At 60.5% G+C, this 922746-nt stretch carries 778 protein-coding genes, 9 tRNA genes, 3 rRNA genes, 1 other RNA gene, 7 pseudogenes and 1 riboswitch (2 of these 799 only partly in view); of the genes and pseudogenes, 333 read left to right on the top strand and 465 right to left on the bottom strand.

Going from position 1 to position 922746, the window contains the following annotated elements; genetic code table 11:
• The 4 genes in view from purC to dapA are tightly spaced (at most 27 nt apart) and all read right to left on the bottom strand, a layout consistent with a single transcriptional unit that may run on beyond the window.
• On the bottom strand, positions 1 to 156 hold the beginning of the coding sequence (gene purC, locus J3P88_RS23080; protein ID WP_025212375.1) for a phosphoribosylaminoimidazolesuccinocarboxamide synthase. The gene continues 558 nt to the left of window position 1, outside the view; only the first 156 of its 714 coding nucleotides appear in the window; its start codon is at positions 154 to 156; its stop codon lies beyond the left edge, outside the window.
• Between the two features lie 27 nt (positions 157 to 183).
• A complete protein-coding gene (locus J3P88_RS23085) occupies positions 184 to 942 on the bottom strand; it encodes an MBL fold metallo-hydrolase (RefSeq protein ID WP_053182735.1) in 759 nt (252 codons plus the stop codon).
• Positions 943 to 946: 4 nt separating this feature from the next.
• Positions 947 to 2062: an outer membrane protein assembly factor BamC gene (bamC, locus tag J3P88_RS23090; RefSeq protein WP_434571819.1), complete on the bottom strand. Its 1116-nt coding sequence runs from the start codon at positions 2060 to 2062 to the stop codon at positions 947 to 949.
• 17 nt (positions 2063 to 2079) lie between these two features.
• Positions 2080 to 2958 (bottom strand): 4-hydroxy-tetrahydrodipicolinate synthase, encoded by an 879-nt coding sequence (gene dapA / locus J3P88_RS23095; protein WP_186704552.1) that lies wholly within the window; start codon positions 2956 to 2958, stop codon positions 2080 to 2082.
• Between the two features lie 314 nt (positions 2959 to 3272).
• Between dapA and J3P88_RS23100 the strand changes: the two genes are divergently transcribed.
• Complete coding sequence (locus J3P88_RS23100; protein ID WP_003184325.1) at positions 3273 to 3833, top strand: glycine cleavage system protein R; 561 nt, start codon at positions 3273 to 3275, stop codon at positions 3831 to 3833.
• Positions 3834 to 3843: 10 nt separating this feature from the next.
• Positions 3844 to 4317, top strand: coding sequence for a peroxiredoxin (locus J3P88_RS23105; protein WP_186704551.1), 474 nt, complete (start codon positions 3844 to 3846; stop codon positions 4315 to 4317).
• Positions 4318 to 4455: 138 nt separating this feature from the next.
• Here J3P88_RS23105 and J3P88_RS23110 read toward each other — a convergent pair whose 3' ends face one another.
• The gene (locus tag J3P88_RS23110) at positions 4456 to 5526 is read right to left on the bottom strand and encodes an AI-2E family transporter (protein WP_186704550.1); all 1071 of its coding nucleotides are present in this window, start codon (positions 5524 to 5526) and stop codon (positions 4456 to 4458) included.
• Between the two features lie 30 nt (positions 5527 to 5556).
• The gene (locus J3P88_RS23115; protein WP_434571822.1) at positions 5557 to 5796 is read right to left on the bottom strand and encodes a sulfurtransferase TusA family protein; all 240 of its coding nucleotides are present in this window, start codon (positions 5794 to 5796) and stop codon (positions 5557 to 5559) included.
• A 98-nt stretch (positions 5797 to 5894) separates the two neighbouring features.
• On the opposite strand from J3P88_RS23115, the gene J3P88_RS23120 reads away from it, so the two are divergent.
• Complete coding sequence (locus J3P88_RS23120) at positions 5895 to 7328, top strand: M48 family metalloprotease (RefSeq protein ID WP_186704549.1); 1434 nt, start codon at positions 5895 to 5897, stop codon at positions 7326 to 7328.
• Between the two features lie 227 nt (positions 7329 to 7555).
• Here J3P88_RS23120 and J3P88_RS23125 read toward each other — a convergent pair whose 3' ends face one another.
• The 4 genes from J3P88_RS23125 to rpoE all read right to left on the bottom strand — a co-directional run bounded on the left by J3P88_RS23125 (position 7556) and on the right by rpoE (position 11381).
• Positions 7556 to 8986 carry a DegQ family serine endoprotease gene (locus J3P88_RS23125; RefSeq protein ID WP_186704548.1) on the bottom strand — a complete coding sequence of 477 codons (1431 nt, stop codon included), beginning with the start codon at positions 8984 to 8986 and terminating at the stop codon, positions 7556 to 7558.
• 234 nt (positions 8987 to 9220) lie between these two features.
• Positions 9221 to 10168: a MucB/RseB C-terminal domain-containing protein gene (locus J3P88_RS23130; RefSeq protein WP_434571824.1), complete on the bottom strand. Its 948-nt coding sequence runs from the start codon at positions 10166 to 10168 to the stop codon at positions 9221 to 9223.
• A gap of 12 nt (positions 10169 to 10180) precedes the next feature.
• On the bottom strand, positions 10181 to 10768 hold the full coding sequence (locus J3P88_RS23135; RefSeq protein ID WP_053120046.1) for a sigma-E factor negative regulatory protein: 588 nt from the start codon (positions 10766 to 10768) through the stop codon (positions 10181 to 10183).
• A 31-nt stretch (positions 10769 to 10799) separates the two neighbouring features.
• Positions 10800 to 11381, bottom strand: coding sequence for an RNA polymerase sigma factor RpoE (gene rpoE / locus J3P88_RS23140; protein ID WP_003172477.1), 582 nt, complete (start codon positions 11379 to 11381; stop codon positions 10800 to 10802).
• 559 nt (positions 11382 to 11940) lie between these two features.
• On the opposite strand from rpoE, the gene nadB reads away from it, so the two are divergent.
• Entirely contained in the window at positions 11941 to 13557 is a 1617-nt protein-coding gene (gene nadB, locus J3P88_RS23145) for an L-aspartate oxidase (protein ID WP_186704546.1), read from the top strand.
• On the opposite strand, the gene J3P88_RS23150 is transcribed toward nadB, so the two are convergent.
• Positions 13526 to 13978 (bottom strand): protein YgfX, encoded by a 453-nt coding sequence (locus J3P88_RS23150; RefSeq protein WP_434571827.1) that lies wholly within the window; start codon positions 13976 to 13978, stop codon positions 13526 to 13528. The genes nadB and J3P88_RS23150 overlap by 32 nt on opposite strands.
• A complete protein-coding gene (locus tag J3P88_RS23155) occupies positions 13962 to 14216 on the bottom strand; it encodes a succinate dehydrogenase assembly factor 2 (RefSeq protein ID WP_003184348.1) in 255 nt (84 codons plus the stop codon). Before J3P88_RS23155 ends, J3P88_RS23150 begins: the two co-directional genes overlap by 17 nt.
• A 149-nt stretch (positions 14217 to 14365) precedes the next feature.
• On the opposite strand from J3P88_RS23155, the gene J3P88_RS23160 reads away from it, so the two are divergent.
• Both J3P88_RS23160 and J3P88_RS23165 read left to right on the top strand, forming a co-directional pair.
• On the top strand, positions 14366 to 15307 hold the full coding sequence (locus tag J3P88_RS23160; RefSeq protein ID WP_434571829.1) for a YgfZ/GcvT domain-containing protein: 942 nt from the start codon (positions 14366 to 14368) through the stop codon (positions 15305 to 15307).
• Positions 15308 to 15342: 35 nt separating this feature from the next.
• Positions 15343 to 16164 (top strand): HDOD domain-containing protein, encoded by an 822-nt coding sequence (locus J3P88_RS23165; RefSeq protein ID WP_186704543.1) that lies wholly within the window; start codon positions 15343 to 15345, stop codon positions 16162 to 16164.
• A 1323-nt stretch (positions 16165 to 17487) separates the two neighbouring features.
• On the opposite strand, the gene J3P88_RS23170 is transcribed toward J3P88_RS23165, so the two are convergent.
• Complete coding sequence (locus J3P88_RS23170) at positions 17488 to 18873, bottom strand: sensor histidine kinase (RefSeq protein ID WP_186704542.1); 1386 nt, start codon at positions 18871 to 18873, stop codon at positions 17488 to 17490.
• Positions 18866 to 19537, bottom strand: coding sequence for a response regulator (locus J3P88_RS23175; RefSeq protein ID WP_003198779.1), 672 nt, complete (start codon positions 19535 to 19537; stop codon positions 18866 to 18868). The genes J3P88_RS23170 and J3P88_RS23175 overlap by 8 nt, the downstream gene beginning before the upstream one ends.
• Positions 19538 to 19771: 234 nt before the next feature.
• Here J3P88_RS23175 and J3P88_RS23180 point away from each other — a divergent pair, with 234 nt between their 5' ends.
• The 5 genes from J3P88_RS23180 (at position 19772) to J3P88_RS23200 (ending at position 25204) form a co-directional block, all read left to right on the top strand.
• Positions 19772 to 21064 (top strand): OprD family porin, encoded by a 1293-nt coding sequence (locus tag J3P88_RS23180; RefSeq protein ID WP_434571832.1) that lies wholly within the window; start codon positions 19772 to 19774, stop codon positions 21062 to 21064.
• A gap of 78 nt (positions 21065 to 21142) precedes the next feature.
• Positions 21143 to 22135, top strand: a complete 993-nt coding sequence (locus J3P88_RS23185; protein WP_186704541.1) for a Bug family tripartite tricarboxylate transporter substrate binding protein — start codon at positions 21143 to 21145, stop codon at positions 22133 to 22135.
• Positions 22136 to 22190: 55 nt separating this feature from the next.
• The gene (locus tag J3P88_RS23190) at positions 22191 to 22652 is read left to right on the top strand and encodes a tripartite tricarboxylate transporter TctB family protein (protein ID WP_186704540.1); all 462 of its coding nucleotides are present in this window, start codon (positions 22191 to 22193) and stop codon (positions 22650 to 22652) included.
• A gap of 1 nt (position 22653) precedes the next feature.
• Positions 22654 to 24168 carry a tripartite tricarboxylate transporter permease gene (locus tag J3P88_RS23195; protein WP_053120026.1) on the top strand — a complete coding sequence of 505 codons (1515 nt, stop codon included), beginning with the start codon at positions 22654 to 22656 and terminating at the stop codon, positions 24166 to 24168.
• Positions 24161 to 25204, top strand: coding sequence for an AbrB family transcriptional regulator (locus J3P88_RS23200; protein ID WP_434571835.1), 1044 nt, complete (start codon positions 24161 to 24163; stop codon positions 25202 to 25204). The genes J3P88_RS23195 and J3P88_RS23200 overlap by 8 nt, the downstream gene beginning before the upstream one ends.
• Positions 25205 to 25333: 129 nt before the next feature.
• Here the strand turns inward: J3P88_RS23200 and ung are convergent, their stop codons facing one another.
• Positions 25334 to 26026, bottom strand: a complete 693-nt coding sequence (ung, locus tag J3P88_RS23205) for a uracil-DNA glycosylase (protein ID WP_186704538.1) — start codon at positions 26024 to 26026, stop codon at positions 25334 to 25336.
• A gap of 131 nt (positions 26027 to 26157) precedes the next feature.
• Here ung and J3P88_RS23210 point away from each other — a divergent pair, with 131 nt between their 5' ends.
• Positions 26158 to 27270: an enoyl-CoA hydratase/isomerase family protein gene (locus J3P88_RS23210; RefSeq protein WP_434571838.1), complete on the top strand. Its 1113-nt coding sequence runs from the start codon at positions 26158 to 26160 to the stop codon at positions 27268 to 27270.
• A gap of 226 nt (positions 27271 to 27496) precedes the next feature.
• Here the strand turns inward: J3P88_RS23210 and J3P88_RS23215 are convergent, their stop codons facing one another.
• A complete protein-coding gene (locus J3P88_RS23215; RefSeq protein WP_207965312.1) occupies positions 27497 to 27898 on the bottom strand; it encodes a hypothetical protein in 402 nt (133 codons plus the stop codon).
• A gap of 396 nt (positions 27899 to 28294) precedes the next feature.
• On the opposite strand from J3P88_RS23215, the pseudogene J3P88_RS23220 reads away from it, so the two are divergent.
• The 5 genes and pseudogenes from J3P88_RS23220 to J3P88_RS23240 all read left to right on the top strand — a co-directional run.
• Positions 28295 to 28894 (top strand): annotated as a pseudogene (locus J3P88_RS23220) (GGDEF domain-containing protein); the annotation flags it as partial.
• Entirely contained in the window at positions 28887 to 29105 is a 219-nt protein-coding gene (locus tag J3P88_RS23225; protein WP_434571839.1) for a cysteine-rich CWC family protein, read from the top strand. The pseudogene J3P88_RS23220 and the gene J3P88_RS23225, both read left to right, overlap by 8 nt.
• A gap of 35 nt (positions 29106 to 29140) precedes the next feature.
• Positions 29141 to 29833 carry a pseudouridine synthase gene (locus tag J3P88_RS23230; protein WP_434571841.1) on the top strand — a complete coding sequence of 231 codons (693 nt, stop codon included), beginning with the start codon at positions 29141 to 29143 and terminating at the stop codon, positions 29831 to 29833.
• 310 nt (positions 29834 to 30143) lie between these two features.
• Positions 30144 to 31028, top strand: coding sequence for an alpha/beta fold hydrolase (locus J3P88_RS23235; RefSeq protein ID WP_434571843.1), 885 nt, complete (start codon positions 30144 to 30146; stop codon positions 31026 to 31028).
• 159 nt (positions 31029 to 31187) lie between these two features.
• Positions 31188 to 31261: transfer RNA gene (locus J3P88_RS23240), tRNA-Gly, on the top strand.
• Between the two features lie 177 nt (positions 31262 to 31438).
• Here the strand turns inward: J3P88_RS23240 and J3P88_RS23245 are convergent.
• From J3P88_RS23245 to J3P88_RS23255, 3 genes are all read right to left on the bottom strand, one after another.
• Positions 31439 to 32410 carry a toll/interleukin-1 receptor domain-containing protein gene (locus J3P88_RS23245; RefSeq protein WP_434571845.1) on the bottom strand — a complete coding sequence of 324 codons (972 nt, stop codon included), beginning with the start codon at positions 32408 to 32410 and terminating at the stop codon, positions 31439 to 31441.
• A gap of 598 nt (positions 32411 to 33008) precedes the next feature.
• Positions 33009 to 33188 carry a hypothetical protein gene (locus J3P88_RS23250; protein WP_434571847.1) on the bottom strand — a complete coding sequence of 60 codons (180 nt, stop codon included), beginning with the start codon at positions 33186 to 33188 and terminating at the stop codon, positions 33009 to 33011.
• A complete protein-coding gene (locus J3P88_RS23255) occupies positions 33175 to 33933 on the bottom strand; it encodes a zeta toxin family protein (protein ID WP_434576597.1) in 759 nt (252 codons plus the stop codon). Before J3P88_RS23255 ends, J3P88_RS23250 begins: the two co-directional genes overlap by 14 nt.
• A 528-nt stretch (positions 33934 to 34461) precedes the next feature.
• Between J3P88_RS23255 and J3P88_RS23260 the strand changes: the two genes are divergently transcribed.
• Together J3P88_RS23260 and J3P88_RS23265 are read left to right on the top strand one after the other, a co-directional pair.
• Positions 34462 to 34761: a DUF3077 domain-containing protein gene (locus J3P88_RS23260; protein ID WP_434571849.1), complete on the top strand. Its 300-nt coding sequence runs from the start codon at positions 34462 to 34464 to the stop codon at positions 34759 to 34761.
• A 115-nt stretch (positions 34762 to 34876) separates the two neighbouring features.
• Positions 34877 to 35044 (top strand): type II toxin-antitoxin system ParD family antitoxin, encoded by a 168-nt coding sequence (locus J3P88_RS23265; protein ID WP_186704524.1) that lies wholly within the window; start codon positions 34877 to 34879, stop codon positions 35042 to 35044.
• Positions 35045 to 35060: 16 nt separating this feature from the next.
• Here J3P88_RS23265 and J3P88_RS23270 read toward each other — a convergent pair whose 3' ends face one another.
• The gene (locus J3P88_RS23270; RefSeq protein ID WP_186704523.1) at positions 35061 to 35540 is read right to left on the bottom strand and encodes an Lrp/AsnC family transcriptional regulator; all 480 of its coding nucleotides are present in this window, start codon (positions 35538 to 35540) and stop codon (positions 35061 to 35063) included.
• Between the two features lie 145 nt (positions 35541 to 35685).
• Between J3P88_RS23270 and J3P88_RS23275 the strand changes: the two genes are divergently transcribed.
• The 5 genes and pseudogenes from J3P88_RS23275 (at position 35686) to J3P88_RS23295 (ending at position 38218) form a co-directional block, all read left to right on the top strand.
• On the top strand, positions 35686 to 36315 hold the full coding sequence (locus J3P88_RS23275; RefSeq protein ID WP_434571852.1) for a LysE family translocator: 630 nt from the start codon (positions 35686 to 35688) through the stop codon (positions 36313 to 36315).
• Positions 36316 to 36589: 274 nt separating this feature from the next.
• Positions 36590 to 36892, top strand: a complete 303-nt coding sequence (locus tag J3P88_RS23280; RefSeq protein ID WP_024616086.1) for a type II toxin-antitoxin system HigB family toxin — start codon at positions 36590 to 36592, stop codon at positions 36890 to 36892.
• Positions 36892 to 37251 (top strand): helix-turn-helix domain-containing protein, encoded by a 360-nt coding sequence (locus J3P88_RS23285; RefSeq protein WP_186730558.1) that lies wholly within the window; start codon positions 36892 to 36894, stop codon positions 37249 to 37251. Before J3P88_RS23280 ends, J3P88_RS23285 begins: the two co-directional genes overlap by 1 nt.
• 339 nt (positions 37252 to 37590) lie before the next feature.
• Positions 37591 to 37767: pseudogene (locus tag J3P88_RS23290) on the top strand (type II toxin-antitoxin system HicA family toxin); the annotation flags it as partial.
• A gap of 40 nt (positions 37768 to 37807) precedes the next feature.
• On the top strand, positions 37808 to 38218 hold the full coding sequence (locus J3P88_RS23295) for a type II toxin-antitoxin system HicB family antitoxin (RefSeq protein ID WP_053119286.1): 411 nt from the start codon (positions 37808 to 37810) through the stop codon (positions 38216 to 38218).
• Positions 38219 to 38354: 136 nt separating this feature from the next.
• Here the strand turns inward: J3P88_RS23295 and J3P88_RS23300 are convergent, their stop codons facing one another.
• Positions 38355 to 38501 carry a hypothetical protein gene (locus J3P88_RS23300; protein ID WP_186704520.1) on the bottom strand — a complete coding sequence of 49 codons (147 nt, stop codon included), beginning with the start codon at positions 38499 to 38501 and terminating at the stop codon, positions 38355 to 38357.
• Between the two features lie 175 nt (positions 38502 to 38676).
• Here J3P88_RS23300 and J3P88_RS23305 point away from each other — a divergent pair, with 175 nt between their 5' ends.
• Positions 38677 to 39081: a low affinity iron permease family protein gene (locus J3P88_RS23305; RefSeq protein ID WP_186704519.1), complete on the top strand. Its 405-nt coding sequence runs from the start codon at positions 38677 to 38679 to the stop codon at positions 39079 to 39081.
• A 45-nt stretch (positions 39082 to 39126) separates the two neighbouring features.
• Here J3P88_RS23305 and J3P88_RS23310 read toward each other — a convergent pair whose 3' ends face one another.
• The 4 genes from J3P88_RS23310 to fos form a co-directional block, all read right to left on the bottom strand.
• Positions 39127 to 40035 (bottom strand): SDR family oxidoreductase, encoded by a 909-nt coding sequence (locus J3P88_RS23310; RefSeq protein ID WP_207965300.1) that lies wholly within the window; start codon positions 40033 to 40035, stop codon positions 39127 to 39129.
• A gap of 79 nt (positions 40036 to 40114) precedes the next feature.
• Positions 40115 to 40618 (bottom strand): DUF4142 domain-containing protein, encoded by a 504-nt coding sequence (locus J3P88_RS23315; RefSeq protein WP_186704517.1) that lies wholly within the window; start codon positions 40616 to 40618, stop codon positions 40115 to 40117.
• 344 nt (positions 40619 to 40962) lie between these two features.
• Positions 40963 to 42312: a diguanylate cyclase domain-containing protein gene (locus tag J3P88_RS23320; RefSeq protein WP_434576600.1), complete on the bottom strand. Its 1350-nt coding sequence runs from the start codon at positions 42310 to 42312 to the stop codon at positions 40963 to 40965.
• 155 nt (positions 42313 to 42467) lie between these two features.
• Entirely contained in the window at positions 42468 to 42884 is a 417-nt protein-coding gene (fos, locus tag J3P88_RS23325) for a fosfomycin resistance glutathione transferase (RefSeq protein WP_434571856.1), read from the bottom strand.
• 257 nt (positions 42885 to 43141) lie between these two features.
• Here fos and J3P88_RS23330 point away from each other — a divergent pair, with 257 nt between their 5' ends.
• Positions 43142 to 44377, top strand: a complete 1236-nt coding sequence (locus J3P88_RS23330) for an aminotransferase class I/II-fold pyridoxal phosphate-dependent enzyme (protein ID WP_434571858.1) — start codon at positions 43142 to 43144, stop codon at positions 44375 to 44377.
• Between the two features lie 13 nt (positions 44378 to 44390).
• A complete protein-coding gene (locus tag J3P88_RS23335) occupies positions 44391 to 45554 on the top strand; it encodes an MFS transporter (protein ID WP_434571860.1) in 1164 nt (387 codons plus the stop codon).
• Here J3P88_RS23335 and yiaY read toward each other — a convergent pair.
• A complete protein-coding gene (yiaY, locus tag J3P88_RS23340; RefSeq protein ID WP_186704513.1) occupies positions 45551 to 46699 on the bottom strand; it encodes an L-threonine dehydrogenase in 1149 nt (382 codons plus the stop codon). The genes J3P88_RS23335 and yiaY overlap by 4 nt on opposite strands.
• Before the next feature lie 141 nt (positions 46700 to 46840).
• Here yiaY and J3P88_RS23345 point away from each other — a divergent pair, with 141 nt between their 5' ends.
• On the top strand, positions 46841 to 47860 hold the full coding sequence (locus J3P88_RS23345; protein WP_434571862.1) for a DUF4917 family protein: 1020 nt from the start codon (positions 46841 to 46843) through the stop codon (positions 47858 to 47860).
• A gap of 161 nt (positions 47861 to 48021) precedes the next feature.
• On the opposite strand, the gene J3P88_RS23350 is transcribed toward J3P88_RS23345, so the two are convergent.
• From J3P88_RS23350 to J3P88_RS23375, 6 genes are all read right to left on the bottom strand, one after another.
• Positions 48022 to 48366 carry a YegP family protein gene (locus tag J3P88_RS23350; protein ID WP_434571864.1) on the bottom strand — a complete coding sequence of 115 codons (345 nt, stop codon included), beginning with the start codon at positions 48364 to 48366 and terminating at the stop codon, positions 48022 to 48024.
• A 71-nt stretch (positions 48367 to 48437) separates the two neighbouring features.
• Positions 48438 to 49019 carry a DJ-1/PfpI family protein gene (locus tag J3P88_RS23355; protein WP_434571866.1) on the bottom strand — a complete coding sequence of 194 codons (582 nt, stop codon included), beginning with the start codon at positions 49017 to 49019 and terminating at the stop codon, positions 48438 to 48440.
• Positions 49020 to 49237: 218 nt separating this feature from the next.
• Positions 49238 to 50455 carry a class I SAM-dependent methyltransferase gene (locus J3P88_RS23360; protein ID WP_411386722.1) on the bottom strand — a complete coding sequence of 406 codons (1218 nt, stop codon included), beginning with the start codon at positions 50453 to 50455 and terminating at the stop codon, positions 49238 to 49240.
• Positions 50456 to 50790: 335 nt separating this feature from the next.
• Positions 50791 to 51408, bottom strand: coding sequence for a TPM domain-containing protein (locus J3P88_RS23365; RefSeq protein ID WP_186704508.1), 618 nt, complete (start codon positions 51406 to 51408; stop codon positions 50791 to 50793).
• Between the two features lie 28 nt (positions 51409 to 51436).
• Entirely contained in the window at positions 51437 to 52186 is a 750-nt protein-coding gene (locus J3P88_RS23370) for a TPM domain-containing protein (protein ID WP_434571868.1), read from the bottom strand.
• Positions 52187 to 52322: 136 nt separating this feature from the next.
• Positions 52323 to 52931: a LemA family protein gene (locus tag J3P88_RS23375; protein WP_434571870.1), complete on the bottom strand. Its 609-nt coding sequence runs from the start codon at positions 52929 to 52931 to the stop codon at positions 52323 to 52325.
• 250 nt (positions 52932 to 53181) lie between these two features.
• Between J3P88_RS23375 and bglX the strand changes: the two genes are divergently transcribed.
• On the top strand, positions 53182 to 55473 hold the full coding sequence (gene bglX, locus J3P88_RS23380) for a beta-glucosidase BglX (RefSeq protein ID WP_186730536.1): 2292 nt from the start codon (positions 53182 to 53184) through the stop codon (positions 55471 to 55473).
• Positions 55474 to 55615: 142 nt separating this feature from the next.
• Here bglX and J3P88_RS23385 read toward each other — a convergent pair whose 3' ends face one another.
• The 5 genes from J3P88_RS23385 to J3P88_RS23405 all read right to left on the bottom strand — a co-directional run bounded on the left by J3P88_RS23385 (position 55616) and on the right by J3P88_RS23405 (position 60064).
• Entirely contained in the window at positions 55616 to 56773 is a 1158-nt protein-coding gene (locus tag J3P88_RS23385; RefSeq protein ID WP_186704504.1) for a phospholipase D-like domain-containing protein, read from the bottom strand.
• Position 56774: 1 nt separating this feature from the next.
• Positions 56775 to 57365, bottom strand: coding sequence for a YceI family protein (locus J3P88_RS23390; RefSeq protein WP_186704503.1), 591 nt, complete (start codon positions 57363 to 57365; stop codon positions 56775 to 56777).
• Between the two features lie 185 nt (positions 57366 to 57550).
• Positions 57551 to 57862, bottom strand: coding sequence for an amidase (locus J3P88_RS23395; RefSeq protein WP_186730534.1), 312 nt, complete (start codon positions 57860 to 57862; stop codon positions 57551 to 57553).
• On the bottom strand, positions 57859 to 58953 hold the full coding sequence (locus J3P88_RS23400; RefSeq protein ID WP_434571874.1) for a serine hydrolase domain-containing protein: 1095 nt from the start codon (positions 58951 to 58953) through the stop codon (positions 57859 to 57861). Before J3P88_RS23400 ends, J3P88_RS23395 begins: the two co-directional genes overlap by 4 nt.
• Before the next feature lie 226 nt (positions 58954 to 59179).
• Positions 59180 to 60064, bottom strand: a complete 885-nt coding sequence (locus J3P88_RS23405; RefSeq protein ID WP_434571876.1) for an acyl-CoA dehydrogenase — start codon at positions 60062 to 60064, stop codon at positions 59180 to 59182.
• A 146-nt stretch (positions 60065 to 60210) separates the two neighbouring features.
• On the opposite strand from J3P88_RS23405, the gene olsB reads away from it, so the two are divergent.
• Together olsB and J3P88_RS23415 are read left to right on the top strand one after the other, a co-directional pair.
• A complete protein-coding gene (gene olsB, locus J3P88_RS23410) occupies positions 60211 to 60966 on the top strand; it encodes an L-ornithine N(alpha)-acyltransferase (RefSeq protein WP_434571878.1) in 756 nt (251 codons plus the stop codon).
• Positions 60966 to 61760, top strand: a complete 795-nt coding sequence (locus J3P88_RS23415) for a lysophospholipid acyltransferase family protein (protein ID WP_434571880.1) — start codon at positions 60966 to 60968, stop codon at positions 61758 to 61760. Before olsB ends, J3P88_RS23415 begins: the two co-directional genes overlap by 1 nt.
• A 116-nt stretch (positions 61761 to 61876) precedes the next feature.
• Here the strand turns inward: J3P88_RS23415 and J3P88_RS23420 are convergent, their stop codons facing one another.
• Complete coding sequence (locus tag J3P88_RS23420) at positions 61877 to 62461, bottom strand: ACP phosphodiesterase (RefSeq protein ID WP_186731037.1); 585 nt, start codon at positions 62459 to 62461, stop codon at positions 61877 to 61879.
• A 156-nt stretch (positions 62462 to 62617) separates the two neighbouring features.
• Between J3P88_RS23420 and J3P88_RS23425 the strand changes: the two genes are divergently transcribed.
• The 4 genes from J3P88_RS23425 to J3P88_RS23440 all read left to right on the top strand — a co-directional run bounded on the left by J3P88_RS23425 (position 62618) and on the right by J3P88_RS23440 (position 65978).
• Positions 62618 to 62920: an ArsR/SmtB family transcription factor gene (locus tag J3P88_RS23425; protein ID WP_053182660.1), complete on the top strand. Its 303-nt coding sequence runs from the start codon at positions 62618 to 62620 to the stop codon at positions 62918 to 62920.
• A gap of 17 nt (positions 62921 to 62937) precedes the next feature.
• A complete protein-coding gene (locus J3P88_RS23430) occupies positions 62938 to 64104 on the top strand; it encodes an MFS transporter (protein ID WP_434571882.1) in 1167 nt (388 codons plus the stop codon).
• Positions 64105 to 64138: 34 nt separating this feature from the next.
• Positions 64139 to 65188, top strand: coding sequence for an alkene reductase (locus tag J3P88_RS23435; RefSeq protein WP_411386715.1), 1050 nt, complete (start codon positions 64139 to 64141; stop codon positions 65186 to 65188).
• 163 nt (positions 65189 to 65351) lie between these two features.
• Positions 65352 to 65978 (top strand): hypothetical protein, encoded by a 627-nt coding sequence (locus J3P88_RS23440; protein WP_434571883.1) that lies wholly within the window; start codon positions 65352 to 65354, stop codon positions 65976 to 65978.
• 371 nt (positions 65979 to 66349) lie between these two features.
• On the opposite strand, the gene J3P88_RS23445 is transcribed toward J3P88_RS23440, so the two are convergent.
• Complete coding sequence (locus J3P88_RS23445) at positions 66350 to 66982, bottom strand: TetR family transcriptional regulator (RefSeq protein WP_186704494.1); 633 nt, start codon at positions 66980 to 66982, stop codon at positions 66350 to 66352.
• Between the two features lie 267 nt (positions 66983 to 67249).
• Between J3P88_RS23445 and J3P88_RS23450 the strand changes: the two genes are divergently transcribed.
• From J3P88_RS23450 to J3P88_RS23465, 4 genes are all read left to right on the top strand, one after another.
• Positions 67250 to 68407 carry an efflux RND transporter periplasmic adaptor subunit gene (locus J3P88_RS23450; RefSeq protein WP_434571885.1) on the top strand — a complete coding sequence of 386 codons (1158 nt, stop codon included), beginning with the start codon at positions 67250 to 67252 and terminating at the stop codon, positions 68405 to 68407.
• A 3-nt stretch (positions 68408 to 68410) separates the two neighbouring features.
• Positions 68411 to 71575, top strand: coding sequence for an efflux RND transporter permease subunit EmhB (gene emhB, locus J3P88_RS23455; RefSeq protein ID WP_434571886.1), 3165 nt, complete (start codon positions 68411 to 68413; stop codon positions 71573 to 71575).
• Positions 71572 to 73029 carry an AdeC/AdeK/OprM family multidrug efflux complex outer membrane factor gene (adeC, locus tag J3P88_RS23460; RefSeq protein WP_434571888.1) on the top strand — a complete coding sequence of 486 codons (1458 nt, stop codon included), beginning with the start codon at positions 71572 to 71574 and terminating at the stop codon, positions 73027 to 73029. The genes emhB and adeC overlap by 4 nt, the downstream gene beginning before the upstream one ends.
• 1700 nt (positions 73030 to 74729) lie before the next feature.
• Entirely contained in the window at positions 74730 to 75983 is a 1254-nt protein-coding gene (locus J3P88_RS23465; RefSeq protein WP_434571890.1) for an OprD family porin, read from the top strand.
• Between the two features lie 225 nt (positions 75984 to 76208).
• Here J3P88_RS23465 and pcaC read toward each other — a convergent pair whose 3' ends face one another.
• The 11 genes from pcaC to pcaR form a co-directional block, all read right to left on the bottom strand.
• The gene (gene pcaC / locus J3P88_RS23470) at positions 76209 to 76601 is read right to left on the bottom strand and encodes a 4-carboxymuconolactone decarboxylase (protein ID WP_014336968.1); all 393 of its coding nucleotides are present in this window, start codon (positions 76599 to 76601) and stop codon (positions 76209 to 76211) included.
• Between the two features lie 10 nt (positions 76602 to 76611).
• The gene (gene pcaD, locus J3P88_RS23475; RefSeq protein WP_434571893.1) at positions 76612 to 77412 is read right to left on the bottom strand and encodes a 3-oxoadipate enol-lactonase; all 801 of its coding nucleotides are present in this window, start codon (positions 77410 to 77412) and stop codon (positions 76612 to 76614) included.
• 12 nt (positions 77413 to 77424) lie between these two features.
• The gene (locus tag J3P88_RS23480; protein ID WP_434571895.1) at positions 77425 to 78789 is read right to left on the bottom strand and encodes a 3-carboxy-cis,cis-muconate cycloisomerase; all 1365 of its coding nucleotides are present in this window, start codon (positions 78787 to 78789) and stop codon (positions 77425 to 77427) included.
• Positions 78790 to 79003: 214 nt separating this feature from the next.
• Entirely contained in the window at positions 79004 to 80299 is a 1296-nt protein-coding gene (locus J3P88_RS23485) for an MFS family transporter (protein ID WP_434571897.1), read from the bottom strand.
• A 273-nt stretch (positions 80300 to 80572) separates the two neighbouring features.
• A complete protein-coding gene (gene pcaG / locus J3P88_RS23490) occupies positions 80573 to 81139 on the bottom strand; it encodes a protocatechuate 3,4-dioxygenase subunit alpha (protein ID WP_186704485.1) in 567 nt (188 codons plus the stop codon).
• Between the two features lies 1 nt (position 81140).
• Positions 81141 to 81845, bottom strand: a complete 705-nt coding sequence (gene pcaH, locus J3P88_RS23495; RefSeq protein ID WP_186704484.1) for a protocatechuate 3,4-dioxygenase subunit beta — start codon at positions 81843 to 81845, stop codon at positions 81141 to 81143.
• Between the two features lie 38 nt (positions 81846 to 81883).
• Positions 81884 to 83089 (bottom strand): 3-oxoadipyl-CoA thiolase, encoded by a 1206-nt coding sequence (gene pcaF / locus J3P88_RS23500; RefSeq protein ID WP_434576602.1) that lies wholly within the window; start codon positions 83087 to 83089, stop codon positions 81884 to 81886.
• Complete coding sequence (locus J3P88_RS23505) at positions 83086 to 83865, bottom strand: CoA-transferase subunit beta (protein ID WP_181290317.1); 780 nt, start codon at positions 83863 to 83865, stop codon at positions 83086 to 83088. The genes pcaF and J3P88_RS23505 overlap by 4 nt, the downstream gene beginning before the upstream one ends.
• On the bottom strand, positions 83862 to 84722 hold the full coding sequence (locus tag J3P88_RS23510) for a CoA transferase subunit A (RefSeq protein ID WP_434571900.1): 861 nt from the start codon (positions 84720 to 84722) through the stop codon (positions 83862 to 83864). Before J3P88_RS23510 ends, J3P88_RS23505 begins: the two co-directional genes overlap by 4 nt.
• A 294-nt stretch (positions 84723 to 85016) precedes the next feature.
• Positions 85017 to 86363: an MFS transporter gene (locus J3P88_RS23515; RefSeq protein WP_434571902.1), complete on the bottom strand. Its 1347-nt coding sequence runs from the start codon at positions 86361 to 86363 to the stop codon at positions 85017 to 85019.
• 141 nt (positions 86364 to 86504) lie between these two features.
• Complete coding sequence (pcaR, locus tag J3P88_RS23520) at positions 86505 to 87347, bottom strand: pca regulon transcriptional regulator PcaR (protein ID WP_003184507.1); 843 nt, start codon at positions 87345 to 87347, stop codon at positions 86505 to 86507.
• 570 nt (positions 87348 to 87917) lie between these two features.
• Between pcaR and J3P88_RS23525 the strand changes: the two genes are divergently transcribed.
• Both J3P88_RS23525 and J3P88_RS23530 read left to right on the top strand, forming a co-directional pair.
• Positions 87918 to 88118 carry a hypothetical protein gene (locus J3P88_RS23525; protein WP_003184509.1) on the top strand — a complete coding sequence of 67 codons (201 nt, stop codon included), beginning with the start codon at positions 87918 to 87920 and terminating at the stop codon, positions 88116 to 88118.
• A 365-nt stretch (positions 88119 to 88483) separates the two neighbouring features.
• On the top strand, positions 88484 to 89959 hold the full coding sequence (locus J3P88_RS23530; protein ID WP_186704480.1) for an inorganic phosphate transporter: 1476 nt from the start codon (positions 88484 to 88486) through the stop codon (positions 89957 to 89959).
• 251 nt (positions 89960 to 90210) lie between these two features.
• On the opposite strand, the gene ccoM is transcribed toward J3P88_RS23530, so the two are convergent.
• The 3 genes from ccoM to J3P88_RS23545 form a co-directional block, all read right to left on the bottom strand.
• The gene (gene ccoM / locus J3P88_RS23535) at positions 90211 to 90327 is read right to left on the bottom strand and encodes a cytochrome c oxidase subunit CcoM (RefSeq protein WP_025212288.1); all 117 of its coding nucleotides are present in this window, start codon (positions 90325 to 90327) and stop codon (positions 90211 to 90213) included.
• A 144-nt stretch (positions 90328 to 90471) separates the two neighbouring features.
• Positions 90472 to 90633, bottom strand: coding sequence for a hypothetical protein (locus tag J3P88_RS23540; RefSeq protein ID WP_434571905.1), 162 nt, complete (start codon positions 90631 to 90633; stop codon positions 90472 to 90474).
• A gap of 95 nt (positions 90634 to 90728) precedes the next feature.
• A complete protein-coding gene (locus tag J3P88_RS23545) occupies positions 90729 to 91070 on the bottom strand; it encodes an aspartate-semialdehyde dehydrogenase (RefSeq protein ID WP_186704479.1) in 342 nt (113 codons plus the stop codon).
• A 229-nt stretch (positions 91071 to 91299) separates the two neighbouring features.
• Here J3P88_RS23545 and rapA point away from each other — a divergent pair, with 229 nt between their 5' ends.
• Complete coding sequence (gene rapA / locus J3P88_RS23550) at positions 91300 to 94146, top strand: RNA polymerase-associated protein RapA (RefSeq protein WP_434571907.1); 2847 nt, start codon at positions 91300 to 91302, stop codon at positions 94144 to 94146.
• Positions 94147 to 95091: 945 nt separating this feature from the next.
• Here the strand turns inward: rapA and J3P88_RS23555 are convergent.
• From J3P88_RS23555 to J3P88_RS23570, 4 genes are all read right to left on the bottom strand, one after another.
• Positions 95092 to 95928 (bottom strand): cache domain-containing protein, encoded by an 837-nt coding sequence (locus tag J3P88_RS23555; protein WP_434571909.1) that lies wholly within the window; start codon positions 95926 to 95928, stop codon positions 95092 to 95094.
• Positions 95929 to 96105: 177 nt separating this feature from the next.
• Positions 96106 to 96987 (bottom strand): ATPase, encoded by an 882-nt coding sequence (locus J3P88_RS23560; protein WP_186709159.1) that lies wholly within the window; start codon positions 96985 to 96987, stop codon positions 96106 to 96108.
• A gap of 266 nt (positions 96988 to 97253) precedes the next feature.
• Positions 97254 to 98243 carry an NAD-dependent epimerase/dehydratase family protein gene (locus J3P88_RS23565; protein ID WP_434571911.1) on the bottom strand — a complete coding sequence of 330 codons (990 nt, stop codon included), beginning with the start codon at positions 98241 to 98243 and terminating at the stop codon, positions 97254 to 97256.
• 56 nt (positions 98244 to 98299) lie between these two features.
• Positions 98300 to 99193: a LysR family transcriptional regulator ArgP gene (locus J3P88_RS23570; RefSeq protein WP_186709163.1), complete on the bottom strand. Its 894-nt coding sequence runs from the start codon at positions 99191 to 99193 to the stop codon at positions 98300 to 98302.
• A 96-nt stretch (positions 99194 to 99289) separates the two neighbouring features.
• On the opposite strand from J3P88_RS23570, the gene J3P88_RS23575 reads away from it, so the two are divergent.
• The 4 genes from J3P88_RS23575 to J3P88_RS23590 all read left to right on the top strand — a co-directional run bounded on the left by J3P88_RS23575 (position 99290) and on the right by J3P88_RS23590 (position 104625).
• On the top strand, positions 99290 to 99892 hold the full coding sequence (locus tag J3P88_RS23575; RefSeq protein ID WP_434571913.1) for a LysE/ArgO family amino acid transporter: 603 nt from the start codon (positions 99290 to 99292) through the stop codon (positions 99890 to 99892).
• Positions 99893 to 100068: 176 nt separating this feature from the next.
• Positions 100069 to 100665 (top strand): superoxide dismutase, encoded by a 597-nt coding sequence (locus tag J3P88_RS23580; RefSeq protein WP_122566812.1) that lies wholly within the window; start codon positions 100069 to 100071, stop codon positions 100663 to 100665.
• Between the two features lie 295 nt (positions 100666 to 100960).
• Positions 100961 to 103012 carry a putative bifunctional diguanylate cyclase/phosphodiesterase gene (locus J3P88_RS23585; RefSeq protein WP_434571915.1) on the top strand — a complete coding sequence of 684 codons (2052 nt, stop codon included), beginning with the start codon at positions 100961 to 100963 and terminating at the stop codon, positions 103010 to 103012.
• Between the two features lie 269 nt (positions 103013 to 103281).
• Complete coding sequence (locus J3P88_RS23590) at positions 103282 to 104625, top strand: imelysin family protein (RefSeq protein ID WP_434571917.1); 1344 nt, start codon at positions 103282 to 103284, stop codon at positions 104623 to 104625.
• A 439-nt stretch (positions 104626 to 105064) separates the two neighbouring features.
• Here J3P88_RS23590 and J3P88_RS23595 read toward each other — a convergent pair whose 3' ends face one another.
• From J3P88_RS23595 to J3P88_RS23610, 4 genes and pseudogenes are all read right to left on the bottom strand, one after another.
• Entirely contained in the window at positions 105065 to 106300 is a 1236-nt protein-coding gene (locus J3P88_RS23595) for an RNA polymerase sigma factor (protein WP_434571919.1), read from the bottom strand.
• Positions 106300 to 106437, bottom strand: a pseudogene (locus tag J3P88_RS23600) (SRPBCC domain-containing protein); the annotation flags it as partial. The pseudogene J3P88_RS23600 and the gene J3P88_RS23595, both read right to left, overlap by 1 nt.
• Before the next feature lie 60 nt (positions 106438 to 106497).
• On the bottom strand, positions 106498 to 106842 hold the full coding sequence (locus J3P88_RS23605; RefSeq protein WP_186709173.1) for a YciI family protein: 345 nt from the start codon (positions 106840 to 106842) through the stop codon (positions 106498 to 106500).
• A 67-nt stretch (positions 106843 to 106909) separates the two neighbouring features.
• Entirely contained in the window at positions 106910 to 107344 is a 435-nt protein-coding gene (locus tag J3P88_RS23610) for a YybH family protein (protein WP_434571921.1), read from the bottom strand.
• Between the two features lie 141 nt (positions 107345 to 107485).
• Between J3P88_RS23610 and J3P88_RS23615 the strand changes: the two genes are divergently transcribed.
• Together J3P88_RS23615 and J3P88_RS23620 are read left to right on the top strand one after the other, a co-directional pair.
• The gene (locus J3P88_RS23615; protein WP_186709182.1) at positions 107486 to 107971 is read left to right on the top strand and encodes a GNAT family N-acetyltransferase; all 486 of its coding nucleotides are present in this window, start codon (positions 107486 to 107488) and stop codon (positions 107969 to 107971) included.
• Positions 107972 to 108005: 34 nt separating this feature from the next.
• Positions 108006 to 108611, top strand: a complete 606-nt coding sequence (locus J3P88_RS23620; protein WP_434576603.1) for a pyridoxamine 5'-phosphate oxidase family protein — start codon at positions 108006 to 108008, stop codon at positions 108609 to 108611.
• A gap of 11 nt (positions 108612 to 108622) precedes the next feature.
• On the opposite strand, the gene J3P88_RS23625 is transcribed toward J3P88_RS23620, so the two are convergent.
• Both J3P88_RS23625 and J3P88_RS23630 read right to left on the bottom strand, forming a co-directional pair.
• Entirely contained in the window at positions 108623 to 109111 is a 489-nt protein-coding gene (locus J3P88_RS23625) for a GyrI-like domain-containing protein (RefSeq protein WP_186730499.1), read from the bottom strand.
• 79 nt (positions 109112 to 109190) lie between these two features.
• The gene (locus tag J3P88_RS23630; RefSeq protein ID WP_186709184.1) at positions 109191 to 109853 is read right to left on the bottom strand and encodes a LysE family translocator; all 663 of its coding nucleotides are present in this window, start codon (positions 109851 to 109853) and stop codon (positions 109191 to 109193) included.
• 208 nt (positions 109854 to 110061) lie between these two features.
• Here J3P88_RS23630 and alaC point away from each other — a divergent pair, with 208 nt between their 5' ends.
• A complete protein-coding gene (gene alaC, locus J3P88_RS23635; protein ID WP_434571924.1) occupies positions 110062 to 111279 on the top strand; it encodes an alanine transaminase in 1218 nt (405 codons plus the stop codon).
• Between the two features lie 119 nt (positions 111280 to 111398).
• Here alaC and J3P88_RS23640 read toward each other — a convergent pair whose 3' ends face one another.
• Positions 111399 to 112751, bottom strand: a complete 1353-nt coding sequence (locus J3P88_RS23640; RefSeq protein ID WP_053182604.1) for a GntP family permease — start codon at positions 112749 to 112751, stop codon at positions 111399 to 111401.
• Positions 112752 to 112843: 92 nt separating this feature from the next.
• A complete protein-coding gene (locus J3P88_RS23645) occupies positions 112844 to 113377 on the bottom strand; it encodes a gluconokinase (protein WP_186613539.1) in 534 nt (177 codons plus the stop codon).
• A 216-nt stretch (positions 113378 to 113593) separates the two neighbouring features.
• Here J3P88_RS23645 and J3P88_RS23650 point away from each other — a divergent pair, with 216 nt between their 5' ends.
• The 3 genes from J3P88_RS23650 (at position 113594) to J3P88_RS23660 (ending at position 116054) form a co-directional block, all read left to right on the top strand.
• The gene (locus J3P88_RS23650) at positions 113594 to 114625 is read left to right on the top strand and encodes a LacI family DNA-binding transcriptional regulator (protein ID WP_434571926.1); all 1032 of its coding nucleotides are present in this window, start codon (positions 113594 to 113596) and stop codon (positions 114623 to 114625) included.
• A gap of 161 nt (positions 114626 to 114786) precedes the next feature.
• A complete protein-coding gene (locus tag J3P88_RS23655; RefSeq protein WP_434571928.1) occupies positions 114787 to 115341 on the top strand; it encodes a hypothetical protein in 555 nt (184 codons plus the stop codon).
• A gap of 290 nt (positions 115342 to 115631) precedes the next feature.
• Positions 115632 to 116054: a GNAT family N-acetyltransferase gene (locus tag J3P88_RS23660; protein ID WP_434571930.1), complete on the top strand. Its 423-nt coding sequence runs from the start codon at positions 115632 to 115634 to the stop codon at positions 116052 to 116054.
• Positions 116055 to 116179: 125 nt separating this feature from the next.
• Here the strand turns inward: J3P88_RS23660 and def are convergent, their stop codons facing one another.
• Positions 116180 to 116719, bottom strand: a complete 540-nt coding sequence (def, locus tag J3P88_RS23665; RefSeq protein ID WP_186709197.1) for a peptide deformylase — start codon at positions 116717 to 116719, stop codon at positions 116180 to 116182.
• Positions 116716 to 117666 carry a YihY/virulence factor BrkB family protein gene (locus J3P88_RS23670; protein ID WP_053119137.1) on the bottom strand — a complete coding sequence of 317 codons (951 nt, stop codon included), beginning with the start codon at positions 117664 to 117666 and terminating at the stop codon, positions 116716 to 116718. The genes def and J3P88_RS23670 overlap by 4 nt, the downstream gene beginning before the upstream one ends.
• A 246-nt stretch (positions 117667 to 117912) precedes the next feature.
• On the opposite strand from J3P88_RS23670, the gene J3P88_RS23675 reads away from it, so the two are divergent.
• Entirely contained in the window at positions 117913 to 118290 is a 378-nt protein-coding gene (locus tag J3P88_RS23675; protein ID WP_186709198.1) for a hypothetical protein, read from the top strand.
• A gap of 250 nt (positions 118291 to 118540) precedes the next feature.
• Here the strand turns inward: J3P88_RS23675 and fadD1 are convergent, their stop codons facing one another.
• Positions 118541 to 120232, bottom strand: coding sequence for a long-chain-fatty-acid--CoA ligase FadD1 (fadD1, locus tag J3P88_RS23680; RefSeq protein ID WP_186709199.1), 1692 nt, complete (start codon positions 120230 to 120232; stop codon positions 118541 to 118543).
• Between the two features lie 365 nt (positions 120233 to 120597).
• A complete protein-coding gene (gene fadD2 / locus J3P88_RS23685; protein ID WP_186730493.1) occupies positions 120598 to 122286 on the bottom strand; it encodes a long-chain-fatty-acid--CoA ligase FadD2 in 1689 nt (562 codons plus the stop codon).
• A 224-nt stretch (positions 122287 to 122510) separates the two neighbouring features.
• Here fadD2 and J3P88_RS23690 point away from each other — a divergent pair, with 224 nt between their 5' ends.
• Both J3P88_RS23690 and J3P88_RS23695 read left to right on the top strand, forming a co-directional pair.
• The gene (locus tag J3P88_RS23690; protein ID WP_434571934.1) at positions 122511 to 123455 is read left to right on the top strand and encodes a lysophospholipase; all 945 of its coding nucleotides are present in this window, start codon (positions 122511 to 122513) and stop codon (positions 123453 to 123455) included.
• 40 nt (positions 123456 to 123495) lie between these two features.
• A complete protein-coding gene (locus J3P88_RS23695; RefSeq protein WP_014336929.1) occupies positions 123496 to 123966 on the top strand; it encodes a MaoC family dehydratase in 471 nt (156 codons plus the stop codon).
• A gap of 174 nt (positions 123967 to 124140) precedes the next feature.
• Here J3P88_RS23695 and J3P88_RS23700 read toward each other — a convergent pair whose 3' ends face one another.
• The 4 genes from J3P88_RS23700 to J3P88_RS23715 form a co-directional block, all read right to left on the bottom strand.
• Positions 124141 to 125004 carry an efflux RND transporter periplasmic adaptor subunit gene (locus J3P88_RS23700; protein ID WP_186730491.1) on the bottom strand — a complete coding sequence of 288 codons (864 nt, stop codon included), beginning with the start codon at positions 125002 to 125004 and terminating at the stop codon, positions 124141 to 124143.
• A 9-nt stretch (positions 125005 to 125013) separates the two neighbouring features.
• Complete coding sequence (locus J3P88_RS23705) at positions 125014 to 125220, bottom strand: DUF1656 domain-containing protein (RefSeq protein ID WP_003198565.1); 207 nt, start codon at positions 125218 to 125220, stop codon at positions 125014 to 125016.
• Positions 125207 to 127207 (bottom strand): FUSC family protein, encoded by a 2001-nt coding sequence (locus J3P88_RS23710; protein WP_434571937.1) that lies wholly within the window; start codon positions 127205 to 127207, stop codon positions 125207 to 125209. Before J3P88_RS23710 ends, J3P88_RS23705 begins: the two co-directional genes overlap by 14 nt.
• Positions 127208 to 127559: 352 nt before the next feature.
• Positions 127560 to 128024 (bottom strand): PA2169 family four-helix-bundle protein, encoded by a 465-nt coding sequence (locus tag J3P88_RS23715; RefSeq protein WP_186709209.1) that lies wholly within the window; start codon positions 128022 to 128024, stop codon positions 127560 to 127562.
• A gap of 205 nt (positions 128025 to 128229) precedes the next feature.
• On the opposite strand from J3P88_RS23715, the gene J3P88_RS23720 reads away from it, so the two are divergent.
• Together J3P88_RS23720 and J3P88_RS23725 are read left to right on the top strand one after the other, a co-directional pair.
• Positions 128230 to 128466 (top strand): DUF3820 family protein, encoded by a 237-nt coding sequence (locus J3P88_RS23720; RefSeq protein ID WP_053119117.1) that lies wholly within the window; start codon positions 128230 to 128232, stop codon positions 128464 to 128466.
• A 15-nt stretch (positions 128467 to 128481) separates the two neighbouring features.
• Complete coding sequence (locus tag J3P88_RS23725; protein ID WP_434571940.1) at positions 128482 to 129669, top strand: aminotransferase class V-fold PLP-dependent enzyme; 1188 nt, start codon at positions 128482 to 128484, stop codon at positions 129667 to 129669.
• 111 nt (positions 129670 to 129780) lie between these two features.
• Here J3P88_RS23725 and J3P88_RS23730 read toward each other — a convergent pair whose 3' ends face one another.
• From J3P88_RS23730 to zwf, 3 genes are read right to left on the bottom strand one after another with little or no spacing between them, the layout of a single operon-like run.
• Positions 129781 to 130446: a bifunctional 4-hydroxy-2-oxoglutarate aldolase/2-dehydro-3-deoxy-phosphogluconate aldolase gene (locus tag J3P88_RS23730; protein ID WP_053119112.1), complete on the bottom strand. Its 666-nt coding sequence runs from the start codon at positions 130444 to 130446 to the stop codon at positions 129781 to 129783.
• A gap of 17 nt (positions 130447 to 130463) precedes the next feature.
• Positions 130464 to 131177 carry a 6-phosphogluconolactonase gene (pgl, locus tag J3P88_RS23735; RefSeq protein WP_186709215.1) on the bottom strand — a complete coding sequence of 238 codons (714 nt, stop codon included), beginning with the start codon at positions 131175 to 131177 and terminating at the stop codon, positions 130464 to 130466.
• Positions 131164 to 132633: a glucose-6-phosphate dehydrogenase gene (gene zwf / locus J3P88_RS23740; RefSeq protein ID WP_186709220.1), complete on the bottom strand. Its 1470-nt coding sequence runs from the start codon at positions 132631 to 132633 to the stop codon at positions 131164 to 131166. Before zwf ends, pgl begins: the two co-directional genes overlap by 14 nt.
• Before the next feature lie 196 nt (positions 132634 to 132829).
• On the opposite strand from zwf, the gene J3P88_RS23745 reads away from it, so the two are divergent.
• Positions 132830 to 133690, top strand: coding sequence for a MurR/RpiR family transcriptional regulator (locus tag J3P88_RS23745; RefSeq protein ID WP_170842276.1), 861 nt, complete (start codon positions 132830 to 132832; stop codon positions 133688 to 133690).
• A gap of 139 nt (positions 133691 to 133829) precedes the next feature.
• Here J3P88_RS23745 and J3P88_RS23750 read toward each other — a convergent pair whose 3' ends face one another.
• From J3P88_RS23750 to edd, 11 genes are all read right to left on the bottom strand, one after another.
• Positions 133830 to 134684, bottom strand: coding sequence for a D-hexose-6-phosphate mutarotase (locus J3P88_RS23750; RefSeq protein WP_186709221.1), 855 nt, complete (start codon positions 134682 to 134684; stop codon positions 133830 to 133832).
• Between the two features lie 277 nt (positions 134685 to 134961).
• The gene (locus J3P88_RS23755) at positions 134962 to 136308 is read right to left on the bottom strand and encodes a carbohydrate porin (RefSeq protein WP_186709222.1); all 1347 of its coding nucleotides are present in this window, start codon (positions 136306 to 136308) and stop codon (positions 134962 to 134964) included.
• 227 nt (positions 136309 to 136535) lie between these two features.
• Positions 136536 to 137696, bottom strand: coding sequence for an ABC transporter ATP-binding protein (locus J3P88_RS23760; protein WP_411386691.1), 1161 nt, complete (start codon positions 137694 to 137696; stop codon positions 136536 to 136538).
• A gap of 2 nt (positions 137697 to 137698) precedes the next feature.
• Entirely contained in the window at positions 137699 to 138544 is an 846-nt protein-coding gene (locus J3P88_RS23765; protein WP_003198539.1) for a carbohydrate ABC transporter permease, read from the bottom strand.
• On the bottom strand, positions 138537 to 139445 hold the full coding sequence (locus J3P88_RS23770) for a carbohydrate ABC transporter permease (protein WP_003198535.1): 909 nt from the start codon (positions 139443 to 139445) through the stop codon (positions 138537 to 138539). The genes J3P88_RS23765 and J3P88_RS23770 overlap by 8 nt, the downstream gene beginning before the upstream one ends.
• A 182-nt stretch (positions 139446 to 139627) precedes the next feature.
• A complete protein-coding gene (locus J3P88_RS23775) occupies positions 139628 to 140929 on the bottom strand; it encodes an ABC transporter substrate-binding protein (protein WP_186709225.1) in 1302 nt (433 codons plus the stop codon).
• A 116-nt stretch (positions 140930 to 141045) separates the two neighbouring features.
• On the bottom strand, positions 141046 to 142305 hold the full coding sequence (locus tag J3P88_RS23780; protein ID WP_411386689.1) for an AGE family epimerase/isomerase: 1260 nt from the start codon (positions 142303 to 142305) through the stop codon (positions 141046 to 141048).
• 243 nt (positions 142306 to 142548) lie between these two features.
• Positions 142549 to 144018 carry an ATP-binding protein gene (locus J3P88_RS23785; protein WP_434571946.1) on the bottom strand — a complete coding sequence of 490 codons (1470 nt, stop codon included), beginning with the start codon at positions 144016 to 144018 and terminating at the stop codon, positions 142549 to 142551.
• The gene (locus J3P88_RS23790; protein WP_186709230.1) at positions 144008 to 144739 is read right to left on the bottom strand and encodes a response regulator; all 732 of its coding nucleotides are present in this window, start codon (positions 144737 to 144739) and stop codon (positions 144008 to 144010) included. The genes J3P88_RS23785 and J3P88_RS23790 overlap by 11 nt, the downstream gene beginning before the upstream one ends.
• Before the next feature lie 183 nt (positions 144740 to 144922).
• Positions 144923 to 145882, bottom strand: coding sequence for a glucokinase (locus J3P88_RS23795; RefSeq protein ID WP_434571948.1), 960 nt, complete (start codon positions 145880 to 145882; stop codon positions 144923 to 144925).
• Entirely contained in the window at positions 145879 to 147705 is a 1827-nt protein-coding gene (gene edd / locus J3P88_RS23800; RefSeq protein WP_186709232.1) for a phosphogluconate dehydratase, read from the bottom strand. The genes J3P88_RS23795 and edd overlap by 4 nt, the downstream gene beginning before the upstream one ends.
• A 230-nt stretch (positions 147706 to 147935) precedes the next feature.
• On the opposite strand from edd, the gene gap reads away from it, so the two are divergent.
• From gap to J3P88_RS23835, 7 genes are all read left to right on the top strand, one after another.
• Positions 147936 to 148937 carry a type I glyceraldehyde-3-phosphate dehydrogenase gene (gene gap / locus J3P88_RS23805; RefSeq protein WP_003184623.1) on the top strand — a complete coding sequence of 334 codons (1002 nt, stop codon included), beginning with the start codon at positions 147936 to 147938 and terminating at the stop codon, positions 148935 to 148937.
• 202 nt (positions 148938 to 149139) lie between these two features.
• On the top strand, positions 149140 to 149652 hold the full coding sequence (locus J3P88_RS23810; RefSeq protein ID WP_186730485.1) for a sigma-70 family RNA polymerase sigma factor: 513 nt from the start codon (positions 149140 to 149142) through the stop codon (positions 149650 to 149652).
• A 129-nt stretch (positions 149653 to 149781) separates the two neighbouring features.
• Positions 149782 to 150687, top strand: a complete 906-nt coding sequence (locus J3P88_RS23815) for a FecR family protein (RefSeq protein WP_186709245.1) — start codon at positions 149782 to 149784, stop codon at positions 150685 to 150687.
• Between the two features lie 119 nt (positions 150688 to 150806).
• The gene (locus J3P88_RS23820) at positions 150807 to 153401 is read left to right on the top strand and encodes a TonB-dependent receptor (protein ID WP_434571951.1); all 2595 of its coding nucleotides are present in this window, start codon (positions 150807 to 150809) and stop codon (positions 153399 to 153401) included.
• Positions 153402 to 153548: 147 nt separating this feature from the next.
• Positions 153549 to 154139: a biliverdin-producing heme oxygenase gene (locus J3P88_RS23825; protein ID WP_434571953.1), complete on the top strand. Its 591-nt coding sequence runs from the start codon at positions 153549 to 153551 to the stop codon at positions 154137 to 154139.
• A 172-nt stretch (positions 154140 to 154311) separates the two neighbouring features.
• Positions 154312 to 154752 (top strand): YbaN family protein, encoded by a 441-nt coding sequence (locus J3P88_RS23830; RefSeq protein WP_434571955.1) that lies wholly within the window; start codon positions 154312 to 154314, stop codon positions 154750 to 154752.
• 35 nt (positions 154753 to 154787) lie between these two features.
• Positions 154788 to 156134, top strand: coding sequence for a CoA transferase (locus J3P88_RS23835; protein ID WP_434571957.1), 1347 nt, complete (start codon positions 154788 to 154790; stop codon positions 156132 to 156134).
• A 150-nt stretch (positions 156135 to 156284) separates the two neighbouring features.
• Here the strand turns inward: J3P88_RS23835 and arcD (J3P88_RS23840) are convergent, their stop codons facing one another.
• Positions 156285 to 157712 (bottom strand): arginine-ornithine antiporter, encoded by a 1428-nt coding sequence (gene arcD / locus J3P88_RS23840; protein ID WP_434571959.1) that lies wholly within the window; start codon positions 157710 to 157712, stop codon positions 156285 to 156287.
• Positions 157713 to 158081: 369 nt separating this feature from the next.
• Here arcD (J3P88_RS23840) and arcD (J3P88_RS23845) point away from each other — a divergent pair, with 369 nt between their 5' ends.
• The 6 genes from arcD (J3P88_RS23845) to J3P88_RS23870 all read left to right on the top strand — a co-directional run bounded on the left by arcD (J3P88_RS23845) (position 158082) and on the right by J3P88_RS23870 (position 163863).
• Positions 158082 to 159509, top strand: coding sequence for an arginine-ornithine antiporter (arcD, locus tag J3P88_RS23845; RefSeq protein ID WP_217884302.1), 1428 nt, complete (start codon positions 158082 to 158084; stop codon positions 159507 to 159509).
• Positions 159510 to 159540: 31 nt separating this feature from the next.
• Positions 159541 to 160797, top strand: coding sequence for an arginine deiminase (arcA, locus tag J3P88_RS23850; RefSeq protein ID WP_434571962.1), 1257 nt, complete (start codon positions 159541 to 159543; stop codon positions 160795 to 160797).
• Positions 160798 to 160867: 70 nt separating this feature from the next.
• Positions 160868 to 161878 carry an ornithine carbamoyltransferase gene (locus tag J3P88_RS23855; protein ID WP_186708478.1) on the top strand — a complete coding sequence of 337 codons (1011 nt, stop codon included), beginning with the start codon at positions 160868 to 160870 and terminating at the stop codon, positions 161876 to 161878.
• Positions 161879 to 162044: 166 nt separating this feature from the next.
• Positions 162045 to 162974: a carbamate kinase gene (gene arcC / locus J3P88_RS23860; protein ID WP_434571963.1), complete on the top strand. Its 930-nt coding sequence runs from the start codon at positions 162045 to 162047 to the stop codon at positions 162972 to 162974.
• A 64-nt stretch (positions 162975 to 163038) separates the two neighbouring features.
• Positions 163039 to 163398, top strand: a complete 360-nt coding sequence (locus tag J3P88_RS23865; protein WP_186708475.1) for a DUF5064 family protein — start codon at positions 163039 to 163041, stop codon at positions 163396 to 163398.
• Between the two features lie 288 nt (positions 163399 to 163686).
• Positions 163687 to 163863, top strand: coding sequence for a hypothetical protein (locus J3P88_RS23870; RefSeq protein WP_162843733.1), 177 nt, complete (start codon positions 163687 to 163689; stop codon positions 163861 to 163863).
• A 7-nt stretch (positions 163864 to 163870) separates the two neighbouring features.
• On the opposite strand, the gene J3P88_RS23875 is transcribed toward J3P88_RS23870, so the two are convergent.
• On the bottom strand, positions 163871 to 164764 hold the full coding sequence (locus J3P88_RS23875; RefSeq protein WP_186708473.1) for a helix-turn-helix domain-containing protein: 894 nt from the start codon (positions 164762 to 164764) through the stop codon (positions 163871 to 163873).
• 175 nt (positions 164765 to 164939) lie between these two features.
• Here J3P88_RS23875 and pobA point away from each other — a divergent pair, with 175 nt between their 5' ends.
• Both pobA and J3P88_RS23885 read left to right on the top strand, forming a co-directional pair.
• Positions 164940 to 166130 carry a 4-hydroxybenzoate 3-monooxygenase gene (gene pobA / locus J3P88_RS23880; RefSeq protein WP_434571966.1) on the top strand — a complete coding sequence of 397 codons (1191 nt, stop codon included), beginning with the start codon at positions 164940 to 164942 and terminating at the stop codon, positions 166128 to 166130.
• Positions 166131 to 166262: 132 nt separating this feature from the next.
• Entirely contained in the window at positions 166263 to 167717 is a 1455-nt protein-coding gene (locus tag J3P88_RS23885; RefSeq protein WP_434576606.1) for an MDR family MFS transporter, read from the top strand.
• A 138-nt stretch (positions 167718 to 167855) separates the two neighbouring features.
• Here the strand turns inward: J3P88_RS23885 and J3P88_RS23890 are convergent, their stop codons facing one another.
• A complete protein-coding gene (locus J3P88_RS23890) occupies positions 167856 to 169205 on the bottom strand; it encodes a spinster family MFS transporter (protein WP_053119054.1) in 1350 nt (449 codons plus the stop codon).
• Between the two features lie 359 nt (positions 169206 to 169564).
• Here J3P88_RS23890 and J3P88_RS23895 point away from each other — a divergent pair, with 359 nt between their 5' ends.
• Positions 169565 to 171742 (top strand): hypothetical protein, encoded by a 2178-nt coding sequence (locus tag J3P88_RS23895; RefSeq protein ID WP_186708465.1) that lies wholly within the window; start codon positions 169565 to 169567, stop codon positions 171740 to 171742.
• A 298-nt stretch (positions 171743 to 172040) separates the two neighbouring features.
• On the opposite strand, the gene J3P88_RS23900 is transcribed toward J3P88_RS23895, so the two are convergent.
• Positions 172041 to 172346: a DUF2288 domain-containing protein gene (locus tag J3P88_RS23900; protein ID WP_434571969.1), complete on the bottom strand. Its 306-nt coding sequence runs from the start codon at positions 172344 to 172346 to the stop codon at positions 172041 to 172043.
• Positions 172343 to 172504, bottom strand: coding sequence for a hypothetical protein (locus J3P88_RS23905; RefSeq protein WP_186708488.1), 162 nt, complete (start codon positions 172502 to 172504; stop codon positions 172343 to 172345). The genes J3P88_RS23900 and J3P88_RS23905 overlap by 4 nt, the downstream gene beginning before the upstream one ends.
• Before the next feature lie 181 nt (positions 172505 to 172685).
• On the opposite strand from J3P88_RS23905, the gene J3P88_RS23910 reads away from it, so the two are divergent.
• The 9 genes from J3P88_RS23910 to J3P88_RS23950 all read left to right on the top strand — a co-directional run bounded on the left by J3P88_RS23910 (position 172686) and on the right by J3P88_RS23950 (position 180392).
• Positions 172686 to 173813 carry a branched-chain amino acid ABC transporter substrate-binding protein gene (locus tag J3P88_RS23910; protein ID WP_186708463.1) on the top strand — a complete coding sequence of 376 codons (1128 nt, stop codon included), beginning with the start codon at positions 172686 to 172688 and terminating at the stop codon, positions 173811 to 173813.
• 230 nt (positions 173814 to 174043) lie between these two features.
• On the top strand, positions 174044 to 174967 hold the full coding sequence (gene livH, locus J3P88_RS23915; RefSeq protein ID WP_014336891.1) for a high-affinity branched-chain amino acid ABC transporter permease LivH: 924 nt from the start codon (positions 174044 to 174046) through the stop codon (positions 174965 to 174967).
• Complete coding sequence (locus J3P88_RS23920; RefSeq protein WP_186708461.1) at positions 174964 to 176220, top strand: high-affinity branched-chain amino acid ABC transporter permease LivM; 1257 nt, start codon at positions 174964 to 174966, stop codon at positions 176218 to 176220. Before livH ends, J3P88_RS23920 begins: the two co-directional genes overlap by 4 nt.
• The gene (gene livG / locus J3P88_RS23925; RefSeq protein WP_053119044.1) at positions 176217 to 176984 is read left to right on the top strand and encodes a high-affinity branched-chain amino acid ABC transporter ATP-binding protein LivG; all 768 of its coding nucleotides are present in this window, start codon (positions 176217 to 176219) and stop codon (positions 176982 to 176984) included. The genes J3P88_RS23920 and livG overlap by 4 nt, the downstream gene beginning before the upstream one ends.
• Positions 176985 to 177686, top strand: coding sequence for an ABC transporter ATP-binding protein (locus J3P88_RS23930; RefSeq protein WP_053119042.1), 702 nt, complete (start codon positions 176985 to 176987; stop codon positions 177684 to 177686).
• Between the two features lie 274 nt (positions 177687 to 177960).
• A complete protein-coding gene (locus J3P88_RS23935) occupies positions 177961 to 178266 on the top strand; it encodes a BufA1 family periplasmic bufferin-type metallophore (RefSeq protein WP_207965960.1) in 306 nt (101 codons plus the stop codon).
• A gap of 25 nt (positions 178267 to 178291) precedes the next feature.
• A complete protein-coding gene (gene bufB, locus J3P88_RS23940; RefSeq protein ID WP_186708459.1) occupies positions 178292 to 179161 on the top strand; it encodes an MNIO family bufferin maturase in 870 nt (289 codons plus the stop codon).
• Positions 179158 to 179916, top strand: coding sequence for an HvfC/BufC N-terminal domain-containing protein (locus tag J3P88_RS23945; protein WP_434571972.1), 759 nt, complete (start codon positions 179158 to 179160; stop codon positions 179914 to 179916). Before bufB ends, J3P88_RS23945 begins: the two co-directional genes overlap by 4 nt.
• On the top strand, positions 179913 to 180392 hold the full coding sequence (locus J3P88_RS23950) for a DoxX family protein (protein ID WP_434571974.1): 480 nt from the start codon (positions 179913 to 179915) through the stop codon (positions 180390 to 180392). The genes J3P88_RS23945 and J3P88_RS23950 overlap by 4 nt, the downstream gene beginning before the upstream one ends.
• Positions 180393 to 180514: 122 nt before the next feature.
• On the opposite strand, the gene J3P88_RS23955 is transcribed toward J3P88_RS23950, so the two are convergent.
• Positions 180515 to 181429 carry a LysR family transcriptional regulator gene (locus tag J3P88_RS23955; RefSeq protein WP_186708454.1) on the bottom strand — a complete coding sequence of 305 codons (915 nt, stop codon included), beginning with the start codon at positions 181427 to 181429 and terminating at the stop codon, positions 180515 to 180517.
• A 104-nt stretch (positions 181430 to 181533) separates the two neighbouring features.
• On the opposite strand from J3P88_RS23955, the gene J3P88_RS23960 reads away from it, so the two are divergent.
• The 3 genes from J3P88_RS23960 to J3P88_RS23970 all read left to right on the top strand — a co-directional run bounded on the left by J3P88_RS23960 (position 181534) and on the right by J3P88_RS23970 (position 184713).
• Positions 181534 to 182133 (top strand): short chain dehydrogenase, encoded by a 600-nt coding sequence (locus tag J3P88_RS23960; RefSeq protein ID WP_186708452.1) that lies wholly within the window; start codon positions 181534 to 181536, stop codon positions 182131 to 182133.
• A gap of 218 nt (positions 182134 to 182351) precedes the next feature.
• Positions 182352 to 183026, top strand: a complete 675-nt coding sequence (locus tag J3P88_RS23965; RefSeq protein WP_434571976.1) for a COG3650 family protein — start codon at positions 182352 to 182354, stop codon at positions 183024 to 183026.
• A gap of 73 nt (positions 183027 to 183099) precedes the next feature.
• On the top strand, positions 183100 to 184713 hold the full coding sequence (locus tag J3P88_RS23970; protein ID WP_434571978.1) for an NAD(P)/FAD-dependent oxidoreductase: 1614 nt from the start codon (positions 183100 to 183102) through the stop codon (positions 184711 to 184713).
• A 168-nt stretch (positions 184714 to 184881) separates the two neighbouring features.
• On the opposite strand, the gene J3P88_RS23975 is transcribed toward J3P88_RS23970, so the two are convergent.
• Positions 184882 to 185976 carry a PLP-dependent cysteine synthase family protein gene (locus tag J3P88_RS23975; RefSeq protein WP_186730435.1) on the bottom strand — a complete coding sequence of 365 codons (1095 nt, stop codon included), beginning with the start codon at positions 185974 to 185976 and terminating at the stop codon, positions 184882 to 184884.
• 267 nt (positions 185977 to 186243) lie between these two features.
• Here J3P88_RS23975 and nhaA point away from each other — a divergent pair, with 267 nt between their 5' ends.
• Positions 186244 to 187428 (top strand): Na+/H+ antiporter NhaA, encoded by a 1185-nt coding sequence (gene nhaA, locus J3P88_RS23980; protein ID WP_434571980.1) that lies wholly within the window; start codon positions 186244 to 186246, stop codon positions 187426 to 187428.
• A 916-nt stretch (positions 187429 to 188344) separates the two neighbouring features.
• On the opposite strand, the gene J3P88_RS23985 is transcribed toward nhaA, so the two are convergent.
• Positions 188345 to 188809 carry a glycine zipper 2TM domain-containing protein gene (locus tag J3P88_RS23985; protein ID WP_003184697.1) on the bottom strand — a complete coding sequence of 155 codons (465 nt, stop codon included), beginning with the start codon at positions 188807 to 188809 and terminating at the stop codon, positions 188345 to 188347.
• 171 nt (positions 188810 to 188980) lie between these two features.
• On the opposite strand from J3P88_RS23985, the gene J3P88_RS23990 reads away from it, so the two are divergent.
• A complete protein-coding gene (locus tag J3P88_RS23990; protein ID WP_434571982.1) occupies positions 188981 to 189262 on the top strand; it encodes a hypothetical protein in 282 nt (93 codons plus the stop codon).
• Here J3P88_RS23990 and pdxH read toward each other — a convergent pair.
• From pdxH to dinG, 4 genes are all read right to left on the bottom strand, one after another.
• A complete protein-coding gene (pdxH, locus tag J3P88_RS23995; RefSeq protein WP_003198446.1) occupies positions 189210 to 189857 on the bottom strand; it encodes a pyridoxamine 5'-phosphate oxidase in 648 nt (215 codons plus the stop codon). The genes J3P88_RS23990 and pdxH overlap by 53 nt on opposite strands.
• Positions 189858 to 189881: 24 nt before the next feature.
• Positions 189882 to 191012 carry an OmpA family protein gene (locus J3P88_RS24000; protein WP_434571985.1) on the bottom strand — a complete coding sequence of 377 codons (1131 nt, stop codon included), beginning with the start codon at positions 191010 to 191012 and terminating at the stop codon, positions 189882 to 189884.
• Positions 191013 to 191129: 117 nt separating this feature from the next.
• Complete coding sequence (locus J3P88_RS24005) at positions 191130 to 192275, bottom strand: serine hydrolase domain-containing protein (RefSeq protein ID WP_434571987.1); 1146 nt, start codon at positions 192273 to 192275, stop codon at positions 191130 to 191132.
• Positions 192276 to 192559: 284 nt separating this feature from the next.
• The gene (gene dinG, locus J3P88_RS24010) at positions 192560 to 194704 is read right to left on the bottom strand and encodes an ATP-dependent DNA helicase DinG (RefSeq protein ID WP_434571989.1); all 2145 of its coding nucleotides are present in this window, start codon (positions 194702 to 194704) and stop codon (positions 192560 to 192562) included.
• 99 nt (positions 194705 to 194803) lie between these two features.
• On the opposite strand from dinG, the gene J3P88_RS24015 reads away from it, so the two are divergent.
• On the top strand, positions 194804 to 195268 hold the full coding sequence (locus J3P88_RS24015; RefSeq protein ID WP_186708432.1) for a CopD family protein: 465 nt from the start codon (positions 194804 to 194806) through the stop codon (positions 195266 to 195268).
• A 133-nt stretch (positions 195269 to 195401) separates the two neighbouring features.
• On the opposite strand, the gene J3P88_RS24020 is transcribed toward J3P88_RS24015, so the two are convergent.
• The 4 genes from J3P88_RS24020 to J3P88_RS24035 form a co-directional block, all read right to left on the bottom strand.
• Positions 195402 to 196160 carry a collagen-like protein gene (locus J3P88_RS24020; RefSeq protein ID WP_186708431.1) on the bottom strand — a complete coding sequence of 253 codons (759 nt, stop codon included), beginning with the start codon at positions 196158 to 196160 and terminating at the stop codon, positions 195402 to 195404.
• Positions 196153 to 196425: a DUF1145 domain-containing protein gene (locus J3P88_RS24025; RefSeq protein ID WP_186708429.1), complete on the bottom strand. Its 273-nt coding sequence runs from the start codon at positions 196423 to 196425 to the stop codon at positions 196153 to 196155. The genes J3P88_RS24020 and J3P88_RS24025 overlap by 8 nt, the downstream gene beginning before the upstream one ends.
• A gap of 146 nt (positions 196426 to 196571) precedes the next feature.
• A complete protein-coding gene (locus J3P88_RS24030; RefSeq protein ID WP_186708427.1) occupies positions 196572 to 197297 on the bottom strand; it encodes an OmpA family protein in 726 nt (241 codons plus the stop codon).
• Between the two features lie 89 nt (positions 197298 to 197386).
• A complete protein-coding gene (locus tag J3P88_RS24035) occupies positions 197387 to 198082 on the bottom strand; it encodes an OmpA family protein (RefSeq protein ID WP_186708425.1) in 696 nt (231 codons plus the stop codon).
• Between the two features lie 191 nt (positions 198083 to 198273).
• Here J3P88_RS24035 and J3P88_RS24040 point away from each other — a divergent pair, with 191 nt between their 5' ends.
• The 4 genes from J3P88_RS24040 to J3P88_RS24055 all read left to right on the top strand — a co-directional run bounded on the left by J3P88_RS24040 (position 198274) and on the right by J3P88_RS24055 (position 200028).
• On the top strand, positions 198274 to 198771 hold the full coding sequence (locus J3P88_RS24040) for a DUF6231 family protein (RefSeq protein WP_434571993.1): 498 nt from the start codon (positions 198274 to 198276) through the stop codon (positions 198769 to 198771).
• A 2-nt stretch (positions 198772 to 198773) separates the two neighbouring features.
• Positions 198774 to 199262 carry a YchJ family protein gene (locus J3P88_RS24045; protein WP_434571995.1) on the top strand — a complete coding sequence of 163 codons (489 nt, stop codon included), beginning with the start codon at positions 198774 to 198776 and terminating at the stop codon, positions 199260 to 199262.
• A 71-nt stretch (positions 199263 to 199333) separates the two neighbouring features.
• Positions 199334 to 199819 carry an LEA type 2 family protein gene (locus J3P88_RS24050; protein ID WP_207965980.1) on the top strand — a complete coding sequence of 162 codons (486 nt, stop codon included), beginning with the start codon at positions 199334 to 199336 and terminating at the stop codon, positions 199817 to 199819.
• A 5-nt stretch (positions 199820 to 199824) separates the two neighbouring features.
• Entirely contained in the window at positions 199825 to 200028 is a 204-nt protein-coding gene (locus J3P88_RS24055; protein ID WP_434571997.1) for an SEC-C metal-binding domain-containing protein, read from the top strand.
• A 293-nt stretch (positions 200029 to 200321) separates the two neighbouring features.
• Here the strand turns inward: J3P88_RS24055 and J3P88_RS24060 are convergent, their stop codons facing one another.
• Positions 200322 to 200879, bottom strand: a complete 558-nt coding sequence (locus J3P88_RS24060) for a cysteine hydrolase family protein (protein ID WP_434576608.1) — start codon at positions 200877 to 200879, stop codon at positions 200322 to 200324.
• Positions 200880 to 201242: 363 nt separating this feature from the next.
• Between J3P88_RS24060 and J3P88_RS24065 the strand changes: the two genes are divergently transcribed.
• From J3P88_RS24065 to pdeM, 10 genes are all read left to right on the top strand, one after another.
• Positions 201243 to 203693, top strand: coding sequence for a penicillin acylase family protein (locus J3P88_RS24065; protein WP_434571999.1), 2451 nt, complete (start codon positions 201243 to 201245; stop codon positions 203691 to 203693).
• Positions 203694 to 203929: 236 nt separating this feature from the next.
• A complete protein-coding gene (locus J3P88_RS24070; RefSeq protein WP_434572001.1) occupies positions 203930 to 204961 on the top strand; it encodes a ligase-associated DNA damage response exonuclease in 1032 nt (343 codons plus the stop codon).
• The gene (locus J3P88_RS24075) at positions 204958 to 206646 is read left to right on the top strand and encodes an ATP-dependent DNA ligase (protein WP_434572003.1); all 1689 of its coding nucleotides are present in this window, start codon (positions 204958 to 204960) and stop codon (positions 206644 to 206646) included. Before J3P88_RS24070 ends, J3P88_RS24075 begins: the two co-directional genes overlap by 4 nt.
• A gap of 361 nt (positions 206647 to 207007) precedes the next feature.
• On the top strand, positions 207008 to 207790 hold the full coding sequence (locus J3P88_RS24080) for a transporter substrate-binding domain-containing protein (protein WP_434572005.1): 783 nt from the start codon (positions 207008 to 207010) through the stop codon (positions 207788 to 207790).
• Between the two features lie 57 nt (positions 207791 to 207847).
• Positions 207848 to 208576, top strand: a complete 729-nt coding sequence (locus J3P88_RS24085; protein ID WP_053118993.1) for an ABC transporter permease — start codon at positions 207848 to 207850, stop codon at positions 208574 to 208576.
• Entirely contained in the window at positions 208573 to 209283 is a 711-nt protein-coding gene (locus tag J3P88_RS24090; RefSeq protein ID WP_053118991.1) for an ABC transporter permease, read from the top strand. The genes J3P88_RS24085 and J3P88_RS24090 overlap by 4 nt, the downstream gene beginning before the upstream one ends.
• A 27-nt stretch (positions 209284 to 209310) precedes the next feature.
• Positions 209311 to 210429, top strand: coding sequence for a succinylglutamate desuccinylase/aspartoacylase family protein (locus tag J3P88_RS24095; RefSeq protein WP_434572008.1), 1119 nt, complete (start codon positions 209311 to 209313; stop codon positions 210427 to 210429).
• Between the two features lie 13 nt (positions 210430 to 210442).
• A complete protein-coding gene (locus J3P88_RS24100) occupies positions 210443 to 211207 on the top strand; it encodes an ABC transporter ATP-binding protein (protein ID WP_186708405.1) in 765 nt (254 codons plus the stop codon).
• A 1199-nt stretch (positions 211208 to 212406) separates the two neighbouring features.
• On the top strand, positions 212407 to 214893 hold the full coding sequence (locus tag J3P88_RS24105; RefSeq protein ID WP_434572010.1) for a ligase-associated DNA damage response DEXH box helicase: 2487 nt from the start codon (positions 212407 to 212409) through the stop codon (positions 214891 to 214893).
• Positions 214893 to 215549, top strand: a complete 657-nt coding sequence (pdeM, locus tag J3P88_RS24110) for a ligase-associated DNA damage response endonuclease PdeM (protein ID WP_186708401.1) — start codon at positions 214893 to 214895, stop codon at positions 215547 to 215549. Before J3P88_RS24105 ends, pdeM begins: the two co-directional genes overlap by 1 nt.
• Before the next feature lie 76 nt (positions 215550 to 215625).
• Here pdeM and J3P88_RS24115 read toward each other — a convergent pair whose 3' ends face one another.
• Both J3P88_RS24115 and dcd read right to left on the bottom strand, forming a co-directional pair.
• Entirely contained in the window at positions 215626 to 215832 is a 207-nt protein-coding gene (locus tag J3P88_RS24115; protein WP_041022879.1) for a hypothetical protein, read from the bottom strand.
• 102 nt (positions 215833 to 215934) lie between these two features.
• Positions 215935 to 216501, bottom strand: coding sequence for a dCTP deaminase (gene dcd / locus J3P88_RS24120; RefSeq protein WP_003184751.1), 567 nt, complete (start codon positions 216499 to 216501; stop codon positions 215935 to 215937).
• Between the two features lie 354 nt (positions 216502 to 216855).
• Here dcd and J3P88_RS24125 point away from each other — a divergent pair, with 354 nt between their 5' ends.
• Positions 216856 to 217065 carry a cold-shock protein gene (locus tag J3P88_RS24125; protein WP_002554837.1) on the top strand — a complete coding sequence of 70 codons (210 nt, stop codon included), beginning with the start codon at positions 216856 to 216858 and terminating at the stop codon, positions 217063 to 217065.
• A gap of 193 nt (positions 217066 to 217258) precedes the next feature.
• Here J3P88_RS24125 and J3P88_RS24130 read toward each other — a convergent pair whose 3' ends face one another.
• Positions 217259 to 218266: a DUF481 domain-containing protein gene (locus J3P88_RS24130; RefSeq protein WP_186731077.1), complete on the bottom strand. Its 1008-nt coding sequence runs from the start codon at positions 218264 to 218266 to the stop codon at positions 217259 to 217261.
• A 157-nt stretch (positions 218267 to 218423) separates the two neighbouring features.
• On the opposite strand from J3P88_RS24130, the gene J3P88_RS24135 reads away from it, so the two are divergent.
• The 4 genes from J3P88_RS24135 to J3P88_RS24150 all read left to right on the top strand — a co-directional run bounded on the left by J3P88_RS24135 (position 218424) and on the right by J3P88_RS24150 (position 223197).
• A complete protein-coding gene (locus J3P88_RS24135; RefSeq protein ID WP_434572014.1) occupies positions 218424 to 218777 on the top strand; it encodes an MGMT family protein in 354 nt (117 codons plus the stop codon).
• Between the two features lie 44 nt (positions 218778 to 218821).
• Positions 218822 to 220381: an AmpG family muropeptide MFS transporter gene (locus tag J3P88_RS24140; RefSeq protein ID WP_186708395.1), complete on the top strand. Its 1560-nt coding sequence runs from the start codon at positions 218822 to 218824 to the stop codon at positions 220379 to 220381.
• 129 nt (positions 220382 to 220510) lie between these two features.
• The gene (locus J3P88_RS24145; protein WP_186731079.1) at positions 220511 to 222226 is read left to right on the top strand and encodes a proline--tRNA ligase; all 1716 of its coding nucleotides are present in this window, start codon (positions 220511 to 220513) and stop codon (positions 222224 to 222226) included.
• A gap of 17 nt (positions 222227 to 222243) precedes the next feature.
• Positions 222244 to 223197, top strand: coding sequence for a hypothetical protein (locus J3P88_RS24150; RefSeq protein ID WP_434572017.1), 954 nt, complete (start codon positions 222244 to 222246; stop codon positions 223195 to 223197).
• A gap of 197 nt (positions 223198 to 223394) precedes the next feature.
• Here the strand turns inward: J3P88_RS24150 and dinB are convergent, their stop codons facing one another.
• Positions 223395 to 224456, bottom strand: coding sequence for a DNA polymerase IV (gene dinB, locus J3P88_RS24155; RefSeq protein WP_186731081.1), 1062 nt, complete (start codon positions 224454 to 224456; stop codon positions 223395 to 223397).
• Positions 224457 to 224737: 281 nt separating this feature from the next.
• Here dinB and J3P88_RS24160 point away from each other — a divergent pair.
• The 4 genes from J3P88_RS24160 to J3P88_RS24175 all read left to right on the top strand — a co-directional run bounded on the left by J3P88_RS24160 (position 224738) and on the right by J3P88_RS24175 (position 229207).
• Positions 224738 to 224814, top strand: a tRNA-Met gene (locus J3P88_RS24160).
• A 232-nt stretch (positions 224815 to 225046) separates the two neighbouring features.
• Positions 225047 to 225123, top strand: a tRNA-Met gene (locus J3P88_RS24165).
• A gap of 152 nt (positions 225124 to 225275) precedes the next feature.
• Positions 225276 to 227918 carry a bifunctional lysylphosphatidylglycerol flippase/synthetase MprF gene (gene mprF, locus J3P88_RS24170; protein WP_434572019.1) on the top strand — a complete coding sequence of 881 codons (2643 nt, stop codon included), beginning with the start codon at positions 225276 to 225278 and terminating at the stop codon, positions 227916 to 227918.
• A complete protein-coding gene (locus J3P88_RS24175) occupies positions 227918 to 229207 on the top strand; it encodes a virulence factor family protein (RefSeq protein WP_434572021.1) in 1290 nt (429 codons plus the stop codon). The genes mprF and J3P88_RS24175 overlap by 1 nt, the downstream gene beginning before the upstream one ends.
• A gap of 243 nt (positions 229208 to 229450) precedes the next feature.
• Here J3P88_RS24175 and J3P88_RS24180 read toward each other — a convergent pair whose 3' ends face one another.
• From J3P88_RS24180 to J3P88_RS24190, 3 genes are all read right to left on the bottom strand, one after another.
• Complete coding sequence (locus tag J3P88_RS24180) at positions 229451 to 229738, bottom strand: type II toxin-antitoxin system RelE family toxin (protein WP_434572023.1); 288 nt, start codon at positions 229736 to 229738, stop codon at positions 229451 to 229453.
• Positions 229739 to 229749: 11 nt separating this feature from the next.
• The gene (locus tag J3P88_RS24185) at positions 229750 to 230040 is read right to left on the bottom strand and encodes a type II toxin-antitoxin system Phd/YefM family antitoxin (RefSeq protein ID WP_434572024.1); all 291 of its coding nucleotides are present in this window, start codon (positions 230038 to 230040) and stop codon (positions 229750 to 229752) included.
• Between the two features lie 189 nt (positions 230041 to 230229).
• Positions 230230 to 232071 carry a potassium transporter Kup gene (locus tag J3P88_RS24190; protein ID WP_434576609.1) on the bottom strand — a complete coding sequence of 614 codons (1842 nt, stop codon included), beginning with the start codon at positions 232069 to 232071 and terminating at the stop codon, positions 230230 to 230232.
• 334 nt (positions 232072 to 232405) lie between these two features.
• Here J3P88_RS24190 and rimO point away from each other — a divergent pair, with 334 nt between their 5' ends.
• From rimO to tsaA, 5 genes are all read left to right on the top strand, one after another.
• Positions 232406 to 233746, top strand: a complete 1341-nt coding sequence (gene rimO / locus J3P88_RS24195; RefSeq protein WP_186705561.1) for a 30S ribosomal protein S12 methylthiotransferase RimO — start codon at positions 232406 to 232408, stop codon at positions 233744 to 233746.
• Between the two features lie 246 nt (positions 233747 to 233992).
• Positions 233993 to 234466: a GNAT family N-acetyltransferase gene (locus J3P88_RS24200; RefSeq protein WP_434572026.1), complete on the top strand. Its 474-nt coding sequence runs from the start codon at positions 233993 to 233995 to the stop codon at positions 234464 to 234466.
• Positions 234467 to 234549: 83 nt separating this feature from the next.
• Entirely contained in the window at positions 234550 to 235260 is a 711-nt protein-coding gene (locus tag J3P88_RS24205; protein ID WP_434572027.1) for an rRNA pseudouridine synthase, read from the top strand.
• A 58-nt stretch (positions 235261 to 235318) separates the two neighbouring features.
• Positions 235319 to 235780, top strand: a complete 462-nt coding sequence (locus tag J3P88_RS24210) for a DUF1456 family protein (RefSeq protein ID WP_053182473.1) — start codon at positions 235319 to 235321, stop codon at positions 235778 to 235780.
• Positions 235781 to 235994: 214 nt separating this feature from the next.
• Entirely contained in the window at positions 235995 to 236693 is a 699-nt protein-coding gene (gene tsaA / locus J3P88_RS24215) for a tRNA (N6-threonylcarbamoyladenosine(37)-N6)-methyltransferase TrmO (RefSeq protein WP_434572029.1), read from the top strand.
• A 240-nt stretch (positions 236694 to 236933) separates the two neighbouring features.
• On the opposite strand, the gene fpr is transcribed toward tsaA, so the two are convergent.
• Complete coding sequence (fpr, locus tag J3P88_RS24220) at positions 236934 to 237713, bottom strand: ferredoxin-NADP reductase (protein ID WP_003184787.1); 780 nt, start codon at positions 237711 to 237713, stop codon at positions 236934 to 236936.
• Positions 237714 to 237834: 121 nt separating this feature from the next.
• Here fpr and J3P88_RS24225 point away from each other — a divergent pair, with 121 nt between their 5' ends.
• On the top strand, positions 237835 to 238761 hold the full coding sequence (locus J3P88_RS24225; protein ID WP_024617637.1) for a LysR family transcriptional regulator: 927 nt from the start codon (positions 237835 to 237837) through the stop codon (positions 238759 to 238761).
• A gap of 4 nt (positions 238762 to 238765) precedes the next feature.
• Here the strand turns inward: J3P88_RS24225 and J3P88_RS24230 are convergent, their stop codons facing one another.
• The 3 genes from J3P88_RS24230 to J3P88_RS24240 form a co-directional block, all read right to left on the bottom strand.
• Positions 238766 to 239128 (bottom strand): diacylglycerol kinase, encoded by a 363-nt coding sequence (locus tag J3P88_RS24230; protein ID WP_053118952.1) that lies wholly within the window; start codon positions 239126 to 239128, stop codon positions 238766 to 238768.
• 72 nt (positions 239129 to 239200) lie between these two features.
• A complete protein-coding gene (gene erdR, locus J3P88_RS24235) occupies positions 239201 to 239854 on the bottom strand; it encodes a response regulator transcription factor ErdR (RefSeq protein ID WP_186705557.1) in 654 nt (217 codons plus the stop codon).
• 213 nt (positions 239855 to 240067) lie between these two features.
• Positions 240068 to 240814: a tRNA-uridine aminocarboxypropyltransferase gene (locus tag J3P88_RS24240; protein WP_434572031.1), complete on the bottom strand. Its 747-nt coding sequence runs from the start codon at positions 240812 to 240814 to the stop codon at positions 240068 to 240070.
• A 184-nt stretch (positions 240815 to 240998) separates the two neighbouring features.
• Here J3P88_RS24240 and J3P88_RS24245 point away from each other — a divergent pair, with 184 nt between their 5' ends.
• Positions 240999 to 241421: a quorum-sensing-regulated virulence factor family protein gene (locus J3P88_RS24245; RefSeq protein ID WP_003198359.1), complete on the top strand. Its 423-nt coding sequence runs from the start codon at positions 240999 to 241001 to the stop codon at positions 241419 to 241421.
• Here the strand turns inward: J3P88_RS24245 and J3P88_RS24250 are convergent, their stop codons facing one another.
• Complete coding sequence (locus J3P88_RS24250) at positions 241422 to 241616, bottom strand: hypothetical protein (RefSeq protein WP_186705555.1); 195 nt, start codon at positions 241614 to 241616, stop codon at positions 241422 to 241424. It lies immediately after the preceding gene.
• Between the two features lie 453 nt (positions 241617 to 242069).
• Between J3P88_RS24250 and J3P88_RS24255 the strand changes: the two genes are divergently transcribed.
• On the top strand, positions 242070 to 243188 hold the full coding sequence (locus tag J3P88_RS24255) for a TIGR00730 family Rossman fold protein (RefSeq protein ID WP_186705554.1): 1119 nt from the start codon (positions 242070 to 242072) through the stop codon (positions 243186 to 243188).
• Between the two features lie 45 nt (positions 243189 to 243233).
• On the opposite strand, the gene recX is transcribed toward J3P88_RS24255, so the two are convergent.
• From recX to J3P88_RS24370, 23 genes are all read right to left on the bottom strand, one after another.
• Positions 243234 to 243701: a recombination regulator RecX gene (gene recX / locus J3P88_RS24260; RefSeq protein ID WP_434572034.1), complete on the bottom strand. Its 468-nt coding sequence runs from the start codon at positions 243699 to 243701 to the stop codon at positions 243234 to 243236.
• 8 nt (positions 243702 to 243709) lie between these two features.
• Entirely contained in the window at positions 243710 to 244762 is a 1053-nt protein-coding gene (recA, locus tag J3P88_RS24265) for a recombinase RecA (protein ID WP_014336835.1), read from the bottom strand.
• A gap of 83 nt (positions 244763 to 244845) precedes the next feature.
• Positions 244846 to 245346 (bottom strand): CinA family protein, encoded by a 501-nt coding sequence (locus J3P88_RS24270; protein WP_186705552.1) that lies wholly within the window; start codon positions 245344 to 245346, stop codon positions 244846 to 244848.
• A gap of 71 nt (positions 245347 to 245417) precedes the next feature.
• A complete protein-coding gene (locus J3P88_RS24275; RefSeq protein ID WP_434572037.1) occupies positions 245418 to 245954 on the bottom strand; it encodes a lysis system i-spanin subunit Rz in 537 nt (178 codons plus the stop codon).
• On the bottom strand, positions 245936 to 246499 hold the full coding sequence (locus J3P88_RS24280; RefSeq protein ID WP_434572039.1) for a glycoside hydrolase family 19 protein: 564 nt from the start codon (positions 246497 to 246499) through the stop codon (positions 245936 to 245938). Before J3P88_RS24280 ends, J3P88_RS24275 begins: the two co-directional genes overlap by 19 nt.
• A gap of 350 nt (positions 246500 to 246849) precedes the next feature.
• A complete protein-coding gene (locus tag J3P88_RS24285; protein WP_434572041.1) occupies positions 246850 to 247866 on the bottom strand; it encodes a phage late control D family protein in 1017 nt (338 codons plus the stop codon).
• Positions 247867 to 247875: 9 nt separating this feature from the next.
• The gene (locus tag J3P88_RS24290; RefSeq protein ID WP_186728883.1) at positions 247876 to 248088 is read right to left on the bottom strand and encodes a tail protein X; all 213 of its coding nucleotides are present in this window, start codon (positions 248086 to 248088) and stop codon (positions 247876 to 247878) included.
• Entirely contained in the window at positions 248081 to 248464 is a 384-nt protein-coding gene (locus tag J3P88_RS24295; RefSeq protein ID WP_186705531.1) for a phage tail protein, read from the bottom strand. Before J3P88_RS24295 ends, J3P88_RS24290 begins: the two co-directional genes overlap by 8 nt.
• Positions 248464 to 250641 carry a phage tail tape measure protein gene (locus tag J3P88_RS24300; RefSeq protein ID WP_434572043.1) on the bottom strand — a complete coding sequence of 726 codons (2178 nt, stop codon included), beginning with the start codon at positions 250639 to 250641 and terminating at the stop codon, positions 248464 to 248466. The genes J3P88_RS24295 and J3P88_RS24300 overlap by 1 nt, the downstream gene beginning before the upstream one ends.
• A gap of 128 nt (positions 250642 to 250769) precedes the next feature.
• Positions 250770 to 251345, bottom strand: coding sequence for a phage tail assembly protein (locus J3P88_RS24305; protein WP_434572045.1), 576 nt, complete (start codon positions 251343 to 251345; stop codon positions 250770 to 250772).
• Positions 251346 to 251501: 156 nt separating this feature from the next.
• The gene (locus J3P88_RS24310; RefSeq protein ID WP_434572047.1) at positions 251502 to 252008 is read right to left on the bottom strand and encodes a phage major tail tube protein; all 507 of its coding nucleotides are present in this window, start codon (positions 252006 to 252008) and stop codon (positions 251502 to 251504) included.
• Positions 252008 to 253174, bottom strand: coding sequence for a phage tail protein (locus tag J3P88_RS24315; protein ID WP_434572049.1), 1167 nt, complete (start codon positions 253172 to 253174; stop codon positions 252008 to 252010). The genes J3P88_RS24310 and J3P88_RS24315 overlap by 1 nt, the downstream gene beginning before the upstream one ends.
• A gap of 2 nt (positions 253175 to 253176) precedes the next feature.
• Complete coding sequence (locus J3P88_RS24320) at positions 253177 to 253386, bottom strand: hypothetical protein (protein WP_434572051.1); 210 nt, start codon at positions 253384 to 253386, stop codon at positions 253177 to 253179.
• Between the two features lie 98 nt (positions 253387 to 253484).
• Positions 253485 to 253895 (bottom strand): phage tail assembly chaperone, encoded by a 411-nt coding sequence (locus J3P88_RS24325; RefSeq protein ID WP_250965894.1) that lies wholly within the window; start codon positions 253893 to 253895, stop codon positions 253485 to 253487.
• On the bottom strand, positions 253889 to 256396 hold the full coding sequence (locus tag J3P88_RS24330) for a phage tail protein (RefSeq protein ID WP_434572054.1): 2508 nt from the start codon (positions 256394 to 256396) through the stop codon (positions 253889 to 253891). Before J3P88_RS24330 ends, J3P88_RS24325 begins: the two co-directional genes overlap by 7 nt.
• Positions 256397 to 257032: a phage tail protein I gene (locus J3P88_RS24335; protein WP_434572056.1), complete on the bottom strand. Its 636-nt coding sequence runs from the start codon at positions 257030 to 257032 to the stop codon at positions 256397 to 256399.
• Positions 257029 to 258024 carry a baseplate J/gp47 family protein gene (locus tag J3P88_RS24340; RefSeq protein ID WP_434572058.1) on the bottom strand — a complete coding sequence of 332 codons (996 nt, stop codon included), beginning with the start codon at positions 258022 to 258024 and terminating at the stop codon, positions 257029 to 257031. Before J3P88_RS24340 ends, J3P88_RS24335 begins: the two co-directional genes overlap by 4 nt.
• Positions 258021 to 258353: a phage baseplate protein gene (locus J3P88_RS24345; RefSeq protein ID WP_207965436.1), complete on the bottom strand. Its 333-nt coding sequence runs from the start codon at positions 258351 to 258353 to the stop codon at positions 258021 to 258023. The genes J3P88_RS24340 and J3P88_RS24345 overlap by 4 nt, the downstream gene beginning before the upstream one ends.
• Positions 258354 to 258364: 11 nt before the next feature.
• A complete protein-coding gene (locus J3P88_RS24350) occupies positions 258365 to 258976 on the bottom strand; it encodes a phage baseplate assembly protein V (RefSeq protein WP_434572061.1) in 612 nt (203 codons plus the stop codon).
• Between the two features lie 3 nt (positions 258977 to 258979).
• On the bottom strand, positions 258980 to 259492 hold the full coding sequence (locus tag J3P88_RS24355) for a hypothetical protein (protein ID WP_250965173.1): 513 nt from the start codon (positions 259490 to 259492) through the stop codon (positions 258980 to 258982).
• A gap of 36 nt (positions 259493 to 259528) precedes the next feature.
• The gene (locus tag J3P88_RS24360) at positions 259529 to 259879 is read right to left on the bottom strand and encodes a phage holin family protein (protein WP_123342521.1); all 351 of its coding nucleotides are present in this window, start codon (positions 259877 to 259879) and stop codon (positions 259529 to 259531) included.
• Positions 259880 to 260009: 130 nt separating this feature from the next.
• Entirely contained in the window at positions 260010 to 260438 is a 429-nt protein-coding gene (locus J3P88_RS24365) for a hypothetical protein (protein ID WP_411386618.1), read from the bottom strand.
• A gap of 530 nt (positions 260439 to 260968) precedes the next feature.
• Positions 260969 to 261703, bottom strand: a complete 735-nt coding sequence (locus J3P88_RS24370) for a LexA family transcriptional regulator (RefSeq protein WP_411387468.1) — start codon at positions 261701 to 261703, stop codon at positions 260969 to 260971.
• A 542-nt stretch (positions 261704 to 262245) separates the two neighbouring features.
• Here J3P88_RS24370 and J3P88_RS24375 point away from each other — a divergent pair.
• The 3 genes from J3P88_RS24375 to fdxA all read left to right on the top strand — a co-directional run bounded on the left by J3P88_RS24375 (position 262246) and on the right by fdxA (position 266006).
• Positions 262246 to 262599 (top strand): DUF6124 family protein, encoded by a 354-nt coding sequence (locus J3P88_RS24375; RefSeq protein WP_186705517.1) that lies wholly within the window; start codon positions 262246 to 262248, stop codon positions 262597 to 262599.
• 373 nt (positions 262600 to 262972) lie between these two features.
• On the top strand, positions 262973 to 265540 hold the full coding sequence (mutS, locus tag J3P88_RS24380) for a DNA mismatch repair protein MutS (RefSeq protein ID WP_434572064.1): 2568 nt from the start codon (positions 262973 to 262975) through the stop codon (positions 265538 to 265540).
• A gap of 142 nt (positions 265541 to 265682) precedes the next feature.
• Positions 265683 to 266006, top strand: coding sequence for a ferredoxin FdxA (gene fdxA, locus J3P88_RS24385; protein ID WP_181289193.1), 324 nt, complete (start codon positions 265683 to 265685; stop codon positions 266004 to 266006).
• Positions 266007 to 266156: 150 nt separating this feature from the next.
• On the opposite strand, the gene J3P88_RS24390 is transcribed toward fdxA, so the two are convergent.
• From J3P88_RS24390 to J3P88_RS24430, 9 genes are all read right to left on the bottom strand, one after another.
• On the bottom strand, positions 266157 to 266723 hold the full coding sequence (locus tag J3P88_RS24390) for a hypothetical protein (protein WP_186705516.1): 567 nt from the start codon (positions 266721 to 266723) through the stop codon (positions 266157 to 266159).
• 1419 nt (positions 266724 to 268142) lie between these two features.
• A complete protein-coding gene (rpoS, locus tag J3P88_RS24395; RefSeq protein WP_003198289.1) occupies positions 268143 to 269150 on the bottom strand; it encodes an RNA polymerase sigma factor RpoS in 1008 nt (335 codons plus the stop codon).
• 106 nt (positions 269151 to 269256) lie between these two features.
• A complete protein-coding gene (locus tag J3P88_RS24400) occupies positions 269257 to 270102 on the bottom strand; it encodes a peptidoglycan DD-metalloendopeptidase family protein (RefSeq protein ID WP_186705515.1) in 846 nt (281 codons plus the stop codon).
• Between the two features lie 211 nt (positions 270103 to 270313).
• Positions 270314 to 270949 carry a protein-L-isoaspartate(D-aspartate) O-methyltransferase gene (locus J3P88_RS24405; protein ID WP_170862085.1) on the bottom strand — a complete coding sequence of 212 codons (636 nt, stop codon included), beginning with the start codon at positions 270947 to 270949 and terminating at the stop codon, positions 270314 to 270316.
• A gap of 41 nt (positions 270950 to 270990) precedes the next feature.
• The gene (gene surE, locus J3P88_RS24410; RefSeq protein ID WP_186705514.1) at positions 270991 to 271740 is read right to left on the bottom strand and encodes a 5'/3'-nucleotidase SurE; all 750 of its coding nucleotides are present in this window, start codon (positions 271738 to 271740) and stop codon (positions 270991 to 270993) included.
• Complete coding sequence (truD, locus tag J3P88_RS24415) at positions 271728 to 272786, bottom strand: tRNA pseudouridine(13) synthase TruD (protein ID WP_434572067.1); 1059 nt, start codon at positions 272784 to 272786, stop codon at positions 271728 to 271730. The genes surE and truD overlap by 13 nt, the downstream gene beginning before the upstream one ends.
• Complete coding sequence (gene ispF / locus J3P88_RS24420) at positions 272783 to 273256, bottom strand: 2-C-methyl-D-erythritol 2,4-cyclodiphosphate synthase (RefSeq protein WP_186705512.1); 474 nt, start codon at positions 273254 to 273256, stop codon at positions 272783 to 272785. Before ispF ends, truD begins: the two co-directional genes overlap by 4 nt.
• 43 nt (positions 273257 to 273299) lie before the next feature.
• Positions 273300 to 274145, bottom strand: coding sequence for an S-formylglutathione hydrolase (fghA, locus tag J3P88_RS24425; RefSeq protein WP_434572069.1), 846 nt, complete (start codon positions 274143 to 274145; stop codon positions 273300 to 273302).
• Between the two features lie 90 nt (positions 274146 to 274235).
• Positions 274236 to 275348 carry an S-(hydroxymethyl)glutathione dehydrogenase/class III alcohol dehydrogenase gene (locus tag J3P88_RS24430; protein WP_434572071.1) on the bottom strand — a complete coding sequence of 371 codons (1113 nt, stop codon included), beginning with the start codon at positions 275346 to 275348 and terminating at the stop codon, positions 274236 to 274238.
• Positions 275349 to 275455: 107 nt separating this feature from the next.
• Here J3P88_RS24430 and J3P88_RS24435 point away from each other — a divergent pair, with 107 nt between their 5' ends.
• Positions 275456 to 276352: a LysR substrate-binding domain-containing protein gene (locus J3P88_RS24435; protein ID WP_186705509.1), complete on the top strand. Its 897-nt coding sequence runs from the start codon at positions 275456 to 275458 to the stop codon at positions 276350 to 276352.
• A gap of 173 nt (positions 276353 to 276525) precedes the next feature.
• Here the strand turns inward: J3P88_RS24435 and ispD are convergent, their stop codons facing one another.
• From ispD to rpsB, 24 genes are all read right to left on the bottom strand, one after another.
• The gene (gene ispD / locus J3P88_RS24440; RefSeq protein ID WP_186705508.1) at positions 276526 to 277233 is read right to left on the bottom strand and encodes a 2-C-methyl-D-erythritol 4-phosphate cytidylyltransferase; all 708 of its coding nucleotides are present in this window, start codon (positions 277231 to 277233) and stop codon (positions 276526 to 276528) included.
• Positions 277230 to 277508: a cell division protein FtsB gene (ftsB, locus tag J3P88_RS24445; RefSeq protein WP_003184873.1), complete on the bottom strand. Its 279-nt coding sequence runs from the start codon at positions 277506 to 277508 to the stop codon at positions 277230 to 277232. The genes ispD and ftsB overlap by 4 nt, the downstream gene beginning before the upstream one ends.
• Positions 277509 to 277679: 171 nt before the next feature.
• Positions 277680 to 278969, bottom strand: a complete 1290-nt coding sequence (eno, locus tag J3P88_RS24450) for a phosphopyruvate hydratase (protein ID WP_013692387.1) — start codon at positions 278967 to 278969, stop codon at positions 277680 to 277682.
• Positions 278970 to 279174: 205 nt separating this feature from the next.
• On the bottom strand, positions 279175 to 280020 hold the full coding sequence (kdsA, locus tag J3P88_RS24455; RefSeq protein ID WP_053118876.1) for a 3-deoxy-8-phosphooctulonate synthase: 846 nt from the start codon (positions 280018 to 280020) through the stop codon (positions 279175 to 279177).
• Between the two features lie 4 nt (positions 280021 to 280024).
• A complete protein-coding gene (locus J3P88_RS24460) occupies positions 280025 to 281656 on the bottom strand; it encodes a CTP synthase (protein WP_003184880.1) in 1632 nt (543 codons plus the stop codon).
• A gap of 274 nt (positions 281657 to 281930) precedes the next feature.
• Entirely contained in the window at positions 281931 to 283256 is a 1326-nt protein-coding gene (gene tilS / locus J3P88_RS24465; RefSeq protein ID WP_434572075.1) for a tRNA lysidine(34) synthetase TilS, read from the bottom strand.
• Between the two features lie 150 nt (positions 283257 to 283406).
• Positions 283407 to 284354 (bottom strand): acetyl-CoA carboxylase carboxyltransferase subunit alpha, encoded by a 948-nt coding sequence (locus J3P88_RS24470; protein WP_053182408.1) that lies wholly within the window; start codon positions 284352 to 284354, stop codon positions 283407 to 283409.
• Positions 284355 to 284503: 149 nt separating this feature from the next.
• Positions 284504 to 288025 carry a DNA polymerase III subunit alpha gene (dnaE, locus tag J3P88_RS24475; RefSeq protein ID WP_434572078.1) on the bottom strand — a complete coding sequence of 1174 codons (3522 nt, stop codon included), beginning with the start codon at positions 288023 to 288025 and terminating at the stop codon, positions 284504 to 284506.
• Positions 288026 to 288220: 195 nt separating this feature from the next.
• Positions 288221 to 288874 (bottom strand): ribonuclease HII, encoded by a 654-nt coding sequence (gene rnhB / locus J3P88_RS24480; protein ID WP_434572080.1) that lies wholly within the window; start codon positions 288872 to 288874, stop codon positions 288221 to 288223.
• Positions 288862 to 290001 (bottom strand): lipid-A-disaccharide synthase, encoded by a 1140-nt coding sequence (gene lpxB / locus J3P88_RS24485; protein ID WP_434572082.1) that lies wholly within the window; start codon positions 289999 to 290001, stop codon positions 288862 to 288864. Before lpxB ends, rnhB begins: the two co-directional genes overlap by 13 nt.
• Before the next feature lie 2 nt (positions 290002 to 290003).
• Positions 290004 to 290780, bottom strand: a complete 777-nt coding sequence (lpxA, locus tag J3P88_RS24490; protein WP_186705503.1) for an acyl-ACP--UDP-N-acetylglucosamine O-acyltransferase — start codon at positions 290778 to 290780, stop codon at positions 290004 to 290006.
• Positions 290777 to 291217, bottom strand: a complete 441-nt coding sequence (gene fabZ / locus J3P88_RS24495) for a 3-hydroxyacyl-ACP dehydratase FabZ (RefSeq protein ID WP_003184897.1) — start codon at positions 291215 to 291217, stop codon at positions 290777 to 290779. The genes lpxA and fabZ overlap by 4 nt, the downstream gene beginning before the upstream one ends.
• Before the next feature lie 105 nt (positions 291218 to 291322).
• Positions 291323 to 292378: a UDP-3-O-(3-hydroxymyristoyl)glucosamine N-acyltransferase gene (lpxD, locus tag J3P88_RS24500; protein ID WP_186705502.1), complete on the bottom strand. Its 1056-nt coding sequence runs from the start codon at positions 292376 to 292378 to the stop codon at positions 291323 to 291325.
• Between the two features lie 3 nt (positions 292379 to 292381).
• The gene (locus tag J3P88_RS24505) at positions 292382 to 292885 is read right to left on the bottom strand and encodes an OmpH family outer membrane protein (RefSeq protein WP_003184901.1); all 504 of its coding nucleotides are present in this window, start codon (positions 292883 to 292885) and stop codon (positions 292382 to 292384) included.
• A gap of 45 nt (positions 292886 to 292930) precedes the next feature.
• On the bottom strand, positions 292931 to 295318 hold the full coding sequence (bamA, locus tag J3P88_RS24510; protein WP_186705501.1) for an outer membrane protein assembly factor BamA: 2388 nt from the start codon (positions 295316 to 295318) through the stop codon (positions 292931 to 292933).
• Between the two features lie 74 nt (positions 295319 to 295392).
• Positions 295393 to 296745, bottom strand: coding sequence for an RIP metalloprotease RseP (gene rseP / locus J3P88_RS24515; RefSeq protein ID WP_434572085.1), 1353 nt, complete (start codon positions 296743 to 296745; stop codon positions 295393 to 295395).
• A gap of 52 nt (positions 296746 to 296797) precedes the next feature.
• Complete coding sequence (gene ispC, locus J3P88_RS24520; protein WP_411386606.1) at positions 296798 to 297988, bottom strand: 1-deoxy-D-xylulose-5-phosphate reductoisomerase; 1191 nt, start codon at positions 297986 to 297988, stop codon at positions 296798 to 296800.
• On the bottom strand, positions 297985 to 298791 hold the full coding sequence (locus tag J3P88_RS24525; protein ID WP_434572088.1) for a phosphatidate cytidylyltransferase: 807 nt from the start codon (positions 298789 to 298791) through the stop codon (positions 297985 to 297987). Before J3P88_RS24525 ends, ispC begins: the two co-directional genes overlap by 4 nt.
• Positions 298791 to 299546, bottom strand: a complete 756-nt coding sequence (gene uppS, locus J3P88_RS24530; protein WP_186705497.1) for a polyprenyl diphosphate synthase — start codon at positions 299544 to 299546, stop codon at positions 298791 to 298793. The genes J3P88_RS24525 and uppS overlap by 1 nt, the downstream gene beginning before the upstream one ends.
• A gap of 13 nt (positions 299547 to 299559) precedes the next feature.
• Positions 299560 to 300117 carry a ribosome recycling factor gene (frr, locus tag J3P88_RS24535; RefSeq protein WP_060739001.1) on the bottom strand — a complete coding sequence of 186 codons (558 nt, stop codon included), beginning with the start codon at positions 300115 to 300117 and terminating at the stop codon, positions 299560 to 299562.
• On the bottom strand, positions 300114 to 300857 hold the full coding sequence (gene pyrH / locus J3P88_RS24540; protein WP_186705496.1) for a UMP kinase: 744 nt from the start codon (positions 300855 to 300857) through the stop codon (positions 300114 to 300116). Before pyrH ends, frr begins: the two co-directional genes overlap by 4 nt.
• Before the next feature lie 132 nt (positions 300858 to 300989).
• Positions 300990 to 301148 carry a hypothetical protein gene (locus J3P88_RS24545; protein WP_434572091.1) on the bottom strand — a complete coding sequence of 53 codons (159 nt, stop codon included), beginning with the start codon at positions 301146 to 301148 and terminating at the stop codon, positions 300990 to 300992.
• A gap of 69 nt (positions 301149 to 301217) precedes the next feature.
• Positions 301218 to 302081 (bottom strand): translation elongation factor Ts, encoded by an 864-nt coding sequence (gene tsf / locus J3P88_RS24550; protein WP_024619613.1) that lies wholly within the window; start codon positions 302079 to 302081, stop codon positions 301218 to 301220.
• A gap of 195 nt (positions 302082 to 302276) precedes the next feature.
• Complete coding sequence (gene rpsB, locus J3P88_RS24555) at positions 302277 to 303014, bottom strand: 30S ribosomal protein S2 (protein WP_003198231.1); 738 nt, start codon at positions 303012 to 303014, stop codon at positions 302277 to 302279.
• Between the two features lie 432 nt (positions 303015 to 303446).
• Between rpsB and map the strand changes: the two genes are divergently transcribed.
• From map to dapC, 3 genes are all read left to right on the top strand, one after another.
• Complete coding sequence (gene map / locus J3P88_RS24560; RefSeq protein WP_186705495.1) at positions 303447 to 304229, top strand: type I methionyl aminopeptidase; 783 nt, start codon at positions 303447 to 303449, stop codon at positions 304227 to 304229.
• 53 nt (positions 304230 to 304282) lie between these two features.
• Positions 304283 to 306985, top strand: a complete 2703-nt coding sequence (locus J3P88_RS24565; RefSeq protein WP_186705494.1) for a [protein-PII] uridylyltransferase — start codon at positions 304283 to 304285, stop codon at positions 306983 to 306985.
• A 122-nt stretch (positions 306986 to 307107) separates the two neighbouring features.
• On the top strand, positions 307108 to 308307 hold the full coding sequence (gene dapC / locus J3P88_RS24570) for a succinyldiaminopimelate transaminase (protein WP_181289171.1): 1200 nt from the start codon (positions 307108 to 307110) through the stop codon (positions 308305 to 308307).
• Between the two features lie 402 nt (positions 308308 to 308709).
• Here dapC and J3P88_RS24575 read toward each other — a convergent pair whose 3' ends face one another.
• The gene (locus J3P88_RS24575) at positions 308710 to 309069 is read right to left on the bottom strand and encodes a DUF6124 family protein (RefSeq protein WP_434572094.1); all 360 of its coding nucleotides are present in this window, start codon (positions 309067 to 309069) and stop codon (positions 308710 to 308712) included.
• A 1038-nt stretch (positions 309070 to 310107) separates the two neighbouring features.
• Here J3P88_RS24575 and J3P88_RS24580 point away from each other — a divergent pair.
• From J3P88_RS24580 to J3P88_RS24605, 6 genes are all read left to right on the top strand, one after another.
• Positions 310108 to 310410: a type II toxin-antitoxin system HigB family toxin gene (locus J3P88_RS24580; RefSeq protein ID WP_434572096.1), complete on the top strand. Its 303-nt coding sequence runs from the start codon at positions 310108 to 310110 to the stop codon at positions 310408 to 310410.
• A 5-nt stretch (positions 310411 to 310415) separates the two neighbouring features.
• Complete coding sequence (locus J3P88_RS24585; RefSeq protein WP_434572098.1) at positions 310416 to 310787, top strand: helix-turn-helix domain-containing protein; 372 nt, start codon at positions 310416 to 310418, stop codon at positions 310785 to 310787.
• 914 nt (positions 310788 to 311701) lie between these two features.
• The gene (locus J3P88_RS24590) at positions 311702 to 312010 is read left to right on the top strand and encodes an arsenate reductase (RefSeq protein ID WP_238349422.1); all 309 of its coding nucleotides are present in this window, start codon (positions 311702 to 311704) and stop codon (positions 312008 to 312010) included.
• 32 nt (positions 312011 to 312042) lie between these two features.
• Positions 312043 to 313077 (top strand): 2,3,4,5-tetrahydropyridine-2,6-dicarboxylate N-succinyltransferase, encoded by a 1035-nt coding sequence (gene dapD / locus J3P88_RS24595; RefSeq protein WP_186705492.1) that lies wholly within the window; start codon positions 312043 to 312045, stop codon positions 313075 to 313077.
• 177 nt (positions 313078 to 313254) lie between these two features.
• Positions 313255 to 314460, top strand: coding sequence for an aminotransferase class V-fold PLP-dependent enzyme (locus tag J3P88_RS24600; RefSeq protein WP_434572100.1), 1206 nt, complete (start codon positions 313255 to 313257; stop codon positions 314458 to 314460).
• Positions 314457 to 314861 carry a SufE family protein gene (locus tag J3P88_RS24605; RefSeq protein WP_434572102.1) on the top strand — a complete coding sequence of 135 codons (405 nt, stop codon included), beginning with the start codon at positions 314457 to 314459 and terminating at the stop codon, positions 314859 to 314861. The genes J3P88_RS24600 and J3P88_RS24605 overlap by 4 nt, the downstream gene beginning before the upstream one ends.
• A gap of 126 nt (positions 314862 to 314987) precedes the next feature.
• Here J3P88_RS24605 and tcdA read toward each other — a convergent pair whose 3' ends face one another.
• A complete protein-coding gene (gene tcdA / locus J3P88_RS24610; protein WP_030139502.1) occupies positions 314988 to 315806 on the bottom strand; it encodes a tRNA cyclic N6-threonylcarbamoyladenosine(37) synthase TcdA in 819 nt (272 codons plus the stop codon).
• Positions 315807 to 316091: 285 nt separating this feature from the next.
• Here tcdA and dapE point away from each other — a divergent pair, with 285 nt between their 5' ends.
• From dapE to J3P88_RS24625, 3 genes are all read left to right on the top strand, one after another.
• Positions 316092 to 317243, top strand: a complete 1152-nt coding sequence (gene dapE / locus J3P88_RS24615; protein ID WP_434572105.1) for a succinyl-diaminopimelate desuccinylase — start codon at positions 316092 to 316094, stop codon at positions 317241 to 317243.
• On the top strand, positions 317243 to 318052 hold the full coding sequence (locus J3P88_RS24620) for a putative RNA methyltransferase (protein WP_186705488.1): 810 nt from the start codon (positions 317243 to 317245) through the stop codon (positions 318050 to 318052). Before dapE ends, J3P88_RS24620 begins: the two co-directional genes overlap by 1 nt.
• 79 nt (positions 318053 to 318131) lie before the next feature.
• Positions 318132 to 318509: a hypothetical protein gene (locus tag J3P88_RS24625; RefSeq protein ID WP_186705487.1), complete on the top strand. Its 378-nt coding sequence runs from the start codon at positions 318132 to 318134 to the stop codon at positions 318507 to 318509.
• A gap of 148 nt (positions 318510 to 318657) precedes the next feature.
• On the opposite strand, the gene J3P88_RS24630 is transcribed toward J3P88_RS24625, so the two are convergent.
• Complete coding sequence (locus J3P88_RS24630; protein ID WP_207965472.1) at positions 318658 to 318867, bottom strand: cold shock domain-containing protein; 210 nt, start codon at positions 318865 to 318867, stop codon at positions 318658 to 318660.
• Between the two features lie 250 nt (positions 318868 to 319117).
• On the opposite strand from J3P88_RS24630, the gene plsB reads away from it, so the two are divergent.
• From plsB to J3P88_RS24650, 4 genes are all read left to right on the top strand, one after another.
• The gene (gene plsB / locus J3P88_RS24635) at positions 319118 to 321616 is read left to right on the top strand and encodes a glycerol-3-phosphate 1-O-acyltransferase PlsB (RefSeq protein WP_434572108.1); all 2499 of its coding nucleotides are present in this window, start codon (positions 319118 to 319120) and stop codon (positions 321614 to 321616) included.
• 189 nt (positions 321617 to 321805) lie between these two features.
• On the top strand, positions 321806 to 322180 hold the full coding sequence (locus tag J3P88_RS24640; RefSeq protein ID WP_434572110.1) for a hypothetical protein: 375 nt from the start codon (positions 321806 to 321808) through the stop codon (positions 322178 to 322180).
• Between the two features lie 93 nt (positions 322181 to 322273).
• Positions 322274 to 322678 carry a YbaY family lipoprotein gene (locus J3P88_RS24645; protein ID WP_434572111.1) on the top strand — a complete coding sequence of 135 codons (405 nt, stop codon included), beginning with the start codon at positions 322274 to 322276 and terminating at the stop codon, positions 322676 to 322678.
• A gap of 30 nt (positions 322679 to 322708) precedes the next feature.
• On the top strand, positions 322709 to 323398 hold the full coding sequence (locus J3P88_RS24650; RefSeq protein ID WP_434572112.1) for a DUF4197 domain-containing protein: 690 nt from the start codon (positions 322709 to 322711) through the stop codon (positions 323396 to 323398).
• Positions 323399 to 323586: 188 nt separating this feature from the next.
• Here J3P88_RS24650 and J3P88_RS24655 read toward each other — a convergent pair whose 3' ends face one another.
• Both J3P88_RS24655 and J3P88_RS24660 read right to left on the bottom strand, forming a co-directional pair.
• On the bottom strand, positions 323587 to 326652 hold the full coding sequence (locus J3P88_RS24655; protein ID WP_434572114.1) for an efflux RND transporter permease subunit: 3066 nt from the start codon (positions 326650 to 326652) through the stop codon (positions 323587 to 323589).
• 5 nt (positions 326653 to 326657) lie between these two features.
• On the bottom strand, positions 326658 to 327758 hold the full coding sequence (locus tag J3P88_RS24660; RefSeq protein WP_434572116.1) for an efflux RND transporter periplasmic adaptor subunit: 1101 nt from the start codon (positions 327756 to 327758) through the stop codon (positions 326658 to 326660).
• A 93-nt stretch (positions 327759 to 327851) separates the two neighbouring features.
• Between J3P88_RS24660 and J3P88_RS24665 the strand changes: the two genes are divergently transcribed.
• Positions 327852 to 328487, top strand: a complete 636-nt coding sequence (locus J3P88_RS24665; RefSeq protein ID WP_186705480.1) for a TetR/AcrR family transcriptional regulator — start codon at positions 327852 to 327854, stop codon at positions 328485 to 328487.
• A gap of 248 nt (positions 328488 to 328735) precedes the next feature.
• Here J3P88_RS24665 and J3P88_RS24670 read toward each other — a convergent pair whose 3' ends face one another.
• Positions 328736 to 329518, bottom strand: a complete 783-nt coding sequence (locus J3P88_RS24670; RefSeq protein WP_434572118.1) for a class I SAM-dependent methyltransferase — start codon at positions 329516 to 329518, stop codon at positions 328736 to 328738.
• A 109-nt stretch (positions 329519 to 329627) separates the two neighbouring features.
• Between J3P88_RS24670 and J3P88_RS24675 the strand changes: the two genes are divergently transcribed.
• Complete coding sequence (locus J3P88_RS24675; RefSeq protein WP_434572120.1) at positions 329628 to 330248, top strand: energy transducer TonB; 621 nt, start codon at positions 329628 to 329630, stop codon at positions 330246 to 330248.
• A gap of 1 nt (position 330249) precedes the next feature.
• On the opposite strand, the gene J3P88_RS24680 is transcribed toward J3P88_RS24675, so the two are convergent.
• The 7 genes from J3P88_RS24680 to ppc all read right to left on the bottom strand — a co-directional run bounded on the left by J3P88_RS24680 (position 330250) and on the right by ppc (position 337695).
• Positions 330250 to 330948 (bottom strand): extensin-like domain-containing protein, encoded by a 699-nt coding sequence (locus J3P88_RS24680; RefSeq protein WP_411386593.1) that lies wholly within the window; start codon positions 330946 to 330948, stop codon positions 330250 to 330252.
• Between the two features lie 16 nt (positions 330949 to 330964).
• The gene (locus J3P88_RS24685) at positions 330965 to 331786 is read right to left on the bottom strand and encodes an isocitrate lyase/PEP mutase family protein (RefSeq protein ID WP_434572122.1); all 822 of its coding nucleotides are present in this window, start codon (positions 331784 to 331786) and stop codon (positions 330965 to 330967) included.
• A 33-nt stretch (positions 331787 to 331819) separates the two neighbouring features.
• Complete coding sequence (locus J3P88_RS24690) at positions 331820 to 332680, bottom strand: DUF72 domain-containing protein (protein WP_434572123.1); 861 nt, start codon at positions 332678 to 332680, stop codon at positions 331820 to 331822.
• A complete protein-coding gene (locus J3P88_RS24695) occupies positions 332680 to 332988 on the bottom strand; it encodes a hypothetical protein (RefSeq protein WP_186705474.1) in 309 nt (102 codons plus the stop codon). The genes J3P88_RS24690 and J3P88_RS24695 overlap by 1 nt, the downstream gene beginning before the upstream one ends.
• A gap of 365 nt (positions 332989 to 333353) precedes the next feature.
• On the bottom strand, positions 333354 to 334031 hold the full coding sequence (gene tsaB / locus J3P88_RS24700; RefSeq protein WP_186705473.1) for a tRNA (adenosine(37)-N6)-threonylcarbamoyltransferase complex dimerization subunit type 1 TsaB: 678 nt from the start codon (positions 334029 to 334031) through the stop codon (positions 333354 to 333356).
• A gap of 94 nt (positions 334032 to 334125) precedes the next feature.
• Positions 334126 to 334773 (bottom strand): adenylate kinase, encoded by a 648-nt coding sequence (gene adk, locus J3P88_RS24705; protein ID WP_186705472.1) that lies wholly within the window; start codon positions 334771 to 334773, stop codon positions 334126 to 334128.
• Positions 334774 to 335064: 291 nt separating this feature from the next.
• Positions 335065 to 337695, bottom strand: a complete 2631-nt coding sequence (ppc, locus tag J3P88_RS24710; protein WP_434572126.1) for a phosphoenolpyruvate carboxylase — start codon at positions 337693 to 337695, stop codon at positions 335065 to 335067.
• A gap of 180 nt (positions 337696 to 337875) precedes the next feature.
• Here ppc and J3P88_RS24715 point away from each other — a divergent pair, with 180 nt between their 5' ends.
• From J3P88_RS24715 to J3P88_RS24725, 3 genes are all read left to right on the top strand, one after another.
• Positions 337876 to 338220: a hypothetical protein gene (locus tag J3P88_RS24715; protein WP_003198166.1), complete on the top strand. Its 345-nt coding sequence runs from the start codon at positions 337876 to 337878 to the stop codon at positions 338218 to 338220.
• A 285-nt stretch (positions 338221 to 338505) separates the two neighbouring features.
• The gene (locus J3P88_RS24720) at positions 338506 to 338919 is read left to right on the top strand and encodes a DUF4398 domain-containing protein (protein WP_186705469.1); all 414 of its coding nucleotides are present in this window, start codon (positions 338506 to 338508) and stop codon (positions 338917 to 338919) included.
• 51 nt (positions 338920 to 338970) lie between these two features.
• The gene (locus tag J3P88_RS24725; protein WP_186728987.1) at positions 338971 to 339759 is read left to right on the top strand and encodes an OmpA family protein; all 789 of its coding nucleotides are present in this window, start codon (positions 338971 to 338973) and stop codon (positions 339757 to 339759) included.
• 192 nt (positions 339760 to 339951) lie between these two features.
• Here the strand turns inward: J3P88_RS24725 and J3P88_RS24730 are convergent, their stop codons facing one another.
• From J3P88_RS24730 to J3P88_RS24800, 15 genes are all read right to left on the bottom strand, one after another.
• Positions 339952 to 340281, bottom strand: a complete 330-nt coding sequence (locus tag J3P88_RS24730; protein WP_250963611.1) for a hypothetical protein — start codon at positions 340279 to 340281, stop codon at positions 339952 to 339954.
• On the bottom strand, positions 340278 to 341183 hold the full coding sequence (locus J3P88_RS24735; RefSeq protein ID WP_434572129.1) for an alpha/beta hydrolase: 906 nt from the start codon (positions 341181 to 341183) through the stop codon (positions 340278 to 340280). Before J3P88_RS24735 ends, J3P88_RS24730 begins: the two co-directional genes overlap by 4 nt.
• A gap of 151 nt (positions 341184 to 341334) precedes the next feature.
• The gene (locus J3P88_RS24740; protein ID WP_003185001.1) at positions 341335 to 342612 is read right to left on the bottom strand and encodes a flavohemoglobin expression-modulating QEGLA motif protein; all 1278 of its coding nucleotides are present in this window, start codon (positions 342610 to 342612) and stop codon (positions 341335 to 341337) included.
• A 37-nt stretch (positions 342613 to 342649) separates the two neighbouring features.
• Positions 342650 to 343204 (bottom strand): hypothetical protein, encoded by a 555-nt coding sequence (locus J3P88_RS24745; protein ID WP_434572131.1) that lies wholly within the window; start codon positions 343202 to 343204, stop codon positions 342650 to 342652.
• A 150-nt stretch (positions 343205 to 343354) separates the two neighbouring features.
• On the bottom strand, positions 343355 to 344071 hold the full coding sequence (locus tag J3P88_RS24750; RefSeq protein ID WP_053118752.1) for a TetR/AcrR family transcriptional regulator: 717 nt from the start codon (positions 344069 to 344071) through the stop codon (positions 343355 to 343357).
• A 101-nt stretch (positions 344072 to 344172) separates the two neighbouring features.
• The gene (gene lysS / locus J3P88_RS24755; protein ID WP_434572133.1) at positions 344173 to 345675 is read right to left on the bottom strand and encodes a lysine--tRNA ligase; all 1503 of its coding nucleotides are present in this window, start codon (positions 345673 to 345675) and stop codon (positions 344173 to 344175) included.
• Between the two features lie 107 nt (positions 345676 to 345782).
• A protein-coding gene (prfB, locus tag J3P88_RS24760; protein ID WP_411386587.1) for a peptide chain release factor 2 occupies positions 345783 to 346878 on the bottom strand; the annotation gives its coding sequence in 2 pieces (ribosomal slippage) (positions 345783 to 346805 and positions 346807 to 346878; 1095 coding nt in all).
• Positions 346879 to 347152: 274 nt separating this feature from the next.
• Positions 347153 to 348154, bottom strand: coding sequence for a diguanylate cyclase (locus J3P88_RS24765; protein WP_434572135.1), 1002 nt, complete (start codon positions 348152 to 348154; stop codon positions 347153 to 347155).
• Positions 348155 to 348199: 45 nt separating this feature from the next.
• A complete protein-coding gene (locus J3P88_RS24770; RefSeq protein WP_434572136.1) occupies positions 348200 to 349210 on the bottom strand; it encodes a chemotaxis response regulator protein-glutamate methylesterase in 1011 nt (336 codons plus the stop codon).
• Positions 349207 to 351471 carry a hybrid sensor histidine kinase/response regulator gene (locus tag J3P88_RS24775; RefSeq protein ID WP_434572138.1) on the bottom strand — a complete coding sequence of 755 codons (2265 nt, stop codon included), beginning with the start codon at positions 351469 to 351471 and terminating at the stop codon, positions 349207 to 349209. Before J3P88_RS24775 ends, J3P88_RS24770 begins: the two co-directional genes overlap by 4 nt.
• Positions 351468 to 352139 carry a chemotaxis protein CheW gene (locus J3P88_RS24780; protein ID WP_434572139.1) on the bottom strand — a complete coding sequence of 224 codons (672 nt, stop codon included), beginning with the start codon at positions 352137 to 352139 and terminating at the stop codon, positions 351468 to 351470. The genes J3P88_RS24775 and J3P88_RS24780 overlap by 4 nt, the downstream gene beginning before the upstream one ends.
• Positions 352136 to 353401, bottom strand: a complete 1266-nt coding sequence (locus J3P88_RS24785) for a CheR family methyltransferase (protein WP_434572141.1) — start codon at positions 353399 to 353401, stop codon at positions 352136 to 352138. The genes J3P88_RS24780 and J3P88_RS24785 overlap by 4 nt, the downstream gene beginning before the upstream one ends.
• On the bottom strand, positions 353398 to 353934 hold the full coding sequence (locus tag J3P88_RS24790; RefSeq protein ID WP_434572142.1) for a chemotaxis protein CheW: 537 nt from the start codon (positions 353932 to 353934) through the stop codon (positions 353398 to 353400). The genes J3P88_RS24785 and J3P88_RS24790 overlap by 4 nt, the downstream gene beginning before the upstream one ends.
• On the bottom strand, positions 353934 to 355556 hold the full coding sequence (locus J3P88_RS24795; protein WP_434572144.1) for a methyl-accepting chemotaxis protein: 1623 nt from the start codon (positions 355554 to 355556) through the stop codon (positions 353934 to 353936). The genes J3P88_RS24790 and J3P88_RS24795 overlap by 1 nt, the downstream gene beginning before the upstream one ends.
• 903 nt (positions 355557 to 356459) lie before the next feature.
• Positions 356460 to 357170, bottom strand: a complete 711-nt coding sequence (locus J3P88_RS24800) for a tellurite resistance TerB family protein (RefSeq protein ID WP_186705458.1) — start codon at positions 357168 to 357170, stop codon at positions 356460 to 356462.
• A 181-nt stretch (positions 357171 to 357351) separates the two neighbouring features.
• Between J3P88_RS24800 and J3P88_RS24805 the strand changes: the two genes are divergently transcribed.
• The 7 genes from J3P88_RS24805 (at position 357352) to J3P88_RS24835 (ending at position 365768) form a co-directional block, all read left to right on the top strand.
• A complete protein-coding gene (locus J3P88_RS24805) occupies positions 357352 to 358266 on the top strand; it encodes a LysR family transcriptional regulator (RefSeq protein WP_186705457.1) in 915 nt (304 codons plus the stop codon).
• 215 nt (positions 358267 to 358481) lie between these two features.
• Complete coding sequence (locus J3P88_RS24810) at positions 358482 to 359939, top strand: gamma-aminobutyraldehyde dehydrogenase (RefSeq protein ID WP_434572147.1); 1458 nt, start codon at positions 358482 to 358484, stop codon at positions 359937 to 359939.
• A 90-nt stretch (positions 359940 to 360029) separates the two neighbouring features.
• Positions 360030 to 361181, top strand: coding sequence for a putative ABC transporter substrate-binding protein YdcS (gene ydcS / locus J3P88_RS24815; RefSeq protein ID WP_434572149.1), 1152 nt, complete (start codon positions 360030 to 360032; stop codon positions 361179 to 361181).
• A gap of 220 nt (positions 361182 to 361401) precedes the next feature.
• The gene (locus tag J3P88_RS24820) at positions 361402 to 362439 is read left to right on the top strand and encodes an ABC transporter ATP-binding protein (RefSeq protein WP_434572151.1); all 1038 of its coding nucleotides are present in this window, start codon (positions 361402 to 361404) and stop codon (positions 362437 to 362439) included.
• A gap of 1 nt (position 362440) precedes the next feature.
• Positions 362441 to 363388: an ABC transporter permease gene (locus J3P88_RS24825; protein ID WP_434572153.1), complete on the top strand. Its 948-nt coding sequence runs from the start codon at positions 362441 to 362443 to the stop codon at positions 363386 to 363388.
• Entirely contained in the window at positions 363378 to 364196 is an 819-nt protein-coding gene (locus J3P88_RS24830; protein WP_025212060.1) for an ABC transporter permease, read from the top strand. The genes J3P88_RS24825 and J3P88_RS24830 overlap by 11 nt, the downstream gene beginning before the upstream one ends.
• A gap of 147 nt (positions 364197 to 364343) precedes the next feature.
• The gene (locus J3P88_RS24835) at positions 364344 to 365768 is read left to right on the top strand and encodes a gamma-aminobutyraldehyde dehydrogenase (protein ID WP_434572156.1); all 1425 of its coding nucleotides are present in this window, start codon (positions 364344 to 364346) and stop codon (positions 365766 to 365768) included.
• Between the two features lie 63 nt (positions 365769 to 365831).
• Here J3P88_RS24835 and J3P88_RS24840 read toward each other — a convergent pair whose 3' ends face one another.
• The 3 genes from J3P88_RS24840 to J3P88_RS24850 form a co-directional block, all read right to left on the bottom strand.
• The gene (locus tag J3P88_RS24840; RefSeq protein ID WP_434572158.1) at positions 365832 to 366233 is read right to left on the bottom strand and encodes a type II toxin-antitoxin system VapC family toxin; all 402 of its coding nucleotides are present in this window, start codon (positions 366231 to 366233) and stop codon (positions 365832 to 365834) included.
• Positions 366233 to 366478, bottom strand: coding sequence for a type II toxin-antitoxin system PrlF family antitoxin (locus tag J3P88_RS24845; RefSeq protein ID WP_186705449.1), 246 nt, complete (start codon positions 366476 to 366478; stop codon positions 366233 to 366235). The genes J3P88_RS24840 and J3P88_RS24845 overlap by 1 nt, the downstream gene beginning before the upstream one ends.
• A gap of 160 nt (positions 366479 to 366638) precedes the next feature.
• Positions 366639 to 366824, bottom strand: a complete 186-nt coding sequence (locus tag J3P88_RS24850; protein WP_186705448.1) for a hypothetical protein — start codon at positions 366822 to 366824, stop codon at positions 366639 to 366641.
• 363 nt (positions 366825 to 367187) lie between these two features.
• On the opposite strand from J3P88_RS24850, the gene J3P88_RS24855 reads away from it, so the two are divergent.
• Positions 367188 to 368816, top strand: coding sequence for a glucan biosynthesis protein D (locus tag J3P88_RS24855; protein ID WP_434572160.1), 1629 nt, complete (start codon positions 367188 to 367190; stop codon positions 368814 to 368816).
• A 202-nt stretch (positions 368817 to 369018) separates the two neighbouring features.
• Here J3P88_RS24855 and J3P88_RS24860 read toward each other — a convergent pair whose 3' ends face one another.
• The 3 genes from J3P88_RS24860 to J3P88_RS24870 form a co-directional block, all read right to left on the bottom strand.
• Positions 369019 to 370125, bottom strand: coding sequence for an NADH:flavin oxidoreductase/NADH oxidase (locus J3P88_RS24860; protein WP_434572162.1), 1107 nt, complete (start codon positions 370123 to 370125; stop codon positions 369019 to 369021).
• A 356-nt stretch (positions 370126 to 370481) separates the two neighbouring features.
• The gene (gene recJ / locus J3P88_RS24865) at positions 370482 to 372191 is read right to left on the bottom strand and encodes a single-stranded-DNA-specific exonuclease RecJ (protein WP_186705445.1); all 1710 of its coding nucleotides are present in this window, start codon (positions 372189 to 372191) and stop codon (positions 370482 to 370484) included.
• Positions 372192 to 372349: 158 nt separating this feature from the next.
• Complete coding sequence (locus J3P88_RS24870; protein ID WP_122568769.1) at positions 372350 to 372892, bottom strand: YaeQ family protein; 543 nt, start codon at positions 372890 to 372892, stop codon at positions 372350 to 372352.
• Positions 372893 to 373038: 146 nt separating this feature from the next.
• On the opposite strand from J3P88_RS24870, the gene J3P88_RS24875 reads away from it, so the two are divergent.
• Entirely contained in the window at positions 373039 to 374238 is a 1200-nt protein-coding gene (locus J3P88_RS24875) for a CaiB/BaiF CoA transferase family protein (RefSeq protein ID WP_186705444.1), read from the top strand.
• A gap of 474 nt (positions 374239 to 374712) precedes the next feature.
• Here J3P88_RS24875 and J3P88_RS24880 read toward each other — a convergent pair whose 3' ends face one another.
• From J3P88_RS24880 to ffh, 11 genes are all read right to left on the bottom strand, one after another.
• Positions 374713 to 375000 carry a DUF3509 domain-containing protein gene (locus J3P88_RS24880; RefSeq protein WP_186705443.1) on the bottom strand — a complete coding sequence of 96 codons (288 nt, stop codon included), beginning with the start codon at positions 374998 to 375000 and terminating at the stop codon, positions 374713 to 374715.
• A gap of 162 nt (positions 375001 to 375162) precedes the next feature.
• Complete coding sequence (locus tag J3P88_RS24885) at positions 375163 to 376551, bottom strand: transporter substrate-binding domain-containing protein (protein WP_434572166.1); 1389 nt, start codon at positions 376549 to 376551, stop codon at positions 375163 to 375165.
• 120 nt (positions 376552 to 376671) lie between these two features.
• Positions 376672 to 378081, bottom strand: coding sequence for a threonine synthase (gene thrC / locus J3P88_RS24890; protein ID WP_434572168.1), 1410 nt, complete (start codon positions 378079 to 378081; stop codon positions 376672 to 376674).
• Between the two features lie 102 nt (positions 378082 to 378183).
• Complete coding sequence (locus J3P88_RS24895) at positions 378184 to 379488, bottom strand: homoserine dehydrogenase (RefSeq protein WP_186705440.1); 1305 nt, start codon at positions 379486 to 379488, stop codon at positions 378184 to 378186.
• A 132-nt stretch (positions 379489 to 379620) separates the two neighbouring features.
• Positions 379621 to 380352, bottom strand: a complete 732-nt coding sequence (locus J3P88_RS24900; protein WP_186705439.1) for a DsbC family protein — start codon at positions 380350 to 380352, stop codon at positions 379621 to 379623.
• Between the two features lie 311 nt (positions 380353 to 380663).
• Positions 380664 to 381560 carry a site-specific tyrosine recombinase XerD gene (gene xerD / locus J3P88_RS24905; protein WP_207966394.1) on the bottom strand — a complete coding sequence of 299 codons (897 nt, stop codon included), beginning with the start codon at positions 381558 to 381560 and terminating at the stop codon, positions 380664 to 380666.
• A gap of 133 nt (positions 381561 to 381693) precedes the next feature.
• Positions 381694 to 382044: a 50S ribosomal protein L19 gene (rplS, locus tag J3P88_RS24910; RefSeq protein WP_003175895.1), complete on the bottom strand. Its 351-nt coding sequence runs from the start codon at positions 382042 to 382044 to the stop codon at positions 381694 to 381696.
• A gap of 45 nt (positions 382045 to 382089) precedes the next feature.
• Positions 382090 to 382863 carry a tRNA (guanosine(37)-N1)-methyltransferase TrmD gene (gene trmD, locus J3P88_RS24915; RefSeq protein ID WP_170845966.1) on the bottom strand — a complete coding sequence of 258 codons (774 nt, stop codon included), beginning with the start codon at positions 382861 to 382863 and terminating at the stop codon, positions 382090 to 382092.
• Positions 382845 to 383381, bottom strand: coding sequence for a ribosome maturation factor RimM (gene rimM / locus J3P88_RS24920; RefSeq protein ID WP_186705437.1), 537 nt, complete (start codon positions 383379 to 383381; stop codon positions 382845 to 382847). Before rimM ends, trmD begins: the two co-directional genes overlap by 19 nt.
• A 5-nt stretch (positions 383382 to 383386) precedes the next feature.
• Positions 383387 to 383638 (bottom strand): 30S ribosomal protein S16, encoded by a 252-nt coding sequence (gene rpsP / locus J3P88_RS24925; protein WP_003198088.1) that lies wholly within the window; start codon positions 383636 to 383638, stop codon positions 383387 to 383389.
• Positions 383639 to 383889: 251 nt separating this feature from the next.
• Positions 383890 to 385266 (bottom strand): signal recognition particle protein, encoded by a 1377-nt coding sequence (gene ffh, locus J3P88_RS24930; protein WP_003198085.1) that lies wholly within the window; start codon positions 385264 to 385266, stop codon positions 383890 to 383892.
• A gap of 196 nt (positions 385267 to 385462) precedes the next feature.
• Between ffh and J3P88_RS24935 the strand changes: the two genes are divergently transcribed.
• The 8 genes from J3P88_RS24935 (at position 385463) to cmoB (ending at position 394914) form a co-directional block, all read left to right on the top strand.
• Positions 385463 to 386275: a cytochrome C assembly family protein gene (locus tag J3P88_RS24935; protein ID WP_053118690.1), complete on the top strand. Its 813-nt coding sequence runs from the start codon at positions 385463 to 385465 to the stop codon at positions 386273 to 386275.
• Positions 386276 to 386287: 12 nt separating this feature from the next.
• Positions 386288 to 387529 (top strand): HlyC/CorC family transporter, encoded by a 1242-nt coding sequence (locus tag J3P88_RS24940; protein WP_186728980.1) that lies wholly within the window; start codon positions 386288 to 386290, stop codon positions 387527 to 387529.
• Between the two features lie 407 nt (positions 387530 to 387936).
• Complete coding sequence (locus J3P88_RS24945; RefSeq protein ID WP_186705435.1) at positions 387937 to 389250, top strand: MFS transporter; 1314 nt, start codon at positions 387937 to 387939, stop codon at positions 389248 to 389250.
• A gap of 152 nt (positions 389251 to 389402) precedes the next feature.
• Positions 389403 to 391817: an endopeptidase La gene (gene lon / locus J3P88_RS24950; protein ID WP_434572174.1), complete on the top strand. Its 2415-nt coding sequence runs from the start codon at positions 389403 to 389405 to the stop codon at positions 391815 to 391817.
• Positions 391818 to 392035: 218 nt separating this feature from the next.
• Entirely contained in the window at positions 392036 to 392428 is a 393-nt protein-coding gene (locus tag J3P88_RS24955) for a protease inhibitor I42 family protein (protein ID WP_434572176.1), read from the top strand.
• A gap of 2 nt (positions 392429 to 392430) precedes the next feature.
• Positions 392431 to 393066 (top strand): lysoplasmalogenase, encoded by a 636-nt coding sequence (locus J3P88_RS24960; RefSeq protein ID WP_434572178.1) that lies wholly within the window; start codon positions 392431 to 392433, stop codon positions 393064 to 393066.
• 151 nt (positions 393067 to 393217) lie between these two features.
• Positions 393218 to 393961, top strand: coding sequence for a carboxy-S-adenosyl-L-methionine synthase CmoA (cmoA, locus tag J3P88_RS24965; RefSeq protein ID WP_053118678.1), 744 nt, complete (start codon positions 393218 to 393220; stop codon positions 393959 to 393961).
• On the top strand, positions 393958 to 394914 hold the full coding sequence (gene cmoB / locus J3P88_RS24970; RefSeq protein ID WP_186705432.1) for a tRNA 5-methoxyuridine(34)/uridine 5-oxyacetic acid(34) synthase CmoB: 957 nt from the start codon (positions 393958 to 393960) through the stop codon (positions 394912 to 394914). Before cmoA ends, cmoB begins: the two co-directional genes overlap by 4 nt.
• 198 nt (positions 394915 to 395112) lie before the next feature.
• Here cmoB and tadA read toward each other — a convergent pair whose 3' ends face one another.
• The 7 genes from tadA to treP all read right to left on the bottom strand — a co-directional run bounded on the left by tadA (position 395113) and on the right by treP (position 404731).
• On the bottom strand, positions 395113 to 395610 hold the full coding sequence (tadA, locus tag J3P88_RS24975; RefSeq protein WP_434572181.1) for a tRNA adenosine(34) deaminase TadA: 498 nt from the start codon (positions 395608 to 395610) through the stop codon (positions 395113 to 395115).
• Positions 395610 to 396986, bottom strand: a complete 1377-nt coding sequence (locus J3P88_RS24980) for a multicopper oxidase family protein (RefSeq protein WP_186729992.1) — start codon at positions 396984 to 396986, stop codon at positions 395610 to 395612. The genes tadA and J3P88_RS24980 overlap by 1 nt, the downstream gene beginning before the upstream one ends.
• Positions 396987 to 397310: 324 nt before the next feature.
• A complete protein-coding gene (locus J3P88_RS24985; protein ID WP_053182260.1) occupies positions 397311 to 397598 on the bottom strand; it encodes a PTS transporter subunit EIIB in 288 nt (95 codons plus the stop codon).
• 2 nt (positions 397599 to 397600) lie between these two features.
• Positions 397601 to 400135 carry a phosphoenolpyruvate--protein phosphotransferase gene (gene ptsP / locus J3P88_RS24990; protein ID WP_434572184.1) on the bottom strand — a complete coding sequence of 845 codons (2535 nt, stop codon included), beginning with the start codon at positions 400133 to 400135 and terminating at the stop codon, positions 397601 to 397603.
• A gap of 71 nt (positions 400136 to 400206) precedes the next feature.
• On the bottom strand, positions 400207 to 401430 hold the full coding sequence (locus J3P88_RS24995; protein ID WP_434572186.1) for a maltoporin: 1224 nt from the start codon (positions 401428 to 401430) through the stop codon (positions 400207 to 400209).
• A gap of 143 nt (positions 401431 to 401573) precedes the next feature.
• Positions 401574 to 403220: an alpha,alpha-phosphotrehalase gene (gene treC, locus J3P88_RS25000; RefSeq protein ID WP_434572188.1), complete on the bottom strand. Its 1647-nt coding sequence runs from the start codon at positions 403218 to 403220 to the stop codon at positions 401574 to 401576.
• Positions 403221 to 403288: 68 nt separating this feature from the next.
• Positions 403289 to 404731, bottom strand: coding sequence for a PTS system trehalose-specific EIIBC component (gene treP, locus J3P88_RS25005; protein WP_434572190.1), 1443 nt, complete (start codon positions 404729 to 404731; stop codon positions 403289 to 403291).
• A 245-nt stretch (positions 404732 to 404976) separates the two neighbouring features.
• Here treP and treR point away from each other — a divergent pair, with 245 nt between their 5' ends.
• A complete protein-coding gene (gene treR / locus J3P88_RS25010; RefSeq protein WP_186705424.1) occupies positions 404977 to 405681 on the top strand; it encodes a trehalose operon repressor in 705 nt (234 codons plus the stop codon).
• A 350-nt stretch (positions 405682 to 406031) separates the two neighbouring features.
• Here the strand turns inward: treR and J3P88_RS25015 are convergent, their stop codons facing one another.
• The 7 genes from J3P88_RS25015 to J3P88_RS25045 form a co-directional block, all read right to left on the bottom strand.
• Positions 406032 to 406556: a helix-turn-helix transcriptional regulator gene (locus tag J3P88_RS25015; RefSeq protein WP_434572192.1), complete on the bottom strand. Its 525-nt coding sequence runs from the start codon at positions 406554 to 406556 to the stop codon at positions 406032 to 406034.
• 4 nt (positions 406557 to 406560) lie between these two features.
• Positions 406561 to 406836, bottom strand: a complete 276-nt coding sequence (locus J3P88_RS25020; RefSeq protein ID WP_434572194.1) for a hypothetical protein — start codon at positions 406834 to 406836, stop codon at positions 406561 to 406563.
• 626 nt (positions 406837 to 407462) lie between these two features.
• Complete coding sequence (locus tag J3P88_RS25025) at positions 407463 to 407633, bottom strand: acetyltransferase (protein ID WP_434572195.1); 171 nt, start codon at positions 407631 to 407633, stop codon at positions 407463 to 407465.
• A gap of 548 nt (positions 407634 to 408181) precedes the next feature.
• Positions 408182 to 409759, bottom strand: a complete 1578-nt coding sequence (guaA, locus tag J3P88_RS25030; RefSeq protein ID WP_045155136.1) for a glutamine-hydrolyzing GMP synthase — start codon at positions 409757 to 409759, stop codon at positions 408182 to 408184.
• A gap of 79 nt (positions 409760 to 409838) precedes the next feature.
• Positions 409839 to 411308, bottom strand: a complete 1470-nt coding sequence (gene guaB, locus J3P88_RS25035; RefSeq protein ID WP_186705413.1) for an IMP dehydrogenase — start codon at positions 411306 to 411308, stop codon at positions 409839 to 409841.
• A 310-nt stretch (positions 411309 to 411618) separates the two neighbouring features.
• Positions 411619 to 412167, bottom strand: a complete 549-nt coding sequence (locus J3P88_RS25040; protein ID WP_434572197.1) for a sugar ABC transporter ATPase — start codon at positions 412165 to 412167, stop codon at positions 411619 to 411621.
• A gap of 69 nt (positions 412168 to 412236) precedes the next feature.
• On the bottom strand, positions 412237 to 413004 hold the full coding sequence (locus tag J3P88_RS25045) for a sulfite exporter TauE/SafE family protein (protein ID WP_434572199.1): 768 nt from the start codon (positions 413002 to 413004) through the stop codon (positions 412237 to 412239).
• Positions 413005 to 413261: 257 nt separating this feature from the next.
• On the opposite strand from J3P88_RS25045, the gene xseA reads away from it, so the two are divergent.
• The 3 genes from xseA to leuA all read left to right on the top strand — a co-directional run bounded on the left by xseA (position 413262) and on the right by leuA (position 417605).
• Complete coding sequence (xseA, locus tag J3P88_RS25050) at positions 413262 to 414641, top strand: exodeoxyribonuclease VII large subunit (protein ID WP_030139579.1); 1380 nt, start codon at positions 413262 to 413264, stop codon at positions 414639 to 414641.
• A gap of 3 nt (positions 414642 to 414644) precedes the next feature.
• The gene (locus J3P88_RS25055) at positions 414645 to 415466 is read left to right on the top strand and encodes a peptidoglycan DD-metalloendopeptidase family protein (RefSeq protein ID WP_186705409.1); all 822 of its coding nucleotides are present in this window, start codon (positions 414645 to 414647) and stop codon (positions 415464 to 415466) included.
• Positions 415467 to 415925: 459 nt separating this feature from the next.
• Positions 415926 to 417605 carry a 2-isopropylmalate synthase gene (gene leuA / locus J3P88_RS25060; protein ID WP_186705408.1) on the top strand — a complete coding sequence of 560 codons (1680 nt, stop codon included), beginning with the start codon at positions 415926 to 415928 and terminating at the stop codon, positions 417603 to 417605.
• A gap of 206 nt (positions 417606 to 417811) precedes the next feature.
• Here leuA and J3P88_RS25065 read toward each other — a convergent pair whose 3' ends face one another.
• The 22 genes from J3P88_RS25065 to trmJ all read right to left on the bottom strand — a co-directional run bounded on the left by J3P88_RS25065 (position 417812) and on the right by trmJ (position 437262).
• A complete protein-coding gene (locus J3P88_RS25065) occupies positions 417812 to 418231 on the bottom strand; it encodes a hypothetical protein (RefSeq protein ID WP_186705407.1) in 420 nt (139 codons plus the stop codon).
• A gap of 63 nt (positions 418232 to 418294) precedes the next feature.
• A complete protein-coding gene (locus J3P88_RS25070; RefSeq protein ID WP_186730000.1) occupies positions 418295 to 419089 on the bottom strand; it encodes an amidohydrolase in 795 nt (264 codons plus the stop codon).
• Entirely contained in the window at positions 419077 to 420225 is a 1149-nt protein-coding gene (locus J3P88_RS25075; protein ID WP_434572202.1) for a pyridoxal phosphate-dependent aminotransferase, read from the bottom strand. The genes J3P88_RS25070 and J3P88_RS25075 overlap by 13 nt, the downstream gene beginning before the upstream one ends.
• Positions 420226 to 420493: 268 nt before the next feature.
• Complete coding sequence (gene der, locus J3P88_RS25080) at positions 420494 to 421966, bottom strand: ribosome biogenesis GTPase Der (protein WP_003185121.1); 1473 nt, start codon at positions 421964 to 421966, stop codon at positions 420494 to 420496.
• 200 nt (positions 421967 to 422166) lie between these two features.
• Positions 422167 to 423318, bottom strand: coding sequence for an outer membrane protein assembly factor BamB (bamB, locus tag J3P88_RS25085; RefSeq protein WP_053118636.1), 1152 nt, complete (start codon positions 423316 to 423318; stop codon positions 422167 to 422169).
• Entirely contained in the window at positions 423311 to 423952 is a 642-nt protein-coding gene (locus J3P88_RS25090) for a YfgM family protein (protein ID WP_186705404.1), read from the bottom strand. Before J3P88_RS25090 ends, bamB begins: the two co-directional genes overlap by 8 nt.
• Before the next feature lie 40 nt (positions 423953 to 423992).
• Complete coding sequence (hisS, locus tag J3P88_RS25095; RefSeq protein ID WP_250964530.1) at positions 423993 to 425282, bottom strand: histidine--tRNA ligase; 1290 nt, start codon at positions 425280 to 425282, stop codon at positions 423993 to 423995.
• Positions 425283 to 425304: 22 nt separating this feature from the next.
• Positions 425305 to 426414: a flavodoxin-dependent (E)-4-hydroxy-3-methylbut-2-enyl-diphosphate synthase gene (gene ispG, locus J3P88_RS25100; protein ID WP_003185136.1), complete on the bottom strand. Its 1110-nt coding sequence runs from the start codon at positions 426412 to 426414 to the stop codon at positions 425305 to 425307.
• A gap of 3 nt (positions 426415 to 426417) precedes the next feature.
• Positions 426418 to 427464, bottom strand: coding sequence for a RodZ domain-containing protein (locus tag J3P88_RS25105; RefSeq protein WP_434572206.1), 1047 nt, complete (start codon positions 427462 to 427464; stop codon positions 426418 to 426420).
• Positions 427464 to 428222 (bottom strand): type IV pilus biogenesis/stability protein PilW, encoded by a 759-nt coding sequence (pilW, locus tag J3P88_RS25110; protein WP_053118628.1) that lies wholly within the window; start codon positions 428220 to 428222, stop codon positions 427464 to 427466. The genes J3P88_RS25105 and pilW overlap by 1 nt, the downstream gene beginning before the upstream one ends.
• A gap of 12 nt (positions 428223 to 428234) precedes the next feature.
• A complete protein-coding gene (gene rlmN, locus J3P88_RS25115; RefSeq protein ID WP_186705401.1) occupies positions 428235 to 429383 on the bottom strand; it encodes a 23S rRNA (adenine(2503)-C(2))-methyltransferase RlmN in 1149 nt (382 codons plus the stop codon).
• Between the two features lie 28 nt (positions 429384 to 429411).
• A complete protein-coding gene (gene ndk, locus J3P88_RS25120; protein ID WP_063322853.1) occupies positions 429412 to 429837 on the bottom strand; it encodes a nucleoside-diphosphate kinase in 426 nt (141 codons plus the stop codon).
• Between the two features lie 87 nt (positions 429838 to 429924).
• Positions 429925 to 430125, bottom strand: coding sequence for a Fe-S cluster assembly protein IscX (gene iscX, locus J3P88_RS25125; protein ID WP_250964533.1), 201 nt, complete (start codon positions 430123 to 430125; stop codon positions 429925 to 429927).
• Between the two features lie 13 nt (positions 430126 to 430138).
• Complete coding sequence (fdx, locus tag J3P88_RS25130; protein WP_207966503.1) at positions 430139 to 430480, bottom strand: ISC system 2Fe-2S type ferredoxin; 342 nt, start codon at positions 430478 to 430480, stop codon at positions 430139 to 430141.
• A 3-nt stretch (positions 430481 to 430483) separates the two neighbouring features.
• A complete protein-coding gene (gene hscA, locus J3P88_RS25135) occupies positions 430484 to 432346 on the bottom strand; it encodes a Fe-S protein assembly chaperone HscA (RefSeq protein ID WP_434572209.1) in 1863 nt (620 codons plus the stop codon).
• 50 nt (positions 432347 to 432396) lie between these two features.
• Positions 432397 to 432918 (bottom strand): co-chaperone HscB, encoded by a 522-nt coding sequence (gene hscB / locus J3P88_RS25140; protein ID WP_060739093.1) that lies wholly within the window; start codon positions 432916 to 432918, stop codon positions 432397 to 432399.
• Between the two features lie 8 nt (positions 432919 to 432926).
• Positions 432927 to 433250 carry an iron-sulfur cluster assembly protein IscA gene (iscA, locus tag J3P88_RS25145; protein WP_003185155.1) on the bottom strand — a complete coding sequence of 108 codons (324 nt, stop codon included), beginning with the start codon at positions 433248 to 433250 and terminating at the stop codon, positions 432927 to 432929.
• 25 nt (positions 433251 to 433275) lie between these two features.
• A complete protein-coding gene (iscU, locus tag J3P88_RS25150) occupies positions 433276 to 433662 on the bottom strand; it encodes a Fe-S cluster assembly scaffold IscU (protein WP_003185157.1) in 387 nt (128 codons plus the stop codon).
• Positions 433663 to 433705: 43 nt separating this feature from the next.
• The gene (locus J3P88_RS25155; RefSeq protein WP_186705397.1) at positions 433706 to 434920 is read right to left on the bottom strand and encodes an IscS subfamily cysteine desulfurase; all 1215 of its coding nucleotides are present in this window, start codon (positions 434918 to 434920) and stop codon (positions 433706 to 433708) included.
• Positions 434921 to 434970: 50 nt separating this feature from the next.
• Positions 434971 to 435462, bottom strand: coding sequence for a Fe-S cluster assembly transcriptional regulator IscR (gene iscR, locus J3P88_RS25160; RefSeq protein WP_018611583.1), 492 nt, complete (start codon positions 435460 to 435462; stop codon positions 434971 to 434973).
• 251 nt (positions 435463 to 435713) lie between these two features.
• Positions 435714 to 436490 carry a serine O-acetyltransferase gene (gene cysE / locus J3P88_RS25165; RefSeq protein ID WP_434572212.1) on the bottom strand — a complete coding sequence of 259 codons (777 nt, stop codon included), beginning with the start codon at positions 436488 to 436490 and terminating at the stop codon, positions 435714 to 435716.
• A gap of 1 nt (position 436491) precedes the next feature.
• Positions 436492 to 437262 (bottom strand): tRNA (cytosine(32)/uridine(32)-2'-O)-methyltransferase TrmJ, encoded by a 771-nt coding sequence (trmJ, locus tag J3P88_RS25170; RefSeq protein WP_207966499.1) that lies wholly within the window; start codon positions 437260 to 437262, stop codon positions 436492 to 436494.
• Between the two features lie 144 nt (positions 437263 to 437406).
• On the opposite strand from trmJ, the gene suhB reads away from it, so the two are divergent.
• The gene (suhB, locus tag J3P88_RS25175; protein WP_003185165.1) at positions 437407 to 438225 is read left to right on the top strand and encodes a type III secretion system regulator SuhB; all 819 of its coding nucleotides are present in this window, start codon (positions 437407 to 437409) and stop codon (positions 438223 to 438225) included.
• A 590-nt stretch (positions 438226 to 438815) separates the two neighbouring features.
• Here suhB and J3P88_RS25180 read toward each other — a convergent pair.
• From J3P88_RS25180 to queA, 6 genes are all read right to left on the bottom strand, one after another.
• Complete coding sequence (locus tag J3P88_RS25180; RefSeq protein WP_018607449.1) at positions 438816 to 439364, bottom strand: glycine zipper 2TM domain-containing protein; 549 nt, start codon at positions 439362 to 439364, stop codon at positions 438816 to 438818.
• A gap of 117 nt (positions 439365 to 439481) precedes the next feature.
• Positions 439482 to 440396, bottom strand: a complete 915-nt coding sequence (secF, locus tag J3P88_RS25185) for a protein translocase subunit SecF (protein ID WP_411386548.1) — start codon at positions 440394 to 440396, stop codon at positions 439482 to 439484.
• Positions 440397 to 440405: 9 nt separating this feature from the next.
• Positions 440406 to 442274, bottom strand: a complete 1869-nt coding sequence (gene secD / locus J3P88_RS25190; protein WP_186705394.1) for a protein translocase subunit SecD — start codon at positions 442272 to 442274, stop codon at positions 440406 to 440408.
• A 63-nt stretch (positions 442275 to 442337) separates the two neighbouring features.
• A complete protein-coding gene (gene yajC, locus J3P88_RS25195) occupies positions 442338 to 442673 on the bottom strand; it encodes a preprotein translocase subunit YajC (RefSeq protein ID WP_007982729.1) in 336 nt (111 codons plus the stop codon).
• A 43-nt stretch (positions 442674 to 442716) separates the two neighbouring features.
• The gene (gene tgt / locus J3P88_RS25200; RefSeq protein ID WP_161951757.1) at positions 442717 to 443832 is read right to left on the bottom strand and encodes a tRNA guanosine(34) transglycosylase Tgt; all 1116 of its coding nucleotides are present in this window, start codon (positions 443830 to 443832) and stop codon (positions 442717 to 442719) included.
• A 14-nt stretch (positions 443833 to 443846) separates the two neighbouring features.
• Positions 443847 to 444896 (bottom strand): tRNA preQ1(34) S-adenosylmethionine ribosyltransferase-isomerase QueA, encoded by a 1050-nt coding sequence (gene queA / locus J3P88_RS25205; RefSeq protein WP_025211994.1) that lies wholly within the window; start codon positions 444894 to 444896, stop codon positions 443847 to 443849.
• Between the two features lie 108 nt (positions 444897 to 445004).
• Here queA and J3P88_RS25210 point away from each other — a divergent pair.
• The 4 genes from J3P88_RS25210 (at position 445005) to J3P88_RS25225 (ending at position 446816) form a co-directional block, all read left to right on the top strand.
• Positions 445005 to 445089: transfer RNA gene (locus J3P88_RS25210), tRNA-Leu, on the top strand.
• Between the two features lie 197 nt (positions 445090 to 445286).
• Complete coding sequence (locus tag J3P88_RS25215; protein ID WP_434572216.1) at positions 445287 to 445616, top strand: hypothetical protein; 330 nt, start codon at positions 445287 to 445289, stop codon at positions 445614 to 445616.
• A gap of 156 nt (positions 445617 to 445772) precedes the next feature.
• A complete protein-coding gene (locus J3P88_RS25220) occupies positions 445773 to 446114 on the top strand; it encodes a hypothetical protein (RefSeq protein ID WP_434572218.1) in 342 nt (113 codons plus the stop codon).
• 363 nt (positions 446115 to 446477) lie between these two features.
• The gene (locus J3P88_RS25225; protein ID WP_434572220.1) at positions 446478 to 446816 is read left to right on the top strand and encodes a colicin E1 family microcin immunity protein; all 339 of its coding nucleotides are present in this window, start codon (positions 446478 to 446480) and stop codon (positions 446814 to 446816) included.
• Between the two features lie 21 nt (positions 446817 to 446837).
• On the opposite strand, the gene J3P88_RS25230 is transcribed toward J3P88_RS25225, so the two are convergent.
• A complete protein-coding gene (locus J3P88_RS25230) occupies positions 446838 to 448451 on the bottom strand; it encodes a colicin-like pore-forming protein (RefSeq protein WP_434572222.1) in 1614 nt (537 codons plus the stop codon).
• 635 nt (positions 448452 to 449086) lie between these two features.
• Here J3P88_RS25230 and J3P88_RS25235 point away from each other — a divergent pair.
• From J3P88_RS25235 to J3P88_RS25265, 7 genes are all read left to right on the top strand, one after another.
• The gene (locus J3P88_RS25235) at positions 449087 to 449332 is read left to right on the top strand and encodes a barstar family protein (protein WP_434572224.1); all 246 of its coding nucleotides are present in this window, start codon (positions 449087 to 449089) and stop codon (positions 449330 to 449332) included.
• A 126-nt stretch (positions 449333 to 449458) separates the two neighbouring features.
• A complete protein-coding gene (locus J3P88_RS25240) occupies positions 449459 to 450127 on the top strand; it encodes a DUF3885 domain-containing protein (RefSeq protein ID WP_434572226.1) in 669 nt (222 codons plus the stop codon).
• Positions 450128 to 450163: 36 nt separating this feature from the next.
• Positions 450164 to 451501, top strand: coding sequence for a hypothetical protein (locus J3P88_RS25245; RefSeq protein WP_434572228.1), 1338 nt, complete (start codon positions 450164 to 450166; stop codon positions 451499 to 451501).
• A gap of 495 nt (positions 451502 to 451996) precedes the next feature.
• Complete coding sequence (locus J3P88_RS25250; protein WP_434572230.1) at positions 451997 to 453235, top strand: ABC-three component system protein; 1239 nt, start codon at positions 451997 to 451999, stop codon at positions 453233 to 453235.
• On the top strand, positions 453213 to 453878 hold the full coding sequence (locus J3P88_RS25255; protein ID WP_434572232.1) for an ABC-three component system middle component 1: 666 nt from the start codon (positions 453213 to 453215) through the stop codon (positions 453876 to 453878). The genes J3P88_RS25250 and J3P88_RS25255 overlap by 23 nt, the downstream gene beginning before the upstream one ends.
• Entirely contained in the window at positions 453853 to 456180 is a 2328-nt protein-coding gene (locus J3P88_RS25260) for an AAA family ATPase (RefSeq protein ID WP_434572234.1), read from the top strand. The genes J3P88_RS25255 and J3P88_RS25260 overlap by 26 nt, the downstream gene beginning before the upstream one ends.
• Positions 456181 to 456445: 265 nt before the next feature.
• On the top strand, positions 456446 to 457309 hold the full coding sequence (locus J3P88_RS25265; RefSeq protein WP_434572236.1) for a hypothetical protein: 864 nt from the start codon (positions 456446 to 456448) through the stop codon (positions 457307 to 457309).
• A 172-nt stretch (positions 457310 to 457481) separates the two neighbouring features.
• On the opposite strand, the gene J3P88_RS25270 is transcribed toward J3P88_RS25265, so the two are convergent.
• Together J3P88_RS25270 and J3P88_RS25275 are read right to left on the bottom strand one after the other, a co-directional pair.
• Positions 457482 to 457841: a DUF6124 family protein gene (locus J3P88_RS25270; RefSeq protein ID WP_434572238.1), complete on the bottom strand. Its 360-nt coding sequence runs from the start codon at positions 457839 to 457841 to the stop codon at positions 457482 to 457484.
• Positions 457842 to 458349: 508 nt separating this feature from the next.
• On the bottom strand, positions 458350 to 458916 hold the full coding sequence (locus tag J3P88_RS25275; RefSeq protein ID WP_186705385.1) for a helix-turn-helix domain-containing protein: 567 nt from the start codon (positions 458914 to 458916) through the stop codon (positions 458350 to 458352).
• A 150-nt stretch (positions 458917 to 459066) separates the two neighbouring features.
• Between J3P88_RS25275 and J3P88_RS25280 the strand changes: the two genes are divergently transcribed.
• The 4 genes from J3P88_RS25280 (at position 459067) to J3P88_RS25295 (ending at position 463169) form a co-directional block, all read left to right on the top strand.
• A complete protein-coding gene (locus J3P88_RS25280; protein ID WP_434572240.1) occupies positions 459067 to 459849 on the top strand; it encodes an aldolase in 783 nt (260 codons plus the stop codon).
• 19 nt (positions 459850 to 459868) lie between these two features.
• Complete coding sequence (locus J3P88_RS25285) at positions 459869 to 460756, top strand: dihydrodipicolinate synthase family protein (protein ID WP_434572242.1); 888 nt, start codon at positions 459869 to 459871, stop codon at positions 460754 to 460756.
• Between the two features lie 96 nt (positions 460757 to 460852).
• Positions 460853 to 461134: a Rho-binding antiterminator gene (locus J3P88_RS25290; RefSeq protein WP_186705382.1), complete on the top strand. Its 282-nt coding sequence runs from the start codon at positions 460853 to 460855 to the stop codon at positions 461132 to 461134.
• A gap of 949 nt (positions 461135 to 462083) precedes the next feature.
• Positions 462084 to 463169: a diguanylate cyclase domain-containing protein gene (locus J3P88_RS25295; protein ID WP_434572244.1), complete on the top strand. Its 1086-nt coding sequence runs from the start codon at positions 462084 to 462086 to the stop codon at positions 463167 to 463169.
• Here the strand turns inward: J3P88_RS25295 and J3P88_RS25300 are convergent.
• From J3P88_RS25300 to J3P88_RS25320, 5 genes are all read right to left on the bottom strand, one after another.
• Positions 463153 to 465504, bottom strand: coding sequence for a TonB-dependent receptor (locus J3P88_RS25300; protein WP_434572246.1), 2352 nt, complete (start codon positions 465502 to 465504; stop codon positions 463153 to 463155). The genes J3P88_RS25295 and J3P88_RS25300 overlap by 17 nt on opposite strands.
• A gap of 1 nt (position 465505) precedes the next feature.
• Entirely contained in the window at positions 465506 to 467902 is a 2397-nt protein-coding gene (locus J3P88_RS25305) for a 7TM-DISM domain-containing protein (protein WP_434572248.1), read from the bottom strand.
• Positions 467902 to 468738, bottom strand: coding sequence for a response regulator transcription factor (locus J3P88_RS25310; protein WP_434572250.1), 837 nt, complete (start codon positions 468736 to 468738; stop codon positions 467902 to 467904). The genes J3P88_RS25305 and J3P88_RS25310 overlap by 1 nt, the downstream gene beginning before the upstream one ends.
• A gap of 1475 nt (positions 468739 to 470213) precedes the next feature.
• Positions 470214 to 471878 carry a ShlB/FhaC/HecB family hemolysin secretion/activation protein gene (locus tag J3P88_RS25315; protein WP_434572252.1) on the bottom strand — a complete coding sequence of 555 codons (1665 nt, stop codon included), beginning with the start codon at positions 471876 to 471878 and terminating at the stop codon, positions 470214 to 470216.
• 100 nt (positions 471879 to 471978) lie between these two features.
• Positions 471979 to 479619 carry a filamentous hemagglutinin N-terminal domain-containing protein gene (locus J3P88_RS25320; RefSeq protein ID WP_434572254.1) on the bottom strand — a complete coding sequence of 2547 codons (7641 nt, stop codon included), beginning with the start codon at positions 479617 to 479619 and terminating at the stop codon, positions 471979 to 471981.
• A 291-nt stretch (positions 479620 to 479910) separates the two neighbouring features.
• On the opposite strand from J3P88_RS25320, the gene J3P88_RS25325 reads away from it, so the two are divergent.
• Both J3P88_RS25325 and J3P88_RS25330 read left to right on the top strand, forming a co-directional pair.
• Positions 479911 to 480315: a DUF488 domain-containing protein gene (locus J3P88_RS25325; protein WP_434572256.1), complete on the top strand. Its 405-nt coding sequence runs from the start codon at positions 479911 to 479913 to the stop codon at positions 480313 to 480315.
• A gap of 204 nt (positions 480316 to 480519) precedes the next feature.
• Positions 480520 to 482022 carry a hypothetical protein gene (locus tag J3P88_RS25330; protein ID WP_434572258.1) on the top strand — a complete coding sequence of 501 codons (1503 nt, stop codon included), beginning with the start codon at positions 480520 to 480522 and terminating at the stop codon, positions 482020 to 482022.
• 191 nt (positions 482023 to 482213) lie between these two features.
• Here J3P88_RS25330 and J3P88_RS25335 read toward each other — a convergent pair whose 3' ends face one another.
• Positions 482214 to 482759 carry a DUF4256 domain-containing protein gene (locus J3P88_RS25335; protein ID WP_434572260.1) on the bottom strand — a complete coding sequence of 182 codons (546 nt, stop codon included), beginning with the start codon at positions 482757 to 482759 and terminating at the stop codon, positions 482214 to 482216.
• A gap of 472 nt (positions 482760 to 483231) precedes the next feature.
• Between J3P88_RS25335 and J3P88_RS25340 the strand changes: the two genes are divergently transcribed.
• Positions 483232 to 484332, top strand: a complete 1101-nt coding sequence (locus tag J3P88_RS25340) for a transketolase-like TK C-terminal-containing protein (RefSeq protein ID WP_434572262.1) — start codon at positions 483232 to 483234, stop codon at positions 484330 to 484332.
• Positions 484333 to 484342: 10 nt separating this feature from the next.
• Here the strand turns inward: J3P88_RS25340 and J3P88_RS25345 are convergent, their stop codons facing one another.
• On the bottom strand, positions 484343 to 484795 hold the full coding sequence (locus tag J3P88_RS25345; RefSeq protein ID WP_434572264.1) for a MarR family winged helix-turn-helix transcriptional regulator: 453 nt from the start codon (positions 484793 to 484795) through the stop codon (positions 484343 to 484345).
• Between the two features lie 173 nt (positions 484796 to 484968).
• Here J3P88_RS25345 and aceE point away from each other — a divergent pair, with 173 nt between their 5' ends.
• Entirely contained in the window at positions 484969 to 487638 is a 2670-nt protein-coding gene (gene aceE, locus J3P88_RS25350) for a pyruvate dehydrogenase (acetyl-transferring), homodimeric type (protein ID WP_434572266.1), read from the top strand.
• A 189-nt stretch (positions 487639 to 487827) separates the two neighbouring features.
• The gene (locus J3P88_RS25355) at positions 487828 to 488244 is read left to right on the top strand and encodes a VOC family protein (RefSeq protein ID WP_411386516.1); all 417 of its coding nucleotides are present in this window, start codon (positions 487828 to 487830) and stop codon (positions 488242 to 488244) included.
• A gap of 265 nt (positions 488245 to 488509) precedes the next feature.
• Here the strand turns inward: J3P88_RS25355 and J3P88_RS25360 are convergent, their stop codons facing one another.
• Positions 488510 to 489223, bottom strand: a complete 714-nt coding sequence (locus tag J3P88_RS25360) for a FadR/GntR family transcriptional regulator (RefSeq protein WP_434572268.1) — start codon at positions 489221 to 489223, stop codon at positions 488510 to 488512.
• A gap of 97 nt (positions 489224 to 489320) precedes the next feature.
• Here J3P88_RS25360 and J3P88_RS25365 point away from each other — a divergent pair, with 97 nt between their 5' ends.
• Positions 489321 to 490064: a FadR/GntR family transcriptional regulator gene (locus J3P88_RS25365; protein ID WP_186708942.1), complete on the top strand. Its 744-nt coding sequence runs from the start codon at positions 489321 to 489323 to the stop codon at positions 490062 to 490064.
• A 157-nt stretch (positions 490065 to 490221) separates the two neighbouring features.
• On the opposite strand, the gene J3P88_RS25370 is transcribed toward J3P88_RS25365, so the two are convergent.
• The 7 genes from J3P88_RS25370 to J3P88_RS25400 form a co-directional block, all read right to left on the bottom strand.
• A complete protein-coding gene (locus tag J3P88_RS25370; RefSeq protein ID WP_434572270.1) occupies positions 490222 to 490944 on the bottom strand; it encodes an oligogalacturonate-specific porin KdgM family protein in 723 nt (240 codons plus the stop codon).
• Positions 490945 to 491075: 131 nt separating this feature from the next.
• Complete coding sequence (locus J3P88_RS25375; RefSeq protein ID WP_434572272.1) at positions 491076 to 491843, bottom strand: ABC transporter ATP-binding protein; 768 nt, start codon at positions 491841 to 491843, stop codon at positions 491076 to 491078.
• Positions 491844 to 491853: 10 nt separating this feature from the next.
• Positions 491854 to 492693 carry an ABC transporter ATP-binding protein gene (locus J3P88_RS25380; protein ID WP_434572274.1) on the bottom strand — a complete coding sequence of 280 codons (840 nt, stop codon included), beginning with the start codon at positions 492691 to 492693 and terminating at the stop codon, positions 491854 to 491856.
• Positions 492694 to 492703: 10 nt separating this feature from the next.
• Positions 492704 to 493612, bottom strand: a complete 909-nt coding sequence (locus J3P88_RS25385; protein WP_434572276.1) for an ABC transporter permease — start codon at positions 493610 to 493612, stop codon at positions 492704 to 492706.
• Positions 493612 to 494649, bottom strand: coding sequence for an ABC transporter permease (locus J3P88_RS25390; RefSeq protein WP_018614070.1), 1038 nt, complete (start codon positions 494647 to 494649; stop codon positions 493612 to 493614). Before J3P88_RS25390 ends, J3P88_RS25385 begins: the two co-directional genes overlap by 1 nt.
• Positions 494650 to 494683: 34 nt before the next feature.
• Complete coding sequence (locus tag J3P88_RS25395; protein ID WP_434572278.1) at positions 494684 to 496306, bottom strand: ABC transporter substrate-binding protein; 1623 nt, start codon at positions 496304 to 496306, stop codon at positions 494684 to 494686.
• 71 nt (positions 496307 to 496377) lie between these two features.
• Positions 496378 to 497532: a mandelate racemase family protein gene (locus J3P88_RS25400; protein WP_434572280.1), complete on the bottom strand. Its 1155-nt coding sequence runs from the start codon at positions 497530 to 497532 to the stop codon at positions 496378 to 496380.
• 989 nt (positions 497533 to 498521) lie between these two features.
• On the opposite strand from J3P88_RS25400, the gene dctP reads away from it, so the two are divergent.
• The 5 genes from dctP (at position 498522) to J3P88_RS25425 (ending at position 504764) form a co-directional block, all read left to right on the top strand.
• Complete coding sequence (gene dctP, locus J3P88_RS25405) at positions 498522 to 499517, top strand: C4-dicarboxylate TRAP substrate-binding protein DctP (RefSeq protein ID WP_186708933.1); 996 nt, start codon at positions 498522 to 498524, stop codon at positions 499515 to 499517.
• 65 nt (positions 499518 to 499582) lie between these two features.
• Positions 499583 to 500215, top strand: a complete 633-nt coding sequence (locus tag J3P88_RS25410; RefSeq protein ID WP_186708931.1) for a TRAP transporter small permease — start codon at positions 499583 to 499585, stop codon at positions 500213 to 500215.
• Positions 500212 to 501495, top strand: coding sequence for a C4-dicarboxylate TRAP transporter large permease protein DctM (gene dctM, locus J3P88_RS25415; RefSeq protein WP_434572283.1), 1284 nt, complete (start codon positions 500212 to 500214; stop codon positions 501493 to 501495). Before J3P88_RS25410 ends, dctM begins: the two co-directional genes overlap by 4 nt.
• A 106-nt stretch (positions 501496 to 501601) precedes the next feature.
• Positions 501602 to 502597 (top strand): TRAP transporter substrate-binding protein, encoded by a 996-nt coding sequence (locus tag J3P88_RS25420; protein WP_434572285.1) that lies wholly within the window; start codon positions 501602 to 501604, stop codon positions 502595 to 502597.
• 259 nt (positions 502598 to 502856) lie between these two features.
• Positions 502857 to 504764: an alkaline phosphatase D family protein gene (locus tag J3P88_RS25425; protein WP_434572287.1), complete on the top strand. Its 1908-nt coding sequence runs from the start codon at positions 502857 to 502859 to the stop codon at positions 504762 to 504764.
• A 158-nt stretch (positions 504765 to 504922) separates the two neighbouring features.
• Here the strand turns inward: J3P88_RS25425 and J3P88_RS25430 are convergent, their stop codons facing one another.
• From J3P88_RS25430 to J3P88_RS25455, 6 genes are all read right to left on the bottom strand, one after another.
• Positions 504923 to 505423, bottom strand: a complete 501-nt coding sequence (locus J3P88_RS25430; protein WP_186708910.1) for a methylated-DNA--[protein]-cysteine S-methyltransferase — start codon at positions 505421 to 505423, stop codon at positions 504923 to 504925.
• A gap of 170 nt (positions 505424 to 505593) precedes the next feature.
• A complete protein-coding gene (locus J3P88_RS25435; RefSeq protein ID WP_434572289.1) occupies positions 505594 to 508326 on the bottom strand; it encodes a LuxR C-terminal-related transcriptional regulator in 2733 nt (910 codons plus the stop codon).
• Between the two features lie 354 nt (positions 508327 to 508680).
• Positions 508681 to 510045 carry a DUF1329 domain-containing protein gene (locus J3P88_RS25440; protein ID WP_434572291.1) on the bottom strand — a complete coding sequence of 455 codons (1365 nt, stop codon included), beginning with the start codon at positions 510043 to 510045 and terminating at the stop codon, positions 508681 to 508683.
• A 25-nt stretch (positions 510046 to 510070) separates the two neighbouring features.
• Positions 510071 to 511933: a DUF1302 domain-containing protein gene (locus tag J3P88_RS25445; protein WP_434572293.1), complete on the bottom strand. Its 1863-nt coding sequence runs from the start codon at positions 511931 to 511933 to the stop codon at positions 510071 to 510073.
• A 331-nt stretch (positions 511934 to 512264) separates the two neighbouring features.
• Positions 512265 to 513947 (bottom strand): fatty acid--CoA ligase, encoded by a 1683-nt coding sequence (locus J3P88_RS25450; protein ID WP_434572295.1) that lies wholly within the window; start codon positions 513945 to 513947, stop codon positions 512265 to 512267.
• A gap of 255 nt (positions 513948 to 514202) precedes the next feature.
• The gene (locus tag J3P88_RS25455; RefSeq protein ID WP_207963216.1) at positions 514203 to 514832 is read right to left on the bottom strand and encodes a LysE family translocator; all 630 of its coding nucleotides are present in this window, start codon (positions 514830 to 514832) and stop codon (positions 514203 to 514205) included.
• Positions 514833 to 515051: 219 nt separating this feature from the next.
• Here J3P88_RS25455 and J3P88_RS25460 point away from each other — a divergent pair, with 219 nt between their 5' ends.
• The 3 genes from J3P88_RS25460 to J3P88_RS25470 all read left to right on the top strand — a co-directional run bounded on the left by J3P88_RS25460 (position 515052) and on the right by J3P88_RS25470 (position 517896).
• On the top strand, positions 515052 to 516017 hold the full coding sequence (locus J3P88_RS25460; protein ID WP_434572298.1) for a 2-hydroxyacid dehydrogenase: 966 nt from the start codon (positions 515052 to 515054) through the stop codon (positions 516015 to 516017).
• Positions 516018 to 516051: 34 nt separating this feature from the next.
• Positions 516052 to 517050 (top strand): class I SAM-dependent methyltransferase, encoded by a 999-nt coding sequence (locus J3P88_RS25465; RefSeq protein ID WP_186730422.1) that lies wholly within the window; start codon positions 516052 to 516054, stop codon positions 517048 to 517050.
• Positions 517051 to 517099: 49 nt separating this feature from the next.
• Positions 517100 to 517222: riboswitch (yybP-ykoY riboswitch) on the top strand.
• An 89-nt stretch (positions 517223 to 517311) separates the two neighbouring features.
• The gene (locus J3P88_RS25470; protein ID WP_186708873.1) at positions 517312 to 517896 is read left to right on the top strand and encodes a TMEM165/GDT1 family protein; all 585 of its coding nucleotides are present in this window, start codon (positions 517312 to 517314) and stop codon (positions 517894 to 517896) included.
• Between the two features lie 142 nt (positions 517897 to 518038).
• On the opposite strand, the gene J3P88_RS25475 is transcribed toward J3P88_RS25470, so the two are convergent.
• Positions 518039 to 518854 (bottom strand): M48 family metallopeptidase, encoded by an 816-nt coding sequence (locus tag J3P88_RS25475; protein ID WP_250964719.1) that lies wholly within the window; start codon positions 518852 to 518854, stop codon positions 518039 to 518041.
• A gap of 1394 nt (positions 518855 to 520248) precedes the next feature.
• On the opposite strand from J3P88_RS25475, the pseudogene J3P88_RS25480 reads away from it, so the two are divergent.
• A pseudogene (locus J3P88_RS25480) lies at positions 520249 to 520305 on the top strand (hypothetical protein); the annotation flags it as partial.
• A 201-nt stretch (positions 520306 to 520506) separates the two neighbouring features.
• The gene (locus J3P88_RS25485; protein WP_411828789.1) at positions 520507 to 521211 is read left to right on the top strand and encodes a methyl-accepting chemotaxis protein; all 705 of its coding nucleotides are present in this window, start codon (positions 520507 to 520509) and stop codon (positions 521209 to 521211) included.
• Between the two features lie 616 nt (positions 521212 to 521827).
• On the opposite strand, the gene hisC is transcribed toward J3P88_RS25485, so the two are convergent.
• From hisC to J3P88_RS25535, 10 genes are all read right to left on the bottom strand, one after another.
• A complete protein-coding gene (gene hisC, locus J3P88_RS25490) occupies positions 521828 to 522880 on the bottom strand; it encodes a histidinol-phosphate transaminase (RefSeq protein ID WP_434572301.1) in 1053 nt (350 codons plus the stop codon).
• A 1-nt stretch (position 522881) separates the two neighbouring features.
• Positions 522882 to 524219: a histidinol dehydrogenase gene (hisD, locus tag J3P88_RS25495; RefSeq protein ID WP_186708860.1), complete on the bottom strand. Its 1338-nt coding sequence runs from the start codon at positions 524217 to 524219 to the stop codon at positions 522882 to 522884.
• 123 nt (positions 524220 to 524342) lie between these two features.
• Positions 524343 to 524978 carry an ATP phosphoribosyltransferase gene (gene hisG / locus J3P88_RS25500; RefSeq protein WP_434572303.1) on the bottom strand — a complete coding sequence of 212 codons (636 nt, stop codon included), beginning with the start codon at positions 524976 to 524978 and terminating at the stop codon, positions 524343 to 524345.
• A 125-nt stretch (positions 524979 to 525103) separates the two neighbouring features.
• Positions 525104 to 526369: a UDP-N-acetylglucosamine 1-carboxyvinyltransferase gene (gene murA / locus J3P88_RS25505; protein ID WP_186708857.1), complete on the bottom strand. Its 1266-nt coding sequence runs from the start codon at positions 526367 to 526369 to the stop codon at positions 525104 to 525106.
• Between the two features lie 22 nt (positions 526370 to 526391).
• On the bottom strand, positions 526392 to 526631 hold the full coding sequence (locus tag J3P88_RS25510; RefSeq protein WP_007953556.1) for a BolA family protein: 240 nt from the start codon (positions 526629 to 526631) through the stop codon (positions 526392 to 526394).
• A gap of 115 nt (positions 526632 to 526746) precedes the next feature.
• Positions 526747 to 527052: an STAS domain-containing protein gene (locus J3P88_RS25515; RefSeq protein ID WP_186730418.1), complete on the bottom strand. Its 306-nt coding sequence runs from the start codon at positions 527050 to 527052 to the stop codon at positions 526747 to 526749.
• Positions 527053 to 527060: 8 nt separating this feature from the next.
• On the bottom strand, positions 527061 to 527714 hold the full coding sequence (locus J3P88_RS25520) for an MlaC/ttg2D family ABC transporter substrate-binding protein (RefSeq protein ID WP_092333293.1): 654 nt from the start codon (positions 527712 to 527714) through the stop codon (positions 527061 to 527063).
• Between the two features lie 11 nt (positions 527715 to 527725).
• A complete protein-coding gene (gene mlaD / locus J3P88_RS25525; protein WP_003178020.1) occupies positions 527726 to 528193 on the bottom strand; it encodes an outer membrane lipid asymmetry maintenance protein MlaD in 468 nt (155 codons plus the stop codon).
• Positions 528193 to 528990 (bottom strand): lipid asymmetry maintenance ABC transporter permease subunit MlaE, encoded by a 798-nt coding sequence (mlaE, locus tag J3P88_RS25530; protein WP_186708834.1) that lies wholly within the window; start codon positions 528988 to 528990, stop codon positions 528193 to 528195. Before mlaE ends, mlaD begins: the two co-directional genes overlap by 1 nt.
• Complete coding sequence (locus tag J3P88_RS25535; protein ID WP_092205009.1) at positions 528990 to 529799, bottom strand: ATP-binding cassette domain-containing protein; 810 nt, start codon at positions 529797 to 529799, stop codon at positions 528990 to 528992. Before J3P88_RS25535 ends, mlaE begins: the two co-directional genes overlap by 1 nt.
• Before the next feature lie 272 nt (positions 529800 to 530071).
• Between J3P88_RS25535 and J3P88_RS25540 the strand changes: the two genes are divergently transcribed.
• The 10 genes from J3P88_RS25540 (at position 530072) to J3P88_RS25585 (ending at position 537077) form a co-directional block, all read left to right on the top strand.
• Positions 530072 to 531046 (top strand): KpsF/GutQ family sugar-phosphate isomerase, encoded by a 975-nt coding sequence (locus J3P88_RS25540; protein ID WP_186708801.1) that lies wholly within the window; start codon positions 530072 to 530074, stop codon positions 531044 to 531046.
• Positions 531047 to 531571, top strand: coding sequence for a KdsC family phosphatase (locus tag J3P88_RS25545; RefSeq protein ID WP_186708798.1), 525 nt, complete (start codon positions 531047 to 531049; stop codon positions 531569 to 531571).
• A gap of 7 nt (positions 531572 to 531578) precedes the next feature.
• Entirely contained in the window at positions 531579 to 532148 is a 570-nt protein-coding gene (gene lptC / locus J3P88_RS25550) for an LPS export ABC transporter periplasmic protein LptC (RefSeq protein ID WP_186730417.1), read from the top strand.
• The gene (lptA, locus tag J3P88_RS25555; RefSeq protein ID WP_186708793.1) at positions 532135 to 532680 is read left to right on the top strand and encodes a lipopolysaccharide transport periplasmic protein LptA; all 546 of its coding nucleotides are present in this window, start codon (positions 532135 to 532137) and stop codon (positions 532678 to 532680) included. Before lptC ends, lptA begins: the two co-directional genes overlap by 14 nt.
• On the top strand, positions 532680 to 533405 hold the full coding sequence (gene lptB, locus J3P88_RS25560) for an LPS export ABC transporter ATP-binding protein (RefSeq protein ID WP_018614004.1): 726 nt from the start codon (positions 532680 to 532682) through the stop codon (positions 533403 to 533405). Before lptA ends, lptB begins: the two co-directional genes overlap by 1 nt.
• A 164-nt stretch (positions 533406 to 533569) precedes the next feature.
• Positions 533570 to 535063 (top strand): RNA polymerase factor sigma-54, encoded by a 1494-nt coding sequence (locus J3P88_RS25565; RefSeq protein ID WP_434572308.1) that lies wholly within the window; start codon positions 533570 to 533572, stop codon positions 535061 to 535063.
• Positions 535064 to 535140: 77 nt separating this feature from the next.
• Positions 535141 to 535449, top strand: coding sequence for a ribosome hibernation-promoting factor, HPF/YfiA family (hpf, locus tag J3P88_RS25570; RefSeq protein WP_003178005.1), 309 nt, complete (start codon positions 535141 to 535143; stop codon positions 535447 to 535449).
• Positions 535450 to 535461: 12 nt separating this feature from the next.
• Positions 535462 to 535926 (top strand): PTS IIA-like nitrogen regulatory protein PtsN, encoded by a 465-nt coding sequence (gene ptsN, locus J3P88_RS25575; protein WP_186708763.1) that lies wholly within the window; start codon positions 535462 to 535464, stop codon positions 535924 to 535926.
• A gap of 2 nt (positions 535927 to 535928) precedes the next feature.
• A complete protein-coding gene (gene rapZ, locus J3P88_RS25580) occupies positions 535929 to 536786 on the top strand; it encodes an RNase adapter RapZ (RefSeq protein ID WP_434572310.1) in 858 nt (285 codons plus the stop codon).
• A gap of 15 nt (positions 536787 to 536801) precedes the next feature.
• Positions 536802 to 537077 carry an HPr family phosphocarrier protein gene (locus J3P88_RS25585; RefSeq protein ID WP_434572312.1) on the top strand — a complete coding sequence of 92 codons (276 nt, stop codon included), beginning with the start codon at positions 536802 to 536804 and terminating at the stop codon, positions 537075 to 537077.
• A gap of 169 nt (positions 537078 to 537246) precedes the next feature.
• Here J3P88_RS25585 and J3P88_RS25590 read toward each other — a convergent pair whose 3' ends face one another.
• The 6 genes from J3P88_RS25590 to pmbA form a co-directional block, all read right to left on the bottom strand.
• Positions 537247 to 538137, bottom strand: coding sequence for a ZIP family metal transporter (locus J3P88_RS25590; RefSeq protein WP_186708755.1), 891 nt, complete (start codon positions 538135 to 538137; stop codon positions 537247 to 537249).
• Between the two features lie 19 nt (positions 538138 to 538156).
• Positions 538157 to 538780, bottom strand: a complete 624-nt coding sequence (locus J3P88_RS25595; protein WP_434572314.1) for a superoxide dismutase — start codon at positions 538778 to 538780, stop codon at positions 538157 to 538159.
• A gap of 2 nt (positions 538781 to 538782) precedes the next feature.
• Positions 538783 to 539223, bottom strand: coding sequence for a hypothetical protein (locus J3P88_RS25600; RefSeq protein ID WP_186708749.1), 441 nt, complete (start codon positions 539221 to 539223; stop codon positions 538783 to 538785).
• A 28-nt stretch (positions 539224 to 539251) separates the two neighbouring features.
• Positions 539252 to 540628 (bottom strand): class II fumarate hydratase, encoded by a 1377-nt coding sequence (locus tag J3P88_RS25605; RefSeq protein WP_434572316.1) that lies wholly within the window; start codon positions 540626 to 540628, stop codon positions 539252 to 539254.
• On the bottom strand, positions 540621 to 541016 hold the full coding sequence (locus tag J3P88_RS25610) for a FagA protein (protein WP_434572318.1): 396 nt from the start codon (positions 541014 to 541016) through the stop codon (positions 540621 to 540623). Before J3P88_RS25610 ends, J3P88_RS25605 begins: the two co-directional genes overlap by 8 nt.
• Before the next feature lie 258 nt (positions 541017 to 541274).
• Positions 541275 to 542621: a metalloprotease PmbA gene (gene pmbA, locus J3P88_RS25615; protein WP_434572320.1), complete on the bottom strand. Its 1347-nt coding sequence runs from the start codon at positions 542619 to 542621 to the stop codon at positions 541275 to 541277.
• Between the two features lie 108 nt (positions 542622 to 542729).
• Here pmbA and yjgA point away from each other — a divergent pair, with 108 nt between their 5' ends.
• Positions 542730 to 543254: a ribosome biogenesis factor YjgA gene (gene yjgA, locus J3P88_RS25620; protein ID WP_014336624.1), complete on the top strand. Its 525-nt coding sequence runs from the start codon at positions 542730 to 542732 to the stop codon at positions 543252 to 543254.
• Positions 543255 to 543407: 153 nt separating this feature from the next.
• On the opposite strand, the gene tldD is transcribed toward yjgA, so the two are convergent.
• From tldD to mreB, 8 genes are all read right to left on the bottom strand, one after another.
• A complete protein-coding gene (gene tldD, locus J3P88_RS25625; RefSeq protein WP_186710681.1) occupies positions 543408 to 544850 on the bottom strand; it encodes a metalloprotease TldD in 1443 nt (480 codons plus the stop codon).
• A gap of 5 nt (positions 544851 to 544855) precedes the next feature.
• Positions 544856 to 545719, bottom strand: a complete 864-nt coding sequence (locus J3P88_RS25630; protein WP_434572322.1) for a carbon-nitrogen hydrolase family protein — start codon at positions 545717 to 545719, stop codon at positions 544856 to 544858.
• 140 nt (positions 545720 to 545859) lie between these two features.
• Positions 545860 to 549663 carry a YhdP family protein gene (locus tag J3P88_RS25635; RefSeq protein ID WP_434572324.1) on the bottom strand — a complete coding sequence of 1268 codons (3804 nt, stop codon included), beginning with the start codon at positions 549661 to 549663 and terminating at the stop codon, positions 545860 to 545862.
• A 60-nt stretch (positions 549664 to 549723) separates the two neighbouring features.
• The gene (gene rng, locus J3P88_RS25640) at positions 549724 to 551181 is read right to left on the bottom strand and encodes a ribonuclease G (RefSeq protein ID WP_053118461.1); all 1458 of its coding nucleotides are present in this window, start codon (positions 551179 to 551181) and stop codon (positions 549724 to 549726) included.
• Between the two features lie 56 nt (positions 551182 to 551237).
• Positions 551238 to 551834 (bottom strand): Maf family protein, encoded by a 597-nt coding sequence (locus J3P88_RS25645; protein ID WP_434572326.1) that lies wholly within the window; start codon positions 551832 to 551834, stop codon positions 551238 to 551240.
• Positions 551835 to 552018: 184 nt separating this feature from the next.
• On the bottom strand, positions 552019 to 552507 hold the full coding sequence (gene mreD / locus J3P88_RS25650) for a rod shape-determining protein MreD (RefSeq protein WP_003197820.1): 489 nt from the start codon (positions 552505 to 552507) through the stop codon (positions 552019 to 552021).
• On the bottom strand, positions 552504 to 553607 hold the full coding sequence (mreC, locus tag J3P88_RS25655) for a rod shape-determining protein MreC (protein WP_434572329.1): 1104 nt from the start codon (positions 553605 to 553607) through the stop codon (positions 552504 to 552506). The genes mreD and mreC overlap by 4 nt, the downstream gene beginning before the upstream one ends.
• Before the next feature lie 171 nt (positions 553608 to 553778).
• The gene (gene mreB, locus J3P88_RS25660; protein WP_002555108.1) at positions 553779 to 554816 is read right to left on the bottom strand and encodes a rod shape-determining protein MreB; all 1038 of its coding nucleotides are present in this window, start codon (positions 554814 to 554816) and stop codon (positions 553779 to 553781) included.
• 214 nt (positions 554817 to 555030) lie between these two features.
• On the opposite strand from mreB, the gene gatC reads away from it, so the two are divergent.
• From gatC to J3P88_RS25690, 6 genes are all read left to right on the top strand, one after another.
• Positions 555031 to 555318, top strand: coding sequence for an Asp-tRNA(Asn)/Glu-tRNA(Gln) amidotransferase subunit GatC (gatC, locus tag J3P88_RS25665; RefSeq protein WP_039592252.1), 288 nt, complete (start codon positions 555031 to 555033; stop codon positions 555316 to 555318).
• A gap of 16 nt (positions 555319 to 555334) precedes the next feature.
• On the top strand, positions 555335 to 556786 hold the full coding sequence (gene gatA / locus J3P88_RS25670) for an Asp-tRNA(Asn)/Glu-tRNA(Gln) amidotransferase subunit GatA (RefSeq protein WP_434572331.1): 1452 nt from the start codon (positions 555335 to 555337) through the stop codon (positions 556784 to 556786).
• A 10-nt stretch (positions 556787 to 556796) separates the two neighbouring features.
• The gene (gatB, locus tag J3P88_RS25675; RefSeq protein WP_186710671.1) at positions 556797 to 558242 is read left to right on the top strand and encodes an Asp-tRNA(Asn)/Glu-tRNA(Gln) amidotransferase subunit GatB; all 1446 of its coding nucleotides are present in this window, start codon (positions 556797 to 556799) and stop codon (positions 558240 to 558242) included.
• A gap of 206 nt (positions 558243 to 558448) precedes the next feature.
• Positions 558449 to 558826 (top strand): septal ring lytic transglycosylase RlpA family protein, encoded by a 378-nt coding sequence (locus J3P88_RS25680; protein ID WP_122568889.1) that lies wholly within the window; start codon positions 558449 to 558451, stop codon positions 558824 to 558826.
• A 49-nt stretch (positions 558827 to 558875) separates the two neighbouring features.
• Positions 558876 to 559937: a calcium/sodium antiporter gene (locus tag J3P88_RS25685; protein ID WP_186730426.1), complete on the top strand. Its 1062-nt coding sequence runs from the start codon at positions 558876 to 558878 to the stop codon at positions 559935 to 559937.
• Positions 559934 to 560314, top strand: coding sequence for a carboxymuconolactone decarboxylase family protein (locus J3P88_RS25690; protein ID WP_186710669.1), 381 nt, complete (start codon positions 559934 to 559936; stop codon positions 560312 to 560314). Before J3P88_RS25685 ends, J3P88_RS25690 begins: the two co-directional genes overlap by 4 nt.
• A 143-nt stretch (positions 560315 to 560457) precedes the next feature.
• Here J3P88_RS25690 and J3P88_RS25695 read toward each other — a convergent pair whose 3' ends face one another.
• From J3P88_RS25695 to kdgD, 5 genes are all read right to left on the bottom strand, one after another.
• Positions 560458 to 561399, bottom strand: coding sequence for an AEC family transporter (locus J3P88_RS25695; RefSeq protein ID WP_186710660.1), 942 nt, complete (start codon positions 561397 to 561399; stop codon positions 560458 to 560460).
• A 445-nt stretch (positions 561400 to 561844) separates the two neighbouring features.
• Entirely contained in the window at positions 561845 to 563398 is a 1554-nt protein-coding gene (gene garD / locus J3P88_RS25700) for a galactarate dehydratase (protein WP_186710803.1), read from the bottom strand.
• 12 nt (positions 563399 to 563410) lie between these two features.
• Complete coding sequence (locus J3P88_RS25705; RefSeq protein WP_039592259.1) at positions 563411 to 564775, bottom strand: MFS transporter; 1365 nt, start codon at positions 564773 to 564775, stop codon at positions 563411 to 563413.
• Between the two features lie 85 nt (positions 564776 to 564860).
• Positions 564861 to 566306: an aldehyde dehydrogenase family protein gene (locus J3P88_RS25710; protein ID WP_434572335.1), complete on the bottom strand. Its 1446-nt coding sequence runs from the start codon at positions 566304 to 566306 to the stop codon at positions 564861 to 564863.
• Between the two features lie 129 nt (positions 566307 to 566435).
• Positions 566436 to 567347 (bottom strand): 5-dehydro-4-deoxyglucarate dehydratase, encoded by a 912-nt coding sequence (kdgD, locus tag J3P88_RS25715; protein WP_207963262.1) that lies wholly within the window; start codon positions 567345 to 567347, stop codon positions 566436 to 566438.
• Positions 567348 to 567719: 372 nt separating this feature from the next.
• On the opposite strand from kdgD, the gene J3P88_RS25720 reads away from it, so the two are divergent.
• Positions 567720 to 568073, top strand: a complete 354-nt coding sequence (locus J3P88_RS25720; protein WP_434572337.1) for a hypothetical protein — start codon at positions 567720 to 567722, stop codon at positions 568071 to 568073.
• Between the two features lie 493 nt (positions 568074 to 568566).
• On the opposite strand, the gene J3P88_RS25725 is transcribed toward J3P88_RS25720, so the two are convergent.
• From J3P88_RS25725 to J3P88_RS25740, 4 genes are all read right to left on the bottom strand, one after another.
• Positions 568567 to 569313 (bottom strand): FadR/GntR family transcriptional regulator, encoded by a 747-nt coding sequence (locus J3P88_RS25725; protein WP_186710795.1) that lies wholly within the window; start codon positions 569311 to 569313, stop codon positions 568567 to 568569.
• 276 nt (positions 569314 to 569589) lie between these two features.
• Positions 569590 to 571317: an ABC transporter ATP-binding protein/permease gene (locus tag J3P88_RS25730; protein WP_434572339.1), complete on the bottom strand. Its 1728-nt coding sequence runs from the start codon at positions 571315 to 571317 to the stop codon at positions 569590 to 569592.
• A 91-nt stretch (positions 571318 to 571408) separates the two neighbouring features.
• Positions 571409 to 571969: a response regulator transcription factor gene (locus J3P88_RS25735; RefSeq protein ID WP_003177957.1), complete on the bottom strand. Its 561-nt coding sequence runs from the start codon at positions 571967 to 571969 to the stop codon at positions 571409 to 571411.
• Positions 571966 to 573225 carry an ATP-binding protein gene (locus tag J3P88_RS25740; RefSeq protein WP_186710791.1) on the bottom strand — a complete coding sequence of 420 codons (1260 nt, stop codon included), beginning with the start codon at positions 573223 to 573225 and terminating at the stop codon, positions 571966 to 571968. The genes J3P88_RS25735 and J3P88_RS25740 overlap by 4 nt, the downstream gene beginning before the upstream one ends.
• Before the next feature lie 332 nt (positions 573226 to 573557).
• On the opposite strand from J3P88_RS25740, the gene J3P88_RS25745 reads away from it, so the two are divergent.
• Positions 573558 to 574274, top strand: coding sequence for an SIMPL domain-containing protein (locus tag J3P88_RS25745; protein ID WP_434572341.1), 717 nt, complete (start codon positions 573558 to 573560; stop codon positions 574272 to 574274).
• A gap of 209 nt (positions 574275 to 574483) precedes the next feature.
• On the opposite strand, the gene J3P88_RS25750 is transcribed toward J3P88_RS25745, so the two are convergent.
• Entirely contained in the window at positions 574484 to 574867 is a 384-nt protein-coding gene (locus J3P88_RS25750; protein WP_434572343.1) for a DUF6124 family protein, read from the bottom strand.
• A 1241-nt stretch (positions 574868 to 576108) separates the two neighbouring features.
• Here J3P88_RS25750 and J3P88_RS25755 point away from each other — a divergent pair.
• From J3P88_RS25755 to J3P88_RS25790, 8 genes are all read left to right on the top strand, one after another.
• Positions 576109 to 577734, top strand: coding sequence for an ABC transporter substrate-binding protein (locus J3P88_RS25755; protein WP_186729505.1), 1626 nt, complete (start codon positions 576109 to 576111; stop codon positions 577732 to 577734).
• 394 nt (positions 577735 to 578128) lie between these two features.
• Entirely contained in the window at positions 578129 to 579730 is a 1602-nt protein-coding gene (locus J3P88_RS25760) for an ABC transporter substrate-binding protein (protein ID WP_434572345.1), read from the top strand.
• Positions 579731 to 579899: 169 nt separating this feature from the next.
• A complete protein-coding gene (locus tag J3P88_RS25765; RefSeq protein ID WP_434572347.1) occupies positions 579900 to 581315 on the top strand; it encodes an OprD family porin in 1416 nt (471 codons plus the stop codon).
• Positions 581316 to 581389: 74 nt separating this feature from the next.
• Positions 581390 to 582985: an ABC transporter substrate-binding protein gene (locus tag J3P88_RS25770; protein ID WP_434572349.1), complete on the top strand. Its 1596-nt coding sequence runs from the start codon at positions 581390 to 581392 to the stop codon at positions 582983 to 582985.
• A gap of 74 nt (positions 582986 to 583059) precedes the next feature.
• Positions 583060 to 584070, top strand: a complete 1011-nt coding sequence (locus tag J3P88_RS25775; protein WP_053118417.1) for an ABC transporter permease subunit — start codon at positions 583060 to 583062, stop codon at positions 584068 to 584070.
• A gap of 10 nt (positions 584071 to 584080) precedes the next feature.
• On the top strand, positions 584081 to 584992 hold the full coding sequence (locus tag J3P88_RS25780; RefSeq protein ID WP_434572351.1) for an ABC transporter permease subunit: 912 nt from the start codon (positions 584081 to 584083) through the stop codon (positions 584990 to 584992).
• Positions 584993 to 585002: 10 nt separating this feature from the next.
• On the top strand, positions 585003 to 585971 hold the full coding sequence (locus J3P88_RS25785) for an ABC transporter ATP-binding protein (RefSeq protein ID WP_434572353.1): 969 nt from the start codon (positions 585003 to 585005) through the stop codon (positions 585969 to 585971).
• Positions 585971 to 586951, top strand: a complete 981-nt coding sequence (locus J3P88_RS25790) for a peptide ABC transporter ATP-binding protein (protein WP_434572355.1) — start codon at positions 585971 to 585973, stop codon at positions 586949 to 586951. Before J3P88_RS25785 ends, J3P88_RS25790 begins: the two co-directional genes overlap by 1 nt.
• A 232-nt stretch (positions 586952 to 587183) precedes the next feature.
• Here J3P88_RS25790 and J3P88_RS25795 read toward each other — a convergent pair whose 3' ends face one another.
• From J3P88_RS25795 to J3P88_RS25815, 5 genes are all read right to left on the bottom strand, one after another.
• Complete coding sequence (locus J3P88_RS25795) at positions 587184 to 587459, bottom strand: hypothetical protein (protein ID WP_434572356.1); 276 nt, start codon at positions 587457 to 587459, stop codon at positions 587184 to 587186.
• A gap of 419 nt (positions 587460 to 587878) precedes the next feature.
• Positions 587879 to 588931 carry an RHS repeat-associated core domain-containing protein gene (locus tag J3P88_RS25800; protein ID WP_434572358.1) on the bottom strand — a complete coding sequence of 351 codons (1053 nt, stop codon included), beginning with the start codon at positions 588929 to 588931 and terminating at the stop codon, positions 587879 to 587881.
• A 648-nt stretch (positions 588932 to 589579) separates the two neighbouring features.
• Complete coding sequence (locus J3P88_RS25805) at positions 589580 to 591169, bottom strand: peptide chain release factor 3 (protein WP_434572360.1); 1590 nt, start codon at positions 591167 to 591169, stop codon at positions 589580 to 589582.
• Positions 591170 to 591383: 214 nt separating this feature from the next.
• Complete coding sequence (locus tag J3P88_RS25810; RefSeq protein WP_186729511.1) at positions 591384 to 591713, bottom strand: XRE family transcriptional regulator; 330 nt, start codon at positions 591711 to 591713, stop codon at positions 591384 to 591386.
• 4 nt (positions 591714 to 591717) lie between these two features.
• On the bottom strand, positions 591718 to 592074 hold the full coding sequence (locus tag J3P88_RS25815) for a type II toxin-antitoxin system RelE/ParE family toxin (RefSeq protein WP_434572362.1): 357 nt from the start codon (positions 592072 to 592074) through the stop codon (positions 591718 to 591720).
• 449 nt (positions 592075 to 592523) lie between these two features.
• Here J3P88_RS25815 and J3P88_RS25820 point away from each other — a divergent pair, with 449 nt between their 5' ends.
• From J3P88_RS25820 to J3P88_RS25845, 6 genes are all read left to right on the top strand, one after another.
• Entirely contained in the window at positions 592524 to 593213 is a 690-nt protein-coding gene (locus J3P88_RS25820) for an ABC transporter permease (RefSeq protein WP_431082101.1), read from the top strand.
• A 24-nt stretch (positions 593214 to 593237) separates the two neighbouring features.
• Complete coding sequence (locus J3P88_RS25825) at positions 593238 to 594140, top strand: glycine betaine ABC transporter substrate-binding protein (protein WP_434572364.1); 903 nt, start codon at positions 593238 to 593240, stop codon at positions 594138 to 594140.
• Positions 594141 to 594155: 15 nt separating this feature from the next.
• The gene (locus tag J3P88_RS25830; RefSeq protein ID WP_030139812.1) at positions 594156 to 594809 is read left to right on the top strand and encodes an ABC transporter permease; all 654 of its coding nucleotides are present in this window, start codon (positions 594156 to 594158) and stop codon (positions 594807 to 594809) included.
• Positions 594806 to 595963 (top strand): osmoprotectant ABC transporter ATP-binding protein OsmV, encoded by a 1158-nt coding sequence (locus J3P88_RS25835; RefSeq protein WP_186729514.1) that lies wholly within the window; start codon positions 594806 to 594808, stop codon positions 595961 to 595963. Before J3P88_RS25830 ends, J3P88_RS25835 begins: the two co-directional genes overlap by 4 nt.
• Positions 595964 to 596447: 484 nt before the next feature.
• On the top strand, positions 596448 to 597611 hold the full coding sequence (locus J3P88_RS25840) for a type III PLP-dependent enzyme (RefSeq protein WP_434572367.1): 1164 nt from the start codon (positions 596448 to 596450) through the stop codon (positions 597609 to 597611).
• 517 nt (positions 597612 to 598128) lie between these two features.
• Entirely contained in the window at positions 598129 to 600654 is a 2526-nt protein-coding gene (locus J3P88_RS25845; RefSeq protein ID WP_434576614.1) for a PepSY domain-containing protein, read from the top strand.
• 137 nt (positions 600655 to 600791) lie between these two features.
• On the opposite strand, the gene J3P88_RS25850 is transcribed toward J3P88_RS25845, so the two are convergent.
• The 4 genes from J3P88_RS25850 to ptsP (J3P88_RS25865) all read right to left on the bottom strand — a co-directional run bounded on the left by J3P88_RS25850 (position 600792) and on the right by ptsP (J3P88_RS25865) (position 608094).
• Positions 600792 to 602333, bottom strand: coding sequence for an alkaline phosphatase D family protein (locus tag J3P88_RS25850; protein ID WP_434572369.1), 1542 nt, complete (start codon positions 602331 to 602333; stop codon positions 600792 to 600794).
• Positions 602334 to 602528: 195 nt separating this feature from the next.
• Positions 602529 to 604274 (bottom strand): PTS fructose-like transporter subunit IIB, encoded by a 1746-nt coding sequence (locus J3P88_RS25855; protein ID WP_434572371.1) that lies wholly within the window; start codon positions 604272 to 604274, stop codon positions 602529 to 602531.
• A 14-nt stretch (positions 604275 to 604288) separates the two neighbouring features.
• Positions 604289 to 605230 (bottom strand): 1-phosphofructokinase, encoded by a 942-nt coding sequence (gene pfkB / locus J3P88_RS25860; RefSeq protein WP_434572373.1) that lies wholly within the window; start codon positions 605228 to 605230, stop codon positions 604289 to 604291.
• Positions 605230 to 608094 carry a phosphoenolpyruvate--protein phosphotransferase gene (gene ptsP / locus J3P88_RS25865; protein WP_434572375.1) on the bottom strand — a complete coding sequence of 955 codons (2865 nt, stop codon included), beginning with the start codon at positions 608092 to 608094 and terminating at the stop codon, positions 605230 to 605232. Before ptsP (J3P88_RS25865) ends, pfkB begins: the two co-directional genes overlap by 1 nt.
• Before the next feature lie 288 nt (positions 608095 to 608382).
• Between ptsP (J3P88_RS25865) and cra the strand changes: the two genes are divergently transcribed.
• Together cra and J3P88_RS25875 are read left to right on the top strand one after the other, a co-directional pair.
• Entirely contained in the window at positions 608383 to 609378 is a 996-nt protein-coding gene (gene cra, locus J3P88_RS25870; protein ID WP_434572377.1) for a catabolite repressor/activator, read from the top strand.
• 20 nt (positions 609379 to 609398) lie between these two features.
• A complete protein-coding gene (locus tag J3P88_RS25875; protein ID WP_434572379.1) occupies positions 609399 to 610175 on the top strand; it encodes a TatD family hydrolase in 777 nt (258 codons plus the stop codon).
• A 116-nt stretch (positions 610176 to 610291) separates the two neighbouring features.
• Here J3P88_RS25875 and J3P88_RS25880 read toward each other — a convergent pair whose 3' ends face one another.
• The 5 genes and pseudogenes from J3P88_RS25880 to J3P88_RS25900 form a co-directional block, all read right to left on the bottom strand.
• Positions 610292 to 611221 (bottom strand): methyl-accepting chemotaxis protein, encoded by a 930-nt coding sequence (locus tag J3P88_RS25880; RefSeq protein ID WP_434576616.1) that lies wholly within the window; start codon positions 611219 to 611221, stop codon positions 610292 to 610294.
• A pseudogene (locus tag J3P88_RS25885) lies at positions 611198 to 612289 on the bottom strand (methyl-accepting chemotaxis protein); the annotation flags it as partial. The gene J3P88_RS25880 and the pseudogene J3P88_RS25885, both read right to left, overlap by 24 nt.
• 336 nt (positions 612290 to 612625) lie before the next feature.
• Positions 612626 to 613462, bottom strand: a complete 837-nt coding sequence (ampE, locus tag J3P88_RS25890; RefSeq protein ID WP_434572381.1) for a regulatory signaling modulator protein AmpE — start codon at positions 613460 to 613462, stop codon at positions 612626 to 612628.
• Positions 613459 to 614019, bottom strand: a complete 561-nt coding sequence (gene ampD / locus J3P88_RS25895) for a 1,6-anhydro-N-acetylmuramyl-L-alanine amidase AmpD (protein WP_186729519.1) — start codon at positions 614017 to 614019, stop codon at positions 613459 to 613461. Before ampD ends, ampE begins: the two co-directional genes overlap by 4 nt.
• A 64-nt stretch (positions 614020 to 614083) precedes the next feature.
• Positions 614084 to 616297, bottom strand: a complete 2214-nt coding sequence (locus tag J3P88_RS25900) for a DUF1631 domain-containing protein (RefSeq protein WP_434572383.1) — start codon at positions 616295 to 616297, stop codon at positions 614084 to 614086.
• A gap of 225 nt (positions 616298 to 616522) precedes the next feature.
• Between J3P88_RS25900 and nadC the strand changes: the two genes are divergently transcribed.
• Entirely contained in the window at positions 616523 to 617371 is an 849-nt protein-coding gene (nadC, locus tag J3P88_RS25905; RefSeq protein WP_434572385.1) for a carboxylating nicotinate-nucleotide diphosphorylase, read from the top strand.
• A 152-nt stretch (positions 617372 to 617523) separates the two neighbouring features.
• Here nadC and J3P88_RS25910 read toward each other — a convergent pair whose 3' ends face one another.
• Entirely contained in the window at positions 617524 to 617829 is a 306-nt protein-coding gene (locus J3P88_RS25910) for a DUF6388 family protein (RefSeq protein WP_434572387.1), read from the bottom strand.
• A gap of 304 nt (positions 617830 to 618133) precedes the next feature.
• Between J3P88_RS25910 and J3P88_RS25915 the strand changes: the two genes are divergently transcribed.
• Both J3P88_RS25915 and J3P88_RS25920 read left to right on the top strand, forming a co-directional pair.
• Positions 618134 to 618682, top strand: a complete 549-nt coding sequence (locus J3P88_RS25915) for a hypothetical protein (protein ID WP_186705988.1) — start codon at positions 618134 to 618136, stop codon at positions 618680 to 618682.
• A gap of 201 nt (positions 618683 to 618883) precedes the next feature.
• Positions 618884 to 620023, top strand: coding sequence for an integrase (locus tag J3P88_RS25920; protein ID WP_434572390.1), 1140 nt, complete (start codon positions 618884 to 618886; stop codon positions 620021 to 620023).
• A gap of 48 nt (positions 620024 to 620071) precedes the next feature.
• Here J3P88_RS25920 and J3P88_RS25925 read toward each other — a convergent pair whose 3' ends face one another.
• Positions 620072 to 620290 carry a hypothetical protein gene (locus J3P88_RS25925; RefSeq protein WP_434572391.1) on the bottom strand — a complete coding sequence of 73 codons (219 nt, stop codon included), beginning with the start codon at positions 620288 to 620290 and terminating at the stop codon, positions 620072 to 620074.
• Positions 620291 to 620835: 545 nt separating this feature from the next.
• On the opposite strand from J3P88_RS25925, the gene J3P88_RS25930 reads away from it, so the two are divergent.
• Both J3P88_RS25930 and J3P88_RS25935 read left to right on the top strand, forming a co-directional pair.
• Entirely contained in the window at positions 620836 to 622029 is a 1194-nt protein-coding gene (locus tag J3P88_RS25930; protein WP_434572393.1) for a hypothetical protein, read from the top strand.
• A gap of 625 nt (positions 622030 to 622654) precedes the next feature.
• Positions 622655 to 624748 carry a hypothetical protein gene (locus J3P88_RS25935; protein ID WP_434572395.1) on the top strand — a complete coding sequence of 698 codons (2094 nt, stop codon included), beginning with the start codon at positions 622655 to 622657 and terminating at the stop codon, positions 624746 to 624748.
• A gap of 587 nt (positions 624749 to 625335) precedes the next feature.
• Here the strand turns inward: J3P88_RS25935 and J3P88_RS25940 are convergent.
• Complete coding sequence (locus J3P88_RS25940) at positions 625336 to 628332, bottom strand: TrlF family AAA-like ATPase (RefSeq protein ID WP_434572397.1); 2997 nt, start codon at positions 628330 to 628332, stop codon at positions 625336 to 625338.
• 719 nt (positions 628333 to 629051) lie between these two features.
• Positions 629052 to 629594: a plasmid mobilization relaxosome protein MobC gene (gene mobC, locus J3P88_RS25945; protein ID WP_434572399.1), complete on the bottom strand. Its 543-nt coding sequence runs from the start codon at positions 629592 to 629594 to the stop codon at positions 629052 to 629054.
• A gap of 453 nt (positions 629595 to 630047) precedes the next feature.
• Here mobC and virB5 point away from each other — a divergent pair, with 453 nt between their 5' ends.
• Genes virB5 through J3P88_RS25965 form a run of 4 tightly spaced genes read left to right on the top strand, consistent with a single transcriptional unit; the run spans position 630048 to position 632607 of the window.
• Positions 630048 to 630782 (top strand): P-type DNA transfer protein VirB5, encoded by a 735-nt coding sequence (gene virB5 / locus J3P88_RS25950; RefSeq protein ID WP_139049112.1) that lies wholly within the window; start codon positions 630048 to 630050, stop codon positions 630780 to 630782.
• A gap of 10 nt (positions 630783 to 630792) precedes the next feature.
• Positions 630793 to 631272, top strand: coding sequence for a hypothetical protein (locus J3P88_RS25955; RefSeq protein ID WP_434572401.1), 480 nt, complete (start codon positions 630793 to 630795; stop codon positions 631270 to 631272).
• Complete coding sequence (locus J3P88_RS25960; protein WP_139049110.1) at positions 631269 to 631529, top strand: EexN family lipoprotein; 261 nt, start codon at positions 631269 to 631271, stop codon at positions 631527 to 631529. The genes J3P88_RS25955 and J3P88_RS25960 overlap by 4 nt, the downstream gene beginning before the upstream one ends.
• A 1-nt stretch (position 631530) precedes the next feature.
• Positions 631531 to 632607 (top strand): type IV secretion system protein, encoded by a 1077-nt coding sequence (locus J3P88_RS25965; protein WP_139049109.1) that lies wholly within the window; start codon positions 631531 to 631533, stop codon positions 632605 to 632607.
• A 1085-nt stretch (positions 632608 to 633692) separates the two neighbouring features.
• On the opposite strand, the gene J3P88_RS25970 is transcribed toward J3P88_RS25965, so the two are convergent.
• The 18 genes from J3P88_RS25970 to rlmE form a co-directional block, all read right to left on the bottom strand.
• Positions 633693 to 634877, bottom strand: coding sequence for a replication protein RepA (locus tag J3P88_RS25970; RefSeq protein ID WP_434572404.1), 1185 nt, complete (start codon positions 634875 to 634877; stop codon positions 633693 to 633695).
• A 3-nt stretch (positions 634878 to 634880) separates the two neighbouring features.
• Positions 634881 to 635222: a helix-turn-helix domain-containing protein gene (locus J3P88_RS25975; RefSeq protein ID WP_171061312.1), complete on the bottom strand. Its 342-nt coding sequence runs from the start codon at positions 635220 to 635222 to the stop codon at positions 634881 to 634883.
• A 791-nt stretch (positions 635223 to 636013) separates the two neighbouring features.
• Positions 636014 to 636089 (bottom strand) — tRNA-Thr (locus J3P88_RS25980).
• A gap of 125 nt (positions 636090 to 636214) precedes the next feature.
• Positions 636215 to 638320 carry a polyribonucleotide nucleotidyltransferase gene (gene pnp / locus J3P88_RS25985; RefSeq protein WP_030139794.1) on the bottom strand — a complete coding sequence of 702 codons (2106 nt, stop codon included), beginning with the start codon at positions 638318 to 638320 and terminating at the stop codon, positions 636215 to 636217.
• Positions 638321 to 638515: 195 nt separating this feature from the next.
• A complete protein-coding gene (gene rpsO / locus J3P88_RS25990; protein WP_011332409.1) occupies positions 638516 to 638785 on the bottom strand; it encodes a 30S ribosomal protein S15 in 270 nt (89 codons plus the stop codon).
• A 142-nt stretch (positions 638786 to 638927) separates the two neighbouring features.
• A complete protein-coding gene (gene truB, locus J3P88_RS25995; protein ID WP_434572406.1) occupies positions 638928 to 639845 on the bottom strand; it encodes a tRNA pseudouridine(55) synthase TruB in 918 nt (305 codons plus the stop codon).
• Positions 639846 to 639848: 3 nt separating this feature from the next.
• A complete protein-coding gene (rbfA, locus tag J3P88_RS26000) occupies positions 639849 to 640250 on the bottom strand; it encodes a 30S ribosome-binding factor RbfA (protein ID WP_434572408.1) in 402 nt (133 codons plus the stop codon).
• Positions 640251 to 640409: 159 nt separating this feature from the next.
• Positions 640410 to 642929 carry a translation initiation factor IF-2 gene (gene infB / locus J3P88_RS26005; RefSeq protein WP_186705986.1) on the bottom strand — a complete coding sequence of 840 codons (2520 nt, stop codon included), beginning with the start codon at positions 642927 to 642929 and terminating at the stop codon, positions 640410 to 640412.
• Positions 642930 to 642956: 27 nt separating this feature from the next.
• The gene (gene nusA, locus J3P88_RS26010; protein WP_003177868.1) at positions 642957 to 644438 is read right to left on the bottom strand and encodes a transcription termination factor NusA; all 1482 of its coding nucleotides are present in this window, start codon (positions 644436 to 644438) and stop codon (positions 642957 to 642959) included.
• A 59-nt stretch (positions 644439 to 644497) separates the two neighbouring features.
• Entirely contained in the window at positions 644498 to 644956 is a 459-nt protein-coding gene (rimP, locus tag J3P88_RS26015; RefSeq protein WP_053118762.1) for a ribosome maturation factor RimP, read from the bottom strand.
• A gap of 140 nt (positions 644957 to 645096) precedes the next feature.
• Positions 645097 to 645173: transfer RNA gene (locus tag J3P88_RS26020), tRNA-Met, on the bottom strand.
• A gap of 97 nt (positions 645174 to 645270) precedes the next feature.
• A tRNA-Leu gene (locus J3P88_RS26025) sits at positions 645271 to 645356 on the bottom strand.
• 21 nt (positions 645357 to 645377) lie between these two features.
• Positions 645378 to 645761 carry a preprotein translocase subunit SecG gene (gene secG, locus J3P88_RS26030; RefSeq protein WP_025211789.1) on the bottom strand — a complete coding sequence of 128 codons (384 nt, stop codon included), beginning with the start codon at positions 645759 to 645761 and terminating at the stop codon, positions 645378 to 645380.
• 4 nt (positions 645762 to 645765) lie between these two features.
• On the bottom strand, positions 645766 to 646521 hold the full coding sequence (gene tpiA / locus J3P88_RS26035) for a triose-phosphate isomerase (RefSeq protein WP_186705985.1): 756 nt from the start codon (positions 646519 to 646521) through the stop codon (positions 645766 to 645768).
• Between the two features lie 66 nt (positions 646522 to 646587).
• Positions 646588 to 647925 carry a phosphoglucosamine mutase gene (glmM, locus tag J3P88_RS26040; protein ID WP_186705984.1) on the bottom strand — a complete coding sequence of 446 codons (1338 nt, stop codon included), beginning with the start codon at positions 647923 to 647925 and terminating at the stop codon, positions 646588 to 646590.
• Between the two features lie 16 nt (positions 647926 to 647941).
• Positions 647942 to 648793 (bottom strand): dihydropteroate synthase, encoded by an 852-nt coding sequence (gene folP, locus J3P88_RS26045; RefSeq protein WP_186705983.1) that lies wholly within the window; start codon positions 648791 to 648793, stop codon positions 647942 to 647944.
• A gap of 8 nt (positions 648794 to 648801) precedes the next feature.
• Positions 648802 to 650715, bottom strand: coding sequence for an ATP-dependent zinc metalloprotease FtsH (ftsH, locus tag J3P88_RS26050; protein ID WP_053118351.1), 1914 nt, complete (start codon positions 650713 to 650715; stop codon positions 648802 to 648804).
• A 198-nt stretch (positions 650716 to 650913) separates the two neighbouring features.
• Positions 650914 to 651546, bottom strand: coding sequence for a 23S rRNA (uridine(2552)-2'-O)-methyltransferase RlmE (rlmE, locus tag J3P88_RS26055; RefSeq protein WP_003177853.1), 633 nt, complete (start codon positions 651544 to 651546; stop codon positions 650914 to 650916).
• A gap of 105 nt (positions 651547 to 651651) precedes the next feature.
• Here rlmE and J3P88_RS26060 point away from each other — a divergent pair, with 105 nt between their 5' ends.
• On the top strand, positions 651652 to 651960 hold the full coding sequence (locus tag J3P88_RS26060) for a YhbY family RNA-binding protein (RefSeq protein ID WP_003177852.1): 309 nt from the start codon (positions 651652 to 651654) through the stop codon (positions 651958 to 651960).
• A 10-nt stretch (positions 651961 to 651970) separates the two neighbouring features.
• Here the strand turns inward: J3P88_RS26060 and J3P88_RS26065 are convergent, their stop codons facing one another.
• From J3P88_RS26065 to grpE, 8 genes are all read right to left on the bottom strand, one after another.
• Positions 651971 to 652375: an MFS transporter gene (locus J3P88_RS26065; RefSeq protein WP_186729544.1), complete on the bottom strand. Its 405-nt coding sequence runs from the start codon at positions 652373 to 652375 to the stop codon at positions 651971 to 651973.
• Positions 652376 to 652403: 28 nt separating this feature from the next.
• A complete protein-coding gene (gene greA / locus J3P88_RS26070; RefSeq protein ID WP_030139783.1) occupies positions 652404 to 652880 on the bottom strand; it encodes a transcription elongation factor GreA in 477 nt (158 codons plus the stop codon).
• A 2-nt stretch (positions 652881 to 652882) separates the two neighbouring features.
• On the bottom strand, positions 652883 to 656104 hold the full coding sequence (carB, locus tag J3P88_RS26075) for a carbamoyl-phosphate synthase large subunit (protein WP_186705982.1): 3222 nt from the start codon (positions 656102 to 656104) through the stop codon (positions 652883 to 652885).
• 105 nt (positions 656105 to 656209) lie between these two features.
• A complete protein-coding gene (gene carA, locus J3P88_RS26080; protein WP_053118343.1) occupies positions 656210 to 657346 on the bottom strand; it encodes a glutamine-hydrolyzing carbamoyl-phosphate synthase small subunit in 1137 nt (378 codons plus the stop codon).
• Between the two features lie 255 nt (positions 657347 to 657601).
• A complete protein-coding gene (gene dapB / locus J3P88_RS26085; protein ID WP_186705981.1) occupies positions 657602 to 658408 on the bottom strand; it encodes a 4-hydroxy-tetrahydrodipicolinate reductase in 807 nt (268 codons plus the stop codon).
• Positions 658409 to 658417: 9 nt separating this feature from the next.
• The gene (dnaJ, locus tag J3P88_RS26090) at positions 658418 to 659542 is read right to left on the bottom strand and encodes a molecular chaperone DnaJ (RefSeq protein ID WP_039592325.1); all 1125 of its coding nucleotides are present in this window, start codon (positions 659540 to 659542) and stop codon (positions 658418 to 658420) included.
• A 321-nt stretch (positions 659543 to 659863) separates the two neighbouring features.
• A complete protein-coding gene (dnaK, locus tag J3P88_RS26095) occupies positions 659864 to 661780 on the bottom strand; it encodes a molecular chaperone DnaK (protein WP_014336568.1) in 1917 nt (638 codons plus the stop codon).
• Between the two features lie 101 nt (positions 661781 to 661881).
• The gene (grpE, locus tag J3P88_RS26100; protein ID WP_186705980.1) at positions 661882 to 662448 is read right to left on the bottom strand and encodes a nucleotide exchange factor GrpE; all 567 of its coding nucleotides are present in this window, start codon (positions 662446 to 662448) and stop codon (positions 661882 to 661884) included.
• A 243-nt stretch (positions 662449 to 662691) separates the two neighbouring features.
• Between grpE and recN the strand changes: the two genes are divergently transcribed.
• Complete coding sequence (gene recN / locus J3P88_RS26105; RefSeq protein ID WP_434572416.1) at positions 662692 to 664365, top strand: DNA repair protein RecN; 1674 nt, start codon at positions 662692 to 662694, stop codon at positions 664363 to 664365.
• Positions 664366 to 664440: 75 nt separating this feature from the next.
• On the opposite strand, the gene fur is transcribed toward recN, so the two are convergent.
• Positions 664441 to 664845 (bottom strand): ferric iron uptake transcriptional regulator, encoded by a 405-nt coding sequence (gene fur / locus J3P88_RS26110; protein WP_003197684.1) that lies wholly within the window; start codon positions 664843 to 664845, stop codon positions 664441 to 664443.
• A gap of 97 nt (positions 664846 to 664942) precedes the next feature.
• On the opposite strand from fur, the gene J3P88_RS26115 reads away from it, so the two are divergent.
• Positions 664943 to 665470, top strand: coding sequence for an outer membrane protein assembly factor BamE (locus tag J3P88_RS26115; protein ID WP_186729525.1), 528 nt, complete (start codon positions 664943 to 664945; stop codon positions 665468 to 665470).
• A gap of 60 nt (positions 665471 to 665530) precedes the next feature.
• Here the strand turns inward: J3P88_RS26115 and J3P88_RS26120 are convergent, their stop codons facing one another.
• From J3P88_RS26120 to J3P88_RS26130, 3 genes are read right to left on the bottom strand one after another with little or no spacing between them, the layout of a single operon-like run.
• A complete protein-coding gene (locus J3P88_RS26120; protein ID WP_434572420.1) occupies positions 665531 to 665833 on the bottom strand; it encodes an RnfH family protein in 303 nt (100 codons plus the stop codon).
• On the bottom strand, positions 665830 to 666273 hold the full coding sequence (locus tag J3P88_RS26125; protein ID WP_186705977.1) for a type II toxin-antitoxin system RatA family toxin: 444 nt from the start codon (positions 666271 to 666273) through the stop codon (positions 665830 to 665832). The genes J3P88_RS26120 and J3P88_RS26125 overlap by 4 nt, the downstream gene beginning before the upstream one ends.
• A gap of 7 nt (positions 666274 to 666280) precedes the next feature.
• A complete protein-coding gene (locus tag J3P88_RS26130) occupies positions 666281 to 667684 on the bottom strand; it encodes a sodium-dependent transporter (protein ID WP_434572422.1) in 1404 nt (467 codons plus the stop codon).
• Positions 667685 to 667802: 118 nt separating this feature from the next.
• Between J3P88_RS26130 and smpB the strand changes: the two genes are divergently transcribed.
• Positions 667803 to 668285 (top strand): SsrA-binding protein SmpB, encoded by a 483-nt coding sequence (gene smpB / locus J3P88_RS26135; protein ID WP_042730880.1) that lies wholly within the window; start codon positions 667803 to 667805, stop codon positions 668283 to 668285.
• Between the two features lie 199 nt (positions 668286 to 668484).
• On the opposite strand, the gene J3P88_RS26140 is transcribed toward smpB, so the two are convergent.
• Positions 668485 to 669252, bottom strand: coding sequence for an FCD domain-containing protein (locus tag J3P88_RS26140; protein ID WP_186705975.1), 768 nt, complete (start codon positions 669250 to 669252; stop codon positions 668485 to 668487).
• Between the two features lie 262 nt (positions 669253 to 669514).
• Between J3P88_RS26140 and J3P88_RS26145 the strand changes: the two genes are divergently transcribed.
• From J3P88_RS26145 to J3P88_RS26185, 9 genes are all read left to right on the top strand, one after another.
• On the top strand, positions 669515 to 671209 hold the full coding sequence (locus tag J3P88_RS26145; protein ID WP_434572424.1) for a lactate permease LctP family transporter: 1695 nt from the start codon (positions 669515 to 669517) through the stop codon (positions 671207 to 671209).
• Positions 671210 to 671359: 150 nt separating this feature from the next.
• Entirely contained in the window at positions 671360 to 672184 is an 825-nt protein-coding gene (locus J3P88_RS26150) for a (Fe-S)-binding protein (RefSeq protein WP_250964014.1), read from the top strand.
• Entirely contained in the window at positions 672181 to 673638 is a 1458-nt protein-coding gene (locus tag J3P88_RS26155; RefSeq protein ID WP_434572427.1) for a LutB/LldF family L-lactate oxidation iron-sulfur protein, read from the top strand. Before J3P88_RS26150 ends, J3P88_RS26155 begins: the two co-directional genes overlap by 4 nt.
• Positions 673635 to 674306: a LutC/YkgG family protein gene (locus tag J3P88_RS26160; protein WP_434572428.1), complete on the top strand. Its 672-nt coding sequence runs from the start codon at positions 673635 to 673637 to the stop codon at positions 674304 to 674306. The genes J3P88_RS26155 and J3P88_RS26160 overlap by 4 nt, the downstream gene beginning before the upstream one ends.
• On the top strand, positions 674303 to 677170 hold the full coding sequence (locus tag J3P88_RS26165; protein ID WP_434572430.1) for an FAD-binding and (Fe-S)-binding domain-containing protein: 2868 nt from the start codon (positions 674303 to 674305) through the stop codon (positions 677168 to 677170). Before J3P88_RS26160 ends, J3P88_RS26165 begins: the two co-directional genes overlap by 4 nt.
• Before the next feature lie 96 nt (positions 677171 to 677266).
• Positions 677267 to 677554, top strand: a complete 288-nt coding sequence (locus tag J3P88_RS26170; protein ID WP_250964010.1) for a hypothetical protein — start codon at positions 677267 to 677269, stop codon at positions 677552 to 677554.
• A gap of 96 nt (positions 677555 to 677650) precedes the next feature.
• Positions 677651 to 678047, top strand: a transfer-messenger RNA (tmRNA) gene (gene ssrA / locus J3P88_RS26175).
• A 184-nt stretch (positions 678048 to 678231) separates the two neighbouring features.
• The gene (locus J3P88_RS26180) at positions 678232 to 679488 is read left to right on the top strand and encodes an integrase domain-containing protein (RefSeq protein ID WP_368982826.1); all 1257 of its coding nucleotides are present in this window, start codon (positions 678232 to 678234) and stop codon (positions 679486 to 679488) included.
• A gap of 181 nt (positions 679489 to 679669) precedes the next feature.
• Positions 679670 to 680251 carry a hypothetical protein gene (locus J3P88_RS26185; RefSeq protein WP_368982813.1) on the top strand — a complete coding sequence of 194 codons (582 nt, stop codon included), beginning with the start codon at positions 679670 to 679672 and terminating at the stop codon, positions 680249 to 680251.
• Positions 680252 to 680289: 38 nt separating this feature from the next.
• On the opposite strand, the gene J3P88_RS26190 is transcribed toward J3P88_RS26185, so the two are convergent.
• From J3P88_RS26190 to J3P88_RS26205, 4 genes are all read right to left on the bottom strand, one after another.
• The gene (locus J3P88_RS26190; RefSeq protein WP_434572432.1) at positions 680290 to 682431 is read right to left on the bottom strand and encodes a hypothetical protein; all 2142 of its coding nucleotides are present in this window, start codon (positions 682429 to 682431) and stop codon (positions 680290 to 680292) included.
• 79 nt (positions 682432 to 682510) lie between these two features.
• Positions 682511 to 685144 (bottom strand): helicase-related protein, encoded by a 2634-nt coding sequence (locus J3P88_RS26195; RefSeq protein WP_434572434.1) that lies wholly within the window; start codon positions 685142 to 685144, stop codon positions 682511 to 682513.
• The gene (locus tag J3P88_RS26200) at positions 685141 to 686961 is read right to left on the bottom strand and encodes a hypothetical protein (RefSeq protein ID WP_434572436.1); all 1821 of its coding nucleotides are present in this window, start codon (positions 686959 to 686961) and stop codon (positions 685141 to 685143) included. Before J3P88_RS26200 ends, J3P88_RS26195 begins: the two co-directional genes overlap by 4 nt.
• A 167-nt stretch (positions 686962 to 687128) precedes the next feature.
• Positions 687129 to 688430 carry a hypothetical protein gene (locus J3P88_RS26205; protein WP_434572438.1) on the bottom strand — a complete coding sequence of 434 codons (1302 nt, stop codon included), beginning with the start codon at positions 688428 to 688430 and terminating at the stop codon, positions 687129 to 687131.
• A gap of 431 nt (positions 688431 to 688861) precedes the next feature.
• Between J3P88_RS26205 and J3P88_RS26210 the strand changes: the two genes are divergently transcribed.
• From J3P88_RS26210 to J3P88_RS26245, 8 genes are all read left to right on the top strand, one after another.
• Complete coding sequence (locus J3P88_RS26210) at positions 688862 to 689284, top strand: hypothetical protein (RefSeq protein WP_058410007.1); 423 nt, start codon at positions 688862 to 688864, stop codon at positions 689282 to 689284.
• Between the two features lie 71 nt (positions 689285 to 689355).
• Entirely contained in the window at positions 689356 to 691113 is a 1758-nt protein-coding gene (locus tag J3P88_RS26215) for a dynamin family protein (protein ID WP_434572440.1), read from the top strand.
• The gene (locus tag J3P88_RS26220; RefSeq protein WP_434572442.1) at positions 691110 to 693347 is read left to right on the top strand and encodes a dynamin family protein; all 2238 of its coding nucleotides are present in this window, start codon (positions 691110 to 691112) and stop codon (positions 693345 to 693347) included. Before J3P88_RS26215 ends, J3P88_RS26220 begins: the two co-directional genes overlap by 4 nt.
• Positions 693344 to 695452, top strand: coding sequence for a dynamin family protein (locus J3P88_RS26225; RefSeq protein WP_434572444.1), 2109 nt, complete (start codon positions 693344 to 693346; stop codon positions 695450 to 695452). Before J3P88_RS26220 ends, J3P88_RS26225 begins: the two co-directional genes overlap by 4 nt.
• 80 nt (positions 695453 to 695532) lie before the next feature.
• Entirely contained in the window at positions 695533 to 695871 is a 339-nt protein-coding gene (locus tag J3P88_RS26230) for a YkvA family protein (protein WP_390958645.1), read from the top strand.
• A 134-nt stretch (positions 695872 to 696005) separates the two neighbouring features.
• Positions 696006 to 696656: a hypothetical protein gene (locus J3P88_RS26235; RefSeq protein WP_434572447.1), complete on the top strand. Its 651-nt coding sequence runs from the start codon at positions 696006 to 696008 to the stop codon at positions 696654 to 696656.
• A gap of 300 nt (positions 696657 to 696956) precedes the next feature.
• On the top strand, positions 696957 to 699047 hold the full coding sequence (locus J3P88_RS26240; protein ID WP_434572449.1) for an AAA family ATPase: 2091 nt from the start codon (positions 696957 to 696959) through the stop codon (positions 699045 to 699047).
• A gap of 95 nt (positions 699048 to 699142) precedes the next feature.
• Positions 699143 to 700174: a helix-turn-helix transcriptional regulator gene (locus J3P88_RS26245; protein ID WP_434572451.1), complete on the top strand. Its 1032-nt coding sequence runs from the start codon at positions 699143 to 699145 to the stop codon at positions 700172 to 700174.
• Between the two features lie 570 nt (positions 700175 to 700744).
• On the opposite strand, the gene J3P88_RS26250 is transcribed toward J3P88_RS26245, so the two are convergent.
• The 6 genes from J3P88_RS26250 to J3P88_RS26275 form a co-directional block, all read right to left on the bottom strand.
• The gene (locus tag J3P88_RS26250) at positions 700745 to 701305 is read right to left on the bottom strand and encodes a hypothetical protein (protein ID WP_434572453.1); all 561 of its coding nucleotides are present in this window, start codon (positions 701303 to 701305) and stop codon (positions 700745 to 700747) included.
• Positions 701302 to 701817: a hypothetical protein gene (locus tag J3P88_RS26255; protein WP_076013779.1), complete on the bottom strand. Its 516-nt coding sequence runs from the start codon at positions 701815 to 701817 to the stop codon at positions 701302 to 701304. Before J3P88_RS26255 ends, J3P88_RS26250 begins: the two co-directional genes overlap by 4 nt.
• A gap of 30 nt (positions 701818 to 701847) precedes the next feature.
• On the bottom strand, positions 701848 to 703452 hold the full coding sequence (locus J3P88_RS26260; RefSeq protein ID WP_434572455.1) for a hypothetical protein: 1605 nt from the start codon (positions 703450 to 703452) through the stop codon (positions 701848 to 701850).
• Between the two features lie 3 nt (positions 703453 to 703455).
• Positions 703456 to 705720 carry an McrB family protein gene (locus J3P88_RS26265; protein WP_434572457.1) on the bottom strand — a complete coding sequence of 755 codons (2265 nt, stop codon included), beginning with the start codon at positions 705718 to 705720 and terminating at the stop codon, positions 703456 to 703458.
• Between the two features lie 154 nt (positions 705721 to 705874).
• Positions 705875 to 706705, bottom strand: a complete 831-nt coding sequence (locus tag J3P88_RS26270) for an HNH endonuclease (RefSeq protein WP_434572459.1) — start codon at positions 706703 to 706705, stop codon at positions 705875 to 705877.
• A gap of 74 nt (positions 706706 to 706779) precedes the next feature.
• Complete coding sequence (locus J3P88_RS26275) at positions 706780 to 707040, bottom strand: hypothetical protein (RefSeq protein WP_026067334.1); 261 nt, start codon at positions 707038 to 707040, stop codon at positions 706780 to 706782.
• A 117-nt stretch (positions 707041 to 707157) separates the two neighbouring features.
• On the opposite strand from J3P88_RS26275, the gene J3P88_RS26280 reads away from it, so the two are divergent.
• The 3 genes from J3P88_RS26280 to J3P88_RS26290 all read left to right on the top strand — a co-directional run bounded on the left by J3P88_RS26280 (position 707158) and on the right by J3P88_RS26290 (position 709043).
• The gene (locus J3P88_RS26280; protein WP_010562633.1) at positions 707158 to 708033 is read left to right on the top strand and encodes a helix-turn-helix transcriptional regulator; all 876 of its coding nucleotides are present in this window, start codon (positions 707158 to 707160) and stop codon (positions 708031 to 708033) included.
• 145 nt (positions 708034 to 708178) lie between these two features.
• Complete coding sequence (locus tag J3P88_RS26285; protein ID WP_207187857.1) at positions 708179 to 708853, top strand: hypothetical protein; 675 nt, start codon at positions 708179 to 708181, stop codon at positions 708851 to 708853.
• 25 nt (positions 708854 to 708878) lie between these two features.
• A complete protein-coding gene (locus J3P88_RS26290; protein WP_017528830.1) occupies positions 708879 to 709043 on the top strand; it encodes a hypothetical protein in 165 nt (54 codons plus the stop codon).
• On the opposite strand, the gene recD (J3P88_RS26295) is transcribed toward J3P88_RS26290, so the two are convergent.
• The 3 genes from recD (J3P88_RS26295) to recC (J3P88_RS26305) are packed head-to-tail and all read right to left on the bottom strand — an operon-like array spanning position 709031 to position 718277.
• Positions 709031 to 711124, bottom strand: a complete 2094-nt coding sequence (gene recD / locus J3P88_RS26295; RefSeq protein WP_434572463.1) for an exodeoxyribonuclease V subunit alpha — start codon at positions 711122 to 711124, stop codon at positions 709031 to 709033. The two genes, J3P88_RS26290 and recD (J3P88_RS26295), sit on opposite strands and share 13 nt — an antisense overlap.
• Entirely contained in the window at positions 711121 to 714798 is a 3678-nt protein-coding gene (gene recB, locus J3P88_RS26300) for an exodeoxyribonuclease V subunit beta (protein ID WP_434572465.1), read from the bottom strand. Before recB (J3P88_RS26300) ends, recD (J3P88_RS26295) begins: the two co-directional genes overlap by 4 nt.
• Complete coding sequence (gene recC / locus J3P88_RS26305; RefSeq protein ID WP_434572467.1) at positions 714795 to 718277, bottom strand: exodeoxyribonuclease V subunit gamma; 3483 nt, start codon at positions 718275 to 718277, stop codon at positions 714795 to 714797. Before recC (J3P88_RS26305) ends, recB (J3P88_RS26300) begins: the two co-directional genes overlap by 4 nt.
• Before the next feature lie 524 nt (positions 718278 to 718801).
• Between recC (J3P88_RS26305) and J3P88_RS26310 the strand changes: the two genes are divergently transcribed.
• From J3P88_RS26310 to J3P88_RS26320, 3 genes are all read left to right on the top strand, one after another.
• Entirely contained in the window at positions 718802 to 719131 is a 330-nt protein-coding gene (locus J3P88_RS26310) for a hypothetical protein (RefSeq protein ID WP_434572469.1), read from the top strand.
• 51 nt (positions 719132 to 719182) lie between these two features.
• A complete protein-coding gene (gene radC, locus J3P88_RS26315) occupies positions 719183 to 719680 on the top strand; it encodes a RadC family protein (RefSeq protein ID WP_434572470.1) in 498 nt (165 codons plus the stop codon).
• A gap of 362 nt (positions 719681 to 720042) precedes the next feature.
• Positions 720043 to 721911 (top strand): UvrD-helicase domain-containing protein, encoded by a 1869-nt coding sequence (locus tag J3P88_RS26320; RefSeq protein ID WP_434572472.1) that lies wholly within the window; start codon positions 720043 to 720045, stop codon positions 721909 to 721911.
• A gap of 294 nt (positions 721912 to 722205) precedes the next feature.
• Here J3P88_RS26320 and J3P88_RS26325 read toward each other — a convergent pair whose 3' ends face one another.
• From J3P88_RS26325 to J3P88_RS26405, 17 genes and pseudogenes are all read right to left on the bottom strand, one after another.
• On the bottom strand, positions 722206 to 725328 hold the full coding sequence (locus J3P88_RS26325; protein ID WP_434572474.1) for a type I restriction endonuclease subunit R: 3123 nt from the start codon (positions 725326 to 725328) through the stop codon (positions 722206 to 722208).
• A gap of 186 nt (positions 725329 to 725514) precedes the next feature.
• Positions 725515 to 726606 carry a hypothetical protein gene (locus J3P88_RS26330; protein ID WP_434572476.1) on the bottom strand — a complete coding sequence of 364 codons (1092 nt, stop codon included), beginning with the start codon at positions 726604 to 726606 and terminating at the stop codon, positions 725515 to 725517.
• Between the two features lie 106 nt (positions 726607 to 726712).
• Complete coding sequence (locus tag J3P88_RS26335) at positions 726713 to 728026, bottom strand: restriction endonuclease subunit S (RefSeq protein WP_434572478.1); 1314 nt, start codon at positions 728024 to 728026, stop codon at positions 726713 to 726715.
• A complete protein-coding gene (locus J3P88_RS26340; protein ID WP_434572479.1) occupies positions 728016 to 729749 on the bottom strand; it encodes a type I restriction-modification system subunit M in 1734 nt (577 codons plus the stop codon). The genes J3P88_RS26335 and J3P88_RS26340 overlap by 11 nt, the downstream gene beginning before the upstream one ends.
• 427 nt (positions 729750 to 730176) lie before the next feature.
• Positions 730177 to 733425, bottom strand: a complete 3249-nt coding sequence (gene zorD / locus J3P88_RS26345) for a type I Zorya anti-phage system protein ZorD (RefSeq protein WP_434572481.1) — start codon at positions 733423 to 733425, stop codon at positions 730177 to 730179.
• On the bottom strand, positions 733425 to 735053 hold the full coding sequence (gene zorC / locus J3P88_RS26350) for a type I Zorya anti-phage system protein ZorC (RefSeq protein WP_434572483.1): 1629 nt from the start codon (positions 735051 to 735053) through the stop codon (positions 733425 to 733427). Before zorC ends, zorD begins: the two co-directional genes overlap by 1 nt.
• The gene (zorB1, locus tag J3P88_RS26355; protein WP_038851380.1) at positions 735050 to 735793 is read right to left on the bottom strand and encodes a type I Zorya anti-phage system protein ZorB1; all 744 of its coding nucleotides are present in this window, start codon (positions 735791 to 735793) and stop codon (positions 735050 to 735052) included. Before zorB1 ends, zorC begins: the two co-directional genes overlap by 4 nt.
• 13 nt (positions 735794 to 735806) lie before the next feature.
• The gene (gene zorA1 / locus J3P88_RS26360; RefSeq protein ID WP_434572485.1) at positions 735807 to 737999 is read right to left on the bottom strand and encodes a type I Zorya anti-phage system protein ZorA1; all 2193 of its coding nucleotides are present in this window, start codon (positions 737997 to 737999) and stop codon (positions 735807 to 735809) included.
• A gap of 364 nt (positions 738000 to 738363) precedes the next feature.
• Positions 738364 to 739191 carry an NUDIX hydrolase gene (locus tag J3P88_RS26365; protein WP_434572487.1) on the bottom strand — a complete coding sequence of 276 codons (828 nt, stop codon included), beginning with the start codon at positions 739189 to 739191 and terminating at the stop codon, positions 738364 to 738366.
• Positions 739192 to 739847: 656 nt separating this feature from the next.
• A pseudogene (locus J3P88_RS26370) lies at positions 739848 to 740089 on the bottom strand (helix-turn-helix domain-containing protein).
• Between the two features lie 43 nt (positions 740090 to 740132).
• The gene (locus tag J3P88_RS26375; RefSeq protein WP_434572489.1) at positions 740133 to 740501 is read right to left on the bottom strand and encodes a RidA family protein; all 369 of its coding nucleotides are present in this window, start codon (positions 740499 to 740501) and stop codon (positions 740133 to 740135) included.
• Between the two features lie 26 nt (positions 740502 to 740527).
• A complete protein-coding gene (locus J3P88_RS26380; protein WP_346343462.1) occupies positions 740528 to 740653 on the bottom strand; it encodes an NAD(P)-binding protein in 126 nt (41 codons plus the stop codon).
• Positions 740653 to 742080 carry an amidase gene (locus J3P88_RS26385; RefSeq protein WP_434572491.1) on the bottom strand — a complete coding sequence of 476 codons (1428 nt, stop codon included), beginning with the start codon at positions 742078 to 742080 and terminating at the stop codon, positions 740653 to 740655. The genes J3P88_RS26380 and J3P88_RS26385 overlap by 1 nt, the downstream gene beginning before the upstream one ends.
• Positions 742081 to 742084: 4 nt before the next feature.
• On the bottom strand, positions 742085 to 742768 hold the full coding sequence (locus J3P88_RS26390; protein ID WP_186705964.1) for an amino acid ABC transporter permease: 684 nt from the start codon (positions 742766 to 742768) through the stop codon (positions 742085 to 742087).
• Positions 742765 to 743421, bottom strand: coding sequence for an amino acid ABC transporter permease (locus tag J3P88_RS26395; RefSeq protein ID WP_186705963.1), 657 nt, complete (start codon positions 743419 to 743421; stop codon positions 742765 to 742767). The genes J3P88_RS26390 and J3P88_RS26395 overlap by 4 nt, the downstream gene beginning before the upstream one ends.
• Positions 743421 to 744209: an amino acid ABC transporter ATP-binding protein gene (locus J3P88_RS26400; protein ID WP_225917693.1), complete on the bottom strand. Its 789-nt coding sequence runs from the start codon at positions 744207 to 744209 to the stop codon at positions 743421 to 743423. Before J3P88_RS26400 ends, J3P88_RS26395 begins: the two co-directional genes overlap by 1 nt.
• A 79-nt stretch (positions 744210 to 744288) precedes the next feature.
• The gene (locus tag J3P88_RS26405) at positions 744289 to 745158 is read right to left on the bottom strand and encodes a substrate-binding periplasmic protein (RefSeq protein WP_434572494.1); all 870 of its coding nucleotides are present in this window, start codon (positions 745156 to 745158) and stop codon (positions 744289 to 744291) included.
• Between the two features lie 158 nt (positions 745159 to 745316).
• On the opposite strand from J3P88_RS26405, the gene J3P88_RS26410 reads away from it, so the two are divergent.
• Entirely contained in the window at positions 745317 to 746345 is a 1029-nt protein-coding gene (locus J3P88_RS26410; protein WP_346343463.1) for a GlxA family transcriptional regulator, read from the top strand.
• A 319-nt stretch (positions 746346 to 746664) separates the two neighbouring features.
• On the opposite strand, the gene dctA is transcribed toward J3P88_RS26410, so the two are convergent.
• Both dctA and J3P88_RS26420 read right to left on the bottom strand, forming a co-directional pair.
• A complete protein-coding gene (gene dctA, locus J3P88_RS26415) occupies positions 746665 to 747972 on the bottom strand; it encodes a C4-dicarboxylate transporter DctA (RefSeq protein WP_186729539.1) in 1308 nt (435 codons plus the stop codon).
• A 101-nt stretch (positions 747973 to 748073) separates the two neighbouring features.
• A complete protein-coding gene (locus J3P88_RS26420) occupies positions 748074 to 749243 on the bottom strand; it encodes a mandelate racemase/muconate lactonizing enzyme family protein (RefSeq protein ID WP_250965881.1) in 1170 nt (389 codons plus the stop codon).
• Positions 749244 to 749342: 99 nt separating this feature from the next.
• On the opposite strand from J3P88_RS26420, the gene J3P88_RS26425 reads away from it, so the two are divergent.
• Positions 749343 to 750221, top strand: a complete 879-nt coding sequence (locus tag J3P88_RS26425) for a LysR family transcriptional regulator (RefSeq protein WP_186729541.1) — start codon at positions 749343 to 749345, stop codon at positions 750219 to 750221.
• 43 nt (positions 750222 to 750264) lie between these two features.
• Here J3P88_RS26425 and J3P88_RS26430 read toward each other — a convergent pair whose 3' ends face one another.
• Complete coding sequence (locus J3P88_RS26430; protein ID WP_202894655.1) at positions 750265 to 750618, bottom strand: winged helix-turn-helix transcriptional regulator; 354 nt, start codon at positions 750616 to 750618, stop codon at positions 750265 to 750267.
• A 102-nt stretch (positions 750619 to 750720) separates the two neighbouring features.
• Here J3P88_RS26430 and J3P88_RS26435 point away from each other — a divergent pair, with 102 nt between their 5' ends.
• From J3P88_RS26435 to J3P88_RS26445, 3 genes are all read left to right on the top strand, one after another.
• Complete coding sequence (locus J3P88_RS26435) at positions 750721 to 751467, top strand: NADPH-dependent F420 reductase (protein WP_434572498.1); 747 nt, start codon at positions 750721 to 750723, stop codon at positions 751465 to 751467.
• A 670-nt stretch (positions 751468 to 752137) separates the two neighbouring features.
• Positions 752138 to 752410: a hypothetical protein gene (locus J3P88_RS26440; protein WP_434572500.1), complete on the top strand. Its 273-nt coding sequence runs from the start codon at positions 752138 to 752140 to the stop codon at positions 752408 to 752410.
• A gap of 207 nt (positions 752411 to 752617) precedes the next feature.
• Positions 752618 to 753253: a hypothetical protein gene (locus tag J3P88_RS26445; protein WP_434572501.1), complete on the top strand. Its 636-nt coding sequence runs from the start codon at positions 752618 to 752620 to the stop codon at positions 753251 to 753253.
• Positions 753254 to 753576: 323 nt separating this feature from the next.
• Here J3P88_RS26445 and J3P88_RS26450 read toward each other — a convergent pair whose 3' ends face one another.
• From J3P88_RS26450 to J3P88_RS26470, 5 genes are all read right to left on the bottom strand, one after another.
• Positions 753577 to 754185, bottom strand: coding sequence for a hypothetical protein (locus J3P88_RS26450; protein ID WP_434572503.1), 609 nt, complete (start codon positions 754183 to 754185; stop codon positions 753577 to 753579).
• 393 nt (positions 754186 to 754578) lie between these two features.
• Positions 754579 to 755154 (bottom strand): hypothetical protein, encoded by a 576-nt coding sequence (locus J3P88_RS26455; RefSeq protein WP_434572505.1) that lies wholly within the window; start codon positions 755152 to 755154, stop codon positions 754579 to 754581.
• Between the two features lie 182 nt (positions 755155 to 755336).
• Positions 755337 to 755798, bottom strand: coding sequence for an Imm6 family immunity protein (locus tag J3P88_RS26460; protein WP_434572507.1), 462 nt, complete (start codon positions 755796 to 755798; stop codon positions 755337 to 755339).
• Complete coding sequence (locus tag J3P88_RS26465; protein ID WP_434576619.1) at positions 755788 to 761214, bottom strand: hemagglutinin repeat-containing protein; 5427 nt, start codon at positions 761212 to 761214, stop codon at positions 755788 to 755790. The genes J3P88_RS26460 and J3P88_RS26465 overlap by 11 nt, the downstream gene beginning before the upstream one ends.
• 497 nt (positions 761215 to 761711) lie before the next feature.
• Positions 761712 to 762053, bottom strand: coding sequence for a DUF6124 family protein (locus J3P88_RS26470; protein ID WP_434572509.1), 342 nt, complete (start codon positions 762051 to 762053; stop codon positions 761712 to 761714).
• Between the two features lie 437 nt (positions 762054 to 762490).
• Here J3P88_RS26470 and J3P88_RS26475 point away from each other — a divergent pair, with 437 nt between their 5' ends.
• On the top strand, positions 762491 to 762928 hold the full coding sequence (locus J3P88_RS26475) for a hypothetical protein (RefSeq protein WP_250965876.1): 438 nt from the start codon (positions 762491 to 762493) through the stop codon (positions 762926 to 762928).
• 157 nt (positions 762929 to 763085) lie between these two features.
• On the opposite strand, the gene J3P88_RS26480 is transcribed toward J3P88_RS26475, so the two are convergent.
• The 4 genes from J3P88_RS26480 to J3P88_RS26495 all read right to left on the bottom strand — a co-directional run bounded on the left by J3P88_RS26480 (position 763086) and on the right by J3P88_RS26495 (position 773476).
• Complete coding sequence (locus J3P88_RS26480) at positions 763086 to 763451, bottom strand: hypothetical protein (RefSeq protein WP_434572511.1); 366 nt, start codon at positions 763449 to 763451, stop codon at positions 763086 to 763088.
• Positions 763452 to 763718: 267 nt separating this feature from the next.
• A complete protein-coding gene (locus J3P88_RS26485) occupies positions 763719 to 764123 on the bottom strand; it encodes a hypothetical protein (protein ID WP_434572513.1) in 405 nt (134 codons plus the stop codon).
• A complete protein-coding gene (locus tag J3P88_RS26490) occupies positions 764120 to 771745 on the bottom strand; it encodes a DUF637 domain-containing protein (RefSeq protein ID WP_434572515.1) in 7626 nt (2541 codons plus the stop codon). The genes J3P88_RS26485 and J3P88_RS26490 overlap by 4 nt, the downstream gene beginning before the upstream one ends.
• A gap of 24 nt (positions 771746 to 771769) precedes the next feature.
• A complete protein-coding gene (locus J3P88_RS26495) occupies positions 771770 to 773476 on the bottom strand; it encodes a ShlB/FhaC/HecB family hemolysin secretion/activation protein (protein WP_434572517.1) in 1707 nt (568 codons plus the stop codon).
• A 711-nt stretch (positions 773477 to 774187) separates the two neighbouring features.
• Between J3P88_RS26495 and katG the strand changes: the two genes are divergently transcribed.
• Complete coding sequence (katG, locus tag J3P88_RS26500) at positions 774188 to 776452, top strand: catalase/peroxidase HPI (protein WP_434572519.1); 2265 nt, start codon at positions 774188 to 774190, stop codon at positions 776450 to 776452.
• Between the two features lie 97 nt (positions 776453 to 776549).
• On the opposite strand, the gene J3P88_RS26505 is transcribed toward katG, so the two are convergent.
• Positions 776550 to 777410, bottom strand: coding sequence for a phosphatase PAP2 family protein (locus J3P88_RS26505; protein ID WP_434572521.1), 861 nt, complete (start codon positions 777408 to 777410; stop codon positions 776550 to 776552).
• Positions 777411 to 777434: 24 nt separating this feature from the next.
• The gene (locus J3P88_RS26510; RefSeq protein WP_434572523.1) at positions 777435 to 778127 is read right to left on the bottom strand and encodes a histidine phosphatase family protein; all 693 of its coding nucleotides are present in this window, start codon (positions 778125 to 778127) and stop codon (positions 777435 to 777437) included.
• A 432-nt stretch (positions 778128 to 778559) separates the two neighbouring features.
• On the opposite strand from J3P88_RS26510, the pseudogene J3P88_RS26515 reads away from it, so the two are divergent.
• The 6 genes and pseudogenes from J3P88_RS26515 to J3P88_RS26540 form a co-directional block, all read left to right on the top strand.
• Positions 778560 to 779438: pseudogene (locus J3P88_RS26515) on the top strand (methyl-accepting chemotaxis protein); the annotation flags it as partial.
• 201 nt (positions 779439 to 779639) lie between these two features.
• Positions 779640 to 780344 (top strand): methyl-accepting chemotaxis protein, encoded by a 705-nt coding sequence (locus J3P88_RS26520; RefSeq protein ID WP_434576621.1) that lies wholly within the window; start codon positions 779640 to 779642, stop codon positions 780342 to 780344.
• 239 nt (positions 780345 to 780583) lie between these two features.
• Positions 780584 to 783118, top strand: a complete 2535-nt coding sequence (locus tag J3P88_RS26525) for a Tc toxin subunit A (protein ID WP_434572525.1) — start codon at positions 780584 to 780586, stop codon at positions 783116 to 783118.
• A gap of 29 nt (positions 783119 to 783147) precedes the next feature.
• The gene (locus tag J3P88_RS26530) at positions 783148 to 787710 is read left to right on the top strand and encodes a neuraminidase-like domain-containing protein (RefSeq protein WP_434572527.1); all 4563 of its coding nucleotides are present in this window, start codon (positions 783148 to 783150) and stop codon (positions 787708 to 787710) included.
• A complete protein-coding gene (locus J3P88_RS26535) occupies positions 787707 to 792173 on the top strand; it encodes a SpvB/TcaC N-terminal domain-containing protein (protein ID WP_434572529.1) in 4467 nt (1488 codons plus the stop codon). Before J3P88_RS26530 ends, J3P88_RS26535 begins: the two co-directional genes overlap by 4 nt.
• Complete coding sequence (locus tag J3P88_RS26540; RefSeq protein ID WP_434572531.1) at positions 792170 to 794977, top strand: RHS repeat-associated core domain-containing protein; 2808 nt, start codon at positions 792170 to 792172, stop codon at positions 794975 to 794977. Before J3P88_RS26535 ends, J3P88_RS26540 begins: the two co-directional genes overlap by 4 nt.
• A gap of 103 nt (positions 794978 to 795080) precedes the next feature.
• On the opposite strand, the gene J3P88_RS26545 is transcribed toward J3P88_RS26540, so the two are convergent.
• The 6 genes from J3P88_RS26545 to J3P88_RS26570 form a co-directional block, all read right to left on the bottom strand.
• Entirely contained in the window at positions 795081 to 795503 is a 423-nt protein-coding gene (locus tag J3P88_RS26545) for a type II toxin-antitoxin system VapC family toxin (protein WP_434572533.1), read from the bottom strand.
• Positions 795500 to 795745 (bottom strand): FitA-like ribbon-helix-helix domain-containing protein, encoded by a 246-nt coding sequence (locus tag J3P88_RS26550; protein ID WP_434572535.1) that lies wholly within the window; start codon positions 795743 to 795745, stop codon positions 795500 to 795502. The genes J3P88_RS26545 and J3P88_RS26550 overlap by 4 nt, the downstream gene beginning before the upstream one ends.
• A gap of 80 nt (positions 795746 to 795825) precedes the next feature.
• Positions 795826 to 796194: a glyoxalase superfamily protein gene (locus tag J3P88_RS26555; protein ID WP_186730460.1), complete on the bottom strand. Its 369-nt coding sequence runs from the start codon at positions 796192 to 796194 to the stop codon at positions 795826 to 795828.
• 124 nt (positions 796195 to 796318) lie between these two features.
• Entirely contained in the window at positions 796319 to 797791 is a 1473-nt protein-coding gene (locus J3P88_RS26560) for an N-acyl-D-amino-acid deacylase family protein (RefSeq protein ID WP_434572537.1), read from the bottom strand.
• A 1-nt stretch (position 797792) separates the two neighbouring features.
• A complete protein-coding gene (locus J3P88_RS26565; RefSeq protein ID WP_434572539.1) occupies positions 797793 to 798653 on the bottom strand; it encodes a MurR/RpiR family transcriptional regulator in 861 nt (286 codons plus the stop codon).
• 21 nt (positions 798654 to 798674) lie between these two features.
• On the bottom strand, positions 798675 to 800024 hold the full coding sequence (locus tag J3P88_RS26570) for a gluconate:H+ symporter (RefSeq protein ID WP_434572541.1): 1350 nt from the start codon (positions 800022 to 800024) through the stop codon (positions 798675 to 798677).
• Positions 800025 to 800368: 344 nt separating this feature from the next.
• On the opposite strand from J3P88_RS26570, the gene J3P88_RS26575 reads away from it, so the two are divergent.
• Positions 800369 to 801814 (top strand): SulP family inorganic anion transporter, encoded by a 1446-nt coding sequence (locus tag J3P88_RS26575; RefSeq protein WP_434572543.1) that lies wholly within the window; start codon positions 800369 to 800371, stop codon positions 801812 to 801814.
• 296 nt (positions 801815 to 802110) lie between these two features.
• Here J3P88_RS26575 and J3P88_RS26580 read toward each other — a convergent pair whose 3' ends face one another.
• Together J3P88_RS26580 and J3P88_RS26585 are read right to left on the bottom strand one after the other, a co-directional pair.
• Positions 802111 to 803022: a LysR substrate-binding domain-containing protein gene (locus J3P88_RS26580; RefSeq protein ID WP_434572545.1), complete on the bottom strand. Its 912-nt coding sequence runs from the start codon at positions 803020 to 803022 to the stop codon at positions 802111 to 802113.
• 230 nt (positions 803023 to 803252) lie between these two features.
• Positions 803253 to 803843 (bottom strand): NAD(P)H-dependent oxidoreductase, encoded by a 591-nt coding sequence (locus J3P88_RS26585; protein ID WP_434572547.1) that lies wholly within the window; start codon positions 803841 to 803843, stop codon positions 803253 to 803255.
• 201 nt (positions 803844 to 804044) lie between these two features.
• Between J3P88_RS26585 and J3P88_RS26590 the strand changes: the two genes are divergently transcribed.
• A complete protein-coding gene (locus tag J3P88_RS26590; RefSeq protein WP_186705935.1) occupies positions 804045 to 804359 on the top strand; it encodes a putative quinol monooxygenase in 315 nt (104 codons plus the stop codon).
• Here the strand turns inward: J3P88_RS26590 and J3P88_RS26595 are convergent.
• The gene (locus J3P88_RS26595; RefSeq protein ID WP_434572549.1) at positions 804349 to 805113 is read right to left on the bottom strand and encodes a sulfite exporter TauE/SafE family protein; all 765 of its coding nucleotides are present in this window, start codon (positions 805111 to 805113) and stop codon (positions 804349 to 804351) included. The two genes, J3P88_RS26590 and J3P88_RS26595, sit on opposite strands and share 11 nt — an antisense overlap.
• Before the next feature lie 216 nt (positions 805114 to 805329).
• On the opposite strand from J3P88_RS26595, the gene J3P88_RS26600 reads away from it, so the two are divergent.
• Positions 805330 to 806211 (top strand): LysR substrate-binding domain-containing protein, encoded by an 882-nt coding sequence (locus tag J3P88_RS26600; RefSeq protein WP_434572551.1) that lies wholly within the window; start codon positions 805330 to 805332, stop codon positions 806209 to 806211.
• Between the two features lie 96 nt (positions 806212 to 806307).
• Positions 806308 to 806652, top strand: coding sequence for a cupin domain-containing protein (locus J3P88_RS26605; RefSeq protein WP_060739285.1), 345 nt, complete (start codon positions 806308 to 806310; stop codon positions 806650 to 806652).
• Between the two features lie 191 nt (positions 806653 to 806843).
• Here J3P88_RS26605 and mmsB read toward each other — a convergent pair whose 3' ends face one another.
• The gene (mmsB, locus tag J3P88_RS26610; protein WP_046063065.1) at positions 806844 to 807731 is read right to left on the bottom strand and encodes a 3-hydroxyisobutyrate dehydrogenase; all 888 of its coding nucleotides are present in this window, start codon (positions 807729 to 807731) and stop codon (positions 806844 to 806846) included.
• A 10-nt stretch (positions 807732 to 807741) separates the two neighbouring features.
• Entirely contained in the window at positions 807742 to 809268 is a 1527-nt protein-coding gene (locus J3P88_RS26615; RefSeq protein WP_186705932.1) for a CoA-acylating methylmalonate-semialdehyde dehydrogenase, read from the bottom strand.
• A 140-nt stretch (positions 809269 to 809408) separates the two neighbouring features.
• On the opposite strand from J3P88_RS26615, the gene J3P88_RS26620 reads away from it, so the two are divergent.
• A complete protein-coding gene (locus J3P88_RS26620) occupies positions 809409 to 810356 on the top strand; it encodes a LysR family transcriptional regulator (RefSeq protein WP_434572555.1) in 948 nt (315 codons plus the stop codon).
• On the opposite strand, the gene J3P88_RS26625 is transcribed toward J3P88_RS26620, so the two are convergent.
• The 13 genes from J3P88_RS26625 to J3P88_RS26685 form a co-directional block, all read right to left on the bottom strand.
• On the bottom strand, positions 810353 to 810856 hold the full coding sequence (locus tag J3P88_RS26625; RefSeq protein WP_434572556.1) for an OmpA family protein: 504 nt from the start codon (positions 810854 to 810856) through the stop codon (positions 810353 to 810355). The two genes, J3P88_RS26620 and J3P88_RS26625, sit on opposite strands and share 4 nt — an antisense overlap.
• Before the next feature lie 3 nt (positions 810857 to 810859).
• A complete protein-coding gene (locus tag J3P88_RS26630; protein WP_434572558.1) occupies positions 810860 to 812128 on the bottom strand; it encodes a diguanylate cyclase domain-containing protein in 1269 nt (422 codons plus the stop codon).
• A complete protein-coding gene (locus tag J3P88_RS26635; RefSeq protein ID WP_250963954.1) occupies positions 812125 to 812700 on the bottom strand; it encodes a YfiR family protein in 576 nt (191 codons plus the stop codon). The genes J3P88_RS26630 and J3P88_RS26635 overlap by 4 nt, the downstream gene beginning before the upstream one ends.
• Before the next feature lie 139 nt (positions 812701 to 812839).
• Complete coding sequence (gene recD / locus J3P88_RS26640) at positions 812840 to 814930, bottom strand: exodeoxyribonuclease V subunit alpha (protein ID WP_434572561.1); 2091 nt, start codon at positions 814928 to 814930, stop codon at positions 812840 to 812842.
• Positions 814927 to 818616: an exodeoxyribonuclease V subunit beta gene (gene recB / locus J3P88_RS26645; RefSeq protein WP_434572563.1), complete on the bottom strand. Its 3690-nt coding sequence runs from the start codon at positions 818614 to 818616 to the stop codon at positions 814927 to 814929. The genes recD (J3P88_RS26640) and recB (J3P88_RS26645) overlap by 4 nt, the downstream gene beginning before the upstream one ends.
• Positions 818613 to 822065, bottom strand: coding sequence for an exodeoxyribonuclease V subunit gamma (recC, locus tag J3P88_RS26650; RefSeq protein WP_434572565.1), 3453 nt, complete (start codon positions 822063 to 822065; stop codon positions 818613 to 818615). The genes recB (J3P88_RS26645) and recC (J3P88_RS26650) overlap by 4 nt, the downstream gene beginning before the upstream one ends.
• A 155-nt stretch (positions 822066 to 822220) precedes the next feature.
• Positions 822221 to 822336, bottom strand: a 5S ribosomal RNA gene (gene rrf / locus J3P88_RS26655).
• A gap of 157 nt (positions 822337 to 822493) precedes the next feature.
• Positions 822494 to 825385 (bottom strand): 23S ribosomal RNA (locus J3P88_RS26660).
• 242 nt (positions 825386 to 825627) lie between these two features.
• Positions 825628 to 825703: transfer RNA gene (locus J3P88_RS26665), tRNA-Ala, on the bottom strand.
• Positions 825704 to 825713: 10 nt separating this feature from the next.
• Positions 825714 to 825790: transfer RNA gene (locus J3P88_RS26670), tRNA-Ile, on the bottom strand.
• A gap of 123 nt (positions 825791 to 825913) precedes the next feature.
• A 16S ribosomal RNA gene (locus J3P88_RS26675) occupies positions 825914 to 827450 on the bottom strand.
• Together the 16S, 23S and 5S rRNA genes with 2 tRNA genes alongside form the textbook arrangement of a ribosomal RNA operon.
• Positions 827451 to 828085: 635 nt before the next feature.
• Entirely contained in the window at positions 828086 to 829579 is a 1494-nt protein-coding gene (locus J3P88_RS26680) for a CoA-acylating methylmalonate-semialdehyde dehydrogenase (RefSeq protein WP_434572567.1), read from the bottom strand.
• Between the two features lie 60 nt (positions 829580 to 829639).
• The gene (locus J3P88_RS26685) at positions 829640 to 830989 is read right to left on the bottom strand and encodes an aspartate aminotransferase family protein (RefSeq protein WP_060739305.1); all 1350 of its coding nucleotides are present in this window, start codon (positions 830987 to 830989) and stop codon (positions 829640 to 829642) included.
• Positions 830990 to 831112: 123 nt separating this feature from the next.
• Here J3P88_RS26685 and J3P88_RS26690 point away from each other — a divergent pair, with 123 nt between their 5' ends.
• From J3P88_RS26690 to J3P88_RS26715, 6 genes are all read left to right on the top strand, one after another.
• Entirely contained in the window at positions 831113 to 832033 is a 921-nt protein-coding gene (locus tag J3P88_RS26690) for a LysR family transcriptional regulator (protein ID WP_434572569.1), read from the top strand.
• Positions 832034 to 832239: 206 nt separating this feature from the next.
• Entirely contained in the window at positions 832240 to 832890 is a 651-nt protein-coding gene (locus J3P88_RS26695) for a TetR/AcrR family transcriptional regulator (protein ID WP_186707970.1), read from the top strand.
• A gap of 7 nt (positions 832891 to 832897) precedes the next feature.
• Positions 832898 to 833479, top strand: coding sequence for an IMPACT family protein (locus tag J3P88_RS26700; protein WP_186707968.1), 582 nt, complete (start codon positions 832898 to 832900; stop codon positions 833477 to 833479).
• Positions 833480 to 834014: 535 nt separating this feature from the next.
• Positions 834015 to 835568: an ABC transporter ATP-binding protein gene (locus tag J3P88_RS26705; RefSeq protein WP_434572571.1), complete on the top strand. Its 1554-nt coding sequence runs from the start codon at positions 834015 to 834017 to the stop codon at positions 835566 to 835568.
• An 11-nt stretch (positions 835569 to 835579) separates the two neighbouring features.
• Positions 835580 to 836686, top strand: a complete 1107-nt coding sequence (locus J3P88_RS26710) for an ABC transporter permease (protein WP_434572573.1) — start codon at positions 835580 to 835582, stop codon at positions 836684 to 836686.
• The gene (locus tag J3P88_RS26715) at positions 836686 to 837612 is read left to right on the top strand and encodes an ABC transporter permease (protein WP_186707962.1); all 927 of its coding nucleotides are present in this window, start codon (positions 836686 to 836688) and stop codon (positions 837610 to 837612) included. Before J3P88_RS26710 ends, J3P88_RS26715 begins: the two co-directional genes overlap by 1 nt.
• A 53-nt stretch (positions 837613 to 837665) precedes the next feature.
• Here J3P88_RS26715 and J3P88_RS26720 read toward each other — a convergent pair whose 3' ends face one another.
• Positions 837666 to 838100, bottom strand: coding sequence for a hypothetical protein (locus J3P88_RS26720; RefSeq protein ID WP_434572575.1), 435 nt, complete (start codon positions 838098 to 838100; stop codon positions 837666 to 837668).
• 81 nt (positions 838101 to 838181) lie between these two features.
• Between J3P88_RS26720 and J3P88_RS26725 the strand changes: the two genes are divergently transcribed.
• The 3 genes from J3P88_RS26725 to J3P88_RS26735 all read left to right on the top strand — a co-directional run bounded on the left by J3P88_RS26725 (position 838182) and on the right by J3P88_RS26735 (position 840868).
• Complete coding sequence (locus J3P88_RS26725; RefSeq protein WP_186707958.1) at positions 838182 to 838532, top strand: MerR family transcriptional regulator; 351 nt, start codon at positions 838182 to 838184, stop codon at positions 838530 to 838532.
• A gap of 25 nt (positions 838533 to 838557) precedes the next feature.
• On the top strand, positions 838558 to 839244 hold the full coding sequence (locus J3P88_RS26730) for an SDR family oxidoreductase (RefSeq protein ID WP_186707956.1): 687 nt from the start codon (positions 838558 to 838560) through the stop codon (positions 839242 to 839244).
• 265 nt (positions 839245 to 839509) lie between these two features.
• Positions 839510 to 840868 carry an 8-oxoguanine deaminase gene (locus J3P88_RS26735; RefSeq protein ID WP_434572578.1) on the top strand — a complete coding sequence of 453 codons (1359 nt, stop codon included), beginning with the start codon at positions 839510 to 839512 and terminating at the stop codon, positions 840866 to 840868.
• A 154-nt stretch (positions 840869 to 841022) separates the two neighbouring features.
• Here the strand turns inward: J3P88_RS26735 and J3P88_RS26740 are convergent, their stop codons facing one another.
• Positions 841023 to 842114, bottom strand: a complete 1092-nt coding sequence (locus tag J3P88_RS26740; RefSeq protein ID WP_186707952.1) for a calcium:proton antiporter — start codon at positions 842112 to 842114, stop codon at positions 841023 to 841025.
• Positions 842115 to 842469: 355 nt separating this feature from the next.
• Between J3P88_RS26740 and J3P88_RS26745 the strand changes: the two genes are divergently transcribed.
• The 3 genes from J3P88_RS26745 to J3P88_RS26755 all read left to right on the top strand — a co-directional run bounded on the left by J3P88_RS26745 (position 842470) and on the right by J3P88_RS26755 (position 845697).
• Complete coding sequence (locus tag J3P88_RS26745) at positions 842470 to 843552, top strand: BMP family ABC transporter substrate-binding protein (RefSeq protein WP_434572580.1); 1083 nt, start codon at positions 842470 to 842472, stop codon at positions 843550 to 843552.
• A 141-nt stretch (positions 843553 to 843693) separates the two neighbouring features.
• Positions 843694 to 844659: a 2-oxoglutarate and iron-dependent oxygenase domain-containing protein gene (locus J3P88_RS26750; RefSeq protein ID WP_434572582.1), complete on the top strand. Its 966-nt coding sequence runs from the start codon at positions 843694 to 843696 to the stop codon at positions 844657 to 844659.
• Positions 844660 to 844743: 84 nt separating this feature from the next.
• Complete coding sequence (locus J3P88_RS26755) at positions 844744 to 845697, top strand: adenosine deaminase (protein ID WP_434572584.1); 954 nt, start codon at positions 844744 to 844746, stop codon at positions 845695 to 845697.
• 153 nt (positions 845698 to 845850) lie between these two features.
• Here the strand turns inward: J3P88_RS26755 and J3P88_RS26760 are convergent, their stop codons facing one another.
• The 3 genes from J3P88_RS26760 to J3P88_RS26770 all read right to left on the bottom strand — a co-directional run bounded on the left by J3P88_RS26760 (position 845851) and on the right by J3P88_RS26770 (position 849145).
• Positions 845851 to 847233, bottom strand: a complete 1383-nt coding sequence (locus J3P88_RS26760; RefSeq protein ID WP_434572586.1) for an MFS transporter — start codon at positions 847231 to 847233, stop codon at positions 845851 to 845853.
• Between the two features lie 106 nt (positions 847234 to 847339).
• Positions 847340 to 848074: an ArsR/SmtB family transcription factor gene (locus J3P88_RS26765; RefSeq protein ID WP_434572588.1), complete on the bottom strand. Its 735-nt coding sequence runs from the start codon at positions 848072 to 848074 to the stop codon at positions 847340 to 847342.
• A 141-nt stretch (positions 848075 to 848215) separates the two neighbouring features.
• Positions 848216 to 849145, bottom strand: a complete 930-nt coding sequence (locus tag J3P88_RS26770) for a LysR family transcriptional regulator (RefSeq protein ID WP_434572590.1) — start codon at positions 849143 to 849145, stop codon at positions 848216 to 848218.
• A 114-nt stretch (positions 849146 to 849259) separates the two neighbouring features.
• On the opposite strand from J3P88_RS26770, the gene J3P88_RS26775 reads away from it, so the two are divergent.
• Positions 849260 to 850273 (top strand): zinc-binding alcohol dehydrogenase family protein, encoded by a 1014-nt coding sequence (locus tag J3P88_RS26775; protein ID WP_186707938.1) that lies wholly within the window; start codon positions 849260 to 849262, stop codon positions 850271 to 850273.
• A 249-nt stretch (positions 850274 to 850522) separates the two neighbouring features.
• Positions 850523 to 850693, top strand: coding sequence for a hypothetical protein (locus tag J3P88_RS26780; RefSeq protein WP_434572592.1), 171 nt, complete (start codon positions 850523 to 850525; stop codon positions 850691 to 850693).
• 1 nt (position 850694) lies between these two features.
• Here the strand turns inward: J3P88_RS26780 and J3P88_RS26785 are convergent, their stop codons facing one another.
• Both J3P88_RS26785 and J3P88_RS26790 read right to left on the bottom strand, forming a co-directional pair.
• Complete coding sequence (locus J3P88_RS26785) at positions 850695 to 851897, bottom strand: multidrug effflux MFS transporter (RefSeq protein WP_434572594.1); 1203 nt, start codon at positions 851895 to 851897, stop codon at positions 850695 to 850697.
• Between the two features lie 95 nt (positions 851898 to 851992).
• Positions 851993 to 852190, bottom strand: coding sequence for a heavy-metal-associated domain-containing protein (locus tag J3P88_RS26790; protein WP_186707934.1), 198 nt, complete (start codon positions 852188 to 852190; stop codon positions 851993 to 851995).
• A gap of 148 nt (positions 852191 to 852338) precedes the next feature.
• On the opposite strand from J3P88_RS26790, the gene J3P88_RS26795 reads away from it, so the two are divergent.
• The 3 genes from J3P88_RS26795 to cueR all read left to right on the top strand — a co-directional run bounded on the left by J3P88_RS26795 (position 852339) and on the right by cueR (position 855748).
• Positions 852339 to 852722 (top strand): hypothetical protein, encoded by a 384-nt coding sequence (locus tag J3P88_RS26795; protein WP_434572597.1) that lies wholly within the window; start codon positions 852339 to 852341, stop codon positions 852720 to 852722.
• 234 nt (positions 852723 to 852956) lie between these two features.
• Positions 852957 to 855350, top strand: coding sequence for a heavy metal translocating P-type ATPase (locus J3P88_RS26800; RefSeq protein WP_434572599.1), 2394 nt, complete (start codon positions 852957 to 852959; stop codon positions 855348 to 855350).
• A complete protein-coding gene (gene cueR / locus J3P88_RS26805; RefSeq protein ID WP_109752292.1) occupies positions 855347 to 855748 on the top strand; it encodes a Cu(I)-responsive transcriptional regulator in 402 nt (133 codons plus the stop codon). Before J3P88_RS26800 ends, cueR begins: the two co-directional genes overlap by 4 nt.
• Before the next feature lie 410 nt (positions 855749 to 856158).
• Here the strand turns inward: cueR and J3P88_RS26810 are convergent, their stop codons facing one another.
• Complete coding sequence (locus tag J3P88_RS26810; protein WP_014336406.1) at positions 856159 to 857052, bottom strand: PA4780 family RIO1-like protein kinase; 894 nt, start codon at positions 857050 to 857052, stop codon at positions 856159 to 856161.
• A 238-nt stretch (positions 857053 to 857290) separates the two neighbouring features.
• A complete protein-coding gene (locus J3P88_RS26815) occupies positions 857291 to 858082 on the bottom strand; it encodes an AraC family transcriptional regulator (RefSeq protein WP_434572602.1) in 792 nt (263 codons plus the stop codon).
• A gap of 79 nt (positions 858083 to 858161) precedes the next feature.
• Here J3P88_RS26815 and J3P88_RS26820 point away from each other — a divergent pair, with 79 nt between their 5' ends.
• A complete protein-coding gene (locus J3P88_RS26820; protein ID WP_434572604.1) occupies positions 858162 to 859190 on the top strand; it encodes a bile acid:sodium symporter family protein in 1029 nt (342 codons plus the stop codon).
• Here J3P88_RS26820 and J3P88_RS26825 read toward each other — a convergent pair.
• Positions 859177 to 860454: an acetyl-CoA C-acetyltransferase gene (locus J3P88_RS26825; protein ID WP_434572606.1), complete on the bottom strand. Its 1278-nt coding sequence runs from the start codon at positions 860452 to 860454 to the stop codon at positions 859177 to 859179. The genes J3P88_RS26820 and J3P88_RS26825 overlap by 14 nt on opposite strands.
• A 249-nt stretch (positions 860455 to 860703) precedes the next feature.
• On the opposite strand from J3P88_RS26825, the gene J3P88_RS26830 reads away from it, so the two are divergent.
• Entirely contained in the window at positions 860704 to 862056 is a 1353-nt protein-coding gene (locus J3P88_RS26830) for a 3-oxoacyl-ACP reductase (RefSeq protein WP_434572608.1), read from the top strand.
• A 2-nt stretch (positions 862057 to 862058) separates the two neighbouring features.
• Positions 862059 to 862913: a MaoC family dehydratase gene (locus J3P88_RS26835; protein WP_434572610.1), complete on the top strand. Its 855-nt coding sequence runs from the start codon at positions 862059 to 862061 to the stop codon at positions 862911 to 862913.
• Positions 862914 to 863138: 225 nt separating this feature from the next.
• Here the strand turns inward: J3P88_RS26835 and J3P88_RS26840 are convergent, their stop codons facing one another.
• Genes J3P88_RS26840 through J3P88_RS26855 form a run of 4 tightly spaced genes read right to left on the bottom strand, consistent with a single transcriptional unit; the run spans position 863139 to position 865411 of the window.
• On the bottom strand, positions 863139 to 863696 hold the full coding sequence (locus J3P88_RS26840) for a DUF4136 domain-containing protein (RefSeq protein WP_186707916.1): 558 nt from the start codon (positions 863694 to 863696) through the stop codon (positions 863139 to 863141).
• 20 nt (positions 863697 to 863716) lie between these two features.
• Positions 863717 to 864334, bottom strand: coding sequence for a DUF4136 domain-containing protein (locus J3P88_RS26845; protein ID WP_186707914.1), 618 nt, complete (start codon positions 864332 to 864334; stop codon positions 863717 to 863719).
• 25 nt (positions 864335 to 864359) lie between these two features.
• Positions 864360 to 865109, bottom strand: coding sequence for a methyltransferase (locus J3P88_RS26850; RefSeq protein WP_434572612.1), 750 nt, complete (start codon positions 865107 to 865109; stop codon positions 864360 to 864362).
• Positions 865106 to 865411, bottom strand: a complete 306-nt coding sequence (locus tag J3P88_RS26855; RefSeq protein WP_003186192.1) for a MazG-like family protein — start codon at positions 865409 to 865411, stop codon at positions 865106 to 865108. Before J3P88_RS26855 ends, J3P88_RS26850 begins: the two co-directional genes overlap by 4 nt.
• Before the next feature lie 165 nt (positions 865412 to 865576).
• On the opposite strand from J3P88_RS26855, the gene J3P88_RS26860 reads away from it, so the two are divergent.
• Positions 865577 to 865870: a hypothetical protein gene (locus J3P88_RS26860; protein ID WP_018607618.1), complete on the top strand. Its 294-nt coding sequence runs from the start codon at positions 865577 to 865579 to the stop codon at positions 865868 to 865870.
• A gap of 196 nt (positions 865871 to 866066) precedes the next feature.
• Complete coding sequence (locus J3P88_RS26865) at positions 866067 to 867416, top strand: MATE family efflux transporter (protein ID WP_434572615.1); 1350 nt, start codon at positions 866067 to 866069, stop codon at positions 867414 to 867416.
• Positions 867417 to 867419: 3 nt separating this feature from the next.
• Here the strand turns inward: J3P88_RS26865 and J3P88_RS26870 are convergent, their stop codons facing one another.
• The 6 genes from J3P88_RS26870 to J3P88_RS26895 all read right to left on the bottom strand — a co-directional run bounded on the left by J3P88_RS26870 (position 867420) and on the right by J3P88_RS26895 (position 874213).
• Positions 867420 to 868217, bottom strand: a complete 798-nt coding sequence (locus J3P88_RS26870) for a DUF4123 domain-containing protein (RefSeq protein ID WP_434572617.1) — start codon at positions 868215 to 868217, stop codon at positions 867420 to 867422.
• The gene (locus J3P88_RS26875) at positions 868214 to 869521 is read right to left on the bottom strand and encodes a type VI secretion system Vgr family protein (RefSeq protein ID WP_434572619.1); all 1308 of its coding nucleotides are present in this window, start codon (positions 869519 to 869521) and stop codon (positions 868214 to 868216) included. Before J3P88_RS26875 ends, J3P88_RS26870 begins: the two co-directional genes overlap by 4 nt.
• A gap of 397 nt (positions 869522 to 869918) precedes the next feature.
• The gene (speA, locus tag J3P88_RS26880; protein WP_186707901.1) at positions 869919 to 871832 is read right to left on the bottom strand and encodes an arginine decarboxylase; all 1914 of its coding nucleotides are present in this window, start codon (positions 871830 to 871832) and stop codon (positions 869919 to 869921) included.
• A gap of 211 nt (positions 871833 to 872043) precedes the next feature.
• Entirely contained in the window at positions 872044 to 872415 is a 372-nt protein-coding gene (locus J3P88_RS26885) for a translation initiation factor Sui1 (RefSeq protein WP_003197435.1), read from the bottom strand.
• Between the two features lie 169 nt (positions 872416 to 872584).
• Positions 872585 to 873142 (bottom strand): NUDIX hydrolase, encoded by a 558-nt coding sequence (locus J3P88_RS26890; RefSeq protein ID WP_434572622.1) that lies wholly within the window; start codon positions 873140 to 873142, stop codon positions 872585 to 872587.
• A gap of 3 nt (positions 873143 to 873145) precedes the next feature.
• The gene (locus tag J3P88_RS26895) at positions 873146 to 874213 is read right to left on the bottom strand and encodes a DUF2333 family protein (RefSeq protein WP_186707897.1); all 1068 of its coding nucleotides are present in this window, start codon (positions 874211 to 874213) and stop codon (positions 873146 to 873148) included.
• Between the two features lie 284 nt (positions 874214 to 874497).
• Between J3P88_RS26895 and gcbA the strand changes: the two genes are divergently transcribed.
• The 5 genes from gcbA (at position 874498) to accC (ending at position 880961) form a co-directional block, all read left to right on the top strand.
• Entirely contained in the window at positions 874498 to 876168 is a 1671-nt protein-coding gene (gene gcbA / locus J3P88_RS26900; RefSeq protein WP_305469547.1) for a diguanylate cyclase GcbA, read from the top strand.
• Positions 876169 to 876220: 52 nt separating this feature from the next.
• A complete protein-coding gene (locus J3P88_RS26905; RefSeq protein WP_434572624.1) occupies positions 876221 to 878167 on the top strand; it encodes a methyl-accepting chemotaxis protein in 1947 nt (648 codons plus the stop codon).
• A 458-nt stretch (positions 878168 to 878625) separates the two neighbouring features.
• Entirely contained in the window at positions 878626 to 879078 is a 453-nt protein-coding gene (aroQ, locus tag J3P88_RS26910; RefSeq protein WP_018605716.1) for a type II 3-dehydroquinate dehydratase, read from the top strand.
• Between the two features lie 48 nt (positions 879079 to 879126).
• Positions 879127 to 879588 (top strand): acetyl-CoA carboxylase biotin carboxyl carrier protein, encoded by a 462-nt coding sequence (gene accB / locus J3P88_RS26915; protein ID WP_060739348.1) that lies wholly within the window; start codon positions 879127 to 879129, stop codon positions 879586 to 879588.
• A 17-nt stretch (positions 879589 to 879605) separates the two neighbouring features.
• The gene (accC, locus tag J3P88_RS26920) at positions 879606 to 880961 is read left to right on the top strand and encodes an acetyl-CoA carboxylase biotin carboxylase subunit (RefSeq protein WP_186707891.1); all 1356 of its coding nucleotides are present in this window, start codon (positions 879606 to 879608) and stop codon (positions 880959 to 880961) included.
• A gap of 78 nt (positions 880962 to 881039) precedes the next feature.
• Here accC and J3P88_RS26925 read toward each other — a convergent pair whose 3' ends face one another.
• Positions 881040 to 885017 (bottom strand): dermonecrotic toxin domain-containing protein, encoded by a 3978-nt coding sequence (locus tag J3P88_RS26925; protein WP_434572627.1) that lies wholly within the window; start codon positions 885015 to 885017, stop codon positions 881040 to 881042.
• 193 nt (positions 885018 to 885210) lie between these two features.
• Between J3P88_RS26925 and prmA the strand changes: the two genes are divergently transcribed.
• The 7 genes from prmA (at position 885211) to J3P88_RS26960 (ending at position 894933) form a co-directional block, all read left to right on the top strand.
• Complete coding sequence (gene prmA, locus J3P88_RS26930) at positions 885211 to 886089, top strand: 50S ribosomal protein L11 methyltransferase (protein ID WP_434572629.1); 879 nt, start codon at positions 885211 to 885213, stop codon at positions 886087 to 886089.
• A 30-nt stretch (positions 886090 to 886119) separates the two neighbouring features.
• The gene (locus J3P88_RS26935) at positions 886120 to 887346 is read left to right on the top strand and encodes a DUF3426 domain-containing protein (RefSeq protein WP_434572631.1); all 1227 of its coding nucleotides are present in this window, start codon (positions 886120 to 886122) and stop codon (positions 887344 to 887346) included.
• A gap of 185 nt (positions 887347 to 887531) precedes the next feature.
• Positions 887532 to 888539, top strand: coding sequence for a tRNA dihydrouridine synthase DusB (gene dusB, locus J3P88_RS26940; RefSeq protein ID WP_434572633.1), 1008 nt, complete (start codon positions 887532 to 887534; stop codon positions 888537 to 888539).
• Complete coding sequence (fis, locus tag J3P88_RS26945; RefSeq protein ID WP_003186237.1) at positions 888536 to 888856, top strand: DNA-binding transcriptional regulator Fis; 321 nt, start codon at positions 888536 to 888538, stop codon at positions 888854 to 888856. The genes dusB and fis overlap by 4 nt, the downstream gene beginning before the upstream one ends.
• Positions 888857 to 888939: 83 nt before the next feature.
• Positions 888940 to 890547, top strand: coding sequence for a bifunctional phosphoribosylaminoimidazolecarboxamide formyltransferase/IMP cyclohydrolase (gene purH, locus J3P88_RS26950; RefSeq protein ID WP_434572635.1), 1608 nt, complete (start codon positions 888940 to 888942; stop codon positions 890545 to 890547).
• A gap of 213 nt (positions 890548 to 890760) precedes the next feature.
• Complete coding sequence (gene purD, locus J3P88_RS26955) at positions 890761 to 892056, top strand: phosphoribosylamine--glycine ligase (RefSeq protein WP_186730145.1); 1296 nt, start codon at positions 890761 to 890763, stop codon at positions 892054 to 892056.
• A gap of 99 nt (positions 892057 to 892155) precedes the next feature.
• Positions 892156 to 894933 (top strand): response regulator, encoded by a 2778-nt coding sequence (locus tag J3P88_RS26960; RefSeq protein ID WP_434572637.1) that lies wholly within the window; start codon positions 892156 to 892158, stop codon positions 894931 to 894933.
• A gap of 185 nt (positions 894934 to 895118) precedes the next feature.
• Here J3P88_RS26960 and J3P88_RS26965 read toward each other — a convergent pair whose 3' ends face one another.
• From J3P88_RS26965 to J3P88_RS26975, 3 genes are all read right to left on the bottom strand, one after another.
• Positions 895119 to 895796: a hypothetical protein gene (locus J3P88_RS26965; protein WP_434572639.1), complete on the bottom strand. Its 678-nt coding sequence runs from the start codon at positions 895794 to 895796 to the stop codon at positions 895119 to 895121.
• Complete coding sequence (locus J3P88_RS26970) at positions 895793 to 896500, bottom strand: hypothetical protein (RefSeq protein ID WP_434572640.1); 708 nt, start codon at positions 896498 to 896500, stop codon at positions 895793 to 895795. The genes J3P88_RS26965 and J3P88_RS26970 overlap by 4 nt, the downstream gene beginning before the upstream one ends.
• 61 nt (positions 896501 to 896561) lie before the next feature.
• Positions 896562 to 897371 carry a hypothetical protein gene (locus J3P88_RS26975; protein ID WP_434572642.1) on the bottom strand — a complete coding sequence of 270 codons (810 nt, stop codon included), beginning with the start codon at positions 897369 to 897371 and terminating at the stop codon, positions 896562 to 896564.
• Positions 897372 to 897597: 226 nt separating this feature from the next.
• On the opposite strand from J3P88_RS26975, the gene J3P88_RS26980 reads away from it, so the two are divergent.
• On the top strand, positions 897598 to 898194 hold the full coding sequence (locus tag J3P88_RS26980) for a MarC family protein (protein ID WP_060739358.1): 597 nt from the start codon (positions 897598 to 897600) through the stop codon (positions 898192 to 898194).
• 11 nt (positions 898195 to 898205) lie between these two features.
• Here the strand turns inward: J3P88_RS26980 and J3P88_RS26985 are convergent, their stop codons facing one another.
• The 6 genes from J3P88_RS26985 to J3P88_RS27010 all read right to left on the bottom strand — a co-directional run bounded on the left by J3P88_RS26985 (position 898206) and on the right by J3P88_RS27010 (position 910427).
• Entirely contained in the window at positions 898206 to 905261 is a 7056-nt protein-coding gene (locus tag J3P88_RS26985) for a TcdA/TcdB pore-forming domain-containing protein (protein WP_434572643.1), read from the bottom strand.
• Between the two features lie 449 nt (positions 905262 to 905710).
• The gene (gene cobJ / locus J3P88_RS26990; protein ID WP_434572645.1) at positions 905711 to 907411 is read right to left on the bottom strand and encodes a precorrin-3B C(17)-methyltransferase; all 1701 of its coding nucleotides are present in this window, start codon (positions 907409 to 907411) and stop codon (positions 905711 to 905713) included.
• Entirely contained in the window at positions 907411 to 908142 is a 732-nt protein-coding gene (locus J3P88_RS26995) for a precorrin-2 C(20)-methyltransferase (RefSeq protein ID WP_434576623.1), read from the bottom strand. The genes cobJ and J3P88_RS26995 overlap by 1 nt, the downstream gene beginning before the upstream one ends.
• The gene (locus tag J3P88_RS27000) at positions 908142 to 908768 is read right to left on the bottom strand and encodes a precorrin-8X methylmutase (RefSeq protein WP_186731096.1); all 627 of its coding nucleotides are present in this window, start codon (positions 908766 to 908768) and stop codon (positions 908142 to 908144) included. Before J3P88_RS27000 ends, J3P88_RS26995 begins: the two co-directional genes overlap by 1 nt.
• Complete coding sequence (gene cobG, locus J3P88_RS27005; protein WP_434572647.1) at positions 908761 to 910080, bottom strand: precorrin-3B synthase; 1320 nt, start codon at positions 910078 to 910080, stop codon at positions 908761 to 908763. The genes J3P88_RS27000 and cobG overlap by 8 nt, the downstream gene beginning before the upstream one ends.
• Positions 910077 to 910427, bottom strand: a complete 351-nt coding sequence (locus J3P88_RS27010; RefSeq protein ID WP_434572649.1) for a hypothetical protein — start codon at positions 910425 to 910427, stop codon at positions 910077 to 910079. The genes cobG and J3P88_RS27010 overlap by 4 nt, the downstream gene beginning before the upstream one ends.
• Before the next feature lie 835 nt (positions 910428 to 911262).
• Here J3P88_RS27010 and cbiE point away from each other — a divergent pair.
• The 11 genes from cbiE to J3P88_RS27065 all read left to right on the top strand — a co-directional run.
• The gene (cbiE, locus tag J3P88_RS27015; protein WP_434572650.1) at positions 911263 to 912474 is read left to right on the top strand and encodes a precorrin-6y C5,15-methyltransferase (decarboxylating) subunit CbiE; all 1212 of its coding nucleotides are present in this window, start codon (positions 911263 to 911265) and stop codon (positions 912472 to 912474) included.
• Positions 912467 to 913564: a cobalt-precorrin-5B (C(1))-methyltransferase gene (locus J3P88_RS27020; RefSeq protein ID WP_434572651.1), complete on the top strand. Its 1098-nt coding sequence runs from the start codon at positions 912467 to 912469 to the stop codon at positions 913562 to 913564. Before cbiE ends, J3P88_RS27020 begins: the two co-directional genes overlap by 8 nt.
• Positions 913561 to 914283, top strand: a complete 723-nt coding sequence (locus J3P88_RS27025) for a cobalt-precorrin-6A reductase (RefSeq protein WP_434572652.1) — start codon at positions 913561 to 913563, stop codon at positions 914281 to 914283. Before J3P88_RS27020 ends, J3P88_RS27025 begins: the two co-directional genes overlap by 4 nt.
• Positions 914284 to 914859: 576 nt before the next feature.
• Positions 914860 to 915258 (top strand): DUF2946 domain-containing protein, encoded by a 399-nt coding sequence (locus tag J3P88_RS27030; protein WP_434572654.1) that lies wholly within the window; start codon positions 914860 to 914862, stop codon positions 915256 to 915258.
• A gap of 45 nt (positions 915259 to 915303) precedes the next feature.
• The gene (locus J3P88_RS27035) at positions 915304 to 915783 is read left to right on the top strand and encodes a copper chaperone PCu(A)C (RefSeq protein ID WP_434572656.1); all 480 of its coding nucleotides are present in this window, start codon (positions 915304 to 915306) and stop codon (positions 915781 to 915783) included.
• A 13-nt stretch (positions 915784 to 915796) separates the two neighbouring features.
• Positions 915797 to 916219 carry a DUF2946 domain-containing protein gene (locus J3P88_RS27040; protein ID WP_434572658.1) on the top strand — a complete coding sequence of 141 codons (423 nt, stop codon included), beginning with the start codon at positions 915797 to 915799 and terminating at the stop codon, positions 916217 to 916219.
• A gap of 83 nt (positions 916220 to 916302) precedes the next feature.
• Positions 916303 to 918429 (top strand): TonB-dependent copper receptor, encoded by a 2127-nt coding sequence (locus J3P88_RS27045; protein ID WP_434572660.1) that lies wholly within the window; start codon positions 916303 to 916305, stop codon positions 918427 to 918429.
• A gap of 210 nt (positions 918430 to 918639) precedes the next feature.
• A complete protein-coding gene (locus tag J3P88_RS27050; protein WP_434572662.1) occupies positions 918640 to 920019 on the top strand; it encodes a PepSY-associated TM helix domain-containing protein in 1380 nt (459 codons plus the stop codon).
• A gap of 203 nt (positions 920020 to 920222) precedes the next feature.
• Positions 920223 to 921011 (top strand): ABC transporter ATP-binding protein, encoded by a 789-nt coding sequence (locus tag J3P88_RS27055; protein ID WP_434572664.1) that lies wholly within the window; start codon positions 920223 to 920225, stop codon positions 921009 to 921011.
• The gene (locus J3P88_RS27060) at positions 921008 to 921955 is read left to right on the top strand and encodes an ABC transporter substrate-binding protein (protein WP_434572666.1); all 948 of its coding nucleotides are present in this window, start codon (positions 921008 to 921010) and stop codon (positions 921953 to 921955) included. The genes J3P88_RS27055 and J3P88_RS27060 overlap by 4 nt, the downstream gene beginning before the upstream one ends.
• Positions 921952 to 922746, top strand: the 5' portion of a protein-coding gene (locus J3P88_RS27065) for a FecCD family ABC transporter permease (RefSeq protein WP_434572668.1). It continues 216 nt past the right edge of the window; only the first 795 of its 1011 coding nucleotides appear in the window; the start codon lies at positions 921952 to 921954; its stop codon lies off the right edge, out of view. The genes J3P88_RS27060 and J3P88_RS27065 overlap by 4 nt, the downstream gene beginning before the upstream one ends.

Raw genomic sequence — 922746 nt, forward strand, 5'->3', positions numbered from 1 at the left:
CTTGTTGTTCACCATGCCCTTGCGGTCCAGCTGTTCGATGCGCTTGCCGTCGAACGCCGAGGTGTCGTTACGAAACAGCAGGATCAAGCGGTCAGCGTCGTCGGTCTTGTAAACCGACTTGGCTTTGCCGCGGTAGAGTTCTTCACGTTTTTCCATGATGGGCTCCGCTTGCTAAGTAGTGGGCTAGGCGATATGTCGCCAGTCGAGCCCTGAATCTTGATCGGCCAGTTGCAGCCAGTCCGGGTCGCACCCGAGGGTGTCGACGAAACATTGCCGGGCCAGCTGCGGCAGGTTGTTCTTGCTGCTCAGATGGGCCAGGACCAGGTGTTGCAGGCCTTGCCAGCCCAACTCGGCCACCAGGAACGCTGCCTGGTGGTTGTTCAAATGTCCGTGCTCCCCGCCGACCCGCTGCTTGAGGAAGTACGGGTAGTAACCACGGGCCAGCATGTCACGGCAGTGGTTGGACTCGATCATCAACGCATCGAGGTCCCGGTAACTGTCCATCACCCTGTCGCAATATGATCCCAGGTCGGTGAGCAACCCGAAGCGCCGCTCACCGTCGCTGAACACGTATTGCGTCGGTTCCCGGGCATCGTGCGCCACGCTGACCACGCTGATATCCAGGCCACCGATACGCAGTTGCTCGCCACCGGCCACGAAACCGGCTGGCTCGATGGGCTTGCGCAGGCCTTCCAGCGTGCCACGACTCAGGTACACCGGCAGATTGTAGCGCCGAGACAGCAAACCCACGCCATGCACGTGGTCGGCATGTTCGTGGGTTACGAGTATCGCGCTCAGTTGCGCCGGGTGCACACCCAGGCGCAACAGGCGTTTCTCGGTTTCCCGCAGGGAGAAACCACAATCGACCAGCACATACGTGCCAGCACTGGCGACCAGCGTGCCGTTGCCCTGGCTACCGCTGCCGAGAACGGCAAAACGCATCGGATCAGCCCAGGTTATCCTGAATCACGCTCAATACCTTGCGGGCCACATCGGCCGGTGCCACGGTATTGATGTTTTTCTCGACGGTAACCTGGACGTTGTCGCCGACCTTGCTCAGGCGAACCTGATAACGCTCGGCGCGGGCTTCGACTTCTTCCTTGTCCGGCTTGCTGCCGAACAGGCCACTGAAGAAGCCAGGCTTCTCGTCTTTCCTCTCGGCCTTTTCAGCCAGGTTGATGTAGTACAGGCCCAGGCTGCGGTTGATGTCCTCAACGCGCCACTCACCCTGTTCCAGCGCACGGCCAACGCTCGACCAGGCGCGGTCCAGGTCGGAGCCGACGTTGAGCACCGGGTTGCCGCTGCCGTCTTCGCTCAGGCTGACGCGGCTCGGGGTGTCGTAGTCGCGGGTAGCGAGCATCGACACCGAACCGCCCTGCTCTGCGGTACGGCTCATGCTGGCAAGCATGTCGTCCACCAGTGCAGCGTCGAGGCCGGTATTGACCGAACGGTTGGTGAAGGCCACGTCGGCGGTGCTGCCAGCGGGACGCTCGGCGCTGACCACGTAGATTTCACTGGTGTTGCGCTGCACGCCCGGCTCGATGCGCACCCGCACGCGGGTTTCGCTGTCGGCCGCGACACCGGAGGCGCTCAGGCGCTTGGCCATGGCGGCGGACAGTTCATCGGAGCGCTGCCAGGTGGTGGTGAACTCGCCGGTTTGCGGGCGCTGTTCGTCCAGGCGGAAACCGTTGTCCTGGAAGAACTGGATCGCTACAGGCCAGACTTCGGCCGGTGGATGCTGGCCCATGACCCAGCTAGAATCGCCACTCTTCTGCAGGGTGTAGTCGCTGGCATCGGCCACGGCCGACAGCGGCTGCGGACGTGGGACGATGTATTCGCCCTTGACGCTGTCGTCCGCGACGTTGCGCGGGATCGGCAGCAGCGGATCCAGGCGCTTGGCGACGTTGACGTCTTGCGGCAGTTGCATCGGTGCAGTCTGTTGCGCTTGCAGGTAATCACTACCACGGTCGCGGAAGTAACCCTCCGGCCCCCAGATCCATCCGCAGCCGCTGGTGCTGGAGATAATCAAGGCAAGTGCGGAAAGTCCGGCCATTCGCTTCATGCGTTGTACTTCCTCAATTAAACCAGGACGCCGGACTGGCGCAGGGCCTGCCGCAGCGGTTCGTGACAGGGGGTGCTCAACCAGGTCAGTGGCAGGCGGATGCCATCGTGCATCAAGCCCATTTCGACCAAGGCCCACTTCACCGGAATCGGGTTGGCCTCGATGAACAGGTCCTTGTGCAACGGCATCAGTTTTTCGTTGATGGCCCGTGCGGTCTCGGCGTCGCCCTTGAGCGCGGCCTCGCACAGGTCGGCCATTTCGCGCGGCGCGACGTTGGCAGTGACGGAGATGTTGCCCTTGCCACCCAGCAGGATCAGCTCGACCGCGGTCGGATCATCACCGGACAGCACGATGAAGTCCTTGCCCACGCCATCGAGGATGGCCTTGGCGCGCTTCATGTCGCCGGTGGCTTCCTTGATGCCGATGATGTTCGGCACGGTGGACAGGCGGATCACGGTCTCGGCCTGCATGTCGCAGGAGGTGCGACCGGGAACGTTGTAGAGGATCTGCGGGATGTCGACGGCTTCGGCAATGTGCTTGAAGTGCTGGTACAAGCCTTCCTGGGTCGGCTTGTTGTAGTACGGGACGACCAGCAGGCAGGCGTCGGCACCGGCTTCCTTGGCGTTGCGGGTCAGCTCGACGGCTTCGCGGGTCGAGTTGGCGCCCGTGCCGGCGATGACCGGAATGCGCCCGGCAACCTGCTTGACCACGGCTTTGATCACGGCGATGTGTTCTTCTACATCAAGCGTTGCCGACTCGCCGGTGGTACCGACGGCGACAATGGCATGGGTGCCGTTTTCAAGGTGGAAGTCCACGAGTTTGCTGAGGCTGTCCCAGTCAAGACGCCCGTCTGCATCCATGGGTGTGACCAGAGCCACCATACTGCCCGCAATCATGAAACCGCTCCTGCCGGAAAAAGAGAGCGTAATGGTACTGGCGCCAAGATGCTTGTACAAGCGAACTACCATTCCCCTTGGCGTTGGTTTTCGCTACCCTTCAGGCTTTGATCGGTACCGACAAGCTCATACGCCGGTTTCCAGCCTCCGTTTTCGACGTCACAAGCCCCGATCCCGGGTTTGTCCTGGTGCATTCCTGTTGTCGCGGAATGCAGCACAACCCCGGGCACCAGGCTTGAGCCGTTCGTTTTCCGGGGCCGGGCGTCGTGTCGAGCGGCAAAGGTACCGACCGCTCATCGCTTTAGGAATGCTGCATGTCCACCCCCACAGTCCGCGAACAATTCCTTGTTATCAGTGCCCTCGGCGCCAACCCCATGGAGCTGACTAACGTCCTGTGCCGCGCCAGCCATGAAAATCGCTGCGCCGTCGTGACCTCACGCCTGACCCGTCATGGCGAATGCAGTGCACTCGTGCTCGAGATCTCCGGCAGCTGGGACGCCCTGGCGCGCCTGGAAGGCAGCCTGCCGGTGCTGGCCAAGAAGCATGCCTTTACCGTCAACGTGGTGCGCAGCGCCGCCCTGGAGAACCGTCCCCAGGCCCTGCCCTACGTGGCCTACGTGAGTTCGGCCTACCGTCCGGACATCATCAACGAGCTGTGCCAGTTCTTCATGGACCATCACGTCGAGCTGGAAAACCTGACCTGCGACACCTATCAGGCTCCGCAGACCGGCGGCACCATGCTCAACGCCACGTTCACCGTGACCCTGCCGGCCGGCACCCAGATCAGTTGGCTGCGCGATCAGTTCCTGGACTTCGCCGATGCGATGAACCTGGATGCCCTGATCGAGCCGTGGCGCCCACAAAACCCAATGTAAGGAAGCGTTCATGGCCGTTGCCGTCGACCAGCCGGTTACCGATTTCCAAGCGCCTGCCACCAGCGGGCAGACGATCAGCCTCGCCGCCCTCAAGGGCAAGCAGGTGGTGATCTATTTTTACCCCAAGGACAGCACCCCTGGCTGCACCACCGAAGGCCAGGGTTTTCGCGATCAATATGCACAATTCCAAGCCGCCAACACTGAAGTGTTCGGCGTCTCCCGGGACAGCCTCAAGTCCCACGAGAACTTCAAGTGCAAACAGGAGTTCCCGTTCGAGCTGATCAGCGACAAGGACGAGGCTATCTGCCAATTGTTCGACGTGATCAAGCTGAAAAAGCTCTATGGCAAGGAATACCTGGGCGTTGATCGCAGCACCTTCCTGATCGACAAGGAGGGTGTGCTGCGCCAGGAATGGCGTGGTGTGAAAGTGCCGGGACATGTGGATGCGGTGTTGGCGGCGGCCCAGGCCCTCGACAAGGGCTGATTTTACCTTGGGCCTGTTCAGGCCCTTCGCGAGCAAGCCCGCTCCCACAGGGGGTCTGTGTTGACCAAGTCACCGCAGATCCAATGTGGGAGCGGGCTTGCTCGCGAAGGGGCCATCAGCATCACCTGAATAATCAAGCTACAACAACGGCGCCACCACCGGCTCCTTGCTCGGCCACGCATCCAGCACCGCCTTGAACAGCGTCGCCAGGGGAATCGCAAAGAATACCCCCCAGAACCCCCACAGCCCGCCAAACAGCAGCACTGCGCAGATGATCGCCACCGGGTGCAGGTTCACCGCCTCGGAGAACAGCAGCGGGACCAGCACGTTGCCGTCCAAGGTCTGGATGATCCCGTAGACCGCCATCAGGTAGATGAACTGATCGCTCCAGCCCCATTGGAACAGCGCAATCAAGGCCACCGGCACGGTCACCACCACCGTGCCGACGTAAGGCACCACCACCGAAATGCCCACCAGCAGCGCCAACAGCGCAGCGTAATTGAGCCCCATGGTCACGAAGCCGATGTAAGTCACGCCACCGCAGATAAAAATCTCGATGACTTTTCCGCGAATGTAATTGGCGATCTGCCGGTTCATCTCCTGAGCCACGCGGGTAATCAGCGCCCGCTCGCGCGGCAGGTAGCCACGGACCCAACGCCCGATCATTTCCCGGTCCTTGAGGAAGAAAAACACCAGGATCGGCACCAGCACCAGGTAGATCATGATGTTGACCAGCAGCGGCAGGCTGGACAGCGAAAACGTCAGCGCCCACTGGCCGAACTTGCCAATCTCGCCGCGCACCACTTCGATGGTCTGCAACACTTGCTCATCGGACACCAGGTGCGGATAACGCTCGGGCAGCAGCAACAGCAAGGATTGCCATTTGGCGAGCATGCCTGGCAATTCATTGAACAAGGTCACCAACTGGTGCCAGAGCAACGGCACGATCACCACGAGAAACACCACCAGCACACCCATGAACAGGGCAAACACCAGCCCCACTGCCGCGGTGCCGGGCAGCCGCAGACGCTCCAGCGTCGTGACCAGCCCTTGCATCAGGTACGCCAGCACCATCCCTGCCAGTACCGGCGCCAGCATGCCGCCCAACGTGAGCACGGCGGTAAAGGCCAGGAACAACAGCACTGCCAGGACCACCGCCTCTTCATCGGAGAAGTAGCGCTGAATCCAGTCGCGTAACACTTTGAACATTAAAAATCCTTAAGGACGCAGTCGGTTTTTTCAGGCTTTTTTCAGCCAATAACGGTAGACGCCGTCTACATCTTCTTCACGCAGCAGCGTATGACCGGCCAATCGGGCGAAGGTGCGAAAGTCACGTTGCGAGCCCGCATCCGTGGCGATCACCTTGAGGACACTGCCGCTGGCCAGGCGATTGAGTTCCAGCTTGGCCTTGAGCAACGGCAACGGACAGTTCAGGCCGCTGGCGTCCAGTTCGGCATCGTGGGCTACAGCATCAGTCATGGGTTCGCTCCGCGGCAGGTCGTTGAGCGGCCTAGAATATCTGGTCCCGGGCCCGGTGTCCGGCTACAGTAGGGTCTTTGTCAACTAAGGCCTCGTGCATGACATTTCTGCGCCCCACCCTGCTGACGCTCGCTTGCCTGCTTGCCTCACCAGGCTTCGCCGACGACTTGCCGTCACTTGGCGATGCCAGTTCTGCCATCGTCTCACCAGAACAGGAACACCAGTTGGGCCGCGCCTGGCTGGCCCTGCTGCGCAGCCAGGTTTCACAGCTCAACGATCCACAGCTCAAGGACTACGTCGAAACCAGCGTCTACAAGCTGGTGGAGACCAGCCAGGTCAATGACCGGCGCCTGGAGTTCATCCTGATCAACAGCCCGCAGCTAAACGCCTTCGCCGCACCGGGCGGGATCGTCGGGGTCAACGGCGGCCTGTTCCTCAACGCCCAGACCGAAGGCGAATACGCCTCGGTCATGGCCCACGAACTGGCCCACTTGTCACAGCGCCACTTCGCCCGTGGCGTCGAAGCCCAGCAACGCATGCAGGTGCCGATGATGGCCGCACTGCTGGCCGGCATCGTGATTGCCGCCGCCGGTGGCGGTGACGCCGGGATCGCCGCCATCGCCGGGACCCAGGCCGCCGCCATCCAGGAACAACGGCGCTTCTCGCGCCAGAACGAGCAGGAAGCCGACCGCATCGGCATCCAGAACCTGGAAAAGGCCGGCTACGACCCGCGGTCCATGCCCACCATGTTCGAGCGCTTGATGCGCCAGTATCGGTTCGACGCCAGGCCCCCGGAATTCCTGCTGACTCACCCGGTGACCGAATCGCGGATCGCCGACACCCGTAACCGCGCCGAACAGGCCAGGCCGGGCGGCATCGAGGACAGCGTGCGCTATCAATTGATTCGTGCACGGGTCCAACTGACCTATGAAGAAACCCCGGGCCTGGCCGCCAAGCGCTTCCGGGCACAGCTGGACGAAAACCCGAAGAACGACGTGGCACGCTATGGCCTGGCGATCGCGCAGATCAAGGGTGGCCAGTTGAACGAAGCTCGGGAGAACCTCAAGCCGTTGCTGGCCAAATCACCCAACGAGATCATCTACAACCTCGCCCTGGTGGACCTGGACATCACCAGCAACAAACTGGCCGACGCTCAGTCCCGCGTCGACCGGATGCTGAGCCAGTACCCGGGCAATTATCCGCTCAACCAGGTCCGCGTCGACCTGCTGCTCAAGCAGAACCGTCCCGCCGACGCCGAGAAGGCCCTGGAAACCTTGCTCAAGTCGCGCCCGGACGATCCGGACGTCTGGTACATGGTGGCCGAGACCCGTGGGCTGTCCGGCAACATCATTGGCCTGCATCAGGCCCGTGCCGAGTACTTCGCCCTGGTGGGCGATTACCGCCAGGCCATCCAGCAACTGGACTTCGCCAAACGGCGCGCCGGCACTAACTTCCCCCTTTCGTCACGCATCGATGCGCGCCAGCGGGAACTCATGGAGCAGGAGCGCATGGTCAAGGACATGATGGGCTGAGCATTGGCCAGGCAATAAAAAACCGCCTCTCTCGAGCTAATGCGGCTCACTTAAGTCGATCGAAAAAACCGTGGCGAGGGAGCTTGCTCCCGCTGGGCTGCGAAGCGGCCCTTTTTGTGAGCGCTTCGCGCTCAAGCGGGAGCAAGCTCCCTCGCCACAGGTCCATCGTCTCTCTTGAGTAACTGCATTACTTCTTTGGAGGCGGTTTTTTTTCAGCGGCTAACCGGTCATTCGGCCAGCTTGAACGTGATGAAGCTCGCGCGCCCCTGGCGCAGGACCCGCATCGACACCGAACGATTCTTCGGCAATGCCTTGGCGATGTCGGTGAACTCCTTGGCCGAACCAATGGCCTGGTTGTTCAGGTGCGTGATGATGTCGCCCGGCTGGAGACCGATCAGCGCGGCAGGACCGTCCTGCACTTCCTTGATCACTACACCACCCTGCAGTTCCAGGGTGCGTTTCTGCTCTTCGGTCAGCTCGACCACGGCCACGCCCAGGCGGTTGCTGCTGCGCTCGACGCCGGATTTTGGCAGCGAATCCAGTTCCTTGCCTTCTTCAGGAATGGCGCCGACGGTCAGTTCGACGTTCTTGCGCTTGCCTTCGCGGATCACTTCCAGATTAGCCTTGGCGCCGGCCTTGAGAGCGCCCACCAGGTGCGGCAGGTCGGCGGACATGACGATCGGCTGGCCGTTCATGCTCAGGATCACGTCACCCACTTGCAGGCCGCCCTTGGCAGCCGGGCCACCTTCCTGGATCTGCGCCACCAGCGCACCGGCAGGTTTATCCAGCCCGAACGACTCGGCCAGATCCTTGTTCACTTCCTGGATCACCACGCCCAACCAGCCACGGCTGACCTTGCCTTCGCTTTTCAGCTGGTTGGACACGTCCATGGCCACGTCGATCGGAATGGCGAAGGACACGCCCATGAAGCCGCCCGAACGGGTATAGATCTGGGAGTTGATGCCGACCACTTCACCATCAAGGTTGAACAGCGGGCCACCGGAGTTACCCGGGTTGATCGGCACGTCGGTCTGGATGAACGGCACGTAGTTTTCGTTCGGCAGGCTGCGACCGATGGCGCTGACGATGCCCTGGGTCACGGTGTGGTCGAAGCCGAACGGCGAACCGATGGCCACCACCCATTGGCCGGCTTTCAGGTCCTGGGATTTGCCCAGCTTGAGCACCGGCAGGTCCTTGCCTTCGATTTTCAACAGCGCCACGTCGGAACGTGGGTCGGTGCCGATCAGCTTGGCCTTGAGTTCGCTACGGTCGGCCAGGCGCACCAGGATTTCGTCGGCGTCGGCGATCACATGGTTGTTGGTCAGGATGTAGCCATCAGGCGAAATGATGAACCCCGAGCCCAGGGATTGCGCTTCGCGCTGGCGGCCACCACCGGGCGAGCGCGGCTGTTGCGGCATGCCGCGCTCGAAGAACTCCCGCAGCATGGGCGGCAAGCCTTCCAGGTCCGGCATCTGCGGGTCCGATACACGGCGATCCGGCAGCTTCTGGGTGGTGCTGATGTTCACCACGGCGGGTGAAGCCTGCTCGACCAGTTGCGTGAAATCGGGCAATTCCACCGCCACGGCAGGAACGGCCTGGCCGAGCACAAGCACGGTGGCAAAAATGGAGAGATAGGTTTTCAAGCGTGGTATCGACATACGGCTCCCGTTACGACGAGCATGGTTAAGCGATATGGAGCAAGGAATACCAGGGAAAGATACGCCGGTATTTTTGTTCCGGGAACAGACAAGGCCAGAGCCGAGCGGCTCTGACCTATAGAAAAAAAGCTGAGTTTTTGCAAATGAAAATGCTGACAGGAAGTTTCGGCATTTCGATCAAGCCCTGGCGTCATCGGCCTCTCGCGCAATCGAATCACCCGTGCAGCCAGCAGGTTATTGGGTCGCCGTGACGTCAGAGCGCATGGACAGCGCGATCCGTTCCGCCGTACCGATAGGAATTTCACCGACCACCGTGACCATCATTTCGCCCTGGGGCGTCGTCAGTCTGCGAGACACGGCCGCCGTCGGACCGAGTTGAGTACGGGTATCGGTGGCGTTGGCACCGTTCAACGGCTCCAGGAACACCGAGAAGCGCGCCAGCCCGTCGTCATACATCAGGCTGCTGACTTGGACCTGGGAGTCCGGGTCCTTGCGCGCGGTACTGCTGGTCAGCTCGAAGCCGGGCGGCAGCCAGTCCGAGTGCCAGGCGGTTTTCGCCGCGACGGCCTTGCCAGGATCCTGCGTGACAGCCTTGCAATCGGCGCTGGCCTGCAAATCAGCGTCTGCGGGCGCGGCGAGATTCATGCGGGTGAACTGGAAGCGCTCGAGCAACTGGCCCTTGTCATTGAGTAACAAGGATTTGAGCGGCAGGCCGGTTTCTCTGTCCAGGTGCAGCTCGAAGCCATAGCGATGCTGGTCCTTGGGCGTCAGCGCAACGATGACCGTTTGACGTCCGGCCACACGTGACTTGCCAATGACTGCAAGGTCATACCAATTCTTGAGTTTTTGCGGATCGAGCGCACGTGAAGTGCTCTCCGGCGTATTGCCCAGCCCCGCGACCAAGGAGCCGCTTACGCATTGAGTATGCCCATCAATGCGCACGACTTCTTGTGCCGAGCCGTCGAGCTGGAGTAACCGCTCGCGGACCTTGCCATCCTGGACGCGATGCCAGATGTTATGGGTAGAAAAACTACCGTTGCGCTCGTAAACGAAAGTGCCCTGGAAGCTCTGCTGTTGCTCGGCTTGACTCAGGCGGTTCAACCAGTCCTGAGCCTCATCGGCATGGGCTGGAATTGCACACCAGCCACCAAGCAGAAGCGTGAATAGAGGTATGGCGCGCAATGGCTTTCCTTATTAACGGTTTTCCAGGCTGGCGGCACGGGCGTAAGGCAGCGCGCTTTCGGTACCTTTCAGGGCAGCTTGCTGGGCATGCTGACGCAGGTAGTTGGGCAGGCGCTGATCATGCCAGCCAGGCTGGCCTTGCAGAACACCGTTGGCCATTGGGCCTGCGGTTTCCGAACCTTCGCTGTAACCGGCCAATACCGCTGGGCCCTTGACCTGTGGAGCGGCCAAGCCAGGCTGGTTGGACTGCTGCGCCATCTGCACGCCGGCAATCTCATCCTGGTTATACAGGCGTACACCCGCCAGTACAGCGACGGTGACCGACGCGGCTACCGCCAGGCGACCCAGGCTGCGCCATGGTCCGCGAGATGCTTTTGCCGGTACGGCTTCGTCAGCCAATGCAGCAGAAACGGCGGCAGCGATGTCCAGGCGAGGAAGCAACAAGTCCTTGTGCATCACAGCCCGGGCGATCTGGTAACGAGCCCAGGTCTCACGTGTTTCAACATCGTCGAAGGCATTCAATACCCGACGTAATTCAAGTTCGTCCGCTTCGTTGTCCATAACTGCGGACAGCGATTCCTGCAGGGCTTCACGACTCATGGCGTTCCTCTCTTGGCTGTCGCCGCTGTCTCTAGTTTTCCTGCAACAACGGTTGCAGGGCTTTATCAATGGCCTCCCGAGCGCGGAAAATCCGGGAGCGCACGGTGCCCACAGGACATTGCATGACGCTCGCAATGTCTTCGTAACTCAGACCGTCGAACTCACGTAAAGTTAAAGCCGTACGCAAATCTTCAGGCAGTTGCTGGATGGTTCGATGGACGGTGCCTTCGATCTCATCCCGCAGCAACGCACGTTCCGGTGATTCGAGATCCTTGAGGCCATGATCGCCATCGTAGAACTCGGCATCTTCAGAACTTACATCGCTATCCGGCGGCCGGCGGCCGCGTGAAACCAGATAGTTTTTCGCCGTGTTGATGGCGATGCGGTAAAGCCACGTGTAAAACGCGCTGTCCCCGCGAAAATTACCAAGTGCGCGGTAGGCCTTGATGAAGGCTTCCTGAGCGACATCCTGCGCTTCATGGGTGTCGTGCACGAAACGCACGATCAACCCGAGAATTTTGTGCTGGTATTTCAGCACTAGCAGATCGAAAGCTCGCTTGTCGCCGCGTTGGACGCGCTCGACCAGCTGCTGATCCTCTTCCTGGGTTAGCATGAACACTCCTCGATAAGCTCGAAGGAGGCTTGCATTACTAATTGACCGGGCTTGCAAACATAGACTCGGGCTTTTCGCAAAAGTTCTCCCCCTTCCAAGCAAGTTTCCGACGCGCTCTGATCTCGGCACGCACGAAAAACGCAGCAGGAGATTCCCCGGCTGCGCGAATAATCTGTCGCCGGGCCTATTGGCAGGGATTCCAATCGAAATCCTGCATCAACCCGACGCTGCTCCCTTTTGCAGACAACCGTCTATTGAACGTAGGCGCCTGGCAAAAGTTCCCGCTATTTCCAGCGTCGCAAATAGAATAATGGACGACCATGACGTGATAAACAGCGTTCTGTCTTCGAAACAGACGCCTTTGTCGACTCAGAGCCAACCGGCTGGTCCGACGAAGCGTGCCGCTTTTCTGTCACACTGGTTTCACATTGCCATGAATGCCCGGCTATTGTGCCGATCCCCCCCTCTATATACTAGTGGGCTGCGTGGCTGCCCGACCCGTTGAAGCGGTGTCTGGCGCCAACCCCGACCCGGGTCGCCTTGAGCGGAAACCATTCGAATGAGCCAACAGTTCCAACATGATGTTCTGGTAATCGGCAGCGGTGCCGCCGGATTGAGCCTGGCCCTGACCTTGCCTGCGCACTTGCGCATCGCCGTCCTGAGCAAGGGCGACCTGGCCAACGGTTCGACCTTCTGGGCCCAGGGCGGCGTCGCCGCCGTGCTGGACGATACCGACACCATTGAATCCCACGTCGACGACACCCTCAACGCTGGCGGCGGCCTTTGCGATCCGCAAGCGGTGCGCTTCACGGTCGAGCACAGCCGGGAAGCCATCCAGTGGCTGATCGACCAAGGCGTGCCGTTTACCCGTGACGAACAATCGGGCACCGAAGACGGCGGTTTCGAGTTTCACCTGACCCGCGAAGGCGGCCACAGCCATCGGCGCATCATTCACGCAGCCGACGCCACGGGCGCGGCGATCTTCAAGACCCTGCTCGCCCAGGCGCGACAACGGCCGAACATCGAATTGCTGGAACAGCGCGTCGCGGTCGACCTGATCACCGAAAAACGCCTGGGCCTGGACGGTGATCGCTGCCTCGGCGCCTACGTGCTCAATCGCGGCACCGGCGAAGTCGACACCTACGGCGCGCGCTTCGTCATCCTGGCGTCCGGGGGTGCGGCGAAAGTCTACCTTTATACCAGCAACCCCGACGGCGCCTGCGGCGACGGCATCGCCATGGCCTGGCGCTCGGGTTGCCGGGTGGCGAACCTGGAGTTCAACCAGTTTCACCCCACCTGCCTCTACCACCCACAGGCCAAGAGCTTCCTGGTGACCGAGGCCCTGCGTGGCGAAGGGGCTCATTTGAAACTCCCCAACGGCGAACGCTTCATGCAACGCTTCGACCCGCGCGCCGAACTGGCACCACGGGACATCGTCGCCCGGGCCATCGACCATGAAATGAAGCGCCTGGGTATCGATTGCGTCTACCTGGACATCAGCCACAAGCCCGAAGCGTTCATCAAGAGCCACTTCCCGACGGTGTACGAGCGCTGCCTGGAATTCTCCATCGACATCACCAAGCAACCGATCCCGGTGGTGCCAGCGGCACATTACACCTGCGGTGGCGTGATGGTCGATCAACGCGGCCGCACCGACGTGCCGGGCCTCTACGCCATTGGCGAAACCAGCTTCACCGGCCTGCACGGCGCCAACCGCATGGCCAGCAACTCGCTGCTGGAATGTTTCGTCTACGCCCGCTCGGCGGCAGCGGACATCCTCGAGCAGTTGCCGCAGATCGCCATTCCGGCCGCCCTGCCCTCGTGGGACGCCAGCCAGGTCACCGACTCTGACGAAGACGTGATCATCGCTCACAACTGGGACGAGCTGCGGCGCTTCATGTGGGACTACGTCGGCATCGTGCGCACCAACAAGCGCCTGCAACGGGCACAGCACCGGGTGCGCTTGCTGCTGGATGAGATCGACGAGTTCTACAGCAACTACAAAGTCAGCCGCGACCTGATCGAGTTGCGCAACCTGGCCCAGGTGGCCGAACTGATGATTCGCTCGGCCATGGAGCGCAAGGAAAGCCGGGGGCTGCATTACACCCTCGACTACCCGAACCTGCTGCCCGAGGCGCTGGACACTATCCTGGTGCCGCCCACCTACGCCGACTGAACCTGAGCTGCACCCGCAGGCGCCGATGGACATCCGGCGCCAGCGCGTCGCGGGGCACGCACAGCGAGCGAACCCGCCGCTCCCCCTGCAGGCGAAAGCGCAGCACGATGATCATTGGCAGCGCCAGGCTGTCGGGGCGCAATTGCACAGCCCGCCAGCCGTCGGCCCGGTTCCACAGCTGCCAGCCAGTGGCGTTACGACGCAACCCGCAAAAAGCCCGGCGCTGGGTCAGCAATAGATGTCGAGGGATCACCCAGGCGCCATGAGCCAGGCACACTACGACGCCAAGCGCTGCGCACCAGGACGGCACGGACAACAGGAACAACGAACCCAGGGCGAACGCCTGGGCAAGCAGATAGGCCGCCAGCAACTGCCCGGAGGCCTGCCAGCGGCATTCGAAGCGATTACTTGGGCTGGACACGGTCCAGGATCATCCGGACCATGCGCTGCAACTCAGGGTCTTCGGATTCGCTGCGTTCCATGAACCAGCCGAACATGTCCTGATCCTCGCATTCGAGCAAGCGGACGTAGCACGCACGGTCCACTTCATTGAGATGGGGATAAACCTCTTTCACGAACGGCACCAGCAACACGTCCAGCTCAAGCATGCCGCGGCGGCTGTGCCAGTAGAGGCGATTCAGTTCAACGTCTTCGACCATGGAGCGCTCCTCAAATAGAGCGCAAGTATACAGGCCCCACCGCAGCGGAACAGACAGCTTTGGTCGGGCGCCATCGATCCTTTGTGAACTACCCATTTCAAGGGCGTCCCCTTATGATGTCTACCAGACTTTTTACCCTGCGATGACCCATGGCTGATTTCGCTTTTTTCTGCACCCTGTCCCACGAAGGCGTCCTCGCTGTCCGCGGCGTGGATGCCAGCAAATTCCTGCAAGGCCAATTGACCTGCAACCTCGACTACCTGAGCGTCAGCCGGGCCAGCCTCGGTGCCCGCTGCACCCAGAAAGGCCGGATGCAATCGAGTTTCCGCATCCTGCTCGAAGGCGACGGCGTGTTGATGGCCATGGCCACCGAACTGCTCGAACCGCAACTGGCGGATCTGAAAAAATATGCCGTGTTCTCCAAATCCAAGCTCACCGACGAAAGCGCCGCCTGGGTTCGCTTCGGCCTGGAAAACGCCGACACGACCCTGGCCGGCCTGGGCCTGGAACTGCCGAGCGACACCGACAGCGTGGCGCGCCATGAAGCCTTGATCGCCATCCGTGTTTCCCCCGGCCGCGCCGAATTGTGGGCGCCCGCCGACCAGGCCCAAACATTGCGCACCCGCCTGGGCGCCGACCTGGCCGAGGCGGACCTGAACCCGTGGCTGCTGGGTCAGATTCGCGCCGGGATCGGCCAGGTCATGCCGGCCACCCGCGAATTGTTCATCCCACAGATGCTCAACCTTCAAGCCGTCGGCGGCGTCAGTTTCAAGAAAGGCTGCTACACCGGCCAGGAAATCGTTGCCCGCATGCAATACCTGGGCAAGCTCAAGCGCCGCCTGTATCGCCTGCAGCTGGACGCCAGCGAACTGCCGGAACCCGGCACGGCGCTGTTCTCCCCCACGCATGGCAGTTCCATCGGCGAAGTGGTGATTGCCGCCCGCGGAGAGGGAAACATTGAACTGCTGGCGGTTTTGCAGGCCGAAGCAGCAGAAGATGACAATGTGCACCTCGGTGCCTTGGAAGGCCCGAACCTTCAATTGTTGGACCTGCCTTACGAACTGGACCGCGACCGCGAAATCCAGCGCTGATCGCAGTATTTGCCGCAGTACTCTAGAGAACCTAAATGAGCGATTTGGCGGATAAGGTCCAACGGGATTTGGTACAGGCCATCGATAACGACGACCTGGTTCTGCCAACATTACCGGAAGTGGCCATGCAGATTCGCCGGGCCGCCGAAGACCCGGAAATCAGCGTCAGCAACCTGAGCAAAGTGATCGGCCGCGATACGGCCCTCTCGGCACGCCTGATAAAAGTGGTCAACAGCCCGCTGTTGCGCGCCACCCAGGAAGTCACTGACCTGCACACGGCCATCACTCGATTGGGCGTCAACTACAGCAGCAACCTGGCCATCGGCCTGGTCATGGAGCAGATTTTCCATGCCCGCTCCGAGGTGGTGGAACTGAAGATGCGCGAAGTCTGGCGCAAGAGCCTGGAGATCGCCGGCGTCAGCTATGCGCTGTGTCGCGGCTACACCCAACTCAAGCCCGACCAGGCCGCATTGGGCGGGCTGGTGCATCAAATCGGCGTGCTACCGATCCTCACGTATGCACAAGACAATAATGAATTGCTGTCGGACCCGGTCAGCCTCAACCACGTCATCGAGACGATTCACCCGGTGTTGGGGGACAAGTTGCTCAGTGTCTGGGAATTTCCGGAGCGGTTGGTGAAGCTGCCAGGCCTGTACCTGGATTTCAGCCGGGACTCCAAGCAAATCGATTATGTCGATCTGGTGCAGGTCGCTGCGCTGTACTGCTACAAGGACACCGACCACCCGCTGTCCAGGATCGACGTGTTCGGCGTCCCGGCCTTCAAGAAACTGGGCATCGACCCGGAAAACAAGGCCCGCTGCGCGGATATCGAAGAAGCGCGGTCTATGTTCTACTAGGAACATCTGAAACCATGAAGACCTCTCTGGCCATGCCTCTCTTTTGTGGTCAGGAACGCTTTTGTGGCGAGGGAGCTTGCTCCCGCTCGGTCGCGTAGCGGCCGCAAAAGCTTAGGGCTGCTTCGCAACCCAGCGGGAGCAAGCTCCCTCGCCACAGGGTTTTGCATCGCCAGGTTTATCCCGGGACAAAACTCACCCGCACCTTCAACCCACGCTCCTGCCCGTCGTGCAAGGTGATCTGCGCCAGATGCGCGGATATCGAAGAAGCGCGGTCGATGTTCTACTAGGAACATCTGAAACCATGAAGACCTCTCTGGCCATGCCTCTCTTTTGTGGTCAGGAACGCTTTTGTGGCGAGGGAGCTTGCTCCCGCTCGGTCGCGTAGCGGCCGCAAAAGCTCAGGGCTGCTTCGCAACCCTGCGGGAGCAAGCTCCCTCGCCACAGGGTTTTGCATCGCCAGGTTTATCCCGGGACAAAACTCACCCGCACCTTCAACCCACGCTCCTGCCCGTCGTGCAAGGTGATCTGCGCCAGATGCGCGGATATCGAAGAAGCGCGGTCGATGCTCTACTAGGAACATCTGAAACCATGAAGACCTCTCTGGCCATGCCTCTCTTTTGTGGTCAGGAGCGCTTTTGTGGCGAGGGAGCTTGCTCCCGCTCGGTCGCGTAGCGGCCGCAAAAGCTTAGGGCTGCTTCGCAACCCAGCGGGAGCAAGCTCCCTCGCCACAGGGTTTTGCATCGCCAGGTTTATCCCGGGACAAAACTCACCCGCACCTTCAACCCACGCTCCTGCCCGTCGTGCAAGGTGATCTGCGCCAGATGCGCGGATATCGAAGAAGCGCGGTCGATGTTCTACTAGGAACATCTGAAACCATGAAGACCTCTCTGGCCATGCCTCTCTTTTGTGGTCAGGAACGCTTTTGTGGCGAGGGAGCTTGCTCCCGCTCGGTCGCGTAGCGGCCGCAAAAGCTTAGGGCTGCTTCGCAACCCAGCGGGAGCAAGCTCCCTCGCCACAGGGTTTTGCATCGCCAGGTTTATCCCGGGACAAAACTCACCCGCACCTTCAACCCACGCTCCTGCCCGTCGTGCAAGGTGATCTGCGCCAGATGCGCGGATATCGAAGAAGCGCGGTCGATGTTCTACTAGGAACATCTGAAACCATGAAGACCTCTCTGGCCATGCCTCTCTTTTGTGGTCAGGAGCGCTTTTGTGGCGAGGGAGCTTGCTCCCGCTCGGTCGCGTAGCGGCCGCAAAAGCTTAGGGCTGCTTCGCAACCCAGCGGGAGCAAGCTCCCTCGCCACAGGGTTTTGCATCGCCAGGTTTATCCCGGGACAAAACTCACCCGCACCTTCAACCCACGCTCCTGCCCGTCGTGCAAGGTGATCTGCGCCAGATGCGCGCGGCAGATTTCGCCGACGATCGCCAACCCGAGGCCCGAGCCGGCCACTTGCTGGTTACGTCGATAGAACCGCTCGAATACCCGATCCCGCTCATGCAACGGAATGCCGGGGCCATCGTCCTCGACTTCCAGCACCGCCGGCGCTGACACCCGCAGGATTACGTTGCCGCCCGACGGCGTGTGGGCGAGGGCGTTGTCCACCAGATTGCTCAACAGCTCGTTCAACAAGGTCGGCTCGCCCCGCAGCCATACCGGTTCGTCGGCTTCCAGGGCCAGCGCCACGCCTCGGGCATGGGCCAGCGGGGCCATGGCCATGCCCAGCTCACGGGCCAACTGGCTCAGATCGAGCAACTGCGCACCGCCTTCGGCAATGGCCCGGGCGCCATTTTCCACCCGCGCCAGGGACAGCAACTGGTTGGCCAGGTGGGTCAATCGATCGGTCCCCTGGGCCGCGGTTTCCAGGGTTTCCCGCCAGGTCACCGGCTCGCTGGCGCGCAAGCCCAGCTCCAGGCGCGCCTTGAGCGCGGCCAAGGGCGTGCGCAGTTCGTGGGCGGCATCGGCGATGAACTGCGCCTGACGTTCGAACTGCCCGCGCAGGCGCTCGGTGAAATGGTTGAGGGCCCGCACCAGCGGCCATAACTCGTGCTGCACCTCCACCAGCGGCAACGGCCGCAGATCGTCCGGCTGACGCTCCTCCACTGCCGTGCGCAAACGCTCCAGCGGGCGCAGCGCCGCGCTGACGGCGAACCACACCAACAGCAGCGCGCCCACGGCCAGCATGCCCAGGCGCAACAGCGTGTCTGCCATCAGGCTGCGGGCCATGCTGACCCGCGCCTCTTCAGTCTCGGCCACGCGAATTTCCGCCATGCCGTTCATGTTCGGCTCGCTCACGGCCTTGAGCAGACTCACCACGCGCACGTTCTGCCCCTGGTATTGAGCGTTGTAAAAACGCGCCAGGGCTGGGTAGTCGTCCGTGCGGGGCGTTCCGGGCGGCGGGCCGGGAAGGTTTTCGTAGCCGGAAATCAACTTCTTGTCGATGTCGTTGACCTGGTAATAAATGCGTCCGGCACTGTCGTAGGCAAAAGTGTCCAGGGCCACGTAGGGCACATCCGCGCTGAGGCTGCCGTCGCGCTGGGACAGGCCAGCAGCGATGGTCCGGGCCGAGGCCAGCAGGGTCCGGTCATAGGCGGTGTCCGCCGCTTCGCGACCGTTCCAGTAGGCGCTCAAACCGCTGGCGAGCATCAGCACCACCAGCAGCAAGGCCAGGTTGCGAAGCAACCGCCAGCGCAGGCTGTCGGGTTTATGCATTGCGATTTTCCAGCAGATAGCCCAAGCCGCGGAACGTCACGATCGCCACCGCATGGCCGTCGAGTTTCTTGCGCAGGCGGTGGACGTAGATTTCGATGGCGTCGGGGCTGGCCTCTTCGTCCAGTCCGAACACCTGGGCCGCCAGTTGCTCCTTGCTCATCACACGCCCCGGACGGGCAATCAACGCTTCCAGCACGGCTTGCTCGCGGGAGGTCAGGGTCAGTAGTTCGTCGTCGAGGGTAAAACGGCGGGTGTCCAGGTCGTAGACCAGCCCGCCGCAGCGCTGCTGGCGTTCTCCGCCCAGTACGCTGCGGCGCAGCAGGGCCTTGACCCGGGCCTCCAGTTCGGTGAGCTCGAATGGCTTGGCCAGGTAATCGTCGGCCCCCAGGTTGAGGCCATGGACGCGGTCCTTGACGTCGCTGCGGGCAGTCAGCATCAGCACCGGCAACGTCTTGCCACGGGCCCGCAGACGCGCCAGCACCTCGAAACCGTCCATGCGCGGCAGCCCGACATCAAGGACCGCCACGGCGTATTCCTCACTGCTCAAGGCCAGGTCGGCCGCGACGCCATCATGCAACACATCCACGGTCAAACCGGTGCTCTTGAGCGCCTGGGCAACGCTTTCGGCGAGCTGCAGATGGTCTTCGACGAGCAGGACACGCATGGGTTATTCCTCGATTCAGGGATGGCCGACGCCATTCTTTGGCGCGGAGTTTACAGCCGCATCCGCCACTGTGAAGCCAAAAAACACGCTGAAAGGTTTTGAAAGGTTAGCGAAAGGTTGGGCCGTTAGAGTCCTCCCACGGACGGTTTCGGCTGTCCGCCGCGACGCACATCGCGAACGAAAAACGCCTCGAAGCGTTTTCGCCAAATAAGAACAATAAAGCGGAGTACCACCATGCTGTCCATGCAGCCCCAGGCCCCAGCGCCTGCTCGCCTTTCCCGTTTCAACAAGACCGCCTTGGCCAGTGCCGCCGCCCTCGCCGGCTTTTCGCCGATGAGCCAGGCTGCCTTCATCGAAGACAGTACGGCAACCTTCGAAACCCGCAACATGTATTTCAACCGCGACTTTCGCGACGGCACCAGCGCGCAGCAATCCAAGCGTGACGAATGGGCCCAGGGGTTCATGCTCAACCTGCAATCGGGCTACACCGAGGGCACCGTAGGCTTTGGGATCGATGCATTGGGGATGCTTGGGGTCAAGCTCGATTCCAGCCCGGACCGTACCGGCACCGGCCTGTTGCCCACCCACGATGACGGCCGCGCCGCTGATGAATATTCCAAGCTGGGGCTGACCGGCAAGGTAAAAATCTCCGCCACCGAGCTGAAAATCGGCAGCTTGATTCCAGAGCTGCCCATCCTCAAGCCCAACGACGGGCGCATCCTGCCGCAAACCTTCGAAGGCGGCATGTTGACCTCCAACGAAATCAAGAACCTGACCTTCACCGGCGGACGCTTGAACAACGCCAAGGATCGCAACGACACCAACTACGAGGACATCGCCCTCAACAACAAGAACGGCCGCTTCACCGGCAGCGTGGCCGGCGAGCATTTCAGTTTCGGCGGCCTTGACTACAAGTTCACCGACAAGATCACCGGCCGTTATCACTTCGCCCAACTCAGCGAAGTCTACAACCAGCACTTCTTCGGCCTGGTCTCCTCCCATGCCATCGGTCCCGGTACGTTCGGCACCGACCTGCGCCTGGCGATCAGCGACGACCAGGGCGCGGCCCGCGGCGGCAAGATCGACAACAAATCCCTCAATGGCCTGGTGAGCTACGCTTTGAGCGGCCACAAGTTCAGCGCCGGTTACCAGCACATGTCCGGTGACAGTGCCTTCCCTTATGTTGATGGCAGCGACCCGTACCTGGTGAACTTCGTACAGATCAACGATTTTGCCGAAGCCGACGAGCGTTCCTGGCAGGCGCGCTACGACTATGACTTCGGCAAGCTGGGGATCCCGGGGCTGAGCTTCATGAGCCGCTACATAAGTGGCGACAACATTTCGCTGCGCAACGGTGACAGCGGCAAGGAATGGGAACGCAACAGCGAGATCAAGTACGTCGTGCAAAGCGGCACGTTCAAGGACGTTGCCGTACGCCTGCGCAACGCGACCTACCGTTCCAACTATTCGGCTCGCGATGCCGATGAAATGCGCTTGCTGGTCAGCTACAGCGTAGCGCTCTGGTAACCGAAGGTCGCCGGGGCCGCGCGGCTCCGGCACTCTCCAATTTGGCAACACACAACAACAACTCCTGTGGAGACAACAATGAACCTATCACTGCGTAAAGTAGCCCTGGCAGCCGGATGCCTGATGTTCGCCGGGCAATTGCTCGCCGCTGATCCATCCAAAGAACCGAAGCGCCCGGAATGTATCGCCCCGGCCTCCCCCGGTGGCGGTTTCGACCTGACGTGCAAGCTGGCGCAAAGCGCGCTGGTCAACCAGAAGCTGCTGACCAAACCGATGCGCGTCACTTACATGCCCGGCGGTGTCGGCGCGGTGGCCTACAACGCAGTGGTCGCCCAGCGCCCGGCCGACGCCGGTACGCTGGTGGCCTGGTCCAGCGGCTCACTGCTGAACCTGGCCCAAGGCAAGTTCGGTCGTTTCGATGAAAGTGCCGTGCGCTGGCTGGCCGCCGTGGGCACCAGCTATGGCGCCATTGCCGTGAAAAGCGATTCGCCCTACAAGACCCTCGACGATCTGGTACAGGCCCTGAAGAAAGATCCGGGCTCGGTGGTGATCGGCTCCGGCGGCACCGTCGGTAGCCAGGACTGGATGCAGACCGCCCTCATCGCCAAGGCCGCCGGCATCAACCCTCGCGACCTGCGTTACGTGGCCCTCGAAGGCGGCGGCGAGATCGCCACCGCACTGCTTGGCGGGCACATCCAGGTCGGCAGTACGGACATTTCCGACTCCATGCCGCACATCCAGAGCGGCGACATGCGCCTGCTCGCCGTGTTTGCCGAGAAGCGCATCGACGAGCCGGAAATGAAGGACATTCCGACCGCTGTGGAACAAGGCTACAACATCGTCTGGCCGGTGGTTCGCGGCTTCTACCTCGGGCCGAAGGTCAGCGATGAAGACTACGCCTGGTGGAAAGACGCTTTCGACAAGCTGCTGGCTTCCGAAGAATTCGCCAAGCTGCGCGACCAGCGCGAGCTGTTCCCGTTTGCGATGACCGGTCCGGAACTGGACACCTACGTGAAGAAGCAAGTGGCTGATTACAAGGTGCTGGCCAAAGAGTTCGGCCTGATCCAGTAATCCTCCCTGTTCTCGCGGCGGCGCCGGCACAACCGGCGCCGCCCAGGAGTTAGTCATGCTCACCATCCAACGTATTTTTGCCGCGGTGCTGCTGCTGGCCTGTATCGGCCTGGCGCTGATGGCCTGGCCGTATCAGGCCGCCTTTTCCTACGAACCGGTCGGCCCGCGCGCCTTTCCATTATTGATCCTGGGACTGATGGGCCTGGCGCTGCTGTACATGCTGTTTCGCCCTACGCCCGTCGTACACAGCGAGGACGACCCGCAACTGGACCGTGAAACCCTGCAGAAGATCGGCATCTGCGTCGCGCTGCTGCTGGTCTTCGCCGGGACCTTCGAACCCCTGGGCTTCATCGTCGCCAGCATCTTGGTCGGTGTGCCGATGGCGCGCCTGTATGGCGGTCGCTGGGTACCGAGCGTGGTGATCATCAGCCTGATGGCCATCGGTCTTTATCTGTTGTTCGACAAGCTGATGGACGTGCCGCTGCCCCTGGGCCTGCTCGACGTCCTGGAGAATTGATATGGATACCCTGAATTATCTCGGCCAGGGTTTTGGCGTTGCACTGACCCCCTACAACCTCGTCACGGCATTGAGCGGTACCCTGATCGGCACCGTGGTCGGCCTGCTGCCGGGCCTGGGCCCGATCAACGGCGTGGCGCTGCTGATCCCGATCGCCTTCGCACTGGGGCTGCCGCCGGAGTCGGCGCTGATCCTGCTGGCGGCGGTGTACCTGGGGTGCGAATACGGCGGGCGTATCAGCTCGATCCTGCTTAACATCCCCGGTGAAGCCTCCACCGTGATGACCACCCTCGACGGCTACCCGATGGCTCGCCAAGGTCTGGCCGGGGTGGCGTTGTCGCTGTCGGCGTGGAGCTCGTTCATCGGTGCGCTCATCGCTACCTGCGGCATGGTGTTGTTCGCACCGCTGCTGGCCAAATGGGCGATTGCGTTCGGGCCGGCGGAATACTTCGTCCTGATGGTGTTCGCCATTGTCTGCCTCGGCGGCATGGCCGGCGACCGACCGCTCAAGACTTTCATCGCGGCGCTGATCGGCCTGTTCCTGTCCAGTGTCGGGATCGACGCCAACAGCGGCGTCTATCGCTTCACCGGTGACAACATCCACCTGACCGACGGTATTCAGTTCGTCGTGCTGGTGTTGGGCTTGTTCTCCATCAGTGAAATCCTGTTGCTGTTGGAGAAAACCCACCGCGGCCAGGAAGCGGTGGAAGCCACCGGGCGGATGATGTTCAACCTCAAGGAGGCCGCCTCGGTGTTCTGGGTGAACATCCGCTGCGGCGTGCTGGGTTTCATCATGGGCGTATTGCCTGGGGCGGGCGCGACCCTGGCCAGCGCCGTGGCCTACATGACTGAAAAACGCATGGCCGGTGCCAGTGGCACGTTCGGCCAGGGCGACAAGCGCGGCCTCGCGGCGCCGGAAACCGCCATCGGCGGCGCAGCCTGCGGTGCGCTGGTGCCGATGCTGACTCTCGGCGTTCCTGGGTCGGGCACCACGGCGGTGATGATCGGCGCGCTGTCGCTGTACAACATCACCCCCGGTCCCCTGCTGTTCCAGCAACAGCCGGACATCGTCTGGGGCCTGATCGCCTCGTTGTTCGTCGCCAACATCATGCTGGTGATCCTCAACATCCCGATGATCCGCATCTTCACCCGCATCCTGGCCGTGCCGAACTGGGCGCTGGTACCGGTCATTGCGATCATCACCGGGATCGGCGTCTACGCGGTGCATGCCACCACATTCGACCTGTTCCTGATGATCGGCATCGGCATCTTCGGCTACATCCTGCGCAAGTTGGATTTCCCACTGTCGCCGGTCTTGCTGGGCTTCATCCTCGGCGGGCTGATGGAGCAGAACCTGCGCCGTGCGCTGTCGATTTCCAACGGTGCGCTGGAGATCCTCTGGTCGAGCCCGATCACCTTCGGTTGCTGGATCCTGACGGCGATCATGTTGTTCCTGCCGCTGCTGCGCATCTGGCGTCGTCGCAGTGCCCAGCGTCGTGCCCTGGCCAATGTCTGAGGCAACAACCTTCAGACAATGGTGGAGAACACCGCTGGTCGGTCTGGCCGGCGGTTACCTGGCCAGCCTGATCGGCTGGCCCCTGCCCTGGATGGTCGGCTCGTTGTTGGCGATCATCCTGGTGCGCTGTCTCACGCCGTGGCAATTGATGGAAATCCCCGGCGGCCGCAAATGCGGCCAATGGGTGGTGGGCATCGGTATCGGCCTGCACTTTACGCCGGTGGTGATGGAGCAAGTCCTGAGCCACTTCGGCCTGATCTTCTTCGGCGCGCTGATCACCAGCGTGTCCAGCGTGGTGAGTGTCTGGCTGATGCGTCGCACCGGCGAGGACCGTGCTACCGCGTTCTTTTCGAGCATGCCGGGCGGTTCCGGCGAAATGGTCAACCTCGGCGCCCGCAACGGCGCGGACCTCAGCCGCGTTGCAGCGGGCCAGAGCCTGCGGGTGCTGGTGGTGGTGCTGTGTGTGCCGGCGGCCTTCAAGTACCTGTTGGGTGAAGGTACGCCGATGCAACACGCCACGACGGTGGACTGGCTGTGGCTGGCGATCCTGTTCCCGGCGGGCGCCCTGCTCGCCTGGGTCTGGGAGCGCTTGCGCCAACCCAATCCCTGGTTGTTCGGGCCGTTGCTGGTGAGCGCGGCGGTGAGTGTCGGTTGGGACCTGCACATTGGCCTGCCCGACGGCGCCAGCCAGCTTGGCCAGTGGCTGATCGGCAGCGGGTTGGGTTGTCATTTCAACCGGCAGTTCTTTCGTCGGGCACCGTCATTCATGGGGCGCACGTTGGTTGGCACGGTGTTGACGATGCTGATCGCCACACTGGCAGCCCTTGGCTTGAGCACCTTGACCCATCTGGATCTGCGCTCGTTGACGTTGGGCATGATGCCCGGCGGCATCGCGGAAATGAGCCTGACGGCGGAGACGCTGCAACTGTCGGTGCCATTGGTAACGGCGTTGCAGGTGATGCGGTTGTTGTTCGTGCTGTTCCTGGCAGAGCCGTTGTTCAGGTATTGGACGAGCAGGTCGGCGTCGGATTTGTAGACCGAGTTGTCTTCATCGCGAGCAGGCTCGCTCCCACAGGAGCCCTGCGGCGAGCACACATTTTGCGTCCCACCACAAAACCTATGTGGGAGCGAGCCTGCTCGCGATGGGGCCCGCTCGACTAGCTCATCAAACCGGCGGCAACCGCCACTCGATCGGCTGCTCGCCATGCTGCTGGAGAAACTTGTTGGCCCGGCTGAAATGCCCGCAGCCGATGAAGCCTCGGTGGGCCGACAGCGGTGACGGGTGGACCGAGGTCAACACCAAGTGCTTGGTCGCATCGATCAACTTCTGCTTGCCCTGGGCATGGGCGCCCCACAGCAGGAACACCAGGTTCGGCTGGTGTTCGCTGACCACTTCGATGACCCGGTCGGTAAAGTGTTGCCAACCTTTCTTGGCATGGGCGTTGGCATTGGCGCGCTCCACGGTGAGGGTCGTATTGAGCAGCAACACGCCCTGGTCGGCCCAGCTTTGCAGGTAACCGTGATTCGGGATGTCGATGTTCAAATCGCGCTTCAATTCCTTGTAGATGTTCACCAGCGACGGCGGCGTCGGCACGCCCGGTTGCACCGAGAAGCACAAGCCATGGGCCTGGCCTGGACCGTGGTACGGATCCTGGCCGAGAATCACCACCTTGACCTTGTCCAGCGGCGTGGAATTGAGGGCATTGAAGATCAACGGTGCCGGTGGATAAATTTCCTTGCCGGCGGCGTATTCACTGCGCAAAAACTCGCGCAACTCCGCCATGTAGGGCTGGTCGAACTCGGCACGCAAGGCCTGCTTCCAGCTCGGTTCGAGTTTGATACGGTCGTCAGCAGTCATGGTTGCATCCGGTAAAAACAGTGGGCGCACCCTAGGAAAGCCTACAGGGCTTGTCAATTGATCTGACGCAGAACCGGCACTTTCCCACGCAGCGGTCATACTGAACATTCAAATTTCCGATCGAGGTCCCGATGAATCTGCACTTCGAAGAACTCACCGGCATCGACGGTGCCCGTATCGGCATCGCCACGCTGGATGCCGAAAAATCCCTGAACGCCCTGTCCCTGCCCATGATCAACGCCTTGCGTGATCGCCTCGATGCCTGGGCCCGAGAGCCGCAGGTCGTGTGTGTGCTGTTGCGTGGCAACGGCGCCAAGGCCTTCTGCGCCGGCGGCGAAGTGCGCAGCCTGGTGGAGGCCTGCCGCGCGCATCCCGGCGAAGTACCGCCGCTGGCGGCGCAATTCTTCGCAGCGGAATACCGCTTGGACTTCAACCTGCACACCTACCCCAAACCCCTACTGTGCTGGGGCCACGGTTATGTACTGGGCGGCGGCATGGGATTGCTGCAAGGCGCCAGTACCCGCATCGTCACGCCCAGCAGCCGCCTGGCGATGCCCGAGATCAGCATTGGCCTCTACCCGGATGTCGGCGCCAGTTGGTTCTTGTCGCGCCTGCCCGGCAAGCTCGGGCTGTTTCTCGGCCTGACCGGCGCCCACATGAACGCCCGGGACGCCATCGACCTGGGCCTGGCTGACCGCTTTTTGCTGGACGAACAACAGGACGATCTGATCGAGGGCCTGCTGCAACTCAACTGGCAGGAGCAAACGGAGATGCAGCTCAACAGCTTGCTCAAGGCCTTGCAGCAGGAAGCCATCACCCAACTGCCCGAAGCCCAATGGCTGCCGCGGCGGTCGAAAATCGATGAGTGGTTGGATGTCAGCGATGTGCGCTGCGCCTGGAAAGCCCTCAGCCTGTTGGTGGATCATCCTGATCCACTGATCGCCCGGGCCGCCAAGACCATGAGCGAAGGCTCGCCGCTGACCGCACATCTGGTCTGGGAGCAAATTGCCCGGGCCCGGCATTTGTCCTTGGCCGGTGTGTTCCGGATGGAATACACCTTGAGCCTCAACTGCTGCTGTCATCCGGAGTTCAGCGAAGGCGTGCGGGCGCGTTTGATCGACAAGGACCACAAACCGCGGTGGCACTGGCCGGACATCAACCATGTGCCCGAAGCGGCGGTCGAGGCGCACTTTCACAAGGCATGGGAAGGCAGGCATCCGTTGGCGGATTTGTCTAACGAATAAAGCAGCGGATGACGCTCTGTGGAAGTGACATTGTGGAATGTGACATCTGTGGGAGCAAAGCTTGCTCGCGATAGCGGTATGTCAGTCATAGAGAGCTGACTGGGCCTATGTCATCGCGAGCAAGCTTTGCTCCCACAAAAGTTATCCCAACAAAAGTTATTCGACAGGTGTTTATTGCAGCCACAAAAAAGCGGCGCTTCATGCGCCGCTTTTTGCTGCCAGTCCATTACCGATGATTGCCCCGTCCATCATGACCCCGTCCCCGATGATCATGCCCACGGTCACGTCCGCCACGGCCACGACGATCGTCGTTCCAGCCACCCCGATCGCGACCGTCCCAGCCGCCCCGGTGAGGATAAGGCCGGTACGCCGCTCGCGGTGGCGAGTAATGGCGTGGGCCATGTTGGTAGTAGCGCGGTGCCGAGTAATAGCGCGGCGCCGGTTGGTAGTATCGCGGAGCGTAATAGCCGCGCGGTGCCGAATAGTAACTCCCGCCACCGCTGTAATAGACCGGTGCCGGTGAGGTGTAGACCTCGGAACGGTAGTAGCTCGAGTCTCCGTCGTAGTAGGGCACGCATGCCGAAAGAGTCAGGCCAAGGAACGCAATGAGCAGCAGTCGTCGATACATGGCGGCCTCCTGGACCGCGAATGGGCCACATCAGCGACGCTGATGGGCGGCAGTCAACGTTGTGTGACTGACACCTACTCAGACAGCAGAATCGGAATCTGGTGCGTTTGTGCAATAAGTTGAAACATGTAGCGCTTTGCCCAGTTTCGGCCACCATTTTGAATGCCCCCACAAACGTGGCAAATCCGACTGTCTTTTCCCACAAGGCCACTAAACTGATTTCATTGGGTCTGCGCCAAGGGAATCGCCATGTCGCTCCGTTCGCCGTTATATTCCCAGCGCAAGCCGCTCCTGGCCGTGGTGGCGCTGCTCGGTTCTGGTTTCCTGATCATTACGTTGCTGGGCTATTACGCGGCCCATGCCTCGGTACGCGATCACATCCTCAAGACGGTGCTCGTGAATCTACTGATCGGCGTGCTCGTGACGTCGGCGGTCTTGGCCATCCTTTATCGGTTGATCAACAGCTATCAGCTGCGCATCGACGCCCAGGCCACCCTCGACAGCCTGACCGAATTGCCGAACCGCCGTGGCTTCGACCTGCTGGCCGTGCAAGCCCTGCACGAAGCCCAGCGCGAACCCAAACCCTTGACGGCGCTGCTGGTGGAGCTGGACGACTTCAAGCAGCTGGACAACACCCACGGTCATATCGCCACCGATCAACTGCTTACCGGCTTCGCCCGCAACCTGACGGAGAGCCTGCGGCATTCGGACATCGTGTGTCGTTGGAGCGCCGACGCCTTCGTCGTCCTGCTCAAGGACACCGATGGTCAGACCGGTCTGAAAATCGCAGAGAAAGTTCGTCAGCACATCGAAAAGCAGCGCTATTTCTGCAGTGGAAAGCAATTGCGGGTTACCGTCAGCCTCGGCCTCACCACCCTACAAGACGAAGATACCTTGCACAGCCTGCTGTCGCGGACCGATCATGCGCTGCAACGCGCCCGGAAAACCGGGTGCAACCGAACCTGCGTGGAAATGCCTCACTCCAGCTATGAATAAACCCGACCTTTGCCCGGCCTGCGGCGGCGCCAACGACTGCACCCTGGCCGACCCTCGAACCGCCGACCGGCCCTGCTGGTGCTACAGCGTGAGCATCGACCCGACCGTGCTCGAAGCATTGCCGGCCGAGCTGCGGGATCAGTCCTGCCTGTGCCCGCATTGCGCGCAGGTCGACATCCAGTTGCGCGCCAAGCCCCGGCCAATCGCGTAAGATGCCCGCCCTCTGCTGCCCTGCCTGAACTGCCCATGCGCGTCGACCGTTTCCTCAGCAATCTGCCGCGATTCAATCGCCAACAAGTGCGCCTGTTGCTGGTGGAACGCCGAGTGCGAATCGACGGCCAGACCGTCAGCGATCCCCATGCCCCGGTACGTGAGTTCAGTCGCGTCGAAGTCGATGACGACGTGCTGCAAGCCGGCCGACCCGCGCGCTACTTCATGCTGCACAAGCCGCCCGGCTGTGTCAGCGCCACGCGCGATCCGCAACACCCTACCGTGCTCGACTGGCTGGACGAACCGGACAAGGACGATCTGCATATCGCCGGGCGCCTGGATTTCAACACCACCGGGCTGATGCTGATCACCAATGATGGAACCTGGTCCCGACGCCTGACCCAACCGCAGACCAAACTGCCCAAGGTCTACTACGTCGAAACCGAGCAAACCATCACCGCCGAATACGCCGACACCTTTGCGCGAGGCATGTACTTCGCCTTCGAAGACCTCACCACCCAGCCAGCAGGACTGACACTGCTGGGGGAAAAGTCGGCGCGCTTGAGCATCGTGGAAGGACGTTACCACCAGGTCAAACGCATGTTCGGCCACTTCAACAACAAGGTGCTGCGCCTCCACCGCGAGCGCATGGGCCCGCTGGTGTTGGACGCTCATTTAGCGCCTGGCCAATACCGGGCCTTGCGCCCTGAAGAAGTCCAGCTCATCTGAGCCCGCTACCGCTGGGCAGAAGTGTCGAACAATTTTCCGATAGGGACTTGCGCAACGGTCGCCCCCCTGCTTGAATCAAACCGTCGGCCGAAATGTGACCGATGAGTCAACTCATACCTCTAAGAAACTTTTTGCCGGCGGGAACCCTCAGGTTCCGCCTTATCCGCCCGGCAAACTGCCCGCCATAACAATACCCGTCGACCGGCTTTCATGGATCGACATGGGCCTTATCTTCCAGGCGTATGCCTACCTGTCACATTGCCCGTGCAATCTCATTGCGCGCATACCCGCTTGCCAGGAGTCTTATGACATGAGGCCAGAAATCGCTGTGCTGGATATACAGGGTCAGTATCGGGTTTACACGGAGTTCTATCGCGCAGACGCCGCACAAAAGACCATCATCCTGGTCAACGGCTCAATGGCCACCACCGCGTCGTTTGCACAGACCGCCAAAAACCTCTACCCGCAATTCAACGTCGTGCTGTACGACCAGCCCTACGCGGGCAAGTCCAAGGCCCACAATCGGCACGAGAAAATGCTGACGAAGGAGATCGAAGGGCAGATCCTCCTGGAACTGATCGACCACTTCGCCGCCGAGCACGTGCTGTCGTTTTCCTGGGGCGGCGCCGCCACCCTGAGCGCCCTGGCCCAACGGCCACGGCGCATCGAAAAAGCGGTGATCAGCTCGTTCTCGCCGGTGCTCAATGCGCCGATGCGCGACTACCTGGAGCGTGGTGTGGACTACCTGGGCAGCCTGGACGGAGACCGTGTCGGCCACTTGGTCAACAGCACCATCGGTAAGCATCTGCCGCCGCTGTTCAAGCGCTTCAACTATCGCCATGTCAGCAGCCTGGCCGAGCACGAGTACGGGCAGATGCACTTCCACATCACCGACGTGCTCCACAGCGACCAACAGTGCTATGTCAACGCGGCCAAGAAAATCAACGTGCCGGTGCTGTTCCTGAACGGCGAATGGGATGAATACACCTCGGCCGACGACGCCAGGCTGTTCGCCAACCACGTCCAGCACAGCACCTTCAGCACGCTGCAAGCCACCGGGCACTTCCTGGACATGGAACACAAAGCCGCCTGCCGCGACAGCCGCAACGCCCTGATGGGTTTCCTCACACCGGAACCCCACGAAAGCCGACCGCGCTATAGCTACGTGCAGGGCTACCATGCACTGGCCATCTGAAACCGAGTCCTGGCGAGCAAGCCCATTTCCCCCTTCAGCACAGGGCTTGCCCGCCAACGACCGCTCTGGTTTGAGGCTCACGTAGACGACTGGTCGCACACGATGCGAAGAAAAACTTCAAATCCGTGCCCACATCTGGTACAAAGTCAGCCGCTCTGAGCGGGTGTCGTATAATGGCATTACTCCAGCTTCCCAAGCTGATAACGAGGGTTCGATTCCCTTCACCCGCTCCAATCGAATTCTGGTCCTGCGTTGTGTGTTTTTGACGGGGGATTAAAAAAACCGGCTCTTGGTGGCCGGTTTTTTTTGGTCTGGTGTTTGTCGTTGGCGATGTTCTGGAATAAATAAATGCGTTCCCATTTATCGCGGCACTCTCTTCCCACAGGCAGCGACAATGCAGGCCGCGAAATTTACCGCCCCCGCTGAAGAGGCGCGATGACGATGTTCCAGAACGTCTCGGCGGCGCCTTCTTGAGAGAGCCTCTGGTCTCGCTGGCTGCGAAAGGGCGCCATCCCCAGGCTGCGCCAGTACAGGGTTTGGTCGTCTGACTCGACATGAAGCGCTTCGTTAAAGGAGCCCCCGCCGAACGAGTCGCCTTGGCTGTAATAGATGCCGGTTCCCATCTGGCCTCCGACAAAAACGGAGGCCTTGGCTACGTCTCGGCCATCCTTGTAAATGGTCGCGGAGAAACGGTTTCCATCGATTCGGCGAAAAACGCCTTGATATCCATCGTTTCGTGCCTGCAGCTCAGCCAGCGAATTCTCAAAGTAGCGGGCAATATATTCGAAAGTCTCGAATTGGAACTGATCCTTATCAAGTTGGGTAAAGGACTTAGCCAACCGAAGGTTGCTGGAACGCGGCCCTGCAATGGCATCGGGGGCTGCGGCAACTGGCATAGCGTACTCGGGGCGTACGCTTATAGGCGGGGACACAGGCTTATCGGTTCGCCATTTTTCAGCCGCCTTGCGAACCTCCTTGGCCACCTGAAGGAATGCTTCGTCCCGATCAGGCCAGAGGGTTACCGGCTTCCCATCCGAGGGGGTGCCGAGCAGCTTGCCGAAAGGAGCATGATGCCAATCACAGGCGCGCAGGATTACTGGGATGACAATCGCCTGCTTCGCATCATGGCGCTCCATGGCGCGTGTCATCTCAACGTTGTAGCAGTAGTCGGATGCAATGAAATCGGGGCTCACCAACAGCAGAATGATTTCGTCAGTGTTGATGTGTTGATCGATGGCGGCATCGATCTCCTGGCCAGCATTGATTCGCCGATCATGCCAGGTCTCGATAACACCCTGACGCTTTAGCATGGACAGCTGTTTTTCGAGCTGGTCTCGCAGCGCCTCGTCAGCATGGCAGTAGGAGAAGAATACATTCGGCAAGATGATGACTCCATGCGGGTTGGGCGACTCGATCTTACGACCTAAATGCGATCCAATTCAAACGGCTCCAGACGCACCGCGTGAATCTGCACCAACATCATCCCGCGCCGATCCAAGCCGGGGTCGTGGATCTCAAGCTCCTGAGGCGAGCTATAAGTACCAGCGCAAGCAGACTGGCGCATACGCAGGGTACAAGACCATTCCGACAGCATGCAGCAGTTGCAGTCGTGCTATCGCGACCGCTTCAGGCGAAATGCTCAACGCTGACTCTATCAGCGTACGAGGGTCGGTCAGGGGGATCCACCCGCCAGGTTGACCGAATTTATGCCATCCCCTATTGCGGCCAGTATCCAGGCAGCCCCCTCCATCTCTTTGAAAGAGTCAGCCGTCAAGGTTGAAAATAACGTAGCCGAGCCTGCTCAACCTGCTGGCTGTAGCTCAGTGTGCTTCGGGGGGCAAGCCACGAGGGCTGCAAAGGCGCCGAGGTATGGCTTAATAGCGACAGCGTTTCGCCCATCAGTTCGCGTAAGGCGAACCACGAGTTCGACGAGCTTTGAACAGAGCCTAATGAACCTTGGGCTGATTTGACGGCAACATCTCAGTTTGCCTGAGCAGAAGCCCGCGCAGCTTTGATAGCCTCTGCTTTCTGCACGACATCACGTTGGGAGGCGTTAGCCTTGCCAATGATGCCCATCAAGATCTCTTTTCTAGTCTCGGCGGGGGTGTTGGTGAAAAACTCAGTCAAAGCGCTGGTTTTCGTAATCTTATCTGTACTCATTGATTTCAACCTCTGCTAACAGCTCAACGAGCTGAGCCTGATCATAGATCTGGGGAATCAGAGCGTCAATCGTATCCCCGGCCACATCAAGCTCAACCTGTTGAGCGTCGTCGCCATCAAAGTCCTTAATAAGCAAATCGATGTGGATCTGGCTACCGTAGATGCGCTTCAACTCAATGACATTGCACCGTGCAGCAACAAACTGTCTGGCGAACTCCAGCAGCGGAATGTTCCTGCCCTCTGTGACTTCCCGAGCCTGCACGAACTGCCAGGCGAGTTCTGGTCTCTGGTAGACATACATAATCTGGGCTTTCCTGCCACTTCCCAAGACGCGGTCGATATTCCGCTTCGCTACCCCAAGGTTGGCCATCGTCCCATCCAGAATGAACGAAAGCCGTCTCTTGAACGCGCGGTCCAACACCTTTTCCAGAATCTTCGTAACCGCACGCTGAAAAAGGTATGAATTGCTTCCGTCGTAGCCGGGAATCAGACTTCGAAAATCATCAGGATCGATACGAAGAACACGTTTGGAGTAAAGGCTAAGATTTCTCTCGTCCAAATCGTCAGCCATAGCCTTGGCTATTTCCGTCTTGCCAGCCCCAGGCGACCCCGCCATGAACACCGTGAATGGTACCTCCTCACTGAGGTACACAGCGGCGTCCGCAATATGCCGAGCCAAGGAGGCTCGATTCACTCTAGCGAATTCAAGGGCTGCTTGCTCGATAGCAGTTTCTTCTGGCGTCATTCCGGCATCGACCTGTTTTACGTGTCCCAGCTTAAAACGTTGATCGTTGCCCATATGGACGAAGGCAACGACGATCAGTCGTCTCGTTGATCGTCGCATAAAAGTATCGTTCGGCTCTCACGACTGTTTGTAGGCAAAATCCGAGTGTTGCGTAAGAGGTGCGCCAACTGCGTTTTTTAGGCAGATTGCCGCCTTGTTGGCTTTGTTTTCCCTGGCTACCCTCCCAAACGTCGCTGCAAATCAGCGATCGGGCTTGGAAACCCGTGAGTCACGAAACCGCACGCCTCATAAGTGCAGAGGTAGTTTTACGCCTGTAAACTTGTGTTTTGGCGGCTGTGCGTGGGACGCCTTTAGGCGTGCCGGTTTCCTTGACTCCCGGTTTCCAACCTGCGCACAGCTGCCACCCATTCGCTTGGAACGAAAGTGGCAGCTCCAGACGTCAAGGAGCTAGACAATGCACAGCAACTCGTTTTTCGATTATTCGTTCAACTCTCGGTCTCACTGCCTCGTCATCAACGGAGGTAGATCATGAACGAAGATACAACCCTCAAAACCATCGGCTACACCCCCTTCAACTATTCCGCTGATCGAGCGTTGTTCCGTGTCAACGGCGGCGTCCCCATCCAAGAGGCATTGGAACGGGCGTCGGATCTTTTGCATCTCGCTCACCGGCTTGCCGAAGACGCGGCGTTTGAAAAGAGCACCGACCGCTACGCCTGGGCTGCGCATTTTTTGTTGGAAATGAGCAAGGCGGTGATTGATGACGTTGTGAAAGTCATTACGCCAAGACCAGCGGCTGAGTCCAAGAAAAAATCCGAGGCACAGTAGATCGACAGTAAGTCCTGAGAATGGGGACATAGGGAACCCCATCCGACAGACAGCGCTAAGCCCTGCTTCTTTCGCAGTGGGGCTTAGCAATACCGACCTCCCTAGAGGCTCAAGCATGGGAAGCGTTCGAAAAACCATCACCGTTGCCAATCAGCGTGCTCAGGAACGTAATGCCGAACTGAAGGATATCCGCTCGGCCCTTGAAGACGGTGAGTCCAGCGGCCCCCCTCGCCCATTCAATTCCGACGCCTTCAAACAGCGAATGTCATTAGGACGTGGATAAATCCCCATCGTAAAAACTATTCAGCCCCAGGCAAATGCCCCAACGGCAACGCCCCCGGCGTCTTCACCGTATTAATCGCAAAGTTACTCCGGATATCGCTGATCCCGGGCAACTTCAACAACTGCCCCGTGACAAAACGGTCATAAGCCCGCAGGTCCGGCACCACGACTTGCAATAGGAAATCCGATTCGCCCGATACCAGGAACGCCGAGATCACTTCGGGCAATGCCGTCACTGCCTGGCGAAATGCTTCGGCTCGCTCGTCGTTGTGCCGTTCGACCTTGACGCCGACGAAGATCGTCAGCCCGAGGCCCACTTCGTCGCGGTCCAGGACGGCTTGGTAACCGCGAATTACCCCTGCCTCTTCGAGCATCCGCACGCGGCGCAGGCAGGGTGACGGGGACAGGCCGATTTCTTCAGCCAGTTGCACGTTGCTCAGGCGCCCGTCGCGTTGCAGTGCGACGAGGATTTTGCGGTCGAAGGCGTCCAGCTTCATGACTTGGCATTTTCCGATTGGATGACGAAGATATTTGGCAGGTTATGCCAATTCCAGAAGCTTTAGAAGCTGTCTTCGCAACCACCTGCCCTGCCCGTCAGCCATAAACTTGGCACTTGCGAATCGTTGATCAAAGGGGTTTGGCATGGCAGAGCTCGGGTTGTTTTTGATGGCGTTGACGGTGGCGTATCTGTTGCCCGGGCCGGACATGATCCTGCTGCTGCAAACCGGTGCCCGTCAGGGCAGGGGCGCGGCGCTCGCGACGGCGGTAGGGTTGGGGGTTGCTCGCGGGTGTCATGTGGCATTGGCGGCGCTAGGGCTTTCGGCCTTGTTCAAGACCGCGCCATGGACCTTCGATGTCGTGCGCCTGGCAGGTGCTGCCTACCTGTTATGGATTGGCTTTCAATGCCTACGGACCACGTTGCTGCCGAACTTTGAAGGCGCCAATGTCGAGGTTGGAAAACGGCATTATTACGAGGCCATTCGACGCGGGCTGCTGACGAACCTGCTCAATCCCAAGGCCTTGCTGTTTTGCTCGGTGTTGCTACCGCAATTCATCGATCCACAGGCCGGGCCGGTGCTGGGGCAGTTCGCGATCCTGGGCGTGGTGCTGGTCGGCGTCGGCCTGCTGTTCGACTGCGCCTACGCGTTGGTCGGCGTGGCACTCGGCCGCTGGCTTCAGCGCTCGCCTTCGGCCCAGCGCGTGCAGCAGTGGTTGTTTGGGAGTCTTTTGATTGGGTTTGCGGTGCGGCTGACGTTTGTGCAGCAGTCATAACGATTGCAGTTTCGCGAAGCGGCTCTTGGTATTCTGAGCGGTAATCCAGGGCCGCTTCGCACCCCAGCGGGAGCAAGCTCCCTCGCCACGAATACATTTTTCTCTCTGGATCATAGGCTGCGTGGCCAATTAACCATTGTCTACCTCGCAACGGGTAAAAGCGCACTAGCATGGGGTGCTAGGGGGCGAGCAAATCGTTCATCACCTTCCCAACAACCCCAATTGCAACGTCAACCCAATCAGACTAGACTCCTCCCAAAATGGGAGCAAATAGGTGCGGATTATCGCGAGAGGTACCTTGCGGGAATTTTGGGAAAGCAATCCGGCTTATGCCGATTCCCAGACGCCATTGGTTGAATGGTATCGACACATGGAGAAAGCGACCTATCGAACGCCTCAAGAGATTAAGGCTGAACTCAGAACAGCCAGTATTCTTAAAAGCGCGAGGGTTGTATTCAACATCGGCGGTAACAAATACCGAGTAATTTTGGCAATCGATTATCAGCGCCAACTTGGTTTTGTACGATTCGTCGGCACCCACGCCCAGTACGACCAAATCAACGCGGAGACCGTATGATGAACATCAAACCCATTCGCAACCAGGACGATCTGGATGCAGCCTTTGCTCGCATCGAACAGCTTTGGGGTGCGGAAGTTGATTCGGCTGAAGGTGATGAGCTGGAAATTCTTGCCTTGTTAATAGAAAAGTACGAGGACGAGCACTACCCAATGCCACCCTCCGATCCAATTGAGGCAATTAAATTCCGGATGGATCAGCAAGGCTTGACCGCGCGCGACTTGGAACCATTCCTTGGTTCGAGCGGGCGTGTGTCTGAAGTACTGAACCGCAAACGCAAACTGAGTCTGGCGATGATAAAACGCCTGCATAATGGATTGCGAATCCCTTACGAGAGTCTGCTGGCGGACGTTGCGTAATACATAGCGACTCCGCACCAATCTGCAGCAGCATCTCAAAATAGAAAAACCGGTCCAACGTGGCCGGTTTTTTTCGCACTTTTTTCAGCTACAGCTCAAATTCCAGGGCTGCTTCTCAGCCCAACGGGAGCAAGCTCCCTCGCCACACACAAGCATTTTCGCCCGGTTTCACATCCCGAAATAAACCCGCCCTCCCCTCCGCCGCCCTTGCGCGCCGCCGCTTCTAGACTTTGTTGCAGCGACTGCGTGCGCCTACCGAGATCTCCTTCGGTGGTTATAGTGTTGATCATTCATTTTCAGTAGGTATAGTACCTACCACGCACACCACACGGAGGTGTTGTGAATAGCCGATTTTTGATAAGCCAGATCATTGCAGACGGTTGGTATCTGGTTCGGGTTCGAGGCAGTCACCATCACTTCAAGCACCCGACCAAACCGGGGTTGGTCACGGTTCCTCATCCGAAGAAGGACCTGCTCAAGAAAACGGCCATCAGTATTTTGCAACAGGCGCTGCTTCAGCCGGCCCGTTGCGCGACGTTCCCGGAGGACGATGAATATGCTTTATCCGATTGCGATTTCCATGGGCGATGACAAGCACGCCTGGGGTGTTGAAGTGCCTGATATTCCGGGGTGTTTTTCCGCAGGCGATGACCTGGACGAGGCCATGGCGATGGCGCGGGAAGCCATCGAGGGGCACTTTGAAATTCTGGCTGAAGACGGCTCGCCGATTCCACCGGCCAACACCGTCACCTTGCACGCCGCCAATCCGCAATACGCCGGTTGCACCTGGGCACTGGTGGACATCGATGTGACCAAATACCTGGGTAAGGCGCAGAAACTCAACATCACGCTGCCCGGCTACCTGCTCAATCGTATCGATGAATATGTGTTGCACCATCCTGAAGAAAAGAGCCGCTCCGGCTTCCTGGCGTCGGCAGCGCTGAAGGTGTTGCAGCAAGGCCGGTGAACAACCATTGACGACACACAAATCTGTGGGAGCGAGCTTGCTCGCGATGGCGTCGGGTCAGCATATCCTGGGTGCCTGACACACAGCCATCGCGAGCAAGCTCGCTCCCACAGTTTTTTACATAGCCATGCCAGGGCTATTTATTCTCTGACTTGGACTCCTGCATCTGCACCGAAGACTTGGTGCCGTCGGTATTGTCCTTGGTCTCGTTATCCGAGTTGTCGAAGCAGCCGTGCAGGGCGAACAAGCAGCAGGCGAGGCAAAAAGTGCGGGCGAAATTCATGATGGACTCCGATGCTGGGGCTTTAAGGAGTGACCTGCGAGCGTGGCAATGGTTGCGACTGTCTTCGTGCCGGACGATGAACGTTGACGGATGTTTGCGATTGAAATGTAAGTAGAATTTTCGCCGACTCGTTGCTGTCACACCAGACAGGTGCATCCCATAAGGAAACACGGCAATGACGTTCGCAAAAATCGCGCAAAAACTATCCCTTTGGGCGGGGAGCCCCAAAACCTTTCTAGGCGCCATCGTGTTGTTGTCGATCTGGGCCGCCAGCGGACCTTTCTTCGGCTTCAACGACACCTGGCAACTCATCATCAACACCTCTACCACCATCATCACCTTCCTGATGGTGTTCCTGATCCAGAACACCCAGAACCGCGATACGGACATCCTGCATTTGAAAGTGGATGAATTGCTGCGGGCGTCCAAGGACGCACAGAACGCAATGCTCGGCCTCGAGTCGCTGGACCTCAAGCAACTTGAAGCGCTGCGCAAGCGCTATCAAGACATGGGCAAGGACGAAGCCAAGGGCCTTGATGGCGTGGAACAAAAGAACAAGATCGACCTGAACCAGTGCTGATGCCTATGCGCGAGTGGCGTCAACCACTCGCGCATCTGTCAGGCATCAAGGCAACGGGTTACCGCCCGTCACGCCAAATACTTCCCCGGTGATGTAGCTCGACTCCTGCGATGCCAGCAGGACATAGAGCGGCGCGCACTCGGCCGGTTGGCCCGGGCGCTTCATGGGTACCTGGGAGCCAAAGGTGGGAATCTTTTCCCGAGGTTGACCGCCGCTCGGTTGCAGCACGGTCCAGATCGGCCCCGGTGCCACGGCATTGACCCGGATGCCCTTGCCGATGACCTGCCCAGCCAGCGCCTTGGTAAACGCTACGATGGCCGCTTTGGTGGTGGCGTAATCCAGCAAGGTCGCGGACGGGTCGTAGGATTGGATCGAGGCGGTATTGATAATGGTCGCCCCTGCCGGCATCAGCGGCACCGCTGCCTTGCAGATCCAGAACATCGCATAGATGTTGGTCTTCATGGTGTCGTCAAACTGCGCGGTGGTGATGTCGGCAATGTCTTTTTGCGCTTCCTGCTTACCGGCAACGTTTACCAGGATATCCAGCCCGTCGAGCTGTTGTTGCGCCATCTTGACCATTTGCACACAGAACGCTTCGTCCTTGAGGTCGCCAGGAATCGCAATCGCCTTGCGGCCCTCGGCTTCGATCAACTCGATGACTTGCCGGGCGTCGCGCTCTTCGCTGGGTAGGTAGTTGATCGCCACATCGGCACCTTCCCGGGCGTAGGCGATCGCCGCGGCGCGACCAATCCCCGAGTCACCACCAGTGACCAGCGCCTTGCGCCCCTCCAGGCGGCCGAAACCTTGGTAGCTTTTTTCGCCATGATCGGGTTGCGGCAGCATGTCCTGATCGATGCCAGGCGGCGATTGCGGTTGGTCGGGAAATTCCGGGCGCGGATATTGGGTCAGTGGGTTCTGCATCGCGTATTGGTTGGGTTCTCGGCGTGTGGACATCGAGGTTCTCCTTTTCGGCGGGCAAAATCTGCCGGGACGCTGACGCCCCGGTCCTGAATGTAAAACCAGATGCGGCAGGTCAACGGCTGGCCTGCAGCGCCCTGGCCATTTCGAGATGGGTCTGCAACTTGGGCAGGGTTTCGTCGGCGAAAGCCTTTATTTCCGGCACTTCGGTGGTCTGGGCTTCCTGCTGGATCTGCGCGATGGCCTCCTCGGTGGCCTTGACCTGGCTGGCGGCATACGCGGCTTCGAACGACTCGCCATCCTTGACCTGCGGCATCAAGGCCTTGGCCTTGTCAGCCACTTCCTCCCGGGGGGCGACGGGCAAGTCGAGCTTCTTGGCAATCTTCGCCAGATGTTGATTGGCGGTGGTGCGATCGTTGATCACCATGATGGTGTAGTCCTTGACCTCCCTGGATTCGGCTTTCCCATGGGCCATGCGACTGGTCTCGATGTCGGCCATGCCTTTGGCAGACGCATCGTTGATGAATTCGACAGGCGATTGGGCCCAGGCACTGTTGGCACCCAGGCCCATCAGCACGACGAGACTGGTGGTGCGAAATAAACTGGCCATACGGCTCATGATCGCGCCCTCCTCTGATAAAAGTTCTGGTGGGTTATCCACCTTGAATCAGAACCAACCCTGAATATTCAGCGAGACGTCCGACCCGGCTTTCGGCCAATTTCGGCTTTCGACGGGCTTCTATCGACGGTCGTGATGGTGGTTCTCCCACTTTTGCGACCTGCTTCGGACACCTTCGTTCGATCATGGGCACTGTTTGTCGGATAAATACTGCTTGAACCAGGCATGGTTCAGCCCTCCGTATTCGTGAATGCCGGGCGTGCAGGCCCTGCCCTATATTCGAATGGGATGCGGGCTGAAGGTTTGAGAAAGCTGCGGGCGCCACGACGAACGGTGACGCGTTTTCAGATGCCGAACGCCCGGTGATTGTGGCGTTTGGCGGCATACATCGCCTCGTCGGCGTGGCGGAACAGTGCGATGTCTTCAGTGCCATGGTCGGGAAAGCAGGCCACGCCGATGCTCGGTTCGATGCTCAAGCAATGCCCGTCCAGACGCAGCGGCTGGGCCAGTGCATGATGGATTTTGTCCTGCACGCGATGGGCATCCTCCAAGGCCTGGATGCTGTGCAGCAGGACCACGAATTCATCTCCACCAATACGCGCCACGGTGTCGGTGTCGCGGATACAGCCCTTCAGGCGACTGGCCACCGCTTGCAGCAGCATGTCACCCACGCCGTGGCCATAGGTGTCGTTGACCTGCTTGAAACGATCCAGGTCGATATACAACAAGGCCATGCGCCCGGACGCAGCACGAGCGGCCGCCACTGCGCACTTGAACCGTTCACGGAGCAATTCGCGGTTGGGCACCTGGGTCAACTGATCGTACTGAGCCATGTGCTGCAACCGGGCGTGCAACTGCTTGCGCTCGATGGCAACGGTGATTTGTGCGCAAACGTATTGCAACAGCTCCTTGTCCTGTTCGGTGTAGCGTTCGTTGTCCGGCGCACTCTTGACGATCAGCGCGCCAATCGTGCCGCTCTGAGCGTTCAGCGGTACGCCCAGCCAGCATGGCGCGTCCGGTTGCGCCACCAAGTCGTCGAACCCCGCTGGCAACGCACTGCCACCGGGCGTCAGGAGGATCGGCTGGCCACTGCGAATCACCTCGGCGCACAAACGCCCGGTGACCGTGCCCGGCAATTCGGGTTGCCCTTCCCGGTCATCGACGTGATAGGGGAAATTCAACTGTGAGCATTGTTCGTCATACAGCGCCACCGAGAAATTCAGCGCCGGCAGCCACTCGCCAATAATCAGGTGGATGCGCTTGAACAGCGCCAGCAAGTCAGCCGCGGCATGGGCCGCTTCGGAAATCGCATACAACGCCGCTTGCCGGGACTCGGCCTGCTTGCGTTCAGTGATGTCCCGGGCCACGGCAATGCGCAGTTGGTCCACCGGCGACCAGCGCGCCGACCACAGGATGTGCACCACCCGTCCGTCCTTGCGCAGGTAGCGGTTCTCGAAATTGAGCTTGGGCTCGCCCCCCATGATTTCCCGCGCCGCCTCGAGGGTCCGCTGGCGGTCGGCGGGGTGCACCAGATCGATCATCGGCTGGCCGATCAGCTCCTGCGGGGTGTAGCCGAAAATACGCTCGCAGGCGGCACTGACAAACACGAAACGCCCTTGGCCGTCGACGGCACACACGGCGTCCAGCAGAAGGTCGATATAGCTGGCCAGCGGCGCGGAACTTGAAGTGTCCATGGGGCTGGAGGTCATCCGGGTAATGCAGCGGTGAGCGAAGCGGGGGATGGTCAGTGCGTGACCGACGTACCCAATACCGGTGAGGATAGCGCAGGCAATCAACCGTAGTGGACGAAACGCCCAGTAGATCAGCCACGCGACTCGACACAGCCCCATCACAGCTCTGTAAAAAACACCATGCCGGCATACGGTGCCTGCCGACAAGCCTTCAACCGCGACGCGAGGTCGCCCACATGGACCTCCAACTTGTGCCCGTCCGGGTCGAGAAAGTAGAACGAATCCCCCTCGCTGCGGTTGTCTCGCCAAGACGACACCTGGGCCGCGTTCAGCCGCGCCACCAGCAGCGGGAGATGGCCGGCGCTGATGCTGAACGCGTAATGGGTGTAGTCCGCCGCCGGCTTGGGCCCGCGTAACGGGTCGAGAGACAGGCACAACCACAACCCCGGCAGCGACAAATATGCCCCGCTGTTCCATTTGGCCTCAAGACGCAGCTGCAAGAGCTCGCCATAAAAAGCCACACTGCGATCCAGATCGGTGACCGCAAGGGTCAGATGATTGAGGCCTGAGAGCATCGGCAAGCTACCTTCAGAAAAGAGTGATAACCCAGCGGGCTTTGGGCAAATCCACGGTGCTCCGAAGCTCCGACACTATTGATGGATTCCCCGTCCAAGGTCCTAGGCAAAGTCCTACGCAGAAATCTCCAGTGACACTCAAGCACGCCGGAAACAGCCGATTCAAAGCCCTGCACAACAATCTGTAAAGTCCGGAAACACGCCGCAATCGAAACACCCCACGGACAGCACCACTCATCAAGGAATGTAAACGCACCATGAACCAGACGGCTCAATCACCTCATTACTTCACCAACTACCGCAAACTCATTTCCCTCGCAGACCAGGATTGGCAAAGCACCGAAGCCGGGAAAATCTCAGGGCTGAATGTCGAGGTCAATACACCCAACGTGCTGGTCGACCAATACGGCCGGGCTTTTCATCACTTCTGCACGACATCCTACCTGGGCCTGGACTATCACCCTGCGTTGCTGGACGGTGCCATGACCGCCCTGTGGGAGGCCGGGACCCTGCGGGTCGCCAATTCAAGGAATCGCTGCAAGCTGGCGATCCTGGACCAGTACGAAACCCAGTTGTCGGAGCTGTTTGGCGCCTGTTGTCTCAGCGCCCTGTCTTGCAGCGCGGCGAGCGCCGGGATCCTGCCGCTGCTGGCCAGCGGTGCATTCACGCAAAATCGTGCGCCCGTCATGGTGTTCGACAAACAGGCCCATTATTCGATGAACCACAGCAAGGCCGCCTGCGCCGACGAAACCCAGGTCATCACCTGCCCGCACAACGACATGGATTTCATCGAGGACGTGTGCAAGCGCCAGCGCGAGGTGGCGTATGTAGCCGACGGCGCCTACAGCATGGGCGGGATGGCGGACCTGGACAGCCTGATGTACCTCAAGCAGCGCTATGGCTTGTTTCTTTACCTGGACGATTCCCACGCCCTGTCTGCGGTCGGGGAATCCGGCGCAGGCCTGGTCCGTTCGCGTATCCCGGCGGTGGACGAGCGCACCCTGGTCGTCGCCTCGCTGGCCAAGTCATTCGGCGCCAGTGGCGGGCTGGTCATGTTTGGCAGTGAACGGCACAAGGCGCTGGTGCAGCGTTACGGTGGACCGAGCAATTGGTCCCAGAGCCTGAACGCAGCGGCCATCGGTGCCGGCATGGCTTCGATCCGCCTGCACCGCAGTCTGGAATTCAGCGCCTTGCAGGCGCGTTTGCAGGCTAATATCCGCCTCTTCGACAGCCTCGTGCGGACCGGACAGCGCGGCACTCCCATGGCGATCCGTATGGTGCCTTGCGGTGAAGCATCCCTCGCCAACAGCCTGGCGGTCGAATTGGCCGAACTGGGGTATTTCACCTCAGCGGTGTTTTTTCCCGTGGTGCCGCAAGGCAAGGCCGCCATTCGCATTACCCTGCGCGCCGACATGGAGCCTGACGTGATTCGCTCCTTTTGCGAAAAAATCACCGAACTGCTGCTGACCCACGGGCGTGACCTCCGCCCCTGAGACAGGACGCTTGATGAAGAACCGTACAACCCTGATCGTCACTTGCACCACCGTCTTCCTGGCACAACTGGGCATGAGCATCTATTTGCCGGCCCTGCCGGATATCGCCCGGGACATCGGTGCCGATGCATCCCGGGTGTCCTGGGGCCTGTCGGTGTACCTGATCGGCATGGCGCTGCCCATGTTGTTGTGGGGCAGCCTGAGCCAGCGCCTGGGGCGCAAGCCGGTCTTGCTGGCGGCTTTGGGGTTGTACGGCCTGGGCAACCTGGCCTTGCCGCTGGGCACGACAGTCGAGGCGTTCCTGACGCTTCGGTTGATCCAGGGCATCGGCGCCAGCGGTATCTCGGTGATGGCGCGGGTCCTGATTCGTGACAGCTTCAGCGGTGACCTGCTGGCCAAGGCCCTGTCCTGGATATCGATCGCCTTTGTGATTGCCCTCGGTATTGGCCAGTACCTGGGCTCGCTGATCCAGGCGGCGTTTGGCTGGGAGGCGATTTTCCAGGGTTTGGGCGCCGTCAGCCTGGCCATGGCAGCGGCGGTGTCCTGGGCCCGTTTCCCGGCGCTGATACAGGCCAGCAACGGGCAATCGGCGTGGGGCATCTACGGGCAGATATTCCGGCAACGGGCGTTCCTGCTGCCGGCCTTGGCCGGTGGGCTGGGTTACGGCGTGATCGTCGCGTTCAATACCGCCGCGCCGCTGATCCTGCAGGAGAGCTTCCACTGGTCGGCCATTGAATATGGCTTGCTGGGCTGGCCGATCAGTGCCGCGTACCTGCTCGGGGCACTGGCGGTGAACGCCTTTGTGCTGCGCACCGGTCAACGGCGAATGATGGGCTGGGGCATCGCGCTGGTGCTCGGCGGCAGCATGACCATGCTGGCGGGCAGCCTCACCCTGAGCGGCATCGCGTTGCTCTTCTGGCTGCCGTACTGCTTCGCGGTGTTCGGCCAGTCGTTGATCTACCCCATCAGCCTGTCCCTGGCCAATGAAGGCTCACCGGTGGCCGGCGCTTATGCCATGGCATTGAGCGGGTTCCTGCATCAACTGATGGCGTCGGTGATCGGCGCCATGGCCAGCCTGCTGTTGAGCCAGCAAGCCTGGCCGCTGGCGGCGTTGTGCGCACTGCTGGGGGCGGCGGCGATGCTCTGTGTGAAGTTCGTGCCACCCCGGGTCGCTTAGAACGCGCTGCGGAAAATCTCCTCGATCTGCCGCTGGTCCGCCGCCCGTGGGTTGGTCAGGCCACACGCGTCTTTCAAGGCGTTGGCGGCCAGCACCGGAACGTCGTTGAGGCGCACGCCCAAATCACGCAAGCCGGCCGGAATGTCCACGTCCTGGGCCAGGCTGCGGATCGCCGCAATAGCGTTCCGGGCCCCCTCTTCCGGGCTGAAACCCCGTGTATCGGCGCCCATGGCATGGGCCACATCGGTCAGGCGAGCGGCGCACACCGAGGCGTTGAAACTCTGTACATGGGGCAACAGCACGGCATTGCACACGCCGTGAGGCAAGTCGTAAAAACCACCCAGTTGATGCGCCATCGCGTGCACGAAACCCAACGACGCATTGTTGAACGCCATCCCCGCGAGAAATTGCGCATAGGCCATGTTTTCCCGCGCCGCCAGATCGGTGCCGTCGCGCACGGCCAGGCGCAGGTTGTTGCTGATCAGGGTAATGGCCTTCAGGGCGCAGGCATCGGTTATCGGCGTGGCGGCGGTGGAGACATAAGCCTCGATCGCATGGGTCAGCGCATCCATGCCAGTGGCGGCCGTCAGGCCCTTGGGCATCGCCACCATCAACGCTGGGTCATTCACCGACATCAGCGGGGTCACGTTGCGATCGACAATCGCCATTTTCACATGGCGGGTCTCGTCGGTGATGATGCAGAAACGGGTCATCTCGCTGGCGGTGCCCGCCGTGGTGTTGATGGCGATCAGCGGCAGTTGCGGCTTGCTCGAACGGTCCACCCCTTCATAGTCACGGATCTGTCCACCGTTGGTGGCGCACAGGGCGATGCCCTTGGCGCAGTCGTGGGGTGAACCGCCGCCCAGGGACACGACGAAATCGCACTGGCTTTCCTTGAGCAAGCCCAGCCCGAGCTCGACATTGGCAATGCTCGGGTTGGGCTTGGCACCGTCGAAAATCACCGAGTCGACGTCCTGCAGCGCCAACAACTCGGCCACCTTGGTGGCGACGCCGGCCTTGGCCAGCCCTGCGTCGGTGACGATCAGCGCCTTGCGAAAGCCGTAGTTGCGAATGGCGGTCATGGCCTCGTCGAGGCAACCCAGACCCATGATGTTCACGGCGGGGATGAAAAAAGTGCTGCTCATGGCACACGCTCCTGGAAGAGGCCGAATCGGCAGGGGCGTACAGGATTGACCGAGTAGTCACGACGTATCTTGATCTGGCTCAAGACTGGGTCGTGATAAAGTCGCGGCCTGCCTTTGCCACGTTTTGAGATGATCCTTGCGATGACCGATTTCCAGGAATACGACACCCGGCTCGAAGACTGGGAGGCCTTGCGCGCCGACACAGCCTTCAGCGGCCTGCTGCTGGGCAATGGCGCCAGCCGTGCGGTGTGGGACGACTTCGGCTATGACTCGCTGTTCGAAAACGCCCGCACCGTCGAGGAAAAACCCTTGAGCCCGTCGGAACTGAGCGTGTTCGACGCGATGCAGACGCGCAGCTTCGAACAGGTGCTCGGGGCGCTGAAAACCACCAGTCGGGTCAACAAGGCCCTGGCCGTCAGCTCCGCCGCCCCGCGTAACCGCTACTACGCAATCAAGGAGGCGCTGATCAACACCGTGCATGCGGTGCATATCCCGTGGCGGTTGGTGCAGCCATCGACCCTGGCGACGATCAATCAGGAACTGGGCCGCTACCGCACGGTGTTCACCACCAATTACGACTTGCTCAATTACTGGGCGATCCAGCATGGGGCCGAGACCCTCAGCGATCTGTTCTGTGGCGATGACCACAGTTTCGACCTGAGCCAGGCGGGCGCGGACAAACCACGCCTGCTGTATCTCCACGGCGGCCTGCACCTGGTGCGCAACCAGGACGGCACGGCGCGCAAACTCACGTCCACCGAAGGCACCTTGCTGGGCAGTTTCGCCATCAACAACACGATCAAGACCCTCGACGACGTGCCGCTGTTCGTCAATGAAGGTCCCAGCACCGACAAGCTCAAGACCATCCGCAGCAGCGATTACCTGTCGTTCTGCTACGACCAGTTGCTGCAGCATGGCGATAATCTGTGCCTGTTCGGCCATGCCCTCGGCGAGCAGGACCGGCACATTGTCCATGCCCTGCGCCTGGCCGCCCCGAAAACCGTGGCGGTTTCGATCTATCCGCGAAGCCAGGCGTTCATCCAGCATCAGAAGCGGCATTACGCCAAGGTGTTCGAGGGGCTGGACGTGCAATTGCGCTTCTTCGATGCCAAGAGCCATCCGTTGGGCGATCCGAAATTGTCGGTGCCGGTGGAGGTTTAAAGGCAGGGCAAACCCGAGTGGCGAGGGGGTTCACTGGTGTGAGCAAAGCTTGCTCGCGATGAACGATAACTCGGCTAGTCTGCACAATCGCAGCGCCCGCATCGCGGGCAAGCCTTGCTCCCACAGATCCCCTCACCATGGATTCTCTTATTACCGTCCTGTCAGAGCGCAGCCACGGTCTTGTCCTTGATGACTGTCGTCGATCCATTGGCCTTGACGCTGGCGATGCCTTTGTCCCGGGCTGCATCCGATGAATACGCCTCACTGCTGCCAATCACTTCGTGGTTGCCGGCCTTGAGGTTGAAGTACGGATGGCCGTCCTTGGTGGTCTTGAGCTCATAGCGTTCGGCCAATGGACTGTTTTTCTGCACCGAAGCGATGCCGCCGTCGGCGCCGCTGCGGGTGGTGTACAACTCGCTGGTCAGGATTGTCTCGGCGTTGGCCGCCTTGAGCACAAACCGAAACTGGCCACTGCTGCTTTTGCTGACTTCGTACCATCCGGACATGATTGTTCTCCAGGCAATGAGGGCATGCCCCGAGAGTAAAGACCCGCTGCGCTTGTCCCGCCAGTCCATTACTACAAAGTGATGGCCGTGCCCAGCAAGGTCAGGAATCCCGCCAGCCAGTTCGGGTGCGCAGGCCAGGCCGGTGCGGTCGCCAGGTTGCCCTGGATATGGCCTTGGGTCACGGGAATGTCCATATAGGTCCCGCCCGCCAGCCGTACTTCCGGGGCGCACGCCGGGTAGGCGCTGCATTCACGCCCTTCGAGGATGCCCGCCGCCGCCAGCAATTGCGCACCGTGGCACACCGCGGCAATCGGCTTGCCCGCCAGATCGAAATCACGCACCAGTTGCAGGACGGCTTCGTTCAGGCGCAGGTATTCCGGCGCCCGCCCACCCGGCACCAGCAGCGCGTCGTAGTCGGCGGCCTGGACGTTGGCGAAGTCATGGTTGAGGGCGAACAAGTGCCCCGGTTTTTCACTGTAGGTCTGATCGCCTTCGAAATCGTGGATCGCCGTGCGCACCGTTTGGCCCGCGGTTTTGTCCGGGCACACGGCGTGCACGGTGTGGCCGATCATCTGCAAGGCCTGGAACGGCACCATGACTTCATAATCTTCGACGTAATCGCCGACCAGCATCAGGATTTTCTTGGCGGCCATGGGAAGGGCTCCTTTGGGAATGCGTGAGGGGTTGACGCATTAAAGGTAGCCCGGTACGTCGGTAGGTGAGGGATAAGCGCTGATAACCTGACGGACTGCATATCGTGGGAGCGGGCTTGCTCGCGAAAGCGGTGTGTCAGTCAGCTATTCAGTCGGCTGGCACACCGCTTTCGCGAGCAAGCCCGCTCCCACAGGGGGTTGGTGCTAGCAGGGCGAGGTCAGGCGAGATAGCCATCCGCCCGCAGCAGCGTTTCGAGACAGTGCTCGGTGATGTGGTAGAAGGCCTTGAGTTCTTCGATTTTTGCCAGCAGCTCGGTGGGGTCCGCCGGTTCGGCGCGTTTGACGGCCAGGATCATCTTGTTTTTGTTGGTGTGGTCCAGGGAGATGAACTCGAACACCTTGGTCTCGTAGCCACACGCTTCGAGGAACAGCGCCCGCAAGCTGTCAGTGACCATTTCCGCCTGCTGGCCCAGGTGCAGGCCGTATTGCAGCATCGGCTTGAGCAACGCCGGGCTCTGGATCTGCAGGCGGATCTGCTTGTGGCAGCACGGCGAGCACATGATGATCGAGGCGCCCGAGCGAATGCCCATGTGGATCGCGTAGTCGGTGGCGATGTCGCAGGCGTGCAAGGCGATCATCACATCCACCGCGCTCGGCGCCACGCTGCGCACGTCACCGTGCTGGAAGCTCAGGCCCGGGTGCTCCAGGCGCGCGGCGGCTTCGTTGCACAGCTTGACCATGTCTTCGCGCAGCTCGACCCCCGTCACCACGCCCTCGGCCTGCAAGGTGTTGCGCAGGTAATCATGGATGGCGAAGGTCAGGTAGCCCTTGCCCGAACCGAAATCCGAGACCCGCACCGGTTTGTCCAAGGCCAGGGGCGAAGACGTCAGCGCATGACTAAAGACCTCGATGAACTTGTTGATCTGCTTCCACTTGCGCGACATCGCCGGAATCAGCTCGTGCTTGTGGTTGGTCACGCCCAGGTCAGCCAAAAATGGCCGGCTCAGGTCGAGGAAGCGATTTTTCTCACGGTTGTGCTCGGCAGACGGCACTTCCCGCAGTTGCTGGGGCTTGCTCTTGAATAGCGAGCTCTTGCCCTTCTTGCTGTACTCCAGCTGCGCCTCGTCGGTGACCGCCAGCAAATGCGCGTTCTTGAACGACGCCGGCAACAGCGCGGCAATGGTGTCCACGCCTTCGGCCAGTGGGAAATTCTTGGTGATGTCGCGGGTCTTGTAGCGGTAGACAAAGGACAGGCATGGCTGGTCCTTGACCGTCAGCTGCTTGATGATCAGCCGCTGGAGGTCCGCTTCGTCCCCCACGTACTTGGCCAGTACCAGTTTGATGAAAGCGTTTTGTTCAAGGCTGGTGCGCAGCAGCTCGATGAATTGGGCGTGGTGATCCGGCGCGGGACGGGCTGGAGTTGCGGTGGCGGACATGAACAAGCGGCCTCGGGGCGGGCGGATCGGGAATGGCGGGTATTTTAGGGGGGATGGGCAGCGAGGGCACGGGGAATTTCCCCAGTGGTAGAAAATCCAGGCCCTTTTTACGAAGGCCCCGGCTTTTGCGGCTCACTGAGCTTTTTGTGGCTCACTGGGGCTTTTTTGTGGCGAGGGAGCTTTTGTGGCGAGGGAGCTTGCTCCCGTTGGACCGCGAAGCGGTCCCCATCGGCTCCAAGGTCGGGCAACGAGCTCGCAAATCGACGACTGCTTCGCAGCCGAGCGGGAGCAAGCTCCCTCGCCACAAAAGCGGCTCTGGCCATGGTGATCGACAATCAGCTTAAAACCACCAACCGATTTGGCAGTTCATTGCGCTCCTGGGTCAGCGGCACGTGTTCCTTGAGCAATTCTCCGCAGGCTTCGATGCACGTCACGAAACCCTGCAAGGTCTGCCCCTGGCGAACCTGCTGGGTAAACGCTGCGACAATGGCGTCCCAGCAGGTGTTGTCCAGGTGCTTGGAGATGCCTTCATCGACGAGGATTTCCACATACCGCTCGGCCTCGCAGACGAAGATCAGCACACCCGTGCTGCCCACGGTGTGGTGCAGGTTCTGTTCGAGGAATTGCCGGCGCGCCAGGTTGGAGGCCCGCCAGTGGCGCACGGAACGGGGAATCAGGTGCGTGGTGATCTTGGGGATGCGGAACACCAGGCACAACACGATGAAACTGACCCACTGCACCAGTAGCAGGCTGTGCACGGCCAGCCACCCGCTGAGGTAATGGACCACGCCGGGCACCACGAGGGCCAGCAAGCTGGCCCACAGCAGCGGGATATAGGCGTAGTCGTCGGCGCGGGCGGCCAGCACCGTGACCAGTTCGGCGTCGGTATGCCGCTCGACCCGGGCGATGGCCTCGGCAACCTTGCGTTGTTCGTGTTCAGTCAGTAATGCCATGGTTAAAAGTGCCTGCTCATTATTATTATCACCAGCCGCCCGACGAACCGCCGCCCCCAAAACTGCCACCACCGCCGCTGAAGCCGCCCCCACCGCCTCCGCCGCCAAAGCCTCCGCCACCGTAACCGCCCGAGCCGCTGGAGCCACCGCGTCCGGCCGGCAGGATACCGAGCGTCTGGCAGACCAGTACCGTCAAAATAAACAGTATCACCAGGAAGATGAACAGCCCCGGGTGACGCTCGACAAAATCGCCCTGCTGCCCATCCGTATTGTAAGCGGTCGCGGGCTCGTCCAGCGGGCTGCCGCCCAGCACCACCAGCATCGCCGCGACGCCATCGCTGATGCCTTTGTTGAAGTTACCGGTCTTGAAGGCCGGCGTGATCACCTGATGGATGATCACCGAACTCTGGGCGTCGGTCAGGCGATCCTCCAGGCCATAACCCACTTCGATGCGCAGTTTACGGTCATCCCGGGCGACGATCAGCAGCGCGCCGTTGTTTTTATCCTTTTGCCCGATGCCCCAGTGGCGCCCCAGTCGATAGCCGAAGTCCTCGATGCTGCTGCCCTGCAGGTCTGCCAGGGTCACGACGACCACCTGTTCGCCGGTCGCCTGTTCATGGGCCTTGAGCTGCGAGTCCAATTGCGTGCGCACCGAGGGTTCGAGCATCTGGGCGGCGTCCACCACCCGCCCGGTCAGTTCCGGAAACTTCAATTCGGCCTGGGCCGTGATGGCAAACGCCCAGAGCAACAGCACCAGGCCAAATTTCAACGCTCGCATTGCAACTCCTGTGTGGGAGCGAGCTGCTGTGGGAGCAAAGCTTGCTCGCGATGAAGGCACCTCGGTCTTTTTAATGACCGCGTTATCGTTCATCGCGAGCAAGCTTTGCTCCCACAGGCTCGCTCCCACAGTTTTTTCAGAACTTCACTTCAGGGGCTTTTTCAGCGTTGGGGCTGGTGGCCTCGAAGGTTTCGCGGATCGGCAGGTCGCTGTACATCACGCTGTGCCACAGGCGCCCCGGGAACGTGCGGATCTCGGTGTTGTACTTCTGCACCGCCAGGATGAAGTCGCGGCGGGCCACGGCGATGCGGTTCTCGGTGCCTTCGAGCTGCGATTGCAACGCCAGGAAATTCTGGTTGGCCTTGAGGTCCGGATAACGCTCGACCACCACCATCAGCCGGCTCAATGCGCCGCTCAGTTGGTCCTGGGCCTGCTGGAACTGCTTGAGTCTTTCCGGGTTGTCCAAGGTGCTGGCGTCCACCTGGATCGACGTGGCCTTGGCCCGCGCCTCGATCACTGCGGTCAGGGTGTCCTGCTCGTGCTGGGCGTAGCCCTTGACGGTTTCCACCAGGTTGGGAATCAGGTCGGCGCGGCGCTGGTACTGGTTCTGCACCTGGCCCCAGGCAGCCTTGGCCTGTTCGTCCAGGGTCGGGATGTTGTTGATGCCGCAACCGGCCAACAACGTGGTGAGCAGCATCAGCGCCAGCATCGGCAGGCTGCGAAGGTGATTCAGTCGAGGATTCATCGGATATGGCGCTCCCTGGCATGACATAGGAAAACCCGGCCACCTATCCCGCCGACGTCTGGGGCATAATCTGCCGTCGCGCTGGATTGAAACGGGCCGATGGGCTAAAAGATGCGCAGTGCGAAACTAAGTTCAGCCCAATGGGTTCGAAAGTCTGCTGCATTTAACTGAACAACAATAGCCGCTCCTCACATTTTGGCTGACCGGCGTGTCTTGATCACCGCCCTTTAGGCTTGCGAGAAAATTATTCATGAAGAAGCTGTGTTTGCTGGGCCTGTTTGTCAGTCTGGCCAGTCACTCCGTATTAGCCGACAACCTGCCCGCCCCCATGGAGAACAAGGATGCGTTCATCAGTAACCTGATGAAGCAGATGACCCTCGAAGAGAAGATCGGCCAATTGCGCCTGATCAGCATCGGCCCGGAAATGCCCCGGGAGATGATTCGCAAGGAAATTGCCGCCGGCAATATCGGCGGTACGTTCAACTCCATCACCCGCGATGAGAACCGTCCGATGCAGGACGCGGCCATGCGCAGCCGGCTGAAGATCCCGATGTTCTTCGCCTATGACGTGATCCACGGCCACCGCACGATTTTCCCGATCCCCCTGGCCCTGGCTTCGAGCTGGGACATGGACGCCATCTACCACTCCGGCCGCATCGCAGCCAAGGAGGCGGCGGCCGACAGCATCGACATCACCTTCGCGCCCATGGTCGATATTTCCCGCGACCCGCGCTGGGGCCGGACTTCAGAAGGCTTCGGCGAAGACACTTATCTTGTGTCGCGCATTGCCGGGGTGATGGTCAAGGCGTTCCAGGGCACCGGGGCCAACGCTGCCGACAGCATCATGGCCAGCGTCAAGCACTTCGCCCTGTATGGCGCCGTGGAAGGCGGTCGGGACTACAACACCGTGGACATGAGTCCGCTGAAAATGTACCAGGACTACCTGCCGCCCTACCGCGCCGCCATCGACGCCGGTGCCGGCGGTGTGATGGTCGCGCTGAACTCCATCAACGGCGTGCCGGCCACGGCCAACACTTGGCTGATGAACGACCTGTTGCGCAAGGAATGGGGCTTCAAGGGCCTCGCGGTCAGTGACCACGGCGCCATCTTCGAACTGATCAAGCACGGCGTCGCCAAGGACGGTCGCGAAGCGGCGAAGCTGGCGATCAAGGCCGGCATCGACATGAGCATGAACGACTCGCTCTACGGCAAGGAGTTGCCAGGGCTGCTGAAAGCTGGCGAGATCGAGCAGAGCGACATCGATAATGCAGTGCGCGAAGTGCTCGCGGCCAAGTACGACATGGGCCTGTTCAAGGACCCGTACCTGCGCATCGGCAAGGCCGAGGATGACCCCGCCGACGTCTACGCCGACAGCCGCATGCACCGCGCCGATGCCCGGGATGTGGCGCGCCGCAGCCTGGTCCTGCTGGAAAACCGCAACCAGACCCTGCCCCTGAAGAAAACCGCGAAGATCGCCCTGGTCGGTCCCTTGGCCAAGGCCCCCATCGACATGATGGGCAGTTGGGCTGCCGCCGGCCGCCCGGCGCTGTCGGTCACCCTGTTCGACGGCATGACCCGCGCTCTGGGCGGTGAGTCGAAGCTGATCTACGCCCGTGGCGCCAACATCACCGGCGACAAGAAGGTCCTGGACTACCTGAACTTCCTCAATTTCGACGCCCCGGAAGTGGTGGATGACCCGCGCCCGGCCCAAGTGCTGATCGACGAAGCGGTGAAGGCCGCGAAGTCCGCCGACGTGGTGGTGGCCGCCGTGGGTGAGTCCCGGGGCATGTCCCATGAATCGTCGAGCCGTACCGAGCTGAACATCCCCGCCAGCCAACGCGAGCTGATCAAGGCCCTGAAGGCCACCGGCAAGCCCCTGGTGCTGGTGCTGATGAACGGCCGTCCGCTGTCGTTGCTGGAAGAAAAGCAGCAGGCCGATGCGATCCTGGAAACCTGGTTCAGCGGCACCGAAGGCGGCAACGCCATCGCGGACGTGCTGTTCGGTGACTACAACCCGTCTGGCAAGCTGCCGATCACCTTCCCACGCTCGGTAGGGCAGATTCCGACCTACTACAACCACCTGAGCATTGGCCGGCCGTTCACGCCGGGCAAGCCGGGCAACTACACCTCGCAGTATTTCGACGACACCACCGGCCCGCTCTACCCGTTCGGCTACGGCCTGAGCTACACCGAATTCAGCCTGTCGGACATGGCGCTGTCGTCGACCACGCTGAACAAGACCGGCAAGCTCGATGCCAGCGTGACGCTGGAAAACACCGGCAAGCGTGACGGCGAGACCGTGGTGCAGCTGTACATCCAGGACGTGACCGGCTCGATCATCCGCCCGGTGAAGGAGCTGAAGAACTTCCGCAAGGTGATGCTCAAGGCCGGCGAGAAGAAAGTCATCCATTTCACCATCACCGAAGACGACCTGAAGTTCTTCAACGCCCAACTCAAGTACGCCGCGGAGCCGGGCAAGTTCAACGTGCAGATCGGCCTGGACTCCCAGGATGTGAAACAGCAGAGTTTTGAGTTGCTCTGACCCAACAACACTGCAATAACCTTGTGGGAGCGGGCTTGCTCGCGAAGGCGGTGTATCAGTCAGCAATTGAGTCGGCTGACACACCGCCTTCGCGAGCAAGCCCGCTCCCACATGGGGTTCCATGTGTTTTCAAGGATTGCGCCTAACCCCGCCGATCCAGCAGATTCACCACCAACCGATCCACCCACCCCCACAGCCGCTGCTTGAACCGCTTCCACAGCGGTCGGCGCTGCCAGGCGTCGAGGCTGACTTGCAGGCTCTGGGCGAAATCCCGCTCGAAACTGGCCGCCACGGCACTGCTGAGCTTGGAGTCCAAGGCTTCGAGGTTGGCTTCCAGGTTGAAACGCAGGTTCCAGTGATCGAAATTGCAGGAACCAATGCTGACCCAGTCATCCACCAGCACCATCTTCAAGTGCAGGAAACACGGCTGGTACTCGTAAATCTGCACGCCGGCCCTGAGCAGTCGCGGGTAGTAACGGTGCCCGGCGTAGCGCACGGACGGGTGATCGGTGCGTGGGCCGGTCAGTAGCAGGCGCACATCGATGCCGCGGGCGGCGGCCTTGCGCAAGGAGCGGCGCACATTCCAGGTCGGCAGGAAGTACGGCGTTGCCATCCAGATGCGTTTCTGGCCGCTGTTCAATGCCCGGGACAGCGATTGCAGGATGTCGCGATGCTGACGGGCGTCGGCATACGCCACCCGGCCCATGCCCTCGCCCACCGGCGGCACGCGAGGCAGGCGCGGCAAGCCGAAGTTGGAGGCCGGTTTCCAGGCACGCCGATGGCGGTTGGCGAGCCACTGGCGGTCGAACAGCAGTTGCCAGTCGAGCACCAGCGGGCCGACGATTTCCACCATCACTTCGTGCCACTCACTGCGGTCGTCGAGGGGGTTCCAGAATTCATCGGTCACCCCGGTGCCACCGACCACGGCCAGGCGTTGGTCCACCAACAACAGCTTGCGATGATCCCGATACAGATTGCGCACCCAGCGCCGCCAGCTCAGGCGATTGTAGAAACGCAACTCCACCCCGGCCTCGGTCAGACGCTTGCGCAGGGCCAGGGTAAACGCCAGGCTGCCGTAGTCATCGAACAGGCAGCGCACGCGAACGCCACGCTCGGCGGCCTGGACCAGTGCCTGGACCATTGCTTCGGCGCAGGCCCCCGCCTCCACCAGGTACAGTTCCAGCTCGACCTGTTCCCGGGCACGGGCGATTTCCACCAGCATGCGCGGAAAGAATTCCGGGCCGTCGACCAACAGCTCGAAGCGATTGCCTTCACGCCAGGGAAAGACCGGGCCGCTCATGTCAGCGCGCCGTGAAAATCAGCACCGCATTCACCGGCACCGACAAACTGATGGCCGATAACCCGGCCAGGTTGCGCAGCTTTTCCAGGCCCGGCGCCAAATCGAAATCCGCCGCGTTGAGCACCACCGGTTCGAGGGTCACCACTTGGAAGCGACGCTCATCCAGGCGCGTCGCGAGCAACTCAACGGGATATTCATGCTGCTTGCCGTGCAGGTTCACCGTCAGCGGCAGGCGCAGTTCCAGCTGTGCGCCGTTGGCCAGGTCCTGGATCGGCATCAGGTCGATCTTGGCGGTGACCGTGGCCTCGGCGAATTGCTTGATGTCGAACAGCTCGGCGCGCATGCGCTCATCCCGCAGGGGGATACCGCTGTTGATGGATTCGAGCTCCACTTCCAGGCGCGCCAAGCCGTCGGGCTGGACTTGGCCGTGCAGCACCAGGAAACGCTGGACCTCGGAAATGTTGCCGTTTTTGCTGCTGATAAACGACAGCCGCGACGACTCGCCGTCCAGGTACCAGTCGGCCTGGGCCGGCAGCGCTGCGCAGGCCAGCAGCACGCTGGCGACCACGCGTGGGAAGAACCGCTTGAACATATGCACTCGGAGGGTAGATAAACCTGTGGCGAACCTTAACCGGGCCGAGGGCGCTTGCAAACTGTCTGTTTCAACAACTGCCCAGGAATGCAGAGAACCTGAGGTGAAGGGTTTCATCTGTGGGAGCAAGGCTCCCTGGGTGAAGAGGGTTTCTGTGGGAGCAAGGCTTGCCCTCAACAGTCAGCTCAGGGTTCCAACCGACACCCCTGCCGCTCCCCCATCCACCGCGCGCTGTTGCTACGCCCCAACCCGCTGACGGTGATGCGTTTCGCGTCTGCGGTCTCGAGAAAGTCGCTGGTGGGCACCGACTGCTTCACATAGCCACGGCAGTAGTCCGCCGATTGCTCCATCACATAGCGACACGAGCAGTATTCCTTGGCGGTGTAGGCGCTAATGATGTCGGGAAAGGCCCGCAACGCCACCCGCTCCAGCCACATCCAACTGAACAGGGCGATGAGCACCGCCGACAGCAGAGTCAGCAACACGTTGCGCCTCATGGCTGCACCGTCCCGGCGAACGCCGCCATGGCCCGCTTGAGCAGTTCGTTATGGCGATAGCGGCCGTCGCGGTCGTCGCCGTAGCGCACGATCACCAGTTTGGCGCTGGGAATGACGTACAGCGCCTGGCCCCAATGGCCCAGGGCGGCGAAGGTGTCCGGCGGCGCGTCGGGCCAGGGGTGGATCGTCGGATCGGCGGCGCGATTGAGCCACCAGTGCCCGCCCGGCACGGCTTCATCCTGGCCGGCCTGGAAGTGCACGAACGGTTCACGGCTGAACGCGACCCAAGCCTTGGGAATCAGCTGCCGTTCGCCCCAGCGGCCGTCCCGTTGCATCAACAAGCCGACACGCGCCAAATCCCGCGCCGTGAGGTAGGCGTAGGACGACCCCACGAACGTGCCGCTGGCGTCGGTTTCCCAGGTGGCATAGCGGATGCCCAAGGGTTCGAACAGAGCGGTCCAGGGGTAATCGGGATAACGTGCCGGGCCGACGATATTTTTCAGGGCCGCCGCCAACAGGTTGCTGTCACCACTGGAATAACGGAACGCCTGCCCAGGCTGACTGAAGCTTTCATGCTGCGCGGTAAACGCCGCCATGTCATGACGCCCGCGGGTGTAGAGCATCGCCACCACCGATGACTTCAGCGGCGCGTATTCGTAGCCTTCCTGCCAGTCGAGGCCGGACGCCCAATGGAAAAGATCGGCCAGGGTCAGGCCCGGGTGTCGGTTCAGCGGCGGATAGTACTTGGCGGCCGGATCGTCCAGGGCAAAGCGCTGTTCGCCATAGGCCACGCCGAATACCGTCGCCAGCAGGCTTTTGCTGATCGACCAGGTCAGGTGCGGGGTCTGGGCGGTGGTTGGTCCGGCGTAGCGTTCATAGACCAGCCGACCGTCCTGGATCACCAGCAGCGCATCGGTGCGGATGCCCTCGCGGCTCTCATCGTCCCGGGGTGGGAAGGCGTATTGCGCCAAGGCTTCGATGGCCGGCCCGCTCGGCGTCGGGCCGCTTGGCCATTGCTCGCCGGGCCAGTCTTCGGCGTGGGCGCTCAGGTTGAGCAATAACAGCGGAATCAGGAACCAGCCTTTGGACATACTTGGGGCTCGCAGGGTTGAACCTTCGGAGCCTATTCAGACTTGATGACAGTTTGGGGACTTGTGTCGACAGTGCTGACGCCATCGCGGGCAAGCCTTGCTCCCACAGGTCTAGCGAAAGCCTTGCTCCCAAAGGTCTAGCGAAAGCCTTGCTCCCAAAGGTCTTCAGCAGACTGTCATTTGGCATTGCACCTGTGGGAGCAAGGCTTGCCCGCGATGAGGCCCTTCAACCCGATGAAGATTCCAACGCCTTGGCCAACCGCTTGGCCCGAGCCCCTCCCGCAATGTCCATCACGCCTTTATCCCGCGTCCACAGCTCGCGCCACGTCGCAGGCCCGCCGGCCAGGGCAGCGTCGAGTTCACCGTCGAGCCCGTGGAACTGGGCGAACAACCCGCCCAGCAGCACATGCCCGGCAGCACTCGAAGGGTTATGCCGGCTCACTTCCGCACAGCCGGCGAGCAATGTCAGCAGGCGCAGTTGCAACGCCTGGGGCCAGGCGCACTCCTGCCCGACGCCATGCAACCAGGCCGTCATCGCGCTGAGCACATAAAGGTCTTCCAGGGTGCGGAACGGTTTGACGTAGGCGTCCCAGCCATCGCCCGCCAGCAATTCGCACAACGCGCCGTCGAGCAGCACGCGGCCATGGCTGATGTCGGGCATCAGGCCCATGGCGGGCAGTTTCTCCAAGGTCACGCCGGGCTCGCCTGCGTAGGCCACCGCCAGGTTCAGCCGTGGCGTTTCACCGGGCGCTTCGCAGCGGGCAGCAATCAACAGCCATTCGGCGGCGTCGCCAGCGGTGACGAAATCCTTGCGTCCGCTCAGGCGCAAATCGTCGAGACGGGTGTGCATGTCCGCCGGCCGCACGCTGCGCTGCTCAGTGGCACACAGGGCGCCGAGGCTCTGCGGCGCGCTGGGCCAAAGCACTCGCAGTGCCGCCTGGTAGCCCACCAGGAACGCCAGCCCCGGCGTGGCCATCGACCGAGCCCCAAGCACGGCCAGCTCGAACGGCGTCACCGGCCCCAGGCGTTGCAGCAACGCGGCATAACCTTCGGCCAGGTCCGGATGGGCGGGCAAGCGCTCGCCATGTTCGATCAGGGTGTGCCAGGGCATTGGGCGGACTCCTTGAGGGCTGTCATATAAGCATCACCAAAGCTTCATGGCGATGACACCGGGGCTACATAGCCTGACTTTGCACAACATGGCTGCATAAAGAAAGTCGACAGGCTGCAACTGAACAGCCCGCACGGAGATTCGCTATGACTCAGATCGCCCGCATCAGCGACACCGGCAATGAACGCCGCCTGCAAGCCGAACGCCTGGTCGGCGCCCACGCCTTGCAAGAAGCCCAGGCCCTGCGCTTCAACGTCTTCAGTGGTGAGTTCAACGCCAAGCTCAAAGGCGCGGAAATCGGTCTGGACATGGATGACTATGATGTTCACTGCGCCCACATCGGCGTACGCGACCTGAACACCGGCCGTCTCGTGGCGACCACTCGCCTGCTCGACCACCAGGCCGCCAGCAGCCTGGGCCGGTTCTACAGCGAAGAAGAGTTCAGCCTCCACGGCCTGGTCCACCTCAAGGGCCCAATCCTGGAAATCGGCCGTACCTGCGTCGACCCGGCCTACCGCAACGGTGGCACCATCGCGGTGCTCTGGGGCGAGCTGGCCGAAGTCCTGAACGAAGGCGGCTACAGCTACCTGATGGGCTGCGCGAGCATTCCGATGCAGGATGGCGGCATACAGGCCCAGGCGATCATGCAGCGCCTGCGCGAACGCTACCTGTGCACCGAACACCTGCAAGCCGTGCCGAAAAAACCACTGCCGACCCTGGACGTGCCGTCCAACGTCATTGCCGAGATGCCTCCGCTGCTCAAGGCCTACATGCGCCTGGGCGCGAAGATCTGCGGCGAGCCGTGCTGGGACGAGGATTTCCAGGTGGCCGATGTGTTCATCCTGCTCAAGCGCGACGAGCTCTGCCCGCGCTACGCCCGTCACTTCAAGGCAGCGGTGTGATGAGTCGGTTGCGGGTGTACGCGCGTATCGCGCGAGTCTTGCTGGTGGTGACGCTGGGGCTGAGCATGGCCAGCGTGTTCGGTTTGTTCGAACGCCTGGGGATCGCCAACTCCATGGTGCGTCGCCAGCGCTGGTCGCGGTTCTTCATGGCCCGGCTGAGCCATGCCCTGCCCTTTACCGTCACCGTCCATGGTCAACTGCCGCAACGACCGATGCTCTGGGTCAGCAACCATGTGTCCTGGACCGACATCCCGCTGCTGGGCATGCTCACGCCGCTGTCGTTCCTGTCCAAGGCCGAAGTGCGCACCTGGCCGGTCGCCGGCTGGCTGGCTGCCAAGGCCGGCAGCTTGTTTATCCGTCGCGGCTCGGGTGACAGCCAACTGATCCGCAAACAGATGAGTCGCCACTTGGAACAGGCCCATCCGTTGTTGATGTTCCCGGAAGGCACCACCACCGACGGCCGTTCCCTGCGCACCTTCCACGGTCGCTTGTTGTCGGCGGCGATCGATGCCGATGTCGCCTTGCAACCGGTGGCGATTCGTTATCTGCGCAACGGCGAGCCGGACTCCCTGGCGCCGTTCATTGGCGATGATGATTTGCTGTCGCACCTGATGCGCCTGTTCGCCAATGATCGGGGCGAGGTGCACATCCACCTGCTGGAACCGATTGCCTGCCATGGCCAGGAACGCGCGGCCCTGGCCTTCCAGGCGCAGCAGGCGGTGCACAAGGCGTTGTTCGGCGCGATTCCCGAGAAACAGCAAGTGCCGGTGCGACCCGCGGCGATTGCGGCCTGACCCGGATTCCCGTGGAAAATCCCTTGTGGGAGCGGGCTTGCTCGCGAAGACGGCAGCACATTCAACACAGATGTTGACTGATCCACCGCCTTCGCGAGCAAGCCCGCTCCCACAATTTAGTTATTTGGTGTGACCTGGCTCAGCGCAAAATCCTGAAGCTGCGGATAGAACAACCGAAAGTCTTCGCTCAACGGCTCATAGAGCCTGATCAACTCCGGCATCGCCCCGGCCAGTTCCTCGGGACGGGACAGGCGGCGAGAAATACCGCGCAGTACTTGCCCCAACACCTCGAATTCCTGATAAGACCCCAGCCAGTCATCCGCCGCCATGTGCGGGGCGATGTGCGCCAGGCGTCCTGGCAACTGCGGTTCGGTGCCGAGCACCTGGTAAACCCGGGACGTGAAATCCAGCAGCGGCTCCTCGCCGTACAACGGCCAGTCCCGGGCCAGGCAATGATCGAAAAACACGTCGAGCACGATCCCGGCATAGCGCCGTCGCACCGTGGAAAAGCGCGACAGGGCGATGTCCACCAGCGGATGACGGTCGGTATACATGTCGATGCGCCGATGCAGGGCAATCGCCGCCTCGATCCGCGGGTCGTAGAGCCCTTGCAGCGGTCCCTTGACGAAGTCGCCGTAGAGGCTGCCGAGCAGTTGTTCCCGGCCAGGGCCGCCGAGGTGCAGGTGCGCGAGATAGTTCATGGCCCGCAGCTTAGCACTCCCGCGCCCATATCGTTATAACCCGATATAGCGATTTGTTCGGCGCTCAGATCAAATCCATATTGGTATATCGCAAAGTAACGATTTAAGGTTCGCTCCATCGCGATATAGCGTTTTACTCACCCCGAGCCTGCCACCATGACCCTCGACCTCGACGAAATAATAAAAGCCCTGGCGCACCCAGTACGGCGAGACATCCTCAACTGGCTCAAAGACCCCAAGGTCCAGTTCCCTGACCAGTTGCACAACCATGAGTTCGGCATTTGCGCCGGGCAGATCGACCAGCGTTGCGGCCTGTCGCAATCCACGGTGTCTGCGCACTTGGCGGTGTTGCAACGGGCGGGGCTGATCACCAGCCAGAAGGTCGGTCAATGGCACTTCTTCAAACGCAACGAGGACGTGATCCAGCAGTTCCTCAAGCAAATGAGCCAAGAGCTCTGACCTGACAAGGACCCATCATGCCCCTTTCACTCCTGATCCTGGCCCTGAGCGCCTTCGCCATCGGCACCACCGAGTTTGTCATCATGGGCCTGTTGCCCGACGTGGCGGCCGACCTGGGCGTGTCGATTCCCGGCGCCGGCTGGCTGGTGACCGGCTACGCCCTGGGCGTGGCCATCGGTGCGCCGTTCATGGCCCTGGCCACCGCCCGGCTGCCGCGCAAGGCCGCCCTGGTGGCGTTGATGGGGATTTTCATCGTCGGCAACCTGCTCTGCGCCATCGCCAGCGACTACAACGTGCTGATGTTCGCCCGGGTCGTCACGGCCCTGTGCCACGGTGCGTTCTTCGGTATCGGCTCGGTGGTGGCCGCCGGCCTGGTGGCGCCCAACAAGCGCGCCTCGGCCGTGGCCTTGATGTTTACCGGCCTGACCCTGGCCAATGTGCTCGGCGTGCCGCTGGGCACCGCACTGGGCCAGGAAGCCGGCTGGCGTTCGACCTTCTGGGCAGTGACGGTTATCGGCGTGGTGGCACTGATCGGCCTGGTCCGCTTCCTGCCGGCCAAGCGCGATGAAGAAAAACTCGACATGCGCTCGGAGCTGGTGGCGCTCAAAGGCGCCGGTCTGTGGCTGTCCCTGAGCATGACCGCGCTGTTCTCCGCCTCGGTGTTCACCCTCTTCACCTACGTCGCTCCGCTGTTGGGTGAAGTGACCGGCGTATCGCCCCGTGGCGTGACCTGGACCCTGGTGCTGATCGGCCTCGGGTTGACCCTGGGCAACATCATCGGCGGCAAGCTGGCGGACAAGAGCCTGGCAAACACCTTGATGGGCGTCTTCATCACCATGGCCGTGGTGTCCACCGTGCTGAGCTGGACCAGCGTGGCGCTGATCCCCACTGAAATCACCCTGTTCCTCTGGGCCACCGCCTGCTTCGCCGCCGTGCCGGCCCTGCAAGTCAACGTGGTGACCTTCGGCAAGGACGCGCCCAACCTGGTGTCCACCCTGAACATCGGCGCCTTCAACGTCGGCAATGCCCTGGGCGCCTGGGTCGGCGGCAGCGTCATCGACCAAGGCCTGGGCCTGACTGCCGTGCCCCTGGCCGCCGGCGCGCTGGCCGTGCTGGCGCTGCTGGTCACCCTGATCACTTTCCGCCAGGGCGGCAATACCGACCTGGCCCCGGCAACTCGTTGACTGTTTACCCTTCCACTTTCGAGGTTGTATTTTCATGGCGACTATTTTCGACCCCATCAAACTCGGCGACATCGAGCTGAAGAACCGCATCATCATGGCCCCGCTCACCCGCTGCCGCGCCGATGCAGGCCGCGTGCCCAATGCGCTGATGGCCGAGTACTACGTGCAACGCGCCTCCGCTGGCCTGATCCTCAGCGAAGCGACCTCCGTCACGCCGATGGGCGTGGGCTACCCGGACACCCCGGGCATCTGGTCCAACGACCAGGTACGCGGCTGGTCCAACGTCACCAAGGCGATCCACGGCGCCGGCGGCAAGATCTTCCTGCAACTGTGGCACGTCGGCCGGATCTCCCATCCGTCGTACCTGAACGGCGAAACCCCGGTGGCGCCCAGCGCGATCCAGCCCAAGGGCCACGTCAGCCTGGTCCGTCCGCTGGCCGACTACCCAACGCCGCGCGCACTGGAAACCGCTGAAATCGCCGACATCGTCGACGCCTACCGCGTCGGTGCCGAGAATGCCAAGGCCGCGGGTTTCGACGGCGTGGAGATCCACGGCGCCAACGGCTATCTGCTCGACCAGTTCCTGCAAAGCAGCACCAACCAGCGCACCGACAACTACGGCGGCTCCCTGGAAAACCGTGCCCGCCTGCTGCTGGAAGTGACCGACGCCGCCATCGAAGTCTGGGGCGCCGGCCGGGTTGGCGTGCACCTGGCGCCACGCGCCGACTCCCATGACATGGGTGACGAGAACCGCCTGGAAACCTTCAGCTACGTGGCTCGCGAACTGGGCAAGCGTGGCATCGCCTTCATCTGCTCCCGTGAGAAGGAGGGCGAAGACAGCATCGGCCCACAACTCAAGCAGGCTTTCGGCGGCCCGTACATCGCCAACGAACGCTTTACTAAAGAGAGCGCCAATGCCTGGCTGGCAGAAGGCAAGGCTGACGCCGTGGCCTTCGGTGTGCCATTCATTGCCAACCCGGACCTGCCGGCACGCCTGCAAGCCGATGCGCCGCTGAACGAAGCGCATCCGGAGACCTTCTATGGCAAGGGGCCGGTGGGTTATATCGATTATCCAGTGATGTAAATCGTAAAAAACAAAAGCCCTGCCTCGAAAGAGCCAGGGCTTTTTTATGCGCGCTAAATATCCCGTCAAACATCCAAACTTCTAAAGTCCCTTCAACCCTTCTTATTATCGCCAGCCACAAGACAAAGCGTCTTGCAATCACTCTCTTTGAAAAGGATTTCAAATGAACGCCACCCCTGAAAACAGCCCACAGGCTGACAAAAGTATTTATGAAGTCTTCGCCGCTCAATTCAACTGGGCACCGTTGGCCGTGTTGTCCCAGTACCTCAGATCGCTCGATACGCAAGAGTACAAGCCGATGCTCACGGCGCTGATGGAGAAAGCGAGCCAGAATGACAAGATCAATAAGCAGATCCAGGCCTGGGAACAGGAACGCGTCGACCCGAACCGCACTCGTCTCGTCGTTAAGTTGATCAATCATACCGACCTGGACTTTGAAGTCAGTGAACACAATCTGCATTCGAATGCGGACAGGCAGAACTTTTCAGCGATTCTTCCTTGGGATATCCAAGCGTTGAAATTCGATCTTGCTTATAGCCGACGCCTGGGCAGTCGCAATAAGGACATGTTCAAACACTTCATTGTGTTCGGCGATGAAGAATTTGGCTTTCGGTTTGACTTCGGTTTGCGCGTCAATACGTCCTTCGGTGTCATTTCACCAACGCTGGCACCCGTCCGGATCCACCAAGTAACCTCCATTGGAATGAGCCCGATCCAATGCACGACTCGAATCACTCGCACAGCCAATGAAGAACCTTATGGTTTTACCGTGGAACTCACGGTGAGCTGAAAAATGCAGCCTTGCCGGTAATGCTGTTCACTTAAGGCTTATCTGTGGCGAGGGAGCTTGCTCCCGCTTGAGTGCGAAGCGCTCACAAAATGGGGCCGCTACGCAGCCCAGCGGGAGCAAGCTCCCTCGCCACTGGTTCATCATTTGTCTTAAGGGAACAGAATTACCGTCTCGCCAAGGCAATCTGGCGGAGTATCTACTGACCTGTTCGGACAGCCTTGCCGAGCGAATTATTCCTACACGTTTACCAGCGCGAAACAAATTTCCTACAAAATTCGCCGCCAATTGCCTACCAACCGCGCCAACGTCGGTTTATAAAAGCACCCTTACGCGCTGTATTGACACAAACCGACGCAATTACGCATTTTGTTTCATTTGCGCAGGCTAGGGCTCAGGTGCAGCATATCCAGCCCGATCTCCACCCAACGCTCGGCCTCACCCGCCAGGGCGAAGCTGTCGGGGGCCAGCAGCCACTGGTACAGAATGCCATCGATGTAGGCATGAATGGCGACTGCAGCCCTTTCCGGGTCCAGATCATCCGGCAACTGGCCACGCTTCATCGCATTGCGCAATGACAGGGCGATGCGCACATTGCAGTCGAGGCTGACCTCGCGTCGCTGCTGGCGCAAATCGCACATTTCATCGGTGAATTCACACTTATGGAACAGGATCTCATTAATGCGTCGGGTTTTCGGGTCCAGGGCCACTTGCTGGAACAACCGGACCAGCAGCTTGCGAATACAGCCCAGCGGGTCAAGCTCCTCTTCACTCTCACTGGCACGGGCCAACTCGTCGAGTGGCTCGTGCAGGGTATCGAGCATCGCCTGGAGCAAATCCGCCTTGTTGCTGAAATGCCAATAGATGGCCCCGCGAGTCACACCGGCCAGTGTCGCGATGTCAGCCAGGGTTGTACGCGCCACGCCACGCTCGAAAAAGGCCTTTTCGGCGGCTTCGAGGATCTGGCTGCGAGTCTCCTGGGCTTCCTCTTTGGTACGACGGACCATGGCAGTAAACACCTCAATCAGGATGCGGTCAGCAATGCGTAAGAATCAGCTGAACAAAATATGAGGCGACGTCCCTTGGAGCGCGTCGCCGATCTACGCTGGCCTTTGTCAGGCTTTTGTAAATACGGATATTACGCAATTTGGCTGTTTACAAACAACCGTGTACGTAAGTATATTTCTTAGCATCCTACTAATTGAATTACTGCTGCTTTTTTACCTTTCCACCTTTCGAGTGCGCCCGTTGCGCGCCTGGACCCGAGGATTTCCATGCAATTCAAGCCAGCTGTTACTGCTCTGGTTACCGCCATCGCCCTGGCATCGCTGCTCAGCGGATGCAAAAAGGAAGAGGCTGCACCTGTTGCTCCCCCTCCTCAGGTCGGCGTCGTAACCCTCAAGACCCAGCCCTTCACCTTGACCTCGGAACTGCCGGGCCGCACCAGCGCGTTCCGCGTCGCGGAAGTACGGCCACAGGTCAACGGGATCATTCTCAAGCGCTTGTTCAAGGAAGGCGCCGACGTCAAGGCCGGCCAGCAGCTGTATCAGATCGATCCGGCTGTCTATGAAGCGACTCTCAAGAGCGCCGAGGCCAACCTGCGTTCCACCAAGTCGATTGCCGACCGCTACAAGCAACTGGTGGACGAACAGGCGGTGAGCCGCCAGGAATACGACACCGCCGTGGCCAATCGCCTGGAGTCGGAAGCCAACCTGCAGACTGCCCAGATCAACGTGCGCTACACCAAGGTCTATGCGCCGATTTCCGGTCGCATCGGTCGTTCCTCGGTGACCGAGGGTGCGCTGGTCAGTAACGGCCAGACCGATGCCCTGGCGACCATCCAGCAACTGGACCCGATCTATGTCGACGTGACGCAGAGTTCGGTCGAGCTGCTGCAACTGCGCCGCGAGCTGGAAAGCGGTCGTCTGCAAAAGGCCGGCGAGAACGCCGCCATGGTCAAGCTGACCCTGGAAGACGGCAGCCAGTATCCGCACGAAGGCAAGTTGGAGTTCTCCGAAGTCTCGGTTGACCAGACCACCGGTTCGGTGACCTTGCGCGCCGTGTTCCCCAACCCTGACCACACCCTGCTGCCGGGCATGTTCGTCCACGCCCAATTGCAGGCCGGTGTGAACAGCGCCGCGATCCTGGCACCGCAACAAGGCGTGACCCGCGACCTCAAGGGCATGCCGACCGCCATGGTCGTGGGCGCCGACAACAAAGTCGAACTGCGCCAGCTCAAGGCCAGCCGCACCGTCGGCAGCCAGTGGCTGATCGAAGACGGGCTCAAGGCCGGCGATCGCCTGATCACCGAAGGGTTGCAGTACGTACGGCCGGGGGTGGAAGTCAAAGCCACCGAAGCCACCAACGTCAACACCCAGAACCCGGCCCCCGCTCAGGCAGCTGATAAAGCAGCCGAAGGCAAAGGGGAGTAAACCATGTCGAAATTTTTTATCGACCGTCCGATTTTCGCCTGGGTGATCGCCCTGGTGATCATGCTGGTCGGGGCTTTATCGATCCTCAAGTTGCCGATCAACCAATACCCGAGCATCGCGCCACCGGCCATTGCGATCCAGGTGACCTACCCGGGCGCGTCCGCGCAAACCGTGCAGGACACCGTGGTGCAGGTGATCGAGCAGCAGCTCAACGGTATCGACAACCTGCGTTATGTATCGTCGGAAAGTAACTCCGACGGCAGCATGACCATCACCGCGACCTTCGAACAGGGCACCAGCTCCGATACCGCCCAGGTCCAGGTCCAGAACAAGTTGAACCTGGCCACCCCGCTGTTGCCGCAAGAAGTGCAGCAGCAGGGTATCCGCGTGACCAAGGCGGTGAAGAACTTCCTCATGGTCATCGGCGTGGTGTCGCGTGACGGCAGCATGACCAAGGACGACTTGGCCAACTACATCGTGTCCAACCTGCAAGACCCGATCTCGCGTACTGCCGGTGTCGGTGACTTCCAGGTCTTCGGTGCCCAGTACGCCATGCGGATCTGGCTCGACCCGGCCAAGTTGAACAACTTCAACCTGACCCCGGTCGACGTGAAAAACGCCATTGCCGCGCAAAACGTCCAGGTCTCGTCCGGCCAACTTGGCGGCTTGCCTGCCCTGCCCGGCCAGCAACTGAACGCCACCATCATCGGCAAGACCCGTCTGCAGACCGCCGAGCAGTTCAAGGCGATCCTGCTCAAGGTCAACCCGGACGGCTCGCAAGTGCGCGTCGGCGACGTCGCCGATGTCGGCCTGGGCGGTGAGAACTACAGTGTCAGCGCCCAGTTCAACGGCGCCCCGGCGTCGGGCCTGGCGGTCAAACTGGCCAACGGTGCCAACGCCCTCGACACGGCCAAGGCCCTGCGCAAGACCATCGACGATCTCAAGCCGTTCTTCCCGCAAGGCGTGGAAGTGGTGTTCCCGTACGACACCACGCCGGTGGTGAGCGAGTCGATCAAGGGTGTGGTTGAAACCCTGGTCGAAGCGGTCGCGCTGGTGTTCCTGGTGATGTTCCTGTTCCTGCAGAACTTCCGCGCCACCATCATCACCACGATGACGGTGCCGGTGGTGTTGCTGGGTACGTTTGGCATCCTCGCGGCGGCCGGCTTCAGCATCAACACCCTGACCATGTTCGGCATGGTGCTGGCCATCGGCTTGCTGGTGGACGATGCCATCGTCGTGGTGGAAAACGTCGAACGGGTGATGAGCGAAGAAGGCCTGTCACCCAAGGAAGCCACCAAGAAATCCATGGGCCAGATCCAGGGTGCGTTGGTGGGTATCGCGCTGGTGCTGTCGGCGGTGCTGTTGCCGATGGCGTTCTTCAGCGGTTCCACCGGTGTGATCTACAAACAGTTCTCCATCACCATTGTTTCGGCCATGGCCTTGTCGGTCCTGGTGGCGTTGATCTTCACCCCGGCCCTGTGCGCCACCATGCTCAAACCGATCCCCAAGGGTGAGCACGGCACACCGAAACGCGGCTTCTTCGGCTGGTTCAACCGCAATTTCGACCGTGGCGTTCGCAGCTACGAGCGTGGCGTGGGCAATATGCTCAGGCACAAGGCCCCGTACATGCTGGCCTACGTGCTCATCGTGGTTGGCATGATCTGGCTGTTCACTCGCATCCCGACGGCGTTCCTGCCCGAAGAAGACCAGGGCGTGCTGTTCGCCCAGGTGCAGACCCCGGCCGGTTCCAGTGCCGAGCGCACCCAGGTGGTGGTGGACAAGATGCGTGAGTTCCTGCTGCGTCCGAGCAAGGACGGCGGCGAAGGCGATGCGGTGGCGTCGGTGTTCACGGTGACCGGCTTCAACTTCGCCGGTCGCGGCCAGAGCTCCGGCATGGCCTTCATCATGCTCAAGCCATGGGAGGAGCGTAACGCCGACAACAGCGTGTTCAAGCTCGCGGCCCGCGCCCAGCAGCACTTCTTCACGTTCCGTGACGCGATGGTGTTCGCCTTCGCCCCGCCGGCAGTGCTGGAACTGGGTAACGCCACCGGTTTCGACGTGTTCCTGCAGGACCGTGCCGGTATCGGCCACGACAAGCTGATGGAGGCTCGCAACCAGTTCCTGGGGATGGCTTCCCAGAGCAAGATCCTCTCCCAGGTGCGTCCGAACGGCCTGAACGACGAGCCGCAATACCAGCTGGAAATCGACGACGAGAAGGCCAGCGCGCTGGGCATCACCCTGTCGGACATCAACAACACCCTGTCGATTGCCTTGGGCAGTAGCTACGTGAACGACTTCATCGACCGTGGTCGGGTGAAGAAAGTGTATGTGCAGGGTCAGCCCGGTGCCCGCATGAGCCCCGAGGACTTGCAGAAGTGGTACGTGCGCAACAGCGCCGGGACCATGGTGCCGTTCACGGCGTTCGCCAAGGGCGAGTGGGTCTATGGTTCGCCAAAACTGGCCCGCTATAACGGTGTGGAAGCGATGGAGATCCTCGGCGCCCCGGCCCCTGGTTACTCCACCGGTGAAGCCATGGCCGAAGTCGAAGCCATCGCCAAGAAGCTGCCGGCCGGTGTGGGTATTTCCTGGACGGGCTTGTCCTATGAGGAACGTCTGTCGGGCTCCCAGGCGCCGGCGTTGTATGCCTTGTCGCTGCTGATGGTGTTCCTGTGCCTGGCGGCGCTGTATGAAAGCTGGTCGATCCCGATCGCGGTCATGCTCGTGGTGCCCCTGGGGATCATCGGGGCGCTGATGGCGACCAGTCTGCGCGGCCTGTCCAACGACGTGTACTTCCAGGTGGGCTTGCTGACCACCATCGGCCTGGCGGCGAAAAACGCCATTCTGATCGTGGAGTTCGCCAAGGAACTCCACGAACAGGGCCGAACCCTGGTGGAAGCCGCCATCGAAGCCTGTAGGATGCGTCTGCGGCCGATCATCATGACGTCCCTGGCGTTCGTCCTCGGTGTGGTTCCGCTGGCGATTTCCACGGGTGCCGGTTCGGGCAGCCAACACGCCATCGGTACCGGTGTGATCGGCGGTATGCTCACCGCGACCATCCTGGCGATCTTCTGGGTGCCCTTGTTCTTCGTGACCGTGTCGTCGATGGGTCGTCGCAAAAATATCGACCAGGACAACACTCCTGAAACTTCCAAAGAGGCTGGCCAATGAGCAAGTCGCTACTCTCCCTGACCATCGCCGCCGTCGTGCTCAGCGGTTGCTCGCTGATCCCCGACTACCAGCGGCCCGACGCACCGGTTGCGGCGCAATACCCGCAAGGGCCGGCCTACGAGGCCGCCAAGGCGCCCGGCCAGGCCGCCGCCGAGCAAGGCTGGAAGCAGTTTTTCCATGACCCGGCGTTGCAACAGCTGATCCAGGTCGCCCTGGAAAACAACCGCGACCTGCGCGTCGCGGCGCTGAACATCGATGCCTATGCCGCGCAATACCGCATCCAGCGCGCGGACCTGTTCCCGGCGGTCTCGGCCACCGGCTCCGGCAGCCGCCAGCGGGTACCGGCGCGGGCATCGCAGACCGGTGAAGCGGCGATCACCAGTTCCTACTCGGCAACGCTGGGCATCAGCGCCTATGAGCTGGACCTGTTCGGTCGGGTTCGCAGCCTGAGCGAGCAAGCGCTGCAAAGCTACTTCGCCACTGAAGAAGCCCGGCGCAGCACCCAGATCAGCCTGGTGGCCAACGTCGCCAATGCCTACCTGACCTGGCAAGCCGACAAGGAACTGCTCAAGCTGACCCAGGAAACCCTCGGTGCCTACGAGCAAAGCTTCAAGCTGACCTCGCGCAGCGCCGAAGTCGGCGTGGCCTCGGCCCTGGACTTGAGCCAGGCGCGCACCGCCGTGGAAAACGCCCGCGTGCAACTGGCCCGCTACACTCGCCAGGTCGCCCAGGATGAGAACAGCCTGACCCTGCTGCTGGGCACCGGCCTGCCGGCGAACCTGAACTCGCAACCGTTGAGCGATGACCTGCTCAGCGAAGTGCCGGCCGGGCTGCCGTCGGACCTGCTGCAACGTCGTCCGGACATTCTCCAGGCCGAACGCAACCTGCTGGCCGCCAACGCCAACATCGGCGCCGCGCGGGCCGCGTTCTTCCCGAGCATCAGCCTGACGGCCAACGCCGGCACCCTGAGCCCGGACCTGTCCGGCCTGTTCAAGGGCGGTTCGGGCACCTGGAGCTTCGCGCCGCAGATCAACCTGCCGATCTTCAATGCCGGCAGCCTGCGAGCAAGCCTGGACTACGCGAAGATCCAGAAAGACATCAACGTCGCGCAGTACGAGAAGTCGATTCAGACCGCGTTCCAGGAAGTCTCCGACGGCCTGGCCGCGCGCCAGACCTACAACGAGCAGTTGCAGGCCCAGACCGATTTCGTCGCCGCCAACCAGGACTACTACCGCCTGGCCGAGCGTCGCTACCGCATCGGCGTCGACAGCAACCTGACCTTCCTCGATGCCCAGCGCCAGTTGTTCAGCGCGCAGCAATCGCTGATCACCGACCGTCTTGCGCAACTGACCAGCGAGGTCAATCTGTACAAGGCATTGGGCGGTGGTTGGAATGCCGAGACGGGCAAGAACGAGCCGTTGGCGGAGAAAGCGCCGGAGACGAAGTTGTTCTGATCCAATGCTTAAAAACACGAAGCCCACCGAAAGGTGGGCTTTTTGTTTGTGCACCTTTTAACGCTGGCTTATGTGGGAGCAAGGCTTGCCCGCGATGGCGGCCTTACGGCTGGCCAAGATTTTGTTGATCGGGTACATATCCATTGCTGCGGTAACGGCCACTTATGGTTTCGCCCTGACGGCGAGTCACTTTCGAAAAGCGCGAAAGTAACCAAAGCGCTCCTGCCCCACCACTCGGTGCCTCGCTAGGGCTCGGCATGCCCGCACTCCGGCATTGCTCCGTGGGCCGCCGCGAAGGGCCATCCATGGCCCAGCGCGGCTACCTCGGCATCCATGCCGAGGTGCCCACTGCGCAATGCCTGCGTGCGGCCATCGTGGTTAACGGGGCGCCCGAGATCAACGTCCACCGCGAGGCGGCCTAGTAGCCGACCTGGTTCTTGATGGGGACCGCGTTCCTCCTGTGGGAGCGGGCTTGCTCGCGAAGAGGCCGGCAAATTCCACATCACCACCGACTGTGACACCCACACTTGGATTGAAGTAGAGCCGTCAGAACTAGGTCGGTTGTCAGGCCGCCTTCGCGAGCAGGCTCGCTCCCACAGTTGGGTCGAAGTACAGCTGCCAGAACCCGGTCGACTGTTAGGCCGCCTTCGCGAGCAAGCCCGCTCCCACAGTTGGGTCGAAGTACAGCTGCCAGAACCCGGTCGACTGTTAGGCCGCCTTCGCGAGCAAGCCCGCTCCCACAGTTGGGTCGAAGTACAGCTGCCAGAACCCGGTCGACTGTTAGGCCGCCTTCGCGAGCAAGCCCGCTCCCACAGTTGGGTCGAAGTACAGCTGCCAGAACCCGGTCGACTGTTAGGCCGCCTTCGCGAGCAGGCTCGCTCCCACAGTTGGGTCGAAGTACAGCTGCCAGAACCCGGTCGACTGTTAGGCCGCCTTCGCGAGCAAGCCCGCTCCCACAGATTTAGATAAGAGTACGACCGGGAGAGCCAGGTCGGCTGTCAGGCCGCCTCGCGAGCAAGCTTTGCTCCCACAGATCTGACGGGTGTACGACCGGGAGAGTCAGGTCGGCTGTTAGGCCGCCTCGCGGTGGACTTTGATCTCGGGCGCCCCGTTAACCACGATGGCCGAACGCAGGCATTGTGGAGTGGGTAACCCGGCATGGATGCCGGGTTAGCCGCGCTGGGCCATGGATGGCCCTTCGCGGCGGCCCACGGAGCAATGCCGGAGTGAGGGCATGCCGAGCCTAAGCGAGGCACCGAGTGGTGGGGCAGGAGCGTTTTGGTTACTTTTGACTGGGCCGGCTTCCGGGCTCTTCAAAAGTGACCCGCCGTTGGGCGGAACCATTAGCGGCCGTTACCGCAGGAATGGATATGTACTCCGCCAAGACTGTCAGGCCGCCAGGGAGTGTCAGGCCGCCATCGCGAGCAGGCTCGCACACAGTGGAATGCGTCCATCCAATCGGCCGTTTTGCCGTTCGATAATCGCCCAAAACCCGCAAACGGCAATTGAACCGATCCCAGGCAGCCCTTCACCATCCCTCACACAAAACCAATAACAACAGGTTCGACGCCATGCCTCTGCGCCCCGCTCCGTCCGGCTGATCCTCGATCGTTTTAACCCTCCAGCTCCACCGCAATGTTCGTAACCCACGGTTGCGGCAACAACTCGCTTCGTCCATAAAAAAACAAGAGACAACGCCCATGAAGCCCACACAGCACCTGTTCCCCAGCCTCATCGCCGCCGCCCTGGCCAGCGCCGCCCTGCCCGTTCTGGCTGCGGAATCGGGATTCGTCGAAGATGCCAAGGCCACCCTGAACCTGCGCAACTTCTACCTCAACCGCAACTTCACCAACCCGAACAATGCCCAAGGCAAGGCTGAAGAGTGGACCCAGAGTTTCATCCTCGACGCCAAGTCCGGTTTCACCCAAGGCACGGTCGGTTTCGGCGTGGACGTGCTGGGCATGTACTCGGTCAAGCTCGACGGCGGTCGTGGCACGGCAGGTACACAACTGCTGCCGGTACACGATGACGGTCGCCCCGCCGATGACTTCGGTCGCCTCGGCGTGGCCCTCAAGGCCAAGGTCTCGAAGACTGAACTGAAGGTCGGCGAATGGATGCCGGTGCTGCCGATCCTGCGTTCCGACGACGGTCGTTCCCTGCCGCAAACCTTCCGCGGCGGCCAGGTCACCTCCACCGAAATCAGCGGCCTGAGCCTCTATGGCGGCCAGTTCCGTGGCAACAGCCCGCGCAACGACGCGAGCATGGAAGACATGTCGATGAACGGCCGCGGCGCGTTCACCTCCGACCGTTTCAACTTCGGTGGCGGTGAATACGCCTTCAACGAAAAACGCACCCAGGTCGGCGTCTGGTACGCGGAACTGTCCGACATCTACCAACAGCAATATTTCAACCTGACCCACAGCCAACCCATGGGCGACTGGACCCTGGGCGCCAACCTTGGCTACTTCACCGGCAAGGAAAACGGCAGCGCGTTGGCCGGCGACCTGGACAACAAAACCGCGTTCGCCATGCTCTCGGCCAAATATGGCGGCAACACCTTCTACGTCGGCCTGCAGAAAGTCGGCGGCGATGATGCCTGGATGCGCGTCAACGGCACCAGCGGCGGCACCCTGGCGAACGACAGCTACAACTCCAGCTACGACAACGCCAAGGAAAAATCCTGGCAAGTGCGCCACGACTTCAACTTCGCCGCCGTCGGCGTGCCGGGCTTGACCCTGATGAACCGCTACATCAGCGGCGACAACGTGCACACCGCCACCGTCGATGACGGCAAGGAATGGGGCCGCGAAAGTGAACTGGCCTACACCGTACAGAGCGGTGTGCTGAAAAGCCTGAATGTGAAATGGCGTAACTCGACAATGCGCCGGGATTACAGCACCAATGAATTCGATGAGAACCGGTTGATCGTCAGCTATCCGATTAGCTTGCTGTAAAAGCCAAGCATGGAGGGAAGCTGTACCACCGCTTTCGCGAGCAGGCTCGCTCCCACAAGGGATCAGTGCCGAGTACAAAATCTGTGCTCACTGAGGATCCCGTGTGGGAGCAAAGCTTGCTCGCGATAGCGGTGGGTCAGTGGCATTTCTGGTGAGTGTGGCATTGCATCGCGAGCAAGCTTTGCTCCCACAGCATTGCCCCCCCACAGGGATTAGCGATGGACCTCAAGCCCGCGATTCGACACCCAGTTCGTCCCAGACGGATTCGGCCAGGTGGAAGGTGGCATTGGCCGCCGGAATGCCGCAGTAAATGGCGCTCTGCATGATCACTTCCTTGATCTCGCTGCGGCTCACGCCGTTGTTGGCGGCAGCGCGCAGGTGCAGCTTGAGCTCTTCATTGCGGTTCATGCCGATCAGCATGGCGATAGTAATCAGGCTGCGGGTATGGCGCGGCAGGCCCGGGCGGGTCCAGATGTCTCCCCAGGCGTGGCGGGTGATCATCTCCTGGAATTCGCTGTTGAACTCGGTCAGGGCATTGAGGCTGCGATCGACGTGGGCATCGCCCAGCACCGCGCGGCGTACTTGCATGCCTTCGTCGTAACGTTGTTTCTCGTCCACAGGAAACTCCTCAGGCGCGGCCAGAATCAAGCAGGAAATCCAGGACCCGCGCACTGAACGCAGCACCGGCCTGGACGTTGGACAGGTGCGCCGCATGGAACTCGGCGTACTCGGCGCCATTGGCGCGCTCTTGGATAAAGTGCGCCCCCGACGGTGGCGTCACCGCATCTTCGGTGCCGGCGATCACCAGCAGCGGCACGCGAATCGACGATAACTGCTCGCGAAAATCGGCATCACGTACCGCCGCGCAGTTGGCGGCATAACCCTGGGGCGAGGTCGCGGCCAGCATGTCAGTGATTTTTTTCGCCGTCGCAGGCTGGGCCTCGGCAAAGTCGGGGGTAAACCAGCGGGCAATCGACGCATCGCGCAACGCCACCATCGCATCCTTGCCGTCACGCAGCACGGTTTCGATGCGCGGGTTCCACATCGACGGGTCGCCGATCTTGGCCGCGGTGTTGCACACCACCAGTTTGTGCAGGCGTTCACTGGCATTGATGCCCAGCCATTGACCGATCAAGCCCCCCATGGACAAGCCGCAGAAATGCACCTTGTCGATGTTCAACTGATCAAGCATCGCCAGCACATCGTGGCCCAGCTGTTCAATGCTGTAGGGGCCTTCGGTCACCAGCGACTGGCCATGACCACGGGTGTCGAAACGCAGCACGCGAAAATGTTCGCTGAAGGCCGGGATCTGCTCGTCCCACATGTGCAGGTCGGTGCCCAGGGAGTTGGAGAGCACCAGCACCGGGGCGTCTTGCGGCCCGTCCAATCGGTAGTTCAGATCGCCCTCGGCGAGTTTGACGAATCCCACAACAATCTCCTTTCAGGCATTCAAGGCAAAGTGTTCGGCCACGGCTCGGGCGACCCAGGTCTGGGCCTGGCCGAGGTAGTGGGCCGGGTCGAGCAGATGGTCGAGCTCGGTCGCGGATAACTGCGCGTTGACCTGGGGTTCGTCTCCCAGCACAGCGCGCAGATGCCGCTGTTCGGCCACGGCGCGCTTGCAACATTGCTCCAGCAGATGATGGGCGGTGTCACGACCAACCCGCTGGGCCAGGACAATGCTCACCGCTTCGGCCAGCACCAACCCCTGGGTCAGTTCCAGGTTGCGGGCCATGCGCGCCGCGTCCACTTCCAGCCCTTCGGCCAGCAGTCGCGCCTGTTGCAAGGCGCCGGAGACCAGGCAGCAGATCTCCGGCAGGGTTTCCCATTCGGCGTGCCACAGGCCCAGGCTGCGCTCGTGTTCCTGAGGCATGGCGCTGAACAGCGTCGACAACAGGCCAGGCACTCGTGTCGCCGCGCCGATCAGCACCGCAGCGCCCACCGGGTTGCGCTTGTGCGGCATCGTCGACGAACCGCCCTTGCCCGGTGCAGAAGGTTCGAACGCTTCGCCGGCCTCGGTCTGCATCAATAGGCTGATATCGCGCCCCAATTTGCCCAGGCTGCCGGCGATCAACCCTAGCACCGCGCCGAACTCCACCAAGCGATCGCGCTGGGTGTGCCACGGTTGCTCAGGCAGGTTCAGTTGCAACTCGGCGGCCAGGGCTTCGGCGACCGGCAGCGCCTGTTCACCCAAGGCGGCGAGCGTTCCGGAGGCGCCGCCGAATTGCAGCACCAGCAAACGCGGCTTGAGTTCCCGCAAGCGTTGGCGACTGCGGGTGATCGCCCCCAGCCAACCGGCGATCTTCATGCCCAGGGTTACCGGGGTTGCGTGTTGCAACCAAGTACGCCCGGCCAGCGGTGTGGCGGCGTAGCGCTCGGCTTGTCGAGCCAGGGTGACGGCCAGTTGCGCCAGCTCTGCCTCGATCAAGTCCAACGCTCGGCGCAGTTGCAGCACCAATCCGCTGTCCATCACGTCCTGGCTGGTGGCGCCCAGGTGTACATAACGTTCAGCCTCGGCGCTCTGGGTGGCGATGAGTTTGCCGAGCGCCTTGACCAGCGGAATCGCCGAGTTGCCGGCACTGGCAATCGCTTCGCTCAACGCCGAAAAATCGTACAACTGGGCACGGCAGGCGCTCTCGATCGGCGCCACCGCGTCCTGGGGGATCAACCCCACTCGCGCTTGGGCCCGGGCCAATGCGGCCTCGACGTCCAGCATGGCCTGCACCCGCCCTGCATCGCAGAACACCTCGCGCATGTCGCGGGCGGTGAAGTAGGCATCGAACAGCTGATTGCCCGGTCGTTCGCTCATAAACAGTCCTTGGGAAAATGGATGCCCTTGTGGTCAGAGATTGCTCCTGCTGGCTTGCACCCGTAGGAGCTGTGTAGGAGCTGTCGAGTGCAACGAGGCTGCGATCTTTCCCAATACACTTGAATCCCAAGCGAAAGATCAAAAGATCGCAGGCTTCGCCAGCTCCTACAGGGCCCAGCGGTGCAATCACTGGCCACAATGAATCAAACAAGCCTTAAAGATCATGGTGCAAATATGCCGGCTGCTTGGGCAGGCGCAGGCTGAACAGGAATGCCACTGCCATCATCACCGTGACATACCAATAAAAGGCGTTTTCCATGCCTTGGGCCTTCAGGCTCAAGGCGACGTATTCGGCCGATCCGCCAAAAATCGCATTGGCCACCGCGTAAGCCAACCCTACTCCCAGTGCCCGCACTTCAGGTGGAAACATTTCGGCTTTCACCAGGCCGCTGATGGAGGTATAGAAACTGACGATCGCCAGCGCCAACGTAATCAGGACAAACGCCAGGAACGGGCTGCTGATGCTTTTGAGCGTCAGCAGGATCGGCACCGTGCACAACGCTCCCAGGCCACCAAACCAGAGCATGGAGTTACGCCGGCCGATCTTGTCCGCCAGCATGCCGAACAGCGGTTGCATGCACATGTAGAGGAACAGCGCGCCGGTCATGATGTAGCTGGCGGTCTTGGCATGCAGGCCTGCGGTGTTCACCAGGTATTTCTGCATGTAGGTGGTGAAGGTGTAGAAAATCAGCGAACCACCGGCGGTGTAGCCGAGCACGGTGATGAACGCCGCCTTGTGGTCGCGAAACAGCGCGGCGATGCTGCCGGCGTCTTTGTTCTCGCGCATTTCCTTGCTGCTGGTTTCCTTCAACGAGCGACGCAGAAGCAGGGAAATCAACGCCGCCGCGGCGCCTACCACGAACGGAATCCGCCAGCCGTAGGCACGCAGTTCGTCCTCGTTGAGAAACTGTTGCAGGACCACCACCAGCGACACCGCCAGCAACTGCCCGCCAATCAGCGTCACGTACTGGAACGAGGCGAAGAAGCCGCGCTGGCCCTTGAGGGCCACTTCACTCATGTAGGTGGCGGTGGTGCCGTATTCCCCGCCCACCGACAGGCCTTGCAGCAAGCGCGCGAGCAACAGCAGCACTGGCGCCCAGACGCCGATGTCCTTGTAGGTGGGCAGGCAGGCGATGAGCAACGAGCCGAAGCACATCATCAGCACCGAGATCATCATCGAATTCTTGCGCCCGTGACGATCCGCCACTCGACCGAAAATCCAGCCGCCGATGGGGCGCATCAGGAACCCGGCGGCGAACACACCGGCCGTGTTGACCAGTTGCACCGTCGGGTTGTCCGAGGGGAAGAACGCCGGCGCGAAATATATCGCACAGAACGCATAGACGTAGAAGTCGAACCATTCGACCAGGTTGCCGGATGAAGCACCGACGATGGCGAAGATGCGCTTGCTGCGTTCTTCACCGGTGTAATGGCTGATTGGGATGGTCATGGGTTATTCACTCGTTGGGGCTGACGAAGTCTAGACACACTTCGTAACACTCCCGTTCCACAGTATTGCATTGCCTGAACTGGCGCCATCGCGGGCAAGCCTTGCTCCCACAGGGATTGCATCATCTCTGTGGCGAGGGAGCTTGCTCCCGCTGGCTTGCGCAGCAAGCCCAAACTGACGACCCGGTGTATCAGGCCGGTCGTGGTAGCCGGGTTTGCGACTGCTTCGCAGCCGAGCGGGAGCAAGCTCCCTCGCCACAAAATCGCCCATCACTCAGTAATCGAAGAACACCGTCTCGGCATCCGTGCCCTGCAGGATCACGTTCCACTGGTACACGCCCGACGCATCGGGCTTGGCGACGAGGGTGCCGCGGCGCTCCTCGGGGACGCAGGCCAGCAGCGGGTCAGCTTCGTTGGCCTGCTCGCCGTCAAAGTAGATGCGTGTCAGCAAATGCTTGACCAGCCCACGTGCGAACACCAGCACGACCAGGTGCGGCGCCTGGGTCGTCCCGCCCAGCCCTGGCACCGTGCCCGGCTTGATGGTGGTGAAGCGGAAGCGCCCTTCGGCATCCACCGGCACTCGACCGAAGCCCTCGAAGTGCGGGTCCAGGGGCTTGTCCTGGTCGTCTTCCGGGTGGGCGTATTTGCCGGCGGCGTTGGCCTGCCAGACTTCCAGCATCGCGTCGTTGACGAACTGGCCATTACCGTCGACCACCTGCCCGGTGATCGCCACACGTTGGCCAAGGGTTTGGGCAACGGTCAGGTCTTCGCGGTTCAGCCAGGTCAGGCCGATGTGGTAGTAAGGGCCAACGGTATGGGACGTGGTGGCGGTGAGCGTCATCTTATTTCTCCATCGGCGTGGCATCGCGGCCGCGCAAGACGATGTCCCAGCGGTAACCGAGGGCGTAGTGAGGGACGGTTTTTTCCAGGTCGAAACGGGCGATCAGGCGCTCCTTGGCGCGGGTGTCCGGCACGCAGTTGTAGATCGGGTCGTATTCCAGCAAGGGATCGCCCGGGAAATACATCTGCGTCACCAGGCGCGTCAGGATGCTCGGCCCGAACAGTGAGAAATGGATATGCGCCGGGCGCCAGGCGTTGTGATGGTTGCCCCACGGATAGGCGCCGGGCTTGATGGTCTGGAACTGATACCAGCCGTCGGCATCGGTCACGGTGCGACCGGTGCCGGTGAAGTTCGGGTCCAGCGGCGCGTCATGGTCGTCACGGTCATGGTTATAGCGGCCGGCGGCGTTGGCCTGCCAGATTTCCACCAGGATGCCGGGCACCGGCTCGCCGTGCTCATCCAGCACCCGCCCGTGAATGATGATCCGCTCACCCAGTGGCTCGCCGGCATGCTGGGCGGTCAGGTCGTGGTCCTTTTCCTGCAGGCGGTCGGCGCCTACCGTTGGGCCGGTAATTTCCGACAGCGAATGGGGCAGGAACACCAACGGCTTGGACGGCGAGCGCAGGTTGGTGGACTGGTACGGCGGGTGCAGATACTCCGGCTGGGTGCCCGCTTGGGGGCGACGATAACCAGGCTTGTCAGTCATGAAGCATTCCTCGGTTTTCTTATTAGTAGAGCGACGCGTCAGACGCGTTCGATGGCCAATGCCAGACCCTGGCCGACGCCGACGCACATGGTCGCCAGGCCTTTCTTGCCGCCGGTTTTTTCCAAATGGTGCAGCGCCGTCATCACCAAGCGTGCCCCGCTCATGCCCAGTGGATGGCCGAGGGCGATAGCGCCGCCGTTCGGGTTGACCTGCGGCGCATCGTCCGCCAGCCCCAAGTCCCGCAGCACCGCCAGGCCCTGGCTGGCAAAGGCTTCATTGAGTTCGATCACATCGAAATCCGCGACCGCCAGGCCCAGGCGTTCAGTGAGCTTGCGCACCGCCGGCACCGGGCCAATGCCCATCACCCGTGGCGCGACGCCGGCGCTGGCCATGCCCAACACTTTGCCCCGAGGCGTCAGGCCGTATTTTTTCACCGCTTCGGCCGACGCCAGGATCAAGGCGGCCGCGCCGTCGTTGACACCCGAAGCGTTGCCGGCGGTGACGGTCTTGTCAGGGCCATTGACCGGTTTGAGTTTGCCCAAGGTTTCCAGCGTGGTGTCGGCGCGCGGGTGCTCGTCCTGTTCGACCACGGTTTCGCCTTTTTTATGAGTGATGCGCACCGGCACGATTTCTTCGGCGAAAAACCCTGCCGCCTGGGCCGCCGCCGTTCGCTGTTGGCTGCGCAAGGCGAAAGCGTCCTGGTCGGCGCGGGACACGGCGTATTCATCGGCCACGTTATCGGCGGTCTGCGGCATCGCGTCCACGCCGTACTGGGCTTTCATCAATGGGTTGATGAAACGCCAGCCGATGGTGGTGTCTTCCAGCTTCATGTTGCGGGAAAACGCGGCGTCGGCCTTGCCCATCACGAACGGCGCCCGAGACATCGACTCCACGCCGCCAGCGATGGCCAGTTCCATCTCACCGCTGGCAATGGCGCGGAACGCGGTGCCGATGGCGTCCATGCCCGAGGCGCAAAGGCGATTGAGGGTCACGCCGGGAATACTCTGCGGCAGGCCCGCCAACAGCAGCGCCATGCGCGCCACGTTGCGGTTGTCTTCACCGGCCTGGTTGGCACAGCCGAGGAACACCTCATCCACCGCACTCCAGTCCACCGATGGATTGCGTTCCATCAGCGCCTTGATCGGCACAGCGGCCAGGTCATCGGCGCGCACGGCAGACAAACCGCCGCCAAACCGACCGATCGGGGTTCGAATCGCATCACAGATATACACGTCGCGCATCAGGCTTCTCCCGGTGCCTGGCCATGGGCCGCCGCGGTGCGAGCTTCCAGGTCGCGCAGTGCGCGCAGCTCCACTTCGGTCGGCTCGGCGGTGGTTTGCACTTGGTCGGCGAAACGGATCGCCCACCCGGTGGCCGCAATGACTTGCTCGCGGGTCACGCCGGGGTGCAGCGCGGTGACCACGAATTCATGGCTGCCGGCTTCCGGTTCCATGATGCACAAGTCGGTGATGATGCCCACGGGCCCCGCCCCCGGCAGGCCAAGACGCTTGCGCGAATCACCGCCCTCGCCATGGCCCACCGAGGTGATGAAATCCAGCTTGTCGACAAACGAACGCGCCGACTGCTTGAGGATGATCAACACACTCTTGGCGGAACCGGCGATTTCCGGCGCGCCACCGGCACCCGGCAAGCGGACTTTCGGCTGATGGTAGTCGCCCACCACCGTGGTGTTGATGTTGCCAAACCGGTCGACTTGGGCCGCGCCAAGGAAACCGACATCGATACGCCCGCCCTGCAACCAGTAGCGAAAAATCTCACCGGTCGGTACGACCGTGTCCGCGGTTTCCGCCAGCTCACCGTCGCCGATGGACAGCGGCAGTACGCTGGGCTTGGCACCGATCGGACCCGATTCGTAGATCAGCACGACGTCCGGCGACGAGGTCAGCCGCGCCAGGTTGGCCGCTTTCGACGGCAGGCCGATGCCGACGAAGCACACGGCATTGTTCTTCAAGCGACGCGCCGCGGCGACGGTCATCATTTCGTTGGTGGAGTAGTTCATGGTTTCACCTGCGAAGCTGCTGCCAGCCGGGCCTGGAATTCACTGAAATCTCGAGTGCCGTGAATGTATTCGTTGATCCATGCCGTAAAGGTCTCACGGTCCCGGGCGATCGGGTCCCACGCCTGGTAGAAACGGTTGTCACGCTCGGTGTAGCCGTGGGCGTAGGACGGATGGGCACCGCCGGGGACATGGCACACGGCGCTCAACGCCCAGGTCGGCAGCACGCAGGCGTTCATCGGCGCGTTCAGGTCGTCGACGATTTCTTCCACGGTGACGATGCAACGCTTGGCGGCCAGGGCAGCTTCTTTCTGCACACCGAGGATGCCCCATAGCAACACGTTGCCCTTGCGGTCGGCTTTCTGGGCATGGATCACCGTGACGTCCGGGCGCACCGAAGGCACGGCGGCCAAGACTTCACCGGTGAAGGGACAGGTCACGCTCTTGATCAGCGGGTTGACCTTCGGCAGGTCAGAACCGGCGTAGGCCCGCAGCACCGCGAACGGCAGGCCGGAAGCGCCGGCGACGTAGGCATTGGCCAGGTCGGCGTGGCTGTGTTCCTCAATCTCCAGTGGGTGTGGCCATTGTTTCTCCACGGCATCGCGCAAGCGGTGCAACGACCCGACGCCAGGGTTGCCGCCCCAGGAGAAAATCAACTTGCGAGCACAACCGGCGCCGATCAACTGGTCATAGATCAGGTCAGGCGTCATGCGCACCAGGGTCAGATCTCTCTTGCCCTGACGAATGATTTCATGACCCGCCGCCGTAGGAATCAGGTGAGTGAAGCCTTCGAGCGCGACGGTATCGCCGTCATTGACGAATTGCTTCACCGCATCGTGCAGCGAAAGGATTTCAGCCATGGGGCAGGCTCCCGTTATCCAGTAGACCGACATGAAGAAAAAGGCGCGAGGTTAAGCGCCGGAGTGACTGAAGATTAAGCTTCGGGATGACGGCAAAACAATCCGATAATCGACTGAGTGTTCGTTTATCGAACAGATTGTTGTTTGGCTATCGATTTATCCAAGCACACAGCCCCCTGTGGGAGCGGGCTTGCTCGCGAATGCGGTGTCTCAGGCTGCATTACTTTGTCTGACCCACTGCATTCGCGAGCAAGCCCGCTCCCACAGGTGTTCCACTGGGGTTAGGTCGTGGGCTCAGGTCGCATCCGCATGACTGACCATGCCCTTGATCACCACCGCCGTGGTCGCCAGGGCCGCAGGAATAACCAGCGCCGTCAGGACCTGTTCGAAGTTCCAGCCCAGCCCCAGCAGTGTGGCGCCCATCCAGGCGCCGAGGATCGCGCCGAAACGACCGATACCCAGCATCCACGAGACCCCGGTGGCCCGGCCCTGGGTCGGGTAGAAACGCGCCGCCAGGGAAGGCATCGCCGATTGCGCGCCGTTGACGCACATGCCGGCCACCAGCACCAGGGTGGCGAGCACGGTGATGTTGCCCAGGCTCTGCCCCACCGCGTAGGCAAACACCCCGGCCATCAGATAGAAAAGGCCGATGACCTTATGCGGATTGAACCGGTCCATCGCCCAACCGACAAACACAGCGCTCAACACGCCGCCGAATTGAAACAACGCGCCGATAAACGCGGCCTGCTCCATGCTCGCGCCGCTGTCGCGCATCAAGGTCGGCAGCCAACTGGTCAACAGGTAGACAATCACCAGGCCCATGAAATAGGTCAGCCACAGCAGCAAGGTGCCGGCGCTGTAGGTACCGGAGAAAATCACCGCCAACACATTGCGGGCCTTGACGGTTTTCTGTTCCGGTACGCTGAAGCTCGCCGCTTGGGCAACCGTGTGCGGCTCGATCGGCGCCAGGGTCTTGCGCACTTTGTCGGTGCCGCGGTTGCGCACCACCAGGTAACGCGCCGACTCCGGCAGCCAGAACAGCAACACGACCGCCAGGATCAACGGCAGCACCCCGCCGATCAGCAGCAGGCTGTGCCAACCGAAGGCCGGGATCAACTTGGCGGAGACGAATCCGCCGCCCGCCATGCCCAGGTTGAAGCCACAGAACATGCTGGTCACCAACAGCGATTTCTTGCGTTCCGGGGTGTACTCCGAGAGCAAAGTGGTGGCGTTCGGCATCCCGGCGCCCAAGCCCAGGCCGGTCAAGAAGCGCAATACCAGCAATTGATCGACGTTGGTGCTGTAGGCCGAGGCCAGGCTGAACGCGCCGAACAGCACGACCGCGCCCACCAGTACGACTTTTCGCCCGAAGCGGTCAGCCAACGGCCCTGAACCCAGTGCGCCGAACACCATGCCAATCAGCGCGGCACTCATTACCGGGCCGAGGCTGGCGCGATCGATGCCCCAATCCTGGGACAGCGCCGGGGCGATGAAGCCCATCGCGGCCGTATCGAGGCCGTCGAGGAACACAATCAGGAAACACAGAATCACCACCCGCCACTGATAACGCGATATGGGCTGGGTATTGATGAAGGACTGCACATCGAGGCAATTGCCTACGGAGGTCTGGGGCTGGTTCATTTTATTTTTATTCCAAGCGAAAAACGCAGGCGGACGAACGGAGACCCGGCGACACACGCCGGATGACGCTGCGCGACATTAATGAGGCTAGGCAAACACCGTCAATTCATCGCCGCCGACTGTGTGCGTTTATCGAACAGCTTAAGTGAACAGCTGCGCGCTCAGGTCGCGACTGGCCCCCAGCAGGCCAGGCAGGAAGCGTTGCTCCAACTCATTGCGGCTGACCCGTCCGGCATGGGTACTGACGTTGAGCGCGGCCACTACTTGACCGGAAGCGTCGTACACCGGTACGGCAATCGAACGCAGACCCTGTTCCAGTTCTTGGTCGACGATGCACCAGCCCTGCTGCCGCACCTGTTGCAGGCACTCGAGCAAAGCCTCAGGTGTGTGCAAGGTGCGGCTGGTCTTGGCCTGCAGGTCGGCGTGGTCGAGGTAGTCGCGCAACGACGCATCATCCAGGGCCGCCAGGAGAATCCTGCCCATGGAGGTGCAATAGGCTGGCAGGCGCCCGCCCACCGACAGGTCCACCGAAATCAGGCGCTGGGTGGTCGCGGAGCGGGCGATATAAAGAATGTCGTCGCCTTCGAGCGTGGCCATGTTGCAGGCTTCGTGCAGTTGCTCGCTCATGCGGTCCAGGTACGGCTGGGCAGAAACGGCCAGGGGTGTGGAAGACAGATAGGCGTGACCGAGGGTCAACACTTTGGGTAGCAGCGAATAGGTGCGCCCGTCCGTGGTGGCGTAGCCCAGCTTGATCAAGGTATGCAGGCACCGCCTGACAGCGGCGCGGGGAATTTCCGTGCGATGGCTGATCTGGGCGATGGTCAGGTGCCGCTTGCGCTCCTGGAAGGCCTGGACCACGGCCAAGCCACGGGCCAGGGACGTCATGAAGTCGGGATCACCGGTCAGGGCCTGGATCCGCTTGGCCGGCGAGGCGACGATCGGTGGCGCGACAGAAGTGAAGGCATTGCGCAATTGGTCGTTCATGTCTGATCCTTCCCCGGGAATGACGGCTATTCAAGCGGCTGCCCGATGGGCAAGCAAGGGCCGCCGGCCGAGAGCGTTCGATTATCGAACCGCCGACCGATAATCGCAATCGGGTCCGCTATCGAATGACTCCCGCTGCGAACACGTTTGAGTTAAGTTGCAGGAAACAATGACTCGAGTTTGGCGTGAAAGCGTGGGGTAAATTGAACTTGTCGGCGTGAACGGCATCTGGATAGCGGTACTCGCCGACCTTTTTCACGCGGTGATACAAGTTGCACATACAAACATGAGTTCACACAACAACAGCACCTTTTAATTTTCCCGATAGTGTTATTCGGCTGGGCCGCTATAATGCAAAACAGTGACGGTACGGCCAATCAACCGTTCTCGTACGCTGGCGCCGTGGTCATTAGCCTGGTGCCCGGAGCGCCTTTATGGTCGCTTCCCCTGTTTGGCAACAACGCGAAGCCCTGATGCTACGTCAGCTGTCAGCTCTGGTGCCGTGGCCGTCTGCATGTCCACATGCAGTGCGTATCACCAGATTCAACTTCAATTAATTTAGGTAAAACTGTGACGAAAGACGAACTGCGCGCGGAACTTGAGCGCCAGGAACAACGTTACAAGGAAGTTTACGGCGGGGAAGTCACCACCTACGCCGCGCAACCTGAACCGGAACGCAAACCCTGGCGTAAGCGCGCCACCGTTCAGGACCAGGCCTTCACCCAAGAACTCCAGAAAATGGAAAAGGAACTCAAAGCCGAAGAGCAGTGACGCTCAGCGCCCGAGGTTCCTGTGAAGAGATTTCCGGCCGCCACCCAGGCTGGAATCCGTAGCGCACGCCCGCCATGAGCGGGCCGCCATCCGCTCCTGCCCGACGGTCCGGAAGGGTCATGGCCGACCTTCTTTTCAGAAATTTCATACAATCGCTCACGGCATCATTCAGCTTGCCGTGATCCTGGCCAAGTGTGCTTTGCGCCCCTGATTCAAAGGGTTACGCAACCCGCGGCAAACCTGGCGCCTGAGACGGTCCTACAATTATTTTCGTTGAAGAATGTTACCGATGAGCAGGCAGTGCATCGATTACCGAGGTTTTCTGGCATAATCGCGCCCCCTTATGACCGGGTCAGAAAACCTTCATGATCGATTTATTCAGCGGACTGGATGCTTGGGTGCTTGTGAGCCTCTTGCTCGCCCTGGCTTTTGTCCTCGCCTTCGAGTTCATCAACGGCTTTCATGACACCGCTAACGCGGTTGCCACTGTTATCTACACCAAAGCCATGCCGCCTCACCTGGCGGTGTTCTTTTCCGGTGTGTTCAATTTTCTCGGCGTGTTGCTGGGCGGCGTGGGGGTGGCGTACGCCATCGTTCACCTGTTGCCCGTGGAGCTGCTGATCAATGTGAACACCGGACACGGGCTGGCCATGGTGTTTTCGCTGCTCGCAGCGGCCATCACTTGGAACCTGGGCACTTGGTACTTCGGTATCCCGGCATCCAGTTCCCACACATTGATCGGTTCGATCCTCGGCGTGGGCCTGGCCAACGCGCTGATCAACGATATCCCGTTGGCCGACGGGGTGAACTGGCAGAAGGCGATCGATATCGGCGCTTCCCTGGTGTTCTCGCCCATGGCCGGTTTCCTGATCGCCGCCCTGGTGCTGATCGGCCTGAAATGGTGGCGTCCGCTGTCGAAGATGCACAAGACGCCGGAACAGCGCCGCCAGATCGACGACAAGAAACACCCGCCGTTCTGGAACCGCCTGGTACTGGTGATCTCGGCCATGGCCGTCAGCTTTGTCCACGGCTCCAACGATGGCCAGAAAGGTATCGGCCTGATCATGCTGGTGCTGATCGGTATCGTACCGGCGCAGTTCGTACTGGATCTGGGCAGCACCACCTACCAGATCGAGCGGACCCGTGACGCAACGCTGCACCTGAGCCAGTTCTACCAACGCAACCACGAGTCCCTGGGTGAATACCTGGCGCTGGGCAAAAGCGTGAACGGCGATCTGCCCGAGAAATTCCGCTGCAACCCGCAGCAGACCGAACCGACCATCAATGCCCTGCTCGACACGCTCAAAGGCGTGGCGGACTACCATTCGCTGCCGTCGGAACGACGCATCGAGGTTCGTCGCTACCTGCTCTGCCTGGACGACACGGCGAAGAAGGTAGGCAAGTTGCCAGGCTTGGCGGCTCGCGAGAAAGACGACTTGAACAAGCTGCGCAAGGACCTGACCGCCACCACCGAGTACGCCCCGTTCTGGGTGATCCTGGCAGTCGCACTGGCACTGGGCCTGGGCACCATGGTCGGCTGGAAGCGCGTGGTGCTGACCATCGGCGAGAAGATCGGCAAACAAGGCATGACCTATGCGCAAGGTATGTCGGCGCAGATCACCACCGCGTGCATGATCGGCGCGGCGAATATCTTCAGCCTGCCGGTTTCTACTACCCACGTGCTGTCCTCCGGCGTGGCGGGCACCATGGTCGCTAACAAGAGCGGCCTGCAAGGCGGCACCGTACGCACCATCCTGCTGGCCTGGGTACTGACCCTGCCGGCGACGGTGGCGCTGTCGGCGGCGCTGTTCTGGCTGGCGTCCAAGGCCATCGGCAGCTGATTCCAGCGGCTCAAAAAAGAAGGTGCGACCCTTGCGGATCGCACCTTTTTTTATGCCCAGACACTGGGCAACTTGTGGGAGCGGGCTTGCTCGCGAAAGCGGTATGTCGGGCACTGAATAGATGACTGACCCGACGCTTTCGCGAGCAAGCCCGCTCCCACCGTAGTTTTGCGTGATCAGGAAATTTGCCAAAAAAAAGGGCGACCGAAGTCGCCCAAAATGCCTTGCGTGCTCGTTGTAGCCAGAAAGACCTACGGTTTTTTCCGCTTGTGTGCGTCTTTCCAGATGAATAATCCAAAACCTGCGAAAAACACGAACATGAGGCCGACCGTCAACACCCCGGCAAACACCACATTATCGAAAAACATGACTGGCCTCCTGGTCTTGCCCCTGTTGCGATGGGTTCAAGGTAACCAATCAGGCCTGGATGAAAATTGACCGGGGTCAATAACGCCCGCGACGGGGCATAAAGGTGGGGAAATAACTGATCTGCATCAATGGATCGAGGGGGTTCAGCGCTTTTTCGGTTTGTTCTTCGCCTTTTTCTTGGGCTTGCCCAACGGCATGGCCTGTTCGAAAGCCTGGCGGACTTCATTGAGGCGTTTTTCGTTGAGGTCGTGAACGCGCTTGGCGCGCTCGGCACTGAGGTCGATCAGCTTGTCGTCTTGGCTCATGGCGTGTGGGCATCGTGCAGTGAATTGCGGATGCGCCCATGATGCGGGCTGTTGGCGGCGTTGACCAGCCTGTGAATGCAGCCAGACACCCGGGATCAGATCTGGATATCGACCCACAGGCCTTGGCGCGACTCTTCGTCGATCAGCGGCACCACCGGCACGGTATTGTCGGCGTTGAGTTCGGTACCCGGTACGGCCAGGTGCTCTTCAGGGTCTTCATCGGCCTCGCGGCGGCGGCGCTCGCGCTCCTGCTGGCGCTGCTGTTCCTCGCGCAACAGCAGCGCGGTCTCTTCCGGGTCGCGGTTTTGCAGGTCGATGGTGCTTTCGTTGGAGCTTTGCTGCACCGGGACCACGGGCGGTATGTCCGGTCGCTGGCGAACCGGATCCTGTTGAGCGGTGATGGGTACAACGCTCAAAGGGAGTATGGGTGGCAACATAAGGTTCTCCTGTCTTCAGGTTGTCGGCGGCTAAAGTGGCAGCTTGAACCGCCGGTCCGAAACTTGTGACCCAGTTGGCAATTGCGGCGATGACCAAGGCCGAGCTTGTTTGATCGCCGGGCAAGCATAAGTTCCGTAGCATCGCGACGAATCAGCGTACGTAAATCCTTTGGTATGAAGGATCCTTCCGTTAAGATAACCGGCTTTTTCAAGGCGGGAGTCAGGCAGCATGGCGCAGCAGTATCAACCGGGGCAACGCTGGATCAGTGACAGCGAAGCCGAGCTGGGTTTAGGCACCGTTCTGGCACAGGACGGCCGCTTGTTGACCGTGCTCTATCCGGCCACTGGCGACACTCGCCAGTACGCGCTACGGAATGCGCCACTTACCCGTGTACGATTTTCGCCGGGCGATGTGATCACTCACTTCGAAGGCTGGAAAATGACCGTGCGCGAAGTCGATGACGTCGACGGGCTGCTGGTCTACCACGGTCTCAACGAGCAGAACGAAGTAGTCACCCTGCCCGAGACCCAACTGTCGAACTTTATCCAGTTCCGCCTGGCCAGCGACCGTCTGTTCGCCGGCCAGATCGACCCGTTGGCCTGGTTCTCCCTGCGCTATCACACCCTGGAACACACCAGCCGCCAGCTACAGTCTTCCCTGTGGGGCCTGGGCGGCGTACGCGCCCAGCCGATCGCCCACCAGCTGCATATTGCCCGTGAAGTGGCCGACCGCATTGCGCCGCGGGTATTGCTGGCCGACGAAGTGGGCCTGGGCAAGACCATCGAAGCCGGCCTGGTCATCCATCGCCAGTTGCTGTCCGGCCGTGCCAACCGCGTCCTGATCCTGGTGCCGGAAAACCTCCAGCACCAGTGGCTGGTGGAAATGCGTCGGCGCTTCAACCTCCAGGTCGCGCTGTTCGACGAAGAGCGCTTCATCGAAAGCGATGCCAGCAACCCGTTCGAAGACACCCAATTGGCCCTGGTGGCGCTGGAGTGGCTGGTGGACGACGAAAAGGCCCAGGACGCGCTGTTCGCCGCCGGCTGGGACCTGCTGGTGGTCGACGAAGCCCATCACCTGGTGTGGCACGAAGACCAGGTTAGCCCGCAATACGCCCTGGTCGAGCAGCTTGCCGAAACCATCCCGGGCGTGCTGCTGCTGACCGCGACCCCGGAACAACTGGGTCAGGACAGCCATTTCGCCCGCCTGCGCCTGCTGGACCCGAACCGTTTCCATGACCTCAAGGCCTTCCGCGCCGAGAGCGAAAACTATCGCCCAGTGGCCGAAGCCGTGCAGGAGCTGCTGGACAAAGGCCGCCTCTCGCCCGAAGCCCACAAGACCATCCAGGGTTTCCTGGGGAACGAAGGCGAAGCATTGCTGACCGCCGTCAATGATGGCGATGTCCAAGCCAGTGCCCGCCTGGTGCGTGAACTGCTGGATCGCCACGGTACCGGTCGCGTGCTGTTTCGCAACACCCGCGCCGCCGTGCAGGGCTTCCCCGAGCGCAAGCTGCACGCCTACCCGCTGCCGTGCCCGCCCGAGTACCTCGAACTGCCCTTGGGCGATCACCCCGAGCTGTACCCGGAAGTCAGCTTCCAGGCCCAGCCGGACGCCAGCGAAGAAGAACGCTGGTGGCGTTTCGACCCGCGGGTCGAATGGCTGATCGACACCCTGAAGATGCTCAAGCGCACCAAAGTGCTGGTGATCTGTGCCCACGCCGAAACCGCCATGGACCTGGAGGACGCCCTGCGCGTGCGCTCCGGCATCCCGGCCACGGTGTTCCACGAAGGCATGAATATCCTGGAGCGCGACCGCGCGGCGGCCTATTTCGCCGACGAAGAGTTTGGTGCCCAGGTACTGATCTGTTCGGAAATCGGCAGTGAGGGACGCAACTTCCAGTTTGCCCATCATTTGGTGCTGTTCGACCTGCCGGCGCACCCGGACCTGCTGGAACAACGTATCGGTCGTCTGGACCGGATCGGCCAGAAGCACACCATCGAGCTGCATGCGCCGTACCTGGAAACCAGCCCCCAGGCGCGGCTGTTCCAGTGGTATCACGAAGCCCTGAATGCCTTCCTCAACACCTGCCCGACCGGCAACGCCTTGCAGCACCAGTTCGGCCCGCGCCTGCTGCCCTTGCTGGAGGAAGCCGATGATGGCCAATGGCAGGCTCTGATCGACGAGGCCCGTACCGAACGCGAGCGCCTGGAGGCCGAGCTGCACACCGGTCGCGACCGTTTGCTGGAGCTCAACTCCGGCGGCGCCGGTGAAGGCGATGCGCTGGTGGAGGCCATTCTCGAGCAGGATGACCAGTTTGCCTTGCCGATCTACATGGAAACCCTGTTCGACGCCTTTGGTATCGACAGCGAAGACCATTCGGAAAACGCACTGATCCTCAAGCCGAGCGAAAAAATGCTCGACGCCAGCTTCCCGCTGGGCGACGACGAGGGCGTGACCATCACCTATGACCGCAACCAGGCGCTGTCGCGCGAAGACATGCAGTTCATCACCTGGGAGCACCCGATGGTGCAAGGTGGTATGGACCTGGTGCTGTCCGGCTCCATGGGCAACACCGCCGTGGCGCTGATCAAGAACAAGGCGCTCAAGCCCGGCACCGTGTTGCTGGAGCTGCTCTACGTCAGTGAGGTGGTTGCGCCGCGCTCGCTGCAACTGGGCCGCTACTTGCCGCCGGCCGCCCTGCGCTGCCTGTTGGACGCCAACGGCAACGACCTGGCCGCCCGGGTTTCGTTCGAAACCCTGAACGACCAGCTCGAAAGCGTGCCGCGCGCCAGCGCCAACAAGTTCATCCAGGCCCAGCGCGACCAGCTCACGCCTCGTATCAATGCCGGCGAAGAGAAGATCGCCCCGCGTCACGCCGAACGCGTGGCCGAGGCCCAGCGCCGCCTGGCGGCCGATACCGACGAGGAACTGGCACGCCTGACCGCCCTGCAAGCGGTCAACCCGACCGTGCGCGACAGCGAACTGGTGGCCCTGCGACAACAGCGGGAGCAAGGCTTGGCGATGCTTGAGAAAGCGGCGTTGCGTTTGGAGGCGATTCGGGTGTTGGTGGCGGGCTGAGTTTGGCTGGGATCCCGGTATAAGTTCCGCTGTGGTGCTTTTATCGGGTGTATATCCGTTTTTTCGGTAACGGCCGCTGGCGGTTCCGCTTTTACAGCGGCTCACTTTTGAAAAGCCCGGAAGCCGGCCCAGTCAAAAGTAAGCAAAACGCTCCTGCCCCACCACTCGGCACCTCGCCTAGGCTCGGCATGCCTGAACGAAGGCATTGCTCCGTGGGCCGCCGCGAGGCGGCCTCATAGCCGACCTGGCTCAGGGTGATCGCGTTTCCCCTGTGGGAGCGAGCCTGCTCGCGAAGGCGGTGGGTCAGTTTGCGGTGATGTTGGATGTGCCGGCCTCTTCGCGAGCAGGCTCGCTCCCACAGGGGATCTTGGGTGTTCATGAGTTTTATGTTCACTGCGGCCCATTGTGGGAGCGGGCTTGCTCGCGAAAGCGGTGTGTCAGTTGACGGTGATGTTGGTGGGCCGGCCTCTTCGCGAGCAAGCTCGCTCCCACAGGTGATCTTGGGTGTTCATGAGTTTTGTGTTCACTGCGGCCCATTGTGGGAGCGGGCTTGCTCGCGAAAGCGGTGGCTCAGCCAAATAAATGCAGGCATGTGCCCCGCTCTTGCTTTTGCTCTTGCTCTTGCTTTTGCTTTTGCTTTTGATCTGGACGCCCCGTTAACCACGATGGCCGAACGCAGGCATTGCGCAGTGGGCATCCCGGCATGGATGCCGGGATAGCCGCGCTGGGCCATGGATGGCCCTTCGCGGCGGCCCACGGAGCAATGCCGGAGTGAGGGCATGCCGAGCCCTAGCGAGGCACCGAGTGGTGGGGCAAGCCTTTTTTGCTTACTTTTTTTGGCGTTTGAAAAAAAGTGAGCCGCCGTAAGGGCGGAACCGCCAGTGGCCGTTACCTAAGAAACAGATATACACCCAAAACCCAAAACCCAAAAACCAGCCCCCAGCCTCAAGGACTGTAATACCCCACCGCCACCAGAAAATGCCCAACCTTCTTCAGATAAGCATGCTTGTACTCAACCTTCCCGGTCACCGGATTCTTCCAGCGATACTCATACTCCCCCACATCCTGCTTGCCGATCATGGCCAGGATCGGCTCCCCCACTGGTTTGCCATCCGGGTCCTTGACCTTGGCAAAGTCGGTGTTGATCAAACGCAGATTGGTGCCATGCCCCACATAGCGCCGGGTATCGAGGTCGACGACAAAGACATACAAATCATCCTGCAGATACCCGCCCTTTAGAGCGTTGACTGCCGTCAGCGTGGCTTTCTCGTTTTTCAGCAGGTCACTCGAGGCCTTGTCCAGCAGTGCCCGAGCCTGTTCGGCTGAAGCACGCGGCAAGTAATAACCGACAGCCAGGATTCGCTCACCAACACGCTGGAAATACACATGCTTGCGCTCGACCTTGCCGTCCGCCCAGTTCTGCCAACGGTACTCGGCTTGCTGAATGCCGCTGGCCTCGGCAGTTTTCAAGGCGTCCTTGAAGGCTTTGCGCAAATCCGGCCCCAGCACTTCGGACACGTCCCGTCCGATCAACGCCGAGGAAGGTCCGCCGCTGGCAAGCATCACACCCTGGGTATCGACCACGAACACATAACGATCCTTGTCGACAAATTCCCCTTGGCGGCTGAAGGCGGCAAAGGCTTTGTCGCCATTGTCATGGTAATAGGCCAAGGCCTTCTCCAGCAGCGCCCGGGCCGCGTGGCCATCGTCCGCAGTGGCCGCCTGGGCCATCCCCAGCATGAGCATTGCGCCCAGCCAGGCCATCCTGTGAAAAAAAACCATGGGTGCGACCCTCGTTCTTGTTGGTGTTTCAAGAGCGTAGACGGCGTGGGGAAGTAGGAGCTGACGAGTGCAACGAGGCTGCGATCTTTTCCCAGACAATTGAGTCTTGAGCGAAAGATCAAAAGATCGCAGCCTTCGGCAGCTCCTACAGGGATAGGCGCTGGCCGAACATCAGGCTTATTGAGCCCGAGCGCTGAGTTGCTGCTGCAAATGCTGGATCTGCGCTTGCAAGGTATTGATGTTACGGGTGACCTGCCCGCGGAAGGCGTCGAACTCGGCGGTGTTGCCGTTATCCTGCTGGCTCTTGAGCACGATCACGTCCTGCTCCAGGCGCTCGATGGCAGAGTTGGAGGTGGCTCTTTTCAGGGCGGTGATGTCGGCACCGATGCTCTTGAGCTGGGCATCCAGGGCACCACCCTCGCCTTGATTCTTCAAGGCGGTCACCTCAGCGGCCAGCGCCTTGACCTGGGCTTGGAGCTCCTTGTTGGAAGCTTGCAGTTGAGTGTTGGTGTTCTGCTGGTCAGAAGCCTGGGCAATGAGCTGGGCAAGTTCCTTGTCCAGGTCGGCGGACGGACCGAACGTGGCTTGTTGCTGCCGGTACTGCTCCTGCAGCTTGCCGTCGAATTGCCGGGCCTGCTCCTGCAGCTTGTTGTCCAACTGTTTGATCTGCAATTTCAAGGCTTCACTGTCACTCATGACATTGGACTGCCCGGCGACCACCTTGCCGGAGATGTCCTGCAAGCGCCCCGCCGCATCTTCACTGATCCGGGCGAAGCTTTCCTGAGTCGCCACCAACTGCTGCTCCATCAGGGAAATCTGCTGGAAGCTCCACCAGGCCAGGAAACCGAACGCACACAGCAGCGCGCCGACCAATGCCCACAGCGGCCCGGTACTGGGCCCCTTGACCTTGACCTTCGCCGCGGCAGCCGGCGCCGGGCGCGCTTGCACGTGAGGCGACTGGCGGTTGGGCAGGAAATCATCGTCATCGGGAATGTCGGCCCGCATCCGCAGGCTCGGTACATCATCGAAGTCGTCGTTGGCATCGTTACGCATGGGCATGGTTCGACCTTTGGGAAACCGGTAATGGCTTGATGCGGCGAGTATAACCCCGTCGCCCGCCGCACCGATTGACCCCGAACCGGGCACTCGGTTCATGGCGGGCCGATCAGCGGGCGTCGGTGGCCTATATGGCTCGTTCTGTTAGCTCAAATTCGGATGCCAGAAATTCATAGCCAAGGCGCTGCGACGAGTCATAGCCCGCTATGGCGAGGAGCAGCAACGCAGGATATGGATTTCTGGCGCCGAAGTTGAGCTGACAGAACGGGTCATACAGGCCACTGTTTCCACCAGGCGCAAAATTCATCGAGCGCCGTCCACAAGCTGACTTGCGGATCGTAATCGAGATAATGCTGGGCCCGGCTGATGTCCAGGGTGAAATTTTTGTTCATGACCTGCATGCCCAGGCGCGACAGCGTCGGTTCGGGGCGGCCTGGCCAGAGCTTGCAGACCCCTTCATTCAGGGCCGCGACGCTGTAAGCCAAGCCGTAGGAACGATAACGTCGGACCTGTGGGACTTCCATCTGGCGCATCACATAATTGACCACATCCCACAATGGGACCGGTGCGCCGTTGCTGATGTTGTAGGCCTTGCCCAAGGCGGAATCGCTGGCCAGCAGACTGCTGAGCAACGCTTCGTTAAGGTTCTGCACGCTGGTGAAATCCACCTTGTTCAAGCCGTTGCCGACAATGGCCAGGCGCCCCTTGCGCTGCATTTTCAACAGGCGCGGAAAAATACTCATATCACCGGCACCCGTCACGAAACGCGGGCGCAGGGCCAGCACTTCGAGGCCGAACTCCTGGGCGCCGAAGACTTTCTGCTCGGCCAGGTACTTGGTGGCGGCATAAGGATGCTTGAAGCGCTTGGGCACCTGTTCTTCGGTCAACCCGAGGTGGTCACGGCCATCAAAGTAAATGGACGGCGAGGACAGATGAACCAGGCGACGCACCTTCTGCTTGAGGCAGGCCTCGACGACATTTTCCGTGACCTGAACGTTACCCTGGTGGAAATCCTGGTAGTGGCCCCACAGCCCAACGGAACCGGCGCAATGCACCACGGCCTCGACATCCAGGCACAGGTCGCGGGCCAGCAGCGGGTCGCTCAAGTCCCCTTGGACGAATTGCGCACCGCGCCGCACCAGGTGCTCCACACTCTCGGCCCGGCGACCGGTGACCCGCACATCCAGGCCCTGCTCCAGGGCGAAACGCGCAAAGCGCCCGCCAATGAAGCCGCTCGCGCCGGTGACCAAAATCTTCATGAATGCTCCTAAAATCAGTTTCCAGCTGCAAGCGACAAGCTTCAAGCACTGCGCGCTCAACGTACTGCTTGCAGCGTGCTGCTTGCCGCTGCGATCAGTCGCTCGGTCAATAAGCCGAGCAACTGCCCACCATTGCGCCAATGATGCCAGTACAGCGGCACATCGATCGGTTTATCTGCCAACAATTCCACCAGCACGCCTCGTTCCAGCTGTTCGCGCACTTGCAGCTCCGGCACCAGCCCCCAGCCCAGTCCCGCTTCAGCGAGACGGATGAAACCTTCGGACGAGGGGCACAGATGATGCTCGAAACCGCCCTCCACGCCCACGGACGCGAGGTAGCGGTGTTGCAGGAAATCATCCGGACCAAACACCAAGGCTGGCGTACGGGCCAGTTGATCGGCTCGCACGCCGCCGGGAAAATGCCGGGCGATGAAGGCCGGGCTGGCCAACGCCCGGTAACGCATCGCCCCCAGCAATACACTGCGGGCGCCCGCCACCGGGCGTTCGCTGGCGCAGACACAGGCCGCCACTTCACCGGCGCGCATGCGCTTGAGGCCAACGGTCTGGTCCTCCACCACCAAGTCGAGCAACAGGTGTTGGTCGGCGCAGAAATCACCCACGGCAGCGGCCCACCAGGTCGCCAAACTGTCGGCGTTCAAGGCGATGCGCAGACGCTCCGGCAGGCCCTCTTCATCCAGCGCCGGCACCAGGCTTTGCAGGTCACGCTCGAGCAGCCGCACCTGTTGCACATGGTTGAGCAGCCGACGGCCGATTTCCGTCGGCACCGGCGGCGTGGCCCGCACCAGGACGGGCTGGCCGGCACGCGCCTCCAGCAACTTGATTCGTTGGGAAATAGCCGACTGCGACAAACCCAGCACCTGGGCTGCACGCTCGAAACCGGCCTGCTCGACCACGGCGGCCAGGGCAGAGAGCAATTTGTAGTCGAACATTAGTAATCCTAATGGGCAATCAGCAATATTGGTTTTTCTTATACAGCCATTCCCGGGAAAATGACCAGCAACAGCAACTGACCGGGGATAAAAAAGATGTGGCAAAGCTATGTGAACGGGCTCGTGGTGGCCCTCGGGCTGATCATGGCCATCGGCGCCCAGAATGCGTTCGTATTGGCCCAGAGCCTACGCCGCGAGCATCACTTGCCGGTAGCGGCGCTGTGCATCACCTGCGATGCCCTGTTGGTCGCCGCCGGGGTTTTCGGCCTGGCGACCTTGCTGGCCCAGAGTCCGTTGCTGCTGTCGATTGCCCGCTGGGGCGGGGCGGCGTTCCTGCTCTGGTACGCCAGCCTGGCCTTGCGCCGGGCCTGCTCGAAGCAGAGCCTGCAGCAAAGTGACAACCACGCCGTACGCTCGCTGCGGGCGGTGTTGCTCAGCGCGCTGGCGGTGACGCTGCTCAACCCCCACGTCTACCTCGACACGGTGCTGCTGATCGGTTCCCTTGGCGCCCAGCAGAGCGTTCCCGGTGCCTACGTGATAGGGGCGGCCAGTGCCTCGCTGCTATGGTTCCTCACCCTGGCCATCGGCGCGGCATGGCTGGCACCGTGGTTGGCCCGCCCAAGCACTTGGCGGATCCTGGACCTCTTGGTAGCGGTGATGATGTTTACCGTGGCGATGCAATTGATCGTCACCGGCTGATTATTCCAAACCGCTCTGGAACCTCTATTCCACACAGTTGTTGCGTGGTTATGCCGCACCCCCGGTGCTATGATCCGACTCCTGCGCCGCAAAGAGTACAAACTCCCCGGCGCTAGTCTGGCCGCCCGTGATCGGCCTTGCGCTCACCGCAACCTGACCTGATTAGGAGAATCACCATGGCTTTCGAATTGCCGCCGCTGCCCTATCCACACGATGCACTGCAGCCGCACATCTCCAAAGAGACTCTGGAATACCACCACGACAAGCACCACAACACCTATGTCGTGAACCTGAACAACCTGGTGCCTGGCACCGAGTTCGAAGGCAAGACCCTGGAAGAAATCGTCAAGACTTCCTCGGGCGGTATCTTCAACAACGCCGCTCAGGTCTGGAACCATACTTTCTACTGGAACTGCCTGGCGCCAAACGCCGGCGGTCAACCAACCGGCGCGCTGGCTGAAGCCATCAATGCAGCCTTCGGTTCGTTCGACAAGTTCAAGGAAGAGTTCAGCAAGACGTCCATCGGCACCTTCGGTTCCGGTTGGGGCTGGCTGGTGAAAAAGGCTGACGGTTCCCTGGCCCTGGCCAGCACCATCGGCGCCGGCAACCCACTGACCAACGGCGACACCCCGCTGTTGACCTGCGACGTGTGGGAACACGCCTACTACATCGACTACCGCAACGTTCGTCCGAAATACGTCGAAGCGTTCTGGAACCTGGTCAACTGGAAATTCGTCGCCGAGCAGTTCGAAGGTAAAGCCTTCACTGCGTAAGCTCGATGCCAGCCCAAAGAAACCCGGCGCCATGCCGGGTTTTTTTTGCACGGCGAAAAATGATCGCAGACGAGAGACCTCGCGTCTGGAAAGCAAGAAAAAATCCCGGTGGGCCTCAAGTTGCGGTGCCTTTCAACCGACACAATGGTCGTAGAGCAATCACTCTGGAAAAAACGTATACCGGTCAGGTTTCAAGCGAAAACCCTTGTGTTTGATTGTCCCTTTGACTGACATCACAGGATTGCCAATACTCATGGCAACTTGACGCTACCCGCACGGAACAAGGAACCACTCTTTGAAGCTGGAACTCAAGAACAGCTTGTCTGTGAAGTTGCTCCGGGTCGTGCTCCTCTCGGCATTGATAGTTGGCGTGGTCTTGAGCTGCGCCCAGATCGTGTTCGATGCCTACAAAACCAACCAGGCCGTCGCCACTGACGCCCAACGTATCCTCGACATGTTCCGCGACCCTTCGACCCAGGCCGTCTACAGCCTGGACCGGGAAATGGGCATGCAGGTGATCGAGGGCCTGTTCCAGGACGAAGCCGTACGCATGGCGTCCATCGGCCACCCCCGCGAAACCATGCTCGCCGAAAAAGCCCGGCCCTTGACGCACTCCGACAGCCGCTGGCTGACCGACCTGATCCTGGGCAAAGAGCGCACCTTCACCACGCAACTGGTGGGACGCGGGCCCTACAGCGAATATTACGGCGACCTGAGCATCACCCTCGACACCGCCACCTACGGCGAGGGCTTCATCGTCAGTTCGGTGATCATCTTTATCTCCGGGATGCTACGGGCCCTGGCCATGGGCTTGGTGCTGTACCTGGTCTATCACTGGCTGCTGACCAAGCCGTTGTCGCGGATCATCGAGCACCTGACCGAAATCAACCCCGATCGCCCCAGCGCGCACAAGATCCCGCAGTTGCGCGGCCACGAGCAAAACGAACTAGGCCTGTGGATCAACACGGCCAACCAACTGCTCGAATCCATCGAACGCAACACGCACCTGCGCCACGAAGCGGAAAACAGCCTGCTGCGCATGGCCCAGTACGACTTTCTCACCGGCCTGCCCAACCGCCAGCAACTGCAACAGCAACTGGACAAGATCCTGGTGGACGCCGGGCGCCTGCAACGTCGGGTGGCGGTGCTGTGTGTGGGGTTGGATGACTTCAAGGGCATCAACGAGCAGTTCAGCTATCAGACCGGCGACCAGTTGCTGCTGGCCCTGGCGGATCGGCTGCGGGCCCACAGCGGCCGGCTCGGCGCGCTGGCGCGTTTGGGGGGTGACCAGTTCGCCCTGGTCCAAGCCGACATCGAGCAGCCCTACGAGGCCGCCGAGCTGGCCCAGAGCATCCTCGATGACCTGGAAGCGCCGTTCGCCATCGATGATCAGCAGATCCGCCTGCGGGCCACTATCGGCATCACCCTCTTCCCCGAAGACGGTGACAGCACCGAGAAACTGTTGCAGAAAGCCGAGCAGACCATGACCCTGGCCAAGAGCCGCTCGCGCAATCGCTACCAGTTCTACATCGCCAGCGTCGACAGCGAGATGCGCCGCCGTCGCGAACTGGAGAAAGACCTGCGCGAGGCCCTTGCCCGCGAGCAGTTCAGCCTGGTGTACCAACCGCAGATCAGCTACCGCGACCTACGAATAGTCGGCACCGAAGCCTTGATTCGCTGGCACCATCCCGAGCACGGCCTGGTGCCGCCGGACTTGTTCATTCCCCTGGCCGAACAGAACGGCACCATCATCGCCATCGGCGAATGGGTGCTGGACCAGGCGTGCAGGCAATTGCGCGAATGGCACGACCAGGGTTTCCTCGACCTGCGCATGGCGGTCAACCTGTCGACGGTGCAACTGCACCACGCCGAGCTGCCGCGAGTGGTGAACAATCTCCTACAGATGTACCGGCTGCCGCCGCGCAGCCTGGAACTGGAAGTCACCGAGACCGGCCTGATGGAAGACATCACCACCGCGGCCCAGCACTTGCTGAGCCTGCGCCGCTCCGGGGCACTGATTGCCATCGATGACTTCGGCACCGGCTATTCGTCGCTGAGCTACCTCAAGAGCCTGCCGCTGGACAAGATCAAGATCGACAAGAGCTTCGTCCAGGACCTGCTCGACGACGAGGACGATGCGACCATCGTCCGGGCCATCATCCAGTTGGGCAAGAGCCTGGGAATGCAGGTCATTGCCGAGGGCGTCGAGACGGTGGAGCAGGAAGCCTACATCATCGCCGAGGGCTGCCACGAAGGTCAGGGGTACTACTACAGCAAACCGCTGCCGGCGCGGGAGTTGGGCATTTACCTGAAGCAGGCCGAGCGCAGCAAGGTTTCCATAATCTGACTCTCCCCAGCGCCAAGCCTTCGTAGGAGCTGGCGAAGCCTGCGATCGTTGGTTTGTTCGCTTGGAATTCAAGCGCCAGGGGAAAGATCGCAGCCTCGCTTCGCTCGGCAGCTCCTACAGACGCCTCCTACAGGGGGTGATTCTCATCATTAAACAAGAAATATTTACAACCATAACCCTTTACACATAATGCAAATCTTTCGCATTATGTCGCAGTTTTTGCGCACCCTCGCGCCTGTCCCATCCATCACCGAAGCAGGATGTTCGCCATGATTCGTATGCCCCTGGCTACCGCCAGTCTGCTGGCCATCGCTATTTCCCTCGCCGGTTGCGGCGAAGGCAAAGACAAGGCCGCCGCGCCGCAAGCGCCAACGCCGGCCGCCAGCACTGCGGCACCGGTCGCCCCTGCTGCCGCTGGCAAAATCGACGAAGCCGCCGGCAAGGCTGTTGTCGCGCACTACGCCGACATCGTCTACGCCGTCTACAGCGATGCCGAATCCACGGCGAAAACCCTGCAAACCGCCGTCGACGCGTTCCTGGCCAAGCCGAACGCCGAGACCCTGAAAGCCGCCAAGGCTGCCTGGGTCGCCGCACGCGTACCGTACCTGCAAAGCGAAGTGTTCCGCTTCGGCAACACCATCATTGACGACTGGGAAGGCCAATTGAACGCCTGGCCCTTGGACGAAGGCCTGATCGACTACGTCGACAAGTCCTACGAACACGCCTTGGGCAACCCGGGCGCCACCGCCAACATCATCGCCAACACCGAAGTCCAGGTTGGCGAAGACAAGGTCGACGTCAAAGACATCACCCCGGAAAAACTCGCCAGCCTGAACGAGCTGGGCGGTTCCGAGGCCAACGTCGCCACCGGCTACCACGCCATCGAATTCCTGCTGTGGGGCCAAGACCTCAACGGTACCGGTCCGGGCGCTGGCAATCGCCCAGCTTCGGATTACCTGGAAGGCGCCGGCGCCACCGGCGGCCACAACGACCGTCGTCGTGCCTACCTCAAGTCCGTGACCCAACTGCTGGTCAACGACCTGCAGGAAATGGTCGGCAACTGGAAGCCGAACGTGGCCGACAACTACCGCGCCACCCTGGAAGCCGAGCCGGCCGAAAGCGGCCTGCGCAAGATGCTGTTCGGCATGGGCAGCCTGTCCCTGGGTGAACTGGCGGGCGAGCGCATGAAGGTGTCCCTGGAAGCCAACTCGCCTGAAGACGAGCAGGATTGCTTCAGCGACAACACCCACTACTCGCACTTCTACGATGCCAAGGGTGTGCGTAACGTGTACCTGGGCGAATACACCCGCGTCGACGGCAGCAAGCTGACCGGCGCCAGCCTGTCGTCGCTGGTCGCCAAGGCCGACCCGGCCGCGGACACCGCGCTCAAGGCCGACCTGGCCGACACCGAGGCCAAGATCCAGGTCATGGTCGATCACGCCAACAAGGGTGAGCACTACGACCAACTGATCGCCGCCGGCAACACCGCTGGCAACCAGATCGTCCGCGACGCCATCGCCGCCCTGGTCAAGCAGACCGGTTCGATCGAACAGGCCGCGGGCAAACTGGGCATCAGCGACCTGAACCCGGACAGCGCTGATCACGAGTTCTGATCAACGCCGGCTGGCTGAAACGGATTAACGCAGCCAGCCAAACCACTAAACCTGTGGGAGCGGGCTTGCTCGCGATAGGGGAATGTCAGTCGACATCGATGTTGGCTGATCCACCGCTATCGCGAGCAGGCTCGCTCCCACAGTGGTTTCTGGCGTTTCGAAAATGCGAGGTCTGCCATCAGTTCCCTTGTGGGAGCAGGCTCGCTCGCGAAGACGGTGGGTCAAGCAACAACTGTCTTGACTGCGCCGACGCTTTCGCGAGCAAGCCCGCTCCCACAGTGGTTTCCGGTGTTTCGAAGATGTGCGATCAGTCATCACTTCCCTTGTGGGAGCGGGCTTGCTCGCGAAGACGGTGGGTCAATCAACAACTGTCTTGACTGCGCCGGCGTTTTCGCGAGCAAGCCCGCTCCCACAGGAATTTCGTTGTTCTTGTGGTTCATCACTGCAACCCGGCGAGCCTGGCTTCAATGAACCGCCGTTCCGGCAGTTGCTGCGTCAGTTCAAGCGCACGTCGGTAGGCGGCCCGCGCCTCCTCCACCTGCCCTAACTGCCGACAGAACTCCGCCCGTGCCGAATGGGCCAGGTGATAGTCCGTCAAATCGCCCCTGGCGAGTATTCCGTCAACCAGGCGCAGCCCTTCCTGGGGCCCGTCGCGCTTGGCCAGGGCGGCGGCTCGGTTGAGTTCGATCACCGGCGACGGCACGGCCCGCAGCAGCACATCATAGAGCCCGACGATCTGCGGCCAATCGGTCTCATCGGCCGTCGGCGCTTCGGCATGCACCGCCGCTATCGCCGCTTGCAAGCAGTACGGCCCGAACCGCCGGGTCTTCAACGCGGCTTCCACCAACGCGCAGCCCTCGGCGATCAGCTCGGCATCCCACAAGGATCGGGACTGTTCATCCAGCAGGATCAGCTCACCGGTCGACGACGTTCGCGCCGGTCGCCGGGATTCGTGCAGCAGCATCAACGCCAGCAGCCCCATGACCTCGGCCTCGGGCAGCAACTCCATCAGCAGACGCCCGAGGCGGATGGCTTCGCGCGTCAGGTCTTCGCGGGTCAGCTCGGCGCCCATCGACGCCGAGTACCCTTCGTTGAACACCAGGTAGATCACCCGCAGCACGCTGTCCAGACGCTCCGGCAGCTCCGCCCGGGACGGCACCTGGTAGGGGATCCTGGCATCGCGGATTTTCGCCTTGGCCCGCACGATGCGCTGGGCAATGGCCGCCGGGGCGGCGAGGAATGCCCGGGCGATCTGCTCGGTGGTCAGGTCGCAGACTTCCCGCAGCGTCAGGGGCACCTGGGCATCCGCCGCCAGGGCCGGGTGGCAGCAGGTAAAAATCAGCCGCAGGCGATCGTCTTCCACGTCTTCGTCACTCCACTGGCCCTGTTCCAGTTCCTCGAGTTGGGCGATCAACATTGGTTGGGACGCGGCGAAACGCGCCCGCCGGCGCAAACTGTCGATGGCCTTGAAACGCCCGGCAGACACCAGCCAGGCCCGTGGATTGTCCGGCACGCCGTCGCGCTGCCAGCGCTCGACCGCAATGAAAAAAGCCTCGTGCAAGGCCTCTTCCGCAAGGTCGAAGTCCCCCAACAGGCGAATCAGCGTCGCCAGGATCCGTCGCGAGTCTTGCCGATACACCTGCTCGACCCGCGCCTTGACCGTTTCGGCCGACATCAGTCGGGCATGCCTCGGGTAACCAGCGCTTCAAGCCGGTCCAGGCTCTCGCCCCACCCTTCATGGAAGCCCATGGCTTCGTGCGCCTGGCGATCCTCCTCGCTCCAGTGCAGCGCACGGGCGGTGTAACGGGTTTGGGATAACGCATGAGAGGCAGTTGTGAGGTTCATGAATGAAATCCTGTTTGTGCTTGTTGTTCAGGGGTTCAGTTGGCGTACCGGTCGTACTTCGACGCAGCCGACCCGGGCCGCCGGAATATTGCCGGCGACCTGGATGGCTTCGTTGAGGTCCTTGGCGTCGATCAAATAGAAGCCCGCCAGTTGCTCCTTGGTTTCGGCGAACGGGCCGTCGGTGATCGACAGCTTGCCGCCGCGCATGCGCACCGTCGTGGCGGTCTGTACCGACTCCAGGGCCTCGGCGGCCACCATGCGCCCGCTGCCCTGGATCGACTCGGCATAGGCCATGCACTCGGCGTCCTCCGGGCTGTCGGGCGAATTGTGCAGCGTGTGTTCGTTGCTATACACCAGGCATAGGTACTTCATGGAAGGCTCCGTGATCGGACTGATCAACTATGGACGGCAGAATGACCCTCGGCAAAAAAACCGACGATCAGGGTTGCAGGTCGAACAGCGCCGTCCCGGCCATCGGGTCGAACGGGGCGGACCAATGTTCATGGACGATCCGCCATTGTCCGGCAACACACTGATAGCAGGCCGTCACGCGCATCCAGCAGGCTTGCTCCTCACCCTTTTCGTTGGTGCCGCCGCAATAGGCGAGCCAGTGGGCGAAGGCGATGTTATCGGCCGGGGTAATCTTGACCTGATGAAAGTCGAACTTGTGCGGGCCGGGGCACATTTCCATGCAGGCTTGCCAATGGGCCCGGTAAGCGGCCTTGCCCTTGAACTGCAAGGCCTGGATGGCATCGAACGAGACAATGTCCTCGTCATAGAGCGCCATGACCTTTTCAACGTCCTTGGTCATCACGGCCTGGCGATAGGTGTCGATCAGGGCCTGGATCTGGGTTTCAGTGGTTTGGGTATTCATGGTGATTCTCCGCAGTTTTTTTGTTGAAGACACCCTTGGTCGTTTGGAGAAACAGCGAATCGACAATCCAACAAAAATAATCCAAAGAAAAAATTCGCTAGAATCCACGTCTCATTTAGCCGGCAAACAATGGATGTTTTTGTGACCGTTCAGCTCGTCCCCTACGAAGACCTGACCCCGCGTCAACGCGAACAGGTCACCGCCATCGAAATCCACCCCGGACAGATCAAGTTCGCCGGCGATATCCACGGCGCCCTGCATACGCTGCTGTCCAAACCCGGCCCCGGGGTCAAAGGCTTTGCGCTATTGGCGCAGGAGGTGCCGGTGGCCTTCCTGCTGCTCAAGCGCCCACCGGTACTGCCCGCCTGGGCCAACGAACACAGCGCCACCCTGCATGCCCTGCAAGTCGACCACCGGGCCCAGGGCCAAGGTTATGGCAAGGCCTGCCTGCAGGCGCTGCCCGCCGTGGCGCGCGCCGCCTGGCCGGAGATCCGCGGGCTGGAGCTCTCGGTGGACGCCGACAACGACTCGGCCATCGGCCTGTACACCCGGATGGGCTGGGTCGACAGTGGCGAAGCCTACAAGGGCCGCATCGGTTATGAGCGGCGGATGGGGTTGATGTTTTGAAGACCTTGGCCCATAGACTCAGGATGAATGGATGATGGTGACGTCGATTGAACAGTTGGAAGCCCTGTATGGCTTGCCTCACGAACGGGCAGTGCGTAAACAGATCCCGTTTTTGAACGAGGATTATCAGGCGATGGTCCGGGCCTCGCCGCTGGTGGTCATCGGTTCCGCAGGCCCCGACGGCCTCGATAGCTCGCCCCGGGGCGACGTGCCAGGTTTTGTGCAGATCCTCGACGAGCGGACCCTGGCCCTGCCGGATCGTCCCGGCAACAACCGCATCGACACGCTGCGCAACGTTTTGCACGATCCACGGGTATCGCTGCTGTTCCTCATTCCAGGCAATGGCGAGACCTTGCGGGTCAACGGCACCGCCCGGATCAGCGCCGAACCGGCACTGCTGGAACGCTTTGCGGTCAACGGCAAGCCGGCTCGCACCGTGCTGCTGGTGACGGTCGAAGCGGCGTTTTTCCATTGTGCCAAAGCCATCGTGCGTTCAGATCTGTGGAACCCGGCCCGCCATCTCGAGCGCTCAGCCCTGCCCAGCGCCGGGGCGATCCACAAGCGTTTGAATGATGGGCAGTTCGATGCCGAGACTTACGACCGTGAAGCGCCTGCGCGGGTGCAGGCCAGTTTGTACTGAAGCCGCGACGATCAGCTCGGCTTGAGCGGGATCCAGATCTCCAGGGTGCCTTGGCCGGTCCTGGGGTTGAAATCCTCGCTGTAGCGCTCGAACTCCGGCAGCTCGGCCGCTTCGTGGCCGGAATGCGGCAACCACTCATTCCAGATGTATTGGAACGTGTCCGGCAGCTGTTTCAACGGCCCCTTGTGTTCGAAGACCGCGTAATGCCCTGGCTGGATTTCGATCCAACGGTATTGCTCCGGCAGATCGTCGAGCCGACTGATCTCTACGCCGGCGATGTATTCGAACCCACCCTTCCCGTCCGGGTTGCAACACACGCCGTAGGTCACTTCATCTTTCTGCCCTGGCACTTTGCCGAGCCAGGGCAGGAACTTTTCCCAGAGCAAAGGGATGTCTTGGGCGGTGTCCTCGGTAAACCGGGCACCAAAGCCGGCGATCAGCTGAAAACGTCCCTGCTCAAAGCGTGGTTCGGTTGTGCAATCGCGTTTGTGCTTTTCCATGCGGCAACACTCCAGCAAACGTGAAGTCGGGTTTGGCAGTATAGAAGCCAAACCGTGATTGGCAGGACCGTTTCGCTTGTCAGAAGCCAGGCACAGTGCCGGTGCCGGTTTTTCCTACAAACTCGTTGTAGCCAGAAACGATCACATATACTGCGAAATAGCAGAAGATCGCGGCAGATGCCCAATAGGAATAGCGCAACAGTTTATCCCCCAACAGTTTGCCGCCCTGGGTCGCGGCCAGGCACAAGGCCGCGCACCACAGCAGCCCGGCACAGAGAAAACCGCTGAGGAACAGCGCCGAGCTGAGCAAGGTTCCGCCGCCCGAACGAGCAATCAGCGTGCCGCCCACCGCCGCGAACCAGAGGATGGCACTGGGCGATGACATGGCCAGGAAAATCCCGCGAAAAAACTCCTGGCGCGAAGAGTTGCCCTGCACCTCGCCCGCCTCGGCCAGTACGGTGCTGTGATAGATCGCCGAATGGATCATCTTCGCCGCGAAATACAGCAACAGCACAGAACCACCGAGCCACAGCACCCAGCGCACCGTTTCGTATTGCAGCAGCACGGTCATGCCGGCCAGGGCCAGGACGGCGTAGACCAGGTCGCCCACGCAAGTGCCCAGGCCCAAGGCGAAACCCTGGAAATAGCCACGCTGCATCGCCAGGGTGATCATCGCGATATTGGCCACGCCAATGTCCAGGCACAGGGAAAGGCTCAGCAGGAAGCCGCTGGAAAATTCCATCATTCATTCCATCAGGATTGGGAGAGACAGGTTAAACATGTCGCGGCGACCATCGATAGCGCCGCAGCCTGGGCGACAGTGTCGTCGAAAATAGTTCGACGCGGCTACTGGACAATCCGACATCCGCCCGATTATCTTGCGCCGCAGGCCACCGCAGTGGCCAACGTCGCTCGGACGGTTCCGGGCGCTCACGTATCTCGAGGCAACAATGGCCGAACAAGGTTCGCCGCGCCGCTTTGCGCGCATCGATCGACTCCCCCCGTACGTATTCAATATCACTGCCGAGCTGAAGATGGCTGCGCGCCGGCGCGGCGAAGACATCATCGACCTGAGCATGGGTAACCCCGACGGCGCCACGCCCCCGCACATCGTGGAGAAACTGGTCACCGTCGCCCAGCGTGAAGACACCCACGGCTACTCCACGTCCAAAGGCATCCCACGCCTGCGCCGCGCCATTTCGCGCTGGTACAAGGACCGCTATGAAGTGGACATCGACCCGGAAAGCGAAGCCATCGTCACCATCGGTTCCAAGGAAGGCCTGGCACACCTGATGCTGGCCACCCTGGACCAGGGCGACACGGTGCTGGTGCCCAACCCCAGCTATCCGATCCACATCTACGGCGCGGTGATCGCCGGCGCCCAGGTGCGTTCGGTGCCGCTGGTGCCAGGGGTGGATTTCTTCGACGAACTGGAGCGGGCCATTCGCGGCTCGATTCCCAAGCCGAAGATGATGATTCTGGGCTTCCCCTCCAACCCCACCGCCCAATGCGTGGAGCTGGACTTCTTCGAACGGGTCATCGCCCTCGCCAAGCAGTACGACGTGTTGGTGATCCACGACCTGGCCTACGCCGACATCGTCTATGACGGCTGGAAAGCCCCGTCGATCATGCAGGTGCCTGGCGCCAAAGACATCGCGGTGGAGTTCTTCACTCTGTCCAAGAGCTACAACATGGCCGGCTGGCGCATCGGTTTCATGGTCGGCAACCCGGAACTGGTCAGCGCCCTGGCGCGGATCAAGAGCTACCACGACTACGGCACCTTCACCCCGCTGCAAGTGGCCGCCATCGCCGCTCTCGAAGGCGACCAGCAATGCGTGCGCGACATCGCCGAACAGTACCGCCAACGCCGCAATGTGCTGGTCAAGGGCCTGCATGAGCTGGGCTGGATGGTGGAAAACCCCAAGGCTTCGATGTACGTCTGGGCGAAAATTCCCGATGCCTATGCGCACCTGGGCTCGCTGGAATTTGCCAAGAAGCTGTTGGCCGAAGCCAAGGTCTGCGTCTCGCCGGGGGTGGGGTTCGGGGAATATGGAGATGATCATGTGCGCTTTGCGCTGATCGAGAACCAGGACCGGATTCGCCAGGCTGTGCGGGGGATCCGTGGGATGTTTCGGGCGGATGGGCTGGTAAGCAAACCTAACGCCTGACACCAAACTAATGTGGGAGCGGGCTTGCTCGCGAAGGCGGTGTGTCAGTCATCATCTACTCGACTGAGACAACGCCTTCGCGAGCAAGCCCGCTCCCACAGTTTGTGCCGCAGCGCCTGTTAGATCACCAGCGACAACAGCAGGATAAAGATCAGCCCCACCACGGACAGGATGGTTTCCATCGCGGTCCAGGTCTTGAAGGTTTCGGCCACGGTCATGTTGAAGTACTGCTTGACCAGCCAGAAACCTGCGTCGTTCACGTGGGACAGGATCAACGAACCGGCACCGGTCGCCAGCACCAGCAGCTCACGGTTCACGCCCGGCATCATCCCCACCACCGGCACCACGATCCCGGCCCCCGTAATGGTCGCCACAGTGGCCGAACCGGTCGCAATACGAATCACCGCCGCCACCAGCCACGCCAATAGGATCGGCGAAATCTGCGCACTGACCGCCATGTGGCCGATCACATCGCCCACGCCGCTGGTCACCAGCATCTGCTTGAAGCCGCCACCGGCACCGATGATCAGGATGATCGCGGCAGTCGGGGCCAGGCTTGCGTCCAGCCATTTGAGCATCTGGCTGGAGCCGATGCCCTGCTTGTAGCCGAAGGTGTACAGCGACAGCAGCAACGCCAGCAGCAAGGCCGAGATCGGGTGGCCGATCATGTCCATCCAGACGCGGAAGAGGTTGCCGTCCGGCAGCGCTACGTCAGCAAAGGTCTTGAGCAACATCAGGAACACCGGCGACAGTACGGTGATCAGGGTGATGCTGAAGCTTGGCAGCTCGGCGGCGTTCGTCTCGCGGGCCAGTTGATCCACCAATTCCTGGTTCGGATGGCCGGGGATGTGCTTGGCAATGAACGTACCGAAGATCGGGCCGGCAATGATGGCGGTCGGCAGTGCGACGATCAGGCCATAGAGAATGGTCTTGCCGATGTCTGCGCCAAAGATGCCGATCGCCAGCAGCGGACCCGGGTGCGGTGGCACCAGGCCGTGGACCGCGGAAAGGCCGGCCAGCAACGGGATACCGATCTTGATGATCGACACGCCGGTGCGGCGCGCCACGATGAACACCAGCGGGATCAGCAACACGAAGCCGATCTCGAAGAACAGCGGGATGCCCACCAGGAACGCGGCGAACATCATCGCCCACTGCACCTTGTCCTTGCCGAAGGCACGGATCAAGGTCTGGGCAATCTGATCGGCCCCGCCCGACTCGGCCATCATCTTGCCGAGCATCGTACCCAGCGCCAGGATGATGCCGACAAAGCCGAGCACGCCACCGAAGCCGTCCTGGAACGCCTTGATGATGGTGCCGGTCGGCATGCCCGACGTCAGGCCGAGGAACGCGGCGGCGATGGTCAGTGCAATGAACGGGTGGAATTTGAACTTGGTGATGAGGACGATGAGTCCGATCACCGTGACCACTGCATCAAGCAGTAGGAACGTCTCGTGGGACATGCCGAACATGGGAGGTGTCTCCTGATTTGTTGTTGTTATTGAAGCAGTTATTTATAAGCCGTCGGGACAGCGCTATCTTTCTGACGCAAATTTTTTGAAACTCAGCCGGCAAGCTTCAAACCGTGGGCCAACCACCAGACGTAAGCCTGGCGCGCCAGTTCGTCGATGCTGTGGCTGGACGCGTCCAGAGCCAGGGTCAGGGGCTCGCCGACAGGGGATTCAAGGGTGGCAAACTGGCTGTCGATCAGAGTCGACGGCATGAAATGACCGGGACGGTGGGAAACGCGATCGGCGGCCACTTCGGGGGTCAATTCAAGGAATACGAAGCCCAGGCCGGGCAAGGCACTGCGCAGACGCTCGCGATAACTGTGCTTGAGGGCCGAGCAGGTCAGCACCGGGCGCTCGCCCGTGGCGTCGACACGGCGCAACTCATCGCACAGGCTGTCGAGCCAGCCGGCACGGTCGTCGTCGTTCAGGGGAATACCGGCGCTCATCTTCTGGATGTTGGCCGCGGGGTGGAAGGTGTCGCCTTCGATGGCGGTGGCGCCGCTCAATTGGCACAGGGCCTGGCTGACGCATGTCTTGCCGCAACCGGCAACGCCCATGATGACCAGGGCGGTGATGGGATTGTTCATGTAACACCTCAGCGCGCAGACAGCGCTACCTTTGCCAGTTATGACACCGCAGCAAAAGCAGAAGTTGCCGACGCCTTCTTGTCATTTTTGTGGTTGCAGCATGTTCGTTCACGACGCGAGCGGACGGGAGATCAGGCAACCCCCGTTCACGCATTTGCAGCGGCGTCGAGACAGCGCTACCTTAGTGCCTTGATTTTTGTTTGGCAAGCCGCCCTGATGACCGCCCCTAAAAACGATAAGAATACTCGCACCACCGGTCGCCCCACGCTCAACGAAGTCGCACGCCTGGCCGGTGTCAGCCCCATCACCGCCTCCCGTGCCCTGCGCGGCGTCAGCACCGTTGCCTCGGAACTGGTGGAAAAAGTCCGCCAGGCCGCCGTGGAGCTCAACTACGTCGTCAATCCCGCCGCCCGTGCCCTGGCTTCGGCCCAGAGTCATTCGGTGGTGGTGTTGGTGCCGTCGTTGTCCAACCTGTTGTTCATCGACACTCTGGAAGCCATCCATCGCGTCTTGCGGCCCAAGGGCTTCGAAGTGGTGATCGGTAACTACCACTACTCCCGGGACGAAGAAGAAGACCTGTTGCGCAACTACATGGCCTATCAGCCACGGGGTTTGCTGCTGACCGGTTTCGACCGCACTGAAAGCGCCCGGCGGATGATCGAGGCCAGCAACATTCCCTGCGTGTACATGATGGAACTGGACCCCGGCGCCGGGCTCAACTGCGTTGGTTTTTCCCAGCTCAAGGCGGGCGAAACGGCGGCCGGGCACTTGATTTCCAAAGGGCGCAAGCGCCTGGCCTACATCGGCGCGCAGCTGGACCAACGCACCCTGCTGCGCGGCGAAGGCTTTCGTCGCGCCCTGCAGAAGGCCGGCTTGTATGACCCGGACCTGGAACTGCTGACCCCACGCCCCTCCTCGGTGGGCCTGGGTGGCGAATTGTTCCTGCAATTGCTCGACAGCCACCCGGACGTCGATGCGATTTTCTTCGGCAACGACGACCTGGCCCACGGCGCCTTGTTCGAGGCCCTGCGCTGCGGCATCAAGATCCCCGAGCAGGTCTCGGTCCTGGGCTTCAACGACCTGCCCGCCTCGGCCCACATGGTGCCGCGCCTGAGCAGTATCAGCACCCCACGGGAAGCCATCGGCCGTCGCGCCGCCGAACAGATGCTGACGCTGATGGCCGGCAACCGCATCGCCCAACCGGTGGTGGACATGGGCTTTGAGCTCAAGGTACGCGAAAGCACCTGAGCGACCCGGCACGAGGCGGTCGATCCCTGCCGACGAACGGCAAGGATTGGCCGCCCCGCTCGCAGCACGCCCGTCTAAAAGCCCTTGGAATAAGGTTCTCGCGGCACGGCATGGGAATTGCTCCTGCCCCTCGCTCAGCCATTACCTACAAGGTGTTCATCATGTTGGTCAGTGCAAAACAGCAAGCGATGGTCTTGCCCCTCAAGCGCCCGGGCGAGGATCCCATCGCCGAAGCCGCCAGCGGCCTGCAAAGCGCCGCATTGCAGGCGTTGCGCGATAACGTCCAGGCCCAGGCCAGCCAGGGCAGTGCCCAGGTCCAGGACGCCTTCACTCGACAAGCCACGCAGCAGGTCAGCGCCGCCACCGCCATCAGCGACAAGGTGGACGAGGCATTCGCCAAGACCCGCGTGCACTTGCAGACCGTTGCTTTGTCAGCGGCCGAAGAAACCACGATGCTTGGCGGCTCCGCGACGGCAGAATTCAAGGACTACATGAGCAAGACGCCCGAAGAGCGCCTGCGCGACAGCATCCTTGAAGAGATGGGCATTACCCAGGAAGAGTTGGAGGCGATGCCGCCCGAGAAGCAGATGGCCGTCAGTCAGGAGGTTGCCCAGCGCATGCAGGACAAATCGGCGATGGCGCAAGTGGAAAAGGCCGAGGAAAGCCGCACGGGCGACAAGGCCTCGGCCACGGACATGTTTCTCGCCTCGCTTTGAGCTTCGACACATAACGAAGGGGTTGAGCTGGGGCGACCGTCCCAACTCAAACCGAGGCCAACCCGGACGATAGCGGCTCAATGACCGAACAGATTCACCTTCTTGGCCTTCTTGTCGGCACGCTTTTCATCAGCACTCTTCGCCGGTTTTTTCTTTGCCGCTTTTTTTGAATCCATGCCTTTGGCCATGATACGTACTCCACTCATACGGGATGTGCAGTCAGGTATACACCTATCGCCGCACCCGCGTTCTTTTATAATCGCCTCCCCCTTTTGCCCCACGACCCTGCCATGTCCGAAATCCATTACACGCAACTCGACGAGCCGCTGTGGCCACTGATGAACAAGTTTTACCGCGCCCACCAATCTTCGATGAAAGCGGTGCGTGACGCACAATTGTGGGTAGCAAGACGCGATGAGATCGTCGCCGCCCTGTGCCTGCGGCCCGTGTCGGGCGGGCATTGGTTGACCGGGTTGTTCGTCGACCCGACGTACCGCGTACAGGGCATTGGCGCGCGGTTGATCGCCGAGGCAGTGAAAGACGTGGATGAGCCGGTGTGGCTGTTCTGTCACCCGGACTTGCGTGGTTTTTATGAGCGACGTGGTTTCAGCTTCGATCCTGAACTGCCCTATGCCATGGCCGAGCGCCTGAGCCGGTATGCGCGCAGCAAGCCGATGATTGCGATGGGGTTAAAGCTAAATACACAGTCCTGAAGTGCAATACAGATCAATGTGGGAGCGGGCTTGCCCGCGAAGACGGCGGCACATTCAACATCAATGCAAGCTGACCTACCGCTTTCGCGAGCAAGCCCGCTCCCACAGGGTTCGGGGGCGGGTTATTAGTCGTCGGCCATGGGATCCAGGTCCGGAAACATCACCTCGGTAAAGCCGAACTTGCTGAAATCCGTAATGCGCGACGGGTACAAGCGCCCGATCAGGTGATCGCATTCATGCTGTACCACCCGCGCATGGAAGCCCGACGCGTAGCGCACGATCGGCTCGCCCTTGGGGTCGAAGCCTTCGTAGCGGATGTCCTGGTAGCGATCCACCGCACCGCGCAGGCCCGGTACCGACAGGCAACCCTCAAAACCCTCTTCCATCTGCGGGCCCAACGGAGTGATCAATGGGTTGATCAGGATCGTCTGGGGCACCGCCTCGGCGTCGGGGTAACGCTCGCTGTGTTCGAAGCCGAAGATCACCAGTTGCAAGTCGACGCCGATCTGCGGCGCCGCCAGACCGACGCCGCCGACGCTTTCCATGGTCTGGAACATGTCGTCGATCAATTGCCACAACTCAGGGCTGTCGAACAGGTCGGCGGGCACCGGGGGGGCGATGCGCAGCAGGCGTTCGTCGCCCATTTTCAGGATTTCACGGATCATGGTCGGGCTTCGTCAGGGTGGGTGTGAGGGATGGAATGGTCGCGCCCCAGGCCGGACACGTGCTGCTTTTCATGCTCGCCCGGGTTCTTTTCACCTGGATTCTTGCCCTCGGCGGACATGTGCTCGATCACCGCATTCATCTCCGCACCGAGCAACAGCACCGCCGCAGAAATATAGAAATACAGCAACAACACGATGATCGCGCCAATGCTGCCATACATGGCGTTGTAGTTGGCAAAGGTCTTGACGTAAAACGCGAAGCCCAGGGAGGCGATGATCCACACCACCACCGCCAGCACCGACCCTGGGGTGATGAAGCGAAACTCCTGCTTGACGTCGGGCATCACGTAATAGATCAGTGCCACGGCGACCATCAGCAAGAACACGATCACCGGCCAGCGCACAATCGTCCAGAGCGTGACGATGAACTCCTCCAGGCCGACCTGGGCCGCAATCCAGCCCATCACCTGCGGCCCGAGCACCATCAGCGCCGCGGCGGCCAGCAGCATGCCGGCGATGCCGACCGTGTAGAAGATCGACAGCGGAAAGCGCTTCCAGGCCGGACGGCCCTCGACCACGTCGTAGGCGGCGTTCATCGCGCTCATCATCAACCGCACGCCCGCCGAAGCGGTCCACAAGGCAATGACGATACCCACCGACAACAAGCCGCCCTTGGATTGCTGGAGCTGGTCGATCACCGGGTTGACCTGCTCCAGGGCCTGGGGCGGCAGCACCAGTTCCGATTGCAGGCGCAGCCAGGAGAAGAAGTCCGGCAGGTGCAGGAAGCCGATCAATGCGATCAGAAAGAGAATGAACGGGAACAGCGAAAACAGCATTTGGTAGGCCAAAGCCGAGGCGTAGGTCGACATCTCGTCGTCGAGAAATTCGGTCACGGTGCGCATCATCACACGATGCAAGGGTAAGCCTTTCAAGGCCGGGAACATCATGTGCGTCTCCTTTCGCCGCAAAAAGGGGTGGTCGCTTGGCGACTCAGGGGCGTTGCCACGACAAAGTAGCCTGTTTGGCGACGTTGGATCAATTTCGTCTTTTCAGGCCCGACGCTGAGTTGACCGATGATTGCCAAGCCAAGTTTCATCGTTCGTACAGGCGGGGCTTTATGTTTACCCGGCAACCACCGAGAATGCCCCACGTATTCAGGCGGCGGCCTGAAGCTCCAACCCCGTAGGAACGTTATGAAACTCGATAAAAAGCAGGCCATCGCCCGCAGAAACCTTGAACTGGGCGGCGCCGTACTGGGCGTCAACAACTGCCACTTCAGCGAATTGAACCGCAACCGTAACATCTTCTGGTTCGATATCCCGGTGGCGCGCCTGGCCATCGGTCAGTACGAATGGATCCACCTGCTGCTGCACACGCCGGCCACCGATGAGCTGCTGCACTTGAAAGTGCCGACCGTGTTCCTGCGCGAAAAAATGGAAGGCCTGGAAGTGCGCAACCAGGGTAAACGCAAGGCAGCCCTGAGCCTGGAGCTGAGCGCCGACAAGGATTCCTACCTGCAGGACATGCGGCCGGGTGGCACCAACCTGGATTTTGCGCAGTTCAGGTTGTAATGCTCCACATAGGTTGATTGCAGGGGAGCTGTTGTGGCGAGGGAGCTTGCTCCCGCTATGTGGGAGCAAGGCTTGCCCGCGATGGACGCGATGCGGTCTTACAGAATCGAGGCGCCTGTTTCGCGAGCAAGCTTTGCTCCCACAGCCCAGCGCGAGCAAGCTCCCTCGCCACAAAAAGCGGCCCCGCCTCGGGACATTCGCCGCACATGAAAAGCCCCGCATCAGCGGGGCTTTGTCATTGGCAACGGCCTTACTTCTTCAGCCCCAGCTTTTTAAGCTCTTCATCACGCAACTCGCGCCGCAGGATCTTGCCCACGTTGGTGGTAGGCAAGGCATCGCGGAATTCCACGGCCTTGGGCACCTTGTAGCCGGTGACGTTGGCGCGCATGTGCTCCATCACCTGTTCCTTGGTCAACGTGACACCCGGCCGTGCGACGATGAAGATCTTGATCGCCTCGCCAGACTTCTCGTCCGGGATGCCGATGGCCGCGCATTGCAGCACGCCCGGCAGGGTTGCCAGCACATCTTCCAGCTCGTTGGGGTACACGTTGAAACCGGAGATCAGGATCATGTCTTTCTTGCGATCGACGATGCGCATGTAGCCATCCGGCTGGATCAGCGCGATGTCACCGGTCTTGAGCCAGCCTTCGCTGTCGAGGATCTCATCGGTGGCTTCCTGGCGCTGCCAGTAGCCTTTCATGACCTGCGGGCCTTTCACGCACAACTCGCCGATTTCGCCCAACGGCTGTTCGACGCCCGCGTCATTGATCACCTTGCACAGCGTCGACGGCACGGGGATGCCGATGGTACCGACCTGGATGTGCTGGATCGGGTTGACCGTGGCCACCGGGCTGGTTTCGGTCATGCCATAACCTTCGCAGATCGGGCAACCAGTGACCGCTTTCCAGCGCTCGGCTGCCGCGAGTTGCAGGGCCATGCCACCGGACAGGGTGACTTTCAGGGCCGAGAAGTCCAGCTTGCGGAAGGCTTCGTTGTTGCACAGGGCCACGAACAGCGTATTGAGGCCGACGAAACCGCTGAACTTCCACTTCGACAGTTCCTTGACCATCGCCGAGAGGTCACGCGGGTTGCTGATCAGGATGTTGTGGTTGCCGATCAGCATCATCGCCATGCAATGAAAGGTGAACGCATAAATGTGGTAAAGCGGCAGTGGCGTGATCAGTACCTCACAACCTTCATTGAGGTTGGAGCCCATCAGCGCCTTGCACTGCAGCATGTTGGCCACCAGGTTGCGGTGGCTGAGCATCGCGCCCTTGGCCACGCCGGTGGTACCACCGGTGTATTGCAGCACGGCCACATCGTCGCTGGAGGGGTTGGCTTCGTTCACGGGCTGGCCGTGGCCTTTGCTCAACACGTCGTTGAACTTCACGGCCTTGGGCAAGTGATAGGCCGGGACCATTTTCTTGACGTACTTGATCACGCTGTTGATCAACAGGCGCTTGAGTGGCGGCAGCAGGTCGGCGACTTCGGTGACGATGACGTGCTTGACACCCGTCTTCGGCACCACGGTTTCCGCCAGGTGCGCCATGTTCGCCAGGCACACCAGCGCCTTGGCACCGGAGTCATTGAACTGGTGTTCCATTTCCCGCGCGGTGTACAACGGGTTGGTGTTGACCACGATCAGCCCGGCGCGGATCGCACCGAACACGGCCACCGGGTACTGGAGAACGTTGGGCAACTGCACGGCGATTCGATCGCCCGGCTGTAAATCGGTATGCTGTTGCAGGTACGCGGCAAACGCCCCGGACAACTCGTAGAGCTCACCGTAGGTGATCGTCTTGCCGAGGTTGCTGAATGCCGGCTTGTTGGCAAAGCGTTGGCAGGACTGCTTCAACACCGCCTGAATATTCGGATACTCGTCTGGATTGATGTCGGCAGCAATCCCAGCTGGGTACTTATCCTTCCAAAAGTCTTCGATCATGGAAGCCCACTCCTCAGCAACGCGAATTCTCACCGCATTTGATGCGATTATTATTGGTGTGTTTATTGGTGAATCTGGCTTGAATCAAGGCCGAGAAGTCACAAAAGCGCGCCGAGAGTAGCAGCTTTGCCGAGGGTCGCCTAGAGCCAAAAACAACCCCCATAGTCATAAACATGACTCATGACCATTCAATGGTCACTTTTAGAGTAAAAATTCCAAACCCCCGCTGCATCGCCCTGAATACACAAAAATCTGTGGGAGCGAGCCTGCTCGCGAAAGCGGCATATCAGTAACAAAGATGTTGGCTGATATGCCGCTTTCGCGAGCAGGCTCGCTCCCACAAAAAACACCATGAGGCAGGCGCCTCAGGCGATATCCCGCAACTCCCGCCGCAGGATCTTGCCCACCGGCGTCATCGGCAATGAGTCCCGCAAGACGATGTGCTTGGGAATCTTGTAGCCGGTGAAGTTCTCCTTGCAGTAGGCCTTGAGTTCTTCAAGGCTGACCCCGGTTTCCCGCGCCACCACGAACAACTTCACCGCCTCGCCCGAACGCTCGTCCGGCACGCCGATCACCGCGCAGTTGGCGACCTTGGGGTGGGCCATCACGACGTCTTCGATTTCGTTGGGGTACACGTTGAAACCCGAGACGATGATCATGTCCTTCTTGCGGTCAACGATGCGCACGAACCCGTCCGGGTCGATCACCGCGATGTCGCCGGACTTGAACCAGCCCTCGCTGTCCAGCACTTCGGCCGTGGCCTCGGGTTTGTTCCAGTAGCCTTTCATGATCTGCGGTCCCTTGATGCACAGCTCGCCACGCTCGCCCAGGGGTTGCTCGACGCCCTCGTCGTCGATCACTTTCATCAGCGTGCCCGGCACCGGCATCCCCACCGTGCCCAGGCGGGACTTGCCGCCATAAGGATTGGCGCTGGCCACCGGCGAGGTCTCGGTCAGGCCATACCCCTCGGTAATGCCGCAACCGGTAATCTGTTGCCAGCGCTCGGCGGTGGCCTTGATCAACGCGGTGCCGCCGGAGTTGGTGACCTTGAGGTGGGAAAAATCCAGGGTCTTGAAATCCGGATGGTCCATCAGCGCCACGAACAGCGTGTTGAGCCCCAGCAATAACGAGAAACGCCAGTTCTTCAGCTCCTTGATGAAGCCACCGATGTCCCGCGGATTGGTGATCAGCACGTTGTGGTTGCCGGTCACCATCATGCACATGCAGTTCGCCGTGAACGCATAGATATGGTACAGCGGCAATGGCGCGATCATGACCTCCTGGCCTTCGCGCAGCAGCGGCTGGCCGTCATCGCCGAGCTGTCCCAGGCACGCCCGGGCCTGTTGCATGTTGGCCACCAGGTTGCCGTGGGTCAGCATCGCCCCCTTTGCCAACCCGGTGGTGCCGCCGGTGTATTGCAGCACGGCAATGTCATCGAGGCTGACCTTCAACGGCTTGATGCCCTGGCCGCGTCCCAGGCGCAAGGCGCTCTTGAAGGAAATGGCCTGGGGCAGCGAATAGTCCGGGACCATTTTCTTGACCTTGCTCACCACCGTGTTGACCAGCCAGCCCTTGGCGGTGGGCATCAGGTCACCCATCTTCGCTTCGATCAGGTATTGCAAGTCCGTGTCGGGCAACACCTCCTGGACTTTCTGCCCGAACATGTTCAGGTACACCAGCGCCCGGGCACCGGAGTCCTTGAACTGATGACGCATTTCCCGCGGGGTGTACAGCGGGTTGGTGTTGACCACGATCAGCCCGGCGCGCAACGCACCGAACACGGCGATCGGGTACTGCAGGATGTTAGGCATCTGCACCGCGATACGATCGCCCGGCGCCAGGTCGGTATGGGCTTGCAGGTAACCGGCGAAGGCTGCGCTGTGGCGCTCGAGCTCGGCGTACGTGAGGGTCACCCCCATGTTGCTGAACGCCGGGCGGTCGGCGAATTTCTTGCAGGAACGCTCGAACACCTCGACCACCGACTTGTAGGCCCCAAGGTCGACATCCAGGGGCACGCCGGCCGGGCGCTTGTCATTCCAGAAATCAGGCTGCATTGTTTTTGTCCTCTTTACCTGAGCATATCCGGGCCGCGTCTGTATCGCTTGCAGAGGCGGAGCTCCTGGGACACTAGCAGCTATGGCGAATCAGGCAAATATGGCAACCTGCGTCATAGATTGTGTGAATCTTCCTCCCATGGATCAGCCTGATCAGGCGAGACGCAGCGGATGCGCTATACAATGCAGCGACGCAGCGTCTGACTTTGTGCAAAGGAACCGCCATGATCCACCAAACGTTCTGGCTGACCGCGACCGACCACAGCCGCCTGTTCGTCAACCAGTGGCTGCCTGAAACCGCCCCGTTGGCGGTGGTCATGCTGGCCCATGGCATGGCCGAACACAGCGGCCGCTACGCCCGCCTGGCCCAGGCGCTGTGCGACGAAGGTTACGGAGTCTACGCGCTGGACCTGCGCGGCCATGGCAAGACCGGCGAAGAAGCGATCCTCGGTCACTTTGCCGACGAGGACGGCTGGGCCAAGGTCGTGGGCGACCTGGCCAGCCTCAACCATCACATCGGCCAGCAACATCCGGATACGCCTATTCTGCTACTGGGCCACAGCATGGGCAGCTACCTGGCCCAGGGTTACCTGCTGCATCACAGCGCCAGCCTGCACGGGGCGATTCTCAGCGGCTCGAACTTTCAACCGGTGGTGCTCTATCGCAGCGCTCGCCTGATCGCCCGCTTCGAACGCCGACGCCAGGGTGCGGCGGGGCGCAGCGCCCTGATCGAGTGGCTGTCGTTCGGCAGTTTCAACAAGAAATTCAAGCCGACGCGTACCCCCTTCGACTGGCTCAGCCGTGACCCGATCGAAGTTGATAAATACATCCACGACCCCTTGTGCGGTTTCCGTTGCACCAATCAGCTTTGGATTGACCTGCTCGGCGGCTTGCAGCAAATCAGCAAAGCGTCCAATCTCGCCCAGATCGATCCGGGCCTGCCCCTGCTGGTGATCGGCGGTGAATGTGATCCGGTGAGCGAAGGCAAGCGTCTGAAGGATCTGGCCGACGCCCTGCGCGACGCCGGCAGCCAACACCTGCAATTGACGATTTACCCGCAGGCCCGGCACGAATTGTTCAATGAAACCAACCGCGATGAAGTGACCGCCGACGTGCTGGCCTGGATCGCCCAGGCCTTGGACCACAAGCGGCCGCCACGCAGCGAGTAGGTTTGCGACGCTTTTCTTTACCCCACAGGATCTGAAACAGATGACCCAGGTTACCAACACCCCTTACGAAGCCCTCGAAATCGGCCAGACCGCCAGCTACAGCAAGACCGTCGAGGAACGCGACATCCAGCTGTTCGCGGCGATGTCGGGCGATCACAACCCGGTGCACCTGGACGCCGAATTCGCCGCGGCGAGCATGTTCAAGGAGCGCATCGCCCATGGCATGTTCAGCGGTGCGCTGATCAGCGCGGCGGTGGCGTGTGAGTTGCCTGGGCCGGGCACCATCTACATCGGCCAGCAGATGAGTTTCCAGAAACCAGTGAAAATTGGCGACACCCTGACCGTGCGCCTGGAAATCCTGGAAAAACTGCCGAAGTTCCGCGTGCGTATCGCCACCCGCGTATTCAACCAGCGCGACGAGCTGGTAGTGGACGGCGAAGCCGAGATCCTCGCCCCGCGCAAGCAGCAGACCGTGACGTTGCCGACGTTGCCGGCGATTACTGTCGGTTGATGCACCCTGTGGATTGAATGAACTGTGGCGAGGGAGCTTGCTCCCGCTCGGCGGCGAAGCCGTCGTAAAAAAAGCGCCCGCGTTTGATCAGATCTAACGTGGGCGCCTTTTTTGGGGACGCTTCGCGCCCCAGCGGGAGCAAGCTCCCTCGCCACAGGGAACGCAGCGCGGCGGTTATTGCGGGTCTTCCCGCACCTGCACGCTCGCCGTCATCCCGGCGCTCAGGTTCACGCCCTCAGGCACCTTGTCCAGCTTGATCCGCACCGGGATCCGCTGGGCCAGGCGCACCCAGTTGAAGGTCGGCTCGACCTCCGCCAGCAACTGCGCATCGGGGTTGGTGTTGCGGTCGGTAATGCCACGACTGATGCTTTCGACATGCCCCTCCAGCGCATGGCCGGCACTCATCAGCCAGACCTTGACCGGATCGCCCACACGAATCCTGGGCAACTTGGTCTCTTCGAAATAGGCCTGAACATAAAACGTCGAGTCGTCGATCAGCGCCATGACCGGCTGCCCGGCATTCACGTAGTTGCCTTCGGCCAGGCGCAGGTTGGTGATGTGGCCGCTGCGGGGGGCCAGGACCTGGCTGCGGGCCAGGTTGAGTTCGGCCACCTTGGCCTCGGCCTGGGCTTCGCGCAATTCACCCCGGGCGATGCCGGCGTTGATCTGGGCGTTTTCCCGCAGTTCGGCACTGATGGCCTGGGGCCCCAAGGCGGCGCGGCGACTGGCTTCGTGTTCACGCAGACTCAACTGCTGCTGGCGTGTCTGGACCACGGCCCGGGCCTTCTCCAGCGCCGCTTCGAAACGCTCGCGATCAATGCTCAACAGCAGGTCGCCAGCCTTGACCTGCTGGTTATCCACCGCCTTGAGCTCGCGCACCCACCCCGACACATCGGGGGCAATCACCACCACGTCGGCGCGGATCCGCGCATCGCGGGTCCAGGGTGTGAGCATGTAGTACTGCCACAGGTGAAAGCCGGCGAAGATCGCCACGGCCACCATGCACAGCGTGACGGCAACACGTACGGATGTACGCATGTTCAACTCCTATAGCGGCCCGAGGACCACGGTAATAACAGTCAGGACACAGACATACAGGGCGCAGTCGAACAAGGCTTCATGCCAGATCCAGCGCCCGGCCGGCACCAGGCTGAGCAACAGGCGCAACGCACCCGTCACCAGCAAGGCCAGCACCACATAAATCAGGAACGGGCTGAGCAACACCCCGCCGATCGACCACTCACGCAAGCCCATGGCTGTGCTCCCGTCGTTCAGGTTCGTGCTGGCGGCACCAGGCGCGCCAGCTGTTTTGCAATTGCACCACCGCGCCTTGGGCCAGCTTCAGTGCGTCACCGGGCGGCTGGGCAGCCAGCACGTTCAGGAACTCGGCGCTCGCCGGGGCCAGCGCATCGGCCTGGTCACCGGCCGGGCCGCGTTCGAGTACCTGCTCCAACGCTTCGAAATAACGGCGCTGCGCCCGGGTATCGGGCACTTGGGCGACGGCCAGGCTCAGGCGCAAATGCAGCAACTCATCGCCAATGTCCAAGCCAAGCAAACCATCATCCCAACGGCTGCGCGCCTGCACCGGCAATTCAGGGTAATGCCGCGCCAGCTGCAACAGCCGGTCGGCCATGCGCCCACCGAACCAGCTCTCGGCGCCACGCAGGCTGCGATGGGTCAGGCGCACCAGATCGTGGAGGGTCGCCGCCAGCAGGCGGCGGCTGTGCCAGGCCGGGTTGCGCAAAATCAGCAGATTGAAAGCCAGCACCGCCGCGCCCACCCCGATCATCATCGCCTGGGCGTTGTTGAAGAACGCCGCGACGTCGTATTTCATCGCATTGAGCGGCGAAATCAGCACCACGAAATGCAGGCAGAACGACGTCGCCGTGGCGAAGATCTGCGGCTTGGCCATGCCCAATGCGCCGAAAAACAACGGCACGCCCATGGCCATGCACAGCATTGCGAAACTGCTCCATTGCGGCAGTATGAGCTCGCCGATCACGAACGCCGTGGGCACGGCCAACAGGATGCCCCGTAGAAAACTCATGCCGATCTGCGCGCCGTTTTCACGACTGGCGAACAGGCTGCACACCACGCACGTCAGCAGCATCGCACCCGATGCGGCGGGCCAGGCGGTCGCCAGCCAGAAACAGGCAACGACCAGGAACGCCAGGGCGCTGCGAGCGCCGAAGACCATGGCCAGGGACAAGTCGCGATGGGGCGCCAGGGTGCGAGGTGGATCCGCCGCTTCCCTACCCTCCTGCACCGCCGTCAAGGCGGCGCAGGCGGCCAGGGCAGTATCGAGCAACAAGGCGAAGCGAGCCAGGCAGTAACTTTGCGCCGCGCTGAACTGCGGATCGTGGGACGCATCCCATACCCGGGGACGCAAGGCTTGGAGGGTCGCACTGTCGGCGTCGAGGGCTTGCTGTACCTCGTTCATCCATGGCTGGAGCGCCACGGTTTCCTCGGGGTCGAGCTGCTTCCACTGCCGCCGCACCGAGCGTGAAAGGCGCAACAGCATCAGCAACTTCTGGCTCAAGCCGCTGATGGCCCGGGCGCGCTGCCGGCCACGGCTGCCTTCGAACCAGGCATGTTCACGCTGGGCATCCACCGCGACAATCCTGCCCAGGATTTCCAGCAACCCTTTACGGGCCTGGGCATCGCCGGCCAGGGTCGCACGGGCGGCCTGCATACCGCTTTGCCACGCCGCCAGCGCCTGACCGGCCAATTGCCGCTCGACCCGCAACGGCCAGAGCAAGGCGCTGGCCGCCGTGGCGCAGACGATGCCCAGGCTGATCTCGGTGCAGCGCGCCACCGCCTGATCGAACACGCCCAGCGGATGGGAAAGGGCCGGCAAGGCAATGATCGCCACCGTGTAACCGGCCAACACGAATGAGTACGACCAGGCACTGCGCAGCAGCGTCGAGCAGGCCGTGCACAGGCCCAACCAGAGTGCCAACGCCAGCAGGAATAACCACGGTGCCTGGGCGAACAGGCCCATGAACACCACCGACATGACGGTGCCCACCAATGTGCCGAGCAATCGCGCCAAGCCCTTCTGCACCACCATCCCGGACAAGGGCTGGGCGACGATGAACGCGGTCATCAGCGCCCACGACGGCTGCTCCAGCCCCAAGCGCAAGGCCAGCCACAACGCCAACCCACCGCCGAGCACGGTCTTGATGGCGAACTGCAGGGCAAGGCGGTCGGGGGCGAACAAGGCCTGGATAGTAATGGGCACGCGGAAAACTCTTTGGGGGACGCCAGTAACAATAGATGCAATGCGAGGGGATGGGCGATGCAATTATTAGCTAGCTATCTATTGGAGTCCAGAGCTGATTGTGGATGGATTCAACAACACACTTTTTCTGTTTGATGCTGAATGAGTTGAAATGCCATCGACCTGACTCCCCTGACCTTGTGGCGAGGGGATTTATCCCCGCTGGGCTGAAGCGGGCCCAAAAACAAATGGGGCCGCTACGCGACCCAGCGGGGATAAATCCCCTCGCCACAACAGCGTTCACCTTCAACCTGAGTCGTCACACACAAAAAAACGCCAGCATGCTGGCGTTTTTTTGTGCGTGACGGGTTGTTTAGCTCGCGCGCGCCTGGTTACGCAGCGCCTTGACCTGGTCATGGTTGCGTTGCACACCGTGGTACTGACGCTCCACAAGGTCACGGATGCCCACCAAGTTGTGTTTGTTGATCTTCTCGATGGCTTCCTTGTACGCCTTCAGCGCGTGGTCTTCGCCGCGCTCGGCTTCGTTCAACACGGCTTCTTCATCCTTGCCGGTGAACATGGATTTTACATCTACCCAACGGCGGTGCAGGTCACCGGCGACGCTGGTGGAAGTTTCCGGATCGCCGCCCAAGGAACGAACCGCTGCTTGCAGCTCAGCCGCGGCGGTTGCGCAATCTGCGGCGCGCTTGACAAACAGAGCCTTGAGTTCGGGGTGCTTGATATCTTCAGCGCAGGTCTTGAAGCCTTCCTGGCCATCCTTGCTGGTCTCGATCAGGTCGTTCAAGACAGAGATGGATTCTTTGTTGATGTCAGTCATTTTTCAGTTCCTTTGCTGGTGAATAAAAACCTGCAAGGGATATTGCATTGGCCATGCCAGCCCTCAATAAAAGTTAATTTTCTTTAAAATCAGAAAGTTAACTAACACGCAAAAATCTGTATCCGCGCGATTTGCATGATCTGTCATTTGGCCTGCATGCAGAATGCCTGTATTTTCGAGGCAGGTTTGAATCAAGACAATTGCCATGAATCCGGAAAAGCTCGAATTGCTCGTCACACGCCAAATGCCCTTCGGAAAATACAAGGGCCGAATCCTCGCCGACCTGCCGGGTCAATACCTGAACTGGTTCGCTCGCGAAGGTTTCCCGAAGGGAGAGCTGGGCGGTTTGCTGGCCTTGATGCAGGAAATCGACCACAACGGCTTGTCCGACCTGCTGGACCCATTGCGCGCCAAACATGGCCTGCCCAAACCTCGCCATTGACTGACTGAGACCGCCATGCCCGAGAACACGCTGCGCGCCCACGATGAAGTTTTCTGGCGAACCTTCGTCGACCGCTACGACATCGACCCCGCCGGGCCGCTCAATCTGGAAAACGGCTACTTCGGGCGTATGTCCCGCACCGTGGTGGAGGAGTACCAGCGCAACATCGAATTCATTAACCGTGGCAATTCGGTGTACGTGCGCCAGCATTTCGACCTGGAACACGGCGAAGCCATTCGGCGGCAGGTGGCCCGGCTGATCCACGCGTCCCCCCAGAGCGTGGCCTTGGCTGGCAGCGCCGTGGATGCCCTGCAAACGTTGATTCGCAACTACAACGGCCTCAAGCCGGGCGATCAGGTGCTGATCTGCGATGTGGAGTACGCCTCGGTCAAAAGCGCCATGCGCTGGCTGGCCCGCCAGCGTGGCGTGGAAGTGATCGAAATTGTCCACCAGCACCCCGCCAGCTTCGAAAGCCTGGTGGGCACTTATCGCGAAGCGTTCATTCGCTATCCGCGCCTCAAGCTGATGGCGCTGACCTACGTCAACCACCTCACCGGCTTGGTGATGCCGGTCCAGGCCATTGCCGAGAGCGCCCGGGAATTTGCCGTCGATATCATCCTCGACGGTGCCCATGCCCTGGGCCAGATCGATTTCGACCTGAAGAAGCTCGGGATCGAATTCGCCGGATTCAACCTGCAGAAGTGGATCGGCGGCCCGCTCTCCCAAGGCTTCCTGTACATCGCCCCACAGCGGTTGGCCGACATCGATCCGGACATGGACGAAGACAGCTATCCCACCACCGACGTCCGCTCCCGCACGCCCCACAGCACGCCGAACATCCCCGCCTTGCTCACCCTGCCCCTGGTCTTCGAAGAACATCGGGCCCTGGGGGGTGCCTTGGCCAAGGGCGCGCGCCTCTGTTACCTGCGTGACTTGTGGGTGGACGCCGTGCGCGATGTACCGGGCATCGAAGTCATGACCCCGGATGACCGGCGCCTCTATTGCGGCATCACGGCGATGCGCTTTACCGCCCACACCGATCAACAGGCGATGGCTGATCGATTGCTCAATGAGCATGGGATCTTCACGGTAGTGCGCCAGACCAGCACCGGGCCGTGCATCCGCATTACTCCGGGGTTGATTACCTTGGCGAGTGATATCGAGCGGTTGACCCAGGCACTGATCCATCTGAGCCGCACCTAGATCCCTTGCCACAGGAAATCTTTGCCGGCATGAAAACCCGGGCAAAAAAAAACGGTGCGCCGACCAAGCGCACCGTAAACCGTAGAACACCCAACGAGGTTCGGTAAAAAATCAGTCCAGCAGGGCCAAGGCCTCGGCGGTGCATTCCTGAATGCGGGCCCAGTCGCCGTTCTTGATCCACTCCGGATCGAGCATCCAGCTACCGCCCACGCACATCACGTTTTTCAACGCCATGTAGCTCTTGATGTTGGCCGGGCTCACGCCGCCGGTCGGGCAGAATTTCACTTCGCCGAACGGACCGCCCAAGGCCTTGATGGCCGCGACGCCGCCGCTGACTTCGGCCGGGAACAGTTTGAAGCGGCGATAGCCCAGGCCGTAGCCTTCCATGATGCCCGAGGCGTTGCTGATGCCGGGCAGCAAGGGGATCGGGCTGTAGACGCTGGCTTCGAGCAGATCACGGGTAATGCCCGGGGTGACGATGAACTGCGAACCGGCAGCCTCGGCGGCGGCCAGCATGTGGCGGTCGAGCACCGTGCCGGCGCCGGTCACCAGTTCCGGACGCTGCTCGCGCAGCACCTGGATGGCCTTGAGGCCGTATTGGGAACGCAGCGTCACTTCCAGCGCCGTCAGGCCGCCGGCGGCCAGGGCATCGGCCAGCGGCAGGATGTCCTGTTCACGGGCGATGGTGATCACCGGCAGGATCCGCGCCTTGGCGCAGAGGCTGTCGATCAGGGCAACTTTGTCCGCCATGGAAACGGTCGGGGATGGGTTTGTCATAGCGGCTGATCCTTGGTTCATGGGCACCAGTAAATCTCTAACGTAGGTTGCAGAAACGCGCGGATCGGCATTTCGGCGACGTCGTCACCCGCCACCGCAGCGTTCAATGTGGTCAACTTCGATTGGCCGGAAATCGACAGCACTTTGTGTTGCGCCGAAGCCAGCAAGGCGCGGCTCATGGTCAGGCGCTGGTGCGGCACGGTCGGCGCCAGCATCGGCCAGCAGCGGCGTGCGCCATTGATGTCCAGGGCCTGGGCCAGGTTCGGACTGTCGGGGAACAGCGAGGCGGTATGCCCGTCATCGCCCATGCCCAGTACCAACACGTCGATAGGCGGCAGCTCGGCCAGCAAACGGTCCGCCTGTTCGGCCGCCGCTTCCAGGTTGGCGCTGGCGCTGTAGAGGCTCAGGAACTGGGCCTTGGCCGCCGCGCCTTGCAACAGGTAACGCTTGAGCAGGCCGGCGTTGCTGTCGGCGTGCTCAACCGGTACCCAGCGCTCGTCGGCCAGGCTGACCACCACTTTGGACCAGTCCAGCGCCTGCTTGGCCAGGTGTTGGAAAAACGCCACCGGGCTGCGGCCACCGGAGACCACCAGGGTCGCCGCACCGCGCGCGTCGATTGCGTTGCGCAACTGCTCGGCCACCTTCAGCGCCAGGCCTTCGGCCAGCAGCACCGGATTCTTGAATGCATGGGCGCTGACGCCCTGCGGCAGTTTCACATCAGATATCGCCATACCACGACCTCCCATCCCGCGTGATCAGTGCAATGGAGCTCATCGGCCCCCACGACCCGGCCGCATACGGCTTGGGCGCATCGCCGGACTTCTTCCACCCGGCGATCAACTGGTCACACCACGTCCACGCGGCTTCAATTTCATCTTTACGGACAAACAGGTTCTGATTGCCGTTCATGACTTCCAGCAACAACCGCTCGTAGGCATCGGGGATACGTGCGCTGCGATAGGTGTCGGAGAAGTTGAGTTGCAGCGGACCACTGCGCAATTGCATGCCCTTGTCCAGGCCCTGCTCCTTGGTCATCACCCGCAAGGAAATCCCTTCGTCCGGTTGCAGGCGGATGATCAGCTTGTTGCTGATCTGCAAGCGCTGCTCGGGGGCGAAGATGTAGTGGGACGGTTCCTTGAAGTGAATGACGATCTGCGACAGCTTCTGCGGCATGCGCTTGCCGGTACGCAGGTAAAACGGCACCCCAGCCCAACGCCAGTTGCGGATGTCGGCGCGCAGGGCGACGAACGTCTCGGTGTCGCTCTGGGTGTTGGAATTGGGTTCTTCGAGGTAGCCAGGCACCGCCTTGCCTTCGCTATGGCCGGCGATGTACTGGCCGCGCACCACCTGGGTGGTCAGGCCTTCCGGGCTGATCGGCGCCAGGGCCTTGAGCACCTTGACCTTCTCGTCGCGGATGCTGTCGGCGGACAAGTCGGCCGGAGGATCCATGGCGATCAGGCACAACAGCTGGAGCAGGTGGTTCTGGATCATGTCCCGCAGTTGGCCGGCCTTGTCGAAATAACCCCAGCGGCCCTCGATACCGACCTTCTCGGCCACGGTGATTTCCACGTGGGAGATGTAGTTCTGGTTCCACTGGGTCTCGAACAGGCTGTTGGCGAACCGCAACGCGATCAGGTTCTGGACCGTTTCTTTGCCCAGGTAATGGTCGATGCGATAGGTACGGTTTTCCGGAAAGAACTGCGCCACGGCGTCGTTGACCTTGCGCGACGACTCCAGGTCCGAGCCGATCGGTTTTTCCAGGACGACGCGGGTATTTTCGCTCAAGCCAACCTTCGCCAGGTTCTCGCAGATCGCCCCATACACCGCCGCCGGGGTGGCGAAATAGGCAATGACCTGCTGGGCCGAACCGGCCGCTTCGGCCAGGGCAACGTAATCGTCGGCCTTGAGGAAATCCACGTGCAGATAGGTCAAACGTGCCAGGAAGCGCTCGAGCACGGCCTCGTCCACGTCTTTTTCCCCCACGTAGCGACGCAGCTCGGCGGCAATGAATGCCAGGTGCTGCTGCTCGCCGCCGGGTTCACGGGCCAGCGCTATGATCCGCGTGTCCTCGTGCAACAGTTGAGCGCCATCGAGTTGATACAGGGCAGGAAAGAGCTTGCGCAGGGCCAGATCGCCCAACGCGCCGAACAAGGCAAAGGTGCACGGTTCAACCGTAATCGAAGGCATGATGTTTGTTCTTTTATCAAGTTAAACTACAAATACCTTTTTTCAAGGTATCACTCAAGGAAAAATGTAGTAATAACCACAACATTTTTCGAAAATACCGATTCCGAGTGGTGGTCCGCCGGAGCCATCAGTAGGATAGGCCACCGCAAAGGGTCGTATCAAAGACCCGTCTTCCTAGGAATCTTGTATGGACCGCGTGCGAAATCTACTGGAACAGATCCAGAGTCGCCTTGAAGACCTGAACAAGGCCGAACGCAAGGTGGCCGAGATCATCCTGCTCAACCCGCAGCAGGCCACCCGCTTCAGCATCGCCGCCCTCGCCCAGGCGGCTTCGGTCAGCGAACCGACCGTCAACCGCTTCTGCCGCTCGTTCGGCGTCAGCGGCTACCCGGAACTCAAGCTGCAATTGGCCCAGAGCCTGGCCAGCGGCGCCGCTTATGTAAGCCGCGCAGTGGAAGCCGACGACAACCCTGAAGCCTATACCCGCAAGATCTTTGGCAGCGCCATTGCCTCATTGGACAGCGCCTGCCAGGCCCTTGATCCCAATTTGATCAGCCGCGCCGTGGACCTGTTGATCCAGGCCCGGCAGATCCACTTCTTCGGCCTCGGCGCCTCCGCCCCGGTGGCCCTGGATGCCCAGCACAAGTTTTTTCGCTTCAACCTGGCGGTGACCGCCCACGCCGACGTGCTGATGCAGCGCATGATCGCGTCGGTGGCCCATACCGGCGAACTGTTCGTAATCATTTCCTACACCGGCCGCACCCGCGAGCTGGTGGAAGTGGCACGCATCGCCCGGGAAAACGGCGCCTCGGTGCTGGGCCTGACCGCCGAAGGTTCGCCGCTGGCGAAGGCCAGCACCCTGAGCCTGAACATCCCCCTACCCGAAGACACTGACATCTATATGCCGATGACCTCGCGGATCATCCAGCTCACCGTGCTGGACGTGCTCGCCACCGGCATGACCCTGCGCCGGGGCGTGGACTTCCAGCCGCACCTGCGCAAGATCAAGGAAAGCCTGAATGCCAGCCGGTATCCGGTGGGGGATGAGTTCAACTGATTCGGTCCAGAATCTCTAGCGTCTGGTAGTCCGTCTTCGCGAGCAGGCTCGCTCCCACAGGGGTTTTGTGAACACCAAAGATCCAATGTGGGAGCGAGCCTGTCGCGAAGGGGCCAGCCGCCACACCAGAGATCCTGGCCTAAGCCCCCACCCACGCCTGCAAACTCAAGTGCGCCCGCTCCCCCGGCGCCAGGCACAGGCTGTCGGTGCCGCCACTGGCCGCTTCGACACAGACAAACTCATTGACCTCATCCCAACTCACGCCCAGCAACGGCCGGGTGCCGGGATGCCAGACCACGGTGTCGGCGCTGTCACCGGTGTCGATGCACAATTCGCGCTGCCAGGCGTGATCCTTGAGCTGCAATTCGCCTTCATGCTGGAACACCCGCTGGCAGCCGCCCTCGACCCGTAACTCGCCTTCCTGCTGGCAAGCTTCGCGGCTCAACTGGTCATAACCCTGGGCGCCTTCGAGCCCAGACAGCGCTACCTCGCCGACATCACCGATACGCCAGTAAGCGTGCAAAGCCTGGCTCAACTGGCACGGCAGGCTGTCCTGATGCTCGGTGCTCAAGCGCAGCTCCATGCGTTCACCCAGGTCGGCATGCAGGTCCACTTGCCAGTCGCACAACTGCAGTTGCCAGTGCAAATGCACGCCCTCTTCATCACTGCGGCTGTCCAGCAGTTTCCAATCGATCAACCGTGCCCAACCGTGGGACGGCCAGGCGTTTTCGCTGGGATGACGGCCATACCACGGCCAGCACACCGGCACCCCGCCGCGTATCGCTCCGACTTGCGGCCACTTGGCCGCGCACCACAACCAGGGCTTCTGGCCGCGCGGCTGGAAGTGCAGCAACTGCGCGCCCTGGCGACTGAACACCGCCTGGCACAACGGGTGATCGATCACCAGCACATCGCGCTGCCGATAGCGCTCCCACGCGAATACCGGGCGCTCGCGCAAGGATCTGAAAAAGCGTTGTAGCGGATGCTCATGCATGGGCCGCGGTCCTGGAAATCATTGAATAACTCATCTGTTTGCAACGCTTGCTTTTGTGGCGAGGGAGCTTGCTCCCGCTCGGCTGCGAAGCAGTCGCAAACGAGGTAAATACGGTCTGGCGGACACACCGCAGTGAATGGCTTTGGGGTCGCTTCGCAACCCAGCGGGAGCAAGCTCCCTCGCCACAGGTTCAGTGTCAGCCACTGCGCAAAAAAAAGCGGACAGCCTTGGCCGTCCGCAAATATGCGCACATAGAGAGGAGCTTATCGCAACAGCGTTAGAACACCGACTGAATTTTCAGGCCGGCCACCAGCGCGTTGTCGACTTCATCCACACCACCTGGGTGAGTGATGTATTGCAGGTTCGGACGCACGGTCAGCCAGTTGGTGACGTGGAAACCGTAGTTGATCTCGTAGTTGTACTCAGTGCTGCGCAGTGGCGCGAACAGCGGATCGTCGTAGTCGGTGACGCCATTGGCGGCGTTGACCAGTTCGGAGTTTTTCTTCACGTCTTCGTTGACATGGATACGCGAGAAGCCGATGCCGACATCGTCTTTTGGACGAGCATCGAACGGCCCCTTGTACACGAACATCAACGACTGGTAGTTGTCGACGACGTTGGTTTCCTTGTCGTGGAAAGTGGCGTTGGCGGCGATATTCAGGCCGCGCGAAGCATCACCGTTGTGGCTGGTGAGCTGTTGCTGCACGACGAGCCAGTAGCCGTCCTTGCTGCTGTGGCTGCGATAGGCGTTGCCGGTGGTCGCGGCGTCGTTGCCATCCTCGTCTTCACGGACGTCATCGGCCTTGGCCGTACTTTTGTAGTAACCAACACGGTATTCACCCGGCAGGTTATTGATCTTCGGTGACCAGACCAACTCGACCGGAATGAGGGTACCCTTGGTACCGCTGCCGCTGAGCTTGTAGCGGTTGTTGTTTTCCAGTTGCGAAGGGTTCTGGTTGTAGGCACCGATTTGCGCATAGAGCTCAGGCGTGAGGTTGTATTTGACGCGAATCGCCGCCTGCATGATCGGCCAGTTGTACCAGATGCCGGTCGCCCAGTTACCCGCTTGTGAACCGCAGAACGCCAGGTTCTGGAATTCGCACGGGAAGGTGTTGAAGTCTTCGCCTTCACCGAAATAACCGGCTTTGACATCCAGTTTGCTGTCGAAGTATTTCTGCTTGATCCACAACTGGGTCAGGCGCGTGGTTTGCCCACGGCCCCAGACTTCCTGGGAAGAACTGAGGGTACCGGCGCGTGGATCACCGATGCGGTCGTTGGAGATGTTGCGACCGTCACGTCGGGTGAACTGGATCTTGGCTTCCGTATCGCCCCAGCCTGCCAGTTTTTCCAGGTCGAGCGCGACGCCCAGGCCAAACTGCTGGGACCAGCGCGCGGTCTTGTCATCGTTGTAGCCGCCGTGGAGGTTGGCACCCATCTCACCGACGAAATCCGCCTTGATATCGATACCTTGCTCGATCAGCTTGGTCCGTTCACCGCCCCAGTCGCCCGTCATCCACTGCGAATCGGCGCTGAACGCGTCGGCTGCGTGTGCGCTACCGGCCAGCATCATCGCCGCAACGGCTGACAACTGGCAGATACGCTGGGCGTTTTTTTGCTTTTTCATCCCTACATCCTCGTCTTTATTTATTGTTATTAACTGTTTTTATCTAACGCGGTTTACAACGATTGCGATGGATGTCCCCATCCACCGCATACTCCTTTCCAGTGGGAGAGAGCTTTTGTGGGAGCTGAGCTTGCTCGCGATGAAAGCGCCTCGGTCCTTCGAATGACCGCGTTATCGTTCATCGCGAGCAAGCTTTGCTCCCACAAGCGCCCTCCCACACTCGTTCTTCACCGGCCTTTGAACTGCGCTACGTTGGCGCTTCGGGCATCGGTTTGCGGCTGGCCGGCCACACCCAGGCGTTCGCCGGACTGGGCGTCGAACAGCAGCACTTTCGACGGATCGAATTGCAGCGTCAGGGTTTCCCCGGGCTGCGGTGCCACGTCCGGCGCCAGGCGGCAGCAGACCTTGGTGTCGTTGAGGTTGACGAATACCAGGGTGTCCGGCCCGGTAGGCTCGGTGACCTGGACTTCCGCGCGAATGGTCGGCAAACCATTGGGCTCGCTACCGGCCAACGCGATCTGTTCCGGACGCATGCCAAGAATCACTTCGCGGTCTTCCAGGCCGGCGTCCTGCATGCCCAACGGCAGCTCGCAACGGGCCTGGCCGCTGTCGAGCAGTGCCAGCAGGCGACCGTCCTTGCGTTGCAGGCGCAGCGGGATGAAGTTCATCGGCGGCGAACCGATGAAGCTCGCCACGAACAGGTTGGCCGGGTTGGTGTAGATGTCTTTCGGCGTGCCGAACTGCTGGATGATCCCGTCCTTCATCACCGCCACTTTATCGCCCAGGGTCATGGCTTCGATCTGGTCGTGGGTCACGTAGACCGTGGTGGTCTTCAGGCGCTGGTGCATCAGCTTCATTTCGGTGCGCATCTCGACCCGCAGCTTGGCGTCGAGGTTGGACAGCGGTTCGTCGAACAGGTAGATCTTCGGCCGCCGCGCCAGGGCCCGGCCCATGGCCACGCGCTGTTGCTGGCCGCCGGAAAGCTGGCCAGGCTTGCGATTGAGCAAGTGCTCGATCTGCAGCAGCTTGGCCACGCGGTTGACTTCTTCGTCGATGTCCGACTGTTTCATCTTGCGAATTTTCAGGCCGAACTCGATGTTCTCGCGCACGCTCATGGTCGGGTACAGCGCGTAGGACTGGAACACCATGGCGATGTCGCGATCCTTCGGGCTCATGCCGCTGACATCCTGGTCACCGATCATGATGGCGCCGCCGGTGATGGTCTCCAAGCCGGCGATGCAGTTCATCAGCGTCGACTTGCCGCAGCCCGAAGGGCCGACGAGGATCAGGAACTCACCGTCCTTGATCGACAACTCGATGTTCTTCAGGGTGTCCGGCAGGCCGGCACCATAGGTCTTGTTTACATTGCGAAGTTCAAGCGTTGCCATGATTACCCCTTGACTGCGCCGGCCGTCAGGCCGCGCACGAAATACTTGCCTGCCACCACATAGACCAGCAGGGTCGGCAGCCCGGCGATCATCGCCGCCGCCATGTCCACGTTGTATTCCTTGGCCCCGGTACTGGTGTTGACCAGGTTGTTCAGAGCCACGGTGATGGGTTGCGAATCACCGCTGGAGAACACCACGCCGAACAGGAAGTCGTTCCAGATCTGCGTGAACTGCCAGATCAGGCAAACCATGATGATCGGGGTCGACATTGGCAGGATGATCCGCCGGAAAATGGTGAAGAAACCCGCACCGTCCAGTCGCGCCGCCTTCACCAGCGCATCGGGAATGCTGACGTAGTAGTTGCGGAAGAACAGCGTGGTGAATGCCAGGCCGTAGACCACGTGCACAAACACCAAACCGGTGGTGGTGCTGGCCAGGCCCATCTTGCCAAGGGTGAACGAGGCCGGCAGCAGGACGGTCTGGAACGGCAGGAAGCAGCCGAACAGCAACAGGCCGAAGAACAGCTGCGAACCGCGGAAGCGCCACATCGACAACACGTAGCCATTCAAGGCACCGATGGCGGTGGAGATCAGCACCGCCGGGACGGTGATCTTGATCGAGTTCCAGAAGTAGCCGTCGACCGTGGCCCAGGCCTTGACCCAACCGATGCCGCTGACCACGGTCGGCCAGCTCAGCAGGTTGCCGGTGCTGATGTCTTCCGGCGTCTTGAAGCTGGTCAACAGCATGACCACCAACGGCACCAGGTAAAGCAGCACGGCGAGGATCAGCACCGCGTAGATCGCGATGCGACTCAGGCTGATGGAAGGTTTGGCAGCGAGACTAGTCATGACGCTTGGTCCTCAGCTCGGAGTACAGGTAAGGCACGATGATCGCGAGGATCGCACCGAGCATCAGGATTGCACTGGCCGAGCCCATGCCCATCTGGCCGCGACTGAAGGTGAACGAATACATGAACATGGCAGGCAGGTCGGAGGAATAACCCGGGCCACCGGCTGTCATCGCCGCCACCAGGTCGAAGCTCTTGATCGCGATGTGTGCCAGGATCATCACGGCGCTGAAGAACACCGGGCGCAGGCTCGGCAGCACCACTTTCCAATAGATGCGCGGCATGCTCGCGCCATCGATCTGTGCGGCACGGATGATCGACTGGTCGACACCCCGCAGGCCGGCCAGGAACATCGCCATGATGAAACCCGAGGCTTGCCACACCGCCGCGATCACCAGGCAGTACACCACGCGGTCCGGGTCGATCAGCCAATCCAGGCGGAAGCCTTCCCACCCCCAGTCACGCAACAATTTGTCCAGGCCCATGCCCGGGTTGAGCAACCATTTCCAGGCCGTACCGGTGACGATCATCGACAGTGCCATCGGGTACAGGTAAATGGTGCGGATGAAACCTTCGCGACGAATGCGCTGGTCCAGGAACACGGCCAGCAGCACGCCGATCACCAGGGTGATGCCAATGAACAGGCCGCCGAACAGCGCCAGGTTCTTGCTCGCCACCCACCAGCGGTCGTTGTCCATCAGCCGCGCATACTGCGCCAGGCCTGCCCATTTGTAGTTCGGCAGGAACGTCGAAGTGGTGAACGACAGGACGAACGTCCACAAGATATAGCCATAGAAGCCCACCAGAACGATGAACATGCTCGGCGCCAGCACCAGTTTCGGGAGCCAGCGCTGCAATGCATCGAACGGCGAGGCCTTGCTGAACACAGCAACAGAACTCATGGGAAGATCCAGTACAAGGGAAAAAAGACTACAGAACATTCCCTGTGTGGGAGCGAGCTTGTGTGGGAGCTGAGCTTGCTCGCGATGAAGGCACCTCGGTCTTTCGAATGACCGCGTTATCGTTCATCGCGAGCAAGCTTTGCTCCCACAGGCCCGCTCCCACAAAGGGACCGCGGCGCTCGTTACTTGGCTGACTGAACCGCTGCGCCCAATTTCTTGGCAGCATCGGCCGGGTCGGCTTTCGGGTCGTTGATGTAGTTGGTCACCACATCGAAGAACGCACCCTGTACCGCCAGCGTGGTCGCCATGTTGTGCGCCATGCTCGGCTGCAGGCCGCCGGACTTGGCGTCCGTCAGGAAGTCCTTGGCCGCGGTCTGGGCGCAGGAATCGAAACCGTACTTGGCCATGTCGCCGAGCATGTCGTTACGCACCGGGATCGAGCCCTTGTTGATGCTGAAGACTTTCTGGAAGTTCTCACCCAGCACGACCTTGGCGATATCCTGCTGGCCCGCCGCAGTGCCTGCGTCCTTCTGCTTGAACACCGCCAGGGAGTCGATGTTGTAGGTGAAGGCCTTGTCGGTGCCCGGGAAGGCCACGCACTCATAGTCCTTGCCGGCGACTTTCTTCGCGGCGGTCCACTCGCTCTTGGCCCAGTCACCCATGATCTGCATGCCGGCCTTGCCGTTGATGACCTTGGCCGCTTCGAGGTTCCAGTCCTGGCCCTTGCCGTCGGCGTCCATGTAGGTCGCGACTTTCTTCAGCTCGGTCAGCGCCTTGACCATTTCCGGACCGGTCAGGGCCTTGTTGTCCAGGTCGACGAGGGCCTTCTTGTAGCCATCGGCCCCCATGACCGAGAGCACCACGGCTTCGAACACGGTGCTGTCCTGCCAAGGCTGGCCACCGTGGGCGAGCGCAATGAAACCCGCGGCCTTGAGCTTGTCGCCAGCCGCATAGAATTCTTCAAGGGTGGTCGGGTTCTTGGTGATGCCGGCTTTCTTGAAGACTTCCGGGTTGATCCACAGCCAGTTGACGCGGTGAATGTTCACCGGCACGGCGACGTAGTCACCTTCGTACTTCACGGTATCGGAGACTTTCTTGTCGAGCAGGCTGTCCCACTTCTCGGCCTTGGCGACGTCCTCGAGGATGTCGGTGTCGAGCAGCCCGGTGGACGCCCACTCCTGGATGTCCGGACCCTTGATCTGGGCGACACCCGGTGGGTTGCCGGCCACGGCACGGCTCTTGAGTACGGTCATGGCAGTGGAACCACCACCGCCGGCGACAGCGCCGTCCTTCCAGGTAAAGCCGTCTTTTTCTACCTGGGCCTTGAGCACATCGACCGCGGCTTTTTCGCCACCCGACGTCCACCAGTGGACGACTTCCACGGAACCTTTGGATTCGGCGGCAAGGGCAGTGACGGGAAATGCTGCGACGGGAAGCAGGGAAGCAAGAGAAATGACAGTAGCGAGGCGAGAAATCGCATTCATCTAGAATTACCTTTCTTGTTGTTATGCATGCAAGTCTGGAGCTTGCGCTGCATGGATTCTAATCAGAGGGAATCCCTTCGCAGGTAACGAAGGGACGTGCAAATGTCACGACATGGTTACACAGGCGCAGGACTGGATAACCGCGCCAGGGCTGACGCCATGCTCGGTGCCAGGGGCAGGCGGGGAATCAGGACTGCCTGCCAGGCGTGATACAGGTCCGGCTTGCCCGGCCAGATATCGGCGCTGGGGCGGTTTTGCGGATCGAGTTCGTGATGCCAACTGCCGTTGCAGCGATCGATGAAATGCTTGTCACAGAACTCCCAGAAACGCCGATACCAGGCTTCGTATTTCGCCTCGTCGGTGCGCTTGAGCAAGGCGCTGGCCGCGGCCGCCGCTTCGGCGTGGACCCAATGCAGACGGTGGCGAACCACGGCGCGGTTGTCCCAGTCCAGGGTGTAGACAATGCCCGGTGCGCCATCGACGTCCCAGCCGTGGCGGCAGTTCTGGTCGAAGAGTTTTTGCGCGTCCTGGGCCAGCCAACCAGGGGTGAGCATGCCAATCTGCACCCGCGCCGCTTCAAGGTGCAGCAGCAACCGCGCCCACTCGAAACCATGGCCGGGAGTGGTGCCGTAGGGGCGAAAACCATCGGCGGGATTGTCCTGGTTGTAGTCGCGCAGTGGCTGCCAATGGCGGTCGAAATGCTCCACCACCAAGTAGTCGTTGGCGGCGGCATGGTCATGGATCACTCGCTCGACGATACGCAGGGCGCGGGCCAGCCAACGCGGATCGTCGGTGGCATCGGCCAGGGCCAGGAAGGCTTCGGTGGCGTGCATGTTGCTGTTGGCGCCGCGATAGGCCTCTTCCTCGCGCCAGTCGCGGTTGAAGGATTCGCGCATGGCGCCCTCCTCCTCACACCAGAAATGCGCGTCGATGATCCGCACCGCTTCGTCCAGCAACGCAGGGGCGCCGGGACGCTGGGCCACCACCGCGGAACTGGCCGCCAGGGCGACGAAGGCATGCAGGTAGGCGGCTTTGCCGGTGCTGTCCGCATCGGGTTGCGACGTGGCGAACCAGCCACCGTGCTCGGCATCGCGCAAGGGGCCATTGAGGGCCTGGATACCGTGGTCCACCAGCTCGGCAAAACCCGGCAAGCCCTGGATATGGGCCATGGCGAAGCTGTGGGTCATGCGCGCGGTGTTCATGGTTTCGGCCCGGGCATCGGCCGGCAGGCGCCCAAGCTCATCCAGGTTGCCAAAGCCGTCAGGCAGCTTCGAGGCCTTGGCGAACGCCAGCAGCCGCACGCCTTCATCGGCGAGCCAACGCTGGTGGGCAGGGGCATTCAGCCAACTGCTGAAGGCCGGTTGGAAGGTGTCCATCGGAGTACCTTTTTTTGTTGTTTTGACGCAGGGAGTCTAAACAAGGGAGGGTGGGTGGCAGGTAACGAAAGGGGCGAGTTATGTCACCGAGCTGTGACATTCCTTGAGAGATGTGTTGAGGCCACTGGCGCCTTCGCGAGCAAGCCCGCTCCCACATTGGGTCTATGGTGTTCACAATTTGTGTGTCCACCATCGAACCCTGTGGGAGCGGGCTTGCTCGCGAAGAACGATAACGCGGTGTTGCTAATCCACACTACGAGGCAACTGCAACGTCACCCGCAACCCCCCTTCACGAAGGTTCTGCAGGCTCACCTCGCCGCCATGGCTGTGGGCGATGTTGCGGGCGATGCCCAGGCCCAGGCCATAGCCCTGCTGTTGCCCGGCGAGACGGAAATGCGGTTCGAAGACTTGCTCCAGGCGCTGTTCCGGCACACCCGGCCCTTCGTCGTCGACGTGGAGGATGAACGCGGTTTCATCGTCATCGATGTGCAGGTGGGCGTTCTGCCCGTATTTCAAGGCATTGTCGATCAGGTTGCCGATGCAGCGCTTGAGGGCCAGCGGCTTGCCGGGATACGGCGCCAGCGCCCGGCCATCCTGGGTCACCCGGCCGTTGCCGTTGGGCGCCAGGTAAGGCTCGACCAGGCAATCGAGCACATGGTTGAGGTCCACCGGCTCGATGTTCTCGTGGATGTCGGTGTCCTTGACACACTGCAGCGCGCCTTTGACCAGCAGCTCCAGCTCATCCAGGTCACGGCCGAACTTGGCTTGCAGGTTTTCGTCCTCCAGCAGCTCGACCCGCAGCCGCAAACGGGTGATCGGTGTGCGCAAGTCGTGGGAGATCGCGCTGAACAACTGGCTGCGCTCCGTCAGGTAGCGGCTGATGCGTTCGCGCATGGCATTGAACGCCCGCCCCACTTCCACCACTTCGCTGCCGCCGCCCTCGGCCACCGGCTCCACTTCGGCGCCCAGGGACATGTCCCGCGCGGCTCGCGCCAATCGCTTGAGGGGCCGGCTCTGCCAGTGCACCAGCAAGCCGATGAACAGCAACAACAGGCTGCTGGTGAGCACGATGAAACCAACCTGTTGCTTGGGCAGGTCTTGCTCTTCGAGGCTGGTGTACGGTTCGGGCAGCAGCGAGGCGATGTACAACCATTCCCCCGGCGCCATCTGGATCTGCGTGACCAGCACGGGCGGATTTACCGGCTCCAGCGTCAGGGCATAGTGGGCCCACGAACGAGGCAGTTCATCGAGCTTGAGCCCGGCATTGAAAATCCGCAGGTCGTCGGGGCTGACGAACGTCACCGAGATGTCGGCGTTATGGCCCAAGGAGCGGCGCAGCACTTCATCCACGGCCGTGAGCACCGCCTGCTTGCGCGGCGTCACCGGCAGCACGTCCATGCCCAGGGGTTTGTCGTTGAGGGTGACGACGAACCGCGTGCCGCCCATGCTGCGCAACTGGTCCAGCACCAACGGCCGGTACGCCACCGGCAGCGAGCGCAAATAACTGACGCTGGCGGTCATCGAATGGGCCAGGCTGCGAGCGCTGGTAACCAGGCCTTCGAGTTGGGTGGCGCGCAATTGCGAAACCCAGATCAGGCTGGACAGGGTCTGGGCGAACAGCACCACCAGCAAAGTCAGCAACAACATCCGGCCCAGCAACGAGCGTGGCACCGGTACCCGCCGGACGATTTTCTTGATCCCGTCAATGACCATTGCTGGCAACCACACTGGCCGCCAACTGGTAACCGCTGCCCCGCACCGTGCGAATCAGCCGCGGCGGCTTGTCGGTGTCCCGCAGGCGCTGGCGCAGGCGGCTGACCGCCATGTCGACGATCCGGTCCAGGGGCATCAGCTCACGGCCACGGGTCGCGTTGCCGATGGTGTCGCGGTCGAGGATTTCCTGGGGATGGTCGAGAAACAATTTGAGCAAGGCGAAGTCGGCACCGGAGAGAATCACTTCTTCACCGTCGGTGTGGAACAGCCGATGGCTGACCATGTCCAGTCGCCATTCATCGAAGGCCAGCACTTCGCCGCCGGCGCGTTCCTGGCCGAATTGCGCCCGGCGCAGCAGCGCCTTGATGCGCGCCTGCAGTTCACGCGGGCTGAAGGGTTTGCCCAGGTAATCATCGGCGCCCAGCTCAAGGCCGATGACCCGGTCGGCCTCGTCGGAACTGGCGGTGAGCATGATGATCGGCACATGCGCCTGGCGTGGATGTTGGCGAACCCAGCGGCAAAGGCTGAAGCCGTCTTCATCGGGCAGCATGACATCGAGGATCACCAGATCGCTCGGTGCATCGTTCAACGCCTGGCGAAACCCGGCGCCGTCGGGCGTGGTCCGCACGTGGAAGCCCGCACGGCTGAGGTAGGTGTCCAGCAGCTCGCGAATCTCCTGGTCGTCGTCGACCAACAAAATCGATTTGTTTACTGAACTCACGGGCCTCGTCCTTGTTGTTTGGATGGGGGCGATTATGCCTGATGGACGGGTTCTACAAACACACTGCGACCCCCCTGTGGGAGCGGGCTTGCTCGCGAAGGCGGTGTGTCATTCAACTTTTTTGTTGTCTGACACACCGCCTTCGCGAGCAAGCCCGCTCCCACAAGAGGCCACATTTCAACTTCAAGCTGCGGCGGATTGCTCCAACGCCACGCCCGCGCCCATCAGGCCGGAGTATGGCGCGGTCACCAGCCAGACCGGAATGCCCTTGAAATAATCGCTCATGCAACCCTTGTCGGCGAAACACTTGGCGAAACCGCTTTCGAGGAAGAAATCGGCAAAGCGCGGGACCACGCCACCGACGATGTAGACGCCGCCGCGTCCGCCCAGCGTCAACACATTGTTGCCCGCCACGCGCCCCAGCCAGCGACAGAACTGCTCCAGCACTTCCAAAGCGATTGGGTCGCCGGCCAGGCCGGCCGCGGTGATGGATTCGGGGGTATCGAGCACTGGCGCATGGCCGTCCACGGCGCAAATGGCCCGGTACACCCGAGGCAAACCGCTGCCGCTCAAAGCGGTTTCGGCGCTGACGTGGCCGATCTCGTTGTAGATGTGCTGCCACAACTGGGTTTCCCGCGGGCTGCTCATGGGCAGGTCGACATGGCCGCCCTCCCCCGGCAACGCGGCGAACCGGCCCTCACCCAGATCCAACAGCGTACCGACGCCCAGCCCGGTGCCTGGCCCGATCACCACCGCCGGACGCATCGGCTCCGGGGTGCCTTCGCACACGACTCGGTATTCATCGGGACGCAAGCGGGTCATGCCCAGGGCCATGGCCGAGAAGTCGTTGACCAGCAACAGCTTCTCCACCTGCAATCTTTCGCAGAATGCCAGGTTGCTCAAGCGCCAATGATTGTTGGTGAAGCGAAACTCATCGCCGCTCACCGGACCGGCCACCGACAGGCACACCGAACCGATGGCTCCCGGCTTCAGGCCCATGCCACTCAAGTAAACCTCGATGGCATCTTCCGGGCAGGCGTAATCCGCCGTGGCCAGCACCTGGATATTTTCCAGGTTGTGGTTTTTCCACAGCGCGAAGCGTGCGTTGGTCCCACCGATGTCACCGACCAAAGCCAGTTTCAATTAAGCGTCTCCAGGGCAGAAGTGAAGGCGCTGGCGCCCTGCTCCGCCGAGCTGAAGGCCATGCGCATGAAACCGAACAGCTCGCGACCAGTGCCGATGTTGTTGCCCAACAGGCCCTTGGCCGGCGTGCGCGCGGCAAATTCCTCGGCGTCCACCTTCAGTTCCAAGGTGCCTTTGACGCCATCGACACGGATGATATCGCCCTCCTGCACCCGGGCCAACGCACCACCGACATAAGCTTCGGGGCTGACATGGATGGCCGCCGGGATTTTCCCGGATGCGCCGGACATGCGCCCGTCGGTGACCAGCGCCACTTTGAAGCCGCGATCCTGCAGCACACCGAGGAATGGCGTCATCTTGTGCAGCTCCGGCATGCCGTTGGAGCGCGGGCCCTGGAAGCGCATCACCGCGACAAAATCTTTTTCCAGCAGACCGGCCTTGAACGCGTCCGCCAGGTCCTGTTGGTCCTGGAAGACCATGGCCGGGGCCTCGACCACCTGGTTTTCCAAGGCCACGGCCGAGACCTTCATCACGCCACGGCCGAGGTTGCCTTCCATCACCCGCAACCCGCCTTCTGGCGAGAAGGCGCGGGCCACCGGGCGCAGGATGTTTTCGTCGAGGCTTTCGATCGGACCGTCGCGCCATACCAGCTCGCCGTCCTCGAGGAACGGCTCCTGGGTGTAGCGGCTCAGGCCGTGACCGAGCACGGTGTTGACGTTTTCGTGGAGCAAACCGGCTTCCAGCAATTCACGGATCAGGAACGACATGCCGCCCGCCGCCTGGAAGTGGTTAATGTCGGCCTTGCCGTTCGGGTAGACGTGGCTCAGGGTCGGCACCACCTCGGAGAGGTCGGCCATGTCCTGCCAGGTCAGCTGGATACCCGCCGCCATGGCAATGGCCGGCATGTGCAGGGTGTGGTTGGTGGAGCCGCCGGTGGCATGCAGCGCGACGATGGAGTTGACCAGCGAGCGCTCGTCAACGATTTCGCCGATGGGCATGAAGTTGCCGCTCTGCTTGGTCAGGCGCGTCACCTGGAACGCCGCTTCACGGGTCAGTGCATCGCGCAGCGGCGTGTTCGGGTTGACGAACGAGGCGCCCGGCAAGTGCAGGCCCATCACTTCCATCAACAACTGGTTGGTGTTGGCGGTGCCATAGAAGGTGCAGGTGCCGGGGCTGTGGTAGGACTTCATCTCCGATTCCAGCAGCTCTTCGCGGGTGGCCTTGCCTTCGGCGTAACGCTGGCGCACGTCGGCTTTTTCCTTGTTGGAAATGCCCGAGACCATCGGCCCGCCGGGCACGAAAATCGTCGGCAAGTGACCGAAGCGCAGCGCGCCCATCATCAGGCCGGGAACGATCTTGTCACAGATGCCGAGCATCAGTGCGCCGTCGAACATGTTGTGGGACAACGCCACCGCCGTGGACAGCGCGATCACTTCGCGGCTCGGCAGGCTCAGTTCCATCCCCGCCTCGCCCTGGGTCACGCCGTCGCACATCGCCGGCGTGCCACCGGCGAACTGGCCGACCGAGCCGATTTCGCGCAGGGCTTTCTTGATCTGTTCCGGGAAGGTTTCGTAAGGCTGGTGGGCCGAGAGCATGTCGTTATAGGACGACACGATGGCGATGTTGGCGGCGTTCATCATCCGCAGATGGTGCTTGTCTTCGGTGCCGCAACCGGCCACGCCATGAGCGAAGTTGGCGCATTGCAGCTTGCCGCGCATCGGACCGTCGCTGGCCGCACCACGGATCAATGCAAGGTAAGCCTCACGCGTGGCGCGGCTGCGGGCGATAAGCCGTTCGGTGACCTCAAGAACGCGGGGATGCATGTGTAGAACTCCAGGCTAACGGATGTGGCGACCTGATTGTCTATGCTGGTCAAAAGCCCGCTGCACGCTGTGTGGAAGGCGAGGCGACAGACGGTTTTTGACCATTCGGACCAGTTGATTCAGGTCACTCGTTGTAGATAAAACAAAATATTGCCACTAAAAAGGCTTGTTTTCTATTTTTATGCGAATAATCTTGTAATTCCAACAACAAATCGACGGCGGCGCAGTTAATGACTCTTCGAATCGCAATCAATGGTTTTGGCCGCATCGGCCGCAACGTCCTCCGTGCACTGTATACCCAAGGCTACCGTCGCGACCTGCAGATCGTCGCCATCAACGACCTGGGTGACAGTGCAATCAATGCCCATCTGCTCAAGTTCGACACCGTGCATGGCACCTTCGATGCCGACGTCCAGCACGATCATGAAAGCCTGACGGTCAATGGCGACCGCATCTCGGTCAGCGCCATCCGCAACCCGGCCGAACTGCCCTGGGCCGCCGAGAAAATCGACGTCGTGTTCGAATGCACCGGTCTGTTTACCGACCGTGCCAAGGCAGCCGCGCACATCAGCGCCGGCGCCCGCAAGGTGATCATCTCGGCTCCGGCCAAGGGCGCCGATGCCACCGTCGTGTATGGCGTGAACCATGACATCCTGCGCCAGTCCCACCAGATCATCTCCAACGCGTCGTGCACCACCAACTGCCTGGCCCCGGTGGCCCAGGTGCTGCACCGCGAGCTGGGCATCGAAAGCGGCCTGATGACCACTATCCATGCCTACACCAACGACCAGAACCTGACCGACGTCTACCACAGCGACCCGTACCGCGCCCGTTCGGCCACCCAGAACATGATCCCGAGCAAGACCGGCGCCGCCGAAGCGGTGGGCCTGGTGCTGCCGGAACTGGCCGGCAAGCTGACCGGCATGGCCGTGCGCGTACCGGTGATCAACGTCTCCCTGGTCGACCTCACCGTGCAGCTCAAGCGCGAAGCCTCGGCCGAAGAAGTCAACGAACTGCTACGCCATGCCAGCCAGCATTCGAAGATCCTCGGCTACAACACCCTGCCGCTGGTCTCCAGCGATTTCAACCACAACCCGCTGTCGTCGATCTTCGACGCCAACCACACCAAGGCCAGCGGCAAGCTGCTCAAGGTGCTGGCCTGGTATGACAACGAATGGGGCTTCTCCAACCGCATGCTGGATAACTGCCTGGCGTTGTGTAACGCCGAGTAACTGAAACGGCAGTTGAGCTTTTTTTGTGGGAGCGGGCTTGCTCGCGAAAGCGGAGTGTCAGTCAATAAAAAAGGTGGCTGATCCACCGCTTTCGCGAGCAAGCCCGCTCCCACAGGGTTACAGGGGACCGGTGAAATGAAGGCTTGACCCACCATGTAGATGATAAGCATTATCATCCTCTCGAACCGGATCGGGCCCTACCGTGAGTCAATCGCGCTTTCATCATGTCTTCCTCGCCCAGCGCACGCCGCTGCTACGCACCCTCGAGCGCATGGTCAGCAACCCCAGTACCGCCGAAGACCTGCTTCAGGAAACCTACCTGCGCGTCACCCGAGCGTTGGCCGAACGTACGGTCGAACACCTCGAACCCTTTGTTTTCCAGACCGCCCGCAACCTGGCGCTGGACCATCTGCGTGCCCGGCGCATCCAATCCCGAACGCTGTTGGACGACGTACCGCTGGAAGTCGTCCACAACGTCGTCGCCCCCCAGAGCAGTGCCGAGGACGCCGCCCATGCCCAGCAACTGCTTGAGCGCCTGGACGTCAGCTTGCAAGCCCTGAGCCCGCGCCAACAGCAGATATTCATCCTCAGCCGCCTGCATGGCCACAGTTACCAGGAAATCGCCGAACGGCTCGGTGTATCCCTGAGCACCGTGCAAAAGGAACTGAAGCTGATCATGGCGATCTGTGTGGGTGTGGCTGAGCGCAACCCATGAACTTCACGCTGCGTACAGGCTTGCCTCCTAATGCCTGCGGCTTGTAGCTTGTGCGGGCCGCTAATAAGAGAACTCACCGTGACGGACTACTCCCCTTCTCCTGAGCCGACGCCGGAAACCGCCCATGCCATGGAGCAGGCGCTGGACTGGCTGATCCTGCTGGACAGCCCCAGCGCGGAACAGACGCGGCAGTTCCAGGCCTGGCTGGCGGCCGATCCACGTCACGGCGAGGCGTTTGCCCGGGCCCAGGCGATCTGGAACGGCCCGCAGGTGCTGGAAAGTGCCCGCCGGCTGGAAACCGCGCCCAAGGTCACCGCCCTGTCGCGCCTGCGTGACCACTGGAAACCCCTGGCCACCGCCGCTGTTCTGCTTCTCGGCCTGTTCAACTTCAGCGACCTGCCCCTGCATTTCCAGGCCGATCACCTGACCGTGGTCGGTGAGCGCCAGCGCCTGCAATTGGAGGACGGTTCCAAGGTCCTGCTCAACACCGATTCGGCCTTCTCCAGCACGTTCAACGAACAACGGCACGTGGCGCGCCTGTACAAAGGCGAGGCCTTCTTCGAAGTCCCGGGCAACAGCACCCTGCCGCTGGAAATCGATGCCGGCCCGGTTACCGCCAGCGTCAGCGACACCACCTTCGCCGTGCGTTACCTCGACGGTGTGGCCCAGGTCCAGGTGCAGCGCGGCGATGTGGACCTGCGGGCCACCCGCAACGACACCCATGTACGCTTGTCCGCCGGGGAAAGCATCCGCATCGGCCCCAACGGCTTCGACCGCCCGGCCCGGCTCGATGCCAGCACCGAGCTGGCCTGGGTCCAGGGTCGGCTGGTGTTCGAAAACCGGCCGCTGAGCCAGGTACTGGCCGAGCTGCGCCGCTACTACCCCGGCTGGATCATCAACAGCAACGAACAATTGGCCAACGTCGCGGTGACCGGCAATTACCGCCTCGATCAGCCGCTGGACGTGGTCCGTTCCCTGGCCCACATCACCTCGGCGCGCCTACAGGAATTCCCGGCGCTGGTAATCCTGAACTAAATGAGAATTATTTTTACTCGATAGGCTTCGCTGGTTCGTCTCGTTATAGCCAATGCAATTGATTCGCATCTATCCATGCGAATTTGCACCTATAACAGATGCGACACGGAGCGCTATCGATGTCCTCTCGCCTTACTTGCCGGTTTCTTGCCCCTTCTTGCACGCTGTCACTGCTCACCGCCGCCATCCTGATGGCCGGCACCGCGCCGCTCGCCCTGGCCGCCACCACCGTGCAGCCCCCTGCACGCAACATGGGCGACTACACCTTTGCCATCGCCCGGCAACCCCTGGTCTCGGCCCTGAATGCATTCACTGCGGTCACCGGCTGGCAGGTCGGCCTGCCGGCGGAACTGGCCGAAGGCGTCGCGTCGCCAGGGGTGAACGGCTCGCTACCGCCGGAAAAAGCCCTGGAACGCCTGCTGGCGGGGACCCAACTGAGCTATCGCAAGCTGGGCGACAACAGCATCGTCCTGGAAAAACGCAGCCGCGGCAGCGCGCTGGAACTGCAACAGGTGACCATCAGCGCCACCCGCCAGGAACAGGACATCACCAGCGTACCGAGCACGGTCACCGTCCACGACCGCCAGGCACTGGACCGCAACAACGTCAATACCCTCAAGGACCTGGTGCGCTATGAACCGGGCGTATCGGTGGGTGGTGCGGGCCAGCGCGGCGGCATCAGCGGCTACAACATCCGCGGCATCGACGGCAATCGGATCCTGACCCAGGTCGACGGCGTTGAAATACCCGGCGGGTTCTTCAACGGCCCCTACGCCAAGACCCAACGCAACTACGTCGACCCGGAAATCATCAAGCGCGTGGAAATCCTCCGCGGCCCGGCCTCGGTGCTGTACGGCAGCAATGCCATTGGCGGTGCCGTCAGCTACTTCACCCTCGATCCGGACGACATCATCAAGCCGGGCGAGGACGTCGGCGCGCGCCTGAAGACCGGCTACAGCTCCGCCGACGAGAGCTGGCTCAAGTCCGCCACCGTCGCCGGCCGTAGTGGCCCAGTCGATGGCTTGCTGCACTATAGCCAGCGTGACGGCCACGAAACCGAATCCTACGGCAGCCACAACGGCACCGGCCTGGATCGCACCGCCGCCAACCCTGAAGACGTGCGCACCTACAACGTGCTGGCCAAGCTCGGCTGGAACTATAACGATGATGCACGCCTTGGCCTGGTCTACGAGAAATACAAGGACGACCGCGACAGCGACCTGAAAAGCGCCTATGGCGGCCCCTACTCCAACGGCCGCCCCACGATCCCCACCTCCATGCTGCCCGGCGGCATGTACCAGTGGCGCACTGGCAACGACACCATCACCCGCGAGCGTTTCGGCCTGGAACACAGCTTCGCCCTCGACAGCCTGCTGGCCGATCACGTCAAGTGGAGCCTGAATCACCAGGTCGCCAAGACCGACCAGAGCACCGCCGAGTTCTATTTCCCCATCACCCGCCAGGTCCTGCGCACCCGGGAGACCCTCTACGAAGAGAAGCAGTGGGTCTTCGATGCGCAACTGGACAAGGCCTTCAGCGTCGCCGACACCGACCACGCCTTGACCTACGGCACCACCCTCAAGCAACAGAAAGTCACCGGCTCGCGCAGTGGCAATGGCGTGTGCCTGGCGGTCGGCGTCGGTTGCCCGGCGGTGGGCGCCATCAGCACCCGGGACGTGCTGGCAAAAGCCAGTGACTTCCCCGACCCGACCATCAACACCTACAGCCTGTTCGCCCAGGACCAGATCAGCTGGGACAAATGGACCTTCACCCCCGGCCTGCGCTACGACTACACCCGGCTCAAACCGCACCTGACCGAGGAATTCCTCAGTACCGTGGACCCTACCGGCGGCGGTACAGTCAGCGGCAAGGACAAGACCTGGCATCGCGTCTCGCCCAAGTTCGGCGTGACGTACGCCCTGAGCGATGAGTACACCTGGTACGGCCAGTACGCCGAAGGCTTTCGTACCCCGACCGCCAAGGCTCTGTACGGTCGTTTCGAGAACACCGCCCCCGGCTATAGCGTAGAACCCAACCCCGACCTGGAGCCGGAAAAAAGCCAGGGCTACGAGACCGGCCTGCGTGGCCGTTTCGATTCCGGTTCGTTCGACGTGGCGGTGTTCTACAACAAGTACCGCGACTTCATCAACGAGGACGCCATCATCCCCGGTGCCGACCAGTTGACCTTCCAGAGCAACAACATCAAGCACGCCACCATCAAGGGCGTCGAAGCCAAGGGGCGCCTGGACCTGGACGTGCTGGGCGCGCCAAAAGGCCTCTACACCCAGGGTTCGGTGGCCTACCTCTACGGTCGCAACAACGACACGGGCGAACCGCTCAACAGCATCAACCCGCTCACCGGCGTGTTCGGCCTGGGCTACGACCAGGAGCAGTTCGGCACCTTGCTCAGCTGGACCCTGGTCAAGAAAAAGGACCGCGTCGACGACAGCAACTTCAACTCCCCCGATGGCGTGAGCAGCCAATTCAAGACCCCAGGCTTCGGCATCCTCGACCTGACGGGTTACTACAAGGTGACCGGCGACGTGACCGTCAGCGGCGGCCTCTACAACCTCACCGACAAGAAATACTGGCTGTGGGATGACGTGCGCGGCTACGACAGCGTCGGCGAAGCGGCCGTGCTGAGCCCCGCCAACCTCGATCGCCTGACGGCGCCCGGGCGTAACTTCGCGGTGAACCTGGTCTGGGATATCTGACCAATTTTTGTCGGCAAGCCAAATGCCTGTGGCGAGGGAGCTTGCTCCCGCTGGACTGCGCAGCAGTCCCAAGAACTTGCGGTCGCTGCGCAACCGAGCGGGAGCAAGCTCCCTCGCCACACCTGTTTCATTCGAAGGAATTTTTTCATGACCACACAACGCCCCGCTTCACGCTCCCAACGCCTGAACCAGATCACCCACGAGCCCCACGGCAAGCTCGATGCGCTGGTCAAGGCCCATGCGCCGTTCGACACCCCGGCCAGCTTCGCCCGTTTCGTCGTCGCCCAGTACCTGTTCCAGTCGGAACTGGTGGCGCTGTACAACGACGCCGAACTGGCCGCCTTGATCCCCGACCTGCCAGCCCGCTGCCGTGCCGACGCAGCCAAGGCGGATCTCGCCGACCTGGACACCGAAGTCCCTGGGCCGGTGGCCGGTGCGGTGAAAAACCCGACCCAGGCCGAAGCCCTGGGCTGGCTGTTCGTCTCCGAAGGCTCCAAGCTCGGCGCCGCCTTCCTGATCAAGCGTGCCGTGGGCCTGGGGCTGAGCGAAACCTTCGGCGCCCGGCACCTGGCCGAACCCGCCGGCGGACGTGCCGAAGGCTGGAAAACCTTCACCCGCACCCTCGATGGCCTGACCTTCACCGAACAACAGGAAGCCGAGGCGGACAAAGGCGCGCTGGATGCCTTTAACCGATTTACGGTACTGCTGGAACAGGCTTACGCGACCGAGTTGGCCTGATTCGCACAAGGAATCTAGGGGTGGATGCATATCTTGCAGTCCACCCAGAAACCAGTGTGGGAGCGGGCTTGCTCGCGAAGGCGGTGGGTCAGTTAACGGTTATGTTGGCTGATATACCGCCTTCGCGAGCAAGCCCGCTCCCACAGGAAATGTGTATGACTGAAAAACGCTGATGAACCATCCGTCGAAACTCACCCAACTGCTCTTCGCCCTGCTCGCCTACACCAGCCTGGCCATCGGCCTGGTCGCCATCGTCGTGCCTGGCCTGCCGACCACCGAGTTCATCCTCTTGGCCGCCTGGGCCGCGACCCGCAGTTCGCCGCGCCTGAGCGCCTGGCTGGAGAACCATCGGCTGTTCGGGCCGATGCTGCACAACTGGCGCAACGGCAAGGTCATCCCGCGCCGGGCCAAGGTCGGTGCCAGCGCCAGCATGCTGCTGTGTGCCGGGCTGATGTTGGTGATGCTCGACCACGGCTGGCCGGTCTACCTGGCGCTCGCCGGCATGGGCCTTGGCAACCTGTGGATCTGGTCGCGACCGGAACAAGCGCGAGGTATTCGTGGCGAGGGAGCTTGCTCCCGCTGGGCCTCAAAGCGGCCCCCAACGGATTTTTGATCTATGCTCGCCCTCTGGTTCAGGAGGGGCTTTCGATGGCAGATCTACTCACATCCATGCAAGCCGCGCTCGGTTTGCCCACGACCCCAATCACCTTCAGCGGCGAAGGCGCCCTGCCCTCGGCGTTCGCCGTCACGGAGCTGGCCAGCGCCAGCATCGCCGCAGCCGGCCAAGCCACCGCCGAGCTCATCCACCAGCAGACCGGCCGCCTGCCCCCCGTCGAAGTCGACCGACGCCTGGCATCGTTCTGGTTCGCCACCTCCCTACGCCCCATCGGCTGGCGCGTGCCACCGATGTGGGATCCGGTGGCCGGCGACTATGCCTGCGCCGACGGCTGGATTCGCCTGCACACCAACGCGCCGCATCATCGCCTGGCGGCGGAAAAAGTCCTCGGCACCTGCACCGACCGCGCCGACATGGCGGCCAGGGTCACCCGCTGGAACAAGGCCGAGCTGGAGCAAGCCGTGGTCGACGCCGGCGGTTGCTCTGCCCAGATGCGTTCGTGGCAGGCCTGGCAAACTCACCCTCAAGGCATGGCAGTGAATGCCGAACCGCTGGTGCATCTGAGTGAAGCGACTGGAGGACAGCAGAAACCCTGGCCTGGCTCCGTGACCCAGCCACTGGCGGGCCTCAGGGTCCTGGACCTGACCCGCGTACTGGCCGGCCCCGTCGCCAGCCGCTTCCTCGCCGGCCTCGGGGCCGACGTGCTGCGCATCGACCCGCCAACCTGGAACGAACCCGGCGTGGTCCCGGAAGTCACCCTGGGCAAACGCTGCGCCCGCCTCGACCTGCATCAAGCCGATGATCGCGCGGCGTTCGAGGCATTGCTCAAGGACACCGACCTCCTCCTCCACGGCTACCGTGCCGACGCTCTGGAACGCCTGGGCTACGGCGCCGAACAGCGCAGTAAACTGGCTCCGGGCCTGATCGACGTCAGCCTCAACGCCTACGGCTGGAGCGGCCCCTGGCAGAACCGGCGCGGCTTCGACAGCCTGGTGCAGATGAGCAGTGGCATTGCCGAAGCCGGCCTGGCTTGGAAACACACCGACAAACCGACACCGCTGCCCGTGCAAGCACTGGACCACGGCACCGGCTATCTGCTGGCGGCCAGCGCCTTGGTGCTGTTGGCCCGGCGCCTGCACACGGGCCATGGCGGCTCGGCACGTCTGTCACTGGCACGCACGGCGAAGCTGTTGATCGAGCGTGGCGCAGGGGACTCGAGCCCATTGCGAGCCGAGGCCGAGGATGATCAGGGCCTGGTGATCGAACAGACGCCATGGGGGCCAGCCCACCGGCTGCAGGTGCCCTTGAAAATCACCGGGACGCCGCTGCAATGGACCTTGCCGGCGGCTGAACTGGGGGCGCATCGGGCCCGGTGGTGACATGCACTAGCAGTTTCAACGGCCCCCTGTGGCGAGGGAGCTTGCTCCCGCTGGGGCGCGTAGCGGCCCTATTTTTTTGGGGGCTGCTGCGCAGCCCAGCGGGAGCAAGCTCCCTCGCCACAAGGGTTCGCCTCGGCATTACGGTGAACCTCACAACGCCAAAAACCCACTGTACAACCCATACGCCGCTACACCCGCGCCAAACAGCACACAGGCAAAAACACCTTTTTCCACAGCGGTGAACAAGGGCTGTCCCTGTTCCCACTTGGCCTGGGCAAACAGGATCACTCCGGGTGCATACAACAACGCCGACAGCAGCAGGTATTTCAACCCGCCGGCGTACAGCAGCCACACCGCGTAGCACAGGGCCACGCCACCTATGCACAGGTCTTTCATGCGCTGGGCCGAGGCTCGTTCGTAGGTTTCCCCACGGACGCACAGCAGCACCGCATAAGCGGCCGACCACAGGTACGGCATCAGGATCATCGATGAGGCCAGATAAATCAGGCTGGTGTAGGTGCCGGCGGAAAACAACGTGATAAGCAAAAACAGTTGGATCATGCCATTGGTCAACCACAGCGCATTGACCGGCGCATGGTTGGCATTTTCCTTGGTGAGGAATGCCGGCATGGTCTTGTCCCGGGCGGTGGCGTAGAGGATCTCGGCGCACAGCAGCGCCCAGGACAGCAGCGCCCCCAGTAATGACACCGCCAAGCCCAGGCTGATCAGCAATGCGCCCCAAGGCCCGACAATGTGCTCCAGCACGCCGGCCAGTGACGGGTTCTGCAACTGCGCCAATTCCGGCTGGCTCATGACCCCCAGGGACAACACATTCACCAGCACCAGCAACGCCAGGACACCGAGGAAACCGATCACCGTCGCCCGCCCAACGTCCGCACGTTTCTGTGCCCGCGCCGAGTACACGCTGGCACCTTCGATACCGATGAACACGAACACCGTGACCAGCATCATGTGCCGCACCTGGTCCATCACGCTGCCCAGGTCCGGGCTCATCGCGCCCCAGATATCGCGGGTGAACACCTCGGCCTTGAAGGCCACGGCGGCCAGGACGATGAACATCAACAGCGGCACGACCTTGGCCACGGTGGTCACCAGGTTGATGAACGCCGCCTCCTTGATGCCCCGCAACACCAGGAAATGCACGGCCCACAACAGCAACGATGCACAGCCGATGGCCACCGGCGTGTTGCCCTGGCCAAACGCCGGGAAGAAATACCCCAAGGTGCTGAACAGCAGCACGAAGTAACCGACATTGCCCATCCAGGCGCTGATCCAGTAACCCCAGGCGGACGAGAAGCCCATGTAGTCACCGAACCCGGCCTTGGCGTAGGCATACACGCCCGAGTCCAATGCCGGTTTGCGATTGGCCAGGGTCTGGAACACGAAGGCCAGGGTGAGCATGCCGACAGCGGTGATGGCCCAGCCGATCAGTACCGCACCGACATCGGCCCTAGCCGCGACGTTTTGCGGCAGGGAAAAGATCCCACCACCGATCATCGACCCCACCACCAGTGCGACCAACGCGCCCAGTGGCAACTTTTCAATCGGTGGCGACATTTCCCCTCGCTATTTAATAATTAAATAAAAGCCGATAGCGTTTTTGAATAACGCGCGCATTGCAAAGTCCGTTGTCTTATTTATCAGCCACTATTCAATGGCGCTAAATAAAAATACCAGGACAGCCACCTACAAAATAGTTGCGGCTCAGTGGAAATCAACTAGCGTGAATATCCTACCGAAACGCAATCACCCAGCCCCCCTGCAAAAAGCCTCTGGAATAGGCTTTTTGTGCATCTAAACACGCCAACGGACGCTTTAAGTTCTTCATTACAATGGAATGTTGTCATGCACTGATCCAGATCAGCTATTTAACTTTCAAATCGACTTAGTCTGTTGACTCTCTTCTCCTGCATTGGAGTCTCGCATATGTCTGATACCCCCGGAAAACTTCGATTGGGTGCGTTGGTCGCATTGGTCGTCGGCTCAATGATCGGCGGGGGAATCTTTTCCCTGCCACAAAACATGGCGGCCAGTGCCGATGTCGGCGCGGTGCTGATCGGCTGGGCCATCACCGCCGTCGGCATGTTGACCCTGGCCTTCGTGTTCCAGACCCTGGCCAACCGCAAGCCTGATCTGGACGGCGGCGTGTATGCCTATGCCAAGGCCGGGTTCGGCGACTACATGGGTTTTTCGTCGGCCTGGGGCTACTGGATCAGCGCGTGGCTGGGTAACGTCGGTTACTTCGTGCTGCTGTTCAGCACCTTGGGCTACTTCTTTCCGATCTTTGGTGAAGGCAATACCGTCGCGGCGGTAATCGGCGCCTCCGTGCTGCTGTGGGCGGTGCATTTCCTGGTGCTGCGCGGGATCAAGGAAGCCGCGTTCATCAACCTGGTCACCACCGTCGCCAAGATCGTGCCGCTGGTGCTGTTCGTGCTGATCGCCCTGTTCGCTTTCAAGCTCGAGATCTTCACCCGGGACATCTGGGGCACGATGAACCCGGACCTGGGCAGCGTGATGAACCAGGTGCGCAAGATGATGCTGGTCACCGTGTGGGTGTTCATCGGCATCGAGGGCGCGAGCATTTTTTCCGCCCGCGCCGAGAAACGCAGCGACGTCGGCAAGGCCACCGTCATCGGTTTCATCACCGTGCTGCTGTTCCTGGTGCTGGTGAACGTGCTGTCCCTGGGCATCATGACCCAGCCTGAACTGGCGAAGTTGCAGAACCCGTCCATGGCCGCCGTGCTGGAACATGTCGTCGGGCATTGGGGGGCGGTGCTGATCAGCGTCGGCCTGATCATCTCGCTGCTCGGCGCCCTGCTGTCCTGGGTATTGCTGTGCGCCGAGATCATGTTTGCCGCTGCCAAAGACCACACCATGCCCGAGTTCCTGCGCCGGGAGAACGCCAACCACGTACCGGCCAACGCCCTGTGGCTGACCAATGCGATGGTCCAGCTGTTTCTGGTCATCACCCTGTTCTCGGCCAGCACCTACCTGTCACTGATCTACCTCGCCACCTCGATGATCCTCGTGCCGTACCTCTGGTCGGCGGCCTATGCGCTGCTGCTGGCGGTGCGCGGCGAGACCTATGAAGGCTTCGCGGCCGAGCGGCGCAAGGACCTGGTCATCGGGGCCATCGCCCTGATCTATGCGGTGTGGCTGCTGTATGCCGGCGGCATCAAGTACCTGCTGCTCTCCGCCCTGCTCTACGCCCCTGGCGCGATCCTGTTTGCCAAGGCCAAGCGCGAGTTGGGCAAACCGATTTTCACCTCTGTCGAGAAGCTGATTTTCGCCGCGGTGGTCGCAGGCGCCCTCGTGGCCGCCTACGGCCTCTACGACGGCTTCCTGACCTTGTAGTTGGCTGATTGTTTTAACGGGAGGATGTGTAATGACCACGGAAAAAGTGAAGTACGGCGTTTATTCCGAAGCCGGCAAACTGCGTAAAGTCATGGTCTGTTCCCCAGGCCTGGCCCACCAGCGGCTGACCCCGAACAACTGCGACGAGCTGCTGTTCGACGATGTGATCTGGGTCAACCAGGCCAAGCGCGACCATTTCGATTTCGTCACCAAGCTGCGCGAGCGTGACATCGACGTGCTGGAAATGCACAACCTGCTGACCGACATCGTCGCCATCCCCGAAGCCCTGGACTGGATCCTCCAGCGCAAGATCACCGCCAACTCGGTGGGCCTGGGCCTGGTGAATGAAGTCGGTTCGTGGCTGCGCAGCCTGGAACCGCGCCATATCGCCGAGTTCCTCATCGGCGGCGTCTCGGCCGATGACCTGCCGGACAGCTTCGGTGGCAAGACTATCCAGATGTTCCGCGACTTTCTCGGACATTCCAGCTTTATCCTGCCGCCGTTGCCCAATACCCAGTTCACCCGCGACACCACGTGCTGGATCTACGGCGGCGTGACCTTGAACCCGATGTACTGGCCGGCGCGCCGACAGGAAACCCTGCTGGCCAGCGCCATCTATAAATTCCATCCGGAGTTCACCCACGCGGACTTCCAGGTCTGGTACGGCGACCCGGACCAGGACCACGGCAACGCCACCCTTGAAGGCGGCGACGTCATGCCCATCGGCAACGGCGTGGTGTTGATCGGCATGGGCGAACGCTCGTCCCACCAGGCCATCGGCCAGTTGGCGCTGAACCTGTTCAAGCACAAGGCGGTGGAACGGGTGATTGTCGCCGGCTTGCCGAAATCCCGGGCCGCCATGCACCTGGACACTGTGTTCAGTTTCTGCGACCGCGACCTGGTCACGGTATTCCCCGAAGTGGTGAGCCAGATCGTCGCCTTCTCCCTGCGCCCTGACGAGAGCAAGCCTGGCGGCATCGACGTGCGCCGCGAGGACGGCAGCTTCCTCGACACCGTCGCTGCCGCCCTCAAGCTACCCGCGTTGCGAGTCGTGGAAACCGGCGGCAACAGCTTCGCCGCCGAACGCGAGCAATGGGACGACGGCAACAACGTCGTGGCGGTGGAACCGGGCGTGGTGATCGGCTACGACCGCAATACCTACACCAATACCCTGCTGCGCAAGGCCGGCGTGGAAGTCATCACCATCAGCGCCAGCGAACTGGGCCGGGGCCGGGGCGGTGGCCATTGCATGACCTGCCCGATCATCCGCGACCCGATCGATTACTGACTTCGAGCCGGGGCCGTTCCTTATCCAAAATCGGTCTCGGGGATAACCTACACCAGAGGAGATCCACACCATGGCGTTCAACATGCGCAACCGCAGCCTGCTGAGCCTGATGCACCACACCAACCGCGAGCTGCACTTTCTGCTGGACCTGTCCCGCGACCTCAAGCGTGCCAAGTACACCGGCACCGAACAGCCGCACCTCAAGGGCAAGAACATCGCGCTGATCTTCGAGAAAACCTCGACCCGCACCCGCTGCGCCTTCGAAGTCGCCGCCCACGACCAGGGCGCCCACGTCACCTACATCGACCCGGTGTCGTCGCAGATCGGCCACAAGGAAAGCATGAAAGACACCGCCCGGGTCCTGGGGCGGATGTTCGACGCCATCGAATACCGTGGCTTCGAGCAGGAGATCGTCGAGGAGTTGGCCACGTTCGCCGGGGTGCCGGTGTTCAACGGCCTGACCGCCGAATTCCACCCGACCCAAATGATCGCCGACACCCTGACCATGCGCGAACACAGCGACAAGCCGCTGCATGACATCAGCTACGCCTACCTGGGCGATGCCCGCTACAACATGGGCAATTCGCTGTTGATGATCGGCGCCAAGCTGGGCATGGACGTGCGCATCGGCGCGCCAAAAGCCTTGTGGCCGCACCAGGATTTCATCGACCAGTGCCAGGCCTTCGCCGCCGAAAGTGGCGCCCGCCTGACCATCACCGAAGACCCGAGGGAAGCCGTCAAGGGCGTGGATTTCATCCACACCGACATCTGGGTGTCCATGGGCGAGCCGGTGGAGGCCTGGGATGAGCGCATCGAGCAATTGCTGCCCTACCAGGTCAACGCGCAGATGATGAAGGCCTCGGGCAACCCACGGGTGAAATTCATGCACTGCCTGCCGGCGTTCCATAACAGTGAAACCAAGGTCGGCAAGGACATCGCCGCACGCTACCCGAACCTGGCCAACGGCGTGGAAGTGACCGAGGAGGTGTTCGAGTCCCCGGCCAACATCGCCTTCGAGCAGGCGGAAAATCGCATGCACACCATCAAGGCGATCCTGGTGGCGGCGTTGGCGGATATCTAAAAATCCCGTCCGCCCCTTGTTGGAATGCGATCCAATGTGGGAGCGGGCTTGCTCGCGAAAGCGGTGTATCAGTCTAAATAAATGTTGCCTGTAACACCGCTTTCGCGAGCAAGCCCGCTCCCACAGGGAACTGCATTGTTCGATCCATTTTTTAAAGGACAGCACCATGCGCATCGTCGTTGCCCTGGGCGGTAACGCCCTCCTGCGTCGGGGTGAACCCATGACCGCAGCCAATCAACGCAGCAACATCCGCACCGCGACCGAACAGATCGCCAAGATCCACCCCGGCAATCAACTGGTCATCGCCCACGGCAACGGCCCGCAAGTCGGCCTGCTGTCGCTGCAGGCGGCGGCCTACACCTCGGTCACGCCGTACCCGCTGGACGTGCTCGGCGCCGAAACCGAGGGCATGATCGGCTACATCATCGAACAGGAACTGGGCAATCTGCTGGACTTCGAAGTCCCCTTCGCCACGCTCCTGACCCAGGTCGAAGTGGACGCCAACGACCCGGCCTTCCAAACCCCCACCAAGCCCATCGGCCCGGTCTACAGCCGGGAAGAAGCACAGGCACTGGCCGCTGAAAAAGGCTGGGCCATCGCCCCCGACGGCGACAAGTTCCGTCGCGTGGTCGCCAGCCCCAGGCCCAAGCGCATCTTTGAAATCCGCCCGATCAAATGGCTGCTGGAAAAAGGCAGTATCGTGATCTGCGCCGGCGGTGGCGGCATCCCGACGATGTACGACGCCGACGGCAAGCTGCAAGGCGTGGAAGCGGTGATCGACAAGGACTTGTGCTCGGCGCTGCTGGCCGAACAGCTGGAAAGCGATCTGCTGGTGATCGCCACCGACGTCAACGCTGCGTTCATCGACTTTGGCAAGCCGACCCAGAAAGCCATCGCCCAGGCCCATCCCGACGAACTGGAACGGCTCGGCTTCGCCGCCGGTTCCATGGGGCCGAAAGTGCAGGCCGCCTGTGAATTCGCGCGCAACACCGGCAAGGTCGCGGTGATCGGGTCGCTGTCGGACATCGATGCTATCGTCCAGGGCACCGCCGGCACGCGCATCAGCACGGCGACGCCGGGCATTGTTTATCGCTAACGGGAAAACTTATGCGGCAGGCACGGTGTCTGCCGTTCTCCATGCCTTCGAAGGAGAGTCGTTTATGGCCACGTTCAAACCCGGTCACCTGCACATGGAACGCCATGCGCTGAACAAGGATGATTTCAGCTACAACCTGTGCATCGACTACAAGCTCGATCGGAATGACAAGGGCGAGACGGGCATGTCGTTCCAACTGCACGGCACGGTGGAAGAAAAAACCCTGGACGAAACCTTTTTCCTGGCCAAGGACCAGGCCTTCGACTTCGCCCGCCATGCCACGCGCATCGCCCAGAAATACGGCCTGCCCAAGGCTGCCAGCATCGGTTCGATGCACAAGTACTACGACGAAATGTTCGAAGACGTGCGCCACCAACTGGACGTCAAGCCGGGCGACCCGATGAAGCCGGAGCACCTGGAATAACTGGCTGGGAAACGCTGCCATTCCTGACATGAAATGAACCTGTGGCGAGGGAGCTTGCTCCCGCTCGGTTGCGCAGCGACCGCAAGAGCTTGGGGCCGCTGCGCGGCCCAGCGGGAGCAAGCTCCCTCGCCACAATGAAGCAGGGCTTCAGCCTGAAGCCTGGGCCCAACAGGGAATATCAGTGTTCTGAATATCGGGTTACACACAAAGCCTGCCTGGCTGGCAACTCGCTATAGCTGACCTATGCTGAATACAGTACCCCCGGGTATTCGTTCAGAGGTCACCGCCATGAACATCAAAACAAGAAGACGCCTCGCCATTTTCGTCACTTGCGCCGCTACGCTTGCGCTGTATGGCACGGCGGCCTACCGGGTCGAGCAGGCCAGGCAACTGCCCCGTGAATACGCCAGCTGCAACTTCGAACGCTGCATCCCCCACAGCGCAACCCTGAACGCCCTGCGCTGAGGCGTGGTCAGTCTTCCTGTTGATCGGTCTTGAGCCGGTCCCGGAACGCCTTGGGCGAGATACCGACGCGCCGGCGGAACAGCCGGGTGAAGTTGGTCGGGTCGGAAAACCCAAGCAGTTCGGAAATCTCGTAGATGGTCATGCCGGTGTAGGTCAGCAGGCGCTTGGCTTCCAGCAACTGGCGCTCATGCATGATCTGCAACGCCGGTTGCCCCGCCAGTTCACGACAGGTGCCGTTGAGGTGCGACACGGAAATGCCCAGGCGATGGGCCAGGTCTTCGACCTTGACGTGCTCGCGATAGGTTTCTTCCACCAACTGAATGAAACCGTTGAGGTACTCCCGGGCCCGTTGCGGGCGCTGGGCCTGGGTGTGGCGCTGCATCACCTGGCGACTGACCCAGACCATGATCACGCTGACCAGGGCATGCATGAGCATTTCCCGGGCCGGTTGATGGCCCATGTACTCATTCTGCAAGGCGCTGAACAGGCTGTTGAGGTACTCGGCATTCTCGAGGGCCGGGTAGCTTTCGGCCTGGGCCAGCACGTTGACCGAATGCCCCAGCTGCGCTTGCAGGTGCGTGACCAGCGGCGCCGCCAACGTCACCACGTAACCTTCCACATCCTCGGAAAAACGAAAGCCATGGACCGACAGCGGCGGCAGGATCTGCACGGCCGGCTCGGTGAGTTGCGTGCGCCGGCCTTCGATTTCCAGTTCCGCCTGGCCCTTGAAGACAAACAGCAACTGGCACAGATCGGCGTGCCGATGGGGTTTGATTTCCCATTGATGCTCGCGGCTGCGCTTGGAGATGGTCTCGCAGTGCAGCAGATCCGGCGTCGGCCATTCCTGGCTCTCACCGTAGAGCTTGAACACCGGGATCGAAGGCAGGTCAGGTTTTTTCATAACGTGGATCCGGGCCTGGGGTTGCGGGCGATAATCGCACCAATTGGCGAAAAGAACAGGTATCGGCTCAGTTTTCCCCTTCAACTGACAGGTCCGCAAGCGAAAAATGCAGGCACTCGGTCCATAACAATCAACACCGACCCTGGTCGCGTGCTTCGTGCGAGTCATAAGAACAATGAAAACCCTCAAGACCCAAGTCGCTATCATCGGCGCCGGCCCCTCTGGCCTGCTGCTCGGCCAGTTGTTGCACAACGCCGGGATCGACACTGTCATCCTCGAACGCCAGGCCCCGGACTATGTCTTGGGCCGCATCCGCGCCGGTGTGCTGGAGCAAGGCATGGTCGAGCTGCTGCGCCAGGCCGGCGTTGGCCAGCGCATGGACGCCGAAGGCCTGCCCCATGACGGCTTTGAACTGGTGCTCAACGATCGGCGAGTGCACATCGACCTCAAGGGCCTGACCGGCGGTAAAAACGTCATGGTCTACGGCCAGACCGAAGTCACCCGTGACTTGATGGCCGCCCGCGAAGCCGCCGGCGCCCGCACCCTGTACCTGGCCAGCGACGCCCAGCCCCACGACATGCAAACCGAGCATCCCTTCGTGACCTTCGAACACGAAGGGCAAACCTGGCGCCTGGACTGCGACTACATTGCCGGTTGCGACGGTTTCCACGGCGTGGCCCGCCAGTCCATTCCAGCGGAAAAGCTCAAGGTCTTCGAGCGCGTCTACCCGTTTGGCTGGCTCGGCGTACTGGCCGACACCCCGCCGGTGCACGAGGAGCTGGTCTACGCGCGGCACGACCGCGGCTTTGCCCTCTGTAGCATGCGCTCCAAGACCCGCACCCGTTATTACCTGCAAGTCCCCGCTGAGGAAAATGTCGCCGACTGGCCGGACGAGCGTTTCTGGGGTGAACTGAAAAACCGCCTGCCCGCCGACCTGGCCGACGCCCTGATAACCGGCCCCTCCATCGAAAAAAGCATCGCGCCCCTGCGCAGCTTCGTGGTCGAGCCGATGCAGTATGGGCGGATGTTCCTGGTGGGCGACGCGGCCCACATCGTCCCACCGACGGGGGCCAAGGGCTTGAACCTGGCGGCCAGCGATGTCAGCACGCTGTTCAACATCCTGCTCAAGGTCTATCGCGACGGCCGTGTGGACTTGCTGGAACAATATTCGGCCATCTGCCTGCGACGCGTGTGGAAAGCCGAGCGGTTCTCCTGGTGGATGACGTCGATGCTGCACCGCTTCGACGACGACGCCTTCAACCAGCGCATCAGCGAAGCCGAACTGGAGTATTTCCTCGACTCCGAGGCCGGTCGAAAAACCATTGCGGAAAATTACGTCGGGCTTCCTTACGAGGCTATCGAATAGCCGCCTATCGACTTAAACTGCGGGCTTCGTCCCATTCGCCTCTTTGGCGCGACGCCCGCAGGTTCTGTCGTGACTCAGCTCAATACGCTCCAAGCCCCAAAACCGGCCATTCGCAGCGTACTGGTTGCCCTGATGCTGGCGATTTTCCTCGGTGCGCTGGACCAGACCATCGTCGCCGTCTCGATGCCGGCCATCTCCGCACAATTCGCCGACGTCAGCCTGCTGGCCTGGGTGATTTCCGGCTACATGGTCGCCATGACCGTGGCGGTGCCGATCTACGGCAAGCTCGGCGACCTTTATGGCCGCCGACCACTGATGTTGTTCGGCATGGGCCTGTTCACCCTGGCCTCGCTGTTCTGTGGCCTGGCGCAAAACATGGAACAACTGGTACTGGCGCGGATTTTCCAGGGCATCGGCGCCGGCGGGATGATTTCGGTGAGCCAGGCGATCATCGGCGACATCATCCCGCCCCGGGAGCGGGGTCGCTACCAGGGGTATTTCAGCAGCATGTACGCGGTGGCCAGCGTGGCCGGGCCGGTGCTCGGTGGCTACATGACCGAATACCTGTCGTGGCGCTGGGTGTTCTGGATCAACCTGCCACTGGGCCTCGTGGCCTGGTGGGTGGCCCGGCGCACCCTGGTCGGGCTGCCAGTACCGCAACGCACGCCGATCATCGATTACCTGGGCACCGTGTTGCTGATCATCGGCCTGACAGCATTGTTGCTGGGGATTACCCAGGTCGGCCAAGGCCATGCCTGGCACAGCCCTGAAGTGCTGGGGTTGCTGGGTTGCGCGGGGGTAGCGCTGGGGATGTTCGCCTGGCACGAGCGCCGGGCCCGGGAACCGTTGCTGCCGATGCACCTGTTCGCCAACCGCAGCGCGGTGCTGTGCTGGTGCACGGTGTTCTTCACCAGTTTCCAGGCGATTTCCCTGACGGTGCTGGTGCCGTTGCGCTTCCAGAGCGTGACCGGCGCCGGTGCTGACAGCGCCGCGTTGCACTTGTTGCCGCTGGCGATGGGGCTGCCCATTGGCGCGTATTTCGCCGGCCGCCGAACCTCGGTCACGGGGCGCTACAAACCGATGATCCTCAGCGGCGCCCTGCTCTTTCCATTCGCGATCCTCGGCATGGCCTTCACCGCGCCTGACGCGTTCTGGCTCAGCAGCCTGTTCATGCTGCTCAGCGGCATCGCCTCCGGCATGCAATTCCCCACGTCGCTGGTGGGTTCGCAAAACGCCGTGCAGCAACAGGACATCGGCGTCGCCACCAGCACCACCAACCTGTTCCGCTCCCTCGGCGGCGCGGTGGGCGTGGCCTTGATGTCGGCGTTGCTGCTGGCCTTGCTGCAGGATTCAAGCTTCGCCCAGCTCACCGGTTCGTCGCCGCTCGGCGAAGGGCATTCCGGCAACGTCTTGCTCGACGGCCTCAACGCTGCCCCGGGCGAGGCGCAGCATGCCTTGCGCCAGGCGTTGCAGGCGACGTTCCGGCATTTGCTGCTGATCAGCGCGGCGGTGTCGCTGCTGGGGTTGGCCGCAGCGGTGGCGATGCCTGATCGCCTGTTGCGGGGGCGGGATGACAAGGCTGGATAACCTGCAACACACCACCTCTGTGGCGAGGGAGCTTGCTCCCGCTGGGCCGCGAAACGGCCCCAAAAATGGTGCGGTCGCTGCGCAACCGAGCGGGAGCAAGCTCCCTCGCCACAAAAGCATCGGCGCCACAAAATCTCATTAGGCCGTCGCCACGACACCTTCGGGCACCACAACTGCACTCATCCCATCCTTCATCCGCTTGGCATCGCGCACGAAGCAGCGTGACGCCAGGAACAGGAACACCATGGTCAGGAGCAACGCCACCGGGATCAGGTACATCGCGTCATGCAGGCCGATGGCCTTGAAGGCTTCGGTCATCTGCGGGGCGCCTGCGGTCGCCATGGCCGTGCGGGCGAAGTAGTCGGACAAGCCGCCCACCACCACCGGCCCCAGGCCGCCGCCGAGCAAATACAGCCCGGCAAAGTACAACGCCATCGCCGTGGCGCGCAGGCGCGGCTCCACCACGTCCTGGATCGCGGTGTAGACGCAGGTGTAAAAGTTATAGGCAAACAGCCAACCGACGCTGAACACCGCCACGAACACGCCGATTTCTATGCGCCCGGCATGCAGGGCCCACGCCGTGGTGACCGTCGAAATCGCCAGGCTGAACGCGGCAAACAGCAGGCGGCCGTTGGGCACGCGCTGGTGGATCTTGTCGGCGACCCAGCCGCCCAGGGTGAGCCCGAACAAGCCCGTCACGCCCACCATGATCCCGGTCGCCACGGCCGCCTCGTGCAGCGGCATCAGGAAATAACGCTGCAGCATCGGCACCAGGAATGAGTTGCAGGCATAGGTCGCGAAGTTGAAGCACAGCCCCGCCAGCACCAACCAAAGAAAGGTCGGAATCGCCAGCACCCGGCGGACCGGCTTGTCGATCTTTTCCTGGGACACCTGCACGGTTTCCGCCGCGCCGCGCTTGGGCTCCTTGATGAAAAACATGAACACCGCCAGCACCAGCCCCGGCACCGCCGCGATGAAGAACGGCGCGCGCCAGCTGTCGAAGGCCTTGACCATCGCGCCGATGGTGAAAAACGCCAGCAGCAGCCCCAGCGGCAGCCCGAGCATGAAAATGCCCATGGCCCGCGCCCGCCGATGGGCCGGGAACAGATCGCCAATCAAAGAGTTGGCCGCCGGCGCGTAGCTGGCCTCGCCGATGCCGACGCCCATGCGCACCACCAAAAACGCCCAGAAACTGCCGACCAGGCCGTTCACCGCCGTCAGCCCGCTCCAAGCCGCAAGCCCCCAGCCCATCAATTTGCTGCGCGAACCGTTATCGGCCATGCGCCCCAGGGGCAAGCCGGCAATGGCATAAACAATGGTGAACGCGGTACCGATGATGCCGATCTGGAAGTCACTGAGGCTCCATTCCATGCGGATCGGCTCGATGATGATCGCCGGGATGGTGCGGTCGAAGAAATTGAACAGGTTGGCCAGGAACAACAGGAACAGAATGCGCCAGGCATTCGCCGCTTGGGTCGAGTTCTGCATGGGTCCGTCTCTTTTATTGTTATGGGCCAACGATCCGTGGCCTGGTTATGCAATCTAGACAGCGGCACGGGGCCTGTCTCCAATTATTCGCAAGGCTGATACCCGACCATGGAAAGCGGCGTATTTCTTGATGCCGGTCAATACCCTGCGCCAATTGCCATCATTTTGCCTTTTATTGGTTAAAGATCGAGGTTCGGTGGCCGATTCAACATGATCAGGAAAAGATTATCCCGAGCGCTGCTCAGGCTGCAGCCCTGACCGCTTGGACCGACATTCGCGTTTATCCCGGCGCGAATTCCCATCCGCGAGGGTTCGATGATCGCATTCGTCGAGCCACCAGTTCAGGCACATGGCGCACAATGACCTCAAAAAAAACAGCCACTGCGGTATCCGATCTGACCTTGAGCCCGGCCGCCAACGGCCCTGAAGTCTCGAAGCCGTCGCCCCCTCCGCGCCCTCTGTCGACCCAGCAGTACCTGTATTTCACCGAAACCAATACCGACCGTATCCTCGACAACCTCGATGGCCTGCGTGACACCGTGTTCCCGCGCCCACCGCACCTGGTAGACGACGAATTCGACCGTGCCCAGCAAGAGTTTCCGTCGGTGTGCCTGATCGGCCTGGGTCGCTGCGGCTCCAACATCGCCCTGGACGTGGCCGAGCTGGTGTACAACGCCCGCAAGTTCTACCTCAACGAATTCAACGCCGAAGACAAAGGCTACAGCGACAAGGGCTACAGCCCGGCGCAGTGGATCCGCAACAACCTGCGCCTGGGCACCAGCAAGGCCAGCAAGCCGGTATTCCTGGTGGAACCGCTGGTCATGCTCGGCGACCTGGACAAGGACATCGCCGGGCGCATCCGTTTCTCGCGCAAGGGCGAGAAAAGCGGCTTTTTGCGCGACTACAGCAAAATGAAAATCATGGACCTGTCGGAAGTCCATGCCGGCGGCGCCGGTAACGCGCCGATCCTCGGCCAGTACCTGGCCAAGATCATCCTGAACAAGGACACCCAGCGTTTCTCCAGTCCCGACTGGAAAATGATCCACTCGTACCTGATCGACAGCTGCGGCATCAAGGCCAACCAGTCGCGCCTGTATTTCTCGATCTTCAGCGCCGGCGGCGGTACCGGTTCGGGCATGGCCTCGGAGTTCGGCCTGGCCCAGCAGTACTCGTACATGAACAAGACGTTCGACACCAAGCCGATGGACGAGCACGACAGCAAGAGCGGCCACTCCTTCGTCTTCGAGCCGATCTTCACCAGCGGTATCTGCGTGCTGCCGAACATTTCCGATCATCGCAGTGAAATGTCCGAGGCGCTGCACATCAACGCCGGACGCCTGCTGTGCAAATACCTCTCGGAAGAATGGGATTTCTCCTACAACTTCGCCAATGAAGACAGCAGCGAAGCCAGCGTCATGGGCCGTATCCGTCCATGGAACGCGATGATGCTGATTTCCAACGACATCATGCGTTACGCCGAGGAAAGCGATGACGGCAACATCCAGAACATTGATGTCAATGCGATGGAAAAACACGCCAACCAGTACATTTCCCAGCAGATCTTCAACATCCTGACGGCCCAGGCCGTCACCACCGACTACGACCAGAACTACTTCCGTCGCGCCGGCATCGACATTGGCGAAACCATTCGCCTGGACGCCAACGACCTGTTCATGAGCCTGGCCGGCCCCGTGGCGATTGCCTACGCCGAATCCGTCGTCCCGGAAACCCCGGCGCCGAGCGGCGACAAGTTCAAGGTATTCGAGAAAGAGCCGCCGCGCCTGAACATCGACGACCTGTTCTTCCGCTCCATCGACCTGCCGCACTTTAACAAGGTCACCCAGGCCATCGAAGGCATCAGCCTGTTGCCGATCGAGTCCAAGCGCTACCGTGCCTCGTTGGAGCAGTACAAGAACTCCGGCTACGACGCCGCCGCGCTGCACGACCTGCACTTCTTCAAGAACTGCTCGTCGGTGGTGTCCATTGTCTCCTTGCCCAAGGACTACAAGCTGTCCTACATGGACCTGAACCGGCTCAAGACCCACCTCAACAGCCTGTTCCCCAATACCACCCTCAAGCGCTACGCGCTGGTGATCGGCGCCTCGGCCAACCTGTCGCTGACCACCCTGATCGCCAAGAGCCCGTGCCTGTCGGATGATTTCCTGACCCTGATCGTGGCGTTCATCAAGCGCTGCTTCGCCCGCACCCCGTACCGCTTCGACGAGACCCTGGACAATTCGATCCTGGACTTCATCATCAATGAAGACTTCGACGAAGCCCGCATCGACGAACTGCTCAATGAGTTCGAGAACCCGGCGAAGATCCTCGACACCAACTGGTACGCGATCAAGCCGATGTATGAGAAAAAGTACCGTGAGCTGATCAACGATAAAGACAAGTTCGTCTCGATCAACGACATCCGCCTGTCCCGCGACTGCGTGAAGAAATCCATCAAGTACCTGCGCGAGATCTATCGTCACCGGATTGGCAAGACCAAGGTTATTTCCCTTAATAACCATACGGGCAGGTCTTATTGAGGCTGGCGCAGCACCGCGTTGCCCCTTTCGCGAGCAAGCCCGCTCCCACAGTGGACCGCATTCTTTCTGAAGAAACGCGGTCCACTGTGGGAGCGGGCTTGCTCGCGAAGGCGGCCTTGGATACACCACCGAGACAACATCCAGAAACAATTAAGCAGCCCAAAGGCTGCTCAATGAACTGTTCCCGTTACGTATACGTCACCCTGCCCTGTGGCGTTTCGCCACGGCAGGACGCCATCACGCTACTCACCTACACACTTTCAATCAGGCCAACGAGCGAACCAACTTGGTGCGTCGATCAATTCGATGCCCTTTCCTGGATCATAATCCAGGGCGAAACCACCACCGCCCAGAGCTGCGGATCGCGCTCCAAAAAATCCAGCGCCCGCGTTTCAGACAGCTTGGCGAGCTGGTCGGCGGCCAGCCAGGCGGCGACTTTGGTACCTTCGTCCTGGGCCACGGCCTCGGCGGCGGCGATCAGATCCAGTGCCGGATCGACCCACAATAGGGCACCCTTGGCAAAGAACGGCTCCAGCTCTTTCCAGGTGATGGATTCGGTTTCACCAAGCAGCTTGGCATAGAGGGTGCTAGGTTCTTGATTCATGGGAGCTGTCCGGAAAAGAAATCGGCGCGAATGATAACGTCGGTGGTCTGGCAGAAAAACCCGGTAGCAATTGCAGCACCGATTGAAAAGCGCAGGAAAGCCAAGGATTGCCGAAACGACCGGACAACCCCCGCCGCTATTCTGTCTTTTTCTTTCAATTAAGCGACACCTCCAGGTTTTGCCCCCAAGCGCCAGCTTCCCTTGCCAACAATCGGCGCTCTACACTGTACCGGTACAGTTGCCGGGGGCATTTTCCGCGAGGGTATCCAAGATATCTGACCCGGTTCTGCTGCTACGGCGCCAGGACTATAAAAACTACAACAGCATGAGTGGAGCACTATGACTAAGGCTACTAAGCAGATTTCCAAACTGTTTGCCGCTATGGTTCTGGCCGGGGTTGCCAGCCATTCGTTTGCCGCCGACACCATCAAGATCGGCATCGCCGGCCCGAAAACCGGCCCTGTAGCCCAATACGGCGACATGCAGTTCAGTGGCGCGAAAATGGCCATCGAACAGATCAACGCCAAGGGCGGCGTCGACGGCAAGCAACTGGTCGCCGTTGAATACGATGACGCCTGTGATCCAAAACAAGCGGTCGCGGTCGCGAACAAAGTCGTCAACGACGGCATCAAGTTCGTGGTCGGCCACCTGTGCTCCAGCTCCACCCAGCCCGCTTCCGACATCTACGAAGACGAAGGCGTGATCATGATCACTCCGGCGGCTACCAGCCCGGACATCACCGCTCGCGGCTACAAGATGATCTTCCGTACCATCGGCCTGGACAGCGCCCAAGGCCCTGCGGCCGGCAACTACATCGCCGACCACGTCAAGCCGAAAGTCGTTGCGGTCCTGCACGACAAGCAGCAGTACGGTGAAGGCATCGCCAGCGCCGTGAAGAAAACCCTCGAAGGCAAAGGCGTGAAAGTGGCCGTCTTCGAAGGCGTGAACGCCGGCGACAAAGACTTCTCCTCGATGATCGCCAAGCTCAAGCAAGCCAACGTCGACTTCGTCTACTACGGCGGCTACCACCCGGAGCTGGGCCTGATCCTGCGTCAATCCCAGGAAAAAGGCCTGAAGGCCAAGTTCATGGGTCCGGAAGGCGTGGGTAACGATTCCATCTCGCAGATCGCCAAGGAATCTTCCGAAGGCCTGCTGGTGACCCTGCCGAAATCCTTCGACCAGGATCCGGCCAACGTCGCCCTGGCTGACGCGTTCAAGGCCAAGAAAGAAGACCCGAGCGGTCCGTTCGTATTCCCGTCCTACTCCGCAGTGACCGTGATCGCCGACGCGATCAAGGCTGCCAAGAGCGAAGACGCAGGCAAAGTGGCTGAAGCCATCCACGCCGGCACCTTCAAGACACCTACCGGTGACTTGAGCTTCGACAAGAACGGCGACCTGAAGGACTTCAAGTTCGTGGTCTACGAGTGGCATTTCGGCAAACCTAAAACCGAAGCTTCGCCTCAGTAAGGCCTGGCCTGACTGACTGCCAATAAAGCCCACGGCGTGCCGTGGGCTTTGTTTTAAATGTATTGGGCCGCGCTGGCGTGATCCGCCAGTCTCCCCACCTGAAAATCTCAAAACCGTCATCAGCGGTTCGCTGGCAAAACTCGAGTCCGAAGTGGATGCAGATCCATGGGACCCGGGCGGGAAAATGACTCCACCAGTGAAATGCGTATCAGGTTTTTAGGAGCGCTGTAATGCCTGACATCTATCACTTCTTCCAGCAGCTGGTTAACGGCCTGACCGTTGGCAGCACGTATGCCCTGATCGCCATCGGCTATACGATGGTCTACGGCATCATTGGAATGATCAACTTCGCCCATGGCGAGGTCTACATGATCGGCTCCTACGTGGCGTTCATCGCCATCGCCGGGCTGGCCATGATGGGACTCGACAGTGTCCCGCTGTTGATGACCGCGGCTTTCATCGCGAGCATCGTGGTCACCAGTTCCTATGGCTACAGCATCGAACGGATCGCCTACCGCCCCCTGCGCGGCAGCAACCGTCTGATCCCGTTGATTTCCGCCATCGGTATGTCGATCTTCCTGCAGAACACGGTACTGCTTTCGCAAGACTCCAAGGACAAATCCATTCCCAACCTGATCCCGGGCAACTTCGCCATCGGGCCAGGCGGGGCACATGAAGTGCTGATTTCCTACATGCAAATCGTGGTGTTCGTGGTGACCCTGGTCGCCATGCTCGGCCTCACGCTGTTCATCTCCCGTTCCCGTCTCGGCCGCGCCTGCCGCGCCTGTGCCGAGGACATCAAGATGGCCAACCTGCTGGGCATCAACACCAACAACATCATCGCCCTGACCTTCGTCATCGGTGCGGCCCTGGCCGCCATCGCCGCGGTGCTGTTGAGCATGCAATACGGCGTGATCAACCCCAACGCCGGCTTCCTCGTGGGCCTGAAAGCCTTCACCGCCGCGGTACTGGGCGGCATCGGCAGCATCCCCGGCGCCATGCTCGGCGGGCTGGTGCTGGGCGTGGCCGAAGCCTTTGGCGCCGACATCTTCGGCGACCAGTACAAGGACGTCGTGGCATTCGGCTTGTTGGTACTGGTTCTGTTATTCCGGCCGACCGGCATCCTGGGCCGCCCGGAGGTTGAGAAAGTATGACTAGGCATCTCAAATCGGCGCTCTTCAGCGCCCTGCTGGTCTGGGCCGTGGCCTACCCGGTATTGGGTCTTAAACTGACCATCGTCGGCATCAACCTGGAAGTGCACGGCACCAGCCCGGCCATCCTGGCGACCATCGCCGTGTGCTCGCTGTTGATGTTCGTGCGCGTGTTGTTCAGCACGCAGATCAGCGCGGCGTGGAAGTCTTCGCCCGGCCTGCCGGTGATGCCGGCCAAGGCCAGCAACTTCCTGACCCTGCCGAGCACCCAGCGTTGGATCGTGCTGGGCTTGATCGTCGTGGCCCTGGTGTGGCCGTTCTTCGGTTCGCGCGGCGCGGTGGACATCGCCACGCTGATCCTGATCTACGTGATGCTGGGCCTGGGCCTGAACATCGTCGTAGGCCTGGCCGGCCTGCTGGACCTGGGTTACGTCGGTTTCTACGCCGTCGGTGCCTACAGCTATGCGCTGCTGTCCCATTACTTCGGCCTGAGCTTCTGGATCTGCCTGCCGATCGCCGGGATGATGGCCGCCACCTTCGGTTTCCTGCTGGGTTTCCCGGTCCTGCGCTTGCGCGGCGACTACCTGGCGATCGTGACCCTGGGTTTTGGCGAGATCATCCGCCTGTTCCTGCGCAACCTGACCGACATCACCGGTGGCCCGAACGGCATCAGCAACATCGAGAAACCGACGTTCTTCGGCCTGACCTTCGAACGTAAAGCCGCCGAAGGCTTGCAGACCTTCCACGAGTACTTCGGCCTGGAATACAGCTCGATCAACAAGGTGATCTTCCTCTACCTGGTTGCTCTGTTGCTGGCCCTGGCCGCGTTGTTCGTCATCAACCGCCTGCTGCGCATGCCGATCGGCCGTGCGTGGGAAGCGCTGCGTGAAGACGAAATCGCCTGCCGTGCCCTGGGTCTCAACCCCACCGTGATCAAACTGTCGGCCTTTACCCTCGGCGCTGCGTTCGCCGGTTTTGCCGGTAGCTTCTTCGCCGCTCGCCAGGGCCTGGTGACGCCGGAATCCTTCACCTTCATCGAGTCGGCGATCATCCTCGCCATCGTGGTGCTGGGCGGGATGGGCTCGCAGTTGGGCGTGATCCTGGCGGCGATCGTGATGATCCTGCTGCCCGAAATGATGCGTGAATTCAGCGAATACCGCATGTTGATGTTCGGCGCCTTGATGGTGCTGATGATGATCTGGCGTCCTCAAGGTCTGCTGCCTATGCAACGCCCCCACATGGAGCTGCGCAAATGAGTCGCGAGATCCTGAAAGTCGAAAACCTGAGCATGCGCTTCGGCGGTTTGCTGGCGGTCAACGGCGTAGCCCTGACCGTGCAAGAGAAGCAAGTGGTTGCCCTCATCGGGCCGAACGGCGCGGGCAAGACCACCGTGTTCAACTGCCTGACCGGCTTCTACCAGCCAACTGGCGGCACCATCCTGCTGGACGGCGAGCCCATCCAGGGCCTGCCCGGTCACCACATCGCCCGCAAGGGCGTGGTGCGCACCTTCCAGAACGTGCGGCTGTTCAAGGACATGACAGCGGTCGAGAACCTGTTGATCGCCCAGCACCGTCACTTGAACACCAACTTCTTTGCCGGCCTGTTCAAGACCCCGGCGTTCCGCAAGAGCGAACGCGAGGCCATGGAATACGCCGAGTACTGGCTGGACAAGGTCAACCTCACCGAGTTTGCCAACCGTACCGCCGGGACCCTGGCCTACGGTCAGCAACGGCGCCTGGAAATCGCCCGCTGCATGATGACCCGCCCGCGGATCCTCATGCTCGACGAACCGGCCGCCGGCCTGAACCCGAAGGAAACCGAAGACCTGAAGGCGTTGATCGGCGTGCTGCGTGAGGAGCACAACGTCACCGTGCTGTTGATCGAGCACGACATGAAGCTGGTCATGAGCATTTCCGACCACATCGTCGTGATCAACCAGGGCACGCCCCTGGCCGACGGCACGCCGGAACAGATCCGCGACAATCCTGAAGTGATCAAAGCCTACCTGGGGGAAGCGTAAATGCTGCAGTTCGAAAACGTTTCCACCTTCTACGGCAAGATCCAGGCCCTGCACAGCGTCAACGTCGAGGTCCGCCAGGGCGAAATCGTCACGCTGATCGGTGCCAACGGCGCCGGCAAATCCACCCTGCTGATGACGCTCTGCGGTTCACCCCAGGCCCACAGCGGCAGCATCCGCTACATGGGTGAGGAACTGGTGGGTCAGGACTCGGCGCAGATCATGCGCAAGAGCATCGCCGTGGTGCCTGAGGGCCGTCGGGTATTTGCCCGTCTGACCGTGGAAGAAAACCTCGCCATGGGCGGTTTTTTCACTGACAAGGGCGACTATCAGGAACAGATGGACAAGGTCTTGCACCTTTTCCCACGCCTGAAAGAACGCTTTACCCAGCGCGGCGGCACCATGTCCGGCGGCGAACAGCAAATGCTCGCCATCGGCCGTGCGCTGATGAGCAAGCCCAAGCTGCTGCTGCTCGACGAGCCGTCCCTGGGCCTGGCACCGATCATCATCCAGCAGATCTTCGACATCATCGAACAGCTGCGCAAGGATGGCGTGACGGTGTTCCTGGTGGAGCAGAACGCCAACCAGGCGCTGAAAATCGCCGACCGGGCGTACGTGCTGGAGAACGGTCGCGTGGTGATGCAAGGCACCGGCGAAGCCTTGCTGACCGACCCGAAAGTGCGCGAGGCGTACTTGGGCGGTTAAGTCTGGCGCAAAAAAAAACGGCCTTCGGGCCGTTTTTTTTGCCCTTCGTAAAATGATTGCCTTTGTGGCGAGGGAGCTTGCTCCCGCTCGGTTGCGCAGCGACCGCAACACCTTGGGGCCGCTGCGCGGCCCAGCGGGAGCAAGCTCCCTCGCCACGGGTTTGGGGAAAACCGAAAAAAATCTGCAGACGCTGTAACGCTTTCCCCTCTCCCTCCTCTAGTTCAGTAGACCGGCACTAACGCCGGTTCATTTCCCTGAAGACTGGAGAATCACCATGACTGCTTCGACCCGCACCCTGTCCGCCGCCGCCCTGGTCCTGGCCCTGGGTTCTGCCCTGAGCATGACAGCCGTCTCGACCGTCCACGCTGCTGACGACAGCATGGAAAAATGCTTCGGCGTTGCCCTAAAAGGCAAGAACGATTGCGCCGCCGGCGCCGGCACCACCTGCGCAGGTACGGCAAAAATGGACTACCAGGGCAACGCCTGGAAATCGGTGCCAAAAGGCACTTGCACCACCATGGAAAGCAAAACTTCCCCGACCGGTTTCGGCCAGCTCGAAGCGTTCAAAGCCAAATCCTGATCGCATCTGTCTGAGGCCCGTCACCATGTTGAAGACCCCTTCCCCCGCCCTTGATAGCCGGTTGCCGCCCAAGGCGGGGCTGGGGCTCAAGAGCGAGCATTTTCGTGAAGTGCTCCAGACCCGACCGGATCTGGGCTTTTTCGAAGTGCACGCGGAAAACTACATGGTGGCGGGCGGGCCGCTTCATCACTTCCTGGGGCGGATACGCGAGCAGTACCCGCTGTCATTGCACGGTGTCGGCCTGTCGATCGGTGGGGAAGGGCCGCTGGATGTTGCGCATCTGCAGCGCCTGGCCGCATTGATCGAACGCTATCAGCCCCAGTCTTTTTCCGAACACCTGGCCTGGTCCAGCCACGGCCCGGTTTTCCTCAATGACCTGCTCCCCCTGGCCTACGACGAAGCAACCCTCGACCGCGTCTGCCAGCACATCGATCAGGTCCAGAGCAGCCTCAAACGCGTGCTGTTGCTGGAAAACCCGGCCACCTACCTGGCCTTCGAAGCCTCGACCCTCGACGAGCCACACTTCATCAGCGAAGTGATCCGCCGTACTGGCTGCGGCCTGCTGCTGGATGTGAACAACGTCTACGTTTCGTGCATCAACCACTGCCGCGATCCCTTGGCCTACCTCGGTGCCCTGCCCTTGCACGCGACCGGCGAAATTCACCTGGCCGGCTTTGCCGAAGACACCGACAGCCTCGGCGAGCGCCTGCTGATAGACGATCACGGCGCCCCCGTCGACCACGCCGTCTGGCAACTGTATCTCAAGGTGCTGGAGCGGATCGGGCCGGTCGCCACCTTGATCGAGCGCGACAACCACGTGCCTGCGTGGGAGGTGCTGCTGGCCGAAGCGCGCCAGGCCGATCGGCTGTTGAGCGCCGCAGGAGCGCGGTCATGAGCAACCAGCACGCCTTCACCGCCGCCCTGCTCGACCCGCGCAAAGCGTGTCCGCCCGGCTTGGTCAGCGCCAACGGCGCGGCCCCGGAAAGCCGTTTCGCGGTGTACCGCAATAACGTGCTCGGTTCATTGATCAACGCCCTGGCCGACAACTATCCGGTGGTGGTGCATCTGGTGGGTGAGGAATTCTTTCGGGCCATGGCCGGGGTCTACGTCCAATCGACAGCGCCGCGAAGCCCGGTGATGAGCGACTACGGGGACGATTTTGCCGAGTTCATCAAACACTTCGAACCCGCCGCCAGCGTGCCGTACCTGACAGACGTCGCTCGCCTGGAGCGACTGCATCTACAAGCCTGGCATGCCGCCGACGCCGAGCCCATGGCGCAAGAACAAATTGTAAAGGCGCTGTCGTCCCCCACGCTGGCGGGACACCTGAAGATTGGGCTTCACCCGTCACTGCGCCTGCTGCAATCGCCCTTCGCCGTGGTGACGATCTGGGCCGCCCATCAGCACCAGACGCCGGTGCCGTTCGAAGCTTTCCCCGCGCAAAACGCCTTGGTGCTGCGCAACGGCCTGGACGTGAAGGTGTTTGCGATCAGTCACGCTGCCCATGGCTTTATCACGGCCCTGCAACAGGGGGTGTCCCTGATTGCAGCCATTGAAGCCACAAACGACCTCGACCTGGAACACACCCTGGCGGGCCTCATCCGTCACCAGGCCATCACTCACCTCCTCGCCGAACAGGTATCTCCATGAACACCCTGATTGCCGGTTTCATTCAATGGCTGGAGAAAATTCCCCACAGCCTGATCGCCTTCGTTGCACGTTTCTCAATTGCCGCGGTGTTCTGGAAATCCGGCCAGACCAAAATCGAAGGCCTGGCCATCGACCTGCTCGATGGCACCTTCCAGATCGGCCTGCCGCACCTGGCGGACTCGACCATTCCCCTGTTCAAAAGCGAATACGCCCTGCCGCTGCTGTCGCCGGAACTGGCCGCGTACCTGGCGGCCTCAGCCGAGCATGTGTTCCCGGTGCTGATCCTGCTTGGCCTGGCGACACGCTTTTCGGCGCTGGCCTTGCTCGGCATGACCGTGACCATCCAGCTGTTCGTCTACCCGGACGCCTACCCGACCCATGGCACCTGGGCGGCGGTCTTGCTCTACCTGATGGCCCGTGGGCCGGGGCTGCTGTCGATCGACCACCTGATTGCCAAGCGCTACGCCCACGCCTGAACACAGATCCCCTGTGGGAGCGGGCTTGCTCGCGAAGGCGGTGGGTCAGTTTGCATAAATGCTGGATGTACCACCGTCTTCGCGAGCAAGCCCGTTCCCACAAAAAATCTCCAATGGCTGGACTATCGCTGCAGTCGATCCAACGCCTCGCCGCTGCGCTTGAACCAATCGATCAAATAATCAGCCAGCACCTGGGTGCGCTTGGGCAGGCCGCCCTGGTACGGGTGCACCAGGTACATCGGCATGCGCCGGGTCTGGTAATCGCGCAGCAGCCAATGCAGGCGTCCGTCAGCCAACTCTTCATGCAGCAGGTACGACGGCAGCCGGGCGATTCCGGCGCCGGCCAGGGCGGCTTTTTTCAGCAGGCTGTAGTGATTGCTGGCAAACGGCCCTGAGACGCGGACCCGCAGCAGTTCGTGCTGCTGGTGGTAAAGCCATTCTTCCCGACCGCTGTAGTGGCTGTTGAGCAAGCAGCGGTGCTCGGCCAGGGCCTGGGGCGTCTCAGGTGCGCCGTAACGCTCAAGGTAGGCCGGGCTGGCGCAGGTCATTTCGTGCCACGCCAGCACTGGCCGGGCGACCAGCCGTTCATCGATGGCAGCGTCGGAACGGATCGCCAGGTCGAAGCCATCGCGGCTCAAGTCACGGTAGCCGTTGTTGAGCTCCAGTTCGATCTGCACGTCGGGATAGGTGCGAGCGAACTCCGTCAACAAACCCTCGAAGAACGTTTCGCCCAACGAAACCGGCACCGTCATACGCACCGGCCCGGAGATGTCATCCTTCAACCGCGCCAATGCCTGACGCGCCCTTTCTACTTGCACCAACAATGCCTGGGCCTGGGGCAACAACGCCGCCCCTGCCGCCGTGAGGCTCAAGCGTCGAGTGGTGCGTTGCAGCAACACCACTGAAAAGCGCTTCTCCAACAAGCTGATGCGCTTGGACAACTGACCCTTGCTGCACCCCAACTGCTGGGCCGCCAAGGTAAAACTGCCGGCCTCCATCAACACGGCAAATGCCGCCAGGTCATCCATTTCGCTCATTGGATTGTTTCCAAATGAAAACCAAAGGTTGCCTATTAGCATGATTATCAATGGAAAGAACCCCTCTAGACTGAAAACTCATTCAGCCCATTGAGGAACAGCTCATGAAAATCCTGTTGATCGGCGCCAACGGCACCATCGGTTCGGCCATCGATAACGAACTGTCGCCCCGCCACGACATCGTTCGGATCGGCCGTCACAGCGGTGAATTGCAAGTGGATATCAGCGACAGCGCCTCGATTCGCGCCCTGTTCGAGAAGACCGGCCGTTTCGATGCCTTGGTCTGCGCCGCCGGCAACGTCACCTTTGCGCCCCTGGCCGAGATGACCGAAGACAGCTTTGCCCTGGGCTTGAAAGACAAACTGATGGGCCAGGTCAACCTGCTGCTGATCGGCCGCGAATTCGCCAACGACGGCGCATCCTTCACCTTCACCACTGGCGTGCTCAGCCACGATCCGATCAAGAGCGGCGCGTCGGCGGCCCTGGTCAATGGCGCCCTGGACAGTTTCGTGCGCGCCGCGGCAATCGAGTTGCCACGGGGCCTGCGGGTCAACTCGGTGAGCCCGAACGTGCTACTGGAAGCCATGGACAAATACGCGCCTTATTTCCGCGGCTTCAAGCCCGTACCCGCAGTGGACGTGGCATTGGCCTACGCCAAGAGCGTCGAAGGCCTGCAAACCGGTCAGACGTTTCACGTGGGTTGACCGATCACCTACCCGTGTAGGGGCTGCCGAAGGCTGCGATCTTTTGATCTTTTGATCTTTGGTCTTTCATTCAAGACTCAATTGTCAGGGGGAAAGACCGCAGCCTCGTTGCACTCGACAGCTCCTACACAGCTCCACACCGCTCCTACACCGCTCCTATGGGTTGTGATGTGGGATCAGTCTGAGTAACGTGGCGACACTTGTCTGGAGACCCAAAGATGCGTGCCGCCCGCTCCCTGCTGTTTGTCGCCCTCCTGCCGCTGTTCACCGGCTGCCAATTGCTCGACGCCCCTCGTCAGAGCGCCTCCCACGCCGGCCAGGTGCGCCTGCAGGGCGAACTCACGGCGGCCGATGGCAAACTGGTCATCCAGCCGTGCCAGGAACAACGCCGCTACATCGTCAACGACGCCGGCGGCACCAGCGTCCTGCAACAAGCTGCATCCTTGGCCGACGATCACGGCAAATTGTTTGCCGACGTACGCGGTCGCATCGTTTCCAGCGCGGCGGCCGGTACCGACAGCCAGTTGGACGTCGAGCAGCTCTATCGCCTGGAACCGTCGGGGACCACATGCGACAACGCTGACTTCAAACGCATGATTCTGCGCGCAACGGGCCACAGTCCGGAATGGACCCTCACGGCCAGCGGCAAGGGCCTGGTACTGGATCGCGTAGGTCAGCCGCCACTGGCAGTGCCTTATGTCGAAGAGCAATTGGGCGATGGCCGCTTCAACCTCGGCACCGAAGCCAACGGCGAGAAAGTCGAACTCTGGGTGACACCGGCACGCTGTGTCGACAGCGCCACTGGCAGCGTGCAGCACATGAGCGCCGAGTTGCGGGTCAACGGCCAAGTCCAGCGCGGCTGCGCCTACTTCGGTGGCGCGCGCGACGACTGATTCACCGCTTTTGGCTTATAATCGCCGGTTCACGCCCTGGTGCAGTTGTGCATCCCGCGAACCGGACCCCGCCATGTTACGAATCACCGAACTCAAGCTGCCAATCGATCACCCCGAAGACGACCTGCGCCCTGCCATCCTGCAACGCCTGGGCATCGCCAGCGATGACCTGCTCGACTTCACCTTGTTCAAGCGCAGCTACGACGCGCGCAAGAAATCCTCGGAACTGTGCTTCATCTACACCGTCGACCTGACGGTGCGCGATGAAGCCAGCCTGCTGCGCAAGTTCGCCGATGACCGTAACGTCAACGAAGCGCCGGATGTCAGTTACAAAGTGGTGGGCCAGGCGCCGACCGACCTGAGCGAACGGCCGATCGTAGTCGGCTTCGGCCCGTGCGGGATCTTCGCCGCCCTGTTGCTGGCACAGATGGGTTTCAAGCCGATCATCCTCGAGCGTGGCCCGGAAGTGCGCCAGCGCACCAAGGACACCTGGGGCCTGTGGCGCAAAAGCGTGCTCAACCCCGAATCCAACGTGCAGTTCGGTGAAGGTGGCGCGGGGACGTTTTCCGACGGCAAGCTCTACAGCCAGATCAAGGATCCGAAATTCCTCGGTCGCAAGGTCCTGCACGAATTCGTCAAGGCCGGTGCACCGGAAGAAATCCTCTACGTCAGCAAACCGCACATCGGCACCTTCCGCCTGACAGGCGTGGTGGAAACCATGCGTGAGCAGATTCGCGCCCTGGGCGGTGAAGTGCGCTTCGGGCAGCGGGTCACCGACGTTTTGATCGAAGACGGTCAACTGGTTGGCGTCGAGCTGGCCAGCGGTGAGCAGATTCATTCGAAACACGTAATCCTGGCCTTGGGCCACAGCGCCCGGGACACGTTCCGCATGCTCCACGGTCGGGGCGTGTACATGGAAGCCAAGCCGTTCTCGGTGGGTTTCCGTATCGAACACCCGCAATCGCTGATCGACAGTGCGCGCCTGGGCAAATACGCCGGCCATCCGAAACTCGGCGCCGCCGATTACAAGCTGGTGCACCACGCCAAGAATGGTCGTTCGGTGTACAGCTTCTGCATGTGCCCGGGCGGCACCGTGGTGGCGGCGACGTCCGAGCCGAACCGCGTCGTGACCAACGGCATGAGCCAGTACTCGCGCAATGAGCGCAACGCCAATTCCGGCATCGTCGTCGGCATCACCCCGGAAGTGGATTATCCAGGTGGCCCACTGGCCGGGATTGAATTGCAGGAACGCCTGGAATCCCATGCGTTCGTGCTCGGCGGCAGCAACTACGAGGCTCCGGCGCAACTGGTGGGCGACTTCATCGCCGGCAAGCCGTCTACGGCCCTGGGCAGCGTCGAACCTTCCTACAAGCCAGGGGTGTCCCTCGGTGACTTGGCCTTGGCCCTGCCGGATTTCGCCATCGAAGCTATCCGCGAGGCCCTGCCGGCGTTCGAGAAACAGATCCGCGGCTACTCGCTGCATGACGCCGTGCTGACCGGCATCGAAACCCGCACCTCATCGCCCCTGCGCATCACCCGCAACGAGTCGCTGCAGAGCCTGAACGTCAAGGGCCTGTTCCCGGCGGGTGAAGGCGCCGGCTACGCGGGCGGGATCCTGTCGGCGGGGGTGGACGGGATTCGGATTGCCGAGGCGGTGGCGCGGGATATGCTGGGGCTCGAGGGCTGACAGAGGTCTGCTTATGGAAGTGATGCTGTTCACTTAAAGTCCTGAGTAACAGCATTACCCTGTGGGAGCGGGCTTGCTCGCGAATGCGATACACCCTTCACCGATAAGTTGACTGACCCACCGCCTTCGCGAGCAAGCCCGCTCCCACAAGACGTCAGTGTCTCGGGATCAGATATTCGCCCGCAACACACTCTCCGGCAGTGCCTCGCCCCGCTCCACACTCGCCGCCACGATGTCCATCAGCCCATTCAACTCATAGCCCTGGGCCTTGAGCCACGCCGGGTCGTAATAGGTCGTGGCGTAGCGCTCGCCGCCGTCACACAAGATCGCCACGATCGATCCCGACTCCCCGGCATCTGCCATCTGCCGGGCCGCCATGAGTGCGCCGATCAGGTTGGTGCCGCTGGACCCACCGACCCGTCGTCCCAAGCGCTCGGCCAGGTAGTGCATGGCCGCCAGTGACAAGGCATCCGGAACCTTGACCATCGCATCGATGACTTTCGGCAGGAACGACGCCTCGACCCGCGGCCGGCCGATGCCCTCGATGCGTGAACCGCAGTCCAGGCGCAGGCTCGCGTCGCCACTGCGGTAGTAGTCGAAGAACACGGAACGCTCGGCGTCGGCGCATAACACGCGGGTGCCGTGCTGGCGGTAACGGACATACCGTCCCAGGGTCGCCGTGGTGCCGCCTGTGCCAGGGCTGGAAATCAGCCAAGCGGGCTCCGGATGCCGCTCGAAGCGCATCTGCTGGAAGATCGATTCGGCAATGTTGTTATTGGCCCGCCAGTCCGTGGCGCGCTCGGCGTAGGTGAACTGGTCGATGAAGTGCCCATCATGCTCGCGGGCCAAGCGTTCGGATTCGGCGTAGATCTGCGTAGGGTCGTCCACCAGGTGGCTCTGGCCGCCATAGAACGCAATCTGTGCGATTTTTTCCTTGGAGGTGGTCGCCGGCATCACCGCAATGAACGGCAGGCCCAGCAACCTGGCGAAGTAAGCCTCGGAAATCGCCGTCGAGCCGCTGGAGGCCTCGATCACTGGCGCACCGGGCTTGAGCCAGCCGTTACACAACGCATAGAGAAACAGCGAGCGCGCCAGCCGATGCTTGAGGCTGCCGGTGGGATGGCTGGACTCGTCCTTGAAATACAGTTCGATGCCCGGCAGGCCAGGCAGCGGCAGCGGAATCAGGTGGGTATCGGCGCTGCGCTGGAAGTCAGCCTCAATGATGCGGATCGCTTCGCGGGCCCACTGGCGATGGTCGTTCATGGTGTTTTCTCACTGATCGGTTCGACGCGGGGAAATCACGCGGTCGTGCAGGCAAGGGCTGGCGTTCGGAAAAACCAGACGCCAGCTTAGGAAAAAACCGACATCGCGCACAGGTACAGCTAAGGTCCAATATGGCCCGTAACTGCCGACTGCGTGGCGCAGGCCTTGTAACGACATATAACAAAAAAGAATATAACTTTTGTTTTAACAACTAACAGTACGGGTTAGGGTGTGCCATCTTTTTGATTCAATGAATGGAGAGCGATCGTGGCTCTACGCAATTCTCTGACACGTTTTTTTCAACTGGAGGCTGCCAGCGGCCTGCTGCTGATCGCTGCCGCCGTGCTGGCCCTGGTCATCAACAATTCGCCGCTGTCCTGGCTGTACAACGGCCTGCTCGACACACCGGTGGTCGCCCAAGTCGGCGCGCTGAAGATCGCCAAACCCTTGCTGCTGTGGATCAACGACGGCCTGATGGCGATGTTCTTCCTGCTCATCGGTCTCGAGGTCAAGCGTGAGGTCCTCGATGGGCAGTTGTCGAAACCTTCGCAAATCGTCCTGCCAGGGGCGGCGGCGATTGGCGGTATGGTGGTGCCCGCCCTGATCTATTGGTTTCTCAACCGCGACAATCCTCCCGCTCTCGCTGGCTGGGCGATTCCCACCGCCACCGACATCGCGTTCGCCCTCGGTGTACTGGCCTTGCTCGGCAAGCGGGTGCCGGTGTCGCTCAAGCTGTTCCTGATGACCCTGGCGATCATCGACGACCTGGGCGCCATTATCATCATCGCCATCTTCTACTCCGGCGCCCTTTCCACCTTGTCGCTCATGCTGGCGGCCGCCTGCATCGCCGCGCTGGTGGCGATGAACCGGATGGGGGTGGTCAAGCTCGGGCCCTACATGGTCGTGGGCCTGATCCTCTGGATCTGCGTGCTCAAGAGCGGTGTCCATGCCACGCTTGCCGGGGTGACCCTGGCGTTCTGCATCCCGCTGCGCACGAAAAACGCCGAGACCTCGCCGCTGCTGACCCTGGAACATGCCCTGCATCCCTGGGTGGCCTACGGCATCCTGCCGCTGTTCGCTTTCGCCAATGCTGGCCTGTCCCTGAACGGCGTCACCGTCGAGAGCTTCACCCATCACGTACCGATGGGGATTGCCATCGGCCTGTTGCTGGGCAAGACCGTCGGCGTCTTCGGCCTGACCTGGCTGGCGGTTAAAATCGGCATCGCCAGCCTGCCCGCCGGGGCCAATTGGGGGCAGATCCTGGGGGTGGCGATCCTTTGCGGGATCGGCTTTACCATGAGCCTGTTCGTTGGCTCCCTCGCGTTCGAGCCGGGTGTGAGTGACTACGCCGGCATGGATCGGATGGGGATTCTTACGGGTTCGATATTGGCGGCGTTGTTGGGGTATGCGGTGACGGCGGCGGCCAGTCGTAAGCCTGCATTGCCAAGCTGATCTAGCTTTTTTAAAGCCATTCTGGACGGTGTGAATATCCGTTGCTGCGGTAACGGCCACTGGCGGTTCCGCTCTTACAGCGGGTCACTTTTGGAAGAGCGCCAAAAGTAACCAAAAACGCTTTGCCCCACCACTCGGCACCTCGCCTAGGCTCGGTGTGCCCTCACTCCGGCATTGCTCCGTGGGCCGCCGCGAAGGGCCATCCATGGCCCAGCGCGGCTATCCCGGCATCCATGCCGGGTTGCCCACTGCGCAATGCCTGCGTTCGGCCAGCGTGGTTTAACGGGGCGCCCAGATCAAGATCAAGATCCAAAGCAAGAGCAAGAGCAAGAGCAAAGCGGGGCACATGCCGGCATCTATGCGGCTGAGCCACCGCTATCGCGAGCAGGCTCGCTCCCACATTGGATCTACAGCAGACACAAAACCCATACACACCGCAAAACCTGTGGGAGCGGGCTTGCTCGCGAAGAGGCCAGCCCATCCAACATCTTCATCGACTGTGACATCGCCTTCGCGAGCAGGCTCGCTCCCACAATAGGCCTGCAGCAAACTCAAGACTCATGGGCACCTGGATCACCTGTGGGAGCGAGCCTGCTCGCGATGACGCCGGCACATCCAACATCACTGCAAACTGACACACCGCCTTCGCGAGCAAGCCCGCAGAAGAAATGCGGTTCCACCCAGAACCAGGTCGGCTATAAGGCCGCCTCGCTCGGCTTTTGATTTTGATCTGGGGCGCCCCGTTAACCACGCTGCCTTCGTGGCGTCTGAAAAAAGTGACCCGCCGTAAGAGCTGAACCCTAAGCCGCCGTTACCGCAGCAACGGATATACACCCCGCAACCCGAAACAAAATCCATAAAAAAACGGCGCTTTCCCTCCCAGGAACAAGCGCCGTTTTTCTGACCTGATTCCAGCTTAGTGCGATACGCGACTCGTGCCATCCACAGTGGAAATACGAACCCGCTCACCCACACGGAACACCTCGTTCTCCTGAACCTGCTGCACATAGGCACGCATACTGCCGTCATCTTCACGCACAGTGATTTCCACACCCTGGGTACGGGTCAGGCCTTCTTCAGTGGCGGAACCGATCAGGCCACCGGCCACCGCACCGATCACAGCAGCGACGATGCTGCCACGGCCACCACCGATGGCGCTGCCGCCCACACCACCGACCACGGCACCCGCCGCACCGCCGATCGGGGTCTTGGTGCCTTCGATCTTGACCGGACGCAGGGATTCGATGGTCCCCATGCGAATCGTCTGCACGCGACGCGCTTCGTCACGGGAGTAGGAGTCACCGGTCAGGCTCGACTGACAGCCAGTGAGCAACATCGCCATCGTGGAAAAGGAAGCAACCAGCAAAACAGACTTACGCATAGCATCAACTCCAAAAGACAGGGATTCATTAAACTCCCCAGCTTGACGCCTGTCACGGCCTTGCCGGGATAAAATTGTTTTCATTCAGGTGGGATACAGGCGCACCGGAAAAATTCACCAAACAGTAGCGCCAATTTACGAAACCTGCGTCATCAACCCAGGGATTTTTTCATGGACTATTTCATTATCGTCGTCACCACCGTGGCCGGCCTGTACTTCCACGGGTGGCTGTACGTGCGGATCAAACGCTGGATGGACCGCGACCTGGCACTGTCGTTGGCGGGGCAGGATGAGCAGAAAAAGACCTACATGCTGCAACAATTGACCCGCGCCCGAGAGCAAGGCATCAAGCGCAGGGACCTGCCGCAATGGTTGCAAACCGCTGCGGCAGATTATCCGCCTAAGGCGCCAGGCGCTCGCGAGTCCAGTTCGCCCCTTGCAGGCGGTAGTTGAGGCGATCATGCAGGCGGCTTGGGCGGCCCTGCCAGAACTCGATGCGCTCGGGCAGCAAGCGGTAACCGCCCCAATGCTCCGGGCAATGGGGTTGGCTGTCACTGAAACGTTGCTCGGTGGCCTTGAGCAAATCGTCCAACTCCGCGCGCCCTGAAATCACCCGGCTCTGGGGTGAAGCCCAGGCGCCGAGACGGCTGCCCAGCGGGCGAACCTGGTAATAGGCGTCCGACTCTTGCGCCGTGACCTTGACCACTTTGCCTTCGATGCGCACCTGGCGTTCCAGGGCCGGCCAGAAAAACGTCATGGCCGCGAATGGATTCGCGGCCAGTTGTTGGCCCTTGGCGCTGTCGTAGTTGGTGAAGAACGTAAAGCCCAGGGCATCCAGGCCCTTGAGCAGCAGGATCCGGCAATGCGGGCGCCCCTCTGCATCCACCGTCGCCAGGGTCATGGCGTTGGCCTCCACCGGGGCCTGTTCGGTTTTCACCGCGTCGGCGAACCATTGGTGGAACAATGCAAACGGCTCGGCCGGGGCTTGTGCCTCGGTCAAGCCGTCGCGGGTGTAGTCGCGGCGCATATCAGCCAGCGGTTGGGTCATGGCGCATTCCTTATGGTTAGCCCATCACTGCTTCGGAGTCTCGGCGGCCGCGACTTTCTTGGTATCGGTGGCGGCTTTGGCCGGTTGGGGTTTCTTCGCCGGGGTGGCGGGCTTGGCCGGGGCTTTTTTTGCAGGCGCCTTGGTCGCGGCTTTTTTGGCCGGCGCTTTCTTGGTCGAGGCTTTCTTGGTCGAAGCCACCGCTTTTTTAGCCGCAGGCGCAGGGGCCGGGGCAGCAGGCTTCACATCCTGGGCGGCAACCATGGTCACCGGGGCCGGCGCCGGCATGTTGTATTTGCTCAGCAGCGCAACCATGGTGTTGGCGGGCGTGACCAGCAGTTCCACACGACGGTTCAAGGCACGACCCTCGACGCTATCGTTGGCCGCACGTGGCGCCACTGCGCCCATGCCGCGCAGCATCAGGCGATCGCGTTGCAGGCCGCTGAGGCGGAAAATCGCCGCCACGGACTGGGCACGCTCCTGGCTGAGTTTGAGGTTGGCCGGGGCGGCGCCCGAGGTATCGGCATGGCCGAGAATCAGCACGGCGGTCTTCGGATCGGCCTCGAGGATCTTCGCCACGCGGGTGAACGGGCCGAGCGTCACAGGCAACAGCATGGCCGGGCGGTCCGGGTTGAACGAGCCGTCCACGGGCGCGGTGACCACCAGCACGTTGTCGCGGCGCTCGAGTTCGAGCTTGCTGTCCTTGATGGCGGTGCGCAGCTTCGGCTCGTAGTCGTCGAGCCAGGCCTGGGTAACTTTCGGATCGGGCATCGGCACCGCCTTGGCGGTTTCCTGATCCTTGCCGCCGAACGGCCACCACCACTTGCCATTGCTTTCGGCTTCGGCCTTGGCAACCGCTGTTGGCGCCTTGGCCTCAGGCTTGGCTTCAGCTTTTGCTTCGGCTTTTTTGGCGGCGTCTGCGGCGGTTTCCTCGGAAGAGAACGGCCACCACCAATGGCTGGCACCCTCGGCCTTGGCTTGCGGTGCGACGGCGGCTGGCTTCAGGGGCGCCACTGGCGCCGCTTCCTTGGCCGCTACCTTGTCGGAAGAACCGAACGGCCACCAGCCACTGCTGCCCTCGGCATCATTTTGTGGGGTTTGTGCGCAACCGGTGATAGCGAAGCACAGCGCCAGAGCGAGGGTTTTATTCGATGACATTGGATATCCACAAAATGATCTAGATGAAAAAACAAGGCCATGTTTTGGCCGCATAAACAGACGCTTGGAAACTGAAAAGGACACGAGGTTCCTGTGTCCATGGCCTTCAATGGCGTTTTATAGACAAGTGGCAAGCACCCGCGCAAGGTTCTGCGCGCGCGGGTCCATCAACACGTAAGGCCCAAGCGTGTTGGTCACGAAGCCGAACGCGACATCATGTTCGGGATCGGCAAACCCGATCGAGCCTCCTGCCCCCGGATGACCGAACGCCCGTGGGCCGAGGCCGTAGGTCGCATTCGGCACATCCGGCTGGTCAAGCATGCAGCCCAGGCCGAAACGGGTCTGGGTCAACAACGTCTTATCCTCGCCGAGGCTGTGCTGGCGAGTCAGTTCGTCGAGCATTTCACCTTCCAGCAGGCTGCCATCGAGCAGTCCCGCGTAGAACCCAGCCAGGCTACGGGCATTGCCGTGGCCGTTGGCCGCCGGTTGCTGCATGCGCCGCCATTCCGGTTTGTTGGTGCTGGTCATGATCGACGGCGGATTGATAAAAGCCCGGGTGGTCATGGCCGTGGGCTCGCGCATCGTCACCTGCAACAGGCGCTGGGCCGCCGCATCGCCGACGTTGCCTTTGCCACGGGCGATGTGGGCCACGCGATAAAATTCCTCGTCGGCCAGGCCCACGTGAAAATCCAGGCCCAACGGCTTGGCGACGCGGGCCACGATGGACTCCCCCGGGCCTCGCCCGTCGGCCCGGCGCAACAACTCGCCCGCCAGCCAGCCGTAAGTGATCGCGGCATAACCGTGACCCTCGCCCGGCGTCCACCAAGGCGTTTCGGCCGCCAGGGCGTCGACCATGGTTTGCCAGTCATACAGCGCTTCGGGCGGCAACAGCTCACGCAACGCCGGAAGTCCGGCCTGATGGCAGAGCAGTTGGCGCAGGGTAATGCCAGCTTTGCCCGCCGCCGCAAACTCAGGCCAATAGCGGGCCACCGGGGCGTCCAGTTGCAACTTGCCTTCGGCCACCAGTTGCAAGGCGGTGACGGCGGTGAACGTCTTGGTGCAGGAGAACAGGTTAGCGATGGTGTCGCTGTGCCAGGCTTCATGGCCATCCTTGTCGGCGGTACCGGCCCACAGGTCGATGACCGTGCGCCCCCCCACCTGGATGCACAACGCCGCGCCGCGCTCCTGGGGGTCATCGAACAATGCCGCGAACGCTTCACGCACCGCTTCGAACTGAAGCTCGTAATGACCTTGAATTTGCACCCGTAACTCCCTTGAAACAAACACTTTTAAGGTGGCTGGCATTGTTTCAGCCATTCAGGCTTTTGGGAACCGCCGCAAGACGGCTGACCGGACTGGTTCTGGCCTTTGTGGCGAGGGAGCTTGCTCCCGCTGGGGTGCGCAGCAGCCCTGTTCAGACCGCACGCCATAGGCCTGGCACACCGCTGTGCCAGGTTTGGGGCTGCTGCGCAGCCCAGCGGGAGCAAGCTCCCTCGCCACAAAAGCGTCCATTTGCCACAAAAGCGCCCTTGCCACAGCAACACGTATCAGGAAATCTCCCGCCGAAACGGTGGCAATGCATTGAGGATCGCCTTGCCATAGCGCTGGGTCACCAGCCTGCGGTCGAGCAAGGTGATGGTGCCGCGGTCTTCTTCGGTGCGCAGCAAGCGGCCACATGCCTGGACCAGCTTCAGCGAAGCGTCCGGCACGGAGATTTCCATGAACGGATTGCCTCCGCGGGCTTCAATCCACTCGGCCAGCGCCGCCTCTACCGGATCGTCGGGAACCGAGAAGGGGATCTTGGCGATCACCACGTGCTCGCAATAGGCACCGGGCAAGTCCACGCCTTCAGCGAAACTCGCCAGGCCGAACAACACGCTGGAATCACCACCGTCGACCCGTGCCTTGTGCTTGTTCAGGGTTTCCTGCTTCGACAGGTTGCCCTGGATGAACACCTGCTTGCGCCAATCACGGTCCAAGCCATCGAACACGTCCTGCATCTGCTTGCGCGAGGAAAACAGCACCAGCGTGCCCCGTGAGCCTTCCACCAGTTCCGGCAGGTCGCGGATGATCGCCGCCGTATGGCCGGCGGCGTCCCGGGGGTCGGCCTTGAGGTCCGGCACCCGCAGCACACCGGCGTCGGCGTGATGGAAGGGGCTTGGCACCACGGCGGTCACGGCCTTCTTCGGCAGGCCGGCGCGCATGCGGAAGCGGTCGAACGTGCCGAGGGCGGTCAGGGTGGCGGAGGTCACCAGCGCGCCGTAGGCCACGTTCCACAGGTTGCGCCGCAGCATTTCCGCCGCCAGGATCGGGCTGGCATTGACCTCGATGTCGAACAGCGAACCGCTTTCGGCCAGGGTCAGCCATCGCGCCATCGGCGGGTTGTCTTCCGGGTCTTCGGCGGTGAAGGCCGTCCACAGTTCCCAGTTGCCTTGGGAGCGGGACAGCAGGCTGCCGAACAGCGGATACCACTCCTCGGCCTGGTTGCTGGCGATACCAATGTTAACCTCGCCATCCATGCCCTCCTTGAGCAGGTCGGTCAGCCGCGTGAACAGATCCGTCAGGCGCGCGAAACCTTTCTTGAGCTCGATGCCCATGTCGCGCATGTGTTCAGGAATCACCCCGCCGACAAACCGGTGGCGTGGCCGCTCGCGCCCCTCGACGTCTTCGCCGGGCTTGAAATCGGCCACTTGCTCGCACGCGGTGAACATGAACTGCTGGTTCGTCTTGATTTCCCGCGCCAGCTCCGGCACTTGCTCGATGAACTTGCCCAGGTCGCCCGGCAACGGATGCTGGGCCAAGAGCTTGGTGAGGTTCTTGGCGGTGGTTTCCAGCCAATCGGCGGTGGAGCGCAGCCGGGTGTAATGGGCGAAATGGCCGATGGCCTTGTCCGGCAGGTGATGGCCTTCGTCGAACACGTAGATCGTGTCGCGCGGGTCCGGCAGCACCGCACCGCCGCCCAGGGCCAGGTCGGCCAGGACCATGTCGTGGTTGGTGACAATGACGTCGACCTTGCCCATGCCTTCCCGGGCCTTGTAGAAGGCGCACTGGCCGAAGTTAGGGCAATGGCGGTTGGTGCACTGGCTATGGTCGGTCGTCAGGCGAGACCAGTCGGCGTCTTCCAGGGCCGTGGACCAGCTGTCGCGGTCGCCGTCCCATTTATTGCCGGCCAGCTTTTCGATCATGCTGGTAAACAGCTTCTGGCTGGCTTCATCGACCTCGATCTTGAAGCCTTCTTCTTCGAACAACTGGGCCGTGGCGGTCTGGGCGTGGCCTTCCTGGAGCAACATGTCAAGCTTGGACAGGCACATGTAGCGCCCGCGGCCCTTGGCCAGGGCGAACGTGAAGTTCAGCCCGCTGTTGCGCATCAGGTCGGGCAGGTCCTTGTAGACAATCTGCTCCTGCAGGGCGACGGTGGCCGTGGCGATCACCAGGCGTTTGCCAGCGGCCTTGGCAGTCGGAATCGCTGCCAGGCTGTAGGCCACGGTCTTACCGGTACCGGTGCCGGCCTCCACCGCCACGATGGCAGGCTCGCCGCTGCGCCGGCCTTCGTCGTCGGTGTCGATGTCACCCAGGACTTTTGCCACTTCGGCAATCATCAGGCGCTGGCCATATCGCGGCTTGAGGCTCTTGGCTTCGAGAAAACGCGAATAGGCGCCCTGGATCGTGGTTTTGAGTTCGGTGCTGATCATGAATGGTCGGGCGCTAAAAACGCTGGATAAATTTTCAGTGGTTCGGATCGGCGGCTATCATACCCCGCTAATGAATCCTGCGCAGAACGGAGTAACCCAATGACACCCTTTGCCCTCGTCTACACCCTGCATTTACTGGCGGCCCTGATCTGGGTCGGCGGCATGTTCTTCGCCTGGATGATTCTGCGACCCGCCGCAATGACGGCGCTAGAGGGCCCTGCCCGGCTCAAGTTATGGGTAGAAGTGTTTCAGCGTTTTTTCGTCTGGGTCTGGGTGGCCGTGGTGCTTTTACCGATCAGCGGCGTCGGCCTGATCCATCTGCGCTTCGCCGGCTTCGAAACCGCGCCGCGTTATGTGCAGATCATGATGGGGCTGTACATAGTGATGACAGCACTGTTTATCCGCATCCAGGGCTTGCAACTGCCCGTTTTGCGTAACGCCGTAACGGCGCAGGACTGGCCGGCGGGTGCGGCGGTGCTCGGGAAAATCCGGCGGTTGGTGGGGATCAATTTGTTGATCGGGTTGCTGGTGGTGGCGCTTGGCGCGGCGCGGCCGATGTTCTGAAAAAAATCGTCGATATCACACTGAACTTGTGGGAGCGGGCTTGCTCGCGAAGGCGTTGGGTCAATCAACATTGATTAACCTGACACGCCCTCTTCGCGAGCAAGCCCGCTCCCACATGAGGTTCGCCATACGTTTAGAACCGCTGCACCGTCACCGCCCCCGCCGCTCCGGCAGGCCCGGGCTGGCCGTCGGCGCCAGGGCGACCGCTCTTGCCGCCATCCGCGGTATAAACCACGCAGCCCTTGGCCTTGCCGCCCGCCCCAGGCTTGCCGCCGTGTCCCGCCGGGCCACCGGCACCGCCATCCACCGTGACCTTGATCTGCTCGGCAGGATAGGCCCGGGGCAGTTCGAGGCGCACCTGCGCGCCGGCGGCGCCCGGCTGGCCATCGCTGCCATTGCTGCCATCGGCACCGCGACCGGCCGAGCCCCAGGTGCAACCCGGCGCCTGGCCATTGGCACCGTCGAGCCCCACGTAACCCGGTGCTCCGGTGCCGCCACGGGCATCCACCGACAACAACGGCCCATTCAACACCTTGAAACGCAGGTTGAGATCGCGCCCCGGCCGCGCGGCCTTGGTGTAGGTACCCGGTGCGCCCCGTGAAGTGATCTGGCTGCCTTCGGCCAATTCAGCCCGGGCCACTTTCATTTCCAATGCCTGCTGCGCCGGCACGATGGCGATCCGCGCTTCACGCCCCAGGTGCAATTGGTCGATGGACAGTTCAGCGACATTGGACGGCACCAGCAGCGTGCCGTAATCGGCCACCTCCAGACGTTCCAGGGTCAGTGTGCTGGTGGTGTTGGGCAGGCGCATCAACGAATGGCTTTCGACCTGGAGCACCTGGGCCGAAGCCCACGGGCATACAAGGGCGGCAAGCAGACACAATTTACGCATGGGAAGCCTCTGGCGCGGTCGGGAGGGTTTGCAGATGGAAGATGCCGAACAGCAGCACTCTGAGGCGGTCACGGCCAGGGGCGGCGCGGCCACGGAAACTGGCCCGGAACAACAGCAGTTCCAGCACGTGCAGCACCAGCAAAAAAGCACCGGCGAAATTGACCAGCAGATGCAGCGGATGGACGAACGGCACGACCAGGTTGACCAGCACCACCAGCCAGAACAGCAGGGTCAGCAAGCGCCCCAGCCCCCAAAACACCTTCATACGCCCCCCTGATGGAGAATTATTCTTTGCGCGCACAGTAACGGCTTGCGCGCCGGATAAGCCAGAGGGCCAGGCAAATTTAATCCAACCCGAGCCCCGGCCGACCGGATCGCCCTCCCGACGATCCGGCAGCTCTGGCTCGCTGCTCAGCGCTGGAGATGCAATTCGACCCGGCGATTCTGCGCGCGCCCTTCGTCGGTCTCATTGTCGGCCACCGGCTCGCTTTCGCCCTTGCCTTCGCTGGTGAGTTTGTCGGGGGCGAGTCCCTGGGTCAGCAAATACTCCACGACGCTACTGGCGCGACGTTCGGACAGCCCTTGGTTATAGGCATCGCTGCCGACGCTGTCGGTGTGGCCCACTACCCGAATGCTGGCGACATTGACATGGCTGAGCTTGCCCATCAGCCCATCGAGCTGGCTTCGAGCCTCTGCGGTGAGATCGGATTTGTCGAAATCGAACAGCACCTTGCCCGCGTCATTGAGGGTAATGACTTCGCTGGTCGGCGCTTGCGGTTCGACCGGTGGCGCGCTGGCGGGGTATTGCGGCACCGGGCAGCCATGATGCTCGACCGGTGTATTGGCTGGGGTATCGGGACAACGGTCGCGGCGGTCGAACACGCCATCATCGTCTTCATCGCCATCCTGGGCGTAGCAGATCAAGCCACCGCCCAGCAGCCCCAAGGCGGCGCCACCAGCGGCCCAACCGCTGCTTTCAATGGCCCCCAACCCGCCGCCGACGAGGCCGCCGATCAGGCTACAGATTGGCCAGGTGCGTTGATTGAGGGGTGCGCTGCCGTCGCTGTGAGTGGCGCAACCGGACAACAGACTGCTCGCCAGCAGCACCGGTAAGGCGGCCCTGATTAGAACGTTCATGTGAAGGCTCCTGTGTCACCGGCCCATACCGGTCACACAGGAGTAAAGACCCGCATCCGCAACTCTACAAGCCGCGGATGCCAAGGGTTTCAACGGTTTATCTTGATCTCCGTGCGGCGGTTCATCGCACGGCCGTCGGCGGTCTTGTTATCGGCCACCGGCTGGCTCTCACCGGCGCCGGACACCGAGACAAAACTGGACTGCGGCACGCCGTTTTCGACCAGGTATTTCACCACCGAATCGGCTCGCCGCTGCGACAGTTTCTGGTTGTACGCATCGCTGCCAACGCTGTCGGTGTGGCCGGTGACACTCAGTTGCGCGGTGGACGTTTCCTGCTTCAGGCGGGTGGCGACCGTGCTCAGTACATCCTTGTCGGCTGGGGTCAGCGTGGCTTTGTTGAATTCAAAGTGCACATCGCGGATCACGATGGTTTCTTCCTTGACCACGACCGCTTCTTCGACCACCGGCGCCGGTGCGGGCGGCGGGCAACCGTCGGCATCGACCTGCACGCCCTTCGGTGTGCCCGGGCATTTGTCACGGCTGTCCGGCACGCCATCGCCGTCTTCGTCGCCGTCGCCCTTGACCCAGCAATAAGCTGCCGCCATGCCGCCAACATACAACGCGCCGCCGCCAGCCCAGGAAGTGCTTTCTATGGCGCCCAATCCGGCGCCGATCGCTCCGCCGACGGCCGCACAGGTCGGCCAGTCGGTTTTCTGCAAACCTGCGCAACCAGTCAACACACTGGTTAGCAGAACCAGGGGTAACGCTGTCCGAACTATGCTCATCGGGTTTCTCCTTGAGGGATCGGCTTGGCGCCGATTCAGGGGAGTAAAGACCCGACTTCGAATCTACGCCAGCCTGAGCAATCGCGGGTTTTCGCCCCGGGTTTACGACGTTTGCGCACATTCCGGGACAAACCGCTCTAGGCCATGATGTCCGGGCAGGCTATCGTGGTGGTTCTGACTGAGGAACTTCGATGACCGTTGCCATTTCTTCGCGTACGCCCCAGCAAGCCCTGGCGGCCGTGCTTGACCGTTATGCCCCGCAAACCCTGCTGCTGATCGGTGCCAGCGCCTTCCCCGCACTCGAAGCCTTCCAGCAGGCCCACCCCGACACCGAAGTGGTCCACGCCGGCCCCGGCGCGCTGCCGGCGGACGTGGCGGCGCGCCGTTTTGACCTGGCCCTGGCACTCGATTGCCTGGAGCATTTGCCCAAGCGCGAGGGCCTGAACCTGCTGGGCGGCATCCGCAATCTCAACGCCAGCCGCATCGCCGTGCTGGCCGACCTCACTGCCTGCGGCTGGCAAGAGACGGACTTTTTCTCCCTGGCCCTGCAAGCCAGTGAGCGATTCCAGCGTGACGATCAGGTGCTGACCCTGTTCACCTACGATCTGCTTGAATACAAACAAGTCCCCGACTGGCTCAACTCACGTTTCTGGGCCAACCCGGAAAACTTCGGAAAATATTGGTGGTAACCGTGAACACAAGCTCCCAATCACCCATTTGCCCCTGCGGCAGTGGCAATTCACTGGACGCCTGCTGCGGCCACTATCACGACGGTCACCCGGCGCCCTGCGCCGAAGCCTTGATGCGTTCGCGCTATAGCGCCTATGTGCTGGGCCTGGTGGATTATCTGGTCGCCACCACCCTGCCCGCCCAGCAGCAAAGCCTCGATCGCCAGTCGATCAGCGAGTGGAGCGCCAACAGCACCTGGTTGGGGCTGGAGGTGGAAAGCAGCGAAGTGTTCGGCGGTAAACCGGAACACGCCTTCGTCACGTTCACGGCGCGCTGGCACGATGGCCAGGGCGAGCATAGCCACCGGGAACAGTCCTCGTTTGTGCAGAACGACGGGCGCTGGTACTTCATCGACCCGACCGTGCCGGTGAAGACGGGACGCAACGACGATTGTCCGTGCGGCAGCGGGTACAAATTCAAGAAATGCTGCGCCGGTTACTTCACCCGCTGATTTTTCGGAAACGTCCGACGCCCGTCCATCGGCCCATAGGGCTAGACTGGGGATAAACCAGAGGCACGGACATGACCCACCCATCCTTCTTGCTGCGCGTCACCTGCCTGTTGCTGTTCTTCGGGTTCGGCGGCTGTGCCTCCTGGCGAGGCGATGAAGCCCCTGAGCCCCAGGTCCACCTGGTCAAGGTCGAGGTGATCCGGGCCCGGCTGGTGGAACAGCGGTTCATGCTGCACTTTCGCGTCGACAACCCCGGCGACAGCGACCTGACCGTTCGTGGCCTGACCTACCGTGTCCACCTGGGCGAGCTGTTGCTGACCGAAGGTGAGCATGAACATTGGTTCACCGTGCGCCCCAGGCACAGCGCCTACTTCAAGGTGCCGGTGCGCACCAACCTGTGGCCGCAGGTGCGGGAAGTGGTGAAACTGCTGGAGAAACCCCGGGAACAGATCCCCTATCGTCTGGAAGGTGAGCTGGAAACCGGATTATTCATTGCCCACTACGTGCACCTTGAGCGCAATGGCGTGATAATCGCCGCCGATTTAATTGCGGAGTAACCCCGATGACCCAGCAACCCCACGTTCACGGCTCTGATTGCAACCACGATCACGACCATCACCACGATCATGACCACGGCCACGTCCACGGCCCGAACTGCGGCCACGCCCACCAGGAGCCAGTACGCAACGCCCTGAAGGATGTCGGTCGCAACGACCCTTGCCCGTGTGGCAATGGCAAGAAATTCAAGAAATGCCACGGGGCTTGAGGGGCTGGGCGGAGATAATCTTCGCCTGTTAAATCGCTATCGCGAGCAGGCTCGCTCCCACACTGGATTTACGGTGAGGCGATATCCAATGATCGCCGCAGAATCAATGTGGGAGCGGGCTTGCTCGCGAATGCGGTGGGTCAGTTGGCAGTGATTAACCTGACACGCCCTCTTCGCGAGCAAGCCCGCTCCCACAGGGGAATTGCGGGTGAAGCGATACCCAATGATTGCCGCAAAATCAATGTGGGAGCGAGCCTGCTCGCGATGAGGCCAGCACATTCACTGCATATGTATCAGCCTGCCTGTAGAATCCGCTCCACACCCACCACCGTCGCATACTCACCGTGCAAGTTGCCCAGGGACATGGCATGCACCTCGGCCGCCGAACGAGGATTGTCGAAGTAATCGGTCTTGTCGAAGGTAAAGCAGGCGTCCTCGACCACCCAAGTGTCGAACCCCAGGTTGCCGGCCGTGCGGGCCGTGGACTCCACCGAGTTGTGCGTCGCCACACCGACGATCACCAGTTGCCCGATACCGGCTTCGCGCAGGTCTTGCTCCAGGCCCGTGCCACTGAACGCATCCGGCACCTGTTTTTGCACCAGCCGTTCCCCGGCCATCGGCTCGAACCGCGGCTGGACCTCCACCCCCGACTGCCCCGGCCAGAACACCGAGTCCGGCGAGCGGGACAAGTGATGAACGTGAATCACCGGCCGCGCCGTGTGTCGCCAGAAGGCCAGCAGCTCCAGCATGCGCAGCTCGGCCTCGGGGTTGTTGCGAGGGCCGAGCCTGGGGTGAAGGATGCCTTTTTGTTGATCGATGAGGATCAGCGCCGCGTCGTGCTGTAGCTCCATGCCGGTTTTCTCTTGCTCGTTCATTGAATGTTCCACACTTGAGCATCCCCTTTTCCAACAGGCAAGCCTTCGAGCAAACGCGCTGACTTGTGGCGAGGGAGCTTGCTCCCGCTCGGTTGCGCAGCAATCGTAAAAACCTGCCAGCCGTATTTTCCTGGCACACCGTGTCGAATGGTTTTGGGGCCGCTGCGCAGCCCAGCGGGAGCAAGCTCCCTCGCGACAGGTTCACAGTCGTCCTTGAGTGAACAGCAGGGCTTTCATCGCTAAATCAACAAATAACCCTCGCCCCCGCTTGCGCGGCCCCCGCCTGCTCACTAACGTAGCGCCTTTATTGGTGCCACCCCCTCCCGCAGGAGCTTTGCCATGGCCTCGCCAGCCTCTATTTCCCTTATCCCCCGGCTCGGCGTTGCCGCCGCAGTGGCCAGTGTGCTCGGTTTGAGCGGATGCCAGACCTGGAATGCCCAGGACACTGTCCCGCCCACATCCGGCGTGCAGCCGCTCAAGGGGCTGGCGCAGAACGTCTCGGTCCGCCGCAATGCCACAGGCATGCCGCTGATCGAAAGCAACAGCTTCCATGACGCCCTGTTCACCCTCGGCTACGTCCACGCCAGCGACCGCATTGCCCAGATGGTCACCCTGCGCCTGCTGGCCCAGGGGCGGTTGGCAGAGATGTCCGGCGCCGAACGGCTGGACGTCGACCGCTACATGCGCGCCGTTAACCTGAAGAAAAACGCCGACGAGCTGTACAAGGCGTCTTCGCCACGGCTCAAGCGCTTCTTTGAAGTCTATGCCCGCGGCGTCAACGCCTACCTGTTCCGCTACCGCGACAAGCTGCCGGCGGACCTGGCCGCCACTGGCTACAAGCCCGAATACTGGAAGCCGGAAGATTCAGCGTTGATGTTCTGCCTGCTGAATCTCAGCCAGTCAGCCAACCTGCCGGAAGAAGTCGCCAGCCTGGTGCTGGCTCAGACCGTCAACAACGACAAGCTCGCCTGGCTGAGCCCATCCTATCCGGACGAGCAACTGCCCGTGGCCGAGGCTGATAAGCTCCAAGGCCTGCGCCTCAACGGCCAGATCCCAGGCCTGAACGAAATCAGCAAGGCCACCGGCCAGTTGGCCGGGCTGAATCTGTTGGGCGCTGCGTCTGCAAGCAACTGGGCCATCGCGCCGCAACGCAGCCGCAGCGGCAAGAGCTTGTTGGCCAGCGACAGCCATGGGCCGCTGGGCATGCCGGGACTGTGGAGTCCCGTACAGATCCGCGCTCCCAAGTACCAGGCGGCCGGGGTTTCCGTGGCGGGCATCCCAATGATCCTGGCCGGATTCAACGGCAAGGTGGCCTGGAGCATGACCAGCGTGCTGGGAGACAACCAGGACCTGTTCCTGGAAAAAATCCGACGCCAGGGCAACAGCCTGTCCTACGAGGTCAACGGCAAATGGCAGCCGGTGATCGTGCGCAACGAAACCTACTTCATCAAAGGCCAGCGACCAATGCGTGAAGCGGTGTTCGAGACCCGCCACGGCCCGTTGCTCAACAGTGCCCAGGGGCCGGCCATGGCCAACGGCTTTGGCCTGGCCTTGCAGACACCCAGCTTCAGCGATGACAAGACCCTGGATGCCTTCTTCGACCTGTCCCGGGCACAGAACGTCGAGAAAGCCTCCGATGCCAGCCGGGAGATCCGCGCCATGGCGGTGAACCTGGTCTTTGCCGACGCCAGCCATATCGGCTGGCAAGTCACCGGTCGCTACCCGAACCGCCGCGAAGGCGAAGGCCTGTTGCCATCGCCAGGTTGGGACGGTCGCTACGATTGGGACGGTTACGCCGACCCGATGCTGCACCCCTACGATCAAGACCCGGCCCAGGGCTGGCTCGGCACGGCCAACCAACGGGTCATTCCCCATGGTTATGGCATGCAATTGTCCAACTCCTGGGGCGCACCGGAGCGTGGCGAACGCATGGCCGAATTGGCCAGCGCGGGCAAGCACGACACCCGCAGCCTGACCGCCATGCAATACGACCAGAGCACGACGTTCGCGGCCAAGCTCAAGCGCGTCTTCGAAGCCCCGGGCATGACCCAGCCGCTCAAACAAGCGATCGACGCCCTGCCGGTGGCTGACCGGGCCAAGGCCCGCGAGGCCTATACCCGCTTGATGGCATTCGATGGCCGGCTCAGCCCGACCTCCGCCGACGCGGCGATCTATGGGCTGTTCCTGCAGGAAAGCATGAAGCAGATTTTCCTCGACGAGCTGGGCCCGGACAGCAGCGTGGCGTGGCAGGCGCTGGTCGCCAACGGCCAATTGTCCTACTCGGCCCAGGCCGATCATCTGCTGGGGCGCGAAGACAGCCCTTTCTGGGACGATGTGCGCACACCGCAGAAAGAAGACAAGGCCGTCATCCTCGCCCGCAGCCTGGCCGCCACCATCAGTGCCGGTGACAGCCAGTTGGGCGGTGACCACAAGGCTTGGCAGTGGGGCCAGTTGCATCGTTATACGTGGAAAAACAGCAACGGCCAGATCGTACGTGGCCCGCTGCCGGCCGGCGGAGACAGCACCACGCTCAACACGGCGGCGTTTGCCTGGGGGCAGGATTTCGCCACCACCCTGGCGCCTTCCATGCGCTTTATCGTCGACTTCGGCCAGCCTGAACCGTTGATGATCCAGGACGGCACCGGCCAGTCCGGCAACCCGGTCAGCCCACACTATGCCAATGGCATCGATCCATGGATCAAGGGGCAGTACCAGAATTTGCCGCTGCAATCGCAGAACTTCGATCGAGCCTACGGCAAGACGCGGTTGACCCTGGTGCCTGGCAAGTAACTGCAACCCCGGGCCTGGAGACAGGATTTGTGGCGAGGGAGCTTGCTCCCGCTGGGCTGCGAAGCAGCCCCCTGCATGTCTACAAGCAGACCGCATCAACCGGTTTACGACTGCTGCGCAGCCGAGCGGGAGCAAGCTCCCTCGCCACGGGTTCAGTGGATCCACCCCGAAAACCCGATAGAACTTCTCCCCTCGCCCTCGCCTCTACCTGACAAGCCCATCGCTCCGGTGACTGCATGGATCTTGTCATTGCCCGCCCCGAAGGCTTGTACTGCCCGCCCGGGGATTTCTACATCGACCCGTGGCGCGCGGTGGAACGCTCGGTCATCACCCACGCCCACGGCGACCATGCCCGCAGCGGCAACCAACACTACCTGGCGGCGGCACCCGGCGAAGGCATCCTGCGTTCCCGCCTGGGCCAGGACATCAACCTGCAAACCCTGCCCTACGGCGAACGCCTGCAACACCACGGCGTAACCTTGAGTTTTCACCCCGCCGGCCACGTCCTGGGCTCGGCCCAGGTGCGGCTGGAGTACCAAGGCGAGGTCTGGGTGGCGTCAGGGGACTACAAAGTCGAACCTGACGGCACCTGCGCGCCGTTCGAACCGGTGAAGTGCCATACCTTCATCACCGAATCGACCTTCGGCCTGCCGATCTATCGTTGGCAACCCCAGGCGCAGGTCTTCGAGGAGATCAACCAGTGGTGGCGCGCAAACATTGCCGCCGGCCGGGCCAGCGTGTTGTTCTGCTATTCCTTCGGCAAGGCCCAGCGGATTCTTCACGGCATCGATGAAAGCCTCGGACCGATCCTCGCCCACGGCGCGGTGGAACCGCTGAACCGGGTCTATCGCGAGGCAGGCGTTCACCTGCCACCGACGCTCTACGCTGGCGATTTTAAAAAGAACGATCCAATCATGGGCCAGGCGCTGGTCATCGCCCCGCCCTCTGCCGGCGGCAGCAGCTGGATGCGCCGCTTCGGCGACTACAGCGATGCCTTCGCCAGTGGCTGGATGCGCCTGCGCGGTACGCGTCGGCGACGCGGCGTGGACCGGGGTTTCGTGCTGTCCGATCACGCCGACTGGCCTGGCCTGCTCTGGGCCATTGAACAGACCGGCGCCGAGCGGGTGATGGTCACCCACGGGTCGGTCGCCGTGTTGGTGCGCCACCTCTGCGAGCAAGGCCTCGACGCCCAGGGGTTCACCACGGAGTACGGTGACGATGAAGAAGACCTCGCCACGGCGGCCGACAGCGGCGAGGCGGCGTCATGAAAGCCTTCGCCGAGCTGTACGCCGAACTGGACGCCACCACGTCCAGCAACGCCAAGCTTGCCGCCATGCAAGATTACTTCAGCAAGGCACCGCCGGAAGATGCCGCCTGGGCCGTGTATTTCCTCTCCGGCGGGCGTCCGCGGCAACTGGTGCCGGTAAAAATCCTCCGGGATTTGGCAGTCCAGGTCTGCGGGTTGTCGCTCTGGCTGTTCGAGGAAAGTTATCAGGCCGTGGGCGACCTGGCCGAAACCATTTCGTTAGTCTTGCCTGAATCGCCCCACAGTTCCGATGAAGGCCTGGCGCTGTGGGTCGAGGAGAAACTGCTGCCGTTGCGCGGTGAATCGCCTGAAGTCCTGGCTGAACGGCTTCCGGCGCTATGGGCGCAGCTCGACCGACCGAGCCTGATGCTCTGCATCAAACTCATCACCGGCAGTTTCCGCGTCGGCGTGTCCAAGCTCTTGGTGACCCGGGCCCTGGCGAGCATGGCCGGGCTGGATAGCAAACGGGTGGCCCAGCGACTGGTGGGCTACACCGATCTGTCCCATCGCCCCACGGCGGCCAGCTACCTCAGGCTGATCGCCGCCGAATCCGACGATGAGCATGCCCAGCGCGGCGGCCAGCCTTATCCGTTTTTCCTGGCCCATGGGTTGTCCGCGCCCGTGGCGCAATTCGACGCGTTGCTGGGGCCCGCCAGTGACTGGCAGGTGGAGTGGAAATGGGATGGAATCCGCGCCCAGGTGATCAAGCGCGAAGACCATTTGTGGGTCTGGTCCCGAGGCGAGGACTTGGTCACTGAACGTTTTCCGGAATTGCACTCATTGGCCCAGGCGCTGCCTGACGGCACGGTGATCGATGGTGAAATCGTGGTCTGGAAAGCCCCGCAGTCAGTCACCGAGGACGCCTTCGACCCCGACGCACCGCTGCAACCGGCGGTGCAGCCCTTCGCCCTGTTGCAGCAGCGCATCGGGCGCAAGACCCTGGGCAAGAAAATTCTCGACGACGCCCCCGTGGTGGTGATGGCCTACGACCTGCTGGAATGGCAAGGCGAGGACTGGCGCAGCCGCCCCCAAGCCGAGCGGCGCGAACAACTGGAGGCGCTGATCGCCCGTATCCACAGCCCGGTGTTGTTGCCCTCACCCATCGTCACCGGCCAGGACTGGCTCGACCTCGCCCGGCAGCGCGAAGCCTCTCGCAGCCTCGGTGTCGAAGGCATGATGCTCAAGGCCCGCAACGCGCTGTACGGCGTTGGCCGGACCAAGGACATGGGCGTGTGGTGGAAATGGAAAATCGACCCGTTCAGCGTCGACGCGGTGCTGATCTACGCCCAGCGCGGCCACGGTCGGCGCGCCAGCCTGTACAGCGACTACACCTTCGCCGTGTGGGACAACCCGCCGGGCAGTCGCGAACGCACCCTCGTGCCGTTCGCCAAGGCCTATTCAGGCCTGACCGATGCCGAGATGCGCCAGGTCGACAGCATCGTGCGCAAGACCACCGTGGAAAAGTTCGGCCCGGTGAGCAGCGTCACGCCCACCCTGGTGTTCGAACTGGGCTTCGAGGGGATCGCCCTGTCCAAGCGCCACAAGAGCGGGATCGCCGTGCGCTTTCCGCGGATGCTGCGCTGGCGCCAGGACAAGAGCGTCGACGAAGCCGACACATTGGCAACGCTTCAGGACCTGCTGAAATAACACCGCTCCCTCTGTGGCGAGGGAGCTTGCTCCCGCTGGGCCGGGCTGGCGCTCCAGCGCGAAGCGGCCCTCTGGTTCTGTATGTCACACCGCGTGGGGAGGCTGCGCCTCCAGCGGGAGCAAGCTCCCTCGCCACAAAGACCGCAATCGAGACGACGCACGCTCCATCCCGGTGCGTTTTTTGATGTACGCTCAGCCTCGCGCACCATCGCGTTCCGTCTTCCGCCACCCGTGCTTTTAAAACACCTGTTCGGCACTATGGTGCGGAAATTGCTACCTTTATGCCGTCATACCGTTCAGACCTTCACCGGTAACAATCTTACGCGCCACAAGCGCTCAAATTGGTTTTAGGGACTCAATAATGAAAAAAGCACTGCTGACCCTTTCTGCACTGGCGTTGTGCATGGCCGCTGGCGTTGCCACGGCCAAGGAATACAAGGAACTGCGTTTTGGTGTCGACCCTTCCTACGCTCCGTTCGAGTCCAAGGCCGCCGACGGCAGCCTGGTGGGTTTCGACATCGACCTGGGCAATGCGATCTGCGAAGAACTGAAGGTCAAATGCAAATGGGTTGAAAGCGATTTCGACGGCATGATCCCGGGCCTGAAGGCCAATAAATTCGACGGCGTGATCTCCTCCATGACCGTGACCCCGGCCCGTGAAAAAGCCATCGACTTCTCCAGCGAGCTGTTCTCCGGCCCAACGGCCTATGTCTTCAAGAAGGGCTCGGGCCTGAGCGAAGACGTTGCCTCGCTCAAAGGCAAGACCGTCGGCTACGAGCAAGGTACCATCCAGGAAGCCTACGCCAAGGCCGTGCTGGACAAGGCCGGCGTCAAGACCCAGGCCTATCAGAACCAGGACCAGGTCTACTCCGACCTGACCTCGGGCCGCCTCGACGCCGCGATCCAGGACATGCTCCAAGCTGAGCTGGGGTTCCTGAAGTCGCCAAAAGGTGAAGGCTACGAAGTCAGCAAGCCAGTGGACAGCGAACTGCTGCCATCCAAGACCGCCATCGGTATCAAGAAAGGTAACAAAGAGCTGAAGGCCCTTTTGGATAAAGGTATCAAAGCGTTACACGACGACGGCAAATACGCCGAGATCCAGAAAAAACACTTTGGCGATCTGAATCTGTACAGCGGCAAATAATGCGCGGCGCCCACCCGATCTCGGGTGGGCGTCTTTTTTCTGCCAAAGGCAACGTCCATGTTCGAACAATTCCTACAAAGTCTGGGGCTCTCGGCCTTCAGCCTGCAGGGCTTTGGCCCGCTGCTAATGCAAGGCACCTGGATGACCATCAAGCTGTCGGCCCTGTCCTTGTTGCTGAGCGTCCTGCTCGGCCTGCTGGGCGCCAGCGCCAAGCTGTCCCGCGTCAAACTGCTGCGAATCCCCGCCCAGCTCTACACCACGCTGATCCGCGGCGTGCCGGACCTGGTGCTGATGCTGCTGATCTTCTACAGCCTGCAAACCTGGCTGACCTCGTTTACCGACTTCATGGAATGGGAATACATCGAGATCAACCCATTCGGCGCCGGGGTGATTACCCTCGGCTTCATCTATGGCGCGTACTTCACCGAAACCTTTCGCGGCGCGATCCTCGCGGTCCCCCGCGGCCAGGTCGAAGCCGCCACGGCTTATGGCCTCAAGCGTGGCCAGCGCTTTCGCTACGTCGTCTTTCCACAAATGATGCGCTTTGCCTTGCCGGGCATCGGCAACAACTGGATGGTGATGCTCAAGGCCACCGCGCTGGTGTCGATCATCGGCCTGGCCGACCTGGTCAAGGCGGCCCAGGACGCGGGCAAGAGCACCTACCAGCTGTTTTACTTCCTGGTGCTGGCGGCATTGATCTACCTGCTGATCACCAGCGCGTCCAACTTCATCCTGCGCTGGCTTGAACGCCGCTACGCCGCCGGCGCCCGGGAGGCGGTGCGATGATCGAACTCCTGCAAGAATACTGGCGGCCGTTTCTCTACAGCGACGGCGTCAACATCACCGGCCTGGCGATGACCCTGTGGCTGCTCAGCGCCTCGCTGCTGATCGGCTTCGTGGTGTCGATCCCGCTGTCCATCGCCCGGGTTTCCCCCAAGTTCTACGTCCGCTGGCCCGTGCAGTTCTACACCTACCTGTTCCGGGGCACGCCGCTCTATATCCAACTGCTGATCTGCTACACCGGCATCTACAGCATCGAGGCGGTGCGCGCCCAGCCCATGCTCGACAGCTTCTTTCGCGATGCGATGAACTGCACGATCCTGGCCTTCGCCTTGAACACCTGCGCCTACACCACGGAAATTTTCGCCGGGGCGATTCGCAGCATGAACCATGGCGAAGTGGAAGCGGCCAAGGCCTACGGCCTGACCGGTTGGAAACTGTATGCCTACGTGATCATGCCGTCGGCCCTGCGCCGCTCGCTGCCGTACTACAGCAACGAAGTCATCTTGATGCTGCACTCGACGACCGTGGCATTCACCGCTACCGTTCCAGACGTGCTGAAAGTCGCCCGGGATGCCAACTCGGCGACGTTCCTGACGTTCCAGTCGTTCGGGATCGCCGCGTTGATCTACCTGACCGTCACCTTTGCGCTGGTAGGCCTCTTCCGCCTCGCCGAACGCCGATGGCTGGCCTTCCTCGGGCCGACCCACTAAGGCTTTTGTTCCAGGACACACACGCACATGCGCCATCAGATCCATGACCTGCTGGCCCCGGTACCGGGGACAGCGCGCAAGATCCACAGCTTCCACTTCGGCCCGGAAAATGCCGTCGGCAAAATCTACATCCAGGCGTCCCTGCACGCCGATGAACTGCCGGGCATGCTGGTCGCCTGGCACCTCAAGCAACGCCTGGCCGAGCTCGAGGCGTCGGGCCACCTGCGGCACGAGATCGTGCTGGTGCCCGTCGCCAACCCCATCGGCCTTGAACAAGTGCTGATGGACGTGCCCCTGGGCCGCTACGAAACCGAGAGCGGGCAGAACTTCAACCGCCGCTTCGTCGACCTGAGCGAGGAGATCGGCAACGAGATCCAGGACCTGCTCACCGACGATCCGCAGCACAACCTGATGCTGATCCGCACCAGCCTGCGCGATGCCCTCGCCCGGCAAACCCCTGGCACGCAATTGCAGTCCCTGCGCCTGGCCCTGCAGCGACTGGCTTGCGACGCCGACATGGTGCTGGACCTGCATTGCGACTTCGAAGCCGTGGCCCACCTCTACACCACGCCCGAAGCCTGGCCCCAGGTCGAGCCGCTGGCCCGCTACATCGGTGCCGAAGCCAGCCTGCTGGCAACCGATTCGGGTGGCCAGTCGTTCGATGAGTGCTTCACCCTGCTCTGGTGGCAGCTCAAGGAACGCTTCGGCGACCGCTTCGAGATTCCCTTGGGCAGCTTTTCGGTCACCGTGGAGTTGCGCGGCCAGGGCGACGTCAACCACGGCTTGGCGAGCCTCGACTGCCAGGCCTTGATCGAGTACTTGATCCGCTTCGGCGCCATCGACGGCGAACCGATGCCCATGCCCGAGTTGCCCTACCCGGCCACGCCGCTGGCTGCGGTCGAGCCGGTGACGACGCCCGTGGGCGGGTTGCTGGTCTACAGCGCCTTGCCCGGCGAATACCTGGAGGCGGGGCAACTGATCGCGGAAATCATCGACCCGGTCAACGATACCGTCACCCCCGTTCATTGCCGTAACGCCGGGCTGCTGTACGCCCGTTCGCTGCGCCGCATGGCCACGGCCGGCATGGTGATAGCCCATGTCGCCGGCACCGAGGCCTACCGCAGCGGCTACCTACTTTCGCCTTGAGGATGCATGCTCCATGTACAAACTGACCATCGAAGGCCTGCATAAAAGCTATGGCGAACATGAAGTGCTCAAGGGCGTTTCGCTCAAGGCCAAGACCGGCGACGTCATCAGTCTCATCGGTGCCAGCGGCTCGGGCAAGAGTACCTTCCTGCGCTGCATCAACTTCCTGGAACAACCCAACGATGGCGCCATGACCCTGGACGGTCAGTCAATCCAGATGATCAAGGACCGCCACGGCATGCACGTGGCCGACGCCGACGAACTGCAACGTATCCGCACGCGCCTGGCCATGGTGTTCCAGCACTTCAATCTGTGGAGCCACATGACCGTGCTGGAAAACATCACCATGGCGCCGCGCCGGGTGCTGGGGGTGAGCAAGCAGGAAGCCGACGACCGTGCCCGACGTTACCTCGACAAGGTCGGCCTGCCGGCGCGGGTCGCCGAGCAGTACCCGGCGTTCCTCTCCGGCGGCCAGCAACAGCGGGTGGCCATTGCCCGTGCGCTGGCAATGGAGCCGGAGGTGATGCTGTTCGACGAACCCACCTCGGCACTGGATCCGGAGTTGGTGGGCGAAGTGCTGAAAGTGATCCAGGGCCTGGCTGAAGAAGGCCGGACCATGATCATGGTGACCCACGAAATGAGCTTCGCCCGCAAGGTCTCGAATCAGGTGCTGTTCCTGCACCAGGGCCTGGTGGAAGAGGAAGGCGCGCCGGAAGACGTGCTGGGCAATCCCACCAGCGAACGGCTCAAGCAGTTTCTCAGTGGCAACCTGAAATAGACCTCGGCCTCCCCTTAAAAGGAGGCGCCAATGCCTGTCAGTTAGGAACAAACGGCATAAAACCTGTGGGAGCAAAGCTTGCTGCTTAACTGACTGGCATTCGCCGCCAGGCGCTGCTTTTGTGGCGAGGGAGCTTGCTCCCGCTGGGCTGCGAAGCGGCCCCCTGCATCTGGAAGACGCACTGCAGGAGGGAGGCTGCGCCTCCAGCGGGAGCAAGCTCCCTCGCCACAGAAGCGCGCTCGCCACGATGTCCTGCATAAAACCCTTCATCTCCCGAGCAAGCTTTGCTCCCACAGGTTTGCTGCTTAACTGACTGGCATTCGCCGCCAGGCGCTGCCTTTGTGGCGAGGGAGCTTGCTCCCGCTGGGCTGCGAAGCGGCCCCCTGCATCTGGAAGACGCACTGCAGGAGGGAGGCTGCGCCTCCAGCGGGAGCAAGCTCCCTCGCCACAGAAGCGCGCTCGCCACGATGTCCTGCATAAAACCTTTCATCTCCCGAGCAAGCTTTGCTCCCACAGGTTTGCTGCTTAACTGACTGGCATTCGCCGCCAGGCGCTGCTTTTGTGGCGAGGGAGCTTGCTCCCGCTGGGCTGCGAAGCGGCCCCCTGCATCTGGAAGACGCACTGCAGGAGGGAGGCTGCGCCTCCAGCGGGAGCAAGCTCCTTCGCCACAGAAGCGCGCTCGCCACGATGTCCTGCATAAAACCTTTCATCTCCCGAGCAAGCTTTGCTCCCACAGGTTTGCTGCTTAACTGACTGGCATTCGCCGCCAAGCGCTGCTTTTGTGGCGAGGGAGCTTGCTCCCGCTGGGCTGCGAAGCGGCCCCCTGCATCTGGAAGACGCACTGCAGGAGGGAGGCTGCGCCTCCAGCGGGAGCAAGCTCCCTCGCCACAGAAGCGCGCTCGCCACGATGTCCTGCATAAAACCTTTCATCTCCCGAGCAAGCTTTGCTCCCACAGGTTTGCTGCTTAACTGACTGGCATTCGCCGCCAGGCGCTGCTTTTGTGGCGAGGGAGCTTGCTCCCGCTGGGCTGCGAAGCGGCCCCCTGCATCTGGAAGACGTACTGCAGGAGGGAGGCTGCGCCTCCAGCGGGAGCAAGCTCCCTCGCCACAGAAGCGCGCTCGCCCCGATGTCCTGGATAAAACCTTTCGCATCTCGCCGTGGTCACTGGAAGAGGACCTTCAGGGCGCACGCGGCAGGCATGGCGACATCCAATAATTTCGCGAAACAGTGGTTCGATGCCCGCGGATGGAAGCCATTCGCCTTTCAAAAGCAAGTATGGGCCGCGGTCAAGCGTGGGGAGTCCGGGCTGTTGCATGCCAGCACCGGTGCCGGCAAGACCTACGCCGTGTGGTTTGCCGCCCTCAACCGCTTCGCCCGCTCGACACCGCCGCCGGACAAACCGCGCAAACGCAAGCCGCCAACCGAACCGCTGACAGTCCTGTGGATCACACCGATGCGCGCTTTGGCGGCCGACACCGGCAAAGCCCTCGAAGCGCCCCTGGCAGACCTGCAACTGCCGTGGAGTGTCGGCCTGCGCACCGGCGACACCAGCCCCAGTGAACGCGCCCGCCAGGGCCGGCGCCTGCCCACCGCGCTGATCACCACGCCCGAAAGCCTGACCCTGATGCTCGCCCGAGCCGACGCGCACGCTGCCGTCTCGACCCTGCGCATGGTGGTCGTGGATGAATGGCACGAGTTGCTCGGCAACAAACGGGGCGTGCAACTGCAACTGGCCCTGGCCCGCTTGCGGCACTGGCACCCCGAACTCATCGTTTGGGGCGTGTCCGCAACCCTGGGCAACCAGGCCCACGCCGAGCAGGTGTTGATCCCGCAAGGCAACGGCGCCAGCGTTCAGGGCGCCAACGGCAAGGCGCTGCAGGTCGACACGCTGCTGCCTCCGGCCCTCGAACGTTTCCCATGGGCTGGGCACATCGGCCTGAAGATGCTGCCCAAGGTCGTCGCCGAAATCGACGCCAGTCGCAGTTGCCTGGTCTTCACCAATACCCGGGCGCAATCGGAAATCTGGTATCAGGCCATCCTCGAAGCAAGGCCCGACTGGGCCGGGCTGATCGCCCTGCACCATAGCTCGCTGTCCCGCGGCACCCGGGATTGGGTGGAGCGTGCGTTGAAGGACGGCCAGCTCAAAGCGGTGGTCTGCACGTCGAGCCTGGACCTGGGGGTGGATTTCCTGCCGGTGGAACGGGTGCTGCAGATCGGCTCGGCCAAGGGTGTGGCGCGGTTGATGCAGCGGGCCGGGCGCTCCGGCCACGCACCGGGGCGGACCTCACGGGTGACGCTGGTGCCGACCCACAGCCTGGAATTGATCGAAGCCGCTGCCGCCCAGGACGCGGTGGCCCAACGGCGCATCGAACCTCGCCTGTCACCCCACAAACCGCTGGATGTCCTGGTGCAGCATTTGGTGAGCATGGCCCTGGGCGGCGGCTTCGTTCCCGACGAACTGTTCGCGGAGGTGCGGGGGGCCTGGGCCTATCGCGACCTCAACCCGGCCGAATGGGCCTGGGCCCTGGCCTTTGTGCGCCATGGCGGTTTGTCACTGACCGCCTACCCCGATTACCGACGGGTCGAGCCGGACGAACACGGGATCTGGCGAGTCCCCGATGCGCGCCTGGCCCGGCGCCACCGCATGAGCATTGGCACCATCGTCAGCGATGCCAGCCTGCAATTGAAATTCTGGAGCAAGGGCGGCGGCGGCAAGACCCTGGGCAGCGTCGAGGAAGGTTTCATCGCTCGCCTGCGCCCCGGTGACGGTTTCCTGTTCGCCGGGCGGCTGCTGGAATTGGTCCGGGTCGAAGACATGACCGCCTACGTGCGGCGCAGCCAGGCCAAAAAGGCCGCCGTGCCGCGCTGGAACGGCGGGCGCATGCCACTCTCCAGCGAATTGGCGGCCGCTGTCGTGGCCCGTTTGAGCGAAGCCGCCGCCGGCCGCTTCGAGGGGCCGGAGATGCAGGCCGTGCAGCCCTTGCTGACGACGCAGGAACGCTGGTCCGGTTTGCCCACGCAACACACCCTGCTGGCCGAATCCCTCAAGTCCCGGGAAGGCTGGCACTTGTTTCTCTACCCGTTTGCCGGGCGCCAGGTTCATCTGGGCCTGGCCAGCCTGCTGGCCTGGCGCGTCAGTCGGCAACAGCCGGTGACGTTTTCCATTGCGGTCAACGACTACGGCCTGGAACTGCTCAGCGCCACGGCGGTGGATTGGTCGCACGTCCTGACCCCGGGCCTGCTGAGCGTCGATCACCTGCTGGCCGACGTGCTCGCCAGCTTGAACGCTGGGGAACTGGCCCTCAGGCGCTTTCGCGAAATCGCCCGGATCGCCGGGCTGGTCTTCGCCGGCTACCCCGGTGCGCCAAAAAGCACCCGGCAAGTCCAGGCCTCCAGTGGCTTGTTCTTCCAAGTGTTCAAGCAATACGACGCCGACAATCTCTTGCTGGCCCAGGCCGGGGAGGAAGTCTTGCGTGAGGAATTGGATATCAATCGTTTGGAGCAGACTTTGCAACGCCTCAATACCTTGAAGCTGGACCTGCACAGGATCAAGCGCCCCACCCCGCTCGGCTTCCCGCTGCTGGTGGAGCGGTTCCGGGAAAGCATGAGTTCGGAAAAACTCGCCGACCGCATCCGGCGGATGGTCAACGAGTTGGAAAAGACCGCCGATCGCGGTGACGCCTGATGCCCGCGCCTTATCCCGTCAACCTCGCGGGGGAAGAACTCTGGCTGCTCCCGGAAAAAGCCCTGTACTGGCCCGCCCAGGAAACCTTGATGGTGGCCGACGTTCATTTTGGCAAGGCCGCCGCCTATCGCAGCCTCGGGCAACCGGTGCCCCACGGCACCACCGCCAGCAACATCGCGGTGCTGGATGGGTTACTGGCCAGCCTGGCGTGTCGACAGCTGATTTTCCTCGGGGATTTTCTCCACGGCCCGGGTTCTCACGCGCCCGGCACCCTGAAGGCCCTTTCCGATTGGCGTGCGCGATATTCGCACCTGGCCATGACGCTGATTCGCGGCAACCATGACAAGCGCGCCGGCGACCCACCGCCGGAGCTGAATATTCGCGTCGTACCGGAGCCGCTGCTGCTGGGCCCGTTCGCCGTGCAACACGAGCCCACCCCGCACGCCAGCCGCCATGTGCTGGCCGGTCACGTACACCCGGTCTATCACCTGAGCGGCAAGGGCCGGCAACGGCTGCGCCTGGCCTGTTTCCGCCTGGGTAGCGAGATCAGCCTGCTACCGGCCTTCGGTGCGTTCACGGGCGGCTATCGAGTCGATCAGGACAGCGATTGCAGGATTTTTGTCATTGGCGATAACGAAATATGGCCTGTGAGCTGAAAGCTTCAAGCTTCAAGCTTCAAGCCAAGCTACATGCGCCAACTTGCAGCTTGCAGCTTGTAACTTGCAGCTGATTTCATGCCACCGGCGCAGGAGGCGGCTCGTCCGGCAGGGTGGGTTCGCCAGGTTCGGTAGGCTGTTCGTTAGGCGTATCGGGATCAGGCTGGCCGGGGATGCCGCCCGCCGCTTCGGCAGGATGGGCCAGCAATGACCAAGCCATGACACCGATCTGATTGGGCTCAAGCCTTGCCAGTTCGGCACTGATTCGCGGATCGATCTTCATAGAGCAACTCCTGAGCGAGGGCCCGCTGCGCTGACGCAAAAAAACGGGCAGTACACCCCATAGAGTGCCTGCCCGCCCAGGAATTCCAACAGCTCGTCAGATTCAGGTACGCGGCAGGGTCACGCCGCGCTGGCCCTGGTACTTGCCGCCACGGTCCTTGTAGGACACTTCGCATTCTTCGTCGGACTCAAGGAACAGCATCTGCGCCACGCCTTCGTTGGCGTAGATTTTTGCCGGCAGGGTCGTGGTGTTGGAGAACTCCAGGGTCACGTGGCCTTCCCACTCGGGTTCCAGCGGCGTGACGTTGACGATGATGCCGCAACGGGCGTAGGTGCTCTTGCCCAGGCAAATGGTCAGCACATTGCGCGGAATGCGGAAGTACTCGACGGTGCGGGCCAGGGCGAAGGAGTTCGGCGGGATGATGCACACGTCGCTCTTGACGTCGACGAAGCTCTTCTCGTCGAAGTTCTTCGGGTCGACCGTGGCCGAGTTGATGTTGGTGAACACCTTGAATTCGTCGGCGCAGCGCACATCGTAGCCGTAGCTGGAGACGCCGAAGGAGATCAGCCGGTCGGCGCCTTCGCCACGCATCTGGCGCTCGACGAAGGGCTCGATCATGCCGTGCTCTTGCGCCATGCGGCGAATCCACTTGTCCGATTTGATGCTCATGGCGGTTTCCTGAAATAGCGAGGTGGAAAAAATACGTCCGGCATCTTACCGGGGCGCGGGGCAGGGTTCAAAGCGCGTCACGCAAATCTCGCCGATCCACCTTGATTTCCGGGTCCTGCCGGCCATCGCCCGCGCCGTCAGTCACCAAATAAGAGAAACCTTCGCAAAGACCATTGGCACATTCTGGAAAAAGGGTTAAGGTGGCGCCACTGTGTTGCTTGTGTCACTGAGAATCTCTACACGATATGTTGAATTTCGATCCAACCATCTACAAGAATTTTTCCTGCTCTTTGCACTCAGTCTCGGCCAGGGTTCTTCCTGAGTCGCAGTTATCTTTGTTCAAGGAGTTACACCATGTCTAATCGCCAAACCGGTACCGTTAAGTGGTTCAACGATGAAAAAGGCTTCGGCTTCATCACCCCACAATCCGGTGACGACCTGTTCGTTCACTTCAAAGCTATCCAATCCGACGGCTTCAAAAGCCTGAAAGAAGGCCAACAGGTTTCTTTCATCGCTACCCGCGGTCAGAAAGGCATGCAAGCTGAAGAAGTTCAAGTTATCTAACTTGTCCTTGCTTTAGTAAAAGGCCCCGCCCTCAAAAGCGGGGCTTTTTTGTGCCTGTGTGTTTTGCAGGCACAAAAAAACTGTGGGAGCGGGCTTGCTCGCGAAAGCGGTGAATCAGCAACATTCTCGTTGACTGACACACCGCTTTCGCGAGCAAGCCCGCTCCCACATGAACTTGTTGGCTAGCCTGGGGTTACCAGGTCACGCCAAACCCCGCCGTGTAGCGCGTCTTGCTCAGGTCGCTGTCCTCGGTTCCCTCGATGACATCCTTCTCTGCCTTGAGATTGAGCGATGCCCAGTCGGTGACCTTGTAGCGCAGCCCCATCTCGGCGTCATAGGCGTACTCCGCCACGCCGGACAGCGGCTTGCCCACTTCGCCGTTGGTGAAGAACTCGACGCGCTTGCCGATCAGGTAGCGGTTGTAATCCCACTTCATCGCCACGGAATAGAAGTTGTCCTTGCCGCCGTCGCGGTACTCGTAATCGGTGCGGTTGAGCAGCGAACCCAGGGAGAACGCCCCCAGTTCATCATCCCAGAACTGGTAGCCCGGACCGGTACCCACTACGCGCTGGCGCGCCAGGTCTTCGACTTTGTCGCGTTTGTAATTCAGGCGACCTTGCCAGAACCATTTGTCGGTAATGAACCGGTCGAGGGAATACTCCAGGCGCCAGTTATCGGCGGACACGACGTCATCCTGGAATTCACGGTTGTATTCGCCTTCAGCAGTGTGCCGCCATCTGCCGTGGCGTGCCGAAGTCTTGAAATCGATGTCGTAATCATCGGTATCGGCTTCCGCACGCTGGTAATCCAGCGCGGCATCGACATTGCCTTTCCACACCAGGTCCTCGACCACCGGCTTGGGCTTGAGGATCTGCTGGATACTGGCCAGCTCGACGGTTTTGGGCCCATCACCGTTGGCCAGGGTGACCTTGCCATCCTCGGCCGCTTGCAGCGCCTTGGCTTTTTCGCCGGTGTAGGCATCCTGCTTGACCAGGAGTTGCTGATCACTCTCCAGGGTCTTGACCTGTTTCCAGTCAATGGGAATCGCGCCGGCATAATCGGTCTGGATCAGCAACTTGCCGCCATCGAAAACGGTAATCTTGCCACTGAGTTTGTCCCCATTCTTCAACCAGACAGTGTCGGCAAGCAGGGGCATGGAGGCGCTGGCAACAGCCAGGCATAGCAGGGTTCTAGACAACATAAGCGATAAAGGGCTCAAGTTTGCGGTGAAAAGGCGGCATTATCCCCCAGGATGACACCTCAGCAAGGACTGACCTGTGTAGGACTGATGAGTTCATTTCTCAACCAGTCCTGTAGGAATTAATCTACAGACGGACACCCACCTCAGGAACCCCTACGTGACTGACACCCCAGCGGGCACCGAGAACGCCGCCCAGATCCGCCGCACCACCCTTTACCTGACCCTGGCACAGGTCCCGACGGGCAAGGTCGTCACCTATGGCCAACTCGCCGAAATGGCCGGCCTTGGCCGCGCGGCGCGCTGGGTGGGAAGAACCCTCAGCCAATTGCCGAACGACACCACGCTGCCTTGGCATCGGGTATTGGCGGCCGGTGGTCGGATCAGCCTGCCGGTGGGCAGCGCCTCGGGGGATGAACAGCGCGCACGCCTGCGCATGGAAGGAATCAGTATCCTGAACAATCGTGTTGATATTCAGCGCCATGGCTGGCGCCCGGTAGAGCACAGCGGTTAGAGTGCGCGCTTTGTTTTCGCAATTTTTGAGGCAGACTCCAGCCCATGCCCCGTAAAACCTGGCGCGCCGCCCTCGCCGCCTATGCCAGTCCCTCGACGCTCGTGCTGTTGCTGCTTGGCTTCGCCGCCGGCTTGCCATACATGCTGGTGTTTTCCACGCTTTCAGTCTGGTTGCGCGAAGCCGGCGTGGCCCGCGAAACCATTGGCTACGCGAGCCTGATCGGCCTGGCGTATGCCTTTAAATGGGTCTGGTCGCCGCTGCTCGACCAATGGCGCCTGCCGCTGCTCGGCAAACTGGGGCGCCGTCGTTCATGGCTAGTGCTCTCCCAGGCGCTGGTCATTCTCGGCCTGATCGGCATGGGCTTCTGCGACCCACAGAAACACCTGTCCTGGTTGATCGCCATCGCCGTGATCGTGGCCTTCGCCTCTGCGACGCAGGACATCGCCGTCGACGCCTACCGCCTGGAGATCGCCGACGACACCCGCCAGGCCGCCCTCGCCGCCAGCTACATGTCCGGCTACCGCATCGCCGCGCTGCTGGCCACCGCCGGCGCCCTGTTCTTCGCCGAAGGCTTTGGCTCCACCGGTTTCAGCTACAAACACTCGGCCTGGGCCGGCACCTACCTGTTGTTCGGCGTGCTAATGGTCCCGGCGCTCCTCACGTCCCTGTTCATGCGCGAGCCACCGGTACCGCTGCGCACCCAGTTGCAGGCCGGGCGCTACACGTTTGTCCATCAGTTGGCGTCGGTATTCGTACTGATCGTGCTGCTGGTCTCCGTCCCGGCGATGTTCACCCAACTCTTCAACACCGACTTCGCCAGCGTGCTGTTCGAGGGCGTCAGCCTGCTCGACCTGCTGCTCGAAGACCGCGCCTTCCTGCGGGCCATCCTCTATACCCTCCTGACCGCCCTGTGCCTGTCGGCCATGGGCCGGCGCGGACTGGCGCCAGTGCTGACGCCGATCAACGATTTCATCCTGCGTTATCGCTGGCAGGCCCTGCTGCTGCTCGGATTGATCGCAACCTACCGGATGTCCGACACGGTCATGGGCGTCATGGCCAATGTGTTCTACATCGACCAGGGGTTCACCAAGGACCAGATCGCCAGCGTCAGCAAGATTTTCGGGCTGATCATGACCCTCGTCGGCGCCGGCATGGGCGGCTTGTTGATCGTGCGTTTCGGCATCCTGCCCATCCTGTTCATCGGCGGTGTCGCCTCGGCCGCCACTAACATCCTCTTCCTGATGCTCACCGACATGGGCGCCAACCTGCAGATGTTGATTGTCACCATTTCCCTGGACAACTTCAGCTCCGGCCTGGCCACTTCGGCGTTCGTCGCCTACCTGTCGAGCCTGACCAACCTGAAATTCTCCGCCACCCAATACGCCTTGCTCAGCTCGATCATGCTGTTGCTGCCGCGTTTGATCGGTGGCTATTCAGGGGTGATGGTGGAGAAGTTCGGCTACCACAATTTCTTCCTCATCACCGCCCTGCTGGGCGTGCCGACCCTGTTGCTGATCGCCTTGCACTGGTTCCAGGAGAACCGTCGCCAGGACTCGGCACCCGCCGAGGAACCGGCGCCCACCCGCCCCGCGGAAGAGTCGTAGGAAATTTCAGAAAACACCGGGAAAACCGGTGTCCGCACCTGGCGACCGGCCACGCGCCTGTACGCCAGGGCATCTCGCCCGTACAATGCTCCGTCACTTCTCGTCATCAGCAACCGACAACGGCCAACCATGCGCACCAGTCAATTTTTGCTCGCCACACAAAAAGAAACGCCTTCCGATGCCGTCGTGATCAGCCATCAATTGATGCTGCGTGCCGGCATGATCCGCAAACTCGCCTCGGGCCTGTACACCTGGCTGCCGATGGGCCTGCGGGTCATGCGCAAGGTGGAAGCCATCGTTCGCGAAGAGATGGACGCCGCCGGCTCCCTGGAAGTGTTGATGCCGAGCACCCAGCCGGCCGAGCTGTGGCAGGAGTCGGGGCGTTGGGAAGAATACGGCCCTGAGCTGCTGCGCATCAAAGACCGCCACGGTCGCGACTTCTGTGCAGGCCCGACCCACGAAGAAGTGATCACCGACCTGATGCGCAACGAGTTGAGCAGCTACAAGCAGCTGCCGATCAACCTGTATCAGATCCAGACCAAGTTCCGTGACGAGATCCGTCCACGCTTCGGCCTGATGCGCGGTCGCGAATTCATCATGAAGGATTCCTATTCCTTCCACGCCGACCTGGCCTCGCTGCAGGTCACCTATGACCGCATGCACCAGGCGTACTGCAACATCTTCACCCGCCTGGGCCTGAAATTCCGCCCGGTTGAAGCCGACAACGGTTCCATCGGCGGTGCCGGTTCCCACGAATTCCACGTGCTGGCCGAGTCCGGCGAAGACGACATCGTTTTCAGCAACGGCTCCGACTACGCCGCCAACATCGAGAAAGCCGAAGCCGTGCCACGGGAAACCTCCCGCGCCGCGCCAACTGAAGCGTTGCGCCTGGTGGACACGCCGAACGCCAAGACCATTGCCCAGTTGGTGGAAGGCTACGACCTGCCGATCGAGCGCACCATCAAGACCCTGATCGTACGGGCGGAAGAAGCCGGCAAGTTGATTGCCCTGATCGTCCGTGGCGACCACGAGCTGAATGAAATCAAGGCCGCCAACCAGCCAGGCGTTGCCAGCCCGCTGGTCATGGCCACCGACGCCGATCTGCGCGACGCCATCGGCGCCGGTGCCGGCTCCCTCGGCCCGTTGAACCTGCCACTGCCGATCATCATCGACCGTTCGGTGGAGTTGATGAGCGACTTCGCCATCGGCGCGAACATTGATGACAAGCACTACTTCGGCGTGAACTGGGAACGCGACCTCCCGGTTCCAACCGTCGCGGACCTGCGCAACGTCGTGGCCGGCGATCCAAGCCCGGACGGCAAGGGCACCCTGGAAATCAAGCGCGGCATCGAAGTCGGCCACATCTTCCAGCTGGGCGACAAGTACAGCAAGGCGATGAAATGCGAAGTGCTGGGCGAGAACGGCAAGCCGGTCACCCTGCAAATGGGCTGCTACGGCATCGGCGTTTCCCGCGTGGTGGCCGCCGCCATCGAGCAGAACAACGACGAGAAAGGCATCATCTGGAGCGACACGTTGGCGCCATTCCAGGTGGCCCTGGTGCCACTGCGCTATGAAACCGACCTGGTGCGCGAAGCCACCGACAAGCTCTACGCCGAACTGACGGCCGCCGGCTTCGAAGTGCTGCTGGACGACCGCGACAAGAAAACCAGCCCCGGCATCAAGTTCGCGGACATGGAACTGATTGGCATCCCCCATCGGATTGTCGTCAGTGACCGTGGCCTGGCCGAAGGCAACCTGGAATACAAGAGCCGCACCGAGGCCGAGCCGCAAGCGCTGCCGGTCGACGACGTGTTGTCGTTCCTCCAGGCCCGTATCCGCCGCTGACACCAGATAGAGACGTCATGTTCAAGCGAAACACCTTAGGCCTCGGTGGCGCCGCCCTGTGCGGCGCCCTGCTGGTCAGCGGCTGTGCCAACCAAATGTCGCAACGCAGCGAGCACGAAGAGCGGGTCGAGCGCAAATTGCTCGACCACAGCCTGCAGATCGACGTGGGCGAACCCAAGGTGCTCGACCTGCCGCAGCGTCGGGTGCGCATCAATGAGCAGAAGACCTTCGAAGTCACTGAGTTCGAGGTCACCCGCCATTATGATCGCTACACGCCGTACCAACCCTGGCGGGAAATCTACGAGATCCCCCTGGGCGCGGTGGCCGTCGTGGCCGGTGTCGGTGCGAACGTGGTCAATGTGTTCGCCCTCGGCAACTTGCCGGACACGGCGACCCGTGACTGGATCAGCTACGGTTTCGCCGGGCTCAACCCGTTCATGAACGTCCCTTCCCATGGCCGCGCCCAGCAGAACCTGGCGGGCATCGACGAAGTCCAGCGCGACAAGCGCACGGAACACTCGAGCCTGCCCTGGAGCGAACGCCCGGTGGAGGTCAAGGCCGCCCGGCAGACCTTCGAACTGAGCACCGACCGTAACGGCGTGCTGCGCTTGAACCTGCTGGAAAGCCCGTTCGCCGAACAGGACCTGAGCCAGTTCGGCAAATTGCAGATCAGCGTGACGGATGCCCAGGACGAGGTGCACACCGACTCATCCCTGAGCATCAGCAGCACCTTGCGTAGCAAGCTGGTGGAAGCCCACGCGCTGATCTACGACGACCTGGAAGACGACGAGGTGAGCCAGTGGGTCCATCGGGTCAGGCGCCTGTCGGAGCTGGGACTTGAAGAGGAAGCCAGTGAACTGGAACAGAGCCTGATCGAACTGACGCGCAACGATCCGGAGCTGCAGACCGAGTTCATGAAAGCCTTGACCAAGGATGGCGGACGATTGGTGGCGGATCCGGGCGCTCACTGAGCCCAGTCTGGATGGGGCAATCTCTCTTGTGGCGAGGGAGCTTGCTCCCGCTGGGCTGCGCAGCAGCCCTGAAACCTGCCACCTCGGTATGTCAGATACGTTGAGTAGCAGTTTTGGGTCCGCTACGCGGCCCAGCGGGAGCAAGCTCCCTCGCCACAAGAGCAAAAGGCATGGCCTTCATCAGCCAAGCGACAGCCTCACCGCTCAAACAACTCCAACTGCTCAAACCCACCCCGCAAGTCTTCCAGCCGCACCCCGATCCCCAATAACCGCACCGGCTTGCCGCCCCGGTTGAACGCCTGGGTCAACAACAACTGGTAACTGCCCAAGTCACGCCCTGCCCCGGCCTGCTCCAGCGTGGTCTGGGTGAAGTCGTGGAACTTCACTTTGACGAACGGCTTGCCCGGTCGATAACTGCTGTCGATCCGGGCCATGCGCCCCCTGAGGGTTTCCATCAGCTCCGGCAGTTTGTCGAGGCAGCTCACCAGGTCGGGCAAGTCGACATCGTAGGTATTCTCCACGCTGATGGACTGCCGCCGGCTGTCGTTGTGCACCAGACGCTCATCGATCCCACGGGCCAGGCTCCAGAGCCGCTCACCGAAACTGCCGAATTCGCGCACCAGTGCCAACTTGTCCCATTCACGCAACTGCAGGCAATCGTTGATGCCGAGCCGGTTCAGCTTATCGGCAGTGACCTTGCCAACGCCGTGGAGCTTGCTGACCGGCAGGGCCGAGACAAAATCCTCGACCTGATCCGGGGTGATGACAAACAACCCGTTGGGCTTTTTCCAGTCACTGGCGATCTTGGCCAGGAACTTGTTCGGCGCGACGCCGGCGGACACAGTGATGTGCAATTGATTGGATACACGCCGGCGAATGTCCTGGGCGATGCGGGTGGCGCTGCCGCCGAAATGGTCGCTGGCGGAGACGTCCAGGTAGGCCTCGTCCAGGGACAGCGGCTCGATCAGGTCAGTGTAATCGCTGAAAATCGTATGAATTTCCTTCGACGCTTCCCGATAGGCCTCCATCCGCGGCTTGACGATGGTGAGGTCCGGACAGAGCTTCAAGGCGTGGCCGGAAGACATGGCCGAGCGCACGCCGTAGGCCCGCGCTTCGTAGTTGCAGGTGGCAATCACACCCCGCCGATCCGCCGAGCCACCCACAGCCAAGGGCTTGCCGGCCAGCCGCGGATCATCGCGCATCTCGATAGCGGCATAAAAACAGTCACAGTCGACATGGATGATTTTACGTTGCGTCATAGCGGAACAGGGTGTGCGACGAATCGGGCCACCAGTATCGCACCGGCACCTGTATATAGCACCAGTAGTTTGAAAGATCCATCGTTAAGGCCCGAAAACGCTTACACAAATTTACTTCTTCAATCGCAATGAACCGCCCAATAGAGCGCCAACCCTTGCCAGGCCTGCGTCACAGCGTTGTCACAATGCCTTTTACAAGGCTAAGCGCTTGAAGCGGAACAGTTTTTTTGAACACCAGGCTTGACAGCTGCTCGATCCTCTGTAGAATGCCGCCACACAGACGCGGGATGGAGCAGTCTGGTAGCTCGTCGGGCTCATAACCCGAAGGTCGTCGGTTCAAATCCGGCTCCCGCAACCAAACATCAAAAAAGGCTACTCGAAAGAGTGGCTTTTTTTGTGCCTGATCGTTTTTTGACCACTCGATCAGAGAGACGCCGCCTACGACACCCCACGCGCCCCAGGTTGTAGGACAATTTTCTTTAGATTCCGAGCATTTAGCCAGGCAAGGGACGGATCAGTGGTTTATTTCGCCCCTTCGCCTTTTAACGGTTGACACCCGGGCGTTCGCCTGTAGAATGCCGCCACACAGACGCGGGATGGAGCAGTCTGGTAGCTCGTCGGGCTCATAACCCGAAGGTCGTCGGTTCAAATCCGGCTCCCGCAACCAAATATCAAGAAAGGCCACTCGAAAGAGTGGCCTTTTTTGTGCCTGATGAAAAAAGGCTTCATTACAAATATTTTGTAATTATTTTCTACCGCAGGGATTGGTAACTTCGCTGGTTACCCCCATCCTGTCGCGCATAGCTCAAGAGGTGATTGATGCGCGCCCACTCGTCAGACCCGCAAGACTCCGTTACTGCGACACAACCGATCAAGGCCGAGCGACTGCGCTGGCTGGATCGGATCAGTCAGTACCGCCAGCCCATCGGTCTCGCCGTCACGCTGCTGCTATTTGCGATTGCATTGATTGCCTGCCGCCACTTGCTGAGCGAGCTCGATCTCTACGCTCTGCACGACTCGATTCTGGAAGTGCCCCGGCCCGCCCTGCTCGGCGCGATCGCCGCCACGGTCGTCGGCTTCATCCTTCTCCTGGGCTACGAATGGTCCGCCAGCCGCTATGCCGGTGTGACGCTGCCACCGCAAACCATGATCCTCGGTGGGTTCACGGCGTTCGCCATTGGCAACGCCATTGGCCTGTCGCTGCTGTCGGGCGGCTCGGTTCGCTACCGCCTATATGCGCGCCATGGCCTCGGGGCATCGGATGTCGCCCACATGACGCTGTTCGCCAGCCTGTCCTTGGGCTGTGCGTTGCCGCCGTTGGCCGCCTTGGCAACACTCAGCAACCTGCCCGCCGCGTCTGCCGCGCTGCATTTACCTGCCGCGTTGCTTGGGGCGATTTCCGTGGCCGTGCTGCTGCTCACCAGCGCCTTGGCCATCGGTATTTACCGTCGGCGCCTGCCAGAGCAGCCCCATCGGGACAGCCTTCTGGTAAAGGCCGGGCGTCGCACCCTGCGCCTGCCAGGCCGGCGCCTGACCTTCCTGCAACTGGTAATTACCGCGCTGGATGTGGCCGCGGCCGCCACGGTGTTGTATCTGTTGCTGCCCGAGGCACCGCCGTTCGGCGCCTTCCTGCTGGTGTACTTGCTGGCGTTGGCCGCCGGGGTGCTCAGCCATGTGCCGGGCGGAGTCGGGGTATTCGAGGCGATCCTGCTGGCCGCGTTTGCCGACAAACTCGGCGCCGCCCCCTTAGCCGCGGCGCTGTTGCTGTACCGCTTGTTCTACGTGCTGCTGCCAATGCTGGTGGCCTGCGTGTTGCTGCTGATCAATGAGGCACAACGGCTGTTCCAGACGCGCCAGACCCTGCGGGCAGCCTCGGGGCTTGCCGCGCCGATCCTGGCGGTACTGGTGTTTCTCTCCGGTGTGGTGCTGCTGTTTTCCGGCGTGACACCGGAAATCGACACCCGCCTGGAGCACATCGGTTTCCTGATTCCCCATCGGCTGGTGGACGCTTCGCACTTCGGTGCCAGCCTGGTGGGCGTGTTGTGCCTGCTGCTCGCCCAGGGCCTGCGCCGTCGCCTGTCGGCCGCCTGGATGCTGACCACGGTTTTGCTGCTGGTGGGCGCCCTGCTCTCGCTGCTCAAGGGCTTCGACTGGGAAGAAGCCACGCTGCTGACGCTGACGGCGGCCTTGCTGGCAGTATTCCGGCGCTCCTTTTATCGTCCAAGCCGCCTGACCGAATTGCCCTTCTCCCCCCTGTTCCTGATCGCCAGCCTCTGCGTCCTCGGCGCGTCGATCTGGTTGTTGCTTTTTGCCTACCAGGACGTGCCCTACAGCCATCAACTTTGGTGGCAGTTTACCCTCGATGCCGACGCCCCTCGCGGCTTGCGCTCCCTCTTGGGAGCGGCCGTGCTGTTGGTGGTGGTGTCGCTCACCTGGCTGCTGCGCACGGCACGGCCGGTGATCCATTTGCCGACGGCAGGAGAACTGGAACGGGCCAAAACGGTCCTTATGGCATCGTCGCAACCCGACGGCGGCCTGGCCCTGACCGGTGACAAGGCGCTGCTGTTCCACCCCAACGACGAGGCATTCCTGATGTATGCCCGCCGTGGTCGCAGCCTGGTGGCGTTGTATGACCCGATCGGCCCTACCCAGCAGCGGGCCGAAATGATCTGGCAGTTCCGCGACCTGTGCGATATCCACCATGCTCGTCCCGTGTTCTATCAGGTGCGCGCCGAAAACCTGCCCTACTACATGGACATCGGCCTGACGGCCATCAAGCTGGGCGAGGAAGCACGGGTCGACCTCAAGCGTTTCGATCTCGAAGCCAAGGGCAAAGAGATGAAGGATTTGCGCTACACCTGGAACCGCGGCACCCGTGATGGCCTGTCGCTGGAGATCCACGAGCCAGGCCAGGCGCCGATGGACGAACTCAAGGTCATTTCCGACGCCTGGCTGACCGGCAAGAACGTGCGGGAAAAAGGTTTCTCCCTGGGGCGTTTCAGCGACGACTACCTCAAGCATTTCCGCATCGCAGTGATTCGTTTCGAGGGCCGGCCGGTGGCGTTCGCCAACCTGCTGGAAACCCACAGCCACGACCTGGCCAGCCTCGACCTGATGCGTGCCCACCCCGAGGCGCCGAAACTGACCATGGAATTCATGATGGTCGGCCTCATCCAGCATTATAAAAACCATGACTACGCCCGCTTCAGCCTCGGCATGGTCCCGCTGTCGGGCTTGCAACCGCGGCGCGGCGCACCCTTGACCCAGCGCCTGGGTTCAATGGTGTTCCGCCGTGGCGAGCAGCTCTATAACTTCCAGGGGCTGCGCCGCTTCAAAGACAAATTCCAGCCTGACTGGGAACCTCGTTACATGGCCGTGCCCGCCGGACTCGATCCGTTGGTAGCGCTGGCCGATACTGCCGCCCTGATTGCGGGCGGCCTGACTGGACTGGTGAAACGCTGATGATGCAACGCTCCTGGCGATACGTAGTGGCCGCCCTGCTGGTGCTGGCGGTGATTCTCGGTGGCGGTTACTGGCACTGGAACCGCCCGGCCCCACAACCCACCCTGGAACAACTGGCGCCCGCCGATGGCGCAGCACTGACCCGGGTCACCCCCGGCGCCAAGGCGCTCGCTCGGGTACTGGTGGCGGTCAATGAAGACCAGAAGCTCAGCGACACCCAATTAACGACCCTCAGCCGCAGCGGCTCGGCGCAGATCGTCCAGGTGATCCTGCCCAAGGACTGCATGCTGCAAGGCCGTGCCCTGCAAGCCGGCCTGAGAGAACTGCAAGGCCCGGCCACATTGGTCAGCGGCATCGGCCCTGGCGCCGTGCTGGCCTGGCGTTGGCTGGCCGAGCAGAAGGACGACAAGGCCAAGGCCGTGTCGGTGGACCTGGCCCTGGAAAAACCCGGCTGCACCCACCTGTTGCCTAAAAGCGCAGCCCATGGTCATTGGCTGGTGGCCTGGAACGACAACCCCGACGACACCAGCGCCGGTTTCGTCAGGGATCAAAAAAACGCCGAAACCAGCATCAGCGACTACGACATCAACCTGCCGCAAGTGCTGAACAACGAGCTGCGCAAGATCCTGGTGGGCACCGACAAGGCCAAGGGCGGCCTGAGCATTCCCGTGGTGGAAGTGCCTGCCAGCCAGGCGCGGGATACCGTGACCCTGTTCCTCTCCGGAGACGGCGGCTGGCGTGACCTGGACCGCGATGTAGCCGATGAAATGGCCAAGATCGGCTACCCAGTGGTCGGCATCGACACCCTGCGCTACTACTGGCAGCACAAGAGCCCTGAGCAGAGCGCGGCGGACCTGACCGAGCTGATGCAGCACTACCGGCAGATCTGGGGCACCAAGCGCTTTATCCTGACCGGCTACTCCTTCGGCGCCGACGTGTTGCCGGCGATCTACAACCGCCTGCCGGCCACCGAACAACAGCGGGTCGACGCGATCATCCTGCTGGCCTTCGCCCGCACCGGCAGCTTCGAGATTGAAGTCGAAGGCTGGCTCGGCAACGCCGGCACTGAAGCCGCCACCGGCCCGGAAATGGCCAAGCTGCCAGCCGACAAAGTGGTGTGCATCTACGGCGGCGAAGAAGCCGACGAAAGCGGCTGCACCGACAAGACCGCCGTAGGGGAAGCCATCAAGCTGCCTGGCGGCCACCACTTCGACGAAAACTACCCGGCCCTGGCCAAGCGCTTGATCGATGAGATCAACAAGCGCCAGAACAAGACAGCCGAACAGTAAACAGATACCAGCCTGACAAAAGCCCCGGCAGCCTTACGGTTGCCGGGGCCTTTTTGTACCCGCCCGGCTTACACACAACCCTCTGTGGGAGCGGGCTTGCTCGCGAAGGCGGCGTGTCAGTCGACATCATCGCCAACTGGCACGCCGCCTTCGCGAGCAAGCCCGCTCCCACAAGGTTCGCCTGGCGCCGACATTGTGTAGCTCATAAAAAAGCCCCCGCTACCGCAAGGCAACGAGGGCTTTTTAAAGACGACGTTCTGCCGCGTCGTACACTTCCTTATCCCGCCGAGCGCCAACGACCACGATCAACACCTGAATCGCTTTCCCGTCGACCCTGTACACGATACGGGTATCACCTGTTCGAATTCTTCGACATCCCGCCAGGCTGGCTCTGAGCGGCTTACCGGTTTTGTCCGGTTCACCATTCATAATCCGCGCTTCGATGACATCGAGAACCCGGTTCGCGGCCGCCGCACCCAACTGATCCAAATCGTCTTGAACCTCCGGATGGTAAATAACACCCCAAGCCATTCACCGCTCCTTCAGTCGTTTTTGGCGTACCGTGCCCGCATATCCCCATGGCTAATAGCCTTGGCCTGGTCGAAACCGATCAGGCGCTCGCGAGCCGTCGCTTCGACGCGAAGGTTTTCCAGCTCATCGAGCATTTCCTGATAGGCATCGACGTTGATAATCACTGCTGCCGGCTCATTGTCCTTGAAGATGACCAGCTTTTCGGTTGCACGGCTCGATACTTCCTTGAGCTTCGCGCTGAACCCCCTGACCATTGCCGTAACGGATACTGCTTGATCAGCCCGCTCCAGTAACGCTGCCATGTCTTACCTCCTGCCGCATGAATACTGCATATCTTTATACATACCGTGATGCGCAAAGTGTTGCGCGACAACGTGTATAAATCAAGTTGAAAAAAATCACCCGACCAATTGCTGTATTGAAAAGACACCCCCATAAAAAAGCCCTCGCCGCCGCAAGGCAACGAGGGCTTTTTTGTTTTCCTGGTGCTACTACATCTCGACCTGCGTCCCCAGTTCGATCACCCGGTTCAACGGTAGATTGAAGAAGCGCAGGTTGCCGTTGGCGTTTTTCAACATGAAGGCGAATAACGACTCACGCCAGCGGGCCATGCCTTCGAGCTTGGAGGCAATGACGGTTTCGCGGCTGAGGAAGTAGGTGGTGCGCATCGGACTGAAATCCAAATCATCCAGATGGCAGAGCTTGAGCGCCTCGGGCACGTCCGGCTCGTCAGTGAAACCGAAGTGCAGGATCACCCGGAAAAACCCTTCGCCGTAGGCGTCGACCTCAAAGCGCCGTTGCGGCGGTACCCGGGGAATGTCCTCGTACACCACCGTCAGCAGCACCACCTGCTCATGCAGCACCTGGTTGTGCAATAGATTGTGCAACAGGGCGTGAGGCACGGCATCCGAACGCGCGGTCAGGAACACGGCTGTCCCCTGTACGCGGTGCGGGGGTTGCACGCGGATGCTGCTGATGAAGATCGGCAGTGGCAACGCCCCTTCGTCCAGGCGATCCACCAGCAGTTGCTTGCCGCGCTTCCAGGTGGTCATCAGCACGAACAAGGCAATACCGGCGATGACCGGAAACGCACCGCCCTGGATGATCTTCGGCACGTTGGCGGCGAAGTACAGACCGTCCACCAGCAGGAAACCGAACAACAACGGGACTGCCAGCAGCGGTGGCCATTTCCACAACAGCAGGATCACCGCGGACACCAGGATCGTGGTCATCAACATGGTACCGGTCACCGCCACGCCGTAAGCCGAAGCCAGCGCGCCGGACGATTCGAAGCCCAGCACCAGCAGCACCACGCCGACCATCAGCGACCAGTTCACCGCACCGATGTAGATCTGGCCCTGCTCGGCGCTGGAGGTGTGCTGGATGTACATGCGTGGGATGTAACCGAGTTGGATCGCCTGGCGCGTCAGGGAGAACGCGCCGGAAATCACCGCTTGCGAAGCGATGACCGTGGCCAGGGTCGACAGGCCGACCAACGGCAGCAACGCCCAGCTCGGCGCCAGCAGATAAAACGGGTTGCGTGCCGCTTCCGGGTCACCGAGCAGCAACGCACCTTGACCGAAATAGTTGAGCATCAGGCCTGGCAACACCAGGATGAACCAGGCACGGGCAATCGGTTTACGACCGAAGTGGCCCATGTCGGCGTACAGCGCTTCGGCGCCGGTCAGTGCCAACACCACGGCCCCGAGAATCGCCACGCCCATGCCCGGATGGACCACAAAGAAGCGCACGGCCCAGGCCGGGTTCACCGCCTGCAACACTTCCGGATGCTGCACGATGCCGTACACCCCCAGGGCGCCGAGCACCAGGAACCAGGTCACCATGATCGGGCCGAACAGAATGCCGATCCTTGCAGTGCCGTGGCGCTGGATCAAAAACAACGCCACCAGCACCACCAGCGACAGGGGCACCACCCAGTGGTCGATGCCTTCGAATGCGAGGCCCAGGCCCTCGATCGCCGAAAGCACCGAGATCGCCGGGGTGATCATGCTGTCACCGTAGAACAGCGCCGCGCCGATCAAGCCGCAAATCACCAGGAATGTACGCAGCCGCGCCCTCCCCGCCGCAGCTCGCCGCGCCAGGGCGGTGAGCGCCATGATTCCGCCCTCGCCCTGGTTGTCGGCGCGCAGGACGAACATCATGTACTTGATCGACACGACCCAGATCAGTGACCAGAAAATCAGCGACAGGATCCCCAGCACCCCATCGTGATTGACGGGTACGCCATAGGCCCCGGAAAACACTTCCTTGAGGGTGTACAACGGGCTCGTGCCGATGTCGCCATAAACCACTCCGACCGCCGCGACCAGCATGCTCAGCGGCTTCGCTGCCGAATGCTCGGCACCTGCCACCTGACTACTTGCATGACCCATCCAACACTCCCGATTCCCTGACCTGTCTTCTTGAACGAAACACGATGCTTTGTTGAGGCAGCATGCGCAGTTTTACGCATTGTTACAGATGTTTTGTTGACTGTAGCAATCGCCAGAGCGCAAAGGCGCGAAGCATAGCGCAGCACTCGTCGTATTTCCCGGTATAAAGCTGGTCAAGCAGCCCGGCCACAGATAGAATTGCGCACTTTTTGATCAGAGGCGCGCCAGGCGCCCTGTCTCGACAAGAGACGATCCCCCTACACCGAGGTTAGACATGTCCACCACTCCCGCGCCCGCCAATCCGAAGGTTGGCTTCGTATCCCTGGGTTGCCCAAAAGCTCTGGTCGACTCCGAGCGCATCCTGACCCAGTTGCGCATGGAAGGTTATGACGTCGTGTCCACGTACCAGGACGCCGACGTGGTGGTGGTCAACACCTGCGGCTTCATCGATTCGGCCAAGGCCGAGTCCCTGGAAGTGATCGGCGAAGCCATCAAGGAAAACGGCAAGGTCATCGTCACCGGCTGCATGGGCGTGGAAGAAGGCAACATCCGCAACGTGCACCCAAGCGTACTGTCCGTGACCGGCCCGCAGCAGTACGAACAGGTGGTCAACGCCGTACACGAGGTGGTGCCGCCACGCCAGGACCACAACCCGCTGATCGACCTGGTGCCGCCACAAGGCATCAAGCTGACCCCGCGCCACTACGCTTACCTGAAGATTTCCGAAGGCTGCAACCACAGCTGCAGCTTCTGCATCATCCCGTCGATGCGCGGCAAGTTGGTAAGCCGTCCAGTGGGCGATGTCCTCGACGAGGCCCAGCGCCTGGTCAAGGCCGGCGTCAAGGAGCTGCTGGTGATCTCCCAGGACACCAGCGCCTACGGCGTCGACGTGAAATACCGCACCGGCTTCTGGAACGGCGCGCCGGTGAAAACCCGCATGACCGAGCTGTGCGAAGCCCTCAGCACCCTCGGCGTCTGGGTCCGCCTGCATTACGTCTATCCGTATCCCCATGTCGACGAGCTGATCCCGCTGATGGCGGCCGGCAAGATCCTGCCGTACCTGGATATCCCGTTCCAACACGCCAGCCCGAAAGTCCTCAAGGCCATGAAGCGCCCGGCGTTCGAAGACAAGACCCTGGCCCGCATCAAGAACTGGCGTGAAATCTGCCCGGACCTGATCATCCGTTCAACCTTCATCGTCGGCTTCCCCGGTGAAACCGAAGAAGACTTCCAGTACCTGCTGGATTGGCTGACCGAAGCCCAGCTCGATCGCGTCGGCTGCTTCCAGTACTCCCCTGTCGAAGGCGCTCCGGCCAACGACCTGGACCTGGACGTGGTGCCGGACGACGTCAAGCAGGACCGTTGGGAGCGTTTCATGGCGCACCAGCAGGCCATCAGTTCGGCGCGCCTGCAAATGCGCGTCGGCCGTGAAATCGAAGTGCTGGTGGATGAAGTGGACGAGCAAGGCGCCGTGGGCCGCTGCTTCTTCGACGCGCCGGAAATCGACGGCAATGTCTTCATCGACAACGGCAGCAACCTCAAGCCAGGCGACAAGGTCTGGTGCAAGGTGACCGACGCCGATGAGTACGATTTGTGGGCTGAGCAGATCGGTTGATCCGCGCAAAGCGGGACCGCTGTTGTGGCGAGGGAGCTTGCTCCCGCTGGGCTACGAAGTAGCCCCTCTTTGCGATTGCTACGCAATCGAGCGGGAGCAAGCTCCCTCGCCACGGGGTGTTCGCAAGCCATTCACCTGCCGGCACCGAAAAAATTCCGAAGCCCCGCTCTTGTAACGAGATGCGGGGCTTTTTTACGGCTATCGTATGGAGAAACCCAGCACATCCAGCACAAGGAACTGATGGACATGCGCCAGCATTCGGTCATCCACACACCGAAACCGAGCGATTACCAGGAACTGACCCAGGTCTGGGAAGCGTCGGTGCGGGCCACCCATGACTTTCTACCGGACAGCTACATCGAATTGCTGAAAAACCTGGTACTCACTCGTTACCTGGATGCGGTGATGCTCATTTGCACCCGTGACGCACGCCAACGGATCACCGGTTTCGCCGGTGTCGCGGCGGCCAAGATCGAGATGCTCTTTATCGACCCGCAACACCGTGGCCAGGGCCTGGGCAAGCTGTTGCTGCGCTACGCCATGGAACACTTGAACGCCGATCAACTGGACGTCAACGAACAGAACCCGCAAGCCTTGGGCTTTTACCTCAAGCAAGGCTTCGAAGTGGTCGGACGCTCGGCAAAAGATGGCATGAACCAGCCCTACCCGCTGCTGCACATGCGCTACAAGCAGGCAGACCTGAAGGCGGGACGCGGCTAAAAGTTGCATGAGGCAAATGGACCCGCGATTAACCGGCGCCAGGCAGGTACAATGCCCACCCTCTTTTTGTTACGGCCCCCGTCATGACTGACCCGATTCGTCTCTCCAAACGCCTCATCGAACTCGTCGGCTGTTCCCGTCGGGAGGCTGAGCTGTTCATCGAGGGCGGCTGGGTCACTGTGGACGGCGAAGTGATCGATGAGCCGCAGTTCAAGGTGACGGCCCAGAAAGTCGAACTCGATCCCGAGGCCAAGGCCACCGCGCCGGAGCCGGTGACGCTCCTGCTGAACGTCCCGGCTGGCATGGATGTAGACACCGCAATGGCTTCCCTCGGACCGCAGACCCTGAGCGAAGAACATCGCTTCGGCAAGCGCCCGCTCAAGGGGCATTTCCTGCGCCTGACCGCCAGCGCCGACCTGCAGGCCAACGCCAGCGGGCTGCTGGTGTTCACCCAGGACTGGAAGATCTTGCGCAAACTCACCGCCGACGCCGCCAAGATCGAGCAGGAATACGTGGTGGAAGTCGAAGGCGAAATGGTCGCCCATGGCCTCAATCGCCTGAACCATGGCTTGACCTACAAGGGCAAGGAGCTGCCGGCGGTCAAGGCCAGTTGGCAGAACGAGAACCGCCTGCGCTTTGCCATGAAGAACCCGCAGCCCGGCGTGATCGCGCTGTTTTGCCAGGCGGTCGGCCTCAAGGTCGTCGCCATTCGCCGCATCCGCATCGGCGGCGTCTCCATCGGCAAAGTGCCGCTGGGCCAGTGGCGCTACTTGTCTACCAAAGAAAAATTCTAATTTCCCCGGCGCCGCACCGAACGCAGGCGCCCACTGCCGATTGATCAGGACCGCACACATGATTCACAACGACGTACTGCGCAGCGTGCGCTACATGCTCGACATCAGCGACAAGAAAGTCATCGAGATCATCAAGCTGGGCGGCCTCGACGTCTCCCTGGCGGACTTGGCGGGCTACCTCAAGAAAGACGAGGAAGAAGGCTTCGTGTTCTGCCCCGACGAGGTCATGGCGCATTTTCTCGATGGCCTGGTGATCTTCAAGCGCGGCAAGGACGAAAGCCGTCCGCCGCAGCCCATCGAAGTGCCGGTGACCAACAACATCATCCTCAAGAAACTGCGGGTGGCCTTCGAACTGAAGGAAGACGACATGCACGCCATCCTCAAGGCCGCCGAGTTCCCGGTGTCCAAGCCGGAACTGAGCGCGCTGTTCCGCAAGTTCGGCCACACCAACTACCGGCCGTGTGGTGACCAGTTGCTGCGCAACTTCCTCAAGGGCCTGACGCTGCGCGTTCGCGGCTGACTTCCCAGGCCTCCTGGGCCTTTGTGGCGAGAGAGCCTGCTCCCGCTGGACGCGCAGCGTCCCCTCGCGGTGTGTCAGACAAAACCAGGGGGGCCGCTTCGCGGCCCAGCGGGAGCAAGCTCCCTCGCCACAAAAGCATCCTCGCCACAGAGAACAGTGCCAACCTGGTCCCTCGCGTTATGATGCCTTTTCAACCTCGCCCCGATCCCAACCCATGACCTACAGCGTCTCCCCCATCGGCTTCCTACGCTCCTGCTTCAAGGAGAAGTTCGCCATTCCCCGCCAACCGCAACTGGCGCCGGCCGCACGCGGCGTGCTGGAACTGGTGGCGCCGTTCGACCAGGGCGATGCAGTGCAGGGCCTGGAGCAAGTCAGCCATGTCTGGCTGCTGTTTCTGTTCCACCAGGCCCTGGAAGACAAGCCACGCCTGAAAGTGCGGCCGCCACGCCTGGGTGGCAACAAGTCCATGGGTGTGTTCGCCACCCGCGCCACCCATCGCCCCAACGGCATCGGCCAGTCGGTGGTGAAGCTGGAACGGGTGGAAGCCGGGCGCCTGTGGCTCTCGGGCATCGATTTGCTGGACGGCACGCCGGTGCTGGATATCAAGCCCTACGTGCCCTACGCCGACATCATCGGCTCGGCCTCCAACAGCATCGCCAGCGCCGCGCCTGAGTTGATTCCGGTGCAATGGGCTGACACTGCGCTGCGTCAAGCCCATGAGCATGCCACGCGCCTGGAAGAACCCTTGGTGGAGTTGATTGAGCAGTGTTTGGCCCAAGACCCACGCCCGGCGTACCAGATTCCTACGGCCGAACGGGAATATGGTGCGCAGTTCTGGGATCTGGATGTGCGTTGGCATTACCCGGAGCCGGGGTTGATCCGGGTGCTGGAAGTGATTCCGGCGAAACCGTAAACACCAGAAACGAAAAAGCCCGCGCGGCCTTCATCAGGCGGCGCGGGCTTTTTTGTGGGGGCGTACCTGTTGGACCGAGTCGCCATCTTCGCGAGCAAGCCCGCTCCCACAGTGGATCTGTGGTGAACACAAAATTCGCGCTCACCGCGATCTAATGTGGGAGCGGGCTTGCTCGCGAAAGCGGTCCGACATTCAACCACTATGTTGGCTGACACCCCATTTCACACTTATCGCAACAGTTTACTTCTCTACAAACGCCCGCTCGATCAGGTAGTCACCCGGCTCGCGCATACGCGGCGAAACGGTCAGGCCGAAGCTGTTAAGCACTTCGCTGGTCTCGTCGAGCATGCTCGGGCTGCCGCACAACATGGCGCGGTCATCCTGCGGGTTGATCGGTGGCAGGCCGATGTCGCGGAACAGCTTGCCGCTGCGCATCAGGTCGGTCAGGCGGCCTTCGTTCTCGAACGGCTCGCGCGTCACGGTCGGGTAGTAGATCAGCTTGTCACGCAGGGCTTCGCCGAAGAACTCGTTCTGCGGCAAGTGCTCGGTGATGAACTCGCGATAGGCGACTTCATTGACGTAGCGCACGCCGTGGCACAGGATCACTTTTTCGAAACGCTCATAGGTTTCCGGATCCTGGATGACGCTCATGAACGGCGCCAGGCCAGTACCGGTGCTGAGCAGGTACAGATGCTTGCCAGGCTTGAGATCGTCCAGCACCAGGGTGCCGGTGGGTTTCTTGCTGATGATGATCTCGTCGCCTTCCTTCAGGTGCTGCAGCTGGGAAGTCAGCGGACCATCGGGCACCTTGATGCTGAAGAATTCGAGATGCTCTTCCCAGTTCGGGCTGGCAATCGAGTAAGCGCGCATAAGCGGGCGGCCGTTGGGCTGTTGCAGGCCGATCATCACGAACTGACCGTTCTCGAAGCGCAGGCCCGGATCGCGGGTGCACTTGAAGCTGAACAGAGTGTCGTTCCAGTGATGAACACTGAGGACACGCTCGTGGTTCATGTTGCTCATGTACGGGGACTCCTGGGAATGATGCCTGCGCCGATAATCTGCGCAATTGCATCGCATTCTAATGGCGGCGACAATATCTGTTAAATGGATTATTAAGATAAGGGTTATCGGTTATATAGATATGCGATTTACTCTACGTCAACTTCAAGTCTTCGTCGCCGTCGCACAGCAGGAAAGCGTGTCTCGCGCTGCGGGCCAGCTCAATCTGTCGCAGTCGGCGGCCAGCACCTCCATCACCGAACTGGAGCGGCAATCGAGCTGCCAACTCTTCGACCGTGCCGGCAAACGCCTGAGCCTCAATGCCCTGGGCAAACAACTGCTGCCCCAGGCCGTGGCGCTGCTGGACCAGGCCAAGGAGATCGAAGACCTGCTCAACGGCAAATCCGGTTTCGGCTCACTGGCGGTCGGCGCAACACTGACCATTGGCAATTACCTGGCGACCTTGTTGATCGGCGGTTTCATGCAACGCCATCCGGAAAGCCAGGTGAAGCTGCATGTGCAGAACACTGCCAATATCGTGCACCAGGTTGCCCACTATGAAATTGATCTGGGTCTAATCGAAGGCGACTGCAGCCACCCGGACATCGAAGTGCAAAGCTGGGTCGAGGACGAACTGGTAGTGTTCTGTGCCCCTCAACACCCGTTGGCCAAGCGCGGCCAGGCAACCATGGAGGAATTGACCCATGAAGCCTGGATTCTGCGGGAGCAGGGTTCGGGCACGCGACTGACCTTCGACCAGGCCATGCGCCACCACCGTAGCGCGTTAAATATCCGCCTGGAGCTGGAACACACCGAAGCCATCAAGCGCGCCGTGGAGTCCGGCCTGGGCATTGGCTGCATCTCCCGCCTGGCCTTGCGCGACGCCTTCCGCCGCGGCAGCCTTGTCGCAGTGGAAACCCCGGACATGGACCTGGCGCGGCAGTTTTATTTCATTTGGCACAAACAGAAGTACCAGACCTCGGCCATGCGCGAATTCCTCGAACTGTGCCGGGCCTTCACCGCCGGGGCCCAACGCAGCGACGAAATCGTGCTGCCGGCCATTGCCTGACCCGTTACAGCAGGATCAGGCCCCACACCAATGCGATCATCGTCAGGGCGACGAACTGGGCGGCGCTGCCCATGTCCTTGGCGTTTTTCGACAACGGGTGCAACTCCAGGGAGATGCGGTCGATGGCCGCCTCCACCGCCGAGTTGAGCAACTCCACGATCAGTGCCAGCAGGCACACGGCAATCAGCAGCGCCTGTTCGACACGACTGACGTTCAGGAAGAACGACAACGGAATCAGGACGACGTTGAGCAGCACCAACTGCCGGAAAGCCGCTTCGCCGACAAAAGCCGCGCGCAGCCCGTCCAAGGAATAGCCGGAGGCGTTGAGGATGCGTTTCAGGCCGGTCTGGCCTTTAAAAGGTGACATAGAGTGGGCAACTGATCGAAAAGGAGTGGAGAAACTAATTCAAACCCGGTCAAAAAAGCGTGAAGCAGCGCATCAAGCCTGCGGCGAAATTGACTCAAGTTGTTGCAGCAACAGCGCCGCCTGGGTCCGGGTGCGTACGTTCAGTTTACGGAAGATCGCCGTGACGTGGGCCTTGATGGTGGCCTCCGACACGTTCAGTTCATAGGCAATCTGCTTGTTCAGCAAGCCTTCGCAGACCATGGTCAACACCCGGAACTGCTGCGGTGTAAGGCTGGCCAGGCCCGCGCTGGCGGCCTTGGCTTCTTCGGACACACTCACCGCTTCGAACGCCTGGGGAGGCCAGCAGACGTCGCCGTCCAGGACCGCCTTCACAGCCTTTTGAATCATTTCAAGGGAACTGGACTTGGGTATGAAGCCACTGGCGCCGAACTCCCGGGCCTTGACCATCACCGAGGCTTCTTCCTGGGCCGAGACCATGACCACGGGGATCTGCGGATATTGGCCGCGCAACAGCACCAGCCCTGAAAAACCATAGGCACCGGGCATGTTCAGGTCCAGCAGCACCAGGTCCCAGTCGGCCTTGTCCGTCAGCCGGGCCTCCAGTTCCGCGATGCTGGCCACCTCCGTCAACCGGACAGCCGGGCCAAGGCCCAGGGTCACTGCCTGATGCAACGCGCTGCGAAAAAGCGGGTGGTCATCGGCAATCAGGATTTCGTATGTGGCCATTTTTCAAATGATCCTGTTTTTAATGGCAGGCCCGATGCATTCGCGCCTCGCCAAGACAACTCGAGACACCGCCCGGCGACGGCATCCACAGGGGCACGTTCAACGCCAAACATAGCGTTTCAAACAGTGGGCGGCGCCCTGGTCGGCGCCAAGCATGCCCAGCGAAGCCAGGGTGGTCAAGCAGCACGGCCGCCCTTTGTCCAGTATGGGCCACTATTGGGCCAATACTGCCTGCGGCGTACGGATGAAGGGTTGCAACTCGGCATGGGCCGGGGTCGACAGGTTCACCTCCCGCTGGCCCTTGGCGCCCAGGTAATGCTGGCTGAACACATCGAAATAGGCATCCAGGGCCGACGCGGCGTCGCTGTCCCCCGCCAACTCCAGGCACAACGCCGCCACCTCAGCGGTGCACAAGTGCTCGCTGCGGGTCGAACGGCGCAAGCGGTAGCGCGACAGTCTCTCGGGGAGCAGGCTCAGGATCGGCAGCCGGTCGAAATAAGGGCTTTTACGGAAAATCTTCCGCGCCTCCGTCCAAGTCGCGTCCAGCAGAATGAACAACGGACGCTTGGCGTGATCGAGATCCACCGTATGGGTGACTCGCGATGGCTCGACATATTCGCCGGGGAACACCAGGTAAGGTTGCCACTGTGGATCATTCAGCAACGCCAACAATTGCTCATCGAGCTCGGTGCGCGACCAGATGAATGCATGGTTGTCCCGCACCACATCGGCAATCAGCCAACCGGTGTTGCTTGGCTTGAACACTTCCTTGTTGGTCATGATCAAACAAACCCCGGAACGGGTCTCGACACTCGGACGCCAGGCGCACAGGCAATGGCTCTCGATCACACGGCAGGCGCTGCAACGGGGCGCGCGCCAGCCCCGGGCCTGAATCGGCTTGATGCCTTCATCGATGCGCTGGTCGCGCAGGCGGGCTACGGCGTTAGGGGCGTGATTCATCGTGGGCAACGCCGACGGACAGGAAAACTCGACACGAACAACACTCGGCAGGGCAATAAAGGCCGGCATTCTACCAGAGCGCACGAACCTGTACCGTCCACACGGGCTCCCCTATAATCCCCGGCCACTGAACGCACAGTCATGTGATCGGTCGAACCACCAGTCACTGAACCAGGAGAGTTTCATGCTGCGCCTTATCGTCCCTACCGTTGCCGTTCTGCTGGCGACGTCCTTCAGCGCTCAGGCTGCCTCGCTGAAAGAACTCGAACTGAACAAGATGCTGCAGAACGTTGCCAAGGAAAGTAGCGTCGGCACGCCACGGGCGATCAACGAAGACATTCTCGACCAAGGTTATACCGTCGAAGGCACCGAGCTGATCAACCACCTCAGCGTGCAAAGCAGCCATGCCCAGAAAATGCGCGCAGACCCCAAGGCCGTGTATTTCCAACTGGGTTCCACGGTGTGCACCAATCCGGGCTTTCGCAAGTTGATGGCCAAGGGCGCGACGATGCGCTATGAATTTACCGAGGTTAAGACCAACCGTCCGGTCGCGACCGAACGCTTCCAGGAATCGGATTGCCCGAAACCCGCCAAGACGAAGAAGTAATCAACCCGAGCTTGCGCGCCGCTGCTCATCGTCGGCGCGCAGTTCCGCCACCAGCGCCTGCAGATAGCGCGAGCGCCATGCTCGCCCGCCCAGCCGGCGACAGCATTCTTCCTCAAGACTCACCCGATTGGCCTGTGCCGATTCCAACAGCATCAAGTACAACTGCCTGTCGAGTTCCAGAGTCACCCTGGCCATCTCTCCCGCCTCCCTGCCCGATCCGCTTCAATCCATCACGTGGCACCCAGCCCTGGGCGTCAATTACGTTGGCACGCTTGTTATCAGTAAATCAGAGCGACACGCAGTCGGCCGGCAATCTGACGAGCGGCGCGATATTGCCGTGCGCTTATCCAGCGGTTGCCAACGGTCACTTTTGAGCGCCATGATCAGGACAGCAAAGATCGGCTAGATTCAAAAGTATTCTTAGCAGTTGCACCGGGCAGAAAGAGCCTGTCCGGCCAACACTTTGGCGTGCTTGTTTTTATCAAAGGGAAAAACAGAACCCGTTGGATGGCTTGGTCGCCCTGCCTCAGACCGCGTCAAGCCAGGTCAGCCGCCAGCCGATGCCTGGGCTGACAACGACACACGGAGTGTCGTGGCCCGAACGAATCTCTCGTTCGGGCCGGGGTCCTGTTAAGAAGGAGAAGCTGAATGCCTTATAAACCGAATGACCTGCTCAATCGTCATTTTGAGAATCACGGCCACGACCTCACCCGCAAGGTCGAAGAACAACTCAACCTGGTATCACCCGACAGCCCCAACCTCCCCATTTACCGCGACATGATCCTGACTGTGCTGCGCATGGCCGAGGAGGATCACAACCGCTGGAATGCCAAGATTACGCTGCAAGCCCTAAGGGAATTGGAACAGGCCTTCCGTACGCTCGAACAATTCAAGGGCCGGCGCAAGGTTACAGTCTTCGGCTCGGCCCGAACGCCCATCGAACATCCTCTGTACGGCCTGGCCCGAGAGTTGGGCGCTGCGCTGGCCCGCTCGGACATGATGGTCATCACCGGTGCCGGCGGTGGCATCATGGCTGCGGCCCATGAAGGCGCAGGGCGTGACCATAGCCTGGGATTCAATATCACCCTGCCTTTCGAACAGCACGCAAACCCGACTGTTGAAGGCACGTCGAATCTGTTGCCATTCCACTTCTTCTTTACCCGTAAACTGTTTTTCGTCAAGGAGGCCGACGCACTGGTGCTCTGTCCCGGCGGTTTCGGCACGCTTGATGAGGCGCTGGAAGTCCTGACGCTGATCCAGACCGGTAAAAGCCCATTGGTACCGGTGGTCCTGCTGGATGTTCCCGGAGGCAAGTTCTGGCAAGGCGCCCTGGATTTTATCCGCGAGCAGTTGGAGGAGAATCGCTACATCCTGCCCACAGACATGAAGCTCATGCGCCTGGTATACAACGCCGAGGAGGCCGTGGAAGAGATCAACCAGTTCTACCGCAACTTCCATTCCAGTCGCTGGCTCAAGCACCAGTTCGTGATCCGCATGAATCACAAGCTAAGCGAACAGGCGGTGCAGCAGATGCAGGTGGATTTTGCCGACCTGTGCCTGAACGACTGTTTTCATCAACATGACTACAGCGGTGAAGAGCACGACGAGGCCCGGTTCAGTCATCTGACACGGCTGACGTTCGCCTTCAACGCTCGCAACCACGGTCGCTTGAGGGAGCTGGTGGATTACATCAACCTGCCGGAAAACTGGGCCCAGCCCACCCAGAAGACCCACCCCCTCACATGGGAGCCGATCAAGGTAACCTGAGCCATAAAAAAACGGCCCGCTATCGAAATAGCGGGCCGTTTTTATTCAATCATCCATACCGCGACCGCTGAACAAGCGGTTGATCATTTCCATGGAATACCCTCGGTACGCCAGGAAACGCCCCTGCTTGGCTCGCTCCCGTGCATCGATGGGCAAATGCCCTGAGAACTTGCGACGCCAGGTGTCCGTCAGTTGCTCCTGCCAATCGATACCGCTTTCGCGCAAGGCAAGTTCGATGTCCTGGCGTTGCAAGCCGCGTTGGCCCAGTTCCTCACGAATGCGTAAAGGACCATAGCCGGAGCGAGCACGATAAGCGACGAAGCTTTCCAGGTAACGGGACTCCGACAGCAAGCCCTCTTCAGTCAAGCGGTCGAGGGCTGTGTCGATCAACTCATCGGCTGCGCCGCGCTGACGCAGTTTACGCGTCAGCTCGACCCGACCGTGCTCGCGTCTGGCGAGCAGGTCCATCGCGGTTCGCCGCACCGCGACGAGGGTATCGAGTACGACGGTCATCGGATCAATCAGATGTCGGCATCAGCCAGGTCGTCAACGGGCTCGCGATTAGCCACGGACTTGACGTCTGCCACCGGGCTCAACAGCTTGTCACGCAGCTGCTTCTCGAGGGCCGCGGCAACTTCCGGGTTATCCGCCAGGAACTTGGCCGAGTTGGCCTTGCCCTGACCGATCTTGGTGCCGTTGTAGGCGTACCAGGCGCCCGACTTCTCGACGAAACCGTGCAACACACCCAGGTCGATCATCTCGCCATTGAGGTAGATGCCCTTGCCGTAAAGAATCTGGAACTCGGCCTGACGGAACGGCGAAGCCACCTTGTTCTTCACGACCTTGACGCGGGTTTCGCTGCCGACCACTTCGTCACCTTCTTTCACCGCGCCGGTACGGCGGATGTCGAGGCGAACCGAGGCGTAGAATTTCAGTGCGTTACCACCGGTGGTGGTTTCCGGGCTGCCGAACATCACGCCGATCTTCATACGGATCTGGTTGATGAAGATCACCAGGCAGTTGGCATTCTTGATGTTACCGGTGATTTTACGCAGGGCCTGGGACATCAGGCGAGCCTGGAGGCCCACGTGCATGTCGCCCATTTCACCTTCGATTTCAGCCTTTGGCACCAGTGCAGCCACGGAGTCGACGATGATCACGTCAACCGCATTGGAACGCACCAGCATGTCGGTGATTTCCAGGGCTTGTTCGCCAGTGTCCGGCTGGGAAACCAGCAGGTCGTCGACGTTGACACCCAGTTTGCCGGCGTATTCCGGGTCCAGGGCGTGTTCGGCATCGACGAAGGCGCAGGTCGCGCCGGCTTTTTGGGCCTGGGCGATCACAGACAAGGTCAGTGTGGTTTTACCGGACGATTCAGGACCGTAGATTTCAACGATTCGGCCTTTTGGCAGACCGCCAATGCCTAGCGCAATGTCCAGGCCCAGGGAGCCGGTGGAGATGGAAGGAATAGCCTGACGGTCCTGATCGCCCATACGCATTACGGCACCCTTGCCGAATTGACGTTCGATCTGACCCAAGGCCGCAGCCAAGGCTTTCTTCTTGTTGTCGTCCATTAAAGTCCTCACGTAATCAATAAGGCCTGGCGGCCAACACCTGTATAAGTAGCCAGTATTATTCCACAGCGATCCGGGATCGCCTACCCCTGATTTGAGATTTCTACGGCGGCATGTTGTAACAGCCCGTCTAGCGCGGCCTTCACCGTTTGTCGGCGGACCTCGTCACGGTTGCCTGGGAAGAGTTTCCGCTCGCTGTACACCGCCTCGCCGACCCTCCAGGCGATCCACACGGTACCCACCGGTTTGCTCGGCGAACCCCCGTCCGGCCCGGCCACGCCGCTGACCGCCACGGCAAACCGCGCCAGGCTTTTGCGCTGGGCACCTAGCGCCATGGCCTCGACCACCTCGCGGCTGACCGCCCCCACCTTTTCGAACAACTCGGCGGGCACATCCAGCTGCTGGCTTTTCTGACGATTGGAATAGGTGACATAACCGGCCTCGAACCAGGCCGAACTCCCGGGGATCCGCGTGATGGCCTCGGCAATCCCCCCGCCCGTACAGGACTCGGCTGTGGTCACATGGGCATTGAGCCGCTGCAGGCGCCTGCCCAGTTCCGCGGCCAGTTCGGTAATGTCGTCCATGGTGCTCTCCTGATTCCACGCAATTGGGGCCTACCGTACACGAGCGATCGAAGCTTGCAAGGCTCGCCAGACTACTGACCCAGGGCCCTGATGTAGGCCTGGCAAGCCTGCAACGCGATCAATCCGCGATCACCGGCGTCGGTGATGGCGATAATTCGTTGAGCATGCGCCGGGTCAAGTCGGGCGCGTGGGGCGCCATGATCCACGCCGCTGGCGCGGGCGGCGGCAGGCACTGCACAGCCGGCGGCAACATCGTCGGCGTCGAGGAGGACTGACAGCCGGACATCGGCAGTAGCAAGACGATCGCGCAGGCGATCCTGGTCACGTTGGGCATCGCTCAAGGCTCGGTAATGGGTTTGTTCGCTGGCAGCGAGTTGTAGCTCCAGGACCCGGTGCTTGTCTTGCTCGGCCTTTTGCTGCATCGCAGCCGCCTGGGTGATTTGATTCAGCGTTTCGGCCTGAGCCTGCGCGAGCCGGGCCAACTGGTGACCGTAACGCCAATCCTGGACCCGCCACGCAAGCAGCGCCGAACCGCCGGCCAGCAGCGCGAGCAACACGACAACGCCCAGGGCACGGGATGAAAAGGGCATCAGGTCGAAGGTTGGCACAACACCTCCTTCGCCCGCGCCCACAATTGCAGGCGGTCCTCCAGGCCGTTCAAACCGCCATTGATACGGCGAATGATGCTGTTGAACTGATCGCGGTCGGCCAATTCGTTCAAGCCGTTCTGCTCCCAGAACCAGGCGGCGGATTCGGCGGCCCATTGCGGCCGTTCGAGAAGCTCAGGCAAGGCCAGCAGGCGTTCGTCGCCGAACAGGCCGAGGCTGCAACGCAGATAGTTGTCGTGGCCGGTAATCTGGATCAGCCCTCGGCCGCGATACTTTTGACCGTCACCATCAGCCTGGGGCGAGTTGCCCAGGCGAACGGCCAGGGTTCCGGTATCGTATTTTCCAAGGTACTGCTCGCTGCCTAGCTCGCGCACATAACGCAATTGTCCCGACTCATGACCGACCTGGGCCAGGAACGCGGCCATTCGTTTGACGCTGATGATCCGATAGCGGTCCATGGCAGCGTTCAGGACCGGTGCAAAAACGCTGGCATTGGCGCCGGCGCTCGGGAGGATTTGCAGCAGTTGGGCTCGCGTGACGAGCATGGCATTCTCCTTGATTGACCCGATGCTGGATCGGCTTCAGAAAAACTGCGTGAGGATCGGTGTGATCTTCATGGAGGAATTCCAGTTGTTGAAAGTTGCAGTCGAGGAATACCTGTGGGAGCGAGCCTGCTCGCGATAGCGGTGGGTCAGTCGATATCAAAGTGACTGAGCTGACGCTATCGCGAGCAGGCTCGCTCCCACAGGTTTGCTCGGCGTTGCACATACCCATGCGCCCATCCGAGTCCTTCTGTGGGAGCGGGCTTGCTCGCGAAAGCGGCGCGTCAGGCAACATTGATGCTGGATGTTCTGGCGTCTTTGCGAGCAAGCTCGCTCCCACAGGGTGGGTAGGGTCAGGCCTTGGCGTCCAGGCAGGTTGCGTCAATGGTGCAGCGGTAGCTTTTTTCCCGGTCGCCGCTGGCGGTGACTTTGTCGATCGACCAGCGACCGCGCATGAAGTCCGGCCAGGACGGGTCCAGCAGTACGATGCCCTCGGCAGACAGCCCCGGGTTGCCAGGGCATTCGATCTTGACCTTGAGGGCCTCGCGCTCCATCCGCCGCACCTCGCCTTCACCGGCGGCGCGGGCGTCGTCTGCGCTCTGAAAGCGTTGGCGCAGGGTCTTGAACGGCGCGATGCCGCTCTTCTCGACCTGCAGCTTGCCGGCCGCCGCATCCCACCAATGGGTCTTGCAGCCCTGGTACTTGGCTCGGGCGGTTTCATCAAACTTGGCCGAAATGAAGGCGTGGTCGCCCGGGCGATTGTTGGTCGTCACCGACAGTTTCATCTCGGGCAGGACCTTGCCCGACAACGACTTCGCCTGGCCGCGCCGGGCCAGCACATACAGCTCGTTGACTGGTTTGGCGACGGCGTCATAACGATGGGCCAGCCGCGTGAGGAATCCCATGTCGGTTTCGTTGGACTGGTCAATGTGCTCGATTTTTATCAGCGACAGGTCCGGCGCCACACGGGGCGAAAACCCGTGCCTGAAAGTCAGCTGACGAAACAGCGCCCCCAGGGTCGTCGGACCATGGCTGACGGATCGGCGCTGCTTGAACCCAGTCTGGTCCGCCGCGCTGAACGGCGCCGCCATGGCCACTAGCACCAGTTGCAGCGGAAACAGGAACGGCGTGCGCCGAGTGATGACGAACTCGCCTTTGTCCACCAGGCCCGATTCCAGGTAACCGACCCGCAGGCCGATTTTCCCACCCAGGCTGGGCAACCCTTCCAGACCGTCCAGGCTGATGGTGAGCGTCAGCTGATCGGACTCGATGCCCGCCGCGTCGACATGCTCCCACTTGAGCAGGCGTTCGTTGAGCAGCGCGGCGTTCGCGCCATAAATCTCCACCGCAGGCGTAAAACCCAATGCCATGTCGCCTCCTTAATCCCAGGCCGAAACCGGTGGGGTTGCCACGGGCTTGAGGTCCACTTCCGGCAAGACCACCCACACACCCGCCGGCAATACCGGGCCCCATTCAGCCAATCCGGGATTGAGACGCCAGAGCGCCTCCTCGACGAGGTCGTCGCAACGTTCCAGCTCCCGATAGAGCAAGAGATTCACCGAATCACCGGCGATACTTCGAACCCTACGCATTGGCGAACTCCTTCAAATCAACCACCCAGCCCACCACCATCGCCGTGCCGTCATCAATGATTGCGGTCTGGGTTTCCGTGACATTGTTGATCTGCCACAGGCCCCAGTTGCGGCCGATGCCATCGACCAACGGCAGTGGGACGCGCTGCGCCTGCAACGCGCGCAACTCATCGAGGCGATCCATGGCGGTGGCGTACATCGATTTGCCGGTAATCGTCAGCCCTTGCAGGCCTTGGCCGATCTGGCTGGACTTGGGCTTGCTGGTGAGGATGTCGATGTTTTTCCAGCCGCCATCCGAGGTGTGTACCAACTGGTGGTACGCAAAATTTCTCGACAGACCAAAGATGAAACTGCCGAGGGCCATTTGTTGACGCATCACGTACCTCCGTCGGTCAGGGCCGCATCACTGCGCATGGCCAGTGAGTTGGGCATGGATGTCAGGCCAAATTGGCCGCTGATCTGTTGCACCACCAAGTTCGCCAACTGGCTCGCACTGGCCTGGTCCTGGCCGTTGATGTAGATGTTGGCGGTCATGGTGTTTTGCTGGGTGGTTGCCTGGGTGCTAGCCAGGTCTTTGCTGACCTGCTCTGGCGCGGCGAGCCTGTCGACCGGGGCGACGAGTTTTTCCCCCAGAGACGCGCCGGCATCGCTCCCCAGCCAGCCGCCCAGCAGTCCGCCAAGCACGCCACCAATGGCAGTGCCGAGCACCGGCACGACACTCCCCAACGCAGCACCGGCCGCAGCCCCCGCAGCAGCGCCGGCCCAGCCGCCACCTGCGGCGCCCAGGCCTGCGCCCATCATTCGTTTGTCGCCGGTCAGCACTCCCTCGGCCACATCAGCGACGGCACCAACGACTTTTAATGGGCCTGGCGCCCTGCGAGTCATCGAGCGTAACGAGGCGGTTGGCGCGAGTGAAAAACGCCCTGCGCCTCCCAGTGAGCCTCGTGTACTGACGCGTATTTTCGACCCTTTCGGGGATTCGGGACGCTGGTTGGCATTGCTTGTATCCAGCTTGCCCACCCGAGGATTTCTGAAATCTTCGGAGATCGCTTCACCCAATCGACCGGGAAGGTGCGGAGCGGCCCTCCCCAACACCCGCTTGGCCACCTGACTGGAGATCTCATCTCCTACCGCCTTGAGCAACGCGCCCACCAGCGGTTTGATCGCCGCGCCGATCAACACGATGGCCGCGGCGGCTTTGGGTGAGGACTCTGCCAATTCACTCATGCCATCGGCGAGCGAACCCAGCCCCTGAAATGAGCTACCCGCCGAAGGCATCAGCGCGTTTCCCGTGGCCAACGACAAACGCTCGTTACGGGCGTTGAGGATATTCAGTTGGCCTTGATGGGTTTTCGACAGCGCCAATGCATCCTGCCGCACCGAACCGTCGTTGCCCAATTGTGAAGTGGCGTATTGGCCTGGGTCTTTCACCTGCAAGAAAGCTGCGTTCACATCGGACAGCTTCTGCGCCATGCGCAGCACGGCTTCATCGCCATTGCTGAATAACGTCGTGGCAAGGGCCGAGCGCCTTTCGGCCGGTTGCGCGTTCAAGGCCGCCAGCACTGTCATCACCGTGCCAGGCGCTGTCTCCTTGTCACGCAAGCCGCTCGCCACCGCCGTGGGTTCCAGGCCCAACTGTTTCCAGGCCTTTTGCTCGGTGGCGGAGACTTGGCCACCCTTGCCCAGGGCCGTCGCGAAGCTATCCAGCGCCACGCCGGCTTCCGCTTGTTTGGTCCCGGTATTGAGCAATGCCGCCGTTACCGCTGCGGCTTGGGCAGGGGCCAGGCCTGCCGTCGTTGCAGCCGCACCGTCACGCTGCAAGACCGCGCCGATCTCGGCCGGTTTCGCACCATCGGGTAGCTTGCCCAACTGGTTGGTTGCATCCGCCAAGTCAAAGGCTTGAGCGCCGCTGAGCTTCATGGAGATGCGCCAGTCGGCGAGCATCTCGGCAACCTCCATGGCCGGCCTCTTGGTCGCCGTCGCGATGACGGCAGCATCCGAGGCGAAACGCGACAGCTCCGACGGTCGGTCCGAGGCCTTGGGCAAATCGTTGCCGATGCCTTTGCTGGCCGCCAGGCTTTGCATTCTCACCACTTCAACCGCCGTGGTGCCCCCGGCCGCCACCAACTGAGCGGTGGCGACATGCCGGGTTGACTCAGTCGTCTGTTCGATCTGGCGCGGGGTAAATCCGGTGACCTGCTTCAGATCGGCCATGGCCGAATCCATCGCTATCGCAGGTTTGAGCAGCGCCGGTGGTTCGATACCGCCACTGGACTTGCCCTTTTGCTCATTGGCCGACTCGCCCTTGGCGCCGCCGCCCATTGTTTGGGAGAACAATCGTTGCGCCGAAAGCTTCACGGTCAGCGATTCGATCGCCGTGGTCAGCAGTCCGAGCTTGAGACCGAGTGTCTCCAATGCCAGATCGAGGCTCGCCAGTTGATCCCTGGCGAACGCGCCTTGTGCCGACACGCCACTGGTGAGGCTGGCATTACCGAACGCCAACCCAGGCTCATTGAAGGTTGCGTATTTGAGCGAATATCTATCGTCCGCCATCCCGCTCTACTCCTGTTTCACGCCAAGGCGAGTGATCGCGATGTCGTAGCGGCGCAAGGCCTTGCCGGCGTCCCACTCCAGGATTTCCGCCTCACTTACCGAGTAAATGAGCGGCACCACATCGAGGATCACTTCGATGTCGCGCTCCGAAAGAAGTCCGCCGGTTTGTTTAAAAAATCGTCGATGCGTACCTGAAGTTGTGTCCAGTCGGGCACAGTCAGGTGATCGAGGTCGGGGATCATCAGGCCAGTGCAATGGGCGGTGATGAACTCGGCGCGTTCCTTGGCCGTCTTCAGTTTTTTCATGGCCTTGGTGGCACGCAGCACCGGCATTTCCAGGGTCAACGAGGTCAGGCTGCGGCCCGCGATGTCGAGCGGTTGCAGCAGCTGCACCTGATCGGGATCGACCGCTGCGCTGTCCACCGATTCCAGGAAGTGCGACGCCGGGCGGGTGGACATTTCGTGCACGTACTGGGCAATGCTCACGTAGTCCGGGCGCTTGAGCTGGTCGAGTTCCTTGACCGACAGGCCGGTGGCCAGTTTGGCCAGTTCGAAGAACTGATCGTCTTCGTCATCGCCAGCGCGGGCCAGGGCCTCTTTTTGCGCGGCGTAGTACAGAGGCTTGAGTGGGAGCTGCTCGATCTGCGAGCCATCGTCACCGGTGATCGGCGACAGCAGCTCATGGTTAGGAGGCATCCAGGACATGAAATCAGTTCCTTGGTGAAGCAGCGTGGACGAGCCACCTGTGGGAGCGGGCTTGCTCGCGAAAGCGGTGTGTCAGTCAACATTGCTGTTGAAGCTGATGGCCTCTTCGCGAGCAAGCCCGCTCCCACAGGGACTGTGTCTAGCCAGCTGGTTTGTTTAAGGCAGCAACACCGCACGGCGCGCATCGCCAAGAATGTCAACGCCGTTGAGCACGAACTTCTGGGTGCGCACGTCGATGTCGATCACCGGCACGCCGTTTTCCAGACGGTTGTAAGTGCGGCAGGACAACTCAAGATTGGTCTTGGGCTTCTCATTCATTTTCAGCGGGGTTTCCTCGAGGGATTTCAACTTGCCGCCCACCGTGTGATAGGTGAACCAGGTGTTGCCGTCCTGGTCCTGGCCGGCTTCACGCACGTTGAGCAGAATGTCCTCGCCCACCGTCACGCCCAACGCCAGCATGACTTCCGGACCGAGGCCTTGCAGGGTCAGCTTGGCCGTCAGCACCTTGCCGCCCTTGGCCATTTCCTCGCCAATGAAACGGCCGCCACGCATCTCTTCCATGTCGAATTCGATCTTTGGCGGGGAGAAGTCTTCTACGGTCGCCGACAACGGCAGGCCTTGCAGGGTGGCCGCGATGGCCTGTCTTACGCGGTTGGTAAACATTAGAGAACGTCCTCCAGGAACTGCTCGATGATTTCATCGCGGGCATTGAGTTGATAAATCATGTGTTCGTTCGGTGCGTAGCGGCCGTAGTCGATGACCACGTACCAGGTGCCGTTCTTGTACTTCTCGACGCTGTTCAATTCCGGGTGCAGGTACACGCTGCCACCAGGGATGGTTTCGTCGGCCACCAGGGTTTGCAGCCAGTCGTTGATGCGCTTGACCTCCTGGTCCATGAACGATTTGGTCAGGTTCTTGGCCATGGCTTTCTGGCCGGCCTTCACCAGCTTGCGGCTGATGGCATCTTCCAGGCCGACGTAGCTGATGAACTTGCCGGTGATGGAGCGGTTGCCCAGCAGCGAGAAGCCGCCGAGGATGGTCCGGGCGTAGTAGCTGACACCGTAGCGGTTGAGCAGATCGCCTTCGGTGGAGGTGTCGAGGATGTTGTATTCGACGGTGCGCGAAACGTCCTCGGCGAAGGTCTCCTGGTTGCCCGGGCTCTCCCACTGCTTGACCTTGGCAAGCGCGGCGACGGCCAGGCTCGACGGGGCCAGGAAGACGTTTTTCTTCGCGGCCTTGGAGTACACCGCCGGCATGTTATGCACCACCAGGCAACGGTCGAAACCAAGGTCGGCGCCGCCCAGCTCCTGGCTGTAGGTCACTTGGTCGGCGACCGCGGCGTCCTTGCCATCGAGCACCACACGAGCCTTGATGCGCTTGCCAAACGAAGCGAATTCGCTGGCCACGGCCTTGGTGCCGGTGAAGCCCGGCGCGCCGATAATCGTCAGGTCTTCCGCGACGCCACTCAACGCGGCCAGGCCCAACTTGCGCCCGGTCTGCGCCTCGATGCCGCCGATCACGTTGTTCTGCGTGTCGGCCAGGGTCGCGCCCTCTTCGACGATGACCACATAGACCGGCACCTTGACCACTTTGAGGATCTGGTAGACCGCCTGGAACAACGTACCCGCCTCGGCACCGGTCGGGTCCAACTGGGCCTGGGTGGTGAAGCTGTTGATACGGAACGGGGTGTTTTTCGGAATCAGCGGGTTGGCATTCGGCGCGGTGCCGACCAGACCGATGACGTTGTCACCCAGGCCACCCATGGCCTCGGGAGATTCGGTGGCATTGACGGTAATGCCGTTGTGCTCGAAGTTCAAAACCTCAGCCATGGTTATTCAGCCTTTTTGGTGGTGGCCTTTTTGGCCGGGTTGGATGCAGAAGCCGGTTCGACGGCTTCGGTTTTTTTCAATGCCAGGCGACCGGCGCTGCGCAAAGCGTTGGCCTCGACGTCGAGCAGATCGAGTTCCTGGCCGACGGTCGACCAGTGCCCGCCTCCGGTGGGGAATGGGAGGAGCACGGTGTAGGTTTGGCGTAGTGCCATTTGGGTTTCTCCGGATATGAAAAAAGCCCCTGGGGAAGGGGCTGTTGGGTGTTGTTGAAATTTGACGGTCAAAAAAATGCCCCGTGGTGCGGGGCGACTTATTGGGTTTGACTGACGAACCAGGGCAGCACGACGGGGCGGTATTGGCTGTCGGGGAAACTTGGTGACTGCGGCCAGTCCCGGAGGGCCTGCCGGTAGATAAGCAATTCGGAAAACTGAGCGTCCGTCAGGGTAGTCTCCTGTTTCAAGTCCTGTTCATCTCGATGACGTATCACGAGCCACTCGCTGGCGTGAATCTGCGCGTCGCGCCAGGCTCGCTCGCTGGCGGCCAGGGAATCGCCCTCCCTCACCGGCTCGACAAATGCCTCCCCGTCGTACCGCCAGCCGTGCCTGACTTCTCCGCCGCATGGCTTCCACATCAAATCCGGGTGGAAACGTCCTGCGGGATCGACCTCCGTCACCTCATGCACAACGCTGTCTTGTATCAATGCCCACATGTTGATCACCATCTGATAACTACTTGACCGGGCGACCCATTGCCGCCGTTGCCGTTTTCATTGCCGCCGCCCCCGCCGCTGCCGGCAAGCGTACTGGACGAACCGCCTTGCTCAACTGAACCTGCTCCTGCCCCATAACCTCGGCCGCCCGCGCCATGTCCGCCGCCGTATATGGATCCAGAAGAAGCCAGGCCATTGTCGTGGCGAGTTGCATGTCCACCTGAGCCCAAAGTGGTATTGATATCTCCTCCTGAGCCAAGGCCCGCTCTGCCGCCGTACCACTTCGACGCACCAGCGCCGCCCGTTGCACTCATGAAACTGCCGAAAGATGATGCATTGCCAGGCGCTCCGTCGCCATCACTTCCGGCCCAGCCAGCCCCACCAGCGCCGACAGTAACCGTGACAGAGGAAACGCCGGTCAGGTCTACCAACCCTTCGGAAATCCCGCCGCCACCTCCGCCGCCTCCGCCGTGGGAGAAGCGCCCGCCACCGCCACCACCGCCGAATACCGTCACCCAGACCTTCCTGACGCCAGCTGGCACTGCCCAGGTAAACACCCCGGCGGCCTTATAAGTCTGAGTTGCCTTGAAAGGACCGTGTCGACTGGTTGTAATTTCCTCCCAGTCTTTCCACTGCCCATCCTCACGACGCGCGCGGACCGCCATGCCAACCTCATCCCCCGACATTCCCCCGATCAGCGTTTGTGTCAGACGCTCGCCGGCATTGGACAGGCCGGAAACCCTGAGGCCGTAACGTCGAGTAGGGCTCCAGCCGGGCGGGATGTTGAGCTGGCCTGACGTGGCTGTCAGGTAATCACCCGGTATCGTGTAGTCATTCAAATCCAGCGCGGTACCAACGATTGCGCGGCCCACTCCAAACGCCCCTGGAGCAAGCATTGCGCCCGGGGTCAGATCGAGCGGGTTAGCTTGTTTAGGAGTGTTGTTGCTGCTCCAGATCTGCGCCCAAGGAGTCCAGACACCATTAGCAGTACGCGTACGTATACAAGTAATCGGTAGGATGGCATTCACCAACGAATCCCAAACCTGCGTAGCCATGTTGCTACTGCCCCGCTCCATGTGGAACACAGTGCCCTGGGGAATCTGCCCCGTGCCCTGCTGTGGGGGATATTCCGGCTTCGTTCCCGTGGTCGAAGCGCTGACTAGAAACACACCGTTTTCCACAAGGCTATCGATACTCCCGGTGTAACTGTAGGCAGAGCCCCCCAGGCCATAACGAGCCATGACGGCCCGAACCCCTCCATTGAATGCAGCAGACAACGCATCCGGCACCGATCCGTTCTCCGCGTACCAAGTGATGCCCGCGCCGGTCGACAAGGTGATGCTGTCCATTGTCTTCAACACCAACTGATTAGCAGCAATACCCGCCACATAATCCGTACCTTGCAAGACGATGGTTGCAGCACCGGTCGAAACGTTTAGCAGGTTTATAGTGCCGCCATTGAACCCCGTGCTTGCCTTGGGCAAGGTGATGTTCACTGGGTTGGCCGAATTGATGATGAACGACTTGCCGAACGCATCCGCGGTCAGAACGGTACTCGCGTCCAACCCACCAACGCTTGAATGGTTGCCGAGCGCACGCTGCACAAACGCAGTCGTCGCGAGTTGCTGATTGTTGTTGCTGACCGGAGCAGTCGGGGCCGTCGGGACGCCCAGCAGCACGGGTGAATTGAGCGGCGCAAACCCTTGCGTGATGTTCTGGAACGTCAACGCCGTAGCGCCCAGTACAATCACTCCATCGGTAATCAACTGCCAGATCGTATTGCCAAGCGTCGTCCCCTCCTCCACCGAGACAATCAACCCCGAAGTCACCTCGACACTCGCATCGGCATCCTTCGCCCGAACCCAAGCGCCGTTCGCGGCAACGTAGATACCGTTGTCTTTCGCCAAAGTCTGTGACTTGACCAAGACCCGATTCCCGGCGATCACCGCCACACCATCGATCGCCTGCGCGCCGCTCAAGACAATGTTGGCCGTCGTTGCCACCCGCACCGACTGCTTCCTGTCGAGCTTGGCGAGTTCATCAGCGACGTAACCTGCAACCCAAGCCCGCGTCGCCTTGACCACCGTATCGTCAATCAGCAACGTCACCAGCTCGGCATTGCTGGTCTCGAAAATCGATCGGATATAAAACTCTTTCCCCGAACCGGACGTCGCCAACACCGGTTTGAACGACTCCGGATATTTGACGATCGCGTAAAGAATCCCGGTATCGGTCCAGATCCCGGCCTCACGCACATACCAGCCGCCGACGTCGGACGGGATGGTGACTTCGGCCAGCAGCCAGCTCGGATTGTTTTCATCCTGGAACAGCGCATTGAGCGGCCCGCGCCAGACTTCGCGCTTGAGCGCCGTCGCCGTTGCGGCCGGGTTGTATTCGGCGCCGCCACCGTCACCGACGGAAATCTGCGACAGTTTGATCGGTGTGCCCGCCGCCTTGCAGGCGGTTTCGTAGGCGATCCCCGCATCGGTGAGCAGGGTGTAGTAGTCGGCCATTTAGGACCCCTGTGGATAAATAGTGGAGGTTTCGACGGTGTAGAGCCCGGCGGCCATGAAGGCCTGGCCCGAGGCTTCGAGGCCTTCGATGACGATCGGATAAACCGTGGTCAGCTCGCCGCACAGCGTCGCGGCGCCGATGACGTGACGGCCGAATGCGCTCAAGCCGACAGACACCTTCAAGGTGTCACGCTCGCTCTTGGCATCGGCCAGGCGGCGGTCGAGACGGGCGTCGATGGCTTCGCTGTAGGGCTGCTCGGTAAACGCCCTGACGGAAAAACTGTAGGGCGGGCCCGGTGGCGTTTGCTCATACCAGGCGCGCACTTCAGGCATCAGCTGCAACCCCTTGGCCGCATTTTCCAGCGCCTTTCGCGTCCCGGCCTGCCGAGCGGTGGGCCAGGCGAGTTCAACGGTCAAGCGCTTCTCAGCTTCGGGCGCCTCGGAACTCCATTCACTGACACCGCGGTCGGCTCCTAGATAAGGCAAGAACGCCAAAGGCGTGGCCGCCGGATTCATCAGTTCGGGAAACGGCGGATCGACGCGATCCAGCAGCCGGGCGAACCCGAGATCCAGCGACCGCTCCAGCGGTGAGCTGTTGACCGGCAGCAGGCTCGGTCGAGAAGTGTCGTCACTCATAACGTATCCACCTCGACCTCGACGCCCGTGCAGTACGGCGCCTGGAAAGCCGTCGTCACAATCGGCGCAAGCGGTTCGAGAATCTGCAGCTGAACCGCGCCAGCGCTGTGCAGGGTGTAGTCGATCCAGCTCGGATCCACCCGACCTTCCAGGCGATGACACGCCTCGGCATAGTCCAGCAGTTGCTGTTGTGCGGCAGCCTGGGTCAGGCCCGAGTCAGGCCCGGGATTGATCTTCGCCACGACGCGGATTTTGTAAGGTTTGATCTGCGCGGCCTGCACGATGACCAAGTCCGTCTCGGGCCGTACATCCGGTCGGGCGAAGTGCTCGCGGACGCCGTCGAGCAAGGCTTCGGAGGGCGTTCCATCGCCGTCGCGGGACAGCACCGTGACCGTGACTTCGCCGGGCGCGGTACGGCGTCCGTTACCGTCCTTGATCCGGGCGGCGTAGCTGTCCGGATCGAAGGTGTAGGTGACCGTCACCACACCCGCCGAGGCGTTCTCGACTTTTACGACGGGACGCTGCCCCAGGGTAAAAATCTCCCGCCGATACTGCATGCGCGAGCCAGCCGCCGGCGCATGGGGCGCCAGGTAGTAGCGCAACCGCGCATCGTCATCGCTCTCGTAGACCGGGGGGACGGGCGGGAACGCCGCTGGGTCGCCCGGGTCGAGCAACTGGCGTTCGAGCCCCATGTCCGCGAGGCGAGCGTCGAGGTTGGTGCCGGTGGCCCACCACGCCAACATCTGCTTGATGCGGGCGTTGTATTTGCGTTCGTGGGTTTGCAGCCGGACACAGAACGCCTCGAGGGCCAGGGTCAACAGTTCGCTTTCGTTCTCGAGACTGTCCACCAACTTGGCGGCGCTGGCGGGAGAACGTGCGGCGACGTACTCGACCACGAAGGTCTTGAACTCGGCGAGCAAGTCCTCGAACGCTTCGACGGTGACGATGGCCGGTTCGGCCAGTTGGTTCTGGCCGGGTATCAACATGCTCATGTCACCACCTCGAATGTCTGCTTGCGGTTTTTCCAGGTGCCGGCGAAACGCAGCAGCAATCCGGCACCGTGCCGGCTGGCGACGATGACCTGGGGCTCGAAATCGTCGATGCCGTTATGGGGGTTGTAGAACGCTTGGGCCGCATGGCTCTGGGCGAGGATCAACAGGTCGTCGCCGAGGTTCTGTCCCAGCAACTGGGTCAGTGCGCAGCCATACAACGGGCGCTTCTGGCGGGTGCCCAACGGCGTGGTCAAGGCACGGGTGGCGCGCTGCACGAACTGCAGCCAGTCGTCGACCGTGGCGCCGGTATTTCGATCGATTCCAATCATGAGGAAGTCTCTTATGCGGTACTGATGACGCGTCCCTGGTGATCCACCACCGGGCCGCTCAGGTGCACACCGGAGGCGTCGAGCCGAATGCCGACGGCGCCCAGTTTTAATTCGATGATTTGCGGCATCATCGCCAGACTCGATGGGCCAATGCTGAACTGGAGCGATTCGCGGGAACCGCTGAACGTCGCCGGGCCGTTCTTCCAATGCAGGACATGGCTGGCGTGGTCGTAGCCGTTTTCCGTGCCGTCTTGATAGAGGCGACGCGTCAGCGAGGCCTGGGTCGAGACGGGCGGGAACTGACCGCCATTGAGGCCAAACAACGCCACCGCCTGCCCACCGCTCTCGCCGCCGCCATGGTTGAGTAACAGGCATTGCTCGCCCACGGACGGAATCCGCGACTCGCTCTGGGCGCCGGCGCTCGGGTTGAAAAAGCGGATCGCCGGAGTGAGCAGTCCGCCATGGCTGACTTTGCAGGTGTTGCTGGCCGCATCGACTTCCTGGCAAACGCCAATGCGGCAGAAACTCTCCGCACGTCGATGCAAGTCTTCCAGCTCGGTTTCCATCTGCGCCAGGCGCTCGATGATCGGCCCCAGATGCATCCGTAACAGCGCATCAAACATGGCTCAGCCCTCGAGTGCGGTGTATTGGTCCGGGTCGTCGATGTTCGACACTTCCCAGGTGCGGGCAAACTTCGCGATGCCCAACGGGTCATCCAACAGCGTCGGGCCGAGGTACAAGGTTTGGCTGAAGGAAAGGGTCCAGGCGGTGTACGACCTTGTCGGGTTGATGAACGTAGATGGCAGGCCATCGATCTCCGTGGGCAAGTCGCATTGATCGCCCGACAGACCCCAGCGGTTATCCATCACCAAGTGCTTCAGCTCAGCGGCCAAATCGCAGGCCTCCCATCCCGGGACGGCCATGACCACTTGCAGGGAAACCGTCAGGACATGGGCGATACGCCCATTGTTGGCGCGGTGACCGGGGGCATCACGCTCGATGGCAATTAGTATCCAGGGTTGATCGTCGGTGCCATCGAACTCCTGAGGGCTGCCGACTTTCAAGGTGGGATAAGTGGCGCGCAGCGTCTGGGCAATGGCCGAGAACAACTGCGACGGTTTTTCGATAAGGGCAGGCATTGATCGCCTCCTTGTGTAGGGATCAGCGCTGTCGATTCACGGCTGGTCGGGAGGAACGTCTCGCGGAGGGACTTCGCACACGCCGATCCGCTTGGCGACCCAGCGCTCGTAAAGACCGATGGCCACATCGGCCCCGGCCATGGCGGTCAGGCAACCCAGGGCGCAAGCGCTCCAGATCGACATCCCGAGGGCGTACAACAGCATGGTTGCCGATACGCCGCAGACCACGCAGGCACCGGAGCGCAGAACCACGCGGCGCAGCAACGGCCAGCCACGGGCGCCCTCCTTGTCGGCGCGCCACATCTCGCCGGACACCCCGCCCACCAGGGCGAGCACGATGACCAGCCAGATCGGCATGTCCAGCAACGCTTGTTGCTCGTTTGTCATGTCAGGCTTCCTGGGGGTGATTAAGATTGGGCGGGTAAGTTGTTTGAGGTGAATGAGATGTGGGTCGGTGCAACCCATTAAGTCGCGACTAGTAGCGTTCAAGCTTTTTTCAGGTATTGGAGGGCTGACATTACTTCGGCGCAGCGCAGGTCGCGCCTTTGTAGGTCATGGTGTAGGTGTAGTGCCTGTCCCACGACAGCGGTAGCGCACTGGGTGCGGCCCATTCCGCGTAGTTACCCGACATCGAACCCGCGACAGCTAACTTACCCATGGCAATGGTCGCGAGATTGTTGGCGCTCCCTGCACCCGGCATTGGCACACTCCCATTCCATTGGAGATCGTCCCCGTTCTGGAACCATGCGCCCTTCCAGCCGGCCTGCGAACTCGAGTACCAGGTATTGTCTGCTTTGAAACAGATCGTTTGGTTGGCATAAAAACCACCGCCCGGAACGTGGTAGTAAGCGAATTGCCAGGAACCGACAGGTGAGGTTTCAGCACTTGCATTAAGGGACTGGAAGGCCAGGACAGCTACGACCAGCACACTGAAAAAGTTTTTCATCAGTTACATCCTTTTAGATAGGTAAGTTTTTTAAATCACTTTTTATCTGGGCATCTCCTTGGCTTCACGAATGAGCGCATGGAAATGCCCTGCCTGTTTGAAGCACCTCGCGGCACAGGCATTCCAAAAAGCCCGGTTGCCCAGGCTTTTCAGTAATGCGCTTGATCTTTCGGCGCGACTGGCGCGGTACGGATCCATTCAAATTGTTCCTCCGGCCGCGGTCCCTGCCCGCCGGATAACTGCTTCTGGTGCTTTACGCTGCACACCCGGGCCAGTTGCCAACCCTCTGAACCGTTAAGGCCGGTTCATCGCTGCCTGTTGGTGGAACTAAAGAGCTTCGTTGCCAGCCGCTTTGTCGAGCGGCTTGGACACAGAATATGCATGGATGCATATACAGTCAATGCGTAAATGCATTTATTTATGCATGCTGAATGCGCAAATGCATGAAGCCCTTGTAAATGCGGGGGGCGCGGGTTTCAGGAGGCGAAAAAAACCCGCTCGGCGGCGGGTTTTATCTGACAGCGGAGGGGTTAACGGGCGTACATGCCCCACCAGAAGACGTGACCGAGGATGACGATCTGCTCGTCCTGCATTTCCTGGAACGTGTAGTCCTCATCCGGGTGTTCATCGCGATTGAAGCTACGCAGGCGGATGCCGGTGGGCAGGCGGTAAAGCTGCTTCACCCGCAGTTGGCCGTTGTGATTGATGGCGTAGAGGTCACCGTCGACAATATCGCCGATCCCGCATTTGCCCGCATTCACCCCAACCGTGGCGCCGTCGCGCAGCACCGGCAACATGCTGTTGCCGCGCACCGTCACGCACTTGGCCTGGTCGAACTGCACACCGTTGTGGCGCAGGCTGCGCTTGCCGAACCGCAGGCTGGAGCGCTCGCTCTCCTCGATGACGAATCTTCCTGATCCAGCAGCCAATTCAACCTCACGCAGAAAAGGGACCGACACTTCGTCTTCTTCGACGGGTGTTTCGTCGTCCCACAGGCTTATGTCCTTGAGTTCGGAATGCGGCTCGTCGCGGCGGGCATTGCCGAGGGGCACAACGTCGGCGCGCCCGCGCAGCTGATCGGTGCTCACGGCAAAATATTCGGCGATCTTCGAGATGTGTTTATCCGAAGGGTCGACGATCTTGCCGCTGAGGATCCGGGAGAGGGTGGACTGAGGCACGCCGGTACGCCGGTGAAGCTCCGTGGGGGAGATCCCGTGCTGATCGAGCAATGCTCTTAATACGGTCGAAACGTTGCGTTTTTGCATAACGCGCATAGTGCTTGTTCTTTTCGCAGAAGACAAATGCTGTTTTGCATAAATAGGCAATTCCAACCAGTTGCATTCATTGTGGCGAGGGAGCTTGCTCCCGCTTGAGTGCGAAGCGCTCACAAAAGGGTCTGCTGCGCAGCCCAGCGGGAGCAAGCTCCCTCGCCACGGAATCGCCCTACACGCCGTTGGGAAAAGGCTCCAAAGCCGTCCTTCAAATATGCGACGCAAGGCTACGTTTTCTTGCGCCTCTGCCTACAACTACGCCAGAATCCGCCGGCTTGTGCGCCTTGGGGGCCACCGGTACTTTTGATCCTGTCACTGCCCATCAGTGATCGGGTTTAGTAGCCCGGTATTTCCAAGATGTACATCGCTCCATCCTGTCAGGTATTCCCATTCCTGCATTCGATGGTAGCTGTGCGCAGGGCGCCCTCGGGTGCGCCGGTTTCTTGGATCCCCGGTCTACTAACCTGCGTACAGCTGCCACCCATTTCGTTTAGTAGCGAATCGGTGATGGCTCCCACTTCGAGGATCCAAGCATCATGAGCAAGAACACTCCAAATCCCCCAGACGATCACGTCTCCCGCAGCCAATCGGCCAACGCCAAGAAACTCGACGACGCGGCCACCCGCGCCCTGGACTATTACCTCAAGCCGAAAACCGACAAGGAAACCGCTGACACGCCCGATACCCTTTTCATCATCGCCCCCAACGTCGACGCCGAATGCCTGCTCGCCAACCTCAGCGAAACCCTGGCCTCGGCTAATGCCATGGTCAGTGACTTGGCATTCGACCTGAAGGGCTCGCGTCGGAATATCTTGCTGGGGGTTCAACAGATGATCGAGTTGAGCCAGTTGTTGGCGAACCGGGCGTTGGATGTGGTTGAGGTGAGGTAGCACTCGTGATGCAAGCCAAGACCTAAGAAAAACCCGAGTCATCACTGTGGGAGCGAGCTTGCTCGCGATAGCGGTAGTCCAGTTACAACCAAGTTGTATTGGCAGTCGTCATCGCGAGCAGGCTCGCTCCCACAATTGGATCGGAGTACAGCCGGAGGAACAGGCCGGCTTGCGGGCTCTTCAAAAGTGCTCCGCCGTCAGGGCGGAACCCTAAATAGCCGTTACCGTGGCAACGGATATACACCCAATCCCAAACTGGGTCCCCCCCGACCACCCATGTTAACCTTGCGCCCATCGCGGAAAAGCCGGGCCAATGCCCCTCCTTTTGCCCCACACCTTTCAACGAGCTTCCCTGACACCCATGAATACCGCCGTGAACGATCTGTCCTCCCACACGCCGATGATGCAGCAATACTGGCGCCTGAAGAACCAGCACCCCGACCAGCTGATGTTCTACCGCATGGGCGACTTCTACGAGATCTTCTACGAGGACGCGAAGAAAGCCGCCAAGCTATTGGACATCACCCTGACGGCACGTGGGCAATCGGCGGGCATGGCGATACCGATGTGTGGGATTCCTTACCACGCGGCGGAAGGTTACCTGGCGAAGCTGGTCAAGCTCGGCGAGTCCGTGGTGATCTGCGAGCAAGTCGGCGACCCGGCCACCAGCAAAGGGCCTGTCGAACGCCAAGTCGTGCGGATCATCACACCGGGTACAGTCAGTGACGAAGCCTTGCTCGATGAACGCCGGGACAACCTGATCGCCGCGGTGCTGGGCGACGAACGCCTGTTCGGCCTGGCGGTCCTGGACATCACCAGTGGCAATTTCTCGGTGCTGGAAATCAAGGGCTGGGAAAACCTGCTGGCGGAGCTTGAGCGGGTCAATCCGGTAGAGCTGTTGATTCCCGATGACTGGCCCAAAGACCTGCCAGCGGAAAAACGCCGTGGCGTACGTCGGCGGGCGCCGTGGGATTTCGAGCGCGACTCGGCGCTGAAAAGTCTCTGCCAGCAGTTCTCCACCCAGGATCTCAAGGGCTTCGGTTGCGAGAACCTGACCCTGGCCATCGGCGCGGCCGGTTGCCTGCTGGCCTACGCCAAGGAAACCCAGCGCACCGCCCTGCCCCACTTGCGCAGCCTGCGTCACGAGCGCCTGGATGACACCGTGGTGCTGGACGGCGCGAGCCGACGCAACCTGGAGCTGGACACCAACCTGGCCGGTGGGCGCGACAACACCTTGCAATCGGTGGTTGATCGCTGCCAGACCGCCATGGGCAGCCGCCTGCTGACCCGCTGGTTGAACCGTCCGCTGCGGGACCTGACGGTGCTGACAGCGCGCCAGTCATCCATTACTTGCCTGCTGGACCGCTATCGCTTCGAGCAGCTGCAACCGCAGCTCAAGGAAATCGGCGACATCGAGCGGATCCTCGCCCGTATCGGCCTGCGCAACGCCCGTCCCCGTGACTTGGCGCGCTTGCGCGATGCCCTCGGCGCGTTGCCTGAACTGCAGGTGGCGATGACCGACCTCGAAGCACCGCACCTGCAACAACTGGCACAAACCACCAGCACCTACCCGGAGCTGGCCGCGCTGCTGGAAAAAGCCATTATCGACAACCCGCCGGCGGTGATCCGTGACGGTGGCGTGCTGAAAACCGGCTACGACGCCGAACTCGACGAGTTGCAAGCGCTGAGCGAAAACGCCGGCCAGTTCCTGATCGACCTCGAAGCCCGGGAAAAAGCCCGCACCGGACTGGCCAATCTCAAGGTCGGCTACAACCGAATTCACGGTTACTTCATCGAACTGCCAAGCAAACAGGCCGAGCAAGCCCCGGCCGACTACGTCCGCCGCCAGACCCTCAAGGGCGCCGAGCGTTTCATCACCCCGGAACTCAAGGCGTTTGAAGATAAGGCGCTGTCGGCCAAGAGTCGCGCCCTGGCCCGGGAAAAGATGCTCTACGAAGCGCTGCTCGAGGATCTGATCAGCCAATTGCCGCCCTTGCAGGACACCGCCGGCGCCCTGGCGGAACTGGATGTGCTGAGCAACCTCGCCGAACGCGCGCTCAACCTGGACCTCAACTGCCCACGTTTCGTCAGCGAGCCGTGCATGCGCATCAGCCAGGGTCGTCATCCAGTGGTCGAGCAAGTCCTGACCACGCCGTTCGTGGCCAACGACCTGAGCCTGGACGACAACACCCGCATGCTGGTGATCACCGGTCCGAACATGGGTGGTAAATCCACCTACATGCGCCAGACGGCGTTGATCGTGCTGCTGGCCCACATTGGCAGCTTCGTCCCGGCGGCCAGTTGCGAATTGTCCTTGGTGGACCGCATCTTTACCCGGATCGGTTCCAGTGATGACCTGGCCGGTGGGCGCTCGACATTCATGGTGGAAATGAGCGAAACCGCGAATATCCTGCACAACGCCACCGAACGCAGCCTGGTGCTGATGGACGAAGTCGGCCGCGGCACCAGCACCTTCGACGGCTTGTCCCTGGCCTGGGCCGCGGCCGAACGCCTCGCGCACCTGCGGGCCTACACACTGTTCGCCACCCACTATTTCGAACTCACCGTGTTGCCGGAAAGCCAGCCGCTGGTGGCCAACGTCCACCTCAACGCCACCGAGCACAACGAGCGCATCGTCTTCCTGCACCACGTGCTGCCCGGCCCGGCCAGCCAGAGCTATGGCTTGGCGGTGGCGCAACTGGCCGGCGTGCCGAGCGAAGTGATCAGCCGTGCCCGCGAGCACCTGAGCCGCCTGGAAACCACCAGCCTGCCCCACGAAGCACCACGCCCGACCAAAGGCAAACCGGCCGCGCCACAGCAAAGCGACCTGTTCGCCAGCCTGCCGCATCCGGTGCTCGATGAACTGGCCAAGCTCGATGTGGACGACCTGACTCCGCGTCGGGCGCTCGAATTGCTCTATACATTGAAGACACGGATCTAACGCACAGGCTTTCAAGCTGTTAGAATCTCGCGCGGTTTGGGATGCTGCGGACTATTAGCCTGGTTCGCAGACTACCGCTCCCAAACCTCGCGACCCCGCCGTGAAGGGGCTTCGCGACAGCCGCCTGAGGAGAGAATTAGAAATGACCTTCGTCGTCACCGACAACTGCATCAAGTGCAAGTACACCGACTGCGTAGAAGTGTGTCCGGTGGACTGCTTTTACGAAGGGCCGAATTTCCTGGTCATTCACCCGGACGAGTGCATCGACTGCGCCCTGTGTGAACCGGAATGCCCGGCAAATGCCATTTTCTCGGAAGACGAAGTGCCGACCGGCATGGAGAATTTCATCGAGCTGAACGCTGAACTGGCGGACATCTGGCCGAACATCACCGAGAAGAAAGACGCCCTGCCGGACGCTGAAGAGTGGGATGGCAAACCAGGCAAGATCGCAGACCTCGAGCGCTGATCTTTCCGGCGTCACCAAAAGGCCCCTTGCGGGCCTTTTTTGCTTTTTCTGTCTCGCCCTGAAGAAAAATCGCGGCCCGAAAAAAGCCCCGGCGTTTTAGGCCAGGGCTTTCTTGCCCGGAACGGGGCTGATTACGACAGGTTGACTACTTCACACCAGTTGGAATGTACCGGACCCAGTGCCGGAGAACTCCCCACTAATGTTCGAGCCATATTGCGACGGATGAAGCATCACGGCCAACAGACGCGTCCCTTCAAAGAAGTACAGGGAGAGCGAACCTTGATTAATCGTTAATTGCAGCGACAACGGGACGTTGACGAGGTTCTCGGCATCAGGCACCGAGCCCAGCAGATAGAGATTGGAAATATCGACATTGGTACCCGTACCTGTCGCATAGCCGACAAACCGTACCTGGGTTCCTTGCTGAGGAGCGTCTGGTCCGATAATCGCGGGGGACGCAGTAATCTGGATGGTTTCGGAGTGAGGATAACAACTGCTACCGCAACCTTCGAAGCAGAAATAGCCGCAAATGTTCTGCGCGCATCCACAGCCACACAACGATTGTGGGTGCACCTTCTGATTGAGGACCTCTTGCAGCGCCGGCTTCTCACTCACAAGCGCTTGCATGCGCTTGATTTGTTCGTCAAAAGCAACTTGTGATTGCTTTTTGAGCGCATCGACTTGCTCAGGTTTTATGTCTTGAAGAGACAGTGTCATATCTAAATCCTTTTAGTTTTGCGGAAAGACCTGGAGACATCGTGTCTCACTGGGTTAGCTAACACGCCTTCCAGGAGTAGTTGCTGGATCACCCCACGAACCTTTCGACTCGCGGCCCGGTGTGCTCTAGAAAACCAAGAACGCTTACCCGGCAATCTTTGAATCAAAAAAAGGGGCGGTTTGACCCGCCCACATTTTTTCCCTAATCCCTTTAATCCTATTCATCGTCCTGATGAATCGCGTCCTGCGATGTCCTTCCGTTCCCATCGTCCTTGACGGGTGTGTCTGTCCGTCGACACAGGGCTGATATTAGTGTCTTCCCAGGCGAGTGCAACGCGGGTGATACAGGTGGCTTGCTCTGTCACACTATGTTCATCAACAAATTTTCCTTATAAATCAGTTAAATATAAAAAGATCACGGGATTTATAGCTGTCTGTCCTGGCGATGAGAAACCGATCGCTTACGCAACACTAGGCAAATGCTTACAAGCTGAACCTATAAATGGAGCTGGGTTGGGGAAACGATGCTTCAGATATGCAGAAGCATTCGAACCAGTCGTGATGTTCTATAGTTTTACGAGCGGGGGGTCAGGGGTGGTGTGTATATCCGTTGCTGCGGTAACGGCCACTTAGGGTTCCGCCCTTACGGCGGGTCACTTTTGGAAGAGCCGGGAGCCGGACCAGCCAAAAGTAACCAAAAGCGCTTTGCCCCACCACTCGGCACCTCGCCTAGGCTCGGTGTGCCCTCACTCCGGCATTGCTCCGTGGGCCGCCGCGAAGGGCCATCCATGGCCCAGCGCGGCTATCCCGGCATCCATGCCGGGATGCCCACTACGCAATGCCTGCGTTCGGCCAGCGTGGTTTAACGGGGCGTCCAGATCAAGATCAAGATCCAAAGCAAGAGCAAACGGGGCATAGGCCGGCACTTATGTGGCTGAGCCACCGCTATCGCGAGCAGGCTCGCTCCCACATTGGATCTACAGCGGACACAAAATTCATGTGCACCGCAAAACCTGTGGGAGCGGGCTTGCTCGCGAAGAGGCCAGCCCGTCCAACATCTTCATCGACTGTGACATCGTCTTCGCGAGCAGGCTCGCTCCCACAATAGGCCTGCAGCCAGACACGAGACTCATGGGCACCTGGATCACCTGTGGGAGCGAGCCTGCTCGCGATGACACCGGCACCTCCACATCACTGCAAACTGACACACCGCCTTCGCGAGCAAGCCCGCTCCCACAGGGGAAATGCGGTCTCACCAAGAACCAGGTCGGCGACAAGGCCACATCGTTTTTGAAACGGATATACCCCCAAACCCAAGCCCAAAAAAACGGCACTTCCCATTTCTGGGAAGCACCGCTTTTTCAAACTGCACAGCATCACCGCCAGCCAGGGCGCGTTTCTGCTGCACTTACCTCGGTGTTATTGAAACAACGACTCACTCGACAAGCCGTTCTTCTCCAGGATCTCCCGCAAACGCTTGAGACCTTCAACCTGGATCTGCCTGACCCGCTCACGCGTCAATCCAATTTCCAGCCCGACATCTTCAAGCGTGCTGCTTTCATGCCCCCGCAAGCCAAAGCGGCGAATCACCACTTCCCGTTGCTTGTCGGTCAACTCCGAGAGCCATTGGTCGATGCTCTGGGACAGGTCATCATCCTGAAGCAGTTCACACGGGTCAGTGGGCCGATCATCCGTGAGGGTATCCAGCAGGGTTTTATCCGAGTCCGGCCCCAGGGAAACGTCTACCGAGGAAACCCGCTCGTTAAGCCCAAGCATGCGCTTGACCTCACCCACCGGTTTTTCCAGCAGGTTGGCGATTTCCTCAGGTGAAGGTTCATGATCGAGTTTCTGGGTCAACTCACGGGCGGCCCGCAGGTAGACGTTCAGTTCCTTGACCACATGAATCGGCAACCGGATCGTCCGGGTCTGGTTCATGATCGCCCGTTCGATGGTCTGGCGGATCCACCAGGTGGCGTAGGTCGAGAAACGGAAGCCGCGCTCAGGGTCGAATTTCTCGACGGCGCGAATCAGGCCCAGGTTGCCCTCTTCTATCAGGTCCAGCAGCGAAAGCCCTCGATTGACGTAGCGTCGGGCGATTTTCACCACCAGGCGCAGGTTGCTTTCAATCATGCGTTTTCGACCGGCCGGGTCACCACTTTGCGACAGCCGCGCAAAATGAACTTCTTCCTCGGGGGAGAGCAGTGGCGAGAAACCGATTTCGTTGAGGTACAGCTGAGTGGCGTCCAGCGCCCGGGTGTAATCGATGTACTTATGTTGTTTAAGTGAAGCGGAGTGTTTGGATTTGGCACGAACGGAAGGTGGAGTCGCCCCTTCATCATTCGACATCGAATCCATAGCGATGCCGGTCTCCATAAGGAGAACCTCATCGTCGATGTCAAACTCCGGCACTTCTTTACTGAGAGCCATTGTTATAGTCCTTTGGTGAGTTCGACCTCAAGCTCGAGCGACGCCTTTATCCTTGGCAACGCTGGAGCCTGTTCCCTCTACGTGACGGAACAGGCTGACAATCAAATCAACGACGTGGCAGGAATTGCAGCGGATCGACTGGTTTACCTTGCCGGCGAATCTCAAAATGCAGTTTCACCCGGTCTGTTCCCGTTGATCCCATTTCGGCAATTGTCTGTCCGACCTTGACCTGCTGCCCCTCCCGAACCAACAGCCTGCGGTTGTGACCGTAGGCACTGACGTAGGTATCGCTGTGTTTGATGATGACGAGTTCGCCGTAGCCCCTCAAACCACTCCCGGCGTACACAACCGTGCCATCAGACGCAGCTAAAACAGGCTGTCCCAAATCCCCGGCGATATCAATTCCTTTATTCAAACTACCGTTTGAAGAGAATTTTCCAATGAGAACGCCATTAGAAGGCCATCCCCAGCCTGTCGGGGCGGGGCCTGCGGGAGGCATCGGAGCAGGGGTCGGTTTGCTCGCGACGGACGGTACGACAGCCGTTCCAGCCCCCGCTGGCCGGCGGATGACCGTGGTTTTGCTCGACGACGAAGGCGTCGAACCCGACTGCGTCACCACCGCGGTAGGCGTTGAACCGCTACGGCCATCGAAACGAATCGTCTGACCGGGGTGAATCGTATAAGGCGCAGGAATGTTGTTCCGTGCCGCGAGGGCCTTGTAGTCCCAGCCGTAGCGAAAAGCGATGGAAAACAGCGTATCGCCGCGACGGACTACATATTGGCCGGTCGTTACCGTAGGACGTTGAGGTGTTGCGCTGTTGCGATCGACAACCCGGACATTGCTCGACGGCGTACTGGAACAACCGACCAGCAAAGTGCTCAAGACAAGGCCAGTCACCAGGCGCTGAAAGCTCGTGATACCCATACGCTGCGCAATGACTGTGAGACTCACCCGCCGCTCCCTTTGTGGTGGCTGAAAAATTGGAGGCTGCCTGTCCAGGCAGCGTTCATACAAATATAGCTGGCGACGACTGCGCCTCTATTAATGAAGCGCAACTCACCACCGCACACGTTTGCTCGACGCCATTGGGCTCTGTTCAGCGAATCGATCCCGCTGTAAGACACAGGCGTGGCCACGGAATTCAGCGTCTGTATATAAATGCTCAGGCCAACGGCCCATTGAGTAACGGCACAAACCGAACCGCCCCCAGGACGTGTCGCGAAAAACCGTGTTCCTCGCGCACGATCAGCATCAGTTGCTGAACCTCGCCGGCACCCACCGGGATGACCAGCCGTCCACCGGGGGCGAGCTGATCCAACAGGGCTTGAGGCACGTCGGTCGCGACGGCGGTGACGATGATGCCGTTGTAGGGCGCCAAGGCCGGCCAACCTTCCCAGCCATCGCCCCAACGAAACACCACGTTGCGCAGGTTCAGCTCCACCAGGCGTTCCTTGGCGCGATCCTGCAAGACCTTGATCCGCTCCACGGAAAACACCCGCTCGACCAGTTGCGACAACACCGCCGTCTGGTAACCCGAACCGGTGCCGATCTCCATCACCTTGTCCAGCGGTCCCGCTTCCAGCAGCAACTCGCTCATGCGGGCCACCATGTACGGCTGGGAAATGGTCTGGTTGTGGCCAATCGGCAACGCCGTGTCTTCATAGGCGCGATGGGCCAGGGCTTCATCGACGAACAGATGCCGCGGCGTGCGGCGGATCACCTCCAACACTTGGGCGTTGGACAAGCCTTCTTCGTAGAGACGCTGGATCAGTCGTTCACGGGTGCGCTGGGAGGTCATGCCGATTCCACGGCGCAGCATATCGTCTTGCTCACGAGCCATCAGCGCAGCCCCTCCAGCCAGCCATCGAGACTTCGGAAGGCATCGTTGAAGGTACGGTCGAGTTGCAACGGCGTGATCGAGACATATCCTTGCATCACCGCATGGAAATCAGTACCCGGCCCGCCATCCTCGGCATCACCGGCGGCGGCGATCCAGTAACCGGCCTTGCCGCGCGGGTCGACGACGTGCATCGGTTTGGCGGCGCGGGCACGATGGCCCAGGCGCGTGAGTTGGATGCCACGGATGTGATCGAGCGGCAGGTTGGGGATGTTCACGTTCAGTACCGTGCGTGGCGGCAAGTCCAACTCGCCATGGGCTTCGACCAGTTTACGGGCGAAGTAGGCCGCGGTCGGCAAGTTATCGACCTGCCGGGAAACGAACGAAAAGGCGAACGACGGCTTTTCTAGGAAGCGACCTTCCAGGGCAGCGGCAACCGTGCCGGAATACAACACGTCATCCCCCAGGTTGGCCCCCAGGTTGATGCCCGAGGCCACCATGTCCGGCTCACGCTCCAGCAAGCCATTGAGGCCCAGGTGCACGCAATCGGTTGGGGTGCCGTTGAGGCTGATGAAGCCGTTGTCCAGATAGCAGGGATGCAAAGGACGGTCGAGCGTCAGCGAGCTGCTGGCGCCGCTTTTGTCCTGGTCCGGGGCGATGACCACGCACTCGGCAAAATCCGCCAGCGCAGCATAAAGCGCGGCAAGACCGGGTGCTGTCACCCCGTCGTCGTTAGAAATCAGAATACGCATGGGCTGTCCGTCTGCCCCACCGGCACCAGATCGACGAGTTCGCGCACCAAGACAGTGGCGAAACATCCGGCCGGCAGGACGAATTCCAGTTGCAGAATGTCAGGCGAGGGATAATGCCACGACAGCCCGCCAATGGGCAGTCGCAGGATGCGACGTTCGTGACTCATTCCCGCGTTTATCAACCAGTCGCGCAAATCCGCTTCGCCTTCTGCGATAGCCTGCTCCAACTCGAAGACCACGCCAGCGGCGGGCGAAGGTCCTTCGCCCCACTGCGGCCCGGTCGGGTGCAGGTCAAGAATCGCCAGGCGCGGATCGCTGCACTCAGCCTCCCCGGCGGGGAAAAAACTGCGGCTGTCGGTGAAGGCGAGTAGATCGCCTACCTGGGCACGCTGCCAGGTCCCGTCGGCGACCCGCGCCGCCAGCACCCGGTTGAACAGGAAACTGCGGGCGGTGGACAACAGCCGCGAGCGCACATTGCGCTGTTCCGGCAACGCCTTGCGCGCGGCCCAGGCACGGGCATCGACGACATTGCCGCCATCATGGCCGAAGCGCTGGGCGCCAAAATAATTGGGGATTCCCTGGCGGGCAATCTGTTGCAGCCGCGCGTCGATCGCCGCCACGTCGCCCTTGAATTGAGTCAGGCGCAAGGTAAAGCCATTGGCCGAGTGCGCACCGCGTTGCAGCTTGCGCCGATGGCGTGCGGTCTTGAGGATTCTCAGCGTGTCGTTCTCTGCCGCCGACAAGTCGGGATCGGCCTTGCCTGGCAATTGCACACTGAACCATTGGCGGGTCAGGGCCTGACGGTCCTTGAGCCCGGCATAGCTGACGGTGCGCAACGGCACGCCGGCGGCCTTGGCGATTCGACGGGCGGCCTCTTCGGTATTCAAGCCGCGTTTTTCAACCCAGATCCACAAGTGTTCGCCATCGCCGGTCAACGGGATGTCGAGCACTTCATCGACCTGGAAATCTTCAGCGCTGGCCTTGAGTACCGCGCTGCCCAACGACTCGCCGTAAGCCCGCGGCCCCAACAATTCCAGTTCGGTCATGGGCGCAGCAACAAGGCAACGGAGTGGACGGCAATGCCTTCTTCGCGACCGACGAAACCCAGCTTCTCGGTGGTGGTGGCTTTCACGTTCACTTGGTCCAGCTCAACTTGAAGATCCTCGGCGATCAACTGGCGCATCGCCTCGATGTGCGGGGCCATTTTTGGGGACTGAGCCACGATGGTGTTATCGACATTGCCGACTTTCCAGCCCTTGGCGTGGATCAGCGCGACCACATGGCGCAACAGCACACGGCTGTCGGCACCCTTGAATTGCGGGTCGGTGTCGGGAAAGTGCTTGCCGATGTCACCCAGGGCTGCGGCACCGAGCAGTGCATCGCTCAAGGCGTGCAGCAGGACATCACCGTCAGAATGCGCGAGCAGCCCGAAGCCGTGTGCGATCCGCACGCCGCCCAGAGTAATGAAGTCGCCTTCAGCGAAACGGTGAACATCGTAGCCGTGGCCAATACGCATAAAAAAACGCCCCGATTTTTGTCAGGGCGTGATTCTACCTGCATTAGGCGTTTAGAGCGCGCGCATGATGCTGCAAGTGGTCGTCAATGAAGCTGGCGATGAAGAAGTAGCTGTGGTCGTAGCCTGGTTGCAGGCGCAGCTCCAACGCATGATCGGCGGATTTGGCCGCCTGTTGCAACGCTTCGGGCTTGAGTTGGTTGGCCAGGAAATCATCGCGATCACCCTGGTCCACCAGCAATGGCAGCTTCTCCTGCGCCTCGGCAATCAATGCACAGGCATCCCATTCCCGCCATTTCGAGCGGTCCTCTCCCAGATAACGGGAGAAAGCCTTCTGGCCCCATGGGCAATCCATCGGGTTGTTGATCGGCGAAAAGGCCGACACCGAACGGTAACGCCCCGGGTTGCGCAAGGCGCAGACCAGCGCGCCGTGGCCGCCCATGGAGTGACCGCTGATGCCGCGTTTGTCCGAAGCCGGGAAATGCGCTTCGACCAGCGCCGGCAATTCCTGCACCACGTAGTCATGCATCCGATAGTGCCGCGCCCACGGATCCTGCGTGGCGTTCAGATAAAAACCAGCCCCCAGGCCGAAGTCCCAGGCATTGTCCGGGTCGCCGGGCACGTCGGCGCCGCGGGGACTGGTGTCCGGCGCGACAATGATCAGGCCCAGCTCGGCGGCCATGCGCTGGGCGCCGGCCTTTTGCATGAAGTTCTCGTCGGTGCAGGTCAGCCCGGACAGCCAATACAGCACCGGCAACTTGCCGCCCTGCTCCGCTTGCGGCGGCAGGTACACGGCAAACACCATGTCACAACCGAGCACGTCGGAACGGTGCCGGTAACGCTTGTGCCAGCCGCCGAAGCTTTTCTGGCAAGAGATATTTTCGAGGTTCATTCTTCACCTCAGCTGCAAGCGGCAAGCTTTAAGCTGCAAGAGAGGAGCATGCCCACTTGCAGCTTGTAGCTTGTAGCTTGCCGCTGCTCCTTAAAAATGAATGACGGTACGGATGCTCTTGCCTTCATGCATCAGGTCGAATGCCTTGTTGATATCTTCCAGGCCCATGGTGTGGGTGATGAAGGTATCCAGCGGGATCTCGCCCTTCTCGGCCATTTCCACGTAGCTTGGCAACTCGCTGCGACCACGCACGCCGCCAAAGGCCGAACCGCGCCAGACGCGCCCGGTTACCAACTGGAATGGACGGGTGGCGATTTCCTGGCCGGCCCCGGCCACGCCGATGATCACCGACTCGCCCCAACCTTTGTGGCAGCATTCCAGGGCGGCACGCATCAACTGGACATTGCCGATGCACTCGAAGGAAAAGTCCACGCCGCCGTCCGTCATGTCGACGATGACTTCCTGGATCGGACGGTCGAAGTCTTTCGGGTTGACGCAATCGGTGGCCCCCAGTTGCTTGGCGATTTCGAACTTGGCCGGGTTGATGTCAATGGCGATGATGCGCGCGGCCTTGGCCTTCACGGCGCCGATTACGGCCGACAGGCCGATGCCGCCCAGGCCGAAGATCGCCACGGTGTCACCCGGCTTGACTTTGGCAGTGTTGAGCACCGCGCCGATGCCGGTGGTGACGCCACAACCCAGCAGGCAGACTTTTTCCAGCGGCGCTTCTTTTGGAATCTTGGCGACGGAGATTTCTGGCAGCACGGTGTATTCAGAAAAGGTCGAGGTGCCCATGTAGTGGAAAATCGTCTGGCCCTTGTAGGAAAAGCGCGAGGTGCCGTCCGGCATCAGGCCTTTGCCCTGTGTGGCGCGAATCGCCTGGCAGAGGTTGGTCTTGCCCGACTTGCAGAATTTGCACTGGCCGCACTCCGGCGTGTACAGCGGGATCACATGGTCACCCACCGCCACCGAGGTCACGCCTTCGCCGATGGCTTCGACAATGGCGCCGCCTTCATGGCCCAGGATCGACGGGAAGATCCCTTCCGGGTCAGCGCCCGACAAGGTGTAGGCGTCGGTGTGGCAAACACCGGAAGCCACCACGCGCAACAGCACTTCGCCCGCCTTGGGCATGGCCACGTCGACTTCAACGATTTCCAGGGGTTTCTTGGCCTCGAAGGCAACGGCAGCGCGCGACTTGATCATCCGGATTCTCCAGCAAATAAAAACAAGACCGGGAGTGTAATCCTCCGCCGGACAATGAATAATCCAGCCAAAAGCAAAACATTATTGCTGTATAGGGATAATCCTGCATGTCTGATAACCGCTGGGAAGGCATCGACGAGTTTGTCGCCGTGGCCGAATGCAGCCAATTCACTGCCGCCGCCGAACGCCTCGGGGTGTCGTCTTCCCATATCAGTCGACAAATCGTACGGCTTGAAGAGCGCCTACAGACGCGCTTGCTCTACCGCAGTACCCGCCGCGTGACACTGACCGAAGCCGGACAAACCTTTTTGCAGCATTGCCAGCGCTTGCAGGACGGACGCGAGGAAGCACTGCGAGCCGTCGGCGACCTGACCAGTGAGCCCAAGGGCATGCTGCGCATGACCTGTGCCGTGGCCTATGGCGAGCGGTTTATCGTGCCGCTGGTGACACGGTTCATGGGGCTTTATCCGCAGCTGCGGGTCGACATCGAGCTGAGTAATCGCCCTCTGGATCTGGTGCATGAAGGCTTGGACCTGGCGATTCGCCTTGGTCGCTTGCAGGACTCGCGCCTGGTCGCCACGCGCCTGGCACCGCGACGCATGTACCTGTGCGCCTCACCCTCTTACCTGGAACGCTACGGCCGCCCCCATAGCGTGTCGGAGCTGAGCCGCCACAATTGCCTGATCGGCAGCTCCGACATCTGGCAACTGGAGCAGAACGGGCGGGAGTTTTCCCAGCGAGTACAGGGGAACTGGCGCTGCAACAGTGGGCAAGCGGTGCTCGACGCGGCGCTGCAAGGGGTGGGTTTGTGCCAATTGCCGGACTATTACGTGCTGGAACATTTGCACAGCGGTGCGTTGATCTCGCTGCTGGAGGCGCATCAACCGCCGAATACGGCCGTCTGGGCACTGTATCCGCAGCAGCGGCACCTATCGCCGAAGGTGCGCAAGTTGGTGGATTATTTGAAGGGGGGGTTGGCTGAGCGGCCTGAATATCGGGGTTAGGCCAGTTTCTGCCCGGAGTTTATCCGGTGCCTGCATGATCGCCTTCGCGAGCAAGCCCGCTCCCACATTGACCCTGTGTCTGGCCACACTCTTATGATCAACATAGACCTATTGTGGGAGCGGGCTTGCTCGCGAAGGGCGCGACGCGGTGTTCGAACATAGATAGGAATTTACTAGCGACGATTCGCCCACCGCTGACGCAACCACTCCAGGTCTTCCGGCCGGGTGACCTTGATGTTGTCCGAGCGCCCTTCAATCAACCGAGGCGCCTGCCCCGCCCATTCCATGGCAGAGGCTTCGTCGGTAATCACCGCATCCGCCACCAGGCTGTCAGCCAGGGCCCGATGCAAGGCACCGAGGCGGAACATCTGCGGCGTGTAGGCTTGCCAGATCACGCTGCGATCAACGGTTTCCAGCACACGGCCATGCTTGTCGACGCGCTTGAGGGTGTCGCGCGCCGGGACGGCCAGCAGGCCGCCAACCGGGTCGTTCGCCAACTCGCTAAGCAATGTGTCCAAGTCGTCTCGGGACAGGTTGGGCCGGGCGGCGTCGTGCACCAGCACCCAATCGAAATCATCGGCGCCCTGCTCGTGAAGATGCAACAAGGCATTGAGTACAGAATCCGAACGTTGCTCGCCACCGTCGACGCGCTGGATGCGTGTGTCGTTGGCACAGGCCAGGGTCGGCCAGTAAGGATCGTCGTGGGCAAGGCTGACCACCACACCCTTGACGGTGGGGTGATCGAGGAAACAGCCGAGGCTGTGTTCAAGAATTGTGCGTCCGCCCAACTGCAGGTATTGCTTGGGACGGTCGGCGGCCATCCGGGCACCAACGCCCGCGGCGGGAATCACGGCCCAGAAGGCCGGTAGACGAATGCTCATTGGGCCAACTGGTAGAGGGTTTCGCCCTCCTTGACCATGCCCAATTCATGGCGAGCCCGCTCTTCAACGGTCTCCATGCCTTTTTTCAACTCGGTCACTTCGGCGTCCATCACCCGATTACGTTCCAGCAACGCCTCGTTCTCAGCGTGTTGATCGGCAATTTGCTGAGTCAGGTCGGCCACTTGCGCCAGGCTGCCATTACCCACCCACAGGCGGTACTGCAGGCCGGCCAGCAACAGGAGCAAGACAAGAAACAACCAATTGGGACTGCGCATCGAATATCAGGTATCCAGTGAAAAAAGACCGCCATGCCAAACTTTGAAGCGTCTGATAGCACGAAGCCTGGAGAACCCAGGCTTGTGCTTGATAAGGCATCAGGTTAGAGGCAAAACCGCCGTCATGGCGACCTTTACGACCTAACCCGCTGTCTTTTTACCATTTACCGCTTAACCGCGAAACTCGGCGCGACCGTTGTACTTGGCCTTGCCATTCAACTGCTCTTCGATACGCAGCAGTTGGTTGTACTTGGAAACGCGGTCGGAGCGGCACAGCGAACCGGTCTTGATCTGGCCTGCCGCGGTGCCCACGGCCAGGTCGGCAATGGTCGAATCTTCGGTTTCACCGGAGCGGTGGGAGATCACGGCGGTGTAGCCGGCAGCCTTGGCCATCTGGATGGCCTCCAGGGTTTCGGTCAGGGTGCCGATCTGGTTGAACTTGATCAGGATCGAGTTGGCGATCTTCTTGTCGATGCCTTCTTTCAGGATCTTGGTGTTGGTCACGAACAGGTCGTCACCCACCAGTTGGGTCTTCTCGCCGATCTTGTCGGTGAGGATTTTCCAGCCGGCCCAGTCGGACTCGTCCAGGCCGTCTTCGATGGAAATGATCGGGTAGCGTTCGGTCAGGCCCTTGAGGTAGTCGGCGAAACCCTCGGCGGTGAACACCTGGCCTTCGCCGGACAGGTTGTACTTGCCGTCTTCGTAGAACTCACTGGCGGCGCAGTCCAGGGCCAGGGTGACGTCGGTGCCCAGCTTGTAGCCAGCATTGGCCACGGCTTCGGAGATCACTTTCAGCGCGTCTTCGTTGGACGCCAGGTTCGGTGCGAAACCGCCTTCGTCGCCAACGGCGGTGCTCAGGCCACGGGCTTTCAGCACGGCCTTGAGGTGATGGAAAATCTCGGTGCCCATGCGCAGGCCTTCGGAGAAGGTCTTGGCGCCAACCGGCTGCACCATGAATTCCTGGATGTCGACGTTGTTATCGGCATGCTCGCCGCCGTTGATGATGTTCATCATCGGCACCGGCATCGAATAGACACCTGGGGTACCGTTGAGGTTGGCGATGTGGGCGTACAGCGGCAGGTCCTGGTCCTGGGCGGCGGCCTTGGCGGCGGCCAGGGACACGGCGAGGATTGCGTTGGCACCCAGGGTGGCTTTGTTCTCGGTACCGTCGAGCTTGATCATCGCGTGATCGAGGGCTTTCTGGTCGGCAGGATCCTTGCCCAGCAGCAGTTCGCGGATCGGACCGTTGATGTTGGCAACGGCTTTGAGCACGCCCTTGCCCAGGTAACGGCTCTTGTCGCCATCACGCAGCTCCAGCGCTTCGCGCGAGCCAGTGGAAGCACCGGACGGCGCGCATGCGCTGCCGATGATGCCGTTGTCGAGAAGCACGTCCGCTTCAACAGTGGGGTTGCCACGGGAGTCGAGAACTTCACGACCTTTGATGTCGACGATTTTTGCCATTGTTGTAAACACTCCAAAGTTGACTAGACGTTGCAGAAAACGTGCTCGCTCTCAGTTGCGATTCAGCCAAAAGAGACCGAATGGGAGCGCTTCGCGCTCCAGCGGGAGCAAGCTCCCTCGCCACAGCAAGCCATGCTCCCACAAGAGCAGTGCGGCCAGCGGGCCAGAGCGATAATCGAGCGGTACTTTACCGGAGAAAACCGCGTTACGCGGTTTCTATCGTCGGAAAACCCTTGACCAGCTCATCCAGCGACTTGAGCTGAGACAGGAAAGGTTCCAGCTTGTTCAAGCGCAAGGCACAAGGGCCGTCGCACTTTGCGTTGTCAGGGTCAGGGTGGGCTTCAAGGAACAGGCCAGCCAGGGACTGGCTGATACCGGCCTTGGCCAGGTCGGTGACCTGGGCACGACGACCACCCGCGGAATCGGAGCGACCGCCAGGCATTTGCAGCGCGTGGGTCACGTCGAAGAACACCGGGTACTCGAACTGCTTCATGATGCCGAAGCCGAGCATGTCCACCACCAGGTTGTTGTAGCCGAAGCTCGAACCCCGCTCGCAGAGGATCAACTGGTCGTTGCCAGCCTCCTCGCACTTGCTCAGGATGTGTTTCATTTCCTGGGGCGCGAGGAACTGGGCCTTCTTGATGTTGATCACCGCGCCAGTCTTGGCCATCGCGACCACCAGGTCGGTCTGGCGCGACAGGAAGGCCGGCAACTGGATGATGTCGCAGACCTCGGCGACGACCGCGGCCTGGGCAGGCTCGTGGACGTCGGTGATGATCGGCACGCCGAAGGCTTGCTTGATGTCCTGGAAGATGCGCATGCCTTCTTCCAGGCCCGGGCCACGGTAGGACGTCACGGACGAGCGGTTGGCCTTGTCGAAACTGGCCTTGAACACATAAGGGATCCCCAGTTTCTGGGTGACCTTCACGTACTCCTCGCAGACCTGCATCGCCATGTCGCGGCTTTCCAGTACGTTCATGCCGCCGAACAGCACCATGGGCTTGTCGTTGGCAATCTCGATATCGCCGACGCGGATGATTTTCTGGGCCATCGTCTTATGCCTTTTTCTGGTGTTGAGCCAAAGCGGCCTTCACGAAACCGCTGAACAACGGATGACCGTCCCGTGGCGTCGAGGTGAACTCGGGGTGGAACTGGCAGGCGACGAACCATGGATGGTCCGGGGACTCGACCACTTCCACCAGCGCGCCGTCACCGGAGCGACCGGAAATCTTCAGGCCGGCCTCGATCAGTTGTGGCAGCAGGTTGTTGTTCACTTCGTAGCGATGACGGTGACGCTCGACGATCACATCCTTGGCGTAGCAATCGTGCACCTTGGAGCCGGCTTCGAGCAGGCATTCCTGGGCACCGAGACGCATGGTGCCGCCCAGGTCCGAGCTTTCGGTACGCACTTCCACGGCGCCGGTGGCATCTTCCCACTCGGTGATCAGGCCGACGACCGGGTGGCCGCTGGCGCGATCGAATTCGGTGGAGTTGGCGTCTTTCCAGCCCAGCACGTTACGGGCGAACTCGATGACCGCCACTTGCATGCCCAGGCAGATCCCCAGGTAAGGCACCTTGTTTTCACGAGCGTATTGCACGGCGGTGATCTTGCCTTCCACGCCCCGCAGGCCGAAGCCGCCCGGCACGAGGATCGCATCGGCGCCTTCGAGCAGGCCGGTGCCCTGGTTCTCGATGTCTTCGGAATCGATGTAGCGCAGGTTGACCTTGGTGCGGTTGCTGATACCGGCGTGACTCATCGCTTCGATCAGCGACTTGTAGGCGTCCAGCAGCTCCATGTACTTGCCGACCATGGCGATGGTGACTTCGTGTTCCGGATTGAGCTTGGCATCGACCACGGCGTCCCATTCGGACAGGTCGGCGCCGGCACACTGCAGGCCGAAACGCTCGACGACGAAATCGTCCAGGCCTTGGGAATGCAGGATGCCCGGGATCTTGTAGATGGTGTCGGCGTCTTCCAGGCCGATGACCGCGCGCTCTTCGACGTTGGTGAACTGGGCGATCTTGCGGCGCGAAGAAATGTCGATCGGGTGATCGGAGCGGCAGATCAGCACGTCCGGCTGCAGGCCGATGGAACGCAGCTCCTTGACGGAATGCTGGGTAGGCTTGGTCTTGGTTTCGCCGGCGGTGGCGATGTACGGCACCAGTGTCAGGTGCATCAGCATCGCGCGCTTGGCGCCGATTTCGAAACGCAACTGGCGGATGGCTTCGAGGAACGGCTGGGACTCGATATCGCCCACGGTACCGCCGATTTCCACCATCGCCACGTCGGCGTCGCCGGCACCCTTGATGATGCGGCGCTTGATTTCGTCGGTGATGTGCGGGATGACCTGGATGGTCGCGCCCAGGTAGTCACCACGACGCTCCTTGCGCAGGACGTGCTCATAGACACGACCGGTGGTGAAGTTGTTGTTCTGGGTCATGGTCGTGCGGATGAACCGCTCGTAGTGGCCCAGGTCCAGGTCGGTCTCGGCGCCGTCGTGGGTGACGAACACTTCACCGTGCTGGAACGGGCTCATGGTGCCCGGGTCGACGTTGATGTACGGGTCCAGCTTGAGCATGGTGACCTTAAGTCCCCGCGCCTCCAGGATGGCCGCCAATGAAGCCGAGGCAATGCCTTTCCCCAATGAAGAAACAACACCGCCCGTGACGAATATGTAGCGCGTCATGAAAAACCCTAGAAGTCTGCGTTAAAGCGGTCCGAGCCGCCGGGGAAAGCGAAGGAAGGCCGAAGCCCCCGATCACCTGCATTAATCACAGTGCACCTTTCAAAAAAACCGCCGCGTTGGGACAGACCGGAAGTGAAATCACCGGTACGTTGCTCGCTACACATTTTTTGGAATCGCCCAGCAAAGACTGCTTGGTAATCGGCAACTCCTGCAATTCAGGCGAATCCACAGAAGTTGTATCAAGAAGGGAGCGTAGTCTACCGGAAAGCCCCTTTCAGCTCAAACCCAGATCTTGGTTTCCTGGCGTCCAGATCAATTGCCAACTGCCATCAGCCTGTGCATCGAGGCCGGCCAGGTTGGCCACCGCCAGCAATTGCTCGCCCTGATAGAGCAGCGGCAATCGGTCGCGAACGAACGCCGGCACGCCCTTTTCGTTGAGCAAACGCTTGAGATCACGATGACCACGGCCAGGTAGTACCATCACTTCGCCGCCTTGACGATAGCGCACGCTAAGCGGTCCCGCAGGCGGCTTGCCGTTGAGCAGCAGCTGCCCGTTGCCCGGCAAGCGCAGCGCAACCGCCGGATCCGCCCAATCGACGGCGCCTGGCGGCGAAGACAGCCAGTGGTCGGATAACCACCAGACCCGCCCGCCGGCCCGGTGCAATTCGCCACCGGCCAGGCGCCAGACTGGCCGGGAATCGTCCGCGGCATCGCGCAACGAATCCCAGCTCGCCCAGTGATCGCTGTCGGGCAGCAGGGTCAGCGGCGCCAGCCAGTGGCTCAAGGCATTGCGCTGACGGGCCGGCGACAACGCCCGCAAAGGCGCCAGCGCCAGGGATTGCAGCCCAAGCCAGTCGAACGCACACGGGGTGGCGGCCTGGGCCAGGTCGATCCGCGCCAAGTCGTCCAGCAAGCCTTGGGCCTCGCCCATGTGCGCTGCGCCGCGAGCCAGGGTTGACGAGGCCTGCGGCCAGTGCTCGGCCAGCATCGGAAAAACCCGCTGGCGCAGGTAATTGCGCGCGTACCGGTGATCGTCGTTGGACGGGTCGTCGATCCAGCTCAAGCCTTGCTGCGCCGCATAGGCTTCCAGCTCCAAGCGGGACACATCGAGCAACGGCCGCAGCAGATGCCCCTGGCCCAATGGCCGCTGCCGTGGCATCGCCGCCAGCCCCCTCACCCCCGCCCCCCGCAGCAGGCGAAACAACAGGGTCTCTGCCTGATCATCACGATGTTGGGCGGTGAGCAGCACTTCATGACTGCCGATCGCCGCGACGAAGGCGGCGTAACGCGCCTCGCGGGCAGCGCGCTCGACACTGGCGCCGGGACGCACGTGTACATTCACCACGTCCAACGGCACGCCCAGGGCCGCACAGACCGAACGGCAATGCTCCGGCCACGCATCGGCCACAGCCTGAAGGCCGTGATGCACATGGATGGCGCTCAGCGCGGGCAAGGCGTGGTGTTGCGAAAGGGTCGCGAGCAGGTGCAACAGGACGGTGGAGTCGAGACCACCGGAGAAGGCGATGCGCCAGGTGGCGGCGTTGCGCCAGGGAATGAGCTGGGTCAGCAGGCGGCTTGGCAGATCGTTGCTTGCGTTCATCGGTCTCAGCCTTGGCACAAATCAAATGTGGGAGCGGGCTTGCTCGCGAAGGCGGTAAATCAGTCAACACATGGGTTGAATGTTAAACCGCTTTCGCGAGCAAGCCCGCTCCCACATCGGCTCCCCACAACTGCTGGAGGCTTGGTCAGATCAGAGACCGTAGCTCATCAACCGCTCATAGCGACGGGTCAGCAGCGCGTCGTTGTCGAACTTCTTGAGCATCGACAGCTGCGAACTCAGCTCCGCACGAATCAGCGCTGCGGCTGCGGCTGGGTCGCGATGGGCGCCGCCCACTGGCTCGTTGATCACTTTATCAACGATGCCCAGCCCCTTGAGACGCTCGGCGGTAATGCCCATGGCTTCGGCGGCATCCGGCGCCTTTTCGGCGGTTTTCCACAGGATCGAGGCGCAGCCTTCCGGCGAGATCACCGCGTAAGTGGAGTATTGCAGCATGTTCAGCTGGTCGCAGACACCGATGGCCAACGCACCGCCGGAACCGCCCTCGCCAATCACGGTGGCGATGATAGGGGTTTTCAGGCGCGCCATGACGCGCAGGTTCCAGGCAATCGCTTCGCTCTGGTTGCGCTCTTCGGCATCGATGCCTGGGTAGGCACCCGGGGTGTCGATGAAGGTCAGGATCGGCATCTTGAAGCGCTCGGCCATTTCCATCAGGCGGCACGCCTTGCGGTAGCCTTCCGGACGCGGCATGCCAAAGTTACGGCGTACCTTCTCACGCACTTCGCGACCTTTCTGATGACCGATGACCATCACCGGCTGGTCGTCCAGGCGGGCAACGCCGCCGACGATCGCGGCGTCGTCGGAGAAGTGACGGTCGCCGTGCAGCTCATCGAACTCGGTGAAGATGTGGTCGATGTAGTCCAGGGTATAGGGACGACGAGGGTGCCGCGCCAGGCGGGCAATCTGCCAACTGGTCAGCTTGCCAAAGATGTCTTCGGTCAGCGTGCGGCTTTTGTCCTGCAGACGAGAGATTTCATCGCCGATATTCAGCGAATTGTCATTACCGACCAAGCGCAACTCTTCGATCTTGGCTTGCAGGTCGGCGATCGGCTGTTCGAAATCTAGAAAATTCGGGTTCATAGGCGTCCGTCTAGGGTCGACGTCCAAGAGAGCTTGGGCCGGCCGGTTGTCTATTCGCGCCTACCTTAAGGGAGAGGCGCGTTCAGGTCGAGATTAAAAATTCGGGTCGAGATCAGGGGCTTTCCGGTTTCAACAGTGGCCCCTGGCCGTCAACGGTATTGGAGGAAGACGTTGTCTTTGCCGAACTGGTCACGCAAGGCTTGAATCAACGCATCCGCCGGATCGATCCGCCAGCCTTCGCCGAACTGCAGCACGGCCTTGGCATCGGGGCGTACGTACTCCATGGTGATCGGGCAAGCACCGCGATGGCGCTTGAACAACTCGCCCAACCAGCGTAGCTGATCGCCCTTCAGATCCTGGGTCTGCAACTTCAGGCGCAGGCTCTCGGCCAGGTTGGTGCGGGCATCTTCCATGCTCATCACCCGCTTGACCCGCAGCCGCAGGCCACCGGAGAAGTCATCGTTACTGACCTCGCCTTCCACCACCACCATCGCGTCGGTCTGCAACAACGACTGCGCCGAATGGAACGCGTCGGCGAACAATGAGGCCTCGATACGCCCGGAGCGGTCGTCGAGGGTGATGAAGCCCATCTTGTCGCCCTTTTTGTTCTTCATTACCCGCAGGGCGATGATCATGCCGGCGACGGTCTGGGTGTCGCGCGCCGGCTTGAGGTCAATGATGCGCTGGCGGGCGAAACGGCGGATCTCGCCTTCGTATTCGTCGATCGGGTGACCGGTCAGGTACAGGCCCAGGGTGTCTTTTTCACCCTTGAGACGTTCCTTGAGGGTCAGCTCCTTGGTCTTGCGATGGTTGCCGTAGACATCGGCGTCCTCCTCGACGAACAGCCCGCCGAACAGGTCGGCGTGGCCGCTGTCGTGGGTGCGGGCGGTCTGTTCGGCGGCCTTGATCGCCTCTTCCATCGCCGCCAGCAAGACCGCGCGGTTGCGGTCGATGTTGGCCTGGTAGGCCTTTGGCTCGTCGTGGAAGTAAGGGCCCAGCCGGTCCAGGGCGCCACTGCGGATCAAACCGTCGAGGGTGCGTTTGTTGATGCGTTTGAGGTCGACCCGCGCGCAGAAGTCGAACAGGTCCTTGAACGGCCCATCCTGGCGCGCTTCGGTGATGGCTTCCACCGGCCCCTCGCCCACGCCCTTGATCGCGCCGAGGCCATAGATGATCCGGCCCTCGTCGTTCACCGTGAACTTGAACTCCGAAGCGTTCACGTCCGGCGCGTCGAGGCGCAGCTTCATGGTTCGCACTTCTTCGATCAAGGTCACGACCTTGTCGGTGTTGTGCATATCCGCCGACAGTACCGCCGCCATGAACGGCGCCGGGTAATGCGCTTTCAGCCACGCGGTCTGGTACGACACCAGGCCATAGGCGGCGGAGTGGGATTTGTTGAAGCCGTAGCCGGCGAATTTTTCCACCAGATCGAAAATGTTACCGGCCAGGTCAGGGTCGATGCCGTTGGTCGCGCAACCTTCAATGAAACCGCCGCGCTGCTTGGCCATTTCCTCGGGCTTTTTCTTACCCATGGCCCGGCGCAGCATGTCCGCGCCGCCGAGGGTGTAACCGGCCATGACCTGGGCAATCTGCATCACCTGTTCCTGATACAGGATGATGCCATAGGTCGGTGCCAACACCGGTTTCAAGCCTTCGTACTGATAATCCGAGTGCGGGTAGGCCAGCTCGGCGCGACCGTGCTTACGGTTGATGAAGTCATCCACCATGCCCGATTGCAGAGGCCCCGGACGGAACAGGGCCACCAGTGCAATAAGGTCTTCCAGGCAGTCGGGCTTGAGCTTTTTGATCAGCTCCTTCATGCCCCGGGATTCAAGCTGGAACACCGCCGTGGTTTCGGCTTTTTGCAATAGGCTGTAGGTCGGCTTGTCATCCAGTGGGATGAAGGCAATGTCCAGCGGTTCTTCGCCGACCTTGGCCCGGTCGCGGTTGATGGTCTTCAGCGCCCAGTCAATGATCGTCAGGGTCCGCAGGCCGAGGAAGTCGAACTTCACCAGGCCTGCCGCCTCGACGTCGTCCTTGTCGAACTGGGTCACCAGGCCGTCGCCTTCTTCGTCGCAATAGATCGGCGAGAAGTCCGTCAGCTTGGTCGGCGCGATCACCACGCCACCGGCGTGCTTGCCGACGTTACGCACCACGCCTTCGAGCTTGCGGGCCATCTCCCAGATTTCCGCGGCCTCTTCGTCGACCTTGATGAAGTCCCGCAGGATTTCTTCCTGCTCGTAGGCTTTCTCCAGGGTCATGCCGACTTCGAACGGAATCATCTTCGACAGACGATCCGCCAAACCGTAGGACTTGCCCTGCACCCGCGCCACGTCACGCACCACCGCCTTGGCGGCCATGGAACCGAAGGTGATGATCTGGCTCACCGCGTTGCGGCCGTACTTCTCGGCCACGTAGTCGATCACCCGGTCGCGACCGTCCATGCAGAAGTCGACGTCGAAGTCGGGCATGGAGACCCGTTCCGGGTTGAGGAAACGTTCGAACAGCAGGTCATATTCCAGCGGGTCGAGGTCGGTGATCTTCTGCACGTAGGCCACCAGGGACCCGGCACCCGATCCACGGCCAGGACCCACCGGCACGCCGTTGTTCTTGGCCCACTGGATGAAGTCCATCACGATCAGGAAGTAACCGGGAAAGCCCATCTGGATGATGATATCCAGTTCGAAATTCAACCGATCGACATAGACCTGGCGCTTGGCCTCGTAGTCTTCGGTGGTGTCCTTGGGCAACAGGACACTAAGGCGCTCTTCGAGACCGTCGAAGGACACCTTGCGGAAATATTCATCTATGGTCATGCCATCGGGAATCGGGAAGTTGGGCAGGAAGTGCTTGCCCAGCTTCACGTCGATGTTGCAGCGCTTGGCGATCTCGACGGTGTTTTCCAGCGCCTCGGGCAGGTCGCTGAACAACTCGGCCATTTCCTCAGCGCTCTTGAGGTATTGCTGATTGCTGTAGTTCTTTGACCGACGCGGGTCGTCGAGGGCGCGGCCCTCACCGATGCAAACCCGCGTTTCGTGGGCTTCGAAATCTTCCTGCTTGATGAACCGCACATCGTTGGTCGCCACCAGCGGCGCGCCGATCTTGTCGGCCAAGGCCACGGCGGCGTGCAGGTGTTCTTCGTCATTGGGACGGCTGGTGCGCTGCACTTCGATGTAGAAGCGATCCGGAAACACCGCCATCCAGTCGCGGGCCAGGGTCTCGGCTTCCTCGGGGTTGCCGCTGAGCAGGGCCAGGCCGATTTCACCTTCCTTGGCCGCGGACAACATGATCAGCCCTTCGCTGGCCTCGGCCACCCACTCGCGTTCGATGATGATCGAGCCGTTGCGCTGACCGTCGATAAAGCCGCGGGAAATCAACTCGGTGAGGTTGCGATAACCGAGGGCGTTCATCACCAACAGGCTGATCCGGCTCAGCGGCGCGTCCGGGTCCTTGTTCGACAGCCACAGGTCGGCGCCACAGATCGGCTTGATCCCGGCGCCCATGGCAGCCTTGTAGAACTTGACCAGCGAACACATGTTGTTCTGGTCGGTGACCGCCACGGCAGGCATGTTCATGCCCACCAGGGTCTTGACCAGGGGCTTGATCCGCACCAGACCGTCGACCAGGGAGTATTCAGTGTGCAGGCGTAGATGAACGAATGAAGCCGGCATAGTGATCCTGCGTTAAGTCATGAAAACAACAAGGCCCGGATTGTACCGGGCCTTGGGTAAAACATCAGCCAGCAACCCATTCTCTTGAGGATTGAACCCGTGGCGAGGGAGCTTGCTCCCGCTGGGCTGCGCAGCAGCCCCCTTCTTATGGGCGCTTCGCACCCAAGCGGGAGCAAGCTCCCTCGCCACGATGAATCAGGTGAACCCCTCGCTCACGATCAACCCATCACGGGCTTCATAAGCCAGCCGCACCGGAGCGAACGAACGCCTGTGGATCGGCGTTGGCCCAAGGCGCGCCAGGGCTTCGAGGTGCACGGGGGTCGGGTAGCCCTTGTGGCTGCCGATGCCGTAGCCCGGGTAGATCAACTCGAAGGCGGCCATTTCCCGGTCGCGACTGACCTTCGCCAGGATCGAGGCCGCGGCGATGGCCGGTACCTTGCCGTCGCCCTGGATCACCGCTTCGGCGCGCATCGACAGTTTCGGGCAGCGATTGCCATCGACCATCGCCAGCTTCGGCGTGATATGCAGCCCTTGCACGGCACGCTGCATGGCGAGCAGGGTGGCGTGCAGGATATTGAGTTCATCGATTTCTTCGACTTCGGCCCGGGCGATGCACCAGCTCAGGGCCTTCTCGCAGATTTCGTCGTAGAGTTTTTCGCGACGGGCTTCCGTGAGTTTCTTCGAATCATTCAGGCCGAGGATTGGCCGCTTAGGGTCGAGAATCACCGCCGCCGTCACCACCGCGCCACACAAAGGGCCGCGCCCCACTTCATCGACACCGGCCACCAGCTCTTCCACTTCGGCGACCAGGTTGAAGTCCAGGCCCATCTGTAGCTTTACGTTGCCCATGGTTTTGCGCCAATCAGGGTCAGTACCGCGTCAGCCGCCTGGTTGGAGGCATCGCGACGCAGGGTACGATGGATTTCGTCAAAGCCCCGGGTCTGTTCCTCGCCGCCATCGATCAAGGGCAACAGCGTAGTGGCCAGCGCCTCGGCGGTCGCATCGTCTTGCAGCAGTTCCGGCACCAACAGACGCTGGGCCAGCAGGTTCGGCAAGGAGACGTAGGGGCTCTTGACCATGCGCTTGAGAATCCAGAACGTCAGCGGCGCCAGGCGATAGGCGACCACCATCGGGCGTTTGAACAGCAACGCCTCAAGGGTAGCCGTGCCAGAGGCAATCAACACGGCGTCACAGGCCGCCAGTGCGTCATGGGAGCGACCGTCGAGCAACGTCACCGGCAAATCGCGACCGTCCAACAAGGCTTCCAGTTGGACGCGACGCTGGGCACTGGCACACGGCAGGACAAACCGCACACCGGGGCGCAGCGCCAGGAGGCGTTCGGCGGCGTCGAAGAACAAGCCCCCCAGGCGACTCACTTCGCCGCCCCGACTGCCGGGCATCAAGGCCACCAGCGGTCCTTCGGACAGGCCCAACGCCTGGCGAGCGGCCTCGCGGTCGGCTTCCAGGGGAATGGTGTCGGCCAGGGTGTGCCCGACAAACCGCACCGGCACGCCCTTTTCTTCGTAAAAGCGGGCCTCGAACGGCAGCAGCGTCAGCATCAGGTCGCAGCCTTCGCGGATCTTCAGCACGCGCTTCTGCCGCCAGGCCCAGACCGAGGGGCTGACGTAGTGCACGGTCCTGATCCCGGCCTGACGCAACTTGAGTTCAATATTGAGGGTGAAATCCGGCGCATCGATGCCGATGAACACATCCGGTTTTTCGTCGATCAGGGTCTGGATCAGCTTCTTGCGTCGAGCCAGCAGCTCACGCAGGCGACCGAGCACTTCCACCAGGCCCATCACCGACAGGCGTTCCATCGGAAAATAGGAGGTCAGGCCCTCGGCCTGCATCAAAGGCCCGCCAACGCCGATGAATTCCACCGCGGGGTGCTGCGCCTTGAGCGCTCGCATCAGACCCGCGCCCAGAATGTCACCGGAAGCCTCTCCCGCCACCAGTGCAACGCGCACGTTAGCCATGGTCAGCGAGTGATGCCGCGGGTCGAAGACTGGATGGAATCGCGGAAAATCGCGACTTCCGGGTGCTGTGCCGACGCCTCGGCCAGTTCGGCGAGCGCCTGCTCGACGGTCAGGCCCTGGCGGTACACCACTTTGTAGGCACGGCGCAGCGCGGTAATCGCCTCTTCGCTGAAACCCCGACGGCGCATGCCTTCGAAGTTCATGCTGCGGGCTTCGGCCGGGTTGCCGAACACCGTGACATAGGCCGGGACATCCTTGCCGATGGCGGTGCCCATGCCAGAAAAGCTGTGGGCGCCGATATGGCAATACTGGTGCACCAGGGTGAACCCGGACAGGATCGCCCAATCGTCCACGTGCACATGGCCGGCCAACGCGGTGTTGTTGACCAGGATGCAATGGTTGCCAATCACGCTGTCATGGCCGATGTGTGCGTAAGCCATGATCAGGTTGTGGTCGCCCAGGGTCGTTTCGGAACGGTCCTGGACAGTGCCACGGTGAATCGTCACGCCTTCGCGGATCACGTTGTGATCGCCAATGACCAGGCGGGTTTCTTCACCTTTGTACTTGAGATCGGGCGTGTCCTCGCCTACCGAGGAAAACTGGTAGATGCGATTGTGACGACCAATCCGGGTCGGTCCCTTGAGAATTACGTGGGGACCGATCACCGTACCCTCGCCGATTTCCACACCTGCGCCGATAATCGACCACGGGCCGACCTCGACATCGGCGGCCAGGACGGCCGTCGGATCGATGATTGCGCGAGGGTCAATCAAACTCATAGTTTGCGTTCCGCACAGATGATTTCAGCGGAGCAGACTGGCTTGCCGTCGACCGAAGCCTGGCATTCGAACTTCCAGATCTGGCGCTTGCAACTGATGAACTTGGCTTCGAGGATCAATTGATCGCCCGGCGTGACCGGCTGGCGGAAGCGCAGCTTGTCGGAACCGACGAAGTAATAGAGCGTGCCGTCGGCAGGCTTTACGTCGAGCATTTTGAAACCAAGGATCCCGGCAGCCTGGGCCATCGCCTCGATGATCAATACGCCCGGCATGATTGGGTGCGCGGGGAAGTGACCATTGAAGAACGGCTCGTTGATGCTGACATTCTTATAGGCGCGAATGCGCTTGCCTTCAACGTCCAGGTCCACCACCCGATCCACCAGCAGGAACGGGTAACGGTGAGGCAGGTATTCGCGAATCTCGTTGATGTCCATCATTTCGGGGGGAAGCCTATGTAAAGATTGGGAGCGCACGAGTGACGCGCACTCCGCTAGCAAATCAAGATGCCCTAACGGCTGTGCACACTTGATATGGAAATGGTATCAGCCATCTGATGAAGCATTACCGCCAGGGGTCACGTCCCCTACGCGCTTTTCCACCTGCTTGAGGCGCCGCGCGATGTCGTCGAGCTGGCGGATACGCGCCGCGCTCTTGCGCCATTCGGCTGCCGGCTGCATGGCTGTGCCGGAAGAATAGGCACCCGGCTCGGTAATCGAGTGGGTCACCATGGTCATCCCGGTCAGGAACACGTTGTCACAGATATCGATATGGCCCACCAGGCCTACGCCACCGGCGAGCATGCAGTGCTTGCCGATCTTGGTGCTGCCGGAGATGCCCACGCAGGCGGCCATGGCGGTGTGGTCACCGACCTGGACGTTGTGGGCGATCTGGATCTGGTTGTCGAGCTTGACGCCATTGCCGATGACCGTGTCGGCCAAGGCACCGCGGTCGATCGCAGTGTTGACGCCGATCTCCACGTCATCGCCAATGGTGACACCGCCGATCTGGGCGATCTTCTGCCAGATGCCCTTCTCGTTGGCAAAACCGAACCCTTCCCCGCCCAGCACGGCACCGGACTGGATCACCACCCGCTTGCCGATGCGCACGTCGTGATACAGGGTGACCCGTGGCGCCAGCCAGCCGCCTTCGCCGATCTCGCTGCGCGCACCAATGACACAATGGGCGCCCAGCGTGACACCAGCGCCGATTCGGGCCGCGCTTTCGATGACCACGAACGGGCCGACGCTGGCCGTGGGGTCAACCACGGCATCTGCGGCGATCACAGCGCTGGGATGAATACCGGCGGCCGATGTCGGCTTGGGATCGAACAGATGGGAAATGCGGGCATACGCCAGGTACGGATCGGGCACGATCAAGGCATCGCCGGCAAAACCATCGGCATCGGCAGCCTTGAGCAACAACGCAGCCGCCCGGCAGTCAGCCAGATACTTGCGGTACTGGGGATTTGCCAGAAAGCTCAACTGAGCTGGGCCAGCCTCTTGCAAAGTGGCTAGCCCAGTAATTGCCTTCTCCGGGTCGCCACGCAGGGTGGCGCCGAGGAACTCGGCCAACTGGCCGAGCTTGATAGTCGCTGTCATGGATTACTTCAGCTGATTCATGCGCTCGATCACTTGGCGCGTGATGTCGTATTGAGGCTTGACATCGATCACTGCGCCACGCTCGAACACCAGGTCAAAACCACCTTTCTTGATGACTTCTTCCACAGCGCTGTCGAGTTTCGGCTTGAGTTGCTTGAGCATTTCGCGGTCAGCAACAGCTTTCGCTTCGTTCAGCTCCTTGGACTGGAACTGGAAGTCACGGGCCTTTTGCTTGAATTCAAGCTCCAGACGTTCGCGCTCACCCTGGGCCATCTTGTCGCCACCGGCGACCAGACGGTCCTGGATACCCTTGGCGCTGCTTTCCAGGCCCTTGAGCTTGGTCAGTTGCGGGCCGAATTTTTTCTCGGCATCCACGGCGTATTTCTTCGCCGCGTCGGATTCCAGCAGGGCCATCTGATAATTCAGCACGGCAATCTTCATGTCGGCAAAAGCCGGACCGGCAACCAGTACGGTCGCCAGGAGAACCAATTGAGTCAACTTACGCACGATGCACTCCTACAAAATCCATTGTCGTTATCTTGGGCCGGACGCTTAGAACGTCTGGCCGAGGGAGAATTGGAACACTTGGGTTTCAGCGTCATCCGGTTTCTTGATCGGCATCGCCAACGCGAAGCTCAAAGGACCCAGTGCGGTGACCCAGGTCACGCCCACACCGACGGAGCTGGCCAGGTTGCTGAGGCTGATGTCGTTGCACTCTGCGTTGGATGACGTGCCATTGTTGTTGGTAGGTTTATCGCAACTGGAATCGAATACGTTACCCACGTCCCAGAATACCGAGGTACGCAGGGAGCGCTGATCCTTGACGAACGGCATGGGGAACAGCAATTCAACCCCGCCCTGAATCAGGACGTTACCACCGAATGGCAGCGGATCCTGATCCGGGTCCCGGATGGTCCCCTGGTTGCCAGTCTCAGCTGCACCGCGACTCGGCGTACTGCGTGGGCCTAAGGTACTGTCCTTGAAGCCACGTACCGAGTTGAAACCACCGGCGTAGTAGTTCTCGTAGAACGGCAGGCCGTCGGTCGAACCGTAGCCATCGCCATAACCAAGCTCGGTGTGCAGGCGCATGGTGTAGTTGTCAGACAGCGGCTGGAACAGCTGGCCGCGGTAATCGAGCTTGAAGAACGACAAGTCGCTGCCAGGCGTGGTGGTTTCCAATACCAGGCTCTGGGAACGGCCACGGGTTGCCAACACACCCTTGTTCAAGGTCGACTCGGACCAACCAACAGAGGCTTTGAAGTTCAGGTATTTGTCGCCTTCCTTATCGACGAAATCGAAAATCTCGTCAACGGTATAGCGGCCAGTGCTGATCTCGTCCTGCTGGGCGGTGAGGCCGAATGTAAGACGCGAAGTCTCGCTGATTGGATAACCTACGTTGACGCCGGCACCCAAGCTGTCTACTGCATAGCTGGAGACATCGGAATCGAGTTCGTCATAGTCGGTGGTGCGGTAGAAGGCGTTGTAGCCCAGGCTCACGCCGTCAGCGGTCCAGTAGGGGTCCACGAAACCGAAGTTGTAGCGGGTCTGGTATTCGCTGCGGGTCAAGCCGATGCTGACCTTGTTACCGGTACCCAGGAAGTTGTTCTGGGTGATCGAGCCACCGAGGATCAGGCCGGCGCTCTGGGCGAAACCGACGCTGGCGGTGATCGAACCGGAAGCCTGCTCTTCGACGCTGTAGTTCACATCGACCTGGTCATCGACGCCCGGCACGGCCGGCGTCTCGACGTTGACTTCCTTGAAGAAGCCCAGGCGCTCGAGACGGGTCTTGGACTGGTCGATCAGGTAGGTCGACGCCCAGCCACCTTCCATCTGGCGCATTTCACGGCGCAGCACTTCGTCCTCGGACTTGGTGTTGCCACGGAAGTTGATGCGGTTGACGTAGGCACGCTTGCCCGGGTCCACGGCGAAGGTGATGTCGACGGTATGGTCTTCATCGTGCGGCTGCGGCACGCCGCTGACGTTGGCGAAGGTGTAGCCCTCGTTACCCAGGCGGCGGGTGATCAGCTCGGACGTGGTGGTCATCAGCTTGCGCGAGAACACCTGGCCCTTCTGCACCAGCAGCAGCGACTTGACCTGGTCCTCGGGGACCTTCAGGTCACCGCTGAGCTTGACGTCACGAACGGTGTACTTCTCGCCTTCGTTGACGTTGACGGTGATGTAGACGTGCTTCTTGTCCGGGGTGATGGACACCTGGGTCGAAGCGATGTCCATGTTGATGTAGCCACGGTCCAGGTAGTAGGAACGCAGGCGCTCCAGGTCACCGGAGAGTTTTTCACGGGCGTACTTGTCGTCGTTCTTGAAGAACGACAGCCAGTTGGTGGTCTTGAGTTCGAACAGGTCGATCAGGTCTTCATCCGGGAAAACCGTGTTGCCCACCACGTTGATGTGCTGGATGGCCGCCACGGTGCCTTCGTTGATGTTGACCTTCAGGCCGACGCGGTTGCGCGGCTGCGGCACCACTTCGGTGTCGACGGTGGCCGAGTAGCGGCCCTGGGCGACGTACTGGCGTTGCAGCTCGTTACGCACGCCTTCGAGGGTGGCGCGCTGGAAGATCTCGCCTTCGGCCAGGCCGGACTGCTTGAGGCCTTTCATCAGGTCTTCAGTGGAGATCGCCTTGTTGCCTTCGATCTCGATACTGGCGACCGACGGGCGCTCGACTACCGTGATGACCAGGACATTGCCGTCACGGCCCAGCTGGATATCTTGAAAGAAGCCGGTCTTGAACAGCGCACGCGTGGATTCCACCAGGCGCCGATCATCCGCCTGCTCGCCGACGTTCAACGGCAAGGCACCAAAGACGCTACCCGCGGAAACCCGCTGGAGGCCGTTGACGCGAATATCAGAGATAGTGAAGGACTCGGCGTGAACTTCGGCGATCATCAATACGGTGAGAACCGCAGTTAGCAGCAGACGTTTCATGAAGTCCTTTCTTATTCCAACTGGCAATAAACAAACTGCCGCAAAATGCGGCAGATTCGCAATTCAGCGAAGCGTTACAGACGACCCAGATCGTTGACGAGGGCAAGCAACATGACCCCGACCACCAAGCTGATACCGATCTGTATCCCCCAACCTTGCACCCGATCCGACAAGGGACGACCACGCGCCCACTCGATCAGATAAAACAGCAGATGCCCCCCATCCAGTACCGGGATGGGCAGCAAATTCAGAACCCCCAGGCTAATGCTCAGATAAGCAAGGAAATTCAGGAAATCAGCGACGCCCGACTGGGCAGAAGCGCCCGCCACTTTAGCAATGGTTATCGGTCCACTCAAGTTTTTTACCGAGAGCTCGCCGAACAACATTTTCTTGAGCGAGTCCAGCGTCAGGATGCTCATGGTCCAGGTACGACGCGCACCCTCGCCAATCGCCGCCACAGGGCCGAAACTGACTTCGCGGATCATTTCCGGTGGCCAGTCGACCGCCTTGACGCCCGCCCCCAGGTAACCGGTCGGCGCCTTGCTTTCGCCACGGGCGGCCAGGGTCACCGGGACGTCGATTGGAGCACCGTCGCGCTCGATGCGCAGCAAAATCTTGGTATCAGGACGTACACGAACCGAATCGACCACCTGCTGCCAGTCGCTGACCGGCTGGCCATCGAGGGCCAGCAACCGATCGCCGGTCTTCAGGCCGGCAGCCTGGGCCGGGCCTTTCGGGTCGAGTTCGGCGAGAACCGGCGGCAACGCCGGACGCCAAGGCTTGATCCCCAGGGAACGGATCGGATCCGGCTCGTCGGCGCCCTTGAGCCAGTTGTCCAGGATCAGTTCGCGAGGCGAATCCACCGTGGAACCCTGCTCGCGCACCATTAACTGCAACGAACCGCTCTCACCCAGGCGACGTACCAGCTGCAGGTTGACCGCCGCCCAGCCCGATGTCGGCTCGCCGTCGATCGCGACGATTTCCTGCCCGGCACCCAGCCCGGCACGAGCGGCAACGCTGCCAGCCTCTACGCCACCGATGACCGGACGCACCTGCTCGCTACCCAGCATCGCAAGGCCCCAGAAAAACACCAAGGCCAGCAGGAAGTTGGCAATCGGTCCCGCCGCGACGATGGCGATACGCTGGCGGACGCTCTTGCGATTGAAGGATTGGTCGAGCTGATCGGCCGGGACTTCGCCTTCGCGCTCGTCGAGCATCTTGACGTAGCCGCCCAACGGGATAGCCGCCACGACGAACTCGGTGCCTTGCTTGTCGTGCCAACGCAGCAATGGCATGCCAAAGCCCACGGAAAAACGCAGGACCTTGACGCCACAGCGACGCGCGACCCAGAAATGACCGAATTCGTGAAAGGTGACCAACACCCCCAGCGCAACCAGGGTGCCGACAATCATATAGAGCGCGCTCATCTGTTTTCTCCGCAATCCTGTCCAAGGCAACCCTGGCTAACGTATCGCAGCTTCAACGCCCGTGGCGCTGCAGCCATTGGCCCGCCAACTCACGAGCCCTGGCATCCGCCGTGAATACCGTATCGAGGTCCTCGACCGAAACCACGGCTTCGAGGTTCAAGACTTCCTCGATGATACTCGCGATCTCGAGATAACGGACACGTCCATCGAGAAACGCGGCAACGGCCACCTCATTGGCAGCGTTAAGCATGGCCGGTGCACTGTTGCCCGCCTCGGCCGCCTGGCGCGCCAGGCGCAGGCAGGGGAAACGCTGCTCATCGGGCGCCTGGAAATCCAGGCGCGCGATGGCGAACAAATCCAGCGGCGCAACGCCCGAGTCGATGCGCTCCGGCCAGGCCAGGGCGTTGGCGATCGGCGTGCGCATGTCCGGATTGCCCAACTGGGCCAGCACCGAACCGTCGACGTAGTCCACCAGGGAGTGAATCACGCTCTGGGGGTGAATCACCACCTCGACCTGCGCCGGCTTGGCATCGAACAGCCAGCAGGCCTCGATCAGCTCCAGCCCCTTGTTCATCATGCTGGCCGAATCCACCGAGATCTTGCGCCCCATGGACCAGTTCGGGTGCGCACAGGCCTGCTCGGGAGAAACATGCACCAATTCTTCCAGCGGCGTCTGCCGGAACGGACCACCGGAGGCCGTCAGCAAAATCCGCCGAACCCCTACCGCACCGAGACCACGGGAAAAATCCTGCGGCATGCATTGAAAAATCGCATTGTGTTCGCTGTCGATGGGCAACAACACCGAGCCGCTTTTGCGTACAGCCTGCATGAACAGCGCGCCGGACATCACCAGCGCTTCTTTATTGGCCAGCAGGATCTTCTTGCCGGCTTCCACCGCCGCCAGCGTCGGACGCAAGCCCGCCGCACCGACGATCGCCGCCATCACGGCGTCGACTTCGGGGTCGGAAGCCACTTGGCAGAGGCCCTCCTCCCCTACCAACACGCGGGTTTGCAAGCCGGCTGCGCGCAGATCGTCCTGCAACGCCCGCGCCACGCCAGCCTCAGGCACCACGGCAAACCGCGGGGTGTGGCGAATGCACAACGCCAGCAATTCACTCAAGCGCGTGAAGCCACTGAGGGCAAACACCTGGTAGCGCTCCGGATGCCGACCGATGACGTCAAGCGTACTCAGGCCAATCGAACCGGTCGCGCCAAGAACAGTGATCTGCTGGGGGCGACTCACGATGCCGCCACCCACAACAGCACCGCAAAGATCGGGATCGCCGCCGTCAGGCTGTCGATGCGATCCAGCACGCCACCGTGACCGGGCAACAGGTTACTGCTGTCCTTGATCCCGGATTGACGCTTGAACATGCTTTCGGTCAGGTCGCCGACCACCGACACAAAGACGATCAGGGCCGCGCCAATAAGGCCCATGAACAGTTGCGCGACCGTCCAGTCCCGTACGAAGCCGACCACCGTGGTGATCACCAGGCTCAGGACCAGGCCACCATAGACCCCTTCCCAGCTCTTGCCGGGACTGACTTTCGGCGCCAGCTTGCGCTTGCCGAAGGCCTTGCCGGAGAAGTAGGCCCCGACATCGGCGCCCCAGACCAACACCATCACGGCCATGATCTGCCAGTTGCCCAGCGGACCTTGCTTGATCCAGATCAGCCCCTGCCAGGCCGGCAGCAGGATCAACAGGCCGATGACCAGCTTGGTCGCCGCGTTGGCCCAGTGATGCGTGGTCCGTGGGTAGGTCAGGACCAGGAAGGTCGCCGTCGCCCACCACAGCACCGCAGCACCCAGCACCCAAGGCGCGAGGCCGGGCACCACGTACATGATGAACAGCATGGCCGCCACGGTCGCTGCGTAGGCCACCCGCGCCGACTGTGCAGGAAAACCCGCCAGCCGCGCCCACTCCCATGCGCCCAGGGTCACGACCAGCCCGATGAACAGCGCAAAACCGGCGCCTTCGAGCAGGAAGAAACCACCCAGGGCGATGGGCAACAGGATCAAGGCAGTGATGATTCGTTGTTTAAGCATTAAATCCGGGCTCCAGCTTCGATCTGCTCGCTCGTTTTACCGAAACGACGCTGACGGGAAGCGAAATCGGCCAATGCGGTGCGCATGGCTTCGTGTTTGAAGTCCGGCCAGAACAGGTCGGAGAAGTACAGCTCGGCATAAGCCAATTGCCAGAGCAGGAAGTTGCTGATGCGATGATCGCCACCGGTACGGATGCACAGGTCCGGCAACGGCAGGTCACCGGTCGCCAGGCAAGTCTGTAGCAGCTCAGGGGTGATGTCTTCTGGACGCAAGTGCCCGGCCTGGACTTCCCGCGCCAGCCGCTGCGCAGCCTGGGCAATGTCCCATTGGCCACCATAGTTGGCGGCGATTTGCAGGACGAACCGATTGGCACCCGCCGTCGCGGCTTCGGCTTCACGCATCGCAGCCTGCAATTCAGGATGGAAGCGCGAGCGGTCACCGATGATGCGCAAGCTGATCTTGTTATCGCTAAGGCGCTTGGCCTCGCGACGCAGGGCCTTGAGGAACAGGTCCATCAAGGCGCTGACTTCATCGGCCGGGCGCTGCCAGTTCTCGCTGGAGAAGGCGAACAGGGTCAGCACCTCGACCCCTGCCTCGGCGCACACCTCGATGACCGCACGCACAGCGTCGACCCCCGCCTTGTGCCCGGCGACGCCAGGCATAAAGCGTTTCTTGGCCCAGCGGTTGTTGCCGTCCATGATGATCGCCACGTGGCGCGGCACCGCGAACGGCACGGCCTGCTTGGTCTTTTCCATGAAAACGAGACCCTTATACGGCCATCAGGTCTTTTTCTTTCTCGTCCGTGGCCTTGGTGATCTGGGCCTCGGATTCTTTGGTCAGCTTATCGATATCAGCGATGGCACGACGCTCTTCGTCTTCACTGATTTCCTTGTCCTTGACCAACTTCTTCAGCTCACCCAACGCGTCACGACGGATATTGCGCACAGCAACACGCGCATCTTCCGCTGCGCTACGGGCTTGCTTGGTGAAGCCTTTGCGCGTTTCCTCGGTGAGGGCCGGCATCGGGATCAGCAGCAGCTCCCCCAGGTTAGTTGGGTTGAGGTTCAGGCCGGCGCTCTGGATCGCCTTGTCTACGGCAGCGAGCATGTTGCGCTCGAAAGCCACGACCTGCAGGGTGCGCGAGTCTTTCACGGTGACGTTGGCAACGCTGCTCAGCGGTGTGTCAGTGCCGTAGTAAGGCACCATGACGCTGCCGAGGATGCTGGGGTGAGCCTTGCCGGTACGAATCTGGCCGAATGCGTGGTTCAGGGAGTCCAGGGATTTCTGCATGCGCTCTTGAGCGTCTTTTTTGATTTCATTGATCATTGTTGAGCTTCCTCGATCAGTGTTCCTTCGGCGCCGCCATGGACGATATTCAGCAGGGCGCCCGGCTTGTTCATGTTAAAGACGCGCAACGGCATCTTGTGGTCGCGGCACAGGCAGATAGCCGTCAGGTCCATGACACCCAGCTTGCGATCCAGCACTTCATCGTAGGTCAGATGATCGAACTTCTCGGCATGCGGGTCCTTGAACGGGTCAGCGGTATACACGCCGTCGACCTTGGTTGCCTTGAGCACGACATCGGCATCGATCTCGATCGCTCGCAGGCAGGCGGCCGAATCCGTGGTGAAGAACGGATTACCGGTACCGGCGGCAAAAATCACCACTTCCTTGGAATTGAGGTGGCGCATGGCTTTGCGGCGGTCGTAGTGATCGGTCACGCCAACCATGGAAATGGCCGACATCACGATGGCCGAGATATTGGCACGCTCCAGCGCGTCGCGCATAGCCAGGGCGTTCATCACAGTGGCCAGCATGCCCATGTGGTCGCCCGTGACCCGATCCATGCCGGCCGCGCTCAGCGCTGCGCCGCGGAACAGGTTGCCGCCGCCGATGACCAGGCCGACCTGAACGCCGATCCCGACCAACTGGCCGACTTCCAGGGCCATGCGATCCAGCACTTTCGGATCGATCCCGAACTCTTCCGAGCCCATCAGGGCCTCGCCGCTAAGCTTGAGTAGAATGCGTTTATAGCGAGCCTGATAACCACTGCCCTGCTGAGCCATTGCGAATCTCTCCTGCGGCGTATGTGTTCAAAAAATTCTTTGCAAGCTGTTTTCAGCCTGCGTTCACTCTAGCCTTTGCACGAAAAGTGCCTGCGCGACGATCATACTGCGTTGAAAACTGGCTCGGAATGCTCATTTACAACCAGTAAACTCCGCTTCCTCGCCAGTTTTCGCCTTGCCTGATCGCCGCTCGGCGACTTTTCGTACAAAGCCAAGCTTGACGCTGACACAGCGCCATCGGAACACGGCTTTGTAAGCCAGTTCCGACAGGAAACCAATAAAAATCGGCATCCCCATCCAAAAAGAGGCTGCGCGCGTTAAGCGGGCAGCCTCTTCAGGGCGACAGTTATACAAACTGTCTTATTGCTTGCTGGCAGCCAGCTGAGCAGCTACTTCTTCAGCGAAGTTGTCTACTGGCTTCTCGATGCCTTCGCCCACTTTGAAGTAAGTGAAGGAAACGATTTCAGCGCCGCCCTTCTTGGCCAGTTCACCGACCTTGATTTCAGGATTCTTGACGAACGCCTGCTCAACCAGGCTGGCTTCAGCCAGGAACTTGGTGATACGACCGGCAACCATTTTTTCAACGATTTCGGCAGGCTTGCCTTTGATCTTGTCTTCGTTGAGCTGCATGAACACGGCTTTTTCGCGCTCGATGGCATCAGCGGAAACTTCCGACGGCAGCAGGAACTCAGGGTTGCTGGCAGCGACGTGCATTGCGATGTCCTTGGCCAGCTCGACGTTGCCGCCTTTGAGGGCCACAACAACACCGATCTTGTTGCCGTGCAGGTAAGAACCGACAACATCGCCTTCGACACGAACCAGACGACGGATGTTGACGTTTTCGCCTACTTTGGCAACCAGGGCCTCACGAGCCGATTCCTGAGCGGCGATCAGCGGAGCTGCGTCGGTCAGTTTGTCAGCGAATGCTTTTTCGACGCTGGCGGCAACGAATGCTTTGAAGTCGTCTTGCAGGGCCAGGAAGTCAGTCTGCGAGTTGACTTCGATGATAACGGCAGCTTTACCGTCATCCTTGATACCGATAGCGCCTTCAGCGGCAATGTTGCCAGCTTTCTTGGCAGCCTTGATGGCGCCCGAAGCACGCATGTCATCAATGGCTTTTTCGATGTCGCCGCCAGCCTTGGTCAAGGCTTTCTTGCAATCCATCATGCCTTCGCCGGTACGCTCGCGCAGTTCTTTGACCAACGCTGCAGTAATCTCTGCCATTTCAAAATCCTCTTGGATAGGTTTTCAACCATTCCACCCGATCGAACGGGCGATCAATTCTTCCTGGAAAACCACTGCTTATAGGCCACGGCAGGTTACAAACAAGTCACTGCGCTGGCGGCAAATGGTTTTCGAGGTGGCAAAAAGGGGGCCAAGCCCCCTTTTTGCTTACTGAGTCAACGCCAGGGGCGTCGATTACTCAGCGGCTGCTGCCGGAGCTTCTTCAGCGAAGACTTCGGTGCCGCCGTTAACGTTGTTGCGACCACGGATTACAGCGTCAGCCATCGAACCCATGTACAGCTGGATGGCGCGGATGGCGTCATCGTTGCCTGGGATGATGTAGTCAACGCCTTCCGGGCTGCTGTTGGTGTCGACAACGCCGATGACCGGGATACCCAGCTTGTTGGCTTCGGTGATCGCGATGCGCTCGTGGTCAACGTCGATCACGAACAGTGCGTCAGGCAGACCGCCCATGTCCTTGATACCGCCCAGGGAGCGGTCCAGCTTCTCAAGATCGCGAGTGCGCATCAGCGCTTCTTTCTTGGTCAGCTTGGCAAAAGTACCGTCTTCGGACTGGACTTCAAGGTCACGCAGACGCTTGATGGAAGCGCGAATGGTCTTGAAGTTGGTCAGCATGCCGCCCAACCAGCGGTGATCGACGTACGGCGAACCGCAACGTGCTGCTTCTTCAGCAACGATCTTGCCAGCGGAACGCTTGGTGCCGACGAACAGAATCTTGTTTTTGCCCTGGGCCAGGCGCTCTACGAAGGTCAGTGCTTCGTTGAACATCGGCAGGGTTTTTTCAAGGTTGATGATGTGGATCTTGTTACGCGCGCCGAAAATGTACTTGCCCATCTTCGGGTTCCAGTAACGGGTCTGGTGACCGAAGTGCACACCGGCCTTCAGCATATCGCGCATGTTGACTTGGGACATGATAGTTCCTTGATAAGTCGGGTTTGGCCTCCACGTATCCCAATGACCAACCAGCGGCTATATAAGCCGAAGGCACCCAGGTCATCGTGTCGACACGTGTGTGGATTTAAGCTTACGGGGTCATCCCCGGAAAGCGGCGCATTTTATACCACAGCAAGGGCGAAAACGGAACACGGATTCTCAAATCCCTGTGGCGAGGGGATTGTGGGAGCAAGGCTTGCCCGCGAAAAGGCGATGCGGTCCTTTAGAAATCGAGTCGCCTGGATCGCGAGCAAGCTTTGCTCCCACTCTCGCGCCCTGGCCACAGAGTTCCGGGCTGGGGAGTTCTTTGCGCTGATCGTCTGTTAGAATCGCCTCTTTCAGGGCCACGCGAGTCATCATCCGCTGCCCATTTCGTTTTGAACAGCGCCGTCGGGCGCAGAGAGAGCCTGTATGACCGTTACCCTCAAGACGCCCGAGGACATCGCCAAAATGCGTGTCGCCGGCAAACTCGCCGCCGAAGTGCTGGAGATGATCGCCGACTACGTCAAGCCGGGCGTGACCACCGAAGAGCTGGACCGTATCTGCCACGACTACATCGTCAACGAGCAGAAAGCCATCCCCGCCCCGCTCAACTACAAAGGCTTCCCGAAGTCGATCTGCACGTCGATCAACCACGTGGTCTGCCACGGCATCCCCAACGAAAAACCGTTGAAGGATGGCGACACCTTGAACATCGACGTCACCGTCATCAAGGACGGCTATCACGGCGACACCAGCCGCATGTTCCATGTCGGCAACGTGCCGGAGTGGGCCGAGCGCCTGTCCAAGGTCACCCAGGAATGCATGTACATGGCCATCGAACTGGTGAAACCGGGCTGCCGCCTGGGCGACATCGGCGAAGTGATCCAGAAGCATGCGCAGAAGAACGGTTTCTCGGTGGTGCGCGAGTTCTGCGGCCACGGCATCGGTAAGGTGTTCCACGAAGAACCGCAGATCCTGCACTACGGCCGCGCCGGTACCGGCATGGAGTTGCAGGCGGGCATGACCTTCACCATCGAGCCGATGATCAACCAGGGCCGCGCCGACACCAAGGTGCTGGGCGACGGCTGGACCGCCATCACCAAGGACCGCAAGTTGTCGGCCCAGTGGGAACACACCCTGCTGGTCACCGAGACCGGCTACGAAATCTTCACCCTGCGCAGCGATGACACCATCGCGCGCGTTTCCGCCTGATCCGTACCCAGCCTATAGATCCAACAGATATAGATAGAAAGGAAAGCCATTCAATGCCGCAGGTGGATCCCGAACTCTTCGACCGCGGCCAGTTCCAGGCTGAACTGGCCCTGAAGGCAAGCCCCATCTCGGCATTCAAGAAGGCCATCCGCCAGGCCCACGAAGTGCTCGACCAGCGCTTTCGCAATGGCCGGGACATTCGTCGGCTGATCGAGGACCGCGCCTGGTTCGTCGATAACATCCTGCAAAAGGCCTGGGAGCAGTTCGATTGGAGCGAGGATGCCGACATCGCCCTGGTGGCGGTGGGCGGCTATGGGCGCGGCGAGCTGCACCCCTACTCCGACATCGACCTGCTGATCCTGCTGGACAGCGCCGATCATGAAATTTTCCGCGACTCCATCGAGCGCTTCCTGACGCTGTTGTGGGACATCGGCCTGGAAGTCGGCCAAAGCGTGCGTTCGGTGCAGGAATGCGCCGACGAGGCCCGCGCCGACCTGACAGTGATCACCAACCTGATGGAAAGCCGCACCGTTGCCGGCCCCGAGCACCTGCGCCAGCGCATGCTCGATGTCACCAGCACGGCGCACATGTGGCCCAGCAAGGACTTTTTCCTGGCCAAGCACGCCGAGCAGAAGGCCCGTCACCACAAGTACAACGACACCGAATACAACCTGGAACCCAACGTCAAGGGCTCGCCCGGCGGGCTGCGTGACATCCAGACGATCCTGTGGGTCGCCCGCCGCCAGTACGGCACGCTGAACCTGCGCGCCCTGGCCGGGGAAGGTTTCCTGGTGGAAAGCGAAAACGCCTTGCTGGCCTCGTCCCAGGAATTCCTGTGGAAGGTCCGCTACGCCCTGCACATGCTCGCCGGGCGCTCCGAGGACCGCCTGCTGTTCGATCACCAGCGCTCCATCGCCGGCCTGCTGGGTTTCGAGGGGCAGGATGCCAAGCAGTCCATCGAAAACTTCATGCAGCAGTACTACCGGGTAGTGATGAGCATCGCCCAGCTCAGCGAACTGATCATCCAGCACTTCGAGGAAGTCATCCTCGCCCCCGAGGACGAAGAACCGCCGCTGCCGATCAACTCACGTTTTCAGTTGCACGACGGCTACATCGAAGCGCGTAACGCCAACGTGTTTCGCCGCACGCCCTTCGCCATGCTCGAGATTTTCGTGCTCATGGCCCAGCAGCCGGAAATCAAGGGTGTACGCGCCGATACCATCCGCCTGCTGCGGGAAAACCGTCATCTGATCGACGAGGATTTCCGTCACGACATCCGCAACACCAGCCTGTTCATCGAGCTGTTCAAATGCAAGATCGGCGTGCACCGCAACCTGCGCCGGATGAACCGCTACGGGATCCTCGGGCGCTACCTGCCGGAGTTCGGCTTCATCGTCGGGCAGATGCAGCACGACCTGTTCCACATTTATACGGTCGATGCCCACACGCTGAACCTGATCAAGCACCTGCGTAAATTGCAGTACACCCAGGTGTCGGAGAAATTCCCACTGGCCAGCAAGCTCATGGGCAAGCTGCCCAAGCCCGAGCTGATCTACATGGCCGGGCTGTACCACGACATCGGCAAGGGCCGCCAGGGCGACCATTCCGAGATCGGCGCGGTGGACGCCGAGGCGTTCTGCCAGCGCCATCAACTGCCTCTGTGGGACAGCCGGCTGATCGTCTGGCTGGTGCAGAACCATTTGGTGATGTCGACCACCGCCCAGCGCAAGGACTTGTCCGATCCGCAGGTCATCCATGACTTCGCCCAGACCGTTGGCGACGAAATCCGCCTGGATTATCTCTATGTGTTGACCGTGGCCGATATCAACGCCACCAATCCAACCCTGTGGAACTCCTGGCGCGCCAGCCTGTTGCGCCAGCTCTACACCGAGACCAAGCGGGCCTTGCGCCGCGGCCTGGAAAACCCGGTGGACCGCGAAGAACAGATCCGTCGTACCCAAAGCGCAGCCCTGGACATCCTGGTCCGCGGCGGCACCGACCCGGACGATGTCGAGCAGCTCTGGTCGCAATTGGGCGATGATTACTTCCTGCGCCACACCGCCGGCGACGTGGCCTGGCACAGCGACGCGATCCTGCAGCAACCGGCCGATGGCGGGCCGCTGGTGCTGATCAAGGAAACCACCCAGCGTGAGTTCGAGGGCGGTACGCAGATCTTCATCTATGCCCCGGACCAGCACGACTTCTTCGCGGTGACGGTGGCGGCGATGGACCAGCTCAACCTCAACATTCATGACGCCCGGGTCATTACGTCCACCAGCCAGTTCACCCTCGACACCTACATCGTGCTCGACACCGACGGCGATTCGATTGGCGACAACCCGGCGCGGGTCAAGCAGATTCGCGACGGCCTCACCGAGGCCCTGCGCAACCCGGCGGACTACCCGACCATCATCCAGCGCCGGGTGCCGCGCCAGCTCAAGCACTTCGCCTTCGCGCCGCAAGTGACGATTCATAACGACGCCCAGCGCCAGGTCACGGTGCTGGAACTCAGCGCGCCGGATCGCCCGGGCCTGCTGGCGCGGGTCGGCCATATTTTCCTGGAGTTCGACCTGTCGCTGCAAAACGCCAAGATCGCCACCCTCGGCGAACGGGTGGAAGACGTATTTTTCATTACCGACGCTCAGAACCAGCCGTTGTCCGATCCGCAACTGTGCAGCCGCTTGCAGGAAGCGATCGTGCAGCACTTGAGCGTCAACCAGGAACCTGATGCCCACCTGACACGCATCAGCATCTGAACGAACACATGTCCCCTGTGGGAGCGAGCCTGCTCGCGATGGCGGCGGAACATCCAGCATTGATGCTTCCTGATACACCGCTATCGCGAGCAGGCTCGCTCCCACATTGAAAGAGGCCCTCAATGAACAACGCTCTGAACCAGCTCCAGCCCTACCCGTTCGAAAAACTCCGCGCCCTGCTCGGCAGCGTCACGCCCAACCCGGACAAGCGCCCAATCGCGCTGTCCATCGGCGAGCCCAAGCATCGCTCGCCAAGCTTCGTGGCCGAGGCCCTGGCCAGCAATCTGGAAAAGATGGCCGTGTACCCGACCACCCTCGGCATCCCGGAACTGCGCGAAGCCATCACCGGCTGGTGCGAGCGCCGCTTCAACGTGCCGAACGGCTGGCTGGACCCGGCGCGCCACGTGCTGCCGGTCAATGGCACCCGTGAAGCCCTGTTCGCCTTCACCCAGACCGTGGTCAACCGGGGCGACGATGCCTTGGTGGTCAGCCCGAACCCGTTCTACCAGATCTACGAAGGCGCGGCGTTCCTGGCCGGGGCCAAGCCGCACTATCTGCCGTGCCTGGACGCGAACGGCTTCAACCCGGATTTCGATGCCGTTTCGCCAGACGTCTGGAAACGCTGCCAGATCCTGTTCCTGTGCTCCCCGGGCAACCCGACCGGCGCGCTGATCCCGGTGGACGTGCTGAAGAAACTCATCGCCCTGGCGGATGAATATGACTTCGTCATCGCCTCGGACGAGTGCTACAGCGAATTGTATTTTGACGAACAGACCCCGCCGCCAGGCCTGCTCACCGCTTGCGTCGAACTCGGTCGCAAGGACTTCAAGCGCTGCGTGGTGTTCCACAGTCTGTCCAAACGCTCCAACCTGCCTGGCCTGCGCTCCGGTTTTGTGGCCGGTGACGCGGACATCCTCAAGGGCTTCCTGCTGTACCGCACCTACCACGGCTGCGCGATGCCGGTCCAAACCCAACTGGCAAGCATTGCCGCGTGGAACGACGAAGTGCATGTGCGGGCCAACCGTGCGCTGTACCGGGAAAAGTTCGACGCCGTGCTGGAAATCCTCAGCCCAGTGCTGGACGTGCAACGCCCTGATGGCAGCTTCTATCTGTGGCCGAACGTGGCGGGCGACGACGCAGCCTTCTGCCGAGATCTGTTCGAACAGGAGCACGTGACCGTCGTGCCGGGTTCCTACCTCTCCCGCGACGTGGACGGCGTCAACCCAGGCGCCGGCCGCGTGCGCATGGCCCTGGTCGCGCCATTGGCTGAATGCGTGGAAGCGGCGGAGCGAATCCGCGCGTTCATCCAGCGTCGGGGTTGATGGCTATATCGCACTGAAGCGGACCGCTGTTGTGGCGAGGGAGCTTGCTCCCGCTGGGCTGCGCAGCGGCCCCTGAAGCAGTCAACTCAATCTGCCTGACATACCGCGCTGCCCGGTTTCAGGGCCGCCTCGCGCTGGAGCGCCAGCCCGGCCCAGAGGGAGCAAGCTCCCTCGCCACAGGGGGCTGGTGTCGCCCCCATATCTGCGAACACCACAAATCCCCTGTGGGAGCGGGCTTGCTCGCGAAAGCGGTGGTTCAGCTTGCACCCATGTTGAATGGGCCTACGTCTTCGCGAGCAAGCCCGCTCCCACAGAGGGTTGATGTTGATCGCGCGTCCTGTGAACAACACACAACCACTGTGGGAGCAAAGCTTGCTCGCGATGAGGCCGGCACTTATTGCATCAAGTCCGAAGCTCTACCCGATCCAGGCACTTATTCGCCAACAACATCCCCAACTCAATCATCTGCGCCACTCCCAATGCTACATGTCGTCGCGAGCCGTCCTGATCGAAGGCAAGGTCATTGAGCATTGCATTGGCCGAAGCCAGGGTTTCGCTGAGGTTGGCCAGCAACACTTCGGTGTCGATACCGTCAGCCACAGTGAATAACTGTACTGAGGGCTTGGGTTCTGGCTTGCTGTCGTCAGGTTTGAGGTATTGATCCAGCACACGATCAGCTGCCTCTTGCAGCTTTTCGGGGGCATAGTCGCCGTAGGGAAAAGTGGAGGCTGATTTTGGTGGGTTTGGAGTTTCTTTGATCATTTGGATGCTCCTTGGGTGTTGGAGCCGCCACAAAGCCTTCTCACGGACTAGAGAGTGGCAGCCGTACGCGGGGTGAGAATCCGGGTCAAACACCCACTAAATACCCGGCCATGTCGAAACATGCCCGCGCACAGCCGCCATAACATGATGTATGGACGAAACGCGCCTGCACTTTATATGGCGGGCGCTTATGCGCATAGTGGGTATTCGGATTCTCACGTCCGGTCGCTGAATTGGTAGCGACACCCAGAGGCTAGAGCCCTCGCTTCCGACGGACAACCTTAAAAACGTGTCGGAAACTTCGGTGCGTCTGACAGACCATAAGCGCTTATTCAGACAAGAAAAGAAATAAAACGCACCTCATCAAAGCAAGCCTTTGATTTTACGGGTTTAACACCTCAACAAAACTCATGCCGCCCTGTTTCAAGAATCAAGCTCGCTTGAATTCGCTGATACCAGTAGCCATGATCGCCCCCGTCACCAGTGAACGCTGGCAGGAGTCTGGGTCCCTCTCCGGGTTGACCCAGCCACGCAGACGGGGCAGAGCAAGCTCAGTTGCGTGTCGATTGAAGCCGCCTTCGGGCGGCTTTGCTTTTTATGAGGTCTGGCTAGCTGCACATGCCGCCTTGCTTGTCTATGCCGAGCCCGACGAAGTGATCGCCGTGAGCAGAAAGAATTTCGCCACCTCACCGGTATCGATTCGTGCAGCAAGCGTTCCGTCGATATGGACAGCGACATAGCAGTCGCGACCCGGGAACCCCGTGTCTCGAGTCACGACTACGGTTCCGTATGTCTCTTTCGGCTTTGCGGAGAAGGCAAGGATCGGTCTTTCGGAACCGGCTTCGCTTCGCCTGGAGAAACTGGCGACGTAGAACACCCCGCCAGCAAAGCAATAGCTACCGCGCCTACGAACAATCTCATGGGTTCCCCCCTACGGAAGATGGACCCAAGATATCGGACACGGAGCGCACGGCAGGACCGCAAGCTGTCGCTTGTGAATGCTTGCAAAAGTCCCACCACGGGACTACATTCTCATCCATGAGAATTATCGCCATCAGTCATCTGAAAGCCTTCTGGGAGAAATACCCAGATTCCGAACAGCAGCTTAAGGCTTGGCTTGACGATGCCAAAAAAGCCACTTGGACCACCCCAAACGACATCAAGGCGCAATACGGTAACGCAAGCATTCTCAAGAGTCGCCGCGTGGTGTTCAACATCAAGGGTAACGACTACCGCCTGGTGGTCGCCATTGCCTACCGCTTCGGCGCTGTGTACATCAAGTTTGTCGGCACTCATCGTCGGTACGATGAGATCGACGCAAACACCGTGGAAATGGAGTAATCACCATGAACATTCGCCCAATCCGCACCGATGACGAATACCGGGTAGCTCTCAAAGAGATCTCTCCCCTGTTTGAGAATGAGCCTGAACCTGGCACCCCGGAAGGCGATGCTTTTGAAGTCATGGTCACTCTGATCGAGGCATACGAAGCCAAGCATTTCCCGGTGGATCTGCCTGACCCAATTGAAGCCATCAAGTTTCGCATGGAGCAATCCGGACTCACCGCGGCCGATCTGGCTCCCGCTATCGGAAAAACGAACCGCGTATACGAGGTGCTCAACCGTAAACGCTCGTTAACTCTGCCCATGATCTGGAAGCTTCACGATATGTTCGGCATTCCAGCAGAAAGCCTGATAAAGCCAGTAAAAGCTGCCTGATACTAGCCCGGCCCGCCGGGCTTTTTATGTCTTCCAGAAACGACAAAGCCCACATCTGCGGGCTTTGTCGTTAGGGTAAGGATCAGAAAATGGATGTGATCTCGATGATCGCAAATTGTTGACCTTCTGGATCCCTTTCCGGGTTGACCCAGCCACGCAGGCGGGGCAGAGCAAGCTCAACTGCGTGTCGATTGAAGCCGCCTTCGGGCGGCTTTGCTTTTTATGAGGATAGGGATGTACCCGCACTAAGCCAGCCCCAGAGTCTGATATTGGGGCGCAAAAGACAGGCAAGAAAAAGCCGAACTTTCGCTCGGCTTCAAGAATAGACAGGGCCAGTAGGCCCTCATGAAACATCAACAACCAAAAGGTTGGGGGGTTAGCCGCTGCCTAACCATCCCATTACTTACCCTTTACGGGCTGACCATGGGCGGTGCTACGCGGACCTCATCTGGATTTAACGAGCGGGGAGGCTCATGCACACTCGTGGCAAACATTAGAGAAGGGTGTACATCTTGTAAAGCCCATCATAAGGCTAGGTCCGCCTTGCAATGCCAACTACACACATCCCGCAACAGCTTGCCGTTGAAGTGCCATATTAACCGCCTAACATCAGCTTGGCCGTTACACCTATGTCGCAGCCCTGCCCTGTGGAATGAGCCAGTGGGAGCAAAGCTTGCTCGCGATGAACGATGGCACAGTGTTGCAGTTGAACCGTGTCGCCTGTATCGCGAGCAAGCTTTGCTCCCACAAGCTCGCTCCCACAGGTTTTGTAGCGCATCAACCTGGGCCGCCGCGAAACCGTCCGGTCATGGCATAATCCTTCACCTTTTATTTCTAGCACCTGCAAAGGGGGCAGTTCCTTGACCGATTCAAGCAAAACGTTGCACCTTTTCGGCATCAAAGCCTGTGACACGATGAAAAAGGCGCGCACCTGGCTCGATGATCACGCTGTGCATTACGATTTTCATGACTACAAGACCGCCGGCATCGACCGTGAGCACCTGACCCAATGGTGCGACGAGCATGGCTGGCAAGTGGTGTTGAACCGTGCCGGTACGACCTTTCGCAAACTCGACGACGAACGCAAAGCCGATCTCGACCAGACGAAAGCCATCGAACTGATGCTCGCCCAACCCTCGATGATCAAGCGCCCGGTGCTCGATCTCGGTGACCGAACCCTGATTGGCTTCAAGCCAGATATTTATGCGGCAGAGATCAAGTAAGCCTGCCCAGTCCATTTTGTAGAGGTAATTTCATGTCCACTACCCTGTTCAGCCTGGCCTTCGGCGTCGGCACCCAAAACCGTGAAGGCGCCTGGCTGGAGGTGTTCTACGCACAGCCGATGCTCAAGCCGTCGGCTGAGATCGTTGCCGCTATCGCGCCGATCCTGGGCTACAGCGAAGGCAACCAGGCCATCACCTTCACCACCGCCCAGGCTTCGCAGTTGGCTGAGGCACTGCGCAACGTCGATGCCGCGCAAGCCAAGCTGCTGACCCGCCTGGCCGAAAGCCACAAGCCACTGGTCGCCACCTTGCTGGCCGAAGATGCCCAACTGAGCTCCACGCCTGAGGCCTACCTCAAGCTGCACCTGTTGTCCCATCGCCTGGTCAAGCCCCACGGCCTGAACCTGGCCGGCATTTTCCCGCTGCTGCCGAACGTGGCCTGGACCAGCCAGGGCGCGATCGACCTGGCCGAACTGGCCGAGCACCAGCTCGAAGCCCGCTTGCGCGGCGAGCTGCTGGAAGTGTTCTCGGTGGATAAATTCCCGAAAATGACCGACTACGTGGTCCCGGCCGGCGTGCGTATCGCCGATGCCGCGCGCCTGCGCCTGGGCGCCTACGTGGGCGAAGGCACCACGGTCATGCACGAAGGTTTCGTCAACTTCAATGCCGGCACCGAAGGCCCGGGCATGATCGAAGGCCGTGTCTCGGCGGGCGTGTTCGTCGGCAAGGGCTCGGACCTGGGCGGCGGTTGCTCGACCATGGGCACCCTGTCGGGCGGCGGCAACATTGTGATCAAGGTGGGCGAAGGCTGCCTGATCGGCGCCAACGCCGGTATCGGTATCCCGTTGGGCGACCGCAACACCGTGGAGTCGGGCCTGTACGTGACCGCCGGCACCAAAGTGAAGCTGCTGGACGAAAACAACCAACTGGTCAAAGTGGTCAAGGCCCGCGACCTGGCCGGCCAGCCCGACTTGTTGTTCCGTCGCAACTCCGAAACCGGTGCAGTGGAATGCAAGACGCATAAGTCGGCCATCGAGCTGAACGAAGCACTGCACGCTCACAACTAAGCTTCACTCCCTCACCTGTGGGGGCGAGCTTTTTTTGTGGGAACTGAGCTTGCTCGCGATGGCAGCGACACGGTTTACCGCGAGACCGTGTCATCGTTCATCGCGAGCAAGCTTGGCTCCCACAAATAAAAGCCCGCTCCCACAGGGTCCGGCGTAACTCCAGCAGGGCCCGAAAGCATGTTGATCCAATCCCCTTGGCGCGCCGACTTCCCGGCCATCGCCGCCCTGCAACGGCAAGGCCAGACCTACCTGGACAGCGCCGCCACCACGCAAAAAACCCAAGCCCTGCTGGACGCCCTGACGCACTATTACGCTAACGGCACGGCCAACGTGCACCGTGCGCAACATTTGCCCGGAGCGCTGGCCACCCAGGCATTCGAAGACAGTCGCCTCAAGGTTTCGCAATGGCTCAACGCGAGGGACTGCGGACAGATCGTTTTCACCCACGGCGCCACTTCGGCGTTGAACCTGCTCGCCTACGGACTGGAACATCTGTTCAACCCTGACGATGAAATTGTTGTCAGCGCCCTGGAACATCACGCCAACCTGTTGCCTTGGCAGCAACTGGCCGAGCGTCGCGCGTTGAAGCTCGTAGTGCTGCCGCTGGATGCCGATGGGGTGATCGATACCAATGCCGCCGCCGAGCTGATCGGGCCGCGCACGCGCTTGTTGGCCGTGAGCCAGTTATCCAACGTCCTCGGCACCTGGCAGCCATTGCCGGCATTGCTGGCGATGGCCAAGGCGCAAGATGCGCTGACGGTGATCGATGGCGCCCAGGGTGTCGTCCATGGCCGCCACGATGTGGAGGCACTGGGCTGCGACTTCTATGTATTTTCCAGTCACAAGCTGTACGGCCCCGAAGGCCTGGGGGCGTTGTTCGGTCGCACCGAAGCGCTCAGCAAACTGCGTCACTGGCAATTTGGCGGCGAAATGGTCCAGCAAGCCGATTACCACAGCGCCACCTTCCGCCCGGCGCCGCTGGGTTTCGAGGCCGGCACACCGCCCATTGCCAGCGTGATTGGCCTGGGGGCGACACTCGACTACCTGTCCGGTCTCGACGGGCAAGCGGTCATCGACCATGAAACAGCGTTGCACGACTATTTGATTAGCGGCCTGCTGGCGCGCAACGGCGTGCGCCTGGTCGGCAACCCACGCCTGGCCCTGGTCAGCTTCGTGGTCGAAGGTATCCACAACGCCGACCTGGCGCACCTGCTGACCGAGCAAGGCATCGCTGTGCGCGCCGGGCATCACTGCGCAATGCCGCTGTTCAAGCATTTGAAGCTGTCCGGGGCGATTCGGGTGTCGCTGGCGCTGTACAACGACTCCGCCGATCTCGAACGTTTCTTCGAAGCCCTGGACCAGGCCTTGGAGATGCTGCGATGAGCCTGCCCGCCGACGCCCTCACCGCGTTGCAGGTTTTCCAGGAAGCCTCCGGCTGGGAACAACGCGCCCGGCTGCTGATGCAATGGGGCGAACGCCTGCCGCCCCTGAGCGATGCGGACAAGTGCGAGGCCAACCTCGTCCACGGCTGTGAGAGCCAGGTGTGGCTGGTGGGTCGCTTGCACGACGGGCACTGGCAGTTCTCCGCCAGCAGCGATGCGCGGGTGATCCGGGGGTTGGTGGCGTTGTTGCTGGCGCGGGTCAATGGCTTGTCCGCTGACGAGTTGCAGCAGGTGGATTTGCCGGATTGGTTCAATCAGTTGGGGTTGTCGCGACAGCTGTCGCCGTCGCGCAGCAATGGGTTGAATGCGGTGTTGAAGCGGATGCGCGAGTTGACGCAATAACTGTGGCGAGGGAGCTTGCTCCCGCTTGAGTGCGAAGCGCTCATGAAAATGGGGACTGCTGCGCAGTCCAGCGGGAGCAAGCTCCCTCGCCACAGGCTCACCACTCCCTTAGTGAGCAGCGTTGCATTACTGACCGGGCTTGACCCGATCCGCCGGCCGTCGCACACCCGCCACGATCTTATCCACAGCCTTGGTCGCCGCGACCATGCCGAACGTCGCCGTGACCATCATCACCGCGCCAAACCCACCCGCGCAGTCGAGCTTGACGCCGTCACCGACAAAACTCTTCTGCAAGCAAATGCTGCCGTCCGGCTTCGGGTAGCGCAGTTGTTCGGTAGAGAACACGCAAGGCACGCTGTAGTGGCGGGTCACGGTGCGGGAAAAGCCGTAGTCGCGGCGCAAGGTGGAGCGCACCTTGGAGGCCAGTGGATCGTTGAACGTACGGTTCAAGTCGCAGACCTGGATCAGCGTCGGGTCGATCTGCCCACCCGCGCCGCCGGTGGTGATGATCTGGATCTTGCGGCGCTTGCACCAGGCGATCAGCGCGGCCTTGGCGTTGACGCTGTCGATGCAGTCGATCACGCAATCGATGTTCGGCGTGATGTACTCGGCCATGGTGTCGCGGGTGACGAAGTCCGCCACCGCGTGCACCGTGCAGTCGGGGTTGATCCCGCGCAACCGCTCGGCCATGACCTCGACCTTGGGCTTGCCGACGGTGCTGTCCAGGGCGTGCAACTGACGGTTCGCGTTGCTCACGCAGACATCGTCCAGGTCGAACAGCGAAATCTCGCCCACGCCGCAACGGGCAATGGCTTCCGCCGCCCAGGACCCGACACCGCCGACGCCGACAATCGCCACATGGGCCGCCCGCAGGCGCTCCAGGCCTTCGATGCCATACAAACGGGCGATGCCGGCAAACCGTGGATCTTCTGTACTCATGACCATTACCCCAAAAACCGGCGCGCATTATAGGGCTTTGTCGCGGCAATTTAAGCAAAACCTCTGTGGGATTTGTGTTCCAACCGACCAGCACCAGGGGCCCATGGTGGTCGTTTTGCTATAAGATAACCGCCATTTTGTAAGCGTCGGCCGAATACCATCCAACGGTCGAACTCAGGACCTGTGGGAGCGGGCTTGCTCGCGAAGGCGTCATCACTGACGCTAAGAGCTTCGCGAGCAAGCCCGCTCCCACATGGACTGCGATCTCCTTTCCAGCTTCCGGAGTTTTCCATGACGGCCCACGCCGACCTCTCGCCGACCCTGCAACTCGCCTGCGACCTGATCCGCCGTCCGTCCGTGACGCCGGTGGATGCCGATTGCCAGAAAATCATGATGCAGCGCCTGGGCGAGGCCGGTTTCAAGCTCGAGCCGATGCGCATCGAGGATGTGGATAACTTCTGGGCCAGCCATGGCAAGCATGACGGCCCGGTGCTGTGCTTCGCCGGGCACACCGACGTGGTGCCGACCGGTCCGGTGCAGGCTTGGCAACTCGACCCGTTCGATGCGCTCATCGACGAACAGGGCATGCTCTGCGGTCGTGGCGCGGCGGACATGAAAGGCAGCCTGGCGGCCATGGTCGTGGCGGCCGAGCGGTTCGTCGCCGACTACCCGGACCACAAGGGCTCGCTGACTTTCCTGATCACCAGCGATGAAGAAGGCCCGGCCCACCACGGCACCAAAGCCGTGGTCGAACGCCTCAAGGCCCGCCAGGAACGCCTGGACTGGTGCATCGTCGGCGAGCCGTCGAGCACCACGTTGGTGGGCGACGTGGTCAAGAATGGCCGGCGCGGCTCCCTCGGCGCGAAGCTGACCGTGCGCGGCAAGCAAGGCCACGTGGCTTATCCACACCTGGCGAAGAACCCGATCCATCTGGCCGCGCCGGCCCTGGCTGAATTGGCGGCCGAGCATTGGGACCACGGCAACGATTTCTTCCCGCCGACCAGTTTCCAGATTTCCAACCTCAATTCCGGCACCGGTGCGACCAACGTGATCCCCGGTGACCTGGAAGCGGTGTTCAATTTCCGTTTCTCCACCGAATCCACCGTCGAAGGCCTGCAACAACGCGTCGCCGATATCCTTGACAAGCATCAACTGGACTGGCACATCGACTGGGCCTTGTCCGGCCTGCCATTCCTCACTGAGCCGGGTGCCTTGCTGGACGCCGTGTCGTCGAGCATCAAGGACGTGACCGGACGCGAAACCAAAGCCTCCACCAGCGGCGGCACGTCCGACGGTCGTTTCATCGCCACCATGGGCACGCAAGTGGTAGAACTGGGGCCGGTCAACGCGACCATCCATCAGGTCAACGAACGTGTGCTGGCCGCCGATCTCGACGTGCTCACCGAGATCTACTACAAGACGCTGATCAAGTTGCTCGCCTGATGCTTGCCTGTCCGATCTGCAGTGAGCCGCTGAACGCGGCGGACACCGGCGTGGTGTGCCCGGCCGGGCATCGGTTCGACCGTGCGCGGCAGGGTTACCTGAACCTGCTGCCGGTGCAGCACAAGAACAGCCGCGACCCTGGCGACAACCAGGCGATGGTCGAAGCTCGCCGCGACTTTCTCAACGCCGGGCATTACGCCCCGGTCGCCCGGCGCCTGGCCGAGCTGGCCGCCGAACGTGCGCCTGGGCGCTGGCTCGACATCGGTTGCGGTGAAGGCTACTACACCGCGCAAATTGCCGAAGCGCTGCCCAATGCCGATGGCTATGCCCTGGACATCTCTCGCGAAGCGGTCAAACGAGCCTGCAAGCGTAACCCGCAACTGACCTGGTTGATCGCCAGCATGGCCCGGGTGCCGCTGGCGGACGGCTGTTGCCAGTTCCTGGCCAGCGTTTTCAGCCCGCTGGACTGGCAGGAGGCCAAGCGCTTGCTCAGCCCCGGCGGCGGACTGATGAAAGTCGGCCCTACCGCCGGCCACCTGATGGAATTGCGCGAGCGTCTATACGACGAAGTGCGCGAATACACCGACGACAAGCACCTGGCCCTGGTACCACCGGGCATGGAGCTGGATCACAGCGAAACCCTCGAATTCACACTGGTGCTCACCGATGGCCAGGACCGCGCCAACCTGCTGGCGATGACGCCCCATGGCTGGCGCGCCAGTGCCGAACGCCGTGCCAGCGTGATCGAGCAGGCCGAGCCGTTCGAAGTCACGGTGTCGATGCGCTACGATTATTTCATTCTTCAATAATGACCTTTTGGCCTCGGGCAATCGCCTGGGGCCAGTTAAATCCGCGAATGGATTTTTCAAGACCGCAGCGAGGACATCCATGCGCCAACCCGATATCGAGATTTACCTGAAGGACGCCGACGTCGACCACAAGGCCATTGCCCACTGGCTCGGCCAGGCCCTGGGCCCTTGCAGCGACTGGGTACAGAAAGGCCAGACCTACAAGTGCAAGGCTGGCAACATCCCGGTGACCTGGCTGCCGAAGGCCGTGGGCAAATGGAACAGCCTGTACCTGGAAAGCGACCAGACCCCGTGGGAAGACGACATCGCCTGCGCCCGCGCCGCCTTCGCCGCGCTGAACGTCGAAGTGCGCTGCGCGCCTGGCTCCTGGGTGGAAGAGGAAGGGGAAGAATCGGCGGACCGCTGGATTCGCATCAGCGCCGATGGGGAAGAAGAGATTACCTGGAAGACGGCGTGACCCTAGTCTCAGGTCCAACCTGAACCTAAATGTGGGAGCGGGCTTGCTCGCGAAAGCGGTATATCAGGCAATATTTTCATTGGCTGACACACCGCTTTCGCGAGCAAGCCCGCTCCCACAAGGGATTTGCGGTGACTGCAAGAACGGGTTACAACCCCACCACATCCTCAGCCTGCAAGCCCTTCTGCCCTTCCACCACCGCGTACTCGACCTGCTGGCCTTCAGTCAGTGAACGGTGGCCTTCGCCGCGAATCGCGCGGTAATGCACGAATACATCCGCGCTGCCTTCACGCTGGATGAAGCCGTAACCCTTCGCATCGTTGAACCACTTCACACTGCCGGTTTCCCGTGCTGCCATGATGCTCACTCCCATCTCTTATTATTAAGTCGGCTTTTCTTGCCCGACTGCAAAAGGCAAAGCCGTACGAACCCAAGCCACCGTCCGGCCGTCCATGGAGAAGACCGGAGCAGTAACCGGCCGAGTATATGACACCCGGAAAAACTCTCAACTGACTTTACTTCGGCGCTTTTTTGCCGATTTTCGATGAATCCGGCACACTAGCGAGCCCGAGCAGCCGCTCGGTTTTATCCACTCATGCAGAAGCCGTATGACCCGCTCCCCGTTCCGCCGTCTTGTGTTTGGCACCCTGCGCCGACTGTTGTACCTCTGGGTTCGCTCCGAGACGATCAACCAGTCGTCCTTCACCCTCAACCTCGACCGCAGTCGTCCGGTGTTCTACGTCCTGCAAGATCCCTCGCTCACCGACCTGGCGGTGCTCGACACCGAATGCACCAAGGCCGGCCTGCCCCGTCCGGTGCTCCCGGTCTCGGTGGGCAACCTGCTGGAGCCGGCGGCGTTTTTCTACCTGACGCCAGCGCCAGACTGGATCGGGCGCCAGGACAAGCGCGGTGCGCCGCCCACCCTGACGCGGCTGGTCGACGCCCTGACCCACAACGCCGCCGAAGATGCACAGATCATCCCGGTCAGCGTGTTCTGGGGGCAGTCGCCGGACAGCGAATCCAGCCCCTGGAAGCTGTTGTTTGCCGACAGCTGGGCCGTCACCGGGCGCCTGCGTCGCCTGCTGAGCATCATGATCCTGGGGCGCAAGACCCGCGTGCAATTCTCCGCGCCGATCCACCTGCGCGAATTGATCGAACACGACAAGGGCCACGAACGCACCGTGCGCATGGCCCAGCGGATTCTGCGGGTGCACTTCCGCAATCTGAAGGCGGCGGTCATCGGCCCTGACATTTCCCACCGACGCCACTTGGTCAAGGGCCTGTTGAACCAGCCGCTGGTCAAGCAGGCGATTGCCGAGGAAGCCGAGCGGGAAAAGATCTCCCCGGAAAAAGCCAAGGCCCAGGCCCTGCGCTACGGCAACGAAATTGCCTCGGACTACACCTACACCGCGATCCGTTTCCTGGAAGTGGTGCTGAGCTGGTTCTGGAACAAGATCTACGACGGCATCAAGGTCAACCACATCGAAGGCGTGCAGAACGTCGCCCAGGGCCACGAAGTCATCTATGTGCCGTGCCACCGCAGCCACATCGACTACCTGCTGCTGTCATACCTGCTGTTTCGCAACGGCCTGACGCCGCCGCACATCGCTGCCGGCATCAACCTCAACATGCCGGTGATCGGCGGCCTGCTGCGCCGTGGCGGGGCGTTTTTCATGCGCCGCACCTTCAAGGGCAACCCGCTCTACACCGCGGTATTCAACGAATACCTGCACACGCTGTTCACCAAAGGCTTTCCGGTGGAATACTTCGTCGAGGGCGGTCGTTCGCGCACCGGGCGCATGCTGCAACCCAAGACTGGCATGCTCGCCATCACCCTGCGCAGCTTCCTGCGTTCGTCACGCATGCCCATCGTCTTCGTGCCGGTCTACATCGGTTATGAACGGGTATTGGAAGGCCGCACCTACCTGGGCGAACTGCGCGGGGCCAGCAAGAAAAAAGAATCGATCTTCGACATCTTCAAGGTCATCGGCGCCCTCAAGCAGCGCTTCGGCCAGGTGGCGGTGAACTTCGGCGAACCCATCAAGCTGGCGGAATTCCTCGACAGCGAACAACCGGATTGGCGCCAACAGGAATTGGGCCCGCAATTCAAACCGGCCTGGCTCAACGCGACCACCCACCGCCTCGGCGAACGCGTGGCCCGGCACCTGAACGAAGCCGCGGCCATCAACCCGGTCAACCTCGTCGCCCTGGCGCTGCTGTCCACCAGCCGCCTGGCCCTGGACGACCGCGCCATGGCCCGGGTGCTCGACCTGTACCTGGCGTTGTTGCGCAAAGTCCCGTACTCGCCCCATACCACCCTGCCCGAAGGCGATGGCCAAGCGCTGATCAAGCACGTCAAAGGCATGGACCTGCTGTCGGAACAGAGCGATGCCCTGGGCAAGATTCTGTACCTGGACGAGCAGAACGCGGTGCTGATGACCTACTACCGCAACAACGTGCTGCACATCTTCGCCCTGCCGGCGTTGCTGGCGAGCTTCTTCCAGAGCAGCTCGCGCATGAGCCGCGAACAGATCCTGCGCTACACCCATGCGTTGTACCCGTACCTGCAATCGGAGCTGTTCATTCGCTGGTCGCTGGAAGAACTGGACGGCGTGGTCGACCAGTGGCTCGACGCGTTCGTCGAACAGGGCCTGCTGCGTTTCGAAAACGACCTGTACCTGCGTCCGGCGCCAAGTTCGCGGCACTTCGTGCTGCTGACGTTGCTGTCGAAAAGCATCGCCCAGACCTTGCAGCGCTTCTACATGACCGTCTCGCTGCTGCTCAACAGCGGTCAAAACACCGTCAGCGCCGAAGAACTGGAAGACCTCTGCACCGTCATGGCCCAGCGCCTGTCGATCCTGCATGGCCTGAATGCGCCGGAATTCTTCGACAAGAGCCTGTTCCGCCACTTTATCCAGACGATGCTCGACCTCGACGTGCTGCGCCGGGACGAAGCGGGCAAGCTCAGCTATCACGAGCTGCTCGGCGAACTGGCCGAAGGTGCGGCCAAGCGGGTGCTGCCGGCGGAGATTCGTTTGTCGATCCGCCAGGTGGCATTGCATCGCAGTGAAGACGCGGCGGAGGTCGCCGTCAGCCCCGACCTTTGACGCATGCCGATCACTCACCGTGAACAGAGAACGGTTCTGGTGAGTGCATCGGTCGATAGACAGGCGTACTCCGACGTTGCGCAGCGGCCAAAGCGACGTCAAACGGAGAAAAGACCTACAGAGAACTTTGGAGCAGCTCTCTAGGATGGGCTTACGTCAATCTCGACGTATTGAAAAGGAATTCAACTCATGAAACACGCAATCAACGTAACACTGCGTCTGCCAGACGATTATCAAGTCCCACAAACAGGCGCAGGGGACTATGCAATTTCCATCGAAAAAAAGACCGGCCTGCCAGGCGCCTATCCTGCCATCAGCTCCAACGTATTTCCGGCGGGAACACCTCTGGTCTTTTCCTTCCACATCGTTCCCGGTTTCGACCCGGCTGTCCCAGGGGATGAGTTCTCGGCGAAGATGCAAATCAACCATGAAGGCACTGACCTTCTAGCCGATAACGAACACACCTTCATTTGGAATGGAGGCGATCAAGACGTTGAGATCGATCTGAGCCTGGCGCCCTCGTCGGCCAATGAAACTGATCGTTCGATCGCGTCCAACGTCTGAGTCGTTACGTTTCGGCTGGATTTTTAGTGCCGAATCCTCCAGATTCTCTTTGACGCCAGCGTGTTGCTGGCGTCAAAGGAAAGGTACTTCCACATGAAAAAATGTCTTCTGCTTGCATTCACTTCACTGCTGGCCGCGTGCCAATCATCAACGCCACCCGCCGCCTCCGTCGCGAGCCTCGATGGCGAAGTCTTCTATCTGCAACGCATCGCCCTGCCGCCCAACGCCACCTTGAGCGTGAGCCTGCAGGACGTTTCCCTGGCCGACGCTCCCGCGGTGGTGCTCGATGAGCAGCGCGGCCCGGTCAAAGGCCAGGTCCCGTTGCCGTTCCACCTCAGTTATGATCCCAACCAGGTCAAGCCCGGCCATCGTTATGCCGTGAGCGCCCGCATCGAAGTGGACGGCCAGTTGATGTTCATCACCACTGAACAGCATACGGTCCAACTCGATGGCAAAGATCCGCAGCCGTTGAAGATTCGCGTCAACGCCGCACGCTGATTCCTTTTAAATTCCATCAAGGAAGCTGCCATGCTCCGCTCTACCCTTCGTTTCACCGGCCTGTGTGCCGGCCTGTTGATCTGCGCCAATGCCATGGCCCTGTCCCTGGGCGAACTGTCGCAACAAGATGCCACGGGTGGCCTCAAGGACGCCTTGACCCAAGGCGCACAGGTGGCGGTCAAGCAACTGGGCACACCCGGCGGCTTCAGCAACAACCCGGACGTGAAGATCGAACTGCCAGGCAAGCTGGGCAAAGTTGCCAGCAAGATGAAGGCCTTCGGCATGGGCGAGCAGGTCGATCAACTGGAAACCAGCATGAACCAGGCTGCTGAGGCCGCAGTGGTCCAGGCCCAGCCGATCCTGGTCAATGCCGTGAAGAACATGAGCGTGAGCGATGCCAAGGGCATCTTGAGCGGCGGCAACGACTCGGCCACGCAATACCTGAACAAGAGCAGCCGCGAGCAGATCCGCGCCAAGTTCCTGCCCATCGTCAAGCAAGCCACGGACAAGGTCGGCCTGGCCCAACAATACAATGCCTTCGCCGGCCAGGCCGCCACTTTCGGCGTGCTGGATGCCAAGAGCGCCAACATCGAAAACTACGTGACCGAACAGGCGCTGGACGGCTTGTTCGAAATGATCGGCAAGCAGGAAGCCACCATTCGCCAGAACCCGGCGGCTGCGGCGACCAGTTTGGCGAAGAAGGTGTTCGGTACGCTCTAAGCCAAGCGCAAAAACACTGTGGGAGCGAGCCTGCTCGCGATGAATACACCGTCTATCTGACAAACCACAATCCTGTGGCGAGGGAGCTTGCTCCCGCTGGGCTGCGCAGCGGCCCCAAGCTTTTGCGGTTGCTGCGCAACCGAGCGGGAGCAAGCTCCCTCGCCACAGGTTAGGTGTACACCTGTTGATCAGGTTTTCTTGACCCTGAACCACGCCGCATACAACGCTGGCAGGAACAACAGCGTCAACGCCGTGGCCACGATCAGGCCGCCCATGATCGCCACCGCCATCGGCCCGAAGAACAAACTGCGCGACAGCGGGATCATCGCCAGCACCGCCGCCAGTGCGGTGAGCACGATGGGGCGGAAGCGTCGCACCGTGGCTTCGATGATCGCCTGCCAAGGCGCCAGCCCGGCCTTGATGTCCTGCTCGATCTGGTCCACCAGGATCACCGAGTTGCGCATGATCATCCCCGACAGCGCAATGGTGCCCAGCATGGCGACGAAGCCGAACGGCTGGCGGAACACCAGCAGGAACAGCGTGACGCCGATCAATCCCAGGGGCGCCGTAAGGAACACCATGGCCGTGCGTGAGAAGCTGCGCAGTTGCAGCATCAGCAGCGTCAGCACCACCACGATGAACAACGGCACACCGGCATTCACCGATTTCTGGCCACGGGCCGAATCCTCCACCGTACCGCCCACTTCCAGCAGGTAACCGTCCGGCAGCTCGGCGCGAATCGGGTCCAGGGTCGGGAAGATCTGTTGCACCAGGGTTGCCGGTTGTTCCTTGCCGTAGATATCGGCCCGCACGGTCACGCTCGGCAGCCGATTGCGGTGCCAGATCACGCCCTCCTCGAAACCGTATTCCAACGTCGCGATCTGCGACAAGGCAACACTCTTGCCGTTGTCGGTCGGCACTGCCAGGCTCGGCAGCAACGACAACTCGGTGCGCTCATGCACCGTACCGCGCAGCAAAATCTCGATCAATTCATTGTCTTCCCGGTACTGGCTGACGCTGGAGCCGGTGAGGGAGCTGCGCAGGAAACTCGCCAGGTGGGTGGTGCTGACACCCAGGGCCCGGGCGCGGTCCTGGTCAACGTTGAGGTACACCACCTTGCTCGGCTCCTCCCAGTCCAGATGCACGTTGACCACGTAGGGGTTTTCGCGAACTTTTGTCGCCACTTTCCGCGCCAGGGCCCGGACTTCTTCGATGTGCTCACCCGTGACGCGGAACTGCACCGGATAGCCGACCGGCGGGCCGTTTTCCAGGCGCGTGACCCGCGAGCGCAGGGTCGGAAATTGCTCGTTCAGGGTCGAAATCAACCAACTGCGCAACGGCTCGCGATCTTCGATGGTCTTGGCCAGCACCACGAACTGGGCGAAGCTGGAGGCCGGCAGCTGTTGGTCCAACGGCAGGTAGAAACGCGGTGAACCGGTGCCGACGTAGGCTACGTAATTGTCGATGCCGGCATGGTCCTTGAGCAGCGCTTCCAGGCGCTTGACCTGTTCGGCGGTGTTGCTCAGGGAGGCGCCTTCCTGCAGTTTCAAGTCGACCATCAGTTCCAGCCGCCCCGATGCCGGAAAGAACTGCTGCGGCACGAAACGGAACAACGCCACCGAGCCGACAAACAACAGCACGGTCAGCAGGATGACGGTTTTGCGCCGACGCACGCACCACTCCACCATCCGCCGGACACGCTGATAGAACGGCGTGCCGTAAGGGTCGGTCTGGCCGTCAGTCGTGCCATGTTTGGCCGCGTGAATTTTCGCCAGGTCCGGCAGGAGTTTTTCCCCCAGGTACGGTACGAACACCACGGCAGCCACCCAAGAGGCCAGCAATGCCAGTGTCACCACCTGGAAAATCGAGCGGGTGTATTCGCCGGTGCCCGATTGCGCGGTGGCGATCGGCAGGAAGCCCGCCGCCGTAATCAAGGTACCGGTGAGCATCGGGAATGCGGTGCTGGTCCAGGCGAAGCTGGCCGCCTTGATCCGGTCGAAACCCTGCTCCATCTTGATCGCCATCATCTCCACCGCAATGATCGCGTCGTCCACCAGCAACCCCAGGGCCAACACCAGCGCACCGAGGGAAATCTTGTGCAGGCCGATCCCCAGGTAATACATGGCGGCGAAGGTCATCGCCAACACCAGCGGAATCGCCAGGGCCACCACCATCCCGGTGCGCAACCCGAGGGAGAAGAAGCTCACCAGCAACACGATCGTCAGGGCTTCCACCAGCACCTGGACGAACTCACCGACCCCGGTCTTTACCGCCGCCGGCTGGTCCGACACCTTGTGCAATTGCATGCCGGCCGGCAGTGAGTTCTGGAGGCGAGCAAAGTCGACCTCAAGGGCCTTGCCCAGAATCAGGATATCCCCGCCTTGCTTCATCGCCACGGCCAGGCCAATGGCGTCCTCGCCCATGAAGCGCATGCGGGGCGCTGGCGGGTCGTTGAAACCGCGGCGCACGTCCGCCAGGTCGCTGATACGGAACGTCCGGTCGCCGACCCGGATCGGGAAGTTGCGGATCTCCTCCACGGTCTGGAAATTCCCCGAGACCCGTAGCTGCAAACGCTCGCTGCCGGTTTCGAAGAAGCCGGCGGTGGAAACCGTGTTCTGCTCTTCAAGGGCCTGCTGGACCGCCGCCAAGGGCAGGCCGAGGGTCGCCAGCTTAACGTTCGACAACTCGATCCAGATCTTCTCGTCCTGCAAACCGATCAGTTCGACCTTGCCCACATCCTTGACCCGCTGCAGCTGGAGCTGGATGCGATCGGCGTAGTCCTTGAGCACGGCATAGTCGAAGCCTTCGCCAGTCAGCGCGTAGATATTGCCGAAGGTGGTGCCGAATTCATCGTTGAAGAACGGCCCCTGGACATCCGGCGGCAAGGTGTGGCGAATGTCGCCGATCTTCTTGCGCAACTGATACCACAGCTCGGGAATCTGCGCCGAATGCATGGAATCACGCGCCGCGAAAGTCACCTGGGATTCCCCCGGGCGGGAGAACGAGACGATCTTTTCGTAATCGCCGGTTTCCATCAGCTTCTTTTCGATACGCTCGGTGACTTGGCGCGACACTTCCTCGGCCGTCGCTCCCGGCCACACGGTGCGAATGACCATGGCCTTGAAGGTGAACGGCGGATCCTCGCTCTGGCCGAGCTTGGTGTAGGAAAGCGCCCCGACGATGGCCAGCAACAGCATCAGGAACAGTACGATCTGGCGGTTACGCAACGCCCATTCGGAAAGATTGAAACCCATTGGGATTACTCCTTGGCCGCCAGGTTGACCACGCGGTTGGAGCGATCCACCGGCCGCACCTGCTGGCCGTCGAGGAGCACATGTATGCCAGCCGCCACCACCCAGTCATTGGCGCTCAAGCCTTCGAGCACCGGCACGTTTTTTTCGCCAAAGGCACCCACGCGCACCGGGGCTTTCTTGACCGTGTTGTCCGGGTTGACGACCCAGACGTAGGTGGCGCCATTCTCGGCAGTGAGGGCTGATAGCGGCACTGACAGCGGCGCCTTTTCAGCCGTCTGGATAAACACCCGGGCACTTTGGCCCAGCTCCGCCGGAACACTGCCGGCGGTGAAGGCCACGCGGGCGGCGAAGGTGCGGGACTTGGGGTCGGCGGCCGGCGACAGCTCACGAATCCGCCCGCTGAAGCGCTGGTCAGGCTGGCTCCACAACTCGACCGACACCGGCTGGCCAATCTTGAACCGGCCAAAGCTCTGTTCCGGCAGGCTGATCAGCACTTCACGCTCGCCATCGGTGGCCAGGGTAAAAACGGTTTGCCCGGCCGAAACCACCTGCCCGACTTCCACCGAGCGCCGGGCCACCACGCCATCCTGGGGCGCACGCAGCACCGAATAGCTGGCCTGGTTGTTGGCGACATCGAACTCGGCCTTGATCTGCTTGAGCCGCGCGGTGCCGGAGCGGTAGAGGTTTTCGGCGTTGTCGTATTGGGAGCGGCTGACCATCTGCCGCTCCATCAAGGTCTTGTAGCGGTCACGTTCGGCGCGGACCAGGTTCAGGTTGGCCTCGGCGGCGGCGACCTGGGCACGGGTCGCTTCCAGTTGCAGGCGCACGTCCTCGGGGTCGAGCTCGGCCAGCGGTTGATTGGCCTTGACCCGCTGCCCCTCTTCCACCAGTCGTCGGCTCACCTTGCCGCCAATGCGAAAGGCCAGTTCAGGCTCGAAACGTGCCCGCACTTCGCCAGGGTAACTGTCCATCGCCTGGGCCGACGGCTCGGGCTTGACCACCATGGCGGGACGCACGGCGACGGGCACCGGCTCGTCATGACCGCACGCAGACAATAAAAAAGCCAGGGCGACTGGCATGACGAGGGGCAGGGCATAGCGGAACATGGCGAGTGACCTTTCGCTAATGGTGCTTGGAATAATTATACTGGCGAGTATGTTATTAATAGCAAACTCACCAGTCCAGTATTAAAGCGAAGAATGTCGAACAATCCTTCAACCCCTAGCGGCCCAGGCCGCCCCAAGGACCTGGCCAAGCGCCAGGCTATTCTCGACGCGGCGAAACGCCTGTTCCTGAGCATGGGGTATGCCAATACCAGCATGGACGCCGTCGCCACCGAGGCGGGAGTTTCGAAGCTGACGGTCTACAGCCATTTCAACGACAAGGAGACGCTGTTTTCCGCTGCCGTGATGGCCAAATGTGAAGAGCAGGTGCCATCGCTGTTTTACGAATGGCCTGACGGCGTTCCCATCGAACACGTGTTGCTGAACATTGCCCGCGGGTTCAACCAACTGATCAACAGCGATGAATCGTTGAACCTGCATCGCCTGATCATGGCCCTGGGCAGCCAGGACCCGAAGCTGTCGACGATTTTCTACGAAGCCGGTCCGCAACGGATGCTCTCAGGCATGGAGCGGCTGCTGACCAAGGTCAACCAGAGCGGCGCCCTGAGCATCGATAAACCGCGCAATGCCGCCGAGCATTTCTTCTGCCTGATCAAGGGCGCGGCGAACTTCCGTTTGTTGTCAGGCTGCGGCCCGGCCCCGGAACCGGAAGCCGCCGAGGCTCATGTGCAGGAAGTGGTGGGGTTGTTCGTGCGGGCTTATCGGCCTTAGCCTTTCGCTGGCTGGAAGGGCCCCATCGCGAGCAAGCTCGCTCCCACAGGGTTTGATGAACACCACAGATCCAATGTCGGAGCGGGCTTGCTCGCGAAGACGGCGGCCTATTCAACACCTTCCCCAACTGACCCACCGCTTTCGCGAGCAAGCCCGCTCCCACAGTTTGATCGACGGGGTTCACAGAATCAGCGCCCGCCACCGGCCCCTGTGGGAGCGAGCCTGCTCGCGATGCAGGCAACTCGGTCTCAAGGCTTGAGCGCTTTCTTCGGATAGATGTCGTAGCGACTGGACTTGCCATCGAGCCCATGGCTCGGCTTCGGCCCTTCGATGCACGGGGCCTTGCGTGGACGCTTGACCACCACTCGATGAGTCGCCAAGGCCAGGGCCGCGGCGAGCAGCGCCGGGGCGTCCGGGTCATCGCCCACCAGGGGCCGGAACAGGCGCATTTCCTTCTTCACCAGAGCGGTTTTTTCACGATGAGGGAACATCGGGTCCAGGTAGATCACCTGGGGCGGTTCGCCTTCCCAGTTGCGCATCACCTCGATGGCGTTGCCCTTGAGCAAGCGCATGCGCGCCACAATGGGCGCCACGTCGAAATCCTCTGCGCCACGGGCCAGGCCATCCTCCAACAAGGCCGCGATCAGCGGCTGACGCTCGATCAGGTTCATTTCACAGCCCAGGCTGGCCAGCACAAACGCATCCTTGCCCAACCCGGCGGTGGCATCCAGCACCCGCGGGCGCACACCCTGGGCGATCCCGACTGCCTTGGCGATCATCTGGCCACTGCCGCCGCCGTACAACCGCCGATGGGCCGCCCCACCCTCGACGAAGTCCACGCGCACCGGCCCTGGCGCATCCGGGCCCAACTGCTGCAACTGCACCCCTTGCTCACCGACCTGCAAGGCGAACTCGCCTTCGTCCCCTTGCAAAGGCAGGCCAAGCCGCTCGGCCCAGTGTTCGGCCTGCGGTTGGAAGGCCGGGGCCAGGGCCTCGACATGGATGCGGCAGGCCGCGGGTTGCTCACTCATGGAAGTTGTTCACTTATGGAAAACATGCTCAAAAAATTAAGGATCGGCAAAAACGGCCGATAACAACGGTGAACGGCATTTTGCCAGAGCTGAGCGTCGACCGAGAAAAATGTCAGACATTCAATCCACATCGATAGGCGTTATCTCCCCTTACGGCGATTACAGCCTGCGTAACACCCAAGCGCTGAGCGGCGTCAGTCACCTGTGGCAGGATTTTTTTGCCCGGGCCCTGGCCGATCAACTGGGTGATAACGCACCGGCACCTGGCAGCTACCAGCCAGAGCCCCTCGATGAGGCCGTTGAACCGACCCTCGGCGCCGAACTGCTGGCGCATATCGTCAGCCAGCGCACCTGCGAAGTGACCGAAACACAGGTCAAGCCGCCAGAACCGCTGTTCCTGCCCATCGCCGAATTCGAACTCGACCTGCTGGATAAACCCTTCCCGCCGTTCCCGCCAGAAGAAATCGTTGCCCAGCAACACCAGCAGACCTTCGAAAGCAACTGGGTCCGCCCACTCGTCCTCACCGCCGGCCAACCACTGCCGGAACCGGGCCCGGCGCCACAACCGCGTCCGTTGCACCTGCCGATCGCCGAATTCGAACTCGAGCTGCTGGACAAGCCGTTCCCGCCGTTCCCGAAAGAGGAATTGGTGGCGCAGCAGAAACAACTGGACTTCGACACCCGCTGGGCACGTCCGATCGTGCTGCAGAACCTGCGCATCGCCGCTTAAATCAGCGACAGATCCACCATGGCCCCACATCCAGATGAAAATGGTTGCGGTGCGCCGCGTTGTAATCCGGGCTCAAGACCACACTGAACATATCGCAGGCGCCATCCCGAGCCTGACGCAAGAAGCGCGCATCGGCCGTGTCCTTGGGCCAGTCCCTGAGCACGCTGATCGTGCGCCCATCGGCCAGGCGAAACCCGGCGATGTCCAGCGCGCTGGCGGTGGCGTGCTGGCTGCGCGCCCCGCTCTCACGCCCGTACATGTTGCGACAGGCGAAACTGCCCAAGTGATCGACCCGCGTCACTTTCTGCCCGTAGACCGCCATTGCCGCCGGCTGCAACCCGTGACGCTCGAACAACGCAAACGCCACCGCCAGCGGGCAACTGGCGAGGAAGCTGCTGCTCAACGCCACCTCACCGCCCTGCACCCTCAACACATTGGTCAATGGGCATGTGGTATTGGCGCCGCTGTCGGCCTGGCGCGCGGTGCGCAGCCCGGAGGTAGCGAGGGCCTGGTCGCACAGCTGCGGGTCGTTGCGCAGGGCCATGAGTTTGAAACGGGTGAGCAGATTGGGCGCCAGGTTGACGTCCAAAGGCGCCCAGGGATTCCATTGGGGCGGCAGCGCCACCCAGCCGCGCCATACCCCCAGCACGGCAAGGCCAATGAGCAGGGCCACGACCGCAAGCGCTTTCAAAAACCGCACGATATTGCCTCGGGCATCAACCCTTGAATAATTGGTTGGCCTGCTTGAACGGCATCGAGCGGCGCGTGAAGGTGAATGTGCCCTGCTCCTGGATCTCCTCGGCGGCGCGGAAGAACTCGCCATACGCGGCCAGGGCCAGGGCCGAGCCGACACTGATGCGCTTGACGCCCAGCTCGCTCAACTGCGCCACCGTCAGGTCCAGCGCCCCGGACATCAGCACGTTCACCGGTTTTGGCGCCACGGCCTGCACCACCGCGAGCACTTGTTCGGCGCTGCTCAGCCCCGGGGCGTACAACACGTCGGCCCCCGCGTCCGCGAAGGCCTTGAGGCGGCGTATGGTGTCGTCGAGGTCCGGATTGCCATGCAGGAAATTTTCCGCCCGGGCCGTCAGCAGGAAAGGAAACGGCAAGCTGCGCACGGCCTCGGCGGCGGCCTTGACCCGAGCTACCGCGTGGTCGAAGCAATAGATCGGGCTGTCTTCGCGCCCCGTGGCATCTTCGATCGAACCACCCACCGCGCCGGCCTCTGCCGCCCGGATCAGGCTGCGGGCGCAATCCTCGGGGGCATCGGCAAAACCGTTCTCCAGGTCGACGGCCACCGGCAGGTCAGTGGCCGCGACAATCGCCCGCACGTTAGCCAGCGTGTCATCCAGCCCCAGCGCGCCATCGGGTCGGCCCAGGGAAAAGGCGTGACCGGCACTGGTGGTCGCCAAGGCTTCAAAACCCAGGCTGGCCAGCATCTTGGCCGAACCGGCGTCCCACGGGTTGGGAATGACAAAAGCCCCTTCGCGTTCGTGCAAGGCCTTGAACGCCTGGGCTCGACGAATGTGCGCTTCCATGTAGTTCGCTCCTGAGCAGAGAGGGAGTGGGCCTCAGAGCAAACCCAGTTGCTCGGCGGCGGGCTCTCTATATAGCGCAGGCAGGGCCGGCAAGCCAGGCAATCGATGCATCAATCGCTCGTGAAAACGTTGCGCGAGCCTGGCGGCCAGCCGGTTGTCGGCGGTGTGCAGGAAGATATAGGGCGTGCGCCCTTCTTCGATCCAGCCGGCGATTTTCTCCACCCACGGCGTCAGGAACGGCTCGTTGGCTTCGAGCACCGGATGACCGATGAAACGCACTTGCGGACATTGGGTGAACGCCGCGGGCCGGGGCGGCACGCGGGGCTTTTTCGATTGTGCGTGAAGCACGGCGGGATCAAGGGAGGTGCAACTGAACAAGGCCCGGGGATCGAGGCAGATGCGTTCGACGCCGCGATCGAGCAACAGGCGATTGAGCCGCCGTTCGGCGTCGCCCTTGGCAAAGAACTCGTCGTGACGGACTTCGACGGCCAAGGGGCGCTGCAAGGCGTCGATGAACCCCGCCAGTTCCGGCAACCGATTCGGGGTAAAGGCCTTGGACAGTTGCAGCCAATACGGCGCAACGCGCTCGCCCAAGGGGCTGAGTAGTTGCAGGAAGGTTTCAGTGGCCGTCAGGCGTTCGCGCAGGTCGCCATTGTGGCTGATGTCGCCAGGAAACTTGGCGGTGAAGCGAAAGTGCTCGGGCATGATTTCGGCCCAGCGCTGCACGGTCGGCGCAGACGGGCTGGCATAGAAGGTCGTATTGCCTTCCACGGCATTGAACACTTGGGAATAGAGATCGAGGAAATCGGTGCTTTTCGCATCCTGGGGATAAAGGTAATCGCGCCAGGCGTTTTCGCTCCAGGACGGGCAGCCCAGGTAGTAAGGCAAGACCATCAGATGTAGAGATCGAGTCCCAGCACTTCCATATCCCAATCGACGAAACCGGCGGTGCTCAGGTAGCTCGCCAGGGCCGTGGAGACACTGCGGCTCATCGCACGGTGATAAAGCATGTCTTGCTGACGGGCGGGGAGATTGCTCAGGCGTTGCGCAGAGGCTTTGGCGGCGCGGGCGGCCAGTTGCTCTTCAGACGGAAATTCCACCTCGCCATCGATGTCATCGAAGTTTTCCGGCTCGCTGGCTTTACCCGCACGAGGCCGACGCTTGATGGGGTAGGACTGGGATGAAACGCCGTCTATACGCATAACAGAATGCTCGGTATCAATGATGGCAATTTAGCGGCACTTTCGCAGCCGCGCAAATGCGCAAGTGATAACTAGAACACATAAAGTCAAAAAGGTTTAAAAACGGGCGGAAAAAGTGACGACTGGCAAGGTTGGGTGTGACTTTTGGGGGCGTAAATGATTTTTTCGAGACACCGCTTTTTGGGGTGACCCTATGGTTTTGTGGCGAGGGAGCTTGCTCCCGCTGGGGCGCGAAGCGGCCCCGAAATATGATTCGCGCCTTATCTTGCCGGCCTGAAATCAATTTTCTGGGGGCCGCTTCGCAGCCCAGCGGGAGCAAGCTCCCTCGCCACAACGCTGCCCGTTCGAGAGCGGAGTGATGCTTTCTATCGCTCGGACTTGGGGGTTGCGACTTTGTCCCGCAAATATACTGGCTGTGCATCATCCGCTGGAATGGCCTCGCCACGTTCCCAGGCGAAACGTGCCAGGGCCAGCAGGTCCTCGGCATGGGGCAGCATCGAGGCGTCCTGGCCGATGAGACTGACACCGATCCGCTCGCCATAGCCCCAACCAGTGCCGGCGCCGAACCAGTCGCCGCTGGCATCGCCCGGCAACGCCGCCGCTTCGGGCGGCAACACCGCTTCAGCACCGACCAGGCGCATCTCGCCGTCGGTTTCGCGGTAGCAGCCCCAATACACCTCATCCATGCGCGCATCGATGGCCGCGGCAACTTGGCGAGCGCCCTGTTCGCGCAAGGCACGCTGGGCCAGCACCGCCAGGTTTGACACTGGCAGCACTGGCCGCTCCAGGGCAAATGCCAGGCCTTGCACCACGCCGATGGCGATGCGCACGCCGGTAAAAGCTCCCGGCCCACGGCCAAAGGCAATCGCATCCACCGCCTGCAAGGTCGTGCCGGCATCGCTCAACAGTTTCTGGATCATCGGCAGCAGCTTCTGCGCATGCAGGCGCGGGATCACCTCGTAATGGCTCGTGACCTTGCCGTCGTGCAGCAAGGCAACGGAGCAAGCTTCAGTCGCGGTGTCCAGGGCCAGCAAGGTGCTCATCGATGTGTCCGTAAATCAGGTGGGGAAAAAGTGCGCCAGTATAAACAACTACGGCCCGCAAGCGGGCCGTAGTTGATGCAACTGATCAGGCTTTTCAGCTCAGCGCTTCGAGCACCTTGCCGGTGATCGCATCGACCGAGCCAACGCCCGGGATGTGGCTGTACTTCGGCTTGCCTTGGGCAGCCGACAGATTCTGGTAGAACGCCACCAGCGGCTTGGTCTGGGAATGGTAGACCGACAGGCGATGACGCACGGTTTCTTCGGTGTCGTCCTTGCGCTGCACCAGCTCTTCACCGGTGACGTCGTCCTTGCCCGCAAGTTTCGGCGGGTTGTAGACGGTGTGGTAGACACGGCCGGACGCCTCGTGGACACGACGACCGGCAATGCGCTGGACGATCTCTTCGTCGTCGACCGCGATTTCGACCACGTGATCGAGCTCAACACCGGCAGTCACCAGGGCTTCAGCCTGGGGAATGGTGCGCGGGAAGCCATCGAACAGGAAGCCATTGGCGCAGTCGGGTTGAGCGATGCGATCCTTGACCAGGGCGATGATCAGGTCATCCGACACCAGGCCGCCGGCATCCATGATGCTCTTGGCTTGAACACCCAGTGGCGTGCCAGCCTTGACCGCGGCACGCAGCATGTCGCCGGTGGAGATTTGCGGGATACCGAATTTTTCGGTGATGAACTTTGCCTGAGTACCTTTACCGGCCCCGGGAGCTCCCAGCAGAATGACGCGCATCGATGTGCTCCTCAATTTTTTTATGTAAAACGCTCGGATTCGCCTCGCGGGGCCAATCTTCGAAAAACTGGATCGTGACCGCCCAAACGGCCAAAGGCTGATCAAGATACACAGCAGGCCCGACCCACACAAGCCGCCGAAAGTCGGAGGAACCCGCGCCCGATACGACCTTCGGAGGGGGTGGCGAGCGTCGCAACCGGGCAACAAACTGTCGCCTGGCCGACCTGTCCCCGCCCCCGCAGAACAACGCCCGGGAACGCCGGGCGAGCCGTTTCGGTGCGCTGCCTGATCTTAGCCGGTATTGCGCAACCCGGCGGCAATCCCCGCCACAGACACCAGTAATGCCTGTTCCACGGGGCTGCCTTGGGCAACTTCCTGCTGGCGTGAGCGCGCCAACAGTTCGGCCTGCAACAGGTGCAACGGGTCGAGGTAGGTGTTGCGCAGGCGGATGAATTCCAGCGTGGCTGGGCTATGTGCCAGTAGCTGCGACTGACCGGTCAAGCCAAGCACCACCGTGCAGGCCTGCGACAATAGGTCGCGTAAATGCGCACCCAAAGGCAGCAGCCCAGGCTCCACCAAACGCTCGTCGTAAGAGCGGGCGATATCGGCGTCGGCCTTGGCCAGCACCATCTCCAGCATGTCGATGCGGGTCCGGAAGAACGGCCATTGCTCGCGCATCTGCCCCAGCAACGCCCCTTCGCCGCGCTCCAGGGCCTTGCTCAGTGCGGTTTCCCAACCGAGCCAGGCCGGCAACATCAGGCGGGTCTGGGTCCAGCCGAAAATCCACGGAATCGCCCGCAAGCTTTCGATGCCGCCGGCGCGACGCTTGGCCGGCCGGCTGCCCAGCGGCAGGCGCCCAAGTTCCTGCTCGGGGGTGGACTGGCGGAAGTACTCGACGAACTGCGGATTCTCCCGCACCACCGCGCGGTAGGCACTGACGCCATCGGCCGCCAGTTCATCCATCAAATCCCGCCACTGCGGCGTGGGTGGCGGCGGTGGCAGCAGCGTCGCTTCAAGCACCGCGGCGAGATACAGATTGAGGTTCTGTTCGGCGATATCCGGCAGGCCGAATTTGAAACGAATCATTTCGCCCTGCTCGGTGGTGCGGAAACGCCCGGCCACCGAGCCCGGTGGCTGGGACAGGATCGCCGCGTGTGCCGGACCGCCACCACGGCCCACGGTGCCGCCACGACCGTGGAACAACAACAGTTCGACTTGCTGCTCGCGGCAGATGTCCACCAGCCGTTCCTGGGCCCGATATTGCGCCCAGGCCGCCGCCGTGGTCCCGGCATCCTTCGCCGAATCTGAATAGCCGATCATCACTTCCTGAGGGCCTTGCAGCCGTGAACGATAGCCCGGCAGCAGTAACAGCCGCTCGATCACCGGCCCGGCGTTGTCCAGGTCGGCCAGGGTCTCGAACAGCGGCACCACTCGCATCGGCCGCAATACCCCGGCGTCCTTCAACAACAGTTGCACAGCGAGGACATCGGACGCCGCGCCGGCCATGGAGATCACGTAGGAACCCAGGGACGCCGCCGGCGCCGCGGCCACTTCCCGGCACGTCGCCAACACTTCCGCCGTGTCGGCCGAGGGCTTGAAATGGGCCGGCAGCAGTGGACGCCGGTTGTTCAGCTCCTCCAGCAAAAAGCTGATGCGCTGCTCCTCGTTCCAATCCTCATAGCGACCCAGGCCCAGGTAGTCGGTGATTTCCGTCATGGCGGCGGTATGGCGCGTCGAGTCCTGGCGCACATCGAGGCGCACCAGGAACAAGCCGAAGGTCACCGCCCGCCGCAGGCAGTCGAGCAGCGGCCCATCGGCAATCACGCCCATGCCGCATTCGTGCAGGGAGTGGTAGCACAGCTCAAGGGGGTCCAGCAGTTCGCGGTTGTGCTGCAACACCTCGGCGCCTGGCGGCGTGGCGGCACTCAAGGAGGCGTGGGCCCAGTTGCGGGTGGCGCGCAGGCGTTCGCGCAGTTGCTTGAGCACGGCACGATACGGTTCGGCGCTGTCGCCGGCCTGGGCCCGCAAGGCCTCGCTGGCGTTTTGCATGGACAGTTCGGCCGCCAGTTGGTCGACGTCACGCAGGTACAGGTCCGCCGCCATCCACCGCGCCAATAACAGCACCTCGCGGGTCACCGCGGCGGTGACATTCGGGTTGCCGTCACGGTCGCCGCCCATCCACGAGGCAAAGCGGATCGGCGCGGCCTCCAGCGGCAGGCGCAGCCCGGTGGCGGTATGCAAGGCCTGGTCGGCCTTGCGCAGGTAATTGGGGATGGCGTGCCACAGCGAATGCTCGATCACCGCGAAGCCCCACTTGGCCTCGTCCACCGGGGTCGGCCGGGTGCGGCGGATTTCTTCGGTGTGCCAGGCTTCGGCGATCAAGCGTTGCAGGCGCTCGTGGATCTGCGTGCGCTCGGCGCTGGTCAGGTCGCGGTGATCCTGGGCCGCCAGTTGCGCGGCGATGGCGTCGTATTTCTGGATCAGGGTACGGCGGGCCACTTCCGTGGGGTGAGCGGTGAGGACCAGTTCGATTTCCAGGCGGCCCAACTGCCGGGCCAGGGCCTCGGCGCCATGGCCTTCGGCCCGCAGCCGGGCGAGCAACTCAGGCAGGACCCGTGCCTCGAAGGGCGCCGGTTGCGATTCATCGCGGCGATGGATCAGTTGGTACTGTTCGGCGATGTTGGCGAGGTTGAGGAATTGGTTGAACGCGCGCGCCACCGGCAGCAGTTCGTCCTCGCTCAGTTGATTGAGGCTGGCACTGAGTTCGGCATCCACGGAACCGCGTCGGTCAGCCTTGGCGCCCTTGCGGATCTGCTCGATCTTGTCGAGAAACGTGTCCCCGTACTGTTCGCGGATGGTATTGCCCAGCAGTTCGCCAAGCAGGTGGACATCCTCGCGCAAGCGGGCATCGATATCGGTCATCAGCATTTCTCCAGCAAAAAAGTCCGGACAGCTCTTGGATCAGAGAGTGCCGATGCCGGTCGCTTATGACAAGCGACGAAGGGACTTTAAACCTTGCACAACAAAGCTAGTCTCATGGGTAAGCCACACAACGGCTTGTCACTCACCGCGCCTGCCACGAGCAGGCTGATTGAGGTCATCATGAAAATTCGTGAACTTGCCCAGCATTGGGAAGAAAACGCCAAGGGCCGCCTGACCCAGACGGGCTACACGATCCACCTGGACGTCGAAGCCGCCGCACGCCTGGCTGCGATCTGCGACATGTACCCCAAGCGCCAGCCCGAGGAGCTGCTGGGCGAGCTGATCGGGGCCGCATTGGAAGAGCTTGAAGCGAGCTTCCCCTACATCAAGGGTTCGCAAGTTGTCGCCACCGATGAGGAAGGTGACCCGCTGTATGAAGACGTAGGACCGACCCCACGATTCCTCGCCCTGTCGCGCCGGCATCTGCACGAACTTTCCTCGCAGAACGACAAATCCAAACACTGATTCCCTTCACTCCAGGTTGCGGTTTTCCGGCGCGGGGCCTTTCCCACCTACGCCGGGAATACCGCTGCGCGCCTTGAAAGTTCAGCTTTTCTGCCGCTGACCGATCAGTCAGTAATTCTTTTGGCGAATGGCCATCCTCGCTGAACTTTTGAAAAACGCCTCGGGTCACACCGAGTAACCATACTGGAACGGTCGTTTAAATAAACGCGCCTTGGCGCCAACACCAAACCAGACGTCATGGCTTCGGTCCCAGCATGGATTTGTCGTTTTTTCAGGAGTTTTCCAATGGAGTTGAAGCCTATGAATACCTGCACTGCCAAACCCTCATCCAGTGGCCTGCGCGGCTTGAAGTTGGCTGCCCTGGCGATCGGTAGCAGCTTCATTCTCGCCGGTTGCGCCGGTAACCCACCTTCGGAGCAGTACGCGGTGACCCAGTCGGCGGTCAACAGCGCCGTCAGCGCCGGTGGTACCGAATTCGCCGCCGTGGAAATGAAATCGGCCCAGGACAAGCTCAAGCAAGCCGAAATCGCCATGCATGACGAGAACTACGAAGAAGCCAAGCGACTGGCCGAACAAGCCGAGTGGGATGCCCGCGTCGCCGAGCGCAAGGCCCAGGCCGCCAAGGCCGAACAAGCCCTCAAGGACTCTCAGAAAGGGGTTCAGGAACTGCGTCAGGAAGGCATGAACAAGGTTCAGTAAACCGTTCACGCCACGACGTACTTCTCATTGATAAAAGGACGACAGACTATGATGCACAAACACTTGATGATGCCCGCCCTGCTCGCTGCCTGCGTAGCCCTGGCCGCTTGCTCCCACGACCCGAACGCCAATCTTGAACAGGCGCGGACCAATTACAACGGCCTGCAAGCCGACCCGGCGGCGACCAAAGTGGCTGCCCTGGAAACCAAGGACGCGGCGGACTTCCTGGCCAAGGCCGACAAGGCCTACCTGGATCGGGAAGACGAAGCCAAGGTCGACCAACTGGCCTACCTGACCAACCAGCGCGTCGAAGTGGCCAAGCAGACCATCGCCCTGCGCAATGCCGAAGCCGAACTGAAAAACGCCGGCGACGAACGCGCCCGTGCCCTGCTCGACGCGCGCAACGCGCAGATCAAGCAACTGCAAGACAGCCTCAACGCCAAGCAGACCGAACGCGGTACGCTGGTGACTTTCGGCGACGTGTTGTTCGCCACCAACAAGTCCGACCTGCGCACCAGCGGCATGACGAATGTGAGCAAACTGGCGCAGTTCCTCCAGGAAAACCCGGACCGCAAGGTGATCATCGAAGGCTACACCGACAGCACCGGCTCGGATTCCTACAACCAATCGCTGTCCGAACGTCGCGCCAGCTCGGTGCGTACCGCCCTGGTGAAAATGGGCGTCGACCCGGCTCGCATCGTGACCCAGGGCTATGGCAAGGAATTCCCGGTGGCGGATAACACCAGCGTCTCGGGCCGCGCCATGAACCGTCGCGTGGAAGTGACCATCTCCAACGACAACCAGCCAGTGGCCCCGCGCTCGACCATGAGCGCCAACTGATCGGCTGAGTGAAACCAAAAAGCCCCGCCTGATTGAAGTCAGGCGGGGCTTTTTATCGGCCAACACAAATCCCCTTGTGGGAGCGGGCTTGCTCGCGAAAGCGTCCAGCCAGCTACATATGCAGTGACTGACACACCGCCTTCGCGAGCAAGCCCGCTCCCACAGGGGATTTGTGGTGTCGTTGGGATTGGATTACGGCTGCAGTTTTTGTGGTGTTTCCTGCCCCATGCAGCGCACCGCGCGTTTCTTCTCGTTGATCAACACGCCGGTCAGGCCTTTCTGCTCGGTGTCGAACAACACCAGCACGCCATCGATGCACTGGGCAACCTGGGGCGCGGGTTCCAGGGACACCTTGTAGTCCTCGCCCGGCACGGTCTTGAGCATGGTGAACTGGTCGAGCAGCAACGCATCCTCGGGCTTGGCGAAATGCAGGTAGCCGTAGTACCACAGCACGGCGACGGTGCCCAGGATGCTGCAGATACCGGTGATGATCAGGGGGATGGCGTTACGTTCTTCGCTCATTGCGGGTTCTCTGGTGATTCAACGGGTGATTTCGGGTAGTTCGGGACCTCCCCCAGGCGGCGCAGGCCGTCAAAGTGCCGGGGATCGTCGAGGTAGCGCAGCATCACGGTGCGCCACGTCGGGTCGGCGAAAGTCTGCACATGGCCGCCCCGTGTCAGCTGCAGGACCCGCGGCGGCGGCGCAGCTTGATACAAGCGGATGCCATTGGAAAGGGGCACGATGGGGTCGTCGAGGCTGTGGTAGATCAACTTCGGCACGTCGTTCAACTGCGCCACGGAGCTGATCGCGCTGTCACCGTCCGGCACCAGCCAGGACAACGGCACCTGGAACGGCCAGGTCAGCCACGAGGTACTCAGGGCAAAACGCCCGACGTCGCGATAGCTGGCGGGCACGCCATCGAGCACCAGGGCCTTGAGCTGCCGTTGGCGCTGGGGATGTTCGACCAGGTAATGCACCGCCAGCGCGCCGCCCAGGCTCTGGCCGAGCAGCACCAGCGGCTTGCCCTGGACCTCGGGCGACTGGTCGAGCCATTGGAACGCGGCGTCGATGTCCTGGTAGATCGCCGGCAGGCTCGGCTCGCCTTCAGACACGCCATAACCCCGATAATCGACCATCAACACTTGGTAGCCCTGCTCTGGCAACCACCAGCTCCCGCCCAGGTGCCACGCCAGGTTGCCGCCGTTGCCGTGCAAATGCAGGACCGTGCCCTTGATCTCCACGCCTGGTTTGACGGGCAGCCACCAGCCCCGGAGCTTGAGATTGTCAGCGGTGGTCAGGGTGACGTCGCGGTACTCGAGCCTGGCCCGCTCCGGGGTAAACGGCAGGCCGCGTTCGGGGTAGAACAGCAGGGAGCTGCAACCGCCCAGGGCCAGCAGCAGGCAGATGATGCCGAGGGTTCGCATCCGGTGAAGCCTCGCAAAAAATCAGAAGTTATCCACAGCCCCTCTGTGGGAGCGGGCTTGCTCGCGAAAGCGGTGTGTCAGTCAATATTATCCTTAACTGACACACCGCTTTCGCGAGCAAGCCCGCTCCCACAGTTGGACTTCGTGACCTTCAAAGAATATTCGAATAATCCGCTTCGATCCGGTCCAGGCTCAGGTGGTTCAGGAAGTTGGAGAAACACATCCAGGCCGACAAGGCATTCATGTCGCGGAATTGCTCAGGCAAGTATTTAGGCGGCACCACCAGGCCTTCGTCCACCAACTGGCGCAACGTGCGCATGTCCTCGAGGGTGGTCTTGCCGCAGAACAGCAGCGGCACCTGCTCCAGCTTGCCTTTGCGCACGGCCAATTGAATGTAGTTGTAAACCATGATGAAGCCCTTGAGGTAGGACAAGTCTTTGGTGAATGGCAGCCCGGTGGGCACCGAACCACGGAACACCCGACTGGCGTTGCCGTAGCTTTCGGCCATTTCAAAACCCTGCTCGCGGAAGAACTCGAAGACCTGCAGGAAATCGGCGCCCTCCTCCACCATATGAATGGCCCGGGTGCGGTTGGTGAGCTTGCGCAGGCGACTCGGGTAGGAGGCGAACGTGATGATTTCCATCAGGATCGCCAGGCCTTCCTGGGTCACCGTGGACGAGGGCGGGCCCTTGGACAGGAAGGTGCAGATCGGCTGGTTCAAGCCGTTGAGGGTAGTGCCAACGTGCACCAACCCTTCGTGGACCTCCAGCGCCCGTACGTCGCGCTCGTTGAACATCGCATCGGTGCGGATCTTGATGTAGTCGGCGCCCGCCGCCGCGTCGGCGACGATGCCGTCGGACTCGAACACGCGGATGGTTTCCTCGGCTTCGCCGAACACCCGGTTGAGGCGATGCTGCAACAGGCTGACGGCTTCCTTGGCACTGAGGACTTTCGGCTCGTCCTTGAGGTCACCACGGCCATCGATGTTGTTCAGGTAGTCGGAGAGCATCAGGCCCAAGTCGGCCAGGGTCGGGTCGCCGGCGTGAAAAGCATCGGAGGCGGCGCCATAGAGCTCCTGGGAAATCAGCCCGAAATCCTCGGTGCCACGCGCTTCGAGCATGCGCACCACCATGCGGTATTCCTTGCACATGCGGCGCATGATCTGGCCCACCGGGTTGAACTGCCCCAGTTGACGGGTGATGTCGCGCTCGATGTTCTGGAACTCCAGCTTTACTTTGCTGGAATCAAAAGACAGCGGCCGGTTGAGGTAATAGTCGCGATCCACCGCAGGCATTTCCTTGCCCTTGGCCTTGAGGAACCCCTTGCGGATGTTCTCGTCCCACTTCACCGCGTCGAGGATGCGAATCGGCGTTTGCGCCAGCACAATGCGATCGGACAAGGTGCGTATCGTCTGCTGGTAATCGTCCACCGAAAAACTCCTGTGAAAAAACGTCCGCTTGTTGCAATTATTGGGATTTGGCCAGTCGCTGGTAACGCACGGCTTCCGAGAACACATCGGAGTTGGCCGGGTCGTCGAGGTAGCTGAAAACCTTGTTCATGTCGCTGTCCACCAACACACCGTCGCCCTCTTCGCTCTGGTTCGGCTGGCCACTGAGGATCTTCTGGCCGATGGCCTGGTTGATCTGCTCCAAGTCCAGGTTGTAGACCACCAGTTCCTGTTTATCGGTCAATTCGAAACCGGCGATCAGGAAATGTCCACCGTAGCGGGCCGGCACCTTGGCCGACAGGTACCAGCGACTGCCATGACGGGAGACGGTCAAGGGGATGGCTTCGCGCTCATGGGGCTGGGCCCTGAAGTAGCTGATGGCCTGGTAGCGGTGCTTGCCGACTTGCGTCAGTTCCAGGTTCAACGGTTCGCCCCAGGCATTGGTGCTGGTCCATTGGCCGAGCAGGCCCTCGGGCGCGGCTTCGCTGTTGGGTAACGGCGCCTTGAAGGACACCAGGCAACCACTGAGCAGTAGCAACGACGCGGCCAGTACAACGGCAGGCCAGGCTTTCATTTGAACTCCCTATGGCACAGGTCGCTTTATCCCCTGTGGCGAGGGAGCTTGCTCCCGCTTGAGTGCGCAGCGCTCACAAAAAAGGGGCTGCTGCGCAGCCCAGCGGGAGCAAGCTCCCTCGCCACAAGGGCTGTGGTGAACCCATCTGGATCACACCGACGCCAGTACCAGGTGCATGTAGCGGGTCAGGATGCCGAGCATGTCTTCATCGGCTACCGGCTCGGCGCCATTGAGCAAGCCCTGATATTCCATCCGTCCGATAATCGCCGTCAACACTTTGGCATCCTGTTGCGGTTCGCGGGAGCCTAAAACCTGGAAAAACTGACACGTGCCATGCAGCAAAATCTGCTGGTGGGAACGCACCAACTCCGCCAGGCGTGGGTTGAGCAGGGCTTCCTGGCGAAAGGCCTGCTCGGCCATCAGGTACTCGCGACGGCTGTCCAGTTGATGCCGCACATAGTCGGCGGTCATCCGCGCGATGTCGTCCGCCAGTTGCGAGCGCGACTGGGCGCTGCCATCACCATAGGCGACCATTTCCCGCAGAAGGCCTTCGTTGTTGGCCCACAGCTTGCCCATGAACGCCGCGCTGCGTTCCACATACTGGGCGAAGGTATCGGTGAGCAAATCGTCGATGTCCTTGAAATAGTACGTAGTGGCCGACAGCGGCACGCCCGCTTCGGCGGCCACCGCACGGTGACGCACCGCACGCACGCCATCGCGCACCACGATGCGCATGGCCGCGTCGAGAATCTCCTGGCGACGCTGCTCACTGCCCTGTCGGCTGGCCTTGCGGCCCTGGTACTGAACACTTTCAGCGACAGCCGTGGCGACGCCCGCTGCACCTTCTGAAGCCATTGCACGATTCACGACAGGTCTTCCTCGCTCTTTGAAAAAGTAACCAATTGATACGTTTGTACCAGACAGGCAATAAAAAGCCGCCCATCGAGGCGGCTTTTTATTTGAAACAATTACGCTTGGGGCCGCATGTGCGGGAAGAGGATCACATCCCGGATCGACGGTGAGTTGGTCAACAACATCACCAGGCGATCGATGCCAATGCCTTCGCCAGCGGTCGGCGGCATGCCGTACTCCAGGGCGCGCACGAAGTCGGCATCGTAGTGCATGGCTTCGTCGTCGCCGGCATCCTTGTCGGCCACCTGGGCCATGAAACGCTCGGCCTGGTCTTCGGCATCGTTGAGCTCGGAGTAGGCGTTGGCGATTTCACGACCACCGATGAACAGCTCGAAACGGTCGGTCACGCTTGGGTTCTCGTCGTTGCGACGGGCCAACGGCGACACTTCGAACGGGTACTGGGTGATGAAGTGCGGCTGCTCCAGCTTGTGCTCGACCAGTTCTTCGAAAATCATCACTTGCAGCTTGCCCAGGCCTTCGAAGCCGAGGACCTTGGCGCCGGCCTTCTTGGCGATGGCGCGGGCCTTGTCGATGTCGTTCAGGTCATCGGCAGTCAGTTCAGGGTTGTACTTGAGGATCGAGTCGAACACCGACAGGCGCACGAACGGCTCGCCGAAGTGGAACACCTTGTCGCCGTACGGCACGTCGGTAGTGCCCAGGACCAACTGCGCCAGCTCGCGGAACAGTTCCTCGGTCAGGTCCATGTTGTCTTCGTAGTCGGCGTAGGCCTGGTAGAACTCGAGCATGGTGAACTCGGGGTTGTGCCGGGTCGAAACGCCTTCGTTACGGAAGTTGCGGTTGATCTCGAAAACCTTCTCGAAGCCACCCACGACCAAGCGCTTGAGGTAAAGCTCCGGCGCGATGCGCAGGAACATTTCCATGTCCAAGGCGTTGTGGTGGGTTTCGAACGGCTTGGCCGCCGCGCCGCCGGGGATGGTCTGCAGCATCGGCGTCTCGACTTCCAGGAAGTCACGCTTCATCAGGAAGCTGCGGATGTGGGCGATGACTTGCGAGCGGACGCGGAAGGTCTGGCGCACGTCTTCGTTGACGATCAGGTCGACGTAGCGCTGGCGATAGCGTTGTTCGGTGTCGGTCAGGCCGTGGTGCTTGTCCGGCAGCGGGCGCAGGGACTTGGTCAGCAGGCGCACGTTGGTCATCTCGACGTACAGGTCGCCCTTGCCGGAACGGGCCAGGGTGCCTTCGGCGGAGATGATGTCGCCCAGGTCCCAGGTCTTGACGGCGGCCAGGGTTTCTTCCGGCAGGGTCTTGCGGTTGACGTAGACCTGGATGCGCCCGGTCATGTCCTGGATCACCATGAACGAACCACGGTCGAGCATGATACGACCGGCCACCTTGACTGGAATCGCCGCCTCGGCCAGCTCTTCCTTGGTCTTGTCCGCGTACTTCTTCTGCAGGACGTCGCAATACGCGTCGCGGCGGAAGTCGTTGGGGAAGGCCTGGCCCTTGGCGCGCTCGGCAGCAAGCTTTTCCTTGCGCAGGGCGATCAGGGAGTTTTCTTCCTGTTGCAGGGCTTGCGGGTCGAGTTCTAGGTCGCTCATGTCTTTAAGGATTCCATCACAGGTTCGTTGCCCCCGGCCCGGGCCGGAGTTTGCGGGCGAGCCGCGCTTCCTGTGGAAGCGTGCCCGTCCGCCGCATGGGTGTCGCGTTACAGGCCTTGTTTGAGGCTGGCGATCAGGTATTCATCGATATCGCCGTCGAGCACCTTGTCGCAATCGCTGCGTTCGATGCTGGTCCGCAGGTCCTTGATCCGCGAGGCGTCGAGCACGTACGAACGGATCTGGTGACCCCAGCCGATGTCCGACTTGGTGTCTTCCAGGGCCTGGGACGCCGCGTTGCGCTTCTGCACTTCCTGCTCGTACAGGCGGGCCCGCAGCATCTTCATCGCGGTGTCTTTGTTGGCGTGCTGGGAACGTTCGTTCTGGCAACTGACCACGGTGTTGGTCGGTACGTGGGTGATCCGTACGGCCGAGTCGGTGGTGTTGACGTGCTGGCCACCGGCTCCGGAGGAGCGGTAGGTGTCGATGCGCAGGTCCGCCGGGTTGATCTCGATTTCGATGTTGTCATCGATTTCCGGCGAAACGAACACGGCCGAGAACGAGGTGTGGCGACGGTTGCCGGAGTCGAACGGGCTCTTGCGCACCAGGCGGTGCACGCCGATCTCGGTCCGCAGCCAGCCAAAGGCGTATTCGCCCTTGATGTGCACGGTGGCGCCCTTGATCCCGGCGACTTCACCGGCCGACAGCTCCATGATGGTGGCGTCGAAACCGCGTTTGTCGGCCCAGCGCAGGTACATGCGCAGCAGGATGTTGGCCCAGTCCTGGGCTTCGGTGCCGCCGGAACCGGCCTGGATGTCCAGGTAGGCGTTGTTCATGTCCATCTCGCCGCTGAACATGCGACGGAATTCCAGCTTGGCGAGGTTCTCGTCCAGGCGGGTCAGCTCGGCGACGACATCGCCGACTGCGCCTTCGTCGTCCTCTTCGACGGCCATGTCCAGCAGGTCGCGGCAATCGGCCAGGCCGCTGGACAGCTCGTCCAGGGTCTCGACGATCTGCGCCAGCGCAGAACGCTCGCGGCCCAGCTCCTGGGCGTACGAAGGGTTGTTCCAGACATTCGGATCTTCAAGCTCGCGATTGACTTCGGTCAGGCGCTCATGCTTTTGATCGTAGTCAAAGATACCCCCGAATAGTTTCGGAGCGCTCGGACAGGTCCTTGATGGTGTTAAGGATCGGGTTGATTTCCATGGCGGGCAGCACTCGTTGGCGAACTTTTGAAAGCCGGCGAGTATAACGTAATCAAGCGCCAGCGGCAGCCCGCCTGGCGGCTTTAGGGGCAATGAGGTTCAGCGTCCGGCCCCTGTGGCGAGGGAGCTTGCTCCCGCTGGGTTGCGCAGCAGCCCCAAAACGGCCCCCTCAATCGACCTGGCACACCGAGCCAACTGGTTTCAGGGCCGCTACGCGCCCCAGCGGGAGCAAGCTCCCTCGCCACAAAGGCATCCCTGCCGACATTCAGGATGGCTTATTCGACCCCCACCCGATTACGCCCATTGTGCTTGGCCAGGTACAACCCCTTGTCCGCCGCCGAGATCAGCTGACGGCTGTCGCCCCCCTGCTGGGGAGTGAAGGTCGAGACGCCGATGCTGACGGTCAGGTTTTCGCCGCCGTCGGGCGTGGCGTGGGGGATTTTCAGGGCGACGACGCTCTGGCGCAGTTTCTCGGCCATCAGCCGGGCGCCGCCTGGCGAGGTGCCGGGCAGCACCAGGGCGAACTCCTCGCCGCCGTAGCGGGCCGGCAGGTCGGACGGCCGACTGCACGCCTCGCGGATGGCCGTGGCGACCTTGCGCAGGGCTTCGTCGCCTTCCAAGTGGCCGAAGTTGTCGTTATAGGACTTGAAGTAGTCCACGTCGATCATCAGCAGCGACAGTTGACTCTGGTCGCGCATCGCCCTGCGCCATTCCAGTTCCAGGTACTCGTCGAAGTGTCGGCGGTTGGACAGCCCGGTCAGGCCGTCGGAGTTCATCAAGCGTTGCAGCACCAGGTTGGTGTCGAGCAATTGCTGCTGGCTGACCCGCAATGCGCGATAGGCCGCGTCGCGCTGCAACAGCATCATGTAGGAACGCGAGTGATAGCGGATGCGCGCCACCAGCTCGATGTTGTCCGGCAGCTTGACCAGGTAATCGTTGGCCCCAGCGGCGAACGCCGCGCTCTTGATCAGCGGGTCTTCCTTGGTGGACAGGACAATGATCGGGATATCGCGGGTGGACGGATGGTTACGGTACTCGCGCACCAGGCTCAGGCCGTCGAGGCCGGGCATCACCAGGTCCTGGAGAATCACCGTCGGCTTGATGCGCACCGCGTGGGCGATGGCCTGGTGGGGGTCGGAGCAGAAGTGGAAGTCGATATTGTCTTCCTCCGAAAGCCCGCGCCGCACCGCCTCGCCGATCATCGCCTGGTCGTCGACGAGCAGGACCATGGCGGCGTTCTCATCGCGCTTGAATTCGTCGAGCTGCAAATCAGTCATGATGGCTTACCTGGGTACGGCCTGGGGCAAGGCTCGCGGGGTTCTTCATGGGGTCACAATCTCCAACAGCCGTGGCGCAATGGCGTCCAGGGCAAGAATATGGACGGCGGCGTCGATGGCGGCCGCCGCTTTGGGCATGCCGTACACCGCGCTGCTGCGCTGGTCCTGGGCGATGGTCACATAGCCCTGCTGGCGCATGAGTCTAAGCCCTTGCGCACCGTCGCGGCCCATGCCGGTGAGCAATACGCCCACCGCGTCGCCGCTCCAGTACTGGGCGACACTTTCAAAAAACACGTCGATGGAGGGCCGGTAGATCTCGTTCACCGGCTCGGCGGTATAGGCCAGGGTGCCGTCCTTCAACAAACGCAGGTGATGGTTGGTCCCGGCCAGCAACACCGTGCCGCTTTGCGGCGTCTCACCTTGCCGGGCCAGGCGCACCGTGTGGCCCGACACACTGCCCAGCCATTCGGCCATGCCCGCGGCGAACACTTCGTCCACATGCTGGACCAGCACGATCGCCGGGGCAAAGTCTCGCGGCAGGGCCTTGAGCAACACCTCCAGCGCCGCGGGCCCGCCGGCCGACGACCCGATGGCCACCAGGCTCTTGCGCGACACCGCCGCACGCTGGGCCGTCGGTGCGGGGCGCTCACGCTTGTTGCGCTCACCGATCAGCCAACCGATGTTGGTGATCTTGCGCAGCAGCGGCGCAGCAGCGTCCGCCGGGTTACCGACGCCCAGGGCCGGGGTATCGACCACATCCAGCGCGCCATGGCCCATGGCCTCGAACACCCGGTGGACATTCTGCTGGCTGTCTCCGGTCACAATCACGATAGCGCATGGGCTGTCGGCCATGATCCGCCGGGTAGCCTCCACGCCATCCATGATCGGCATGAACAGGTCCATCAGGATCAGGTCCGGGGTGTATTCGGCGCAACGCTGCACCGCCTCGGCACCGTTGGCGGCGACCCAGACCAGTTGGTGCGTCGGCTCGAACGCCAGGGCGCGGCGCAGGGCCTCGACCGCCAGGGGCATGTCATTGACGATGGCGATCTTCAAGCGCGTGCCCCTCCGATCAATTCGACCACGGCGTCGAGCAAGGCGTCGTCGTGGAAACTCGCCTTGGCCAGATAATAGTCGGCGCCGGCGTCGAGGCCACGGCGGCGATCTTCTTCGCGGTCCTTGTAGGACACCACCATCACTGGCAGCGATTGCAAGCGGTTGTCGCGCCGCAACAGCGACACCAGTTCGATGCCGTCCATGCGTGGCATGTCGATGTCCGTGATCAACAAATCGAAATCCTCCGAGCGCAATGCATTCCAGCCATCCATGCCATCCACCGCCACTGCTACGTCATAGCCGCGACCCCGCAACAACTTGCGTTGCAGCTCACGCACGGTCAGGGAATCGTCCACCACCAGGATCCGCTTGCGGGGTGCCTGGGCCTGGTTTTGCCGGGCGATGCGCTCCAGGCGCCCGGTATCGAGCAGCTTGTCCACCGACCGCAACAAGTCTTCAACATCGACAATCAACACCACCGAGCCATCGTCGAGCAAGGCCCCGGCGGAAATGTCCTGGACCTTGCCCAGGCGCTCGTCCAGGGGCAGGACCACCAGGGTGCGCTCGCCGACGAACCGCTCCACCGCCACGCCGTAGATCGTCTCGCGCTCGCGGATCACCACGACCTTGAGGGTCTGGCTGCCGTTCTGCGTCGACGGGCGATTGAGCAACTGGCTGGCGGCGACCAAGCCGATATGCCGGCCTTCGTGCCAGAAATGCTGGCGCCCTTCGACCTGGACGATGTCCTCCGGCGCCAGGTCGCACATGCGTTCGATGTGGGCCAGGGGGAAGGCGTACGCTTCACCGCCGACCTCCACCACCAGGCTGCGCACCACCGACAGCGTCAGCGGCACCTCGAGATGGAAGCGGCTGCCCTCGCCCGCCGTCTGTTCCAGCACCACCGCACCGCGCAACTGCCGGACCATGTGCTGGACGGCATCCAGGCCGACGCCGCGCCCGGACACTTCGGTGACTTTGTCGCGCAGGCTGAAACCGGGCAGGAACAGGAACGTCAGCAGTTCCTCTTCGCTCAGGCTGGCGGCGGTTGGCTCAGGAGAAAGGCCGCGCTCGACGATGCTGCGGCGCACCCGTTCCAGGTCCACCCCGGCGCCATCGTCCGCCAGCTCCAAGACCAGCAGGCCGGCTTGATGAGAAGCGCGCAAGCGGATCAGGCCTTCGGCGGGCTTGCCGGCCAGTACCCGTTGTTCCGGGGTTTCGATGCCGTGGTCCACGGCGTTGCGCAGCAAATGGGTCAGAGGCGCTTCGAGCTGTTCCAGCACGTCGCGGTCGACCTGGGTTTTCTCGCCTTCGATTTCCAGGCGCACGTGTTTGCCCAGGCTGCGGCCCAGGTCACGGACCATGCGTGCCTGGCCTGATAGCACATCGGCGAACGGCCGCATGCGACAGGCCAGCGCTGTGTCGTACAGCACTTGCGCCCGCTGGCTGGCCTGCCAGGCGAACTCATCCAGCTCGGCGGTTTTCTGCGCCAGCAATTGCTGGGTTTCGGCGAGCAAGCGGCGAGCATCGCCCAGGGCTTCCTGGGCTTGCAGGCTCAGGGCGTGGTCCTTGAGGTGCACGTTCAGCTCTTCAAGGGCGCGCAAGCCGGTGCCTTGCTGGCGCTTGAGCCGTTGCATCGCCGCCAGCCAAGGCTTGAGGCGCTGAGTCTCCACCAGGGACTTGCTCGACAGGTCGAGCAAGCTGTTGAGGCGTTCGGCCGTGACCCGCAAGACCCGCTCGCCGCCTTCGGTGACCCGTTTGCGCTTGGGGGCCGGCTCCGTTGCGGCGAGCGGTTCCGGCGCGGACGGCTCGACGCTGGCGGGTTCGACAGGCGTCTCGATTTTTGTCGGTACCTGCGCGGGTTGTTGTGCAGCGTTGGGATCGAGCAGGCGCCCCATCAACGCCACATAGGCGTCGATGTCCGGCGCGCCGACGTTGTTGCCCGGCGTGGCGATGCGCGTCAGCAAGTCGGTGCCTTGCAGCAAGGCGTCGATGTGCTCGGCGCCCAGCACCAGGCGCCGTTCCTGGGCGCTGACCAGGCAATCTTCCATCACGTGGGCCACGCTAACCCCGGCATCCACCCCGACAATGCGCGCCGCGCCCTTGAGGGAATGCGCCGCGCGCATGCATGACTCAAGGTACTCGGCCTGGGTCGGATCGCGCTCCAGGGCCAGCAGGCCGGTGCTCAGCACCTGGACCTGGGCCTCGGCTTCCAGGCTGAACAGTTCCAGCAGCGAGGCGTCGCGCATTTGGTCGGGGGTCATGACAGGCTCCGGGCCACGGCGGTCAGCAGCTGTTCTTCATCCAACCAGCGCAAGCTACGCCCCTTATACGGCAGCACGCCACGGGTGTACTTGCCCGCCGACGGCGAAGCGTTCGCCAGGATAAGTTCGTCGATGGCGTGGATGCCATCCACTTCATCCACCGGCACCACCACCGGCCCGCCCTTGGCCGCGACGATCAACATGCGCGGCATGACCCGTGTACCGGCCACCGCCGCCGCGCCGGGTTCCAGGTCCAGCAGCTCCACCAGCGACAGGCAGGCCACCAGCGCTCCGCGCACATTCGCCACGCCCAGCAAGGCCCGTGAGCGTTGGTGGGGCAACGAGTGAATCGGCTGCAACGGCGCCACTTCCACCAGGCTGCGCGTGGTCAGGCCCAGCCATTCCTCGCCGAGGCGGAACATCAGCAACGAGCGCGTGACCACATCGTTGTCCACCGGGGCCAGGGACAAATCCCGCTGATCCTGCGGCAAGGCATAACGGTCGAGCAGCCGAGTCGCGGCCGCCGAATACACCGAGCAATTGCGGCAATGGATATGCTCGACCAACAGCGGGCAGGATTTATCGCCATGCACACCGATGCGGTTCCAGCAATCGTCGATGGCCTGGGCATCGTCATGGGTGATGGTGTAGGAAGCCGAACCGCTCATCGTTTGTGCTCACTGTCTGCCGTGCGCCCGCTGCGGGCGGCGCGTTCCTGCAACCGACGGGCTCCGGCCGCGTCTCCCTGGGAAGCCAGCAGCGCCGCCAGATGCACCAGGGCCTCGGCGTGTTGCGGTTCAAGATAAAGCGCCTTGCGATAAAAACCCTGGGCTTGCAGCGCGCTACCGGCCATGTCGCTGAGCAGGCCCAACCAATAGAACACTTGGGCGTTCGGCGCGTGGCTGCGCAGGTATTCTTCACACGCCGCGCGGGCTTCGGCGCTTTTGCCGCCGTTGGCCAAGGCCGCGATATTGGCCAGCAAGCTCGCGGCGTCGCTGCTCTTGGGTGGGGCAATCGGTGTCACGCTCGCGGCAAACGGCCGCGGCCGAACCGCCGGCGGGATGACGCGAGGCGGTGGCTGACGAATCGGTAGCGGCGGTGGTATCAAGGCTGGCAACGGTTGGGGCTCCGACGCCCCCTGTCGACTGAAAGCGAACGATTGGGCAATCCCGATCGAGCGCATGCCCAGGCGCCCCAGCAGGCTGCCTTCGGCAGGGCCGATAAACAGCACGCCGTCCTGATGGGTCAAGCGCTTGAGCACCTCGAACACCTGCTGCTGGGTCGGCTGGTCGAAATAGATCAGCAGGTTGCGGCAGAACACAAAGTCGTAGGGGGCCTCGTTCGCCAGCAAGGCCGGATCCAGCAGGTTGCCTACTTGCAAGCGCACCTGTTCGCGCACCCGTTCGCTGAGGCGGTAGCCTTCGTCTTCGGCGTCGAAGTGCCGCTCGCGAAAACCCAGGTCGGCGCCCCGAAAGGAATTCCTGCCGTAACGCGCGTCCTTGGCCCGCGCCACCGACAGCGGGCTGACGTCCATGCCGTCCACCTTGAACTGATGGGCGCCCAAGCCGGCGTCGAGCAAGGCCATGGCAATGGAATACGGTTCCTCGCCGGTGGAGCACGGCAAACTGAGGATGCGCAGCGCACGCAGGTGCTTGATCTCCGCCAGGCGCTTGACGGCCAGCCTGGCGAGGGTCGCAAAGGACTCGGGGTAGCGGAAGAACCAGGTCTCCGGGACGATCACCGCTTCGATCAACGCCTGCTGTTCCGGGGCCGAATGCTGCAGGGCCTGCCAATACTCATCGGCGGTTCGCCCAGGCACGGCACTGATCCGTTGGCGCACGGCGCGCTCAATGATCGCGGTGCCGACGGAGGTCACATCGAGGCCGATGCGCTCCTTGAGAAAATCGAAAAACCGTTGGTCGTTGTTCATGGCGTTGCCTCGAGGTCGTCGAGGCTCAGCGGCGTAGCAGGAAACAGCAGCGCCCGAACGGATTCGTCGAGCAGGTCATTGACCCGCACCCATTGCAGCAACCCAAGGGCATCTTCGCGGACCGGTCCAAGGTACGGCGCCTGCCGATTGTCCAGGCCATAGGGTTTGAAATCGCCCGGATCACAGCGCAGGGTGTCGGTCGCCTGTTCCAGGATCAATCCCAGCACTTGCCCGGTTTGTTGTGTATCGCCTTGATAACGCACCAGCACCAGCCGCGTGCTGGTCCGGGGTTCGGCGCTCCGGCCGAACGTCAGGGCGCACAGGTCGATCACCGGCACCACGGTGCCGCGCCAGGCAAACACCCCCGCTACCCAGGATGGCGCCCGGGCGATCGGCTTGAGGGGCAGGCGCGGCAGCACTTCCACTACATCGGTGGCCTGCAGGGCGTAACGTTCGTTGCCGATGCAGAACACCAGGAACAACGTCTGGCGGGCCGTCGCTGCGACGCCACGCCGGGTCTCGAGCTCGCCCATCAGACTTTGAAACGCGAGACGCCGCTGCGCAGCCCCACGGCGACCTGGCTCAGCTCGTCGATGGCGGAGCTGGCCTGGCGCAGGGACTCCACGGTCTGGCTGCTGGCATCGCCCAGTTGCACCAGGGCGTGGTTGATCTGTTCGGCGCCAGTGGCCTGGGCCTGCATGCCTTCGTTGACCATCAATACCCGCGGCGCCAGAGCCTGGACCTGATGGATGATCTGCGACAGTTGCTCGCCGATCTGCTGCACTTCGGCCATGCCACGGCGCACTTCCTCGGAAAACTTGTCCATGCCCATCACACCGGCCGATACCGCGGATTGGATCTCGCGCACCATCTGTTCGATGTCATAAGTCGCCACGGCGGTCTGGTCGGCCAAGCGCCGTACTTCCGTGGCCACCACGGCGAAACCGCGCCCGTACTCACCAGCCTTCTCGGCCTCGATGGCGGCGTTGAGGGATAACAGGTTGGTCTGGTCGGCCACTTTGACGATGGTCACCACCACCTGGTTGATGTTGCCGGCCTTCTCGTTGAGGATCGCCAGCTTGGCGTTCACCAGGTCGGCGGCGCCCATCACCGAATGCATGGTTTCCTCCATGCGCGCCAAGCCTTGCTGGCCAGAGCCGGCGGCCACCGAGGCCTGGTCGGCGGCGGTGGAAACTTCGGTCATGGTGCGCACCAGGTCCCGGGAGGTGGCGGCGATTTCCCGGGACGTCGCGCCGATCTCGGTGGTGGTGGCGGCGGTTTCCGTGGCCGAGGCCTGCTGCTGGCGCGAGGTCGCGGCAATTTCGGTGACCGAGGTGGTGACCTGCACGGATGAGCGCTGGGCCTGGGATACCAGCGAGGTCAGTTCGGCCATCATATCGTTGAAGCCGGTTTCCACGGCACCGAATTCGTCCTTGCGCGCCAGGTTCAGTCGTCCGCTCAGGTCACCGCTGCGCATGATCTCGAGGATCTCGACGATGCGGTTCATCGGCCCCATGATCGCCCGCATCAACAGCAGGCCACAGAGTACCGCGACGATCAGCGCGACCAGGAACGACAGGCCCATGGCGACCTTGGCCGCCGTCACCGCATCGCCAATGGTCAGGGTGGCGCTTTGTGCCAGCTCGCGATTGCGCTCGATGATTTGATTCAAATGCCCGCGGCCGCCGATCCATGCAGGCGTCAGCTCTTTCTCCAGCGCCAACCGGGCGCCGTCGTAGTCCTTGCGCTGGTACAAGTCCAAGACCTTGGCCATGGCCTGGTTAAATGCCAAGTGGAAGGCCTCGAACTCGTCGAACGAGGCTTGGTCCGCCGGGTTCTGGATCAACTTTTGGTAGTTCTGTATTTCTTCGCGCAGGTGCTGCTCGAAACCCTGGTAGCGGGCCTTGTCCTCGGCGGTGATTTCCCGATTCCCGGAAAGACCGACGATTTGCTGGGTCAGGACGTAGCTGTCGACCCAGCCACCGCGGATCATCGAGCTGAAATACACCCCCGGAACCGCATCGGACCGGACCTTTTCTTCACTGTCCTGGATCTTCAGCAACCGTGAATACGAGACAACCACCATCAGCAGCATAATGGCGATGATCACCGCAAAACTCGCCAGGATGCGTTGGCGCAATGTCCAATTCTTCACAGTAAAACCTCGGGCACTTGAAAATGCTGGGGAGTATAGCCGAGGGCGGCGCGGCGTCTGTATGGCGGCGTGGGAGGATTTTGATTGAGCCGAGGCTCACCGGTACTTGAAGAAATGGAACCCGCCCCTGTGGGAGCGGGCTTGCTCGCGAAAGCGGAGTGTCAGTCAACCATGCTGCGACTGACCGGACGCCTTCGCGAGCAGGCTCGCTCCCACAGGGGATAGCGTTGGATACAAGATTGCCAGACACCACAAAACCACTGTGGGAGCGGGCTTGCTCGCGAAAACGGTATATCAGTCAAAAATACTGCCACTGACCGGACGCCTTCGCGAGCAGGCTCGCTCCCACAGGGAATAGCGTTGGATACAAGATTGCCAGACACCACAAAACCACTGTGGGAGCGAGCTTGCTCGCGATAGCGGTATATCAGTCAAAAATACTGTCACTGACCGGGCGCCATCGCGAGCAGGCTCGCTCCCACAAGGAATAGCGTTGGATACAAGATTGCCAGACACCACAAAACCACTGTGGGAGCGAGCTTGCTCGCGATAGCGGTGTATCAGTCAAAAATACTGTCTCTGACCGGGCGCCATCGCGAGCAGGCTCGCTCCCACAGGGGATAGCGTTGGATACAAGATTGCCAGACACCACAAAACCACTGTGGGAGCGAGCTTGCTCGCGATAGCGGTATATCAGTCAAAAATACTGTCACTGACCGGGCGCCATCGCGAGCAGGCTTGCTCCCACAGGGGATAGCGTTGGATACAAGATTGCCAGACACCACAAAACCACTGTGGGAGCGGGCTTGCTCGCGAAAGCGGAGTGTCAGTCAACCATGCTGCGACTGACCGGGCGCCATCGCGAGCAGGCTCGCTCCCACAAGGAATAGCGTTGATGCTGCTTTATACAGTCGCCTGGCGCACCTGTTTTTCCAGTTCCACCTTCAACCCCGGCTCCAGCTTGAGTTGGCGCGCCAGTTCATCGAGGTAGGACTTCTCCATGAAGTTTTCCTCATCTACCAGCATCACGCTGGCGATGTACATTTCCGCGGCCATTTCCGGGGTGCTGGCGGCACGGGCGACGTCGGTGGGGTCCAAGGGTTTGTTGAGTTCAGCATGCAGCCAGTGTTGCAACTCCTGGTCGTTGTCGAGCTTGGTGAACTCGCCTTCGATCAATTGCCGCTCGCGCTCGTCCACATGGCCGTCGGCCTTGGCCGCCGCCACCAGCGCCTTGAGGATCGCCTGGCTGTGCTGCTCGACCTGCGCCGGAGGCACGCGATCGAGGGTCTGCGGTTCGGTCTTCGGCGCGTTGCCCTGCTGGGCCTGCCAGTTGCCATAGGCCTTGTAGGCGATCACGCCCAAGGCCGCCAGGCCGCCATAGGCCAGGGCCTTGCCGCCGAAGTTGCGGGCTTTCTTGTTGCCCAGCAACAGGCCCATGGCCCCGGCGGCCAGTGCCCCACCACCCGCGCCGGAAAGCATCCCGCCCAGGTTGCCGGAGCCGCCGAGCAAACCGCCCAGGCCACCGGACGACTTGCCCTGTGAACCGCCAGCCTTGTTCTGCAACATTTCCTGGCCGGACTTGAGAAGCTGATCGAGCAATCCACGGGTGTTCATTTGTTGCCTCCACATTTTCGGGTCAACGTAAGGCCCCCAGCCTAGATCGAAAGTGCCCGACGCCGTTGGCGAGATTGCTTCCAGATGTTGCCTGACGCCCCCAGCGGTGCACGTTCCTTTCCTTCTAAAAAACCGATATACACTCCAGTACATCGATAAATCCGCCCACCGGTATGCGTCCATGATGACTCTGCGTCAGATCCGCCATTTCATCGCGGTGGCCGAAACCGGCTCCATCTCCGCCGCGGCGCAAACGGCGTTCATTTCCCAGTCCACCTTGACCCTGGCCATCCAGCAACTGGAGCAAGACATCGGCGTCAGCCTGTTCAACCGCCACGCCAAGGGCATGACCCTGACCCACCAGGGCCATCAATTCCTGCGCCAGGCCCACCTGATCCTGGCCACGGTCGACAACGCCAAGCGCAGCCTGCAACAAAGCACCGACCAGGTGGCTGGCCAAGTCACCATTGGCGTCACCAGCCTGGTCGCCGGTTATTACCTGGCGGACCTGCTGACCCGCTTCCAGCGCGCCTACCCCAACGTGGAGATCCGCGTGATGGAGGACGAGCGGCCGTACATCGAACATTTGCTGGTCAGCGGCGAAATCGACGTCGGGGTGCTGATCCTGTCCAACCTGGAGGACCGCCACGCCCTGCAGACCGAAGTCCTGACGCATTCGCCGCACCGTTTGTGGCTACCGGCGCAGCATCCCTTGCTGGAGCACGACAGCATCCACCTGGCCGATGTGGCCCGCGAGCCGCTGATCCAACTGAACGTCGACGAAATGGACCGCAACGCCCAACGCCTGTGGCGCGGCGCCGGCCTGCAACCCAGGGTCACCCTGCGCACCGCCTCGACCGAAGCAGTGCGCAGCCTGGTAGCGGCGGGGTTGGGCGTGTCGATCCAGCCGGACATGACCTACCGCCCCTGGTCGCTGGAAGGCGACATCATCGAAGCGCGACCGATTGCCGACCTCAACCAGACCCTCGACGTCGGCCTGGCTTGGCGCCGGGGCACGGCGCGACCGGCGTCGGTCGACCCGTTCCTGGCGGTGGCTCGGGAACAGCCTCATGGCGGACGCAAGCCATCTATTTAATCGAACGCAGCCTTGAGTATTTCGAATTTGTCGGGCTTGAGGCCGGACACTAGTCTTGCTGTATCGCCACAATCCATTGTGGGAGAACAATCCATTGTGGGAGCGAGCTTGCTCGCGATAGCGGTGCGACAGGCGACATCGATTCGACTGATACACCGCCATCGCGAGCAAGCTCGCTCCCACAGGTTCTTTGTTTCAACTGAGACCTATAAAAAATGGCTGGCACGCAAACCCCGTTGTGCACCGCGTTGCTGATCGACGGGGAACTCGTTCCCGGTGAAGGCGTTGTCGAGCCGATCCTCAACCCGGCCACCGGCGAAGTCGTGGCTCACATCGCCGAGGCCAGTACCGAGCAGGTGGAAGCCGCGATCCTCGCCGCCCACCGCGCCTTCGACGGCTGGTCGCGCACCACGCCACAGCAACGCTCGAACCTGCTGCTGGACATCGCCAGCGCCATCGAACATAACGCCGATGAGCTGGCCCGCCTCGAAGCCCTGAACTGCGGCAAGCCGCTGCACCTGGCGCGCCAGGATGACCTGAGCGCCACGGTGGATGTCTTTCGTTTCTTCGCCGGTGCCGTGCGCTGCCAAACCGGCCAGCTCAGTGGCGAATACCTGCCCGGCTATACCAGCATGGTGCGCCGCGACCCGATCGGCGTCGTGGCGTCCATCGCGCCGTGGAACTACCCGATCATGATGGCCGCCTGGAAAATCGCCCCGGCCCTGGCCGCGGGCAACACATTGGTATTCAAGCCCTCGGAGCACACGCCGTTGTCGATCCTGGCCTTGGCGCCGATGCTGGCCCGGCTCCTGCCACGGGGCGTGATCAATATCCTCTGCGGCGGTGGCGAAGGGGTGGGCAGCCATCTGGTCAGCCATCCTAAAGTGCGCATGGTTTCGCTGACGGGCGATATCGTCACCGGGCAGAAAATCCTCCAGGCGGCGGCAAAAACCCTCAAGCGCACACACCTGGAACTGGGCGGCAAGGCGCCAGTGATCGTGTGCGACGACGCCGATATCCAAGCCGTGGTCGAAGGCGTGCGCACCTACGGCTATTACAACGCCGGGCAGGATTGCACCGCGGCGTGCCGGATCTACGCCCAGGGCGGAATTCACGACCGGCTGGTGGCCGAGCTCGGCGCGGCGGTCAGCAGCCTGCGCTTTGCCGGCAAGCGCGACGCCGACAATGAGATCGGCCCGCTGATCAGCACCCGCCAGCGCGACCGCGTGGCCAGTTTTGTCGAGCGCGCCCTCGGCCAGCCGCACATCGAGCGCATCACCGGGGCGGCGGTGCATTCCGGTGCTGGCTTCTATTACCAACCCACCCTGCTGGCCGGCTGCAAGCAAAGCGATGAAATCGTCCAGCGCGAGGTGTTCGGCCCGGTCGTGACCGTGACCCGCTTCGACGAACTCAGCCAGGCGGTGGAATGGGCCAATGATTCGGAATACGGCCTGGCGTCCTCGATATGGACCCAGAACCTGGACAAGGCCATGCAGGTGGCGGCGCGGTTGCAATACGGCTGCACCTGGATCAACAGCCATTTCATGCTGGTCAGCGAAATGCCCCACGGCGGCCTGAAACGCTCCGGCTACGGTAAGGACCTGTCCAGCGATTCGCTCCAGGACTACAGCGTGGTGCGCCACATCATGGCCCGTCACGGCCAGCATCTCTAGATAACAGCTCTACTCTAATAACAGGCCAACCATGGCGTTTCATCCTGTTCGAACCCTGCCCCGACCATAATTAAAGCAAGAGGGATTTCCATGTACGCGCACAAGACCGCATTGCTCAGTGCACTCACCACGGCGCTGCTGACCAGCGTCAGCCTCCAGGCCGCCGAGCCGCTCAAGGCCGTCGGTGCCGGCGAGGGCCAACTGGATATCGTCGCCTGGCCGGGTTACATCGAACGCGGCGAAAGCGACAAGGCCTACGACTGGGTCACGGGTTTCGAGAAGGAAACCGGCTGCAAGGTCAATGTGAAAACCGCCGCCACGTCCGATGAAATGGTCAGCCTGATGACCAAGGGCGGCTACGACCTGGTCACCGCCTCGGGCGACGCCTCGTTGCGGCTGATTGCCGGCAAGCGCGTGCAGCCGATCAATACCGCGCTGATCGCCAACTGGAAAAACCTCGACCCGCGCCTGAAAAATGCGCCGTGGTACGTGGTCAACCAGCAGACCTACGGCACCCCGTACCAATGGGGTCCCAATGTGCTGATGTACAACACCGAGGTGTTCAAGCAAGCGCCCACCAGTTGGAGCGTGCTGTTCAATGCCCAGGAATTGCCCGACGGCAAGCCGAACAAAGGGCGCGTGCAAGCCTACGATGGTCCGATCTACATCGCCGACGCGGCGCTGTACCTCAAGACCGCCAAGCCTGAACTAGGCATCAAGGACCCGTACCAACTCGACGAAGCCCAGTACAAGGCCGTGCTGGAACTGCTTCGGGCCCAGCAGCCGTTGATCCACCGCTACTGGCACGACACCACGGTGCAGATGAGCGATTTCAAGAACGAAGGCGTGGTGGCGTCCGGCGCCTGGCCCTATCAGGTCAACGGCCTGATGAACGAGAAGCAACCGATCGCCTCGACCATTCCGAAAGAAGGCGCCACCGGCTGGGCCGACACGACGATGCTCCACGCCGAGGCCAAGCACCCCAACTGCGCGTACAAGTGGATGGACTGGTCGCTGCAACCGAAAGTCCAGGGTGACGTGGCCGCGTGGTTCGGTTCGTTGCCAGCGGTGCCGGCGGCGTGCAAGGGCAGCGAGCTGCTGGGCGCCGAAGGCTGCAAGACCAACGGCTTCGATCAATTCGACAAGATCGCCTTCTGGAAAACCCCACAGGCCGAGGGCGGCAAGTTCGTGCCGTACAGCCGCTGGACCCAGGATTACATTGCGATCATGGGTGGGCGTTAACCCCCAGCACATAAATGGGAGCGGCCCCTGTGGCGAGGGAGCTTGCTCCCGCTGGTGTGCGAAGCACGCCCAAAACGGACCGACGCGGTATTAGCTGACACACCGCATCGCCTGGTTTTGGGGCGGCTGCGCCACCCAGCGGGAGCAAGCTCCCTCGCCACGGGATCGCCTGCCAATCGTTGAGATTTCATACCCGCCCCGCTTTCTGGAGCCCCGCACCATGACGCTTGCAGTCCAGTTCACCCAGGTATCCCGGCAGTTCGGCGATGTAAAGGCCGTAGACCGGGTCTCCATCGACATCCAGGACGGCGAGTTCTTTTCCATGCTGGGCCCGTCCGGCTCGGGCAAGACCACCTGCCTGCGGCTGATCGCCGGGTTTGAACAACCCAGTGCCGGCTCGATCCGCATCCACGGAGAGGAAGCCACGGGGCTTGCGCCGTATCAGCGGGACGTCAACACGGTGTTCCAGGACTACGCCCTCTTCCCCCACATGAACGTGCGCGACAACGTGGCCTACGGTCTGAAAGTCAAAGGCGTCGCCAAGGCCGAGCGCATCCAGCGCGCCGACGAGGCCCTGGAGATGGTCGCCCTGGGCGGCTACGGCGAACGCAAGCCGGTGCAGCTCTCCGGCGGCCAGCGTCAACGGGTGGCCCTGGCCCGTGCGCTGGTCAATCGGCCGCGGGTACTGTTGCTCGATGAGCCCTTGGGCGCCCTGGACCTGAAGCTGCGTGAACAGATGCAGGGCGAGTTGAAGAAGTTGCAACGCCAGTTGGGCATCACCTTCATTTTCGTCACCCACGACCAGACCGAAGCGCTGTCGATGTCCGACCGCGTGGCGGTGTTCAACAAGGGCCGCATCGAACAAGTCGATACGCCACGCAACCTGTACATGAAACCGGCGACCACCTTCGTCGCCGAATTCGTCGGCACCTCCAACGTGATTCGTGGCGAATTGGCACGGGAACTGAGCGGTTATCCACAGCCGTTCTCGATCCGTCCGGAACACATGCGTTTCGCCGAGGGCCCGTTGGCCAATGGTGAGGTCGAAGTCCACGGCCTGCTGCACGACATCCAGTACCAGGGCAGCGCCACACGCTATGAGCTGAAACTTGCCAACGGCCAGACCCTGAACCTCAGCCAGGCCAACACCCAGTGGCAGGACAACGCCGCCCCGCACCAGGCTGGCCAACAGCTGAGCGTTCGCTGGGCCCGTGAGGCGATGGTCACGCTGCACGACGCCGTCAGTGGCGAGGTGTGAGATGAACACGCTGGCCATCACCCCAACGCCTGCGCCCGGTTCGCCGCTGCGGCGTTTTTCCAACCTGCTGTACCGACGGCCCAACCTGTACTTGTCGATGCTACTGGTGCCGCCATTGCTGTGGTTCGGCGCGATCTACCTTGGCTCGCTGCTGACCTTGCTGTGGCAGGGTTTCTACACCTTCGATGACTTCACCATGGCGGTCACGCCGGACCTGACCCTGGCGAACTTCACGGCGCTGTTCCAGCCGTCGAGCTTCGACATCATTTTGCGCACCCTGAGCATGGCCATTGCGGTGTCCATCGCCAGCGCCATCGTCGCGTTCCCGATCGCCTACTACATGGCGCGCTACACCCGCGGCAAGACCAAGGCATTTTTCTACATCGCGGTGATGCTGCCGATGTGGGCCAGCTACATCGTCAAGGCCTATGCCTGGACGTTGCTGCTGGCCAAGGGCGGCGTGGCGCAGTGGTTCGTCCAGCACCTGGGCCTGGGGCCGGTGCTGCAGTTCGTGCTGGGGATCCCGGGCGTGGGCGGCAGCACCTTGTCCACCTCACACCTGGGGCGTTTCCTGGTGTTCGTCTACATCTGGCTGCCGTTCATGATCCTGCCGATCCAGGCGTCCCTGGAGCGTCTGCCGCCGTCGCTGCTGCAAGCCTCGGCGGACTTGGGCGCCAGGCCGCGCCAGACGTTCATGCAAGTGATCCTGCCACTGTCGATCCCCGGCATTGCCGCCGGCTCGATCTTCACGTTCTCGCTGACCCTGGGGGACTTCATCGTGCCGCAACTGGTAGGCCCACCGGGCTACTTCGTCGGCAGCATGGTCTACGCCCAGCAAGGCGCCATCGGCAACATGCCCATGGCCGCGGCGTTCACCCTGGTACCCATCGTGCTGATCGCGATCTATCTATCCGTCGTCAAGCGACTGGGGGCATTCGATGCACTCTGACTCTCAAGACCGAGCCTCGTGGGGCTTGCGGATCGCGGCGTGGGGCGGATTGGTGTTCCTGCACTTTCCGATCCTGATCATCTTCCTCTACGCCTTCAATACTGAAGATGCGGCGTTCAGCTTTCCGCCCAAGGGCCTGACCCTGAAGTGGTTCAGCGTCGCCTTCTCGCGCCCGGACGTGCTGGAGGCGATCAAGCTGTCGTTGCAGATCGCGGCCATCGCCACGCTGATCGCCATGGTGCTTGGCACCCTGGCCTCGGCGGCGCTGTACCGCCGCGATTTCTTCGGCAAACAGGGCATTTCACTGATGCTGATCCTGCCAATTGCCTTGCCGGGGATCATCACCGGCATAGCACTGCTGGCGACCTTCAAGACCCTGGGCATCGAACCGGGGATGTTCACCATCATCGTCGGCCATGCAACCTTCTGCGTGGTGATCGTCTACAACAACGTCATCGCCCGCCTGCGCCGTACTTCCCACAGCCTGATCGAAGCCTCGATGGACCTGGGCGCCGACGGTTGGCAGACCTTTCGCTACATCATCTTGCCTAACCTGGGGTCGGCCCTGCTGGCCGGTGGGATGCTGGCGTTTGCGCTGTCGTTCGACGAGATCATTGTCACCACCTTCACCGCCGGCCACGAACGCACCCTGCCGCTGTGGCTGCTCAACCAGCTCAGCCGCCCACGCGACGTGCCGGTGACCAACGTGGTGGCGATGCTGGTGATGATGGTCACGATGCTGCCGATATTGGGCGCGTATTACCTGACCCGTGGGGGTGAGAGCGTGGCGGGGAGTGGCGGGAAGTAAATGTCACTGTGGAACCGGATCCCTTGTGGGAGCGGGCTTGCTCGCGAAGGCGGTGTGTCATCCAACATTTGCGTCGACTGACACGCCGCCTTCGCGAGCAAGCCCGCTCCCACCCAGATCAAAAGCAAGAATCAAGAGGACATGGACATGCAAACCAAACTGCTGATCAACGGCCATCTGGTGAACGGCGAAGGCCCTGGCCAGGCGGTGTTCAACCCGGCGCTGGGCCGGGTGCTGGTGGAGATCAATGAAGCCAGCGAAGCCCAGGTCGATGCCGCCGTGCGTGCCGCCGACAACGCCTTCGAAGCCTGGTCGCAAATGCCACCCAAGGACCGCTCCTTGTTGCTGCTCAAGCTGGCCGATGCCATCGAAGCCCACGGCGAGGAGCTGGCGAAGCTGGAGTCGGATAACTGCGGCAAACCCTTCAGCGCCGCGCTGAACGACGAGATCCCGGCGATTGCCGACGTGTTCCGTTTCTTTGCCGGCGCCAGTCGCTGCATGAGCGGTTCGGCGGGCGGCGAATACCTGCCCGGGCACACCTCGATGATCCGTCGCGACCCGGTGGGGGTCATCGCCTCCATCGCGCCGTGGAACTACCCGCTGATGATGGTCGCCTGGAAAATCGCCCCGGCCCTGGCCGCCGGCAATACCGTGGTGCTCAAGCCGTCGGAGCAGACCCCATTGACGGCGTTGCGCCTGGCGGAACTGGCGTCGGAGATTTTCCCCGTCGGCGTGCTTAACGTGATCTTCGGACGCGGGCAAACCGTCGGCAACCCGCTGGTCACTCACCCGAAAGTGCGCATGGTGTCGCTCACCGGCTCCATCGCCACCGGCTCGAACATCATTTCCAGCACGTCCGACAGCGTCAAGCGCATGCACATGGAACTGGGCGGTAAAGCCCCGGTGATCATCTTCGACGACGCCGACATTGACGCGGCCGTGGAAGGCATCCGCACCTTCGGTTTCTACAACGCCGGCCAGGACTGCACCGCCGCCTGCCGCATCTATGCCCAGCAAGGTATCTACGACCGGTTCGTCGAGAAACTCGGCGCCGCGGTAGGCAGCATCAAATACGGCCTGCAAACCGCACCAGACACCGAGATGGGCCCACTGATCACCGCCCAGCACCGCGACCGTGTGGCCGGCTTCGTCGAGCGGGCCATCGCCCAGCCGCATATCCGCCTGATCACCGGTGGCAAGGCCGTGGACGGCAACGGGTTCTTCTTCGAACCGACGGTGCTGGCCGACGCCCAGCAGGATGACGAAATTGTCCGCCGGGAAGTCTTCGGGCCGGTGGTGTCCGTCACTCCGTTCCTCGACGAAGCGCAAGTGCTGGCCTGGGCCAACGATTCGGACTACGGCCTGGCCTCATCGGTATGGACCGCCGACATCGGCCGTGCCCATCGCCTGTCGGCACGCCTGCAATACGGCTGCACCTGGGTGAACACTCACTTCATGCTCGTCAGCGAAATGCCCCATGGCGGTCAGAAACGTTCCGGCTATGGCAAGGACATGTCCATGTATGGACTGGAGGATTACACGGTGGTGCGGCATGTGATGTTCAAGCATTGAGCCAATGCTAATTGCGATTACACCACGACCAAGGGGACGATATTGGTCGTGGTGAAGCGCACCTCACGATGGCACCACCAACTGCACCGAAGGAAAATAACTTCGGTAACGCTTCGCATCACGTGTAAGCAAAGGAAGACGCTTGACAGCTGCATGGGCACCGATGAAAAAGTCGGCGAGCACATTATTTTTGCCACCGCCCACCTTTCGATAACGCACAAAAGCCTTCCCTGCCAAAAACAACGCTGGACGAGGTACCTCCTGCATTAGCAGCCCCATCTCTTCGACAACCTCATCCAACGCTTCGAAGGTAGAAAATGTCTGGGACAGTTCAGCATAAATAACTGGATTGATTACCAAATTGTGAATTTTGGATTGGGCACGCATCTGCTCGATGGACCAATCAGCCCAAACCGGATCATCTTCCAGCACATCGATCAAGACGTTGGTATCGACCAATATCATCAGTCTTCACCACGCAACAGGGCCATTAGATCGTCTGTGCGCCATTTGATATCCGCCCTGCCACGGACAGCTTCAAAGCGATCACCGATAGCTGCCTCGGCTGTTCCGGGCTTACCTGCATGCAGCACTACCTCGCCCTGTGCATTGATGCTGAACTCTACCGCACAGCCAGGAATCAAGTGCAGCGCGTCGCGAATGGGTTTGGGAATGGTGACTTGTCCTTTGCTGGTCATAGTCGTCGGCATTGTATTCTCCTCAAAGTATTACCTCGCATAGAAAAGTAATACTTCACGCTCAGGCCTGCAACCGCCGCTGACGGTAGGCCGATGTGCTTGGCCTCGTTTGAAAATTCCCACTCGTTGGTAGGAAAATTGCGAGGCCATTTAAAGGCTGCAGGGTCTCTGGTCAAAACCGCGAAACACTGCGCATCGCATCCACCAGGTAACGCATGGCGATGCGGTCGTTTTCCGACAACTCCCGATAACGCTCGACCAATCTCATTTCTTCCAGGCTGAGCCGGCGTGTCCTGCGCGGGTGGGTCAGCCCTGGAAAGATCCCCAGCATTTCGGTGATGCCCTGTATTTTTGTCATGAATTTGTCCTTCTGTACGTCGAGGTTGACCTGATAGCGCCGTCTGAAACCCGGGTTGGATCGTCTGTCACGCTAAAGAATAGGGAGGATTCAAAGCGTGAAAAGGGAGTTTTAGAGTAATTAGTCAAAAAAACAGGGAATCGGCATAAAAAAAGAAATAACTGTAAGAAAATTTAACCATGCCACGCTTTCCTATCTCTCCAAGCCTGTATTTCCCCTATGATTTTGCGCCTCGGTGAACCGATCCAGCTCTCAGGCATCTGTTCTAACGTTCGTCGCGTTTGGCCAAAGGCATGTCCGAACTCCTTTATCAGTCGCTGTGGCCAGGATCGGCTCGGGGCTGTTTCGAGAAAGGTTGTATTTATGCACCGCAGGAATCTGCTCAAGGCCTCCATGGCCTTCGCCGCCTACACCGGGCTATCGGCCTCCGGGCTCATGGCCGCACGCGCCTGGGCCGCCGAACAGACCGCCGACGGCGAAGCCCGTCCCTTCGACTTCAACGGTTTGAAGGAACAGGCCAAGCGGCTGGCCGAGAGCCGCTACGTCGACACCAAGCAAGTCCTGCCACCGACCCTGGCCCAGATGTCGCCGCTGCAGTTCAACGCCATCCAGTACGACGTCAACCATTCGTTATGGAATGATCTGGACGGGCGGCAACTGGATGCACAGTTTTTCCACGTCGGCATGGGCTTCAAGCAGCCGGTGCGCATGTACAGCGTCGATCCGAAGACACGTATGGCCCGTGAGGTGCACTTCCGTCCGGAGCTGTTCAACTATGAGAAAACCACGGTCAACACCTCGCAATTGACGGGTGACCTGGGCTTCGCCGGCTTTCGCGTCTTCAAGGCGCCGGAGCTGGATCGGCACGACATCGTTTCGTTCCTGGGCGCGAGCTATTTCCGCGCGGTGGACGCCAGTGGCCAGTACGGGCTGTCGGCCCGCGGCCTGGCCATCGACACCTACGCCAAGAAGCGCGAGGAATTCCCGGACTTCACTAAATTCTGGTTCGAAACCCCGGACAAGAACAGCACCCGCTTCGTGGTCTACGCCCTGCTCGACTCCCCCAGTGCTACCGGTGCCTATCGGTTCGACATCGATTGCCAGCCGACCCAGGTGGTGATGGAGATCGACGCGCACGTCAACGCCCGTACCGCCATCGAGCAACTGGGCATCGCCCCCATGACCAGCATGTTCAGTTGCGGCACCGTCGAGCGGCGCATGTGCGACACCATTCACCCGCAAATCCACGACTCCGACCGTCTGGCCATGTGGCGCGGCAACGGCGAGTGGGTCTGTCGTCCGTTGAACAACCCCGCCACCCTGCAATTCAATGCGTTCGCCGACAAGAACCCAAAAGGCTTCGGCCTGGTGCAGACCGATCACGACTTTGCCAGCTACCAGGACACCGTGGACTGGTACAGCAAGCGTCCGAGCCTGTGGGTCGAACCGACGACGGCCTGGGGCGAAGGCTCGGTCGACCTGCTGGAGATTCCGACTACCGGCGAAACCCTGGACAACATCGTCGCGTTCTGGACGCCGAAAAAACCGGTGGCCGCCGGTGACTCGCTGAACTATGGCTACAAGCTCTACTGGAGCGCCCTGCCGCCGGTCAGCACCGACCTGGCCCATGTCGACGCCACCCGTTCAGGCATGGGCGGCTTCATCGAAGGTTGGGCACCGGGCGAGCATTACCCGACCGTCTGGGCACGCCGTTTCGCCGTGGACTTCAGCGGCGGTGGCCTCGACCAACTGCCGCCGGGCACCGGCATCGAACCGGTGGTGACCTGCTCCCACGGCGAAGTGAAGGACTTCAACGTGTTGGTGCTGGATGCGATCAAGGGCTATCGCATCACCTTCGATTGGTACCCGACCGACGACCGTGTGGACCCGGTACAGATGCGCCTGTTCATTCGCAGCAAGGACCGGACCTTGAGCGAGACCTGGTTGTACCAGTACTTCCCGCCGGCGCCGGATAAGCGTAAGTATCCCTGAGCCTTTCTGCGTCAGGGATGACGCCTTCGCGAGCAAGCCCGCTCCCACAGTGGGCTTGTGTTATCCACAGAGTTTGTGAGCCACATCCAATCCCTGTGGGAGCGGGCTTGCTCGCGAAGGCGGCAGTACAAGCACCAACGACTCCAGATAAAACAAAAAAAGCCCCGGCCAATCGACCGGGGCTTCCTGTTTTATCAGGCCCTCAGTCCCGCAAATCCGACTCATGAATCGGCTGGTCCCGATGGGTGGCCCGCTGGTATTGCGCCGGCCACGTGGCCTTGCGGCCGCCCAAGTCATCATCGGCATGCAAGGCCCAGTACGGATCACGCAACAATTCCCGGGCCAGGAAAATGATGTCGGCCTGGCAAGTGCGCAGGATGTGCTCGGCCTGGGCCGGTTCGGTGATCATGCCGACGGTGCCGGTGGCGATTTCCGACTCCTTGCGCACCCGCTCGGCAAAACGTGTCTGGTAACCCGGGCCGGTGGGAATTTCCGCATTGGCGGCCGTGCCGCCCGATGACACATCGATCAGGTCCACACCCAGCGCCCTGAAGCGCCGCGCCAGTTCCACGGTCTCATCCGGGTTCCAACCATCCTCGACCCAATCGGTGGCGGAGACGCGGACGAAGACCGGCAGTTCTTCAGGCCATACCGCCCGGATCGCTTCGGTGACTTGCAGCACCAGCCGGATACGGTTTTCGAACGAGCCGCCGTATTGATCGCGCCGCTGATTGCTCAACGGCGACAGGAATTGATGCAGCAGGTAGCCATGGGCCGCGTGGACCTCGACCACCTTGAAACCGGCCGTGAGGGCGCGCTTGGCCGCCTCCACGAAGGCCTGGATCAGATCGGCGATCTGCCCTTCGTCCAACTGCACCGGCTGGGTGTGTTGCGGATCGAAGGCAATCGGCGACGGGCCGATCGGCACCCAGCCGCCGTCCGCCGGTTTGACGCTGCCATGTTTGCCCAGCCAGGGTCGCCAGGTGCTGGCCTTGCGTCCGGCATGGGCCAGTTGGATGCCCGGCACGGCGCCTTGGGCGGTGATGAACCGGGTGATGCGTTGCAGGGGTTCGATCTGTTCATCGTTCCACAGCCCCAGGTCCTGGGCGGTGATGCGACCGTCGGCGGTCACGGCGGTGGCTTCGGTGAACACCAGGCCGGCACCGCCCACGGCGCGGCTGCCCAAGTGCACCAGGTGCCAATCGTTGGCCAGGCCATCGGTGCTCGAATACTGGCACATCGGCGATACCGCGATGCGATTGGGCAGGGTCAATTGGCGAAGGGTATAGGGTTCCAGCAGCAGACTCATGGGGCACCTCTCGAATCAGTGGGCAGGCTCCAGGGTTCTGTTTGAACAGTCGACGAGTGACAAAAGGTACAACTCCCGCCCCCGCGGGCAAAAAATTCGACAAGACGTCACAAGGGCTATCAAGCAGTGCTTAGAGCCTAGTCGACAACCCGCGAGCACGGAGGGTTCAGAACTTAAAAACCGACGGTGTGACGCAACGACGTTCGCTCAAGGCTGCTTGCATCTCGTGGCGAGGGAGCTTGCTCCCGTTGGGCTGCGAAGCGGCCCCCTGAGTTCCAGCCATCACATTGCAAGGGGACGCTGTCGCGTCCAGCGGGAGCAAGCTCCCTCGCCACAAAGGCCGATCGGCGTATCGCCTACCGCGGCTCGATATGGGCAATCATCAACTGCACCGTTTCCTGGCCGCGGAACTCGTTGAGGTCGAGCTTGTAGGCCAGCTCCACCCAGCGCACGGTAGGGTTGGGCCAGATCTCGCGGTCGATGCCGAAGGCAATGCCGTCGAGCTTCACCGAGCCGCATTCGCTCTTGAGGATGACCTTCAGGTGCCGTTCGCCCACCACGCGTTGCTCGACCAACTGGAACACGCCATGGAACATCGGCTCCGGGAAATGCTGGCCCCAGGGACCGGCATGCCGCAGCGCCCGGGCCAGTTCCAGATGAAACTCCTCCACCGCCAGGGTGCCATCCGACAACAGCCGGCCGGTCAGGTCTTCTTCGCGCAGTTGCCGGCGCACTTCCGCATCGAACGCTTCGGCGAACAATGGAAAATTCGCCTCCGGCAGCGTCAGCCCCGCCGCCATGGCGTGACCGCCGTACTTGCTGATCAGCGTCGGATGCTGCGCCGCCACCACGCTCAGCGCATCGCGAATGTGGAAGCCCGGCACCGAGCGCCCCGAGCCCTTGAGCAAGCCGTCGCCGGCGTCGGCAAAGGCGATGGTCGGCCGGAAATAACGTTCTTTCATCCGCGAGGCGAGGATGCCGATCACCCCTTGGTGCCACTGCGGATCGAACAGGCACAAGCCGAATGGCATCGACTCCACCGGCAGGTCCTTGAGCTGGGCCAGGGCTTCACGCTGCATGCCTTGCTCGATGGATTTGCGGTCCTGGTTCATGCCGTCCAGTTGCGCCGCCATTTCCCGCGCCAGGGCCGGGTCGTCGGTGAGCAGGCATTCGATGCCCAGGCTCATGTCGTCCAGGCGCCCGGCCGCATTCAGACGCGGCCCGAGGATAAATCCGAGATCAGTGGAAGTAATCCGCGCTGCGTCGCGCTTGGCCACTTCCAGGATCGCCTTGATGCCGGGCCGGGCGCGTCCGGCGCGAATCCGTTCCAGGCCCTGGTGCACCAGGATCCGGTTATTCGCGTCCAGCGGTACCACGTCGGCCACGCTGCCCAGGGCCACCAGGTCGAGCAATTCGCCAATGTTCGGCTGAGGGGTGCTGGCGTACCAGCCCAGGCTGCGCAGACGCGCCCGCAGCGCCATCAGCACATAAAAAATCACCCCGACACCGGCCAGGGCCTTGCTCGGGAACTCGCAGCCCGGCTGGTTCGGATTGACGATGGCGTCTGCCGCCGGCAATTCGAGGCCCGGCAAGTGGTGGTCGGTGACCAGCACCCGAAGCCCCGCCGCTTTCGCCGCCGCCACGCCTTCCACACTGGAAATGCCGTTATCCACGGTGATCAGCAATTGCGGTTCGCGGGCCAGGGCGACTTCGACGATTTCCGGGGTCAGCCCATAGCCATATTCGAAGCGATTGGGCACCAGGTAATCGACATGGGCCGCACCCAGCAGGCGCAAGCCCAACATGCCCACCGTGCTGGCCGTCGCGCCATCGGCATCGAAATCCCCGACGATCAGGATCCGCTGGCGTTGCTCCAGCGCCGTCACCAACAGATCCACCGCGGCGTCGATCCCCTTGAGCTGCTGGAACGGAATCAAGCGCGCCAGGCTCTTGTCCAGTTCGGCCTCGGACTGCACGCCGCGTGCTGCGTACAGGCGGGTCAACAGGGGCGGCAGGTCACCGAGGAACGGTAGGGTGTCGGGCAGTTGGCGGGGTTCTATACGCATGGGGGGACGGATATTTCTCTACTTTTTGGTCCTGGACCGTGGCGAGGGAGCTTGCTCCCGCTGGGCTGCGTAGCGGCCCCCTTGATTGTGGGCGCTGCGCACCCAAGCGGGAGCAAGCTCCCTCGCCACAATGAGTTCACTCAATACCTGTCAATGGCTCAACCGCGTTCGCCCAGCAACCATTGGAGCTGGACTTCATGCTGGCCACGGTCGTCAGTCACGAAAATCGTGCCTTCGCTGATCATCACATCCCACTTGATCACCCGGGGCATGTCCTTGGCCAGGGTTTCGAGCACTTCCTGGGGCACGGCGGCGATGTTGACGTTCTTCAGGTTCTTGACCGCCGGAATCACCTTGCCTTCCCACACCCGCAGGCTGCCGTAGGCCAGCAGGCTGGTGCGCTCGGTCCGGCGCGAGCACCAGGTCAGGCGATCGGCATCCGGCTGACCGACTTCGATCCAGTGCAGCACCCGGTCATCCAGGCTTTTTTCCCACAGCGCAGGCTCATCGACGTCTGACAGACCACGACCAAACGCCAGCAGCTCGTTGTACCAGAACGCGTAGGCCAGCAGGCGCACGGTCATGCGCTCTTCGGTTTCCGAAGGGTGGCGGGCGATGGTCTGCTTCACATTCTCGTACACATTGCGGTCGAGGTCGGTGAGGTTCAGTTCAAACTTGTAGGTCGTGGACGGCTGGGCCATGAACGGGCTTCTTGATACGAGGAAAGGCGGCAAGTCTAACCGATGACGCGGGCAATCCACGAATTGCCGACCATCAACCTGCGGCGACCGGCCCTGGCCTATGATAAAACGCTCTATCCGTTCTGCTTTGTCCTACAGGATCCGTCATGTCGCTTACTGCCAAACCCCTTGCCGGCGTCAAAGTCATCGAACTCGGCACTTTGATCGCCGGGCCCTTCGCCTCGCGAATCTGCGGCGAATTCGGTGCCGACGTCATCAAGGTCGAATCCCCCGATGGCGGTGATCCGCTGCGCAAATGGCGCAAGCTGTATGAAGGCACATCCTTGTGGTGGTTCGTCCAGGCACGCAACAAAAAGTCCCTGACCTTGAACCTCAAGCACCCTGAAGGCCTGGCGATCCTGAAGAAACTGATCGGAGAAGCCGACATCCTGATCGAGAATTTTCGCCCCGGCGTGTTGGAAAAGCTCGGCCTGGGCTGGGATGTTCTGCATGCACTGAACCCGAAGCTGGTGATGGTACGGCTTTCGGGCTTTGGCCAGACCGGGCCGATGAAAGACCAGCCGGGGTTTGGCGCGGTGGGCGAATCCATGGGCGGCCTGCGCTACATCACCGGTTTCGAAGACCGCCCGCCGGTGCGCACCGGGATTTCCATCGGCGACTCCATCGCCGCCCTTTGGGGCGTGATTGGCGCGTTGATGGCCCTGCGTCACCGCGAGGTCAACGGCGGAACCGGGCAAGTGGTGGACGTGGCTTTGTACGAGGCGATTTTCGCCATGATGGAAAGCATGGTGCCGGAGTTCGACGTGTTCGGCTTCATCCGCGAGCGCACCGGCAACATCATGCCCGGCATCACCCCCTCGTCCATCCACACCAGCGCCGACGGCAAGCACGTGCAGATTGGCGCCAACGGCGATGCGATCTTCAAGCGCTTCATGCAGATCATCGGGCGTGACGACCTGGCCAATGACCCGCAACTGGCCAGCAATGATGGCCGTGACAGCCGGCGCGATGAGCTCTACGGCGTCATCGATCGCTGGGTCAACGGGCTGCCGCTCGACAGCGTTATCGACCAACTGAACCAGGCCGGGGTACCGGCCAGCCGGATCTTCAGCGCCGAAGACATGTTCAGCGACCCGCAATTCCTGGCCCGTGAAATGTTCCTGCAGGCCAAGCTGCCGGACGGCAAGGCGTTCAAGATGCCAGGAATCGTACCGAAACTCTCCGACACCCCGGGCACCTCCGAATGGGTCGGGCCGGCATTGGGTGAACACAATGCCCAGGTGCTCGGCGAACTGGGCTACGACGCGCAGCAGATCGCCAAGCTGCGTAGCGACGGGGCCATTTGACGGACCGCAAGGGGGCAGTCACTGAAGATCAAACTGTGGGAGCGAGCCTGCTCGCGATTGCGGCGGGTCAGACGACTTGATGTTGACTGGCACACCGCAATCGCGAGCAGGCTCGCTCCCACACAGGTTTTGGGTCGTTTATAAGATCAGTGTCCGCCGCCGATCCCTGTGGGAGCCGAGCTTGCTCGCGATAGCGGTGTGTCTGCTTGCATCAATGCTGAATGTGCCGCCGCAATCGCGAGCAGGCTCGCTCCCACAGTTGGGCCCACAAAAGCTCCACCAGGGCCTGACAGAACACGCTAAACACATAAAAGCCGGGCAAAAAGAAACCCCGAGAAGTGGGGAGACGACTCGGGGTTAAACGTAACCAATCATGGTTAGTACAACAAGCGACAAGCACCGGAGCACAATGCTTGCTCTTGCTGGTAAAAGGTCTGACTCATCAGGACGTAGGAAGGTTCCCACAAAACCCGGTCAATTCGCCGCGACCATGACCTTGTCGCGCGCCAGATTGCGCAATGCCGCAATCACACAGGGCTCGAGGCGACCCTCGGCAATCAGCACATCGCGATGCAGGCCATCGACCACGTCGGTCAACTGACGCTTGTCGGCCAATTGGGCCTGATTGAACACTCGCTCGACGATGATGCTCCCGCTGGCATTCCTCAGCGTTACCCGGCATTCGCCCTTGGCACCGGAGGGAGTCAGCGAGACCTGGTACGGGCTCAAGGCTTCATTCAGCAATAGGCTGATACTTTCCATTCGCTCACCCTTCAATAGTCCGAAACAACTGCATGTACACAGTCAATGACCGTGGGCCGCAGCAGAAAGTTCGTCAGCGCACCGAACCGGCACGCCTCAACCTGTTCAACCGAGCATGCGCGTCCAATATGACAGTCAAACAACAGCCTTCTCCGGGCGCCGTTAGGGGCTGACGGCCGGCACAGCCAAGCCCCTGTCGCAACGGCGCCACCGGCGCCCGACATCGGTCCAGCCCCCCAGAATGCCACGCAGGTGCCCATCGGCCCCATAGAACGGCACCGACCAATGATAGATTTCCCGCAATCCGCCGCTGAACATCAATTGCCGGTCGACGAACCGAGACTGGCCGGTGCGCAATTGATCCATCACTTCCCCATGCAGCAGCTCGGCGGTGGCCGGCGGGAATGATGCCGAGTCGGTCAGCCGCGTGCCCCGCAGTTTTTCGAAGCGGGTCGCGAACTGCTCTTCATAGCTTTTGTTGCACATGATCAGGCGGCCTTCCAGATCACGGATGAAAATCGGGTCGGGAATGGCATCCATCAAGGCCCGCTGGAGCATCAACTGATCCTTGAGGACCGCTTCGGCGTTGAGGCGTTGGTCGATCTGTATCTGCAGGCGACGGTTCCACAGCAGGGACAAGAGGCCAAACACCACGACCACGGTCACACACCAGTAACCCCAGCTGGACATCCGCGTCCAGATCGTGGGCGCCTGGACTGGGGTCGTGCCGGACAACCATTTCGAACGCAGCGCACGCATGTCCTCGGCCGGGAAGGCTTCCAGGGCTTTATTCAAGATACTCAGCAACACGGTCAGGTCCTGGCGTACCGCCAGGTAATCCGGTTCCCACTTGCCCTCAAGGCCGCTGCCGACCTGCAATTGCCCGGCCGGATAGAGATGCACCCCGGTTTCATTTTCGATAGTGGCGAAGGCTTCCCGACTCTCTACCAGCGCCCGTGCCTCGCCAGAGGTCTTGGTCGTGCGTAATGTGATCGTCGGGTAATCGCGCCGGATTTCCGCTTCCAATGCATGGCGTGCCGGTAATGCCAGGACTTTCCCTTCGAGCTGCCCCAGCGAATGAAGGGACGATTCCCCGTCTCGGCCGACGAATACCCAGCCGAAACCACCGAACGCATGGCTGAAACCGAGGAAATCCCGACGTTCTTCATTCATCGCCAGCAGGGTCGTCATGTCGGCCTCGCCATTCTCCAGCATCGTCAACAACTCACCGGGGGAGAACGACTCCCGATGCACGAACTCGAGGCCGCTCAGGTGCGCGATACGCTGGAGAATATCGTGGTTCAACCCACTCCACTGTCCCTGCTCATTCTTGAACAAGTACAACGGAAACTGCATGGTGGCCACGATGACCCGGGGGTTCTCCTTGACCCACTTCAACTCTTGCGCGTCCAGCACCAGCCGTTCGCCAGGGTTGCGCGGTGGCGTTTCGAAAGCGCTCAGCGGCGCCGCACCGCCTCCCTGCGTCCAGTACATCAGGGCCAGAACCATTACCCAGCCCAGGGCTGGCTTGCCTTTGATAAAAAACGACATCTGCATTTCCTTCGAGATGACTCGCCCATCCCTCCAAGGGCGAAAACCCGGCCAGTTTGGCATGCATAAACAAGAAAGCCCGTCAGGAGACGGGCTTCAAAATGTGACAGATTTAAGCGGTCAGAGTGGCTTGCCGCGATTGCCATGCAGGCTGACAAAGGCCTGCACGGCTTTCAAGTCGTTGGGCAACACGGTGCATCGCTCATCTCGCTCAAACAAATCAGAAAGATGCGCAGGCAGTTCGAGCGCTTTTCCTACACCAGCTTTCTCCACCGCTTCCGGGAACTTGACCGGGTGAGCCGTGCCCAGGATCACCATTGGGATGTCCAGGCTGCGACGGCACTCACGAGCGGCCCTGACACCGATGGCCGTGTGCGGATCGAGCAACTCACCGCTCTGCTCGAACACCTCGGCGATGGTTTCGCAGGTCTGCTCATCGTCCACGGCCAGGGAGTCGAACAACTTGCGAGCTTCGGTCCAGCGCTCAGGCTCGACGCTGAAACCGCCGCCCTGCCGGAAGCTGTCCATCAGGCCGGCGATCGCCGCGCCGTTGCGACCGTGCAGGTCGAACAGCAGGCGTTCGAAGTTCGACGACACCATGATATCCATCGAAGGCGACAGCGTGGCGTGCAGGGTTTCCTTGACGTACTGGTTGCCGCTCATGAAGCGGTGCAGGATGTCGTTGCGGTTGGTGGCGACGATCAACTGGTTGATCGGCAGGCCCATGTTGCGCGCCAGGTACCCGGCGAAGATATCGCCAAAGTTGCCGGTCGGCACCGAGAACGATACGGAACGGGCCGGACCGCCCAGCTGCAGGGCCGCATGGAAGTAATAGACGATCTGGGCCATGATCCGCGCCCAGTTGATCGAGTTCACCGCCACCAGCCGCGTGCCCTTGAGGAAGCTCTGGTCGGCGAAGCTGGCCTTGACCATTTCCTGGCAGTCATCGAAGTTGCCTTCGATGGCGATGTTGTGGATGTTATCGCCAAAAATGGTCGTCATCTGCCGACGCTGCACTTCCGAGACCCGGTTGTGCGGGTGCAGGATGAAAATGTCGACGTGCTCGCAATGCTTGCAGCCTTCGATGGCCGCCGAACCGGTGTCGCCAGAGGTGGCACCGACGATCACCACGCGCTCGCCACGCTTTTGCAGCACGTAGTCCAGCAGGCGACCGAGCAGTTGCAGGGCGAAGTCCTTGAACGCCAGGGTCGGGCCGTGGAACAGCTCCATGACCCATTCGTTACCGTTGAGCTGACGCAGCGGCGCGATGGCATTGTGGGAAAAGACGCCATAGGTCTCTTCCAGGATCTTTTTAAAATCGGCGTCCGGGATGCTGCCGGTGACAAACGGGCGCATGACCCGGAACGCCAGCTCGTGATACGGCAGGCCGGCCCAGGAAGCGATTTCTTCCTGGGTGAAACGCGGCAGGTTTTCCGGCACATAGAGACCGCCGTCCGTGGCCAGGCCGGCCAGGAGGACATCTTCGAAATTCAGGGCCGGTGCCTGGCCGCGGGTGCTGATATAGCGCATAGGGGCAAACCTTCGGTTTGAGCTGCGAGCTGTAAGCTACAAGCTGCAAGTAAAAGCGGATCTGCTTTGACTTGGAGCTTGCAGCTTGAAGCTTGTAGCTGCTTAGTTCAAATGTTCAACGCGGATACGGACCACCGGCCCAACGACACCCTGGAGCGCTTCCAGCGCCGCGATCGCGTCGTTGATGTTCTGCTCGACCACACGGTGGGTCAGCAGGATCATCGGCACCAGGCCGTCGTGTTCCTCGACTTCCTTCTGCATGATCGACTCGATGTTGATGCCGCGTTCCGAGAGGATACTCGCCACTTGGGCCAGCACGCCCGGATGGTCCTTGGCCTGGATGCGCAGGTAGTAGGAGCTTTCGCACGCCTCGATCGGAAGAATCGGGTGAGCCGACAACGAGTCTGGCTGGAAGGCCAGGTGCGGCACGCGATTTTCCGGGTCGGAGGTCATGGCGCGAACCACGTCCACCAGGTCGGCAATGACTGAAGAAGCCGTCGGCTCCATGCCCGCGCCAGCGCCGTAGAACAACGTCGAGCCAGAGGCATCGCCGTTGACCATCACCGCGTTCATCACGCCGTTGACGTTGGCGATCAGGCGGTCGGCCGGGATCAGCGTCGGGTGCACGCGCAGCTCGATGCCGCTGGCGGTGCTGCGCGCCACGCCCAGGTGTTTGATGCGATAGCCCAGGGCTTCGGCGTAGTTCACGTCCGCGGTGGTCAGCTTGGTGATGCCCTCGGTGTAGGCCTTGTCGAACTGCAACGGAATACCGAACGCAATGGACGCCAGGATCGTCAGCTTGTGCGCGGCGTCGATGCCTTCCACGTCGAACGTCGGATCAGCCTCTGCGTAGCCCAGGGCCTGGGCTTCGGCGAGCACGTCTTCGAAGGTGCGACCCTTCTCGCGCATCTCGGTGAGGATGAAATTGCCGGTGCCGTTGATGATCCCCGCGACCCAGTTGATACGGTTGGCCGACAGGCCTTCGCGGATCGCCTTGATCACCGGGATGCCACCGGCCACGGCGGCTTCGAACGCCACGATCACACCCTTCTCGCGGGCCCTGGCGAAAATCTCATTACCGTGAACAGCGATAAGCGCCTTGTTCGCGGTGACCACATGCTTGCCATTCTCGATGGCCTTGAGTACCAACTCGCGGGCAACGGTATAGCCGCCCACCAGCTCTATGACGATGTCGATCTCAGGGTTCGTGGCCACTTCGAACACATCGTTGGTAATCGCAATACCGGTCGTCTGGAACTGAGGCTTTGGCGTGCGCATGGCAATTTGTGCCACTTCGATCCCACGCCCGGCACGACGAGAAATTTCCTCGGCGTTGCGCTGAAGTACGTTGAAGGTGCCGCCACCGACGGTACCTAACCCACAGATGCCTACTTTGACCGGATTCACTCTTGACTCCCCATGAAACGGCCGACGCAAGGTCGGCCGTGAAATACAGCCGCGCAGCAACGCGACTCTGTGTTTAACGGCCCGACGAAAGTTTTCGCCGAGCCGTGATCTTCAAAAGCGGATCGCCCATGATCATTTCGCGCCGAGGGCCAGTTTGGCCACTTGTGGCGCTGGCTGGTAGCCCGGAATTACCTGACCATCGGCCAAAACAATCGCCGGCGTACCGTTCACACCTATTGACTGTCCGAGGGCAAACTGCTTGGAAACCGGATTCTCGCACTGGGCGGCCTTGATTTCCTTGCCGTCGACCATCTTGTCCATGGCCGCTTTCTTGTCCTTGGAGCACCAGACCGCCTGCAACTGCTCATCACCCGGCGAGCCCAGGCCCTGGCGCGGGAATGCCACATAACGCACTTCGATGCCGCGCTTGTTCAGTTCCGGCACTTCGGCGTGCAGCTTGTGGCAATACGGGCAGGTGGTGTCGGTAAACACGGTGATGTGGGACTTGGTTTCGCCGATGGCCGGATAAACCACGGTTTCAGCGACCGGAATGCCGTTGATCAACTTGGAAATGCCTTGGCGCTCGGTCAGCTCGGTGAGGTTGACCGGCTTGCCGTCCTTGAGCTCGAACAGGTTGCCCTGGACGATGTATTGGCCGTCGGCGCTGGCATAAAGCACGCGGCTGCCCTTGAGCTTGACCTCATACAGGCCGGCCATGGGACTGGCCGAAATGGTGTCGATCGGCACGTCGAGCTGAAGGTTTTCCAGGCTTTTGCGGATAGCCTTGTCGGCCGCGTCATCGGCGATGGCAAAGGTACTGGCCAACGCAATGGCGGCGGCGGTGAACATCTGGATCAAACGCATGGGGACTCCTGAGGCGAACAAATGAGACGGGAAACGCCGACCCGCAGATTCGGGTTCCAACCGCCCACTGTGCAAACCGACAAAGCCTACCACAGAAGGCTGGCGTGACCGAATGCCGCTGACGCAAGACATTGCTGGAGGCTGCCCTGTGGAACTGTGCTGTGGGAGCTACCTGTGGAAGCTACCTGTGGGAGCAAGGCTTGCCCGCGATGGCCACGCTGCGGTGTAACAACTACACCGCGTTATCGTTCATCGCGGGCAAGCCTTGCTCCCACAAGCTTGCTCCCAAAGGCTCCCACAGGGGACTTCATTCAGCCGCGAGGATGATGCTTGGCATGCAAGTCCTGCAACCGTGCCCGAGCCACATGGGTGTAGATCTGGGTGGTGGACAAGTCGCTATGGCCAAGCAGCATCTGCACCACCCGCAGGTCGGCGCCGTGGTTGAGCAGGTGTGTGGCGAAGGCATGACGCAAGGTGTGGGGCGAGAGGGATTTGTTGATCCCGGCCACCTTGGCCTGGTGCTTGATGCGGTGCCAGAAGGTCTGGCGGGTCATCTGCTCGCCGCGCAGGCTGGGGAACAGCACATCGCTGGGACGCCCACCCAGCAGTTCATGACGGGCATCGCGCATATAACGCTCGACCCAAACAATCGCTTCCTCGCCCATCGGCACCAGGCGCTCCTTGCTGCCCTTGCCCATTACCCGCAGCACACCCTGGCGCAGGTTGACTTGCTCCAGCGTCAAGCTGATCAGCTCGGTGACACGCAGGCCACAGGCGTACAAGACTTCCAGCATGGCCCGGTCGCGCTGGCCGATGGCCTCACTGAGGTCGGGCGCCGCCAGCAACGCCTCCACATCGGCTTCCGACAGGGACTTGGGCAGCGGACGTCCCAGCTGCGGCATTTCCACGCGCAAGGTCGGATCCACCGCGATGAGCTTTTCCCGCAGCAAATAGCGATAGAACCCACGCAAGCCGGAGAGAAACCGTGCCGTCGAGCGCGGTTTGTAGTTCTGCTCCAGGCGCCACGCCAAGTGATCGAGGATCAACTCCCGGCCGGCATTGATCAGTTCCAGGTTATTTTCCTGCAACCAACCGTTAAACAGTGCCAAATCGCTGCGGTAGGCACCGCGGGTGTTATCGGACAGCCCCTTCTCCAGCCACAGGGCATCGAGAAACTGGTCTATCAGTGGATGATCGATGGCTGGCATAAAGACTCTTGAAAGATGCGGGCACACACGGCATCAAAAATGGAAACGAAGCTATGCAGGGTGCTCAAAGCACAAATCGCAGGCAACAAAAAAGCAGCCCGCAGGCTGCTTTTTTTTGCATCGGAAGCTGGACTTAAGCCAGTTTTTCCTTGATGCGAGCTGCTTTACCCGACAGGTCACGCAGGTAGTACAGCTTGGCTTTACGTACGTCACCGCGACGCTTGACAGCCATGCTGTCGATTTGCGGGCTGTAGGTCTGGAAAGTACGCTCTACGCCGACACCGTTGGAGATTTTACGAACGGTGAATGCACTGTTCACGCCACGGTTACGCTTGGCGATAACGACGCCTTCGAACGCTTGCAGACGGGAACGGTCGCCTTCCTTCACTTTCACCTGAACGACAATGGTGTCGCCCGGGGCAAAGGTAGGGATTTCTTTGGTCATCTGCTCTGCTTCGAGTGCAAGGATGATTTTGTTAGTCATGCTGTGCTCCTAAGGCAAGTCGTCGGACTCACCATCGATACGTTGTTAACTATCGTCCCGCTCGCGGATGTATTCCTCGAGCAGCTTCTTCTCTTCTCCAGAAAGCGAGCGGCTTTCCAGAAGATCGGCGCGTCGTTCATAGGTCCGACCAAGGGACTGCTGTAAACGCCAACGCCGGATGTGCGCGTGGTTGCCACTTAGCAACACGTCGGGAACACGCTGATCCGCATACACCTCCGGTCGGGTGTAGTGCGGGCAATCCAGCAGACCATCCGTAAAGGAATCTTCCTCGGCGGAATCTGCATGCCCTAAAGCTCCAGGCAGCAGTCGTGTAACCGCATCGATCAGGACCATCGCCGGCAGCTCGCCGCCAGACAGTACATAGTCGCCAATCGACCACTCTTCATCGACATGAGCTTCAATGAAACGCTCGTCAATGCCTTCATAACGGCCGGCAATCAGGATCAATGCATCCGAATTCGCCAGCTCGCGTACCGCCGACTGAGTCAGCTGGCGGCCTTGGGGCGACAGGTAGATCACCTTCGCACCCTCCCCGGCTGCCGTCCTGGCCTGAACCAGCGCATCTTCCAGGGGCTTGATCTTCATCACCATGCCCGGACCACCGCCAAACGGGCGATCGTCCACAGTGTGATGTCGATCCGTGGTGTAGTCCCGCGGATTCCAACAGGTGAGCTGCAACAGCTCCTGTTTCACCGCGCGGCTGGTTATGCCGTACTCGCTGATGGCGGAAAACATCTCGGGAAACAATGTGATGACTTCAACGCGCAAATTAGCCACGTTTAGAAATCCGCATCCCATTCCACCTTCATCTCGCCTGCGGCAAGGTCGACGGCCAACACGCATTGCTCGGTATAGGGCAACAGGCGTTCGCGATCATCCAGGCTGCCGACGCAAGGCTTGACCACCATGACATCGTTCGAACCGGTCTCGAGCAGGTGATCGATTTTCCCGAGCAATTGCCCGAGGTGGTCGATGACCTTCAGACCCACCAGCTGGTACCAGTAGTACTCGCCGTCGGTCAGTTCAGGGAACAGGTTGCGCGGCACGCAGATCTCATAACCGGCCAGAAGACGTGCTTCTTCACGATCATCGAGACCCTTGAGCTTTGCGACCAGGAACTTGTCGTTCCCGCGTCCGCTGACCAGCTCCACCTGTTTCACGCTACCTTCGCGCTTGAGCGTCCAGGTTTTGTACTCCAACAGGTTCTTGATCGGATCAGTAAAGGAATACACCTTCACTTCGCCGCGAACGCCATGTACAGAATAGATCTTGCCGACAACGATCAAATCACCGGCATCTTTTGGCGTCGCGTTCATATTGCTCAGGCCGCAGCCTTAGCCGATTCCTTCAACAACTGAGCAACGCGCTCAGAAGGTTGTGCACCAACGCTCAGCCAGTAGGCTACGCGCTCTTGGTTCACGGACAGACGAACTTCCTGACCACGGGCAACAGGGTTGAAGAAACCAACCTGCTCCTTGTGGGAACCGTCACGCGGGTTGCGGCTGTCGGTTACGGTCAGGTGGTAAAACGGGCGCTTTTTGGAGCCGCCAAGGGCAAGACGGATTGTTAGCATGTGAACATCGTTCCTGTAGTCGGTGCTGCAAATCTAAATGCACAGCGGGCATAGGTGCCCGAAAGGCCGCATATTCTAAGGAATATCCGGACTTTTGCAAATGTCTTTTTCCGGCGCCTGGCGCCATGCGATCAAGATTTGCCATAGAGCCGTCATGAAAAACGGCAGGTCAGCTCCCACGTAGCGCGGGTTTGCTGGAGATCCCCGCATCCGTGCGGGGCAACGCCGACATGACAGCCGGCGCAGATTCTTTACATTTTCGGCATGCCGCCGCCGGGCAACATACCGCCCATGCCGCGCATCATCTTGGCCATTCCGCCCTTGGCGGAGAATTTCTTCATCATCTTCTGCATCTGCTTGTGTTGCTTGATCAAACGGCCGATGTCCTGCACCTGGGTGCCGGAACCCATGGCGATGCGGCGCTTGCGCGAACCGCTGATCAGCTCAGGGTCGCGGCGCTCGGCCGGGGTCATGGAGTTGATGATGGCTTCCATCTGCTTGAACTGCTTTTCAGCCGCGCCCTGGGCATTGCCCATCTGCGCCAGGTTCACGCCACCGATGTTCGGCAGTTTGTCCATGAGGCCGCCAAGGCCGCCCATGTTCTTCATTTGTTGCAGCTGGTCGCGGAAGTCTTCGAGGTCGAAGCCCTTGCCCTTCTTCAGCTTCTTGGCCAGTTTGTCGGCCTTGTCCTTGTCGAGGGTCTGCTCGGCCTGCTCGATCAGGCTGAGTACGTCGCCCATGCCGAGGATGCGCGAGGCGATACGCTCGGGGTGGAACGGCTCGAGCGCTTCGCTCTTCTCGCCCATACCGATGAACTTGATCGGTTTGCCAGTGATGGCACGTACCGACAGCGCGGCACCGCCACGGGCGTCACCATCGACCTTGGTCAGGATCACGCCGGTCAGCGGCAGCGCGTCACCGAACGCCTTGGCGGTGTTGGCCGCGTCCTGGCCAGTCATGGCATCGACCACGAACAGGGTTTCCACCGGGTTGATCGCGGCATGGAGCGCCTTGATCTCGCCCATCATCTCTTCATCGATGTGCAGGCGACCGGCGGTATCGACGATGACCACGTCGATGAATTTCAGTTTTGCTTCTTTAATAGCCGCCTGGGCGATGTCCACCGGCTTCTGGCTCAGGTCGGACGGGAAGAACGTCACGCCGATGTCGTTGGCCAGGGTTTCCAGTTGCTTGATCGCCGCCGGACGGTAGATGTCCGCCGACACCACCATCACCGACTTCTTCTTGCGCTCTTTAAGGAAGCGCGCCAGCTTGCCGGCTGTCGTGGTCTTGCCCGCGCCTTGCAGGCCGGCCATCAGCACGACCGCTGGCGGTACGGCGCTGAGGTTCAGGTCTTCGTTGGCGGCGCCCATCAGGCTTTCGAGCTCGGCCTGGACGATCTTCACGAACGCCTGGCCCGGCGTCAGGCTGCGCGACACTTCGGTGCCGACGGCGCGTTCCTTGACCGAATTGACGAAGTCCTTGACCACCGGCAGGGCGACGTCGGCTTCGAGCAACGCCATGCGCACTTCGCGCAGGGTGTCTTTGATGTTGTCCTCGGTCAGTTTCGCCTTGCCGGTGACATGGCGCAGCGTCTGCGAGAGACGGTCGGTTAGGTTTTCAAACATGCGCGATCCTTTCAGGCCCAGATGAGACCGGGATAATGGCGGCCCAGACCGTGAAAAATGTGCTCGGCGAGCCTGCGGCGTGGGCAGGTCGCGGATTATAGCGAAGAAGCGTGCGGCGTACACCTTGCAGTGGTCTTTCGTGTGGAGGGGGTTCTATGCCAAACTCAGCGACTTTCGGGCTTGCCTAACAGGATTTATGCTCCCCTTGTCACCCAGCTTGCTTGCCACCCTCGCCGCCGCTTGCCTTTATGCCGCTGCGACCCTCTATCAAGGCACACGCCTGGCCACCGGCGCCAAGGCGAACAAACGCCTGCTGGTCACGCTTGGCGTGCTGGCCGTGCTCGGCCACGCGGCCAGCCTTTATACCCACCTGATGACGCCGATCGGCCTGGGCCTGGATTTCTTCAACGCCGCCAGCCTGATCGCCGTCGCCGTGATCGCCCTGACGCTGCTGGCCTGCTCGCGCATCCCGGTGGAGAACCTGTTGGTGCTGCTGTTCCCGCTGGGGCTGGCCACGGTGCTGCTGGCGCAGTTCGCGCCGTCGGGCACCGTGCAGATCATCGACGAAGAGCCAGGCATCCTCGCCCACATCCTGCTGTCGATCCTCGCCTACGGCCTGTTCACCATCGCCGTGTTCCAGGCCTTGTTGCTGCTGGTGCAGGATCACCAGCTCAAGCACAAGCACCCGTCCGGGCTGATCCGCAACTTCCCGCCGCTGCAAACCATGGAAAGCCTGTTGTTCGGCTTCCTCTGGGCCGGCTGGACCCTGCTGTCGCTGTCGCTGATCTCCGGCTGGCTGTTCGTCGAGAACCTGTTCGCCCAGCACCTGGTGCACAAGACCTTGCTGGCGTGCCTGGCGTGGGTCGTGTTCAGCGTGCTGCTGTGGGGCCGCAACCGCCTCGGCTGGCGTGGACACAAAGCGATTCGCTGGACCCTGGCCGGTTTCTGCCTGCTGATGCTGGCGTACTTCGGTAGCAAGCTGGTTCGTGAATACATCCTGCATATCTGACGGACGGCCCTGATGGATACGTTGCCCGTAGCGCCGTTGTTCGCCGTGCTGGTGGTGCTGATCCTCTGGTCGGCCCTGTTCACGGCCATCGAAGCCGCCCAGCAATACCTGCTGGCCCAGCGCACAGCCTCGCGCGCCAGTGACAGACCGCTGGCGGCGCTGACCTTCCCGCTGGCCAGCCTGATCCTGTGCAATACCCTCTGTCGCGCCCTGGCCGTGGTCATCGGCACGTTGCTGGCCATTTTTACCTGGCTGGAAAACGGCCCGTGGGTCGCCTGGCTCGGCACCAGCGCCGCCCTGCTGGTGTTCGCCGACTACCTGCCGCGCACCTTGGCCAGCCGTCAGCCCGACGCGGTGCTGGCATTGGGCAACACCTTGCTGGGCATACCGCTGAAGATCCTCTACCCGTTTGCCTGGTTGCTGAATAGCGCCAGCCAGTTGTTGCTGCGCCCCTTCGCTCGCAAGCCCGGCATGGTGCAGCAGAGCGACGACGAAATGCCCGCGCCACCGCGTAGCGAGCAGGAATCCGAGCACGGCAGCAGCCGGCTGCATCCGATTTCCGGCATCCACGCCTTGGACAACATCACCGTCAACGATATCCTCGTACCCCGTAGCGAGGTCGATGGGATCAACCTCGACGACCCCATCGGCGACATCATCGAACAGCTGCGCCTGAACCGGCGTACCCGCCTGCCGGTGTTTCACAGTGACATCAACCAGGTCGAAGCGGTGCTCAACACCCGCCAGATCCGTCATTTGCTGGCGGACGCGAGCCTGACCAAGGAAGCGCTGCTGACCGCTTCCCACGAGCCTTACTTCGTGCCCGAAAGCACGCCACTGCAGCTGCAACTGTTGAATTTCCACAAGCAGCAGCGGCGCTTGGGCATGGTGGTGGACGAATACGGCGAAGTGCTGGGTATTGTCACCCTGGAAGATATCCTCGAAGAAATCGTCGGTGAATTCGAGAGCGAGCACAGCCTCGACAATCCCCACGTTCATCCCCAGCCCGACGGCCGCCTGATGATCGATGGCGCGGCGTCGATCCGCGAATTGAACCGGACCCTGGGCTGGCACCTGCCTTGCGACGGCCCCAAGACCCTCAATGGGTTGGTGACCGAAGCCTTGGAAACCATTCCCGAAAGTCCGGTCTGCCTGAAGATCGGCCGTTATCGGCTGGAAATCATCGAGACCGTGGACAACCGCGTCAGCCAGGTGCTGGCGTGGCATAACAGCTCGGTGCCCGCAGTCCTCTAATTACCGCACCGTGGCGAGGGAGCTTGCTCCCGCTGGGCTGCGCAGCAGCCCCAAAAGCAGCCCCCAACTTACCTGATACACCGAGTGATATGGTTTCAGGGCCGCTTCGCAGCCCAGCGGGAGCAAGCTCCCTCGCCACAAAAAGCTCAGCGCACCCTTCAATATTGTGTACGGGCTCACTTGTTGATTCATTAGCCCCCTTCCTATACTCAACCCGCTTACCCAGCCCCGCCCGAACCCCGTGCCTACCCCGCACTTGGCTGGTTCCGGCCAGACCATCGGCAAGATCCGCAGCAACCCTGGGACTGTTCCTACCCGAAACAGCGACGGGATACCCGCCCACATCCCTGGGGGTTCGACCATAATAATTCGCTCCAACGGAGCATATGACTGTCAGGGATAACCGCATGACGACCGCTACCTGCAACGAGGCAGTGACTGCCCAGCCGACCAACTCGGCCACTCGCGTGGCGACCGCGAGCTTCATCGGCACCGCCATCGAGTTCTACGATTTCTACGTCTACGCCACGGCTGCGGCCCTGGTGATCGGGCCAGTGTTCTTTCCGCAAACCTCAGGCACGGCACAGATGCTGTCGTCCTTCCTGACGTTCGGCATCGCCTTCCTCGCCCGTCCGCTGGGTTCGGCGCTGTTCGGCCATTTCGGCGACCGGATCGGGCGCAAGTCCACATTGGTGGCGTCCTTGCTGCTGATGGGCGTGTGCACCACGCTCATCGGCGTGTTGCCCGGCTATGCCAGTATTGGCGCCTGGGCACCGATCCTCCTGTGCGTGCTGCGTTTCGGCCAAGGCCTGGGGTTGGGCGGCGAATGGGGCGGCGCGGCGCTGCTTGCCACCGAGAACGCCCCTAAAGGCAAGCGTGCCTGGTTCGGCATGTTCCCCCAACTGGGGCCCTCCATCGGCTTCCTGGCGGCCAACGGCTTGTTCCTGACCCTGGCCATGAGCCTGGACGACGAGCAATTCCGCTCCTGGGGCTGGCGAATTCCGTTCCTGCTCAGCGCCGTGCTGGTGATCGTCGGCCTCTACGTGCGCCTCAAGCTCCACGAAACCCCGGTGTTCGCCAATGCCGTGGCCCGCCAGGAGCGAGTCAAGGTGCCGCTGGTCGAGCTGTTCAGCCAGTATTGGGCGCCAACGCTGCTGGGCGCGGCGGCGATGGTGGTGTGTTACGCGCTGTTCTACATCTCGACGGTATTCTCCCTGAGCTACGGCGTGTCCACCCTCGGCTACAGTCGCGAAACATTCCTGGGCCTGTTGTGCTTTGCCGTGCTGTTCATGGCCGCTGCGACCCCGTTGTCCGCCTGGGCCAGCGACCGCTACGGCCGCAAACCGATCCTGATCATTGGCGGCCTGCTGGCGATTGCCTCGGGATTCCTCATGGAGCCCTTGCTGACCCATGGTTCCACGGGCGGCGTGGCGTTGTTCCTGTGCATCGAGCTGTTCCTGATGGGGGTGACCTTCGCCCCCATGGGTGCCTTGCTGCCGGAACTGTTTCCGACTCATGTGCGCTACACCGGCGCCTCGGCAGCCTACAACCTGGGCGGCATCGTCGGCGCCTCGGCCGCGCCATTCTTCGCCCAGAAACTGGTGGCGATGGGCGGCTTGAGCTATGTCGGAGGCTATGTTTCAGCGGCCGCGCTGCTCAGCGTCATAGCGGTGTTGTGCTTGAAGGAAACTCGTCATAACGACTTGAATCGGGTCGCCTAGGCCGGGCCCGTGGCGAGGCCCCGCGCCTCGCCACGCCAACCTGTCGCCAGCCTGAACGGCCACCAATGAAATAACCGTTAACAATCCCCCACCATTGAAACCACCCCCCACCTGCCCCATCTAAGACCCATACCCCATTGCGCAGGTGCCCCATGAGCGACCAGCACTCTACTGAAGCCACTCACGAATACGCTGACTCCGAACACGTCGAACACACCTCCTCCGGTACCGGCCTGGCCCTGCCCGGCCAGAACCTGCCGGACAAGGTCTACATCATCCCCATCCACAATCGCCCCTTCTTCCCGGCCCAGGTGCTGCCGGTCATCGTCAACGAAGAACCGTGGGCCGAGACCCTGGAGCTGGTGGCCAAGTCCGAACATCATTCCCTGGCGCTGTTTTTCATGGACACGCCCCAGGAAGACCCGCGTCATTTCGACACCTCGAAGCTGCCGCTGTACGGCACGCTGGTGAAGGTGCACCACGCCAGCCGGGAAGCCGGCAAATTGCAGTTTGTCGCCCAGGGCCTGACCCGCGTGCGCATCCGCACCTGGCTCAAGCACCATCGCCCACCGTATCTGGTGGAGGTCGAATACCCGCACCAGCCGAGCGAGCCGACCGACGAGGTCAAGGCCTACGGCATGGCGCTGATCAATGCGATCAAGGAACTGCTGCCGCTCAATCCGCTGTACAGCGAAGAGCTGAAGAACTACCTCAACCGCTTCAGCCCCAACGACCCTTCGCCACTCACCGACTTTGCCGCCGCACTCACCTCCGCCACCGGCAATGAGCTGCAGGAAGTGCTCGACTGCGTGCCCATGCTCAAGCGCATGGAGAAAGTGCTGCCAATGCTGCGCAAGGAGGTCGAAGTGGCGCGGTTGCAGAAAGAGATTTCCGCCGAGGTCAACAACAAGATCGGTGAACATCAGCGCCAGTTTTTCCTCAAGGAACAGCTCAAGGTCATCCAGCAGGAACTGGGGCTGACCAAGGACGACCGCAGCGCCGATCTCGAGCAGTTCGAGCAGCGGCTGGAAGGCAAAGTGCTGTCGGCCCAGGCGCAAAAGCGTATCGAAGAGGAGATGAACAAACTCTCGATCCTGGAAACCGGCTCGCCGGAATACGCCGTCACCCGCAATTACCTGGATTGGGCGACGTCGGTGCCGTGGGGCGTGTATGGCCAGGACAAACTCGATCTCAAGCATGCGCGCAAGGTGCTCGACCAGCACCACGCCGGCCTGGACGACATCAAGGACCGCATCCTCGAATTCCTCGCCGTCGGTGCCTATAAAGGCGAGATCAGTGGTTCCATCGTGCTGCTGGTGGGCCCGCCGGGCGTGGGCAAGACCAGTGTCGGCAAGTCCATCGCCGAGTCCCTGGGCCGACCGTTCTACCGCTTCAGTGTCGGCGGCATGCGCGATGAAGCCGAGATCAAGGGCCACCGGCGCACCTACATCGGTGCCCAGCCGGGCAAGCTGGTGCAGGCGCTCAAGGATGTCGAAGTGATGAACCCGGTGATCATGCTCGACGAAATCGACAAGATGGGCCAGAGCTACCAGGGCGATCCGGCCTCGGCCTTGCTCGAGACCCTCGATCCGGAACAGAACGTCGAATTCCTCGACCACTATCTGGACATGCGCCTGGACCTGTCGAAAGTGCTCTTCGTGTGCACCGCCAACACCCTGGACTCGATTCCCGGGCCGCTGCTGGACCGGATGGAAGTGATCCGCCTGTCGGGCTACATCACCGAAGAAAAAGTCGCCATCGCCAAGCGCCACCTGTGGCCCAAGCAACTGGCCAAGGCCGGCGTGTCCAAGGGCAGCCTGAGCATCAACGACAGCGCCCTCAAGGCCTTGATCGACGGTTACGCCCGTGAGGCCGGGGTGCGCCAGCTGGAGAAACAGCTGGGCAAACTGGTGCGCAAGGCGGTGATGAAGCTGATCGAAGAGCCAAAAGCGGTGATCAAGCTCGGGCCGAAGGATCTTGAGGCGTCCCTGGGCAAGCCGGTGTTCCGCAACGAACAGGTACTGTCTGGCGTCGGGGTGATCACCGGCCTGGCCTGGACCAGCATGGGCGGCGCGACCTTGCCGATCGAAGCGACGCGCATCCACACCCTCAATCGCGGCTTCAAGCTGACCGGGCAACTGGGGGAGGTGATGAAGGAGTCGGCGGAAATCGCCCACAGCTACGTCAGTTCGCACCTGAAGCAATTTGGCGGCGATCCGAAGTTCTTCGACGAGGCCTTCGTTCACCTGCATGTGCCGGAAGGCGCCACGCCCAAGGACGGCCCGAGCGCCGGCGTCACCATGGCCAGCGCCTTGCTGTCCCTGGCTCGCAACCAGCCGCCGAAAAAAGGCGTGGCCATGACCGGCGAACTGACCCTCACCGGGCATGTCCTGCCCATTGGTGGCGTGCGTGAGAAAGTCATCGCGGCGCGCCGGCAGAAGATCAACGAACTGATCCTGCCGGAAGCCAACCGGGGCAACTTCGAAGAACTGCCGGACTACCTCAAGGAAGGTGTGACGGTGCACTTTGCCAAGCGGTTTGCGGATGTGGCGAAGGTGTTGTTCTGAGGGTTATGTAGCGCCTGCGTTACCGCCTTCGCGAGCAAGCCCGCTCCCACAGTGGAATTTTTGTCGTTCACAAAACTTGTGATCCACACCAATACCTAATGTGGGAGCGGGCTTGCTCGCGAAGGCGGCATCAGCAACGACACATGCCCAGCTGACACACCCAGTAGCATCTTCGGTTATGCTCGCCGTTCGTCGTAAACGCCGGAGCCGTTACCCTTATGTCCCTCACTCGCCTGCTCGTCCCCCTCAGCCTCGTGCTGCTGAGCGCCTGCGCCACGCAAACCAGCCACAACGTGACCGTGGAAAAACTGAGCCAGTGCCCGGTCAGGCTCAACAACGGACAGAACCTGATCCTGAGCCTGCCCAGCAACCCCAGCACCGGTTATCGCTGGGCGATCCAGGATTCAGCGGGAGGCGTGTTGAAAGGTTTGGGGCCGGAGGTCTATCGCAACCCGGAAGACGCCGGCATCGTTGGCGCCGCCGGTGTCTCGACCTGGCGCTTCCAGGCGTTCAACGCCGGTACCGGGCGCTTGCGCCTGACTTATCAACAGCCTTGGGCGCCGGAAGTGCCGCCGGTGGAAACCTTTGACTGCGCCATTGCGGTGAACTGACCGTGGGTTGGCTGATCCTCGCACTGATGGGTGCGGCCACCTACCTGTACGGCCTGGCCATGCATGCCACGTTGCTGTGCCTGCTGGTCAAGCCCATGCCGGTACTGGCCCTGCTCGGCTGGCTGCACGATGCGCCGCCGGGCGACTATCGACGCTGGATCAGCCTCGGGCTGATTTTTTCCCTGGTGGGCGATGTGCTGCTGGCCTGGCCGGGGGATCTGTTCGTGTTCGGCCTCGGCGCGTTTCTGCTGGCGCACCTGGCCTACCTGAAAGCCTACCTCAGCGACTGTCGCCGTCCGGCACTGCGGCCGTTGGCCCTGGCCTTGGGCATCGGCGTGGTGCTGTTGGGGATCCTGGTGTCGAGCGGTCTCGGGCCGTTACTGGTGCCGGTGGTGGTTTATGGTTTGGCCATCAGCGCCATGCTCTGGCGAGCGTTGGCAAGATTGGGCACCGATGTACCCAAGCGTTCGGCCTGGCTAGCCGCCGCCGGGGCCCTGGCCTTTGTGTTTTCCGACAGCCTGATCGGCATCAACCGGTTCGTGCAGCCCTTCCATGCCGCGCCTTACCTGATCATCATCAGTTACTGGCTGGGCCAATGGGGCATTACCGCGTCGGCGTTCCCGCAAAAGCAGCACTGAACAAAGATTAATGTGGTAGCAGAGCTCTGTGGGAGCAAGGCTTGCTCCCACACAGCCCTGCTCCCCCAGGCCTTACCCCCACAAAGCTCGCTCCCACAGGTTTTTTGGTTAAAATGCCGGCCTTTTCACCACCCATGCCGCTGGAACCGCCGTGAGCAAAGACCCCGACCGTCTATTCGCCCAACCCCTGGCCCAAGTGCCGGACTTCGCCTTCAACGAGGACGTGGTGCGGGTGTTCCCGGACATGATCAAGCGTTCCGTGCCGGGTTACCCGACCATCGTCGAAAACCTCGGCGTGCTCGCCGCGCAATTCGCCCAGCCCAATAGCGTGCTCTACGACCTTGGCTCGTCCCTGGGCGCCGTGACCCAGGCCCTGCGCCGTCATGTGCGCACCGACGGTTGCCGGGTGATCGCGGTGGATAACTCGGCGGCGATGGTCGAACGCTGCCGTGAATACCTCAACGGCCAGGACTCGATGTTCCAAGAGCTGCTGCCGGTGGAAGTGATCGAAGGCGACATCCTCGCCCTGGCGTTCCAGCCGGCCTCGGTGGTGGCGCTGAATTTCACCCTGCAATTCATCGCGCCGGACCAACGCACAGCACTGTTGAGCCGCATTCGCCAGTCCCTGCTGCCAGGCGGCGCCCTGATCCTCTCGGAAAAGCTACGCTTCAACGACGCCGAGGAACACGCCCTGCTCACCGACCTGCACGTGGCGTTCAAGCGCGCCAACGGCTACAGCGAGCTGGAAATTGCCCAGAAACGCAGCGCCATCGAAAACGTCATGAAGCCCGACAGCCTCGAAGAACACCGCGAGCGCCTCTTGGCGGCCGGGTTCTCGAAAGTCGTGCCGTGGTTCCAGTGTCTTAACTTCGCCTCGTTGATTGCCCTGCCATGATCGATCTGTCCCCCCTCGCCCGCCATCTGGCCGGCACACCCCTGGCCGATTGGGCCGCGACGCTGCAGACGCAACTCGACAGCAAGATGGAAAAGGGCCACGGCGACCTGGAGCGCTGGCAAAGCGCCCTCGATGCGCTGCCGGTCTTGCAACCCACCACCGTCGACCTGCTGAACGGCCTGACGCTCGACGCTGATTGCTCCGACGAAACCCGTGGGCAAATGCGTACCGCGCTGATGGGCCTGTCACCCTGGCGCAAAGGGCCGTTCGACCTGTTCGGCGTGCACGTGGACACCGAATGGCGCTCGGACTGGAAGTGGTCGCGGGTGGCGCCGCACTTGGATCTCAAGGGCAAGCGCATCCTCGATGTGGGCTGCGGCAATGGCTACTACATGTGGCGCATGCTCGGCGCCGGGGCCGACACGGTGATCGGCGTCGACCCCAACTGGCTGTTCTTCTGCCAGTTCCAGGCGGTGCAGCGCTACCTGTCGCAGCCCAACGCCTGGCACCTGCCGTTCCCCTTCGAGGCCCTGCCAGCGGAACTGGAAGGCTTCGACACGGTTTTTTCCATGGGCGTGTTCTACCACCGCCGCTCGCCGATCGAACACTTGCTGGCCTTGAAGGATTGCCTGGTCAAGGGCGGTGAACTGGTGCTGGAAACCTTGGTGATCGAAGGCGACGAACATCAGGTGCTGGTGCCCGAAGACCGCTATGCGCAGATGCGCAACGTGTGGTTCCTGCCGTCGGTCCCGGCCCTGGAACGCTGGCTGCGCCGCGCCGGGTTCAGCGATGTGCGTTGCGTGGACGTGAGCCTGACGACCGTGGAAGAACAGCGCAGCACCGAGTGGATGAAATATCAGTCCCTGAGCGACTTCCTCGACCCCGCCGACCACAGCAAGACCATCGAAGGGCTGCCAGCGCCGATGCGGGCGGTGATTGTGGCGCGTAAATAAATCGCCCGGAGCCCCTGTGGGAGAACAGCCTGCTCACTTAAGGGCTGCCAATCATTGTGGCGAGGGAGCTTGCTCCCGCTCGGCTGCGCAGCAGTCGTAAAAGCTGCCAACCGATTTTTCCTGATGCACTGTGTTGAATGGTTTGGGGCTGCTGCGCAGCCCAGCGGGAGCAAGCTCCCTCGCCACAAGGGTATGTGTTCAACCTTGCGATTTGGCTCTTCGGGCCTTGAAGAACTCACTCAGCACCGTACTGCACTCCTCAGCCAACACCCCGCCCTCGAACAGCACCCGATGGTTCAGGAAGCCCTGGCTGAAGAACTGCCCCTGGCTCTGCACGATGCCGGCCTTGGGCTCCAAGGCGCCATAGACGACCCGGGCGATGCGTGAATGGACGATCAAGCCGGCGCACATGCTGCACGGTTCCAGCGTCACGTACAGCGTGCTGCCGGGCAGACGATAGTTGCTCATGGCCTGGGCGGCGGCGCGGATCGCGACCATTTCGGCGTGGGCGCTGGGGTCGTGACCACTGATCGGGCAGTTGAAGCCGCGCCCAATGATTTCACCGTCCTGCACCAGTACTGCGCCCACCGGCACCTCGCCCAGGGCGGCGCCTTGTGCGGCAAGGGCCAGGGCTTCGCGCATGAAGTCCTGGTCACGGCTGCGGTCGATGATCTTGGCGGGGCGAATCTGGCGCATCACGCCACCTCGATGGCGGCCATCAGGCCGGTTTCCATGTGGTCGATCACATGGCAGTGGAACATCCACACGCCTGGATTATCCGCCACCAGCGCCACCTGCGCCCGCTCGTTCTTGCCCAGCAAGTAGGTGTCAGTGAAATACGGCACGACCTTGTGCCGGTTCGACGCAATTACCTTGAAGCTCATGCCGTGCAAATGGATCGGATGCTGGTACTGGGTCATGTTCTTCAATTCGAAAATGTAGCTCTGGCCTTTCTTCAGCGTGGCGATCGGTCGGTCGGCGCAGGTCTTGTCGGTGATGTCCCAAGCCTTGCCGTTGATTTGCCACAGACTTGGCGGCTTGCCGTTGTCGACATTCACCGACACCGAGCCGACCCATTCGAAATTGAAGTTGAGTTTCTCGGCATTGGCCAGGTCTGGCTCGGCCACCGGGTTGGGCGGCAATGCTGGCGGCCATGGCGCCGGCGCGTCATTGTTGGACACCGAACGCAGCGTCCCCAGGCGCACCGGGCCGTTGCGCAGCGATAACGCCTCGCCAGCCGGCGGTGCCTTGATCGCCAGGCAAATGCGCATGCCTGGCCCCAGCCAGTATTCCTTGCCCAACGGGCGCGGTTCGATGGGGTTGCCATCCAGCGCATAGATCTGCGCTTCAACACCGGGAATGTTGATGCGGTAAGTCAGGGTGTTATCAAGGTTGAGCAAACGCACCCGGGTGATCTGCCCGGCCGGCAGGTCAATCACCGCTTGCGGCACGCCGTTGATAGTCGACAGCCGCCCGGCCGTGCCGCCACGGGCCGCCTCGCGGGGAATGCTGAACGCGACGAACTCGCCCTGCTCATCCACATGCCAGCTCTTGAGGCTCAGGGTCTGCTCGTATTTGAAACCGGTGGGCTCGCGCTCTTCGATGATCAACGGCCCCACCAGCCCACGCCCGAGTTCTTCGCTGCTGTTGACGTGGGGGTGATACCAATAGCTGCCGGCGTCCGGCACACGGAATTTGTAATCGAAGTACTCGCCCGGCAGCACCGGCAGTTGCGAGACATAGGGCACGCCGTCCATCTCCAGCGGCAAACGAATCCCGTGCCAATGGATGGTGGTGGCGACCGGCAGATGGTTGATGAAACGAACCCGCAACCATTCGCCCTGGCGCACCCGCAGCTCGGTACCCGGCGCCGAGGGGCCAAACGCCCAGGCCTGGGTCTTGTGCCCGGCCACCAGTTCCACATCCAAGGGCGCGGCGATCAATTCATAGTCGTGACCGGCCTCGGCATCCGTCCTTTTGCCCAACCAGTACCGTGACGCGCCGCCTGCACCCACACCAACGACAACAAGACCGGCCAGGCCACCGAGTATTTGGCGACGGGTAAAGGACATGAACGCAACCACCTATTGAATCCGCGCGAACCGTTGGGCCCGCAAAAGGCGAATACGATACACCCGCAGATGAGAAACGGTAAGGAAACCAAGATGAAAAAAACGTGTGGTGATCATTTCCCGACAAAAGAATGAATCGAGCGGTCCGCGCTTCGCCCCCCAGCGGGAGCAAGCTCCCTCGCCACGGTTTTGCGGTGGTGGGAGCGGTGAGGCGAACCTTCAAAATTCCAATACCCGCAAAACAACGAACGCCCCCCACGCCGAACCGCTCTTGTGGCGAGGGAGCTTGCTCCCGCTGGGCTGCGCAGCAGCCCCCCCGAACGGTCAGCCCTGCAAGCCGGTGATCAGATGCACCACCCCGTTGTCCAGCGTCATCACCCCCGTCACACCGGCGACGCTCAGCCCGGCCCGATCGATCCGCGCCATATCCCGCAGCTCCACCCGCAACCGCGTCAACGCGACGGGCTGATGAGACTTGAGGTTTTCCGCGCCGCCCAACGCAGCAATGAGGGCCGGCGCCAGCCCATCGAGCGTTCCCGGCCGCTTGGGTTCTTCCGGTACCAGGTCCGGTGTCAGTGCTTTCCAGAAGGCCTGTTGTAGTTTGTCGAACATGTTCAATGCTCCATGGCCAGGGTGGCCGGGTTGGCCGTGGATGAGTGAGTACGCAGGAGGTCACGCACCTGCTCCGCGCTGTCCTGGCCCAAGGCCTCTTGGGCCAGCGTTCGGCACTCGCTCAGGTTCCATTCACGCACGCAGGCCTTGATCGCCGGAATCAGCGGCACACTGACTGACAACTCGTCCACGCCCAACCCCAACAACAGCGGCACCGCCAGGGGTTCCGAGGCCAGCGCGCCACACACTCCGACCCATTTGCCATGGGCGCGAGCGGCCTCGACCGTACGGGCGATCAGGCGCAACACCGAGGGATGCAGGCTGTCGGCCTGGCTGGCCAAACGTGGATGGTCACGGTCCATGGCCAGGGTGTATTGGGTCAGGTCGTTGGTGCCGATGGAAAAGAAATCCACTTCAGGGGCAAACAGGTCAGCCATCAGCGCCGCCGCCGGCACTTCGATCATGATGCCCAGCTTCGGCGCCTGCGTGAGTCCCAACTGACGGACCTCCTCATCCAGCATTTGCCGCGCCAGGCGCAGCTCCGCCAGGTGCGTGACCATGGGCAGCATGATGTGCAGCCGTGCCAGCCCCGAACAGGCGAGGATTGCCCGGAATTGTTCGCGCAATAACTGGGGTCGCTCCAGGCACAGGCGAATGCCGCGCATGCCCAGGAATGGATTGGCCTCATGCGCCATCGGCACGTAAGCAAGCGGCTTGTCCCCACCCACGTCGAGGGTGCGAACCACCAGGTTGCGCTCAGGTCCGAGAACCCGGGCGACGGCGCTGTACAGGGTCGCTTGCTCGTCGTGGCCAGGTGGGTGGGCGCGATCCAGGTAGAGCAGTTCGGAGCGCAACAGTCCCACACCTTCGCCTCCAAGGGCCATGGCCTGCTCCACGTCTCGCAGCGACCCGACATTGGCACTGACCTCGACTCGATGGCCGTCCAGGGTACGAGCCGCCAGGGCCGACTGCTCCAGGTCTCGCTGATGTCGCTGGCGCTGCCGCTCAGCCGCGACCTGGCGTTGCTCGATCAAGGCCTGATCCGGGTTCACGTGCAGTTCACCGCTATCAGCGTCCAGCAGTACCCGAGTGCCGTTCTCCAAGGCCAATACGTCTTGCGCCACGCCACACAACGAGGGCAGGCCCAGCGCACGAGTCAGGATCGCGACATGGCTGGTGGCGCCGCCACCCACGGTGACAAACCCGGCGATGCGCGAGGTGTCGAGGCTGGCGGTCTGGGAGGGCGTCAGTTGCTCGGCCACCAGAATCGCCTGTTCGGGCAGGTTCCAGGCGTTGTCCTGCACGCCCAGGATCAATTTGAGTACCCGCTGCCCGACATCGGCCAGGTCCGTTGCGCGCTCGGCCAGCAAAGCGCTGCCCAATTGCAGGAACAGCGCGGCGCTTGCCTCGGTGGCGGTTTTCCAGGCAAATGCCGCGCTCTTGCCCGCAGCGATCAAGGCTTGGGCCTGCTCCAGCAAGGTAGGGTCTTCGAGCAATTCTTGATGGGCACGAAAAATCTGCGCCTGGACGCTGCCTGCCGCCTCGCCCTGTAACGCTTTCAAGGCTTGCGTCGCCTGCTCCAGTGCTTGATCCAGGGCCGCCTGCTCGGCCTCGATGCCGACGCCCGCCGCCTCGATGTCCAACACCTGGGAAGCGATCTGGACCACTTCACCAAACGCCGAGCCGGGCGATGCGCAGACACCCCGCAGCCGGCCGGGCATCGACGGTTCGACGGCGGTGATCGGCTCCAGTGCTAGCGGCGCTTGCACTGTTTCGCCGCACCCTGACAGCAGCATTTGTTCCAGCGCTTCGATGGCCTGCCCGGCCTGGGCACCGGCGGCGCTGATCTGCACACAGTCGCCCTTGGCCGTCTGCAACGCCATGATCGCCACCAGGGATTTGGCGTTGGCGCTGGCTTGCTGCTTATGCAGTTGGATATGGGCGTCGAAGCCCTTGGCCGCCTGGGCGAACACCGCGGCGGGACGGGCGTGCAGGCCACTTTCATTGGGCACGACCAGCCGCCGGGAAAACAGCACCGTGCCCGGCTGCGCCTCGTCGGCCGCTCCCTGCTCATCTGAGCGCACCTGCAACAGCGGCGCGCCGCTCTCGATGCCAGTGGCCTCGTCCACGAGCAGGCTGAAGGGTTCGCCACTGACCACCAGCATCAGCGTCAACAGACTGCGCGCGTGCAAGGCGATGTAGTCGGCATCGAAATCGATCAGCGGCTGACCGGCCTCGACCCGTTGCCCCATGGTCACCCGCGAGGTGAACCCCTTGCCCGCCAGGTTGACCGTGTCCAGGCCGATATGCATCAGCACCTGGACACCATTGTCAGCGGTGATACTCACCGCATGGGCGCTGTCCTGGAGCGTGCCGACGACACCGGACAGCGGCGCGCAAAGGGTTTGCGAGGTCGGATCGATACAAATGCCATCCCCCACCACACGGCTGGAGAAAACCGGATCCGGCACGCTGTCCAAAGGCATCAAGACCCCGGACAGCGGTGCGAGCAATTGCAAGGATTGCGTTGTGTTCATGACTTCACCTGCTGCTGTCTGTTCTTTTTCGCATTGCGGGCACGCCGATCAGCGACCCGCGCCTGCACGGGTCATTTCCACCAATATTCGACCTGCAGGCCCACGTTGGAACCATGCCGCGCCCCACCAAACGCACCGGTGTCGGACAGCGCCGAGCCGGCCGCCAACTCATTGGCTGCACGCTGGGCCGCCGCGTTCCAACTGGCGTAGGTGTAATAGAGCCGTATTTCCGGGCGCGCCCAGAATTCCGGGCCCTTGGGCGACCAGGTGGGGGCAAAGGTGAATTTGCTCAGCTTGCGTGTTCCATCGTTGGCCTGCACCTGGTCGTGGCCCAGTTCGGCCACCAGCTTGAACTGATCGGTGATGGCGTACGCCGGGCGAACCCCCAGTGACAGCCAGTCCTGGTCGGCACCATCGGGGCGGATGTCCTTCTGGTACACCGCCTGCACCTGCCCGCCGAAACGCGGCGTGACCTGCCAATCGAAAAACTCCACCAGACGATAGCTCTTGTTGCTGTCGTCCAGCCCGGTGTCGCCGGTATAACCCAGCCCGGTGCCGGGGCCCTCGCCGTATTGCAAGGCCAGTTTATTCTTGCCACCCAGGAAGTCCTGTTGCACATGCTGGACGGTCAGGGCCCAACCGCGGTGGGCGTCACGACGGTTCGCCCGGTCGATGAAGCTCAGGCCAAATTCCAGCTCGCCGCCGGGGTTGGTCCTGAAACCGGCGACGTTGAAGTCATGCCGGTTGACCGGGTCTTTCTGGTAGAGGTTGTCCTTGCGCGAGAAGGCGTAGCTGTATTTCAACCCGCCGATCAGCACGTCCTCGATCCCGCCACCGGTGGCGCTCTGGTTCCAGTAGTAGAAATCCGAAATATGGATGTCGTTGCGTTTGTAATACCGCCGGCCGGCCCACAACGACCCGCCGTTCAGGCTGGGCATATTCGACCATTGGGCATACATCTGCGGCATGCGCGCCGCGCCGTTTTCACCCTGGAAGGTCGGCGTGCGGTCGTAGCGGTTGTACAGCGACGCCATGCCGTCCACGCTCAACACCGAGCCATCGTCGAGGGTGAACAGATCCTGGCGCAGCTCCAATTCCCCGTACTGCTCGCACTCGTTGCCCAACCGATATTTGGTCTGCGCCCCAGGCAAACGGAAACAGGATTGGGAACGGCCATTGGTCGCGCTGCCGACGCCACTGCGCAAATAACCGGAAAACTCCAGCGCCTGAACCGGGAACGGCAGCGCCAGGCAGATACAGGACGCGGCCAGGCCACGGTTTATTATTGTTTTCATACGCCTCTCCATTGTTTCTTATTGTTGTTTGCTCCATGACTTCCCCCCTTGTTTGCCGTTTGGCCGGCGACAAAGGGCCCACGATGCGTCTGGCGCAACGTGTTCGCTGTCAGGCATTGCCTGGGTCAAGGGAAGTTTTTTATTCAGTCGCTCAGGTGCAGCACGAACGACTCGTAGGGCCGCAGGCGCAGCCGTCGGTATCGGTGTTCACCCGCTTCGTAGTTGCCAATCACCCAGCGTTGTTTCGTCTCTTGGGTGAGGATCCCTTCGGGCAGCTCCACCTCGCAGTCGCCGCCATAAAAATGGCTGACCACCAGCAGGCGCTCACCCTGCCCTTCGCGCAGGTACGCCCACACGTGTGGATGCTCAGGCAACAGCAGGCGATAGACGCCGTCCTGGATCAAGGCTTCGCTGCGACGCAGGGCGATCAGCTCGCGGTAGTAATGCAGCACCGAGGTCGCGTCTTTTTGTTGTTGCTCGACGTTGATGAACGCGGCGTTGGCAGGCACGCCAATCCAGGGTTCGACCCGACTGAACCCCGCGTTCGGCCCTGCGCTCCATTGCATTGGCGTGCGCCCGTTGTCACGGGACTTCTGCATGATTGGCGCCATGGCCTCGGCTTCGGGGACTCCGGCGTTGCGCTTGAGGCGATAGATATTCAGGGTTTCCACATCGCGGTATTGCTCGATGTGATCGAAACCCGGATTGGTCATGCCCAGCTCCTCGCCCTGGTACACGAATGGCGTGCCCTGGAGAAAATGCAACGCCGTGGCGAGCATCTTCGCCGAAGGCACGCGGTACTCACCGTCGTCACCGAACCGCGACACCACTCGCGGCTGGTCATGGTTACACCAGAACAGCGCATTCCAGCCGTCACCGGCCTGCATGCCGACCTGCCAGTCGGACAGGATGCGTTTGAGTTCGAGAAAATCGAAGTCGGCCCGCACCCACTTTTGCAGGTTCGGGTAGTCCACCTTCAGGTGATGGAAATTGAAGGTCATCGACAGTTCGCGGGAAGTCGGGCACGAATAACGAACACAGTGCTCGAGGCTGGTGGACGACATCTCGCCAACGTTGATCAGGTCGAAACCCTCGAAGACTTCCCGGTGCATTTCCTGCAAGTAGCGATGCACATTGGGACCGTCGGTATAGAAACGCCGGCCGTCGGTGTGGTCGTCTGGAAAGTCGGCCGGCTTGGAAATCAGGTTGATCACATCGAGACGAAAGCCCCCCACGCCCTTGTCCCGCCAGAAACGCATCATCTTGAACACTTCGGCGCGGACCTGGGGGTTGTCCCAGTTCAAGTCGGCCTGGGTATGGTCGAACAGGTGCAGGTAATACTGTCCGGTCTGCGCTTCGTATTCCCAGGCCGAGCCACCGAACTTGGACTCCCAGGTGTTCGGCTGGTCCCGCCAGATATAAAAATCGCGGTACGGGTTGTCGAGGCTGCTGCGGGCGGCCTGGAACCAGGGGTGCTCGATGGAGGTGTGATTGACCACGATGTCGAGCATCAGCTTGATACCGCGCTTGCGCGCCTCGGTGATCAACAATTCGCAATCGGCCATGGTGCCGTAGCTGGGGTCGATGGCGTAGTAGTCGCTGATGTCGTAGCCATTGTCCCGTTGCGGCGAACGCAGGAACGGCGTCAGCCACAGGTAGTCCACACCCAGCCAGTGCAAGTAGTCGAGCTTGTCCACCACCCCCAGCAAATCACCGGTGGCCTGGCCGCCATGGCTGTAGAAACTCTTGGGATATATCTGGTAGATCACCGAGCGTTGCCAGTCTTGCATGTGCAATTCCTTCAGTCTGTTTGGTACTAGCCTTGCGGGCCTCATCGCGGGCAAGCCCGCCCACAGGGTCAGGCCACCCGATACCCCGGCCGGACGATCTTCATGCTCAACGCACAGGTCAGGGCAAAGGGCACGCTCATGGCGATGACCATGCCGACCACGAACATCGGTATGTAGTCAGGCACGATGGAAATGAATCCCGGCAGGCCTCCGACGCCAATCGCCGAGGCCTTGATCTTGTTCAGTGACAGGAAAATGCAACCCAGGGCCGAGCCGGTAAGGGCGCAATAGAAGGGGAATTTGTAGCGCAGGTTGACCCCGAACATTGCCGGTTCGGTGATGCCGAAATAAGCGGAAATCGCCGAGGTGGACGCCATGCTCTTGTCCCGCGCATTGCGGGTCATGTAGAACACCGCCAGCGCCGCGCTGCCCTGGGCCAGGTTGGACATGACGATCATTGGCCAAATGAAGGTGCCGCCCTGGGTCGAGATCAACTGCAGGTCCACCGCCAGGAACATGTGGTGCATGCCGGTCACCACCAGCGGCGCATAGAGCAGGCCGAAAATCGCCCCGCCAATCACCGGTGCCAGGTCGAACAGCGCCACCATGCCTTCGGTGATCAGGATGCCCAGGTGGCGGGTGACCGGACCGATGATGGCGAGGGCCAGCACCCCGGTGATCACGATGGTGGTGATGGGGATTACCAGCAGTTGGATGGCGTTGGGCACCCTGGCCCGCAACCATCGCTCGATCACGCTCATGACATAGGCCGCCAGCAGGATCGGCAGGATCTGCCCCTGGTAGCCGACTTTCTCGATCCGGAACCAGCCGAAGATATCGAAATACGGCAGGCTCTGGCCGTCCAATCCCGCCACGGCCTTGCCGTAGTTCCAGGCGTTGAGCAGGTCCGGGTGAACGAGCATCAGGCCCAGCACGATGCCAAGGATCTCGCTGCCGCCGAAACGCTTGGCCGCCGACCAGCCCACCAAGGCCGGGAGAAAGACGAAGGAGGTGTTGGCCATGAGATTGATCAGGCTCCAGACGCCGTCCAGGTTCGGATAGGCATCGAGCAACGTCTGCCCGGCAATGAACATGCCCTTGGCGCCCAGCAGGTTGTTGACGCCCATCAGCAGGCCGGCAATCACCAGGGCGGGCAGGATGGGCATGAACACATCGGAGAGCACCCGCACCAGGCGCTGCATACCGTTGCCTTTCTGCGCGCCCTGGCGCTTGACGTCGGCGATGGTCGCGGCGGCCAGGCCCGTCAGCTCGCGCAGGGCCGCGTAGACCTTTTCCACCTCGCCGGGGCCAATGACCACCTGGAACAGGCCACCGGTGAAAAAGGAGCCCTTGACCAGGTCGATCTGGTTCAGCGTGGCGCTGTCCACCCGGGTCGCGTCCTTGAGGGACAGGCGCAGGCGCGTCACGCAATGGGCCGCCTGCTCGATATTGTCGACGCCACCCAAGCTTTGCAGCAGCTCGCTGGCGATTTTGGAGTAATCGTGGCTCATGCTTTTTTCTTCCGCGTCATTCTTGTTATTGAGAGTCGACAGCACGTGGAAGGGAAAGTACTCGTCTGTACGAGTTAAATCAACAACTCGTACAGACGAGTTTTGTTTTTGTTTATGATAGGTCCTCGAAAAACCGGGAAACGTCCTACGCTTCTGTCGTCAAAGAATGACAGCCGAATGGACAAATCCCCCACTTGGCCCGTAAGGTTCCGCCCCGGTGAACAGCGCGGTACAGAGCCCTCTCCATGAGCAAATACAACCAGATCTACAACGATCTGCTGACCAGCATTACCACCGAGCGCCTGGAGCGAGGCGCCCGCCTGCCCTCCGAAACCGAACTGATGGACAGCTACCAGGCCAGCCGTGGCACGGTGCGCAAGGCCATCGAACAACTCCAGGAGCGCGGCTTCGCCCAGAAAATCCATGGCAAGGGCACCTTCGTGCTGTCCACCCAGCCCATCGAATTCCAGCTCGGCGGCATCGTCAGTTTCCAGGAGACCTACCCGCGCCTGGGCAACGATGTCAGTACCGAAGTGGTCGAGTTCAGCCAGTTACCGTTGGAAGGCGCGCTGCTCGAGCACATCAAGGCCCCCGCCGGCAGCCAGGTCACCCGCATCAAGCGGGTCCGGAGAATCGATGGCAAGCGCGTGATCCTGGACATCAACCACTTCGTCAGCGACGTAATCCCCGGCCTGACGCGCGACATCGCCGTGCAGTCGATCTACGCCTTCATCGAACAGACCCTGCAGCTGCAAATCGCCTACGCCCAGCGCACCATCGAAGCGGTCCGCTGCGGCAAGGACGACCAGCAGCACCTGGACCTCGAAGGCCAGAGCCATGTCATCGTGGTGAGTAACCAGACTTTTCTCCAGGACGGGCGGCAGTTCGAGTACACCGAATCGCGGCATACGCTGGATAAGTTTTATTTTTCGGATGTGGCGCGGCGGTGAACGCAAAAAAGGCGTGTGGATACGGGTTCACACGGATTTGATTCGTTCACAGTTCTCTAATACCTAAGCCTGAAGGACTTCAGCGGTCGACAGGTTTTCCCGGCCGATATCGATCGATCACAGCAGCACACGCTCCGCCGTCCTCCTCAAACACCCGCGAGACGGCAACAGCGATTTCGACTCATACCCTGAACTGCTGCAGCACGGGCATTCCAGAAATGATGTCGTGCACCTGATCTTGTAGGTAACGGTTATGGTTGTAAAAAAACGATTAGATAAAAAGAGCCGCGCACAAAAACGATTACTCCTGACAACCGGCTCGTCGAACAGAGGAGAGGCTGAGATGTCTGTCACCCAACCAAAGCGTCCAACTCTTCGCAAGCCATGCCAGGTAACCGTCGACCTTCTTTCGCGACGTTGACCTGCAGCGCCACCTGGGCCACATCCAACACATTCTGGGTAAGCGAATAGTTGCCCTTGGCCTGCAACCAGGTCAGCACGTCCGCCAAATGCCAGATAGAAGCACTCCCCTCGTGCACCGGCGTCGGGAAGCTGCTCGGATGAGCCAACATCAGCTTGCGCATATTCTGCCGAGACACGCCTACGATCTCCGCGACATCGGTCAGTCCGACCAAATCAGGCGCGACCTCGATCAATTTGGCCGACGGCACTGCGCGATGGACGTCGACCAGAGCGCTAAGCACCGCCTTGACCGCATCAGGCGCCTCGCGGGTGAACTCAAGCGCCAGCCGGCCCGGTTGCCCGATGCCGACCAGAGCATCGTCGCAGCCCGCTTCTCCCAGCCGCTCCACCAGTTCATCCATGGCACAGCCATCGTTAGCAAGCTGATATTTCAAGGTAAAAATATATTCCATTTTTCTACTCCTCATCATCGCCATCAGCGTCGCGCCGATTGCGATGCGCAGTGCAATTGTCCACGACGCGTCGCAATGCTCGCGCGTGGTTGCCAGGATTCTGCGGCGTGCTCCATATCGATGTGATACAGAATTCGCCACAGCGGCACTCCGCGTCTTTGTACGGGCAATAAACCCGCCCCCAAGCGTGACTGCCACTAGCGCCTATGCGCCACCCCTGCCCTTCGGCATACCTGAGCGTTTGTTCGATTTCTTTCTTCGGGTGCGTTGGACGAATCATCCGTGATCTTCAGTATTCGCATGAGTCGCCAGATTGTCAAATGACAACCTAAGCATCCCCTTAAAGCGGCGCCACTCAGCAGCGTCTTAAACGAGGAGATAGGTTGGCATTTGACAGGTCCTCGTGAAAAGGTGCGATCACTCAGGCAAAGACGGTAACATCCCACTTTGCAAACACGCACTCAACTATCAAGGATGAACACCATGATCATCACGATTGCTTTCAGCGTAAAAAATTATGTTGAGGTTATGGAAAGTTGACCAATAAAGATTGATGACGTCATATTTACTCTAGAGCGAAAAGACAATACCGTTCAAAAAGTATGTATTTCTTTCCCCAACGTAGACATCGAGAACGCACCCCAAATTGTACGACCTAAAAAAAATCGGGTATACCTCAAATAAATATGCGAGGCAATGAATTCGTAAAAATCGCTTTGAAGAAGGTATTAAACTGGCAAGCCGTCGTCATCAGCCAACAGCTATTTGATTTAGACTTCGACAGCTACGAGATGCGATTCATTGCGGAAACCCCGTTAGAGCAAAGCCAAATTCACATCAAATCATTTCGTAGTATTGAAAACGACGCAATGAATAAATGTTGTGATTTCGAGAAGATCAACTCCATTACATGTCAGCCAACTTCTGAAAGGTCTTCTTGTGAGTCCTGAGAACGAGCTTGGTTTCTGAATAAACGATCTGCTTACCCAAGTCGCCACCCAAATCCAGCTTCTTGATGGCTTTAACTTTAGGCCGCTCTACTATGGATACGCCATAGGTGTTCAGCTTGTGGCTCATGACATGAATACCCCAAACGGTTTGATCAATTTCTGCTCACACGGTAGCACACTGAGAGGCAAGATACACCGAGCCGTCGACTGCGTTGTACGCCGCTTGCTGGTTGGCATCAGTGCCACGCCAGCGCATGACTCAGCATCAGTCATTACTGACAGAAAAGCATCTGCAGCGGTAGTGCGTCAATACGTTCAATCACGTTGGCCTCAGGCAAATGTCGTAACGGCTCCGAATCACATTCGTATCAAGAACGATCATTCAAAGGTCACTGTCCGGGCGGGCGTCTTGTCGTGCGCACTCTCAAAGGCCGCGAACTCGTAATCCGTCAGGCTGGCCTTGCGGCTCATCTCGGCAGCAGCGCGCCCAGCTTGACCCAGCCTGACGGCCTCACCGTAGGCATCCAAAATGTCTCGCATCCCGGCCTTGAGATTGTGATCGTGTTGAGCTGCCTTTAAACAGGTGCGCCAGTTCCGGAGGGTGACAAATGCAAAAAGCCCGCAACTCAGCGGGCATTTTTGTTAGTCAACACAGGTCCCTTAGAGGGCGTAGGCTCACTCCCACTCAATCGTCGCCGGCGGCTTGCTCGACACGTCATACGTCACGCGAGAAATGCCTTCGATTTCATTGATGATCCGCCCGGAGACAGTTTCCAGCAGCTCGTACGGCAGGTGAGCCCAGCGCGCAGTCATGAAGTCGATGGTTTCCACGGCGCGCAGGGCGACGACCCAGGCGTAGCGACGGCCATCGCCGACCACGCCCACGGATTTCACCGGCTGGAACACCACGAACGCCTGGCTGACCTTGTGGTACCAGTCGGCCTTGCGCAGTTCCTCGATGAAGATGTGGTCGGCGCGACGCAGCAGGTCGGCGTATTCCTTCTTCACTTCACCGAGGATCCGCACGCCCAGGCCCGGGCCCGGGAATGGGTGGCGGTAGACCATGTCGTACGGCAGGCCCAGTTCCAGGCCGAGGCGACGCACTTCGTCCTTGAACAGTTCGCGCAGCGGCTCGACCAGCTTGAGGTTCATCTCTTCCGGCAGGCCACCGACGTTGTGGTGGGACTTGATCACGTGGGCCTTGCCGCTCTTGGCGCCGGCCGACTCGATCACGTCGGGGTAGATGGTGCCCTGGGCCAGGTACTTGATGTTGTCCAGCTTGCAGGATTCGGCATCGAACACGTCGATGAAGGTGCGGCCGATGATCTTGCGTTTTTTCTCCGGGTCGGACTCGCCGGCCAGGTTGTTCAGGAACTGCTCTTCGGCGTTGGCGCGGATCACCTTGACGCCCATGTTCTCGGCGAACATGGCCATCACTTGCTCACCTTCGTGCAGGCGCAGCAGGCCGTTGTCGACGAAGACGCAGGTCAGCTGGTCGCCGATGGCCTTGTGCAGCAGCGCGGCAACCACCGAGGAGTCAACGCCGCCGGACAGGCCCAGCAGCACGTTGTCGGTGCCGACCTGAGCGCGGACTTGGGCGATGGCGTCTTCAGCGATCTTCGACGGGGTCCACAGGGCTTCGCACCCGCAGATGTCGAGGATAAAGCGCGACAGGATCCGGCCGCCCTGCTTGGTGTGGGTCACTTCAGGGTGGAACTGCACGCCGTAGTAGCGGCGATCATCGTTGAACATGCCGGCAATCGGGCAGCTCGGGGTGCTGGCCAGGATGTGGAAGTCTTCCGGCATCTTGGTGACCTTGTCACCGTGGCTCATCCACACGTCCAGGCCGAACAGGCCATCGGCGTCGACGTGGTCCTCGATACCGTCCAACAGGCGGCTCTTGCCGACCACGTCGACGCGGGCGTAACCGAACTCACGCAGGTCCGAACCTTCGACCTTGCCGCCCAGCTGTTCAGCCATGGTCTGCATGCCGTAGCAGATACCGAAGACCGGCACGCCCAGGTCGAACACGGCTTGCGGGCAGCGCGGGCTGTCGGCTTCGTGCACGGACTCGGGGCCGCCGGCGAGGATGACGCCTTTCGGAGCGAATTCGCGAATCGCTTCGTCATCCATGTCGAACGGATGCAGTTCGCAGTACACGCCGATCTCACGCACGCGGCGGGCGATCAGTTGGGTGTACTGGGAACCGAAGTCGAGGATCAGGATGCGGTGAGCGTGAATGTCGAGGGCCATGACTCATTCTCATGTAGTGAATCAGAAACAACTCGGGGCTGAATGAACAGCCCCGGTGATTAACGTTTTGCTGGAAGCCTTAACCTACACGGTAGTTCGGCGCTTCCTTGGTGATCTGCACATCGTGTACATGGGACTCGGCCATGCCGGCGCCGGTGATGCGCACGAATTCCGGCTTGGTGCGCATCTCTTCGATGTCAGCGCTGCCGGTATAGCCCATGGAGGAACGCAGGCCGCCCATCAGTTGATGGATGATGGCGCTCAGGGTGCCCTTGTATGGCACGCGACCTTCGATACCTTCCGGCACCAGCTTCTCGGCACCCGCCGAGGAGTCCTGGAAGTAACGGTCGGAAGAGCCCTGGGCCTGGGACATGGCGCCCAGCGACCCCATGCCGCGATAAGCCTTGTAGCTACGGCCCTGGAACAGCTCGATCTCGCCCGGCGCTTCTTCGGTACCGGCGAACATCGAACCCATCATCACGCAGTAGGCACCGGCAACGATGGCCTTGGACAGGTCACCGGAGAAACGGATACCGCCGTCGGCGATCAACGGCACGCCAGTGCCTTCAAGGGCAGCGGCGACGTTGGCGATCGCGCTGATCTGCGGCACGCCGACACCTGCGACGATGCGGGTGGTGCAGATCGAGCCAGGGCCGATACCGACCTTGACGGCGTCGGCGCCAGCGTCGGCCAGGGCCTTGGCGGCTGCGCCGGTGGCGATGTTGCCGCCGATCACTTGCACGTCAGGGAAGTTCTGCTTGACCCAGCGAACGCGGTCGATCACGCCTTTGGAGTGACCATGGGCGGTGTCGACCACCACCACGTCAACGCCGGCATTGACCAGGGCGGCGACGCGGTCACCGGTGTCCTTGCCGGTGCCGACGGCGGCGCCGACGCGCAGGCGACCTTGGTCGTCCTTGCTCGCCAGCGGGTAGGCCTTGGCTTTTTCGATGTCGTTGACGGTCATCATGCCCTTGAGGGCGAATTTGTCATCGACGATCAGCACGCGCTCGATGCGGTGCTTGTGCAGCAACTCGCGGACGTCGTCCTTGCTGGTGCCTTCCTTGACCGTGACCAGGCGCTCTTTAGGCGTCATCACTTGGCGGACGGAAGCATCCAGGCGGTTCTCGAAACGCACGTCGCGGGAGGTGACGATGCCGACCAGGTCGCCATCGTGCAGCACCGGAACGCCGGAGATGTTGTGCATGCGGGTCAGTTCGAACAGATCCCGGACCGTGGCATCAGCCTCGATGGTGATCGGATCCTTGACCACGCCAGCCTCGAACCGCTTGACCTTGCGCACTTCGGCGGCCTGCTGTTCGATGGTCATGTTCTTGTGGATGATACCGATACCGCCTTCCTGGGCCATGGCAATGGCCAGACGGGCTTCGGTCACGGTGTCCATGGCAGCGGAAACCAGGGGGATATTCAGTTCGATGCCACGGGTGAGACGGGTTTTGAGACTGACTTCGTTAGGCAGTACTTCGGAATAACCGGGCACTAGGAGAATGTCGTCGAAGGTCAGAGCTTCTTGGCTGATACGCAGCATCGCGGGGGCTCCCGAGCGGGAAAATGGAAGCGCGCCATTATACTCATGCACCCCGTCTGGCTCAATGTAAAACTCTGTCTATTATTGGCGGGGTGATTGACGGGCTGAAACCACCGCCTTCAACCAAACACAGAGAGTGGGGAAATGGTGGCCCCTGTGGCGAGGGAGCTTGCTCCCGCTCGGTTGCGCAGCAACCGCCAAAAGCCGGGGCCGCTTCGCAGCCCAGCGGGAGCAAGCTCCCTCGCCACAGGGTTTGTATTCCATTCCACAAGGGCTGCGTGTTCCTGGCCACAGCGTTTGGGTGTCCTCGCTACAACTCCACCTTCACCCAACTCACCGGCTGATCCAGCCAATCGGCGAATTCATCGAGGAAGTCCTGCTTGAACCCCGCCTCCAGCCAGTTATTAAAGATGAACCCCAGGTTGGAAAAGCCGCACGGCTGCAGGAACAGGAAGCCATTGATGTCATCTTCATGACCGCATTCGGGGCAGGTGAAGTTGTCGGTGCGCCCTGGCATCCAATCTTCCAGGCTTTCGAACAGCGCTTCGCCAATCTCCCGGCGACACTCGGCGCAACCGGCTTCTTCAAGAAAGCCCTTGGCCGGCGTATAGATGCAGCGCTTGGTGATGATCTCCAGGCCATTGACCGGCTCGCCGAACGGCAGTGCGTCGGGATGCAGCACCACGTCGCGGGCACCGGGGGCGATGGCGTGGGCCATGCGATTGCCGGTACGCCCGCAGGTGGTCAGTTGTTCTTCGACGATGTTCTTGCGCACCAGCCAGCGCACGATTGCCCGGGCCCGAGGCTCGTGGACCGGCAGGGTGGAAATTTTCGGGACGATGATGCTTTGCGAATTCATGGCGAGGCCTGGCGGTTTCCCTGGCGGTTCTTATAAAGGGCCGGCAGCTTAATCCCTGGCTGGGCCAGGTCAAGCACTCAGGTAACGCCCGATCAAGGCGATACCGCTGGCGAGCACCAGCCAGGTGACCAGTCGCACGAACGCCTCGCGCGACAACCTCATGGTCAAGCGACGGCCCACCCACAACCCCAGCGCCATGGCCGGCAACAAACACAGCGCCAGTACCAACAAGGGTAGCTCGGCATACACCCCGGCGATGATAAACAAGCTCAAGCGCACCACGGTGCTGCAACTGATCAAGGCACTTTGCGTGGCACGGGCCGGGTCCTTGGGCAGGCGACTGTTCAGGTAGATCGCATACAAAAAGCCGCCACTGCCAAACAACGCCCCGAACATCCCGCCCACCGTGCCCATCGGAAACGCCCACAGGGAAGACAACTGCGTCAGCCGGGTCTTTATCAACAGGCTGTAGATGGCATAAGCGCAGATGAACAACCCCATCAACAACAGCAACACGTCGGACTTGAGGTTGAGCAGGAAAATCACCCCCAGGGTGCAGCCCAGCGCCATGCACGGCAGCAAGCGCAGCAGTTCCGGCCGGGAGACGTCACGACGCGAGGGCAACAGGTTGCCGAAGGCCGCGACAAAATCGAGCAAGACCAGCAGCGGGACGATTTTCGACAGGGGCATGAACAACAGCAGGATCGGCGCCGCCACCAGCGCCGTGCCAAACCCGGCGATGCCGAACACGATGTAGGCCAGGACAATGGCCGAGGCGATCACCAGCCATTCCATCGGGGCAAATGCCCACTGGCCCAACCATGGGAGAAGATTCATCCGGCACTTCCTTGATGAGGAGAGCGGGGACTTTAGCCAGATGTGTCGGGGCATATCCAGTATTTGTGGTGACTGACCTATCGCCTTCGCGAGCAAGCCCGCTCCCACAGGGAGAAATCAGCGATCTGAAGGTTGATGCTGTACCTGTGGGAGCGGGCTTGCTCGCGAAGGGGACGACTCGGTCTGGCAGAAAGCGCACAGGAGGATTTGTTTTCACTCATGGAGATTCACCAACGAATCCCCTTATCATGCCGCCCATGATTAAAGATCCCTTTGCCCGACTGGGCCTGGACCGCGAAGTCCTGACTGTCAGCCAGCTCAACGGCCGCGCGCGGGTGTTGCTCGAAGACGTGTTCAGCAACATCTGGGTCGAGGGCGAGATCTCCAACCTCGCCCGCCCCGCCTCAGGCCACGTGTATTTCACTCTCAAGGACAGCGGCGCCCAGGTGCGTTGCGCGCTGTTCCGACAGAACGCCGCACGGGTGCGCCAGGCTCTGAAAGACGGCTTGGCGGTGAAGGTGCGCGGCAAGGTTTCGCTGTTCGAGGGCCGTGGCGACTATCAACTGATCCTCGACACCGTGGAGCCGGCCGGCGATGGCGCCCTGCGCTTGGCCTTCGATGCCCTGAAGGAAAAGCTCAGCGCCGAAGGCCTGTTCAGTGCCGAGCGCAAGGTGCCGCTGCCAGCCCATCCGCAACGCATCGGCATCATCAGCTCGCCCACCGGCGCGGTGATCCGCGACATCATCAGCGTGTTCCGCCGCCGCGCGCCGCAAATTTCCCTGACCTTGATTCCCACCGCCGTGCAAGGCCGCGAAGCCACCGCGCAAATCGTCCGCGCCCTGAAACTGGCCGATGCTCGCGGTTTCGATGCGCTGATCCTGGCCCGGGGCGGCGGTTCGCTGGAAGACTTGTGGTGCTTCAATGAAGAAGCCGTGGCCCGGGCGGTGGACGCCTGCGTCACACCGATCGTGAGCGCTGTCGGCCATGAAACCGATGTGTCCATCAGTGACTTCGTCGCCGACGTCCGCGCCCCGACCCCTTCTGCCGCCGCCGAACTGCTGGCGCCGGATGCCGGCGACCTGGTGCGCCGGGTCGAAAGCCTGCATCGCCGGCTGGTGATGCGCATGCGCGACCGGCTGATGCGCGATCAACTGCGCCTCGAAGGCCTTACCCGACGCCTGCGCCATCCCGGTGAACGCCTGCGCCAGCAGGCCCAACGCCTCGACGACCTGGACATGCGCATGCGCCGGGCCTTCGAACGCAGCCTCAATACTCGCCGCGAACGACTGATCCGCCTGGAAACCCGCCTGGCCGGGCAGCATCCGGGCCGCCAACTGGCGATGTTGCGCCAGCGCCTGGACAGCCTCGCCGAACGCCTGCCCCGGGCCATGCGCGAAGGGCTCAAGACGCGACGCGTGCAATTGCACAACCAGATGCAGACGCTGCACATCGTCAGCCCCCTGGCGACCCTCGGTCGCGGCTACAGCATTTTGCTCGACGAGCGCGGCCATGCGATCCGCAGCGCCGGGCAAACCCAGACTGGCCAGCGCCTGACCGCCAAGCTCGGCGAAGGCGAACTGCTGGTGCGGGTCGAGGACAATCACCTGACGCCGGTCACCCTTTCTTTACTGGATTGATTCATGCCGCGATATCTCGCCCCCTTGTTCTTGCTATGCCTGACCGTCAACGCCCACGCCGACAGTTACATCACCCGCTTGCTGAACAAGCCGGTGCCCGGCGGTGTGGCCGTGGTGGACCTGGGCAGCGCGGCCCAGGCACCCAAAGCCACTTACCAGGGCAAACCGGTGCTGGTGGTCAAGGAACAACAGAACTGGCTGGCGATTGTCGGCATTCCGCTGACGGTCCAGCCCGGCACCCAGCAGATCAGCAGCGCCGGCACTACCCAACCGTTCGTGGTCGGCTACAAGAAGTACCCCGAGCAGCACATCACCCTGAAGAACAAGCGCCAGGTCAATCCGAACCCGGCGGATCTCAAGCGCATCGACGCCGAGCTGGCGGTGCAACTGAAGGCCTATCGCAGCTTCAGCCCGAACATCCCCAGCAACCTGTTGCTGGACAAACCGGTCAACGGTCCGCTGTCGAGCAAGTTCGGCGTGCGCCGTTTCTTCAACGGCGAAGAGCGCAACCCGCACGCCGGGCTGGACTTCGCCGTGCCCGCCGGCACGCCGATCAAGACCCCGGCCGCCGGCAAGGTGATCCTCACCGGCAATTACTTCTTCAATGGCAACACCGTATTCGTCGACCATGGCCAAGGCTTCATCAGCATGTTCTGCCACATGTCGAAGATTGACGTGAAGGTCGGCCAGCAACTGGCCCGGGGCACCGTGGTGGGCAAGGTCGGCGCCACCGGCCGGGCGACGGGGCCGCATATGCACTGGAACATCAGCTTGAATGATGCGCGGGTGGATCCGGCGATTTTTATCGGGGCGTTTCAACCCTGAGTGTTTGTGGTGAGGCTACTGGCCTCTTCGCGAGCAAGCCCGCTCCCACAGGTACAGCGTTGATTTTGAAATCACCGACATTCCCCTGTGGGAGGGGGCTTGCTCGCGAAAGCGTCAGCCGCATCGCAGTCCATCATCATGGATTGCCAAGCGAGAAACATCGACGCAATAAAATTACAATTACCTCAGCGTCACGCGATTAAATCTCGCAAACCCATCTAAAAGCAGAACTTCTCCCAATTTTCCCCGACTGCTTGCAACCCCCCGTCCACGCGGTTAGGGTTGAAGGCATGAAAACCTCTCACACCCTCATCCAGCTTCGCCAGCATCGCAGCCTGTGCCTCGTCAGCGCACGACTGCCGGGCTGAATCGCGGCACCTCGTCCCGGCTGTAGAGCCACCCCCATTCGAACCACCGGCAGGCCGCCTTTTTCCGGCCACGACAATAAGGATTCCGCCCATGAGCATGCTCAAAGACCCGTCTTCGAAATACCGCGCCTTCCCGACCATCAACCTGCCGGATCGCACCTGGCCGTCGAAGACCATCACCGCCGCGCCGATCTGGTGCAGCTCCGACCTGCGCGACGGCAACCAGTCGCTGATCGAGCCGATGGACGCGGTCAAGAAGCTGCGCTTCTGGAAAACCCTGGTCGCGGTGGGCGTGAAGGAAATCGAAGCGTCGTTCCCGGCCGCCTCGCAGACCGACTTCGATTTCGTGCGCACCCTCATCGAGGAAGGCCACATCCCGGACGACACCACCATCCAGGTGCTGACCCAGGCCCGTGAAGACCTGATCGCCCGCACGTTCGAATCCCTGCGTGGCGCAAAAAAAGCCATCGTCCACCTGTACAACGCCACCTGCCCGTCGTTCCGCCGTATCGTGTTCAATCAGGACAAGGAAGGCGTGAAGGAAATCGCGGTGAACGCGGCCAAGCTGTTCGTCAAATACGCCGCCCAGCAGCCGGAAACCCAGTGGCAGTTCGAGTATTCGCCAGAGACCTTCAGCGCCACCGAGCTGGAATTCGCCAAGGAAGTCTGCGACGCCGTGATCGAAGTGTGGAACCCGACCCCGGCGCGCAAGGTGATCCTCAACCTGCCGGCCACCGTGGAAGTCGCCACCCCGAACATCTACGCCGACCAGATCGAGTGGTTCCACCGCAACATCACCCGTCGTGACAGCGTGCTCATCAGCCTGCACACCCACAACGACCGTGGCACCGGCGTGGCCGCTACCGAGCTGGGCCTGATGGCCGGCGCCGACCGTGTCGAAGGCTGCCTGTTCGGCAACGGCGAACGCACCGGCAACGTCGACCTGGTAACCGTGGCGCTGAACCTCTACACCCAGGGCATCAACCCTGAGCTGGACTTCTCCGACATCGACGGCGTGCGCAAAGTGGTCGAGGAATGCAACCAGATCCCGGTGCACCCGCGTCATCCGTACGTCGGCGACCTGGTTCACACCGCGTTCTCGGGCTCGCACCAGGATGCGATCCGCAAAGGTTTTGCCCAGCAGAAATCGGACACCCTGTGGGAAGTGCCGTACCTGCCAATCGACCCGGCCGACATCGGTCGCAGCTACGAGGCAGTGATTCGTGTGAACAGCCAGTCGGGCAAGGGCGGCATCGCCTACCTGCTGGAGCAGGAATACGGCATCAGCCTGCCCCGTCGCATGCAGATCGAGTTCAGCCAGGTGGTGCAGCGCGAAACCGATCGCCTGGGCCTGGAAATGACCGCCCAGCAGATCCACGCCCTGCTGCAGCGTGAATACCTGCAAGCCAACACCCCGTACGCGCTGGTCAGCCATCGCCTGCAGGAAGAAAACGGCAACAGCGCCGTGGAAGTGGAAGTGGCGAGCAAGGGCCAGGGCGAGACCAACCTGCACTGGCGCGGCCGAGGCAACGGCGCCCTGGAAGCACTGGTGGCTGGCCTGCCAATTCCGGTGGAGATCATGGACTACAACGAACACGCCATCGGCGCCGGCACCAACGCCAAGGCCGCGGCGTACATCGAACTGCGAGTCAACGGCGAGCGCGCGGTGCATGGTGTGGGCATCGATGAGAACATCACCACCGCGAGCTTCAAGGCGCTGTTCAGTGCACTGAACCGTTCGCTGAGCCAGCCAGAGGCCAAGGCGGCTTGATCCAAGGCTGAAATGCAAAAAGGCCCCGGGGTGTGAACCCTGGGGCCTTTTTGTTTGGCTGATGGTTTTGGTTGGCTGTTCCGGCCTCTTCGCGAGCAAGCCCGCTCCCACAGGAGGTTTCTGCCAGGCACAGAGTCTGCGTCCGCCGCAGTTCCACTGTGGGAGCGGGCTTGCTCGCGAAGGGGCCCTCTCAGACGGCCGAGATATCAGGCATGGGTATCGATCGAAATAGTCATCGCCTGCAACAGCGCGGCCTGCAAGGTTTGCAAAGTCGCCTGGGTCGCCATGATCTGGGTCTGGATCGCCATGGTTTCCTGGGCTTTCTGCTCTTCATCGGCCCGGCTTTTTTGCACGCGGGCTAGCTGGGCTTGCTGCTCGGCCAGCAACTTCTGGGTCTGTTCGATCTGCTTCTTCAGTTGTTCGATGACATCGCCGGTGCCGCTGCTGCCACCCGCACCAGCGATATTCGCGCCGCTGGTGTCGACTGCCAGTTTCTTGTCTTTGTCTTCGCTGCTATCAGTCGGTGCCACTGGACTGACTGCTTTCTCTTCTTCAGCCCCGCGGATGGAGACCTTTGGGGCCGACAATGGATAAGGGTTAACGGTGGTTGCGCTGATACTGGTCATAGGGACTCCTCCTTGGCTGACCCGTTATCGGCACCCGACAGCGTTTCTTGAGGCTGAATCGTTTCAATAAATGAATTCGAAGCGATCGGCATCCAGGTTCGCCGGAAACCGCGTGCGATACGCTGCCAGATCCGCCGCCTTCAAACACACCCTGAACACGCCATCGGCTTCGCCAGCGCTGAGCAAGCTCTCCCCCTGGAAATCCAGTACCTGGCTGTCCCCGGTGTAGGCGAAGCCCTTGCCATCGGTACCCACACGGTTGACCGCCGCCACGTAGCACAGGTTTTCGATCGCCCGGGCCGGCAACAGACGATTCCAGTGCTGACGCCGCGCCCCGGGCCAGTTGGCGGTGTACAACAGCAGGTCGGTGTCCTCGGCATCACGGCTCCACGCCGGGAAGCGTAGGTCGTAGCAGATCAACGGCCGGATCCGCCAACCCTGGAGTTCGAACAGCACCTGCTGGTCACCCGGTGTGTAGTGGTTATGCTCGCCGGCCATGCGGAACAGATGGCGCTTGTCGTAATGCAGCACTTCACCGTCCGGCCGCGCCCACAGCAAGCGATTGCGATGGCTGCCGTCGCCGGCCTGGATGATCACGCTACCGGTGATCACCGCGTCCAGTTTCGCCGCCTGGTCCTTGAGCCAACGGCTGGTGGGCCCGTGTTCAGGCTCCGCCAGGGTCTCGGATTCCATGGAGAAACCGGTGGTGAACATTTCCGGGAGGATGATCAGGTCAGCCCCGCGCGCCTGTTCGAGCAGCGCTTCGAAATGCTCCAGGTTGGCCTCGCGGTCATGCCAGGCCAAGGTAGTCTGGACCAGGGCAATGTCGAGGTCCGGCAACGCGCTCAAATCACGCATAGTTTTTCCGCCGCTTCGCGCAGCGTCTCCTCGCGTTTGGCAAAGCACAGGCGCACCAGGCGCTGGCCTTGCGGTGGGTCCTGGTAGAAGACCGAGATCGGAATGGTCGCCACGCCGTGTTCGCGGGTCATCCACAGCGCCATGTCGACGTCATTCAGGTCCGGGCGAATCCGAGAGTAGTCCACCAGTTGAAAATACGTGCCGGTCACGCGCTTGAAGCTGAACCGCGACGGGGCCAGCAAATCGCAGAACAGGTCACGCTTGGCCTGGTAGAAGTCCGGCAGTTCGTCGACGTGTTCCGGATGCTCGGCCATGAAGTCAGCCAGGGCGTACTGCAACGGCGTCACGCCGCAGAAGCTGACGTACTGGTGCACCTTGCGCAGCTCCGCGGTCAGCGCCGCTGGCGCCACCACGTAGCCGGTTTTCCAGCCGGTGACGTGGTAGGTCTTGCCGAACGAACTGACGACGAAGGCGCGGCGGTACAGCTCTTCATGGGCCAGGACACTGGCATGGGCGACGCCATCGAATACCAAGTGCTCATAAACCTCGTCGCTGACCAGATAGATGTCGCGGTCGCGAATCAGCGCCGCCAATTGATCCAGTTCGGCGCGGCTGATCAGGGCGCCGCTGGGGTTGTGCGGCGAGTTGAGGATGATCATGCGCGTGCGCGGGCTCAGGGCTTCGCCGAGCTTCTCGAAGTCGATGGCAAAGTCATCCAGGCCCAATGGCACATGCACGCAACGCCCACCGGCCAATTGCACGGAGGGCTCGTAACTGTCGTAGCTGGGGTCGAAGACGATCACTTCGTCACCGCTGTGGACCACCGCCGCGATGGCGCAGAAAATCGCCTGGGTCGCGCCAGGGGTCACGGTGACTTCCAGGTCGGCATCGACACTGGCGCCGTAGCTGCGGGCGATCTTCGCTGCGATCTGCTGGCGCAGCGCCGGCAGGCCGGTCATGGGTGAATATTGGTTGTGGCCTTGGGCGATGTGCCGACCGACCGCGTCGCGCAAGGCCTGCGGACCATCGAAGTCGGGAAACCCCTGGGACAGGTTCAACGCGCCCGTCTGCGCGGCGAGCTGGGACATCTGAGTGAAAATCGTGATGCCGACGTTCGGCAACTTGCTGGTGATCATGGAGGGTCCCTGCTCTGCACCCGGCTCTGGCGCGGCGCGGGAGAGCTCGAGGATAGCCCAATCGCCGGGCATGAAAAAGGGTGCCGCCAAGGGCACCCTTTTCTTGTCACCGAATCGCAGGAAAACTCTGTGGCGAGGGAGCTTGCTCCCGCTGGGCTGCGAAGCAGCCCCTGTGTTTCATCTGATGCACTGCGGTGGCAGGTACATCTTTGGGGCTGCTGCGCAGCCCAGCGGGAGCAAGCTCCCTCGCCACAAAAGCGGTCCTGATTCAGCGCTTGTCGCGGCGCTTCTTGTCGGCCTTCTTGTGGTGCGACATCAAGCGGCGCTTCTTGTTGACCTGGCGGTCGGTGAGCGTGTTCTTGTTGCCTTCGTACGGGTTCTCGCCGCCCTTGAACTCGATGCGGATCGGCGTGCCGACCAGCTTCAGGACACGACGGTAAGTGTTCTCCAGGTAGCGAACGTAGGACTTGGGCACCTTCTCGATCTGATTACCGTGGATCACGATAATCGGCGGGTTGGCACCGCCCAAGTGGGCGTAGCGCAGCTTGATTCGACGGTTGTTGACCATCGGTGGCGCGTGCTCGCCGACCGCATCTTCGAGGATCTGGGTCAGGCGGTTGGTCGGCCAGCGAGTGACCGCCGACTTGAACGAGTTCTGCACCGAAGCGTAGAGGTTGCCCACGCCCGTGCCGTGCAAGGCCGAGATGAAGTGGATGTCGGCGAAGTCGACGAAGAACAGCCGACGCTGGAGTTCGACTTTCACAAAGTCGCGCTCGCTCGGCGTCATGCCGTCCCACTTGTTGATCGCGATGACCAATGCACGACCGGCTTCCAGGGCGAAGCCCAGCAGGTTCAAGTCGTGGTCGACCACACCCTCGCGGGCGTCCATCACGAAGATCACCACGTTGGCGTCTTTGATCGCCTGCAGCGTCTTGACCACCGAGAATTTTTCAACTTCTTCGTGGATCTTGCCGCGCTTGCGCACACCGGCGGTGTCGATCAGCGTGTACTTCTCTTCGTTACGTTCGAAGGGAATATAGATGCTGTCACGGGTGGTGCCGGGCTGGTCGTAGACGATGACCCGGTCTTCGCCGAGCATGCGGTTGACCAGCGTCGACTTGCCTACGTTCGGGCGACCAATGATGGCGATCTTGATCCCGTCTTTTTCGCTCGGGCCCGGAATGCGCTTGGCTTCCTCGCCTTCGGCAACGATCTCTTCTTCGCCGTCTTCCGGCTCTTCGGCGTCGTCCTTGGGGAAACTCTCCAGGGCGATTTCCAGCATCTGGGTGATGCCGCGACCGTGGGCGCCGGCGATCGGGATCGCCTGGCCCATGCCCAACGGTGCGAACTCGGCGCGAGCCATGTCCGGGTCGATGTTGTCGACCTTGTTGGCGACCACGTAGGAACGCTTGTTACGCTTGCGCAAATGCTCGGCGATCATCTGGTCGGCGGCGGTAAAACCAGCCTTGGCGTCTACCAGAAACAGCACCACATCGGCTTCTTCGATGGCGAGCAGCGACTGCTCGGCCATTTTTTCGTCCATGCCGTGTTCATCACCGGAGATGCCGCCGGTGTCGACCAGAATATAGGTACGCCCTTGCCACTTGGCCTCACCGTATTGGCGATCACGGGTCAGACCGGACAAGTCGCCGACAATGGCGTCGCGTGTCCTGGTCAGGCGGTTGAACAAGGTGGACTTGCCGACGTTCGGTCGGCCCACCAGGGCGATTACGGGAACCATGCGGCTCTCCACTTCGTTATTTCAGAAAATACAAAAGCCGCTGCGAGGCAGCGGCTGGTGCTCGGGGGCCATTCTGTAGGAGCGAGCTTGCTCGCGATAGCGCTAGTCCAGTGACATGAATGTCGACTGATCCACCGTCTTCGCGAGCAAGCCCGCTCCCACATGAATGAAGCCGCTTGGGAATTAACCCAAGCATAGTCTTACTTGATGGTCAGGGCTTCCAGTTTGCCGCTGTTGCCATACACATAGATCATGTTGCCCACCACCAGCGGACGGGCACGCAGGCCGTCGCTGTCGATGCGCTCACGGCCGACGAAACGACCGTCCACCTGGCTGAGCAGGTGCAGGTAACCTTCCAGGTCACCCACTGCGACGTAGCTGGAGAACACTTCCGGGGCCGACAGTTGACGACGGGCCAGGGAGTCGTTGCTCCACAATGCGGTAGTGGAACGCTCGTCAACGCCTTCGACGGTACCCGAGGACAGGCTCACGTAGACGCTGCCAAAGCCCTGGGCGACACCGGCGTAGCTGGACGCATCGCGCTGCCACAGCGGACGACCGCTTTCCAGGTCCAGTGCCGCGACGCGACCCTGGTAGCTGGCGACGTACAGCGTACCGCCGGACAGCAGCAAGCCGCCGTCGATGTCGACCACACGCTCCAGTTCCGAACGACCTTGCGGGATCGCTACGCGCTGTTCCCAGACCGGCACGCCGTTGGAAATATCCAGGGCAACCACTTTACCGGTCGACAAGCCAGCCACCGCCAGGCGGTTGGTAACGATCGGCGCACTGGTGCCACGCAGGGTCAGTACCGCCGGGGTGCTGTCATACAACCAGCGCTGGTTGCCGGTGGCGGCATCCAGGCCGATCAGACGGTCATCCTGGGTCTGCACCACCACCACGTCACCGTTGGTGGCGGGCGGTGCGAGCACTTCGCTGGTCACGCGGGCGCGCCATTTCTCTTCACCGCTGCTCGCGTCCAGGGCGACGATCTCACCCTTGAGCGTGCCGATCATGACCAGGCCATAACCCACGCCAACGGCGCCGGAAACAGGCAGCTCAAGGTCCTTTTCCCATTTGACGTCGCCGTTGGTGCGGTCCATCGCCATTACCACGCCGGTGACGTCGCCTGCATAGATGGTGTCGCCGTCGATGGCCGGCACCAGCATGTTGTAGGTTTCACCCTGGCCATCGCCGATGGAACGGCTCCACTGCTTCTGCAGCACGACTTCTTCTTTGAAGTCGGTCAGTTCGGCCGGCGGCAGTTCTTTCTTGCTGTTGCTGCTGCAACCCGCGGCCAGAATGGCCAGGGCCAGCAATGCTGCATGTTTCCAACGAATCACGTCACGCATCCCCTTTGGCCAGGTCGTCCAGCTTGATTTGCAGGCCACCGACCGCGGCTTCATCCGACAGCGCAGCCTTGGCTTTTTGGTAGGCCGCATGGGCCTCATCGGCACGGCCCAGCTGTACCAGCAGGTCGCCCTTGAGTTCTTCGCGGGTCGCCAGGAACGCCTTGTCGGCGTCACCGTCGAGCAGCTTCAAGGCGTCTTCGGCCTTGTTCTGCGCCGCCAGCACCTGCGCCAGGCGCTGACGCGCCACTTCGCCCAGGGTCGGGTTGACCGGCTTGTCGACAATGGCTTTCAGCTCGGTGGCCGCGTCGTCCAGCTTGCCGCTGTCCACCGCCACCTTGGCCACGAACAGGCGACCGTATTGGGCGTAGGCAGTGCCGCCGAATTCCTTGTCCAGCTTGCCGGCCAGGTCCGCCACGCGGGCCGCGTCAGGCTTGCCGTCCGGGGTCAGGGTGGTTTCCAGCAATTGCTGGTAGAGCACCGAGGCGCCTTGCGACTGGTTGCTTTGGTATTTCTGGTAGGCCTGCCAGCCGAACACGATGACCAGCGCCAACAGGCCGCCAGTGACCAGCGGCTTGCCGTTGCGCGTCCACCAGTCCTTCAAATCCGCCAGCTGTTCATCTTCGGTACTCGACACCCCAATACTCCTTAATCGCTAAATCGGCTGTTTGACAGCTTCAACCCTGCACGACGCAGGTGGCCAGGTGTGCAGCAAGCGCATCCCAGGCAATGCTTTGTTGTTCGCCCTGGCCACGCAGGGGTTTGAAACCTACCACTTGTTGGGCCAGTTCGTCGTCACCGAGGATCAGTGCGTACAGCGCACCGCTCTTGTCGGCCTTCTTGAATTGGCTCTTGAAGCTGCCGGCGCCGGCGTTGATCTGCAGGCGCAGGTTGGGCAACTGGTCGCGGATCCGCTCGCTCAGGGCCAGGGCGGCCAGTTCGGCGGCCTCGCCAAAGGCGCACAGGTAGACGTCGACCTGACGGGACAGCTCTTCAGGCACTTTATCCAGCGCCTCAAGCATCAGCACCAGGCGCTCGATGCCCATGGCAAAGCCCACGCCCGGGGTCGGCTTGCCGCCCATCTGCTCCACCAGCCCGTCGTAGCGGCCACCGGCACAGACGGTGCCTTGGGCGCCGAGCTTGTCGGTGACCCACTCGAAGACGGTCTTGCTGTAGTAATCCAGGCCACGGACCAACTTGGGGTTGATCACGTAGGGAATGCCCACGGCGTCGAGGCGTGCCTTCAGCCCCTCGAAGTGCGCACGGGACTCGTCGTCGAGGTAGTCGGCCATTTTCGGCGCGTCCACCAGGATCGCTTGGGTCTCGGCGTTCTTGGTGTCGAGCACGCGCAGAGGATTGGTCTTCAGGCGGCGCTGGCTGTCTTCGTCCAGCTTGTCGAGGTGGGCGGACAGAAACTCCACCAACGCTTCACGGTAGCGGCCACGGGACTCGCTGGTACCCAGGCTGTTGAGCTCGAGCTTGACCGCGTCACGCAGCCCCAGCTCGCCCCATAGGCGCCAGGTCATGACGATCAGCTCGGCGTCGATGTCCGGGCCGTCGAGGTTGAACACTTCGAGGCCGATCTGGTGGAACTGGCGGTAACGGCCTTTCTGCGGGCGCTCGTGACGGAACATCGGGCCGATGTACCAGAGTTTCTGCACCTGGCCGCCGCCGGTGATGCCGTGTTCGAGCACCGCCCGCACGCAGGCCGCCGTGCCTTCGGGGCGCAGGGTCAGGGAATCGCCGTTGCGGTCGTCGAAGGTGTACATCTCTTTTTCGACGATGTCGGTCACTTCACCGATGGAGCGCTTGAACAGCTCGGTGAACTCGACGATCGGCATGCGGATCTGCCGGTAACCGTAGTTATCCAGCAGGCGCGCCACGGTGCCCTCGAAATAGCGCCACAGGGGCGTCTGCTCGGGCAGGATGTCGTTCATGCCACGAATGGCTTGCAGAGACTTGCTCACGTGTATTCCTTAATCTTTCGACTTAACCGCGCGCGATGACCGCTGCGTCGGCTTCGACCTTTTCGGCCGCTTTCTGGCGAATCAGCCGTTCCAGCTCATCCACCAGATTGTCATTCGTCAGTTTCTGCGACGGCTTGCCGTCGATGTAAATCAGGTTCGGCGTACCGCCCGTCAGGCCGATATGGGCCTCCTTGGCTTCACCCGGCCCGTTGACCACGCAACCAATCACCGCGACATCCAGCGGTACCAGCAGGTCTTCGAGGCGCCCTTCCAGTTCGTTCATGGTCTTGACCACATCGAAGTTCTGCCGCGAGCAACTCGGGCAGGCGATGAAGTTGATGCCACGGGAACGCAGGTGCAGGGACTTGAGAATGTCGTAGCCGACTTTCACTTCCTCGACCGGGTCAGCCGCCAACGAGATGCGGATGGTATCGCCAATCCCTTCGGCGAGCAGCATACCGAGGCCGACGGCGGATTTCACCGTGCCCGAGCGCAACCCACCGGCTTCGGTGATGCCCAGGTGCAGCGGCTGGACGATTTCCTTGGCCAGCAGACGGTAGGCTTCGACGGCCATGAACACGTCGGACGCCTTCACGCTGACCTTGAAGTCCTGGAAGTTCAGGCGTTCGAGGTGCTCCACATGGCGCAGCGCCGATTCCACCAGCGCCGCCGGGGTCGGTTCGCCGTATTTCTTTTGCAGGTCTTTTTCCAGGGAACCGGCGTTCACGCCGATGCGGATCGGGATGCCCCGGTCGCGCGCGGCATCCACCACGGCACGCACACGGTCTTCGCGACCGATGTTGCCCGGGTTGATGCGCAGGCAATCGACGCCCAACTCGGCCACGCGCAAGGCGATGCGGTAGTCGAAGTGGATGTCGGCGACCAAGGGGACCTTGACCAATTGCTTGATCTTGCCGAACGCCTCGGCGGCGTCCATGTCCGGCACCGATACCCGCACGATGTCGACACCGGCGGCTTCCAGGCGGTTGATCTGGGCGACCGTGGCGGCCACGTCGTTGGTGTCGCTGTTGGTCATGCTCTGCACAGCGATTGGCGCATCGCCGCCCACGGGCACGTTACCGACCCAGATTTTCCGGGATTCGCGACGCTTGATTGGAGATTCGCCGTGCATGACTTATTGACCCAACTTCAGGCGAGCGGTCTCGCCACTGGTGAACGGAGCGATGTCGACTGGCTGGCCGTTGTAGCTGACCTGCGCGCCACGGGCATAACCCAGGCGTACGGCAAACGGCGGCTTGCCGTTGACGGCCGTGTTGTCGCCCTTGCGCTTGAGGCCGCTGAACAGCACCTTGCCGTTGCCGTCGGTGATTTGCGTCCAGCAGTCGGCGGTGAACTGGATTTGTACCTGGCCATCACCGGGTGCAGGGGCCGGGGCCGCTGGGGTTGCAGGAGCAGCCGGTACGCTCGGCGCAGCAACGGTTGGTGCTGGCGTGGCGGGAACTGGCGCTGGAGCCGCCGGTGCGGCGGGAGCAGCCGGCGCAGTGCCCGCGTGGGCCGGCGCGGTCGGTGCGGCCGGCGCAGGAGCTGGCGCCGGAGCGGATGGCACGGTCGGCTCGGCGCCAGCGGTAGCATCGGCTTCGCCGCTATCCTGGCCTTGAGGCAACGCCAGGGCGGTTTCGCCTTCGGCCTGGCCTTCGACAACCGCCTGGTCTTCCGGCTCGTCCAATGGATGGATCTGGGTGGTGCCGTCAGCGCCCTCGACTTCGACGTGCTCGGGGTTCATGGCGACCGGCTCCTTGTTGCGCAAGGAAGCCTGGTCCTGCCACCAGACAAAACCGCCACCGATCACCGCAATCAGCAGCAACAGGCTGACGATTCGCAAAATGGTGTGGGAAACGCGAACCGGCTCCTCGATGCGCCCCAGGCTGTGCACGTTGCTGCCCTGGGCATCGGAACCGGTGTATTGATCGAATTGCTGGACCAGTACGGTCTGATCCATGCCGAGCAGCTTGGCATAGGCGCGGATATAGCCGCGGGCGAAGGTGTGCCCAGGCAGCTTGTCGAACGCGCCCGCTTCCAGGTTGCCCAGGGAAGCCACGGTGAGATTGAGCTTGAGGGCCACTTCGGCCAGCGACCAACCATTGCTTTCGCGGGCTTGACGCAGGGTCTCACCGGGATTTACGCGAGTCGCTGCTACAACTTCGGGATGCGCCGCTTTCATCATTGCTCCGACAGGTATTGCTGATATTCCGGCGTACCGGGATAGAGTCTTTTGAGTTGCAAGCCGTAGCTTGCAGCTTTGTCGCGATCTTCAAACACATGTGCCAGCCGAACGCCGAGCAATAGACTACGTGCATTTTGCTCACTCAGCAGGCTAAAACGCTCGTAATAGTCACGCGCGGGCACATAATGCCTGTCTTCGTAGGACAACTCAGCCATTTCCAGCAGCGCCCGCGGTTGCTGGCGATTGAGCCGTAGCGCCTTTTCCAACTGCTGGCGGGCCAGGTCACGCTGGCCGAGCTGCGCGGCGGTCATGCCGAGGTTTTCGAACACCCGCGAGCGCTCAGGGTAAAGGGTATCGGCGGCAGCCTGCTCGAAACGCTCGTAGGCTTCCTTGTAGCGTTTCTGCTCGAAAAGAAAGCTGCCGTAGTTGTTCAGGATCCGTGCGTCTTGCGGCCGGCCAGACAGCGCCTTGCGAAAATGCTGGTCGGCCAGTTCCGGCTCCATCTCGGCCTGGAACACCAGGGCCAGGGCCGCGTTGGCATCCGGGTCGGAATCGTCCAGCTCCAGGGCTTTCTTGAGCGGTACCTTGGCCCGTTCGGTCATGCCCTGTTGCAGGTAGCCGATGCCCAGTTGCACATAGGCCACACGTGCTTCGTCGCGCCCTTTGCTGGTCTTCATCGGGTTGTAGTCACCCGACAGGACGCAACCGGAACAAAGGCCGGCCAACAGCAAAACGAGCGCGAAGCGCAGGGACATAGAGATCCTCTCTTAGTGACTGTTCGCAGCGTTTTGCACCGCATCGTCCGCGGCGTTCAACTCACGCACGGCAATGTAGCGTTCGCTGCGACGGGTGCGATCCAGCACCTGTCCTACCAATTGGCCACAGGCGGCGTCGATATCTTCGCCGCGGGTGGTGCGCACGGTGACGTTGAAGCCAGCGTGGTGAAGCTGATCCTGGAAGCGACGAATCGCGTTGTTGCTCGGACGCTCGTACCCGGAATGCGGGAACGGGTTGAACGGGATCAGGTTGATCTTGCACGGGATGTTCTTGAGCAGCTCAATCATCTCGACCGCGTGTTCGACCTTGTCGTTCACATCCTTGAGCAGCGTGTACTCGATGGTCAGCACGCGCTTTTCGCCCAGGGACGACATGTAGCGCTGGCACGACTCGAGCAGCATCTTAAGCGGATATTTCTTGTTGATCGGCACCAATTGGTTACGCAATGCGTCATTGGGTGCGTGCAGCGACAACGCCAGGGAGACATCGATGTGCTTGGCCAGCTCATCGATCATCGGCACCACGCCGGAGGTGGACAGGGTCACGCGGCGCTTGGAAATGCCGTAGCCCAGGTCGTCCATCATCAAGTGCATGGCGGAGACGACGTTGTCGAAGTTCAGCAGCGGCTCACCCATGCCCATCATCACCACGTTGGTGATGGCACGGTCGACGGTCGCCGGGACGCTGCCAAAGGATTTGTTGGCAATCCACACCTGGCCGATCACTTCGGCGGCGGTGAGGTTGCTATTGAAGCCTTGCTTGCCGGTGGAGCAGAAACTGCAATCCAGGGCACAGCCTGCCTGGGACGAAACGCACAAGGTGCCGCGCTTGCCCTGGGGAATGTAGACGGTCTCGACGCAGCTGCCGGACGCCACGCGCACCACCCACTTACGGGTGCCGTCGCTGGAGATGTCCTCGCTGACCACTTCGGGGCCGCGAATTTCGGCAACAGCCTTGAGCTTCTCGCGCAGGGCCTTGCCGACATTCGTCATGGCGTCGAAGTCGTCGACGCCAAAGTGGTGAATCCATTTCATCACCTGACCGGCACGGAAACGCTTCTCCCCGATCGAGTCGAAGAATTTCTCCATTTCCGGCTGGGTCAGCCCCAGCAGATTGGTTTTAACAGTCGATGTAGTCATGGATTCACCTTCACTCTTAAGCCAATGCTTAGCGAGTGGTTACTTCAGTAGCAGCGAAAAAGTAGGCGATTTCGCGAGCAGCGGCGGCTTCGGAGTCCGAACCGTGGACGGCGTTGGCGTCGATGGATTCAGCGAAGTCAGCACGGATGGTGCCGGCAGCAGCTTCTTTAGGGTTGGTAGCGCCCATCAGCTCACGGTTGCGAGCGATAGCGTTTTCGCCTTCCAGCACCTGAACGACAACCGGACCGGAAGTCATGAAGGCAACCAGCTCACCGAAGAAACCGCGCTCGCTGTGCTCAGCGTAGAAGCCTTCGGCTTCGGCCTTGGACAGTTGCTTCATTTTCGAAGCTACAACGCGCAGGCCAGCGTCTTCGAAGCGGGTAACGATCTTGCCGATCACGTTTTTAGCAACGGCGTCAGGCTTGATGATGGAGAAAGTACGTTGAACAGCCATGGTGTAACTCCAGAAACGGTAATTTACGAAAAATTAAACCCGCGAATTATACGCGGGTTCTTAGGTATTGCCTAACCTGCGAGGCGATCAGTCGATTTCTTCAATCCAGAGCGCCTGGACCGCTTCCAAGACCTTCTCGCCGCAACGGCCAGAGGTACTGTCGAAATCGGGAAGCTCCATGATCCAGTGCTGCAGATCGACAAAATTAACGGTCAACGGATTCACGTCCGGCTTGGCCTCAGCCAACTCTTCTGCGATGCGTTGTACATCATTCCAACCATAGCTCATGACAGTGTCACCATCAGTGCGGCGCTTCGGCCGCATGGTTAAGCGAATATTTCGGGATTTCGACGGTCAGGTCTTCGGTGCCGACGATAGCTTGGCAGCTCAGGCGCGATTGTGCCTCCAGCCCCCAGGCCCGATCGAGGAAGTCTTCTTCCAACTCGTCTGCCTCTTCCAGCGAATCGAAGCCCTCACGAATGATGCAATGGCACGTCGTGCAAGCACAGACGCCGCCACAGGCACTCTCTATCTCGATATGGTGCTCATGGGCCAGTTCGAGAATGGAAGTCCCGGGCTCAGCCTCCACGACCATGCCCTCCGGACAGAACTTCTCGTGGGGCAGAAAAATCACCTGCGGCATCAGTTATTCCTCGATTTCATTCAGGTTGCGCCCCGCCAGGGCGGCTTTCACCGTCGAGTCCAGGCGGCGGGCAGCAAAGGCATCGGTGACCTGCGACAGACGCTTGGTCTGCTGCTCGATGGCATAACCATCGGTGCCTTTCATCAATTCGGACAATTCCTGCATCTGCAGCTCGATGACCATGCGCTCTTCAGCGTCGAGCAACCGGTCGCCGTCGGCCTCAAGGGCACCTTGCACGGCTTCGATCAGGCGCTGGGCATCGACCTGTTGCTCGCGCAGTACACGGGCGACCTTGTCGTCGCTGGCGTGCTGGAAGGAATCCTTGAGCATCTTGGCGATTTCGCCGTCGGTCAGGCCATAGGACGGCTTGACCTGGATGCTCGCCTCCACGCCCGAACCCAGTTCGCGGGCGGAAACATTGAGCAAGCCGTCGGCGTCGACCTGGAAGGTCACGCGGATTTTCGCCGCACCGGCAACCATGGCCGGGATGCCGCGCAACTCGAAGCGGGCCAGGGAGCGGCAGTCGCTGATCAGTTCACGCTCGCCTTGCAGCACGTGGATCATCATGGCCGACTGGCCGTCTTTGTAGGTGGTGAAGTCCTGGGCGCGGGCAACCGGGATGGTGGTGTTGCGCGGAATCACCTTCTCCATCAGGCCGCCCATGGTTTCCAGCCCCAGGGACAACGGAATCACGTCGAGCAACAGCAGTTCGCCGCCGTCACGCTTGTTGCCGGCCAGGGTATCGGCCTGGATCGCGGCGCCGATGGCCACCACCTGGTCCGGGTCGATTTCGGTCAGCGGCTGGCGGCCAAAGGCCTCGGCAACGGCTTCGCGAACCCGAGGCACGCGGGTCGAACCACCGACCATGACCACGGCCTTGACGTCTTCCAGCTCCACGCCGGAATCACGCACCGCACGGCGGCAGGCCTTGAGGCTACGGGCGACCATGGGCTCGATCAGGGCATCGAAGGCTTCGCGAGTCAGCGCGGCTTTCCACTCGCCATAAGCCACTTCAACCGTGGCGGTGTCGGTCAAGGCTTCCTTGGCGGCGCAGGCGGTTTGCAGCAGGTGGCGTTGCGCACCGGGGTCGAGGTCGGCGGACAAGCCCGCCTGCTCGATGATCCAGCCAGCGATGGCATGGTCGAAGTCATCGCCGCCCAGGGCACTGTCGCCACCGGTGGCCAGGACTTCGAAGACACCGCCGGTCAGGCGCAGGATCGAAATATCGAACGTACCGCCGCCCAGGTCGTAGATGGCGACCAGGCCTTCGGCATGCTGGTCCAGACCATACGCGACCGCCGCAGCGGTCGGCTCGTTGAGCAGGCGCAGCACGTTCAGGCCGGCCAGCTTGGCCGCGTCCTTGGTGGCTTGGCGCTGGGCGTCGTCGAAATAGGCCGGGACGGTGATGACCGCACCCACCAACTCACCACCCAACGCCGCTTCGGCGCGCTGGCGCAGGACCTTGAGGATGTCGGCGGAAACCTCGACCGGGCTTTTCGGGCCCTGCACGGTTTCGATGAACGGCATATGGGACTCGCCACCGACGAAGCGGTACGGCAGCTGGTCGCCCAATTGCTTGACGTCGGACAGGCCACGACCCATCAAGCGCTTGACCGAGACAATGGTGTTCAAGGGGTCAGTGGCGGCGGCCAGCTTGGCCGACTCGCCCACTTCGACGCGGTCGGCGTGATAACGCACGGCGGACGGCAGGATCACCCGTCCCTGCTCGTCGGCCAGCGGTTCGGAAAGACCGCTGCGCAAGGCAGCGACCAGGGAATTGGTGGTACCCAAGTCGATCCCGACAGCCAGGCGACGCTGGTGCGGTTGTGGACTTTGGCCGGGTTCGGCGATCTGCAGTAGGGCCATCGTAATCAGGACTTATCTGTAATCAGGCGTGCGACCGGAGCGGCACTGGGTTAATCGTCGAGGCGCTCTTCTAACTGGCGCACTTCGTAGGTGAGCTTGTCGAGGAACTGCATGCGCCGCATCAGGCGCTCGGCCTGTTCGCGTTGCGCGGCATCGTTCCAGCAGGCTGCGAAGCTTTCGTTCAGTGTTTGCTGGGCGTCCTTCAAGCGGCGCTTGAATACCGCGACACCGGCCAGGTCGGCGCTGTCCTGCAGGTCCTCGAGCTCTTCGCGCCATTGCATCTGCTGCAACAGAAACTCGGGATCATGGACCGTGACCTCCAGCGGCAACTCATGGCCGCTGATGGCGAGCAGGTAACGCGCGCGCTTGGCCGGATGCTTGAGCGTCTGGTAAGCCTCGTTGAGGTTCGCCGACTGCTCGAGCGCCCGCCGCTGCTCCGCCTCGGAAGCATCGGCAAAGCGGTCGGGATGGACGCCACGGGCCAGTTCAAGGTAACGCGCGGACAACTGCTCGAGATCCAGCTGGAACGCCGGCTGCATCTGGAACAACGCAAAATGACAAGGAGTACCCACAAGCCGCCTCAGATGTTGAAGCTTTCGCCGCAGCCACATTCACCGCGCACGTTGGGGTTGTTGAACTTGAAGCCTTCGTTCAACCCTTCCTTGACGAAATCCAGCTCGGTGCCGTCCAGGTACGTCAGGCTTTTCGGGTCGATGATCACTTTCTGACCATGACTCTCGAACACCTGATCGTCTTCGCCCACTTCGTCGACGAATTCCAGTACATAGGCGAGGCCAGAACAGCCCGTGGTGCGAACACCCAGGCGGATACCCTCGCCCTTGCCGCGCCCCGCAAGGGAGCGCTGGATATGGTTAGCTGCCGCTTCTGTCATCTGGATAGCCATGGAAAACTCCTTACCGTAACGCGGATCAGATCAAGCCTTTCTTCTGCTTGTAATCGCGAACGGCGGCCTTGATGGCGTCTTCGGCGAGTACCGAGCAGTGGATCTTCACTGGCGGCAGGGCCAGTTCTTCGGCCAGCTGGGTGTTCTTGATGGTTTCGGCTTCATCAAGGGTCTTGCCCTTCATCCACTCGGTGGCCAGGGAGCTGGACGCGATGGCGGAACCGCAGCCATAGGTCTTGAACTTGGCATCTTCGATGATGCCTTGCTCGTTGACCTTGATCTGCAGGCGCATCACGTCGCCGCACGCCGGAGCGCCGACCATGCCGGTGCCGACATCAGGATCCTGCGCGTCCATCTTGCCGACGTTGCGCGGGTTCTCGTAGTGGTCGATGACCTTTTCGCTATATGCCATTTGCTTCAATCCTCATCAGTGGAGCCGCTCTGGTGGCGACTTCTCAGTGCGCCGCCCATTCGATTTTCGAGATGTCGACGCCGTCTTTGTACATGTCCCACAGCGGCGACAGAGCGCGCAGCTTGGTAACGGCCTCGCAGACTTTCTGCGCAGCGTAATCGATTTCTTCTTCGGTGGTGAAACGGCCGAAGGTGAAGCGGATCGAGCTGTGGGCCAGTTCGTCGTTGCGGCCTAGGGCGCGCAGTACGTACGAAGGCTCCAGCGACGCCGAGGTGCACGCCGAACCGGACGACACGGCCAGATCCTTGAGCGCCATGATCAGCGACTCGCCTTCAACGTAGTTGAAGCTCAGGTTCAGGTTGTGCGGTACGCGGGCGGTCAGGCTGCCGTTGACGTAGAGTTCTTCGAGGTGCTCGACCTGCTTGAAGAAACGGTCGCTCAGGGCCTTGATGCGTACGTTCTCGGCGGCCATGTCTTCCTTGGCCACACGGAAGGCTTCGCCCATGCCGACGATCTGGTGGGTCGCCAGGGTGCCGGAACGCATGCCACGCTCGTGACCGCCGCCGTGCATGGTCGCTTCGAGGCGAACACGCGGCTTGCGGCTGACGTACAGCGCGCCAATGCCTTTAGGGCCATAAGTCTTGTGGGCCGAGAATGACATCAGGTCGACTTTCAGCTTGGACAGGTCGATGTCGACCTTGCCGGTGGACTGCGCGCCGTCGACGTGAAACAGGACGCCCTTGGAACGGGTCAGTTCGCCGATGGCGGCGATGTCGTTGACGGTGCCGATTTCGTTGTTCACGTGCATGATCGAGACCAGGATGGTGTCGTCGCGCAGGGCGGCTTCGATCATGGCCGGGGTGATGATGCCGTCTTCACCGGGCTCGATATAGGTGACTTCGAAGCCTTCACGCTCCAGTTGGCGCATGGTGTCCAGGACAGCCTTGTGCTCGATCTTGGAGGTGATCAGGTGCTTGCCCTTGGTGTGGTAGAAATGCGCGACACCCTTGATTGCCAGGTTGTCGGATTCGGTGGCACCGGAGGTCCAGACGATTTCACGCGGGTCGGCGTTGACCAGGTCGGCGACCTGGCGACGGGCGTTTTCCACCGACTCTTCAGCCTTCCAGCCGAACACGTGGGAACGGGACGCCGGGTTGCCGAAGTTTCCGTCGACCAGCAGGCATTCACTCATTTTTTGCGCAACACGCGGATCAACCGGGGTGGTCGCTGAGTAATCAAGGTAAATCGGCAATTTCATGGACTCTCTCCTAAATCAGGCTGGCTGGCGTTCCGCGTGCTCTGCGGCGGTCATTCGACGGCGGACGCTTCAATCTTGTCCAGGTGCAGCGTCTTGCTATTGCAACGGCGCTGGTCCTGACGCTGGGCTACTTCTTGCACCTCACGGCGAGTTACAAGGTCAGCCAAGCTGATACCGCTTAGAAACTCGTGGATCTGCAGGCTGAGGTCGCACCACAAGTGGTGGGTCAGGCAAGTATCGCCGCCATGGCAGTCGCCAAGGCCCTGGCATTTGGTCGCATCGACCGATTCGTTCACCGCATCGATCACCTGGGCGACCTGGATGCCCTGCATGTCGCGCGACAGCTGGTAGCCGCCGCCGGGGCCGCGAACGCTGGAAACCAGGTTGCTACGGCGCAGCTTGGCGAACAGCTGTTCAAGATAGGACAGAGAAATGCCCTGGCGCTCGGAGATATCGGCCAGGGACACCGGCCCGTGCTGCGCATGCAATGCCAGATCCAGCATTGCGGTCACGGCGTATCGGCCTTTTGTAGTCAGTCGCATGGACAATTACCACGGAGTTCGGAATGGGGGCGAGTATGCAATTCCCGAGTATTTAAGTCAAGTATAAGACCTAGTGCTTTACTCGGGTTTACCCGCGAAAGAGCGCGCGAATGATAGCAAAGGTAGGCGGCTAACGACCAGCTATACCGCGTTATCGTTCTTCGCGAGCAAGCTCGCTCCCACAAGGGATCTGCGGGGCGGCAGGGATCCAATGTGGGAGCGAGCTTGCTCGCGATGAGGCCGGCAGGGTTTCAACCGGCCTGGGTCTCATCCTTGTCCTTCACACACGCAAAGTCTTCCTCGCGCAGTTCAGGCAGGTCCTTGGCACAGTAATTACTGCCCAGGTCCTTCAGGGCGCCGCACATCCCTTCCAGGCGCCCATCGACGGCTTGCAGGTGATCGAGCAACTGGTTGATGGCGCGGGCGACCGGGTCGGGCATGTCTTCGCCGACACCGTAGGCGTCGAAGCCGATCTTCTCGGCCATGGCCTTGCGGCGGGCGTCCTGCTCGTCATCGGACTTGACGATGATCCGTCCCGGAATGCCCACCACGGTCGCGCCCGGCGGCACGGCCTTGGTCACCACGGCGTTGGAACCGACTTTCGCCCCCGCCCCGACCGTGAACGGCCCGAGCACCTTGGCGCCGGCACCGACCACCACGCCGTCTTCCAGGGTTGGGTGGCGCTTGCCTTTGTTCCAACTCGTGCCGCCGAGGGTCACGCCCTGGTAGAGCGTCACGTCGTCGCCGATCTCGGCGGTTTCACCTATGACGATGCCCATGCCATGGTCGATGAAGAAGCGGCGGCCGACCTTGGCACCCGGGTGGATCTCGATCCCGGTCAGCCAGCGGCCGAAGTTCGAGACCAGCCGCGCCAACCACTTCCAGCCCATGCCCCACAAAGCGCCGGACAGGCGATGGATCCAGATGGCGTGCATGCCCGGGTAGCAGGTCAGCACTTCAAAGGCATTGCGCGCCGCCGGGTCACGATGGAAAACGCTTTGGATATCTTCACGCAAACGTTCGAACATTTTATTTCTTCCGCTTAATCAGCTCGCCACGGGCCGCTTTCTGGGTTTCCGTGAGGATGCCGCGCAATATATTCATCTCCGCCCGGCTCACCGAGCTTCGTCCATACAACCGACGCAGGCGCGCCATCAAGTGCCGCGGCTTTTCCGGGTCGAGGAATTCGATGTCCACCAGGGTCTGCTCCAGGTGTTCGAAGAATCGTTCCAACTCGTCCATGGTCGCCAGTGTCTCACTGCGCGGCGACGTCACCTCGGTTTTTTCGACTTTGCTGGGCTTGCCTTCGGCCGCCAGCCAAGCCATGCGCACTTCATAGCTCAACACCTGCACCGCCGCCCCCAGGTTCAAGGAACTGAACTCGGGGTCGGAAGGGATATGCACGTGAAAGTGACATCGCTGCAGCTCGTCGTTGGTCAGGCCGGAGTCTTCACGACCGAACACCAGGGCGATCTCGAAGCCTTGCGCGGCCTCCTCGACCACTTTGGTGCCGCATTCGCGGGGGTCGAGCAGCGGCCAGGGGATGCGGCGGTCGCGGGCGCTGGTGCCGAGCACCAGGTTGCAACCCACCAGGGCATCTTCCAGGGTGGCGACGACCTGGGCGCTGGCAAGGATGTCACCGGCGCCGGAGGCCCGGGCATCGGCTTCGTGATGGGGAAACAAGCGCGGCTCGACCAGCACCAGGCGCGACAGGCCCATGTTCTTCATGGCCCGCGCAGCTCCGCCGATGTTACCCGGATGGCTGGTATTGACCAGGACGACACGAATGTTCTGCAACAAGGGAGGCGCTCTCGAACACGATAAAGGGAGCAAATCTTACCTAAGCACCTACCGTTAAGCTATGAAAGCGAACACCAACCTTCTCCTGAGAAAACTTTCTGATAGAATGCGCGGCTTTCTTTAACAACCTTAGGTGACACATCCATGCAGCCCATGCTGAATATCGCGCTGCGCGCCGCCCGCAGCGCCAGTGAACTGATCTTCCGCTCCATCGAGCGCCTGGATACCATCAAGGTCGATGAAAAAGACGCCAAGGACTATGTGTCCGAGGTCGATCGCGCCGCCGAACAGAAAATCGTCGACGCCCTGCGCAAGGCTTACCCAAACCACTCCATCCTCGGTGAAGAGACCGGCATGCACGCCGGTACTGGCATCGAAGGCGAAGAGTACCTGTGGATCATCGATCCGCTGGACGGCACCACCAACTTCCTGCGCGGCATTCCTCACTTCGCGGTCAGCATCGCCTGCAAATACCGTGGCCGCCTGGAACACGCCGTCGTGCTGGACCCGGTTCGCCAGGAAGAATTCACCGCCAGCCGTGGCCGTGGCGCCCAACTGAACGGTCGTCGCCTGCGCGTCAGCGGCCGCACCAGCCTGGACGGCGCCCTGCTGGGTACCGGCTTCCCGTTCCGTGACGACCAGATGGACAACCTGGACAACTACCTGGGCATGTTCCGCGCCCTGGTCGGCCAGACCGCCGGCATCCGCCGCGCCGGCGCTGCGAGCCTGGACCTGGCTTATGTGGCTGCTGGCCGTTTCGATGCGTTCTGGGAGTCGGGCCTGTCCGAATGGGACATGGCCGCAGGCGCCCTGTTGATCCAGGAAGCCGGTGGTTTGGTGAGTGACTTCACCGGCGGCCATGATTTCCTTGAGAAAGGCCACATCGTTGCCGGCAACACCAAATGCTTCAAAGCTGTGCTGACGGCTATCCAGCCGCACTTGCCGGCTTCGTTGAAGCGTTAGGTAGTTCGGTTAGAAAAAAGCACCTTTCGGGGTGCTTTTTTTATGCCTGTTTCACACCACCACCCACCTCAGAGGCGGACATTGTGGCGAGGGAGCTTGCTCCCGCTCGGTTGCGCAGCGACCGCAAGACCTTGGGTCTGCTGCGCAGCCCAGCGGGAGCAAGCTCCCTCGCCACAATGGATTACACCTTGGACATGGATGCAGGCTGAGCCACCGCTATCGCGAGCAAGCTTTGCTCCCACAAGGAGATTTGGGGTAGGCATAAGATTTGTGCCCACCGCAGACCCACTGTGGGAGCGAGCTTGCTCGCGAAGAGGCCGGCACATTCAATATCGGTGCAAGCTGAGCCACCGCTTTCGCGAGCAAGCTCGCTCCCACAGGGAAATTTGGGGTAGGCATAAGATTTGTGCCCACCGCAGATTCAATGTGGGAGCGAGCTTGCTCGCGATGGCGGCGGCATATCCAGCATTGATGCAAGCTGAACCACCGCTTTCGCGAGCAAGCTCGCTCCCACAGGGGTTTCGGGGTGGCGCGTGAACTGTGGGCATGAAAAAAGCACCCCGAAGGGTGCTTTTTTTATAGCGGTTGGATCACTGGGCCGGTTCGTTCTGGCCCAGGATCAGTTGGCCTTCCTTGCTCACCGGGATCTGGTTGCCCGGGTCGCGGTCCATGCGGACCTTACCTTCTTTGCCATCGAGCATGTAGCGAACGTCGTAGCCCACAACCTTGTCGCTGATGTCATTGACCGTGTTGCAGCGAGTCTGGGTGGTGGTATAGGTGTCGCGTTCCTGCATGCCTTCCTGGATCTTGTTACCGGCATAACCACCACCGGCCGCACCCGCCACGGTGGCGATCTTCTTGCCGTTGCCGCCGCCGATCTGGTTGCCCAACAGGCCACCGGCCACAGCACCGAGCACGGTGCCGGCGATCTGGTGCTGGTCCTGGACGGGCTTCTGCCGAGTCACGGTGACGTCCTTGCACACTTCACGCGGGGTCTTGATCTGGGTCTTGACCGGCTCCACGGCCAATACTTGCGCATACTCAGGGCCACTTTTTACCAAGCTGTAGGTGGCGACCGCACCACCGGCTGTTACACCGACAGCACCCAATACCGCACCAACCAGCATCGATTTGTTCACTTGAACCTCCTGACCATCACAAGCGGAATAATCCGCGCTTCTCCCAGCCTTGGAGCATAAAAAAAGGCGCGAGTTCAACTCGCGCCTTTTCAGCGGTGACGGACGGAAAGCCGAGCCTTACGGGCGGTCGTCCACCTCGGTGTCAGTGGCCGCAGGAGGAATCAGATCCTCGGAGCTCAGGTTCAGCCAGATCAACACCACGTTGGCGATGTAGATCGACGAGTAAGTACCCGCCATCACACCGATGAACAGCGCAATGGAGAAACCGAACAGGTTGTCACCACCAAACACCAGCAGCGCGACAATCGCCAGCAAGGTGGAGATCGACGTCGCCATGGTCCGCAGCAGGGTCTGGGTGGTCGAGATGTTGATGTTCTCGACCAAGGATGCCTTGCGCAGCACGCGGAAGTTCTCACGCACCCGGTCGAACACCACGATGGTGTCGTTGAGCGAGTAACCGATGATCGCCAGCACCGCCGCCAGCACCGTCAAGTCGAAGGTGATCTGGAAGAACGACAGGATGCCCACGGTCACGATCACGTCGTGGATCAGCGAGATAATGGCGCCCACCGCGAACTTCCACTGGAAGCGGAAAGCCAGGTAGAGCATCACGCCGCCCAGGGCCAACAGCATGCCGAGGCCGCCCTGGTCGCGCAGCTCTTCACCCACTTGCGGGCCGACGAACTCCACGCGCTTGACCTGGGCCGGGTTGTCGCCGCCAGCCTTCTGCAAGGCTTCGGCTACCTGGTGGCCCAATTGCGGGTCTTCACCCGGCATGCGCACCAGCAAATCGGTGGTCGCGCCGAAGCTCTGCACGATGGCATCGGCATAGCCCGACGACGCCAGTTGCTCACGCACCTTGGTGACGTCGGCCGGACGCTCGTAGGTCAGCTCGATGAGCGTACCGCCGGTGAAGTCCAGGCCGTAGTTCAGGCCCTTGGTGGCCCAGCTGAACAACGCCAGGGCCGTAAGGAACAATGTGACGCCGAACGCAATGTTGCGAACGCCCATGAAGTTGATTGTACGTAACATGGCAGCCCCTTAAATCCACAACTTCTTGACGTCACGACCACCATAAATCAGGTTGACCATTGCACGGGTCACCATGATGGCTGTGAACATCGAGGTAAAGATCCCGAGGGACATGGTCACTGCGAAGCCCTTGACCGGGCCGGTGCCCATGGCAAAGAGAATCCCGCCGACCAGCAACGTGGTCAGGTTGGAGTCGATAATCGCAGTGAATGCGCGGCCGAAGCCTTCGTTGATTGCCCGCTGGATCGACATGCCCGCGGCGATCTCTTCACGTATCCGCGAGAAGATCAGCACGTTGGCGTCCACCGCCATGCCCATGGTCAAGACGATACCGGCGATACCCGGCAGGGTCAGCGTGGCGCCCAGCAAGGACATCAGGGCCAGCAGCAGCACCATGTTCACCGCCAGCGCAACCGTGGCGATGATGCCGAAGAAGCGGTAGATGGCGATGATGAACAGCGACACGAACAGCATGCCCCACAGGGATGCATCGACGCCCTTGGTGATGTTGTCGGCACCGAGGCTCGGGCCGATGGTGCGTTCTTCAGCGAAGTACATCGGCGCGGCCAGGCCACCGGCACGCAGCAGCAGGGCCAGTTCCGAGGATTCGCCCTGGCCGTTCAGGCCGGTGATGCGGAACTGGCTGCCCAGTGGCGACTGGATGGTCGCCAGGCTGATGATTTTCTTCTCTTCCTTGAAGGTCTGGACCGGTACGTCTTTCTCGACGCCGTTGACCACTTGCTTGGTGTAGGTGGTGGTCGGCTTCTGCTCGATGAAGATCACCGCCATGCTGCGACCGACGTTGCTGCGCGTGGCGCGGCTCATCAGTTCGCCGCCATGACCGTCCAGGCGAATGTTCACCTGCGGACGACCCTGCTCGTCGAAGCCCGCCTGGGCGTCGGTCACCTGGTCACCGGTGATGATCAGGCCACGCTCGATCTGCGCCGCCGGACGACCGCCTTCACGGAACTCGAAGCTCTCGGAAGTGGCCTTGGACGCACCCGGCTCAGCGGCCAGGCGGAATTCCAGGTTGGCGGTCTTGCCGAGGATACGCTTGGCTTCGGCCGTGTCCTGCACGCCCGGCAACTCAACCACGATGCGGTTGGCGCCCTGGCGCTGCACGATCGGCTCGGCCACACCCAGCTCGTTGACGCGGTTACGTACCGTGGTCAAGTTCTGCTTGATGGAGTACTCGCGGATTTCCGCCAGCTTGGCCGGGGTCATCGCCAGACGCAGCACCGGTTGGCCATTGAGGTCGGCCGGTACAATGTCGAAATCGTTGAAATTCTTGCGCACCAGCGCACGGGCCTGTTCGCGGGCATCTTCATCGCTGAAGCCCAGCTGAATGGCACCTTCGAACTGCGGCAGGCTGCGATAACGCAGGCGCTCTTTACGCAGCAGGCTCTTGACGTCGCCTTCGTAGACTTTCAGGCGTGCGTCGAGGGCTTTTTCCATGTCCACTTCCAGCAGGAAGTGCACACCACCGGACAAGTCCAGGCCCAGCTTCATTGGGTGGGCGCCCAGCTTGCGCAGCCACGGCGGCGTGGTCTGGGCCAGGTTCAGGGCCACAACGTAATCGTCGCCCAACGCCTTGCGCACCACATCCTTGGCTGGCAGTTGGTCTTCAGCCTTGACCAGGCGCAACAGGCCGCCCTTGCCGTTTTCGGCGATGGACGCAGCCTTCACATCGATATTGGACGCCTTGAGCGCAGCGCTCGCACGGTCCAGATCGGCCTGGGTGACCTGCAGCGCAGTGCTTGCGCCACTGACCTGAATGGCCGGGTCATCCGGGTATAGATTGGGAGCGGAATAAATCACACCGACCGCCAGCACCGCCAGGATCAGTAGGTATTTCCACAGAGGGTATTTGTTCAGCATCACGCCGCCCGCTTATGACGCGGGGCGCCTTGCGCGCCCCGTCGATTGAAAAGAAGTGGTTACTTAGATCGCTTTCAGCGTGCCTTTTGGCAGCGTGGCCGCGATGGCGCCCTTCTGGAACTTCATTTCAACAGTGTCGGACACTTCCAGTACCACGAAGTCATCAGCCACTTTAGTGATCTTGCCAGCGATGCCGCCGGTGGTGACCACTTCATCACCTTTTTGCAGGCTGCTGAGCAGGTTCTTCTGCTCTTTGGCGCGCTTGGCCTGTGGACGCCAGATCATCAGGTAGAAGATGACCAGGAAGCCGACCAGGAAAATCCACTCGAAACCACCGCCCATAGGGCCGGCAGCCGGTGCAGCCGCGTCAGCCATGGCGTTAGAGATAAAAAAGCTCATTTAGCACTCCAGTTGCAAGTATTGAATCTAGGGATCGGAAAACTCAGTCCAAAGGCGGAACAGGCAACCCGCGCTTGGCATAGAAGGCCTCGACAAAGGCGGCCAATGTACCCTGTTGGATAGCCTCGCGCAAACCAGCCATAAGCACCTGATAATGGCGCAAATTGTGGATGGTATTGAGCATACTGCCGAGCATTTCGCCGCACTTGTCCAAATGATGCAGATAAGCGCGGGAGAAGTTCTGGCAGGTATAGCAATCGCACGTCGGATCGAGCGGCGAATCATCATGGCGATGGAACGCGTTACGGATCTTCAGCACACCGGTGTCGATGAACAGATGCCCATTGCGGGCATTACGGGTTGGCATCACGCAATCGAACATGTCCACCCCGCGGCGCACACCCTCAACCAGATCTTCCGGTTTGCCAACGCCCATAAGGTAACGAGGTTTGTCAGCCGGCATTTCGCCCGGCAGGTAATCGAGCACCTTGATCATCTCGTGCTTCGGCTCACCCACCGACAGGCCACCAATCGCCAGGCCGTCGAAGCCGATCTTGTCCAGGCCTTCGAGGGAGCGCATGCGCAAGTCGCGGTGCATGCCGCCCTGGACGATGCCGAACAGCGCCGCCGTGTTCTCGCCATGGGCATTCTTCGACCGCTGGGCCCAGCGCAACGACAGCTCCATGGACACCCGCGCCACGTCTTCATCGGCCGGGTACGGCGTGCATTCGTCGAAGATCATCACGATGTCCGAGCCCAGGTCGCGCTGCACCTGCATCGACTCTTCCGGCCCCATGAATACCTTGGAACCGTCCACCGGAGAAGCGAAGGTCACGCCCTCCTCCTTGATCTTGCGCATCGCGCCCAGGCTGAACACCTGGAAGCCGCCGGAGTCGGTCAGGATCGGGCCTTTCCACTGCATGAAATCGTGCAGGTCGCCGTGGGCCTTGATCACTTCCATGCCCGGGCGCAGCCACAGGTGGAAAGTGTTGCCGAGGATGATCTCCGCGCCAATCGCCTCGATGTCACGCGGCAGCATGCCCTTGACCGTGCCGTAGGTGCCCACCGGCATGAACGCAGGGGTTTCCACGGTTCCGCGGGGGAAGGTCAGGCGTCCGCGACGAGCCTTGCCATCGGTGGCAAGCAACTCGAAGGACATGCGACAGGTGCGACTCATACGGTTTCCTCGGGCCCGCGTGGCGCGGGGTTACGGGTGATGAACATCGCATCACCGTAGCTGAAAAAGCGGTACCCATGCTCGACGGCGGCCTTGTAGGCGGCCATGGCTTCGGGATAACCGGCGAACGCCGAAACCAGCATCAACAGCGTGGATTCGGGCAAATGAAAATTGGTGACCAGGGCATCGACCACATGAAACGGCCGGCCCGGGTAGATAAAGATATCGGTGTCGCCACTGAACGGCTTGAGCACGCCATCGCGCGCAGCGCTTTCCAAAGACCGCACACTGGTGGTCCCCACCGCCACCACCCGCCCACCGCGGGCGCGACAGGCCGCCACGGCATCAACGACTTCCTGGCTCACTTCGAGCCATTCGTTGTGCATGTGATGGTCTTCGATGCGCTCCACGCGCACCGGCTGGAACGTCCCGGCGCCGACGTGCAGCGTCACGAACGCCGTCTCCACGCCCTTGGCCGCAATCGCCTCCAACAACGGCTGATCAAAATGCAGCCCCGCCGTCGGCGCCGCCACCGCCCCCAGGCGCTCGGCGTACACGGTCTGATAACGCTCGCGGTCCGAACCTTCGTCCGGGCGGTCTATATAAGGAGGCAACGGCATGTGCCCGACACGGTCGAGCAGCGGCAACACCTCTTCGGCGAATTCCAGCTCGAACAACGCATCATGCCGCGCCACCATCACCGCCTCACCGCCGCCGTCGATCAGAATCGACGAACCGGGCTTGGGCGACTTGCTCGACCGCACATGGGCCAGCACCCGATGACTGTCCAGCACCCGCTCCACCAGAATCTCCAGCTTGCCGCCGGAGGCCTTCTGGCCGAACAAACGCGCCGGAATCACCCGGGTATTGTTGAACACCATCAAATCGCCCGGGCGCAAATGCTCGAGCAAATCAGTGAATTGACGGTGAGCCATGGCACCGCTGACCCCGTCCAGGGTCAACAGTCGACTGGCGCGCCGCTCGGCCAGCGGGTGGCGAGCGATCAGCGAATCCGGGAGTTCGAAGGTAAAGTCAGCAACACGCATGATGGGGTTCGTCTAGCAGGGCCGGAAAGTCTAGCGGAAATATTAAAAATTCACCATGAAACGTGATTGACCAACGGTAGGCACCTCTCTATACTTCGCCGCCATTGAGCCCTGATGGCGGAATTGGTAGACGCGGCGGATTCAAAATCCGTTTTCGAAAGGAGTGGGAGTTCGAGTCTCCCTCGGGGCACCATCTTAAAGAAAGACCTTGAAATTCAAGGTCTTTTTTTTCGTCTGCAGGAAAGTGATCCACCTCCAGGAACACCACAATCCTCGTGGCGAGGGAGCTTGCTCCCGCTTGAGCGCGAAGCGCTCACAAAAATGTCACTGCACCCACCGATGCTCCGAGTGGCCACACCCTCCCCACCCAGTCACAAAGGATTTCACCCCATGGAATTGCTGCTGGAAACGGTCGCTCTCTATTCCCTCAAACTGGCCTATGAGACAGAAGGCCACAGCCCGATCCTGCGGGATGATCCGTTGATGGGCAGTTGCGACCGGGAGATTTTTGAGTTGCTGATACGGCGGGGCGATGTGGCCGGGATTCAGGGCGAAATCAGTCGATGCCTGGATTTAGCGTTGGGGGCGGTGGGTGGGGTGGATACAGTGCTGGGCCGAGAGCTGCATCGTTTGGCTGCGGACTTCAACGCAGTGCAGAAAATGGACGATCTTTACGCTCCGCTCATCGCGCTTAACGGTTACGTGAAAGATATTCTATAAACCCCAGCGCTCGCACGTTCCGCGTGGTAACGCATACCGCGATGCTCCGCGTTGCAGATCCAACAGCCAAAACACGCTCCTACGCAGGCAACCAGGGACGACATCATCACAGCGATAGGCAGTTGGCTAACCGAAACCCATGAAGCGAAACGGCGAATGGTGAGCAACCTGGAAATGCTCTTCTGGATCGCCGCCGCGATTTTCGGCGCGATCGCCGCGAAAGATTACGCCGCGAAGCGTAAGGCACTGATGAGGCGAACGGAGCAAGCCTTGCCAGAGAAGGAGCTGAGCGCTACGTTGTTGAGTGACGAACAAGGTCGTGCGGTTAAATTCGTTGGCACCCTGCGGCGGGTTGAGGGCGGGTATACCGTCAGCCTGATTCGAGAGACTGACGGGGAGCGTACCGAGTCGTGTAGCGAGGTGATGCCGTCGCTGGAGAAGGTTGAGGTTTATCTTACAAGCTGTACTTCGTTTGTTTTGTCGGATTTCAAACACTGAAAATGCCGTGCATGTGGATTCATACCGTGCGCTCAGAGACGAGTTTCGTGCTCCGACCATCGCATTCGGATACATTTAGAAGAAATGAAGCATCCATAAGCCCACAATTCAACCATCTCCCTTTCTCGATATATGCCGCCTGCGGTGGACCAAGAGCATGAATACCGCCAGTTTGAGTCTTGAGATTGTTAGGGTGCCCCGCGTAGAATAGCGACACCATATAGACACCAGAAGGAACTGACGCCACCCCTTAATAACTGCATACTTATACAGTATCAAACTCAGCATTCAAAACTTGCAAACATTAAACCCCCCCAAGCAAGACTTCAAGTAGCCCCCCCAGCATGATACTCGAGGTACTCTTTGAACAAAAAATATTATTTTAGCAACCTATTAATCTCACTCAGCTTACTCGCACTGGGTTTAATCGTTTGGTTTTACAAAGAGCCCTTATACGAAACAACAAACCTGTTCTATCTAATCACATGCCTCTGCAGCACTTTTCTTTTCCCCTTCTCCAGAAAGCTTATTGAAAATACATGCTTGCGCTTTACAAGCCGTGAATTTTGGACAACTGGTTTATTGACTGAAAGCCCCGGAAAAAACGGACTGTACGTCATATATTTTTTCATATGCATGATTACAGCAATACCTTTGGGGGGCAGCTTTTTAATATATCTTGGATTGAAGAGAGTGGTCTAAATAGACCACTCTCCTTTGCTCTTATCGACTCAAAACAGAATCAAGAGCATCATTGAACATTTTTACACGCGCATCATTAATAAACGCACTAACCAACGCCATAACTAGACCAAATGCAATAATACCCATAGGTGTGGTAACTGCTAGACCGAACGCAAATGCTATCAGTCCAGTTGCCGCCGCGCCGGCAAATAGGGTTTCAACTTTCAAAACCGTACTGTTCCAGTCACCCGTCTCATAGCCTTTTTTGATTTCGACGAGCAAATCCATGGCATCAATAGCTTTCCCCACGTACCCAAAAGCCTTACTAAAAACATTTAGGTTCTTTGCCAGCTCGCCCCTATCTAACGACTCAAGAGCGTTAGCAATTGCCGTCCGATCAGCGACACTAAATTTTTTGTTCAGATTATCCTTGTACTGATCGAACGCTCGTAAAGCTTCATCAGCGCTTCGCAGTACTTTACCTTTCGCATCATCAGTCATTTGCTGAGCTAAAGCTGACATCTGTGTGCCAAACCTCCCACTAATATCTTTGTAAAAATCAGCAGTAAATTTAATAGCGCCCTTTAACTCATCATCTGCTTTGGTCTTCTCATCTGCCAACCGCTTAGCCTCAGCTTCTGCTTTGGCCTTCTCCTCCGCCAAACGCTTAGCTTCGGCCTCAGCTTTGGCCTTCTCCTCTGCCAAACGCTTAGCTTCGGCTTTAGCCTTCTCTTCCGCCAGCCGCTTAGCTTCGGCTTTGGCCTTCTCTTCCGCCAGCCGCTTAGCTTCGGCTTTGGCCTTCTCTTCCGCCAGCCGCTTAGCTTCGGCTTTGGCCTTCTCTTCCGCCAGCCGCTTAGCTTCGGCTTTGGCCTTCTCTTCCGCCAGCCGCTTAGCTTCGGCTTTGGCCTTCTCTTCCGCCAGCCGCTTAGCTTCGGCTTTGGCCTTCTCTTCCGCCAGCCGCTTAGCTTCGGCTTTGGCCTTCTCTTCCGCCAGCCGCTTAGCTTCGGCTTTGGCCTTATTTTCTGCCGCTTGGGCTACGGCAATTTTCGTCGTGAAAGCTTTAGTTTTCGCAGTGAGAATTCTAATCTCCTCAGTTAAAACTTTAACATTGTAAGCCGCAGTACCAGCCGCGATAAAAAGATTATAGTATGCATCTTTATCACGATGAGAGTAACTTCTATTAACAAAGTCTACTCCGTTCTGCTTAAAATCCTTACTTAAAAAAGCCCTTCCAAAAAAAGCACTGGATTTTACAGTATCACTCTTAATCTCAGCTTGCTTGGCCAGTAAAAGGGCGTCAATCGAAGCCTTTTTTTTCTTCAGCCCCTCTAGCGACTCATTAGTATTTGATCCAGTGGTTGCGTTAATTTGCATTTCAAGACTGGCGGGAATATTTGGCACACTGGCTTTGTATACATCTTCAATTTTTTTTAAGGAGCCGGCAGCCACCACAAATATGGTCGTTCCCGCACTGTCGTGATTTAGATTTATTCCCAGGTCACTAAGCTTAGTGATGGGTCCGACTCCCTTAACCCATGGTTGGGGTTTCGCAACATAACCACCACCTGGTATCGGTTTGGGCGGCTGCGGCGGCGGGGGGTTAGGTGTGATTATGATTGGGGGTAATTCCATGGTTCCGTTTGTAGACATCATGTTCTCCTAATATGAGATCACACTGTTGATCAGTGGGATATCAGCACTGTTAAGGTCTCTATCGAGACCTGCGGCTTCCGTGTCTGTGTTCCCCTCAGCCTGTTGGGGCTGGGATCGAACAAGGCAAAAAGACTGTACAAAAACACAGTCGTGAAATCAACAAAAATATGCATTTATGCATATCTTGATGCGAAACCTAGCTTCCCAGGCTCGCTTACTCCATCGGAATGCACCCCATGGAGCCACGAATTAGGCATTGAGTGATGTCATAAAGCCCCATGACCCTCTGTAAGGTTCAGGGGATGACAAGCTGAGTGTGGAAGCACCATAGGGGACAGGCCTCATCTACCCTTCTCAATTGGCTTGTATCCGACGTGGGTTTCCGTGGTGTCATCGACGAGGCGCACAGGCGATGTAGGGGCTTCATGCTCCGGCGATCATGCTCAGAAATTTTCCCGATATTCTGTGACTGGCACATGGCGGGTAAACGAACCTTACATCTATTACTGCGATTAACGCTTTCCGTAATAACCTAGACAGTCATTCCCGCTTGCCAGATTGTTATAGCTGTCGAACGTTTCGAGGCTTGAACAGAGACCCGCCCACAGCTTGTGCAGATTGATCTAAACGGAGTGATGAGTGCCAACGAACTCCATTCCACCCTGAGCGATGCGCTCGGCTTCCCCGGCCGGTACGGCTGTAACTGGGATGCCTTCTGGGACGCAATCACAGGACTGGTGGAAATGCCCGTGCACCTGAAAATTTCCGGGTGGGATGCGTTATCCAGGCGCTTACCCAAAGATGCTGAGCTCATGCAAAAATGCCTCGAAGACCTGAGCCTTGGGTATCCATCGTTCGCGTCAAACGTAGAGTTCGACTGAACGCAAGAACGCGGCGACGGCTGGCGGTGCGACACCCAAGGTCATCGACCCACTATCCGAGGCGTCGTAACATCCCATCGCACCACCCAAACCATGGAAACGGTTGAAGAGCGGCCAAGGACACACGTGAATCTACAAATCGAAATCGAACGAATCTTTGGCAACAACACGTTCGCCAGACCACTGTTCTATTCCTATCCCGGCGGCCTGCGCTTTGAACTCTCCGAACCCGGCGGCGTGATCGATCAGTTTCTAACCGCGCACCGCAAGGCTACAAAGATCTGTAACGACATCTTCCACGGCGAAGACGAGCTTGTCGTCTGTCTGCGCGCCTACGCTGACGCAAGCCATTTCATCCACAGGCCAGAACTTCGCGCGCTGCGATCAGCCGGGATACTCATTCCCTCTACGTGTTCAATCTGGCGCGAGGATATAGCCGCTGACGAGTGGTACAGCGCAGATCAGCCAGAGTATTGGATCAATCTCGCTTTCAAACTCCCCATCTCCCGCCTTGAGACGTTGCTATGGGGAGCCCTAGCCAAAGACCTCGCGCCGATCCAACCGCAATTCAACTGCATTTTGTATCTCTTCAACCTGCTGCAGGGCGTTATGGTCTTTCCCTATGACGACAGAGGCATGGATGTCGTTGGGCCTAACGAAACGCTACTCAGGCAGTTGTACTGTCAGCATCAAGAATATTTGCTGGACTATGACCGTGCAGAGATGGATAGCACGTTCGCATCGGTCCCCCCTTCCCCACCTTCTGGCCCGTCAGGCAACAAGCGCTTCAAGTAACCAAGGAATGTCTACAACATTGAAGGACTCAGAGTGATGTCAATTTCCATAGGAACTTTCTTCTACCCTTACCTAAAGTTTCTCCACGGCGCGGCCTACAACCTGAACCAGATCCTGGAGGGGCTTGGCGTCGTCTCATCGACCTTCACCGGGCGTAACGACGCCGGGCAAATCATCGGAACCTACTGGTCGCCCGATGAAGCGATGGTGAACACGCTTGGCTGTCTGATGATGCTGTCGCTGCTGCTGATCCCCTTGCTGGCAGCAGCCGCCTACACGGTGGGCAAGAAGAGAGGCGTGCTCATCTTCTTTGCGCTCTTGCTCCTACCGGGAGTGTTGAACTGCCTGGGCCTTTTCCCCAACATCAATTACCTGCCCATCCGTTACGCCATCAATGGCGTTGGGAAACTGGGCAGCGAGATCGGGCTGATCCCCTTGTTGATGCTTTGCGCCATCACCGGATGGGCCGTCATGGTGCTTATCTATGACAACCTCAACCTGACCGAACGCTTCCGTCAGATATACGATCACTTTTGGTTTCCACTGGCATTGGTCGCCGCGGTGTTCTTCGTGGCGGACAACGGCGCCAATGAAGACACCGCAATGCTGAAGGAGGCGACAGCGAGCATCCAGGAAGCCAGCGCGTTCCTGCTGAGCCAGATCAAGCGCTACGATGATTACTGCAGGGCGAATGGCCTGGATAGCCTGAAATCGTGCCAGTGGAGCAGCGACTCACAATGGACCTTTACCCACATCAAGGAAGGTGAAGCCAGCTACTTCATGGATTTCGCACCGAACGACTCCAAAGGCTTCTACGCCGCGACGAGAAGAACCATAAGCGACGAGGATGTGATCGCCATCCGCAAAGAGATCAACGACTACAACCTACGGTTGTGCCCCGTGAAGCACTTTTCCAATGGCATGTCGCGCTCATCGCCACTCTCCAGCACCTGCGAGTACGTCCCCCGTGGCTTTTGCTTGAACAATCCTGATGGCCCACCCGGCCTTGTGGATAACAATATCAGCAGTCACACCGTAGCCTTGGCCAGCGAATGCATCGTTCCCTGGCTTGCAGGTGTCAAGCCCTCCTTGAAGCAGCAGATGGCGCTGGTCGGCGAGCATGACAAAGCGAAGAATCACCGTTGGCTGTATTTTCTTGCTGTTGCTGTGGCGGTCGGAGCGAAGGTGGCCTTGGCGACTACCAAGCTATGCTTGATTGATGCGCGGCCTGGGGCTGATAGGCGTCGGGTTCTGAGGGTTGCGCGGCAGAGGCTGGGGCAGTGTGTTCGGGTGCTGAAGCGCATGCTGGTCGGTATCGGCCAATTAACGTGGTTCGCAGCTCTCCGGGTATCGAAGCTGCTTAAACGGGGATAGCACGGCGGGACTAGCTTCTATCGGTAGGTACACTGGGGCTGGACGTTTTGTGCCAGAGGTAATCTGGGAGACAAAGAAGACGGACAGCCAAAGAAAATAAATCCGCCCCCTTTTTCACTGTTTGTCATTGCTGACAGCCTGCTTTGAGTCGAATGCGGTCCTTGGCGACAGGCCGCAATCAGCCAAAAACGGGCCTATAGTTCACCCAATGCTCGCAGCCGGTTACATGGTCAATCGAAGTGATGAGCACTCAGCGTGGGTGCCCCGCAGCCACCAGTGCGGGACACGAAGCCGAAATCCGAGGATTCAAAGTTGAATCTGACAAGAGCGGGTGCTGGTTCTACCGAAATATTGGCCGACGGCTAAGCCCATTCATAATTCCTCAACAATCTCAAGTCCTGCCCAGTCCGACCAAAGGCACGGATCAGAGATGCTCTTCTCATGATATCGTTGGGCCACTTATGAAAAGATTCATCACCTATGGATGGAGTCAACGTGAGCGAAGAAGAACAATATCCACACAGTGCCGTTTCTTCTTGGAGCGGCTTTGTATACCAAGGGAAAATAGCCCTATACCACTGCCTTAAGTTAATACATGAAGGCGATGTTGATTTTGAGCTACAGCTAGATAGTACCGACGACTTTGCAATATACAAAAGTGGAATCTTAGTCAGCGCTCACCAAGTCAAAGCAAAGATAGGAAAGTATCGCTCAAATTATAGTGAAGCGTTAGAAAAGTCAACAATAATAGAGCTAGACAGAGTCAAAGGAACCATTCGATATTTCCATATATCTATCGCGATTTCAAATACGAGTGACTACAAGGGTGACAGCGGTGAAGTTGTAAAATTTTATCCTTATGGTGACGACAAGCATTGCAGCCTAGGGAGTATCGAGGAACTCACAAAGTCACTTATCGCAAAAATATGCAAAATTAAAGCGATTAATTTAAGCGAAAAACTTTTAAATCTAAACTACTGTTTGCTATCAGAAAAGATCAGCTCAAAGGCAATCGAAATTCATAAAATGATCCAGATGGACGGAGATACTGAAAGAAGAGCTGCATACTCAAATAGGATTATGGGCCAAAATATTTTTGATGACATTATCAACAACAACCCTTATAACGACGCGGACTACTATGCTGTAGATCTTAAGAGCAGGCTTCACGCGCATCTTGAAGATAGACTGGAACAATCATTGCCAGGTATGACAGATGCCGGGTATGAGAGAGCTCGGAATTTATACGAACATATCCGGGTGACTCAAGCCAACGAACTGAAGTGTTTGTGCCAGCTCATGAAACCGTCAGAGCGATTTACTCTTATTCAAAGGGCGGACATCAGAAAATATACAGGACTGATCCAGGAGTTGGGTATAGAGCCGATACTCATCAGACTCCCCCATTACTTATGCAAAAATCATAAATTTTATATCCCTACAGCTCTCGACCTGCCAGAAATTGAGGAAAACAGCTATTGCGCTTCAGATATTCGCAGCGAAATGAGCAGCAATGACGACCTGCTCGAGCTGCTATTCGAGTACAACAATCTCATAGCTTACAGGGCTAAAGAGTCCTTCATGATTGAAACCAAGTATACCGTCAGCTCAGAGTTTTCCGGACAAGATACACAAGAGCAAGCCGACAGCCATATTATAAAAAAACTATGTATAAGCATCTTAACCAAGGAAGAAGCCGAGGCTCGACTAAATGATCATTGCACTCATCGATGAAGCCCTAATCGCGCATCAGTTTGTAAAAGAACTGGAAACAGATGTAACGCGATATTATAAGAGAGAGATTGGCGATGCAGTCCGGTTTGCGATACTTCACAGATTGGACGAGCTTTCTACGCCGAAAGAACTAAATTCAGCCATCATTCAATCGACTCCCGACAATTTCAAAAACGATCCTTCCTACAAAAAAAATTGCGACCTGATATGCATTCATCACCTTAAACAACTTTCAGAATTCAAAATACACGAAGAGGAAATATTTGCCATAGAAGAAGACCCTTACCATTTCAAAAAATATGTTCTCTACTACAGCGACGCAGAAGAGAAAGTTTTACAAGACCAAACCTATGAAAATATCCATACCACCATCACAAACAAAGAACTATTCAATGAATACAAAATGAAACCGCTAACGGCAACGCAATACAGCGCTGCTGCGAAAATATTTATCAAGCTACCTTTCCTTGAACTACCCTTCATCAAGAGAGATCTTGTTCCCTTGCGACTACAAACAGAAGAGGCCGTAAGCGAGGAGGGCCTTACCAAAACTTATGAGAGCATACTGCGCTTCTCCAGTGCTAACGTCGACGACTTGATCAAGGAAATGATTAGTGATGAATTGGCAAATATCCAGAATTGAAGTCTCTAACTTCAAAGCATTCAAAAATGTTTTGCTAAACCTCGACAATTCATCGCTGCTCACTCTAGATGGCCCTAATGGATTTGGAAAGACCAGCATCTTTGACGCCATCGAGCTGCTGCTCACGGGACAGATTAAAAGGATCGACAATCTTTTTACCACGCTGATGAGCAAAAAACAGGTAAATTATGATGACAACCTGTTCTGGAACATCCGCTCTGGTGAAAAAGACCTGACAATCAAGATCGAATTCGTTAACCAAGAACGCACAATTACACTGGCAAGATATGCAACCTCTAAGTCTTTGAAGCAGAAAGCGTTAAATCGCGCCGATAGTTTTTCACAGTTTCTTCTTTATGAGCTACCGGAGTTCCCGTCGACCGATTACGCGCTAGATAATTTACGTAAAAATGAATATATCGACGAACTCTTCGGCGAAAACTTTCGAGAAAATTTTTCGTTTTTGAACTACTTAGAACAGGGGCAAAACCCACTGCTCTTTTCGAAGGTAGAGAGTAGAAAAGATGCCTTAGGTAATCTTTTTAACACCACAGACATTCTGACTGAAATTGAGAACTGCAAGGCTATTCAACGCCGACTCACAAAGTTTCTCAGCGATACTGATCGAAAAACTAAAGAAAGTGAATTGATTGCCGAGGGTGAATCGCTTCGAGCCATGGCTCAAGCTGAGCTTGGCAGTGTGGAGTACAAAAAACTTTCAACCGCAGATCAGCAGGCCGGTTGGGACAAAGAGGATCTCTTCCCAACTTACTCATCCGAAATATTGGATCAATATCTAGACTCCACACGTCGACTTCAGGAGCTCCTGCTCCTTAAAAGCGCTGTGCAAATAAGATTTCAGAATGATCGCATTGACACCTATGTTGAGCAAAACATGGAGTCTCTGCGCAGCGTCGCTCAGTTTGGCAATGACCTCAACAACCTGGACACTTTAGAGAACGTAAAGAAAGAGCTAGATCTGCTCGCGAAAGCTAAAGCCGCTATCCAGCGCGGTACGACTGCCATCACCCTCGCAGAGGTTCAGGCCCTGCCCAGTTGGGAACCTGACCGCCAGAAATGGTTTGAAGAGCAAATTACGACTCGCAACAGTCTTTCCCAACAGAATCAAACAAATGCCACCATCGTGGCTGAACTGGCTCGCCTGAAGATCCAGTTACTTGAGGAACACGCGAAGATCCACCCTGACGACCCGAACTGCCCATTGTGCGGTGCCGACTGGCAGAAGCACCAGGCCATGCTGGATGCGATCCAGGGTAGATCTCAACAGATCGTCAGCACGCTGGGCGCTGATGGGAAGGCGCTCGTCGATCTGACTACTCGCATGACCGAGGAACTGGTGCCGATAGCTGTATACATACAGTCTAGGGAAATAACACTGTCGAATGACTACAACGAGGCCCTACACACCGCCCTAGAACGCGCAAGAGTTCGCTTAACAAGCATTCAACAGCTGGCCGAACGACTTAAAACTACAGGCACACCGATCAATTACCTGTTCTCAGTGAATGCAGAGATCGTGGAAGAACGCCTGCTAGAGCTCATTACTTCGATCCGCACAAAGAAGAGCCTTGAGACTGAGACACTACCCGAGGACTGGCGGCAAACCATTGGTACGACCTTCAAGGCCATTGAAGACTTCTATATTCTCGAGCAGCATGACCTAGCCACCAAGATCCAATACATTTCTATTAAGGCCAATGAAGCACGAAACACTAAGTTGCAAAAATCCCTTGGATCTCTGCAAAAAATTCAACGGGAGAATGAAGCAGCAACGCGTGTAAGCCAGAAGGTCAAGAGACTACGTGACACTCTGGAGCGGGTAGAGCGCTCGTACTCTGACCACACCATTTCAGAGATTGAGTTGATCTTCCATATCTACAGCGGGCGACTCATACAGAACTATCAGCGCGGATTAGGCTTATTCATCGAGAGTCGCGAAGGTAAGCAACTGCGGTTTCTGACCGCTGAAAAGTCTGATCATGATGCCGTACTCTCCATGAGTTCGGGGCAGGTGTCAGCACTTAGTCTGGCGTTCTTCCTCTCCCTAAACAAAGTGTACGCAGATGTCCCGCTGATCCTCATTGATGACCCCGCTCAGTCTTTAGACGAAGTGAACGTAGCGTCGCTCACCGACCTGCTTCGCTGCGAATTGAAGCATCGTCAGCTTATAGTATCGTCACACGAGGAAGACATTTCATCGTACATGCGATACCGCTTTACCAAGGCAGGATTGAGTACCCGCTCCCTGAACATGCAGCACTTGGCTAAAGAGGCGTCCTAAGATGATGGTCGAAACGACCTAGTAGGGTCGGGTGGCTATCCTCCTATTGGGTAGCTGGGTGACCTGCCGCTAACGAAATGCTGCGGGTTTCCGCCCCCGTAAGACTAAGGTTTCTAAAGGGGCCCCGCCGCATTCGCGAGCGGCCTACCATAGACATAGGTACATTACGCGGGTAGCTTCTGCTTCCGTTTCACGTTCACGAGCTTGTGCTATGTGTTGAGAATTTTTATATCGAATAACAATCCAACGAGACGAAGGTAAGAACATGGACTGGTTAGATATCTACAGCCTGGGTAACAGCACAAGACTGATTAGAAAATTTCTGATTGACATGGCATCGATGGAAGCTGACATTGCTTTGACGGGCTTATTTATTACTAGAAAGCTTGAATCGTTTGAAAATGCCATAGCGGTGATGGACGAATTCCCAGAGAAATTCACTTCCATCAAAAGAAATATTGCGCACATCGACAGAGAAACGCATCTTACGCTAGAGCACTTAGAAAAGGACGCACTATTAATTGAGCAAATCTCATTAATCAATTTAAAACTGCAGATGTCTCGCCCCCCTACACCAACATCATTTCTCAAAGGGTTCGCAAGATCATTCACGTACGTTCGTCTCTTCTCCCCTGCTGCAACACGCCTATTCGGCGAGGAAAGTATTTCAATTGAGCGAACCATCGTTAACTGTGACAAATTAATCTCTACACTTAAAATAGCTGAAGAAATAGTTCATCACCGAGCGACACTTGACAACGAAATATTTAAGCCTTCGCGACTAAAAGAAAGCGTTGTTATCGAAATGATAGACAATGCATCACAACTGATTGAAAACTCACGCTCACTAAATTACGAAACGAGAGTCTTAATCAATGAACACTTAGCAGAAATAAAAGCCGAAGCGCAGTCGAAGGCACCAAAGTGGCAAAACATCATCGGTTCTCTCATGATCGTTGCCGCAATGACTAGCAGCTTGGCAGATGCTCCAGGAGCAGCCCAAACGCTCCAAGCATTGATCCGGTACATCGTAGGAACATCGGTCATAAAACCAGAAGTGCCCTACCTGCCGGCGCCAACCGAACAAAAGACCGAGGATTTAGACTTTTTCAGTGGAATACCAACGTAAAGAACCTCACATGGATTCGTCCTTTCAGCAGGCTATAGAAGTCTGTATTCCTACGTGATAAATCAGCTATAAACCCGTTTATATAGATCTTTCTGGCCCCCTCGGACACAAAAAAAGGTCTTGCCAAGCAAGACCTTTTTTCAATCCAGTGTCAGAGCTTAGCCCTGCCGCGCTACCTCACCTCAACAATATCCAACGCCCGATTCGCCAACAGCTCACTCACCTCAATCACTTGCAAAATCCCCAACGCAACCCGCCTTCGCGACCCATCCAGGTCAAACGCCAGATCACTAATCATCGCATTCGCCGAAGCCAGGTTCTCACTCAGATTCGCCAGCAAACACTCAGAATCCACGCTCGGATCAATCTGCAAAATGGAGTCTGTCTTGTCAGACGTTTCGCCCTTAGGCTTGGGTTTCAGGTAGTAATCCAAGGCGCGAGTGGCTGCCTCGTCGAGTTTCTTGTTGCGTGCAGACTGCGCACGGGATGTGGGTTCATCTGTAACTGGAGGATTCGGTGTAATTTTGACCATGGTCTTAACTCTCTGGTTGAGGCCACGACCCGTTCGCTGCTAAACGAATTGGGAGGCAGCTGTACGCAGGTTAGCAGACCGACGAGTTAAGAAATCGGCGCGTCCGAGGACGCCCTGCGCACAGCCACCATCGAGCGCAGGGATGGGGATTCCTGACTGACGATGCGTCGTGCGACTTAACTCGGCGAGCTGCTAAACCCGATCACTGATGAGCAGTGACAGATCCCAAACTACCGACGCAGCCCCAGGCGCACAAGCCGGCGGATTCTGGCGTAGTTGTAGGCAAAGGCGCAAGGCGCTGTGGCTTGGCGGGCCTTGTCGCTGGTGTCTGTCGGTCTTTACTGACAGGACGTCACTCGACTGGTCCGAGCAGGTGTCCGATGCCGTTCAATTGAGGCTGTCGAAAGATCTGTGGCAAGGCGCTCATGGGAGGGGGCTGCTGCGCAGCCCAGCGGGAGCAAGCTCCCTCGCCACGGGGTTTGGTGATTACCCAGCGAGCAACGTGGTGCTAGGCGTCTTCGCCCTTCTCTGCTGATTCAGCGCTGTGCACCACCACCAGCAACTGCGCCTGAACATCACCCACAGAGCGCAGGCGATGGGGTTTTTGCGCGTTGAAATGCAACGCATCGCCGCGATTCAACACGACGCGCTCGTTCATGAAGTCCACTTCCACCTGGCCTTCGTGAACGAACAGGAACTCCTCGCCCGTGTGTTCCTTGAACGCATGGTGCGCGGCGAATTCGGCCGGGGGGTAGAGGATGAAGGGCAGCAAGGTTCGCTCGGAAACCTGGTGAGCCAGCACGGCGTATTCAGCGCTGCCAGGGTTCGCCGCCAGGGATTGGCGGTCTTCACAGCGCACCAGGCTGTAGCTGTCGAGCGAGACGTTTTCCTCGGAGAACAACTCCTCGACTTTCACGTTCAACGCCTTGGACAGCTTGAGCGCCGTGGCGATGGAGGGCGTGCTCAGACCCCGTTCCACCTTGGAGAGGTAGCTCTTGGTCATCCCGGTTTTTTCAGCCAGGACGTCCAGCGTCACACCGAGTTTTTTTCTGAGCAATTTCAAGCGAATGGACATAGGTAACCCACATTTCCAGGGAAACGGACAATCTGCGATTGCAAATGACACTTTGTGTCATATAGTCTATTTAGTGTCATTAGCACCTCCATCCCACAGCTTCCATGACGCGGATCAAGAACGGTCAAAGAACGAATCAGGAGAACTGACATGAGCAAGACACTGGCGACGCCCAAGGACCAATTGGTCGAGCATGCTGTAAACCAGATGCAGAAATCACTGCCGGATAATACGTGGACTGTGCGACAAAAGCTGGCCCTGACCTGTCGCATCTTGTTCGAGAATGGTCACGACTCCGGCCTCGCCGGGCAGATTACTGCGCGCGGGCCGCAACCTGGCACCTACTACACCCAGCTACTGGGCCTGGGGTTTGACGAGATCACCGCCGGCAACCTGCTGTTGATCAACGAAGACCTTGAGGTTCTGGAGGGACACGGCATCCCCAACCCGGCCAACCGGTTTCACACCTGGGTCTACCGCGCCCGGCCGGATGTGAATTGCATCATCCACTCCCACCCAACCCACATCGCCGCGCTGTCGATGCTGGAAGTGCCGCTGCAGATTTCCCACATGGATCTCTGCCCGTTGTACGAAGACTGCGCGTTCCTGGAAGGCTGGCCGGGCGTGCCCGTGGGCAACGAGGAAGGCGAGTTGATCGCCGGCGCCCTGGGTGACAAGCGAGCGATTCTGCTTTCCCATCACGGTCAATTGTCCACCGGCGAGACCGTGGAAGAAGCCTGCAACATCGCCCAATTGATCGAGCGCGCCGCGAAGCTGCAATTGCTCGCCATGGCCGCCGGCGAGGTGAAGCCGATCCTGCCGCACCTGGGCCGCGAAGCTCACGACTGGATCGCCCGTCCCAAGCGTCACGCGGCCGCCTTCAACTACTACGCCCGGCAGAACCTGCGCCAACACGCCGATTGCCTGAACTGAACCCAATAGGAGCGACGCCATGTCTACCCCCAACATCCACGGCATCATCGGTTACACCATCACGCCCTTCTCCGCCGACGGCCAAGGCTTGGACCTGGACGCATTGGGCCGGTCCATCGACCGCCTGATCGACAGCGGCGTGCATGCCATCGCGCCCTTGGGCAGCACCGGCGAAGGCGCCTACCTGAGCGACGCGGAGTGGGATCAGGTCAGCGAATTCAGCATCGCCCGCGTTGCCGGCCGGGTGCCGACCGTGCTCAGCGTGTCTGACTTGACCACCGCCAAAGCGGTGCGCCGCGCGCGTTTCGCCCAGGATCACGGCGCCGATGTGGTCATGGTCTTGCCGGCTTCCTATTGGAAACTGAGCGAGGCGGAAATCCTCAGGCACTACCAGACCATCGGCGCCAGCATCGATGTGCCGATCATGCTTTACAACAACCCGGCCACCAGCGGCATCGACATGTCCGTGGACTTGATCCTGCGAATTTTCAACGCCGTGGATAACGTCACCATGGTCAAGGAAAGCACCGGCGACATTCAGCGCATGCACAAGCTGCAACTGCTGGGCGAAGGCCAGGTGCCGTTCTACAACGGCTGCAACCCACTGGCGCTGGAAGCCTTCGCGGCCGGTGCCAAGGGCTGGTGCACTGCCGCGCCGAACCTCATTCCGCAACTCAATCTCGACCTGTACGCGGCCGTGTTGGCCAACGACCTGAGCAAAGCCCGGGCGCTGTTCTATCGTCAATTGCCGCTGCTGGATTTCATCCTCAAGGGCGGCTTGCCCGCTACCATCAAGGCTGGTCTGCGCACCCTCGGCCTGGAAGTCGGCGACCCGCGCTTGCCGGTGTTTCCGCTCGACGAGTCGGGGAATGACCGGTTGCAAGCGATGCTGAAGCAACTGCTCTGATTCGCCCTGCCCTGCGACCCGGCGGGTGGCGACTCAAAACGTCAACCTGTCGGTCGCTTCACTTCATTCTCAAACTGCAAAACGGCGAGGCGTGAGATGGACACCTATAAACCGCTGCACTGTGACCTGCACGACTACCTGGAGATTGCCTGCCTGTGCGGCTATACGCTGGACATCGAACTGACTGACGGCCAACGCGTGACGGCTCGGGCGATTACTACGCGGACCGCTTCCACGCGGGAAGAGTTTCTCGAAATCGAAACGGCGGACGGTCGTCAGGAGATTCGTCTTGATCGTTTATTGGCGATTACGCCGCTGGATAAGAACGCGAGGTTTGGGCGGGTTGTGTTGATGGCCGGTGACCAGGCAGGCCATTGAGATGGGTCCTTGAGTCGCGCGGGGCGGGTTTTCGTCCCGTGAGGTTGGGTCGGCTTGAATACTCGTTGACTGACGCGCCGCTATTCGCGAGCAGGCTCGCTCCCACAGGGGGCGCGTTGTGCCTGGATTCATTGGACATCCGGTTATCCCGTGGCGAGGGAGCTTGCTCCCGCTGGGCTGCGCAGCAGTCCCAATCAGCCGGCCCTAACGGTCCCCAATGCTGAACTTTTTCCCGCTGGGCTGCGTGGCGGCCGTTTTGTGAGCGCTTCGCACTGGAGCGCCAGCCCGGTCAAGCGGGAGCAAGCTCCCTCGCCACGGGCTCATCGTCGTTCCTGAATGAGTGGTAGTTCAATGACTGACAGACTCATCCATCACCTTCTCCGAACAACCCCCCCTTTTCGCACGCCCAAGAACTCAAGAAAAAACGCCCACTCAAATTTCCTAGGCGCACGCACAAACCCATCAGCCAGTTTATCGACCTCGGCTCTCGCTCCCTCTGCGCTGTCATACGTCAGCGCGCAGACCGTTCCATCTGGAAAAAAGACGCTGTAATCATAACGAGGCCCCACCCAAATCCCATCGGCCGCCCACCGGGCTTTTGTTGATCACGCAGCCTTTGTAGTTTTCTACGAATTCCATATCGCACCTCACGAAATCAAGCACCGTGATAGCGCGACACGTTTCGAGCGAAATCTCGCGATATCGCCTTCAGCATACGGCCCTCGAAAATTCTCGCGCACCAGTAGGAAATGACAGTAATTAATAACAACCAGCCACAAGCACGCAGTCATTAATTCTGTTTGGCTATAAACCCCTCAAAAATTCTTTCCACTCCATCCCTTCCCGCAAAGCCCACATCCTCTCCAGCAAACGCCCCTCCAGTTCCCCGCCTCGATAATCCCCGCTTCAGAAACCCCAAGCGCTGCAACCGAGCCCCCGTGTACCTCCCATGAACCTACGCACCTTCATTCGCAGCTATTGCCTCAACGCCAGGCTCGCCACGAATGCCCTGACCCGCCTGCACAAATCCCTCTCGTCCCTGACCGCCTATCTGGCCCAGCAAGGCTTCGATTCCAACCTATGGCCCGCCACCCGTGACGAAGCCACACTGGACAACCGCATCAGCACCCTCTGCCCAGAGCTGGCCACCACCGTATTCAGCCACGCCCGCGAGGGCATCATCCTCGTCGACCCCTACGGTCGGGTCATCGCCGTGAACGAAGCCTTCTCCCGCCTCACCGGTTACAGCCAGGAAGAGGTGCAGGGCCGCGAGTTGAATTCCCACCGCATGGTCCGTCGCCTCACCGCCTTTTACGCCCCCATGAAAAACGCCCTGGATTTCCACGGCCATTGGTCCGGCGAGATCCAAAGCAACCACAAGGACGGCCGGGAGATGACGTCGCGGATCAGCATCAGCGCGGTGCACGACCGGCACGGCAATGTTCAGCACTACGTAGCGCTGCTCGGCGACATGACGCAGATGAAGCAGCGTCTGCAGTTGCTGGAGCGGGATGCGCGGTATGACGCGCTCACGCAATTGCCCAATCGGTTGTTGTTGGCCGAGCGGATGCGGCAGGCGTTGGGCAAGGCGCGGATTCATCAGCAGAAGATGGCGATTGCGTTTATCGACCTGGATGGGTTCAAGGCGTTGAACGACAGTTATGGGCATGACTGGGGGGATCGGGTGTTGCAGATTGTCGCGGCGCGGATCAATGCGACGTTGCGGGACGGCGATACGTTGGCGCGCCTTGGGGGTGATGAGTTTGTCGCTGGGCTGGTGGGTTTGCATGCCGAGGAGGACAGCGAGCCGTTGCTCAAGCGGATGCTGGCGGCGGCGAATGCACCGATTTTGATTGGCGCGCAGACGGTGGAGATCGCCGCGAGTATTGGGGTGGCGTTTTACCCTGAGCATGGACAGGAGATCGATGGGCTGATCAGTAAGGCGGATCAGGCGATGTATCTGTCGAAGAAGGCCGGCGGCAATCGCTTGGCGTTTTGTCCGACCCGGTTTATTTCGCTCAATAGCGAAGCCTGACGGTGGTGCCGAGGGTGCGTTCGCTGCCGGTCATGACGCCGTAGTCGCCGGCGCCGAGCAATGAGTAGACGGCGGTGATGTACTGGCGGTCGAAGACGTTGCGCACCCAGCCTTCCACTTCCCACGAACGGTCCTGGCTGCGCAGGCCCAGGCGCAGGTTGGTGAGGCCGTAGCTGGGTTGATAGCTGCCTTCGCCGCCTTCAAGGGTGCCGTAGTAGCCGGTGCGGAAGCTGTAGTCGATGCCGCTGAAAGCTTCCAGGCCGTAGGGCAGCGGCTGGGTGTGGTCGAGGCCGCTGCTGAGGTTCCATTCCGGGGCGTTGTAGAGGCGCTCGCCGCTGAGGTCGCAGGTCCATTGGCCCGAGGCCGGCGGGCACGGGGCGTTGGGGAAGCTGCGGTAGCGCGCGTCACTCCAGGCCACGCCCAGGCGGCCGGTGAGTCGGGGGGTGAGTTGCCAGGCGGAATCGAGTTCGATGCCGCGCAGGCGGACTTTGCCGACGTTGATCAGGTTGTCCCGCAGGGGGGGCGCGAACAGCGAGGTGGGCGGGCTGTAGGTGAGCGCTTGGTAATCGTCGACGTCGGTCTGGTAGACGGCGAGGTTGAGCAAGGCGCGTTGATCCCAGAGCCGTGTCTTCATGCCCACTTCCAGGGACGTGGCGCGCTCCGGCTCGAAGGTGGGTTCGGTGAACGGGCCGATCACGTCGAAGTTGATGCCGCCGGCCTTGTAGCCTCGCGACCAACTGACGTAGCCCATCACCGCGTCGGTGAAGCGGTAGCTGGCGCTGAGCAGGCCTGAGACGTTGTCTTCTTTGATCGAGTCTTCGCGGTAATAAGCGCTGCCGAGGGCGATGTCGCGGAGCAGTTGCCCACCGGCCTGGAACACCGGGGGCAAACCCGTCAGCGGAGCGAGGTTGCTGACGTCGCGGGAGACCCAGCCGTCCTTGCGTTCCTGGCTGTAGCGCAGGCCACCGGTGAATTCCAACGGGTCGATTGGGCGCCAGGAGAGCTGGCCGAAAATGGCGCGGCTGTCGCCCTTCTGTTCGCCGTCATAGCGTTGCCGGGCGCCATCGAGCAGCACCGAAGGCACCTGCCTCGGATCGGTGAGGCTGACGCCGAATATTTTTTGCAGTGCCTCCAGTTGATCACCGACGAACCAGGGCGCGGCGTCCGGGCCAAATTCGGCGTCGATCTGCCGGTCGAGTTGTTGGCGCAAGTAATAGAGCCCGGCGACATAATCGACGGACGAGCCGGCGCTGCCGGAAAGGCGCCATTCCTGGCTGAACTGCCGATGGCCCAGGTCAGTTTCGGATTGGGCCACCGACAGCGCGGTGCTGTCGCCGTCGCGGCTGGCGCGGTAGTCCCAGTCGCGGTAGGCGGTGATGCTGGTGAAACGCATCGCCTCGTCCAAGTCCCAATTCAATTCCAGCGACACACCGTTTTGCAGGGTTCGCGGGCGCCCCGGCGCGTCGATGCGGTTTTCCCGTTGGTAAGGGTCGGGCTCCGCCAGCGGATAGCCAAGGAATTTGGCGCGTTTGCGGGTTTGCTCGCTGTAGTGATTGACCAACAGGACGTTGCCGGCGTCGTTCTGCTCGGCGTAGTCGGCGATCAGGCGGGCGCTGAAGTCGCTGTTCGGCGTCCACAGCAATTGGCCGCGCAGGCCTTGGCTGTCGGAATCGCCGAGGCGGCTGCCGTCTTGCAGGTTTTCAACGGCGCCTTCGCTGGCGCCGTCGAATACGTTGAGTCGCCCGGCCAGTACGTCGTCTTGCAGCGGCCCGGAAAGCGTCCCGCGATATTCCCGCAGACCGCGCTCACCGTAAGTCGCTTCGAGATTGGCTTCGGGCTGGAACGTTGGTTGTTTGGTGATGATGTTCAACGCGCCGGCGGTGGTGTTCTTGCCGAACAAGGTGCCTTGGGGCCCGCGCAGGACTTCGATGCGTTCGATGTCCATCAACTCGGTGAACGCCATGCCCTGGCGCGCCTGGTAAACACCGTCGACGTAGGTGCCGACGCTGCCTTCCAGGCCATCGTTGTAGGCGGTGGCGCCGAAGCCGCGCAGGCCGAAGCCGGCGTAACGGGCGTCGTGACCGGAGACCACCAGGCCCGGAACCCGTTGCTGGATGTCTTGCAGTCGATGCAGGCCGGCTTCGTCCAGCTGATCGCCGTAGAGGACGTTGATCGGGATCGGCACGTCTTGCGGGTCTTCTTCGCGGCGGCGAGCGGTGACGGTGGTTTCGTCGAGCGTGAGGGCGCCAGGCGCCTCTTGCGCGGCATGGGCCGATGCCCAGGGCAACGCGAAGAGGCCGCCGAGCAAGAGCAGCCGATAACCCAGACCCGGCATGCTAGAACTCCCGGGCCATTTCGCGATGCTCCGTGTCCGGGCAAACCAATGTATTGATCCGTGCCAGCAGTTCGCGGCTGTCGGCGGGCTTGAGCAGTGCCGCGTCGAAGGCCAGGCCTTGCGGGTAACCTTCCGGCCTGCGTGGCGGGATCGCTGAATACAGCATCACGGGCAGCTCGTGCCCATGGTCGCGCACGTGTCGCAGCAGTTCCCAACCGTCCATGCCGGGCATCATCTGGTCGCTGATCAGCAGGTCGACCGGTTGATCAGCCAGGCAGGCCAAGGCGTCTTTGCCGTTCGCCGCGATGCTGACGTCGAAGCCGTAGCCGGCCAGCAGGTCGTAGAGCCACTCAGTGTTTTGTTCGATGTCGTCCACCAGCAGTACGTGTTTGCCCTGGCCATCGAGCGGCGTGAAGTTGTTGTCGACGATGCCATTCTCCAGGTCGTGTTCCTGGGCGCATTTGAGTTGCAGGCGAAAACTGAAGTGGCTGCCCTGCCCGGTGGCCTGGGGTTCGAGACGGCTGTCCATGCGCTCCAGCAGTTGCGTGACGATGGACAGGCCCAGCCCGCTACCTTCGTAGCGTTGCGCGTTGCTGCCACGGCGGAACGGTTGCAGCAGTTGTTCGAATTCTTGCGGGTCGATGCCGATGCCGGTGTCGATCACGCTGAAGCGCAGCTCCACGGTGTCAGCGGCGGTACCCGGGGAACAGCTCACTTCGAAACGGATCTGGCCGTCGCGGGTGAATTTTGCCGCGTTCGCCAACAGGTTCATGAGCACCTGCCGAAGCCGCTTGAAGTCAGCCTCCACCAGGGGCGGCAGGTCCTGCGCCAGCACCGCGTTGAAGCTGTTGCCCTGGCGCGCGGCGAGGAAGCCAGCCTCGTCGGCGACCTCCTGGAGGAAGCCGTACAGGTAGGCAGGCGCGAGGGTCAGTTGCATTTGCTCCAGTTCGCCACGGGAAAACTCGAGCATCTCGTCGATCAGTTCCAGTTGTTGGCGGGCGTTGCGCTCGATGGTGGCTTGATAGTCGCGGTTCGACCCCGCATGGAGCAGGCGCGCATAGTCGATGATGCGCACCAGCGGCGAGCGCAGGTCGTGGCTGATCCGCGCCATCAACGCACTGCGGGCCGCGAGGGATTCGCGCAACTGCGAGGTGCGCAGCGCCACGGTGCTTTCCAGGCGTTCCTGTTCGGCCTGGCGTTGTTGTTCGAGGCTCGACAGGGCGTGCTTTTCGCGGTTGCGGCTGCGGCTGACTTCCATGATCAATGTGAAGACCAGCAATACCACGCCCGGCAGGGCCGACGATAAGCTGTTTTTGCTTTCCGGCGCTTGCCAGGGCAACTGTTCCTGGGGAAAAAACCACCGCATCAGCATTTGCCCAACCAACAGCCCTGGCACCAGCCAGGCCATCCAGTTGTAGGGCAGACGCCTGCGCCACGCCATAAACAAGGTGGGGACCAGCGCACCGTAGAAACTCATCAGCGAGATTTGGACAATTAGCGCGCCCTGGACCGGGTCGACCTTGAGCCACCAGAGGCGGCCGAAGACACAGCCCAACAGCGGCACCCAGTAGCTCCAGCCAATGATCTTGGGCAATTGGGAAACCTGCAACAGCACGCGCATGTAGGCCAGGAACAGGACGATCGAGGTTGCACTGGTGAACGTCAGCAGCTCGCGTGTCCAGCCCAGTGCGCTGGGCCAGTAGATCAGGTAGCCATTGAGGATGCAGGTCAGCAGGATGTAGCTCAGGACTGCGCCGGCATTCACCGTCAGCAGTCGGGAACGGAGGATCCGGCCAACGATAAAGCCGAACGGCACGACCAGCAGGACAATGCCGAGGGTGAGTCCGTCGCTGAGGTAGGTCTGTTGCTGACTGCGCAGCAGCGCCGGTTCGGACCACAGTTCCGGCTCCAGCAACATCTGGAAATTGCTCGCCACCCGGACGAATACCGTGGCGCTCTCCCCCGCCGCCAACGACACCCGGAACGCCGGTTGACGCGCCGCCGGTTGCGGCCATTCGGCCAGGGGATAGGCGGCTCCGGCATGGGCGACACGCCCCGGTTGGTAGACACGGATGTCTTCCAGGCGCGGCGCGCCGACCACCAGCAAGCGCGAACACGCCGCAGCGCTTGAGTTGGTCAGTTGTAATTTCAACCAGAATGCAGAGCGGCTGTAACCCTGCGTCGGCCAGCTTGGGGTCGCGGCCTTGAAATCGACGTCAGGCCGTTGGGCGATTTGTTCCAGGCTCAGGTGTGCCTGGGTGTCCTCGAAAATCTGCGCCACCGGCATCAGGCTCAGAGAGTCGGTGCGGCAGATATCCACAGGCGCCGCATGCACCAGGCCTGTGGATAACAACGTTATCGTCAGGAGTAGAAACTGTAGAAGCCGCATCAGGCGCATCAGGCGCGTCCGGCCGACTGGGTTTCGGCAATGCCCAGGGCTTGCTGGCGAAACTGGCTGGGCGTCATGCCGATGCGCTGGCGGAAGGCGGTGGTGAAGTTGCAGGCGTTGCGAAAACCCACCAGTTCGGCGACGTCCTGCACGCTCATGGCGCTTTCGCAGAGCAAGTCCTGGCCGCGCCGCAATCGGGCGTCGCGAATGTAGGCAAACACGGTCATTCCCAGGTGCTCGCGAAAAATCGCGGTGAGGCGCTTTTCATGGGTGCCGACTTTTTGCGCGAGCAGGCCCAGGGACGGCATGTCGTCCAGCTGGTTTTCTATCAGTCGCATCGCCGCGCGCAGCACGATCTCATCGCCTTGCGGCTCCGGATCGGCGGGGCTTTCATGGACGGCCGGTGGCGCGCGCCAGGTCAATTGCAGGTGGATCTTGATGCGCGCCAGCACTTCTTCGGGGGCGCAGGATTTGGGGATGTAGTCCACCGCGCCCACGGTCAGCCCTTCCAATCGCTCTAACGAGGTGTTGGCCGAGGACAGGAACAGGATCGGCGTGTGCCGGGTGGCCGGTGCCTCGCGCAGTAGCCGACACAGGCTGAAGCCGTCCATTTGCGGCATGTGCACGTCCAGGACGATGAGGTCCGGGCGCAGGGCCAGTGCCCGTTGATAACCCTGGTAGGCGTCGCTGGCCAGGGAAATGCGCCAGGGCTGGGTCTTCAAGAGAATGAGCGTGGCGCGGATGTCTTCAGGCACATCGTCGATCAGCAGAATATGCGGCAACAGCTCGGACGCCGCCACGCCCCCCGCCGTCGCTGCCTGCCTTTCGTATCGTCCGTTGTCCATTCGCCAGGTCTCTTGTTGTGTTTAGCCAGGTCACTGTCGCGAAATTGCCAGGCGAGGAAACACGTATCGGGCCGGCAACAAGTCGATATAGCGGCAGGTAAGGCGAGAACTGAAGCTATCAAATTTTTGATGGGCGATAAACGGTCATGCCGACCGTGGGGTCCACTGATGCGGGACGATGCTGATGACCGTGGCGAGGGAGCTTGCTCCCGCTGGGGGGCGAAGCCGCCCCAAAGCAGCGAACCCAATCTTCCTGACTCACCGAGTAGCCTGGGTTGGGGGCCGCTGCGCAGCCCAGCGGGAGCAAGCTCCCTCGCCACAGGTGGGTGGGGCATGTGGCGGGGATAGGGAACAAGCGGTAGCTGCGCCTGGAAAAACCCAGGCGGGTGACCAATGCGGTTGATGCTGATGACCGTGGCGAGGGAGCTTGCTCCCGCTGGGCTGCGAAGCGGCCCCATAGCAGCGCACTCAATATGACTGGTACACCGAGCTGCCTGGTTTGGGGGCTGCTGCGCAGCCCAGCGGGAGCAAGCTCCCTCGCCACAGGTGGGTGGAGCATGTGGCGGGGATAGGGAACAAGCGGTAGCTGCGCCTGGAAAAACCCAGGCGGGTGACCAATGCGGTTGATGCTGATGACCGTGGCGAGGGAGCTTGCTCCCGCTGGGCTGCGAAGCGGCCCCATAGCAGCGCACTCAATATGACTGGTACACCGAGCTGCCTGGTTTGGGGGCTGCTGCGCAGCCCAGCGGGAGCAAGCTCCCTCGCCACAGGTGGGTGGGGTATGTGGCGGGGATAGGGAACAAGCGGTGGCTGCGCCTGGAAAAACCCAGGCGGGTGACCAATGCGGTTGATGCTGATGACCGTGGCGAGGGAGCTTGCTCCCGCTGGGCTGCGAAGCGGCCCCATAGCAGCGCACTCAATATGACTGGTACACCGAGCTGCCTGGTTTGGGGGCTGCTGCGCAGCCCAGCGGGAGCAAGCTCCCTCGCCACAGGTGGGTGGGGTATGTGGCGGGGATAGGGAACAAGCGGTGGCTGCGCCTGGAAAAACCCAGGCGGGTGACCAATGCGGTTGATGCTGATGACCGTGGCGAGGGAGCTTGCTCCCGCTGGGCTGCGAAGCGGCCCCAATGCAGCGCACTCAATATGACTGGTACACCGAGCTGCCTGGTTTGGGGGCTGCTGCGCAGCCCAGCGGGAGCAAGCTCCCTCGCCACAGGTGGGTGGGGTATGTGGCGGGGATAGGGAACAAGCGGTGGCTGCGCCTGGAAAAACCCAGGCGGGTGACCAATGCGGTTGATGCTGATGACCGTGGCGAGGGAGCTTGCTCCCGCTGGGCTGCGAAGCGGCCCCAATGCAGCGCACTCAATATTACTGGTACACCGAGCTGCCTGGTTTGGGGGCTGCTGCGCAGCCCAGCGGGAGCAAGCTCCCTCGCCACGGGGTTGTTGAGTACCTTGAATAAGCAGCAGTCGGTTAGAACTGGTAACCAATCTGAGCGAGCAACTGCGGGTTTTCCTGACGCGTATCGCTCTGGGCTTCACCGCCGGAGTGACGCCACGCCACCGTTGCATCGAACGAGATCTGGCCGTACTGGGCACGCAAACCCACACCGCCGCCAGAAATGCTGCGGGTGTTTTCCTCATCGGCCCACTCGTTGTGGTTGATGCGCACCTTGCCGGCATCCCAGAACAGGTAAGGCGTGAGCTTGTCGATCGGGTAGCGAAGTTCGATCTGGGTCAGCATGCCTTCGTCGCCCGAGGCTTCGCTTTGAGGATAGGCCCGCACGCCATCGATGCCACCGAGGCTGAAGTCTTCGGAAGAGTCGAGGTTGTCCTGGCTCCACTGCCCGAGGACACGGGCAAACAGCGTGAAGTTGGCGGGCAGCGCTTGCAGGCGGGCGAGATCGACGTTCACTTTGCTGAATTGGCCCTCGGTCTGGGCGGTCTGGCGGTCGCCCTCGCGCAGGGCCGAGCCCAGTTTAAGGTCACCGTAGGTCAGCGTCGCGCCGCCGTAGGTGATGCCGCCGCCGAACAAGGTGTCCCGTACGTCGAATTGCAAGCTGATGGGCAGCGAGTTGCTGCTTTTTTCAAAGCTCAGGCCCAGCACTTCGTATTTGTCCTCAAGCTCTTTGTGCTGGTATTGCCCGGCCAACATGAGGTTCGCCTGGTTGCTGCGAATGAGCGGATAACTCAAGCCAATGCTGCTGACCTCGGCGGTACCGGTCGCCCCCAGGTCGGCGAATTCCTCGCCCAGGTCGTAAGCGCTCTGGGCATAACCGACGTTGCCACGCAGGCCGGATGTGCCCAATGGCATCGAGTAGCCGAGGCTGCCGAAATACAGCTCCTCATCGGTGGCCATCACGGCGGCGCTGAGCTTGTCGCCGAGCATCATCGGGCTGTTCCAGTCACCTTGTACCGTCAGGCGATTGCGCCCCGAGTAGCGGTTGCCGTGGTTGTCCAGCGTGGCCTTGCCTTCGAAGGCCTTGGTTTTGCTCACTTGGGCATTGAGGTCGCCCGTACCGAGCTCGTCACCCGGGCGGATGACCGGACGAACCGCCACGCCCGGCAAGTCCGAAAGCACCAAGATGCTGCGCTCCAAGCGGTCACGCTCGATCACATCGCCCGGCTTCAAGTCGTCCAGGAACGGCTGCGCCTGCTCGGCCAGTTTCCCATCGTCGTTGACGGCGGTGACTTTGCCATAACGGCCTTCGATCACGGCGATGGTCAGCTCGCCATTGGCCATGCGTTGGGCCGGCAAATAGGCGCGTGCGAACGGGTAGCCGTTCTCGCGGTAGTAAAGCGTGACCTGCCGGGCGATTTCCCGCAATTCGTCCAGATCGTGAGCCTTACCCACGGCTGGCGCGACGACGCGTTGCAGGCTGGCTTCGTCGATGCGGGTGTTGTCGGTGAAACGGACAGCGTTGAGCTGGACCTTGGCGCCGCCGACTTTTTCCTGGGCCGGTTGCGGTGCTTCTACATCCAGGCGAATGCTTTGCGGCAACTCCTGCTGGGGAATCGGCAATTCCTGCAGGATCCGGCCGGCGTCGGGGATCGGGCGTGTCGGCAAGGTCGCGGCCCAGGCCTGGGAAGTGGATAACAACGCCAGACCAGCGGCGCAGGACATCAGTTTGTTATGCATTGAATAAGTCTCGAAGAATGCGGGTTGCCTGAGCCCATGACCGCGTCCGGGGGACGCGGCCAAGGGGCTCCTTCAAATGGAAAAAATGGATGTCAGGGGATCAGGGACGCATGGCCAGACCTGGACCTGGCAAGCGCACACCGCCGCGCACGACGAACACGGTCTGCGGCGGGTAGGCCGCGCAAGCGCCGCCCTCGGATACACCGCCATCGGCGCAGACGTTCCCGGCCAGTTCCCGCTCGCTGTCGGCGCTCTCGGCCTGGGCCGCCGAATCGCCGTCGCCATTGCCAGCGCCGTTGCCACGCGTGCCGCCCTGGTCCACCAGCAACAGACCACCGTCCTCGACCCCGGCGCCGGACCAGTCAGCCGGTTTCGGCTGGGCCGGATTGAGCTCTGGAGCATGGGGCGAAGCCACCTGCGCGCCGACGCGTGTTGCATCGGCGACGCTCTGCCGGACGGCGTCGTAGTCAACGGACGGTGTCACGGTCAGATTGGCGTTGGCCGGGTTGCTCACGATCAGGTAACCCAGGTCGGCCAGCCCACCTATGTTGATCAGGTGCGAGCCTGGGCCTTGAGTGCCTACCGAATACAACGGGTTGCCGAGCATCGGCTTGGTGTCGCCGTTCCACAGGCCGCTGGCGTCATAACCGGCGATACCGCCGCCATTGAACGTGGTCTGGCCATCGAACGGCTTGGTCTGGGTGGTCGTGCCGTTGGTGGACACCAGCAGGGTCGGTTGCTCGCGGTACACGGCATGAACGCCCGTGGTGCCCAGCGCCCGGCCGAAGTTGCTCTGCTGCTCGTCGCTGTTGTAGCGGAAATTGCCGCTGCCACTGCCGACCACATCCACCAGGCGGGTGCTGCCAGCGAGGCTGCCGGTGTAGATCACCGCCCGGCCGCCAGCGCCGGTAGAGACTGTCACACCCGCGTCGGCCTTCACGTCGCCACCCGCGGCCACGCCCGCCGAAGCGGATTGACCGGCGTTGAGCACGATCGCGTCGGAAGCGTTGCTGGTGGTGCTGACGTTCTCGGTCAGGGTGATGTTGCCGGTGGTGGTCACCACCTGGACTTTGCCGGTGTTGCCGATGCCGACGATCTGATCCAGCTGGGTGCCGTCCAGTGCCGTCTCGGTCAGCCTGCCGACGGTGACGTCGCTGCGGTTGACGAAGCTGACGTCCTTCGCGCGGCTGGCGAGATCGCCGACCCAGTTGCTGGCGTTGCGCAGGTCGAAATCACCGCCCTTGAGCGCCAGGCCATCGGCGATGATGTTGCCCTTGGCGTTTTGGGTGGTCTTGCCATCCACGTTAAGGAACACGTTGCCGCGGGTCGCCAGCCCTTCGTTGATCGCCAGGTTGCCGTCGGTGCCGATGCTGACGTCGCCAGTGTTGTTCACCCCGGTAGTGGTCTTGACCACGTTGCCGTTGCCATCGGTTTCAGTCAGCGTGCCGACCTTCAGGTTGCCGGTGTTGTTGAAGGCGACCTTGCCTGCCTTGCTGGCGATATCGCCCACGATGTTGCCGTTGTTGCGCAACTCGAAATCGCCGCCGTTCAGGGCCAGGCCATCGGCGGTGATATTGCCCTTGGCGTTCTGGGTGGTTTTGCCATCGACATTGAGGAACACATTGCCGCTGGTCGCCAACCCTTCGTTGATCGCCAGGTTGCCGTCGGTGCCGATGCTGACGTCGCCAGTGTTGTTCACCCCGGTAGTGGTCTTGACCACGTTGCCGTTGCCATCGGTTTCAGTCAGCGTGCCGACCTTCAGGTTGCCGGTGTTGTTGAAGGCGACCTTGCCTGCCTTGCTGGCGATATCGCCCACGATGTTGCCGTTGTTGCGCAACTCGAAATCGCCGCCGTTCAGGGCCAGGCCATCGGCGGTGATATTGCCCTTGGCGTTCTGGGTGGTTTTGCCATCGACATTGAGGAACACATTGCCGCTGGTCGCCAACCCTTCGTTGATCGCCAGGTTGCCGTTGGTGCCGATGCTGACGTCGCCGGTGTTTTTCACCCCGGTGGTGGTCTTGACCACGTTACCGTTGCCGTCGGTTTCAGTCAGCGTGCCGACTTTCAAGCTGCCGGTATTGTTGAACGCGACTTTGCCCGCCTTGCTGGCGATGTCACCCACGATGTTGCCGTTGTTGCGCAACTCAAAGTCGCCGCCGCTGAGGGCCAGGCCATCAGCGGTGATGTTGCCGTTGGCGTTTTGGGTGGTCTTGCCATCGACATTGAGGAACACGTTGCCGCTGGTTGCCAGCCCTTCGTTGATCGCCAGGTTGCCGTCGGTGCCGATGCTGACGTCGCCGGTGTTTTTCACCCCGGTGGTGGTCTTGACCACGTTGCCGTTGCCGTCGGTTTCGGTCAGCGTGCCGACTTTCAAGTTGCCGGTATTGTTGAACGCGACCTTGCCTGCCTTGCTGGCGATATCGCCCACGATGTTGCCGTTGTTGCGCAACTCGAAGTCGCCGCCGTTAAGCGCCAGGCCATCGGCGGTGATGTTGCCCTTGGCGTTTTGGGTGGTCTTGCCATCGACATTGAGGAACACGTTGCCGCTGGTTGCCAGCCCTTCATTGATCGCCAGGTTGCCGTCGGTGCCGATGCTGACGTCACCGGTGTTATTCACGCCGGTAGTGGTCTTGACCACGTTGCCGTTGCCATCGGTTTCGGTCAGCGTGCCAACCTTGAGGTCGCCGGTGTTGTTGAACGCGACCTTGCCCGCCTCGCTGGCGATGTCACCCACGACGTTGCCGTTGTTGCGCAACTCAAAGTCGCCACCGTTGAGGGCCAGGCCATCGGCGGTGATGTTGCCCTTGGCGTTTTGGGTGGTCTTGCCATCGACATTGAGGAACACGTTGCCGCTGGTTGCCAGCCCTTCGTTGATCGCCAGGTTGCCGTTGGTGCCGATGCTCACGTCGCCGCTGTTGTTCACGCCGGTGGTGGTCTTGACCACGTTGCCATTGCCATCGGTTTCGGTCAGCGTGCCAACCTTGAGGTCGCCGGTGTTGTTGAACGCGACCTTGCCTGCCTTGCTGGCGATATCGCCCACGATGTTGCCGTTGTTGCGCAACTCGAAGTCGCCGCCGTTGAGGGCCAGGCCGTCAGCGGTGATGTTGCCGTTGGCATCTTGGGTGGTCTTGCCATCAACATTAAGGAACACGTTGCCGCTGGTGGCCAGCCCTTCGTTGATCGCCAGGTTGCCGTCGGTGCCGATGCTGACGTCGCCGGTGTTGTTCACGCCGGTGGTGGTCTTGATCACGTTGCCGTTGCCATCGGTTTCGGTCAGCGTGCCGACTTTCAGGTCGCCGGTGTTGTTGAACGCAACCTTGCCCGCCTCGCTGGCGATGTCACCCACGATGTTGCCGTTGTTGCGCAACTCGAAGTCGCCGCCGTTGAGGGCCAAGCCGTCAGCGGTGATGTTGCCGTTGCTGTCCTGAGAGGTCTTGCCATCGACATTGAGGAACACGTTGCCGCTGGTCGCCAGCCCTTCGTTGATCGCCAGGTTGCCGTCGGTGCCGATACTGACGTCGCCGCTGTTGTTCACGCCGGTAATGGTCGTCTGCGTGCCGTCGGCATGGGTCGCGGTGAGCGAACCCACCTTGAGGTTCCCGCTGTTGTTGAACTGGACCTTGCCCGCCTCGCTGGCGATATCGCCGATCACGTTGCCGGTGTTGCCCAGCGCATAATTGCCGCCCAGCAGCACCAGGCCGCTGGCATCGAGCTTGGCCCCGGCATCGCCGGCCTGGGTGGTGTTGCCCGCCACTTCCAGGGTGATGATGTCGTCGGCACGGGTCTGGCCCTGATTGGCGTCATCCCGTGGACCATTTTCGATGGTGATGCCTTTCGCCAACGTCAGGTCGTGATCGGTTTTCAGGGTGACCGCCTCATCGGAGGTAATCCCCACGGTGCCGTCCACGACGCCCACCGTCAGGTTGCCGTTGCCGGCGAATACCAGGCTGCCGACATCGGCAGCGATCACGCCCACGTCATGTCCCTTGCCCAGGTTGAAATCACCTTCGCCGCGCAGGGCCAATTCGTCTGCGGTAATGGTTGCGCCCGTAGCCTGGGTCGCCCCTTGGCCCGCGTCGACGCTAAGGGACAATCCCTTGCCGGTGGTGCCGTCTTCGTCGGTGCCTTCAGGATCCTCGAGGGTCAGGTCGCCCAGCAGGTCCAGGACGCCACTGGCAACCAAAGCCAGATCGTCCTTGAGCGTCGCGCCTTCGTCATCAACGGTGATGTTGCGGGTCTTGTCGTTACCAATGACGACCTTGTCGAAGCCATCCTGGATATTCGCCAGGTCAGCGTCCGACAGCACCAACGGATCGTTAGGCCCGGTCACTTCCGGATCATCGCTGCCGCCCAGGTGGATATCCAGGCCTGGGGTCTTCTGCTGCAGGGTGAGACTGCCGCCACCGGCAACGCTTGCGGCAAGATCGATTTCGTCGGCGGTCAGGCTCGTATTGCCCTGGGTGGCCAATGCCTGGCCGACCGTGAGCGTGTCAGCGACAAGGTTCAGGTCGCCGGTCTGGGTCATGCCGGCAACCGGCACGCCTTGCGGGTTGGCCGGGGTCTGGCTGTCGGGAATGGTCACGACGCCGGCGGTCAGGTCATCAACATCGGCAAAGCTCACCGTGCCGGTGTCGCTGGCGATCGTATTGACGTCGTTGGCGGCGTTGTCCAGGTCATGAACGGCACCGTCACCCAGCAGCACCAGGCCATCGGCGACGAGGGCGCCGCCGGCGGTCTGGTCGATCTTGCCGCCATTGCTTTGCAACGCCAGGACCGGAGCCGGTTTGTTGTCGTCGTTGCCGGTGCCCTGTGCGTCCGCCACGGTCAACTGGTCATTGATGTGGATATTGCCGGTACCGGCATCGAGGATGAGGTTGTCGTTGATGCGGGTCGCTTCGATGATGCTGATGTCACCGGTCATGTCCGCGCCACCGATCTTGACCGAGGTGAAGCCATCGCCCAACGCGCCGATGTCGCTGCCGGTCAGTTCCAACGCACCGGGCGCATCGCCGGTGCTGCCGCCCACGGCAATGTCTTTGCTCGGGGTGTTGGTCTCAAGGGCAATCGAGCCATTGCCGGTGACGCTGCCGGCGCCGCCGTTGAAATTGATATCGTCGGCCTTGATGGCCAGGTTGTTGTCGGTGCTGTTGAGGCTGCCGTTGAAGGTGATGGAACTGCCTTGCAGGCCTTTGCTGCCCGAGGTATTGGTCTTGATGTTATCGACGTACAGCGAACCGCCGACCCGCTTGCCTGCGGTCTCGTCGAAACTGCCCGAGACGAACACGAATTTGTAGGTGCCGGCCTTGTCAGCCGTGGCCGTATGGCTTTTCCAATCCACCGTGCCGATACCGTTCCCCGTTTCGTTCAGGATGATCTGGTACTCGCCGGTGTTGACGTTCAGCAGATAGCCGAAGACATCGTAGGTGTCGCCGCCGGCAACCGGTTTGTAATCGAAACTGACCGCTTCCCCTGCCGCCAGGGAAACCGTGCCCTCGCTGACGACCGAAGGACCACGCATGATGCAGCCGGCGGGGGCGTTCTGGCAGTTGGAGTTGTTCTCGGTACCCAGCAGCAGCGCAGCGCCGCCGTCCTTGCCCTGGCCAGCCGCGGCGACCGGGGTGAGGGGTTTGTAGTCCATGTCGCCCTGGTCGCCAGGCGAGACTATCGGGGTACCGCCGCCCGTAGGCGACGTGGTCGGCAACGTCGGGTCATCCGGCGAGACCACGCCGTCCACCACGGTGACGCCAGTGAAGAACTGGGCGATGGAGGTCTGCCACCCGACCAGGCCGTTTTCGAAGTCGGCGTTCAGGAACTGCGAGGTGCCCAGCTCGACGGCGCCGGTGTAGACCTGCTCGCCGGTGGTGAAGACTTTGGCGCCGTTGATAAAGGTCTTGCCGGCGCCGCTGGTGGTCGCGTAAAGCGCGCCCAGCGCGCTGTTACCGCCGACCATGTCGCTGAAGATGATCGAGCCCGAACCTGCGTCCACGCGCAGCTCGCGGTTGTTGGCCACTGCATCGGAATCCACCACGCCGGCAAACACGACGTTGCCGCCGTTGCTCTTCAAGCTGACGTCGGTGTTGAGGGCAATCTTGCCGTTGAGGATCAAGGCCAGGCTGTTGCCATTGCCGGCGCCACTGGCGTCGATGTCGCCGTTGAGGAAAATATTGCCGAAGACGTAGCGGCCTGTTCCGCCGTCGTTGTGTCCGGATTGCAAGGTCAGCGTCCGGTCGCCGCTGATGCTCGTCGGGGTGTAGTCACCGTTCCAGTGGATGCTGTTGTCGGCCTTGATCGCCACATCGGTGCCGCCGGCCAGGGCCGTATCGATCGCGTTGAAGCCAACCGTGGCGTCTGTCCCATTGACGCCGCCGGTCAACCCGCCGTTACCCGGCCCCACCGTGACGCTGTCCGGGTCGAGCAACCACAAGCCGCCCTTGCCGTTTTTGGCTGACGCATCGGCGGCCTTGCTCACCGCCAGCTTGGCGCCGCTGGTCTCGATCTTGCCGCCGTCGCCGCCCTTGGCGCCGCCGGTGGCTTTCAGCGTGCCGTCCACGCGGGTCACGCTGCCCGGTTTCTTGACGTCGGACCAGGCCACCACGGTACCGCCCTTGCCGTTGTCGGTCGCCGATGCGTCGAGCACGGCACCGGCGGCGACGGTGGTCTGGCTGGCCTGTTTGATCGCAGGATCCTTGCCTTGCCAGCTACCGCCCACATAAATCTCGCCGCCACCTTTGGCGCCCGTAGCGTCGAGTTCGGCGCCGCCCTTGATCGCCACGCGGTCGCCGGTCACGACGATCTTGCCGCCCTTGGCGGTGTCGGAAGACACATCGATGCGTCCGGCGACTTGCACATCACCGTGGTCGCCCATCAGCGTGACCACGCCGTTTTCACCGATATCCAGGGAGCGGGCTTCGATCAGACCGGTGTTGTTGATGACGGTGCTCGCCAGGGTTTCCGCCGCACGGGCGGTCAGCAGGATTCTGCCGGCATCGGCACGAATGGCCCCGCCGTTTTCGATCAACGCCTGCAACGCGCCCTCTTGCACTTCCAGTTGCACTGGCCCGCCCAAGTCGAGGGTCACGACACGGCCGGCACCCAGCAGTACATTGCCCTTGTGGGCGGTGATGTTACCGTCGTTGACGATTTTTGCCGCGATCAGGGCAATGGTGCCGCCTTGTGCCGCGTTGATGTTGCCCTGGTTGACCACCGATGCGGCGCTGTCGCCGCTGAAACGGTAGTTGCCGGCGAGGAAATCTTCTGTGGATAAGTTGAGCGTGGAGGCCACCAGGCCGCCGACATCAACCTGCGCGCCGGGGGTAAACAGTACGCCGTTGGGGTTGACCAGGAAGACTTGGCCGTTGGCTTTCAGTGCGCCCTGGATCACCGACACATCCGAGCCCAGTACGCGGTTCAAAGCGACGGAATTGGCGCCAGGCTGGAAGAATTGAACGGTGTTGCCTTTGCCAATGGAGAAGCTCTGCCAGTCAATGGCGAGCTTGTCGCTGCCCTGGTGAATGGCCATGTTGTTGCCGTTGTGCTGAACGCTGCCGCTACCCGCCACGATGTTGCCGCCGGAAGGCAATCCTCCCGCCGCAGCGACCGAGGCGAAGACGCCGCTGCCCACGCCGATGACGAGGCTGAGGGATGTGCGGCTTTTGTCTTTGCCATGGCTCTTGACCAACTCGGATGCCACCTGCCACGCGCCCATCACGGCATTCCAGACGACTCGGTACACTCTATTCATTTTTGTTCACTCATCCTTAATACGGCGGGTCGCGCCAGGCGGTTCGCTGTCGACAAATCAAATGGAAAAGCGCATCCGGACGGATTGCGGCTCGAAAATCCCACAGTGCTCTGCGCCATCATGTCGACGGCTTGCAGGGCGCGCTTTTGCTTGAGCGCCCAGGGCTTTTGATTGAAGGGATCCGATGAATCTTTTTTTAAGATGGGTGGGTGAAGAGCGGCGGATGGGCCCTGGCCGCCTCGTCGTGGGCGACCTATGCTGGGGCAGTCCCACTTCGACAGGCGAATCCTGATGATCCAATGCAAACGCGCCTATGAAACCGCCAGCGCCGAGGATGGCGTAAGGGTTTTGGTGGACCGCTTGTGGCCGCGTAATTGTTCCAAGGACGCGTTGGCGATTGCTGAGTGGTTGCCGGAGGTTGGGCCTTCTCATGAGTTGCGCAAGGCATTCAAGGCGGGGGCGCTTTCATTTGCCGAGTTCAGCGTGGCCTATCGGCGTGAGCTGGCGGCGCGGCCGGAGCATTGGTGGAAGCTGGTGGATGTGGCGCGGGGCGGGACGCTGACGTTGGTGTATGCGGCCAAGTCGCCAGTTGAGAACAATGCGGTGGTGTTGGCGCAGTGGTTGGAAGATGAGCTGGAGAAGCGGGCGGAGGGGAGTTCGTCGGTGTGTTATTTGTCTGAGTTTCCGGAGTTTTGAAGTGGGCTTGCTGTAACCCGTGGCGAGGGAGCTTGCTCCCGCTCGGCTGCGCAGCAGTCGTAAAACCTGCCGACTGTTTTTGCCTGTAGTACCGAGTTGAATGGTTTGGGGCCGCTGCGCAGCCCAGCGGGAGCAAGCTCCCTCGCCACGGGTTATTGATTTGCCTAAGATCGGCGCAGAGCAATCACAAGGATGACCACCGTAATGCAATCGCCATTCGATCCATTGGTTCATATCGATTGGAAAACACCGGGCAGCGACGTGCTCGGGCTGTTGCAGCATTACTATCCCGACATCGGTGTGTTTGCCGGGCCGGGGTTCGAGGCGTTGTTGGATGAGCTGTCCAACGAGATGCCCGAGGTCTGCTTCGAGGCGCTGGCGCCGGTGTTGGCGGCCCAGGGGTTTGACTTGTGGAACCTGGACGCCGGTGGCGATGATTATCGACCGGTGGTTTTCCCCTCCGATCAGCGCGAGGCGTTTGCCAGGCATTGGCAAAGCTCGCAGGGGGAGCCGAGGTTCACGGCGACGTTGATCGAGCCGCCTGCGGTGAAAGTGCGCAAACCGGCCAAACCCAAGCGCGGCAAGGTGAAGTGGCTGCAGGAAGTCCATGACTACCCCGGCGACACTTATGTGCACGAAGACAACTACCGCAACGGTTGGGCCGCCATCACCGAGCAGGACGAAGACCAGTGGTTGTGCTTCCTGATCGATTACAACCAGTGGCCGCCTACCGAGCAGGACATGCTCGAACACCGCACCGATGGCGTAGACGGCGCGGACTTGCAGCTCATCGACGCCGATGCCCAGCGCAGCCTGTGGAAACGTCGGGTTGTGCGCGGCGATTACGGCAGGGACGACCGCTACCAATACGAAATTCGGCAAGGCAATGAGATCGCGGCGTTCGGCCCTGCCGGGGTGCAATGGCCGGAATTTGAACAGCCCTGCGTGGTGGCGGACTCGGAGATATTCGAACGCCAGCGCCTCTACGAACCCGAGCATCTGACGCGGATCTGGCGGATCACGGCGGACCGCAGCGAGGTGATTTTCGAATACGCCGATGAACTGACGATCCTGCCCATCGGCCCTCGCCGCTTGCTGTTCATGCAGCACAACGGCCCGAAGTGCTGGGTCTGGCATCAAGACCCGCCGCACCAGGCCGTCGTCGCCAAACGGATGCCCGCTGAAGCCTACAAGTTGCGGGCATCAACCGCTTATCTCGACGGGGATGAAGTTCTACTGTTTAGCGAAGGCGCGCGGCAGAACGCTGAGCATGCGGGTTATCAGGACACCGTGCTGCTGGCGTGGCGCTTCAACTTCATGACCGGGGCCAAGACCAAGGCGATGCTGGACGGTTTCGGCAGTGAACTGCGCCAGGACACGCGCCTGCTTGTCACCCAGCCCAAGCAAGTCATTACGTTGCGCACGTTTCATGGGCAACTGCATGTTTCGCGTGGGCACGGCGATTGGTGGGTGTGGACTTACCGCGCCAATACCTTCGGCACCCACACACTGGCGTGGTTCTGGAATCAGGAAAGTAACGAGGTGGTGAAGCTCTCGACCAAGGATATTACGCGGGTCAAGCCGCAGGTCCGTTATGTGCCGGGGCAGGATCGGTACCTGGCGTTCGAGACGGCGTTTGTGGCGCGGTTGCCGGCGTTTGGCGAGATGGTTGAGGCCAAGGGGAGTGAGGTTTTGGATTTCCAGTAAGGCGATTCCGTTACATGGAGCCACTTCCAAAGCATGGCGCTTTTGTGGCGAGGGAGCTTGCTCCCGCTCGGCTGCGCAGCAGTCGCAAACCCTGCCAACCGTTTCCTCCTGACGCCCCGCCGGGGGGGCTGCTGCGCAGCCCAGCGGGAGCAAGCTCCCTCGCCACAGGGGCAGCGGTGTTCTTGAGGGGCTCAAACGCTCAGCACGCCACGAAACCCACGCGCCGCGTAATAAGACTGCACACCGTTGTGGTAGATGAACACCCGGCCATAGCGGTAGTCGCCAAAAATCGCCCCATCGAGGGCGCGAAGTGCTAGAGGGGTTGCCAGCCAACTGGAGGTCTTGGCATCGAACTCACCGAGGGTTTGCAGGGCCCGATACTGGTCTTCCGTCATCAGGGCGATGCCCATCTCTTCGGCCATTTCGATGGCGCTGCCTTTGGGCTTGTTCTCCTTGCGCGCATCCAGGGCCGCGCGGTCGTAGCAGAGGCTTCGGCGACCGGTTGGGCTTTCCTTGGCGCAATCGCAGAAGGTGACAGTGCCGGTCTTCGGATCGAGGCCGATCACGTCTGGCTCACCGCCGGTGGCTTCCATGGCTTGGAGGGACTTCAGGGCGTTGGGGTTGGCTTCGAGCCGGGCCTGGACGTCGGCCCAGGGGATGTCTGGGTGGCGGTTCAGGTTATTTTCGAAGCGAGTTTTCAGGGTTTGGATGAGGCTTTCTTGTTCTTGTTTTTTCATGGTTCGGGTGTCCGCCTGATAATCGGTCATCCAATGATAGTGACTCTGACGGAACGCGTTGAAGCCGCAAGAGATCGCCGAAGTGGCTTTGCACCGTCACGTCTGAACACCAGTGGCAATGGCTTTTCCTCACGCGAAACCAGGAAGATTTTTTTCACCCAGGCAAGGAAAACATTGGGAGGGACGTACCCAATCGAAATGAGAGTAAACGGAGCGCGGTAGCAAAGCCGAAGAGGTCCAACTCGGACCAGAAACCTGGCGTTTTTTTGTGGGAGCGAGCTTGCTCGCGATGGCGGTGTATCAGCCGGCAATTGGTTGAATGTGCATCCGCTATCGCGAGCAGGCTCGCTCCCACACATGCAGTCCCCCGGTGTGGGGTATACAGCTGCGCCCCAAGAAAGAGATTGCATTTGCAACCATATTGATCCGTGCCGTATGGTGCAAGCACGACGGAACGCACGGAGACTAAGGGATGATTGGATTTTCCAGCTTCAACAAAACACCAGAAACCCGCCTGGCCGCACAGGTCTGTATCGATAAAATCCGAACGCTTCCAGAGCAGCATGCGAGTGGTTTTTCCTCACCTCTGCGCACCATGCTCGATATCGCCAACCGCCTCGAGAGGGACCCGGGAACAGCCAGGCATAGCTGGGTGATCCGCGCCGACAAGCAATCTCAAGCCGAGCACTGTCACACACGCATCAGCGCCTGGCCCTTGCGCTTGAGCGCTGCCGCTCGTGCCAGCGAAAAACCGTTGTTGTACTTGATCCGTTCCGCGACGTCGGCCGAACTTTGCGCGCTGTCCAACGAGACCGCAAACCGTGGCATCTTGTGCAATGACATCGAAACCCTGCCCTCGCGCTGGCCCAAGGGCGCCCACCCCTGGGTTCCGCTCTGGCTGGTGGCCAACCCGCAATGCATACCGTTCGACCCGGCCAGCGGCGCCGAGGCGCACGCCATTGCCCTGGCGGCCATGCAGAGTCTGTATGTGGAGGGGAACGATGGGTTTTATTACCTGGCGCTTCACGACGAACCCAATGACCACCTCGCCCCGATAGACAACATCAGTGCGAGTCAGGCGCTCAAAGGCATGTACAAGTGCAGCGGAATCGAGACCGATGTCGGAGCGCCCCGGGTTCGCTTGCTGGGCGCGGGGTTGGCGCTGCAGTCTGTGGTGAGCGCGGCGCAAATGCTGCGCGATCACTGGGGTGTCGCCAGTGAATTGTGGAGTTGCCCCAGTTATACCCGCCTGGCGCGTGAGGCGGACAAAGCCCGGCGCTGGAATCGCCTGCACCCCGAGATGCCGAGGCGGTCGTCGCATTTGCTTGATTGCCTGGGCACCGGAGGCAGTCCGGTCGTCGCGGTGACGGGATACGCCCAGCACGTCGCCGATCAGATCGGCGGGCATATCACGTCACGGTTCGTGGCACTCGGCGCCGACTCGACCAGAGCCGCTTCGCCAGCCGTGGACAAACATTGGATTGTGGTGCTGGCCCTGCAGGCGTTGGCTCAGGACGGCGTCATTGCCCAGACGTGCGTCGAGCAGGCGATGAATCGGTACCGGCTGCAGTGAGCCCCGTCCCCTACCCCGCTTTCCCACTGCTGCGCGCCGCATGGGCGGCACGCTCCAGCGCTTCGCTGAAGACCCGTTGCTGGTCGTCGTCGAACTGCGACAGGAATAATTCGTCCACCGCTCCTTCGTATATTTTCCACATTTTCTTGCGCAGCACTTTCCCGCTCTCGGTAATGGCGGCATACGCACCTCGACCGTCATCGCTGGCGCGGCTGCGGATGACCAGACCTTCAGCCTCCAGGCGGTCCACCAGGCGGGTGAGGTTGTAGCGTTCGATGGCCATGACATCAGCCAGTTCGCTCATGCGCCGTGTGCCGTCGGGGCCGCTTTCCAAGCCCCATAACGCGTCGTACCAGGCGTAGGCAGGCAGCCCGGCGGCGGCTAGCCGGCGCTCGATTTCGCGGATCAGGCAACGGTGGGCCCTGACGAATCTGAACCAGGTATCCGGCTCGCTTGAAGACATGCAGCACCTTTTTGGTGAAGTCGATTTAGTTGCAATTGTAGCGCGCGGCAGGCTAAGTTCTCGCTCGTAGTTGCAAATGCAACTACAAATTCCAGAAGGTTGGCGTCTACCCACGCCCCTTAGTCAGGCACCAAACGACTCGGTGCTGCAGCATTGTCCAGGAGACGACAACGATGGCACAACAATCCCTGTTTCTCGACGAGGATCCACAAGAGACTCGCGAATGGCTCGAATCCATCGAGTCGGTGGCAAGCGTCGAAGGGCGCCCTCGGGCTCATTACCTGATCGACCAGATGCTTGATTTCGACGCCAACCGCCACGGTGACTTCTACGGTCGCGTAACGACGCCCTACGTCAATACGATCCCGGTCGAGCGCCAGCAGCCTTATCCCGGCGACGTGACCGTGGAACGCAGAATCAACGCCTATATCCGTTGGAACGCACTGGCCATGGTGCTGCGCGCCGGCAAGCATTCGAACGTGGGTGGGCATATCGCGTCCTATGCGTCGGCAGCGGTTTTGTATGACGTCGGCTTCGAACATTTTTTTCGGGGCCGCACCGGGCAGTTCGCAGGTGACATGGTTTACATCCAGGGCCACTCTTCACCCGGCATCTATGCACGCGCTTATCTAGAAGGTCGTCTGAGCGAAGCACAGCTGGACAACTTCCGCCGCGAGACTGATCGCGATGGCGTTTCATCCTACCCACACCCAAGGCTCATGCCGGACTTCTGGCAATTCCCGACAGTCTCCATGGGGCTCGGGCCGATCACCGCCGCGTACCAGGCAAGGTTCATGCGTTATCTGGAAGATCGCGGGCTGAAGGATCATCAGGGCCGTAAAGTCTGGGCGTTCCTCGGTGACGGTGAGATGGACCAGCCCGAGTCGCTGGCGGCGATTTCCCTGGCAGGCCGGGAGAAGCTCGACAACATCATCTTTGTCGTCAACTGCAACTTGCAGCGCTTGGACGGGCCGGTGCGTGGCAACAGCAAGGTGATCCAGGAGTTTGAAAGCCTGTACCGCGCGGCCGGCTGGAATGTGATCAAGGTGATCTGGGGCAGCGGCTGGGACACGCTGTTGGAGAAGGACAAGAGCGGCCTGCTGCGCCAGCGGATGATGGAGTGCGTGGACGGCGACTACCAGAACTACAAATCCCAGAACGGCGCCTATGTGCGCGAACACTTCTTTGGCAAGTACCCTGAATTGCTGGAGCTGGTCAGCGACCTGAGCGACGATGACATCTGGAAGCTGTCCCGCGGCGGCCACGACCCGGAAAAGGTCTACAACGCCTATGCCGCCGCCATGCGCCATACCGGCGGGCCGACCGTCATCCTGGCGAAGACCGTGAAGGGTTTCGGCATGGGTGAAGCCGGCGAAGGCCAGAACATCAATCATCAGCTCAAGAAAATGGGCGACGACGCGGTCAAGGCGTTCCGCGATCGGTTCGCACTGGAACTCACCGACGACCAGTTGGGCGACATGCCTTATCTCAAGCCGGCAGCAGACAGCGTCGAAGCCCTTTACCTGCAAGCCAGGCGCACCCAACTGGGCGGCTACATCCCGGCACGTTTCAACGCCGTGGCGCCATTGCAGGTTCCACCCTTGTCGGCTTTGGACACGCAGCTCAAAGGCACCGGCGAGCGAGCGATTTCGACGACCATGGCCTTCGTGCGCATTCTCGGCACGCTGCTCAAGGACCCGAACATCGGCAAGCTGATCGTGCCGATCGTCCCGGACGAATCACGCACCTTCGGCATGGAAAGCCTGTTCCGCCAGATCGGCATCCACTCCCACGTTGGCCAGTTGTACACGCCTCAGGACGCCGGCCAGCTGAGCTATTACAAGGAAGCCCGGGACGGCCAGATCATGCAGGAAGGGTTGAACGAATCCGGCGGGATTTCTTCCTGGATCGCAGCGAGCACTTCCTATAGCACCCATGGTGTGATGACGGTGCCGTTCTACATCTTCTATTCGATGTTCGGCTTCCAGCGCGTCGGCGATCTCGCCTGGGCCGCAGGCGATGCCCGCGCCCGGGGTTTCCTGCTCGGCGCCACCTCCGGCCGGACCACGCTGATGGGTGAAGGCTTGCAACATGACGACGGTCACAGCCATGTGCTGTCCTCGACCATTCCTTGCTGCGTGTCCTACGACCCGACTTACACCTACGAATTGGCGGTGATCATCCAGGATGGCATGCGGCGGATGTATGTCGAAGACGAGGACATCTATTACTACATCACCCTGCTCAACGAAAACTACGCCCACCCGCAGATGCCCGAGGGCGTCGAGCAAGGCATTCTTAAAGGCATGTACCGGCTCTCAGCCCCTGCGCAGCCCGTCGAAGGCAAACATGTACAACTGATGGGCTGTGGGTCGATCTTGCAGGAAGTTGTCGCCGCCGCGCAGTTGCTGGAACGAGATTTTGGTGTCAGTAGCGAAGTCTGGAGCGTCACCAGCCTGACCGAACTGCGTCGGGACGGCCAGGACGCCGAACGCTGGAACCTGCTGCATCCCGAACATGCGCCGCGTATCGGTTACGTGGAAAGTTGCCTGCAGGACACACAGGGCCCGGTGGTGGTCGCGACCGACTACATGAAAATATTCGCCGACCAGATCCGTCCGTTCGTGCCCCAACGACGTTTCGTGGCCTTGGGCACCGACGGTTTCGGTCAATCGGACACCCGCGAATCGCTGCGCCGGTTCTTTGAAGTGGATCGCCACTTCATTGCGTTGGCGGCGTTGAAGGCGCTGGCCGATGACGGAGAAATACCACGGGATAAGGTCATCGAGGCGATCACGCTGTACGGAATCGATCCGCACAAGCAGAACCCTGCGAAGGTTTGAATCCACGATCTAGCTGTGGGAGTGAGCTTGCTCGCGATGGCGATGTATCAACTGCCAATTGGGTTGAATGTGAATCCGCTATCGCGAGCAGGCTCGCTTTCATAGAGGCAGTTGTTGAGATGACAATCCAGCATGAATGGCTAAGGTGAAGTAACCCGTGGCGTCCATCACTGAGCATATGAGGCCTGTATGAAGAACTTCACGATTCAACGTATCGACCACATCGTCCTGCGCGTAAAGGACCTTGAGCGCAGCCTCGCTTTTTATACGTCGGTGCTCGGTTGCGAGCTCAAGAAGCGTCGGGACGATCTTGGCATGCTTCATCTGGGCACCGGTGTTTCGATGATTGATTTGGTGGCTGTCGACGGGCCGCTCGGTCGCCAGGGCGGGCCGGCGGCGGGTAAGCAGGGGCACAATGTCGATCACCTCTGCCTGCGTATCGAGCCGTTTGATGAACCCGCCCTTCTTGCGCATTTGAACTCAGCCGGCCTGACCGTTGAGAAAGCGCAGATGCGCTACGGTGCGGAGGGCAAGGGCTGGTCGATCTATTGCTTTGATCCCGATGGCAACCAGATCGAGTTGAAGGGACCAGCGCTGGAGCCCTGAGCTTCAACGGGCGGATGCTGCCCCTGTGGGAGCGGGCTTGCTCGCGAAGGCGGTCGGTCTGGGCCGGTGATGTTGGATCTGCCGCCGTCTTCGCGAGCAGGCTCGCTCCCACAGGGGATCTCTGGCGGACGCCGAACTTGTGAACAGCCGCAATCAAAAACTGTGGGAGCGAGCTTGCTCGCGAAGGCGGTATGTCTGGGCCGGTGATGTTGAATCTGCCGCCGTCTTCGCGAGCAAGCTCGCTCCCACAGGATCTGTGGTGGGGTTATTGCGTCGTCAACTCCACCGCACCCTGGACCCGCTGCTGCATGTTGATCAAATGCAACCGCATCGACGCCCGTGCGGCTTCCCCGTCATGCCGCGCCAACGCCGCGTAGATCTGCTCGCGCTCACGCACCACCAACGCCCGATTTTCACCGGTCACCGCCGGTCCAGCCTGTTGCACGACAGCGATCAGCGTATTGCCCACATGGGCCATGACGTCGATGAAAAAGCTGTTGCCGGTGCACTGGGCGATTTGCCGGTGAAATTCGAAATCGAGCCGGGCGCTTTCGTCATCCGTTGGGTCAACCGCATTCGATGCGTCGAGCACTTCGCGCATCGCCTGCAACTGCTCCGGCGTGGCGCGTTGGGCGGCGATGCCGGCGGCTTCCACTTCCAGGCTCAGGCGCAGTTCGATGACGGCGAGCGCATCGTAGGCGCCGCCCTTGACGTGTTTGCTGCCCTGGAAATCACCGGGGCGGGCGGTGTCCACCACGAAGGTGCCGATGCCGTGACGGGTTTCCACCAAGCCTTCGGCCTGGAGTCGCGACATGGCTTCGCGGACGACTGTCCGGCTGACGCCGCGTTCCTTGATGATGACTTGTTCGGTGGGTAACTTGCTGCCTGCGGGCAACTCGCCGGCCAGTATCTGCTGCGTCAGGTCGACCACCAGTTGCTGGGTCATGCTCAGGCGTCGATCGGGTGTGACACGGTCCATTGCACCTTTCCATTAAAGCCAGACGATCGCGGCATTATAGCCGCGACCTTGCGCTAAAACTCACTATAATGCCCGCTGATCACACTAGAGCACGCCGATGACGGATCAAGCGTTATCTCCACTGAACAAGCCACGCCGCCTCGCCGAAACCCTGGTCGACCGCTTTGCCCAGCGCATGCGCGACGGCATTCTCAAGTGCGGCGAAAAGCTCCCCACCGAAGTGCATATCATGGAGGCCGAAGGCGTCAGTCGTTCGGTGGTGCGTGAAGCGCTGTCGCGGTTGCAGGCGGCGGGGTTGGTGGAGACGCGCCATGGCGTGGGTACTTTTGTCCTCGACATGCCGGCACCGGAGGGCTTCACCTTGGGGCCGGCGACCATTGCGACGTTGTCGGATGTGCTCAACCTGTTGGAGTTTCGCCTGAGCCTGGAAGTCCAGGCCGCGGGCATGGCGGCCCAACGCGCAACCCCCGAAGCCCTTGCGGAACTGGCCCAGGCGCTGGAGGCGTTGCTGCAAGGGCCGGAAAAGTCCGGCACCACCATCAATGCCGATTTCCAGTTCCATCTGAAAATCGCCAAGGCCGCCGGCAATTACTACCTGATCGACATCATGAAGCACCTGGGCACGAAGCTGATCCCACGTACCCGCATGAACTCCGCCTATTCCGGGCAAAGTGACCGCAGTGCTTATCTTCAGGGGATCAATGCCGAACACCAGCAGATCTTCGACGCCATCGCCAGCGGCAATGTCGACGCGGCGCGGGCGGCCATGTACCTGCACCTAAGCAACAGCCGCATGCGCTTGTGCGAAACCCAGCAGCGCCAGGCGTTCTACAACGAATAAGCGTCCATAGGCCCTGTGGCGAGGGAGCTTGCTCCCGCTTGGGCGCGAAGCGCCCACAAAGAAGGACTGCTGCGCAGCCCAGCGGGAGCAAGCTCCCTCGCCACAGGTTCATCTATTCCTTGAATCAGCAGTGCTGTCTGTAGGCCCGCTCCACAACTCAGAAAAAGTTGTATTGAATACCCACCCGCAGGCGCAGTTGGCGATCATTGTCGACGGAGTTGACTTTGATATCACCCACTTCAAAAAACGGCGCCCTGCGTTTGTCCCACTTGTACTTGACCACGGCATTCTGCTCATAGTCGTCGGTGCCGCCGTTATAACGGATGTAGTTGGCATCGAAGTACGTCAGTTGATATTCATACGCCCACGGCCCTTGGTTGGCGTAGTTGATGTACACGTCGTAGCGATGGATCTTCTGATCGTCCTGACCGTTGTCCGGTACGTCACGGTCGATCTTGTCGCGGTCGAGCTTGGAGGAATCGTAACGGTAGCGTCCGGCGATGCTCAGCTCCTTGGTGATCTTGTAGCCCAGGCGCATGCCCATCTTGTAGGTGGTGGATTCCTCATCGCTTTCCATGGCGAACGAGGGCGTCAGCGTCCAGCGATCATCGATCTTGTGCTGGTAGTTGACGGTGAATTCATGGCCACTGCCAACGGTGTTGTCGAAGGCGACGTCTTCGCGATCGCCAGCAGTCTTGTATTTGAGTTCACCTTCCAATCCCACGCCGTTGTCCAGCCGCATACCGAATTTGGCGCGGTCGGCGTGCATGCGGGTTTGTTCCGCATACTGGTGGCGTACGTTGATATAACCGGTGTCGGCCACGGCAACAATGGAAGTGAACAAGGAAGCGAGGGACAGCGCGACGAGTGTCTTTTTCATGTTTTTTATTCTTGTTAGTTGAATGATTTAGTTGGGTTGAACGCCAAATCACAGGCGAGCGCGTGCGCGGCATTGAAACCTGCGGTTCAACGTCTTCTTCGGGTTAAAACACGTGCTACGAAACAGTTACCTCAGACAGCGATAGGTATTCGCTGTATGTCGCGGCTGGCTTGCACCAGCAAACGGGTGTACGCATGGGTGGCGCCATCGCTCGCCAGCAGATGACTGTCGAGCGTCTCCACCACCCGGCCCTGCTGCATCACCGCCAGCCGATCACACAGATGCGCCACCACCGCCAAGTCGTGGGTGACCATCAGGTAGGTCAATCCTTCCTGGCGGCGCAAGCCGGCCAGCAGGTTGAGGATTTCCGCCTGCACCGAGACGTCCAGCGCTGAGGTCGGCTCGTCCAGCAACAGCACCCGGGGACGCAGGATCAGCGCCCGGGCAATCGCCACCCGTTGGCGCTGGCCACCGGACAACTGGTGCGGATAACGGAAGCGAAAGCTGTCGTTCAAGCCGACCTTGCGCAAGATCTCGCTGACCTTCTGGGCACGCCCGTCGATGCCATGGATGCGCAGCGGTTCCTGCAACGCGGCATCGATGGTGTAGCGCGGATGCAACGAGGCATACGGGTCCTGGAAAACCATCTGCACGGTGCGGTAGTGGTTCAGCGGCAACTTGCGCGTCACCGCCTGACCCGCGACGTGCAGCCGTCCCGTCCAGTGCTGGTACTGCCCGGCCAGGCAGCGCAGCACGGTGGTCTTGCCCGAACCGGACTCCCCCACCAAACCGAATGCCTCGCCTTCGGCCACGCTCAAATCGACGTCGTGCAATACCGCGTTCAGTGCCGCGCCGGTGCCAAAACTGAGGTTCAGGCCGGCTATTTCAATAATGCTCATGACAGGCTCCTCAAGCATTCAACCAGTGGGGGTCGCGCTGCAGCACCGGCAGCGTGGCGCGCCGATGGTCCAGGCTTGGCAGTGCGGCCAGCAGGCCTTGGGTGTAGGGATGGGTGGCGTGGTCCAGGTCGGCGGCGGCAATCGACTCGACCACGCGCCCGGCGTACATCACCAGCACGCGGTCACAGAAATGCCGCACCAGGTTCAGGTCGTGGCTGATGAAAATCAGCCCCAGGTCACGCTCGCTGACCAACTCCTCCAGCACGTTGAGCACTTGTCGGCGCACCGACACATCCAGCGCCGACGTGGGTTCGTCGGCGATGATCACCTGGGGATCGGTGATCACCATCATGGCGATCATGATCCGCTGGCCCATGCCGCCCGAAACCTCGTGGGGGTACAGGTCATAGACCCGCCGGGGATCGCGAATGTGCACCTTGGCGAGCATGTCCAGCGCCCGCTCGCGGGCTTCGCGATGGGGCACCTTGTGATGGGCCAGGTACGCCTCGGCGATTTGCTCGCCGACCCGCACCACCGGGTTCAGCGAGTATTTGGGGTCTTGCATGATCATCGACATGCGTGCGCCGCGAATCGCCTGGATCTGCTTTTCGCTGGCGGCCAACAGGTCGATATCGGCGAAACGCAAGGTCTTGGCGGTGACCCGCGCCGTCGGCGGATGCAGGCGTAAAAGGCTGCGGCCAACGGTGGATTTGCCCGAACCGGACTCGCCGACAATGGCTAGCTTTTCCCGTCCCAAGTTGAACGACACATCACGCACCGCCAATGAGGTTTTGCCAGCGTTGCGAAACTCAACGCACAAATCCTGTACCGCAAGTTTTATCTCAGTCATGGCCGGTTCCTCAGGATTGGCTGCGGGGGTCGAGGACGTCGCGCAAGCCGTCGCCCAACAGGTTGAAGGCCAGGCTGACCAGCATGATCGCCGCACCGGGTGCTGCCACCAGCCACCAGCTTTCGAGCATGTAGCGGCGCCCGGTGGAGATCATCGCGCCCCACTCCGGCAACGGTGCCTGGGCGCCGAGGCCGAGAAAGCCCAGGGCGGCGGCGGTGAGGATGATGCTCGCCATGTTCATGGTCAGGCGGATGATCACCGACGACAGGCACATCGGGATGATGTGGCGCAGGATGATCCGGGTGCTCGACGCGCCCTGGAGCTGCACCGCGACGACGAAGTCGGCGTTGCGCAGCGGCAGGGTTTCGGCGCGGGCGAGCCGGGCAATCGGCGGCCAGGCCGTGAGTGCGATGGCAATCACCGCATGCTCCAGGCCCGGGCCGAGGGCCGCGATGAAAGCCAGCGCCAGGACCAAGCTGGGGAACGAGATGAAGATGTCGGTGATGCGCATGAACAGGCTGTCGACCCAACCGCCGAAGTAACCGGAAACCGTGCCGACCAACAGGCCGATGGGGCCGACGATCACCGTCACCAGCAAGACGATGTACAGGGTAATGCGCGAGCCATACACCAACCGCGCGAACACATCACGACCGTATTCATCAGTGCCGAACCAGTGCGCGCTGCTGGGTGCCTGCAAGGCACTGGCGAGGTTCTGCAACAGCGGGTCGTGGCCGGCGATCCAGGGGGCGAAGATGGCGACCAGCATCAGGGTCGCGACGACGATCAGGCCGGCGAAGGTCATCGGGTTGCGCAGCAAAAACCGCAACAGGCGCAAGGTGCTGGCGACCATCGCCGCCGTGCTGGAAGCCGGCAACGTAGCGCTGCCAGTGGCGCTGGAAGCAAGAGGCAGGTTCATTAGCGAGTCCTCGGGTCGAAGATCTTGTACAGCGCATCGCTGATCAGGTTCAGCGTCACGAAGATGAGGCCGATCAACAGCACGCAGGCCATCACCGCGTTCATGTCGCCGAGCAACAAACTGCTCGTCAGGTACTGGCCGAAACCGGGCCAGGCGAACACGGTTTCGATCAAAACCGCGCCTTCCAGCAGGCCGCCATAGGCCAGGGCGACGATGGTCAACAGCTGCACGCGGATGTTGCCGAAGGCATGGCCCCAGACGATGCGGCGCTGGGACAAGCCCTTGACCCGAGCAGTGATGATGTATTCCTGGGACAGTTGCTCGAGCATGAAGCTGCGAGTCATGCGGCTGATGTAGGCGACCGAGTTGAAGCTGAGAATCACCGCCGGCAACAGGATGTGCCGCAGCGCACTGCGAAAGGCTTCCCACTCGCCGGACCAGGCGGTGTCGATCAGCAACAGCCCGGTGTGTTTCGGAATCAACCCGTCATAGGCCAGGCCGATGCGCCCGACGCCGCCGGCCCAACCCAGCCAGGCGTAGAACACCAGGAAGGCCATCATGCCGATCCAGAAAATCGGCGTGGAGTAACCGAACAGGGTGATCAGCCGCGCGACATGGTCGCCGGCACGGCCCTGATGGGTCGCTGCGTAGACACCCAGCGGCAAACCCGCCAACACGCCGAACAGGATGGCGAGCGTGGCCAGTTCCAACGTAGCCGGGAAGACCCGGGCGATGTCAGTGATGACCGGATTGCCGGTCAGCAAGGCCATGCCGAAGTCACCGTGCAGCAGGTCGCCGAGGTAAATCGCGAACTGGGTCCACAATGGCTTGTCCAGGCCCAGTTCCTTGTACACCTGGGCGTAGGCCGAGGCGTCGGCGTCCGGGCCGACGATGGCCAGCACCGGGTCCAGGGGCATCACCCGCCCAATAAAGAAAGTCAGCAGCAGCAACCCCAGCAGCGTCACCGCCACCGAGCCGCCGCGCCGGGTCGCCGAAGCGGCCCGGGTGGTCCAGATTGAAAAGGATGCAGTCGACATGTTCATTCCTGCCTTGGCCCTGTGGCCGTCGATTTCAGCGCTGCTTGTAGACGTCGCGAAGACGCGTGGTCGCGGCGGTGTGGCCGATGTAGTTGCGCACATCCGCGTGGATCACCACTTCGTCCACCATCTGCGAGACCGGCATGATCGCCCCGGCCTGTTGGTCGTAGAGGGTCTGGATCTGTGCATAGATTTCCCGCTGACGCTCGGGGTCACGCTCGCGCTCGGCCTGCTCGATCAGTTGATTGAGCTGCGGGTCGAAGAACGAGGTGCGCCAGCCCTGGAAGTTGCTCAGCTTGGCTTCGCTGCGGTTGTCCGGGTTGTACACCAGGGCCCGCAGGCTCGAATGGGGATGCCGCTCCGCCCCACCACCACCACGACCGACGAGGATGTCGAACTGACGGTCGCGCATCGCCCCATAGATCTGGTTGCCGGTGCCGGTGATGATCGTCGCCTGGATCCCCGCCTGGGCCAGCGTCGCTTGCAGGCTGGTGGCGATGTTGATGAATGGCGGATCGGTCAGTGAACGAATCGTCACCTTGAAGCCTTCGGCATGCCCGGCCGCCGCCAGCAGACGCTTGGCCTCGGCCACGTCCAGGCGATAACCCGGGTCGTCGAGGCGAGCCGGCAGTCCCAACTGCAAGGGCCGTTGGTTGATCACGCCGTAGTGCGGCATGACCACGTCGTTGATGCCTTGGTAGTCGATCAGCAGGCGGACGGCCTGGCGCACGCGGATGTCCTGGAACAGCGGTTGCTGCATGCTCATCGCCACGTAGTACAGCGTGCCGCGGGCGATGCTCTGGATGCGCACTTCGTCGACCTTGCCCAAGGCCTTGATGTCAGTGGCCGCCATGCCGCGGGCGACGTCCAGGTCACCGCGCTCGACCATCAGGCGCAGGGCCTGGGACTCGGTCATGTTGCGCATGATCACCCGGCGCAACTTCGGCGCGCCGCGCCAATAGTCGTCATTTCGGCTCATCAGGATCACATCGTTGGCCCGCCAGATGTCGAGCTTGAACGCGCCGGACCCAGCCGTGTGCGTCGCCAGCCACGCCGCGCCCTGGTCGTCGCCGACCTGATGCTGCAAAGCGATGCTGCGATCGATGATGAAGGCGCTGGGTGAGGTCGCCAGGGTGTTGAGCACCAGCATCGGGTCGGTGACCCGTGGCAACTCCATCACAAAGGTGTGCGGCCCTTCGGCGCGCATCAGTTTGACCACGTTGTCGGCGGTGAAACCGTAGGCCTTCCAGGTGGAGGCCAGGGCGCGGTTGAGGGTGACGACGCGCTGCAACGACCAGGCGACGTCTTGGGCGGTCAGGGGCGCACCCGAGTGAAACCGAACGTCGTCGCGCAATTGGAAGGTCAGGCGCGTGCGGTCGGGGCTGATGTCCCAGGTTTTCGCCAGGGCCGGAATCAGCGTGTCCGGCTGCGCCGCGTCCTGCTCCAGGAGCATGTCATAGACGTTGGCGTTGACCTCCGCGACCTCCAGGCCCGTCGCCGCGGCAGGGTCCAGGGACAACAGGTTGATCATGCTCATGCCCACCACCAATTGGTCGGGGGGCGTTTCGCCTTGGGCCAGGCTGACGGGCACCTGCACTGCGCACAGGGCCACGGTGACACACAGCAGCCTGGTCAGGCGCTTGGGCCAGAGATTCATGGTTCAGTCCTTTCTTATATTTATAAAGACTTGTCGCCCGGGCCGTCATCGGCCTCAGGCGTGGAACAGACTCAATGTCGGGACAAGGTGTTGGCCTCGATATACGCGAAGTTGATGTCCTCGCCCAAGCCCGGCCGGTCGGATAGATGCACAAAACCGTCGGCGTCCATGGGGTCGACGATGCTGTTGAGATGCGCCGGGACCTCTTCATAGTCAAGGAACGGGTGCAGCAGGCCGCGTTCGTACCAGCGGCAGTTGCTGATCGCCCCGACCACCGCCAGGTTCGCCGCGCCATTGCCATGGACCTCGCAATCCATGCCGAACGACTCGGCCAGGTGCGCCACCTTCAGGCACGGCCCGATACCGCCGACCCCGGCCACGCCGGCGCGCAGGATGTCACAGGACTTCTGGGTCACCCAACTGGCGCGGCTGTGGAACTTGCCGGCGATGCTCTCCGGGCCCAACACCGGGATGTCCAGGTTGGCGGCCAGCCAGGCATAGGACTCCGCCGAGTCTTCCATCATGGGTTCTTCGAACCAGGCGAAATTCAGCTTCTGCAGTGCCTTGCCGATGGTCAGGGCGTCCATGCGGCTGTACCAGTGGTAACCGTCGAGCATCAACGCGATGTCCGGGCCTACTGCCTCACGCACCGCGGCGCAGGCCTGGATGTCCATTTGCGGATTCGGCGCAAAGGAGATCGGTGGCATCCAGGTGTGCAACTTGATGGCCTTGTAGCCGCGCAGGACCAGCTTCTCGGCGAACTGGCCGTACTCGTCCGGCGTCGACAAACCACCTGGCAAGTCATCGCCGCACATCGTCGAACCGTACGCCGGGACCTTGTCGCGATAACCGCCAATCAATTTATGCACCGGCAACTTGAGCTTGCGCCCGGCCAGGTCCCACAACGCTTGTTCCACCAACGCCAGCGCCCGGTCGGTGAACTGCCCGGCACTGCCCCGCTGCCAGTGCGCCAGGTCTTGCCAGATGCTTTCACGGTCCATCGGATCGCGGCCGATCAGCACTTTGCGCACGAAGGATTCGATGATGTGCGGACGAATCAACTCAGGCGGGCCAAAGGCATAACCCTCGGAGCCATCGTCGCAGCCGATTCGCAGCAAGGCCATCTTGATCATGACCTCATCACCCGGATGGGCGTGACCGGCACTGTCCTGGGCACGGCGCGACGGTGTGGAGAAGACTTCGACGTGAACGCCTGTGATTCGCATAGAGGGAGCACCCTGTTGTTATTGTTTATTTGTATGTCGTCATACAACGCAACGGATTATTCTGACGTTTCGTGTGAGCTGTCAACCCACAGAATCAATAAAAATAGGGAGAGCAGAGGAATGACTAGCGAAAGGAGGTTATTTTTCTTGAGCAGCATCGAAAATGTCGTCATACCACGAGACGAAAAAGATACGACTCGCCGCAGGCAGGCCACGATGGCAGGAGGATAAAAACTGTGGGAGCGGGCTTGCTCGCGAAGGCGGTCTGTCTGAGACAGTGATGTTGGATAGGCCGCCGCTATCGCGAGCAGGCTCGCTCCCACAGGGTGGGCGGTGGTGGGCGCAGAATCCATGAACACCCGGGATCAAAAACTGTGGGAGCGAGCCTGCTCGCGATGGCGATCTGTCTGAGACAGTGATGTTGGATCGGCCGCCGCATTCGCGAGCAAGCCCGCTCCCACAGGGTGGTCGGTGGTGGTCGCAGAATCCATGAACACCCGGGATCAAAAACTGTGGGAGCGAGCCTGCTCGCGAAGGCGGTCTGTCTGAGTCGGTGATGTTGGCTGTGCCGATGTCTTCGCGAGCAGGCTCGCTCCCACAGGGTGGTCGGTGGTGGTCGCAGAGAGAACTTGCTCCGGACGTTCCAGGCCGAATGCTCCCCTGAACACATAGCCTGGCAGCCCCCTCGCCCCATGGATGCATTGAGCACTGGCGCCAGGTTGAAAGCCAGTAGCCATCACCGCTCCTTTATGGTTTCCTGCCCCAGGCACGATTGCTGACTGAAACCAGTCGAAATGACTGTTTGTGACGTTTCAGCCCGACGCAAGGAAGGCTCTAGCGCAACCTGTCGAGACTTACAGCCAAAGGACGGTTTTTCCCGTTAACCGCCCCCGACAAGTTGTTTTTCTGCCTAGACTCATCATTGTTCCGCCGTGCCGTGTTTTGAATGAGCCCGCACGAAAATACTAAAAACAAGAGGAAAGCCCGTAATGTTCAAACCTATCTGGAAAGCGCTCGCTTGCACGTTGGCCCTGAGTGCGATGAGCACGGCCATGGCGGCAGATCCGGTGGTGATCAAGTTCTCCCATGTGGTCGCCGAACAAACACCAAAAGGCCAAGGCGCACTGCTGTTCAAGAAGTTGGTGGAAGAACGGCTGCCAGGCAAAGTGAAGGTCGAGGTCTACCCCAACTCTTCACTGTTCGGCGACGGCAAGGAAATGGAGGCCTTGCTGTTGGGTGACGTGCAGATGATTGCGCCGTCGCTGGCCAAGTTCGAGCAGTACACCAAGACGGTGCAGTTGTTCGACTTGCCGTTTCTGTTCGATGACATTTCCGCTGTGGACCGCTTCCAGTTGAGCCCTGAAGGCCAGAAGCTGCTCAAGTCCATGGAAAGCAAGAACATTACCGGCCTGGCCTATTGGCACAACGGTATGAAGCAGTTGTCGGCAAACAAACCGTTGCGTGAACCCAAGGATGCCCGTGGCTTGAAGTTCCGCGTACAGGCATCGGCCGTGCTGGAAGAGCAATTCAAGGCGGTGAACGCCAACCCGCGCAAGATGAGTTTCGCCGAGGTGTACCAAGGCTTGCAGACCGGTGTGGTCAACGGTGCGGAAAACCCGTACTCGAACATCTACAGCCAGAAAATGCATGAAGTGCAAAAGTACATCACCGAGTCCAACCACGGTTTGCTCGACTACATGCTGATCACCAACACCAAGTTCTGGAGCGGCCTGCCGCCGGACATCCGCACTGAACTGGACAAGATCCTGGTAGAAGTCACCGCCCATGTGAACAAAGAGGCGGCGCAGCTGAACGAGCACGACAAACAACGCATCCTCGACGCCAAGACCACCGAGATCATCACCCTGACGCCAGAAGAACGCGGCGAATGGCGCGACAAGATGAAACCGGTGTGGAAGAAGTTCGAAGGCGATATCGGAGCTGACCTGATCAAAGCCGCCGAAGCCTCCAACAAAGCCCAGTGATTGGTTGGCCGGTACCGCCGCCCTGGCGGTGCCGGTCTGTCGTCCCCCCACAGGAGATGTCATCCATGAACGCCCTTCGGCGCACCTGGGAACACTTCGAGGAAGGTTTCATTGCTTTCCTTCTGGCCGCCATGACGCTCGTCACGTTCGTCTACGTGGTCCTCAACAACCTTTATTCAGTTTTCTACAGCCTCGGCGACCACTGGCCTGCCGCCAGCGAACCGATGTTCGCCATCGGCGACAACATCATGGGCATGGCCCAGGCGATGACATGGAGCACATCGCTGACCAAGGCGCTGTTTGGCTGGCTGATTTTCTTCGGCCTGTCGTATGGCGTGCGCACCGCCGGGCATATCGGCGTCGATGCGCTGGTGAAGCTGGCGAGCAAGCCGGTGCAGCGCTTCATTGGCGTCATCGCCTGCCTGTGCTGCCTCGCCTACGCCGGCCTGCTGGCGGTGGCGAGTTACGAATGGATCAACACCTTGATGATTGCCGAGATCGGTGCCGAAGACCTTGGCCATTTCGGCATCATGCAATGGCATATAGGGCTGATCGTACCGGTGGGGTTCGCGCTGGTGTTCATTCGTTTCGCGGAAATTCTCGTGCGCATCCTGATGAACCGCCAGACCGGCCTGGGCCTGGCCGATGAAGCGGCCGAAGCCATCAAATTGACCGAACACGAGGAAGACAAGCCATGACCATTGCCTTCCTGTTCATCGCACTGTTCGTGCTGATGTTTATCGGCGTGCCCATTGCCATTTCGTTGGGACTGGCGGGATCGCTGACCATCATTTTCTTCAGCCCCGACTCGGTGCGCTCCCTGGCGATCAAGCTGTTCGAAACCTCCGAGCACTACACATTGCTGGCGATTCCGTTCTTCCTGCTGGCCGGTGCGTTCATGACCACGGGCGGCGTGGCGCGACGGTTGATCGACTTTGCCAACGCCTGCGTCGGGCATATCCGCGGGGGCCTGGCGATTGCAGCAGTGCTGGCTTGCATGCTGTTTGCGGCGTTGTCGGGCTCCAGCCCCGCAACGGTGGCAGCGGTGGGTTCCATCGCCATTGCCGGGATGGTGCGCTCGGGTTATCCACAGGCGTTTGGCGCCGGCATCGTGTGTAATGCCGGGACCCTGGGCATCCTGATTCCGCCGTCGATCGTGATGGTGGTGTATGCCGCGGCGACCGAAACCTCAGTGGGCAAGTTGTTCATGGCCGGCGTCATCCCGGGCTTGCTGTTGGGTTTGTTCCTGATGGTGGCGATCTACATCGTCGCCGTGAAGAAAAACCTGCCGGCCCTGCCCCGCGCCACGTTCCGCGAATGGTTGACCACCGCGCGCAAGGCCATCTGGGGCCTGTTGCTGATGGTCATCATCCTCGGCGGGATCTATTCCGGGATGTTCACCCCCACCGAAGCGGCAGCGGTGGCGGCGGTGTATTCGGCGTTCATCGCGTTGTTCGTCTACAAGGACCTCACGTTCCGCGAGACGCCGAAAGTGCTGCTGGAGTCGGCCAAGCTGAGCATCATGCTGATGTTCATTATCGCCAACGCCATGCTCTTCGCCCACGTGCTGACCACCGAGCAACTGCCGCAGCAAATCACCGCCTGGGTGATCGAGGCCGGGTTGACACCTGTGACCTTCCTGTTGGTGGTGAACATCGTGCTGCTGATTGCCGGCGCGTTCATGGAGCCTTCGGCGATCATCCTGATCCTGGCGCCGATCCTGTTCCCCATCGCCATGAAGCTGGGCATCGACCCGATTCACCTGGGAATCATCATGGTGGTGAACCTGGAGATCGGCCTGATCACGCCGCCGGTGGGGCTGAACCTGTTCGTCACCTCGGCGGTGACCGGCATGTCCCTGCCTGCCACGATCCGTGCGGCGATGCCGTGGTTGATGATCCTGTTGGCGTTCCTGGTGCTGATTACCTATGTGCCGTGGATTTCCCTGGCGCTGCCGAATTGGTTGGGGATGAGTTAAACCCGGCAAACACTCTGTGGCGGGCAAAGGATGATTTGCCTTGCCATGGAGGTATCGGGCCGATCTGTCGGCCCTTTGCCTCCAGACCAAAAAAAGGACCTCTTGAATGCTCAAACCTCTATGGAAAGCCCTCGCCTGCGCCCTGGCTTTCGGCGCGTGGGGAACGGTCATGGCGACCGAGCCGATCGTCATCAAATTCTCCCACGTGGTCGGCGACCAAACGCCCAAGGGCCAAGGGGCGTTGATGTTCAAGAAGCTGGCGGAGGAGCGATTGCCGGGCAAGGTGAAGGTCGAGGTGTACCCCAACTCCACGCTGTACGGCGATGACAAGGAGATGGAAGCCTTGCTCCTGGGGGAAGTGCAGATCATTGCGCGGTCGCTGGCCAAGTTTGATCAATACACGCGGACCGTGCAGTTGTTCGACTTGCCGTTTCTATTCGATGACATCGCTGCCGTGGACCGTTTCCAGCAGAGCCCCGAGGGCCAGAAGCTACTCAAGTCCATGGAAAGCAAGAACGTCACCGGCCTGGCCTATTGGCACAACGGCATGAAGCACCTGTCGGCCAACAAGCCATTACGCACCCCGGAGGATGCCCGTGGCCTGACCTTCCGGATACAGACTTCCGCCGTGCTGGACGAACAATTCAAGGCGGTGGGCGCCAAAGCGCAGCCGATGATTTTCTCGGTGGTGTACCAGGGGCTGCGCACCGGTTTGGTCCATGGCACGGAAAACACCTATTCGAACTTCTACAACCAGAAACTCAATGAAGTGCAGAAATACGTCACCGAGTCCAACCACGGCATTCTCGACTACATGTTGATCACCACGTCGGACTTCTGGAACGGCCTGGCGCCGGACATCCGCAGCGAACTGGAGAAGATCGTCGTCGAATCCACGGCCTATGCCAACCAGGAAGCGGAACGATTCAACCAGCAGGACAAACAAAAATTCCTGGACGCCAAGACCACCGAGATCATTGCCCTCACGCCCCAGGAACGCAGCGCCTGGCGCGACAAGATGAAACCGGTGTGGGCGAAGTTTGAAAAGGACATCGGGGCGGATTTGATCAAGGCGGCGCAGGCTTCCAACGTCGCGCAGTAATTGCATGAAGGGCCGGGAACGCTCACGGCTCAACACTCTCTGTGGCGAGGGAGCTTGCTCCCGCTGGGCTGCGCAGCAGCCCCCCAATGTTTGCCTGACACACCGTGGTGTCAGGTTTTGGGGGTGCTTCGCACCCCAGCGGGAGCAAGCTCCCTCGCCACAAGAGCGCAATTCCCCCACTTCAATCCAACCCTCCCCAGTTGCAAAGCACATTGCGCTATGATCCCCGCCTCTCCCTGAATAGAGGCTTTTTTCGCTAATGCTGTCGTCCACCCCAGACATCACCTCTACCCTCCCACCCGTCCTGGTCGGCCCGCTGTTACGGCGGCTGGAACCTGCGCGCCTGGTGATGTGGCTGGTGGGCACGCGAGCGTTGGCCTTGACGCTGCGCATTGACGGGGTCGGCGACCTGACGCTGGATGCGTCGCGTTGCACCGTGGTGCCGGTGGGGCAACACGCTTTTGTGCACCTGATCGACGTGACGCTCGACACGCCCCTGCCCCAGGACGTAGCGATTGACTACGACCTGCTGGTAGAGGGCTCGCCTATCGCCGAATGGGCGCCGCACCTGTTGTATGACGGGGCACAGTGCCCGAACTTCATGTTGCATTCGCGCATCGAGCAATTGGTCCACGGATCCTGCCGCAAACCCCACTACCCGGCCAACGACGGCCTGCTGTGTGTTGACCGATTGTTGGCGCAAGACCCGGGGCAACGCCCGGCGCTGTTGATGATGAGCGGCGACCAGGTGTATGCCGACGACGTCGCCGGGCCCATGCTGCGGGCGATTCACGGGCTGATCGAACACCTGGGGCTGTTCGAGGAGCGCCTGGACGGCGCCGTGGTGGAAGACAGCGCCAAGCTCTATCAACACCCGGCCAGCTATTACCATCGGGCCGATTTGCTACCGGCCCTGGAAAGCAACGAAACCCTGCGCGAGCGCTTTTTTGGCGGGGCGCGCAAGCCGATCTTCACCAGCAGCAGCGCCGATAATCACCTGGTGACCTTCGCCGAGGTCATGGCGATGTACCTGCTGGTGTGGTCGCCGGTGCCCTGGACGCTGATCACTGTTCAACCGCCCGAACTGACCGTCGAACGGCGCCAGCGCTACGACCTGGAACAGCAGCGCATCGATGCGTTCAAGACCGGGCTGGGTGGCGTGGCACGGGTGTTTGCGCACTTGTCGTGCCTGATGATTTTCGATGACCACGACATCACCGATGACTGGAACCTGTCCGCGCAGTGGGAAGAAACGGCCTACGGCCATCCGTTCTCCAAACGCATCATCGGCAACGCCTTGATCGCCTACATGCTCTGCCAGGGCTGGGGCAACAACCCGGATGCCTTTGCTGATGTGCTAGCGCAAACCCTGGCCCTGAGCGACACCGCCCGGGACCGCTACCTCGACAGCGCGCCACAGGACCAACTGATCGACACCCTGCTGGGTTTCCAGCGCTGGCATTACGTGCTGCCAAGCACCCCGGCCCTGGTGGTGCTCGACACCCGTACCCGCCGCTGGCGCAGCGAGAACAACCTCAAGCAACCTTCCGGCCTGCTGGACTGGGAAGCCCTGAGCGAGTTGCAACAGGATCTGCTGGATCACCCCTCGGCAATCATCGTCTCGCCGGCACCGATCTTCGGCGTGAAGCTGATCGAGACCGTGCAGCGGGTGTTCAGTTGGTGCGGTTATCCGTTGCTGGTGGATGCGGAAAACTGGATGGCCCATCGCGGCGCTGCCCAGGTGATCCTGAATATTTTCCGACACTCGCGTACACCGGGTAACTACGTGGTGCTGTCGGGGGATGTGCATTATTCCTTCGTCTACGAGGTGCTGATCCCACACCGCAAGGGCGGCCCGCGCATTTGGCAGATCACCAGCAGCGGCATCAAGAATGAATTCCCACCGGTGCTGCTGGAATGGTTCGACCGCCTGAACCGCTGGCTCTACTCGCCGCGCTCGCCCCTGAACTGGTTCACCAAGCGCCGCAGCATGCGCATCGTCCCCCACACCCCGGAACACGCTGAAGCGGGAGAGCGGTTGTGGAACAGCGCAGGCATCGGCCAGGTGTTCTTCAACGAACAAGGCCAGCCCGCGCAGATCTACCAGCACAACGCCAACGGCCTGCCGCCGACGCGTATGTGCCCTCCCAAATCTCCGTCAGCCTGAAAATACCGGACATTAGATGTGGGAGCGGGCTTGCTCGCGAAGGCGGTGGTACAAACTGTATCTATGCAAGCTGACACTCCGCTTTCGCGAGCAAGCCCGCTCCCACAGTTGTGTTGGTCTGACTATAAATTTTGCATCCCCCCAATCCCTGTATCAGGTCAGAACGGTAGTTGCAGGCTCTCCTGGCCTTCGAGGCTGAGCAGGAACTGTTTGGCTGCCAGGCCGCCAGCGAAGCCGGTAAGGCTGCCGGAGCTGCCGATGACGCGGTGGCACGGGGCGATGATCGAGATAGGGTTGCGGCCATTGGCGGCGCCGACCGCCCGGACCGCTGTGGGTTGGCCGATCTGGAGGGCGACGTCTCGGTAGCTGCGGGTTTCACCGAAGGGGATGGTCAACAGGGCCTGCCAGACCCGGACCTGAAAGTCAGTGCCGGCAAAATCCAGTTCCAGCTCGAAACGACGGCGCTGGCCGGCGAAGTATTCCAGCAGCTGACGTTCGGTTTCCTTGAGGACCGGATGCCGGATGTCCTCTTCCAAAGGCCCCAGGCGCACCCGATTGAGCCGCTCGTTTTCCCACAGGATGGCCGCCAGCCTCGTCTCCCGGGCGACGAGGATCAGTTGGCCGACGGGGGATGGGATGGTTTTGTAGAGGGGCAACATCGAGGGATTCCTTGTCAAAGCCTTTGTGGCGAGGGAGCTTGCTCCCGCTGGGTTGCGAAGCGACCCTTCACGTGGCACCGCGGTGTGTCAGATTATCAGTTGGGGCTGCTTCGCAGCCCAGCGGGAGCAAGCTCCCTCGCCACGGGATCTCACCGGCCGCAAAATCTTGCTCAACCCAACAACCCCAATGCTTTCGCCCGCGCCACCGCCTGGGTGCGGCGCTCGACGCCGAGTTTGCTGTTGATGTGGCTGGCGTGGGTCTTGACGGTGTGCAGGGAGATAAACAATTGCTCGCTGATTTCCTGGTTCGAACAGCCTTGGGCAATCAACTGCAACACCGCCCGTTCGCGACTGCTCAGGGTTTCGACAGGTGACGCAGGGTCGACCGGTTGGGCCACCGAGGGCAGGCGTTCGAGCAGATGTTCGCGCAAAGTGCTGGGCGGCGCGTTCTGCAGTTGTTCGCGCAGCCATTCACAGTGCTTGCCCAGCAACCACTCGAACGGCTGCAACACCCCACCGCTGGCGGCTTCGAAAGCCTGGGCCAGGGTGCGACGGGCTTCGGGTTCGCGGCCGAGACTCAACAGCAAGGCGGCTTTCTGGTTGAGCGCCATCACGCTGAGCATCTGCCGGCCGGTTTGCTGGCCGTGCTCCAACAAGGCATTGAGCCGGCCTTCGGCGAGCATCGGTTGACCCCGGATGGATTCCAGCACCGCCTGTTGCAGTTCGACATGCAGCGGCAGTTGCGGGTGGAATTCCGGAGGCGCGGCGGCCCGCTCACCCGTGTAGGTCTGGCCCAGGCGGGCCAGCCAGGCTTCGGCCAGGTCGGTACGGCCTTGGGCCAGCCAGAGTTCGCATTTGACCAGGGTAATCATCGCCAGGTAGTAGATCGGCGGAACATCCCAGATGTGCATCAGGCGTTCGGCTTCCGCCAGTTCGGCAAAAGCCCGGGCGAACTCGCCGCTGTAGCCTTCGATCCGCGCGACCACGCAGTGACCGATCAGCACGCTGATGTCGCGGCAGGCGCGGGCTTCGGTAAGGCCGGCCTGCAACCGCGCCAGGCCGGCCTGGGGCTGCATGCGCAAGGTCAGCAGGAAACCTTCGTACATGATCAGTCGTGCCCGCACCGCATAAAGCCGCTGGGGCGATAATTTGTGCAAGCGTTGCAGGCCATGGTGCACTTCATCCAGTGCCCGCAGGATCTCTCCCCGCGCCTGCAGGACCCGGGCCCGATCGTAATGGGCCAAGGCCTCGAACAATGGATTGCCGACCCGCTGCGCCAGCTCCAGGGAATCGCGGTTCAGGTTACGCGCGCGCCACAGGTCGCCGTCGGCAATGGCCAGGTTCGACAACGTAGACAGGCACATCAGCCGCTGGCCGTAACGTTTTTGCGGCAGGCTCTCCAGGGCTTCGCTGCAATAACGCACGGTGGCCTCGCGATCACCACGCCCCCGGGCGACGATGCCGCTCAGGGCCAGCCATTGGGCGAGCATGGATTTTTGCGCGGTAGCCGAAGGGGCGGGCAGGAAACGACTCAAGTGCGCGGCCAGCTCTTCGGCGGCATCCAGCTGGCAGGCCAACCCAAGCGCCCAACTGTAGAGCACGATCAGCCGCGGCGTGCTGATGAGCAGGCTGTCGGGCAGGTCCATTTTCCAGCGCAGCAACATGCCGACGTTCTGCTCGGCCAGCAGTTGTTCCTCCGAGAGGTTCTGCACCAGGTTCGCCGCCACATCCAGGTGGCCGGCCCGTAGCGCCTGCTCCACGGCTTCGTCGATCAGGCCCTGGGCGTTGAACCAGCGGCAGGCCCGCAGGTGCAGGGTCGCGGCCGGGACCATGGCCGGCGCGCTGGGCCGACTGCGCAGCAGATCGGAAAACAGATGGTGGTAACGGTACCAATGGCCGTGCTCGTCCAAAGGCACCAGGAATACTTGGTGGGACGCCAGGTAACGCAGGATCTCGGCGCTGTCATGGGCTTCGCGCACGGCGTCGCACAGCGCGCTGCAAAAGCGTTCCTGAGGGGCCGTGTCATAGAGGAACGCCTGCACCTCGGCGGGCAGGCAATCGATGACTTCTTCGAGCAGGTAATCGCGAATCAACCCTTCGCCGCCATTCAAGGCCTGGGGCAGCAGGCCTTCGGTGCCGGCTTCAGACGCCGCCAGCAACCAGAACCGCAGCCCCGCCACCCAACCTTCGCTGCGCTGGATGAGGTTTTCCAACGCCTCACCACGCAACGAGCTGCTGTGATGCTGGAGCAGGGTCAAGGCTTCGTCATGGGTCAGGCGCAGGTCTTGTTCATTGAGTTCGAGCAATTGCCGCGACAGGCGCAGGCGCGCCAGGTGCCAGTCCGGACGCTGGCGGCTGGTGACGAGGACCAGCAGACCGTCGGGCAGGTGATTGAGGAAAAATTGCAGGCAGCGATCCAGCACCGGGCTTTGGGCCAGGTGGTAATCGTCCAGGACCAGCAACAAGGGGTTGCGCGGCGACAAGTGCGTGGACAGTTCGTCCAGCAGGCCATCGAGCCATTCTTCGAAGGCAAAGGGCTGGTGGCGCTGGCGCATTTTCAGCAACCCCAGTGCCCGGCCACCCAGTTCCGGGAAAAAGGCCTGGAGCCCTTCGAGCAAGCGTTCCAGGAAACGCCCGGGATCGTTGTCCCGGGCGCTGAGCCCCAGCCAGAGGCTTTGCCAATAGGCCGGCAGGCTCTGGCAGAACTCCACCGCCAGGGAGCTTTTACCAAACCCCGCCGGCGCACTGACCAACAACAACCGGCCCCCGAGCCCAGCGGCCAAACGCTCGCACAACCGCGGCCGCACGACATGGCCGTCGGGCAAGGGCGGGCGGTAGAAACGCCCGTCCTGTACCGCGATGGCTGCGCGGGCAGAATCCGGAAGTGAAGACAAATCAGTCATGGCCGGCTCTTGTTGGAATGCGGGTGGCGGCGTTGCAGATGTCCGCAGACTAGCGGTAAACGAGGAGGTATTGAAGGGAGTGCTACAAATGGCTACAAAAAGACTACACGCCGACCGACGTGAAAAATCCAGGCAGCCGCCGCTCTTGTGGCGAGGGAGCTTGCTCCCGCTGGGGTGCGCAGCAGCCCCAAGGCCGCCCCGTTTGATCTGACACCCCGAGTACTCTGCTTTGGGACTGCTTCGCAGTCCAGCGGGAGCAAGCTCCCTCGCCACGGGGGTTTTGTGTGGGTCAAAAAAAAACGCCCCGAACCAGTCGGGGCGTTGTTTCGAGGATGCGGCCTCGGGTGGAGCGGTTTAGCGGATACCTTCCTGGCGCAATGCGTTCGGAGTGAAGTCGGCGGTGGTGGCGGTGAAGCCGAAGTCGTAGGCCGATTTCTCTTCGTTCTTCATGCCCAGCGCCAGGTAGCGGCCGGACTGCAGGTCGTAGAGGGTTTCCAGGGCGTACCACGGCACTTGCTTGTCGTAGTAGTTCTCGGCATGGGCCTCGGCCACGCGCCACAGTTGCCCACGACCGTCGTAGTGGTCGATCACCGCGGCTTGCCAGGTGTCTTCGTCGATGTAGAAGTCACGCTTGGCGTAGATGTGACGCTGGCCTTCCTTCAGGGTCGCGGTCACATGCCAGACACGACGCAGCTCGTAGCGAGTCAGGTCCTGGTTGATGTGGCCGGCCTTGATGATGTCGGCGTACTTGAGTTGCGGCGAATCGATCTTGTAGCTGTTGGCGGCGATGTACAGCTCTTTCTTGCCTTCCAGCTTCCAGTCGTAGCGATCCGGCGCGCCGTTGTACATGTCCAGATTGTCGGAGGTACGCAGGCCGTCGGCGGCGGTACCCGGGCCGTCATAGGACACTTGCGGGGCACGGCGCACACGGCGCTGGCCAGCGTTGTAGACCCATGCCGAACGCGGTTCCTTCACTTGGTCGAGGGTTTCGTGCACCAGCAGCACGCCACCGGCCAGGCGCGCCGGCGCGGTCACTTGTTGCTTGAAGTAGAACAGGATGTTGCCTGGGTTGGCCGGATCGAAATCCTTCATCTTGTCGCGGAACACGAACTGGTCGCGGAAATACACCAGGCTGTAGGAGCCGTTGGGCTGCGGGGTGGCCTGGGTGACCAGGCGCGTCACGCTGCCGCCGCGATAGCGGGTGATGTGGTTCCAGATCACTTCCACGCCGCTCTGGGGGATCGGGAACGGCACGGCCGTCTCGAAGTTCTCCAGGCCGTTGCCGCCGGACACCAGCTTGGTGTTGACCGCATTCTTCTTGATGGAGGCGAACACCTCGTCCGGCACGGTGGCGCCGCGATGGGTCGGGTAGACCGGCATCTTGAAGGTTTCCGGGTAGCGCTTGAACATCGCGTACTGGCCCGGGGCGAGTTTGGCCTTGTACTGCTCGACGTTCTGCGCGGTGATGGTGAACAGCGGTTTCTCAGTCGGGAACGGGTCGGCAAGGAAACCCTTGCTGTCCACGGCACCGGCATTCTTGGCCATGGCTTTCCAGGCCGGGATCGAGCCATCGGCATTGCCGGCCATCTCGGCGCCCATCGGCGTCAGGCTCTTGCCCAGTTTATCGGCCTCGGCCGCGGGTACCGCCGCCATGACGCTGGCGGCCAGCAGGGATAGCCCCAGAACACCAGCCTGCATCAGATTCTTTGTTATTTTCATAGTGTGTCGTCCTGAAATACGGTGCTTAGAAGGTCACGCCGACGCTGAGCGCCAGGAAGTCGCGATCGTCCACGGTGCTGAAGTCGCCACCAAAGAAGTTGGTGTAGGCCAGGCTGGCGTTGTAAGTGTTCTGGTACTCGGCATCCAGCCCGAGGCTGACGGCCTTGCGGCCTTCTTCAAAGTTGGCGCCAGGGCCTGGCGAGTAGCCCTTGACGTCATGGGACCAGGCCACGTTGGGCTTGAGGTTCACGCCGGCGAAGACGTCCGGGTATTCCCAGATGGCGCGCGCACGGTAGCCCCAGGACGTGGAGGTGGTGAAGCCGTCGTTGTTGCAGTTGCTGTTCACGTCGTTGATGGTCTGGCCGCCACCTGCGGCGGTAGAGCCGTTGAGCCTGTCACAGGCTCCGCTGGGCAGTTGCCCCGGACCAAAGACAGGGTCACGACCGTAGCGAACGTCCGACTTGCTTTCCAAGCCTCCAACATGAGTAACGCCGACTTCACCTACCAGTGTGAGGCGACTGGCGCCCATGACCTGATCCAAGAAGTGAGTGAAGGTGGTCTGGAACTGAGTGATTTCCTTGCGACGATAACCATGCAGATCCTGGCCTGGCACACCCGGGAGCAGCGAAGCATTGCCCAACGTAGGACCACCGAGCGGGCGAACGCCGGCGAACAGGATATCGGTGGTGCTCAATTGCACCGGCGCGTTCGGCCGATAGCTGATCTCACCGCTCCACGCCGTACCGGTTGGCAGGGTGGTGGAGAAACTCAAGCCGTAGAGACGGATATCTTCCGGATATTCGACGAAATATTGGGAATTACCCGCGACGATCAATGGCGCCAGCGGCGAGCCACTGACCGCGTCGTAGACTGACTGAGGCGCACCGGTGGCACTGAAGATCGGCGCACGACTGTGGTAGTTCATGAAGTAGGCACCGAACTCGGTGTCCAGCGGTTCGAACATGTACTTCAACGACGCGCCCCACTGGCCACTGTCGCGGGCATCGCGATCCGGGCCACGGCGTACCAGCACGCCTTCTTCGTTGATATCGACACCCTGGCCTTCCAATATCGGAAGAAGGACGCCCGGCAGCGGAATGCTTGAACGCTTGTTCAGCACCCGCAGGTTATTGGTGCACCCATCGGCAATCACATCCGGCTGGGAGAAGAACGTGCCGCAGTTATCCACCACGGTCTGGTCCCACTCCAACTGGTAGAACGCCTCGGCCGACAGGTTGTCGGTCAGGCTCTGGGAGACGTAGAACATGTTCACCGGGATCAGGCCTTCCTTGACCTCGGCACCAGGACGACGGAACGCGGACACGTCGACCGGGTTGATGGAGTTGATGCCGCCCTGGATGAAGGTACTTTCACCCCAGCTGACCACCTGCTTGCCCAGGCGGACCGAGCCCGGCTGATCGGCAATGGCGTAGTTGTGGTAGATGAATGCGTCGAGGATCTGCCCGCCGGAAGACTGGGCGCCTTCCTTGCGGTTGCTGTCGCTGATGTCCTTGTACAGGCGGTGTTCGTCCTTGAGTTCGAAGTCGTACCAGTACTTGCCGCGCACGAATACGCCGGTATCGCCGTACTTCAGTTCCAGGTCATGGATGCCCTTGAAGATCTTCGAGAAGGTTTCCCCGCGCTTGAAATTCAGGTGGCCGTCATCGGAGGTCTGCGACAAACCCTTGCCGCCATTGTTGACGCCGATCAGGTCCTTGTTGGCGTTGGCCGTGGACCAGCTCGCGCCGACGGACAGGGACGAGTCGAACTGGCCTTCGATTTCACCGATGTTGAAACTGACGCCGAATGCAGGCCCGGCGAGCGAAGAGGCGAGACTGACCGCCAGAGGCAATTTTGCCCGGCGCCAGAACGTGGTTGCTGAGGTCATCGACGCTACTCCATGTGCATTATTGTTATGGCAATGGACATTTCAAGAACACCTCGGCGGCAGGGAGCGGCAGCGTCCCGACATCCGTCGAAGTCGCATCGCCCTTTCGTGCGTGCGCCCCGTTCTTGAGAATCCGTGAGCGGACTATAGCCAGCAGGTAGTACGGCTTGATCCCTCTAAAGTGTGATTTGCAGCCCTCAACCACTCTGGAACAGTCCTTTCGCCAGGCCGACAGATGCCGGCACGGCAAGGATGGCTGAAATTTTCGGTTTGACAAGGCAAGCGCTTGCTTGGTGGGCCTGCCGTGCCCTTTCGGGCACGGCAAAAAGGCCTAAAGCGTGGACAGGAAGGTGCTGTTGTTGCGCTGCCATTCGGTGATGTCGACGCGGATGCGCTTCTTGTCGAGCTTGCCGACGCTGGTCTTGGGAATTTCCGTAACAAGGGCGATCTGGCTCGGGATCGCCCACTTGCTCAGGTGCCCCAGCTCGACGAACGGCTTGAGGTGTTCCTTGAGCTCGCGAGCCCCGATCTCATGCCCTTCGCGAATCACCAGCAAGGCAAACGGCCGCTCGCCCCACTGCGGATCGGGAATGCCTACCACTGCTACTTCGCGTACCGCCGCGTGACGGCTGATGAGGTCTTCCAGGTCCAGGGAGGAGATCCATTCGCCACCGGTCTTGATCACGTCCTTGATGCGGTCGCGGATGTCGATGAAGCCCATGTTGTCGAGCGTGGCGACGTCACCGGTGTGCAGCCAGCCGCCGGTCCAGAGCTCGGCGCCCTTCTGCGGCTCGTTGAAATAGCCTTCGGTGAGCCACGGCGCACGCAGCACCAGTTCGCCCTGGGTCTCGCCGTCGGCCGGCAGGAAATTCCCCTCGGTGTCGACGATCGCCGCTTCCACCAGTGGCCCTGGCACACCGGCCTTGATCCGGTAGGTGGTGCGTTCGTCTTCGCTGCCGGCCATCAGTTCCGCGTTGAGGTGGGCGCAGGACACCAGCGGGCCGGTTTCCGACATGCCGTAGGCGGCGGTGAGCTGGATGCCCCGGGCCTTGGCCGCTTCGTACAGGCTGCGGTTCAGGGCGCTGCCGCCGATGACGATTTTCCAGCCGCCGAAGTCGGTGTCCTGGGCGCCCTTGGCATTGAGGACCATTTGCAGGATGGTCGGTACGCAATGGGAAAAGGTGACCTTTTCCTTGCGCCACAACTGGACCAGGAATTCCGGATCGTAGCGGCCCGGGTAGACCTGCTTGAGCCCGAGCATGGTCGCCACGTAGGGCAGGCCCCAGGCGTGGACATGGAACATCGGCGTGATGGGCATGTACACGTCGTTGGTGCCCAGCAGCCGCACGCTGTCGATGGAGCCCATGATGGTCGCCACGCCCATGGTGTGCAGCACCAGTTGCCGATGGGTGAAGTACACGCCCTTGGGGTTGCCCGTGGTGCCGGTGGTATAGAACGTGGTGGCGACGGAGTTTTCGTCGAAATCCTGGAAATCGTAGGTGGGGGCGGCGGCGGCCAGCAATTGTTCGTACTCGCCCACCAGGTTCGGCAGGTCGGCGGTTTTTTCCGGCAGGTCGGTCAGCAGCAGGGTCTTGTCCACCGTGGTCAGGTGCCCGGCTATCGCCTGGTACAAGCCGACGAACTCGCTGTTGACCAGCACGAAGCGGTCCTCGGCGTGGTTCATGGTGTAGACGATCTGCTCTGGTGAAAGGCGCACGTTGATGGTGTGGATCACCGCGCCGATCATCGGGATCGCGAACATGCATTCCAGGTAGCGATGGCTGTCCCAGTCCATCACCGCCACGGTATCGCCGGCCTTGACCCCCGCCTCGGTCAACACGTTGGCCAGGCGCGCGACCCGCTCGATCAGCGTCGGATAGCTGTAGCGCAACTGGTCACGGTAGATGATCTCGCGGGTTTTCTCGTAACGCGTGCCGGACATCAGCAGCCGCTTGATCAGCAGCGGGTATTGATAGGCGCCTTCGGCGGGAGGAATAACGCGAGTCTGCAACATAAGAGTCCCTTTTCTGACTGCACGGTCTTGGCTGGAAGTAAGCACTCTAGAGCGCTTATACACGGATCAAATCAGCCAAAGGAATGATTTGATCAGCGCGCAAATACTAGCCTTGAGCCATACCTGGGACCGTAGGAGCTGCCGAGTGCAACGAGGCTGCGATCTTTCCCCTGCCAATTGAATCCAGAGCGAAAGATCAAAAGATCAAAAGATCGCAGCCTTCGGCAGCTCCTACGCAAAGCGAGAGTGCATGGATCAGTGCGACTCGGTAAACGCCAGTTTCACGCCAATGGCGACGAGCACCGCGCCCATGGTCCGGTCGAACCAGTGGCCCATGCGCGCGAAACCGGCGCGTACCCGTTGCTGGCTGAACAGCAGCGCCACCAGGCAGAACCAGACGGCCGTCGCCACCGCCAGGTACACGCCATAACCGGCCTGGATCGCCAACGGTGTATGCGGGTTGATCACCACGGTGAACAGCGACAGGAAAAACAGCGTCGCCTTGGGGTTCAGGCCATTGGTGACAAAACCGGAAATGAACGCGCCGCGGGCGGTACGCTCACCGATCTCCTGGTGCAGGTTTTCCTCGGCCGGCTTGGCCGGTTGCGCCCGCAGTGCCTTGAAGCCGATGTACAGCAAGTACGCGGCGGCGGCCCACTTCAGCGCGTTGAACAGTACGATCGATTGCGACACGATCAGGCCGATGCCCAGCAACGAATAGCCCACATGCAGGAAAATCGCCGTGCCGACGCCCAGCGCCGTCCAGGTCCCGGCGCGCCGGCCATGGGTCACGCTTTCGCGCACCACCACGGCAAAGTCCGGCCCGGGGCTGGCGACGGCCAGCAGGTGGATCAGGGCGACGGTGAGGAATTCGGCGAGGTACATGGGGGGCTCCTTACGACATTCTTTTGTTGGATGACATCCCGTGGCGAGGGAGCTTGCTCCCGCTCGACTGCGCAGCAGTCGCTTGCCTTGTATCGGGGCCTGCTGCGCAGGCCAACGGGAGCAAGCTCCCTCGCCACAGGTATACGCCGCCACGGCAGCATTCCATCTGATAGGCTCGCCACATTACGCCTTCGGTTCTAGACATAAAAGGTACAGCTGATGACGAACACCGCCCGCGCCGTTTTCCTCGACCATCCTTCCCTGGACCTCGGCGACCTGGACCTGGGCCCGCTGCGCAGCTGCTTCAGCGAACTGCAACTGTTCGCCCGGACCGCGCCAGACCAGGTGACCGAGCGGCTCAAGGGCGCCACCGTGGCAATCACCAACAAAATCGTGATCGATGCCCAGGCGATGGCGGCCAGCCCGGACTTGAAGCTGATTCTGATCAGTGCCACCGGCACCAACAATGTCGACCTGGCGGCGGCCCGCAGCCACGGCATCACCGTGTGCAATTGCCAAGGCTACGGCACGCCATCGGTGGCCCAGCACACGATCATGTTGTTGCTGAACCTGGCGACGCGCCTGGCCGACTATCAAAAAGCGGTGGGTGAAGGCCGCTGGCAGCAAGCTTCGCAGTTCTGCCTGCTGGACTATCCGATTGTCGAACTGGAAGGCAAGACCCTGGGCCTGCTCGGCCATGGCGAGTTGGGCAGCGCCGTCGGGCGGCTGGCCGAAGCCTTTGGCATGCGTGTGCTGCTGGGGCAGATCCCCGGGCGCCCGGCCCGCCCCGACCGCTTGCCGCTGGAGCAATTGCTGCCGCACGTCGATGCCCTGACCCTGCACTGCCCACTCAATGAGCACACCCGCCACTTCATCGGCGCCCGCGAACTGGCATTGCTCAAGCCGGGTGCGTTCGTGGTCAACACCGCCCGTGGCGGCCTGATCGACGAACAGGCGCTGGCCGAGGCCCTGCGCCGCGGTCACTTGGGTGGCGCGGCCACCGACGTGCTGAGCGTGGAGCCGCCGGTCCAAGGCAATCCGCTGCTGGCCGGCGATATTCCACGCTTGATCGTCACCCCCCACAACGCCTGGGGCAGCCGCGAGGCGCGGCAACGGATCGTCGGCCAAATGAGCGAAAACGCCCAAGGCTTTTTCAGCGGTACAGCGCGGCGTGTCGTCAGTTGATAAACTGCCGCACTTTTTTTTCAAGGAGCAGACCATGGATCCGCGCAGTGAAGTACTGCTTCGTCAGGCCGAGTTATTCCAGGGTTCGGTGTTGTTGGCCGGCCTGCCCGCCGACGACCTGCTCGGCCGTTTGCCCGAGGCCCATGGCTGGTGCTGGCATGCCGGCGATCAGGCAGCGCTGGATGCTCGTTTCCCCGAGCGCAGCCACTTTGGCGTGAACGTCCCCGAGCATGGGTTCGACACCGCCGTGGTATTCCTGCCCAAGGCCAAGGACCTGACCGATTACATCCTCAATGCCGTGGCGGCGCGCCTGGCTGGTCGTGAGGTGTACCTGGTGGGGGAAAAACGCAGCGGCATCGAAGGGGCGTCCAAGCAGCTCAACCCGTTCGGCAAGCCGCGCAAGCTCGATAGCGCACGGCATTGCCAGCTGTGGCAGGTCACGGTCGCGAATGCGCCCGAGGCCAAGCCGCTGGAAAGCCTGGCCCAGACCTACGAACTGCCCCTGGCCGAAGGCCCACTGACAGTCATCAGCCTGCCCGGGGTGTTCAGCCATGGCCGCCTGGATCGCGGCAGTGCGCTGCTGTTGGAACACCTGGATAAACTGCCCAGCGGGCATCTGCTGGACTTCGGCTGCGGTGCCGGGGTGCTGGGGGCGGCGGTCAAGCGACGCTACCCGCACAATACCGTCACCCTGCTGGACGTGGACGCTTTTGCCGCCGCCAGCAGTCGCCTGACCCTGGCCGCCAATGGCCTGGAAGCCGACGTGCTGACCGGTGATGGCATTGACGCCGCTCCGATGGGTTTGAGTGCGATCTTGAGCAACCCACCGTTCCATGTGGGCGTGCACACCGATTACCACGCCACAGAGAACCTGCTGCGAAAAGCGGCCAAACATCTGAAAAACGGCGGCGAACTTCGGCTGGTTGCCAATAGTTTCCTCAAGTATCAACCATTGATCGAAGAGCATCTGGGCGTGTGCGCAATCAAGGCCGAAGGCCAGGGCTTTCGCATCTACCGGGCCAAGCGTGGCTGACATGTTTTAGGAAACAGCACTTGCCCAATCGGATTTGCCTAGGCAGAATCCGCTCCGTCCTAGGGGAGTAGTCTCCCGCGAGCGCCATGCTCGCCCGGCATACGTCAACATACTTGGTCAGCAGACCATGGCGTATGCGGCCCAAGCGTCCACGCAGATGGTCGCTGGGTTTGACAAGACCTATGACACGCACACCTTACCCGGGGCGGGAAGGCTGTACGTGTCATAGCCGTGTCGACCCGCCCCTTTAGGAATTCCCTGATGCTGGACTCACTCCTGGTACCCACGGCGATCGTTGCGCTGGCCGAAATCGGCGACAAGACGCAATTGCTCGCGCTCATCCTGGCGGCACGCTTTCGCAAACCCTGGCCGATCATCGCTGGCATCGTTGCCGCGACCCTGGCCAACCATGCGGCGGCCGGCGCGGTCGGCGCCTGGGTCAGCGGTTTTTTCTCCGACGCGGTCCTGCACTGGATACTGGCGGCCAGCTTCGCGGCCACGGCATTGTGGACCTTGGTGCCGGACAAACTGGACGATGAAGAAGCCAACACGGCCCGCAAGTTCGGACCGTTCCTGACCACGCTGATTGCGTTCTTCCTGGCGGAAATCGGTGACAAGACCCAGATCGCCACGGTGATGCTCGCCGCGCAATACCCGGAGCTGTGGTTGGTGATCATCGGCACCACCGTGGGCATGCTGATTGCCAACGTGCCGGTGGTCCTGGCGGGCAATTTCGCCGCCGAGAAGCTGCCCCTGACCCTGATCCGTCGCCTGGCCGCCTCGGCGTTCTTCGTCCTGGCGATCGTGGCGGTGTACAAGGCGATGCAGAGCAGTGGGTGGGTTTGAGACTGTTGTGGCGAGGGAGCTTGCTCCCGCTCGGTTGCGCAGCGACCGCAAGCTTTTGGGGCCGCTTCGCCCGAGGCGTCGGACCGGCCCAGCGGGAGCAAGCTCCCTCGCCACAAAAAACAGTTTCACCACATGACGGTGGTTACTTCTTGGCCTGCTGATACAGCGGCATCACCTTCGGAATCGCCGCCTGCAACGAAGCGATACGGCTGCTCGACGACGGGTGGGTGCTCATGAATTCCGGTGGCGCGCCTTCCGACGCCTTGGCCATCTTGTTCCACAAGGTGATCGCGGCGTTCGGGTTATAGCCGGCGCGGGCGGCCAGTTCGAGGCCGATCAGGTCGGCTTCGTTCTCGTTGCCACGGCTGTTGGGCAAGGTCATGCCGTAGTTGGCGACGGTGTCGGCCAACGCCAGGCTGTCCTGGCCGAGGCCGAACAAGGCACCGGCGCCCTGCTTGGCCATTTCGATGCCGTAGGCCTTGGACATCGCCTCGCGCCCGTGCTCGCGCAGGGCGTGGGCGATTTCATGGCCGATGATCGCGGCGATTTCATCGTCGGTGAGCTTCAGCTTATTGATCAAGCCGGTGTAGAAAATGATTTTCCCACCAGGGCCGCAGCTGGCGTTGAGCTCGTCGCTCTTGATCAGGTTCACTTCCCAGTTCCATTGCGCCGAATCCGGACGGAACACCGGCGCCTGGGCGATCAGTCGACTGGAGATGGCCTGGACGCGCTTGGCATCGCTGCTGGTCTTGTCCAAGACGCCCTGGGCACTCGCCTCGCCCATCGTCTTTTGATAGGACTGGGCATACATCTGGTTGACCTGGTCGGTCGACAGCATGCTGAACATGTACTGCTTGCGCTCCACACCCACGGCTCCGCCGCTGGTGGTATTGACCGACTGGCAACCGGCGAGCAGCAGCGCCGCGCTCAGAGCACTCACCATCAATGTCTTGTTCATGTAAAAGAAGCTCCCTGGAAACGTGGGCGTATCCTAGGCCTTGATTTGTGTCGGCGCCAGATACACAGCGAGGGGATTACGGTTTTTTTGGACAGAACCACCGCGCCCATTTGCGACACCCACCTAGCCAAAACAGTCACCCGACGAACAGCGCCTCATGCCGCGCCACGGAAACGCCGATAAAGATCCCAGACGTCATTTCCGCGTCCGGAGTCTTTATGAAATTCAGATCGATCCAGTTTTCCGTGGCCGCCCTGGCCGGTGCCATCGTGCTCAGCGTGGTCGGCGCCCTTGTGCTGTACGCGCTGTTTGCCGGTGCCCGCACCCAGGAGATGGTGCAACAGCGAACCAAGGCGCAGTTCGAACAACTCATCGAACAACGCCTCAGTGCCTTGGCGCGCACCCAGGCCAGCCTGATCCAGCGGGAACTGGAAGCCCCGCTGTTGCTCGCCCGCGGCCTGGCCACCCCGAATGCCTTGATGGGCATGAACGGCGCGGACGGCAACCCGCAACTGAAGGTGCCCCGCGAGCAGATGATCAGCCTGTTGCGCGAAACCGTCGTACGCAACCCGAAAATCCTCGGCGCCTACATCGCCTGGGAGCCGAATGCCATCGACCACGACGACGCCAATTACGTGGACAGCCCGGTACTGGGCATGGAAACCAACGGGCGTTTCCTGCCTTGGTGGTTTCGCAACCAGGACGGCTCCCTGGGCCTGGAAAAGCTCGCCGATGTGACCGATCAAAAACTGCTCTCCACCGGCATTCGCGCCAGTGAGTACTACCTGTGCTCCCAGGACAGCAAGAAAGCCTGCGTGATCGACCCGGCGCCCTACCGCGTCGGCAGTACGATGACCATGCTCGCCTCGTTCATCGAACCGATCATGATCGAGGGCAAGTTCCAGGGCATCGTCGGTGCCGACCTGTCGGTGAATTTCATCCAGGACATGCTCGTGGCCGCCGATGGCAAGCTGTACGACGGCGCCGGGGAAATGGCCTTGCTCTCAAGCAACAACCGGCTGGTGGCCTTCACCAAGGACCCGAGCAAACTCGGGGAAAAGGCCAGCGACCTGCTGGACGCCAACGAACTGGATAACCTGACCAAACTGGGCGTCGGCGAAGTGCGCTACGACATCGACGAAGCCCATGGGCATATCGAGGTGTACATGCCGTTCGGCATCGGCGAGACCAACGCCCGCTGGACGCTGATGCTGCAACTGCCGCTGAGCGCGGTCATGGCCGACCTACAAGCCTTGCAGCAAGACCTCGACCATCGGCGCCAGACCGACATCTTCGGCATGGCGATGGTGGGCCTGGTGATTGCCGGGATCGGTCTGCTGGTGATCTGGCTGGTGGGCCACGGCATCGCCCGGCCACTCAAGCAAATGGTGGCGATGCTCGATGACATCGCCCAGGGCGAAGGCGACCTGACCCGTCGCCTGGTGAGCGACCGCGCCGACGAACTGGGCGCGATCGCCAGGGGCTTCAACACCTTCCTGAGCAAGTTGCAGGGCATGATCACCCAGGTGGTGACCTCGGTGCAGAGTGTCAGCGATTCATCGGAGCACACCGCTGACATCGCGATCCGTACCAACCAAGGTGTGCATAAGCAGATGTCGGAGATCGATCAGGTCGCCACGGCCGTGCACGAAATGACCGCCACCGCCCAGGACGTGGCCCGCAACGCGACCCAGGCCGCCCAGGCCGCCAGTCATGCGGACCAGGCTGCCAGCCAGGGCATGCAGATCGTCCGGGACACTTCCACCTCCATTGGCGCCCTGGCCGTGGAAATCGGCAAGGCGGTGGGTGTGGTGCAGACCCTGGCCAAGGACAGCGAGAACATCAATGCGATCCTCACTGCCATCCGCGGGATCGCCGAGCAAACCAACCTGTTGGCCCTCAACGCAGCCATCGAAGCCGCCCGGGCCGGTGAACAGGGCCGTGGTTTTGCGGTGGTCGCCGATGAAGTGCGCAACCTGGCGCAGAAGACCCAGCAGGCGACCGAAGAAATCCAGGCAATGATCCAGCAACTGCAACAAGGCACCCGAGATGTGGTTCGGGTGATGGAAGACAGCCAGCATCGCACCGATGAAAGCGTGCAGCATGCGGCGAAAGCGGCCCAGGCCTTGGAAACGATTACCCAGGCGGTGTCGGTGATCAACGACATGAACACCCAGATCGCCAGCGCTGCCGAGGAACAGAGCGCCGTGGCCGACGACATCAACCGCAACGTGATCAACATCGGGCAAGTGGCGAACGAAGTGGCCAGCGGTGCCGACGAATCCAGCGCGGCCAGCGCCGGCCTGACCAAACTGGCAGAGCAGCAGCGGCGGCTGATCAACCAGTTCAGGGTCTGATCCTAAGGCCCCATCGCGAGCAGGCTCGCTCCCACAGGGGGATTTGCGGAGGAATGCAGATCTTGTGTACACCACAAAACAACTGTGGGAGCGGGCTTGCTCGCGAATGCGTCAGTTCAGCCTACATTGAAGTGCCTGACACTACGCCTTCGCGAGCAAGCCCGCTCCCACAGGGGGGATTTGCGGAGGAATGCAGATCTTGTGTACACCACAAAACAACTGTGGGAGCGGGCTTGCTCGCGAATGCGTCAGTTCAGCCTACATTGAAGTGCCTGACACTACGCCTTCGCGAGCAAGCCCGCTCCCACAGGGGGGATTTGCGGCGGTACGCAGATCTTGTACACCACAAAACAACTGTGGGAGCGGGCTTGCTCGCGAAGGCGTCAGTTCAGCCTACATTGAAGTGCCTGACACTACGCCTTCGCGAGCAAGCCCGCTCCCACAGGAGGGATTTGCGGGGGAGTGCAGATTTTGTGTACACCGCAAAACAACTGTGGGAGCGAGCCTGCTCGCGATGGCGTCGGGTCAGCCTACATTGAAGTGACTGACACTACGCCATCGCGAGCAAGCTTTGCTCCCACAGACTCCACAGATTCCACAGGCTCAGTGCAGGGTTTCAGAGTTCGCCGAGGGCTTCGATCAGGGCCTGGTTCTGCTCCGGCGTGCCGATGCTGATCCGCAGGAATTGGGCAATCCGCTCCTGCTTGAAGTGCCGCACGATCACGCCCTGCTCCCGCAGTTTCGCCGCCAGCCCTGCCGCGTCGTGCCGGGGGTGGCGGGCGAAGATGAAGTTGGCCGCCGAGGGCAATACTTCGAAGCCCTTCGCTTCCAATTGATCCACCACCCACTCACGGTGTTCGATGACCAATCGGCAGGTCCGGTCGAAATGCTCGCGATCATCGAACGCCGCTGCGCCGCCGACATTCGCCAGGCGATCCAACGGGTAGGAGTTGAAGCTGTTCTTGATCCGCTCCAGCGCCTCGATCAGGTCCGGATGACCCACCGCCAGGCCCACGCGCAGCCCCGCCAGCGAGCGGGACTTGGACAGGGTCTGGGTCACCAGCAGGTTCGGATAACGATCCACCAGGCTGATGGCCGTCTCGCCGCCGAAGTCGATATAAGCCTCGTCGACCACGACCACCGAATCCGGGCTGGCCTTGAGGATTCGCTCGACCGCCTCCAGCGCCAGCAGGCAGCCGGTCGGCGCGTTCGGGTTGGGGAAAATGATCCCGCCGTTGGGTTTGGCGTAGTCGGCCGGGTCGATCTGGAATTGCTCATCCAGCGGCACCGCCTCGAACTGAATACCGTACAGGCCGCAATACACCGGATAGAAGCTGTAGCTGATGTCCGGGAACAACAGCGTCTGGTCGTGTTGCAACAAACCGTGAAAAATGTGCGCCAGCACTTCATCCGAACCGTTACCCAGGAACACCTGGTTGCCCTGCACGCCGTAATAGCGGGCCACGGCGCCTTTCAGCAGGTCGCTGTTGGGATCCGGATACAGGCGCAGATTGTCGTTCAGCTCGGCCTGCATCGCCGCGAGGGCCTTGGGCGATGGGCCGTAGGGGTTCTCGTTGGTGTTGAGCTTGACCAATCGGGTCAGTTTCGGCTGTTCACCCGGCACGTAGGGCACCAGGTTCTTGACGAACGGGCTCCAGAATTTACTCATTTCAGTTCCCCTGCCGTTCAACGGATGGCTCGTCAAGAATGCGGTACTCGGCGCTGCGGGCGTGGGCGCTCAACGATTCGCCACGGGCCAGCACCGAAGCGGTCTTGCCCAGTTCGGAGGCACCCTGCTCGGAGCAGAAGATGATCGACGAACGTTTCTGGAAGTCATACACCCCCAGCGGCGACGAGAAGCGCGCGGTGCCGGACGTCGGCAATACATGGTTAGGGCCTGCGCAATAGTCACCCAGGGCCTCGCTGGTGTGGCGGCCCATGAAGATCGCACCGGCGTGGCGGATCTGCGGCAACCAGGCCTGCGGGTCGGCTACCGACAACTCCAGGTGTTCCGGCGCGATGCGGTTGGCGACTTCGATGGCCTGCGCCATGTCATCGACTTTGATCAGCGCCCCACGGCCATTGATCGACGTGTTGATGATCTCGGCGCGGTCCATGGTCGGCAACAGCTTGTCGATGCTCGCGGCCACCTTGTCGAGGAACTCGGCGTCCGGGCTGACCAGGATCGCCTGGGCGTCTTCGTCGTGCTCGGCCTGGGAAAACAGGTCCATGGCGATCCAGTCCGGATCGGTCTGGCCGTCGCACACCACGAGGATTTCCGAAGGGCCGGCGATCATGTCGATGCCAACCTGGCCAAACACGTGGCGCTTGGCGGTGGCGACGTAGATGTTGCCCGGGCCGACCACCTTGTCCACCCGTGGCACGCTTTCGGTGCCATAGGCCAGCGCCGCCACGGCCTGGGCACCGCCGATGGTGAACACCCGGTCCACGCCAGCGATGCACGCGGCGGCCAGCACCAACTCGTTGATCTCACCTCGCGGGGTCGGGACGACCATGACCACTTCGGTCACACCGGCGACCTTGGCCGGGATGGCGTTCATCAGCACCGAGGACGGATAGGACGCCTTGCCCCCCGGCACATACAGGCCGGCGCGGTCCAGCGGGGTGACCTTCTGGCCCAGCACCGTGCCATCGGCTTCGGTGTAGCTCCAGGAGTCCTGTTTCTGCCTTTCGTGATAATCGCGCACCCGAGCCGCAGCTTTTTCCAGGGCTTCGCGCTGGGGCACAGTGATCCGGGTCAAGGCCAGTTCCAGGCGCTCGCGCGGCAGGATCAGGTCGGCCATGGACGCCACTTGCAGGCCGTCGAATTTCTGGGTGAATTCCACCAGGGCGGCATCGCCACGCTCGCGCACGGCCTTGATGATGTCCAGCACCCGCTGATTGACCGAGTCGTCAGACACGCTTTCCCAGCTCAGCAGATGATCCAGATGATGTGCGAAATCCGGGTCGGCAGCGTTGAGTCGGCGAATCGAAGTGGGAGCGGTCATAGCGAGGGCCTCATTAATGGCAAATGCTCAGGCGCCCTAAGCTACCAGTCCATTCGCGTGGGCACCTGAGAAAATTGGCTATGACACGGATAGACGGGCGCGACTCAAGGTCGCGCAGGTGAATCAGCCGCGGTGTCGCGATTCCACTGCCTTGCGCAGGGTATCGATCAGAGCCTGGATACGAGCATGTTGCATTTTCATCGACGCCTTGTTGACGACCAGCCGGGAGGTGATGTCAGCGATGAAGTCCTGGGGTTCCAGGCCGTTGGCCCGCAGGGTGTTACCGGTGTCGACCACGTCGATGATCTTGTCCGCCAGGCCGATCAGCGGCGCCAGCTCCATCGAACCGTACAGCTTGATGATATCGACCTGACGACCCTGCTCGGCGTAATAACGCTTGGCGATGTTGACGAACTTGGTCGCCACCCGCAGACGCCCCTTGGGCTCCGGCGTGCCGACTTTCCCGGCAGTCATCAGCTTGCAGCGGGCGATCCGCAGGTCCAGGGGCTCGTACAGGCCCTGGCCGCCGTATTCCATCAGCACGTCCTTGCCGGCGACGCCCAGGTCGGCGGCGCCATGTTCCACGTAGGTCGGCACGTCGGTGGCACGCACGATCAGCAAGCGCACGTCGGCCTGGGTCGTGGGGATGATCAGCTTGCGGCTCTTGTCCGGATTCTCGGTCGGCACGATGCCCGCTTCAGCCAGAAGCGGCAGGGTGTCGTCAAGGATGCGGCCCTTGGACAGTGCGATGGTCAACATGGGAAACGTCAGTCCTTATCAAGGTACTCATGCCCGGTCGCAAGCGGCGCCGGACACACATCGAGGGTGCAAACACCCTCGACCTGAAAATCAACGGGCACATCCTTGTGCCCATGCAGCCGGAACTAGCCCGGTACGCGGCGGATCTTGGCGCCGAGCATCTGCAGTTTCTCTTCGATGCACTCGTAGCCACGGTCGATGTGGTAGATGCGATCGATCAGGGTATCGCCTTCGGCAACCAGGGCCGAGATGACCAGGCTGGCCGAAGCCCGCAGGTCGGTGGCCATGACTGGCGCACCCTTGAGCTTCTCGGTGCCCGTGACGATGGCAGTGTTGCCTTCGACCTGGATCTTGGCGCCCATGCGGTGCAGTTCGTAGACGTGCATGAAGCGGTTTTCGAAGATCGTCTCGATCACCGCGCCGGTGCCTTCGGCAATGGCGTTGAGGGAGATGAACTGCGCCTGCATGTCGGTGGGGAACGCCGGGTACGGCGCGGTCCGCACGTTGACGGCCTTGGGCCGCTTGCCGTGCATGTTCACTTCGATCCAGTCTTCGCCGCAGGTGACTTCGGCACCGGCTTCCTTGAGTTTTTCCAGGACGGCTTCGAGGATGGTCGGATCGGTGTCCTTGACCTTGACGCGGCCACCAGTGACGGCAGCGGCCACCAGGTAGGTGCCGGTTTCGATCCGGTCCGGCATCACCTTGTAGGTAGCCGAATGCAAGCGCTCGACGCCATCGATGGTGATGGTGTCGGTGCCGGCGCCGCTGATCTTGGCACCCATGGCGATCAGGAAGTTCGCCAGGTCGACCACTTCAGGCTCGCGGGCGGCGTTCTGCAGCACGCTGCGGCCCTTGGCCAGTGCGGCAGCCATCATGATGTTCTCGGTACCGGTCACGCTGACGGTGTCGAAGAAGAAGTGTGCACCGCGCAAGCCGCCTTCCGGCGCCTTGGCCTTGATGTAGCCGCCTTCGACGTCGATCACCGCGCCCATGGCTTCCAGGCCACGGATGTGCAGGTCCACCGGACGCGAGCCGATGGCGCAACCGCCAGGCAAGGCGACTTCGGCTTCACCGAAACGGGCGACCATCGGGCCCAATACCAGGATCGATGCGCGCATGGTTTTCACCAGCTCGTACGGGGCGATCAGGGTCTTGATGGTGCGTGGGTCGATCTCGACGCTGAGCTTCTCGTCGATCACCGGCTCGATGCCCATGCGGCCGAACAGCTCGATCATCGTGGTGATGTCGTGCAGGTGCGGCAGGTTGGCTACAGTCACAGGACCGTCGCACAGCAGGGTCGCGGCCAGGATTGGCAGGGCGGAGTTCTTTGCCCCGGAAATACGGATTTCGCCATCAAGACGAGCGCCGCCGGTAATAATCAGTTTATCCATAAGAATCTCGAGGCCCTTGGGCTCAGGTGCGCTCGGCCCAGGCCGCGCTGCTGAAAAATTTCATCGTGACCGCGTGGATGCTGCCATCGGCGATCCATGGGTTCAAATGGGCATAGATGCTCTGCTGACGCTTCACTGGACTCAACGCCGCCAGTTCATCGCTGATTACGTTCAGCTGGAAATTGCAGCCTTCGCCTTCAACCTCCACCTGCGTACCAGGCAGCTTTCCTTCAAGGAAGCTCTTCACTTCTACAGCCTGCATGCTCAACCTCAATCGGCGCCCTGTGCGCGCGGGTCGCACATCATACAAAAAAGCCCCGCGCCTGCGAACCCCGCGAAGCAGGACTCTGACAGAGGGGCTTTTCCAACAATGTGGGTCAGGGGTGCACCAACAGCTCGGTCAGCTCGCTGACCTGGGCTATTTCGCGCATGTCTTCGGGCATCCCACGGATGCTCCACGTTTTGCCGGCCGCCTTGGCGTCCCGCATGAAACACAGCAGCAGCGACAAGCCGACACTGCTGGACTTCTGCACCGCCGAGCAGTCAATGACCACCTCGGCGCCGCCAATGGACTTGATCAGCGCCTGGCCCTGCTTGCGCAGGGCCGGCCCAGAGCGGTAATCCAACACGCCGCTGAGCAGCAGCTCACCGGCCCCGCCCAGACGAACGGCCGATTCACTCACCGACTCGATCATTGTTCCTGCTTCTCTTTGGCTTCTTCGGTCACTTCCTTGGCCTTGGCGACTTCACCGGCCCAACCGTCGATGGTCTTGTCCAGGTCGTTGCCATTGCGCTGCATGGCGTCGGCGAACTGATCGCGGAACAGCTTGCCGATGTTGATGCCGTTGATGATCACGTTGCGCACCTTCCACTCGCCGTTGATCTTCTCGAGCGTGTAGGACACCGGGTAGACCGCGCCGTTGTTGCCCTTGACCTGCATGTCGACGCTGGTGCGAGTGCCGCTTTCATCCTTGGCCGGGGAAACGGTGATGCCCTGGTTGTTGTACTCCAGCAAGGCGTTGCCATAGAACTGCATCAGGCTGCGCTTGAAGTTCTCCTGGAAGCGGGTCATCTGCGCCGGGGTGGCCTTGCGCGAGTACTTGACGGTCATGATGCTCTTGGAGATGCCATCGGCGTCCACCACAGGGCCGACGATGCCGTTCAGTGCGTCATAGAACGCGCTGGGGTCCTGCTTGTATTTCTCTTTGTTGGCGGCAAGGTCCGCCAGCAACCGGGTGGTCGTGTCCTGGATGATGTCATGGGCCGAAGGCGCGGCCACGGCGTTGGCCATCAACGGCAGTGCCGCGAGCAGCACCAACAGGCTACGTCGCAAGATAGAGATCATTCAAAAGCTCCTCATTTGGCGTCTTTGCTAACGGTATTGAGCAGGAATTTACCGATCAGGTCCTCGAGCACCAGGGACGACTGCGTGTCGTGGATGACGCCACCGTCCTTGAGCACGGTGTCCTCTCCACCCACGCTGATGCCAATGTACTTCTCGCCCAGCAGCCCAGCCGTGAGGATAGATGCAGTGGAGTCAGTCGGCAGGTTGTCCACGCGCTTTTCCAACTGCAGCGTCACCCGACCGGTGAAATCCTCGCGGTTCAGATCGATTGCCGTGACCTTGCCGATGGTCACACCGGCCATGGTCACCTTGGCTCTGACCGTCAAACCGGCGATATTGTCGAAGTTGGCATAAAGTTTATAAGTATCGGTGCTTGCCGTCGGCGCCAGTCCACTGACCCGCAGGGCCAGCAGCAGCAAAGCCAGGATGCCAGCCAGCAAGAAAAGGCCGACACCGATTTCCAGGGTGCGGTTTTGCATCAGAAATCTCCAAACATCAAGGCGGTCAGAATAAAGTCAAGGCCCAGGACCGCCAGCGAGGCGTACACCACGGTCTTGGTTGTGGCACGGCTGATCCCCTCTGAAGTGGGCTCACAGTCATAGCCTTGAAACACGGCGATCCAGGTCACGACGAACGCGAACACGGCACTTTTGATCACGCCATTGAGGACATCGTCGAGGAAATCGACGCTGTTCTGCATGTTCGACCAGTAGGAACCTTCATAGACCCCCAGCCAGTCGACGGCCACCCAGGAGCCGCCCCAGATCCCCACGACGCTGAAGATCATCGCCAGCACCGGCAGGGAAATGAAGCCGGCCCACAGGCGCGGGGCAACGATGTACTTGAGCGGGTCGACACCGATCATTTCCAGGCTGGACAGCTGCTCGGTGGACTTCATGTTACCGATTTCAGCCGTCAGCGCCGAACCGGCCCGCCCGGCGAACAGCAGCGCGGTCACCACAGGACCAAGCTCGCGCAGCAGCGTCAGGGCGACCATCTGCCCGACCGCCTGCTCCGAACCGTAGCTGGACAAAATGCTGAAGCCTTGCAGCGCCAGCACCATGCCGATGAAGATCCCGGAGACGACGATGATCACCAGGGACATCACGCCCACCGAGTGCAACTGCTTGACCAGCAGGCCAAAGCCGCCGCCCGTCGAGTTGCGACCGAGCAGGGCGTGCATCAAAAACAGCGAGGAACGGCCCAGCACCGCCACCACGTCGATGCCGGAGCGACCGAACAGGCGAATTCTTTCCAACAGTGATTTCTTGCGCATCAGCGCTTCCCCAGCAGATCGGTACGGTAATCCGTGGCCGGGAAATGGAACGCCACCGGCCCGTCCGGATCACCCTTCATGAATTGGCGAATGCGCGGGTTGTCCGAATCCGCCAGTTCCTGCGGCGTGCCCTGCCCCAGCACCTGCCCATCGCCGACCACATAGATGTAGTCGGCAATGCTCGCGGTTTCGGCCAAATCGTGGGAGACCACGATACTGGTGATGCCCAGCGCATCATTAAGCAGGCGGATCAGGCGCACGAGCACACCCATGGCGATCGGATCCTGGCCGACGAAGGGCTCGTCGTACATGAGGATCTTCGGATCGAGGGCAATCGCCCGCGCCAGCGCGACACGACGCTTCATGCCACCGGACAGCTCGTCCGGCATCAGGTCGATGGCGCCGCGCAGCCCGACGGCCTGCAATTTGAGCAGGACGATGTCGCGGATCATTTCTTCCGGCAGGTCGGTATGGACCCGCAGCGGGAACGCCACGTTCTCGAACACATCGAGGTCGGTGAACAGCGCGCCGCTCTGGAACAACACCCCCATGTGCTTGCGCGCATCGAACAGGTCGCTGCGAGACAATTGGGGAAGATTCTGGCCATTGACCCAGACTTCGCCGGCGCTGGGGCGCAGCTGCGCGCCCATCAGCCGCAGCAGCGTGGTCTTGCCACACCCGGAGGGCCCCATGATGCCGGTGACCTTGCCCCGTGGTATGCGAATATCGATGTCATTGAAAATGCTGCGCGTCCCTCGCTTGAAGGACAGTCCCTTCAGCTCGACCGCGTAGGCGTTGTCGGCACTCATCTAAACTCCTTGCGATGCAGCCTCACATTCGAATGCCTTGGGCAGCCGACAAGCGTCGCTACCGCCGGCAGCGAACCGGCGGCGAACTATATCACTGCAACAGCGAAGCGCCCAAGGCCAACGGCCCCGCCGTTAAGCCTGGCTTAAGGTAAAAAGTCTGATATTACGTCGAACCTTGCAGCCGCCAGCACAAAGCATGACGAACTTACGTGAGGGAATTGTTCATTGCCGCTATAATCGCCGCCTTTTCATCGGGCTATACGATTTCTGACATGAACCAATCCAGCGACCTGATTCAATCGGCACAACGTACCATCCGCCTCGAGCTTGAAGCCGTGCAAGGCTTGCTGGCCCATATCGACGCTGATTTCGTACGCGCCTGCGAGATGATTCTGGCCAGCAAGGGCCGCGTGGTCGTGGTCGGCATGGGCAAGTCCGGGCACATCGGCAACAAGATCGCCGCCACCCTCGCCAGCACCGGCACCACGGCCTTTTTTGTCCACCCGGCCGAGGCCAGCCACGGCGACATGGGCATGATCACCCGGGACGACGTCATCCTGGCCTTGTCCAACTCCGGCTCCACCAATGAAATCATCACGTTGCTGCCGTTGATCAAACGCCTGGGCATCCAGTTGATCAGCATGACCGGCAACCCGGACTCGCCGCTGGCCAAGGCCGCCGAAGTGAACCTCAATGTTCATGTCGAACACGAAGCCTGCCCGCTGAACCTGGCGCCGACCTCCTCCACCACCGCAGCCCTGGTCATGGGCGACGCCCTGGCCGTGGCGCTGCTGGAGGCCCGGGGCTTCACCGCGGAAGACTTCGCCTTTTCCCATCCCGGTGGTGCCCTTGGCCGTCGCCTGCTGCTGAAAGTCGAAAACGTGATGCACGCCGGCCAGGCATTGCCACAGGTTGTGCGCGGCACGCTGCTCAAGGACGCGCTCATGGAGATGACCCGCAAGGGACTGGGCATGACGGTAGTGCTGGAAGCCGACGGCAAGCTCGCCGGGATCTTTACCGACGGCGACCTGCGCCGCACCCTGGACCGCGCCATCGACATCCACAGCGCGACCATCGAGCAAGTCATGACGCCCCACGGCAAGACCGCCCGTGCCGAGATGCTCGCCGCCGAGGCCCTGAAAATCATGGAGGACCACAAAATCAGTGCCCTGGTCGTCGTCGATGGCGAAGACCGTCCGGTGGGCGCCCTGAACATGCACGATTTGCTGCGCGCGGGAGTCATGTAAATGAACACAGACCTGTTGCAACGGGGCCAAGCCATCAAGCTGGCCGTGTTCGATGTGGACGGCGTACTGACTGACGGTCGCCTGTATTTCCTCGAAGACGGCAGCGAGTTCAAGACCTTCAACACCCTCGACGGCCAAGGCATCAAGATGTTGATGGCCGCCGGCGTGCAGACCGCTATCATCAGTGGCCGAAAGACCCCGGTGGTCGAGCGGCGCGCGAAGAACCTCGGCATCCCGCACCTTTACCAGGGGCGCGAAGACAAACTGGTGGTGCTGGACGAACTCTTGGGCCAACTCAACCTAAGCTATGAACAAGTGGCCTATCTCGGTGACGACCTGCCGGACCTGCCGGTGATTCGCCGGGTCGGCCTGGGCATGGCCGTCGCCAACGCGGCCAGTTTCGTGCGCGAGCACGCCCACGGAATCACCACGGCGCGAGGCGGCGAAGGTGCCGCCCGCGAATTCTGTGAACTGATCCTGCGCGCCCAGGGCCGTCTCGAAGCGGCCAACGCCGCGTACCTGTGAGCCATTTATGCTGAGCAAAAAGATTCGCACCGTTGTGGTGTTTGCCTGTATCGCGGCGATTTTCGCCGCGGTGGGCTATTGGAACATCAGCCCTGAACGGTTTCTCGACCAGCCTGCGGCCCAAGTCGAGGAAAAGATCGACTGGTACGCGACCAACACCCACACCCTGCAGTACCTGCCCGACGGCAAAGTGCAATATGAGATGACGTCCGACAAGGTCGACCACGTCAAGGCCACTGACATTACGCTGGTCACCAAGCCGGACTTGAACATATTCCGCGGCACCGATTTTCCCTGGCATGTGCAGAGCGAGCACGCCGAAGTCAATTCCGGTGGCACCGAAGTGGAACTGATCGACTCGGTACGCATCGCCCGGACCGACGAAAAAAACCGTGCGACCATCATCACCAGCACACGCATGACGGTATTCCCGCAGCAAGAATATGCGCAGACCGAGCAACCCGTTAGAATCGACGGCGCCGGGGGTGTATCGACCGGCACGGGAATGAAGGCGTATTTGAAGGAAAGCAGGATACACCTGCTATCGAACGTAAGAGGACAGTATGAAGCTCGCTAAAACCCTCCCTATTTTGCTCAGTCTGGGCGCAGCACTGGGAAGCGCGAGCGCCTGGGCTCTTCCCACCGACCGCGACCAGCCTATCCGCATCCAGGCCGACGACGCGCAACTCGACGACAAGAATGGCGTCGCCACCTATAAAGGCGACGTGATCATCACCCAAGGCTCGATGAAGGTCACCGGCAACACCGTGACCATCACCCGCACCCAGTCCGGCGATATCGACGTGGTGACCTCGGTGGGCAACCTGGCCTATTTCGAGCAGATGCAAACCGCGGGCGACACCAAGCCGGTACAAGGCTACGGCGTTACCATCCAATATCACGCCTCCCAGGATCGCGTGGTCCTGATCGACCGCGCCAAGGTCGTCGACAAGGACAACAACGTCACCCAAGGCGAGAAAATCGTCTACGACACCAACAAGAAACTCGCCAGCGCCGGTCGCGCCACCGGCAGCAAGGTGACCGAGCAGCGTCCGCGGATCGACATGGTGATCCAGCCTAAAAAGAAAACCGAGCAGAAGGCCCAGTAATGGCAACTCTGAAAGCTCAGCACTTGGCCAAGAGCTACAAGAGCCGTCAAGTCGTGCGTGATGTCAGCCTGTCCATCGACAGCGGCCAGATCGTCGGCCTGCTCGGCCCCAATGGCGCGGGCAAGACTACTTGCTTCTATATGATCGTCGGCCTGGTCCAGGCCGATCAGGGTCGCGTACTGATCGACGACCTGGATGTCAGCCACCAGCCGATGCACGGCCGCGCGAAGGCCGGTATCGGCTATTTGCCGCAAGAAGCGTCGATCTTCCGCAAACTGTCGGTGGCCGACAACATCATGGCGATCCTCGAGACCCGCAAGGAACTCGACAAGGCCGGCCGTCGCCAGGAGCTGGAAAGCCTGTTACAGGAATTCCACATCAGCCACATTCGCGACAACCTGGGCATGAGCCTGTCTGGTGGCGAACGGCGTCGCGTGGAAATCGCCCGCGCCCTGGCCACCGCGCCGAAATTCATCCTGCTCGACGAACCGTTCGCCGGCGTGGACCCGATCTCGGTGGGGGACATCAAGCAGATCATCCATCACCTCAAGGCCAAGGGCATCGGCGTACTGATCACCGACCACAACGTGCGCGAGACGCTGGATATCTGCGAAACCGCCTACATTGTCAATGACGGCCAGTTGATCGCCGAAGGTGACTCCGCTGCGATCCTGGCCAACGACCTGGTCAAGGAAGTGTACCTGGGCCATGAGTTCCGCCTGTAAGCACACGTGTCTGGCGAATTGCCCGGGCGTCGTTTAATTTTATTATGGCGACGCTCTAGGCAAACACTTCAGTTTCAGGCATATAATTTGCTTAAGTTTGGCGCTCCGGCGCCCTGTAGTGGATGGCGCATGTGCGCCGGCGAATAAGGTGTTAAGCCCCTGCCATGAAACCATCGCTAGTCTTGAGAATGGGCCAGCAGCTGACGATGACACCGCAGCTGCAACAGGCCATCCGCCTGCTCCAATTGTCGACCCTGGACCTGCAACAGGAAATCCAGGAGGCCCTGGAGTCCAATCCGATGCTCGAACGCCAGGAAGAAGGCGACGACTTCGATAACACCGATCCGCTGGCCGACAACGTCGAGCAGAAGACCAATACCGAGATCCCGGAACCGTCCTACCAGGAAGCCGCCCCGACGGTGGACAACCTCGAGGAAGGCGAATGGAACGAACGCATTCCCAACGAGCTGCCCGTGGACACGGCCTGGGAAGACGTCTACCAGACCAGCGCCAGCAACCTGCCAAGCAGCGATGACGACGAGTGGGACTTCACCACCCGCACCTCTGCCGGCGAGAGCCTGCAAAGCCACTTGTTGTGGCAACTGAACCTGGCGCCGATGTCCGACACCGATCGCCTGATCGCCGTGACCCTGATCGATTGCATCAACAACCAGGGCTACCTGGACGAGACCCTCGAGGAGATCCTCGAAGCCTTCGACCCCGAGCTCGACATCGAGCTGGACGAGATCGAAGCCGTCCTCCATCGCATCCAGCAGTTCGAGCCGGCCGGCATCGGCGCTCGCAACCTGGGCGAGTGCCTGTTGCTGCAATTGCGCCAGTTGTCCGCCAAGACACCGTGGCTGGCCGAAGCCAAGCGACTGGTCACCGATTTCATCGACCTGCTGGGCGGTCGCGACTACAGCCAACTGATGCGCCGCATGAAGCTCAAGGAAGATGAGCTGCGCCAGGTCATCGAGCTGGTGCAGAGCCTCAACCCGCGCCCCGGCTCGCAGATCGAATCCACCGAGCCTGAGTACGTGGTGCCCGACGTGATCGTGCGCAAGCACAATGATCGCTGGCTGGTGGAGCTCAACCAGGAATCGGTGCCCAAGCTGCGCGTCAACGCCCAGTACGCTGGCTTCGTCAAGCGTGCCGACACCAGCGCCGACAACACCTTCATGCGCAATCAGCTGCAGGAAGCCCGCTGGTTCATCAAGAGCCTGCAAAGCCGCAACGAAACATTGATGAAAGTTGCCACCCAGATCGTCGAGCATCAGCGCGGCTTCCTGGAGTACGGCGATGAAGCGATGAAACCGTTGGTCCTGCATGACATTGCCGAAGCCGTGGGCATGCACGAATCGACGATTTCCCGGGTGACCACCCAGAAATTCATGCATACCCCCCGGGGCATCTATGAATTGAAATACTTTTTCTCCAGCCACGTCAGCACCTCCGAAGGCGGCGAATGCTCGTCCACGGCCATCCGCGCGATCATCAAAAAACTGGTGGCTGCGGAAAATCAGAAAAAGCCGTTGAGTGACAGCAAGATCGCTGGTTTACTGGAGGCACAAGGCATTCAGGTGGCCCGCCGTACCGTCGCCAAGTACCGTGAATCCCTCGGGATCGCGCCTTCGAGCGAGCGCAAGCGGTTGATGTAACAAGGCCACGCCACAGCGTTCCAGTGGCAGGCATTTCTGCCTGCCGCTTTATGCACTGGCAACGAAGGAGAAGCTGTATGCAAGTCAACATCAGTGGACACCAACTGGAAGTGACCGAACCCCTGCGCACCTACATCGGCGAAAAACTCGACCGATTGGAGAGGCATTTCGACAAGATCACCAACGTGCAGGTCACGATGAACGTCGAGAAGCTGCTGCAGAAAATCGAAGCCACGCTGCATATTCCCGGCGGAGAAGTGGTTGCCAACGCAGAGCACACAGACATGTATGCCGCGATTGACCTGCTGACCGACAAGCTGGATCGCCAACTCAAAAAGCATAAGGAAAAGACCCAGAGCCTCCTCCAGGGCGCTACCGGTCGTTAACCCCCCCAATCCATGATCCGACTAGAAACCATCCTGACCCCCGGCCGTTCCCAAGTGAACGCGCCGGGCGGCAGTAAAAAGAAAGCCCTCGAACAAATTGCCAACCTGATCCACCGCGAGGTGCCTGATCTGGTGATGCAGGACGTCTTCGAGGCCCTGGTTGCCCGTGAAAAACTCGGTTCCACCGGTTTTGGCAACGGCATCGCCATTCCTCACTGCCGTCTCAAGGGGTGTGCCGCGCCGATCAGCGCATTGTTGCACCTTGATACCCCCATAGATTTCGACGCCATCGACGGCGCCCCGGTCGACCTGCTGTTTGTATTGCTGGTTCCGGAAGCGGCGACCGATGCGCACCTCGAGCTGCTGCGCCAGATTGCCAGCATGCTGGACCGCAAGGAAGTGCGCGAAAAACTGCGCAGCGCACCGAGTAACGAAGCTTTGTACCAGGTGGTCCTGGACGAGCAGAACGGTCATTAAACATGCGCATGATCATCGTCAGTGGCCGCTCCGGCTCCGGTAAAAGCACGGCCCTCAACGTGCTTGAGGACAGCGGCTACTATTGCATCGACAACCTGCCCGCCGGCCTGCTGCCGGAACTGGCCGAGCGCGCCCTGATCCACACGGAACTGGCGCAGTCGCTGGTGGCGGTGTCCATCGATGCGCGCAACCTGCCGAGCCACCTGTCGCGCTTCCCTGAACTGCTCGAGGAAGTGCGCAGCCGGCATATCCAGTGCGATGTGTTGTACCTGGATGCCGATGAGGAGACGCTGCTCAAGCGCTTTTCCGAAACCCGCCGGCGCCACCCCCTGAGCAACGCCAACCGCTCCCTGGCCGAAGCCATCGAGGATGAAAGCCAACTGCTGGGGCCGATTGCCGACCTGGCCGACCTGAAGGTCAACACCACGCACCTGAACCTGTATCAGCTACGTGACACGATCAAGCTGCGCCTGCTGAACCAACCGGAGCCGGGCACGGCGTTCCTGGTGGAGTCGTTCGGTTTCAAGCGTGGCATGCCGGTGGACGCCGACCTGGTGTTCGATGTGCGCTGCCTGCCCAACCCCTATTGGAAGCCGGAATTGCGCGAGCAGTCCGGGCTTGACCAACCGGTGATCGACTACCTGGCCGCACAGCCGGACGTCGAGGAAATGTACCAGGACATCTCCAGCTACCTGCTCAAATGGCTACCCCGCTTTGCCGCGAGCAATCGCGCCTACGTCACGATTGCCATCGGCTGTACCGGCGGTCATCACCGCTCCGTCTACCTGACCGAACGCCTGGGTCAGCTCCTGCAACTATCCCTGAAGAATGTCCAGGTTCGCCACCGCGACCTCAGCTAAAGGATTCACATCGCGATGCCTGCTCGGGAAATTGAAATCATCAACAAGCTGGGTTTGCATGCCCGAGCGTCGGCAAAATTCGTCGGTGTGGCGGGTCAGTTCAAGGACACCACCATCAGGGTCGGTCGCACGCCAGAGTCTACGGTCGACGGTAAAAGCATTATGGCGATGATGATGCTAGCCGCCGGCAAGGGCACGAAGATTCACCTGAGCACTGAAGGGGAGCAGGCGCAGGAAGCGATGGATGCGCTGGTGGCGCTGATCAACAACTACTTTGACGAAGGCGAATAACCGCCCCTGGACTCGAGCCGAGCTTAGTTGTGGCGAGGGAGCTTGCTCCCGCTCGGCTGCGAAGCAGCCGTAAATCCACAGCAGGAAAACACAACGGGGCCTGCTTCGCAGGCCAGCGGGAGCAAGCTCCCTCGCCACAACAGCACAAACGCATGGCCCCTGGATTGCATCAGGCCAACGCCGTATCCAACACCATCATCAGACAAAACCCCACCAGCAATCCCAGGCTCGCCAATTTCTCGTAACCATTGCGACGGGATTCGGGAATCACCTCATGGGTCACCACCAGCAGCATCGCCCCGGCCGCCAAGGCCAGACCCAGGGGCAAGAGCATCTCGGCCAGGCTCACCAACCAAGCGCACAACAGCGCGAACACGGGTTCGACCAGCCCGGACGCGGCGCCAATCAGGAACGCCTTCACCCGCGACATACCCGCCGCGGCCAGCACCAGCGCGATCACCAGCCCTTCGGGGACATCCTGCAAGGCGATACCCATTGCCAGGCTGTCGGCATCCGGCATGCCGCCGCCTGCTGACACGCCCACCGCCATGCCTTCCGGAATGTTGTGAGCGATGATGGCGAACACGAACAACCAGATCCGCGGCGCAATGACCGGACGTCCTGGCGCTGCGACCAGCCGTTCGGGGCTGGCTGAGACCTTGCGGTCCACCAGGTACAGCCCGAACGCCCCGGACATGATGCCAAAACAGATAAGACCGCTGGCGGCCCAAGGCGTGAGCCCCAGTTGCTCGGCCGCGGCAATGCCCGGCACGATCAGCGAAAACGCCGTGGCGGCGAGCATCACCCCCGCGCCGAAGCCTAGCAGCGAATCGCTCACGGCCTGGGGCATGCGTCGAATGACCAGCACCGGCACGGCCCCCAGCGCGGTGCCCAAGGCGCACAACCCACCGCCTTGAAGCGCCCGCAACAGCTTGGGCTCCAGGTCCAGCCACGCCAGGCCCTGGGCCGCCAACAACGTCATGCCGGCCAACAGCAACAGCGACCCCAAGGCATAGCGGAACATCCGTCCGCCGCCAATCGCCAGTGTTTGAGTGTCCATGATCAGCCTTGGGTTGTGTTCATGAAGGACTTGAAGCCAGCGCTGCCTGATAGCGTCGGGCAACTTCAGGCCAATTGATCACGTTGTAGAAGGCGTTGATGTATTCAGGTCGACGGTTCTGGTAGCGCAAGTAATAGGCGTGCTCCCAAACGTCGAGACCAAGAATCGGCGTGTTGCCATTCATCAACGGACTGTCCTGGTTGCCGCTGCTTTCCACCACCAGGGTCTTTTGCGGGGTCACGCTCAACCAGGCCCAGCCGCTGCCAAACCGGGTCAGCGCCGCTTTGGTGAAGGCTTCCTTGAAACGCTCGATGCCGCCCAGTTGCGCGTCGATCGCCGCCGCCAGGGCGCCCTCGGGCTGGCCGCCGCCCTGGGGCGTCATCACCTCCCAGAACAACGAATGGTTGGCGTGGCCACCGCCCTGGTTGATCACCGCGGCCTTCAGGTTTTGTGGCAACTGCTCCACGCTGGCCACCAGTTTTTCGACGGGCCATTCGGCGTATTCGGTGCCATCCACCGCCGCGTTGAGGTTATTGATGTAGGTCTGGTGGTGCTTGGTGTAGTGGATCTCCATGGTTTGCGCATCGATGTGCGGTTCCAGGGCGTCGTAGGCGTAAGGCAATGCAGGCAAGGTAAAAGCCATGTTCAATGAACTCCATGATGAAGAGGGGCATAGCGCGGCCGGGGCGTGGTGGCATTGCAGTGCAGCAGACGTTGGGTACGCGGGTACTCACCGTGCTCGCTGATGAAATTCAGCAGTTCGACATAGGTCTTGTGGCTCTGGCGTTGCGCAGCGGCGCGCAGGGCCGGTGCCAGGCGTTCGTCCTGCATTGTCTGCAACAACCGCTGGTGGATCGCGCACAAGTATTCGGCGCTCTCCTCCGGCTGGTTCAAGCGCAGGTGAAGGTCCGCCAGGTTGTGGTGGGAGACGACGCAGGCAGCCACGGCTTCGTCGGCGTCCGCCCAACGCTCGAACAACACTTGGGCCAGCGCCAGGGCTTGCAGGTAGGCTTCGCGGGCATCCACCAGCTCGCCTTGCATGAAACAGCGATTGGCCCGTTCGATCGTACGTTTCCAATGTTCCATGATGAGTCCTCCACACAGGTGTCGGGGGTTACACGCCGCCAGCGGTGAGCTTCTCCGGGTCCAGCAGGACTTCGAGTTCGCTGCGCGTCAGGTCGGTGTGTTCCAGGGCGACATCGATGACCGGCCGGCCTTGCTGGTAAGCCTTCTTGGCGATTTCAGCGGCCTTCTGGTAACCGATGATCGGGTTCAGCGCGGTCACCAGGATCGGGTTGCGCGACAACGCTTCCTTGAGCCTGGCTTCGTTGACCTTGAACGTGGCGATGGCCTTGTCCGCCAGCAAGCGGCTGGCGCTGGACATCAGGGTGATGCTGCTCAGCAGGTTCTGGGCAATGATCGGCAGCATCACGTTCAATTCGAAATTGCCTGATTGACCGGCGATGGTGATCACCGTGTCGTTGCCGATCACCTGGGCGGCCACCATCGCGGTGGCTTCAGGAATGACCGGGTTGACCTTGCCGGGCATGATCGAGGAACCCGGCTGCAAGCCCTCGAGTTCGATCTCGCCCAGGCCTGCCAGCGGCCCGGAATTCATCCAGCGCAGGTCGTTGGCGATTTTCATCAGCGACACGGCCGTGGTCTTGAGCTGCCCGGAAACCGCCACGGCGGTGTCTTGGGAGCCGATCAAGGCGAACAGGTTCTTGCCTGGGGTGAATTGCACCTGGGTCAATTGCGTCAGTTGCTGGCTGAACAACTCGGCGAAGCTCGGATGGGCATTGACCCCAGTGCCCACCGCCGTACCCCCCTGGGCCAGGGATTGCAGGCTCGGCAGCAGGTCTTGCAAGTGGCCGATATTGGCCTTGAGTTGCTGGGCCCAACCGTCGAGCACCTGGCTCAGACGCACCGGCATGGCATCCATCAGATGGGTGCGGCCGGTCTTGATGAACGGGTGGACTTCTTTCGCCTTGCGCTCGATCACCTGCACCAGGTGCGACAGCGCCGGTAGCAGTTGCTCATGCAAGGCCAGCGCGGCGCTGACATGAATGCTGGTGGGAATGACGTCGTTGCTGCTCTGGCCGCAGTTGACGTGGTCGTTCGGGTTGACCGTCTCTCCCAGCAGGCCGCTGGCGAGGGTGGCGATCACTTCGTTGGCGTTCATGTTGGAACTGGTGCCGGAGCCGGTCTGGAAGATATCCACCGGGAAATGGTCCATGTAACGACCTTCGAGCAGTCCCAGGGCGGCATCGACGATGGCCTTGCCCTGGGCCGCGCTGACCTGCTCCAGCTCTACGTTGGCCCGTGCGGCCGCGGCCTTGGCCAGGATCAGGGCTCGGATGAATTGCGTCGGCATCCGCTGGCCGCTGACCGGGAAGTTTTCCACGGCACGCTGGGTCTGGGCGCCATAGAGAGCGTCCACCGGGACGTGCAACTCGCCCATGCTGTCGCGTTCGATACGGGTATTACTCATCGGGAGATCCTTGCACCAATTCAATAAGGGGAATCGACGGCGCCAGGGCACAGGTGGCCAGCGCCCAGGCGTGACGCTGCCAACGCTTGAGGCGGCAGCGGCACAGTGATTGTCGTTCGAGGTCACGCAATGGTCGCCAGGCCTGGTCAAGGCAGAGGCTGCGCCAATGCCAGGGCAGCGCGACGTCCGAGGCGGTGTCGAGCAGCAAACGGAAGGCAGTTTCGGAAATCATCCACGGCGAGGTGGCGGTACAACACGCCAGGTAGCGGCCCTCGGCCAGGTAATGCTCGATCAGCTTCGGCTCGTCCGGGTTCATCGCGCAACGGATCTGGCGACTCATCCAGCGCCAGCTTTCAAGGTAGGGTTGTTCGTGCAGGGCAGAACTCATGACCGGGGCTCACTCGGCGAATGAGATTCATTATTAGATGATAATAAGAAGCAACACAACCGCAAGCGATACAAATTCATTGTGGCGAGGGAGCTTGCTCCCGCTCGGTTGCGCAGCGACCGCAAGATTTTTGGGTCGCTTCGCGGCCTAGCGGGAGCAAGCTCCCTCGCCACAAAAGCGCTCTCGCCACAGGATCGTCGGGCACAAAAAGGCGCGTCACCCCCAGTGGATGACGCGCCTTTTTTACACGGTGAGGCGTTAGCTCCCCGCCACCATCATCCGCTCGACCAGCACCGAGCCGGTGCGGATGTTGCTGCGCAATTCCAGATCGTTGCCCACGGCCACGATCTGTTTGAACATGTCGCGCATGTTCCCGGCGATGGTCACTTCCTGGACCGGGAACTGGATCTCGCCGTTCTCGACCCAGAAACCGGCCGCGCCACGGGAATAATCCCCGGTGACCATGTTCAGGCCGTGGCCCATCAGTTCCGTCACCAGCAGGCCCCGACCCATGCGGCGCAGCAAGGCAGCCTGGTCTTCTTCGCCATGGGTCACGAACAGGTTATGCACGCCACCGGCATTGGCGGTGCTCGGCATGCCGAGCTTACGGCCCGAATAGGTGCCGAGGATGTAGGACACCAGTTCGCCGTTTTCCACGAACGGCTTGGCATAGGTGGCCAGGCCATCGCCATCGAACGCCGAACTGCCCATGGCCTGCATCAGATGCGGACGCTCGTCGATGGTCATCCATTCCGGGAACAGCTTCTGGCCCAGCGCGCCCTCGAGGAACGACGACTTGCGGTACAAGTTGCCGCCGGACACCGCTGACAAGAAGCTGCCGAACAGGCCACCGGCCAACTCGGCCGAAAACAGCACCGGCACTTCGCAGGTCGGCACCGGCCGCGCGCCGAGGCGGCTGGCTGCCCGTTGCGCGGCTTTGCGGCCGATGCTCACCGGGTCCGCCAGCAAGGTGCCCTGGCGGCTCACGTCGTACCAGTAGTCGCGCTGCATCTGGCCGTCGGCTTCGGCGATCATCACGCAACTGAGGCTGTGACGGGTCGATGCATAACCGCCGATGAAACCGTGGCTGTTGCCGTAGACCCGGCAGCCCTGGTGGGTATTGAGCGTCGTGCCGTCGGCGTTCTTGATCCGGCTGTCGGCCTCGAATGCCGCCGCTTCGCAACGCAGTGCCTGCTCGATGGCCTGCTCTGGGGTGATGTCCCAGGCGTGGAACAGGTCGAAATCCTTCAGTTCCTTGCACATCAGCGCAGCATCGGCCAGGCCCGAAGCTTCGTCTTCGGAGGTGTGCTGGGCAATCGCCAGCGCGGCGGCGACGGTTTCGCGGATGGCGTCCGGGCCGCTGGCCGAGGTGCTGGCCGAGCCCTTGCGCTGGCCCACGTACAAGGTGATGCCAAACCCCTGGTCGCGATTGAACTCGACGGTTTCCACCTCGCGCTGGCGTACCGACGTCGACAGACCCTGCTCCAGGGACACCGCCACTTCGCACGCACTGGCACCCTGGCGCTTGGCCTCGGCGAGGATCTGCTCGACCTGTTCCTGCAGTGCCGGCAATGCTTGCGGGCCGACGCTTTGAACTGCACTCATGGTGTTCTCCACTCAAATTCTGTTTTCGGTGATGGCCATCGAGCGACCGGGCCGGACAAGCGGCCCCCGACTGGTTATCATGGCGGCGTTTCTTTGCGGACTGCCACCATGGTTGATTCTTACGACGACTCCCTCTACGAGGGTGAAAAAAGCAAATCCCAGGTCAAACGCGAGCTGCATGCTCTGGTTGACCTCGGCGAGCGCCTGACAACACTCAAGCCTGACTTGCTGGCCAAACTGCCTTTGACCGACGCCTTGCGCCGGGCCCTGGCCGATGCGCCCAAGCACACCGCGAATATCGCGCGTAAACGGCACCTGCAATTCATCGGCAAACTGATGCGCGATCAGGACACTGACGCCATCCTGGTGCTGCTCGATCAACTCGATGCCTCCACCCGGCAGTACAACGAACGTTTCCACAACCTGGAACGCTGGCGCGATCGCTTGATCGCAGGCGACGACGGCACCCTGGAAAAGTTCGTCATCGACTACCCGGAGGCCGATCGCCAGCAACTGCGCTCCCTGATCCGTCAGGCCCAGCACGAACTGGCGCAGAACAAGCCACCGGCCTCGAGCCGTAAAATCTTCAAGTACATCCGTGAGCTGGACGAGACTCAACGCGGCCTGCGTTGAGCTTCACCCGCTTCACGCCCCTCCACGGGGTGACTGTTACCGTGGCGAGGGAGCTTGCTCCCGCTGGGCTACGCAGTAGCCCAAATGCGGTTGCTACGCAACCGAGCGGGAGCAAGCGCCCTCGCCACGACTCAAGCAAGTCCCCGAATGTCTTCAAGCGCCCGTGCCACCCACGGTAATCGCATCGATCTTCAGGGTCGGCTGGCCGACGCCCACCGGCACCGATTGCCCGTCCTTGCCGCACGTACCCACCCCGCTGTCCAGCGACAGGTCGTTACCCACCATCGACACCTTGCTCATCGCCTCCGGCCCGTTGCCGATCAGGGTCGCGCCCTTGACCGGTGCGGTGATCTTGCCGTCTTCGATCAGGTAGGCCTCGCTGGTGGAGAACACGAATTTGCCGCTGGTGATGTCCACTTGGCCACCGCCGAGGTTGGCGCAATAAATGCCTTTTTTCACCGAGGCGATGATCTCCGCCGGATCGCTCTGGCCACCCAGCATGTAGGTGTTGGTCATGCGCGGCATCGGCAGGTGTGCATAAGACTCACGGCGACCGTTGCCGGTGCGGGCCACACCCATCAATCGGGCGTTGAGCTTGTCCTGCATGTAGCCCTTGAGCACACCGTTTTCGATCAGCGTGGTGCATTCGGTCGGCGTGCCTTCATCGTCGACGCTCAGGGAGCCACGACGCCCGGCGAGGGTGCCGTCATCGACAATGGTGCAGAGTTTCGAGGCGACCATTTCCCCCATGCGCCCACTGTAGGCCGAGCTGCCCTTGCGGTTGAAGTCGCCTTCCAGGCCGTGGCCCACCGCTTCGTGCAGCAGCACGCCGGACCAGCCGGAGCCGAGCACCACGGGTAATGTACCGGCCGGGGCCGGGATGGCTTCGAGGTTGACCAACGCCTGGCGCAGTGCTTCGCGGGCATAGCCCATGGCGCGGTCTTCACTGAGGAAATAACGGTAGTCGGTGCGCCCGCCGCCGCCATGGCCGCCGCGCTCGCGACGGCCGTTCTGCTCGACGATCACGCTGACGTTGAAACGCACCAATGGCCGCACGTCCGCCGCCAGGCCGCCGTCGGTGGAGGCCACCAGGATCCGTTCCCAGACCCCGGCCATGCTGACCGACACTTGCTGGATGCGTGGGTCGAGGGCGCGGGTGGCGACGTCGATGCGCTTGAGCAGCTCGACTTTTTCGGCGCGGCTCATGACCTCCAGTGGGTTGTCCGGGGCATAGAGCTGCGCCACGTCCTGGCTGCTGAATGCCTGGACCGTGCCGTTCTGCCCGGCCCGGGAGATAGAGCGGGCCGCACGGGCCGCTGCGCCGAGGGCTTCGAGGGTGATGGCGTTGCTGTAGGCAAAACCGGTCTTTTCGCCGGACTGGGCACGCACGCCCACGCCCTGGTCGAGGTTGAAACTGCCTTCCTTGACGATGCCGTCTTCCAGCGACCAGGACTCGGAGATCTGGCCTTGGAAATACAGGTCGGCGGCATCGATACCCGGGCCGGCCAGGTCGCCCAGCACGCCTTGCAGGCTTTCGAGGGTCACGCCGCCGGGGGCTAAAAGGTGTTCACTGACTGAGGACAACAACCCGCTCATATGTTTTACGCCTTGAATTCGTCGTCTTGGACAGGCCGCTGTCGAGCGCCCTGCGAGAAAAAGCGCCGATGGCTGGCCACCGGCATGCGCGCCCTGATGGACGCCTGTTCGCTGCTGTCGCGCTCGGCCACCAGCACGGCCTCGCCTTGATCCTGTTGTGCTAGCACGCGGCCCCACGGGTCGACAATCGCGGCATGGCCAAAGGTTTCCCGAGGCCCCGGATGCACGCCACCCTGGGCGGCCGCCAGCACATAGCACTGGGTCTCGATGGCCCGGGCGCGGATCAGCACGTCCCAATGGGCCGCACCGGTCACCGCGGTAAACGCCGACGGTGCCGTGATCAGCTCGGCCCCGGCAGCGCGTAGTTCGCTGTAGAGCTCCGGGAACCGCAAGTCATAACAGACCGTCAGGCCCACCCGGCCGACGGGGGTATCGGCCACCACCACGTTGGCACCATAAGCATAGTCATCCGACTCCCGATAGCGCCCGCGATTGTCCGCCACGTCCACATCGAACAGGTGCAGCTTGTCGTAGCGCGCCACGACCTGGCCCTGGTCATCGACCAGCAACGAACAGGCATGGGACCGGCCCTCGGGCTGGTCCTTGGGTGGCAACGGCAGCGTACCGGCCACAATCCATAACTTGAGGTCACGGGCGGCCTGTTTCAACCAGGGCAGGATCGGTCCCTGACCAAAGGCTTCGGCGCGCCCGATGTCGGCCACGTCCCGCCGCCCCATCGCCGCGAAATTCTCCGGCAGCACCGCCAGCCTCGCACCGCCAGCGGCAGCCTGCTCCAGCAGCACCCAGGCACGAGCCAGGTTCGCGAGCACATCGCTTTGGCTGACCATTTGAATCACGGCGACTGGCATGGTACTTCCCTCATTTTTTGCATCACTGCCCCTGTGGGAGCGAGCTTGCTCGCGAAGGCGGTATGTCTGTCACATCAATATTGACTGTGCCGACGCTTTCGCGAGCAAGCCCGCTCCCACAGGGGATTCGCGCCAACTCGTCAAAACGGCTTGTCGAAGGTGATCTTCGGCTCTTTCCACGGCCCCTTGACGTCGTATCTTACGCTGGCAAAGCGCGCCACGCGGTCACCGATCAGCTTGTCGATCAGAAACAGCGCCCCACCCACCGCCGGCGCGCCAACGATCAGCGCGGCAATCGGCAGGTTGTTGGTCACCGGAAGCGTCACCAACAGCTTGGCGTCGACCCGGTCGGCCACCATGTCCAGCGTGCCGTTGAGTTCCAGGTTGCTCGACGGCCCGGTCAGGGTAATGGGTTCGCGGGTCACGTACACCCCGTCGCTCGCCACCAGCAGCCCCTTGACCCGGTCGTAGCTCAAGCCCTTGCCGAACAGGTCGGAGAAGTCCAGGCGCAAGCGTCGACCGATGGAGTTGAAGTTCAGCAGGCCAAACACCCGTAACGCCCGGGCGCTGCCTTCGACTTCGACGAACTGGCCCTTGCTCAACGACGCGTCGAGGCTGCCGGAAAAGCGCTTGGTGGCGACCCATGCTGGCGAGCCCGGCCAACGGCCATCGACATCCAGGCGGAACGCCTGGCTGGTCACGCTTGGCGCAAACCCCCAGCCCTTGAGCACATCGCCCAGGTTCTTACCGCTGATCCGGCCCTTGTACCAACTGCTGGTGGAACCGGGCACGCCTTCCCAGCCGCCACTGCCGTTCAACACCATGCCCTTGAGGCCCATGTCCAAGTTGTTCAGCGCGATACCCTTGGCGGTCGGTCGTACTTTCAACGACCACGCGCCGATCAGATCGGGGCCTTGGAACAGTTGGTCGATGGCGATATCCATGGCCGGGATCTTGCCGGGATCGACCGACGCCAGCGGGTCCGGCGCATTTTCATCCGCCTGGACCGTCGGGTCTGTGGCCGGCAGGCGAACGTAATCAAGCTTGATACCAATCGGTGCGGCCTTGGCGTCCGGCAGGTTGACGTTGCCCTTGGCCTGCTGGCTGGCGAGCTGCAAGGCCCAGGCGTCCGGCTTGCGGTCCAGTTGCACCGAGGCTTGGTCGAGGGTAGTGCCCATGGCCGTGAGTTTGCCGACGGTCAGGTCGACGCTGCTGAGCAGTTGCTTGGCACTGCCGCCTGGGTCGTGGCCGGCGTACTTGTTCACCAGGTCCTGCCAGGGGCTGACGTCCAGTTCCGACAACGTGCCACGCAGCCGCAGGCCCTTGGCGCCCGGCAACACCGCGTCGCCGGCGCCCAGCAACAATTCGCCGCGACCGTCAGCGACTTTCCCGCTTGGCGCGGCGTACGTGAAGCTGGCGAGGTCGCCATAGTCGGCCCAATAACGCCGCTCCGGCCCTTGCAAGGTCATGCGAAACACCGTGTCACGCCCGACGTCGGCGGCCATGCCGAAGGGGGCCGGCAGGTCGATGGCCACGCCCTTGAGGCTGGAACTGACCGACAACTGGCTGTCGGCGCCGTCGAGGATCACTTGTAACTGGTAGGGCACGACGCCGGAGACCGGCAGCGGTTGGGTGACATTCAGCCAACTGGTGAGTTTCTTGACCTCCACTTGCCCAGACGCGGTGACCCGCGTATTGAGCGCACCAGCACGGCCCTCGGCGAAAATCTGCGCGGTCACGGGGCGGTCGAATGCCCGGGCACTGATGCCCTTGCCGCTCAGGCCCTTGTGGCTGTCGAAGCGGAAATCACCCTTGAGCTGGGTCAGCTCCAACGCCGGTTCGCTGAGTTTGAGCCGGGCCTTGTCGGTGGCGAAATCCACCTGGATCTTCGGCTGCTCGCCTTTGACCAGCGGGATATCGAGCTTCACGCTGCCGTTCAGGTCGCCCTCGCCTTCCCAGCCGGCGAACGTCTCGGCCGTACCGATGGGCGCGGTCTGGAGGATTTTCAGGCCGTCGCCCAGCCCGCCGGCGAACCCGCCGTCCAGCAGCAGATGGGAACTCTGCCCGGTCGGTACGTGGGGAATGTTCACCGAAATATCCCTGACCTGAGTATCGAGCAACTGCCCTTGGCTGGCGAAGATGCGCACGCCGCTGTCTTCGACGAAGACATCGCCGCTGACCTTGCTGACCGAAGGCCAGCCCGGCTGGAACGCCAGCTCGGCGTCATGCACCTTGAAAAACAGACTGATGCTGCGGTCCGCGTCCCCGGCACCTTTGTTCAACGAGCCTTGGTACTGGAAAAAACCCTCATCCACCGCGCCCTTGACGATGGCCGTGCGCAGCCACTCATCCAGCGCCGGGCTGAGCACTGCCGGCAGGTACTTGGCGGTGTAGCGCCCATCGCCGTCCACCAGGCCGACCCGCAGGTCCATGTAGTCCTCCTGGCTATGGTCGAAATGCAGGCGGATCAGGAAGTCGCCAGCAATCCGGCCCTCCTCGCCCAGCACTTTCAGGTACGGCGCGATCAGGGTGAAGCCTTGCTTGTCGAGCTTCCAGGTCAGCTGGGCGTTGGCTTGCAGGTACTGCCAGGGCTTGGCGAAGATCGGGTCCAGGTGCAGGGAAAAGTCCTTGCTGTCCATGCGCAGCTCGCCGCCGCCCAGGTCGCCGCTCAGGCTCCCGGAAACGTTACGCGCCGCCGGGGCGCCGCGATAGGCATTGAAACCGACAGTGTCCAGGTTGGTGGCGAAGCTGATTTTCTGGGCGCCGGTGTTCTGCGGCCGATAGTCCAACAGCACGTTGCGCAGGGCGCCGGTCACCTTGAGCCGGTCAATCGTCGTGGCCAGGCCTTCGGGCAAAGGCGCCAGGGCGTTGAGCAACGGCGTGAGCGGAGTCAGGTCCAGGCGATCGGCCTGCAGGTGCCAACGCTCCTCGGCCTGCTCGGTGGCGGCGCTTTGTTGCAGTTGCAGGTGCGATTCCCAGCGGGTTTCGCCCAGGTTCATCGCCAAGGAGTCGAAGGTCGCGGTGAACCCTTGGCTGCCGCGTTGGAAGTACGCGTTGAGGGCCAGGTTGTGGATCTGCACCGGCTTGCGCTCGCCATAGGCGCCGTCGAGCTGCGGCGCGTTCAGGCGCATGGCCGCGCTTTGCACCGTGCCCTCGCCCCAACTGAGCCAGAATTCGCCGCCGGCCTGGATCCGGGAAAAATTCCATTGCTGGGTCAGGCGCTTCGGCAGCCATTTGGACCAGTCGCTTTGCGGCAGGCTCAAGTAGGCGTCGGCCTGGCCATTCTTCCAGTCGCTGGCGCGCAGGCGAGTGCGCAGGTTGATCGCCACCGGCTGGCCGTCGGGCAGGGTCAGGCGTGCGTCCAGGCGCTGGCGGGTGGCGCCGGTGCGCAGGCTCAAGCCGACGTAGGTCAGGGTCAGTGGGGGTTGCTCGACAGGTTGCAAGGTCACCTGGCTATTGAGCACCGAGAGCCTTGAAACCATTTGCATGCGTTCGAGCAATTGCTGCGGATCGAGGGGCTGATCGTCCTTCACCGGCAGGCCTTCCAGGGCCCATTTGCCGTCGGCGCCCTCCTTGAGGCTGATCTTCAGGCCGCTGACTTCCAGGTGGGCGATGCGCACCTGCCGCGCCAACACGCTGTCCCACAGGTCGGGCACGGCCCGCACCTGATCCAGGTGCAAGGCGTTGGGGCCCTCGCCAACCACCACGTCGCGCGCCGCCACGATCGGCGCCAGGGCGTCCCAACTGCCGTCGAGGCTGCCGATGTGCACGGGCATGCCCATGGCCGCGCCGGCGCGGGTCTCGACCTCGGCGCGGTATTCGGCCACCAGCGGGACCAGCTCGCGACCGAGGCTGACGTACAACGCCAGCAGCACCAGCAGCAGCGCGCAAAGCCCCAAGCCCCAACGAGTCAGCGTCGCGATCAAGCGTGTCAGACGCTCCATGTCAGTGGGCTCCCCTGGCAAAGACAATCAAATCCGCGGGCCCGCCGCTTCCCAAGCTCTTCAGAGCAACACCACGTCGTATTGTTCCTGGGAGTACATGGTTTCGACCTGGAAGCGAATCGTGCGTCCGATAAACGCTTCCAGCTCCGCGACATTGCCTGACTCCTCATCGAGCAGACGGTCCACCACTTTCTGGTTCGCCAACACTCTATAACCGGTCGCCTGGTAAGCGCGCGCCTCCCGGAGGATTTCCCGGAAGATTTCGTAACACACGGTTTCCGGGGTCTTCAGCTTGCCGCGCCCCTGGCAACTGCTGCACGGCTCGCACAGCACCTGCTCGAGGCTTTCGCGGGTACGCTTGCGGGTCATCTGCACCAGGCCCAGTTCGGTGATGCCGATGATGTTGGTCTTGGCGTGATCGCGTTCGAGTTGTTTTTCCAGGGTCCGCAGTACCTGGCGCTGATGCTCTTCATCTTCCATGTCGATGAAGTCAATGATGATGATACCCCCCAGGTTGCGCAGGCGCAGTTGCCGGGCGATGGCCGTGGCGGCTTCCAGGTTGGTCTTGAAGATGGTTTCTTCCAGGTTGCGGTGGCCGACGAACGCCCCGGTGTTGACGTCGATGGTGCTCATGGCTTCGGCTGGATCAACCACCAGGTACCCGCCCGACTTGAGCGGCACCTTGCGCTCCAGGGCCTTCTGGATTTCGTCCTCGACGCCGTACAGATCGAAAATCGGCCGCTCGCCAGGGTAATGCTCGAGACGGTCGGCGATTTCCGGCATCAGTTCGGCGACGAACTGGGTGGTTTTCTGGAAGGTTTCCCGGGAATCGATGCGGATCTTCTCGATCTTGGGGCTGACCAGGTCACGCAAGGTTCGCAGCGCCAGGCCCAGGTCTTCGTAGATCACGCTGGGGGTGGCGATGGTCTTGATCTGTGCGGCGATCTGGTCCCAGAGCCTTCGCAGGTAGCGGATGTCCATGAGGATTTCATCGGCCCCGGCCCCTTCGGCGGCGGTGCGCAGGATGAAGCCTCCGGTTTCCTTGATGCCCTCTTTTTCCACGCAGTCGCTGACCACCTGCTTGAGGCGCTCGCGCTCGGCTTCGTCTTCGATTTTCAGGGAAATGCCCACATGGGCGGTACGCGGCATGTACACCAGGTAGCGCGACGGGATCGACAGTTGCGTGGTCAGGCGCGCGCCCTTGGAGCCGATGGGATCCTTGGTGACCTGCACCACCAGGCTCTGGCCTTCATGCACTAGCGCGCTGATGCTCTCCACGGCCGGCCCTTCGCGCATGGAGATTTCCGAGGCGTGGATAAATGCCGCGCGGTCCAGGCCGATGTCGACGAAGGCCGCCTGCATGCCCGGCAGCACCCGCACGACCTTGCCCTTGTAGATGTTGCCGACGATGCCACGTTTTTGCGTGCGCTCGACGTGAACCTCTTGCAACACGCCGTTTTCAACCACCGCCACGCGCGATTCCATCGGCGTGATGTTGATCAGGATCTCTTCACTCATGGCAGGGTCTCGTTCAGGCATGTTCACGATAATGGCCGCATCAAGTCGGACGGCGCTCAGCGCACGTTCAAGGTTTGCCAACAGGGTATGCCGAAATGGCCCAGTAGTTCTGCGGTTTCGCACAGCGGCAGGCCGACCACGGCCGAATAACTGCCTTCCAGCCCGGCGACGAACACCGCGCCCAGCCCTTGGATACCATAGCCGCCCGCCTTGTCCCGGGGTTCGCCGCTGGCCCAATAGGCCAGCGCTTCCTGCTCGGTAATGGGTCGGAAACGCACCCGGCTGCGCACCACCCGGGACTCGCAGCGCGAGGCGTCCAGCACGGCAATGGCGGTCAGCACCTCATGCTCGCGACCGGACAGGCCCAGCAGCATGGACAAGGCGTCGGCCTGGTCCATGGGCTTGCCGAGAATCCGCCCCTCCAGCACCACGGCGGTGTCCGCCCCGAGCACGCAGCCATCCACACCGGGTTGCAGCGCACGTAGCCCAGCCTCGGCCTTGCCGCGCGCCAGACGCTCGACATAGGCCGATGGGGTTTCGTGATCCAGGGGAGTTTCGTCGATATCCGCACCGATGGCGGTAAAGGGCACGCCGATCTGCGTGAGCAGCTCACGCCGACGCGGCGAGCCTGAGGCGAGGTAAAGCGGTTTCATCAAGACATCTCCCTCTCAAAACACAGCCATCCAAACGAGCACAGCTTTTTGTGGCGAGGGAGCTTGCTCCCGCTCGGTTGCGTAGCGACCGTAAAAATGGGGGCCGCTACGCAGCCCAGCGGGAGCAAGCTCCCTCGCCACAGGGATGTAAGTCATCAAAAAAAGTGTCGATATCCTGCGCGAATCAGTTGATTTTGAAACGCAGGCGCAGGCCACGCAAACCGAAGCTGACCCATGGCCAGAGCAACGCGCTGACCAGGGCTGGCAAGACCAGCGCCAAGGTCGGCTGGCGATTGCCGGTCAGTGCGCTGAGCCACAGCTGCACCAGTTGCGCCAGGCCGAAGATCACCAGGATCACCAGGCATTGCTGCCACATGGGGAACATCCGCAGGCGTTGTTGCAGCGACAGCACCAGGAACGTGATCAGCGTCAGGATCAATGCGTTCTGCCCCAGCAACGTGCCGTAGAGCACGTCCTCGGCCAGGCCCAGGCACCAGGCGGTGACCATGCCGACCTTGTGGGGCAAGGCCAGCGCCCAGAAGGCCAGCAACAAGGCCAGCCACAGGGGACGCAGGATTTCCATGAACTGCGGCAGCGGCGAAACGCTGAGCAACAGGCCGATGGCGAAGGTCAGCCAGACCATCCAGCCGTTACCGGATTGGGTACTGCTCATTCTTCTCGTGCTCCCCTGGGCGCCGGTGAAGCGGCGGGTGTCGAGGCCGGTGGTCGAGCCGCAGGTCTGGCAGGCTGGGACGCCGGTGCGTGGGTGGCTGGCCTGGCGGGTGCCGCGGCAGGCGTGGCGGGTGCGGTCGACGGTGTGGTGGCCGGTGCGCTCGTAGCGGGTGTTGCCGCTTGAGGCTTGGGCACCGTGGCCGGCGCAGCGGGTGCAGGCGCGGGCGCAGCCGGCGTAACCGACTCGCCGCCCTGCCGGTCCTGGGCTTCCTGGGCCACGGCGGCGTCGTTGGCGCGCTCTTCGGGCGTACGGTTGTCGCTGAAGACCAGCAGCAGATAGCGGCTGCGATTCAATGCTGCCGTCGGCACCGCGCGGACGATCGCGAACGGCTGGCCGGAGTCATGGATGACTTCCTTGACCGTCGCCACCGGGTACCCGGCCGGGAAACGCTGGCCGAGGCCGGAGCTGACCAGCAGGTCGCCTTCCTTGATGTCGGCGGTGTCGGCTACGTGCCGCAGCTCCAGGCGTTCCGGGTTGCCGGTACCACTGGCAATTGCCCGCAGGCCGTTGCGGTTGACCTGTACTGGGATGCTGTGGGTAGTGTCGGTCAGCAGCAGCACCCGCGAGGTGTAGGGCATCAACTCCACCACCTGGCCCATCAGGCCCCGGGCATCGAGCACCGGCTGGCCGAGGACCACGCCGTCGCGCTCGCCTTTATTGATCAGGATGCGGTGGGTGAACGGATTGGGGTCCATGCCGATCAACTCGGCCACTTCGACCTTTTCGTTGACCAGCGCGGACGAGTTGAGCAACTCGCGCAGCCGCACGTTCTGCTCGGTGAGGGCCGCCAGTTTCTGCATGCGCCCCTGCAACAGCAGGTTTTCGGTCTTGAGTTTTTCGTTTTCGGCGACCAGTTCGGTCCGGCTGCCAAACTGGCTGGCGACACCTTGCCACAAGCGCTGCGGCAGGTCGGTGATCCAATAGGATTCCATCAACACCAGCGACATCTGGCTGCGTACAGGCTTGAGCAGCGTGAAGCGGGCATCGACCACCATCAGCGCGACCGATAGCACGGTCAGCACCAGCAGGCGCACGCCCAATGAGGGGCCTTTGGCGAAAAGCGGTTTAATAGGCCGCTCCTCCCAGGCAAATGTTTTCTTTATTCATACGGCATCAAACCGGCCTGGATACGAATGACAGAAGATAAACGCCAACGGGCAGCACTGCAAAGTGCTGCCCGGGCGCAAACAACATAGACCACTGCGCCAGACTTATTCGCTGGAGAGCAGGTCCATGGTGTGCTTGTCCATCATTTCCAGCGCACGGCCACCGCCGCGGGCAACGCAGGTCAACGGGTCTTCGGCAACGATCACCGGCAGGCCGGTTTCCTGGGCCAGCAGCTTGTCGAGGTCACGCAACAGCGCGCCACCACCGGTCAGCACCAGGCCGCGCTCGGCGATGTCCGAGGCCAGCTCCGGCGGCGACTGCTCCAGGGCGCTCTTGACGGCCTGGACGATGGTCGCCAACGACTCTTGCAGCGCTTCGAGCACTTCGTTGGAATTGAGGGTGAAGGCCCGTGGAACGCCTTCGGCCAGGTTGCGACCGCGTACGTCGACTTCACGCACTTCACCGCCCGGGTAGGCCGTGCCGATTTCCTGCTTGATGCGTTCGGCGGTGGATTCGCCGATCAGGCTGCCGTAGTTGCGACGCACATAGGTGATGATCGCTTCGTCGAAACGGTCGCCGCCCACACGTACGGATTCGGCGTAGACCACACCGTTGAGGGAGATCAGCGCGATTTCAGTAGTACCGCCACCGATGTCGACGACCATCGAGCCGCGAGCTTCTTCCACCGGCAGGCCGGCACCGATGGCAGCGGCCATCGGTTCTTCGATCAGGAACACTTCGCGAGCACCGGCACCGAGGGCCGACTCACGGATGGCACGACGCTCTACCTGGGTGGACTTGCATGGCACGCAGATCAGCACACGAGGGCTGGGCTGCAGGAAACTGTTTTCGTGAACCTTGTTGATGAAGTACTGCAGCATCTTTTCGCAGACGCTGAAGTCGGCGATCACGCCGTCCTTCATGGGGCGAATGGCTGCGATGTTGCCCGGTGTACGGCCCAGCATGCGCTTGGCTTCCGTACCGACAGCCACGACACTCTTCTGGTTACCGTGGGTGCGGATGGCCACGACCGAGGGTTCATTCAGGACGATACCGCGCTCGCGCACGTAAATAAGGGTGTTGGCAGTGCCCAGGTCGATGGAAAGATCGCTGGAAAACATGCCACGCAGTTTCTTGAACATGGGAAAGGGACCCTAGGCAACGCGTGGGTAAAAAAGTGCGGCAAACTCTAACAACGACAGGGATTTTGGGCAAGGCGCCAATATGTTAAATTGGCCGCTTTTCTGTGCACCAAACCCCACAATCGCGGCCGTAAGACCGTAGAAATGCGGTAGTGTTCCGACAATCTAACACACGGACAGACTGCGTCCGTTTTGTTTTCCACTGGAGAATCCCATGGCGCTTGAACGCTCCGACGTGGAAAAAATCGCTCATCTGGCCTGTCTGGGCCTCAATGAAGCCGATCTTCCACACATCACTTCTGCCCTGAACAGCATTCTAGGGCTGGTCGACGAGATGCAGGCGGTCGATACCGACGGTATAGAACCGCTGGCCCACCCACTGGAAGCCAGTCAGCGCCTGCGCGCCGACGTCGTGACCGAGTCCAATAATCGCGAGGCCTACCAGTCCATCGCGCCAGCGGTCGAAAACGGCCTGTACCTGGTTCCGAAAGTCATCGACTAAAGGGAAAGAGCCTCTCATGCATCACATGACCCTGGCCGAGATCGCCCGCGGACTCGCCGATAAAAAGTTTTCCTCTGAAGAGCTGACCCAAGTCCTGCTGGCGCGCATCGCCCAGCTCGACCCGCAGCTCAACAGTTTCATCAGCCTCACCGAAGAACTGGCCCTGAGCCAGGCCAAGGCCGCCGACGCCCGGCGCGCCAACGGTGAGACCGGTGCCCTGCTCGGTGCGCCGATTGCCCACAAGGACTTGTTCTGCACCCAAGGCATCCGCACCAGCTGCGGCTCGAAGATGCTCGACAATTTCAAGGCCCCGTACGATGCCACCGTGGTCGCCAAGCTGGCCGCCGCCGGCACCGTGACCCTGGGCAAGACCAACATGGACGAATTCGCCATGGGCTCGGCCAACGAGTCGAGCTACTACGGCGCGGTGAAGAACCCGTGGAACCTGGAGCACGTACCGGGCGGCTCGTCCGGCGGTTCCGCCGCCGCCGTGGCCGCGCGCCTGTTGCCAGCCGCCACCGCCACCGACACCGGCGGCTCGATCCGCCAGCCGGCGGCGTTCACCAACCTCACCGGCCTGAAGCCGACCTACGGTCGCGTTTCGCGCTGGGGCATGATCGCCTACGCCTCCAGCCTCGACCAGGGCGGCCCACTGGCGCGCACCGCCGAAGACTGCGCGATCCTGCTGCAAGGCATGGCCGGCTTCGACCCGAACGACTCCACCAGCATCGATGAGCCCGTGCCGGACTACAGCGCCAGCCTCAACGGCTCGCTGCAGGGCCTGCGCATCGGCGTGCCGAAGGAATACTTCAGCGCCGGTCTCGACCCACGCATCGCCGAGCTGGTCCACAACAGCGTCAAGGAGCTGGAGAAGCTCGGCGCGGTCATCAAGGAAATCAGCCTGCCGAACATGCAGCACGCCATTCCGGCGTACTACGTGATCGCCCCGGCGGAAGCGTCCTCGAACCTGTCGCGTTTCGACGGCGTGCGCTTCGGCCATCGCTGCGAGAACCCGGAAAACCTGATCGACCTGTACAAGCGCTCCCGTGGCGAAGGCTTCGGCGCCGAAGTGCAACGCCGGATCATGGTCGGCGCCTACGCGTTGTCCGCCGGCTACTACGATGCCTATTACCTCAAGGCGCAGAAAATCCGCCGCCTGGTGAAGAACGACTTCATGGCCGCCTTCAACGAGGTCGACATCATCCTCGGCCCGACCACGCCGAACCCGGCCTGGAAGCTCGGCGCCAAGAACAGCGACCCGGTCGCCGAGTACCTGGAAGACGTCTACACCATCACCGCCAACCTCGCCGGCTTGCCGGGCCTGTCCATGCCGGCCGGTTTCGTCGATGGCCTGCCGGTGGGCGTGCAGTTGCTCGCGCCGTATTTCCAGGAAGGCCGCCTGTTGAATGTTGCCCACCAGTATCAAATGAATACTGACTGGCACACCCGCACCCCAACCGGCTTCTGAGGAGAAACACATGCAATGGGAAGTCGTGATCGGGCTGGAGATTCATACCCAGCTCACCACCCGGTCGAAAATCTTTTCCGGTAGCTCCACCACATTCGGTTCCGAGCCCAATACCCAGGCCAGCCTGGTGGACCTGGGCATGCCCGGCGTGCTGCCGGTGCTCAACGCCGAAGCGGTGCGCATGGCGGTGATGTTCGGCCTGGCGATTGACGCCGAGATCGGCCAGCACAACGTGTTCGCCCGCAAGAACTACTTCTACCCGGACCTGCCCAAGGGCTACCAGATCAGCCAGATGGAGCTGCCGATCGTCGGCAAGGGCCACCTGGACATCGCCCTGGAAGATGGCACGGTCAAGCGCGTCGGTATCACCCGGGCGCACCTGGAAGAAGACGCCGGCAAGAGCCTGCACGAAGAATTCAACGGTGCTACCGGCATCGACCTGAACCGTGCCGGCACGCCGCTGCTGGAAATCGTCTCCGAGCCGGACATGCGCAGCGCCAAGGAAGCCGTGGCCTACGTCAAGGCGATCCATGCCCTGGTGCGCTACTTGGGCATCTGCGATGGCAACATGGCCGAGGGCTCGCTGCGCTGCGACTGCAACGTGTCGATCCGTCCGAAAGGCCAGGCCGAATTCGGCACCCGCTGCGAGATCAAGAACGTCAACTCGTTCCGCTTCATCGAGAAGGCGATCAACAGCGAGATCCAGCGCCAGATCGAACTGATCGAGGACGGCGGCAAGGTCATCCAGCAGACGCGCCTGTACGATCCGAACAAGGACGAGACCCGTCCGATGCGCAGCAAGGAGGAAGCCAACGACTACCGTTACTTCCCCGACCCAGACCTGCTGCCAGTGGTCATCGAGGATTCGTTCCTCAATGAAGTACGCGCCACACTGCCCGAGCTGCCGCCGCAGAAACGCGAGCGCTTCCAGGCGCAATTCGGGCTGTCGAGCTATGACGCCAACGTCCTGGCCACCAGCCGCGAACAGGCCGATTACTTCGAGAAAGTCGTGAGCATCGGTGGCGACGCCAAGCTGGCGGCCAACTGGGTGATGGTCGAGTTGGGCAGCCTGTTGAACAAGCAGGGCCTGGAAATCGATGAGTCGCCGGTCTCCGCCGAGCAATTGGGCGGCATGCTGGTGCGGATCAAGGACAACACCATTTCCGGCAAGATCGCCAAGATGGTGTTCGAAGCCATGGCCAATGGTGAAGGCAGCGCCGACGAGATCATCGAGAAGCGCGGCTTGAAGCAGGTCACCGACACCGGCGCGATTTCCGCCGTGCTCGATGAAATGCTCGCGGCCAACGCCGAGCAAGTCGAACAGTACCGCGCGGCAGACGAAGCCAAGCGCGGCAAGATGTTCGGCTTCTTCGTCGGCCAGGCCATGAAAGCCTCCAAGGGCAAGGCCAACCCGCAACAGGTCAACGAACTGCTCAAAAGCAAGCTCGAAGGCTGATAGCCATGGAGCCAGTCTTCCAATCTGGCTCAATCCCCTGTGGGAGCGAGCCTGTGGGAGCAAAGCTTGCTCGCGATGAAGACACCTCGATCCATCAGTGGACCGCGTTATCGTTTATCGCGAGCAAGCTTTGCTCCCACAGGTTTTGCTCCGACTGGCTTTGCTCCCACAGGCCAGCTCCCCTATCTGTAGTTGGAACCCCCTTGATGAAGCGTCTCCTCGGCGCCTGCGCCCTGCTGTCCCTGTTGGCCGGTTGCGCCAGCCAGAGCGGGACGGTCGATCCACACGGCTACGACCAGACCGGCGTCGCTTCTTATTACGGCGCCCGGCACCATGGCAAGCGCACCGCCAGCGGCGAGCGTTTCAACCAGCATGGCCTGACCGCCGCCCATCGCCAGTTGCCGTTCGGCACCCGGGTGAAAGTCACCAACCTGAAAAACAACGACAGCGTCGTGGTCCGCATCAACGACCGCGGCCCGTATACTCGTGGCCGTTTGATCGACGTGTCCCGCGAAGCCGCCGAGCAACTGGGCATGTTGCGCAGCGGCACTGCCCGGGTGCGTGTGCAAGCCCTCGACGACTGATAGACGGAGCCCGGCCATTTCCCTACTCACCGCCCTACCGCTGCTCAGCCTGATCGAGTTGTTCGGCGCCCTGCTATTGCTGATCGGCGGCGCCGAACTGTTGGTGCGCGCCGCCGTGGGCCTGGCGGCACGCTTGCAGGTACGGCCGCTGATCATCGGCCTGACCGTCGTCGCGTTCGGCAGCAGCGCGCCACAAATGGCCGTCAGCCTGCAGGCGACCCTGGCGCAAAACGCCGACATCGCCGTGGGCAGTGTGATCGGCAGCAGCATCTTCAACATCCTCGTCACGCTGGGGCTGTCGGCGCTGATCATTCCGTTGCGCGTCTCGCGCCAGTTGGTGCGCCTGGACATCCCGTTGATGATCGGCGCCAGCCTGCTGGTGTTCGTGCTGGCATTGAATGAAGAACTGACCCGCCTGGATGGCGCCTGGCTGCTGCTGGCCCTGGCGGTGTACCTCGGGCTGTTGTTGCGCCAGTCCCGGCATTCGGCGCGGCCGCACCCGGTGGGCGGCGACGTGGCCCACATGTCCTGGGTCAAGAGTGTGCTGATGATTACAGCGGGCCTGACCATGCTGATCTTCGCCGGCCACCTGTTGCTGGGCGCAGCGGTGGAAGTGGCGACGGACCTCGGCCTTTCGGAGCGCATCATCGGCCTGACCATCGTCGCCGTCAGCACCTCGCTGCCGGAGCTCGCCACCTCGCTGATTGCCGCCCTGCGCGGCCAGCGGGACATTGCGGTGGGCAACGTGATCGGCAGCAACCTGTTCAACCTGCTGGGTGTGCTCGGCGTGACAGCCCTGGCCGCGCCCACGCCACTGTCCGTGTCGCCGAATGCCCTGGATTTCGACCTGCCGGTGATGCTCGGCGTGGCGGTGCTGTGCCTGCCGGTGTTCTATTCAGGCTACCGCGTCACCCGTGCCGAAGGCTTGCTGTTGCTGGGCTTGTACGCGGTCTACGGGCTGCACGTGGTGTCGTTCACCACCGGCATGCCCCTGGCCGGCCAACTGGAACGACTGATGCTGTTCTACGTGCTGCCGGCCCTGCTCGCGTTTTTGCTGTTCACCTCCCTGCGCGCCTGGCGCCGCCAACACCACAAGAGGGATTTGCCATGACCGACACTCCAAAGACCGGCCTCGACATGCGCCGCCAAGTGATGGGCGATGCGTTCGTCGACCGCGCCCTGGGCAATGCCACCGACTTCACCCAGCCGCTGCAGGATTTCGTCAATGAGCACGCCTGGGGCAGCGTCTGGAGCCGCGAAGGCCTGCCGCTGAAGACCCGCAGCCTGATCACCCTCGCCGCCCTCACTGCCCTCAAGTGCCCGCAGGAACTCAAGGGCCACGTGCGCGGCGCGCTGAACAATGGCTGCACCGTGGAAGAGATCCGCGAGGCGTTGCTGCATTGCGCGGTGTACGCGGGCGTGCCGGCGGCGATCGATGCGTTTCGGGCGGCGCAGGAAGTGATCGATAGCTACCAGAAACCTGAGTGAAGGCCCAAGCCTTGCGGTGACAGGCCAGGCCTCTTCGCGAGCAAGCCCGCTCCCACATTGACTGCGTTCTTCCATGGAAATGCAATCGAATGTGGGAGCGGGCTTGCTCGCGAATGGAACGAAAGAGCGCTGCAAATCCGAGGCTAGATCCACCCACCCCACTGCAACACAAAGATCCCCAGGTTGGTGGTAATCGCCGCCATCAAGGTGGTGATGACGATGATCGCCGCCGCCAGCTCATGGTTGCCATCGGCCGCCCGGGCCATGACGAAACTGGCCGCCGCGGTGGGGCTGCCGAAGTACAGGAAGAGGATCCCCAGTTCCGCCCCGCGAAAACCCCAGAGCCACGCACCGAGGGTGGTCACCAGCGGCAGGCCGACCATTTTCACCAGGCTCGAACTCAGGGCCATCTTGCCGCTCTTGCGCAGGGCCGCCAGGGACAGCGTGCCGCCGATGCAGATCAGCGCCAGGGGCAAGGTCATTTGTGACAGGTATTTGGCCGAGGTCTCGAACCAGTTCGGCAGGCCGATCTGCCAATAGGCGAACGGCGCGGCGGCGATCACGCTGATGATCAGCGGGTTGCTGATCACGCTTTTGCAGATGCTCCACGGATCGGACTTGATCACCGGGCTGTAGACCGCCAGCACGATGGTCGACAAGGTGTTGTAGAACAGGATCACCAGCGCCGCGAGAATCGAACCCAGGGAAATCCCGTAGTCGCCATACATGCTCGCCGCCAGCGCCAGGCCGATCACACCGTTGTTGCCGCGAAACGCGCCCTGTGTGTAGATGCCGCGGTCTTCGCGCGGGCAACGCCAGATGGCCCAGCCCCAGGCCATTGCAAAGCTCACCAGGGTGGCGATGGAGAAATAAATCAGCAGGTCAGGCTGCAACGCCGCGTGCAGGTCGGCGTGCAGGATGCCAAGGAACAAGAGCGCCGGCATGGTGACGTTGAACACCAGGGACGAGGCGATGTGGATGAAGTTGTCGTTGATCCAGTCGATGCGCTTGAGCAGCGTCCCCAGAAACAGCATGGCGAACACCGGCGCGGTGACGTTCAGGGTTTCGAGGAAAATTGCCAGCATGCCGGGGACCTTGAGAAGGGTGTCGTTAGGTGGCTAATGATAAGCCACTCACGGCATTGGCGTCTGGTCGAGCCTCTTCGCGAGCAGGCTCGCTCCCACATTTGCTCGCGTGAACACAGAGCCAACATTCACCGCTGCCCCTTGTGGGAGCGGGCTTGCTCGCGAAGACGGCAGCACATCCAACATCAATGCCAACTGAACCACCGCTTTCGCGAGCAAGCCCGCTCCCACACTGGTTCTCCTGCGATCGCAAAATCCACATTCACCCCCACATCCTTGTGGGAGCGGGCTTGCTCGCGAAGACGGCAGCACATCCACCACCAAAGCAAGCTGAACCACCGCTTTCGCGAGCAAGCCCGCTCCCACACTGGTTCTCCTGCGATCGCAAAACCCACACTCCCCCCACATCCCTGTGGGAGCGAGCCTGCTCGCGATCAGCGCCGGATCAGGTAATCGGCGCCGGGTTGAACAAGGTGATGTCGTTGTACAGCTTGTGCCGCTCGGCCCAGGTCTGTTTCTTGCCGCTGGCCACGTCCAGGTAGTAGTGAAACAGCTCCCAACCCAGTTCCTCGATGGTCGCCCGTCCAGTGGCGATGCGGCCGGCGTCGATGTCGATCAGGTCCGGCCAGCGCTGGGCCAGTTCGGTACGGGTCGAGACCTTTACCACTGGCGCCATCGCCAGGCCGTACGGTGTGCCCCGGCCGGTGGTGAACACATGCAAGTTCATCCCCGCCGCCAGTTGCAACGTGCCGCAGACAAAATCGCTGGCCGGTGTGGCGCAGAAAATCAGGCCCTTTTGCTTGAAGCGCTCGCCCGGGCCAAGCACGCCGTTGATTGCGCTGCTGCCAGACTTGACGATCGAGCCCAGGGACTTCTCGACGATGTTCGATAGCCCGCCCTTCTTGTTGCCCGGCGTGGTGTTGGCACTGCGATCGGCTTCGCCCTTGGCCAGGTAACGGTCGTACCAGTCCATTTCCCGTACCAGCTCCTGGGCAACTTCCTCGGTTTGCGCCCGGGAGGTCAGCAGGTAGATCGCATCGCGTACTTCGGTGACTTCGGAAAACATTACTGTCGCGCCAGCCCGCAGCAACAGGTCCGAGGCATAGCCCAGGGCCGGGTTGGCGGTGATACCGGAAAACGCATCGCTGCCGCCGCATTGCATGCCCAGGATCAGCTCCGAGGCGGGCACGGTTTCGCGGCGACGCTGGTCGAGTTTCTTCAGGCGGGTCTCGGCCAATTCCATGATCTGCTCGATCATTTCCGTGAAGCCGTGACTGGAATCCTGCAAGCGATACAACCACGGCTCGCTGAGGTCCACCGAGCTGTCGCCTTCATGCATCACCTGCCCGGCCTGCAATTTCTCGCAGCCCAGGCTGATCACCAGTGCCTCGCCCCCCAGGTTCGGGTTGCGCGCCAGGTTGCGCACGGTGCGAATCGGGATGTAGGCGTCGGTGGCGGTGATCGCCACGCCACAGCCATAGCTGTGGGTCAGCGCCACCACGTCATCGACGTTCGGGTACTTGGGCAACAGTTCGTCCTTGATGCGCTTGACCGCATGGTCCAGCACACCGGTCACGCACTGCACCGTGGTGGTGATGCCCAGGATGTTGCGCGTGCCGACGGTGCCGTCGGCGTTGCGGTAACCCTCGAAGGTGTAGCCCTCCAGCGGCGCATCGGCCGCCGGCACGTCGGTGGACAGCGGCAAGCTGTCCAGCGGCGGTGCGGTGGGCATGCGCAACTGGTCTTCCTTGACCCAGCTGCCACGAGGGATCGGTTGCAGCGCGTAGCCGATGACCTGGCCGTAGCGAATCACCTCGCCGCCCTCGGGAATGTCCACCAAGGTGACTTTGTGGCTCTGCGGCACGAAGTCGACGGTAACCAGGCCGTCCGGGAATTCGGTCCCGGCCGGTACGCCCTGGTCGTTGACAACAATCACCACGTTATCGCGCTCGTGCAGGCGGATGTAACGGGGCGAATCGGCATGTTCAATCAGATTCATGGACGCCATTCCTCAGGATTTGGCTTCAGACAGGCTGGAGAGGTCGGCTTCCTTGGCCGCTGGCTCCTTGAGCACCACACGCTTGATCGGGCCCACGATGACCAAGTAGCTGAACACCGCCATCAACGCGTTGCAACCGACGAACACCAGTGCCCATTTGAACGAGCCTGTGGAGCTGATGATGTAGCCAATGACGATCGGCGTGGTGATCGACGCCAGGTTGCCGAAGGTGTTGAACAGGCCGCCGCTCAAGCCGGCAATCTGTTTCGGCGAAGTGTCGGACACCACCGCCCAGCCCAACGCACCGACGCCTTTACCGAAGAACGCCAGGGCCATGAAGCCCACCACCATCCATTCGATGTCGACGTAGTTGCACGCCACGATGCTGCTCGATACCAGCAAACCGGCGATGATCGGCGCCTTGCGGGCAAAGGTCAGCGAGTGGCCCTTGCGCAGCAGGTAGTCGGAAATCACCCCGCCCAGCACGCCACCGATAAACCCGCAGATGGCCGGCAAGGAGGCGATGAAACCGGCCTTGAGGATGGTCATGCCGCGTTCCTGGACCAGGTACACCGGGAACCAGGTCAGGAAGAAGTAGGTGATGCCGTTGATGCAGTATTGGCCCAAATATACGCCGAGCATCATGCGGTTCGTCAGCAGTTGGCGAATGTAATCCCACTTCGGACCGTCGGCTTTCTTTTCCTTGCCCTTGTCCTGGTCCATATCGACCATCGCGCCGTTGGACGCGATGTGATTGAACTCGGCCTCGTTGATCATCGGGTGTTGGCGCGGACTGTAGATCACTTTCAGCCAGACCAGCGAGAACACGATGCCGATCACGCCCATCACGATGAACACGTGCTGCCAGCCGAAGCGGTAGACGATCCAGCCCATCAGCGGTGCGAACAATACGGTGGCGAAATACTGCGCCGAGTTGAAGATCGCCGAGGCAGTACCGCGTTCAGCGGTGGGGAACCAGGCGGCGACGATCCGGGCGTTGCCCGGGAACGAAGGCGCTTCGGCCAGCCCGACCAGAAAGCGCAGCATGAACAGCGCAACCACGGCCGTGGACATGCCGAATTCACCGACATAACCCTGCAGCACGGTGAACAGCGACCAGGTGAAAATGCTCAAGGCATAGATTTTCTTCGACCCGAAACGGTCGAGCAGCCAGCCGCCAGGAATCTGCCCGGCCACATAGGCCCAACCGAAGGCGGAGAAGATATAACCGAGGGTGACGGCGTCGATGCCGAGGTCTTTTTGCAGGCTGGAACCCGCGATCGCGATGGTGGCACGGTCGGCGTAGTTGATCGTTGTCACCAAAAACAGCATGAGCAGGATCAAATAGCGGACGTGCGTCGGCTTGGTCTCTTGCATGTAATCTACTTCCACTATTTATTTTTATGCGGGAAATCAAATTGTACGGTCGGCGCCGGAGCCCGGCGCCGACCGGTGTTGCGTATTACGAGCCGATGTAGGAGGTCTTCACCACGGTGTAGAACTCTTGCGCGTAGCGGCCTTGCTCACGTGAACCGTAGGACGAACCTTTGCGCCCGCCGAACGGCACGTGGTAATCCACGCCGGCGGTCGGCAGGTTGACCATCACCATGCCTGCCTGGGAATGGCGCTTGAAGTGGTTGGCGTATTTCAACGAGGTGGTGGCGATACCGGCCGACAAACCGAACTCGGTGTCGTTGGCCATCGCCAGCGCCGCCTCGTAGTCGGCCACGCGCACGACGTTGGCCACCGGGCCGAAGATCTCTTCGCGGCTGATGCGCATCGAGGCTTCACTGTCGGCGAACAGGGTCGGCGCCAGGAAGTAACCTTCGGTGTCGCACGTCACCACACCGCCACCGCTGACCAGCCGCGCGCCTTCGCTTTGGCCGATGTCGATGTACTTCAAGTCCTGGTTGAGCTGGGCTTCGGAAACCACCGGGCCAATGTCAGTGCCGGCCTTCAACGCGTGACCGACCTTGATCGACTGCATGCGCTCGGCCATGGCCGCGACGAACTTGTCATGGATGCCGGCGGTGACGATCAGTCGACTCGACGCTGTGCAACGCTGGCCGGTGGAGTAGAACGCGCTCTGCACCGCCAGTTCGACGGCCTGCTTGAGGTCGGCGTCGTCGAGGATGATCTGCGGGTTCTTGCCGCCCATTTCCAACTGCACCTTGGCCTGGCGCGCCACGCAGTTGACCGCGATCTGCCGGCCTACACCCACGGAACCGGTGAAGCTGATGCCGTCGACTTTCGGGCTGTTGACCAGGATGTCACCGACCACACGGCCGCTGCCCATCACCAGGTTGAACGCACCGGCCGGGAAACCGGCGCGGGAAATGATCTCGGCCAGGGCCCAGGCGCAGCCCGGTACCAACTCGGCGGGCTTGATCACCACGCAGTTGCCGTAGGCCAGGGCCGGGGCGATTTTCCACGCGGGAATGGCGATCGGGAAGTTCCAAGGGGTGATCAGGCCAACCACACCGAGGGCTTCGCGGGTCACTTCGACGTTGACGCCCGGGCGCACCGATGGCACGTAGTCGCCGGACAGGCGCAGGCATTCACCGGCGAAAAATTTGAAAATGTTGCCGGCGCGGGTCACTTCGCCGATGGCCTCGGGCAGGGTCTTGCCCTCTTCCCGGGCCAGCAGTTGGCCGAGTTCTTCACGGCGGGCGAGGATCTCGGTGCCGACTTTGTCCAGCGCATCATGGCGGGCCTGGATGCCCGAGGTCGACCAGGCCGGGAACGCGGCGCGGGCGGCTTCGATGGCGGCGTTGACTTGCGCTGCGTCAGCCTTGGCGTATTCACCGATGACATCGGACAAGTCAGACGGGTTGATGTTGGTGCAATAGTCAGCACCGGCCACCCACTCACCGTTGATGTAGTTATCGAAACGCTTTGCATCTGCCACGGAGCTTCTCCTCTCACAAAAGCTGTCTAGGAACGCAGTGCGTCCCTGGCTGCATTTCCACGCGATGCGTGGAAACGATCAAGCCTTACGCAAAAAGCCGCTGATTGCTCAGCGGCCTTGTCGGGTCTGTTACTGCTTGCCTTGCTTGTCGATCAGCGCGGCCAGGGCTTCGTATTCTTCTGGCAGCAGGTCGGTCAACGGCGTGCGCACAGGGCCCGCGTCATAGCCAACGATCTTCGCGCCGGCCTTGACGATGCTCACTGCGTAACCGGCCTTGCGGTTGCGGATGTCCAGGTAAGGCAGGAAGAAGTCGTCGATGATCTTGCCGACAGTGGCGTGATCTTCGCGGGCAATGGCGTGGTAGAAGTCCATCGCGGTTTTCGGGATGAAGTTGAACACCGCCGAGGAGTAGACCGGCACGCCCAGGGCCTTGTAGGCCGCGGCATAGACTTCAGCGGTCGGCAGGCCGCCCAGGTAGCTGAAACGATCGCCGAGGCGACGACGGATCGACACCATCAGTTCGATATCGCCCAGGCCATCCTTGTAGCCGATCAGGTTCGGGCAGCGCTCGGCCAGTTGTTCCAACTGAGTGGCGTTTAGGCGGCAGACGTTGCGGTTGTACACCACCACGCCGATTTTTACCGATTTGCACACGGCTTCAACGTGGGCGGCAACGCCGTCCTGGCTGGCTTCGGTCAGGTAGTGCGGCAGCAGCAACAGGCCCTTAGCGCCCAGGCGCTCGGCTTCTTGAGCGTACTCGATGGCCTGGCGGGTAGCACCGCCGACGCCGGCGAGGATCGGCACGCTGGTGGCGCAGGTATCGACGGCCGTCTTGATGACTTGCGAGTACTCGCTGGCGGCCAGGGAGAAGAATTCACCGGTGCCGCCCGCTGCGAACAATGCAGAGGCGCCGTACGGGGCCAGCCACTCAAGGCGCTTGATGTAGCTGTCGCGATTGAAATCGCCATTGGCAGTGAAATCGGTGACCGGGAACGACAGCAGGCCAGACGAGAGGATGGACTTCAGTTCTTGTGGATTCATTATTCGAACACCCTGGACGCAAATGTTGTGTTGTAGGAAACGGTTCAGCTTCATGTGAAGTTGTAGGTCATCGTACAACTTAAAATATGAACGTCAACTGTATTTCGTCTTTTGGCCGGTGTCGGGGTTGGGGTGTTTGTCGCGAAGCCTTGTAGACCGGGGGTTTGGGTGTGATGGGGAGACGGATGAAACTTGCCGGTTGGGACACTAGGACCGCTCGTCGCCACTGTCAACTCTGCCAGTAGGCGCCGTTACGGCGAGGGGGCATAACCTAGGCATGGCTGTGCTGCGCACGGCCGTAGTCCCTTTCACAATCTTTTAAGTGAGCCGCCCGTACGCGATGATCGGGGCTGCCTCACAGGGAGTGACATCATGAAGACGTATGCGAAGCCCGCGCTCAGAGATCTTCCACTCGCTGAGGAAATCACGGTCGACTTGTCAAAAATAAAGACATTGACCGTGGAGATTCCGGATGCAGATTTCGACCAGAACTCGAATGCCCGACTGATTCTGGACGAGGGCTCGCCGGTAGGGGCGTTTACACCTCTGACCGAGGGCGAGGAAGGTACGCCACGTAAAGATGTAACGGTGACTATAATAACCAACACCGAGCTGGCAGCTTACCTCGGCAAATCGGTTGAGCTTCGTTACGAGGTTACTTACGAGAGCAGCGTGGATATCGATAGATCCGAGCCGCAAAAGTTGCGGATCACGGCGTCGCGCTAAGCGCCTACGATTCGTCAGACGGGCACACAGATACAAAGCCAGTCACCACTTCCCTGTGGCGAGGGAGCTTGCTCCCGCTCGACTGCGAAGCAGTCGCCAACCTGTAGAGGTTCGATTGATCGAAAGAGCTGAGGGGGCCGCTTCGCAGCCCAGCGGGAGCAAGCTCCCTCGCCACAACAGCATCCTTGCTTGCCACGACAGCATCTTTGCCAGCAGAGCAGTGAGCGACTTCAGCCCTGCGCCTGCGGCCAGTGCGCCTACGATTCGTCAGACAGGCAAACAGACATAACGCCAGACACCATTTCCCCTGTGGCGAGTGGATTTCTTTGTGGCGAGGGAGCTTGCTCCCGCTGGGCTGCGCAGCAGACCCAAACCTGACTCCTCGATGGATCAGATAAATTGCAGTCGCTGCTGTCGGGGCCGCTTCGCGCCCCAGCGGGAGCAAGCTCCCTCGCCACAAAAACGCCCCTGCCACATAGAATAGCGAAGCGCCTTAACCCTGCGCCTGTGCCTCTTCATGGGCCTGGCGCAGCCGTTCGCGGCTGTTGGTCAGGTGCAAACGCATGGCCGCACGGGCCGCGTCGGAGTCCTGGCGAGCGATGGCTTCGTAGATTTCCTCGTGCTCGCGGCTCAGGCGATCCATGTAGTGCTGGTGGTCGTCGTGGGCCAGGCGCGCCGAGTTCAGCCGGGTGCGCGGGATGATGCTGGTGCCCAGGTGGGTCATGATGTCGGTGAAGTAGCGGTTGCCGGTGGACAGGGCGATTTCCAGGTGGAAGGCGAAGTCCGAGGCCACCGCGTCGCTGGCATGGGCCGCGCTTTCGTTCAAGGCGTCGAGCGCCGCCCGCATCGCCGCCAGTTGCTCGTCGCTGCGACGCTGCGCCGCGAGCCCAGCGGATTCCACTTCCAGGCTGATGCGCAATTCCAGGATCGCCAGCACGTCCCGCAAGGTAACCACGGTAGCCGGGTCGATGCGGAAACCGCTCGGGCTGGGCGTGTCCAGCACGAAGGTGCCGATGCCATGGCGAGTTTCCACCTGGCCGGCCGCCTGCAACCGGGAAATCGCCTCGCGCACCACGGTGCGGCTGACGCCATGGGCTTCCATGATCGCCGACTCGGTGGGCAATTTATCACCGCGCTTGAGCAGACCGTCGCGAATCTGCTCGGTCAGCACCGTCACCAGCTCCTGCGCCAGGCTGCGGCGCTTGCGGGGAAAGCGTGGTACTTCGATCGGGGTTTCCATGGGGCTGTGTCTCGGTAAACGGCTGAATGGCAACATCATAGCGCAACGTGGTTGTACGATCACCGGGGGTGCAGTGGCAAGTCGGGGGCGGATACCGAGTCGCCTTCATCGCGAGCAGGCTCGCTCCCACATGGGATCGGTTGTAGAGCTAAACACCCGGTTCACCCCAAACCCTTGTGGGAGCGGGCTTGCTCGCGAAGGCGCTGTGTCAGATACATCAATGTCAACTGACACCCCGCCTTCGCGAGCAAGCTCGCTCCCACAGGTTTTCGGTGGTCAGGCGGTTACGGTGCGCTCCACCAGTTGGCCATTTTCGATACGCACATGTCGCGGATGGAACCGTTTCAAACTGCTTCGGTGACCAACGCTGACAATGCTCAGGCCCGGCAACTGGTCGATCAGCGCCTGGTACAGCGTCGCTTCGTCCTCTTCATCCATCGCCGAGGTCGCTTCGTCCATGTACAACCAAAGCGGTGCATAAAGCAATGCGCGGGCAAAGGCCAGGCGTTGTTGCTCACCAGGCGAGAGCATCCGCTGCCAGTGGTTGCTTTCGTCCAGGCGCGGGATCAGGTGCGGCAGGCGGCAGGTTTCCAGCACCTGTGCATAACGTTCGTTGGGGTAGACGTCGCCGGCCTGTGGATAACTCAACACTTCCCGCAGGCTGCCAATCGGCAGGTAAGGTTTTTGCGGCAGGAACAAGTAGCGCGCCGCCGGAAGCCGGATCGTCCCGTGCCCCGCAGGCCACAAATGCCCCATTGCGCGCAACAGGGTGGATTTGCCGCTGCCGGAACGACCGCTGAGCATGACCCGCTCGCCAGGTTCCACATTCATATCGGCGTTGTCGAGCAGATGACGCCCGTCAGCCAAGTCCAACCCGAGGTTGCGGACCGCCAACGCGTTGCCCTGGTTCTGCACATCGATGGCCGGCACGCGGTCTTCGTTGTCGCTCATCGCCTGGCGGAAACTCAGCAGACGATCACAGGTGGCGCGCCACGCGGCGAGGTTGGCGTAGGCGGTGATGAACCAACTGAAGTTCTCCTGCACGTTACCGAACGCGGAGTTGATCTGCATGAGCTCGCCCAGCTGGATCTTGCCCGAGAAATAACGCGGCGCGGCGACGATGAACGGGAAGATGATCGCGATCTGGCCGTAGCCGGACGTAAAGAACGTCAGGCGCTTGGACACGCGCATGATGTCCCAGAAGTTGTGCCAGACCAGGCCGAAACGACCGCTCAGGCGACGATTCTCGTTGGGCTCGCCGCCATACAGCGCAATGCTCTCGGCGTTCTCGCGCACCCGCACCATGGAGAAACGCAGGTCGGCTTCGAAACGCTGCTGGTTGTTGTTCAGGCCGATCAGGCGCCGGCCGATCAGGTGCGTCAGCCAACTGCCCACCGCCGCATACACCAACGCGCACCAGAACATATAGCCAGGGATGGTGTAGCCGAACACTTCGATGCTGCCCGACACGCCCCACAAGATAATCGAGAACGACACTAGGCTGACGACCGTGCGAAGCAGCCCCAGGCCCAGTTCCAGTGTGTTGGAGGTGAAACTGTTGAGGTCTTCGGAAATCCGCTGGTCGGGGTTATCGGTATAGCCGCCCTGCTCCAGCCGGTAGTAATTCTTGTTGTTGAGCCAGCGGGCAAAATGCTGCTCGGTGAGCCAGGCCCGCCAGCGGATGGTGAGCATCTGCGTGAGGTACAAACGGTACACCGCGCCGAGGATCGCCACCGCCGCAATGCCGCAGAAATACAGGATCAACCGCCAGAATGCCGCAGTATCCTTCTCTTGGAGGGCGTTATAGAAGTCCCTGTACCAACTGTTGACCCACACCGAGATTGCCACGCTGAACAACGACAGCGCGATCACGGCAATCAACAGCGTCCAGGCCTTGCCCTTCTCCTCACTGCGCCAGTACGGCGTGGTCATCTGCCAGACACGGCGGAAAAACTGGCCGCGCACCGCGTCATTGACCGCGGAATATTCAGCGTTCTGATTCATGGTTAAGGCTCATAGGAGAAAAAACTCGGGCCGATCATAAAGCAACGGCCCGATGTGTCGCGAGGGTGGACAGCATTTGTTCAGCGCAGGTTCAGCGACGTACCGGGCGCTTTTGCAATTTGCGCTGCAAGGTCCGCCGATGCATGCCCAAGGCGCGGGCGGTGGCGGAGATATTGCCTTCGTGCTCGGTCAGCACGCGCTGGATGTGTTCCCATTGCAGGCGATCCACCGACATGGGGTTTTCCGGCACCAGGGTGTCGAGGTCGGCGTGTTCGGACAACAGCGCCGCCAGCACGTCATCGGCATCCGCTGGTTTGCACAGGTAGTTGCAAGCGCCGCGCTTGATGGCCTCGACCGCGGTGGCGATGCTCGAATAACCGGTGAGGATCACCACGCGCATCTCCGGGTCCAGCTCCAGCAGTTTGGGCAGCAGTACCAGGCCCGAATCGCCGTCCATCTTCAGGTCGAGGGCGGCGTAGTCCGGCAGGTCGGCCTGGGCGATGGTCAGGCCCTCCTCGGCAGAACCTGCAGTGCTCACGCGAAAACCGCGACGGGACATGGCCCGGGCCATGACGCGGGTGAAGGTGGCGTCGTCGTCCACCAGCAGCAGGTGCGGCAGTTCTTCGCCGTCGACTTGGATCTCGTCACTCATGTTTCGTCTCCTCGGTCGGCATGGGGCAGGCGCAGCTCGGTGAGCGTGCCGCCTTCCTCATGGGGGTAGAGTTTCACCGAGCCGCCGGCGCGTGTCACGCTGGCTTTGCTCAAGAACAGGCCCAGGCCGAAACCCTTGCCCTTGGTCGTGAAAAACGGTTTGCCGATCTGCTCGGCAATCGCCAGCGGCACACCGGCGCCGTGGTCGCGGATACAGATCGTCAATTCATAGGCATCCCAATCCAATACCACTTCCAAACCTTCGGGGCAGGCGTCGGCGGCATTGTTCAACAGATTCAGCAGCGCTTGGGTCAAGTCCGGCGGCGGCGCCATGCGCGGCACTGTGCCCTTGCCCAGGCACTGGAAGCGATAACTGGCCTCCGGACGCATCAAATGCCAGCGATTCAGGGCATCATCGAGCCAGAAGGTGACCGCCTGCATGTCGATGTCCAGCCGGCGGTTGGCCTCGGCGGCGCGCACCAGGTATTGCAGGGTTTCCTTGCAGAGCTTGACCTGGTCCTGCAGCACGCCGAGGTCTTCCTGCAACGCCGGGTCTTTATGATCCTGGCGCATTTCCTTGAGCAGCACACTCATGGTCGCCAGCGGCGTGCCCAACTCATGGGCGGCACCGGCGGCCTGGGTCGCCACGGCCAATAGTTGCTCGTCCCGCAGGCCTTCTTCGCGGCGGATCGCCCGCAGCTCCTCCTGGCGACGCAGCTCCTCGGCCATGCGCGCGGCAAAAAACGTGATGACCGCCGCGGCCAGGGCGAAACTCAGCCACATACCGTAGATCTGCAGGTTTTCCCGGGCGATGGGGAAGGTTTCCAGCGGATAGAAACGCGCCAGCAGCAAGGTGTACAGCGCCAAGGCGATGCCGGAAAGGATGAGCGAATACCGCCACGGCAACGTCACGGCGGCGATGGTCAGCGGCACCAGGTAATAGGAGACAAAAGGATTGGTGGAGCCGCCGGAGAAATACAGCAGCGCACTGTGGATAAACAGATCGCAGGCCAGCTGTACGGCGTATTCAAGCTCGGTCACCGGCCAGGACGCGCGCAGGCGAATCGCCGTCAGCGCGCACAGCACGCTGGAACAGACCAGGGTGATCGCCAGTTGCAGCCAGGGCAGCGGCAGCAGGTCGAACCAATAGGCGAGCCCCACGGAACCGGCCTGGGCCGCCAGGACCAGGATGCGGATGAATGTCAGGCGCCAGAGGTTCTGGCGAGAGGCGGAAGTCATTTGCAAGGGGGCGAGCATGAGCTCTCCTGATGAGCGCTCCAGGCGGATCGCACGGAGTATAACCAAGGCGGGGGTTGCAGCGGCAGATATGCGGCAAAGCGCCACAGCCCCGCATGCTACCTATAACCCCCTGTGGCGAGGGAGCTTGCTCCCGCTGGACTGCGCAGCAGGCCCAAAAGACTACGACTGCTACGCAGCCGAGCGGGAGCAAGCTCCCTCGCCACAAAAGCTCCACCAACCTTCGCATCTGTATAGAAGTTGTAACTGTGCGAACCCAACCATAAACGCTAGAGTCTTATCGTTCACGCAGGCCCGGAACCAACCCCTGCGCATCATCCCAAGGAGCTTTCATGCACACGTTCAGTCGCCCCGCCGCCCTGCTCGCCCTCAGCCTCGGCACCGTCGCCAGCCTGCCGGCCCTGGCCGCCGATGAGCTGCACTACAACCAGATCTCCCTGCGCGCCGAAGCCAGCCAGGAAGTGGCCCGCGACCTGATGATCGTCACCCTCTACACCGAAGAACAGAACACCGACCCGGCCAAACTCGCCGCCGCTGTCAGCACCACCCTGAACAAAGCCATCGGCCAGGCCAAACAGGTCAAAGGCATCAACTTGAGCCAGGGCAGTCGCAACAGCTACCCGATCTACGACAACAAAGGTGGGAAAATCACCGGTTGGCGCGAACGCGCGGAACTGCGCCTGGAAAGCGCCGACTTCGCCGCCCTGTCCACACTCACCGGCGAACTGCTGGGCGGCATGAAAATGGCCGGCATGGACTTCGCCATCGCCACCGCCACCCGCCAGACCAGCGAGGACGCCCTGCTCAAGGACGCCGTCAACGCCTTCAAGGCCCGCGCCCAATTGGCCACTGAAGCCTTGGGTGGCAAGGGTTATAAAATCGTCAACCTGAACTTCAACACCAACGGTTATCCACAACCGTACATGCGCCCGCAGATGATGATGAAAGCGGCGTCGATGGATGCCGAGTCGGTGACGCCTGAGGTGGAAGCGGGCACCAGCAAGGTGACGATGACGGCGGATGGGGCGATTGAGGTGTTGATGCAGTGATGATGGACAGCGGGTTCAGCCAGCTTCGTACTGGCTGAACCCTGAAGCCCTGCGACAAAAAACAACCCCCCGTGGCGAGGGAGCTTGCTCCCGCTGGGCTGCGCAGCAGCCCCAAACCTGACACCTCGGTGTATCAGATGGATACAGTTGCCGCTGTTGGGGCCGCTTCGCGCCCCAGCGGGAGCAAGCTCCCTCGCCACAGGGGGTTGTCACGGTGCAGGGCTGGCCGGTGCTTCGAGCTGATCCAACGCCTTGTCCACCAGCAACTGGCACAACTCCACCAACTGATGAATCCCCAGGGCCACGCTGCGTCGCGTGCCCTCCACTTCAAAGGCCAGGTCCTCGGCCATGGCTTTTATCGAGGCCAGGGTTTCGGAGGTGCTGGTCAGTAGTGTGTCGGCGTCGGCCTTGGCGGTGACGGAAAACAGGCTGTCGATTCGCTGATCGGTGCTTGGTTCTGGAGGTTTGGGGTTGAGGTAATGATTTAGGGCGCGCTCGGCGGCGGCGTGGTCTTTGAGTAGGTCTTCGATGGCGTCGAAGCCCGCCAATGGGTTTGTTCTGTTGAAGTTCGGTTCAGTCTTTCCTTCGTTCATGTGCATGCTCCTGATGAAATTGGAGCCATCACTTGCCGTTATGGTCGTGAGGCTTACGACCTATTAATTTCGGGTTCCCACTCCCGGTCGCTGTTTTGCAGCGACAGTAAAAAGTTTAGAGAGCCCACTTCCGAGCGGCAATCTTAAAAAGCTGTGGGATGTTTCGTTTCAGGACCGGTGATCCTTCCTACACAAATGAATGACACATCACGCCTCCTGACGCTGCAACCCCCGTGGCGAGGGAGCTTGCTCCCGCTGGGCTGCGCAGCAGCCCCCAAACCTGACGCCTCGGTACGTCAGATGGATGCAGTCGCTGCTGTTGGGGCCGCTTCGCGCCCCAGCGGGAGCAAGCTCCCTCGCCACGGGTTTGGTGGTCGGCGGGACATAGGCATATTGCTTCGACCTCTGCACAATAGTTTTGACATCTCCAAAAACAGCACGAAAGAACTGTCCACGTTTTATGGAATGTGGACAGCGAAAGATTAGGCCTCCTTGAAAAGTCAAAATATTTTTCTTAGGCATGAAATGACCAGCCTTCACACCTGGGCTTTCAGGCCACCTTCGCGAACAAACCCACACACAACTGATCGGGTACATTCGTGAGAGATAGGCCGGCTACTAGGCCGCCTTCGCGAGCAGGCTCGCTCCCACAATGGATTGGGATATGACCGGGAGAGCCAGGTCGGCTACCAGGCCGCCTCGCGAGCAAGCTTTGCTCCCACAGATCCGACGACGTATGACTGGAAGAATCAGGTCAGCTTCCAGGCCGCCTCGCCCCGAAGCATACGCAAACTCCCAGGCGCCACTCCAGAAAGCCAAAGGTTGCGCCAGGCGCCACCCTCGACCCATGGGCAATGCCGGTGCATCGATTGAACCCTGGACCGAAGATAACGGCGCCTCCGGCAGCGATAAACAAAAAGGGGCCGGATCTCAAACTCAGCCCATTCAGCCCTATCCCCCTCTACGACGTGGGTTTGAAGAGGTAAAACCCGCCCCCTACCGGTGCGCCAAAGCCACGCAGCGCACCGGGAAAGGGCGCCAATCGCCCTTAAAAAACGCGCGCAAACGATCAAATGCGTCAGAAGTTACACAGATGCGACATTAAGGTACGTTCGTGCCACTGTTTCAGACTTGAAACCGCTCTGGATCTTGCATTGGGTATGGGGCCTGCATAAGTATCCGCAGGACGACTCACGAGGTCGCCCTCAAATCCAAAAATGACAACAAATCATGAGGCCAACATGCTTAAACACGCGGTCATTCCGTTTTTAGTCGGTGCAGGCTTGTTAGCCAGCGCTCCCTTCGCTTCCGCCGCGACTAACCTGGTGTTCTGCTCCGAAGGCAGCCCGGCCGGCTTCGACCCTGGTCAGTACACCACCGGAACCGACTTCGACGCCTCTGCAGAGACCATGTTCAACCGCCTGACCCAGTTTGAGCGCGGCGGCACCGCCGTGATTCCTGGCCTGGCCACCAAGTGGGACATTTCCGAAGACGGCCTCACCTACACCTTCCATCTGCGTGAAGGCGTCAAGTTCCACACCACCTCGTACTTCAAGCCGACCCGCGAATTCAACGCCGACGACGTGCTGTTCACGTTCAACCGCATGATCAACAAGGACGACCCTTTCCGTAAGGCGTACCCGACCGAATTCCCGTACTTCACCGACATGGGGATGGACACCAACATCACCAAGATCGATAAAGTCGACGACCACACCGTCAAGTTCACCCTCAAAGATGTCGACGCTGCGTTCATCCAGAACCTGGCCATGAGCTTCGCCTCGATCCAGTCCGCCGAGTACGCTGCCCAGTTGCTCAAGGATGGCAAGGCCCCGGACATCAACCAGAAGCCGGTCGGCACTGGCCCATTCGTGTTCAAGAGCTACCAGAAAGACTCCAACATCCGCTACACCGGGAACAAGGACTACTGGAAGCCTGAAGACGTGAAGATCGACAACCTGATCTTCGCCATCACCACCGACCCGTCGGTGCGCATGCAGAAACTCAAGAAAAACGAATGCCAGATCACCCTCTTCCCACGCCCGGCCGACCTCAAGGCCCTGAAGGAAGACAAGGCACTGAAGATGCCTGACCAGGCGGGTTTCAACCTGGGCTACATCGCCTACAACGTGATGGACAAGATCAAGGGCAGCAACGAGCCGAACGTGCTGGCTGACCTGAAAGTCCGCCAGGCGTTGGACATGGCGGTCAACAAGCCGCAGATCATCGATTCTGTCTACCAGGGCGCCGGCCAGTTGGCTGTCAACGCCATGCCGCCAACCCAATGGTCCTACGACACCACCATCAAGGATGCCAAGTACGATCCTGAGAAAGCCAAGGAGCTGCTCAAGGAAGCCGGCGTCAAGGAAGGCACCAACATCACCTTGTGGGCGATGCCGGTACAGCGTCCTTACAACCCGAACGCCAAGCTGATGGCCGAGATGCTGCAGTCCGACTGGAAGAAGATCGGCCTGAACGTCAACATCGTCAGCTACGAATGGGGCGAGTACATCAAGCGTTCCAAAGGTGGCGAGAACCAGGCGATGATCATTGGCTGGAGCGGCGACAACGGTGACCCGGACAACTGGCTCAACGTGCTGTTCGGCTGCGACTCGCTGGCCGGCAACAACTTCTCCAAATGGTGTGACAAGAAGTTCGACGGCCTCGTGAAAGAAGCCAAGCGCACCACCGACCAGGCCAAGCGCACCGAACTGTACAAACAGGCACAACACGTCCTCAAGGATGCCGTGCCGATGACACCTATCGCTCACTCGACGGTGTATCAACCCATGCGCGCCAACGTGCAGGACTTCAAGATCAGCCCATTTGGCTTGAACTCCTTCTACGGCGTCAGCGTCAGCAAATAAGGTGACCTGTGGCGAGGGAGCTTGCTCCCGCTGGGCCGGTCCGACGCCTCGGGCGTAGCGGCCCCTTTTTTAAGCGCGATGGTGTACCAACAACACCATCGCGAGCAGGGCTCGCTCCCACGGCATGCCGTTGCTTTAAGCCAAGACTCAGGAAATAGCCTACATCCAAAAGCACTGCGTACCACAGCAGTTGGTTTAGGACGTATCGCCTTTTCCCACAAGTCTTTCAGGCATTACGCATTTACCCCCAGGCCCACGACTCATACCGTCGGGGCCTGGACGGCTTGCTGATCCTGCGGCATCGCTACGCAATGGAATGAGCTCAGTGCGCCGGACCTGTCCCCGGAAGGACACCGGTGCACTGTCAAACACCCCGAACGAGAGAGGGAGCGTCATGCGCCATACCTTGGTTTTATCCGCATTGCTGGGCACCGGCCTGTTGGCCGCGACATCCGCCACCCAAGCCGCCGGCGGCAGCCTGGTGTTCTGTTCCGAAGGCAGCCCCGCCGGTTTCGACACCGCGCAGTACACCACCGCGACTGATAACGATGCCGCCGAACCGCTGTACAACCGCCTGGCCGAGTTCGAAAAAGGCGCGACCAATGTCGTCCCGGGCCTGGCGACAAGCTGGGACATTTCCGAAGACGGCTTGAAATACACGTTCCACCTACGCGAAGGAGTGAAGTTTCATACGACTGATTACTTCACGCCGACCCGGGATTTCAACTCCGACGACGTGCTGTTCACCTTCAACCGCATGCTCGATCCGCAGCATCCGTTCCGCAAGGCCTACCCCACCGAGTTCCCGTACTTCAACGGCATGAGCCTGAACAAGAACATCGCCAAGGTGGAAGCGACCGGGCCGCTGACGGTGGTGATGACGCTCAACAGCGTGGACGCCGCGTTCATCCAGAACATCGCCATGAGCTTCGCCGCGATCCTGTCGGCCGAATACGCCGACCAACTGCTCAAAAGTGGCAAGCCGAGCGACATCAACCAGAAGCCGATCGGCACCGGGCCGTTCGAGTTCAAGAGTTATCAGAAAGACTCCAACATCCGCTACGTCGCCAACGATAAGTACTGGGCGCCGGAACGGGTGAAACTGAAGAACCTGATTTTCTCCATCAACACCGACGCCTCGGTGCGGGTGCAGAAGCTCAAGGCCAACGAATGCCAGGTGACCCTGCACCCGCGTCCCGCCGACGTGCCGGCCTTGAAGAACGACTCCAAGCTGCAACTGATCGAGAAGCCCGGCTTCAACCTCGGCTACATCGCCTATAACACCCGCCACAAGCCGTTCGACCAGGTCGAAGTGCGCCGGGCGCTGGACATGGCGGTCAACAAGCAAGGCATTCTCAATGCTGTGTACCAAGGCGCGGGGCAACTGGCGCAAAACGCCATGCCGCCGACCCAGTGGTCCTACGACGACACCATCAAGGACACGCCCTACAACCCGGAAAAAGCCAAGGAGTTGCTCAAGGCCGCCGGCGTCAAGGAAGGCACCGAAATCACCCTTTGGGCCATGCCCGTGCAACGTCCGTACAACCCCAACGCCAAGTTGATGGCCGAGATGCTCCAGGCGGATTGGGCGAAGATCGGCCTGAAAGTGAAGATCGTCAGCTATGAATGGGGCGAGTACATCAAGCGCACCAAGAACGGCGAGCACGACATCAGCCTGATCGGTTGGACCGGCGACAACGGTGATCCGGACAACTGGCTGGGCACGCTGTACAGCTGCGATGCCATTGGCGGCAACAACTACTCCATGTGGTGTGACCAGGATTACGACAAGCTGATCAAGCAGGCCAAGGTCGTCACCGACCGCGACCAGCGCACCGTGCTCTACAAACAGGCCCAGCAGTTGCTCAAGCAGCAAGTGCCGATCACCCCTGTTGCCCACTCGACGGTCAACCAGCCGCTGAGCGCCAAAGTCGAAGGGTTCAAAGTCAGCCCCTTCGGTCGCAACGTGTTCTCGGGCGTCAGCCTGAACCCATAACCGTCTAGCCGCACAGCGAGGGCTTCCCTGGAAGCCCTCACGCAGACGTCTTGCCTGAATTCGTCGATCAGACGTGATGCAAACGTTTGCTAGCTGTGAATGAGTTGTAAACCGTTAGCCGAATCATCCAAAAGGATCGGCACAAAAAAAAGAAAAAGGAGCGTTACCGATGAAACTGAGCAGCACCGCGATACTGGCCTTGGCCATCAGCAGTATTACCGCAACGGCTTTCGCAGAATCCCAGAGCCAGGCGGTCACCCCGGTGACCCTCAAGACCACCAGCGAGCAAAGCGAAGCCAAGGGTTTCATCGACGGCCAATCCGTCACGGGCAGCACGCGCAACTGGTACGCCAACGAGCAATTCAAGCGCGGCACGAAACTCACCTATCGCAAGAACGGCGAAGCACGCGAGACCGACCGCCGGATCAACTGGCTGCAAGGCACCATCATCAAGTACAACTCGGGCTTCACTGAAGGCACTGTGGGCTTCAGCACCGAACTGGCCGCCTACAACGCCATCGCCCTGGACCAGGACCGCAAGGACCTGGCGTCCAACAACGGCGGTGCACCGACCACCCGCCCTGGCGCCGGCAACAACCGTACCCTGACCCGCGAAGGCGGCGACGCCGTGGGCCAGTGGAGCAAACTGGGCCTGGCCAACCTCAAGGCCCGCGTGTCCAACACCACCCTGACCGCCGGCCGCCAGAACTTCAGCAGCCCGATGGTCGACGTGATCGGCAACCGTGCCCTACCTTCAAGCTTCCAGGGTGTGAGCCTGCACAGCGAAGAATTCGAAAACCTGGCGTTCGACATCGCCACCTTCGACCGCAACTCGCCACGTACCGAACAGAGCCAGCGCAAGTTCCGCTCCGAATACGGTGACAGCAGCGTCGAGACCGATCACGTCAACACCGCCGGTATCACCTACCAGCCACTGGCTAGCCTGAAGACCAGCCTGTGGGCGACCGAAGCCGAGGACATGTGGAACCAGTACTACTTCGGTGCCACCCATGAACTGGGCGACAGCTCGGTGCTGAGCCTGACCACCGGCCTGAACTACTACAAGACCGTGGACTCGGGCAAAAGCAAGCTGGGCGAGATCGACAACGACACCTACTCCCTGTCGTTCGGCCTGACGCACCAGGCCCATAGCCTGACGTTCTCGTACCAGGAAGTGAACGGTAACGAGTACTTCGACTACCTGCACGAAACCAACGGCATCTACCTGGCCAACTCCCTGCTGTCGGACTTCAACGGCCCGAACGAGAAATCCTTCCAGATCGCCTACGGCCTGAACATGGCTGAATACGGCGTGCCAGGCCTGAAGTTCAACATCTACCAGGCGCGAGGCTGGGGCATCGACGGTACGCACTACAACAGCACCGGTTATAGCGACGTACGGGCCATGGACGGTGAGCACCACTACGAATACGGCGTCGGCGCGTCCTATGCCGTACAGAGCGGTCCTCTGAAAGCCACCGCGATCCGTGCGACCTACACCGCACACCGCGCCAGCGAAAACCAGGCCGACGGCAGCCTCAACGAGTTCCGCCTGGTCACCACCATTCCGTTCAACATTCTCTAAACTGCCACCGGGCGGTCGACTCACGAGGTCGTCCGCCCGGTCTTTTGCCATTACCCGATTGCAGAGGATTGACGATGAACATGACTCCCCTACGCGCCGCCATCGCCGCCGCGCTGCTGAGCGTTGCCGTTGGCGCCACGGCCAAGCCCCTGGTGGTTTGCACAGAAGCCAGTCCGGAAGGCTTCGACATGGTCCAGTACACGACTGCAGTCACCGCCGATGCCGTGGCGGAAACCATTTTCAATCGCCTGGCCGATTTCAAGCCCGGCACCACTGAAGTGATTCCGGCCCTGGCCGAATCCTGGGACATCAGTGACGACGGCCTGGCGTACACCTTCCACCTGCGCAAGGGCGTCAAGTTCCACACCACCGAATACTTCAAGCCGACCCGCGACATGAACGCCGACGACGTGGTCTGGAGTTTCCAGCGCCAGCTGGACCCGAACCACCCGTGGCACAAATTGTCGAGCGTGGGCTTTCCGTACTTTGAAAGCATGGGCTTCAAGGAACTGCTCAAGAGCGTCGAGAAAGTCGACGAACACACGGTCAAGTTCAGCCTGACCCGCCGCGAAGCGCCGTTCCTGGCCGACATCGCCATGGCCTTCTCCTCGATCTACCCGGCCGAGTACGCCGACCAGTTGCTCAAGGCAGGCAAGGCCGGCGACTTGAACAGCAAGCCGATCGGCACCGGCCCGTTCGTGTTCCAGCGCTATAACAAGGACGCCCAGGTTCGCTTCAAGGCCAACCCGGACTACTTCCGTGGCAAGCCGCCGGCCGATGCGCTGGTACTGGCCATCGCCACCGACAACAACGTGCGCATGCAGAAGCTCAAGACCAACGAGTGCCAGATCGCGCTGTACCCCAAACCCGATGACATCCCCAGCATCAAGAAAGACCCGAACCTGAAGGTCACCGAGCTGGACGCGATGACCGTCTCGTATACCGCGTTGAACACCAGCAAGAAGTACATGAGCGACGTGCGGGTGCGCAAAGCCATCGACCTGGCCTTCGACAAGGAAGCCTACGTCAACGCGCTGTTCGGCAAGGGCAACGCCACCGCGGCGGTCAACCCGTACCCGCCGACCCTGCTGGGCTTCAACCACGACCTGAAGAACCCGACCCGCGACCTGGACAAGGCGCGCCAGTTGCTCAAGGAAGCCGGCGTGCCGGAAGGCACCGTGTTCACCCTGTTCACCCGTAACGGCGGCGGCCCGACCAACCCCAATCCGATGCTCGGCGCGCAGATGATGCAGGCCGACCTGGCAAAAGTCGGGATCAAGGTCGACATCCGCGTGATGGAATGGGGCGAAATGCTCAAGCGCGCGAAAAACGGCGAGCACGACATGGTGTCCGCCGGATGGGCGGGCGACAACGGCGACCCGGATAACTTCCTGACGCCTATGCTCAGTTGCGAAGCCGCCAAGAACGGCGAAAACTACGCGCGCTGGTGCAATGAGAAATTCCAGGCGCTGCTCGACCAGGCACGCGCCACAGTGAACCCCGAGGAGCGCGCGAAGCTCTATGAGCAGGCCCAGGTGATTTTCAACCAGGACCAGCCATGGATCAGCATGGCCCACACCCGCATGTTCACGGCAATGCGCAACAACGTAGAGGGCTACGTGATTAGCCCGCTCACCACCAACAACTTCGCCACCACCCAGGTGAAGTAGATAAGAAAACGCCCGGCAACCTTCACCAAAGGATTGCCGGGCACGCCTAACCGGCTGATGAGGTACACCTGAAGATGTTTAGTTTTATTGCCCGCCGACTGGGATTATTGATCCCCACGTTCTTCGGCATCACCTTGCTGACCTTCGCGTTGATTCGCATGATCCCCGGCGACCCCGTGGAAGTGATGATGGGCGAACGTCGGGTCGATCCCGAAATGCATGCACAGGCAATGGAACGCCTTGGCCTGAACAAACCGCTGTATGCCCAATACCTGGACTACATCGGCAAACTGGCCCAGGGCGATCTCGGCGAATCGCTGCGCACCCGTGAAAGCGTCTGGACCGAGTTCAGCTCCCTGTTTCCCGCGACCCTGGAACTGTCCATGGCCGCCCTGTTGTTCGCCGGTATCCTGGGCCTGCTGGCCGGGGTGATCGCGGCACTCAAGCGAGGATCCCTGTTCGACCATGGGGTGATGGGCATCTCCCTGGCGGGGTATTCGATGCCGATCTTCTGGTGGGGCCTGATCCTGATCATGTTCTTCTCGGTGTCCCTGGGCTGGACGCCAGTGTCGGGACGGATCGACCTGCTCTACGACATCGAACCGAAAACCGGCTTCATGCTGATCGATACACTGCTGGCCGATGAACCGGGCGCGTTCCTCGATGCCCTGCATCACCTGATCCTGCCGGCCATCGTACTGGGCACCATTCCGCTGGCGGTGATCGCCCGCATGACCCGTTCTTCGATGCTCGAAGTGCTGCGTGAAGACTACATCCGCACCGCCAAGGCCAAGGGCCTGTCGCCGTCGCGCGTGGTGTTCGTGCATGGCCTGCGCAACGCGCTGATCCCGGTGCTGACCGTGGTCGGCCTGCAAGTCGGCACGCTGCTGGCCGGTGCGGTCCTGACCGAAACGATCTTCTCCTGGCCGGGCATCGGCAAGTGGCTGATCGAAGCCATCGGCGCCCGGGACTACCCCGTGGTGCAGAACGGCATCCTGTTAATCGCCTGCCTGGTGATTCTGGTCAACTTCGTCGTGGACATCCTCTACGGCTTTGCCAACCCACGCATCCGTCACCAGCGCTGAGATCAAGACCATGAGTACTCCAACTACCGCGGTAGCAGTCGATCAAAGCCTGCTGTACCCGTCCCCGTACAAAGAATTCTGGCAGGCGTTTTCCCGCAACAAGGGCGCCGTTGCCGGGCTGATGTTCATGATCCTGATCGTGTTCTGCGCGATCTTCGCCCCGTGGGTCGCGCCTCATGACCCGAGCGAGCAATACCGCGATTTCCTGCTGACGCCGCCGGCCTGGCTTGAAGGCGGGCAGATCCAGTTCCTGCTGGGCACCGACGAACTGGGCCGCGACCTGCTCTCGCGCCTGATCCAGGGCTCGCGGCTGTCGTTGCTGATCGGCTTGTCGTCGGTGGTGATGTCGTTGATTCCGGGCATTCTGCTGGGGCTGTTCGCCGGCTTCTTCCCGCGCATCCTCGGCCCGACCATCATGCGCCTGATGGACATCATGCTGGCCCTGCCGTCGCTGCTGCTGGCCGTGGCGATCGTCGCCATCCTCGGCCCAGGCCTGATCAACACCGTGATCGCCATCGCTATCGTCTCGCTGCCGTCCTACGTGCGCCTGACCCGCGCCGCCGTGATGGGCGAGCTGAACCGCGACTACGTGACCGCCGCCCGCCTGGCCGGCGCCGGCCTGCCGCGCCTGATGTTCATCACCGTGCTGCCCAACTGCATGGCTCCGCTGATCGTCCAGGCGACGCTGAGCTTTTCCTCGGCGATCCTCGACGCCGCCGCCCTGGGCTTCCTCGGCCTCGGCGTCCAGCCACCGACCCCTGAGTGGGGCACCATGCTGGCTTCGGCCCGCGACTACATCGAACGCGCCTGGTGGGTCGTGAGCCTGCCTGGCTTGACCATTTTGCTCAGCGTGCTGGCAATCAACCTGATGGGCGACGGGCTGCGCGATGCGCTGGACCCGAAACTCAAGAATGCCGCCTGAGGAGATTCCCATGTCACTGCTAGAAATCAAGAATCTCAACGTCCGCTTCGGCGACGCCACCGCCGTGCCGGTGGTCGACGGCCTCGACCTGAGCGTGGACAAAGGCGAAGTATTGGCGATCGTCGGCGAATCGGGCTCGGGTAAATCCGTGACCATGATGGCGCTGATGGGGCTGATCGAGCACCCCGGCATCGTCACCGCCGATGCGCTGAACTTCGACGGCAAGAACATGCTCAAGCTGAGCAACCGCCAGCGCCGGCAGATCGTCGGCAAAGACCTGGCGATGGTCTTCCAGGACCCGATGACCGCGCTTAACCCCAGCTACACCGTGGGTTTCCAGATCGAAGAAGTGCTGCGCCTGCACCTGAAGATGTCCGGCAAGGCCGCCCGCAAGCGCGCCATCGAACTGCTGGAAAAAGTCGAGATCCCCGGCGCCTCCAGCCGCATGGACGCCTACCCGCATCAACTGTCCGGCGGCATGAGCCAGCGCGTGGCGATTGCCATGGCGATTGCCGGCGAGCCAAAACTGCTGATCGCCGACGAGCCGACCACCGCTTTGGACGTAACCATCCAGGCGCAGATCATGGACCTGCTGCTGGCCTTGCAAAAAGAGCAAAACATGGGCCTGGTGCTGATCACCCATGACCTGGCCGTGGTGGCTGAAACCGCCCAGCGCGTGTGCGTGATGTACGCCGGCCAAGCCGTGGAAGTGGGCCAGGTGCCGGAGCTGTTCGACATTCCGGCGCACCCATACAGCGAAGCGTTGCTGGCGGCGATTCCGGAACACAGCATGGGCGCCGAGCGCCTGGCGACCTTGCCGGGCATCGTCCCCGGTCGCTACGACCGTCCGCAAGGCTGCCTGCTGTCGCCGCGCTGCCCGTACGTGCAGGACAACTGCCGTCAACAACGCCCGGCCCTCGATCCGAAATCCAACAGCCTCGCCCGCTGCTTCTACCCGTTGAACCAGGAGGTGGCGTGATGGCCGTCGTACTTACCGCCCGTGACCTGACCCGTCATTACGAAGTGTCCCGTGGCATGTTCAAGGGCCATGCGACCGTGCGCGCCCTCAACGGTGTGTCGTTCGAACTGGAAGCCGGCAAGACCCTGGCCGTGGTGGGCGAATCCGGTTGCGGCAAGTCCACCCTCGCCCGGGCCCTGACGCTGATCGAAGAGCCGTCCGCCGGCTCCTTGAAAATCGCCGGCCAGGAAGTGGCCGGCGCCAACAAGGCCGAACGCAAGCAACTGCGCAAAGACGTGCAGATGGTCTTCCAGAGCCCTTACGCGTCCCTCAACCCGCGGCAGAAAATCGGTGATCAACTGGCCGAGCCATTGCTGATCAACACCAGCCTGTCGGCTACCGAGCGGCGGGAAAAAGTCCAGGCGATGATGAAGCAGGTGGGCTTGCGCCCCGAGCATTACCAGCGCTACCCGCACATGTTCTCCGGCGGCCAGCGCCAGCGCATCGCCCTGGCCCGCGCCATGATGCTGCAACCCAAGGTGCTGGTGGCGGACGAACCGACGTCGGCGCTGGACGTGTCGATCCAGGCCCAGGTGCTGAACCTGTTCATGGACCTGCAGCAGGAATTCAACACTGCCTACGTGTTCATCTCCCACAACCTGGCGGTGGTGCAACACGTGGCCGATGACGTGATGGTGATGTACCTCGGCCGCCCGGTGGAAATGGGCCCCAACGAGTCCATCTACAGCCGCCCGCTGCACCCGTACACCCAGGCGCTGCTGTCGGCCACCCCGACCATCCACCCGGACCCGAACAAGCCGAAGATCAAGATCGTCGGCGAACTGCCCAACCCGCTCAACCCGCCGTCCGGCTGCGCTTTCCACAAGCGCTGCCCGTATGCGACTGAGCGTTGCAAGACTGAAGAACCGGCGCTTCGCCCGCTCGATAACCGGCTGGTGGCGTGTCACTACGCCGAGCGCTTTCTAGACGGCGCGGCGTAAGGCTAAAAAGCAGCAAAGCACTTAAGGCAGAAAAGCCCTTGTGGCGAGGGAGCTTGCTCCCGCTGGGCCGCGCAGCGGACCCTCTTTTGGGCCTGCTGCGCACTCCAGCGGGAGCAAGCTCCCTCGCCACAGGGGTAAATCTTCACCTTGGGCAGTGCACCCGGCATGAAAAACCCCTCCAGCCCCGACTGAGTATCAGTGGGGCTGGAGGGGTTTTCTTTAGGTCAGCAGTCTACGTCTGGCTATCGCCTTCGTCGGCATCGCCCTCACCACCATCACCGCTATCGCCACCGTCGTCGGTGTCCGGATCGTCTAGGGTCGAGTCATCATTATCCTGATCGCCTGGCTCCTCTGTGGTGGTCGCGGCAAGCATCAACCCACCCTGAACCACCGAGCCACTCGACGCGTGTTTCTCATGTTCATCACACTCGGCCCACGCCGCCGTGGAACCGAGGGACAGCATCACCAACACCTTCAGCAAAAACATCATGCGTAGCAGCTTGTTCATAACCCATTCCTTCTGTTCCGGATAAAGCCGGGGCCCGACGGTGCTCAAGAAAATCTAGTTCTGAACAGGCCAGTTCACCAGATAAGACGCCGCAGAACCACTGGAAATGCCCCGCCCGACAGAATGGTTTCGAATAAGGCTTATCTCAAAACCTACTAACCCCAAAAACCCTCGTGGGAGCGGGCTTGCTCGCGAAGAGGCCGGCACATCCAACATCCAGGCGAGCTGACCCACCGCTTTCGCGAGCAAGCCCCACAAGTTGGGTCCGCATGATACTGGCGCTAATACCTGGCTCGATCATCGGATTTCCTTGGGAAGGCAGTCTCCTGCCAAATGACCCTTTACATAAAACTATTTATCCCGTTAACAACTGCCATGAACAACGCCGGCCACGTTTACCTGGGTTGGCGCCAGATAGGTTAGTTGCTCCTCCGCCATTGGAACGAATACGATATTTCAAACTCGACATTATTTCGGATATTGTTAACTCTTTCGTGTATACGTCTCACATCTTCAGCGGCCTCATGTACTACTGCAGCATGCATCTTAATGTCATCGACATCACGAACGCCTCTAGCGTTTTCCAGCTCCACACGAAGTTTCGCAATTTTCGGATCATTGCTCATGAAAGTGTCTACTTTTCTAGTCAAAGCCTGCTGACGTCTGCTAGTTAATAGTCCTGCCACTTTTGCGTTGATATGAGCTTCCCTCCGAGCGACCATATTTAAATCTATATTATTTGCCAATTCAAGCGCGGTTTTTTCCGAAAACTTTCTGTTCTTCGAGAGCCTAGCATACTTATGCGAAATACTATTTCTTCCGTATATTTTACCCGTGCCCCCCCCCAGCTTCACTGCGGTATAATCACCAACTGGTTTAAGAATCGACTTCTGCCGCCAAAAAAGATTACCTATGCCCTTGAATGGCGACATCCAGGAATGCCCAGACGGATCCGTTCTATTAACCGGGTCGCCCGTACAATACGCATAGGCGTTAATTCCACCATCACCAAATGGACTCTGGTTGTCAGGGCTATTAAAGCGCATCAGTACCGTGTTAAAAGCACGGTAGCCATTACCTAACAAATAAAATCCGCTGTTTTTATCGTAACGTTCCCCATTAAAACCCAGTACACGATGTGAAGCCTTGTCGATAGGACTGTAGCCGAACACGCTATATGCCGTTGCTTGCGGCTCTGTCTCGTTTGCCCTTAGGCTGAGAAGCGTCGAGCGTTTGTCATCATGAGCAATCAAGGTCGTTTCTTGGCCGCCCCCATTCGCTGTCTGTTGGCCAAGAAGAGCGCCTTGCGCTTCAAATACGCTGTGCACGACATCGTCCGCTACTTCAGTCGCAACACGGTCGCCGCGATGAAATATGCGGACGCTCGTACCGTCCGAATGCTTGACGCCCGTATGCCGGTCAATCGGGTCATAGCTATAGAAAACCTGGAAACCTTCTTTTTTTGAAGACATGTCTGCGCACCCGTCGATTGGAAGCTTACGCGACATATAAACCAGTCTCCCGTCAACAGCCACTAGCAGAAGTACTAGGTTCCGTACGAAAGCCTGGTTTCGAATAAGCGCTATTTCCAAACAAACTAACGCCAGAACCCCCTGTGGGGCTTGCTCGCGACAGCGGCGTTACATCCAGCATCCAGCAAGCTGCCCCATTGCTATAGCGAGCAGGCTCGCTCCCACAGGGAGTTATGGGTGACCGGGAGATTGAGGACTGACACAAAACCAGTGTGGGAGCGAGCCTGCTCGCGATGACGGTGGCACATCCAACCTCCAGGCAAGCTGCCCCACCGCTTTCGCGAGCAAGCCCGCTCCCACAGGGACTATGGGTGACCGGGAGATTGAGGGCTGACACAAAACCAGTGTGGGAGCGAGCCTGCTCGCGATGACGGTGGCACATCCAACATCCAGGCAAGCTGACCCACCGCTTTCGCGAGCAAGCCCGCTCCCACAGGGGACTATGGGTGACCGGGAGATTGAGGGCTGACACAAAACCAGTGTGGGAGCGAGCCTGCTCGCGATGACAGCGGCACATCCAACATCCGGGCAAGCTGACCCACCGCTATCGCGAGCAAGCTCGCTCCCACAGTGGGTCACGCTTGATGCTTAGTGATGCTCCCGCGTCGCGCGGAATTTCACATCCGGCCAGCGCTCTTCCATCAGCGCCAGGTTCACCCGCGTAGGCGCCAGGTAGGTCAAATGCCCGCCGCCATCCAGCGCAAGGTTTTCCACGGCCTTGTTGGAGAATTCCTCGAGCTTTTTCTTATCACCACATTCAATCCAACGGGCGGAGTACACGGTGATCGGCTCGTAGGAGCATTCGACCTTGTATTCCTCTTTCAAGCGGCTGGCGACGACGTCGAACTGCAGCACACCGACGGCGCCGAGGATGATGTCATTGCTGCGCTCCGGGAAGAACACCTGGGTGGCGCCCTCTTCGGCCAGTTGCTGCAAACCTTGGCGCAGTTGCTTGGACTTGAGCGGGTCCTTCAGACGCACACGGCGGAACAGTTCCGGGGCGAAGTGCGGGATGCCGGTGAAGCCCAGGGCCTCGCCTTCGGTGAAGGTGTCGCCGATCTGGATGGTGCCGTGGTTGTGCAGGCCGATGATGTCACCGGCGAAGGCTTCTTCCAGTTGTTCGCGTTCCGAGGAGAAGAACGTCAGGGCGTCGCCGATGCGCACGTCCTTGCCGGTGCGCACGTGGCGCATCTTCATGCCTTTTTCGTATTTGCCGGAACAGATGCGCATGAAGGCGATGCGGTCGCGGTGCTTGGGGTCCATGTTCGCCTGGATCTTGAACACGAAGCCGGCGAACTTCTCTTCCACTGGCTCCACGGTACGCTCGTTGGCGACGCGAGGCAGCGGGCGCGGAGCCCAGTCGACCACGGCGTCGAGCACATGGTCCACGCCGAAGTTGCCCAGGGCGGTGCCGAAGAACACCGGGGTCAATTGACCGTCGAGGAATTCCTGCTGGTTGAACTCATGGCAGGCGCCCTGCACCAGTTCCAGTTGCTCGACAAAACGATCGTACTCGTCGCCCAGGTGCGCGCGGGCCTCGTCGGAATCGAGCTTCTCGATGATCTTGGTTTCGGTGCGCTCGTGCCCGTGACCGGCGGTGTAGACGATGATGTAGTCGTCGGCCAGGTGGTACACGCCTTTGAAGTCGCGATAGCAACCGATCGGCCAGGTGATCGGCGCGGCCTTGATCTTCAGGACCGCTTCGATCTCGTCGAGCAATTCGATGGGGTCGCGGATGTCACGGTCGAGTTTGTTGATGAAGCTGACGATCGGCGTGTCCCGCAGACGGCAGACGTCCATCAGCGCAATGGTCCGTGGCTCGACGCCCTTGCCGCCGTCGAGGACCATCAAGGCCGAGTCCACCGCGGTCAGGGTGCGGTAGGTGTCTTCGGAGAAGTCTTCGTGGCCCGGGGTGTCGAGCAGGTTGATCATGTGCTCGCGATACGGGAACTGCATGACCGACGTGGTAATGGAAATACCCCGTTGCTTTTCCATTTCCATCCAGTCGGAGGTGGCATGGCGGTCGGACTTGCGGGATTTCACCGTGCCGGCCACCGCAATCGCCTTGCCCATCAGCAAGAGCTTTTCGGTGATGGTGGTCTTACCGGCATCGGGGTGGGAAATAATGGCAAACGTGCGTCTGGCATTGACTTCATTGACAATTTTGCTGTCGGACATCGTTCAAAATCTCGATTGTGCATGCTGTTATGCACACACTGAAAAATTTGCTTTTGGCCGATTGCACAGGCCAGTACAGGGAACCGCGCATTGTAACAAAGGGCGGACGGGAGTGCTCGGTACGATGCCCGATAGCACTTGGCTGGAACTGCGCCCTCGCCGAAAGAGGTTGACTGGAAAACCAAAAGGCCATCCGTCTGGATGGCCTTTTTTCTTACTTGTAGTCCGCGTTCAAATCACGAAGACCTTCCAGCTTCACGGGGCCACGACCGGGAAGCCGGGCAACCAATTCCAGTGTCCCTCCCATAGCCTCAACGTATTCGCGCAGCGTAGAGAGCAGCATGTCGGTACGCTTCTCCACTTTAGAGACGTTGCCTTGCTTCATGTGGAGAAGACCGGCCATAGTCTCCTGCGTGAGATTCAGCTCCTTGCGCAGTTCCTGCAGGGTCATCTGTTCTGCAATGAGCTCTGCGCCGCGCTGTTCGATCTTCTGTCGACGGGCCGCGGGAAGCCCTTTCATAATCTCGTCGATTGACTTAGCCATTGCCTTACCCTTTCTTCAGTGTGCTTAGGTGCCGGTCAAAACGGACATCTGCTGTCTTGATCAAGTCCTTATAGAACTTCTTCTGGCTTCCGCCTGACTTGTCATCACCAATCAGCAGGACGGCTTTCCTTTCTGGATCGAACGCGAAGGCCACACGCCAGACCCCGTTATCAGCCTTGAAACGCAACTCTTTCATATTGGCGTGCTTTGAGCCGTTAAGCGTATCCACCTGCGGACGCCCCAGTTCCGGACCGAATCGCTCAAGTACCTTCATTTGGGCCAGCAGTTCATCCTGAACCGCCTCGGCCATGGCCTCGAATTCCGGTTCAAACTCATCACAAAGCTCGACAGTCCATGGCATTGCAAATATGTCCTTAAGAGAATATTCCGTCAAGTATATAATTCAATCCTGCCCGATCCCGGCCAATTCCATACGGCATGTTTGGTCATGGAAAATCGCCTGGCGGGTGACTCAAAAAAAGGGCAGAAACTATAGCCCAACGTGTGCCAGGCACCGAACCGTTGAGCACATCCAGGGTGGCCAGATCTTCCCTTACATGGGAACCTTTTGCCCCGTGGAGACGTCCACCCCCCTGATACGAGCAACCGTCAGGGCCTGAAAAATCAGCAAGTTAGCCTGACGAGGCTGCGCTCATGGCTCGCTTCGACGGTCGTTTTACCGGCCTCGAAAAGAGCTGCTTCTCGCGAACGTTTTCCCGGCAACCCGTGATGGTTTGCCGCCCGGGACAGCGTGCGCCGACTGAAAGACAAAGGAGTCCGCCTGTGGCTATCCACTATGGCAAAGGGCTTATGGGGGGTGCGGTCGTCGTCGCCCTCCTGGCCCTGTTGGTCCACTGGATCGGCATCGATACGATCCAACATTACCGCGACGACCTGCTGTTCTACCTGCAAGCGCACCTGATGCTTGTATTGGCCTCCATGCTGGCGGCCCTGATTGTCGGCATCCCCGCCGGCATCGCCCTCAGCCGCCCCGGCATGGTCGGGCGCGCCGAACGCTTCATGCAAGTGTTCAACATCGGCAATACCGTGCCGCCCCTGGCTGTGCTGGCCATCGCCCTCGGCATCCTGGGCATCGGCAGCGGGCCCGCCATCTTCGCCCTGTTCCTCGCCTCGCTGTTGCCCATCGTACGCAACACCTATGAAGGCCTGAAGAATGTCCAGGGCTCCCTCAAGGAAGCCGCCGTCGGCATCGGCATGACCCCGCGCCAGGTGCTGTGGAAAGTCGAGTTGCCGAACGCCGTGCCGATCATCGTCGGTGGCGTGCGCGTAGCGTTGGCGATCAACGTCGGCACCGCCCCGCTGGCTTTCCTGATCGGTGCCAACAGCCTCGGCAGCCTGATCTTCCCTGGCATTGCCTTGAACAACCAGCCGCAATTGTTGCTCGGCGCCGCTTGCACGGCGCTGCTGGCATTGCTGCTCGACGGTCTGGTGACACTCGCCAGCCGCCTCTGGCTGGAACGTGGCTTGCGCCCGTCCTGAGCCTGGCTGGATAAAGGAATCGTTATGAAGAAGTTGAGCTTGATCCTGGGCTGCCTGTTGCTGTTCGCAGGGTTTGCCCAAGCCGCAGAAAAACCGCTGATCCGCCTCGGCGCACGTGTCTTTACCGAACAGACCTTGCTGGCGGAAATCACCGCCCAATTCCTGCGCAGCAAAGGCTACGACGCGCAGATTACCGGCGGCCTGGGCAGCAACCTGGCCCGCAGCGCCCATGAAACCGGGCAATTGGATCTACTTTGGGAATACACCGGCGTGTCACTGGTTTCCTACAACCATGTCACCGAGAAGCTCGACAGCGCCCAGTCCTACACCCGGGTGAAAGAACTCGACGCGAAAAAAGGCCTGGTCTGGCTCGCTCCGTCGAAATTCAGCAACACCTACGCCTTGGCCCTGCCGGAGAAAGTCGCGAAGCAATACCCGCAGATCAACTCCATCAGCCAGTTGAACACCGTGTTGCAGGCCGAGGCCGACGAGAACCATCTGGTGGCCCTGGACACCGAGTTCGCCAACCGCTCCGACGGTCTGGCCGGCATGGTCGAGCAGTACGGCATGAACCTGACCCGCAAGAATATCCGGCAGATGGATGCGGGCCTGGTCTACACCGCCCTGCGCAACAGCCAAGTCTTCGCCGGCCTGGTCTACACCACCGACGGGCGCCTGAATGCGTTCAAATTGAAGCTGCTGGAAGACGACAAGCACTACTTCCCCGACTACACCGCCGCGCCGGTGGTGCGCCAGGCATTCCTCGACGCGCACCCGCAACTGGCCGCGCAGCTCAAGCCGCTGGCCGAACTGTTCGACGACGAAACCATGCGCCAGCTCAACGCCCGGGTGGACGTCGATCATGAAAGCCCTTCCGCCGTTGCCGCCGATTTCCTGCGCCAGCATTCGCTGCTCTCAACTCAATGACCTGGAGGAAAAGCCATGGATTTTCTTGACGCCTTTTCCCATCTGGACTGGCCGCTGGTGCTGCACCTGACCTGGCAGCACATCACCCTGGTGGGCATCGCCGTGACCCTGGCGATTGTCATCGGTGTGCCACTGGGCATTTTCATGACCCGTTTCCCGGCGCTTGCCGGCCCTCTGCAAGCCAGCGCCACGGTGCTGCTGACGATCCCGTCAATCGCGCTGTTCGGCCTACTCTTGCCGTTCTACTCCAAGTTCGGCCAAGGCCTGGGGCCAATGCCGGCGATCACCGCGGTGTTTCTCTATTCGCTGTTGCCGATCATGCGCAACACCTACCTGGCCCTGACCGGCGTCGAACCGGGCATCCGTGAAGCCGCCCGCGGCATCGGCATGACCTTCGGCCAGCGCCTGCGCATGGTCGAACTGCCCATCGCCGTGCCGGTGATCCTGGCCGGCGTGCGCACCGCCGTAGTGATGAACATCGGCGTCATGACCATCGCCGCCACCATCGGCGCCGGTGGCCTGGGCGTGCTCATCCTCGCTTCCATCAGCCGCAGCGACATGTCGATGCTGATCGTCGGCGCCGTGCTGGTCAGCCTCCTGGCCATCTTCGCCGACCTGCTTCTGCAATGGCTGCAACGCTCGCTGACTCCAAAAGGACTCCTCAAATGATCGAACTTCAAAACCTCAGCAAAACCTTCAAGAGCAACGGCAAGGATGTAAAAGCCGTGGACTCGGTGAACCTGACCGTCAACGAAGGCGAGATCTGCGTGTTCCTCGGGCCGTCGGGCTGCGGCAAAAGCACCACGCTGAAGATGATCAATCGCCTGATCCCGCCCACTTCGGGCAAGGTGTTGATCAACGGTGAAGACACCACCGGCCTGGACGAAGTGACCCTGCGCCGCAACATCGGTTATGTGATCCAGCAGATCGGCCTGTTCCCGAACATGACCATCGAGGAAAACATCACCGTGGTTCCGCGCCTGCTCGGCTGGGACAAGCAGAAATGCCACGACCGCGCCCGCGAGCTCATGAGCATGATCAAGCTCGAACCCAAGCAGTACCTGCATCGCTACCCCCGCGAACTGTCCGGTGGTCAGCAGCAGCGGATCGGCGTGATCCGGGCCCTGGCGGCCGATGCGCCGCTGCTGCTGATGGACGAGCCCTTCGGCGCGGTGGACCCGATCAACCGCGAGATGATCCAGAACGAGTTCTTCGAGATGCAACGGGCGCTGAACAAGACCGTGATCATGGTCAGCCACGACATCGACGAGGCCATCAAGCTGGGGGACAAGATCGCGATCTTCCGCGCCGGCAAGCTGGTGCAATGCGATCACCCGGACACGCTGCTGGCGCATCCGGCCGACGAGTTCGTCAGCAACTTCGTTGGTCAGGACAGCACGCTCAAGCGGCTGTTGCTGGTCAAGGCCGAAGACGCGGCGGACAACGCCCCGTCGGTCAGCCCCGAGACGCCGGTGGCCGAGGCGTTGGAACTGATGGACGAACACGACCGGCGCTACGTGGTGGTCACCTGTGCCGAGAACAAGGCCCTGGGTTACGTCCGCCGTCGCGACCTGCACCGCCAGACCGGCACGTGCGGACAATACCTGCGGGAATTCAACGCCACCGCCGCCTACGACGAACACCTGCGGATCCTGCTGTCGCGCATGTACGAGTTCAACCGCTCGTGGCTGCCGGTGCTGGACGCCGAGCGGGTGTTCCTTGGCGAAGTGACCCAGGAATCGATTGCCGAGTACCTGAGCTCGGGGCGCTCGCGCGGGGGCAAGACCAGCATTGTCTCGCCGGCCGAGACTGCCTCAGCCTAGTCAACGGCGACTGCCATTGTGGCGAGGGAGCTTGCTCCCGCTGGGTCGCGCAGCGGCCCCAAAAAAGCGATGAGCGCTTCGCACTCAAGCGGGAGCAAGCTCCCTCGCCACAAAGGCAAAAGCCATATCGAGCAGGCTCGAATACCAATCCGGGGGAACATCAACCTGTCACACCGGTCGGTTACATCATGAGCTGTCGCGGGCCGCACGACGGAGACGTGCAAAAACGCGACATTTTTAGTTGATCTCAGGCCCCTCACGCCCTAAAGTTCGCGCCGAACGTCCATGCTGGAAACGATCCATCCGGCTCAAGTACTGACGACGAGACAGCAAGGCCAAGGGAATCAAGCGTCCCATGGCCTTTTTGCTTTCGGCGACATGCCTTGGGAAGTAGGCGAACCAAAGTGGGGATACGGAGGACGTTCGCGAGGGTTGCTGCCCTCAAACCCATTGATCCTGATGTTTGCCAGTAGGAGTCCCAAGTATGTCGATCCAGGTCGAAGATTATTTCGCGCGCGAAACTTTCCAGAAAATGAAAGCGTTCGCCGACAAGCAGGAAACCCCGTTCGTGGTGATCGACACCGCGATGATCTCCCAGGCCTATGACGACCTGCGCGCCGGTTTCGAATTCGCCAAGGTCTACTACGCCGTCAAGGCCAACCCGGCGGTGGAAATCATCGACCTGCTCAAGGGGAAAGGCTCGAACTTCGACATCGCCTCGATCTATGAGCTGGACAAGGTCATGAGCCGTGGCGTCGGCCCGGATCAGATCAGCTACGGCAACACCATCAAGAAATCCAAGGACATTCGCTACTTCTACGAGAAGGGTGTGCGCCTGTACGCCACCGACTCCGAAGCCGACCTGCGCAACATCGCCAAGGCCGCGCCGGGCTCGAAGGTCTATGTGCGGATTCTCACCGAAGGCTCGACCACCGCTGACTGGCCGTTGTCGCGCAAGTTCGGCTGCCAGACCGACATGGCCATGGACCTGCTGATCCTGGCCCGCGACCTGGGCCTGGTGCCGTACGGCATTTCGTTCCACGTCGGCTCGCAACAGCGCGACATCAGCGTCTGGGACGCGGCCATCGCCAAGGTCAAGGTGATCTTCGAGCGTTTGAAGGAAGAAGACGGCATCGTCCTGAAGCTGATCAACATGGGTGGCGGCTTTCCGGCCAACTACATCACCCGCACCAACAGCCTGGAAACCTACGCCGAGGAAATCATCCGCTTCCTCAAGGAAGACTTCGGTGACGACCTGCCGGAAATCATCCTGGAGCCGGGCCGTTCGTTGATCGCCAACGCCGGGATCCTGGTCAGCGAAGTGGTGCTGGTGGCGCGCAAGTCCCGTACCGCTGTCGAGCGTTGGGTGTACACGGATGTGGGCAAGTTCTCCGGCCTGATCGAAACCATGGACGAAGCCATCAAGTTCCCGATCTGGACCGAGAAGAAAGGCGAGATGGAAGAAGTGGTCATCGCTGGCCCGACTTGCGACAGCGCCGACATCATGTATGAGAACTACAAGTACGGGTTGCCGTTGAACCTGGCCATTGGTGATCGCCTGTATTGGCTGTCGACCGGGGCCTATACCACCAGCTATAGCGCGGTGGAATTCAATGGCTTTCCGCCGCTGAAATCGTTTTACGTGTGATGTGTTTGGGCGTTTGAGCTCGTAGCTCTTGCCCTGTTGCGTAATAAAAAACGGCGCTTTTCAGAAATGAAAGGCGCCGTTTTTTTTCCGGTCGCACTCCGCTCCAATCGTGGGAGCGAGCCTGCTCGCGAAGGCGGTGTTCCAGTCGGCGAAGATGTTGGATGTACCGGCCTCTTCGCGAGCAAGCCCGCTCCCACAGGGGGATTGGGTGCACATGGGTTTTGTGTCTGCTAAAAATCCAATGTGGGAGCGAGCCTGCTCGCGAAGGCGGTGTCCCAGTTGGCGAAAATGTTGGATGTACTGGCCTCATCGCGAGCCTGCTCGCGAAGGCGGTGTTCCAGTCGGCGAAGATGTTGGATGTACCGGCCTCTTCGCGAGCAGGCTCGCTCCCACAGGATTTCGTCGCCTGCCCGTTCATGCAAATGATCGAGGCTTTTAGGTGTGTTTATGAATGCTTCTCGATAACACACGGCATAATGCACGCCGTGATGAACAGTAAATGAACAAGGCAGGCGACGTGTTGAAGAAAACCCTGTTCCAGTTGCACTGGTTTTTCGGCATCAGTGCCGGGCTGGTCCTGGCGTTGATGGGCGTTACCGGGGCGGTGGTGTCGTTCCAGGATGAAATCCTGCGGGCCTTGAACCCGCAGGTGCTGACGGTGGCGAAACAGCCGGCCGGCGTCCTGCCGCCCGCCGAACTGGTGGAACAGATCGAAGCCGCCGCCGGTAAGACCGTCGCCATGCTCTGGGTCGAGACCGACAGCGGCAACGCCGCACGGGTGATCTTCGCCGCGCCCCCCGGGGAAAAGCGCGGCGCCATGCGCTATTTCAACCCCTACACCGCACAGTTCATGGGTGAGGTGACCGGCCAGGATTTCTTCGGCCTGATGCTCAGGCTGCACCGCGTCCTGACCCTGGACGACGTGGGTCGGCAGATCACCGGTGCCTGCACGCTGATCCTGGTGTTCTTCTGCCTGTCCGGGTTGTACCTGCGCTGGCCGCGCCAGTGGAAAAACTGGCGCGCCTGGCTGACCCTCGATTGGCGAAAAAAAGGCCGCGGCTTCAATTGGGACCTGCACTCCGTGGCGGGCACCTGGTGCCTGGTGTTTTATCTGCTGGCGGCCCTGACCGGGCTGACCTGGTCCTACGAGTGGTACAACAAAGGCGTGACCCGCCTGCTCTCCGATTCACCTAAAGAGGAACGGGTGCGCAATCGTGGCCCGGCGCCGAGCGGTCCACTTCCCGTGGCCGATTACCGGGCCATGTGGAGCAGCATCTACAGCGCCGCCGGCCCGGGGCTGTCGGCCTATAACGTGCGCATGCCGCCCGTGGCCGGGCAACCGGCGACCGTGTTCTACCTGCTGAAAAACTCGCCCCACGACCGGGCACTGAACCAGCTCATCCTCGACCCGGCCACTGGCGTCGTCAGCCGGCACAGCCGCTACAGCGACAAGAGCCTCAAGGCACAGTTGCTCACCAGCGTCTATGCCCTGCATATCGGTAGCTATTTCGGCTTGGTCGGGCGGATCCTGGTCACCGTGGCCGCGCTGACCATGCCGCTGTTCTTCATCACCGGCTGGTTGCTGTACCTGGACCGTCGCCGCAAGCAGCGCCAGGCCAGAAACGCCCGCCAGGCCCTGAGCGCCAACCCGACCGATGCACCGGCCTGGCTGATCGGTTTCGCCAGCCAAAGCGGTTTCGCCGAGCGACTGGCCTGGCAGACCGCCGGCCAACTCCAGGCCGCCGGCTTGCCCGTGAACGTCCAGCCACTGGCCGGTGTGCGTGAGCAAGACCTGAACAACGCCACCCACGCACTGTTTGTCGTCAGCACCTTCGGCGACGGCGAAGGCCCGGACAGTGCCCGTGGTTTCGAACGCAAGGTCTTGGGCCAAGCCTTGAGCCTGGAGCGCCTGCAGTATTCGGTGCTGGGCCTGGGCGACCGTCAATATGAACATTTCTGCGGCTTCGCCCGGCGACTGCACGCCTGGCTGGCGGAACACGGCGGCAAGACCCTGTTCGCGCCGGTGGAAGTCGACAGTGGCGACCCTTACGCCCTGCGTCACTGGCAACAACAACTGGCCGAACTGACCGGACACGCGCCCGCGCAGACCTGGCAGGCCCCCCGCTTCGAAAACTGGACGCTGAGCCAACGCACCCTGCTCAACCCCGACAGCAGCGGCTCAGGCGTGTACCTGCTGGGCCTCACCGCCCCCGGGCCGAGCAGTTGGCTGGCCGGTGACCTGGTGGAAATCCTGCCGCGCAATGACCTGTCGGCCATCGAACATTTCCTCGATGGCCTCGGCCTCGCCGGCCACGCGCGCGTGCAGGTCGATGACCTGTCCCAGAGCCTCGACCAGGCCCTGGCGACCCGCCAGTTGCCGGAAAACCGCGCCCATCTGGTCGGCCTGCATGCCCAGGCCCTGGTGGATGCGCTGGCACCGCTGGCGATACGCGAATATTCCATCGCCTCGATCCCGGCCGACGGCGTGCTGGAGCTGATCGTGCGCCAGGAACGCCACCCCGACGGCAGCCTGGGCGTCGGTTCCGGCTGGTTGACCGAGCACGCAGCGCTGGGCAGCGCCATCAGCCTGCGACTGCGCCGCAACAGCAGCTTCCACCTACCGGCCCAGGGCGTGCCGATGATCCTGCTGGGCAACGGCACCGGCCTGGCGGGCCTGCGCAGCCTGCTCAAGGCCCGCGTCACCGAAGGCATGCAGCGCAACTGGCTGCTGTTTGGCGAGCGCAATCGCGAGCACGATTTCCACTGCCGTGATGAGCTGCAGGAATGGGTGACCTCCGGCGACCTGGAACGCCTGGACCTGGCGTTCTCCCGGGATCAGAAGCAGAAGATCTACGTCCAGGACCGCCTGCTGGAATCGGCCGCGCTGCTCAAGCAATGGCTGGCCGACGGTGCGGTGATCTATGTCTGCGGCAGCTTGCAGGGCATGGCCTCCGGCGTGGACCACGTGCTCAACAGCGTGCTGGGGCGCGAGGCCGTGGAACGGCTGATCGAGCAGGGGCGGTATCGACGGGATGTTTACTGACAAACTTCAAGAACACACAACATCCTGTGGGAGCGGGCTTGCTCGCGAAGGCGGCGTGTCAGACAACACGTCTGCCAACTGACACACCGCCTTCGCGAGCAAGCCCGCTCCCACAGGGGAACTCTGTGATCCTTGGTTCAAACCGGCTGCAACTTCTTCTCGAACACCGCCACGCCCTCCAGATCCCGCAACACCACGCCCATCTCCCCGCTCTGCCCGTCGATGTTCACCTCGCCAAAGAACTGATACCCGGCGAATGGCGAGGTGTTCTGGGCCGGCGGGGCTTTCTGGAACACCACCTCCGGGCCGAAGGTCTTGTCCAGGGCGTTGGGCCCGAAGCTGCCGGCGTTCAATGGCCCGGCGACGAACTCCCAGAACGGTTCGAAATCCTGGAACGCGGCCTGTTCGGGGTGGTAGTGATGGGCGGCGCAATAGTGAACGTCGGCGGTGAGCCAGACGTAGTTGCGCACCTGATGCTTGCGCAGGTAACCGAGCAGTTCGGCGATTTCCACTTCGCGCCCCTGGGCCGCGCCCGGGTCACCATTGGCGACCGCTTCCCAGCGTGGCACGCCGGGGCTGACCTCGCCGTCCGGCACACCGAGGCCGATGGGCATGTCGGCGGCGATGACTTTCCACTGGGCCCGGGACTGCTTCAACTCGCGCTTGAGCCAATTCAACTGCTCACGCCCCAGGAACGGTTTGGCCGCGCCGAGGTTGGCGTCGTTGGCTTCGCGGTAGCTGCGCATGTCCAGCACGAACACATCCAGCAGCGGCCCGTAACCGAGCTTGCGGTAGATGCGTCCGCCGCCGTCGGCCTTCTGCCGGCGCATCGGCGCGTATTCCAGCCAGGCCTGGCGCGCACGGCCCACGAGGCTGTGGATATCCTTGGTCTGGTAGCGCTCGTCCAGTTGCTTGCCCGGCGACCAGTTGTTGACCACCTCATGGTCGTCCCACTGCCAGATTTGCGGCACCTCGGCGTTGAAACGGCGGACGTTTTCGTCCATCAGGTTGTAACGATAGTTGCCACGATATTCATCCAGGGTTTCGGCGACCTTGCTCTTGGCTTCGGTGGTGAGGTTACGCCAGATGCGACCGCCCTCCGTGGTCACCTGCGCGGGCACCGGGCCGTCGGCGTAGATGGTGTCGCCACTGTGGATAAAGAAATCCGGCAGGCGCAGGCGCATGGCTTCGTAGATGCGCATGCCGCCGATGTCCGGGTTGATGCCGAAGCCCTGGCCGACCGTGTCACCGCTCCAGACAAACCGGATGTCGCGCTTGAACTGCGGCACGCTGCGCAGGTGGCCGAGCCAGGGTTCGCTGGCGACGCCGCTCTGGGCATCTTCGAAATGCACCCGGTAGAAAATCGCCTGGTCGCGGGGCAGCCCGGTGAGTTCGACCCGAGCGGTGAAATCGCTGCGGGCATCGACCATGGGTGAGACGAAGCGGCGGGGATTGCTGAACTTGCTGCGGGTGTCCCACTCCACCACCATCCGCGCCGGACGGTCGCTGCGGCTCCAGATCATCGCCCGGTCGCCCTGCAAATCGCCAGACTGCACACCGTCGGTGAGCACCGGCCGATCCTTGACCGAAGCGATCACCGCCGGCGCCAGCCCCGGCAACAACAACCCCGCCCCCACGGCTTGCATTACACGACGACGGCCCAGGTCGAATTCGCTCATGGTGTTCTCCCTTGAAATGGGAAAACTTAAGCATGGGAGTGTGAAGTGGGTGTGACAGGAACTCATGAACACCGCATAACGAAATGTGGGAGCGGGCTTGCTCGCGAATGCGGTGTGTCAGCCAACGAAAATGCTGTCTGACACGCCGCCTTCGCGAGCAAGCCCGCTCCCACAGGTAGGGTGGTGTAACTTAAATCAGGCCTTGGCCGGCTCCAACGCCATCTCTACCACCTCAGGCCGCTTGAGCAGCGCATACGCCACCGCCGTCAGCAGGCTCCCCGCCACGATCGCCAGCAGGTACAACAGCGCATGGTTGATGGCGTTGGGGATCAGCATCACGAACAGGCCGCCGTGGGGGGCCATGAGCTTGCAGCCGAAGTACATCGACAGCGCACCGGTCAGCGCGCCGCCGGCGATGCTGGCCGGGATCACCCGCAGCGGATCCTTGGCCGCGAACGGGATTGCACCTTCGGAGATAAAGCACAGCCCCAGCACCAGCGCCGCTTTACCGGCCTCGCGTTCGGTCTGGGCGAATTTGCGCCGGGCGATGAACGTGGCGATCCCCAGGCCAATGGGCGGCACCATGCCTGCAGCCATGGCCGCGGCCATCGGTGCATAACTCTGGGACGCCAGCAGCCCCACGGAAAATGCATAGGCAGCCTTGTTGATCGGCCCGCCGAGGTCGACGCACATCATCGCCCCCAGCAACACGCCCAACAGGATCGCATTGGTGGTGCCCATGCTGTCGAGGAAGTGGGTCAGGGCTTCGAGCATGCCCGCCACCGGTTTGCCGACGATGTAGATCATCACCAGGCCGGTGAACAGGCTCGCCAGCAGCGGAATGATCAGGATCGGCTTGAGCGCTTCCAGGCTCTGGGGCAGACGCGCATAGCGGTTGATCGCCTTGGCCGTGTAACCGGCCAGGAAACCGGCGATGATCCCGCCAATGAAGCCGGCGCCGAGGGTGCTCGCCAGCAACCCGCCGATCATGCCTGGCGCCAGGCCTGGCCGGTCAGCGATGGAATAGGCGATGTAGCCGGCCAGCAGCGGCACCATCAATTTGAACGCGGTTTCGCCGCCGATTTGCATCAGCGCCGCCGCCAGGGTTCCAGGTTCCTTGAAGGCCTCGATGCCGAACACGAACGACAAAGCGATCATCAAACCACCGGCCACCACCATCGGCAACATGAACGATACGCCCGTCAGCAGGTGCTTATAGGCACCGCTTTTTTCCGTTTTCGCCGGCCCCGAAGCGGCGCCACTCGCCCCACTTTCCTGGCGGCCTTCGGCCAAGGCTTTTTTCAACGTGGCTTCGGCCTGTTTCAAGGCAATGCCGGTGCCACAACGATAAATTTTCTTGCCGGCAAAACGTTCGGTGGCGACTTCGATATCGGTCGCCAGCAGTACCACATCGGCCTCGGCGATCGCCTCGGGGCTCAACGGATTGCGCGCGCCCACCGAGCCTTGGGTTTCGATCTTCAGGTCGTAACCCAAGCGCGCCGCCGCCTGCTGCAAGGCTTCGGCGGCCATGAAGGTGTGGGCCACGCCAGTCGGGCAAGCCGTGATCGCCACCAGGCGTGGAGCGCGCTCGGTCGGAGTCGCCGGTTCTTGCGCGAACACGTCGGCCTCGCCCAGGACCTCAGCTTCTTCGGCGCCACGACGCAGCACCGCATCAACGTCCTGGAGAGCCAGGGCCGGTGTGCTGCGGAACACCCGCTTGCCAACGAACCGCGACAGGTCCACCGGGCCGCTGGCGACCAGCAACACCCACTCGGCCGCTTCGAGGGTCGCCGCCGACAACTGGCGCTCCGGATGGGCCGCATCATGGACTTCGACACTGGTGCTCCAACCCTGGCGCTGCGCCGCAGCGTCCAGCAGGCGGGCGCACAACACACTGGTAACCATGCCGTTCGGGCAGGCCGTCACAATGGCTAGTTTCATTCTTGCTAACCCTCTTATTGTTCTGTCAGGGGGCGCACGCGCACGCCCTGTTCAAGCGACGCCAGCAATGCGGTGTCGTGGATGCCAAAACCGATCTGCGTGACGGCCATGGCAGCGATGGCCGTGGCGGTGCGCAGCGTCTGCTCCGGGGTGTCGGCACTGAGCAGGCCGTGCAGCATGCCCGCCAGCAGCGAATCGCCGGCGCCCACGGTGCTGGCAACCGTCACCTTGGGTGGCGAAGCATGCAGCGCCGAACCGACACTGAACCAGTTCACGCCATCGGCTCCGTGGGAAATCACCACATGTTCGACACCCTGGGCATGCAGGCGCTGCGCCGCTTGCGCCTGGGCCGCTTCGCTGACCACCTCGCAACCCAGCGCATCGGCCAGTTCCTCGGTGTTCGGCTTGATCAGCCACGGCCCCGCCGCCAGGGCGACGCGCAAGGCTTCGCCACTGGTGTCGAGGGCCACGTTCAGGCCGAGTTTTTTCAGGCGCAGGATCAGCGCCTGCAACCACTGTGGGCTGACGCCACGGGGCAGGCTGCCGGCCACCACAACCACCTCGTGGCCGGGAGCGATTTGCTCAAGGCGCGCCAGCAACGCTTGCTGCGCGGCTTCGTCGACCATCGGCCCCGGGCCATTGAGGTCGGTGATACGTCCGTCCTGCTCGGCCAGCTTGATGTTGCTGCGAGTCTCGCCGGGGACACGGATAAAGGCGTCGACAAAACCACGCTGGGCAAACAGCGTCTCGAACACTTGGGCATTGTCTTCGCCCAAAAAACCACTGACCGTCAGCGTATGACCAAGATCGGCCAACACCTGGGCCACGTTCACGCCCTTGCCGGCGGCGTGGGCATGCATGCCGTCGCTGCGGTTGACCTGGCCCGGCTCCAGGCGCGCCAACTCCACCGTGAGGTCGAGCGCCGGGTTGAGGGTCAGGGTAAGAATCTTCGCCATTACAGCGCCTCCACTAATGCGCGCACATCATCGGCGCTGCCCACGGCCAAAGCCTCTTGGGCCAGGGTTTGTACTTGCGCCAGGCTCAACTCGCGGACCCGCGCCTTGACCTCGGCAATACTGCGGGCCGAGACACTCAGTTCGTCCACGCCCAGGCCCACCAGCACCGGCACCGCCAGTGGGTCGGCCGCCAGTTCGCCACACACACCGACCCATTTGCCATGGGCATGGGCGGCGCGCACGGTGATATCGATCAGTTGCAGCACCGCCGGGTGCAAGCCATCGGCCTGGGCCGAAAGGGTCGGGTGACCACGGTCGATCGCCAGGGTGTATTGCGTCAGGTCGTTGGTGCCGACGCTGAAGAAATCGACTTCCTTGGCGAGCACCGGCGCCAGCAACGCGGCGGACGGCACTTCGATCATGATCCCCAGTTGCAGGTCTGCCACGGGGATTTCCCGGCGCAGGCGCTCGGTCATGTCCCGGGCCTGGCGCCACTCATCGACGCTGCCCACCATCGGGAACATGATCCGCAGCGGACGGCTGTCCGCCGAGCGCAACAAGGCCCGCAGTTGCGCTTCCATGACCTGCGGGCGCTGCAATGTCAGGCGAATGCCACGCACGCCGAGGAACGGGTTTTCTTCTTTCGCGATCGGCCAGTACGGCAGCGGCTTATCGCCGCCCACATCCAGCGTGCGCACCACCAGCGGCCGACCGGCCAGGCCATCGAGCACTTTGCGGTATTCGGCTTCCTGGGTCGCTTCATCCGGGGCCTCGTTGTGGGCCATGAAAATCAGTTCGGTGCGCAACAGGCCAATGCCTTCGGCGCCCTGCTCCACCGCGCTGGCGACGCCGGCGCTTTCGCCAATGTTGGCGAACACTTCCACGGCATGACCGTCACGGGTCACCGCCGGTTCGTGACGCTGCTCGGCGGCGATCTTGAGACGCTGCTCGCGGGTGTCGCGTTCTTCCTTGGCGCGCTGCAAAGTGGCGGCGTCAGGGTCCACGTGCAGGCGACCGCGTTGGCCATCCAGCAGCAACGATGTGCCCGGCGCCAGCAGCAACACCGCCGCACCGGCGCCCACCAGCGCCGGAATGCCCAGGGCGCGGGCGACAATGGCACTGTGGGCGGTGGCGCCACCACGGGCGGTGAGGATCCCCGCCACGCGAGCCGGGTCCAGACGGGCGACATCGGACGGGCCGACTTCGTCCATCACCAGGATGTAGGGTTGTTCGGGTTCAGCCGGGGTTTCGATGCCGCACAGCTGCGCCAGTACCCGACGGCCAACATCCCGCAGGTCGGCGGCACGTTCGGCCAGCAAGGCGTCCTGCAAGGCTTCCTGCTCTTTGGCGGCGGCTTCGATCACGCCCATCCACGCCGCTTGCGCACTCTCGCCCAGCTTCAAGCGGGTGTCGACTTCGTCGGTCAGTTCCGGGTCGTCGAGCATTTCCTGGTGGGTGATGAAAATCTCCCGGATGGCCTTGGCCTTGGCGCGTTCGATCAAGCCCTGGATATCGCGGCGCACCTGGTTCAAGGCGTTTTGCAGGCGCTCGCGCTCGATGGCTGCCGATTCACCGCGCATCGGATAATCGATGGCCTGCAACACTTGGATGTGGGCCGGGCCGATAGCGATGCCCGGGGCGGCGGCGACGGCCTGGATCAGGCTGCCGGCTTCGGGCGCCAACATGACGGTCGCGACTTCGGCCATTGCGGTTTCCCGTGGCGCACTCGGCGGCGGCAGCGGTTCGACTTCTTCGCCCAGGCCTTCTTCGATGGCCGCCAGCAGCGCCGGCAAGGCATCGGCGGCAATGCTCGGCTCGGCGATGAATTCCAGGACCTGGCCGCGACGGGCGCCCAGGCTCAGCAACTTGCTCAGGCTCTTGGCCGACACGGCGCTGTCCTGGCCGTCGACGATGCGCACGCGGATCTCGCCTTCGAAGCTTTTCGCCAATTGGGCGAGGATCTTCGCCGGACGTGCATGCAGACCATGGGCATTGGCCAGGCCGATGCGCGCGCTGGGCCAGTCGGCGGGTAATTCACCGCCGAGCACTTCCAGCACTTTGCGGCTGCTGGTGGCGCGGCCCAATTCGTGGCCGCGGCCTTCGATCAGCAGGGTGCAAAGCCTTTCCAGCAAGGCCTGGTGGGCCTCGCCGAGGCTGGCGAGGCAGAACAGACCGCTCAACGGTTGGCCCAGGTAACGGATGGGTTTGTCCGGGGTAACGAACGCCAGGCCCGGGCGCTTGACGGTCTGTTCGCTGTGCAGCCACCACAAGCCATCGCCCAGGGGCAGCGCATCGACTTGCTGCAACACGCCGGCAAAGCCGTTGCTCACGCAGTCGGCCTGGCGCAACAACCGAGCGCCGCGCCATACCAGTTCTTCAAAATCGTCAGCCGACACACCGAGGCCGATCATCTGCGCATCCAGGGCCAATTCCTGGGGCGCGCCTTGCAGCAGCTTCAGCAAGGCTTCGGCGGAACCGGCACGGCGCAGGGCCTGGCCCAGGTCCGTCTCGCCGAGGGCGCGGGTCAGCAGTTGCAGCAGGCGCAGGTGTTCGTCGGACTTGGCGGCGATGCCGATGGCCAGGTAGACAATCTGGCCGTCGCCCCAGTCCACGCCGTCGGGGAATTGCAGCAGGCGCACGCCGGTGGAATAGACCAGGTCGCGGGTCTGCGGGGTGCCGTGGGGGATGGCAATACCTTGGCCAAGAAAGGTCGAACCCTGGGCTTCGCGAGCCTGCAAGCCGGCGAGGTAACCCTCGGCCACCAGGCCATCGGCCACCAGTTTGTCGGCGAGCAATTGCAGTGCAGCGTCTTTATCCACAGCCGTCTGCGCCATGGATATCTGCTCTAGAGTGAGCTCGAGCATGCTTTCTCCTTTTTGGCGTCCGGTTGGCGCCAGGTATTGTTTTGAATGAATCAGCTTAGCGTTGCAGGACAGCTTTTGGCGGTATCGCGGCAGAGCGGCCAAAAATTCTGCTAGCCTTGAAAATACGCTTGCTGAAACGTTTAATCTAGAAAGATTGGCACGTTACTCGATAATCTCTCATCCTTGAAGTGCAACTTGTCGTAAGCGCTTGGACGGTGACCGTCAGCTTGAATCGGGTAGGATGGCCCTTATCGTCGGGGCTAACTCGAAAAAACAAGGAAAACCGGGTTGAAACTCAGTGATATTGCCCAACTGGCCGGTGTGTCCGTGACCACCGCCAGTTATGTGATCAACGGCAAGGCCGAACAGCAACGCATCAGCAGCGCCACCGTCGAACGGGTGCGGGCGGTGGTCGAGGAACACGGCTTCACGCCCAACCCCCAGGCCGCCGGACTGCGCAGCCGGCACACCCGGACCCTGGGCTTCATCCTGCCAGACCTGGAGAACCCCAGTTACGCCCGCATCGCCAAGTTGCTGGAACAAGGCGCACGGGCGCGGGGCTATCAGTTGCTGATCGCCAGTTCCGACGATGCACCTGAGAGTGAACGGCAACTGCTGCAATTGTTCCGTGCCCGGCGCTGCGATGCGTTGATCGTCGCCAGTTGCCTGCCGGCCGGCGACGACAGCTACCAGCAGTTGCAGGCCAAGGGCATTCCGATCATCGCCATCGACCGGGTGATGGAACCGGCGCATTTCTGCTCAGTGATCAGCGACGACCGCCAGGCCAGCCTGCACCTGACCCGCAGCCTGCTGGAGACCCACCCTCGGCAGATCGCCTTGATCAGCGCCCGTCCCGAGCTGAGCATCAGCCAGGAACGGGCCGCGGGCTTTCGCGAGGCCTTGGCCGGGTTCGAGGGCCAGGTGTTGATCGAACATGGCGAGTCGTTCAGCCGTGAGTGCGGCCGCCAGTTGATGGATGAAATGCTCGCGCGCCTGGGGCATCTGCCGGATGCGTTGATCACGACGTCCTACGTGCTGCTGCAAGGGGTGTTCGACGCCCTGCACGATTTCCCGCTCAAGGCGCGTCCGCTGCGCCTGGGCACGTTCGGTGACACGCAGTTGCTGGATTTCCTGCCGCTGCCGGTCAATGCCATGTCCCAGCAACATCAATTGATCGCCGACAAGGCCCTGGAACTGGCCCTGGCGGCCATCGAAAACGATGATTACCAGCCAGGCGTGCAGGCCATCGCGCGGACGTTCAAGCAGCGGATCCACCAGGGCTGACGTTTCTTCAGGATTGATGCATGGAGTTGATCGACACCCACACCCACCTGGATTTTCCGGACTTTGACGCGGATCGCCCGGCCCTGCTGGCCGAAAGCCGCGCCTTGGGCGTGCGGCAAATGGTGGTACTGGGCGTGTACCGAGACAATTGGCAGCAGGTCTGGGACCTGGTGCAAAGCGACCCGGACCTGCACGCCGCCTTGGGCCTGCACCCGGTGTACCTCGATCAGCACCAACCCGACGACGTGTCGCTGTTGCGCGAATGGCTGGGTCGCCTGGCCGGGCACCGGCAATTGTGTGCCGTGGGGGAAATCGGCCTGGATTACTACATCCCCACCCTGGACCGCGAACGCCAGCAGGCGCTATTCGAAGCACAGTTGCAACTGGCCGTGGAGTTCGAACTGCCGGCGCTGATCCACGTGCGCCGCAGCCATGCCGACGTGATCGCGACCCTCAAGCGCATGGGGCCCAAACGCGCAGGGATCATCCACGCCTTCGCCGGCAGTTTCGAAGAGGCCCGCGAATACATCAAGCTCGGCTTCAAACTCGGCCTGGGCGGTGCCGCGACTTGGCCCCAGGCCTTGCGCATGCACCGGGTGCTGGCGCAATTTCCGCTGGACGCGGTGGTGCTGGAAACCGACTCACCAGACATGGCCCCGGCGATGTTCCCCGGGCAACGCAACAGCCCGGCGCATTTGCCGGCGATTTGCGAGGCATTGGCGGGGATCATGGGGGTCAGCCCGGAGCGACTGGCCGAGGCCAGCACAGCCAATGCCCGCAAACTGTTCAACTGGTGATTCCTCCTGTGGGAGCGGGCTTGCTCGCGAAAGCGGAGTGTCAGACAACCTGTTTGTCGATTGGTACACCGCTTTCGCGAGCAAGCCCGCTCCCACATTGGATCGGCGACCGATAGCTACACCCGAAACGCATTGATCAACTGCTTGAGCTGCACCACCTGGGCGGACAAAGCACGGCTGGCGTCTTCGGTCTGGTGAGCGCCTTCGGCGGTGCGTTCGCCGGCGCGGTTGATCTCGACGATGTTCTGGTCGATGTCATGGGCCACGGCCGTCTGCTGTTCCACAGCGGCGGCGATCTGCTGGTTCTGGTCGACGATCATGCCGACCGCACCGAGGATATTTTCCAAGGCCTGCTGGACCTTTTCCGACTGGCCGACGGTGCCGCTGGCCATCTCGTGGCTAGTGCCCATCGCCTTGACGGCGGCACCGACACCGCCGTGCAGGCGGGTGATCATCGCTTCGATTTCTTCGGTCGATTGCTGGGTCCGCTTGGCCAGGGTCCGGACTTCATCGGCCACCACGGCAAAACCACGCCCCTGCTCACCGGCTCGGGCGGCTTCGATGGCGGCATTGAGGGCCAGCAGGTTGGTCTGTTCGGCGATGCTCTTGATCACATCCAGCACGCGGCTGATGGCCTGGCTGTCGGTCGCCAGTTGATTGATCACCTGCACCGACTGGTCGATCTCGCTGGCCAAGCGGGCGATGCTGCCCTGCTGGGACTCCACCAGCCCGCGCCCGCTGAGGGTTTCGTCGTTCACGCTGTGGGCGCTGCTCACCGCGGCGGCGGCACTGCGGGCCACTTCCTGGGCCGTGGCCGACATCTGGTTCATCGCCGTGGCCACCAGTTCGATCTGGCTGCGCTGGCCAGCGACAGCCTGGTTGCTCCGGGCCGATACCGTTTCCACCTGCCCGGCCTGGCGTTCGACTTCCGCGACGGTGCGACCGACCTGTTCGATCAGGTCGTGGATCTTCGCCACCGTACCGTTGAACACTTCACCCAATTCGCCCAGTTCATCCTGGCTACGGGCGACGAAATTGACCGTCATGTCCCCCGCCGCCACCTTATCCATCATCTGGCCCAGGTGTTGGAGGGTGGTGCGGGTCGACGCGTAGAAACCGGCGTACAGGTAGAAAATCAACAGGAACACCGCCATCAGCGCCACGGCTTGCAGCACCATATGGCTGCGATTCTGCTCCAGGCGCTGTTGCAACTGCACACCGAGAAAATCCTGGGTCGCTTCGTTCAATTGATAGGTCTGCGCCATCAAGCCGCTGACCTGATCAAAGAATGCCGGCCACGGCGCATCGAGGGTGTCGGCCATCACCACCTGCTCCTCGATCAGTTCCGAGGCTTTTTTCAGGGTGCCTTTGCTGCCGTCGGCCTGGGTGGCAAGGGCTTGTCCAGCCGCTTTGCTGGAACCGAGGGCGTCCTGCAGTTTCAAGTCGTACTCACCCTGGAGCTTTTCGATCTGCCCCAGCAACTCGTCGAAGCGGGTGCTCGACGCCGAATTGAGAAACCCCAGCCCCAACGAGGACGCACCCAGCGCCCGGCCTTCGCCGAGGATCTGGGTGACCTTGGGGGTGGTGCCGATGATCAGTTCGCTGAGCTGGCGGATGTCGCTCTGGTTGTCGCGGCTCAGCCCCGCCTGGCTGGCGATGATCTGGCTGAACATCTGGGCGCTGTTGAGCAATTTGCCGATCAACGCACTTTTGCTCTGCAGGGAGCTTTCAGCTTGCTGGGCCTTGAAAGCGCCAATCATCTCGTCACGCTTGGCCTCGAAGGCACTGACCTGCTCGGGCTCGATGGCCATGGCGGTCATGCCTTGCAGGCGCGTGAGGACCTGTTGTTCCAGGCTGCCGATCTTCGCCTCCACATCACCGGCCTTGCCGGACTGGCCCAGGCTGGCATTGATCTGCACCAGGTTGTTGAGGGTTTCCAGGTCCCGGCGCAGGGCCAGGCTGCTGCCCAGCAGGTCGAGGCTTTGCAGCTCCACCTGGGTGCCCTGGAATTCCCGATAGGAATCACGCACCAGAAAGAAGTTGGTCACCAGCATGGGCAGCAGGAACAGCACGCTGATCAGGCTGAACTTCATGCCGAAGCTCAGGCGGTTCATCAGCGCGACGGCGGGCCAGAGCAAACTCTTCACTAGGAAGTCTCCCGGTAGTGTTCTTATTGTTATGAGCGCGCGCACGGAGACAGCAGAAAGCCACTATTCGGGCGCTGTCCCTGTATAGCCTAAATCGGCGGGGAGATTTGTAACTTAAGGTTAACGAGAGAGATGGACCACGAAAAACACTGTGGCGAGGGAGCTTGCTCCCGCTGGCCTGCGAAGCAGGCCCCGGGGTTGCTCAGGCAGATCGCTTTGTCCGGGTTTGCGGCTGCTGCGCAGCCGAGCGGGAGCAAGCTCCCTCGCCACAAAAACGCCTGGCTACAACCTTGCTTACGTTGATCAGGCCAACACCGTCCACAACGCAAACCCGGCATACCAGAGCACCGCCGCACGCAGCAGCAATTCCCATAGGCGATCCAGGCTGTTGATGCCGTCCGGCCCGGCGACGGGCTTGGGGATCTCGCCAGCCACCAGGCCAACCTTGTCGATGAGGTCGGCGGCGCTGATGTTCCAGTTCAACAGTTCATGCAACATGACCCGGCTGACCGCAACAAAATTGCCCACCAGGGCGAAGCTCGCCGCCAGCAACCGCACCGGCACCCAATCGAAGGCATGGCGCATTTGCGAGGCCCGCTCGGCGACGCCGGGGTTCTGGCTGTGCTCGGCAGCCAGCGCCAGCAATCGATAGCTCAAGGCCGCGACCGGGCCCAACACGAAGTACCAGAAAATCACCGCGAAAAAGCTCTGGTAGGCCTGCCACAACAAATGGCCCTGGACTCGCTCCAGCAACTGCTCACCGTCATCGGCTTCAATGTCCAGGTCGCGCTTGGCCACATGAGCCGCCGCTTGCAGGTCTTCCCGCCGCCAGGCGTCGCGAAACGGCCCGAGGGCGGCCAGCAGATCGCCGCGCCCCAGGCTATAAATCACCACCAGCAAGTGCACCGGCAGCGCCAGCAAACCGTAGGCCACTGGCTCCAGCACCCACAAAAGCAACGCCAGCAGGGCCACGGGCAGCAGGACCATCGCCGTCAACACCAGCCAAGGCCGGTTGACCCACCGTGGGCTCGCCTCGAGCTTGTTCAGCTCGCGCAGCCAACCGCCGTCGCGCTGGACCCGCAGGCGCAAGGCCGAGAACTTCTCGATCCAGACGGCCAGCAGCAACACCAGAAAACTCATTGTCCTTCCCCTTCTGTCAGGGCCGCGCGATAGCGCGCCCAGTCGAATGCCGGTCCCGGATCGGTCTTGCGCCCTGGAGCGATGTCGCTGTGCCCGCAGATACGCTGCACGGTGATCGCCCTGAACGCCGCTTGCAACTGCCGGGTCAGGTCCACCAATGCGACATATTGCGCGTCGGTGAATGGCAGATCATCCGTGCCCTCCAGCTCGATGCCCAGGGAAAAATCGTTACAGGTCTCACGCCCCTCGAAGCACGAGACGCCCGCATGCCACGCGCGATCCAGACAAGAGACAAACTGGGTCACGCTGCCGTCACGTTCGATCAGGAAATGTGCGGAGACGCGCAAGTCGGCGATACCGGCAAAGTAGGGATGTTCCGTGACATCCAGACGATTCTGGAAGAATTCCTGCACCTTGCCCGTGGCGAATTGTGCCGGTGGCAGGCTGATGTTGTGGATCACCAGCAGGGAGATTTCGCCTTCCGGGCGCGCATTGAAGTTGGGCGACGGGCAATGACGCACCCCCTCGCACCAACCGCTCGCGGAGTCCAACTGCATACAGGTTCCTTCGATGACGACGGTGAATGCCGTCAGTATGCCGTGATCGGGCCGGGCTGCGCGATCACTTGCCGCGATTGAGCTGGCGCAGATTGCCCAGCACCGACTCCAGCGCCCGGTCGAACAACAGGGTGTCGTCCAACAGCCGCGCCGCGCCCCGGCGGAACTCCAGGGCCAGGCTGGTGCGGCTGTGCTCCAGCACCTTGAGGCCAGTGCGATTGACGAAGACGTATTTGCCGGTGGCCTCGATGATCGCCGCCAGCTTGCAACGCAGGGAATTGTCCTCGTCCTCCTGGAACTCGACCCAGCTCCCCAGGTGCAGTTGGTCGACCTGCAGCAGGCCGACGTCATCCGCCGGCAAATGCACCGCCACGCTCTCCCCCGCCGACTTTTGCGGCGCACGCAAAACAATTCTTTCCGACACCTCGACCATGGCCGGCGAATCGAGCGACTGGACCTGTTCCGTTGCCTGGCCCACGCGTTCGAGCGCCTGCACATGGAGGACTTCCAGCTCACTGAAAAACTCGCTGGTGGCGAATGGGTCGAACGCCGAACGGCTGAGGCCTTCACGCAGGGCCTTGAGCAGCTCCGGCACCATCGCCAGCAGACGCAGGCCCGCATCGGGCTCGTCGTGAGGCTCGACGCTCCAGATCAATTGCTCCAGGGTCAGGACGTCAGCCTGCCACTCGGCGGAATACTTGCCGTGCTTGAAACAGGTCAGCAACAACACCTGGCTCCAGGCCTGCTGCACGAACTCCACCACCGCTTGTGGCAAGACTTTGCCCAGCATCACCTGGTTCAGCGCCCCTTCGACACGCTGGCGCGCCAGTTCGGCCTTGGCCCGCCCTTCTTCGGCGTCGCGGATACGCTGCTCAAGCAACTCGCTGCGGCGCCGCTCGTCACTGGTGAAGGCGAGGAAATCGGCGAGCAGTTCGGAGAAAATCGCCGGGTCATCGACGAAGTCATTCAGCAAGCGCTGCACGACCTGCTCGATGCGCAAGTACAGGCTGTCACGCTGATGATCGTCGCAATCGCCCCACCCCATGGCCGCGGCCGCGATTTCGTTGAGCAGTCGCCGGGCCGGATGGTTACCGCGGCTGAAAAAGCTCTTGTCCTGCACCGCGACCTTGAGCATCGGGATTTGCAGGCGACCGATCAGGGCCTTGAAGGAATCTGGCAGGTTATGGTCGTCGAGGATGAATTCGAACATCATCGAGATCAGGTTGATCACATCTTCATCCGCGCCGTCGACCACCCGGGACTTGCCACTCCTGACGCTGACCCGGGTCAGCAGTTGTTCGAGCTGGCTACGCAGGTCGAACTCGTCCTGCACGGCAGGCGCCGGCACGTATTGCTGCAAATGCGAGAGCAGCCGCAGCAGGTCACGGGTAGAAATTGGCTGGGGCGGCACACTGGGTTCCAGGGTCGGCGCTACGCTGCCACGCACTTGCATCAATAGCTTCTGCAAGGCGGCGAACACTTCCTGCACGCTGTCGTCGACTTCGGCATCGCTGGGTTTGGCGGCGATTTCGGCGTTGGGCCTGGGGTTATCCTCGGGGCGATCCGAAACCCGACGCGCCGGCGTCACCTTGAGCTCCGGCAGGATCCCCGTGGCCGCCAGCAACTGGTTAGCCTCGGTATAAAGTTGGTCGCACTCGCTGAGCACATAACGCTCGAACAGTTTGAGCAGGATCAGCTTGACCTTGATGCCCACGCCCAGGTTGCGCCCGGCCTGCAAGAACTTTTCGCACAGCAGTGCCGGGCTCAGGGGATTGTGCTGATTGCCCAGCGGTCGAGCCAGCAGCACACCGAGCCGGGCCGTCAGTTGCTCCAGCGCCACGCCATCGCGCCTGAGCACCCGAGCGACCATGGCCTCGACCGCCAACTGCCGCTCCAGGTCGTCCTGGGAGCGCCGGGGTTGACCGTCCGACGCCAGGGTAGGCGCCAAGGTGGCGTGGGTCAGGTCGTACTGGGCCAGGCTGACGAAGGTCTCGAAGAACTGCTCGATGAATTCCCGCTCGATGCTTTTGCGCTTCAGGCGCAGGTCCCGCATGGCCTCGAAGTACAAGTTCTGCTCGACGTCATCGCGCGCCCGGTCGGCCATTTCGAACAAGGTGTCGTCAGCGTTATCGAACAGCCCCTGCAAGCCCAGGCGCAACTGCTGGGCGGCCTTGTCGCGAACCTGAAGCAGAATCACAGGCAGGCGGGCGAGCGGCGAGCGAGTCGCCTGATCGGTAGACACCTTGTGCAAAGGCACTACATTCCCGTCGTTGTGCATCCTGGCCTCCTGAAACGGTTCTTCGGCTCATGACGTCAAAGCTATGGCGTCAATCGAAAGGCGGATTATGGGTAAAAGAACCCCGCCGCACCAGCGGTACTCTGTGACGCAGCTCGAAATACGGCGCAACTAGTGACCGAGGAAATGAGGAAATGTTGCGAGGAAGCGACCAAATGCAGGTTTCGACACCCTATAATCCAGGCCACTTTGTTTGTGGAGCCCGTTATGCCGAATCTACGCCTCGCCGACCTGACCGCCGAAATCGAAGCCAACGTGCGCCGCGCGTTGCTTGAAGACATCGGCAGCGGCGACATCACCGCGCAACTGATCCCCGCCGAACGCCTGGCCAAGGCCACCATCATCACCCGCGATGCGGCGATCATCAGTGGCACGGCCTGGGTCGATGCCGTGTTCCGGCAGCTGGATCCGCGTGTCGCGGTGCATTGGCAAGTGCGCGATGGCGACCGGGTCAGCCCCGACCAGGTGCTGTTCCATCTGGAAGGCCCGGCCCGCTCGCTGCTGACCGGCGAACGCAGCGCGCTGAATTTCCTGCAGATGCTGTCGGGCGTCGCCACCCGGGCCCGCTACCTGGCCGACTTTGTCGCCGGCACCCAAGTGAAGTTGCTGGACACTCGCAAGACCCTGCCCGGGCTGCGCCTGGCCCAGAAATACGCAGTCACCTGCGGCGGCTGCCATAACCACCGCATCGGCCTGTACGATGCCTTCCTGATCAAGGAAAACCACATCGCCGCTTGCGGCGGGATCGCCCAGGCCATCGCCGCCGCCCATAAGATCGCACCGGGCAAACCGGTGGAAGTCGAAGTGGAAAGCCTGGCGGAATTGAAAGAAGCGCTGACGGCCGGTGCCGACATCATCATGCTCGACGAACTGAGCCTGGACGACATGCGCGAAGCCGTACGCCTCAATGGTGGCAAGGCGAAACTGGAAGCCAGCGGCGGCATCAACGAAAGCACGTTGCGCCCGATAGCCGAGACCGGGGTGGACTACATCTCGATCGGGGCGATGACCAAGGATGTGAAGGCGGTGGATCTGTCGATGCGACTGAGCCTCTGACAGGCTGACGCCGGGCAATCAGAAACGAAGATAGTCCGTGGCGAGGGAGCTTGCTCCCGCTGGGCCGCGAAGCGGCCCCCTCTTTTTGGGGCTGCTGCGCAACCCAGCGGGAGCAAGCTCCCTCGCCACAGTGTCGCTCTTACCGCGTGTTCTCAGACCACCAGATTATTCATCTCGCAGTATTCTTCCCATTCCACACCCAACACCTCGGCCGCTTCTTTGTGCAATGCAAGGCGCTGCACCTCGAACTCTTCAGGCGTGCTGGTGTACTTGAGCGTCAACTCCCAGGGTTGCAGCCCCTGGGCTTCGGCCTCGTCCTCGAATGCCCATTGGATCTGGTCTTTCTGATCGTCGGCGGACAAGTCCTTGATCTCTTCCAGCAACTGGGGCGCATCCAGCACATATTTCTTCAGTGCTTCTTCGTGCCTGGCTTCCTGTGTCAATTCTTTAACAGTCATGGCGTTCTCGTTGATCTGGGGAATGGAAGATGGATCTGGATCATCAAGGATCTCTCTGACGCAGGAAGCCGTTAGAAGCCCGGTTCACCTGGCCTTCAGAACCATTCGTGGATCATCTGAAAACTGCTGGGCGGTGCTCATGCAGGCAGTGAATATAGGATGTTTTGCCAACGATTTACACGGCTCTTTACATCTATCCCACAAAAAACCATGTGCATACGAAGCTAAGGGGACTAGGGAACATCTGTCAGAACAACCAGTCATAGCAATGTGCTATTCCGGCATCTCACAAGGAACCCCAGTGATGCGCAGCTTTTCGAAACGTTCGTCGACCCGTCTTGCTACCGCGACCTTGCTGCTCGGCAGCCTGACCTTGGCCGGCGTTGCCCAAGCGGCGGTTGAAGTCTCCTCCGATGGTCCCTCTGACCACGACGCCATTCCTGCACTTCATTACAACCAATTCGATAAGTACGTACTCGTAAAGACCAACGTCAGCGCCAGCGCCTTGGAAAACCTGCCAAAAGCCGTAAAGAACAATGCCGACGAACTGGAAAACCAGAAACGCACCCTCAGCGACCAGGCCCGCCAGATCGAAGAACTCAAGCGCAACAGCGGGTCCAGTTCCACCTCCAGCAGCAAGGAGATCGACGAGCTCAAGCGCACCATCAAGGAACAGGAAAGCGATCTGAAGGATCTTGGCAAGCAGGTGGAAGAACTCAAGCGCAATAGCGGCTCCAGTTCGAGTTCGAGCAACAGCGAGATTTCGTCCCTGAAACGGGAACTCAGCGATCAGGACAACGAGATGGACCAGCTCAAGCGCACGGTCGAGGAGCTGAGCAGGAAGGTGAAATAACGAGGGGAGATGGTGCCCGAGACAGGAATCGAACCTGCGACCTTCGCGTTACGAGTGCCTGAACTCGACATTCCAAGGAATCCCGGTAGCCTAGTCTACAAGCACTTTGCAGGCAGCCTCAGCCTCAGGAGAAGACAGCATGTGGCTTTATTGTCCCAATTCTGTCCCACTGGCGGCTGACATCATTGGGGGAGAAAGAGTATGGCTAGCTTCCGTAAACGCGGCGAATTGCAATGGCAGGCACGTGTTCGTCGCAGGGGCTACCCTGACCAGGTAAAGACATTCAACACTCGGGCCGATGCGGAAGAATGGGCCAGGGCCATTGAGCACCAAATAGATCGAGGTGCGTTCGTCAGTCGCACTGAAGCTGAAGCTACCACGCTCTACGAAGCGTTGAGCCGTTATGAGAGAGAGATCACCGCTCATAAAAAAGGAGAGGTAGCTGAGCGTTCAGTACTGCGAATTTGGAAAGCCAGCGAGCTTGCTATGAGAACGATGCCGGCGATCCGCAGCTCTGATATCGCCAAGCTACGTGATCAATGGTTGAAATCCGTGAAACCCGCCACTGTATTAAGGCGATTCCAGGTGCTTTCCCACGTATTTAATATCGCTCGCAAGGAATGGGGCATGGAGAGCCTTAGCAATCCCCTTGAGCTCGTACGCAAACCGCAACCCAACAATGCGCGTACGCGACGCCTCTTCACGACAACCTGTTCGGATATGGTCATACGAAGCGAGCCCCCTATCTCCGCCGAAGAAAGCTCAGAACAAAGCCCTAGCCGAAGCGCACGCGACGATGAGCTAGAGCGCATCATCGCAGCCACAGAATCCGGTGTCCTTCCCTCTATAATTCAGCTCGCCGTTGAGACAGCAATGCGTCGAAGTGAAATTGTTAGCCTCCGCTGGGAGCATATTGATTTTAGGGATCGAGTCGCGCACCTACCAAGGACCAAAAACGGCGATTCACGAGACGTCCCCCTTTCATCGAAAGCAGTGGCAATCCTTAAATCACTGATACCCAACAGTAAAGAGATTCACCATGAAAGCAATGACACCAGAGTGTTCCGAATTCGAAGCGACGCGGTCACACGAGCTTTTGAACGGGCAGTAACACGTGCAAGGAGAATCTATGAGACCGAATGCCAGGAAGCCAAGATCCGGCCGGCACAAAGGTATCTCACCGATCTCCGATTTCATGACCTACGGCATGAAGCGACGTCTCGCTTGGCGGAAATTTTCCCGATGCATGAGCTAACCAAAATTACGGGACATAAAGAGCCGCGCATGTTAATGCGCTACTACCATCCAAGGGCTAAGGACTTAGCTAAGCGGTTGGCCTAATAGAGAACGAATTTTTATGCTCCGTTGGCTAATGCTGGGGTTAAACACCTACGATTTGCGTATCCGCATGATGGCATCTGTGATCGCCTGGGCATTTGTGTCCAAGGTTTGCATTGCTGTCATCGCGTTATCGGCGACGCTCTCTGCTCCCTTTCCCGAAAGTAGCTTAACGACCTCTTCAATAGCAGCAGCTAACGCGTGCTGGTTGTGCAGAAGCACCGTTATAGCATCTGCAGTGGCGATGTGGACCTCTGAACATTCACACATGGTTTTCTCCTGGGTGATGGTGCGAAAAGACTAGATTATTTTTCCGCTGGTTGAGACCTCCTGCTGACCATCGCACTGCCTACGGGCCAGAAACCCTTGGGTTTCCGCTTCTGCACGGTCAGGTAAGAATGGCCTGCGCTCCGAAGCGTGGCGTCGCACAGAAAGAGGCTGTTGCAACGCCCCCTGACGATGATGGTATTGCTTCGCCGCTGAGCACCCCCCGCCGGACGCGCTAGTGAGCCGGTGGCCCCTATTTCCATAAGTAACTGCCAGGCGTTCCAGCAACGCCTTGGCAACTGCTTGGCTTAAAGCACCTATTATATTAAGCGTGTGTAGCGGCCTTGATTGAATTGCGCTTTTTGCTATCGCAATCAAGGCAGTAATGGCTCGATTGCGGTCCTAAGCGAAAGGCAGCAATCGGCAGATTTTGTTGAAAAGTATGGATTCCACGACTTTTGCAGATCCTGAATAGCTATACGCCTTCCAGGCTTGGTACCGCTTCAGCAGACCCGTTCATCAACCAAAACGGATAAGGATATCGACAATTGCAAATTCACACACCACCTCTGATCTACTTAGATAGCTGCGACTACTCCAACCTTAGCAAGCCTGGGATCGATGGGCCGGATGAGCGGCATTTGGCGGCGCTGAGAGCGATAAAAAAACGCGGAGAGGCAGTCTTTGTGTTCTCGGGAGCACATATTTCAGAAATGTCGCCGATGGATCAGCAGTCCGCTTCTGCTGCATCTGAGCGGACGAGACTAATGGTGGAACTCTGCGGTCGTAACACGATGATATCGTTCGATCGGCTAATGAAAGCGGAACTCGCCCGCTTGGCCACGCAAGACCCTAAGTCTGTCACTGCAGTAGATGGTGATGGCGAGTGGTTTCCAGACATGGGGTCGCTCATGAGCCCGATTGATGAACTGGGTGTTGCAGGAGCGCTGCAGCAACAGATGGATGAGCACGGAATGAACCGCAAAATGCGGAGGACCTTGAAGGCCGGCACGACAAACAAGCATGGCCGTTTCCGCAGCGATATAGAACAACGCTGTGGCCAACTGCTGGACTACAGTGAGCTACTTGAGCGAACGCCAATGCGTCCCCGGGATATGACAGTGCTTAAGCGCTACCTCCTAGGGAAAGCGACGCGAGAAGAGGCCGACAAAGCTTTCTTGGAAAGCCTCAGAGACCCCAGCTACATGGCCCAATGGTTCATCCATCATCACCACAAAATGGGAGCCATTGGAGACTGGGTCAGGCGACCAGCGCGAGAGCTTATTGAAAATTGCGAACAAACGCTATCTAACCTAAGCGCCCAGCTCAAAGCGTTGCCGGAGAGCGAGCGTGTTGCAGTCATGACAGGCGTAAGTGGGGAGCGCTGGGCGAAGTTTAAGAAGCAGGGACTGATCGATATCGTCAACCGGTTGCTCGTTCGCCTTTTACCTGGAGCTCCTGACTGTAATGATGCAGGCGATATTGAGCAGTGCTGCCCTGGTATCTTCATCTGCATTAATGCGTTCTACGATTCACTACAGAAGTCTTTTGGAGAACGACCCCGGGCGATGAAGGCCAGTGATTTCGTAGATGTCATCCACGCGCTATACGTCCCTTACGTGTCGTATTTCAGGGCTGACAAGCATATGTGCGGCGTCCTTCAACCGCTTGCCAAGCGTTTCGGTACTCAGGTCGTCGCTTCACCTGCCAAGCTAACCGAGGCCCTAGGCGTAGCACTCTGAACAACTGGTGGCGGAACATGTTCGTTGGAATGCGGGCTAGGGTTCAGTGTGGCCCGGGCCGCTGGGCGTAGCTGCTAAGCGGCCGCTGCTCCAAGTCTAGGGACGCGGCGGCTGTGACGATAGCAGGTGATGTGCCGATTTGAGTTGCTGCACGGACGGGGGCTTGAGGTCTGGCTCCGTTAGCCCTGGACCAGGGACGCGATAACCGCTTAGCTGGTGTAGCGGAACCGTCGAACTTGCGGGTGATGGCCTAGTTTGGCCCAACGTGTGGACCACAGCGCCCCGACCGAAAACTCGAACGACTGCAACGCCGGGCCAGCCAATAGCGGACTGCTGCTCATAGCCGATTTCTGTCAGAAGTGACCGGGAACATTCGGCCCAAAAGCGACCCTTCGTAGGTAACATCTGTTGCTGGGCGGGACTATCCGGTTGGGGACTGTGTCGGGGTTATGGAAAGGGCTTGAGAAAACCTAATATTAGCGTGATAGTGCAAACGTCAACTACTTGAGCAAAACGGCAAGACACAAGATTTTTGGCACAGTTCTAACCACGACGGCTAGCAACAAAAAAGTATCAGAAAATTATAACCAAGCAGCATCATAAAGCATTAAGTCAAGGAGCAGGCATGAATATCGAGTCGCTTAGTAGATTAATTGAAAGTGTAAATGTAACCGACTTAAGAACTTTATGCGCTGACTTCCTTCCAGAGATAGGCCTAACAGCGGCCGTATTTTCCGATGGTCCATATGACGGAGGAAAGGACTATGCCATTCATGACGACCCTATTAAAGGAGTCAAAATAGGAATTCAATTGAGTGTGGAAGCCAAGTGGAAAAAAAAGATTCAAACTGACGCCGCCAAAACAAAAAAAAATTTCGACACCAATTTAATGTATTTCATTTCTAGCAGACGAATACCAGATGGTAGTTTTGAAAAGGAACGTGCATCCATATTGGCCACGCTCGGTGTAAGCGTGATCAAATATGACTGTCAGGCGATCGCAACCAAATTCATCCAGAGCAATAAAGTCTCAAATCTTCTAAAAGCCCTAAACATAGAAATCCCTGCCCCCTCTGACACTGTAAAAAAGTATTTAGGGGCGAAGAACGAAGCGATTTCTTCATTATTGATGTTTGATACAGATGCCCAAGACTTTCGAATAGGTCTATATGACTCAATAGTCAAATCAATACTTGCACGTTACGAGCCAACAATAAAGCGAGCAGATTTGATAGCGGCCATTCTGCAACTTTATGAAATGGAAGAAACGCAAGGCGTGCTGATAAACTCTCACATAGATCGACTCTTGCAGAGAGGTGAGATCCTATCAGAGCATGGAGAGCTAAAGTTGCACCCGAAAGAGCATGACACTTATGCAGGATTAAGGGCTGCAGCTGAAGTAGAATCCAATATATTGCGAGAAAAAATCAGCGATTACCTTGCAGCAAAAAAATGTTTCACGAAAGTTGAAAGCAATGATTTGTTACTTGATAACTTCCTTTCGCTATCAGCTGCTTTGCTCGACAAAAATTTTAAACTGAATGACGAGCCAAAAGGGGAGAACGAAATATATCTGAGCATCCGTGCACTGCTTGAATCCACAGAGGGAGAGGCCTCTACAAATCAAGCATTTTTAGATATTTCGAATATAGTCGCCAACTCTGAGTTCGCCAAGCTTGTTGCTTCGGCAAAGCTCTACGACTGCATGCTCAACTCTGACTCTTCACGCCTTATAAGTGCCTTAGGAGGAAATCAGAGTATTAATGTTTACTTTGACTCTTCGGTAGTAATACCAATGATCTGTGGTTTGCTATATGAGCCCGTCGAAGAACGATATAGTCGATCAGGAAAAGCCCTATACTCATTAATGGCCGCTCACGAGTTTTCCTCTGTGATTCCAGCTGACTACATTGAGGAAATAGGCGCCCACTTAATTGAAGCGTGCCGTGACTACAGGCATATTCTTAATGAACAAATCGATATGACTCACTCAGGAAATGCTTTTGTGAGCCACTATTCACATTATATTAAAACCAAGTCGGGTGAGGGCCTGACATTTTCCGACTATGTTTATACATTAGGTGTAAAGCTCTCTAGCGTAACGCCTGAGATGACAGATGGAATGTTTTATAGGTTGAGAGATAGAGCATCCCGCGCAGTTTCTGAGATAGCTGAGAAGTACGGCTTTGTCGTCGAAATGATGAAACCTAAGTTTGTCGATAAGAAAATCACAGAGATTGAAGAATTCATGACGGAGCACGGCATTAGGAAACCTGCCGTTTTAATTAGGCATGATGCGAATGTAATTGAATATCTTTCGGGAGCTTACATTCCGTCTGGATTCGCTAAAGTTCTTTGCACATGGGACAAGGTTCATCTATTATTAAATCCATTGGGGCTAGATGGTTATCATGTAATGAACCCCATAGTTTTAATCGATTTCCTTTCCATCGCAAAGAAAACCGCTAAAAATTATTCATTAGCACATTTACTAGACTTCGCTGCGATTCAGAATGAAAAAGATTTGGAGCTTAGTGCAAAAATCTGGGACTCAATAGCCAAACTTGATAGTAAAAATTTGGCCGATGCAACCTTCATGAGAAAAGCAAAGCAGTTCAAAGAAGATTACCTTGAGAAGCATCTCGGCGAAAGAGATGACCTACCAGACAATATAGAAAAGGCGTGGTTAGCTTGGAAAAAAACCGCAGAAACCAAGTAATTTTGGCGATCTATACATATTATATTTAGTAATTTAAGCACCAGCTTAATATTTCGGCTGGACCGCACAGTTGAGGCTATCAACAGATGACGGAACAGCTTTGTGTTATAACTATTTCGGCCTTCGATGGTTTCGCAAAGCACAGAAACGAAGAAAGACCTCGCACTTATAGACTCGAAGCATCCCAAAATCCATGATCAAGCTACGAGTGTGTAGCTCCATTCGATGTCGCCCTGGATATGAGAACGTGGTTTTCGAGACTTAGTTGTCGAGGACCAGATGCAGTCCTCACCTGCCCATTGCTGCCTAAACGAGAGGCAGCTATTGGCCGATTCTGTAGAAAAATCGGCAATGGCTTCCACGGGAGAAGATATGCGCTTGTGATTGAAATCTTTATTTTGAGCAGAGAATTCCGGGCTCAGATTTCGCATAGCAGCGAGCAGGGAAGGCGTTTTCAACATTCAGTATGCCGACAGTTTGAAAGAACCGACCTTTCAACTGAGTCGGCAGTTTTCAGACGATCGCAAACTAGGCCGACACGGTCAGTTGCTGTCATGAGCAAATACTCGAAAAATGGTCCTAGCCGGCTAAAGTGATACACGCAAACGCCGAGCACGCTCCTTGAACGCCCGCTCTCCCCCTTCCAAAATCTCGCAGACTCGCTGCCTTATACGGGGATTCTCTAGACTGCCGCATTCGTACGTGATTTCGGGTAATAGTCCCAATCTATGGCGACCGCAAGACGCTACAATCACTTGATCAGCATCAGTATTCACAACCAAATTGGCATTGTGGGTCACGATAATAATTTGACGTCGCAGCTTAGCCTCTCGGAATCGTGAAACCAACTCCTCAAACACAGATTGCGGATCCAGATTCTCTTCCGGTTGATCAATGATGAGCGGCCGATCATCTTCCGCATCAATCGACAGGTACAGCAACAACAGCACGATTCCTCGCGTCCCTGGCGAAAGCTGCTCAATCTCCACTCCATCGTATTGAAGGGTGTATCCAACCGTTATGTGTTCGGTACTGTAGAGCCAATCCGAAATTTGACGAGCCCACTCGCGGAACTCGACGTTGTCCGGTTTATGCGCACGCAGGTTTTCTTCATTGGTCTTGACGAACTCCAGCAGCGCAGCAGCCGCTTCGGCGGATGTTCCTGTCTGCCAGGCAGACATCAATATTACTTTAGCAGCCAGTAAAACTTGGCCACGTCCTCGGAATGGCCCAGTGCGAAGGTCGAGCAAGTTTTCGCCGGTTATAGCCCAACTTTCAATGTCAATATTACGCTTAACGGTGAACGCTAACCGAGCCATTGAACCAGTATCAGCTTCGATTCGCCGCTGAATCGGTGCATAAAGCGCTTTGAGTTCCTGCTCTTCCTCCACAATCGCCTCATATACCCCCTCGTAAGAAGTACGACGCAGTTGGATCAGGTCTCGTATCTTGGCATCCGCCTCTTGCGCACGATCGATCTGCTCATCGAGCTTGGTCAGAGCGTTTTCTGCCTTGGTGATTTTATCGCTCAGAGCTGAATAACGCTTAACCTTTGTCTTATCCGCGTCAACCAGTAGGTTTAGGCGGATAAGCTCCCGATCTAGTAATGCCAAAGTCTGGATTTGAAGTTCCGCACCATCCGGAATGAGTGGAATCGAGGGGTCGGCCTCCTCGTTGATCGGAGGATCAAGTTCGGATGGTCCTTGCAATTTTTCCGCTAAAGCCTTCACTTGGCTAAGCCGTTGCGCTAAGAGCGTGTCGACATCACTCACGAAGTCCACTTTAAACGCATCCCAATCAGCCTCCGACAAGCCCGTATCAGGACGCTCTTGCTGCATTTCGCCTAGAAGCTCTGGTGCTCGACGGACGCGAAAGTCTTCAACGTCCCCTTTTAGGTTAAGCAACGTCTGGTGCCGCCGCTTCGCACGCTCGACCTGCTGGCGTTTCTGTTCAGCGGCTTGCGAGACATCCTCCAAACGCTTCGTACGCTCCTCATTACCTTTGGGGATCAGCGAAATTCGATCGCGTTTGTCCTGCTCGATCGCCTTGGCTTTCTCATCACGGTCTTTCCGCAACCCTGCCAAACTTGCTTTTCGAGTGCGCTCCTCCGTGAGGTCATTGGAGGCCTTGCGTAGAGTTCCTTGATGGCGCCGGCGCTTCTGATGTGTACTCTCAAGCCTAAGCTCAAGCAATTCCTGAAAGACGGAGGTGCCCATACGATCGTCTCGCGGGTGCGCATTAAATATGACTCGCTCTATCTCCGCATTCAAAGGGTTACTCGTATCCTCTGCAGAGCACAATTTGGTCACAAACTGCTGAGAAAGGTACTGGACGTGAGAGCTGTATAGAAGATCGTAAGCATCAGCATTTATTACTTCGCTACCGGTTACCTCACCATTCTCCCAAGTAAGCTCTACCCTACAGTCATCCAAATGCTGTTTGGCCCGAAAAACAAAAGACTCGGTGTTGATATGCGATGACAGCCCGTATCCCCCTGCTGCAACTAAATCGGCCAGCGCTGTTTTCCCAGACCCACGTGCACCGATTACAGCAACCAAGCCAGAATTTAGCGGAATATCTGCCTTCGTCAGCCATGGCGCACCGCTGACCTTCAAAGACTCGATGGTATGACTCTGCAGAGAGCCGCGTCGTGGTTCTGCCCCAATAAGCACGCGCTCCTCGGGTTCCAGGCAGGTCTGCCGGAGGGATTCAAAGGCCAGGTCACCTTTGATCCAGCAGTAGCGCTGCTTGTCCGGTACGCCCACCATATCAGCCGTATGCGCATCCGACCCATGAAGACAAGGCTTTCGCCCGTTGTATTGCACGTCCAAGTCCTGCACTGAAAGTGCACCTTGACCAAGCCAGAAGCTTATTTGCTTGGGATTGGAGTCGAATATAATATGGGCTAACTGCTCAATATTTTTGCGCTGCGCCGCCCAGGAGTCCCCCGAGTCTCGTAGACCGGAAGTGCCGTCCTTTTGCCCCCCAGCAACTGCGATCAGGGCGTTTTTTTTAACCCATTCATGCTTGCTCAGAGCAGCTTTCAACTGTTCCAGGCTGACCTTGAACTGGTTTGCACCGATAGAGCGGGCCGCCTCAAGATCCGTTTGTTCCGGCTTGTGCTTCTTACCCAAGCGAATCAGATCCTCACGATGACAGCGGAAGTTCTCCCCCTGGTACGGAAATTCAAACTCCAATAAAAATCGCTTTATTCGACCGATGTGATCCGGATCATCCGGCGGGAAGAGCAGATGCAGATTGAGAGCGGCTCCACGGTTCGTCTCGATGTTCAGACGGAGCTCGACGTTGGCGAAAATGAGTCCAACGTTCGGTAGACGTCCCTGGCGCTTGAACTTGAGCACCTTTTCATAAGGATCAATACCGAAGTAATCGGTAATACCCAATGCTCCAATCGTCGGGTCGGAAGATTCCACTTTGGAAAGAAAAGCCTCCCAAGGATCCTCGCCTCTGTACTGATCATTCAGAACTGTGCCAGGCGTATGTATGTGGGGATCCCACCGGTGCCACTCAGATCCACGCTCACTATGCAATACTTTGCCAATTTCGCATGTGTCTTCTTCCATGTCCTAAAATCCCGTTCGGACAGCAGTTTCTTAATTGTATTGCTCCCACCTAATCCCGGTAGATTCGTCTGAGAGCATTACAGAGAGGGCATCACCTAGCTATTCAAAAGCCTGAGCTTAGTCGACTTCCTGCACCCTACATTCTGTTTCTATACGCAGCTACCCCTCTTCACAGGGTTTATTGAACGTAGTCTGCATAGTTCATCTCAACCTCTGCGTCGGGTCGTGGCCGTTTCTAGACCATGAGTCTGCTTGTGACCGATTCTGTTGCAGAAATCGGCCGTGCTTTTCACGTCGAAAAAATGCGCTTGAGGCCAAAATCTTTTTTGAGGATTCTGGGCTCAAATTTCACATAGCAGTGCGCAAAAAAACGTTTTAGCGATCAGCATTACCGACAATCGGGAAGACCACATTTTTCAACAGCATCGGCCACTGGCAGTCGCGTCATCAAGGTCTGCTCTCGGCCAATGATGTTGAAGGCCGATCCTTCCAGAGCGTCCGCATCCTGACCATTTGAAATGCCTTGTCCGCAGCCCGAAAGTTGGGAGTCTTGTTGATAGTGCGAGCGGCCCTCTTGCGCGTCGCCAGTTCGCTCAGCCTTGGCTCAGGACGGCCTGCTCTGGACATACCACTACGGACGCTTTGTTTAATGCCGACCTTGACGCGGCAGTAATCCAAACATTCACCGGCCCCCCTTGATAAGCCGTCCGTCCTCCAGCTCACTCGATGTTCCAGCGCTCAAGGCTGGCAGCGATGGCTGCACTCACAGCATCGGTATGCTTGTCGATGATGCGGCTCAGCTTCTCGATCTGATCGACCGTAATTTTTCCATCTTTGCCTTCGTTCAATCGTCGCGCAATCTGATTCAAGTTCCGACCAATCGTGAGTAGCTGATAGTTCGACTCGCCCAGGGCTTCGATTTCGCTCATGCCGAACTGTGGTTCATGTGTAAGACCAACTCGGCAAGCGTCCACAATCCAGCGACGCATCGAACACCGCTCGATATTCGAACGCTCTCGGATGGCGCGCTTTTCAGATTCGGTCAGCAAGATTTCAAAGCGCACCCTGGGTTCGGCCGGCGCGGCTTCATGCGCCTGGTGATAAATTTTCGGCGTCGGTTTTTTTCCGGCCTTCTCTAGCTGCTCCTCGATAGCCTCTTTGATAGCAGCGCCGGGCTTCTTGCCCAAGGCGTTGCAATAGTTGACCCATAGTCCCTTAGCGGAGCCTAGATACACATTCAAATACGAGTTCTGTTTCTCCATGAATACCTGCCAATAGCTTCAACGAGCAGTACAAGGGGACTGAAACAAGCGAGTACGCGCGTAGTTTACCGGCGCTTAGCCTATCCTGCACTAGTCCTCATACCTTGGCATTTCTTCGTCATGACGAAATTTGCGACCGGAAAGCGCGCTCATTAAAATTGCGAGAAAATTGCTGACTAAACGTTTTTGCATGATCGACATCCCCTAGCCAAAATGGGAAAATGTTGCACGCCAGAATGCATAATTTTGGCTTCCTAGCGAGCGCTGAACCGCCCCAAGAACGCCTCGCGCGTACCGGGTGCCGGCCTGAGAAGAAGGGCCTGACCACCATGAACAGAATGGCCGCCTAGTCGCCCCAAGAACGCTCAGCGTGCCGGGCGCGGTTCCTAAACAGACCGACAGATCGGAACAGTACGATCCTGCGTTCGCCCCCCAACCTTTGGAGTGGCGAATATGAAAAATCCCTTACCCTCTTGGTTCTTGGCCGTAGGCATTGCGGTGCCTTCAGCAGCATTCGCGCAAATACCTGTAACAGTAACCACCCAAGCAAGTGATTCGCCGATGACGATGGCCGAGTTCGCGGCCAATACTGCGCGCTGGGCGCAGCAAGTCGAGCAGATGACGTCGCAGATTGACCAGATGAAGCAGCAATACCAGTCGATCACCGGATCGCGTGGTATGGGCGGCATCATGGACAATCCAGAACTACGAGACTACCTACCCCAAGACTGGCAAGCCGTCTATGACAGCGTAAAAACCGGCGGCTATTCCGGCCTGAGCGGGCGAGCTGGCCAAATCTACAACGACAACAAGGTCTATGACGCATGTGCCAATTTCGCTGTCGCGGCGCAGCGGACGAGCTGCGAAGCGCAGGCCGTGAAAGGTGCTCAGGATAAAGCTTTCGCCCTGGACGCCTACGACAAAGCCAAAGGCCGTTTGCAGCAAATTGATGGACTGATGGGCCGCATCAGCCAGACCCAGGACCCCAAGGCCATCGCGGAGCTGCAAGGCCGGATCGCGGCCGAGCAAGCCATGATCCAGAACGAGCAAACCAAGCTCCAGATGTACCAAATGGTGGCGCAGGCCGAGGACCGTCTACAGCAGCAACGGCAGCGTGAAATCAATGCCAAGGTTCTGGCTAATCGTGAATACACGAAGCACCAGCCTTTCAACCTGCTGGACAAGTGAGGGACACACCATGATTTCCTATATTCACGCCCCTGTTCTGGCTGCTTGCTTCTTCACGCTCCTGTTTATGCGGCGGTGGTGGCTCTGCATTGATCGCATGGGCTTCTCGCGTGAAGTCGGCCGCCGCGCACCGTCCCTTGTTCAAGGCGACATTCTGGCCGCAACCCTCGCCATCGTTCCGTTCCTGGTGGCGGCAGTAGATTGGTTCGGTATCACGCTACCGCGTCAGTCGGCCCCAATTGCCCCCGGCATGGCGGCCTTGATCTCCGTGGCCTGCCTGAGCGGCTGCGTGTTTGTGCTGCGCAATTCTGGCCAACGCTTCGCCGGCCATTGGGCAGGCACACGAGAAAGCGCTCTGCGCACCGTCGCGGCGCTACGCATCATCGACGCGGCCGAGCTGGCCCACGCATTGGACGTGCTGCAACAGCACGAAGCCCGGCAATTCAACGGCCGAACTATCGACGCCGAAACGCGCGAGGTCCGCAAATGAAAAAGCTCTCTATCACCCTGGTCGTCGCGGCCGTCCTGGCTGGCTGCGGCGAGAACACGCCTGTTCAAACTGTCGTTTGGTACAAGATCCATGAGGCCGAGCGCTCGGCGATGATTGCCAAGTGCAAGGCAAACCCCGGAGAACTAAACGCCTCCCCGAACTGCATCAATGCCGTTACGGCGGCAAACCATCTGACCGTTGAAAAGCGCGGCTACACGAAGCACGCCCCGATAAACGCGCTCGAAGGGGGAAAGTGAAATGGCAATCGAATCAAATATTTTCGAGTGGATTGGCGAAAGTATCGACATGACCCTGAACACGTTCGTTCAGGTCACTTCGGGCAACGTCATTTCCATGTTCACCGACGTTTTCATCTACGGTGGAACGCTGACGTTCGTCCTGATGGGGTTCGCCATCATCTTCGGATATGTCGAAGCGCCCTCCTCCAATTTTATGAAAACGTGCGGAAAGTTCATTGTCATTAGCGGCTTGGCGATGAGTGCCCCGACATACCTTTTATGGGTTGTCGAAGCCCTGCGCGGCTTGGAAACCGGCGTGGCTGATGCTTTCTCGGCATCGGGTAGCAGTACGCAGGCAACCTCGGTCTATCAGGTGCTTGATAAAGCAGTCACGGATGGCTTCAAGATCGGCGGCGACATGCTCGAAAAAATGGGCAAACGGCAATGGTATGAATACACCATGGCGGCTTATGACTTTCTGAACGCCGTCATCATCTATCTCGCCACGCTCTTAGTCGCCGTTCCTGCCGGCGCGATGGTCATCGTTTCCAAGATCATGCTTACCGTCATGCTCGGAATCGGCCCGTTCTTCATCGCCATGCTGATGTTTCCCGTCACTGCTAAATGGTTTGATAGCTGGTTCGGTCAGATCATGACCTACATCATGCAAATCGCTCTCGTGACAACGGTTCTCGGCATGGGCATGAAGTTTTTCAGTACGCTTACGGCCACGGTTCTGGCTTCCACTACTGACCACCCTATCGCCACGATGCTTGAAATCCTGATCGTCACGGGTGTCACCCTGTTCTTGCTGCAGAAGGCATTTGAAGCGGCGGCGGCCTTGGCCGGCGGCATGTCCTCAGCAGGTATCACGCTCCGACAAGTCACCCAGGCAGCGGCCTCGCCCGCTACCCAGGTTTTGAACCGACCAAGCACGCGCCGCGATTTGCAAAGTGGGATGATGGTCACGGGGGGCCGGCTTAATCATCTGGCGGCGGGTAACTCGATGTGGAACCCTGCCTATCGGCAGCACATCATGGAGAACCTCGGCAAGAACTGGGGACCCGCCAAGGGTGGAGGGATTGGACGAGACTAATCGTCCTTCATCGACTCTCCTTGGCTATATGTGCGTTCGTCCTGCGCGCCCTGCTGGGCTTACCCAAAGGGGCTCTGCCCCTCTGGACTTCCTGCCCCTCGCCGGGTGGCAGGGCTGCGGGGTAACGCCCCCCGCAACCCAGCCAATAGGGTCATCGTGGAAAGCGCGTCAAGGGTCCGCTTCGCCGGCATCCTCACCCGGTCCCGCTTCGCGGGCTGCGGCTTGCGGTACCGCCCTTGACCCTCTGAGTCCGCGCTGAATTTGTCTTGTTATTAACCTGTTCTCGGTATTTCAGAGTGATCATATGAAGCTACGCAATCCAATTTCCGACGAGGAGCGAAAGCGCAGGCAGGAAGCGGTCGATTATGCTCGAGCATCGATCGAGCTTTCGGGTTTTAGCCTAGGTACCGAAGATGAAGCTCGCGCTCAGGCTTTTGTAAACGGCGATCTGGATTTGAGTGATTTTGTAGGCTCTACAGCGCCGTCTCAGCTGGAAGATGTGTCAAGGGCATTACCGGAGGCCGCAGCGGAGCGGAGCCCGTCAGGGCGAGCACCGAACGGGCGAGGATGATGGGCGCAGCCTTTACCCTTGATACAGCTGCAAGCGTCCCAGCCTAGCGCCAGGGGTAGGAACCAGGCGAAGCCGCAGGACCTGCCCCTGCCGCCCGTCCGGCAAGGATAGGACGCGGGATGCAACCGAAGGGGTTGCCCACGCGAAGCGTGGATCTGCCGAACTCAGACGGTTGCCTTCAAACGCGCTCACGCCTCACTACCAACAGTTTCGTCTTGCTTCATGATGGAGAGGAGATAAATAACTGTTGATATTTGTTTATTTGAAAGCTACTTGCCGAAGCCGAATAAATCTAAATTTTCTTTATAAATCAATAAGTAGAACCTCGAATCAGCAAAGTTCTTATCGGCGTTTCAGCGTCATCGTATCGGTGTTTCAGCAACCCTATATCGGAGCTTCAGCGTAGCGATATCGGCGTTTCAGCGAAAACGCCTGGCTTTATCCACAGGGCACCTCAATGGATCGCTACCACATCCGGACTTAACGACGTTCCGCTGGGACGGTCTCTGCAGCTCTATGGAAGCGCTCGAACATGGGGCGGACTTGGAAGCAGCCGTAACCCATCCCGTTCAGACGAAAGCCGGGCAGCCGGATACAGCACATGTACGTCGTGCAAACAGCGATTGAACTCCGCGCGGAAATGCGCCATCCCCTGGGGAGTGGTCGCGTAGCCTACGCCAAATTGAAAGCGCAGAGCGTCCCATGGAATCAGGGCTGGCCGTCGAAGAATGAACATGCGCCACGTCAGCCATAAATACAGATCTATCGCCAGGGGTGATCGCAAGCAGTGCAATACGCGCAGATCGAACGGCACGGCGCAGTCCATACACTCCCGGTAGAATGCTTCCGACAGGGTAATCGTACTCTCCCAAAGCGAACCTCCACCGGGGTTCTTCTGACCCCAACGGAGTATGCCCTCATCCGACAGCGCGACGTTCTTGTAGGAAAAATCCTCACCCTGATGCGCTTTTAGCGAAATAGTGGTGCTAAACAATTTCGTAGCCTGCATCTTCAGTCGAGAGGTATCGCCACGTAGCCCCCCACTCGTTGACAGGCCGAGCTTCTCGACGAATTCATTAAAGCTCCGACCAAGCTTCAATTCACGCGATCCGGTCAACTTTGCCTCCCGTGTTAACCACGCGGAAATGAGTCGCGGTAGCTTGCCATACGGAAGGCCAATATCAGGGTCCACCAACATGGTGATGGAGGCGAGGCCGTTGTCGCGCTTGTAAAATGCCCCATCAATTTTCTTATGCGGCATTGATGCCCAGATCATAGCGCGCGCCATATATCCAATCTGGCCGGCCGCTGACGCCTCTTGGTTCTGGATCGCAAGGGCAGTATCAAAAAGATCCGCTGCCTTCGCTGCGCTTGCCTTGGCCGCCTTAGTAGAGTGAATACGCGTTTGCTTTGCTATGGGCGCTGTCTTGGGCTCTGGAGGCAGAGACGACAAACCTCGTAGGGCAATATCAGCGGCTGGACGGAGCCCAGGAATGCGCGCTGGCTTCGCCGATCGTGTTGATCCATCTGTTTTTACAGGTGCAACTTGCATCGCCTTTATTGCTGCTGTCCTGGCTGCAATTACTGCAGCCGTTTCGGCGTCCATGCCAGCAAGCACAAGTCCTGCGTAATACCCCGCCTCATCAAACCCTTCGGTATCGGCATTTAGGAGCGAACGACATGATAGGCTGGCCCCCATAACTCAGCCTCCACTCACGAGCGTAGCCAGCGGCAGTACATCCTCTGCCGCACGCCGCCGTGCCATTTGCTCAATTTTGGTGGGCCTACCGCGCCGGGGTTTTAAATGACTCGGATGGCTGGGGTCAGCTTGGAATTGCCTGTCAATGAAGTCAGCAACATCCACCAGCCGAAAAACACGCTTGCGACCAATTTTGAAGGAAGGAATGCGATAGCGCCCCTGGCTAACCAAATTACGAATGGTCTGAGGCTGTTCACTCGTGATTTCGCTGACCTGCTCAACGGTAAGCGTTGGCGGATAGCTTTTGCATAGGAATTCAAGCGTGCTTATTGGAAAGACGGCCATGCCGCACCTCATGCGTAGAAGGCAGTCGTCCCTTGGGACGACGCCAATACGCGAGTTGCGGTGAGGCTCTATAAGGCGTTGGAGGAAACAGCACTTCCTAACAACGCCCGCAAGACTAGGGCCTGATTTCGGGAGTCTAAGGGTGGCCTTGCCATGTCAGCGGCAGGATTGAGTAAGGTCACTCGCATGCCCTTACACCCCGAGACTCTTTACCGGACGCTACCCCGGCGCTGTGTCGCATGTTCACTTTTGCCGATCCCCTATCTCACCTTTGGGGTGGCTCAACTGCCGCGTTAGCGTCCAGTGATCCCTGAGTGGTTGAATCCGCGGCAGCTTAGCTTTCTTGGGACACCCATTGGGCAGCATGGGCGGATTAATCGCCCGTCCGGAAAGCGCCAGAACATTCACAGTCCTAGCCTCCCACTCATCCTGGATCACATTCGAGGTTGACTACCTCGAAGGGTATCGAGCCTAAGCTCAATATCCCGGATCATAAGCCACGTTACCGATAACACCAAGTGGTACAGCCCCGTCAGTTAACGTGAGCGCTGATTGACGAAGCCGGATCGATCAGAAGGACCATGACAGATTTGTCCCAATTTTGTCCCACCGAGGCACAAATTTTTATGGGATTTACGCATATATCTAGATGTACCTCGGTTTACCAAAACCCTCCGATCACACCTACTCACTGACTTACAAAATTTATGAAAGCTCAACGAAACCTGATACATAAAAGCAAAAAGGCCCCGGAACGGACACCATTCCAAGGCCTTAACATATTTTGTTCATGGTGCCCGAGACAGGAATCGAACCTGCGACCTTCGCGTTACGAGTGCGCTGCTCTACCGGCTGAGCTACACGGGCGGTGGCTAAAACTAGCACCGTCCCCCGTAGCCAGGCAACCTGCCTGGCGGTGATTTTCACCACACAGCAAAACGCCCCGAACCAGTCGGGGCGTTTGCTTGTTCAGCAGCTAAGCGAGGGGGTGATTAAACGCCCGATGCCTTGGCTGCCGCGACGTCCTTGATGGACAGCTTGATACGGCCGCGGTTGTCCACGTCCAGTACCAGCACTTCCACTTCCTGGCCTTCCTTCAGGATGTCGGTCACTTTCTCGACGCGAGCATCGCTCAGCATGGAGATGTGAACCAGACCGTCCTTGCCCGGCAGGATGTTGACGAACGCGCCGAAGTCGACGATGCGTTCAACCTTGCCGACGTAGATCTTGCCGATCTCGGCTTCCGCGGTGATGCCCAGGACGCGCTGGCGTGCTGCTTCTGCCGCTTCCTTGGTTTCGCCGAAGATCTTGATCGAACCGTCGTCTTCGATGTCGATCGAAGCCTTGGTTTCTTCGCAGATCGCACGGATGGTCGCGCCGCCTTTACCGATGACATCACGGATCTTGTCGGTGTCGATTTTCATCGCAATCATGGTCGGAGCATTTTCCGACAGCTCGGTACGGGACTGACCGATGATCTGGTTCATCTGACCGAGGATATTCAGGCGCGCTTCCAGGGCTTGGCCCAGGGCGATTTCCATGATTTCTTCGGTGATGCCCTTGATCTTGATGTCCATCTGCAGTGCGGTGACGCCTTTGGCGGTACCGGCCACTTTGAAGTCCATGTCGCCCAGGTGGTCTTCGTCACCCAGGATGTCGGTCAGGACGGCGAACTTCTCGCCTTCTTTAACCAGACCCATGGCGATACCCGCAACCGGTGCCTTCATCGGCACACCAGCGTCCATCAGGGCCAGGGAAGCGCCGCAGACCGAAGCCATCGAGCTCGAACCGTTGGACTCGGTGATTTCCGATACCACGCGAATGGTGTACGGGAACACGTCAGCGGCTGGCAGCATGGCCTGGACCGAACGACGGGCCAGACGGCCGTGACCGATTTCGCGACGACCGGCGCCACCCATGCGACCACACTCGCCCACCGAGAACGGAGGGAAGTTGTAGTGCAGCATGAACGGGTCTTTCTTTTCGCCTTCCAGGGTGTCCAGCAGTTGCGCGTCACGGGCGGTGCCCAGTGTTGCAACGACCAGCGCCTGGGTTTCGCCACGGGTGAACAGGGCCGAACCGTGGGTCTTTGGCAGGACGCCGACTTCGATGTTCAGCGGACGAACGGTGCGGGTGTCGCGACCGTCGATACGCGGCTTGCCGTTTACGATGTTTTCGCGAACGGTGCGGTATTCGATTTCACCGAAAGCAGCCTTGACGTCGCTGGCCGATGGCTGGCCTTCTTCGCCGGAGAACTTGGCAACGACCTGGTCTTTCAGCTCGCCCAGGCGTGCGTAGCGGTCGGCCTTGATGGTGATGGTGTAGGCCTGGGAGATCGCGTCGCCGAACTCGGCACGGATCGCGCCCAGCAGCTCGGTGGCTTCTGGCTGTGGTGCCCAGGTCCAGGTTGGCTTGGCGGCTTCTGCGGCCAGTTCCTTGACGGCGTTGATCACCACCTGGAACTCGTCGTGGGCGAACAGCACGGCGCCCAGCATCTGGTCTTCGGTCAGCTCTTTGGCTTCGGATTCAACCATCAGCACGGCTTCGGAAGTACCGGCCACGACCATGTCCAGGCTCGACGCCTTCAACTGCTCGTAAGTCGGGTTCAGCAGGTAGCCGGTGCTTTCGTGGAACGCAACGCGGGCAGCGCCGATCGGGCCATCGAAAGGAATACCGGAGATAGCCAGGGCAGCCGAGGTACCGATCATCGCAGCGATGTCCGGATCGGTTTTCTTGCTGGTGGACACGACGGTGCAGACAACCTGCACTTCGTTCATGAAACCTTCTGGAAACAGCGGACGGATCGGACGGTCGATCAGTCGGGAAGTCAGGGTTTCCTTCTCGGAAGGACGGCCTTCGCGCTTGAAGAAACCGCCAGGGATCTTACCGGCCGCGTAAGTCTTTTCCTGGTAGTGAACAGACAGAGGGAAGAAGCCCTTGCCTGGATCGGCTTGCTTGGCACCGACAACGGTCACCAATACGCTGACGTCGTCGTCAACGGTGACCAGCACTGCGCCGGAGGCCTGACGGGCGATACGGCCAGTCTCGAGGGTAACGGTCGACTGACCGAACTGGAATTTTTTGATTACCGGGTTCACGGTGTCCTACCTTCTTTGTGGCTCTTGGGGAACTTGTCTTCTTGCGAAATTCTTGGGCAATGACGGGAATCGGCCCGACGCCTGTCCAGGGTAAAACGTGTATCCAGATAAAACTTGAGGCTGGGAGCCTGCCATGCGCCAGCGGGAAACCCCACTGACGTACGACAGACCACCAACCTCTAGCGCAATCGCTGATTAGCGACGCAGACCCAGGCGAGCGATCAGAGCACTGTAACGGCTCACGTCCTTGCCTTTCAGGTAGTCCAGCAGCTTGCGACGCTGGTTTACCATGCGGATCAGACCACGACGGGAGTGGTGATCTTTACCGTTGGCCTTGAAGTGACCTTGCAGTTTGTTGATGTTGGCGGTCAGCAGTGCAACTTGCACTTCTGGCGAACCAGTGTCACCAACAGCTTGCTGGTAGTCAGCTACGATTTGAGCTTTTTCTTGAACGTCGAGAGCCATGAGGCAATCCTTTTAGTCAGGAAACTGTTCCGAGGAACAGCTTCAACAGGCCAGGGACAAATCCCTGTATCTATAAATGAGTAGTGACCGTGCCTGTTAACAGCCACACTCGCCAACCCGCTGTTACGCAGGCTGGTTCCGGTCATTCCGACCGAATCAGTCGACGCGGCGCAATGCGCCCGTCTTCGCTCACTTCACCGATACCGATGAAACGACCGTTGTGATCCTGTACCCGGACCATGCCGAACTTCGGCGCATCCGGGGCGCGTACCGGCTGGCCGTTGAGCCAGTAGAACGCGCTGTGTTCCGAGAACTGCAAGAGCGGCCAATCCAGCAGGCCGCTGTCCGATGACATCAGGAAACGGTCGACCGCTTCGTTGCCGCCTTCGGCATGCACCGCTTCAAGCTCTTCCAGCGTGACCGTCTGGGCCAACGTGAAAGGCCCGGCCTGGGTCCGTCGCAATTCTGCCACGTACGCACCACAGCCGAGCTGCTCACCAATATCCTCCACCAGGGTGCGGATATAGGTGCCTTTGCTGCAATCCACGGCAAGCCGCGCAGTATTACCGTCAAAGGCCAGCAATTCCAAGCGCGCAATAGTAACAGAACGCGGTTCACGCTCCACTACTTCGCCTGCACGGGCCAGTTTATACAACGGCTGTCCATCGCGCTTCAAAGCGGAGTACATCGGCGGTATCTGACTGATTTGCCCGCGAAATTTCGGCAACACCGCTTCGACATCCGCCTGACCAACGGTCACCGGGCGCTCCAGCAAAACTTCACCTTCGGCGTCCGCCGTGGTAGTCGTCTTGCCCAGTTGCGCCAGGGTTTCGTAACCCTTGTCGGAATCGAGCAGGTACTGGGAGAACTTGGTCGCCTCGCCAAAGCACAGCGGCAGCACGCCAGTGGCCAGCGGATCGAGGCTACCGGTGTGCCCGGCCTTTTCAGCATTGAGCAACCAGCGAACCTTCTGCAACGCCGCGTTGGACGTGAACCCCAGCGGCTTGTCGAGGAGGATGATACCGCTGACATTACGACGGATACGTTTGACCTGAGCCACCGATTACTCCTTGGTGTCTTCAGGTTCAGCCACAACCGGGTGCTGGCTGTCTTCCGCCACGGCGCGCTCGATCAGTGCCGACAGATGCGCACCCCGGGCGACGCTTTCGTCGTAATGGAAGTGCAACTGCGGGACGCTGCGCAGCTTCATCTCCCGAGCCAACTGCATACGCAGGAAGCCGGCGGCCGAGTTGAGCACCTTGATGCTCTGGGCGATTTCTTCGGCGCTGTCCTGGCCCATCACGGTGATGAAAATCTTGGCGTGACCGACGTCACGGCTGACTTCCACTGCGGTGATGGTGACCAGGCCGACGCGCGGGTCTTTGACTTCGCGACGGATCAGTTGGGCCAGCTCGCGCTGCATCTGATCGCCGATTCGTTGGGTACGGCTGTATTCTTTTGCCATGTCTTGTTACCTGTTACTGCCCCACGGTGAAACCCGCGAGGTCTGAAAGCGGCAAACGCCCGGCCTGGCAAAAGCCAGACCGGGCGTTGCGTTTAGAGTCCGCCAGCCAGGCAGCGCATGTTCATGCGACTGCCCGGCGCGGCTCTTGAAGTGCGCGAGTTAGAGGCTGCGAGCAACCTGGACCTTCTCGAAGACTTCGATCTTGTCGCCAACCTTGACGTCGTTGTAGCTCTTGACGCCAATACCGCATTCCATGCCGGCACGCACTTCGGAAGCGTCATCCTTGAAGCGACGCAGGGATTCCAGCTCGCCTTCGAAGATCACGATGTCTTCACGCAGTACACGGATCGGACGGTTACGGTGAACGACACCTTCGATCACCATGCAACCGGCGATGGCACCGAACTTCGGCGAACGGAACACGTCGCGAACTTCGGCCACGCCCAGGATGTTCTCCCGGACGTCGCTGCCCAGCATACCGGTCAACGCTTTCTTGACGTCTTCGATGATGTCGTAGATCACGTTGTAGTAACGCATATCCAGGCCTTCCTGCTCGACGATCTTGCGAGCGCCGGCATCGGCACGCACGTTGAAGCCGAACAGTACAGCGTTGGAAGCCAATGCCAGGTTGGCATCGGACTCGGTGATACCACCGACGCCGCCACCGACCACACGCACTTGCACTTCGTCGTTACCCAGGCCATTCAAGGCGCCGTTCAACGCTTCCAGGGAACCACGGACGTCGGATTTGAGGACGATGTTGAGCGTCTTCTTCTCTTCCTGGCCCATGTTCTCGAAGATGTTTTCCAGCTTGCCGGCGTGAGCACGAGCCAGTTTGACTTCGCGGAACTTGCCTTGACGGAACAGAGCCACTTCACGGGCTTTCTTCTCGTCAGCCACAACGCTCATCTCGTCGCCAGCGTCCGGGGTACCATCCAGGCCGAGGATCTCGACCGGGATAGCCGGACCGGCTTCCTTGATAGGCTTGCCGTTCTCGTCGAGCATGGCGCGCACGCGGCCATAGTTCGAGCCGACCAGCACCATGTCGCCTTGACGCAGCGTACCGTCCTGGACCAGGACCGTTGCAACCGGGCCACGGCCCTTGTCGAGGCGCGATTCAACCACAACACCACGGCCAGGTGCCGAAGGCGTAGCGGTCAGTTCGAGAACCTCGGCTTGCAACAGAACGGCTTCGAGCAGTTCGTCAACGCCGGTACCCATCTTCGCCGAGACCGGAACGAATGGAGTGTCGCCACCCCACTCTTCGGAGGTCACGCCGTGGACCGACAGTTCGCTGCGGATGCGATCGAGATCGGCGCCCGGCTTGTCGATCTTGTTCACCGCAACCACCAGCGGCACGCCAGCAGCCTTGGCATGCTGAACGGCTTCGATGGTTTGTGGCATCACGCCGTCGTCCGCTGCAACCACCAGGATCACGATGTCGGTCGCCTTGGCACCACGGGCACGCATCGCGGTAAACGCGGCGTGACCCGGGGTGTCGAGGAACGTCACCATGCCGCGGTCGGTTTCAACGTGGTAGGCACCGATGTGCTGGGTAATACCACCCGCTTCACCGGCCGCCACCTTGGCGCGACGAATGTAGTCGAGCAGGGACGTTTTACCGTGGTCGACGTGGCCCATGACGGTCACGACCGGAGCACGGGAAACCGCCTCACCTTCGAACTTCAGGGACTCGGCCAGGGAGTCTTCCAGGGCGGTGTCGCTGACCAGGGTCACTTTGTGGCCCAGTTCTTCAGCAACCAGTTGGGCAGTTTCCTGGTCCAGTACCTGGTTGATGGTGGCTGGCGTACCCAGCTTGAACATGAACTTGATGATTTCAGCAGCCTTGACCGACATCTGCTGGGCCAGATCGCCCACAGTGATGGTCTCGCCGATCTTCACTTCACGCACGACAGGGCCGGTAGGGCTCTGGAAACCGTGGGCGTTGCGTTTCTTCAGCTTGGCCTTGCCGCGACCGCCACGACGGAAGCCGTCGCTTTCTTCGTCGGTGGTACGTGGCGCAACACGAGGTGCTGGCGCCTTTTCCTTGACCGAAGCACGATGAGGCGCGTTCTTGCGCTCACCGTCGCCGCTGCCACGACGGTTGTCGTCGGCACGTGGCTTGTCCGGACGACGCTGTTCGTCGCGCTTGCGAGTGTCGGCTGGAGCCGGGGCAGCAGCCACGACTGGCGCCGCTTCGCGCACAGGTTCGGCGGCCGGGGCAACAGCCTCGACGGCTTCTACCGGAGCGGTCTGCGCAGCAGCAGGCTGGCGGCGCGCTTCTTCTTCGGCGCGACGCTTGGCTTCTTCTTCAGCCTTCTGGCGAGCAGCATTTTCTACTGCGCGACGTTCTTCCTGTTCGCGTTTGCGCTCGGCTTCGATTTCTTCCGGGCTGCGCTGTACGAAGACTTTCTTCTTGCGTACTTCAACGCTGATGCTTTTGCTACCGGCAACACGCAGGGTGCTGGTGGTTTTACGCTGCAGAGTGATCTTGCGCGGTTCTTCCACTTTCGCCTTGTGACTGCTCTTCAAGTGAGTCAGCAGGGACTGCTTTTCACTGTCGGTCACATGTTCCTCGGCGGCGGTGTGCGGCAGACCTGCCTCACGCATCTGCTGCAACAGGCGCTCTACCGGTGTTTTGACCTCATCGGCCAGTTGTTTCACCGTGACTTGCGTCATGCACTTCTCTCCTCAGGCCGCGCCTAATTACTCGAACCAGTGGGCTCGGGCGGCCATGATCAACTTGCCGGCACGATCATCGTCAATGCCGTCGATGTCGAGCAGATCGTCAATAGACTGCTCGGCCAGGTCTTCGCGGGTAATTACGCCGCGCACCGCCAGTTCCATCGCCAAATCCTTGTCCATGCCCTCAAGCGAGAGCAGGTCTTCGGCCGGATGGGCGTCTGCCAGCTTTTCCTCAGTAGCGATGGCTTTGGTCAACAAACGATCCTTGGCCCGAGCGCGAAGCTCGTTGACGATTTCCTCGTCAAAGCCGTCGATGTTGAGCATTTCCTCCACCGGTACGTAGGCAATCTCTTCCAGGCTGGTAAAGCCTTCATCCACCAGCACCTGCGCCAGCTCTTCATCGACTTCAAGCTCTTCGATGAAGTTGCGCAGGATGTCGCCGGTTTCAGCTTGCTGCTTAGCCTGGATGTCCGATTCGGTCATCACGTTCAGGGTCCAGCCAGTCAATTGGCTGGCCAGACGCACGTTCTGACCACCGCGACCGATGGCCTGAGCCAGATTGTCTGCGCCAACGGCGATGTCCATGGCGTGGGCATCTTCGTCGACGATAATTGCCGCCACTTCAGCAGGCGACATGGCATTGATCACGAACTGAGCCGGGTTGTCGTCCCACAGGACGATGTCCACGCGCTCGCCGCCCAACTCGCCGGATACGGCCTGGACACGCGAACCACGCATGCCGATGCAGGCACCTTGTGGGTCGATACGCTTGTCCTTGGAGCGGACCGCGATCTTGGCGCGCGAACCCGGATCACGGGAAGCGGCCATGACTTCGATCAGGCCTTCAGCAATTTCCGGCACTTCGATGCGGAACAACTCGATCAGCATTTCCGGCGCTGTACGCGATAGGATCAGCTGCGGGCCCCGGTTCTCGGTGCGGATTTCCTTGAGCAGCGCACGCAAACGCACGCCAACCCGGAAAGTTTCGCGAGAAATGATGTCTTCGCGAGCCAGCAACGCTTCGGCGTTATTGCCCAGGTCGACGATCACGTTGTCGCGGGTGACTTTTTTCACGGTGCCGGAGATGATTTCCCCCAGGCGCTCGCGATAAGCGTCGACGACTTGCGCGCGCTCGGCTTCGCGAACCTTCTGCACAATGACCTGCTTGGCAGTCTGTGCAGCGATGCGACCGAATTCAATGGACTCGATTTTTTCTTCGACGACATCACCGACCTTGGCGCCCGGGTGCGTTTCTGCAACCTTGCTCGGCCAGGTTTCGATAGCTGGATCGTCCAGGTCGGCTTCCTCGACGACCGTCCAGCGACGGAAAGTCTCGTAGGCACCGGTGTGGCGATTGATCTCCACACGCAAATCAACTTCGTCTTCGAACCGCTTCTTGGTAGCAGTGGCCAGAGCCAGCTCCAGCGCTTCAAAAATAACGTTAGCCGGTACGCCCTTTTCATTGGATACCGACTCAACAACCAGCAGTACTTCTTTGCTCATCGTACGCCTCGCCTTTCGCAAGCCATTGGATCCGCGGGATCCGCAGTATCTGGCACGTATCAGTCAAAACTGGGAATAATGTTGGCCTTGTCGATCATATCGATCGGCAACAGGAACTCATGGTCATCTACCTGCACCACGACGTCCTGCTCTTCTACACCGCGCAGAAGGCCTTGGAAGTTGCGTCGACCTTCGAAAGGCGAGCGCAGCTTGATCTTCACTTGTTCACCGGCAAACAAAGCGAACTGTTCAAGTGTGAACAGGGGGCGCTCCATGCCAGGCGAGGAAACTTCAAGGGTGTATTCGGAGGTGATTGGATCTTCAACATCCAGCACACCGCTGATCTGACGGCTGACGATGGCGCAATCGTCCACCAACACGCCGCCTTCCTTATCGATATAAACGCGCAACAGTGAGTGGCGACCTTGAGCCGAAAACTCAATACCCCAGCATTCATAGCCAAGGGCCACGACCACCGGGGCCAACAAGGCCTGCAACTGTTCTAGCTTGCTCGACACCTGAACCCCCTCGTGCATGTTTGTGCATGCTGTGCAAATAAAAAAAAATGGGCGAATCGCCCATCCCTGAAACGCCGTCGAACAGCGGCGTTATAAAGTGTCCAGCTAACAAAAAGCCCCTTGGAAGGGGCCCCTGAAACTGGTTGCGGGAGCCGGATTTGAACCGACGACCTTCGGGTTATGAGCCCGACGAGCTACCAGACTGCTCCATCCCGCGACAAAGCTGGGGCGGAAGTATACGACCGATCCCTTACAGGGTCAATGTAACCCTTCCACCTACAAGAAAGCCCGCAATCGCGGGCTCTCCTGATAATTGGTACCGAGAAGGGGACTCGAACCCCTACACCCTATGGGCACAACCACCTCAAGGTTGCGTGTCTACCAATTCCACCACCTCGGCAATACAGCGTTTGAAACCTTCTTACTTCTGCTCTTGAGCTGGAGGCACGTCAGTCGCCGGGTTGGCCGACTTTTGCTCTTGAAGCACCGGGACATCATCAGAAGCCGGTTGTTGCTTTGGCGCTTCCAATACCGCTGGGTTTGGCAGACCTACTTGAGTCAGCTCGTGAGCTTTCTCTTTAGCAAAGTAACCTAACCCTAAGCTGGTTATGAAGAAACCGGCGGCAAGTATAGCAGTAAACTTACTGAGAAAGGTAGAGGAACCTTGGCTTCCGAACACAGTATTTGAAGCACCTGCACCGAAAGACGCACCAGCATCCGCACCTTTACCCTGCTGCAGCAATACGAGAGCAACTACGCCCAGTGCACCCAGCAGATGAAAAACGACTACGACTGTTTCCAGCATTTTTTCAGTTTCCCGCGGCGCGACAGATCGCACCGAACTCATCTGCATTCAGGGACGCTCCACCAATGAGCCCCCCATCGATATCCGGCATGCCGAACAGTTCGACCGCATTGGCCGCCTTCACGCTGCCGCCGTATAGAAGCCGCACACCTCGTGCCACTTCAGAATTCTCTGCCGCCAACTGCGCGCGGATGGCTGCGTGCACATCCTGCGCCTGTTGCGGCGAAGCAGTCAGCCCAGTGCCGATGGCCCAGACTGGCTCGTAAGCAATGATCGCCTTTGCAAAAGCACCGACACCCAGCTCCTCGATGATGCTGCCCAGCTGACGCTCGACAACCTCAAGGGTCTTGCCGGCCTCACGCTGCTCGCGGGTTTCCCCTATGCACAACACCGGAGTCAGACCACAGGCCTGGGCCGCAGCAAATTTGCGGATCAAGGTCTTGTCCTGCTCGCCCATGATCTGGCGACGCTCGGAGTGCCCGACCAGGACCAGGGAACAACCTGCATCCACCAATTGACTCGGTGCAATCTCACCGGTCAACGCACCTTGCATGGCTTCCATCGCAGAGTTCTGCGCGCCGACCGAAATCGACTTGCCCTTCAAGCCATCAATCACTTGATTGATATACAAGCAAGGCGGGAAAACCGCGACATCAACACCGCTTGGCAAGGCCAGATGACGAAGGCCATTGATCAGCTCAGCGACGCTGGCGCGGGTACCGTGCATCTTCCAGTTACCAGCTACCATAGGGCGACGCATGCTGTACCTCGTCGGTCAAAGTGGGCGCAGATGTTACCCAACGGATTCATGACTGGCAAGCCGAATTCAGGCAGAAACTTCAGTAACCAGTTTTGCCAGCTCTTCGGCATAACCGCGAACTTGCGCTTCATCCTCGCCTTCGACCATGACACGCACCAACGGCTCTGTGCCGGACTTGCGCAACAACACGCGTCCACGCCCCGCCATCGCTTGCGTTACGCGCTCGCTGGCCTGCTTGACCTTCGCATGCTCGAGAGGGTTTACACCGCCACCGAAACGTACATTGATCAACACTTGCGGGCATTTGCGCAACGCCTGGCGCGATTGTGCGAGCCCCTCGTTGCGCGCCTTGAGTGCCATCAGCACCTGCAAGGCCGCGATGATCGCATCACCGGTGGTGGTGTGGTCGAAGCACACGATGTGGCCGGAGTTCTCGCCCCCGATCACCCAGTTGCGCTCCAGCAACTCCGAGATCACGTAGCGGTCGCCCACATTGGCCCGCACGAACGGGATATCCAAGTCCGCCAGGGCCAGTTCCAGCCCAAGGTTACTCATCAACGTGCCGACCACGCCGCCCTGCAGCTTGCCACGCCCATGCAGGTCGCGAGCAATGATGAACAGCAGCTCGTCACCATCGACAACCGTGCCGGTGTGATCAACCATCAGGACGCGATCACCGTCACCATCGAAGGCGATCCCCAGATCAGCCTGCTCGGCCAGCACCGCAGCCTGCAACGCCTCGGTATGGGTGGAACCACAGTTGTGGTTGATGTTCAGGCCATTGGGCTGAGCGGACAGCACCACCACTTCGGCGCCCAGTTCGCGAAAGACGCTCGGCGCGACCTTATAGGTTGCCCCGTGGGCGCAATCGACGACGATTTTCAGGCCAGAAAAACTGGTGCCGGTCGGCACACTGCCTTTGCAGAACTCGATGTAGCGACCCGACGCATCGTTGATCCGCGACACCTTGCCGATCTTGCTCGACTCGACCACCGTCATCGGGGTGTCCAGCAGCTCTTCGATCATCAGCTCAATATCATCCGGCAGCTTGGTACCCTGGCCGGAGAAGAACTTGATGCCGTTGTCATCATGGGGGTTGTGCGAGGCACTGATCACGATGCCTGCCTGGCCTTGGAACGTACGGGTCAGGTAGGCGATGGCTGGCGTCGGCATCGGGCCGAGCAGCATCACATCGGCGCCCGCCGATGTCAGGCCGGCTTCGAGGGCCGATTCGAACATGTAGCCGGAAATTCGCGTGTCCTTGCCCACCAACACCTTGCAGGCGCCCATCTTGCGGAACGCCATGCCGGCGGCCCAGCCGAGCTTGAGCATGAAATCAGGGGTAATGGGGTATTCGCCGACCCGACCACGAATACCGTCGGTGCCAAAATATTTCTTGCTCATAAGTGCTCCGTCATTCTTATTCGGCTGAATCCACAGCTGCGATCATCCGCACGACATCCATCGTTTCGGCCACATCGTGCACGCGCAATATGCGTGCACCTTTACCAAGGGCCAAGGCCGCCAGGGCGAGACCGCCATACAGGCGCTCGCCCACCGGGCGACCCAAGGCATTGCCTATCATGCTCTTTCGCGAGACCCCGACCAACAGGGGCCGCCCCAGGGCATGCAAGGCTTCCATATGTTTGAACAGGCTCAGGTTGTGTGCCAGTGTCTTGGCAAAGCCGAACCCGGGATCAAGAATGATCCGCTCGGCAGGGATGCCCACGGCAGCACACTGACCCAGACGCGCCACGAGGAACTCACCCACTTCCCGGGTGACGTCATCATAGTGCGGGTCGTTCTGCATGGTCCCCGGTTCGCCGAGCATATGCATCAGGCACACCGGCAACCCCGTGTCCGCCGCAGCATCCAGGGCACCATCGCGCTGCAAGGATCGAACATCATTGATCAGGCCCGCCCCCAGCCGTGCAGTTTCGCGCATGACCGCAGGCGTGGATGTATCGACCGAGATAATGACATCGAGCTCGCGATGGATGCGCTCGACAATCGGCGCCACCCGCTCCAATTCCTCGGTAGGCGAGACCGCCCGCGCGCCCGGCCGAGTCGATTCGCCCCCCACATCGATCAGCGTTGCGCCGGCGGCCACCATGGCCTCGGCATGCCGCAGTGCAGCATCGAGCTGGCTGAATCGACCACCATCGGAAAAGGAATCAGGGGTGACATTGAGAATGCCCATGACATGTGCATGGGCCAAATCAAGAACCCGGTTGCCGCAAGGCAACCGGGTCGAGGACTGAACAGAAGTCATTTCAAGCCTTAGACATCAGCGGCCGGGCCGCCAATCGGTGTTTCCGGACGCTCACCCTGTACCGCCGGTGGCGTGCCGGAAGTACCGGTACCGCCGCCCGACCAGTCACGCGGTTCACGAGGCTCGCGCCCCGCCATGATGTCGTCGATCTGCTCGGCATCGATGGTTTCATACTTCATCAGGGCATCGGCCATGGCATCGAGCTTGTCACGGTTGTCCGTGAGAATCTGCCGGGCAGTGCCATAACACTGGTCGATGATGCTGCGCACTTCGGAGTCGATCAGCTTGGCCGTCTCGCCGGAGAAGCTTGCATGCTGGCCACCGCCACCACGACCGAGGAACACCTCGCCCTCTTCTTCGGCATACATCAGCGGACCCAGCTTCTCGGACAGGCCCCACTTGGTGACCATGTTCCGGGCGATCTGGCTGGCACGCATGATGTCGTTGGACGCCCCCGTGGTCACACCGTCGAAGCCCAGCGTCATTTCTTCAGCGATACGGCCGCCGTACAACGAACAGATCTGGCTGATCAATGCTCGCTTGGACAGGCTGTAGCGATCTTCTTCCGGCAGGAACATGGTCACGCCAAGGGCACGACCGCGCGGGATGATCGAGACTTTGTAGACCGGATCATGCTCGGGCACGACACGACCGACGATCGCGTGGCCCGCCTCGTGATACGCGGTGTTCTGCTTTTCTTTCTCCGACATGACCATGGATTTGCGCTCCGCGCCCATCATGATCTTGTCCTTGGCCAGCTCGAACTCCTTCATTTCCACGACGCGCTTGCCAGTGCGAGCAGCAAAGAGCGACGCTTCGTTGACCAGGTTCGCCAGGTCAGCACCGGAGAAGCCCGGCGTACCACGCGCGATGACGGCCGGAGCAACGTCGTCACCCATTGGCACCTTGCGCATATGAACCTTGAGGATCTGCTCGCGACCACGAATGTCCGGCAGCCCCACCACGACCTGGCGGTCGAAACGACCTGGACGCAGCAGCGCAGGGTCAAGTACGTCAGGACGGTTGGTGGCGGCAATCACAATGATGCCGTCGTTCATTTCAAAACCGTCCATCTCGACCAGCAACTGGTTGAGGGTCTGTTCACGCTCGTCGTGACCGCCACCCATGCCGGCGCCACGATGGCGACCGACGGCGTCGATTTCGTCGATGAAGATAATGCAGGGTGCGTGCTTCTTGGCCTGTTCGAACATGTCGCGGACACGACTGGCGCCCACGCCGACGAACATTTCGACGAAGTCGGAACCGGAAATCGTGAAGAACGGCACCTTGGCTTCACCGGCAATCGCCTTGGCCAGCAAGGTTTTACCGGTACCGGGCGGACCGACCATCAGCACGCCACGAGGAATACGACCGCCCAGGCGCTGGAACTTGCCCGGATCGCGCAGGAATTCAACCAGCTCGCCGACTTCTTCCTTGGCTTCGTCGCAACCTGCGACGTCGGCCAAGGTGGTTTTCACCTGGTCTTCGGACAGCAGCCGGGCCTTGCTCTTGCCAAAGCTCATCGGCCCGCCCTTGCCTCCACCGCCGCCCTGCATCTGGCGCATGAAGAACATGAACACGGCGATGATCACCAGGATCGGGAAGCTGGCGACCAGGAGCTGGGTCCAGATGCTTTGCTGCTCAGGCTGCTTGCCTTCGACCACGACATGGTTGTCCACCAAGTCACCGATCAAGCCATTGTCCTGGATTGCCGGACGAATGGTCTTGAAGCTGTCGCCATCGGTGCGCTTGCCGGTAATCACATAGCCATCAACGGCTACACGCTCGACCTTGCCATCCTTGACCTGCTGGATGAAGTCGGAATAGTTGAGGGTCTGCGGCTCGTTAGGACTGGAGAAGTTGTTCATCACAGTCACCAGGACAGCGGCGATGATCAACCACAGGATCAGATTCTTTGCCATATCGTTCAATTAACTACCCTCTGAAGCAAGCTCCGCTACTGGCGCGCTTCGCATGATATTCACCGGCCTAACTTACTACATTACCTACGACTCTGGCAGGCGCCGTCTGTAACCCTTTGTGAAACACTTTCTACACATTATTCGCTAATGCTCACGGGACGAAATACGAAAAACCTATCGCCCCGGTCGAAAAACCTCTTATTCCTCACTGCGACCACGGAAACCACGGCCCAGCAGGTACTGCTCACGGGAACGATCACGCGATGATTTCGGCTTGCGCGTCGTGACCTTCTCGAACTGCTTGCGCACGCTCTTGTGATATTCGTCGAAGCCTTCACCCTGGAAGACCTTGATCAAAAAATCACCACCTGGCTTCAACACCCGAGTCGCAAGATCCAGTGCCAACTCGCACAGGAACATCGATCGCGGCATATCAACAGATGCCAATCCACTCATATTGGGGGCCATATCGGAAATCACAAGGTCCACCTCGTTTTTTCCAACCGCTTCAAGGATCTGCGCCAGCACGGCGTCCTCGGTAAAGTCGCCCTGAATGAAGGTCACATCCGGGATGCTGTCCATTTCCAGGATATCGGAAGCGATCAGCGTGCCTTGCCCACCAATCAGACGACTGGTCACTTGGGACCAGCCACCCGGAGCGGCGCCCAAGTCGATCACGCTCATGCCTGGACGGATCAAACGGTCTCTTTCCTGAATCTCCAGCAGCTTGTAGCTGGCACGGGAACGATACCCGTCCTTTTGCGCCATTTTCACGAATGGGTCGTTGAAATGCTCTTGCAGCCATTTAAGACTTGTCTTGGAACGGGCCACGGGCCACCTCAAAAATAAAACGGGTCGTGATTAAGTGGGCGGTCCCGGACTTGCTCGGGTAAACTGGCCGCCGCTTTTTACAAGATCAGACGCAGGGGTCAGATTATGCCGCTCACTCAAGAGCAGAAGAAACAATACAAATCCATTGGCCACCATCTGAAACCGGTTTTGACTGTGGCTGACAACGGTTTGACTGAAGGTGTACTCGCCGAACTGGAACGCGCCTTGGGCGATCACGAGCTGATCAAGATCAAGCTCAACATCCTCGATCGCGAAGCCCGCCTGGCTGCCGTTGCCGAACTGTGCAAGACCGGCAAGGCAGACCTGGTGCAGGTCATCGGCAAGATGGCGCTGATTTATCGCAAGAACTTCAGCGTCAACAAGCAACTGTCGAACGTTCACCGCTTCAAGTGATGTCAAAGGGTCAAGGGTGTGCCTCGCACACCCTGCCGCTCCACCCGGGAACCGGCTGCAACACCAGCACCAAACCGGAAAAGCCCAGCACCAGGTAACTGAATACCTGCCACTGGCTCGCATCCGGCCAGCCGAGATGCACCGCAAAGAACATCCCGCACGCATACATCGACATGAGCAGCAACTGCCCACGAATGTCGCGCCATAGACTGGCAAGGCCTTCGGCCTGAACCAGCACCAAAGCCTGAAACATCACGCACGCCGCGGAAAACGCCACCAGCAGCACCGTCAGCATGCCGGCGATTTCATCGATGAGCAGCGGTGCCAGGCCGACTCGACCCAGCACCGGCAGCAAACCAATGTGCAACAACCAGATGCCGCCCACCCACAACATCTGGGTGAGCTGCCAGATCATGGCGCCGGCTCGCAGCGGGCGCCTTCGTTCAGATGTGACGGACTTCGACAATCTCATACTCGATGACGCCACCCGGCGTCTTCACCGCCACCACATCGCCCTCTTCCTTGGCAATCAAGGCGCGAGCAATAGGTGAACCGACGGAAATCTTGCCGAGCTTGATGTCTGCCTCGTCCTCGCCAACGATCTGGTAGGTCACGCTTTCATCGGTCTCGACGTTGGCGATCTCCACCGTGGTGCCAAAAATGACCTTGCCGGTGTGCGGAATCGTCGTGACATCGATGATCACCGCATTCTGCATGCGGCCTTCAATGTCACGGACACGCGCCTCGACCATCCCCTGCTCCTCTCGGGCAGCGTGGTATTCGGCGTTTTCCTTCAGGTCGCCCAGCTCACGCGCTTCACCGATAGCCTGGCTCAAGCGCGGGCGCTCGACCTTGGTCAGGAAAGCGTGTTCTTCTTCCAGGGCCTTCGCGCCCTGAACAGTCATCGGGTACTTGGTTATGCTCATGCCTTCAATCCTGCATGTAGATCCTGCAAGCGACGCACGGTCTTCTCGGGACCGAACTTGAGCGCTTCGCAGATCGCTTCGCCCGCAGCAATGGTCGTGGTGCAGTAGATCTTGTGCTGCAGCGCATTGCGACGAATGGAATAGGAATCGGCGATCGATTGACGACCTTCGGTGGTGTTGATGATCAGCGTGACTTCGTCATTCTTGATCATATCGACCACGTGCGGACGTCCCTCGGTCACCTTGTTCACGCGGCGCACTTTCAGGCCCGCCGCTTCGATCAGCTTGGCAGTACCGGCAGTGGCGACCACTTCGAAGCCCAAGTTGATCAGATCACGGGCTACGCCTGCAACCAGTGGCTTGTCGTCATCACGCACACTGATGAACGCCGTGCCGCCAGTCGGCAACACTTCGCTGGCGCCCATCTGGGCCTTGGCGAAGGCTTCACCGAAGGTATCGCCCACGCCCATCACTTCACCGGTGGACTTCATCTCAGGGCCGAGGATCGGGTCCACGCCAGGGAACTTGGCGAACGGGAACACCGCCTCTTTCACACTGTAGAAGTTCGGGATGATTTCCTTGGTGAAGTTCAGCTCTTTCAGGGTTTTGCCAGCCATGACGCGCGCCGCGATCATCGCCAGGGAAACACCGATGCACTTGGAAACGAACGGCACGGTACGGGAAGCGCGTGGGTTGACTTCGATGACGTAGATATCTTCGCCTTGCAAGGCCAGTTGCACGTTCATCAGGCCGATGACACCCAGTTCCAGGGCCATTTTCTTGACCTGCTCGCGCATCTCGTCCTGGATGTGCGCCGGCAGCGAGTACGGCGGCAGCGAGCAAGCGGAGTCACCGGAGTGAACACCGGCCTGCTCGATGTGCTGCATGATCGCGCCAATCACCACGTCCTTGCCGTCGCTGACCGCATCCACGTCCATTTCGATGGCGCAATTGAGGAAGTGGTCCAACAGCACCGGGCTGTCGTTGGACACCTGGACCGCTTCGCGCAGGTAACGCTTGAGTTCGTCTTCCTGGTAGACGATTTCCATCGCACGACCGCCCAGCACATAGGACGGACGCACCACCAGCGGATAACCGATCTTGGCGGCGGCACGAATCGCTTCGTCTTCGCTGCGCACGGTGGCGTTTGGCGGCTGGCGCAAGTTCAGGCGCTCGACCATCTGCTGGAAGCGCTCACGGTCTTCGGCGCGGTCGATGGCATCCGGGCTGGTACCGATGATCGGCACGCCGGCGGCTTCAAGGGCGCGAGCCAGTTTCAAAGGAGTCTGGCCGCCGTACTGGACGATCACGCCTTTTGGCTTCTCGACGCGGACGATTTCCAGCACGTCTTCCAGGGTCACTGGCTCGAAGTACAGGCGATCAGAGGTGTCGTAGTCGGTGGACACGGTTTCCGGGTTGCAGTTGACCATGATGGTCTCGTAACCGTCGTCGCGCAGGGCCAGTGCCGCGTGTACGCAGCAGTAGTCGAACTCGATGCCCTGGCCGATCCGGTTAGGACCGCCACCCAGGATCATGATCTTGTCCCGGGTCGATGGCGCGGCTTCGCACTCTTCTTCGTACGTGGAGTACAGGTAGGCGGTGTCGGTGGCGAACTCGGCCGCGCAGGTGTCGACGCGCTTGTAGACCGGGAACACTTCCAGCTTGTGCCGATGAGCACGCAGGCTCTTCTCGGTCACACCCAGCAGCTTGGCCAGGCGCATGTCGGAGAAGCCTTTGCGCTTGAGGCGGAACATCGTGTCGCGGTTGATGCTGGACATGCCCAGGGTCTTGACCTTCTCTTCTTCCTTGATCAGATCTTCGATCTGGACCAGGAACCAAGGGTCGATCATGTTCATGCCGAAGATCTGCTCGACAGTCATGCCGGCGCGGAAGGCATCGGCCACGTACCAGATACGCTCGGCACCCGGCACGGTCAGCTCGCGCTTGAGCACGCTCATGCTTTCCGGGTCGTTCAGATCCAGCTTCGGATCGAGACCACAGACACCCACTTCCAGGCCGCGAAGGGCTTTCTGCAGGGATTCCTGGAAGGTCCGGCCGATGGCCATGACTTCACCGACCGACTTCATCTGGGTGGTCAGGCGGGCATCGGCCTTGGCGAACTTCTCGAAGGCGAAGCGTGGCAGCTTGGTGACAACGTAGTCGATGGACGGTTCGAAGGACGCCGGGGTCTTGCCGCCGGTGATGTCGTTCGACAGCTCGTCCAGGGTGTAGCCCACGGCCAGCTTGGCGGCGACCTTGGCGATCGGGAAACCGGTGGCCTTGGAGGCCAGGGCCGACGAACGGGATACCCGCGGGTTCATCTCGATGACCACCATGCGTCCGGTGTTCGGGCAGATGCCGAACTGGACGTTGGAGCCGCCGGTTTCCACGCCGATCTCACGCAGTACCGCCAGGGAGGCGTTACGCAGGATCTGGTATTCCTTGTCGGTCAGGGTCTGGGCCGGTGCAACGGTGATCGAGTCACCGGTGTGCACGCCCATCGGGTCGAAGTTCTCGATGGAGCAGACGATGATGCAGTTGTCCTTTTTGTCGCGGACAACTTCCATTTCGTATTCTTTCCAGCCGATCAGGGATTCGTCGATCAGCAGTTCCTTGGTGGGCGACAAGTCGAGACCACGGGCGCAGATTTCTTCGAATTCTTCACGGTTGTAGGCGATGCCACCACCGGTGCCGCCCATGGTGAAGGACGGACGGATGATGCACGGGAAGCCGAGGCGTTCCAGGACGGCGTTGGCCTCTTCCATGCTGTGGGCGATGCCCGAGCGTGGGCAGTCCAGGCCGATGGACTTCATCGCCTTGTCGAAGCGCGAACGGTCTTCGGCCTTGTCGATGGTGTCGGCATTGGCGCCGATCATTTCCACACCGAATTTTTCCAGGACGCCTTCGCGCTCCAGGTCCAGTGCGCAGTTCAACGCGGTCTGGCCACCCATGGTCGGCAGCAGCGCGTCCGGGCGCTCCTTCTCGATGATCTTGGCGACGGTCTGCCACTTGATCGGCTCGATGTAGGTGGCGTCGGCCATGGCCGGGTCGGTCATGATGGTGGCTGGGTTGGAGTTCACCAGGATGACGCGGTAGCCCTCTTCGCGCAGGGCTTTGCAGGCCTGGGCGCCGGAGTAGTCGAATTCGCAAGCCTGGCCGATCACGATCGGGCCAGCGCCGAGAATCAGGATGCTTTTTATGTCTGTACGTTTTGGCATGGGTTTGTCACTCAAATCCGCAGGTCAGTCGGCTAGGCCGTCGAACAATCTTTGAAGCGCCCGAGGGGGCCACCGTGTTCGGGGCCGCCCTCGGGCTTCGCGCGGTCAGCGTCGCTTGGCCATCTCGTTGATGAAGCGATCGAACAGCGGCGCCACATCGTTCGGGCCCGGGCTCGCTTCAGGGTGGCCCTGGAAGCTGAACGCGCTCTTGTCGGTACGCTCGATACCTTGCAGCGTGCCGTCGAACAGCGATTTGTGGATCGCGCGAACGTTGGCCGGCAGGGTCGCTTCATCCACGGCAAAACCGTGGTTCTGGCTGGTGATCATCACCACGCCGGTGTCCAGGTCTTGGACCGGGTGGTTCGCACCGTGGTGGCCGTGGCCCATTTTCAGGGTCTTGGCGCCCGAAGCGAGGGCCAGCAACTGATGACCGAGGCAGATACCGAATACCGGGATCTCGGTTTCCAGCACGTCCTTGATCGCCTGGATCGCGTAGTCGCAAGGCTCCGGGTCACCCGGGCCGTTGGACAGGAACACGCCGTCGGGCTTGAGGGCCAGGACGTCGGCGGCCGGGGTTTGCGCCGGTACCACGGTGACGCGGCAGCCACGCTCGACCAGCATGCGCAGGATGTTCAGCTTGACGCCGTAGTCGTACGCCACCACGTGGTACGGCAGCTCGGAAGCCTCGATCGTCGCGTGACTGTCGGTCTTCAGGTCCCAGACCGTGGAGCGCCATTCGTATTGTTTCTGGGTGCTGACGACTTTCGCCAGGTCCATGCCCTTGAGGCCAGGGAAACCCTGGGCAGCGGCGATGGCGGCTTCTTCGGAAATGTTGTCGCCGGCCATGATGCAGCCGTTCTGCGCGCCTTTTTCCCGAAGGATGCGGGTCAGGCGGCGGGTGTCGATACCGGCGATCGCCACGACGTTGTTGGCTTTCAGGTAGTCGGACAGGGACATCGTGTTACGCCAGTTGCTCGCTACCAGCGGCAAGTCACGGATGACCAGGCCGGCGGACCAGACACGATCGGACTCGGCGTCTTCCGGCGTGGTGCCGGTGTTGCCGATGTGCGGGTAAGTCAGGGTAACGATTTGCTGGGCGTAGGAAGGATCGGTAAGAATTTCCTGATAGCCGGTCATTGCGGTGTTAAACACCACCTCACCAACGGTCTGACCGTCGGCTCCAATGGCTTCGCCGCGAAAAATGCTGCCATCAGCAAGGGCGAGTATGGCTGGCTTAGTCAAGAAGACCTCCCGTAAATAAAGCCTGAAAGGGCGATCGCAGGTTGTAAAAAAGCGGAGTGACGTATGGACACGTCACCCCGCTTGTTCACTGAATTATTCTGCGCGCTTTTAGTGGACACACTAAAGCTGTAGCTTACAGAAAAAGGCTTTTTTGGTCCACCGCTAATGAGCCTTAAAGGCAGGGGAATGCGACAGGTCGTCGCGAAGCGGTGTAAAACGGGGCTCAGTATAACCTGAACCCCGCCCTTAATGGCATCAACGCAGGTCGAGAACGTCCTGCATGTCGTACAAACCAGGCTCGCGACCATCCAGCCACAGCGCGGCACGTACCGCGCCCTTGGCGAAGGTCATCCGGCTCGACGCCTTGTGGGTGATCTCCAGTCGCTCGCCTTCAGTGGCGAACAGCACGGTGTGGTCGCCCACCACATCGCCACCACGCACCGTGGCGAAACCGATGGTGTCGCGCTCACGGGCACCGGTGTGCCCTTCACGCCCATACACAGCGACCTTCTGCAGATCACGCCCCAGCGCATCGGCAATCACTTCACCCATGCGCAAGGCCGTTCCCGACGGCGCATCGATCTTGTGCCGGTGATGAGCCTCGATGATTTCGATATCGGCATCGTCACCCAACACCCGGGCCGTCAGATCCAGCAGTTTGAGCGACAGGTTCACGCCCACGCTGAAGTTCGCCGCGAATACGATCGGGATGTCCTTGCCGGCATCGGCCAACAATTGCTTCTGCGTCGCATCCAGCCCGGTCGTGCCGATCACCATGGCCTTGCCATGCTTGCGGCAGATCGCCAGGTTTTTCAGCATCACCTCCGGCAGGGTGAAGTCGATGAGCACGTCGAACTCGTCGAGCACCTTCTCCAGGCCGCCGGACATCGGCACGCCGATACGTCCCAACGAGGCCAGCTCGCCAGCATCGGCGCCCACCAGCGTACTGTCGGGCCGAACGATGGCCGCCGTGAGGCCGGAGAGCGGCGAGCGCTGCTGCACCGCCTCGACCAGCGCCTTGCCCATGCGCCCCGCAGCGCCCATCACAGCTATACGTCGCATGCGAACTCCTTACAGGTCGCCGAAGAAGCGCTTCACGCCTTCGAACCAACCGGTGGTTTTCGGTGAGTGGCTGTTGTCATCGGCCAGGGAGTTGCGGAACTCTTCCAACAGTTCACGCTGACGACGCCCCAGGTTGACCGGCGTTTCCACCGCCACGCGACACATCAGGTCGCCTGCACCACCGCCACGCACTGGCGCGACGCCTTTGCCTCGGATCCGGAACTGCTTGCCGGTCTGCGTGCCCTCGGGAATTTTCAGCTTGACGCGACCGTCGAGGGTCGGGATTTCAAGCTCGCCACCCAAGGCCGCATCGACGAAGCTGATCGGCACCTCGCAGAACAAATGCTTGCCGTCACGCTGGAAAATCGCGTGTTCGCGGACGTTGATGACCACGTACAAGTCGCCAGTCGGGCCACCCTGGGCACCCGCCTCGCCTTCGCCGGACAGGCGAATGCGATCACCGGTGTCGACACCGGCCGGCACCTTGACCGACAGCGTCTTGTACTCTTCGACACGCCCTTCTCCATGGCAGGAGTCACACGGATCGGAAATGATCTTGCCTTGGCCATGGCAACGCGGGCAGGTCTGCTGGACCGAGAAGAAGCCCTGCTGCATGCGAACCTGGCCAATGCCGCCGCAGGTCGGGCAGGTCACGGGAGAGGAGCCCTTCTTGGCACCGGAGCCATCACACGGCTTGCAGTTGACCAGTGTCGGCACGCGGATATTGACGGTGGTACCGCGCACCGCTTCTTCCAGATTCAGCTCCAGCGTGTAGCGCAGGTCACTGCCACGCTGGGCGCCACCACGGGCACCGCCGCGACCGCCGCCGAAGAAATCGCTGAACACATCACCGAAAATATCGGAGAAGTTCTGGCCGCCGAAACCGGCACCGCCGCCACCCATGCTCGGGTCGACACCGGCATGCCCGTACTGGTCGTAGGCCGCGCGCTTACTGGAATCGGACAGGACTTCGTAAGCCTCGTTGGCTTCCTTGAACATCTCTTCCGACGCTTTGTCGCCGGGATTACGGTCCGGGTGGTGCTTCATCGCCAAGCGACGATAAGCCTTCTTCAGCTCCGCCTCGCTGGCTCCCCGCTCGACACCCAATACTTCGTAAAAATCACGCTTCGCCATTAGTCTTTGCACTCTTATAGGACGTCCGGCAAACCTCTCCTGAACCTTGCCAAACTCGTTGAGCCCCAATGCAGGCCCGGACCCAACTCACGTCAATTCAACGATCCTGGTCGTAAACTTTCAGCCAGGTACCCGGCCAAAACGCGGCGTCCATCGCCGGAAAGCAGGAGCATTCCCGAACACGCCGTCAGCACCCGAGCTTTGTCGCATGCTGTAAAAAATTCGTTGCCTCCAGACACGCCAACGCGGGAGCAAGCTCCCGCGCGGCGACATCCTACCAGCCACCGCACAAACGCAGTCAACCGGCCGACCAACAAGCGATTACTTGTGGTCTTTCACTTCTTCGAACTCGGCGTCGACGACGTCGTCGGCTTTCTCGGCCGATTCGCCCTGCGCAGCCGCGCCTTCGGCAGGCTGGGCCTGCTCGGCGTACATCTTCTGAGCCACAGGCGCGGAGACCTTCGACAGCTCTTCGATCTTCGCCTCGATGGCCGCCTTGTCGTCGCCTTTCACAGCGGCTTCCAGGGCAACCACGGCCGCTTCGATGGCGGTTTTCTCTTCCGCGGTCACTTTCTCGCCAGCATCGGCGATCATCTTGCGGGTCGAGTGCACCAGGGCATCGCCTTGGTTACGGGCGCTGGCCAGCTCTTCGAACTTGCGGTCTTCCTCGGCGTTGACTTCAGCGTCGCGAACCATCTGCTGAATTTCTTCCTCGGACAGGCCGGAGTTGGCCTTGATCACGATCGACTGGGTCTTGCCGGTGGCCTTGTCTTTCGCACCAACGTGCAGGATGCCGTTGGCGTCGATGTCGAAGGTCACTTCGATTTGCGGCACGCCACGTGGTGCTGGCGGGATCTCGGCCAGGTCGAACTTGCCCAGGGACTTGTTCTGGGCAGCTTGCTTGCGCTCACCTTGCAGCACGTGGATGGTCACGGCGCCCTGGTTGTCGTCGGCCGTCGAGAACACTTGGGATTTCTTGGTAGGAATCGTGGTGTTTTTCTCGATCAGCGCGGTCATCACGCCACCCATGGTTTCGATACCCAGGGTCAGCGGGCTGACGTCGAGCAGCAGAACGTCCTTCACGTCACCGGCCAGAACGGCGCCCTGGATGGCAGCACCCATGGCAACGGCTTCGTCCGGGTTCACGTCCTTGCGGGCTTCTTTGCCGAAGAAGTCGGTCACCAGCTTCTGGACCAGCGGCATACGGGTCTGGCCGCCCACCAGGATCACGTCGTTGATCGAGCCAACGTCGATACCGGCGTCTTTCATGGCAATGCGGCAAGGTTCGATGGTGCGCTGAACCAGGTCTTCCACCAGCGCTTCGAGCTTGGCGCGGGAGATTTTTACGTTCAGGTGCTTAGGACCGGTGGCGTCTGCGGTGATGTACGGCAGGTTCACGTCGGTCGACTGGCTCGAGGACAGTTCGATCTTGGCTTTTTCAGCGGCTTCTTTCAGGCGCTGCATCGCCAGCGGGTCACCCTTGAGGTTCATGCCGCTTTCTTTCTTGAACTCGTCGACGAGGTAGTCGATCAGGCGGATGTCGAAGTCCTCACCACCGAGGAACGTGTCACCGTTGGTTGCCAGTACTTCGAACTGGTGCTCGCCGTCGACTTCAGCGATTTCGATCACGGAAACGTCGAAGGTACCGCCACCCAGGTCGTAAACGATCACGGTGTGATCGCCCTTGGCCTTGTCCATGCCGTAGGCCAGAGCGGCCGCGGTTGGTTCGTTGATGATACGTTTTACGTCCAGGCCCGCGATGCGACCGGCGTCTTTGGTCGCCTGGCGCTGGCTGTCGTTGAAATAGGCAGGAACCGTGATGACCGCCTCGGTCACCGCTTCGCCGAGGTAGTCTTCGGCGGTTTTCTTCATTTTCTTGAGGATCTCGGCCGAGATCTGTGGCGGCGCCATTTTCTGGCCGTTCACTTCAACCCAGGCGTCGCCGTTGTCAGCCTTGGCGATTTTGTAAGGCACCATCTTGATGTCTTTCTGAACGACTTCTTCGTCGAACTTGCGACCGATCAGACGCTTCACCGCGTACAGGGTGTTATGCGGATTGGTCACTGCCTGACGCTTGGCCGACTGGCCAACCAGAATCTCGCCATCATTGGCGTACGCAATGATCGACGGCGTGGTGCGCGCGCCTTCAGCGTTTTCAATAACTTTGGCCTTGCCGTTTTCCAGCACGGAGACGCACGAGTTGGTGGTCCCCAGGTCGATGCCGATAATCTTGCCCATGTTAACTCTCCCGGAACTTGGATTTTGTTGCCGCAGCAGTGGTGGCTAACTGCGGTAGCACTTAAACGCTTGACTTATAGATGGGGCCGCTGCGCCCGATTTCAAGCCTGCTCATCAATAGAAGGCGAAACCGGTGCCGGCGCCTTGCTGACCACGACCATGGCCGGACGCAGCAGGCGGCCGTTGAGCAGGTAGCCTTTCTGGAAAACCTTCAGGACGCTGTTTGGCTCGACGTCAGCACTTTCCTGCATCGCCATGGCCTGGTGATGCTCGGCGTTGAAGGGCTCGCCATGGGGATCCAGGGCTTCGAGCTGATAGCGCTTGAGGGTGTCCTGGAACATTTTCAGGGTCAGCTCGATGCCTTCGCGCATCGGACGGATGTTTTCGTCATCCGGATTGGACAGCTCCAGGCCGCGCTCCAGGCTGTCGATGATCGGCAGCAGGTCGCCGGCGAAACGCTCCAGGGCGAACTTATGGGCCTTTTCTACATCTTGCTCGGCGCGACGGCGGACATTCTGCAGGTCGGCGGCTACACGCAACGCCTGGTCCTGCGCACCGGCCAGTTGCTCCTCGAGCACTTGTACACGTGCCGACAGGTCTTCACCGGAATCCTGGGAAGCCTGATTGGCGTCTAGATTTTGCGTGTCCTGCGTCTGTTCGTCAGCCATAGAGATTTCTCCTTTCAACTTCGTCCGCGAGCTCGACTCGCGCTTCTGCCCCGGTATATGGGGCCGGGTTTTCCAGCTTCAAGGGTCATCTGACGAATTAACCTTACAAAAAGCAGCCGCATAATCATTCCGTGCCGCGCTAAGAAAATCATTTTCCCAAGCAAATCGAGCTAAGCGTGGGCATTGTCAGGCCGAAACAAAACACTGTATAAATAACCAGACCTAAAGCCTGGGAGCGGCCTTATGCTGGTGCACCTGTCCGTACACAACTACGCCATTGTCGAACACCTCGACCTCGAACTTGATCGAGGCATGAGCGTGATCACCGGTGAAACCGGCGCGGGCAAATCGATCATGCTCGACGCCCTGGGCCTGACCCTGGGCGACCGCGCCGACAGTGGCGTGGTGCGCCCCGGAGCGGACAAGGCCGACATCCTGGCGACCTTCGACCTGGTCGATATCCCCGAGGCCAGCGCCTGGCTGGCCGAACGCGACCTGGACACCGATGGCCTGTGCATCCTGCGCCGGGTTATCACCGCCGAAGGCCGCTCCCGAGGCTACATCAACGGCACGCCCTGCCCGCTGGGCGACCTCAAGGCCCTCGGCGAGTTGCTGATCGACATCCACAGTCAGCACGAACATCAATCCCTGCTCAAGACCGACACCCATCGTCGCCTGCTGGATGAATACGCCGGCGCTACCGACCTGGCCCGGCAAGTCCAACTGGCCGCCCAACGTTGGCGCCAGACCCGGCAGGAACTGGATCGCCTCTCCAATTCCGGCGACGAACAGCGCGCCCGTCACCAGCTATTGAGCTACCAGCTCGAAGAACTGGAGAACCTGGCCCTGGGTGAAAATGAACTGGAAGAACTGGAGCAGGAACACAAGAACCTGACCAACGCCGAAACCCTGCTGGGCATCTGTCGCCAGGTGGTCGAGCAATGCAGCGAGAGCGATTCGGGCAACGTGCTCAATGCGCTGACGGCGAGCCTGAACCGGCTGTCCAGCGTGAACAATTCGGTGGGCGCCCTGAGCGAAGCGACCAACCTGCTGACGAGCGCGCAGATCCAGGTCGAGGAAGCCGTTGGGGAACTGAATCGCTTCCTCGATCATTTCGACGCCGACCCGGCACGCCTGCAATACCTGGAAGAGCGCCTGGACACTATTTATACATTGGCGCGCAAACACCGCATCCAGCCGACCGAGGTTGTCGAACTCCAACAGCGGTTGCTGGAAGAACTCGAGACCCTGAACGCCAACGATGAGTCCATCGAGCGCCTCGGGGACGAATTGGCTTCTTATGCCCGTCATTATCAGGAAAAGGCCAAAGAGCTCAGCGAGCTGCGACGCCAAGCCGCGACAGGGCTGGCCAGTGCCGTGGAGCAGGAAATCCAACGCCTGGGCATGCCCGGTGGACGCTTCACCATCGAATTGCGCCCCAACGCCGGCGACGAACTCCAACCCAATGGGCTGGAACAGGTGGAATTGCTGGTCAGCGCCAACCCCGGGCAACCACTCAAGGGCCTGGCCAAAGTCGCCTCCGGCGGTGAATTGTCACGAATCAGCCTGGCCATCCAGGTCATCACCGCGCAGACCTCCCGCGTACCGACGCTAGTGTTCGACGAAGTGGACGTGGGCATCGGTGGCCCGACAGCGGAAATTGTCGGCCAATTGCTCCGCCGATTGGGCGAACGTGGCCAGGTGTTGACCGTCACTCACCTGCCCCAGGTCGCCGCCCAAGGGCACCAGCATTTATTTGTGCACAAGGTGCGTGGCGAGGACGCGACTCGCACCGCCGTGTCGAAGCTCAACAAAAACGAGCGTGTAGAAGAAGTGGCACGAATGCTGGGCGGGATCGACCTCACCAAGGAATCCCTGGCCCACGCGAAAAAAATGGTCGTTACCGCGAAAAACTGAGAACGGCAGAAAGCACGAAGGCGACCCTGGGGTCGCCTTCGTTCGTTTCGCGAACCTTAAGTCCGCGCGACATGCTTACTTTTTCTTGCGTACGTACAGCACAAGATTGTGATCAACCATCTCGAAGCCATACTTGTCGACGATTGCTTTCTGCAGCCGCTCGATTTCTTCGTCGAAGAATTCGATGACTTCACTGGTCTCGACGTTGACCATATGGTCGTGATGCTTGCCGTCGTCCAGTTCGAAGACCGCATGGCCTCCGTCGAAGTTGTGTCGCACCACAAGGCCAGCTGCCTCGAACTGGGTCAGGACACGGTAAACCGTGGCCAGACCGACGTCCTCACCAGCCTCCATCAGCGCCTTGTAGACATCCTCGGCGCTCATGTGGCGTTGCTCGGCGGAATCGAGCATTTGTAGAATCTTGACCCGTGGCAGGGTCACTTTGAGGCCGGCTTTGCGTAGTTCGCTATTTTCAACCATGGTCAGCTTTCTCGCGATGCTGCTTCGCAGCTTCTCTTAATGCGGGTATGATCGGCGTTTACGTTGTCCCAGCCAAGATAGTGGAAGTCGCCCACCGATGCAAAACACCAAGCTCTTGCTAACCAGTTTCACCTTTGTGGGACTGCTCGCACTCGCCGGTTGTTCATTCCCCGGGGTTTACAAAATCGACATCCAGCAGGGCAATGTCGTCACGCAGGACATGATAGACCAGTTACGCCCGGGAATGACCCGCCGGCAAGTACGGTTTATCATGGGTAACCCTCTGCTGACCGACACGTTCCATGCCGATCGCTGGGATTATCTGTACAGCTTGCAGCCAGGCGGCGGTGAGCGCCAGCAGGAACGCATCAGCGTCATCTTCAGCCCTGACGACCAACTTGTCAGCCTGTCGGGCGATTTCATGCCTGGTGTGAGCCGCGACGAGGCCATCATGGGCAAGGACAGCGGCACCACCGTGACCGACCCGGCCCAGAATACCGAACAGCCGAAACCGGAAAAACCGGTCAAGCCAGGTTCGTTGCTGGACCAGATCCAGAAGGACGTGGACAACGTCGAGACCGTACCGGTCCCGACTCCGGAGCCTCTGGATACGTCGCCGCAATAAATCGCGACAAGAAAAAAACCCGGCATGCCGGTTTTTTTCTTGCCTGCGATTCCGGCCAGGTTATTGCTCCGATTGTCGCGCCTGGGCAGCCTTGGCCGCGCGCAGGCGGCGAATTTCCTTCGGATCAGCCAATAAAGGTCGATAAATTTCCAATCGATCGGCCGCTTGCACCGCTTGGTTATCCGGATCGGCAACCACCTTGCCAAAAATCCCCACCGGGCAAGTTGCCAGGTCCAGCTCCGGGAATACGTCGGCAATCCCCGACGCCACCAGCGCTGCGCGAACACTGGTGCCTTCCTGCACCCTGCATGTGCGCAAGACCTGGCGATCCACCGAGGCGTACACCACTTCTATCTCGATCAACGCTTGAGCTCTGCGTTCTGCTTGGCGCGCTGACAGAACGCATCGACCAGCGTATTGGCGGCCTGGTTGAACAGCGGTCCCAAAGTTGCTCGCACCAACGGACCAGCGTAGTCAAATGAAAGGTCCAGGCTGATCTTGCAGGCTTTCTCGCCAAGGGGTTTGAACACCCATACACCATGGAGCTGGTTGAATGGCCCTTCTTCAAGGTTCATTTCGATGGACTGGCCAGGCACCAAGGTATTTCGAGTAACAAAATGCTGACTCAGGCCGCCCTTGGCGACGTTGAGGCTGGCGCGCATATGGGTTTCGGAGCTCTCGAGCACCTCGGCAGACGAGCACCAAGGCAGGAATTCCGGATAACTCGCCACATCATTGACCAAGTCGTAAAGCGCCTGCGCCGGGTAGGGCAGCAAGGCCGAGCGTTGAATATGTGTCGTCATGTAAGCGTCACTTCCACAGCTGGGCGGCAAACACTACGAGAATGCCAATGGGCGCCACATAGCGCATCAAGAACAGGCTCAAGGCGAACAATACAGGACTGCGCAGCGACAACTCATCACGCACGGCTTCACGCCCCATGATCCACCCTGCAAACACCACGAAACACAGACCTCCCAGTGGAAGCATGATCCGAGATGTGAAGAAATCAATCACGCCAAAGAAATCCAGCCCTCCGGTTGCTCCCCACTGGTAGAGACGGAACAGCCCGTCTTCGTTCACGAAAAACTTCGCCTGTTTCCATATATTGAAGGAAAACACCGTGCCCAGGCCCACGAACCAGCAAGTGAAAGCCAGCCAGAACGTGACCCAGGCGCGACTCAAGCGGGTGCGCTCGACCAGATAGGCCACCATGGGCTCAAGCAGAGAGATGGCCGAACTCCAGGCGGCAATCGCCACCAGGACAAAAAACACCACGCCCATGACTTGGCCGAACGCCATGCTACCGAAAGCAAATGGCAGGCTGACGAACATCAGCCCCGGCCCTTCGCTGGGGTTCAGGCCGGCGGCAAACACAATCGGAAACAATGCCACGCCCGCCAGCAGCGACACGAAGGTATCCAGCAGCGCAACACCGACGACAGTCCTGGTCAGCGACGCATTTTTCGGCATGTAGGCGCCGTAGATCATGATCGAACCGACCCCGACACTGAGGGAAAAGAACGCGTGCCCCATGGCCGGTAGCAGGCCATCCATGACTTTTTCCGGCTTGAAGTCGAACATGAAATGCACGCCTTCCATGAAGTGCCCGGTCGTCATGCTGTAGCCCAACAGGACCAGGATCATCACGAAAAGCAAGGGCATCATGATCCGCAGGCTGCGCTCAAGCCCTGCCACCACGCCCCGGGCTATCACCACGGCGGAAAGCACCATGAAAAGTGTGTGCCAAAGCGTGAGTCTCCAAGGGTCGGCGATCACATTGCCGAAGTAAGCGCCGACCTGATCAGGCGTCGCCCCCTGGAAATCGCCTCGCCCCATGTCGATGATGTAGTCCAGCGACCAGCCACCGACCACGCTGTAGAAGGACAAGATCAACAGTGCCGTGATCATCCCGGCGAACGCACCCCAGGACCACTTCGGCGAGTGTCCTGCCTCCACGGCCAACACCTTCAGCGCGTTGGCCGGGCTTTGCCGGGCGCGACGGCCGATCAGTGTCTCCGCCAGCATGACCGGCGCGCCGATCAGGGCGATGCAGGCCAGGAACATCAATACGAAGGCACCGCCACCGTAGACGCCGACCATGTATGGAAACTTCCAGATACTACCCAGCCCCACGGCGGAACCGGTCGCCGCGAATATGAAGACCCAGCGGCTAGCCCAACTGCCGTGGACAGAAACCTTGTCTGTCGACATCGTGATCACGCCCAAGCGTTCAAAAAAGAGGCCGCATTGTCCGGGATTCACTCAACGTGCTCAAGCACGCAGCTTCACCGTAGCCGACACGCACGCAACTGCCTATAATGCCGCCCCTATGGCTAAACAGAAGAAACACCCCACAGGGACCATCGCGCAAAACAAAAAGGCGCGACACGATTACTTCATCGAACAACGTTTCGAGGCTGGCATGGTCCTGGCCGGCTGGGAAGTAAAGAGCTTGCGTGCCGGCAAGGCGCAACTGGTCGACAGTTATGTCTTGCTCAAGGACGGCGAAGCGTGGCTGCTGGGCAGTCATATCACGCCGCTGACCACCGCCAGCACCCATGTCATCGCCGATCCTGTGCGTTCGCGCAAGCTGCTGCTCAACAAGCGCGAGCTGGAAAAGCTCTTCGCCTCCGTGCAGCAGAAGGGCTACACCTGCGTCTGCACGTCGTTGTACTGGAGCAAGCACTTGATCAAGTGCGAAATTGCCTTGGGCAAGGGCAAGAAGGAGTACGACAAGCGCGATACCGAGCGCGAACGCGATGCCGGCCGCGAGCTGCAGCGCGCGGTGCGCAACAAGGGCAAGGAAGACTGATTCTTTCGTCCTTGAGACCGCTTTCGCGAGCAAGCCCGCTCCCACACCAGATCCCGGCAATACACAGATCCTGTGTTCACTGAAGATCCACTGTGGGAGCCGAGCTTGCTCGCGATGACGGTGGTACATGCGACATGTGATGTGTCAGACAGACCGCTTTCGCGAGCAGGCTCGCTCCCACAGGGGGCCACCGGCGCGATTACATCCCTTTACGCCGCTCCGCCCGCGCCACGCGCTGTACTTCCTGACGCACCTCTTCCAAGACTTCCTGCACATACAAGATATGTCGGCTGGAAACTTCCCGCGCCTGTTCGGCATGCCCATCCATAATGGCCTGGTATAACTCCCGATGCTGGCTGATCAGCATGTCGCGGGTCTCACTGCGCTGCTTGTACATGCCGCCGATATTGGTGACGACGTTGCGCTTGAGCAGGTCGAACAAGCCACGAATGGTGTGCAGCAGTACCGCATTATGACTGGCCTCGGCGATCGCCAGATGGAATCGGGCATCCGCCGCGCCCTCCTCCGCCCGACTGACCTCGTCGTGGCGCGAGTAACAATCCTGCAGTTCGTCGAACGCCGCCGTCAGCCGCTCGCGATCCACCTCCGTGGCCCGCAGTGCCGCGTAATAAGCGCAGGAAGCCTCCAGCGTGTGACGGAACTCCAGCAAATCGCGCTGTGCTTCGGGGTTGCTTTCCAACAGTTGCAGCAGCGGATCACTGAACGTCGAGCCCAGCGACTCCACCACATAGTTGCCGCCGCCCTGGCGACTGATCAACAAGCCTTTGGCCGTCAGCTTCTGGATCGCTTCACGCAACGAGGGGCGTGACACACCGAACTGCTCGGCCAGGGTCCGCTCGGCGGGCAGCCGCTCACCCGACTTCAGCGTGCCCTCAAGGATCATGCCTTCAAGCCGCTCGACAATATCGTCAGACAAACGGCGCTGACGAATCTGATCAAACCCCATAACTCAATTCTCCACGATCCCGACGGCTCGCCGGGCTCTCTATTCTGGCCCATCCGGGCCGTGCTCACACCCACCAAAAGCTATTTGTTCGAACGGATCAGATGCCTTCTGCACCGCTTATTCGACGAAAGTTTCAGGGCGGCAAATTGACACACGACAACCAAGGCTTTTACCCTAGCCGACAGCGCTTGTAAATTGGTATTACCAATTACCCAAAATCGCTGACAGTGCCTGACCAACAACAATTAGGGGCCCACCCATCATGCAAACCTGGCAACAGCTCTACAGCCCGCTCGGCAGCCTCGGCTTGTCCGCACTCGCGGCCGTTATTCCCATCGTATTTTTCTTCCTGGCCCTGGCGGTGTTTCGCCTCAAGGGGCATGTGGCCGGCAGCATCACCTTGGCCCTGGCGATTGCCGTGGCGATCTTTGCGTTCAACATGCCCGCAGACATGGCCTTCGCCGCTGCCGGCTATGGCTTTGCCTATGGCCTGTGGCCCATTGCCTGGATCATCGTCGCCGCGGTGTTTCTCTACAAACTGACCGTCAAGAGCGGCCAGTTCGAAGTGATTCGCAGCTCGGTGCTGTCGATTACCGATGACCAACGCCTGCAAGTGCTGTTGATCGGTTTCTGCTTTGGCGCATTCCTGGAAGGTGCCGCGGGCTTCGGTGCACCGGTGGCGATCACTGCCGCCCTGCTGGTCGGCCTGGGCTTCAACCCTTTGTATGCCGCGGGCCTGTGCCTGATCGCCAACACCGCCCCCGTGGCGTTCGGCGCGCTGGGCATCCCGATCATCGTGGCCGGCCAGGTCACCGGGATCGACGCGTTCAAGATCGGCGCCATGACCGGTCGCCAATTGCCCTTGCTGTCGCTGTTCGTGCCGTTCTGGCTGGTATTCATGATGGACGGCCTGCGCGGCGTGCGGGAAACCTGGCCAGCAGCGCTGGTGGCCGGCTTGAGCTTTGCCATCACCCAATATTTCACCTCCAACTTCATCGGCCCGGAACTGCCGGACATCACCTCCGCCCTGGCCAGCCTGATTTCCCTGACGCTGTTCCTGAAAATCTGGCAGCCCAAGCGCACCGCCGGCGCCCAGATTGCCGGCACCACCTCCAGCGCAACGGTCACCGCCAACGCCGGCGGTTTCGGCCAACCGCGCAGCACCGTGGCGTCGCCCTACAGCCTGGGGGAAATCATCAAGGCGTGGTCGCCGTTCCTGATTCTTACCGTGCTGGTGACGATCTGGACCCTCAAGCCGTTCAAGGCCATGTTCGCCGCCGGCGGCTCGATGTACGGCTGGGTGTTCAACTTCGCCATTCCGCACCTGGACCAGATGGTGATCAAGGTCGCACCCATCGTGATCAACCCCACCGCCATCCCGGCCGTGTTCAAGCTGGATCCGATTTCTGCCACCGGCACGGCGATTTTCTTCTCCGCACTGATCTCGATGCTGGTGCTGAAGATCAACCTAAAAACTGGTCTTACCACTTTTAAAGAGACGCTTTTCGAGCTGCGCTGGCCGATCCTGTCCATCGGCATGGTGCTGGCGTTCGCCTTCGTCACCAACTATTCGGGCATGTCGTCGACCATGGCCCTGGTGCTGGCAGGCACGGGCGCGGCGTTCCCGTTCTTCTCGCCGTTCCTGGGTTGGCTGGGCGTGTTCCTGACCGGCTCCGATACCTCATCCAACGCGCTGTTCAGCTCGCTGCAAGCCACCACCGCGCACCAGATCGGCGTCAACGACACCCTGCTCGTCGCGGCCAACACCAGCGGCGGCGTGACCGGCAAGATGATTTCGCCACAATCGATCGCGGTGGCCTGCGCGGCGACCGGGCTGGTGGGCAAGGAATCGGATCTGTTCCGTTTCACCCTCAAACACAGCCTATTCTTTGCAACGATTGTCGGCTTGATCACCTTGGCCCAGGCCTACTGGTTTACCGGCATGCTGGTTCATTGAGTCCTACACGCAATACTGGAAAAACCGACGCCGAACCGTGATTCGGCGTCTGCTATTCACAACCGGGTCTGCAAGGCTGCTGAAAGATTTCCTGGCTATATTCAGCAGCCTCAGCGGACGGATAACCGGGACCACCCGGAGACACGCCTGATGAGCGAGCTTTTCTACAACGCCGTACCGAACGCGACCCGTGTCGCCCCGCCCTTGCCCGAGCCTCGGCAGTACCCCAGCGAGAAACCGCGCCGGGTCTATCTGTTCGGCACATGCGTGGTGGACCTGTTCTATCCCGAAGCCGGAATGGATGCGATTCACCTGCTGGAGCGCGAAGGGATCCGGGTAGACTACCCGCAGGGGCAAAGTTGCTGCGGCCAACCGGCCTACACCTCGGGCTACACCGAGCAGGCGCGGACCGTGGCCCGGGCGCAACTGGCCTTGTTTGCCGAAGACTATCCGGTGGTGGTGCCCTCGGGCTCCTGTGCCGGCATGCTGCGCGAGCATTATGCCGACCTGTTCAAGGACGAGCCGGAAACGCTCAAGCAGGTCCAGGCCCTGGCGGCCCGGACCTATGAACTGGCCGAGTTCCTGCTGTTTGTCTGCAAGGTGCAGCTGAACGACAACGGCGAGCCGGTGAAGGTCGCGCTGCATACGTCCTGCTCGGCACGGCGTGAAATGAATACCCACCTGCACGGCCGCGCGTTGTTGGCGCAGCTGCGCAATGTGGAGCGAGTCGAACACAGCCACGAAAGCGAATGCTGCGGCTTTGGTGGGACCTTTAGCGTTCGCATGCCGGATATTTCCGGCGCGATGGTGGCCGACAAGACCCGAGCGCTGAAGGAATCCGGCGCGCACCAGGTCGTCAGCGCTGACTGCGGCTGTTTGATGAACATCAACGGTGCGCTGGAAAAGCAGCAAGAAGCGTTACGCGGCCAGCATCTGGCGAGTTTCCTCCGCCAGCGCATCGGAGGTGTCGCATGAGCACGCCGACGCTGATCCCGACCGTTGAGGTGCAGGAAGATTTTCGTGCCCGAGCCCATAAGGCCCTGGACGACACGCAACTGCGAAATAACTTTCGCAGTGCGATGGATTCACTGATGACCAAACGGGCAACGTCCTTCAGCGATGCCCACGAAAGAGAACACCTACGAGTGCTGGGCAATGCCGTCCGCGCCCGTGCGTTATCCAAGCTGCCCGACCTGCTCGAGCAACTTGAAACCAACCTGACCCGCAACGGTGTGAACGTGCACTGGGCGGAAACGGTGGACGAAGCCAACGGCATCGTCCTTTCGATCATCCGCGCTCACGAGGCGCGGCAAGTGATCAAGGGCAAATCGATGGTCAGCGAAGAGATGGAGATGAACCATTTCCTCGAGGCTCGGGACATTGAATGTCTCGAATCCGACATGGGGGAATACATCGTCCAACTCGACCACGAGAAGCCTTCACACATCATTATGCCGGCGATCCACAAGAATGCCGGTCAGGTCGCGTCCTTGTTCCACGACAAACTCGGCGTGGAGTACACCAAGGACGTTGACCAACTCATTCAGATCGGCCGCAGGGTCCTGCGGCAGAAGTTCTTCGAGGCCGACGTCGGCGTCTCCGGCGTCAACTTCGCCGTCGCCGAAACCGGCACGCTGCTGCTGGTGGAAAACGAAGGCAACGGGCGGATGTCCACCACCGTGCCACCGGTGCACATTGCCGTGACCGGCATCGAAAAGGTGGTAGAGAACCTGCGGGATGTCGTGCCGCTGCTCTCGCTGCTGACCCGCTCAGCCCTCGGCCAGCCCATCACGACCTACGTCAACATGATCTCCGGGCCACGCAAGGCCGATGAACTGGACGGCCCCCAGGAAGTCCACCTGGTCCTGCTGGACAACGGTCGCAGCCAGGCGTTTGCCGACAGTGAATTGCGCCAGACCCTGAACTGCATTCGCTGTGGCGCTTGTATGAATCATTGCCCGGTGTACACCCGAATCGGCGGTCATGCCTACGGTGAGGTTTACCCGGGGCCTATCGGAAAAATCATCACGCCGCACATGGTCGGCCTGGCCAAGGTGCCCGACCTCCCGAGCGCCTCCTCGCTGTGCGGTGCCTGCGGTGAAGTGTGTCCGGTGAAGATTCCGATCCCGGCCTTGCTGCGGCGGCTGCGGGAAGAAAACGTCAAGGCGCCGGACAGCCCTAACCAAGTGATGCGCGGCCAGGGCAGCAAATACTCGCCCAAGGAACGGTTCATCTGGAATGCCTGGGCCTGGCTCAACAGCTCGCCGCGGCTGTACCGGCTGTTCGGCTTCCTCGCCACGCGCCTGCGCGCCCTGACGCCTCGAAACGTCGGCCCGTGGACCCAGAACCACAGCGCCCCCAAACCCGCCGCCCGCTCATTGCATGACCTGGCCCGTGAACACCTGAACCAGCAGGGAGACCGCCGATGAGCGCCAAGGAAAATATCCTCGCCAAGCTGCGTAAAAGCCTGACGGGCACCACGCCGGTTGCCGACAACTTCGATGTCGAGCTGGTGACGCAAACCTATCGCTATGCGCCCGAGGAACGTATCGCGCAATTGCGCAAGCTGATGGAGGCGGTGCACACCGAAATCCACCTGACCTCCGAAGAAGGCTGGCCGGCCCTGCTCGCACAACTGCTGCGCGACCGTCAGTTGCCGAGCCTGCTCATCGCGCCGACGACCATGCACGGGAAAAAAATCACACAGTTCTGGGCGAACAATCCGGACCTGCCCACCCTCAAGGCCTACGACAGGCCGGTAGAGGAATGGAAAGCCGAACTGTTCAACGACACACCGGCCAGCCTCACAGGGACCCTCGGCGCCATTGCCGCCACCGGCAGTCTGATTCTCTGGCCGACGCGGGAAGAACCGCGCTTGATGAGCCTGGTCCCACCAGTGCATTTCGCCCTGCTCAAGGCCAGCGAGATCCGCGACAACTTCTATGAAGTGCAACACGAATTCGAATGGGCCCAAGGCATGCCCACCAACGCCCTGCTGGTATCGGGCCCGTCGAAAACCGCCGACATCGAACAAGTCCTGGCCTACGGCGCCCATGGTCCGAAGGATCTGGTGGTTTTGATTCTGGAGGACCAATGACCCTTCCGGCCTCTTTCCTACACGACGTTCAACAGCTGATCCCGCAGAAACGCCGTTTCGACGACCCGCTGTCGACCTTGGCCTTCGGCACCGACGCCAGTTTCTATCGGCTGATTCCGAAACTGGTGGTACGCGTCGAATCCGAAGATGAAGTGATTGCCCTGCTGAAACTGGCCCAACGGGACCGGGTCCCGGTCACGTTCCGCGCCGCCGGCACCAGCCTGTCCGGCCAAGCCATCAGCGACTCGGTGCTGATTGTGCTGGGGGATAACTGGAACGGGCGCGAGATTCGCGAACAAGGGACGCAGATCCGTTTGCAGCCCGGGGTGATCGGCGCCCAGGCCAACGCCTGGCTGGCGCCGTTCGGGCGCAAGATCGGCCCGGATCCGGCGTCGATCAACGCCTGCAAGATCGGCGGCATCGTCGCCAACAACGCCAGCGGCATGTGCTGCGGCACGGCGCAGAACACCTATCACACCCTGGCCGGCATCCGCTTGGTCCTGGCCGATGGCACGCGCCTCGACACCGAAGACGACAGCAGCGTGGCGGCTTTTCGTACCAGCCATGGCGAACTGTTGGAGCGCCTGGCCACCCTTGGCCGCGAGACCCGCGCCAATACCGAGCTGGCAGCGCGAATCAGGCATAAATACCGTCTGAAAAATACCACCGGCCTGTCACTCAATGCCCTGGTGGATTTTGACGAGCCTGTGGATATCTTGAGCCACCTGCTGGTGGGCTCCGAAGGCACCCTCGGTTTCATCAGTGCGGTGACCTACAACACCGTCATCGACCATCCGAACAAAGCTTCGGCCCTGATCGTATTCCCGGATGTGGAAACCTGCTGCAACGCCGTCACCGTGCTGAAAAGCCAGCCGGTATCGGCCGTCGAATTGCTGGACCGCCGCAGCCTGCGCTCGGTGCAGGACAAACCGGGCATGCCGGATTTCGTACAGCATCTGTCGATCAATGCCTGCGCCTTGTTGATCGAATCCCGCGCGGCTTCTTCGTCATTACTACAAGAACAACTGGCCCGGATCATGGCCTCCCTGGCCGGTTTCCCTGTGGAAAAACAGGTCGACTTTACCGAAGACCCACGGGAAAACGCCCGGCTCTGGGCGATCCGCAAAGACACCTTCCCCGCCGTGGGCGCGGTCCGCAAAACCGGGACCACGGTCATCATCGAAGACGTGACCTTTCCAGTGGAACAACTGGCCATCGGCGTCAACCGTCTGATTGAGCTGTTCGACAAACATCACTACGACGAAGCGATCCTTTTCGGACACGCGCTGGAAGGCAATCTGCACTTCGTCTTCACCCAAGGCTTCAACAGCGCCGAAGAAGTCGCACGCTACCAGGCGTTCATGGACGACGTGGCGCAGTTGGTGGCAGTGGAATTCGGCGGCTCGCTCAAAGCCGAACACGGCACCGGGCGCAACATGGCGCCGTTCGTCGAGCTGGAATGGGGCAGCGATGCCTACCAATTGATGTGGCAGCTCAAACGCCTGCTCGACCCCAACGGCATTCTCAACCCGGACGTGGTGCTCAGCGAAGATCCGCAAATCCATCTCAAGCACCTCAAACCACTGCCGGCCGCCGATGAAATCGTCGACAAGTGCATCGAGTGCGGTTTTTGCGAACCGGTCTGTCCCTCCAAGGACCTGACCTTGAGCCCGCGCCAGCGCATCGTGATCTGGCGTGATATCCAAGCGAAGAAACGCGCCGGCACCGACACCACCGAACTGGAACGTGCCTACCAATACCAGGGCATCGACACCTGCGCCGCCACGGGGCTGTGTGCACAACGTTGTCCGGTAGGCATCAATACCGGCGAGCTGGTGAAAAAGCTGCGCAGCCGCGACGCGACGCAGACGAAAACTGCCAACTGGATTGAAGGAAATTTCGCCACCACACTGCAAGGCGCGCGCTTCGCCCTGCACGTCGCCAACGGCGCACGCATGCTGCTGGGCGCACCCCGCCTGGCGAAACTGTCGGCCTCGTTGACACGCCTGTCCAAGGGCCAGGTGCCACAGTGGACCCACGCCATGCCCCAGCCGGAAAAGGCCATTCGTTTCAGCCCCGCCGTCTCGGACGAACGTCCGAGAGTCGTTTACCTGGCGGCGTGCGTATCGCGAGTCATGGGCCCGGCGGTGGGAGACAACGAGCAAATGTCGCTGTACGACAAGACTCGCGGCCTACTGGAAAAGGCCGGTTATCAGGTAGTCTTTCCCGACAATGTAGACAGTCTCTGCTGCGGCCAACCCTTTGCGTCCAAAGGCTACACCGAGCAGGCCGAACACAAGCGCCAAGAACTGATCGGCGCCTTGCTGCACGCCAGTCGTGGCGGGCTCGATCCGATCTACTGTGACACCAGCCCTTGCACGCTACGGCTGGTCCAGGACTTGGGTGACGTGCGCCTGGACCTGTATGACCCGGTGCGTTTCATCCGAACTCACTTGATGGACCGTCTCGATTTCACCCCCCAGGAGGCGCCCATCGCGGTGCACATCACTTGCAGTACCCAGCACCTCGGCGAAAGCCAGGCGCTGATCGATCTGGCGCGCCAGTGCAGCAAACAAGTGGTGATTCCGGAAGGTATCCATTGCTGTGGTTTTGCCGGCGACAAGGGCTTTACCACCCCCGAACTCAACGCCCACTCGCTGCGAAGCCTCAAGGACGCGGTTCAATATTGCACCGAGGGCATTTCCACCAGCCGCACGTGCGAGATTGGTCTGACGCATCATGGGGAAATCGACTACCACGGCTTGGTCTATCTGGTTGACCGTGTCACCCGCCCCAAGCCCGCCAACGGTGAAGGCCTTGCGATAGGGCTCGAAGAAAAATCGAATTCCTGCGCTTCGCTGTAGTCACTTGAATAGGCCCGGCTCCGCTGGGCCACCTACTGACTCGGCCCGGCCGCGACTGTCCAGCGGCACCGAGACCCTACGTTCAAGGAGATACACATGAAGCGCACCGCACTTGCTGGCTTGTTCATTTCCGCTGCGATGTTGGCCTCTCCGGTGTTTGCAAATAGCCAGGATGACCTGTGCAAAATCAACCTGCAAAAGATCAGCGACGCCAAAGTCAGCACCGAGCAAATGAGCGAAGGTCTAAAGACCGACATCGACGCCACCGTCGGACAAGCCAAGGCTGAGCACGCCAAAGGCACCAAAGAAGGCACCGAAAATTGCATCTCGTTGACCAATCAGGCCATCCAGAAGCTGCAGAACAACGCCAAAGGCGACCAGTAGCATTACCGCAGGCCAACCTTCGGGTTGGCCTCGGACATGGATTGGCGTACACTGCACATGCCTGCCGCTCCAACAGACTCACGGAGCGACAGGTTCGGGGCCGTTTAGGATTCGACGCCGGTTGCGAAACTCTAGGTGCATGCCGAGTTGGTAACAGAACTCGTAAATCCACTGTTGCAACTTCTATAGTTGCCAATGACGAAAACTACGGCCAGGAATTCGCTATCGCTGCGTAAGCAGCCTTAGATCCTGAGCTTCTGGTACCTTCGGGTCCAGCAATCACGAGGGGATGTCCGTAAACCCAAAGTGATTGTCATATAGAACGGAATCGCCGTGCAGTACGTTGTGGACGAATCGGCTAAAACTTACACAACTCGCCCAAAGCACCCTGCCCGTCGGGTCGCTGAGGGTTAACTTAATAGACACGGCTACGCATGTAGTACCGACAGCGGAGTACTGGCGGACGGGGGTTCAAATCCCCCCGGCTCCACCAACTCAACATCTAAAGACGTCCACGGACGTCTTTTTTTGTGCCTAAAATCCAGTAAATACAATACTTTAGCGTCTATTGGGGTCCACGGACGTCCGACAGAATCCACATCACCTGGTATTCCACATGGTATTCCAAGCCCTTCAGTGGTAATTTTTGGAATACCGAATGATGCATGGAATACCTCATGTGCGCCCAAGCCACCCGCCTCTCTGATCGACAGCTCAAAGCTGTAAAACCGAAAGACAAGGACTACGTCCTCAGTGATGGGGATGGTCTACAGCTGCGAGTGAGAATCAATGGCTCTACGCTATGGAACTTCAACTATCGGCAGCCGGTTACCAAGAATCGTATCAACATGGGCCTCGGCACCTACCCAGAACTTTCGCTCGCGCAAGCCCGGAAGAAAACGGTCGAAGCCAGAGAGCTTCTTGCGCAGGGCATCGACCCGAAAGAACATCGTAGCGCGCTGGAGCAGACAAAAAGGCAGGCAACTGAGCACACATTCGAGAACGTGGCTTCCGCTTGGTTTGAACTGAAAAAAGATTCCGTCACTCAGGCTTATGCCGAGGACATCTGGCGTTCGCTCATACTGCATGTTTTTCCAACGCTAGGAACAACACCTATCTCGCAGATCAATGCCCCGACGGTCATCGAACTGCTGCGCCCTCTTGAAACCAAAGGCAGCCTGGAGACAGTGAAGCGACTGACCCAACGGCTCAACGAGATCATGACCTACGGCGTGAACTCGGGAATGATCTTTGCCAACCCTCTCAGCGGCATCCGGGCTGTTTTCAAAAAGCCGAAAAAGCAAAACATGGCTGCCCTCCGCCCCGAAGAGCTGCCAGAGCTAATGGTCGCCATCGCCAATGCGAGCATAAAAAGAACAACACGTTGCCTGATCGAATGGCAGCTCCATACCATGACCCGTCCCGCGGAAGCCGCCACGACCTCCTGGGCTGACATCGATCTAGACAAGAAAACCTGGACGATCCCAGCGGAGCGGATGAAGAAGCGACGTGCTCACGTCATACCACTCACCGAACACGCACTGGCTCTACTTGAGACGATCAAACCCTACAGCGGCCACAGAGAGTATGTGTTCCCTGCCGATAGAGACCCGCGGACTCACTGCAACAGCCAGACAGCAAACATGGCCCTGAAACGTATGGGCTTTGAAGGTCGATTGGTAAGCCACGGCATGCGCTCGATGGCTAGCACCATTTTGAATGAACAGGGATGGGATGCCGAGCTAATTGAAGTAGCACTCGCACACGTAGATAAGGATGAGGTACGCAGTGCCTATAACCGTGCGGACTACATTGAGCGCAGAAGGCCAATGATGAACTGGTGGAGTGAGCATATTCAGCGAGCGGGTATGGGTAGCCTGTCTGTGTCAGCCATCCAAAAAGGTACACGGTTAAAAGTGGTTTCAACGCGATAGCTGGCGCCTCAGCACCAAAACTGTGACCCAAGGGATTCATCATGGCGCCGATTCAAAAACATTCTGCAACCTCCAGCTCAATCCACCAATATCATAGGTTTAGTCGCCGTGCGCCTTTTCTGCGGCACACCGGCTTCGATCTTTTCCATTGGCTCGCAGAAGAGCAAATCGGGGAAAAGATATGATTTTGGACCAAGAAGGACTAAATCAGGCAATCGATGCGTACGAGACAACGACTCGCAAAGCACTGGATGCCGCACGCAAACTCTTAGTGCCTTTTCCAACCTGTATTCGGTTCCTTACCGGTACGCTGAATGCCTCCACAATCGAAGAGCTCATCGCGAAGGCTCCGAAGCTCGCACGAGGTGAAGGCAAGCAAAAAAAGCGGGGCTTCCTCTACATCTATCAGTTGCAAGACGAATGCGAGATCGAATCCCTCGTGGTGACATCCGCGCTGCTGGAAGCAAAGAAAAATGATGCCAATGTAGGGAAGCTGCCGGCCGTGAACTCAAAGCACTCTGGTCGAGTGCTTTATGTTGGCCGCTCCTGGAACATTCAGTCGCGCACCCGGGAACACCTAAAAGCAGATTGCTCCCAGCAGACATACGCCTTACGCTTCGCAGCATGGGCTGAGGAGTTCGACTTGAACGTTGAACTGCTTATTTGGGAGTTTTCCGGAATCTCAGATCTTACGCTTCAGGTAGTCGAGGATGGCCTATGGGATCGTCTGCAGCCTCTCTTCGGACGACGCGGAGCCAAGTAGGTACCCCGGCCCAGTCAACGTTTAGCCATCCGAAAAAGCTACTGCATTGACGGAGCTATTTTCATCAGTCGAGATGGAATGGTCCACTCAGCCAGCCCCGAAATGCATTGGACTACGTGACGCTTACAAGCTTGTGCCGTTGAGAGTGAAACGAAACGTGAATGTGCTGGAGGGTTACGGTACTGCTCAACTGCAGACTGCTCAATAAACTTGGCGATAGCGCCGCTTTTGAATGCAGCTTGACCCGCGAGATTTAGATGAGAAGTTAGCTTGGAGGCAAAATACAGTTTGAGCTCTAAGTCCTCTCCGGACGTTGAACGACTCTTCTCCAGGAGAATATGCAACGGACCTAGTTCCAGACCTGTTTTTTCTCCATCCAGCACAGGCCGCAAGCGCTCAATCATTTGAGTCCACAGCATATGCGCTTTTTTTCGCTTAGCAGCAGTCGCCTTGGATTGTGTCGGGTCTTCGGTTGATAGAGATTTACCCAAGCGACTCCACAGCTCGTCCAACTCCGCCGCCACTGATTTAGAGTTCCTTAACGGTTCGATCAGTAGATCGTTAAGCTCATGCTCAAGTATGCGGAAAAAGCCCAACGCAATCATGCCCGCATCCCCGTAAAACACTTCGGCTTTCTCGGCGCTCTCCAGCGCCGCCTCCGCCCAAATGTAGGACAACTTCCCCATCGAACTCAATACATCAATTCTCTTGCTTCGTTGAACCTGATCAGCCAGCGATGCATTATAGTCAAAGCCTGATCTAAGCAAAGCCTCAGCTATTTCGTTCTCAACTGAAAGTTTACGCGATGCTGATTGCACATAGGCGGCTTGCACCAACCCTATAAACGCTTTCGGCACTCGTTGATCGCCTAGGTCTTTTACTAGGCGAACTACGTTATCAACGAAGATATCAATAGCGCCTAGCCTCAATTGAGTTTCAAGTGCCTGTACGTAGTCGACCGAGTTTTTCTCGTGAGGCCCGTTGAGCAGACGCTTCACTATGGGGATAAATGCTTGTCCTGCCGAGGCCTCCATGACAGCTTCAGCTAATAATGGGTCAAAAGCTTGCAACGCAATTATGGAGCGATAGTTCGTATCCAAACGCTCAGCGGCATTCTGAAATTCATTGGATTTGAACTCTTCTGAAACTCCATAAGCACTCAACCATTCGGCAAGCCTCAATGCCAATGAACAGGAGTGTCGGTTGAACTCTAAAAAAAATGGGTCATTTTCCAGGGCTATTGAACGCTCCGTGCAAGAAGAGTCCTCAGCAGCCTTACTAAGGTCAGTGAATGCTTGCAATGGATCCTGTGCATTCAAGACGAGCAATTGCCCCAAATAAAGCATAAACATAGGTGATAGCTTTGAAGGCCCGAGCGAATTAAGGACTATTATTAGTTCGGCCACATCCCCCAGATAAGCCAAGCACTCTAGTTGTAGGGCTTTGGCCCCTGCAAAATCAATATGATCTTTGGTGACACGGGACGCGTAAGAAACACAACCTTTTAGGTCATTAGAATGAAAGCGTGCCATTGCCTCTAAAAACTCTAGCTCTCCGTCGTCATGACAATCGTCCTTAAGGCGTCCAATTATTTTGAATACTACTTGCCACTCCTTACGTTCAGTCGCCGAAAACAAACGCGATCTAAGTTCCGATTGAGAACACGAGGGCAGATCCGCATCCAAATCCACAGGAATTTCTTTCTTGCGAGCTTCTAAAACCTCAACTGCACGAGCAGCTCCATTAAAATAGTGGGTAAGAAGTTTAAACTTGCAAAAAACATCAAACATTTCACCTTCTAATTTCCCATCACTATTTTCGAGGAGTCGCGCATACTTACCCCTGAGAGCATACATCTCATCAAGCACGCCGAGCCTCTTTGAGGCAGACTCGGTCAGACTAGAATTTCGCCTGAAAATGAGATGCTTTATGTTATCAGCATCCATCAGATTAGTGACCCATCCCGTAAACCCAAGATAGTTTGGAATCATCATATCCGCCGGACCACCACTCACAGCAAACTCTTTCAGCGCCTGCTCGACTGCAGTAGTTTTTTGTTCCTGCGCCTTCTTTGAGGGAAGCCTTTTAAGCATACTTTGTAGATGTGGCGACTTAGTTAGCGAATATGGCAAGCTTTCTTTTTTCTGGAAAAAAAACTTTGAACCTCGATACTTCTTCATCTAATCATGATCTCGTGTACAAGTTAGATAATTTTCTACGCAAAATAAATATCTGTAGTTATTGGGTAGTTAGGCTGACTCAAACGCTTCTTCCCAACGGCGAAAAACAAGGCGCACTTGCCTGCAATTTCGCCAACACCTCCTCGTACTCCAAATCCCCCTCAGCCTCACGAGCAGGAATCACTTCTCCATGTAACTGAGCGCGTAGGTCGTCCCAACGCTCCAACAGGACCTGCCAGTTATGCTCGTCGTAAGTCCCTCGAAAAATCACCGGATGCACATCGATACGCGGTAGCTGTGCTGCCGGACTGCCCCGTTCCAGCGCTTCATTCAGCCGGCGACTCCAATGACTGCCCACGCGATCAACTCGGCCTATCTGTTGTTCGACCACCCCGGGGTTCCACTCCGGGTGCATGAGGATGACGGTCTTGCATGCCTGATGCAGGTTGAGGCCTTCGCGGCCGACGGTGGATTGGGCCACGAGAACACGGGGAAAGCTGTTCGGGCGGTTGAAGGCCAGTTGCAACAAGCGGCGGGTAGATTGTTCAGTGCCGCCGTACATCAAGCGAGCGAAACCACCCTCCTGGTGGGAAAACTCGGGCTGCAGACGGGCGAGTAGCAGCTCCCATTGCAACGCAATTTCGCCGATATCCGGTGTGTGGGGATTGTCGTCCGTGTGCTGGTCGCCGGCAGCGCTCAGCAGTTGGCAAAAGGCGGTGCACGCTTGCTCAGGCGTCAGATGTTCGACGTCCCCGCCAGTGAAGTCGAGGATTGCCCGGGTAAACAGCGCCACGGGATGTTTCTCGGCGGTGCCCACCAGCTCCTTGTTGAGCTCGGCCTCCTGAAGGTGTTTGAACATCGCGCGGGGTACCAGCTCATGTTCGGGCAGTCCCGCATCCAGCCAGCCGAGCAGACGCCGGCGTAGCTGCTCCCGACGTGTGCTGTGGGTGCTGTATTGATTGGCCAGCAGCTCAGGGATGGAGTTGAGTTTCAGCCGGCAATTCAGCTGACGGTGCGCAATCTCCACTGCTGCCCATTCCGAATGGTCATCGGGCTCGTCGGCACGAGCCTGGATTACGCTTTGCGGCCAGTAACGGCCGGCCTCAAGGCTACGAAGCATTTCACGTGCGTTCAGCAGCCGGACCAAGGCTCGCATGGGTGCGGTGAAACGGCCGAACACCAGCACCTTTTCCTCTTGCTCGTGTGCGGCTTCAATGGCCGTGATGGTGGCCAGAATTGCCGGGTGCTCAAACAAGTGGTGGGGATGCTGAAACGCCTGCGCAGCCGTCTTCAACCACCACTGCACGCGTTGCTGGCGCTTGTCATCGACCGCGCTGGACTGTCCGTAATCCGGCAGGGTAGAAGGCTCCGCTGGTTCATTAATTTGCGCCAGGAGGTCAGCGACTCCATGCCCATTGGCCAGGGTCAATCGCAAGCGTTTGGCTGTTGAGTTTTCGTCCAGTCGCGAGGCCACGGACAGCGCCTCGGTTGCGCACACGGCCTGTCGCCAAGGTAACTTCAGCGTGCGTACATCCACACTGACGGGCTTTTGGGTGTTGCGATAGCTTTCCCCCTGAGTTTCTTGGGCGAAGCGTGAAACGTCGGCGTCTTCACGTTTATCCCGGCGCAGCAGATAAGGGCTCAACGTCGATTGAAAGGCACTGGCAGCTGCCTGATATTGTTGACGGGCCGTGTCGCTGGAACGCCAATGAACGCGTAGATGACGGATGGCCTGCGCAAAGTCGTTGATCACAGGCTGAAGTTGATCGCGCACTTTTTCGTCGAGACCAAGCCGTTCGAAGGTTTGCCGCCATTGCTCGACATCCAGCTCCACAGGAGTCGCTGTCATGCACAAGCGACGGCTGTGCTGAGTTCCCTGCACCAGGTTATCGAGCAACCGGCTCAGGCCGCTGTCGGTGCCGCGACTTTTGTGGGCTTCGTCGATCACCAGCAGGTCGAAGGAGCCCAGGCCAAACCCGACCACCTGTTCAAGCCAACTCCGATGAGGAGTACCGCGGCGGTAATTGGTGTGAGTATCGGGGTTTGGCCAGGCATGCCCGGTCGTGACGTCAGTCAACCAGGTGTAAGCGGGGTGCGCGGCGTCTTCGCTGATACGCGCCACAATGCTGACAGCGGCTCGCTTGACCCTTTCATCATAAGAGCCTGACAGGTGGTAGCCATTTGGATACTTGAAACCTGCCTCCTTGCGCCAGCGTGCGAAGACTTCCGGCACCAACTCTCTGCGCCAGCGCGTTGCATTCTCGCCCATACGCCAGTTGGCAAAGGTATGGGACAGCACCAGGATTGGCTCCTGAAACCATGGCTTTTTATCAAGGACCTCTTCGGCACTTCTGGCTTCAAAGTAGCCGTGCAGACCACGCAACATAGCGGGAGTTGTAACGCCTCCCAGTTTCAACTCGGCCTGCCACTGATAGCCCAGCCCTGGCGGGGCGATGACGACGGCTCGACCGCCAGCGTCCTTGACTGCGCGAATCAACTCGACAGCGATACGGGTCTTGCCCATTCCCACTTCGTCGGCCAGCACTACCCCGTGTTCGCCAATACGATCGGCCAACGCATGCAGGCTGGCTCGCTGGCCTGGATTCAGGTGCGCAGCCGCCTCACCTGCGTCATCTGCGAGTTGTTGCTGTTGCATCGCCCGTTCGCGCAGTGAAGCCGCAACGGTTGCCCAACTGAAGGCTATCCGCTTCATGGCAGGACTCCCAGGGGATGTGAGGTGTCGAGTTTCCAGTGGGCCTCGATAATGCTCAGTGCGGTTTCGTAGCGCTGCCCTTGCGGATGGTCCGCTGTTTCGGCAAAACAAGGCCTGAACGCAGGTTGGCGCAAGGCATGGATGGGGTTGATTTCGAGTGTCAGAAACTGCTGCAACAACCCGCAACCGGCGGCCTGAATGAGTGATTGCTCCAGTCGGGCACACCACACCGGCCAATCCCGAGGCTCCAGCGCAGTTTGTTTCGCGGCGATACCTTCGATCAGTTCCATCATTTGCCGGATCGGGTAACGCGCCGCTTCTTTTCCTGGCGCAATGGTTCCCTGTTTGTCGGCAGAACGCTTGCTATCGTCGAATGCGTTGGGCAGTTCTTCTTCACCGGGCGAGTGTGGAAAACTGTCGAGTTGCATCCACGCATCCTCCAGGCTGATTTCTGGCAGCTCGGTGGCCGCCAATCGGCCAAACCCATCCAGCACCGGCACCGTCATGACATGCGTTGCACCCGCCTCTTGCCAACTGACAACCACCTGCCGCGGTCGTGGTCCGCACCAGGCGAAGCCTTGACCCTCAACATATGCACAAGGCTGTTGCGACGTATCCAGCACTGAGTAATTGCCGCGCGAGCGATCATCGGCGCTCAACCAGCCTTGCTCTGGTGCATCCGAGTCGCGCCACATCAAGTAAGCCACGGGCGCTGCGCTGAACACCTCGCTCCCCACCTCAAGATCCTTGCCTTGCTGCAGCGTCTCAGGGACGCATTCCTGCTCCCACTGAATCGGCAGGTAATAGCCAATCGATTCGGGATCAGCGCCCCCCGATTTTGCCGGGTACCAGTTCAACGGCGTCAGAGCGAATACCACCCCGGCCTCAAGGTTGCCCGTCGATCGCCCCATCTTCAGGGTGAAGCCCTGCCGAGTAAGATTGCCCGAGCCAAGGTATAGCCATGGGCTGGCTGTTTTTTCCGAATGCCCAGTCTCGCTGGCGCTGAAAATGAACTTGGCATGCAAGGTGCGTTTTTGCACGTCAGGAAAGTAGGCCGGCTGAGCCGCAGGTCGTACGCTGACGCTGGCAGCCGTCAAGTTCGCGGCTGCCGCTGCAATGCCCTGGCAGCTCGCCTCGTTGACAAACAGATCTACAGTGCTGGTCGCCGTCAGCAGACGCGGCTCTCCCGCTTCACCGCGCAAGCACCTGATGATGCTCAACGGGACCGATGCATGCTCACCGGGCATTGAAGATTCATAAAAACCCGAGCCCATGGCCAAGTAGTTACGCGCAGTTTCTCGACCCGAGGCATAAACGACTTTGGCTGGCAGCTGGGCGAGCAGCGACGCTTTTCGGTTATCGAAGAAACGCGCGTTCAATCCGCAAGCTTTCGGCTTGACCTGCTTGTGCAGGATCGCGTCAATATCCGCCACAGCCTTGGCTGTCAGCGGGTTGGCGAGCAGCGCACGGCAGTCGTAATGCTCCCGTAGCCACAGCAGTAGACTCCAGGCGCTGCAGATATCTGTCCGTACCTGCTGCGTTGCCTCGGTGGGTGCTGCCAGTTCGTCGCTGCACAGGTCCAGGCGCCAGATCAGGTCAAGGCTCTGCTCTAATGTCTGCCGGGTCCAGTTGCCGGTGGACACAAGCAAACGCAAGCACCAGGCGTCGCTCTTGTCAGTGCTGCGGTAACCCAGCACCGCGACCTTGGCGTGCATCAGGTTGAATGGCAATTCAGCTTTCGCCCAGGGTAAATGCAACAGGCCCGGCACTTCGACCGGGGTAATCTGGATCGCGCGCGGGTCCAGCATCAGTGCCAATAGCGTTTCCCCGGCATAGGCACGCTGATTGGCTTGCTGGTGGCTGAAACGCTCAATCGCATCGTTGAGAAACCTGTCGTCAGCCGAGAAGCCGCACAGCCAACCGAAGTGGCCAGTAAAACCGTCCGGCGTTTCGAAGTGTTGGGCCAGAGAGGCAGGAGCATGACTCATAGACTTACCTCTTCAATGGCTACTGCTGGAGCCGGGGTGAGCCAGGCGCTCAATTGGCCCTGGAGATCCAGGTCCAGTCGATGCAAGCGACCTACGCGATGGGAAATCCAGGCTGGCAGAGCGGCTTGGGAAGCCTCGACTTGGGCCTCGATAACGGCTTGGTCAGTATCGACCTCCAAAACCTGATGCTGGAACGCACCGCCAGGCAGAATGTCCTTGCCTTGCAGACGCAGAACCCGACCGTCGCGGCTCACCAGACTGGCCAACAGGCTCGAACTATCAGGATCCATACACTCATGGCAGAAGGTCGAGGCGACAGGATCGATTCGCTGCCGCTGAGGGTTATCCAAAAACAATCGGGCCATTTCGCGCAAATGGGTGATGTGCGTCGAGATGCGTTCGGGCAGGACACGCCCTAACTCGAACCGCTGCGTGCTCAACACCGCCATGTGCTGCTCCACCGCGTTCAGCACGTCGTAGGCGGCATCCTGCACTTGAAAAAACAGAGCGCCATAATGCAAGTCGTTCCAGTGTTCGGGATCGATTTCATCGGGTCGCTCGGCCCAATCGAACACGGCTTCCGGTTTGGCGTGACGAGCCCGTACCCAGCCACGTATGGCTGCACGTCGCAAGCCACCGCTGGCTGGCGAGAGTTCCGCATCGATGCGGCGAGACAACAGCGCACGGGCCTGTGCGGGTAATACTTGCAGAGGCGAGAGCAGCCCGGAAACGGGGTCTTTCAACCTATCTACAGAATCGCCTCGTTGTGCCCACTGCGCCAACTCCTCTAACAGCGCTCCGTCATCCCCACAGCAAGCGTTAACGAATTCATGACCAAAGGCCGTACAGGCAAAGGCATTAAATCGCTCACCCTGCGCGCGCACCAGCCCCAGGGCCAACAATGCCTGGCCGGTCCCCATTCGCATCGGTTGGCTGACATAGAACCCTGGCTTGCACAGGGTCTTGAAGTTGAAATTCGCCTTGCCGCGCAGTTTTTCCGAACCCCGCACCCGGGCATCACCCTGGCCATTGTTCTGTTTGAGCGCGTAGTAGCAGCCCAACGCTTCAATGGCGTTGGCCGCGTCAATGTTCGAGACATTCGATTTTCGCTCGCGCAACTTCTGCGCGAGCGCGATACCCAGCATCGCCAAAAACAGCTGTTTGGCGTACCACACGCTGCCCATGCCAGGGACAGCGCGCTCGTTGTACTCACGCACTGCGGCGCCAATATCAAGCGTGCGGGTGCGTCTCTCGCCATCCAGTTGCTCAGGACCAGAGAGTCCCCAGGTCATGCTCATAAAAGGCTTCCTTTGCGTTTGCAGCGAGTCAGCATGTGAGCTGGCGCATGGCCGTCGACGGTAGCAAAATGCCATAATCTCGTCCACGTCGGCTTCGCAGGGAACTTCATGATCGACCTTGCAAGTCCCAACTAAAGCTTTTCTGCCCCATGCCGATATCGTGCAGTAGATCTCTCTCGCAGGCACTCACGCCTACACGCACAAGGAAGTTGCGAATGTCTGTGGCCATTCTGATTTATCCACGCCTCATCTCTCTTCTCGTACCCCGCTGCCCTGCCGCTGAACGACTGGCCACAACCCGGCTGACTTCGCGGTGAGTACTACACACCGCGGCTCATACGATCCAGATGTCGCGCGCGACACAATATGTCGTGGGCATGTTCGACATTTACTCGTCTTGTTTTACCTCTAAACCAGCGAGAGATATTCCCATGCATGAGTCCTTCTATCCGTCGCAGAAACGCTCGAAGCAGCCCACCTTGTTCCTGGCCATCGACATGTGGGGGATTGAAGGTGAGTACGCCGACGGAAACTGGCATGTCCTGCTACACAGGTTCGCTCTGGACTGGAGCAAGAAACATCCAGACCAGGCAACGGCGACGCTATGGTCAAGCGTTCAACCCTGCAGCCTTTTTGCCAATGGATCGTCTTGCTACGTCTCCGGCAGCTCCAGGTTGCCCGATGCGTTTTATCAGCAACTGGAGAGCTTTCTACGCTCAGAGTTCGGTAACTGCGCCCGTATTGGTGGAGAAATCCAGGTCAATCCGGATGAGTGGCGGGTGTACCTGCACTTTGAGAACGGCGCAGTCTGGGAGAAATACAACGGCTATGAATGGAGGGAGCTCAAGTTGTGAACGACTGGAGCCCCTCACCCACAACGATGCCCATAAACTTTTTTTGATATACGCAAGGATTCGTACTGATCATGTTGAAAACCCAAAGTACCTACCTCAACTATCTGAAATCCATCCTGCCGCTCATTGTAGAAACCTCGATCCAGCCCGATGAAGTGACGCAGCTGCAGAACGATATCGAACATACCGAACTGCTCGTCCCCGTCATTGGTGCGTTCAGCGCTGGCAAGAGCAGCTTGCTGAACGCTTTCCTTGGCGAAAACGTCCTGGGTATAGGCCTGACGCCCGAAACCGAGTTGGCCACTGAGTTGCGCTACAGCAATGACCCGCATCTCCTGGCCATTCGCCTGGATGGCAGCAGTGAGCGCCTGGACGTCAGCGCTCTTGCCGGTATCAAGACTCGCGCCAACGAATTCACCCACCTTCAGTTGTACCTGGATAACCCGCGACTCAAAGCCTCGCCCTCACTGGTGCTGGTTGACATGCCCGGGTTCGGCTCCTCATTGGCCAACCACAACAAAGCAATCGCGTACTATCTGCCCCGCGGCGTGCACTTCATCGTGGTGACCAGCGTGGAAGACGGCAACATCACTCAGTCGATGTTGCGTCAACTGGATGACCTGCAGACTTACGGGCGTGATTTCACCTTCCTGCTGAACAAGGTCAACCTGCGCTCGGACGAGCAAGTGCAAGAAGTCGCGGAACTGATCGACGAGCAGATCCGGATCAACTTTGTCGACACGCGCCCCCTGGTCAAGGTAGGACTCGACGGAGATGTCCAACTGGTCGAAGTGCTTGCGCGCCTGCAACCCGAACAAATCGTTCGCCAGGTGTTTGAAGATCGATTGAAAGATCTGACCCATTCACTGCTTAACCACATCAACCTTGCGCTGACCTCGCTGAAAAAGAACCAGGCCGAAAATCAACATGCCCTGAGCGAGCTGGCCAATGGTATTCGGCAGATCGAGCGCAAGCGCGACGGCATTCTTGAAGACCTGCGCGACAAGCAGCTGGACCGCGCCGTCGACACCTGCCTCAACGCGGTCGGCCGTGAACTTGATAACGCGCAGTCGGAACTGGTCAGCGCCGGTCTGGCGGGTAATCAGGAAGCTTTTTCGCGGATCGTATCCGAAGTAGTCCGAAGCTCGATGACCCGCACCATTAAGGAGCAGATGGACATTCTCAGTCGCTCCGTCGTCACCGACTTTGCGCAAGCCGTGGGTGACCTGGGCAAGAGCATGGGCCAGTTCAGCAATGATCCCAACTGGCTGGAGCAGATCACCGACAGGATCAACCGCACCCTGCAAAAAACCGGAGAGGCCCTGGGCAACTGGAGCAAATCGTTGGCCGCACGCAATACAAACGAACTGGAAAGACTGAAACAAGAAAGTGGCTGGAAGGACGGAAACCCGCTACCCAAAGTGAGCTATCAAGGTCTCGCCACCGTGCTGGCAGTCACTACGTCCGTAGTCAATCCACTGATCGAACTGGCCATCATCTTTCTTCCGCAGATTCTGTCCTTCCTTAATGAGGGGCGTCAGCGTGACCAACTCCGCCAGAAAGTGACCAATGAAATCATTCCTTCGGTTAAACGCGAGTTGCGGGATCGACTGCCGCTCCTGCTCGCCGAACAGATGGAAGTGCTGGTGACTCAAGTCAGCGTGGAGTTCGAGCGCGAAATCGGTGAAAAACAGAAGCTCATTGATGAACTGGTCGCCAGCCGCAATCACGATGCCGAGGCGGCCGAGCATCAGATCGCGCTACTGACCCGCGCCAGAGAGCAACTGCAACAACTCGCCAAACAAGCCCTCTACGAGTCGCAGCAATGAACGCACAACACGTCCTGGATCTGAACCAACGCCTCCATCAATGGATGGAAAAGTACAACCCTGAGCTGGAAAAAGACATCGCTCAATGGCTGCGCAAGCACGCCATAGACAGCACCGAAGACCTGGACAAAGCCTTCAGCCAATTAGTCGAAGAGAATCGTTTGCTGCAGATCGGCGTCGTGGGTCGAGTCAAAGCCGGCAAGTCTTCATTGCTCAACGCTCTGATCTTCGACGGTCATGCGATTCTGCCAAGGGCTGCCACCCCGATGACCGCTGCGCTGACCACCCTGACCCATGGCGACACCTTCGGGGCCGAGGTTCAGTTCTACAGCGCGGCTGATCGGGAAAATATCGAGCAAAACGCCCTGCGTTACGAGCAACGACTTCGCGAAGAAAAGTCTCGCGCCTACGAAACGCTGAGCCAGCGCCGTCAGCGCAGTGGCCGACACGTAGAAGACGAGCAGTTCCATGCTGACGTCGAGAAAACTGCCCGGCGAGCCCTGCAAGGGGAACATGCGCTGGCGGCTGCCCATGACCAGTGGCAGAGCATTCGCAGCTCCGATGTCGATTTCAGATCCCTCGACAGCCTGGGCCGCCTGCAGGCAACTGATGCTCAGTCATTGGCCGACAAGCTGCTGGACTATGTCGGCGTCGGCGGCAACTACATGCCGTTGACCAAAAGTGTCGATATCTTCCTGCCGCTGGACTCGTTGCGTAACGTGCGCATCATTGACACCCCGGGCCTGAATGACCCTGTGCAGTCCCGCGAAGAACGTACGACAGCCTTGCTCAAGAATTGCGATGTGGTCTTTATCGTCAGCCCTGCCGGCCAGTTTCTCAGTGAGCAGGACATCGAGATGATGAGCCGGATCACCCAGAAAGAGGGTGTCCAGGAACTGGTGTTGATCGCCAGTCAGGTCGATAACCAGCTGTATGGCAGCGACACGCGCCAACCCACGCTTCAGGGATCGCTGGACAAGATCACCCAGACGCTCAGCGTGCACATGGTCGATACCCTGCAACGTTTGAAGGTCCAGCATCCGGAGATCGGTGCGACTTTCGACAACTTAATTGATAAAGGTGCCGGCAAGGTCCTGCATACCTCAGGCATGTGCCACAGCCTTTCGGTACGTTTTGACCAACAGAACGAATGGGACAGCGGCGAGCAAAAGGCGTGGGAAAACCTTCAAGCGAATTACCCTGACTTCTTTACGCCGGAGCATGCTGAACGTTGCCGAGGCAATCTCGACCTGCTGGCCAACACCGAAGCGCTGCGGGCGGTGCTGGACAGTGTCCGCGCGCAGAAGGACCGCATTATCGAAGAGCGACGCGAGGAGCTCATTCGCGCCAAGTCCTCGGCACTGGAAGCTTTCCGGGCCGACTTGCTGAACTTTACTCAGGCCAAATATCAGGAAGTCCGCAATGCCGATATTGAGGACCTGAAGGCTCAGCGGCGCAAGCTGGACAGTCTGATGGTAGTGGGCACCTACGAGCTTGATGGCGTCTTGAACAAATGCGTCGAAGAGTTTCGCGAACAATTGGAAGTGGTCCTGTCCAAAAAGCTGGAGAAAGCCTATGGCTCCACGCAGACGGCAGTAGATGCGTCGGTGCATGAAAAAACAGAGAAAAAGGAGGAGGTGCGCGATAGTCTCGCCGCAAAAGCAGCGAACTGGTTGTGGGGTGGTGGTCTTGAAACCCGTTATTACACTGAATTCAAACTGTTCTGGGGCAAGGTATATACAGCACTTGAGGATTTCGCCGAAGGCCTGGGAGATACCCTTAAAGCCTCCAGTAAATCACTGACCGACGAGTTCCGCGAGAAACTCATCAGGGAGTCGACCACGGCAGCCAGACGTCATCTTGGCGACGAAATGGATCCGGCACTTATCATCCACACCAGCCAAGGTCTGGTGTCAGGTTTCGTGATTCCGGCGTTTGAGCTAAACAACCATGAGTTACGCAAGCTCAAACGCACCGGTACTCATCTGCTGGGCGACGAGGCACGTGAATTCCTCGACGAGGCCAAGCATCTTCTGGACAAACTCAAGGGACAGGCCAAACAACAGATCCGTCACTTGAAGAGTGACGTTACTGAAAAGCTTCCATCCTCCTACGGCAATGCATTTTTCAAGGATATGCAGGCGCGGATGGAACAGCTGGAAGAACAGGTCGAAAATGCTCTTCTGACCCTGGACCGCCTGCAACGCATGGCCAAGGAACTGGAGGCGGCATGAAGACTGAACTGTTTCCTCCGGCACTGATGACTCAACTGGATAAACTCGGCCAATTGTTCATCCGGCGTCGCAAGCTGCTTCGTGACGGCGTGTTCGAAACGCTCCAGGCTGCGGATGATCAGCACGACTCATTGACCCGCGAATATCAGGGAACAGTGGCGCGTCTAGAGACTCTGACTGCCGACCACGGGGAACTGATCGAGCGCCAGGCCAGCACCGCCGCCGAGCTGACTGACACCCGGCAAGCCTTGCACGGGGTGCAGCAGTCGCTGGAGCAGGCCAATACTCAGCATCTGAACGCCCAGCAAACGGCGCGGCTGCGCTTCGACACCTTGTCAATGCGGCATGCACAACTGGTGCAGGAACGTAACAGCATTGAGGAGGCTCGCCAGGTCCTCGAACACAACCTCGAGCAAGCACGTCTAGAGCTGCAAGCCGGGGCCGACGCGCTCAAGGCGGCGGATCAGCGACACGAGGCACTGACCCAAGAGCACCAGAACACCCTGGAACGCCTTGAAACACTGACAGCCGAACACGGGCAACTGACCGAACGACAAGCCAGCACCGCTGCAGAGATGACCAACACCCGGCAGGCACTCGAAGGTGTGCAGCAGTCGCTGGAAGAGGCCATTGACCAGCATCAGCGCGATCAGGAACAGGCGCGCGAGCGCTTCGACAGCCTGTCGATGCAACATGCCCGACTCGAACAGGAACGCCACACCGTAGAGTCGCAACGCCAGGCTCTTGAGCAGACGCTGGAACAGATGCGCCTGGAGCTGCAAGCAAGCCTCAAGGCGCACGAAACACTGCAACAGCTCCATGAAGAGGAACAACAACAGCACTCTCAGTTGGCGGACGAATTTCAGGCGTTGAATCAACGCCATGGGGACACCTGGACGCGCTTCCAGCTCATCTCCCGGCTGCTCGCCGCTCGCCCTCGGGAAAGTGCTGGCCTGGCCCGTTTCAGAGAGTTGCTGGCGAACGATTACATGGTGTTCGCAGACAATGAATCGTCCCTGGCCGCCGAAGCCAAGGCCCTCACAATGTTGCAGTCGATCCAGCAGGAACTGGCCTTGCTCGTAGGCTTTCCAGACGTTCATGAGCGCACCATCGTCGGCATTGTCGGTGGTTTCAGCAGCGGCAAGTCCGAGTTCATCAACAGTTTCATCCGTGATCCAGACGTGCGCCTGGCAGTCGGCATGCAGCCAGTTACCGCAATCCCTAGCTACGTGCTGGCGACTGACAAGCGGATGATTCGCGGCTACTCCGCAAACGGCGGCCATATCAACCTGGATGTGGATTTCTACAAAAGCATTTCCCACGCCTTCATCAACTCTTTCAGCTTCGACTTGAAGAGCTTGATGCCATTCATGTGCGTGGGTGTTCAGATGAACCCTGAATACTTCCGCGACATCTGCTTCATCGATACCCCAGGCTATAACCCACCGGCGACGGCGGCAGAACACAGCCAGGGTGACAAACGCACCGCCATCCAGTTTGCGCAGCAGTCTGACGCGATCATCTGGCTGATCGGCCTCGATTCCAACGGCACGGTGCCTGACTCAGACCTGGACTTTATCCAACAGATCGGCGTCGAGCAGCGGTCGGTTTATATCGTTTTGACCAAGGCCGACCTCAAGTCCGAAGACGACATTGAGTACGTCATGGATGAGGTCCAGGACATCCTGCAATCGGAGGGAATTTCGGTTGTCGGGATCAGCGCGTACAGCTCCACCCTGCGCAACGAGGTGGCTTATCGCGACGTGCCGCTGCTGGAGTTTTTCTCCCAGATCAACCAGCAGGGTGATGCGCGACAGCACCTCGATGGGCGGCTGCGGGAGGTTTTCTCGATGTATGACGATGCCATCCAGGCGGATATCGCCACGATGCGCGCGCAAAAAACCGCCATTAACGGACTTCGGCTCGACAGCCTGGAAATTGGTGGCAAGGACGTCTACGAGCGAATGCTCGGCCCCATCGACAAGCTCGACAATAAGCTGGACATCGCGCCTCTGGAGCGCTGGCTCAAGGAATCACGACGGCTGTTCGAGGCCTTCAGCGATGCGGTTCGGCTGACCGCGGAAATACCTGAAACAGAGGTGTGAAGCCGGTTAGGCGAAAACCGCCCCAACGCCCCTACTAATCACACACATCGTCAAAACCAAAAAACCGTAGAGAGCAAACCATGTCAGACAGCGCATTTGAAAAGGATTACTCAGACGACTCGTTCTGGGACAAAGTAAAAAACTATGCGAAATCCGCCGGCGAGGCAGCACTGGAACCGGCGTTGAAGATGTACTACGCCGCAACCGACTCAGATACCCCGACCTGGGCAAAAACCACCATCTATGGTGCGCTCGGCTATTTTATCTCTCCGATCGACGTCATACCCGACATCACGCCAATCGTGGGCTATTCCGACGACATCGGTGTTTTGTGCGCAGCGTTGGCAGCGACCGCTACCCATATCAAAGCCGAACACGTGGCTAAGGCGAAGGAAACATTGAAGCAGTGGTTTTCCTGATTTGAGGGGAAGCCTTGCTCTAGGTCCCATTCGGGGGAGCAAGGCTTCAACATGAGCAGGTGCAGCGTCTGCCGCCATCGGCTGGTCCTGAACCATGAGCCACCCCATACCATCCTTCCAGAAGAGTCAGCCTCATGGATTACCAAACCCTCAAGGCACGTCACCGGCTTGAACGCGACAACCATCACGTCAACCTGACATTACGTGTGCACCGGTCGTTGAGCTGGTTGCAACGCGCTGAACAAGCTGATGATCCCGACGGTCGTTTCATTTTTCTGTGGATTGCCTTCAACGCCGCTTACGCCACTGACATTGACGAGAACTATCGGCTATCGGAGCAGGAAACCTTCCGAGCCTTTCTGCGCAAGCTTTGCAATCTGGATCGCGAGCGGCAGATAGAGACGCTGGTATGGTCCGAGTTTTCCGGAAGCATCCGCGTGCTGCTAGATAATCCATACGTTTTCCAGAGCTTCTGGGATCACCAGAACGGCAAGATCACCGAACAACAATGGAGCGAACGTTTCGCCGACGGCCGACGCAGAGCACAGTCCGCCCTGGCACAACGCGATACTGCCGAAGTACTCGCGGTGCTGTTCAATCGCATCTACACCTTGCGCAATCAGATCATGCACGGCGGGGCGACCTGGGATAGCAGTATCAACCGACCACAATTGCGCGATTGCGGGAAACTGCTCGGCAAGCTGGTACCGTTAATCATCCATCTGATGCTGGAAAATCCCGACACGCTCTGGGGTGACGCATGCTATCCGGTCGTGCAGGCTTGAGATCGGGACAATCAATCCCTGTCACTGGCGGCCTTACGCCAAACATCGTTCTCTCGCTCCATTTGCTTGTACTTCTGGTAAAGATAAAAGCTCTTTTTGAGCACCACGACCAAATCCACGGTTGCCAGTACACTCTTTAGCATTGCCCAATTCTCTCTGGTCCATTTTGTGGATTCCAGACTAAAACTCAGGCACGACAGATTGTGTCGGGCCTGAATCTTCACTGACCACTATTACCACGACACATTCTGACCACCCCTCATCCCATCCTGTCACCTCCACAGCATCAGGACATTCAGCATGGGAACCCGCCTCACCCCCTTCGCCCACGACAGCCGCCGCGCTGCCGACACTTGTGCACTATCGCTGAAGTGGAGCTTCCAATTGCTGCTGGATCTGGGGGGGCATCGAAATTTAATCAGTCGACACGGGTTCAATGATGATGACCTGGCCCGTGAGCTTGGCATGGGCAAATGGGTGGACCGGGACGAGTACAGCCCACCCCTTGCGTTGTTGGGCTTGCGTCGAGCCGCGCGCGTCTTCGGGGCGCGTCATCCGGAGACACCCTACCCGGATCGCCTGGGGAGCAATCTTGAAGCATTGGGATCTTTACTAGGGTTGGGAGAGGCAGAGTTACGGGTACTCGGCTTCTGCGTGCTGATGCACATCGATCCGGTACTGAGTGATGCTACCGATCAGTTGGGCATGGTGGGGTTCAACCGTTCCATGAAGGTTCTATCGGTACTGTTGGGTCTGCAACTCCAGGAGGTCGAGGCGTGCCTGGCGAGTAACAGTTCACTGATTCGAGCGGGGTTGCTGGAGGTAGGAAGCAATTCCCGCGCCTCGACAGCACTGAGCTCGATGTTAACGGTGAGCAATCAGGAGCTTCCCGGGCTGCTGCGATTCAGCAAAGGCACATCACTGGATTTGTTTGCTTATGCCTTCCGCCTGAGTCCGCCAGGCAGCCTGAGCCTGGAGCACTACCGACACATCAAACAGCCACTGAACATCGCTGAACGCTACCTGGCCAAAGCCTTGGCCCAGGGCCGTCAAGGCGTGAACATTCTGTTTTATGGCCCGCCAGGCACCGGTAAGACCCAGCTCAGTCGACTGCTCGCCAAGTGCCTGAACAGCGCGCTTTATGAGGTGGCCTGCACGGACAGCGATGGCGACCCCGTGCATGCAAAACAGCGCCTGTGCTCCCTGCGTGCAGCCAATAGCGTGCTGCGCTCGCAACGGGCCCTGCTCGTACTGGATGAGATCGAAGACATATTTCAAACCGCCAGCACGGACGCTCATAGTCGCTCGCAGAAGGGTTGGATCAATCGCATGCTGGAGGAGAATTCGCTACCGTGTTTCTGGCTGAGCAACAGCATTGAAGCTATCGATGCGGCACATATACGTCGCTTTGATCTAGTGATCGAAATCCCCAACCCACCCTTGGCGCAGCGCAAGCAGATGCTGCGTGAGTGTGGCGGGGGCAAGTTGAGTGATCAGTTGATCGAGCACCTCAGTGCCCATGAACAAGTGACACCGGCGGTGCTGGAGCGAGCCGTGCGAGTAGGCCGCAGCGTAGGAAACCGTGCCAGCAAGACGCTGGACACGACGATCCGTTGCATCGTCGACGGCACGCTGAAAGCACAGGGCCTCGAGAAGTTGCAACATGACGGCGGTAGCGGCTTGCCCACCTTCTATTCTCCACAATGGATCAACACCGACCACGCGCTTGACGGTCTGGTTGATGGACTGCGCGTCCATCCCCAGGCACGCCTGTGCTTCTACGGTCCGCCCGGCACGGGCAAAACGGCGTTTGGCCAATGGCTGGCGCAAGAGTTGGGCAAGCCACTGATGATCAAGCGCGTCTCCGACCTGGTTTCACCCTATGTCGGAATGACGGAGCAGAATCTGGCGGGCGCCTTCGAACGCGCGCAACAGGAAGGCGCGGTGCTGCTGCTCGATGAGGTTGACAGCTTTTTGCAGGACCGGCGCAAGGCGCGACAGAGTTGGGAGGTGACCGCGGTCAATGAAATGCTCACGCAAATGGAGAGCTATCAAGGGCTGTTCATTGCATCGACCAACCTGATTCGCGATCTGGACGAAGCCTCCTTGCGGCGCTTTGATCTGAAGGTTCATTTCGGCTACCTGACCCCAGCCCAGGCCAAGGCGTTGTTTGCCGCACACTTGAAAACGCTGGCACTGAAAGACCCGCAGCACAGCGCAGCCAATCGCTTGCGAAGTGAGGCGCGTCTGACCCCGGGTGACTTTGCGGCAGTTGCGCGCCGAGGGCGTTTCAAGCCATTCGCCACTGCCGACGAGTTGGCGGGGGCGTTGCTGGCCGAGTGCCGACTCAAATCCGTCGGGCAGCAGCGCCCCATCGGTTTCATGCATTAACCAGACTAAAGGTTGCCGGGTTGTCGCCGATAGGCAGACAACCCGGCAAATTCGCGAACCACAGACCCGCATCAACACGACAAGGATGATTTCTCTTGCCTTCAGCCAAGACCCATACCGCACTGAGCCGTCAATGGGAGCTGCTGCAACAGCTGCCCAAACGCGCTCCCGGTATCACAGTGAGTGAGTTGCTGACCCGCCTGACGAGCGCAGGCTACTCCATCAGTCGCCGTAGCATCGAGCGTGACCTGCGCGATCTGTCTCTGGTGTTTCCGCTGCATTGCAACGATGGTGGAACGCCCTTCGGTTGGTATTGGAAGCCGGGCGTGAGCGTCGAGTTGCAGGGCATCACCCTGACTGAAGCCGTCAGTCTGGCGCTGGTCGAAGATGCCGTGCGCCCGCTACTTCCGGGCAGCATGTTGAGCGTGCTGGAACCGCGTTTCGAACATGCCCGGCAAAAACTCAAAGGCCTCGAAGACGGCAACCCCGCTGCCCGCTGGCCCGACAAAGTGGCGAGCGTTCGACCGGATTTCAATCTTCGAGCGCCGGAAATCCAGGCAGAAACGCTGGAAGCACTGCAACACGCCCTGATCAGCGAACAGCAAGTCCATTGTCAGTACTATTCGGCACACACCGACAAACTCAGTGAACTGACTCTCAACCCCCTGGCGATTGTCCAGCGTGGGCTGATCACCTATCTCATCGCCACCGCTGCGCCCTATACCGATGTCCGTCAGTTCGCGGTGCATCGCTTTCGCGCGGTAACGGTACTTGAAACTCCGTGCCAAGGGCTGGAGACGTTCGACCTGCAAACCTACCTGGCCACCGACGCCTTGCAGTTTGGCAAACCGGTGAAGATCCGGCTCAAGGCCTGGGTGAGCGAACACCAGGCAAGGATGATTCGTGAAACGCCCTTGAGCACGGACATGGTGCTGGAGGCGCTGTCGGATGGTTTTCAAGTGCAGGCGACCGTCAACAATACCTGGCAGCTGCACTGGTGGATTTTGTCTTTAGGTGATTCGTTGGTCGTGCGGGAACCGCCGGAGTTGCGCCAGCAGATGGGAGACACATTGCGGCGGGCGGCTGCAGCGTATGAGCATGAGGAAGGCAAGGCGAGCCTGGTGTAACTCGCCAGGAGGGCTCCAGCCTGGCGGATCAATGCACTTTGCGGGTTCTAGCGAAACGGTCGCGCCAGCCTGGCCTTGAAAATTTCCAGCCGAGAAGCCAGCCGTACATCCAATGCAGTGTGTCGGCATGAGGGGCAATTGGAAAACCAGTCGATCCCCTCACGCAGCGCATCGCTGGGCGGCACCGTTGTTTTTTTCCAGTGGCATTGGGGGCAGGTGAATGTGAAGGGATGGGGCGGCCAAGGCATGGAGATAACCCGTCAGTCGTAGAAAAATGAAATCGTCGACGCTGCACGGCGTCAGGCCGAATCACCGGCTCGTTTGTCCAGTTCCTGTTTCATCTCGTTGTATTCACGGAAGAACTCGTAGCCTTTTTTTACAACGACGATGACGCCAACAATTGCAAACAGATTTTTCATGCTGCGGTCCCTTATGGTTGCCTGACTCAAGCGGTTCGGTGTAAAACATTCGTCCTGCTAATGAGGCGAGCATGAGGGCGAAGCGCGACAAAACGTGTCGTGATCGGATGACTCATCGGTGCTTTGCTGAGGACTGCCCCCCCCCCGCGCACTACTCTAGCAAGAGCCCATTGACCAATCGATAAGCCTCAGGCAACGCCAACTTTCCGCCTTCCACCGCCTCGATCAGCCGTAGCGCCTTATCGGCACTGATGACATCTTTCTCGATCACCTCACGAAGTGACGAAATAAAACCCCACTTGTCCAACAGCGTGACCGCCCCCATGCGCTCCTTGGCCTCCATCTCGGCCAACCGCTCCTGGTAGACCAACAACAATTCCTGCTTGCGCCCCTCTGACATCGCACCGCCTCGAATCCAGCGCGAGACGCCGTAGGCCAGAACACCACCGGCCGCCGCAACGCCGAGAGCCCAGCCTAGTGGCGTTGCCGCCACGGCAGTAACACCGACCCAACCCGCGGCCGTCGTGAGGACCGGAATACTGGTCGCACCCGCGATACCCGCCACAGTGCCAGCTGCGGCGGCACCGAGGCCGATACCGAGCGTGCTGATGCCCACCTCCCCCAGGATGCGAACACGGTCTTGGGGGGCTCGTTCAAGCTCATCGATGACCTTGAGCAGCTGCTTTTTGCTGACCTTCGGTGGCCGACTCATGATGTTTTCGCCGAAGAAAATTCAGCCATGATGATCTGGAGCGTCTCAATGAACAGATCAAAGTACGTCCGGGCCATTTCGATCAGGTTCTGCGGAAGCTCCTCCAGGCTCACCCCTCTGCCGTTCCGGTCCGGATGCTTATCGCGTTGATGACCGGTGGCCGCGATCGTCACGCCAAGCAGTGCCCCCAATGGCGCCAATATCGAACCGAGCAACGGAATCGCAGCGACCAGCGAAGCGATAGCAGCACCCAACACGGTGCCAATGGCCAGATTCTTATGCGCCGTAATGAAGTCGCGCAACTTCATTACGATCAGCTTGCCGATGGAAACAACCTTGTTACCGATGCGCTGAGTCACGTTGAGCAGCTCTTTGACTCGGACGGCGATTTCGGGCGACAGTCCGCATTCGCGCAACCAGATATAAAGATCGCTGCTGGCCATGGAATCACTTTCGGCTTGCATGAGTGCAAGCTCCAACTCGGCTTGGGCCTTTGTAATTATTGTTGTCATTGCGCTTCCTTTTTGAGCGTTACGTAAGTTTCAGTTCAGTGGCAAAGGAGTTGCGGCCCTAGGAAGCTCTACTGATTCTGAATCTGTGCAGCCCCTTGCAAAGAGTTTTAACACTGCTTGCAATCCGTTGTGTTCAACGCTCAGCACCGCGACGCCAACCCCATTGGCTTTCTGGTACGTCATCGTCTCCAACAAGGGAGCACCTCCTGCACGAGGCACCAGCAATATCGATAAATCCGGCTTGCGGCCCTTCCAGCGCAAGCAGTCCCGGTACAAATGCGCAGACACCATGCCCTCCAGCACCCACTTGCGCTCAACCCGGTACTTGGCGTCCATCACAAGGAGCGAGCTCCCCGCCGGGCTTACCACGGTGACAACAATGTCGGGGTAACGCGCCCCGGAAATGCTGGAAAATCCGTGACTAGCTGGCCGGTCGAACGCTGGGCAATGTACCTGCAGCCATACATCGACCTGTGTATCGATACCTCGCCCGGTACAACGTATGTAGTCCAGACTCGTCCCGGGCCAACGATCACGCCACTGCAGGTCGGGATAGATCGACTTCATCATGGCCACCACCTGGAGGTAGCACCAACGCTCGTATATCTCCCATGTCGGGCTGATCCATAAGCGCTCTCCCTCGCTACTGCCGTCAATACCAGGGCGCAGCACGTACCATCCATGACGATAGGCCCGAGCGTAAGCAGGATGAGCGGAAACCGCGTTGAGCCCGGCAGCGGAAATTCGAGGCTGGCGCAGAGAGCAGAACGGCTCCCTGCGTTGAATTCTACGAAGGTCACTGTGCAAGCCTTCGAGGAACTCAATCCGCCGTCCAAGCCGAGGAGTCAACGCGGAGCGAGCCCCCGTATCGCCCTCCCCATCAATGATCTTTTGCAAGGCGGCAATGACGTATCGGCTGCGTCGCAGGGTTTCGCCAAGGACAACAGCCAGCGCCTGATTGGCCGGATTATCCAGGTCCTCGAACACAGTGGGCACATCAAAGTGCAACACCTCACCGCTGGTATTGGCCGGTTCGAGGTTATAGAGCAACGCCGTCGCCGCAGGGTCTTGCAAGGCGCGTCGCAGGGTCTGGCGATCAATACGACGCAATTGATGCGCTGGCCGTAATGTTCGCTCTCGGTGCAGCCGTGTCAGCGGCTTGCGCAAGACTTCGGTAAACGCTGACAACAACGCCGGGCCATAACGTTTCAGTCGGGCATATTGCAGGTGCGGGTTGCTGGTCAGACCTTCCCGCCCCACCTCCAACCGGGCGTACTCGTTGCCCATCAGCAAACGTATATCGAAGGCAAGGAGCTCGTCGAACATCGCGGCAAACGAAGTCTCGCCGAGCTTGTTTTGATCCGGAGCCACATCAAAGTGGTAGGTCGCTAAAACCTTGCCTTCAGTATCAATCAACTCAGCGACGACTTTGCCCGCATAAAAACCCGGCTCCCATCGCCATGCATCAAATGCCTCATGGCGCGAGCTTTCCAACGGTTCATCATCAACAAACAAGCGGGACTCGGGGACAATCTCGAAATAATAAGTGCCGCGCTCCATGAAGCCCGAAGTCAAGGCTTCGGGGCTAGCGGTAAACATGCTGCCTTGTTTGTCAACGCATCGGATAATCGCCATGTTTCAGCGCCAGAACCGGGCGGAACCCAAAGAACGCAAATCATCCAGCAACTCGCCGACTTTGGTTGCCGAATCCTCCAGCTTCATATCCCGCAACAAGGTACGGCAGTCTGCGAAGGCAGCCTGAACCCGAGGTGTGTCTTCACCGCGCAGTTTGGGCAGGACTTTGGCGTAGATGGCTTGATCCAGTGCCGCATCAAAATCAATCACACCGCCGCGTCCGGCCTGCTCGATGTAACCAATGACATCGTGGATGGTGCGCCAGCCGAAATGCAGGCGTGCCGGGCGCAAGGCCTTGACCAGCCCCTTAAGCGTGTCACGGACTTTGGTAATTTTCGCCTCAGGCAAAGCACTGGTTTTCCAGCCGGGGAACGCCTCAACGTCGATCTCCCAGAACTCAATCACTGCCGCCCGGTCGAGCACCTTGTCGCTCAGGCCGTGTGTCGTTTCATCCATATTCACGGTACCAATGATCACCAGGTTACTCGGGTACGTGATGGTCGCCGGCACGCCGCTGATATCATTATCCTGAGCATGGAGCTCAATGTGGCCACCTGTCTCCATGGCCGAAAGCAGCGGTGCCAGATATTGCTCCGGGTGCGACAGGTTCATTTCGTCCAGCACAACCGTATATGGACGTTCGGAGTCGGTACTGGCCCTAAGCAGGAAATCGACGAATGCCGTGCGCACGTAGCTCTCGCTATTCAATGGATTGACGTAACCCAGCAGGCAAGAGGGATCATGCCAGCCAGGCTGGACAGGGACTGTAAGCAGTCCCTCTGATGGCTGGCTTTGCCCCTCGTGCAACGCCAGCGCATAACCCCGAGCAAGTACCGTTTTACCGGCGCCACTGAGCCCGGTAAGGACAGCAAAATGGCGGCGCGGATGACTCCAGAGTCCTGCATCAAGACGAGCCACCAGGCTGATCGGAAAGGCGATATCTTCGGGAAAACTACGCAGGATGGTTTCCAGCGAAGGGCGCTCGAACGGCACACCTTCGCCACTGGATGGCACCACGCTGGTTGAAACAGCCCCAGGCTCTGAAGTAAGTGATTGGGGCTCCCAGTGGATTTGCGCTGCCCAGGCCTCTCCGAGCTCGGTCAGGTGCTGCAGTTTGTCTGCACGGGTTTCGACCAATTGTAGGGCACGCAGCCAAAAGGTCAGACTGGTCAATGCTCGATCGCTGGTCCACCCGGGGTTTACCTTTCTCAACGCGTCATTCAACGCACTGACGGACATTGGGCCGCTTCGCAATGCATAGAGCATGTGATCAAACCCGAGAACGCGGGTCAGCAACCAGTCCGATACTTCATCAGGTTCGCCAGAATCTAGCAGTCCCTCACCTCGCGGTGTCAGATGGATTTCGTCGCCTTGAGCCCGCAGAACACCCCATTCGGCAATGAGTGAATTGAGTTGTGTTCGGATACTCGAAGTTGCGTGACTTGGGTTGATCGAGCGCATGTGCTCCACCAAATCTTCTCGCTTGCATCCCTCTTTGGCGAACTCAATGATCGCCCTGATGGTCGCGATACCACCACCAATGGCGAGCATGCCGCGACGTCGGCGCTCAGCAGGTAAAGGATTCAAGCGCTCCTGACCTGTAGCGGGGTCTGCGATTTCCGTGGCCTCGGCTTCCTGCTCCCTTACGAATTTCATGTAGAGCAGCCAAGGCAGAGTCATGCGCTCCAGCGTCGGTATTGATAGTCCTTTTTCTCGCTCACCCAAAACATCGTCCAGGCGCTCAAGCACACTCCGATGCAGAGAAAGCTCACGCTCCGTGCCTCCTACACCTATCAACGAAGCCAAAGTACGCAACTTCGGGTAGTGAGCGAGTGTGGTCAGTTCAGTTGGGCACAACGCTGCAAAAAGACGATACTTTTTAAGCCTCGGATTGCGTCGCACAAGGGGAGGAGCAACTAGTTGGTTCAACTCGCGCCAGCCTTCCTTGAGCACCTGATCTTGAAGGTGAACATCACTAGTTTTGAGCGATGCCCGAATACTCCAAAGGCATTCGGCGACTCCAGGATCGGCGATCACCTCTGACACATTGACCGTGCCCATACCCGTTTTTGTAATGACCTCACTTTCCCACAGTAGCTCTTGAAACGCTGTACTACAAAACTCCTCCTGATCAGCGTCTTGTACTTTACGAAGGAACTCCGACAGCTTTTTCAGCCAGCTCTGATACCAAGGCAGCTCACGATTGTGAGCCAATACCGCCTCACAGGCTGCCTTCAGATTTGCGTTATCCTTCAGATCTACCGCCACCAGTCATGCCCCTTATTGTCTTGTTGGGCGACCGCGCCCAATACCGTCTCTGCTAAATATTTGCATGCGGAGTTACACCACCTCCTAGGAGAATCCAGCCTGTGACACTGGCTCCTGGCCCATCACCTTTCAGGCAAACGATTAACACGAGCCACTAGCCGCTGAATACGTGCTCGCGATGCCAGGCCAAGTAGTTCAAATGACGGTCATGAAGGCTACGCAATCGGCATTGCGGGTTAATACCAAGCGCCAGTTGCAGTTCAGTGGTCAGGGCTTGCGCAATTACAATATCGCCCTTCTCGGTAAAGCTGATTAGTCCCAGGTCAAAGGCTTGATCCAGGTTGGGTGTCAGAAGCAATCCGTTAAAGGGATCGAGGCGCTCCAGATGCGTGGCGTCACGCCATGGTTTGATGTGTGAAGCGCGCAGCATGGAAGCGAGCGCAAAACCACTAACAGCACAACCTTGCCAATGCTCAAGCAGCGCCTGGCGATAGACGCCTTGTCCTACTCGTGCTCGGATGATGGCCTCACGTTCAGTCGTACCGATCTGCTGCCCAGTAGGTGATTGCTCGAAGAGCTCAATCAGGCTGACTTCGTCTTCCACCTGCTTCTCGATGCTCACCAACTCACCGCCAAGCACGCCAAACAAACTGAGCAAGTCGTCTACATTAGCCACATTGACTGCGATTCCGGTTTTGCTGGTCGAGCCCGGCGCAAACGGAAACGCTTCCAGGCTGGTACTTTTGTAAGTCTCATTGGGTACTCCCCGCGTCAGCGCCTTGATTTGCGCCCAATGCGCCGATTTCCGGTATGCCGGATGCAGCACCAATGGCTGGCGCCCAACGCTTCGGCCGGTGGCGTAATGCTTGACGAATAGCGGATGCTCAAGCCCCGGGTGCACATAACCCCGCGCATAGGCTCTTTCGTACTTCCTGCTGCAACCGTTGCCTTCCAGAAGCCTGCAAATTTCCAGCGAATCGAGCATGTACTCCTCCTAATGTCTACACCGTATCGGAGCCAAATCACGGGGCCTTGCACCAAGGCCCTCGTGCCTCACACCTAGGGCAGCAAAGCCTGCAGAATCTCCACCTTGCGCTGCAACTGCTCCACATGAGCCTTCTCCGCCCGAAGCGCCGATTTCAACTCGCGATTCTCTTCGGCGTGCCAGCTCAGCCGCTGCTGGCGCTCCTTCGTGGTCGCATGCCAATGCTCGAGCAATCTCCAGGCTTTGTTAGTCTGTAGATACTGCACCAAAAGCATCAGCAGGATCATCAACAGCATCAGCATCGCTACCGACGCCGTCCAATCCCAACCATCCATAAACATGTCCCTCATGTCGTCAACGCCAAACTTGCCAGAGTCACGATATGTAGTGTTAAACGACACGTCTAGAATGTAGACTTATACAGGTAAAGTATTCACTCACATGGAGGCGACATGAAACGCAAGCAAACCATCGAGCAAGTCCGCTGGGACCTCGCCCTTCGCTACCGACTGATCGAAACCGTCGCGTGGTGGGAAGGCCGGCTGACCACGGTGCACTTGACGCAGAGCTTCGGCATCAGCCGTCAGCAAGCATCCAAGGACATCAATACCTACATCACCGAGCATGCGCCTAAAAACCTTACATATGATCGACAGATCAAGGGTTACGTGCCGAGCAAACAGTTCAAGCCACTGTTCATCGATGACAGCGCCAGCGCCTACCTACACCTGCTTTACCAGAACAATGCTCGAGCGCCACACGTCGAGGGGCTGGCGTTGGCCTACGCCCATACCAAAGTACTGGAGGTGCCTGATCGCTCGATCAAGGCCGAGATACTGCGCCCCCTGCTCAAGGCTTGCCGGGAGCATCTACGCCTGGACATCGACTACGTTTCGCTCAACAGTCCCGAACCTGAAGGGCGAACCATTGCACCGCATACGCTGGTTTACACAGGCATGCGCTGGCATGTGCGCGCCTACTGCGAAAAAAACCGCGAGTACCGGGACTTTGTACTGAGCCGACTGCGTGGGGTTCCTGAACTGATGGACGGCGAGACCGAGAATGGCCTCTCGGACGACGACCAGTGGAATAGCGAAGTCAACGTCATCATCAAACCCGATGAGCGTCTGACGGTGATGCAAAAAGCGATAATCCAGGAGGATTTCGGGATGGTCGATGGGCGACTGCAGATTCCCTGTCGCCAGGCGTTGGTCAAGTATGTATTGCAGCGCTATCAGATTGATCCAAAGAACATGGACCCGAAACCAGAGGCGCAACAGATCGTGGTGGAGAACCTAAAGGAGTTGAAACCCTGGCTGTATGACTGATACCGGTCCCTTTCGACTGCCCTGTTCGCGACAACCTTGCCGCTGGCACTCGACTCCAAAAAATACCGAGCCCTGACGCAGTGCGACATGATCTGTCGCACGAGTGAATCAAGCTCTGTATCAGACCCCACGAGAGAACGCGATATTGAATAATCTGGAAGCCCTGAAGCTGGTGGAAACCACGTTCACCGAGATACTGAACGCCGACAAAGTGTCCGACCTGAAAAAGATACTGACGTCCGATCCCCTGCTGGAAAAATGGCAGATGGACCGCAACAAGTACCCAGAATTGCAGTTGAAGTTGACGGACCACGACATCAGTTCCCTCATGACTAAGGTTGGCAACGATCTTCGCTTGCATGCGGACCTCAGCGCCAAACTGGAAACTCCTCTGGAAAAGCTGCTCTACGCCCTGGTTTGGAAAAACGGCGACCTGCAAAAGGTGGCGCACATCATCAAAGGTGCAGCCGATGTCAGACCAACATCGCTGACTAACGGCCCAGGCCAGGTATTCAGACAGTTCGGTCGGCACCTGGCTGATCGCTCGGAATCCATTGTCGATCAGCACGTGCTTCGTGCCTTCGAACTCTATGAGCAGATCAACGACCCAGACTTTTCCAAGATCAAGACCATTCGCAAGAAGATCAACTGGGACAAGGATGTCGCCTGCATCGAACGCTACAAACGCTGGCTCTGCGAGCACTTCAAAGAGCGTCAGGATGCCGAACCTGGATTCGTGGTGAACATCGACATGGTGCTCTTCGCGCTCGGTCGAGCGGTAAAGATCACCAGCAAGCGCGGCAACGGTGAAGCAGCGTAATCCCATCGCCATCGAGGACAGCGCCATGAAAACCTACAAAGCCTTCATGCAACGTGTGGTTGCCACCGCCGGCCCCCAAGCCAACTTCACCATCACGGTTCAAGCGGTGACCTCTGCCATGGCAAAGGTCACCGCTGAAGCCCAGTACCCAGGCTACAAATGCCTGAACGCACCCACTCAGGTGCGTTGAAGTTTTGCCAGCTCATCTTGCAGTTGCAGCGCCAGCCCACTGGTTCGCTGCACATTGCGACTCACCGCCCCTTCAAATACGCCAGGGCTGGCTTCGACTAGGCTGAACCATTGTTTGGCACGAGTGATGGCGGTGTACAACAGCTCCTTGGTCAGCACTGGGTTCAGCGCATCGGGCAACACCAAAGCCGTATGGTTGAACTCTGAACCCTGGGACTTGTGCACCGTCATGGCGAAGACGGTCTCAACCTCCACCAACCGACTCGGCATCACGAAACGCACTCCGCCGCTGCCATCGTTTCGCGGGAACGCCACGCGCAGAACGAGCTCCGCGGAGGGTCCCGGCACCCAGAAAGCGATACCGATGTCACCATTCATCAAATTCAGGCTGTAGTCATTGCGGGTGACCAGAACCGGCCGCCCTTCGTACCAGCCATGCTCACCCGGCAGCAGTTCACAGTGGCGCAATTGCGCTGCCACTCGCTGGTTCAGCCCCTCAACCCCCCAAGGCCCGCGACGTAACGCACACAGCAGGCGGAATTCATCGAACGCAGTCAGCACCTTGCCAGCCCAATCGGCCCAGCGGTCACTGTCCCAGGCAGTGTCTTTCGCAGGTCGCAGGTCTCGCAGCAGCTCAAGGTAATGACGGTAACCCGGGGCATCGCCTTGACCGTTGATAATCAACTCAGTGAGCGCGGCATCATGCTCGCCTCGCAACTTGAGGTTGAACAACTGAGGTAATTGCTGATCCAGCAAGTTTCGTGCTTCAACAGCGTTTTTCTCATTGACCAGCTTCGCCAGACGCCCGATCCCTTGCTGGGAATCGAAACGCCTGGAGTAACGCAGCATGACAGTCTGCTGTGCCAGCGGATCGCCAAGACCGACGGCTGTTTGCAATCGCGGAGCGCTGACCGACTCGCCACTGTGGGCTTCCAGCCAGGCCACTGTTTGCTCGCTATAGCCGCCGACTTCAGCATTGCGGCAGAGGTCGCCCAACACGGAGCCTGCATCCACCGATGCCAACTGATCCTTGTCACCCAGCAGGATCAAGCGGGCCTGGCGAGGCAAGGCATCGAGCAGGCAAGCCATCATTTCCAGGTCAATCATCGACGCTTCATCGACCACCAATACGTCCAGCTCCAGTGGCTTATCCCGGTGGTGAATGAAGTTGCGCGAATCCGGTCGACTGCCCAACAGACGGTGCAATGTGGAAACATCCGTCGGGATCGCCTCCTGCACCGGGGCGCTGACAGGCAGCTCACGGACGGCCTTGCCAATGGATTCGGACAAGCGTGCAGCCGCCTTGCCAGTGGGAGCAGCAAGCCGGATCCGCAATGGTTTTCCTTCGTCCACGGCCGGGGTTTGCAGCAGCCCTAGCAGGCGCACGACAGAGGTCGTCTTGCCGGTTCCGGGGCCGCCGGTAATGACACTGAAATTACCTCTCGCCGCCAGTGCACAGGCAATTTTCTGCCAATCGCTACAACGTACTCCCTTGTCCACGAAAGCGAGCGGAAACAAGGTATCAAGCCGACTGGAAAAATTGACCGGCGTCATCGCTTCCACGCTCAGGCGGCGGCTCAATGACTGCGCAATACTGCTCTCATAGTTCCAGTAGCGACGCAAATACAGGCGCGACCCGGCCAGCACCATTGGTCGCTCAGGAAAGCGCTGTTGCCCGTCCCGGTCCTCCACCATCGGGCTCAGGGCCAACGTCTGGCGCCATTGCTCGATATCGAGGTTCTGCAACCATTGTGACGGTAGCTGGCTGCCCTCCTCCCCTTCAGGAGGCAACGACAACACAAAGTCAGGCGCTTGCAGGGTAGCGACCAGGTCCAGGCAGGAATGCCCGCGCCCCAGTTGATGACTGGTCATTGCGGCGGCCAGCAAAACGCTGACCCGGGTCTGGGGGTCCTGTTCAAGTAGGAAGGTGGCGAACGAGCGATCCAGTGCGCGCAACCAGCCACGGCTCACCCAATTGTCGATTTGATGCAACAGTTGGGTGGTGCTGGCATTCGCAATGAGCACCGGCGGTTGGTCAACGTTGCGTTGGCTATTGCTGAGTTCCTTTAGGGTCTGGCTCATGCGCAGGCCTCCGCGTGTTGCCCCATGAAGAGTTGGTCAAGCTGTTCAATCAACTGCCGTGGCGGCCTTTCGAAATGCACACCATGGGTTGGTGCCTGGTGCCCACGAACGAACAGGTACACCGCCCCGCCCATGTGCTGTTCGTAGTCATACCCCGCAAGGCGCAACTTGAGCTGGCGATGCAGGGCCAGCAGGTACAGGCACAGCTGCAGGTCGTAACGTTTGTCCAGCATCGTCTCGACCATCGCCTCGGCGTCGTAGGCCTGGTCGTTGCTGCCCAGCCAGTTGGATTTGTAGTCCGCCACGTAGTAACGACCCTGATGTTCAAACGTCAGGTCGATGAAGCCTTTGAACATGCCATTCAACTCATTGGGAGCCAACACTGAGCGCGGTGCACCGCCCAATGTGTGTTGGCGCACCAGGGCATCAAGGCGCTGAACGTTCACGGACCGGCTGGAAAACCAGAACTCCATTTCGACCTGATAGGTGCTCAGGGTCGAGAGCTGGCACTGGGTACCATTGAACCGCAGTGGCGCATTCAGATAGCTGCCCAGCCAGGTGGACAGTGGCTCGATCCAGGTTTCCCAATCGCGCAGGTTGCAGCGTCGAGCAACGGTGTTATGCAGGGTGATCGGATCTCCAGCCGCCTTGGCAAAACCTTCGCGGCCGGCCCATTCGAACAGCCCGTGCAGAAAGGTGCCCGGTCCTGCGCCCCGAGGGAAACCGTGAATCCCCGCCCCCGCAGGCAAGGCTTCAGCTTCGTCCTCTTCCTGCAAGTTGGCTTCCAGCGCGGTCGCCGGCTCAAGATTGACATCCGGCTGCGCCCCCATCAGGACATTACCGTCGGCAATGGCCAACGCCGAGTAACTGGCGATCCACCAGTTCGCCGCAAGCTTGTGCACGGGGCGCAATGCCGGCCCCACCAACGGTGGCGTTGGCGCCGTATGCACATCGTCGGACGGCACAGGGGCTGCACGCACGGCTATGTCATTGCAGTTTTTTGCGAAAGTCTCGACCACGCTGAGAAGTTCATCGGGAGTTACCTGCTTCTCACCTGCCAACATGTAACCCAGGCCTGTCTTGTGCAAGTGCGTCGTTTTACTTCTGCGATCCGATGCTTGGGCTGCCATGCAAATCCAGGTGGCGTAACGAGCTCGGGTCAAGGCGACGTAGAGCAATCGCATCTCTTCTCCCATACGCTCATCGTTGGCCCGCGCTTGTGCCGGTTTTGCCGAATCTCCTTTTACCAACTCAATCACCAACGAATCATTTTCATCGTGAAACATCGGCGGGGTTTTGCTTTTGCCATCGATCTCCCTTGCGCTACAGGCAAACGGCAGCAGCACCAAGGGGTATTCCAGGCCCTTGGACTTGTGCACGGTGATCACCTTGATCAGGTCCGAATCGCTTTCCAGACGCAGAATTTCTTCTTCGCTCTGACCATCGACCTGCTCGGCCAGATGGCGGATCAGCGCATGCTCGCCATCGAGTTCGGCAGCGCTGCGCTGCAACCATTCGGCCAGATGCAACAGGTTGGTCAGGCGACGTTCACCCTGATCCTCCACAAGCAAACGGGCCGGCACCTTGAACGTGGCCAGCAGCTTTCGCAGCATTGGCAGAACACCTTGTTGCTGCCACAAGACACGCAAATCCCTGAACAACAGCACCTGTTGCTCCCAGAACAACTCATCCTGGTTCAATTGCTCCAGCGTCTGCCATGGCAGCCCGATGCTACGGGTCGCCATCGCCGCTCGCACCAGCCGATCGCTGGTCGGTTGAGCGCAGGCTCGCAGGATATACAGCAGGTCTTTGGCCTCCTCGCTTTCGAAGACCGAGTCCCTGTCAGAGAGATAGACGCTGGCCAGTTGGCGCTGCGCCAGGGCTTTGCGGATGGCTTCGGCTTCCTTGCGATTGCGCACCAGAATGGCGATATCGGCGGGCCGCAAGGCGATGAATTCACCCTTGTCGTTCAGCAAACCGGACCGTTTGATTGCAGCGGGATCGAGCCAGGCCTGAATCGCCGATGCCGAGGCTTCAGCGGCTTTGCGCAAGTACGTGGCGTTATTGATTACGCCCTGGGTTTCCAGATGCCAGAACGTCAGGGCCGGTTGATCCGTGCCGTTGATCTGCAAAATATCGTCGCGCCCGTTGGCTTGTACGGTGTTGAACGGCACCGGATTGCCCTGGTCTTCCTTGGCAAAACGAAACGCTCCACGCGGCTGTGATTCGGCGAACTCGAAGCAGTGGTTGGCTGCATCGACCATCGCCTGGGTGGAGCGATAATTGGTGCCCAGCGTGTAATGACGGCCAGCCGTGGCCTCTCGCGCCTGCAGATAAGTGTAGATATCCGCGCCGCGGAAGGAGTAAATCGCCTGTTTCGGGTCGCCGATCAGGAACAGCCCGCAGTCTTCCAGGTTCTCGCAGATGCGGTAGATGGTTTCAAAGATCCGGTATTGAACCGGGTCGGTGTCCTGGAACTCATCGATCAGAGCAACCGGGTACTGCTTGCGAATGGTCTCGGCCAGACGAGGGCCGGACGAGCTCTGCAAGGCGTGGTCAAGGCGATTGAGCAGGTCGTCGAATCCGATTTCAGCTCGGCGGCGCTTTTCTTCATCGAAGCGCTCATGCACTTCATGCAAGGCATGCAGCAGCACCTGCGCCCTGATATCAACCTTGGAGTTACGTTTTTCCAGCCAGGCATCAATGGCCTGTAGCGCCTCATGCTGGGGAACCTTGTCTTTACCGGTGAGCCTCAAGCCGGATTGACTGAACGCTTTTATTTTTTCAGGTGCAGGTTGCCCCCGACTCCACCGCTCCAAGTCGCGCAAGTAGCCATTGAATACATCATCCTGGTCTGCCCCCCTATAGGTACCTCCATGCATCCGGGCCCGAACACTTTGCAGTAAGGCCTCTAGGTCGACCTGATGCTGTACCCACAACTGGCGAGCATTACGCTCCAGTTCGCCGACTGTTCCGTACCATTCACCCGGTTCCTGGAGTAATGCCTGCAAAGACCCGGGCGCTTCAAGAGGCTGGGTTTTGTATTGATAAGTCGCGTCCCGGCGTGTCAGCAACGAACCGAGCGCATCCCCCAGCTCCTGAGGGCTTTTGAAACAATCACCGATCGATCGCGCCTGCTCCACCGGCAACTCATAGAAATGCCGGCGCCAATAATCCCTGACCACCTCGGCCAGTAACTCGCTCTGGTCGGTTTCCAGTGTCTGGGTGAACAGGCTGCCACTGTCGAAGGCATGCTCACGCAGCATCCGATAACACCAGCCGTGAATGGTCGAGACGGCGGCCTCATCCATCCACTCCCCGGCCAATTGCAAGCGTCGAGCGCAGTCAGGCCACTGCTCCGTTGGGTACTCGTCACGCAGTTGCTGCAGCAACTTGTCATGTTTGCGATCCGGTTCCAGAAAGCACTGCGCCGCTTCGGTCAAGCGCGCACGAATACGGTCGCGCAGTTCCTGGGTGGCGGCGTCCGTAAACGTCACCACCAGGATTTGCGGCGGAGTAAGCGGTGTCTTGAATGCGTTTTCGCCGCCATGCCCCAGCACCAGACGCACATAAAGCAAAGCGATCGTGAAGGTTTTTCCCGTGCCGGCACTGGCCTCGATCAATCGGCTGCCATGCAATGGAAAGTCCAGGGAGTTGAGATTAACTGGGCTCATTGGTTGCTCCCTGCGTGGCTGGAAGAAAGGTGTTTGAACAGTCCGCCATACAACCGCTTGGACCATGTGCCAAAATCACCGCAAGCACATAGCTGGTCAAAGTCCGCGTAGGCGCGGCGCAAGGCGAAGGAGCTCTCTGCTTCTCCGGTGCGCTTGTAGCCACCCTCGAATGTCTCACGGGCCTTGTCCGAGGCCGCGTCTTTGTCTTCGCCATCCGCCCCCGCTTCCTCAAGCCATGCGAATGCGCTTTTGCAGGCGACCGGCAGCGGTTCACGCATGCCCGCCACCCAGGCGTCGAGCAGCGATAGCAACTGCGCCTGCGCCTCTTGCGCGGGCATTGGCCGGAACACCACATCACCGTTCAAACTGACCAGAATCGTGGTGCAGCCCGAACCGCTCAACTGCAACGCCAGATGTCGCACCCAGGGTCGAACCAGGTTGTGCCAGCGCCAACTGTCGTCGTTGCACAGTTTCTTGCTGTCGAGTTGCAAGTACACCCGCTCACCTTGGGCATTACAGCGAATGCCGCCCAACCAGTCATTCAATCCCGGTGTCGGTTCGCACGCGGCAATCGTTGCGGCAGTCTGGCCGTCCTCGATTTCAGGCCATGCCTGCAGCTGCGCGTGGTAACGCTCCAGCATGTCCGGTAGAGGCTCGGCCAATGCCGATGCGCTCAAGGTTCCGAAGCCACCCAGCGGCAACTTGCCTTCGCGCTGCAATCGCTGAACGTGCCGATCGAGCTCGGCCACCGCGTTCTCGGGCCGGTAATCTTCTTCAACCCAGCGCTTGAGCGCCTGGCTGAGCCGGTCCTGGTGCTGCCAGTTTTCGAGGCCGTCGAGCTGAAAGGTTTCGTCGTCGCGGCTGGTCAATTCGTCATTGTCGAAATTGACCTTGAGCCGTTGCTGGAAGAATGCCCCGACGGGATCACGGACAAACCCGGCCAGTTGGCGCAGGGTCAACGGCGTGTCTTGAGCGAGCGCTGGCAACAAACCGGCCGATGGTTGCCCGGCTTGTGAATCATGCACTTCGCGCCACTCGTGAGAATATGTGAACAGCCCGTCGGGCCCGGGCTTATCGGCAAAGTAGGCAGGGCTGAAAGGTTGGAGCGGATGTTCCTGAGTCAATGCATGGAGCAGCGCATCAGGCGTCGCTTCGGGCTGCGCCAAACGCCAGCCACTGGCCAGATGATCGCGCAGTTGACCGATCAATACCGAAGGTACGCGCTCGCTGTTGTCGCGAATATTGCGACCGACCCAACTGACGTACAGTTGTTCCCGGGCCGATAACAGCGCCTCAAGCAACAGGTAACGATCATCCTCGCGCCGCGAGCGATCGCCCGGACGGTAATCGTTGCGCATCAGATCAAAATCTACAGGCGGTTGTTGGCGCGGGTAGTCGCCATCGTTCATGCCCAGCAGGCACACCACCTTGAATGGAATGGCACGCATCGGCATCAGCGTGCAGAAGTTCACTGCACCGGCAAGAAACCGTTGGGACAAGCCGCCCTCTTCAATGCCGGCCATCCAGGTTTCATGCATCACACACAACGGCAGCGGTTCGTCGAACTGCGCGAACTCACATGTGCGCAACCAGTCGTCGAGCAACTTCAGCAATTGGTTGACCAACAACTCTTCGCCATCACCCACCGGGCGGAAGAACACTTTCAGCAGCGATTGCAGACGCTCAACCCAGAGTACCGGTGTGGCTGGCTGTTGCAGGTCTTCGCGGGCAACTTCCAGGTGGTCGAGCAAGGTCAACAGTGGCCCCGCCAATGCGGCTTCCAGTCCCGAAACTTCATCGTACGGTTCGATGCCATTCAGCTCAGGCCCCTGGCCGGCCGCGTAGCCCAGCAACATGCGACGCATCCCGAAGCGCCAGGTGTTTTGCTCCAGGCCCGCCGGCATGTCCAGGCTCTCGCGCTGCTGCGCATCGAGTCCCCAGCGCACACCGGCACCGTCGATCCAGCGTTGCAGGATCGGCACATCCGCTTCCTTGATACCGAAGCGCGCCCGCAGCGCCGGTACGTCCAGCAGGTCGAGAATATCGCTCACTGCAAAGCGGCTTTGCGGCAGTTCAAGCAGGTGTTCGAGGGCAATCAGCAACGGCTGACGCCCTCGCTGCCCCTGGTCGGCCAGGGTAAAAGGCAGATAACGAGGGTCATGACGCGGCACCTGACCGAACACGGCCTCGATATGCGGTGCATACGCATTGATGTCTGGCACCATCACAATCACATCACGCGGGCTTAGCTCTGGATTGGCACTGAAACGAGCAAGCAACTGATCGTGCAGCACTTCCACTTCACGTTGCGCACTGTGGACCACGTGAAAGCGCACAGAACGATCCTGTGCCACGTCGACAGGCCCCCAGACTTCGCGAGTTTCCGCCAACGGACGCAATTCAAGAATGTCGCTTTGCAATTGGCCCAGCAGGCTGGAAGGTCGCTCGTCGTTGAACAGATCGATACGCCCGCCATTGAGGCCGTCGAACAAGTGCCGGTAACTGGCGGGCTCGTCATAGTGGTCGAGCAGGTTGATGTAGTCGCGACCTTGTTTGCCCCATGCGGCAAGCAATGGCTGGCCATGTTGATTCGCTGCCGTGGGAACACTTCTGTTCGGCTGACGGCGATAGGTATGCCCCAGCAACTCCTTATCAGCGACGATATCGCCCCAATGATGGCGACAAGGGTTGTGCACACACAGCAACACCTGGCTGTAGCGCGAGAGCATGGCCAGGGCTTCCAGAACCTGCGCCGGCATAGACGAAATGCCAAACACCACCACACGCCGAGGCAAACCATTCGGGGCCTGCGCTGCTTCACGCAGGTGTGCGATAAAGCGCTTGTGAACACCGGCGCGGCTCTGCTCAAGCGCACCCTCGCCAACATCCGCCAGCACTTCACGCCACAGCTCTGCTTGCCACAGGTTGTCGGCATCCAGCGGCTTCAAACCACCTTTGATGTGCTTTAGCTGATCCCTCCCGGCCGCCCAGTCCTCCAGCCAGTCGGCGCGATAGACCTGATACTGATCAAACAGGTCCGCCAGCCGCTCGGAAAGCTGATGGAGCTTGCGCTGATCGTCATCCCCCTGGAGGAAACGCCGCAAGCTGCTGAAATGGGTTTTGTCGAGCAATTGAGGCAACAAACGCATTAGCCGCCAACTCAGTGCAGTCTTGTCCAGCGGCGAAGACTCGGGTGTTGTTTCTGCCCCCAAGACAGACCGGTAGGCCTGCCACAAAAAGCGAGCAGGAAGTTGCACATCCAACGCTGCTGCAATACCGCAGCCACCGTTTTCAGGATCTTCGGCCAGCGCCAGCTTCAACCATTGAGCAATGCCGTTGCTGTGTACCAGCACGACTTCGTTTTCCAGCGGGGCCAAAGGGGAGCGCTGCATCCAGCTCACCGCTAGCTCACGCAAATCGTCCAAGCGATTGCCGTGAATAATCATGAAGCCGGGCTTCAACGAGTCCGTATCCTGCATACGCCACCCTCAGATCTGAATACGCAGCTCTGTGGTACAGAGCAGCAAAAGGCCATCACTTTAAAACGATATGGTTACACGCCACCAGCCCGAAGAAGGTCAGCACAACCATCCACAGGAGCCGAGCATAGGTTGCCCAAGGAGGAGAGCAAATGCTGGGTGTTTGCACAGGTCAACTTCTCACGCACATACCCAACCGTTTCTGCTGAGACGACAGTTAGAAAGAAATTAAAAGGCGGAGAAATCTGTGCTGTTTATTGACAGTCCCCGGCCGAGTACCCAATTCCACCAACGGCAAGTGATGCTCAAATGAAACGGCTCAAAATATCCAAAGTCTCTCGTAGATCATCAGCTCCTAGATGACTTTTTCGGGGCAAACAACTCTCCGAATTGGTCAAAATCTCATTCAAAAAAAATTCAAACCTATATCACCTCTGTGAATGCCCACCGCATCAACTGCGGCAGGGATTTTGGCGTGCCTGCTTCTTTGGCTCAGTACGCTCATCAGTTGAGAGGATTTACATATGCATACCCCTTGCCCTAGCTGTAACTCTGGACGTGTCGTAACGAAAAATATCGGTAAGCAAACAGGTGGTTTGATTGGCGCTGCAGGCGGTGCAGTCAGCGGGGCCGCCGGAGCCCTGTCGGGAGCGGAAGCCGGTGCAGTACTCGGCATAGTCGGCGGACCTGTTGGGATCGCTGTGGGCAGTATCGCTGGCGCCATACTTGGAGGGCTGTTTGGTGGTGCTGCCGGCGGGACCGCTGGGGCCACGCTGGGTGAACAGATTGATGACAGGGTGCTGGATAACTATCAGTGCCTGGAATGCGGTTACAGCTTCAGCATCAACCGTTAAGTCGTTACTCAATCCCCCTCCGTTCTCACGCACTCGTACAGGAATATCCGCATGAAATATCACAAGCTCATAGCCGGTGAAACTACGGGTACCTATGTCATGGACTCCCCTGTCACCGAAGCTGACATCCTGCAGATGGCACAACAACTGGCGATGAGTCGCCTGGCTAAAGGTCGGGCACTGACTGAGCCGAAGCAGGTCTTCAGCCACCTGCAAACACTGCTGCGGTACCACGAGCACGAAATCTTTGCATTACTGCTGCTCGATACCAAACACCGGGTGATTGGTTTCAGGGAGCTATTCCTAGGCACGCTGGATGGTGCCAACGTGTATCCAAGGGAAGTGGTCAAGATCGCCCTAGAGCACAACGCCGCGGCCGTAATTCTGGTTCATAACCATCCCTCCGGTGACCCGGAGCCAAGCCAAGCCGATCATACCCTTACCACTACCCTCAAGAACGCCCTCAACTTGATTGGTACTCAGATATTGGATCATGTGGTAGTGGGTCATGAAAGTTGCGTGTCGTTGGCAGAACGGGGTTATCTGTAACTCCGAGGTCACTGCATCCGATAGACTCCCTTGGCCGATGCCGAGGGGCTATCGGCACGCTTAGCTCTCACTTAATTTTTTGTCTGAATCCACCCCTGAACTTTGCTCCGGCTGCAGCCAAAGCCATGGTTGGAGACAATCCAGGTTAGGCTACTGTAAAAAACCGTCGATTGTGCTGGCGCGATCATGATGCTACGGAAGAGACGATTAAGCTGGGGGTGTCCCAGCCTCGATGTGTATTGAACAACCTAAAGAAAGCAGCTGCTCTCAAAGTTGAAAATTGCTTTCAGAAATAACTCCATAAAACCTAAAAGGCTGCCTCACTTGCAAGCAGAGTGAGTTCTCAGGGAAGAATGATCTAAATGTCTAATGAAAGAGTGATCCATCCGCCCTTGGCTGAGCACGCCAAATTAAGGCAGGCACTGACCGCAGGCGAGCAACAGGTTTTTCAGATGTTCAACCAGATTCTTACGTCCGATTGGGAGATTTACATTCAGCCCCATTTGAATGGCTTGCGCCCGGATTTCGTTCTGTTGAATCCGAAGGTTGGCATCGCGGTGTTCGAGGTAAAAGACTGGAACCTGAATGCCATGAGGTACTTCACAAAGTTGGATGAATGGGGACATCCGACGCTCTGGGCTGAGAAGGACGGCAAAACGTTCTGCCTCCAGAGCGAGAATCCTGTCACCAAGGTAAACCTTTATAAGAAAGAGATTTTTGACCTTTACTGCCCACGTATTCAGTCAGAGAGAGGATGGGCAACCATTACCGCGGGGGTCATCTTCCCTTTCGCACGAGCGGAACAGGTCAAAGGCCTCCTGTCTCCTTTCTTAAAGACTAAGCAAGGTGACGATCACGCAAAATATCAACCAGTCAGCGGTTCCAGCGAAATTTCGACAGGAAATATGGAGCTGGTGTTCCCCGAAGCCAGCCGCAGCCACTCCTTCCTCATGTCAGAAAATTTGGCCAAAGATCTACGCGGTTGGCTTGTCGAGCCGGACTTCTCATCAACGCAGAGGGTGCCTCTGACCTTGGATCGTAACCAGCGGTCTTTAGCCGAAACTCGCACGGAATCTGGCTATCGTCGGATCAAAGGGCCGGCAGGTTCGGGGAAGTCACTAGTGCTTGCGGCGCGTGCCGCGAGGCTTGCTAACGAAGGCAAGTCTGTACTGGTCGCTACGTTCAACATCACGCTTTGGCATTATTTACGTGACCTCATCGTTCGCGACCTGGATGCACCAGAACGGATAAGGAATGTTCGGTTCACTCACTTCCATTTGTGGTGCAAACACGTCTGCTATGAAGCAGGATGGGAAGAGAGGTATGACGCTCTGTGGGCCAATGGCCGAGAGGATGTTCTGAACACCGGATTGCCACTTTTGGCAGTAGAAGGTGTCATGCAGCCAAGAGCTTCAAGATACGATGCCATTCTAGTTGACGAAGGGCAGGATTATCGCCCGCTGTGGTGGGATGTATTGCGCAAGGCCTGCAAACCGAGCGGAGAAATGCTCTTGGTCGCAGATGCGACGCAAGACATTTACGGCACTGCTAAAGCGTGGACAGATGACGTGATGAAGGGAGCCGGTTTCCCAGGGGGACGCTGGGCGCAGCTCAGTGTCAGCTACAGATTGCCGCCAGATGCGCTGAACCTTGCACGAAGTTTTGCGGAGATGTTCCTTCCTGAAGATGTCGTCGATTTACCGCAGCCAGAGCAAGGATCACTTGATCTGTATCCGTGCCACCTTCGGTGGGTGCAATGTAGCCCGGGGAATGCCATGGTGGTTTGTTCGGACGAAATCCTCGCCTTGATGCATCAGACCGGAAAGAACGGTTTGGCCAATGCTGACATCACCATGCTGACCGGAAATATGGCATCTGGCGCCGAGGTGGTTAGTCGTCTCAATGAATACAATATTCGGGCTGTTGATACGTTTGGTTCTGACCATCGCCGCAGGAAGATGGGCTTTTACATGGGCGATGCCAAGATCAAGGCAACCACCTTGCATAGCTTCAAGGGATGGGAATCTCGCCTACTCGTCGTCTATGTGACAGAAGCTGCAAATGCGCAAAGCTTGGCGCTAGTCTATGCAGGCCTGACGCGGCTGAAGCGGAGCCAAGAAGGAAGCTGGCTGACGGTCGTTTGTTCCGCGCCTGAACTGAACAGTTTCGGAGAAAATTTCCCAGACCATGCTGTTGGGGGACTAGTGGCCAATCGGGAAATAAGACATTGACCCAAGGAGGGGTAAATAGTCATCCAATCGATACAACTCCCCGTTTAGATCCAACTGGTCGAGGTAGGAATGGCAGTGACCTGCCACCCCCACTGAAATGTGCGTGCTACGCTGATACAAACTATTGAATAGATTCTATCCTTGCGACTTGCAGTCATTCCTTCATCTAAAACTCCTCTGCGGGAATTTCCCAACGAATCCCATTTCCCATGATCTGCTCGCTTCGGCCAGGAAGTGCCAGAGATTAAGTTTCGACCGCCAGGTCGCGCACCGTACGGAAATTCGCTAAGTCCGCTACAACCATGCCTCGCAAAGCGTTTCTGCCTGATTGAGCACCAACTGCGCCGCTTCCTCGGCTTGATCCGGCGGATACTTGTACTTGCGCAGAATCCGTCGCACCAGGATGCGAAGTTTGGCCTTCACGCTTTCACGGCTGCTCCAATCAACACTGACGTTAGCCCGCAGGCTGGCGGTCAGCTCGTGGGCAATTTTGGCCAGGATCTCGTCGCCCAGCTCGCGCACCGAGGACTCGTTATTGGCCAAGGCATCGTAAAACGCCAGCTCGTCATCGTTGAGCCCCAACTCATCACCGCGCTTGCTAGCCGCGGCGAACTTCTTGGCCATTTCGATCAGTTCTTCGATGACCTGAGCGGTTTCAATAGAGCGGTTTTGATAGCGCTTGATCACATTGGCCAGTAGCTCGGAGAACTTCTTCTCCTGGGCGAGGTTGGTGCTGTAACGGCTCTTGATTTCGCCTTCGAGCAAACGCTCCAACAGCTCTACCGCCAGGTTCTTCTCTGGAAGATTGCGCACTTCGGCGAGAAACGCGTCGTCGAGCAGGCCGATATTGGGCTTGTCCAAGCCCACCGCCTCGAAGATGTCCACCACGTCGCCAGAGACCACCGCATTGCCGATGATCTGGCGAATGGCCAATTCGCGCTCTTCGTCGGTCTTTTTCTGCTGACTGACTTCACGCTTGATCAAGATCACCTTGATCGCCTGGAAGAACGCCACCTCCTCGCGCACTGCCTTGGCTTCATCCAAGGTGCAACACAGGGTAAAGGCCTTGCTCATGGCCAGCGCGCTGTCAGCAAAACGCTTCTTACCGTCTTCCAGGCCCAGCACATGGTTGGCTGCCCCGGCGAGCAGCTTATGGCCGCCGGTTAGGAAGTCGCTGTAATCGAAGCCATGCAGCAGGCTGCGTAGGACATCTAGTTTCTCCTCCAGCACTGAATAGGCTTCATGAGCGTCCACTGTCGGCCGCCCTTTGCCCTTACTACCGGTGTACTCCTTGAGCGCTGCTTTCAGCTCATTGGCGATACCGATGTAATCCACCACCAGGCCACCTTGCTTGTCCTTGAAGACACGGTTAACCCGGGCAATGGCCTGCATCAGGTTATGGCCCTTCATTGGCTTATCCACGTACAAGGTGTGGACGCAGGGTGCATCAAAGCCGGTCAGCCACATATCACGGACGATGACTAACTTGAGCGGATCGAGCGGATCCTTAAAGCGTTTTTCCAGACGTTTTTTTTGTTGTCCAGAATAGATATGCGGCCGCAACAAAGCCTTGTCCGAGGCACTACCGGTCATGACGATCTTGATCGCGCCTTTTTCCGGGTCTTCGTCGTGCCATTCTGGACGCAGGGCGATGATCTCGTTGTACAGGTGCACGCAAATCTCGCGGCTCATGGCCACCAACATGGCTTTACCGGGCATCTGCCCCATGCTTACCAGGCCCTGATTACGCTCCTCAAAATGCGCGACAAGATCTGCCGCCACGCTGTGGATCCGAGGCTCGGCCCCGACCACCTTTTCCAGTGCGGCCCAACGGCTTTTCAGACGCGACTGTTGGTCATCCTCTTCATCTTCTGCCAGTTCATCGACCTGATCGTCAATGGCCGGCAGCTCACTGTCTTTCAACGACAATTTAGCCAGCCGCGATTCGTAGTAGATGGCGACTGTTGCGCCGTCTTCAGTGGCCTGTTGCATGTCGTAGACATGAATGTATTCACCGAAGACCGAGCGTGTGTCACGGTCTTCGCTGGATACCGGAGTGCCGGTAAAAGCCACGAAGGTGGCATTGGGTAGCGCATCACGCAAATGCTGGGCATAGCCAACCTGATAACGGGCTTGGCTCTCTGCTGCCTGAAGCCCAGTTGGCGCTTTCAGTTCAGCATTGAATCCATATTGAGTGCGATGGGCTTCGTCGGCGATGACGACGATGTTTGGACGCAGGGACAGTACTGGGAAGCTATCTTCATCAACCCCTGGCATGAACTTCTGGATAGTGGCAAATACAATACCGCCACTAGGTCGGTTGGCCAGCTTGGTGCGCAAATCACCTCGTGATTCAACTTGAACGGGCTGCTCGCGCAGTAGATCCTGAGACAGCGAAAACACCCCGAACAACTGGCCATCCAGGTCGTTACGATCGGTGATCACCACAATGGTTGGGTTCTCCATCGCCGCTTCCTGCATTACCCGGGCGGCGAAGCACGTCATGGTGATGCTCTTGCCCGAGCCCTGGGTGTGCCAGACCACCCCGCCTTTATGGTTGCCGCCGGGACGCGAGGCAGTGACCACCTGCTGAATGGCAGCGCGCACGGCGTGGAATTGGTGATAACCGGCAATCTTCTTCACCAGTCGGCCGTCATCTTCGAACAACACAAAGTAGCGCAGGTAGTCGAGCAGCATCTCAGGCGCCAATGCACCGCGCACCAAAGTTTCAAGTTCATTGAACTGCCCCAACGGATCGAGAGTCTCGCCGTCAATGGTTCGCCAGCTCATGAAGCGCTCGGCATCTGCTGACAACGAGCCCATGCGGGCTTCGCTACCATCAGTAATCACCAGAATTTCGTTGTACTGGAACAGATCCGGGATCTGTTCCTTGTAGGTCTGAATCTGATCGAAGGCTTTGCCCAGGTCGGCCTTCACATCCGCTGGATTTTTCAACTCCAGCAACACCAATGGCAAGCCGTTGACGAACAGGATGATGTCAGGACGCCGGGTATGTTTCGGTCCTAGTATGCTGAACTGATTGATGGCCAGCCAGTCGTTAGCCTTAACGTCTGCCCAGTCGATCAGGCGGACGAAGTCGCCACGTGTCTCGCCATCTTTTTGGTACTGAACCGGTACGCCGCTGACCAACAGACGATGGAACAAGCGGTTGGCCGACAGTTGTACCGGCAAGCCCAGCTCAAGCACCTGCTTGAGGGCATCTTCACGCGCGGCCAGTGGCACCATGGGATTGAGCTTGGCCATGGCGCTGCGCAGGCGCCCGGTCAGGACCACCTGACGGTAGTTGTCACGCTCTGGACTCTCGCCATCATAGGCGATGGTCGGCCCGTACAGATGGGTGTAGCCCACCTCTGTCAGCCAGCCGAGGGTTTCCTGTTCCAGTTGATCTTCGGTCATTACGGCATCAATTCCTTTTTAATCTTCCCACTTTGGCAGCAAGCCGCTGAAAAAATAGGTTCTCGGCTATAAGTCTCTTATGCTCTCGATCGGTCGATGTCATCGACACCACGAGAACACATGATGAAAAAATAAGTAAATAGACACGTTACCGAGATGTGTCGATTGAACGAACACATCAGCGCGTCAATTTGGCCATAGGACTTTGGCTGCCTGTTCAAAACACTCGAGTTCTGGATAGGTATTGCCCACGTCTTGCAAGCGCCCTCCCAGATCGAATGCATCAAGAGCTTCCTGCCCTAAAATCACCCGCTCACACAGGGCCTGCGCATCGGCCAGAGATATAGGAAATGGTCGCAACGTCTCGACCATGATGGCCTGTTCAATCACGTAATGGACTACATCCTCCACCAAAAACTCGGGCTCCCATTCAAATCCTGCTTCTTCAAAACCACCTTCTCGTTTCTCCAGCTGCCTATGCACCCATTCATCAGAGAGATTCTGCTGCAAAGCCACTAAAAATTGCTCACCTGGGTCGAGTGACACCACCGCCTCTGAGACCAAAGTGCGGATGTCATCTACCGCTTTAAACGGGAGCGAATCTTCGTCATCGGTGAAGCCAGCAATCTCATCCCAGTAGTTCGCCGAGCCATCGAGCATGCCCTGAACCGAGGTATGTATTAATCGCTGAATAACCTGTTCAGCCAATGCTTTCACTCTGTCTGGGTAGAGTTGAAGGGCAAACGACTTAGCTGTACCCAACAAACTGCGGATCACCGAGCGGGCCAGTCCTAGCTCCTCTTCCCTGTCACGGGCATCGGCTTCAATACATAGGTAATGGTTGGACTCAACAGTCACTAAGCCCATGGATAGGGCATAGCCTGCTTGTGAAAAATGCCTGACCAGCCAATCGAGCGTTTCCCCGGACGACGGAAGGACATCACTTAGGCTTTCAATGAGCGAGAAGGGAAACTCTGTATAACTAGCCAAGTCGCAATTGATCACACGGCAAACGTCGACCTTGTCAAATTGATCCTCAGACAGATATTGGCGGTCAGCCACATCGAACATCTGAATGACGCTGAGTATGCCCTGACGGTTTATTTGAACGGAGCTGATCTCAGGGCGAAGCAACGGCCCAAGTACTTGCTTGAATAGTGGTAATAATTCCTTGCCACTGCTCTGTGCAATACGCACCGCGAGCGCCTCATAGGACAGGCATTCGTCCTGGCATGGGACGTTGCAGTTAAGACGATTTCTGTCTTCAGCGCTGAGCATATAGAGACATCCAAGTCGAATATTTGTGGCGGGCACGATTCACGGTAAGACCTAAGGCTAACAAGCTGATGACCAAATGGATAGCACCCGAGGCGCAGCCCTAGACTCAGACGCAAGCCTCTTCTATCTGCGTCTCTTTCCGTATCTGCAGTTGACCCGAGATCAAGCGTGGCAGCAGAGTGTCACGGAGTTTGGTCAGAGTGTGGGCTTGCTGATTATTTGCGTCTGCCCGACTAATGAAAGATGACACCATCTCGCTAAACTTCTCCTGTACTGCAGCTGGCGGAAGAGAAATAGGCATGCGCTCAAGGGAGTTTTTCCACTTTGCATATGGAATTGTTGAGCCTTCAGAATGTTGTGTGGCGTATTCGATCGTCGACTCTTGATATGCTAAAAACAGAGCAAACTCGCTTGCTTTTTTGTTTTTTGAAAACAGTGTAAAAACAGTTGTACGAGTCACACCATCGAATGGAGCAATGCAGACCTTGTGAAAGTATGGCCGCATCGCCCCGAACAATATGTCCCCACGTTTGAACAGCGTCAAACTACTATTAGCTTCATCGCCAAGTTTGTACCCAGAGAGGAATGGTGACTTTGAACCAATACTCTCGATTGGTACATATGGAAGTTTTTTGGTTACTTCGGACGGTTGTGTGCGTTCATTACGGAGCGAGAGGATTTCACCCAACTCACCAAATCCCCACCCTTTAGGCGCTATCCCCTGCTCGAACTCTTCAAAGCTATCGGGAAAAAGCGCGGCGGTGACAGAGTCCATACCTTCCGGTTGACGACCTTCAGCTTTGGCACGCACGGGATCGAAGTCGATGAACCAGGATTTGAATAGCGCCTGAGCGATGGCCTCCAGCGTGCCGTTTGTTTTTTGGAGTAATTCAATACGACTGGACACTTCAAAATAATATTCGCCGATCCACTTCTGCATACTACATTCAGGCAACGGGATAAACAGCTTATCAAAGTCAGTTTTTTTTAGATGAGGGATTACAGCATCTACGTTTAGAGCTTTTATTCTTTGCTGGATTAGTGTAGAGCGCAATGCCGCAAACAGGTACAGCGGGCTTATTTTCTTAGGGTCAGCGCGTAAAGCAACCATGTCTTGAGCTATACAAAAATCGACCGGATCGGGGACCAAGCATACAGCACCGTTTTGACTTCCCTTGTTTGTCAGCAAGATATCTCCTGGTTGAGGGTGAGCTCTGAACCAGGTTTGATATGTATCCTCAGAAACAAAGCGCAGATTTTTCTTAGTAGGATAAAGATCATTATTATTAACACAGTTCGTAGCAATCAATGCTATACCTGACTCTGACGTCGGTGCCGTCCTCCCTCTGTTGTCTACTATAAACTGGGTGGCATCTTTCAACGAAATCTCGTTGAAAGGTTGAAAAACTTCAGAACTCATAACCTACCTCCCCGAGTTTCTGCCGGATTAGCTGATCTAGCTCTACGCCCTGGGTTATCTGCTTACCCAGCAAACTGGTAAGTTTCTGCATCTTATCGACAAAAGCTTCGTCGTCGTCCTCCACGTCCTCGGCCCCGACATAGCGCCCAGGGGTCAGCACATGCTCATTCTCGGCAATCTTGCCGAGTGAGACGCTTCGGCAGAAACCAGGAATATCGGCGTATTCGTCGATTTCGCCACCGATATCCAGTGACAAACCTCGCCAAGAAGCTACTGTCTGTGCAATGCGCTCAATATCGCCGTCGAGCAATTCAATTTGCACTCGGCTGACATTGGTACCAAGTTTACGCGCATCGATAAACAGTACTTCGCCAGGGCGGGTAGTTTTCTTTTTGGCGAGAAACCACAAGCAGGCCGGGATCGGCGTATTGAAAAATAGTTGACCGGGCAGTGCGACCATCACTTCCACCACGTCCGCCTCGACCATGGCCCGGCGGATCTCGTCTTCGCCGTTCTGAGTGGAACTCATCGAGCCATTGGCTAGTACAATGCCGGCACGACCATCGGGTTTGAGATGATAAAGCATGTGTTGCAGCCAGGCATAGTTGGCGTTGCCGGATGGCGGACTGCCATAGATCCAACGCGGGTCATTTTCCAGGCTGCCGTGCCACCAGTCGCTGACGTTGAACGGGGGATTGGCGAGCACGAAATCGGCCCGCAGGTCGCTGTGCTGATTACGGACAAACGTATCCGCCGGCTCCTTGCCCAGGTTGAAATCAATGCCGCGGATGGCCAGGTTCATAGCCGCCAAACGCCATGTGGTCGGGTTTGACTCCTGCCCGTAGATAGAAACGTCACCAAGTTTACCGCCGTGGGCTTCGATGAACTTTTCCGACTGGACGAACATGCCGCCGGACCCGCAGCAGGGGTCATAGACCTTACCATGGTGCGGGTTAAGCACCGCGACCAGAGTTTGAACGATGCTAGCAGGGGTGTAGAACTGCCCGCCCTTCTTACCTTCAGCGCTGGCGAATTGGCCGAGGAAGTATTCATAGACCTGGCCGAGCAGGTCGCGGGCTTGGTTAGCGTCACCACCGAAGCCAATAGTAGATATTAAGTCGACTAGCTCACCGAGCTTGCCATCAGGCAGCTGGGCGCGGGCGTAGCGCTTGTCGAGGATGTTTTTCAGTGGCGGGTTTTCTGCTTCGATTGCGGCCAGGGCCTCGTCGATGCGTTTGCCGATGTCCACCTGTTTGGCGGCGGCGCGCAGCGACTCCCAGCGTGCGACTTCCGGCACCCAGAACACATTCACTTCTTTGTAGTAGTCGCGCTCTTCCAGTTCGCTGGCCAGCAGTACGGCGTCCTCACTGCCCAGATAGTAGTCATCGCTTGCATCGGCGAACTTAAGCTCCAGCTCGGCGCGACGGCCGGCGAAGCTGTCGGAGATGTACTTGAGGAAGATCAAACCGAGGACAATGTGCTTGTACTCGGCGGCGTCCATGTTGGCGCGCATCTTGTCAGCGGTGGCCCACAGAGTTTTCTGCATATCCTGCAAGGTACTGCTGGCTGTGTTGGCAGCAGCTTTACGTCCTCGCTGCTTCTTCACCGGCTCAGTTTCTGCGCTGACCGGGGGTTCGCTCGGTGCATAACGGGCGCGTGCCTCGTTAAGTGCTTGTTCGGCGAGACTAATGGCGACCTGTCCGGCACCCTTTTGATCCGTCATGGACTATTTCCTACATTCGACGCAGATAAATTGCGCGGTAAAAATGAAAACCCGACCACAGAAGCCCGGGTGAAGATGGGCAGCATGATAACTGGTGAACGGTCTTTCGTCTGACACCCAGCACTCATTGACACAATAACTGCTTCGGCTTAAGCAACTCATGATGCCTATTTCCGTGCACAGTAAGCCGTTGAGTTGCCAGCGCCAACACTGGACGGGCGCACAGGTAAATAATCCACTCAGATCTTGCTGGCGCTATTGAGTTAAGCCAGCGTCAGCTCACTGAAACACCCCCTTTCTTAGCAAGTTCGAGTGAACCACCTGCCTCCATAATTGACACATCGTCGACCACTAATCCCTGCTTACCAGAAACCTGAGCGCTGTTGCATCCCCCACTCTCAGGACCTTAAATCGACTGATTCGGCTTTCAGCGCGCGCCCAGTAAGCCTTCAAAATCCGAAGCCTGAATCTCCGAAGCCCCACTCAACATATCCCGCGCCAAAGCTCGTCGTTTACTTAGCAACTCATCCAACGTCGCCTCAAACGTCGGCATCGCCGCATCCCGAACCGTTGGGTAGTACACATGCACATCTTTCTCCTGCCCAATCCGATAGGCCCGATCCGTCGCTTGGTCTTCCTTGGCCGGGTTCCAGCAACGAGTGAAGTGAATGACGTGGTTGGCCGCCTGCACGTTCACCCCAAACCCGACTGCAATAGTGGACAGGATGATGACTGCGAAGCCCGGTAGCTCCTGGAATTGGTCGATCAGCTTCTGTCGACTATTGGCGCTCTGACTGCAGGTGCTGGTATCGCCGTTGATGACGGTCGCCCGAAACCCGAAATGCTCCTGGATCGAGTGCTGCAATTCCCGCTGAATATCACGCAACTCGGTAAAGACGATGACCTTGTCGCCGTTCCCGGCTCTTTTGATCGACTCAAGCGTCTGCATCAACCACTGCAGCTTCGGCGAGTTGTCGCGCAGTCGCTTGTCTGGCTGAACGCTGTAAGGATTAGCACAAATGAGCTTGAGCTTGTGCAGCAACCCGAGCATGCCGGAGGTCTTTTGATCGAGCTGTTCTTCGATCTGCTGCTTCTGGCTGTACGCGGATATTTCGGACAGATACAGATTGCGCTGCAAGGCGTGCATGCTCAATGAACGGCATGCCGTGTCTTCAATTTTGGCAGGCAGGTCTTTAGCAATGTCTTGCTTGGTTCGGCGCAAAGTCTGAGGATCGATAAGACCTCGGAGGCGCTCCAGTGCAACCGTATCGCGCTTCAATGCGGCTTCGATTGGGCGCTGATACTCGCGACCAAACTGGTTCAAACCGCCCAAAAAACCTGGCTGAATGAAGTCGAAGAGGCACCAGAGATCAATCAGGGTGTTCTCGACAGGCGTACCGGTACACGCCACTCGAAACCTTGCAGGAATGGCTTTAATCGCCTGAGTTACCAGTGCCGCGGGGTTCTTCAGCTTCTGTGCTTCATCGCACACGACGATCGACCACTGCTGACGCGCCAGGGAAAACTCCTGATCGCGAAGTGTCTCGTAAGTCGTCAGGACGATTGTGGCGCCGCCCATCCAACCTGGGCGCAGCAAATTCTTGATGCCTTTTGCTTTCAAGTCAGCAGGAATTTCTTCCTTCTTGAACTTAACTGCACTCAAGGCTGAACCATACAGCTTCAGTACTGGTATCGCGTCAGCGAAGAAGAACCGATGAAGCTCTCGCTCCCAGTTATCAAGCAACGAAACTGGGGCGACGATCAGTGTCGGCTTGTCTTGTGGATACTTTTCCAGATACCAGACAAGGAAGGTGAGCAACTGGATCGTTTTTCCAAGCCCCATGTCATCAGCGAGCAAGCAACCTGACACGTCCGAGGGGGACAAGCGGAACAAGTGCTGCAACCACGCCACGCCTTGAAGCTGGTGCTCACGCAAGACAACTTCAGGCTTGAGCAAGCTGGGCAACTCTGGCGTTGCGTCCAAAGCGGCGCGTAATGCCGCCTGGCGAATCTGAACGTAGGTCGGTTCATCGATATTGTGGCCGATTTGCAGTACGGCGCGGCCAACCTTCTCCTGCTGCTGGACCAGGACGGTCTCGACAGGGGCGATCTTCTTTGACCAGGCATCAAACAGTTGCTCGGCGGCGGCAATCGAGAGCGGTATTTCGGACTCCGGCAAGCAAACCGTTTCATCACCAGCTGCGCGGGCTTCGTCCAGTCGCTGCTCGAAAGCTTCGAACTGAGCGCGGTCGGAAGGATCCCAGCGCCCAAGGATTTCTGCGTCAATGCCCAGCGCCGCCACATCCTTCGGCAACCAGTTCTCAGTCGCCTCTTTAACGAGGAAAGGCGAAGTAATTTTTTCCGCTTCCCCGATGCCAGTCACACGATCGCCGTATAGAGACAGGTCCAGGACTGAGTCGAACTCAATACCAGCCGCTTCGTTTTGCCAACGTTTAAGCAGGTCGCTGATGCCTGCCAACTGGCGCAAATCAAAATCGCTGAGTTCCAACTCATAGCCCTGCCAGAAACCAGCCGGCATGCCAGCGGCCAGTTTCAGCTGCAACTCATGAACGAACGGCGCGAGTTCATAAGCCGCTTTGAATTCAACTTCGATGGGCGGCTGCGGGGTTGGCGAGATTGGTTCGAGTGTCAGGTTTACCTGCTCAATATGTTGTCCCGTTCCATCCAGTTTGGGTTCCAGATGAAAGCGGTGAAAGAAAATCCCAGCCTCGGCGAGTTCGTCTTCATAGGTCTGGGCATCCAGCACTTGAGCGGCACTTTCGCCGAGTGCGCTGTAGGGATTGCGGACGAATGAAAGAGCATCGTCGCCAGCGACCCGACGCCCAGGCAACGAGCGCACATAGTCCAATACTGATTTGACCTCAGGTTCAATCAGGACGTGGGTCAACGATCCATCATCACCGGTCACCCGGTATCGATCCTGAACCTGATTGGCACCGTCGAAACTCTCAAGCCAGTTTGCCGGCTGGCCTTCGAAGGTTGGTTGCAGTTCGATAACCGGTGTATTACCTACCGTCGATTTTCGTGGGTTGAGTCGCAAGCTTTCAGGTTTGATAACGACGGTCTTATCCAGGAAGCCATCCATACCGGCACCAGCCTTGCGCGCCAACTTCCTGATGCTGGCCCAGCCGATCTGGTTGGTTACTTCACCCGGCTCATTTTGTTGAGCCAGGTAAAGTTGCCGTACCGCACCGGTCAGTTTCCAGCACGACTCAGGCAGAATTTCCGTTGTTCCGTGATACTGGACGATGGCACCCGTACGCTGCACCTGCACATTTGCATTGGACTGCGGATCACGCCATCCACTGACAGCGACTTTGAAGTCATCAGAGGCAAGACTGCCTTGGCTGCTCAGTTGAGGGATGAGAGTTGTCTGTGGCGGTAACCCCAAAAGCGGCAGACTTGTTAAGTGATCTGGCTCATCAAGCAGCCGATAAAGCTCATCCCATGTCAGCAGCCAACGATCAGTGAGCTGAGAGACGAACTCCTCCTCTTCCAACTGATCCAGGTAGCTTGCCAATGGCCAGGACTCCGCGTTCTCCGCCAAGCTAAGGGGATAACAAATGCCCTGCTCTTCAATGGAAAAAGCAGGTTCAGTATTTTCTACCGTCGAATTCGGCTGCAGGCCAACGCCTTTTAGAAAACGCTTGAGCATTACTGTCTCCAGAACCGGAGTGGTTGGTGATTGACGGGCTTGAAACCCAGGCGCTGGAGCGCTGCAACGGCGGTTTGATCGTTGTCTTCAAGCTGAACCTGAAACGCACCGCCGCGCGCACGCTGGTCATAGATTTTGTGCCTGACCGACTTCAGAGCGTCACGGACTTGGTCTTCCAATGCCATGGGTTTGGATGACCCTTTCGTGCCGGCTTGACTCTGCACACGAATACCCCATTTATCGAGGGCATCATCAAATTTGCTTAGCCAACCCTCTATACGATTTGGACGGCTAGGTGCAGGTGAATGCCGCATTCGATCCAGCGCACGATTAGGCTGCTTCAGTTCGCTAGCCAACTCGAGTAGTGACTTATCTGGATTAAAAGGCGACTTGTCTGCTTGATACACATAGCAAGCATTACCGGTTCCGGAGAACTCCACGAAAAAATAGTTCCCGATCTGCATGATGACTGCGTTGTTATGACCGGGACCGCCTACCAGTCGGCTAAGGCGCCCTTTGTTCTTCTCACGAAAATGGACGAAGTCCCGCCCACTGTCATGCCAGGCATCCGAGCCCATGACGATTCGGGTGTAACTCATCTGGTTAGCAAAGCGCAGCCAATAATGCAGACGTGATTGATCGACCTCTGCTTCCCCTTTGAGCAAGTTGAAGAAGTGCTCCAGATCTTCCTTCGCGAACCACGCCACAACCATCGCACAGACGTCTTTTTCAACGTACTGCAACCAGCTGTTTTGCCTAGAGCGGATCTGAGGGCTGCCCCAATTGTCGAGCGCGACCTGTTTGAGCAGCGACGACGGCTTTTCTCGATAAGCTGCTACGTGATAGCGGGACAGGCATGCACTCAGAATGTCGTTCATGTACCGCGGATGCTGCCGGCCGATATCGACAAGGTCAGCTAAACGCTGAGAAAACTCGGCGTCATCCAACATAAAAATACGAGAGATAAGTACGCTAAAGATCCTGCGCCACAGCCAACTGCTGTCAGGGATCTGCGCAATCGTCTGCAATGCCGAAAGGTCGTTGATCTCCCCCTTAAACATTTGCTCACCCAGCTTGGCACCTGCCTGCTCGGAAAAAAGCTCCTGATGCTGCTGGACGATTTGCACCCATTCCTTCTCGCGCTTTTGCTGACCTCTAACGCAGTCGAAGCCAAGCTGAACGTCTTCGCGCAACAGACACCAATTGGCGTTCTTGTCAGGCGTAGCGGCCTCGTACCCAAAGTAGCTAAAGCACAGCGCCAACCAATCCCGGCGGCTCAGCCTTCGCTTTTCGATACGGTGATGGATTTCTTTGTGCACTCGGGCATAAAGCTGGTCATCGTCCAGTATCGGCCCGACTCGCTCACTCTTGTCCGAGAGGCCGGCGAAGACCAAGCGCCATTCAGAGCCGTTGAGCGGGATTACATTGCGGAATTTGCTTATCGCAGCTCGGCGCTTTTCCTGAGGTGGCGGCAAGGCCTTTTCAGCGCGCTCGAATCGTTCGTAAAGATCAATTCCCGCAGCACCCAGACGAGGGAATCGCGCTAACGGTTCAGGCGCCGGCCCTGTTCGATGCGTGGAAAGACTCAGGTTAATAGCGGCGGAAAGCCGCGCGATTGGGCTGGTCATCGGTTCATCGCCAACTGACACTTTTCCATATCAGTGTTATTGAACACCGGCACATCTGGCTTGAGGTTGTCTTCCTTTTCCTTCAAGCCAAAGAACTGCATGCGCAACTCCACTCGCCGGCTTTCTTCCTTGGTGTCCTTTGCATTGTTGAACGACACACCACCCGCCAGGAACATCGATCTGATCTGCTGCTGATGCTCCGGCGACAATCCGACCTGGAGCGGGCTGCGGCTATCGAGCAAACTGCACATCACCCACTCCGAACGCTGCAGTGAAAGGTGCAGGTTATAAAGATAGGAGCCATCGGTGTCCGTCGATCCCTCGATCACAACCTGTTTGAACCATTTACGGCCTTCTTCACTGTTAGCAGCGTCCAGAATCATCGGCACAACCTCTTGGAGTGCCGACTGGCCATCGTTGCTCAGCGCGTACTGGTTATGCCCAAAGCGGCCAGCATCGCCGAAGCTAATCCGGTTGTCTTTGCAGTCCACGACGATGGTCTTGCTGGCAGTCTTCGCCTTAAGGCTCAGGTGCTCGCAGATCTGACTGATGTCCTTATTACGCTGTTTCTCCCCCTGCTCCGCCTGGTTAATACGCTGCGTCACAGAACTCAAAGCCGCCACCATGACCACGAGAAACAGAATCATCATCGCGGTCATCAAATCAGCGAAAGAGATCCAGAAAGGCTTCTCTCCCTCGTCCTTTGAACGGGCAGCCGAAGGCATTTGCTTACCAAACATCGACTAGCCTCCGTTACTGCCTGATTCGTTCCATGATGTCGCCGAAGTCTTCGAGACTTTCCTTGACCCCTTCTACACCGCCGGCGAGGCTCTTGACTGCTTTATCGAGCTCAGCATCCAGGCTACCCAGGGTTTGTCTCAACACCCTATCCATGCCATCACCGAACTCTTTGAAGCCGTTACCCAGCACACCACTGATGTTTTCCAGGTATTCATACACTTCACGGTTAAGCGCCTGCATCCGCTCGCTTTGAACCTTCAGGTCCTGAAGATACTGGCTGCGGCCGCTGGCCTCCCCTTGTGCACTTGCGACAACCCCTTCGATTACAGCAAGAGTTTTCGCCAGCGCTTCACGATTGTTTCGATAGTCCGCGACCACGGTGTTCAACTCTCGTGATGCCTGTGCAAGCTCAGTACCTGCGCCCTGGACTGTTCCCATTAGACCCGCAGTCGACTCACTGGCACGCGCAACGCTTTGTCCGGCCGTTTCGAACCGCTCAGCCGCCGCCCGCATCTTGTCTGCGCCTAGCTGCATGCTCTGCAAATGCTGCTCTGTTTGCGCACTTAATGCCTTCACGGTGTCCTGGGCAGACTTCTGTTGCTCTGACACTGCTTGCAGCAACGCCTTGACCTGTTCGTCAAGGCCGCCCACCAGGTCGCGGGTACCTTGATGCAGGTCAGCCTGCGCGGCACGGGTGGATTGATCCATCTGCTGCTGACCATTTTCCAGTTGCTTGAAGACTGCCGAGAGCTGCTCACCCAGCACCTCAACGGAGCCTGCAATTTTCGCCATGGTTTCCTGTTGACCCTGGCCAATGTTCTGCTTGATCGACTCAACAAAAGCCTGGAGATTCTCAGCCATTGCCTGTTGGCGAGCCTCGCTTTGAGCAAACAACTTCTCCAATTGCTCGGCCATTCGAGCACCTGCCCCCTCCCCTTCGTTGCCGATACGGGCAACCGAAGCCTGGAGATTGACGAGCATCTCGTTCATCCCCGCTTGCATGGCGTTCTGTCCGGCCTGCATATCGGAGAGTAACTGGGCAATCATGGTCGAGCTGTTTTGAGTCGATGACTCGCTAGCCGAACGCATATCCTGGATCAGCGTCGAAAAGCCCTGCTGCATCGACTGCATGGCGGCAACGGACTGGCCCATCAGTTCGTGCAGTCCATTGAACTGTTGGCCGAACGTACCTTCCAGCTTGTTCATGAAGGCAACTAGAACATCCTGAAGAAGGTTCTGTACTTGTCCTGACTGATCGCCACTGGCGGCCTGAACTGCACCCGCGATAGCTTCAAGCGGAGATTTGAGGCTGTTCTCAATTGCACCGCTGACCTGATCGGCCAACAACTGCCCAGAGTCACGGTAAGTGGTCGACAAGGTATCCGCTAATTTGAGGCTTTCACGGACCTGGGTATCAACGAGGTTCTGCAGCATTTCCCGCAGATCGGTTACCAGACTGTCCTTGAGCTGACGGGTTTGCACGGAGCTTTCAGCACTCGAGCGCACAAGCTCCGCCAGATACTCCTCACCGACACCGCTGTCGAAAAGCCCGTCGATGGTCTCGTTGAACGCCTCAAGCAGCCTATAGCATTGCCCTAGACGCCACTTCTCAGTAATCGTGACTGCTATAGAAGCCATAATTGAAATAAAGGAGCCGATGAACGCAAACAACACGTCCTTGAGCAGCTTATCGACGCTGGCATTTACCTGCTCAGGGGTGCTTGGATCAAAATGCTGTAGGCCTAGCATCAAGCCGAAGAAGGTTCCGACAATACCGATGCCGGTCAAAATGCCAGGCAGGTGTTTATAGAACTCGGTCCCCAGCGGGGTATCAACCACGCTTTGAGGTGAGAAAAAATGCGCCGCTCCGGCGGTGGCGCGCGACCGGACAAGGACCTGCTCACCTTCCTGAAACTCAAACTGGTCATGCAGCGTTTCAGCGTACTCGTGCCAGGAGTGCTCCAGCTTGCTTCCATTGAACAGTCGCTCCAACTCAGAGCGCCGTTGAGACGGGGCGAGCGCTTTCACACCCTGCACGCGTTTAGTCAGATTTTTCAGCTGACTGCCAAGTTTGAAGGACCTACAAAAATAACGGAAAAAGTACCAAGCGCATAAAATGAAAACGAAGCCAACTACCATTTTTGGTGCGATCAGTTGCTCGGAGCTTGCTGCACCCCAAAGATGCAACAGCGTCGAAAAATCCATACTTTCCGCCTTCAATTAAGCAATTTTTTGATGTTCAGGACGCCTGCAACACCCACATTGATGCGTCAATTGACAATCCCGCTGGCGATCGATGACAGCACCTTGCTCGGCACGCGTTTTTCAGGGCACAACAAATTCGGAATGGAAGGGCGGTAGTTTCACTACGGCTGATCAGAAACCTTCCGTGGACAAATGTTAGAAAATCATGTCCTTATGCCAGCACCTTAGCCTGAGCCTTGACCTTCGTAAAGCTGGACGCGATCAATGGATCCCAGATCTAAGAGATCCGATAAGCTTATCGGGTGTGTGCTCTTCGACCACTGTACAGAGACACCAAGTCCCCTCGAGCCCCTCTGTGATTTTATCAGTATCGAAAACTTTGATTCTGCTCAGCCAATTTGCGAACCATCAACTCAATGCGAGCGACATCTTCTGCATCGTCTGTTTGTGAGTACTGCTCGCGCTGCCTATTCACATCCGCCTGCACCGCGCGCAATCCCCCCCGCGCCTCGACAAAACTGATGCGATCAATTAAGAAGCCTGTCCAGCTCCGGTGCTGGTAAAGCTTGCTGTCCACAAAATAGCTAAACCATTTCTCTTCCATCGCAGTCGGAATGTAACCTTTGCGGATCGCCTCAGCGTCCTTAGGCCCAAGATAGAAATCCAAGGGTAAGGTCACAAAACGGTCCGGCATTTCCTCAGTCATCCAGTCTCCTTTGATGGCCCATCCGCTTGAGCCTCTTTGCTCAAACGCAATCACACCTTTGTAATTGACCTCCAGCCACTGCTGAGTGGCCTCGAGTATCCGCAGGTCACGCTGCCGGCCAATGTGGTTGGTGGTCATTTTTATCAACACCCGTGCTTCTTCGAAGCTTGCCCAGCGAATGCTTTGGGTCTCTTGGCTGGTCGAACCATGCCCATGGTCGGAAATCATCAAAAAATATGCGTTGGTCGTCGTCCCACCCTTATAGACACCTGGTAGTACGCCTATGACCTTTGCATCGCGCCCAATCTCCCTTCGCACTCCGCGACGAGCAGTATGCTCCGGAATCTCATCGTCCTGGGGCCGCGTCTTGGCGAATGTCCAGACATACCCATCGTAATGATTGGCTGGCTCCCGCAGGAGAACCTGACCACCGGAGTTCAAGAGGATGCCGCCGTAAGCGGTGGCCTTAGGGATGACCCACGTCATGATTTTTCCTCGAGTTCTTTGAAGGTTTCATACAATTTGCTGGATCCTTCTATTCGCATCGGCATCGATCGTCCAGAGCACCGTTTACAGCCATGCTCCAGCCCTTCATTGCGCTACGGCCAGCCCCGCATTTACGGCTTTCCGCGCACATTAAGCCGCTGAGCCGCCGCAGCCAAGGCTGGACGTGCGCACAGGTAAACAATTCAAGCAGGCTTCCCTGTCGACTCTGCGTCAGAATCGTAGGCTCGCTTACGCCGAGGCGTCTCCCGATGGCGAGGATTGGGTTGAGGAGTTGGAGCACGAGCGCATTTGCCGTACGCGACAGCAATAAGGCACGCGCCGACTCGCCAGAGCGAGTGAAGGAATGAACCAAGCGCCAGCAATCGCTATCAGTAGCCGTTGGTTCCGCTCAAAGGCGAAATCCGAAGTACAGCTGTGGAATTGAGCTTTGGTCGACGTAAAGGCAGGAATTTAAGAAGATTCGCGAATGGTATTCCAAAAGGTATTCCAATAAAAAGTTTAACCGGAAATAATCAATAAAAATCAGTATGTTGCCGAATCAGTTCAAATTACCCCGGCCCACCACTTCATCATCTAAAGACGTCCACGGACGTCTTTTTTTGTGCCTGGAATTCACGGCTCGACGTAATTAAACGTCAGACGTCTTGAAGGTCTCGCAACGCCTCAGGGTGCTGGCTCGCGCCCCGCAGAAGAGTCTGTGAAGAGTCTGTGCCGCACCGACAGGTCGCCGACGACCCTGCTCCCAATCCTGCAACGTACGCAGGCTGACTCCCAGCAGCTCTGCAAATGCACTTTGAGATACACCGACTTTAGCCCTGGCCTCAGCGGCAGCCGAAAGCGTCACCTCGGTTTTGCGTGCCGCCTTGCCAGCTTTCATTTGGCGTACCGAAGCCAATCAGGCGATGAACGCCTGAACCTTCTCAAACACCAGAAGCAGATTTCACCGCTATAACCATAATCTCCACCAGCACCTCAGGCCGCGCCAGGCGCGCCTGAACAGTGGCCCGTGCCGGAGCGCTATCCGCTGGCAGCCAGGCGTCCCACACTGCATTCATCGGCGCGAAATCACGATCAATGTCCTTGAGCCAGATCTGTGCGCTCAAAAGCTGGCCCTTGTCGCTGCCCGCCAGTGACAACAAGGCGTCGATCTTGGCCAGCACCTGCCGCGTCTGCTCTTCGATGCCAACGTGTAGATCCGTGGGCACCTGGCCGGAGAGGTAAAGCAGATCGCCGTGACTGACCACACCGGACATCCGCGCGTTGCTCTGAAAACGTTGAATCGTTGCCATCGGGTTTACTCCGTGAATTGAGAAAGTTAAGGCGCTGCGCTAGCAGAGCGGGATCGGCCAGCGCTTGCAACGGTGACGTTACGACCGGCCTTGTGTAAAAACCAGGCACTGCTCAAGCCAACGATATCAGCTCCGACGACACAGATTTCCATCACGCCACCACTCTGTCCGACAGGTCCCACCCCACAGGTCGCCGCTGGTGCCAATCACTGACTTGCTGGTAGGCATGGGCGATCCGCAGGACCAAGGGTTCGGCGAAAGCACGCCCGACGATCTGCATCGAGACCGGCATACGTTGCTCGTCGAAGCCCACCGGCAGCGCCACTGAACAGAGATTGAGCAGGTTGGCGAAACGGCCGAGCAAGGCCAGCGGCGTACCGTACTCATCGACCTGATTCAGCGGCACGCTGCCAATGGCGTTGGTCGGAAACGCACAGGCATCGACATTGGACATGGCTTCGTCCATGGCTTGGCGGGCAACACGTCGCTGGTTGTGCAAATCGATATAAGCCGCCGCGTCGATGGCGCGTCCGCTCAGCACCCGACGCTGCACATGAGGATCGAAGCGCAGATCATCGCGCTCAAACAAACTGCCAAGGCTGGCGTAGCCTTCGGCACTCATGAGGCCACCGGCAACGCGCATGCACTGCTCCAGCGAAGTCGGTAGCGGCTGTTCGACCAAATGCATGCCCAGTGCGGCCAATTGCTCAAGCCCCTGGTCATACGCTGCCAATACGCCAGGCGCGATGTGTACGCGTTCGGCCTGTGGCAGCACCCAGATGCGCAGACCGGCCACCGGAAGATTCAAGCCTGCCGCGGTACTGAAGACTGGCGACTTGGCCGAGACCGAATCCAGCGGGTCCGGCCCCAGCAGCGCGTCAAGCATCCACGCGGCGTCTTCGACGGTGTGCGTAATCGGCCCCACCGAATCCAGCGATGGACACAACTCAATCAAACCGTGACGGCTCACCAACCCACGCGTGGTTTTCAACCCCACCAGACCACACATACCCGCCGGGATTCGCACCGAGCCGCCCGTGTCGGTGCCCAATGCCGCGCTTGCCAATCCGCCGGCCACGGCCACCGCTGAACCACTGCTGGACCCGCCTGGAGCACGATGCACGTCGCAGTCCCATGGGTTCCACGGCGTGCCCATCACGGCATTGGTGCCCCACCCCCCGAAAGCAAACTCTACGGTGTGAGTCTTGCCCATGATGATCGCCCCGGCGCGCTCCAGTCGCTGGACTGCCGTGGCGGTGAGCCGCGAGATACGCGGCTGCTGTGCCAGCGAACCACCGGTGATGGCCTTGCCGTCGATTTCGAACAGATCCTTGATCGCAACCGGAATGCCATGCAATGGCCCCAGGTTGACACCGGCAGCCCGTTGCCGATCGGCCGCGATGGCGGCACCGAGCGCGCGCTGGGGATAGGCCTCGACATAAGCATTGAGTTGACCGTTGAAACGCTCGATCCGCTCCAGTTGCGCGCCAACCAGGGACTCGCTTGTGAGCGCTCCGGAGGCCAGCGCTTGCCGCAACTGGCCGATGCTGTGGGAAGCGGTTCGATCCTTGATGTTCATGTGTTCAGCCTCGAATGGTTTTGCGTCCGCGAGAAAATCGTACTTCCAGCACTCGCGATAACAGAGAAAGAGGGAAAGCGATGACGAAATAGAACAACCCCACCAGCAGGAAAATATGCATCGGCAAAAAGGATTCGGACGCGATGGCCCGGGCCGCCAGCATCAACTCATCGGTGGCGATCAGGGCGCACAGGGAGCTGTCCTTCAGAATCGACACGTAGGCATTGAGCAACGGCGGCAACATGCCGCGAATGGCTTGCGGAAAGATCACCGAGGTAAAGGCTTGCAACGGCGTCAGGCCGGTGGCGATGGCCGACTCACGTTGGCCGCGATGCAAGGAGTCCAGTCCACCGCGCAGGATTTCCGCGACGTAGGCCGAGCCCTGCAAACCCAAACCGATGGCGCCGGCCCAGTAACCAGACAGCGTCAGCCCGAGGCTGGGCAAGGTGAAGTACAGCGCCAGCAGCAACGCCAGGAGCGGCACCGCACGCATCCCCTGGATGAAGAACACCGCCAGACGCTTGAGCAATACGCTGGGGCTCTTCATCGCCCAGGCCAGTAACGCGCCCAACACCGCCGCCAGGGCGAAGCCTGTCAGGGACAGCTCGGCGCTGACTCGCGCGCCGAGTAGCAGGCGCGCGAACCAATCGCTCCAGTATTCCGGGTATTGTTGGAAAAAACTGATCATCGCGCCGCCCTCAAATGACGTTCAAGTCGGATGAAGCCCACGCCAATTGGCAGGATCATCGCCGCATAAATGCACATCACCGCGAGATAAATCAGCGAGGTCTGGAACGTGGAGGTCACAAGATTGCGGGCAAGGAACATGATTTCCGGCACGGCAATGGCCGAGGCGATGGACGTGTCCTTGATCAGTTGCGTGACATAGTTGGCGTAAGCCGGCAACGCAACGCGCAGGGCCTGGGGCAAGAGGATGTAGCGCAGAATTTGCAGACGGTGCAAGCCAACGGCCTGTCCGGCTTCATGCTGGCCGACGTGCAGCGATTGCAAGCCGGCTCGGAAAGTATCAGCCAGCACTGCGCTGCCTACCAGGCTCAAACCGACGATGGCCGCCAACCACGCGGGCAAGTTGATTCCCAGATAGGACAGCCCGAAGTAGATCAGGAACAGGTGCGCCAGCGCAGGCACGTTGCGCATCCATTCGATGAAACAGGCAATGGCGCCGTGCACCAGTCGCGATCGGCTGAACGTCAGTAAAACCGCCAGTATCAAACCGCCCGCACTGGCCAGCACCAAGGTGCAGAGGGCGATTTGCAACGCGTTCATTGCGCCTTTCAACAGCAAGGGCAACAGTCCGAGGAAAGCTTGCAGATTCACCATCAGGCGCTCTCCACAGCCATGCGCCCCAGAAAACTGCGGGTGCGTTCGTGACGAGGGTTGTCGATGACTTGCGCCGACGGCCCCTGTTCGACAATGCGCCCGCCGTCCATGAAGATCACCCGATCCGCCACATCGCGAGCAAACCTCACTTCGTGGGTGACCATGATCATGCTGCGGCCCTCTTCCGCCAGCTCGCGAATCACGGCCAACACTTCGCCGACCAATTCGGGATCCAACGCCGAGGTCGGTTCGTCGAACAGAATCACTTTCGGTTGCTGGGCCAAAGCCCGGGCGATGGCGACCCGCTGTTGCTGACCACCCGACAACTGCTCGGGATAAGCCTCGGCCTTGTGCCGCAGATGGACTTTTTCCAACATCGCGTCGGCCAATTCGTACGCCTGCTTGCGCGGCATGCCTTGGGCCTTGATGGGACCGAGCGCGACGTTATCGCGCACGTTCAAGTGCGGCCAGAGATAGAACAACTGGAACACCATGGCGATCTCGCGGCGCTGCGGCGCCATCTCCCGATCACTCATCAGGCGCAAACGCTTACCGTCCTTGACCTGCCCGATCAGCTCATCCCCCAGCCAGATCTCGCCGCTGGTGGGTTTTTCCAGGTAATTGATGCAACGCAGGCAGGTGGACTTTCCAGAACCGCTTGGGCCAATCAATGACAGGGTCTCACCGGGCTTCAACTCCAGGCTGATGCCCTTGAGCACTTCCAGATCGCCATAGTTCTTGTGTAATTCGTGCACGCGCAGCAACGCGGTGTCAGACGGGCTCGACATCTTGGCTAACCTCTTTTTGTTATAGGCATGGCGATGAGTCCGGCGCATCGGCATGAATCCGCCCCATCGCCGCACACACTTATTTGCAGCCAGGTAGCGTCCAGTCCGCTGGGCGATCGACGCCCAGGCGCAGGTCCTTGCCTTCGGGCATGAACCAGACATCCTGGGTCAGGCCGTAGCGAGCGCCGACCTTGCGCATCTCACAGTTTTTCCAGAGCGTCTGAATCTGCGCGTTGACCGCCGTCACCAGTTCCGGACTGGCCTTGTTGAAGCCGAACACCACCTGGCCCAAGCCAGTCAGCAATGGGAAATTCGGATCGTTGTCGACAAAGGCGTTGAAACGCAGGTGCCATTGCTCATTGCGGGAAATGGCGTATTGCATGACCGGTGGATCGCCGATCACCGCATCGATCCGTCCGGCGAGCAGATCGCGAACGGCCGCATCAGACGTGTCGTACAGGGCGACTTGCAGGCCATCGATCTTGCGCATCTCGGGGATGAACGAAAAACCGGTGATGGTGCCGACTTTCTTGCCTTGCAAATCCTTGAGGCTGTTCCAGTTGGTCTTGTCTGTCTGGGTGATACCGTTCTTGAAATAGTGGATAGGATCACTCAAGGCCATGATTTTCGAGCGTTGCTCGGTCCAGCCCATGGTGCCTGCCATGACATCCACTCGCTTGGACTGCACCGAGGCAATCGTCCCTGACCATTCCATTAATGCCGGTTTGACCTTAAGGCCCAGCTTTTCGGATATTTGTTGAAGGATTTCACCGTCATAGCCGACCATCCGACTATCTTGATACCCTGTTCCTGGCATATCACCACTGAAGGCGATGGTCAGGCTTCCCGGCTCTACTGTCTCCAATGCGAACACCGGTGCCGTGGCCAGCACGGACACCAGAAAACCGGCACAGATAGCGGAAAAACGCTGGACTTTGGACGTCTTCATCGGATGCTCCTCGATAGTTTTTATTGTGGCAGCAGAACGTTTCGCATCGGTCCATCGTAGTGGGCCCGGCGGTATAACTGGTTGGACGCTTTGCACGAATGATTGAACATTTGCGACATTCTGGCGGCACAGAGCCCGTGGCACCCCAGGAAAGCCTCGTGGACGAGCTCGATCATGGACAGGCGCGTCATCCACCCATGCGCCGCGGCACCGCCGAGCTGTCTATTGGCATCATGTTGTGGCCACGCTTCCCTTTGCTGTCACTGTCAGGGCTGACCGATGCGTTGCGGCACGCCGCCGATACAGGAGATCAAAGCCGCCCCATACGCTGCCAATGGAAAGTACTGGGCACCCCCGGGCAAAGAGTCATTTCCAGTAGCGGACTGGACGTACCGATCGACAGTGAACTCGCTGATCCGAAGCGTTTCGACTACATCGTGGTGATTGGTGGATTGCTCGACTCCATCGAGGCAGTGCCGAAAACCTATCCCGCGTTCCTCCACCAGGCCGCGGCGGCACAGGTGCCGTTGATCGGCCTGTGCACCGGCAGTTTCGTGCTCGCGCGACATGGCCTGATGGAGGGGCGAACGGCGTGTGTCCACGCCTATCATGGCGACGACTGGAAGCGACTGTTTCCCTCGTTGCGTTTTGTCATCAACAGAGATTTTCTGATCGACCGGGACCGGATCACCTGCGCGGGCGGTGTGTCAGTCATCGAACTGGCGCTTCACCTGATTGGCCTGCACTGCGGACCGGATCGTGCGGGCAAGGTTGTGCATCAGATGACGGTGGCAAAGAACACGTCCAGCAGTTTCGTCGACCGACGCAAGGCCCTCGGGTACGCCAGTTCATCCAATCGTCGGCTGCACGAAGCCGTGATGTTGATGGAGAAACACATGGCCCAACCCCTGGATATCGAGGCCATTGCGCATCTGGTCGGCACCAGTAAACGGCAATTGGAACGCCTGTTTGTCGCTGAAACCAACAACAGCCCGGCCCAGTTCTACCGACAGGTCCGACTCAGGTTCGGCAGATGGTTGCTGGTGAGTTCCGACCGCCAGATTAGCGAGATTGCCTTTGAATGTGGCTTCGCCGATGCGCCACATTTTATTCGGCACTTTCAGAGCATGTTTGGCATGTCACCCGGGAAGTTACGCAAGGCCCTGATGCAGCAAGATGGGAAATGACGCGGCAACTAACAACGTCATCCATAGAGCTCAGGCTCGATCGGACAGTTACCGGATTTCAGACTTAAGTAATGCCAGTCAGTTAAGTGGAATACCACGGGCGAACACAACCCGTGGCGAGGGAGCTTGCTCCCGCTGGGCTGCGTAGCGGCCCCCAAAACAGGGCCGCTTCGCGACCCAGCGGGAGCAAGCTCCCTCGCCACGGGGTTACTGCCCGGCTTTATTTCGCTTAACTGACTGGCATTAGTCCAAGGATGTCTTTTTTGTGCCTGAAATCCAGGCAATCAAAGCTTCAGCACGACCAGGCAAGCGATGCTGATTATTTCTGCGCGGCCAACGCCCTACGCGCCGCCTTTTCATTTTTCATGGCCGCGATTTCCCGCTCACAAGCATCCACATCGAAAGAATTGTCCCACTTGGCGATGGCGAGGGTGCCGATGCCATTGCCGATCAGGTTGGTCACCGCCCGCGCTTCGTTCAGGAACCGGTCAATACCCAGGAGCAGGACCAGGCCGACCAGCGGAATGGAGTGGATGGTGGTCAGCGTTGCCGCAAGGGTGACGAACCCGGCCCCCGCCACACCCGCCGAACCTTTCGAAGTCAGCAGGAAGACGCCCAACAGAATCATCTGATCCATAAACGTCAGCGGTGTGTTGGTGGCCTGGGCGATGAAGATCGCGGCCATGGTCAGATAGATACAGGTGCCATCGGCATTGAAGGTGTAGCCAGTCGGCAGCACCATTCCTACCACTGACTTTTTGCAGCCCAGCTTCTCCAGCTTGACCATCATCCGCGGCAGCACAGCCTCGGTCGAGCAAGTCCCGAGGGTAATCAGAATTTCGTCCTTGAAGTAACGGAGAAACTGCAACAAGGGCATGCCCGACCATCGAGCAACGGTGCCCAGCACGACCACAATGAACACCAGGGTGGTGACGTAGAGCGCTACCAGCAGTTGGCCGAGGGACAGTAGCGTACCGATGCCATACTTGCCGATCGTGAACGCCATGCCCGCGCCAGCGCCAATTGGAGCCAGCCGCATGACCATGGCCACAATCTTGAACAGCCCTTGCAGAAACAGATCGATGGTATTGATCAGCGGTTTGCTGGTCTCACCCATTTGAACCAGGGCCACCCCCATCAAGACAGAAAGCAGAATGACTTGCAGCATGACGCCGTTGGAGAACGCACCGACAAAGGTTGGCGGGATGATGTTCATGAAGAAATCAATTGTGCCGCCCTGGGCAGAAGCGGCCTGGCTGTACTTGGCGATAGCACTGCCATCGAGTGTCTCGACATGGATGTTCATCCCCACGCCGGGCTTGGCGATGTTGACCACGACAAGGCCGATCACCAGCGCGATGGTTGAAAGAATCTCGAAATAGATCAGCGATTTTACGCCAATTCTTCCAACCTCTTTGATGTTGCCCATCTTGGCAATACCGACCACCACGGTGCCAAAAATAATCGGGGCCAACAGCATTTTGATCAGGCGGATAAAACCATCGGCAAAGGGTTGAAGCTTGGCGCCGAACTGCGGTTCGAAGTGACCAATTGCGGCGCCGACCACGATGCCGATCAGGACCTGCACATACAGCTGGCTATACCAGCGGGACTTGGAGATTTCCACGGGAGCACCTCATTTTATTGTTGTGATGGGCGTGTGGTGTGGCGTCAGTGGGTGACGCCTGATAACGGCGGCCTCAGGCGAAGAGGCCGCCGTTCGGGCTATCAGCCCTCGCCCAGTTCGCGCATGACGGCGTACAAGGCAGACTTGGCTTCGAAGCCGACGCCTGGAATATCCGGCAGCGCCACATAGCTGTTTTCGACGCGAATCCCGTCAGCAAAACCGCCAAACGGCTGGAACACATCCGGGTAGGATTCGTTACCACCCAGGTGCAGGCCCGCGGCGATATTCAGGGACATCTGATGGCCCCCGTGGGGAACGACACGACGCGAAGACCAGCCCATGTCTTCCATCACTTCCAGCGTGCGCATGTACTCGACCAGACCGTAGGACAGCGCGCAGTCGAACTGGACGTAGTCACGATCGGAACGCATGCCGCCATGGCGCAGCAGGTTGCGGGCGTCTTGATGGGAAAACAGGTTTTCGCCGGTAGCCATCGGCAGGTCGTAGTGCTTGGCCAACTCAGCCTGCAAGGCGTAGTCGAGAGGGTCGCCGGCTTCTTCGTACCAGAACAGGTTGTAGGGTTTCAAAGCCTCTGCATAAGCAATGGCCGTGTCTTGGTCAAAGCGACCGTTGGCATCCACTGCCAGGCGACGCCCGTCACCGACCACCTTGAGTACCGATTCGATGCGACGAATATCGTCAGCCAGAGGCGCCGCGCCGATCTTCATCTTGACCACGTCGTAGCCGCGATCCAGATAGCTGCGCATTTCGTCCTGAAGCTTGGCGTCGTCCTTGCCTGGGTAGTAATAACCACCAGCGGCGTAGACCCAGACCTTGTCGTCAGCCACGCCGCTGCGGTAACGGTCAGCCAACAGGCGATACAACGGCTTGCCTTCGATCTTGGCGACGGCGTCCCAGACAGCCATGTCGATGGTGCCCACGGCCACCGAACGTTCACCATGGCCACCGGGTTTTTCGTTGGTCATCAAGGTTTTCCAGATGGCGAACGGATCGAGGTTATTGTGCTCTTTATCGATCAGCGACTCGGGGTCGGCTTCGGTGATGCGCGCCAGGAAGCGGTCACGCATCAAAGCGCCTTGGCCATAACGACCGTTGGAGTTGAAACCGTAGCCGATGACAGGTTTACCCTCGCGAATCACATCCGTGACGACAGCGACGACCGAGCAGGTCATTTTGGAAAAATCGATGTAGGCGTTGGCAATTGGCGAGGCAATGGAAACGGTTTTTTCACGGATGTCGACGATACGCATGACGGGGTCCTCTTGTTGTGGGTGACCTCACGTTATGCTTTGCGATGACACCCGCCCAATGCTAATAATGCCGCGCCCCATGCACAGGAGGCATTGCCCTTGGAACTCGTTTGGCTAGAAGATTTTTCAGCGCTGGCAGAGTACGGCAGCTTTGTACGTGCCGCTGAAGCACGCCACGTGACCCAACCGGCTTTCAGTCGCAGAGTCCGCGCATTGGAGAACTGGATGGGTGTCGAACTGTTCGTTCGCACGCCACAAGGCGCCACGCTGACCGAGGCGGGGAAGCAGATTTTGCCAAGCGCCCAAGAGACGGCCAGGCGCTTGTACCGAATGCGCAGCGAAGCCCAGGAAGTGGCGGGCATGGCGATCAAGACGCTGCAATTCGCGGCCACCCATTCGCTGTCGTTCACGTTTTTCCCAAGATGGCTGCGGAGCACGGAAAACGGCGCCCCCATCGAGGCGGTACGACTGCATTCCGATAGCATGGCGGCCTGTGAGCAAATGCTGATTCAAGGCCACGTGCAGTTCCTGCTTTGCCATCGTCATCCCGATGTTCCACCGCTGTTGGCCCCCGATCAGTTCATCGGCAAAAAAGTGGGCGAGGATGTGCTCGTTCCGCTGGCGAGCGCTTCTGCGAACTTTGGCAATGCGCCCGCATCGCTGCCCTACTTGGCGTACACCCAGGAGTCCGGTCTGGGACGCATCGTCGCTCATCGACTTCAGGGCAAGGAAGAATTCCTGCACCTCAAGCCGCTGTTCAGCAGCCACCTCGCAGCGGTGCTCATGTCCATGGCGCTGGAAAACAAAGGGGTGGCCTGGCTGCCAAGAAGCCTGACCGAACAGGAAGTCGCCGACGGACGTCTTGTGCGGGCGCTCGATGAAAGCTGGGATATCCCGTTGGACATTCACCTCACTCGCCCAACGGGTGCCATTAGCCAATCGGCGGAGGAGTTTTGGGCGAAGTTAAAGGATTGCTGAAGTTGCTTCGCAAGCGTCGGGCCATTGCGCCTCGACAGTCATGTCAGGTGTGATCGCGCCTCATCTCTGCCCATTCGATCAACGCCTGGATCGACGGCCCGAGTGCATGCCCCATGGGCGTGAGCTTGTACTCCACTTTAGGTGGCACTTGTGGGTACACGGTCCGCTGCACAATGCCGTCCTTTTCCAACTGTTTTAGCTGTTGGATCAGCATCTTCTGGTTGATCCCTTCTATCAGCTTCTCCAGATCCGAAAAACGCAGCGCGCCCTTCGCCGCGAAAAGCTGGCACAAGATAATGATCTTCCACTTCCCTTCCAGTACGCGAAGCGTTTCGGTTGTTGCCTCGGCCCATTTCCGACGATTTTGCGGATCGCCGCAATCCCATTCCCGTTCCATTTCTTCCTCGATGGTGAGTTACACACCTTTTGGTAGGTACTTACCATTATCACACCAGCCTCCTAGAATCGGTGCAAGACAAATGACTCAGGAGGCTTAGCCATGAAAATCGGCATCATCGGAACCGGTAACATCGGAGGCACCCTCGCTCGCAAATTCAAGGCAGCCGGTCACGACATACGTGTTGCGAACTCTCGAGGCATCAACGGCGTTCGCGCATTCGCCGAAGAGATTGGAGCCAAACCGGTGGACATTCGCGGCGCAGTCGATGGCGCGGATGTGATCGTGCTATCCATACCGCTACCGGCGTTGAGCGCACTGCCTGCTGATCTGTTTGCCGCTGTACCAGACAGCGTCCCGGTGGTGGACACGAGTAACTACTACCCTGGCCTACGTGACCCCAACATTTCTGAAATTGATCAAGGGATGACGGAAAGCGTTTGGGTTTCTAAGCAGATTGGGCGACCTGTCATCAAGGCCTTCAACAATATTCTGGCCTATACCTTGGCGGAGTTGGGCAGTGCCCAAGGCACGCCAGGTCGCTTGGCCGCAGCAGTGGCCGGCGACGATCCCAAGGCCAAGGAAACGGTGATGTCCCTGGTCAACCAAGCGGGCTTTGATCCGGTCGACGGAGGTTCCCTGGAAGAGTCCTGGAGACAACAACCTTGTACGCCAGGCTATTGCTGTGACTACGACGCCGAGACTCTGCGCGACGCACTATTGGCCGCGTCCAAAGGGCAAGCCGCTGCGAAACGAGAAGAGTTTCCTAAACACTTCGAGCGGCTCGGGCCCAACCCTAGCCATGCCGATATTGTCGCGATGAACCGCTCCTTCAACGCACTGGATTGACGCAGTCCGAGGCTAATGCCTGTCAGTTACGTGGATACCACGGGCAAACACACAAACCGTGGCGAGGGAGCTTGCTCCCGCTGGGCCAGTCCGACGCTTCGGGCGAAGCGGCTCCAAGATTTTGCGGTCGCTGTGCAACCGAGCGGGAGCAAGCTCTCATGGAACAAATTACAACTCCATGTTTTTAAAATACTTTCAACAAGCTGCTATGTGACTCAGGTGGACCGGTACTCCCGTGTGGCGAGGGGATTTATCCCCGCTGGGCTGCGCAGCAGCCCCAAGAGCAACGACCTTGATCTTACTGGCACACCGAGTTGCCTGGGTTGGGGCCGCTTCGCGCCCCAGCGGGGATAAATCCCCTCGCCACAGAGCCTTGTTCCCTGCGCGACAGCGCAGCGTCGGCGACGCGGCGGGGACTCCCTCGCCACAGTTCTCTCTCTAGCCGTGACGATGCGTCGAATGGACGGCTGGCTCAAATTCGTTGATATCTGTAAACCAAATGTAGGGAAATTCAGTCGCTATAAGGCCAAAGCTCCTACATCAAGCTCGGAAAGCGGTGTCTTGTGACGCTTGAGCGGGACGGCCTATAGTTCCTTGTCGCCTCAATGGCGACTCGGGTTTGGCGACCCGACAACGAGGTAGCTCCTTTCAACTGAATGAGGTCCTACCAATGAATCGATACATGCCCATCACCGGCATCGACTGCACCCCCGCTACCCTGCTGATCGACACCGAAGCCCCGCTTGATGTCCTCTTCGAAACCGCTGACTACCGCATCCGCACCGTGACCCAACTGCTGGAAAACATCGCGTTCCGTTCGGAGATCAGTTCCGACACGCTGGTGCTTTCCGATTTTTGCAAAATGCTAACGATCGCGTTGCGCGACGGGTGTGATGTGATGGGTGTGATTGGCAGACGATTGCGGGCGCAGGCGGCGGAGTAAGTGATGACGGGCGCCTATGGCCATAACGTAGCCCCCACCGTCGGGAGCGACTACATCTATCTACTCCGATGAGCTGTGGCGCAGTTCGTCAAGAACTGCGCCACAATCGCGCCAAAATCTTCTCAAACAGCGCCAACACACTCATGCCTTCGACCACCGACATATAACAGTATCCTGGCATCCAGGAGTGGGCGCCTCTCAGAGCTCTTGGCCTGGCACCCTGAAATTTCCCGGCGAACGGCGCAGCGCATCCTTGCAAACCTGGCCGAAAGCAGCCAAATCACTGCACAGGGAGAAGGCAGGGCACGGCGTTATTTCGCAATAGGACACCCGGCTGAGACCCACACCCTGCCCTATTTTCAGCCTTTTACCGACATCAATAAACGCACCTCCCGACTGGCAGCGAATCTCCCCTTGTTCCGTGCCAATCTTTGCCCGCTGACCTTTCTGGATGTACCGGAGCAGGCCTACAGCCGAGCCACATTGGGTGTGTACGAAATGACCCGGGTAGAGCTGCTTCGCGACCTGTACATCTGGGCCTACGAACGCTCAACACTGGAATATCTGGCAATCAAGCAAGACCTTGCGGAACCGGACCCTTTACGCCTGGCATGGCGAGACCTCATCAAGAAGACCATTCGGGAAATCGTCACTCACCCAGAGCTTGACCCGTTGTTCTGTATTCAACGCTCGGTAGCGGAATATGTTTCAGAAAGAGAACAGCCGGAAGTAGTGCAAGCACTGATCGTCGAAGAACTCCGTCGCCTGCACGAAGGGGTGCTCGCGCGCTATGGGTTACGGCCATCAGAGTTCATGTCATGGAAGTCGCGCCATGGTCACTGATGGGAGATCACTGAGATGATATTTGCCCTCTGCGTCGTCGCGTTGAACGCCACCATCGCCCTTTAATTAAATCCGTCCCCTTTTCCGCTGTCCCCTTTTCCGCTCTGTCGGAAAGCGTCCTGGCAGGATTGAGCCGCGCGCCATAAAACGAAGACCCAAGCCTTACCCCATGCTGATGAAAACACGTCGATCAGCAAGGGCTGAGGTCAGGAAGAATGGACACTCGAAGAAGGTTAAGTAAGTGCCATTCAAATCTGTCCCCTTTTCGCAGTCCCCTTTTTGCTTTTTTTTCCACTATTCCAGTAACTTTCACCACCTCAAAATTACCCCTGAGATTGCAAACGCCAAAAATCCATTCCATCCACTATCCAATATTTTTCCTCGCTCGGAATCAATTCTCCGAACTCACTAGACGCTTTTGCATTCCAATCTGAAGGGACATAAGACTCATGCGACCGATCCCAATCAACATGTTGAAATGTCCTGTCATCAAGATTCATGTAGAATCGAGGCAGCCTCATCCTTAGCTTATCCCACTCGTCCAGACGAGCTTCTGCGCTACCAGACAAAACGTCTTCTATATGTCTATAGAACTCAGCAAAATAGGCAACGGAGTGACCATACTTAAAAAAATCACCCATCCAAGCAGAAGAGTAAACTTCAACCCCGTCATTATTTAGGTAACGTTGAAATGTATTAATATCTAGGACCGGGACGCCACCTCTAAAAGCAGAAATGGCAGCATCATAAAGATCACCATCCATAACACCGCGCTCAACATACTCTCGATACTCAGGCCTTACATCAATGCAAAAATTTTCTTTATCGTCTGCGAGGTAGTAGTACCTACCGCCAACTACAAACACAGCCAAGTCCTTCCTTCCTTCGAAAATATTTTCAAGCAGGCTGTCAAAATCATTTACCAAATTCATCAACAAACTCCTTACTTGTTAACACCCGCGCTTTCGAAGAGTTTTGCTCAATCAGGCGATCCCATACCTTAGGTAATTCTAGTGAGATACTCGGTTCGCCTTTACCCGGATCGACAATTTTAGGAGCATTAGGGTCCCTAGGTACATTCGGCATCGGCTTTAATAAAAAGGGGACTGTAAAAAGGGGACAGATTTATTTATAAATCGAGCAAAACCAACAAATCTGCCCCTCTGCGTTTCACAAAATAAATCTGTCCCCTTTTTTGTTTCTTTTTTGTTTTTTGATGACCAGACTCCATCAAAGGGCGCTCGGACTTTTCAGTGACCATCAGTGTTTTTCCCTCAACTCGCGACCGCGTCCCGAAGGCCTGTCCCTCTAATTCTTCGTCGGACTCAGTGCCCCTGGACGCTCGCTACAGGAATACGCTCCTGTGGCTGAGTGACATCGTAAACATGCTGCTCACAACCTGCCCCAATGATCACGAACTCCACCAGGTAAACCTTTTGCTTCTCGGGCTTGAAGGTGGAGCTCATAGGGCCGCATGCATAAACTATTTTTTCGGCATAGCGGTAGTAGTTCGAGTCGTAGACCCGTGATTCACCGATCACTTCAATCGCCTGCCCGGGATCAGCCTGCACCTCTAGCTGGGGGAAGCGTTTTACGGTGGCGCTGTTGGCAACCTCGTTCACTTTGGCGATCCAGCCGAATACCTTGCCACGACCGGAATCGACCACGGTTCCCAAGACCTCGGCACGTTGGTCCGCATCGGAACTGCGCCGCACGGAGAATTGCACCGGGTGGGTGAATCCTGTCGCCTTCATGATGATCTTGGCGTGTTCCGCGTCAGCGACAACCTTGGGTTGTTGCAACTGCACACCATCCTTGAGCAGGCTTGGCGAGGAATCCCTGACGTTTGAGTGACAGCCTGCCAGGGTCATGGCTAGAACTAAAAAGGTGGTTTTTTTCATGATTACTTCCCTGCAAAATTTGAATGACCACAGACCTTCGAAGTACTTTCGACGACAGCAGAATGGCAAAAACGGGACAAAAAAAATGGACAAAGGACAGATTTATTTATGATCTTGGCAAAAACAAACTAGTCCCTTCTACATTTCAAAGTACTCCTCCAGCCTGTCGCCATACCCGTTCTCTAACCATTGGCGGACAAATAAACGCTCAATATATTAATTAAACCCACCTTATAAATATAATCAACAATATACTCTGCCGCGCCCTCGTCCGCTTCGCATACTGAAGCGGACATTTTCTTCTGCTGCCCTGAAACCTTATAAGCTTGATGGGCAAAAAAACCGACAACCAACATTATTAGGATCAAACTATCTTGTTCTAAACTTTCGGATTTGAAATTATGCTCTGCCAAGGGGCCATTTTGCATTTCATCTGAGTCCAGAAAATACGCCAATCTATCAGCACTGACACTGTGATCAGACAGCCACACCCAGCACAGCTCAACTGCCTCTTTACATTTACTATGCGTTACAACCGCCGACTCCAAATTACTTAAAGCATGATCAAGTACCAGAAGAAAAACTGCGGCCTTCTTGGTCCACATCATTCCACCAATAAGATCGATAGCCTCTTTATTGTCCATTGACTACTCGCCCCCCCTTAACCAATACAGTTAGACGATTTGGCATTGCTGACCCACCTTCTGCGGTCACCCTCAAAAGCAACGTAGGATAGCGCTCGCTGAACTGTTTGACAACGCCATTCAAATCAGTATTACCTACCAACCCGGCGCTACATTTATTGCAAATACCACTCGCATTAGAAATTTTTACGTCCACAACTCGACCATTTAACTGAGCAGATGTTAGACCTTGCCTTTCTATTTTATTAGCCACATTGTTAAACAAGTCCTCTTCCGCATGCCGGGTGAAGAGAGGGTTGTTATATGGAGACTTGATCAACCTTTCTTTACCATACAAGTCATCAAGACTTGGTAAACCGGCGTTTCGACGGAGTACAGGTGAGAGACCTTCAATAACCTCCGACTCAAAACCGGGAATATCTGTTCTAGCGACCCCAATCGTATCTCCCTCAGGTAAATTATATTTGGTTCTCACTATAGCCAGATCATCAACAGTAGCAATTTCAAAAAACTTTCCGGCGTCCTTCGCCGCCTGCCTTTTTGCCAGTAATTTCGCAGCTATCTCTGAGATAGCTTTACCAGCACGCACCCCCGTCAAGGACAAAAGGACATCGTCAACAGTTGTATCTGGCTCCGCAGATTTTCTTGCTAAAACTAACAATCTCGACATTGCATCTTTCGAAGCGACGTCGTTGGTAGAGATATTAATAATTTCTGTTGCGTGATTATCTGCTTGCTCACGGCCATACTGACTCCACTTGTCTGACAAGCGCAACTCGCCATAAAGGCCTGACCCAGTACCATTAAACAAGCTGGTGTCTTCAAACTGCTCCTTGGTCGAGCCAAAGGCATAAACAACAGAACCATTGGCAATAATAGGCGTGCCATCTTTCCACGTTAATGGAATTTTTTGGTCTGCCAACTCTTGAATAACATCTTTTGCGATTGCCAGATCCCTATCGAGCCAATCGCGCGTTGGGTCGTTACCCCACTTTTCTTGCAGCCCATCCAAACGGGCTTTCTCGACTGCATCGACATTCGATCCAGCAGCCATACGTAGCAAGTCTTCCCACAGCGCATCCGATTTCGGCTTACCGCGGGTTTTCTCCAACTCTTCCGCTTTCCTCTTCAGAATCGGGACTTCTTGGGTCAAGTGTAATTGTCGGTTAAAAACTTCCACGCCGTAACTAGTCCCAGCGGCAACCGAAGAACCGCTCACTCCTTTCCCTGAGCCGGCGCCAGCCCCTATCCCAGTCGCAATCAAAGAACCGATAGTTTCCTGATCAATCTCCGACATCCCGCTGCTTCGCAACGCGTCCCCAATTGCCGGCATTAATGCAGCCGACGCTCCCGCCCCCAACGCACCGCTCTGCACGCTGCCACTAGATAACCCAATCGCCGCACCTGCCAGCGCATGTAGCATCACCCGTGCAGCCCCACCTTCTGCCCAAGCCGATCTAGTCGCAGCGTCGGATTTCGGGTTTTTGGCTTGCGCCTCCGCGTAATCACCAATTCTCTTGAAGATATCGCTAGAAGCCGTATTGGCAACGATGCCTACCGTTGTACCGGCCGGAGCGCCACCAAGGCCTGCGGCGATTAATCCAGAGGCGATATCGGCCATCATTTTTTTATCGCCGCCAAACTGCCAGCGCTTGGCTTCTGCATAAGCCGCATCAGCTGCACGTGCTGTATCGGCGGCGCCAGACATCCCCGCGTCTGATTGTGCCTTTGCCTCCTGCCCAAGCCTCTTGGCCTCATCCGCCTTAGCCTTAGCGACCGTGCTGATAACACCGCTGGCCAGTTGCGCCGAGCTTTGAATCAGGTCGATACGCTCCTGCATGGCCTCTTCATCGGGCTTGTCCAGCTTCTGATTGGCGTTGGCGGTATCGCGGTTCAGCCCCACCAGGTCAGTCGCGCCCTCGGGGTTACGAACAACGATCGTGCCTTCGCTGACAGCACTGCGGGTGTAGCTGTGATCTTTGTCCTTAAGGGCTACTGGGATGCTGCCGCCGAATGAGGAGCCGCCAACATTGCTGCCCGAGATGGAAATTCCCGCCGATTGGCTCTCGATATTGCTGCTGTTCTTGATATCGCTGACGAGCAAGCGATCCGTGCTGAGGCGGTTTTTATCCGCGAGCGCCTCACTGGCAATCACAGCGCCCTGCAGGGTCGTGGTTTTACCCACATGGATGTCGTAGCCACCGGCACCAGCGAACAATCCGCTCTGCTCGGTCACGGCCTTGTAGTCACTGTTCATGTTGGCGGCGGCAATATTCGCCGAACCCGCGACCATGGAGCCGTAGCAGAACGGCGGAACGCAGATGCTCGCTCCGATCCCCCCACTGCTTTGCTTGCTTTTCGACGATTCGGTGTCCTGACGAGAAACAATATTCAGGTTGCCGCCAATCGACGCTTTGATGGTGTCCGCCCGGACCTGGGCGCCTTCGAGGGTTGTGTCGCGACCGCTTTGCAACAACAGCGATCCAGTTTCCAACGTGGTATTGACCTGAGTGACGGACTTGCCGTTACCCATGTTTTTCGCACCTTGGGCCCCCAGATCGAGGGTGAAGCCGTTCTGCTCCCCAATGTTGAAGCTGGCACCAATGGCCGTTTTGTTGCTCGACCCGTCGTTTTTGCGATCAACGGTGTCCTGTGCACTTTTCAGCAGCAGATCATTTTTAGCCAGCAACAAGGTGTTTTCAGCCTTCAGGCTGCTGCCGGTTATCTGGATATCACCCAGGGTTCCCGCCGCGTCCCCCGTGGCAACAATCGATAGCTCTTGACCGGCATTAAGGGTGCTTTGCTTCGCCGTCAGGCTGTTGTACTCGCTGCTGCTTTTGCTGCGCGTATTGGCCAGCTCGGTACCGATCTTGATCAGTGAGCCATTGCTGGGGGTGCCGCCTTGCTTGTTTTTGAACCCGGAGCTCTGCCCGTTGGCATCCGAGGCTTGGCCACCCAGGTTGTAAAACGCAAGCGCAGCCTGTGCGATTTTTACTGCCTTGAGTCGAGGGTCATCGGCATTCTTCGCAGCTTTGGACGCGTCGCGAATAGTCCTTGCGGTATCGACGATCGCACCACCGATGACCCTACCCACTGCCAAGCTTTTAGAGCTGTCCTCAGTGGTTTGCCGCGCGGTTTCATCACCCGCGGTGATGGTCACGTTGGAACCGGTAAGTGCCATGTCCTTGGTACTGACCAGATCACTGGCCACAACACTCAACTCGCGCCCAGCCGTGAGCGTTACATTGCCGGCACTGGAGCCAACTGTGCTGCCGGTAAGCGTGGTTTCTGCAGCCGTACCGTTGTGCTTCTGGCTGTTGATAAACAGATGCTGATTGCCCGTCATGTCATCCAGGCCCAGCTTGTTACCAGTCAATACACCTGTCAGGTCGCGATTCTTTTCCTTGTGCATATCGGTGCGCGAGAAGGTATTTTTCGCCGCATCGATGGTCAGGTCGCGCCCGGCCTGGACTGCCAGATCACCGGTACTGACCAGGGACGAGCCCGTCACTTTCACATCTCGGCCGCCCGCGACGGTGACCGTCTCGCCTGAGACCATGCTGCCCACGGCAGTCGTGCGCTTCTCATCGACCTTGTCCTGGACTTTGCTCGACTTGAACCCACCCCAACTGCTTTTGCTTTCCTTACGCTCATGGCGGGCGCTGTCGGCGTCGGTCACGGCAAGAATCTGTACGTCCTTGCTTGCGACCAATTTCGTCGCGCCTTTCTCGGAAGTCACGGCGCTGCCTGCCAATAGCAGGTTTTCTCCCGCCACCAGTGTGCTGTTGCCGCCAGAACTGACCAGGCTGCCCACCTGGGTAGTGCTGTCCGTTTCATCCAGCCGGAATTTCTTCCCGGAAGAAGACTTCTTGGTCTTGCTGTAGAAGCTGTAGTCCTGATCCGCAGCAGCCTTCAGGGCGAGGTTGTTACCCGCCACCAGGTACGCCTCATTCCCCGCATTGACCGTACTCGCTACCAGCGTGAGATCCTGCCCCGCGCTCAGCGTCGCATCCCCGCCCGCCTTGAGCGCGGTGGACACCTGCTGGACATGATCCTCGATGCTCTTGACCTTCTTGCTCTGGCCATACGAATGCTGTTCATTCGCCGCTGGCCCCAAGGTCAAGTTCTTGGTAGCGACGATGGCCAAGTTCCGCTTGGCTTCGACCTGGCTGGCGATCACGTTGAGGTCACCGCCCGCAACGGCCTGAAGATCCCGCCCAACCGTAACGCTAGAACCATTCTGGGTAATGGTCTGGTCTCGATGTTTGCTGCCCTGCGTATGGCTGTCCACCTGCTCGGCGGCGGTGATGTTCATATTTCGGGCTGCGCGCAATGTAGTGTCGTTACCACTCTTGAGCACACCACCAACATTGGCGATATCCCGCCCAGCGCCCGCGCTCAGGTCATTACTCGCCTCAATCCGCGCCGCGTTGTCAGCAAATTCGCGTTGCTCAGTCTTGTAGCCAGTGCTGCTGGCATGCCGAGTAATGGTTCGCTCATTGGTCAAATCACCAGCCACGGCAACAACACTGACATCCCGCCCAGCAATAACCCCACCCGCCCTGTTAGTCAGGTTATTACTCGCCAACGCATCCAGCCGACCACCCGCTTCCATCAACCCGCTGTTAACCAGACTGTCGCCCGCCGTCGCCCTCAGGTTGCTGGACGCACGCAAGGTGCCCGCATTGTTCAGGTTCTTACCCGCAATCAGGCTGACGTCTGAGCCCTGAATCAGCGCACCATTCGGCGCCAGACGGTGGTTAGCCTGGGCCAGATAAAGCACCGGCACCAGCACCTGTTGATTATTCACCGTCCGGTTTTCCATCCAGACGATGTCATGGGTCAGGGCCGCAACCTGTTCGGCGGTCAGGCTGACGCCCAGGGACAGGTTGAGACTGTCCTTGCTAGCGATGGCGTTGTTCATCAGGTACTTGAACATGCCGTCGTCGGAGTTCTGGCCATCGAGAAAGCGTTGGCCGGTGCGGGCGATCACCGCCTGTTGGATCAGGCGTTGTTCGTAGAAGCCGTCGCCCAAACGCTTGGCGGCGGTGTCCGGGTCGTAGCCCAGGTTTGTCAGCAGGTAATCGGAGCTCATGAAGCGGCGCATGTCGGTCAGCGCCGGGTTGGTCTCGATCAGGTACTTTTGCGGGTTGGCCTGGAACGAACGGTCCGGCAGGCCACGCACTTGCGTCAGGCCCGTGCTCTGGGTCGGCGTGGTGGAGCCGTCGCCGCTCATGCGGAACAGGCCGTTCTGCCCGGTGGGCAAGTCAAAGCCCGGCAGGGCCAGTGGATCGACCTGTTGCTGGGTCAGGCTCGGCGGGAGTTGCCGATTGACGCTGATGCGGGTCGAGAAGGCGTTGTCGGCCTGGGTGTCGGTGCGTGGGCCAGCGCCAACGTAGTTGTAGCCGCCACGCACGACGCCGCTGTTGAGGTCGCCCTGGATTGGAATGTCGATGGCGCCACCGGCCTGAATAATCGCGGCATAGGTTTGGCTGTCGGTGGTGGTTGTTTGCGTACCGAACTGCTTCAGCTCGCGTTCGGTCATGCCAATGAAACGGCTCATCGCTGCTTCAAGGCCGCCCAGCTTGTTGGGATCGTAGGCGGGGCTTTGAATCCAGTATTGTTTGGTGAAGTTAGCGGCTGCATTGCGCCAGACACCTGGGCTGCGCGTGCGTTCGGACATGAAGGTGCGCGAGGTTTCGGTCTCGCCAGTTTCGATGCCAATGTTGTTCAGGCTGATGAGGTTGGCGGTCAGTGCTCCTCAGGGACAGGCCGCTGGAGTGTTCGACCAACGCCCAATGAATATCGGGTACATGATCCACATGGGAATCCCGCAGGAACAGGCCACGGCTCGAAGAAGCGTTGTCATTTCTCCTTCGTAACGTGGCCTATCCCATGCTAGTTTTCCAGCGCCTATCTAGGGTCAATGACATCCAGTGCCCGGTTTGCCAATAGCTGACTCAGCTCGATCAACTGTTGCAGCCCTAATGCAAAATGCCGTCGAGAATCCTCCAAGTCGAACGCCAGATCACTAGCCATGGCATTGGCAGAGGCGAGGGTTTCGCTGAGGTTTGCCAACAGGCTTTCAGCATCGACGCCCTCCACGACGGAGAACAACTGCTCCGGCGGTGGCCTCTTGTCAGGCTGTGCGGGTTTGGGGTTCAGATAGGAATCGATGACACGTTCGGCGTTGGCGTCGGCCGCGATGTCCAGGTGCAGCGGTGGAACGGGTGGGTCTGGGATGAGTTTGTCCATGGAATGCTCCTAACGTAAGTGGGAGCCGCCACGTTCGCTGCTAAACGAGTAGGTGGCAGCCATGCGCAGGTTAGCAGACCGGTACGTTAGGAAACCGGCGCACCCGAGGATGCCCTGCGCACAGCCGCCATAAGAATTCGAGCAATAAAAATGCCCGCACTGAAGGCAGTTGCCATGCGCCTAACGTAACTCCGAGCTGCTAAACCCGACCGCTGAATGGCAGCGGTGGACAAAGACTAGGCACCGAAATCAGCAAGCGCAAGGGACTGGAATTTTCTAGGAAATGTCCTGCAAGTCAATGGGGAATATTCGTTCCGTCGATTCCTACGACAAGTCTGTTTAACGATTCCATAAAGGCACAAATTGCGTATAGTCCCGCCCGCCGCCCTTGCGGCAATCAGTTTTGGCAGCCCACAACCTCTGATGGAGCATGAGTTTTGTACAAGAAATTTACAGGGATCGTTTTTCTGCTATTGAGCGGCTGCTCACTGCATCCGTATACCAAGGACGAACTGCTGAACACTGGCGTAACCAGCCCCGAGTACTGCCTGACGCAAGAGCGGGCGGTGGTCGAAGAGCGGGTGCAAGGCTACCTGAACCACTGCTTTCACCCACAAGTGACCGAGCTCACGACGGGTGGGAGACTCGTCAATACCATCCAATTGAAAGTCGACAGCAATGCCGACAGAAGCGACATGGTGCTATGGGCACCAACGATCTACGGCAGCCAGTTCTATATGAACGTGATCGTCTCGGAAAAGAACCCCGCTTGCAAAACCACCATGACTGCCGTGGCCTCAGGCTGGGGATTTGGACGAAATTTTCCGAAGATCCTGGAAAGCGCGAATGGGGGAGACCCGTGGTGTCCGCTGTAACCACAAAAGAAGGGGATAGCAAAATAAAACTGCGCCATGGGCGAGCGATCAACAATCCGGCTTCTGTGGCGAGGGAGCTTGCTCCCGCTGGGCTGCGAAGCAACCCTCGCTATTCATCGCCAACCGACAGAGAGCAAACGCCCTTTCCACGATAAAACTATTGGACCGCTTGCCCGGCTGATCCAGAAGGCGTCGTTGTGACGGCCGGCTCTATAACTTTCGCCGAAAGACCTGTCTCGACATCACGAACTTCGTAATACCACCATTTCATCGAAGAAATGCCATAAAGCCCATAGGTACGGCCACCGACCAAATCCACGGTCATTTCAATTGGACGTGAGTATCCAGTTCCAATAGCGTACTTAACGGAAAGTTTATGCTTTCCTGCGCCGAGTCGATACTCGGTTTGGCGGGCTAGCCAATATAGCGACGTATCGTCATCGATCTTGTCTATCGACAAATGCTTGTCGAACTGCCGAATTGTCGCGACCTCGGCCCAGGATTTTCCTTCTGGCATATTCATCTAAATCCGGAACGACTTCCAGCATCATGTTCAACACGATACCGGGCGACTTTCCATCCAATATTTGCGCTAATAAATTTCTATTCCCCAAAGATGACATAGGTAATTCCGTCAATGGGTTCAATTTTTTCGACCTTCGTGCATCCATATCTCTGGGAATAACTGGTCGACGCAAAAAAATGCAAGATTTATTTATATACTTAAAAACAGAACACCAGTCCCGCTTACACCTCAAAAACAGATCCCACCTTTAATTTTTTCGACATTCTACCCTTCTACACTCTCCACATAAATTCCGTATGCGCTTTTCATATAATGACAGTATTCACCCCCAGCACGAATTAAAACACCTTGTTCCCACCAGTGCCCCCCTTCAAGCACAGAGACGCCTGACTGCAATAAAAACTTAAATTTTTCGTCAAGGCGGGACACCTCCGAAAAAAGATGTCCCAACGCATCGGCATTGGAGATCCTTGGATCGTTCAGCAATTCCTCTATTAAGCCCCTCACCCGAAGCTCATTTCTATACTCAGAATAGTCCCAATCATATCCCTCCTGACATTCCTCAATAAAAAACCTCCACTTCTGAATCAAAGACATCAAAGTTTCATTACCAAAACCAAGCTTGGTCAAAACTGCTGAGCAAAGCTCAAAAACATTCTCATCTTTCACAACTGTTCCTTGAAATATTTTAGCCGTGCGGCGGCGTCGCCATCAGGCCTAAAGAAAGTATTTATCTTTCCATTTCGCATGACACCAAAATATCCAGTTGACGGCTCAAACCTAAGAACAGAGCCATCTGCTCGAATGCCCTGATGAATACCCGCCCGAGTAGATGGAGCCCAAAAAGACCGCGCAGCACTGACATACGAATCATACGAAATGAACTCAGGCACATCGGCACCATCTGGCTTCGCCACAGCTTTTCCTTTTTTGCCCAATATTACACCTTGGGAATGTTTGGCATAATGTTCAAATGCTTTTCGACTATTTGCGAAATCAGGCAATAGCTGAAGAGCATTAGCCCCCTCGTTTTGGATTGCTCCTCCACCTACTACCGCAGGAGGTACAACTCGTTCTGTTTCCTTTACGCCGATGCTAGCATTGCCCCTTCCCGGGGAGCCGATCTTTGGAATCCCAAGGCTCGCAGCATTCATGGCGCCGACCACGATATTGCCAATGCCATTCCATGTATCACCGTCGTAGACTTGGCCCGTACCGTGGCCTGCCTGGAGTACACCATTGGCCGCAGCAGCGACTCGAATCGTAGTGCCGAGGTTACCCGTCAGAAAATAAAGAGCTGGTGACCCCACGTCGCTCATTGCCTGCATTTCACCATTGATGCGCAGGTAACCTTGAGCATCGCGGTACAGCATTTCGCTAGCGCTCTGGTCCCTGGACCAAAATATGTTGGCAACCGACACGCCATCCTGGGCTCTCAGACCATCGGCGTAGGCAATTCGCTCCTGGCTAGTACCGCCCGCATACGGGTAGTCTCGATAAGGATCCGGTCCGTTTTCAAGCAGATTGTTGATGCTGGTGCGAGCAACCTCAACCCCGTGTTCCTTGCTTTGCTCGTAGCCAAACACCTGAAGATAAGCGCCCAGCTCTGTTTTTTCTGACGGAGAAAGCGACGCGGGGTCGGTATGAAAACGCGCCAACAACGCATCACTACGTTGATCCGAGCCTTGGAGCACCATCATTTTTTTGGCGGCGTCCAGGCTCTTGGTTTCTTCATACTCCTTGAGAACTCTGTCTCGCTCCGCTTTGGAGTGGTCTCCGAGGAAGTTGTAACGCGTGCCGTTTTCCGCCACTTGCGCGGCAACGTCGAGATCCCCATTCGAGGCGGCAGCCCCCAGTACACCGACAACTTTCGAAAGTGCGACCAGATTTTCCTGGGCCCGAATGTATTCAGCCGTACCGGGCTCCAGATGCGAGGGCAGTAGCGTATCCCCCAGCAAACCAATCAGAACCTCGTTTGCCCCACCCGCTATCGCCCCTGTGCGGAAATCTCCTCCCATGACCTCTGCCATCAACCCGCCCAAGGCCGAATGAAGGAGAACTTTCTCAAGGCTACCTTCGGTTAGCGGTAGGTCACCTATTTTGCCAGCGCCGTATGCGCCCCCAATGCTTGCCGCCGTTCCAACCAATGAATTCGCGAAGTTATCCTTGAAGCTTCCTCCGTACACAGCTGTTTTTATCGCAGCATCCGCGGCCACTTTCATAGCCACCGTCTTCGCGCTCTCGGCATTAAACCCAACGTTGCCGGCCTCGTAACCAAGCCCTTGCGTAACCCCCGCCGTGGCCATCGAGACGGCGTATCCTTTCAGGCTGTCCTTGGAAGTTACATCCTTGGCAATTGCGCCGAGATTGCCTCGGTTATCGATGGTGCTGACCGTCGCCTTGGTCGCGACACTGAGGGCTCCCGCCTGAAGCATGGTATTCATGCCAGCCATCATCGGACCCATTACGGCCGCGAGGGCAATGGCAATGATCAGTTGTGAAGCCGGCCCCAAGCCCGACGTGTTGTACTTGAAGGACTCATGGATCTCCTTTACTTGCCGCCAGTCCACGTCACCGCGCTGCTCGGCCTCCTTGATCCAAGCCAGTTGCGGATCGGCTTTTACCATCGCATCAATGGTCTGACTAACCGTTTTCTGATCGACATGCTTGATATCAATCTTCAGGCCTTCGACTGCCTTGATGGTGATATTGCCCGCCGCCGCCATCTGCGTCTGGCGTAAGGTTTCGTCGGTATTACCCTTGCCCTTTGCGGAGTTCCAGAACGCATTGTTATTGGTCTTGGTATGGCTTTCGTCGTGCAGGTCCTTCACGCCTTCGAAAACGACGGCGCCGCCACTTTCCAGTATCAGGTCCTTTCCGCTTTGCAGCTTGGCGACTTGGTAGCGCTGGTCGCCGCCACTCCTGAGCGTCAGGTCGCCTCCCGTCTGGATCTGGCTGCCGATATGGGTGATTTGTGTCACCTCATCGCGCCGCATCTTCAAGCTGCCCCAACCACCTTTCTTCTTCATGTCATACAGCGAATAGTCGCGGTTCTGCGCAGCCAGCAGCTCAAGCTTGCCACCCGCCACGAAGTAGGCCTGGTTTGCAGCGTTGACCTTGCTGGCGATCATCGCCAAATCCTGCCCCGCGCTCATTACAACGTTGCGCCCCGCATTAACCGTCGAGGCCACCTGACTGACGTGGTCCTCTTGGCGGGTGACCTTCTTGCTCTTGCCGTAGGAATGCTGCTCATCCGCCGCCGAGGCGAAGGTCAAGTTTCCTTGGGCGGCCATGGCAACGTCGCGCTTGGCATCGATCTGAGTGCCGACAACGGTGAGGTTGCGACCAGCGTTGACGGTCAGGTCGCGGCCGCTGTCGAGGCTGGAGCCGTATTGCTTGATGTCTTGGTCGCGATGCCTGCCGCGAGTGCCGCTGGTGATGCGTTCGGCGGCGATGAGATTGACATCGCGCGTGGCGTTTAGGGTGGTGTCGGCGCCACTTTTCAGCACGCCGCCGACGCTGTTGATGTCACGCCCTGCGCTGATGGTCAGGTTGTTGCCGGCTTCGATACGAGCGGCGCTGTCGATGAAGTCCGTGCGTTCGCTGCGGTAGCCGCTGTCGCTTTCGTGGGTGGTAACGGTACGCTCGTTAGTCACGTCGCCAGTCAGAGCAACAACACTGACATCCCGCCCAGCAATAACCCCACCCGCCCTGTTAGTCAGGTTATTACTCGCCAACGCATCCAGCCGACCACCCGCTTCCATCAACCCACTGTTGACCAAGCTGTCGCCCGCCGTCGCCCTCAGGTTGCTGGACGCACGCAAGGTGCCCGCATTGTTCAGGTTCTTACCCGCAATCAGGCTGACGTCTGAGCCCTGAATCAGCGCACCATTCGGCGCCAGACGGTGGTTAGCCTGGGCCAGATAAAGCACCGGCACCAGCACCTGTTGATTATTCACCGTCCGGTTTTCCATCCAGACGATGTCATGGGTCAGGGCCGCAACCTGTTCGGCGGTCAGGCTGACGCCCAGGGACAGGTTGAGACTGTCCTTGCTAGCGATGGCGTTGTTCATCAGGTACTTGAACATGCCGTCGTCGGAGTTCTGGCCGTCGAGGAAGCGTTGGCCGGTGCGGGCGATCACCGCCTGTTGGATCAGGCGTTGTTCGTAGAAGCCGTCGCCCAAACGCTTGGCGGCGGTGTCCGGGTCGTAGCCGAGGTTTGTCAGCAGGTAATCGGAGCTCATGAACCGGCGCATGTCGGTCAGCGCCGGGTTGGTCTCGATCAGGTACTTTTGCGGGTTGGCCTGGAACGAACGGTCCGGCAGGCCACGCACTTGCGTCAGGCCCGTGCTCTGGGTCGGTGTGGCCGAGCCGTCGCCGCTCATGCGGAACAGGCCGTTTTGCCCGGTGGGCAAGTCAAAACCCGGCAAGGTCAGCGGATCGACTTGTTGCTGGGTCAGGTTCGGGGGTAGCTGTCGATTGACGCTGATGCGGGTCGAGAAGGCGTTGTCGGCCTGGGTGTCGGTGCGTGGGCCGGCGCCAACGTAGTTGTAGCCGCCACGCACGACGCCGCTGTTGAGGTCGCCCTGGGTAGGAATGTCGATGGCGCCCCCGGCCTGGATAATCGCGGCATAGGTTTGGCTGTCGGTGGTGGTTGTCTGAGTACGGAACTGCGTCAGCTCACGTTCGGTTCTGCCGATAAAATGGCTCATCGCCGCTTCAAGACCGCTCAGGTCATTGGCGTTGTAGCCTGGGCTCTGCAACCAGTATTTGTTGGTGAAGTCATTGGCCTCTGCGCGCCAGCTACCCGGGCGGCGCGTGCGTTGGGACCTGAAGGTGCGCGAGGTTTCAATCTCGCCGGTCTCGATGCCGATGTTGTTCAGGCTGACGAGGTTGGCGGTCAATGCACCGCCGACGCCGATGCTGCTGCTCCGGTTGGTCAGAGTGTCGCCCTGGATATTCAGGTTGCCGCCGGTGGTGATGCTGGAGGCGGCGCTGGCCGCGGTGACTTCGAACTTATCGCGCTGGACGATCTGCCAGACGTGGTTTTGCTTGGGGCCGTCGCAATCACCTGGGACGCAGGCCACTTCCCTGATCGAGGCGGTGTAGATGCCAGCATCGTTGGTGGCCAAGACCTCACGGACGTTGTCGATGGTGCTGGCCGCCAAGCGCATGTTGCCGTCGCTTTGCAGCGTGCCGGAGCTGTTGAGAATGCGGTTGGCACGGGTGCCGAGGCCGTCGCGATCGATGCTCAGATCACCCAGGCTGTAGATGTCGGCATAGCGGTTGGTCAGGTTGTTTACGCGCAGGCTGGTGTTGCCGCCGCTGAAGATCAATCCGTGTTCGTTGAGCAGGTCGCCGGTCGATACGCCAAGCGCTGCGGCACTGCCCAGCGTGCCGTAGTTGTTGAGCGTGGCGGCCGTGACGCTCAGGTCCGCCGCCGAGGTCAGGCGACCGTAGCTGTTGAGGACGCCATCGACCACGACGGTTGTGTTGCCACCGCCAGCGATGCTGCCGTTTTGCTCCAGATTGATCAGTGCCGCCTTGAGGCCCAGGGTACCGAGACTGCTCAAGCGACCGTTACCGGTATAGGCGCCGGTCAGTTGCAGGTCGATGGCTCCATCACTGCCGATCAGGCCGTCGACGCGCCAGTTGCTGCCGCGGCCCACCATACTATTGGTGCTGAGCAACTGGCCGGTGGCGGTCTGGGTCAACTGGTCGACATCCACGACCAGGTGCCCGGCCTGGATCGCCGTGTTGTTGGTCCAGCGATCAGCCGTCACCGTCAGGTTGCCGTAGGTCACCAGCTGACCGCCTGCCTGCCCCAGGTTGGCTTGGCTGATGCCGAACAATCCCAGGCCAGTGTGCAGCAGCTTGCCGCCCACGTTCTGGACGCTGCCGGTGTTGAAGCCCACATCATTACTGGCGGTTTCCAGGGTGCCGTCGTTGTTATCGAACAGACCACCGATCTTGAACACCGTGGTGCTGTTCTGGCCCAGGGTGCGCAGTTGGCCTTTCTGGTTGCCCAGGCTGGCGGCCAGAATATCCAGGCTGTCCTGGCTTTCGATGATGCCGGCGTTGTTGTTCAGCGCCCCCGAAAGATCGAAGTCGATGCGATTGGCGCTGACCTGCCCGCCGCCGCTGTTGTCCATGCCCCGGCCAGTGACCCAGACCTTGCCCGTGGCGTATATCCCGCCGTTGCGATTGTTGATATTCGCCGCTGCGTTGGTGACCACGACATCGCCGGCTTGCGCAGCGATGCGTCCGCCGTCGTTGAACAGCCCAGCCAAGGCTTGGATGCTGAGTCCTTGGGCCTGGATCGTGCCGCCCTGACGGTTCACGTCATAGCCGTTTTTCAGCACGCCGGTGGTGCGTGCCTCCAGCGCGGCCTTGACGCTGGACAGCACGCCGCCACGGTTGTCCAGGTTGGCCGCTTCGATGTTCAGGTCGGCGTCTTGAGCGATGATCGTGCCGCCCTGGTTATCAATATCGCCCGTCACAACCACGGTCACCAGGCCCTTGCCTTGCAGCGTGCCCTTGGCGTTGTCCAGGCGGGCGGCCTTGAGCTCGACGCCGGCACTGCGGCTGGCGATCAGGCCTTGGTCAGCGTTGTTGACCTGGCCGGTCGCCGTAACCAGCAGCTTGCCATTGGCGGCGACGGTGCCTTTGTTGCGGTTGTCCAGGCTGGCGGTGCGCACGGTCACGCTGCCTTGGCTGGACAACTCGCCGCCCTGGTTGTTGATCGCGCCCGCGTTGGTGATGTCGAGGTTCTTGCCGGCCATGACCAGGCCGGTCAGGTTGTCCAGGCTGCCGAGGATCAGGGTCGCGCTGTTCAGGCTGGACAGTTCGCCTGCGCTGTTGTCCAGATAGCCCAGGTTGGCAGTTAAAATGCCTTGGCTATTAATCAGGCCGCCCTGGGCGTTCAGCACCTGATTGGCCTTCAGGTGCAGTTCGCTGTTGCCAAGGATTCGGCCTTTGTTGCGGTTATCCACAGTATCGGCTGTGACCGTGGCCTTGCGCTGCCCGCTGAGCGTACCGCCCTGGTTGTTCAGCGCTGCGGTGGTCGTGACATTCAGGTCGCGACTGGCAATGACGGTTTTGCCGCCATTGCTCAGCTGTTTTGCCGTGAGGGTGACATCGCCCGCCGTGTTGCGGCTGTTGTCGGGATTGACCCCGGCTTCGATGATCGCGTTGTTGCTCAGCGTACCGCCGCTGTCGAGATGAATGCTGTCGCGCGCCACCAGGTTTTTCTGGTTGCTCAGGTCGCCCTGGGTCTTCACGTCCAGGCGGCTACCGGCGTACACCTGGCCACGGGTTTCCAGACTTTTGGCTTCGATGTCGATGGCTCCGGCGGCGGCCGTCTGCGCCAAACTCAGATGCCCATTGGCATCGAGCTGAATATCCCCGCCACTGGCAACCATCTTGCCATCCAGCTTCACCCCAACCCCGGCCTCAGTCCCCACCAACTTGATCGCCCCGGCATACATGCCGCCCAACGCGGAGGAGTCGATCGCCAGTTCGGGCTTGGCGCTGCCGTCATCGGCCCGAGCGGTGGCGTTGAGGGTATTGGCATTGACGTCATTGCGCCCGGCCACGATGGTCAGGTTCTTGGCCTGTATTTCGGCGTTGATCCTGGCGCTGCGAGTAATGATTTCGAAGCGGTCAACGTTGTTGGCGTTCAGGCCCGCGCCTTCAATGGCGACGCTGCCCTGGTCCACCTGATAGCGACCCACCTGGCCGTTTTCGATGATCGGCTTGCCCGTGGTCAGGGTCGCCTTGGGCGTATTGATAAACCCGCAACCGTTACAGGTAATGCCATAGGGGTTGGCGACGATGACATGGGCTGACTGTCCCGCCACTTCGGTGTAGCCACGCAATTGGCTCGGGTTGCCACCATTGACTTCGTTGAGGATGACTTTCGCGGCCGTACCCTTGAGGTTCGGGTTGCCAAGAATAATCCCGCCCAGTTGCGTGGACTGGGCGGGATTGGTGGCGTTGTTGAGGATCACGCCGTTGCTGCCGACGTTGTAGTCCTTGAACTGGTTGTGGGACAGGCCACTGCCATTGGGCTTGGCGATGTTGACCACCGGCACGCCATTGCCGGCCTGGCCAACGCTGGTGCCCGGCGCGCTGACCACGATGCCGCCCGCCTGGGCCCACATCGGTTGCCAGAACATGACGTTGGCCAATAGGAACGCCAGGCCACGCTTGGGCATGCCCCAGAAGGCGTCGCGGGTTTTCAGGGCAGCAGAAGGCTGGCGGGCCAGGAAGGCGTATTGGCGGTCGTCCATGATCAGGTCTCGTTGCAGCAAAAATTAGATGGATACATCCAAGCGGAAGTAGATCGGCGCTTCGCGCTCGGTCAGGGCATCCGGGCGTTCCAGGGAATGGGCGAAGGTGACGCTGGCGTTCAGGTGTTCACCACGGGCGAACAACTCCAGCGAATTGCTCGACATGCGCCCGTGCTCGTCGCCGTTGTAGCGATTACCGCGAATCACGCCCTGGTCATAACCGAGGCTGGTGCCGTATTCAGCGAACACCGGGCGCATCCACTCCAGTGTCACCGGACGACTCCAGCGCAAGTCGTTGCGCCAGTAGCCGCCGCTGTCGCCGGACAGCGTCTGGTCCTTGTAACCGCGAACCGACGACAGGCCGCCCAGGCTCATGCGCTGCGGGCTGAACAGCACGTCCTCGCTGCGCTGGCCGGTCATCAGGCTGCTGAAGCTGAAGGACTCGCCACCCAGCTCAAAGGGTTGCAGGTAGCTGAGGGTGGCGGTGTATTTGCGATGGCGTGCATCCGGCAGCCCAGGCCCCGGCTCGTGATCGCCCTGGGCATCGAGGGCGCCGAGACCTTGTTGCAGGCCCAGGTCGAGGTTGACGAAGGCATTGCCAATCCGCCGTCCATGGTTGATGCCGAACTGCGCCTCGCTGATGCGATTGCTGCTCTCGGCGAGCTTGCTGTCTTCAATGAAGTTGTTGGTACGCAGGTACGCCAGGCCCGTGTTGAGGGAGGTCTTGCTCACCGCGTCGCGATGGACCACCCGTTCCAGGCGCACCTGGTGGTTCTGGCTGTCGCCGCTCTGCTTGAAGTTGAAGCCGTTGGCCTGGCCCACGGCGCGGTACTCGCTCTGGCTGTAGGTGTAGCTCAGGTTCCACCAGCCAAACGGCAGGTTGTAATAGAGCATGCCGTTGCGCGAGGTTTTCTGGTGATCGCTGATGGCATCGTGGCCGCCGCGCAAGGCCAGTTGGTCAGCCAGGCCCAGGGGACTGTCCCAGTCCAGGGAGGCGCCCCATTGCTGCTCGCCGGTGCTTTTCTGCCCATCGTTATGCCGTGAAAGGCCGGCGCGCCAAGGTTTTTGCGGGGTGTTATTGACCCGCACTTCGCTGCCGCCGATGTTCTGCCCCGGCGTCAGTTCCATTTGTGCACGGTTGGACGGCAAGCGATTCAGTTGATCGACCATCTGTTCCATCTCACGCAGGTTGAGCAGTTCGCCGGTTTTGCCGGGAAACGCCATCGCCAACTCGCGCTCCGACAGCTTACTGTTCTCGGCACCTTTCAATCCTTCCAGGCGCCCCTCGACCACCAGCACTTGCAGGTGACCGCTGGACAGGTCCTGTTGCGGCAAGTAGGCGCGACTGGTGACCAGGCCTTTTTCCAGGTAGTAATCGGTGATGACTTTGAGCAACTGGTTAAGCTGCGGCACGCCCAGGCACTGGTTGAGAAAGGGCTTGAGCAGGCGCTGGCGCTCGCTTTCGGAGAGGGCGTCGGCGCCCTTGAGCTCTATGGTCTTGATCGGGAAACAACGGGTATCGACAGGTGCCGTGGGCTGGGCCGGCTTCGCCTCCTTGCCAGGCAGGTCCTTGAGTTCTTCAAGACGTCGGCGCTGCTCTTCGAGCAGCCGGTCCTGACGCTCACGGATCAGGTCCGTATCGCCGGGGGTTGGCGCGGCGACGGCAATGTTCATCGCTAGAAAACACAGCGAAGCGACGACTAGCCTCGTCCCTAAGGCAAATACGGACATGTTCGATCCCTCGATACAGAAATGACAGCAGGCATGCACAGCCATGCGCGCACACCAGACCCTGCATATCGCCTTCGGTTCAAGAGAGCGGAAACTTTCTACGCAAAAAAGAGACGCGTCTCACAGTCAGCGTCGACAATCACAGGGGAAAAAGACTTCTGTAAGGCACGAGCAGGTTCGCAACACTGTTCATTTAAAGCAGTGAAAATCCGTGGTGAGGGAGCTTGCTCCCGCTCGGTTGCGCAGCGACCGCAACATTGTGGGGCCCCTTCGCGGCCCAGCGGGAGCAAGCTCCCTCGCCACGGGTTCATCACTTTCTTAAGTGAATGGCTTCGACCTTGGTACGCACAGTGATGCTTTTATCGGTTGACCGTTCCCATCATCTGCCTCACCGCTTGGCCTCGTTAAAAGATTGACCCTATCGAGCGTTAATACTGCGCCTATTAGCTATCTGGCAAAGGGGAACTAGCCTGAATTCAGGCTGGTGCAATCCGGCCGGTGAAACCTGACAAAGAGATACGAAGCGCTCAGAAACGTATTGGGCTTGCCGTGGGCCATTGCACGGGCAACTAGCGCACGTAGCCGTGTCGCCACACACGATCAGTTGAGCGAACTGTGAGCCCTGCGCCCTGTGTCATTTATTTCGCCTGTCGCTATCCGAAGCCCGGCCGGGCTGGATAGCTGGATGAATACGACCAAAGGTAGCTTCCCATGGCAAACGAATCGAAATGCCCGTTCAATCACGCCGCTGGCGGTGGCACGACGAACCGCGACTGGTGGCCGAACCAACTGAATCTGAAGATCCTGCACCAGCATTCCTCGCTGTCCGACCCCATGGGCGAGGATTTCAACTATGCCCAAGCGTTCAAGCGCCTGGACTTCCAGGCCTTGAAACAAGACCTCAATGCGCTGATGACCCACTCGCAAGACTGGTGGCCGGCGGACTTCGGCCACTATGGGCCGCTGTTTGTCCGCATGGCCTGGCACAGTGCAGGCACCTACCGCACCGGTGACGGACGCGGTGGGGCGGGTTCCGGCCAGCAGCGGTTTGCGCCGCTCAACAGCTGGCCCGACAACGTCAGCCTCGACAAGGCACGCCGGCTGCTGTGGCCGATCAAGCAGAAGTATGGTCGCAACATTTCCTGGGCCGACCTGATCGTCCTCACCGGTAACGTCGCGCTGGAGTCCATGGGCTTCAAGACCTTCGGTTTTTCCGGTGGCCGCGCCGATGTCTGGGAGCCGGATGAAGACGTCTACTGGGGTTCCGAAAACAAATGGCTGGGGGGCGATGTTCGCTACGGCAAGCCCGACAAAGCCGCCATGCAGGATCCCGGCGAAGGCCAATTGGTCGCCGAGCCTGGCAACGAAGAAAGCCGCACTGACGACGGACGCAATCTGGAGAACCCGCTGGCCGCCGTGCAGATGGGGCTGATCTACGTCAACCCGGAGGGCCCCGAGGGCCAGCCGGACCCGGTCGCCGCCGGGCTGGACATCCGCGAAACCTTCGGCCGCATGGCGATGAACGACGAAGAAACCGTGGCACTGATTGCTGGCGGCCACGCCTTCGGCAAGACCCACGGCGCGGGACCTGCGGACAATGTCGGTGCCGAGCCCGAAGCCGCCGGCCTGGAGCTGCAAGGCCTGGGCTGGAAGAGCACCTTCGGCACCGGCAAGGGCGCCGACACCATCACCAGTGGCCTGGAAGTCACCTGGACCACCACGCCCACCCGCTGGAGCAACAACTACCTGGAGAACCTGTTCGGCTTCGAGTGGGAACTGGCCAAGAGCCCGGCCGGCGCGCACCAATGGACGCCAAAAAACGGTGCGGGCGCGGGGATCATTCCCGATGCCCACGACCCGGCCAAACGGCGCAACCCAACGATGCTGACCACCGACCTGGCACTGCGCTTCGACCCGATCTACGAAAAAATCTCCCGGCGCTTCCTGGAAAACCCGGAGCAACTGTCCGACGCCTTTGCCCGCGCCTGGTTCAAGCTGATCCACCGCGACATGGGCCCGCTCTCACGCTACCTCGGCCCGGAACTGCCCAACGAAGAACTGCTATGGCAAGACCCTATTCCAGCGGTCAACCATCCGCTGGTCGACGACAGCGACGTCGCCGCCCTGAAAGGCAAGCTGTTGGCCTCGGGTCTCACGGTTTCACAGCTGGTGTCTACGGCATGGGCCGCGGCTTCCACGTTCCGCGGCTCCGACAAACGCGGCGGCGCCAATGGAGGCCGCCTACGCCTGGCCCCGCAGAAGGATTGGCCAGTCAACCAGCCTGAGCAACTGGCCCAAGTGCTGGCGATCCTCGACAAGGTCCGGAGCGCGTTCAACGCCGCTCAATCCGACGGAAAGAAAATCTCCCTGGCGGACCTGATCGTGCTGGCCGGCAGCGCCGGTATTGAACAGGCGGCGAAAAATGCCGGGCTCAGCGTGACGGTTCCGTTCGCACCGGGGCGCATGGACGCGAGCCAGGAGCAGACGGACGTCGAGTCGTTCGGTTTTCTCGAGCCCATCGCCGATGGTTTTCGCAACTACCTCAAGGGGCGGTACCGCGTGTCTGCCGAGGCGCTGCTGATCGACAAGGCACAACTGCTGACCATCAGTGCCCCGCAGATGACGGCGCTGATCGGCGGTCTGCGGGTACTCGATACTAACGTCGGCCATACGGCGCACGGTGTCTTTACCCAACGGCCAGGGACGTTGAGCAATGACTTTTTCGTCAACCTGCTGGACATGGGGGTGGAATGGAAACCACTCTCCGACACCCAGGAAACCTTTGAGGCCCGCGACCGCAAGACCGGCCAGGTCAAATGGACCGGCACCCGTGTCGACCTGGTCTTCGGCTCCAACGCCCAGCTACGGGCCTTGGCCGAAGTCTATGCCAGCGCGGATGCGCAAGAGCAGTTCGTCAACGACTTCATCGCGGCGTGGGTCAAGGTGATGAACCTGGATCGGTTTGATCTCAGGTGAAAAGTGTCCGAGGACATGGGGTCGTGCAAGGCGCCGGCCCCATGAACTTTTCTTCACCCCACGCCCCCGCGTGATTCGGTAAAGTCGCCTCGCTCATTCAAGAAACTAAGGTTTTAGCCCGCGCTCCCAGCGGGCTTTTTTTTGCCTGGCGTTCAGGCTGACGAAGGGCGTTGCCCGACACCGGTTGTTCCAAGGCCGCTCGCCCATAAAACAGCAACGCCATCAGCCAACAGCTCAACCAGACAAAGATCCCCGCCCAGAAGGTGTGGGACATGTAGTGCCAGCCCTGTACGACTCGCGTCGTGCCATAGACAAACCCCAAGGCCAGCGCCCCATACATCACGGCTTTGGAGTGCCGCCAGCGGTAGCGCCGGGCGATGAAATACAGCGCCAACATCGTGAAGCCGCCGGATGCATGACCGCCGGGCCAGCAGCGACCGTCGCCGGCGACCTTCAGCAGGTCGAAATTCTGGAACCATTCCCTGTGCTCGATCTTGCCGGCGTATTGGGTGGTTTCCACCGGGCAATACACGCTGGTGTGGCCCTTGAGGTAATGGATGACGCCGGTGCTGAGGGAAAAGGCGAAGACCACATAGAGAAAATCGCGACGGTGCCTGTGGGCAAAACGCAGCGGTTTGGTCAACCTGGCCTTGTCCAGCACACGAAGCACTGCGGGGTGTTTCTCCGGCTTGAACAACGGCCAGATAAACGACAGCAGGGCACCGCAAATCGCCGCCTCGCCCGTCCAATCCGGAATGCCCCTCGCCCACTTGTGGGTGATTTGCTCGAACAGGCGCTCGTGCTGCAACGCAAAGACCTGGTGCAAGGGGTCGTAGAAAAGATCGCTGATGGCGATGTCGATACGGGTCAGGTCGAACAGCAGGAACACCACGGCGGCACAGGCCAGGGGAATTCCGAGGTTGAGCCCGTAGAAACGGGCGCGAGCAGACGTCAGCATGAGCGGTCCTGATCGAGAGAAAAATTACTGGAATGTCACCGAGCGCCAATCGGAGGCTTCGATAAAACCGAGCAATCGTGGTGCTTGTGGCTGGGCGCTGGAAACGAACAACGAAGCCCCATAGCCGAACGAGGAAGTCGGGCGCTGGAGCGCGGTTTCCATCGCCTGCATGCATTCGCTGTGGGTGACCAGGATCAGGTTGCGCCCGGCCACCTTGTGGGCCAAGGCGTTGCGCAGCAGATCATGTCGGCAGTTGAACAGCCAATCGTCACCGGCACTCACCTTGTTGAACATGTACCCCGCCGTCTGCGCCGTGCGCACCCGTGGGCTGTTGTAGAGGTCGACGTTGTCCAGGCCCAGTTGTTCGAAGCGGGCACCGAGGCCCACCGCAACGGCGCGGGCGCGGTCGGTGATGCCTTCGCGGTCATTCAGGCACGTAGCCTTGGAGTGGTCGCAGCGCTCGACATGGCGCACCAGCACAATCATCTCGCCCTTGGCCCAGCCCTCGGCCAAGGCCCGGGCGCCAGCGACGTTGCCATGGGCCAGGTCCGGCACCGCCGCCGGGCTGAGTAGCCAGAAGACCAGCGGGATGACCAGCAGCGCCGATGCCAGCACGACCATCGTGTTTTGGTAACGGGCGAAGCGACTCGTATCGATCGAGCGCGTCAGGCCGAAAAAACTCAGTCTCAGTTCCACATCAAGCCGCCCCGACGGCATCCACCCAGTGATTCGATGGCGCGACAGTAGAGAGGCCGACGTAGGCAGGCAGTGAAAGCGATGTGAAAAAAAACTTGGTGGGAGCAAAGCTTGCTCACGAAACAGACACCTCGATTCTGTGGCAGAGCGCATCGCCTTCATCGCGGGCAAGCCTTGCTCCCACAGATACTCGGAAAAAAACTTTCAGATCCAGGACCAGCGGCCGATACAGGCCTGCACACGTTTTTGCTGGCTCTTAACAACAACAATCTTCCAGCGTACCGACGATCAAGCAGCACAACGTTCCTGGAGGAATTGATGAACAGCTGGTTTGGCAACATTAGCGTCAACATGAAATTGGGCCTGGGCTTTGGCCTGGTGCTGGTACTGACCTGCCTGCTGGCCCTGACCAGTTGGACCAGCCTCGGCGGGCTGATCGATCGCAGTAACTGGATGAGCGACATCACCCAGCTCAACGCCGGCCTGACCAAGCTGCGCGTCGTTCGCCTGCAATACATGCTGGCCAACGGTGACGAGACCGTCGCACAAAATGTGCAGACCACCCTCGATGGTTTCGTGGCGCAACAGAACGCCTTGCTCAGCAGCTTCAAGAGCCCGGCAAACGTCAAGCTGCTCAAGGAGCAGAGCGCAGTCATCGGCGCCTATCAGGTGTCCCTGAATAAAATGCGCAGCGCCTACCGCACCGGCAACAGCGCCCGCGATGTCATGGGCACCAACGCCGAGGTCGCCCACAAGCTGATCGAGACCATCGATGCCGACGTGCGCCAGATGGCCCTCAGCGATGAACGTTTCGCCCAGTTCCAGGCCATCACCGAGGCCAAGCAGGCCTTCATGCTGGCCCGCTATGAAGTGCGCGGCTACACCGCCAACAGCAACGCCGACACTGAACGCAAGGCCGTCGCCCAACTGGACGCCGCCATCGCTTCGCTCAAGCCATTGAATGAACTTTTCTCCAGCACCCGCCAGGATGAACTGCGCCAGCTGGAAAACGCCCTGACCCAATACCGCAGCGCTGTGCAGGCTTTCAAGCTGGCCACCGCCGATGTGGTACAGGCACGCAAGGAGATGACCGACCAGGGCGCGACCATCGTGGCCCTGAGCGAGCAGCTGTACCAGATCCAACTCGACCGCCGCGACGCAGAAAGCGCCGAGGCCCGCACCCTGCAATTGATCAGCACCCTCCTGGCGCTGCTGGTCGGTGTCATCGCAGCCGTGATCATCACGCGTCAGATTACCGGCCCACTGCGCGAAACCCTGGCCGTGGTCGAACGCATTGCCAGCGGCGACCTGTCGCAGAACGTTATCGTCACCCGCCGCGACGAACTGGGTGTGCTGCAACAAGGCATCGCCCGCATGGGCGTGACCCTGCGTGACCTGATCAGCGGCATCCGCGACGGCGTGACCCAGATCGCCAGCGCCGCCGAAGAACTCTCCGCCGTGACCGAGCAGACCAGCGCCGGGGTCAACAGCCAGAAAGTCGAGACCGACCAGGTCGCGACCGCCATGCACGAGATGACCGCTACCGTCCAGGAAGTGGCGCGCAACGCCGAGGAAGCCTCCCAGGCCGCGGCCGCCGCCGACGGTGAAGCCCGCGCCGGCGATCAGGTGGTCAGCGAAGCCATCGCCCAGATCGAGCGCCTGGCCAGCGAGGTGGTGCGCTCTACCGATGCGATGACCGTGTTGCAACAGGAAAGCGACAAAATCGGCGCGGTGATGGACGTGATCAAGGCCGTGGCCGAACAGACCAACCTGCTGGCGCTCAACGCCGCCATCGAAGCCGCCCGCGCCGGTGAAGCAGGCCGTGGCTTCGCGGTCGTCGCCGACGAAGTCCGTGGCCTGGCCCAGCGCACGCAGAAATCCACCGAGGAAATCGAAGGCCTGGTGGCCGGCCTGCAGAACGGCACCCAGCAAGTGGCTGCGGTGATGAACAACAGCCGCAACCTCACCGACAGCAGCGTGGCGCTGACCCGCAAGGCCGGTGTGTCACTGGAGAACATCACCCGCACGGTGTCGAACATCCAGTCGATGAACCAGCAGATCGCGGCCGCCGCCGAGCAGCAAAGCGCCGTGGCTGAAGAGATCAGCCGCAGCATCATCAACGTGCGCGACGTCTCCGAACAGACCGCCGCCGCCAGCGAAGAGACCGCTGCTTCCAGTGTGGAACTGGCGCGGTTGGGCAATCAGTTGCAGATGATGGTGAGCCACTTCCGGGTCTAACACCCTACGCACTGTGGGAGCGGGCTTGCTCGCGAAAGCGGTGGGTCAGTCAACTTCAATGCTGGCTGCCCCACCGCCTTCGCGAGCAAGCCCGCTCCCACAGGGTTTGCATCAGCGCAGCCCACAAATCGCTCTTTCGTACAAATCTCCCGCCCCCGGTCCTACCGCCTTTTTTTGCCCGCTCCTGTACGGTTTTCGCTTGGACAAGCACATTCCGTTCGCACAGGAGATGGCAATACATGGACGTAAGCAACAACTTACTGTTGCATAGGCTCGTTGGCTCCCACGACGGTGAGGACGCCACAAAAACCGCTTTGAAAACCGCCCTGGAACAAATGGGCGTGACATCGGTGTTCGACATTGTGCGCATGACCAAGGCGCAGTTCGTCCAGGAAGTCGCCAGGTACTGCGATGCGAATGCCGAGCAGGCCTACGACAACGCGCAGAGCCATGCCCGAAGGATCAGTCGCTTGTACCTGGAGCATCAACTCTCCTCCAGCGACGCCAAGCCCCGTGTCCGACGCAGCCTGGATTCAGACCCAACATCAGAGCCGATCAGCTATCAAGGGCTGTTCCAGGAAAACTGGGATCAATTCTGCAAGGACGGTGACATCGCCGCGATCGACTCGCCCGTGGCCTACCTGCGTGCACTGTACCTGTTCGCCAGGCGGCTGGAAGGCAGCTCCACGGATGGCCGCAAGATATCCCTGGCATCACGTCGAGCGGATCTCGACATACTGATGCTCGATCCACAGAGTGCCTTGGTTCCACGCCCCATGCTCAACATTGTCAACGACACGTTGCGCAGCCATATCGAGGCCAGTCTCGATAAGGGGACGACAGTCCATCAGGCATTGGCCAGCGCGCACTATCCCTTTTCATTGCCCTATGACCTTCACCATCATCAATGCCTGCTTGGGTTGGGCTCAGGCAAACCAACCTTGGGCGAAGTGGATTACCGGATCAGTCTCAAGCTTCCGTTTTGCCAGGACGGCTCAACGTACGGGGAAGTTTCGCAATCACGTATCGAAGCTCAAAAACTGCTTTCAGGGCTCAGTCCGCAGCAGCAGAAAATCTTGCTCGCACCGCTCGCTTCGCAAACCGACTTCGAAGTCCTGGAAATATCCTACGGCACTGAAGAAGTTGGGCGCCTGGGCGAACTCGAATTCTTCAAGGAACGCACCGGGCTTACGACGGAACAGGTCGAGCAACTACTGGGGCATGGCCGGTACAGCCCTCATGTCTCGTCCAACAGCCCGCCCTCGACTCGTAGCCGCCAGGACGCTACTTACATCAATGGCCCCTACCCGTCCCCGGCCCTACAGCTTGAAACCCAAATGACCCGACAAGGGTTCAGTCACAAGTCCTTCGAACGTTTCGACCGCATGCAGCGAATGATCCGCCTGCAGCAATGGACGGGTATTTCCTTTGCCGAACTGGATACTTTGCTCATCAATATCATGTATTCGGAAGGCAACACCGCGATGACACTCAGCGCCAATACCTTGCGAGCGCTTGGGGTCTATCAGTACATGACGCGGCGCCATGGCATCACAGCAGACGAGTTTGCCTCGCTCATCAGCGAAATGCCGACTCGCGCTAGCGCAGAGCGTGTTTCGTTGTTTGACCAGGTATTCAATCGCACCCGCCTGCTCGAAAGCCCTGCGTGGGAAGGGCAGGCGACGGATCTCAAAACCACCGACCTAAAGATGCTCAGCTATCTCGGCGCGGGCCTGGGACTTGCCATCACTGAAGATGCGTTGTTGCTGCTTGTGAAACAGACTGAAAAATACCTGCCATTGAAACAGGATTTGCCGACGATCTCCTCGCTCTACCGTCAGGCCCGTATCGCACGGATGTTCGGACTATCGCCTCTTGAGTGCACGGAACTGGCTCGGTTACTCGGTGGGGATAAGTTCTGTCGGGCGTTGGTGACGGGGGCACTGGACACTACGTCCCCCGACATTCTCGACGTACTGATGGCGATGGATTGGGCAGTGGACTGGCTCAAGCAAAACCATCTCGATGTGCTGGCGTGGTGTCGCCTGTTCGACACTTCCCGAGATGACTTACCGTTGAATCAAAATCTGCAAAACCGACTGGCCGCGCTTCGAGAGCACGCCAAGCTCACCAGAGACGACCAACGCCTGGTAGAAACACTGCTGCACGATAGCGATGACTTGTCCGCCGAGTATTCCCCCTTCGTGATGAAAATGGCCGAGACGAATGCCGAGGAAATTGTCGAGGCCATCATCGCACCTGACGGCGAAGTCTCCCCGTTGCTGGCACGCGTGCTTCGCACCGCGCAAGCCTGCCAGAACTTACATCTGAGCAGCGGCACGCTACAGACATTGATGGACCACCCCACGTGGTTAGCCTCGAACAGTTCGGGAACGCTTAAACCCCAAACGTTGTATTTACTCGAACGGTTCAGTCATTGCGCAAGACATCAGGCGCAGTCAGAAGAAAACCTGTTGCATTACTTCCAACTCGCCAATCAAGACCTGTCACAACATTCAGCGGAGACAGCCAACGGACTGTTGGCCCACCTGCTGGGCTGGAACGTTGAGCAAGTGAGTTGCCTGACAGCCCAACTGCCTTCAGGACGCGCCACCACCATGCAAGATGTGGATTGGGTCATGCGCTGCCAGGCGTGTTGCATGAGTACTGGCCTGTCGGCAAGCCTGCTGCTCAAGACCGCCGCACTCAATAACGACAGCCTGGTGCAGGACTGGAAAATAGTCGGTGAAGGCCTGATCGCTGCGAGCCATTGAAGTGCACATTTTTTATTCAAGGATTGAATATGACCGTTGCCATGAAAAAGCAGCTGGATGAAAGCCTGCGCGATGCGCAGTTGGCGTTCTACCTACACAAGATCGCGCCGGGCAAAAGCTTGCCAGGAACAGTGCGACTCAAGACTGCCCGAGACCTTTATGAATACTGGCTGCTGGACGTGCTGGTCAGTCAGGATGTGCCCACCACGCCTGTGGCCTGCGCCATTGCCAGCCTTCAGCAATACATCAATCGCATCCTGATGAATATGGAGCCTGGCTACGACCAGGCAAACATCACGCCCGAGCAGATGCAAACGTGGCGCAACGAGATGCATCAATATCCCGTTTGGGCGGCTCATCAAAAGCTGCTCTATTTCCCTGCAAGTTACCTGGACCCTGTCCTGAGAAATAACAAGAGCGACAATTTCCAGCAGTTGGAAAACGAGCTCAACCAGAACCGGATCCAGACCGACGCGGTTCAATCGGCGGTCATGGCCTACCTGACCCGATTCGAAGAAATCGCCAACCTGAATATTCTCAATGGCTACATCGACGGCGAAGACTTTGCCAACAGCAACTACTATTTCATCGCCAAGTCACGTACCGAAAATACCTATTTCTGGCGCTCGCTGAACATGACGCAACGGCCGCTGAACGGCACGCCAGCGCAGCCCCCTGCCATCGCCCACAAACTGGATCAGCCGGATCCGTATGCCTGGTCGGATTGGGAAAAAGCCGATGTGCCGATTCCCGATAGCGCCGTCGAACACTCTATTCGTCCGGTGTGGTTCAACAATCGTCTGTTCGTCGTGTGGGCCGAATGCATCCATCAGGACCCGTCGGCCTCCAGCGCTCCTTCGAGCGCAGGAGCCATGGCCCCCCGGGTGAATCATCCGCTACTGCGGTTAAGCTATTGCTTCAAAAAACAGGATGGCATTTGGAGTACTCCAAGAGTTGCCCTGCAAGGATATTGTGACGACGACGCGGTTCGCGTGAAGGATCAGACGGCGATCCAACAATCGATATGTACCGTTGCGGTGCAGCACCGCGTGAGTTCGCAAGCGTTACTCTATCTAGCGATAAGCGTTCGACGATCAACAATCGACTCGGCACCGGCATCGTCCAGTCCTTACAGTTTCATCAAAACAATTTACATCGACAAAAACCTAGCTCTCGCGTCTGCCAGCGTAACAAGCATCAAACAATCGCAGACCCAACGCCCTGCCCTAGACCTTGACTACACCTTCATCGAACCTGGTAGACAGAACATACAAACATGTATGTCTTTACTGAATATCGAGCGTAATGCGACCCCCTCTCCAAAAAACATCAGCCATCAACTTTCGGTTCTCGATGAGCATCTTAATGGAGACATTTTCAAACCTATCGACGCGGCACCCAAGCTATTGATTAATGCCGACGATGAGGCTTTTCCGCTTGCTGTGGGTGACATCCACTTTACGTTTTCCGATTATCTTGAGTTCGTTTTACCTTCCCTTGGCGAAAGCTCGCCTTCCTCTTATATAAAACTTAGCGCCGGATCCATACTTCATGCTAAATGTGTAATAAATGAAAGTTGCACACTGCAAATCGGCGAACTATCCGACGTCATTAGAGACGATGAAAAAACCCCAGGCTTCTCGACGAACTCCGTAGTTGCTAGCGGTAGTAGAAGCCTGGCTGGAAAATTTATCTCAATGCCAGCGGTACGCTACTTGATCAAGCTTTATAAAAATCGTCCCCTGCATACGTCTAACACCGCTGCCGGACAAATCCACATATCATTTGAGTATCCTAATTCTTATAATGTCGAGGGCCCAACTGAGTTCACATGCAAAATAGATGAGCTGCACCGAAAGTACATAATAATGCGCCACCCCATCTCATTAGAGGCAAATTCGTTAACCTATGACAAACTAACACTGGTGACTGAGTCCGACTTGAAGGAGGCCTTGCCCAGCCAGTTTGACTACCCCTTGCGAATTGAGGATGTTAATTGGAACTGCGAGACTTTGTTTTATGGGGTTGCGCTGGCTCGCCCTAGCGAACCGGAAAAAACAATTTACTTCGCCCTCAAAGAAATCAGACTTACCCTGGTTCCACAGCGCTTCGCCCCGCCAAAGATCGCCGCCCTATCGACGCCCGACCTGGGAACCACCCAATTCATCGACTTTGCCACTTCTGACATCAGGAACAGCGACAGCAAAAGCCAAAAGCGCCAACCGATCAGGCTAAACACCGTGTTCGCCCCGGAATTGATCCAGCGTACCGAAAACAGCCTGGATGAACTGTTCGACACTACGACCCAACACCTGGCAGAACCCGCCATTGCAGACGACATCGTCAACAGGATGGACTTCCACGGCTCTTACGGTCGTTACTTCACCGAACTGTTCCTCTACTTGCCCTGGCTGGTCGCTCATCGCTTGAACGTCGAACAACGCTACGACGAGGCCGAACGCTGGTTGCGCCGCGTCTTCGATCCAAGTCGCGGCAAAGAAGACTGCTGGAGGGCCCTTCCGTTAATCGATAGCAGCACGCCTTCGTATGCCGACCAGGCGCCCCACGACCCTCATCAGATCGCGCTCAGTCATCCAGCTCACTTTCGCAAGGCGCTCTACTTCCTGTACCTCGACATCCTGATCAATCGAGGCGACGCAGCGTACCGCGAACTGACCCCTGACGGCCTCAGTGAGGCAAAGCTGTGGTACGTGCGGGTGCTGGATCTGTTAGGGCCACGCCCGACCGTTCAATCGGTCGATCATTGGGCGAGCATCAGCCTGCAAACGCTGAGCGAAGCGAGCAGCGAGAAATTGCGTGAATTTGAACGATCGGTGCCACACTCCCAGGCCTCATCGCCGGTCCGTGAGGGCGCTTCGCACGCGTCCTTGCCAACCATCGATAGCCCGCATCTACGTCTGCCGTTCCACCCGCAGTTGCTCCAGTGCTGGGACATTGCAGAAAGCCGCCTGCATAACTTGCGACACAACCTCGACATTGCCGGCAAACCGCTGCATCTGCCGATATTTGCAGCGCCGCTGGATCCTCGCGTGTTACTCAGTTCCGGGGTCTTGAATACTTCGGACAATACGGTTCGCGGGGGGCCGCCCACCGCGATCCCGCACTATCGATTCTCGCTCATGCATCAACAGGCATTGAGTGCCGTGGAAAGCCTCAACCAATTTGGCGCCGTGCTGCTGTCGCTGATCGAGCGCAAGGAACAGGCGCAGTTGCAAGAGCTACAGCAGCAGCAAGCCTGGAACCTGGCGAAAATCTCGGTCGACCTGCAACGCCAGGCCTTGAATATCGATCGTCAGAACCGCCAGGCGCTGCTCGCAAGCCAGGCAATTGCTCAAAACCGCGTAACCCACTACAAAAAACTGTTGGACGATAGTCTAAGTGGCAAGGAAATGGCCGTCAGTGGGCTCTCCATATCCAGCGGTTCGTTTGAGGCTGCTGCTTTGGCCTTCCAAGTGGCGGCGGGGGGGCTCATGCTGGCGCCAAACATCGCGGGCCTCAGTTTTGGCGGCAGCCGTTGGGAGGGGCCGGCACTCGCGGCCTCCGCGGCAGCCCATAGCGCCGCGATCATAAACCGCACGATAGCGGCCGACCTTGACCGCCAAGCCATATTCGATCGCCGCCGGGAAGATTGGCAACACACCCATGACCAATCACAGCTCGAGCTGGCCCAGATTGACGCACAACTGGCGCAATTCACCGAGCAGGAAACCGCCACTCGCCTGCAACTGCGCCAGGCCGAATCAACCCTGAGCCAAACCAAGACTAATTACGACTTTCTCAGTAAGCGCTTTACCAGAGCTCAGCTGTATCAATGGCTGAACAGCCAGTTTGCCGCCCTCTATCGCCAGGCCTACGACACCACGCTCTCCCTGTGTTTGGCCGCAGAGCAATGTTGGCAATACGAAATTGGTGATCTCGATGCGCGATTCATCCAACCCGGAGCATGGAATACCACCTATCGAGGACTTGGCGCAGGCGAGCAATTGAAACTCAGCCTGTTGAACATGCAGGCCGAATATCTGCGCCGTAACCAGCGAGAGCTGGAGATTCGCAAGACGATTTCACTGCGCCAATTGAAAGACCAGACCAAGACTAAAACGATCAACAAGCCATGGCTGGAAATGCATGCCGAACTGAAGAAAGGCCAATGCGAATTCGAGCTGTCCCAAGAGCTGTTCGAGAGTGATTACAAAGAACAGAAGCACTACCTGCGGCGGATCAAAACCATCAGCGTTTCCTTACCGACCGTTGTGGGTCCTTACGAAAACATCCGCGCCATACTGACCCAGACCTCTAGCAAAGTGTTTACGTCCGCTAATGACACTGGACGCCTCATGGAGGGCCGGCGCGCTAACCAACAGATCGCCCTTTCCACAGGCGTCGACGACAACGGCCTGTTCACTTTGAACTTCAACGATGAACGTTACCTGCCGTTTGAATACACCGGCGCGGTCTCCCAATGGCAACTGACGTTCCCGAACCCCGAAGCGCAAAAAGACCTGCTCGACTCACTCACCGACGTCATCGTGCATGTGAGCTACACGGCCAGGGTCGGCGGAGGTGTGTCATGAATGAACAAACCGCACTGCCGATTAACGCGCCGTCGCTGCCCAAGGGGGGCGGCGCCATCCAGAGTATCGGCAAAGGGTGGGGCGAAGTCGGCGCCCACGGCACGGCTTGTTATGAGATGGCGCTACCGATTTCGCCCGGGCGTGGCTTTGCTCCGTCCTTGTCCTTGAGCTACAGCAGCTCGGCCGGCAACGGTGTATTCGGCACCGGCTGGGGATTGTCGTTGCCCAGCGTGGCGCGGCGCACCAGCAAGGGCGTGCCGACCTATAACGACGATGACGAAATCGTCGGCCCCAGCGGCGTGGTCTGGTTGCCCGAACATGGCATCAGTCCAACTCAAGTCAATCGCTACAACGACCTGGACCTGGGCACGACCTACACAGTAACGCGTCACCTGCCAAGAATCGAAAGCAGCTTCGACCGGATTGAACATTGGTCGTCGGATGGGGATACACCGGGTTTCTGGCTCGTGCACGAGGCCGATGGCAGTCTGCATGTCTACGGAAAAAATCCCGAGTCGCGACGAACAGATCCAAAAGACGCAAGCCGAGTAGGTGAGTGGCTGTTGGAGGAAAGCCTGAATACGCGTGGAGAGCACATTCAATATGTGTACGCGGGAAATGGCGGAGCCCAACGCTATTTGAGCCATGTGCGCTACGGCAATGTGAAGGCCAACGCCGAACTTTACGCTTGGAAAACAGATCCACCGAAGCCGGACCAATGGCACTTCGAGTTGGTGTTCGACTACGGTGAGCGAAGCACCGAATACAAGACAAAACCACGCTATGAAGCACTGCAATCGCAAAAACGTAGCGATGCGTTTTCCATCTTTGCCTACGGTTTCGAACTACGTACCGATCGCCTATGTCGCCAGGTATTGATGTTTCATCGCTTCCCCGAGTTGAGCGCCGATCCTGTTCTCGTACGGCGTGTGTTGCTTGAGTACCGCGAGACCTCCCTGGGATATAACCTCCTGAGTGCAGCGCACGACCAAGCGTTCGGCGACGAAGCAGCGCCTCAAAGTCGTCCTCCCATGGAATTTCGCTACAGCGAGTTCAACGGCCTGACCGATGTGGGCGCCTGGAAGCGTTTTGAGGGCGTGCCAGGGCTCGACGGCGAACAGGGTTTTCAACTGGTGGATTTGTACGGTGAAGGGTTGCCCGGCGTGCTCCATCGACGCGCGGCAGGCTGGTATTACCGTGAACCCATGCGCGCTAAAGCCAAGACTGATGAAGTGGCTTACGGTCAGTGGCAAGAGCTGCCCAAGACGCCTGTCACCGACACAGCGAAAACGCTGCGCCAAACATTGAGTGACCTCACAGGCGACGGCCGCCTGGACTGGATCATTGCCCAACCGGGGCTCAGCGGTTTCTTTTCGCTCGGAGCGGATCGCAAGTGGTCGAACTTCGCGACCTTCCAGGCGTTTCCTAGCGAATTCTTCAGTCCGAAAGGGAATCTGGCCGACCTGATGGGTGAAGGCCTCAACGACCTCGCCCTGATAGGCCCACGCAGCGTTCGCTTGTATGCCAACCAGCGCGAGAATGGTTTCGCCACGGCGCGGGAAGTTCCTCGCGACGACGATGACGATGCCCTGCCGGTATTCAACGGGTCACCTTCCGAGCTGGTGGCGTTCAGTGATCTACTCGGCAGTGGCCAGCAACACCTGGTGCGCATTCGCCACAACGAGGTGAAGTGCTGGCCGAACCTGGGCCACGGGCGATTCGGCAAAGGCATCGTGTTGGATTTTCCGGGCCTCGCCTACCTTACCTTCGATGCCTCGCGCATCCGTCTCGCGGACCTGGATGGTTCCGGTGCCGCCGACCTGATCTATCTGCAAGCGGATCGAGCACTGATCTTCATGAACCGCTGCGGCAATGGCTTCGCTCCCGCGATTACGCTGCCGTGGCCAACCGGCCTGCGCTACGACAACCTATGCCAGGTGAGCATCGTCGACCTGCTAGGGCTGGGTTGCTCCAGCCTCGTGCTGAGCATGCCGCATCTGACCCCGGCGCAACATTGGCGCTACGATTTTGTCGAGGAAAAGCCATATCTGCTCACCGGCACCCACAACAACATGGGCGCCGCAACCCGCATCGCTTATCGCAGCTCGGCCCAGGAGTGGCTGGATGAGAAAGCGGCAAGGGTCATGGCCAAAGAGTCCCTCACCTGCCATGTACCGTTGCCCCTGCACCTGGTGTCGCGCCAGGTCCAGCGGGATGAGATCACCGGTAATCGCCTGACGCAGCGGTTTTCCTATCGCCAAGGTTATTACGATGGCGTCGAACGGGAGTTCCGCGGCTTCGGCTTGCTGATACAAACCGACAATGAAACCTATCCCAACGATGCCGATTCGCCAGGTTTCACAGAGCCTTGCTTGAAAAAAAGCTGGTTTCATACCGGCCAGGCATTGGACATGGACCGACGCGACTATCACGGTGCCGATTCGCAAGCCAAGGCGTTAAGTAAAGCGTTACTGTGCCGATACAAAGATGAAGAAAATGCCGACGCATTGGTTGACGCGCCGGACGAAGCGACCACGCTTGAGATGTGCCGCGCCCTGAGCGGTCATTTACTGCGCAGCGAGACATACGCAGGGAGCGATCCCAAGACGCTGTACTCGGTTCAGGAAAATCGTTATCGGGTTCGCCTGCAACAGCCCCCCCAAGGCCCGCGGCGCTATGCTTCCCTGTTGCCACTGCTGCTGGAATCCATCAGCTACCAATACGAAGGCCAGAGCGACGATCCACAATGCCAGCACCTGATCAATTTGCAGCATGACCCGTACGGTGCGGTCACACACAGCGTGAACGTCCACTACGCCCGACGCAAAACGGCTGATGATGCCGCACCATTCAGCGACCCGGACCAGCAACAATGGTGGCAGGACGCTCATGACCCCGCGCAACAGTTCTACTACCTGACGCAAACTCGCGCCGAATTCATCAACCTGCAAGCACCTCAAGGATGGCGCCTGGGTTTGCCTTATCACCAGCGGACCAACGCGTTGAAACTATCCAAGACACCTGATGACGGAGGGCGGGCATCGAAGGATATTACTTATGAGAGACTTATCGAATGCGTCAGGAAACGAAGCTGGGCTGCCCAGGCCGTTCTCACCGGTCTGTCCGTAACACGCTACAAAAAGACATCTGCCAACGAAACACTGCCGGACGGCAACGCCAGCTTCGAAGCCCTGGTCGACCATCTGGAAACCGCCGAGCTGGACGAAACCGCCCTACAAGCCTTCCATCTAGAACCGCCCGTATCTCAACCCGACGACAAAATGCTCACGGAGATTGGCTATCAATCCATGGCTGAGTTCCTGGCCACAGCCAGACCAGTTGGCAAGCTCTGGTCAGTCAAAAGTGGCTTCGCGACCTACGCCGGCTTGGAAGGTTTCTACAAAACCAAGACCGTGCAGTCGAGCAACAGCCACGGCGTGACCAAGATCAGCTACGACCCATACACTTGCTTTGTGACCGGGTTCGAACTGCCCGATGGCTGCACGACCAAGGCGCAATACGATTACCGTAGTCTCCTGCCCCAATGGGTCAAAGACCCCAACGGTAACGTGCAGGAATGCCTTGCCGATGCCTTCGGCCAGATACTGGCCAGTACCTTTTACGGCGACGAGAACAACAACCCCGTTGGTTTCAAACCGATCGCGGCGTTCAAGCATTCGCCTAAAAGCCCGGCAGAAGCGATCACGCTGAGCAAGGACGCGTTGCTGGACGCCGCCACCGCTATCTATTACGCGCCATTCAGTTGGATGGGAAACCTATCGGCGGCAGCGCTGAAAGACACCGACTGGCTAGCGCGATGTGTGGCCAAAGGCGACGTACTACCAACCGGGCAAATCCGCGCTTCGGCTCGCGCGCGGCTGTCGAAACTCAAGGTACTTTCTGCCGACGATAAAAAACTGAAACACGAAATTCGTACTTCGAAACGTGAGCCGATCCACATCGCCACACTCGTTGCCGATCGTTACCCCGATGACGACCAGAAACAAATCCGCATCGCCATGACGTGCTTCGATGGCTTTGGTCGCCTGCTGCAAAATAAGCAGCGAGTCGAACCAGGCATCGCTTACATCGTGGATGCCAAGGGCGAACTGACACTCAACGAGGACGGCAAACCGCTGGAACAGATCACCGCAACGCGCTGGCGCGTCAGCGAACGGGTGGAATACAACAGCAAGGGCTTGGCGATCCGGGTTTACCGTCCCTATTTTGCTGACCAGCATCGCTATATCAACGACAAATCCTTTCGGCAGTCCGGCCATTGCGACCAGCAGTTCTACGACGCATTGGGCCGCCCTACCCACACCCGTCTCGCCAAACAGAATGGTCTTAGCTGGATGCGCCGACAGACCCGTCATCCGTGGTACACCGTGGACGAGGATGAAAACGACACGCTGGAAGAAGTCATGGCCGAACATGCCCCGACAGCTGGAGGTGAGGCATGAGCGCACGCCTTCATCGCAAGACGCCCTCCATCAACGCCGTCGATGGCCGCGGCCTGCCGGTGCGCCAGGTCGCTTACTGCCGAGGCAAGGAAGGCGAAAAACCCCAGATGCGCGCCAGCCGGCAAGAGTACGACGTCGCCGGGCGGCTGATTACCCAGCGCGACCCTCGGCTTGCCAACGCAACTGACGCCAATCTTGCGACTGTCTACAGCCTGTCCGGCAAACCATTGCGAGTAAACAGCGTCGACGCCGGATGGCACCTGAACTTGCCCGGCGACGCCGGACAGATTTTGCGCAGTTGGGATCAGCGAGGAAACCACTGGCAATCGACTTACGACAACCAACTGAGACTGATCACAGTCGAGGAGCAAGCTGCGGGAAAAGAGCTGCGTAAAGTCGAGTGCTTGAGCTATGGCGACAGCTCGCAGGAATCGGCGGCGCTCAATCAATGCGGCGCGCTCATTCGCCACGACGACAGCGCGGGCACGTTGATCGTCGACGAATATGCGTTATGCGGTAAACCGCTTGGCCAGACAAGGCACATGCTGATCGAGGCTGCACAACCTGACTGGCCAACCGACTTGAACGATCGTGGTGGTCTTCTCGAAAAGGGCGAAGGCTACAAAACGAGTTGGTCCTATGACGCACTGGGACACATCATCCAGCAGACCGATGCCGCTCGACACGAACAGCACTACACCTTCGATGTCGCGGGCCAACTCAAATCCGCGAGCCTGAAAATAAAAGGCACCGAGGCTAAAAAAACGATCGTCGAGAACCTCGTCTACAACGCATTCGGCCAAGTCGAATCGCAAACCGCCGGCAATGGTGTAACGAGTCGCGCGATGTTCGATCCAGCCAGCGGGCGACTTATGTCGCTCAGCGCATCGATGCCTGGCAAAACCTTGCAAGAACTCCACTACACCTACGACGCCGTGGGGAACGTGTTGCAAATTACCGACAACGTCCAACCGGAGCGTTTCAACAGCAATCAACGGGTAAAACCCGTCAGCACCTTCACTTACGACAGCCTCTACCAATTGACCAGCGCCACGGGGCGTGAGGCCGCCGGATTGACCGCGCCCCCCGGTCTTCCGGGCACCGGTACGATTTCATTCGACCCTACGCAACTGTTCAACTTTACCGAGCAATACACCTACGACGACGGCGGCAACCTGACCGAGCTGCGTCATGTTCGCGACGGGAATAACTACACCCGCACATTGAACGTGGCCGCCGCCAGCAATCGCCTCATGTCTTGGAGCCAGGGCGACGACGCAACCCAAACAACGATGGACTTCGATGACAACGGCAACCTGCAGGCCCTATGCCCAGGCCAGCCATTGAAGTGGAGTAGCCGCAACCAACTAGATTGCGTGGTGCTGGTCAAGCGTGAAAACCGTGCCGACGACACCGAGCACTATGCCTACGACAGTAGCGGTCAACGCGTGCGCAAGATCAAGACAACCCATGCCGCTGCAATGATCCGCACTGAGGAAGTCCGCTACTTGCCGGGGCTCGAAATCCGCACTCGTCATAACGAACGCCTGGAGGTTATCACCCTGCAAGCCGGACGCTGCAGCGTGCGTTACCTGCATTGGACCGAAGGCCGACCGTCCAGGATCGCGGCCAATCAACTGCGCTATAGCCTTGATGACCACCTGGGCTCCAGCTCACTGGAACTCGACGACAAGGCCGACCTGATTAGCCAGGAAAGTTACCTGCCCTATGGAGGAACCGCTTGGGTGGCATCCCGTTCGGCCGTGGAAGCCGATTACCGGACCATTCGTTACTCCGGCAAGGAACGCGATGCCAGCGGGTTGTACTACTACGGACACCGGTATTACGCGCCGTGGTTGCAACGTTGGATCAGTCCCGACCCGGCGGGGGCGGTTGATGGGTTGAACTTGTATTGTATGGTGGGGAATAACCCGGTGAGGTTTGTCGATCACCAGGGGTTGATACTCACTGATGCTCAGGGAAAGGAAATCGACCCTGTCGAATGGACGAAACAGGATGGGGAGGAACGCTCAAAAAAAATGATGAAGCCACCATCTCCAGCGAAGAAGGGCAAACAAGGCCCTGAAGAAGACCCCGATGCCAGCCCCGGCTTTAGCAAGACAAAACGCGACAACGTTATTGTTGTTCACTCCTATGGCGTTATTGAAGATTACGCGGGCGACAACCATGTGGCCATCATGGAGCATTACAATCTTCCCAAGCCAAAGCCCAACGAAAAAGGCGCACCGGGATATCGCGGGGTGGACCCGCATTATGATGGCACCGCTACCAGCGAGGATTTCCAACTGAATTTCGGAAGCTACCAAATCAGCAATACGGCTGATTACATGGAAAACTTGGCCCAAAAATACCGAGACAGGAAAAACGACCCACACTATCAGTTTCAAGTAGATGCCGATGCACTGAGGCTCGACCCAACGCTAAGCAGAACAAAGGACGACCTGTACGAACTTCAACAGCCAACCCGAGAATTTATCGAAAGACATATCGAGGCTTCCAATGGAATCATTCCAATACTAACTGGAGGACCAGGGGCTCATGGGGAAGTTGGAGCGCTGAACACCGTTATTGCTCTCTATCCGGGGAAGCGTGAAAGAATGCTTGCGGATACGACTCTGTACACCCAAAAATTACAGAACGTGACGCAACCGGAGCCATTTATCGCCTGTTTCAATTGCAGCGGAATCATTCCATCAAACGTTAGTATCCCAACAGGCCGCCAACTGAGGACGCCACGTTTATATAATGTCCACGTAGCGTCGATCAATGAGTATCGTCAGTAAAGCTCAGCGCGGGTAACGACCAACCGATTGCCAAACGGATCGACCACCGCCATGTTCTGGCTCCCCCAGGGCATGGCCTGCCTGAACGATCAGATCAAACCCTCTACTCGGCCTGCCAGGGATCAATCACCTCGACCCCAGAAAACTCAAAATCCCGAACATTTCGAGTCGCTATCGAAGTGGACTGGGCTCGGCAAATAGCGGCGATCTGCGCATCGGCCATCGACACCGCCCGTCCCCTTGCCTCGCTGTTCGCCACCAGAGCCGCGTACTCAACGGCGGCATAAGCGTCAAACGGAAATATTCGCCCAACGAAATCCTCTTCGAACATCGCCATCGCATTGGCTTCAAGCTTCTGTTTGCGCTTGCCGGATGGGAGCCGGGCAATGCCATGGAGAATTTCCGCCACGGTCACCGCAGTGATCGCAAGCTCCATCGCTGGCAGCACGTCGACCCAAGCCAACACTCTAGCGTCGGGTTCAGACCGCATGAACTCTGACAGGACATTGGTATCGAGCACGATCATTCGTCAAGATCCACCGCCTTAGCCTTCTCCTGTCGCGAAGGCAGATCGAGCTCAACCCCGCCGCTTGCGCTAAACCTGCTGCGGATCCGGCTGCCAAGACCTCCCGCCTGGCTAACAGAGGCCAATGCCTTTCCCAAGATCAACCGAGCCTCTTCTTCCATCGAATGCCCATTATGAGCAGCGGCGATCCGCAGTTTTTCTTTGATCTGGTCGTCAAGGTTTCGAATGGTGATGCTGGCCATGATGCCCCCTGCAATCAATGAAATCATTGATTTAGGCTAACACACCTTGGGTCAGTAGGATCCAGAGAGTCGCTAACGGCTCAGACGTTAATCGCATTGGTAAACACCAACCGATTCCCGAACGGATCACTGATCGCCATGTCCTGGCTGCCCCAGGGCATGGCCTGGATCTGTGGGTGGGCGTAGCGGTATTGTTTGGCAAGCAGCTGCTGCTGGAAGGCTTCCAGCTCATCGGTCTCGATCCGCAGCGCCGAGCCCGGCGTACAATCGCCATGGTGCTCGGACAGGTGCAGCACGCAGTCCCCGCGGGAGACTTGCAAGTAGAGGGGAAAGTTGTCACCGAAGCGGTGTTGCCAGTCAACGGTAAAGCCCAGGAAGTCGACATAGAACGCCAACGCCTTGGCTTCATCGAAGATCCGCAGGATCGGGGTGGTTTTACCGAAGCTCATGGGTTGCTCCCTGGCTGAAAAGACCCAGTGTAGATGGGTTGACTCCAATGCTTCGGCTTTAAACCCGGCTTCTTTAGTGTCGCAATGCCATTATTGTGACGCCAATTAACACACTACCAGCCATTTACACGCCATTCGATGGACCAAAGCCTCGACGCAGATCGCCTTCGCGTGCCAGGAAGCGCCCTTCCCGGCGGCCATTCGCCTGGCCGTCGCGATAGCTCAGGGCACCGTTGACCCACACACCATCAATCCCTTCGGCCGCCCGCTGAGGTTCATTGAAATCGGCGACGTCACGAATGGTGTGGGGATTGAACAACACCAGGTCCGCCCAATGGCCCTCACGGATTTCTCCTCGTTGCTTGAGGCCGAAACGCGCGGCGGAAAGGCCAGTCATTTTGTGCACGGCGGTGTGCAACGGAAAAAGCCCAATGTCTCGACTGAAATATCCCAGCACCCGTGGGAAAGCGCCCCACAAGCGAGGATGGGGAAACGGGTCTTCGGGCAAACCGTCGGAGCCGACCATGGACAACGAATGGGCGAGGATCCGTCGTACGTCGCCTTCATCCATGCCGTAGTACACCGCGCCTGCCGGTTGCAGGCGCCGCGCCGTCTCCAACAGCGACACTTCCCAATCGCGTGCGATGTCGATAAGGTCACGTCCGCCCATCGACGGGTGCGGTGTCGACCAGGTGATGGTGATGCGATGGGCATCGGTCACTTGCTTGAGGTCCAAGGTCGAGGAGCTGGCCGCGTAGGGGTAGCAGTCGCAACCGACCGGATGGGTTTTCGCCGCGTTTTCCAACGCCGCGAGCACCTGCGGGCTTCGTCCCCAATTGCCGGCGCCCGCGCATTTGAGGTGGGAAATGATCACCGGACTCTGCGCATGACGGCCGATCTGGAACGCCTCGTCCATGGCCTCGAGCACCGGTTCGAATTCGCTGCGCAGGTGGGTGGTGTAGACAGCGCCGAATGCGCTCAATTCTTCGGTCAGTTGCATGACTTCGTCGGTGGACGCTGCAAAGGCGTTGGCGTAGGCCAGGCCGGTGGACAACCCCAAGGCACCGGCCTCCAGACTTTCGCGCAATTGCCGACGCATGGCGGCGATTTCTCCTACCGAGGCCGTGCGCAACAAATCGTCCATGTGGTTGCTGCGCAACGCTGTGTGCCCGACCAACGCAGCCACGTTGACCGCTGGCGTCGCCGCTTCCACCGCTGCGCGATAATCGGCAAAGCGTGGGTAGGCGAACGCCCGGGCCGTGCCGAGCAAGTTCATTGGGTCCGGCGGATCGCCCCGCAGGCTCACCGGCGCGGCGCTGATGCCGCAGTTGCCAACGATCACGGTGGTCACGCCCTGGCTGAGCTTGGGCAGCATCTGCGGTTGGCGAATGACCACTGTGTCGTCGTGGGTGTGCACATCGATGAAGCCTGGCGCCAGCGCGCGGCCGGCGGCGTCGATGTCTTCCACGGCCTGGGCATCGCGCAGCTCGCCGATGCGTTCGATGCGACCGCCGTGGATCGCTACGTCGGCGTGGTAGCCGGGCGTGTCGCTGCCGTCGATGACCAGCGCATTGCGGATAAGCGTGTCGTACAGCATGTCAGTCTCCCAGCGGCAAATGATCGTCGCCACCGCGGTAATCGTCCAGGGCGAGTTTGACCCGCCGCAGGCGCTCTTGATTGTCTTCGGGGTGGGCCAGCGCCAGCTCGGTGGCGAGCACGTCAATGGCCAGCAGCATCCCGTAGCGCGCCGCCGTGGGTTTGTAGATGAAGGAAGTCTCGGCGCTTTGCAGGGGCAGCACGCAATCGGCCACTTCGGCCAGTGGCGAGCCGGCGCGGGTGATGGCGAGGATCGCCGCACCGTAGCTGCGGGCCAGTTCAACCGCACTCAACAGCTCCGGCGTGATACCGGTCAGTGAGCAGGCGATGACCAGATGCTGGTCGCTCAGCGAGGTGGCGGTGATGCGCATCATCACCGGGTCGCGGCAGGCGGCAATCGGGTAGCCAAAACGCACCAGCCGCACTTGCAACTCCTCGCCGCACAGCGCCGACCAGCCACCCAGGCCGAACGCATGGATCATCCGTGCCTTGCCGATCATCCTCACGGCATCGCCAAACCGCGACTCTTCGAACCCTGACAGATGTTGGCGCAGGGTCGCTTCGATATCGCCGACGATCTGTCCATAAAACGCCGACTGCTCCGGCGCGCCGGCCGGGTCGAGGAAACGGCTGCCGACGCCGCTGGCCTGGGCCAGTTGCAGGCGTAGGTCTCGCAGGTCTCGGCAACCGACGGTGCGGGCGAAGCGCGACAAGGTGGCGCTGCTGACTTCCGCCCGTTGGGCCAGTTCATCGAGGCTGGCGGAGGCTGCGAAGCCTACGTCTTCGAGCATCAGCCGGGCGATTCTTCCTTCGCCGGCGCTGAAGGAATCCTGACGGGCACGGATCTGGTAGAGGATGTCCATGACGGCTCCTTGCAGTGGCGGTCAAAGCACGCGCGCAAGCCCGAGGGTCAGGGCGAACGCGACCAGGGATATCAGTGTTTCAAGCACCGTCCAGGTCTTGAAGGTCTGCGTGACGGTCATATTGAAGTATTCCTTGATCAGCCAGAAGCCGCCGTCGTTGACGTGGGAAAAGATAACCGACCCGGCGCCGGTCGCCAGCACCAGTAGCTCGGGATGGGGATAACCCAGGCCAATCGCCACCGGCGCGACGATGCCCGAGGCCGTGGTCATCGCCACCGTGGCCGAACCCGTGGCAACCCGCATCAGCGCAGCGAACAGCCAGCCCATGACCAGCGGTGACAACTGGAATTCCTCGGCCAGGCCGACGATCTGCTGCGTGACCCCGGCGTCCACCAGGATCCGGTTCAAACCACCACCGGCGCCCACCAGCAAGGTGATGCTGGCGGTCGGCGCCAGGCATTCGTTGGTGAACTTGAGGATCGATTCGCGGTTGAATCCCTGGGCCAGGCCGAGGGTCCAGAAACTGAGGATGGTCGCCAACAGCAAGGCGATCACCGAGTTGCCGATGAACAGCAGGAACTGGTTGAAACCGCTGCCCGGCGTGGAGATGAGGTTGGCCCAGCCGCCGATCAACATCAGGATCACCGGCAGCAGGATGGTCCCCAATGTCACGCCGAAACCCGGCAGCTTGGCCTGCGGTTCACGGTCGAGGAATTGTCGCTCCAGCGGATTTTCGGCCGGCAGCTGGATGCGCGGCACGATGAATTTGGCGTACAGCGGGCCGGCGATAATCGCGGTGGGAATGCCGATCAGGATCGCGTACAGCAAGGTCTGCCCCACCGAAGCCTGGAACGCCTGCACCGCCAGCATCGCCGCCGGATGCGGCGGCACCAGCGCATGGACCACCGAAAGCCCGGCGACCATCGGCAGCCCCACCATCAGGATCGACACGCCCACACGCCGGGCGATAGTGAACGCGATGGGCACCAGCAGCACAAAACCGACCTCGAAGAACAACGGCAACCCCACGAGGAAAGCAATGCACACCATCGCCCAGTGGGCGTTGCGCTCGCCGAAACGTTCGATCAACGTCTGCGCCATGCGCTCGGCCCCGCCGGACTCGGCCATCATCTTGCCGAGCATGGTGCCCAGGGCCACCACCAGCGCGATGTGCCCCAGCGTCTTGCCGACACCCGCCTCGTACGCCCCCACCACACCCGACGGCGGCATCCCGGCCAGCAACGCCAGGCCAATGGAGACCAGGGTAATCACGATGAACGGATTGAGCCGGTAGCGCGCAATCAGGACAATCAGCGCGATGATAGCGATGGCCGCGTAGACCAATAGCCAATAACCGAAAGCAGGTGCCATGCGTTACTCCTCGAATGGGGTCACGTCGATGTGTTGTGAAACTCATAAATCATTTCGACGACGAATCTTCAAACCCGTTGAAAGTAATTTTCGCGCAGAGGTAAACTTGTCGCTGACGGACAACGCGACACGGCGTTGATGAAAATCCGGCGCAAGATTTTCATCGCCCTCATTGCTTTTGTGGCGAGGGAGCTTGCTCCCGCTGGGCTGCGAAGCGGCCCCAAATTCACCAGCACAATCGACCAACGGCTGGCCGCCCCGCATTCAATTCCGTACCATCCGCACCTGTTTTTTGCACCACTCCCCGGCAGCCGACGGTCCACCGGCGCCCAGTCAGGTAAATCATGAAACCAACACGTCTTCGCGCCGACGCCCTCGCCGGCCTCACCACCTCTTTCGCCTTGCTCCCCGAGTGCATCGCCTTCGCCCTGGTGGCCCACCTCAATCCGCTGATGGGGCTGTACGGCGCGTTCATCCTCTGTACGCTGACCGCGTTATTCGGCGGTCGCCCCGGGATGGTGTCAGGCGCGGCGGGGTCGATGGCCGTGGTGATCGTCGCGCTGGTGGTGCAGCACGGGGTGCAGTATCTGTTGGCGACCGTGCTGCTGGGCGGGTTGATCATGATGGCGTTCGGGCTGTTGCGGCTGGGCAAGCTGGTGCGCATGGTGCCGCACCCAGTGATGCTTGGTTTCGTCAATGGCTTGGCCATTGTGATTGCGCTGGCGCAACTGGAGCATTTCAAGAATGACGGCGTCTGGCTGAGCGGCACCCCGCTCTATCTGATGGCCGGGCTGGTGGCGTTGACCATGGCCATCGTCTACCTGTTGCCGCGCCTGACCCGCAGCGTACCGCCGGCCTTGGTGGCGATCCTCGGCGTTGGCCTGGCGGTTTATCTGCTCGGTCTGCCGACCCGGACCCTGGGTGACATGGCCCACATTGCCGGCGGCTTGCCGACGTTTGCCCTGCCGGACATTCCCTGGAACCTGGAAACCCTGCAAATCGTCGCGCCCTATGCGGTGATCATGGCGATGGTCGGTTTGCTGGAAACCCTGCTGACCCTGAACCTGACCGATGAAATCACCGAGAGCCGTGGGTATCCGGACCGTGAATGCGTGGCATTGGGCGCGGCCAACATGGCCTCTGGATTGCTGGGCGGCATGGGCGGTTGCGCCATGATCGGCCAGACGATGATCAACCTCAGCTCCGGCGGACGCGGGCGGTTATCGGGCGTGGTGGCCGGGGTGATGGTGTTGCTGTTCGTGTTGTTCCTGTCGCCGTTGATCGAGCGCATTCCGCTGGCGGCGTTGGTGGGCGTGATGTTCGTGGTGGCGCAGCAGACGTTCGCCTGGGCCTCGTTGCGGGTGGTCAACAAAGTGCCGGCCAACGATGTGCTGGTCATCATCGCAGTGACGGTCATCACGGTGTTCACCGACCTGGCCGTGGCCGTGCTCTGCGGGATCATCATCGCGGCGCTCAACTTCGCCTGGCAACAGGCCCGGGAGCTGTATGCCGACACCCATGAGGAGTCCGACGGCAGCAAGCTGTATCGCCTGCACGGCACGCTGTTTTTCGCCTCGTCGACGCCGTTTCTCAACCAGTTCGACCCGGCCAACGACCCGGCCCTGGTGACCCTCGATTGCCGTCACTTGCGCTTCGTCGACTACTCGGCCGTCGCCGCGCTCAAGACCTTGCGTGAGCGCTACAGCAAAGCGGGCAAGCACCTGCGCGTGTATCACCTGTCCGAGCGCTGCAAACAAATGCTCAAGCGCGCGGGCGTGCAGCACGACTGAAGCAACACCCACAGGGGGTTATAGGACTGATGAAGATAGAGTGGTCACTGGCGATCAAATGTGGGAGCGGGCTTGCTCGCGAATGCGGTGTGTCAGTCTGCGCCAATGTTGCCTGACACACCGCTTTCGCGAGCAAGCCCGCTCCCACAGGTCCTATGTTTTACTGACGGATCACACCATTTCTTCAAGAATCCATGCCACCACCGACGTCCGCTTCGGTGCCCACCCCTGCAGCTCATGGGCATTGTTGCCGCGCATACTCGTTGCCCAAATCACTCTTGCCTTGAAGTCACGAATCAACCCTTGAACTCCCGCGAGGCGTAGTCGGCGAGCTTGCCCTGGATGAAGTCCAGGAAACACTGGATCCGCAGGGCCAGTTGCGAATTGCGGTAGTACACCGCGTTGATCGGCTGGCGGTAGCCGCTGTTGGCATCGGCCAGCAGCACCTTCAGCCGGCCGGCGTGAATGTCGTCGCGGGTCATGAAGTCTGACAGGCAGGCAATGCCCTGTCCTTGCAGCGCCAAGTGACGCACGGTCTCGCCGCTGGACGCGCTGATGGCTGGCTGGATCGCCCAGCGATCACCGTGCGGGTGACGCAGCGGCCACTGGTTGAGGCCATCATTCTGGGCAAACCCCAGCAGCGCATGCTCCGACAGTTCGGCAACGCTTGCGGGAGTGCCGTGCTGCTTCAAATAGGCCGGGCTGGCGAGGATGTGCAACGGGCTGCAACCCAGGGAGCGGGCGTGGAGCGTCGAATCGATAAGGGTGCCGATGCGGATGGCGATGTCAGTGCTTTGCTCCAACAGGTCGATGATCAGGTCGTTGCTGTTGAGTTCGAGCTGGATGTCTGGGTAAAGCCGGCGGAATTCTTCGATGTGCGGCACGATGGCGTGCAGCATGAACGGCGAGGCCGCGTTGATCCGCAAGCGTCCTGAAGGATTTTTCTGGCGAGACGACAGGCGCTCTTCCAGCTCATCCATCTGGTCGAGGATGCCTTTGGCCTGTTCGAAGAAATACTTGCCCTCTTCGGTGAGGTCCATGCGCCGCGTGGTGCGGTTGATCAGCGTGGTATCGAGCTTGGCCTCCAGCCGCGACAACGTGCGGCTGACCGCCGACGGCGTCTGCCCGACTTGCTCGGCGGCGGCGGAGATGGATCCGCATTCGATCACGCAGACGAAAATCTGCAACTCGTCGGATCTGGCTTTCACAGACATCCTCTCGTGGAATGCACATCCAGTGTGAAGGATGCTTTTGTGGCGAGGGAGCTTGCTCCCGCTCGGCCGGGCCGGCGCTCCAGCGCGCAGCGGCCGCTTTTTTGGGGGGCTGCTGCGCAGCCCAGCGGGAGCAAGCTCCCTCGCCACAGCAAGCTCCCTCGCCACAGAAGCCCGCTCGCCTTGGGTGCAGGATTGCGTTCGGGTGAGTCCCGATAGTATCTGGATTACCGCGAAAGGCCGAACACCTCGATCAAATGCCGCTCATACCGCGCCACATCTTCTTCGATGTTCGGGCGCTTCATCACATCCACGCACAGGAAGGTTGGCAGGCCGGTCATGCCGAGGAATTGATTGGCCTTGTGGAACGGGAAGTACACCGCGTCCACACCCTTGGCTTCGAAGAAATCGCTCGGGTCGTCGAAGGCTTGCTGCGGGGCGTTCCAGGTCAGCGACAACATGTACTGCTTGCCTTGGATCAGGCCGCCGCTGCCGTATTTCTGTGAGGCATCGGAACGGGTCCGACCGTCACTGGCGTAGAGGCTGCCGTGGCCTTCGGTGAAGACTTCGTCGATGTACTTCTTCACGGTCCACGGCGCGCCCATCCACCAACCTGGCATCTGGTAAATGATCACGTCGGCCCAGAGGAACTTGGCGACTTCCTCCTGGAGGTCGTAGCCGCCATCGATGAAAGTGGTTTGCACATCAAACCCGCCACGGTCCAGCACGCTGAGCGCCGTCTCGTGGAGGGTGGCGTTGTAGCGACCGTCGGAATGGGCGAATTGTTTGCCGCCGTTGAGCAACAGGACTTTTTTCATGGTGAGCCTCATCGGGTTCCACGGCGTGGGCCGTTGGCTGGCCGCCGCATGGAAAGATTGAAATTGATGGCGGCAGAGTACCGACGAGCTTCGCGCGGAATAAGCACCGCAACGGCAAAAGTGATTTGACCTATACGCAAGAATGAACGGTCGATTGTTGCCGTAAGCTTCGGCACTTCTTTTATTTCAGGAGCCCTCTCCATGAGCGAACTGCACGGTTTCATCCTGCACGCCAAGACCCGCCCGGAAAAAGCCGAGGCCTTCGAGGCGCTGTTCCGCGCCTACGTCGAACCAAGCCGTGCCGAGCCTGGCTGCATCGAATATCACATGCTGCGGGACCAACAGGATCCAACGCTGTTTATCTTCTATGAGATCTGGGCATCCCAGGCACACCTGGAGGTGCATTCGAACCTGCCGCATATGAAGCAGTTCTTCGAGCGACGCATGGATTATCTGGAGCGCGACTTCGACATCCGCCGCGTCGACATGCTCAGCCCGTCCTCGGCTAGCCGCTGACCAGCAGATGGCCGCCGAGCACACCGAGGCCGATGAAAAATACCCGTTTGAACAACACGGCGCTGATCCGCTGGCGCAGCCATTGCCCCAGCCACATCCCCAGCAGCGCCGGGGCCAGCGCCAGCAACGAAGCGCTCAATTCGCCCCCGCCCAGCTCGCCGCGCCACAACAGGCCGGCGGCCAGGGCCAGGGTCGAAACGGTGAACGACAGGCCCAGGGCCTGCACCAGTTCATCCTTGCTCAAGCCCAGCGCTTGCAGATAAGGCACTGCCGGAATGACGAACACACCGGTAGCGGAAGTGACGAGGCCGGTCAGCAACCCGCAGATCGGAGCGATCCACGGCTCGGCATCGGGACCGACCCGCAGCGTTGGCAGCAACAGGCCGCTCAGCGCATACAGCAACAACGCCCCGCCCAAGGCCCGCACCACCCAGGCCCCGCCTGTCATGCCGATCCACAGCGTACCGAGCCCGGTGCCAATAAAAATCGCGAGTAACAGCGGCCACAAGCGCCGGATCAATGTTTGCAGATGGCCACCGAACGCCAGTTGCCAAAGATTGGTCAGGGTCGCCGGAATGATCAGCAGCGCCGCAGCCTGCGCCGGCGCCATAGCCAGACCGAGCAAGCCCATGGAGATGGTCGGCAGGCCGAGGCCGATCACGCCCTTGATGGTGCCGGCCAGCAGGAAGGTGCCGATGACCAGTAAGGAAAGGGCCAGGCCTAGGTTTTGATAGAAAGCGATGAGTGTGTTCATGGGGCTATCGTGCGCCCCGGGGCTTGGCTTGAAAATCTGCCATATACTGAGGGTGCCTCTCTTTCAGCAAGAGGCTGGAAATTTTGTGCATGCTACTGGCGCCTTCGCGAGCAAGCCCGCTCCCACAGTTTGAAATGCATTCTCCCTGTGGGAGCGGGCTTGCTCGCGAAGGCGGCACACCAAACACCGCAACACTTGAGACAGGATCACCAGCCCATGCACTTCGACTTCACCGACCTGCGCCTCTACCTGCACATCCTCGACACCGGCAACATCACCGCCGGTGCGGCCCGCAGCCACTTGTCCCTGGCCGCGGCCAGTGCGCGAGTCCGGGCCATGGAAGGGTCACTGGGCATCGACCTGCTTGAACGCGGACGACGTGGCGTAACCCCAACGCCGGCTGGCAAGGCGTTGGCCGAACACGCCCGGCTCCTGCTGCAACAGGCCGAACGCCTGCAACAGGACCTGGCCGAATACGCCAAGGGCGTCAAAGGCCGGGTGCGGCTGCTGTGCAACACCAGCGCCATGACCGAGTACCTGCCCGAACTGCTGGCCGGCTTTCTCAAGACCCATCCCAACCTCGACATCGACTTGCAGGAGTTGCCCAGCTCACGGATCACCCATGCGCTGCGCGAGGGCGCGGCGGACCTGGGGATCGTTTCCGACGCGGTGGACACCGATGGCCTTCAGGCCTGGCCGTTTCGCGACGATCCGCTGGTATTGATCCTACCGAACGGACATCCCCTGGCTGACGGTCGAACCGTGCGTTTCAGCGAAACCCTCAGCCACGACTACGTCGGCCTGAACGCCGCCAGCGCCCTGGCGATCCACCTGGAAGAACAGGCCCTGCACATCGGCTCGCGCATGCAAATCCGCATTCGCGCCGAGGGTTTCGACGGGATGATTCGCATGGTGACCCATGGCGCAGGCATTGCCATCGTGCCGAAGGCGGCCGTCGATCGGCGACCGACCGAGCCATCGTATCAATGCGTCCCACTGCAAGAGGCCTGGACCCACCGGGCGCTGCTGCTGTGCGCCCGCAACTTCGAAGGTTTGCCCACCTACGCCAAGGCCCTGGCACGGCATCTGGCCGATTGATGCGCGTTTCTGGATAGCCCGGTGTCGACTACAGACATCTACCCACCCCTGCCGCGCGTTAGGGTGCCTGTCCTCTTCCGCCCTTTCGGAGCTCACATGACCGCCCCCATCACCGTCCTGCGCGACACCCATCCGCTGCCCGTACTCGATGCCTGCAAATGGGAAAAACTCGAAGGCGACCCGCACACCGTCAACCTCAACGCCTACACCAGCGAAGACGGCAGCAAGATCATGGGCACCTGGATCTGCACACCGGGCAAATGGTATGTGGAATACGTGAAGTGGGAGTACTGCCATTTCCAGGAAGGCTACTGCATCATCACCCCAGAGGGCCTGGAGCCGATTCATCTGCGCGCCGGTGATATTTTCGTCATCGAACCCGGCATGAAAGGCACCTGGGAAGTGGTCGAGACCGTGCGTAAATATTTCGTCTTCGCCTGAAACAAAAAACCGAGAGACCACCCGACGTGGTCTCTCGGAAAACAACCGTGAAAACTTCACCGCTTCAGCACTGCCCTGTGGCGAGGGAGCTTGCTCCCGCTCGGTTGCGCAGCAACCGCCAACAAACAGGGCTGCTACGCAGCCCAGCGGGAGCAAGCTCCCTCGCCACAAAAGCCTCTCGATTCACAGGTTTACTGCGGCTTGCGATAGCTGTTCACAATCGCCGAAAAGTCCTTGCCGCCCTCGCCCCGCTGGCTCATCGCCTGGTACAACTGTTGCGCCACAGCCCCCAGCACCACCGGCTGATGGGCCTGCCGCGCGGCTTCGGTCGCCAGGCCCAGGTCCTTGAGCATCAGGTCGGCGCCAAAGCCCCCCGTATAGCCACGGGACGCCGGGGCCGTTTCGATCACGCCCGGCCACGGGTTGTAGGTGTCCGAACTCCAGCAGCGGCCCGTTGAGCTATTGATGATGCCGGCCAGCACTTGGGTGTCGATCCCCAAGGCATCGCCCAGGGCCATGGCTTCGCTGACGCCCACCATGGAAATTCCCAGCAGCAGGTTGTTGCAGATCTTGGCGATCTGCCCGGTACCGACTTCACCACAATGCACAATGTTACGACCCATTTGCGCCAGCACCGGTTGCAAGGTGGCAAACAACTCAGCCGTGGCGCCGACCATGAAGGTCAACGTGCCCGCCGCCGCGCCGCCGGTGCCGCCCGAGACCGGCGCATCGGCCATCGCCACGCCTTGTTTCGCCGCGGCAGCCGCTACGTCACGGGCGGTTTGCGGATCGATGGTGCTGCAATCCACTGCCGGCGTGCCGGCGGCGATGCCGGCCAGCACACCGTCTTCACCCAGCCAGACACTGCGCACATGGGCGGCGGCCGGCAGCATGGTGATAACCAGTGCCGCGCCCTGGGCCGCGTCGCGCGGCGAGGCGCTGATGGTACCGCCCAATGCTGCCAGTTCGGCCAGTACCGTCTGGTTCAGGTCGAACAGGTTCAGCGAATGGCCGGCCTTGAGCAGGTTGCGCGCCATGGGGGCGCCCATATTGCCCAGGCCGATAAATGCGATGTTCATGTCCGGCTCCTTAACGCAAATTGATGGTGGTGTTCACACCGTCATTGACGCTGTCGTCATCGAACCAGCGCGCGGTCACGGTCTTGGTCTGAGTGTAGAACTGCACCACTTGTTTGCCGTACGGGCCGAGGTCGCCGAGTTTCGAACCGCGGGAACCAGTGAAGCTGAAGAACGGCACCGGCACCGGAATCGGGATGTTGATACCCACCTGACCGACGTCGATTTCGCTCTGGAATTTGCGCGCCGCCGCACCGCTCTGGGTGAACAGGCCCGTGCCGTTGCCGAATGGGTTGGCGTTGACCAGGGCAATCGCCTGGTCGAGGGTGTCGACTTCCAACACCACCAGCACCGGCCCGAAGATTTCTTCGGTGTAGATGCGCATGTCGGTGGTCACGCCGGAAAACAGGGTCGGGCCGACAAAGTTGCCCTGCTCGAAGCCCGGCACGCTGATGCCACGGCCATCGAGCTCCAGCTTCGCCCCTTCCTTCACACCGCTCTCGATCAACTCGAGGATCCGCGCCTTGGCCCGCTTGGAAATCACCGGGCCGACATCCGTGCCCGGCTCGCTGCCGGCGTTGACCTTGAGCTTCTGCGCCAAGGCCTTGAGCTCCGGCAACCACTGCTTGGCCGCGCCCACCATCACCACCACGGAGGTGGCCATGCAACGTTGGCCCGCCGCGCCGAAACCAGCTCCCACCAAAGCATTGAGGGTTTGTTCACGATTGGCATCGGGCAGCACCACGGCGTGGTTCTTGGCGCCCATCATCGACTGCACGCGCTTGCCGTGGCGACCCGCCAGGTCATACACATGGGTGCCGACCGCCGTCGAGCCGACGAAGGAAACCGCCTTGATGTCCTTGTGGGTGCAGAGCGCATCCACCACATCCTTGCCGCCGTGCACCACGTTGAGCACACCCGCCGGGACGCCGGCCTCGATGGCCAGCTCCACCAGCAGCATGGTCGACAGCGGATCCTGTTCCGACGGCTTGAGCACGAACGTGTTGCCGCAGGCGATGGCCATCGGGAACATCCACAGCGGAATCATCGCCGGGAAGTTGAACGGCGTAATGCCCGCACACACGCCGATCGGCTGGCGCAGCGTGTAGGTGTCCACGCCACCGGCGACATTCTCGGCGAACTCGCCCATTTGCAGGGTACCAATGGAGCAAGCGTGCTCGACCACTTCCAGGCCGCGGAAAATATCGCCCTCGGCGTCAGCGATGGTCTTGCCCTGTTCGGCGCTGAGCACTGCGGCGATGCGCTTGGAATGCTCGCGAATCAATGCCTGGAGCTTGAGCATGATGCGCATCCGCGCGCCGATGGGCGTCAGTTTCCAGGTCTGGAACGCACGCTGGGCAGCGGCAATGGCGGCATCGACTTCCGCGGCCGTGGCGAACGGAACCTTCGCCAACACCTGCTGGGTGGCCGGGTTGACGATGTCGTGCCATTCGCTGGATTGGGATTCGACCCACTCGCCATCGATCAGCAGTCTGACGGTTTGCAGGGTGGTATCGCTGGGCGTAAGGGAAACGTTCATGCTGGCCTCCGGGATTGTTCTTATGAGAGAGCGCTGGTTCAGCAAAGACCAAAGTGCGCGAGCACGGTTGGTGATGAGACGGTTTTTGGAGTATAGATGTGCAAACTTCTAATAAGAATGCACATAAAAGCCGGTCCATCATGCAAAAAAACATCACCTCCCTGGGGTCGCTGAATTGGGACGACCTCAAGTTTTTCCTCGAAGTGGCCCGCACCCGCAAGGCCAGCACGGCCGCCAAGCGCCTGGCCGTCGACTACACCACGGTGTCGCGACGCATCAGCTCGCTGGAAGCCTCGTTGGGCACGCTGCTGTTCGAGAAATCGCGGACCAACGGCTTTGTCCTGACGGCCGAAGGCCAGCGCCTGCTGGGTTATGCCGAATCGATCGAAAGCACTTTGCACATGGCCTGCGAGCAGGTCTCGGGCTCTGGCGTCGCGTTGTCCGGCCACGTGCGCATGGGCTGCACCGAAGGCTTTGGCAGCTTCTTCATCACCCCGCAGCTGAGCCACTTCGTCGATGCCTACCCAGCCATCTCGGTGGACATCCTGCCGCTGCCACACTTCATCAGCCTGTCCAAGCGCGAGGCCGACATCGTCATCGCCCTCGAACGTCCCGAACACGGCCCGTATGTATGCTGCAAATTGTGCGACTACCGGCTGCAGCTCTACGCCACCCAGTCTTACCTGGACAATCACCCACCGATCCAGCGCCCGGCCGACCTGGCCAGGCACTCATTCATCAGCTACGTGGATGACCTGGCGTTCAGTTCCGAGTTGCTCTACCTGGCCAACGTCCTGCCCGGCGCCAATGCCCACCTGCGCAGCACCAGTGTGATCGCGCAATTCGTGGCAGCGCAGCAAGGCCGCTCGCTCGCGATCCTGCCCTGCTTCCTCGCCGCCCAGGATCCACGGCTGTTGCCGGTGCTGCCGGTGGAAATCAACGTCACCCGGCAGTTCTGGATGTACTGCCGGGAGGACCTGCGCAAGCTCAAGCGAATTACGCTGTTGTGGGATTACATCCGCGAGGTGACTGAACAGAACCGGCCACTGCTGATGGGCGACAGCCGGGAGATGGTGTTCGCCGATTAATCGGCGATGACCACGATAGCGACGCGGCGGTTTTCGGTGCGGCCCTCGACCGTATCGTTGGACGCGACCGGCTTGCTGCTACCGAGTCCGCGCGATTGAACGTTTTCTTGGCGCATGCCTACGCCGATCAATACCTTGCTCACGCTGTTGGCCCGACGTATCGACAGTTGTTCGTTATAGGCTTGAGAACCCGATGCGTCGGTATGACCATCGATCCGCACCCGCTCGATTCCGGCTCCGAGCAGCGCCTTGCCAATTCGTTCGACGATTTCGGTGCTGGCTGGATTAAGGCTTTCCACGTCGCTGCCAAACAGCACCTTGCCCGACAAACCGAAGGCCCAGCCATCGTCAGTCAGTTCGAAACCTTGTTGCTTGAGTACCGCAATTTGCGCCGGGGTCAGGCCTTTCGGCGGTGCCGTCTGGCAACCGCTCAGCGCCACGACGGCAAGCAGCAAAAGCGCCGCGAACCAGCGCAGGGAAATTTGAAGGGATGAATGCACGAGTCAGCTCCTGGTTTGAAGATCAGCGACGGAGTGATCCAACCCCGCCGTATGTTCACCGCCTCGGGCGAGGCGTTTGGCTTGGTACATCGCCGCATCGGCGGCGTGTAACAGGGTGCCCGGCGTGGCACCGTGATCGGGGAAAACGGCAATGCCAATACTGAGGGAGGTCAACACGGAGGCGTTGCCGGGCAATTGAATCGGCATTTCCATGCTGGCGATGATCTTTTCAGCGATCAGCTCAGCGTCCTCGGCCTTGTGCAAAGGCGCCAGCAGCACGGCGAATTCGTCGCCCCCCAAGCGCGCGACCAAGTCATCCTCGCGCAACTGCGCCCGGACCCGGGTCGCCACGGCCGTCAGCACCGCGTCGCCGGCGGCGTGGCCGAAATTGTCATTGATGCCCTTGAACCGATCACTGTCCAGGTACAGCACGGCCACTTGTTCATTGAGCTTGCTGGCATTGCGCAAGGCGCGAATCAGCCGGCCCTCGAAAAATGCCCGGTTCGGCAAGCCGGTCAAGCTGTCGTGGCTGGCCTGGTGGGCCAGGGTTTCGTTTTCGCTTTGCAGGTGGGTCTGCCAGGATTCCAATTCATCGAGCAGTGCGTTGAAGTCATTGGCCAGATTATCCAGTTCGGCGATGGCGGCCGGCGGCACGCGTCGGTCCAAGGCTCGTTCACTGCGGGCTGCGTGGGCCACCTCGGCCAGGCTGCGCAGCGGCCCGGTGATCGCCCGCAACTGCCGCCGCGCCAGGTAAAGCGCCACCCAGGCGCTCACCGCCGTGCACAGGATGATCCCCGCCAAACCGCTGAGTAAAAAACGCAACAGGCTGCCGCCATGCCCCGCCAACACAATGCGACCGATGCTCTGCCCTTGGTGAACGATCGGCAGGCTGATGGGCTTTTCCAGGAATGCCTTGGCAATGTGCACTTCCAGTTCCGACAACAGGCCGGTTTGCGGGCGTTGCCAGCGCGCCAACAGACGGCCATGTTCATTGAACACCTCGGCATCGGCGACCTCCTCGGTGGAGGCGATCAAGGCCAGTGCCTCGGTGGCCGCGGCCGAATCATCGAAGACCACGGCGGCCTCCACGGTGTAGTTGATCGAACGGGCGATCAAGTGCAGGTTGTGATCCGCATAGACTCGCAGCGCCAACAGCCCGAGCAAGGTCAGGGACACACTGGCCATGGTAATAGCCACCAATGCGACGATCAGATGACCGCGACCGATGACCGAGCCCAGGGTGGGACGGACCCTTGGTTTGCTCTGCTTCATGGGGTTGCGGACCTGCGGCGGGAAAGCTGCAGCACACTCGGATGGATGCGCACGCCACTACGTGCCACGGAATCGAGGTTGACCTCGAAAGACACTTGTTCATCACCTACCCGCAGGCAGAACAGGCTACCCACGGTGCACTGGTCGCCGCCCTCACTGATGCTCAACACGGGCTTGCCGATCAAGGACGCAAACAGACGGGTGTGCTCATCGTTGGTCAGCCTGCCGACGTAGACCGCGTTGCACTCAGTGGCGATATTGGGATGATCGGCCAACAACCGCTGCACAATTACCGGCCGCCCCGTGGCCTGGGTAGTGCCCTTGACCAGATCGTCGGTGTATTGGGTCGGCCCGACGATGCACAGTTGCAGTTGAGTGGGTTCCACCGGCCAGCGGGCATAGCTGAGAATGCCCAAGACCACTTGGGTCACCGCTTCGGCCCGCTGCTCGGCCTGGGTCGTGGAGGCCTGCTCCTGGGCAACCGCGACAGGCAGCAGCAGACACAAAAGGCCGGCAAGCAGAACATGCCCCCAGCCCTTGCTGCGCACTGCCTCCCCTACAGGCACTTCCATGGAAAATCTCTTGATCCAGACGATAAGTGCCGGAACGATAGCACAGTGCCAAAAAGCCAGCGAGACAGCGTGTTACGCAGGCTTGGAAGCGAAACAGGCCAAGTTGCCACAAGGGCATGAATCCTTGAAAGCCAATGATTCAGTCAGCCTGTTCCAACGCCAGCATCAAACCGCTCAAGCGCTTGACCTTGCGCCCGACCGCCTCCTCGAAGACCCCCGCCCGCGGTTCGATCAGGCTGAACCATTGCTTGCCCCGGGTAATGGCGGTGTACACCAATTCCTTGGTCAAGACCGGGTTGAGCGCATCCGGAAGGATCAACGCGGTATGGGTGAATTCCGAGCCCTGGGATTTGTGCACCGTCATGGCATACACGGTTTCCACGTCATTCAGGCGGCTGGGCAGGACGAAACGCACGCCACCCTGGCCGTCATTGCGCGGGAAAGCGACCCGCAGGACCTGTTTGCCGGCATCCGGCCCGTCACGCTCGGGGAGCTTGAGGGCAATGCCGATATCACCGTTCATCAACCCCAGCCCATAGTCGTTACGGGTCATCAGTACCGGACGGCCTTCGTACCACTGGTGATCGCTATCGATAAGGCGGGCCTTGAGCAATGCGGCGGTGATTCGCTGGTTCAGTCCTTCGACGCCCCACGGGCCTTTGCGCACCGCGCAAAGCAATTGGAATTCGTCGAAGGCCGCCAGGACCTCACGGGCCCAATCGGCCCAGCAACGATCTTCCAATGGCTGAAAAATGGCCGGACGGCGCTGCCGCAGCAGGCTCAGGTAATGCCGATAACCCTTGGGTCCTTCTGGCTTGCCGTCGAGTAACAGTTTTTCCAGCTTCGTGTCGTATTCACCTGCCAATTTCAAGGAAAACAAATCGACGTACTGCCCGTTATCCAATAATTGGCGGGCTTTCTCCGGCTGTTGCTGGTTGACCGAACGAGCGAGCTGACCGATCCCACTGCCTTCGCCGAAGCGCCGGGAATGCCTGAGCATGACCACTTGCTGTGCCAGGGGATGAGTGCCGTCGAGGTCTTGCAGCAGGTCACTGGCCGCCAGGTTTTCCCCACTGACCGACTCCAGCCAGGCACGGGTCTGGGGGCTGTACCAGCCGTCCTCGGCGTCTCGACACAAATCCCCCAACACCGCACCGGCTTCCACCGAGGCCAACTGGTCCTTGTCCCCCAGCAATACCAACCGTGCATGGGCCGGCAGTGCATCCAGCAGATTGGCCATCATCTCCAGGTCGATCATCGACGCTTCATCGACCACCAGCACATCCAGCGGCAAGCGATTGCCTGCATGGTGACGAAAATGCCGAGTGCCGGGACGACTGCCCAGCAATCGATGGACCGTCGTGACGTCGCAGGGAATGCACCCGCGCACAGCCTCATCCAGGGTTCGGACCTGCTGGCTGATGGACTCGGTCAGGCGCGCCGCCGCCTTGCCCGTGGGCGCAGCCAGGCGAATCCGCAGCGGCTTCCCGGCCTCGACGGCCGGAGCCTGCAACAGGGCCAGCAGACGCACAACGGTGGTGGTCTTGCCGGTGCCCGGGCCGCCGGTCACGATGCTGAAGGCCCCACGGGTCGCTAGCGCGCAGGCCAGTTTCTGCCAATCGATCGGGCCGCTGGCGTTGGCCGGCCCGAACAGCCCGTCCAAACGCTCGCGCAGGTCACCGGGCGCCGCTTCCTGCTCGATCAACCGTTGGCGCAACGCCTCGTCGATCCGCCGTTCATACCCCCAGTAGCGACGCAGATAAAGACGTTTGCCAGACAGTACCAAGGGACGTTGCTGCGCCTCTTCGCTCTCGTCCACAGCCAAGGCCACCAGCCGACTGGACGCCAGGGCCTTGCACCAATGGGCGCCGTCGAGCGTCTGCAATATTTGCGAGGGCAGCAACATCGCGCCTGTCTGCGGATCACCCTCGGGGGGCAGCGACAGGGCAAAGTCCGGTTCCTTGAGGGTCTCGAATATATCCAGGCAAACGTGCCCGTGGCCCAACTGATGGCTGGTCAGCGCAGCGGCGAGCAGGACCAATGGATCATCGTCGGGCGCCAGTTCATGGAGGAACGCCACGAAGGCCTTGTCCAGGGCACGCAGCCAGCCGCGCTCGACCCAGCGCGTCAGCAACAACAGCAGGTCCTGTGCCCGGCTCAAGGGGGCCAGGTCAACCAGGCTTTCATCGTCGGACGCCTTGGGCAGCAGGTCGGCAAAGGAACGACTCATAGCAATTCTCCCTGTACCCACGCCGGCTCAGCCTTGGGCTCTGGCGCGCCCTGGAACAGCCGATCCAGCTGTTCGATCAAGGCCCGTGGCGGCTTGGTGAAATACACGCCCTGGCTTGTCGAGCGGGTCCCACGAAGGAACAGGTACAGCGCGCCGCCGACGTGCCGGTCGTAGTCATAATCGGGAAGCCGAGCCTTGAGCTGGCGATGCAGGGCCAACAGGTACAGCACGTATTGCAGGTCGTAGCGATGGTCCAGGATCGACTGTTCCATGGCCTGTACGGTGTAGGCCATGTCATCGACACCCAGCCAGTTGGACTTGTAATCGGCCACGTAATACCGGCCGTCGTGCTCGAACGTCAAATCGATGAAGCCCTTGAACATGCCGTTGAGCAGCACCGGCTCCGCCGCGACGCGGGCGACACCGCCATGGGTGAACCGGCAAACCAGTTGATCGAGCTTTTGCACATCGACCTTGTGGCTGGCGAACCAGAACTCCATCTCGACCTGGAACCGGGTCAATTGTTCGAGCACCACCGGCGCCTGGTCGCTGCCGACGGGCATGGGCATTTTGATCAAGTGCTGCAGCCAGTCGCTCAGCGTGGAGATCCAGCCTTTCCAACCTCGGCGATTGCAGCGTCGGGCAATGGCATCCTCGATATCTGCCGGCGCGGATGAAAATCCTTCCCCGGCAGCCCACTCCAGCAGGCCATGGAGAAAAGTGCCGGGACCGGGGCCGCGGGGAAAGCGGTGTATGTCGCCACCGACGGCGATGGTCTCCCTGGGCGCGTCCGGGTCAAGACGCTCATCGTCGAACAGTTTCTGGGCCTGTGGATTCTCCGGCGCGGTATCGCTGCCTTCGCTCAGGCTTTCGCCGATGCGCAAGGCGCTGTAGGAGGCGATCCACCAATTTTCGCTGGCTTTTCGCAAGGGCACTAAGGGTTCGAGTAACACAGCGTCGTTGCGTGGCGGCCGATAGTGTTCGTCGGTAGGTTCGGGCATGGGCTGGCAGTTCACCGCGACGCTGCCGTGTTGCAGGTCTTCCAGCCAACGCCTCAGCTCCACTGATTCGGTCAGCGGTGCACCACCGCCCAACAGATAACCCAGCGCGGACACATGCAGGATCGAGCTGTTGTTATTGCCCCGCTTGAGGTCCGCGACACCCAGCCAGCAGGCATGTTGTGCGCGGGTCAGTGCCACGTAGAGCAGCCGCAGATCCTCCGCCAGTCGCTCGTCATCGGCCTTGGCGATCAATTCGGCGGTGGGCTTGAGGCTGATCTGCGCCTTGTTGGCCTCGTCGTGGTAATGCAACGGCAATCGACTGCCATCCACCGGTTTCGTCGAGCAGATGAAGGGCAGGAAAACCAACGGATATTCAAGCCCCTTGGACTTGTGGATCGTGACCACCTTGACCAACTGCTCATCGCTTTCCAGGCGCAGGATCTGCTCTTCTCCCGCCTGTCCGGACAAGGCCAGGTGCTCGGACAAATGCCGGATCAAGGCTTGTTCGCCATCCAGCTCGCCAGCGGCCTGCTGCAACAGTTCGCAAAGGTGCAGCAAGTTGGTCAGCACCCGCTCGCCATCGCTGCGCGTCATCAGGGCCTGGGGCAATTCGAAATCATGCAGCAAGCGCCGCAACATCGGCAGCACGCCCTGGCTGCGCCAGACTGTGCGATAACCGCGAAACTGCATGACCCGGGCTTCCCAGGCCAGTTCATCCTGATTGAGACGCTCCAGCTCCGTCAGCGGCAGGTTCAACGTGATGCTGGCCAGCGCTGCCCGTAGCGGTCGCTCCACATCCGGCTCGGCGCAGGCCTTGAGCCAGGTCAGCAAATCCCGCGCCTCTTGCGAAGCAAAGACCGAATCCTTGTCGGAGAGATAGACACTGCGCACGCCCCGCGTGGACAACTCGTCGCGCACGGCCTGCGCCTCTTTACCGTCGCGCACCAGGATCGCGATATCCGCCGGGCGCAACCCGCGCAGCGTTTCGCCATCGACGGTGAAGCCGTCGCGCCCCGACTGCCCACCGTTGAGCAATGCCGTGATTTCACTGGCGCAGGCGGCTGCCATGGATTGCCGATACACCGCACCGGAGAGCGGCTGGTCCGACGACAGGTGCCAGATGTTCAGTGCCGCAACGGTGTGTCCTGCCATCTGCAGGGACTCCTTGCGCCCCTGGGACTCAACGGACAGGAACGGCACCGGGTTCTCGCCCGAAGGCTCACGGAACAGAAAAGCCCCACGCCCCTTCGAGCGGGACTCGGCCTTCTGGAAAATATGGTTGACCGCCCCCACCATGGCATGGCTGGAACGGAAGTTCGTGCCCAGCGTATGCAACCTGCCGGCCGTGGCCTCGCGAGCACGCAGGTAGGTGTAGATGTCGGCACCGCGAAAGGCGTAGATCGCTTGCTTCGGATCGCCGATCAGGAAAAGTCCGGTCCCGGGGTCGTTGTCTTCAATACGGTAGATACTTTCGAAGATCCGGTACTGAACCGGGTCGGTGTCCTGGAACTCATCGATCAGCGCCACCGGAAACTGCTCGCGGATCAGGCTCGCCAGGCGCTCGCCCCCGTCGGCCTGCAACGCCGCGTCGAGACGCAGCAGCATATCGTCGAAACCCATTTCGGCGCGGCGACGTTTCTCCGCTTCGAAACGCGCCCCGACCCATTGCGCGGCATGCTGCAGCACGGCGGCATCAGGTGTGGGCAACGCATCCAGGCTGGCCTTGAGACCGGCCATGGCCTCCAGCCCGGGATGGTTGGGCACTTCGCCTTTCCAGGCTTCGGCCATGCCCTCGGGCGTCAGGCGCGTGAACCCGGTGCCGATATCCAGCAGCTCATGGCTTTCGTCATCGACCCAGGCGGTGATTTTCTGAAACCACGGCTCGAAGTAACGCGCCTGCATCTTGCGTCCATCAACAGACTTGCTGGCGACGCCTTGCTGGCAGATCTCCAACAGCTCCACTGCCCATTGCCGCCACGGCGCCTTGAGATCGAGCAAGGCGGCACTACGCTCCTGCAACGAGGCGGCGATTAGCTCGGCAGGCTCAAGCCCGTCAGCGCTGCCAGGCTCGCTGGAAAACAATCCCCTCACCCGTGGCAACAGCGCCGCTGGACCTCCCCAATGGGTACGCACCCAATTCAGCGCCTCGCCTTGCATCGAATAGCAGAACAACCGCCAATAATCGCGCAATACCTCGCCCAGCAATTCGCTGTGGTCGGTTTCCAGGGTCTGGGTGAACAGGCTGCCGCTGTCGAAGGCATGCTCACGCAACATGCGCTGGCACCAGCTATGGATGGTCGAGACGGCTGCTTCGTCCATCCACTGCGCGGCGATGTCCAGTCGATTCGCACAGCCAGGCCATTGCTCAGCACGGAACTCATCGCGCAATGCGCCGATCAGTAAATCCGGAGCTGGAATCTCATCGCGAAAGAAACGTGCGGCTTCGGCCAGACGGGTGCGAATTCGTTCACGCAACTCCTTGGTGGCGGCGTCCGTAAAGGTCACGACCAGGATTTGCGGCGGAAGCAACTCGCGGCCAAAACCGGACGCCGAACCGCCGTGCCCTAGCACCAGGCGCAGGTACAGCGCCGAAATGGTGAAGGTCTTGCCGGTACCGGCGCTAGCCTCGATCAGTTGGCTACCCCGCAGCGGGAAAGCCAGGGCCAATGGTGCCTGCTGACTCATGAACGGGCCTCCTCGCTGACCAATGAACGCCACGGGGCTTCGAGCAATGGTCGGTAAAGCGCATCGCACCAGTCGGGGAATGTTTCGTCAGCCATCAAGCCTGCGAAATCAGGAAACTGTCGAGCCAAGGCCGGGTTTTCCCGCCGCTCGCCCTCGAACGTCTGTCCGTCGCCCTCATAGGCTTTGCGCGCCGCGGCTTCGGCCTTGAGCAGATCACTCTGGCCGAGCCAGGCGAACGCCGTCTTCACCGCGATCGGTAGCGGCTGGCGCATACCGGCCTGCCAAGCCTGCAATAGGTCGCCAAGCATTTTTTGTGCGACGGGCTCTTCAAAAGGTGACAACAGCAAGCTGTCATCACTGGCCACCAGCGCCGTGGTCAACGACAAGCCGTTAGCGCAGGCCACGAGATGATTGACCCAGGGCCGTATCAGGCGATGCCACTTGCGGGTCTTGGTGGAGCCGATGCTGTTGGGTATGGCGGTGATGGCGAGAACCGAACCGTCGGAGCGTTGGTGCAGGCCACTGAGCCACCCTTCGACACTCACTCCCTGCAATTGCAGGCTGACCGGCACAGCACTGGTCAGCGGTGTGGGCCACAACGCCAGAAGCTGTTGGTAGCGCTGGAGCAGATCCGGCAAGGGTTCGATCAATTCGCGCTGCATGCACTCACCGAACCCGGCCATCGGCAACAGCCCGCTGTTCTGGAGCCTCTGGGCATGGGCGGCCAAGGCCAGGTCCGGCTGGTCCAGGCGTACCAGGGCGGCCTCGAGCAGGCTGTCGCTCAGGGTGTAGCGTTGCAGCGCGTCGAGCACGAAAGGTTCGTCATCGGCCAGAGGTGCTTCGATGGCGTCGAAGAACACTTTCAGCCGCTGGCTGAAGAAATGGCGGACGGGGTTGCGCAGGAAGTCCTGCAACTGACCGAGGCCCAAGGGCTCCTCCTGGACGTAGGGTTCCAGCACCTGGGTTTTGTCAGTGTCATCGGAGATGTCGTGGAGCATTCGCCATTCGCTCGCGTAACTGAACAGCTCGTCTCCTTGATGGAAATAACGCGCGCTGAACGGTTGCAGCGGATGCTCCTGAGTCAGGGCATCGAGGAGAGGCTTGCTGTCATCGGCCAACCGCCAGCCATTGGCGAGGTGATCGCGCAGTTGGCCGATCAATACCGATGCCGGCCGCTCGCTGTTATCGCGGATACTGCGTCCCACCCAACTGATATAGAGCTTTTCCCGGGCCGAGAGCAGCGCTTCCAACAACAGGTAACGGTCGTCCTCACGGCGAGAACGATCGCCCGGGCGATAATCGCCGCCCATCAGATCGAAATCCAAAGGCGGTTGGGCTCTTGGGTAATCACCATCATTCATCCCCAGCAGGCACACCAGCTTGAAGGGGATCGCACGCATTGGCATCAAGGTGCAGAAATTGACGGCTCCGGCCAGGAAGCGTTGGGACAGTCGCCCTTGATCCAGCCCGGCCAACCACGCTTCACGTACCACCGTCAGCGGCAGTTCATCGTGCAGCCCTACCGACTCACAGGTTTCCAGCCAGGTTTCACGCAAGTCCTCGAGTTGCGCCAGCAGATAGTCGTCATGCTCGTTACTCGCCTGGAAGAATAACTGCATCAGATCGTGCAGACGCGAACCCCATTGCTGCGGCGAGGCTGGCTGGGTGAGTTCCTGATGGGCGACTTCCAAGGCATCCAGCAAAGCAACCAGCGGACCGATCAGCGCCGCGTCCAGGCCACCGATCTCGTCATAGGGCTCGATGCCGTCATAGGCCTGCGAGCTGCCGACGGCGTACCCCAGCAACATGCGCCGCAAGCCGAAATGCCAGCTGTTCTGCTCAAGCTCCGCGGGCAAGCCCAACCCGGCGCGGTGTTCGGCACTCATTCCCCAGCGAATCCCCGCCCCTTCGATCCAGCGATGCAACGTCGGCAGGTCGGCCTCATCGATACCAAACCGCTCGCGCAACGCCGGGACATCCAGCAGATCGAGGACTTCGCTGACCGGGAAACGACTGTCCGGCAGCTTGAGCAAATGCTCGACGGCGATCAGCAGTGGATCACGTCCGCGCTGGCCCTGGTCGGTCAGTGTGAATGGAATGAAACGCGGATCGCTCCTGTCGAGCTGGCCGAACACCGCGCGAATGTGTGGCGCATAACTGTCGATGTCCGGGACCATGACGATGATATCCCGTGGGCGCAATGTCGGATCCGCACTGAAATGGGCCAGCAACTGGTCATGGAGAATTTCCACTTCACGCTGGGCGCCGTGGGCCACATGAAAACGGATCGAGCCGTCTCGTTCCGTGTCGACGACGGGCCAGTGTTCCCGTGTTTCATTCAGGGGGCGGAGTTCCAGGATGTCATCCTGCAACTGGCTGAGAAGGGTCGTCGGGGTCCCGTCAGTGAACAGGTCGATGCGCCCATCGCGAAATACCGCGCGATAGCTGTTGGGGTCATCGTAGCTGTCGAGCAGGTTGATATAGTCGCGCCCCTGCTTGCCCCAGGCGGCCAATAACGGATGGGCATGTTGATGCAGGGTTTGCGGATCGAGGGCGACAGGCATGCCAGCCTTGCGTGCCTGGCGCTTGTATTGATGACGTAGCAAGTCCTTGTCGGCAACGATGTCCGCCCAATGGTGGCGACACGGGTTATGCACGCAGAGTAGAACCTGGCTGAACCGGGAAAGACCGGCGAGCGCCTCGAGGACTTGGGCAGGCAACGAGGAAATACCGAACACGATGACTCGCGCGGGCAAGCCTTTCGGAGCTGCTTCCAGGTTGTTGATACGTTCGATGTAGCGCTGGTGGACGCCTGCGCGGCTTTGCGCCATGCCTTGTTCCCCCACATCCAGCAACAAGGCTCGCCACAGTTCCGCTTGCCAGCAATTCGCCGGCGCGAGCGGCTTGATTTCACCTCGGACATTTCGGGTCTGGTGTCGACCCTCAGCCCAGTCCTCGAGCCAGTCGGCCCGGTACACCTGGTATTGGTCGAACAGATCGGCAAGGCGCTCGGACAGCTGATAGCGCTTGCGCAAGTCGGTGTCGTGGGTAAGGAATCGTCGTAGAGGTTCGAAATGCGGCTGCTCGATCAGTTGCGGCAGCAGGCGCATCAGGCGCCAGGTTAGCGGAGCCTTGTCCAGCAGCGACTTGGCCGGAATCTGATCACGCCCCAGGACCATTCGATAGAGCTGCCACATGAAGCTGCCTGGCAGTTGCACATCAATAGCCGCCGCGATACCGCAGCCGCCGGAATCATCATCTTCCGGGTCTTCAGCCAGTGCGAGCTTGAGCCATTGGGCAATACCATTGCTCTGTACCAGCGCGATTTCATTTTCAAGGGGAGCCAGCGGATAGCGCCGCATCAGGCTGATCACCAGGCCGCGCAATTCATCAAGGCGATTCCCGTGAACCACCATGAAAGCAGGGCTGAGGGACGTTGCGTCCGGCATGAAAGGCATCCTTGAAAATGCAAAAGCTAGGGCAGAACCTTAGCACTGTCGGGGGGCTGTGACAGCCGGGAGCAATCCGAGCTTGTCGTAAGAACTTTCCTGCGGGCAAAACAAAACCCCTACCTGCATCAGCAGATAGGGGTTTCGGAATTTAATCTTGACGATGACCTACTCTCACATGGGGAAACCCCACACTACCATCGGCGATGCATCGTTTCACTGCTGAGTTCGGGATGGGATCAGGTGGTTCCAATGCTCTATGGTCGTCAAGAAATTCGGGTACTGAGTCGTGACCTGATGGCCTCGCTTCAGCAAATTGGGTATGTGATAGCTTTCGGTGTTTTGTGAAATTCGAACTTTCGGTTCGTTTCGTCTTCACACACCGCAATCTGGTGCTCTTTCGAGTCAGCAAATTGCTTGGGTGTTATATGGTCAAGCCTCACGGGCAATTAGTACAGGTTAGCTCAACGCCTCACAGCGCTTACACACCCTGCCTATCAACGTCGTAGTCTTCGACGGCCCTTCAGGGGACTCAAGGTCCCAGTGAGATCTCATCTTGAGGCAAGTTTCCCGCTTAGATGCTTTCAGCGGTTATCTTTCCCGAACATAGCTACCCGGCAATGCCACTGGCGTGACAACCGGAACACCAGAGGTTCGTCCACTCCGGTCCTCTCGTACTAGGAGCAGCCCCTCTCAAATCTCAAACGTCCACGGCAGATAGGGACCGAACTGTCTCACGACGTTCTAAACCCAGCTCGCGTACCACTTTAAATGGCGAACAGCCATACCCTTGGGACCGGCTTCAGCCCCAGGATGTGATGAGCCGACATCGAGGTGCCAAACACCGCCGTCGATATGAACTCTTGGGCGGTATCAGCCTGTTATCCCCGGAGTACCTTTTATCCGTTGAGCGATGGCCCTTCCATACAGAACCATCGGATCACTAAGACCTACTTTCGTACCTGCTCGACGTGTCTGTCTCGCAGTCAAGCGCGCTTTTGCCTTTATACTCTACGACCGATTTCCGACCGGTCTGAGCGCACCTTCGTACTCCTCCGTTACTCTTTAGGAGGAGACCGCCCCAGTCAAACTACCCACCATACACTGTCCTCGATCCGGATAACGGACCTGAGTTAGAACCTCAAAGTTGCCAGGGTGGTATTTCAAGGATGGCTCCACGCAGACTGGCGTCCACGCTTCAAAGCCTCCCACCTATCCTACACAAGCAAATTCAAAGTCCAGTGCAAAGCTATAGTAAAGGTTCACGGGGTCTTTCCGTCTAGCCGCGGATACACTGCATCTTCACAGCGATTTCAATTTCACTGAGTCTCGGGTGGAGACAGCGCCGCCATCGTTACGCCATTCGTGCAGGTCGGAACTTACCCGACAAGGAATTTCGCTACCTTAGGACCGTTATAGTTACGGCCGCCGTTTACCGGGGCTTCGATCAAGAGCTTCGCGTTAGCTAACCCCATCAATTAACCTTCCGGCACCGGGCAGGCGTCACACCCTATACGTCCACTTTCGTGTTTGCAGAGTGCTGTGTTTTTAATAAACAGTCGCAGCGGCCTGGTATCTTCGACCGGCGTGGGCTTACGCAGCAAGTGCTTCACCCTCACCGGCGCACCTTCTCCCGAAGTTACGGTGCCATTTTGCCTAGTTCCTTCACCCGAGTTCTCTCAAGCGCCTTGGTATTCTCTACCCAACCACCTGTGTCGGTTTGGGGTACGGTTCCTGGTTACCTGAAGCTTAGAAGCTTTTCTTGGAAGCATGGCATCAACCACTTCGTCACCCAAAGGGTAACTCGTCATCAGCTCTCGGCCTTGGAATCCCGGATTTACCTAAGATTCCAGCCTACCACCTTAAACTTGGACAACCAACGCCAAGCTGGCCTAGCCTTCTCCGTCCCTCCATCGCAATAACCAGAAGTACAGGAATATTAACCTGTTTTCCATCGACTACGCTTTTCAGCCTCGCCTTAGGGACCGACTAACCCTGCGTCGATTAACGTTGCGCAGGAAACCTTGGTCTTTCGGCGTGGGTGTTTTTCACACCCATTGTCGTTACTCATGTCAGCATTCGCACTTCTGATACCTCCAGCAAGCTTCTCAACTCACCTTCACAGGCTTACAGAACGCTCCTCTACCGCATCACTTGCGTGATACCCGTAGCTTCGGTGTATGGTTTGAGCCCCGTTACATCTTCCGCGCAGGCCGACTCGACTAGTGAGCTATTACGCTTTCTTTAAAGGGTGGCTGCTTCTAAGCCAACCTCCTAGCTGTCTAAGCCTTCCCACATCGTTTCCCACTTAACCATAACTTTGGGACCTTAGCTGACGGTCTGGGTTGTTTCCCTTTTCACGACGGACGTTAGCACCCGCCGTGTGTCTCCCATGCTCGGCACTTGTAGGTATTCGGAGTTTGCATCGGTTTGGTAAGTCGGGATGACCCCCTAGCCGAAACAGTGCTCTACCCCCTACAGTGATACATGAGGCGCTACCTAAATAGCTTTCGAGGAGAACCAGCTATCTCCGAGCTTGATTAGCCTTTCACTCCGATCCACAGGTCATCCGCTAACTTTTCAACGGTAGTCGGTTCGGTCCTCCAGTTAGTGTTACCCAACCTTCAACCTGCCCATGGATAGATCGCCCGGTTTCGGGTCTATTCCCAGCGACTAGACGCCCTATTAAGACTCGCTTTCGCTACGCCTCCCCTATTCGGTTAAGCTCGCCACTGAAAATAAGTCGCTGACCCATTATACAAAAGGTACGCAGTCACCCAACAAAGTGGGCTCCCACTGCTTGTACGCATACGGTTTCAGGATCTATTTCACTCCCCTCTCCGGGGTTCTTTTCGCCTTTCCCTCACGGTACTAGTTCACTATCGGTCAGTCAGTAGTATTTAGCCTTGGAGGATGGTCCCCCCATATTCAGACAAAGTTTCTCGTGCTCCGTCCTACTCGATTTCACTTCTAAGATCCTTTCGCGTACAGGGCTATCACCCACTATGGCCGCACTTTCCAGAGCGTTCCGCTAAAATCAAAGAAGCTTAAGGGCTAGTCCCCGTTCGCTCGCCACTACTAAGGGAATCTCGGTTGATTTCTTTTCCTCAGGGTACTTAGATGTTTCAGTTCCCCTGGTTCGCCTCTTGCACCTATGTATTCAGTACAAGATAACCATCTTATGATGGCTGGGTTCCCCCATTCAGACATCTCCGGATCAAAGTCTGTTTGCCGACTCCCCGAAGCTTTTCGCAGGCTACCACGTCTTTCATCGCCTCTGACTGCCAAGGCATCCACCGTATGCGCTTCTTCACTTGACCATATAACCCCAAGCAATCTGGTTATACTGTGAAGACGACATTCGCCGAAAATTCGAATTTCTCAACTAAGAGAACTCACAAATTTTACCTTAGCCTGATCCGTTACCAGTGAAAGTAACGTCCAGTCTATCTTTCTATCACATACCCAAATTTTTAAAGAACGATCTAATCAAAAGACTAGAAATCAACATTCACCATCACCTTGATGGAATGCTCATTTCTAAGCTTTCAGAAGCAGTTTATGGTGGAGCCAAGCGGGATCGAACCGCTGACCTCCTGCGTGCAAGGCAGGCGCTCTCCCAGCTGAGCTATGGCCCCATAACAAAATTGGTGGGTCTGGGCAGATTCGAACTGCCGACCTCACCCTTATCAGGGGTGCGCTCTAACCAACTGAGCTACAGACCCAATTTCGAGCTTGTAACTGTTAGCTGTGAGCTATCAGCTTGGAGCTTAAAGCTGCTTCTATCGTCTTCTTCAATGAATCAAGCAATTCGTGTGGGAGCTCATGAAGCAGCTGCGGTCGTCGATTAAGGAGGTGATCCAGCCGCAGGTTCCCCTACGGCTACCTTGTTACGACTTCACCCCAGTCATGAATCACACCGTGGTAACCGTCCTCCCGAAGGTTAGACTAGCTACTTCTGGTGCAACCCACTCCCATGGTGTGACGGGCGGTGTGTACAAGGCCCGGGAACGTATTCACCGCGACATTCTGATTCGCGATTACTAGCGATTCCGACTTCACGCAGTCGAGTTGCAGACTGCGATCCGGACTACGATCGGTTTTGTGGGATTAGCTCCACCTCGCGGCTTGGCAACCCTCTGTACCGACCATTGTAGCACGTGTGTAGCCCAGGCCGTAAGGGCCATGATGACTTGACGTCATCCCCACCTTCCTCCGGTTTGTCACCGGCAGTCTCCTTAGAGTGCCCACCATAACGTGCTGGTAACTAAGGACAAGGGTTGCGCTCGTTACGGGACTTAACCCAACATCTCACGACACGAGCTGACGACAGCCATGCAGCACCTGTCTCAATGTTCCCGAAGGCACCAATCCATCTCTGGAAAGTTCATTGGATGTCAAGGCCTGGTAAGGTTCTTCGCGTTGCTTCGAATTAAACCACATGCTCCACCGCTTGTGCGGGCCCCCGTCAATTCATTTGAGTTTTAACCTTGCGGCCGTACTCCCCAGGCGGTCAACTTAATGCGTTAGCTGCGCCACTAAGAGCTCAAGGCTCCCAACGGCTAGTTGACATCGTTTACGGCGTGGACTACCAGGGTATCTAATCCTGTTTGCTCCCCACGCTTTCGCACCTCAGTGTCAGTATCAGTCCAGGTGGTCGCCTTCGCCACTGGTGTTCCTTCCTATATCTACGCATTTCACCGCTACACAGGAAATTCCACCACCCTCTACCATACTCTAGCTCGACAGTTTTGAATGCAGTTCCCAGGTTGAGCCCGGGGCTTTCACATCCAACTTAACGAACCACCTACGCGCGCTTTACGCCCAGTAATTCCGATTAACGCTTGCACCCTCTGTATTACCGCGGCTGCTGGCACAGAGTTAGCCGGTGCTTATTCTGTCGGTAACGTCAAAACACTAACGTATTAGGTTAATGCCCTTCCTCCCAACTTAAAGTGCTTTACAATCCGAAGACCTTCTTCACACACGCGGCATGGCTGGATCAGGCTTTCGCCCATTGTCCAATATTCCCCACTGCTGCCTCCCGTAGGAGTCTGGACCGTGTCTCAGTTCCAGTGTGACTGATCATCCTCTCAGACCAGTTACGGATCGTCGCCTTGGTGAGCCATTACCCCACCAACTAGCTAATCCGACCTAGGCTCATCTGATAGCGCAAGGCCCGAAGGTCCCCTGCTTTCTCCCGTAGGACGTATGCGGTATTAGCGTCCGTTTCCGAGCGTTATCCCCCACTACCAGGCAGATTCCTAGGCATTACTCACCCGTCCGCCGCTCTCAAGAGGTGCAAGCACCTCTCTACCGCTCGACTTGCATGTGTTAGGCCTGCCGCCAGCGTTCAATCTGAGCCATGATCAAACTCTTCAGTTCAAACATCTTTGGGTTTTGAGAAAACCCTAAACTTGGCTCAGCAATCGTTGGTTACATCTTTGATTTCTCGCGGAGTAACTTGTGATGCTGATAATCTGTTGACTAGCAGTCTGACTCCACAAGCACCCACACGAATTGCTTGATTCAGTTGTTAAAGAGCGGTTGGCTGAGTCTTTCGTCTCAACCGAGGCGCGCATTCTACAGCGCCCCGTGTATCTGTCAAGCGGTTATTTTAAGAAGTTTTCAAAGTTTCGCTTCGGAAACATCAACAACTTCAACCACTTGCGCTTCCGATCTCTCGTTAGCGGGAGGCGAATTCTACAGCGTTACTCGCTGCTGTCAACACCTCTTTTTCACCGCTTTCGACCGAGAAGATCGAACCGCCGATAGAGCCAAACATCACCGCTCTATCTGCTCCTTCCAAGCTTCGATGAACTGAAGCCCTGCATCTTCGAAACCTACTTAACTCATTGAATCTTAAGGAGTTTTCCGTTTCGACTGCGCCGGAAGTGGGGCGAATTATAGACTTCCAGAATCTGCCGTCAACACCTATTTTAACAATTCTGTCATATCAGCCAAAAAGCCCCGTAAACACAGAGGCCGGCGCCCAAGGGCGCCGGCCTCTTCACTTCCAATTACAAGCTGGGGAAAGCGAATTGTGAAGCCTCATGGCTGGCACGCTGCGGCCAACGCTGGGTAATGGCCTTGCGACGGGTATAGAAACGCACGCCGTCCGGGCCATAGGCATGCAGGTCGCCGAATAGCGAGCGCTTCCAGCCACCAAAGCTGTGATAGGCCACTGGCACCGGCAATGGAACGTTGACGCCCACCATGCCGACTTCGATCTCATCGCAGAACAACCGCGCCGCTTCGCCATCGCGGGTGAAGATGCAGGTGCCGTTGCCATACTCGTGATCATTGATCAGTTGCATTGCCTCTTCCAGGCTATTGACCCGGACGATGCACAGCACCGGCCCAAAGATCTCTTCCTTATAGATACGCATCTCGGGGGTCACGCGATCGAACAGGCAACCACCAAGGAAGAACCCCTCCTCATGTCCGGCCACACTCAAGCCGCGACCATCAACCACCAGTGAAGCGCCTGACGCCACGCCCTCTTCTATATAGCCACTGACCTTGTCCCGATGCTGACCGGTTACCAGCGGCCCCATGTCCAACCCGCAAGACGTACCGGCGCCAATCTTAAGCGCCTTGATTTGCGGCACCAATTTGGACACCAGCGCATCTGCCACTTGGTCGCCGACACACACCGCCACCGAAATTGCCATGCAACGCTCCCCGCATGAACCGTATGCCGCGCCCATCAGCGCGCTGACGGCATTGTCCAGGTCGGCATCCGGCATCAGCACCGCATGGTTCTTCGCCCCACCCAGCGCCTGGACACGTTTGCCACGGCGAGTGCCCTCGGCATAGATGTACTCGGCAATCGGCGTCGAACCGACAAAACTCAGTGCCTTGACTTCCGGCGCTTCGATCAGTGCATCCACCGCAGCCTTGTCGCCATGGACGACGCTCAGTACACCCTTGGGCAAACCGGCTTCCAACAACAACTGGGCGATCAGCAGCGTCGAACTCGGATCACGCTCGGACGGCTTGAGAATGAAGCAGTTGCCGCAGACGATCGCCAGCGGATACATCCACAGCGGCACCATCGCCGGGAAGTTGAACGGGGTGATGCCCGCCACCACGCCTAAAGGTTGAAAGTCTGACCAAGCGTCGATGTTCGGCCCTACGTTACGGCTGTATTCGCCCTTCAGGATTTCCGGCGCTGCACAGGCAAACTCGACGTTTTCGATGCCGCGCTTGAGCTCACCGGCTGCGTCTTCCAAGGTCTTGCCGTGTTCCTCGCTGATCAACTGGGCGATACGCGCCTCGTTCTGCTCCAGCAATTGCTTGAAACGAAACATCACCTGGGCGCGCTTGGCCGCTGGCGTATTGCGCCAGGCCGGAAAAGCCGCCTTGGCGGCATCGATGGCCTGCTGGATAGTCGCACGATCAGCCAATGGCACCTTATGAATGGCCTGGCCAGTGGACGGATTGAAAACATCGGCGGTGCGAGCGCTGTCGCTCAGCAGTTCGCCATTGATCAAATGCGGGATGAGGCTCATGGGGACTCCAGGATTATCCACAGGCGCCCGTGGCCGGGCACCCGTTGTTAAAAGATTGCGTCAGTCGAGTTTGTTCAGCACTTCACCGACTGCATCGAACAGGCGATCCAGGTCCTGTGGCTTGCTGTTGAACGTTGGCCCGAACTGCAGAGTGTCGCCGCCGAACCGCACATAGAACCCGGCTTTCCACAACGCCATGCCGGCTTCGAACGGACGCACGATGGCATCGCCATCGCGCCCGGCGATCTGGATCGCGCCGGCCAGGCCGTAGTTGCGGATGTCGATGACGTTCTTCGCGCCCTTCAGGCCGTGCAAGGCATTCTCGAAATGCGGGGCGATTTCGGCCACGCTCTGCACCAGGTTTTCCTTCTGCAGCAGGTCCAGCGCCGCCAGGCCCGCCGCGCAGGCCACCGGGTGTGCCGAGTAGGTGTAGCCGTGGGGGAATTCCACTGCGTACTCGGGCGTTGGCTGGTTCATGAAGGTCTGGTAGATCTCGGAGCTGGCAATCACCGCGCCCATGGGGATCGCGCCATTGGTGACTTGCTTGGCGATGCACATCAGGTCCGGGGTCACGCCAAAGCTGTCGGCACCAAACATCGAACCGGTGCGGCCGAAACCGGTGATCACTTCGTCAAACACCAGCAGAATGCTGTGCTGGTCGCAGATTTCCCGCAGGCGCTTGAGGTAACCCTCAGGCGGCACCAATACGCCGGCCGATCCCGCCATCGGCTCGACAAACACCGCAGCGATATTGGACGCATCGTGCAGTTCGATCAGCTTCAACAGCTCATCCGCCAAGGCGATGCCACCCTCTTTCGGCATGCCACGGGAATAGGCGTTGCTGGCCAGCAAGGTGTGGGGCAAGTGATCGACGTCCATCATGGCCTGGCCGAACAGCTTGCGGTTGCCGCTGACACCACCGAGGCTGGTGCCGGCGATGTTCACACCGTGATAGCCACGGGCACGGCCAATCATCTTGGTCTTGGTCGCCTGGCCCTTGAGACGCCAGTAGGCGCGGACCATCTTCACTGCGGTATCGGCGCACTCGGAACCGGAATCGGTAAAGAACACATGATTGAGGTTGCCCGGGGTCAGGCTGGTGATCTTTTCCGCCAGTTGGAATGACAGCGGATGACCGTACTGGAACCCCGGCGAATAATCGAGAGTACCCAGTTGCTTGGCGACCGCTTCCTGGATTTCCTTGCGGGTGTGCCCGGCGCCACATGTCCACAGGCCCGACAGCGAGTCGTAGACCTTGCGCCCCTTGTCATCCACCAACCAGCTGCCTTCGGCAGCGACGATCAGGCGCGGATCGCGCTGGAAATTGCGATTGGCGGTGTAAGGCATCCAGTGGGCATCCAGCTTGAGCTGGCTAGCCAGGGAACCGGCAGCGTGTTCGGGCATGTTCATCGACAAAACCTCGCAGGTCATAAGCGACAGGGGATCGAAAGGCGTTCTTGCAGCTAAGTTGCCACGACGATAAAGTCAATGAAATCCAACTTTTGTAACCTTCAGTCGGCGGATCACTAAACTATGAGCGCTCGTCGTCCCGATCCTCTGGCCCAGGTCAGCGACTTTGATATTCGCCTGCTGCGCATTTTTCGCAGCGTCGTGGAGTGCGGTGGATTCTCCGCCGCGGAAACCGTACTGGGCATCGGCCGCTCGGCCATCAGCCAGCAGATGAGCGACCTCGAGCAGCGCCTCGGCCTGCGTCTGTGCCAACGTGGGCGCGCGGGGTTTTCCCTGACCGAAGAAGGGCGCGAGGTCTATCAATCGGCGTTGCAGTTATTGAGCGCACTGGAAAGCTTTCGCACCGAGGTAAACGGGCTGCACCAGCATCTTCGCGGTGAGTTGACCATCGGCCTCACCGACAACCTGGTCACCCTGCCCCACATGCGCATCACCCACGCCCTGGCGCAACTGAAAGAGCGCGGGCCCGACGTGCAGATCCAGATTCGCATGATCGCCCCCAACGAAGTCGAGCAAGGCGTGCTCGACGGTCGCTTGCATGTCGGCGTGGTGCCCCAGGCCAGTGCCCTGTCCGGGCTGGAATATCAACCGCTCTACAGTGAACGTTCGCTGCTGTACTGCGCGGTCGGGCATCCATTGTTTTATGTCGATGACCAACAACTTGAAGACGCACGCCTCAACAGCCAGGACGCCATCGCCCCGACGTTCCGCCTGCCGGCCGAGATCCAGGCCCACTACCAGGCGCTTAATTGCACCGCGAGTGCATCGGACCGCGAAGGCATGGCGTTCCTGATTCTTACCGGGCGCTACATCGGCTACCTGCCCGATCATTACGCCAACCTCTGGGTCCAGCAAGGTCGGTTGCGGGCCCTTAAGCCTGGGGCACGGTTCTATGACTTGAGTCTGGCGTCGGTCACGCGCAAGGGGCGCCGGCCTCACTTGGTGCTGGAGAGTTTTCTCGAGAGCCTCGCAGCCACCCGTTAACCCCTGTGGGAGCGGGCTTGCTCGCGAAGGCGTTGTATCAGTCGACACCTGTATTGAATGGACCTCCGCTTTCGCGAGCAAGCCCGCTCCCACAGGGGACCAGATGATCGCCACCAAGAAGCTTTTAGTGTGATGGCACTTGTCGGATCGATGCCGGTGCGCTATCAACGCATTTGCTTGCCCACAGACCCAGCCCGGAAACGCCCATGACCTTTGAAGTCCCTGCCCACGGTGGCAAGCCCACCAGCCGCATTCGTCAAAAGAACGAAGAGACGATTCTCAAGGCCGCCGAAGATGAATTCGCTCGCCACGGGTTCAAAGGCACCAGCATGAATGCCATCGCCCTCAAGGCCGGGCTGCCCAAGGCGAACCTGCATTATTACTTCACCAATAAACTCGGCCTGTACGTGGCGGTGCTGAGCAACATCATCGAATTGTGGGACAGCACCTTCAACACCCTCACCGCCGAGGATGATCCGGCCGAAGCCTTGACCCGCTACATCCGCGCCAAAATGGAGTTCTCTCGCCGCCAGCCCCAGGCCTCGCGACTGTTCGCCATGGAAGTGATCAGCGGGGGCGAATGCCTGACCGAATATTTCAACCAGGATTACCGTGCCTGGTTCAATGGCCGGGCCGCCGTGTTCCAAGCCTGGATCGACGCCGGCAAGATGGACCCGATCGACCCGGTGCATCTCATCTTCCTGTTGTGGGGCAGCACCCAGCATTACGCCGACTTCGCCACCCAGATCTGTCGCGTGACCGGTCGCAGCAAGTTGACCAAACAAGACATGATCGACGCAGGCGACAACCTGATCCGCATCATTCTCAAGGGCTGCGGCCTGACACCCACTCTTTAAGATCGCCATGCCCTTTACCCTTGCCGGTTTTTGCGAGCACCGCGAAGAAATTCGCAAAAGCCGCTTCATTACCTTCGCCGCGCCCATCACCAGCCCCGCCGATGCCCAGGCTTTCATCGAGCAGCACAGCGACTTGGATGCCACCCACAATTGCTGGGCCTGGAAACTCGGCGACCAGTACCGCAGCAACGACGATGGCGAGCCGGGTGGCACCGCCGGGCGGCCAATCCTGGCCGCGATCGAAGCCCAGGCCTGCGATCAGGTCGTGGTGCTGGTGATTCGCTGGTATGGCGGGATTCAACTGGGCACCGGTGGGCTCGCCCGGGCTTACGGCGGCGGCGCGAACAAGTGCCTGCAAAACGCTGAGAAAATCGAATTGATCAGCCGCGTGCCGCTGCACTGTAGTTGCGGGTTCGCCGAACTGCCCCTGGTGAAACTGCGCGTCGCCGAGTGCGGTGGGCTGGTGAATGAAGAGCGCTTCACCGCCAACGGCGTGGACCTGCAATTGGCCGTGGGCGAAGCCCACATCGAAACCTTGCAAACGCAACTGGCCGACCTGAGCCGTGGACGGATCCTGTTGGAGCGTTGAGTTCGCAGGCTGCAATCTTTCAGGGCATCGCGCAATCGTTCAACTTGCCCACATCCACTGTGCACCCGACTGTGGATAACCTGAGCACATCCCTCTGTAACCCTTCTGTCATGCGGGTTTCAGCGGGTTGCTCATTTTTCAGCCAAAGTCCTGTGCAAACGCCAAATCCATCCACAAAACAACCGCTTGCAGCGGTTTATCACCTTTAGAAGAAAGCCTCGTAGTGCTTATGCCCGAGTTTCCGGCTTGCACACAATAACTGTGGAGCAACCTGTGGATAACCCGTTCATGGCTCCTTCCGCCCCATGAAGGATATGGCTCACAGCCGCTTGTTCAATTTTTGACCACCCATTTCAGGGCAAACCGCTGCCTGGGCCAGACCCGTGCGCGCCAAGGCGGTGCAGAATTTCCCCACTACAGATGCTCAGCCCTGACGCGGAAGGCCTCAGCAACGGGACTCAAGACTATTTCCTGACCTGATGGCCAGGAAATTGCTTTATCCACAGGCATTCCTGTCCATCGGCCCGAGCCTGTCATGTCCAACCCCGACTCCATCGCGCGCCTGCAATTGCGCAAGATCAGCAAACGCTACCCCGGTTGCCTGGCCAACGACGCCATCGACCTAAGCATCCAGTCCGGCGAGATCCACGCCCTGCTGGGGGAAAACGGTGCGGGCAAAAGCACCCTGATGAAGATTATCTACGGCGTCACCGCTGCCGATTCGGGTGAGGTGATCTGGCAAGGCCAGCGCGTCAACCTGCGTAACCCGGCCCAGGCTCGCAGCCTGGGCATCGGCATGGTGTTCCAGCATTTCTCGCTGTTCGAAACCCTCACCGTTGCGCAGAACATTGCCCTGGCGATGGGCGCGGCAGCCGGTACGCCAGCGCAACTGGAGCCCCGGATCCGCGAAGTTTCCCGGCGCTACGGCATGGCCCTGGAACCGCAGCGGCTGGTCCACAGCCTGTCGATTGGCGAACGCCAGCGGGTAGAGATCATTCGCTGCCTGATGCAAGACATTCGGCTGTTGATTCTCGATGAACCGACCTCGGTACTCACGCCCGCCGAAGCCGAAGAACTGTTCGTGACCTTGCGCCGCCTGGCGAGCGAGGGCTGCAGCATTTTGTTTATCAGTCACAAGCTCGGGGAGGTGCGCGCGTTGTGCCACAGCGCCACGGTGCTGCGTGGCGGACGCGTCTCAGGGCATTGCACCCCGGCGCATTGCTCGGACCGAGAGTTGGCGCAACTGATGGTTGGCGAGGCCGCAGGACTGATTACGGAGTACCCCAAGGTCAGCGCAGACAAAGCCTTCCTGCACATCAACAAGCTGTCTTGGCACAACCCCGACCCGTTCGGCTGCTCGCTACGGGACATTGACCTTGAGGTTTGCAGCGGCGAAATCGTCGGCATCGCCGGGGTGGCGGGCAATGGCCAGGACGAATGGCTGGCGTTGCTCAGTGGGGAAACGCCGCTTCCCCGCCAGCAAGGCGAAACGATTCGATTCGGCGGCCAGCCCGTAGCGCACCTGCGCCCCGACGCTCGTCGCCGGCTTGGCCTGGCATTCGTCCCCGCCGAACGCCTGGGCCATGGCGCCGTGCCGCAATTGAGCCTGGCGGATAACGCCTTGCTCAGCGCCTTCCAGCAGGGCCTGGTCAGCCATGGGCTGGTTCGACGCAGCAAGGTCGAACACCTGGCCGAGGAGATCATTCGTCGTTTTGGCGTGAAGACGCCCGACACCAAAACCCCTGCGCGCAGCCTTTCGGGGGGCAACTTGCAAAAATTCATCCTGGGCCGGGAAATCCTGCAACAGCCAAAGCTGCTGGTGGCCGCGCATCCGACCTGGGGCGTGGACGTCGGCGCGGCGGCGACCATCCATCGCGCCCTGATCACCCTGCGCGACGCGGGCGCGGCGATTCTGGTGATCTCCGAAGACCTCGATGAACTGTTCCAGATCAGCGACCGTCTCGGTGCCTTGTGCGGCGGGCGCTTGTCGGCCTTGCGCCCTACCGTCGAGACCCGCCTCAGCGACGTCGGCGCCTGGATGGCCGGCCAGTTCGACGCCCCTCAATCCCCTGCCCCCGCGCCGGTTTAACGGAGTTCCACATGCTGCTTTCTCTCGAACCCCGCGGCCAGCAATCGCGCCTGATGCTCTGGTGCTCGCCGCTCTTGGCCGCCGTGTTGACCCTGGGCAGCGGCTCGCTGCTGTTTGTCGCCCTCGGGCATGACCCGTTGCAAACGTTGTACACCCTGTTGATCGCCCCGATCAGCGACCTGTACGGAATGTCCGAATGGCTGGTCAAGACCTTGCCGATCCTGCTCTGCGCCCTCGGCCTGGCAGTGGCCTATCAGGCGCGGATCTGGAACATCGGCGCCGAAGGCCAATTGCTCCTGGGCGCCCTGGCCGGCAGTGCCGTGGCGGTGAACATCATCGACGTGCAAAGTCGCTGGGCATTGGTGTTGATCCTGCTGACCGGCACCCTGGCCGGGGCGGCTTGGGCCGCGCTCACGGCGTGGCTGCGCACGCGCTTCAACGCCAACGAGATCCTGACCAGCATCATGCTCAATTACATCGCCCTGAACCTGCTGCTCTTTTGCGTCCACGGGCCGCTGAAAGACCCGGCGGGGTTCAACTTCCCCGAGTCGGCGATGTTCGGCGAGGCCAGTCGCCTGCCGTTGCTGCTGGACGATGGCCGGGTTCATGCCGGGCTGTATTTCGCCCTGCTGGCGCTGGTAGCGGTGTGGGTCTTGCTGCAGAAAAGCTTTGTTGGTTTTCAGATCAAGGTGCTGGGCCTCGATGCCCGCGCCGCCGGTTTTGCCGGTTTTCGCCAGAAGCCACTGGTGTGGCTGGCGCTGCTGATCAGCGGTGCGCTGGCCGGGCTGGCCGGCGTCTGCGAAGTCGCCGGGCCGATCGGCCAACTGGTGCCGCAGGTGTCGCCGGGCTATGGCTATGCGGCGATTACCGTGGCATTCCTCGGGCGCCTCAATCCGATCGGCATTCTGTTTGCCAGCCTGTTGATGGCCCTGCTGTATATCGGCGGTGAGAGTGCGCAGATGTCGCTGAACCTGCCCCAGGCAATCACCCAATTGTTCCAGGGGATGATGCTGTTTTTCCTGTTGGCCTGCGACGTGCTGATTCTCTACCGGCCACGCCTGAACCTGCGCTGGACTCGGCGCGCCCGAACCACCGCGGTACAGGCAGGAGCCTTGTGATGGATATCGACCTGTTGAGCAATATTTTCTATGCCATGGTTCGCTGCGGCACACCGCTGCTGCTGGTGGCCCTGGGTGAGTTGGTTTGCGAAAAAAGCGGCGTCCTGAACCTGGGCCAGGAAGGGATGATGCTGTTCGGCGCGGTGATTGGCTTTATCGTCGCGTTCAACAGCGGCCACCTCTGGCTCGGCGTGCTGTTGGCAATGGCCGCGGGGATGCTGTTGTCGGCATTGTTCGCGCTGGTGGCGCTGGTGTTCAACGCCAATCAAGTCGCCACCGGACTGGCGCTGACGATTTTCGGGGTGGGCCTGTCGAGCTTTGTCGGGGCGGCCTGGGTCGGCAAGCCGTTGGCCGGCTTCGAGCCGCTGGCCATTCCCTACTTGAGTGACATCCCGCTGATCGGACGAATGCTGTTCGCCCAGGACCTGCTGGTGTACCTCTCTTTTGCGCTGTTTGCGCTGGTGGCGTGGGTGATCGTAAAGAGCCGCGCCGGACTGATCATCCAGGCCGTCGGCGAGAACCCCGATGCCGCCAGTGCCATGGGCCTGCCGGTGTTGTGGGTGCGGACCTTGGCGGTGCTGTTTGGCGGCGCCATGGCCGGGTTGGCCGGCGCCTATCTGTCGCTGGCCTACACGCCGATGTGGGCCGAGAACATGAGCGCCGGGCGCGGCTGGATCGCCCTGGCGCTGGTGGTGTTCGCCAGTTGGCGGGTGTGGCGCCTGCTGCTGGGCGCCTACCTGTTCGGCCTCGCCAGCATCCTGCACCTGGTGGCCCAGGGATTGGGGTTGGCGATTCCGTCGAGCCTGTTGGCAATGTTGCCGTATGCCGCGACCATTTTGGTGCTGGTGTTGCTGTCCCGGGATGCCGTGCGCACGCGACTGTATGCGCCGGTGTCCCTGGGGCAGCCTTGGCAGGCGGGGCATTGAGAACCCTGTGGCGAGGGAGCTTGCTCCCGCTCGACTGCGCAGCAGTCGCCTGCCTATGAGGGGTGCCGCGCCCCCCAGCGGGAGCAAGCTCCCTCGCCACGGACGGGCAGCATCTGCATGACGCCCCACACCACTTCGAAAAACAGGAAAACCCACAACACCGCACTGGCTCCATGAAGCAGCGCATACAGCATCCAGGCCGAGAACAGAAACCGCCCCACCGCGTCATAACGCCCATACAGCGCCTGCGGATCACGAATCCGCAGCACCGACCACACGCAGACAATCGAGCCCATCAGATTCACCATCAGCACATGCGCCGGCGCAAACGGTGGCAGGTCCCCAGGCAGGTCAAAGAGCTGTGTCATGCTCACCAACACGCCATGCACCGCCGCAAAGCTCCACGGCGTGGCCAGCGCGGCCGACACGATCAGGTCGTACCAGGCGCTGCCAAGCACCACCCGGCGATATTGCATCGAACTCCACATACACGTTGCTCCAGATAATCGAGGAGCAAAGAGGCTAAAGCCTGGGGTATGCTCCAAGGTCAAGTCCTCTGGAGCTTCGCAATGCGTATCGGTGAATTAGCCCAAGCCTGCGCCGTCAGTCGAGACACGCTGCGTTTCTACGAGCAACGTGGCCTGATCGCAGCATCGCGCAGCGCCAATGGCTATCGCGACTACCCCGCCGACATCGTCCAACTGGTGCTCTATATCAAGACCGCCCAACGCCTGGGCTTTACCCTGGGCGAGATCGGCGCGAGCGTCGCCGCCCTGTGGAACGCCCCCGACCCGGACTGCGCCGTGACGCAATTGCTGCAAGACAAGCTGAACCTGATCGAAACCCGCATGACCGAACTCGACGCGTTGCGTCAAGAGCTGAAACAACGGCTCGGGCAACGTTGTCCATTAAACCCGTGACCTTTTTCTTTCAAGGATGCCCCTCATGACTTCGGCAAGAAACGCATTGATCATCGGCGCCTCCCGGGGCCTGGGCCTCGGCCTGGTGAAGACGCTGCTCAGCGATGGCTGGAACGTGACCGCCACCGTGCGCAACCCGCAGAACGCCGAGGCTTTGAAGGCGCTGGGCCCGGTGCGGATCGAAAAACTCGACATGGACGACCAGCAAGCCGTCATCGCCTTGAGCCAGCAGCTCAAGGGCGAGACCTTCGACCTGTTGTTCGTCAACGCCGGGGTCAAGGGCCCGGATAACCAGAGCCCGGGCGGCGCGACGCTGGCCGAAGTCGGCCAGCTGTTCTTCACCAACGCGGTGGCGCCGATCAACCTGGCCCAGCGCTTCGTCGGCCAGATCCGCGACGGCAGCGGCGTGCTGGCATTCATGAGTTCAGTGCTGGGCAGCGTGACCATGCCCGACGCGCCGGAACTGGCGCTGTACAAGGCCAGCAAGGCAGCGCTCAACTCCATGACCAACAGCTTCGTCAGCCAACTGGGCGAACAGTCATTGACGGTACTGTCGCTGCACCCGGGTTGGGTGAAAACCGACATGGGCGGCGAAGGCGCGGACCTTGATGTCGAGACCAGCACCCGTGGGCTGATCGACCAAGTGAATGCCTTCGCCGGCAAGGGTGGGCATCACTTCGTCAATTACAAAGGCGAAACAATCCCCTGGTAACCACCCGATACCCTGTGAAACCCCATAACCCTGTGGGAGCGGGCTTGCTCGCGAAAGCGGATTGTCATTCAACATCGATATCGCCTGATACCTCGCCTTCGCGAGCAAGCCCGCTCCCACATTTGATCTCGGCGAACTCTGGAAAACTGCAACACAACCTGAGTAAACTCCGCACCTCGCCCTATCCAATGGGCGACCCTGGATCAGCAGACAGGGCATCACTGAGCTGGCTAACCTGAACCCACTTTCAGAGGAGCCGGCCACCATGCCTGCGACCCGTACCTGGTTAAAAAATCCCCTCGCCATTTTCACGGCCAACGACCTCGATGCCCGTGGCGGTCTCGTCCTGCAGGACGGTGTGATCGTCGAACTGCTGAGCGCCGGCCAACAACCCGCCCAGCCCTGTGACCACGTCTTCGACGCGCGAGAGCATGTGATCCTGCCGGGGTTGATCAACACCCATCATCACTTCTACCAAACCCTGACCCGCGCCTGGGCGCCGGTGGTGAACCAGCCGTTGTTCCCCTGGCTGAAAACCCTCTATCCGGTGTGGGCGCGGCTGACCCCGGAAAAACTCGCCCTGGCGAGCAAAGTGGCCTTGGCCGAGTTGCTGCTGTCGGGCTGCACCACGGCGGCCGACCATCATTACCTGTTCCCCCAGGGCCTGGAAAATGCCATCGACGTGCAAGTGCAAAGTGTCCGTGAGCTGGGCATGCGGGCGATGCTGACCCGTGGTTCCATGAGCCTGGGCGAGGCCGACGGTGGGCTGCCACCGCAACAGACCGTGCAGCAGGGCGAGGTGATTCTTGACGACAGCCAGCGCTTGATCGCCGAATACCACGAGCGCGGCGACGGCGCGCAGATCCAGATTGCCCTGGCGCCCTGCTCACCTTTTTCGGTCACGCCACAGATCATGCGTGCCAGTGCCGAGTTGGCGGAGAAGCTCGACGTACGCTTGCACACGCACCTGGCCGAAACCCTCGACGAAGAAGCGTTCTGCCTGCAACGCTTCGGCCTGCGCACCGTGGATTACCTGGACAGCGTCGGCTGGCTCGGCCCTCGGACCTGGTTGGCCCATGGCATTCACTTCAACCCTGACGAAATCGCCCGACTCGGTGCCGCCGGCACCGGCATCTGCCATTGCCCCAGTTCGAACATGCGCCTGGCCTCGGGCATTTGCCCGACCCTGGAGCTGACCACCGCCGGCGCACCCGTGGGCCTGGGTGTCGACGGCTCGGCATCCAACGATGCCTCGAACATGATCCTCGAAACCCGCCAGGCGCTGTACATCCAGCGCCTGCGCTACGGCGCGCAAGCGATCACGCCGGAGCGCGTACTGGGCTGGGCGACCCGGGGCTCGGCGCAACTGCTCGGGCGCAGCGATATCGGCGAATTGGCCGTGGGCAAACAGGCCGACCTGGCGCTGTTCAAGCTCGATGAGCTGCGCTTCTCCGGCAGCCATGACCCGGTCTCGGCCCTGCTGCTGTGCGGCGCGGACCGGGCGGATCGGGTGATGATCGGTGGGCAATGGCGGGTGATCGACGGGCAAGTCGAGGGGTTGGACTTGAAGGGCTTGATTGCCGATCACAGCCAGGCGGCGCGGGAATTGATCGCCGGCGCCTGACCCAACGCCATCGCGGGCAAGCCTTGCTCCCACAGTTCTCATGAATCCCATAGATTTGCATTGATCTGTGGGAGCAAGGCTTGCTCCCACAGTTTTTCATGAGTCCACAGACTTGCAGTGATCTGTGGGAGCAAGGCTTGCCCGCGATGCTCTTCTAGAGGCCCAGCAGGGACAACATGATAAACGTCGCGAACAACACAAAATGGGTCATGCCTTCGATGGCATTGGTTTCACCATCGTTGAGGTTGATCGCGCAGACGATCAGGGTGATGAAAATCATCACCGTCTGCACCGGTGTCATCGCCATCTGGAAAGGCTGGCCGGTGTAGAGGGCCATGGCTTCCATCACCGGCACGGTGAGGATCACGGTGGACAACGACGCCCCCAGCGCGATGTTCACCACCGCCTGCATGCGATTGGCGAGGGCCGCGCGCAGGGCGGTGAGGATTTCCGGCGCGGCAGAGATCGCCGCCACCAGGATCGCCGTGACCACGGGCGGAGCACCCGAGCCTTCCAGCCCCAGGTCGATGGCCTTGGACATCACTTCAGCCAACGCACCGATCACCACCACGCCAAACACCAGCGCACTGATGGAAATCGTCAGGCTGATAGGTTCTGGTTCGTTTTCCACCGGTTCTTTCTTGCGGCGTTTTTCCGGGTAGCTGTAGCTGAAGAAGTAACTGTGGGGCCCGACCTGCATGCGCAGGAACAGCGTGTACAACACGATCATCGCGCCGATGGTGAAGGCAGAATAGGTTTTCCAGCTATCCCGGGGGATGAACTCCGGCACCACCATCGACACGCCCATGGCCGTGAGAATCATCACGCTGTAGGTGCGCGCCGAATCGTCGTTATAGACCTGCTCGCCATGCTTGATCCCGCCCATCAGCGCCGCGAGCCCGAGGATGCCGTTGATGTCGAGCATCACCGCCGAGTAAATCGTGTCCCGCACCAGCGTCGACGAGGCTTCGTTGTTCATCATGATCGCCAGGATCACCACTTCCACCAGCACCGCCGACAAGGTCAGGATCATGGTGCCGTAAGGATCACCGACCTTTTCCGCCAGCAACTCGGCGTGATGGGCTACGCGCATGGAGGCGGCGACAATAAAACCGATCAGGACCAGGCCGCCGAGCAACGCCACCAGTTGCCCGCTGCCCAGCAGCCAGTGCTCCAGCGGATAGGCGACACATACGGCGGCCAGCGCCAGCAACAGCAGTTTTTCTTGCTTGATCAAAGTGAGCATCGCGGGCCTGCCACTGTGAACGGATCATGAGTTACTGACTGTCGGGGGAGGCGAACGTTTCGTTCGGTGTGATGCACCAGGGGGTGGCGAGTGGCTGGCAGGTGCACCGTTATCGATCTGGACGGCCCCATCGCGAGCAAGCTCGCTCCCACAGGTTATGCGGATGTAGAACCTGTGGCGAGGGAGCTTGCTCCCGCTCGGTTGCGAAGCAACCGTAAAAAACAGGGCCGCTGCGCAGCCCAGCGGGAGCAAGCTCCCTCGCCACAATAAGGTCGTGTCGATTAGTTGTCCTGTTGGTCAGCATTTTGCATTGCTGCTGCACAGCCAACCTCACAACAAAATGGAGTTCGAGTTCATGCACAAACGTCCCTTGAAGAAATTGCTTTGCGCCGTCGTCGCGGCCGTCGGCCTGGGTGCCGGCCTGAATGCCAGTGCCGCCGACCCGCTGAAGGTCGGCTTCGTCTACATCGGCCCCATCGGCGACCACGGCTGGACCTATCAGCATGAACAAGGGCGCAAGGAACTGGCGGCGAAGTTCGGCGAGCAGATCACCACTCACTACGTGGAAAACGTACCGGAGGGGGCCGACGCCGAGCGGGTGATCCGTAACATGGCCAAGGACAAGTACGACCTGATCTTCACCACGTCCTTCGGCTATATGAACCCGACGCTGAAAGTCGCCAAGCAGTTTCCCAAGGTAACCTTCGAACACGCCACCGGCTACAAGCAGGACAAGAACCTCGGCACCTACCTGGCTCGCACCTATGAGGGTCGCTACGTCGGCGGCTTCCTCGCGGCCAAGATGACCAAGACCAAGAAGATCGGCTACGTCGCCTCGTTCCCGATCCCGGAAGTCATTCGCGATATCAACGCCATCCAATTGGCCCTGAACAAATACAACCCCGGCACCGAAATCAAAGTGGTGTGGGTCAATTCCTGGTTCGACCCGGGCAAGGAAGCCGACGCCGCGAACGCGCTGATCGACCAGGGCGTGGACGTGGTGTTCCAGCACACCGACAGCCCAGCACCGATCCAGGCCGCCGAACGCCGCGGCGTCTATGCGGTGGGCTACGCTTCGGACATGGCCCATTTCGGGCCCAAGGCGGTGCTGACCTCCATCGTCAATGACTGGGGCCCGCATTACATCCAGGCGACCCAGAGCGTGCTTGACCACAACTGGAAACCCCAGGACTACTGGGGTGGCCTGAAGGAAGGCACGGTGAAACTGCCGATCAGCGACCTGGTGCCGGCAGCGGTCAAGGGCGAAGCCGAGCAGATCATCGCCGACATCGAGAGCGGCGCCCTTCACCCGTTCACCGGCCCGATCAAGGACCAGGCCGGCGTCGAGAAAATCCCCGCGGGCGTGAGCGCCACCAACGCGGAACTGGCGTCGATGAATTATTACGTCGAAGGGATGAAGGCTGAGATTCCGAAATAGCTGGCGAATCAACACAAAACCCTGTGGGAGCGGGCTTGCTCGCGAAGGCGGAGTGTCAGTCAACATTGATGCTGAATGTCCCGCCGCCTTCGCGAGCAAGCCCGCTCCCACAGAAGTCCGCATCCGAATTCAGGAAAAGCCATGAACAGCCTGCCCATCATCGACATCAGCCCGCTCTACGGCGATGAGCCCGACGCCTGGCAAGGCGTCGCCGAGCAGATCGACCGCGCCTGCCGTCAGTGGGGCTTCTTCTACATCAAGGGCCACCCCATCAGCCCGGCGCGCATCGCCGAGGTGCTGGGCAATGCCCAACGCTTCTTCGCCTTGCCCGTCGAAGAAAAACTCAAGATCGACATCACCCAGACCCGCCACCATCGTGGCTACGGCGCCGTCGCCACGGAACAACTGGACCCGACCAAGCCCAGCGACCTGAAGGAAACCTTCGACATGGGCCTGCATCTGCCGGCCGATCACCCCGAGGTGCTGGCGGAAAAACCGTTGCGCGGCCCCAACCGCCACCCAGACCTGAGCGGCTGGCAAGCCTTGATGGAGCAGCATTACCGTGACATGCAGGCGCTTGCGCAAACCCTGCTGCGGGCCATGACCCTGGCCCTGGGCATCGAACGGGACTTTTTCGACACGCGCTTCAACGAACCGGTGAGCGTGCTGCGCCTGATCCATTACCCGCCCCGCGACACCGCCAGTTGCGCCGAACAGCAAGGTGCCGGCGCCCATACCGACTACGGTTGCATCACCCTGCTCTACCAGGACGCCGCCGGTGGCCTGCAAGTGCGCAACGTCAACGGCCAGTGGATCGACGCGCCGCCCATCGACGGCACCTTCGTGGTCAACCTCGGTGACATGATGGCGCGCTGGAGCAACGACCGTTACCTGTCCACGCCGCATCGGGTGATCAGCCCACTGGGGGTGGACCGGTACTCGATGCCGTTCTTTGCCGAGCCGCACCCCGACACGCTGATCCAATGCCTGCCCGGTTGCCAGGATGACGCCCACCCGCCAAAGTACCCAACGACTACCTGCGCCGAATTCCTGTTGTCGCGCTTCGCCGACACCTATGCTTACCGGCGAGAGCCGCTCGCCGTGTAGTGGATCAGCCGGTCAGGTTTTACCCGACAGGACGGCCAGCCCCCTGTAGAATGCCCGCCATCGATTCGCTGATGAGAAAAGACCATGTACGACTGGCTGAACGCCCTGCCCAAGGCTGAACTGCACCTGCACCTGGAAGGCTCGCTGGAACCCGAGCTGCTGTTCGCCCTGGCCGAACGCAACAAGATCGCCCTGCCGTGGAACGACGTCGATACCCTGCGCAAGGCCTATGCCTTCAACAACCTGCAGGAATTTCTCGACCTCTATTACCAGGGCGCCGATGTGCTGCGCACCTCCCAGGACTTCTACGACCTGACCTGGGCCTACCTGTTGCGGTGCAAGGCGCAGAACGTGATCCACACCGAACCGTTCTTCGACCCGCAGACCCACACCGACCGTGGCGTCCCATTCGAAGTGGTGCTCAACGGCATCGCCGCCGCCCTCAAGGACGGTGAGCAGCAACTGGGCGTTACCAGCGGCCTGATCCTGAGCTTCCTGCGTCACCTGAGCGAAGAACAAGCCGAGAAGACCCTCGACCAGGCGCTGCCGTTCCGCGACGCCTTCGTGGCCGTGGGCCTGGACAGTTCGGAAATGGGCCATCCACCGAGCAAGTTCCAGCGCGTATTCGACCGCGCACGCAACGAGGGCTTCCTGACCGTTGCCCACGCCGGCGAAGAGGGCCCGCCCGAGTACATTTGGCAAGCCCTGGACCTGCTGAAGATCCAGCGCATCGACCATGGTGTGCGCGCCATCGAAGATGAGCGGCTGATGCAGCGGATCATCGACGAGCAGATTCCATTGACCGTGTGTCCGCTGTCCAACACCAAGCTGTGCGTATTCGACGACATGTCGCAGCACAACATTCTCGACATGCTCGAGCGCGGCGTGAAAGTGACGGTGAACTCCGATGACCCGGCGTACTTCGGCGGCTACGTCACCGAGAACTTCCACGCGCTGTATACCCACCTGGGCATGACCCAGGACCAGGCCAAGCGCCTGGCGCAGAACAGCCTGGATGCGCGACTTGTAAAACCCTAAGCCCACAGGTTTTTTGATCGCTTGCAAATCCACGGTTGGACGCAGATCCAATCGTGGGAGCGAGCCTGCTCGCGAAGGCGGTGTATCAGTCGACATTAGTGTTGAATGCCAGACCGCTATCGCGAGCAGGCTCGCTCCCACAGGGGATAGTGTTTAGTCGGCGACGGGCGCTTCGCTCAACTCTTCCAACGTCTTGCCCCGGGTTTCCATCCCGAACACCCAGACCACCCCCGCCGCCACGGCGAAGCACAGCGCGCCCAGGGCGAATACGCCGCCCTGGCCGGTGATGGGGAACACCAGGCCGGTCACCAAGGGGCCGAGCAGCGAACCGATACGCCCAACCGCTGAAGCAAAACCCGAGCCGGTGGCCCGCGCCGAGGTGGGGTACAACTCCGGCGTGTAGGTGTAGAGCACCGCCCACATGCCGAACAGGAAAAACTGCATCAGCAACCCGGTGCCGATCAGCAGCCCGACGTTGCCGCCAAACACCGCGCTCTGCCCATACAGAAACGCCATCACCCCGCCGCCCAGCAACGTGATGATGCACACCGGCTTGCGGCCCCAACGCTCCACCAGCCAGGCCGCCATCAGGAAGCCGGGAATCCCGCCCAGGGAAATCACCACGGTGTAATACACCGACTGGGTCACGGCGAACCCCGACTGCTGCAACAGTGCGCTGAGCCAGGACGTCAGGCCATAAAAACCGAGCAAGGCAAAGAACCAGACGCTCCAGATCATCATCGTGCGCTGGCGATACAGCGGCGACCAGATCTGCGCCAGGGCCGAAAAGAAATTGCCCGGCACACTCTCCACCCTTGGCAGGCGGATCGGCTCCGGCAGATCACGACGTCCGAGCGAGGTCCGGACCTTGTCTTCGATCCGCTTGAGCACCGCGTCCGCTTCGTCACCCCGACCGGCCTGTTCCAGCCAGCGCGGCGACTCGGGAATGAAGAAGCGAATCGCCAGGACAAACACCGCCGGCACCGCCAGCACCAGGAAGATGTCGCGCCAGCCGATCACCGGCAGCAGGAAATACGACAGCACCCCCGCCGCCACGAAGCCCAGGGGCCAAAAGCCATCCATCAAGGCGATGTAGCGCCCTCGACGCTTGGCCGGGATCAACTCCGACAGCATCGACTGGGCAATCGGAAACTCCATGCCCATGCCGATACCCAGCAGGACGCGAAACAGTGTCAAGGTCTCGACATCCTGGGCGGTGGAGCACAGGTAACTGGCAATGCCCCACAACACGATGCTCCACTGGAACACCGGCTTGCGCCCGAACCGATCGGCCAGCATGCCCGACAGCGACGCCCCCAGCACCATGCCGAAGAAGCTGGAGCTGGCGAGCAAACCGGCCTGGGCGGTGCTCAGGCCGAACTCGGTTTTGATCGAGCCCAGCAGGAACGTCATCATTGCCAGGTCCATCGAGTCGAAGAAAAACGCCAGGGCAATGATGATGAAAATCACCCGGTGATACCCACTGATGGGTAACCGCTCCAGGCGTTCCGCCGCGCTGTAACCGTGAGTGTCCATGCTGCCTCCCCAATCCGAGAATTCCCCGGACCGAGTGTGCGCGAACCTTGCGAGCGGCTATTGCTGAATACGACCTGTCGACAGCCCTGAACGACGTGCCAGTTCCCTAGAACGCCATCTCCACGGCATCCTGCCGGGCGAACCGGTGGATTTCCTGCTGGCCGAGCGTCGTCACCTGCAAGGCCCTCGAATCGTTGGGCAAGGCCAGCCAACCTGACTGCATGAACAGTTGCAGCAACGCCGCCCCCAGCGCGCCCCCCAGGTGCGGACGACGCTCGCTCCAGTCCGGGCAGGGGCAAGCGATACGGGCATTGCGATAAGCCAGGGCCTGGACGAATAAGCCCCGCTCGGCCAGTTGATTGGCACCCTTGTGCGTGACGATCACCCGTTGTTCGAACTGCTCGATCCATCCGGCGTCCAGCAGGCGCTGGTAGAGGTCGGCCGCCAGGGTTCCCCCCAGGTGGTCGTCGCACAGCCTGGCCCGCATCAACGAAGCGGGGACCGACGGGGCCTTGGTCGGCATCACCCGGCGCCTGAAGACCTCCGGAATCTGCCGTGGCGTACTGACCAGGGTCGCGCTGGCCAGCGCTTCGACGGCGGCGCCGATTTCAGGCGCGGCCAGGCGGAAGAACCGCTTGCGGCCCCGGGCTTCGACTTTCAACAGACCTCCCGCGGACAAGCGCCCCAGGTGCGCATTGGCCGAGGACGGCGACAATCCGGCGAGCAACGCCAGCTCCTCGGCCTGGCGGGCCGTGCCGTCCATCAAGGCCCACATCATTGCGCTGCGCTTGGGGTCAGCCAGCAGCGTGGCGATCTGGCTGATGCAAGGTGCATGTTCCATGTATTCACTCCCTGTTGAATCATTCGTCTACTGCTCTGGCGCAGGCGGTCGCTAGTATAAGCGCGGTGACCGCGCTTTCCTGTCCTCCGGAAACCTTTGGAGGCGATTGTTCATGAGGGAAAAGTCTCTAATTGCGTGCGACTAATGGCCCGCCCCCGCAGAGAGTGGAAATCGAGCCGTCAACTCACCGCAGCGGTCCCGGAGCATGTCCCGCAAAAGGTTGATGGGTTTGCTCAATTGTGCCCGGTGGGCACACAGCAGATTGAGGGGCGCGCGCTCGCATTGCAGGTGCGGCAAGAGGATTTTCAAGCGCCCGGCCAGTACGTCGGTGGACACATCCAGCCACGACTTGTAGGCAATCCCGGCCCCCGCCACCGCCCAGCGGCGCACCACATCAGCGTCATCACTGAAGCGATCGCTGCCGACGGTGAGGCTCACCTCCCGTTTGCCGTCATGAAAGACCCATCGGTCATGGACCCGGCTGCCCAGCATGTACAACAGGCAGTTGTGCTGGGCCAGTTGTTCCAGTTGATGAGGTTCACCCTGGCGCGCCAGATAGTCTGGCGACGCACACAGCACTCGACGGTTATCCGGGGCGACGGGCAAGGCCACCAGGCTTGAATCTTCCGGCTCGCCATAACGCAGGGCGATGTCCACCGGCTGCTTGAACAAGTCGGCCATGCGATCTCCCAGCAGCAGCCGCACCGTCAGCCCGGGATGCTCGCGCTGGAACTCATCCAGCCAGGGCAACAGCAGGTTGCGCCCCAAGTCCGAGGGCGCGGACAACTGCAACACCCCGCTGACCTGATCCTGGCCGCTGGTCAATAACCGCCGTCCTTCGTCGAGACTGCTCAACGCGGCACGGGCGTATTCGAGAAACCCCTCGCCTTCGGCCGTCAGGCGCAGGCTGCGGGTGGAACGGGCCAACAGCCGCGCACCGAGGTGCTGCTCGATCCGTTTCAACGCGGCACTGGCCACCGCTGCCGACAGGTCCATGACCCTGGCTGCCGCCGAAAGACTGCCCAGGTCCGCCGCCCGGACAAACAATTGCAAGTCATCGAAGCGAAGCATGACGACTCCATTATCAAAATATTATTGAAAGAGCCTGTTGTTTTAGCCGGTTTTATCTCGGTGATAAATAGCTAAACATGGCCTTCATCGAAACTCACCTCACGGAGCCGCTTCATGAAAGCCATTGCCTACTACCATTCGTTGCCCATCACCGACCCGCAATCGCTCCAGGACATCGAGCTGCCGGAACCGGTCGCAGGCCCCCGGGACCTGCTGGTGGAGGTCAAGGCCATTTCGGTCAATCCGGTGGACACCAAGGTCCGCCAGAACGTCCAGCCCGAAGGTGGTGCCGCCAAGGTGCTGGGCTGGGACGTGGCCGGCGTGGTCAAGGCAGTCGGCAGCGAGGTCACGCTGTTCAAAGCCGGGGACAAGGTGTTCTACGCCGGTTCCATCGCCCGGGCCGGTGGCAACAGCGAGCTGCATGTGGTGGATGAACGCATCGTCGGCCACATGCCCAAGACCCTCGGTTTCGCCGACGCCGCGGCGCTGCCGCTGACGGCCATTACCGCTTGGGAACTGTTGTTCGAGCGCCTGCACATCCAGGAAGACCAGGATGACCAGGGTCAGAGCCTGTTGATCGTCGGCGCGGCGGGAGGCGTGGGTTCGATCCTGACGCAACTGGCCCACCAACTCACCGGGTTGAAGGTGATTGGCACCGCGTCCCGTGCGCAAACCCAGGAATGGGTGCGCAGCCTGGGTGCTGACCTGGTGATCGACCACAGCCGCCCTTTGAGCGAAGTATTGAAAGAAGCGGGCCAGCCCCAGGTGACTCACGTCGCCAGCCTGACCCAGACCGACCAGCATCTGGACCAACTGGTCGAAGCCCTCGCACCCCAGGGCAAGCTGGCGCTGATCGACGACCCCAAGGCGCTGGACGTGACCAAGCTCAAGCGCAAGAGCCTGTCGTTGCATTGGGAATTCATGTACACCCGCTCGCTGTTCGAAACGGCCGACATGCTTGAACAGCACAAGCTGCTCAATCGCGTGGCCGCCCTGATCGACGCCGGCACGCTGAAGACCACGGTGGGCGAGCATTTCGGCACCATCAACGCCGAAAACCTGCGTCGGGCCCATGCCTTGCTGGAAAGCGGCCAGGCCAAGGGCAAGATTGTGCTCGAGGGCTTCTGACCGAACACGGCGGTCGCCCCGCTAACAATCCCGTGGAGAGGGAGCTTGCTCCCGCTGGGCTGCGTAGCGGCCCCTGGTTTTTGCAGTTGCTGCGCAACCGAGCGGGAGCAAGCTCCCTCGCCACAGTGATTGCCTCATTAGCCGGCGACTAACCGTCAGTCCGAGAATTGACCGTTGTCACAAATGCGATCGCATTCGGGTCTACACTCGAGGCCTTTGCAACGCAATCTTTTCGTGAGGAGGTCAGCAATGAAGATCCTGATAAAAGAAGTGGCAAAATCTCAATGGCAAGTGCGTCTTGACCAGCACGTAGTCACCTTCCGTACCGAGGCCGAAGCCCAGGCTTTTGCCACGACCTTGCAGGCGCGGATCCACGCGCCCCATCGTTTCCCCGAACAACAGCAGCGCGCGGTCGGCTGAGTCAGTCTTCGCGACTGGCCTGGACCAGTGCCCAGGCGTTTTGCAGGCGACGAGTCAGCATCGCTGCACTCACCACCAACAGCCCGCAAAGGCTAATGACCAGCGCCATTGGCACCGCGGTGCCGTCATGCAGCGCAGCGACCAACGCAGCGGCTCCCGCCGCCACGGAAAACTGCAGGCATCCCAGCATCGCCGAGGCACTGCCGGCCCGGGCGCCCTGCCCGTTCATGGCGCAGGCCGAGGCATTGGGAAGGATGCAACCCAGGCTGGCGATGCAGATAAACAGTGGGACCAGCAGCGGCCACAACTGCGCAGGTTGCAATGAACTGACCGCCAGCAGGCTCAGCCCCGCCCCCAGGTAGACCCATACCGCGCGGTTCAACAGAAACGCCGGGCCGCGCTTGGACAGCAACCGGGCGTTGACCTGGGCAACCAGGATGAAGCCCGCCGCGTTGGTGCCGAACAGCCAACCGAAATGTTCGGCCGGTACACCGTAGAGCTTGATGAAGACGAAAGGCGAACCGGCGATGTAGGCAAACATCCCGGCGATAGCGATGCCCCCCGTCAGCGCATGGCCGAGGTAGACGGCGTCGGTCAATAACCGGCCATACTGGCGCAACGCCCCCGACAACGGTTGCCGAGGTACATCGTCCGGCAAGCTTTCCGGCAACCACAAGGCCACCGCCGTCGACGCCAATGCGCTGAACACGGTCAGGGCAATGAAGATCGACTGCCAGCCATGCAGGTTCACCAGCAACCCGCCCAGCATCGGCGCGAGAATCGGCGCCAGGCCCATCACCAGCATCAGTTGCGAAAACACCTTCGCCGAGCCCACCGCGTCGCATTTGTCACTGACCACGGCCCGGGAAATCACCATCCCGGCGCAGCCGCCCAAGGCCTGGACGAAGCGGGCGCCAATCAGCCATTCGAGGTTTGGCGCATAGGCGCAGGCCAGGGACGCCAGGGTGAACAGACCGACGCCCGTCAGCAGCGGAATCCGCCGTCCGAAGCGGTCCGCCACAGGCCCATAGGCCAACTGCCCGATGGACAAGCCGAGGAAATAGGCCGCCAGGGTCAGCTGGATGTGTTTTTCGTCAGTACCGAAGGCCGTGGCCATCGCCGGAAAGGCGGGCAGGTAGAAATCGATCGCCAAGGGACCGAAAGCGCTCAAGGCGCCAAGAATCAGAATCGTACGGAGGTTCATCGGGCGTCCAGCTCAGGCGTCGTTCGACAGCCCGACAGTCTAGCCGTGCCGGGCGCTCTTGAACATTCCGATAGGTCGCTAACGATTAAAAAAACTCAAGCCACACTGATCCCATAACCCTCTTCCTTGATGGCCGCGACCACGGCATCGGCCGGCAACGAACTCTGGACCTGGACGGTCTTGGCGCCCAGGTCGACGCGCACGTCAGCCGCCGGATCCTTGGCCTGGACCGCCTCGGTGATGGCCTTGACGCAGTGACCGCAGGACATGCCCTCGACATTAAAAGTTTGCATGAGATGACTCCTTGGGATTGAGGTTGCCGCCAGTCTCAAGCTTGCCACGATGGAAAGGTCAAGTTCTGACAAAAACTGCCGGGCTGGCAATCGGCATCGCCCTCAGCCAAGCTGCACACATCAAGGATTTCACACCGGAGGTTCAGCCATGCGCTGGTCAGCGTTCAGCCTGTTTTGCATGCTCGGTCTTTCAGCGGTAGCGCCCCCGGCCTCGGCCGCCGGCGAAGACTATGGCGTGTTGATCATTTCCCGCGAGCGCCTGGAGGTGTCGACCAATTGCGAAATCGGCATCTATATCCAGGACCAACTCTCGGCCCGGCTGTTCCAGGAGCAAAGCACCTCGTTCAACCTGCCGCCAGGTCAAGTCTCCTTGCGCCTGAAGTTGCTGCCGGGGCAGGCGCCGGGTTGTAATCCGGGCATGCTCGCGCCAGGGTCTCAGAACATCACCCTCAAGGCCGGTGACATCTTGAAGTTCCGCATCGCCATGAATGAACAAGGCATGTACCTCAAGCAGGCTGGGCTCGGTTACTGACACCCCCATCTTGTGGTTGCCAGCCCCTGTGGGAGCGAGCTTTGTGGGAGCAAAGCTTGCTCGCGATCCAGGCACCGCGGTCCCTCAAGAGACTGCGGTGCTTTCATCGCGGGCAAGCCTTGCTCCCACAACGTCAGTCCCATCTTAGGGATATGTTAGCTTTTGGATTGGCGCTTGACCTTGCCAGCATGGCAAGGTTGATCCTGTAGTCATTCACTACAGGGAGCCTGACCCATGTCCGAATCCACCACGTTCGATCTACCCATTGCCGGGATGACCTGTGCCAGTTGCGCCGGGCGGGTCGAGCGAGCCTTGAGCAAAGTCGCCGGTACCCGTGCTGTCAGCGTCAACCTGGCGACGGAACTGGCCCGAGTCCAGGCCCCCAAAGGCAGCCTGCCGGCCTTGAAGCAGGCCGTCGAACAGGCGGGCTATAGCGTTCCCGTGCAAACCCTGGAGTTGAACATCGAAGGGATGACCTGCGCCTCCTGTGTCGGTCGGGTCGAACGCGCCCTGGGCAAGGTCGATGGCGTGAACAACGTCAACGTCAATCTGGCCAACGAGCGGGCCCATCTCGAACTGCTCGGCCACGTGGATGCACAAACCCTGATCGATGCGGTCAAGCGCGCGGGCTACGACGCCACGGTCTGGCAGGCCGAGCAGGCCGCCGATACCCAGAACCACCGCCTGAATCGTGAACGCCTGGCACTGGTGCTGGCGATCCTGCTGTCCGTGCCGTTGGTGCTGCCCATGTTGCTGCAGCCGTTCGGCGTGCATTGGATGCTTCCGGCCTGGGTGCAGTTCGCCCTGGCGACGCCGGTGCAATTCATCTTTGGCGCGCGGTTCTACGTCGCCGCCTTCAAGGCCGTGCGGGCCGGTGCCGGGAACATGGACCTGCTGGTGGCCCTGGGTACCAGCGCCGGCTATGGCTTGAGCGTGTATGAATGGGCGATCGCCCGTCCCGGCGGCATGCCGCACCTGTATTTCGAGGCCTCGGCGGTGGTGATTGCCCTGGTGCTGCTCGGCAAATACCTGGAAAGCCGCGCCAAGCGCCAGACCGCCAGCGCCATCCGCGCCCTCGAAGCCTTGCGCCCGGAGCGGGCGATCCAGGTGATCGATGGCCAGGAGCGGGACGTTGCCATCAGCGCCCTGCGCTTGAATGACCGGGTGCTGGTCAAGCCCGGCGAACGTTTCCCGGTGGACGGTGAAGTGCTGGAAGGCCAGAGCCATGCCGACGAAGCGCTGATCAGCGGCGAAAGCCTGCCGGTGCCCAAGCAGCCCGGCGACAAAGTCACGGGTGGCGCCATCAATGGCGAAGGCCGGCTGCTGGTCCGCACGCAAGCCTTGGGCGCCGAAACCGTTCTGGCGCGCATCATCCGCCTGGTGGAAGACGCCCAGGCCGCCAAGGCGCCAATCCAGAAACTGGTGGATAAAGTCAGCCAGGTCTTCGTGCCGGTGGTGCTGGTGCTGGCCCTGGCGACATTGATCGGCTGGTGGCTGTACGGAGCCCCACTGGAAATCGCACTGATCAACGCCGTTGCGGTGCTGGTAATCGCCTGCCCCTGCGCCCTGGGCCTGGCGACGCCCACGGCAATCATGGCTGGCACCGGTGTGGCTGCGCGCCACGGGATTCTGATCAAGGATGCCGAGGCCTTGGAGCGCGCCCATGAAGTCACGACCGTGGTGTTTGACAAGACCGGCACCCTCACCTCCGGCACGCCCCGCATCGCCCACCTGACCGCCCTCGACGGTGACGAGGACACGCTGCTGAAAATGGCCGGGGCGCTGCAACGCGGCAGCGAACATCCGCTGGCCAAAGCGGTACTGGATGCCTGCGCCGAGCGCGGCCTGCACGTGCCGGATGTCAGCGACAGCCAGTCCCTGGCCGGACGCGGTATTGCCGGCAGCCTCGACGGGCGCCGCCTGGCCTTGGGCAATCGTCGTCTGCTTGAAGAACGGGGTCTGAACCCCGGTTCGCTGGCCGAATCTGCGCAGGTTTGGGAAACCGAAGGGCGCACGTTGTCCTGGCTGATCGAACAAGGCGCAGTGCCGCGGGTGCTAGGCCTGTTTGCCTTCGGTGACACCCTCAAGCCTGGTGCTCTGGCAGCCGTACAGGCCTTGGATGAACAGCACATCGCCAGCCATCTGCTCACCGGCGACAACCAAGGTAGCGCCCGGGTAGTGGCCCAGGCGCTGGAGATTTCCAATGTCCATGCCGAGGTACTGCCGGCGGATAAATCCGCCATCGTCCAACAATTGAAGCGCCATTCGGTGGTGGCGATGGTGGGCGACGGCATCAACGACGCCCCGGCCCTGGCCGCCGCCGACATTGGCATTGCCATGGGCGGCGGCACCGATGTGGCGATGCATGCCGCGGGCATTACCCTCATGCGTGGCGATCCGCGCCTGGTGCCGGCGGCGCTGGACATCAGCCGCAAGACCTACGCCAAGATCCGCCAGAACCTGTTCTGGGCGTTTATCTATAACCTGATCGGCATCCCCCTGGCGGCGTTCGGTTTTCTCAACCCGGTGCTGGCCGGCGCCGCCATGGCGCTGTCGAGCGTCAGCGTGGTGAGCAATGCGTTACTGTTGAAGTTCTGGACACCCAAGCCATTGGAGGACAAGCGATGAACATCGGCCAAGCGGCCCGCCAGAGCGGCCTGAGCGCGAAGATGATCCGTTATTACGAATCCATCGGCCTGCTCAAGGCTGCACATCGTACCGACAGCGGTTACCGGATCTACGGCACCGATGACCTGCACACCCTGGCGTTCATCAAGCGCTCCCGCGACTTGGGATTTTCCTTGGAAGAGGTCGGCAAACTGCTGACCCTCTGGCAAGACCGCCAACGCGCCAGCGCCGACGTCAAGGCCCTGGCCCGGCAACACATCGATGAGCTGAACCAGAAAATCCGCGAGTTGGCCGAACTGCGCGACACCCTGCAAGACCTGGTCGAACACTGCCACGGCGACCACCGCCCGGATTGTCCGATCCTCAAGGAACTGGCGTCGGGGTGCTGTAAGAATTGATGCCAACCGCCCTGTGGGAGCGAGCCTGCTCGCGAAGACGGTTGCCCATTCAACATCCATGCAAGCTGACCCATCGCTTTCGCGAGCAGGCTCGCTTCCACAGGGGGCTTGGTGGGGGACATCAGATTCGAGCTCCAACACAAAACCTCTGTGGGAGCGGGCTTGCTCGCGAAGACGGCGGCACATTCAACATTGATCCAAGCTGACCCACCGCTTTCGCGAGCAAGCCCGCTCCCACAGGGATTGGCTGTGAATATAGATATTGAAGGCATCGAAAAACCAATGTGGGAGCGAGCCTGCTCGCGAAGACGGCGGCACATTCACCATCAATGCAAGCTGACCCACCGCTATCGCGAGCAAGCTCGCTCCCACAAAAAACCCGGCCATTGGCCGGGTTTTTGTTCAACCGATCATTGCATCCACGGCGGCGGTGGTTCTTCGGTCTTGCCGGGTGGTGCATCGTCGGCGGCGCGGACCGCCTGGCGGCGTTCCTCGTCCAGGCGTGCAGCCTCGATTTCACGCATGATCCCGCCGACATCCGCCAGCTCTTCCGGCTCGTCGAACTCGCCGGTCAGCACGCTGGCCGGGTGCAGGGTGCCGGCTTCGTACAGTGCCCACATTTCCTTCGCGTACTTGGTGCGCTTGAGCTCCGGGGCGAACCGGCCGAAGTAGGACGCCATATTGCCCACGTCCCGCTCCAACATGCTGAAGGCATGGTTGTTACCCGCGGCATCCACGGCTTGTGGCAGGTCGATGATCACCGGCCCCGTTGGCGTGAGCAGGACGTTGAACTCCGACAGGTCACCATGCACCAGACCGGTACACAGCATCAGCACGATCTGGGAAATCAGATAGGCGTGATATTCACGAGCCTGGTCCGGCTCCAGCACCACATCGTTCAGGCGCGGTGCCGCATCGCCATACTCGTCGGCCACCAGCTCCATCAGCAGCACGCCTTCGAGGAAGTCGTACGGCTTGGGCACACGCACACCCGCGCTCGCCAGGCGAAACAGGGCCGCCACTTCGGCATTCTGCCAGGCGTCCTCGGTTTCCTTGCGCCCGAACTTCGAGCCCTTGGCCATGGCCCGGGCCTGACGGCTGTTGCGCACCTTGCGGCCTTCCTGATATTCGGCCGCCTGACGAAAACTTCGCTTGTTCGCCTCCTTGTAGACCTTCGCGCAACGTAGCTCGTTGCCGCAGCGCACCACATAAACAGCTGCTTCTTTACCACTCATGAGTGGGCGCAGCACCTCGTCGACCAGACCGTCCTCGATCAGGGGTTCAATGCGTTTTGGAGTCTTCATCAGCTTTTATTGTGGGTCCTTTATTACCAAACACGCGAATGACAGTCGTTATACGGCAATCCTTGCTCCACGGGGAGGGGTTGCCGACCTATGAACCGGTGATGCACACACTGTGCCGGATTATCGACCGCGCCAAATCATAGCCGAGACCGGACCTGGCGTTGGCAAATGAATGCCCAGGTATTTGCGACAAGAGCTGACAGCCATGTCTACAGCCGCCGTAGGCCAGTGCGGCGACTCAATGCTTGAACAACTCCCCCGGGGTAAACCCGAACATCCCTTTGAACGCGGCAATGAACGCGGACGTTGACTCATACCCACAGGACAACGCGGCGCTGGTGACGCTGTCGCCTTTCTCCAACGAGCCCAGGGACGACAACAAACGCATGCGCTGGCGCCAGGCCCGAAAGCTCAGGCCGGTCTCGCGCTGGAACAGGCGCATCAGGGTTTTTTCCGACGTGCCCAGACGCTCGGACCAAGCGTGCAAGGTGACGTTCCGTTCGGGCTGTTCGATCAAATCGTTGCACAGCGCCAGCAAGCGGGCATGTCGCGGCAGCGGCAGGGAAAATCCCACCTCCGGCAGCGTCGCCAACTGATCCAGCAGCACCAGCACCAGCCGTTCTTCCTGGGTATTACCCTGGGGATAATCGACCGGCAGCTGACAGAACACCTTGATCAGTTCACGGGCCAGTGGCGTGACCTCCAGCACCCGACAGCGCTCGTCGGCCCAGGGGCAAGCGTGGCGATGGACGTACAGGCTGCGCATTTCCGCCCGGGTGGAGGTCACCACCTGGTGCTCCAGGTCCGCCGGAATCCAGATGCCCCGTTGTGGTGGAGCAAAAAAACTGCCGGCGGCGGTGTGTACGCCAAGAACGCCGCTGATGGCGTAGGAAAATTGCACCCAATCATGACGATGGGCTTGGGTCCAGGAACCGGCGCTCAGGCTTTCGACACGGGCGTACAGCGGCCTCGGCAATTGCGCCAGGTCGGGGATATGGCGTTCCAGCTGCTGATGTCCGTTAGGCGGCATCGATTGGCCTTATGTCGCAAGACGACTGATGGTGACGACGTTAGGCTAAGTCGACTTTTCTTACAACTTGCGGTGCCCTATGCATATCGTCAGACACCTCAAACGCCTGATAACCGACTGGTTCCTGTGCGGCATGTTGCTCGCCACGCTGTTGGCATATTTCTTCCCGACCTTTGGCGCCATGGGCGGTGCCATGCATGCCGAATGGGTGGTCAACATCGGCATCTTCGTGGTGTTCTTCCTGCACGGGGTCAACCTGTCCGGCGAGCAGATCCGCCACGGCCTGAAGAACATCCGGCTGCATGCGATGGTGCAGGGTTTCACCTTTGGCGTGTTCCCCTTGATCTGGCTACTCAGCAACTGGCTGCTGGGCAGCCATGTGCCGGCGCTGCTGATGCTGGGGTTCTTCTACCTCTGCGCCCTGCCCTCGACGATCTCTTCCTCGGTGGCCCTGACCGGCAGTGCGAAAGGTAACGTGCCAGCGGCAATTCTCAACGCGAGCCTGTCCAGCGTACTGGGGATTTTCCTGACACCGTTGCTGGTCAGTTTCGTCGTCGGCAGTGGCGCCGGGGGCATCGACCTGGGGTCAACCTTGCTCGACCTGTGCCTGATGTTGCTGCTGCCGCTGGTGCTGGGGCAGTTCCTGCGGCGTTGGCTGGCCGGCTTTTTCGGGCGGTACAAACGCTACACCAGCATCATCGACAAGTTGGTCATCCTGCTGCTGGTCTATGCGGCGTTCTGCAACTCGATGGTGTCCGGCATCTGGCGCCAGCAAGGCAACGGCGTGTTGCTCAGCGCAGTGGTGGGCAGTGCCGTGCTGCTGGTAATCATCCTGTGGGCGACCACCCGTACCGCCCGCGCCCTGAAGTTCAACAGCGCCGATGAAGTCGCCGCGGTGTTTTGCGCCAGCAAGAAATCCCTTGCCGCCGGGGTGCCGATGGCGGCGTTGATTTTCGGCAACCATCCGGGCCTGGGGCTGATTCTGCTGCCGATCATGATCTATCACCCGCTGCAGTTGATCGTCTGCTCGATCCTGGCCGAGCGCTATGCCAGCCAGCACAAGGCGCTGACATCCGGCCAGGACGGCGCCCTCGTCAACGCTCGATGATCGCCGTCACGCCCTGGCCGGCGGCGGCACAGATGGAGATCAACCCTCGACCTCGCCCGGCGGCATCCAGCAACTTGGCGAGGTTGGCGACAATGCGCCCGCCCGTGGCGGCAAACGGATGCCCGGCGGCCAGGGAACTGCCCTTCACGTTCAGCCGGCTGCGGTCGATGGACCCCAGCGGCGCGTCGAGACCCAGGCGGGTGTTGCAGTAGTCCGGGTCTTCCCAGGCTTTGAGCGTGCACAGCACTTGGGCGGCGAACGCTTCGTGGATTTCGTAGTAATCGAAGTCTTGCAAGGTCAGGCCGTTGCGCGCCAACAATCGCGGCACGGCGTAGACCGGGGCCATCAGCAGCCCTTCGGCACCGTTGACGAAATCCACCGCCGCCGTTTCACCGTCACGCAGGTACGCCAGGATCGGCAGGCCCCGGGCCTTGGCCCATTCTTCGCTGCCCAGCAGCACCAACGAGGCACCGTCGGTCAGTGGCGTGGAGTTGCCGGCAGTCATCGTGCCCTTGGCGCTTTTTTCGAAGGCAGGCTTGAGGGACGCGAGTTTTTCCAGGGTCAGGTCCGGGCGCAGGTTGTTGTCCCGGGTCAGGCCGAGAAAGGGCGTCATCAAGTCGTTCTGCCAACCTTCTGCGTAGGACGCGGCCATTTTCTGATGGCTCTCCAGGGCCAACTGGTCTTGCGCCTCCCGAGGGATCTGCCAGGTCTGGGCCATCAATTCACAGTGCTCGCCCATGCTCAGGCCGGTGCGCGGTTCGTTGATGCGCGGCAGATCCGGTATCAGGTGTTGGGGGCGCAATTGCAGGAAGGTCTTGATTTTCTCGGCGGTGGTCTTGGCGCGATTGGCTTGCAGCAGGATCCTGCGCAACCCCTCGTTGACGGCGATCGGCGCGTCCGATGTGGTGTCTACGCCGCCGGCAATGCCGCTGTCGATCTGGCCCAGGGCGATCTTGTTGGCCACCAGCAGCACCGTTTCCAGCCCCGTACCGCAGGCCTGCTGTACGTCATAGGCCGGCGTCATCGGTGACAACCGCGAACCGAGCACGCATTCGCGGGTCAGGTTCATATCCCGGGAGTGCTTGAGCACCGCACCGGCCGCCACTTCGCCGATGTGCAAGCCATGCAGGTTGTAGCGTTCGATCAGCCCCTCGAGGGCAGCCGTCAACATCGCCTTGTTGCTGGCGGTGGCATAGAGCCCGTTGGAGCGGGCGAAGGGAATGCGGTTACCGCCGATGATCGCGACGCGACGTAGTTGTGTCATGAGAGAACTCCCTGTGTACCCTGTGAAAACTCAACCGAACCCTGTGGGAGCAAAGCTTGCTCGCGATGAACGATGACGCGACCTACCTGAAAAACGCGGTGCCTGCATCGCGAGCAAGCTTTGCTCCCACAGGTATCCCGTGCCCTGGAAACAGCGCTCCGGCACAAGCTTAGGCTTTATCTCGCCGATCGAACGACTGATTGCCAATCATGGTCCACACTTGGAACCTCATCAGCCGGAGTGTGTTCCATGTCTGACCGTTATATCGACTTCGCCAATTCGCCCATTGGCCGGCGCATGGTCGGGTCCCTCGGCCTGCCCTCGCCGGTACGCCTGGAGCGCTGGCAGGCCGGGCGGCTGCGGCCGATCGAAGGCGCGCTGCTGCTGGGCGGTGGGCCGTTGACCGAACAGATCGGCACCTTTGCCAAGCGCCTGACCGACAGCATTTTCATCTACGGCGGCGAACCGACCCTGGCCACGGAATGGATCCCCGGCCACGGCCCGAAAATCAAGGCGGTGGTGTACGACGCCAGCCATTTGGTCCAGGCCGACCAGCTCAAGCAACTGCGGGAATTTTTCCAGCCACTGATGAAAAACCTCGACCACAGCGCCCATGTCGTCATCCTCGGGCGTGCACCGGAAAGCCTTGGCGATCCGTTCGCCGCCAGTGCCCAGCGAGCGTTGGAGGGTTTCAGCCGGTCCCTGGCCAAAGAGCTGCGCCACGGCGGGACGCTGCAATTGCTGTACGTCGGCGACGGTGCCGAAACCCAGTTGGAAGGTGCGCTGAGGTTTTTCCTGTCGCCCAAAAGCGCCTTCATTTCCGGGCAGGTCATTCGTCTTAACGCCTGTGACACCCAAGTCCAGGACTGGACCCGGCCGCTCACGGGGCTCAAGGCGTTGGTCACTGGCGCAGCCCGCGGGATCGGCGCCGCCATCGCCGAAACCCTGGCCCGCGATGGCGCCGACGTGATCCTGTTGGACGTCCCCCAGGCCAAGACCGATCTCGACGCCCTGGCGGCACGCTTGAGCGGGCGCAGCGTCACGCTGGATATCTGCGCTGAAGAGGCTGCCCCACAGTTGATCGAGCACTTGCCCGACGGCGTCGACATCGTGGTGCACAACGCCGGCATCACTCGGGACAAGACCCTCGCCAACATGACCCCGGAATTCTGGGACGCCGTGCTGGCCGTCAACCTCAACGCCCCGCAAGTACTGACCAAGGCCCTGCTGGACAGCGGCACCCTGCGGGACAATGGCCGGGTGGTTCTACTGGCGTCCATCAGCGGCATTGCCGGCAACCGTGGGCAGACCAACTATGCGGCGAGCAAAGCCGGGCTGATCGGCCTGGCCCAGGCGTGGGCACCGCAGCTGCAGACACGCGGGATCAGCATCAATGCCGTGGCGCCGGGCTTCATTGAAACCCGCATGACCGCCGAGATCCCCTTCGCCTTGCGCGAGGCCGGACGGCGCATGAGCTCCCTTGGCCAGGGCGGTTTGCCCCAGGACGTCGCCGAAGCCGTGGCCTGGCTCGCACAACCGGGCACCGGCGCCGTGACCGGGCAGGCCCTGCGGGTGTGCGGTCAAAGCCTATTGGGAGCGTGACCATGACGATCCAATGGCATGACGTCAGCAGCCCGCCCTCCATGTCCGGGCTTTATTCGAAAGCGGCGACACGGCGCAAGGTCACCGGAACGACCTTGCCCGAGGAAGGGTTGCGCCAGGTGCTCCAGGTCGACCCGCAACGGCTGGCGGCTTATCGCAAGGTTTGCGGTTTCGTCGATAACGGACTGCTGCCGCCGACCTATCCCCACGTCTTGGCGTTCGCCCTGCAAATGCAATTGCTCACGGGGCGGGACTTCCCTTTTCCGTTGTTGGGGCTGATCCACTTGAGCAACCGCATTCGTGTATTGCGGCCCATGGGCGGGGTCGGCCAGGTGCGGACCAGCGTCCACGTCGAGAACCTGCAAGCCCATGCCAAGGGCGCGGTCTTCGACCTGGTGACCCGCCTCGATGATCAATTGGGGCCGCTGTGGGAAGCCCGGAGCCAGATGCTGTGCAAAGGGGTCCAGCTTGACGGCGCACTGGTGGACGACTCGCCCGAGGCCAGCTTGCCCTTGATTGAAGTCGCGCGTTGGGCCGCACCGGCTGACATCGGTCGGCAGTACGCCAAGGTCTCCGGCGACTACAACCCGATCCACCTGAGTGGCATGAGCGCTCGGCTGTTCGGCTTCCCCACCGCCATCGCCCATGGTCTGTGGAACAAGGCCAGGACCCTGGCGGCGCTGGATGACCACCTGGCCGAGGCCAACATCGAAATTGACGTGACCTTCAAAAAACCAGTGCGCCTGCCCAGCGAAGTGACCCTGCTGGCCAGCGCGGCGGGCTCCAGTGGGCAACTGCAACTGATGGGCGCCGGGGCGCTGGAGCATATGGTGGGAGCGTGGCGGCCGGTGGCCTGAGCAGGTCGATGGTATTCACCGCGCCCCCTGTGGGAGCGGGCTTGCTCGCGAAAGCGGTGGGTCAGTCTGAATCAATGTGACTGTGCAGCCGTCTTCGCGAGCAAGCCCGCTCCCACAGTTTGTCCAGGGATGTTCATAGATCCGATAGCCACCACCAATCCCTGTGGGAGCGAGCTTGCTCGCGATGGCGGTGGGTCAGCTTGCATCCATCTTGAATCACCCCACTCAGCGCGGCGGGTAGTTGGACAGGATCCGCCCGACCGTCTCTCGCACAGCCGTGTTGCGGTCGGTCGGGTTGGGGGAGTTGCTGAGCAATTGCTCATCACTGCCACGCCACACCAGCTTGCCGTCCTTGCCATCGAGCAGGTCGATCTGCACGGTGGCGACCTTGTAGCTGATGTTGCGGGTTTCGTTGTACATCGGTCCGCCCCAATACCCGTTCCAAGGGCCGCCCCAACCGCCGCCATAGTTGGTCGTGACCTGCTGCTGGCGGTCCTCGACAATCAAATAGGCCTGGACCAGCACATCGCCGCGCCCACCTGCCGCGGCCGGACGCAGGCCGCGCTGGTCGAGTTGATCGGCCACCGCCTGGCGGATCCGCTGCTCGGTCAGGTCGCTCTTGATACGGGGGTCATCGGGACGATATTGCAGCGCCGGGTCTTTCCAGCTCCAACTGCGGTATGCCGCGAAATCACGGCTGGTGTCGAAGTCATGATTGACCTGGTTAGAAGCACAGGCCCCCAGCAGCAAGGTGAAGGCCAGTAGAGCAAGACGGCGAAACATGGTTTTTCTCCGTTGCGTAATCAACTTGGCGGATACGCCGACAGGGCTTTTTCCACCGCTTCACGAATGGCGTCGGTGCGCTCGGTCTGGCTGCCCCGCTGGCCAGTCTCGGCGCTGGCGCTCCACACCGGCTGACCGGTGCGGGCATCGAACAGGTCCACCCGAACCACCACGACTTGTTCCTGATACGTGCGCACCATCGGCATCGGACGGTACACGCCATAACCCGGACCGTAGCGGTCGTAACGGTTGTAGCCACCGTAGTACCCCGCATCATAGTCGTCCCGAACCTGACGCACGCGGGTTTCCAGGCGCAGGTCGGCGCTGACGAACAGGTCGGCGGGCCGGTTGTCATGCAGCGGCCGCAGGCCCCGCTGGTCGAGGGCATTGCTCACCGCTTCGGCCACTTGGGCTGAATCCGCCCAGGCAGTGCCCGGTGGCAAACGCCCGTCACGCCAGGCCCAACTGCGATAGCGCCCGTAATCACGGGGCGGCGCCGGATAGGCGCTACGGTCGAACACCGTGGCGGCCTCGGGCGGCGCCGGCGGCAGCGGGTTGGACGTGGCGACATAGGGATTGCTGCCCTGGCAGGCCACCAGCCCCAGGCACAGCACCAACAACCCTGAACGACCTTTCATTTCGCGCTCCGATTGCACGTTCAGATCAGAGGGGACGACACATCCAGTGCAGATAACGCCCCAACCCGGCAAACGCCGGATGGCGACGGTGGGCCAGTTCCATTTCCAGCAACTGCGCTAGCTCCACCCGCCCCTGGAATTCTACGGGCATGTAGTCATGGAAAACCCGCACGCCACTCTGGCTTTCGACCTGCCACAGGCCTTCAAGTTGCGCCGCCAATTCGCGCGGATCAAGGGGCTGTTGTGGTGTCAGGCTCTGTTTTTCGCCGGCCATGTCGTTTTTGCGCAACTTGCGAAAATGCCCCTTGAGCAGGTTGCGATAGACCAACGCGTCACGGTTGTAGAACGCCAGGGACAACCAACCGCCCGGGACCGTGAGTTGGTGCAACACCGGCAGGATCGCGTGGGGCTCGGCCAGCCACTCCAGCACCGCGTGACACAGCACCAGGTCGTAAGGCTCGGTCAACTGGCCGAGCAGGTCCTGCCACGGCGCCTGGATAAACGTGGCCTGCTGGCCGGCCTCGGCAAAGCGTTGGCGGGCGCCTTCGAGCATGGGTTCGGCCGGCTCGGCCAGGGTCACCTGGTGGCCGCGCTCGGCCAGCCACAACGACATATGGCCCAGGCCGGCGCCGATGTCCAGCACGCGCAACGGGCGTTGCGGCAAGCTTTCCAGCAGGTCGGCCTGAAGCACTGCCAGGCGGATCGCGCCCTTGGCCCCGCCGTAGATTTTCTCCGCGAAACGCGTGGCGAGCTGATCGAAATGACGGTCGCTCATTGGCCGAACCGCCGTTCGCTGTCCGCCAGCTTGCTGCGCACCACGGCGTCCATGTCCAGGCCCAACTCGCTGCACAGCAGCAACAGGTACAACACGATGTCACCGACTTCCTGCCCGGCGTGGGCCAGTTTGTCCGCCGGCAACTGGCGGGACTGATCCTCGGTCAGCCACTGGAAAATCTCCACCAGCTCGGCCATTTCCACGCTGGCGGCCATGGCGAGGTTTTTCGGGCTGTGAAATTGCCGCCAATCGTTACGATCGCGAATGGCATGCAGGCGTTCGGTCAGTTCAACAAGGTTCATCGGGTTCTCCTGAATGCGCATAGCTTCACGGGGATGATCGGGGAAGGCAAGAGTCCTCGGTACGAAGCGGCGGTTTGCCCCATAATCGAACCAACTCGGCCGCCACAGCTCCTACAATCAGGAGCCAACGGCTCAACGCAGATTCCCTCCCATCAGGATGCACATATGCAGGCAGAAAGCTTTTTCGAATGGCTCGGCCAGGCGCTCGGTTCGGTGATCCGGTTCATCGTCGACCTGCTCAGCGGCCTCTTCAACACCCTGGCCAACGCCGGCGGCAACTTCGTCGACGGGCTGTCACGCACCCTGGGCATGGACACCTCGATCATCAGCATCATCGCCCTGATCCTCGGGCTGATGCTGCTGTACTCGGCCATTCGCGCGTTCATGCGGGCCTCGATCGTCATGGGCATCATCTGGCTGGTGCTGGGGTTGTGGTTGTTGAGCTGGATCATTCACTAGAGCCTCAGCATCCCCTCGCCTGACACAACACTCTGTGGCGAGGGAGCTTGCTCCCGCTGGGGCGCGCAGCGGCCCTGTTTTTGGGGACGGCTGCGCAGTCCAGCGGGAGCAAGCTCCCTCGCCACAATGAATCCAAGTTCCGCAGGGAACGAGCAGGCAAGAACCCGCTACAATCGCGCTCCATCAAGGAGCCCGCATGCCCAACCTGATCACCGACTGGCGCGACCGCCTCACCCATCGCCGGGTCTGGGCATTGGCTGCGCCGATGATCCTCTCGAACATTTCCGTACCGCTGGTGGCGCTGGTGGACAGCACGGTCATCGGCCACTTGCCCCATGCCCATCAGTTGGGCGCGGTGGCGGTCGGGGCGAGTTTGTATACGGTGCTGGCGTGGGCCATGGGTTTCTTGCGCATGGGCACCACCGGGTTCGCCGCCCAGGCCGCCGGGCGGGGTGACGGCGCGGCGTTGCGGCAAGTGTTGCTGCAAGGCCTGCTATTGGCGATGGGGTTGGCGGTGCTGCTCGGTGCCGTCGGCGTGCCGTTGAGTAACGTGGCCTTGCACTTCATGCAGCCGTCCGCTGAGCTCAACCAGTTGACCCGCGACTTCTTCCATACCCGGCTCTTCGGCTTGCCGGCGGCGCTGGCCAGCTATGCGCTGGTGGGCTGGTTCCTTGGCGCCCAGAATGCCCGGGCGCCGTTGGCGATCCTGCTGGTGACCAACCTGGTCAACATCGCCCTGAACCTGTGGTTCGTGATCGGCCTGGACTGGGGCGTGACCGGTTCGGCCCGGGCCTCGGTGATAGCCGAGTGGACCGGTGCGCTGGTTGGCCTGGCCTTGGCTCGCAAGACACTGCGGGCCTGGCCCGGACAAATCGCCTGGGCAGCCCTGGGCGTTTGGCGGAACTGGCGTCCGCTGCTGGCGGTGAACCGGGACATTTTCATTCGCAGCCTGGCCCTGCAAGCGGTGTTCTTCCTGATCACGGTGCAAGGCGCGCGCCTGGGGGACGCGACCGTGGCAGCCAATGCCCTGCTGCTCAACGGCCTGCTGTTGACCGCCCATGCCCTGGACGGCCTCGCCCACGCCGTGGAGGCGTTGTGCGGCCATGCCATCGGCGCTCGCGACCGCCTCGCCCTGCGTCGTTCGCTGGTGGTGGCCGGCGGTTGGTCGCTGATTGCCAGCCTCGGCTTTGCCCTGCTGTTCCTGCTCGCCGGCCACGTCTTCATCGACATGCAGACCGACATCCCCGACGTGCGCGCCACCGCTTATGGCTACCTGCCCTACCTGGCGACCTTGCCGCTGATCGCGGTCTGGAGCTACCTGCTCGACGGCCTGTTCATCGGTGCCACCCGTGCCCGGGAAATGCGCAACGGCATGGTCTTGACCCTGCTGCTGGTGGCGCCAATCGCCTGGATGCTGCTGGGGTTGGGCAACCACGGACTGTGGATCACCTTCTTGCTGTTCATGGCCTTGCGCAGCCTCACCCTCGGTGCGCTTGCCTGGCACTTGCAGCGGCACGACCGTTGGCTCGGCGCGCCGACGCAATAACCCTCAACCCTGACGGCCCTGCCAGCGTCGCCGCAGGTGATCGAGCCGCTCGCGCTGCGAACCACCCTCCGGCCCCGGCAAGACCCGGGCATTGGGGTATTGCAGCCGCAGCCAGAGCCAGTCGTCGAGCACCGTCCGCTCGGTAAAACCCAGCGCCAGCCCCTGCTGCACATTCTCCCAGAGCCGGCGGTAATCACGGCCGGTGGAAAGGGACCATTGCCACGCGTGACGCTCCAGCAGGCAGCGCTGCAACTGGCCCTGCTGTCGGTCGCTGAGGCCGTGTTCCTTCTCCAGCGCCGCCACTGGCAATCCGGGGTTGGACAGTTGCTGCCAGCCCTGACTGCCGATCGCCCGGTCGGCCCATGTGCCGCCGAACCAGCGCAACAGGCTGATCGGACCCAGCCAGCAACTGAGTTCATGGGCGTCGCAACCGTCGAAGAAATAGCTGGCGGTGTGCGGGTTGTAGTAATTCAACAAGGCTTTGTGATGCAGGCCCAGCGTCACCGTCAGCATGCGCCGCAGATGCGCCAGTAATTGCACCGCAGGCTGTGGACAGGCCAGCAACAGCCCTGGCCAGGCGCGCGGGTCCAGGTGGCAAAGACTCGTCAACGCGGGCGATTGGCGCAGATCCACCAACAGCGGGCCGTGGTCGCGAAGCCCATGCAGCTCAGTACCTTCGAACAGGGCAAAGTGCTGGGCATCGGCGAACTGCGCGTGAACACGCTGCACCGCCTCAGGCGCACTCGGTGCGTCCAGCAACAACCACTGCGGCGTCGATCCAGGCACGGCCACGGCGCTCATCGAGCAATGCCCGCGCCGCGGCCCATGAGCATGCGGCAGGTGCACAGGGGTTGGGTGCAAGGGTTGAAAGGCCCGCCTTCGGGCAACAGGCACAACAAGACCAGCGGCTCGGCCTCCCGCAGCGCCGACAACAGCACCGGATCGACCACGGATGGCCCAAGTGTTTCGCCCGAGAATGACTCATCCGCGCCCTCTACCGAGGCAGGCTCGCTCAGAAATGCACTGATCAACGGCCGATCCGGATCGCCTTCGATAAAGCTCACCAGCACCTCGGTACCGTCACCCATCGCGTCCACCCCGCCAGCCGCCAGCTCGGGCGCCAAAGGCAACCAGCAATGGCTGGGACTGGAACCTTCGCCCTGATAGACCCAGTCGAACTCCACCGCCACGCGCCCTGCCCCGAGCACGGGAGGCTCGTCAACCGCCACGACCCAACCGCGTTGCCGGCTTGCCATGCGGGGCTTGACCGGGACGTTGTCCGGCATGAACAGCACGCCCCGGGGAATGGCCTTGAAATGATTGCCATACATGCCCGCCTGGGCGCGATGCTCAACCTTGGTCAACAGCCAGCGCCGGTTCCAGCTGGCAAACGGATGGGCCGTCAGCGTCAGTATCTGGCCCGCGTGCAGGTTCGTCAGGTCGCTACGACCCTGGGCGACTTGCTGCCCCGCCACAGCGGTTTGCACGCTGAAGGTCCGCACCGCGGCAGTCAGCCCCTCGTCCGCATAGACCGCCTGGCCGGCAGGGGGGAAACTGTGCGGGTTGTCCGCGAACACCAGGCAATGCCCGTCGCGGGCGTGTTCGAAATGAAAGTGGATACCCGCTTGGGCGCACACGCGCTGGAGGAACTGCAGGTCCGATTCCCGATACTGGGTACAGAAATCCTGCGGTGGGTAATCGCCACTCAGGTCCAGGCACAGGCTGCGCCCACTGATGCCATGGGCCTTGAGCACTTGGCGAATGATCTGCGGCACCGAGCGGGCGCTGAACACTCGCTGGTTGAAGCGCTGAGCCAGACAGGCCAGCCTGGGGCTGATACGCACCCGGCAGCCGGCGCCATGGGAATGCTGGACCCACTCATGGATCTGCCCATGAATGCCTCGGCCTGGCGCTCCGAAACTCAACCAGACGCTGCGGTACAGCAAGCCCGCCAAGTCCAGGCTCGGATCGAGCAACGGCAGCTCCGCTTCATAGACGAAGGGTTCGCTGATCGCTTCACTGCCCGTAAAAGCGACCACGTCAACGGGCTCGGGCAGACCGGCTATCTCCAGACGAAAAGCTGGCTCGCGGGCTGGATCGGACATCGGCGTTTCTCTACAGGAGGGGCGGCCGGGGATTCTCGCCGACCGACATGGCCGCGTAGAGGGGCCAAGTACAAGTTAGGAAAGGGACTACATGAAATAAGGACATCGCCGATTAAATGAACCGGTGTGAAGAAATAACCGTGGCATAAACAAAAATGCCCTCCGGGGCTGTCCGAAAAAAACCGCAATGTACGGTGTTTTTTCTGACAGCCCCGGCGGGCAGTGTCGATCAGCCAAGAGGTGGACCTGATGCAATCCTGTGGCGAGGGAGCTTGCTCCCGCTTGGGTGCGAAGCAGCCACAACGAATGGGTCTGCTGCGCAGCCCAGCGGGAGCAAGCTCCCTCGCCACAGTGAATCGCGCCAACCTTGAGGGAGCGGCTGTGGGGCTATCTTCTATCAGGACGACAGATACGACGAACGCGTCAGCCCCAAACGCAGCGCATCGAGGAACTGGGTGCGCTCGGCGGCGCTGATGCGGGCGCTGGCGCATTTGTCGCGGTAGTGCGTCATCAACTCCTCTGGCGACAAGTGCACGTAGCGCAGCATGTCTTCGATGGTGTCGTGGGTTTCGATGCCTGCGTGGTACACACTGCCGTCGGCGTTCTGGTAGATGTTCACCGAGTCGGTATCGCCGAACAGGTTGTGCATGTCGCCGAGAATTTCCTGGTAGGCGCCCACCAGGAAGATGCCCAGCAGGTAATCTTCACCGGGATTGAGGGCGTGCACCGGCAGGCTGGTCTCGATGCTCTGCTCGTCGACGTACTGCTTGATCTTGCCGTCGGAGTCGCAGGTCAGGTCTTGCAGCACGGCGCGGCGCAGCGGCTCTTCGTCCAGGCGATGCAGCGGCAGGATCGGCAGCACTTGGCCGATGGCCCAGGTGTCCGGCAGGCTCTGGAATACCGAGAAGTTGCAGATGTACTTGTCGGCCAGCTTGTCGTTGAGTTCGTCCAGCACCTGGCGGTGCGAGCGCTGGCGGGCCTTCAACGAGTTGTGCAGGCGACGGCACACGGCAAAGTAGCACTGCTCGGCCAAGGCTTTTTCCGCCAGGGTCAGCTTGCCGTCGGCATATTGCGCCGCCACGTCGCTCATGTAGTGCGTGGCGCGCCAGTAGGTCTCGGTGACCATCTCGATGTCGGTGGGGCCCAGCAGGTCAACCAGCCATTGCACGGTTTCCGGCAGTTCCTGCTTGTTGTCGATCGCCGGCACGTCGTCGTTGTGTTTTTCGACGTCGGTCACCTGCACCACCAGCATCGCGTGGTGAGCGGTCAGCGAGCGGCCGCTTTCCGAGAAGATGTGCGGGTGCGGCAGGCCCTGGGCGTCGCAGAATTCCTTGAGCATGCCAACCACGACACCGGCGTAATCGTCCATGTCGTAGTTGATCGAGCTGGCATTGCGCGAGTGCGTGCCGTCGTAGTCCACGCCGAGGCCGCCGCCGACGTCGATGTGATCCACCGGCAGGCCGAGGTTGCGCAGCTCACCGTAGTAACGGATCGCTTCCTTGAAGCCATGCTGGTAGTCCGCCAGGTTGGCGATCTGCGAACCCATGTGGAAGTGCAACAGGCGGATGCCCTGGTCCAGGCCAGCCGCGCGGAAACGCTCGACCACCGACAGCAGTTGCGCGGCCGACAAGCCGAACTTGGACTTCTCGCCACCGGTATCGGCCCACTTGCTCGACGCCAGGGACGACAGGCGCACCCGCAGGCCGACCTGTGGCTTGACCTTGAGCACCGCGGCCTCTTCGATCACCAGGCCGACTTCGGACTCTTTCTCGATGACGATGAAAACGTTGTGGCCAAGCTTCTGGCCCATCAGCGCCAGGCGGATGAACTCGCGGTCCTTGTAGCCGTTGCAGACGATGGTCCCGCCCTTCGGTGCGAGGGCCAGCACCGCCAGCAGCTCCGGCTTGGAACCGGCTTCCAGGCCGATGGAGACGTTCTGGGTGGCAATGATGTTTTCGATCACCGCTTCCTGCTGGTTGACCTTGATCGGGTAGAGCGCGGTGTACTTGCTCTGGTATTCCAGGCGCGCGATGTTGCTGTCGAACGCGCCGGTGAGCTGGCGCACACGGTCTTGCAGGATGTCGGGGAAGCGCACCAGCAACGGCAGCGAGAGGCCGCTCTGGCGCAACTGGTCGACTTGCTCGAACAGGTCGATGGGCGAACTGCCTGGACCGTTCGGACGGACTTCGACGCGACCGGCTTCATTGATCGCGAAATACCCGGCCCCCCAATGGCGAATCCCGTAAACGCTGCGGCTGTCCGCAACTGTCCATTGGCTGCCATCGTCTTTGCGTGTGCGTCGTACGGACATCGAAGTCCCCTATAAAGAAGTCAAAATGCACCATCCGGTCGGAGGCTGGGGCAGTCTAGAGAGTGAAAATGACGAATTGCCTGTTAGCAAGGTAGACCCTGCTCCCAGCGATGAGTTTAGAAACCCGTTCAGAACAGGCTCTGTGAAAACCATGCGGGCGACCTCGGACGGCGAGTCCGGGTCAAGCCGAGGGTGGTTTTCACAGAAGCTGCTAGCCGCCGGATTTCTTTGCCTTGAAGCCGTGCTTGACCAGTTCCGCCAGCAGCAGCTCGACGTGATCGCCCTGGATCTCGATGATGCCGTCTTTCAACGCACCACCGGTGCCACAGCGTTTCTTCAACGTGGTGGCCAGTTCCTTGAGCGCGTCTTCGGCCAACGGCACACCGGTGATCGTGGTCACCGTCTTGCCGCCGCGCCCTTTGCTTTCCCGGCGCACACGGGCAATGCCGTCACCGGCGGGGATGGCGGTCTGTTTGCAGATGCAGGCATCCACCGGCTGACGGCAATCAGGGCAATGACGACCGGCGTCGGTAGAAAATACCAGGCCGCCCAGGGCGGCGAAGGATGCGGCTTTTTTGGCCACCGGCAATCCTCTTGGGAGGACAAAGACTGGTCGAGGGGAGAATGGGCCTCGACCGCGAAACCCCACTCAGGCAGGGGCAGCGCTACTGGACCGCAGACACGGTTCAGCTTGAAAAGTCGCGCAGTGTAACGGCAAAAAGGCGACTTGCTAAGGGCCAATCAGCGCCAATTTATAGCTTCTTTGCGACGCTGCCACCGTGGACGCGCAAATAGCGCTCAAGTGCCGCCAGGGAGTCCGGGCAGTAAGGCATGCGCTGGATTTCATCGAGCACCTGTTCGAGGGGCAGGAAACGCGCTTCGAGGACTTCTTCGGGTTGCAGGACCAATGGGCCGTCCCACACCGCCGAGAACGCCGAGCACCACAGGCGACTGCCGGGGTCTTCGAAATAAAAATGGTCATGGGCGGTCAGTTCCACGCCGCTCACGCCCAGCTCCTCCGCCAGTTCACGGGCCGCCGATTCGGCATAGGTCTCGTCGGCCTGGACCATGCCGCCCGCCGCCACGTCCCAGAACCCCGGGTAGATGGCCTTGCTCAGGGTGCGCCGGTGAACACACAGTTCACCGGCCGAGTTGAACAGCATGATGTAGGTGCCACGTCCGATCAGCCCGCGTTCGCGCAACTCCGAACGCACCAGGCTGCCGAGCAGGTTGTCGTGCTCGTCGACCCACGCGATCAACTCGGCATCCGAGGCCACTCGGTGAGCGACCTCCCGGGGGCTTTCGTTCATGGATCAACCCTGGTTCAGCAGTTGCCGCAAGTCGATGACCGCTGCGTTGGCCCGGGAAATGTAGTTGGCCATGACCAGCGAGTGGTTCGCCAACACACCGAAGCCGCTGCCGTTGAGGATCATCGGGCTCCAGACCGGTTCCTGGGACGCTTCCAGTTCACGAATGATCTGCCGCACGCTGACCGTGGCGTTCTTTTTCGCCAGCACATCGGCGAAGTCCACTTCGATGGCGCGCAGCAGGTGCGACAGCGCCCAGGCCTGGCCGCGGGCTTCATAGAACACGTTGTCGATCTGCAGCCATGGGGTCTCGACCACCTCTTCGTCCACCTGCGGCACCTGGCCCGGGGCCGGAACTTCGGTTTTCAGCGAGGTGTTGAGCTTGACCCGGCCAACGCTGGCCGACAGGCGCTGGGACAACGAACCCAGGCGCGTGCCGACGTCGCCCAGCCAGTTGTTCAAGTTGTCGGCGCGCGCGTAGAACAGCGCGCTTTTCTGGTTCGGGTCGGACAGCCGCGCCTGATAGCGGCTCAGGGAGTTGATGCCTTCCTGGTATTCGGATTCGCTGGAGGGCAGCACCCAGCTGCGGTTGTCGAAGTTGAAGCGCGGCTCGGCCTTGGCCAGGTCGGCGTCCTCGGCGGACTGGGACTGGGAGCGGGCGAAGTCCTTGCGCAGGGCACGGCTCAGGTCGCGGACCTGCACCAGCACGCCATATTCCCAGCTCGGCATGTTGTCCATCCACAGGCCCGGCGGGAAGCGGTCGTTGGAGATGTAGCCACCTTGCTTGGTCAGCAAGGTCCCGGCCACGGTCTTGAGGGTCTCGACCGTGGTGTAGCCCACCACCATCTGCCGACCGTCCTTCTCGGCCGCGGCCTGGGCGTTCTGCTGCACGGGGAACAACGCGGGCTCCTGGCTCCAGTACCAGCCGACGGCAATGGTCACCAGCAGGTAGAGGGCGATCAGCGTGGCCAGTGCGCGGCTGAAAAAAAGCCCACCCAGGTAGCTGCGGGTGGCCGATTTCGGCTCGGCGGCGCGTTCAGGCGCGCTGCCCGCGCGGTTTTTCCAGTCCAGCATGGCGATGTTCCTTCAATCACTTGAGTTCTCGGTTCGACCACAACCCTACGCCATCGTGCCTGATTTGAAACGCGATAATGCGGCGCCAATCATGCCGGGCGCGACAGGGCAATCGAACAGCACTATAAAGGAAGCGTTGCCATCGGCCTACGAGACTGTCCAGTCACAAACTGAATTTCGCGACTGGACAGAATATTGACGTACGACACTCATGCGAGGGAAAAGAGGTGCTAGCATAGAGCCACCAGTCGATCTCAGCATGCACCCTAACTAGTAGTCAGGATATGACCGAGCCAGAAGACCCCAGCCGTGAGCGCCTCAAGCACCACTTTGCCCAGCGGGTAATTCATCAGGCTCGTCAGATCCTGGAGATTTGGCAGCGCCTGCAACGCAGCGAATGGTCAAGTACCGACCTCTCGGAACTCAGCGAAGCCAACCTGCGCCTGCTGCGCTTTGCCGAGCGCTTCGAACAGCCCGAGCACTCCCAACTGGCCCAAGGCATCAGCCAGTCGCTGCAAGCGGTGGATGCCAATCGTGGGCGCCTGAGCAGCCACCTGATCACCGAAATCAACCGCCTGATGCAGCGTTTGTCGCGCACCGGCCTGCGCCACGGCGACCAGCTCGAACAAACCTTCCTGCCGCCGCTGCGCAAACCCATCTACGTGATGCTGCAGGACCATGACCGCGCCGAGCGCCTGGCCAAGCAATTGGAATTCTTCGGCCTCAGCGCCCAGGCGCTGGACAGTGTCGCGGCGTTCCGGGCCTCGATGGTCGAGCGCCTGCCGGCGGCGATTGTCATGGATGTGGACTTCAGCGGCCCCGGCACCGGCCTGAAACTGGCCGCCGAAGCCCAGGAAGGCCTGGAGCAACCTTTGCCGCTGTTGTTCTTCAGTTTGTTGGAAACCGACACGCCGACACGCCTGGCCGCGGTACGCGCCGGCGGGCAGGAATTCCTCACCGGCACCCTCGAAGCCTCGAGCCTGCTGGAAAAGATCGAGGTGCTGACCTGCGTTGCCCAATACGATCCCTACAAAGTGCTGATCATCGATGACTCCCGTGCCCAGGCCTTGCACACCGAGCGCCTGCTCAACAGCGCCGGCATCATTACCCGCACGCTGATCGAACCGATCCAGGCCATGGCCGAGCTGGCGGATTTCCAGCCCGACCTGATCATCCTCGATATGTACATGCCCGCCTGCACCGGCACGGAACTGGCCAAGGTGATCCGCCACAATGACCGCTACGTCAGCGTGCCGATCATCTACCTGTCCGCCGAAGACGACCTGGACAAGCAGCTCGACGCCATGAGCGAAGGTGGCGACGACTTCCTGACCAAGCCGATCAAGCCTCGGCACCTGATCACCACCGTGCGCAACCGTGCGGCCCGGGCGCGCAACCTCAAGGCGCGGATGGTGCGCGACAGCCTCACCGGCCTGTACAACCACACCCACATCCTGCAATTACTCGAAGATTGCAGCTTCCGCGCCCGCCGCGAAGGCAAGCCCCTGAGCTTCGCCATGCTCGACATCGACCACTTCAAACGGGTCAACGACAGCCACGGCCACCCCATGGGCGACCGGGTGATCAAGAGCCTGGCGCTGTTTCTCAAGCAACGCCTGCGCAAGACCGACTTCATCGGCCGTTACGGCGGCGAAGAGTTCGCCATTGTCATGCCCGACACCGACATCGACGCTGCCTGCAAGGTGTTGGATGAGATTCGCCAGCGCTTTGCCGAAATCCATTACCCGGCCCAGCCCCATGATTTGTGGTGCACCTTCAGTGCTGGCGTGGTGGAAATGAGCGATGACTCCGACAGCCTGATGATGGCCAGCCAGGCGGACGAAGCGCTGTATCGCGCCAAGCACGCCGGACGCAACCGGGTACAGAGCGCCCGTCAATCAAAGCAAAGTGCCACTTTTTCATCGGAATCGACTGATTCAGTCATAAACCTGTAACTCAAGCGCAATAAATTCAGGCACTTACGATTCTGCCCCCGGTAGACCCTTGATGCGCCTGAAGCTGCTGACCAATCTCAACACCCTTCTTTTAGTTGCCGTTTGCCTGGGCCTCGGGGTCACCCTATGGTGGTCGCAGATCGCCCTGGAGCGGCCCTACTTGCTGATGGAGCGTTATCTGGGCCTGTCGCGGCAGTTCCAAGGCGAAGTGGCGCGCAACATCGAGGACTACCTGGCCAGCGGCGACGCCTTGCGCCTGAGCGCGGCCACCCAGGCCTTGGAAACGCTGCAAAAAGACCTCGACCAGTTTCCCCTGGAGCTGGCCAAAACCTTGCGTCCGAGCCTGTCGAACCTCGATAGCTTCAGCAAGACCGATCTGCTGGCCGCCGGCAAACTGGCCGGTGATCCGCAGGCGTTGCTGCTGCAGGCCGAGCGCGAACTGAGCGCCAGCCTCGATCAACTGGCCCAATACGCCAACGGCGCCCCAGCCTACTTGCCTCCCTTGTTCGCCGCGTCGCAGCACCTGGGCCGGTTGTCCCTCACACGGGACAAACTGGTCAGCAGCGGCCGCAGCGAACTGGCCGCCGATGTCGAACGGGAACTGGCGAGCATCCGTGTCGAGGCCGAACGCCTCGATAGCCTGCCGCTGCTGGGTGTCACCGCCAGCAGCGATTCGGGCAGCGATGATTTCGCCGCGCTGATGGGCCTGGAGACTCAGGAAAAAGCAGCCGCCGAAGACGCTGGCATCGCCCTCAAGCGCGAACTCAACAGCCTGCTCGGCCGTTATCCGGCGGAATTGACCCGCACCCGTGAATTGATCCAGAAACGCACCGAGCTAAGCAGCGCCACACACCTGAAAATCACCGACGTGCAAACCGCGATCGATACCCTGGAGCCGGCCGTGCGGGCCCAGCATGGGCAGATCCAGGGGGAGGTACGCTTGATTCAGGGGGTGATGATCGGCCTGATCCTGCTGATCGCACTGTTGATCGACACCTTGCAGCGACGCCTGGCCCGCACCTTGACGCACCTGGCTCCGGCCCTGTCGACCTGGGCCGAAGGGGACTTCAGCCGGAGCATCCACGTGGGCGCCAGCAACCGCGAAATGCAAGACATCGAGGCTTCGCTCAATCGCCTGCGCGCTTATCTGGTGGACCTGGTGGGCACCATTCGGGTGAATGCCGAACAGGTCGCGGGCAGCAGCCGGGCCCTGGCCGATCTGAGCGGCGAATTGCACAGCGGGGCCGAGCATCAGGCCGGCGACACGGCGCTGATCCGTGATTCCCTCAGCGAACTGGAAGCGACGATCCAGCAAGTCGCCGGCGACGCCAGCCAGGCCGCAGACGCCAGCCGCAGCGCCGGGCAAGCAGTGGAGCAAGGGCAGAAAGTCATCGGCCTGAGCCTCACGGGCCTGCACGCGCTGGTGGGGGAAGTGCAAGGCAACGCGCAGATGATCGAACAACTGGCCGAGGAGTCGGCCACTATCGGCGGCGTGCTGACGGTGATTCGCTCGATTGCCGACCAGACCAACCTGCTGGCCCTCAACGCCGCCATCGAAGCAGCCCGTGCCGGGGAAATGGGCCGGGGCTTTGCGGTGGTGGCCGAGGAAGTCCGCTCCCTGGCCCAACGCACGGCCGGCGCCACCGCCGAAATCCAGACCCTGATCGCCCGCCTGCAATTGGCCGCGCGCCAATCGGTGGACGGCATGCGCGCCCAGGTCGAACACGCCGAAGCCACCGCCAGCCAGGCGCAAGCGGCGGACGGTGCACTGGATGAAATCGTCGGCGCCATCCAGACCATCGCCGACACAGCGGTCCGCATCGCCGACGTCACCGCCCAACAAAGCGGCGCCGTCAGCGAAATCCGCGACCATAGCGAGCGGATTCACCAACTGGGCGGGGACAACCTGCTGCGCATCGGCCAGGGCCGGGAGCAAGGCGACCATCTCTTGGTGCTGGGCGGGCAATTGCACACCGCAGTCCAGGCGTTTCGGGTTTAGCACCAAGCACCCTATGAATCACCGTGGCGAGGGAGCTTGCTCCCGCTCGGCTGCGCAGCAGTCGTAGAACCTGCCTACTGGTTTTTTCCGACACACCGTGTTGGATGGTCTTGGGGCTGCTGCGCAGCCCAACGGGAGCAAGCTCCCTCGCCACCGGGTCGATTCCGAGAGAAAGTGAACACTCACCGTCAACCGCCACCGCCTGTGGGAGCGAGCTTGCTCGCGATATCGGTGGGTCAGCTTGCATTGGTGTTGGCTGTGCAGCCGTCATCGCGAGCAAGCTCGCTCCCACAGGGGTTCGGTTTCCAACCGTATGACCGGATCACGGGCCTGGGTCATAAATTTCGCGCAAACATCGGTCATCGTGCTGGCTATTGCCGAGAACTGGACAGTCATTAAGGCTTTGCGGCATAGTCGCCGGGTTCTGATACCTGCTCACAGATAACAAGGAACAGCAGATGGCGACCCTATTGGTCCTGCACGGACCCAACCTGAACCTGCTGGGCACCCGCGAACCGGGCGTCTACGGCGCCGTGACCCTGGCCCAGATCAACCAGGACCTGGAACAGCGGGCCCGCAACGCCGGCCATCATTTGCTCTATCTGCAAAGCAACGCCGAATATGAATTGATCGACCGTATCCATGCCGCGCGTGGCGAAGGCGTGGACTTCATTTTGATCAATCCAGCAGCTTTTACACACACAAGTGTCGCATTACGTGACGCGCTGCTGGCGGTGAGCATCCCATTCATCGAAGTGCATTTGTCCAACGTGCACAAACGCGAACCTTTCCGCCATCACTCCTACTTCTCCGATGTAGCAGTGGGAGTGATCTGCGGCCTTGGCGCCAGCGGTTACCGACTGGCCCTGGAGGCCGCCCTAGAGCAGCTTGAGAAACAGGCAACAGCTTGAACAACAAGCGTTAAGCGCCCCTGACCGACCCTTGGGAGTTGATGATTCATGGATATCCGTAAAGTTAAGAAATTGATCGAATTGCTGGAAGAGTCCGGCATCGACGAGCTTGAGATCAAGGAAGGCGAAGAGTCCGTACGCATCAGCCGCCACAGCAAGACCCCGGCCCAGCAGTTCTATGCACCGGCCCCGATGCAGGCTCCGGCCGCCGCGCCAGCTCCAGCAGCCCCGGTTGCCGCCGCAGCCCCCGCCGCACCGGCGGCACCAACGCTGAACGGCACTGTTGCCCGTTCACCAATGGTGGGCACGTTCTATCGCAAGTCTTCGCCATCCTCGCCGTCCTTCGTTGAAGTCGGCCAGACCGTGAAGAAAGGCGACACCCTGTGCATCGTCGAAGCCATGAAGATGATGAACCACATCGAAGCTGAAACCAGCGGTGTGATCGAGTCCATCCTCGTCGAAGACGGCCAGCCGGTTGAGTACGACCAACCGCTGTTCACCATCGTTTGAACCGCGGAGAGCCTTTGATGACTGCGAAGTTGGAAAAAGTCCTGATCGCTAACCGTGGTGAGATCGCCCTGCGGATTCTGCGTGCCTGCAAAGAGATGGGCATCAAGACCGTCGCCGTTTACTCCAAGGCCGACAAAGAACTGATGCACCTGGGCCTGGCGGACGAATCCGTCTGCATCGGTCCGGCGTCGGCTGCGCACTCCTACCTGCACATCCCGGCGATCATCGCCGCTGCCGAAGTGACCGGCGCCACCGCCATTCACCCGGGCTACGGTTTCCTGGCGGAAAACGCCGACTTCGCCGAACAGGTGGAAAACTCCGGTTTTGCCTTCATCGGTCCGAAAGCCGACACCATCCGCCTGATGGGCGACAAGGTGTCGGCCAAGCACGCCATGATTGCCGCCGGCGTGCCGACCGTTCCGGGCTCCGACGGGCCGCTGCCTGAAGACGAAGAAACCGCTTTGCGCATCGGTCGCGAAGTGGGTTATCCGGTGATCATCAAGGCCGCTGGCGGCGGCGGTGGTCGCGGCATGCGCGTGGTACACAAGGAAGAAGACCTGATTTCCTCGGCGAAACTGACCCGCTCCGAAGCTGGCGCGGCGTTCGGCAACCCGATGGTCTACCTGGAAAAATTCCTGACCAATCCACGTCACGTCGAAGTCCAGGTACTGTCCGACGGCCAGGGCCAAGCCATCCACCTGGGCGACCGCGATTGCTCGCTGCAACGTCGTCACCAGAAGGTCCTCGAAGAAGCGCCGGCACCGGGCATCGACGAGCAGGCTCGCCAGGAAGTCCTGGCACGTTGCGTCAAGGCCTGTATCGACATCGGCTATCGCGGCGCTGGTACCTTCGAGTTCCTCTACGAGAACGGTCGTTTCTACTTCATCGAAATGAACACCCGTGTTCAGGTGGAGCACCCGGTTTCGGAAATGGTCACCGGTATCGACATCGTCAAGGAGATGCTCAGCATCGCCGCCGGCAACAAGCTGTCGTTCACCCAGGATGACGTGGTCATCCGCGGCCATTCGCTGGAATGCCGGATCAACGCCGAAGACCCGAAGACCTTCATGCCAAGCCCAGGCACGGTCAAGCATTTCCATGCCCCGGGCGGCAACGGCGTTCGTGTCGATTCGCACCTGTACAGCGGCTACGCCGTTCCGCCGAACTACGATTCGCTGATCGGCAAGCTGATCACCTACGGGGCGACCCGTGAAGAAGCCATGGCGCGCATGCGCAATGCGCTGGACGAAATCGTAGTGGACGGGATCAAGACCAATATCCCGCTGCACCGCGACCTCGTACGTGACGAAGGCTTCTGCAAAGGCGGCGTCAACATCCATTACCTGGAGCACAAGCTGGGTAACCAGCACTGATGTTCCAAGGGATGTAGAAAAAGACCCCGGCTCATTTGAACCGGGGTCTTTTTTTTGAATCTGTCTCGGAATCAAGGATCAGGTCAACGCAACCAGGGAGAACTCGTTCACTTCGAGTTGCGCCGCGGTAGCCGGCCTGCCCTGGCGGGTGCGAACAGCACCATTGGCATTGACCACCAGCGGTTCACTGCGCACGCGCGCCATGAATTTACGCGCACGCGTCGATACGGGATCGGAACTGTTTTTCGCCCGAGCCAGCACCGGGATGTAATAGCGCTCGACCAGGCTCTGTGATGTCTTGAAGACCGATGTGATACCGTTTTTTAGATCCAGCGAAACACCGTAGGTATTGCCAAAGCAAGACGAATACGACCAGTAATCCCAGGTTGGCTGGAAGCCTTGGCGCCTCATCACCTGCCTGACCGGCTCACCAATGTCCGCCCCCGTCAGCCAGTCTCCGCCCACCAGGGTGACACGAACGTCTTTCGCAGGTCCGCCCAGGCGCGACGTTACAGCCTTGATGCCTCGCTCGATGAGTTTTCGAATGTTGTGATCGAAATGAATGACTGCCCCCATCCGGGTGGCGGGGTTGTACATAGACGCGACCACACAGGTCTGTGCATTCAACGAGAACAGATAATTGTCCGTCGCCGCCTCGCTGAACCTGGCTACGACGGTCTCGCCCTGCATCGCCCCTCTCGTCACGCTGGGGGGGATGCGCCCGGGAAATGCCTCCCGCAAATCATCGACTCGTCCCAAATAGCGCACACCGTCATTGCCGCCCCTCAAGCCGACAATGTTATGCGCCCACTTGCCATTCGCCATTCTGCGGATGGGCAGTTTGTATAACGCGCCGGGCCGGCTGGCGTCCACCAGGCACACGCCACCGAAATAAGGGTCTTCCTTGACTTGGAAATACCGGCCTCGGCTCCGAATGTAATAGGCGGCTCGCGGTTGCGATACGCTGGGCGGGCTACGGTAGGTCCCATAGAAGATACCCTCCTCGGTTACCGGCTCCAGGTTCTCGGGCGTTGCCTTGACTGCCTGCCCTGGCTTCAAGCGCAGGGGCTGGACCAGCGGCCCGGCTTCTTTGGCAGCGGCCGATGGCGCGGTTCTTTTCAAGCGCTGCGCCGACAACGACAGGGGCCTCAGCGCAAGCTTCAGGTTCATCGCCGTCCGCCCGAGTACTGCCGCCATGCTGGCCGCTCCCAGCACGGCGAACAACGCCCCCCAGGACACGGCCAGCCACTGTTCAAGTGCCTCCTGGGTATCGCCTCGCACATGTGCCACGATCGCCTGCCTGGTACTGATGCCGATAAAGGTGAGGTCCAGCAGCAAGACAAAGGGCGGATAGACCATGCACACGGGCACAGCCGCAAGCAGCAGTCCTTTGATGACCTGATGCTTGATGACCTCGGCGCGACTGGTGGTGACATCCTCCACATCGGTTATCGCGCGCTCGATGCAGGCGTCGAACTCTGCACCGATGTCGACCACCCGATTGAACTCTCGCAATGTATCGACGCGCGAAGAACCGGCCGCCAGGGCTCGCAGCGAACCGCCAACCTCGGAACGCGCCGTCAACGCTACCCGCTCCAGCACATAATCATGCAACCGCGCGGCGATGCCCCCGGCGAACGCCAGGTAGTTGCGAAACAGGATGCCGTCCGGGGCATCGGGCATGTAGAGCCAGTAGGAACCCTTGGGGTCAAAGTAGGCAAACACATAGACGCCCAATACCACATGCCCGCCGACGGTAAACCTGAGCACACCTTCACGTGTCACGGCCGTGCCGGGATATTTGGCTCGGTCATCAAGCCCGTTGTCGCTCAATAGCGTGACTTGGCGGGTGAGCCATTTGAATTGATCAGCGCTTAACAAAGACTGGCCATAAGCGATACGCAAGTCACGATCCATCCTCGCCAACAGCATGTGGCGACAAGCGGCGCGGCGCTTCGAGTATTCCGGCGCACGGGTGTCGAGGAAGCCGGCGCGAACCTGCCTGGCGTATTGCTCGCCCAGGTACGCCCTGCGAATGTAGCGCGCCAGGTCAGCACTGCGGACCTGCTCCAGCGCCTGCCCAACCGAGGAGCGCACACCTTTGTTGGGATTATCGATGCCTGAGTTATCGTCATAGCCATGAATCGCCAATTCCAACAAGGTGGCGACCTTTCCCTGGCCAGCCAACCCTGGCTGGTAGTCGATAAGCACCGTTTCGGGATCCACGGGCTCGTACACGCCCTTGCTACGCATGTAGGGTTCAATCGCCTGCGCGACGGTACGTTTGGCGAAGCTCAAGAAGAGCTCATAATCAGCGAGTTGATCATTGAAAACCTGCTGATGAACCCGGAACTCCTGGTCCAAGCCACTGATGTTCCGTCGCGACTCCAACGGCAACGCCGAATACCAACGAGGCGACTCGCTCATATCCACCTGCATCAGGTTATGGCGCAACCCCGTTAGCACAGCATGTTCGAGGCATGCCGCGAAACCTCGTACCCTCCCCCTGGGATCAGCGTTCAAATCCCATAGGGTTGGTTTCTCCGTCACGTTGACGAAGTATTCCCGGCCCCTGGAACGATCGACCGGTGAAAGTTGCTGTAATAAATACTCGCGACCGGCTTCGGTTGCGGTCCAGCCTCCGATTTCCGCACTGACGGCCCGAAGCGAAGCCAACCTGATCCATTCCTGGCCATTTGGCTTGCCTGGGGCATACAACAACAGCTGGCTGGCTTCCCCACGCACGTCCTGACGGTAAAACAGCAACAGATCGGCGCAGGTCAAGGCACCGGGTAACTGAACGTTGGAGACTTGCAATCCGCCCAAGGTTTGCGCCGAGGGCTCACTCCCCCATAACGCGTTGAGCTCACCGTGGCTGACTACCGTCATCTGACCGGCGCAACGTGCGACATACGCGCTGTACTTCACCCGCGCCATGAACCAATCGAGCATGGCGTCCTTGAGGTCCGCGCGGTTATATCGGCTCGACAATGCGGGCAAATAGTCAGCCGACGCATCCACTACAGCCAGCAATTGGCTGATGAACGCGGGTGCCAGGGGCTGGTTGCGTAACATGTCGCCATTTTCCACCAGCAATACCGAGACGGCATCTGGCCTGATCAGGCCCGCTGCCACCCACTCGCTCAGGCTATTGGTTCGCACGGGTTGGCCAATGACGGTTCGCCACTGCAATTGCACGCGGACATTATCCGGCTCGACATCCATGTCCAGCTCATGCCTGATGTAGTCCTTGGCCTGACGTCGGGCGAATGCTTTCAGCGAGCCGAAGCCGTCGAGCAAATCGTCGACCAGAGCCTGCGCTTGCACGGCGTGCGATTGCAAAGTCTCCAGCCAGTTTCGATCCACTTCGCCCAGCCAGCGTAGCCAATCAGGCAATTGCACGCGCGCCAACGCCGCCAATTGCTGCCGCTCCTGCTGGGTTGCCAACGTGGTCCATTGCACCAGCCGACGCCAGGAAACCTCTAGCTCCTCAATCTCCGCGCGCAGTGTTTCAACGTCCATTGCGGCCAATCGATCGGGTTGGAACATCGCGTCGACTGCCGTTGAATGGCGGGTGAGCTGCTCGCCGATGGACGCTTCAAGGGAGGTATCATCGACTGCCATCCTCCAATGTCGTCGCAGGTAATCCTTGTAGTGGTTGATGAAGCCCGAGACAGTCCCCTCCACCATCTGGGCAACGGCATCCCGGCGCTCCGCCGCAAACCCAAGGTCAGCCCCCCCAGGCCAGCGATACGGCGCATCTCGTTGTTCCTCATAATCCAAGGGTGCCTGGTCGACCATCCGTTGCAGGACCGTGTCGAGCAACGTGGCGATGTAATGTGAATCGACGTTGCCTTGCTGATAACGAGTGCGAAATTCAACCAGAAGGTACTCTTCCAGCACCTCCAGCAGCCCCAACTGGGTTCGCATTCGTGCATCGATGACGGTTTGCCAGCGCGCCCACTTTTCCAGCGTCAACTGGGGGGAGGGGCCCCTTGACGCAGATACCAGCACCGCGCCATCCCTGTTTCGCTGCCACTCGGTCGTATTGTCCATGCACATCCTTCCCTGTTGTCTGGACCCGCACCTTATCCACCTCGCGACAGGCTGTTGGCATACATATATATATCGGAACACCCATCCGGACCTTCCAGGCCTCCCTTATCCACTTTGATGGCGACCTGGCGTACACTGCGCGCCTTTGCAGCCCCGCTGCTGCCCCCTGTCGATTTTTTCAAAGGTGCCCGCCATGCCTTGGCTGCAAGTACGTCTGGCCATCAGCCCGGAACAAGCCGAAACCTACGAAGACGCGTTTCTTGAAGTAGGTGCCGTATCGGTAACCTTCATGGACGCCGAAGACCAGCCGATCTTCGAGCCGGAGCTCAACACCACGCCGCTGTGGTCCCATACCCACCTGCTGGCCCTGTTCGAAGGCGGCACCGAGGCGGCCAGTGTGCTTGCCCATCTGGAACTGCTGACCGGCGGCCCGCTGCCCGAGCATCACAGCGAAGTGATCGAGGACCAGGACTGGGAACGCAGCTGGATGGACAACTTCCAGCCGATGCGTTTCGGCCAGCGCCTGTGGATCGTCCCGAGCTGGCATGCCGCGCCGGAGCCGGACGCGGTCAACCTGTTGCTGGACCCGGGCCTGGCGTTCGGCACCGGCACCCACCCGACCACCGCGCTGTGCCTGGAATGGCTCGACGGCCAGGACCTGAAGGGTTGCAACGTACTGGACTTCGGCTGTGGCTCAGGGATCCTGGCGATTGCCGCGCTCCTGCTGGGCGCCAAGGAAGCGGTCGGCACCGACATCGACGTCCAGGCCCTGGAAGCCTCACGCGACAACGCCGGTCGCAACAACATCGCCGAATCCCTGTTCCCGTTGTACTTGCCGCAGGACTTGCCCCAGGTCCAGGCCGACGTGCTGGTGGCTAACATCCTGGCCGGCCCGCTGGTGTCCCTGGCGCCGCAACTGTCGAGCCTGGTCAAGCCGGGTGGACGCCTGGCACTGTCGGGCATCCTCGCCGAACAGGGCGAAGAAGTCGCCGCCGCTTATGCCGCGGACTTTGACCTGGACCCGATCGCCAATCGCGATGGCTGGGTGCGCATCACCGGACGTCGGCGCTAGAATGAGCGCCTGTATCCACCGGATTGCCGCATGACTGACAGCTTCGTCACCCAGTGCCCGCATTGCCACACCCGTTTTCGCGTCAGCCATGCTCAATTGAGCGTGGCCCGCGGGGTGGTTCGTTGCGGCTCGTGCCTGCAAGTGTTCAATGCCGCACGACAGCTGCTGGAACAACGCACGGGCAAGCCAGTCGCGCCCGCCGTCGCGCCGCCCGCCAAGCCTGCCGCCGAAGCCCCACCCCGGGCCATCAGCCAGAAACAATGGAGCGCCGCCGAGCTGGACCTGGACGACCTGGACAAGGAACTGGCGCGCCTGGAGCGACGTGACAATCGCGCCCCAGGCAGTGCCGGTCGGCGTCGGGAAGACAACCTGAGCGCGCAACGCGATTCGCTTACCGGCGAACAACAAGCCTGGCCCGACAGCCTGTACAGCGAAACCTCGGACGAACCCGTCGAAACCGTCCTCGATACGCCCTTCGAACCGTTCGAACCCCACGAACCGGCGCGGCCGCCGCGTACCGAACCGTCCCTGTCCCTGGCCCTCGAACCGCTGGAACCGGACGACGAACCCGTCGCCCCACTCCACCTCGCACCGGACGACGAGCCCGAAGAACACCTCGAGCGCCTGTCCGCTACCGACGACCACGACGACGAACCCGAGCCACCGCTGCCACTGCGCAAGTCACGGGAGCGCCAGGAGCCGGGCATACGCGCCGAAGCCCTCCACGACCTGGACGACGACCCGTTGCAACTGGACTGGCGCAAACGTCGTTCGCCCTGGGGCCGACGCCTGTTGTGGATTCTGCTGATCCTGCTCGCCGCCGCAGCCCTGGGTGGCCAGTACATCGCCTACCATTTCGAAGAACTGGCCCGCCAAGACCAGTACCGGCCATGGTTCCTGCAAATCTGCCCGACCATCGGCTGCGACGTACCGTCCAAGGTCGACATCGCCAAGATCAAGAGCAGCAACCTGGTAGTGCGCAGCCATCCGGAATTCAGCGGCGCCCTGATAGTGGACGCGATCATCTACAACCGTGCGCCCTTCTCCCAACCTTTTCCGTTGCTGGAGCTGCGCTTTGCCGACCTCAACGGGCACCTGATCGCCAGCCGCCGCTTCAAGCCCGGGGAGTACCTGGGCGGCGACCTTGAGGGCCGCGGCGAAATGCCGCCGCAGACGCCCATCCACATCGCACTGGATATCCTGGATCCGGGCCCCAAGGCGGTGAACTACAGTCTGAGCTTCCATTCCCCCGAATGAAGCCGGCCAGGGTCGGCCAATTGACGGCAGCTTTCTGACTGACCCCACCCAGACCAAACCGCTGGCGATAACAAAATAGCTGTTCAGATTTTATCCAATTCGATCTTTATCCAGTCATCGAGAGCGGGTATCATGCCAACCCTTTTTCGAAGTCTCATGATCCGGCCCCACTTCAGGGAAGTCCTATGTCGGCGGTACGCATCGGCCCATATACATTGCAGAACGGCCTGGTTCTCGCCCCCATGGCGGGCGTCACCGACCAGCCCTTTCGTCAGTTGTGCAAACGATTGGGCGCGGGCCTGGTGGTTTCGGAAATGGTCACCAGCGACATGAGTTTGTGGAACACCCGCAAATCGCGTCTGCGCATGATCCACGAAGGCGATCCCGAGCCCCGCTCGGTACAGATCGCCGGTGGCGACGCACAGATTCTGGCGGAGGCGGCCCGGGCGAACGTCGAGCTGGGGGCGCAGATCATCGACATCAACATGGGCTGCCCGGCGAAGAAGGTCTGCAACAAGGCCGCCGGCTCGGCGCTGTTGAAGGATGAAGCGCTGGTCACCGAGATCCTGCAGGCAGTCGTCGCCGCAGTCGATGTGCCGGTGACCCTGAAGATCCGCACCGGGTGGGACCGGGAGAACAAGAATGGCCTGGTGGTGGCGAAGATCGCCGAACAGGCGGGTATCACGGCGCTGGCGGTGCATGGCCGCACCCGTGCCGACCTGTACACCGGCGAGGCCGAGTACGACACCATCGCCGCGATCAAACAGGCGGTGTCGATTCCGGTGTTTGCCAACGGCGACATCGATTCGCCGGAGAAGGCCCGGTACGTGCTGGACGCGACCGGTGCCGATGGGCTGTTGATCGGCCGGGCCGCCCAGGGGCGGCCATGGATTTTTCGTGAGATCGAACATTACCTGCGCACCGGCGAAAAGCTCGCTGCGCCGCAGTTGTCCGAAGTGGAACGTATTCTGCTAGAGCATCTGGCCGCGCTACATGCCTTCTACGGAGAAGTCATGGGCGTACGCATCGCTCGCAAGCATGTGGGCTGGTATCTCGCAACCCTGCCGGGCGCCAGGGAGTTTCGCGCCCGTTTCAATCGTTTGGATGGTACGCAAGCACAATGCGCCGACGTTCAGGCGTTCTTCGCTGAGCGTTACAAGAGCCTGACAGGGGACGAAGGGGTGGCCGCATGACGATGATGACCGAGACTTTAGTGAGTGGAACAACACCCGTGAGCGACAACGTGAATTTGAAACAGCACCTCAATACGCCCAGCGAAGAAGGCCAGACCCTTCGCGGGAGTGTCGAGAAGGCGCTGCACAATTATTTCGCCCACCTTGAAGGCGCTGCCGTCACGGATGTGTACAACCTGGTGCTTTCCGAAGTCGAGGCGCCTCTGCTCGAAAGCGTGATGAACTACGTCAAGGGCAACCAGACCAAAGCCAGTGAGCTGCTGGGCCTGAACCGCGGCACCCTGCGAAAGAAACTCAAGCAGTACGACCTGCTGTAAGCATTCAATCGAACCAGAAAGGCGCCCGCATCAAAAACGGTCGCCTTTTTTGCTGACTTCCCTTGCTTTTGATGGAAATTGAAATGACCGACCAGACCACCCGCCTGCCGATCCGCCGCGCCTTGATCAGCGTTTCCGACAAGACCGGGATCCTCGAATTCGCCCGCGAGCTGCAACAGCTGGGCGTCGAGATTCTCTCCACCGGCGGAACCTTCAAGCTGCTGCAGGACAACGGCGTCGCCGCAGTGGAAGTCGCGGACTACACCGGTTTTGCGGAAATGATGGACGGTCGGGTCAAGACCCTGCACCCAAAAATCCACGGTGGGATTCTCGGCCGTCGCGGCATCGACGATGCCATCATGAACGAACACGGCATCAAGCCAATCGACCTGGTAGCCGTCAACCTCTACCCGTTCGAAGCCACCATCAACAAGCCTGGCTGCGACCTGCCGACCGCCATCGAGAACATCGATATCGGCGGCCCGACCATGGTCCGCTCGGCGGCCAAGAACCATAAGGACGTCGCCATCGTAGTCAACGCCAGCGACTATGCCAGCGTGCTGGAAAGCCTCAAGGCCGGTGGCCTGACCTACGCTCAGCGTTTCGACCTGATGCTCAAGGCCTTCGAACACACCGCCGCCTACGACGGCATGATCGCCAACTACATGGGCACCGTGAACCAGGCTGCCGAAACCCTGGGCACGGAAGGCCGCAGCGAATTCCCGCGCACCTTCAACACCCAGTTCGTCAAGGCCCAGGAAATGCGCTACGGTGAGAACCCGCACCAGAGCGCGGCGTTCTACGTGGAAGCCAAGCCCGCCGAAGTCGGCATTGCCACCGCCACCCAGCTGCAAGGCAAGGAACTGTCGTTCAACAACGTTGCCGACACCGACGCCGCGCTGGAATGCGTGAAGAGCTTCGTCAAGCCGGCCTGCGTGATCGTCAAGCACGCCAACCCGTGCGGCGTGGCCGTGAGCCCGGACGCCGAGGGCGGTATCCGCCAGGCCTACGAACTGGCCTACGCCACCGACACCGAGTCGGCCTTCGGCGGCATCATCGCCTTCAACCGTGAACTGGACGCCGAGACTGCCAAGGCCATCGTCGAGCGCCAGTTCGTCGAAGTGATCATCGCCCCTTCCGTCAGCGAAGAAGCTCGCGCCATTGTCGCCGCCAAGGCCAACGTGCGCCTGCTGGCCTGCGGCCAATGGTCGGCCGACCGTGCGCCGGCCTGGGACTACAAGCGCGTCAACGGCGGCCTGCTGGTCCAGAGCCGCGACATCGGCATGATCGGCAGCGAAGACCTCAAGGTCGTGACCCAGCGTGCCCCGAGCGAACAGGAAATCAACGACCTGATCTTCGCCTGGAAAGTCGCCAAGTACGTCAAGTCCAACGCCATCGTCTACGCCAAGAACCGCCAGACCATCGGCGTCGGCGCCGGCCAGATGAGCCGCGTGAACTCGGCCCGCATCGCCGCCATCAAGGCTGAGCACGCCGGCTTGCAAGTACAGGGCGCGGTCATGGCCTCCGATGCATTCTTCCCGTTCCGCGACGGCATCGACAACGCGGCCAAGGTCGGCATCACCGCGGTGATCCAGCCGGGTGGTTCGATGCGTGACAATGAAGTGATTGCGGCCGCCGACGAGGCTGGCATTGCGATGGTCTTTACGGGCATGCGCCACTTCCGTCACTAACATCGATCAATGTGGGAGCTGGATTTGTGTGGGAACAAGGCTTTGTGGGAGCAAGGCTTGCCCGCGATAGCATCACCTCGGTTTGCCTGGTAGACCGAGGCGCCTGCATCGCGGGCAAGCCTTGCTCCCACACAAAACCAGCTCCCACACAGCTCCCACAGAAAAGCATCTCTGCGGTGCTCAACAGAATCAGCGTCATCCGAGGTTTTTGAAATGAATGTTTTGATCATTGGCAGCGGTGGCCGCGAACACGCCCTGGCCTGGAAAGTGGCCCAGGATCCCCGTGTGCAGAAGGTTTTCGTCGCACCGGGCAATGCTGGCACCGCCATCGAAGCCAAGTGCGAAAACGTCGCCATCGACGTCCTGGCCTTGGAACAACTGGCCGATTTCGCCGAGAAGAACGTCTCGCTGACCATCGTCGGTCCGGAAGTGCCGCTGGTCGCCGGCGTGGTCGACCTGTTCCGCTCCCGTGGCCTGGACTGCTTCGGCCCAACCGCCGGTGCCGCGCAGCTGGAAGGCTCGAAAGCGTTCACCAAGGATTTCCTGGCGCGTCACAAGATTCCGACCGCCGACTATCAGAATTTCACTGAAATCGAACCGGCCCTGGCGTATCTGCGCGAGAAAGGCGCGCCGATCGTGATCAAGGCCGACGGCCTGGCCGCCGGTAAGGGCGTGATCGTTGCCATGACCCTGGCCGAGGCCGAGGACGCCGTGCGTGACATGCTCGCGGGCAATGCCTTCGGTGACGCCGGCTCCCGCGTGGTCATCGAAGAGTTCCTCGACGGCGAGGAAGCCAGCTTCATCGTCATGGTCGATGGCAAGAACGTCCTGCCGATGGCCACCAGCCAAGACCACAAGCGTGTCGGCGATGGCGACAGCGGCCCGAACACCGGCGGCATGGGCGCCTACTCCCCGGCCCCGGTGGTGACCGCACAGGTGCACCAGCGCGTCATGGACCTGGTGATCTGGCCTACCGTGCGCGGCATGGCCGAAGAAGGCAATGTCTACACCGGTTTCCTCTACGCTGGCCTGATGATCGACAAGGCTGGTAACCCAAAAGTCATCGAATTCAACTGCCGTTTCGGCGATCCTGAGACCCAGCCGGTGATGCTGCGCCTGCAATCGAGCCTGGTCCTGCTGGTCGAGGCTGCGCTGGCCCAGGCCCTGGACAAGATCGAAGCCCAATGGGATCCGCGCCCAAGCGTCGGCGTCGTATTGGCCGCTGGCGGTTACCCGGGCGACTACGCCAAGGGTAGCGCGATACAGGGCCTGGACGCCGCGGCCCGGCTGGAAGGCAAGGTGTTCCATGCAGGCACGGCATTGAAGGATGGGCAAGTGGTCACGGCCGGCGGTCGTGTGCTGTGCGCCACCGCCTTGGGCGCCAGTGTCGACGCAGCTCAGCAGCAGGCCTACAAGCTTGCCGCCGAGATTGACTGGGAAGGTTGTTTCTACCGCAAGGACATTGGCTACCGTGCCATTGCCCGCGAGCGCGGCGAAAATCTGGAATAACCCAGCCATTCAGCCAGGCAAGGGTCTGCGGCCCTTGCCTGACTGTTCCGGCGCCGCGCATAGTTATAATCTGGCATCAACCTACGAAGGGATTTCGCCGTGCGCTGGCTCAGGATTGCCATAGGCTTTACCGTCACCCTGCTGACGTTGCTCTGCATGCTCCCGGCCCAGGCCGCGCCAGGCAGTGGCTGGGCGGTATTGCTCGACGAGCAGGGCGACCTGACGCTGAGCGATATCCGATCCGCCCGCTATACCAATCAATTCAGCCCCATCGACCTGGACCGCCTCAAGGCCGCCGAGCCTGGTGGTGCATTGTGGCTGCGTTTCCGCCTGGCCCCGGACAGGCACGAACAGATCCTGCGCATCTTCGCACCCGACCTGTCACGCCTGAACCTTTACGTGCTGGACGGCGACGCCCTGGTCGAGCAACAGGTCAGTGGCAATGCCACGCCGCATACCGAACCGTCGGTGCCCAGCAGTGACTTCATATTGCCCCTGCCGCGCAGCGACAAGTCGCTGGACGTCTACCTGCGATTGGCCTCGCGCTATGAACTGCGCCCCTACGTCACGTTGCAATCGGCCGTCACAGCGGCGGCCGATCAGAACCAGACACTGATTTATGGGCTGCTGTTCGGCTGCATCGCCATGCTGATCCTGCACAACCTTACCCGCTACGCCTATACCCGTTCACGCAGTTGCCTGTGGCTGGCCGCCTGTGAAGGGCTGCTGATGCTCAGCCTGGTGCTGTTGCTGAACCTGGCCGGCCCCTGGCTGCCCGACTGGCCGGCGGTGCAGACGCCCGGGGCCTACCTGGCATTGTTGCTGACGGCGCCTTGCGGCCTGATGTTCGCCTACCGCTTCTTCGCGCCCTTGGGCCCGCACCCGTTGAACCGGCTGCTGCTGGGGGACATTGTGTTCGTCATGCTGTGCAGCCTGCTGCTGTTGTTCGTCAACACGCTGCCACTCAATATCATGACCTATGCCCTGGTGGCCCTGGCCGGCCTGAGCATGCTGTTCGTCAGCGCCTGGCACTGGCAAAAGGGCTACCGCCCGGCCCGGCTGTTCGTCGCGGCCATGGTGGTCTTCAACCTGGGCACGTTGATCATCCTGCCGGCGTTGCAAGGGCTCACGGAGGTCGCACCCCAAGGCTTGATCATTACCCTGCTGGTCTTCATCTGCATCAGTGGCCTGTTGATGAGTGTCGCCCTGGGCGAGCGCCAGCGCTCGATCAACGAAAGCCGTTTCAGCCTCAGCCGCGACCTGGCGGCGAGCAATGCCGAAATCAATGCCAAGGCCGAATTCCTGGCGAAGATCAGCCACGAGATCCGCACCCCGATGAATGGCGTGCTGGGCATGACCGAGTTGCTGCTGGGCACGCCGCTGTCGGTCAAGCAGCGCGACTACGTGCAGACGATCCATAGCGCCGGCAATGAACTGCTGACCCTGATCAACGAGATCCTCGACATTTCCCGGCTCGAATCCGGGCAGATCGAATTGGACGATGTGCAGTTCGACCTCAATGCCCTGATCGAGGATTGCCTGAGCATCTTCCGCGCCAAGGCCGAACAGCAGAACGTCGAGCTGATCAGTTTCATCCAGCCCCAGGTACCACGCGTGATCAGCGGCGACCCTACGCGGCTGCGCCAGGCATTGCTGAGCCTGCTGGAAAATGCCCTGAAGAAGACCGACGAAGGCGAAGTGCTGATCGTCGTCGCCCTCGACGAACGCAGCCATCAGCCCCGCCTGCGCATCGCCGTGCAGGACAGCGGGACGCCGATGGACGCAGAGGAGCGCGACACGCTGATGCACGCCGAGCTGCACAGCAAGAACTTCCTCTCGGCAACACGCCTGGGCGGCAATCTGGGCCTGGTCATCGCCCGCCAACTGATCATCCTGATGCACGGGGAATTCGGCATCAAAAGCGGCAGCAACCAGGGCAGTACCCTGTGGCTGACCTTGCCGCTGGACCCGGATCGCCTCGAACACCCGACTTCCGATCTCGATGGCCCGCTGCAAGGGGCACGGGTGTTGATCGTCGACGACAACGACACCTGCCGCAAAGTACTGGTGCAGCAATGCAGCGCCTGGGGCCTGAACGTCAGCGCGGTGCCCTCGGGCAAGGAAGCCCTGGCACTGCTGCGCACCAAGGCGCACCTGCGCGATTATTTCGACGTGGTGCTGCTGGACCAGAACATGCCGGGCATGACCGGCATGCAACTGGCGGCCAAGATCAAGGAAGATCCGAGCCTGAACCACGACATCCTGCTGATCATGCTCACCGGCATCAGCAACGCGCCGAGCAAGATCGTGGCGCGCAACAGCGGGGTCAAGCGCATCCTCGCCAAGCCGGTGGCCGGCTATACCCTCAAGACCACCCTGGCGGACGAACTGAACCAGCGCAACCGGGGCCAGGCGACGAGCATGCAAGTGAATGCAGGCCCGCCCATCCCGGTGAAAGTGCCGAGCGACTTCCGCATCCTGGTGGCCGAGGACAACAGCATCTCCACCAAGGTCATCCGCGGCATGCTCGGCAAGCTCAACCTGCAACCCGACACCGCCAGCAACGGTGAGGAAGCCCTCAAGGCCATGAAGGAGCAGCGCTACGACCTGGTCCTGATGGACTGTGAAATGCCGATCCTTGATGGTTTTTCCGCTACCCAGCAATTGCGTGCCTGGGAAATGGGTAACCAGCGCACCCGCACGCCAGTGGTAGCGCTCACGGCGCACATCCTGGCCGAGCACAAGGAGCGCGCCCGCCAGGCCGGGATGGACGGGCACATGGCCAAGCCAGTGGAGCTGTCCCAACTGCGCGAGCTGATCGAACACTGGGTAGCCCAGCGCGAACAGCAGAACAAGACCGCCGCGCATTCGTCCTAGGCCTGCGCTAGTGTCCTATATCACAAATACTGTTCCTTTTTGACGGCGTCTGTTGTCGTCATGCTGCGTTGCCGCTCCTCGCCATAGCGGGCTATGACTCGTCGCGGCGCCTTGCCTGACGAAAACAGCCACTCGTCAAAAAGAAACGTATTTGCGAAACAGGACACTAGAAACCGAAGCCTTGTTCAAAACTCCAGTGCATGGATATTGCGGGTTGTTTCGGCGATAACGGACGCCCGCACCCGTTCCCGAAACGTTGAATAATGCAGTGTGCTGAACGTGACAATCGCCATTTCTTCGAGGCTGGTTTGCACCACCTCTTCGATCGGCCAAAAAAGAAAGGTCGAAACCGTTCTACGAATGCTGAATTGCTTGTGATAGAGAGCGATTTCTATTCGTCCTGACGATTTCGGTAGGCAAGGGATCACTTGGAAGAATGCTGATTCCTGCTGCAGGCTAGCTCGTTCGAACACCTCAAGGGCATCGGGATGTCGTTTCAGGGCTCCGATCGATTCAATCGCCGGCTGCGCGAAGCGCTCCTCGAATGACTGGGACAGTTGATGGGAAACACTTTCGGCCATTGATCCCTCGCCAGGCTGTCCAGACCTGAGCGGGCGCGCCGAATCCCACCCCAGGTACCTGAGCTTGTTCGTGTAGTAGCTGAACCAGTCGCCCACCAATCCGTCCCGGTAAGCCGAGCGTGTCGCCAACTGGGCGTACAGGTTGCTCAGGCAGATGTCTTCGCGATCCTGACGGGACAAGCCCTCGCCAAATGAAACGAGACTGCCCGCCACCACGGCCGCTCCTGTGGCGTCGCTGCTATACAGCGCCTGGTCATGATCCTGAAAATATCCGGCACTCACGGGGCTACCTCCGCCGGATCGAGTTCAACAGCGCTCGAAATATCAAAGATATGCTTCGCGGGCTTATCGCCCAGTTTTTGAACGATCGCACCGCGGAGCTGTTCGTAAAGCTCTTTCGATAAGCAGGCCTGGAAGCACTTGGACTGAACATTCCCCACAACATTGGCGACCGACAGACACTGCCCAAACGGGTTGGAAATATCAGCTTGCGAAGTCTCGTAGTTCAGGTAGACGCTGCTTAGCAGGGTCCCCGGCTGGGCCAGGATCACTTGCAAGCAGATCCTGGCGGCAGATTCGTCGTTTGCTTGTGGCAGCACGACGTGCTCGCGCAACTGCTTCATGGCCGGCAGGGTTCCGGGTAGTTTCGCGATACGATCCAATAAGCAAGTGACTTCATCGGCAGCCGTTTGATCGGCAAACTCTTCCAACCGTCGTCCCAGCCATTGCGCTGTAGTTAAGTGGCATTCTTCATCAGGCAGGAAGTTGCCCCATGCAACAGTCTTCTGCAGCCAGGCATTTTTCAAGACTTCACGATACGCTTCATACCATTTCGACACCATGGCATAACCCGGGTACTTTTTATGGGCGACTAGTTGCGCAAACAACAGGGACTCCAGTACATCGTTTTTCTCCTGCTCTGCCATACTCCGCGACAACATCACTACTGCCCCGGCATTAATAAAAACCGAATAACGATCATTCATTGCATTCACCCTTTTTTATGGTTGGCGACTACAACGTAGCCGCCTTAGAGGCTATACAAAATCAGAGTTCGTACGCTTCGATTTTTTTCTGGGCGCGATCGCCCAGTCTTTCAATAATGATATCGCGCGTACGGTTAATAATGGACGGCACCATGGTCATATGACTTTCACCGCGATACAAATCGACCGAGCTGCTGTCCCAATTAACGAACAAGACTTGAGTCTGGTTGGAGCGCTTGATGAAACGCACCGCACCCAGCGCCAGGATGACTTCGCCATCCGGCGTCTCATGGCAGGTTGCTACACCAAAACCACCCGCACCGGACTCTTGGAGGTTCTGATCAAACACCCGAAGCGGCTTGTCACGGCCCTGCAACGCAGCGATTGCATCACCGGCGACCTTGAGCATCAACACTGAGGTGGGACCGGGAATGGCAGCTGCCGCCACCGCCGAACCGAGAATCTGCAACACCAGTTCATCCATAGTGAAGCTTTTGCCCGAAGCCTTAACCGTGTCGTAGTACTTTTTCAGGATCACCCAACCGCAATCCTGCATGACCTGCAGGAAGAGGTGATACCACTCCTTGCCTTGATGGTCATGGGGAAATGCCTTGTTAGCCACTAACGAAGCAAACAGATAAGAATGCTGGATGTCCGCCTGGTTCTGTTCAGACATGCCTGAAACAAAAGCCAGGATACTGTCACCCACGATCGATGCACGATCCGGTTTTTCCGTTTGCTCAACGAACTGGGCGCTACGAACTACAGGCGCCTGCGAAATTATTTCAAAGTCATCTGGCGATACATCGTAGGACTTCAAGCGATTAACGCGATCAGCCAGAGTCAGCACGGAATCATATTTAATGCTCATACTATTTCCTTTTTTGATAAAAGATCCTCCATGGATCCGAAAAGCGAACTTACGCAACCCCCTTCACAACAACAAGTGCACAACTGTAACCGTAGATAATCCGATCCAACTCGCTCATTTAAAATCGGCACAGTCATGAAGTTGCGTTTCGTCCCCACCGCGCACCGACAAATACCCCGACGCCTGATAGACTTCACCTCAAATTCATTCGTCGTGAGCCTCAACCATGCTCCATGTGCTGTTCAGCGTTTACTTGAAGATGCTGGTGCTCTACAGCCCCTTCTTCGTCCTGTCCTGCTTTATCGGGTTGACTCGCGGCTATTCGCGCAAGGAACAACGCCGCCTGGCCTGGAAGGTGGCGACCGCGACGCTGATTTCCAGCGTGTTGCTGTATTTGTTCGGGCGAGTGATTTTCAGCGTGTTCGGCATCACCGTGGACGCATTCCGGATCGGCGCCGGCAGTGTGCTGTTCATTTCGGCCCTGGGCATGGCCCAGGGCAAGTCGGCCGTGCAGACCGACAATGTGCAGCAGGACGTGACCATCGTCCCACTGACCATTCCGTTGACCGTCGGCCCCGGCACCATCGGCGCCCTGCTGGTGATGGGCGTGAGCCAGCCGCACTGGGACGACAAACTCATGGCCATCATCAGCATCGCCCTGGCGAGCTTCACCGTCGGCGTGGTGCTCTACCTGTCCAGCCGCATCGAGCGGATTCTTGGCGACCAGGGCTTGCAGATTGTCAGCCGCCTGATGGGGCTGTTTGTCTGCGCCTTGGCGGCGCAGATCATTTTTACCGGAGTGAAGGGCTACCTGGTGCCCTGAAGCAAAGCCACTTACCCAGCGACTGACGCCGACGCCAGCAGCTCCTCCAGGGTTGCACTGCCAGTCGCACCAAGGCCCCTTAAGCGCGCCACGAACGTCGATACCGGGCGCGATTGCGCGTCGTTGAAGCCCAGGCCTATATCACCGCGCAAGACCGGATCGGCGGAACATGCATCACGCAGGATCAAGCAGCGCTCACTGTCCGGATCGACAATGACCAGGTGCGCCTGGACGATCTCGAACACGAGTTTTCCAGGCTCATCGAATGCCCAGATCAACGTGCTCGCCGTAACGGGTACCTCACCCAAGGCATGGCGACAGTCGACAATGACCGACTCCAGCTTCAACCACACCGCTTTCGTCAAATGGCAGGTCACCGCGCCCTGGCCCATACGCAGGACCAACCGGTTGACCTCATCGGGAATCAGCGGCAAGAGGTCGCGGCTGACCTTCTCCCCCTCGACCACCAGCACCTGGGCGCTGCGCTGGACGTAATCGAACGGCCCGATGCTGCGCTTTTCCGGATAGATCCGCACCCGCCCATCCTGGTGCTCGTGCAGGAGCACGTTCTCCCGTGCTTGCGTGCCCAGCAACGTAAAGTCCTTGGGCAGGTTCTTGCCGGTGACTCGCAGCAACCGGGCACTTTGCACGTCATACCATTGCAGGCTTCCAGGCTCGGACTCCACCGACACGAATTCGTCATGTTGCGCAGCGTCCAGCAATCGCTGGAGGGCGTCGACCAAGTGCTCGCCCTGGGCGAGCACCCAGGCGTGGTTGACCCCAGTGATGGTCGCCATTTCCTGATGCCCCAGCGCCAGCGACACACCGTCCACGCTGATCCCGCGCAAGCCGCTGCCTTCGGGGGTGACGTCGGCGAACCGCCAGCCCACCCACTCGCGCTGATAAGCCGGCAGGCTAGCGCCTGGCAACAGTTGCGTGCCGGTGTCGAATACCTGATTCAGTTGCTGTGGGTCGAAGAATACCTGGCTCAATATTTCGCCGCTCGACCTATCGAACAGCCAGACCGACTGATTATCCGGCGCCACGCCCAGCAAGCGAACGTCCTTGTCGAGCCCCGGGTCGCACAACAACAATCGGTGCTTCACGTACCAGGCACAGAGGTTACCGTCACCGGCGGCATTGCGCAGACCGGCAATGGCAAAATCCTTGCCCGGGTATTGCTCGGCCAACGGTTCAAGCGCTTGCCACCACTGCGCACGCCCCTTGAGCCAGTGCTCGCTCACGCCGGCAAACTGCAGCGCGTCTTGCGCCACCAGGTTGAAGAACAACCCGTTTTCATCGAGCGCCACGTAGCCCCCTTCAACGGCCAGGATCTGCTTGAGCCCATCTGGCTGCACCCATTGGCGTGTCCAATGCGCCGTACCGTCCTTCACGCTGCGTTGCAGTCGGCAAAGTGTCTGGTTGGGGGTGACTCGCTGATAGATGAAGAACACGTCGCTGTCGTCCGCCATCGGCAAGAGCATCAGCCCGTCCAGCTTCTTGATCGAGTCATCCCAGCCACGGGCATGATGCTCGGCGGGTTGCGCAAGGATCAGGCGTCGATCGCTGCTGCGTACCCACGCCATGTCTCGGGAACTGGGGGCAATCGTCCAGCAGATCGAAACGTACGGCGCCGGCTGCCAATCGACCGTGGCGAGCCCATTATTCGAAGGTCCGGCGGGCAGTCGCAGAAAGTCGCCGAGCACGGATGACCACTCGGCCAGGGTATCGTTGGCCGATAGCAGCGCCTGCAACTGCGGTGCCGTGTCGTAGGTGACGGAACTCAACAGCAACTGCCCGTCATGAATCACGTATCGGTATTGCCGGACGGTTTGATTGTCGACGATATATTCCTGCACGACATGAATCACACCATGGGCATCCGCCTCGATACTACGAATGGTGCTCTGGCCGTCCTGTATGAGTAACAGATAGCGGCACTTGAGCAAGCCTGTGGCGCACTCCGTCTGCCAGATCTGCAGTTCCTCGGGATCGTAGAAATAGGCGAAGCCATCCAGGACCACCGACAGTTGCGGCTCGCCGAGCACTTCACTGTCGTCGCGAATGTAGAGGAAGCGGTCCTCGGCCGCGTCATACCAGGCCGTGGTGTAGCTCGGTTGCAGGGGATCGTCGAACGGAACCAGATAGCGATGGATAGGCGTATACGGCAGCGCCAATCGATGCTCGCGCGCAAGGGCCTTGTAGTGCTCGAGCAACGCTTGCTCATCGAGCCCCTCGGGCGCCGTCTGCTCGACAAGGTCCAGTTGGCGCTTGTCCCCGGTGACGCTGAACAATTGGTCGGCCGTACGGATCAGCACTTCCTGCCGGCCGTCTCGGGCGACATGGACGGCGCCGATGTACAGTTCACCGGAAGGCTCGATCCGAATATCGCTTTCATTGGCCCAGGTTGCCTGCAACAGCCAGCGACAATACGTCAGGTTCGGCGCGATAAGCCTTATGTCGGCCCCTGGATTGAGCATCACGGTACAGCGCCCGCCCGCGCCCCTGAGCCAATAGGACAACTTGCCTTGCCAGGCATCTGGCAGGACGGGAACCACCAGTGTGCGCTCCAGCACATCCAGATTCACCCGGATGACCGTTTCGCCATACACCGGGTTCAGGCGATTGAGAATGTAGTCGGAGGGAAACGAATAGAACGAGAACAGAAATAGCCAGGAGCCGTCCGCTTGCTGTTTCTCCAGCCGTCGGGCCGTGTCGAAGCCCCGATCATGCCGCAAGCGGGCGAAGGGCAGCGCCTTGTATTCATACCCGTAAGTGGTTTGCGGTGTACAGGGCAGCACGATGGGTTGTCCGGCGGGCGGGGCGAATCCGATCTGCCTGGGTAGCCCCAGCTCCCGGCGAATATCGATGGCTCGCGCGTCATCGGGATCGAAACCCGGCACACCGAAATGATCATGCAAGGGATACAGCTTTGGACTGTTGAGCTGCAACGTTCCGTCGTTCAGATCGATGCTTTTAATCAGCAGTGAAGGACGCGCCACCCACGCGGCCAACTTGTGATCATAGGCGTAGCCCTCGCCACGATAGGCCTGCTCCAGGTCATCGAAAAACTGACCGACTTGCCGGGCCTCGCGGGCGATGGTGGCAAATCCCTGGGCCAGCGCGGCGACCCCGACGGCCAAGCCACCGAGAATCACGCCCGCACCGCCGAGTACCGCCGCGGCGGTCGATGCCCCGGCCAACCCAGCCCCGACGCCGCCCGCCGTCAAGGCCAGGCTGGCGGAATCGAATGTCAGCTGGGTACCGAATTGCGCGGTCTCGATGCCGGTTTGCGCAGTCTTCAACTGGTAGATATCGAAGCCAACATTGGCCAACCCCAACACAGCGCCGACGCCTTCGTTGGCTGCATGTCCTAAGGCCTGGCCGACAATCGGCGCGCAAGTACGGGCAATGATCCGTTCTTCCACCAGAGCGGTGCGGGCCAACTGCACCAGGCCCGCCACGTCCACGACATTGCCGTGCACCAGTTGCGCATAGTTGACGTACGCGTGCAGGCGCACGGCGGTGGTCAGTGTCCGGTCGTCCCCTTCGCGTCCACGTAAGGCATTCATCAACGCCTGGATGGTGAAACCGGCGTTGAGGGTATGGACGCTGCCGGCTTCGGTCGGGTCCAGGACGCCGCCCGTCTGCACGGGTTTGCGCGCCAGGGTCGAAAACTGTTCCGACAGCCAGCTCTTGATCCGCAGTAGGCGTTGATCGTCGCTGAGCACGCGGACCGGCTGTTGTGGGTGCGCGGGGTCGATCAGGCTCACCCGATATTTGCCTTGCGGCGTGATCTCCAGCGTTTCGAACAAGGGCACCAGCGGCGTCGTCGAGCCATGTAGCTCCTGCAAACCGACCGTCGCCTGGGCGATCTGCTGGCCCCACCAGTGGCTGTCCAATTCCAGCAAACTGCTGCCCAGGTGCGCGTTGTCCACCAGGGACCTTCCATGGGCACTGTTCAGGCGCTGGCGAATCGCAAGGGCCGGTTTTCCTGGCAAAGGTTCGGGCTTGAGCAGCTGCGCCACGGTGAAGCCCTCGGACAATTCCAAGCTGGCGATCTTTTTGCTGTGCAGATCGATCAGATCGAATTCCGGTCGAGCGTCAGGGCCATAGGCAGCGTAATAACGGGCCATGCCCTCGGTCTGGAAAAACGTCTCCAACGCCCTTTGCAGCCCATCCGCATGATCGAACTTGCACAGGCCGAAGTTGGGGTCGAAAAAATGATAGGCGGCCCGTTCTGCGTTGACGGTCTTGGTCACCAGCATCGAATGGTTGTCCGAGTTGAGCATCAGCGTACGAGAGCCGGTGTGTATCTCGAGCATGGCAACGGCCTGATCCAGACTCGTCTGCCCAAGTCGCGTTCCGACATCACTCAGCGCTACGTCCCACAGCGCTTCCAGTGTTTGCACAAAGGCTTGGGAATCGGCTTGCCCGGGCTCGAGCACCGCCAGGTAGAAACGCTCGCGCAAGTGCCCGGAAGAAACCTCACCCTTGGCCAGTGCTGCGCTCATCACCAACGCCAGGGGATAGCAGCGCCCGCCAATCGCCTCGCCATCGCTGTTGAGCAGCAAATCCTGAGGGAGCATTTGCACGCCGCTGTGGCCGAACCCGTCCAGCACTTGCCCGGAGCGTTCGACGACTTGGAGACGGTGTTCAAGGGTCGCCACTTTCTGGATCCGTGCAACATGACGGCCCCACTGGAATAACGTTCGCGCCTGTTTCAAGGCCGTTCTCTTCAACTCCAGCGCACTGTCGGACGGCAGTGGCGCATCCGCCGGATCGCTCGACAGGCCGCCCATGAACTCGGCCGCCTTGCGCTTGAATAATTGCCGCTCGATGACCGCGTAACGGCCGGCCACGCCCTGTTCGACAACGCTATTGGCCAAGTTCTCCAGCTCACTCGTAGCCGTGTTGAAGCTCGAGTTCTCCAGGGTGTCCAAGCCGAGCAACACGCCCAGCGACAGCCTTTGCACAGGGCTGGCCTCAATGACGCGCCGGGTGCCACCGGCGATCTCGCCCAAGACGTCGTCGATTCCCAGGCTTTGCATTTTTGCATCGCTCAGGAACACCGGCACCAGTGCATCGGCAGGCTGACGCCGGATACGCTGGCGATCATCGAAACTCAGCGGCAGCGGCTTCTCGAAACGTTTTTCGCCGTCATGCCCCTGGCTCATCGCTTCGATGAACGGCTCGCCGAGTCCTTCGACCAAGCGCTCCAGCACATCGGTCAGCAACACGGCTCGGCCTTCGATCAGTGGCCAGCCTTGTTGGAACTCTACGGTCGAATGCTTGAGTAACTGGGCGATGTCGCCGTTGTAGCGTGTGCGGTACTGACCTTCACGCCATTGTGCTTGCTCGTTGGCGACCCATTGTTCGGGTTGGTTGCCGTTTTCTTTCCAGGAATGATCCTGCTCTTCTTCGGTGGCGCTGTTAATCGTCAGGTGGAGGGCAACACCCGCCTCCTCGCGCAAGGTCTTGGCAACCGCCGCGCTCAAGTGCGCGTTCGCGTAGTCGGCCATACCATCGCGCATGGCACCGGGGCCTGTCAGATGGAGAGTGCCCTCGGTCTCGAAGCGAATACCGTCGCCGAAGTGGGTCGCTACGGCCGATATCCGCGCTAGAGTCCTGAGTACTTCGCCCATCGGCAGATGGCTCAGCGATCCATTAGTTTTTTCGAAGACTTCTTCCACCAGACCCAACATGCCCGCAACGTCGCTCAATGCAACATCGCGCTGGGCAGCCAGCTGAATTGACGCTTCAACCAACTCATGGTTGGAGCCCAGACGATCGATCACGCTTTTGAGAATCTCGGCGCCCGAATGGGCCATCAGAAACGAATTGTTCAATGATCCCTCCACAGCCAAGGCCCGCAGCGCGAAAGGTCGAACCAGCCTCTCTGCCGGCAGTTCGAAGACCTCGCTCAAGCTTGGCCGGCTTTGCGCGAACGCCTCCAGTGCCGACAGATGCTCGGCGGGAATATGCACGCGATAACGGGAGGAAGCCTGGCGACCCGGCATCCATCCGGGGTTCTCGTTCAGCAGCAATTGCAGGGTCCCCAGCCGGGCATCATAGCTAAACCCGCTGATGTCGACGCCGCCCAGGGTTGTCGATAACGGCGGAAGGTGGTCGATGTCGGTATAACTGCCACCTTCGGTAAACAGGACTTCGGCACGCACCACATCCGATGCCGCCGCCATATTGCCGAGCAAGCGCATCTCCCTGTCATAGACCTCCTGCAATCGCAGCGAAACCACGCCAACGGCGAGGTCACGCAACGCGAAACCGTCCATGTCCAGGACACTGCGACGATTGCGTTCCAACTGTTGGCGCAAGGTTTGTGCATCCTGCCCGTAGGCGCGGGACAGTAAATCGATCCGGGCCTCGTCGGCTGATCCGCCCTTCGCCACAGCGGCATTGATATGGGCCTGCATCTGTTGTTTCAAAACAAGGGCATGTTCGTTGTACAGGGCACCCAGCTCAACCTCACTAATATGTTCATCCACGCCGTGTAAAAAAACATTGGCCTTGGCGGCTTCAACAATAAGCTTATTGGTTTGCCAGGCCAGTAGCGCATCGCTGTCATACCAAAGACTCAGGGTATAACCCTGCCGGGCCAATACGTGTCGCCACACATTGAGGTAATCGCGTTGAATGTCGCCGAGGCCACCGCCGAGCCAGACAAAGTGCAACGTCTTGGGCACTTCCGTGGGTAACTTCTTCATCAGCTCAGAACTGAATTGAAGGCGCGCTTCATGCGCTTCGATTTTGTCGTATATCTGCGGCAGGTCAATTCCGGCCACGACGGGAGCGGACACCCGCTCATCCTGGCTGCGCTTGACCCTGCGGCTGCCCAACAGCTGAGCCAGCATGTGCTTCAAGAGCCCCAATGGCTCGAGCAGACTGTGGGAATCCGGCATGCCGACACAGGCAAAGTAATAACGGATGATCGCGTCGTAGTGCTCAGTGTTCTTATAGGGCAACAGTGCCCGCTCGAGGTCGGCCAGTTTGAAAAGGCTGATGAAACCGAGCGCACTGTCGTCCGTCTTGATGTTTGCTTCCTGCATAAAGATACTCCTTGGCCTGTTCCGTTAAAAACAGGCATATAAGAACGGCGCCGCCAGAGCATGTTCCGGCGACCGGTTATTTAATTCGATATTTTGCCAAACGCTTATAAGCGCATGCCGATAACTTAACAGGCACGCAAACTAACGCTTAAGAACAAACAATTCAAATGGGAAGGCTTTCAATGCGTTTCAAAGGCGGACAAAATATATAACTTGCTTTTTACTTATCGGATCGACAAATAAGGAAAGCGTCGATAACGCGATCTTGAAGCCCCCTATTTATCCTGTGGCGAGGGAGCTTGCTCCCGCTGGGCTGCGAAGCGGCCCCCAACCTGACACCTCTGTGCATCAGGTAGATCGAGTCGCTACTTTTGGGGCTGCTGCGCAGCCCAGCGGGAGCAAGCTCCCTCGCCACAGTAGCTCCCCCCACCACAGAACAGTGTTGCGGTTCAAGAGGCCGGTTTGGCCCCATACCAGCGAGGCGTATACACCCAGTTTCCACCGGATGCACGCGGGAACACACAGGTGGTGGAGGAGCCGATCAGGACCATCGTGCGCATATCCACCTGCTCGGCGGTGAGCTGCCCCAGCGTGGTGACACGCAGGGTCTGGCCCGGGCGACCAATGTCGCGCCCCAACACCACCGGCGTCTGCGGTGTGCGGTGCTGGCCGACGATCTCCAGCGCACGCCCCAATTGCCAGGGGCGCGCACGGGAAATCGGGTTGTAGAAGGCCAGCGCCAGATCGGCTTCGGCAGCCAGGTCCAGGCGTTTTTCAATGATCGACCAAGGCTTGAGATTGTCCGACAGCGACATCACGCAGAAGTCATGCCCCAACGGCGCACCGGCCTGGGCGGCGGTGGCGAGGGACGCGGACACGCCCGGCAGGATCTCCAGCTCAACCTGGTGCCAGGCCGGATCGCTGGACTCGTGCAACGCTTCGAGCACCGCTGCCGCCATGGCGAACACACCCGGGTCACCGGACGACACGACGATCACCGAACGGCCTTGCGCAGCCAACTCAAAGGCGTGTCGGGCGCGCTGCATTTCTTCGCGGTTGTCGGTGCAGTGCAGCACTTGATCATCGCGAAACGGGCCGGCCATGCGTACATAGGTTTCGTAACCCAGCACATCGGTGGCCCGCGCCAACTCGGCTTTCACCGCCGGCACCATCAACTCGGCAGCGCCCGGCCCCAGGCCGATCACCGCCAGGCGTCCGCGCGGACGACCGATTTGGGCCACATCCAAGGGTTGAGCGGCAACGGCGATGGCCAGGTTGTCCGTCGTCGAAACAACGGTCGCGCCCGGTACCGAACTGCGGGCCAAGGTGGCGGCATCGCCCGTTGCAGCCACAAAGCGCAGCGCCACCCCGAATTCCAGCGCCGCTTCACGCAAGACCGTGCTGGCCATCAGCGTATCCGCCGCCACCAGACACGCCAGGCTCCGAAGCGCCACGTTCGCTTGCTGCAAAGCGGCACGAACGGCGCCCGGCAGGTCAGCCAACCCGGCGCTCACCACCACCGCGACACTGCGCGGATAAATCAGCAGTTCGTGAGTGCTCGCCTCACGCTCGGCATGGCCGACGTGGATCGTGCGCCGCGCCTGCGGGTCTTGCGGCAACTGCGCCTGATCCAGCCACGGCGCCGCGCCTTCGATACGCACCGGCTCACCGGCCAGCAAGTCGGAGACGAAGCGCTTGCCCTGCTCCAGGTCGCCGAGGCTGTAGCCGCTTGGCGGATTGAGCAGGCAAGTGCCGAAACGCAATTCGCCGCTGGTGGTAATGGCCGGCGCGACTTGCAGCGCTGCCGCGATGTCCCGGGCCATGTCATTCACCCCGCCCAGGCCGCCCAACAGAGGCACCACGGCGCTGCCATCCTCGGCCACCGCCAGCACCGGCGGCTCGGCGCCTTTTTCCAGCAACAGCGGCGCCAGGGTACGGATGACAATGCCCGCGGCGCACAGGGCGATGATCGGTGTGTCCTGTTGGTAGAGTTCGCGCAACGTCGCGCCAAATTCCAGGTACTGCCGATCGCCCTCGACCCGCCCGGCCAAGCCGTGGATCAGGGCGTCGGGGTAGCGCTGCTGGATCCGTCGAGCCGTCGCCAGGCTGCCGGGGCCGAGGATGACGATGGCCGGCGTCTTGGCGGCCATCAACCCTGCCACCGTTCGCCCGGCACGATGATCAGCGAGAAGTACGGCGAAGACATCGGCTCGACGTCATCCAACGGCACGATTTTCTGGTTGGCCATGGTCGCGCGCTCGACATACAGCGCCCGTCCGTCCATGCCCAATTCCTGAAGCACTTGGCGAACCTTGGGGAAATTGCGCCCCAGCTTCATGATCACCGCCGCATCGGCGTCGGCCAGGCGACGCTTGAGATCATCGTGAGGCAGGACGCCCGAGAGCACCGACAGGCTCTGGTTGCGATAGACCAGCGGCGCACCGAGCACCGAGGCTGCGCCGAGCATCGAGCACACGCCGGGGATGACTTGGGCCTCATAACGCCCGGCCAGGCGATCGTGCAGGTACATGTAGGAACCGTAGAAGAACGGGTCGCCCTCACAGATCACCGCCACGTCGCGACCGGCGTCCAGGTGCACGGCCAACTGCTCGGCGGCGGTGTCGTAGAAATCGGCGATCACCTGTTCATAGGACAGCGGCGCCGGCAGCACCTCGGTGGTGACCGGGTAGACCAGCGGCAGCAATGTCTGCGCGTCCTGCAAATGCGCCTCGATGATGCCGAAGGCGTTGCCTTTCTTGCCCTTGGCGACGAAGTACGCCACCACGGGCGATTCGCGCAGCAGGCGCAGGGCCTTGACCGTAATCAGTTCCGGGTCACCGGGGCCCACGCCGAGGCCGATCAGACGTCCAGGCTGCTGCATCATTCAACCTCCGTAGCGAGGGCGTTGACGGCGGCGGCGGCCATGGCGCTGCCGCCCAGGCGGCCTTGCATGATCACGAAGGGCACGCCGCGGCTGTTGGCCGCGAGCATCGCCTTGGACTCGGCGGCACCCACGAAGCCCACCGGAAAACCGAGGATCAAAGCCGGTTTCGGCGCGCCGGCGTCGAGCATTTCCAACAGGTAAAACAGCGCGGTCGGCGCGTTGCCGATGACCACGACGCTGCCTTCCAGGTGCGGACGCCACAACTCCAGCGCCGCCGCCGAACGGGTGTTGCCCAGTTCCAGGGCCAAGGCCGGCACGCTCTCGTCGCGCAAGGTGCAGATCACCGGATTGTTGGCCGGCAGGCGAGCGCGGGTCACGCCTTCGGAGACCATCCGCGCATCGCACAGGATCGGCGCACCGGCGGCCAGCGCCTGACGCCCGGCCGTGCCCGCGCCCTCGGAAAACTGCAGGCCATCAATGGCCTCGACCATGCCGCAGGCGTGGATCACCCGCACCGCGAGTTTCTCCAGATCGGCCGGAATGCGCGCCAGGTTGGCTTCGGCGCGGATAATCGCGAAGGAGTTGCGATAGATCTCCTGACCGTCGCGGATGTAATCAAGCATCAAGGGGGCTCCGGGGATGAGCGTCGAGCCATTGGCCGAGCGCTTCAATAGTCAGATTGTGGGCTTGCAACGCGCCGAAACCTGGCAGCGCGGCATCACGAAAATACAGGTCGTAACGACCGGGGGCGACCGCCAGCAAGGTGGCGGGCGCGATATGGGCTGCCGCGCAGGAACGCGGGCAGCCGGACAGATGGACTTTCAGGGTCTGGCCCTGGCGTTGCAGCAGCTCGGCCAATTGACGAGCATCGGCCTTGGTGTCGGCCAGGGCTTTACCGCAGCCACTGGAACCGGTGCAGGCGATGAGCTGCGCCAGGGGTTGGTCGACCGACACCAACAGGCCCAGCGTTTGGAGCCGCGCCAGGACTTCTTCGGCATCCTCGACACACACGTTGGGCACCAACAGGCTTTGCCAGGGCGTGAAACGAAGGCTGCCGTCGCCCTTCTCCCGCGCCAGTTGCGCCGCCCCCCGCAGCATGACCGCATCGAGCCGCCCCAGGGGCGCCGCCGCGCCGACGTAGACGCGGTCGTCGTGCTGGGAATGGATGCCGATGTGCAGTTCGTCGATGGGCTCGTCCCGCTGCCAATCCAGGCAAGCTTGCAGCGGCACGCGGCAGGCCAATCGGGTCATGAATTCATCGTTGGGGATTTCAGCCAACAAGTGACGCATGCGGATCTGGTCCGGGCGGGCCAGGTCGAGGAACAGCTCCAGCACCGCCACCACCAAGGCATGCCCCTGGGCCAGGGGCACCCTGCCCGCCGGTTTATCCAATGGGGAACCGGCCAAGCCGAAGGCCAGCCAGGGCTCGCCATCACGGACCAAGGCCGACAACCACAGGTCGTGGTGATGTTCGAGCATTGCCAACGCCTCTCCACCGTCCAGTTGCACGGCGAACTTGGCCGACAGTTCGGGGAAGCGTTCGTGGGTTTGCAGGGTGATGAGGATCTGCTCCGCCAACGGGCGGGTGTCAAACAGCATCTGCCGATCGATCCCGGCCGCGGGGCTGAGCATCAGGTTGCGCACGTCATCGCCAGACGGTTTGCGAGGACCAAGCCCGGCGGCCAGCAATGACTGGATCAGCGCGTCGTGCCCGGGGCCGATCCCGCGGATCTGCAGGTTGGCCCGGTTGGTCGCCTCGATCACGCCCCCGGCGAACCGCTCGGCCACCAAGGCCACGACGTCAGCCTGATCCGCCTGGATGGAACCGCCATCGAGCTTGATCCGACAGATCCCCCCGTCCAACGCCTGGACGACACGCAGCAACCCCGGGCAACCGGAGGGGCGGATGACGTTGGAGGATGGACGTTCGTTCAAGGGCAGACCGGCAGCTGAGAAACGCCACATTGGCGAAGGTGCGCCATTATGCCTGCTTTGCCGGTGGTCATGAAAAGCTTGCCTGTCGGATTGAGGCGAGATTGCTCAAGAACACGGGTTGCCTGATCCAATGATGTTATCTGTATCGCCGCCATCGCGAGCAGGCTCGCTCCCACAGTTTTGATCGGGGTGTTCACAAATTCTGTGTTCACCCCCAGATCCCTGTGGGAGCGAGCCTGCTCGCGATAGCGGTCTGTCTGGAAAAGTGATGTTGGATGGACCGCCGCCTTCGCGAGCAAGCCCGCTCCCACAGTTTTGATCGGGGTGTTCACAAATTCTGTGTTCACCCCCAGATCCCTGTGGGAGCGAGCCTGCTCGCGATAGCGGTCTGTCTGGAAAAGTGATGTTGGATGGACCGCCGCCTTCGCGAGCAAGCCCGCTCCCACAGTTTTGGATCGGGGTGTTCACAAATTCTGCGTTCACCCCCAAATCCCTGTGGGAGCGAGCCTGCTCGCGATAGCGGTCTGTCTGGAAAAGTGATGTTGGATGGACCGCCGCCTTCGCGAGCAAGCCCGCTCCCACAGTTTTGGATCGGGGTGTTCACAAATTCTGCGTTCACCCCCAGATCCCTGTGGGAGCGAGCCTGCTCGCGATAGCGGTCTGTCTGGAAAAGTGATGTTGGATGGACCGCCGCCTTCGCGAGCAAGCCCGCTCCCACAGTTTTGGATCGGGGTGTTCACAAATTCTGCGTTCACCCCCAGATCCCTGTGGGAGCGAGCCTGCTCGCGATAGCGGTCTGTCTGAAAAAGTGATGTTGGATGGACCGCCGCCTCGCGAGCAGGCTCGCTCCCACAGTTTTGGCCAGGCTGTTCACAAATTCTGCGTTCAACCCCAAATCCCTGTGGGAGCGAGCCTGCTCGCGATAGCGGTCTGTCTGAAAAAGTGATGTTGGATGGACCGCCGCCTTCGCGAGCAAGCCCGCTCCCACAGTTTTGGCCAGGCTGTTCACAAATTCTGCGTTTGACTCCAAATCCCTGTGGGAGCGGGCTTGCTCGCGAATGCGGTCTCGCAGCCACAATGATGTTGCGCCAGGCGCCTGATCCGCCGGGGCGCGGTATGATGGCGGCCCGGTTCGCGGCGGCAACACGCCTGTCGATCAACCCAACTATTCGAGGAACAGAGATGACCCCCTGGCTGACCGTAGTGGGCATCGGTGAAGACGGCTTCAAGGGCCTGGGCCGAACGGCTCGCCATGCCTTGCTGCGAGCATCGCGGATCCTGGGCAGCCCTCGCCAGTTGGAGCTGTTGCCCCTGTGTATCCGCGGCGAGCGGGAGCTGTGGCCCAGCCCGTTTTCCCTGGAACCGCTGCTCGCTCGGCAGGGCGAACCGGTGTGCGTGCTGGCCAGCGGCGATCCGATGTTCTATGGCGTGGGCGCCAGCCTGGCGAAACAGGTGCCGAGCGACCAGATGCTGGTCATCCCCGCGCCATCCTCCTGTTCACTGGCCGCGGCGCGCATGGGCTGGCCGTTGCAGGAAGTGGTCACGCTGTCGCTGGTGGCGCGTCCCCTGGCGGCGCTCAATGGGCATTTATCCACAGGCGTCAGGCTGTTGCTGCTGAGCAACGACCGCCACAGCCCCGCCGCCGTGGCAAGCTTACTTCGCGAGCGGGGCTTCGGCCCAAGCGCCATGACGGTGCTGGAACACTTGGGCGGCACGGCAGAACGATGGATCGAAAGCACTGCGACACAATGGTCCGACACCACCGTCGCCGACCTGAACCTGATCGCCGTCGAATGCCGGGGCGAACCGTCGACACCGCGCCTGTCACGCCTGGCCGGTTTGCCGGACACCGCGTTCGAACATGACGGCCAGTTGACCAAACGCGACGTGCGCGCCATCACCCTCGCCCGCCTCGCCCCCACACCCGGCGAGTTGCTCTGGGACGTCGGCGCCGGCAGCGGCTCCATCGGCATCGAATGGATGCGCACCCACCCCAGTTGCCGGGCCCTGGCCATCGAAGCCGACGAAGGCCGGCAAGGCTTGATCGAACGCAACCGCGACACCCTCGGCGTGCCCGGCCTGCAATTGATTCGCGGCAGTGCCCCGCAGGCGCTGGAAAACCTCGAACGTCCGGACGCGGTGTTCATCGGCGGCGGCGTCACCCGCGAAGGCGTGCTCGACGCCTGCTGGGCCCAACTCAAGCCCGGCGGTCGGCTGGTCGCCAATGCCGTGACCCTGCAAAGCGAAATGACCTTGATGCACTGGCGAGAACGTCATGGCGGTGAACTGACCCGCATCCACATCGCCCAGGCCCAACCCTTGGGCGAGTTCGACACCTGGCGCCAGGCCTTGCCGATCACCTTGCTCGACCTGGTCAAACCTCTCGATGCGTGACGAAACCGCCGAACAACTCGCCCCCCTGCGCAGCGGCCTGACCACCGGCAGTTGCGCCACCGCCACCAGCCTGGCGGCGGCCCGATTACTGCTGCGCGGCACCGAAGCCGATGCCGTGGAGATCGTGCTGCCGAAGGGCAAGCAGGTGCAGATGCGCCTGGAGTTCTGCCGGTTGACCGAACAAGGCGCCGAAGCCGGGACGATCAAGGACGCCGGCGATGACCCGGACGTGACCCACGGCGCCCTGTTGTTTTCCCAGGTGCGCTTGATCGCCGAACCCGGCGTGCGTTTCATCGCCGGTCGCGGCGTCGGCACGGTGACGCGCCCCGGGTTGGTGCTGGGCGTCGGAGAGCCGGCGATCAACCCGGTGCCGCGCGAAATGATCAACGATCACCTGGGTCGCTTGGCCGAAGAATGCGGTTATGCCGGAGGTTTCGAAGTCACGATCAATGTCGAGGGCGGCGAAGCCCTGGCGTTGAAAACCATGAATCCGCGATTGGGCATCCTCGGCGGCCTGTCGATCCTTGGCACCAGCGGCATCGTCCGGCCGTTCTCTTGCGCGGCCTACATTGCCTCGATCCACCAGGGCATCGACGTGGCGAAAACCAACGGCTACCTGCACATCGCCGCCTGCACCGGCAATGCCAGCGAAGACACGATGCGCCGGGTCTACAACCTGCCGGAAATCGCCCTGATCGAAATGGGCGACTTCGTCGGCGCCGTGCTCAAGCATGTGCGCAAGGTGCCGGTGGAAAAACTCAGCCTCTGCGGCGGCTTTGGCAAGATCAGCAAACTCGCCGCCGGCCACATGGACCTGCACAGCCGCCATTCGAGCATCGACCTGCCACAACTGGCCGAATGGGCGGCTGCCATCGGTGCCGATGAGGTCTTGCAGCAAGGCATTCGAGAAGCCAACACCAGCCAACAGGCCCTGGCGATGGCCAGCGCCGCCGGCATCGCCTTGGGCGATGCGGTGTGCGAACACGCGCGGGCCTTCGCCCGCAGCGTGGTGCCGGCCCAGGTCCAGGTCGAAGTCTTCGCCATCGACCGCCAGGGTGGGATTGTCGGCCAGGCTGGAGTTTTGAAATGAAACGTATCCTGCTCCTCGGTGGCGTCACCGAAGCCCTGGCCATCGCCCGCACCCTCGGCCCCCTGCACATCTACAGCCTGGCCGGCATCGGCCGCGTCCCCACCGACCTGACCTGCCAGGTGCGCGTCGGCGGCTACGGCGGCGCCGAAGGGCTGGCGCACTTCATCCGCGCCGAGGGCATCGACCTGCTGCTGGACGCCACCCACCCCTACGCCGCCCAGATCAGCCACAACGCCGCCCACGCGGCCCGTGCCTGCGCCATCCCCTGCTGGGCCCTGCGCCGCCCGGCCTGGCAACCCCAGGCCGGCGATGACTGGCGCGAAGTGGCCAACTGGGCTGAACTGATCCAGGCCCTGAAACCCTTCCATCGCCCCCTCTTCACCCTCGGCCGTGAACCGCTGCAACATCTGCATGAAATTCCGCCAGAGCAATTCTGGACCCTGCGCGCCCTGGACATTTACCCCGGTAACGAACGCTGCGAAGTGATTGGGGCCCGTGGGCCGTTTCACATCGAGGGCGAGCGTGAGCTGTTCGAACGGCGGCGGATCGATGTGCTTGTGAGCAAGAACAGCGGTAGCACGGCGACTGAACCGAAGCTGGAGGTGGCGCGGGAACGGAGGTTGCCGGTGTTGGTGTTGAAGCGGCCGGTGCCAGCGGGGGTGGATCGGGAGTTTGGGACGGTGGATGAGGTGTTGCAGGGGCTGCGGCAGTTGGTCTGACAGAAAACTGCACCGTCCTACAAGCCTGTCCTGTCAGAACTACGTCAGCAGGCTACATCACCTTGCGTCGCTGCCTACAACTACGCCAGAATCCGCCGGCTTGTGCGCCTTGGAGGCCCTCGGTAACTTGATTCCCGTCACTGCCCTTCAGTGATCGGGTTTAGTCGCCCGAGGTTTTCAGCGGGTTCACAAGCTTCGTCAGTCAGGAATTTCATCCCTGCACTTGATGGTGGTTGTGCGCAGGGCGCCTTCGGGCGCGCCGGTAATGCTGGACTCCCCGGTCGACTAACCTGCGCACAGCCGCCACCCTGTGGCGAGGGAGCTTGCTCCCGCTGGGCTGCGCAGCAGCCCCAAAAAAGCGGACGCGATATTCCTGACACACCGCAATGTCCGATTTTAGGGCCGCTCCGCGCCCCAGCGGGAGCAAGCTCCCTCGCCACAAAAGCACTCATTCGAAGATCTGTTGCTACTGTTAACACAAGCCCTGCGACCCTACACCGCACGTGGCTTTTTTACTTCTCAACCCTGATCAGGCTAAATACCGCCACCTGATCGCCCAACCGAGCGGATTGCCCCATGTCCCGACAACGGCTTGCATTTGCCTGGATCGCCTGCTTCGCAGTGCTGTTCAACATGCTTGCCATGCCGCTTTCCAACAGCGGTGGCGCGACTGCTGATGCACCAGCCGAGCAGCTGTTGTGGGGCAGTTTCTGCTCATCCAGCGGCACGAGAATGGTGGCGATTTCCCTGGGCAAGCTCGAACAGGGCACGCCGCAACAGGACAGTCATTCAACGATGCAGCATTGCTGGTGCTGCTCAGGTTCCCCGCCGTTGGTGGCGCTCGCCGGGCATGTCCCGCAGTTGTACCTGGATGCACAGCTGGCCCATCGCGGTGCCGTCCATTCGAAGCTCGACAGCCCCACGCCACGCCAGCAATGGCCCAGCCTCAACCCCCGCGCCTCGCCTCTGGCCTGATTCTTCCGCATACACCTGCGCCCTGAATCGTTCCGGAGATTTGCCATGTTGAACAGACTTATCCTGCTGGCCGCCCTGCTGCTTCCTGTCGGCTTCGCCCAAGCTCATCAATACAAAGCGGGTGAGCTTGAAATTGCGCACCCGTGGTCTCAGGAGTTGCCGCCCAATGCGCCGACCGTAGCCGCGTATTTCGTGATTCACAACAGCGGCACGACCGCCGACAAACTGCTCAGCGTCGACTCGCCCATCGCCGGCAAGGCCGAGCTCCATGAGCATGTGATGCAAAACGACCTGATGAAGATGCAACCAGTACCCGTCGTGAATATCGCTCCCGGTGCCACCGTCACCTTCGCGCCGATGGCGTATCACGTGATGCTGCTGGATCTGAAGGACCGCAGCCTGCTCAGCGACGGCAAACGTTTCCCCATGACCCTGCGTTTCGAAAAAGCCGGGGATGTCACGGTGGACGTCAAGGTGCAGAAAAAAGCACCGGACGGCACCAAGACACACATGCACGCTCAGTAGACGTCTCTGCCCAATGCACCCTCGTCGCGCCAGCTTGTCCACTCGCCGTCGTCAGCCCATGAGCCTGACCCGCGGTAGTTGGATCAGCCTGTTCGCCATGCTGATGATCTTTATCGGTCCACTGGTTTCCCAGTCGATGCCGATGGATCAACGCATGTCCATGCCGATGACCATGGACATGAGCATGGACATGGCGGCGCACGAAGCGCCCGCAGCCGAACATTGCCCGCCCCAGAGCGAGCACCATGCGCTGTGGGAAAAGTGCGGCTATTGCAGCCTGTTGTTCAACTGCCCCGCGCTGCCGGGCGGTCACACCTTCGCCGCTTTCGACACCCCGCACTTCAACACCTACACCAGCCTGTCCACACGCCTGGGCCATGCCCGGCTCGCGTTCTTCCCGGGTGCCCGCACCCGCGCACCACCCTTCCCAGCGTAGCTCCCGACACTTACTCAACCGGTCGCAAAAGATAGCCACAGGCTGCCCGACCGTGTCGTCTACGTCTGTTCGATGGAATCATCATGTCCAGGTTTTCTGCCGGCATCGCTTCGGGCTCTGCCCAGGTTAGCTGCCCTTTGAACGAACCACGGGTTCGTTCGCGCCAAACCATTGCCGCACTGTGCGGCCTGCTGCTCACCCCGTTCGCGCTGGCCGATGAGCACGAGCATCACGACCATCCGGTCGAAGAACTCAGCCCGACGGTCATCACCGCCGTCGCCCCCAGCTCGCCGCTGACCGTCGTCACCAACCCCAAGGACCCGCGCCAACCGGTGCCGGCCAGCGATGGCGGCGATTACCTCAAGACCATTCCCGGCTTCGCCCTGGTGCGCAACGGCGGCACCAATGGCGACCCGGTGTTGCGTGGCATGTTCGGTTCGCGGCTGAACATCCTCACCAACGGCAGCATGCTGCTGGGTGCTTGCCCGGGCCGGATGGACGCGCCAACGTCCTACATCTCGCCGGAAACCTACGACACGCTCACCGTCATCAAAGGCCCGCAAACCGTGCTCTGGGGCCCCGGCGCATCGGCCGGGACCGTGCTGTTCGAGCGCGAGCCGGAGCAGTTCGGCGAGCTGGGCACCCGGGTCAATGCCAGTGTGCTGGCCGGCTCCAACGGCCGTTTCGACAAGGTGGTGGATGCCGCCGCCGGTGGGCCCCTGGGCTATGTGCGGGTGATCGGCAACACCGCCCATTCGGACGATTACCGCGACGGCAATAACGACAGCGTGCCGTCGCGCTATGACAAATGGAATGGCGACGTCGCCCTCGGCTGGACGCCGGACGCCGATACCCTGCTGGAGCTGACGGCCGGCAAGGGCGACGGTGAAGCGCGCTACGCCGGGCGCGGCATGGACGGTTCGCAGTTCAAGCGCGAAAGCCTCGGGCTGCGTTTCGAGCGTTCGAACATCGGCGAGGTGTTGGATAAAGTCGAAGCCCAGGTCTACTACAACTACGCCGACCACGTGATGGACAACTACACGCTGCGCACGCCGTCCGGCACCGGGATGATGGCCGGGCCCATGGCCTCCAATGTCGATCGTCGCACCCTCGGCGCGCGCATCAAGGCCACTTGGCGCTGGGCCGATGTGCAATTGATCAGCGGCCTGGACGCCCAGACCAACGAGCATCGCCAACGCAGCAGCATGGGCGTGGACACCTACAAGGACCTGCCGTACACCAAGGACGCCGACTTCCACAATTACGGGGTGTTCGGCGAACTGACCTGGTACGCCGCCGACCGCGACCGAGTGATCACCGGCGCCCGGCTCGATCGCGCCTCGGCCAAGGATTACCGCCAGAGCATCGGTTCCGGCATGTCGGCCCGTCCCAATCCTACTGCCGATGACACCCGCGCCGACACGCTGCCCAGCGGTTTCGTCCGCTACGAGCACGACCTGGACGACAGCCCCGCCACCCTCTACGCAGGCATCGGTCACGCGCAACGGTTCCCGGATTACTGGGAGCTGTTCTCGCCGAACACCGGCCCGAGCGGTTCGCTGAATGCTTTCGACGCGATCAAGCCGGAGAAAACCACCCAGCTCGACTTCGGCCTGCAGTACAAGACCGAAACCCTCGAAGCCTGGGCATCGGGATACGTCGGGCAGGTACGCGACTACATCCTGTTCGACTACACGCCGGGGATGATGGGCACCACTTCCCGGGCCGAGAACATCGACGCACGGATCATGGGCGGTGAACTGGGCGCGGCCTACAAGCTCACCGAGCGCTGGAAAGCCGACGCCACCCTGGCCTACGCCTGGGGCAAGAACAGCAGCGACGGCAGCGCCCTGGCGCAGATGCCGCCGCTGGACGCGCGCCTGGGCCTGACCTACAGCGAAGACCGCTGGAGCGCCGGGGCCTTGTGGCGGGTGGTGGCCGCGCAGCACCGGGTCGATGAAAACAAGGGCAACGTGGTGGGCAAGGACTACGGCAAAAGCTCGGGGTTCGGGGTCTTCTCCCTCAACGGCGCCTACCGCATCAACCCGCACTGGAAGGTCAGCAGTGGCGTCGACAACCTGTTCGGCAAAGCCTACGCCGAGCACTTGAACCTGGCCGGCAACGCCGGGTTCGGCTACCCGGCGAGCGACCCCCAGGCCATCAACGAACCGGGGCGTACGCTCTGGACGAAGGTGGATATGAGTTTCTGACAACACAGGCAAGGCCTGACACCTGACCTTGTGGCGAGGGAGCTTGCTCCCGCTCGGTTGCGTAGCAACCGCAAAAAGCCAGGGACTGCTGCGCAGTCCAGCGGGAGCAAGCTCCCTCGCCACGGAGCCTGTGTTTAAGGCTCCCTGCTTATCGGTTGCCTGGCAACCGCACAACATAACAACCCAATTTGCCCTGCGGAGCGCTTTGCAATGAGCCAACCGAAACCGAATTTCTACAACCTGGCCTGGCGCTGGCATTTTTATGCCGGGCTGTTCGTGGCGCCGTTCATGGTGATGCTGGCCCTGACCGGGATCATTTACCTGTTCAAGCCGCAACTCGACCCATTGATGTACGGCAGCCTGCTGAACGTGCCGGCCGGGCATCACGCCCTGGCGGCGGACGACCTGCTCAAGCAGGTCCGCCAGGCTTACCCCGAAGGTCAGGTCAAGCAGTACCTGCCACCGGTCAACGCCGAGCGCAGCGCGCAGTTCGTGGTGATCGACCAGGGCCGGGAGTTGAATGTGTTCATCGACCCGTACCACGGTGATGTCCTCGGCGAGCAGGACGCGAAAGACAATTTGCAAGCCATGGCCCGAGCGATCCACGGCGAGTTATTGATCGGCACGGTGGGTGACCGATTGGTGGAAATGGCCGCCGGCTGGGGCGTGGTGCTGGTGGTCTCCGGTCTCTACCTGTGGTGGCCGCGCGGGCAATCATCGGCGGGTGTGCTGTGGCCGCGCTGGAGCGCGCGCGGTCGGGTGTTCTGGCGCGACGTGCACGTTGTCGTCGGTTTCTGGGGCGCGGCATTCCTGCTGGTGATGCTGCTCAGCGGCATGACCTGGACCGGCTTCTGGGGCAAGCAGTACGCGGATCTCTGGAACCGCTTCCCGGCGGCGATGTGGAATGACGTCCCCAAGTCCGACGTCGAGGCCGGCAGCCTCAACAACGCCCATCGCCAGACTGTGCCGTGGGCCATGGAAAACACGCCGATGCCGATGTCTGGCGACCATGCCGAGCACATGGCCCACGGCGGCATGCACGAGGGTCCCGCCGCCCCGGCCGTCAGCCTGCAAGCGGTGCAGGATATCGCCACCGAGCGCAAGGTCGAGCCTGGCTACAGCATCACGCTTCCAACGACCGCCTCGGGCGTGTTCACCATCGCCGTGTTCGCCGATGACCCGCGCAACGATGCGACCCTGCACGTGGATCAATACACCGGCAAGGTCCTGGCCGATGTGCGCTGGGAACACTACGGCATCGTGGCCCGCGCCACCGAGACCGGCGTAATGCTGCACGAAGGCAAGATGTTCGGCCCGCTGAACCAGATTCTCGTGCTGCTGGTTTGCCTGATGATCCTGCTCAGCGCGGTGAGTGGCCTGGTGATCTGGTGGAAGCGCCGGCCCCAGGGCAAGTTCGGCGTGCCGCCACTGCGCCACGACCTGCCGACCTGGAAGACCGGGGTGTTGATCATGTTGTCCCTGGCGCTGGTGTTCCCGTTGGTGGGCGCTTCGCTGGTGGTGGTGTGGGCGCTGGATCGGCTTGTTACCCGCTTGAATCGCCAGTCTGAAGTCGCTTCATCTTCAAGCTGAAGACAGTGCGTTAACGGAAAGCGGCGCGAAACCTCTACAATCGTGCCCGCTTTCCAAACCACGAACACAGTTAAAACTGTGGGAGCGGGCTTGCTCGCGAATGCGGTGTGTCAGACACATGAATGTTGACTGACACACCGCATTCGCGAGCAAGCCCGCTCCCACAATGAGACTGTGTTTCACACCAAATGCCGAGTAACCGCATGACCTCCCTAACCCTCTCCCACCTCGCCTGGACGCCCCTGGGCCATGGCCACTGTCATCACCAGTTCCAGCTGCGTGATGCCACGCTGCAGGTGGCGGCCGGGGAGTTTGTCGGGTTGATCGGGCCCAACGGCAGCGGCAAGACCAGCCTGTTGCGCTGCGCCTATCGCTTCAGCCGGCCAGAACATGGCGAGGTCAGGCTCGGACATCACAACCTCTGGAAACAGTCCTCGCGCTGGTGCGCCCAACGCATCGCCGTGGTGCTGCAAGAATTTCCCGATGCCTTCGGCCTGACGGTGGAGGAAGTGGTCGCCATGGGCCGCACGCCCCACAAAGGTCTATTCGACAGCGACAATCACGAAGACCGCCGGCTGGTGCTCCAGGCATTGGCATCGGCAGGGCTCGAAGGCTTTGGCGATCATGCTTTCGCCACGCTGTCGGGAGGGGAAAAACAGCGGGTGATCCTCGCCCGTGCCTTGGCCCAGCAGCCGCAGTTGCTGATCCTCGACGAGCCGACCAACCACCTCGACCCGCACTATCAATTGCAATTACTGCAACTGATCAAGGGCCTGGGCATCGGCACCCTCGCCAGCCTCCACGACCTGAACCTGGCCGCCGCTTTCTGCGACCGCCTGTACGTGATCGAACACGGGCGCATCGTCGCCAGCGGCACGCCCAAGGACGTCCTCACGGCAGAGCTGTTGCGCGAGGTGTTCGGCGTCGAAGCCCTGGTGGATGAACACCCGCTGTCCGGCTACCCACGAATCACCTGGATAACCCAACCATGACCTTGCGTTTCCTGTTGTTGCTGCCCCTCCTGCTGGGCAGCACGAATGCCCTGGCCGAAGCCACCCGCTACCCGTTGACGGTCCAGAGCTGCAACCGCCAGGTGGTGTTCAACGAGGCCCCTCGCCATGCGGTCAGCCATGACATCAACATGACGCAGATGATGCTCGCCCTGGGCCTCAAGCCGCGCATGGTCGGCTACAGCGGTATCAGCGGCTGGAAATCGGTGACACCCGAGATGGCGAATATCCTCGACGGCCTGCCGGAACTGGCCGCCAAATATCCCTCGGTGGAAACCCTGCTCGATGCCAACGTCGACTTTTTCTTCGCGGGCTGGGACTACGGCATGCGCGTGGGCGGCGACCTGACGCCGCAGACCTTGCAACCGCTGGGCATCAACGTCTACGAACTGACCGAATCCTGCGCCTTCGTGATGAAACGCCCGGCGGCCTCCCTGGAAGACACCTACAACGACCTGCGCAACCTCGGCAAGATATTCGATGTGCAGGATCGCGCCAATGCGCTGATCGCGACGATGCAGGCCCAGGTGGCCGAAACGCGCAAGCACCTGCCGACCCGACAACCGCGCGTGTTCCTGTATGACAGCGGCGAAGACCGTGCCATGACCTCCGGCCGTCTCGGCATACCTCAGGCGTTGATTGACGCCGCCGGCGGACGCAACATCCTCGAGGACGTGGAAACCAGTTGGACCCGGGTGAACTGGGAGAACGTGGTCGAGCGCAACCCGCAGGTGATCGTGATCGTCGACTACGGCGAAGTCAGCGCCGAGCAGAAGCAACAATTCCTGCTGGATAACCCGGCCCTGCAATCGGTGGATGCCCTCAAGCACCGGCGCTTCATCGTGATCCCTTACGTGCAGGCCACGCCGGGCATCGATAACGTGCTGGCGGTGCAAACCCTGGCACGGGGTTTCCACGACCAATGAATAATCGTCGCTACGGCGCCCTGCTGATGGTCCTCGGCGCGCTGTTGCTGGTGTCGTGCGTGGTGTCCCTGGGCTTTGGCCCGGCGCGGGTGCCGGTGGCCGTGGTCTGGGATCTGCTGCTGCACAAGGCCTTCGGAGTGGGCGAGGTCTATTGGACGCCCGGCCAGGAGCATATCGTCTGGCTGATCCGCGTCCCGCGCCTGCTGCTCGGAGCCCTGGTCGGTGCCGGGCTGGCGCTGATCGGCGCGGTGCTGCAAGCGGTGACGCGCAACCCGCTGGCCGATCCGCACCTGTTGGGTGTCACCTCCGGTGCGACCTTGGGGGCGGTCATCGTGGTGTTGCATGTCGGTGAAATAATCGGTTTGCTGACCCTGCCTCTGGCGGCCTTCATCGGCGCGCTGCTGAGCATGTTGCTGGTGTTGGCCATCGCTGCCCGCCAAGGCCGGCTGGAGAGTGATCGGCTGTTGCTGTGTGGCGTGGCGGTGTCCTTCGTGATGATGGCGGCGGCCAACCTGTTGTTGTTCCTCGGTGATCATCGTGCCAGCTCGGCGGTGATGTTCTGGATGCTCGGCGGCCTGGGCCTGGCCCGCTGGGAACTGCTGGCCGTGCCGGCCGCCAGTGTGCTGCTGGGGCTGGTGTTGCTGCTGGGCATGGCCCGGCCGTTGAACGCGCTGATGGCCGGCGAACAGACCGCCGTGACCCTGGGTTTGAACGCGGCGAAGGTGCGGTTGTGGATTTTCCTGATCGCGTCGCTGATGACCGGCGTGCTGGTGTCCATCAGCGGCTCGATC

The sequence above is a fragment of the Pseudomonas sp. Z3-6 genome, from assembly GCF_051131985.1.
Classification (GTDB): Bacteria; Pseudomonadota; Gammaproteobacteria; order Pseudomonadales; family Pseudomonadaceae; genus Aquipseudomonas; species Aquipseudomonas zanjanensis.

Coding starts and splice junctions, on each gene's coding strand:
- J3P88_RS26320 (WP_434572472.1), top strand. CDS start 720,043: ATGTCTAATGAAAGAGTGATCCATCCGCCCTTGGCTGAGCACGCCAAA.
- J3P88_RS24070 (WP_434572001.1), top strand. CDS start 203,930: ATGGATCTTGTCATTGCCCGCCCCGAAGGCTTGTACTGCCCGCCCGGG.
- J3P88_RS25230 (WP_434572222.1), bottom strand. CDS start 448,451: ATGATGTCTACAAACGGAACCATGGAATTACCCCCAATCATAATCACA.
- J3P88_RS23430 (WP_434571882.1), top strand. CDS start 62,938: ATGCCCCTTTCACTCCTGATCCTGGCCCTGAGCGCCTTCGCCATCGGC.
- J3P88_RS25630 (WP_434572322.1), bottom strand. CDS start 545,719: ATGCCAGTCGCCGTGATTCAAATGGTCAGCCAAAGCGATGTGCTCGCG.
- J3P88_RS26695 (WP_186707970.1), top strand. CDS start 832,240: ATGACCTTTGAAGTCCCTGCCCACGGTGGCAAGCCCACCAGCCGCATT.
- uppS (WP_186705497.1), bottom strand. CDS start 299,546: ATGGAAAAGACCAAGCAGGCCGTGCCGTTCGCGGTGCCGCGCCACGTG.
- J3P88_RS26160 (WP_434572428.1), top strand. CDS start 673,635: ATGAGCGCCAAGGAAAATATCCTCGCCAAGCTGCGTAAAAGCCTGACG.
- J3P88_RS26995 (WP_434576623.1), bottom strand. CDS start 908,142: ATGCAGCAGCCTGGACGTCTGATCGGCCTCGGCGTGGGCCCCGGTGAC.
- J3P88_RS24230 (WP_053118952.1), bottom strand. CDS start 239,128: ATGTCACCTTTTAAAGGCCAGACCGGCCTGAAACGCATCCTCAACGCC.
- bglX (WP_186730536.1), top strand. CDS start 53,182: ATGAAGAAGCTGTGTTTGCTGGGCCTGTTTGTCAGTCTGGCCAGTCAC.
- J3P88_RS24300 (WP_434572043.1), bottom strand. CDS start 250,641: ATGGCGGACGATAGATATTCGCTCAAATACGCAACCTTCAATGAGCCT.
- ftsB (WP_003184873.1), bottom strand. CDS start 277,508: ATGCGCAGTCCCAATTGGTTGTTTCTTGTCTTGCTCCTGTTGCTGGCC.
- zorB1 (WP_038851380.1), bottom strand. CDS start 735,793: ATGTTTGGTAAGCAAATGCCTTCGGCTGCCCGTTCAAAGGACGAGGGA.
- J3P88_RS24685 (WP_434572122.1), bottom strand. CDS start 331,786: ATGGAAGCGCACATTCGTCGAGCCCAGGCGTTCAAGGCCTTGCACGAA.
- J3P88_RS25470 (WP_186708873.1), top strand. CDS start 517,312: ATGCTGGACTCACTCCTGGTACCCACGGCGATCGTTGCGCTGGCCGAA.
- map (WP_186705495.1), top strand. CDS start 303,447: ATGACCGTTACCCTCAAGACGCCCGAGGACATCGCCAAAATGCGTGTC.
- J3P88_RS23630 (WP_186709184.1), bottom strand. CDS start 109,853: ATGGAATTTTCCAGCGGCTTCCTGCTGAGCCTTTCCCTGTGCCTGGAC.
- J3P88_RS26830 (WP_434572608.1), top strand. CDS start 860,704: ATGTCTGACCGTTATATCGACTTCGCCAATTCGCCCATTGGCCGGCGC.
- dnaE (WP_434572078.1), bottom strand. CDS start 288,025: ATGCCGGCTTCATTCGTTCATCTACGCCTGCACACTGAATACTCCCTG.
- thrC (WP_434572168.1), bottom strand. CDS start 378,081: ATGCGCTATATCAGCACCCGCGGCCAGGCACCGGCCCTGAATTTCGAA.
- J3P88_RS26795 (WP_434572597.1), top strand. CDS start 852,339: ATGCGCTGGTCAGCGTTCAGCCTGTTTTGCATGCTCGGTCTTTCAGCG.
- J3P88_RS26800 (WP_434572599.1), top strand. CDS start 852,957: ATGTCCGAATCCACCACGTTCGATCTACCCATTGCCGGGATGACCTGT.
- def (WP_186709197.1), bottom strand. CDS start 116,719: ATGATCCGTGAAATCCTGAAAATGGGCGACGAACGCCTGCTGCGCATC.
- J3P88_RS25440 (WP_434572291.1), bottom strand. CDS start 510,045: ATGAAAATAACAAAGAATCTGATGCAGGCTGGTGTTCTGGGGCTATCC.
- J3P88_RS26680 (WP_434572567.1), bottom strand. CDS start 829,579: ATGAGCCTCATCCCGCATTTGATCAATGGCGAACTGCTGAGCGACAGC.
- J3P88_RS25040 (WP_434572197.1), bottom strand. CDS start 412,167: ATGAATTCGCAAAGCATCATCGTCCCGAAAATTTCCACCCTGCCGGTC.
- lptB (WP_018614004.1), top strand. CDS start 532,680: ATGGCAACTCTGAAAGCTCAGCACTTGGCCAAGAGCTACAAGAGCCGT.
- J3P88_RS23730 (WP_053119112.1), bottom strand. CDS start 130,446: ATGACAAACCCATCCCCGACCGTTTCCATGGCGGACAAAGTTGCCCTG.
- J3P88_RS23275 (WP_434571852.1), top strand. CDS start 35,686: ATGGCAGAGCTCGGGTTGTTTTTGATGGCGTTGACGGTGGCGTATCTG.
- J3P88_RS26145 (WP_434572424.1), top strand. CDS start 669,515: ATGCAAACCTGGCAACAGCTCTACAGCCCGCTCGGCAGCCTCGGCTTG.
- J3P88_RS24545 (WP_434572091.1), bottom strand. CDS start 301,148: ATGCCGATTTTTATTGGTTTCCTGTCGGAACTGGCTTACAAAGCCGTG.
- glmM (WP_186705984.1), bottom strand. CDS start 647,925: ATGAGCAAGAAATATTTTGGCACCGACGGTATTCGTGGTCGGGTCGGC.
- J3P88_RS25595 (WP_434572314.1), bottom strand. CDS start 538,780: ATGGCTTTTACCTTGCCTGCATTGCCTTACGCCTACGACGCCCTGGAA.
- J3P88_RS23855 (WP_186708478.1), top strand. CDS start 160,868: ATGGCGTTCAACATGCGCAACCGCAGCCTGCTGAGCCTGATGCACCAC.
- ispG (WP_003185136.1), bottom strand. CDS start 426,414: ATGCACGGCGAATCTCCAATCAAGCGTCGCGAATCCCGGAAAATCTGG.
- carB (WP_186705982.1), bottom strand. CDS start 656,104: ATGCCAAAACGTACAGACATAAAAAGCATCCTGATTCTCGGCGCTGGC.
- der (WP_003185121.1), bottom strand. CDS start 421,966: ATGGTTCCCGTAATCGCCCTGGTGGGCCGACCGAACGTCGGCAAGTCC.
- grpE (WP_186705980.1), bottom strand. CDS start 662,448: ATGGCTGACGAACAGACGCAGGACACGCAAAATCTAGACGCCAATCAG.
- J3P88_RS23565 (WP_434571911.1), bottom strand. CDS start 98,243: ATGAAGATTTTGGTCACCGGCGCGAGCGGCTTCATTGGCGGGCGCTTT.
- J3P88_RS25805 (WP_434572360.1), bottom strand. CDS start 591,169: ATGTCCGACAGCAAAATTGTCAATGAAGTCAATGCCAGACGCACGTTT.
- J3P88_RS23890 (WP_053119054.1), bottom strand. CDS start 169,205: ATGCAGAACTCGACCCAAGCGGCGAATGCCTGGCGCATTCTGTTCCTG.
- J3P88_RS25360 (WP_434572268.1), bottom strand. CDS start 489,223: ATGGACCGTGTCACACCCGATCGACGCCTGAGCATGACCCAGCAACTG.
- J3P88_RS23575 (WP_434571913.1), top strand. CDS start 99,290: ATGTGGCAAAGCTATGTGAACGGGCTCGTGGTGGCCCTCGGGCTGATC.
- tldD (WP_186710681.1), bottom strand. CDS start 544,850: ATGAGCGGGTTGTTGTCCTCAGTCAGTGAACACCTTTTAGCCCCCGGC.
- J3P88_RS23625 (WP_186730499.1), bottom strand. CDS start 109,111: ATGGAAAAGCACAAACGCGATTGCACAACCGAACCACGCTTTGAGCAG.
- J3P88_RS25545 (WP_186708798.1), top strand. CDS start 531,047: ATGAACACAGACCTGTTGCAACGGGGCCAAGCCATCAAGCTGGCCGTG.
- J3P88_RS24295 (WP_186705531.1), bottom strand. CDS start 248,464: ATGCGTCAACAAATGGCCCTCGGCAGTTTCATCTTTGGTCTGTCGAGA.
- J3P88_RS23590 (WP_434571917.1), top strand. CDS start 103,282: ATGATTCGTATGCCCCTGGCTACCGCCAGTCTGCTGGCCATCGCTATT.
- arcC (WP_434571963.1), top strand. CDS start 162,045: ATGCGCATCGTCGTTGCCCTGGGCGGTAACGCCCTCCTGCGTCGGGGT.
- tsaB (WP_186705473.1), bottom strand. CDS start 334,031: ATGAGCACCTTGCTGGCCCTGGACACCGCGACTGAAGCTTGCTCCGTT.
- J3P88_RS23865 (WP_186708475.1), top strand. CDS start 163,039: ATGGCCACGTTCAAACCCGGTCACCTGCACATGGAACGCCATGCGCTG.
- J3P88_RS23690 (WP_434571934.1), top strand. CDS start 122,511: ATGATCCACCAAACGTTCTGGCTGACCGCGACCGACCACAGCCGCCTG.
- adeC (WP_434571888.1), top strand. CDS start 71,572: ATGAGCAAGTCGCTACTCTCCCTGACCATCGCCGCCGTCGTGCTCAGC.
- J3P88_RS24565 (WP_186705494.1), top strand. CDS start 304,283: ATGCCGCAGGTGGATCCCGAACTCTTCGACCGCGGCCAGTTCCAGGCT.
- J3P88_RS23120 (WP_186704549.1), top strand. CDS start 5,895: ATGACATTTCTGCGCCCCACCCTGCTGACGCTCGCTTGCCTGCTTGCC.
- treC (WP_434572188.1), bottom strand. CDS start 403,220: ATGCAAGACTGGCAACGCTCGGTGATCTACCAGATATATCCCAAGAGT.
- J3P88_RS24735 (WP_434572129.1), bottom strand. CDS start 341,183: ATGCGAACCCTCGGCATCATCTGCCTGCTGCTGGCCCTGGGCGGTTGC.
- fos (WP_434571856.1), bottom strand. CDS start 42,884: ATGCTCTCAGGCCTCAATCATCTGACCCTTGCGGTCACCGATCTGGAT.
- J3P88_RS23440 (WP_434571883.1), top strand. CDS start 65,352: ATGAACGCCACCCCTGAAAACAGCCCACAGGCTGACAAAAGTATTTAT.
- J3P88_RS25720 (WP_434572337.1), top strand. CDS start 567,720: ATGAAGACGTATGCGAAGCCCGCGCTCAGAGATCTTCCACTCGCTGAG.
- J3P88_RS24830 (WP_025212060.1), top strand. CDS start 363,378: ATGCACTCTGACTCTCAAGACCGAGCCTCGTGGGGCTTGCGGATCGCG.
- J3P88_RS26540 (WP_434572531.1), top strand. CDS start 792,170: ATGAGCGCACGCCTTCATCGCAAGACGCCCTCCATCAACGCCGTCGAT.
- J3P88_RS26290 (WP_017528830.1), top strand. CDS start 708,879: ATGAAAACCTACAAAGCCTTCATGCAACGTGTGGTTGCCACCGCCGGC.
- J3P88_RS24000 (WP_434571985.1), bottom strand. CDS start 191,012: ATGTCATCGAATAAAACCCTCGCTCTGGCGCTGTGCTTCGCTATCACC.
- J3P88_RS24690 (WP_434572123.1), bottom strand. CDS start 332,680: ATGGTCTTGCCTTACTACCTGGGCTGCCCGTCCTGGAGCGAAAACGCC.
- J3P88_RS23190 (WP_186704540.1), top strand. CDS start 22,191: ATGCTCACCATCCAACGTATTTTTGCCGCGGTGCTGCTGCTGGCCTGT.
- accB (WP_060739348.1), top strand. CDS start 879,127: ATGGATATCCGTAAAGTTAAGAAATTGATCGAATTGCTGGAAGAGTCC.
- J3P88_RS23655 (WP_434571928.1), top strand. CDS start 114,787: ATGTTGGTCAGTGCAAAACAGCAAGCGATGGTCTTGCCCCTCAAGCGC.
- recC (WP_434572467.1), bottom strand. CDS start 718,277: ATGCAGGATACGGACTCGTTGAAGCCCGGCTTCATGATTATTCACGGC.
- J3P88_RS26150 (WP_250964014.1), top strand. CDS start 671,360: ATGAGCGAGCTTTTCTACAACGCCGTACCGAACGCGACCCGTGTCGCC.
- J3P88_RS24810 (WP_434572147.1), top strand. CDS start 358,482: ATGGCTGGCACGCAAACCCCGTTGTGCACCGCGTTGCTGATCGACGGG.
- emhB (WP_434571886.1), top strand. CDS start 68,411: ATGTCGAAATTTTTTATCGACCGTCCGATTTTCGCCTGGGTGATCGCC.
- lysS (WP_434572133.1), bottom strand. CDS start 345,675: ATGAGCGACCTAGAACTCGACCCGCAAGCCCTGCAACAGGAAGAAAAC.
- J3P88_RS25385 (WP_434572276.1), bottom strand. CDS start 493,612: ATGAACCTGCCTCTTGCTTCCAGCGCCACTGGCAGCGCTACGTTGCCG.
- J3P88_RS24430 (WP_434572071.1), bottom strand. CDS start 275,348: ATGATCAAGTCGCGCGCTGCCGTTGCCTTCGAGGCCAAGAAACCCCTG.
- J3P88_RS25320 (WP_434572254.1), bottom strand. CDS start 479,619: ATGAATAGAGTGTACCGAGTCGTCTGGAATGCCGTGATGGGCGCGTGG.
- J3P88_RS25255 (WP_434572232.1), top strand. CDS start 453,213: ATGATCATTGCACTCATCGATGAAGCCCTAATCGCGCATCAGTTTGTA.
- J3P88_RS24780 (WP_434572139.1), bottom strand. CDS start 352,139: ATGAGCGGTTCGGCTTCCTACACCATCACCCATGACGATGCCCAGGCC.
- J3P88_RS23390 (WP_186704503.1), bottom strand. CDS start 57,365: ATGTTCAAGCGGTTCTTCCCACGCGTGGTCGCCAGCGTGCTGCTGGCC.
- J3P88_RS24630 (WP_207965472.1), bottom strand. CDS start 318,867: ATGGCAGCACGGGAAACCGGCAGTGTGAAGTGGTTCAACGATGCGAAG.
- J3P88_RS26700 (WP_186707968.1), top strand. CDS start 832,898: ATGCCCTTTACCCTTGCCGGTTTTTGCGAGCACCGCGAAGAAATTCGC.
- J3P88_RS23515 (WP_434571902.1), bottom strand. CDS start 86,363: ATGAACCAGCCCCAGACCTCCGTAGGCAATTGCCTCGATGTGCAGTCC.
- dinB (WP_186731081.1), bottom strand. CDS start 224,456: ATGACGCAACGTAAAATCATCCATGTCGACTGTGACTGTTTTTATGCC.
- J3P88_RS23315 (WP_186704517.1), bottom strand. CDS start 40,618: ATGAGCCGTATGGCCAGTTTATTTCGCACCACCAGTCTCGTCGTGCTG.
- J3P88_RS26875 (WP_434572619.1), bottom strand. CDS start 869,521: ATGTCCGATCCAGCCCGCGAGCCAGCTTTTCGTCTGGAGATAGCCGGT.
- J3P88_RS24935 (WP_053118690.1), top strand. CDS start 385,463: ATGCTCCCCTTGTCACCCAGCTTGCTTGCCACCCTCGCCGCCGCTTGC.
- J3P88_RS25395 (WP_434572278.1), bottom strand. CDS start 496,306: ATGAATCTCTGGCCCAAGCGCCTGACCAGGCTGCTGTGTGTCACCGTG.
- J3P88_RS26180 (WP_368982826.1), top strand. CDS start 678,232: ATGTGCGCCCAAGCCACCCGCCTCTCTGATCGACAGCTCAAAGCTGTA.
- mreB (WP_002555108.1), bottom strand. CDS start 554,816: ATGTTCAAGAAACTGCGTGGCATGTTTTCCAGCGATCTTTCCATCGAC.
- J3P88_RS25790 (WP_434572355.1), top strand. CDS start 585,971: ATGGCCGTCGTACTTACCGCCCGTGACCTGACCCGTCATTACGAAGTG.
- J3P88_RS26980 (WP_060739358.1), top strand. CDS start 897,598: ATGCTCCATGTGCTGTTCAGCGTTTACTTGAAGATGCTGGTGCTCTAC.
- ampD (WP_186729519.1), bottom strand. CDS start 614,019: ATGCAGTTGGACTCCGCGAGCGGTTGGTGCGAGGGGGTGCGTCATTGC.
- J3P88_RS25270 (WP_434572238.1), bottom strand. CDS start 457,841: ATGGTCAAAATTACACCGAATCCTCCAGTTACAGATGAACCCACATCC.
- J3P88_RS26470 (WP_434572509.1), bottom strand. CDS start 762,053: ATGGACAAACTCATCCCAGACCCACCCGTTCCACCGCTGCACCTGGAC.
- J3P88_RS25590 (WP_186708755.1), bottom strand. CDS start 538,137: ATGGACACTCAAACACTGGCGATTGGCGGCGGACGGATGTTCCGCTAT.
- J3P88_RS23225 (WP_434571839.1), top strand. CDS start 28,887: ATGAATAAACCCGACCTTTGCCCGGCCTGCGGCGGCGCCAACGACTGC.
- J3P88_RS26705 (WP_434572571.1), top strand. CDS start 834,015: ATGTCCAACCCCGACTCCATCGCGCGCCTGCAATTGCGCAAGATCAGC.
- pdeM (WP_186708401.1), top strand. CDS start 214,893: ATGCCCGCGCCTTATCCCGTCAACCTCGCGGGGGAAGAACTCTGGCTG.
- J3P88_RS26865 (WP_434572615.1), top strand. CDS start 866,067: ATGCCCAACCTGATCACCGACTGGCGCGACCGCCTCACCCATCGCCGG.
- ppc (WP_434572126.1), bottom strand. CDS start 337,695: ATGACCGATATCGATGCCCGCTTGCGCGAGGATGTCCACCTGCTTGGC.
- J3P88_RS23230 (WP_434571841.1), top strand. CDS start 29,141: ATGCGCGTCGACCGTTTCCTCAGCAATCTGCCGCGATTCAATCGCCAA.
- J3P88_RS25070 (WP_186730000.1), bottom strand. CDS start 419,089: ATGCGTGATTTGAGCGCGTTGCCGGACCTCGACATTGCCCTGGTCCAG.
- J3P88_RS25065 (WP_186705407.1), bottom strand. CDS start 418,231: ATGACCAGTATCAGCGCAACCACCGTTAACCCTTATCCATTGTCGGCC.
- rpsB (WP_003198231.1), bottom strand. CDS start 303,014: ATGTCCCAAGTCAACATGCGCGATATGCTGAAGGCCGGTGTGCACTTC.
- J3P88_RS26870 (WP_434572617.1), bottom strand. CDS start 868,217: ATGAGCGCCGTGGCCGTGCCTGGATCGACGCCGCAGTGGTTGTTGCTG.
- J3P88_RS26195 (WP_434572434.1), bottom strand. CDS start 685,144: ATGAAGCGGATAGCCTTCAGTTGGGCAACCGTTGCGGCTTCACTGCGC.
- J3P88_RS23270 (WP_186704523.1), bottom strand. CDS start 35,540: ATGAAGCTGGACGCCTTCGACCGCAAAATCCTCGTCGCACTGCAACGC.
- J3P88_RS25375 (WP_434572272.1), bottom strand. CDS start 491,843: ATGAGCATTATTGAAATAGCCGGCCTGAACCTCAGTTTTGGCACCGGC.
- J3P88_RS24250 (WP_186705555.1), bottom strand. CDS start 241,616: ATGGCCAGGGTGACTCTGGAACTCGACAGGCAGTTGTACTTGATGCTG.
- J3P88_RS25300 (WP_434572246.1), bottom strand. CDS start 465,504: ATGCCGGGTCTGGGTTATCGGCTGCTCTTGCTCGGCGGCCTCTTCGCG.
- bamA (WP_186705501.1), bottom strand. CDS start 295,318: ATGAAACGTCTGCTGCTAACTGCGGTTCTCACCGTATTGATGATCGCC.
- arcD (WP_434571959.1), bottom strand. CDS start 157,712: ATGTCGCCACCGATTGAAAAGTTGCCACTGGGCGCGTTGGTCGCACTG.
- J3P88_RS26310 (WP_434572469.1), top strand. CDS start 718,802: ATGCATACCCCTTGCCCTAGCTGTAACTCTGGACGTGTCGTAACGAAA.
- J3P88_RS25765 (WP_434572347.1), top strand. CDS start 579,900: ATGAAACTGAGCAGCACCGCGATACTGGCCTTGGCCATCAGCAGTATT.
- J3P88_RS26725 (WP_186707958.1), top strand. CDS start 838,182: ATGCGTATCGGTGAATTAGCCCAAGCCTGCGCCGTCAGTCGAGACACG.
- J3P88_RS25400 (WP_434572280.1), bottom strand. CDS start 497,532: ATGCGAATCACAGGCGTTCACGTCGAAGTCTTCTCCACACCGTCGCGC.
- J3P88_RS25510 (WP_007953556.1), bottom strand. CDS start 526,631: ATGCAGGCTGTAGAAGTGAAGAGCTTCCTTGAAGGAAAGCTGCCTGGT.
- J3P88_RS26270 (WP_434572459.1), bottom strand. CDS start 706,705: ATGCTCGATTCGCTGGAAATTTGCAGGCTTCTGGAAGGCAACGGTTGC.
- J3P88_RS25285 (WP_434572242.1), top strand. CDS start 459,869: ATGTCTACCCCCAACATCCACGGCATCATCGGTTACACCATCACGCCC.
- J3P88_RS26765 (WP_434572588.1), bottom strand. CDS start 848,074: ATGGAACATGCACCTTGCATCAGCCAGATCGCCACGCTGCTGGCTGAC.
- rimO (WP_186705561.1), top strand. CDS start 232,406: ATGTCCACCACTCCCGCGCCCGCCAATCCGAAGGTTGGCTTCGTATCC.
- J3P88_RS25425 (WP_434572287.1), top strand. CDS start 502,857: ATGCTGTCGTCCACCCCAGACATCACCTCTACCCTCCCACCCGTCCTG.
- yiaY (WP_186704513.1), bottom strand. CDS start 46,699: ATGAGCAGCACTTTTTTCATCCCCGCCGTGAACATCATGGGTCTGGGT.
- J3P88_RS26710 (WP_434572573.1), top strand. CDS start 835,580: ATGCTGCTTTCTCTCGAACCCCGCGGCCAGCAATCGCGCCTGATGCTC.
- J3P88_RS25795 (WP_434572356.1), bottom strand. CDS start 587,459: ATGAACAAGCTGCTACGCATGATGTTTTTGCTGAAGGTGTTGGTGATG.
- J3P88_RS25280 (WP_434572240.1), top strand. CDS start 459,067: ATGAGCAAGACACTGGCGACGCCCAAGGACCAATTGGTCGAGCATGCT.
- J3P88_RS26210 (WP_058410007.1), top strand. CDS start 688,862: ATGCATGAGTCCTTCTATCCGTCGCAGAAACGCTCGAAGCAGCCCACC.
- J3P88_RS23580 (WP_122566812.1), top strand. CDS start 100,069: ATGGCTTTCGAATTGCCGCCGCTGCCCTATCCACACGATGCACTGCAG.
- J3P88_RS24715 (WP_003198166.1), top strand. CDS start 337,876: ATGAAAATTCGTGAACTTGCCCAGCATTGGGAAGAAAACGCCAAGGGC.
- J3P88_RS24240 (WP_434572031.1), bottom strand. CDS start 240,814: ATGAATCACGCCCCTAACGCCGTAGCCCGCCTGCGCGACCAGCGCATC.
- treP (WP_434572190.1), bottom strand. CDS start 404,731: ATGAGCCACGATTACTCCAAAATCGCCAGCGAGCTGCTGCAAAGCTTG.
- J3P88_RS23295 (WP_053119286.1), top strand. CDS start 37,808: ATGCTTTATCCGATTGCGATTTCCATGGGCGATGACAAGCACGCCTGG.
- tcdA (WP_030139502.1), bottom strand. CDS start 315,806: ATGGTCATGAGTACAGAAGATCCACGGTTTGCCGGCATCGCCCGTTTG.
- xseA (WP_030139579.1), top strand. CDS start 413,262: ATGATTAAAGATCCCTTTGCCCGACTGGGCCTGGACCGCGAAGTCCTG.
- J3P88_RS25295 (WP_434572244.1), top strand. CDS start 462,084: ATGAACCTACGCACCTTCATTCGCAGCTATTGCCTCAACGCCAGGCTC.
- J3P88_RS23260 (WP_434571849.1), top strand. CDS start 34,462: ATGAACGAAGATACAACCCTCAAAACCATCGGCTACACCCCCTTCAAC.
- treR (WP_186705424.1), top strand. CDS start 404,977: ATGAGCAAATACAACCAGATCTACAACGATCTGCTGACCAGCATTACC.
- J3P88_RS23715 (WP_186709209.1), bottom strand. CDS start 128,024: ATGACTGACATCAACAAAGAATCCATCTCTGTCTTGAACGACCTGATC.
- J3P88_RS24015 (WP_186708432.1), top strand. CDS start 194,804: ATGACACCCTTTGCCCTCGTCTACACCCTGCATTTACTGGCGGCCCTG.
- J3P88_RS23255 (WP_434576597.1), bottom strand. CDS start 33,933: ATGACGCCAGAAGAAACTGCTATCGAGCAAGCAGCCCTTGAATTCGCT.
- J3P88_RS24055 (WP_434571997.1), top strand. CDS start 199,825: ATGACCCAGCAACCCCACGTTCACGGCTCTGATTGCAACCACGATCAC.
- smpB (WP_042730880.1), top strand. CDS start 667,803: ATGGCTAAACAGAAGAAACACCCCACAGGGACCATCGCGCAAAACAAA.
- J3P88_RS25390 (WP_018614070.1), bottom strand. CDS start 494,649: ATGTCGACTGCATCCTTTTCAATCTGGACCACCCGGGCCGCTTCGGCG.
- J3P88_RS26280 (WP_010562633.1), top strand. CDS start 707,158: ATGAAACGCAAGCAAACCATCGAGCAAGTCCGCTGGGACCTCGCCCTT.
- J3P88_RS24335 (WP_434572056.1), bottom strand. CDS start 257,032: ATGAGTGACGACACTTCTCGACCGAGCCTGCTGCCGGTCAACAGCTCA.
- J3P88_RS24330 (WP_434572054.1), bottom strand. CDS start 256,396: ATGGCCGACTACTACACCCTGCTCACCGATGCGGGGATCGCCTACGAA.
- J3P88_RS23755 (WP_186709222.1), bottom strand. CDS start 136,308: ATGAAAAAGCAAAAAAACGCCCAGCGTATCTGCCAGTTGTCAGCCGTT.
- trmD (WP_170845966.1), bottom strand. CDS start 382,863: ATGGGATGCGGATTTCTAAACGTGGCTAATTTGCGCGTTGAAGTCATC.
- J3P88_RS25690 (WP_186710669.1), top strand. CDS start 559,934: ATGACCGACACTCCAAAGACCGGCCTCGACATGCGCCGCCAAGTGATG.
- J3P88_RS24850 (WP_186705448.1), bottom strand. CDS start 366,824: ATGACAAAAATACAGGGCATCACCGAAATGCTGGGGATCTTTCCAGGG.
- dusB (WP_434572633.1), top strand. CDS start 887,532: ATGTCGGCGGTACGCATCGGCCCATATACATTGCAGAACGGCCTGGTT.
- J3P88_RS27040 (WP_434572658.1), top strand. CDS start 915,797: ATGCACCCTCGTCGCGCCAGCTTGTCCACTCGCCGTCGTCAGCCCATG.
- J3P88_RS23110 (WP_186704550.1), bottom strand. CDS start 5,526: ATGTTCAAAGTGTTACGCGACTGGATTCAGCGCTACTTCTCCGATGAA.
- edd (WP_186709232.1), bottom strand. CDS start 147,705: ATGCATCCCCGCGTTCTTGAGGTCACCGAACGGCTTATCGCCCGCAGC.
- J3P88_RS26895 (WP_186707897.1), bottom strand. CDS start 874,213: ATGCTGGACTGGAAAAACCGCGCGGGCAGCGCGCCTGAACGCGCCGCC.
- ptsN (WP_186708763.1), top strand. CDS start 535,462: ATGATCCGACTAGAAACCATCCTGACCCCCGGCCGTTCCCAAGTGAAC.
- J3P88_RS23650 (WP_434571926.1), top strand. CDS start 113,594: ATGACCGCCCCTAAAAACGATAAGAATACTCGCACCACCGGTCGCCCC.
- lon (WP_434572174.1), top strand. CDS start 389,403: ATGAGCGACCAGCACTCTACTGAAGCCACTCACGAATACGCTGACTCC.
- J3P88_RS23760 (WP_411386691.1), bottom strand. CDS start 137,696: ATGGCAACGCTTGAACTTCGCAATGTAAACAAGACCTATGGTGCCGGC.
- J3P88_RS26740 (WP_186707952.1), bottom strand. CDS start 842,114: ATGCTCACTTTGATCAAGCAAGAAAAACTGCTGTTGCTGGCGCTGGCC.
- J3P88_RS26190 (WP_434572432.1), bottom strand. CDS start 682,431: ATGAAGAAGTATCGAGGTTCAAAGTTTTTTTTCCAGAAAAAAGAAAGC.
- J3P88_RS23775 (WP_186709225.1), bottom strand. CDS start 140,929: ATGAATGCGATTTCTCGCCTCGCTACTGTCATTTCTCTTGCTTCCCTG.
- J3P88_RS25335 (WP_434572260.1), bottom strand. CDS start 482,759: ATGAAAAAACAAGAACAAGAAAGCCTCATCCAAACCCTGAAAACTCGC.
- J3P88_RS25535 (WP_092205009.1), bottom strand. CDS start 529,799: ATGAGTGCCGACAACGCCTACGCGGTCGAGCTGAAGGGACTGTCCTTC.
- J3P88_RS23570 (WP_186709163.1), bottom strand. CDS start 99,193: ATGTTCGACTACAAATTGCTCTCTGCCCTGGCCGCCGTGGTCGAGCAG.
- J3P88_RS24075 (WP_434572003.1), top strand. CDS start 204,958: ATGAAAGCCTTCGCCGAGCTGTACGCCGAACTGGACGCCACCACGTCC.
- J3P88_RS25635 (WP_434572324.1), bottom strand. CDS start 549,663: ATGGAGCGTCTGACACGCTTGATCGCGACGCTGACTCGTTGGGGCTTG.
- J3P88_RS24315 (WP_434572049.1), bottom strand. CDS start 253,174: ATGGCTGAGGTTTTGAACTTCGAGCACAACGGCATTACCGTCAATGCC.
- J3P88_RS25740 (WP_186710791.1), bottom strand. CDS start 573,225: ATGCTCGCCCCCTTGCAAATGACTTCCGCCTCTCGCCAGAACCTCTGG.
- J3P88_RS23835 (WP_434571957.1), top strand. CDS start 154,788: ATGGCAGATCTACTCACATCCATGCAAGCCGCGCTCGGTTTGCCCACG.
- J3P88_RS24945 (WP_186705435.1), top strand. CDS start 387,937: ATGACGACCGCTACCTGCAACGAGGCAGTGACTGCCCAGCCGACCAAC.
- J3P88_RS23770 (WP_003198535.1), bottom strand. CDS start 139,445: ATGAGTTCTGTTGCTGTGTTCAGCAAGGCCTCGCCGTTCGATGCATTG.
- J3P88_RS26400 (WP_225917693.1), bottom strand. CDS start 744,209: ATGTCGAGCCCGTCTGACACCGCGTTGCTGCGCGTGCACGAATTACAC.
- aceE (WP_434572266.1), top strand. CDS start 484,969: ATGGCACAACAATCCCTGTTTCTCGACGAGGATCCACAAGAGACTCGC.
- J3P88_RS27025 (WP_434572652.1), top strand. CDS start 913,561: ATGAAACGTATCCTGCTCCTCGGTGGCGTCACCGAAGCCCTGGCCATC.
- J3P88_RS26450 (WP_434572503.1), bottom strand. CDS start 754,185: ATGAATTTGGTAAATGATTTTGACAGCCTGCTTGAAAATATTTTCGAA.
- J3P88_RS25325 (WP_434572256.1), top strand. CDS start 479,911: ATGATCCAATGCAAACGCGCCTATGAAACCGCCAGCGCCGAGGATGGC.
- J3P88_RS24695 (WP_186705474.1), bottom strand. CDS start 332,988: ATGCGTATAGACGGCGTTTCATCCCAGTCCTACCCCATCAAGCGTCGG.
- J3P88_RS27060 (WP_434572666.1), top strand. CDS start 921,008: ATGACCTTGCGTTTCCTGTTGTTGCTGCCCCTCCTGCTGGGCAGCACG.
- J3P88_RS25380 (WP_434572274.1), bottom strand. CDS start 492,693: ATGACTGAGATAAAACTTGCGGTACAGGATTTGTGCGTTGAGTTTCGC.
- J3P88_RS23115 (WP_434571822.1), bottom strand. CDS start 5,796: ATGACTGATGCTGTAGCCCACGATGCCGAACTGGACGCCAGCGGCCTG.
- J3P88_RS26760 (WP_434572586.1), bottom strand. CDS start 847,233: ATGGACACTCACGGTTACAGCGCGGCGGAACGCCTGGAGCGGTTACCC.
- J3P88_RS24370 (WP_411387468.1), bottom strand. CDS start 261,703: ATGCAAAAACGCAACGTTTCGACCGTATTAAGAGCATTGCTCGATCAG.
- J3P88_RS26220 (WP_434572442.1), top strand. CDS start 691,110: ATGAACGCACAACACGTCCTGGATCTGAACCAACGCCTCCATCAATGG.
- J3P88_RS26575 (WP_434572543.1), top strand. CDS start 800,369: ATGAAACCAACACGTCTTCGCGCCGACGCCCTCGCCGGCCTCACCACC.
- prmA (WP_434572629.1), top strand. CDS start 885,211: ATGCCTTGGCTGCAAGTACGTCTGGCCATCAGCCCGGAACAAGCCGAA.
- J3P88_RS23450 (WP_434571885.1), top strand. CDS start 67,250: ATGCAATTCAAGCCAGCTGTTACTGCTCTGGTTACCGCCATCGCCCTG.
- cmoB (WP_186705432.1), top strand. CDS start 393,958: ATGATCGATCTGTCCCCCCTCGCCCGCCATCTGGCCGGCACACCCCTG.
- J3P88_RS26440 (WP_434572500.1), top strand. CDS start 752,138: ATGAATCGATACATGCCCATCACCGGCATCGACTGCACCCCCGCTACC.
- J3P88_RS26600 (WP_434572551.1), top strand. CDS start 805,330: ATGCACTTCGACTTCACCGACCTGCGCCTCTACCTGCACATCCTCGAC.
- J3P88_RS25540 (WP_186708801.1), top strand. CDS start 530,072: ATGAACCAATCCAGCGACCTGATTCAATCGGCACAACGTACCATCCGC.
- J3P88_RS26770 (WP_434572590.1), bottom strand. CDS start 849,145: ATGCTTCGCTTCGATGACTTGCAATTGTTTGTCCGGGCGGCGGACCTG.
- J3P88_RS24065 (WP_434571999.1), top strand. CDS start 201,243: ATGGCCTCGCCAGCCTCTATTTCCCTTATCCCCCGGCTCGGCGTTGCC.
- tsaA (WP_434572029.1), top strand. CDS start 235,995: ATGACCTACAGCGTCTCCCCCATCGGCTTCCTACGCTCCTGCTTCAAG.
- J3P88_RS25610 (WP_434572318.1), bottom strand. CDS start 541,016: ATGAGTTCTGCCCTGCACGAACAACCCTACCTTGAAAGCTGGCGCTGG.
- J3P88_RS23610 (WP_434571921.1), bottom strand. CDS start 107,344: ATGAATACCCAAACCACTGAAACCCAGATCCAGGCCCTGATCGACACC.
- J3P88_RS23700 (WP_186730491.1), bottom strand. CDS start 125,004: ATGCGTACATCCGTACGTGTTGCCGTCACGCTGTGCATGGTGGCCGTG.
- J3P88_RS25310 (WP_434572250.1), bottom strand. CDS start 468,738: ATGGACAACGGACGATACGAAAGGCAGGCAGCGACGGCGGGGGGCGTG.
- iscU (WP_003185157.1), bottom strand. CDS start 433,662: ATGGCATATAGCGAAAAGGTCATCGACCACTACGAGAACCCGCGCAAC.
- J3P88_RS25045 (WP_434572199.1), bottom strand. CDS start 413,004: ATGAATCTTCTCCCATGGTTGGGCCAGTGGGCATTTGCCCCGATGGAA.
- J3P88_RS24955 (WP_434572176.1), top strand. CDS start 392,036: ATGTCCCTCACTCGCCTGCTCGTCCCCCTCAGCCTCGTGCTGCTGAGC.
- J3P88_RS25275 (WP_186705385.1), bottom strand. CDS start 458,916: ATGTCCATTCGCTTGAAATTGCTCAGAAAAAAACTCGGTGTGACGCTG.
- J3P88_RS25075 (WP_434572202.1), bottom strand. CDS start 420,225: ATGATCACCAGCAAGTTGCCGAACGTCGGCATCACGATTTTCACTCAG.
- J3P88_RS25455 (WP_207963216.1), bottom strand. CDS start 514,832: ATGTACCTCGCCGAATTCCTCACCGTCGCCCTGATCCACCTGCTGGCC.
- J3P88_RS24985 (WP_053182260.1), bottom strand. CDS start 397,598: ATGTTCGACAAACTACAACAGGCCTTCTGGAAAGCACTGACACCGGAC.
- J3P88_RS26890 (WP_434572622.1), bottom strand. CDS start 873,142: ATGAACGAAAGCCCCCGGGAGGTCGCTCACCGAGTGGCCTCGGATGCC.
- J3P88_RS26430 (WP_202894655.1), bottom strand. CDS start 750,618: ATGGAACGGGAATGGGATTGCGGCGATCCGCAAAATCGTCGGAAATGG.
- pcaR (WP_003184507.1), bottom strand. CDS start 87,347: ATGAACGACCAATTGCGCAATGCCTTCACTTCTGTCGCGCCACCGATC.
- fghA (WP_434572069.1), bottom strand. CDS start 274,145: ATGAACCTCGAAAATATCTCTTGCCAGAAAAGCTTCGGCGGCTGGCAC.
- J3P88_RS25370 (WP_434572270.1), bottom strand. CDS start 490,944: ATGAAAAAGACACTCGTCGCGCTGTCCCTCGCTTCCTTGTTCACTTCC.
- J3P88_RS24040 (WP_434571993.1), top strand. CDS start 198,274: ATGACCGTTGCCATTTCTTCGCGTACGCCCCAGCAAGCCCTGGCGGCC.
- J3P88_RS24305 (WP_434572045.1), bottom strand. CDS start 251,345: ATGTCCTGGATGCCTCCTAACCATGAGCTGCTGTCGCCGATCACCGGT.
- J3P88_RS25915 (WP_186705988.1), top strand. CDS start 618,134: ATGCGCAGCTTTTCGAAACGTTCGTCGACCCGTCTTGCTACCGCGACC.
- J3P88_RS26525 (WP_434572525.1), top strand. CDS start 780,584: ATGGACGTAAGCAACAACTTACTGTTGCATAGGCTCGTTGGCTCCCAC.
- J3P88_RS24665 (WP_186705480.1), top strand. CDS start 327,852: ATGTCGAACAATCCTTCAACCCCTAGCGGCCCAGGCCGCCCCAAGGAC.
- J3P88_RS26925 (WP_434572627.1), bottom strand. CDS start 885,017: ATGGACAATACGACCGAGTGGCAGCGAAACAGGGATGGCGCGGTGCTG.
- yjgA (WP_014336624.1), top strand. CDS start 542,730: ATGGTTGATTCTTACGACGACTCCCTCTACGAGGGTGAAAAAAGCAAA.
- J3P88_RS23195 (WP_053120026.1), top strand. CDS start 22,654: ATGGATACCCTGAATTATCTCGGCCAGGGTTTTGGCGTTGCACTGACC.
- lpxA (WP_186705503.1), bottom strand. CDS start 290,780: ATGAGTTTGATTGACCCTCGCGCAATCATCGATCCGACGGCCGTCCTG.
- J3P88_RS26530 (WP_434572527.1), top strand. CDS start 783,148: ATGACCGTTGCCATGAAAAAGCAGCTGGATGAAAGCCTGCGCGATGCG.
- J3P88_RS25245 (WP_434572228.1), top strand. CDS start 450,164: ATGTCAATTTCCATAGGAACTTTCTTCTACCCTTACCTAAAGTTTCTC.
- J3P88_RS23900 (WP_434571969.1), bottom strand. CDS start 172,346: ATGAATCAAGAACCTAGCACCCTCTATGCCAAGCTGCTTGGTGAAACC.
- infB (WP_186705986.1), bottom strand. CDS start 642,929: ATGACGCAAGTCACGGTGAAACAACTGGCCGATGAGGTCAAAACACCG.
- J3P88_RS26060 (WP_003177852.1), top strand. CDS start 651,652: ATGCCGCTCACTCAAGAGCAGAAGAAACAATACAAATCCATTGGCCAC.
- pcaH (WP_186704484.1), bottom strand. CDS start 81,845: ATGACTGACAAGCCTGGTTATCGTCGCCCCCAAGCGGGCACCCAGCCG.
- katG (WP_434572519.1), top strand. CDS start 774,188: ATGGCAAACGAATCGAAATGCCCGTTCAATCACGCCGCTGGCGGTGGC.
- J3P88_RS25695 (WP_186710660.1), bottom strand. CDS start 561,399: ATGCTGGCAATTTTCCTCGAAACCCTGAACGTCACCGCGCCGGTGTTC.
- J3P88_RS23785 (WP_434571946.1), bottom strand. CDS start 144,018: ATGGTCATTGACGGGATCAAGAAAATCGTCCGGCGGGTACCGGTGCCA.
- J3P88_RS25355 (WP_411386516.1), top strand. CDS start 487,828: ATGAAGAACTTCACGATTCAACGTATCGACCACATCGTCCTGCGCGTA.
- speA (WP_186707901.1), bottom strand. CDS start 871,832: ATGTCCGTACGACGCACACGCAAAGACGATGGCAGCCAATGGACAGTT.
- J3P88_RS23705 (WP_003198565.1), bottom strand. CDS start 125,220: ATGGGCTTGCGTGAGTGGTCGATCGGCGGGGTGTTGCTCAGCCCGTTC.
- mreD (WP_003197820.1), bottom strand. CDS start 552,507: ATGAGCAGTACCCAATCCGGTAACGGCTGGATGGTCTGGCTGACCTTC.
- J3P88_RS23540 (WP_434571905.1), bottom strand. CDS start 90,633: ATGAGCCAAGACGACAAGCTGATCGACCTCAGTGCCGAGCGCGCCAAG.
- J3P88_RS24285 (WP_434572041.1), bottom strand. CDS start 247,866: ATGGCATTGGGTTTTACGCCTGCGGTGGAGATTTATGGCGCGAACGCC.
- J3P88_RS24130 (WP_186731077.1), bottom strand. CDS start 218,266: ATGTTGTCTAGAACCCTGCTATGCCTGGCTGTTGCCAGCGCCTCCATG.
- J3P88_RS23560 (WP_186709159.1), bottom strand. CDS start 96,987: ATGCCCATGCGTAACGATGCCAACGACGACTTCGATGATGTACCGAGC.
- J3P88_RS23445 (WP_186704494.1), bottom strand. CDS start 66,982: ATGGTCCGTCGTACCAAAGAGGAAGCCCAGGAGACTCGCAGCCAGATC.
- J3P88_RS23960 (WP_186708452.1), top strand. CDS start 181,534: ATGAAAATCCTGTTGATCGGCGCCAACGGCACCATCGGTTCGGCCATC.
- J3P88_RS27035 (WP_434572656.1), top strand. CDS start 915,304: ATGTTGAACAGACTTATCCTGCTGGCCGCCCTGCTGCTTCCTGTCGGC.
- J3P88_RS23675 (WP_186709198.1), top strand. CDS start 117,913: ATGAAACTCGATAAAAAGCAGGCCATCGCCCGCAGAAACCTTGAACTG.
- J3P88_RS25880 (WP_434576616.1), bottom strand. CDS start 611,221: ATGACGGTCAATTTCGTCGCCCGTAGCCAGGATGAACTGGGCGAATTG.
- J3P88_RS25365 (WP_186708942.1), top strand. CDS start 489,321: ATGACGGATCAAGCGTTATCTCCACTGAACAAGCCACGCCGCCTCGCC.
- J3P88_RS25520 (WP_092333293.1), bottom strand. CDS start 527,714: ATGATCTCTATCTTGCGACGTAGCCTGTTGGTGCTGCTCGCGGCACTG.
- J3P88_RS25445 (WP_434572293.1), bottom strand. CDS start 511,933: ATGACCTCAGCAACCACGTTCTGGCGCCGGGCAAAATTGCCTCTGGCG.
- rnhB (WP_434572080.1), bottom strand. CDS start 288,874: ATGGGCAACGTAAAGCTACAGATGGGCCTGGACTTCAACCTGGTCGCC.
- J3P88_RS25940 (WP_434572397.1), bottom strand. CDS start 628,332: ATGGAAGAAGACACATGCGAAATTGGCAAAGTATTGCATAGTGAGCGT.
- J3P88_RS25825 (WP_434572364.1), top strand. CDS start 593,238: ATGAAGAAGTTGAGCTTGATCCTGGGCTGCCTGTTGCTGTTCGCAGGG.
- iscA (WP_003185155.1), bottom strand. CDS start 433,250: ATGGCTATCCAGATGACAGAAGCGGCAGCTAACCATATCCAGCGCTCC.
- J3P88_RS23815 (WP_186709245.1), top strand. CDS start 149,782: ATGGAGCAGGCGCTGGACTGGCTGATCCTGCTGGACAGCCCCAGCGCG.
- J3P88_RS26115 (WP_186729525.1), top strand. CDS start 664,943: ATGCAAAACACCAAGCTCTTGCTAACCAGTTTCACCTTTGTGGGACTG.
- mlaD (WP_003178020.1), bottom strand. CDS start 528,193: ATGCAAAACCGCACCCTGGAAATCGGTGTCGGCCTTTTCTTGCTGGCT.
- secD (WP_186705394.1), bottom strand. CDS start 442,274: ATGCTGAACAAATACCCTCTGTGGAAATACCTACTGATCCTGGCGGTG.
- J3P88_RS26275 (WP_026067334.1), bottom strand. CDS start 707,040: ATGGATGGTTGGGATTGGACGGCGTCGGTAGCGATGCTGATGCTGTTG.
- J3P88_RS26620 (WP_434572555.1), top strand. CDS start 809,409: ATGCAAAAAAACATCACCTCCCTGGGGTCGCTGAATTGGGACGACCTC.
- J3P88_RS26240 (WP_434572449.1), top strand. CDS start 696,957: ATGGGAACCCGCCTCACCCCCTTCGCCCACGACAGCCGCCGCGCTGCC.
- J3P88_RS26565 (WP_434572539.1), bottom strand. CDS start 798,653: ATGGACATCCTCTACCAGATCCGTGCCCGTCAGGATTCCTTCAGCGCC.
- gap (WP_003184623.1), top strand. CDS start 147,936: ATGACTCTTCGAATCGCAATCAATGGTTTTGGCCGCATCGGCCGCAAC.
- J3P88_RS25345 (WP_434572264.1), bottom strand. CDS start 484,795: ATGTCTTCAAGCGAGCCGGATACCTGGTTCAGATTCGTCAGGGCCCAC.
- J3P88_RS24080 (WP_434572005.1), top strand. CDS start 207,008: ATGAAAAAAGCACTGCTGACCCTTTCTGCACTGGCGTTGTGCATGGCC.
- J3P88_RS24660 (WP_434572116.1), bottom strand. CDS start 327,758: ATGTTCCGCTATGCCCTGCCCCTCGTCATGCCAGTCGCCCTGGCTTTT.
- rimM (WP_186705437.1), bottom strand. CDS start 383,381: ATGAACGCGACGCCAAAAGATGCCGGTGATTTGATCGTTGTCGGCAAG.
- J3P88_RS26480 (WP_434572511.1), bottom strand. CDS start 763,451: ATGAATATGCCAGAAGGAAAATCCTGGGCCGAGGTCGCGACAATTCGG.
- cueR (WP_109752292.1), top strand. CDS start 855,347: ATGAACATCGGCCAAGCGGCCCGCCAGAGCGGCCTGAGCGCGAAGATG.
- J3P88_RS24180 (WP_434572023.1), bottom strand. CDS start 229,738: ATGGCTTGGGGTGTTATTTACCATCCGGAGGTTCAAGACGATTTGGAT.
- J3P88_RS26535 (WP_434572529.1), top strand. CDS start 787,707: ATGAATGAACAAACCGCACTGCCGATTAACGCGCCGTCGCTGCCCAAG.
- J3P88_RS24280 (WP_434572039.1), bottom strand. CDS start 246,499: ATGCTCGTCACGCGAGCCCAACTGCTGCAAATCCTCCCGAGCGCCGGC.
- J3P88_RS23185 (WP_186704541.1), top strand. CDS start 21,143: ATGAACCTATCACTGCGTAAAGTAGCCCTGGCAGCCGGATGCCTGATG.
- J3P88_RS23320 (WP_434576600.1), bottom strand. CDS start 42,312: ATGGACACTTCAAGTTCCGCGCCGCTGGCCAGCTATATCGACCTTCTG.
- cysE (WP_434572212.1), bottom strand. CDS start 436,490: ATGTTCGAACGTTTGCGTGAAGATATCCAAAGCGTTTTCCATCGTGAC.
- J3P88_RS23235 (WP_434571843.1), top strand. CDS start 30,144: ATGAGGCCAGAAATCGCTGTGCTGGATATACAGGGTCAGTATCGGGTT.
- J3P88_RS23640 (WP_053182604.1), bottom strand. CDS start 112,751: ATGTTCGGCATGTCCCACGAGACGTTCCTACTGCTTGATGCAGTGGTC.
- folP (WP_186705983.1), bottom strand. CDS start 648,793: ATGACTTCTGTTCAGTCCTCGACCCGGTTGCCTTGCGGCAACCGGGTT.
- J3P88_RS24765 (WP_434572135.1), bottom strand. CDS start 348,154: ATGACTGATTTGCAGCTCGACGAATTCAAGCGCGATGAGAACGCCGCC.
- bamB (WP_053118636.1), bottom strand. CDS start 423,318: ATGCGTGACGTGATTCGTTGGAAACATGCAGCATTGCTGGCCCTGGCC.
- J3P88_RS23910 (WP_186708463.1), top strand. CDS start 172,686: ATGACTAAGGCTACTAAGCAGATTTCCAAACTGTTTGCCGCTATGGTT.
- rseP (WP_434572085.1), bottom strand. CDS start 296,745: ATGAGCGCGCTCTATATGATTGTCGGCACCCTGGTTGCGCTGGGGGTG.
- J3P88_RS23350 (WP_434571864.1), bottom strand. CDS start 48,366: ATGTCCGGATGGTACGAAGTCAGCAAAAGCAGCAGTGGCCAGTTTCGG.
- ffh (WP_003198085.1), bottom strand. CDS start 385,266: ATGTTTGAAAACCTAACCGACCGTCTCTCGCAGACGCTGCGCCATGTC.
- J3P88_RS24310 (WP_434572047.1), bottom strand. CDS start 252,008: ATGTTTACCAACCGCGTAAGACAGGCCATCGCGGCCACCCTGCAAGGC.
- J3P88_RS24325 (WP_250965894.1), bottom strand. CDS start 253,895: ATGGTGATCAACATGTGGGCATTGATACAAGACAGCGTTGTGCATGAG.
- J3P88_RS24835 (WP_434572156.1), top strand. CDS start 364,344: ATGCAAACCAAACTGCTGATCAACGGCCATCTGGTGAACGGCGAAGGC.
- J3P88_RS25775 (WP_053118417.1), top strand. CDS start 583,060: ATGTTTAGTTTTATTGCCCGCCGACTGGGATTATTGATCCCCACGTTC.
- pmbA (WP_434572320.1), bottom strand. CDS start 542,621: ATGAGTGCAGTTCAAAGCGTCGGCCCGCAAGCATTGCCGGCACTGCAG.
- bamC (WP_434571819.1), bottom strand. CDS start 2,062: ATGAAGCGAATGGCCGGACTTTCCGCACTTGCCTTGATTATCTCCAGC.
- J3P88_RS24725 (WP_186728987.1), top strand. CDS start 338,971: ATGCACAAACACTTGATGATGCCCGCCCTGCTCGCTGCCTGCGTAGCC.
- J3P88_RS23400 (WP_434571874.1), bottom strand. CDS start 58,953: ATGTCCAAAGGCTGGTTCCTGATTCCGCTGTTATTGCTCAACCTGAGC.
- fdxA (WP_181289193.1), top strand. CDS start 265,683: ATGACCTTCGTCGTCACCGACAACTGCATCAAGTGCAAGTACACCGAC.
- J3P88_RS24320 (WP_434572051.1), bottom strand. CDS start 253,386: ATGGCACTACGCCAAACCTACACCGTGCTCCTCCCATTCCCCACCGGA.
- J3P88_RS24580 (WP_434572096.1), top strand. CDS start 310,108: ATGAGAATTATCGCCATCAGTCATCTGAAAGCCTTCTGGGAGAAATAC.
- J3P88_RS24030 (WP_186708427.1), bottom strand. CDS start 197,297: ATGAACGTTCTAATCAGGGCCGCCTTACCGGTGCTGCTGGCGAGCAGT.
- J3P88_RS26560 (WP_434572537.1), bottom strand. CDS start 797,791: ATGCTGTACGACACGCTTATCCGCAATGCGCTGGTCATCGACGGCAGC.
- J3P88_RS26330 (WP_434572476.1), bottom strand. CDS start 726,606: ATGCTCAGCGCTGAAGACAGAAATCGTCTTAACTGCAACGTCCCATGC.
- J3P88_RS23505 (WP_181290317.1), bottom strand. CDS start 83,865: ATGAACTACTCCACCAACGAAATGATGACCGTCGCCGCGGCGCGTCGC.
- J3P88_RS26850 (WP_434572612.1), bottom strand. CDS start 865,109: ATGAGCGACCGTCATTTCGATCAGCTCGCCACGCGTTTCGCGGAGAAA.
- J3P88_RS23425 (WP_053182660.1), top strand. CDS start 62,618: ATGACCCTCGACCTCGACGAAATAATAAAAGCCCTGGCGCACCCAGTA.
- J3P88_RS26785 (WP_434572594.1), bottom strand. CDS start 851,897: ATGAACCTCCGTACGATTCTGATTCTTGGCGCCTTGAGCGCTTTCGGT.
- J3P88_RS24730 (WP_250963611.1), bottom strand. CDS start 340,281: ATGAGCGAAGAACGTAACGCCATCCCCCTGATCATCACCGGTATCTGC.
- J3P88_RS25800 (WP_434572358.1), bottom strand. CDS start 588,931: ATGTCTTCAAAAAAAGAAGGTTTCCAGGTTTTCTATAGCTATGACCCG.
- rlmN (WP_186705401.1), bottom strand. CDS start 429,383: ATGACTACATCGACTGTTAAAACCAATCTGCTGGGGCTGACCCAGCCG.
- J3P88_RS24190 (WP_434576609.1), bottom strand. CDS start 232,071: ATGCTGGTCGCGGCGGTCGGAGTGGTTTATGGCGACATCGGCACGAGC.
- rplS (WP_003175895.1), bottom strand. CDS start 382,044: ATGACTAACAAAATCATCCTTGCACTCGAAGCAGAGCAGATGACCAAA.
- J3P88_RS23930 (WP_053119042.1), top strand. CDS start 176,985: ATGCTGCAGTTCGAAAACGTTTCCACCTTCTACGGCAAGATCCAGGCC.
- J3P88_RS24375 (WP_186705517.1), top strand. CDS start 262,246: ATGAGCAAGAACACTCCAAATCCCCCAGACGATCACGTCTCCCGCAGC.
- J3P88_RS23965 (WP_434571976.1), top strand. CDS start 182,352: ATGCGTGCCGCCCGCTCCCTGCTGTTTGTCGCCCTCCTGCCGCTGTTC.
- J3P88_RS26155 (WP_434572427.1), top strand. CDS start 672,181: ATGAGCACGCCGACGCTGATCCCGACCGTTGAGGTGCAGGAAGATTTT.
- kdgD (WP_207963262.1), bottom strand. CDS start 567,347: ATGAATCCACAAGAACTGAAGTCCATCCTCTCGTCTGGCCTGCTGTCG.
- J3P88_RS24205 (WP_434572027.1), top strand. CDS start 234,550: ATGACTGACCCGATTCGTCTCTCCAAACGCCTCATCGAACTCGTCGGC.
- J3P88_RS24350 (WP_434572061.1), bottom strand. CDS start 258,976: ATGTTTGATGCGCTGTTACGGATGCATCTGGGGCCGATCATCGAGCGC.
- J3P88_RS26755 (WP_434572584.1), top strand. CDS start 844,744: ATGTACGACTGGCTGAACGCCCTGCCCAAGGCTGAACTGCACCTGCAC.
- recA (WP_014336835.1), bottom strand. CDS start 244,762: ATGGACGACAACAAGAAGAAAGCCTTGGCTGCGGCCTTGGGTCAGATC.
- J3P88_RS26750 (WP_434572582.1), top strand. CDS start 843,694: ATGAACAGCCTGCCCATCATCGACATCAGCCCGCTCTACGGCGATGAG.
- recC (WP_434572565.1), bottom strand. CDS start 822,065: ATGCCGGACGCAACGTCCCTCAGCCCTGCTTTCATGGTGGTTCACGGG.
- J3P88_RS26260 (WP_434572455.1), bottom strand. CDS start 703,452: ATGGCGATTATCCGATGCGTTGACAAACAAGGCAGCATGTTTACCGCT.
- J3P88_RS24255 (WP_186705554.1), top strand. CDS start 242,070: ATGCCTTATAAACCGAATGACCTGCTCAATCGTCATTTTGAGAATCAC.
- J3P88_RS25925 (WP_434572391.1), bottom strand. CDS start 620,290: ATGTGTGAATGTTCAGAGGTCCACATCGCCACTGCAGATGCTATAACG.
- secG (WP_025211789.1), bottom strand. CDS start 645,761: ATGCTGGAAACAGTCGTAGTCGTTTTTCATCTGCTGGGTGCACTGGGC.
- J3P88_RS25760 (WP_434572345.1), top strand. CDS start 578,129: ATGCGCCATACCTTGGTTTTATCCGCATTGCTGGGCACCGGCCTGTTG.
- J3P88_RS26815 (WP_434572602.1), bottom strand. CDS start 858,082: ATGCCGCCTAACGGACATCAGCAGCTGGAACGCCATATCCCCGACCTG.
- J3P88_RS23165 (WP_186704543.1), top strand. CDS start 15,343: ATGAGCGATTTGGCGGATAAGGTCCAACGGGATTTGGTACAGGCCATC.
- recD (WP_434572463.1), bottom strand. CDS start 711,124: ATGAGCCAGACCCTAAAGGAACTCAGCAATAGCCAACGCAACGTTGAC.
- J3P88_RS24675 (WP_434572120.1), top strand. CDS start 329,628: ATGTCAGACATTCAATCCACATCGATAGGCGTTATCTCCCCTTACGGC.
- recD (WP_434572561.1), bottom strand. CDS start 814,930: ATGAGTCGTTCCTTTGCCGACCTGCTGCCCAAGGCGTCCGACGATGAA.
- J3P88_RS23555 (WP_434571909.1), bottom strand. CDS start 95,928: ATGGTTTTTTTTCACAGGATGGCCTGGCTGGGCGCAATGCTCATGCTG.
- J3P88_RS23125 (WP_186704548.1), bottom strand. CDS start 8,986: ATGTCGATACCACGCTTGAAAACCTATCTCTCCATTTTTGCCACCGTG.
- J3P88_RS25935 (WP_434572395.1), top strand. CDS start 622,655: ATGAATATCGAGTCGCTTAGTAGATTAATTGAAAGTGTAAATGTAACC.
- J3P88_RS25755 (WP_186729505.1), top strand. CDS start 576,109: ATGCTTAAACACGCGGTCATTCCGTTTTTAGTCGGTGCAGGCTTGTTA.
- J3P88_RS26165 (WP_434572430.1), top strand. CDS start 674,303: ATGACCCTTCCGGCCTCTTTCCTACACGACGTTCAACAGCTGATCCCG.
- rpoE (WP_003172477.1), bottom strand. CDS start 11,381: ATGCTAACCCAGGAAGAGGATCAGCAGCTGGTCGAGCGCGTCCAACGC.
- J3P88_RS24800 (WP_186705458.1), bottom strand. CDS start 357,170: ATGAACACCCGTGGATTGCTCGATCAGCTTCTCAAGTCCGGCCAGGAA.
- lpxD (WP_186705502.1), bottom strand. CDS start 292,378: ATGACAGCGACTATCAAGCTCGGCCAGTTGGCCGAGTTCCTCGGCGCC.
- J3P88_RS24525 (WP_434572088.1), bottom strand. CDS start 298,791: ATGCTTAAACAACGAATCATCACTGCCTTGATCCTGTTGCCCATCGCC.
- recB (WP_434572563.1), bottom strand. CDS start 818,616: ATGAGTCAGCAGGCACCATTGGCCCTGGCTTTCCCGCTGCGGGGTAGC.
- hscA (WP_434572209.1), bottom strand. CDS start 432,346: ATGGCCCTACTGCAGATCGCCGAACCCGGCCAAAGTCCACAACCGCAC.
- J3P88_RS23395 (WP_186730534.1), bottom strand. CDS start 57,862: ATGAGGCGCAACGTGTTGCTGACTCTGCTGTCGGCGGTGCTCATCGCC.
- J3P88_RS26630 (WP_434572558.1), bottom strand. CDS start 812,128: ATGAAGCAGAGCAAACCAAGGGTCCGTCCCACCCTGGGCTCGGTCATC.
- J3P88_RS24575 (WP_434572094.1), bottom strand. CDS start 309,069: ATGATCAAAGAAACTCCAAACCCACCAAAATCAGCCTCCACTTTTCCC.
- J3P88_RS24825 (WP_434572153.1), top strand. CDS start 362,441: ATGAACACGCTGGCCATCACCCCAACGCCTGCGCCCGGTTCGCCGCTG.
- J3P88_RS23360 (WP_411386722.1), bottom strand. CDS start 50,455: ATGTCCGCCACCGCAACTCCAGCCCGTCCCGCGCCGGATCACCACGCC.
- dnaK (WP_014336568.1), bottom strand. CDS start 661,780: ATGGGCAAGATTATCGGCATCGACCTGGGGACCACCAACTCGTGCGTC.
- dapB (WP_186705981.1), bottom strand. CDS start 658,408: ATGCGACGTATAGCTGTGATGGGCGCTGCGGGGCGCATGGGCAAGGCG.
- J3P88_RS26820 (WP_434572604.1), top strand. CDS start 858,162: ATGCATATCGTCAGACACCTCAAACGCCTGATAACCGACTGGTTCCTG.
- J3P88_RS26365 (WP_434572487.1), bottom strand. CDS start 739,191: ATGACGTGGGTCATCCCTAAGGCCACCGCTTACGGCGGCATCCTCTTG.
- pobA (WP_434571966.1), top strand. CDS start 164,940: ATGAAAACCCTCAAGACCCAAGTCGCTATCATCGGCGCCGGCCCCTCT.
- olsB (WP_434571878.1), top strand. CDS start 60,211: ATGACTCAGATCGCCCGCATCAGCGACACCGGCAATGAACGCCGCCTG.
- J3P88_RS26510 (WP_434572523.1), bottom strand. CDS start 778,127: ATGCCGTCGGGGCGGCTTGATGTGGAACTGAGACTGAGTTTTTTCGGC.
- J3P88_RS23985 (WP_003184697.1), bottom strand. CDS start 188,809: ATGCGTAAGTCTGTTTTGCTGGTTGCTTCCTTTTCCACGATGGCGATG.
- J3P88_RS24435 (WP_186705509.1), top strand. CDS start 275,456: ATGTCTGATAACCGCTGGGAAGGCATCGACGAGTTTGTCGCCGTGGCC.
- J3P88_RS24840 (WP_434572158.1), bottom strand. CDS start 366,233: ATGATATTGGTCGATACCAACGTCTTGATCGATGTGCTGGAAGATGAT.
- J3P88_RS23365 (WP_186704508.1), bottom strand. CDS start 51,408: ATGGCATTACTGACTGAACACGAACAACGCAAGGTTGCCGAGGCCATC.
- J3P88_RS27050 (WP_434572662.1), top strand. CDS start 918,640: ATGAGCCAACCGAAACCGAATTTCTACAACCTGGCCTGGCGCTGGCAT.
- J3P88_RS24720 (WP_186705469.1), top strand. CDS start 338,506: ATGGAGTTGAAGCCTATGAATACCTGCACTGCCAAACCCTCATCCAGT.
- J3P88_RS26205 (WP_434572438.1), bottom strand. CDS start 688,430: ATGAGCATGACCTGGGGACTCTCTGGTCCTGAGCAACTGGATGGCGAG.
- J3P88_RS24105 (WP_434572010.1), top strand. CDS start 212,407: ATGGCGACATCCAATAATTTCGCGAAACAGTGGTTCGATGCCCGCGGA.
- J3P88_RS27030 (WP_434572654.1), top strand. CDS start 914,860: ATGTCCCGACAACGGCTTGCATTTGCCTGGATCGCCTGCTTCGCAGTG.
- queA (WP_025211994.1), bottom strand. CDS start 444,896: ATGCGTGTTGCTGACTTTACCTTCGAACTCCCGGATTCGCTGATCGCT.
- J3P88_RS25835 (WP_186729514.1), top strand. CDS start 594,806: ATGATCGAACTTCAAAACCTCAGCAAAACCTTCAAGAGCAACGGCAAG.
- ndk (WP_063322853.1), bottom strand. CDS start 429,837: ATGGCTGTTCAACGTACTTTCTCCATCATCAAGCCTGACGCCGTTGCT.
- dapD (WP_186705492.1), top strand. CDS start 312,043: ATGTCCACTACCCTGTTCAGCCTGGCCTTCGGCGTCGGCACCCAAAAC.
- J3P88_RS25305 (WP_434572248.1), bottom strand. CDS start 467,902: ATGCGCCTGATGCGGCTTCTACAGTTTCTACTCCTGACGATAACGTTG.
- nusA (WP_003177868.1), bottom strand. CDS start 644,438: ATGAGCAAAGAAGTACTGCTGGTTGTTGAGTCGGTATCCAATGAAAAG.
- J3P88_RS26720 (WP_434572575.1), bottom strand. CDS start 838,100: ATGTGGAGTTCGATGCAATATCGCCGGGTGGTGCTTGGCAGCGCCTGG.
- xerD (WP_207966394.1), bottom strand. CDS start 381,560: ATGCCAGCCATCGATCATCCACTGATAGACCAGTTTCTCGATGCCCTG.
- J3P88_RS23160 (WP_434571829.1), top strand. CDS start 14,366: ATGGCTGATTTCGCTTTTTTCTGCACCCTGTCCCACGAAGGCGTCCTC.
- J3P88_RS26340 (WP_434572479.1), bottom strand. CDS start 729,749: ATGACGGATCAAAAGGGTGCCGGACAGGTCGCCATTAGTCTCGCCGAA.
- recB (WP_434572465.1), bottom strand. CDS start 714,798: ATGAGCCCAGTTAATCTCAACTCCCTGGACTTTCCATTGCATGGCAGC.
- suhB (WP_003185165.1), top strand. CDS start 437,407: ATGCAGCCCATGCTGAATATCGCGCTGCGCGCCGCCCGCAGCGCCAGT.
- rng (WP_053118461.1), bottom strand. CDS start 551,181: ATGAGTGAAGAGATCCTGATCAACATCACGCCGATGGAATCGCGCGTG.
- truD (WP_434572067.1), bottom strand. CDS start 272,786: ATGACCGAACTGGAATTGTTGGGGCCGCGGGCTTACGGCGAGTCGTTG.
- J3P88_RS26505 (WP_434572521.1), bottom strand. CDS start 777,410: ATGCTGACGTCTGCTCGCGCCCGTTTCTACGGGCTCAACCTCGGAATT.
- fur (WP_003197684.1), bottom strand. CDS start 664,845: ATGGTTGAAAATAGCGAACTACGCAAAGCCGGCCTCAAAGTGACCCTG.
- J3P88_RS25830 (WP_030139812.1), top strand. CDS start 594,156: ATGGATTTTCTTGACGCCTTTTCCCATCTGGACTGGCCGCTGGTGCTG.
- J3P88_RS26735 (WP_434572578.1), top strand. CDS start 839,510: ATGCCTGCGACCCGTACCTGGTTAAAAAATCCCCTCGCCATTTTCACG.
- J3P88_RS25330 (WP_434572258.1), top strand. CDS start 480,520: ATGCAATCGCCATTCGATCCATTGGTTCATATCGATTGGAAAACACCG.
- J3P88_RS24025 (WP_186708429.1), bottom strand. CDS start 196,425: ATGAAGGTGTTTTGGGGGCTGGGGCGCTTGCTGACCCTGCTGTTCTGG.
- J3P88_RS26555 (WP_186730460.1), bottom strand. CDS start 796,194: ATGAGCTTCGGTAAAACCACCCCGATCCTGCGGATCTTCGATGAAGCC.
- J3P88_RS23265 (WP_186704524.1), top strand. CDS start 34,877: ATGGGAAGCGTTCGAAAAACCATCACCGTTGCCAATCAGCGTGCTCAG.
- arcA (WP_434571962.1), top strand. CDS start 159,541: ATGACCACGGAAAAAGTGAAGTACGGCGTTTATTCCGAAGCCGGCAAA.
- J3P88_RS24200 (WP_434572026.1), top strand. CDS start 233,993: ATGCGCCAGCATTCGGTCATCCACACACCGAAACCGAGCGATTACCAG.
- J3P88_RS25585 (WP_434572312.1), top strand. CDS start 536,802: ATGCCTGCTCGGGAAATTGAAATCATCAACAAGCTGGGTTTGCATGCC.
- pdxH (WP_003198446.1), bottom strand. CDS start 189,857: ATGACCCAACCGCTGGCTGATATGCGCCGCGACTACACCCGCGACGGC.
- J3P88_RS25420 (WP_434572285.1), top strand. CDS start 501,602: ATGCTCAAACCTCTATGGAAAGCCCTCGCCTGCGCCCTGGCTTTCGGC.
- J3P88_RS26545 (WP_434572533.1), bottom strand. CDS start 795,503: ATGATCGTGCTCGATACCAATGTCCTGTCAGAGTTCATGCGGTCTGAA.
- hisG (WP_434572303.1), bottom strand. CDS start 524,978: ATGTTGACCATCGCACTGTCCAAGGGCCGCATCCTTGACGACACCCTG.
- J3P88_RS24860 (WP_434572162.1), bottom strand. CDS start 370,125: ATGAGTCTGCTGCTGGAACCCTATACCCTTCGCCAATTGACCCTGCCC.
- J3P88_RS25015 (WP_434572192.1), bottom strand. CDS start 406,556: ATGGAATATATTTTTACCTTGAAATATCAGCTTGCTAACGATGGCTGT.
- J3P88_RS26860 (WP_018607618.1), top strand. CDS start 865,577: ATGCAGGCAGAAAGCTTTTTCGAATGGCTCGGCCAGGCGCTCGGTTCG.
- J3P88_RS26140 (WP_186705975.1), bottom strand. CDS start 669,252: ATGGGGTTTGATCAGATTCGTCAGCGCCGTTTGTCTGACGATATTGTC.
- J3P88_RS23435 (WP_411386715.1), top strand. CDS start 64,139: ATGGCGACTATTTTCGACCCCATCAAACTCGGCGACATCGAGCTGAAG.
- lpxB (WP_434572082.1), bottom strand. CDS start 290,001: ATGGCTAACGTGCGCGTTGCACTGGTGGCGGGAGAGGCTTCCGGTGAC.
- J3P88_RS26490 (WP_434572515.1), bottom strand. CDS start 771,745: ATGGACGACCGCCAATACGCCTTCCTGGCCCGCCAGCCTTCTGCTGCC.
- rapZ (WP_434572310.1), top strand. CDS start 535,929: ATGCGCATGATCATCGTCAGTGGCCGCTCCGGCTCCGGTAAAAGCACG.
- J3P88_RS26840 (WP_186707916.1), bottom strand. CDS start 863,696: ATGTTTCGCCGTCTTGCTCTACTGGCCTTCACCTTGCTGCTGGGGGCC.
- J3P88_RS26935 (WP_434572631.1), top strand. CDS start 886,120: ATGACTGACAGCTTCGTCACCCAGTGCCCGCATTGCCACACCCGTTTT.
- J3P88_RS23405 (WP_434571876.1), bottom strand. CDS start 60,064: ATGCCCTGGCACACCCTGATCGAACATGGCGAGCGCTTGCCCGCCCAT.
- rpsO (WP_011332409.1), bottom strand. CDS start 638,785: ATGGCTCTCGACGTTCAAGAAAAAGCTCAAATCGTAGCTGACTACCAG.
- J3P88_RS23970 (WP_434571978.1), top strand. CDS start 183,100: ATGTTACGAATCACCGAACTCAAGCTGCCAATCGATCACCCCGAAGAC.
- J3P88_RS24885 (WP_434572166.1), bottom strand. CDS start 376,551: ATGTCGTTTTTTATCAAAGGCAAGCCAGCCCTGGGCTGGGTAATGGTT.
- J3P88_RS25810 (WP_186729511.1), bottom strand. CDS start 591,713: ATGGCTAAGTCAATCGACGAGATTATGAAAGGGCTTCCCGCGGCCCGT.
- J3P88_RS23385 (WP_186704504.1), bottom strand. CDS start 56,773: ATGAGCGGCCCGGTCTTTCCCTGGCGTGAAGGCAATCGCTTCGAGCTG.
- J3P88_RS24270 (WP_186705552.1), bottom strand. CDS start 245,346: ATGGACGACATTACCGAACTGGCCGCGGAACTGGGCAGGCGCCTGCAG.
- J3P88_RS26590 (WP_186705935.1), top strand. CDS start 804,045: ATGAGCGAACTGCACGGTTTCATCCTGCACGCCAAGACCCGCCCGGAA.
- J3P88_RS26845 (WP_186707914.1), bottom strand. CDS start 864,334: ATGAAAGGTCGTTCAGGGTTGTTGGTGCTGTGCCTGGGGCTGGTGGCC.
- fadD2 (WP_186730493.1), bottom strand. CDS start 122,286: ATGCAGCCTGATTTCTGGAATGACAAGCGCCCGGCCGGCGTGCCCCTG.
- J3P88_RS25730 (WP_434572339.1), bottom strand. CDS start 571,317: ATGAATCAGAACGCTGAATATTCCGCGGTCAATGACGCGGTGCGCGGC.
- iscR (WP_018611583.1), bottom strand. CDS start 435,462: ATGCGACTGACTACAAAAGGCCGATACGCCGTGACCGCAATGCTGGAT.
- J3P88_RS23510 (WP_434571900.1), bottom strand. CDS start 84,722: ATGGCTGAAATCCTTTCGCTGCACGATGCGGTGAAGCAATTCGTCAAT.
- J3P88_RS24340 (WP_434572058.1), bottom strand. CDS start 258,024: ATGAGCATGTTGATACCCGGCCAGAACCAACTGGCCGAACCGGCCATC.
- J3P88_RS26780 (WP_434572592.1), top strand. CDS start 850,523: ATGAAGATCCTGATAAAAGAAGTGGCAAAATCTCAATGGCAAGTGCGT.
- J3P88_RS23820 (WP_434571951.1), top strand. CDS start 150,807: ATGTCCTCTCGCCTTACTTGCCGGTTTCTTGCCCCTTCTTGCACGCTG.
- purH (WP_434572635.1), top strand. CDS start 888,940: ATGACCGACCAGACCACCCGCCTGCCGATCCGCCGCGCCTTGATCAGC.
- ispF (WP_186705512.1), bottom strand. CDS start 273,256: ATGCGTATTGGCCACGGCTACGATGTTCACCGTTTCGCTGAAGGCGAC.
- J3P88_RS23645 (WP_186613539.1), bottom strand. CDS start 113,377: ATGAACAATCCCATCACCGCCCTGGTCATCATGGGCGTTGCCGGTTGC.
- J3P88_RS25410 (WP_186708931.1), top strand. CDS start 499,583: ATGAACGCCCTTCGGCGCACCTGGGAACACTTCGAGGAAGGTTTCATT.
- J3P88_RS26790 (WP_186707934.1), bottom strand. CDS start 852,190: ATGCAAACTTTTAATGTCGAGGGCATGTCCTGCGGTCACTGCGTCAAG.
- J3P88_RS23420 (WP_186731037.1), bottom strand. CDS start 62,461: ATGAACTATCTCGCGCACCTGCACCTCGGCGGCCCTGGCCGGGAACAA.
- J3P88_RS24035 (WP_186708425.1), bottom strand. CDS start 198,082: ATGAGCATAGTTCGGACAGCGTTACCCCTGGTTCTGCTAACCAGTGTG.
- J3P88_RS24175 (WP_434572021.1), top strand. CDS start 227,918: ATGATGCAACGCTCCTGGCGATACGTAGTGGCCGCCCTGCTGGTGCTG.
- J3P88_RS26455 (WP_434572505.1), bottom strand. CDS start 755,154: ATGAAAAAAACCACCTTTTTAGTTCTAGCCATGACCCTGGCAGGCTGT.
- J3P88_RS24020 (WP_186708431.1), bottom strand. CDS start 196,160: ATGCGTAAATTGTGTCTGCTTGCCGCCCTTGTATGCCCGTGGGCTTCG.
- pgl (WP_186709215.1), bottom strand. CDS start 131,177: ATGGCGATATCTGATGTGAAACTGCCGCAGGGCGTCAGCGCCCATGCA.
- tpiA (WP_186705985.1), bottom strand. CDS start 646,521: ATGCGTCGCCCTATGGTAGCTGGTAACTGGAAGATGCACGGTACCCGC.
- J3P88_RS25460 (WP_434572298.1), top strand. CDS start 515,052: ATGACGAACACCGCCCGCGCCGTTTTCCTCGACCATCCTTCCCTGGAC.
- J3P88_RS24605 (WP_434572102.1), top strand. CDS start 314,457: ATGAGCCTGCCCGCCGACGCCCTCACCGCGTTGCAGGTTTTCCAGGAA.
- J3P88_RS24100 (WP_186708405.1), top strand. CDS start 210,443: ATGTACAAACTGACCATCGAAGGCCTGCATAAAAGCTATGGCGAACAT.
- J3P88_RS25265 (WP_434572236.1), top strand. CDS start 456,446: ATGGACTGGTTAGATATCTACAGCCTGGGTAACAGCACAAGACTGATT.
- plsB (WP_434572108.1), top strand. CDS start 319,118: ATGACCCGCTCCCCGTTCCGCCGTCTTGTGTTTGGCACCCTGCGCCGA.
- J3P88_RS25220 (WP_434572218.1), top strand. CDS start 445,773: ATGGTGAGCAACCTGGAAATGCTCTTCTGGATCGCCGCCGCGATTTTC.
- J3P88_RS23135 (WP_053120046.1), bottom strand. CDS start 10,768: ATGAGTCGTGAAGCCCTGCAGGAATCGCTGTCCGCAGTTATGGACAAC.
- J3P88_RS25430 (WP_186708910.1), bottom strand. CDS start 505,423: ATGTTGCCCCTCTACAAAACCATCCCATCCCCCGTCGGCCAACTGATC.
- adk (WP_186705472.1), bottom strand. CDS start 334,773: ATGCGCGTCATTCTGCTGGGAGCTCCCGGGGCCGGTAAAGGTACTCAG.
- J3P88_RS26595 (WP_434572549.1), bottom strand. CDS start 805,113: ATGAACACACTCATCGCTTTCTATCAAAACCTAGGCCTGGCCCTTTCC.
- J3P88_RS23660 (WP_434571930.1), top strand. CDS start 115,632: ATGTCCGAAATCCATTACACGCAACTCGACGAGCCGCTGTGGCCACTG.
- recX (WP_434572034.1), bottom strand. CDS start 243,701: ATGACCGTCGTACTCGATACCCTCGTCGCGGTGCGGCGAACCGCGATG.
- nadB (WP_186704546.1), top strand. CDS start 11,941: ATGAGCCAACAGTTCCAACATGATGTTCTGGTAATCGGCAGCGGTGCC.
- dctM (WP_434572283.1), top strand. CDS start 500,212: ATGACCATTGCCTTCCTGTTCATCGCACTGTTCGTGCTGATGTTTATC.
- J3P88_RS23725 (WP_434571940.1), top strand. CDS start 128,482: ATGCCCGAGAACACGCTGCGCGCCCACGATGAAGTTTTCTGGCGAACC.
- J3P88_RS24855 (WP_434572160.1), top strand. CDS start 367,188: ATGCACCGCAGGAATCTGCTCAAGGCCTCCATGGCCTTCGCCGCCTAC.
- J3P88_RS23530 (WP_186704480.1), top strand. CDS start 88,484: ATGATCGATTTATTCAGCGGACTGGATGCTTGGGTGCTTGTGAGCCTC.
- J3P88_RS25290 (WP_186705382.1), top strand. CDS start 460,853: ATGGACACCTATAAACCGCTGCACTGTGACCTGCACGACTACCTGGAG.
- J3P88_RS26550 (WP_434572535.1), bottom strand. CDS start 795,745: ATGGCCAGCATCACCATTCGAAACCTTGACGACCAGATCAAAGAAAAA.
- J3P88_RS24245 (WP_003198359.1), top strand. CDS start 240,999: ATGCTGCGCCTTATCGTCCCTACCGTTGCCGTTCTGCTGGCGACGTCC.
- J3P88_RS26730 (WP_186707956.1), top strand. CDS start 838,558: ATGACTTCGGCAAGAAACGCATTGATCATCGGCGCCTCCCGGGGCCTG.
- J3P88_RS26215 (WP_434572440.1), top strand. CDS start 689,356: ATGTTGAAAACCCAAAGTACCTACCTCAACTATCTGAAATCCATCCTG.
- J3P88_RS23480 (WP_434571895.1), bottom strand. CDS start 78,789: ATGAGCGAACGACCGGGCAATCAGCTGTTCGATGCCTACTTCACCGCC.
- J3P88_RS23100 (WP_003184325.1), top strand. CDS start 3,273: ATGTCCACCCCCACAGTCCGCGAACAATTCCTTGTTATCAGTGCCCTC.
- J3P88_RS24390 (WP_186705516.1), bottom strand. CDS start 266,723: ATGACACTGTCTCTTCAAGACATAAAACCTGAGCAAGTCGATGCGCTC.
- pilW (WP_053118628.1), bottom strand. CDS start 428,222: ATGTCCCTGCGCTTCGCGCTCGTTTTGCTGTTGGCCGGCCTTTGTTCC.
- J3P88_RS25920 (WP_434572390.1), top strand. CDS start 618,884: ATGGCTAGCTTCCGTAAACGCGGCGAATTGCAATGGCAGGCACGTGTT.
- J3P88_RS25260 (WP_434572234.1), top strand. CDS start 453,853: ATGAATTGGCAAATATCCAGAATTGAAGTCTCTAACTTCAAAGCATTC.
- leuA (WP_186705408.1), top strand. CDS start 415,926: ATGAGCATGCTCAAAGACCCGTCTTCGAAATACCGCGCCTTCCCGACC.
- zorA1 (WP_434572485.1), bottom strand. CDS start 737,999: ATGGATTTTTCGACGCTGTTGCATCTTTGGGGTGCAGCAAGCTCCGAG.
- J3P88_RS27020 (WP_434572651.1), top strand. CDS start 912,467: ATGCGTGACGAAACCGCCGAACAACTCGCCCCCCTGCGCAGCGGCCTG.
- J3P88_RS26250 (WP_434572453.1), bottom strand. CDS start 701,305: ATGAGTCGGCCACCGAAGGTCAGCAAAAAGCAGCTGCTCAAGGTCATC.
- J3P88_RS23250 (WP_434571847.1), bottom strand. CDS start 33,188: ATGAGTACAGATAAGATTACGAAAACCAGCGCTTTGACTGAGTTTTTC.
- J3P88_RS25235 (WP_434572224.1), top strand. CDS start 449,087: ATGAGTGCCAACGAACTCCATTCCACCCTGAGCGATGCGCTCGGCTTC.
- J3P88_RS26825 (WP_434572606.1), bottom strand. CDS start 860,454: ATGACACAACTACGTCGCGTCGCGATCATCGGCGGTAACCGCATTCCC.
- fpr (WP_003184787.1), bottom strand. CDS start 237,713: ATGAGCAACATGAACCACGAGCGTGTCCTCAGTGTTCATCACTGGAAC.
- dcd (WP_003184751.1), bottom strand. CDS start 216,501: ATGAGCATCAAATCGGACAAGTGGATTCGCCGCATGGCGCAAGAGCAC.
- J3P88_RS25955 (WP_434572401.1), top strand. CDS start 630,793: ATGATTTCCTATATTCACGCCCCTGTTCTGGCTGCTTGCTTCTTCACG.
- J3P88_RS26125 (WP_186705977.1), bottom strand. CDS start 666,273: ATGACGACACATATTCAACGCTCGGCCTTGCTGCCCTACCCGGCGCAG.
- J3P88_RS24360 (WP_123342521.1), bottom strand. CDS start 259,879: ATGACAAACGAGCAACAAGCGTTGCTGGACATGCCGATCTGGCTGGTC.
- pfkB (WP_434572373.1), bottom strand. CDS start 605,230: ATGGCGAAGATTCTTACCCTGACCCTCAACCCGGCGCTCGACCTCACG.
- J3P88_RS23485 (WP_434571897.1), bottom strand. CDS start 80,299: ATGACCATCCCAATCAGCCATTACACCGGTGAAGAACGCAGCAAGCGC.
- J3P88_RS23885 (WP_434576606.1), top strand. CDS start 166,263: ATGCTGGCGATTTTCCTCGGTGCGCTGGACCAGACCATCGTCGCCGTC.
- zwf (WP_186709220.1), bottom strand. CDS start 132,633: ATGCCTTCGATTACGGTTGAACCGTGCACCTTTGCCTTGTTCGGCGCG.
- J3P88_RS23355 (WP_434571866.1), bottom strand. CDS start 49,019: ATGGCCGCCAAGAAAATCCTGATGCTGGTCGGCGATTACGTCGAAGAT.
- J3P88_RS26635 (WP_250963954.1), bottom strand. CDS start 812,700: ATGGAAGTGCCTGTAGGGGAGGCAGTGCGCAGCAAGGGCTGGGGGCAT.
- J3P88_RS24405 (WP_170862085.1), bottom strand. CDS start 270,949: ATGACCTCCCAGCGCACCCGTGAACGACTGATCCAGCGTCTCTACGAA.
- pcaG (WP_186704485.1), bottom strand. CDS start 81,139: ATGACGCTCACCGCCACCACGTCCCATACCGTTGGCCCTTACTACCAC.
- J3P88_RS26420 (WP_250965881.1), bottom strand. CDS start 749,243: ATGCGTATCGTCGACATCCGTGAAAAAACCGTTTCCATTGCCTCGCCA.
- nadC (WP_434572385.1), top strand. CDS start 616,523: ATGCCGAATCTACGCCTCGCCGACCTGACCGCCGAAATCGAAGCCAAC.
- recJ (WP_186705445.1), bottom strand. CDS start 372,191: ATGCGTATAGAACCCCGCCAACTGCCCGACACCCTACCGTTCCTCGGT.
- fadD1 (WP_186709199.1), bottom strand. CDS start 120,232: ATGATCGAAGACTTTTGGAAGGATAAGTACCCAGCTGGGATTGCTGCC.
- J3P88_RS23875 (WP_186708473.1), bottom strand. CDS start 164,764: ATGAAAAAACCTGACCTGCCTTCGATCCCGGTGTTCAAGCTCTACGGT.
- ftsH (WP_053118351.1), bottom strand. CDS start 650,715: ATGGCAAAGAATCTGATCCTGTGGTTGATCATCGCCGCTGTCCTGGTG.
- ung (WP_186704538.1), bottom strand. CDS start 26,026: ATGACTGCTGACGACCGTATCAAACTCGAACCGAGCTGGAAGCAGGCC.
- J3P88_RS24745 (WP_434572131.1), bottom strand. CDS start 343,204: ATGAAAGCCTGGCCTGCCGTTGTACTGGCCGCGTCGTTGCTACTGCTC.
- J3P88_RS23300 (WP_186704520.1), bottom strand. CDS start 38,501: ATGAATTTCGCCCGCACTTTTTGCCTCGCCTGCTGCTTGTTCGCCCTG.
- J3P88_RS25645 (WP_434572326.1), bottom strand. CDS start 551,834: ATGAAACCGCTTTACCTCGCCTCAGGCTCGCCGCGTCGGCGTGAGCTG.
- J3P88_RS24775 (WP_434572138.1), bottom strand. CDS start 351,471: ATGACCCCCGACCAAATGCGCGACGCCTCGCTGCTGGAACTGTTCAGC.
- J3P88_RS26390 (WP_186705964.1), bottom strand. CDS start 742,768: ATGATCAGTTTTTTCCAACAATACCCGGAATACTGGAGCGATTGGTTC.
- ydcS (WP_434572149.1), top strand. CDS start 360,030: ATGTACGCGCACAAGACCGCATTGCTCAGTGCACTCACCACGGCGCTG.
- kdsA (WP_053118876.1), bottom strand. CDS start 280,020: ATGGCCCAGAAAATCATCCGCGTCGGCGATATCGAGATTGCCAACGAC.
- J3P88_RS24460 (WP_003184880.1), bottom strand. CDS start 281,656: ATGACGCGCTACATATTCGTCACGGGCGGTGTTGTTTCTTCATTGGGG.
- J3P88_RS26130 (WP_434572422.1), bottom strand. CDS start 667,684: ATGTCGACAGACAAGGTTTCTGTCCACGGCAGTTGGGCTAGCCGCTGG.
- J3P88_RS26375 (WP_434572489.1), bottom strand. CDS start 740,501: ATGGCAACGATTCAACGTTTTCAGAGCAACGCGCGGATGTCCGGTGTG.
- ispD (WP_186705508.1), bottom strand. CDS start 277,233: ATGAGCATTCGTCTACCGGCCTTCTGGGCCGTGATTCCCGCCGCGGGC.
- J3P88_RS24640 (WP_434572110.1), top strand. CDS start 321,806: ATGAAACACGCAATCAACGTAACACTGCGTCTGCCAGACGATTATCAA.
- J3P88_RS23215 (WP_207965312.1), bottom strand. CDS start 27,898: ATGTATCGACGACTGCTGCTCATTGCGTTCCTTGGCCTGACTCTTTCG.
- arcD (WP_217884302.1), top strand. CDS start 158,082: ATGTCTGATACCCCCGGAAAACTTCGATTGGGTGCGTTGGTCGCATTG.
- erdR (WP_186705557.1), bottom strand. CDS start 239,854: ATGGCCACATACGAAATCCTGATTGCCGATGACCACCCGCTTTTTCGC.
- J3P88_RS25875 (WP_434572379.1), top strand. CDS start 609,399: ATGGAGTTGATCGACACCCACACCCACCTGGATTTTCCGGACTTTGAC.
- fdx (WP_207966503.1), bottom strand. CDS start 430,480: ATGCCGCAGGTGATTTTTCTGCCCCACGAGAAGTTCTGTCCGGAGGGC.
- tgt (WP_161951757.1), bottom strand. CDS start 443,832: ATGTCCTTCGAGTTGCTTGCCACCGATGGCAAGGCTCGTCGCGGACGC.
- J3P88_RS23155 (WP_003184348.1), bottom strand. CDS start 14,216: ATGGTCGAAGACGTTGAACTGAATCGCCTCTACTGGCACAGCCGCCGC.
- J3P88_RS23170 (WP_186704542.1), bottom strand. CDS start 18,873: ATGCATAAACCCGACAGCCTGCGCTGGCGGTTGCTTCGCAACCTGGCC.
- J3P88_RS24875 (WP_186705444.1), top strand. CDS start 373,039: ATGTCGCTTACTGCCAAACCCCTTGCCGGCGTCAAAGTCATCGAACTC.
- gatA (WP_434572331.1), top strand. CDS start 555,335: ATGCATCACATGACCCTGGCCGAGATCGCCCGCGGACTCGCCGATAAA.
- mprF (WP_434572019.1), top strand. CDS start 225,276: ATGCGCGCCCACTCGTCAGACCCGCAAGACTCCGTTACTGCGACACAA.
- J3P88_RS26435 (WP_434572498.1), top strand. CDS start 750,721: ATGAAAATCGGCATCATCGGAACCGGTAACATCGGAGGCACCCTCGCT.
- J3P88_RS25975 (WP_171061312.1), bottom strand. CDS start 635,222: ATGGCCGTCTTTCCAATAAGCACGCTTGAATTCCTATGCAAAAGCTAT.
- J3P88_RS26810 (WP_014336406.1), bottom strand. CDS start 857,052: ATGAAGACTCCAAAACGCATTGAACCCCTGATCGAGGACGGTCTGGTC.
- iscX (WP_250964533.1), bottom strand. CDS start 430,125: ATGAGCTATGGTTGGAATGATGTACAACGCATCGCAGAAGAGTTGGCT.
- murA (WP_186708857.1), bottom strand. CDS start 526,369: ATGGATAAACTGATTATTACCGGCGGCGCTCGTCTTGATGGCGAAATC.
- J3P88_RS25485 (WP_411828789.1), top strand. CDS start 520,507: ATGACCGCCACCGCCCAGGACGTGGCCCGCAACGCGACCCAGGCCGCC.
- J3P88_RS24620 (WP_186705488.1), top strand. CDS start 317,243: ATGCTTGCCTGTCCGATCTGCAGTGAGCCGCTGAACGCGGCGGACACC.
- dinG (WP_434571989.1), bottom strand. CDS start 194,704: ATGATCAGCACCGAACTCAAAACCACGATCCAGGGCGCCTATTCGCGT.
- J3P88_RS26495 (WP_434572517.1), bottom strand. CDS start 773,476: ATGTCCGTATTTGCCTTAGGGACGAGGCTAGTCGTCGCTTCGCTGTGT.
- J3P88_RS24585 (WP_434572098.1), top strand. CDS start 310,416: ATGAACATTCGCCCAATCCGCACCGATGACGAATACCGGGTAGCTCTC.
- zorD (WP_434572481.1), bottom strand. CDS start 733,425: ATGCTCAAGCGTTTTCTAAAAGGCGTTGGCCTGCAGCCGAATTCGACG.
- mmsB (WP_046063065.1), bottom strand. CDS start 807,731: ATGAACATCGCATTTATCGGCCTGGGCAATATGGGCGCCCCCATGGCG.
- J3P88_RS23545 (WP_186704479.1), bottom strand. CDS start 91,070: ATGTTGCCACCCATACTCCCTTTGAGCGTTGTACCCATCACCGCTCAA.
- J3P88_RS24060 (WP_434576608.1), bottom strand. CDS start 200,879: ATGGAGCTACAGCACGACGCGGCGCTGATCCTCATCGATCAACAAAAA.
- J3P88_RS24880 (WP_186705443.1), bottom strand. CDS start 375,000: ATGGAAAGTATCAGCCTATTGCTGAATGAAGCCTTGAGCCCGTACCAG.
- gatC (WP_039592252.1), top strand. CDS start 555,031: ATGGCGCTTGAACGCTCCGACGTGGAAAAAATCGCTCATCTGGCCTGT.
- J3P88_RS24470 (WP_053182408.1), bottom strand. CDS start 284,354: ATGAACCCGAATTTTCTAGATTTCGAACAGCCGATCGCCGACCTGCAA.
- J3P88_RS26520 (WP_434576621.1), top strand. CDS start 779,640: ATGACCGCTACCGTCCAGGAAGTGGCGCGCAACGCCGAGGAAGCCTCC.
- J3P88_RS23975 (WP_186730435.1), bottom strand. CDS start 185,976: ATGAACGACCATCGCCAGTGGGCCCGCGAAGCGATCCGCATCATTGAG.
- J3P88_RS25725 (WP_186710795.1), bottom strand. CDS start 569,313: ATGGAAACCCCGATCGAAGTACCACGCTTTCCCCGCAAGCGCCGCAGC.
- J3P88_RS24900 (WP_186705439.1), bottom strand. CDS start 380,352: ATGCGTTTGATCCAGATGTTCACCGCCGCCGCCATTGCGTTGGCCAGT.
- J3P88_RS23085 (WP_053182735.1), bottom strand. CDS start 942: ATGCGTTTTGCCGTTCTCGGCAGCGGTAGCCAGGGCAACGGCACGCTG.
- J3P88_RS24115 (WP_041022879.1), bottom strand. CDS start 215,832: ATGAAGATCGATCCGCGAATCAGTGCCGAACTGGCAAGGCTTGAGCCC.
- tsf (WP_024619613.1), bottom strand. CDS start 302,081: ATGGCAGAGATTACTGCAGCGTTGGTCAAAGAACTGCGCGAGCGTACC.
- mlaE (WP_186708834.1), bottom strand. CDS start 528,990: ATGCGCAAGAAATCACTGTTGGAAAGAATTCGCCTGTTCGGTCGCTCC.
- J3P88_RS23180 (WP_434571832.1), top strand. CDS start 19,772: ATGCTGTCCATGCAGCCCCAGGCCCCAGCGCCTGCTCGCCTTTCCCGT.
- J3P88_RS25315 (WP_434572252.1), bottom strand. CDS start 471,878: ATGCATAACAAACTGATGTCCTGCGCCGCTGGTCTGGCGTTGTTATCC.
- J3P88_RS25465 (WP_186730422.1), top strand. CDS start 516,052: ATGGATCCGCGCAGTGAAGTACTGCTTCGTCAGGCCGAGTTATTCCAG.
- J3P88_RS24150 (WP_434572017.1), top strand. CDS start 222,244: ATGTTCAAGCGAAACACCTTAGGCCTCGGTGGCGCCGCCCTGTGCGGC.
- J3P88_RS24085 (WP_053118993.1), top strand. CDS start 207,848: ATGTTCGAACAATTCCTACAAAGTCTGGGGCTCTCGGCCTTCAGCCTG.
- J3P88_RS23870 (WP_162843733.1), top strand. CDS start 163,687: ATGAACATCAAAACAAGAAGACGCCTCGCCATTTTCGTCACTTGCGCC.
- J3P88_RS24145 (WP_186731079.1), top strand. CDS start 220,511: ATGCGCACCAGTCAATTTTTGCTCGCCACACAAAAAGAAACGCCTTCC.
- J3P88_RS26380 (WP_346343462.1), bottom strand. CDS start 740,653: ATGGAAATCTGTGTCGTCGGAGCTGATATCGTTGGCTTGAGCAGTGCC.
- J3P88_RS25025 (WP_434572195.1), bottom strand. CDS start 407,633: ATGAGCCACAAGCTGAACACCTATGGCGTATCCATAGTAGAGCGGCCT.
- J3P88_RS23595 (WP_434571919.1), bottom strand. CDS start 106,300: ATGTCGGCCGAAACGGTCAAGGCGCGGGTCGAGCAGGTGTATCGGCAA.
- J3P88_RS24140 (WP_186708395.1), top strand. CDS start 218,822: ATGCCCCGTAAAACCTGGCGCGCCGCCCTCGCCGCCTATGCCAGTCCC.
- J3P88_RS26395 (WP_186705963.1), bottom strand. CDS start 743,421: ATGGTGAATCTGCAAGCTTTCCTCGGACTGTTGCCCTTGCTGTTGAAA.
- ptsP (WP_434572375.1), bottom strand. CDS start 608,094: ATGCTCGAGCTCACTCTAGAGCAGATATCCATGGCGCAGACGGCTGTG.
- J3P88_RS23825 (WP_434571953.1), top strand. CDS start 153,549: ATGACCACACAACGCCCCGCTTCACGCTCCCAACGCCTGAACCAGATC.
- accC (WP_186707891.1), top strand. CDS start 879,606: ATGACTGCGAAGTTGGAAAAAGTCCTGATCGCTAACCGTGGTGAGATC.
- J3P88_RS26385 (WP_434572491.1), bottom strand. CDS start 742,080: ATGAACATCAAGGATCGAACCGCTTCCCACAGCATCGGCCAGTTGCGG.
- J3P88_RS24980 (WP_186729992.1), bottom strand. CDS start 396,986: ATGTCCTTTACCCGTCGCCAAATACTCGGTGGCCTGGCCGGTCTTGTT.
- J3P88_RS26685 (WP_060739305.1), bottom strand. CDS start 830,989: ATGAACATGCCCGAACACGCTGCCGGTTCCCTGGCTAGCCAGCTCAAG.
- J3P88_RS24870 (WP_122568769.1), bottom strand. CDS start 372,892: ATGGCCCAGCCGTCCACGACCTACAAGTTTGAACTGAACCTCACCGAC.
- J3P88_RS26970 (WP_434572640.1), bottom strand. CDS start 896,500: ATGAATGATCGTTATTCGGTTTTTATTAATGCCGGGGCAGTAGTGATG.
- livG (WP_053119044.1), top strand. CDS start 176,217: ATGAGTCGCGAGATCCTGAAAGTCGAAAACCTGAGCATGCGCTTCGGC.
- J3P88_RS23200 (WP_434571835.1), top strand. CDS start 24,161: ATGTCTGAGGCAACAACCTTCAGACAATGGTGGAGAACACCGCTGGTC.
- J3P88_RS25055 (WP_186705409.1), top strand. CDS start 414,645: ATGCCGCGATATCTCGCCCCCTTGTTCTTGCTATGCCTGACCGTCAAC.
- J3P88_RS25735 (WP_003177957.1), bottom strand. CDS start 571,969: ATGAGTGACGAGATCCAAGTCGACGGCGAAGAACTGCCGCACCTGCTG.
- J3P88_RS23950 (WP_434571974.1), top strand. CDS start 179,913: ATGAACACCCTGATTGCCGGTTTCATTCAATGGCTGGAGAAAATTCCC.
- tilS (WP_434572075.1), bottom strand. CDS start 283,256: ATGAACGCAAGCAACGATCTGCCAAGCCGCCTGCTGACCCAGCTCATT.
- J3P88_RS25855 (WP_434572371.1), bottom strand. CDS start 604,274: ATGAAACTAGCCATTGTGACGGCCTGCCCGAACGGCATGGTTACCAGT.
- J3P88_RS24650 (WP_434572112.1), top strand. CDS start 322,709: ATGCTCCGCTCTACCCTTCGTTTCACCGGCCTGTGTGCCGGCCTGTTG.
- J3P88_RS26170 (WP_250964010.1), top strand. CDS start 677,267: ATGAAGCGCACCGCACTTGCTGGCTTGTTCATTTCCGCTGCGATGTTG.
- dapA (WP_186704552.1), bottom strand. CDS start 2,958: ATGATTGCGGGCAGTATGGTGGCTCTGGTCACACCCATGGATGCAGAC.
- J3P88_RS25780 (WP_434572351.1), top strand. CDS start 584,081: ATGAGTACTCCAACTACCGCGGTAGCAGTCGATCAAAGCCTGCTGTAC.
- J3P88_RS25750 (WP_434572343.1), bottom strand. CDS start 574,867: ATGAACGAAGGAAAGACTGAACCGAACTTCAACAGAACAAACCCATTG.
- J3P88_RS25340 (WP_434572262.1), top strand. CDS start 483,232: ATGATTGGATTTTCCAGCTTCAACAAAACACCAGAAACCCGCCTGGCC.
- J3P88_RS25435 (WP_434572289.1), bottom strand. CDS start 508,326: ATGACTGATTTGTCTTCACTTCCGGATTCTGCCCGCGCAGCCATCGCG.
- J3P88_RS25475 (WP_250964719.1), bottom strand. CDS start 518,854: ATGAACAAGACATTGATGGTGAGTGCTCTGAGCGCGGCGCTGCTGCTC.
- J3P88_RS26855 (WP_003186192.1), bottom strand. CDS start 865,411: ATGAACCTTGTTGAACTGACCGAACGCCTGCATGCCATTCGCGATCGT.
- J3P88_RS24940 (WP_186728980.1), top strand. CDS start 386,288: ATGGATACGTTGCCCGTAGCGCCGTTGTTCGCCGTGCTGGTGGTGCTG.
- aroQ (WP_018605716.1), top strand. CDS start 878,626: ATGGCGACCCTATTGGTCCTGCACGGACCCAACCTGAACCTGCTGGGC.
- J3P88_RS26775 (WP_186707938.1), top strand. CDS start 849,260: ATGAAAGCCATTGCCTACTACCATTCGTTGCCCATCACCGACCCGCAA.
- J3P88_RS26715 (WP_186707962.1), top strand. CDS start 836,686: ATGGATATCGACCTGTTGAGCAATATTTTCTATGCCATGGTTCGCTGC.
- J3P88_RS23895 (WP_186708465.1), top strand. CDS start 169,565: ATGACCTCAAAAAAAACAGCCACTGCGGTATCCGATCTGACCTTGAGC.
- J3P88_RS25605 (WP_434572316.1), bottom strand. CDS start 540,628: ATGAGTAATACCCGTATCGAACGCGACAGCATGGGCGAGTTGCACGTC.
- J3P88_RS25020 (WP_434572194.1), bottom strand. CDS start 406,836: ATGATTCGTCCAACGCACCCGAAGAAAGAAATCGAACAAACGCTCAGG.
- J3P88_RS24790 (WP_434572142.1), bottom strand. CDS start 353,934: ATGGGCGAGCTCGAGACCCGGCGTGGCGTCGCAGCGACGGCCCGCCAG.
- J3P88_RS23285 (WP_186730558.1), top strand. CDS start 36,892: ATGAACATCAAACCCATTCGCAACCAGGACGATCTGGATGCAGCCTTT.
- hisC (WP_434572301.1), bottom strand. CDS start 522,880: ATGAGTAAATTCTGGAGCCCGTTCGTCAAGAACCTGGTGCCCTACGTG.
- dapE (WP_434572105.1), top strand. CDS start 316,092: ATGACGGCCCACGCCGACCTCTCGCCGACCCTGCAACTCGCCTGCGAC.
- rbfA (WP_434572408.1), bottom strand. CDS start 640,250: ATGGCAAAAGAATACAGCCGTACCCAACGAATCGGCGATCAGATGCAG.
- J3P88_RS23330 (WP_434571858.1), top strand. CDS start 43,142: ATGAACCAGACGGCTCAATCACCTCATTACTTCACCAACTACCGCAAA.
- alaC (WP_434571924.1), top strand. CDS start 110,062: ATGGCCGAACAAGGTTCGCCGCGCCGCTTTGCGCGCATCGATCGACTC.
- J3P88_RS23620 (WP_434576603.1), top strand. CDS start 108,006: ATGGTGACGTCGATTGAACAGTTGGAAGCCCTGTATGGCTTGCCTCAC.
- frr (WP_060739001.1), bottom strand. CDS start 300,117: ATGATCAATGAAATCAAAAAAGACGCTCAAGAGCGCATGCAGAAATCC.
- J3P88_RS25770 (WP_434572349.1), top strand. CDS start 581,390: ATGAACATGACTCCCCTACGCGCCGCCATCGCCGCCGCGCTGCTGAGC.
- J3P88_RS26905 (WP_434572624.1), top strand. CDS start 876,221: ATGCGCCTGAAGCTGCTGACCAATCTCAACACCCTTCTTTTAGTTGCC.
- J3P88_RS23765 (WP_003198539.1), bottom strand. CDS start 138,544: ATGACTAGTCTCGCTGCCAAACCTTCCATCAGCCTGAGTCGCATCGCG.
- ccoM (WP_025212288.1), bottom strand. CDS start 90,327: ATGTTTTTCGATAATGTGGTGTTTGCCGGGGTGTTGACGGTCGGCCTC.
- guaB (WP_186705413.1), bottom strand. CDS start 411,308: ATGCTGCGTATCAGCCAAGAAGCTCTGACCTTCGACGACATTCTCCTA.
- J3P88_RS23335 (WP_434571860.1), top strand. CDS start 44,391: ATGAAGAACCGTACAACCCTGATCGTCACTTGCACCACCGTCTTCCTG.
- dctP (WP_186708933.1), top strand. CDS start 498,522: ATGTTCAAACCTATCTGGAAAGCGCTCGCTTGCACGTTGGCCCTGAGT.
- secF (WP_411386548.1), bottom strand. CDS start 440,396: ATGTTACGTACAATCAACTTCATGGGCGTTCGCAACATTGCGTTCGGC.
- J3P88_RS23830 (WP_434571955.1), top strand. CDS start 154,312: ATGAACCATCCGTCGAAACTCACCCAACTGCTCTTCGCCCTGCTCGCC.
- tadA (WP_434572181.1), bottom strand. CDS start 395,610: ATGCGCCAGATTCGCCCCGCCAAGATCATCGACCGCAGCCGTGACCAG.
- J3P88_RS24090 (WP_053118991.1), top strand. CDS start 208,573: ATGATCGAACTCCTGCAAGAATACTGGCGGCCGTTTCTCTACAGCGAC.
- J3P88_RS23990 (WP_434571982.1), top strand. CDS start 188,981: ATGGACTATTTCATTATCGTCGTCACCACCGTGGCCGGCCTGTACTTC.
- lptA (WP_186708793.1), top strand. CDS start 532,135: ATGAAGCTCGCTAAAACCCTCCCTATTTTGCTCAGTCTGGGCGCAGCA.
- J3P88_RS24210 (WP_053182473.1), top strand. CDS start 235,319: ATGATTCACAACGACGTACTGCGCAGCGTGCGCTACATGCTCGACATC.
- J3P88_RS25785 (WP_434572353.1), top strand. CDS start 585,003: ATGTCACTGCTAGAAATCAAGAATCTCAACGTCCGCTTCGGCGACGCC.
- J3P88_RS23310 (WP_207965300.1), bottom strand. CDS start 40,035: ATGTCCACACGCCGAGAACCCAACCAATACGCGATGCAGAACCCACTG.
- J3P88_RS26975 (WP_434572642.1), bottom strand. CDS start 897,371: ATGAGCATTAAATATGATTCCGTGCTGACTCTGGCTGATCGCGTTAAT.
- J3P88_RS24645 (WP_434572111.1), top strand. CDS start 322,274: ATGAAAAAATGTCTTCTGCTTGCATTCACTTCACTGCTGGCCGCGTGC.
- J3P88_RS25600 (WP_186708749.1), bottom strand. CDS start 539,223: ATGGAACATTGGAAACGTACGATCGAACGGGCCAATCGCTGTTTCATG.
- J3P88_RS23955 (WP_186708454.1), bottom strand. CDS start 181,429: ATGAGCGAAATGGATGACCTGGCGGCATTTGCCGTGTTGATGGAGGCC.
- J3P88_RS24820 (WP_434572151.1), top strand. CDS start 361,402: ATGACGCTTGCAGTCCAGTTCACCCAGGTATCCCGGCAGTTCGGCGAT.
- ptsP (WP_434572184.1), bottom strand. CDS start 400,135: ATGAACACAACGCAATCCTTGCAATTGCTCGCACCGCTGTCCGGGGTC.
- J3P88_RS25965 (WP_139049109.1), top strand. CDS start 631,531: ATGGCAATCGAATCAAATATTTTCGAGTGGATTGGCGAAAGTATCGAC.
- J3P88_RS23465 (WP_434571890.1), top strand. CDS start 74,730: ATGAAGCCCACACAGCACCTGTTCCCCAGCCTCATCGCCGCCGCCCTG.
- gcbA (WP_305469547.1), top strand. CDS start 874,498: ATGACCGAGCCAGAAGACCCCAGCCGTGAGCGCCTCAAGCACCACTTT.
- J3P88_RS23750 (WP_186709221.1), bottom strand. CDS start 134,684: ATGCATGAGCATCCGCTACAACGCTTTTTCAGATCCTTGCGCGAGCGC.
- J3P88_RS25745 (WP_434572341.1), top strand. CDS start 573,558: ATGCACACGTTCAGTCGCCCCGCCGCCCTGCTCGCCCTCAGCCTCGGC.
- livH (WP_014336891.1), top strand. CDS start 174,044: ATGCCTGACATCTATCACTTCTTCCAGCAGCTGGTTAACGGCCTGACC.
- fis (WP_003186237.1), top strand. CDS start 888,536: ATGACGATGATGACCGAGACTTTAGTGAGTGGAACAACACCCGTGAGC.
- dnaJ (WP_039592325.1), bottom strand. CDS start 659,542: ATGGCGAAGCGTGATTTTTACGAAGTATTGGGTGTCGAGCGGGGAGCC.
- J3P88_RS23415 (WP_434571880.1), top strand. CDS start 60,966: ATGAGTCGGTTGCGGGTGTACGCGCGTATCGCGCGAGTCTTGCTGGTG.
- J3P88_RS23695 (WP_014336929.1), top strand. CDS start 123,496: ATGACCCAGGTTACCAACACCCCTTACGAAGCCCTCGAAATCGGCCAG.
- gatB (WP_186710671.1), top strand. CDS start 556,797: ATGCAATGGGAAGTCGTGATCGGGCTGGAGATTCATACCCAGCTCACC.
- J3P88_RS24590 (WP_238349422.1), top strand. CDS start 311,702: ATGAAAAAGGCGCGCACCTGGCTCGATGATCACGCTGTGCATTACGAT.
- hisD (WP_186708860.1), bottom strand. CDS start 524,219: ATGACCGCTCCCACTTCGATTCGCCGACTCAACGCTGCCGACCCGGAT.
- ampE (WP_434572381.1), bottom strand. CDS start 613,462: ATGAGTTTTCTGGTGTTGCTGCTGGCCGTCTGGATCGAGAAGTTCTCG.
- J3P88_RS26605 (WP_060739285.1), top strand. CDS start 806,308: ATGACCGCCCCCATCACCGTCCTGCGCGACACCCATCCGCTGCCCGTA.
- J3P88_RS26335 (WP_434572478.1), bottom strand. CDS start 728,026: ATGAGTTCTGAAGTTTTTCAACCTTTCAACGAGATTTCGTTGAAAGAT.
- J3P88_RS25820 (WP_431082101.1), top strand. CDS start 592,524: ATGGGGGGTGCGGTCGTCGTCGCCCTCCTGGCCCTGTTGGTCCACTGG.
- J3P88_RS26570 (WP_434572541.1), bottom strand. CDS start 800,024: ATGGCACCTGCTTTCGGTTATTGGCTATTGGTCTACGCGGCCATCGCT.
- J3P88_RS24670 (WP_434572118.1), bottom strand. CDS start 329,518: ATGAGTGAGCAACCCGCGGCCTGCCGCATCCATGTCGAGGCCCTGGCC.
- J3P88_RS25960 (WP_139049110.1), top strand. CDS start 631,269: ATGAAAAAGCTCTCTATCACCCTGGTCGTCGCGGCCGTCCTGGCTGGC.
- J3P88_RS24355 (WP_250965173.1), bottom strand. CDS start 259,492: ATGCCTGCCCTTATCGAAAAACCGTCGCAGTTGTTCTCGGCCATTGCC.
- J3P88_RS25910 (WP_434572387.1), bottom strand. CDS start 617,829: ATGACTGTTAAAGAATTGACACAGGAAGCCAGGCACGAAGAAGCACTG.
- J3P88_RS23210 (WP_434571838.1), top strand. CDS start 26,158: ATGAATCTGCACTTCGAAGAACTCACCGGCATCGACGGTGCCCGTATC.
- fabZ (WP_003184897.1), bottom strand. CDS start 291,217: ATGATGGACATCAACGAGATTCGCGAATACCTGCCTCACCGTTACCCG.
- J3P88_RS25900 (WP_434572383.1), bottom strand. CDS start 616,297: ATGCACAACGACGGGAATGTAGTGCCTTTGCACAAGGTGTCTACCGAT.
- J3P88_RS23305 (WP_186704519.1), top strand. CDS start 38,677: ATGACGTTCGCAAAAATCGCGCAAAAACTATCCCTTTGGGCGGGGAGC.
- J3P88_RS23920 (WP_186708461.1), top strand. CDS start 174,964: ATGACTAGGCATCTCAAATCGGCGCTCTTCAGCGCCCTGCTGGTCTGG.
- J3P88_RS24625 (WP_186705487.1), top strand. CDS start 318,132: ATGCGCCAACCCGATATCGAGATTTACCTGAAGGACGCCGACGTCGAC.
- J3P88_RS25840 (WP_434572367.1), top strand. CDS start 596,448: ATGTCGATCCAGGTCGAAGATTATTTCGCGCGCGAAACTTTCCAGAAA.
- J3P88_RS27000 (WP_186731096.1), bottom strand. CDS start 908,768: ATGCTTGATTACATCCGCGACGGTCAGGAGATCTATCGCAACTCCTTC.
- cbiE (WP_434572650.1), top strand. CDS start 911,263: ATGACCCCCTGGCTGACCGTAGTGGGCATCGGTGAAGACGGCTTCAAG.
- eno (WP_013692387.1), bottom strand. CDS start 278,969: ATGGCAAAAATCGTCGACATCAAAGGTCGTGAAGTTCTCGACTCCCGT.
- J3P88_RS26690 (WP_434572569.1), top strand. CDS start 831,113: ATGAGCGCTCGTCGTCCCGATCCTCTGGCCCAGGTCAGCGACTTTGAT.
- J3P88_RS25815 (WP_434572362.1), bottom strand. CDS start 592,074: ATGCCATGGACTGTCGAGCTTTGTGATGAGTTTGAACCGGAATTCGAG.
- surE (WP_186705514.1), bottom strand. CDS start 271,740: ATGCGTATTCTGATTTCTAACGACGACGGGGTGACAGCACCCGGTCTT.
- J3P88_RS23670 (WP_053119137.1), bottom strand. CDS start 117,666: ATGATGTTCCCGGCCTTGAAAGGCTTACCCTTGCATCGTGTGATGATG.
- J3P88_RS26985 (WP_434572643.1), bottom strand. CDS start 905,261: ATGCAGGAAGCAAACATCAAGACGGACGACAGTGCGCTCGGTTTCATC.
- J3P88_RS25450 (WP_434572295.1), bottom strand. CDS start 513,947: ATGTTGCAGACTCGCGTTATTCCTCCCGCCGAAGGCGCCTATCAATAC.
- radC (WP_434572470.1), top strand. CDS start 719,183: ATGAAATATCACAAGCTCATAGCCGGTGAAACTACGGGTACCTATGTC.
- J3P88_RS24805 (WP_186705457.1), top strand. CDS start 357,352: ATGATGACTCTGCGTCAGATCCGCCATTTCATCGCGGTGGCCGAAACC.
- zorC (WP_434572483.1), bottom strand. CDS start 735,053: ATGACCAGCCCAATCGCGCGGCTTTCCGCCGCTATTAACCTGAGTCTT.
- J3P88_RS26255 (WP_076013779.1), bottom strand. CDS start 701,817: ATGACAACAATAATTACAAAGGCCCAAGCCGAGTTGGAGCTTGCACTC.
- J3P88_RS23175 (WP_003198779.1), bottom strand. CDS start 19,537: ATGCGTGTCCTGCTCGTCGAAGACCATCTGCAGCTCGCCGAAAGCGTT.
- J3P88_RS24095 (WP_434572008.1), top strand. CDS start 209,311: ATGCGCCATCAGATCCATGACCTGCTGGCCCCGGTACCGGGGACAGCG.
- J3P88_RS26585 (WP_434572547.1), bottom strand. CDS start 803,843: ATGAAAAAAGTCCTGTTGCTCAACGGCGGCAAACAATTCGCCCATTCC.
- J3P88_RS26460 (WP_434572507.1), bottom strand. CDS start 755,798: ATGGACAATAAAGAGGCTATCGATCTTATTGGTGGAATGATGTGGACC.
- J3P88_RS26325 (WP_434572474.1), bottom strand. CDS start 725,328: ATGACCGAAGATCAACTGGAACAGGAAACCCTCGGCTGGCTGACAGAG.
- J3P88_RS25970 (WP_434572404.1), bottom strand. CDS start 634,877: ATGGGGGCCAGCCTATCATGTCGTTCGCTCCTAAATGCCGATACCGAA.
- J3P88_RS23780 (WP_411386689.1), bottom strand. CDS start 142,305: ATGGACACCTTCCAACCGGCCTTCAGCAGTTGGCTGAATGCCCCTGCC.
- J3P88_RS24290 (WP_186728883.1), bottom strand. CDS start 248,088: ATGCGTAGGGTTCGAAGTATCGCCGGTGATTCGGTGAATCTCTTGCTC.
- guaA (WP_045155136.1), bottom strand. CDS start 409,759: ATGGCCCTCGACATTCACGCTCACCGCATCCTGATCCTCGACTTCGGT.
- J3P88_RS26405 (WP_434572494.1), bottom strand. CDS start 745,158: ATGAAGACGTCCAAAGTCCAGCGTTTTTCCGCTATCTGTGCCGGTTTT.
- cobJ (WP_434572645.1), bottom strand. CDS start 907,411: ATGGCCGCCAAGACGCCGGCCATCGTCATCCTCGGCCCCGGCAGCCTG.
- J3P88_RS25155 (WP_186705397.1), bottom strand. CDS start 434,920: ATGAAATTGCCGATTTACCTTGATTACTCAGCGACCACCCCGGTTGAT.
- J3P88_RS26185 (WP_368982813.1), top strand. CDS start 679,670: ATGATTTTGGACCAAGAAGGACTAAATCAGGCAATCGATGCGTACGAG.
- J3P88_RS23935 (WP_207965960.1), top strand. CDS start 177,961: ATGACTGCTTCGACCCGCACCCTGTCCGCCGCCGCCCTGGTCCTGGCC.
- J3P88_RS26065 (WP_186729544.1), bottom strand. CDS start 652,375: ATGATCTGGCAGCTCACCCAGATGTTGTGGGTGGGCGGCATCTGGTTG.
- J3P88_RS25565 (WP_434572308.1), top strand. CDS start 533,570: ATGAAACCATCGCTAGTCTTGAGAATGGGCCAGCAGCTGACGATGACA.
- J3P88_RS26615 (WP_186705932.1), bottom strand. CDS start 809,268: ATGAACGTTTCCCTTACGCCCAGCGATACCACCCTGCAAACCGTCAGA.
- J3P88_RS24365 (WP_411386618.1), bottom strand. CDS start 260,438: ATGAAAAACTTTTTCAGTGTGCTGGTCGTAGCTGTCCTGGCCTTCCAG.
- virB5 (WP_139049112.1), top strand. CDS start 630,048: ATGAAAAATCCCTTACCCTCTTGGTTCTTGGCCGTAGGCATTGCGGTG.
- recN (WP_434572416.1), top strand. CDS start 662,692: ATGCTGGTGCACCTGTCCGTACACAACTACGCCATTGTCGAACACCTC.
- J3P88_RS23605 (WP_186709173.1), bottom strand. CDS start 106,842: ATGAAGTACCTATGCCTGGTGTATAGCAACGAACACACGCTGCACAAT.
- J3P88_RS24050 (WP_207965980.1), top strand. CDS start 199,334: ATGACCCACCCATCCTTCTTGCTGCGCGTCACCTGCCTGTTGCTGTTC.
- J3P88_RS23720 (WP_053119117.1), top strand. CDS start 128,230: ATGAATCCGGAAAAGCTCGAATTGCTCGTCACACGCCAAATGCCCTTC.
- J3P88_RS27055 (WP_434572664.1), top strand. CDS start 920,223: ATGACCTCCCTAACCCTCTCCCACCTCGCCTGGACGCCCCTGGGCCAT.
- J3P88_RS24225 (WP_024617637.1), top strand. CDS start 237,835: ATGCGATTTACTCTACGTCAACTTCAAGTCTTCGTCGCCGTCGCACAG.
- rpsP (WP_003198088.1), bottom strand. CDS start 383,638: ATGCTAACAATCCGTCTTGCCCTTGGCGGCTCCAAAAAGCGCCCGTTT.
- J3P88_RS24845 (WP_186705449.1), bottom strand. CDS start 366,478: ATGCCGACGACTATGACCAGCAAAGGACAAGTCACCATTCCCAAACCC.
- J3P88_RS24345 (WP_207965436.1), bottom strand. CDS start 258,353: ATGATTGGAATCGATCGAAATACCGGCGCCACGGTCGACGACTGGCTG.
- lptC (WP_186730417.1), top strand. CDS start 531,579: ATGCTGAGCAAAAAGATTCGCACCGTTGTGGTGTTTGCCTGTATCGCG.
- J3P88_RS24185 (WP_434572024.1), bottom strand. CDS start 230,040: ATGGCAGCGTTACTGGAGCGGGCTGATCAAGCAGTATCCGTTACGGCA.
- hpf (WP_003178005.1), top strand. CDS start 535,141: ATGCAAGTCAACATCAGTGGACACCAACTGGAAGTGACCGAACCCCTG.
- J3P88_RS26230 (WP_390958645.1), top strand. CDS start 695,533: ATGTCAGACAGCGCATTTGAAAAGGATTACTCAGACGACTCGTTCTGG.
- J3P88_RS24655 (WP_434572114.1), bottom strand. CDS start 326,652: ATGGGTTTCAATCTTTCCGAATGGGCGTTGCGTAACCGCCAGATCGTA.
- rapA (WP_434571907.1), top strand. CDS start 91,300: ATGGCGCAGCAGTATCAACCGGGGCAACGCTGGATCAGTGACAGCGAA.
- mobC (WP_434572399.1), bottom strand. CDS start 629,594: ATGGAGAAACAGAACTCGTATTTGAATGTGTATCTAGGCTCCGCTAAG.
- J3P88_RS23375 (WP_434571870.1), bottom strand. CDS start 52,931: ATGAATCCTCGACTGAATCACCTTCGCAGCCTGCCGATGCTGGCGCTG.
- J3P88_RS25215 (WP_434572216.1), top strand. CDS start 445,287: ATGGAATTGCTGCTGGAAACGGTCGCTCTCTATTCCCTCAAACTGGCC.
- J3P88_RS23105 (WP_186704551.1), top strand. CDS start 3,844: ATGGCCGTTGCCGTCGACCAGCCGGTTACCGATTTCCAAGCGCCTGCC.
- J3P88_RS24125 (WP_002554837.1), top strand. CDS start 216,856: ATGTCTAATCGCCAAACCGGTACCGTTAAGTGGTTCAACGATGAAAAA.
- bufB (WP_186708459.1), top strand. CDS start 178,292: ATGTTGAAGACCCCTTCCCCCGCCCTTGATAGCCGGTTGCCGCCCAAG.
- rpoS (WP_003198289.1), bottom strand. CDS start 269,150: ATGGCTCTCAGTAAAGAAGTGCCGGAGTTTGACATCGACGATGAGGTT.
- J3P88_RS26745 (WP_434572580.1), top strand. CDS start 842,470: ATGCACAAACGTCCCTTGAAGAAATTGCTTTGCGCCGTCGTCGCGGCC.
- J3P88_RS23370 (WP_434571868.1), bottom strand. CDS start 52,186: ATGCGAGCGTTGAAATTTGGCCTGGTGCTGTTGCTCTGGGCGTTTGCC.
- J3P88_RS26835 (WP_434572610.1), top strand. CDS start 862,059: ATGACGATCCAATGGCATGACGTCAGCAGCCCGCCCTCCATGTCCGGG.
- J3P88_RS26225 (WP_434572444.1), top strand. CDS start 693,344: ATGAAGACTGAACTGTTTCCTCCGGCACTGATGACTCAACTGGATAAA.
- dapC (WP_181289171.1), top strand. CDS start 307,108: ATGAACAACGCTCTGAACCAGCTCCAGCCCTACCCGTTCGAAAAACTC.
- J3P88_RS23345 (WP_434571862.1), top strand. CDS start 46,841: ATGACCGATTTCCAGGAATACGACACCCGGCTCGAAGACTGGGAGGCC.
- J3P88_RS25850 (WP_434572369.1), bottom strand. CDS start 602,333: ATGAGCGAATTCGACCTGGGCCGTCGTCGTGTAATGCAAGCCGTGGGG.
- pyrH (WP_186705496.1), bottom strand. CDS start 300,857: ATGGCTCAGCAGGGCAGTGGTTATCAGGCTCGCTATAAACGCATTCTA.
- purD (WP_186730145.1), top strand. CDS start 890,761: ATGAATGTTTTGATCATTGGCAGCGGTGGCCGCGAACACGCCCTGGCC.
- J3P88_RS25105 (WP_434572206.1), bottom strand. CDS start 427,464: ATGAAAGCGGCGCATCCCGAAGTTGTAGCAGCGACTCGCGTAAATCCC.
- J3P88_RS24785 (WP_434572141.1), bottom strand. CDS start 353,401: ATGAACAACGACCAACGGTTTTTCGATTTTCTCAAGGAGCGCATCGGC.
- J3P88_RS26235 (WP_434572447.1), top strand. CDS start 696,006: ATGGATTACCAAACCCTCAAGGCACGTCACCGGCTTGAACGCGACAAC.
- garD (WP_186710803.1), bottom strand. CDS start 563,398: ATGAATCTGATTGAACATGCCGATTCGCCCCGTTACATCCGCCTGCAC.
- J3P88_RS25680 (WP_122568889.1), top strand. CDS start 558,449: ATGAAGCGTCTCCTCGGCGCCTGCGCCCTGCTGTCCCTGTTGGCCGGT.
- J3P88_RS27045 (WP_434572660.1), top strand. CDS start 916,303: ATGTCCAGGTTTTCTGCCGGCATCGCTTCGGGCTCTGCCCAGGTTAGC.
- J3P88_RS25705 (WP_039592259.1), bottom strand. CDS start 564,775: ATGCAAGAGACCAAGCCGACGCACGTCCGCTATTTGATCCTGCTCATG.
- J3P88_RS23945 (WP_434571972.1), top strand. CDS start 179,158: ATGAGCAACCAGCACGCCTTCACCGCCGCCCTGCTCGACCCGCGCAAA.
- J3P88_RS24600 (WP_434572100.1), top strand. CDS start 313,255: ATGTTGATCCAATCCCCTTGGCGCGCCGACTTCCCGGCCATCGCCGCC.
- J3P88_RS24995 (WP_434572186.1), bottom strand. CDS start 401,430: ATGAAAACAATAATAAACCGTGGCCTGGCCGCGTCCTGTATCTGCCTG.
- yajC (WP_007982729.1), bottom strand. CDS start 442,673: ATGAGCTTTTTTATCTCTAACGCCATGGCTGACGCGGCTGCACCGGCT.